The organism is Streptomyces sp. Je 1-4 4N24 (genome assembly GCF_026239515.1).
In the GTDB taxonomy this organism is placed as follows: Bacteria; Actinomycetota; Actinomycetes; order Streptomycetales; family Streptomycetaceae; genus Streptomyces; species Streptomyces nigrescens.
This window is the reverse complement of the sequence record NZ_CP110836.1, coordinates 6963305-7874090: the sequence shown is the minus strand read 5'-3', so window position 1 is coordinate 7874090 and position 910786 is coordinate 6963305. Positions and strand designations below refer to the sequence as shown.

Annotated in this window: 798 protein-coding genes, 9 tRNA genes, 6 rRNA genes, 15 pseudogenes and 2 riboswitches (2 of these 830 cut by a window edge); of the genes and pseudogenes, 336 read left to right on the top strand and 492 right to left on the bottom strand. The window is 71.5% G+C overall.

The window, feature by feature from the left end; all coding sequences use genetic code 11:
* The 9 genes from SLV14N_RS34480 to SLV14N_RS34440 form a co-directional block, all read right to left on the bottom strand.
* Positions 1-93 carry the 5' end (the start) of an FHA domain-containing protein gene (locus SLV14N_RS34480; RefSeq protein WP_078518836.1) on the bottom strand. It extends 756 nt beyond the left edge of the window, so 93 of the gene's 849 nt are visible here — the first part of the coding sequence; the start codon lies at positions 91-93; its stop codon lies off the left edge, out of view.
* A gap of 118 nt (positions 94-211) precedes the next feature.
* The gene (locus SLV14N_RS34475; protein WP_208686424.1) at positions 212-1228 is read right to left on the bottom strand and encodes a DUF881 domain-containing protein; all 1017 of its coding nucleotides are present in this window, start codon (positions 1226-1228) and stop codon (positions 212-214) included.
* Positions 1229-1233: 5 nt separating this feature from the next.
* Complete coding sequence (locus SLV14N_RS34470) at positions 1234-1566, bottom strand: small basic family protein (RefSeq protein WP_003984969.1); 333 nt, start codon at positions 1564-1566, stop codon at positions 1234-1236.
* Complete coding sequence (locus SLV14N_RS34465) at positions 1563-2495, bottom strand: DUF881 domain-containing protein (protein ID WP_208686422.1); 933 nt, start codon at positions 2493-2495, stop codon at positions 1563-1565. The genes SLV14N_RS34470 and SLV14N_RS34465 overlap by 4 nt, the downstream gene beginning before the upstream one ends.
* 75 nt (positions 2496-2570) lie before the next feature.
* The gene (locus SLV14N_RS34460) at positions 2571-5066 is read right to left on the bottom strand and encodes a mannose-1-phosphate guanyltransferase (RefSeq protein ID WP_208686420.1); all 2496 of its coding nucleotides are present in this window, start codon (positions 5064-5066) and stop codon (positions 2571-2573) included.
* Between the two features lie 121 nt (positions 5067-5187).
* Positions 5188-5796 (bottom strand): CDP-alcohol phosphatidyltransferase family protein, encoded by a 609-nt coding sequence (locus SLV14N_RS34455; RefSeq protein WP_127149650.1) that lies wholly within the window; start codon positions 5794-5796, stop codon positions 5188-5190.
* Positions 5797-5942: 146 nt separating this feature from the next.
* Positions 5943-6059: ribosomal RNA gene (gene rrf, locus SLV14N_RS34450) — 5S ribosomal RNA — on the bottom strand.
* 74 nt (positions 6060-6133) lie between these two features.
* A 23S ribosomal RNA gene (locus tag SLV14N_RS34445) occupies positions 6134-9255 on the bottom strand.
* 304 nt (positions 9256-9559) lie between these two features.
* Positions 9560-11088: ribosomal RNA gene (locus tag SLV14N_RS34440) — 16S ribosomal RNA — on the bottom strand.
* The 16S, 23S and 5S rRNA genes sit together here, the layout of an rRNA operon.
* A gap of 617 nt (positions 11089-11705) precedes the next feature.
* Between SLV14N_RS34440 and SLV14N_RS34435 the strand changes: the two genes are divergently transcribed.
* Both SLV14N_RS34435 and ptsP read left to right on the top strand, forming a co-directional pair.
* A complete protein-coding gene (locus SLV14N_RS34435; protein ID WP_208686417.1) occupies positions 11706-12155 on the top strand; it encodes a PTS glucose transporter subunit IIA in 450 nt (149 codons plus the stop codon).
* A gap of 83 nt (positions 12156-12238) precedes the next feature.
* Positions 12239-13909: a phosphoenolpyruvate--protein phosphotransferase gene (ptsP, locus tag SLV14N_RS34430; protein ID WP_208686415.1), complete on the top strand. Its 1671-nt coding sequence runs from the start codon at positions 12239-12241 to the stop codon at positions 13907-13909.
* Positions 13910-13998: 89 nt separating this feature from the next.
* Here the strand turns inward: ptsP and SLV14N_RS34425 are convergent, their stop codons facing one another.
* Both SLV14N_RS34425 and SLV14N_RS34420 read right to left on the bottom strand, forming a co-directional pair.
* Entirely contained in the window at positions 13999-14928 is a 930-nt protein-coding gene (locus SLV14N_RS34425) for a hypothetical protein (RefSeq protein WP_263272475.1), read from the bottom strand.
* 143 nt (positions 14929-15071) lie between these two features.
* Positions 15072-17102, bottom strand: a complete 2031-nt coding sequence (locus tag SLV14N_RS34420; RefSeq protein ID WP_263272474.1) for an acetoacetate--CoA ligase — start codon at positions 17100-17102, stop codon at positions 15072-15074.
* A gap of 329 nt (positions 17103-17431) precedes the next feature.
* On the opposite strand from SLV14N_RS34420, the gene SLV14N_RS34415 reads away from it, so the two are divergent.
* The 7 genes and pseudogenes from SLV14N_RS34415 (at position 17432) to glpK (SLV14N_RS34385) (ending at position 27915) form a co-directional block, all read left to right on the top strand.
* Positions 17432-19837, top strand: a complete 2406-nt coding sequence (locus tag SLV14N_RS34415; protein WP_263273369.1) for a glycoside hydrolase family 31 protein — start codon at positions 17432-17434, stop codon at positions 19835-19837.
* Positions 19838-20023: 186 nt separating this feature from the next.
* Positions 20024-20866, top strand: a complete 843-nt coding sequence (locus SLV14N_RS34410) for a M15 family metallopeptidase (RefSeq protein ID WP_208686410.1) — start codon at positions 20024-20026, stop codon at positions 20864-20866.
* Positions 20867-21413: 547 nt separating this feature from the next.
* Positions 21414-21839 (top strand): annotated as a pseudogene (locus SLV14N_RS34405) (Zn-ribbon domain-containing OB-fold protein); the annotation flags it as partial.
* Positions 21840-22115: 276 nt separating this feature from the next.
* Positions 22116-23330, top strand: a complete 1215-nt coding sequence (locus SLV14N_RS34400; RefSeq protein ID WP_263273368.1) for a lipid-transfer protein — start codon at positions 22116-22118, stop codon at positions 23328-23330.
* Positions 23331-23574: 244 nt separating this feature from the next.
* Positions 23575-25302: a GGDEF domain-containing protein gene (locus SLV14N_RS34395; RefSeq protein ID WP_208686406.1), complete on the top strand. Its 1728-nt coding sequence runs from the start codon at positions 23575-23577 to the stop codon at positions 25300-25302.
* 221 nt (positions 25303-25523) lie between these two features.
* Positions 25524-26291: an MIP/aquaporin family protein gene (locus tag SLV14N_RS34390; protein WP_208686404.1), complete on the top strand. Its 768-nt coding sequence runs from the start codon at positions 25524-25526 to the stop codon at positions 26289-26291.
* 85 nt (positions 26292-26376) lie between these two features.
* The gene (gene glpK, locus SLV14N_RS34385) at positions 26377-27915 is read left to right on the top strand and encodes a glycerol kinase GlpK (protein ID WP_208686402.1); all 1539 of its coding nucleotides are present in this window, start codon (positions 26377-26379) and stop codon (positions 27913-27915) included.
* 89 nt (positions 27916-28004) lie between these two features.
* Here glpK (SLV14N_RS34385) and SLV14N_RS34380 read toward each other — a convergent pair whose 3' ends face one another.
* The 3 genes from SLV14N_RS34380 to SLV14N_RS34370 form a co-directional block, all read right to left on the bottom strand.
* Entirely contained in the window at positions 28005-28616 is a 612-nt protein-coding gene (locus SLV14N_RS34380) for an ATP/GTP-binding protein (RefSeq protein WP_018090641.1), read from the bottom strand.
* A 214-nt stretch (positions 28617-28830) separates the two neighbouring features.
* On the bottom strand, positions 28831-29442 hold the full coding sequence (locus SLV14N_RS34375; RefSeq protein WP_259670593.1) for a TetR/AcrR family transcriptional regulator: 612 nt from the start codon (positions 29440-29442) through the stop codon (positions 28831-28833).
* Between the two features lie 62 nt (positions 29443-29504).
* On the bottom strand, positions 29505-30374 hold the full coding sequence (locus SLV14N_RS34370) for an alpha/beta fold hydrolase (protein ID WP_208686400.1): 870 nt from the start codon (positions 30372-30374) through the stop codon (positions 29505-29507).
* 111 nt (positions 30375-30485) lie between these two features.
* On the opposite strand from SLV14N_RS34370, the pseudogene SLV14N_RS34365 reads away from it, so the two are divergent.
* A pseudogene (locus SLV14N_RS34365) lies at positions 30486-31020 on the top strand (PP2C family protein-serine/threonine phosphatase); the annotation flags it as partial.
* Between the two features lie 50 nt (positions 31021-31070).
* Positions 31071-31211, top strand: a complete 141-nt coding sequence (locus tag SLV14N_RS34360) for a hypothetical protein (protein WP_263273441.1) — start codon at positions 31071-31073, stop codon at positions 31209-31211.
* Between the two features lie 147 nt (positions 31212-31358).
* On the opposite strand, the gene SLV14N_RS34355 is transcribed toward SLV14N_RS34360, so the two are convergent.
* The 3 genes from SLV14N_RS34355 to SLV14N_RS34345 form a co-directional block, all read right to left on the bottom strand.
* Complete coding sequence (locus SLV14N_RS34355) at positions 31359-31772, bottom strand: DUF742 domain-containing protein (protein WP_263272473.1); 414 nt, start codon at positions 31770-31772, stop codon at positions 31359-31361.
* A 96-nt stretch (positions 31773-31868) separates the two neighbouring features.
* Positions 31869-32309 (bottom strand): roadblock/LC7 domain-containing protein, encoded by a 441-nt coding sequence (locus SLV14N_RS34350; RefSeq protein WP_263272472.1) that lies wholly within the window; start codon positions 32307-32309, stop codon positions 31869-31871.
* Positions 32306-35128 (bottom strand): nitrate- and nitrite sensing domain-containing protein, encoded by a 2823-nt coding sequence (locus SLV14N_RS34345; protein ID WP_263272471.1) that lies wholly within the window; start codon positions 35126-35128, stop codon positions 32306-32308. The genes SLV14N_RS34350 and SLV14N_RS34345 overlap by 4 nt, the downstream gene beginning before the upstream one ends.
* Before the next feature lie 393 nt (positions 35129-35521).
* On the opposite strand from SLV14N_RS34345, the pseudogene SLV14N_RS34340 reads away from it, so the two are divergent.
* A pseudogene (locus SLV14N_RS34340) lies at positions 35522-35884 on the top strand (hypothetical protein); the annotation flags it as partial.
* A 62-nt stretch (positions 35885-35946) separates the two neighbouring features.
* Here SLV14N_RS34340 and SLV14N_RS34335 read toward each other — a convergent pair.
* Positions 35947-36276, bottom strand: coding sequence for a bifunctional 3-phenylpropionate/cinnamic acid dioxygenase ferredoxin subunit (locus tag SLV14N_RS34335; RefSeq protein ID WP_018090650.1), 330 nt, complete (start codon positions 36274-36276; stop codon positions 35947-35949).
* A 160-nt stretch (positions 36277-36436) separates the two neighbouring features.
* Between SLV14N_RS34335 and SLV14N_RS34330 the strand changes: the two genes are divergently transcribed.
* Together SLV14N_RS34330 and SLV14N_RS34325 are read left to right on the top strand one after the other, a co-directional pair.
* Positions 36437-37243 carry an IclR family transcriptional regulator gene (locus SLV14N_RS34330; RefSeq protein WP_018090651.1) on the top strand — a complete coding sequence of 269 codons (807 nt, stop codon included), beginning with the start codon at positions 36437-36439 and terminating at the stop codon, positions 37241-37243.
* Positions 37244-37473: 230 nt separating this feature from the next.
* Positions 37474-38559 carry an S-(hydroxymethyl)mycothiol dehydrogenase gene (locus SLV14N_RS34325; protein ID WP_263272470.1) on the top strand — a complete coding sequence of 362 codons (1086 nt, stop codon included), beginning with the start codon at positions 37474-37476 and terminating at the stop codon, positions 38557-38559.
* A gap of 27 nt (positions 38560-38586) precedes the next feature.
* Here SLV14N_RS34325 and SLV14N_RS34320 read toward each other — a convergent pair whose 3' ends face one another.
* From SLV14N_RS34320 to SLV14N_RS34290, 7 genes are all read right to left on the bottom strand, one after another.
* Positions 38587-43272, bottom strand: a complete 4686-nt coding sequence (locus SLV14N_RS34320; RefSeq protein ID WP_208686384.1) for a hypothetical protein — start codon at positions 43270-43272, stop codon at positions 38587-38589.
* A gap of 295 nt (positions 43273-43567) precedes the next feature.
* Positions 43568-44434, bottom strand: a complete 867-nt coding sequence (locus SLV14N_RS34315; protein ID WP_259670809.1) for a hypothetical protein — start codon at positions 44432-44434, stop codon at positions 43568-43570.
* Positions 44435-44636: 202 nt separating this feature from the next.
* A complete protein-coding gene (locus tag SLV14N_RS34310; RefSeq protein WP_263272469.1) occupies positions 44637-46160 on the bottom strand; it encodes a hypothetical protein in 1524 nt (507 codons plus the stop codon).
* Between the two features lie 168 nt (positions 46161-46328).
* On the bottom strand, positions 46329-46973 hold the full coding sequence (gene pcp, locus SLV14N_RS34305) for a pyroglutamyl-peptidase I (protein WP_208686378.1): 645 nt from the start codon (positions 46971-46973) through the stop codon (positions 46329-46331).
* Positions 46974-47070: 97 nt separating this feature from the next.
* Entirely contained in the window at positions 47071-48039 is a 969-nt protein-coding gene (locus SLV14N_RS34300; protein ID WP_263272468.1) for a DUF979 domain-containing protein, read from the bottom strand.
* A complete protein-coding gene (locus tag SLV14N_RS34295) occupies positions 48036-48746 on the bottom strand; it encodes a DUF969 domain-containing protein (RefSeq protein WP_127149676.1) in 711 nt (236 codons plus the stop codon). Before SLV14N_RS34295 ends, SLV14N_RS34300 begins: the two co-directional genes overlap by 4 nt.
* A gap of 156 nt (positions 48747-48902) precedes the next feature.
* Positions 48903-49646, bottom strand: coding sequence for a GntR family transcriptional regulator (locus tag SLV14N_RS34290; RefSeq protein WP_263272467.1), 744 nt, complete (start codon positions 49644-49646; stop codon positions 48903-48905).
* Positions 49647-50030: 384 nt separating this feature from the next.
* On the opposite strand from SLV14N_RS34290, the gene SLV14N_RS34285 reads away from it, so the two are divergent.
* The 3 genes from SLV14N_RS34285 to SLV14N_RS34275 are packed head-to-tail and all read left to right on the top strand — an operon-like array spanning position 50031 to position 52293.
* Complete coding sequence (locus SLV14N_RS34285) at positions 50031-50813, top strand: LamB/YcsF family protein (RefSeq protein WP_263272466.1); 783 nt, start codon at positions 50031-50033, stop codon at positions 50811-50813.
* The gene (gene pxpB, locus SLV14N_RS34280; protein WP_263272465.1) at positions 50810-51430 is read left to right on the top strand and encodes a 5-oxoprolinase subunit PxpB; all 621 of its coding nucleotides are present in this window, start codon (positions 50810-50812) and stop codon (positions 51428-51430) included. The genes SLV14N_RS34285 and pxpB overlap by 4 nt, the downstream gene beginning before the upstream one ends.
* Complete coding sequence (locus SLV14N_RS34275) at positions 51430-52293, top strand: biotin-dependent carboxyltransferase family protein (protein ID WP_208686371.1); 864 nt, start codon at positions 51430-51432, stop codon at positions 52291-52293. The genes pxpB and SLV14N_RS34275 overlap by 1 nt, the downstream gene beginning before the upstream one ends.
* A gap of 181 nt (positions 52294-52474) precedes the next feature.
* Here the strand turns inward: SLV14N_RS34275 and SLV14N_RS34270 are convergent, their stop codons facing one another.
* The 5 genes from SLV14N_RS34270 to SLV14N_RS34250 form a co-directional block, all read right to left on the bottom strand.
* Positions 52475-56089: a hydantoinase B/oxoprolinase family protein gene (locus tag SLV14N_RS34270; protein ID WP_263272464.1), complete on the bottom strand. Its 3615-nt coding sequence runs from the start codon at positions 56087-56089 to the stop codon at positions 52475-52477.
* Complete coding sequence (locus SLV14N_RS34265) at positions 56086-57003, bottom strand: SGNH/GDSL hydrolase family protein (protein ID WP_263273365.1); 918 nt, start codon at positions 57001-57003, stop codon at positions 56086-56088. Before SLV14N_RS34265 ends, SLV14N_RS34270 begins: the two co-directional genes overlap by 4 nt.
* A 38-nt stretch (positions 57004-57041) precedes the next feature.
* Positions 57042-58271, bottom strand: a complete 1230-nt coding sequence (locus tag SLV14N_RS34260; RefSeq protein WP_263272463.1) for a glycosyltransferase — start codon at positions 58269-58271, stop codon at positions 57042-57044.
* Positions 58268-59395, bottom strand: a complete 1128-nt coding sequence (locus SLV14N_RS34255) for a glycosyltransferase family 1 protein (protein WP_208686365.1) — start codon at positions 59393-59395, stop codon at positions 58268-58270. The genes SLV14N_RS34260 and SLV14N_RS34255 overlap by 4 nt, the downstream gene beginning before the upstream one ends.
* A 322-nt stretch (positions 59396-59717) precedes the next feature.
* On the bottom strand, positions 59718-61136 hold the full coding sequence (locus tag SLV14N_RS34250; RefSeq protein WP_263272462.1) for a HEAT repeat domain-containing protein: 1419 nt from the start codon (positions 61134-61136) through the stop codon (positions 59718-59720).
* Positions 61137-61448: 312 nt separating this feature from the next.
* Here SLV14N_RS34250 and SLV14N_RS34245 point away from each other — a divergent pair, with 312 nt between their 5' ends.
* Entirely contained in the window at positions 61449-62915 is a 1467-nt protein-coding gene (locus SLV14N_RS34245) for a PP2C family protein-serine/threonine phosphatase (protein ID WP_263272461.1), read from the top strand.
* Between the two features lie 164 nt (positions 62916-63079).
* On the opposite strand, the gene SLV14N_RS34240 is transcribed toward SLV14N_RS34245, so the two are convergent.
* Positions 63080-64609, bottom strand: a complete 1530-nt coding sequence (locus SLV14N_RS34240) for a hypothetical protein (protein ID WP_208686358.1) — start codon at positions 64607-64609, stop codon at positions 63080-63082.
* A gap of 285 nt (positions 64610-64894) precedes the next feature.
* On the opposite strand from SLV14N_RS34240, the gene SLV14N_RS34235 reads away from it, so the two are divergent.
* Positions 64895-66028, top strand: a complete 1134-nt coding sequence (locus SLV14N_RS34235; protein WP_263272460.1) for an aminoglycoside phosphotransferase family protein — start codon at positions 64895-64897, stop codon at positions 66026-66028.
* A 333-nt stretch (positions 66029-66361) separates the two neighbouring features.
* Positions 66362-68368: an N-acetylmuramoyl-L-alanine amidase gene (locus SLV14N_RS34230; protein ID WP_263272459.1), complete on the top strand. Its 2007-nt coding sequence runs from the start codon at positions 66362-66364 to the stop codon at positions 68366-68368.
* An 87-nt stretch (positions 68369-68455) separates the two neighbouring features.
* Here the strand turns inward: SLV14N_RS34230 and SLV14N_RS34225 are convergent, their stop codons facing one another.
* The 3 genes from SLV14N_RS34225 to SLV14N_RS34215 all read right to left on the bottom strand — a co-directional run bounded on the left by SLV14N_RS34225 (position 68456) and on the right by SLV14N_RS34215 (position 70069).
* Positions 68456-68956: a hypothetical protein gene (locus tag SLV14N_RS34225; RefSeq protein WP_018090673.1), complete on the bottom strand. Its 501-nt coding sequence runs from the start codon at positions 68954-68956 to the stop codon at positions 68456-68458.
* Between the two features lie 99 nt (positions 68957-69055).
* Positions 69056-69451: an ACT domain-containing protein gene (locus tag SLV14N_RS34220; RefSeq protein ID WP_208686352.1), complete on the bottom strand. Its 396-nt coding sequence runs from the start codon at positions 69449-69451 to the stop codon at positions 69056-69058.
* 9 nt (positions 69452-69460) lie between these two features.
* Positions 69461-70069: an ABATE domain-containing protein gene (locus SLV14N_RS34215; protein ID WP_263272458.1), complete on the bottom strand. Its 609-nt coding sequence runs from the start codon at positions 70067-70069 to the stop codon at positions 69461-69463.
* A gap of 50 nt (positions 70070-70119) precedes the next feature.
* On the opposite strand from SLV14N_RS34215, the gene SLV14N_RS34210 reads away from it, so the two are divergent.
* From SLV14N_RS34210 to SLV14N_RS34200, 3 genes are read left to right on the top strand one after another with little or no spacing between them, the layout of a single operon-like run.
* Entirely contained in the window at positions 70120-70293 is a 174-nt protein-coding gene (locus SLV14N_RS34210; RefSeq protein WP_263272457.1) for a hypothetical protein, read from the top strand.
* Positions 70290-71018, top strand: coding sequence for a maleylpyruvate isomerase family mycothiol-dependent enzyme (locus SLV14N_RS34205; protein WP_263273363.1), 729 nt, complete (start codon positions 70290-70292; stop codon positions 71016-71018). The genes SLV14N_RS34210 and SLV14N_RS34205 overlap by 4 nt, the downstream gene beginning before the upstream one ends.
* A gap of 32 nt (positions 71019-71050) precedes the next feature.
* Entirely contained in the window at positions 71051-71791 is a 741-nt protein-coding gene (locus tag SLV14N_RS34200) for a leucine-rich repeat domain-containing protein (protein ID WP_263272456.1), read from the top strand.
* A 100-nt stretch (positions 71792-71891) separates the two neighbouring features.
* Here the strand turns inward: SLV14N_RS34200 and SLV14N_RS34195 are convergent, their stop codons facing one another.
* From SLV14N_RS34195 to SLV14N_RS34175, 5 genes are all read right to left on the bottom strand, one after another.
* Positions 71892-72131 (bottom strand): DUF397 domain-containing protein, encoded by a 240-nt coding sequence (locus SLV14N_RS34195; RefSeq protein ID WP_263272455.1) that lies wholly within the window; start codon positions 72129-72131, stop codon positions 71892-71894.
* A gap of 138 nt (positions 72132-72269) precedes the next feature.
* A complete protein-coding gene (locus SLV14N_RS34190) occupies positions 72270-73436 on the bottom strand; it encodes a thiolase domain-containing protein (protein ID WP_208686342.1) in 1167 nt (388 codons plus the stop codon).
* On the bottom strand, positions 73436-74518 hold the full coding sequence (locus SLV14N_RS34185; RefSeq protein WP_263272454.1) for a thiolase domain-containing protein: 1083 nt from the start codon (positions 74516-74518) through the stop codon (positions 73436-73438). The genes SLV14N_RS34190 and SLV14N_RS34185 overlap by 1 nt, the downstream gene beginning before the upstream one ends.
* On the bottom strand, positions 74518-75465 hold the full coding sequence (locus tag SLV14N_RS34180) for a Zn-ribbon domain-containing OB-fold protein (protein ID WP_263272453.1): 948 nt from the start codon (positions 75463-75465) through the stop codon (positions 74518-74520). The genes SLV14N_RS34185 and SLV14N_RS34180 overlap by 1 nt, the downstream gene beginning before the upstream one ends.
* A gap of 15 nt (positions 75466-75480) precedes the next feature.
* A complete protein-coding gene (locus SLV14N_RS34175; protein ID WP_208686336.1) occupies positions 75481-76281 on the bottom strand; it encodes a crotonase/enoyl-CoA hydratase family protein in 801 nt (266 codons plus the stop codon).
* A 164-nt stretch (positions 76282-76445) separates the two neighbouring features.
* On the opposite strand from SLV14N_RS34175, the gene SLV14N_RS34170 reads away from it, so the two are divergent.
* Positions 76446-78074, top strand: a complete 1629-nt coding sequence (locus SLV14N_RS34170) for an acyl-CoA synthetase (protein WP_263272452.1) — start codon at positions 76446-76448, stop codon at positions 78072-78074.
* 27 nt (positions 78075-78101) lie between these two features.
* Here SLV14N_RS34170 and aroQ (SLV14N_RS34165) read toward each other — a convergent pair whose 3' ends face one another.
* Positions 78102-78728, bottom strand: a complete 627-nt coding sequence (gene aroQ, locus SLV14N_RS34165) for a gamma subclass chorismate mutase AroQ (protein WP_263272451.1) — start codon at positions 78726-78728, stop codon at positions 78102-78104.
* A 106-nt stretch (positions 78729-78834) separates the two neighbouring features.
* Complete coding sequence (locus tag SLV14N_RS34160; protein ID WP_208686330.1) at positions 78835-79533, bottom strand: alpha/beta fold hydrolase; 699 nt, start codon at positions 79531-79533, stop codon at positions 78835-78837.
* Positions 79534-79655: 122 nt separating this feature from the next.
* Here SLV14N_RS34160 and paaK point away from each other — a divergent pair, with 122 nt between their 5' ends.
* Positions 79656-80972, top strand: a complete 1317-nt coding sequence (gene paaK / locus SLV14N_RS34155; protein ID WP_263273362.1) for a phenylacetate--CoA ligase PaaK — start codon at positions 79656-79658, stop codon at positions 80970-80972.
* 39 nt (positions 80973-81011) lie between these two features.
* Here the strand turns inward: paaK and SLV14N_RS34150 are convergent, their stop codons facing one another.
* The 5 genes from SLV14N_RS34150 to SLV14N_RS34130 all read right to left on the bottom strand — a co-directional run bounded on the left by SLV14N_RS34150 (position 81012) and on the right by SLV14N_RS34130 (position 87959).
* Complete coding sequence (locus SLV14N_RS34150; RefSeq protein ID WP_208686328.1) at positions 81012-81812, bottom strand: VOC family protein; 801 nt, start codon at positions 81810-81812, stop codon at positions 81012-81014.
* Between the two features lie 111 nt (positions 81813-81923).
* On the bottom strand, positions 81924-83486 hold the full coding sequence (locus SLV14N_RS34145) for an acyl-CoA synthetase (protein ID WP_263272450.1): 1563 nt from the start codon (positions 83484-83486) through the stop codon (positions 81924-81926).
* A gap of 117 nt (positions 83487-83603) precedes the next feature.
* On the bottom strand, positions 83604-85163 hold the full coding sequence (locus SLV14N_RS34140; protein ID WP_263272449.1) for an acyl-CoA synthetase: 1560 nt from the start codon (positions 85161-85163) through the stop codon (positions 83604-83606).
* 19 nt (positions 85164-85182) lie between these two features.
* Complete coding sequence (locus tag SLV14N_RS34135) at positions 85183-86286, bottom strand: nitronate monooxygenase family protein (RefSeq protein ID WP_263272448.1); 1104 nt, start codon at positions 86284-86286, stop codon at positions 85183-85185.
* 107 nt (positions 86287-86393) lie between these two features.
* Positions 86394-87959, bottom strand: a complete 1566-nt coding sequence (locus SLV14N_RS34130) for an NAD(P)/FAD-dependent oxidoreductase (RefSeq protein ID WP_263272447.1) — start codon at positions 87957-87959, stop codon at positions 86394-86396.
* A gap of 179 nt (positions 87960-88138) precedes the next feature.
* Between SLV14N_RS34130 and SLV14N_RS34125 the strand changes: the two genes are divergently transcribed.
* Complete coding sequence (locus SLV14N_RS34125; protein ID WP_263272446.1) at positions 88139-89446, top strand: glycoside hydrolase family 27 protein; 1308 nt, start codon at positions 88139-88141, stop codon at positions 89444-89446.
* 31 nt (positions 89447-89477) lie between these two features.
* Here SLV14N_RS34125 and SLV14N_RS34120 read toward each other — a convergent pair whose 3' ends face one another.
* From SLV14N_RS34120 to SLV14N_RS34095, 6 genes are all read right to left on the bottom strand, one after another.
* A complete protein-coding gene (locus SLV14N_RS34120; protein WP_263272445.1) occupies positions 89478-91595 on the bottom strand; it encodes a serine/threonine-protein kinase in 2118 nt (705 codons plus the stop codon).
* 34 nt (positions 91596-91629) lie between these two features.
* On the bottom strand, positions 91630-92547 hold the full coding sequence (locus SLV14N_RS34115) for an oxygenase MpaB family protein (RefSeq protein WP_263272444.1): 918 nt from the start codon (positions 92545-92547) through the stop codon (positions 91630-91632).
* 22 nt (positions 92548-92569) lie between these two features.
* Positions 92570-93787 (bottom strand): acyl-CoA dehydrogenase family protein, encoded by a 1218-nt coding sequence (locus SLV14N_RS34110; RefSeq protein ID WP_263272443.1) that lies wholly within the window; start codon positions 93785-93787, stop codon positions 92570-92572.
* Positions 93788-94012: 225 nt separating this feature from the next.
* On the bottom strand, positions 94013-94432 hold the full coding sequence (locus SLV14N_RS34105; RefSeq protein WP_208686311.1) for an SH3 domain-containing protein: 420 nt from the start codon (positions 94430-94432) through the stop codon (positions 94013-94015).
* Positions 94433-94608: 176 nt separating this feature from the next.
* Positions 94609-95373, bottom strand: a complete 765-nt coding sequence (locus tag SLV14N_RS34100) for a VOC family protein (protein WP_263272442.1) — start codon at positions 95371-95373, stop codon at positions 94609-94611.
* Positions 95374-95532: 159 nt separating this feature from the next.
* Complete coding sequence (locus tag SLV14N_RS34095) at positions 95533-96678, bottom strand: NAD(P)/FAD-dependent oxidoreductase (RefSeq protein WP_263272441.1); 1146 nt, start codon at positions 96676-96678, stop codon at positions 95533-95535.
* 329 nt (positions 96679-97007) lie between these two features.
* Here SLV14N_RS34095 and SLV14N_RS34090 point away from each other — a divergent pair, with 329 nt between their 5' ends.
* The 21 genes and pseudogenes from SLV14N_RS34090 (at position 97008) to SLV14N_RS33990 (ending at position 122078) form a co-directional block, all read left to right on the top strand.
* On the top strand, positions 97008-98018 hold the full coding sequence (locus tag SLV14N_RS34090) for an iron ABC transporter permease (protein WP_208686306.1): 1011 nt from the start codon (positions 97008-97010) through the stop codon (positions 98016-98018).
* A complete protein-coding gene (locus tag SLV14N_RS34085; protein WP_208686304.1) occupies positions 98015-99091 on the top strand; it encodes an iron chelate uptake ABC transporter family permease subunit in 1077 nt (358 codons plus the stop codon). The genes SLV14N_RS34090 and SLV14N_RS34085 overlap by 4 nt, the downstream gene beginning before the upstream one ends.
* The gene (locus tag SLV14N_RS34080) at positions 99088-99900 is read left to right on the top strand and encodes an ABC transporter ATP-binding protein (RefSeq protein WP_208686302.1); all 813 of its coding nucleotides are present in this window, start codon (positions 99088-99090) and stop codon (positions 99898-99900) included. Before SLV14N_RS34085 ends, SLV14N_RS34080 begins: the two co-directional genes overlap by 4 nt.
* A gap of 65 nt (positions 99901-99965) precedes the next feature.
* Positions 99966-100979 carry an ABC transporter substrate-binding protein gene (locus tag SLV14N_RS34075; RefSeq protein WP_263272440.1) on the top strand — a complete coding sequence of 338 codons (1014 nt, stop codon included), beginning with the start codon at positions 99966-99968 and terminating at the stop codon, positions 100977-100979.
* A 115-nt stretch (positions 100980-101094) separates the two neighbouring features.
* The gene (locus tag SLV14N_RS34070) at positions 101095-102285 is read left to right on the top strand and encodes an acetyl-CoA carboxylase biotin carboxylase subunit family protein (protein WP_263272439.1); all 1191 of its coding nucleotides are present in this window, start codon (positions 101095-101097) and stop codon (positions 102283-102285) included.
* Positions 102282-104078: an IucA/IucC family protein gene (locus SLV14N_RS34065; protein ID WP_263272438.1), complete on the top strand. Its 1797-nt coding sequence runs from the start codon at positions 102282-102284 to the stop codon at positions 104076-104078. Before SLV14N_RS34070 ends, SLV14N_RS34065 begins: the two co-directional genes overlap by 4 nt.
* On the top strand, positions 104078-105370 hold the full coding sequence (locus tag SLV14N_RS34060) for an MFS transporter (RefSeq protein WP_263272437.1): 1293 nt from the start codon (positions 104078-104080) through the stop codon (positions 105368-105370). The genes SLV14N_RS34065 and SLV14N_RS34060 overlap by 1 nt, the downstream gene beginning before the upstream one ends.
* The gene (locus SLV14N_RS34055; RefSeq protein ID WP_208686292.1) at positions 105358-107139 is read left to right on the top strand and encodes an IucA/IucC family siderophore biosynthesis protein; all 1782 of its coding nucleotides are present in this window, start codon (positions 105358-105360) and stop codon (positions 107137-107139) included. The genes SLV14N_RS34060 and SLV14N_RS34055 overlap by 13 nt, the downstream gene beginning before the upstream one ends.
* Entirely contained in the window at positions 107136-108383 is a 1248-nt protein-coding gene (locus SLV14N_RS34050; protein ID WP_263272436.1) for a type III PLP-dependent enzyme, read from the top strand. The genes SLV14N_RS34055 and SLV14N_RS34050 overlap by 4 nt, the downstream gene beginning before the upstream one ends.
* A 1-nt stretch (position 108384) precedes the next feature.
* The gene (locus SLV14N_RS34045; RefSeq protein ID WP_263272435.1) at positions 108385-109155 is read left to right on the top strand and encodes an HpcH/HpaI aldolase/citrate lyase family protein; all 771 of its coding nucleotides are present in this window, start codon (positions 108385-108387) and stop codon (positions 109153-109155) included.
* Positions 109156-109241: 86 nt separating this feature from the next.
* Positions 109242-110474, top strand: coding sequence for an NAD(P)/FAD-dependent oxidoreductase (locus SLV14N_RS34040; protein WP_263272434.1), 1233 nt, complete (start codon positions 109242-109244; stop codon positions 110472-110474).
* Between the two features lie 144 nt (positions 110475-110618).
* Positions 110619-114872 (top strand): bifunctional nitrate reductase/sulfite reductase flavoprotein subunit alpha, encoded by a 4254-nt coding sequence (locus tag SLV14N_RS34035; protein ID WP_263272433.1) that lies wholly within the window; start codon positions 110619-110621, stop codon positions 114870-114872.
* Between the two features lie 141 nt (positions 114873-115013).
* Positions 115014-115208 (top strand): hypothetical protein, encoded by a 195-nt coding sequence (locus SLV14N_RS34030; protein WP_208686283.1) that lies wholly within the window; start codon positions 115014-115016, stop codon positions 115206-115208.
* A gap of 50 nt (positions 115209-115258) precedes the next feature.
* Positions 115259-115637: pseudogene (locus SLV14N_RS34025) on the top strand (LLM class flavin-dependent oxidoreductase).
* A gap of 37 nt (positions 115638-115674) precedes the next feature.
* Positions 115675-118083 carry a phosphoketolase gene (locus SLV14N_RS34020; protein ID WP_263272432.1) on the top strand — a complete coding sequence of 803 codons (2409 nt, stop codon included), beginning with the start codon at positions 115675-115677 and terminating at the stop codon, positions 118081-118083.
* A gap of 116 nt (positions 118084-118199) precedes the next feature.
* Entirely contained in the window at positions 118200-118376 is a 177-nt protein-coding gene (locus tag SLV14N_RS34015; RefSeq protein WP_208686278.1) for a hypothetical protein, read from the top strand.
* Entirely contained in the window at positions 118373-118864 is a 492-nt protein-coding gene (locus SLV14N_RS34010; RefSeq protein WP_208686276.1) for a monovalent cation/H+ antiporter complex subunit F, read from the top strand. The genes SLV14N_RS34015 and SLV14N_RS34010 overlap by 4 nt, the downstream gene beginning before the upstream one ends.
* Positions 118857-119126, top strand: coding sequence for a DUF4040 domain-containing protein (locus tag SLV14N_RS34005; protein ID WP_018090717.1), 270 nt, complete (start codon positions 118857-118859; stop codon positions 119124-119126). The genes SLV14N_RS34010 and SLV14N_RS34005 overlap by 8 nt, the downstream gene beginning before the upstream one ends.
* Entirely contained in the window at positions 119123-119893 is a 771-nt protein-coding gene (locus tag SLV14N_RS34000; protein ID WP_208686274.1) for an MnhB domain-containing protein, read from the top strand. Before SLV14N_RS34005 ends, SLV14N_RS34000 begins: the two co-directional genes overlap by 4 nt.
* Positions 119890-120237, top strand: a complete 348-nt coding sequence (locus SLV14N_RS33995; RefSeq protein ID WP_208686272.1) for a sodium:proton antiporter — start codon at positions 119890-119892, stop codon at positions 120235-120237. The genes SLV14N_RS34000 and SLV14N_RS33995 overlap by 4 nt, the downstream gene beginning before the upstream one ends.
* Positions 120234-122078, top strand: a complete 1845-nt coding sequence (locus tag SLV14N_RS33990) for a complex I subunit 5 family protein (RefSeq protein ID WP_208686270.1) — start codon at positions 120234-120236, stop codon at positions 122076-122078. Before SLV14N_RS33995 ends, SLV14N_RS33990 begins: the two co-directional genes overlap by 4 nt.
* A gap of 124 nt (positions 122079-122202) precedes the next feature.
* Here SLV14N_RS33990 and SLV14N_RS33985 read toward each other — a convergent pair whose 3' ends face one another.
* The gene (locus SLV14N_RS33985; RefSeq protein WP_208686269.1) at positions 122203-122862 is read right to left on the bottom strand and encodes an endonuclease; all 660 of its coding nucleotides are present in this window, start codon (positions 122860-122862) and stop codon (positions 122203-122205) included.
* Between the two features lie 218 nt (positions 122863-123080).
* On the opposite strand from SLV14N_RS33985, the gene SLV14N_RS33980 reads away from it, so the two are divergent.
* Entirely contained in the window at positions 123081-124172 is a 1092-nt protein-coding gene (locus tag SLV14N_RS33980; RefSeq protein ID WP_263272431.1) for a cation diffusion facilitator family transporter, read from the top strand.
* 72 nt (positions 124173-124244) lie between these two features.
* Here SLV14N_RS33980 and ligD read toward each other — a convergent pair whose 3' ends face one another.
* Positions 124245-125189 carry a non-homologous end-joining DNA ligase gene (gene ligD, locus SLV14N_RS33975; RefSeq protein WP_263272430.1) on the bottom strand — a complete coding sequence of 315 codons (945 nt, stop codon included), beginning with the start codon at positions 125187-125189 and terminating at the stop codon, positions 124245-124247.
* Between the two features lie 734 nt (positions 125190-125923).
* Here ligD and SLV14N_RS33970 point away from each other — a divergent pair.
* The 5 genes from SLV14N_RS33970 (at position 125924) to SLV14N_RS33950 (ending at position 130155) form a co-directional block, all read left to right on the top strand.
* Entirely contained in the window at positions 125924-126763 is an 840-nt protein-coding gene (locus SLV14N_RS33970; RefSeq protein ID WP_208686264.1) for a hypothetical protein, read from the top strand.
* 97 nt (positions 126764-126860) lie between these two features.
* Positions 126861-127259, top strand: coding sequence for a hypothetical protein (locus SLV14N_RS33965; RefSeq protein WP_208686262.1), 399 nt, complete (start codon positions 126861-126863; stop codon positions 127257-127259).
* Positions 127260-127281: 22 nt separating this feature from the next.
* On the top strand, positions 127282-128673 hold the full coding sequence (locus SLV14N_RS33960) for a DUF2252 domain-containing protein (RefSeq protein ID WP_208686260.1): 1392 nt from the start codon (positions 127282-127284) through the stop codon (positions 128671-128673).
* Between the two features lie 145 nt (positions 128674-128818).
* Positions 128819-129799 (top strand): Ku protein, encoded by a 981-nt coding sequence (locus SLV14N_RS33955; RefSeq protein WP_263273361.1) that lies wholly within the window; start codon positions 128819-128821, stop codon positions 129797-129799.
* 119 nt (positions 129800-129918) lie between these two features.
* Positions 129919-130155 (top strand): DUF6458 family protein, encoded by a 237-nt coding sequence (locus tag SLV14N_RS33950; protein ID WP_018090728.1) that lies wholly within the window; start codon positions 129919-129921, stop codon positions 130153-130155.
* 62 nt (positions 130156-130217) lie between these two features.
* Here the strand turns inward: SLV14N_RS33950 and SLV14N_RS33945 are convergent, their stop codons facing one another.
* Positions 130218-131747: an alpha/beta hydrolase gene (locus SLV14N_RS33945; RefSeq protein WP_208686259.1), complete on the bottom strand. Its 1530-nt coding sequence runs from the start codon at positions 131745-131747 to the stop codon at positions 130218-130220.
* Positions 131748-132097: 350 nt separating this feature from the next.
* Between SLV14N_RS33945 and SLV14N_RS33940 the strand changes: the two genes are divergently transcribed.
* From SLV14N_RS33940 to SLV14N_RS33925, 4 genes are all read left to right on the top strand, one after another.
* Entirely contained in the window at positions 132098-133018 is a 921-nt protein-coding gene (locus SLV14N_RS33940) for a histone protein (protein ID WP_263272429.1), read from the top strand.
* 6 nt (positions 133019-133024) lie between these two features.
* Positions 133025-134017: an SRPBCC family protein gene (locus SLV14N_RS33935; RefSeq protein WP_263272428.1), complete on the top strand. Its 993-nt coding sequence runs from the start codon at positions 133025-133027 to the stop codon at positions 134015-134017.
* Positions 134014-134877, top strand: a complete 864-nt coding sequence (locus tag SLV14N_RS33930; RefSeq protein WP_208686253.1) for a Rieske (2Fe-2S) protein — start codon at positions 134014-134016, stop codon at positions 134875-134877. The genes SLV14N_RS33935 and SLV14N_RS33930 overlap by 4 nt, the downstream gene beginning before the upstream one ends.
* Positions 134878-135241: 364 nt before the next feature.
* Positions 135242-136210, top strand: a complete 969-nt coding sequence (locus tag SLV14N_RS33925) for an SDR family oxidoreductase (RefSeq protein WP_208686251.1) — start codon at positions 135242-135244, stop codon at positions 136208-136210.
* Between the two features lie 100 nt (positions 136211-136310).
* Here the strand turns inward: SLV14N_RS33925 and SLV14N_RS33920 are convergent, their stop codons facing one another.
* Genes SLV14N_RS33920 through SLV14N_RS33905 form a run of 4 tightly spaced genes read right to left on the bottom strand, consistent with a single transcriptional unit; the run spans position 136311 to position 139547 of the window.
* Positions 136311-137132 (bottom strand): glycosyltransferase family 2 protein, encoded by an 822-nt coding sequence (locus SLV14N_RS33920; protein WP_208686249.1) that lies wholly within the window; start codon positions 137130-137132, stop codon positions 136311-136313.
* Positions 137129-137746: an SAM-dependent methyltransferase gene (locus SLV14N_RS33915; protein ID WP_208686247.1), complete on the bottom strand. Its 618-nt coding sequence runs from the start codon at positions 137744-137746 to the stop codon at positions 137129-137131. The genes SLV14N_RS33920 and SLV14N_RS33915 overlap by 4 nt, the downstream gene beginning before the upstream one ends.
* Positions 137743-138507, bottom strand: a complete 765-nt coding sequence (locus SLV14N_RS33910) for a PIG-L deacetylase family protein (protein ID WP_208686245.1) — start codon at positions 138505-138507, stop codon at positions 137743-137745. Before SLV14N_RS33910 ends, SLV14N_RS33915 begins: the two co-directional genes overlap by 4 nt.
* Positions 138504-139547, bottom strand: coding sequence for an acyl-CoA dehydrogenase (locus SLV14N_RS33905; protein ID WP_263272427.1), 1044 nt, complete (start codon positions 139545-139547; stop codon positions 138504-138506). Before SLV14N_RS33905 ends, SLV14N_RS33910 begins: the two co-directional genes overlap by 4 nt.
* Before the next feature lie 237 nt (positions 139548-139784).
* Between SLV14N_RS33905 and SLV14N_RS33900 the strand changes: the two genes are divergently transcribed.
* Positions 139785-140321, top strand: a complete 537-nt coding sequence (locus tag SLV14N_RS33900) for a Dps family protein (RefSeq protein ID WP_093638985.1) — start codon at positions 139785-139787, stop codon at positions 140319-140321.
* A 73-nt stretch (positions 140322-140394) separates the two neighbouring features.
* On the opposite strand, the gene SLV14N_RS33895 is transcribed toward SLV14N_RS33900, so the two are convergent.
* From SLV14N_RS33895 to SLV14N_RS33855, 9 genes are all read right to left on the bottom strand, one after another.
* A complete protein-coding gene (locus SLV14N_RS33895) occupies positions 140395-140568 on the bottom strand; it encodes a CsbD family protein (RefSeq protein WP_208686243.1) in 174 nt (57 codons plus the stop codon).
* A gap of 12 nt (positions 140569-140580) precedes the next feature.
* Positions 140581-140994, bottom strand: a complete 414-nt coding sequence (locus SLV14N_RS33890; protein ID WP_208686241.1) for a gas vesicle protein K — start codon at positions 140992-140994, stop codon at positions 140581-140583.
* Positions 140984-141232 (bottom strand): gas vesicle protein, encoded by a 249-nt coding sequence (locus tag SLV14N_RS33885; protein WP_208686239.1) that lies wholly within the window; start codon positions 141230-141232, stop codon positions 140984-140986. The genes SLV14N_RS33890 and SLV14N_RS33885 overlap by 11 nt, the downstream gene beginning before the upstream one ends.
* Positions 141229-142044, bottom strand: a complete 816-nt coding sequence (locus SLV14N_RS33880; RefSeq protein WP_263272426.1) for a GvpL/GvpF family gas vesicle protein — start codon at positions 142042-142044, stop codon at positions 141229-141231. Before SLV14N_RS33880 ends, SLV14N_RS33885 begins: the two co-directional genes overlap by 4 nt.
* Positions 142041-142529 carry a gas vesicle protein gene (locus SLV14N_RS33875; protein WP_263272425.1) on the bottom strand — a complete coding sequence of 163 codons (489 nt, stop codon included), beginning with the start codon at positions 142527-142529 and terminating at the stop codon, positions 142041-142043. The genes SLV14N_RS33880 and SLV14N_RS33875 overlap by 4 nt, the downstream gene beginning before the upstream one ends.
* 75 nt (positions 142530-142604) lie before the next feature.
* Positions 142605-142856, bottom strand: coding sequence for a gas vesicle protein GvpG (locus SLV14N_RS33870; protein ID WP_018090742.1), 252 nt, complete (start codon positions 142854-142856; stop codon positions 142605-142607).
* Between the two features lie 9 nt (positions 142857-142865).
* Complete coding sequence (locus SLV14N_RS33865) at positions 142866-143579, bottom strand: GvpL/GvpF family gas vesicle protein (RefSeq protein WP_208686236.1); 714 nt, start codon at positions 143577-143579, stop codon at positions 142866-142868.
* Positions 143580-143582: 3 nt separating this feature from the next.
* On the bottom strand, positions 143583-144038 hold the full coding sequence (locus SLV14N_RS33860) for a gas vesicle structural protein GvpA (RefSeq protein ID WP_208686234.1): 456 nt from the start codon (positions 144036-144038) through the stop codon (positions 143583-143585).
* A gap of 88 nt (positions 144039-144126) precedes the next feature.
* On the bottom strand, positions 144127-144537 hold the full coding sequence (locus tag SLV14N_RS33855) for a gas vesicle protein (protein ID WP_208686232.1): 411 nt from the start codon (positions 144535-144537) through the stop codon (positions 144127-144129).
* A 274-nt stretch (positions 144538-144811) separates the two neighbouring features.
* On the opposite strand from SLV14N_RS33855, the gene SLV14N_RS33850 reads away from it, so the two are divergent.
* Positions 144812-146941, top strand: a complete 2130-nt coding sequence (locus tag SLV14N_RS33850) for a SpoIIE family protein phosphatase (protein WP_263272424.1) — start codon at positions 144812-144814, stop codon at positions 146939-146941.
* A gap of 165 nt (positions 146942-147106) precedes the next feature.
* Here SLV14N_RS33850 and SLV14N_RS33845 read toward each other — a convergent pair whose 3' ends face one another.
* Together SLV14N_RS33845 and SLV14N_RS33840 are read right to left on the bottom strand one after the other, a co-directional pair.
* Positions 147107-148744, bottom strand: a complete 1638-nt coding sequence (locus SLV14N_RS33845; RefSeq protein ID WP_263272423.1) for an NAD(P)/FAD-dependent oxidoreductase — start codon at positions 148742-148744, stop codon at positions 147107-147109.
* A gap of 59 nt (positions 148745-148803) precedes the next feature.
* Positions 148804-149259 carry an SRPBCC family protein gene (locus tag SLV14N_RS33840; RefSeq protein ID WP_208686227.1) on the bottom strand — a complete coding sequence of 152 codons (456 nt, stop codon included), beginning with the start codon at positions 149257-149259 and terminating at the stop codon, positions 148804-148806.
* A gap of 238 nt (positions 149260-149497) precedes the next feature.
* On the opposite strand from SLV14N_RS33840, the gene SLV14N_RS33835 reads away from it, so the two are divergent.
* Complete coding sequence (locus SLV14N_RS33835; protein ID WP_208686224.1) at positions 149498-149653, top strand: DUF6131 family protein; 156 nt, start codon at positions 149498-149500, stop codon at positions 149651-149653.
* A gap of 129 nt (positions 149654-149782) precedes the next feature.
* Here SLV14N_RS33835 and SLV14N_RS33830 read toward each other — a convergent pair whose 3' ends face one another.
* From SLV14N_RS33830 to SLV14N_RS33815, 4 genes are all read right to left on the bottom strand, one after another.
* Positions 149783-150967, bottom strand: a complete 1185-nt coding sequence (locus SLV14N_RS33830; RefSeq protein ID WP_208686222.1) for a zinc-dependent alcohol dehydrogenase — start codon at positions 150965-150967, stop codon at positions 149783-149785.
* Between the two features lie 95 nt (positions 150968-151062).
* Entirely contained in the window at positions 151063-151428 is a 366-nt protein-coding gene (locus SLV14N_RS33825; RefSeq protein ID WP_263272422.1) for a hypothetical protein, read from the bottom strand.
* A gap of 291 nt (positions 151429-151719) precedes the next feature.
* On the bottom strand, positions 151720-152082 hold the full coding sequence (locus SLV14N_RS33820) for a hypothetical protein (protein WP_263272421.1): 363 nt from the start codon (positions 152080-152082) through the stop codon (positions 151720-151722).
* A gap of 111 nt (positions 152083-152193) precedes the next feature.
* Positions 152194-154521, bottom strand: coding sequence for a CDP-glycerol:glycerophosphate glycerophosphotransferase (locus SLV14N_RS33815; RefSeq protein WP_263272420.1), 2328 nt, complete (start codon positions 154519-154521; stop codon positions 152194-152196).
* Positions 154522-154858: 337 nt separating this feature from the next.
* Between SLV14N_RS33815 and SLV14N_RS33810 the strand changes: the two genes are divergently transcribed.
* The 5 genes from SLV14N_RS33810 (at position 154859) to SLV14N_RS33790 (ending at position 158979) form a co-directional block, all read left to right on the top strand.
* On the top strand, positions 154859-155512 hold the full coding sequence (locus SLV14N_RS33810; RefSeq protein WP_221174769.1) for a LysE family translocator: 654 nt from the start codon (positions 154859-154861) through the stop codon (positions 155510-155512).
* 122 nt (positions 155513-155634) lie between these two features.
* Positions 155635-156309: an HAD family phosphatase gene (locus tag SLV14N_RS33805; protein ID WP_263272419.1), complete on the top strand. Its 675-nt coding sequence runs from the start codon at positions 155635-155637 to the stop codon at positions 156307-156309.
* Positions 156310-156853: 544 nt separating this feature from the next.
* A complete protein-coding gene (gene dhaK / locus SLV14N_RS33800; protein ID WP_208686212.1) occupies positions 156854-157846 on the top strand; it encodes a dihydroxyacetone kinase subunit DhaK in 993 nt (330 codons plus the stop codon).
* Between the two features lie 99 nt (positions 157847-157945).
* Entirely contained in the window at positions 157946-158542 is a 597-nt protein-coding gene (dhaL, locus tag SLV14N_RS33795; RefSeq protein WP_208688225.1) for a dihydroxyacetone kinase subunit DhaL, read from the top strand.
* Positions 158539-158979, top strand: coding sequence for a PTS-dependent dihydroxyacetone kinase phosphotransferase subunit DhaM (locus SLV14N_RS33790; RefSeq protein WP_263272418.1), 441 nt, complete (start codon positions 158539-158541; stop codon positions 158977-158979). The genes dhaL and SLV14N_RS33790 overlap by 4 nt, the downstream gene beginning before the upstream one ends.
* A 31-nt stretch (positions 158980-159010) precedes the next feature.
* On the opposite strand, the gene SLV14N_RS33785 is transcribed toward SLV14N_RS33790, so the two are convergent.
* The gene (locus tag SLV14N_RS33785) at positions 159011-159829 is read right to left on the bottom strand and encodes an SAM-dependent methyltransferase (RefSeq protein WP_263272417.1); all 819 of its coding nucleotides are present in this window, start codon (positions 159827-159829) and stop codon (positions 159011-159013) included.
* Between the two features lie 381 nt (positions 159830-160210).
* Between SLV14N_RS33785 and SLV14N_RS33780 the strand changes: the two genes are divergently transcribed.
* Both SLV14N_RS33780 and SLV14N_RS33775 read left to right on the top strand, forming a co-directional pair.
* A complete protein-coding gene (locus SLV14N_RS33780) occupies positions 160211-160855 on the top strand; it encodes an RNA polymerase sigma factor (RefSeq protein WP_208686206.1) in 645 nt (214 codons plus the stop codon).
* Between the two features lie 2 nt (positions 160856-160857).
* Positions 160858-161610, top strand: coding sequence for a hypothetical protein (locus SLV14N_RS33775; RefSeq protein WP_263272416.1), 753 nt, complete (start codon positions 160858-160860; stop codon positions 161608-161610).
* A 35-nt stretch (positions 161611-161645) separates the two neighbouring features.
* Here the strand turns inward: SLV14N_RS33775 and SLV14N_RS33770 are convergent, their stop codons facing one another.
* Positions 161646-162068: an STAS domain-containing protein gene (locus tag SLV14N_RS33770; protein WP_259670592.1), complete on the bottom strand. Its 423-nt coding sequence runs from the start codon at positions 162066-162068 to the stop codon at positions 161646-161648.
* A 306-nt stretch (positions 162069-162374) separates the two neighbouring features.
* On the opposite strand from SLV14N_RS33770, the gene SLV14N_RS33765 reads away from it, so the two are divergent.
* From SLV14N_RS33765 to SLV14N_RS33745, 5 genes are all read left to right on the top strand, one after another.
* A complete protein-coding gene (locus SLV14N_RS33765; protein WP_263272415.1) occupies positions 162375-163136 on the top strand; it encodes a DeoR/GlpR family DNA-binding transcription regulator in 762 nt (253 codons plus the stop codon).
* 249 nt (positions 163137-163385) lie between these two features.
* On the top strand, positions 163386-164720 hold the full coding sequence (locus tag SLV14N_RS33760; protein WP_259670808.1) for a sugar ABC transporter substrate-binding protein: 1335 nt from the start codon (positions 163386-163388) through the stop codon (positions 164718-164720).
* Complete coding sequence (locus SLV14N_RS33755; protein ID WP_208686201.1) at positions 164701-165684, top strand: carbohydrate ABC transporter permease; 984 nt, start codon at positions 164701-164703, stop codon at positions 165682-165684. Before SLV14N_RS33760 ends, SLV14N_RS33755 begins: the two co-directional genes overlap by 20 nt.
* Positions 165681-166556, top strand: coding sequence for a carbohydrate ABC transporter permease (locus SLV14N_RS33750; protein WP_208686199.1), 876 nt, complete (start codon positions 165681-165683; stop codon positions 166554-166556). The genes SLV14N_RS33755 and SLV14N_RS33750 overlap by 4 nt, the downstream gene beginning before the upstream one ends.
* Positions 166553-167545 carry a zinc-dependent alcohol dehydrogenase family protein gene (locus SLV14N_RS33745; protein ID WP_208686197.1) on the top strand — a complete coding sequence of 331 codons (993 nt, stop codon included), beginning with the start codon at positions 166553-166555 and terminating at the stop codon, positions 167543-167545. Before SLV14N_RS33750 ends, SLV14N_RS33745 begins: the two co-directional genes overlap by 4 nt.
* 71 nt (positions 167546-167616) lie before the next feature.
* Here the strand turns inward: SLV14N_RS33745 and SLV14N_RS33740 are convergent, their stop codons facing one another.
* The 5 genes from SLV14N_RS33740 to SLV14N_RS33720 form a co-directional block, all read right to left on the bottom strand.
* Positions 167617-168630 carry a winged helix-turn-helix domain-containing protein gene (locus SLV14N_RS33740; protein WP_208686195.1) on the bottom strand — a complete coding sequence of 338 codons (1014 nt, stop codon included), beginning with the start codon at positions 168628-168630 and terminating at the stop codon, positions 167617-167619.
* A 167-nt stretch (positions 168631-168797) separates the two neighbouring features.
* Positions 168798-169271, bottom strand: coding sequence for an NUDIX domain-containing protein (locus tag SLV14N_RS33735; RefSeq protein ID WP_208686193.1), 474 nt, complete (start codon positions 169269-169271; stop codon positions 168798-168800).
* Positions 169272-169276: 5 nt separating this feature from the next.
* Positions 169277-170824, bottom strand: a complete 1548-nt coding sequence (locus SLV14N_RS33730; protein ID WP_208686191.1) for an ATP-dependent DNA ligase — start codon at positions 170822-170824, stop codon at positions 169277-169279.
* Positions 170825-170894: 70 nt separating this feature from the next.
* Positions 170895-172292: an FAD-binding oxidoreductase gene (locus tag SLV14N_RS33725; RefSeq protein ID WP_263272414.1), complete on the bottom strand. Its 1398-nt coding sequence runs from the start codon at positions 172290-172292 to the stop codon at positions 170895-170897.
* A gap of 10 nt (positions 172293-172302) precedes the next feature.
* On the bottom strand, positions 172303-173289 hold the full coding sequence (locus tag SLV14N_RS33720; RefSeq protein ID WP_259670591.1) for an antibiotic biosynthesis monooxygenase: 987 nt from the start codon (positions 173287-173289) through the stop codon (positions 172303-172305).
* 75 nt (positions 173290-173364) lie between these two features.
* Here SLV14N_RS33720 and SLV14N_RS33715 point away from each other — a divergent pair, with 75 nt between their 5' ends.
* The gene (locus SLV14N_RS33715; RefSeq protein ID WP_241746178.1) at positions 173365-173952 is read left to right on the top strand and encodes a nucleoside deaminase; all 588 of its coding nucleotides are present in this window, start codon (positions 173365-173367) and stop codon (positions 173950-173952) included.
* A 109-nt stretch (positions 173953-174061) separates the two neighbouring features.
* Here the strand turns inward: SLV14N_RS33715 and SLV14N_RS33710 are convergent, their stop codons facing one another.
* Positions 174062-174829: a hypothetical protein gene (locus tag SLV14N_RS33710; RefSeq protein WP_208686187.1), complete on the bottom strand. Its 768-nt coding sequence runs from the start codon at positions 174827-174829 to the stop codon at positions 174062-174064.
* A 578-nt stretch (positions 174830-175407) separates the two neighbouring features.
* On the opposite strand from SLV14N_RS33710, the gene SLV14N_RS33705 reads away from it, so the two are divergent.
* Positions 175408-176115, top strand: a complete 708-nt coding sequence (locus SLV14N_RS33705) for a histone deacetylase (protein WP_263272413.1) — start codon at positions 175408-175410, stop codon at positions 176113-176115.
* Positions 176116-176233: 118 nt separating this feature from the next.
* Positions 176234-176812, top strand: coding sequence for a dihydrofolate reductase family protein (locus SLV14N_RS33700; RefSeq protein WP_208686184.1), 579 nt, complete (start codon positions 176234-176236; stop codon positions 176810-176812).
* 28 nt (positions 176813-176840) lie between these two features.
* Here SLV14N_RS33700 and SLV14N_RS33695 read toward each other — a convergent pair whose 3' ends face one another.
* Positions 176841-177665: a TIGR01458 family HAD-type hydrolase gene (locus tag SLV14N_RS33695; RefSeq protein WP_208686182.1), complete on the bottom strand. Its 825-nt coding sequence runs from the start codon at positions 177663-177665 to the stop codon at positions 176841-176843.
* A gap of 146 nt (positions 177666-177811) precedes the next feature.
* Here SLV14N_RS33695 and SLV14N_RS33690 point away from each other — a divergent pair, with 146 nt between their 5' ends.
* Positions 177812-179128 carry a phosphoribosyltransferase family protein gene (locus tag SLV14N_RS33690; RefSeq protein ID WP_263272412.1) on the top strand — a complete coding sequence of 439 codons (1317 nt, stop codon included), beginning with the start codon at positions 177812-177814 and terminating at the stop codon, positions 179126-179128.
* Positions 179129-179212: 84 nt separating this feature from the next.
* Here SLV14N_RS33690 and SLV14N_RS33685 read toward each other — a convergent pair whose 3' ends face one another.
* Together SLV14N_RS33685 and SLV14N_RS33680 are read right to left on the bottom strand one after the other, a co-directional pair.
* Positions 179213-179536: a putative quinol monooxygenase gene (locus SLV14N_RS33685; protein WP_018090784.1), complete on the bottom strand. Its 324-nt coding sequence runs from the start codon at positions 179534-179536 to the stop codon at positions 179213-179215.
* Between the two features lie 206 nt (positions 179537-179742).
* Positions 179743-180567, bottom strand: a complete 825-nt coding sequence (locus SLV14N_RS33680; protein ID WP_208686178.1) for a hypothetical protein — start codon at positions 180565-180567, stop codon at positions 179743-179745.
* A 222-nt stretch (positions 180568-180789) separates the two neighbouring features.
* On the opposite strand from SLV14N_RS33680, the gene SLV14N_RS33675 reads away from it, so the two are divergent.
* Positions 180790-182001, top strand: a complete 1212-nt coding sequence (locus SLV14N_RS33675; protein WP_263272411.1) for a serine hydrolase — start codon at positions 180790-180792, stop codon at positions 181999-182001.
* Positions 182002-182346: 345 nt separating this feature from the next.
* Here the strand turns inward: SLV14N_RS33675 and SLV14N_RS33670 are convergent, their stop codons facing one another.
* The 6 genes from SLV14N_RS33670 to SLV14N_RS33645 form a co-directional block, all read right to left on the bottom strand.
* Complete coding sequence (locus tag SLV14N_RS33670) at positions 182347-183555, bottom strand: 4-hydroxybenzoate 3-monooxygenase (protein ID WP_263272410.1); 1209 nt, start codon at positions 183553-183555, stop codon at positions 182347-182349.
* A 216-nt stretch (positions 183556-183771) separates the two neighbouring features.
* Positions 183772-184467, bottom strand: coding sequence for a class F sortase (locus SLV14N_RS33665; protein ID WP_259670589.1), 696 nt, complete (start codon positions 184465-184467; stop codon positions 183772-183774).
* The gene (locus SLV14N_RS33660) at positions 184464-185288 is read right to left on the bottom strand and encodes a hypothetical protein (protein ID WP_263272409.1); all 825 of its coding nucleotides are present in this window, start codon (positions 185286-185288) and stop codon (positions 184464-184466) included. The genes SLV14N_RS33665 and SLV14N_RS33660 overlap by 4 nt, the downstream gene beginning before the upstream one ends.
* A 207-nt stretch (positions 185289-185495) precedes the next feature.
* Positions 185496-187046, bottom strand: coding sequence for a carboxylesterase/lipase family protein (locus tag SLV14N_RS33655; protein ID WP_263272408.1), 1551 nt, complete (start codon positions 187044-187046; stop codon positions 185496-185498).
* Positions 187047-187053: 7 nt separating this feature from the next.
* A complete protein-coding gene (locus SLV14N_RS33650; RefSeq protein ID WP_263272407.1) occupies positions 187054-187974 on the bottom strand; it encodes an MBL fold metallo-hydrolase in 921 nt (306 codons plus the stop codon).
* Positions 187975-188133: 159 nt separating this feature from the next.
* Complete coding sequence (locus tag SLV14N_RS33645) at positions 188134-191244, bottom strand: AAA family ATPase (protein ID WP_263272406.1); 3111 nt, start codon at positions 191242-191244, stop codon at positions 188134-188136.
* A 139-nt stretch (positions 191245-191383) separates the two neighbouring features.
* Here SLV14N_RS33645 and SLV14N_RS33640 point away from each other — a divergent pair, with 139 nt between their 5' ends.
* The gene (locus tag SLV14N_RS33640; RefSeq protein WP_259670587.1) at positions 191384-191506 is read left to right on the top strand and encodes a hypothetical protein; all 123 of its coding nucleotides are present in this window, start codon (positions 191384-191386) and stop codon (positions 191504-191506) included.
* A 29-nt stretch (positions 191507-191535) separates the two neighbouring features.
* Positions 191536-192264 (top strand): DUF4232 domain-containing protein, encoded by a 729-nt coding sequence (locus SLV14N_RS33635; protein ID WP_263272405.1) that lies wholly within the window; start codon positions 191536-191538, stop codon positions 192262-192264.
* Positions 192265-192349: 85 nt separating this feature from the next.
* On the opposite strand, the gene SLV14N_RS33630 is transcribed toward SLV14N_RS33635, so the two are convergent.
* Both SLV14N_RS33630 and SLV14N_RS33625 read right to left on the bottom strand, forming a co-directional pair.
* Positions 192350-193156, bottom strand: a complete 807-nt coding sequence (locus tag SLV14N_RS33630; RefSeq protein WP_263272404.1) for a trypsin-like serine protease — start codon at positions 193154-193156, stop codon at positions 192350-192352.
* A gap of 20 nt (positions 193157-193176) precedes the next feature.
* Positions 193177-193977 carry a trypsin-like serine protease gene (locus tag SLV14N_RS33625; protein ID WP_263272403.1) on the bottom strand — a complete coding sequence of 267 codons (801 nt, stop codon included), beginning with the start codon at positions 193975-193977 and terminating at the stop codon, positions 193177-193179.
* A gap of 809 nt (positions 193978-194786) precedes the next feature.
* Here SLV14N_RS33625 and SLV14N_RS33620 point away from each other — a divergent pair.
* A complete protein-coding gene (locus SLV14N_RS33620) occupies positions 194787-196208 on the top strand; it encodes an MFS transporter (protein ID WP_263272402.1) in 1422 nt (473 codons plus the stop codon).
* Positions 196209-196293: 85 nt separating this feature from the next.
* Here SLV14N_RS33620 and SLV14N_RS33615 read toward each other — a convergent pair whose 3' ends face one another.
* The 3 genes from SLV14N_RS33615 to SLV14N_RS33605 form a co-directional block, all read right to left on the bottom strand.
* Positions 196294-196488 carry a CsbD family protein gene (locus SLV14N_RS33615; protein ID WP_208686162.1) on the bottom strand — a complete coding sequence of 65 codons (195 nt, stop codon included), beginning with the start codon at positions 196486-196488 and terminating at the stop codon, positions 196294-196296.
* 161 nt (positions 196489-196649) lie between these two features.
* Positions 196650-198662 (bottom strand): helix-turn-helix domain-containing protein, encoded by a 2013-nt coding sequence (locus SLV14N_RS33610; protein WP_263273355.1) that lies wholly within the window; start codon positions 198660-198662, stop codon positions 196650-196652.
* 81 nt (positions 198663-198743) lie between these two features.
* A complete protein-coding gene (locus tag SLV14N_RS33605; protein ID WP_263272401.1) occupies positions 198744-199538 on the bottom strand; it encodes a 3-hydroxybutyrate dehydrogenase in 795 nt (264 codons plus the stop codon).
* Between the two features lie 243 nt (positions 199539-199781).
* Here SLV14N_RS33605 and SLV14N_RS33600 point away from each other — a divergent pair, with 243 nt between their 5' ends.
* Positions 199782-200327: a hypothetical protein gene (locus tag SLV14N_RS33600; RefSeq protein WP_263272400.1), complete on the top strand. Its 546-nt coding sequence runs from the start codon at positions 199782-199784 to the stop codon at positions 200325-200327.
* Positions 200328-200372: 45 nt separating this feature from the next.
* On the opposite strand, the gene SLV14N_RS33595 is transcribed toward SLV14N_RS33600, so the two are convergent.
* The 3 genes from SLV14N_RS33595 to SLV14N_RS33585 all read right to left on the bottom strand — a co-directional run bounded on the left by SLV14N_RS33595 (position 200373) and on the right by SLV14N_RS33585 (position 202513).
* Positions 200373-200876 carry an NUDIX domain-containing protein gene (locus tag SLV14N_RS33595; RefSeq protein WP_208686156.1) on the bottom strand — a complete coding sequence of 168 codons (504 nt, stop codon included), beginning with the start codon at positions 200874-200876 and terminating at the stop codon, positions 200373-200375.
* A 76-nt stretch (positions 200877-200952) separates the two neighbouring features.
* Entirely contained in the window at positions 200953-201570 is a 618-nt protein-coding gene (locus tag SLV14N_RS33590; protein WP_208686154.1) for a hypothetical protein, read from the bottom strand.
* A gap of 94 nt (positions 201571-201664) precedes the next feature.
* On the bottom strand, positions 201665-202513 hold the full coding sequence (locus tag SLV14N_RS33585; RefSeq protein ID WP_208686152.1) for a glutamate racemase: 849 nt from the start codon (positions 202511-202513) through the stop codon (positions 201665-201667).
* Between the two features lie 170 nt (positions 202514-202683).
* Here SLV14N_RS33585 and SLV14N_RS33580 point away from each other — a divergent pair, with 170 nt between their 5' ends.
* Positions 202684-203832, top strand: a complete 1149-nt coding sequence (locus tag SLV14N_RS33580) for a glycosyltransferase (RefSeq protein WP_208688218.1) — start codon at positions 202684-202686, stop codon at positions 203830-203832.
* 22 nt (positions 203833-203854) lie between these two features.
* Here SLV14N_RS33580 and SLV14N_RS33575 read toward each other — a convergent pair whose 3' ends face one another.
* Positions 203855-205273, bottom strand: a complete 1419-nt coding sequence (locus SLV14N_RS33575) for a TerD family protein (protein ID WP_208686150.1) — start codon at positions 205271-205273, stop codon at positions 203855-203857.
* A gap of 240 nt (positions 205274-205513) precedes the next feature.
* On the opposite strand from SLV14N_RS33575, the gene SLV14N_RS33570 reads away from it, so the two are divergent.
* From SLV14N_RS33570 to SLV14N_RS33545, 6 genes are all read left to right on the top strand, one after another.
* Entirely contained in the window at positions 205514-205966 is a 453-nt protein-coding gene (locus SLV14N_RS33570) for a DUF6643 family protein (protein WP_208686148.1), read from the top strand.
* A 47-nt stretch (positions 205967-206013) separates the two neighbouring features.
* Positions 206014-206838, top strand: a complete 825-nt coding sequence (locus SLV14N_RS33565; RefSeq protein WP_208686146.1) for an MOSC domain-containing protein — start codon at positions 206014-206016, stop codon at positions 206836-206838.
* A 126-nt stretch (positions 206839-206964) separates the two neighbouring features.
* Complete coding sequence (locus tag SLV14N_RS33560) at positions 206965-207381, top strand: hypothetical protein (RefSeq protein WP_259670585.1); 417 nt, start codon at positions 206965-206967, stop codon at positions 207379-207381.
* Positions 207375-207815: an ATP-binding protein gene (locus SLV14N_RS33555; RefSeq protein WP_208686144.1), complete on the top strand. Its 441-nt coding sequence runs from the start codon at positions 207375-207377 to the stop codon at positions 207813-207815. The genes SLV14N_RS33560 and SLV14N_RS33555 overlap by 7 nt, the downstream gene beginning before the upstream one ends.
* Positions 207816-207988: 173 nt before the next feature.
* The gene (locus tag SLV14N_RS33550; RefSeq protein ID WP_208688217.1) at positions 207989-208582 is read left to right on the top strand and encodes a hypothetical protein; all 594 of its coding nucleotides are present in this window, start codon (positions 207989-207991) and stop codon (positions 208580-208582) included.
* A gap of 168 nt (positions 208583-208750) precedes the next feature.
* Entirely contained in the window at positions 208751-211189 is a 2439-nt protein-coding gene (locus SLV14N_RS33545) for a right-handed parallel beta-helix repeat-containing protein (protein ID WP_263272399.1), read from the top strand.
* Here SLV14N_RS33545 and SLV14N_RS33540 read toward each other — a convergent pair.
* Positions 211159-213438: a hypothetical protein gene (locus tag SLV14N_RS33540; RefSeq protein WP_259670806.1), complete on the bottom strand. Its 2280-nt coding sequence runs from the start codon at positions 213436-213438 to the stop codon at positions 211159-211161. The genes SLV14N_RS33545 and SLV14N_RS33540 overlap by 31 nt on opposite strands.
* Before the next feature lie 602 nt (positions 213439-214040).
* On the opposite strand from SLV14N_RS33540, the gene SLV14N_RS33535 reads away from it, so the two are divergent.
* Both SLV14N_RS33535 and SLV14N_RS33530 read left to right on the top strand, forming a co-directional pair.
* Positions 214041-214886, top strand: a complete 846-nt coding sequence (locus tag SLV14N_RS33535; RefSeq protein ID WP_263272398.1) for a DeoR/GlpR family DNA-binding transcription regulator — start codon at positions 214041-214043, stop codon at positions 214884-214886.
* 63 nt (positions 214887-214949) lie between these two features.
* Positions 214950-215423: an SRPBCC family protein gene (locus tag SLV14N_RS33530; protein WP_263272397.1), complete on the top strand. Its 474-nt coding sequence runs from the start codon at positions 214950-214952 to the stop codon at positions 215421-215423.
* Between the two features lie 71 nt (positions 215424-215494).
* Here the strand turns inward: SLV14N_RS33530 and SLV14N_RS33525 are convergent, their stop codons facing one another.
* Positions 215495-216652: a PLP-dependent cysteine synthase family protein gene (locus SLV14N_RS33525; RefSeq protein ID WP_208686136.1), complete on the bottom strand. Its 1158-nt coding sequence runs from the start codon at positions 216650-216652 to the stop codon at positions 215495-215497.
* Between the two features lie 238 nt (positions 216653-216890).
* Here SLV14N_RS33525 and SLV14N_RS33520 point away from each other — a divergent pair, with 238 nt between their 5' ends.
* Both SLV14N_RS33520 and SLV14N_RS33515 read left to right on the top strand, forming a co-directional pair.
* Positions 216891-217178 (top strand): hypothetical protein, encoded by a 288-nt coding sequence (locus tag SLV14N_RS33520; RefSeq protein ID WP_208686134.1) that lies wholly within the window; start codon positions 216891-216893, stop codon positions 217176-217178.
* 176 nt (positions 217179-217354) lie between these two features.
* Positions 217355-217861 carry an ATP-binding protein gene (locus tag SLV14N_RS33515; protein ID WP_208686132.1) on the top strand — a complete coding sequence of 169 codons (507 nt, stop codon included), beginning with the start codon at positions 217355-217357 and terminating at the stop codon, positions 217859-217861.
* A 130-nt stretch (positions 217862-217991) separates the two neighbouring features.
* Here SLV14N_RS33515 and SLV14N_RS33510 read toward each other — a convergent pair whose 3' ends face one another.
* The gene (locus SLV14N_RS33510) at positions 217992-218297 is read right to left on the bottom strand and encodes an SHOCT domain-containing protein (RefSeq protein ID WP_208686130.1); all 306 of its coding nucleotides are present in this window, start codon (positions 218295-218297) and stop codon (positions 217992-217994) included.
* Between the two features lie 265 nt (positions 218298-218562).
* Here SLV14N_RS33510 and SLV14N_RS33505 point away from each other — a divergent pair, with 265 nt between their 5' ends.
* From SLV14N_RS33505 to SLV14N_RS33490, 4 genes are read left to right on the top strand one after another with little or no spacing between them, the layout of a single operon-like run.
* On the top strand, positions 218563-219153 hold the full coding sequence (locus SLV14N_RS33505; protein ID WP_263272396.1) for a TetR/AcrR family transcriptional regulator: 591 nt from the start codon (positions 218563-218565) through the stop codon (positions 219151-219153).
* Positions 219154-219185: 32 nt separating this feature from the next.
* On the top strand, positions 219186-219584 hold the full coding sequence (locus SLV14N_RS33500; RefSeq protein ID WP_148592533.1) for a cupin domain-containing protein: 399 nt from the start codon (positions 219186-219188) through the stop codon (positions 219582-219584).
* Between the two features lie 49 nt (positions 219585-219633).
* Positions 219634-220218, top strand: a complete 585-nt coding sequence (locus tag SLV14N_RS33495; protein WP_263272395.1) for a DUF4865 family protein — start codon at positions 219634-219636, stop codon at positions 220216-220218.
* The gene (locus SLV14N_RS33490) at positions 220215-221174 is read left to right on the top strand and encodes a phosphotriesterase (RefSeq protein ID WP_263272394.1); all 960 of its coding nucleotides are present in this window, start codon (positions 220215-220217) and stop codon (positions 221172-221174) included. The genes SLV14N_RS33495 and SLV14N_RS33490 overlap by 4 nt, the downstream gene beginning before the upstream one ends.
* Positions 221175-221276: 102 nt before the next feature.
* Here the strand turns inward: SLV14N_RS33490 and SLV14N_RS33485 are convergent, their stop codons facing one another.
* The gene (locus SLV14N_RS33485; protein WP_208686122.1) at positions 221277-221660 is read right to left on the bottom strand and encodes a PPOX class F420-dependent oxidoreductase; all 384 of its coding nucleotides are present in this window, start codon (positions 221658-221660) and stop codon (positions 221277-221279) included.
* Between the two features lie 150 nt (positions 221661-221810).
* Positions 221811-223031, bottom strand: a complete 1221-nt coding sequence (locus SLV14N_RS33480) for an ROK family protein (protein WP_263272393.1) — start codon at positions 223029-223031, stop codon at positions 221811-221813.
* A 35-nt stretch (positions 223032-223066) separates the two neighbouring features.
* Between SLV14N_RS33480 and SLV14N_RS33475 the strand changes: the two genes are divergently transcribed.
* Together SLV14N_RS33475 and SLV14N_RS33470 are read left to right on the top strand one after the other, a co-directional pair.
* A complete protein-coding gene (locus SLV14N_RS33475) occupies positions 223067-224278 on the top strand; it encodes an MFS transporter (protein WP_263272392.1) in 1212 nt (403 codons plus the stop codon).
* Positions 224279-224387: 109 nt separating this feature from the next.
* The gene (locus SLV14N_RS33470) at positions 224388-225134 is read left to right on the top strand and encodes a maleylpyruvate isomerase family mycothiol-dependent enzyme (RefSeq protein WP_263272391.1); all 747 of its coding nucleotides are present in this window, start codon (positions 224388-224390) and stop codon (positions 225132-225134) included.
* A 149-nt stretch (positions 225135-225283) separates the two neighbouring features.
* On the opposite strand, the gene SLV14N_RS33465 is transcribed toward SLV14N_RS33470, so the two are convergent.
* From SLV14N_RS33465 to SLV14N_RS33455, 3 genes are all read right to left on the bottom strand, one after another.
* Positions 225284-225949 (bottom strand): response regulator transcription factor, encoded by a 666-nt coding sequence (locus SLV14N_RS33465; protein WP_263272390.1) that lies wholly within the window; start codon positions 225947-225949, stop codon positions 225284-225286.
* The gene (locus SLV14N_RS33460) at positions 225946-227256 is read right to left on the bottom strand and encodes a sensor histidine kinase (RefSeq protein WP_263272389.1); all 1311 of its coding nucleotides are present in this window, start codon (positions 227254-227256) and stop codon (positions 225946-225948) included. Before SLV14N_RS33460 ends, SLV14N_RS33465 begins: the two co-directional genes overlap by 4 nt.
* A 185-nt stretch (positions 227257-227441) precedes the next feature.
* Entirely contained in the window at positions 227442-228647 is a 1206-nt protein-coding gene (locus tag SLV14N_RS33455) for a geranylgeranyl reductase family protein (protein ID WP_208686110.1), read from the bottom strand.
* Between the two features lie 177 nt (positions 228648-228824).
* On the opposite strand from SLV14N_RS33455, the gene SLV14N_RS33450 reads away from it, so the two are divergent.
* On the top strand, positions 228825-230177 hold the full coding sequence (locus SLV14N_RS33450) for a dipeptidase (RefSeq protein ID WP_263272388.1): 1353 nt from the start codon (positions 228825-228827) through the stop codon (positions 230175-230177).
* Between the two features lie 536 nt (positions 230178-230713).
* On the opposite strand, the gene SLV14N_RS33445 is transcribed toward SLV14N_RS33450, so the two are convergent.
* From SLV14N_RS33445 to SLV14N_RS33430, 4 genes are all read right to left on the bottom strand, one after another.
* Positions 230714-231748, bottom strand: a complete 1035-nt coding sequence (locus SLV14N_RS33445) for an NUDIX hydrolase (RefSeq protein WP_263272387.1) — start codon at positions 231746-231748, stop codon at positions 230714-230716.
* A gap of 351 nt (positions 231749-232099) precedes the next feature.
* The gene (locus SLV14N_RS33440; protein WP_263272386.1) at positions 232100-233011 is read right to left on the bottom strand and encodes a carbohydrate ABC transporter permease; all 912 of its coding nucleotides are present in this window, start codon (positions 233009-233011) and stop codon (positions 232100-232102) included.
* Positions 233008-233919, bottom strand: coding sequence for a carbohydrate ABC transporter permease (locus SLV14N_RS33435; protein WP_263272385.1), 912 nt, complete (start codon positions 233917-233919; stop codon positions 233008-233010). The genes SLV14N_RS33440 and SLV14N_RS33435 overlap by 4 nt, the downstream gene beginning before the upstream one ends.
* A 44-nt stretch (positions 233920-233963) precedes the next feature.
* On the bottom strand, positions 233964-235220 hold the full coding sequence (locus SLV14N_RS33430) for an ABC transporter substrate-binding protein (RefSeq protein WP_208686101.1): 1257 nt from the start codon (positions 235218-235220) through the stop codon (positions 233964-233966).
* A 268-nt stretch (positions 235221-235488) separates the two neighbouring features.
* Here SLV14N_RS33430 and SLV14N_RS33425 point away from each other — a divergent pair, with 268 nt between their 5' ends.
* On the top strand, positions 235489-237564 hold the full coding sequence (locus SLV14N_RS33425; protein ID WP_263272384.1) for an NPCBM/NEW2 domain-containing protein: 2076 nt from the start codon (positions 235489-235491) through the stop codon (positions 237562-237564).
* A 63-nt stretch (positions 237565-237627) separates the two neighbouring features.
* Here SLV14N_RS33425 and SLV14N_RS33420 read toward each other — a convergent pair whose 3' ends face one another.
* Positions 237628-239802 carry a protein kinase gene (locus tag SLV14N_RS33420; protein ID WP_317633725.1) on the bottom strand — a complete coding sequence of 725 codons (2175 nt, stop codon included), beginning with the start codon at positions 239800-239802 and terminating at the stop codon, positions 237628-237630.
* Between the two features lie 164 nt (positions 239803-239966).
* On the bottom strand, positions 239967-240920 hold the full coding sequence (locus SLV14N_RS33415) for an ROK family protein (RefSeq protein ID WP_208686097.1): 954 nt from the start codon (positions 240918-240920) through the stop codon (positions 239967-239969).
* Between the two features lie 142 nt (positions 240921-241062).
* On the opposite strand from SLV14N_RS33415, the gene SLV14N_RS33410 reads away from it, so the two are divergent.
* The gene (locus SLV14N_RS33410) at positions 241063-242103 is read left to right on the top strand and encodes a LacI family DNA-binding transcriptional regulator (RefSeq protein WP_208686095.1); all 1041 of its coding nucleotides are present in this window, start codon (positions 241063-241065) and stop codon (positions 242101-242103) included.
* A 25-nt stretch (positions 242104-242128) separates the two neighbouring features.
* Here SLV14N_RS33410 and SLV14N_RS33405 read toward each other — a convergent pair whose 3' ends face one another.
* Positions 242129-242350 (bottom strand): hypothetical protein, encoded by a 222-nt coding sequence (locus tag SLV14N_RS33405; RefSeq protein ID WP_263272383.1) that lies wholly within the window; start codon positions 242348-242350, stop codon positions 242129-242131.
* Between the two features lie 44 nt (positions 242351-242394).
* Between SLV14N_RS33405 and SLV14N_RS33400 the strand changes: the two genes are divergently transcribed.
* Positions 242395-243120 carry a TetR/AcrR family transcriptional regulator gene (locus SLV14N_RS33400; RefSeq protein ID WP_265874959.1) on the top strand — a complete coding sequence of 242 codons (726 nt, stop codon included), beginning with the start codon at positions 242395-242397 and terminating at the stop codon, positions 243118-243120.
* A 118-nt stretch (positions 243121-243238) separates the two neighbouring features.
* On the opposite strand, the gene SLV14N_RS33395 is transcribed toward SLV14N_RS33400, so the two are convergent.
* On the bottom strand, positions 243239-244552 hold the full coding sequence (locus SLV14N_RS33395) for an aldolase/citrate lyase family protein (RefSeq protein ID WP_208686093.1): 1314 nt from the start codon (positions 244550-244552) through the stop codon (positions 243239-243241).
* 197 nt (positions 244553-244749) lie between these two features.
* Here SLV14N_RS33395 and SLV14N_RS33390 point away from each other — a divergent pair, with 197 nt between their 5' ends.
* Positions 244750-245268 carry a DinB family protein gene (locus SLV14N_RS33390; RefSeq protein ID WP_263272380.1) on the top strand — a complete coding sequence of 173 codons (519 nt, stop codon included), beginning with the start codon at positions 244750-244752 and terminating at the stop codon, positions 245266-245268.
* Positions 245269-245374: 106 nt separating this feature from the next.
* On the opposite strand, the gene SLV14N_RS33385 is transcribed toward SLV14N_RS33390, so the two are convergent.
* The 4 genes from SLV14N_RS33385 to SLV14N_RS33370 all read right to left on the bottom strand — a co-directional run bounded on the left by SLV14N_RS33385 (position 245375) and on the right by SLV14N_RS33370 (position 248576).
* The gene (locus tag SLV14N_RS33385; protein ID WP_208686089.1) at positions 245375-246337 is read right to left on the bottom strand and encodes an electron transfer flavoprotein subunit alpha/FixB family protein; all 963 of its coding nucleotides are present in this window, start codon (positions 246335-246337) and stop codon (positions 245375-245377) included.
* A 51-nt stretch (positions 246338-246388) separates the two neighbouring features.
* Positions 246389-247174, bottom strand: a complete 786-nt coding sequence (locus SLV14N_RS33380) for an electron transfer flavoprotein subunit beta/FixA family protein (RefSeq protein ID WP_026169262.1) — start codon at positions 247172-247174, stop codon at positions 246389-246391.
* 250 nt (positions 247175-247424) lie between these two features.
* On the bottom strand, positions 247425-247931 hold the full coding sequence (locus SLV14N_RS33375) for a flavin reductase family protein (protein ID WP_148589129.1): 507 nt from the start codon (positions 247929-247931) through the stop codon (positions 247425-247427).
* Between the two features lie 225 nt (positions 247932-248156).
* Complete coding sequence (locus SLV14N_RS33370; RefSeq protein ID WP_159489638.1) at positions 248157-248576, bottom strand: thioredoxin family protein; 420 nt, start codon at positions 248574-248576, stop codon at positions 248157-248159.
* Positions 248577-248656: 80 nt separating this feature from the next.
* Between SLV14N_RS33370 and SLV14N_RS33365 the strand changes: the two genes are divergently transcribed.
* Positions 248657-249067, top strand: coding sequence for a DUF4395 domain-containing protein (locus SLV14N_RS33365; RefSeq protein WP_263273350.1), 411 nt, complete (start codon positions 248657-248659; stop codon positions 249065-249067).
* Between the two features lie 157 nt (positions 249068-249224).
* Positions 249225-249941, top strand: a complete 717-nt coding sequence (locus tag SLV14N_RS33360) for a 1-acyl-sn-glycerol-3-phosphate acyltransferase (protein ID WP_208686087.1) — start codon at positions 249225-249227, stop codon at positions 249939-249941.
* A 21-nt stretch (positions 249942-249962) separates the two neighbouring features.
* Here the strand turns inward: SLV14N_RS33360 and SLV14N_RS33355 are convergent, their stop codons facing one another.
* From SLV14N_RS33355 to SLV14N_RS33335, 5 genes are all read right to left on the bottom strand, one after another.
* Positions 249963-250661, bottom strand: coding sequence for a B3/4 domain-containing protein (locus tag SLV14N_RS33355; RefSeq protein ID WP_208688213.1), 699 nt, complete (start codon positions 250659-250661; stop codon positions 249963-249965).
* 93 nt (positions 250662-250754) lie between these two features.
* Positions 250755-251372 (bottom strand): transglutaminase domain-containing protein, encoded by a 618-nt coding sequence (locus SLV14N_RS33350; protein ID WP_208686085.1) that lies wholly within the window; start codon positions 251370-251372, stop codon positions 250755-250757.
* A gap of 75 nt (positions 251373-251447) precedes the next feature.
* Entirely contained in the window at positions 251448-252536 is a 1089-nt protein-coding gene (locus tag SLV14N_RS33345) for a low specificity L-threonine aldolase (RefSeq protein WP_263272377.1), read from the bottom strand.
* Positions 252515-253276: an SDR family oxidoreductase gene (locus SLV14N_RS33340; RefSeq protein ID WP_208688212.1), complete on the bottom strand. Its 762-nt coding sequence runs from the start codon at positions 253274-253276 to the stop codon at positions 252515-252517. The genes SLV14N_RS33345 and SLV14N_RS33340 overlap by 22 nt, the downstream gene beginning before the upstream one ends.
* 59 nt (positions 253277-253335) lie before the next feature.
* The gene (locus SLV14N_RS33335; protein ID WP_208686081.1) at positions 253336-254733 is read right to left on the bottom strand and encodes a DUF6421 family protein; all 1398 of its coding nucleotides are present in this window, start codon (positions 254731-254733) and stop codon (positions 253336-253338) included.
* A 553-nt stretch (positions 254734-255286) separates the two neighbouring features.
* Here SLV14N_RS33335 and SLV14N_RS33330 point away from each other — a divergent pair.
* The 4 genes from SLV14N_RS33330 (at position 255287) to SLV14N_RS33315 (ending at position 258725) form a co-directional block, all read left to right on the top strand.
* Positions 255287-255970, top strand: a complete 684-nt coding sequence (locus tag SLV14N_RS33330; RefSeq protein WP_018087513.1) for a glycerophosphodiester phosphodiesterase family protein — start codon at positions 255287-255289, stop codon at positions 255968-255970.
* 165 nt (positions 255971-256135) lie between these two features.
* On the top strand, positions 256136-257017 hold the full coding sequence (locus tag SLV14N_RS33325; RefSeq protein ID WP_263272374.1) for an ABC transporter substrate-binding protein: 882 nt from the start codon (positions 256136-256138) through the stop codon (positions 257015-257017).
* 14 nt (positions 257018-257031) lie between these two features.
* Positions 257032-257916 carry an amino acid ABC transporter permease gene (locus SLV14N_RS33320; protein ID WP_208688211.1) on the top strand — a complete coding sequence of 295 codons (885 nt, stop codon included), beginning with the start codon at positions 257032-257034 and terminating at the stop codon, positions 257914-257916.
* Positions 257913-258725, top strand: coding sequence for an amino acid ABC transporter ATP-binding protein (locus SLV14N_RS33315; protein ID WP_263272373.1), 813 nt, complete (start codon positions 257913-257915; stop codon positions 258723-258725). The genes SLV14N_RS33320 and SLV14N_RS33315 overlap by 4 nt, the downstream gene beginning before the upstream one ends.
* A gap of 58 nt (positions 258726-258783) precedes the next feature.
* On the opposite strand, the gene SLV14N_RS33310 is transcribed toward SLV14N_RS33315, so the two are convergent.
* Both SLV14N_RS33310 and SLV14N_RS33305 read right to left on the bottom strand, forming a co-directional pair.
* Positions 258784-259623 (bottom strand): aldo/keto reductase, encoded by an 840-nt coding sequence (locus SLV14N_RS33310; RefSeq protein ID WP_263272371.1) that lies wholly within the window; start codon positions 259621-259623, stop codon positions 258784-258786.
* Positions 259624-259701: 78 nt separating this feature from the next.
* On the bottom strand, positions 259702-260226 hold the full coding sequence (locus SLV14N_RS33305) for a GNAT family N-acetyltransferase (RefSeq protein ID WP_263272370.1): 525 nt from the start codon (positions 260224-260226) through the stop codon (positions 259702-259704).
* A gap of 137 nt (positions 260227-260363) precedes the next feature.
* On the opposite strand from SLV14N_RS33305, the gene SLV14N_RS33300 reads away from it, so the two are divergent.
* From SLV14N_RS33300 to SLV14N_RS33280, 5 genes are all read left to right on the top strand, one after another.
* Positions 260364-260750, top strand: a complete 387-nt coding sequence (locus SLV14N_RS33300) for a VOC family protein (RefSeq protein WP_208686071.1) — start codon at positions 260364-260366, stop codon at positions 260748-260750.
* A 150-nt stretch (positions 260751-260900) separates the two neighbouring features.
* Positions 260901-261506, top strand: a complete 606-nt coding sequence (locus SLV14N_RS33295) for a DUF5134 domain-containing protein (RefSeq protein ID WP_263272346.1) — start codon at positions 260901-260903, stop codon at positions 261504-261506.
* A 138-nt stretch (positions 261507-261644) separates the two neighbouring features.
* Positions 261645-262580: a M56 family metallopeptidase gene (locus SLV14N_RS33290; RefSeq protein WP_208686067.1), complete on the top strand. Its 936-nt coding sequence runs from the start codon at positions 261645-261647 to the stop codon at positions 262578-262580.
* A gap of 64 nt (positions 262581-262644) precedes the next feature.
* Positions 262645-263388 carry a phosphatase PAP2 family protein gene (locus tag SLV14N_RS33285; protein ID WP_208686065.1) on the top strand — a complete coding sequence of 248 codons (744 nt, stop codon included), beginning with the start codon at positions 262645-262647 and terminating at the stop codon, positions 263386-263388.
* The gene (locus SLV14N_RS33280) at positions 263385-264083 is read left to right on the top strand and encodes an HAD family hydrolase (protein ID WP_208686064.1); all 699 of its coding nucleotides are present in this window, start codon (positions 263385-263387) and stop codon (positions 264081-264083) included. The genes SLV14N_RS33285 and SLV14N_RS33280 overlap by 4 nt, the downstream gene beginning before the upstream one ends.
* A gap of 22 nt (positions 264084-264105) precedes the next feature.
* On the opposite strand, the gene SLV14N_RS33275 is transcribed toward SLV14N_RS33280, so the two are convergent.
* The 5 genes from SLV14N_RS33275 to SLV14N_RS33255 form a co-directional block, all read right to left on the bottom strand.
* Complete coding sequence (locus SLV14N_RS33275) at positions 264106-264480, bottom strand: VOC family protein (RefSeq protein ID WP_263272343.1); 375 nt, start codon at positions 264478-264480, stop codon at positions 264106-264108.
* A 137-nt stretch (positions 264481-264617) separates the two neighbouring features.
* Entirely contained in the window at positions 264618-266837 is a 2220-nt protein-coding gene (locus tag SLV14N_RS33270) for an NADP-dependent isocitrate dehydrogenase (RefSeq protein WP_263272341.1), read from the bottom strand.
* 269 nt (positions 266838-267106) lie between these two features.
* Positions 267107-267643 carry a hypothetical protein gene (locus SLV14N_RS33265; protein WP_263272339.1) on the bottom strand — a complete coding sequence of 179 codons (537 nt, stop codon included), beginning with the start codon at positions 267641-267643 and terminating at the stop codon, positions 267107-267109.
* A gap of 140 nt (positions 267644-267783) precedes the next feature.
* Positions 267784-268584, bottom strand: a complete 801-nt coding sequence (locus tag SLV14N_RS33260) for a DUF3761 domain-containing protein (protein WP_263272337.1) — start codon at positions 268582-268584, stop codon at positions 267784-267786.
* Positions 268585-268720: 136 nt separating this feature from the next.
* The gene (locus tag SLV14N_RS33255) at positions 268721-269314 is read right to left on the bottom strand and encodes a hypothetical protein (protein WP_263272335.1); all 594 of its coding nucleotides are present in this window, start codon (positions 269312-269314) and stop codon (positions 268721-268723) included.
* Positions 269315-270050: 736 nt separating this feature from the next.
* Between SLV14N_RS33255 and SLV14N_RS33250 the strand changes: the two genes are divergently transcribed.
* The 5 genes from SLV14N_RS33250 to SLV14N_RS33230 all read left to right on the top strand — a co-directional run bounded on the left by SLV14N_RS33250 (position 270051) and on the right by SLV14N_RS33230 (position 276365).
* Positions 270051-270992, top strand: coding sequence for a hypothetical protein (locus tag SLV14N_RS33250; protein ID WP_263272334.1), 942 nt, complete (start codon positions 270051-270053; stop codon positions 270990-270992).
* A gap of 67 nt (positions 270993-271059) precedes the next feature.
* Positions 271060-272583 (top strand): amino acid permease, encoded by a 1524-nt coding sequence (locus SLV14N_RS33245; RefSeq protein ID WP_263272333.1) that lies wholly within the window; start codon positions 271060-271062, stop codon positions 272581-272583.
* Positions 272584-272795: 212 nt separating this feature from the next.
* The gene (locus SLV14N_RS33240) at positions 272796-273497 is read left to right on the top strand and encodes a response regulator transcription factor (protein WP_208686050.1); all 702 of its coding nucleotides are present in this window, start codon (positions 272796-272798) and stop codon (positions 273495-273497) included.
* A 142-nt stretch (positions 273498-273639) separates the two neighbouring features.
* Entirely contained in the window at positions 273640-274299 is a 660-nt protein-coding gene (locus SLV14N_RS33235; RefSeq protein WP_208686048.1) for a DUF4255 domain-containing protein, read from the top strand.
* Complete coding sequence (locus tag SLV14N_RS33230; protein WP_263272332.1) at positions 274296-276365, top strand: ATP-binding protein; 2070 nt, start codon at positions 274296-274298, stop codon at positions 276363-276365. Before SLV14N_RS33235 ends, SLV14N_RS33230 begins: the two co-directional genes overlap by 4 nt.
* A 52-nt stretch (positions 276366-276417) precedes the next feature.
* Here the strand turns inward: SLV14N_RS33230 and SLV14N_RS33225 are convergent, their stop codons facing one another.
* Together SLV14N_RS33225 and SLV14N_RS33220 are read right to left on the bottom strand one after the other, a co-directional pair.
* Positions 276418-277773: an RICIN domain-containing protein gene (locus SLV14N_RS33225; RefSeq protein ID WP_263272330.1), complete on the bottom strand. Its 1356-nt coding sequence runs from the start codon at positions 277771-277773 to the stop codon at positions 276418-276420.
* 81 nt (positions 277774-277854) lie between these two features.
* On the bottom strand, positions 277855-280734 hold the full coding sequence (locus SLV14N_RS33220) for a BTAD domain-containing putative transcriptional regulator (RefSeq protein ID WP_263272328.1): 2880 nt from the start codon (positions 280732-280734) through the stop codon (positions 277855-277857).
* A gap of 296 nt (positions 280735-281030) precedes the next feature.
* Here SLV14N_RS33220 and SLV14N_RS33215 point away from each other — a divergent pair, with 296 nt between their 5' ends.
* The 6 genes from SLV14N_RS33215 to SLV14N_RS33190 all read left to right on the top strand — a co-directional run bounded on the left by SLV14N_RS33215 (position 281031) and on the right by SLV14N_RS33190 (position 286888).
* On the top strand, positions 281031-282233 hold the full coding sequence (locus SLV14N_RS33215; RefSeq protein ID WP_208686040.1) for a hypothetical protein: 1203 nt from the start codon (positions 281031-281033) through the stop codon (positions 282231-282233).
* 287 nt (positions 282234-282520) lie between these two features.
* The gene (locus SLV14N_RS33210) at positions 282521-284083 is read left to right on the top strand and encodes a DUF4157 domain-containing protein (protein WP_263273347.1); all 1563 of its coding nucleotides are present in this window, start codon (positions 282521-282523) and stop codon (positions 284081-284083) included.
* 134 nt (positions 284084-284217) lie between these two features.
* The gene (locus tag SLV14N_RS33205; protein ID WP_208686038.1) at positions 284218-285795 is read left to right on the top strand and encodes a phage tail sheath subtilisin-like domain-containing protein; all 1578 of its coding nucleotides are present in this window, start codon (positions 284218-284220) and stop codon (positions 285793-285795) included.
* A gap of 81 nt (positions 285796-285876) precedes the next feature.
* Positions 285877-286320, top strand: coding sequence for a phage tail protein (locus tag SLV14N_RS33200; protein ID WP_018087540.1), 444 nt, complete (start codon positions 285877-285879; stop codon positions 286318-286320).
* Positions 286320-286733, top strand: a complete 414-nt coding sequence (locus SLV14N_RS33195; RefSeq protein WP_109888413.1) for a hypothetical protein — start codon at positions 286320-286322, stop codon at positions 286731-286733. Before SLV14N_RS33200 ends, SLV14N_RS33195 begins: the two co-directional genes overlap by 1 nt.
* Positions 286730-286888, top strand: coding sequence for a DUF6760 family protein (locus SLV14N_RS33190; protein WP_208686034.1), 159 nt, complete (start codon positions 286730-286732; stop codon positions 286886-286888). The genes SLV14N_RS33195 and SLV14N_RS33190 overlap by 4 nt, the downstream gene beginning before the upstream one ends.
* A gap of 923 nt (positions 286889-287811) precedes the next feature.
* Here the strand turns inward: SLV14N_RS33190 and SLV14N_RS33185 are convergent.
* Complete coding sequence (locus SLV14N_RS33185; protein WP_263272323.1) at positions 287812-288069, bottom strand: hypothetical protein; 258 nt, start codon at positions 288067-288069, stop codon at positions 287812-287814.
* Between the two features lie 2385 nt (positions 288070-290454).
* Between SLV14N_RS33185 and SLV14N_RS33180 the strand changes: the two genes are divergently transcribed.
* The 10 genes from SLV14N_RS33180 to SLV14N_RS33135 all read left to right on the top strand — a co-directional run bounded on the left by SLV14N_RS33180 (position 290455) and on the right by SLV14N_RS33135 (position 304478).
* Entirely contained in the window at positions 290455-290892 is a 438-nt protein-coding gene (locus tag SLV14N_RS33180; RefSeq protein WP_109888417.1) for a phage tail protein, read from the top strand.
* A 1-nt stretch (position 290893) separates the two neighbouring features.
* Positions 290894-291673 (top strand): LysM peptidoglycan-binding domain-containing protein, encoded by a 780-nt coding sequence (locus tag SLV14N_RS33175; RefSeq protein ID WP_263272322.1) that lies wholly within the window; start codon positions 290894-290896, stop codon positions 291671-291673.
* Between the two features lie 16 nt (positions 291674-291689).
* Positions 291690-293609 (top strand): VgrG-related protein, encoded by a 1920-nt coding sequence (locus tag SLV14N_RS33170; RefSeq protein ID WP_208686031.1) that lies wholly within the window; start codon positions 291690-291692, stop codon positions 293607-293609.
* A 48-nt stretch (positions 293610-293657) separates the two neighbouring features.
* Positions 293658-294098 carry a GPW/gp25 family protein gene (locus SLV14N_RS33165; RefSeq protein ID WP_018087548.1) on the top strand — a complete coding sequence of 147 codons (441 nt, stop codon included), beginning with the start codon at positions 293658-293660 and terminating at the stop codon, positions 294096-294098.
* Complete coding sequence (locus tag SLV14N_RS33160; RefSeq protein WP_263272319.1) at positions 294098-296116, top strand: putative baseplate assembly protein; 2019 nt, start codon at positions 294098-294100, stop codon at positions 296114-296116. Before SLV14N_RS33165 ends, SLV14N_RS33160 begins: the two co-directional genes overlap by 1 nt.
* Positions 296113-296670, top strand: a complete 558-nt coding sequence (locus SLV14N_RS33155) for a phage tail protein (RefSeq protein ID WP_127149862.1) — start codon at positions 296113-296115, stop codon at positions 296668-296670. Before SLV14N_RS33160 ends, SLV14N_RS33155 begins: the two co-directional genes overlap by 4 nt.
* A 2-nt stretch (positions 296671-296672) precedes the next feature.
* The gene (locus tag SLV14N_RS33150) at positions 296673-297968 is read left to right on the top strand and encodes a hypothetical protein (protein WP_263272316.1); all 1296 of its coding nucleotides are present in this window, start codon (positions 296673-296675) and stop codon (positions 297966-297968) included.
* A 302-nt stretch (positions 297969-298270) separates the two neighbouring features.
* Complete coding sequence (locus SLV14N_RS33145; RefSeq protein ID WP_208686027.1) at positions 298271-299425, top strand: N(5)-(carboxyethyl)ornithine synthase; 1155 nt, start codon at positions 298271-298273, stop codon at positions 299423-299425.
* A 516-nt stretch (positions 299426-299941) separates the two neighbouring features.
* Positions 299942-300235, top strand: coding sequence for a CU044_2847 family protein (locus tag SLV14N_RS33140; RefSeq protein WP_265874955.1), 294 nt, complete (start codon positions 299942-299944; stop codon positions 300233-300235).
* Between the two features lie 61 nt (positions 300236-300296).
* A complete protein-coding gene (locus tag SLV14N_RS33135; protein ID WP_317633724.1) occupies positions 300297-304478 on the top strand; it encodes a trypsin-like peptidase domain-containing protein in 4182 nt (1393 codons plus the stop codon).
* A 145-nt stretch (positions 304479-304623) separates the two neighbouring features.
* On the opposite strand, the gene SLV14N_RS33130 is transcribed toward SLV14N_RS33135, so the two are convergent.
* Positions 304624-304995: a hypothetical protein gene (locus tag SLV14N_RS33130; protein ID WP_208686024.1), complete on the bottom strand. Its 372-nt coding sequence runs from the start codon at positions 304993-304995 to the stop codon at positions 304624-304626.
* 395 nt (positions 304996-305390) lie between these two features.
* Here SLV14N_RS33130 and SLV14N_RS33125 point away from each other — a divergent pair, with 395 nt between their 5' ends.
* Positions 305391-308027: an NACHT domain-containing NTPase gene (locus SLV14N_RS33125; protein WP_263272311.1), complete on the top strand. Its 2637-nt coding sequence runs from the start codon at positions 305391-305393 to the stop codon at positions 308025-308027.
* A gap of 366 nt (positions 308028-308393) precedes the next feature.
* Here the strand turns inward: SLV14N_RS33125 and SLV14N_RS33120 are convergent.
* Positions 308394-308540, bottom strand: a pseudogene (locus tag SLV14N_RS33120) (peptidase C39 family protein); the annotation flags it as partial.
* A 361-nt stretch (positions 308541-308901) separates the two neighbouring features.
* Between SLV14N_RS33120 and SLV14N_RS33115 the strand changes: the two are divergent.
* Positions 308902-309087: a helix-turn-helix domain-containing protein gene (locus SLV14N_RS33115; RefSeq protein WP_263272310.1), complete on the top strand. Its 186-nt coding sequence runs from the start codon at positions 308902-308904 to the stop codon at positions 309085-309087.
* Positions 309084-309238, top strand: a pseudogene (locus SLV14N_RS33110) (3-hydroxyacyl-CoA dehydrogenase family protein); the annotation flags it as partial. The gene SLV14N_RS33115 and the pseudogene SLV14N_RS33110, both read left to right, overlap by 4 nt.
* Before the next feature lie 191 nt (positions 309239-309429).
* On the opposite strand, the gene SLV14N_RS33105 reads toward SLV14N_RS33110, so the two are convergent.
* From SLV14N_RS33105 to SLV14N_RS39010, 4 genes are all read right to left on the bottom strand, one after another.
* Positions 309430-310488: a hypothetical protein gene (locus tag SLV14N_RS33105; protein ID WP_263272309.1), complete on the bottom strand. Its 1059-nt coding sequence runs from the start codon at positions 310486-310488 to the stop codon at positions 309430-309432.
* Positions 310485-311762 (bottom strand): CHAT domain-containing protein, encoded by a 1278-nt coding sequence (locus SLV14N_RS33100; protein WP_263272307.1) that lies wholly within the window; start codon positions 311760-311762, stop codon positions 310485-310487. Before SLV14N_RS33100 ends, SLV14N_RS33105 begins: the two co-directional genes overlap by 4 nt.
* A gap of 5 nt (positions 311763-311767) precedes the next feature.
* Positions 311768-317077 (bottom strand): FxSxx-COOH system tetratricopeptide repeat protein, encoded by a 5310-nt coding sequence (gene fxsT, locus SLV14N_RS33095; RefSeq protein WP_263273345.1) that lies wholly within the window; start codon positions 317075-317077, stop codon positions 311768-311770.
* 604 nt (positions 317078-317681) lie between these two features.
* Positions 317682-317858: a hypothetical protein gene (locus SLV14N_RS39010; RefSeq protein WP_369292822.1), complete on the bottom strand. Its 177-nt coding sequence runs from the start codon at positions 317856-317858 to the stop codon at positions 317682-317684.
* A gap of 137 nt (positions 317859-317995) precedes the next feature.
* Here SLV14N_RS39010 and SLV14N_RS33085 point away from each other — a divergent pair, with 137 nt between their 5' ends.
* The 12 genes and pseudogenes from SLV14N_RS33085 (at position 317996) to SLV14N_RS33030 (ending at position 332196) form a co-directional block, all read left to right on the top strand.
* Positions 317996-318274 (top strand): hypothetical protein, encoded by a 279-nt coding sequence (locus SLV14N_RS33085; RefSeq protein WP_263273343.1) that lies wholly within the window; start codon positions 317996-317998, stop codon positions 318272-318274.
* Positions 318275-318432: 158 nt separating this feature from the next.
* On the top strand, positions 318433-319788 hold the full coding sequence (gene eccD, locus SLV14N_RS33080) for a type VII secretion integral membrane protein EccD (protein WP_263272304.1): 1356 nt from the start codon (positions 318433-318435) through the stop codon (positions 319786-319788).
* A gap of 59 nt (positions 319789-319847) precedes the next feature.
* Positions 319848-321068 carry a MinD/ParA family protein gene (locus tag SLV14N_RS33075; RefSeq protein ID WP_263272303.1) on the top strand — a complete coding sequence of 407 codons (1221 nt, stop codon included), beginning with the start codon at positions 319848-319850 and terminating at the stop codon, positions 321066-321068.
* 37 nt (positions 321069-321105) lie between these two features.
* Complete coding sequence (gene eccCa, locus SLV14N_RS33070; protein ID WP_263272302.1) at positions 321106-325077, top strand: type VII secretion protein EccCa; 3972 nt, start codon at positions 321106-321108, stop codon at positions 325075-325077.
* An 80-nt stretch (positions 325078-325157) separates the two neighbouring features.
* Positions 325158-326585 carry a DUF6177 family protein gene (locus SLV14N_RS33065; RefSeq protein WP_263272300.1) on the top strand — a complete coding sequence of 476 codons (1428 nt, stop codon included), beginning with the start codon at positions 325158-325160 and terminating at the stop codon, positions 326583-326585.
* Positions 326586-326789: 204 nt separating this feature from the next.
* Positions 326790-327122 carry a hypothetical protein gene (locus tag SLV14N_RS33060; RefSeq protein WP_263272298.1) on the top strand — a complete coding sequence of 111 codons (333 nt, stop codon included), beginning with the start codon at positions 326790-326792 and terminating at the stop codon, positions 327120-327122.
* Between the two features lie 48 nt (positions 327123-327170).
* Positions 327171-327482, top strand: a complete 312-nt coding sequence (locus SLV14N_RS33055; protein ID WP_263272297.1) for a pore-forming ESAT-6 family protein — start codon at positions 327171-327173, stop codon at positions 327480-327482.
* 132 nt (positions 327483-327614) lie between these two features.
* On the top strand, positions 327615-328070 hold the full coding sequence (locus SLV14N_RS33050) for a DUF6507 family protein (protein ID WP_263272295.1): 456 nt from the start codon (positions 327615-327617) through the stop codon (positions 328068-328070).
* The gene (locus SLV14N_RS33045) at positions 328067-330709 is read left to right on the top strand and encodes a hypothetical protein (protein ID WP_263272293.1); all 2643 of its coding nucleotides are present in this window, start codon (positions 328067-328069) and stop codon (positions 330707-330709) included. The genes SLV14N_RS33050 and SLV14N_RS33045 overlap by 4 nt, the downstream gene beginning before the upstream one ends.
* Positions 330660-331337: a pentapeptide repeat-containing protein gene (locus SLV14N_RS33040; protein WP_263272291.1), complete on the top strand. Its 678-nt coding sequence runs from the start codon at positions 330660-330662 to the stop codon at positions 331335-331337. Before SLV14N_RS33045 ends, SLV14N_RS33040 begins: the two co-directional genes overlap by 50 nt.
* A 159-nt stretch (positions 331338-331496) precedes the next feature.
* Positions 331497-331796, top strand: a pseudogene (locus SLV14N_RS33035) (NUDIX hydrolase); the annotation flags it as partial.
* Entirely contained in the window at positions 331732-332196 is a 465-nt protein-coding gene (locus tag SLV14N_RS33030) for an NUDIX hydrolase (protein ID WP_263273342.1), read from the top strand. The pseudogene SLV14N_RS33035 and the gene SLV14N_RS33030, both read left to right, overlap by 65 nt.
* Before the next feature lie 284 nt (positions 332197-332480).
* Here the strand turns inward: SLV14N_RS33030 and SLV14N_RS33025 are convergent, their stop codons facing one another.
* Entirely contained in the window at positions 332481-332966 is a 486-nt protein-coding gene (locus SLV14N_RS33025; protein ID WP_263273341.1) for an RNAseH domain-containing protein, read from the bottom strand.
* 538 nt (positions 332967-333504) lie between these two features.
* On the opposite strand from SLV14N_RS33025, the gene SLV14N_RS33020 reads away from it, so the two are divergent.
* Entirely contained in the window at positions 333505-334083 is a 579-nt protein-coding gene (locus tag SLV14N_RS33020; RefSeq protein WP_263272289.1) for an N-terminal phage integrase SAM-like domain-containing protein, read from the top strand.
* 380 nt (positions 334084-334463) lie between these two features.
* On the opposite strand, the gene SLV14N_RS33015 is transcribed toward SLV14N_RS33020, so the two are convergent.
* Positions 334464-335870, bottom strand: coding sequence for a peptidase C39 family protein (locus SLV14N_RS33015; RefSeq protein WP_263272287.1), 1407 nt, complete (start codon positions 335868-335870; stop codon positions 334464-334466).
* Positions 335871-336073: 203 nt separating this feature from the next.
* Between SLV14N_RS33015 and SLV14N_RS33010 the strand changes: the two genes are divergently transcribed.
* Complete coding sequence (locus tag SLV14N_RS33010; RefSeq protein ID WP_263272286.1) at positions 336074-336658, top strand: uridine kinase; 585 nt, start codon at positions 336074-336076, stop codon at positions 336656-336658.
* 475 nt (positions 336659-337133) lie between these two features.
* Positions 337134-339038, top strand: a complete 1905-nt coding sequence (locus SLV14N_RS33005; protein WP_263272285.1) for an AAA family ATPase — start codon at positions 337134-337136, stop codon at positions 339036-339038.
* A 34-nt stretch (positions 339039-339072) separates the two neighbouring features.
* Here the strand turns inward: SLV14N_RS33005 and SLV14N_RS33000 are convergent, their stop codons facing one another.
* From SLV14N_RS33000 to ribD, 10 genes are all read right to left on the bottom strand, one after another.
* On the bottom strand, positions 339073-340200 hold the full coding sequence (locus tag SLV14N_RS33000) for a hemolysin family protein (protein WP_263272283.1): 1128 nt from the start codon (positions 340198-340200) through the stop codon (positions 339073-339075).
* On the bottom strand, positions 340197-341570 hold the full coding sequence (locus tag SLV14N_RS32995; RefSeq protein WP_208686016.1) for a hemolysin family protein: 1374 nt from the start codon (positions 341568-341570) through the stop codon (positions 340197-340199). The genes SLV14N_RS33000 and SLV14N_RS32995 overlap by 4 nt, the downstream gene beginning before the upstream one ends.
* Positions 341571-341744: 174 nt before the next feature.
* Positions 341745-342197 carry a PH domain-containing protein gene (locus tag SLV14N_RS32990; protein ID WP_018087559.1) on the bottom strand — a complete coding sequence of 151 codons (453 nt, stop codon included), beginning with the start codon at positions 342195-342197 and terminating at the stop codon, positions 341745-341747.
* Positions 342198-342258: 61 nt separating this feature from the next.
* Positions 342259-343107 carry an ATP phosphoribosyltransferase gene (gene hisG / locus SLV14N_RS32985; protein ID WP_018087560.1) on the bottom strand — a complete coding sequence of 283 codons (849 nt, stop codon included), beginning with the start codon at positions 343105-343107 and terminating at the stop codon, positions 342259-342261.
* 51 nt (positions 343108-343158) lie between these two features.
* A complete protein-coding gene (locus tag SLV14N_RS32980) occupies positions 343159-343431 on the bottom strand; it encodes a phosphoribosyl-ATP diphosphatase (RefSeq protein ID WP_026169269.1) in 273 nt (90 codons plus the stop codon).
* Positions 343432-343554: 123 nt separating this feature from the next.
* A complete protein-coding gene (gene ribH, locus SLV14N_RS32975) occupies positions 343555-344040 on the bottom strand; it encodes a 6,7-dimethyl-8-ribityllumazine synthase (protein WP_018087562.1) in 486 nt (161 codons plus the stop codon).
* Positions 344041-344104: 64 nt separating this feature from the next.
* Positions 344105-345472 carry a bifunctional 3,4-dihydroxy-2-butanone-4-phosphate synthase/GTP cyclohydrolase II gene (locus SLV14N_RS32970; protein ID WP_263272279.1) on the bottom strand — a complete coding sequence of 456 codons (1368 nt, stop codon included), beginning with the start codon at positions 345470-345472 and terminating at the stop codon, positions 344105-344107.
* The gene (locus SLV14N_RS32965; RefSeq protein WP_208686013.1) at positions 345469-346122 is read right to left on the bottom strand and encodes a nicotinamide mononucleotide transporter family protein; all 654 of its coding nucleotides are present in this window, start codon (positions 346120-346122) and stop codon (positions 345469-345471) included. The genes SLV14N_RS32970 and SLV14N_RS32965 overlap by 4 nt, the downstream gene beginning before the upstream one ends.
* Positions 346119-346763, bottom strand: coding sequence for a riboflavin synthase (locus SLV14N_RS32960; protein ID WP_208686012.1), 645 nt, complete (start codon positions 346761-346763; stop codon positions 346119-346121). Before SLV14N_RS32960 ends, SLV14N_RS32965 begins: the two co-directional genes overlap by 4 nt.
* A 1-nt stretch (position 346764) precedes the next feature.
* Complete coding sequence (ribD, locus tag SLV14N_RS32955) at positions 346765-347892, bottom strand: bifunctional diaminohydroxyphosphoribosylaminopyrimidine deaminase/5-amino-6-(5-phosphoribosylamino)uracil reductase RibD (RefSeq protein WP_208686011.1); 1128 nt, start codon at positions 347890-347892, stop codon at positions 346765-346767.
* A 153-nt stretch (positions 347893-348045) separates the two neighbouring features.
* A riboswitch (FMN riboswitch) is annotated at positions 348046-348176 on the bottom strand.
* Positions 348177-348349: 173 nt separating this feature from the next.
* On the opposite strand from ribD, the gene SLV14N_RS32950 reads away from it, so the two are divergent.
* Positions 348350-349120: an SDR family oxidoreductase gene (locus SLV14N_RS32950; RefSeq protein WP_208686010.1), complete on the top strand. Its 771-nt coding sequence runs from the start codon at positions 348350-348352 to the stop codon at positions 349118-349120.
* A gap of 128 nt (positions 349121-349248) precedes the next feature.
* Here SLV14N_RS32950 and SLV14N_RS32945 read toward each other — a convergent pair whose 3' ends face one another.
* Positions 349249-350586 carry an ROK family transcriptional regulator gene (locus SLV14N_RS32945; RefSeq protein WP_263272277.1) on the bottom strand — a complete coding sequence of 446 codons (1338 nt, stop codon included), beginning with the start codon at positions 350584-350586 and terminating at the stop codon, positions 349249-349251.
* Positions 350587-350656: 70 nt separating this feature from the next.
* Here SLV14N_RS32945 and SLV14N_RS32940 point away from each other — a divergent pair, with 70 nt between their 5' ends.
* Positions 350657-351889: an MFS transporter gene (locus tag SLV14N_RS32940; RefSeq protein ID WP_208686008.1), complete on the top strand. Its 1233-nt coding sequence runs from the start codon at positions 350657-350659 to the stop codon at positions 351887-351889.
* A 3-nt stretch (positions 351890-351892) separates the two neighbouring features.
* Here SLV14N_RS32940 and SLV14N_RS32935 read toward each other — a convergent pair whose 3' ends face one another.
* On the bottom strand, positions 351893-352381 hold the full coding sequence (locus SLV14N_RS32935) for a thioesterase family protein (RefSeq protein WP_263272276.1): 489 nt from the start codon (positions 352379-352381) through the stop codon (positions 351893-351895).
* 171 nt (positions 352382-352552) lie between these two features.
* Between SLV14N_RS32935 and SLV14N_RS38870 the strand changes: the two are divergent.
* Together SLV14N_RS38870 and SLV14N_RS32930 are read left to right on the top strand one after the other, a co-directional pair.
* Positions 352553-352624 (top strand): annotated as a pseudogene (locus SLV14N_RS38870) (cysteine hydrolase); the annotation flags it as partial.
* 99 nt (positions 352625-352723) lie between these two features.
* A complete protein-coding gene (locus SLV14N_RS32930; RefSeq protein ID WP_263272274.1) occupies positions 352724-353134 on the top strand; it encodes a RidA family protein in 411 nt (136 codons plus the stop codon).
* A gap of 80 nt (positions 353135-353214) precedes the next feature.
* Here SLV14N_RS32930 and SLV14N_RS32925 read toward each other — a convergent pair whose 3' ends face one another.
* Positions 353215-354465, bottom strand: coding sequence for an erythromycin esterase family protein (locus SLV14N_RS32925; RefSeq protein WP_263272273.1), 1251 nt, complete (start codon positions 354463-354465; stop codon positions 353215-353217).
* A gap of 439 nt (positions 354466-354904) precedes the next feature.
* Entirely contained in the window at positions 354905-356290 is a 1386-nt protein-coding gene (locus SLV14N_RS32920) for a uracil-xanthine permease family protein (protein ID WP_263272271.1), read from the bottom strand.
* Positions 356291-356708: 418 nt separating this feature from the next.
* Here SLV14N_RS32920 and SLV14N_RS32915 point away from each other — a divergent pair, with 418 nt between their 5' ends.
* The gene (locus SLV14N_RS32915) at positions 356709-357344 is read left to right on the top strand and encodes a DUF5995 family protein (RefSeq protein WP_208688206.1); all 636 of its coding nucleotides are present in this window, start codon (positions 356709-356711) and stop codon (positions 357342-357344) included.
* Positions 357345-357478: 134 nt separating this feature from the next.
* On the opposite strand, the gene SLV14N_RS32910 is transcribed toward SLV14N_RS32915, so the two are convergent.
* From SLV14N_RS32910 to SLV14N_RS32900, 3 genes are all read right to left on the bottom strand, one after another.
* Positions 357479-359179 (bottom strand): NAD(P)/FAD-dependent oxidoreductase, encoded by a 1701-nt coding sequence (locus SLV14N_RS32910; RefSeq protein WP_208685998.1) that lies wholly within the window; start codon positions 359177-359179, stop codon positions 357479-357481.
* A 98-nt stretch (positions 359180-359277) separates the two neighbouring features.
* Positions 359278-360093: a carbon-nitrogen hydrolase family protein gene (locus tag SLV14N_RS32905; protein ID WP_208685996.1), complete on the bottom strand. Its 816-nt coding sequence runs from the start codon at positions 360091-360093 to the stop codon at positions 359278-359280.
* Between the two features lie 197 nt (positions 360094-360290).
* Positions 360291-360716, bottom strand: coding sequence for a MarR family winged helix-turn-helix transcriptional regulator (locus SLV14N_RS32900; protein WP_263272270.1), 426 nt, complete (start codon positions 360714-360716; stop codon positions 360291-360293).
* A gap of 171 nt (positions 360717-360887) precedes the next feature.
* On the opposite strand from SLV14N_RS32900, the gene SLV14N_RS32895 reads away from it, so the two are divergent.
* A complete protein-coding gene (locus tag SLV14N_RS32895; protein WP_263272268.1) occupies positions 360888-361403 on the top strand; it encodes a MarR family winged helix-turn-helix transcriptional regulator in 516 nt (171 codons plus the stop codon).
* Between the two features lie 29 nt (positions 361404-361432).
* On the opposite strand, the gene SLV14N_RS32890 is transcribed toward SLV14N_RS32895, so the two are convergent.
* Positions 361433-362377 (bottom strand): LysR family transcriptional regulator, encoded by a 945-nt coding sequence (locus SLV14N_RS32890; RefSeq protein ID WP_263272267.1) that lies wholly within the window; start codon positions 362375-362377, stop codon positions 361433-361435.
* 264 nt (positions 362378-362641) lie between these two features.
* On the opposite strand from SLV14N_RS32890, the gene SLV14N_RS32885 reads away from it, so the two are divergent.
* Positions 362642-363130 carry a nuclear transport factor 2 family protein gene (locus SLV14N_RS32885; RefSeq protein WP_259670577.1) on the top strand — a complete coding sequence of 163 codons (489 nt, stop codon included), beginning with the start codon at positions 362642-362644 and terminating at the stop codon, positions 363128-363130.
* 5 nt (positions 363131-363135) lie between these two features.
* Here SLV14N_RS32885 and SLV14N_RS32880 read toward each other — a convergent pair whose 3' ends face one another.
* Together SLV14N_RS32880 and SLV14N_RS32875 are read right to left on the bottom strand one after the other, a co-directional pair.
* Positions 363136-363591: an Lrp/AsnC family transcriptional regulator gene (locus SLV14N_RS32880; protein WP_018087583.1), complete on the bottom strand. Its 456-nt coding sequence runs from the start codon at positions 363589-363591 to the stop codon at positions 363136-363138.
* Positions 363592-363601: 10 nt separating this feature from the next.
* Positions 363602-365074, bottom strand: a complete 1473-nt coding sequence (locus tag SLV14N_RS32875; RefSeq protein ID WP_208688204.1) for an amino acid permease — start codon at positions 365072-365074, stop codon at positions 363602-363604.
* Positions 365075-365498: 424 nt separating this feature from the next.
* On the opposite strand from SLV14N_RS32875, the gene SLV14N_RS32870 reads away from it, so the two are divergent.
* Positions 365499-367175: an IS1182 family transposase gene (locus SLV14N_RS32870; protein WP_263272264.1), complete on the top strand. Its 1677-nt coding sequence runs from the start codon at positions 365499-365501 to the stop codon at positions 367173-367175.
* Between the two features lie 88 nt (positions 367176-367263).
* Here SLV14N_RS32870 and SLV14N_RS32865 read toward each other — a convergent pair whose 3' ends face one another.
* From SLV14N_RS32865 to fmt, 7 genes are all read right to left on the bottom strand, one after another.
* Entirely contained in the window at positions 367264-368727 is a 1464-nt protein-coding gene (locus tag SLV14N_RS32865; protein WP_208685989.1) for a GuaB1 family IMP dehydrogenase-related protein, read from the bottom strand.
* A 175-nt stretch (positions 368728-368902) separates the two neighbouring features.
* Positions 368903-369346 carry a barstar family protein gene (locus SLV14N_RS32860; RefSeq protein WP_208685987.1) on the bottom strand — a complete coding sequence of 148 codons (444 nt, stop codon included), beginning with the start codon at positions 369344-369346 and terminating at the stop codon, positions 368903-368905.
* Positions 369343-369810: a ribonuclease domain-containing protein gene (locus tag SLV14N_RS32855; protein ID WP_263272262.1), complete on the bottom strand. Its 468-nt coding sequence runs from the start codon at positions 369808-369810 to the stop codon at positions 369343-369345. The genes SLV14N_RS32860 and SLV14N_RS32855 overlap by 4 nt, the downstream gene beginning before the upstream one ends.
* Before the next feature lie 122 nt (positions 369811-369932).
* The gene (locus SLV14N_RS32850) at positions 369933-370949 is read right to left on the bottom strand and encodes a sugar-binding transcriptional regulator (protein WP_018087588.1); all 1017 of its coding nucleotides are present in this window, start codon (positions 370947-370949) and stop codon (positions 369933-369935) included.
* Between the two features lie 219 nt (positions 370950-371168).
* Entirely contained in the window at positions 371169-371852 is a 684-nt protein-coding gene (gene rpe / locus SLV14N_RS32845) for a ribulose-phosphate 3-epimerase (protein ID WP_018087589.1), read from the bottom strand.
* Positions 371853-372034: 182 nt separating this feature from the next.
* Complete coding sequence (locus SLV14N_RS32840) at positions 372035-373468, bottom strand: RsmB/NOP family class I SAM-dependent RNA methyltransferase (protein WP_208685983.1); 1434 nt, start codon at positions 373466-373468, stop codon at positions 372035-372037.
* Between the two features lie 141 nt (positions 373469-373609).
* Positions 373610-374548, bottom strand: coding sequence for a methionyl-tRNA formyltransferase (fmt, locus tag SLV14N_RS32835; RefSeq protein ID WP_208685982.1), 939 nt, complete (start codon positions 374546-374548; stop codon positions 373610-373612).
* 248 nt (positions 374549-374796) lie between these two features.
* On the opposite strand from fmt, the gene SLV14N_RS32830 reads away from it, so the two are divergent.
* Positions 374797-375351, top strand: coding sequence for a hypothetical protein (locus SLV14N_RS32830; protein WP_208685980.1), 555 nt, complete (start codon positions 374797-374799; stop codon positions 375349-375351).
* A gap of 165 nt (positions 375352-375516) precedes the next feature.
* Here SLV14N_RS32830 and SLV14N_RS32825 read toward each other — a convergent pair whose 3' ends face one another.
* The 14 genes from SLV14N_RS32825 to pyrR all read right to left on the bottom strand — a co-directional run bounded on the left by SLV14N_RS32825 (position 375517) and on the right by pyrR (position 392164).
* Entirely contained in the window at positions 375517-377655 is a 2139-nt protein-coding gene (locus SLV14N_RS32825) for a primosomal protein N' (protein ID WP_208685978.1), read from the bottom strand.
* Between the two features lie 113 nt (positions 377656-377768).
* Positions 377769-378977, bottom strand: a complete 1209-nt coding sequence (gene metK / locus SLV14N_RS32820; protein ID WP_093644722.1) for a methionine adenosyltransferase — start codon at positions 378975-378977, stop codon at positions 377769-377771.
* A 252-nt stretch (positions 378978-379229) separates the two neighbouring features.
* The gene (coaBC, locus tag SLV14N_RS32815; RefSeq protein WP_208685975.1) at positions 379230-380465 is read right to left on the bottom strand and encodes a bifunctional phosphopantothenoylcysteine decarboxylase/phosphopantothenate--cysteine ligase CoaBC; all 1236 of its coding nucleotides are present in this window, start codon (positions 380463-380465) and stop codon (positions 379230-379232) included.
* A 100-nt stretch (positions 380466-380565) separates the two neighbouring features.
* Positions 380566-380838, bottom strand: coding sequence for a DNA-directed RNA polymerase subunit omega (gene rpoZ, locus SLV14N_RS32810; protein ID WP_005319902.1), 273 nt, complete (start codon positions 380836-380838; stop codon positions 380566-380568).
* 71 nt (positions 380839-380909) lie between these two features.
* Entirely contained in the window at positions 380910-381530 is a 621-nt protein-coding gene (gene gmk / locus SLV14N_RS32805; RefSeq protein ID WP_208685973.1) for a guanylate kinase, read from the bottom strand.
* A 38-nt stretch (positions 381531-381568) separates the two neighbouring features.
* The gene (locus SLV14N_RS32800; RefSeq protein ID WP_006607450.1) at positions 381569-381892 is read right to left on the bottom strand and encodes an integration host factor; all 324 of its coding nucleotides are present in this window, start codon (positions 381890-381892) and stop codon (positions 381569-381571) included.
* Between the two features lie 215 nt (positions 381893-382107).
* Positions 382108-382941 (bottom strand): orotidine-5'-phosphate decarboxylase, encoded by an 834-nt coding sequence (gene pyrF, locus SLV14N_RS32795; protein WP_263272247.1) that lies wholly within the window; start codon positions 382939-382941, stop codon positions 382108-382110.
* The gene (locus SLV14N_RS32790; RefSeq protein WP_208685969.1) at positions 382938-384047 is read right to left on the bottom strand and encodes a quinone-dependent dihydroorotate dehydrogenase; all 1110 of its coding nucleotides are present in this window, start codon (positions 384045-384047) and stop codon (positions 382938-382940) included. Before SLV14N_RS32790 ends, pyrF begins: the two co-directional genes overlap by 4 nt.
* A gap of 82 nt (positions 384048-384129) precedes the next feature.
* Positions 384130-387441 carry a carbamoyl-phosphate synthase large subunit gene (gene carB, locus SLV14N_RS32785; protein WP_208685967.1) on the bottom strand — a complete coding sequence of 1104 codons (3312 nt, stop codon included), beginning with the start codon at positions 387439-387441 and terminating at the stop codon, positions 384130-384132.
* Positions 387434-388576, bottom strand: coding sequence for a glutamine-hydrolyzing carbamoyl-phosphate synthase small subunit (gene carA, locus SLV14N_RS32780; RefSeq protein ID WP_208685965.1), 1143 nt, complete (start codon positions 388574-388576; stop codon positions 387434-387436). The genes carB and carA overlap by 8 nt, the downstream gene beginning before the upstream one ends.
* Positions 388573-389199 carry a hypothetical protein gene (locus SLV14N_RS32775; protein WP_208685963.1) on the bottom strand — a complete coding sequence of 209 codons (627 nt, stop codon included), beginning with the start codon at positions 389197-389199 and terminating at the stop codon, positions 388573-388575. The genes carA and SLV14N_RS32775 overlap by 4 nt, the downstream gene beginning before the upstream one ends.
* Positions 389196-390482 (bottom strand): dihydroorotase, encoded by a 1287-nt coding sequence (locus SLV14N_RS32770; protein ID WP_263272246.1) that lies wholly within the window; start codon positions 390480-390482, stop codon positions 389196-389198. Before SLV14N_RS32770 ends, SLV14N_RS32775 begins: the two co-directional genes overlap by 4 nt.
* Positions 390483-390484: 2 nt before the next feature.
* The gene (locus SLV14N_RS32765) at positions 390485-391480 is read right to left on the bottom strand and encodes an aspartate carbamoyltransferase catalytic subunit (protein WP_018087603.1); all 996 of its coding nucleotides are present in this window, start codon (positions 391478-391480) and stop codon (positions 390485-390487) included.
* 93 nt (positions 391481-391573) lie between these two features.
* A complete protein-coding gene (gene pyrR, locus SLV14N_RS32760; protein WP_018087604.1) occupies positions 391574-392164 on the bottom strand; it encodes a bifunctional pyr operon transcriptional regulator/uracil phosphoribosyltransferase PyrR in 591 nt (196 codons plus the stop codon).
* A gap of 221 nt (positions 392165-392385) precedes the next feature.
* On the opposite strand from pyrR, the gene bldD reads away from it, so the two are divergent.
* Positions 392386-392886 carry a transcriptional regulator BldD gene (bldD, locus tag SLV14N_RS32755; RefSeq protein ID WP_018087605.1) on the top strand — a complete coding sequence of 167 codons (501 nt, stop codon included), beginning with the start codon at positions 392386-392388 and terminating at the stop codon, positions 392884-392886.
* 198 nt (positions 392887-393084) lie between these two features.
* On the opposite strand, the gene nusB is transcribed toward bldD, so the two are convergent.
* The 14 genes from nusB to SLV14N_RS32685 form a co-directional block, all read right to left on the bottom strand.
* On the bottom strand, positions 393085-393516 hold the full coding sequence (nusB, locus tag SLV14N_RS32750) for a transcription antitermination factor NusB (protein ID WP_208685959.1): 432 nt from the start codon (positions 393514-393516) through the stop codon (positions 393085-393087).
* A 2-nt stretch (positions 393517-393518) separates the two neighbouring features.
* Positions 393519-394085 (bottom strand): elongation factor P, encoded by a 567-nt coding sequence (gene efp, locus SLV14N_RS32745; RefSeq protein WP_127149914.1) that lies wholly within the window; start codon positions 394083-394085, stop codon positions 393519-393521.
* A gap of 65 nt (positions 394086-394150) precedes the next feature.
* Positions 394151-395257, bottom strand: coding sequence for an aminopeptidase P family protein (locus tag SLV14N_RS32740; RefSeq protein ID WP_208685957.1), 1107 nt, complete (start codon positions 395255-395257; stop codon positions 394151-394153).
* A gap of 74 nt (positions 395258-395331) precedes the next feature.
* Positions 395332-396207 (bottom strand): Pro-rich N-terminal domain-containing protein, encoded by an 876-nt coding sequence (locus SLV14N_RS32735; protein WP_208685954.1) that lies wholly within the window; start codon positions 396205-396207, stop codon positions 395332-395334.
* A 259-nt stretch (positions 396208-396466) separates the two neighbouring features.
* A complete protein-coding gene (gene aroQ / locus SLV14N_RS32730; protein WP_018087610.1) occupies positions 396467-396916 on the bottom strand; it encodes a type II 3-dehydroquinate dehydratase in 450 nt (149 codons plus the stop codon).
* Positions 396917-397037: 121 nt separating this feature from the next.
* Positions 397038-398129 carry a 3-dehydroquinate synthase gene (gene aroB, locus SLV14N_RS32725; protein WP_208685952.1) on the bottom strand — a complete coding sequence of 364 codons (1092 nt, stop codon included), beginning with the start codon at positions 398127-398129 and terminating at the stop codon, positions 397038-397040.
* On the bottom strand, positions 398126-398683 hold the full coding sequence (locus SLV14N_RS32720; protein WP_208685950.1) for a shikimate kinase: 558 nt from the start codon (positions 398681-398683) through the stop codon (positions 398126-398128). The genes aroB and SLV14N_RS32720 overlap by 4 nt, the downstream gene beginning before the upstream one ends.
* Positions 398680-399864: a chorismate synthase gene (aroC, locus tag SLV14N_RS32715; RefSeq protein ID WP_263272243.1), complete on the bottom strand. Its 1185-nt coding sequence runs from the start codon at positions 399862-399864 to the stop codon at positions 398680-398682. Before aroC ends, SLV14N_RS32720 begins: the two co-directional genes overlap by 4 nt.
* Positions 399865-400012: 148 nt before the next feature.
* Positions 400013-400840, bottom strand: coding sequence for a shikimate dehydrogenase (locus SLV14N_RS32710; RefSeq protein ID WP_263272242.1), 828 nt, complete (start codon positions 400838-400840; stop codon positions 400013-400015).
* Positions 400837-402501, bottom strand: coding sequence for an endolytic transglycosylase MltG (gene mltG, locus SLV14N_RS32705; protein WP_263272240.1), 1665 nt, complete (start codon positions 402499-402501; stop codon positions 400837-400839). Before mltG ends, SLV14N_RS32710 begins: the two co-directional genes overlap by 4 nt.
* Before the next feature lie 127 nt (positions 402502-402628).
* A complete protein-coding gene (gene ruvX, locus SLV14N_RS32700; protein WP_208688203.1) occupies positions 402629-403093 on the bottom strand; it encodes a Holliday junction resolvase RuvX in 465 nt (154 codons plus the stop codon).
* 14 nt (positions 403094-403107) lie between these two features.
* Positions 403108-405777: an alanine--tRNA ligase gene (gene alaS / locus SLV14N_RS32695; RefSeq protein ID WP_208685944.1), complete on the bottom strand. Its 2670-nt coding sequence runs from the start codon at positions 405775-405777 to the stop codon at positions 403108-403110.
* Positions 405777-406121 carry a DUF6167 family protein gene (locus SLV14N_RS32690; protein WP_208685943.1) on the bottom strand — a complete coding sequence of 115 codons (345 nt, stop codon included), beginning with the start codon at positions 406119-406121 and terminating at the stop codon, positions 405777-405779. Before SLV14N_RS32690 ends, alaS begins: the two co-directional genes overlap by 1 nt.
* Before the next feature lie 8 nt (positions 406122-406129).
* Entirely contained in the window at positions 406130-406564 is a 435-nt protein-coding gene (locus tag SLV14N_RS32685; RefSeq protein WP_181018639.1) for a DUF948 domain-containing protein, read from the bottom strand.
* Between the two features lie 179 nt (positions 406565-406743).
* Between SLV14N_RS32685 and SLV14N_RS32680 the strand changes: the two genes are divergently transcribed.
* Positions 406744-408942, top strand: coding sequence for an AAA family ATPase (locus tag SLV14N_RS32680; protein ID WP_263272237.1), 2199 nt, complete (start codon positions 406744-406746; stop codon positions 408940-408942).
* 26 nt (positions 408943-408968) lie between these two features.
* Here the strand turns inward: SLV14N_RS32680 and rpsD are convergent, their stop codons facing one another.
* Entirely contained in the window at positions 408969-409580 is a 612-nt protein-coding gene (rpsD, locus tag SLV14N_RS32675; RefSeq protein WP_127149924.1) for a 30S ribosomal protein S4, read from the bottom strand.
* Between the two features lie 182 nt (positions 409581-409762).
* Here rpsD and SLV14N_RS32670 point away from each other — a divergent pair, with 182 nt between their 5' ends.
* On the top strand, positions 409763-410515 hold the full coding sequence (locus SLV14N_RS32670; RefSeq protein ID WP_208688202.1) for a DUF2470 domain-containing protein: 753 nt from the start codon (positions 409763-409765) through the stop codon (positions 410513-410515).
* An 80-nt stretch (positions 410516-410595) separates the two neighbouring features.
* Here the strand turns inward: SLV14N_RS32670 and SLV14N_RS32665 are convergent, their stop codons facing one another.
* The 4 genes from SLV14N_RS32665 to SLV14N_RS32650 all read right to left on the bottom strand — a co-directional run bounded on the left by SLV14N_RS32665 (position 410596) and on the right by SLV14N_RS32650 (position 415052).
* The gene (locus SLV14N_RS32665; RefSeq protein ID WP_263272236.1) at positions 410596-411966 is read right to left on the bottom strand and encodes a replication-associated recombination protein A; all 1371 of its coding nucleotides are present in this window, start codon (positions 411964-411966) and stop codon (positions 410596-410598) included.
* A 94-nt stretch (positions 411967-412060) separates the two neighbouring features.
* The gene (locus tag SLV14N_RS32660) at positions 412061-412705 is read right to left on the bottom strand and encodes a vitamin K epoxide reductase family protein (RefSeq protein ID WP_208685940.1); all 645 of its coding nucleotides are present in this window, start codon (positions 412703-412705) and stop codon (positions 412061-412063) included.
* Positions 412706-413064: 359 nt separating this feature from the next.
* The gene (gene hisS / locus SLV14N_RS32655) at positions 413065-414327 is read right to left on the bottom strand and encodes a histidine--tRNA ligase (RefSeq protein ID WP_208685939.1); all 1263 of its coding nucleotides are present in this window, start codon (positions 414325-414327) and stop codon (positions 413065-413067) included.
* Between the two features lie 11 nt (positions 414328-414338).
* Positions 414339-415052, bottom strand: coding sequence for an MBL fold metallo-hydrolase (locus SLV14N_RS32650; RefSeq protein WP_208685938.1), 714 nt, complete (start codon positions 415050-415052; stop codon positions 414339-414341).
* 163 nt (positions 415053-415215) lie between these two features.
* Between SLV14N_RS32650 and SLV14N_RS32645 the strand changes: the two genes are divergently transcribed.
* Entirely contained in the window at positions 415216-416046 is an 831-nt protein-coding gene (locus SLV14N_RS32645; protein ID WP_263272233.1) for a peptidylprolyl isomerase, read from the top strand.
* Between the two features lie 251 nt (positions 416047-416297).
* On the top strand, positions 416298-417527 hold the full coding sequence (locus tag SLV14N_RS32640) for a DUF349 domain-containing protein (protein ID WP_208685935.1): 1230 nt from the start codon (positions 416298-416300) through the stop codon (positions 417525-417527).
* A gap of 157 nt (positions 417528-417684) precedes the next feature.
* Here the strand turns inward: SLV14N_RS32640 and SLV14N_RS32635 are convergent, their stop codons facing one another.
* The 15 genes from SLV14N_RS32635 to pgsA form a co-directional block, all read right to left on the bottom strand.
* Positions 417685-420315, bottom strand: coding sequence for a bifunctional (p)ppGpp synthetase/guanosine-3',5'-bis(diphosphate) 3'-pyrophosphohydrolase (locus SLV14N_RS32635; protein ID WP_263272231.1), 2631 nt, complete (start codon positions 420313-420315; stop codon positions 417685-417687).
* Positions 420316-420487: 172 nt separating this feature from the next.
* Positions 420488-421036, bottom strand: coding sequence for an adenine phosphoribosyltransferase (locus tag SLV14N_RS32630; RefSeq protein ID WP_208685932.1), 549 nt, complete (start codon positions 421034-421036; stop codon positions 420488-420490).
* Complete coding sequence (gene secF / locus SLV14N_RS32625) at positions 421033-422145, bottom strand: protein translocase subunit SecF (protein WP_208685931.1); 1113 nt, start codon at positions 422143-422145, stop codon at positions 421033-421035. The genes SLV14N_RS32630 and secF overlap by 4 nt, the downstream gene beginning before the upstream one ends.
* A gap of 1 nt (position 422146) precedes the next feature.
* The gene (secD, locus tag SLV14N_RS32620) at positions 422147-423931 is read right to left on the bottom strand and encodes a protein translocase subunit SecD (protein WP_208685930.1); all 1785 of its coding nucleotides are present in this window, start codon (positions 423929-423931) and stop codon (positions 422147-422149) included.
* A 152-nt stretch (positions 423932-424083) separates the two neighbouring features.
* Complete coding sequence (yajC, locus tag SLV14N_RS32615) at positions 424084-424608, bottom strand: preprotein translocase subunit YajC (RefSeq protein WP_208685929.1); 525 nt, start codon at positions 424606-424608, stop codon at positions 424084-424086.
* Positions 424609-424769: 161 nt separating this feature from the next.
* Positions 424770-425861 carry a Holliday junction branch migration DNA helicase RuvB gene (gene ruvB, locus SLV14N_RS32610; RefSeq protein WP_127149934.1) on the bottom strand — a complete coding sequence of 364 codons (1092 nt, stop codon included), beginning with the start codon at positions 425859-425861 and terminating at the stop codon, positions 424770-424772.
* 82 nt (positions 425862-425943) lie between these two features.
* Positions 425944-426564: a Holliday junction branch migration protein RuvA gene (gene ruvA / locus SLV14N_RS32605; protein WP_127149935.1), complete on the bottom strand. Its 621-nt coding sequence runs from the start codon at positions 426562-426564 to the stop codon at positions 425944-425946.
* Entirely contained in the window at positions 426561-427133 is a 573-nt protein-coding gene (gene ruvC, locus SLV14N_RS32600) for a crossover junction endodeoxyribonuclease RuvC (RefSeq protein WP_208685927.1), read from the bottom strand. Before ruvC ends, ruvA begins: the two co-directional genes overlap by 4 nt.
* A 151-nt stretch (positions 427134-427284) precedes the next feature.
* Complete coding sequence (locus tag SLV14N_RS32595; protein ID WP_026169283.1) at positions 427285-428037, bottom strand: YebC/PmpR family DNA-binding transcriptional regulator; 753 nt, start codon at positions 428035-428037, stop codon at positions 427285-427287.
* Between the two features lie 132 nt (positions 428038-428169).
* A complete protein-coding gene (pdxT, locus tag SLV14N_RS32590) occupies positions 428170-428763 on the bottom strand; it encodes a pyridoxal 5'-phosphate synthase glutaminase subunit PdxT (protein WP_208685925.1) in 594 nt (197 codons plus the stop codon).
* A gap of 9 nt (positions 428764-428772) precedes the next feature.
* Positions 428773-429684 carry a pyridoxal 5'-phosphate synthase lyase subunit PdxS gene (pdxS, locus tag SLV14N_RS32585; RefSeq protein ID WP_208685923.1) on the bottom strand — a complete coding sequence of 304 codons (912 nt, stop codon included), beginning with the start codon at positions 429682-429684 and terminating at the stop codon, positions 428773-428775.
* Positions 429685-429834: 150 nt separating this feature from the next.
* Positions 429835-430380 carry a hypothetical protein gene (locus tag SLV14N_RS32580; RefSeq protein ID WP_127149938.1) on the bottom strand — a complete coding sequence of 182 codons (546 nt, stop codon included), beginning with the start codon at positions 430378-430380 and terminating at the stop codon, positions 429835-429837.
* Between the two features lie 605 nt (positions 430381-430985).
* Positions 430986-432146, bottom strand: a complete 1161-nt coding sequence (locus SLV14N_RS32575) for a glycosyltransferase family 4 protein (protein ID WP_208685921.1) — start codon at positions 432144-432146, stop codon at positions 430986-430988.
* Entirely contained in the window at positions 432143-433129 is a 987-nt protein-coding gene (locus tag SLV14N_RS32570; protein WP_263272227.1) for a phosphatidylinositol mannoside acyltransferase, read from the bottom strand. The genes SLV14N_RS32575 and SLV14N_RS32570 overlap by 4 nt, the downstream gene beginning before the upstream one ends.
* Entirely contained in the window at positions 433126-433782 is a 657-nt protein-coding gene (gene pgsA / locus SLV14N_RS32565) for a phosphatidylinositol phosphate synthase (RefSeq protein ID WP_208685919.1), read from the bottom strand. Before pgsA ends, SLV14N_RS32570 begins: the two co-directional genes overlap by 4 nt.
* Before the next feature lie 273 nt (positions 433783-434055).
* Between pgsA and SLV14N_RS32560 the strand changes: the two genes are divergently transcribed.
* Complete coding sequence (locus SLV14N_RS32560) at positions 434056-436254, top strand: elongation factor G-like protein EF-G2 (RefSeq protein ID WP_263272225.1); 2199 nt, start codon at positions 434056-434058, stop codon at positions 436252-436254.
* Between the two features lie 186 nt (positions 436255-436440).
* Positions 436441-438120, top strand: coding sequence for a hypothetical protein (locus SLV14N_RS32555; RefSeq protein WP_263272222.1), 1680 nt, complete (start codon positions 436441-436443; stop codon positions 438118-438120).
* Positions 438121-438138: 18 nt separating this feature from the next.
* Here SLV14N_RS32555 and SLV14N_RS32550 read toward each other — a convergent pair whose 3' ends face one another.
* The 3 genes from SLV14N_RS32550 to SLV14N_RS32540 all read right to left on the bottom strand — a co-directional run bounded on the left by SLV14N_RS32550 (position 438139) and on the right by SLV14N_RS32540 (position 440803).
* Positions 438139-439344, bottom strand: coding sequence for a YncE family protein (locus SLV14N_RS32550; protein ID WP_263272220.1), 1206 nt, complete (start codon positions 439342-439344; stop codon positions 438139-438141).
* Positions 439344-440120: a polysaccharide deacetylase family protein gene (locus SLV14N_RS32545; RefSeq protein WP_263273339.1), complete on the bottom strand. Its 777-nt coding sequence runs from the start codon at positions 440118-440120 to the stop codon at positions 439344-439346. The genes SLV14N_RS32550 and SLV14N_RS32545 overlap by 1 nt, the downstream gene beginning before the upstream one ends.
* A 125-nt stretch (positions 440121-440245) precedes the next feature.
* Positions 440246-440803, bottom strand: a complete 558-nt coding sequence (locus SLV14N_RS32540; protein WP_093647674.1) for an HIT domain-containing protein — start codon at positions 440801-440803, stop codon at positions 440246-440248.
* Between the two features lie 61 nt (positions 440804-440864).
* On the opposite strand from SLV14N_RS32540, the gene SLV14N_RS32535 reads away from it, so the two are divergent.
* Positions 440865-441512 (top strand): potassium channel family protein, encoded by a 648-nt coding sequence (locus SLV14N_RS32535; protein WP_263272217.1) that lies wholly within the window; start codon positions 440865-440867, stop codon positions 441510-441512.
* 54 nt (positions 441513-441566) lie between these two features.
* Here the strand turns inward: SLV14N_RS32535 and thrS are convergent, their stop codons facing one another.
* From thrS to SLV14N_RS32520, 3 genes are all read right to left on the bottom strand, one after another.
* Positions 441567-443546 carry a threonine--tRNA ligase gene (gene thrS, locus SLV14N_RS32530; RefSeq protein ID WP_208685912.1) on the bottom strand — a complete coding sequence of 660 codons (1980 nt, stop codon included), beginning with the start codon at positions 443544-443546 and terminating at the stop codon, positions 441567-441569.
* A gap of 113 nt (positions 443547-443659) precedes the next feature.
* On the bottom strand, positions 443660-444838 hold the full coding sequence (locus SLV14N_RS32525; protein WP_263272215.1) for a hypothetical protein: 1179 nt from the start codon (positions 444836-444838) through the stop codon (positions 443660-443662).
* A complete protein-coding gene (locus SLV14N_RS32520) occupies positions 444838-445404 on the bottom strand; it encodes a DUF4365 domain-containing protein (RefSeq protein ID WP_208685908.1) in 567 nt (188 codons plus the stop codon). Before SLV14N_RS32520 ends, SLV14N_RS32525 begins: the two co-directional genes overlap by 1 nt.
* A 199-nt stretch (positions 445405-445603) precedes the next feature.
* Between SLV14N_RS32520 and SLV14N_RS32515 the strand changes: the two genes are divergently transcribed.
* The gene (locus tag SLV14N_RS32515) at positions 445604-446329 is read left to right on the top strand and encodes an exonuclease domain-containing protein (protein WP_263273338.1); all 726 of its coding nucleotides are present in this window, start codon (positions 445604-445606) and stop codon (positions 446327-446329) included.
* Between the two features lie 113 nt (positions 446330-446442).
* On the opposite strand, the gene SLV14N_RS32510 is transcribed toward SLV14N_RS32515, so the two are convergent.
* From SLV14N_RS32510 to SLV14N_RS32495, 4 genes are all read right to left on the bottom strand, one after another.
* Positions 446443-446514 (bottom strand) — tRNA-Val (locus SLV14N_RS32510).
* A 116-nt stretch (positions 446515-446630) separates the two neighbouring features.
* Positions 446631-447092: an SRPBCC family protein gene (locus tag SLV14N_RS32505; RefSeq protein ID WP_208685906.1), complete on the bottom strand. Its 462-nt coding sequence runs from the start codon at positions 447090-447092 to the stop codon at positions 446631-446633.
* An 86-nt stretch (positions 447093-447178) separates the two neighbouring features.
* Positions 447179-447250 (bottom strand) — tRNA-Val (locus SLV14N_RS32500).
* A 54-nt stretch (positions 447251-447304) separates the two neighbouring features.
* On the bottom strand, positions 447305-447736 hold the full coding sequence (locus SLV14N_RS32495; protein WP_208685904.1) for a TIGR02611 family protein: 432 nt from the start codon (positions 447734-447736) through the stop codon (positions 447305-447307).
* A gap of 189 nt (positions 447737-447925) precedes the next feature.
* On the opposite strand from SLV14N_RS32495, the gene SLV14N_RS32490 reads away from it, so the two are divergent.
* The 3 genes from SLV14N_RS32490 to SLV14N_RS32480 all read left to right on the top strand — a co-directional run bounded on the left by SLV14N_RS32490 (position 447926) and on the right by SLV14N_RS32480 (position 449341).
* A complete protein-coding gene (locus tag SLV14N_RS32490) occupies positions 447926-448339 on the top strand; it encodes an SsgA family sporulation/cell division regulator (protein ID WP_003959770.1) in 414 nt (137 codons plus the stop codon).
* A 225-nt stretch (positions 448340-448564) separates the two neighbouring features.
* Positions 448565-449131, top strand: coding sequence for a CGNR zinc finger domain-containing protein (locus SLV14N_RS32485; protein WP_208685902.1), 567 nt, complete (start codon positions 448565-448567; stop codon positions 449129-449131).
* A 39-nt stretch (positions 449132-449170) separates the two neighbouring features.
* Positions 449171-449341, top strand: coding sequence for a hypothetical protein (locus tag SLV14N_RS32480; RefSeq protein ID WP_208685900.1), 171 nt, complete (start codon positions 449171-449173; stop codon positions 449339-449341).
* Between the two features lie 35 nt (positions 449342-449376).
* Here the strand turns inward: SLV14N_RS32480 and SLV14N_RS32475 are convergent, their stop codons facing one another.
* Positions 449377-449838, bottom strand: coding sequence for a hypothetical protein (locus SLV14N_RS32475; RefSeq protein ID WP_263272213.1), 462 nt, complete (start codon positions 449836-449838; stop codon positions 449377-449379).
* A gap of 170 nt (positions 449839-450008) precedes the next feature.
* Here SLV14N_RS32475 and SLV14N_RS32470 point away from each other — a divergent pair, with 170 nt between their 5' ends.
* Positions 450009-450533, top strand: a complete 525-nt coding sequence (locus SLV14N_RS32470) for a DsbA family protein (RefSeq protein ID WP_263272211.1) — start codon at positions 450009-450011, stop codon at positions 450531-450533.
* 33 nt (positions 450534-450566) lie between these two features.
* Here SLV14N_RS32470 and SLV14N_RS32465 read toward each other — a convergent pair whose 3' ends face one another.
* From SLV14N_RS32465 to SLV14N_RS32455, 3 genes are read right to left on the bottom strand one after another with little or no spacing between them, the layout of a single operon-like run.
* The gene (locus tag SLV14N_RS32465) at positions 450567-451397 is read right to left on the bottom strand and encodes an N-acetyltransferase (protein WP_208685894.1); all 831 of its coding nucleotides are present in this window, start codon (positions 451395-451397) and stop codon (positions 450567-450569) included.
* A gap of 35 nt (positions 451398-451432) precedes the next feature.
* Positions 451433-452257, bottom strand: a complete 825-nt coding sequence (locus tag SLV14N_RS32460; protein WP_208685892.1) for an aminotransferase class IV — start codon at positions 452255-452257, stop codon at positions 451433-451435.
* Complete coding sequence (locus tag SLV14N_RS32455) at positions 452254-453321, bottom strand: chorismate-binding protein (protein ID WP_208685890.1); 1068 nt, start codon at positions 453319-453321, stop codon at positions 452254-452256. Before SLV14N_RS32455 ends, SLV14N_RS32460 begins: the two co-directional genes overlap by 4 nt.
* A 177-nt stretch (positions 453322-453498) precedes the next feature.
* Here SLV14N_RS32455 and SLV14N_RS32450 point away from each other — a divergent pair.
* The 5 genes from SLV14N_RS32450 to SLV14N_RS32430 all read left to right on the top strand — a co-directional run bounded on the left by SLV14N_RS32450 (position 453499) and on the right by SLV14N_RS32430 (position 453961).
* Positions 453499-453571, top strand: a tRNA-Gly gene (locus tag SLV14N_RS32450).
* 35 nt (positions 453572-453606) lie between these two features.
* Positions 453607-453680, top strand: a tRNA-Cys gene (locus tag SLV14N_RS32445).
* A gap of 1 nt (position 453681) precedes the next feature.
* Positions 453682-453753, top strand: a tRNA-Val gene (locus tag SLV14N_RS32440).
* A gap of 30 nt (positions 453754-453783) precedes the next feature.
* Positions 453784-453855, top strand: a tRNA-Val gene (locus SLV14N_RS32435).
* 34 nt (positions 453856-453889) lie between these two features.
* Positions 453890-453961, top strand: a tRNA-Val gene (locus tag SLV14N_RS32430).
* Between the two features lie 49 nt (positions 453962-454010).
* Here the strand turns inward: SLV14N_RS32430 and SLV14N_RS32425 are convergent.
* The 3 genes from SLV14N_RS32425 to SLV14N_RS32415 all read right to left on the bottom strand — a co-directional run bounded on the left by SLV14N_RS32425 (position 454011) and on the right by SLV14N_RS32415 (position 454949).
* The gene (locus SLV14N_RS32425; RefSeq protein ID WP_263272209.1) at positions 454011-454307 is read right to left on the bottom strand and encodes a zf-TFIIB domain-containing protein; all 297 of its coding nucleotides are present in this window, start codon (positions 454305-454307) and stop codon (positions 454011-454013) included.
* 72 nt (positions 454308-454379) lie between these two features.
* Complete coding sequence (locus SLV14N_RS32420; protein WP_263272207.1) at positions 454380-454550, bottom strand: hypothetical protein; 171 nt, start codon at positions 454548-454550, stop codon at positions 454380-454382.
* A gap of 189 nt (positions 454551-454739) precedes the next feature.
* Complete coding sequence (locus SLV14N_RS32415) at positions 454740-454949, bottom strand: hypothetical protein (protein ID WP_263272205.1); 210 nt, start codon at positions 454947-454949, stop codon at positions 454740-454742.
* Positions 454950-455553: 604 nt separating this feature from the next.
* Here SLV14N_RS32415 and SLV14N_RS32410 point away from each other — a divergent pair.
* Positions 455554-456906, top strand: coding sequence for a serine/threonine-protein kinase (locus SLV14N_RS32410; protein ID WP_208685882.1), 1353 nt, complete (start codon positions 455554-455556; stop codon positions 456904-456906).
* Here the strand turns inward: SLV14N_RS32410 and SLV14N_RS32405 are convergent.
* The 8 genes and pseudogenes from SLV14N_RS32405 to SLV14N_RS32370 form a co-directional block, all read right to left on the bottom strand.
* Complete coding sequence (locus SLV14N_RS32405; RefSeq protein ID WP_263272203.1) at positions 456903-457970, bottom strand: endonuclease/exonuclease/phosphatase family protein; 1068 nt, start codon at positions 457968-457970, stop codon at positions 456903-456905. The two genes, SLV14N_RS32410 and SLV14N_RS32405, sit on opposite strands and share 4 nt — an antisense overlap.
* Positions 457971-458322: 352 nt before the next feature.
* Positions 458323-458728 (bottom strand): annotated as a pseudogene (locus SLV14N_RS32400) (glucoamylase family protein); the annotation flags it as partial.
* Positions 458729-459074: 346 nt separating this feature from the next.
* Positions 459075-459450 (bottom strand): annotated as a pseudogene (locus SLV14N_RS32395) (ISAzo13 family transposase); the annotation flags it as partial.
* A gap of 346 nt (positions 459451-459796) precedes the next feature.
* Positions 459797-460945 (bottom strand): caspase family protein, encoded by a 1149-nt coding sequence (locus SLV14N_RS32390; RefSeq protein WP_263272201.1) that lies wholly within the window; start codon positions 460943-460945, stop codon positions 459797-459799.
* 14 nt (positions 460946-460959) lie between these two features.
* Positions 460960-461367 carry a hypothetical protein gene (locus tag SLV14N_RS32385; protein WP_208685874.1) on the bottom strand — a complete coding sequence of 136 codons (408 nt, stop codon included), beginning with the start codon at positions 461365-461367 and terminating at the stop codon, positions 460960-460962.
* Positions 461368-461426: 59 nt separating this feature from the next.
* Positions 461427-462665, bottom strand: coding sequence for a hypothetical protein (locus tag SLV14N_RS32380; RefSeq protein ID WP_263272199.1), 1239 nt, complete (start codon positions 462663-462665; stop codon positions 461427-461429).
* Positions 462662-463600, bottom strand: a complete 939-nt coding sequence (locus SLV14N_RS32375) for a hypothetical protein (protein ID WP_208685872.1) — start codon at positions 463598-463600, stop codon at positions 462662-462664. Before SLV14N_RS32375 ends, SLV14N_RS32380 begins: the two co-directional genes overlap by 4 nt.
* A 175-nt stretch (positions 463601-463775) precedes the next feature.
* Positions 463776-463994 (bottom strand): annotated as a pseudogene (locus tag SLV14N_RS32370) (transposase); the annotation flags it as partial.
* A 535-nt stretch (positions 463995-464529) separates the two neighbouring features.
* On the opposite strand from SLV14N_RS32370, the gene SLV14N_RS32365 reads away from it, so the two are divergent.
* The gene (locus tag SLV14N_RS32365) at positions 464530-465645 is read left to right on the top strand and encodes a hypothetical protein (RefSeq protein ID WP_263272197.1); all 1116 of its coding nucleotides are present in this window, start codon (positions 464530-464532) and stop codon (positions 465643-465645) included.
* A gap of 118 nt (positions 465646-465763) precedes the next feature.
* Positions 465764-466063, top strand: a pseudogene (locus SLV14N_RS32360) (serine hydrolase); the annotation flags it as partial.
* 232 nt (positions 466064-466295) lie between these two features.
* Here the strand turns inward: SLV14N_RS32360 and SLV14N_RS32355 are convergent.
* The 3 genes from SLV14N_RS32355 to SLV14N_RS32345 all read right to left on the bottom strand — a co-directional run bounded on the left by SLV14N_RS32355 (position 466296) and on the right by SLV14N_RS32345 (position 468902).
* Positions 466296-466940: a DUF2064 domain-containing protein gene (locus tag SLV14N_RS32355; protein ID WP_263272196.1), complete on the bottom strand. Its 645-nt coding sequence runs from the start codon at positions 466938-466940 to the stop codon at positions 466296-466298.
* Positions 466937-467665: a glycosyltransferase family 2 protein gene (locus tag SLV14N_RS32350; protein WP_208685863.1), complete on the bottom strand. Its 729-nt coding sequence runs from the start codon at positions 467663-467665 to the stop codon at positions 466937-466939. The genes SLV14N_RS32355 and SLV14N_RS32350 overlap by 4 nt, the downstream gene beginning before the upstream one ends.
* Before the next feature lie 184 nt (positions 467666-467849).
* Positions 467850-468902 (bottom strand): NAD(P)-dependent oxidoreductase, encoded by a 1053-nt coding sequence (locus SLV14N_RS32345; protein ID WP_263272195.1) that lies wholly within the window; start codon positions 468900-468902, stop codon positions 467850-467852.
* A gap of 364 nt (positions 468903-469266) precedes the next feature.
* Here SLV14N_RS32345 and SLV14N_RS32340 point away from each other — a divergent pair, with 364 nt between their 5' ends.
* Positions 469267-470634, top strand: a complete 1368-nt coding sequence (locus SLV14N_RS32340; protein WP_263272194.1) for a hypothetical protein — start codon at positions 469267-469269, stop codon at positions 470632-470634.
* Positions 470635-470704: 70 nt separating this feature from the next.
* Here SLV14N_RS32340 and SLV14N_RS32335 read toward each other — a convergent pair whose 3' ends face one another.
* The 17 genes from SLV14N_RS32335 to SLV14N_RS32255 form a co-directional block, all read right to left on the bottom strand.
* On the bottom strand, positions 470705-471418 hold the full coding sequence (locus SLV14N_RS32335) for a methyltransferase domain-containing protein (protein WP_263272192.1): 714 nt from the start codon (positions 471416-471418) through the stop codon (positions 470705-470707).
* A complete protein-coding gene (locus SLV14N_RS32330) occupies positions 471415-471597 on the bottom strand; it encodes a hypothetical protein (RefSeq protein ID WP_263272190.1) in 183 nt (60 codons plus the stop codon). Before SLV14N_RS32330 ends, SLV14N_RS32335 begins: the two co-directional genes overlap by 4 nt.
* Positions 471598-471640: 43 nt before the next feature.
* Positions 471641-472159: a DUF4153 domain-containing protein gene (locus SLV14N_RS32325; protein ID WP_263272189.1), complete on the bottom strand. Its 519-nt coding sequence runs from the start codon at positions 472157-472159 to the stop codon at positions 471641-471643.
* Positions 472156-473436, bottom strand: a complete 1281-nt coding sequence (locus SLV14N_RS32320; RefSeq protein ID WP_263272188.1) for a molybdopterin-dependent oxidoreductase — start codon at positions 473434-473436, stop codon at positions 472156-472158. The genes SLV14N_RS32325 and SLV14N_RS32320 overlap by 4 nt, the downstream gene beginning before the upstream one ends.
* A gap of 325 nt (positions 473437-473761) precedes the next feature.
* Complete coding sequence (locus tag SLV14N_RS32315) at positions 473762-473926, bottom strand: hypothetical protein (RefSeq protein WP_208685854.1); 165 nt, start codon at positions 473924-473926, stop codon at positions 473762-473764.
* 38 nt (positions 473927-473964) lie between these two features.
* Entirely contained in the window at positions 473965-474498 is a 534-nt protein-coding gene (locus tag SLV14N_RS32310) for a hypothetical protein (RefSeq protein WP_263272186.1), read from the bottom strand.
* 44 nt (positions 474499-474542) lie between these two features.
* Positions 474543-474803 carry a hypothetical protein gene (locus SLV14N_RS32305; RefSeq protein ID WP_263272184.1) on the bottom strand — a complete coding sequence of 87 codons (261 nt, stop codon included), beginning with the start codon at positions 474801-474803 and terminating at the stop codon, positions 474543-474545.
* The gene (locus tag SLV14N_RS32300) at positions 474769-475146 is read right to left on the bottom strand and encodes a hypothetical protein (RefSeq protein WP_263272183.1); all 378 of its coding nucleotides are present in this window, start codon (positions 475144-475146) and stop codon (positions 474769-474771) included. Before SLV14N_RS32300 ends, SLV14N_RS32305 begins: the two co-directional genes overlap by 35 nt.
* A gap of 21 nt (positions 475147-475167) precedes the next feature.
* Positions 475168-476055 (bottom strand): RNA methyltransferase, encoded by an 888-nt coding sequence (locus SLV14N_RS32295; protein ID WP_263272181.1) that lies wholly within the window; start codon positions 476053-476055, stop codon positions 475168-475170.
* A 53-nt stretch (positions 476056-476108) separates the two neighbouring features.
* Positions 476109-477341, bottom strand: a complete 1233-nt coding sequence (cobA, locus tag SLV14N_RS32290) for a uroporphyrinogen-III C-methyltransferase (RefSeq protein WP_263272179.1) — start codon at positions 477339-477341, stop codon at positions 476109-476111.
* A gap of 162 nt (positions 477342-477503) precedes the next feature.
* Positions 477504-481643 (bottom strand): nicotinate-nucleotide--dimethylbenzimidazole phosphoribosyltransferase, encoded by a 4140-nt coding sequence (gene cobT / locus SLV14N_RS32285; protein WP_263272177.1) that lies wholly within the window; start codon positions 481641-481643, stop codon positions 477504-477506.
* A 236-nt stretch (positions 481644-481879) separates the two neighbouring features.
* Positions 481880-483100, bottom strand: a complete 1221-nt coding sequence (gene cbiE, locus SLV14N_RS32280) for a precorrin-6y C5,15-methyltransferase (decarboxylating) subunit CbiE (protein ID WP_263272176.1) — start codon at positions 483098-483100, stop codon at positions 481880-481882.
* Between the two features lie 163 nt (positions 483101-483263).
* A complete protein-coding gene (locus SLV14N_RS32275) occupies positions 483264-483899 on the bottom strand; it encodes a GNAT family N-acetyltransferase (RefSeq protein WP_208685847.1) in 636 nt (211 codons plus the stop codon).
* 242 nt (positions 483900-484141) lie between these two features.
* A complete protein-coding gene (locus tag SLV14N_RS32270; RefSeq protein WP_208685845.1) occupies positions 484142-484996 on the bottom strand; it encodes a MetQ/NlpA family ABC transporter substrate-binding protein in 855 nt (284 codons plus the stop codon).
* A 93-nt stretch (positions 484997-485089) separates the two neighbouring features.
* Positions 485090-485824 carry a methionine ABC transporter permease gene (locus tag SLV14N_RS32265; RefSeq protein ID WP_208685844.1) on the bottom strand — a complete coding sequence of 245 codons (735 nt, stop codon included), beginning with the start codon at positions 485822-485824 and terminating at the stop codon, positions 485090-485092.
* Complete coding sequence (locus tag SLV14N_RS32260; protein WP_208685842.1) at positions 485821-486915, bottom strand: methionine ABC transporter ATP-binding protein; 1095 nt, start codon at positions 486913-486915, stop codon at positions 485821-485823. Before SLV14N_RS32260 ends, SLV14N_RS32265 begins: the two co-directional genes overlap by 4 nt.
* A gap of 380 nt (positions 486916-487295) precedes the next feature.
* Positions 487296-487940, bottom strand: a complete 645-nt coding sequence (locus tag SLV14N_RS32255) for an HAD family hydrolase (protein ID WP_263272174.1) — start codon at positions 487938-487940, stop codon at positions 487296-487298.
* 117 nt (positions 487941-488057) lie between these two features.
* Between SLV14N_RS32255 and SLV14N_RS32250 the strand changes: the two genes are divergently transcribed.
* The 3 genes from SLV14N_RS32250 to SLV14N_RS32240 all read left to right on the top strand — a co-directional run bounded on the left by SLV14N_RS32250 (position 488058) and on the right by SLV14N_RS32240 (position 489740).
* Positions 488058-488426 carry a hypothetical protein gene (locus SLV14N_RS32250; protein ID WP_208685838.1) on the top strand — a complete coding sequence of 123 codons (369 nt, stop codon included), beginning with the start codon at positions 488058-488060 and terminating at the stop codon, positions 488424-488426.
* Positions 488419-488877: a hypothetical protein gene (locus SLV14N_RS32245; protein ID WP_208685836.1), complete on the top strand. Its 459-nt coding sequence runs from the start codon at positions 488419-488421 to the stop codon at positions 488875-488877. The genes SLV14N_RS32250 and SLV14N_RS32245 overlap by 8 nt, the downstream gene beginning before the upstream one ends.
* Before the next feature lie 131 nt (positions 488878-489008).
* Entirely contained in the window at positions 489009-489740 is a 732-nt protein-coding gene (locus SLV14N_RS32240; RefSeq protein WP_263272171.1) for an IPT/TIG domain-containing protein, read from the top strand.
* Positions 489741-489816: 76 nt separating this feature from the next.
* Here SLV14N_RS32240 and SLV14N_RS32235 read toward each other — a convergent pair whose 3' ends face one another.
* Both SLV14N_RS32235 and SLV14N_RS32230 read right to left on the bottom strand, forming a co-directional pair.
* On the bottom strand, positions 489817-490332 hold the full coding sequence (locus SLV14N_RS32235; protein WP_208685833.1) for a GNAT family N-acetyltransferase: 516 nt from the start codon (positions 490330-490332) through the stop codon (positions 489817-489819).
* Positions 490333-490652: 320 nt separating this feature from the next.
* On the bottom strand, positions 490653-491789 hold the full coding sequence (locus tag SLV14N_RS32230; protein ID WP_263272169.1) for a glycerophosphodiester phosphodiesterase: 1137 nt from the start codon (positions 491787-491789) through the stop codon (positions 490653-490655).
* A gap of 295 nt (positions 491790-492084) precedes the next feature.
* Here SLV14N_RS32230 and SLV14N_RS32225 point away from each other — a divergent pair, with 295 nt between their 5' ends.
* Positions 492085-492753: a 1-acyl-sn-glycerol-3-phosphate acyltransferase gene (locus tag SLV14N_RS32225; protein WP_018087682.1), complete on the top strand. Its 669-nt coding sequence runs from the start codon at positions 492085-492087 to the stop codon at positions 492751-492753.
* Positions 492754-492829: 76 nt separating this feature from the next.
* Here the strand turns inward: SLV14N_RS32225 and SLV14N_RS32220 are convergent, their stop codons facing one another.
* The 6 genes from SLV14N_RS32220 to SLV14N_RS32195 form a co-directional block, all read right to left on the bottom strand.
* On the bottom strand, positions 492830-494800 hold the full coding sequence (locus SLV14N_RS32220) for a bifunctional UDP-sugar hydrolase/5'-nucleotidase (RefSeq protein WP_263272166.1): 1971 nt from the start codon (positions 494798-494800) through the stop codon (positions 492830-492832).
* A gap of 224 nt (positions 494801-495024) precedes the next feature.
* The gene (locus SLV14N_RS32215) at positions 495025-496662 is read right to left on the bottom strand and encodes an MFS transporter (RefSeq protein ID WP_263272164.1); all 1638 of its coding nucleotides are present in this window, start codon (positions 496660-496662) and stop codon (positions 495025-495027) included.
* Positions 496659-497210, bottom strand: a complete 552-nt coding sequence (locus SLV14N_RS32210; protein WP_208685829.1) for a TetR/AcrR family transcriptional regulator — start codon at positions 497208-497210, stop codon at positions 496659-496661. Before SLV14N_RS32210 ends, SLV14N_RS32215 begins: the two co-directional genes overlap by 4 nt.
* Before the next feature lie 129 nt (positions 497211-497339).
* Complete coding sequence (gene argH, locus SLV14N_RS32205) at positions 497340-498782, bottom strand: argininosuccinate lyase (RefSeq protein WP_208685828.1); 1443 nt, start codon at positions 498780-498782, stop codon at positions 497340-497342.
* A 119-nt stretch (positions 498783-498901) separates the two neighbouring features.
* Positions 498902-500095, bottom strand: coding sequence for an argininosuccinate synthase (locus SLV14N_RS32200; protein WP_263272160.1), 1194 nt, complete (start codon positions 500093-500095; stop codon positions 498902-498904).
* 117 nt (positions 500096-500212) lie between these two features.
* Complete coding sequence (locus tag SLV14N_RS32195; protein ID WP_263272158.1) at positions 500213-500590, bottom strand: DUF488 domain-containing protein; 378 nt, start codon at positions 500588-500590, stop codon at positions 500213-500215.
* A 142-nt stretch (positions 500591-500732) separates the two neighbouring features.
* On the opposite strand from SLV14N_RS32195, the gene SLV14N_RS32190 reads away from it, so the two are divergent.
* Positions 500733-500806 (top strand) — tRNA-Pro (locus tag SLV14N_RS32190).
* 90 nt (positions 500807-500896) lie between these two features.
* Here SLV14N_RS32190 and SLV14N_RS32185 read toward each other — a convergent pair.
* The 3 genes from SLV14N_RS32185 to SLV14N_RS32175 all read right to left on the bottom strand — a co-directional run bounded on the left by SLV14N_RS32185 (position 500897) and on the right by SLV14N_RS32175 (position 503246).
* Entirely contained in the window at positions 500897-501379 is a 483-nt protein-coding gene (locus SLV14N_RS32185) for an SAM-dependent methyltransferase (RefSeq protein ID WP_263272156.1), read from the bottom strand.
* Positions 501380-501456: 77 nt separating this feature from the next.
* The gene (locus SLV14N_RS32180; protein ID WP_208685814.1) at positions 501457-501984 is read right to left on the bottom strand and encodes a GNAT family N-acetyltransferase; all 528 of its coding nucleotides are present in this window, start codon (positions 501982-501984) and stop codon (positions 501457-501459) included.
* Positions 501984-503246 (bottom strand): helix-turn-helix transcriptional regulator, encoded by a 1263-nt coding sequence (locus SLV14N_RS32175; RefSeq protein WP_263273337.1) that lies wholly within the window; start codon positions 503244-503246, stop codon positions 501984-501986. Before SLV14N_RS32175 ends, SLV14N_RS32180 begins: the two co-directional genes overlap by 1 nt.
* Before the next feature lie 231 nt (positions 503247-503477).
* Here SLV14N_RS32175 and SLV14N_RS32170 point away from each other — a divergent pair, with 231 nt between their 5' ends.
* Positions 503478-503894 (top strand): ATP-binding protein, encoded by a 417-nt coding sequence (locus tag SLV14N_RS32170; protein ID WP_263272154.1) that lies wholly within the window; start codon positions 503478-503480, stop codon positions 503892-503894.
* A 71-nt stretch (positions 503895-503965) separates the two neighbouring features.
* On the opposite strand, the gene SLV14N_RS32165 is transcribed toward SLV14N_RS32170, so the two are convergent.
* The 7 genes from SLV14N_RS32165 to SLV14N_RS32135 all read right to left on the bottom strand — a co-directional run bounded on the left by SLV14N_RS32165 (position 503966) and on the right by SLV14N_RS32135 (position 510654).
* Positions 503966-505051, bottom strand: coding sequence for a mechanosensitive ion channel family protein (locus SLV14N_RS32165; protein ID WP_263272152.1), 1086 nt, complete (start codon positions 505049-505051; stop codon positions 503966-503968).
* 262 nt (positions 505052-505313) lie between these two features.
* Entirely contained in the window at positions 505314-505856 is a 543-nt protein-coding gene (locus SLV14N_RS32160) for an arginine repressor (RefSeq protein WP_018087696.1), read from the bottom strand.
* An 8-nt stretch (positions 505857-505864) separates the two neighbouring features.
* Positions 505865-507100 carry an acetylornithine transaminase gene (locus tag SLV14N_RS32155; RefSeq protein WP_208685810.1) on the bottom strand — a complete coding sequence of 412 codons (1236 nt, stop codon included), beginning with the start codon at positions 507098-507100 and terminating at the stop codon, positions 505865-505867.
* The gene (argB, locus tag SLV14N_RS32150) at positions 507097-508026 is read right to left on the bottom strand and encodes an acetylglutamate kinase (protein ID WP_208685809.1); all 930 of its coding nucleotides are present in this window, start codon (positions 508024-508026) and stop codon (positions 507097-507099) included. Before argB ends, SLV14N_RS32155 begins: the two co-directional genes overlap by 4 nt.
* A 31-nt stretch (positions 508027-508057) precedes the next feature.
* Positions 508058-509230 (bottom strand): bifunctional glutamate N-acetyltransferase/amino-acid acetyltransferase ArgJ, encoded by a 1173-nt coding sequence (argJ, locus tag SLV14N_RS32145; protein ID WP_263272149.1) that lies wholly within the window; start codon positions 509228-509230, stop codon positions 508058-508060.
* A gap of 64 nt (positions 509231-509294) precedes the next feature.
* Positions 509295-510323: an N-acetyl-gamma-glutamyl-phosphate reductase gene (gene argC, locus SLV14N_RS32140; RefSeq protein ID WP_208685807.1), complete on the bottom strand. Its 1029-nt coding sequence runs from the start codon at positions 510321-510323 to the stop codon at positions 509295-509297.
* A gap of 139 nt (positions 510324-510462) precedes the next feature.
* Complete coding sequence (locus SLV14N_RS32135; protein ID WP_208685806.1) at positions 510463-510654, bottom strand: DUF1059 domain-containing protein; 192 nt, start codon at positions 510652-510654, stop codon at positions 510463-510465.
* A gap of 121 nt (positions 510655-510775) precedes the next feature.
* On the opposite strand from SLV14N_RS32135, the gene SLV14N_RS32130 reads away from it, so the two are divergent.
* Together SLV14N_RS32130 and SLV14N_RS32125 are read left to right on the top strand one after the other, a co-directional pair.
* Entirely contained in the window at positions 510776-511864 is a 1089-nt protein-coding gene (locus tag SLV14N_RS32130) for a methyltransferase domain-containing protein (protein ID WP_263272147.1), read from the top strand.
* Between the two features lie 87 nt (positions 511865-511951).
* Positions 511952-512701, top strand: a complete 750-nt coding sequence (locus SLV14N_RS32125; protein ID WP_208685804.1) for a helix-turn-helix transcriptional regulator — start codon at positions 511952-511954, stop codon at positions 512699-512701.
* Between the two features lie 40 nt (positions 512702-512741).
* On the opposite strand, the gene SLV14N_RS32120 is transcribed toward SLV14N_RS32125, so the two are convergent.
* On the bottom strand, positions 512742-513287 hold the full coding sequence (locus tag SLV14N_RS32120) for a PadR family transcriptional regulator (RefSeq protein ID WP_263272145.1): 546 nt from the start codon (positions 513285-513287) through the stop codon (positions 512742-512744).
* 195 nt (positions 513288-513482) lie between these two features.
* On the opposite strand from SLV14N_RS32120, the gene SLV14N_RS32115 reads away from it, so the two are divergent.
* Together SLV14N_RS32115 and SLV14N_RS32110 are read left to right on the top strand one after the other, a co-directional pair.
* Positions 513483-514436: an alpha/beta hydrolase gene (locus SLV14N_RS32115; protein ID WP_263272143.1), complete on the top strand. Its 954-nt coding sequence runs from the start codon at positions 513483-513485 to the stop codon at positions 514434-514436.
* A gap of 124 nt (positions 514437-514560) precedes the next feature.
* Complete coding sequence (locus SLV14N_RS32110; protein ID WP_208685800.1) at positions 514561-515013, top strand: nuclear transport factor 2 family protein; 453 nt, start codon at positions 514561-514563, stop codon at positions 515011-515013.
* A 23-nt stretch (positions 515014-515036) separates the two neighbouring features.
* Here the strand turns inward: SLV14N_RS32110 and SLV14N_RS32105 are convergent, their stop codons facing one another.
* The 5 genes from SLV14N_RS32105 to SLV14N_RS32085 all read right to left on the bottom strand — a co-directional run bounded on the left by SLV14N_RS32105 (position 515037) and on the right by SLV14N_RS32085 (position 518973).
* The gene (locus tag SLV14N_RS32105; RefSeq protein ID WP_208685798.1) at positions 515037-515399 is read right to left on the bottom strand and encodes a DUF4333 domain-containing protein; all 363 of its coding nucleotides are present in this window, start codon (positions 515397-515399) and stop codon (positions 515037-515039) included.
* Positions 515400-515404: 5 nt separating this feature from the next.
* The gene (locus SLV14N_RS32100; RefSeq protein WP_263272140.1) at positions 515405-516097 is read right to left on the bottom strand and encodes a hypothetical protein; all 693 of its coding nucleotides are present in this window, start codon (positions 516095-516097) and stop codon (positions 515405-515407) included.
* A 219-nt stretch (positions 516098-516316) separates the two neighbouring features.
* Positions 516317-516886, bottom strand: a complete 570-nt coding sequence (locus SLV14N_RS32095) for a histidine phosphatase family protein (RefSeq protein WP_018087714.1) — start codon at positions 516884-516886, stop codon at positions 516317-516319.
* Positions 516887-516929: 43 nt separating this feature from the next.
* Entirely contained in the window at positions 516930-517382 is a 453-nt protein-coding gene (locus SLV14N_RS32090; protein WP_208685794.1) for a GNAT family N-acetyltransferase, read from the bottom strand.
* 85 nt (positions 517383-517467) lie between these two features.
* Complete coding sequence (locus SLV14N_RS32085) at positions 517468-518973, bottom strand: PLP-dependent aminotransferase family protein (protein ID WP_263272137.1); 1506 nt, start codon at positions 518971-518973, stop codon at positions 517468-517470.
* Between SLV14N_RS32085 and SLV14N_RS32080 the strand changes: the two genes are divergently transcribed.
* Entirely contained in the window at positions 518972-519937 is a 966-nt protein-coding gene (locus tag SLV14N_RS32080; protein WP_208685790.1) for a DMT family transporter, read from the top strand. The two genes, SLV14N_RS32085 and SLV14N_RS32080, sit on opposite strands and share 2 nt — an antisense overlap.
* Before the next feature lie 203 nt (positions 519938-520140).
* On the top strand, positions 520141-520350 hold the full coding sequence (locus SLV14N_RS32075; RefSeq protein ID WP_208685789.1) for a DUF1918 domain-containing protein: 210 nt from the start codon (positions 520141-520143) through the stop codon (positions 520348-520350).
* Between the two features lie 66 nt (positions 520351-520416).
* On the opposite strand, the gene SLV14N_RS32070 is transcribed toward SLV14N_RS32075, so the two are convergent.
* Positions 520417-521643 (bottom strand): glycoside hydrolase family 10 protein, encoded by a 1227-nt coding sequence (locus SLV14N_RS32070; protein WP_208685788.1) that lies wholly within the window; start codon positions 521641-521643, stop codon positions 520417-520419.
* Positions 521644-521801: 158 nt separating this feature from the next.
* Between SLV14N_RS32070 and SLV14N_RS32065 the strand changes: the two genes are divergently transcribed.
* The 8 genes and pseudogenes from SLV14N_RS32065 to SLV14N_RS32035 all read left to right on the top strand — a co-directional run bounded on the left by SLV14N_RS32065 (position 521802) and on the right by SLV14N_RS32035 (position 528950).
* Positions 521802-522659 (top strand): 3-hydroxybutyryl-CoA dehydrogenase, encoded by an 858-nt coding sequence (locus SLV14N_RS32065; RefSeq protein ID WP_026169294.1) that lies wholly within the window; start codon positions 521802-521804, stop codon positions 522657-522659.
* 503 nt (positions 522660-523162) lie between these two features.
* On the top strand, positions 523163-523639 hold the full coding sequence (locus SLV14N_RS32060; protein WP_208685787.1) for an SseB family protein: 477 nt from the start codon (positions 523163-523165) through the stop codon (positions 523637-523639).
* Positions 523633-524244: a hypothetical protein gene (locus tag SLV14N_RS32055; RefSeq protein WP_208685786.1), complete on the top strand. Its 612-nt coding sequence runs from the start codon at positions 523633-523635 to the stop codon at positions 524242-524244. Before SLV14N_RS32060 ends, SLV14N_RS32055 begins: the two co-directional genes overlap by 7 nt.
* Positions 524244-524708 carry a putative T7SS-secreted protein gene (locus SLV14N_RS32050; RefSeq protein WP_208685785.1) on the top strand — a complete coding sequence of 155 codons (465 nt, stop codon included), beginning with the start codon at positions 524244-524246 and terminating at the stop codon, positions 524706-524708. The genes SLV14N_RS32055 and SLV14N_RS32050 overlap by 1 nt, the downstream gene beginning before the upstream one ends.
* Positions 524668-524919 (top strand): annotated as a pseudogene (locus tag SLV14N_RS39005) (putative T7SS-secreted protein); the annotation flags it as partial. The gene SLV14N_RS32050 and the pseudogene SLV14N_RS39005, both read left to right, overlap by 41 nt.
* Positions 524920-524980: 61 nt before the next feature.
* Positions 524981-526048 (top strand): hypothetical protein, encoded by a 1068-nt coding sequence (locus SLV14N_RS32045; protein ID WP_208685784.1) that lies wholly within the window; start codon positions 524981-524983, stop codon positions 526046-526048.
* The gene (locus SLV14N_RS32040) at positions 526045-526455 is read left to right on the top strand and encodes a hypothetical protein (protein WP_208685783.1); all 411 of its coding nucleotides are present in this window, start codon (positions 526045-526047) and stop codon (positions 526453-526455) included. The genes SLV14N_RS32045 and SLV14N_RS32040 overlap by 4 nt, the downstream gene beginning before the upstream one ends.
* Complete coding sequence (locus tag SLV14N_RS32035; RefSeq protein ID WP_263272130.1) at positions 526452-528950, top strand: type VII secretion system-associated protein; 2499 nt, start codon at positions 526452-526454, stop codon at positions 528948-528950. The genes SLV14N_RS32040 and SLV14N_RS32035 overlap by 4 nt, the downstream gene beginning before the upstream one ends.
* 317 nt (positions 528951-529267) lie before the next feature.
* Here SLV14N_RS32035 and SLV14N_RS32030 read toward each other — a convergent pair whose 3' ends face one another.
* From SLV14N_RS32030 to SLV14N_RS32010, 5 genes are read right to left on the bottom strand one after another with little or no spacing between them, the layout of a single operon-like run.
* Entirely contained in the window at positions 529268-530971 is a 1704-nt protein-coding gene (locus SLV14N_RS32030; protein WP_263272128.1) for an autotransporter adhesin family protein, read from the bottom strand.
* Positions 530972-530998: 27 nt separating this feature from the next.
* Positions 530999-531487, bottom strand: coding sequence for a hypothetical protein (locus SLV14N_RS32025; protein ID WP_263272126.1), 489 nt, complete (start codon positions 531485-531487; stop codon positions 530999-531001).
* Entirely contained in the window at positions 531484-535605 is a 4122-nt protein-coding gene (locus SLV14N_RS32020) for a discoidin domain-containing protein (RefSeq protein ID WP_263272124.1), read from the bottom strand. Before SLV14N_RS32020 ends, SLV14N_RS32025 begins: the two co-directional genes overlap by 4 nt.
* Complete coding sequence (locus tag SLV14N_RS32015; protein ID WP_263272122.1) at positions 535602-537869, bottom strand: hypothetical protein; 2268 nt, start codon at positions 537867-537869, stop codon at positions 535602-535604. Before SLV14N_RS32015 ends, SLV14N_RS32020 begins: the two co-directional genes overlap by 4 nt.
* Positions 537870-537876: 7 nt before the next feature.
* Positions 537877-541476, bottom strand: coding sequence for a DUF6603 domain-containing protein (locus SLV14N_RS32010; RefSeq protein ID WP_263272121.1), 3600 nt, complete (start codon positions 541474-541476; stop codon positions 537877-537879).
* A gap of 409 nt (positions 541477-541885) precedes the next feature.
* Here SLV14N_RS32010 and SLV14N_RS32005 point away from each other — a divergent pair, with 409 nt between their 5' ends.
* A complete protein-coding gene (locus SLV14N_RS32005) occupies positions 541886-542605 on the top strand; it encodes a hypothetical protein (RefSeq protein WP_263272119.1) in 720 nt (239 codons plus the stop codon).
* A 90-nt stretch (positions 542606-542695) separates the two neighbouring features.
* Here the strand turns inward: SLV14N_RS32005 and SLV14N_RS32000 are convergent, their stop codons facing one another.
* Positions 542696-543463, bottom strand: a complete 768-nt coding sequence (locus tag SLV14N_RS32000) for a helix-turn-helix transcriptional regulator (RefSeq protein ID WP_263272117.1) — start codon at positions 543461-543463, stop codon at positions 542696-542698.
* A gap of 53 nt (positions 543464-543516) precedes the next feature.
* On the opposite strand from SLV14N_RS32000, the gene SLV14N_RS31995 reads away from it, so the two are divergent.
* Together SLV14N_RS31995 and SLV14N_RS31990 are read left to right on the top strand one after the other, a co-directional pair.
* Positions 543517-544749: an MFS transporter gene (locus SLV14N_RS31995; RefSeq protein WP_263272115.1), complete on the top strand. Its 1233-nt coding sequence runs from the start codon at positions 543517-543519 to the stop codon at positions 544747-544749.
* 387 nt (positions 544750-545136) lie between these two features.
* Positions 545137-545394: a hypothetical protein gene (locus tag SLV14N_RS31990; protein WP_263272113.1), complete on the top strand. Its 258-nt coding sequence runs from the start codon at positions 545137-545139 to the stop codon at positions 545392-545394.
* 30 nt (positions 545395-545424) lie between these two features.
* On the opposite strand, the gene SLV14N_RS31985 is transcribed toward SLV14N_RS31990, so the two are convergent.
* The 3 genes from SLV14N_RS31985 to SLV14N_RS31975 form a co-directional block, all read right to left on the bottom strand.
* Entirely contained in the window at positions 545425-545955 is a 531-nt protein-coding gene (locus SLV14N_RS31985) for an NUDIX domain-containing protein (RefSeq protein ID WP_208685763.1), read from the bottom strand.
* A gap of 68 nt (positions 545956-546023) precedes the next feature.
* Positions 546024-547361 (bottom strand): hypothetical protein, encoded by a 1338-nt coding sequence (locus SLV14N_RS31980; protein WP_018087724.1) that lies wholly within the window; start codon positions 547359-547361, stop codon positions 546024-546026.
* 127 nt (positions 547362-547488) lie between these two features.
* On the bottom strand, positions 547489-548082 hold the full coding sequence (locus SLV14N_RS31975) for a TetR/AcrR family transcriptional regulator (RefSeq protein WP_208685761.1): 594 nt from the start codon (positions 548080-548082) through the stop codon (positions 547489-547491).
* 72 nt (positions 548083-548154) lie between these two features.
* Between SLV14N_RS31975 and SLV14N_RS31970 the strand changes: the two genes are divergently transcribed.
* Positions 548155-549087, top strand: a complete 933-nt coding sequence (locus SLV14N_RS31970; protein ID WP_208685759.1) for an oxidoreductase — start codon at positions 548155-548157, stop codon at positions 549085-549087.
* Here the strand turns inward: SLV14N_RS31970 and SLV14N_RS31965 are convergent.
* The 8 genes from SLV14N_RS31965 to infC form a co-directional block, all read right to left on the bottom strand.
* Positions 549068-550282, bottom strand: coding sequence for a PP2C family protein-serine/threonine phosphatase (locus SLV14N_RS31965; protein ID WP_263272110.1), 1215 nt, complete (start codon positions 550280-550282; stop codon positions 549068-549070). The genes SLV14N_RS31970 and SLV14N_RS31965 overlap by 20 nt on opposite strands.
* Positions 550283-550619: 337 nt before the next feature.
* Positions 550620-553172: a phenylalanine--tRNA ligase subunit beta gene (pheT, locus tag SLV14N_RS31960; RefSeq protein ID WP_263272108.1), complete on the bottom strand. Its 2553-nt coding sequence runs from the start codon at positions 553170-553172 to the stop codon at positions 550620-550622.
* Positions 553172-554323: a phenylalanine--tRNA ligase subunit alpha gene (gene pheS / locus SLV14N_RS31955; RefSeq protein ID WP_263272106.1), complete on the bottom strand. Its 1152-nt coding sequence runs from the start codon at positions 554321-554323 to the stop codon at positions 553172-553174. Before pheS ends, pheT begins: the two co-directional genes overlap by 1 nt.
* Positions 554324-554513: 190 nt before the next feature.
* Positions 554514-555674 (bottom strand): ATP-binding protein, encoded by a 1161-nt coding sequence (locus SLV14N_RS31950; RefSeq protein WP_263272104.1) that lies wholly within the window; start codon positions 555672-555674, stop codon positions 554514-554516.
* Positions 555675-555757: 83 nt separating this feature from the next.
* Positions 555758-556612: an RNA methyltransferase gene (locus SLV14N_RS31945; RefSeq protein WP_208688196.1), complete on the bottom strand. Its 855-nt coding sequence runs from the start codon at positions 556610-556612 to the stop codon at positions 555758-555760.
* Between the two features lie 133 nt (positions 556613-556745).
* On the bottom strand, positions 556746-557129 hold the full coding sequence (rplT, locus tag SLV14N_RS31940) for a 50S ribosomal protein L20 (protein WP_018087732.1): 384 nt from the start codon (positions 557127-557129) through the stop codon (positions 556746-556748).
* 104 nt (positions 557130-557233) lie between these two features.
* A complete protein-coding gene (gene rpmI / locus SLV14N_RS31935) occupies positions 557234-557428 on the bottom strand; it encodes a 50S ribosomal protein L35 (RefSeq protein ID WP_016576627.1) in 195 nt (64 codons plus the stop codon).
* 124 nt (positions 557429-557552) lie between these two features.
* The gene (gene infC, locus SLV14N_RS31930; protein WP_127150014.1) at positions 557553-558194 is read right to left on the bottom strand and encodes a translation initiation factor IF-3; all 642 of its coding nucleotides are present in this window, start codon (positions 558192-558194) and stop codon (positions 557553-557555) included.
* Positions 558195-558596: 402 nt separating this feature from the next.
* Here infC and SLV14N_RS31925 point away from each other — a divergent pair, with 402 nt between their 5' ends.
* Positions 558597-558977 carry a DUF1844 domain-containing protein gene (locus SLV14N_RS31925; protein WP_018087734.1) on the top strand — a complete coding sequence of 127 codons (381 nt, stop codon included), beginning with the start codon at positions 558597-558599 and terminating at the stop codon, positions 558975-558977.
* Between the two features lie 90 nt (positions 558978-559067).
* Here SLV14N_RS31925 and SLV14N_RS31920 read toward each other — a convergent pair whose 3' ends face one another.
* From SLV14N_RS31920 to SLV14N_RS31905, 4 genes are all read right to left on the bottom strand, one after another.
* Entirely contained in the window at positions 559068-559838 is a 771-nt protein-coding gene (locus tag SLV14N_RS31920) for an MIP family channel protein (RefSeq protein WP_208685750.1), read from the bottom strand.
* Positions 559839-559953: 115 nt separating this feature from the next.
* Complete coding sequence (locus SLV14N_RS31915) at positions 559954-560685, bottom strand: SseB family protein (protein ID WP_263272099.1); 732 nt, start codon at positions 560683-560685, stop codon at positions 559954-559956.
* A 91-nt stretch (positions 560686-560776) separates the two neighbouring features.
* Complete coding sequence (gene mycP / locus SLV14N_RS31910; protein WP_208685746.1) at positions 560777-561946, bottom strand: type VII secretion-associated serine protease mycosin; 1170 nt, start codon at positions 561944-561946, stop codon at positions 560777-560779.
* Complete coding sequence (locus SLV14N_RS31905; RefSeq protein ID WP_263272097.1) at positions 561943-563262, bottom strand: hypothetical protein; 1320 nt, start codon at positions 563260-563262, stop codon at positions 561943-561945. The genes mycP and SLV14N_RS31905 overlap by 4 nt, the downstream gene beginning before the upstream one ends.
* A gap of 202 nt (positions 563263-563464) precedes the next feature.
* Between SLV14N_RS31905 and SLV14N_RS31900 the strand changes: the two genes are divergently transcribed.
* The gene (locus SLV14N_RS31900) at positions 563465-564763 is read left to right on the top strand and encodes an amino acid deaminase/aldolase (RefSeq protein ID WP_263272095.1); all 1299 of its coding nucleotides are present in this window, start codon (positions 563465-563467) and stop codon (positions 564761-564763) included.
* A gap of 18 nt (positions 564764-564781) precedes the next feature.
* On the opposite strand, the gene SLV14N_RS31895 is transcribed toward SLV14N_RS31900, so the two are convergent.
* From SLV14N_RS31895 to SLV14N_RS31880, 4 genes are all read right to left on the bottom strand, one after another.
* Positions 564782-566053: a haloacid dehalogenase-like hydrolase gene (locus SLV14N_RS31895; RefSeq protein WP_263272094.1), complete on the bottom strand. Its 1272-nt coding sequence runs from the start codon at positions 566051-566053 to the stop codon at positions 564782-564784.
* Positions 566054-566164: 111 nt separating this feature from the next.
* Positions 566165-566950, bottom strand: a complete 786-nt coding sequence (locus SLV14N_RS31890) for a 3-oxoacyl-ACP reductase (protein WP_018087741.1) — start codon at positions 566948-566950, stop codon at positions 566165-566167.
* Between the two features lie 85 nt (positions 566951-567035).
* On the bottom strand, positions 567036-568400 hold the full coding sequence (locus tag SLV14N_RS31885) for an aldehyde dehydrogenase (RefSeq protein WP_208685740.1): 1365 nt from the start codon (positions 568398-568400) through the stop codon (positions 567036-567038).
* Between the two features lie 10 nt (positions 568401-568410).
* Entirely contained in the window at positions 568411-569778 is a 1368-nt protein-coding gene (locus tag SLV14N_RS31880) for a glutamine synthetase family protein (protein ID WP_208685738.1), read from the bottom strand.
* Positions 569779-569851: 73 nt separating this feature from the next.
* On the opposite strand from SLV14N_RS31880, the gene SLV14N_RS31875 reads away from it, so the two are divergent.
* From SLV14N_RS31875 to SLV14N_RS31865, 3 genes are all read left to right on the top strand, one after another.
* Positions 569852-570583, top strand: coding sequence for a FadR/GntR family transcriptional regulator (locus SLV14N_RS31875; protein ID WP_026169297.1), 732 nt, complete (start codon positions 569852-569854; stop codon positions 570581-570583).
* 152 nt (positions 570584-570735) lie between these two features.
* Positions 570736-572205 carry an ethanolamine permease gene (gene eat, locus SLV14N_RS31870; RefSeq protein ID WP_263272093.1) on the top strand — a complete coding sequence of 490 codons (1470 nt, stop codon included), beginning with the start codon at positions 570736-570738 and terminating at the stop codon, positions 572203-572205.
* A 94-nt stretch (positions 572206-572299) separates the two neighbouring features.
* Positions 572300-573001 carry a gamma-glutamyl-gamma-aminobutyrate hydrolase family protein gene (locus SLV14N_RS31865; RefSeq protein WP_263272092.1) on the top strand — a complete coding sequence of 234 codons (702 nt, stop codon included), beginning with the start codon at positions 572300-572302 and terminating at the stop codon, positions 572999-573001.
* Between the two features lie 45 nt (positions 573002-573046).
* Here the strand turns inward: SLV14N_RS31865 and SLV14N_RS31860 are convergent, their stop codons facing one another.
* Complete coding sequence (locus SLV14N_RS31860) at positions 573047-573979, bottom strand: LysR family transcriptional regulator (RefSeq protein WP_263272090.1); 933 nt, start codon at positions 573977-573979, stop codon at positions 573047-573049.
* An 86-nt stretch (positions 573980-574065) separates the two neighbouring features.
* Here SLV14N_RS31860 and SLV14N_RS31855 point away from each other — a divergent pair, with 86 nt between their 5' ends.
* Positions 574066-575211, top strand: a complete 1146-nt coding sequence (locus SLV14N_RS31855) for a TDT family transporter (RefSeq protein WP_263272089.1) — start codon at positions 574066-574068, stop codon at positions 575209-575211.
* 91 nt (positions 575212-575302) lie between these two features.
* On the opposite strand, the gene SLV14N_RS31850 is transcribed toward SLV14N_RS31855, so the two are convergent.
* From SLV14N_RS31850 to SLV14N_RS31835, 4 genes are all read right to left on the bottom strand, one after another.
* Positions 575303-576040: a helical backbone metal receptor gene (locus SLV14N_RS31850; RefSeq protein ID WP_263272088.1), complete on the bottom strand. Its 738-nt coding sequence runs from the start codon at positions 576038-576040 to the stop codon at positions 575303-575305.
* A gap of 63 nt (positions 576041-576103) precedes the next feature.
* Complete coding sequence (locus SLV14N_RS31845; RefSeq protein WP_263272087.1) at positions 576104-576544, bottom strand: hypothetical protein; 441 nt, start codon at positions 576542-576544, stop codon at positions 576104-576106.
* 233 nt (positions 576545-576777) lie between these two features.
* Positions 576778-579378, bottom strand: coding sequence for an ABC transporter permease/substrate binding protein (locus tag SLV14N_RS31840; protein WP_263272086.1), 2601 nt, complete (start codon positions 579376-579378; stop codon positions 576778-576780).
* Positions 579371-580627: a glycine betaine/L-proline ABC transporter ATP-binding protein gene (locus tag SLV14N_RS31835; protein WP_263272085.1), complete on the bottom strand. Its 1257-nt coding sequence runs from the start codon at positions 580625-580627 to the stop codon at positions 579371-579373. Before SLV14N_RS31835 ends, SLV14N_RS31840 begins: the two co-directional genes overlap by 8 nt.
* Positions 580628-580854: 227 nt before the next feature.
* Between SLV14N_RS31835 and SLV14N_RS31830 the strand changes: the two genes are divergently transcribed.
* Positions 580855-581769 carry a 5'-3' exonuclease gene (locus SLV14N_RS31830; protein WP_263273336.1) on the top strand — a complete coding sequence of 305 codons (915 nt, stop codon included), beginning with the start codon at positions 580855-580857 and terminating at the stop codon, positions 581767-581769.
* Between the two features lie 49 nt (positions 581770-581818).
* Positions 581819-582676 carry a siderophore-interacting protein gene (locus SLV14N_RS31825; protein WP_208685725.1) on the top strand — a complete coding sequence of 286 codons (858 nt, stop codon included), beginning with the start codon at positions 581819-581821 and terminating at the stop codon, positions 582674-582676.
* Between the two features lie 156 nt (positions 582677-582832).
* Here the strand turns inward: SLV14N_RS31825 and SLV14N_RS31820 are convergent, their stop codons facing one another.
* Positions 582833-583483: a MerR family transcriptional regulator gene (locus SLV14N_RS31820; protein WP_208688193.1), complete on the bottom strand. Its 651-nt coding sequence runs from the start codon at positions 583481-583483 to the stop codon at positions 582833-582835.
* A gap of 162 nt (positions 583484-583645) precedes the next feature.
* Here SLV14N_RS31820 and SLV14N_RS31815 point away from each other — a divergent pair, with 162 nt between their 5' ends.
* The 4 genes from SLV14N_RS31815 to SLV14N_RS31800 all read left to right on the top strand — a co-directional run bounded on the left by SLV14N_RS31815 (position 583646) and on the right by SLV14N_RS31800 (position 587251).
* The gene (locus tag SLV14N_RS31815; RefSeq protein ID WP_263272083.1) at positions 583646-584650 is read left to right on the top strand and encodes a hypothetical protein; all 1005 of its coding nucleotides are present in this window, start codon (positions 583646-583648) and stop codon (positions 584648-584650) included.
* On the top strand, positions 584647-585162 hold the full coding sequence (locus SLV14N_RS31810) for an ABA4-like family protein (protein WP_263272082.1): 516 nt from the start codon (positions 584647-584649) through the stop codon (positions 585160-585162). The genes SLV14N_RS31815 and SLV14N_RS31810 overlap by 4 nt, the downstream gene beginning before the upstream one ends.
* A 253-nt stretch (positions 585163-585415) precedes the next feature.
* Complete coding sequence (locus SLV14N_RS31805; RefSeq protein ID WP_208685720.1) at positions 585416-585850, top strand: hypothetical protein; 435 nt, start codon at positions 585416-585418, stop codon at positions 585848-585850.
* 282 nt (positions 585851-586132) lie between these two features.
* A complete protein-coding gene (locus tag SLV14N_RS31800) occupies positions 586133-587251 on the top strand; it encodes an LLM class flavin-dependent oxidoreductase (protein ID WP_208685718.1) in 1119 nt (372 codons plus the stop codon).
* A gap of 85 nt (positions 587252-587336) precedes the next feature.
* Here SLV14N_RS31800 and SLV14N_RS31795 read toward each other — a convergent pair whose 3' ends face one another.
* From SLV14N_RS31795 to SLV14N_RS31745, 11 genes are all read right to left on the bottom strand, one after another.
* Positions 587337-590153, bottom strand: coding sequence for an RNA helicase (locus SLV14N_RS31795; protein WP_109888652.1), 2817 nt, complete (start codon positions 590151-590153; stop codon positions 587337-587339).
* A gap of 709 nt (positions 590154-590862) precedes the next feature.
* The gene (gene tatC / locus SLV14N_RS31790; RefSeq protein ID WP_263272080.1) at positions 590863-591822 is read right to left on the bottom strand and encodes a twin-arginine translocase subunit TatC; all 960 of its coding nucleotides are present in this window, start codon (positions 591820-591822) and stop codon (positions 590863-590865) included.
* 60 nt (positions 591823-591882) lie between these two features.
* The gene (gene tatA, locus SLV14N_RS31785; RefSeq protein WP_018087762.1) at positions 591883-592185 is read right to left on the bottom strand and encodes a Sec-independent protein translocase subunit TatA; all 303 of its coding nucleotides are present in this window, start codon (positions 592183-592185) and stop codon (positions 591883-591885) included.
* A 222-nt stretch (positions 592186-592407) separates the two neighbouring features.
* The gene (locus SLV14N_RS31780) at positions 592408-592611 is read right to left on the bottom strand and encodes a hypothetical protein (RefSeq protein ID WP_018087763.1); all 204 of its coding nucleotides are present in this window, start codon (positions 592609-592611) and stop codon (positions 592408-592410) included.
* Positions 592612-592627: 16 nt separating this feature from the next.
* The gene (locus SLV14N_RS31775; RefSeq protein WP_263272078.1) at positions 592628-592882 is read right to left on the bottom strand and encodes a hypothetical protein; all 255 of its coding nucleotides are present in this window, start codon (positions 592880-592882) and stop codon (positions 592628-592630) included.
* Between the two features lie 67 nt (positions 592883-592949).
* Positions 592950-593900, bottom strand: coding sequence for a YafY family protein (locus tag SLV14N_RS31770; RefSeq protein WP_018087765.1), 951 nt, complete (start codon positions 593898-593900; stop codon positions 592950-592952).
* A 16-nt stretch (positions 593901-593916) separates the two neighbouring features.
* Positions 593917-594885 (bottom strand): YafY family protein, encoded by a 969-nt coding sequence (locus SLV14N_RS31765; RefSeq protein WP_208685712.1) that lies wholly within the window; start codon positions 594883-594885, stop codon positions 593917-593919.
* A gap of 222 nt (positions 594886-595107) precedes the next feature.
* Positions 595108-595482, bottom strand: a complete 375-nt coding sequence (locus SLV14N_RS31760; RefSeq protein WP_018087767.1) for an FKBP-type peptidyl-prolyl cis-trans isomerase — start codon at positions 595480-595482, stop codon at positions 595108-595110.
* Positions 595483-595550: 68 nt separating this feature from the next.
* Positions 595551-596537, bottom strand: a complete 987-nt coding sequence (locus SLV14N_RS31755; RefSeq protein ID WP_263272072.1) for an FKBP-type peptidyl-prolyl cis-trans isomerase — start codon at positions 596535-596537, stop codon at positions 595551-595553.
* A gap of 135 nt (positions 596538-596672) precedes the next feature.
* Entirely contained in the window at positions 596673-598034 is a 1362-nt protein-coding gene (pafA, locus tag SLV14N_RS31750; protein WP_018087769.1) for a Pup--protein ligase, read from the bottom strand.
* A 9-nt stretch (positions 598035-598043) separates the two neighbouring features.
* The gene (locus tag SLV14N_RS31745; RefSeq protein WP_263272069.1) at positions 598044-599303 is read right to left on the bottom strand and encodes an MFS transporter; all 1260 of its coding nucleotides are present in this window, start codon (positions 599301-599303) and stop codon (positions 598044-598046) included.
* Positions 599304-599424: 121 nt separating this feature from the next.
* On the opposite strand from SLV14N_RS31745, the gene SLV14N_RS31740 reads away from it, so the two are divergent.
* Positions 599425-600546 carry a LacI family DNA-binding transcriptional regulator gene (locus SLV14N_RS31740; protein WP_263272067.1) on the top strand — a complete coding sequence of 374 codons (1122 nt, stop codon included), beginning with the start codon at positions 599425-599427 and terminating at the stop codon, positions 600544-600546.
* Positions 600547-600595: 49 nt separating this feature from the next.
* On the opposite strand, the gene prcA is transcribed toward SLV14N_RS31740, so the two are convergent.
* The 6 genes from prcA to arc form a co-directional block, all read right to left on the bottom strand.
* Entirely contained in the window at positions 600596-601447 is an 852-nt protein-coding gene (gene prcA, locus SLV14N_RS31735) for a proteasome subunit alpha (protein WP_263272065.1), read from the bottom strand.
* Positions 601448-601538: 91 nt separating this feature from the next.
* Positions 601539-602384, bottom strand: a complete 846-nt coding sequence (gene prcB / locus SLV14N_RS31730) for a proteasome subunit beta (RefSeq protein WP_208685703.1) — start codon at positions 602382-602384, stop codon at positions 601539-601541.
* Entirely contained in the window at positions 602336-602704 is a 369-nt protein-coding gene (locus SLV14N_RS31725; protein WP_263272061.1) for an endonuclease VII domain-containing protein, read from the bottom strand. The genes prcB and SLV14N_RS31725 overlap by 49 nt, the downstream gene beginning before the upstream one ends.
* 100 nt (positions 602705-602804) lie before the next feature.
* Entirely contained in the window at positions 602805-603023 is a 219-nt protein-coding gene (locus SLV14N_RS31720) for a ubiquitin-like protein Pup (RefSeq protein ID WP_042157149.1), read from the bottom strand.
* Between the two features lie 189 nt (positions 603024-603212).
* On the bottom strand, positions 603213-604724 hold the full coding sequence (gene dop / locus SLV14N_RS31715; protein ID WP_208685699.1) for a depupylase/deamidase Dop: 1512 nt from the start codon (positions 604722-604724) through the stop codon (positions 603213-603215).
* A 276-nt stretch (positions 604725-605000) separates the two neighbouring features.
* Positions 605001-606767: a proteasome ATPase gene (gene arc, locus SLV14N_RS31710; RefSeq protein ID WP_208685697.1), complete on the bottom strand. Its 1767-nt coding sequence runs from the start codon at positions 606765-606767 to the stop codon at positions 605001-605003.
* A 249-nt stretch (positions 606768-607016) separates the two neighbouring features.
* Between arc and SLV14N_RS31705 the strand changes: the two genes are divergently transcribed.
* Positions 607017-607310, top strand: coding sequence for a ferredoxin (locus SLV14N_RS31705; RefSeq protein ID WP_208685696.1), 294 nt, complete (start codon positions 607017-607019; stop codon positions 607308-607310).
* Positions 607311-607355: 45 nt separating this feature from the next.
* On the opposite strand, the gene SLV14N_RS31700 is transcribed toward SLV14N_RS31705, so the two are convergent.
* From SLV14N_RS31700 to SLV14N_RS31690, 3 genes are all read right to left on the bottom strand, one after another.
* Positions 607356-607943, bottom strand: a complete 588-nt coding sequence (locus SLV14N_RS31700; protein WP_263272054.1) for a hypothetical protein — start codon at positions 607941-607943, stop codon at positions 607356-607358.
* 193 nt (positions 607944-608136) lie between these two features.
* Positions 608137-609063, bottom strand: a complete 927-nt coding sequence (locus SLV14N_RS31695) for a tRNA (adenine-N1)-methyltransferase (protein ID WP_018087779.1) — start codon at positions 609061-609063, stop codon at positions 608137-608139.
* Positions 609064-609165: 102 nt separating this feature from the next.
* Entirely contained in the window at positions 609166-610428 is a 1263-nt protein-coding gene (locus SLV14N_RS31690) for a site-2 protease family protein (protein ID WP_208685692.1), read from the bottom strand.
* Positions 610429-610603: 175 nt separating this feature from the next.
* Here SLV14N_RS31690 and SLV14N_RS31685 point away from each other — a divergent pair, with 175 nt between their 5' ends.
* Both SLV14N_RS31685 and SLV14N_RS31680 read left to right on the top strand, forming a co-directional pair.
* Complete coding sequence (locus SLV14N_RS31685; protein WP_208685690.1) at positions 610604-611560, top strand: RecB family exonuclease; 957 nt, start codon at positions 610604-610606, stop codon at positions 611558-611560.
* Between the two features lie 13 nt (positions 611561-611573).
* Positions 611574-612245, top strand: a complete 672-nt coding sequence (locus SLV14N_RS31680; protein ID WP_018087782.1) for a response regulator transcription factor — start codon at positions 611574-611576, stop codon at positions 612243-612245.
* A gap of 95 nt (positions 612246-612340) precedes the next feature.
* On the opposite strand, the gene SLV14N_RS31675 is transcribed toward SLV14N_RS31680, so the two are convergent.
* The 4 genes from SLV14N_RS31675 to metH all read right to left on the bottom strand — a co-directional run bounded on the left by SLV14N_RS31675 (position 612341) and on the right by metH (position 620464).
* Positions 612341-613939 (bottom strand): ABC transporter substrate-binding protein, encoded by a 1599-nt coding sequence (locus SLV14N_RS31675; protein WP_263272050.1) that lies wholly within the window; start codon positions 613937-613939, stop codon positions 612341-612343.
* 89 nt (positions 613940-614028) lie between these two features.
* A complete protein-coding gene (locus SLV14N_RS31670; RefSeq protein ID WP_208685688.1) occupies positions 614029-615636 on the bottom strand; it encodes an ABC transporter substrate-binding protein in 1608 nt (535 codons plus the stop codon).
* A 361-nt stretch (positions 615637-615997) separates the two neighbouring features.
* Positions 615998-616711 carry an HAD family phosphatase gene (locus tag SLV14N_RS31665; protein ID WP_208685687.1) on the bottom strand — a complete coding sequence of 238 codons (714 nt, stop codon included), beginning with the start codon at positions 616709-616711 and terminating at the stop codon, positions 615998-616000.
* A 243-nt stretch (positions 616712-616954) separates the two neighbouring features.
* The gene (gene metH, locus SLV14N_RS31660) at positions 616955-620464 is read right to left on the bottom strand and encodes a methionine synthase (RefSeq protein WP_263272047.1); all 3510 of its coding nucleotides are present in this window, start codon (positions 620462-620464) and stop codon (positions 616955-616957) included.
* Between the two features lie 260 nt (positions 620465-620724).
* Here metH and SLV14N_RS31655 point away from each other — a divergent pair, with 260 nt between their 5' ends.
* From SLV14N_RS31655 to SLV14N_RS31630, 6 genes are all read left to right on the top strand, one after another.
* Positions 620725-621489: an IclR family transcriptional regulator gene (locus SLV14N_RS31655; protein ID WP_208685685.1), complete on the top strand. Its 765-nt coding sequence runs from the start codon at positions 620725-620727 to the stop codon at positions 621487-621489.
* A 229-nt stretch (positions 621490-621718) separates the two neighbouring features.
* Positions 621719-622507, top strand: coding sequence for an MIP/aquaporin family protein (locus SLV14N_RS31650; protein WP_208685683.1), 789 nt, complete (start codon positions 621719-621721; stop codon positions 622505-622507).
* 49 nt (positions 622508-622556) lie between these two features.
* Complete coding sequence (gene glpK / locus SLV14N_RS31645; protein ID WP_208685681.1) at positions 622557-624119, top strand: glycerol kinase GlpK; 1563 nt, start codon at positions 622557-622559, stop codon at positions 624117-624119.
* 2 nt (positions 624120-624121) lie between these two features.
* Positions 624122-625726 carry a glycerol-3-phosphate dehydrogenase/oxidase gene (locus SLV14N_RS31640; protein ID WP_263272043.1) on the top strand — a complete coding sequence of 535 codons (1605 nt, stop codon included), beginning with the start codon at positions 624122-624124 and terminating at the stop codon, positions 625724-625726.
* A gap of 197 nt (positions 625727-625923) precedes the next feature.
* A complete protein-coding gene (locus tag SLV14N_RS31635) occupies positions 625924-626964 on the top strand; it encodes a hypothetical protein (RefSeq protein ID WP_263272041.1) in 1041 nt (346 codons plus the stop codon).
* A gap of 59 nt (positions 626965-627023) precedes the next feature.
* Positions 627024-627695: a FadR/GntR family transcriptional regulator gene (locus SLV14N_RS31630; RefSeq protein WP_208685677.1), complete on the top strand. Its 672-nt coding sequence runs from the start codon at positions 627024-627026 to the stop codon at positions 627693-627695.
* A gap of 30 nt (positions 627696-627725) precedes the next feature.
* On the opposite strand, the gene SLV14N_RS31625 is transcribed toward SLV14N_RS31630, so the two are convergent.
* The 8 genes from SLV14N_RS31625 to SLV14N_RS31590 form a co-directional block, all read right to left on the bottom strand.
* A complete protein-coding gene (locus SLV14N_RS31625; protein WP_263272038.1) occupies positions 627726-628526 on the bottom strand; it encodes an SDR family NAD(P)-dependent oxidoreductase in 801 nt (266 codons plus the stop codon).
* A gap of 228 nt (positions 628527-628754) precedes the next feature.
* Entirely contained in the window at positions 628755-629612 is an 858-nt protein-coding gene (locus SLV14N_RS31620) for an amidohydrolase (RefSeq protein WP_263272036.1), read from the bottom strand.
* A 24-nt stretch (positions 629613-629636) separates the two neighbouring features.
* Entirely contained in the window at positions 629637-630638 is a 1002-nt protein-coding gene (locus SLV14N_RS31615; RefSeq protein ID WP_263272034.1) for an aldo/keto reductase, read from the bottom strand.
* A gap of 9 nt (positions 630639-630647) precedes the next feature.
* A complete protein-coding gene (locus SLV14N_RS31610) occupies positions 630648-631682 on the bottom strand; it encodes an ABC transporter permease (protein ID WP_263272032.1) in 1035 nt (344 codons plus the stop codon).
* A complete protein-coding gene (locus tag SLV14N_RS31605) occupies positions 631679-633274 on the bottom strand; it encodes a sugar ABC transporter ATP-binding protein (RefSeq protein ID WP_263272030.1) in 1596 nt (531 codons plus the stop codon). Before SLV14N_RS31605 ends, SLV14N_RS31610 begins: the two co-directional genes overlap by 4 nt.
* A gap of 5 nt (positions 633275-633279) precedes the next feature.
* Positions 633280-634311, bottom strand: a complete 1032-nt coding sequence (locus SLV14N_RS31600; protein WP_263272028.1) for a sugar ABC transporter substrate-binding protein — start codon at positions 634309-634311, stop codon at positions 633280-633282.
* Between the two features lie 56 nt (positions 634312-634367).
* Complete coding sequence (locus SLV14N_RS31595) at positions 634368-635165, bottom strand: SDR family NAD(P)-dependent oxidoreductase (RefSeq protein ID WP_263272026.1); 798 nt, start codon at positions 635163-635165, stop codon at positions 634368-634370.
* Complete coding sequence (locus SLV14N_RS31590) at positions 635162-636499, bottom strand: enolase C-terminal domain-like protein (RefSeq protein WP_263273335.1); 1338 nt, start codon at positions 636497-636499, stop codon at positions 635162-635164. The genes SLV14N_RS31595 and SLV14N_RS31590 overlap by 4 nt, the downstream gene beginning before the upstream one ends.
* A gap of 267 nt (positions 636500-636766) precedes the next feature.
* Between SLV14N_RS31590 and SLV14N_RS31585 the strand changes: the two genes are divergently transcribed.
* Positions 636767-637885: a PAC2 family protein gene (locus SLV14N_RS31585; RefSeq protein WP_208685661.1), complete on the top strand. Its 1119-nt coding sequence runs from the start codon at positions 636767-636769 to the stop codon at positions 637883-637885.
* 164 nt (positions 637886-638049) lie between these two features.
* Here the strand turns inward: SLV14N_RS31585 and mshC are convergent, their stop codons facing one another.
* The 4 genes from mshC to SLV14N_RS31565 form a co-directional block, all read right to left on the bottom strand.
* Positions 638050-639279: a cysteine--1-D-myo-inosityl 2-amino-2-deoxy-alpha-D-glucopyranoside ligase gene (gene mshC, locus SLV14N_RS31580; RefSeq protein WP_208685659.1), complete on the bottom strand. Its 1230-nt coding sequence runs from the start codon at positions 639277-639279 to the stop codon at positions 638050-638052.
* 130 nt (positions 639280-639409) lie between these two features.
* A complete protein-coding gene (locus tag SLV14N_RS31575) occupies positions 639410-640294 on the bottom strand; it encodes an SCO1664 family protein (RefSeq protein ID WP_259670570.1) in 885 nt (294 codons plus the stop codon).
* Between the two features lie 5 nt (positions 640295-640299).
* Positions 640300-640890, bottom strand: coding sequence for a DUF3090 domain-containing protein (locus tag SLV14N_RS31570; RefSeq protein ID WP_078518492.1), 591 nt, complete (start codon positions 640888-640890; stop codon positions 640300-640302).
* Between the two features lie 120 nt (positions 640891-641010).
* On the bottom strand, positions 641011-641709 hold the full coding sequence (locus SLV14N_RS31565) for a histidine phosphatase family protein (RefSeq protein WP_208685657.1): 699 nt from the start codon (positions 641707-641709) through the stop codon (positions 641011-641013).
* Between the two features lie 67 nt (positions 641710-641776).
* Between SLV14N_RS31565 and corA the strand changes: the two genes are divergently transcribed.
* Positions 641777-642763, top strand: coding sequence for a magnesium/cobalt transporter CorA (gene corA / locus SLV14N_RS31560; RefSeq protein ID WP_208688188.1), 987 nt, complete (start codon positions 641777-641779; stop codon positions 642761-642763).
* A gap of 34 nt (positions 642764-642797) precedes the next feature.
* Here corA and SLV14N_RS31555 read toward each other — a convergent pair whose 3' ends face one another.
* Both SLV14N_RS31555 and SLV14N_RS31550 read right to left on the bottom strand, forming a co-directional pair.
* Complete coding sequence (locus tag SLV14N_RS31555) at positions 642798-643586, bottom strand: ferritin-like domain-containing protein (RefSeq protein WP_208685655.1); 789 nt, start codon at positions 643584-643586, stop codon at positions 642798-642800.
* A gap of 270 nt (positions 643587-643856) precedes the next feature.
* On the bottom strand, positions 643857-644912 hold the full coding sequence (locus SLV14N_RS31550; RefSeq protein WP_018087808.1) for an LLM class F420-dependent oxidoreductase: 1056 nt from the start codon (positions 644910-644912) through the stop codon (positions 643857-643859).
* Between the two features lie 127 nt (positions 644913-645039).
* Between SLV14N_RS31550 and SLV14N_RS31545 the strand changes: the two genes are divergently transcribed.
* Both SLV14N_RS31545 and SLV14N_RS31540 read left to right on the top strand, forming a co-directional pair.
* Positions 645040-646023: an aldo/keto reductase gene (locus SLV14N_RS31545; protein ID WP_026169306.1), complete on the top strand. Its 984-nt coding sequence runs from the start codon at positions 645040-645042 to the stop codon at positions 646021-646023.
* Complete coding sequence (locus SLV14N_RS31540) at positions 646020-648731, top strand: helix-hairpin-helix domain-containing protein (RefSeq protein WP_208685653.1); 2712 nt, start codon at positions 646020-646022, stop codon at positions 648729-648731. Before SLV14N_RS31545 ends, SLV14N_RS31540 begins: the two co-directional genes overlap by 4 nt.
* A gap of 138 nt (positions 648732-648869) precedes the next feature.
* Here SLV14N_RS31540 and SLV14N_RS31535 read toward each other — a convergent pair whose 3' ends face one another.
* Positions 648870-649544, bottom strand: coding sequence for a hypothetical protein (locus SLV14N_RS31535; protein WP_018087811.1), 675 nt, complete (start codon positions 649542-649544; stop codon positions 648870-648872).
* A 47-nt stretch (positions 649545-649591) separates the two neighbouring features.
* Between SLV14N_RS31535 and SLV14N_RS31530 the strand changes: the two genes are divergently transcribed.
* Positions 649592-649780, top strand: a complete 189-nt coding sequence (locus SLV14N_RS31530; protein ID WP_085927031.1) for a DUF5703 family protein — start codon at positions 649592-649594, stop codon at positions 649778-649780.
* A gap of 86 nt (positions 649781-649866) precedes the next feature.
* Here SLV14N_RS31530 and SLV14N_RS38675 read toward each other — a convergent pair whose 3' ends face one another.
* From SLV14N_RS38675 to SLV14N_RS31510, 3 genes are all read right to left on the bottom strand, one after another.
* On the bottom strand, positions 649867-650655 hold the full coding sequence (locus tag SLV14N_RS38675; protein WP_208685650.1) for a chaplin: 789 nt from the start codon (positions 650653-650655) through the stop codon (positions 649867-649869).
* Between the two features lie 172 nt (positions 650656-650827).
* Complete coding sequence (locus SLV14N_RS31515) at positions 650828-651061, bottom strand: chaplin (RefSeq protein ID WP_208685648.1); 234 nt, start codon at positions 651059-651061, stop codon at positions 650828-650830.
* Positions 651062-651203: 142 nt separating this feature from the next.
* On the bottom strand, positions 651204-652529 hold the full coding sequence (locus SLV14N_RS31510) for a M20/M25/M40 family metallo-hydrolase (protein WP_208685646.1): 1326 nt from the start codon (positions 652527-652529) through the stop codon (positions 651204-651206).
* A 308-nt stretch (positions 652530-652837) separates the two neighbouring features.
* Between SLV14N_RS31510 and SLV14N_RS31505 the strand changes: the two genes are divergently transcribed.
* The 9 genes from SLV14N_RS31505 (at position 652838) to SLV14N_RS31465 (ending at position 661974) form a co-directional block, all read left to right on the top strand.
* Positions 652838-652922: transfer RNA gene (locus SLV14N_RS31505), tRNA-Leu, on the top strand.
* Between the two features lie 147 nt (positions 652923-653069).
* Positions 653070-654011 carry a pseudouridine synthase gene (locus tag SLV14N_RS31500; RefSeq protein WP_208685645.1) on the top strand — a complete coding sequence of 314 codons (942 nt, stop codon included), beginning with the start codon at positions 653070-653072 and terminating at the stop codon, positions 654009-654011.
* Positions 654012-654086: 75 nt separating this feature from the next.
* On the top strand, positions 654087-654488 hold the full coding sequence (locus tag SLV14N_RS31495; protein WP_208685642.1) for a hypothetical protein: 402 nt from the start codon (positions 654087-654089) through the stop codon (positions 654486-654488).
* A 1-nt stretch (position 654489) separates the two neighbouring features.
* Positions 654490-655983, top strand: coding sequence for an SUMF1/EgtB/PvdO family nonheme iron enzyme (locus tag SLV14N_RS31490; protein ID WP_208685640.1), 1494 nt, complete (start codon positions 654490-654492; stop codon positions 655981-655983).
* Between the two features lie 16 nt (positions 655984-655999).
* The gene (locus SLV14N_RS31485) at positions 656000-658531 is read left to right on the top strand and encodes a hypothetical protein (protein WP_263272013.1); all 2532 of its coding nucleotides are present in this window, start codon (positions 656000-656002) and stop codon (positions 658529-658531) included.
* Between the two features lie 3 nt (positions 658532-658534).
* On the top strand, positions 658535-659899 hold the full coding sequence (locus SLV14N_RS31480; RefSeq protein WP_263272011.1) for a hypothetical protein: 1365 nt from the start codon (positions 658535-658537) through the stop codon (positions 659897-659899).
* A gap of 76 nt (positions 659900-659975) precedes the next feature.
* Positions 659976-660737, top strand: coding sequence for a Bax inhibitor-1/YccA family protein (locus SLV14N_RS31475; RefSeq protein WP_263272009.1), 762 nt, complete (start codon positions 659976-659978; stop codon positions 660735-660737).
* A gap of 106 nt (positions 660738-660843) precedes the next feature.
* Positions 660844-661518 (top strand): HAD family hydrolase, encoded by a 675-nt coding sequence (locus SLV14N_RS31470; protein WP_263272007.1) that lies wholly within the window; start codon positions 660844-660846, stop codon positions 661516-661518.
* Between the two features lie 15 nt (positions 661519-661533).
* Complete coding sequence (locus SLV14N_RS31465) at positions 661534-661974, top strand: NUDIX hydrolase (protein ID WP_263272005.1); 441 nt, start codon at positions 661534-661536, stop codon at positions 661972-661974.
* Between the two features lie 188 nt (positions 661975-662162).
* On the opposite strand, the gene SLV14N_RS31460 is transcribed toward SLV14N_RS31465, so the two are convergent.
* The 3 genes from SLV14N_RS31460 to SLV14N_RS31450 form a co-directional block, all read right to left on the bottom strand.
* Positions 662163-664025: a hypothetical protein gene (locus tag SLV14N_RS31460; protein ID WP_263272003.1), complete on the bottom strand. Its 1863-nt coding sequence runs from the start codon at positions 664023-664025 to the stop codon at positions 662163-662165.
* A gap of 131 nt (positions 664026-664156) precedes the next feature.
* Positions 664157-665782 (bottom strand): ABC-F family ATP-binding cassette domain-containing protein, encoded by a 1626-nt coding sequence (locus SLV14N_RS31455; RefSeq protein WP_263272001.1) that lies wholly within the window; start codon positions 665780-665782, stop codon positions 664157-664159.
* A 319-nt stretch (positions 665783-666101) separates the two neighbouring features.
* Positions 666102-667523: a cytochrome P450 gene (locus tag SLV14N_RS31450; RefSeq protein ID WP_263271999.1), complete on the bottom strand. Its 1422-nt coding sequence runs from the start codon at positions 667521-667523 to the stop codon at positions 666102-666104.
* Between the two features lie 75 nt (positions 667524-667598).
* Between SLV14N_RS31450 and SLV14N_RS31445 the strand changes: the two genes are divergently transcribed.
* From SLV14N_RS31445 to SLV14N_RS31435, 3 genes are all read left to right on the top strand, one after another.
* Positions 667599-668006: a (2Fe-2S) ferredoxin domain-containing protein gene (locus tag SLV14N_RS31445; protein WP_263271997.1), complete on the top strand. Its 408-nt coding sequence runs from the start codon at positions 667599-667601 to the stop codon at positions 668004-668006.
* Between the two features lie 149 nt (positions 668007-668155).
* Complete coding sequence (locus SLV14N_RS31440) at positions 668156-668956, top strand: response regulator transcription factor (protein ID WP_208685617.1); 801 nt, start codon at positions 668156-668158, stop codon at positions 668954-668956.
* Entirely contained in the window at positions 668953-670098 is a 1146-nt protein-coding gene (locus tag SLV14N_RS31435) for a sensor histidine kinase KdpD (RefSeq protein WP_208685614.1), read from the top strand. The genes SLV14N_RS31440 and SLV14N_RS31435 overlap by 4 nt, the downstream gene beginning before the upstream one ends.
* A gap of 23 nt (positions 670099-670121) precedes the next feature.
* Here SLV14N_RS31435 and SLV14N_RS31430 read toward each other — a convergent pair whose 3' ends face one another.
* From SLV14N_RS31430 to SLV14N_RS31405, 6 genes are all read right to left on the bottom strand, one after another.
* On the bottom strand, positions 670122-671423 hold the full coding sequence (locus SLV14N_RS31430; RefSeq protein ID WP_263271994.1) for an MFS transporter: 1302 nt from the start codon (positions 671421-671423) through the stop codon (positions 670122-670124).
* A complete protein-coding gene (locus SLV14N_RS31425; RefSeq protein WP_208688187.1) occupies positions 671420-671986 on the bottom strand; it encodes a helix-turn-helix domain-containing protein in 567 nt (188 codons plus the stop codon). Before SLV14N_RS31425 ends, SLV14N_RS31430 begins: the two co-directional genes overlap by 4 nt.
* 141 nt (positions 671987-672127) lie before the next feature.
* Positions 672128-672769 carry a cytochrome b/b6 domain-containing protein gene (locus SLV14N_RS31420; RefSeq protein ID WP_263271992.1) on the bottom strand — a complete coding sequence of 214 codons (642 nt, stop codon included), beginning with the start codon at positions 672767-672769 and terminating at the stop codon, positions 672128-672130.
* The gene (locus tag SLV14N_RS31415) at positions 672753-673505 is read right to left on the bottom strand and encodes a molybdopterin-dependent oxidoreductase (protein WP_263271990.1); all 753 of its coding nucleotides are present in this window, start codon (positions 673503-673505) and stop codon (positions 672753-672755) included. The genes SLV14N_RS31420 and SLV14N_RS31415 overlap by 17 nt, the downstream gene beginning before the upstream one ends.
* A gap of 81 nt (positions 673506-673586) precedes the next feature.
* Positions 673587-674564: a hypothetical protein gene (locus SLV14N_RS31410; protein WP_208688186.1), complete on the bottom strand. Its 978-nt coding sequence runs from the start codon at positions 674562-674564 to the stop codon at positions 673587-673589.
* 349 nt (positions 674565-674913) lie between these two features.
* Entirely contained in the window at positions 674914-676569 is a 1656-nt protein-coding gene (locus SLV14N_RS31405; RefSeq protein WP_263271988.1) for an FAD-binding dehydrogenase, read from the bottom strand.
* Between the two features lie 211 nt (positions 676570-676780).
* On the opposite strand from SLV14N_RS31405, the gene SLV14N_RS31400 reads away from it, so the two are divergent.
* The 7 genes from SLV14N_RS31400 (at position 676781) to SLV14N_RS31370 (ending at position 682894) form a co-directional block, all read left to right on the top strand.
* Positions 676781-677674, top strand: coding sequence for a DMT family transporter (locus SLV14N_RS31400; RefSeq protein WP_208685599.1), 894 nt, complete (start codon positions 676781-676783; stop codon positions 677672-677674).
* Between the two features lie 184 nt (positions 677675-677858).
* Positions 677859-678392, top strand: coding sequence for an NUDIX hydrolase (locus SLV14N_RS31395; protein WP_263271986.1), 534 nt, complete (start codon positions 677859-677861; stop codon positions 678390-678392).
* Positions 678393-678465: 73 nt separating this feature from the next.
* The gene (locus SLV14N_RS31390; RefSeq protein ID WP_208685594.1) at positions 678466-678876 is read left to right on the top strand and encodes a YidH family protein; all 411 of its coding nucleotides are present in this window, start codon (positions 678466-678468) and stop codon (positions 678874-678876) included.
* Between the two features lie 3 nt (positions 678877-678879).
* Positions 678880-679239 carry a DUF202 domain-containing protein gene (locus tag SLV14N_RS31385; RefSeq protein ID WP_263271983.1) on the top strand — a complete coding sequence of 120 codons (360 nt, stop codon included), beginning with the start codon at positions 678880-678882 and terminating at the stop codon, positions 679237-679239.
* A gap of 130 nt (positions 679240-679369) precedes the next feature.
* Positions 679370-680428, top strand: coding sequence for an MBL fold metallo-hydrolase (locus SLV14N_RS31380; protein ID WP_263271981.1), 1059 nt, complete (start codon positions 679370-679372; stop codon positions 680426-680428).
* 191 nt (positions 680429-680619) lie between these two features.
* Entirely contained in the window at positions 680620-681672 is a 1053-nt protein-coding gene (locus SLV14N_RS31375) for a phosphotransferase family protein (protein WP_208685587.1), read from the top strand.
* A gap of 7 nt (positions 681673-681679) precedes the next feature.
* A complete protein-coding gene (locus tag SLV14N_RS31370; protein ID WP_208685584.1) occupies positions 681680-682894 on the top strand; it encodes an acyl-CoA dehydrogenase family protein in 1215 nt (404 codons plus the stop codon).
* A 158-nt stretch (positions 682895-683052) separates the two neighbouring features.
* On the opposite strand, the gene SLV14N_RS31365 is transcribed toward SLV14N_RS31370, so the two are convergent.
* The 4 genes from SLV14N_RS31365 to SLV14N_RS31350 form a co-directional block, all read right to left on the bottom strand.
* The gene (locus tag SLV14N_RS31365; protein ID WP_259670569.1) at positions 683053-683631 is read right to left on the bottom strand and encodes a class I SAM-dependent methyltransferase; all 579 of its coding nucleotides are present in this window, start codon (positions 683629-683631) and stop codon (positions 683053-683055) included.
* A gap of 278 nt (positions 683632-683909) precedes the next feature.
* On the bottom strand, positions 683910-684515 hold the full coding sequence (locus tag SLV14N_RS31360) for a TetR/AcrR family transcriptional regulator (protein WP_208685579.1): 606 nt from the start codon (positions 684513-684515) through the stop codon (positions 683910-683912).
* 27 nt (positions 684516-684542) lie between these two features.
* The gene (locus tag SLV14N_RS31355) at positions 684543-686204 is read right to left on the bottom strand and encodes a class I adenylate-forming enzyme family protein (protein WP_263271976.1); all 1662 of its coding nucleotides are present in this window, start codon (positions 686202-686204) and stop codon (positions 684543-684545) included.
* Between the two features lie 106 nt (positions 686205-686310).
* Positions 686311-687081, bottom strand: coding sequence for an SDR family oxidoreductase (locus tag SLV14N_RS31350; protein WP_208685573.1), 771 nt, complete (start codon positions 687079-687081; stop codon positions 686311-686313).
* A gap of 171 nt (positions 687082-687252) precedes the next feature.
* On the opposite strand from SLV14N_RS31350, the gene SLV14N_RS31345 reads away from it, so the two are divergent.
* Positions 687253-688530, top strand: a complete 1278-nt coding sequence (locus SLV14N_RS31345; RefSeq protein ID WP_263271974.1) for a DUF1343 domain-containing protein — start codon at positions 687253-687255, stop codon at positions 688528-688530.
* A 142-nt stretch (positions 688531-688672) separates the two neighbouring features.
* Entirely contained in the window at positions 688673-689965 is a 1293-nt protein-coding gene (locus SLV14N_RS31340; protein WP_263273334.1) for an MFS transporter, read from the top strand.
* A 20-nt stretch (positions 689966-689985) separates the two neighbouring features.
* Here SLV14N_RS31340 and SLV14N_RS31335 read toward each other — a convergent pair whose 3' ends face one another.
* From SLV14N_RS31335 to SLV14N_RS31325, 3 genes and pseudogenes are all read right to left on the bottom strand, one after another.
* Positions 689986-691008, bottom strand: coding sequence for a LysR family transcriptional regulator (locus SLV14N_RS31335; RefSeq protein ID WP_018087847.1), 1023 nt, complete (start codon positions 691006-691008; stop codon positions 689986-689988).
* Positions 691009-691033: 25 nt separating this feature from the next.
* Positions 691034-691645 (bottom strand): annotated as a pseudogene (locus SLV14N_RS31330) (IS200/IS605 family accessory protein TnpB-related protein); the annotation flags it as partial.
* 153 nt (positions 691646-691798) lie between these two features.
* A complete protein-coding gene (locus SLV14N_RS31325; protein WP_208685565.1) occupies positions 691799-694624 on the bottom strand; it encodes a penicillin acylase family protein in 2826 nt (941 codons plus the stop codon).
* 252 nt (positions 694625-694876) lie between these two features.
* Between SLV14N_RS31325 and SLV14N_RS31320 the strand changes: the two genes are divergently transcribed.
* Positions 694877-695485: a hypothetical protein gene (locus SLV14N_RS31320; protein ID WP_208685563.1), complete on the top strand. Its 609-nt coding sequence runs from the start codon at positions 694877-694879 to the stop codon at positions 695483-695485.
* 444 nt (positions 695486-695929) lie between these two features.
* Positions 695930-697369: an amidase gene (locus tag SLV14N_RS31315; RefSeq protein WP_263271971.1), complete on the top strand. Its 1440-nt coding sequence runs from the start codon at positions 695930-695932 to the stop codon at positions 697367-697369.
* A gap of 52 nt (positions 697370-697421) precedes the next feature.
* Here the strand turns inward: SLV14N_RS31315 and soxR are convergent, their stop codons facing one another.
* Positions 697422-698015: a redox-sensitive transcriptional activator SoxR gene (soxR, locus tag SLV14N_RS31310; RefSeq protein WP_208685558.1), complete on the bottom strand. Its 594-nt coding sequence runs from the start codon at positions 698013-698015 to the stop codon at positions 697422-697424.
* 127 nt (positions 698016-698142) lie between these two features.
* Between soxR and SLV14N_RS31305 the strand changes: the two genes are divergently transcribed.
* Positions 698143-698604 (top strand): MaoC family dehydratase, encoded by a 462-nt coding sequence (locus SLV14N_RS31305; protein WP_208685555.1) that lies wholly within the window; start codon positions 698143-698145, stop codon positions 698602-698604.
* 137 nt (positions 698605-698741) lie between these two features.
* Here SLV14N_RS31305 and SLV14N_RS31300 read toward each other — a convergent pair whose 3' ends face one another.
* Positions 698742-699374: a TetR/AcrR family transcriptional regulator gene (locus SLV14N_RS31300; protein WP_208685554.1), complete on the bottom strand. Its 633-nt coding sequence runs from the start codon at positions 699372-699374 to the stop codon at positions 698742-698744.
* A 122-nt stretch (positions 699375-699496) separates the two neighbouring features.
* On the bottom strand, positions 699497-700648 hold the full coding sequence (locus SLV14N_RS31295; RefSeq protein WP_208685551.1) for an acyl-CoA dehydrogenase family protein: 1152 nt from the start codon (positions 700646-700648) through the stop codon (positions 699497-699499).
* Between the two features lie 99 nt (positions 700649-700747).
* On the opposite strand from SLV14N_RS31295, the gene SLV14N_RS31290 reads away from it, so the two are divergent.
* Positions 700748-701395 carry a TetR/AcrR family transcriptional regulator gene (locus SLV14N_RS31290; protein ID WP_208685548.1) on the top strand — a complete coding sequence of 216 codons (648 nt, stop codon included), beginning with the start codon at positions 700748-700750 and terminating at the stop codon, positions 701393-701395.
* Positions 701396-701503: 108 nt separating this feature from the next.
* Here the strand turns inward: SLV14N_RS31290 and SLV14N_RS31285 are convergent, their stop codons facing one another.
* The 8 genes from SLV14N_RS31285 to SLV14N_RS31250 all read right to left on the bottom strand — a co-directional run bounded on the left by SLV14N_RS31285 (position 701504) and on the right by SLV14N_RS31250 (position 710894).
* Positions 701504-702883, bottom strand: coding sequence for an MFS transporter (locus SLV14N_RS31285; protein WP_208685545.1), 1380 nt, complete (start codon positions 702881-702883; stop codon positions 701504-701506).
* Between the two features lie 162 nt (positions 702884-703045).
* Positions 703046-704128, bottom strand: coding sequence for a zinc-binding dehydrogenase (locus tag SLV14N_RS31280; protein ID WP_263271967.1), 1083 nt, complete (start codon positions 704126-704128; stop codon positions 703046-703048).
* An 86-nt stretch (positions 704129-704214) separates the two neighbouring features.
* Positions 704215-705612: an aldehyde dehydrogenase family protein gene (locus tag SLV14N_RS31275; protein WP_263271966.1), complete on the bottom strand. Its 1398-nt coding sequence runs from the start codon at positions 705610-705612 to the stop codon at positions 704215-704217.
* A gap of 423 nt (positions 705613-706035) precedes the next feature.
* The gene (locus SLV14N_RS31270; protein ID WP_263271964.1) at positions 706036-706932 is read right to left on the bottom strand and encodes an NAD(P)-dependent oxidoreductase; all 897 of its coding nucleotides are present in this window, start codon (positions 706930-706932) and stop codon (positions 706036-706038) included.
* A 97-nt stretch (positions 706933-707029) separates the two neighbouring features.
* Positions 707030-708406, bottom strand: a complete 1377-nt coding sequence (locus SLV14N_RS31265; RefSeq protein ID WP_263271963.1) for an MFS transporter — start codon at positions 708404-708406, stop codon at positions 707030-707032.
* Positions 708407-709858 (bottom strand): CitMHS family transporter, encoded by a 1452-nt coding sequence (locus SLV14N_RS31260; RefSeq protein WP_263271962.1) that lies wholly within the window; start codon positions 709856-709858, stop codon positions 708407-708409.
* A gap of 134 nt (positions 709859-709992) precedes the next feature.
* Positions 709993-710241 (bottom strand): hypothetical protein, encoded by a 249-nt coding sequence (locus SLV14N_RS31255; RefSeq protein WP_208688343.1) that lies wholly within the window; start codon positions 710239-710241, stop codon positions 709993-709995.
* Positions 710238-710894, bottom strand: coding sequence for a TetR/AcrR family transcriptional regulator (locus SLV14N_RS31250; RefSeq protein ID WP_263271961.1), 657 nt, complete (start codon positions 710892-710894; stop codon positions 710238-710240). The genes SLV14N_RS31255 and SLV14N_RS31250 overlap by 4 nt, the downstream gene beginning before the upstream one ends.
* A 177-nt stretch (positions 710895-711071) precedes the next feature.
* On the opposite strand from SLV14N_RS31250, the gene hmgA reads away from it, so the two are divergent.
* Positions 711072-712397, top strand: a complete 1326-nt coding sequence (gene hmgA / locus SLV14N_RS31245; protein ID WP_208685524.1) for a homogentisate 1,2-dioxygenase — start codon at positions 711072-711074, stop codon at positions 712395-712397.
* Positions 712354-713157, top strand: coding sequence for a GntR family transcriptional regulator (locus tag SLV14N_RS31240; RefSeq protein ID WP_263271959.1), 804 nt, complete (start codon positions 712354-712356; stop codon positions 713155-713157). Before hmgA ends, SLV14N_RS31240 begins: the two co-directional genes overlap by 44 nt.
* A 607-nt stretch (positions 713158-713764) precedes the next feature.
* Here SLV14N_RS31240 and SLV14N_RS31235 read toward each other — a convergent pair.
* Positions 713765-715156, bottom strand: a complete 1392-nt coding sequence (locus tag SLV14N_RS31235) for an MFS transporter (RefSeq protein ID WP_263271958.1) — start codon at positions 715154-715156, stop codon at positions 713765-713767.
* Between the two features lie 219 nt (positions 715157-715375).
* Between SLV14N_RS31235 and SLV14N_RS31230 the strand changes: the two genes are divergently transcribed.
* A complete protein-coding gene (locus tag SLV14N_RS31230) occupies positions 715376-716626 on the top strand; it encodes a type ISP restriction/modification enzyme (RefSeq protein WP_263271957.1) in 1251 nt (416 codons plus the stop codon).
* Positions 716627-716892: 266 nt separating this feature from the next.
* Here SLV14N_RS31230 and SLV14N_RS31225 read toward each other — a convergent pair whose 3' ends face one another.
* The 3 genes from SLV14N_RS31225 to SLV14N_RS31215 all read right to left on the bottom strand — a co-directional run bounded on the left by SLV14N_RS31225 (position 716893) and on the right by SLV14N_RS31215 (position 719176).
* Positions 716893-717156: a hypothetical protein gene (locus SLV14N_RS31225; RefSeq protein ID WP_208685515.1), complete on the bottom strand. Its 264-nt coding sequence runs from the start codon at positions 717154-717156 to the stop codon at positions 716893-716895.
* A 270-nt stretch (positions 717157-717426) separates the two neighbouring features.
* Positions 717427-718233: an SGNH/GDSL hydrolase family protein gene (locus SLV14N_RS31220; RefSeq protein ID WP_263271956.1), complete on the bottom strand. Its 807-nt coding sequence runs from the start codon at positions 718231-718233 to the stop codon at positions 717427-717429.
* A gap of 232 nt (positions 718234-718465) precedes the next feature.
* Entirely contained in the window at positions 718466-719176 is a 711-nt protein-coding gene (locus tag SLV14N_RS31215; RefSeq protein ID WP_208685511.1) for a YoaK family protein, read from the bottom strand.
* A gap of 237 nt (positions 719177-719413) precedes the next feature.
* Between SLV14N_RS31215 and SLV14N_RS31210 the strand changes: the two genes are divergently transcribed.
* Positions 719414-720526: a DUF5925 domain-containing protein gene (locus tag SLV14N_RS31210; protein WP_263271955.1), complete on the top strand. Its 1113-nt coding sequence runs from the start codon at positions 719414-719416 to the stop codon at positions 720524-720526.
* A gap of 95 nt (positions 720527-720621) precedes the next feature.
* Here SLV14N_RS31210 and SLV14N_RS31205 read toward each other — a convergent pair whose 3' ends face one another.
* Complete coding sequence (locus SLV14N_RS31205; protein ID WP_263273333.1) at positions 720622-721530, bottom strand: GbsR/MarR family transcriptional regulator; 909 nt, start codon at positions 721528-721530, stop codon at positions 720622-720624.
* Positions 721531-721726: 196 nt separating this feature from the next.
* Here SLV14N_RS31205 and SLV14N_RS31200 point away from each other — a divergent pair, with 196 nt between their 5' ends.
* From SLV14N_RS31200 to SLV14N_RS31190, 3 genes are all read left to right on the top strand, one after another.
* Positions 721727-721984 (top strand): hypothetical protein, encoded by a 258-nt coding sequence (locus SLV14N_RS31200; protein ID WP_263271954.1) that lies wholly within the window; start codon positions 721727-721729, stop codon positions 721982-721984.
* Positions 721981-723357: a serine hydrolase gene (locus SLV14N_RS31195; RefSeq protein ID WP_263271953.1), complete on the top strand. Its 1377-nt coding sequence runs from the start codon at positions 721981-721983 to the stop codon at positions 723355-723357. Before SLV14N_RS31200 ends, SLV14N_RS31195 begins: the two co-directional genes overlap by 4 nt.
* A gap of 279 nt (positions 723358-723636) precedes the next feature.
* Positions 723637-724248 (top strand): hypothetical protein, encoded by a 612-nt coding sequence (locus tag SLV14N_RS31190; protein WP_259670568.1) that lies wholly within the window; start codon positions 723637-723639, stop codon positions 724246-724248.
* A 149-nt stretch (positions 724249-724397) separates the two neighbouring features.
* Here SLV14N_RS31190 and SLV14N_RS31185 read toward each other — a convergent pair whose 3' ends face one another.
* The 4 genes from SLV14N_RS31185 to SLV14N_RS31170 all read right to left on the bottom strand — a co-directional run bounded on the left by SLV14N_RS31185 (position 724398) and on the right by SLV14N_RS31170 (position 728235).
* Positions 724398-725357 (bottom strand): pirin family protein, encoded by a 960-nt coding sequence (locus SLV14N_RS31185; protein ID WP_263271951.1) that lies wholly within the window; start codon positions 725355-725357, stop codon positions 724398-724400.
* Between the two features lie 70 nt (positions 725358-725427).
* Complete coding sequence (ddaH, locus tag SLV14N_RS31180; protein ID WP_263271950.1) at positions 725428-726204, bottom strand: dimethylargininase; 777 nt, start codon at positions 726202-726204, stop codon at positions 725428-725430.
* A gap of 224 nt (positions 726205-726428) precedes the next feature.
* Entirely contained in the window at positions 726429-726818 is a 390-nt protein-coding gene (locus tag SLV14N_RS31175) for a GntR family transcriptional regulator (protein ID WP_208685494.1), read from the bottom strand.
* Between the two features lie 220 nt (positions 726819-727038).
* Positions 727039-728235 (bottom strand): methyltransferase domain-containing protein, encoded by a 1197-nt coding sequence (locus SLV14N_RS31170; RefSeq protein ID WP_263271949.1) that lies wholly within the window; start codon positions 728233-728235, stop codon positions 727039-727041.
* A gap of 196 nt (positions 728236-728431) precedes the next feature.
* Between SLV14N_RS31170 and SLV14N_RS31165 the strand changes: the two genes are divergently transcribed.
* Entirely contained in the window at positions 728432-730951 is a 2520-nt protein-coding gene (locus SLV14N_RS31165) for a SpoIIE family protein phosphatase (RefSeq protein ID WP_263271948.1), read from the top strand.
* A gap of 364 nt (positions 730952-731315) precedes the next feature.
* A complete protein-coding gene (locus SLV14N_RS31160) occupies positions 731316-732320 on the top strand; it encodes a lytic polysaccharide monooxygenase (protein WP_208685488.1) in 1005 nt (334 codons plus the stop codon).
* A gap of 68 nt (positions 732321-732388) precedes the next feature.
* On the opposite strand, the gene SLV14N_RS31155 is transcribed toward SLV14N_RS31160, so the two are convergent.
* Positions 732389-732856, bottom strand: a complete 468-nt coding sequence (locus SLV14N_RS31155; protein WP_127150135.1) for an Lrp/AsnC family transcriptional regulator — start codon at positions 732854-732856, stop codon at positions 732389-732391.
* Between the two features lie 80 nt (positions 732857-732936).
* Here SLV14N_RS31155 and SLV14N_RS31150 point away from each other — a divergent pair, with 80 nt between their 5' ends.
* A complete protein-coding gene (locus tag SLV14N_RS31150) occupies positions 732937-734220 on the top strand; it encodes an APC family permease (RefSeq protein WP_263271946.1) in 1284 nt (427 codons plus the stop codon).
* On the opposite strand, the gene SLV14N_RS31145 is transcribed toward SLV14N_RS31150, so the two are convergent.
* The gene (locus SLV14N_RS31145) at positions 734210-734692 is read right to left on the bottom strand and encodes an SRPBCC family protein (RefSeq protein WP_263271944.1); all 483 of its coding nucleotides are present in this window, start codon (positions 734690-734692) and stop codon (positions 734210-734212) included. The genes SLV14N_RS31150 and SLV14N_RS31145 overlap by 11 nt on opposite strands.
* A gap of 75 nt (positions 734693-734767) precedes the next feature.
* Between SLV14N_RS31145 and SLV14N_RS31140 the strand changes: the two genes are divergently transcribed.
* Positions 734768-735355 carry a TetR/AcrR family transcriptional regulator gene (locus SLV14N_RS31140; protein WP_263271942.1) on the top strand — a complete coding sequence of 196 codons (588 nt, stop codon included), beginning with the start codon at positions 734768-734770 and terminating at the stop codon, positions 735353-735355.
* Between the two features lie 64 nt (positions 735356-735419).
* On the opposite strand, the gene SLV14N_RS31135 is transcribed toward SLV14N_RS31140, so the two are convergent.
* Positions 735420-736289: a triacylglycerol lipase gene (locus SLV14N_RS31135; RefSeq protein WP_263271941.1), complete on the bottom strand. Its 870-nt coding sequence runs from the start codon at positions 736287-736289 to the stop codon at positions 735420-735422.
* Positions 736290-736586: 297 nt separating this feature from the next.
* Here SLV14N_RS31135 and SLV14N_RS31130 point away from each other — a divergent pair, with 297 nt between their 5' ends.
* Positions 736587-737234, top strand: coding sequence for a pyridoxamine 5'-phosphate oxidase family protein (locus SLV14N_RS31130; RefSeq protein WP_263271939.1), 648 nt, complete (start codon positions 736587-736589; stop codon positions 737232-737234).
* Positions 737235-737282: 48 nt separating this feature from the next.
* On the opposite strand, the gene SLV14N_RS31125 is transcribed toward SLV14N_RS31130, so the two are convergent.
* On the bottom strand, positions 737283-738398 hold the full coding sequence (locus tag SLV14N_RS31125) for a helix-hairpin-helix domain-containing protein (RefSeq protein WP_263271937.1): 1116 nt from the start codon (positions 738396-738398) through the stop codon (positions 737283-737285).
* On the bottom strand, positions 738395-741967 hold the full coding sequence (locus tag SLV14N_RS31120; RefSeq protein ID WP_263271935.1) for a DNA polymerase III subunit alpha: 3573 nt from the start codon (positions 741965-741967) through the stop codon (positions 738395-738397). Before SLV14N_RS31120 ends, SLV14N_RS31125 begins: the two co-directional genes overlap by 4 nt.
* A 217-nt stretch (positions 741968-742184) precedes the next feature.
* Here SLV14N_RS31120 and SLV14N_RS31115 point away from each other — a divergent pair, with 217 nt between their 5' ends.
* Positions 742185-743219, top strand: a complete 1035-nt coding sequence (locus SLV14N_RS31115; RefSeq protein WP_263271933.1) for a DUF3533 domain-containing protein — start codon at positions 742185-742187, stop codon at positions 743217-743219.
* Complete coding sequence (locus SLV14N_RS31110) at positions 743216-743539, top strand: nuclear transport factor 2 family protein (protein WP_263271931.1); 324 nt, start codon at positions 743216-743218, stop codon at positions 743537-743539. The genes SLV14N_RS31115 and SLV14N_RS31110 overlap by 4 nt, the downstream gene beginning before the upstream one ends.
* 71 nt (positions 743540-743610) lie before the next feature.
* Here SLV14N_RS31110 and SLV14N_RS31105 read toward each other — a convergent pair whose 3' ends face one another.
* Complete coding sequence (locus tag SLV14N_RS31105; protein ID WP_109888797.1) at positions 743611-744381, bottom strand: SDR family NAD(P)-dependent oxidoreductase; 771 nt, start codon at positions 744379-744381, stop codon at positions 743611-743613.
* Positions 744382-744488: 107 nt separating this feature from the next.
* Between SLV14N_RS31105 and SLV14N_RS31100 the strand changes: the two genes are divergently transcribed.
* From SLV14N_RS31100 to SLV14N_RS31090, 3 genes are all read left to right on the top strand, one after another.
* On the top strand, positions 744489-745145 hold the full coding sequence (locus SLV14N_RS31100) for a TetR/AcrR family transcriptional regulator (protein ID WP_263271929.1): 657 nt from the start codon (positions 744489-744491) through the stop codon (positions 745143-745145).
* Between the two features lie 553 nt (positions 745146-745698).
* Positions 745699-746139 carry a subtilase-type protease inhibitor gene (locus SLV14N_RS31095; RefSeq protein ID WP_208685459.1) on the top strand — a complete coding sequence of 147 codons (441 nt, stop codon included), beginning with the start codon at positions 745699-745701 and terminating at the stop codon, positions 746137-746139.
* Positions 746140-746272: 133 nt separating this feature from the next.
* Positions 746273-747106: a metallophosphoesterase gene (locus SLV14N_RS31090; protein WP_263271928.1), complete on the top strand. Its 834-nt coding sequence runs from the start codon at positions 746273-746275 to the stop codon at positions 747104-747106.
* Between the two features lie 82 nt (positions 747107-747188).
* On the opposite strand, the gene SLV14N_RS31085 is transcribed toward SLV14N_RS31090, so the two are convergent.
* From SLV14N_RS31085 to SLV14N_RS31050, 8 genes are all read right to left on the bottom strand, one after another.
* Positions 747189-748265, bottom strand: coding sequence for a S1 family peptidase (locus SLV14N_RS31085; protein WP_263271926.1), 1077 nt, complete (start codon positions 748263-748265; stop codon positions 747189-747191).
* Between the two features lie 454 nt (positions 748266-748719).
* Positions 748720-749649 carry a slipin family protein gene (locus SLV14N_RS31080; RefSeq protein ID WP_263271924.1) on the bottom strand — a complete coding sequence of 310 codons (930 nt, stop codon included), beginning with the start codon at positions 749647-749649 and terminating at the stop codon, positions 748720-748722.
* A gap of 225 nt (positions 749650-749874) precedes the next feature.
* Positions 749875-750783: a S1 family peptidase gene (locus SLV14N_RS31075; protein ID WP_208685453.1), complete on the bottom strand. Its 909-nt coding sequence runs from the start codon at positions 750781-750783 to the stop codon at positions 749875-749877.
* Between the two features lie 383 nt (positions 750784-751166).
* Entirely contained in the window at positions 751167-751394 is a 228-nt protein-coding gene (locus SLV14N_RS31070) for a hypothetical protein (protein ID WP_263271922.1), read from the bottom strand.
* Between the two features lie 84 nt (positions 751395-751478).
* On the bottom strand, positions 751479-752300 hold the full coding sequence (locus tag SLV14N_RS31065; RefSeq protein WP_269470892.1) for an amino acid ABC transporter ATP-binding protein: 822 nt from the start codon (positions 752298-752300) through the stop codon (positions 751479-751481).
* Positions 752297-753196 carry an amino acid ABC transporter permease gene (locus SLV14N_RS31060; RefSeq protein ID WP_208685449.1) on the bottom strand — a complete coding sequence of 300 codons (900 nt, stop codon included), beginning with the start codon at positions 753194-753196 and terminating at the stop codon, positions 752297-752299. Before SLV14N_RS31060 ends, SLV14N_RS31065 begins: the two co-directional genes overlap by 4 nt.
* Positions 753180-755096: an FAD/NAD(P)-binding domain-containing protein gene (locus tag SLV14N_RS31055; protein ID WP_208685447.1), complete on the bottom strand. Its 1917-nt coding sequence runs from the start codon at positions 755094-755096 to the stop codon at positions 753180-753182. The genes SLV14N_RS31060 and SLV14N_RS31055 overlap by 17 nt, the downstream gene beginning before the upstream one ends.
* Positions 755093-755962 (bottom strand): amino acid ABC transporter permease, encoded by an 870-nt coding sequence (locus SLV14N_RS31050; RefSeq protein WP_208685445.1) that lies wholly within the window; start codon positions 755960-755962, stop codon positions 755093-755095. Before SLV14N_RS31050 ends, SLV14N_RS31055 begins: the two co-directional genes overlap by 4 nt.
* Before the next feature lie 455 nt (positions 755963-756417).
* Between SLV14N_RS31050 and SLV14N_RS31045 the strand changes: the two genes are divergently transcribed.
* The 4 genes from SLV14N_RS31045 to SLV14N_RS31030 all read left to right on the top strand — a co-directional run bounded on the left by SLV14N_RS31045 (position 756418) and on the right by SLV14N_RS31030 (position 759579).
* On the top strand, positions 756418-757116 hold the full coding sequence (locus SLV14N_RS31045; RefSeq protein WP_208685444.1) for an LLM class flavin-dependent oxidoreductase: 699 nt from the start codon (positions 756418-756420) through the stop codon (positions 757114-757116).
* Positions 757113-757619 carry a GNAT family N-acetyltransferase gene (locus tag SLV14N_RS31040; protein WP_208685435.1) on the top strand — a complete coding sequence of 169 codons (507 nt, stop codon included), beginning with the start codon at positions 757113-757115 and terminating at the stop codon, positions 757617-757619. Before SLV14N_RS31045 ends, SLV14N_RS31040 begins: the two co-directional genes overlap by 4 nt.
* Positions 757616-758569 carry an ABC transporter substrate-binding protein gene (locus tag SLV14N_RS31035; RefSeq protein ID WP_208685433.1) on the top strand — a complete coding sequence of 318 codons (954 nt, stop codon included), beginning with the start codon at positions 757616-757618 and terminating at the stop codon, positions 758567-758569. Before SLV14N_RS31040 ends, SLV14N_RS31035 begins: the two co-directional genes overlap by 4 nt.
* A 560-nt stretch (positions 758570-759129) precedes the next feature.
* Positions 759130-759579 carry a cell division protein SepF gene (locus tag SLV14N_RS31030; protein WP_208685431.1) on the top strand — a complete coding sequence of 150 codons (450 nt, stop codon included), beginning with the start codon at positions 759130-759132 and terminating at the stop codon, positions 759577-759579.
* A gap of 106 nt (positions 759580-759685) precedes the next feature.
* Here the strand turns inward: SLV14N_RS31030 and SLV14N_RS31025 are convergent, their stop codons facing one another.
* Both SLV14N_RS31025 and SLV14N_RS31020 read right to left on the bottom strand, forming a co-directional pair.
* On the bottom strand, positions 759686-760882 hold the full coding sequence (locus SLV14N_RS31025) for an acyl-CoA dehydrogenase family protein (protein ID WP_208685429.1): 1197 nt from the start codon (positions 760880-760882) through the stop codon (positions 759686-759688).
* A 138-nt stretch (positions 760883-761020) separates the two neighbouring features.
* The gene (locus SLV14N_RS31020) at positions 761021-762673 is read right to left on the bottom strand and encodes an MFS transporter (RefSeq protein ID WP_208685428.1); all 1653 of its coding nucleotides are present in this window, start codon (positions 762671-762673) and stop codon (positions 761021-761023) included.
* 211 nt (positions 762674-762884) lie between these two features.
* Between SLV14N_RS31020 and SLV14N_RS31015 the strand changes: the two genes are divergently transcribed.
* Positions 762885-764078, top strand: a complete 1194-nt coding sequence (locus SLV14N_RS31015; RefSeq protein ID WP_263271920.1) for a hypothetical protein — start codon at positions 762885-762887, stop codon at positions 764076-764078.
* Between the two features lie 290 nt (positions 764079-764368).
* A complete protein-coding gene (locus SLV14N_RS31010; protein ID WP_208685424.1) occupies positions 764369-765409 on the top strand; it encodes a phosphatase PAP2 family protein in 1041 nt (346 codons plus the stop codon).
* Positions 765410-765513: 104 nt separating this feature from the next.
* Here SLV14N_RS31010 and SLV14N_RS31005 read toward each other — a convergent pair whose 3' ends face one another.
* Positions 765514-765726 carry an I78 family peptidase inhibitor gene (locus SLV14N_RS31005; protein ID WP_208685423.1) on the bottom strand — a complete coding sequence of 71 codons (213 nt, stop codon included), beginning with the start codon at positions 765724-765726 and terminating at the stop codon, positions 765514-765516.
* A gap of 510 nt (positions 765727-766236) precedes the next feature.
* Between SLV14N_RS31005 and ctaD the strand changes: the two genes are divergently transcribed.
* Positions 766237-767916: a cytochrome c oxidase subunit I gene (gene ctaD / locus SLV14N_RS31000; protein WP_208685421.1), complete on the top strand. Its 1680-nt coding sequence runs from the start codon at positions 766237-766239 to the stop codon at positions 767914-767916.
* On the opposite strand, the gene SLV14N_RS30995 is transcribed toward ctaD, so the two are convergent.
* From SLV14N_RS30995 to SLV14N_RS30985, 3 genes are all read right to left on the bottom strand, one after another.
* Positions 767807-768841 carry a YafY family protein gene (locus SLV14N_RS30995; RefSeq protein WP_263271918.1) on the bottom strand — a complete coding sequence of 345 codons (1035 nt, stop codon included), beginning with the start codon at positions 768839-768841 and terminating at the stop codon, positions 767807-767809. The genes ctaD and SLV14N_RS30995 overlap by 110 nt on opposite strands.
* A 72-nt stretch (positions 768842-768913) precedes the next feature.
* Positions 768914-769891 (bottom strand): hypothetical protein, encoded by a 978-nt coding sequence (locus SLV14N_RS30990; protein WP_208685417.1) that lies wholly within the window; start codon positions 769889-769891, stop codon positions 768914-768916.
* Positions 769888-771147 carry a glycosyltransferase family 4 protein gene (locus SLV14N_RS30985; RefSeq protein ID WP_208685415.1) on the bottom strand — a complete coding sequence of 420 codons (1260 nt, stop codon included), beginning with the start codon at positions 771145-771147 and terminating at the stop codon, positions 769888-769890. Before SLV14N_RS30985 ends, SLV14N_RS30990 begins: the two co-directional genes overlap by 4 nt.
* A 354-nt stretch (positions 771148-771501) precedes the next feature.
* Here SLV14N_RS30985 and SLV14N_RS30980 point away from each other — a divergent pair, with 354 nt between their 5' ends.
* Entirely contained in the window at positions 771502-772296 is a 795-nt protein-coding gene (locus SLV14N_RS30980) for a phytanoyl-CoA dioxygenase family protein (RefSeq protein ID WP_263271917.1), read from the top strand.
* A 6-nt stretch (positions 772297-772302) separates the two neighbouring features.
* Here SLV14N_RS30980 and SLV14N_RS30975 read toward each other — a convergent pair whose 3' ends face one another.
* The gene (locus SLV14N_RS30975) at positions 772303-772872 is read right to left on the bottom strand and encodes a transglycosylase family protein (protein WP_208685411.1); all 570 of its coding nucleotides are present in this window, start codon (positions 772870-772872) and stop codon (positions 772303-772305) included.
* Between the two features lie 285 nt (positions 772873-773157).
* On the opposite strand from SLV14N_RS30975, the gene SLV14N_RS30970 reads away from it, so the two are divergent.
* A complete protein-coding gene (locus SLV14N_RS30970; protein ID WP_093647987.1) occupies positions 773158-773967 on the top strand; it encodes a hypothetical protein in 810 nt (269 codons plus the stop codon).
* Between the two features lie 172 nt (positions 773968-774139).
* Positions 774140-774412, top strand: a complete 273-nt coding sequence (locus tag SLV14N_RS30965) for a hypothetical protein (protein WP_311044706.1) — start codon at positions 774140-774142, stop codon at positions 774410-774412.
* 26 nt (positions 774413-774438) lie between these two features.
* On the opposite strand, the gene der is transcribed toward SLV14N_RS30965, so the two are convergent.
* From der to aroH, 5 genes are all read right to left on the bottom strand, one after another.
* Positions 774439-775899 carry a ribosome biogenesis GTPase Der gene (gene der / locus SLV14N_RS30960; protein ID WP_208685408.1) on the bottom strand — a complete coding sequence of 487 codons (1461 nt, stop codon included), beginning with the start codon at positions 775897-775899 and terminating at the stop codon, positions 774439-774441.
* A gap of 69 nt (positions 775900-775968) precedes the next feature.
* Complete coding sequence (locus SLV14N_RS30955) at positions 775969-776625, bottom strand: 1-acyl-sn-glycerol-3-phosphate acyltransferase (protein WP_263271913.1); 657 nt, start codon at positions 776623-776625, stop codon at positions 775969-775971.
* The gene (gene cmk / locus SLV14N_RS30950; protein ID WP_229838455.1) at positions 776622-777344 is read right to left on the bottom strand and encodes a (d)CMP kinase; all 723 of its coding nucleotides are present in this window, start codon (positions 777342-777344) and stop codon (positions 776622-776624) included. The genes SLV14N_RS30955 and cmk overlap by 4 nt, the downstream gene beginning before the upstream one ends.
* A gap of 98 nt (positions 777345-777442) precedes the next feature.
* The gene (locus tag SLV14N_RS30945) at positions 777443-778528 is read right to left on the bottom strand and encodes a prephenate dehydrogenase (RefSeq protein WP_208685406.1); all 1086 of its coding nucleotides are present in this window, start codon (positions 778526-778528) and stop codon (positions 777443-777445) included.
* Entirely contained in the window at positions 778525-778887 is a 363-nt protein-coding gene (gene aroH / locus SLV14N_RS30940; RefSeq protein WP_093647988.1) for a chorismate mutase, read from the bottom strand. Before aroH ends, SLV14N_RS30945 begins: the two co-directional genes overlap by 4 nt.
* 232 nt (positions 778888-779119) lie before the next feature.
* On the opposite strand from aroH, the gene SLV14N_RS30935 reads away from it, so the two are divergent.
* The gene (locus tag SLV14N_RS30935; RefSeq protein WP_208685405.1) at positions 779120-779845 is read left to right on the top strand and encodes a nucleotidyltransferase domain-containing protein; all 726 of its coding nucleotides are present in this window, start codon (positions 779120-779122) and stop codon (positions 779843-779845) included.
* 673 nt (positions 779846-780518) lie between these two features.
* On the opposite strand, the gene SLV14N_RS30930 is transcribed toward SLV14N_RS30935, so the two are convergent.
* The 9 genes from SLV14N_RS30930 to SLV14N_RS30890 all read right to left on the bottom strand — a co-directional run bounded on the left by SLV14N_RS30930 (position 780519) and on the right by SLV14N_RS30890 (position 791937).
* On the bottom strand, positions 780519-781664 hold the full coding sequence (locus SLV14N_RS30930) for a pseudouridine synthase (protein WP_018087943.1): 1146 nt from the start codon (positions 781662-781664) through the stop codon (positions 780519-780521).
* A complete protein-coding gene (scpB, locus tag SLV14N_RS30925) occupies positions 781664-782362 on the bottom strand; it encodes an SMC-Scp complex subunit ScpB (protein ID WP_208685403.1) in 699 nt (232 codons plus the stop codon). Before scpB ends, SLV14N_RS30930 begins: the two co-directional genes overlap by 1 nt.
* Positions 782359-783585 carry a ScpA family protein gene (locus SLV14N_RS30920; RefSeq protein ID WP_208685402.1) on the bottom strand — a complete coding sequence of 409 codons (1227 nt, stop codon included), beginning with the start codon at positions 783583-783585 and terminating at the stop codon, positions 782359-782361. Before SLV14N_RS30920 ends, scpB begins: the two co-directional genes overlap by 4 nt.
* Before the next feature lie 219 nt (positions 783586-783804).
* Positions 783805-784470: a hypothetical protein gene (locus SLV14N_RS30915; protein ID WP_259670564.1), complete on the bottom strand. Its 666-nt coding sequence runs from the start codon at positions 784468-784470 to the stop codon at positions 783805-783807.
* On the bottom strand, positions 784455-785471 hold the full coding sequence (locus SLV14N_RS30910; RefSeq protein WP_018087947.1) for a ParA family protein: 1017 nt from the start codon (positions 785469-785471) through the stop codon (positions 784455-784457). The genes SLV14N_RS30915 and SLV14N_RS30910 overlap by 16 nt, the downstream gene beginning before the upstream one ends.
* 489 nt (positions 785472-785960) lie before the next feature.
* A complete protein-coding gene (gene ald / locus SLV14N_RS30905) occupies positions 785961-787076 on the bottom strand; it encodes an alanine dehydrogenase (RefSeq protein ID WP_208688178.1) in 1116 nt (371 codons plus the stop codon).
* A 168-nt stretch (positions 787077-787244) separates the two neighbouring features.
* Positions 787245-789389, bottom strand: a complete 2145-nt coding sequence (locus SLV14N_RS30900) for a tetratricopeptide repeat protein (RefSeq protein WP_263271904.1) — start codon at positions 789387-789389, stop codon at positions 787245-787247.
* A 170-nt stretch (positions 789390-789559) separates the two neighbouring features.
* On the bottom strand, positions 789560-790186 hold the full coding sequence (locus tag SLV14N_RS30895) for an NUDIX hydrolase (protein ID WP_208685400.1): 627 nt from the start codon (positions 790184-790186) through the stop codon (positions 789560-789562).
* A 95-nt stretch (positions 790187-790281) separates the two neighbouring features.
* The gene (locus SLV14N_RS30890) at positions 790282-791937 is read right to left on the bottom strand and encodes a CTP synthase (protein WP_093648268.1); all 1656 of its coding nucleotides are present in this window, start codon (positions 791935-791937) and stop codon (positions 790282-790284) included.
* A gap of 410 nt (positions 791938-792347) precedes the next feature.
* On the opposite strand from SLV14N_RS30890, the gene SLV14N_RS30885 reads away from it, so the two are divergent.
* The gene (locus SLV14N_RS30885) at positions 792348-794159 is read left to right on the top strand and encodes a glycoside hydrolase family 15 protein (protein WP_020397699.1); all 1812 of its coding nucleotides are present in this window, start codon (positions 792348-792350) and stop codon (positions 794157-794159) included.
* A 71-nt stretch (positions 794160-794230) separates the two neighbouring features.
* On the opposite strand, the gene SLV14N_RS30880 is transcribed toward SLV14N_RS30885, so the two are convergent.
* Both SLV14N_RS30880 and SLV14N_RS30875 read right to left on the bottom strand, forming a co-directional pair.
* Positions 794231-795478: a beta-1,3-glucanase family protein gene (locus SLV14N_RS30880; RefSeq protein ID WP_263271901.1), complete on the bottom strand. Its 1248-nt coding sequence runs from the start codon at positions 795476-795478 to the stop codon at positions 794231-794233.
* Positions 795475-796518, bottom strand: coding sequence for a glycoside hydrolase family 16 protein (locus SLV14N_RS30875; RefSeq protein ID WP_263271899.1), 1044 nt, complete (start codon positions 796516-796518; stop codon positions 795475-795477). Before SLV14N_RS30875 ends, SLV14N_RS30880 begins: the two co-directional genes overlap by 4 nt.
* A gap of 141 nt (positions 796519-796659) precedes the next feature.
* On the opposite strand from SLV14N_RS30875, the gene SLV14N_RS30870 reads away from it, so the two are divergent.
* Positions 796660-797712 carry a LacI family DNA-binding transcriptional regulator gene (locus SLV14N_RS30870; protein WP_263271897.1) on the top strand — a complete coding sequence of 351 codons (1053 nt, stop codon included), beginning with the start codon at positions 796660-796662 and terminating at the stop codon, positions 797710-797712.
* A gap of 134 nt (positions 797713-797846) precedes the next feature.
* Positions 797847-799478, top strand: a complete 1632-nt coding sequence (locus SLV14N_RS30865; protein ID WP_208685396.1) for a PucR family transcriptional regulator ligand-binding domain-containing protein — start codon at positions 797847-797849, stop codon at positions 799476-799478.
* 148 nt (positions 799479-799626) lie between these two features.
* Here the strand turns inward: SLV14N_RS30865 and SLV14N_RS30860 are convergent, their stop codons facing one another.
* The 6 genes from SLV14N_RS30860 to SLV14N_RS30835 form a co-directional block, all read right to left on the bottom strand.
* Positions 799627-800826, bottom strand: a complete 1200-nt coding sequence (locus SLV14N_RS30860) for a glycosyltransferase family 4 protein (protein WP_263271895.1) — start codon at positions 800824-800826, stop codon at positions 799627-799629.
* Positions 800827-801542: 716 nt separating this feature from the next.
* Positions 801543-802334: a hypothetical protein gene (locus SLV14N_RS30855; protein ID WP_263271893.1), complete on the bottom strand. Its 792-nt coding sequence runs from the start codon at positions 802332-802334 to the stop codon at positions 801543-801545.
* 151 nt (positions 802335-802485) lie between these two features.
* On the bottom strand, positions 802486-804213 hold the full coding sequence (gene recN / locus SLV14N_RS30850) for a DNA repair protein RecN (protein ID WP_263273331.1): 1728 nt from the start codon (positions 804211-804213) through the stop codon (positions 802486-802488).
* A gap of 733 nt (positions 804214-804946) precedes the next feature.
* Positions 804947-805888 carry an NAD kinase gene (locus SLV14N_RS30845; RefSeq protein WP_202444142.1) on the bottom strand — a complete coding sequence of 314 codons (942 nt, stop codon included), beginning with the start codon at positions 805886-805888 and terminating at the stop codon, positions 804947-804949.
* Positions 805885-806700: a TlyA family RNA methyltransferase gene (locus tag SLV14N_RS30840; protein WP_159490220.1), complete on the bottom strand. Its 816-nt coding sequence runs from the start codon at positions 806698-806700 to the stop codon at positions 805885-805887. Before SLV14N_RS30840 ends, SLV14N_RS30845 begins: the two co-directional genes overlap by 4 nt.
* A 7-nt stretch (positions 806701-806707) precedes the next feature.
* Positions 806708-807100, bottom strand: a complete 393-nt coding sequence (locus tag SLV14N_RS30835; protein ID WP_263273330.1) for a hypothetical protein — start codon at positions 807098-807100, stop codon at positions 806708-806710.
* 254 nt (positions 807101-807354) lie between these two features.
* On the opposite strand from SLV14N_RS30835, the gene SLV14N_RS30830 reads away from it, so the two are divergent.
* Positions 807355-807702 (top strand): SCP2 sterol-binding domain-containing protein, encoded by a 348-nt coding sequence (locus tag SLV14N_RS30830; RefSeq protein WP_263271891.1) that lies wholly within the window; start codon positions 807355-807357, stop codon positions 807700-807702.
* Between the two features lie 129 nt (positions 807703-807831).
* Here the strand turns inward: SLV14N_RS30830 and SLV14N_RS30825 are convergent, their stop codons facing one another.
* The 3 genes from SLV14N_RS30825 to SLV14N_RS30815 form a co-directional block, all read right to left on the bottom strand.
* Positions 807832-808692, bottom strand: coding sequence for an ABC transporter ATP-binding protein (locus SLV14N_RS30825; protein WP_263271890.1), 861 nt, complete (start codon positions 808690-808692; stop codon positions 807832-807834).
* A 373-nt stretch (positions 808693-809065) separates the two neighbouring features.
* Positions 809066-810199 (bottom strand): iron chelate uptake ABC transporter family permease subunit, encoded by a 1134-nt coding sequence (locus SLV14N_RS30820; RefSeq protein ID WP_208685389.1) that lies wholly within the window; start codon positions 810197-810199, stop codon positions 809066-809068.
* Positions 810196-811245, bottom strand: coding sequence for an iron ABC transporter permease (locus SLV14N_RS30815; RefSeq protein ID WP_174876475.1), 1050 nt, complete (start codon positions 811243-811245; stop codon positions 810196-810198). The genes SLV14N_RS30820 and SLV14N_RS30815 overlap by 4 nt, the downstream gene beginning before the upstream one ends.
* Positions 811246-811307: 62 nt before the next feature.
* Between SLV14N_RS30815 and SLV14N_RS30810 the strand changes: the two genes are divergently transcribed.
* A complete protein-coding gene (locus SLV14N_RS30810) occupies positions 811308-812336 on the top strand; it encodes an ABC transporter substrate-binding protein (protein WP_263271888.1) in 1029 nt (342 codons plus the stop codon).
* 216 nt (positions 812337-812552) lie between these two features.
* Positions 812553-813443: a siderophore-interacting protein gene (locus tag SLV14N_RS30805; RefSeq protein ID WP_263271886.1), complete on the top strand. Its 891-nt coding sequence runs from the start codon at positions 812553-812555 to the stop codon at positions 813441-813443.
* A 34-nt stretch (positions 813444-813477) separates the two neighbouring features.
* Here the strand turns inward: SLV14N_RS30805 and SLV14N_RS30800 are convergent, their stop codons facing one another.
* Positions 813478-814503 (bottom strand): HAD-IIA family hydrolase, encoded by a 1026-nt coding sequence (locus tag SLV14N_RS30800; RefSeq protein ID WP_263273329.1) that lies wholly within the window; start codon positions 814501-814503, stop codon positions 813478-813480.
* A gap of 170 nt (positions 814504-814673) precedes the next feature.
* Here SLV14N_RS30800 and SLV14N_RS30795 point away from each other — a divergent pair, with 170 nt between their 5' ends.
* From SLV14N_RS30795 to SLV14N_RS30775, 5 genes are all read left to right on the top strand, one after another.
* Positions 814674-815939, top strand: coding sequence for a DUF1015 family protein (locus tag SLV14N_RS30795; protein ID WP_208685383.1), 1266 nt, complete (start codon positions 814674-814676; stop codon positions 815937-815939).
* 160 nt (positions 815940-816099) lie between these two features.
* Complete coding sequence (locus tag SLV14N_RS30790) at positions 816100-817629, top strand: aspartate aminotransferase family protein (protein WP_263271884.1); 1530 nt, start codon at positions 816100-816102, stop codon at positions 817627-817629.
* A 35-nt stretch (positions 817630-817664) separates the two neighbouring features.
* The gene (locus SLV14N_RS30785) at positions 817665-818984 is read left to right on the top strand and encodes a lysine N(6)-hydroxylase/L-ornithine N(5)-oxygenase family protein (RefSeq protein ID WP_263271882.1); all 1320 of its coding nucleotides are present in this window, start codon (positions 817665-817667) and stop codon (positions 818982-818984) included.
* Positions 818981-819550: a GNAT family N-acetyltransferase gene (locus tag SLV14N_RS30780; RefSeq protein ID WP_263271880.1), complete on the top strand. Its 570-nt coding sequence runs from the start codon at positions 818981-818983 to the stop codon at positions 819548-819550. Before SLV14N_RS30785 ends, SLV14N_RS30780 begins: the two co-directional genes overlap by 4 nt.
* Positions 819547-821364, top strand: coding sequence for an IucA/IucC family siderophore biosynthesis protein (locus SLV14N_RS30775; RefSeq protein WP_263271878.1), 1818 nt, complete (start codon positions 819547-819549; stop codon positions 821362-821364). Before SLV14N_RS30780 ends, SLV14N_RS30775 begins: the two co-directional genes overlap by 4 nt.
* Positions 821365-821451: 87 nt before the next feature.
* Here the strand turns inward: SLV14N_RS30775 and SLV14N_RS30770 are convergent, their stop codons facing one another.
* The 6 genes from SLV14N_RS30770 to SLV14N_RS30745 form a co-directional block, all read right to left on the bottom strand.
* A complete protein-coding gene (locus SLV14N_RS30770) occupies positions 821452-822198 on the bottom strand; it encodes a tetratricopeptide repeat protein (RefSeq protein WP_221174766.1) in 747 nt (248 codons plus the stop codon).
* On the bottom strand, positions 822135-823373 hold the full coding sequence (locus SLV14N_RS30765) for a hypothetical protein (RefSeq protein ID WP_263273440.1): 1239 nt from the start codon (positions 823371-823373) through the stop codon (positions 822135-822137). The genes SLV14N_RS30770 and SLV14N_RS30765 overlap by 64 nt, the downstream gene beginning before the upstream one ends.
* A gap of 239 nt (positions 823374-823612) precedes the next feature.
* Positions 823613-823729: ribosomal RNA gene (rrf, locus tag SLV14N_RS30760) — 5S ribosomal RNA — on the bottom strand.
* A 116-nt stretch (positions 823730-823845) separates the two neighbouring features.
* Positions 823846-826968: ribosomal RNA gene (locus tag SLV14N_RS30755) — 23S ribosomal RNA — on the bottom strand.
* Between the two features lie 301 nt (positions 826969-827269).
* Positions 827270-828798, bottom strand: a 16S ribosomal RNA gene (locus tag SLV14N_RS30750).
* A 628-nt stretch (positions 828799-829426) separates the two neighbouring features.
* Entirely contained in the window at positions 829427-830077 is a 651-nt protein-coding gene (locus tag SLV14N_RS30745) for a DNA-3-methyladenine glycosylase (protein WP_263271877.1), read from the bottom strand.
* Positions 830078-830245: 168 nt separating this feature from the next.
* On the opposite strand from SLV14N_RS30745, the gene SLV14N_RS30740 reads away from it, so the two are divergent.
* From SLV14N_RS30740 to SLV14N_RS30730, 3 genes are all read left to right on the top strand, one after another.
* Complete coding sequence (locus tag SLV14N_RS30740) at positions 830246-831028, top strand: sporulation protein (protein ID WP_208685369.1); 783 nt, start codon at positions 830246-830248, stop codon at positions 831026-831028.
* Positions 831029-831070: 42 nt separating this feature from the next.
* Entirely contained in the window at positions 831071-831610 is a 540-nt protein-coding gene (locus SLV14N_RS30735) for a YbhB/YbcL family Raf kinase inhibitor-like protein (RefSeq protein ID WP_208685367.1), read from the top strand.
* A 391-nt stretch (positions 831611-832001) separates the two neighbouring features.
* Positions 832002-832505 carry an HNH endonuclease gene (locus SLV14N_RS30730; RefSeq protein ID WP_042161512.1) on the top strand — a complete coding sequence of 168 codons (504 nt, stop codon included), beginning with the start codon at positions 832002-832004 and terminating at the stop codon, positions 832503-832505.
* 33 nt (positions 832506-832538) lie between these two features.
* Here SLV14N_RS30730 and SLV14N_RS30725 read toward each other — a convergent pair whose 3' ends face one another.
* The 4 genes from SLV14N_RS30725 to SLV14N_RS30710 form a co-directional block, all read right to left on the bottom strand.
* The gene (locus SLV14N_RS30725; RefSeq protein ID WP_208685365.1) at positions 832539-833306 is read right to left on the bottom strand and encodes a sulfite exporter TauE/SafE family protein; all 768 of its coding nucleotides are present in this window, start codon (positions 833304-833306) and stop codon (positions 832539-832541) included.
* A gap of 83 nt (positions 833307-833389) precedes the next feature.
* Entirely contained in the window at positions 833390-834328 is a 939-nt protein-coding gene (locus SLV14N_RS30720) for an SPFH domain-containing protein (RefSeq protein WP_127150198.1), read from the bottom strand.
* A gap of 101 nt (positions 834329-834429) precedes the next feature.
* Positions 834430-834843 carry an NfeD family protein gene (locus SLV14N_RS30715; RefSeq protein WP_018091754.1) on the bottom strand — a complete coding sequence of 138 codons (414 nt, stop codon included), beginning with the start codon at positions 834841-834843 and terminating at the stop codon, positions 834430-834432.
* A gap of 128 nt (positions 834844-834971) precedes the next feature.
* Entirely contained in the window at positions 834972-835784 is an 813-nt protein-coding gene (locus tag SLV14N_RS30710; RefSeq protein ID WP_018091755.1) for an ABC transporter ATP-binding protein, read from the bottom strand.
* A 90-nt stretch (positions 835785-835874) separates the two neighbouring features.
* On the opposite strand from SLV14N_RS30710, the gene SLV14N_RS30705 reads away from it, so the two are divergent.
* A complete protein-coding gene (locus SLV14N_RS30705) occupies positions 835875-836681 on the top strand; it encodes a hypothetical protein (protein ID WP_208685363.1) in 807 nt (268 codons plus the stop codon).
* A 105-nt stretch (positions 836682-836786) separates the two neighbouring features.
* Here SLV14N_RS30705 and SLV14N_RS30700 read toward each other — a convergent pair whose 3' ends face one another.
* From SLV14N_RS30700 to SLV14N_RS30685, 4 genes are all read right to left on the bottom strand, one after another.
* On the bottom strand, positions 836787-837032 hold the full coding sequence (locus SLV14N_RS30700) for a chaplin (RefSeq protein ID WP_208685361.1): 246 nt from the start codon (positions 837030-837032) through the stop codon (positions 836787-836789).
* A 156-nt stretch (positions 837033-837188) separates the two neighbouring features.
* Positions 837189-837431: a chaplin gene (locus SLV14N_RS30695; protein ID WP_269470891.1), complete on the bottom strand. Its 243-nt coding sequence runs from the start codon at positions 837429-837431 to the stop codon at positions 837189-837191.
* Positions 837432-837642: 211 nt separating this feature from the next.
* A complete protein-coding gene (locus tag SLV14N_RS30690) occupies positions 837643-838332 on the bottom strand; it encodes a response regulator transcription factor (protein ID WP_263273327.1) in 690 nt (229 codons plus the stop codon).
* Between the two features lie 25 nt (positions 838333-838357).
* Positions 838358-839503 (bottom strand): GAF domain-containing sensor histidine kinase, encoded by a 1146-nt coding sequence (locus SLV14N_RS30685; protein WP_208685357.1) that lies wholly within the window; start codon positions 839501-839503, stop codon positions 838358-838360.
* Between the two features lie 162 nt (positions 839504-839665).
* Between SLV14N_RS30685 and SLV14N_RS30680 the strand changes: the two genes are divergently transcribed.
* The 3 genes from SLV14N_RS30680 to SLV14N_RS30670 all read left to right on the top strand — a co-directional run bounded on the left by SLV14N_RS30680 (position 839666) and on the right by SLV14N_RS30670 (position 842990).
* A complete protein-coding gene (locus SLV14N_RS30680) occupies positions 839666-840556 on the top strand; it encodes an SDR family NAD(P)-dependent oxidoreductase (RefSeq protein ID WP_317633723.1) in 891 nt (296 codons plus the stop codon).
* Positions 840553-841701 carry an S-adenosylmethionine:tRNA ribosyltransferase-isomerase gene (locus SLV14N_RS30675; RefSeq protein WP_263271871.1) on the top strand — a complete coding sequence of 383 codons (1149 nt, stop codon included), beginning with the start codon at positions 840553-840555 and terminating at the stop codon, positions 841699-841701. Before SLV14N_RS30680 ends, SLV14N_RS30675 begins: the two co-directional genes overlap by 4 nt.
* Positions 841702-842228: 527 nt before the next feature.
* Entirely contained in the window at positions 842229-842990 is a 762-nt protein-coding gene (locus SLV14N_RS30670) for a transglycosylase SLT domain-containing protein (RefSeq protein WP_208685350.1), read from the top strand.
* Between the two features lie 98 nt (positions 842991-843088).
* Here SLV14N_RS30670 and SLV14N_RS30665 read toward each other — a convergent pair whose 3' ends face one another.
* Positions 843089-845659: an FHA domain-containing protein gene (locus tag SLV14N_RS30665; RefSeq protein ID WP_263271867.1), complete on the bottom strand. Its 2571-nt coding sequence runs from the start codon at positions 845657-845659 to the stop codon at positions 843089-843091.
* A gap of 550 nt (positions 845660-846209) precedes the next feature.
* Here SLV14N_RS30665 and serB point away from each other — a divergent pair.
* Positions 846210-847454: a phosphoserine phosphatase SerB gene (gene serB / locus SLV14N_RS30660; protein WP_208685346.1), complete on the top strand. Its 1245-nt coding sequence runs from the start codon at positions 846210-846212 to the stop codon at positions 847452-847454.
* 161 nt (positions 847455-847615) lie between these two features.
* On the opposite strand, the gene SLV14N_RS30655 is transcribed toward serB, so the two are convergent.
* The 4 genes from SLV14N_RS30655 to SLV14N_RS30640 form a co-directional block, all read right to left on the bottom strand.
* Entirely contained in the window at positions 847616-848134 is a 519-nt protein-coding gene (locus SLV14N_RS30655; protein WP_018091766.1) for a histidine phosphatase family protein, read from the bottom strand.
* An 84-nt stretch (positions 848135-848218) separates the two neighbouring features.
* Positions 848219-848431: a hypothetical protein gene (locus SLV14N_RS30650; protein ID WP_208685344.1), complete on the bottom strand. Its 213-nt coding sequence runs from the start codon at positions 848429-848431 to the stop codon at positions 848219-848221.
* 199 nt (positions 848432-848630) lie between these two features.
* On the bottom strand, positions 848631-848747 hold the full coding sequence (locus tag SLV14N_RS30645; protein WP_254462138.1) for an SGM_5486 family transporter-associated protein: 117 nt from the start codon (positions 848745-848747) through the stop codon (positions 848631-848633).
* Between the two features lie 16 nt (positions 848748-848763).
* Positions 848764-850086, bottom strand: coding sequence for an MFS transporter (locus SLV14N_RS30640; protein ID WP_263271863.1), 1323 nt, complete (start codon positions 850084-850086; stop codon positions 848764-848766).
* 142 nt (positions 850087-850228) lie between these two features.
* On the opposite strand from SLV14N_RS30640, the gene SLV14N_RS30635 reads away from it, so the two are divergent.
* Positions 850229-850909: a FadR/GntR family transcriptional regulator gene (locus SLV14N_RS30635; protein ID WP_208685339.1), complete on the top strand. Its 681-nt coding sequence runs from the start codon at positions 850229-850231 to the stop codon at positions 850907-850909.
* A 168-nt stretch (positions 850910-851077) separates the two neighbouring features.
* Here the strand turns inward: SLV14N_RS30635 and fabI are convergent, their stop codons facing one another.
* Together fabI and fabG are read right to left on the bottom strand one after the other, a co-directional pair.
* Entirely contained in the window at positions 851078-851848 is a 771-nt protein-coding gene (fabI, locus tag SLV14N_RS30630) for an enoyl-ACP reductase FabI (RefSeq protein ID WP_042161549.1), read from the bottom strand.
* 5 nt (positions 851849-851853) lie between these two features.
* Positions 851854-852558, bottom strand: a complete 705-nt coding sequence (gene fabG, locus SLV14N_RS30625) for a 3-oxoacyl-[acyl-carrier-protein] reductase (RefSeq protein ID WP_018091772.1) — start codon at positions 852556-852558, stop codon at positions 851854-851856.
* A gap of 284 nt (positions 852559-852842) precedes the next feature.
* On the opposite strand from fabG, the gene SLV14N_RS30620 reads away from it, so the two are divergent.
* From SLV14N_RS30620 to tyrS, 3 genes are all read left to right on the top strand, one after another.
* Positions 852843-854372, top strand: a complete 1530-nt coding sequence (locus tag SLV14N_RS30620) for a TldD/PmbA family protein (protein WP_208685337.1) — start codon at positions 852843-852845, stop codon at positions 854370-854372.
* Between the two features lie 82 nt (positions 854373-854454).
* The gene (locus SLV14N_RS30615; RefSeq protein WP_208685335.1) at positions 854455-855909 is read left to right on the top strand and encodes a metallopeptidase TldD-related protein; all 1455 of its coding nucleotides are present in this window, start codon (positions 854455-854457) and stop codon (positions 855907-855909) included.
* 156 nt (positions 855910-856065) lie between these two features.
* The gene (gene tyrS / locus SLV14N_RS30610; RefSeq protein ID WP_263271859.1) at positions 856066-857475 is read left to right on the top strand and encodes a tyrosine--tRNA ligase; all 1410 of its coding nucleotides are present in this window, start codon (positions 856066-856068) and stop codon (positions 857473-857475) included.
* Between the two features lie 85 nt (positions 857476-857560).
* On the opposite strand, the gene SLV14N_RS30605 is transcribed toward tyrS, so the two are convergent.
* Positions 857561-857839 (bottom strand): GlsB/YeaQ/YmgE family stress response membrane protein, encoded by a 279-nt coding sequence (locus SLV14N_RS30605; protein WP_208685331.1) that lies wholly within the window; start codon positions 857837-857839, stop codon positions 857561-857563.
* A 221-nt stretch (positions 857840-858060) separates the two neighbouring features.
* Between SLV14N_RS30605 and SLV14N_RS30600 the strand changes: the two genes are divergently transcribed.
* Both SLV14N_RS30600 and SLV14N_RS30595 read left to right on the top strand, forming a co-directional pair.
* Positions 858061-858435, top strand: a complete 375-nt coding sequence (locus SLV14N_RS30600; protein ID WP_263271857.1) for a DUF3099 domain-containing protein — start codon at positions 858061-858063, stop codon at positions 858433-858435.
* Positions 858436-858682: 247 nt separating this feature from the next.
* Entirely contained in the window at positions 858683-858928 is a 246-nt protein-coding gene (locus tag SLV14N_RS30595; RefSeq protein ID WP_018091778.1) for a hypothetical protein, read from the top strand.
* Positions 858929-859005: 77 nt separating this feature from the next.
* On the opposite strand, the gene moaA is transcribed toward SLV14N_RS30595, so the two are convergent.
* From moaA to SLV14N_RS30580, 3 genes are all read right to left on the bottom strand, one after another.
* A complete protein-coding gene (gene moaA, locus SLV14N_RS30590; RefSeq protein ID WP_208685327.1) occupies positions 859006-859995 on the bottom strand; it encodes a GTP 3',8-cyclase MoaA in 990 nt (329 codons plus the stop codon).
* Between the two features lie 184 nt (positions 859996-860179).
* Positions 860180-861817: a cation acetate symporter gene (locus SLV14N_RS30585; RefSeq protein ID WP_208685326.1), complete on the bottom strand. Its 1638-nt coding sequence runs from the start codon at positions 861815-861817 to the stop codon at positions 860180-860182.
* Entirely contained in the window at positions 861814-862158 is a 345-nt protein-coding gene (locus SLV14N_RS30580) for a DUF485 domain-containing protein (protein WP_018091781.1), read from the bottom strand. Before SLV14N_RS30580 ends, SLV14N_RS30585 begins: the two co-directional genes overlap by 4 nt.
* Positions 862159-862378: 220 nt before the next feature.
* Between SLV14N_RS30580 and SLV14N_RS30575 the strand changes: the two genes are divergently transcribed.
* Together SLV14N_RS30575 and SLV14N_RS30570 are read left to right on the top strand one after the other, a co-directional pair.
* A complete protein-coding gene (locus tag SLV14N_RS30575) occupies positions 862379-862576 on the top strand; it encodes a hypothetical protein (protein WP_208685323.1) in 198 nt (65 codons plus the stop codon).
* 301 nt (positions 862577-862877) lie between these two features.
* Positions 862878-864392 (top strand): S8 family serine peptidase, encoded by a 1515-nt coding sequence (locus tag SLV14N_RS30570; protein WP_263271855.1) that lies wholly within the window; start codon positions 862878-862880, stop codon positions 864390-864392.
* Positions 864393-864491: 99 nt separating this feature from the next.
* On the opposite strand, the gene SLV14N_RS30565 is transcribed toward SLV14N_RS30570, so the two are convergent.
* The 7 genes from SLV14N_RS30565 to SLV14N_RS30535 all read right to left on the bottom strand — a co-directional run bounded on the left by SLV14N_RS30565 (position 864492) and on the right by SLV14N_RS30535 (position 872501).
* Positions 864492-866126, bottom strand: a complete 1635-nt coding sequence (locus SLV14N_RS30565; RefSeq protein ID WP_208685320.1) for a TIGR03086 family metal-binding protein — start codon at positions 866124-866126, stop codon at positions 864492-864494.
* 91 nt (positions 866127-866217) lie between these two features.
* Positions 866218-866925 carry a lysoplasmalogenase gene (locus tag SLV14N_RS30560; protein WP_208685318.1) on the bottom strand — a complete coding sequence of 236 codons (708 nt, stop codon included), beginning with the start codon at positions 866923-866925 and terminating at the stop codon, positions 866218-866220.
* Positions 866922-867833 (bottom strand): sterol desaturase family protein, encoded by a 912-nt coding sequence (locus SLV14N_RS30555; protein ID WP_208685316.1) that lies wholly within the window; start codon positions 867831-867833, stop codon positions 866922-866924. Before SLV14N_RS30555 ends, SLV14N_RS30560 begins: the two co-directional genes overlap by 4 nt.
* A 257-nt stretch (positions 867834-868090) precedes the next feature.
* Positions 868091-869320, bottom strand: a complete 1230-nt coding sequence (locus tag SLV14N_RS30550) for an amidohydrolase family protein (RefSeq protein WP_208685315.1) — start codon at positions 869318-869320, stop codon at positions 868091-868093.
* The gene (locus SLV14N_RS30545; protein WP_263271853.1) at positions 869320-870714 is read right to left on the bottom strand and encodes an amidohydrolase family protein; all 1395 of its coding nucleotides are present in this window, start codon (positions 870712-870714) and stop codon (positions 869320-869322) included. The genes SLV14N_RS30550 and SLV14N_RS30545 overlap by 1 nt, the downstream gene beginning before the upstream one ends.
* Before the next feature lie 13 nt (positions 870715-870727).
* Entirely contained in the window at positions 870728-871621 is an 894-nt protein-coding gene (locus SLV14N_RS30540) for an SDR family NAD(P)-dependent oxidoreductase (RefSeq protein ID WP_208685313.1), read from the bottom strand.
* An 82-nt stretch (positions 871622-871703) separates the two neighbouring features.
* Positions 871704-872501 (bottom strand): acetoacetate decarboxylase family protein, encoded by a 798-nt coding sequence (locus SLV14N_RS30535; protein ID WP_208685311.1) that lies wholly within the window; start codon positions 872499-872501, stop codon positions 871704-871706.
* A gap of 125 nt (positions 872502-872626) precedes the next feature.
* On the opposite strand from SLV14N_RS30535, the gene SLV14N_RS30530 reads away from it, so the two are divergent.
* The 7 genes from SLV14N_RS30530 to SLV14N_RS30500 all read left to right on the top strand — a co-directional run bounded on the left by SLV14N_RS30530 (position 872627) and on the right by SLV14N_RS30500 (position 879556).
* Positions 872627-873259 (top strand): TetR/AcrR family transcriptional regulator, encoded by a 633-nt coding sequence (locus tag SLV14N_RS30530; protein WP_208685309.1) that lies wholly within the window; start codon positions 872627-872629, stop codon positions 873257-873259.
* A 569-nt stretch (positions 873260-873828) separates the two neighbouring features.
* Positions 873829-874860, top strand: coding sequence for a DEDDh family exonuclease (locus tag SLV14N_RS30525; protein ID WP_208685307.1), 1032 nt, complete (start codon positions 873829-873831; stop codon positions 874858-874860).
* A gap of 63 nt (positions 874861-874923) precedes the next feature.
* Positions 874924-875157, top strand: a complete 234-nt coding sequence (locus SLV14N_RS30520; RefSeq protein WP_006606380.1) for a hypothetical protein — start codon at positions 874924-874926, stop codon at positions 875155-875157.
* Positions 875158-875268: 111 nt separating this feature from the next.
* The gene (locus SLV14N_RS30515; RefSeq protein ID WP_263271851.1) at positions 875269-876207 is read left to right on the top strand and encodes an SURF1 family protein; all 939 of its coding nucleotides are present in this window, start codon (positions 875269-875271) and stop codon (positions 876205-876207) included.
* Positions 876208-876262: 55 nt separating this feature from the next.
* Positions 876263-878047 carry a glycoside hydrolase family 15 protein gene (locus SLV14N_RS30510; RefSeq protein ID WP_263271849.1) on the top strand — a complete coding sequence of 595 codons (1785 nt, stop codon included), beginning with the start codon at positions 876263-876265 and terminating at the stop codon, positions 878045-878047.
* Between the two features lie 4 nt (positions 878048-878051).
* The gene (locus SLV14N_RS30505) at positions 878052-878807 is read left to right on the top strand and encodes an SDR family oxidoreductase (RefSeq protein ID WP_208685301.1); all 756 of its coding nucleotides are present in this window, start codon (positions 878052-878054) and stop codon (positions 878805-878807) included.
* 119 nt (positions 878808-878926) lie between these two features.
* Positions 878927-879556 (top strand): NAD(P)H-dependent oxidoreductase, encoded by a 630-nt coding sequence (locus SLV14N_RS30500; RefSeq protein ID WP_208685299.1) that lies wholly within the window; start codon positions 878927-878929, stop codon positions 879554-879556.
* Here the strand turns inward: SLV14N_RS30500 and amaP are convergent.
* From amaP to SLV14N_RS30475, 5 genes are read right to left on the bottom strand one after another with little or no spacing between them, the layout of a single operon-like run.
* The gene (amaP, locus tag SLV14N_RS30495) at positions 879549-880154 is read right to left on the bottom strand and encodes an alkaline shock response membrane anchor protein AmaP (RefSeq protein ID WP_208685297.1); all 606 of its coding nucleotides are present in this window, start codon (positions 880152-880154) and stop codon (positions 879549-879551) included. The genes SLV14N_RS30500 and amaP overlap by 8 nt on opposite strands.
* Positions 880155-880161: 7 nt before the next feature.
* A complete protein-coding gene (locus SLV14N_RS30490) occupies positions 880162-880830 on the bottom strand; it encodes a DUF6286 domain-containing protein (protein WP_208685295.1) in 669 nt (222 codons plus the stop codon).
* Complete coding sequence (locus SLV14N_RS30485) at positions 880827-881219, bottom strand: Asp23/Gls24 family envelope stress response protein (protein WP_208685293.1); 393 nt, start codon at positions 881217-881219, stop codon at positions 880827-880829. The genes SLV14N_RS30490 and SLV14N_RS30485 overlap by 4 nt, the downstream gene beginning before the upstream one ends.
* A gap of 6 nt (positions 881220-881225) precedes the next feature.
* Positions 881226-881420, bottom strand: a complete 195-nt coding sequence (locus tag SLV14N_RS30480; protein WP_208685291.1) for a hypothetical protein — start codon at positions 881418-881420, stop codon at positions 881226-881228.
* A gap of 36 nt (positions 881421-881456) precedes the next feature.
* Positions 881457-881918, bottom strand: a complete 462-nt coding sequence (locus tag SLV14N_RS30475) for an Asp23/Gls24 family envelope stress response protein (protein ID WP_208685288.1) — start codon at positions 881916-881918, stop codon at positions 881457-881459.
* Between the two features lie 219 nt (positions 881919-882137).
* Between SLV14N_RS30475 and SLV14N_RS30470 the strand changes: the two genes are divergently transcribed.
* Positions 882138-882875, top strand: coding sequence for a hypothetical protein (locus SLV14N_RS30470; protein ID WP_263271845.1), 738 nt, complete (start codon positions 882138-882140; stop codon positions 882873-882875).
* Between the two features lie 81 nt (positions 882876-882956).
* On the opposite strand, the gene SLV14N_RS30465 is transcribed toward SLV14N_RS30470, so the two are convergent.
* From SLV14N_RS30465 to SLV14N_RS30440, 6 genes are all read right to left on the bottom strand, one after another.
* Positions 882957-883736, bottom strand: coding sequence for an enoyl-CoA hydratase/isomerase family protein (locus SLV14N_RS30465; RefSeq protein ID WP_208685284.1), 780 nt, complete (start codon positions 883734-883736; stop codon positions 882957-882959).
* 113 nt (positions 883737-883849) lie between these two features.
* Positions 883850-884071, bottom strand: coding sequence for a helix-turn-helix domain-containing protein (locus SLV14N_RS30460; protein ID WP_006606369.1), 222 nt, complete (start codon positions 884069-884071; stop codon positions 883850-883852).
* 335 nt (positions 884072-884406) lie between these two features.
* Positions 884407-886005, bottom strand: a complete 1599-nt coding sequence (locus tag SLV14N_RS30455; RefSeq protein ID WP_208685282.1) for an ABC-F family ATP-binding cassette domain-containing protein — start codon at positions 886003-886005, stop codon at positions 884407-884409.
* A 332-nt stretch (positions 886006-886337) separates the two neighbouring features.
* A complete protein-coding gene (locus SLV14N_RS30450; protein ID WP_263271840.1) occupies positions 886338-887789 on the bottom strand; it encodes a hypothetical protein in 1452 nt (483 codons plus the stop codon).
* A 203-nt stretch (positions 887790-887992) separates the two neighbouring features.
* Positions 887993-889120, bottom strand: coding sequence for an alpha/beta hydrolase (locus tag SLV14N_RS30445; protein WP_262042394.1), 1128 nt, complete (start codon positions 889118-889120; stop codon positions 887993-887995).
* Between the two features lie 88 nt (positions 889121-889208).
* A complete protein-coding gene (locus SLV14N_RS30440) occupies positions 889209-889877 on the bottom strand; it encodes a class II aldolase/adducin family protein (protein ID WP_263271839.1) in 669 nt (222 codons plus the stop codon).
* Positions 889878-890263: 386 nt separating this feature from the next.
* On the opposite strand from SLV14N_RS30440, the gene SLV14N_RS30435 reads away from it, so the two are divergent.
* Together SLV14N_RS30435 and SLV14N_RS30430 are read left to right on the top strand one after the other, a co-directional pair.
* Positions 890264-891571 (top strand): inorganic phosphate transporter, encoded by a 1308-nt coding sequence (locus SLV14N_RS30435; RefSeq protein WP_263271838.1) that lies wholly within the window; start codon positions 890264-890266, stop codon positions 891569-891571.
* Positions 891572-891594: 23 nt separating this feature from the next.
* Positions 891595-891831, top strand: a complete 237-nt coding sequence (locus tag SLV14N_RS30430) for a hypothetical protein (protein WP_208685273.1) — start codon at positions 891595-891597, stop codon at positions 891829-891831.
* A 49-nt stretch (positions 891832-891880) separates the two neighbouring features.
* On the opposite strand, the gene SLV14N_RS30425 is transcribed toward SLV14N_RS30430, so the two are convergent.
* Genes SLV14N_RS30425 through SLV14N_RS30415 form a run of 3 tightly spaced genes read right to left on the bottom strand, consistent with a single transcriptional unit; the run spans position 891881 to position 896345 of the window.
* Entirely contained in the window at positions 891881-893281 is a 1401-nt protein-coding gene (locus tag SLV14N_RS30425; RefSeq protein WP_263271837.1) for an extracellular solute-binding protein, read from the bottom strand.
* Positions 893278-895902: a caspase family protein gene (locus SLV14N_RS30420; RefSeq protein WP_263271836.1), complete on the bottom strand. Its 2625-nt coding sequence runs from the start codon at positions 895900-895902 to the stop codon at positions 893278-893280. The genes SLV14N_RS30425 and SLV14N_RS30420 overlap by 4 nt, the downstream gene beginning before the upstream one ends.
* 5 nt (positions 895903-895907) lie before the next feature.
* Positions 895908-896345 carry a hypothetical protein gene (locus tag SLV14N_RS30415; protein ID WP_208685270.1) on the bottom strand — a complete coding sequence of 146 codons (438 nt, stop codon included), beginning with the start codon at positions 896343-896345 and terminating at the stop codon, positions 895908-895910.
* Between the two features lie 203 nt (positions 896346-896548).
* Positions 896549-896699, top strand: a riboswitch (cobalamin riboswitch).
* 129 nt (positions 896700-896828) lie between these two features.
* On the opposite strand from SLV14N_RS30415, the gene SLV14N_RS30410 reads away from it, so the two are divergent.
* The 9 genes and pseudogenes from SLV14N_RS30410 (at position 896829) to cobC (ending at position 906319) form a co-directional block, all read left to right on the top strand.
* Positions 896829-897860, top strand: a complete 1032-nt coding sequence (locus tag SLV14N_RS30410) for a cobalamin biosynthesis protein (RefSeq protein ID WP_208685269.1) — start codon at positions 896829-896831, stop codon at positions 897858-897860.
* Positions 897857-899398 carry a cobyric acid synthase gene (locus SLV14N_RS30405; protein ID WP_208685268.1) on the top strand — a complete coding sequence of 514 codons (1542 nt, stop codon included), beginning with the start codon at positions 897857-897859 and terminating at the stop codon, positions 899396-899398. The genes SLV14N_RS30410 and SLV14N_RS30405 overlap by 4 nt, the downstream gene beginning before the upstream one ends.
* Before the next feature lie 55 nt (positions 899399-899453).
* Positions 899454-901565 carry a putative cobaltochelatase gene (locus SLV14N_RS30400; RefSeq protein ID WP_208685267.1) on the top strand — a complete coding sequence of 704 codons (2112 nt, stop codon included), beginning with the start codon at positions 899454-899456 and terminating at the stop codon, positions 901563-901565.
* On the top strand, positions 901565-902161 hold the full coding sequence (gene cobO, locus SLV14N_RS30395) for a cob(I)yrinic acid a,c-diamide adenosyltransferase (protein WP_018091818.1): 597 nt from the start codon (positions 901565-901567) through the stop codon (positions 902159-902161). Before SLV14N_RS30400 ends, cobO begins: the two co-directional genes overlap by 1 nt.
* A 16-nt stretch (positions 902162-902177) precedes the next feature.
* The gene (locus tag SLV14N_RS30390) at positions 902178-903575 is read left to right on the top strand and encodes a cobyrinate a,c-diamide synthase (protein ID WP_208685265.1); all 1398 of its coding nucleotides are present in this window, start codon (positions 902178-902180) and stop codon (positions 903573-903575) included.
* Positions 903572-903733, top strand: coding sequence for a hypothetical protein (locus SLV14N_RS30385; protein WP_221174713.1), 162 nt, complete (start codon positions 903572-903574; stop codon positions 903731-903733). The genes SLV14N_RS30390 and SLV14N_RS30385 overlap by 4 nt, the downstream gene beginning before the upstream one ends.
* Positions 903730-904149 (top strand): annotated as a pseudogene (locus SLV14N_RS30380) (cobalamin biosynthesis protein); the annotation flags it as partial. The gene SLV14N_RS30385 and the pseudogene SLV14N_RS30380, both read left to right, overlap by 4 nt.
* Positions 904150-904334: 185 nt before the next feature.
* A complete protein-coding gene (locus tag SLV14N_RS30375) occupies positions 904335-905225 on the top strand; it encodes a sirohydrochlorin chelatase (protein WP_208685261.1) in 891 nt (296 codons plus the stop codon).
* A 2-nt stretch (positions 905226-905227) separates the two neighbouring features.
* Positions 905228-906319: an Rv2231c family pyridoxal phosphate-dependent protein CobC gene (gene cobC / locus SLV14N_RS30370; protein ID WP_263271830.1), complete on the top strand. Its 1092-nt coding sequence runs from the start codon at positions 905228-905230 to the stop codon at positions 906317-906319.
* 176 nt (positions 906320-906495) lie between these two features.
* Here the strand turns inward: cobC and SLV14N_RS30365 are convergent, their stop codons facing one another.
* Positions 906496-907485: an SCO1860 family LAETG-anchored protein gene (locus tag SLV14N_RS30365; RefSeq protein WP_317633737.1), complete on the bottom strand. Its 990-nt coding sequence runs from the start codon at positions 907483-907485 to the stop codon at positions 906496-906498.
* Between the two features lie 287 nt (positions 907486-907772).
* Positions 907773-908864: an amidohydrolase family protein gene (locus SLV14N_RS30360; protein ID WP_208688171.1), complete on the bottom strand. Its 1092-nt coding sequence runs from the start codon at positions 908862-908864 to the stop codon at positions 907773-907775.
* 609 nt (positions 908865-909473) lie between these two features.
* Between SLV14N_RS30360 and ectA the strand changes: the two genes are divergently transcribed.
* Both ectA and ectB read left to right on the top strand, forming a co-directional pair.
* Positions 909474-910043 (top strand): diaminobutyrate acetyltransferase, encoded by a 570-nt coding sequence (ectA, locus tag SLV14N_RS30355; protein ID WP_208685255.1) that lies wholly within the window; start codon positions 909474-909476, stop codon positions 910041-910043.
* 135 nt (positions 910044-910178) lie between these two features.
* Positions 910179-910786: the beginning of a diaminobutyrate--2-oxoglutarate transaminase gene (gene ectB / locus SLV14N_RS30350; RefSeq protein WP_208685253.1), read on the top strand. The gene runs 661 nt beyond the window's last position; only the first 608 of its 1269 coding nucleotides appear in the window; its start codon is at positions 910179-910181; the stop codon falls past the right edge of the window.

Sequence of the window (910786 nt, the reverse complement as noted above, 5' to 3'; positions counted from 1 at the left end):
CAGCTTTCCAAACAACTTCACGGGCGATTCCCCTTGAACGAAACAGACCCGCCCGTGGGGCAGGACGAACCCTCGATGCACACACCGACCCATTCGGACATCCTGTGAACGTCCGTGGCCTTCAGACAGTTTCCACCACACACCACACGCACAGTGCGTCGACCCCCCGCTACCTCATGCCCTTCCTGGGCACTCGACATACGTGCACGCCTCACCGAGATGACAACCGAGCGTAGTCAGGCCGCTTCGCCTCTCGCAAGGCGTCCACAATGATCTTCTCCTCACGGGTCACAGACACCTTGGCCTGCTCCTTTTCCAGCGTCTGGACCACTCCGCCGGGGATGTTCAGCGCCGGTTCCAAGTCCTCCGGCTTGCCGATGACCTTGAAGCGGAACGGCTGCATGACGGGCTTGCCGTCGATCTCCACGCCACCCCGGACGTCCGAGAGAGAGCTGTCCGCGACGACCCGGACATCATTGACCTGGATGGCCTCCGCGCCGGCCGCCCGCAGCTCCTGGATGGTGTCCAGCAGCTTGTCCGCCTCGACGGAGTGCGTCGGGTCGTCGATGGTCAGGTTGATGCCGGGCCCTTGCGCCGCGACGGTCCCGGCCAGCACGCCCAGCTGCTGTTCCTTCTCCACGGTCTGCTTACGGGCCTCCTCGGCCTGGTCCGAGCTGTTCGCCAGCTCGGTCTTCTGCCCTTCCAGGCGCCGCTGTTCGTCGGTCAACCGCTGGGAGCGATTGTCCAGCTCGTCCAGAATGCGCACCAAGTCCTCCTGGCGCGCACCTCGCAGCGCACTGCTGTCACTTGTGGAACGTACCTGAATTGCCAGGCCGAGACCGAGAATGAACAGGAGCAGCGCAACGATCAGTTGAGCCCGGGTCAGCCGCGGCGGCCACAGACTCGCAACGAGCCGCTCCCGACCGGTCTTCGGGCGTTCCGCACTCCCGTCGTCATCGGCAACGACGTCCGGAGTCGAGGAGTCTGCCCCTTTGTCCTGCTTGTGTCCAGCACTGTCCGGTTCCCGGTCTTCGGCTCCGTCGCCGGACTCCGCCGGCTCGGGGGTGCTCCGGCTCTCCGGCGGCATCGGCCGCCGGCCGGCCGGGCCACCGTCCTCGTCCGGCTCCGGCCGCTCCGCCTTCTTCTCCAGATCCGGCGTCTTCTCCGGCTCCGCCTTCTTCGCCGGCTCCGGCTTCTTGCCCGGCTGCGGGGTCTCGTCCTCGGTCATCCGCCTCACGCCCTGAAGACGTGCCGGCGGATGGCAGCGGCGTTGGAGAAGATCCGGATACCCAGCACCACGACGACACCGGTGGACAGTTGGGCACCGACGCCCAACTTGTCGCCGAGGAAAACGATCAGCGCGGCGACGACGACATTCGACAGGAAGGAGACCACAAAGACCTTGTCATCGAAGATGCCGTCCAGCATGGCGCGCAGACCGCCGAACACGGCATCCAGCGCCGCGACGACAGCGATCGGCAAGTAGGGCTCGACCACCGTCGGCACCACGGGTCGGACGACAAGCCCGACCACGACTCCCACGATGAGGCCCAATACGGCGATCACGATGTGCCCTTCCCTGTGTCGGCGCCGTCCGCCTTGGCGGCACCGGCCTGCGGCTTTGCGGTACGTACGATCAAGCTGGGCGCGGGCGGCAGCGTGACCTCGTTCTCAGCGGAAATCCTGGTGCGCACGCCGTAGTTCTCCTGCAGCACATGCAGGTACTGACCGTCGGCGCTGTCCTGGAACGCGGTGCTCAGCCGCTGCCCGTCCCCCACCGCCAGCACCGTATAAGGCGGCACCAGTGGCTTGTTGTCGACCAGTATGGCGTCTCCCGCGGCTCTGATCGCCGAGAGTGACGTAAGCCGCTGTCCATTGACGGAGATGGCCTCCGCACCGGATGCCCACAGGCCGTTGACAACGCGTTGCATATCCCTGTCGCGTACCCGCCCGGTGTCCGAAAAACCACTGCTCTCACGCGGTCCGCCGCCGCTGGAGGCCGCGCCCTTCGCATCGTCCACGACGAGTTTCACACCGGGCCCGGTGACCTGGGTCGAGCCGGAGAGCAGGGCCAGCAGTTCGGCCTTGTCGCCACCGTGCTTCTTCAGGGCGTCGCGCTGCATCCTGCTGACGTCGTCCCGGAGCGCATCGACCCGCTTCTGCTGTGTGTCCGCCTCGCCGGTGCCCTTCTGGATGCGGTTGATCAGTTCCTCGCGCTCCTTGGCGAGCGTCGGTGCTGATATCCGCGCCTGCGCCGCCCCCACCGTCACGACGATCGCGGCCAGCACCAAACCGGCCGCGAGGCCCAACTTCGCCCGCAAGGTACGCGGCAGACCTCGCACCCCGGCTTCGGACTTCCGCGCGGCGGCCTCGGCATATCCGTCGTCGAGACTGTGATCCATCACGTTGGTCAGCAGCGACATGGACGCATCGGGGCGCGCGGCCGGCGTGTTCGGGTTGCTCCGATCGGGGCGCTGCTGCGACATGCCGCACATCGTCGCACGTCGGCCGCGCGGTCTCCCAATGGCCCCACCGGCGTGCCGATTCACGGCCCGCCGGTGGAGCCCCGGTCAGCGTCCTGCGCTGTCCACCACGGCGGACCACTCGTCCAGCAGCTGCTGAGCGGAGGCGTCATCCGGCCCTTCCGCCCACAGGTGGGTGACCGCCTCAGCGGGGTCCGGCAGCACCAGAACCCATCGGCCGTCGGCCTCCACGACCCGCACGCCATCGGTGGTGTCCACGTCCCGGTCACCGGCGGCCTCGACGACATGGCGCATGACCAGGCCCTTGACGGCCCAGGGGGTGGCCAGGTCCCGGCGCTGGACATGCGCCCGCGGGATCCGCGCGTCGATCTGGCTGAGTGTGAGCTGGGTACGGGCGACCAGGCCGATCAGCCGGACGAAGGCGGCCGCGCCGTCGAAGACGCTGCTGAACTCCGGGATGATGAAGCCGCCCATGCCGTCCCCGCCGAAGACCGTGCCGTCGGCGCGGCCCACCCGGGTCAGATCGTCGGGCGAGGTCGTCGTCCACTCCACCTGCGTCCCGTGATACGCGGCCACCTGCTCGGCGATCCGGGTCGTGGTCACCGGCAGCGCCACCCGGCCGGTGCGCCGCTCGGCGGCGACCAGGTCCAGCATGACCAGCAGTGCGCGGTCGTCCTCGATGATCCGGCCACGCTCGTCCACGAGGGAGAGTCGCTCACCGACGGGGTCGAAGCGCACCCCGAAGGCGGCCCGCGCCGAGGCCACGATCTCGCCGAGCCGGACGAGCCCGGCACGCCGGGCATCGGGGGTCTCGGTCGGCCTGGATTCATCGAGCCCCGGGTTGATGGTCAGGGAGTCGACACCGAGCCGTCCCAGAAGGCTGGGCAGGACCAGGCCCGCGCTGCCGTTGGAGGCGTCCACGACGACCTTCAGCCCGGACTCGCCGATGCCCGTGGTGTCCACGGCCCGCAGCAGCGACCCGGTGTAGGAGTCGAAGACACTGGCCGGGAAGATCAGGTCACCGATCTCGCCGGGGAAGGCTCGACGGTACTCCTGGCGGGCGAAGACCCGGTCGAGCTTGCGCTGCCCGGCCTGCGAGAGGTCGGCGCCCCGCTCGTCGAAGAACATGATGTCCACGGAGTCCGGCACACCGGGCGTCGTACGGACCATGATCCCGCCGGCGCTGCCACGCGCGGTCTGCTGGCGGGCGACGGGCAACGGGACGTTCTCCAAGTCGCGTACGTCGATGGCGCTGGCCTGCAGCGCGGAGATCACGGCACGCTTGAGCGCCCGGGCACCACGGGAGTGGTCACGCGCGGTGGTGACCGTGGAACCCTTCTTCAGCGTGGTGGCATACGCACCCGCGAGCCGCACCGCGAGTTCCGGTGTGATCTCGACATTGAGGATCCCGGACACCCCGCGGGCACCGAACAGATGCGCCTGGCCGCGGGACTCCCAGATCACCGACGTATTGACGAACGCACCGGCCTCGATCGTCTTGAACGGATAGACCCGCACATTCCCCTGGACGATCGACTCTTCACCGATCAGACACTCGTCACCGATGACGGCGCCGTCCTCGATCCGGGCGGCCCGCATGATGTCGGTGTTCTTGCCGATCACACAGCCGCGCAGATTGCTCTGCTGACCGATGTAGACGTTGTCGTGCACTACTGCCCGGTGGAGGAACGCACCGCTCTTGACGACGACGTTGGAGCCGACGACGGTGTGCTCACGAAGCTCCACACCCGCTTCGATCTTGGCGTAGTCACCGATGTACAGCGGACCGCGCAGCACCGCGTCCGAATGGACCTCGGCGCCCTCCGCGACCCATACGCCCGGCGAGATCTCGAAGCCGTCGATTTCGACATCGACCTTGCCTTCGAGCACATCGGCCTGGGCCTTCACATAGCTCTCATGCGTGCCGACGTCTTCCCAGTAGCCCTCGGCGATATAGCCGTAGATCGGCTTGCCTTCCTTCATGAGCTGCGGAAACACATCCCCGGACCAGTCGACCGACACGTCGGGCTCGAAATAGTCGAAGACCTCCGGCTCCATGACGTAGATGCCGGTGTTGACGGTGTCCGAGAAGACCTGGCCCCAGGTGGGCTTTTCCAGGAAGCGTTCGACCTTGCCGGCCTCGTCGACGATGGTGATGCCGAACTCGAGCGGATTGGGGACCCGCGTGAGGCAGACGGTGACAAGGGCGCCCTTTTCCTTGTGGAACCGGATCAGATCCGTGAGATCGAAGTCGGTGAGGGCGTCACCGGAGATGACGAGGAAGGCGTCGTCCTTGAGGGCTTCCTCGGCGTTCTTCACGCTGCCTGCGGTGCCGAGCGGCTTTTCCTCATTGGCGTAGGTGAGCTCCATTCCGAGCTCTTCTCCGTCGCCGAAATAGTTCTTGACGAGGGAGGCAAGGAATTGCACGGTCACGACGGTCTCGTTGAGACCATGCCGCTTCAGCAGCCTGAGCACATGCTCCATGATCGGCCTATTGACGACCGGAAGCAGGGGCTTGGGCATGCTGGACGTCATGGGGCGAAGGCGTGTTCCCTCGCCGCCGGCCATCACAACGGCCTTCATGTCGGAAGCGTCCTCCTCTAAGAGACGACGGTCTTGCCGACTTCACTTGTCCAGAACGCCCACTGTTCCTGTTATCGCGTACGGGCGCCGGGCCTTGGCACCAGCTGCCGGTCCGGAAAGCTCAGTCGGCCGTGGTGTCCGCTCTGATGAGTCGGCGGACCTGGACCACGTAGAGGATTCCTGCCCACCAGTACAGCGCCGTACCCCATCCTGCGAACGCCCATCCGAAAACCGCAGCAAGTGTGTGAAGCCAGCCGCTTCCGCTGCTCAGGAGGAGCAACGGGAAGGCGTACATCAAGTTGAACGTAGCCGCTTTGCCCAGGAAGTTCACCTGGGGCGGCCCGTAACCGTGGCGTCCGAGGAATCCGATCGCGATCAGCAGCATCAGTTCCCGTGCCAGCAGAGCCGCGGTCAGCCAGACCGGCAGGATCTCGCGCCAGGTCAGACCGACGAGGGTGGAGAGGATGTAGAGGCGGTCGGCGGCCGGGTCGAGGATCCTCCCCAGACTGCTGATCTGGTTCCAGCGCCGGGCAAGCTTGCCGTCCAGATAGTCACTGACGCCGCTCAGCGCGAGGACCAGCAGTGCCCAGCCATCGGCCTTCGGGCCACCGAATACCGGCCACAGGATCAACCACAGGAACAACGGCACGCCGAGGAGGCGAGCCATGCTCAGGATATTGGGGATGGTGAGGACGCGATCCGTCTGGACCCGCGTCTCCTGGACCTCCACGCGGAAGCCTCCTGTGGGAAATGTACCAACGATGCCCCTTGACCTTACCTGCCCCGCCGCCGACGCCGTGCCGCGGGTCCCAAGATCACGGAAACGCAAAAAAGCCCCCCAGGAACTTTCGTTCCCGAGGGGCTTTCTCAAAGTTTGTTCGGCGGCGTCCTACTCTCCCACAGGGTCCCCCCTGCAGTACCATCGGCGCTGAAAGGCTTAGCTTCCGGGTTCGGAATGTAACCGGGCGTTTCCCTAACGCAATGACCACCGAAACACTATGAAGTTAACCAACCCGGCACAATCACAGGTCGTTACTTCAGAACCTACACAGTGGACGCGAGCAACTGAGGACAAGCCCTCGGCCTATTAGTACCAGTCAACTCCACCCGTTACCAGGCTTCCATATCTGGCCTATCAACCCAGTCGTCTACTGGGAGCCTTAACCCCTCAAAGGGGGTGGGAGTCCTCATCTCGAAGCAGGCTTCCCGCTTAGATGCTTTCAGCGGTTATCCTTTCCGAACGTAGCCAACCAGCCATGCCCTTGGCAGGACAACTGGCACACCAGAGGTTCGTCCGTCCCGGTCCTCTCGTACTAGGGACAGCCCTTCTCAAGACTCCTACGCGCACAGCGGATAGGGACCGAACTGTCTCACGACGTTCTAAACCCAGCTCGCGTACCGCTTTAATGGGCGAACAGCCCAACCCTTGGGACCGACTCCAGCCCCAGGATGCGACGAGCCGACATCGAGGTGCCAAACCATCCCGTCGATATGGACTCTTGGGGAAGATCAGCCTGTTATCCCCGGGGTACCTTTTATCCGTTGAGCGACGGCGCTTCCACAAGCCACCGCCGGATCACTAGTCCCTACTTTCGTACCTGCTCGACCCGTCAGTCTCACAGTCAAGCTCCCTTGTGCACTTACACTCAACACCTGATTGCCAACCAGGCTGAGGGAACCTTTGGGCGCCTCCGTTACTCTTTAGGAGGCAACCGCCCCAGTTAAACTACCCACCAGACACTGTCCCTGATCCGGATCACGGACCCAGGTTAGACATCCAGCACGACCAGAGTGGTATTTCAACAATGACTCCACAACCACTGGCGTGGCCGCTTCAAAGTCTCCCACCTATCCTACACAAGCCGAACCGAACACCAATATCAAGCTATAGTAAAGGTCCCGGGGTCTTTCCGTCCTGCTGCGCGAAACGAGCATCTTTACTCGTAATGCAATTTCACCGGGCCTATGGTTGAGACAGTCGAGAAGTCGTTACGCCATTCGTGCAGGTCGGAACTTACCCGACAAGGAATTTCGCTACCTTAGGATGGTTATAGTTACCACCGCCGTTTACTGGCGCTTAAGTTCTCAGCTTCGCCAACCCGAAAGTTGACTAACCGGTCCCCTTAACGTTCCAGCACCGGGCAGGCGTCAGTCCGTATACATCGCCTTACGGCTTCGCACGGACCTGTGTTTTTAGTAAACAGTCGCTTCTCGCTGGTCTCTGCGGCCACCACCAGCTCACCGAGTAAATCGGATCACCAGCAATGGCCCCCCTTCTCCCGAAGTTACGGGGGCATTTTGCCGAGTTCCTTAACCATAGTTCACCCGAACGCCTCGGTATTCTCTACCTGACCACCTGAGTCGGTTTAGGGTACGGGCCGCCATGAAACTCGCTAGAGGCTTTTCTCGACAGCATAGGATCATCCACTTCACCACAATCGGCTCGGCATCAGGTCTCAGGCTTCATGCTGTCCGGATTTACCTGGACAGCGCCCTACACCCTTACCCCGGGACAACCACCGCCCGGGCTGGACTACCTTCCTGCGTCACCCCATCGCTTACCTACTACCACCTTGGATCGGCGGCTCCACCACGTCCCTTTGTCCGAAGACTCCAGGCCGGCTTCACGGCCTTAGCATTAATGGATTCGATATTGGGCGTTTCAAAGCGGGTACCGGAATATCAACCGGTTGTCCATCGACTACGCCTGTCGGCCTCGCCTTAGGTCCCGACTTACCCTGGGCAGATCAGCTTGACCCAGGAACCCTTAGTCAATCGGCGCACACGTTTCCCACGTGTGTATCGCTACTCATGCCTGCATTCTCACTCGTGAACCGTCCACAACTCGTTTCCACGGCTGCTTCACCCGGCACACGACGCTCCCCTACCCATCACAGCGGGCGTTGGCCCTCATGCTGCAATGACACGACTTCGGCGGTGTGCTTGAGCCCCGCTACATTGTCGGCGCGGAATCACTTGACCAGTGAGCTATTACGCACTCTTTCAAGGATGGCTGCTTCTAAGCCAACCTCCTGGTTGTCTCTGCGACTCCACATCCTTTCCCACTTAGCACACGCTTAGGGGCCTTAGTCGATGCTCTGGGCTGTTTCCCTCTCGACCATGGAGCTTATCCCCCACAGTCTCACTGCCGCGCTCTCACTTACCGGCATTCGGAGTTTGGCTAAGGTCAGTAACCCGGTAGGGCCCATCGCCTATCCAGTGCTCTACCTCCGGCAAGAAACACACGACGCTGCACCTAAATGCATTTCGGGGAGAACCAGCTATCACGGAGTTTGATTGGCCTTTCACCCCTAACCACAGGTCATCCCCCAGGTTTTCAACCCTGGTGGGTTCGGTCCTCCACGAAGTCTTACCTCCGCTTCAACCTGCCCATGGCTAGATCACTCCGCTTCGGGTCTTGGGCACGCTACTCAACGCCCTATTCGGACTCGCTTTCGCTACGGCTTCCCCACACGGGTTAACCTCGCAACATACCGCAAACTCGCAGGCTCATTCTTCAAAAGGCACGCAGTCACGACACAAGGAACAAGTCCTTGTGCGACGCTCCCACGGCTTGTAGGCACACGGTTTCAGGTACTATTTCACTCCGCTCCCGCGGTACTTTTCACCATTCCCTCACGGTACTATCCGCTATCGGTCACCAGGGAATATTTAGGCTTAACGGGTGGTCCCGCCAGATTCACACGGGATTTCTCGGGCCCCGTGCTACTTGGGTGTCTCTTAAACGAGCCGTTGATGTTTCAGCTACGGGGGTCTTACCCTCTACGCCGGACCTTTCGCATGTCCTTCGCCTACACCAACGGTTTCTGACTCGTCCCACAGCCGGCAGACTGCAGAAAAGAGATCCCACAACCCCAACCACGCAACCCCTGCCGGGTATCACACGTGACTGGTTTGGCCTCATCCGGTTTCGCTCGCCACTACTCCCGGAATCACGGTTGTTTTCTCTTCCTGCGGGTACTGAGATGTTTCACTTCCCCGCGTTCCCTCCACACTGCCTATGTGTTCAGCAGCGGGTGACAGCCCATGACGACTGCCGGGTTTCCCCATTCGGACACCCCCGGATCAAAGCTCGGTTGACAGCTCCCCGGGGCCTATCGTGGCCTCCCACGTCCTTCATCGGTTCCTGGTGCCAAGGCATCCACCGTGCGCCCTTAAAAACTTGGCCACAGATGCTCGCGTCCACTGTGCAGTTCTCAAGCAACGACCAGCCACCCACCACCCCAACCCGAAGGCTGAGTTCACTGGGGCCGGCATCGCGAAGGTCCAGACAACAGTCCGTACCCTCAGATACCCAACAGCGCGCCCGGCCCACTCCATCAATCCCCACGTTCCACGCCGAAGCAGTACTAGTGACAACCAATCAAGTGCGCCGAATAGTCAACGTTCCACCCATGAGCAACCAGCATCAGACATTCGCTGATGTACTGGCCTCTGACCCGAACCAGGTTCGAGTAAGAAGTGCTCCTTAGAAAGGAGGTGATCCAGCCGCACCTTCCGGTACGGCTACCTTGTTACGACTTCGTCCCAATCGCCAGTCCCACCTTCGACGATTCCCTCCCACAAGGGGTTGGGCCACCGGCTTCGGGTGTTACCGACTTTCGTGACGTGACGGGCGGTGTGTACAAGGCCCGGGAACGTATTCACCGCAGCAATGCTGATCTGCGATTACTAGCAACTCCGACTTCATGGGGTCGAGTTGCAGACCCCAATCCGAACTGAGACCGGCTTTTTGAGATTCGCTCCACCTCGCGGTATCGCAGCTCATTGTACCGGCCATTGTAGCACGTGTGCAGCCCAAGACATAAGGGGCATGATGACTTGACGTCGTCCCCACCTTCCTCCGAGTTGACCCCGGCAGTCTCCTGTGAGTCCCCATCACCCCGAAGGGCATGCTGGCAACACAGAACAAGGGTTGCGCTCGTTGCGGGACTTAACCCAACATCTCACGACACGAGCTGACGACAGCCATGCACCACCTGTACACCGACCACAAGGGGGACCCTGTCTCCAGGGTTTTCCGGTGTATGTCAAGCCTTGGTAAGGTTCTTCGCGTTGCGTCGAATTAAGCCACATGCTCCGCTGCTTGTGCGGGCCCCCGTCAATTCCTTTGAGTTTTAGCCTTGCGGCCGTACTCCCCAGGCGGGGAACTTAATGCGTTAGCTGCGGCACGGACGACGTGGAATGTCGCCCACACCTAGTTCCCAACGTTTACGGCGTGGACTACCAGGGTATCTAATCCTGTTCGCTCCCCACGCTTTCGCTCCTCAGCGTCAGTATCGGCCCAGAGATCCGCCTTCGCCACCGGTGTTCCTCCTGATATCTGCGCATTTCACCGCTACACCAGGAATTCCGATCTCCCCTACCGAACTCTAGCCTGCCCGTATCGAATGCAGACCCGGGGTTAAGCCCCGGGCTTTCACATCCGACGTGACAAGCCGCCTACGAGCTCTTTACGCCCAATAATTCCGGACAACGCTTGCGCCCTACGTATTACCGCGGCTGCTGGCACGTAGTTAGCCGGCGCTTCTTCTGCAGGTACCGTCACTTTCGCTTCTTCCCTGCTGAAAGAGGTTTACAACCCGAAGGCCGTCATCCCTCACGCGGCGTCGCTGCATCAGGCTTTCGCCCATTGTGCAATATTCCCCACTGCTGCCTCCCGTAGGAGTCTGGGCCGTGTCTCAGTCCCAGTGTGGCCGGTCGCCCTCTCAGGCCGGCTACCCGTCGTCGCCTTGGTAGGCCATCACCCCACCAACAAGCTGATAGGCCGCGGGCTCATCCTTCACCGCCGGAGCTTTCCACCACCAGACCATGCGGTCGGTGGTCGTATCCGGTATTAGACCCCGTTTCCAGGGCTTGTCCCAGAGTGAAGGGCAGATTGCCCACGTGTTACTCACCCGTTCGCCACTAATCCCCTCCCGAAGGAGGTTCATCGTTCGACTTGCATGTGTTAAGCACGCCGCCAGCGTTCGTCCTGAGCCAGGATCAAACTCTCCGTGAATGTTTACCCGTAATCGGGTCAACACACACGAGAGCGGAACCACCGGACGGAATAAGTCTGGTGGTTCACAGCGTCCTCGCTGTGTGTGCCACCCCGACCGCATCGGCCGTGGTGGACTTTCAAAGGAACCTCATCCGCCGGAAGTGTTTCCGGTAGACGGGGTATCAACATATCTGGCGTTGACTTTTGGCACGCTGTTGAGTTCTCAAGGAACGGACGCTTCCTTTGTGCCTTATCGGTTCTGATTTGACTCAGTACCGGGCTCTCCGGGCGCTTCCCTTCGGTGCTTCACACTCTATCAGGCCTTTTCCGGCTTCCGGACCGCTGCTTTTCTGCAGGCATGCAGAAAGCGCAATTCTTGAGTCGCGATCAAGACGCTAGGAGTGCCGCCCACCTCAACCGGACGCAGTTGATTGCGTCCTGGCTGTCCGGGGCAGGTGTCAGACAGTACAGCTCTGGTGTGGGCGAGGCAAATCGATTCGGCGGGACTCGCGGACGGCAACCGGCGTCTCTCATGCGGAACCGTCAGTTCTTATGACTTACGCTTCTGAACGGTGCGCCGTCCAGGACAGGTAGTGACGGCGGCCTGATGAATCTCCACCCCTGGGAGGCTTCCCATGACCACCGTGACGTCCCCTCTTGCCGGACGCGCCATCGGACTCGCGGCTGTGCCCGACCCGGTGTTCTCCGGAGCGATGGTGGGTCCCGGTACCGCCATCGATCCGGTGCGTGAGCCGTCCGCCGCAGTTTCGCCCGTGGACGGTGTTCTCGTATCGCTGCACCCGCATGCGTTCGTCGTCGTCGACTCCGAGGGGCACGGTGTGCTCACCCACCTCGGTATTGACACCGTTCAGCTCAATGGCGAGGGCTTCGAGCTGCTCGTGAACAAGGGCGACACCGTTACCCGCGGCCAGGAGGTCGTGCGCTGGAACCCGGCCGCTGTGGAGCTGGCCGGGAAGTCGCCGGTGTGCCCGGTCGTCGCGCTGGAGGCCACTGCGGACTCGCTCGGCGAGGTGCGTGAGGACGGCGACGTCAAGGCGGGCGACCAGCTCTTCTCCTGGCAGTAACGCCGGGGCTCCCCCCCCCCAACGGCAGGTACGACATCCATCGCGGCGGCCCGGGGCCGTCGCATCGACCGGAGACGGGTGCAATGGAGACAACGCTGCGAGGCGTCGGCGTCAGCCATGGTGTGGCGATCGGCGAGGTGCGGCACATGGGCACGGCGGTTCTCGAGCCGCCGGCCAAGCAGATTCCGGCGGACGAGGCGGAGCGCGAACAGGGGCGTGCCCGTCAGGCCGTGGAAGCTGTGGCTGCTGACCTGATAGCGCGGGGAAATCTGGCGGGCGGTGAGGCGCAGGCCGTGCTGGAGGCACAGGCCATGATGGCGCAGGACCCCGAGCTGATGGCGGATGTCGAGCGGCGGATCGCCGTCGGCAGCACCGCCGAGCGCGGTGTGTATGACGCGTTCGCTGCCTACCGGGCGCTGCTGGCGGGTGCCGGTGAGTACCTCGCGGGCCGGGTGGCCGACCTGGATGATGTGCGGAACCGTATCGTCGCGCGGCTGCTGGGTGTGCCGATGCCGGGTGTGCCGGACAGTGACGAGCCGTATGTGCTGATCGCGCGCGATCTGGCGCCGGCCGACACGGCGCTGCTCGACCCGACGCTGGTGCTCGGGTTCGTGACCGAGGAGGGCGGGCCGACCAGCCACAGCGCGATTCTGGCGCGGGCGCTGGGGGTGCCGGCGATCGTCGCGCTGCCCGGTGCGGGTGAGCTCGTCGAGGGCACGGTCATCGCCGTCGACGGCAGCACCGGTGAGGTCTTCGTCGAGCCGGGCGCCGAGAAGCGGGCGGCGCTGGAGCAGGCCGCGGCGGAGCGGAAGGCGGCGCTGGCGGCGTCGTCCGGTCCGGGGGCCACCTCCGACGGGCACAAGGTGCCGCTGCTGGCGAATGTCGGCGGGCCCGGTGATGTGGCCGCTGCGGTCGAGGCCGGGGCCGAGGGTGTCGGGCTCTTCCGTACGGAGTTCCTTTTCCTGGATGACAGCAAGAAGGCGCCGTCCGAGGAGAAGCAGGTCGATGCGTATCGGAAGGTGCTGGAGGCGTTTCCGGAGGGCCGCGTGGTCGTGCGCGTGCTGGACGCCGGTGCCGACAAGCCGCTGGACTTTCTGACGCCGGCCGATGAGCCCAACCCCGCGCTGGGTGTGCGGGGGCTGCGGACGCTCCTCGACCACCCGGATGTGCTGCGTACGCAGCTGACGGCGCTGGCGAAGGCGGCCGAGGGGCTGCCGGTCTACCTCGAGGTCATGGCGCCGATGGTGGCGGACCGGATCGACGCCAAGGCGTTCGCGGACGCCTGCCGGGAGGCAGGGCTGCAGGCGAAGTTCGGGGCCATGGTGGAGATCCCGTCCGCGGCGCTGCGGGCGCGGTCGATTCTGCAGGAGGTCGAGTTCCTTTCGCTGGGGACCAATGACCTGGCGCAGTACACCTTTGCCGCCGACCGTCAGGTGGGTGCCGTCTCGCGGCTGCAGGATCCCTGGCAGCCGGCGCTGCTGGACCTCGTGGCGGTGTCGGCCGAGGCCGCGAAGGCCGAGGGCAAGAGCTGTGGTGTCTGTGGTGAGGCGGCCTCCGATCCGCTGTTGGCGTGTGTGCTGACGGGGCTCGGTGTCACCAGCCTTTCGATGGGTGCGGCGTCGATTCCCTACGTGCGGTCCACGCTGTCGAAGCACACGCTGGCGCAGTGTGAGCGGGCGGCGGCAGCGGCGCGTGCCGCGGACACCGCCGACGATGCGCGGGCCGCCGCGCAGGCGGTGCTCTCCGGGGAGTGATCTCGCGCGGCGCGGTGCGTCGCAGCAGCGTGGACGGCCGTCCCGCCCTTTGTGGCGGGGCGGCCGTGCTGTTGCGGTGGGCGGTGTGGTCAGTCGTGGTGATGGAGGTCGGGCGGGGGTGTGAGGGGAAGGCCGGGGGCGTAGTCGACGCCGTGCTCGGGTGGGATCGGTTCGCCGGTGCCGGCGTCGGTGCAGTAGGCGGTGAAGACCTCGGCGGCGCTGAGGGCGCGGGGCCAGGAGTCGCGGAGGGACCAGCCGCGGACCGTGTCCTGGGCGGGGTCGCCGGTGGTGCCGTGGTCGGCGGGGCCGGGGGTGGTGCGGGAGACGATGCCGCCGGGGGTGCGCAGGGCGAAGCCGGCGGCGAGGACCGTGCAGAAGATGAGGGTGTCGGATTCGGCGAGCCGGCGCCGGGCGCCCTCCTGGGCGGTGGCGTGGAGCACCGCCAGGAGGGACGGGTGTCCGGTGGCGACGGAGCAGACGAGGTGGTGGGTGCCGCTGCCGAGGGTTTCGAGGAGCTGCTGGAGGGCCTGGGTGGCGCGGGCGAAGGCGGCGTGGGCGAGGTCTTCGCCGCACTCCGGACAGTCGCCGGCGCGGGCCAGGACGGCGGAGGCGTGGTCCCAGGTCGCCTGGCGGCCGGCTTCTTCGACGAGTAGCGGGAGCAGCCGGCTCAGCGGTTCGCCCTGGTAGGTCAATGTCGCGCCGGTACGGGCGACTTCGGCGGTGTAGCGGCTGCGGCTGTCGGGGCGGTCGGGGTCCAGGGCGAGGTCGGCGCAGTACTTCTCGTAGGCGACCGGGTCGAAGAGGCTGATGGTCGTGAGCACGCCCTGGGAGGCGAGGGTGCGCAGCAGGCGCTCCATCTGCTGGAGGTAGCTGCGGTGGTCGTCGAACGGGAAGGTGCGGTAGCGGCGCATGGCGCGGAAGTCCTGCTCGTCGGCCAGGACGGCGGCGGCGCTGGGGACTTCGCGGCGTAGTTTGCGGCGGGCGGCGGACTGGTCGGTGTACTTGGATGTGGCTGTCATGACTCCCCCTGGTGAGATGCGTCCGGCGCTGAGCGTGTGCGGCCGGACGCCACTTGTCACTGAGAGTAATCGGAGGGTCTGACAATGCGGGCCGGGCGCCGGGCCGGAGGCCGTGCGGGCCTGCGGTCCGGCGCCGGGCGGGCCTACTGCGTGCGGTCGGTGGCGCGGTCGCGGGCCATCTGCTCGTAGAAGCGGAGCAGTTCGAGGTTGTCGACGGAGCCGGGGTTGACGGCCTTGTCGAGGGGGGTGCCCTGGAGGAGGCGTTTGACCGGGACCTCGATGCGCTTGCCGGTGAGGGTGTGCGGTACGCCGGGGGCTTCGATGATGTCGTCGGGGACGTGCCGCGGGGAGAGCTGTTCGCGGATGGTGCGCTTGATGCGGTCGCGAAGGGTGTCGTCGAGGGTGGCGCCGGGGGCGAGGTGGACGAAGAGCGGCATCCAGTAGCCGCCGTCGGGGAGCTCCAGGCCGATGACGAGGGATTCGCGGATCTCGGGGAGCCGTTCGACGGCTTCGTAGATGTCGGCGGAGCCCATCCGGACGCCCTGGCGGTTGAGGGTGGAGTCGGAGCGACCGTGGATGACGACGCTGCCGCGGGGGGTGACGGTGATCCAGTCGCCGTGCCGCCAGACTCCGGGGTACATGTCGAAGTAGCTGTCGTGGTAGCGGGTGCCGTCGGGGTCGTTCCAGAAGCGGGTGGGCATGGACGGCATGGGGTTGGTGACGACGAGTTCGCCGACCTCGTCGATGACCGGTTCGCCCTGGGGGTCCCAGGCCTGCAGGTCGGTGCCGAGGCAGGGGGCCTGGAGTTCGCCGATGTGGACGGGGAGGGTGGGGACGGCGCCGGCGAAGCAGCTGCAGACGTCGGTGCCGCCGCTGACGGAGGCCGTCCACAGGTCGGTGCCGCCCTCCGTGAAGCTGTCGTGCAGCCAGCGGAAGCCGTCCGGCGGGAGCGGGGAGCCGGTGGTGGCGACGCAGGTGATGGCGGAGAGGTCGAGGTCGCGGGCCGGGTGGATACCGGCCTTTCGGCAGGCCATGACGTAGGCGGCGGAGGTGCCGAAGACGGTGGCCCGGGTGGTTTCGGCGACCCGCCACTGGGCGGAGATGTCGGGGTGGCCGGGGCTGCCGTCGTAGAGCACGATCGTGGAGCCCACCAGGAGGCCGGCGACGAGGAAGTTCCACATCATCCAGCCGGTGGAGGTGTACCAGAAGAACCGGTCCTCGGGGCCGAGGTCGCAGTGCAGGCCGGTCTGCTTGAGGTGTTCGAGCAGGATGCCGCCCTGGGACTGGACGATGGCCTTGGGCAGGCCGGTGGTGCCGGAGGAGTACAGGACCCACAGCGGGTGGTCGAACGGGACCGGTTCGAAGACTGGTTCGGTGTCGTTCGAGGTCAGGTCCGACCAGTTCACGGCGCCTTCGGGGGCGGGGGTGCCGAGCAGCGGGATGTGGACGACGGCGCGCAGGGTGGGCAGTTCGTTGCGGAGCTCGGCGACGGTGTCGCGGCGGTCGTGCTCCTTGCCGCCGTAGCGGTAGCCGTCGACGGTGAACAGGACGACCGGTTCGATCTGCTGGAAGCGGTCCAGCACACTGCGGGCGCCGAAGTCGGGGGCGCAGGAGGTCCATACGGCGCCGACCGCGGCGGTGGCGAGGAGCGCGACGACGGCCTGCGGGATGTTGGGGACGTAGGCGCTGACGCGGTCGCCTGGGCGGACGCCGAGGCGGCGGAGCTCGGCGGCCAGCGAGCCGACCTGGGCGCGCAGATCCGTCCAGGTGACGGGGGTCGGCTCATGGGTCTCGTCGACGTACAGCAGCGCGGGTGCATCGGCGCGGGCCGGGTCCTCTGCGGCGCGCAGGGCGTGCTCGGCGTAGTTGAGGGTGGCACCGGGGAACCAGCGGGCGCCGGGCATCGCACGGTCGGCGAGGACGGTCTCGTACGGGGTGATGAAGCGGACGTCGAACCACTCCGCGGTGGCCTGCCAGAAGGCGGGGAGGTCGCTGACGGACCAGTGGTGCAGCTCGGCGTAGCTCGTTGCGGGGTCGCCGGGGGTGGGGGCGGGTGCGCCGTGGTGCGCTGCCGCCCAGGTGTGGAAGCGGGTGACCTGTGCGCCGGCGATGCGGTCCGGGCCTGGTTGCCAGAGCGGTTCCGGCTGGTGGGCGGACTGCGGTGCGGTGGTCATGATGCGGCTCCCGGGCGATACGCGTCGTGGGCGTCGGGCGCGCACAGCGGTGGGGGTCCCCCGGCCCAGTGGGTGGGCGTGTGCGCGTGACACGGCTTGCCTGGACGATGCCATGTGATCGACTTGTGCACCAGGGTGGACTCCCCACATTCGGGGGGTGGCGGATGTGGTGCCGCCATGTGGCGCGGGGGCTGGTGGCCGGGGCCGTGGCGGGATTCGGCCATGGGGGGCGGGCCCCGGGCCTGAAGGTGGCCGAGCGTGACCCGGTGCAGGTGAACGGCAGTTGAACGATGCCCGCACACCCGCCCGTCAATGGCAGGCTGACCGGTATGGACGGGCGGGATCTGGTGCGGTCGGTACGGATGATCAGGGCGGTCGGACCGGCGCAGGGACTGCGGTCCGTGCGCTCGGCGTGGCGGGCGTGGAGAACGGATGCGCGGGCGCTGCCGCGGCGCGGTGCGGAACGGGCGCGGGTACCGGGGCCGGCGCTGAGGGCGGAGCCCCAGCCGGGCGGCGGGGTGCTCCATTTCGCGCGGTCGTCGCTGCGGGTGCGGGTGGCCGCGGGCGGTGCGGTGTTCTGCGGCTGGGACGGTGCCGAGCCGGAGCCGTCGTACGCGCTGGCCGGGGCGTGCCCGGAGGTGGATGCGCGGGCGGTGCTGGAGCCCGATACGGAGGGCGGCTGGCGGGTGGTCTCCGAGCGGGTGCTGGTGGTGGTGTCCCGGCACGGCGCGGTGGAGGTGCGGACGCCCGGCGGGGCGGTGCTGCGGCGGGAGTTGCCGCCGCGCTGGTGGGACGGGGCGGGCGACGAGGGGGTGGACGAGCGCGCCGGGCGGCCGGAGGGGTGCGGTGTCTCGCGCTGGGTGCAGCGCTCTGAGGTGGCGGCCGACGCCCGGTTCTTCGGGCTGGGCGGCCGGGCGCACGGGCCACGGCTGCGGGACGGTGCGTACCGGCTGTGGAACACCGATCCGGGCGGGGCCTTCGAGCCGGGCGACGATCCGCTGTCGCTGACGATGCCGGTGCAGCTGGTGGTGGCGGACGCCGGTACGCATCTGGTCTTTCACGACAATTCCTGGGACGGCCGGGTCACGCTGCGCGAGGGCGCGGAGGGGGCGGGCTCGGGCCATGACCGGCCGGGCACCTGTGAGCTGCGGATGGACGGCGGGCCGCTGCGCTACTGGGTGCTGGCCGGATCCCCGGCCCGGGTGCTGCAGGTCTGGACGGCGCTGACCGGGGCGCCCGCGCTGCCTCCGCAGTGGGCGCTGGGATATCAGCACGCCCGTTGGGGCTTCGGTGGGGAGGCCGAGGTGCGCCGGGTGGTGGCCGGCTACAAGGAGCGGGAACTTCCGCTGTCCGCCGTCCATTTGGACATCGACCACTACGACCGGCACCGGGTCTTCACGGTCGACCGGCAGCGCTATCCGGATCTCCCGGGGCTGGCCCGGGAGTTGCGTGCGGACGGGGTGCGGCTGGTGTCGATCGTGGATCCGGCGGTGAAGGCCGAGCCGGGGGACATCGTGTACGAGGGCGGGGTGGCGGCGGACGCCTTTGTGCGGGACGCGCGGGGGCGCGAGGTGCGCGGGGTGGTGTGGCCGGGCGAGTCGGTGTATCCGGACTTCACCGATGCGCGGGTGCGCAAGTGGTGGGGTGCGCTGTACGCGGAGCGGCTGGCGCAGGGCTTCTCGGGGGTCTGGCACGACATGAACGAGCCGGCCTCCTTCGCCGCGTTCGGGGAACGGACCCTGCCGCGTTCGGCACGGCATGCGCTGGAGGGGCGGGGCGGCGACCACCGGGAGGCGCACAACGTCTATGGCCTGGCCATGGCCCGGGCCGGCTTCGAGGGGCTGTGCGAACTGCGGCCGGCCGAGCGCCCGTTCCTCTTCTCGCGTTCGGGCTGGGCCGGGCTGCAGCGCTACGGCGGCAGCTGGACGGGCGATGTGGCGACGGGCTGGCCGGGGCTGCGGGCGTCGCTGTCGCTGGTGCTGGGGCTGGGGCTGTGCGGGGTGCCGTACAGCGGTCCCGATATCGGCGGGTTCTCCGGGGTGCCGTGTCCGGAGCTGTATCTGCGGTGGTTCCAACTGGGCGCCTATATGCCGCTGTTCCGTACGCATTCGGCGATGGGGGCGGGGCGGCGGGAGCCCTGGGAATACGGGAGCGAGGTGCTCGCACATGCCCGTACGGCGCTGCGTGAGCGGCAGCGGCTGCTGCCGTACCTCGGGACGCTGGGGCAGTTGGCGCGGCTGACCGGGGCGCCGTATGTCCGGCCGCTGTGGTGGAGCGCGGCGCGGGACCGGGCGCTACGGGACTGCGAGGACGCCTTTCTGCTGGGGGACGCACTGCTGGTGGCGCCGGTTCTGGCGGCGGGGGTGACCCGGCGGCCGGTACGGCTGCCGCGCGGCCGGTGGTACGACACCGCGACCGGGCGGGCGTACGACGGCCCCGGGCAGGTGTGGGTGGAGGCGCCGCTGTCGCGGATTCCGGTGCTGGCGCGGGCCGGTGCGGTGCTGCCGGTAGCGGGTGCGCACGGCGGGACAGAGCTGGAGGTGTGGGCACCGGTCGCCGGGCGCGGGGGCAGCGGGCTGGTGGTGCCGGACGCCGGGGACGGCTGGCAGCGGCCGACCGTGGAGCGCTTCACCTCGCGGCGGTCCGGCGGCCGGGTGGTCGTGGAGCGGCGGGACGGGGGCGCGGTGGGGTATCCGGTGCGGGTGCGGGGGCTGGCCGGCGGGACGGAGGGGTAGCCGGGCGGGCGGGGCGTGGTGGGTCGGCGGGAGGTTCGCGGTGGGTCGGAGGGGATGCGGGCGGGGCGTGGTGAGGCGGAGGGAGTTCGCGGGGTCGGAGGGGAGGCGGGCGGGGCCGTGGTGCGCGGTGGGCCGGCTGTGTGGCGGGGCTTCCCCTCCGGCTGCCGGGGCTGGTAGACGAGGGCCATGCCGAGACTTGCTGCCGCCCTGCGCGGCCTCGCTGCCGCTGCCGCCGCCCTGATCGCTGTCACCGCGCTCTCCCCGAGCGCGGCGGCGGACACCGTCACCCGCCGGGCGCCGTCGTCGCCTCCCGCCCACGACCCCAAGGCGCCAAGGGAGTTCGTACCACTGCGCAGCGTGGATCCCACGATCATCCAGGAGATGCGCTACTTCACCCCGCACAACTTCATGGGCGTGCCGGTGACCGGCTATCGGGCTCCGATGTGCCTGCTGACGCGGGACGCGGCGCGGGCCCTGCACCGGGCGCAGGTCTCGTTCCTGCGCCGCGGATACTCCCTCAAGGTCTATGACTGCTACCGCCCGCAGCGCGCCGTGGACCACTTCGTGTCCTGGGCCAAGGACCTCGGCGACCAGCGGATGAAGGCGGAATTCTATCCGCGGGTCGACAAGTCGACGCTTTTCCGGGACGGCTATATCGCGGAGAAGTCCGGGCACAGCCGGGGCAGCACCGTCGATCTGACGCTGGTGCGGCTGCCCGCGCTGCCGACCCGGCCGTACGTCCCCGGGGAGCCGCTGGCGTCGTGCTACGGCCCGAAGGCGGCCCGCTTCCCGGACAATTCGCTGGACATGGGTACCGGCTTCGACTGTTTCGACACCCTGGCGCACACCCTCGACCCACGGATCACGGGCAGCCAACGGGCCCACCGTCTGCTGCTCAAGGACGGCCTGGAGCGCGCCGGATTCGTCAACTACGCGAACGAGTGGTGGCACTACACCTTCACACCGGAGACGTTCCCGGACACCTACTTCGACTTCCCGATAGCGCGGCGGTCACTGGTCCGGCACTGACGGGCGTTGGGCGGCTCGGGGAGGCATCGGCGGATAAGAAGGCCCGTGGGCCGACGGGTCTCGGCCGGCGCGGGCGGGCGGCTCGTTCGCGGGCCGGGGCACGGCATCACCCCCGTCGATCCCGTGCCCCGGACCCTGTTGTGGGGGACGCGGCCGGGCCGCGTCCGGTTCGGCGAAATCCTGCGCGGCTTTCCGTTCGGGCGCCGAATCCTCCGTACGGCCCTCGTGGCGGCCGCCGAGATCCGGCGCGGCGACCGGGATCCAGGCCGCGAACGAGGCGTCGCCGCCGCCCCGGGCCTCGGGAGGCCGGGCGAGGTGATGCCCTGTCCGGTGGCGCGTGCAGGGGCGTCGGTGCCCTCGGAGCCGGTTGCGACGCAGCCCGGCGGACGGACGGGCATCGGTGCGGGCAGTCTCGGGCACCGGCACTCCCCCTCGTGAACGGCTTGATCGCCCGGCGGCCGTACCGGGGTTCCGTGCGGAGCGGCAGCGTGCCACACTCCTGACGTTCCGTCAGTTCTTGGGTTGTCGGTGCGGTGGAGGAGGGGCTGTGGCACGTACGCGGAAGCCGGTGGTGCCGGGATGGTTCGACCAGGATGCGGCGGACTTCCGGCTGCTGGGGACCCGGTGCCGGGCCTGCGGCGCGGTGTTTTTCCCCCGTGAGGACACCTTCTGCCGCAACCCCGCATGCGGGGGCGGCGAGCTGGTAGAGGTGCCGCTGTCCCGGCGCGGCACGGTCTGGTCGTACACCGACGCCCGCTATCGCCCGCCCGCGCCCTACGTCTCCGACCCGGACACCGCGTGGCAGCCGTACCTCCTGGTCGCGGTGGAACTCGCGGAGGAACGGATGGTGGTCCTCGGACAGACCGCGCCCGGCGTCCGCGCCGCGGATCTCACCGTGGGCACGGAGGTCGAGCTGGTGCCGGGGGTGCTCCACGAGGACGAGGCGCACATCTGGACGACCTGGCGGTGGCGGGTGGCGGGGGACGGGGATGGAGGTGGGGCGATCTCCGTGTCGCGACGGCCGGGTACGCCCGGTGCGGTTCCCGATGCCGCCGACGCTCGGGGGCCCGACGCCCCAGATGCTCGGGGGCCCGACGCCCTCGACGCTGCACCCGACGCACCGGAATCCGTCGCCCCCGGTGCGGTTCCCGCATCCCTATACCCGCCCACCCCCCGAAGGGGGGTGGGCGGCGGGGAAAAAACTAAGGGCGCGGGTGGGCGGCGGGTAGCTAGGCAGGCAGATGGGCGGATAGCCAGGCCCTGCCGCAGCGGCGCGAGCGGTGATGTGGCGGTGCTCGGTGTCGGGATGCATCCCTGGGGCAAGTGGGGGCGCAGCTTCGTCGAGTACGGGACGAAGGCGGCCAGGGACGCCCTCGCGGACGCCGGGCTCGACTGGCGCGCGGTGCAGAGCGTGGTCGGCGCGGACACGGTGCGCGGCGGCTACCCCGGTTACGTGGCGGGCGCGACCTTCGCCAAGGCGCTGGGCTGGCAGGGTGCCCGGGTGACCAGCGTCTATGCGGCCTGCGCGTCCGGCGCCCAGGCCATCAATACCGCGCGGGCGCAGATCCTTTCGGGGATGGCCGAGGTGGCCCTGGTGGTGGGCGCGGACGCCGCGCCCAAGGGGTTCTTCGCCCCGGCGGGCGGCGAGCGGCCCGATGATCCGGACTGGCTGCGGTTCCGGGTGCTGGGGGCCACCAACCCGGCGTACTTCGGGCTGTACGCACGCCGACGGATGGCGCGGTACGGCGACACGGCCGACGATTTCGCGCGGGTGAAGGTGAAGAACTCGGCGGCGGGCGCGGCCAATCCGTACGCCCGCTACCGCAAGCAGGTCACCGCGCAGGAGGTCGCGGCGTCCGCCGTGGTCGCCGATCCGCTGCGGCTGCTGGACATCTGCGCCACCTCCGACGGTGCCGCGGCACTGGTCCTGACCAGCATGGACTTCGCGCGCCGGCACGGTGCCACGGACCCGGTCCGGATCCGCGCGGTCTCCACGGCCACCCCGCGGTATCCGCGGACCGTACTGGATCTGCCGGACATCGCCACGGACTCGGCGGCCGCCGTACCGGAGCCGGAGACCGGCTTCCGGGCGTCGATCGCGCACACCGCCTACGAGGAGGCCGGGATCGGCCCCGAGGACCTCTCACTGGCCGAGGTCTACGACCTGTCCACCGCCCTGGAGCTGGAGTGGTACGAGGATCTGGGGCTGTGCGGGGCCGGTGAGGGCGCGAAGCTGCTGCGGGACGGTGCGACGGCGCTGGGCGGGCGGCTGCCGGTGAACGCCAGCGGCGGACTGGCCTCCTTCGGTGAGGCGGTGCCGGCCCAGGCCATCTCCCAGGTCTGCGAGCTGACGTGGCAGTTGCGGGGGCAGGCGGGCGCGCGTCAGGTGCCGGGTGCCCGGGTGGGGGTGACCGCCAATCAGGGGCTGTTCGGGCACGGGTCGGCCGTGGTCGCGGTGCGCTGAGTGCAGTGGTGCAGTGAGTGCAGTGAGTGCAGTGAGTGCAGTGAGTGCGCTGAGTGCAGTGATGCGCTGAATGCAGTGAATGCGAATGCAGTCGCACACCGGCGCGTGTACGAGCACCCCCTGGCGGTCTTGCTCGAACGTCGTGTGTGCCTCGCGCGGCAGTGGGCCGTACGCTCCGGAAGGGTGCGTGAACAGTGCGTGAACCACGCGCCGTTCGCCGTGGTGGCGGGGCATGCTGCTACCCGTGCCTGCCTGGACGGACCAGCTTCGATTCGCCTTCCAGCCCGTCGTGAACCTCTCGACCGGCTCGGTCGCCGCGCTGGAGATACTCGCCCGCCCCGAGGACGCGGACGCCGATGTGCTGGCCGCGGCGCGCCGGCACCCCAATCTGGACGCCGAACTGGCGGCGCTCGCCGTACGGGTGGCGGCACACCGGCAGACGCCGCTGCCGCTGCACATCAACCTCTTCGCCACCACGGTCGCCGAGCTCACCCCGCTGACGGCCCTGGGCAAGGCGGTCCACGACGTGGGCCGGCGGCCGTGGGAGATCACCCTCGATGTCGGCGGGCCGTTCAGCGATGTCCCGTGTGCCGCGCTGCTGGAGGCCGCGGCGGCGTTGCGCGACGAGGGCTTCCGGATCTGTGCGGACGGCGTCGGGGACGGTGATCTTCCGCTGCGGCTGCTCGGCGACCTCGCACCGGACCTCGTCAAACTCGATGCCTCGCTGTGCCGACGGCTGGACACCGACCGGGGGCCGCAGGCCGCGGTGGCCGCCATGCGGCAGCTGTGCGAGCGGGTGGGCGGCCTGCTGGCCATCGAGGGCGTGGAGACCGAGCGGCAGTACCGGGCGGTGCGGGACGCCGGGGTGCAGCTGGCGCAGGGCCACTTGTTCGCGCCGCCCACCCGCCGGCCGGTGACCGAGGTGTATCTGCCGGCCGCGCTCCCGCCCGCGGTGAACGGACCGTCGGCGCCGCACCGCCCGCCCTCGGGGCCGCCGGTCGCCCAGTTCCTGCAGCCCGCCGCGCTGCTGCCGATGTCCGCGTCGGCGGGTGCGGTGCGCAGTCATCTCACCGGGTTCCCCGGGGTGTCGGGGGTGTTGCTGGTGGACGGGGACGGGGTGCCGGTCCGGGCGATCGACCGGGACCGGTTCCTGCTGTCGCTGTCCGGGCGGTACGGGCATGCGCTGTACGCCGACCGTCCGGCGCTGCGGCTCGCCGACCGGCCGCGGACGGTCGGCGCGGACGCCACCGCCTGGCAGGTCCTCGACGTGATCGCCGAGGGCGACCGCGACCGTACCGGGGACGATGTGGCGGTGGTGGACGAGCGCGGCCGTTGCATGGGCGTGGTGCACCTGGCGGACATTCTGCGGGCCCTGGCCGAGAGCCGGGTGGAGGAGGCGGCCCGGCTCAACCCGCTGACCCGGCTGCCCGGTTCGGACGAGATCAACGGTGAGGTGGCCCGGCGGATCGCCGAGGGCCGGGCGTTCGCGCTGAGCTGGCTGGATGTGGACGGTTTCAAGCAGGTCAATGACGGCGCGGGGTTTGCGGCCGGCGATGAGCTGATCCGTGCGGTGGGGCGGACGCTGGCGCGGGTCGCGGCGGGTGAACCGGCCAGCCGGGTGGGTCATATCGGCGGCGACGACTTTCTGGTGCTGGCCGAGCCGGACGGTCTGGCACCGTTCGCGGCGGCGCTGCTGGACGTGGCCTGGTCGGCGGGCGGGCGGCCGGTCACCCTGTCGCTGGCGACGGTGGTCTGTCCGCCCGGCGCCGTCACCGGGCACCACGAGGCCGCGGCCGCGCTGGCACCGCTGAAGAAGGCCGCCAAGGCGCTGCCGGGGGCGAGCTGGGTGCTGGGGCGCCCCGGGTCGGAGCGGACGGAGATCCGGCGCGGCACCGCGGGCGGGGCGTCCGGTCCGGCGGGCGGAGGGTGCCCCGCGCCGCCCGGTCAGGAGGGGGCGGGAGCTCGCGGCTGACGGCGGCGTACGGGCCGCGGGTCCGGGCGGTGTCCTCAACATCCTCTGCGGTGTGCGACCTTGACGGCCCCTCAGCACCGGTGAACACTTCCGGATGCCAGTCGGCATCGCCGCACTCAGGCACCCCGGCCGGGTGGCAGCGGCTGTCCGCTGCCCGCCGGTGGCACGCACCCTGCACGGAGGACCGGGGGACGTCCCCGGGCGAGGGCCAAGGAGCCGCCATGTATTCCAATGCGGACATCGTCGTCGGTGAAGTGATCGGCACCGCGATACTCATTCTCTTCGGCGCCGGTGTGTGCGCCGCCGTCACCCTGCACTATTCCAAGGCGAAGGGCGCCGGCTGGGTCGTGATCGCCTTCGGCTGGGGCATGGCCGTACTGGCCGGCGCCTACACCTCGGCGCCGCTGTCCGGCGGGCATCTCAATCCCGCGGTGACGCTGGGATCGGCGGTCGCCGGCGGCACCGAGTGGTCGAAGGTGCCGCTGTACGTCCTGGCGCAGATGGTCGGCGCGGTGATCGGGGCCGTACTGGCCTGGGCGCTGTATTACGCGCAGTTCGCCGCCAACGCCGAGCAGAGCAAGGCCCAGCCGACGCTCGGGATCTTCTCCACCGCCCCGGAGATCCGCAAGCCGGCCGCCAACCTGGTGACCGAGATCATCGCCACCATCGGTCTGGTGCTGCCGCTGCTGTTCTTCGGCCAGAACAAGGGCATCGGCATCGGCCCGGTCCCCGGCGAGGACGCGGGGATCTATGGCTCCGGGATCAATGTGCTGCTGGTCGCACTGCTGGTCGTCGGCATCGGGCTGTCGCTGGGCGGCCCCACCGGCTATGCCATCAACCCGGCGCGTGACCTGGGCCCGCGCCTGGTGCACGCCCTGCTGCCGATCCCCAACAAGGGCTCCTCCGACTGGAGTTACGCCTGGATCCCGGTGGCCGGTCCGCTGATCGGCGCGGTGCTGTCCGGCCTGGTGTACAACGCGGCGTTCTGACCCGGCCGGGGCCGTCGGGGCGTGCCACCGGGCCGCCCCGCGCCCCGCCGCACCCACTCACCAGGACTTCAGGAGGCGTGACGGCATGACGGAGCGAACCGGGAAGACCGAGAAATATGTGGCCGCGATCGACCAGGGCACCACGTCGAGCCGCTGCATCATCTTCGACCACGGCGGGGCGATCGTCGCCGTCGACCAGCGCGAGCACCGGCAGATCTTCCCCAAGCCGGGCTGGGTGGAGCACGACGCCACCGAGATCTGGTCGAAGGTGCAGGCGGTGGTGGCGGGGGCGCTCGCGAAGGCGGGGCTGCGCGCGGACCAGCTCAGTGCGCTGGGCATCACCAACCAGCGGGAGACCACGGTCCTGTGGGACCGGGCCACCGGCCGGCCGGTGCACCATGCGATCGTCTGGCAGGACACCCGTACCTCCCAGCTGTGCGCTGAACTGGGCGGCGCGGACGGCCAGGACCGCTTCCGGGAGGCCACCGGACTGCCGCTGGCCAGCTACTTCTCCGGGCCGAAGGCGGCCTGGCTGCTGGATGAGGTGCCGGGGCTGCGGGCCCGTGCCGAGCGCGGGGAGATCGCCTTCGGCACCATCGACTCCTGGCTGATCTGGAATCTGACCGGCGGCACCGACGGCGGGGTGCATGTCACCGATGTGACCAACGCGGGCCGCACGATGCTGATGAATCTGTCCACCCTCCAGTGGGATCCGGCGATCCTGTCGGCGATGAATGTGCCGGCCGCGATCCTGCCGGAGATCAGGTCGTCGGCCGAGGTGTACGGCACGGCCGTGGGGCAGTTGCAGGGGGTGCCGGTGGCGTCCGCGCTCGGCGACCAGCAGGCGGCCGTCTTCGGCCAGACCTGCTACGGCGTCGGCGAGGCCAAGAACACCTACGGCACCGGTTCGTTCCTGCTGCTGAACACCGGTAACCGCCCGGTCCCGTCCAAGAGCGGGCTGCTGACGACCATGGGCTACCAGCTCGGCGGGGAGGCACCGGTCTACTGCCTGGAGGGATCCATCGCCATTACTGGCGCCCTGGTGCAGTGGTTCCGCGATCAGCTGGGCATCATCTCCTCGGCCGAGGAGATCGAGCCGCTGGCGGCGAGCGTCCCGGACAACGGCGGGGCGTATGTCGTACCGGCGTTCTCGGGTCTGTTCGCGCCGTATTGGCGCTCCGACGCCCGTGGTGTCATCACCGGCCTGACCGGCTTCGTCACCAAGGCGCATCTGGCGCGCGCCGTACTGGAGGCGACCAGCTGGCAGACCCGGGAGGTCGTGGACGCCATGTACCAGGACTCGGGGGTGCGGATCACCCAGCTGAAGGTCGACGGCGGGATGACGGCCAACCGGCTGCTGATGCAGCATCAGGCGGATGTGCTGGGGGTGCCGGTGATCCGTCCGGTGATCTCGGAGACCACCTGTCTGGGGGCGGCGTACGCGGCCGGTCTGGCCACCGGGGTCTGGCAGGACCTGGACGAACTGCGCAGCCACTGGCAGCGTGACACGGAGTGGACACCGCGCATGGACGGGGCAGCCCGCGACCGCGAGTTCGCCAACTGGCGCAAGGCCGTGGAGCGGAGCTTCGGCTGGCTGGCCGAGGACGGCTCGGCGGCCTCTTAGGCCCTGTCGTCAGGGCCTGGCGCCGCGCGGTACGCAGACGTACGGCCGGTACCCCGGACGGCGGGGTACCGGCCGTACTTCCGTCCCCGTCAGGGCAGTGCGGGCTCCCGCCGGCGGGCGCCGGTCCGCATCGCATGCTCGACGACCGAGATCAGCACATCCCGCGCGGAGTCCTTGAGGCGGGCGTCGCACAGCATCACCGGCACCTGGGGGTCCAGGTCCAGGGCGTCCCGTACGGCCTGCGGCGGATAGCGGTCGGCGCCGTCGAAGCAGTTGACGGCGACGGTGAAGGGCAGTCCGCGCCGCTCGAAGTAGTCGATCGCGGCGAAACTGTCCGCCAGCCGGCGGGTGTCGGCGAGCACCACCGCGCCGAGTGCACCGCGCGCCAGCTCGTCCCACAGGAACCAGAAGCGGTCCTGGCCCGGCGTGCCGAAGAGATAGAGAACCAGCTCGTCGTTGACGGTGATCCGTCCGAAGTCCATCGCGACGGTGGTGGTGGTCTTGGCCTCCACCCCGTCGAGGTCGTCGACCGGCCGGCCCGCCTCGGTCAGCCGTTCCTCGGTCCGCAGCGGTTTGATCTCGCTGACGGCGCCGACCAGGGTGGTCTTGCCGACCCCGAAGCCGCCCGCGACCAGGATCTTGAGCGTCACCGGTTCGACGGCGGCGGACCGTCGGCGGCGATCGGAGCGCCCGAAGGCCATGGGATTCTTCTCCTGAATTGCCGTGTATGCGGGTGGAGCTCACGCTGGATACCCGAGCCTCGGCGCACGGGGCAGCAGGTGCAAGGGAACGGTACAACGTGCTCAGCACGGCGCCCACTTGAGATGTGTCACGCTTGGGAGACGCTGCGGGTCAGAGGGCGCCAACCTGCCCAAAAGGGCGGTGGGAGCGGTGGTTGGGGCAGCCGGGTGCCTTCTAGCGCGGGGTGAGGACGCCGGGCCGGTCGAGCAGGCCCAGCAGGCTCACAAAGCTGGATTCGATGAAGGCGCAGAGCTCGTCCTGGGCGCCGGGCTCCTCGGCGGGCCAGTTGACGACCGCCTCCTCGGCGAACGCCATCCAGGCGCGGGAGGCCAGTTCGAGCCGTGGGGCGTCCGGCATCCCGAGCCTCCGCTGGCCGTCGCGCACCCGGCGGGCGAGGGTCTCCCGGGTCGCGCCGACGATGTCGGTCACCGCGGGATGGCTGCCGGCGGCGCCCCGTACCAGGGCGAGATACACCTGACGGTGTTCCAGGACGTAGACCACGAAGCCCGCGATGAAGGCCCGCATCCAGGCGACCGGCTCCAGGGTGCCGTCCGGTTCCGTCGCGGCGGTGAAGCGGTCGCATGCGGCGCGGACCACCGCGCGGTAGAAGTCGCGCTTGGAGTCGAAGTAGTGGAAGAGCAGCCCGCGGGAGATCCCGGCCCGGCGGGCGACCTCGTCGGTGGACAGCTCGTCCAGGGAGCGGTCGGCGAGCATCTCCAGACCGATGCCGACCAGCTGCTCCCTGCGCTGGTCGGGCGTGAGGCGGGTGGTTCGCTTGCCGGACATGCCCGCAGTTTACGGCGGCGGGGGGGCCGGCGACGGACTCGGTGTCCCGGCCCCCCGCGGTGTCAGACGTACTGTCCGAGGTGCTCCAGGATCGGCGGCGTGACGAGGGCCGGGACCTCTTCGGGCAGCCAGTGGCTGGCCCCCTCCAGGGCTTCGAAGCGGTACGGACCGTCCACCCACTCGCCCGTCGACTCGGCCGCACCGCGGCCCAGGGCGACGTCCCCGCTGCCCCACAGGAAGAGGGTGGGCACGGTGATCCGGCCGGCCGGTACCGAGATGACCGACTCGGGGGCGCGGTACCAGTTCAGCGTGGCGGTCAGCGCGCCCGGTGCGGACAGCCGGCGGACATTGCCGTCCACGAGGGCGGCGGGGACCTTGCCGCCGTACGCGGCGCGCAGCCGGGCGGCGTCGTCGGCGAGCAGGGCGGCTTCCGCGGCGCCCTCGCCGCTGCGGAAGAAGCGGACGTAGTCGAGCATGTGGTGCTGGGTGGGGTCCTCGGCGGCGGCGCGGTTGAGCGCGTCCGGGTGCGGAGTGGCCAGCACGGTCAGGGACTTCAGCCGCTCGGGGTGGGCACCGGCCACGGCCCAGGCGACCATGCCGCCCCAGTCGTGCGAGACGAGGTGGAAGCGGTCCGCGCCCTGCGAATCGGCGAAGGCGAGGGCGTCGGCGACGAGTTCGGGCACGGCGTAGTCGGCGACCCGGGGCGGGCGGGCGCGGGGGGAGTAGCCTCGCTGGTCGACCGCGACGGCGCGGTAGCCGGCCGCGCCCAGGGCGGTGAGCACGGCGCTCCAGGAGTCGGCGAACTCGGGCCAGCCGTGCAGCAGCAGGACGAATTCCCCGTCGGCGGGCCCGCAGGCCAGTGCGTCGTAGGTGTGCGGGCCGACCTGGATCTCCAGGTGGTCGAAGGGTGCCGGGGTCGCGTCCGGGGCCATGGCGGCGGATCTCCTTCTGTTGACAATTGCTCAATAGGCACCGTACCGCGCGGTTGAACGTTGCTCAACAAAGCCCCTGCTGTTGTCGCCGGAGCGCCGGGCGCCCCCAGCCATGACGTCGAGGCCGCCGCGTTCATGGGCATGGGTCCGCACCGGCCTGCGCGCCGTCGCGGGCGCCACCACCGACCCCGGCGACGTCCTGAGCAGGGCCAACAACCTGCTGGTCTCGATGAGCTCCGATCTGCTGACGACCTGCACGTTTCTGCGCTTCGACCCGGTCACCGCGGAGCTGGCCGACGCCCGCGCCGGACATGTACCGGCGATCTGGGGCACCGCCGAGGGCGCGCAGGTGCTCCAGGACGCGGGAGGACTGCCGCTGGGCCTCTTTCCTGACGGGGCGTACCCGGTCACCCGCCGCCGGCTGTCCCAGGAGGGAGCGTTCGTCCTGATCACCGACGGGGTGGTGGAAGGGCCGACCTACCCGATCGAGAAGGGGCTGGCGCGAGTGGCCGCACTGGTCGGCGCGGCCTACGACGCGGACGCCGACGAGCTGGCCGCCGAGGTGATCGCGGTGGCCGATCTGACCGGGCACCGCGATGACGCCGCGGTGCTCGTCCTCCGCCACAACGGCGGTCCCTACGCCTAGGCGAGCACGGCATAGCAGCCGTCCGGCGGCACGGCACGAGTGGAGGCTCGGTGAGACGCACGGAGTGGCTCAGGCGCCATGGCGCCACCGCCGCGCGGATCCTCGGTGTCGCCGCCGTCTACTACGGCGGCGCCCAGCTCGGGCTGCTCCAGGAACTGGTTCGCGGGCAGGTCACCCCGCTGTGGCTATGAGGAGATCCGCCGGGTCTGCGCACAGCTGGCGGAAGCGCTCTCCCGGCTGGATCCGGGCGCCGCCGTCGAGCAGTGGCCGCCGCCGCGGAAGCAGAAACCGGACGGCGGCGGCTGAGCGGGACGGCGGCGGCTGAGCCGGGCGGCGGATCACAGCGCACGCAGGCCCTCGATCACCTCGCGCAGCACCTTCTCGTCGGGCAGCTCGGCCGGGGGCACCGGCCTGCTGACATGGACCAGCTCCGCATCCAGCAGATCCCCGATCAGGACCCGTACGACGCCGACCGGCAGATCGAGTTCGGCCGCCAGCTCGGCGACCGACAGCGGCTCCTGCCGGCACAGCCCGACGATCTCGACATGCTCGGGCGACAGCGACTGGTCGTCGACCGTCTCCTCCGCCCGGCTCTCGGCGATCACCAGCGCGATCAGATCGAGGCGCCCCTCCGCCGCCGTACGGGTGCGCCCGCGCGTCATCGCGTACGGACGGACGACCGGGCCCGCGTCGTCGTCGAACCAGCGGGCCGCTTCCCGGTCCCGCGCCGCCCGGTCGTCCTGTTCGCTCATGCCGATACCTCGCTGCGCCCGGTCCCGCACCCGCGAGGCGCGCCTCTCTGCACGATGAGCTCGCTGCGCTCGCTCATGGCGTCACCATCGTCGTGCTCAGGAGGTCAGGCCGGACCGGGGCGCGGTGCCCAGGTGCGTGCCCACGCGCTTGACCAGCAGCGTCATCTCGTACGCGATCAGCCCGACATCGGAGTCCGCATCGGCCAGTACGGCCAGGCAGCTGCCGTCGCCGGCCGCGCTGACGAACAGGAACGCGTCGTCCAGCTCGACCATGGTCTGCCGGACCTGGCCCGCGTCGAAGTGCCGGCCGACGCCCTTGGCCAGGCTGTGGAAGCCGGAGGCGACCGCGGCCAGATGCTCGCCGTCCTCGCGGGTCAGGTCCTTCGAGGCGCCGGTGGCCAGTCCGTCGCTGGAGAGGACGAGTGCCTTGCGGATGGAGCCGACCCGCTCGACCAGTTCGTCCAGGAGCCAGTTCAGCTCGCCGGACCCCTTCGCCGAGTCCGATGCGGTGGAAGCTGCTGCCTTCGGTGCGGTCATGGACCGTCCCCTCCCGATGTGGTTCCTGGTGCTGTGGTGCCCGTGGCATCTCCGTCATGGGTGACGGTGTCACGGGCGTCCGGGTCTGTGGTGTCCGGGCCTGTGGTGTCCGCGGCCGGGTCCTCGCCCCGCGGGGGCGTGCCGGTCTCGCGCGGGTCGTCGCCGTTGTCGCGCCGGCCGCGCTGCCAGCCGCGCTGGAGCGAGGCCATCCGGGCGCGTACCGCCTCGGCGTCCCGGTCGTCCGCGGGCGGTGCGGTGCTCCGCCTCGCCTCGGCCGGCTCGGCGGCGTCGGCCTTGAGCTGGGGCGCGAGGCTGGCCTGCCGTACCCGGCGGGGCAGGCCCGTGGGCGTGGTCGGCGCGGGCGTGTCCGATCCCTCGGCGGGCCGCGGGGCCTCCGGCGCCGGGTCCTGCGGCGCGCCGGACGACGGCCGGTCCGCGGAACGCCCGGAGCCGGAGTCCTCGGCGCCGGGACGGGCCGTGTCCGGCTTCCGCTGCGGATCGCGGTCGTCGACCGTTCTGCCGTGGTCGGAGACCAGCACCGGCGGGCGGTGGCGGCGCGGCAGCGGGGCCGGGCCGCCGGGCGCCTGGTCCTGGATCTGCTGGTGCTGCTCGCCCTCCGGCGCGGACGGCACGGGGGCGATACCGCGCGGTGCGGAGAACGGGCGGGCCGGTGCGGCGGGCCCCTTCGCGTCGCGGCTGCGTTCCCGCTTCCGGAAGAGACCGCCCTCGTCGTCGGGGCCCAGCTCGTCCGGGCCGAGCGGCGCCTCGAGTTCGACCGGTCCGTCGATGACGGCCGGCGCCCGCTCCCGCTCGGGCCGCGGCGGCGGCACCTGCGACAGCGCGGCCAACTTGCCCGCCGCATGCTCCAGTTCGTTGCCGACGGAGCCGCCGGGGGCCGGATCGTCGTCCTCCCGGCCGCTGTCGTGTGTCTCGGTCAGGAGCGTCCCGGGGAGGAAGACCACCGCGGTGGTACCGCCGTACGGCGAGGGCTGCAGGGAGACCCGTACGTCCTGCCGCTGGGCGAGCCGGCTGACCACGAACAGGCCGAGCCGGTCGGTGTCGGACAGCTCGAACTCGGGGGTTTCGGCGAGCCGGAGATTGGCCTCCAGCAGCAGGTCGGGCGCCATGCCCAGGCCGCGGTCGTGGATCTCCAGGGTGTAGCCGTTGGCGACCCGTTCGCCCAGCACCTGGACGGCGGTGTGCGGCGGGGAGAAGACCGTGGCGTTCTCCAGGAGTTCGGCGATCAGGTGCGTGAGGTCGGACACCGCGGGGCCGTCCACCGCGAGCCGCGGCAGCCGGCGCACCTCGATCCGCTCGTAGTCCTCCACCTCGGCGACCGCCGCGCGCACGACATCCATCAGCTGGATCGGCTTGCGCCACTGCCGGGAGGGGGCCGCGCCGGAGAGGATGACCAGACCCTCCGCATGACGTCGCATACGGGTGGTCAGATGGTCGATCCGGAAGAGGTCGGCGAGTTCGTCGGTGTCCTCGGTGCGCCGTTCCATGGCGTCCAGGAGGGTCAGCTGGCGGTGCAGCAGGACCTGGCTGCGGCGGGCGAGGTTGACGAACACGTCGGAGACGCCGCGGCGCATCTCGGCCTGCTTGACGGCGGCCTCGATCGCGGCCCGCTGGAGGGTGTTGAGCGCCTGGCCGACCTGGCCGGTCTCGTCCTGGCCGAAGACGAGCCGGGGCGCCTCGGTCTCCACATCGATCTGTTCGCCCGCCGCCAGGCGCCGCATGACGCTCGGCAGCCGGACGCCGGAGACGTCATGGGCGGCCTTGCGCAGCCGGATGAGGTCGCGCACATGGCGGCGGCCGATCCGGAACGAGACGATGATCGAGACCAGCAGCGCGGCAAAGCCGAGGACACCGGCGATGGCGGCCTTGAGCAGGATGTTCGTGGCGACCGGCGCGACGCGCTCCTGGTAGCGGTCGCCGGCGCCCTTGCCCATCCGCTGGAGGTCGCCGAGGACCTTCTTGGCCGCGGTGTTCCAGCGCTCGGCGTTGACCGTCCGCGGTCCGTCCTGTGCGCCGGCGGCGATCACCCGGTCCTCGTAGGAGGTCAGCTCACGTGCCTGCGCGGAGCGCCAGTAGTCCTCGTAGAGGCCGCGGTCCCGCATCGGCAGCATGGGGAGGCTGGTGTCGTAGAGGACCCGGCGCTCGGCGACCCGGTCGGACAGCTCCCGCAGATCGCGCTTGCTCATGCTGCCGGAGGCCAGCACCGCGGACATCAGGGCGTCCTCGCGGGCGACGGCCTCCCGGGCGCGGGTGACGATGACCAGCGCCCGGCCCTGCTTGTCCATCTCGACGTTCTCCAGGGCGTGGAGCGCGGCGAGGAAGTCATAGCTGGGGTCGACGAGGGAGTTGTAGCCCTCCATGGCCTCGTCGCGGGAGACGGTGTTGTCCTCGACCTGGGCGCGCAGCGAGCCGAGCCCTGAAAGGCCCTTGAGGATGCCGCGCATCCGGCTGCCGGTGTCGCCGGCCAGGCCCTCGCGGACGTCGCGGGTGCCGGCGTCGGTGCGGAGCCGGGTGACGGCCTCGTCGGTGGCCCGGGTGCGGGCGCGGAGCTCACCGAGCGCGTCGGCGCCGCGCCGGTCGGCGAGGTAGAGCAGGCTCTGCCGGCGCTCGCGCTGCAGGGTCTGGACGACGTCCTCGACCGGATACCCCAGCTTCTGTACGACGTTGCCGACGTCCAGCAGCTGGTTGGCTTCCCGCCCGGTGATATAGGTCATGAACGCCCACATGGACGTCAGGGACACCAACGGTACGAGCAGCAACGCCACGATCTTCCGGCGGACCGACTTCCCGCGAAAGCGCATGGCCTCCCCAACGTCAACCCCGGCGCACGGGGGTGGTGTTCCGTCAACAAACGGCGCGAGCCTACTACTGTCGGGTGACCGAGCCGAAGGCCTCTCCGGAGGTCGGGGCGGGGGCTGGGGAGGGATCGTCCCGAGTTGTCCGTTGATTCCCGGACAACCCACCCGCGTTTCCGGGAGTTACCCCTGTCATCGGTGTCCGGAGGCATGCCGGTCGGTTGGCCGGTTTTGCTCTACCCCGGGTAACCCTGCGCCCGTCCGGTACGTGACCATGGGAAAGGACGGGGTGCGGCACCAGGGGCGTGTACCGGTGAAATCCGGGCAGCCGCCAAGAAGCCGGACACGCGGGGAGAGTGCGGGGAGAGTGACGCGGTCATGGACACCGGCAGACAGTCGTTGTGGCAGGAGGAACCGGCGGCCCGGCGCCGGATGGCCGATCCGGTGCGCACCGCCGCGGTGCGCGCCGTCATCATCGTGGCGCTCACTCTGATACAGGCCATGGTGGCGTTCCTGTGCACGCTGGCAGGCTCCTGGTTCGCGTTTCCCGCGGTGCTCGGCACGGTCGCCAGCACCGTGGTCGCCACCTGGGGAGTGCTGGACGTCTGGGTGACCCGCCAGGTGTGGGTACAGCGCAACGGGGTGCGGTCCCAGCCGAGCAGTACGGCGCGGGAGCTGCGCCGCGAGCGGCGTCGGGCGCGGCGGCAGCAGCGCCGGGAGTCGCGGGAGGGCCCGTCGAGGGTCGATCGCGCGGCCGCGTGAACGGGCGGGGCGGGAGGGCCGCGCGACGCCTGCCGGCCACGGCTCACCGTGGCCGGGTGTTTTTACGCCACCGCCTCTTCCCGCACGGCGGGCCGCACATGAATGATGCCGTCCAGGACGTCCACCTGGTGCGTGCGCACCGGCCGGCGGGCGGGCAGACAGGTCGGGGCTCCGGTGCGCAGGTCGAACAGCGCCGCATGCAGCGGGCATTCGACGAAGCAGCCCTCGACATAGCCCTCGGAGAGCGAGGCGTCCTGGTGGCTGCAGGTGTCATCGACGGCGTAGAAACCGCCCTCGGCGTGGAAGACCGCGATGGCCGGTGTGGCGTCGTCGATCTCGATCCGGACGGACTCGCCCTCGGGCAGGTCCTCGATGCGGCAGACGGGAATCATCTGGCCCCCCTCGCGCTGATCGGTATCATGTGTTCTGAATAACGCATCGCAGAGCGCGATGCGCAACAGAATCCAAGCCGGGACGCGGGCCGTCAAGGGCTTCCCGGCAGATGCCTTCAGACGTGCCCCGCGGGGCCACCGGGTGGTGACGCAAAGACCCATGCCGAAGACGAGCGATACGGCGGACGACCGGTCCGAGGAGCGGCGCGGCGGGGCGGGATCCGTCCAGTCCGTGGACCGCGCGGTGAGCGTGCTGGAGATCCTCGCCAAGCTGGGCGAGGCCGGGGTGACCGAGATCTCCGAGGAGCTGGGCGTCCACAAGTCGACCGCGTTCCGTATCCTCGGGGTGCTGGAGAACCGCGGGCTGGTGGAGCAGGAGAAGGACCGCGGGAAGTACTACCTGGGCGCCGGGGTGCTGCGGCTGGCCGGTGCCGCGGCGATCCGGCTGGACATCTCCCAGGAGGGCCAGCCGGTGTGCCGGGCGCTCGCCGAGGACACCGGGGAGACCGCCAACATCGCGGTGCTGGACGGCGATGCGGCGGTCAACATCATGCAGGCCAGGGGCTCCGCGGCGGTCACCGCGTACAACTGGCTGGGCCGCCGGACCCCGCTGCACGCCACCGCCAGCGGCAAGGTGCTGCTGGCGCATCTGCCGGCCCCGCGGCGGGAGACCCTGGTGACCCGCAAGCTGCCGCGGTTCACCGAGCACACCCTGACCACGGCGGCCGGTCTGCGCGAGCAGCTGGCGGCGGCGCTGGAGGACGGATTCGCCTGCACCAGCGAGGAGTTGGAGATCGGGCTGAATGCGGTGGCGGCGCCGGTGCGGGCCCACGACGGCGCGGTGATCGGCGCGATCGGCGTCTCGGGTCCGGCGTACCGCATGGAGCGTCAGCTGCTGCCGGAGCTCGCGGAGCGGGCGGCGAAGGCGGCCGCCGATCTCTCCCGCCTGATGGGGTACGCGGGTTGAGCGGGGTAGCGAAAAATCCCCCCTTGACGTATCCCTGACGGACTTCCAGCATGTCTCCTATAGCGCAACCGAGCGCACTATAGGCAACACGGCGACAGTGGTGGACCGTCCTCCGCCACTGTCCCCGTTCCCAGCACAGCGCACCACTCCCACCCCTCACAGGCATCCGTGCCACCCCACGCGTGCTACCCGCCCTGCCGCCACCGCAGGCGCTGCTTTAGGAGTGAGACATGCCGCACGAAGCCCGCGCCGTCGTCGCCCTCAAGAAGGGCGCCCCCGTCGAGGTGCTGCCGATCCTCGTGCCCGATCCCGGTCCGGGCGAAGTGCTCGTAACCGTCCAGGCCTGCGGGGTGTGCCACACCGATCTGCACTATCGCGACGGCGCGATCGGCGACGCCTTCCCCTATCTGCTCGGCCACGAGGCGGCCGGCGTCATCGAGGCCGTCGGCACGGGTGTCACGGAACTGGCGCCCGGCGACTATGTGGTGCTCGCCTGGCGTGCGCCGTGCGGACAGTGCCGGGCCTGCCGTCGTGCCCGCCCCTGGTACTGCTTCGCCTCCCGCAATGCCGAGCGGCCCATGACCCTGCTGGACGGCACGGAGCTGACGGCGGCCCTGGGCATCGGCGCCTTCGCCGAGAAGACCCTGGTCGCCGCCGGGCAGGCGGTGAAGGTCGATCCGTCGGCGCGGCCGGAGGCGGCGGGGCTGATCGGCTGCGGGGTGATGGCCGGGTACGGCGCGGCGGTGCACACCGGCGGGGTGGGCAGCGGGGACACCGTCGCCGTCATCGGCTGCGGCGGCGTCGGCAACGCCGCCATCGCGGGCGCCTCCCGGGCCGGGGCACGGCGGGTCATCGCCGTGGACCTCGACGACGGCAAGCTGGACGCCGCCGAGCGGTTCGGCGCCACCGACACCGTCAACTCCCGTGGTACGGACCCCATCGAGGCGGTCCGGGCGCTCACCGGCGGGCACGGCGCCGATGTGGTGATCGACGCGGTGGGCCGCCCGGAGACCTACCGGCAGGCCTTCTACATGCGCGATCTGGCCGGCACGCTGGTCCAGGTCGGTGTCCCCGAGCCGGACATGCAGATCGAGCTGCCGCTCATCGATCTCTTCTCGCGCGGCGGCGCGCTGAAGTCGTCCTGGTACGGCGACTGTCTGCCCACCCGCGACTTCCCGGTACTGATCGATCTGTTCCTGAGCGGCAAGCTCGATCTGGAACGGTTCATCAGCGAGACCGTCACGCTCGACGACATCGAACCGGCCTTCGCCAAGATGCAGCGCGGGGAGGTCCTGCGGTCGGTGGTGGTGGTCTGACCGCCCGCAGGACTCCCGCGCCGCCGGTCATCCGCCGGCCGGGTCCGCCGGCTCCTCGGGGGCCGGGTCCTCCGGCCGGCGGTACATCCGCGTCGCCGTGATCTGGCCGTGCACCGCCTCGCCGGACGGGTCCTGCTGCGGCAGACCCGGCCGCAGATGCTCCTCGACGCTGATGTACTTCAGCCCGGCCCGCAGGTCCGCGTCATTGCGCAGCCGGATGACCAGCGGGAACTCGGCGAGTGCGGTGGTGTCGAACAGGCCGGTGGTGTAGAGCAGCTGGACGCCCAGCGCATCGGCGACCGCGCGCTGCAGCTCCAGCAGATAGGTCGCGTTGGCGCGGCCGATGGGGTTGTCCAGGAACAGCGTGCCGGCGTGCCGCTGCTTGTCGCGGCCCCGATCGTTGCTGCGCAGCGCCGCCATCGTGCAGTACAGCGCGATGGCGGCGGTCAGCAGCTGGCCGCCGGAGAACACATCGCCCATCTGCCCGACCGGCACCCGCTCGGCGCGCAGCACCGCGTCCGGCTTGAGGATCTCCACGGCCACCCCGCGCGGCTGCAGCGCCGCGCTGACCCCGCGCAGCAGCAGGGACATCCCGTCCCGCCGCAGATCGCTGTTCTTCTTGACGGCCGCGCGGGTCGCCTCGTCGATCACCTCGCCGAGCCGCTCGGTGAGCGTGGCCTGGTCGGGGTCCTCGAAGCGGATCCGCAGGAACTCCTGCCCGGACCACTCCCCCAGCCCCTCGGGCAGCCGCGACAGCCGCTGGGCGGAGCGCAGCGTCGTCAGCGACGACTCGACCAGGCCGCGGAGCCGGTCGACGATGGAGCCGCGGTTGCGCTCCAGCTGCTCCAGCTCGTCGGTGAGCACCCGCAGCCGGGGGGCGAAGGCCTCCGCCCACTTGGCGGCATGGTCCGGCAGGGCCGCCGCGGGCAGTTCGCGGATCTGCTGCCGGGCGGGGGTACGGACCTGTTCGTAGCGGGTGGAGTTGGCGTGCCGTACGAGGATGTCGCTCGCCTCGCGGACCGCGGAGTCGGCGGTGGAGAGATCGGCGGCGCAGCCGCGCAGCGAGCGGCGGGACTCGGCGGCGGCCTGCCGGGCGTCCTCCACCCGTCCGGCGTACGGCTCGATCCGCCCGTCCGCCGCGTCCTCGGCGTCCTGGTGGTCACGGAGCAGATCGCGCAGCAGGGCGGCGGTCTCGTCGAAGCCGCCGGCCGCGTCCTCGGCGGCGCGGTGGCCGCGCAGCAGCTCCTCGTGCCGGTCCCGGGCGGCCGTCAACGCCTCGGTGGCGGTGGCCAGTTCGCCGCCCGCGGTGCGCAGCAGCTCCTTGGCGCGGTCCGCGTCCTTGGGCACCAGCTCGTCGGGCAGCTCGGTGTGTGCCTCGCCGTCCGTGGGGGCGAGGCGCTCGGCCTCACCGCGCAGCCGGCCGAGCTGTTCGCTGGCGGCCGAGGCGCGGGTCTCCAGCATGTGCACCAGCGATTCGGCGCGGGCCGCGGCGGCCTGCCGGGACGGGCCGTCGGCGGCGTCCGGGCTCTCCAGGAGCGTCTCGGCGCGGGTGCGGACCTTGTTGGTGAGGCGGTTCAGCTCGGCCAGGGCGGCGCTCTCTTCACCCTCGGCGCGGGCCTGTTCGGCGCGCAGATCGGCGCCGACACCGACCTTCTCGTAGAGCTGGGAGGCGGCGCGGTAGGCCTCGCGCAGCGCGGGCAGGGAGGCGCTCGCGGCCTCCGGAGCCTCGCCCAGATCGTCCGGTACACCGGCGATCTCGGACCGCTCGGCACGCAGCGCACGGGCGGTGCGCCGGGCGTCGTCGGCGGCGCGCTGGGCCGCCCTGCGGTCCTCGTCGGCGGCCCGTGCACGGTCCACGCACTCCTCGGCGCGGGCCTCGAACTCCGCCGCCTCGTCGGCCAGTTCGCGCATCCGGGACTGCCAGGAGGCGCGCTCGCGCAGCCGGTGCGCGAGCCCGGCAAGCAGATCGGCGGCGCGGCGGGCACGCTGGGCGGTCTCCTGGCGCTCGTCGCGCACCCGGGTGGCCTCGGCCGCGACCTCGTCGGTCCCGTCGCGGGCCGCACGGGCCTCGGCCAGCTCCGCGGCCGCCTCCTCCGCGGCCGTCCGGGTCTCCTCCGCGGCGGCGGCCAGCTCACCGAGACAGCCGGCCGGGCAGCCCGTACGCCACGAGCCGAGCCGGGCGGCCAGTGCCCGGTCCCCGGCGAGCCGGGCGGCCAGCGCCCGGATCTCCTCGTCCCGCTCTATGGCGCGCGCCCGCAGCGCCTGGCGCTCCTCGTCCGCGGCGGATTCGTCGTGCATCGCCGGGTTCGGCGGGACGAGAAAGACGCCGGTCTCCCGCTCGTCGGGGGCGGGTGTGGGCGCGAGCAGCGCGGCGGCGGTGCCGACCGCGACGGCCGAGCGCGGCAGCAGCGCGGCCTGGGCGAGCACCTCGCGGGCCCGCGCATGAGTGTCCGGGTCGGTGATGATCACGCCGTCGACCAGCTCGGGGCGGGCGGCGAGCACCCGGGTGTGGTCGGCGGGGTCGACGGACTGCGCGAGATAGCGCCAGCCCGGCAGCGCGGGGACACCGTGCTCACCGAGATACTCCACGGCGGCCAGCACATCGGGCCCCGGGGGCAGCAGACCGCCGTCGCCCAGCGCGCCGAGGATCCGCGCATCATCGGCGGCGGCCGTGCGCAGGTCGAACAGCTGTCGCTCGGCGCCGGCGACGCCCTCCTCCAGCAGCTCCCGCAGCCCGTCGGCGTTGCGGTCCAGTTCCTCGGCGGTCAGCGGGCCGGCGGTGGGGCGGCGCGGGGCGCCGGTGTCCGTACCGGACGTGGCCGTACGGGGGCCGGGCAGGCCGAGGGACTTGGCCTCGGACTGCGGGAGTCCGAGCAGGTCGGCGAGCCGCTGCTCGGCGCCGATGGACTCGGCGGCCCCGCGCTCGGCCTCGTACGCACGCTCGGCGGCCTCGGCGGCGTCCTCGGCGCGGGCCGCGGCCAGTTCGGCGGCGGCGTGCCGGGCGGTGGCCTCACGGGCGCGGTCGGTGGCCTGCCGGGCGGCTTCGCGGGCCGAGTCCCAGGCCTCGACGGCGGTCTTCTCGGCGTCCGAGGCGGCGAGTGCGGCGCGGGCCGGATCGGCATCGGGGGCGCTGTCGTCCAGCCAGCCGGCCCGGACCGCCTCGGCGGTCTCCTCGGCGACCTCGGAGAGCCGCTGCTTGAGGTGTTCGGACTCGCTGCGGGCGCGCTGGGCGTGGGTGGCGGCGGTGGTGGCGTCGCGGTGCGCCGATTCACCGGCCTCCTGGAGGGCGGCGGACCGTTCCTCCTCCTCGTTGGCGATCCGCTCACCGGCCTCGGCCGCCGTGTGCAGGGCGCGGACGAGATCGGCGGCGGCGGTGGCACGGGCGGCGAGCGCGGGGGCGGCGTCCCGCTCGGCCTCGCGGATGGCGGCGGCGACCCGGGCGGAGCGGTCCGCTGCCGCGCGGTGCCGCAGGGCGATCTCGGCGGCCTGCCAGGCACTGTGCAGCGTACGGGCGTCGTTGAGCTCCCGGCGCTGGGCGGCGGCGCCCTTCTCCGCGGCGGCCAGCGCCAGTGAGGCGTGCCGGTAGGCGAGTTCGGCGGAGACAAGGGAGCGGCGCTCGCGCACCCGCTCGGCGTCGGTGACACGGTGCGCCGCGGCGGCGACCTGTTCGGCAAGCTCGGCGGCGCGGCCGCGCTCCTCGGTGCCGCGGGCGTGCAGCCGCTGGGCGAGGCCGCGGGTGCGGCGCTCGGCCCCGGCGTGCACTTCGCGGGCGCGTTCGCGCTGCTCGGCGGCGTCGGCGATACGGGAGAGCAGATCGAGGGAGCCGGCCGTGAAGTCCCGTTCGGCGGTGAGTTCGGCGCGCCGGCCGAGCTTGTGGGCGAAGCCGTGCACCAGGTCGGCGAGGCCGTCGGTGTCGCGGGTGTCCGTGACGGCGCGCAGCAGCAGGTCGGTGAAGTCCGAGTCGTTCTTGACCGCGAACAGGCCGGCCGCCTCACCCTCGTCGGCGTTCATCTCCCGCTGGTAGCGGAAGAGTTCCGGGTCCAGGCCCAGCTCGCCGAGGTGTACGTTCCAGCGCTCGTGGCCCTCCTCCCAGACCACATCCAGATTGGGGTAGTTCTTCCCCGCCTCGGTGAGGATGTCGCGGAAGCCCTTCATCGTGCGGCGGCGGCCCTGGGCGCCGGAACTGCCCTCGCCGCTCTCCTGACGGGGGCGGACGACGGTGGCCTCGGCGACGGGGAGGGAGTCCAGGCTCATTCCGGGGCCGGGCCGGAAGCTGTACCAGGCCTCGGCGAACTTCCGGGGGTCGTTGGAGACCTGCCGGCCGCGCCATTCGCTGACCTTGCCGACGACCACGCTCTCGCCGGTGAGGACGTGCTGCCACTCCAGGGCGACATGGCCGCAGTCGTCGGCGAGCAGGAACTTGCGCAGCACGCCGGAGCTGGCGCCGCCGAGGGTGTTGCGGTGGCCGGGCAGCATCACCGAGAAGATCAGCTTGAGCAGGACGGACTTGCCGCCGCCGTTCTCCAGGAAGAGCACGCCCGCGGGGGCCGGGCGGCGCGGCGGGCCGACCGGTTCGTCCTCGAAGAAGTCCGCCTGGGCCGGGGCCGGTCGGGGCACGGGCGCACCGACTCCGCGCAGGTCCAGCACGGTGTCGGCGTAGCGCGCACCGGCGGGCCCGATGGAGTAGAGGCGGACCCGGGACAGCTCGTACATGGCGGACTCTCGTTGTCGTGTCGGGAAGGGGTGACGCTGCTCCCCCGCCCCCTCCCCCTCCTCCCCCTTCGGGGGAGGGGGCGGGGGTGGGTTCGGGGGTGGGGGGGAGCCTCGGTGGGGCGACGGTCGGTGGGAGCGGTCGTGGGTGGTGGGAGCGGTGGTCGGTCGGAGCGGTCTGGTCGGTGGGAGCGGCGGCGTTCGGCGGGAGCGGCGGCGGTGGTCGGCGGGAGCGGCGGTGGCGTTCAGCGGGAGCGGTGGCGGTGGTCGGCAGGAGCGGCGGTGGTCGAACAGCCCGTCAGCCGGAGTGGAAGGGCAGTCCGGCGTCCGCGACCAGGTCGAGGTCGTCGGTGTCCTCGCTCGGCATGAGCGCGGCACTGCCGTCGGCGACGGGGACGATGCCCAGCTCCAGGAGTTCGGCCATGGCGGCGCTGCCGGCCATGTCGCGGACCTGGAGCTGATAGCGGGCGGTGGTGCGGTAGGCGCCGCCGGCATCGTCACCGGTGCGCTGGAGGAAGCCGGAGTCGACGAGGAAGGTGACGGCCTTGGCGATGATGCCGGTGGTCGAACCGGCCAGCCGGCGGGCGTCCTTGGTGGCGCCGGTCGCGCTGCGCCGGGCGTACATGCGCCAGGCGGATTCCAGGCCGGGGGCGTCGGTGGCCGGGTCGGTGTTCTCGCCCTCCTGCTCGGCGCGCTCCTCCAGCCGGCGGCAGGCCTGCCGGACGAAGGCATCGACGCCATTGACCGTGATCCGGCCGATGTAGCCGTCGTCGGCGAGGTCCTCGGGGCGCGGGAAGGCCAGCGCGGCGACGGCGAGATGGGCCAGGCCGTGCAGGAAGCGGTCGGCGGAGTCGGCGGAGGCACGGCGGGCGTAGTCGCCCATCCGTACGGCGAAGACGGAGTCCTCGTCGGCGGTGACGGCCATCCCGGCGCGGGTGGACACCTCCAGGACGACCAGGCCGAGGCCGGTGGCGACGGCGTCGGCGAGCCGGGCGAAGGCGGGGTCGTCCCGATAGCGGCGCAGGAGTTCGCTGTATTCGGCGTCACGCGCGGGCAGCAGCTTGGGCTGGAGGCCGAAGGAGACCAGCCGTGCGGCGTCGGCGGCATCGGCGGGGGTGAGGGGCGCCGGCTTCACCGCGGCCGGCTCGGCGTCGGCGGTGGGCACACCCCAGCCCGGCTCACCGGTCCCGGACGCCAGGTCCGGCTGCGGCGCCTCGTCGTACTGGGTCACGGAACAAGCTCCTTGCGGGGGACGGTCTGGGACATCTCGGGCCGGCGCGACGGCGGACGGCCGCCCGGCGCGCCACGGCCCTGCCGGACCGGGCGCGCCCCGCCGTTCACCGGCCGCTCCCCCTGGGCGCGGGGCATCAGGCCACCTCCGAGCGGTCCGCGGCCATTCCGGCGGCGTCCAGCAGCGCCGTGCCGACGATGAGGTCGGCGCCGCCGAACTCGGGGTCTATCAGCTCCGTGCCGTCGTCGACGGCGAACAGCAGCTGCTGTTCGCCCTGGCGGTAGGCCGTGCCGACCGGCGGGCTGGCGGCGTGCACCGCCAGCAGGGCGACGAGGTAGGGGAGTTCGGGATCGCTGCGGCGCGCCTCGGCGAGCAGGCCGGAGAGCCTGCGGGGCGCGTCGGCGGGCAGGTCGAGCAGCGCCATCGCGGCGTCGAGCTGGGCCTCGCTGAAGCGGCTGTCGTCGGGGGTGGCCACCAGGTCGGGCTCGGGCATCTCGGCGCCGAGGTGCTCACGTTCCATGGGCGGGGTGAGCAGCATCTCGACGAGGTCCCCGACGCGCACGGCCGAGGGGGTGCGCAGCCCCGTGCCCTTGGCGAAGAAGGCGTCGGTGACGCGGATGGCCTGCTCGGCGGGGAGCGGCAGCAGGGGGGCGACCAACTGGCCGTACAGATCGAGTCCGGAGCGGGCGGCGGGGGTGGCGAAGGCCTGCCGGTCCTGCTCGGCGCGGAACAGCGGTCCGGCCTCCAGCAGCCGGGACTGGAGCTGGGTGTGGCGGCGGATGCAGTCCTTGACGATGTCGACGAGCTCGGCGGCCCGCCGCTTGTGCTCGGGCTCCTCGGTCTCGTCCCGGGCCTTGCGGATGTTCGTCAGGATGGCGTTCTCGTGGCGGTAGCGGTCCGCGACGTGGTCCAGCGCCTCGGTGATCATGTCGGGGACGGTCTCCAGCCAGTCCACGGCGCGGACGTTGCGGCGGGTGGCGTCCAGGGTCCTGCGGAGCGTCTCCGCATACTGCACGGTGCGGTAGCGGGCCTGCTCGGCGGCGAGCTGGGCATCGGCCAGCCGGCCGCGGTTGATCAGCACCTCCAGCTTGACCTCGGCGGCGATCTGAGCGCTGGTGACGTCCGTGTCGAGCGCGCCGACCAGGACGTTGACCGCTTCGTCGGTGGCCCGGAGGTAGACGCTGCCACCGGCGCCGGGCACCTCTTCGATGAGCTTGAAGTCGTAGTCGCGGCGGACGTACTCGCCCTCGGTGTTGAAGGTGCCGTAGACGGCGCGGAAACCGCGGTCCACACTGCCGACGTTGATCAGGTTTTCCAGCACCCAGCGGGCCACCCGCTCATGCTCGCCCGTAAAGCGGCGGGGAGCCTGGGCGGCGACCCGGGGGAGCACCTTCGCCACTATCTCCTCGTGGTCGGCGCCGGTGTCGAAGTCCATGTTGAGGGTGACGAGATCGATGACGGCGAGCGCCACCTCCGCCATGGCGTAGACGCCGTACTCGCCCGCGAGGTTGGCCTTGCGCACGTCGAGGTCGTGCAGCGGCGCGGTGCATGCGAGGGCACGCAGCCGACGGGCCAGGCCTTCGTCGGCGGCCGGGCCCGGCGCAGGCCGGCGAGGGCCGTTGAGCTGGGGCGCAGCGGCCCCCGGGGCGGGAAAAGTCACGTCGCACAGAGTAGGCGCTCGCACTGACAACGGACGAAACGGCGCGGATCCGCTCATGGGTGGAACCGCTGGTGGATCCGTTGACGGACGGCTCGCGGGACGACGCGACAGTCTACGGCGTGGCGCGCGGTGGCCGGCCGCCAGGTCCCGTGGGCACGGGTACCGCTCTCAGTGGGTGGCCCCGCCGGCGACGCGGATGTCGGTGCGGGTGCGCGCGGCGGTGAGGGCGATCTCACGCAGGGCCCGGGCGGCCGCGTCGGCCGGGAGCGACGGTTCGGCGCGGTCGACGACCTGCTCCGGCGTGTAGGGGACGTGGACGAATCCGCCGCGTACATCGGGCAGTTCGGTCGCGATGAGGTGGGCGAGGCCGTAGAAGACGTGGTTGCAGACGAAGGTGCCCGCGGTGTTGGACACGGAAGCGGGCAGTCCGGCGGCGCGGACGGCCTCCACGCACGCCTTGATCGGCAGGGTGGAGAAGTATGCGGCGGGGCCGCCGGGCACGATCGCCTCGTCGATGGGTTCGGCGCCCGAGGCATCGGGGATCCGGGCGTCGTCGACGTTGAGGGCGACGCGTTCGATGGTGATGTCGGGGCGCCCGCCCGCCTGGCCGACGCACACCACTATCTCGGGGCGGGTCTCCTCGATCGCGGCGCGCAGCACCGCGATCGACGCTCCGTAGATGCAGGGCAGTTCGACGGCGGACGCCTCGATACCGGGGGGCGGTGCGTCCGCGGCGGCGCGGACCGCCTGCCAGGAGGGGTTGGTGGATTCGCCGTCGAAGGGTGCAAATCCGGTCAGCAGTACCCGGGTCATTCGGTCATCCTTGGTGCGACTGGTCGAGCGGGGACGGAGCGGGTGAAAGCCGGCACGGCGCGCCCCGGAGGTGCGCGGCGCGCGGCGCGGTGCCGGCTCAGAAGGCGAACAGCGCCATGATCACGATGTTGCAGCCGAGCAGCACACCCGCGGTGGGCAGCTGTGCCTTGATGGGCCCGTACTGGTCCTTCAGCTCCAGCAGCGCCGCCGGGACGATGTTGAAGTTGGCGGCCATGGGGGTCACGAGGGTCCCGCAGAAGCCGGCGAGCATGCCGATGGCCAGCACGGCGGCGGGATTGCCGTCGAAGTGCCCGACCAGGACGGGCCAGCCGACGGCCGCGGTCATCACGGGGAAGGCGGCGAACGCGTTGCCCATGATCATGGTGAAGGCGAACATGCCCACGCAGTAGACGACGACCGCGATGTAGAGCGAGTCGTCGGGCAGGACGGAGGTGGCGAGCTTGCCGACCTGGTCGCCGACGCCGGAGACCTGGAAGATGGCGCCCAGTGTGGCCAGCATCTGCGGCAGCAGCATGGCCCAGCCCATCGCCTCCAGCATGGAACGGCCGGACTGCACGGGCACCGAGATCCGCTTCTCGCGGAGGATGATCATGCCGACGACGAGGGCGACGACGGCTCCGATGCCGAGGCCCAGGATGGTCTCGCTGCCCTCCTGGAGGAGCGGCTCGCCCCCGACGGTCACGTGCTTGACGCCGATGGCGCAGGCCATCGCGACGACCGGGATGGTGAGCGCCGGGACGAACAGCCGGTTGCCGAGCTTGGTGGCGCTCGCGGCACGCTGCTCGGGGGTGGTGGTGCGCGGGGTGCCGCGTCCGGTGCAGCCGAAGCCGGCCAGGCAGGCCATGACCAGCACCGCGACACCCAGGGGCTCGGCCGGTGCCTGCTTGGTGACGACCCAGCTGCTGTAGATGAAGCCGGCGCCGATCAGGCCCCAGAAGGCGCCGGTGCCGAAGCGCTTGGGGTTGCTGCGGTCGGTGACCATCTGGGCGGCCATCACCAGGAAGCTGAGGCCCACCAGCCAGTAGAACCACTCTGCCTTGATCACTGGGCGGCCTCCACTGCGGCGGTGTCGCGGACGTTTGCGGTGAGCAGCTCGCGTTCCAACTGGCGGTCCAGGCGCAGCAGTCGCCAGCCGTGGACCACGAAGGCGCACACGGCGGTGGGGATCGCCCACAGCGCGAGCTGCAGCGGTTCGAGGTGGGTGCCGTAGGTGGTGTTGACGAAGCCGGTGATCAGCAGGATCGAGCCGACGGCGAGGAAGACGTCCTCCCCGAAGAAGAGCCCGACATTGTCCGCGCTGGCGGAGAACGAACGGACCTTCTCCCGTGTCCGGTCCGGGAGTTTGCCGTATTTCCGCTCCGCGGCACCCTCGGCCATCGGGACGGCGAGCGGGCGGACGGTCTGGGCGTGGCCGAAGACATTGGTCAGCCCGACTGCCGCGCCGATCTGCCGCAGTCCCAGGTAGAGCGCGAGGAAGCGGCCCGTGGTGAGCCTGGCGAACCGGGCGATGAGGTTACGGGCCTGCTCCTGCAGGCCGTAACGCTCCAGAAGGCCGATGACCGGAAGGGTGATCGCGAAGATCGTCACCGCCCGGCTGCCGGCGAAGCCTTCGCCGAACGCGGCGAGCACCTTGCCCGGCGACAGCCCTCCGAGGAGGCCGGTCGCGATGCCGGCCACCCCTACGACCAGCAAGGGATTGCGTTTCGTGGCGAAGCCGATCACGACCACGAGCACGCCGAGGAGCACGATCATGGATCCGCCTTCCGCGTACGGGGACCCCACAGGGCCCGTCAGGAGATGAAGAGATTGCAGCGGAGGCTAGGCGATTGTTCAACGATCCGACAAGGGGTCTGCACCAACAGATCTGCGGTACTTCCCGGGGCGGGCTCGCGGCGGCCCCTCCGCCCCTCACCCCTCCGCGATGCGCTGCGCGTACGCCCCCGACAGCTGGCTGCGCGAGTCCTCCAGGTAGGACAGCAACAGCCGCTCGGCCTCGGCGGCATCGCCTGCCTGTAGCGCCTCGACAATCTGGCGATTACGGGTCAAATAGGGCGCATGAAAGCGCCGGGGATCGGCCATGACATGGAAGACCAGCCGGAGTTCGGCGAGCACACCGCGCATCAGCTCGTCCGTGCGCGGACTGCCCGCCAGGGCCACGACGCCCTGGTGAAAGCGGATGTTGGCGGTCGAGAGCGCCTGCCACTCCCGGTCCGCCGAGGCGGCCTCACCGGCCTGCACGGCGGCCTCGATCACCGCGATGGCTTCGGCCACACCGGCCCCGTAGGGCCCCTGCCCCAGCCCCCGTACCGCCGCACACTCCACGAGGGTGCGCACCCGGTAGATGTCCTCCAGGTCCTCGACCGTCACCACCCGGACGAACACCCCGCGGTTGAGTTCGTGCACCAGCAGCCGCTCATGGGTCAGCAGCCGGAACGCCTCCCGCAGCGTGTTGCGCGAGACGCCCAGCGCACCGCCGATGCTCTCCTCGGAGAGCCGGGCGCCGGGCGGGAAGTAGCCCTCGGTGATCCGGTCGCGCAGGATGTCGGCGACCCGCTCGGCCGTGCTGGAGCGACCCAGCAGGGGGCGGTCCCGCTCCAGGCCCGAGACCTCGGTGAGCCGCCTCTGATCGTTCTTCGCCACTCCGCCGGACATTCCGCTCCCCGCTCTCGCGCCGTACCGGGCGGCGGGTTCGGGCCGTCCCGGTGTCATGGAGCGAAAGTCAATCCCAGACAGGAGGACAAAACAACGCACCCTCAAACGGATGACACACACCTCTTGTCGGATCGTTGAACAATCCTCTACGTTGTCCTCGACGCCGGTCGGCTCGAGTGCCCTCGGGGGAGAGTCACTACGGATACGGGCCGGCCGGAATGTCCCGCCCGCCCCTGCCCGCACACGGGCCCCCGCACGCCGCCCACCGCGCACCGGCCGGCCCCGAGCACCTCTGGAACGGACACACATGAGCGAGCGCAGCGAGCTGATCGTTGAAAGGTGCGCGCCACGCGAATGCGGGGCCGAGCGGAGCGAGGTTTCGGCATGAGCGAGCGCAGCACGGTGCCCCCGCCCGTCATCGATCTCAACGCCGACCTCGGGGAAGGCTTCGGCCGCTGGCAGCTCACCGACGACGAGGCGCTGCTCTCCGTCGTCACCAGCGCCAATGTGGCCTGTGGCTTCCACGCCGGCGACCCGGCCACGATGCGCCGGGTGTGCGAACTGGCCGCCGAGCGCGGTGTGGTCATCGGCGCCCAGGTCTCCTACCGCGATCTGGCCGGTTTCGGCCGCCGCGCGATGGACGTCCCGCCGGACGAGCTGGCCGCCGAGATCACCTACCAGATCGGTGCCCTGGAGGTCTTCGCGCGCGCCGCCGGCGCCCGCGTCGGCTATGTCAAACCCCATGGCGCGCTCTACAACCGCTGTGTCCACGACGCGGAGCAGGCCCGCGCCGTCATCGACGGCATCCGCACCGCGGGCGGCGGGCTGCCGGTCCTCGGCCTGCCCGGCTCCCGGCTGCACGAAGCCGCCCAAGAGGCCCAACTGCCCGTCGTCGGCGAGGCGTTCGCCGACCGTGCCTACACCCCCGAGGGCACTCTGGTACCGCGCCGTGAGCCGGGCGCGGTGATCCACGACCCCGACGAGGTCGTCAAGCGCGCCCTCGGCATGGCCCGCGACCACGCCGTCACTGCCCGCGACGGCCGGCGGGTGGGCATCACGGCCCGTTCGCTGTGTCTGCACGGCGACACCCCCGGAGCCGCGGACCTCGCCCGGCGGGTCCGGTCCGAGCTGACCGCGGCCGGTGTTCACGTACGGAGCTTTGTATGAGGCCGCTGCCGGTCGGTGAACACGGGCTGCTCATCGAGCTGGACAGCGCCGAGGAGGTCGAGGCACTGCACGCCGAACTGCTGCGCCGGGCCGCCGAGGGAGCCCTGCCGCCGCTGCGCGAGATCGTGCCGGCCGCCCGTACGGTGCTCCTCGACGGCCTCGCCGACCCGCGTGGGCTCATCGCCGAACTCGCCGCCTGGGACATTCCGCCGCTCACCGCCGGCGACCGGCCCACCGTGGAGATCCCGGTCCGCTACGACGGCCCCGATCTCGCCGATGTCGCCGCCCTCTGGGGCGTCACCCCCGACGAGGTGGTCCGGCTGCACTCCGCCACCGAATTCCATGTCGCCTTCTGCGGTTTCGCACCGGGCTTCGGCTATCTGACCGGTCTGCCCGAGCGGCTGCACGTACCGCGCCGGGACACGCCCCGCACCAAGGTCCCGGTCGGCTCGGTCGCCCTCGCCGGCCCGTACACCGGTGTCTATCCGCGCTCCTCCCCCGGCGGCTGGCAGCTGATCGGCACCACCGGCACCGTGCTGTGGGATCCGCGCCGTGAACCGGCGGCGCTGCTCGCACCCGGCACCCGCGTCCGCTTCGTCCCGCAGGAGACCGCCTGATGACCGACCGCGCCTTCTCGGTCGTCCGGGCCGGTGCGCTCACCACCGTCCAGGACCTCGGCAGGCCCGGCCATGCCCACCTCGGTGTGCCGCGGGCCGGTGCCCTCGATGCACCCGCCCACCGGCTCGCCAACCGCCTGGTGGGCAACCCCGGGTCCGCCGCCACCCTGGAGACGACGCTCACGGGCTGCGCCCTGCGGGTGCGTACGGCCACCACCGTCGCCGTCACCGGCGCCCCCTGCCCGGTGACCGTCGACGGCCGCCCCGCCCCCTGGGGCGCCCCGGTCCGTGTCCCGGCGGGCGCCGTCCTGGACGCGGGACCCGCCACCCACGGTCTGCGCTCGTACCTCGCCTTCGCCGGCGGCATCGACACCGAACCGGTCCTCGGCAGCCGCGCCGCCGATCTGCTCTCCGGCCTGGGCCCGGACCCGCTCACCGACGGCACGGTCCTCCCGTTGGGCGACCCGCACGGCCCGCCGGCCGGCGCCGATGCCGTCCCGCACCGCGGCCCGGAGCCGGAGCTGGTCCTTCCGTTCCTGCCCGGCCCGCGCGACGCCTGGTTCACCGACGCCGGTCTGCACACCCTCACCACCGGCCGTTTCCGGGTCTCCCCCGCCAGCAACCGCATCGGTCTGCGCACCGAAGGGCCGCCCCTGGAGCGCGCCCGCGGCGGCGAACTCCCCAGCGAGGGCATGCCCCTGGGCGCCCTCCAGGTCCCGCCCAACGGCCTGCCGGTCCTCTTCCTCCACGACCACCCCACGACCGGCGGCTACCCGGTCATCGGTGTCGTCCCCGAGCGCTGTCTGGCCCCCGCGGCCCAGGCGGTACCGGGGACACCGGTCCGCTTTCTCCGCATGCGCTGAGCGCTCCGGGGGCGTGCCGAGCGCTCCGCGGGGGGTGCCGAGAAGTGTCGTGCCGTGCCGTGTCTGCGGCTGCGGCTGCGGCTGCGGCTGCGGCTGCGGCTGCGTCTGCGTCTGCGTCGTGGCCGGTCGCGCAGTTCCCCGCGCCCCTTTGGGGCGCGACCCCGGGCGCGGTGACGGACGGTCAGCCTCCGTCCGGCGCCCCGTACCCTCCGCCGCCCGGTGTGCGCAGCACCAGCACATCGTCCACACCGACGTCCGCCGCGTCACAGCCCGCCAGGGTCTCGCGCGTACCGTCCGCCCGCTCGATGGAGTTGACGCCCAGCGCCCCCGGGGCGCCGCCCGCCATGCCGTACGGCGCGACCCGGCGGTGGTTGGTCAGCAGGGCGATGGTCATCGGCTCCAGGAAGCGCAGCCGGCGCTCGACACCGCAGCCGCCGTGCCAGCGGCCGCTGCCGCCGCTGCCGGAGCGGATGGCGAAGCTGTCGACGCGGACGGGGTAGCGCCACTCCAGCACTTCGGGGTCGGTCAGCCGGGAGTTGGTCATATGGGTCTGTACGGCATCCGCGCCGTCGAAGCCGTCGCCGGCGCCCGAACCGCTGGCGACGGTCTCGTAATACTGCACCCGGTCATTGCCGAAGGTGAGGTTGTTCATGGTGCCCGAGCCCTCGGCCTGGACGCCGAGGGCTGCGTAGAGCGCACCGGTGACCGCCTGGGAGGTCTCCACATTGCCCGCGACGGTGGCCGCCGGAAAGACGGGGGCGAGCATCGAGCCCTCCGGGATGCGGACCTGTACGGGCTTGAGGCAGCCGCTGTTGAGCGGGATGTCGTCGGCGACCAGGGTGCGGAAGACGTACAGGACCGCCGCCATCACCACCGAGCTGGGCGCGTTCGCGTTGCCGGGCTGCTGGGGTGAGGTGCCGGCGAAGTCCAGTACGGCGCTGCGGTCGGCGCGGTCGACGGTCAGCTCGACATGGATCTCGGCGCCGCTGTCGGTGTCGTAGCGGTAGCTGCCGTCCGACAGCCGGGCGATGATCCGCCGGACCGATTCCTCGGCGTTGTCCTGAACGTGCCCCATATAGGCCTGGACGACATCCAGGCCGAACTGCTCGGTCATCCGCCGGAGTTCCTGGATGCCCTTCTCGTTGGCGGCGATCTGGGCCCGCAGGTCGGCGAGGTTGGCGTCCGGCGCGCGGGAGGGGTAGGGGCCGGCGGCGAGCAGTTCGCGGGTCGCGTCCTCGCGCAGCTCGCCGTCGCGCACCAGCAGCCAGTTGTCGAAGAGGATGCCCTCCTCCTGGATGGTGCTGCTGAAGGCGGGCATCGAGCCCGGGGTGATACCGCCGATCTCGGCGTGGTGGCCGCGGGAGGCCACCAGGAACAGCAGGGTGTCCCCGTCGGTGTCGAAGACGGGGGTGACGACGGTGACGTCGGGGAGGTGGGTGCCCCCGTGGTACGGATCGTTGATCGCATACACGTCGCCGGGCCGCATCTCGTCGCCGCGGCGCCTGAGCACCTCCTTGATGGACTCCCCCATCGAGCCCAGGTGCACGGGGATGTGCGGGGCGTTGGCGATCAGATTGCCCTCGGCGTCGAAGAGCGCACAGGAGAAGTCGAGGCGTTCCTTGATGTTGACGGAGTGTGCGGTGTTCTCCAGGCGGACGCCCATCTGCTCGGCGATGGCCATGAAGAGGCTGTTGAAGACCTCCAGCATCACCGGGTCGGCCGCCGTGCCGACCGCGACCCGGTCGGTGCGCGCCCGGGTCCGGGTCAGCGTGAGGTGTCCGCGTTCGCCCATGGCCGCCTGCCAGTCCGGGTCGAGGACCGTGGTCGCGTCCTCCTCGGCGATGACGGCCGGGCCGGTGAGGGTGTCACCGGGGCGCAGGTCGGTGCGCCGGTAGAGACCGGTGTCCTGCCAGCGGCCGCCGGTGTACATCCGGATCGTCGCGGCAGGCGTCAACTCCCCGTCCCTGTCGCCGGGTTGCGTCTCGTGTTCCCCTGCCCCGCCGGGCGCTCCCAGCGCCTCGACCGACACCGCCTCGGCCACCAGCGGTTTGTCCATGGTGAAGGCGTAGCGCTCGTGGTGCGCCCGGACGAACTCCGCGGCCATGGTGTCGGCGTCGGCCAGCGGGACGCCGATGGTGGAGTCGGTCCCGGCGTAGCGGATCAGCACCCGGGCGCGGGTGGTGACCGAGGCGTCCGGCACCCCGTCGTCGTGGAGTTCGCGCCGGGTCTGCGCGGCGAGGGAGTCGCACACCTCCTGGACGCGGCGCAGGGCCGCGGGGTCGGTGAACTCCGCCTCGACGGCCTGCTCGCGCATCGCGGTGGCGTCGGCGACCCCGATGCCGTACGCGGAGAGCACCCCGGCCAGCGGCGGGACGAGCACCGTGTCGATGCCCAGCGCGTCGGCGACCGCGCAGGCGTGCTGGCCGCCGGCTCCGCCGAAGCTGGTGAGGGCGTAGCGGGTGATGTCGTGGCCGCGCTGGACGGAGATCTTCTTGACTGCGTTGGCCATGTTGAGGACCGCGATGTCGAGGAAGCCGGCAGCGACCTCCTCGGGTCCGCGCTCGTCCCCGGCCTCGGCGGCGGCCCGCTCGGCCAGTTCCGCGAAGCGGGTGCGGACCGTCCCGGCGTCCAGCGGCTGGTCACCCTCCGGGCCGAACACCGCCGGGAAGTGCGCGGGCTGGATGCGGCCGAGCATCACATTGGCGTCGGTGACGGTGAGCGGGCCGCCGCGCCGGTAGCAGGCCGGCCCCGGGTCCGCGCCGGCGGAGTCGGGGCCGACCCGGTAGCGGCGGCCGTCGAAGTGGAGCACGGAGCCGCCGCCGGCCGCGACGGTGTGGATGTTCATCATGGGGGCGCGCATCCGGACGCCCGCGACCTCGTTGCCGAAGACCCGCTCGAACTCGCCGGCGAAGTGCGACACATCGGTGGAGGTGCCGCCCATGTCGAAGCCGATGACCCGGTCGTGGCCACCGCCGGCCTCGGCGGCCGTACGGACCATCCCGACCACGCCGCCCGCGGGCCCGGACAGCACCGCGTCCTTGCCGCGGAAGTGCGCGGCCTGCCGCAGCCCGCCATTGGACTGCATGAACATCAGCCGGATGCCGGGGAGTTGGGCGGCGATCTCGTCGACATAGCGGCCCAGGATCGGGGAGAGATAGGCGTCGACGACGGTGGTGTCGCCGCGCGGCACCAGCTTCATCAGCGGGCTGACCTCGTGCGAGCAGCTGACCTGGGCGAAGCCGGCGCGCCGGGCGAGCTCGGCGACGGCCTGCTCGTGCTCGGCGTGGCGGTAGCCGTGCAGCAGGACGACGGCGGCGCTGCGCAGACCGTCCGCGCGGGCCCGGACCAGCGCCCGGCGGACCTTGTCCACGTCCAGCGGCCGGACCAGCCCGCCCTGTGCGCCGATCCGCTCCGGTACCTCGATCACCCGGTCGTAGAGCGCCTCGGGCAGCACGATCCGCCGGTCGAAGATCCGTGGCCGGTTCTGGTAGGCGATCCGCAGCGCGTCCCGGAAGCCTTCGGTGATCAGCAGCACCGTCGGTTCACCCTTGCGCTCCAGCAGGGCGTTGGTGGCGACGGTGGTGCCCATCTTGACGACGGACACCCGCTCGGCGGGCACCGGTTCGTCCGGGCCGAGCTCCAGCATCATCCGGACGCCGGCCACCGCGGCGTCCCGGTAGCGCTCCGGATGGTGCGAGAGCAGCTTGGTGGTGACCAGCCGCCCGTCCGGCCGCCTGCCGACGACGTCCGTGAACGTGCCACCCCGGTCGATCCAGAACTCCCAGCGTCCGGTCATCCCACCATTGTCGCAGCGCCCTTCGACATCGAGGGGTCTTTGCCGTCCCCCGCGCCGTCCGTCCGGCCCAGCGCGGCGAGCGCGGAGCGGGTGGCGCGGTCGGCCGCGGCGTCCAGCAGGCGTCCGGATCCGGCCAGGCCGTGCCGGCACTCCTGGAGCGCCAGGCCGACCAGACCGGGCAGCAGATCCGTACACCGGTCGGCGACCCAGCGGGTCCCCCGGGTCGCCATCCACAGCGCGGAGCCGGCGCGGGTCGGCGGCGGCCCGTCGAGGGTGAGCGCGGGCGGCGGTCCTACAGGCAGGCCGGTGGCGGCGAGCGCCGTGTGGAAGCCGCGGGCCAGCAGCCGGTGGCCGTGCTCACTGGGGTGCAGCCGGTCCACGCTCCAGGAGGCCCGGTCGGCGACCCAGGGATGGTCGGCGAGGTGCAGATGCACGCCCCCGTAGCGGGCGGACACCGCATGGACGACGGTGTTCACGGCCCGCATCCGGCGCCCCAGCGGACGGGCCAGCGGCGCGGGCAGCCCCAGCATCCGGCCCGGATCGGGCAGACATGCCGTCAGCACCACCGCCCCGTCGGCACTGAGCACGCCGTGCGCCCGGTCCAGCGCGGCGGCGATCCGCTCGATGGCGAAGGCAGCGCGCAGGGTGTCGTTCGCCCCCACGAGCAGCGAGGCGAAGCGCGGGCCGAGCGCCCGTGCCGCGGGCAGCTGCCGTTCGGCGACATCGGCGGCCTGCGCCCCGCTCCGCGCCAGGTTCACCAGCGGGACGCTCCCGGGCCGCTCACCCAGCGCCTCGGCCAGCAGGGCGGACCAGCCGCGCCAGCCACCGCCCGGTACCGGGTCGCCGAGCCCCTCGGTCAGGGAATCGCCGAGCGCGGCAAAGCAGCCCGGGGCCGCGGACCGCCCCCCGTCCAGCACCTGCGCCGGTATCAGCGCCCCCTCGGAGCCCACCGTCACCACCCGCCCAACGGGCCCGCCGGATGCGGCGCGGCCGCGGCGGCGACCGGCCTGCCGACCGGTGCGGGCGCGTCGTGCGCCGCCAGAAAGGCATCGACGGCGGGCTGCCAGCCGTATCCCTCGGCACGCCGTCGGGCGGCGGCGCGCCGGGCGGGCTCCGGCCGGGCCAGGACCCGCTGGACCGCATCGGCGAAGGACGGCCCGTCGTCGAGCGCCGTGTCCCCGCCGCCGCCGACCAGGCCCGCCAGCGCCGACGCCGCGCTGGCGACCACCGGTGTGCCACAGGCGAGCGCCTCCAGGGCGGCCAGCCCGAAGGTCTCGGCCGGGCCGGGTGCCAGCGCGAGATCGGCGCCGGCCTGCAGCGCGGCGAGCCGGGAGCGGTCGCCGAGATGGCCGAGGAACGCCACGGGCAGCCGCTCAGCCCGCACCCGGGCCTCCAGCCGTGCCCGCAGCGGCCCGTCACCGGCCACCACCAGCGCCGCGTCGACCCCGCGCCGCCGCAGCTCCGCCAGCGCGTCCAGGGCCCGGCCCGGCCGCTTCTCCTGCGACAGCCGGGAGCAGAGCAGCAGCAGGAACTCCGCCCGGCCCGCGCAGTGCCGCCGCAGCGCGGCGCTGCGGCAGTCCGGGTGCCAGGCGGCGAGATCGACACCGAGCGGTGCGCGCACCACATTGCGCGCACCGGCCCGGGTGAACTCCGCCGCCGCCCATTCGGTGGTGCACACGACCCGGCTGTAGGCGTGCGCCGTACGGCGGTTGAGCCGGTCCGCGGCGGCGCGGGCGAGCGGCTGTGGCACGCCCCAGGTGCGCAGCACCCCGTCCACGCTCTCGTGGGAGACCATCACCGCGGGCACCCGGGCCCGGCGCGCCCACTCCCCCGTCCAGCGCAGCGTCGTCCGGTCGGAGACCTCCAGCCGGTCGGGGGCCAGCGAGTGCAGCAGCCGCTGCAGCCGGCGGCGGTCGGTCAGCATGCGGTAGCCGCCGCTGCCCGGCAGCTCGGGCCCCGGCACGGTGATCACCCGCCCCTGACCGGTGAGTTCGTCGCGGATTCCGGCCGTCCCGTCGGCCCCTGGCGGACCGGGGACGATGAGCACCGGCTCGTGCCCGGCGGCCCGGTAGCCCGCCCCGAGCTCGCGCAGCGCGGTGCGCAGCCCCCCGGAGGCCGGGGTGACGAAGTTGGCGATCCGGACGATCCGCAGACCCGCCCCGGTGCCGCGTCGCGCGCTCATGCAGCCACCGCCGTCCGGTCGCTGAGCACGGCCTCGTAGTGCCCCAGGAGCTGGTCGCCGACCGCCTCCCAGGTACGGTCCGCGACGGCCCGGCGGGCCGCGGAGCCGAACCGTTCGCGCACCTCGGCGCTCTCCGCGAGGAAGCGCACCGCGTCCCGGAACGCACCGCCGTCGCCGGGCGTCACCAGCAGCCCCGTACGGCCGTGGTCCACCAGGTCGAGCGGACCACCCGCCCGCGGCGCCACCACCGGCACACCGGAGGCCATCGCCTCCTGCACGGTCTGGCAGAACGTCTCGTACGGCCCGGTGTGGACGAAGATGTCCAACGACGCGTAGAGGCGTGCGAGTTCGTCTCCGGTGCGGCGGCCGAGGAAGCGGACCTCCGGCAGCGCGGTACGCAGCCCGGCGGCGCTGGGGCCCTCGCCGATGACGACGGTGCGTACGCCCGGCAGCCGCGAGGTCTCGGCCAGCAGCCGGACGTCCTTCTCCGGCGCGAGCCGCCCCACGTACCCCACCAGCAGTTCCCGTCCCGCGGTCAGCGAGCTGCGCAGCACCGCGTCGCGCCGCCCGGGGTGGAACCGCTCGGAGTCGACACCGCGCGGCCACAGGTGGACCCGGGGCACCCCGTGCTCGGTCAGATCCAGCAGTGCCGCGCTGGAGGGCGCCAGGGTGCGGTCGGCGGCAGCGTGCACCGCCCGGATGCGCCGCCAGGCCGTGGCCGCGCCACCGCCGAGATAGGTGCGGGCATAGCGGCCCAGATCGGTCTGGTAGACGGCGATCGCGGGCACCTGACGGCGGGCGGCGGCCGCCATCCCGCGGGCCCCGAGGACGAAGGGGCTGGCCAGGTGCACCAGATCGGGGCGGTGCCCGTCGAGCGCCGCGGTCAGCCGGCGGCCGGGGAGCGCTATCCGCACCTGCGGATAGCCGGGCAGCGGCATGGAGGGCACCCGGACGACGGGGCAGGGACTCTCGTCCGTACCGGCATCCGCCGAAGCACCCCCGAGCGGCGCGATGACCAGCGGATCGTGACCGCGCCGGACGAGGTGCCGGGCGGTTTGCAGGGCGCAGTGGGAGACGCCGTTGACATCGGGCGGGAAGGATTCGGTGACGAGAACGACACGCATACCGCTGTTCTCGGCGCGCCGCGCGTGGAGAGGACCAAAGGGATCTTTCCTGCCGGAGAACGTTCCGCTGCGCTTTGCCTTTGGCCCCACGTTTCGGCTGCGCTTGGCCGGCTTCCCACGTGTTCGGCTTTCCCGCCGTGGGAGTTGTTCGCCGTTGCGGCTCCGCTGCGCGGGGCGTGGGCTCGGGTGATGCTTGCGGGTTCCCCGCCACGTTGCTCCCCCACTGCCTGAAGGGCGTGGGGGAGCAACGGCGAGAACCCCCACGGCGGGACAGCCGACCACGTAGGCCGAAGGCAAAGCGCAGCCGAAACGTGGGAAGAGCTCAGGACCCCTCGGGTCCGATTCGGCTGCGGACGGCCGTCTGGACCTCGTCCTCCTCGGCCGGGTCGGCGGCCAGGCGCCGCAGCTGTTCGACTACGCGGTCGTCGCCGGTGGCGGCGTGCCGGGCGGCCAGTTCTCTGGTGGTCTCCTCGCAGTCCCACAGGCACTCGACGGCGAAGCCGGCCGCGAAGCCGGGGTCGGTGGCGGCGAGCGCCCCGGCGGCCCGGCCGCGGAGGTGGGAGGAGGAGGTCTCGCGGTAGATGTGCCGCAGGACGGGGGCGGCGCAGCCGACGCCGAGGCGGCCGGTGCCGTCGACCAGCTCCCACAGACCGTCCGCGTCCGGCCCCTCCTCGCGCACGGTCCTGCGCAGCGCGGCCAGCACCAGCTCGGCGTCGCGCCGCCCGCCGCGGCGGGCGAGCACCGCGGCGGCGGCCGCACCCAGCCGGTCCGTACGCGGCGCCCAGGTACGGGCCCGCTCGATGGCGGCCACACTGCGCATCCGGGTAAAGGCGGCGAGCGCGGCGGAGACCAGCTGCTCGGAGGAGAAGGGGTCGGCCACCGCGGCCTCGATCAGGTCGAGGGCGGCGGGGTCGCCGCGCTCGGCGAGGTGGTGGAGTACGGCGGCGCGCGCCGCGTCGGGGGCGCTGTGCGCGGCGCGCAGCAGCTCGGGGCGGTCCTCGGGGCCGGCGACGGCGCCCAGGCAGCGGGCGGCGGCGTGGTGCCGACGTTCCGCGGGCTCCAGCTCCAGGCCCTGCTGGGCCCACTCCAGCACCTCGGTCACGCTCCAGCCGGGGCGCGGCCCGCGGGGTCGCAGCTGTCGCTGCCAGCGGTCGAAGGAGCCCTGTTCCCCGGCGTCGGCCAGGCGGGCGCCGTAACGGGGGTCCTCGGCCCACAGCCGCCAGGGCCGGGGCTCGAAGGCGTCGCGGACGGCGGCGGCCAGCTCGGCCTCGCCCTCCTCGGTCTCGGGGAAGCGGGCGAGGACGGCGGGGGCGAGGGTCATCAGCCCGGCGTCGTCGTCACGCAGCGCGAGCTCGTCCAGGGCCCAGCGCCAGTTGCTGCCCGCCGCGGCATAGCTGCGCAGCAGCAGCCGGGCGGCGTCCCTGCCGTACGCGGCGAGGTGGCCGAGGACGGCGAGGGCCAGGCCGGTGCGCTCCTCGCCGGTGTCGACGAGGTCGTCAGGGTGGAAGAGATGGCGTTCGATCTGCTCGAGCCCGCCGTCGAGCTGCATGTAGAGGCGTGCGTAGTAGAGCGAGCGGTTCTCGACCTGCCAGTCGCGCCGGGGGTCGCGCAGCACACTGTCGTTGAGTGCCGCGAGCGCCTCGGCCCGCGGCGCCGCGAGGGCATGCAGGGTCCCGTCGCCGCGGCCTCGCTGCAGGAGGCCGAGCAGGGTGCCACTGGGCGCTATGTCTGGATCGAACATGAGGTCAGCATCCGGTGCGGGGGACAGGCTGGCAACGGGATTTCCGCTGACCGGCATTCTTGCCGGTGACCGCGGGCCGTATGCCTCGTTCCCACCATGGATCGGCGGGACCGCCTGCTGTACGGCGGCCGAAGCCTAGCGTGGAAGCCGTCATTCCGCCGATTCGCCCCGGGGTTGCCCCAGGAAGGCCGGTGGCATATGCCAGATGCACCACCGTATCGGGTAGTGCCAAATCCCTTACGGACCGTCGCCGCCTGTGCAACAGTCGTTACCGGCCCTTCAGCCCGGCGCCGCCTGATCACGGAGTACGTCATGCCGTCCCCTCTCTTCGCGGATCACTCAGCCGACCGGCCCCCCGAGCGTGAGACGGTCGAGGCACTCATCACGCAGGCCCGCCGCCTGCGCGGTGGCCTCGACGCGGTCCGCCGGGAGTCCACGGTGGACACCGACCTCCTCGCCGACCCGCAGCTGCGCTGGCAGCGGGCCCTGTGCGATCTCGCGGTGCACCACCTCGACGACCTCGGGGGCCATCTCGACCAGCTGAGAGAGGGCCTGCCCGCCGGGAGCGCGGACGCCCCGGCACCGGAGGCCGCACCACCCCTGGCCCCGCCGGAGCCCGAAACGCATGAGCGCGGCGCGCTGCTGCGCCGGGTGGGCAGCGCCGAGTGGAACCTGCTCACCGACGAGGTCAGCTGGTCCGACGAGCTGTTCGCGATGTTCGGCCGGGCGCCCTCCGACGGTCCGCTCACCCTCGACGAGCTGCCGTCCCTGGTGCACCCCGAGGACCAGGACGGGCTGGCCACGATGGTCACGGACTGTCTGGTGGACGGCCGGCCGATCGACGGCGAATTCCGCATCGTGCGCCCCGACGAGAGTCTGCGCACGGTGCACATGGTGGGCGAGCCGGTGCTCGACGCCGACGGCAGTACCGCATGCATGTGGGCCGTGCTGCGGGACGTCAGCGAGCTGCGCCGCAGCCAGCAGGCGGTATGCGAGACCCGTGACTCGCTGCACCGCGAGCGGCAGATCGCGCAGACCGAGCACCGGCTTGCGGTCGAGCTGCAGGAAGCTGTGCTGCCGCCGTGGCGCGGCTCCCTGCGGTTCCCGCACGGCGGCCCGGTGGCCCTCGACCTCGCCGGGCGCTATCTGCCGTCCGGCACCCGCGACCTGATCGGCGGGGACTGGTACGACGCACTGCAACTCCCGGACGGCAGCACCCTGCTGAGCGTCGGCGACCTCACCGGGCACGGCGTCACCGCCACGTCCGGAATGGCGATGGTGCTCGGTGCGCTGCGCGGTATGGCGGTGGCCGGACACCGGCCGGGACCCCTGATGGGCTTCCTCAACCAACTGCTGGACAGCGCCGCCCAGCCGGCGCTGGGCAGCGCGGTGTGCGGCCGGTTCGACCCGGCCGCACGGACGCTGGAGTGGGCCCAGGCGGGGCACCCCGCACCACTGCTGTTCCGCGGCGGCACGGGGCGCGCGCTGGACCCGCCCGAGGGTGTACTCCTCGGGGCGACCTCGGGTGCCTCCTACACCCAGCGCACCGAGCAACTGGAGCCCGGCGACCTCCTCGTCCTGCACACCGACGGCCTCGTCCCGCGCCGTGCGCAGGGCGCGGATGCCGCCCATGAGGGTGCCGAGCGGCTCCTCGCCCTGGCGCCGCGGTTCGCCGCCGCGCGCAGTGCCCAGGACAGCGTCCGCATCGTCGTCGAGGAGTTCGGCACCGCCGAGCGCGAGGACGACGCCTGTGTGCTGATCGCCAGGGTCGGCGGCTGACACACTCGCGGCAGCGGACGGCGGAGCGGTGCCTCCGGCGCCCGCCCCGGTGACGTCGGCCCGGCGGACCGGCGGTGGGCAGGTGAGGTGGCAGCTTCGCGGAGGACGTTCCGCCACCTGCGGCTACAGGTGACGCGCCGTCACCCTCCGTGTCACCGCCCGCCTCAGGCCGAGAAGTTCTTACCGACGCCCGCTCCGATACCGGGACCCAGGCCCGATCCCTTGGACTTGGGCTTCGCCTTCGGCAGGACATGCTGGATCTCCTCGCGCAGGTCCTGGATCTTGGCGTAGCTCGCGTACTGCCCCGTGAGCCGGAACATTTCACGGAGCCGGTCCCAGGTCCGCTGCGAGGAGTTCTCGCTGATGGACACCAGCGCCAGCCTGGCGTAACGGTCGGCCTGTTCGGGGTCGTTGCCGATGAAGCAGGCCGACGCCATCGAGATGTAGTCGAAGATCTGCGACCGCTGGCGGCCGTTCTCCCGCAGCGTCAGCGCCCGCTTGGCGTGGTGCTGGGCGATCCTGGAGACCGAGGGATCGTGGTCGGCGAGGGTACGGAACGCCAGCGCCTGCATGCCGTGCAGATCCGCCTCGTCGAACATCTGCATCCAGCTCGGCGGCGGCACATCGCCCTTGTCCGAGACGAACAGATCCTCCGCCTCGCCCAGGGTGCGGCGCATCGCCTGGCCGTGCCCCTTGGAGGCCTGCGCCCAGGCCTCGATGGTGTGCAGCATGGCGCGGGTGCGCGGCAGGGTTTCCTCGCCGGAACCGGACTTGGCCAGCTTCATCAGATCCAGTGCGTCGTCCGGGCGGCCCAGGTGGACCATCTGGCGGGCGGCACGGGAGAGCGCCTCACCGGCGCGCGGGCGGTCGCCGCCCTCGCGGGCCGCATGGGCCGCGATGATGAAGTACTTCTGGGCGGTGGGCTCCAGGCCCACGTCGTGGGACATCCAGCCGGCCAGCACCGCCAGATTGGCGGCCACCCCCCACAGCCTGCGCTGCAGATGCTCGGGGTGGCGGTAGGCGAGCATGCCGCCCACCTCGTTGAGCTGGCCCACCACGGCCTTGCGCTGCAGCCCGCCGCCGCGGGCCGCGTCCCAGGCGCGGAACACCTCGACCGAGCGCTCCAGCGCATCGATCTCCTGCGACCCCACGGGGGCCGCCTCGTAGCGGTCGAGGCCGATCTGGTCGAGTTCGTCGAAGGAGTCGGAAGCGAACGGGGCGTCGTGGCGTGGGGCGCCGGCCGGTGTCGGGTCGGTGTGCAGCCAGTCGTACATGGCGCCGGTGAGTGCGGAACCCGCGGCGAGCGCAGCGCCCGCACCCACCAAGCCGCGTCGGTTGAGCATGAGGTCCATTCCCGTGAATTCCGTGAGGACCGCAGCGGTCCGTTCGGGAGCCCACGGCAGACCGTCCATGGCCTGCCGCTTCCCCGAGCGACCGGTTCTTGCGAACCCGAGGTCCTCGATGGTTACGACACGGCCGAGGCGCTCGGTGAACAGGGAAGCCAGAACCTTGGGCACCGGATCTCGCGGGGTCTCCCCCATGTCGATCCAGCGCCGCACTCGTGAAGTGTCGGTCGCCAGCTGCGGATGACCCATGGCCGCCGCCTGCCGGTTGACCAGTCTCGCCAGCTCTCCCTTGGACCAGCCGGCCAGGCCGAAAAGGTCCGCGAGACGGGTGTTCGGCTGCCTGTCCACGTCAAGCCCCCAGGTTCCTCGACTGAGTTGACAGTAACGGCCGGTGACATGCGCTGTGTCCATTCGCCAGGGTTCGCCACCCTGCGCCAGATGGTCTGCCACCCGCAGCCACGTGTTCTGTAGACATGCCGCCCCCGGCCTGGTGGCGGGACCGCATTCCCCAGGGTGCGCGCCCTTCACAGGGACCCTGGATCGGCCTCCTGCACGGGGCCCGTTCACGGGTTCCCACCACCGGGCCGGGGAGCGCACGCAACTCGCCGGCGCACGAAGGGATCTGTCTCACCCATGTATGCAGCATCGTCCGCCGTGACCGTCCCCACCCGGCCGCACCGCCCGCACCCCACCGGAGGCGGGCCGTATCTCGACCCCTCCCCCTCCGTGGGGGCGGTCACCGGTCTCCCCGGCGGCCGTACCCGGCGGGTCCAGGGGACGGGTGCCCAACCGCTCAGCGGGAGGCTCGACTTGTCCGGCCCCCAGGGCGCCCAGCTGCGCGCCGCCGTCGCCTCGGTGCACCGCATCTGTCCGGAGTTCAATCCGGTGCAGGTGCTGCGTCGCAGCGGCAGATCCGTCCTCCTCGTGGGGACGACGGGCCGGATGACCGCGGTCGCCAAGTGTTTACTGGACCAGTCTCCGGCCTGGGCGGAAAGGTTCCGGCAGGAAATAAGTGCATACCGCGCATTCGTCCGGCATCGTCCGCCGGTACGGGTGCCGCGGCTGGTGGCGGCCGACCCCGACAACTGCACACTCATCATGGAGCGGATGCCCGGCCGGGTCGCGGCCCTGCCCCGGCACCCGTCCGAGGCCCCGCCCCGCGCGGACGTACGGGCCGCGCTCGGCGCGATCTGCCGGATCAATCTCTGGCGTCCGCCGTCCGGGCTGTTCGACACCCCGCTGGACTACGCGGGCCGGATCGGCCGCTATCACGACCTGGGGCTGCTGACCGACCGTGACATGGGCGATCTGCAGAAGCTGATGCACGGTCTGTCGCACACCCAGGGCCAGTTCTGTCACGGCAATGCGCTGCTGAACAATGTGCTGCTGTCCCCCACGGGCCCGGTGCTGCTGGACTGGGACAACGCGGGCTGGTACCTGCCGGGCTACGACCTGGCGACGCTGTGGTCGGTGCTCGGTGACGCGCCGGTGGCCCGCCGCCACATCAGCCAGCTCGCCCAGAATGCGGGACCTGCCTCGCGGGACGCCTTCCTGGTGAATCTGATGCTGGTGCTCACCCGCGAGATCCGGCGCTATGAAACCGCGGTCCAGCGGACCATGCGCGAGCCCACGCCGACGGGGACACCGGGTCCGGGACAACCCGGTGTGCCGGCGGCGGGCGAGGAGCAGCGGCTGCTCCTGCGCCGACTGCACGACGACTGCCAGATGGCGCGGCGTGCGGTCAGGGCGGCGGTCGGCACCCGCTGACCGCCGAGGGGGGACTGTGAGCGGCGCGCCCGGGCACGGGGTGCGCCGCTCACCCTTGTGCGCCGGTCCCTCACCAGCTCTTCTCCTCACCATCCGCGAAGCAAGGTCATTGGTCCATTCCACTGACGCTCCGCAGGCCCGGCACCGCTGTGGGAAGGCTCCTCTGGAGACGCCCTGACATGCGGAATCCCGAACGGGCACGGTGATTGACGGACTGTCGGCAGACGTATAGCTCTGAGCCGACAGGGGCTCTAGTCTCGGGTCCCGCCCGTGCGGCCGTTTGCGCACCCACCGTCACACCGCCCCGGCTCGGGCCGGCTCGAGGAGGTTGCTTTGCAAGGATCCGCCCCGGAAGACGAGAAGAGAATCCCCCGCCCCGCCCTGCGGAGATCCGCCACCGCCGTCGCGGCCGCGGTGCTGCTGCTGCCGCTCTCGGGAGCACCGTCCGCACAGGCCGGGCAGCCCCGGACGGACGCGCTGCAACAGGCCTTCACCGATGCCGCCGCCCGCTTCCATGTGCCGCGCAGTGTGCTGCTCGGCGTCTCGTACCTGGAGTCCCGCTGGGACGGTCACGGCGGTGCGCCCAGTGTCTCCGGGGGTTACGGTCCGATGCATCTGACCGACGCCCGTACGGCCCTGACGCGGACGCCGGAGTTCAGCGAGGGTGACGAGGACGCGCGCGGCGACGAGGCGCGGGGCCGTAAGAGAGTGCCGGCCGGCGCGGCGCAGCGGGCCGCGCTGCCCACCGAACTCCCGGCCCGGCTCCGTACGTTGCCGACGGCCGCGAAGCTGACCGGGATTCCGGCCGGGAAGCTGCGCACCGACCCCGCAGCGAATGTGTTCGGCGGTGCGGCGCTGCTCGCCGCGGAGCAGCGGAAGCTGGGCACGCCCGCCGGCAGCGATCCGGCGCGGTGGTACACGGCGGTGGCGCGCTACGGCGGCCAGGACAGTGCGCGCAGCGGTAGGGCCTTCGCGGACGAGGTGTACGCGGTGATGCGCCAGGGCCAGGCCCGTACCACCGACGCGGGACAGCGGATCACGCTGGCCGCCGCGCCGGGTCTGGCCCCCGACTCCGCACAGCAGAAACGTCTCAGCACGCCGGCCGCCAAGGCCCCGACGGCACCCGCCACTCGCAAGCCGGAGTGCCCGCGGAACGTCGCCTGCGAGTCGGTGCCCGCGCCGTACGAGGAGTTCGGCGACGGTGACTACGGCAACCACGACAAGGCGGACCGCCCCGCGGACCAGCGGGTCAGCACCATCGTCATCCATGACACCGAGGGGTCCTGGGAGACCACGCTGAAGCTGATCAAGGACCCGGCATATGTGTCGTGGAACTACACGATCCGCTCCGCGGACGGTCTGATCGCCCAGCATGTGCCGACCAAGGACGTCGCCTGGCATGCGGGCAACTGGTACATCAACTCACACTCCGTCGGCATCGAGCACGAAGGCTTCCTGGCCGCGCCGGACGCCTGGTACACGGAGGCGATGTACCGTGCCTCGGCCCGGCTGGTGAAGTATCTGAGCCGCAAGTACGACGTGCCGCTCGACCGGCAGCACATCCTGGGCCACGACAATGTGCCCGGCACGACGACGGCCACCATCCCCGGTATGCACACCGACCCCGGCCCGTACTGGGACTGGGCGCACTACTTCGCCCTGCTGGGCAAGCCGTTCAAGGCCACCGCGGGCCCGCGGGGCGGGCTGGTCACCATCCGCCCCGACTACGACGAGAACCAGCCGGTCTACACCGGCTGCGCGAAGACCGGTGACACCTGTGCGCCGCACGGCTCCACGGCGGTCCGGCTGCACAGCGCGCCGGACGAGGACGCACCGCTGGTCAAGGACGTCGGACTGCACCCGGACGGCAGTGCCTCGACGACCGGTGTGAACGACACGGGTGCCCGCGCCACGACGGGGCAGCGGTTCGCGGTGGCCGGCCGGTCCGGCGACTGGACGGCGATCTGGTATCTCGGGCAGAAGGCGTGGTTCCACAATCCGCAGGACGAGCCGGTGGCGGTGCCCGCCAAGGGGCTGATCGCCGTACCGAAGTCCGGGCGGGAGGAGATCCCGGTCTACGGCCGGGCGTACCCGGAGAAGGAGGCCTATCCGGCCGGGGTCCCGTACCAGTCGGTCGCCCCGCTGTCGTACAAGCTCGCCGCCGGCCAGAAGTACGCCGTCGGGGACCGGCTGACGGGCGACTACTTCTACTCCCCGACCTTCGACCTCAGCAAGCATGCGATCGTGCGCGGCAAGGACGTCTACTACGAGATCCAGCTCGGGCACCGGGTCGGTTATGTGCGGGCGGCCGACGTCGAGGTGCGGCGCTCGGCTTCCTGAACACCGTCGGGTGAGCGCGTCGCGCCCGGTGGACGGGGGAACCGTCCACCGGGCGCGACCATGTCCGCTCCGGTGCTGTGCCGGGGCTCAGCCCTGCTGGAAGAGCTCCGCCGGCAGCGGCTTGAGCAGGGCGTAGAGGTCGTCGGTGATCGGCCGGTCCCAGCTGGCGATGGTGACCAGTACACCGTCGCTGCGGTCGAACTGGGCGCAGGAGATCCGGCTCTCGGAGCACTTGATGCGCTTGACGATCAGCAGGTTGTCCTCGTGCATCACGGGGGTGTCCTCGCTCTCGACGACCGTCACCGGTTCGTCGTTGCCGAGCGCCGCGAGCAGCTGGGCCACCTCGAAGGGCACCTGGTCGTCCTCGAGCTCGCGGGCCGGGGAGCCTTCCGGCAGATTGCCGATGATCATCGCGGGACCGCGGCCGCCGAACAGGTCGTAGCGGAGGAAGACGCCCTGGCAGCTTCCGTCGGGCGCGGGCAGCAGCCCGGCTCCGAGATTGCCAGGCCAGTCCCCGGGGTCCATGGCGAGGACGTCGAAGTCAGGCCCGGCGGGCGTGGCTGCGCTGCGGCGGCGGAGGAAGGACATGCCGCCATCGTACGTGGCCCGGCCGGGCGCGCCGCGCGGACGTCGGGGTCAGCGACACCCCGTGCACGGCGCCGCCGGACGCTCCGGTGGCCGGTGGTCTCAGGCCTGGTCGGCCAGTGCGCGAAGCCGGCGCAGCGCCTCGTCGGCCGCGGCATACGGCACGAAGAGGTGATCGTGGTGGAAGCCCGCGACGACATTGCAGCTGAGGCCGGCCTGGGCGAGTGCAGTGGCGACGGCGGCGGTCAGTCCGACGGCGTCCAGCGCGGAGTGCACCCGCAGGGTGATCCAGGCGGCGACATAGTCGTAGGCCAGGCCCGCGCGGTCGGCCTCTTCCTGGTGGACGACGAGGGTGCGGCCTTCGGGCTCGGTGACGGTGACCACCGGCGTCAGCCCCTCGGGGACCGCGCCGGGCACGCCGGCAAAGACGTAACGGCCCTCGTTCCGCTCGGGACGCATCCCGCTCAGCAGGGCCCGGAGATCGCGTTCACCCGACATGCCACCAGCCTACGGGGCGTCGCCCTGCGCCTCCCGGCGTCGCTCGTGGTGACGGGCGACCCGGGCGCGGTTGCCGCAGGAGGGGGTGCACCACTCCTGGCGGGCGTGGTCCTTGACGAAGTAGCGCACACAGCGCGGGGCGGGGCAGGCCCGCAGCAGACCGCGGTCCGGCCCGTCGAGGAAGGTGAGGGCGGCGCGGGCCAGCGCGGCGACGATCCGGTCGGCGGCCGGCGGGGAACCGGCCGGCTGCAGCCGCAGCGTGGGCCCTGCGTCCGGCTCCCAGCTGAGCCGCGGCACCGTGGGGACCAGGGCCGCGGCGGCGTTCAGCCGGCGGATCGCCTCCGCTTCCGGGAGCAGCCGGTGGGCGTCGGCGGAGCTGGGCGGTCCCGGCCGGACGGCGCGGGCGAACAGCGACCGAAGCGCGGCCCGCAGCTCCCGTACGGCGGTGTGCAGTGCCTCGTCCACGGTGACCGGCCGCTCGGCGCAGTCCAGCAGCGCGGCCCGCTCGCGCACCCAGTCCGCGAGCCCCTCCGGGCCGGCCAGGTCATCGGCGACGCCGCCGTGCCCGTCGTGGCGGATGGTGACGGCGAGGTCGAGAGCGAGCCGTGTTGCGGTCATGGAGCTAATGGTAATGTCCCCGCCAACCATTAACTCGCTGAGGGGGCGGTGTGGCCGGCGTACGTCAACTGCCAGGTGACTTACCGGTCTTCGCGGGCGAGCTGCCCGCTCCGTCGACGGCACCCGACGCCCCGGTGGCACCGTTCACCGCACGGCTCGTCGGCGCCGCGCGGGCGCAGGTCCCCGAGCCGCGAGCCATGACGAAGGAGCTGCGGTGGCCATGACGACGGAGTGGACGATGCCGGCAGAGGCGGTACGGGCCTCGATCGAGGCGGGCCAGGCGCGGCTGCGCGCCCTGCTGCCCGCCCTGACCGACGACGGGGTGCGGGAGCCGAGCGAGCTGCCCGGCTGGTCCCGCGCCCATGTGCTCTCGCACATCGAGGGCGTCGGTCTGGCCCTGGCCCGGCAGGCCCGCTACGCGCTGCGCGATGAGCTGATCGAGCCGTACGACGGCGGACGCCCGGCGCGCGATGCCGCGATCGAGGCCGGAGCGGTGCGGGGTGCGGCGGCGCTGGGGGACGCCGTACGGGGCGCGTTGGCCGAGGCCTCCGCGGCCTGGGCGGCGGCCGGTCCGGGCGACTGGTCGCGGCCGGTGCTGCACCGCAACGGCGATCTGCGCTCCGCACTGCTGGCCTGGTGGCGGGAGTTGGAGATCCACACGGCGGACGCGGGAATCGGCCACGGTCCGCGGGACTGGCCAGGGGAGCTGTGTCACCACCTCCTGGACCACATGGCGCCCCGAGTCCCCGCGGAGCTGCACCTCGTCGTGACGGCCACGGACGGCACGCTGTCACAGCGGTACGGTTCCGGGGACGCGCCGACGGTGACCGTGAGCGGCCCGCTCACCGATCTCGCGGCCTGGCTGACCGGCCGCAGGCCGCACGAGCCGCTCGACTGCCGCCGGTCGGGAGCGAACACCCCGCTGCCCGAGCTGCTCGGCTGGCCGTAGCCGGCGCCGCCTCCCGGAAGGAACCTCGCCCCATGTCCCGCCCCGAGTCCGGCAGTCCGCGCGTCCTCAACCTCTGGAAGGCGGGCCTGAGTGCGGTACCTCCCGAGGCCTGGCGACGTACGGACCGGGAGGTGCTGATCCTCGCCGACAACGCCCTGACCGAGATCCCGGCGGCACTCGGCCGGCTGCGTGCGCTGCACACCCTCGATCTCGGCCACAACTCCCTGGCGGCGGTCCCCGACGAGATCGGCGAGCTCACCGGGCTGACCCGCTTCCTCTATCTGCACGACAACCGGCTCACCGCACTGCCGGACACCCTCGGCAGACTGGACCGGCTCGGCTATCTCAACGTCGGCGAGAACCCGCTCGGGCGGCTGCCGGCGGCGCTCGGCGAGATGGCCGGGCTGGTCGAACTCCGCGCACAGCAGGCGGAGTTGAGCGAGCTCCCGGAGTCGCTGGGGCGACTCGGCCGGCTCCGGGAGCTGTGGCTGGGCGGCAATGCACTGACGGCATTGCCCGGGAGCCTGGCGGCGCTGCGCGAGCTGAGGGTGCTGGAGCTGCGGGACAACGCGCTCCCCCACGTCCCGGAAGCGCTGCGCACGCTGCCACTGCTGCGCCGGATCGATCTGCGCGGCAACCGGATCGCGGTGCTGCCGCCCTGGATCGCGGAGCTGCCGGCGCTGGAGAAGCTCGATCTGCGCTGGAACTCCGTTGCGGACGGGGCGGAAGCGGTCCTGGCGCTCCGCCAGAGAGGGTGTGTGGTGCTCACCTGACCACGGCTGCTCCCGGTGTCCCTGGCCGGGCGTGTCCGCCCGCCGGGAGACACGCCCTACGTGAGGACGCCCCGTGTGAGCACGCCCCACGTGAGCACGCCTACGTGAGGTCGAATGCGCCCTCGCGCGCATCGAGGACGAAGGCGCGCCACTCGGCGGGGGTGAAGATCACCGCCGGGACCTCGGGGCTGCGGCGGTTGCGCATCGCGATATAGCCCTCGACGAAGGCGATCTGGACGCCGCCCACGCCCTGGGTGCTCGACTGCCACTCGGCCTGCGTCAGATCGAGATCGGGCCTGGGCCCGCCCACGAGCCGCTGCTCCGTGATGCTGTCGGTCACGTGTCCCGCACCTCCCGGTTCGTCGTCCGCGATCAGCGTAACCACTGTGTCCGGGAACGGACAGGGGACGTGGCGAGGCGGTGGAGTGGTGATCCGGGGGCGGGCGCACCGGCCGGGCGTGCCTGCCCCCGGAGGAGGTCAGCAGGCCGGCGTGTCGGCGCCCACCAGCCACATCGCGAAGAACTGGGAGCCGCCGCCGTAGGCATGCCCCAACGCCGTGCGGGCACCGTCGACTTGGTGGTCGCCGGCCTGGCCGCGTACCTGGAGGGCGGCCTCCGCGAAGCGGATCATGCCGGAGGCGCCGATCGGGTTGGTGGACAGCACTCCGCCGGAGGGATTGACGGGGAGCGCGCCGTCGAGTTCGGTGACGCCGGACTCGGTGAGCTTCCAGCCCTCGCCCTCCTCGGCGAAGCCCAGGTTCTCCAGCCACATCGGTTCGTACCAGCTGAAGGGGACGTACATCTCCACCGCGTCGATCTGCCGGCGCGGGTCGGTGATCCCGGCCTGCCGGTAGACGTCGGCGGCGCAGTCCTTGCCGGCCTGCGGGGAGACGAAGTCCTTGCCGGCGAAGAGGGTGGGTTCGCTGCGCATCGCCCCGCCGTGCACCCAGGCCGCCGGGTGCGGGGCGCGGGCGGCCCCGGTGCGGTCGGTGAGGATCATGGCGCAGGCCCCGTCGGAGGACGGGCAGGTCTCGGAGTAGCGGATCGGGTCCCAGAGCATCGGCGAGGCCTGGACCTTTTCGAGGGTGAGGTCCTTCTCGTGGAGATGGGCGTAGGGGTTCTTGAGGGCGTTGCGGCGGTCCTTGTAGGCGACGAGGGAGCCGATGGTGTCCGGGGCGCCGGTGCGCCTCATGTACGCGCGGATGTGCGGGGCGAAGAAGCCGCCGGCGCCGGCGAGCAGGGGCTGCTGGAAGGGGACCGGCAGGGACAAGCCCCACATGGCGTTGGACTCGGACTGCTTCTCGAAGGCGAGGGTGAGGACGGTGCGGTGGACCCGGGCGGCGACGAGGTTGGTGGCGACCAGGGCGGTGGAGCCGCCGACCGAGCCGGCGGTGTGCACCCGCAGCATCGGTTTGCCGACGGCGCCCAGGGCGTCGGCGAGGTACAGCTCGGGCATCATCAGGCCCTCGAAGAAGTCGGGGGCCTTGCCGATCACCACGGCGTCGATGTCCGCCCAGGTCAACTGGGCGTCGTCCAGGGCGCGCCGGGCGGCCTCGCGGACGAGTCCGGCGAGGGAGACATCCCGGCGGGCGGCGACGTGCCGGGTCTGGCCGATGCCGATGACGGCCACGGGCTCCTTGCTCATCACTCACCCTCCAGGACGGCGACCAGGTTCTGCTGCAGGCACGGCCCCGAGGTCGCATGGGCGAGTGCGCGGTCGGACTCTCCCCGGTGGATGCGGGCGGCGGCCTCGCCCAGGCGGATCAGCCCGGCGGCCATGACGGGGTGGGCGGCGAGCGCGCCGCCGGACGGGCTGAGCCGGACCGTGCAGTCCGGCGCGTCGAGCTTCAGGGCGCGGCGCAGCACGACTTCCTGGGAGGTGAAGGGGGCGTGCAACTCGGCGGTGTCCACCATGGGGGCACCTCCCATGCCCTTGAGGCCATGGGGGAGCTCAAAGGCTCCGGCGCGCTCGGCGGCGAGGCGGGTGGACGGGGAGTCGGTGAGGTCGCGGACGCCCAGACTGTGCGCCTCGATGCGGTGATCGAGGCCGCGGATCCAGGCGGGGCGGTCGGTCAGCCGCCGGGCGGTGTCGCCGGCGGCGAGGACGACGGCGGCCGCGCCGTCGCCGATGGGCGGGCAGTCGCCGGTACGCAGCGGGGCGACGAGGTGCTCACCGGCGGGCACGGCACCGCGCAGCTGGGCGTGCGGATTGGCCTCGGCGTCCGCGCGGCTGCGGGCCGCGATCCCGGCGAGTTCCCGCTCGTCGGTCAGCTCCGCGTCGATCAGGGCCCGAGCCTGGAGGGCGGCGAGCGCGACCGAGTCGGGCCACAGCGGGGCGACGTAGTAGGGGTCGAGCTGGCGGGTGAGGACCTCGCGGACATCGCCCGGCGAGGACTTGCCGTACGCGTAGACCAGCGCGGTCTCCGCCTCGCCGGTGAGCAGCTTCACCCAGGACTCGTACAGCGCCCAGGCGCCGTCCATCTCGACATGGGACTCGGAGATCGGCGGCCAGGCGCCGACACCGTCCAGGGCCATGGTGAAGGAGAAGGCGCGGCCGGCGAGGTAGTCGGAGGAGCCGGAGCAGGTGAAGCCGATGTCCCGGGCCGCCAGGCCGGTCCGGTCCAGCACCTCGTGCAGTACCGGCATCAGCATTTCGACCTCGGAGGTCTCCGCGCTGTCGCGGACGTGATCGCTCTGCCCGAAGGCGACGATGGCGACCTCGCGCATCAGATCAGCTCCTTGTAGCTGTCGTAGTCGGCATCGGGTTCGCCGGTGGGGCGGTAGTGGTCGGGGAAGCGGCCGTGCTCGGTCCATACGGGTTCCACCCGCAGCCCCATGCGGACCCGGTCGTACGGGATGCCGCCGATCCGGGCGTGCAGGGCCAGGTCGGCGCCGTCCAGGGCGATATGGGCGTAGACGTAGGGGACCTCGATGTCCAGGTTCTTGGCCTTGATGTTGACGATGCAGAAGGTGGTGACGGTGCCGCGGGGGCCGACCTCGACCTGGGTGTCGGTGGCGAGGCCGCAGGTGGGGCAGGCGCCGCGGGGCGGGACGTAGACCTTGCGGCAGGAGGGGCAGCGTTCGCCGATGGTCTTGTGGTCCGAGAGGGCCTGGATGTAGCGGGACTGGGCGCGGCCGGGCGAGTAGGTGTAGTCGAGCCGGGCGGGGGTGGTGATGCCGGTGACGGCGTTCGCGAACGCGCCGCTGTGCGGGGCCGGTTCACGTGCGCCGGCGGGGCTGTCGTCCGGCTCGAAACAGGCGATGTCGGTGATCGCGCCGGTGCGCTGTGCGGCCCAGCGGACACGGACCCGCATCCCGGTGCGTACGGCGTCGGGGCCGGGGGCGTCCAGTGCGTGCAGCAGTGCGGTGTCGGCGCCGTCGAGCCGGACCAGGACCCAGGCGAAGGGGGTGGTGAGCGGCTGCTCGCGGCGGGGGGAGGGGTTCCAGGCCCAGGTGGTGACGGTGCCGCGGCTGCCCACCTCGACCAGCTCGCGGATCTCCTCGGCGGTGACCGGGTCGTATTCGGTGGGCGGGACGACCACCCGGCCGTCGCTCGCGGTGACGCCGAGGACGGTGCGCTCACGCAGCCCGGTGAGGAAGGCGCTCTGGACCGGGCCGAGCGAGCGGGTGAAGGGGAACTCCACGACGAGGGGTGCCGTGAGGACCTCGGGCATAGGGGACTCCTTGGGTCAGGCCCGCCGGTAGACGGGCGGGCGCTTCTCCGCGAAGGCCCGGGAGCCCTCTTTGGCGTCGGCGGTGTCGAAGACCGGCCAGCCGCGGGCGAGTTCGGCCGCCAGTCCGTCGGTCTCGGTCATCTCGGCGGTGTCGTAGACGGAGGCCTTGACGGCCTCGACGGCGAGCGGTCCGCAGCCGTTGATCAGTTCGGCGATCTCCAGGGCCTTGTCGCGTGCGGTCCCCTCGGGCACGACATGGCCGATCAGGCCGATGCGTTCGGCCTCGCGCGCGGGGTAGGGCCGGCCGGTGAGCAGCATCTCCAGGGCGTGGGTGCGGGGGATCTGGCGGGCGAGCCGGACGGTGGAGCCGCCGATGGGGAACAGTCCGCGCCGGACCTCGAAGAGCCCGAAGGTGGCGCTCTCCCCCGCGACCCGGATGTCGGTGCCCTGGAGGATCTCCGTCCCGCCCGCGACGCAGTGGCCCTCGACGGCGGCGATCACGGGCTTGCGGGGGCGGTGGTGCCGCAGCATCGCCTTCCAGTGCAGGTCCGGGTCGGCGCGCAGCCGGTCGCGGTACTGCTCGCCGGCCATCCCGTCGCCCGCGAGGGCCTTGAGGTCCATTCCGGCGCAGAAGGTGCCGCCGGCGCCGGTGAGGACGATGGAGCGGATCCCGTCGTCCTCGTCGGCGGCGAGCCAGCCGTCGTACAGGCCCACCAGCATCGGCAGCGAGAGCGCGTTCTTCGCCTCCGGCCGGTTGAGGGTGAGCACCAGTGTCGCGCCGACGCGCTCCACCGACAGATGTTCCGTACCACCCATGTTCCGTCCTCCCGTCTCACGACGAGAACAGGTTGCAGTAGCCGCACAGCGACTTCAAGGCTTTTCTGACAGGCAGTCAGATTTCTTGTCCGTGGCCCTTCCCTGCTCCTCGCGGCGGCGCTCTAATGACCGCCAAGCCGACGCCCGCCCGGTCTGGAGGAGACGTGGAGTACAACCTTGCCGACCTCTTCGAGTCGATCGTCGACACGGTCCCCGACCGCGAGGCGCTGGTGTACGTCGACCATCCCGGGACCGGCGCCGAGCGGCGGCTGACGTATGCGGAGCTGGACCGCGCGGCCAACCGCCTGGCCCATCACCTCAGCGACCACGGCATCGGCCCCGGCCGGCACGTCGGACTGCACCTCTACAACGGCATCGAATATCTCCAGGCCGCCTACGCCTGTCTGAAGATCCGCGCCGTCCCGGTCAACGTCAACTACCGCTATGTGGAAGAGGAGTTGGCCTACCTCTACCGGGACGCCGACCTGGCGGCGCTGGTCTTCGACGCGGAGTTCACCGCGCGGGTGGCCGCCGCCCTCCCCCGGGCACCCGGGCTACGGCATCTCGTCCGGGTCGGCACCCCGCCCGACGGCGCCCCCGAGCCCCGGATCACCCCCGTCGCGCTCACGGACGCCGAGGCCTCCGGCTCTCCCGCACGCGGCTTCGGCCCGCGCTCCGCCGACGACCGGATCGTCATCTACACCGGCGGCACCACGGGTCTGCCCAAGGGCGTGATGTGGCGCCACGAGGACATCTTCTTCTCCGGGATGGGCGGCGGGGCACCGACCGGTGAACCGGTCAAGCGGCCGCAGGAGCTGGCCGAGCGTGTCGCGGCCGGGGGCGACGGCCTGGTCTTCTTCCCCACTCCCCCGCTGATGCACGGCACCTCCACCCTCACCGCGTTCATCGCCTTCCACTTCGGCCAGAAGGTCGTCATCCACCGCAGGTACGTGCCCGAGGAGGTACTGCGGACCATCGAACGGGAGCGGGTCACCAGCGTTTCGCTGGTCGGCGATGCGATGCTGCGCCCGCTCGTCGATGCGCTCGGCGGGCCGCTCAAGAACACCGACTGCTCCTCGCTGTTCAGCGTCAGCAGCTCCGGCGCGATCCTCTCCGAGACCGTACGCGCCCAGTTCAGCGCACTGGCCCCGCACGTCATGCTGCTCAACAACTTCGGCTCCTCGGAATCCGGGTTCAACGGCACCGCCACCGAGGACTCGGGCCCGGACAGGGGATTCCGGCTGCGGGTCAACTCCCGTACGGCAGTGGTGGATCCGGCGACCTACGAGCCGGTCCCGGCCGGTGAAGTGGGCCGGATCGCCCTGCGCGGGCATGTACCGCTGGGCTACTACAACGACCCCAAGAAGACCGCGGAGACCTTCTTCGAGGCGCACGGGGACCGATGGGTGCTGCTGGGCGATATGGCCACCGTCGACGAGGGGGGCATCGTCACCGTCCTCGGCCGGGGCTCGCAGTGCATCAACTCCGGTGGGGAGAAGGTCTATCCGGAGGAGGTGGAGCAGGCGCTGAAGGCGCATCCGGACGTCTATGACGCGCTGGTGGCGGGGGTCCCGGACGAGCGGTGGGGCCAGCGCGTCGCCGCCGTGGTCCAGCTCCGTACCGGGGCGGCGGAGCCGGCCCTGGCGGACATCCAGCTCCACTGCCGGACGCGGCTGGCGGGCTACAAGATTCCGCGCGCCGTGGTCTTCACGGACCACATCCGGCGTTCGCCCAGCGGCAAGGCGGACTACCGCTGGGCGAAGGCGGTGGCGGCGGGCGAGCGGACGGTCTGAGCCGGGCGGTGGCGCCCGGCCGGTGCCTCAGCCTGCGTCGCAGACCGAGCGCAGCGAGCGGGCCAGTGCACCCGTGTGCAGACCGTCCAGCTGCCGCTCATGGCGTACCTGCACGGCGGCCGCGGTCAGCAGCGGAGCGCAGTACGGCGCCGAGCGGGCATACGGGGAGCCGGCGATGGCCCGCACCAGCTCGCCGTTGATGCGGTTGATCTCCTTCCGTACCTCACCCAGGTCGGGCCGCTCGGCCGGCGCCCGGCCGGGGTCCGCCTCCCAGGCGCGGTGCAGCCCTCGCTGCACGACCTTGCTGCCCTCGATCTGGTCCCGGAAGATCCGCACCGTGACCGCCGGATCGGCGCCCAGCTCCCGGGCCTGGTCCGCGACCGCCCGCAGCACCTCACGCTCCCGGGCCGGGTCGTCAACCGGGCCGCCGGTGCCCCATTTCGCCGCGGCCACCAGGTCACCGGTCGCCAGCCGCTCCGCGGACAGTGCGGCGAGCGGCCGGAGTTGACCGTACGGGGAGTGCCCGGAGACCGGTGCGCCGGCCGCGGCCGGCGGGGCGGCCGGTGCCGCGACGGCCCCGGCCGCGCCGGTGAACAGGGCGGTCGCGGCGGCGCCGGCGACCAGGGCACTCCGTAGCGAGGTGGTCAGCTGCACGGTCGGCCTTTCTCGAACCTCAGGGGCCCCGGGGGACTGCGGGGTGGCGTACGGCGGCGAGCCTAGGGGGAACGAGAGCGCCGCGGGCCGCCGGCCGCGCGGCGGGCTACGGGCGCGGTGCCAGGAACGAGTTGACCGCCGCGAGGAACTCGCCGGGGCGCTCCTCGTGGACGAGATGACCGGCGCCCTCCACCGTCACCAGACGGGCATCGGGAAGCCGCTCGACCAGCGCGTCGAGGTGTCCCTGCGGGATACGGCCGGCCTCGCCGCCGCCGATGACCAGGGTCGGTGCGGTGATCTTCTCCAGCGCCTCCCACCACACGGGGTCGGGTGCGTTGCGCTCCGCCACCACCGCGGCCTCGGCCTGCCAGTCGAACGGCTGCGGGCCGGCCGGCTGCTCCGGCACTTCCTGCGGCGGGTCGGCGGGCAGCGGCGGGGGCACCTCTTCCAGCACCAGCCGGTCCACCAGCTCCGGGCGCTCCGCGGCCACCAGCAGGGCGGCCAGCGCGCCCAGCGAGTGCCCGATGAGGGTCACCCGCGCCAGACCGAGCGCCTGGAGGAAGCCGATCACATCGTCCCGCCACTGGGCGGAGCCGTAGTCGCCCGGCCAGTCGCTGTGGCCGTGGCCGCGCTGGTCGAGGGCGAAGACGCGGTGGGTGCCGGCGAGCCGGCCGACCACTCCGCGCCAGTCCTCGCCGTCCTCACCGAGGCAGTGCAGCAGCACGGCCGGGGGCGCGTCCTCCTCTCCCCACACCCGGTATGCCAGCTGGACCTCACCGACCTGCACTTTCTGGACGTCACTCATGCGCTGGACGCTACCCGCGAGCCGGCTGCGCCACGCCCCTTGACGTGTTCGCCGCGCGCTGATTACTTGGATCAGCATGTAGCTACCGAATGATCGGTAGGGAAACCGAGGCGGTGAACTCCATGCCGGAAGCGGCTACGGGCAGTGAGGCGTTCGACGAGGTGGAACGGCTCTCCGGGGACGCGTTGCGCGCGCTGCAACTGACCCGGCTGCGCGCCTCGTTGCAGCACGCCTATGACCACGTCCCGTTCTACCGGGAGTCCTTCGACCGGGCCGGGGTGCATCCGCAGGACTGCCGCTCGCTCGGCGATCTCGCCCGGTTCCCGTTCACCGTCAAGGACGATCTGCGCGCCCAGTACCCCTTCGGGATGTTCGCCGTCCCCAAGGCGGAGGTGCGCCGTATCCATGCCTCCAGCGGCACCACGGGCCGCCCGACGGTCGTGGGCTACACCGAGCGCGATCTGTCGCACTGGGCGGATGTGGTCGCCCGTTCTCTTTACGCGGCCGGCGGCCGGCCCGGTCACACCGTCCATATCGCGTACGGATACGGGCTGTTCACCGGCGGGCTGGGCGCGCACTACGGCGCGGAGCGGCTCGGCTGCACGGTCGTGCCGGCCTCCGGCGGGATGACCGGTCGGCAGGTGCAGATCATCCAGGACTTCCGCCCCGAGATCATCATGGTCACGCCCTCGTACATGCTCACCCTGCTGGACGAGTTCGAGCGGCAGGGCATCGATCCCCGGACGACCTCGCTCAGGGTGGGTGTCTTCGGCGCCGAGCCCTGGACACAGGAGATGCGCCGCGAGATCGAGGAGCGGTTCGCGATCGACGCCGTGGACATCTACGGCCTGTCGGAGGTCATGGGCCCGGGCGTCGCCCAGGAGTGTGTGGAGACCAAGGACGGGCTGCACATCTGGGAGGACCACTTCTATCCGGAGGTGGTCGATCCGCTCACCGGCGAGGTACTGCCGGACGGTGCGCACGGCGAGCTGGTGTTCACCTCGCTCACCAAGGAAGCGATGCCGGTCGTCCGCTACCGCACCCGGGATCTGACCCGGCTGCTGCCCGGCACCGCCCGCCCCGCCTTCCGCCGGATGGAGAAGATCACCGGACGCAGCGACGACATGATCATTCTGCGGGGGGTCAATCTCTTCCCCGCACAGATCGAGGAGATCGTGCTGCGTACGCCCGGCGTCGCTCCGCACTTCCAGCTCAGGCTGACCCGGGAGGGCCGGATGGACCGGCTGACCGTGCGCGCCGAGGCCCGGCCGGATGCGACCCCTGAGGCACGCACGGCCGCCGCCGGGCTGATCGCGCACAGCGTCAAGGAGGGCATCGGGGTCTCGGTCGCGGTCGAGATCATCGACCCGGAGACGCTGGAGCGCTCGGTCGGCAAGATCAAGCGCATCGTGGACGCCCGGCCGCGGGACACCGCCTGAGCACTGCCGACCGTCGGCAGCCGTCTGCGGCAGGGCCGTTCAGGTCATCGTCGGGTCCCCCTTGATCAGGGCGAACGGGGCCCCGGCCGGGTCCGTGACCATGGCCAGCCGGCCGACGCCGGGGGCATCGGTGGGCGGGATGAGTACCGTGGCGCCCTGGCCGGTGGCCGCGGCGAAGGTGGCGTCACAGTCGGTCACACCGAAATACGGGTGCCACTCCGAGGTCGAACCGGCCTTCAGGTTCTCCTCCGGCAGCTGCATGATGCCGCCCTGTCCCGAGTCGTCGCCCTCGCCGCCGCCCGGTGCGGAGACGACCGAGTAGACGATGTCGCCGCCCATCGGCATGTCCTGGTGGTCCCAGGAGAAGACGGAGCGGTAGAAGTCCTTCGCCGCGGCGGCGTCGGTGGTGTACAGCTCCGTCCAGCAGAGCGTGTTCGGCTCCATCACCCGCTCCAGGCCCTGGACGTCGCCCGGCTGCCAGACGGCGAAGTCGGCGCCCGTCGGGTCGGTGAAGGCGGCCAGCCGGCCCGCGGTGAAGACATCCATCGGCAGGACCCGCACCGAGCCGCCGGCCTGCTGCACCGTCTTGGCGGTGGCGTCCGCGTCGGGGGTCTGGAAGTACACGGTCCAGGCGGAGCGGGCGCCCTCGTCCATCAGTGGGCCGATGGCACCGACCGTCTTGCCGCCGAGCTGGAAGAAGCCGTACCCGCCGGCATCCGGGCCGGCCGACTGGAAGCTCCAGCCGAACACGGCGGAGTAGAAGGAGACGGCGGCGTCGATGTCGGGGGCTCCCAGGTCGAGCCAGTTCGGGGTGCCCGGGACATAGTTGGTGGTCAGCATGGAGGGCCTCCGTTGCACGGATCGTGACGTGCACGGCGGTGTGCGCGCCATTTCTCAGCATGGCAGCGGGCACTGACAGCCGCCCTTCACGCACGCCGTGCCGGGCCCGGCTCAGGGTGCGCCGAACCGGGCCCGCAGCTCGCGCTTGAGGACCTTGCCGCTGGCGTTGCGCGGCAGCGCGTCCACGAACATCACCCGTTTGGGCGCCTTGAACGGTGCCAGTCGGGCGCGGGCCACCTCGATCAGCTCCCGCTCCCCCACCTCGTCGCCGCCGCCCGCGCCGTCCGCGCGCCGTACGACCACCGCGGTCACCGCCTCGATCCAGCGCTCGTCCGGCAGCCCGATGACGGCGACCTCGGCCACCTGCGGATGCTCGTAGAGCACATCCTCCACCTGGCGCGAGGCGACCAGTACGCCACCGGAGTTGATGACGTCCTTGACCCGGTCGACCACCGTGAAATAGCCCTCCGCGTCGCGGACGGCGAGATCACCGGAGTGGAACCAGCCGCCCCGGAAGGCCTCGGCGGTCTCCTCCGGCTTGTCCCAGTAGCCGGTGCACAGCTGGGGTGACCGGTAGACGACCTCGCCCCGGGTGCCGTCGGGTACCTCCCGGCCCGCCTCGTCCACCACCCGTGCCTCGACGAACAGCACCGGGCGCCCGCAGGAGTCCATCCGGCCCTCGTGCTCCCCGGGGCCGAGCACGGTGGCCAGCGGCCCGATCTCGCTCTGCCCGAAGCAGTTGTAGAAGGCGAGGCCGGGCAGCCGGGCGCGGAGCCGCTCCAGGACCGGCACCGGCATGATCGAGGCCCCGTAGTAGGCCTTGCGCAGCCCGCTCAGCTCCCGGACGGTGAAATCGGGGTGGTTCGCCAGCGCGATCCACACGGTCGGCGGGGCGAACAGGCTGTCGGCCAGGCCCGCTTCCACCAGGTCGAAGATCCGGCCCGGGTCGGGCCCGTCCAGGATGGTGTTCTCCGCGCCCACCGCCAGATACGGCAGCAGGAACACATGCATCTGCGCGGAGTGGTAGAGCGGCAGCGAGTGCACCGGCCGGTCCGTCTCCTTCAGGTCGAGGGCGACGACGGCGCTGGTGTACTCGTGCACCAGGGCGCGGTGCGTCATCATCGCGCCCTTGGGCAGCGCGGTGGTTCCGGAGGTGTAGAGGAGCTGGACGAGGGCGTCGTCGGGCACCTCGGTGACCAGGTCCGCGGCGCCGGGACCCGCCGGCCCCGGCTCGGTGCCCGCGGGCGCTTCCCGGGCCGCGATCCGCTCCAGCAGCCCGCCGGGCGCCCCGCAGAGGGGCATGGTGCGGACGGAATCCGGCAGCCGGTGCGCGAGCGCGGCGTCGGTGAGCGCCAGCCCGCTGCCCGACTGGTCCAGGAGGTAGCGCAGATCCTCGCCGGTCAGGCTGTGATTGACCGGAACGTGCACCAGTCCGGCGCGGGCGCAGGCCAGAAAGCCGATCAGATACGCATCGGAGTTGTGTCCGTAGGAGGCGACCCGGTCGCCGGGCTCCAGGCCGTCCGCCAGCAGCACCCGGGCCGCGGCGGTCACCGCCTCGTCCAGCTCGCGATAGGTCCAGGACCGGTCCGCGTACCGCACCGCGGTCCGTCCGGGCACCCGGCGGGCGCTGCGTCGCAGGACTCCGTCGACCGTATTGCTCCGCGCTTGCGTCATGGCGCGATCCTGGGCCGCACCCCCCTCCGGGTCAAGGCACCCGGCGGAGTCCGGCGCCGGCGGGCCGCGGCCGGTCCGGGAGGGCGGACCGGCCGCGCGGGCGCGCGGGGTGCACGTTTACAGGGCGCGCTCCCTGCCCTCCCAGTACGGGTCACGCAGCCGCCGCTTGTAGAGCTTGCCGTTGGGGTCGCGCGGCATGAGGGCGATGAAGTCGAGCGACTTGGGCCGCTTGTAGCCCGCCAGCCGCTGTGCGCAGTGGGCCAGGATCTCCGCGGCCAGTCCGGACGACGGCGGATGGCCCTCGGCGGGTTCGACGACGGCCTTGACCTCCTCGCCCCAGTCGTCGTGCGGGATGCCGAAGGCGGCCGCGTCGGCCACCGCGGGGTGGCCGAGCAGGGCGGACTCGATCTCGGCGGGGTAGATGTTCACCCCGCCGGAGATGATCATGTCGATCTTGCGGTCACGGAGGAAGAGATAGCCGTCCTCGTCGAGGTAGCCCAGGTCACCGACGGTGAAGAAGTCACCGATCCGGTTCTTCCGGGTCTTGCCCTCGTCCTTGTGGTAGCGGAAACCGCCGGTGCTCATCTTCAGGTAGACGGTGCCGAGTTCGCCCGCGGGCAGCCGGTTGCCGTCGTCGTCGAAGACGGCCAGTTCGCTGATCGGCCAGGCCTTGCCGACCGTCCCGGGCTTCTTCAGCCAGTCCTCGGCGGTCGCGAAGGCACCGCCGCCCTCGCTCGCCGCGTAGTACTCCTCGACACAGTCGCCCCACCAGTCGATCATTGCGCGCTTGACGTGGTCGGGGCAGGGGGCCGCGCCATGGATGGCATGCCGCATCGCGCTCACGTCGTACGCCGCACGGGTCTCCTCCGGCAGTGCGAGCAGCCGGTGGAACTGGGTGGGCACCATATGGGTGTGGGTGCAGCGCTGCGCGTCCATCAGGGCCAGCATGCGCTGCGGTGTCCACTTGTCCATCAGGACGAGGCGGTGGCCGATGTGCAGTGAGGCACCGGCGAACTGCAGCACGGCCGTGTGGTACAGCGGTGAGCAGACCAGGTGGACGTTGTCGTCGAACGGCTTGATGCCGAAGATGGCGAGGAAGCCGCCGAGGTAGGAGTCCTCGGGCGGGGTGCCGGGCAGCGGGCGGCGGATACCGCGCGGGCGTCCGGTGGTGCCCGAGGTGTAGTTCATGACCCAGCCCAGGGTGCGGTCGGCGGGCGCGGACTGCGGCTGTCCGTCGAGGAGTTGCCCGTACGGCCGGAAGCCGTCGATGTGACCGGCGGCGTAGCGCCGGGACGCGGGCAGCTCCGCCTCGTCCGCGGCCTGCCGGGCCGCCTGCGCGAACCGCTCGTGCGCGATCAGCACCTTCGCCCCGGAGTCGGCCACGATCCAGGCGATCTCCGGGCCGACCAGGTGGTGGTTGACGGGGACGAGGTAGAAACCGGCCTGGGACGCGGCGAGGTAGGCGGTGAAGAACTCGACGCCGTTGGGGAGGACCACGGCGAAGGCGTCGCCGCGTTCCAGGCCCGCCGCGCGCAGCCCGTGGACCAGCTGATTGCTCGCGGCGTGCAGCCGGCCCGCGGTCCACTCCTCGCCGTCCGGGGTGATCAGGACCGTCCGGTCCGGGTCGGCGGCGGCCTGCGCCCAGAAGCCGTTGGGCGGTGGGGAGTCCTTGCTCATTCCGCTGTCCTCCTCGGGTTCATACGCGTCCGGCGATGCGGTTGATCCGGTCGATGGCCCGCTCGAAGCCGCGGGTCAGCTCGTCGAAGACGGCCTGTACGCTGCGTTCGCTGTTCATCCGGCCGACGATCTGGCCGACCGGGGTACCCAGCAGCGGCTCGACCTCGTGCCGCTGGATACGGGAGTTGGCCTCGGCGACCAGCAGGCCCTGCAGCGGCATGGGCAGGGTGCCGGGGCCGCTCGGGTCGTCCCAGGCGTCGGTCCATGCGGTGCGCAGCTGACGGGCGGGTTTGCCGGTCAGGGCGCGGGAGCGGACGGTGTCCCCGGGGCCCGCGGCGAGCAGTTTCGCGGTCAGCCGCCGGGAGTGCAGCTGGGCCTCCTCGGTGGTCAGCCAGAGCGAGCCCAGCCAGACGCCCTGTGCGCCGAGGGCGAGTCCGGCGGCGATCTGCTCCCCGGTGCCGATGCCGCCCGCTGCGAGCACCGGCAGCGGGTCGACGGCGGCCACCACCTCCGGGGTGAGCACCATGGTGGCGATCTCGCCGGTGTGCCCGCCCGCCTCGTAGCCCTGGGCGACCACGATGTCGATGCCGGCGGCCTTGTGGTGCAGGGCGTGCCGGGGGCTGCCGGCCAGCGCGGCGACGAGGATGCCGTGCGCGTGGGCGCGCTCGATGACATCGGCCGGCGGCGACCCGAGGGCGTTGGCCAGCAGCTTGATCGGATAGTCGAAGGCCACATCGAGCTGGGTGCGGGCGACCTCCTCCATCCAGCCGGTGATCCGCCAGCCGGACGCCTCGCCCTCCGCGAGCCGCGGTACCTGGTGTTTTTCGAGCAGTTCGGCGACGAAGCGGCGGTGCTCCTCCGGGATCATCGCCTCGACCTCGGCCTCGCTGACGCCTGTCACCTTCTTGGCGGGCATCACCACATCGAGCCCGTACGGGAGCCCGTCGGTGTGCTCCTGCATCCAGTCGAGGTCACGCGCCAGCTCGTCCGGCGCGGTGTACCGGACCGCCCCGAGCACCCCGAACCCGCCGGCCCGGGTGATGGCCGCGGCGACCGCGGGGAAGGGTGTGAACCCGAAGACGGCGTGCTCGGCTCCCAGCGTGTTGCTCAGCTCCGTCTGCATGGGCGCAGGATGCCGCAGGGGGCCGTACGAGGGAAGAGATTTTCTGATGCCTCGTCAGAAACTTGCGTCGTCGGGTCGTTCCGTCGCCCCGGACCTACCCGTACCCCTCACCCCTCCTCCAGCACCGCCATCGCCGCGTTGTGGCCCGGGATACCGCTCACTCCCCCGCCACGTACCGCGCCCGCGCCGCACAGGAGGACGTTGGGATGCGTGGTCGCCACTCCCCAGCGGGCCGGGGCGGTGCCCTCGGCGGCGTCATCCTCCGGCTCCGCGTACGGAAAGGCCAGGTCGCGGTGGAAGATGTTGCCGCCGGGCAGGCCCAGTTCACGGTCCAGGTCGAGAGGAGATCTGGCCTCGATGCAGGGGCGGCCGTCGGCGTCGTGGGCCAGGCAGCCTGCGAGGGGTTCGGCGAGGTGGGTGTCCAGCTCGGCGAGGGTGGCCGCCAGGAGGCGGTCGCGGGTGGCGTCGTTGTCGGCGGTGAACAGGCGCGCGGGGGCGTGCAGCCCGAACAGGGTGAGCGTCTGGTAGCCCTGGCGGACCAGGTCGGCGCCGAGGATGGAGGGGTCGGTGAGGGAGTGGCAGTAGATCTCGGAGGGCGGGGAGACGGGCAGACCGCCGGACGCGGCCTGCTGGTAGGCGTCCTCCAGCTGGCGGTAGCCCTCGGCGATGTGGAAGGTGCCGGAGAAAGCCTCCCGCAGGTCCACGCCAGTGTCCCGTAGCCGCGGCAGCCGGGTGAGCAGCATATTGACCTTGAGCTGGGCGCCCTCGGCGGGTGGCGGCGGAGCCTCGCCCAGGAGGCGGGCCAGCTCCCGCGGGGCGGCGTTGACGAGGACCCGGCGGGCGCCGACGGTGCCCTGGTCGCAGGTCACCTCCGCGCTGCGGCCGTCCGTCGCGATCCCGGTCACCGCGCAATCGGTGACGATCTCCGCCCCGGCCCGGCGGGCGGCGTCGGCCAGGGCGTCGGTGAGGGCGCCCATCCCGCCGATGGGGACGTCCCAGTCGCCGGTGCCGCCGCCGATCACGTGGTAGAGGAAGCAGCGGTTCTGGCGCAGCGACGGGTCATGAGCACCGGCGAAGGTGCCGATCAGGGCGTCGGTGAGCACCACTCCGCGGACCAGGTCGTCGGTGAAGGTCTCCTCGACCAGCTCGCCCAGGGGGCGTTCGAACAGCGCGTGCCAGAGGGCGTCGTCGTCGACCGTGGCGCGCAGCGCGGCGCGGGTGGGGAGCGGCTCGGTCAGGGTGGGGAAGACCCGTTCGGCCAGCCGCTGCGTACTGCCGTAGAAGCGCTGCCAGGCGGTGAACTCACGGTCGGAGCCGGTGAGTTCGGCGAACGCGGTACGGGTCCGGGCCTCGCCGCCGCCCACGAGGAGTCCGGTGGGGCGGCCGTCGCGTACGGCGGGGGTGTAGGAGGAGACGGTGCGTTTGCGGACCGCGAACCGCAGCCCGAGATCCTGCACGATCTTCGACGGCAGCAGGCTGACGAGGTAGGAGTAGCGGGACAGCCGGGCGTCGACCCCGGCGAACGCCCGGGTCGACACGGCCGCACCACCGGTGTGGTCCAGCCGCTCCAGCACCAGCACGCTGCGCCCGGCGCGTGCGAGATAGGCGGCGGCCACCAGTCCGTTGTGCCCGCCACCGACGATGACCGCGTCGTACGAAGTCCGTTCCGGCATGCCCCTTGGTAGCACGCGGTGATCCCGGTCGCCAGGTGCAGGCGGCTGAAACCTCCGCCCAGGTCGGTGCGGCTTCTTGACCGGGCCGGGGGCTGCTCCTAGCGTCCGGCCGTGCTCCGCCCCGGCACCGCTCCCGCCGTCCGCTCCGCAGGCCGTCCCGCCCACCCGTGAGGTGACCCGTGCCCCATCCGTCGGTACCCCGCATCGGCCGCACCTTCGCCGGACTGACCGCCGTCGTCGCCTGCTCGGCCGGGCTGCTCGCGGCCCCCGCGCCCGCCTCCGCCGCCCCCGATCCGGCCCGCGCGCCCGGCGCCCCGCGCCCCGCCGGGGCGTATCCGAATCTGGCGCCGCGCCCCCCGATGGGCTGGAACAACTGGTCGTACTACATGTGCGACCTCGACGAGAAGGTCGTCCTCGACAATGCGCGGGCGCTGGTCCGTACGGGGCTGGCCCGGAAGGGCTACCGCACCGTCACCGTCGACGACTGCTGGATGAGCAGACAGCGTGACGCCCACGGCCGGCTGGTGGCGGACCGGACGAAGTTCCCGCACGGTATGGCTCACCTCGGGGAGCAGCTGCACCGGATGGGGCTGAAGTTCGGGATCTATGCGGACGTCGGCACGCTCACCTGTGAGAAGTTCCCGGGCAGCCTGGGGCACTTCCAGCAGGACGCGGAGCAGTTCGCCCGCTGGAAGGTGGACTACGTCAAGGCGGACGGCTGCAATGTGCCGGTGACGCCGGGGCACAGCAAGGAGGCGGCCTACCGGGATCTGTACGGGCAGCTGAGCCGGGCGCTCCGTGCCACCGGCCGTCCGATGACCTTCTCCGTGTCGGCACCGGCCTATTTCCAGTTCGACGGGGACAGCGTCTGGCACCGGGTCATCGGCTGGTCGGCCGAGGTCGGCAACCTGTGGCGGACCGGCCGGGATGTGGCCCTGGAGAAGAGCACACCGGCCGCGAAGTGGGCCTCCATCGTCCACAACTTCCGCTACAACTCCCGCCTGGCCGGCCTCCAGCAGCCCGGGCGCTGGAACGATCCGGACTTTCTGCTGGCCGGGGCGGCGGGGCTGACACGGCATGAGATGCAGAGCCAGATGTCGCTGTGGGCGATGATGGCCGCACCGCTGATCTCCAGTACGGATGTGGGCGAGCTGTCCCCCGCGGCGCGCAAGGTGCTCGGGAACGAACAGGTCATCGCCGTCGACCAGGATCCGCTCGGCGTCCAGGGGCGCGTCGTCGCGCAGGACGACGGCTCGGCGGTGCTGTCCAAGCCGCTGAAGAACGGCGACCGGGCGGTCGCCCTGTTCAACTCTGGCGGCAGCCCGCGCACCCTGTCCGTCTCCGCCGGCGCGGCCGGTCTGGCGAGGTCCGGCTCCTACCGGCTGCACAATCTGGTCACCGGCCGCCGTACGCACAGCGAGGGGAACATCGTGGCGCGGGAGGTGCCGCCGCACAGCACCGTGCTCTACCGGGTCACTCCGAGCTGACCGGGGGCCGCGGACCAGGTGCCATCCCGCTTCACGGCCGGCGTACGGCGCGCTCCTGGTGCAGGGCCGCGACCCGGCGGTGGAGCGCGGCCGCCTCGTCCCCGCGGCCCAGTTGCTCCAGGCACTGGGCGAGGTCGCCCTGGCTGGCCAGCGCGTCGAGGTGGGCGGCGCCCAGGACCCGTTCGCGGGCGTCGGCGACCTGGCGGTAGAGGTCCAGTGCCTCGCTCCAGCGGCCGAGCCAGCCGAGCGCCACGGCGGTCTCCCGGCGGCTGACCAGGGTGTCGGGGTGCTCGGGACCGAGCACCCGCGCACGGGCCGCGGCCACCTCGCGGGCCTCCACGAGCGCCTCCTGCCAGCGGTTCTGCCGCCCGAGGTTGACGACCAGACCGTGCCGGGCGCGCAGTGTCTCCGGGTCGTCGGCGCCCTGGGCGCGGGTACGGTCCGCAACCAGGTCGCGGTAGAGGGCCAGGGCCTCCGCGCTGCGGCCGAGCCGGCCGAGGCCGATGCCGACCTCGTAACGGGCGGCGAGAGTGTCGTCGTGGGCGGGTCCGAGCGTGGCGGTGCGCGCCGCCGCGACCCCCTGGTAGGTGTGCAGGGCATCCGCCCACTGACCCAACTTGCCCAGTACATAGGCGAGTTCGCAGTAGGTGGCGAGGGTGTCGGGGTGCTGGGCGCCGAGCACCCGGGCGCGGGCCGCGGCCACCTCCTGGGCCATGGCACGGCTGTCCTCCAGCCGTCCCAGCCGGCCGAGGTTGCCTGCGACATGGTGGCGGCAGCTCAGGGAGTCGGGATGGTCCGGGCCCAGGGCGCGCTCGCGGCCCGCCAGTACCTCGGCGTAGATCTGGTGCGCCTCGAAGTGCCGGCCGAGACGGCCCAGGGCATGGCCGGCCTCCAGACGGCTGGTGAGGGTGTCGGGGTGGTCGGGGCCGAGGAGCCGCTCGCGGTCGGCGGCGAGTGCGCGGTGCGCCTCGCCCGCCTCCTCCCAGCGGCCCAGCCGGCCGAGGTCCAGCGCGGCGGTGTGCCGTCCGGCCAGCTCGGCGAGGGCGGCACGGCGGTCGTCCGGCGGTGCCGGGCTGGCGATGCCGGCGGCCGGGGACGCGCCGCCGCCCCGCGGGTCGGTGCCGCCGGTCCAGGTGCCGGTGAGGACCGTGGCGCCCCCGTCGTCCGGATACCGCTGCGGCCGCCGGGTCGCGCCCGCCGGGGAGCCGAACGTCATCCCGTCGGTCCAGGGCGGCAGCTGCCAGGCGGGGACCGTCACCTCCTCCGGACCGGCGGCCGCGGTGCCCCGGCCGGAGTGCGACCGGCGGGCATCGACCAGGCGTTTGCCCAGCTCGTCGGCGTCCCGGGGCCGGTCGTCGGGGTCCTTGGCGAGGAGTTCGAGCATGATCCGCTCGTAGGCCTCGGGCAGGTCGGGGCGGAGCGTACGCGGCGGCTTCGGCGCCAGGTCGCGGTGACCGACGAGCACCGCCCAGGCGTCGCCCAGGTCGAACGGCGGCACGCCGGTGGCGATCTCGTACAGCACACAGCCGAAGGAGTAGAGATCGCTGCGGTGGTCGATGCCGTGGGCGCCGATCTGTTCGGGCGACATGTAGTGCGGGCTGCCCATGGCGATACCGGTGCCGGTGAGGCGGGCGGTGAAGCCGATGTCATGGCCGAGCCGGGCGATGCCGAAGTCGCAGATCTTGACGGTGCCGTCGGCGGTCCGGACGATGTTCGCCGGTTTCAGATCGCGGTGCACGATGGCCTGTTCATGGGTGTAGGCCAGCGCGGCCGTGACCTGTTCGGCGATCTCGATGACGTCCGGGACGGGCAGCGGCTGGCGGCGGTTGTCGTCCAGCAGCTGGCTGAGGTTACGGCCGCTGAGCAGCTCCATGACGATGAAGAGGGTGCCGTCGTCCTCGCCGAAGTCATGGACGACGGTGATACCGCGGTGCTGGAGCGCGGCCGCGACCCGGGCCTCACGGCGGAAACGTTCGCGCAGCACCTGGAGGAACGAGGGTTCGTGCCGCGGCCCCAGCGGCTTGAGGCATTTGACCGCGACCTGCCGGCCCAGCGACTCGTCGCGGGCCCGCCACACCTCCCCCATCCCGCCACGCCCGATGGTGTCGAGAAGCCGGTACCGCCGTTGAATCAGTCTGTTTTCCGCCACCGTGTATCGCCGCCCCCGTCCCCGTTCCCCGCGGTCAGCCGCGCAGCTCCCCCTGCGTGCCCTCCTGCCCGTCCAGTATGGCGGCGGATCGGCGGAGCTTGTAGGGCGCTGGGCGGGTGTCGGGACCGAGTCGTTCGACGGCGCGCAGGATGTGCCGGGGCGGGAGCCGCCAGCGGACCGTGGGCGGAATGGCGCGAAGGAGGCGGCCGGCGGCGCACAGCCGGCGGGTGACGGCGGACGGCGGGGGCGCGGGGCGCCCGTAGAGCTCGTGTGCGTACGCCGGGAGGGCGCCGTAGGCGAGCTCTGCCACCTGCCGCCAGAGCAGGGCGCGGACCGGGACGAGCGCGGCCGGGGTCGGTGGCCGGCGCAGGAAGCCGTCCACCTCGCGGGCCTCGGGGGTCAGCGCCAACTCGGGCCGTACGCGGGCGAAGTAGGCGGCCAGCGCGGCCCGGCTGCCGGGCACACCGGCCGGGTCGAGGCCGACGAGCCGGGCGCTCTCGCGCTGCTCGTCGAGGTAGGCATCGGCCCGGTCGTCGCCGACGGGGTAGCCGGAGCGGCGCAGTACGTGCAGATAGGAGTCCACCTCGGCGCAGTGCACCCACAGCAGCAGGTCCGGTGCGTCGATGCCGTAGCGCTCGCCGGTGGCCGGGTCGGTGGCGGACAGCCTGCGGTGGATACCGCGGACCGCGGCGCCGGCCCCTTCGGCCGCCCCGGTGGTGCCGTAGGTGAGGGTGCCGACGAAGTTGGCGGTCCGCATCAGCCGGCCCCAGGCGTCCTGGCTGCCCTGCTTGCTCATCCGGAACGCGGCGGAGTTCTGGTGCACACCGCGCACCGCGCGGGGGTGCAGCGCCTGGAGGTACAGCGCCCGGACGCCCGCGATCCACATCATCGGATCCGCATGCATCTGCCAGGTCACGGAGCGGGGCCCGAAGAGCCCCGGGTCTCCTGCCATCACCGCACCTCCCGCTGCCGGATCAGCGCCGTACCCGCGGCATCCCGAGGCCGATCCACGAGATGATCTCGCGCTGGATCTCATTGTTGCCGCCGCCGAAGGTGAAGATGACGGCGGAGCGGTAGCCGCGTTCCAGTTCGCCGTGCAGGACCGCTCCGGCCGAGCCCTCCTTGAGCGGGCCCGCGGCGCCGACGACCTCCATCAGCCAGGCGTAGGCGTCCCGCCTGGCCTCGGAGCCGTAGACCTTGACCGCCGAGGCGTCCTGCGGGGTGAGCGTGCCGTGCTGGAGGGCGTCGACCATCTGCCAGTTCAGCAGCTTCATGGCATCCAGTCTGGTGTGGGTACGGGCCAGCCGTCCACGTACCCAGCCCAGGTCGATGACCCGGCGGCCGTCGGCGAGCTTGGTGTCGGCGGCCCAGCGCTGGACGTTGTGCAGGGCGCGGATGGCCATGGTGCCGTGGGCGGCGAGGGTGACCCGCTCGTGGTTGAGCTGGTTGGTGATGATCCGCCAGCCCTTGTTCTCCCGGCCGACGCGGCGGGAGGCCGGGACGGTGATGTTCTCGTAGTAGCTGGCGGTGGTGTCGTGCGAGGCGAGGGTGTTGATCAGGGTGCAGGAGTAGCCGGGGTCGCTGGTGGGGACCAGAAGCATGGTGATGCCCTTGTGGGGCGGGGCGGCCGGGTCGGTGCGCACCGCGAGCCACACCCACTCCGCGGTGTCACCGTTGGTCGTCCAGATCTTCTGCCCGTTGACGAGGTAGTGGCCGGTCTCCTCGTCGCCCTCCCGTACGGCGCGGGTCTTGAGGGCGGCCAGGTCGGTGCCGGCGTCGGGTTCGCTGTAGCCGATGGCGAAGTCGACCTCGCCGGAGAGGATCCTGGGCAGGAAGTAGGACTTCTGCTCGTCGGTGCCGAACTGCATGATCGTCGGGCCGACGGTGTTCAGCGCCATCAGCGGCAGCGGCACCCCCGCCTGGGCGGCCTCGTCGAAGAAGATGAACTGTTCCATCGGGGAGATGCCGCGGCCGCCGAACTCCTTGGGCCAGCCGACGCCGAGCCAGCCGTCGGCACCCAGCCGGCGCACGGTCTCGCGGTAGAAGCGCTTCTGGGCGGCGGGGTCGGCGAGGGGGGCGCCCCTGGTGCCCTCGGGATCACGGCCGTAGGTGTTGTCCGGCACCAGCGCGGCGAAGTACGTGCGCAGCTCGGCGCGCAACTGCTGCTGCTCGGGGGTGTATTCGAGGTGCACGGCCCCTCCAGTTCGTCCGGTCCGGTCGTCCGGTCCGAGGACGGCCCGCGAAGCTGATGGTCCGTCGGCTGCCGGATCGAGGGGCACAGTAGAACGCGTTCCAGTAATACGGAAGGGCGTGGGCGTGCGGACGGAGGACCGGACGGCGGGGCGCGGCGGCGGTACACACACGAAGGCCCGGTCCGGCGCCGCTGCGGCACCGGGCCGGGCCTCCCCGGGGCTCCATCAGCCCACGGTGTGCTTCGCCGGGTGGCTCGTCTGCACCCGGGTGCGGTGGACGTCCTTGCAGTACTTGACCTGACCGCTGTTGGTCACGTACTTCGCCGCGACCCAGGTCCCCCGCTCCGCGCGGGTCAGGTACCAGACGGAGTTGCCGCCCACGCTCTGGGTGCGCACCTTGCACACCAGGCCGACGTGCGCGCGGTGCCGGAGGTAGCCCCGTACGGAGGAGTCCGTGCTGGGGTACTGACGCTCACTCAGCCCCTTCTTGGCGGTGACCACGCCGAAGGGCTTGGCGGGGCCGGGCGTCGCCTGGGCCGGGGCGGCGGCGAGGAGCGTCGCGCCGAGGGCGACGGCCGTGGCCAGCGCACCCGTGCCGGCGACGAGCCGTTTGCCTCGGGCCGCGAGGATGTCGGTCGTGGACATAGGGGTCTCCTGTTCTTGACGCGCAGTGCCACCCACTGGTGGGAAGTGGACATTACGCGCAAACCATCATCGGAATGTGGTGAAACGACGAACAGGCCGCCGATCGTGTGACAGGGCGGGCGCGCCCGGGTCACGGGCCGTCGCTGCCCGGTGGGGCGCACCGGGGACGACCGGGGTCAGCCCTCGGTGCCGACGCGGTGAATGCCGAACGAGCCGCCCTGCGGATCCCGGATCACCGCAACCTTCGGCCCGTGGGGGACCTCCGTCGGGGGCACCAGCAGCATCCCCCCGGACTCGGCGGCCCGAGCGGCCGTCTCATCGACGTCGGCGACCGCGAAGTACGGCAGCCAGTGCGCCCTGACGTCCTCCGGGTAGAACTCGTCCAGCGCGCTCAGACCACCGAAGTCGGCGCCGTCGATGCCCCACTGCGGGTAGTCCTCGTGGGTGCCCACGGTCCAGCCGAAGATCCTCGTGTAGAACGCCTTGGCGGCCTCGGCGTCGCGGGTGGCGAGCTCGACCCAGCCGAGCGAGCCCGGTGCGTTGAACAGCGCGGCACCGGCGAACGTACGGGCCTGCCAGATCGAGAAGACGGCGCCCTCCGGGTCGGTCAGGACGGCGAAGCGGCCCACGTCGAAGACGTCCATCGGTCCCATCAGCTGCCGTCCGCCCGCCTCGGTGACCGACGCGGCCAGCGCGTCGGCGTCCCGGGTCGCGAACGACACGGTCCAGGCGGTCGGCTGCCCGGGGGCGTAGAGCGGGGTCAGCGCGGCGACCGGGGCGCCTCCCAGATACAGCGTGGTGTAGCCGCCCGCCTCCTCCCGCGGGTCGGTCTCGGCGCGCCAGCCGAAGACATGGCGGTAGTACACCTTGGCGGCATCCACGTCCGAGGTGCCCAGCTCCACCCAGCAGGGCGCGCCGGGCGTGGGCTCAGTGATCTTCACGGTGTGTTCCGTCCCTCCGCACCGGGCGCTGCCGGGCGGTGCTGCACTCGTGTCCGTACCCTGCCGGTCTCCGTACGCTGCCGATCGTCCGATGGGCACGGCCGGGCCGCAACCGGAGGGCGGCGTCGGCCGGGCGGGTCGTCCCGCTCCCGTCACGGGTCACGGCCGGCGGGCGGGCAGAAGGCGCAGTGCGCTGTGCGGGGTGTCGGGGGCGAAGGCCTGGGCCAGCGCGCGGGCGGCGTACTCGGCGGCCTGGGCGGCGCGGGGCAGCATGGCCGCCTCGTAGGCGCGTACCGCCGCGTCCGGGTCACCGCCCTCGGCCAGGGCACGGGCGAGTTCACAGCCGTCGAGCATGGCGAGGCCGGCGCCCCCGCCGGCGAACGGCGTCATCAGATGCGCGGCGTCACCGAGCAGGGTCAGGCCCGGAGTGTGGGGCCAGGGGTGCGGCACCGGCAGCGCGAACAGCGGCCGGTTGACGAATCCGCCGTCGTTGTCCCGCAGCAGCGCCAGCAGCCGGTCGCCCCACCCCGCGAACCCGTCGAGCAGTACGGCGCGGACGGCCTCGGTGTCCGTTGTCTTCACCCCGGCCTCCAGTGCCCAGTCCTGGGAGCCACGGAACGCGGCATACACAAGGAGGGGGCCTTGGCCGTGCCGCCGGGCGATCAGCCCCTTGCCGGCGGACAGCGCCAGCATGCCGCCGTCGCCGGCCAGCCGGGCGAGGTCCGGATGGCGGCTGTCGGCGTCCTCGATGCCGGTCTCGACGAAGGTGACACCGGAGTAGTGGGGAGTGTCGTCGGTGAGCATCGGCCGCACCCGGGACCAGGCACCGTCGGCGCCGACGACCAGGTCGAAGGTCTCGGTGTGGCCGTCGTCGAACTCGGCCTTGTGGCGGCCGTCGCCGAGCGGATGCAGGGTGCGCAGATAGCAGTTCCAGTGCACCGTCCCGGCGGTGAGGGAGGCCAGCAGCAGACGGCGCAGTCCGGCCCGGTAGACCTCGGCGCGGTCGGGACCGCCGGGGGCGGGGGCGTCCTGGAGGAGCACGGTCGCGGTGTGGTCGAGCAGTCGCACCTCCTGCCCCGCGGGGTGGGCGAGGGCGGTGAACTCCTCGTACAGACCGGCCGCCCGCAGCGCGGTCCGACCGGTCGTCATCTGCAGTTCCAGGGTGCCGCCTTGCGGATCGACGGCGACCGAGGACTCATGGGTGAAGACGGTGACCGGTACGCCGCTCCGCTGGAGCACGCGGGCACAGGTCAGCCCCCCGGGGCCGGCACCGATGATCGCGATACGCGGAGTGGTGGGGTGCATGGCGCTCCTCGGCCGGGCGGAACCACAGCCCCCCTCACCAGAGAAGCACAGTGCCCCATAACGCACAATTGATGCGCTTACGGTCTGACTCAACACAGAAGCCCCAAAAGGGGTTGACGGGGCGTCACCGGCGACGGCCCGGCGGAGTGGGCGGGCGGGCGAGTGGGTAGGTCGCCCCAGGTCGGGGCCCTCAGGGCGCATCGGATCGACGGTCGGCCGACAAATGGGATAGTTGACCGTTTACCGAACCCCCGCTTGCAGTATTAGGTATGCCTAACCTAATGTAACGACACGTGTCGACGACCAAACCACCTGCCACTGCACCCCCTGTGCCCGATCCGCGTCCCGCCGCTCACACCCTGCGGCGCATCCCGCTGTTCGTGGCCGGGCTCTGTGCACTGGCCGTCTGTGCCGCCCTGAGCCTCGCCCTCGGCGCCCGCTCCGTACCGCTCGCCACCGTGTGGGACGCGCTGACCGGTGCCGCCCACGGCCCGGACGCCCTGGTGGTGACGGGACTTCGGGTACCGCGGACCGTGGTGGCGCTCACGGTCGGTGCGGCGCTCGGGGTCGCCGGAGCGGTGGTCCAGGGCATCACCCGCAATCCGCTCGCGTCCCCGACCACCCTCGGCATCAACGCGGGCGCGGGCTTCGCGGTGGTCACCGCGATCTACGCACTGCATCTGACCCGGCCCGTGGAATACCTCTGGTTCGCCTTCGCGGGCGCCGCGGCCGCCGCGCTGTTCGCCCAGGCCCTGGCCCGGCGCGCCGGTGACCTCGACCCGGTACGCCTCGCGCTGGGAGGCACCGTGCTGCAACTCGTCCTGCTGTCCTGGACGTGGACGGTCATGCTGGCCAGCAAGCGGTCGCTGGACGAGGCCCGGTTCTGGCTGGCCGGTTCGCTGGCCGAGCGCCCGCTGGCGGTGCTCTACCCGGTGCTGCCGACCCTGGCCATCGGTCTGGTCCTCGCGCTGGCCCTCACTCCTGCCCTCAACGCCCTGGCCCTCGGCGACGATTCGGCGCAGGCACTGGGCGTGCCGGTGTCCCGGATCCGCACCGCCGGCGGCCTGGCCGTCGTGCTGCTCGCCGCGTCCGCGGTGGCCGTGGCCGGTCCGCTCGCCTTCATCGGGCTGGCCGCACCGCACCTGGTCCGCCAGTTGCTGCGCACCTCCGACCACCGCGTGCTGGTGCCCGGCTGTCTGATCGCCGGCCCGCTGCTGCTGCTCACCGCCGACATCCTCGGACGGCTCGTCATCCGGCCGTCCGAGCTGCAGGTCGGCATCATCAGCGCGTTCCTCGGCGCGCCGCTGCTGGCGCTGCTGGCCCGGAAGGTGGCCCGGTGAACGACGCCCTGCGAAGCCGGCAGCCGCTCGGCTCCTCCTCCCTGCCGCCCGCCCCGGCCCCCGGACGCCGGGCCGGACGCGGCCGGACCCCGCTGCTCGCCCTCGCCGGTCTGGTGGTGCTCTGCGCGCTGGTGACGGTGTCCGTGGCCAACGGTGAGATGCCGCTGCCTCCCGTCGAGGCGGTCAAGGGACTGTTCGGTGCCGGTGATGCCGGCACGGTGCTGATCGTCCAGGAGTTCCGGGCCCCGCGGATGGCCGCGGCGATCGTCGCGGGAGCGGGCCTGGCGGTGGGCGGTGCCCTGCTGCAGCGGCTGTTCCGCAATCCGCTCGCCTCCCCCGATGTGATGGGGGTGACCGGCGGTGCCTCGTTCGGCGCGGTGGCGATGCTGGCCGCCGGGGCCTCGCAGGCGATGATCCCGCTGGCCGCGCTCGGCGGCGGGCTGCTCGCCGCGGTCCTGCTGGGAGCGTTCGGCTGGCGCTCCGGCACCAGTGTGACCCGTCTGGTGCTGGTCGGTCTCGCCGTACAGGCGGGCCTGTCCGCGGCGGTGAGCTTCATGGTCGTCAGCTTCCCCACCGAGCTGGCCGGCTCGGCCCTGCAGTGGACCACGGGCTCGCTGTACGGGCGGACCTGGACCGAAGTGTGGTCCGCATGCGGGGCGGTGGCCGTGGGCCTCGCCCTCGCCTTCGCGCTGCACCGCCGGCTCGCCGTCCTCGACCTGGGCGACGACTCGGCCGGCACGCTCGGTCTGAACACCCACACCGCCCGGCTGCAGGTCCTGGTCATCGCCATCGTGCTGGCCTCGCTGGCCGCCGCGCTGACCGGCCCGGTCGCCTTTGTCGCGCTGGCCGTCCCGCACATGGTGCGGTTCCTCGCCGGGCCGCCGACCGCCGGGACGCTGGCGCTGTCCGCCCTTGCCGGTGCCGTACTGCTGCTCGCCTCCGACCTGGTGGCGCAGTATCTGCTGCCCGTCAGCGGCCTGCCGGTCGGAGTGGTCACCGCCACTCTGGGCGCGCCCTGGCTGCTGGTGCTGATGATCCGTCAGAGCAGTTCCGTGAACAGGAGTGCCCGATGACCGCCAACCAGCTCTCCACCCACGGACTCGACCTGCGCTACGGCGACCGGCTGATCGTTGGCGGCCTCGATCTGGTGCTGCCCGGCGGCGCCGTCACCGCCGTCGTCGGCCCCAACGCCTGTGGAAAGTCGACCCTGTTGCGCGGTCTGACCCGGCTGCTGCCGCCGGCCGCCGGAACCGTCGCACTGGACGGCGCCGATATCCACCGGATGCCGGCCCGTGCGCTGGCCCTGCGGATGGGACTGCTGCCCCAGCAGCCGGTCACCCCCGACGCGATCACCGTCGAGGCGCTGGTACGGCTCGGCCGCTACCCGCACCAGCGGCTGCTGAGCCCCTGGTCGACGGCGGATCAGCAGGCGGTGGAGGAGGCGCTGCGGCGCACCGGCACCGTGGAGCTGCGCGACCAGCACGTCGACCAGCTCTCCGGCGGCCAGCGGCAGCGCGCCTGGATCGCGCTCGCGCTGGCCCAGGACACCGATCTGCTGCTGCTCGACGAGCCGACCACGTTCCTGGACCTGCGGCACCAGCTCGATGTTCTCGACCTGGTCGCCGCGCTGCACTCCGAGGCGGGCCGCACCGTGGTGATGGTGCTGCACGACCTCGGGCAGGCCGCCCGTTACGCGGATCATCTCGTGGTCCTCAAGGACGGGCAGCTGGCGGCGGCCGGCGCCCCGGCGGACGTACTCGACGCGGAGCTGGTCAAGTCCGTGTTCGACGTGGACTGCCGGGTGATCCCCGACCCCGAGACCGGCACCCCGCTGGTCGTACCCAAGGGCAGCGCGAAACGGCACACAGCCGTCTCCGCCTGACCCTGAACCGCTCTCCCCCACGAGCACTTCCGTTTCCGCTCTCCCCTCAAGGAAGTCGAACCCTCATGTTCACGAGATCTGCATTCCCCGGCGGCCGCCGGCTGTCGGTTACCCTGCTCGCCGCCACCCTGGGCGCCGGGACCCTGACCGCGTGCGGCGGCGGCGCGTCCTCGGACGGCGACGACTCGGCGAAGGGCGGCGCCGGTTTCCCGCGCACCGTCAAGAGCGTCCTCGGCGGCTCGGTGAAGATCCCGGCCAAGCCCAAGCGCGTGGTCGTCCTGGACACCGGTGAGCTGGACGACGTCACCATGCTCGGCATCAAGCCCGTCGGCGCGGTCTCCCCGCACATGAAGAACGACGGCGGCTTCCCCGCCTACCTCAAGGGGAAGATCGGCGGCGTCAAGGACGTCGGTCCTCTTCTCGAGCCGAACCTCGAGAAGATCGCGATGCTGAAGCCCGATCTGATCCTGTCCTCCAAGGTCCGGCACGAGAAGATCTACGACAAGCTCAACGCCATCGCGCCGACCGTCTTCACCGAGACCACCGGCGGCCCCTGGAAGGCCAATCTGAAGGTCCACGCCAAGGCCCTGGGCATGGAGAAGGAAGCCGACCAGAGGCTGAAGGCGTACGAGAACCGGGCCAAGGCGCTGGGTGAGGCCATCAAGAAGAAGTACGACGGCAAGATGCCGTCGGCCTCCGTGGTCCGCTTCGTCGCCGGCCCGACCCGCCTCTACCAGAAGTCCTCCTACAGCGGCGTGGTCCTGAACGACATCGGCCTGGACCGGCCGAAGTCGCAGAGCTCCACCGACCCGATCAAGACGATGCTCGACGTCAGCCCGGAGCAGATCGACAAGGCCGACGCCGACATGGTGTTCGTGACCGTCGCGGACGACCCGGACAAGACCCAGCAGAAGGACGTCACGTCCAACCCGGTCTGGAAGGACCTGCCGGCCGTCAAGGACCACAAGGTCCACAACGTGTCCGACGAGACCTGGATGTCCGGCATCGGTATCCAGGCCGCCGAGCACATGCTCGCCGATGTGGCGAAGGCCACCGGCGTGGCGCTGCCGAAGAGCTGAACCGCCCGGGGGCAGGCCGTCGTCCCCCGGCCCGCCCCCACGGCCCCGGCCACGATCCGCCGGGGCCGGCCACGACTCCCCCCGCACCACCCTTGATCCCGAAGGGGCCCCGCTCATGCGGATGTACCTGCTCGCCCTCAACCCCACCGACTCGGTCACCGAGGGATTCCTCCCCGCCGCCGCCCGCCTCGGTCTCGATGTCACGGTCCTGACGGACCAGCCCGAAGCGCACCGGCGCACCGCCCCCGGCACCGAGGTCCTGGAGTGCGACGTCCGTGACTTCCGCGCCGTCATCACCCGAATAGCCACCCACCGCCCGGCCGCCGCGGTCTTCACCAACAGCGACCATCTGCAGACCCAGGCAGCCCTGGCCGCCGACTACTTCGGGCAGCCGGGCAAGGACTGGCGGGCCGCGCTGCGCGCCAAGAACAAGGCCGAGATGCGCCGTCATCTCGCCGCGGCCGGCGCCGACACCGTACGGTCCGCTGAGCTCGCGCCCGGCCAGGACCCGTCCGCGCTCACCGCCGCCGCACTCCCCTACCCCTGCGTCGTCAAACCCCGCGAGGGCGTGGCCAGCGAGGATGTGATGCTGGCCGCCGGACCGGACGAACTGGTGGAGCGCGCCGCGGAGATCCAGGCGCGGCGCCCGCAGGCGGCGCTGGTCGCCGAGGAGTTCCTGGCCGGTGAGCTCTACACCCTGGAGACCCTGGGCGACGGCCGGCGGCGCCATGTCCTGGGCGGCTTCCACACCACGGTCTCCGCACCGCCCGCCTTCATCGAGGAGCGGCACGACTTCGTCGCCGTCCACCCGGAGCCCGTCGTCACCCAGGTACTGGCCCAGCTCGACGCGCTGGGCGTCGGATTCGGCGCCTGCCACACCGAGTTCGTGGTGCACGAGGGCCGGGCGCGGCTCATCGAGGTGAACTACCGCGTCATCGGCGACCAGTGCGATCTGCTGCTGGCGCAGGTCCTGGGCATCGAGCTGTTCGAGCACATCCTCCGTACGCATCTGGGCGAGCCGCTGCCCGCCGATCTCGGGGCGCGGCAGGACGGTGCGGGCCGGGTCGAGTACGCCCTCGCCGACCGGGCCGGGACGCTCACCGCCGCGCCGGCCGCCACGGACCGCGAGGTGGACGGCGTACGGCTGCGCTACCGGCCGCTGCGCGCGACCGGCACCGAGCACCCGCTGTACCGCACCAACCGCGACTACCTGGGCGTGCTGCGGGCCACCGGCACCGACCGGCAGGCCCTGGACCGGGTCGCGGACGGCTTCTTCGCCGCCGAGCGCTGGGAGATCACCCCGTGACCGCCGCCCTCGACACCGCCGCCGGCCCCTCCGCCCAGGAGACGGCCGAGGAGTCCGAGCTGCTGCTGCGGGTGCTGAGCGCCCTGCTGCGGGAGGACGTCGTCGGTCTGCGCACCCGCGGCACGCTGCTGGAGCGGCCGGACGGCCGCTGGCTGCGGCTGCCCGCGGGCCCGGACGCCGGCGCCCTGCTGCTGCCGCTCGGTCCGGACGGCTACCAGAGCACCTACGCTGCCCGGCTGCCGCTGCTCGTCCGCGAGGCCGACGGCGCCCGGCTGACCTCGGCCGACGCGGTCCTCGCCGCCCTGCGGGAGCTCGCCGACCCGGCCGACCGCCCCGGCTTCGACGCCTTCGCCGAGGAGTGCCGGCAGACGCTGGCGACGATGCGGCTGCACGCCCGGACCCGGGACGAGGTCGAGCAGAAACTGACGGAGCGTCATGGCGCTGCGGCCGAGGGCTGGCTGGGCCTGCACGGTGGTCTGGCGTACGACGCCCTGGCCGCGCGCCTGGACCACCCCGTGTACCCGACCGCGCGGGGCCGCTCCGACCTGGACGAGGACCAACTACGCTCCTACGCACCGGAGTTCCGCCCGGACTTCGCACTGCGCTGGCTGGCCGTGCCGCGGGCCGCGCTCACCGTGGCGGGCGGCGAGGCGGCGCTGCCCGGCTGCTGGCCCACCCCGGCCGAGCTGGGTCTGTCGGACCTCGACGGCAGCCATCTCGCTCTCCCCGTCCACCCGTTGACGCTCGGCGAACCGCTGGACGAGGCGCTGCGCGAGACCGGCCTGGAGCACGAGGCGGTGCTGGCCGAGCGGGCGCTGCTCGGTGCGGTGCCGACACTGTCGATGCGGACGGTGGCGGTGGACGCCGATCCCCGGCTGCATCTGAAGCTGCCGCTGGCCACCGCGACGCTGGGGCTGCGCAACCGGCGCACCATCAAGCCCCGTACGCTCATCGACGGCGCCGAGGGCCAGCGGATGCTGGAGCAGGTGATCGCCCGCGAGCCGCGGTTCGCAGAATCGATTCTGCAGGCCGACGAGACGGTGTACGCACACGCCGGCCATGAGCTGCTCGCCGTGCTGTGCCGGCGCTACCCGGCCGGTCTGGAAGGCAGCGCCGTGGTGCCGCTGGCCGCGCTGCTGGGCCGGGCGCCGGGCGGGCGGCTGGTGATCGACCAGCTCGCCGACCGCTTCTACGGCGGCGATCCGCTGGCGCTGCTGGACGCCCTGCTGACGCTGCTCTTCGACTGGCAGACCACGCTGTTCGGCTACGGCATCGGTCTGGAGTCGCACCAGCAGAACATCTCGCTGGTGCTGGACCGGGCCGCGGACGGCACCCGGCTGCGGCTGCTGTTCAAGGACAACGACGCGCCGCGGCTGCACGCCGGGCGGCTGCGGGAGACCCTCGGGGCGGACGCCCCGGACCCCGCCGACTTCGCCGACCCGCGGATCTTCGCCGATCATGACCGGCCGGTGCTGGACCTGTTCACCACCATCACCGTCCATCTGTGCGCGGGCTCCTACGCCTTCGGGCTGGCCCGGCACGGGCGCGCCCCGCTGGACCGGCTGCTGGGCCTGGTCCGCGACCGGCTCGCCGAGGCCGTCGCCCGGCTGGGCACCGCACCGGGCGAGCCGGGCGCGGCGCTGCGCGCGCACGTCCTGGACGCCGCGGAGCTGCCGGTCAAGGCCATGGTCAGCGCCGGCACCCTGCTGTCGAAGGAACGTTCCGGCGCGGCCGACATCAACAAGCACTACACCACCGGCCCCAACTATCTGCTGTCGCTGGGGACTTCCTGATGCACACCGCCACGTCCCACCGGGTCGAACCGGCCACCGTCGAGACCAAGGTCCGTCCGGGCCTCGCCCGCCGCCAGGTGCACGCCGTGGCCGGCTGCTACTTCGTGGCGTCGTTCGCCGCGCTGGGCCTGCCGCCGTACCTCACCGAGATCCTGCCCGAGCTGGGCGACGGCGCCGCCCGCTGGGCCGGTCTGCTGTACATCGTGCCCACCATCTTCGGCGCCATCGGTGCGCCGCTGTGGGGGCGGCTGGCCGACCGCTTCGGCCGTAAACGGCTGCTGCTGCGTGCGCAGTTGGGGCTGGCCGCGGCGTTCCTGCTGGCGGGCTGGGCCGACTCGCTCACCACCTTCGCCGCGGCGCTGGTGATCCAGGGTGTGCTGGGCGGCACCTTCGCCGCCTCGAACGGCTATCTGGGGGCGGCGCTGGAGGGCCATGCGCTGTCCCGTGCGCTGACGCTGATGCAGGGCAGCGCCCGTGCGGCACTGGTCTTCGCACCGATCGTCGTCGGCTCGCTGACGCCCTGGCTGTCGCCGCACCGCCAGTACGCCCTGCTGGCCGTGCTGCCGCTGGCCGCCGCCGTGATGCTGGCGGCGCTCCCGGAGCCGCCGCGGGTCCGGCCCACCGCACCGCAGGCCGCCACCGCGGAGGTCGACGCGGACGGGACGTCGGCGGTCGAGGCGGCCGCGGCCGAGCCCTCCGGGCGCGCCCCGGACGCCTCGCTGCGGGCCCTGTACGCCCTGGAGTTCGCCTTCGTCTTCTCCACCGTCATCTCCTTCCCGTACCTGATCTCCCTCATCGAGGAGCGCATACCGGGCACCGGTCCGATGGTCTCCGGTGTGCTGTTCGCCCTGCCGCACATGTGTTACCTGGTCGCGGCGATCGCGGTGCACGCCCTCTTCCGTGGCCGTCCCCGGCTCGGCATCGCGATCGGCTTCGGCTGTATCGCGCTCGGCCTGGCCGGGCACGGTGTCGCCGACTCGCTCACCGCCTTCGTCGCGGTACGGCTGGTGCTCGGCGCCGGTCTCACCCTGGGCCTGGTCTGTATGTCGGTGCTGGCCGCCGACTGCGCCAAGGGCCGTGCCCCGGGTGGGCTGTTCGGCTCGATCGAATTCTTCTCCAAGGCCGGTGCCGTCGCCGCCGGTGTGGCCGCCGCGGCCGGAAACGACTGGTTCGGTCCCACCGCGCCCGTCCTGACCGGTACCGCGATAGCGCTGATCGCCGTGCTCGCGACCGCCGTCCCCCGCATTTCCCGTACTCTCCGCACCCGCAGGAGCCCCCGATGCCCTCGCTGACCAATTCGCCCGGCACCGCCCCGGCCTGTGCCGCTCCCGCCGGTCTGCCCACCGCCGACCAGGCCGTGGCGCACACCCTGCTCAACTGCCTGCTGCGCGAGGTGTCCGGCCCCGAGCACCAGACCGCCGTGGACCACGGCCGCCTGCTGCTGCGGCTGCCGCGCCGCGGGGTGCTGCTGCGGGTCGCGCTGCGCCGTACCTCGCTGCTCGGCGCGCACCGGTTCACCGGCCCGGTGTCCGAACAGACCGCCGACGGCTGGGCCGAGGTCGGCTGGCGCCGGCTGGCCGAGTATGTGCACGCCGAGCTGTCGTTGCGGACCGGGGTGGACAACGAGGAGTTCCTGGCGCAGATCGCCTCCAGCCACCAGGCCGTCTCCGCGGCACTGGCGGCCCGTACGGAGCAGCGCCCGGCCGCCGGGGAGTACGGCGCGGAGGACTGGCAGACCACCTATGTCACCTCCGAGCAGTCGCTGATCCTCGGCCACCGCTTCCACCCGACCCCCAAGGCCCGCACCGGCGACCCCACCGCCTGGCAGTCCTACGCACCCGAGACCGGGGCCGCCTTCCCGCTGCTGCTGCTCGCCGTACGCGAGGAGCTCGTCGCCGAGGAGGCGGCCGAGGACGGTGCCACGGCCCCGCTGGACGCGCTGCACTCCGAGGTCCCGGACGGCTACCGGCTGCTGCCCGTCCACCCCTGGCAGTACGAGCTGCTGTGTGAGCACGCCGGTCTGCAGGAGGCGCTGGACCGCGACGACATCCGCGTCCTGGGCACCGGCGGGGCACCGTTCGCCGCCACCGCGTCGGTGCGCACGCTCTACGACGGCGACGCGTTCCTCAAGTTCAGCCTGAACGTCCGGATCACCAACTGCCTCCGGAAGAACGCCAGTTACGAGCTGTCCGGGGCGGTGGCCCTGACCCGGCTGCTGGCACCGGCGCTCGCCGATCTGGCCACCCGGTTCCCCGGCAGCGCGGTGCTCCGTGAGCCCGCCTACCGCAGTCTGGCGCTGCCCGGCGCCGACGGCCGCCCGGACACCGAGCTGCTCGAAGGGTTCGGCGTGATCGTCCGCGAGGGCCTCTCCCAGCGGCTGCTGCCCGGCACCACCCCGCTGCTGGCGGCCGCGGTCGCCGACGAGTACCCGACCAGCCCGGCCCATATCTCCCGTCTCCTGGACGGCGCCGGGCCGCAGGCCGCGCTGGAGTGGTGGGCCGCCTACCTCAATCTGCTGCTCCCGCCGGTGCTCGCCGCCTACTTCGACCACGGCCTGGTGCTGGAACCGCATCTGCAGAACGTGCTGGTCTGCGTCGACGGCGACGGGATGCCCGCGCAGGTCCTCTTCCGTGACCTGGAGGGCACCAAGCTGGTGCCCGAGCACCAGGCCGAGCTGCTGGCGTCGCTGCCCGAGCAGATCGCGCGGCCGATGACCTATGACGCCCAGCGCGGCTGGGACCGGGTCGTGTACTGCCTGCTGGTCAACCATGTCGCCGAGATGCTCGCCGCGCTCGCCGATCTGCACCCGGACACCGAGGTCGAGCTGTGGGCGCAGGTCCGCCGCACCCTGCAGACCCACGCGGACCGGTACGGCTGCCCGCCGCGGCTGGCCGCCCTGCTGGCCGGTGTCCCGCTGCCCGCCAAGGCCAATCTGCTCACCCGCTGGGAGCGCAAGGCCGACCGTGAGGCGGGCTATGTCCTGCTGCCCTCGCCGCTGGCCGAAACCGTTCTGTCCGGCGCCGTGCGCGTCGACGACACCACCCCCTGGAGCGCACGATGACCACCCCCGACCTCGCCCCCACCCCCGCGGTCCGCGACCGCATCCGGAGCCTGTCGCCCGAGGAACTGCCCGCCTACGTCTACGACCTGACGGCGCTGCGCACGCATGCGGCCGAGGTCCGGGCCGCACTGCCCGAGCGCGTCGAGCTGTACTACGCGGCCAAGGCCAACCCGGAGTCGGAGATCCTGGGCGCGCTGCGCCCGTACGTCGACGGCTACGAGGTCTCCTCGGGCGGTGAGCTGGCGCACGTCGGCAAGGCCGTGCCCGGCGCCCCGCTCGCCTTCGGCGGACCGGGCAAGACCCCCGCGGAGATCGCCCAGGCGCTGGAGTGCGGAGTGGAGCGCTTCCATGTGGAGAGCCTGTACGAGCTCCACATGCTCGCGAGTCTGGCCTCCCGGCTCGCCCCGGAACGCCGTATCGCGGTGCTGGCACGCTTCAATCTGCCGGTCGACGACGGTTCCCTGGACGGCAGTTCGCTCGCCATGGGCGGCCGCCCGACCCCCTTCGGGCTGGACCCCGGCCAGGCCGGAGAACTCGTCGCGCTGCTCACCGACGGCACCTACCCGTACCTCGAACTCCGCGGTATCCACGCCCACTTGGCCAGCGGCCTGGAGGCACCGGAGCAGCTGGCCGTGGCGGAGTCCATCGTGACCTGGGCCGCCGCGCTGGCCGCGGAGCACCGGTTCCCCCTCTCCGAGGTGGTCGTCGGCGGCGGTATGGCCGTCGACTACGCCGCGCCGGAGCGCCGCTTCGACTGGACCGCGTACGGGGCGGGCCTGGCCCGGCTCGCCGCGGCGCACCCCGACCTCACCCTGCGGATCGAGCCGGGGCGCGCGCTGACCGCGTACTGCGGCTGGTACGCCACCGAGGTGCTGGATGTGAAGCACAGCCACGGCGAGGAGTTCGCCGTGGTGCGCGGGGGCACCCACCATCTGCGGACCCCCGCGACCAAGGGCCACGACCAGCCCTGCACGGTGCTGCCGTCCGACGCGCCCTGGCCGCACCCCTGGCCGTGGCCGGCGGCGCAGGGCGAGCTGGTCACCGTCACCGGGCAGCTGTGCACCCCGAAGGACGTCCTCGCCCGCGCGGTCCCGGCACCGGGGCTGCGGGCCGGTGACCGGGTGGTGTTCGGTGTCGCCGGGGCGTACGCCTGGAACATCTCGCACCACGACTTCCTGATGCACCCGCGCCCCGGCTTCCACTTCCTCGGCGCCGCGGAGCCCGGCGCGGCAGAGGAGGCCTGAGATGCTGCGGCCCAATGAGGTCCGGCACAAGCTCGGTGCGGGCGAGGAGGTCTACGGGCTGTTCAGCACGCTTCCCGAGCCCACGATGGTGGAGATGATCGGCTGTGCCGGGTATGACTTCGTCATCCTGGACACCGAGCACACCCTCGTCGACCCGCAGCGGCTGGAGAACCTGATCAGGGCCGCCGAGACGGCCGGGCTCACGCCCTTCGTCCGGGTCCCCGAGGCCGATCCCGGCGCGGTGCTGCGCGCCCTGGACGCCGGGGCGATGGGCATCGTCGTCCCGCACGTCCGCGGGCGCGCGGACATCGACGCCACGATCCGGGCCGCCCGCTACGCCCCCGAGGGGATGCGCTCCCTCAACGGCGGCCGCGGCCCCGGCTTCGGCCGGATCGACCCGGCCGAGTACCTCCGCCGGGCCAACGCGGAGATCATGGTCATCGCGCTCCTGGAGGACGCCGAGGGCATCGAGGCGATCGACGAGATCCTCTCCCCCGGCGGTGTCGACCTCGTCCTGCCCGGACCCGGCGATCTCTCGCAGTCGTACGGGGTGCCCTGGCAGGTCCGCCACCCCCGCGTCCAGGAAGCGGTCCGCACCCTGCGCGAGGCCTGTGCCCGCCACACCGTCCCGTTCTGCGCCATGTCCACCACGCCGGATCGGCGCGCGCAGTGGCGCGCCGACGGTGTCACGGCGTTCGTCGTGGGCGAGGACCGGGACCTGACGGCGCGGGCGCTGCGCGGGCATCTGGCGCGGACCGCCGGGCGGGAGTGACGGCAACACCATCGGCGGTACCTGCCGGGGCCTCGGGCGGGAACGGATGACCGGGTAACCGATCGTCCGAAGGAGCTGAGCGGGACATGGACCGGAACACGGCATTCTTGATCGCGGGAGCGGGGCTGGCCGGCGCCAAGGCCGCGGAGACGCTGCGTGCGGAAGGCTTCGACGGCCCGCTCGTGCTGCTGGGCGACGAGCACGAGCGGCCGTATGAGCGGCCGCCGCTGTCCAAGGGCTATCTGCTGGGCACCTCCGAGAAGGAGAAGGTCTATGTCCACCCGCCCCGGTGGTACGCCGACCACGACGTCGAGCTGCGCCTGGGCCAGGCCGTCACCGCCCTCGATCCGGCCGCTCACGAGGTGACCCTCGCGGACGGCAGCCGGCTCGGCTACGCCAAGCTGCTGCTGGCCACCGGCTCCACCCCGCGCCCGCTGCCGGTGCCCGGCGCGGATCTCGACGGGGTCCACTACCTGCGGCGGCTGGCGGACAGCGACCGCCTCAAGGAGGTCTTCCGGTCCGCGTCCCGGGTCGTGGTGATCGGCGCCGGCTGGATCGGCCTGGAGACCACCGCCGCCGCGCGCACCGCCGGTGCCGAGGTGACCGTGCTGGAGGCCGCGGCGCTGCCCCTGCTGGGGGTCCTGGGGCCCGAGGTCGCCCGGATCTTCGCCACGCTGCACACCGATCACGGGGTCGAGCTGCGCTGCGGCACCCAGGTCGCGGAGATCACCGGCACGGGCGGTGCGGTGGACGGCGTGCGGCTGGCCGACGGCAGCCTCATCGGGGCCGAAGCGGTCATCGTCGGCGTCGGGATCACCCCCAACAGTGGGCCGGCCGCCGCGGCGGGGCTCAAGGTCGACAACGGTGTCGTCGTGGACGAGCGGCTGTGCTCCTCCCACCCGGACGTCTTCGCGGCCGGCGATGTCGCCAACGCCTACCACCCCGTCCTGGGCCGGCACCTGCGCGTCGAGCACTGGGCCAACGCCCTCCACCAGCCGAAGACCGCGGCCCGGGCCATGCTGGGCCAGGACGTCCGCTACGACCGGCTGCCGTACTTCTTCACCGACCAGTACGACCTGGGCATGGAGTACACCGGATACACCGGACCGGAGGGCTATGACCAGGTCGTCTTCCGCGGGGACACCGAGGCGCGTGAGTTCCTCGCCTTCTGGCTCTCCGGGGGACGGGTGCTGGCCGGGATGAATGTGAACGTCTGGGACGTCACCGAGGAGATCCGGGCGCTGGTGGCGAGCGGGCAGGCCGTCGACCCCGGACGGCTGGCCGATCCGGACGTACCGCTGGCCGGGCTGCTCGCCTGAAGCGGCGGCCGCCGCCCGGTTCTCACGGAGCGCCGCGGGCGACTGTGTGGCCGCCGTAACGACTGGTGATCGCTTGATGTGACACCTGGTTAACGGGCCGTTCGTAGGGTCGGAGCGAGCATCCGACCACGAAGGGGACCGTCCGTGACCGCACCGGAACCGCTGGCAGAGAGCATCACGCAGGTGCGGACGGCGTGCTCGTACTGCGGGGTCGGCTGCGGAATCGTGCTGGACGTCGCGACGGACCCGGAGGGGCGGCGGACGGTCCGCAGGGCGGCCGGTGACAAGGCGCACCCGGCGAACGGCGGACGGCTGTGCACCAAGGGCGCGACCAGCGCCGAGCTGCTCGCCGCGCCGGGGCGGCTGTCGGCCGCCCTGGTGCGCGCGGACCGCGGCGACGAGCCGGTGGCCGAGGCGATGGAGGCAGCGGTCAAGCAGACCGCCGGGCGGCTGCGCGAGATCGTCGACGAGCACGGCCCGGACGCCCTCGCCCTGTATGTGTCCGGGCAGATGACGCTGGAGGCCCAGTACCTGGCGAACAAGCTCGCCAAGGGATTTGTGCGCACCCGGCACATCGAGTCCAACTCGCGGCTGTGCATGGCGAGCGCGGGCAGCGGCTACAAGCTGTCGCTGGGCGCGGACGGTCCGCCCGGCTCGTACCAGGACTTCGAGCATGCCGAGGTCTTCTTCGTGATCGGCTCCAACATGGCCGACTGCCACCCGATCCTCTTCCTGCGGATGATGGAACGGGTGAAGGCGGGCGCCAAGCTGATCGTGGTCGATCCCCGCCGTACCGCCACCGCGGCCAAGGCCGATCTGTTTCTGCAGATCGCGCCCGGGACGGATCTGGCGCTGCTGAACGGGCTGCTGCATCTGCTGGTCGAGAACGGCCGGGTCGACACGGAGTTCATCGACGGGTACACCGAGGGCTGGGAGGCCATGCCGGCCTTCCTCCAGGACTATCCGCCCGCGAGGGTCGCGGAGCTCACCGGGATTCCGGAGGCGGACCTCCGCCGGGCCGCCGAGTGGATCGGTGCGGCGGACGACTGGATGAGCTGCTGGACCATGGGCCTGAACCAGAGCACCCATGGCACCTGGAACACCAATGCCCTGGTCAACCTGCATCTGGCGACCGGTGCGATCTGCCGCCCCGGCAGCGGCCCGTTCTCGCTCACCGGCCAGCCCAATGCGATGGGCGGGCGCGAGATGGGCTACATGGGGCCGGGGCTGCCCGGACAGCGGTCGACGCTGGTGGCCGAGGACCGTGCCTTCGTCGAGGAGCTGTGGGGGCTGGAACCGGGGACGCTGCGGACGGACGGGCCCGGCCAGGGGACGGTCGAGATGTTCCAGCGGATGGCGGACGGCGACATCAAGGCGTGCTGGATCATCTGCACCAACCCCGTCGCCTCGGTCGCCAACCGCCGGACGGTCATCGAGGGGCTGGAGGCGGCGCAGTTCGTGGTCGCGCAGGACGTCTTCGCGGAGACCGAGACCAATGCGTACGCCGATGTCGTGCTGCCCGCGGCCATGTGGGCCGAGTCCGAGGGCGTGATGGTCAATTCGGAGCGCAATCTGACGCTGGTGCGACAGGCCGCGGACGCGCCGGGCGAGGCCTGGCCGGACTGGCGGATCATTGCGCGGATCGCCTGCGAAATGGGCTATGAGGACGCCTTCACGTACCACAGTGCGGAGGAGATATTCGAGGAGATCAAGCGCGCCTGGAACCCGCAGACCGGCTATGACCTGCGCGGGGTGACCTATGAGCGGCTGCGGGACACTCCCGTGCAGTGGCCCAGCGCGGCCGTCGACGGGCCCGACCGCAATCCGGTGCGCTACCTCAACGACGGTGTCAGCCAGACCCTGGACGAGCGGCCGGACGGCACCCGCCCCCGGCTGTCGTTTCCCACCGCGTCCGGCCGGGCGGTGTTCTTCGCCCGTCCGCACCTCCCGGCGGCCGAGATGCCCGACGACGACTTCCCGTACGTGCTGAACACCGGGCGGCTGCCCCACCAGTGGCACACCCTGACCAAGACCGGCAAGGTCGCCAAGCTGAACAAGCTCAACCCCGGCCCGTTCGTGGAGCTGCACCCGCAGGACGCGGAGTCGCTGGGCCTCGCCGAGGGCGACATGGTGGAGGTCGCCTCGCGGCGTGGCCGGGCGGTGCTGCCCGCCGTGGTGACCGACCGGGTACGGCCCGGCAACTGCTTTGCGCCGTTCCACTGGAACGACCTGTTCGGCGAGTACCTCAGCGTCAACGCGGTGACCCATGACGCGGTCGACCCGGTCTCCTTCCAGCCCGAGTTCAAGGTCTGCGCGGTGTCGCTGGCCAGGGTCGCGGCCGGCCCGGGGCAGCCGGAGGGCGGAGCGGGCGGGGGCCGGACCGGTGGCGCGGCCGGTGCCGGTGCGTTCCAGGGCGGCGATCCGCGCGGGGCGACGGCGGTGCTCGCCGAGGTGTTCCGGCTCGGTGAGCCCGCCCCGCCGGTGCTGTCCGAGCACGAACGGCGCTATCTCTCCGGCTTTCTCGCCGGGCTGGACTCCGGGCCCGCCGTCGGCACTCCCGTGCTGCCCGCCCACGCACCGTTCGGCCCGGAGAGCGCGCTGTGGGTCAACGGCGTCCTGGCCGGGATGTTCTCGCGCGCCCCGGCCCCCCGGACGGCGACGGCGACGGACCCGGCGGAGGTCTCCACCGAAGCCGATGCCCCGCCCGCCCGTACGGTCATCGTCCTGTGGGCCTCCCAGACCGGCCACGCGGAGGAGGTCGCGGCCGACACGGCCCGGCGGCTGACCGGCAGCGGCCGGGCGGCGACGCTGCAGAGCATGGACGACAGCGCACCGGCCGCCCTGCCCCGCGGCGCCGATCTGCTCATCGTCACCAGCACCTTCGGCGACGGTGACGCCCCCGACAACGGGACGGGCTTCTGGGAGACCCTCAACGCGCCGGACACCCCGCGGCTGGACGGGATGCGCTACTCCGTCCTCGCGCTGGGCGATTCCTCGTACGACGACTTCTGCGGCCACGGCCGCCGGCTCGATGCCCGCCTGGCCGAGCTGGGCGCGGAGCGGCTGGTGCCCCGTACGGACTGCGAACCGGACTACGAGACGCCGGCGGGGCAGTGGCTCGACCAGGTCCTCACCGCCCTGGGGGCCGGCGCCGGGCCGGACGGCGGTACGGAACCGGACGCCGATGGGGAGGCGGACACCGCGGGCGTCGCACCGGGGACGGTCCCGGCTCCCGCGGTGCCGGACCGCCCGGCCGGCGGCGCCGCCCGGCCCTCGAAGGCCGCGCCCGCCACCGCCCACCTCGTCGGCAACGATCTGCTGAGCCGGGCCGGGGCCACCAAGGAGGTGCGGCAGTTCACCTTCGACATCCGGGACGGCGCGGGCACCCCACTGGAGTACGAGGTGGGCGACGCGCTCGGCGTGCTGCCGCGGAACTGCCCGGACCTCGTCGCGGAGTGGCTGGCCGTCACCGGTCTCGATCCCGCCGCCACCGTCGACCTCACGGGCCTGGGCACCGTACCGCTGGGCGAGGCCCTGCACCGCCATCTGGACATCGCCAGGATCACCCCCGCGCTCCTCCGGCTCGTCGCCGAACGCACCGGTGACCGGGTCCTCAAGAAGCTGCTGCGGCCCGACAACAAGGGTGAGCTGGCCCAGTGGACCTGGAGCCGGCAGGCCGTCGACGTCCTCGCCGAATACCCGGTCCGGGCCGGTGCGGCGGAGTGGGCCGGTCTGCTCCCCCGCCTGCAGCCCCGGCTGTACTCCATATCGTCGAGCCCGCTGACCGATCCCGGGCTCCTCCGGCTGACGGTCTCCGTGGTCCGCTACGAGAACCGCCAGGGCCGCCCGCGCAAGGGCGTGGCCTCCACCTTTCTGGCCGATGCCGAGCCCGGCAGCCCGGTGCCGGTCTTCGTCCAGCGCACCGCCCACTTCCGTCCGCCGGCCGATCCGGCCACCCCGATGGTGATGGTGGGCCCCGGCACCGGAGTCGCGCCCTTCGTCGGCTTCCTGGACGAGCGGCGCGCCCGCGGCCACCGCGCCCCCAACTGGCTCTTCTTCGGCGAGCAGCGCCGCGCCACGGACTTCTACTACGAGGACGCACTCGGCCGGCTGCGCCACGACGGGCTGCTCACCCGGCTGGACACCGCGTTCTCCCGTGATCAGCGGGCCAAGGTCTATGTCCAGGACCGGATGCGCGAACACGGCGCCCAGCTGTGGTCCTGGCTCCAGGACGGCGCCCACTTCTATGTGTGCGGTGACGCGTCCCGGATGGCCAAGGATGTCGACCGTGCGCTGCGGGACATCGCCGTCGCGCACGGCGGCCACTCGGAGGAGACGGCCGCCGTGTACGTCAAGCAGCTCGCCGCCGAGAAGCGCTACGTCCGCGACGTGTACTGAGACGTACCGGGACGTGTCCTGAGGGGCCCGCCCGCTCCGCAACGCTCCCTTCCGGCCATGCCGTTCGCGCGCCCTTGGGTTCACTTCTTGAACGGGCCGACCTCGGGCATTGGACGGACGATGGAGAGGAAGGAGAGCGCTATGACCCTGATGACCGCTGATGCCATGACCACCGAACGGGAGCCCAAGGGGCCTGGACCGGTGCCGAGCGAGCCCGAACCGGTGCCGCGTGACCCGGTTCCCGCCGAGCCGGAGCCGGACGAGCCGGGCCCTGCCCCGACGGAGCCACCCGGCACGAAGCCGGGCACCCACCCGGCGCCCGAGCCGCCCGACTGACTCCGCGACGCCCCGGTAACCCACCCGGCGTCACGCAGCGAGGTGAGGAAATGGTGCAAGTCGGCTACACCATGATGACCGAGCAGGCCGGGCCCCGGACGCTGGTCGACCATGTGGTGGCCGCCGAGCGCGCGGGCTTCGACTTCTCGGTGACCTCCGACCATTACTTTCCGTGGCTGGCCGCCCAGGGGCACTCCCCATACGCCTGGAGTGTGCTGGGCGCCGCGGCGCAGGCGACCACCCGTATCCCGCTGATGACCTGTGGCCTTCCCGTGCGGTGACGACGTCGGCCGTTTCGTCGACGCGGTGCGCGCCTATGTGGACGCGGGCTTCACGGAGGTCGCACTGGTCCAGATCGGCGGCGGTCACCAGGAGCCGTTCCTGGAGTGGGCCCGGACCGAGCTGCTTCCTGCACTGCGCCCGCTGTGAAACGCCCGAGGCACGCCCCCTTGATGAGGAGCTGAGCATGCACGACGCGGAAACCCCGGCAGGGACGACGGGGGCCCAGGCGACGACGGGGCCCCTCGACACCGCCGAGCTGCAACGGCTCGACGCGCACTGGCGGGCCGCCAACTATCTGTCCGTCGGGCAGATCTACCTGATGGCCAATCCGCTGCTGGAGGCGCCGCTGCGCCCCGAGCACATCAAGCCGCGGCTGCTGGGCCACTGGGGCACCTCGCCCGGCCTGAACCTGGTCCACACCCACCTCAACCGCGTCATCAAGGCCCGTGAGCTGGACGCGCTGTGTGTATGGGGCCCGGGACACGGCGGCCCCGCCGTGGTGGCCAACTCCTGGCTGGACGGCACCTACTCCGAGACCTATCCCGATGTCGGCCGGGACGGCGCGGGCATGGCCCGGCTGTTCCGGCAGTTCTCGTTCCCCGGCGGGGTGCCCAGCCATGTCGCGCCGGAGACCCCGGGCTCGATCCATGAGGGCGGCGAGCTGGGCTACTCCCTCACCCATGCCTATGGCGCGGCGTTCGACAATCCGGAGCTGCTGGTCGCCTGTGTGGTCGGCGACGGCGAGGCGGAGACCGGGCCGCTCGCCGCGTCCTGGCACGCCACGAAGTTCCTGGACCCGGTGCACGACGGTGCGGTGCTGCCCGTGCTGCACCTCAACGGCTACAAGATCGCCAACCCGACGGTGCTCGCCCGGATCCCGCAGGACGAGCTGGACGCCCTGCTGCGCGGCTACGGTCATGACCCGATCCACGTCACCGGCGACGATCCGGCGACGGTCCACCAGGCGCTGGCCGCCGCCATGGACCGCGCACTGGACCGGATCGCCGCGATCCAGCGCCGGGCCCGCGACGAGGGCGTCACCGAGCGCCCCCGCTGGCCCATGATCGTGCTGCGTACGCCCAAGGGCTGGACCGGTCCGCACGAGGTCGACGGGCAGCCCGTCGAGGGCACCTGGCGCTCCCACCAGGTCCCGCTGTCCGGCGTACGGGACAACGCCGCGCATCTGCGGCAACTGGAGGACTGGCTGCGCTCGTACCGGCCGGACGAACTGTTCGACGACGAGGGCCGGCCGCGCCCCGAAGTGCTGGCGTGCGTGCCCGAGGGGTCGCGCCGGCTCGGTGCCTCACCGCACGCCAACGGCGGGCTGCTGGTGCGGGACCTGCCGCTGCCGCCGCTGGAGCGGTACGCGGTGGAGGTCGACAAGCGCGGCAGCGTGCTGCACGAGCCGACCCGGGTGCTGGGCGGGCTGCTGGAAGCGGTCATGGACGCCACCGCGGAGCGCCGTGACTTCCGTGTCGTGGGCCCCGACGAGACCGCGTCCAACCGGCTGCAGGCGCTCTACGAGGCAACCGGCAAGGCCTGGCAGGCACAGACGCTCGGCACCGACGAGCATCTCGCCCGCGACGGCCGGGTCATGGAGGTGCTCTCCGAGCATCTGTGCCAGGGGTGGCTGGAGGGTTATCTCCTCACCGGCCGGCACGGGCTGTTCTCCAGCTACGAGGCGTTCGCGCACATCGTCGACTCGATGGTCAACCAGCACATCAAATGGCTGCGGACCGCGCGCCGGCTGCCCTGGCGGCGCCCCATCGCCTCGCTGAACTATCTGCTCACCTCCCACGTCTGGCGGCAGGACCACAACGGGTTCTCGCACCAGGACCCCGGCTTCGTCGACCACATCCTCAACAAGAGCCCGGAGGTGGTCCGGGTCTATCTGCCGCCGGACGCCAACACCCTGCTCTCGGTGGCCGATCATGCGCTGCGCAGCCGCGACTACGTCAATGTGATCGTGGCCGGGAAACAGCCGGGCTTCGACTGGCTCACCCTCGACGAGGCCCGCGCCCACTGCGCACGCGGCGCCGGTGCCTGGGAGTGGGCGGGCACCGAGGACGGCAGCCGGGACCCCGATGTGGTGCTGGCCTGCGCGGGGGACGTCCCCACCCAGGAGACGCTGGCCGCCGCCGCTCTGCTGCGCCGGCATCTGCCGGAGCTGGCGGTGCGGGTGGTCAATGTCGTCGACATGGCCCGGCTGCTGCCGTCGGAGGAGCATCCGCACGGCATGCCTGACCCCGAGTACGACGCGCTGTTCACCCGCGACAAGCCGGTCATCTTCGCCTACCACGGCTACCCGTGGCTGATCCACCGGCTCTGCTACCGCCGCACCGGCCACGGGAATCTGCACGTCCGCGGCTACAAGGAGGAGGGCACCACGACCACGCCCTTCGACATGGTCGTCCGCAACGATCTCGACCGGTACCGGCTGGTGATGGATGTCGTGGACCGGGTGCCCGGCCTCGGGGTGCGGGCCGTCGCGCTGCGGCAGGAGATGGCGGACGTCCGTACCCGCCACCACGCCTGGATCCGGGAGCACGGCACCGATCTGCCGGAGGTCGCGGACTGGACCTGGGCGGGCTGACGGCGCCCGGCGGCGGCCCGCCTCCGACGGAGTAACGCGCGGCGCGGTGACGGGGCGGCCCGGTCCCCGCATGTGAGCCTGAGGCCCGGGTACCCGGGGCCTCAGGAGGTGCGCGGATGGCGCGACGGCTGACGACGGGCGCCGAACTCATCGGCTGGTGGGCGGTGTTGACCGGACTGTGGATCGTGCTGATCGGTCCGGTCGACACGCTGGAGTGGGCGGTCGGGGCCGGCGCCGCACTCCTCGCCGCCGCTGCGGCCTGCGGTGCACGGCGTGCGGTCGAGCGCCGGTGAACGGCTGGACCGCCGCGGCCGCGGCGCTGCTGCTGTGCGGTGTCGCCCCGGCCGCCTGTGGCGCCGCCACCGGCCCGGTCCGGCGGCGGGTGCCCGCACAGAACCTGGCGACCACCCTGCTCAGCCTGGTCATGCTGCTGCTGGCCCAGGGCTACGGCCGCCCGGCGTACACCGATCCGGCGCTGGTGCTCGCGGTGCTGGGGCCGGCCGGCACGCTGCTGTATGTGCGGCTGCTCGCCGACCAGTTGGCGGCACATCCACCGCGGCCGCGCTCGCTGCTCGCGGTGACGGCGCTGAGCTATACGGCCGTGCCCGTGGTGGTGCTGCCGCTGTGTGTGGCCACGAGCCCCGGCAGGGCCACGGTGAAACTGCTGGTCATCGGCGCGCTGTTGGTGCTGGGGAGCCGGGTGGCGGCCCGCGCGGTGACCGCCGCCGTCACCTCGGGACACGGCCGGACCGGCCCCGCGGAGGGAATGTCCGATGGCTGACGATCTGCCGCTGCTGCTGGCCCTGCTCCTGGTGGCCGGCGCCGGAACCGCCACCGTCCTGGTGCGCGATCCGGTGCGGCAGTCCTTTCTGCTGTCCCTGCTCGGCCTGGCGCTCGCGCTGGTCTTCCTGGTGCTGCAGGCCCCCGATGTCGCGCTCTCCCAGCTGGCGGTGGGCTCCGCGCTGACCCCGCTGATGGTGCTGCTGTCCGTACGCAAGGTGCGGCGCAAGGCGCGCAGCGAGCGCCGGGAGGAGCACGAATGAGCAGCAGGCTGCGGCTGTGGGTGCTGGCCGTCGGCGGTCTGGGGGTGGCCGTCCTGTTCGTGCTGGCCTGTTCCGACCTGCCCGCGTTCGGCGGGCTCTGGCACCCGTACGGCGACCGGGCCGTCCATGCCGCGCTCGCCCGGCACACCGCCAACACCGTCTCGTCCGTCAACTTCGACCAGCGCGCCTTCGACACCCTCGGCGAAGAGTCCATCCTGTTCGGCTCGGTGGTGGGCACCGTCGTCCTGCTGCGGCAGACCCGGGACGAGGACCGGCAGCCCCCGGAGCCGGCCACGGTCGCACCCCCGGTCCGCCGCTATGCACTGCTCGCGCTGCCCGTCACCCTGCTCATCGGCCTGTACGTCATCGCGCATGGCCAGCTGAGCCCCGGCGGCGGCTTCCAGGGCGGCGTCGTGGTCGCCACCTCGCTGCATCTGCTCTATATCGCCGTGGACTACCGGGCGCTGGAGCGGATCAGACCGGTCGGCCTGTACGAGGTGGCGGATGCCGCGGGTGAGGCCGCCTATCTGCTGGTGGGCGTGGCCGCACTGGTGACGGGGGCGGCGTTTTTGACCAACTTCCTTCCCTACGGCACCTTCAACACGCTCTCCTCCGGCGGCACCGTTCCGCTGCTCAACGCCGCCATCGGCGTGGAGGTGGCCTGCGGGGTGGTCGTCCTGCTGGCCCGTTTCCTGGACCAGGCCGTGGAGATCGAGAGCGGGGACGGGGACGGGGACGGGGACGACGAAGCGGAGGCCGGGACGTGAGTGTGCTGCCGTATCTGATCGCGGGGTGGCTGTTTCTGATCGGCTGTTACGGAATGGCCACCAGCCGGAACCTCATCCACGCGGTGGGCTGCCTCGCCGTCTGCCAGTCCTCGACGTATGTCCTGCTGCTCGCCGTCGGCTACCGGGACGGCGGCACCGCCCCGGTCTTCTCCGACATCGCGCCGGGCTCCCGCCCCGTGGTCGACCCCGTCGTCCAGGCCCTCACCCTCACGGACATCGTCATCGGGGCGACCGTCACCGCGCTGCTGCTCTCCCTGGTCATCCAGGTCGCCAAACGGCACCGGACGGTGGACCCGGACGAGCTCTCGGAGCTGCGGGGGTGAGCGTCGACCGGGCCCTGCCGCTGATCGTGGCCGCTCCGCTGTTCGGCGCGGCGCTGCTGGTCGGCGCGGGCCGGCGGCTGCCGCGGTCCGCCGCGGAGGTGCTGGGGTGTCTCTTCGCCGCGGGCACGGCAGCGCTCGCGCTGTACGCGTCGGCCAGTACTCCGTCGTCCACCGCCCGGCCCCTCGAATGGGTGGGCGGCTGGCGGCCGCACGGCGGGGCGGGGGTGGGCATCGTGCTGGTCGGCGACCGTATCGGCCTCGGCCTGGCCACGCTGGTCTCCCTGCTGGTGGTGGCCGCGCTCGCCTACTCCTGGCGGTACTTCGACGAACCCCCGCGGCGCCACGCCGGCTCCTTCCCCGCGCTGGTGCTGCTCTTCCAGGCGGGCATGTGCGGCTTCGCGCTGGCCGGGGATCTCTTCAACGCCTTTGTCTTCTTCGAGCTGATGGGCGTCGTCGCCTATGCGCTGACCGGCTACCGGGTCGAGGAGGCGCGCGCCGTCCAGGGGGCGCTGGTGTTCGGCGTCGTCAACTCCCTGGGCGCCTACACCATTTTGTTGGGCATCGGCCTGCTCTACGCCCGGACCGGCGAACTCGGCCTCGCCCAGATCGGCAGCGCCCTCGACGCGCACCCCGGCGGCCCGGACGCGCTGGTGGTCGCCGCCTTCGTCCTCGTCGCCGCCGGACTGCTCGTCAAGGCCGCGGCGGTGCCGTTCCACTTCTGGCTCGCCGATGCGCATGCGGTGGCCCCCACCCCGGTGTGCATGCTGATGTCCGGGGTCATGGTCGAGCTGGGCGTGTACGGCATCGCCCGTGTCTACTGGACGGTCTTCGCGGGCCCCGGCGGCATCCCGGCACCCGATGCGCACCGGGCGCTGCTGGCCCTGGGGGTGCTGACCGCGGTGCTCGGTGCGGTGATGTGCGGGCTGCAGCGCCATCTCAAGCGGCTGCTCGCCTACTCCACCGTCGCGCACACCGGCCTGTTCCTCATCGGCCTCGCGGTGCTCACCCCGGAGGGGCTCGGCGGTGTCGCCCTGTACGTGCCGGCGCATGCCGGGGTGAAGGCCGCGCTCTTCGCCTGTGTGGGGATTCTGCTGGACCGGTTCGGCAGCGTCGATGAGCCCGAGCTGCACGGCAAGGGACGGCAACTCCCTTGGGTGGGCGTGCTGTTCGGGACCGGCGGGCTGGCGCTCGCCGGGCTGCCGCCCTTCGGCACCGCGCTGGGCAAGGCCGTGACCGAGGAGGCGGTGGGCGGCTGGGCGACGGCGCTGTTCGTCGTGGTCTCGGCGGTCACCGGGGGTGCGGTGCTGCGGGCCGGGGCCCGGGTGTTCCTGGGCCTGGGACCGGTCCCGGGGAGCGGGGCCGCCGCGTCCCGTCCGGCCGACGACGCTGCTGCCGCCGCCGAGGAGACGACCGGGAAGGCGGAGGAGCCGGAGACCAGGGGCGGGCGGCTCTCGCGGGCCCCGGTCAGCATGCTCACCGTGCCCACCGCGCTGCTCGCCGGGGCCCTGGCGGTCGGGCTGGTCCCGGGCCTGCGCACCGGCACCGGCCGGGCCGCCGACGCCTTCACCGACCACGCCGGCTATCTCGCGGCCGTCCTGTACGACCGGGCGACGGAGCCCGCGGCCACTCCCCCGCCGCACTGGACCACGGCCGGTGTGCTGTGGGGCCTGGTGGCCACCGCGCTGGCCGTGGGGGGCGCCCTGCTCGCCGTGCGGCGTCCCCTGGCCGCCGAACCGGCCCGCTGGACCACGCCGCTGCGGCGGCTGCACTCCGGTCATGTGGGCGACTATGTCGCGTGGTTCCTGGCGGGCGTCACCCTGCTGGGGGTGCTGATCGTGTGACGGGCGCGGCGGGGTGCCGGGGCCGTGCCCGCGGTCGGCTGTCGGCCGTGCCCGCGGCAGGGTGCTGACCGTCCCGCGCCGGTTGCCGGGCCGAACCGGTTGCCGGGCCGTGCCCGCGTCCGGGTCAGGCTCCCGCGGCCTCCCGTACGTCCTCGACGACGGATCGGTCCAGCGCCGCACGCACCAGCCCCGAGGCGAAGGCCGCGGTCTCGTCCGGCCCGACCAGCCGCGCCAGCTTCCCGCTGTCGCCCGGCAGGCCCAGCCGTTCCGCCCCCTGGACGGCCTTGCCGTCGAGATACGGGGCGAGTTCGGGCCAGACGCCCTGGACCTCCCGCAGGAAGATGTCACAGCCCGCGGGTCCCAGGCCCGGCACCTGGCGCAGTGCCCTGCGCAGCGCACCGAGGTCACCGTCGGCCGCGTCCCGCATCCGCCGCAGATCGCCGCCGTACGAGTCCAGCAGCAGCGTGGCGCCGTCACCGAGCTGGGTGGCGGTGCGCTCGTCGTAGCGCCGGTATCCGCCCTCGCCCAGGGCGTCGACGCGTTGCTGCCAGGTGGCGTCCGCCATCCGCCGGGGAGTGCGCAGTCCGGCGTCGAACAGCGCGCGGGCGGCCGCCACCGCCACGGAGGCGCGGATCCGCGCACTGAGCAGCCCGGCCAGCACCAGTACCTGGTACAGCGGCTGCGGGGTGTTCGCCACCCGGATCCCGCTCTGGGCGGCGAAGGTCTCGCCGTGCCGTTCCAGCAGGGCGCGCGCCAGGGCCCGCTGCCCGCCGCGGGGGCTCATGGCGCACCCCTGTCCCGGCGGATCGCATCGTTGGGGGAAGTACCGGCCACGCCCTGTCCTCCGTCGTCCGGTGTGGGGTCCGCGGTCACCGTCCCCGGTCCGCACGGCGGGAAACCGCCACTGCTCCATGGGGCGTAACGACGCCGCACCGTATGCGCGGCCGGACCCGGGCGGCTACGCTCGCGACGGCGGTCCGACCGACCACGGGGAGGCCACGCTTGTCCCGGCACGCTGATGCTGCACCGCACTCCACCGGCACACCGGATCGGCACCCCGGGAAGGACACGGAGGACGCCAGGACCGCGGTCACCGTTTTCGTGGCCCTCGGCGCCAATCTGGTGATCGCCCTGGCCAAGCTGGCCGGCGGGCTGTTCGCGGGGTCGCCCGCGCTGCTGTCCGAGGCCGCGCACTCGGTCGCCGACAGCCTCAACGAGCTGTTTCTGCTGGCCTCGCTCAAGCGCAGCAACCGCGCGCCCGACAGCCGGCACCCCTTCGGCTACGGCAAGGAGCGGTACTTCTGGTCCCTGCTCGCCGCCGTCGGAATCTTCGTCATGGGCGGCTGTTTCTCCTTCTTCCAGGGCATCGAGGCCCTGCGCACGGACCACTCGGAGACCCGTACGGGCTATCTCGTCGGCCTCGCCGTGCTGGCCGTCGCGCTGGTCGCCGAGGGCTCCTCGCTGATCCGCGCCCTGGTACAGGTCCGTGGCCAGGCACGGCAGTCCGGCCACAGCATGAGGGAGGCGCTCCGGGCGGCCGGCGACCCCGCGTTGCGGACGGTGCTGGCCGAGGACTCCACCGCCTGCTTCGGTGTGCTGGTGGCCATGGCCGGTATGGGACTCCACATGATCACCGGCGAGGTGCGGTGGGAGGCCTGGGCGGCCATGATCATCGGGGCGCTGCTGGTGTTCGTCGCCTATCAGCTCGCCAAGGAGTCCCGCGGCCAGATCATCGGCGAGGCCGCCGACCCGGCGCTGCGCCGGGCCCTGCGGAGGTTCCTGGAGGACCAGCCGGAGATCGACACGGTGACCACCCTGCTGACCATGCGGCTGGGCACCCGCTCCACGCTGGTCGCTGCCCGGACCGATCTGATCGGCGGGCTGGACAGCGAGGAGGTCGAGGAGGTCCTGGTGCGGCTGAAGTCGGCGATCCGTGCGCAGTGGCCGATCGCCGACCAGGTGTTCCTGGACGTCACGGACGCCTCGCCGAAGGACCGGGAGCGGGCCCGGCGGGAGCGGCGGCAGCTCGACGAGACGGTGGCCACCGGGCGCAACGAACCCGAGACGACGCAGCAGGAGGAGGACGCGGAGTGAGGTGACGGGGGCCCGGAGGTGACTCCCGGCCGGCGCAGCGCACCGTGGCTCCCGGTGCACCCGCCGCACCGCTCACCGCAGCGCGTCGAGCCGCCGGCGCGCCGTACGCAAGGACCGCCCGCGGGCCGGCACCCCGGACCACGGCCGCGTCCCCGCCTGCTCCAGCACCCCCGCGACATCCTTCAACGTCCAGCTCTGTGCGGTGAGTTGGGGGTCATCGAGCTGCTCGCGGGTGATCGGCGCGGCAACCGGGGCGCCCGGTTTCGCCCGCAGCGACCAGGGGGCGACGGCCGTCTGGGCATAGGCGTTGCGCTGCACATCGAGGTAGAGCCGGTTGCCGCGGGACTTCTTGCGTACGGCGGTGGTGAGCCGGTCCGGGCGACGCTCCGCCAGCACCGCCGCGGCCTCCTGGGCGAAACCGCGGACCGTGTCGAAGTCGCTCTTCCCGTCCAGCGGCACGATGACATGCAGGCCCTTCGACCCCGTGGTCATCAGGACGGCCGGCAGGCCGAGTTCGTCGAGCAGCCCGCAGAGCTGCCGGGCGGCCTCCCGTACGGCCTCGAAGTCCGGGCCGGGCGGGTCGAGATCGAACACCAGCCGGTCGGGGTGATCGGGCCGGGCGGCGCGGGACAGCCAGCGGTGGAAGGTGAGACAGGCCTGGTCGGCGAGGAACAGAAGGGTCGCCTTCTCGTCGCAGACGGTGTGGGTGACGGTGCCGCCCTCATTGGTGACCTCCGCCCGCCGGATCCAGTCGGGGTAGTGGGCGGGGGTGTCCTTCTGCATGAAGTGCGGGCCGCCGAGGCCCTCCGGAAGCCGTTCCAGCATCAGCGGCCGGCCCCGGAGCTGCGGGACCATCGACGCGGCCACCCGGCGGTAGTAGCCGACGACATCGGCCTTGGTCAGCCCGTCGTCGGGGAACAGCACCTTCTCCGGCCGGTGGATCCCGACCGTACGGCGGCCGGCGCGCACCGTGTTCGTACGTGTGTCCGCGCGGGCGCCGGTTTCTGTGTCGTTCATGCGGGCGGGGGTACCCGCTCCGGGCCGTCATACGCTCGCGCGTCCGGGTGGTGCACGGCGCGACGGGTCCGTTCGCCTCCCGTGTCGCCGGGCGTTGCGGGGCGTCGCACAGTGAGGAGGTGTCCCGCGGAGTCCGTGCGCCTCGTGTCGCATGGCCGGCGCAGGATCGGCAAGGAGACCAGCATGCCGCGCGGAGCGGGCGCCGGGCGCCCGGCCGCGGAGGAGCGACGCGTGGAGGAGCTCATGACGGTGCGACAGCCACCAGGACCGCCGGGCACCACCCATCCGGACCCGGTCCCGCCCACCCCGGGTCCGGGCCCCGGCCCGCCAGGACCCACACCGGGCCCGGTCCCCGGCCCGGCCCCCGCACCGGGCCCCGATCCGGTGCCCCCTTCCCCGCCACGTCCCGAGCCGGACCCCGTCCCGCCCCACCCGGCACCGCCCACGCCGGGACCCGAACCCGGCCCCGCACCCGATCCGCTCCCCGCACCGGGGACTGCGGGGCGCGCCGAACCAACGGGCACGCCGTGAAGCCACCCGGCAACGGTTCCGCCTCCTGGGAGCCGTCGCCCGGTGCGGGGCCGCTCCGGCGCGAGGAGGCCGACGCCGCCCCATGCGCGCCCTGGCCGCCCCGTACGCGCCGTAGCTGTCGTCGTGCGTCCGCCAGGGAGGACGGGACAGCCCTTGGCCGGTGTCTCCCCGGTCTCCGTGGGAGACACCCCTAGGCTCGGCGGGTGCGGAATTCCGAGGAGTGCGCCGAGGGTGCGGGACCGTTCATCTCCCGGCTGACCTGGCGCCTCGAAGAGGGGGGCACCGCCGTCTGGGAGTCGCGGGCGGCCCGCAAGCGCGGGACCCTCGCCGTACGGCCCGCGGGGGCCACCGAGAGCGGTGCACGGCGCGCCGGTGCCGCGGCACTCGACCGGCTGCGCCGGCTCAACGGCGTGGCCGCGGTCTCCTTCGCCATCGGCGGGACCCTCTTCGCCCTCGGCGCGGCGCTCGCGCAGTTCACCGCGGAGCGCCCGACCACGAGCGCCACGGTCTACTTCATCGGCGGGGTGTTCTTCACCCTGGGCGGCTATGCCTCACTCGTTCAGGCCATCAACGCTCCGCGCCGGGAGAGCACGGCCGGTGCGCTGACCACGCACCACTTCCGGTGGTGGAGCTATGAGCCGGGCCGGATCGACTGGCTGAGTACGTTCGTGCTGTTCGCGGGGACGCTGGTGTTCGGCGTCAATCTGCTGGACTCCTTTCTGCAGGGGCTCACGACCCAGCAGCTGAACCGGCTGGTCTGGACGCCCGACATCATCGGCTGTCTGCTGTTCCTGATCTCCGGTCATCTGGCGATCGCCGAGATCTGCCACGGCCGGCCGTGCATCCACCGGCGCAGCCTCGGCTGGTGGATCGTCGCGGTCAATCAGCTGGGTTCCGTGCTCTTCATGGTGTCCGCGGTGGCCGCCTTCACCCGTCCGGAGACCGGCAGTCAGATCAGCGTCGGTGTCGCCAACTGGGGCACGCTCACGGGAGCGCTGTGCTTCGCGGTGGCGGGTGTGCTCCAGGCCTTCGAACGTCCTTGACATGCGGCTGACCGGTGCCTGTGTAAACGTGGATTCACTGCATGGTCACCGGCGGGTCCGGTACGGACGGCCAGGTTTCTCAAGTGAGGAGTGACCCATGGCCACTCAGAAGCACTACGTGAGCGGATGGACGGCATTCGCCGCAGTCCTGATGATTTTCGGTGGCGCGATGGCCTTCCTGGAAGGCATCTCCGCCATCGCCAAGGACGATGTCTTCGTCACCACGCGGAACTACGTCTTCACCTTCAACCTCACGGGCTGGGGCTGGATCCATCTCATCCTGGGCATTGTCATCCTCCTCGCGGGCGTCGCACTGCTCTCGACCGGGGCGATGTGGGCACGGATCCTCGGTGTGATCCTGGCCGGCCTCGGTGCGCTCGCGAACTTCCTGTGGATCCCCCACTACCCGTTCTGGGCCATCGTGCTGGTCGCCATCGACATCTTCATCATCTGGGCGCTGTGTACGGACAACCACCGGCACGCCGCCACCCGGTGAGCTGAGCATCTCCGGCCCCGGCATGGCCACCGGACCCACCGCACAGGAACGCGCGGAACAGGGCAGGGCACTTCGCTCCGAAGTGCCCCGCTCCCGTCATGCGGAGTTCGAGCCCACCGCCTCCCGTGCCGATCCGGTGGACCTCATCGAGCGGCAATCCGCTGTCCGCGTACCGGAGTTGGTGCCCATCCGCTACGGGCGGATGCTGGAGTCACCGTTCCGCTTCTACCGCGGCGCCGCCGCCATCATGGCGGCGGACCTGGCGACGACCCCGTCGACCGGCCTGCGCACCCAGCTGTGCGGGGACGCCCATCTGCTGAACTTCCGGCTGCTGGCCTCCCCCGAGCGCCATCTGATGTTCGACATCAACGACTTCGACGAGACCCTGCCCGGCCCCTGGGAGTGGGACGTCAAACGGCTGGCGGCCAGCTTCGCCATCGCGGGCCGGGGCAACGGTTTCAGCGAGCCGGTCCGGGCCGGTATCGTCCGGGCCGCCTGCGCGTCCTACCGCGACCGGATGCGCCAGTACGCGGACCAGCGGACCCTGGAGGTCTGGTACGCCCATGCCGACATGGCCGACATCCAGGCAGAGGAGGCGCAGGAGCTCGGCAGCAGGGGCCGTGCGGGGCTGTCCCGGATCATCGCGGAAGCCCGGACCCACGACACCGTGCAGGCGTTCCGCAAGCTGACCCGGAGGAGCGGCGGCCAGGTCCGGATCGCCGCCGATCCCCCGTTGATCGTGCCGCTGGACGACCTGCTGCCGGACGTCGAGCGCGACCAGCTGGAGGAGCAGATCCGCGGGCTGGTCCAGGGCTACGCCCGCAGTCTGCGGTCGGACCACCGCCGGCTGCTGGAGCAGTACCGGGTCGTCGACACGGCCCGCAAGGTCGTGGGCGTCGGCAGCGTGGGCACCCGCTGCTGGATCGTGCTGATGCTCGGCAAGGACGCGGACGACCCGCTCCTGCTGCAGGCCAAGGAGGCCGACGAGTCGGCACTCGCCCCGTACGCCGGACCGGGCGTGCACACCAACCAGGGCGCGCGCGTGGTGGCCGGCCAGCGGCTGATGCAGGCCGCCAGTGACATCTTCCTCGGCTGGGACCGGGTCACCGGGATCGACGGCCGCCAACGCGACTTCTACGTACGCCAGCTGCGCGACTGGAAGGGCATCATGCCGGCGGACATGATGGTGCCCGTGGGCATGCGGCGGTTCGCCGTGCGCTGCGGGGCGACGCTGGCCCGCGCGCACGCCCGGTCCGGCGACCGGATCGCGATCGCCGCCTACCTCGGCAGCGGCACGGTCTTCGACGAGGCGCTGGCGCGGTTCGCGGAGCGTTATGCGGACCAGAACGAGCGCGATCACCAGGCGCTCGTGGACGCGGTCCGGGAGGGCCGGGTCACGGCCAGGCCCGGCTGAACCGGCGGGAGGCGCCGCAGCGGCCGTGCCGAGCGGCGTCCGCAGGCCGCCGCCACCCGGTCGGCGCACCCGGCAGCGCCCGGGGTGTACGGTCCCTCCACCCCGCTTAGCATGGTGCCGAATGGCTCCGATGAAGGCGGCCCCCATGCGCCCCACGGCGAAGTTCTCCATCAGCTTCGGCCTGGTCACGATCCCGGTCGCCGCGTACAACGCCACGGACAGCTCCGCGTCGGTCAGCTTCGTACGGATCCATACGGCGGACGGCGGACGGGTGCGCAATCAGCCCGTGTGCTCGCTGGAGGACGTCGAGATCTCCCCGGACGAGATCGGCCGGGGCTACAAGCCCGGGGACGGCGACACGGTCGTACCGCTGAGCGACGAGGATCTGGACGCGCTGCCGCTGCCCACCGCGAAGACCCTGACGATCCTGGCCTTCGTGGCCGGCGGCGACATCGACCCGCTGCAGATGGGCAAGGGCTACTACCTGGGCATCGACAGCCCCGCCGCGGCCAAGCCCTATGTGCTGCTGCGGGAGGCGATGGAGCGGCATCAGCGCGTCGGGCTCGGCAAGATCGCGCTGCACGGGCGGGAGACGCTCGCCATGATCCGCCCGATGGAGGGCGCGCTGGTCATGCAGGTGCTGCTGTGGCCGCACCAGATCCGTCCGATGGACGGGGTGCTGCCCGAGCGGCAGGCGGAGGTCGCCCCCAATGAGGTGTCGGCCGCCGAGGCCCTGATGGATTCCTTCGGCGAGCTGTCGGAGGACGATCTGCACGATCACTACCGCGAGGCGCTCGAAGAGATCGTGGCGGCGAAGCTGGCGCATCGCGAGCCGGAGTTCCCGGCCGGTGAGGAGCAGCCCGCCGGGCAGGTGATGGACCTGATGGCGGCCCTGCAGGACAGCGTCCGGGCGGCCAAGAGGTCCCGCGGCGAGGACGAGGAGGCCGAGCCCCGGTCCGGCCGTACCGCGAAGAAGAGCGCGACGAAGAAGACCGCGGCGAAGAAGACCACCGCCACGAAAACCGCCTCGAAATCCGCCTCGAAGACCGCCGCCAAGAAGGCCACCGCCAAGAAGACGGCCGCGGCGAAGAAGACCGCGAGCAGGGGCGGGCGGCGGGCCGGCTGAGCCCGCCCCCGGGGCCCGGCCGTCGGTGGCCCCTCCGCCTGTGCACATAAGGCGCCTCCCCCGGGGTACGCGAACCGTCATCAGGCCTTACTGCCAATACAGTTATGGAGGCTGACGCCATGGGTATCGGCGGATGCATCGGTCTTCTCGCGGTGGGGGCCATCCTCACTTTCGCGGTGGACTGGCACATGGCCGGAATCAACGTCGACCTGGTCGGCATCATCATGATGATCGTCGGCATCATCGGCCTCGCCACCTATGTGAGCATTCTGAAGCGGCGGCGCACCCAGCCACCGTCCCCCGGCGCCCCGGTCGTCGATGTCGAGGACGCCCCGCGCCCCCGCTACTACAGGTAGTCCCCGGCCATACGGCCTTCGCTTCCGCCGTGGGTGCCGCTCTCCGGCGACGGCCGCGCCGTTCAGCCGCAGGAGGTCTGGGCCTTCGGCAAGACTCCGTTCAGCAGGAAGTCGTCGACATAGCGCTGCACGCAGAGGTCCTGGGTGGTGTAGGCGGCATGGCCCTCACCGTGGAAGGTCAGTACGACGCTGGAATTGCCCAGCTCACGGGCCATGTTGAACGCGCCCTCGTAGGGGGTCGCCGGATCATTGGTGGTCGCGACGAGCAGCAGGGGCGGTGCGCCGGGCGCCGCGACGTCGCGGGAGGAGTCGTCGCCCGCAACGGGCCAGTCGTAGCAGTCCAGCATGAGCGGGGCGATGTCCGGGCCGAAGAGCGGGGAGGCCTTGGTGAGTTCACGCTCCGCCCGGGGGTAGTCGTCGGCGTCATAGCGTTCCGAGGTGTCCCGGCACGCGATCGCCCGGAGGGCCAGCTGGTCCTGCGGCGGTAGCTCGTCCTGCCCGACCCCCGGTGCCGGGACCGTGCGGGTGGCACTGCCGCCACCGCTCTCGCTCAGACGGAGAATTCCGGCGGCGTCGCCCCGCCGCAGCTGCGCCAGCGCCTGGCGCAGCGCCGGCCAGTCGCTTCTGCTGTACAGGGCCTCGCGCAAGGCGTACACATAGGTGGTCTCATCCACCGTCTCCCCCTTCACCTTCATCGGCCGTTCGCTCAACTCCTTGTACCAGGTGCGGAGTTGCTCCTGCGCCCGGCTCTTGTCGGTGCCCAGCGGGCAGTCCGCCGTCTGGAGGCAGTCGGCGGCGAAGTCATCCAGCGCCCGCTGGAAGCCGCGGGCCTGGGCCAGTGCGGTCTGCCAGGTGTTCTTGGTCGGATCCTCGACGCTGTCCAGGACCATCCGGCCGACCTTGTCGGGGAACTCATGGGCATAGACCGCGCCCAGCTTGGTGCCGTAGGAGAAGCCCAGGTAGTTGAGCTTGTCGTCGTGGACCGCGGCGCGCAGTACGTCCATGTCCCGGGCGACATCGGGGGTGCCGACCCAGCGCAGCAGCCCGCCGGAGTACCGGCCGCAGGCCTCGTTGATGCGCTTCTCCTTCGCGGCGAGGCTGTCGTCGCCGCCCGTGGTGAGTTTGCTGCCGCAGGAGATGGGTTCGGTGTGGCCGGTACCGCGCGGATCGAAGCTGACGATGTCGTAGCGCTGACCCAGCCGGGCGAAGGCGCTCCCGCTGTCGATCAGATAGTTGACGCCGGAAGCACCTGGCCCTCCGGGGTTGATGACCAGCGAGCCGAGGCGCTCACCGGGCCCGGTCGCCTTCAGCCGGATCAGCTGGACCTGCATCGTGCTCCGTTTGGGATGGGCGTAGTCCCGCGGCACCTCCAGCCGGGCGCACTCCAGACGCTCCCGGAAGCCCGGCGGCGGGGAGGCGCCGTCGCCCTGCGTCCCGCTCTGCAGGTCCTGGCCACAGGGCTCCCAGGACAGCGTCTGCTGGTAGAACGTCGCCAGCTTCGGGTCATCGACGGCCGTCGCAGCCGGAGTTCCCCCGAAGACACAGAGCAGCGCCACCACCACCGCCATGGCCGACAGCCGGACGGCTGCCATGCGCCGGCGAACACACCGCGCTCCCCCTACTCCCACACGAGACGGTGCACGGCGTGTTCCCGGCATATTCCGAGCGTAGGGCCGTTGCACAGCTCCCGCACACCTGCCGTGGAGCGCCCCGGTGAAGGCCTGCCGTACGGGCGGCAACCGATGGTCACGGCGCCATGACCCGGCCACCCAGCGGGACCGGCTCCTTTCACAGCGTGGTCCCGGAGGGCTTTTCGGCCCGCTCAAGATGCGGCGGTCACGACTCCGCTCACTCTGGAGATAGGGCAGAAACGAAGCCGTCGAGTGGCGGCTCCCTGCACAGACGCCCATCGGCCGCACGTCCGGGAAAAGGTGACGCACCCATGAATGACGGAACCAAGGTCCTGCTGGCCGCCGCTCTGGCCGGCGGCTATGTGCTGGGCCGCACGAAGAAGGGCCGGTTCGCCCTCACCGCGGCGTCTTATATCGCCGGGCGTCAATTCGGGCTTGAACCACGCCAGCTCGTGGCCCAGGGAATGCGCAAGCTCAGCGAGATTCCCCAGGTCGCAGAGCTGGGTGAACAACTGCGGGGGGAAGTGCTGGACGTCGGCAAGAAGGCCTTGACCACCGCCGCCAACCGCCGTCTGGAGACGCTTGCCGACACGCTCCACGACCGTACCCGGGCCCTCGAATTCGGACCGGAAGAGCCGGAAGAAGAGGAGGAATACGAGTACGACGAGGAGGAAGAGCCGGAGGAGGAAGAGGAAGAAGAGGAGGAGCCCGAAGAGGAAGAGGAGCCCGAAGAGGAGTACGACGAGGGCGAGGAGGAAGAGCCCGAGGAGGAGGAAGAAGAGGAAGAGGAGCCCGAGGAGCGGCCCCGTCGGCGTACGCCACGAGCGGCTGCGCAGAAGAAGGGTGGGCAGAGGGCACCCGCCAAGAAGCTTGCCGGGACGAAGGCTGCCGCCGGTCGGCAGGCCGCGAAGAAGACCGCGGCGAAGAAGACCGCGCCCGCCAAGAAGACCGCAGCCAAGAAGACGGCGGCGAAGAAGACCGCAGCACAGAAGACGGCCAAGAAGGCACCCGCCAAGAAGGCGGCCCCGGCCAAGAAGGCGGCGGCAAAGAAGACCGCCGCGAAGAAGACGGCAGCGAACAAGACCGCGGGAAAGAAGACCGCCGCCACGAAGACGGCCGCCAAGGCCGCTGCCAAGAAGGCTCCCGCGAAGAAGACTGCCGCACAGAAGAAGGCGGCTCCTGCGAAGAAGAGCGCCAAGAAGACATCATCGCGCGTCGAGCGCCGGAGGTAACCGGTCATGGCCAAGACGGGACAGGACAACGCGGACTCGGGCCTCGATCGGCTGCGAGAAGAACTGGGGAACTACGCGACGCAATGGGTGGGGAACCTGGCCGAACGGGCCGGCGGCAAACTGATGGATGTGACCGGACAGCTCACCGATGTGGCCGAGAACGGCGGCTCGCTGTCCAAGATCGCCGGAAATCTGATGGGCGGTGACTCGCCCATCAAGGCCGCCGTCAAGGGGACGGCGGAGAACGTGAAGGACACCGTCACGGGGAAGGCCAAGGAACTCTTCGGCGGCGGAAAGCGCAAATCGGGGGACAAGAAGGTCACCAACATCATCGAGGTCCTCGATATCGGGGTGCCGCTGCGCACCGCCTACGACCACTGGACGCAGTACGAGAAGTTCAGCGGTTTCACCAAGGGCGTACGCAATGTGTCGCTGCACGACGAGACGACCAGTGACTGGAAGGCCAAGGTCGGTCCGTCGACCCGGGGCTGGAAAGCCACCGTTCAGGAGCAGGTGCCGGACGAACGCATCATCTGGACGTCCGAGGGCGCCAAGGGATCGACCCGCGGCGCCGTCAGCTTCCATGAACTGGCGCCCAATCTGACCCGCATCGTGCTGGTCGTCGAGTATTACGCCTCGGGATTCTTCGAGAAGACCGGAAACATCTGGCGCGTCCAGGGTCGGCGACTGCGGCTGGACTTCAAACACTTCCAGCGCTACGTCACCCTCACCGACGAAGAGCCGGAGGGCTGGCGCGGCGAAATCCGGGAGGGCGAGGTCGTACGGACCCACGAAGAGGCCATCGAGGACGAAGAGGCCGAGGAGCGCGAACGCGAGGGCGAGGGCGAGGAGGAGGAATACGACGAGGAAGGCGCGTACGAGGGCGAGGACGAAGACACGGATGAAGACGAGGAAGGCGCGGAAGGCGAAGAGGAAGAGGAGGACGAGGACGGCGAATGGGATGAGGAAGAGGAAGACGAGGAGGAAGAGGAGGAATGAGTTCCACACTCGTGAAGTCACTCGACGCGCTGGGCCGTTGGGAGCAGCTGGACGCCGTGATCGGCCCGGTGCAGCGGGTGGTGCGCGGCCTGCCCCTGGGGCGTTTCCGCGATGTGCTGCACGGCCTGCCGATCGGTCATCCGCTGCACCCGGCACTCGTGCAGGTTCCGATGGGCGCATGGCTGTCCGCCGCGGTGCTGGACGTCGTCCCGGGTACCCGGCGCAGTGCCCGCCTCCTGGTGGGGGTGGGCGTCCTGTCGGCCGTACCGGCGGCATGGGCCGGCTGGGTGGACTGGGCCGAGCAGCATGAGGACCAGATGCGTACCGGCCTGGTGCATGCGGCGTCGATGGCGCTGGCCATCGGCCTGTACTCCAGATCCTGGGTGCATCGCGGCCGTGGCGCCGGCACGCACGGCAAGCTGCTCGCGTTCGCCGGACTGTCCGCGGCCGGGGCCGGCGGCATGCTCGGCGGACACCTCGCCTACCGGCAGGGCGCGGGCGCCAACAAGGCGGAACCGGTGCCGCATCTGCTGGAAGAGGGCTGGCACCCCGTGGGCAGGGTGGAGGACTTTCCGGTCGGCGAGGCCGTACGCCGGGAGCTCGGCGAGGTGCCCCTGCTGGTGGTCCGTCAGGCGGGCGGGGAGATCCATGTCCTGGCCGGGCGGTGCAGCCATCTGTCCGGGCCCCTGACGGACGGCACGATCGCCGACGGCTGTGTGACGTGCCCCTGGCACGGCAGCGTCTTCCGGCTGGCGGACGGGGCGAACGTCACCGGTCCGGCGACCGCTCCCCAGCCCTCCTTCCGGGTGAGCGTGGAGGGCGACGGCTCCGTTTACGTACAGTTGCCCGGCGCGGGCTGAACCGTACGAGGGCCTGCTCAGCGGCCGAGGCCGGGCGCGGCCAAGGCCTGGCGCCGCCAAGGCCTGGCGCGGCCGCGCCGCCCGTGCCACCGAGCGCGCTCCGGGCAGCGCACGGCAGCCACCGCCCGACTGGCCCAACGCCCCCTCGCGGGTGCCGCGCACCGCTGCGGGCCTCCCCCGCCCTTGGCGGTGCGGGAGTCCATGCCGTGAGTGGGCGCGAACGCCCTGCTCAGCGGCGCCTGCGCCGGGCCCGCCGCACTCGGCCGCCCGCTACCGTCGAAGGCAGCAGGCGTTCGGCGTCCGGCCTCGCCCCGCGGGGCCGCGCCCCGTCCGTGCCGATCCGCGCCCAGTGGAAGGGCTCATCATGCGTGTGCTTCCGGCCGCTCCCTCGATCGAAGGGCTCACCGCTGTCGTCACCGGCGGCTCGCGGGGGCTCGGGCTGCTCATGGCCCGCCAGCTGCTGCGGCGCCGCTGTGATGTCGTGCTGCTGGCCCGGGACGAGGCCGAACTCGGCAGAGCCGTCGGCAAGCTGAGGCAGTGGGGCGGCGGGACGGTGCGCGCCGTGGTGTGCGATGTGCGCGACCGCCCCGCTGTACAGGACCGCCTCGCGGAGATCGCCAGGGACCACAACAGGCTGGACATCGTCATCGCCAACGCCGGCATCATCCAGGTCGGCCCCGCGGACGCGCTGGGTGCCGACGGTTTCGAGGAAGCGATGGACTCCATCTTCAACGGGGCCCTGAACACCGCGCTCGCCGCCCTCCCCCACCTCCGGCGCAGCCCGGCCGGCGGCAGGCTGGCCCTCGTCGGGTCCATCGGCGGTCTGCTGGCGGTGCCGCATCTGCTGCCGTACTCCTGCGCCAAGTCCGCGGTGGCCGCGCTGGCCGAAGGGCTGCATGCGGAGGAGGCCCCGCACGGCGTCACCGTGACCGCGGTCCACCCCGGCCTGATGCGCACCGGGTCGCATGTCCACGCCCTCTTCGGCGGGGACCGGCGCCGGGAGTACGCCTGGTTCTCGGCGCTGGCCGGGGCCCCGGTGCTGTCCATGAACGCCGAGCGGGCGGCGGAGCGCATCGTGACCGCGCTGCAGCGGCGGCGGCCCCGTATCGTGCTGACGCCGGCGGCCAGGCTCGGTGCCACGGCGCACGGGCTGGCGCCGGTGACCACCACCCGGCTGGTGTCGGCGGTCGCCCGGGTGCTGCCCCGCAACGGCGCGCGCGGCACCGTCGACGGTTCGACGGTCGCCGCCGGGGAGAAGCCACCGGCCCGGCGCCTTCGCGGTGTCCTCGGCGCCCTCAACGAACGGGCGGCCGACCGCTTCAACCAGCGTTGAGGGCCCGTACCGTCCGGCAGTGCGGCCGCGCTTGCGGTGATGCGGGCCCGGACGGTCGCGAACGCCGTACTCCCCGGCGCCGGCCTTCGCGCCGAAGCGCTCAGGGGCGGAGGTCTCCGCTCCGGTCTCCGGGGACGACCACCGGCGCGGCGAGATCGCGATCAAAGTCGAGGTCGAGACCGAGGGAGAGTTGCCGCAGGAAGGTGCCGAAGCCGTGCGGGGCCCGCGGGTCGGGGCGGCCCGAGGTGCGCACCGGGCACTCGTCGGTGCGCAGGATCGGGCAGCCGCGGCGTTCGAGAGCGGCGACGAGGGCGCGGTCCTCACCGTGTGTCAGCGCCGGGAACCCGCCCGCCGCGCGGTAGGGCCCGGCCGCGATGCCCAGGTTGGCGCCGTGGACATGCGGATGGCACCACAGCAGCGGCCAGGACGGCCGGCCGGCGAAGTAGTGGGCGTTGTGGCGGGCCACCGTGGTGACGGGGAGTACGGGCCGGTGCGCGAGGCGGACGGTGCCGACGATGCAGTGCCAGCCCTGGCGGGCGTGGTGCAGCTGGTGGGCCAGCCAGTGGGGCGGGACCCGCGAGTCGGCGTCGGTGGTCACGATCCAGGTGCGTTCGCCGTGCGGGCGGAGCAGATGCAGGGCGTGCGCGACTCCGGCCGCCCGTGCCGCGCCCACGTTGCGGTCCGGCAGCTCGATGACGGCGGCGCCCCGTTGGGCGGCGACGGCGGGTGTGGCATCCGTGCAGGCATCGGCGACGACCACCGTCACCACGGGCAGGTCCGCCAGGGCCGGGTGCCGGGCCGCGGTCCGTACGGCGTCGAGGGCGCCCGGCAGCTCCTGTGCCTCGTTGTGGGCCGGGACGACCACGGCCAGGGCGGTGGGGTGCGGGGCACGGGAGCTGCCCGCGGTGGGAGATGCGGTCACACCAGGCCTTCTTGCGCCGCGGGAGAGAGGGGCGCGCTTGCGTCGGGGTAGCGGCGCCAGAAGGTCTGCAGGGTGAAGTCGGGGTCCTGGGTCTCGGTCAGCAGCTGCAGGCCGGGGCGGGCGGCGAGGACGGGGGCGAGGTCGCGGCCGGTGCGGCGGTGCTCGGGGACGGGGTGGTTCCAGTGCACGGCGACGAGGGTGCCGCCGGGTTCGAGGCTGTCGAGGGTTCGGGTGAGGATCTCGTGCAGCGCGGTGTCGTCGAAGTAATAGAGGAGTTCGGACAGCACGATCAGATCGAAGGTGCCGTCCGGCCACTCGTCGGGGATGGTGAGGGTGCGGACCTCCACCTGCGGCAGTGCGTGGGTGCGTTCGGCGGCGGAGACCACGGCCGAGGGCATCCGGTCGGTCGCGAGCAGCCGGTCACAGCGCTCGGCGAGCCGGGCGGTCAGCACGCCGACGGAGCAGCCGGGTTCGAAGGCGGCACGGTACCGGCGCCGGGGCAGCGAGGCGAGGGTGAGGGCGTATTTGCGCTGCTCGTACCAGCGTCCGGCGAGGTCCCAGGGGTCGACCGCGCCGGCGTACATCGCCTCGAAGTAGGCGGGCGGCGTACTCATCGGAAGACCACCTCGAACGGCCTGGTGTGGTGGGCGAGTTCCTCCGGCGGCAGGATCGCGGCGTCGCCGTCACCGTCGCCGAGCGGGTGAATCTGGCTGACGAACCGGCCGAGGGCCGCGGCCTTGCGCCGGGCCGCGCCGGCCGGCAGCGGGAGACGAGCCGCGCTGTCCCAGGGGACGCGGGGGTCGGCGGGGCGCGCCCAGTGCCACATCCAGACGGGATACATCCACAACGGCACGCCCGAGGAACGGCAGGCGGCAGCGGCCGCCCGGCCGGCGGCTTCGTGGTCGCTGTGCAGATCCCCGGTCCAGGGCGCGACGCAGAGGGCCGCGTTCACCGCGTACAGCCGTGCCGTGATCTGGTGGCGCACCGCGGTCTCGTGACGGTGCACCTGGGTGTCGGGGATGCGCAGGCGCTGCGGGCGCAGCGACGGCAGTCCGAGGTCGCCCAGGGCGTCACGGAGTTCGGCCGCGCGGACCGCCGCGAGCCGGGCGGCGGTGAGCCGGGTGCTGTGCGGGTGGGAGCCCTCGCCGTCGGTGACGGAGAGGACCTGGACGTCGGTGCCGTGCGCCGCCAGCGCGGCCATGGTGCCGCCGAAGCCCAGCACTTCGTCGTCGGGGTGTGCCGCGACGACCACGACCGGCCCGGCGGGCAGCGGGACGGCGGGCAGGCGGTCGAGGGCGGGCCAGGACGCCCAGTCCGCCTCGGGGGTGCCCGGGGCGTCGATGGCGTCGGCGGCGGCCTGGCGGGCGCTGTTCACCGCTCCTCCGCCTGGCCGGTGAGCAGCAGGCCGAGTTCGGCGTGGTTGCGCTCGGCGTGGTGCTGGCGGAGGTAGACGGTGAGGTCGGCGACCGCCCGCGCATGCCGGGCATCGTGGCACAGCGGCTCGGCGCCGGTGGCCTGGCCGACATGGCGCAGGACGTCGGTGCAGACCTTCTCCACCAGCGCCCGCACCCGCAGACTGCGCATCCGCGCACCGCCGAGGCGGTCCAGGGGATCCTCGTCGATCTCGTCGGCGGCACGCTGAAGCACCGACTCGGCCGCGTGCAGCAGGACGTCCACCTCGCCCAGGTGCGCGGCGGCATGCGCGTCCAGAGGCCGGTGCCCGGCCTCGGCCCCGGCCACCAGGGTGGCGGCCACTGCCTGCGCGCCGCCCAGCCAGCAGGCCGCGACCCCGATGCCGCCGTGCTGGAAGCCGGGTCGGCGCAGATAGCTCCCGGCGTCGCCGACGGGGGTCGCCGGGACCTCGGTGAAGGTGGCGTCGGGGCTGTCGCTGCCGGCCATCCCGACGGCCTGCCAGGTGCCGGGCACAGGTGCGATGGCCGGGTCGCCGACCCGCGCGGCGAACAGCCGCCGCCCCTGGTCGCTGTCGGCCGTCACCAGCGCATGGGTGCAGCTGTGTACCCCGGAGCAGTACGGCTTGACGCCGTTGAGCCACCAGCCGCCGCCCCGGGCGGTCACGGTGAGTCCGGGGCCGGGCGGGTGGGCGGCCCATACGCCCCACCGTTCGCCGGGTTCCGGTGGCGGGCCGTCCAGTTCGTGGAGGATGGCGGCCGCATCGACGTGGCCCTCGGCCAGACGGGCCACACAGAGGTCCTCGCGCCCAAGGGCGGCCAGCGCACGGAACCGCTCCCGGGTGCGCCCCTCACCGGGAAACGGGAGGCGCAGGTCTCCGCCGTCGACCAGTGCGGTGAAGCGCCGGGCGACCGTACGGCACCGTTCGGCCGGGCTCGGCGGGCCCGCCGACGGCCCGCCGGGCCGGGCGCCCACACCGGCGGAGAAGGTCGCATCGGTCGTCACATCAGCTCCTCACCGGAGTGGTCCGGTCGCTCCACAGTCTGCGGTGATCCGCGCACACCTCGCACTTCGGAGCAGCCGCCCGGACCGCGGTCGCGGAAATGCGGAAACCGGGCCGGCCGGGTGTTTCCGGGCCGAGTTGCCGGGCACGCGGACTGGCACGACAGGAAGAGCCGACCTGTGGTGAAAGGAGAATGCATCGTGGCTGCGAGCAATTCCCCCGCCTATACCGTTCCCGGCATGACCGAGTCCGAAGGCGGAGAGGTCATCGGACGGCTGCGGCTCAGGCTGCACGCGCTCAATGACCTGGCCCTCACCCTCAAGCATGTGCACTGGAATGTCGTGGGGCCGCACTTCATCGCCGTCCACGAAATGCTCGATCCGCAAGTCGACGCGGTCCGTGCCATGGTCGACGCGACCGCGGAGCGCATTGCGACGCTCGGCGGCTCCCCGACCGGGACACCGGGCGCACTGGCCGCCGAGCGGACCTGGGAGGACTACTCCGTCGGACGGGCGCAGGCGATCGAGCACCTCGGTGCGCTGGACGTCGTCTACTCGGGGGTCATCAGGGACCACCGGGCGGCGGTGGCCGCCACCGACGGGGTCGACCCGGTGACCCAGGACCTGCTCATCGAGCATCTGCGGTCCCTGGAGCTCTTCCAGTGGTTCGTCCGGGCGCATCTGGAGAGCGCCGGCGGCACGCTCAGCACCGGTTCCGCCAACGGGCTGTCCGAGGCGGGCCACGCGGCCGCCGAACAGGCGCGCCGGCAGCCCTGACGGGCGCCGCGCAGACGCGCCCCAGGGCGTCGGCCCCGCCGTTGCACGGAAGGCGACGGCGGGGCCGCAGCGGTCAGTGTTTGAAGGTCTCCCGGCCCTTTTCCACCGCCTGCTTCATTTTCCCCATGGCCTGTTCCGCCTTGCCTCGCCTTTGGAGGCCTTTGTTGCCGAGGGCCCTTCCGGTCGTTTCCTTGGCCTTTCCCTCGACGATTTGACCGATGTTCCTGGTCTTTTTCGCGATGCCCATGTCGCGCTCCCTTCAGGGTTCTTCGGCGGGTGGCAGCAGGGTCCCGAGCGGTCCGAGATCCAAATTGAGGTCCTGCATCGTCAGCTCATATCGGGCGCAGAGTTCCACCATGCGGTCGTGCAGAATCATCAGCGTCGCGCCCAGGCGTTCCTCCTGTTCCTCGGTGAGGTCTCCGGCGTCGACCCGTTGCAGGGCCTGACGTTCCATGAGCTGGCGCAGCAGCTCGACCAGGGTGAGGACGAGCTTGATCAGGTCCCGCTCCACCGTGTCGGGGTCGGCGCTGATCCGGTGCGCCGGACGACGGGCCGCCGCGCTGCTCGGGGGCGGGATGTCCTGCGGTGCCGCGGGCAGCAGGCGGAAGGCCCGATGGGCCGCGTCGGCGACATCATCGAAGCGGTTGCCGGGCCGGCGGTCCTCAGCCGTCATGGTCATCCCGTACCGAGGGGGCGAGGGCGGACCACGGGGAGGGGTTCTGTTCGCTGATGGAGACGATCAGCGCGCGCAGCGAGATACGGACGAGGTCGATATCGGCGATGGAGAGCACGACATCACCGGTGAGGACCACACCTCCGCTGAGCAACCGGTCCAGCAGATCGATCAGCGCGATCTGCCGGTCCGGCAGCGGTTCGTCCGTCGGTGCCGGCTGCCCGCCCGCCGGCCTCATGGCGCGGCTCCCTTCAGCGGTTCGGCCTCGGGCGGTGTGGCGAAGGAGTACGGGGCCCAGGGCCCGGTGACCTCGACGCGTACACGGGACAGTCCCTCGGCCGCCCGGGTGACATCGGCGCGGAAGCTCTCGGCGTCCCGCAGCGGCACGAGGTAGGCGTCGTTGACGACGTTCTCGCCCGGCCCGCGGGCGAGTTCGCCCTGTTGCACCCGGTGCTGGACCCGGTCGACCGCATGGCCGCGGGCGGCGGCCTCGACGCGCCGGGCGACCTCTTCGGCGTCGCGGTAGGCGTCGTCGCGGGCGTGCCGCTGTGCCTTGCGGTGGCTGAGGTAGGCCCGTCCGGGGCTCAGGCCCTCGTCCGCGGGCGGCGCGGCCGGCCGGTCGGTGGGCGCGGGCGCCTCGACATAGATCTTGACGCCCCACTCCGTGTGCGCGGCCAGGTCGGCCAGCCGGCCGGCGAACGCCTCCTGGCGGGCCGTGACCATGTGCCGCACCCGCTCGTCGTCCAGGTACACCGTCGCGAGCCGGAGCGGCAGGACGGTGGTGCGGGCGGCCAGTGCCTCGATCACCCGGTGGTGGGCGCGGGCCACCGACTCCAGCCAGTCCAGATCCTCCAAGTTCGCGCGCAGCGCGGATTCTTGGAAGTCCTGCTCGGGCACCGGGCTCACGGCGACCACCACCTCACCGCGGTCCCCCGCACGCACCAGATGGACCGGTGCCTCCGCCACTCCCGGCAGTCCGGTCAGCGCCTCCGCCAGCGATCCGTCGTCATCCTTCGCGACGGCGTACGCATAGCTGATGACCTCGGTCATGAGGTGTCCCGCTTCTTGGTGCGGGAGCCGGTCCCGTCCCGTTTGGTGCGTGCGCCACGGGCGGGACGGCGGGCGGCGGAACGGCGCACCTCCTCGTCCTCGCCCTCCTCCTCGTACTCCTCCTCGTCCTCGGCCGGCGGCAGTTCGTCGCCCTCGCGCAGGGCCTGGATCTCGGCGCGCAGCCGCCTGTTCTCGTCGGCGAGCGAGCGGTAGCCGTCGGACGCGCGGGACGAGAGCGAGGGGTCGTGCTCCCACCAGTCGATGCCCATCTCCTTCGCCTTGTCCACCGAGGCGACCAGCAGGCGCAGTTTGATGGTGAGCAGTTCGATGTCCAGCAGGTTGATCTGGATGTCGCCCGCGATGACGATGCCCTTGTCCAGCACCCGCTCCAAGATGTCGGCAAGGTTCGCCGAGGAGCCCTGACCGCCGTACGGGCCGGCCCGGGACGGGTAGTCGCCCATCCTCCTGGCGACGGGTTCGTTCACGGCCGCTGCACCTCGATTCCCGGCGTTGCGACGGGAGCGCGGGGCGGCGCTCCCGTTCCGCGGCGGCCACCGCGGTCAGATGTCGGTGCCCTGGGCATGGGCCCTGATCTCGTCCAGCCGGTCCAGCAGCTCGTCCTCCCGGCGGTCGAAGGTCTCCTCGGAGATGTCTCCCGCCAGCAGCGCTCGTTCGAGCTCGGCGAGTTCCCGCTCGACGGGTTCGGGGTCGTAGTACTCGTTCTCCGCGGCCTCCAGGGCGCGTTCCATGACCCAGGCCACGCCGCGCACCGGTGCCAGCGGAAGGGTGGCAAGTTGACTCAACAGGCCCATGGGGACTCCCTAGACGAAGCTGTAGGCGGGGAGCGGGCCGAGCAGCCGGAGGTCGAAGTCCTCCCCCAGCTCCTTGGCGAGATCCCGCTCCGCGCCGAGGAAGCTCTTCTCGTTTTCCTGCTCCACCAGGAAGGACACGCTCACGAAGTCGTTCCCGGTCGGGGGTGAGGTGCGCATCTCGCGCGCGAATCCGCGCAGCGCATCGAGGACCCCGGCGGCGAGCTGCTCCTGCCGTGCCTGCACTTCCCCGGCGACCAGTTCACCGAGGGCGAGCGGGGCTTCCGGACTGGCATTGCCGCTTCTGATCTGCTCGTTGAGCTCTCGTGCCTGATCCGACTCCGTGAGGATCTGCCGTAGCAGCGCATCCTCATCCTGGGCGGCCTTCAGGTGGTATTCGGCGCAGCCCTTCAACGCCTCCAGCCGCTCGGTGAATTCGTCCGTCCGCTCCTTCAGGACGGCCCGTACGGCCTCGTCGTCCGTGGTCGTGAAGCCGAACTGCAAGGGCAGGACCGTGCCGTCGGCCATCAGCCGTTCCTGGACGGCCTGGTGTGCGCCGAGGTCCCGGCGCTTGGGACGCAGCTCCTCCGGGGAGTCGCTGACGACGGCGGACAGCTTCTTGCTCTGTACCGTACGCAGCTCGGACGGCGGGTTCCCCACTCCGTGGAGGCCTTCCAGGCGCTGCGGATGGCTGGTCGCGACGATGGAGTAGACGTAGACCGACATCGCTCATTCCTTTCGTCGCCGGGCCGGCCGGCGAGCGGGCCGCTCGTGCCGCTCGGCGGGCTCCTTGTGCCTCGTCTCGCGTTCCTCGTCGTCATCGCCGCCGCCCTTGAGGGCGTCGGTCACCGCTTCCGCGGCCCCGGACAGGGCGCCCTTGGCCTTGCCGTGCGAGCCGCCCTCGGTCACCTCACCGACCAGGTCGGTCAGCTGGGAGGGTGCCTTGCGGCCTGATTCCAGGTCGAGGCGGTTGCAGGCCTCGGCGAAGCGCAGGTAGGTGTCGACGCTGGCGACGACGATGCGGGCGTCGATCTTGAGGATTTCGATGCCCACCAACGACACACGCACAAAGACGTCGATGACCAGACCGCGGTCCAGTATCAGATCGAGGATGTCGTAGAGGTTTCCGGAGCCTTGGCCGCCGCCTGCGGCAACGGTTCCTCCGCTTTGCGGCACCACAGTCACGGTGCCTCCCTTCACCGGCTCACTCCGGTCTTTCGGAGTTGGCCGTCTCGTTCGCCCGGCGAACGGTCCTGCCTGGCCTCCCGGGGCCCTAACGACGGTCGATCTGGCCTCGGGTGTAGCGGCGGGTGCGCTCGTACGCCACCAGTTCGCCTTCCTTGTCCAGCATCACGCGGTAGGTCGCCATCACGCTGGTGGTCCCGGGGACACGTTCCAGCTCCAGGACTTCCACGTCCGCCTGCCAGCCGTCCTCCGTCGGCTTCACCGCGGACACGGACTCGGGAGCCCGTCCCAGCAGTTCCTTCAGCTGCTCCGCGGCGTACCGCATGGCACGTGGCGCCGAAACACGGCGGCCCGCGCGCGGCGCTTCGCTCTCGCGCTCGCCGCTGCCGGCCCGGGCACTGCTGGCTCGTGTGGCGGTCTTCTTGACGGTTTTCTTGGCGGTCTTCTTACTGGACGGTCGCCGGACTCGTTCGGTCCCGTCCTGTTCGCCTGCGGCCATGTTCCCTCTCCGGAATCGGAGGCGACATGCTGCCCGCGCCACTGTAAAGAGGCGCCACTACATGATATACGGCCTGAGCTGAGCGCATCTTGGGGCGAAAGTGCCTGGTCCCGCGGGCAGCGGACCGGCCCCCGGCAGCGAGTGCCGCGGCTCGGTGGGCGGCGTAACGTCAGCAGTGTCCCGGGAGAGACGTCATGACGGTCTCGGCGCGGGGAGACACCGGCGGGCCGGAGTGGGTCTCGATGGCACGACGACAGCTGTGTGCAGGTGCGCGATGACCGGCGGGACCGGGCCCGGCCCGGTGGATGACCCCGTGGGCCGGGCGCTGCTGCGCGCGATGCACGAGGCCGGGGCGTCCGCCGGCGGGGTCTATGTGCTGGCGGCCGACGCGCCGGTCCTGCAGCTGACCGTCATGAGCGGAGTACCGGCGCCGTTCCTGGCGCCGTGGGACCGCGTCGCGCTGGCAGCCCCCATCCCGGTCGCCGTCGCCACCCGCGAACAGCGCCTGGTGTGGGTGGGCGGTCAGCAGCAGATGGCCCGCGACTTCCCCCGTACGGCGGTGGCCGTGCCGTACGACTTCTCGCTGGCGGCGGCTCCGGTCAGCGGCCCGGCCGGCAGCCGGGGCGCCTTGCTGCTGCTGTGGCCCGCCGGCCATGCGCCGCGGCTGTCGGCGGAGGAACGCGGGGCGGTGGAGGCCGCGTGCGGGCGTCTGGCGGCGCTGCTGGCAGAGCTCCCCCGGCCCGACGGCTCCGGTCCGGCCGAGGCACCGCGGGTCCGCACACCGCCGCCGGTGCGGGCCGTGAGCCCGGACGAGGCGCTGGCGGCGGCCGACTACCTGGAACGGCTGCCCGGCGGCTGCTGCGCCCTCGACCTGGAGGGACGGATCACCCTGGTCACGAAGGGCGCGACGGAGCTGCTCGGCGAGAAGGGCACCCGGCTGATCGGCTCGCGCCCCTGGGAGGCCCTGCCGTGGCTGCGCGACCCGGTCTTCGAGGACCGCTACCGCGCCGCGGTGATCAGCCGCCGGCCGACGTCGTTCACCGCCAGCCGGCCACCGCACCACTGGCTCACCTTCCGGCTGTTCCCGGACGCCAGGGGCCTGAGCGTGTGGATCAGCCCGTCGGACAAGGACTACGGCCCGGTGGAGCCCGCCCCCACCCAGGGGGAGGTGCTGCCCGTCCGGGCCGGCCAGATCTACCACGTACTGCATCTCGCGGCCGCCCTCACCGAGGCCGTCGGCACCCAGGATGTCGTCGCTCTCGTCGCCGACCAGATCGTGCCGGCGTTCGGCGCCCAAGGCATGATCATGTACGTGGCGGAGGCGGGCCGGCTGCGGACCATCGGGCATCGCGGGTACTCCGCCGAGGCGGTCGCCGCCTTCGAAGGGGTCGCCCTCGGCGCCGCCAACAGCCCCGCCGTGCACGCCCTCGCCACCGGGGAGCCCAGCTTCTTCACCTCCCCCGAGGAGATGGAACACGATTACCCGGGGGTGCCGCGTCTGACGGGCAAGGCGGCGCGCGCCGTGCTGCCGCTGATCGTGTCCGGCCGCCCGGTCGGCTGCTGCATCCTCTCGTACACCCGGCCCCGCACCTTCAGCCTGGAGGAACGCCAGGTCCTCACCTCACTGGCGGGGCTGATCGCCCAGGCACTGGACCGGGCCCGGCTCTACGACACCAAGCAGCAGCTGGCGCACGATCTGCAGGCCGGCCTGTTGCCGCACGGGCTGCCCACGGTGCCGGGGTTCGCCGTCGCCGCCCGTTATCTGCCGTCGACCCGCGGTATGGACATCGGCGGCGACTTCTACGATCTGATCCGCCTCGACGAGGACAGTGTCGCCGCCGTCATCGGTGATGTGCAGGGCCACAACGCGGCGGCCGCCGCCCTGATGGGGCAGGTCCGCACCGCCGTCCGCGCCTATGCCACCGCCGGTGCCGCGCCGGGCGAGGTCCTGGCCCGTACGAACCGGCTGCTGACCGATCTGGACCCGGGGCTGTTCACCAGCTGCCTGTACGTGCACATCGACCTGCGTACCCGCCGGGCGTGCCTGGCCTGCGCCGGCCACCCACCGCCGCTGCTCCGCCACCCCGGCCGGCACACCACGGTGGTGCATGTGCCGCCGGGACTGCTGCTGGGCATCGACCCCGCGGCCCGGTACTCCACCACGGAGCTCACCCTGCCGCCGAAGTCCGTCCTGGCGCTCTACACCGACGGCCTGATCGAAACGCCGGGCGCCGATCCCGACCGCTCCGTCGCCGACCTCGCCGGACGCCTCAACGACGCGCCGCCGCTGGGTCCGGACCGTCTCGCCGACGTTCTCCTGGAGAACCGGCACGGCGATGCGGACCGGCAGGACGACGTGGCGCTGATGCTGTTGGCCGCACTGCCGGTCGGGCCGATCACTTGAGCGAGGGAGGCATGACGATGCGTCACCCTTGCTTATCCTGAAGGGAGTTGATGGAGGAACGGATTGATGGAGGAGCAGCCGACGGGGCTGCTCGTGCCCACCGGCACCGGCACCGGCACCGCCGTGGTCATCGCCTCCGCTCCCCATGCCGGGCACTCGCCCCGCTCACCGCCCGCCCTCCATCGGAGCCCGCAGCGGTGCGCCGCCGCGGTGGAGTGCACGCTGGGCCCGGCTGAGGACACCGCTCGGCGTGCGGGTGCGCAGCGCCGCGCGGGCCGCGTTGGCGCCGGGGGCACCGTGCACCCCGCCACCCGGATGTGCCCCGGCGGAGGCCAGATAGAGGCCCGCCACCGGGGTTTCCGGGCGGGCGAGGCCCGGCAGCGGCCGGAAAACCAGCTGCTGGTGGAGGGCGGCCGTACCGCCGTTGAGGGCACCCCCGTGCAAATTGGCGTCCAGCGCCTCGAACGTGGGCGGGGCGAGAATGCGGCGCGCCTTGATCCGGGACCGGAAACCGGGCGCGAAGCGCTCGACCTGCTCCTCCAGCCGGTCCGCCATCGCGTCCTGGTCCCCCGGGTCCCAGGCCCCGCCGATCCCGTCCTCCCCCGCGTCCCCCCGGATCCGGTGGGGTACATGGGTGTAGGCCCAGGCTGCCTCGGTACCCGGCGGGGAGCGGGTGGCATCCGCGGTGGTCATCTGGCCGAACAGGGCGAAGGGCCGGTCGGGCACCTGCCCCGCGGCGATCTGGGCGGTGAAGCGGGTGAGTTCGTCCATTCCGTCGGCCAGATGCACGGTGCCCGCGGTGGCGGCGGCCTCCGCGGTCCACGGCACCGGGCCGCCCAGCGCCCAGTCCACCTTGAAGGTGGCGAAGTCCCATTGGAAGCGCCGCAGGTCCGCCGGCAGCCGGTACGGGAGATACCGGGAGTCCACCAGCCGGCCGTACAGGGCGGGCACGGACACATCCGCCACCACGGCGCGGCGGCCCGGCACGGTCTCACCGATCGCGGTACGCACCGCCACCGCGCGCCCGGAGCGTACGACGACCTCATCGACCCGCTCCCCGCAGCGCAGCACCCCGCCCCGGCGCTGCAGTCGCCGCACCAGGGCCGAGGTGAGCGACTGGGCGCCACCGGCCGGCACCGGAAAGCCGTAGCTCTGGCCGAGCATCGACATCAGCCATCCGAAGCCGCCGCTGCCCGCGGCCTCGGGGGTGAGATCGGTGTGCAGGGCGTTGCCCGCCAGCAGCAGCCGGCCCGCCTCGCCTTGGAACTCCTCCTCGCCCAGGCGCCGTACGGGCAGCAGCATGGTGCGCGCCAGCCGCAGCCCGCCGGCCGCTCGGACCCGGGCGGCGAGCCGGGCCAGGGCGCGCAGCGGCGGGAAGGGGGTGAACAGCGCGTCGAGGAGATCGCTGCCGACCCGGTCCCAGATGCCGCACAGCTCTTGCCAGGCCGCTCCGTCGCCCGTGCCGAAGGTCTCCAGCCCCGCCGCCGTGTCGGCGGTGGTGCGCCCCAGCAGCGCACAGCGGCCGTCGCTCAGCGGATGGGCCAGCACCTGGGGAGCGTGGCTCCAGACCAGCCCCTCCTCGTACAGGTCCAGGGCGGTGAGGACCGGGGAGGCGGCGGCCAGGGGATAGAACGAACTGCACAGGTCGTTGACGAAGTCGGGGTGCACCGCACGGTCGCTGCGGACCGCGCCGCCCGGCTCGTCCTGCTGCTCCAGCACCTCCACCGTCCACCCGGCGTCGGCCAGCAGGTTCGCCGCGACAAGTCCGTTGGGTCCGGCACCGATCACCACTGCGTCCGGCATCGCTGCCTCCTGTTCACCCGGCCGTGGTGCGCCCGGCCCGCCATCGGGCGGGGCGGCGGTCAGGCTCTGCTGGGTGCGCGGACCTGGGTCTTTTCGGCCACTGCGGCCAGCCTGCTGAGCATGCTGCGGTGGCGCAGCTGCAGCAGGACGTCGAGGGCCCCGTTGTGCAGCCGTCCGCCGGGCCCGGCCAGCGGGTGTTCATCGACGATGACCAGGGAATCGGCGCCCCAGGGGCGCACCTCGATGGCGATCCGGGCGGTGCCCAGCCGGCCGCTGTCCACCTCGAGTTCGAGGGTGCGCGGCGGGACGCTGTGGCGCACGGTGGTACAGCCGGTGACGTCCCAGGGCCCCAGGCGCACCGTGTATTCGAGCGTGGCGCCGACCTCCGGCCAGTTGCCGTCCTTCGGCCGGGAACGAGCGGTGCCGACCACCCAGTCCTCGTAACGGGAGCGGTCGGCGAGTACCGCCCACAGCTCCTCGGGAGACCGTTTGATCAGCTGATGCCGTACCGCCACAAGCCTTCCACCGCCTCACCGCACCTCGGCCGCCGGCTTCCTCACCCAGCGTAGAGCGCGCATCCGGGCCCGTCCTGCCGAGCGGTACGAGGTGCTCACGCCACCAGCGCGGGTAACCCGGGCGCCCGGCTCGGCGGGCCGCTGGGGCCGCTCGGTCCGTGAGCAGTTGCCCCGCGGACAATCCGGGATCAAAGTAATGAATACACACGTGTTCGCACGTGCCAGATCGGAGCGGATCGTGATCATTCTCGGAATCATCTTGCTCGTTGTCGGGTTCGTGTTCGGCATCGGCATTCTGTGGACCATCGGAATCATTCTCGCGGTCATCGGCGCGATCCTTTGGATCCTCGGCGCACTGGGGCATGCGGTCGCCGGCCGCAAGCACTACTACTAGCCAGGCACACGGCGGTGGGCCTGCACGGAGTCCGTGCAGGCCCACCACCATGTGCGGAGGCGGAACAACCGGAGGCCGTCCGCGCGGAGGCGGAATTCCGAGCCGGCGCCGCGGCACGGTCAGGCGCGGTCAGGGCGTGAGGACGGTCTTGATCATGCCGTCCTCCTTCGCCTGGAAGGTCTTGTAGGCCTGCGGACCTTCTTCGAGAGGCAGGGTGTGGGTGGCGAAACCCTCCACTCCGAGGACGTCTTCGTCGTTGAGCAGGGGCATGATGTCGTCGACCCACCGTCTGACGTTGGCCTGCCCCATGCGCAGTTGGACCTGCTTGTCGAACAGGGTGAGCATCGGTACCGGGTCGACGTTCCCTCCGTAGACACCGATGAGCGAGATCGTGCCGCCGCGGCGGACCGCGTCGACAGCGGTGTTGAACGCTGTCATGCTGTCCACGCCCGCGCGACCCATCACCTTCTCCCCCAGTGCGTCGGGCAGCCGACCGGCGAGATTCTGGGCGGCCCGCACCAGCGGAGCCCCATGGGCCTCCATGCCGACCGCCTCGATGACGGCGTCGGTGCCACGTCCGTCGGTCAGACTGCGGATCTCCTCCGCCACGTTCTTCCCGTACTCGTTCAGATCGAGGGTGTGGACGCCGCGTTCGCGGGCGCGGGCGAGGCGTTCGGGGACGAGGTCGACGCCGATGACCTTGCTCGCGCCCTTGTGCAGCGCGATCCGGGCGGCCATGTCGCCGATCGGGCCGAGACCGAGCACGGTGACCGTGCCGCCGGGACGGACATCGGCGTAGGCGACGGACTGCCAGGCGGTGGGCAGAACGTCGGAGAGATAGACGAACCGCTGGTCCGGCGGGCCGTGCGGCACCTTCACGGGCAGCGTGTTGCCGAACGGAACCCGCAGCAACTCGGCCTGTCCGCCCGGCACTTGGCCATAGAGCTTGGAGAACCCGAAGAGGGCGGCACCCGTCCCCCGGTCCTTGACCTGGGTGGTCTCGCACTGCGAATGGAGCCCCTGCGCGCACATCCAGCAGGTGCCGCAGGAGACGTTGAACGGCACCACCACCCGGTCACCGACCGAGACGGCCGTGACCTCGGGCCCGACCTCTTCGACGACGCCCATCGGTTCGTGGCCGAGGATGTCGCCCGGATCGAGATAGGGGCCGAGGACCTCGTAGAGGTGCAGATCCGAGCCGCAGATACCGGTGGAGGTGATACGCACGATGACGTCCGTCGGTTCCTCGATCTTGGGGTCGGGGACCGTGTCCACACGTACGTCGCGCTTGCCGTGCCACGTCAGAGCTCTCATCGTCGCTCCTCAGGGGGCAGGGCGGACTCACGACGGAATCCGCCCCGCCTTGCGTCGGGCGGCCGTGGCCTCAGGGGTGCCGGGCCGCCGGGACCTCAGGGATTCTGCGGGTCGACCCCGGTGTGCGCCTCCGCGTCCTTGCCTCCGCTGGGCCGGCGCGAGGGGCCCTTGGGCCCCATGTCCCGCATGCCCTTCTCATCGGTTTCGGCAGCGCGCCGCTCGCCCGCACCCGTCTCGCTCTTGACCTCGCTCGCCGGAGGGACCTTCTCCTGTCCGCCGGACTCCTTGCTGCGGTCCTTCTCGGGCGCGTACTCCTCCGGGTGGAACGACCGGTGCGCACTCTCGTTCTTCTGCTGCTCGGCCTGGTCGACATCGGGCGACCAGCCGTGCTGCTCGGTTCCCTTGTGCATGCTCTGGCCCTCGCCCATCTTCGGGTGCGAGGACTTGCGGTGTTTGGTCACTGCTGCTCCCTACCTTGCGCGTCGCCGACGGTCGCCACCTGACCACGCCCTGCGTGCGGAGCGGCGCACCGTCCTCGCCATGCGCAAAGCTCTGGATGGACACGATGCCCATGCCGGGCCGGCTCCTACGTCGCCTGCGCCGGAGACTCCCGTACCTCCAGGCTGAGGGCCATCGGGATCATCCGCATCTCCGCCCTGCCGCGGCGGTCATCGTGGGCCGGCGGCAGGGCCAGGGCGCGACGACGCGGCAGGAGCCGGGGAGCAGCCGGCCGGCAGCGTCGTACCGGGGAGTTACGCCGGCCGTCCCGCTCCCGTCGTGCCGGGCGCCGCATCGTCGGGAGCGCCGCGGTCGGGGCCGGGGCCGGGCCGTGGTGCGGGCTCCGGCTCCGGGGCGGGGACCGGCGGCGGCTGGGGCTTGGGGTGGACGGGGTCCAGCGGGCCCGGCGGAGGCGGATCCGGCACCTCGTGACCCGGAACCTCGTGACCCTGCGTTCCGCGATCCGGCACCTCGTGACCCGGCCGGAGGGTCGCGAGGCCCGCCGGCCGCCTGCGTACGTCGGCACAGCTTTGCTGCGCGGACCGCGCCTCCGGTGCCGCGTACTCCGCGTACTCCTCGGTGAGATCCGTCAGCAGCACGGGGTGTGCCGTCAGCATGCGCCAGCCCCTTCCGGTCGCCTCATGGTTCACGGCTGCGGGTGCCCCGTCCGCCTCTGCTCACACCTGAGCGTGGCGCCGGCCCGTGCTCCGGACCGGCGCACCACTCCGTCAGCTGGTCAGCTCGACTTCCGGCCGGCCGGAAGAGGCGTCCGCCCCGGACGCGAGGACGACGCCCTCCGCGGTGCGCTCGGCCTCGTGCGGGGCAGGCGCGACGGTGCGCGCGGACAGCGGAAGAGGGGCCGGGGTCAGGTCCTGGCTGCCGAGGAAGGCCCGGTTGACCACCCGCTCGGCGGCGTGGCCGTCGTCCCACATGCAGAAACGGGCGCGGAAAGCGGCACGCAGCTCGGCGGCCTCGGCGCCCTTCCAGCGGCCTCCGCGGAACGCCTCGATCAGCTCGTCCTCGGTGGTGGCGACGACCCCGGGGGTGTCTCCCGGCTTTCCTGACAGCAGGTCGAAGGTGACACCGCGGGAGCGGACGTAGGTCTCCCAGTCATCGGCGTAGTTGATGATCGGCCGGTCGAGGTTGGCGTAGTCGAACATGATCGACGAGTAGTCCGTGATCAGCGCGTCCGCGGCGAGGCACAGCTCCTCGACCGAGGGGTGCCGGGAGACATCGATCAGCGCACCCTGCTCCTGGAGCTCCTGCAGCTGCGGGTTCTGGCCGTAGAAGTAGTGCGTACGGACCAGCAGGACGATGTCCGGGCCGAGTTCGCGGGTGATTTTCTCCAGGTCCAGCTGCGGCACATAACCGACCTGGTAGTCGCGCACCGTCGGGGCGTAGAGAACCGCCGTGCTGCCCGGTGCGATCCCCAGCCGGTCACGGATTTCCCGTATTTCCCGGGCCCCGGTCCGGAAGAACACGTCATTGCGCGGATAGCCGGCGTCGATCGAGGTGAAGCCGCAGGGGTAGACCCGCTCCCACTGCTCGCTGGTGTGCTGGTTCGAGGAGACCGACAGGTCCCAGCGGTCGGCGCGTTCGAGCAGCTTGCGCATGCTCATTCCCTTGGCGGCGGCCGGGTACTTCTGCTGGTCGATCCCCATCCGCTTGAGCGGAGTACCGTGGTGGGTCTGGATATGGACCTGGCCCTTGCGCTTGACCACGTCGTCGGCGAAGTTGACGTTGTTGACGAAGTACTTCGCCCGCGCCATCAATTCCCAGTAGCGCTGGGTGTTGACGACGACATGGTCCATACCGTCCGGCACCGTGTCCACGACGTCCTCGCGCACGACCCACACCCCGTGCAGATGCGGGGCCAGCTCCTTGGCCTTTTCGTAGACTGCGAGCGGATTGCAGGACGGAGTGCGGTTCCAGTAGGCGCTGAAGACAGCGAGATTCTGGTCGATGGGACGCTTCAGCTGCATCCGGTAGAAACGCGTCGAGGCCCGCTTGCTCATCGCACGCTGGGCCTTGCGCAAACGCTGCTGCCCGCGCTGACGGGTACGGCTCACCAGGTTCAGGGCCTGGAACACACGGTACGAACCGCGTTCCAGCGCCTGGAACTGCAGGGCGTCGACCTCCGGGGGCGGAGTGAATCCGGCGGGCTTGTGCCGCCGGTACATCTCCACGGCACGACGGAAGAATTCCGGACGGTCCTGGACGACCACCCGGCTCTCGCGCGCGCCGGTGAACAGGAAGTGGCTGACCATACGCTCGAAGAACAGCGGCCGCAGATGATCGAGGTCCGGCCGGCCGTCGAGAAAGTCGAAGAGCCGCTGGTACTGCTCGAATATCGTGAAGTGCTTCCGGCCCGGCGTCTTCATGGAATTGCCGTGGCGGCGCTGGCGGTATTCCACACAGGCGTGGTCCAGGCACACGGCACGCTCGGCGGTGAGCATGGTCGTGTAGACCATCAGGGCGTCCTCGTAGAGCCCGTCGGTGTACCGGAAGCCGTTGTCCACGAAGAAGTCACGCCGGAACGCCCGGTTCCACACCACCGCGAACATCTGCAGGAACTCGGTGCGCTCGGCGGGATTGAAGACGTCCGCCCCGGCCTCGGCGAGGAGTTCCCGGACGGCACTCGGCTTGACCGCGTGCCACCAGTAGGTACGCACATGATCGAAGAGCAGGAGGTCCGGGTCCTCCGACGCCCCCAGACGGTCGGCCATGGCCCGCAGCGCGCCCGGGGTATAGGTGTCATCACTGTCGAGGAACAGCAGGTAGTCCCCGCGCGCCCGCTCCACGCCGGTGTTCCGGGCCGCGCCGATGCCGCCGTTCTCCTCGTGGCGTACGTGGATCACCCGCGGGTCGAGGGCGGCGAACTCCGCCAGGATCTCCCCGCTGCGGTCCGGCGAGCAGTCGTCGACCGCGATGACCTCGAAGTCGGTGAAGTCCTGCGCCAGCAACGAGTCCAGGCACGCACGGAGATAGCCCTGCACGTTGTAAACCGGAACGATGATGCTGAACCGCGGGGCGGATCTGAGGCCCGTCTCGGGCATGGCGGCGGTGCTCCTCGAAGGTGTCGGCCTCAAGACGGAGGCCTGAAGTTTTCGTGACGGGGAGTGGGACAGCCGACGACCGGAAATGGTTGTGCCCCACCTGCGCAAACCCCCTGTTGCACCCCTCACACGACTCACCCGACGTCCCGGGCCTGTCGTACGCATCAGCCCGCCCACCTGCCACGGAGCCCGCCGCTCAGCCTGGTGACACGGCCACTCGCCACTCGCCCCTCCACAGCACACCCCCACCCCACCCCAAGCTCAATTCCTGCCCGATTCCGGGCAGAAAAGTAGATGTTCCGCGACTCCCGACGTAGGGTCAGCGTCCATGATCGCCATGGACGCCTTGTGGACTTTCGCTCTGATGGTGGGACTGCTCACCCTCACCCCCGGCCTGGACACCGCGCTCGTCCTGCGCACTGCCGCACTCGGGAACCGTCGTCGCGCCTGGGGCGTGGTCCTCGGAATCCAGAGCGGCACCCTGGTCTGGGGCGTACTCACCTCGCTCGGCATCACCGCGCTGCTGACCGCCTCTCACCTCGCCTACGAGACGCTGCGCTGGGCCGGGGCCGCGTATCTGGTGTGGATGGGCGGCAGGCTGTTGTGGTCCACCTGGCGCCGCGGCGCGGTCGACGAGCGCCCGGAGTCTGCCGGGAGCGGCGCCGAGACCAAGACCGGGAAAGGCAGCGACGGCACCCTGCTCGGCGGCTGGCGCCAGGGCCTGGCGACCAATCTCCTCAACCCGAAGATGGGCGCCTTCTACGTCGCGGTGCTCCCGCAGTTCATCCCCCCTGACGCCTCGCATCTCACTGCGGGCGTGCTCCTGGCCGGTGTGCACATCCTTCTGGCCGTCATGTGGGCCTGCGCGCTGATCACCCTCGCGCAGGCGCTCCGGGACCGCCTGCAACGACCCTCCGCGCGCCGCGTTCTCGACCGCCTCACCGGTACGGTCATCGCCGCCTTCGGCCTGCGCCTCGCGCTCGGGGAGTAAGGCGCAGGCCGACGAGAAGCAAGGCCGCAGGCCGGCGTCTCCACGACGGTGTCAGCCCCTGCCGACCGGCGCCGCCGCCCCCTGAACAGCAACCAACACACCCGAAGTGAAAGGACCCCTACATGGGCTCGCTCCCCACCAGCGCGGAGGCCGTGGTCTTCGACTGTGACGGCCTGCTGGTCGACACCGAACCCTGCTGGACCGTCGCGGAAACGGCCCTTTTCGCCGCGCACGGCCACACCTTCGGCCCAGAACAGAAAGCGCTGGTCATCGGCCGTACCGTGGAGGCCGCGGGAGAGGCCATGGCGCACTACTTCGGACGGCCCGGGGCCGGTGCCGAACTCGCCACCGAACTCCTCGCACGGGTCCGCAAGGAGCTGGCCCACGGCGCCGCCGCCCTCCCCGGCGCGGCGGAGCTGGTGCGCGCCTGCCGGGCCGCCGTGCCCATAGCCGTCGCCAGCAACAGCCCCCGGGAACTGCTGGACACGGCACTGGAATCGGCCGGCCTCGCCGCATACATCACCCACTCGTTCGCCGCCGACGAGGTGCGCTCCCCCAAGCCCGCACCAGACCTCTACCTCACGGCATGTGAGGCACTCGGTGCAGCCCCGGAGCGTTCCGTCGCCTTCGAGGACTCGGCCACGGGCATCTCCGCGGCCCGTGCCGCCGGACTCTCGATCGCGGTCGTACCGTCCCTTCCCGGGACCGACCTCGACCACGACTGGCTGGGCGCCGGCCTGGACGACCCCGAATTGCTCGGCTGGGCCAGGGAACTGGGGTACGCCCCTGCCGGCTGACCCACCTCTTCGAGGCCGTGCCGCCCACACCCACCGCCGGAAGAAGCTCGGTGCCCGCGGTGACCTGACCTCACCAGCCTGCAGACGCGAAACTCACCTCATGACCACAGACTTCACCGTGCGCCCGGCCCGACCCGCCGATGCGCGGCCCTTGGCCGAACTGCGCTGGACGTTCAAGCAAGAGGATCAGGAAGCTGTTGGAACTGCCGCTCGACACCTGTGCGAGGCCTGCCGCGCCCCCGAGGGACCGAGCCGTCGGCTCCCCGACGTGAACACCACACGCAGCGAGACGACACCCGTACGTAACAATGCCGCCGGCACGTTCACGGTCCGATACTGGAACCACCTGGTCCAGTCGTGTCCGAGGCCGCGGGACGTACCTGGCAGCCCATCAGGAGAGTCAGCATGAAGTCGGCATCCGTACTGTCGGAACCCTTCCCCCGCCGCCCGGAGACCGTCAAGATCAATAGCTATGCATCACCACAGCCTGACCTGGGAAAACGCCGGTCAGCGACCTGATTGCCCAGCTCACCAGGAGGTACTCATGAAGATGCTGATCAACGTCGCCGAAACCGTGGTCGCAGATGCGCTGCGTGGGATGGCGGCGGCGCACCCGGAGCTGGTGGTGGATGCCGAGAACCGGGTGATCGTGCGGCGGGACGCGCCGGTGGCGGAGAAGGTGGCGCTGGTGTCCGGGGGTGGCAGTGGGCATGAGCCGCTGCACGGGGGGTTCGTCGGGCCCGGCATGCTGGATGCCGCCTGTCCGGGCGAGGTCTTCACCTCGCCGGTGCCCGATCAGATGGTGCGGGCCGCGGCGGCCGTGGACAGTGGCCATGGCGTGCTGTTCCTCGTGAAGAACTACACCGGGGACGTCCTCAACTTCCAGATGGCGGCGGAGCTGGCGGAGGACGAGGGGGTGCAGGTGGCCAGCGTGCTCATCGATGACGATGTCGCGGTCACCGACTCGACGTTCACGGCGGGGCGGCGCGGCACCGGGGCGACGCTCTTCGTGGAGAAGATCGCCGGCGCCGCGGCCGAGGAGGGCATGCCGCTGGAGCGGGTGGAGGCGCTGGCCCGGCAGGTCGTGGCGTCGTCGCGGAGCTTCGGGGTGGCGCTGAGCGCCTGTACGACCCCGGCGAAGGGCAGCCCGACGTTCGATCTCCCGGCCGGGGAGCTGGAGTTGGGCGTCGGGATCCACGGCGAGCCGGGGCGGGAGCGCCGCGCGATGATGACCTCGCGCGAGATCGCGGACTTCGCGGTGGACGCGATCCTGGAGGACCTGGACCCCAGGCTGCCGGTGCTGGTGCTGGTCAACGGCATGGGGGCCACACCGCTGCTGGAGCTGTACGGATTCAATGCGGAGGTCCGCCGGGTGCTCGACGAGCGGGGCGTGGCGGTGGCCCGTACGCTCGTCGGGAACTACGTGACGTCGCTGGACATGGCGGGCTGCTCGGTGACGCTGTGCCAGGTCGACGGGGAGCTGTTGCGGCTGTGGGACGCGCCGGTGCAGACGGCGGGGCTCCGCTGGGGACGGTGAGCGCTCCCTCCGTACCCGTATCCCCTGTACATCCCCTGTCCCTGTCGCTTTCTTGCTCAGTGCCTGAACAACCAAGGAGAGTGGTCCGTGTCCGAAACGGTGCTGGATGCCGCGTTCTTCGTACGCTGGATGACGGCGGCGGCCGCCGTCATCGACCGGGAGGCCGACCGGCTCACCGAGCTGGACTCCCCCATCGGTGACGCCGACCACGGAAGGAACATGCAGCGCGGCTTTGCGGCCGTGGTCAAGGTGCTGGAAACGGAGCCGCCGGCGACGCCCGGTGCCGTGCTCATCGCCGCCGGACGGCAGTTGATCTCCAGTGTGGGCGGGGCGTCCGGTCCGCTCTACGGGACGCTGCTGCGGCGCGCCGGCAAGACGCTGGGCGAGGCGCCGCAGGTCTCGGTGGAGGAACTGCGCGCGGCGCTGGCCGCCGGGGTGACCGCGGTGGGGCAGCTCGGCGGTTCGGCGCCGGGTGACAAGACGATGCTCGATGCGCTGACGCCGGGCGTCGTGGCGCTGAGTGCCTCCTTCGACGCGGCGGCCACGGCCTCCGAGGAGGGTGCGCTGGCGACCGTACCGATGCAGGCCAGAAAGGGCCGGGCGAGCTATCTGGGGGAACGCAGCATCGGGCATCAGGATCCGGGGGCGACGTCCTCGGCGCTGCTGTTCGCGGCACTCGCGGAGGTGGCGAAGTGAGCGCGCAGACCTCGGGCGGTGCGGCCGGCGGCGGGAGTGCGCCGGTCGGGGTGGTGCTGGTCTCGCACAGCGGGCCGGTCGCGGACTCGGTGGCGACGCTTGCGGTCGGGCTGGCCGGGGGCGGTGGCACGGTGCCGGTGGCCGCCGCGGGCGGTACCCCGGACGGCGGTCTCGGTACGAGTGCGGAGCTGATCACCGAGGCGGCGCGGACGGTGGACCGTGGTGCGGGCGTGGCGATCCTGGTCGATCTGGGCAGCGCCGTGCTGACCGTCAAGGCGCTGATCGCCGAGGGGGACGAACTCCCCGAGGGCGCACGGCTGGTGGACGCGCCGTTCGTGGAGGGTGCGGTGGCCGCCGTGGTCACCGCGTCGGCCGGGGCGGATCTGGACGCGGTCGCGGCGGCGGCCGGGGAGGCGTACGGCTACCGCAAGGAGTGAGGGACGCCGCGTGAGAGGCCGCCGGCCCCGCTCAGGGTTTGCGGGCGACGCCCGCGTAACAGGCGGCCTCCGCGTCGGTGACATGGGTGGCGTCCTCGGGACTGTCGGGGCGCCACTGGTGGGAGAGCGTGACGCCCGGTTCCAGCAGCTCCCAGCCGTCGAAGAAGCGCAGGACCTCGGCGCGGGAGCGGAACTGGAGCCGGGTGCCCGCATCACCGTAGATCTCGATGATCTTCTGCATCGCCTCGGGGCTGAAGTCCGGTGTCGCATGGCTCAACGCCAGGGCGCTGCCGCTGGGCAGCGCGGCCTTGAGGGTCTCGACGATGGTGTGGGCGCGGTCCTGGCCGTCGTCGGGGACGAAGTGCATCAGCGCGTTCAGGCTGAGCGCGACCGGGTGGGTGAGGTCGAGGGTGTCGAGGAGCTGGGGCGCGGTGAGGATGCCCTCGGGGTCGTTGACGTCGGCCTGGACGTATGCCGTACGGCCCTCGGCGGTGCCGATCAGCAACGCCGCGGCGTGCGCGAGGACGATCGGGTCGTTGTCGGTGTAGACGACCCGGGCGTCGGGGGCGATGCCCTGGGCGATGTCGTGGAGGTTCGGCGGGGTGGGGATGCCGGTGCCGATGTCGAGGAACTGCCGCAGACCGGAGGCGGCGAGGGCACGGGTGGCGCGGTGCATGAACTCGCGGTTGATACGGGCGGCGACCAGCGCGGCGGGGAAGACGCCCAGCACACTTCCGGCGGCCATCCGGTCGGCCAGGAAGTTGGTCTTGCCGCCCAGGAAGTAGTCATAGATCCGGGACGAGTGGGCCCGGTCCAGCCGTAGGTCCACCACGGAATCGTGCTCGCTCATCGTGCGCAGCCTCCCCAATACGGCGTCCGCCCGGCGCCTCCCCCGCGCACCATGATGCCCGTTCCGTGAGCCGCGCGCGCCCCGGGCAGCGCATCAATCACCGTCGCACGCCCGGCCGTTGGAGAGCACTGCCTCATATGTCCCGGGTCGCGCCGGAGCGCACCGGCGGGGTCATGGCGGACGGCCATGCCACCGTCATGGGCGGTCACATGCCACTGTCATGCGTAGTCATATGAATACGCAGCGGCAGATTTTTGCCCCACCGATGCCACAAAAGGGCCCGCTTTCCGGTTCATTGGAAGGTGAGGGCAACCGCTCTCCCGCTGCCGCCGGTGCCTCGGCGCCCGGCTCGGTGCACGGCAAACGGAACGAGGACGGCTCGTGAGTGCAGACCGGGACCGACCGCCACCGGCGTGCGCTCCGGCGCATGTCCGTACCGCGGAGTTAGGCCCACTTGCCCGCTGTGCGCTCCCGGAGTCCGCGCCGGACCCGTTCGACCGCCGGCTGTCGATCACCTTCGAGGCGTTCCTGGCCACGCATGCGCGCAAGTGGCTGACCTACGCCTATCTGCACACGGGCAGCGAGGCCGCGGCCCGTGAGGTGACCCGGGCGGCGTACGGGCAGCTCAGCCGGCTGTGGCCGCATGCGCTGCGGCAGGCGTCGGTGGAGGCGTACGCCTGGTCGGTGCTCAAGGAACGCGTCGTGGAGTGGCTGTACGACCACCACCAGCCCACCGCGCTCACCGAAACCGCCGCCTTCGCCGTCGTCACCCATGCCCTGCTGCGGGAGTGCCAGCAGCAATTCGCCATGCTGGAGAGCCAGTTGGGGCTGTACGCGGCCATCGCCCGGCTGCCGGAGCGGCAGTGCGATGTGATCGTGCTGCGCCATGTCATCGGATACAGCGACGCACAGATCGGCTCGCTGCTCGGCGTCGACGAAGTCACCGTCCGCTCCTATGCGAGCCGCGGCAAGCGCAAGCTCGCCGCCGCGCTCGGCATCGACCAGGGGAATACAAGGGGGAACTGACCATGTGGCACACCCGTCCCGCCGACCGCCGGGAGACCGTCGAGACGCTGCTCAGCGCGGCCGCGGCGGTGTCCGGCATCGATGACCTGGCCGGATTCTGCGACCTCGATGACGCGGGGGCGCTCTGCGGCCTCGGCGCGTCCCCGCACGCGGGAGCCACGGCCGCGGGCGGCCCGCCGACGGCGGTGCGGCCGGCCCGGGCCGACCAGGGCGCGCCCAGCACCTATCCCAGCGCCCGCGACGAGGCCACCCATGAGCTCCAGTTGGCGTGTGCGCTGGTCGTCAATGCCGCGGCTGCAGCGGCGAGCCTGGAACGGCTGGTCAACGACCATCACATCGACCCCGAGGGCGCGCTGGTCTTCGCCTGTCTGCTGCACATCACCGGGCGCACCGACGCGGCGCACTTCTGGTGGCACTTCGGTGCCGGCGCCGGCAGCCGGACGGCCGCCTACTGCCTGTATCTCTCGCACCGCCGCAACGGCGAGTACCGCGACGCCGCCTACTGGCGCGAGCAGGCGGCCCATGCGCCGGACGAGGAGCGCCGCTCGGTGGCCGCGTTCGACGAGAAGCAGCTGCTGCCGGACGCGGCCCGGCACAACCTCCTGGTCCAGTGGCACAGCGGGCTCGCCCCGACCCTGCCGACCGTTCTGGAGAATGTGATCAACCGTCTCGTCGTGGACAGCGACGACGAGGATTTCGGTGAGATCCCCCGCCCCTCGCCCACCCTCGTCCGGGACCTCGGCCGGGCCGAGTAACTACAGCCCCTGTCCGGTCGGCCGATCCGCCGTTCTCAGGAGTCGTCCTTCTCCGCGGACGGATCGTCCATCGCGGGCGGCCACGCCGGGCGGCTGGCGTCGGGGACCGCGGTCAGCGCATGGCCGACGGTGGGGTAGCAGGAGAAGACGTTGAGGGACTGGGTGCCGATCAGCAGCCGCAGCATCCGGACGCCGAGCGAGGCCAGCAGGAGCCTGCCCTCCAGGCGCCGGCAGAGCCATTCCAGGGCGAGCAGGCAGCTCAGCCCCCGTGAGTCGCAGAAGCGCAGCGCGGTCAGATCGAGCACCAGAAAGCGGTGGCCGGCCGAGACCACCGACCGTGCCTCGGCGAGAAATGCCTGCTCAGTGCGGAGGTCCAGCTCTCCGCTCACCCGCAGTACCGCGCACTCTTCCGCCTGCACGATCGCAGTGACCGCCAACGACCGCATCTCCGAGCTCATGCCGTCCAGACTAAGCGCCGTCGTCGGCTGCACCACCGCGGTGTCCCGCCGGCGCACAACGGGCCGCCCCGGACGCCGCCCCGGCCCACCGCGCCCGTACGGACCCTCCCCACGTGCCGTACGGGCACCCGTTCGTGCATGCGCCAAGCTGACAGGGCCCTGAAGCGGGCAGAAACGGTCAGGTTTTTTGCTGTTACGGGCAGCCTTTGGTGCCGCTCCGGTTGCTATAAACCTGATGCGGGCGGAAACGGGCAGCTCCGTGACCGAACGCAGACCGAAGCACACAGAAAGCGGCAGGAGTGAGCCATGAGGGCCGAGGAACGCCAACAACGCATCCTCGCGCTCGCCCGGCAGTCCGGCCGGGTCGAGGTCGCCGAGGCCGCGTCGGAGTTCGGGGTCGCCCGCGAGACCGTCCGGCGCGATCTGAGCGAGCTGGAGCGCCGGGGCCTGGTCCGGCGTACGCACGGCGCGGCGTATCCGGTCGAGAGCGCCGGGTTCGAGACCACGCTGGCCCGGCGGGAGACCCTGCAGGTGGACGAGAAGCGCCGGATCGCGGCGGCCGCCGCGGCGCTGGTCGGCGAGGCCGAGACGGTATTCGTCGACGAGGGCTACACCCCTGAGCTGGTCGCCACGCTGCTGCCCACCGACCGACCGCTGACCGTGATCACCGCATCGCTGCGGACCGCCTCGCTGGTCGCGGCCTGCGAATCGACCACCGTGCTGCTGGCCGGCGGCCGGGTCCGCTCCGGGACCCAGGCGACGGTCGGGTCCTGGGCCCGGGACATGCTCGCCCGCTTCGTGATCGACCTGGCGTTCCTGGGGGCGAACGGCGTCTCCCGGGAGCACGGTCTGACCACCCCGGATCCGGCGGTCGCCGAGGTGAAGGAGCAGGCCGTCCGCTCCTCGCGGCGGCGGGTGCTGGTCGGGGTGCACAGCAAATTCGGCGCCAGCAGCTTCTGCCGGTTCGCCGAGGTACGTGATTTCGACACGATCGTCACCGACGCGGGGCTGTCCGCACCGGAGGCGCATCGCTACTCGCTCCTGGGGCCGCAGGTGCTCCGGGTCTGACCGCGGCCGGGGCCGCCGGACGACCGGCCCCGCACCGCGGCACCACATCCCCCACAGCAGACCGCCGAAGGCCGGGCCCGCACCGCCGGCCGTCGGGCGGCCCCCGGGCGTACCCGCGGAACGGCGCAGTACGCCCTGGAACCGCCGCTTGTGCGGCATTCGCCGGACATGCGCGTCCCTCTTGTCCCCAGAAAGGTACGAGCCGTGAGAGCACGACCCCCCGGACCAGGCCGCGGCGGCCGCTCCCCAGTGCTGACCGCCCTCGCCGTCGCCCTGGCCCTGTCCACCACCGGCTGCTACCGCGGCGCCGGTGACGCGGGCAACGAGAGCCGCCACAGCATCAACGTCCTGATGGTCAACAACCCGCAGATGGTGGATCTGCAGCGGCTCACCGCCGAGCACTTCACCAAGGAGACCGGCATCAAGGTCAACTTCACCGTGCTGCCGGAGGACGATCTGCGCGACAAGATGAGCCAGGACTTCTCCAGCCAGGCCGGGCAGTACGACGTGGCGAGCGTCAGCAACTACGAGACGCCCATCTACGCCCGCAACGGCTGGCTGACCGAGCTGGGCACCCGTGCCGCCAAGGACCGCGCCTTCGACCAGGGCGACATCCTCCCCCCGGTCCGCTCCTCCCTCACGGCCGCCGACGGCAAGATCTACGCACAGCCCTTCTACGGCGAGTCCTCGTTCCTGATGTACCGCAAGGACCTCCTCAAGGAGGCCGGGCTGACCATGCCCGCACGTCCCACCTGGCACCAAGTGGCCGCCCTGGCAGCCAAGTTGGACGGCTTCCGCAAGGGCATGAAGGGGATCTGTCTGCGCGGCCAGCCGGGCTGGGGACAGCTGGCCGCCCCGCTGTCCACCGTCGTCAACACCTTCGGCGGCACCTGGTTCACCAAGGACTGGCAGCCGAAGGTCGACAGCCCGGAATTCACCCGGGCCACCCGGTTCTATGTCGACCTGGTCCGCAAGCACGGTGAGGCGGGCGCCCCGCAGGCCGGCTACACCGAGTGCCTCAACGACATGCAGCAGGGCAAGGTCGCCATGTGGTACGACGCGACGGCCGGCGCCGGTTCGCTGGAGAGCGCCGAGTCCAAGGTCGCGGGCAAGGTCGGCTACGCACCGGCGCCGGTGGAGCGGACCCGTGACGCGGGCTGGCTCTACACCTGGGCATGGGGCGTACAGAAGGCCAGTAAGCACCAGGACGCGGCGTGGAAGTTCATCCGCTGGGCCTCGGGCAAGGACTACGAGCGGCTGGTGGGCCGCGAGCTGGGCTGGTCGAAGGTCCCCGGCGGCAAGCGGGCCTCCCTCTACCGCGATCCGGCCTACGTCAAGGCGTCCGGGGCGTTCGCCGGACCGACCGAGCGGGCGATCCGCTCCGCCCGGCCGGGCGACCCCGGCGTACAGCCGCGCCCGGCGCCCGGCATCCAGTTCGTCGGCATCCCCGAGTTCGCCGACCTGGGCACCAAGGTCTCCCACGAGATCAGCTCGGCCATCGCCGGGAAGCAGAGCGTGTCCGAGGCCCTGAAGAAGAGCCGGCGACCGGCGCAGGAGGTGTCCGATGCCTATACGGACCACTGAGACGGCCCCCGCGGCCGAAGTGACCGCCGCACCCCGCGGCGGCAGCCCCGCGGTCCGCGCCCGCCGCACCGAGCGGGCGAAGGACTGGGCCCGCCGCGCCCCGCTGCTTCCCGCGCTGGTCTTCCTGATCATCGTCACCCAGCTCCCGTTCGTGGCGACCGTGGTGATCTCCTTCACCCGCTGGAACGCGCTGGCCCCCGAGAACCGCGGCTTCGCCGCCCTCGACAACTACCGGGCCGTCTTCACCGATCCGGCGATGCGGGCCTCGGTGGGCACGACGGTGCTGCTGACCGTGACCGTGGTGCTGGTCAGCCTGCTGCTCGGGCTGGGTCTGGCGCTGCTGCTCGACCGTGGTTTCCGCGGCCGCGGCATCGTCCGCACGCTGCTCATCACGCCGTTCCTGGTCGTCCCCGTCGCCTCCGCCCTGTTGTGGAAGCATGCGCTGTACAACGCCTCGTACGGGCTGCTCAACGGCTCGCTGACGTGGATCTGGCGGCTGTTCGGCAGCGATGACCCACCGCAGCCGGACTGGATGACCGACTCGCCGCTGGCCGCGGTGGAGGTGTCGCTGATCTGGCAGTGGACACCGTTCATGATGCTGATCCTGCTGGCCGGGCTGCAGAGCCGGGCGACGGACGCCATCGAGGCGGCCCGGATGGACGGCGCCTCCGCCTTCGACATCTTCCGCTATCTGACCCTGCCGCATCTGCGCCGCTACCTCGAACTGGCCGCGCTGCTGGGCACGGTGTACGTGGTGCAGAACTTCGACGCGGTGTTCACCATCACGTCCGGCGGCCTCGGCACGGCCAACCTTCCGTACACCATCTACCAGACGTTCTACCAGGCCCATGACTACGGACGGGCGTCCGCGCAGGGTGTCGTGGTGGTGCTGTGTTCGCTGCTGGTGGCGACCTTCGCGCTGCGTACCGTCTCGTCCCTGCTGCGCGAGGAGGTCACCCGATGAACCGCGCTCCCCTGGCCCCGCGCCGCCCCGGCTCCCCCGCCGCTCGGCGCCGGCGCCGCACCGGCAGCCTGCTGGGCCTGACCGCCTGGCTGTGCGGGATCGGCTTCTTCCTGCCCGTCGCCTGGATGGTGCTGACGTCCTTCCACAGCGAGACGGACGCGGCGACCAACCCGCCGAGCGTCGGCGCCGGGCTGAGTCTGCACGGCTACCGCGAGTTCTTCGGCGCGGGCAGCGGCGTCAGTCCCTGGCCGCCGCTGATCAACTCGCTGACCGCCTCCGTCGTCGCCACTCTGCTGGTGCTGCTGCTGGCGGTGCCCGCCGCCTACGCCCTCGCCATCAAGCCGGTACGGAAGTGGAGCGATGTCCTCTTCTTCTTCCTGTCCACGAAGATGCTGCCGCTGGTGGCCGGGCTGCTGCCGATCTATCTCGTCGCGCAGAACACCGGGATGCTGGACAGCATCTGGCTGCTGGTCCTCCTCTACACCTCGATGAATCTGCCGATCGCGGTGTGGATGATGCGCTCGTTCCTCGCCGAGGTCCCGGTGGAGATGCTGGAGGCCGCCTCGATCGACGGTGCGGGGCTGACCTGCACCCTGACCCGGATCGTGGCGCCGGTCGCCATGCCGGGCATCGCGGCCACGGCCCTGATCTCCTTCATCTTCAGCTGGAACGAGCTGCTGTTCGCCCGGGTTCTGACCGGCATCGTGGCCGGCACCTCGCCGGTGTTCCTGACCGGACTCGTGACCAGCCAGGGCCTGTTCCTGGCCAAGGTGTGCGCCGCCGCCACCGTCATCTCCCTTCCGGTGATCGTCGCCGGATTCGCCGCCCAGGACAAACTCGTCCAGGGCCTGTCGCTTGGAGCAGTGAAATGAAAGCCGCAGTGATCAGCGCCCCCGGCACGGTCGAGGTCGCCACCGTCGAGGACCCGACGCCCGGACCCCGCGAGGTCGTGGTCTCCGTCGCCGCCTGCGGGCTGTGCGGCACCGATCTGCACATCCTCCAGGGCGAGTTCGCGCCCACCCTGCCCGTCGTTCCGGGGCATGAGTTCGCCGGTACGGTCGTGGCGACCGGCAGCGCCGTCACCGAGCTCGCCGAGGGCGACCGGGTGGCCGTCGACCCCTCGCTCTACTGCTTCGAGTGCCACTACTGCCGCATCGGCCGCAACAACCTCTGTGAGCGCTGGGCCGCCATCGGGGTGACCACGGCGGGCGGAGCCGCCGAGTTCGCCGTCGCCCCCGTCGGGAACTGCGTCAAGCTGCCCGATCACATCCGTACCGAGGACGCGGCGCTGATCGAGCCGCTCTCCTGCGCGGTGCGCGGCTACGACATCCTGCGCTCCCAGCAGTTGGGCACCCAGGTCCTCATCTACGGCTCGGGCACGATGGGCCTGATGATGCTCGAACTCGCCAAGCGCACCGGTGCGGCCGGTGTCGATGTCGTCGACATCAACCCGCAGCGGCTGGCCACCGCCCGCACTCTGGGGTGCAGTAGCGCGGCCGGTTCCGCCGACGAGCTGGACCGCCCGCGCGGCTGGGACGTGGTCATCGACGCCACCGGCAACGAGCGCGCCATCCAGGACGCCCTGGGGCGGGTCGGCAAGGGCGGCACCTTCCTCCAGTTCGGCGTCGCCGACTACGCCGCCCGCGCCACCATCGAGCCCTACCGCATCTACAACCAGGAGATCACCATCACCGGCTCGATGGCCGTTCTGCACAGCTATGAACGGGCCGCGGAACTCTTCGCGGCGGGCGCCCTGGACCCGGAGGTCTTCATCAGCGACCGGCTCCCGCTGGACCACTACGCAAAGGCGCTGGGCCGCTTCCGGGCGGGCGAGGGGCGGAAGATCCTGGTACGGCCGTGAGCCGGGCCCGGGGCCGGTCCGAACGGACCGCCCCGGGGCGTTTCCGGCGGTGGGCGACGCGTCCCCGGCGGTCAGTGCGGCAGGCGTACGGGGGCGAGTTCACCGTGCAGCAGCGCCGTGCCGAGCGGGGTGAGGGCGTGGATGACCGAGCCGCCGTCGCGCCGGCTGCGGGCCAGGTTGGCCTCGCGCAGTGCGCTCACGTGCTCGCTGGCCGAGGGGGCGGAGACCCTTAAACGGCGGGCCAGTTCGCCCGTGGTGGTCGGCGCGTCGAGCGCGGCGAGGATACGGGCCCTGGTGCGGCCGAGGAGGGTGGACAGCGCCTGCGGATGACAGCTGCGGGTGGTGGCCGGCGCCCAGGCCGTGGAGTGTTCCACGGGGTAGACCAGGACCGGCGGCAGGCCGGGGTCGGCGAGGGCGATGGGTCTGCGCCAGCAGAAGTGGGAGGGGATCAGCCGCAGCCCGCGCCCGCCCAGCCGCAGATCGCGGTCCTGGGGATAGTCGACGTACAGCACCGGAGGCTCCCAACAGAGCGCGGGGCGGAGGCTGTTGAGCATGCCGTCGACACCGCCCCGGCAGAGGGCGCGGGCGCGGGCGCCGCGGTCGGAGTCGACCGTGGCGGCCGCCTCCGTCCAGTCGGGGGCTATCACCGCGCGGTGCACCTCCTCCAGCGCGCGGGCCAGTTCGCCGAGCGGCTCCCGGCTCCCGGCGGCCAGCGCGGCGGCCCAGCGCGGGAGCCGGTCCGGCAGCGCGGCCCGCGCGCATTCCGCGGTCAGCCGGACCGGGGAGGTCTCCCGCAGCGCCGCCAGCCCGGCGGCCAGCCCGTCGCGGGCCGCGTCGGGGGTGAGGAAGTCCGGGAAGTAGCGGGCGTCGGCCGGGGCCAGCGCGCTGATCAGCCGGGCGGCGCGGGTCAGTCCCCGGGCGTCCAGTTCGCGGCGGGCCCGGACGCGCCAGGCGCCGTACACCGGCACCCCGCGCGCCGCCGGTGCGACATGGTGCAGGGCGAGCACCGTTTCCCACAGTGGATCGGGTGCGTCGGCTATCTGTACCCGCGCGATATCCCGGTCTTCGAAGTGAATGCGCAACATGCGGCCCCCGCGGCATGCTCATGACCCTGTCGCCAGGGCCCCCCGTTCGGGACCTGGTCGGACGGTCCCCGCCGCCAGACTGCCGGGTGCGGAACGGAGGTGTCCAGGGCGAGTTGTGGCGTGTCGCCCGCGGGGTGGTGAAGCCGGGGAGCGTGAGGCGCCCGCGGTCAGCCCTCGGTCGCGAGGCGTTGCGCCAGCCGCTCCAGGAACACCCGCTGGCCCGTCACCAGCCGCGCTCGCGCCTCGTCCGGGCCGCACCAGGCCACCCGGTCGATCTCCGGGAAGGTGCCGACCACGCCGGACCCGCGCGGCCACTCCATCTCGAAGGTGCCGGGCACCACCCCCTCCGGATCGAGATCGCTCTCGACGGCCCAGACCGTCACCACCTTGCCGCCCGACTGGCGGGCCTCGCCCAGCGGGAGACAGCGCCCTTCGGGAGGCGGTATGCCCAGCTCCTCCTCGAACTCCCGCCGGGCCGCCTCCCAGGCTTCCTCCGGTGGTACGTACTCGCCCTTGGGCACCGACCAGGCCCCCGCCTCCCGCCGCTCCCACAACGGCCCGCCCATGTGCGCCAGGAGCACCTCGACACCGCTCGCCGTGCCCCGGTACAGCAGCAGTCCGGCACTGCGCTTCCCGGCCATGGCGGCTACGACGCCCCGCCGTCGTGCGCGCCGAGCACCGTCTCGACGGTGTCCGCCTCGGCCGCCGTCTTGTCGTCCCGGTAGCGCACCACCCGCGCGAAGCGCAGGGTCACGCCCGCCGGGTAGCGCGAGGAGGTCTGCAGCCCGTCGTAGGCGATCTCGACGACGAGTTCCGGACGCACCGTCACGACATGGCCGTTGTCCGCCACCGCGAGTTCCCGCAGCCGCGCGGTCTGCCAGCCGAGGATGGCGTCGGTGAGCCCCTTGAAGGTCTTGCCCAGCATGACGAAGCCGCCGTCCGGTGCCCGCGCCCCGAGGTGGAGGTTGGACAGCTTCCCGGTGCGCCGGCCGTGTCCCCACTCCGCGGCCAGCACCACCAGGTCCAGAGTGTGCACGGGTTTGACCTTCAGCCAGGCGGCGCCGCGGCGGCCCGCGCTGTAGGGAGCGTCCAGCGCCTTGACCACGACTCCCTCATGCCCCCGGCGCAGGGTCTCCGCCCAGAATTCCTCCGCGGCCGCACGGGCGGCGGCGTCGGCCGGGTCGCCGACCACCTGGCGGCGCACCCGCAGCGGTTCGGGGACCAGCCTGGCCAGCTCCGCATGCCGCTGCTCGCCGGGGAGTTCCAGCAGGTCGCGGCCGTCGACCGACAGCACGTCGAAGAAGACCGGGGACAGCGGCAGCGCGGCCCGCGCCGCGGAGACGTCCACCCGCGAGCCGAACCGTCCCGCGATCCGCTGGAACGGCACCGGCCGGCCCGCGCCGTCCAGGCCGATCACCTCGCCGTCGAGGATGAAGCGGGTGGCGGGCAGGTCCCGGGCGACCGCGGTGATCTCGGGGAGCCGGTCGGTGACCTCGTCCAGAGTGCGGGTGTGGATCCGGACGTCCGGGCCGTCGCGGTGCACCTGGACGCGGATGCCGTCGAGCTTCTCCTCCACGGCACAGGCGCCGAGCCGGTCGACCGCCTCGGCCACCGACTTGGCGCTGTGCGCCAGCATCGGTCCGACGGGCCGGCCGACGGTGAGCCGGAAGTCCGCGAGGGCCGGCGGCCCCTCGGCGAGCAGCGCCCGCGCCACGTCCGGCAGCGATCCCGCGAGCATCACGGCCCGCCGGACGTCCGCCGCGGGCACCTCGGTCGCGGCGGCGAGTCCTTCGGCCGCGATGGCGTCCAGCGCGCCCTGCCGCACCTCGCCGGTGAGCAGACCGGTCAGGAAGCGCTGCTCCTGTGCCGTCGCCGCGGCCAGCAGCTCCCGGACGCGTGCGCGCCGCCCGGCCTGCGCCCCGGCCCCGGAGACCCGCGCCAGGCCGGTCAGCGCGGTATCCACGTCACGTACGGTCAGTGTGGCGCGGTCCGCGGCCGGCACCGGCTCGCGCAGCACGCTCCAGCCGATCCCGATCCGCCCCTGGGGCAGCCGTCCGGCGAGATACGGGATGACCACCGGGACGTCCTCGGGCGCCGCGGCCCGGAACAGGCCGGCCAGCAGCGCGATCTTCCGCGAACGCGCCGAGGTCGCGGCGACCTCGGCCGACACCTGTGCGAGATGCGCCAGCAGCATAGGGCCATGGTGCCCCCGTGGCGCCGTCCCCGCTTCCCCGGACGGCGAACCCGCGCCCGCGGCCGCCCCGTCAGGGAGCGAGGTAGGAATGGAAGAGGTTTTCCGGGTCCCACTGCGCCTTGATCTCCTGCAGGCGGTCCCAGGTGGCGGGGGTGTAGGAGCGCCGGGCCCGTGCGGGGTCGGCCTCCAGGTCCGTCTCGGCGATGTAGCGGCAGCCGTCGCCGTGCGGGTCCGCGGCGGCCATGGCGTCCCGCAGCCAGCGCGCATTGTCCTGGTCCCCGGCCGGGTCGTCCCAGATCGCGTAACACACGAGGTAGGACTCGCCGAGCGGGGCGAAGGCCATGTTCCGCAGCAGCGTGGGGTCCTGGGAGACCGGCTGCACGGGCGAGAGCACCAGGGACTTGCCGGAGGGGGCGTGGGCGATCGCGTCGGCGATCCGGGTCAGCTGGGTGGCGTGGCTCTCCGGCGACCACAGGTTGTCCGCCGCATACCGGTGTGCGGGGGGCCAGATCGCCGCCGCGCCCTCGTGCAGGGCGGCGAAGGACACCGGAGCGGGCGGCTGCCGGGTGACGGCGCGGGCACCGAAGGGGCAGTCGGCGAACGGCGCCAGCGCCTGCCGGGCCTCCCGTTCCGTCGCGGCGAACGCGGTCGCGGCGACCGTGATCCGGGGCCCCCGCGGAGCACCGACGGTCGGCGGTCCGCAGGACGCGAGGACGAAGGCGGTTTCGACGTACGGCGGGAGGCGGCGGGCGAGCGGCTCCGCCCAGTCCGTCACCCGGCTGACCTGGTCCAGCGGGAAGGTGAGGCCGGTCGCCATGATCGAGGCGGGGTGGGGGTGCAGGGCGAGGCGGAAGCCGGTGACGGCCGCACAGAATCCCGGCCCGGCGCCCCGGGCGGCCCAGAAGAGATCGGGGTACTCGGTGTCGCTGCAGATGACCGTCCGCCCGTCGGCGGTGACGGCCCGGATCTCGCGCACGTAGGCGCAGGAGGCCCCCCATGCACGGGAGTTCCAGCCGAGGCCGCCGCTGAGCAGAAAGCCGCCGACCGCCACGGTGGGGCAGTGGCCGACGGGGAAGGCCAGGTCCTGGGGGGTGAGGGCCGCGACCAGGTCCTGACCGGTGGCGGCGGGCCCCACCGTGGCGGTCCCCGGCTCGCTGCCGTGCGCGGGTGTGATGCCGCACTGCCGGAGTCCGGAGAGGTCGAGCAGCAGGCCCCCGTCGCGCAGTGGTGCACCGGACCAGTTGTGCCCGCCGGAGCGCAGCGAGACCCGCAGGCCCTGGGCGCGGGCCCAGGTGAGGGCGTGCACCACGTCCGCTTCCGTGGCGGCCCGCACGAGGACGTCGGGGAACCGCCGGGGCGTGACCTCGTTCCACACCGCGCCGGTCCGGGCGTCCTCGTAGCCGGGGTCGCCCCGCCGGATCAGTGTGCCCTCGATGTCCGCCGCAACTGCCGCTCCCCGTGGGCGCATCGGGCCCTCCTCACCAGATCTGGCCGGTGATCATGCCGAAGACGCCGATGAACACCAGATAGCAGAACACCACCAGCGCGATACCCAGCACCTGCACCCGACGGGTGCGGACCCGGGCGGGCACCAGCCAGAAGGCGAACACCCGGTTCACCGTCGGCATCAGCAGCCAGGTCAGCGCGCTGACGCTCAGCACATTGGAGAGGAACAGGCCGATGTACTCCCGGATGTCGAGCTTCTCCAGTCCGTATCCCACGGTCAGGTTGAGCACCATCACCGTCGGATAGAGCGCCAGCAGGACGGTCATGGCCTGTTTCCAGTTGGGCGGCGCGCTCCGGTCCTCTCCGTGATCGAAGCGGAACCAGCCGCTGAACGACGAACCGACCTTGCGCACGTCGTAGGAGGTGAAATATCTGCTCCCCTCCTCCAACAGCTTCTTGCGCACGTCGGAGGCGAGCCAGTCGTCGAGGTACTCACGCGACTCGAACCGGAAGACGACGACCCAGTTGTCCTGGACGCCCGCCACCGGCGCGAACAGCTCGGATCCCATGAAGCCCGGTGCCTTCTCCTGCTCCCCGAGCGTCTTCTCCTGCCACTTCTGAAAGCCCTCTTCGCAGCCCGGCTTCACCTCGTGGGAGATCACGGCCGTAACCACCTCGGGGGCCGGCTGGGCGGGACTGCCGCCCTGGAGCACCTCCTGCGTCGGCGGGCCCTCGAAGAGTTCGTGGGCTTCGTCCAGCAACTCCTGCCGTCGGTCCGAATCCAGCCATGCCGTCAGGTAATCCATGGCGGAAAAGCGGAAAACGGCCACCCATTCGTTGGCCTCACCGGCGCCGGGCGGATAAACCTCGGCACCCACAAAACCCGCGAATTCGCGGGCCGCCGCATTCGCCCGATCCTGCCAGCGCTGGTACTCGTCGGCCCGGCCTTCGCGCACCTTCTGCGAGGTCACGACGGTGGCGTTGAGGGCCGTGGAATCACGGCTTGCACGGGCACTCACATCGAGTAGCCTAGTACATAAGGGAATTACGGGGCAAATTGGGCATTTTATTCAGTCCGTTCCGCAGAGGAATCGATGCCGATCGGAGAGTCCGTGATGGAAGACAAAGAACTCCTCGCAGAGGCCGTACGGCTGGCCACGGAATCCGTGGAGAACGGCTGGGGCGGCCCGTTCGGCGCGGTGATCACCCGCAACGGGGACATCCTCGCCCGTGGGCAGAACCGCGTTCTGCTGACCGGCGACCCCACCGCCCACGCCGAGATGGAGACCATCAGCAAAGCCATTCAGGTCCTCAACCCTGAGGCTCCGTCCATCGCCGTGGAGCATCAGAACGAGAGCACGCTGGAGTACGTCCCCCGGCCCGAAGGGTCACCGGACCCGGTGGCGGAGCGCGCCCGTATGCTGCAGGGCTGCTCGATCTACATCAGCGGTGCCCCCTGCCCGATGTGCATGAGCGCCATCTACTGGTCACGGATCGACGCGGTGTACTACAGCTGCGACCTGGCGGACACCGCGCGGATCGGCTTCGACGACACGTTCCAGTACGAGGACTTCCAGCGGCCGCTCGACGAGCGACGGATCAAGATCGCACAGATCTACCCCGAGCTGGGCGCCCATGCCTATGCGGCATGGACCAACCGGCCGGACAGGCACGCGTACTGACGACGGATCACCGGCCGCCGCACCTGCGGGCGGACCGATGTCCGTCGCGCGGCGGGCCGCCGCCCCGCCCAGCGCCTGAGCCGTCAGGAACGCAAGCGTTCCGGGCGGCTCACTCGTACATCACATACTCCGGCTGCGGCCGGAGGGCCAGCACCTCCTTCGGCGTCATCAGGCGACTGCCCTCGGCGTCCTCCTCGTAGAAGAGCTTGAAGCCGGTGTGCAGGCCGTCGGGCAGGTCGTTGACCAGCTTGCGCCAGGTTCCGCGCTTCAGGCCGGGCGAGCCGATGCCGTCGGCACTCTTGATCAGCGCCACACCGGGCTGCGGGCGCAGCGCCGACTGCTCGCTCACGACGGACGTGGCGACCTGGTGGAAGACCAGCGGCTTCTGCGGCAGATCGTGCGCCTCGACCAGCCCGGACAGATAGCGGGCGACCTCGGTCAACTCATGGCCGTCGGTGTGCCCGTAGGTATCGCCCGGCACCTGGCCGGAGTCCATCTCCCATTCCGGGTCGAGGGCGATCCCCACGTCCGGGTGGACGAGCCAGTCACGCAGCGCCTTGACCTCGTCGAGCACCTTGGCACGGCCCGGCTGGATGTTCAGCAACAGCAGCCCGCGGCGGTCGCGCGCCACCCGGTGGAAGCGGCGGACGGTGGCGTCGGGCGTCCGTGAGCGGTACATGCCGTCCGGGCCGGCCGCGGAGTTGGCGACCGTCGCCAGGATTTCGAGTACCGGCAGCGGTTCCCGCCCCGCGGCATAGGAGTGCGCCACCTTCTCCGCCTCGGCGGCCCGCCGCTCGGGGTCGCCGGTCCCGAGCCGGCCGAGCGCCGCGGCGCCGGGCAGGCCACAGAACCCGACCAGCCGGTACCGCGGGAACAATTCCCGTCCTCCCCGCGGGAGTTCGGGACGGCGTCGCTTCGTCGGGCGACCCGAGGGCGCGGAGCCGGACGGGCCCGGGGTGCCGGTCGCGCCCGAAGGGGAGGACCCCGGCCCGCCGGGTGGTGAGGCCCTGGACGCGGAGTCGGCACGTGAGGACGTGCCCGCGCAGGCCGTGAGCAGCCCGAGCCCGGCCGCTGTCGAGGCCGCGAGCAGCTGACGCCGGCTGGTGTGCGGCTCCCTCGCGGGGCGGCGGCCCGCCGCCCCGGCACTGCGTATCTCTGCGTCGGTTCGCCCCGGCACCTTGTCCACCACACTGCCTCCGTCCCCCGGCCTCCGGCCGCCGGCCGGACACCGGTTGTCGTACGGACCGGTCCTGTCCGTGCAGTGCGCATCTCCAGACCCTCCGCGGCAAAACCCGGGGTGATAACGATCAAGCCAGGTTGACCTCGCCGCCCGTCCCCACGGCATCGCCCGCGCGTCGCCGCCCGTACGTCCTCGCCCCGCACGGCCGCCCGCTCGGCACGGCGGTGACCCCGTCGGGCGCCGCGCCGGCGGACCGGTCCGCGTAGCGTGAGGGCGTGATCAGGCCCCGACGCCTCGAAGCCCTGGACGACGCCCCCGACGCCGTCCGGCGCTGCACCCCCGTGCGCCACCTGTGGTACGCCGCTTACGGCTCCAACATGCATCTCGACCGGCTCACCGCCTACCTGGCCGGCGGACGGCCGCCCGGCGGACTGCGCAGCTACCCGGGCTGCCGGGACCCGCGCGCTCCCGCCCGTACGGCACCGATCATGCTGCCGGGACTGCTCTACTTCGCCACCGAATCGCAGGTGTGGACCGGCGGCAGGGCCTTCTACGACCCCGACGCCGCGCCGGACAACCTGCCCGGAAGCGGCGAACTTCCGTCCCGGGGCTATCTGCTGACGCTCTCCCAGTTCTCCGACATCGCCGCTCAGGAGATGTACCGGGAGCCCGGCGAGGATCTCGATCTGACGGAGGCCGTCACCCGCGGCCGGGCCCGGCTCGGTCCCGGCCGGTACGAGACGCTCGTGTGTGCCGGGCTGCTGGACGGTTACCCGGTGCTGACCTTCACCGCCCCCTGGAGCAGCAAGGACGTCGCCGTGAACCCTCCCGCCGCGGCCTATCTTCGGCATATCGCGGCCGGCATCGTCGCCTCCCACGGATGGAGCGCCCGCCGGGCCGCCGGCTATCTCGCCGGCTGCCCGGGAGCCGATGGCCACTGGACGGCGGAGGAGATCGCGGCGCTGCTCACCGGCCCGCCCTGACCGGCGGCCGGCGCCCGGCGCGCCGTACTGGGGCGTACCGGCCGCCGCCGCGTCCGCCGGGCACACTGGGGCCCTCCGGCCGGTGCCGGCCGGCCCGATGACTTCCGTGAGGTCCGCGATGAGAAAGATCATTCTGTCGTTGTCGGTGTCCGTTGACGGCTTCTTCGAGGGCCCGGACCGCGAGATCGACTGGCACCTGGTCGATGACGAGCTGCACCAGTACTTCAACGACTGGCTCCGGCCGATGGGCGCCTTCCTGACCGGACGGGTCACCCATGAGCTGATGGCCGGATTCTGGCCCACCGCCGACGCCGACCCCGCACATGCCGGCCCCATGGCCGAATTCGCCGGGATCTGGCGGGACATGCCCAAGTACGTGTTCTCCCGGACCCTGGAAGACGCCGGCGGCTACCACTCCACCCTCGTGCGGGACGTCGTCCCCGAGGAGATCATGGCGCTCAAGGCGCAGCCCGGCGGCGATCTGGTGCTGGGCGGCCCCAACCTCGCCGAGGCCTTCCGGCAGCACGATCTGATCGACGAGTACCGCCTCTTCGTCCACCCGGTCCTCATCGGCCGGGGCAAGCCCCTGTTCCGGACGGCGGACACCAGGACCGCCCTGGAACTCGCCGGGACCCGGACCTTCGGCAACGGCGTCGTCCTGCTCCACTACCGGCGCGCCAGGGCCGCCGCCGGGTGAGGCGTGCGGGTCGGTGCCGCACCCCGGCTCACGGGGCGGGCGGCTCCTGCGCACCGGGCAGACCGAGCAGGGCGGGCAGACCGGCGAAGGAGTCGAGGACGTGGTCCGGGGTCCCACTGGCCGCACGGTGGGTCTCCGGCAGATATTTGCCCGTCTTGACGAGCACCCCGGTGAGCCCGCAGCGCTGCGCCGCCAGCACATCGGACTCGATGTCGTCGCCCACCATCAGCGTGTGCGACGCCGTGGCGCCGAGCTGTGCCAGGGCGGTGGCGAAGAATGCCTCGGCCGGTTTCCCGGTGACCGTCGCCTCGACCCCGGCGGCCCGCTCCAGGCCCGGCAGAAAGGCCCCGGTGTCGAGGTCGAGCCCGTCCGCCGTACGCCAGTAGAGATTGCGGTGCATGGCGACCAGCCGGGCGCCGCGCTGCAGATGGCGAAAGGCGGTGTTGAGGGCCGGGTAGCTGAATTCCTCACCCGCGCCTCCGAAAACCACCACGTCCGGCGCCCCCGGGCCCGCCTCGCCGCTCCCTTCCCCGACGACCTCCACCCCCTCCAGATCCGCCCGGACCTCACCACTGTTGATCAGCAGACAGCGTGCGTCCGGATGGTGTTCGCGCAGGTAGGCGGCGGTGGCGGCGGGTGCGGTCAGAATGTCGTCGACTCCGACGGGGAATCCCTCCCGGGCCAGCCGCCCGGCGACCACGGCGCGGGTCCGCGAGGTGGTGTTGGTGACCAGCAGCAGCGGGAGCCCGGCCGCGCGCAGCCGCTCCATGGCCGCGACCGCCCCGGGCAGCGCCTTCCAGGACACGGTGAGGACACCGTCGATATCGATCAGGACCGCTCCGATTCCCTTCATACGCCGACGGTAACCACGGTCGGCGGTGGCCGGGCGGACGGCCGGCCACCGCCCACGGCCCGACTTGCGAAGTCACGGTGAATGGGGTTATTTCGAAGTGAGGTGTGAACGCAGCTTCCGTCTCCCCTGGCTAGGGGGTGCACACTGTGCTGTTCACTGACCGCGCGGATGCGGGGCACCGCCTCGCCGAAGCGCTACGGCACCTGGAGGGGGAAGAGCCCGTCGTGCTGGGCCTGCCCCGTGGCGGGGTCCCGGTGGCCTTCCAAGTGGCGCGGGCGCTCCACGCACCGCTCGATGTGATCGTGGTCCGCAAACTGGGGGTCCCCTACCAGCGCGAGCTGGGATTCGGCGCCATCGGCGAGGGCGGCGTGCGGGTGATCAGCGACGACATCGTCCGCCGGGGCCGGCTCGAACAGGCCGATCTGGCCTCCGTGGAGCATGCCGAGGCGGCGGAACTCGCCCGTCAGGCGGAGCGCTTCCGTGCCGGGCGGCCGCGGCTCTCCCTCGAAGGCCGGACGGCGATCGTGGTGGACGACGGGATCGCCACCGGCGCCACCGCGGCGGCCGCCTGCCAGGTGGCACGCGCGCACGGCGCGGCCCGGGTGGTGCTCGCCGTACCCGTGGCGCCGCCGGACGCGGCCGAGCGGCTGCGCGGCGCGACCGATGAATTCGTCTGCCTCTCCACCCCGTTCGCCTTCTCCGCCGTCGGCGAGTGGTACCAGGACTTCTCCCAGACCCCCGACGACGAAGTCGTCTCGCTGCTGGCCCAGGCCGCGGCCGGCCCCGGGCCGGCGGGCTCCGCGCCGGACGCGGAGAGCGCGGCGGACGAGGACATCGAGGAGGAGGTGGCGATCGACGCCGCCGGGGTCCGGCTGACCGGGGACCTCAACCTGCCGGCGGGTGCCCGCGCGGTGGTGATGTTCGCGCACGGCTCGGGCAGCAGCCGCCACAGCCCACGCAACCGGCTGGTCGCCACGGCCTTGAACGAGGCGGGCCTGGGCACTCTGCTCTTCGATCTGCTCACCCCGGCCGAGGAAGCCCACCGGGCGAACGTCTTCGATATCGCCACCCTTGCGGAGCGGCTGACGGACGCCACCGGCTGGCTGCGCGACCGCACCGCCGTACCGGTCGGCTACTTCGGCGCGAGCACCGGTGCCGCGGCGGCGCTCTGGGCCGCCGCCGCCCCCGGCGCGGACGTCGCAGCGGTGGTCTCCCGCGGCGGCCGGCCCGACCTCGCCGGACCGCTGCTCCCCGGGGTACGGGCGCCGACTCTGCTCATCGTGGGCGGCAACGACAGCCTGGTCATCGACCTCAACCGGGAGGCCGAGGCGGCGCTGCGCTGCACCACCCGCCTCGACATCATTCCCGGCGCCACCCATCTCTTCGAGGAGCACGGCGCCCTCCAACAGGTCGCCGACCTCGCCCGGGACTGGTTCATCAGCCACTTGGTGAAGGAGGCATAGCGGGCCCGGCGGGCCCCGGCGAGCCCGCTCCGGCCCTTCAGCCGGTGCTCCGGCGCCCTTCAGCCGATGGTGATCTCACCCATCTCAGTCGATGGTGATCTCACCCATCGCGCTCCAGCCGTCCGCACCCTCGATGGTGGTGCTCACAATGTCGGGGGTGCGGCGCAGCAGCGGGCGCATCTGCTCGATCCCGGCGCGGAAGTGGTCGGAATTCACATGCGCTTCGGCGGCATCGTCCTTGAACGCCTCGACCAGGACATAGGTGTTCGGGTCCTCGATGCTGCGGGACCATTCGAACCACAGGTTGCCGGGCTCGGCGCGGGTCGCGTCGGTGAAGGGCTTGACGTGCTGCGGCCACTCTTCGGCGTACTCGGGCTTCACGGGAAACTTGACGACGATAAAGATCATCCGCCGATTCTAAGGGCTGTCGCGTAATCCCTGGTGGATCAGCGCACGGCGTCAGATGCGGTGCATCGCAAGGCGCCGGAGCGTCCTAATAGCGGAGCTATTCGGGCGTTTCGGCAACGCGGCGAGGTGCCGTAGCTGTCGTCGTGCGCCCGCCAGGGATTACGGGACAGCCCTTAGATCACCTGGCACCCGGTGCCGTCAACCCCTTACCCCGAGGCGTCGGGTTCTGCCTCTTCGGTGCGGGACAGCGATTTGGCGAGCACCACCCCGAGCACGATCAGCACCACGCCCAGCCACACCGGCCCGGCACCGAAGGCGAGCACCAGGATGCCCACCGGGGTCAGATAGCCCGCCAGCGGGATGAGGAAATCGCTCACCGGGGGTTCGGGCGGGCCGCGCAGATTCCGTTCGCGCAGCGAACGGGCCCGCACGACGTCCGGGTACCACTCGGTGAACTGCAAGGCCGCGATGATGGCCCCGATTTGGATGATCCAGCCCGTCCACAGGTTATTGGAATTGCGCAGCACGAGGTCGCCGTACGCCCCCGCTATCGCCGCCACCGCGAATGCGGCACCCCATGCACCCGTGATGTAGTAATTGGTCCGCAGAAATCTGGGCTCGTTCCAGTACTCACGAGGCACCTGTTCCCGGGCGTACTGCAGAGTGAACGGCACCCGGCACGCCATGGAGCCGAGGGCGATCGCCATCAGTGCGATGTTCGCGACCTCCCCCGCATAATTCTCCAGCCAGCGGTATGCGCCCGGGGAGGCGAGGATGCCGATGATCGCCATCACCGCGAAGAACACCACATCGGCAATCTCAAGGATTTTGAAGGAGCTCCCGGGACGGCGTATGCGGCCGACGATGACGAGCGCCACGGCGAGGGCCAGGGCTATGGCCACCGCCAGCTCGAAGCGGCCCGGCCCGACAATGACCGACATCGCGATCCAGGGCGACATACCGATGACGGGGCTGTCGAGAAACTGCGACAACCGGCCCCCGGCGGCCTTGTCCGTCGTGCCGAGTGACATGGCAACAGCCCCTCCTGGGAGGCGAAACTCCCTTCCACGCTAGACCGCTGCCCCGGCTCCCTCTACTCGGGCGCCGTCACGGCGTGGGCCGGACGTGGGCCGGGGCGCGGATCGGGCCTGGGTCGGGGTGCGGCGTATCCGGGGGCGCATGCGGGGTGGTTCAGGGTCGGGTCAGGGAGGACCCTGACGCCCTCGCGGCGCGCGACCGCAAAGCTGTTCGACATGAGCCTTTCTTCCTTGTCCCGCAGGGCAGTTGTGGGGGCCGCCCTGTCCGGTGCGGTGGTCGCCGCGACGGCGGGTCCGGCCCGCGCCGCGTCCCGGCCGGCCCCGGCCCCGTCGGGCGGCGGTCCGGCCCGTCGGGTCCCGCCCGCTCCCGTCCCCGTCCCTCCCCTGAATGTGACCGCGCTGCGTGCGGCCCTGTCCGATCTGGAGCACCCGCAGCTGACCGCGGCCCAGCTGCGGGTGAGCGGTTCGGCCGGGCATTGGTACGGCAACGCGGGTATCGCCGACCGGGACACCGGCCGCGGGGTCCATGAGCGGGACACCTTCCGGATCGGCAGCATCACCAAGGTGTTCGTGGCGACGGTGGTGCTGCAGCTCGCCGCCGAGCGCCGGCTGTCACCGGAGCTGCCGGTGCAGCGTCTGCTGCCCGGACTGCTGCCGGCCAAGTTCCCGCCGATCACGGTGTTGCAGCTGCTGAACCACACCAGCGGACTCCCCGACGAGCAGGACCCGCCCTACGACCCGTCCTCCCCGGAGGAGATCGCCCGGCACCGCTACGACCGGTGGACGCCCGAACAACTCGTGGCACGGGTGACGCACGGCCCCATGAAGTTCACCCCCGGCACCAAACAGGAGTACCGGAGCATCAATTACATCCTTCTGGCGCTGCTGATCGAGCGGCTGACGGGGTGCCGCTACGGCGAGGTGATCACCCGTCGCATTCTCCGCCCGCTGCGTCTGCGGCACACCAGCGTGCCCGGCAACGACCCCCGGATCCACGGGCCGCATGTGCACGGCTATATGAGGATGACGGACGGGTCCCTGCTGGACATCACCGAGTTCGACCAGTCGGCCGCCTGGGGAGGGGGCGAGATGATCTCCCACACCGGCGATCTGGACCGCTTCCTCACCGCCCTGTTCTCGGGCGAACTCCTGCCGCCCCATGAGCTGGAGCGGATGTTCACCCTGCCGCCGGACGAGGTGCGCATGGTGGACGGCAGCCCGGCGCACTATGCCGCGGGCCTGCAGACCGTCACGATGAACGGCATCACCCTGTGGGGCAAGACCGGTGAGCGGTACGGCTATTGCTCGGCCATGGTCGCCACCCGTGACCAACAGCGCCGTGCGGTCTTCTCGTTCAACCCGACCCGGCGCGACGCCACCCAGGTACAGGTCTCCCAGCGGATAGGCGAGGCCCTGACGAAGGCGTGAGCCGGGGGGCATACCGCTGTGGGCTCCGCGCGTCCGCGGAAGCACGGACGCGGGGAGCCCACAGAAACCCCATCGGCGAGGTCGGTCGCAGCCTTCGCTCAGGACTGGGGCCGCTTGCCGTGGTTGGCACCGTTCTTGCGACGGGCCTTCTTCTTACGACGGCGCTTCGATGACATACGTCTCCTTCCTCAGTGACTCAGCGATGCTTTTCGCCGAATTTCTACCACTTCTCAACGGTATCTCGCCCGGCGATCACGAGGCCGCGTACCCAGGCCCGCGGGATCGCACCCCCTCCCGGTTGTGAATCACCCCACGGAAGTGCCGTCCGCCCGGTCCCGCACGGCCTCACAGATCGGCTTCCTCGCCCATGTACAGCCCGGCGAACGCCTTCGCCGCGGACGCGGACCCCAGCAGCCGCCGCAGCCGCGCCCGTGCCGTGCCCGCCAGGAAGCGGTCACCGGACGAGGCGCCGTGCAGCACGTCCGACAGCCACTGCGAGAACTCCAGGTACTGCCAGACCCGCCGCAGACACGCCTCGGAATATCCGGCCAGACCGCTGTCGTCGCCCCGGTAGTGCGCGATCAGCGCGTCGCCGAGCAGCAGCGCGTCATTGATCGCGAGGTTCATGCCCTTCGCGGCGATCGGCGCGACCAGATGCGCCGCGTCCCCCGCCAGGTGGAGGCGGCCGAAGGTCATCGGCTCCACCACGTAGTTGTGCATGTCCAGGACCACCTTCTCGATCACTGGCCCTTCGGTCAGCGGCGGGGCGCCCTCGGCGGCGAGCCGTCGGTGCAGCTCGTCCCACACCCGCGTATGCGGCCAGTCCTCGGCGTCCGACCCGGGCGCGACCTGGAGGTAATAGCGGGTGACCTGGGGGCTGCGGGCCATCTGGGCACCGAATCCGCGCTCGTGGAGGCCGAAGACCACCCCGTCAGCGGACGGCGGTGCCTCGGCGAGGAGGGCGAGCCAGGCGACGCCGTGGTCATGGCGGGTGACGGCCGCCCGGCCGCCGGGGACGGCCGCCCGGGTCACTCCACGGGCACCGTCGCAGCCCGCGATGAAGTCGCACTCGATCCGGTGCCGGGCGCCGGTCACCGGATCGGTGTACGACACCGCCGGCCGGGCGCTGTCGATGTCGTGCAGTGCCACCTCCCCTACCCCGAATCGGACCTCGCCCTCCGCCCGGTCCGCGTACGAGGCGATGAGGTCGGTGACCAACAGGGGCTGCGGATAGACGAAGTGGCGGCGGCCCGTCAGCTCAGCCGTCCGTACCGTGTGCCGCTCCCCGTCGAACCGGAACTCGAACTCGCCCTGTGTACCGGCCCGTTCGAGCAGCCGGTCGGCCAGCCCGCGCCGGTCCAGCGCGCGCACCGCCCACTCCTCCAGGAACCCGGCGCGCGGCCGCCGCTCGATGAACTCCCGGCTCTCCGCCTCCAGCAGCACACAGTCGATTCCGGCGGTGCGCAGCAGATTCGCCACGATGAGCCCGGCGGGACCGGCGCCGACGATGACGACGCGGGTGCTCGTGGCGGGGAGAGGGGCGGCGGAGGACACGTTGCGAAGTTCCCTTCGGGGTGCGAAGAAAGATCGCAGGCAGTATGGCGGGCGACGTGTGCGGGCGGTCCGGCGCCCCGGCCCGGAGCGATGCCTGGGGCAATGACACGGCCCTGGTCGCGCGCACCCGCTCGTCCTGAGGCCGGGGGCACCGGCGAGCGGCCCGGTCGCCCGTGCGAGGGCGCCGGACCGCCGGCCGGTGGGCGCGCGTCCGGTCTACGCGCTGCCCGTGAGGCTGGCGAACACCACCACGTTGTCGGGGTAGTAGTGCTGGCCCTTGTCGTAGTCCCCGCCGCAGGTGATCAGGCGGAGACCGGCGTGATCGAGGTTCTTGTACACCTCGAGCGTGGGGAACTTCTTCTTCGGGTACTGGGCGATGCGGTCGACGGTGAACTTGGCCGTCTTCCCGTCCTGCCGGGCCACCTCGATGCTGTCACCGCGCTTCAGCGACGTCAGCTTGTGGAACACCGACGGCTTGCCGTTCCAGGAGACATGGCCGGCGATCACGGCCGGTCCCTTGGAGCCGGGCGTCGGCCCCGGCTGGTACCAGCCCGCCTTGTCGGGGTCCCTGGGGGTCTGCATGGTCCCGTTCTTCTGCTGTCCCAGCGTCTCCAGCGAGGAGGAGACATTGAGCGAAGGGATGGAGAGCCGCTGCGGAGCCGACTTCGGCATGCCGGCGGCAGCTTGGCTCCCGGAGCCGCCCGACGCCTCGCCACCCGGCGCCTCGCCGTCCGACGACTGCCCGCCGCCCCCCGGCTCCTGCCCGGCGGGGAGCGACTGGGGCGGCGCGGCGTCCTGCCCTCCGCACCCGGCGAGGAGCACGGCCGACAGTGCCGCGGCGAGGGCGTAGCCGGTGGCGCGGTGGCCCCGGCGGCGTACGGTGATCACGGTGTCCTCGTTCCGGCGGCTCACGCGGCGGCCCCGTTGCCCCCGGCCCGCCCGGCGGCGAGCACGGACTTCCGCCGCCGTGCGAAGACCAGCGCACCGGCCGTCCCCACGAGGGCGGCCCCGCCGGCGCCCATCACCGCGGCCGGAACCCCGTTCTCCTCGGCGGGCCCGGTGCCGGTCTCGACCCCGCCGACCGGAATGGAACCCACCGCGGCGCCCAGTACCTCACCGCAGTTGGTCGGAGCGGTGGCCTCCTGGGGGAGCTTGGGATCGAGTTCGCTCTTGCCCGCCCCCTCGAAGTCGTACTTCTTGTTGTCGTTGCGGTCGATGCCGTGCTGCACGATGTGCAGGTCCTTGATGTGCTCGACCACGTCCTGGGAGACGGCGAGCGTGCGCTCGTAGGAGACCTTGCCCTGCGCGTTCGCCACCGGCATCCGGTCGACGGCGAGACCGCTCGCCATGTCCGTGGGTCCCTTGGTGGTGAGCGAGATGTTGATGTCGCCGTAATCGACCGTGGCTTCGGTGTTGTTGAGGACGCCGTCGCCGTTCGTGTCGTCGCTGGCGTCCGGGCAGTGGAAGTCATGGCCTTCGGTGGAGCCGTGGAGGTGCTGGGCGGAGGGCTGTCCGGGCACGAGTCCCTCGGACTCGATCTTCACGGTCAGCCGGTTGCCCTGGAGGCTGAGCATCGCCGTGCCCTTGGAACCGGAGTCGTTCAGTTGCGCCAGGTTGATCTGGAACGCTCCGGTGCCCTCGGCGACGGCCTGGGACGAGGCGCCCACGGTGAGGGCCAGGGCGGCGGGCAGAGCGACGAGTACGGCGAGGCGGCTGGTGCGCTTGGCTATCACGATCGTTCCTTTTCCGGCGGCCTCCGCGAAGGAGGGGGGACCGCACGTCGTCCGGGTTCGACAGCAACACCTCGGTGAGGTGTCGAGCGTGATTCGGAGCCGGAACGCCGGTGGATTGGTGGGAGGTGGAAAAAATTTCTGACGGTCTTCTCCCGGCCACGGCCGCCACGGCACCCGCGCCTGCCCCGTCCGCCTCCCCCGGCTCCCTCAAGCGCCGTTGCTCCCCGCACTGACCTGCGGCATCGTCCACCGCGCGTCGATGGTCTGGACGGCTCGGGCCTCGGTCCGGTCTTCGGCTCGGTCCCCGGCCCGGTCTTCGGTTCGCTCCTCGGCTCGCTCCTCGGTCCGGTACGGCTGCCAGCCCGGATCGCCGGTCGCGGCGAAACCGATCCAGGCCCGGTGCATGCGCGACGCGAGGTCCGGCGGCAGGTCCCCGTCCCCGAGCAGTGCCCGGGGGCCGCGGAGCCCGGGCAACCCGGTGCGGTCGAAGACGAAGGGCAGCTCGACGCAGTGGCACGCACCGAGGGAGCCGCCGAACGCAGCCGGCCGCCAACGGAACAGATAGGCGTAGGTGCCGGCCGCCGAGCGCGCGGCATGGGCGTCCGCGAGCTGTCTGCTCCCCTCGGTGAAGGCGTCGGTGATCAGGTGCGCCAGCAGCTCGCCGGGGGACACGTCCGGCCGCTGCGCCCGGTGTGCGGCGACGAGTGCCGCAGGGTCCGGGTGGCGGCGGGCCGCGGCGGCCGCCACCTCCGCCTCGGTGATCCCCGCGGCCCGCCCGGTCGGCACGAGGTACAGGTTGGCCTCGTCGGCGTTGGTGCCGATGAGCAGGTCGACTGCGCTCCCGCTGCCGCCGGCCACCGCGTCCACCGGCTGCTGCGACAGCACGGCACCGTCGAGGACGGGCTTGAACGGGCTGCTGCCCAAGGACGTGTCGTAGTGGCCGTCGCCGGCGACGTCGACCGGGCCGAGCCCGGCCACCGCGGACACCAGCCGGTCGTCAGGGATGTCGGCGAAGGCGCCGGCAGAGGGGGCGATACCGAGCCGCGCCGCCACCGCGCGGGTGACCCGCTCGGCCTGCTGCGGGGCGAACGCGCACAGACCGCTGCCGCTCTGGCTGATCGCACGCCGGAACAGCCCCTCGGCCTGCGGAGCGGCCAGCAGCGCGGCCACGATCATCGCCCCGGCCGACTGGCCGAACACCGTCACCTTGTCCGGGTCCCCGCCGAAACCGGCGATGTTATCCCGCACCCAGCCGAGCGCCGCGATCACATCGAGCAGGCCGCGGTTCGCCGGCGCTCCCGGCACGTCCAGCCAACCCGTGGCGCCCAGACGGTAGTTCAGCGTCACCAGCACGACGCCGTCGCGCGCGAACCCGGTGCCGTCGTAGAGCTCCGCACGTCCGGAGCCGTTGAGGAAGCCCCCGCCGTGCACGTACACCATCACCGGCAGCCGGTCCCGGTGCGGGCTCGGGGTCCACACGTTGACGCTGAGGTAGTCCTCTCCGGTGACCCACCCGGAGCCCAGGAGGGACGACATGTCCAGGGGGCCGAAGCCCGCCCGCGGCGCCGCGGGGGCGGTGGGGCCGGGCTCACCGGCGTCCCGCACACCGCTCCACGGCGCCGGAGCTACGGGCGCCGCGAACCGCCCGGTACCGACCGGAGCGGCCGCGTAGGGGATGTTCCAGAAGACGCTCACCCCTGCGTCCTGCCGGCCCAGGACCGTGCCTGCGGAGGTCTTCACACGTACGCGGTGAGGCATGGGAGTGCTACTCCTCCCCCTGCGCACGGCAGCCCGGTTGACGGTCCGCCCAGCGGGTGATCGCGAAGGCGCTCCCGCGGGAGGCCACTTCGAAGGCGGCACTACCGCGTACATGGGCGGGCAGGACCAGGGCGGTGTGATCGGCTGCCCACTGGAGCACCCGGCGACGGGAGGCCCGTGCCTGCTCCTGGTCCTCACAGAAGCAGCTGTTGCTGTCCGGCTCGACGACCTGTGCGGGGCTGTGCAGCAGATCGCCCGCGAAGACGGCGCGATCCGTCCCCGACTCCAGCACGACCACCGCGGATCCCGGGGTGTGCCCGGGAGCGGGTTCGAGACGAAGGTGGGCGTCGATGTCGTACCCGTCGCGCCACAGGAGGGACCGGCCGGCCCGGACGACGGGCTCGACGCTGTCTTCGAAGACGTTCTGGTTGGCGGCGCCCGAGCGGCGCGCGAGGTCGTGGGCGGGGTTCCAGAAGTGGTGGTCCGGCTCCGGCAGCAGATAGGTCGCGTTCGGGAAGGTGGGCACCCATTCGCCCTGCGTCAGACGGGTGTTCCAGCCGACATGATCGGCGTGCAGATGGGTGTTCACCACGATGTCGACGTCCTCGGGCTGGACCCCTGCCCTTGCGAGCGCGCCGAGGAAGTCGCTGTTCTGCTGATGGAACGGTGGCGCGCTGGGCCGCTGCTTGTCGTTGCCGATGCCGGTGTCGATCAGCACGACCTTGCCCTCGCTGCGCAGCACCCAGGTGTGCGTACAGCTGACCAGCACGCCGTCGTCGGCGTCCCAGAACGCCGGTGACAGCCATGATCTGTTGCGTTCCCAGAATTCCGGCGCGAGCTGGGGGAACATCTCGTGGGGCGGTCTCGTGCGCCACTCCTTCTCCACCACGCGGGTGATCTCCACGTCGCCCAGAACCATCGACTCCACGGGAACTGCCTCTCTCCTCCAGGGCAACGGTGTGCCGGACGCCATCCTGAAGCAGCCCTTGGGGCGGGCGCATCGGACGGATGACTGCACTTCGCGGTGGACGGGAGGGCAGTCGGCGCACGGGGCGAGGCGCGGTAGGCACGGCCGGGAGAGGGACCGTCAGGCCGGTTCCGGTGGGGTGCCGGCCGCGGAGAACCGGTCCAGCAGGTCGCGGAGTTGGGCGCGGGTGGTGACGCCCAGCTCGGGGAAGGAGCGGTAGAGGTGGGAACCGACGGTGCGGGGGGACAGCATCAGGCGCTCGCCGATTTCCCGGTTCGTCAGCCCCTGTGCCGCAAGGCGTACGATCTGCTGCTGCTGTGCGGTGAGGGCCTGCAGGGCGTGGGGTGCCGGGGTGGTTTGCCGGATGCCGGCCGCGCGCAGTTCGGACGTGGTGCGGGCGGCCCAGGGCTGTGCACCCAGTCGCCGGAAGATCTCCAGTGCGGTCATCAGCGAGACCCGGGCCTCGCCGGTACGCAGCCGTCGGCGCAGCCATTCACCGTGGTCCAGAAGCGTCTGAGCGTGCTCGAACGGCCGGTGCTCCGCGCCGGGTTGTGCCAGTGCCGCGGTGAAGTGCGGTGCGGCGGCGGGACCGGCGAGCAGTGCTCTCGCCCGGGACAGCGCGGTCCGCTGCCGTGGCGAGCCGTGTTCCAGGCGGTCCGCCACCCGCTCGACGATCAGCGTTGCCTGGTCGTGGCGGCCGGTGCGTGCGGCGGCGGCCGCCATGTCGGCGACGCCGGGCAGCGAGGCGTGGTAGTGCGCCTCCTTGCCGTCGGCGGTGAACAGCATGCGGAGGTGCGCGAAGGCCGTGTCGTGGTCGCCCTCGGCCGTGGCCGCCATGCCCAGAGCCCACCGGGCGCGGACCACCACCGCCCCGCTGCCGTGGGGGGTGACGGAGGCCAGTGCTTCCTGGGCGGCCGTCCGTGCCGCCTCGGTCCTCCCTTGCAGGGCGGACAGGCCGGCGTGGAGTGCCAGCGCCGCGGCCGCGGTGTGGGCGAGGCCGGAGTCGGCTGCCCCCTGCGCGGAGGCGTCGGCGACCTTCCTGGCCTGGTCCCAGTCCCCGTGTTCCAAGTTGGCCCATCCGGCCGCGCAGCGCAGGCCGGCGGGGAGCGGCGGCCCCGTCGGCCGATGGGCCGCCCGGTGGAACAGGGTGAGGGCCAGAGAGGTTTCGTCGAGCAGCCAGGCGATGGTGCCCAGGGCGGTCAGCTCCCCGGGCGGGTTGGCGTCCCCCACCAGGGCGTGCAGGTCCGCCAGTAGCCCCTCCCGGTCCGACGAGGGGTCGGTCAGCGCCTGGGTCCAGAGCCGGACGAGATCCTTGCCCCGCTCTCCTCCGGTCCGGGGCAACATCCGCTCCACCGCCCGCTGCTGGGCGGGATCGCCGGTGTAGTAGGCGACCAGGGCCACGGTGGCGAGAGCCTCCCGGGCGAGGTCGGGGTCCACCGCCAGGCAGTCCTCGGCGGTGCGCAGCAGGACGCCGGCTGCGGCCGCCCGCAGGGGGGTCAGCGCCAGCGCCTGCCCTGCGCGGAGCGCGGCGAGGGCGCGCAGGGACCGGTCGTCGGTGAGGGCGAGGGCCTGGTCGGTCAGCTGCTCGACCCAGGACATCTGCCCGGACAGGATCGCCGACTGCGCGGCGTGGACGAAGCGGCGGGCGCCCTCGTCCGGCACCGGGCTGAGCTCGGCCGCACGGTTCCACGCCTTGGCCGCTTCCGCATATCCGCCGCGCTGCCAGGTCCGTTCGGCGGTTCGCTCCAGGGCGGTGGCGACGTCCTCGTCGGGTCCGGTGGCCGCCGCCGCACGGTGCCAGGACTGCCGGTCGGGAGCGTCGGCCAGCGCCGCGGCCGCGGCCAGATGCGCCTGTCGCCGCTGCTGCGGTGTGGCGGCGTGGTAGAGCGCGGAGCGGACCAGCGGATGATGGAAGCGGACACCGCCCGACTGGAGCCGCACCAGCCCGGCGTCCTCGGCCGGCAGCCACACCCGGGGATCGTGCAGGGTGACCACGGTGGTGTCGGCGGCGGCGAGCAGCAGTATCTGCCGGGTCTCTTCGGGCAGTTGCCGCCACCGGTGGGCGAAGGACCGTTCCAGCCGTTCGGTGGGCGGGAGGGGTTCACCGCTGCGCACGGGCGCGGCCCGGCCGGCCGCATGGGCCGCGGCGAACTCGATCAGGGCCAGGGGGTTGCCCACCGACTGGTCGAGAACGTGCAGGCGGGTGAGTCCGGCGGGCGGGCAACCCTGCTGGTCGAGCAGCTGGTTGGCCGCGGCCGTGTCCAGCGGACCGAGCTCCAGGGTGCGGTGGCCCCGGCTCAGTCCGGTGAGCCGGGCGGTGTCACGGGTCGCGATCAGCAGCACCACCTGGTGACCGTGCAGGCGCCGGGCCACGAAACCCACTGTGCGCAGGGAGTCCGCGTCGATCCAGTGGGCATCGTCGACCACGACCAGCAGCCGCTTGCGCTCCGCGACCCGGCCCAGCAGCGTGCAGGCCGCCAGCCCGATGAGCAGCGGATCACGCTCCGCTTCCTGGGTGTTCATCCCGAAAGCGGCCAGCAGCGCTCCCCGCTGGCGGACGGGCAGCCCTTCCGCCTCTGCCAGCACCGGGCTCAGGAGCTGGTGCAGCCCGGAGAAGGCGAGTTCCGCCTCGGGCTCCGCTCCTTCGGCCCTCAGCACCCGCATCCCGGCCGTGCGGGCGGTGTGGAGCGCCACGTCGAGCAGTGCGGTCTTGCCCGCACCCGGATCCCCGGTGACGATCAGGACCGGATCCCCGCCGGCCGGCATCCGCAGTAACTCGGCGGTTCGCTCGACCTCGGTGTCGCGACCGACGAGGGGGCCGGGGCTTGTGGGTGCGGTGGCCAAGAACGTCTCCGGCGGAACGGAAGCAGCCCTGGGTGCCGAGGGTCCCGGCACAGCAGCCGGAGTACCCGCGGCGTCGGCCGCTGCTGCCCGTGTGGCGCCAGCGGTGGGCGAGGTGGTTGCGGCGGGCGTCGAGCGGTTTCGTCTGCGGGCCTCGTCGGCCAGGATCCAGCGCCGGTGCAGCTCCACGAGTTCGTCCGCTGTCGCCCCGCAGCGCCTGGCGAGGCGGTCGACGGGCGCGAAGTCCTTCGGCACGGCATCGCCGTTGCAGTACCGGTGCAACGTGGACACGCTCATGTGCACCTGCCGGGCGAGGACGCCGTAGCTGCGACCGGAGCGCTCCTTCAACAGGCCGAGCAGCCCCGCAAATCCCTCTGTCTCGGTCCCCACCCTGCTCCCCTCTCCGTTGCGCCGTTCCAGGACAGCATTCCAGGGAGTGGGCATTCCCCCAGGTCAGCGCATGTTCCAGCGTTCCGGCTTCTCTCATTGTCCCGGAATCGTTGGCACACCCACACATACCCCGCACGCTGTGAGCAGCACCACCGAGACCGGAGGCGCCATGCGAACCCGCTGGTGCACCAGCGATGTTGTCGCCATCGCCGTGCTGATCATCTGTGCCGCGGTGGTGATCTCGCTGATCACCCGACGCTGAACCCACTCGCTAGGAGAAACCGAATCACCATGCGCACCGTCCGATCCCGTACCGCTGCCGCCGCCACCGCCGCCCTTCTCGCGGGCTTGTCGCTGTCCGCCTGCCAGGGTGACAGCGAGGCGGCGTCCGGCACCCCGTCCGGGGCACGCCCGGAGGCCGGGGCCACCTCCAGCGGCGCCACCTCCAGCGGCGCCACCGCGAACGGCAGGCCCGGCGGAACCGGCAAGACGCAAGGAGAGGGTTCCGGCACCGGACAGGGCGCCTCCGGCGGTCAGAGCAAAGACGCCGGAAAGGGCGGAGGCACCGGAAAGGGCGGAGGCACCGCGGACGGCTCGGCGGTCACCTGTACGGGAGCGAACACCAAGGCCGTCATCACCAAGGTCACACGCCCCATCAATCACTTGCTCCTCACGATCACCAACACGGGGTCGCGCTCCTGCCATGCCTATTCGGCGCCCCTCCTGCGCTTCGACGACGAGCAGTCGGCGACCCGGATCATGGAGGACAGCCGGCCGCAGGCCGTCGTGACCCTCGCCCCGGGCCGGTCCGCCTACGCCTCGATCCTGCTCAGCGGCGAGGGCGGCGGTGACTCAGGTGGCCGTACCGCCCAGAGCCTCGAGGTGCACTTCGCTCCGCGGAACGGTTCCGGTTCGACGGGCACCCCCCTCAAGCTCACCCTGCCCGCGGGTACGCACAAGGACAACAACGCCGCCGTCACCTACTGGCAGGGCTCGGCGTCCGACGCGCTGACGTACTGACGTCTGACGTACCTGCCTGTGTTCCTCCGGCGAAGGCGGGGGCGGGGCGGCCGGCCATCCGGCCGCCCCGCTCTCCACGCATCCCTTACCTGAGCTGCCGGTCGATCTCGCGGGAGAAGGCCGCGACCCGGGTGTAGACGCCGGGCGTGGGGGTGGCGGCGGTGCCGTTGGCCAGCCAGCTGACGATCCCGATCAGCTTGCCGCCGGCGACGAGCGGGCCGCCGCTGTCACCTTCGGCATGGTGGGCGCCGGTGACCGGATCGTTGGCACAGACGTGCATCTTGGGGTCGAAGTCGCCCCAGGGGTTGAGCCGTTGGCATGTCCGGTCGGGCAGGACCCGCAGGTTCGCCGACCGGAGCACGTTCGCCTCACGGCCCTCGTTGTCCAGCAGGCCCCAGCCGTGGACCCGGGCACGGGTGCCGGGGCGGTACGGACCGGTGTCGGCAGCGGTGGCCACGGGCAACGGGGTGTACCGCGGTGGCATCGGCTTGTCGAGTGTGAGGACGGCGACGTCGTTCTCCAGGTGGCGGCCGAATCGCGGATGGATCCAGGCCTTGGTCACCTTGCGCAGCCGGCCGTCGTGGCGGCGCAGGTCGGTACGGCCCGCGACCACCCCCAGATCGGTGGGGGCCTCGTCGACGACGCAGTGGGCGGCGGTGACGACCTTCCTCGGAGTGACCAGGGTGCCGCCGCAGAACTGCCCCGAGCGCGGATAGGTGTCGGTCTGCCGCCACAGGTTGATCGTGACGGTCCACGGTGCCGCTGCCGTACTGGATTTCTGTCCGCCGATGACGGCCTGGGCGGGGTGCGCCGGCAGCACGGCGAGGCCGGCGCCGACCAGCACCATGAGACCTGCCAGGGCCGGCCAACGCATGTACCAGTGTCGCGCCATGTGGATGCTCCCCTGCCCCCTCATCCGGCGATCCGGCTCTGGAGGAGCGGGTAGTAGGAGGCCGCCTTCACGGCGACGCCCGGGTAGAGGCGGCTGGTACAACTGCCGCCGCCGCTGATGACACCGACCAGCCGCCCCTGCACCACGACCGGCCCCCCGCTGTCCCCGGAACATGCGCTGACGCCGCCCGCCGGGTAGCCGAGGCACATCGTGTAGGTCTTTCTGTACCGGCGGGTGCCATACGCCGTGATGCACTGCTCGTCGCCCCGGTTGGGTATCAGCGCGGTCTGCAGTGGCGGCACCCGGCGGTCGTCGTCGCGGCCCGTCGTGGAGCCCCAGCCCAGGACCCTGTTGGGCGTGCCTTCCTCGTACAGCTTCTGCTGCGCCGGGGTGGCGAGCGGCAGGGTCCGGTACGGCATGGGGGCGTTGAGGGTGAGGACGGCGAGGTCGTGTGCGTAGGTGGCGCCGTTCCCTTCGGTGTCGGCCTTGGGGTGGATCCACAGCTTCGCCACCTTGCGCACGGTGCCCTTGCGGGTGTCCCGCAGATCCTCCCGTCCGCCCACCACACGCACGCCGTCGACGGTGGCCGGGCTCACGCAGTGGGACGCGGTCAGGACCTTGCGCGGCGCGACGAGCGTGCCCGCGCAGTCCGGTTCCTTCACGTCCTGCGACGTCAGAGCGACCGTCCACGGATACTTCTTGATCTCGGCCCGGTCTCCCCCGACGACCGCGGCGGCGGGCGGGGCGGACGCCCCCACCAGCGCCGCCCCCATCAGGACCGCGCCCGCCAAGGTGCCGCGGAGGGTTCTCGCTTTGCTCATCAGTCCTCCATTGACGATCGAACAAAGTCGCCCATGGAGAGGCTGTGGAGAGTAACGCGGTTGCCTGACACAGCCGTCGGCTGCGAAAGGCCTGAACTCGCTCCCGGGCAACCGTCCTTGGCCGCTCGACGGCATCGGGGACGCCGCCGTGGCCGATACCCGCGAGCTGGTGGCCAAGTATGCCGACGCACCGGAGTTCGACTTCACCGCGGAGGTCGCACGCCCCGTCGCACTCTTGGCCGTATGCCGGCTGCTGGGAGTGGATCCCCTGCCCCTCGCTCAGTTCGCGGCGCTCTCCGACGCACTGCTCCGCGGTATGGATGCAGGCCTGCTCCCCGAAGTCCGCGAGCCGGCGCTCGCGGCCCGCGAAAAGGTCAGCGAACTCATCTCCGGCTGGTACCACTGCACTCGCCGCACCGGTCTGCTGTCCCAACCGCCACCTCTCGCTCGGCTGGGGCCCCCACGCCTGTTCCGGCGCGATGCTCGCCCGCATCGTCATCCGGGCCTTGCTGACCGGACTGCTCCAGTCACCGCAGCCGCCCAGGCCCGCCGGACGACCCTGGCGCGAACGCCGCGCGACACTGCGGTATCCCGACCGGCTGCCCCTCACCTTCCGGCCCGCTCCGGTCTGAGCCGTCAACCGGCGCCGGTCCAAGCTATGGGCGGCGGCCTGCGGACGGCCCTCCCCGGGCGGTGCCGACACCCTTGCTCCCCGAAGTGTGGTGTCCCACCACATGTGCGCCTGACCTGGGGATTTCTACGGTGTGGCGATACGTCAACGTCCGCGTAGCCGCCCGGAAGTGGTGACCATGGCCGCCCCCGCAACCTCCCCGCCCGCGTCCGCGAACCTCAGGCGCATCGTCGCCGCGAGTCTGATCGGCACGACCGTCGAGTGGTACGACTTCTTCCTCTACGGGTCCGCCGCCGCGCTGGTGTTCAACAAGCTGTTCTTCCCCGGGTCCGATCCGCTTGTCGGGACCCTGCTGTCCTTTCTGACGTACGCGGTGGGCTTTGCCGCGCGGCCCATCGGGGCGCTGGTCTTCGGACATTACGGGGACCGGCTGGGGCGCAAAGAGCTGCTGGTGCTGAGCCTGCTGCTGATGGGCGGGGCGACCTTCGCTATCGGGCTGCTGCCGACCCATGCGACGGTCGGCACGGCGGCGCCGGTGCTGCTGACCGCGCTGCGGCTGGTCCAGGGGTTCGCGCTGGGCGGTGAGTGGGGCGGCGCGGTGCTGCTGGTGTCGGAGCACGGGGACGCCCGGCGGCGCGGGTTCTGGGCGTCCTGGCCGCAAACCGGCGCACCCGCCGGGCAGTTGCTGGCCACCGGGGTGCTGTCGGCGATGACGGCGCTGCTGTCGGATGCGGCGTTCACGTCCTGGGGCTGGCGGGTGCCGTTCCTGCTCTCTGGCGTGCTGGTGGTCGTGGGGCTGTGGGTGCGGCTCTCGGTGGACGAATCGCCGGTGTTCCGGGCCGCGTTGGCGCGTGCCGAGGCCCGGCGGACGGAGGGTGCCGCGCTGGAGAGGCTGCCGTTGGTGGCGGTGCTCAGGCACCACTGGCGGGATGTGCTGATCGCGATGGGGGCGCGGATGGCCGAGAACATCTCGTACTACGTGATCACGGCGTTTGTGCTGGTGTATGCGACCTCGCACACCGGGCTGTCACAGCAGACCGCCCTGAACGCCGTACTGATCGCCTCGGCGCTGCACTTCGCGGTGATCCCCGCCTGGGGTGCGCTCTCGGACCGGATCGGGCGCCGGCCGGTCTATCTGCTGGGCGCGGCCGGCGTCGGCGTCTGGGCGTTCCCGTTCTTCGCGCTGGTGGACTCCAACCGCTTCGGGCTGCTGCTGCTCGCGGTGAGCGTCGGCCTGGTCTTCCACGGTGCGATGTACGCGCCGCAGGCGGCCTTCTTCGCGGAGATGTTCGCGACCCGGATGCGGTACTCGGGCGCCTCGATCGGTGCCCAGTTCTCCTCGGTCGCGGCCGGGGCGCCCGCCCCGCTGATCGCGACGGCGCTGCTCGCCGACTACGACAGCCCGACGCCGATCGCCCTGTACGTCATCGCCGCCGCGCTGCTGACGCTGCTCGCGGTGGGCATGGCGCGGGAGACCCGCAGCCGGGATCTCACCGCGGTGGAGGGGAACGCGGTGGAAGGGGGCCCGGTGGCCGGCGGGGGCCGCACGGCCGGTCCGGACGGCGGGGCGTCGTCGGCCGTGCCGTCCGGAGGGGCCTGAACCACCTGATGTACGGCGGGGGCGTGGCGGGCCCGGGGACGCTCCGGGAGACGGGGCAGCGGGTCCGCCACGCCCCCGCCGGGCGTCAGGAGCGGTTCTTGCCCTTCAGGGAGTCCTTCATCCCCCGGAGGTTCTCCTTGGCGTCGCTCATCGCGCCCTTCGACCTGCCCTTGGCCTCGTCCGCGCGGCCTTCGCCCTTCAGCCGCTCGTCGCCCGTGATCTTGCCGGCCTTCTGCTTGGCCTTGCCCTTCATCTTGTCCATGGCACCTTTGTCACCCATGTCGCGCTCCTCTGTCCGGTGGGAAGGGGGGAGCTTCGCCTCTGTCCGGTGGGAAGGGGGAAGCTTCGGCACCACGCTGCCGCAGGTCGCGACGGCGCGCACCCGGAGGCGGCCATCGGTACGGACCGCCCGTGAGCCCGGTGCCGACTCAACGCCCCCTGTTACGCGCCGGTATCGCCCGCCACGGCGGAGGAGAGCTGGTGCAGCCGCAGCGCCAGCTGGATCTCCAGGGCGCGTGCCGGGGTCTGCCAGTCGGAGCCCAGCAGCCGGCTCACCCGGTCCAGGCGCTGCGCAACGGTGTTCACATGGACGTGCAGCGCGTCCTTGGTGCGGGCCGGGCTCATACCGCAGGCGAAGTAGGCACCGAGGGTCCGCAGCAGTTCCGTACCGCGTCGGGCGTCATAGCCGGTGACCGCGCCGAGCGTGCGGTGGACGAAGCCGTCCACATCGCGGGTGTCGGCGAGCAGCAGCCCGAGGAACCCGAAGTCGGCGGCGGCCGCACCCTGGCCGGCCCTGCCCAGCGCCCCCAGCGCCTCCCGGCAGCGTCTGGCCTCCGCGTAGGCGTCGGCGACCGCCGCGGGGCGGGCGGCGGGGGCCGGTACCGGAGCCGAGGCACCGACCGTGACCGGCAGGTGCAGCGCGGCACCGAGCCGCGCGGCGGTCTCGCCGGCGATGTGCGCCGGGTCGTCGTCGGGACCGAGCGGCAGCAGCAGGACGGCGCCGCCGTCCCGTACGGAGGCCAGGCCCCGGCGGGTGGCGGCGAGATGGGAGGCCGCCGACCGGAGCCGGCGGCGGTCGGTGCCGTGGGAGTGCGCGTCGTCCGGCCGCGGCCCGTCGGTCCGGGCGGCCAGGACGACATGCGGCGCGTCCAGGTCCGCGCCGACCCGGGCGGCGCGTTCCCGGAGCAGCCGGGGGTCGCGGTCCGCGGCGTTCAGAAGGTCGTCCAACAGCTCACCGCGTACCCGCTGTTCGGCCTCGCCGGCGGTCCGCCGGGCGAGCAGGAGCAGCGAGGTGACCATGGCGGCCCGCTCCAGGGTCCGCTGGTCGACCGGGTCGAGGGCCGGATGGCCACGCAGCACGAGCGCGCCCAGCACCTCGCCGCCCGCCCCGACCGCCGCGACCCAGTCGGCGCCGTCCCGTACGGCGTGCCCGTCTGCGCGCGAGCGGTCCAGTGCCTCGGCCGGTGCCCCGCCGGGCTCGGTGAACTCGACCTCGCCGTGCAGGACTTCCGCGACCGCCCCGGCGACGTCCTGGACCCCGCCGCCGCGCAGCACCAGTTCGGTGAGCCGGTCATGGACGTCCGAGGCACGCTCGATGACCGCGCTGCGGTCGCGGATGATCTCGTTCGCGGCCTCCAGTTCGGTGAGTGTCTTACGGGTCTCGGCAAGGAGGTTGGCGGTGTCGATGGCGACGGCGGCATGGGCCGCATGGGCGGCGAGCAGCGCGATCTGGCCGTGTTCGAAGACCCGCTCGCGCCGGTCGGCGGCGAACAGCACCCCGATCACACTGCTGCCGAGCATCAGCGGCACCCCGAGTATCGCCACCAGACCCTCATCCTGGACGCCGGAGTCGATGCTGCGGGTGTGCCGGAACCGCTCGTCGTGGAAGTAGCTGTCGGTGACGTACGGGCGGGCGGTCTGTGCGACCAGGCCGCCCAGGCCCTCGCCCATGCCGAGCCGCAGCTGCTGGAAGCGCGCCGAGACCGAGCCGTCGGTGACCCGCATATAGGTGTCGCCGGCGGACGGGTCGTTGAGGGTGAGGTAGGCGACCTCGGTGCCCAGCAGGGAGCGGGCCCGGCACACGATCGCGCGCAGCACCGCGTCGAGGTCGCGCAGCCCGGCCAGGTCGTGCGCGGTGGCGTAGAGCGCGGACAGCTCGGCCTCGCGCCGTCGGCGGTCCTCCAGTTCGGCGCGCACCCGCAGCGCGAGGAGCTTGGCCCGCTCCAGGGCGGCGAGCCGGCCGGCGGCGGCTCCTCCGGCGCGGGCGCGCAGCACCGGGCGCTCGTACTCCTCGGCCGCGGCGCCGGTGGCCAGCAGACCGAGGAACGGGGCCTCGGCCGGGTCGTGGGCGGGATCGCCGGCCAGGGTGCCCTCCGGGGTGTACGGAACGGGCACCGGTCGCGGGGTGTTCCCGGGCCGGGGGCCCGGTTCGGGCGTCGGCTGTTCGGTGGGCATGGTCACCAGGAATACCTCCGGGTCGTCGCGGTGCGCCGGCCTCCCGCCGCCCGGGTACGGACCAGTGCGGACCGGTGCCGCTCAGTGCGCGGTCCAGCCCCCGTCCAGGGCGAGCGAAGTGCCCGTCACGAAGGACGCCTGCGGGGTGCAGAGATATGCGACGGCCTCGGCGACCTCCGCCGGTTCGAGCAGCCGCTTCAGGGCGGAGTCGGCGAGCAGGATGTCGGCCAGTACGCGCTCTTCGGGGATGCCGTGTGCGGCGGCCTGGTCGGCGATCTGCCGTTCGACGAGGGGCGTGCGGACATATCCGGGATTGACGCAGTTGCTGGTGACGCCGTGCGGGGCGCCCTCCAGGGCGGCGGTCTTGGACAGCCCTTCCAGGCCGTGCTTGGCGGCGACATACGCGGACTTGAAGGGGGACGCCCGCAGGCCGTGCACGGACGAGATGTTGATGACCCGGCCCCAGCCCTGTGCGTACATATGGGGCAGCGCGCCCCGCAGCAGCCGGAAGGGCGCCTCCAGCATCACGGTCAGCACCCGGTGGAAGACCTCGGGCGGGAACTCCTCGATGGGCCGGACGAGCTGGAGGCCCGCGTTGTTGACGAGCAGATCGGTGCCGGCCGCGGCCCGCTCGGCGGCGTCCAGATCGGTCAGGTCCAGCGGGCACGGTTCGATGCGGCCTGGGGCGCCGTTCGGGTGATCCGTCACGAGGCGGGTCAGGCCGTCGGTGTCCCGGTCGACCGCGCGCACCGTGGCGCCGGCCGCGGCCAGCCGCAGCGCGCAGGCGCGTCCGATGCCACCGGCCGCTCCGGTGACGAGAGCGGTGCGGCCGTCGAGGTCGAGGGATACCGGGCCTGGGGTGCCGATCACGGTCATGTCCGCACCCTAGGCAGCGGCTTGGCCGGCACCGATGTGGCGCGGCACCACACTTCGCGGGCCGGATGTGGCGGCGGCACCTGCCGGGCGGTGCGCCGGCGGCCGGGGCTCTGGCGCCTTCCGCACACCGGGCCACGGCGCGTGTGCTTCACCCGACCGGCCGTCCCGGATCGCACGGCACCCGGCGGGCTCCTAGCCTCGTCAGCGTGCCGTCTGCGCACCGCCGCCACGAGGGAGGCCGACATGCGGAGGCTCATCGCCGTGCCGACCGTGCTGTTCGCGCTGGCTGCCGCGGGCTGCGGGGACGCGGGCGGCGGCCAGGACACGACGGCCGCGAGGTCCTCCCCCACGGGCGCCGGGCCGGACCGTACTCCGGACGGTGGGCCGGGCTCCGCCTCCCCCACCGTCCCCGGGCAGCCGGTGGACTGCGGTGAGCTCGCCGACGCGCTGGGCGCGGAAGGAGACGTCACCCTCTACGCCGATCCCGGGGCTGGCGGCACGGTGGCCTGCGGGGAGGCGCGTCAGGTGATGTCCGAGTTCTTCCTGCGGGCGCCGCGGGAGGCACAGGACGACCGGGGCACGCTCTCCGTACGGGGCTGGTTCTGCCAGTACGAGAGCGGCCCCACCGGCACCTGGATCACGACCTGCCGCAAGGACAAGCGGGAGATGCACACCGAGGAGCCGCCCAGCAGCACCGAAGAGCCCGGTTCCCCGGAGGGTTCCCAGCTGCCACCGCTTCCCGACGAGTCGTCCGACCCGTTGGACGAGCCGTCGACGGAGGAGCTGTAGCCCCTCGCCCGACGGCCTGAGCCCCCGGAGACGACGGCCGGGGGCTCAGGCTTCCGGGTGCCGGCCCGGCCGTTGCTCCTCCATCCCGTGGAACCACGTCGGCCCGGCCTCCAGCGCCCGCTTGATCCGGGTCAGCGCATACTCCTCGAGCTCCGGCAGGGCGTCCACGGCGAACCAGCCCACCTCCAGCGACTCGTCGTCATTGACCTGCGCCTCACCCCCGGCCGCCCGGCAGCGCAGTGTCACGTCCATGAACTGGCAGATATCGCCATTGGGGTAGTGGGTGGGCGGCATGGTCTCGACGAGGACGATGCCCTCGGGGACGACCCGGACGGCGGTCTCCTCGTAGACCTCCCGCACCGCTGTCTCGGCGGGCTGCTCACCGGGCTCGGGGATACCCCCGATCACCGACCAGCCACCGGTGTCGACCCGCTTGCCCAGCAGGACACGACCCTGGTCGTCGAAGACGACCGCGCTCACCCCCGGCAGCCAGAGGAGCTGCCGGCCGATGGAGTTCCGGAGATCACGAATGAAGTCGGGGGTTGCCATGGTCCGACCCTACGGGACGTCCCCCGCCCGCCCCGGCACGGAGCGCACATGCGCCGCACACCCGTCGGCGCGGCGCTCAGGTGCCCGCCGGGCTCCCCTCACGCGGCCGGAGCCGGCCCCGGATCGCCCGGACGGCGCCCTCGGCGTCATCGACGGTGATGGTGAAGGTCATCCCGTCGCCGAGCTGGAGCACCACGCCCTCACCCCGGCGGACGACCACGGCCGTGCCCTGCTCGGGGCGCCAGCGATACCCCCAGCCGCCCCAGTGGCGGGGGGTGACCTGGGGGGTGAAATCGGCGCCGACGACGGTGTCGAGCGGGATGCGGCGGCGCGGCACCCCTATATGGCCGCACCGCACTTCCAGGCAGTCCTTGTCGACGCGTACCGCGACATGGACGAAGGCGAGCGTGCCGAAGAGCACCAGCAGACCGGCCGCGACACAGCCGACCACCGACATCACCAGGGGCGCGCGCCCCGAGGTCCAGTTGCTCTCGACGGCGAGCAGGATGCCCAGCGCCAGACAGGCCGCGCCGATCCCGGCCAGCAGCCACTGGATGCGGTTGGTGGCGCTGCCGTGCCAGACCTCGGGGATCTCGGCATGGGAGCCGCCGGCGGGGCGCGCTCCGCTGTCGGCGCCGTCGGTACTGCTGTGGTCACCGGGGGCTGCTGCCCCCTCGTGGGGGTGGTCCCTCATGAAACGCAGCGTACGCGTCTTTGCACACCATGGCAGTGCTTCGGACGGCCCCGTTCCGGCCCGGGTTGCGCTACGGGCGACGTCATGGGTGACGTCAGCGCCGGGCGGCCGCGGTGGCCCCGTCGGGCGCGGGGGTCGTCGGCACCGCGTCCGCCGGCGCGAGGTCCGTACGGCTCCGGGCGAGCAGCCGGCCCTCGGCGTAGACGAGCGCCTCGGCCGGCAGTCCGGCGGGGCGTCCGCTGAGGATCACGCTGAGGGCGCCGGTCGGAGCGGCCGCCGGGGCCGGCTCGGCACCGATGCGGCGCAGCGCCTGGGCGGCGACCGCCTCGGCGGAGCCGTGCAGGACCAGCGCGGGGGCGCCCGGCTGCTGGAGGGCGGCGCGGATGCGCTCGGCGACCAGCTCGTAGTGGGTGCATCCCAGGACGACGGTCCGCACGTCCCGTGGGGTGAGATGGGCGGCGGCCGCGATGGCGGCGTCGATCGCGGCCTCGTCGGCGGCCTGGACCGCGTCGGCGAGCCCCGGGCAGGGCACACCGGTGACGTCCACCCCGCGTCCGAACCGGTCGATCAGATCCCGCTGGTAGGGGCTGCCGGTGGTGGCGGGGGTCGCCCAGATGGCGACGGGGCCGCCGCCGGCCGCGGCGGGCTTGATCGCCGGGACGGTGCCGATGACCGGGATCTGCGGTTCCAGCTCGGCACGGAGGGCGGGCAGCGCATGCACGGACGCGGTGTTGCAGGCGATGATCAGGGCGTCGGGGCGGTGCGCGGCCGCCGAGCGGGCCACGGCCAGGGCATGTGCGATGACATCGTCGGGGGTGCGGGGGCCCCAGGGCATACCGTCGGGGTCGGAGGAGAGGACCAGATCGGCGTCCGGCCGCAGTCGCCGCATGGCGGCGGCCGCCGCGAGCAGCCCGGTCCCGGAGTCCATCAGCGCGATCTTCACCCGGACACTTTACTCAGCCGCCCGTCCGGCTTGTCATACCGGGCGGAACCGGCGGGTGCCCCCGGTGGCCGCCCTCCCGCCCTCACCCCTCCCCCGCCGCCCCGTTCCGACACCGTGTCGATGGCCGCTGCGCGACGGGTGCGGTGCGGCAGACTGCGGCCGTGGGAGCGATGGAGTGGATCGGTGCCGGGTCCCTGCTGGCCTGGGTGTGGCTGCTGCTGGGTCAGGGCTTCTTCTGGCGGACGGACGTCCGGCTGCCGGCCCGCCGGGATCCGGAGCGCTGGCCGTCGGTCGCGGTGGTGGTCCCGGCGCGGGACGAGGCCGCGGTGCTGCCGGACAGCCTGCCGTCGCTGCTCGGGCAGAAGTACCCGGGCCGGGCCGAGGTGTTCCTCGTCGACGACGGCAGTACGGACGGGACCGGCGCGCTGGCCCGGCGCCTGGCGGCCGCGCGGGGCGGGCTGCCGCTGACGGTGTCCTCGCCCGGCGAGCCCGAGCCGGGGTGGACGGGGAAGCTGTGGGCGGTACGGCACGGGATGGCGCTGGCGCGGGAGCGCGTCGGGCCGGAGTATCTGCTGCTGACCGACGCGGACATCGCGCACGGCCCGGACAGCCTGCGGGAGTTGGTGGCGGCGGCCCGGTCGGCACGGCTGGACCTGGTCTCCCAGATGGCGCGGCTGCGGGCGGTGACGTTCTGGGAGCGGCTGATCGTGCCGGCGTTCGTCTACTTCTTCGGACAGCTGTACCCGTTCCGCCGGGTCAACCGGCACGGGGCGCGGACCGCGGCGGCCGCCGGCGGCTGTGTGCTGCTGCGCGCGGAGGCCGCCGAGCGGGCGGGCATCCCGGAGGCGATCCGGCATGCGGTGATCGACGATGTGACGCTGGCGCGGGCGGTCAAGCGCGGCGGCGGGCGGATCTGGCTGGGGCTGGCGGACCGGGTGGACAGCGTGCGGCCGTATCCGCGGGCGGCCGAGCTGTGGCGGATGGTCTCGCGCAGCGCGTACGCCCAACTCCGGCACCGGCCCCTGCTGCTGCTCGGCACCGTCCTCGGTCTCGCCCTGGTGTATCTGGTGCCACCCGTCGCGCTGGTGGCCGGACTGGCCGGCGGCGGTCCGGCGCTCGCGGCACTGGGCGGGGCGGCCTGGGCGGTGATGTGCGGGACGTATCTGCCGATGCTGCGCTACTACGGACAGCCGCTGTGGGCGGCGCCGCTGCTGCCCTTCACGGCGCTGCTCTATCTGCTGATGACGGTGGACTCGGCGGTGCGGCACTACCGGGGGCGCGGTGCGGCATGGAAGGGCCGGACGTACCCGGCGCCCTGAGCCGCGCCCCCGGCGCCGCCGCTCACTTGCGGGCCGGTGACCAGTCCAGCCCCCAGCCGTAGGCCTGGTCGATGGTGCGCTGCGGGCTGACACCGGGGTCGGGCACGAGGTAGCGGGCCTCGCGCTGGACGACGAGTTCACTGCCGGTGTTGGTGATCATGGCCAGCGCGCAGACGTTGGAGGGCACCGTGCAGGCGTCCAGCGTGAAGTCGACGGGGGCGCCGTGCTGGGGCTGGAGGGTGACGGTCGCGCTCAGCCCCTCGAAGCTGCGGGCGCCCGCGTAGACGGTGACGAAGATCAGGACGCGCTTGATGCGGTCCTGGTGGTCGAGGTTGATCGTCATGTTCTCGCCGGCCGCGACGGCGCCGGTGCGGTCGTCCCCGTCGAGCTGGATGTACGGCGGGGCGTGCAGGGAACCGAAGTTGTTGCCCAGTGGATGGATCACACCGGCGGAGCCGTCGGTGAGCTGGAAGAGGGCGCACAGGTCGAGGTCGAGCTCACCGGACTGCGGCAGCAGCGCACCGCGGGCACCCATGGCCTCCATCGCTTTTCGGCCGAGTTTCTTGCCCAGCCGCTTGCCCGAAGAGCCGGCGCTCCAGTTGAGGTTCACCCGCATCGCTCCGGAGGTGCCGCCCTGCTTCGTCAGGGAGACAGCCGGGGCGTCCTTCGTGAGGGTGACCTTCGTCAGACGAACGGCAGGCGGTGCGGGGGCGGGCGCGGGCTGCCCCGGCGGGGGCGGGACGGAGGCCGCCGGCTGCCCCGTCGGCAACGGGGGCGCGGGAGCCACCGGCGGCGGCGCCGTGGGGGGCGCGGGCGCCGGGGGCGGCGGCGCCATCGGCGGCGCGGGCGCCATTGCCGGAGGCGGCGGAGCGGGCGCGGTGGGGGCCGGGGCGGGTGCCGGGGGCTGCGGCGCCGCCGGCTCCTCGACGCTGATGCCGAAGTCGGTGGCCAGGCCGGCCAGCCCGGTGTCGTACCCCTGCCCCACCGCACGGAACTTCCAGGCGCCCTGGCGCCGGTAGAGCTCGCCGAGGACGAAGGCGGTCTCGGCGCCCGCGTCCTGGCTGTCGAAGCGGGCGAGTTCGGCGCCGCCCGCGGCGTCCAGCACCCGGATGTGCAGCCCCGGGACGCTGCCGAAGCTGCCGCCGTCGGCGGAGGCGGCGAGCACCACCTTCTCGACGGCGGGTTCGACGGCGGCCAGATCGACGGCGAGGCAGTCGGTCATCGCGCCGCCGGCCGGACGCTTGCCTTCGTGCCGTACGGCGCCGGAGGCGTGCGCGGCCTGGTTGTAGAAGACGAAGTCTCCGTCGTCGCGGACCTTTCCGGACACCAGCAGCAGGGCGGAGGCGTCCACGTCCGGTGCCCCCGGGGCCGCCTGCCAGCCCAGTTCGACCCGGACCGCCGGGGCCGGGACCGGAACATTGCTGCCCTTGAGCATCGACATCGCCGCGCCTTCCTCTCGTCCGCCGTACCCCGTCGGTGGGGCACCCCCAACCTACTTGGCCAGTTCCGAACGTCCCTTGTTCACCTGCGAGAAGCGAGGTCTTTACAGGATCCCTACGGGCGATCGCGACCGATTTCCGCAAGTTCGCTCACATTGGTGCTCCATGGCCTCTCCGAACACGTAAAACAACCCTCTTTCCAGACTCCCCAATCGGCACATCGTGGGCTTAACTTATGAGGCATGACCTCCCCCCGCTCTACCTACGGCGGCGGCTACTACGCTTCGCCTTCCTTCCCGGACACCCCGATCTACGACAGCCTCGTCGCCGAGCGTGGCACACCGCAGATCGCCCCGATCCGGGTGAACCCCTCCCCTTACGACACGGGCTCGTCCTATTTGCCGGCGCTGCCCTCGGCGCTGCCGGCACTTCCGGCCGCGCCCTCCCACCCCTCGGCCGGGCAGGGGTACCCGGGAGCGGCCGCGCAGCCGGTCGCCCCGCTGCAGCAGGCCCCGGCGCCGTACATCCCGCAGCAGGCGGGCGTGCGCGGCTATCCGTCCCCGCAACAGCAGCAGCCCCAGCGCCCGCCCATGGGCACGGGGTACGAGGCGATGCGCCCGGCCGCTCCGGTCGCGCCCCGCCCCGCCGCGCCCTACGACGATCCGTACGGCCGCCAGTACCCCCGCGGGTACTGACCTGGGCGGTCGGTCAACTGTCCGAGGCGGCTGGCAGGATGGCAGGCATGCCCAAGCCTGCGCTCCAGTCGATCCATCTCTACCCGGTCAAGTCCATTGCGGGGTCCGGTCCCGGCGAGGCGGTCGTGGAGCCGTGGGGGCTCGCCGGGGACCGACGCTGGCTGCTGGTGGATGCCGAGGGCAGGCAGGTCACCCAACGACAGCAGCCGACGCTGGCGTTGGCGCGCGCCGAGGGGCTGCCGGGCGGTGCCCTCCGGCTCACCGCGCCCGGAAGGCAGCCGTTGACGGTCGCGGTGCCCGGGTCCGGGGAGACGGTCCCGGTCGAGGTCTGGAAGGACGCGGTCGAAGCGGTGCCCGCAGGCCCGGAGGCGGCCGAGTGGTTCAGCGCGTATCTGGGCGTCGAGTGCCGGCTGGTGTATCTCGACGCCCCGGAGAAGCGCCGGCCCATCGACCCGGCGTACTCCGCGCCCGGTGAGACGGTCAGCTTCGCCGACGGCTTCCCGCTGCTGCTGACGACCACCTCGTCGCTGAACGCCCTCAACTCGCTCATCGCGCAGGGCGACCACCCCGACGAGGGCCCGCTGCCCATGAACCGTTTCCGGCCCAATGTGGTGGTGGACGGCACCGCGCCCTGGGCGGAGGACGACTGGCACCGGGTCCGCATCGGCGCGGTGGACTTCGTGGTGGCCAAGCCCAGCGCACGCTGCGTGGTCACGACCACCGACCAGCGCACCGCCGAGCGCGGCAAGGAGCCACTGCGGACGCTCGCCCACCATCGCCGCTTCGGTGACCGGCTGGTCTTCGGCCAGAATCTAATACCTCGTGGGACCGGCACGATCCGGATCGGCGACCCGTTCGAGATACTCGGCTGACGGGCCGGCGCGCCCTGGGCGTTCGAGGCGACCGGCGGGCCGCCGCGGCCCGGTGACCACCTCTCCGCGGTGTGCGCCCGGCGGCGCCGGCGGAGAGGCCGGCGGAAGACGGAGAGCTGTGGGCCGATGGCTGCGAGGGACACCGACCGCCGCCGGTTCGACCGCGCTCTGCTGACCGCCATGGAACGCGCCCATCCCCGCGTGCTCCTGGAGCGGCTGGGCGGCCTGCGGTCGACGCGCGGGCCGGAGGGGACGCTGCACTTCATCGGCGAGGCGGACGCCACCCACCGGCCCGCGGTCGGCCGGGCGCTGGAGATCGCGCTGGCGCAGACCGCACCGGCCCGGCGGCTCACCGTCGATCTGACCCGGCTGCACTTCCTGTCGGTCGGCTGCGCCGTCAGCCTGCTCACCCTGGCCCGCGGCGCAGCGGGCCACGAGCTGATCGAGGTGCGCTGCGACCGCGGACAGCGCCGGATGCTGCGGCGGCTGGGTGCCGGGACGGTGTCACGGCTGGTGCTGACGGAGGTGGTGCGCCCGTGGTGAGCTCCGGTCCGGCCGAGGTGCCGGCTGAGGGGTCCGGCCGCCGGCTGCTGCAGCGGCGCTTCACCGCCCGGCTGCTGCCCCAACTTCGGCTGCTGGTCGAGGAGTGCGCGGCCCGGGAGGGCCTGTGCGAGCCACGGCGCGGCGAATTCGTGCTGGCGGTGGACGAGATCGCGGGGAACGCCGTGGAGCATGCGGGCGGCTCGGGACGGCTGGAGCTGCGGCAGGTGGGCGATGAGCTGGAGTGCCGGATCAGTGACGCGGGGCCCGGATTCAGCGAGGAAGTGATCCCCGAGCTGCTGCCCGGCCTGGACGGCGCGACGAAGGGGCGCGGGCTGTGGCTGGCGCGCCTGGTGGCGGACCGGTTCGCGGTCACGGGCGGGGCGGGGACGGGCGCGCCGGGCGCCGTGGTGACGGTGGCGGTACGGCTGCGCTGACCGGGCAGGAGTCCGGTCCGGCAGGCGCGGCGCGAGCGGGCCAGGGACCCGCTCCGTACGTCCGGGAGATGCCCTTTGTACGCGGTGATGTTGCTCTCTCTTCGCAGAACTCTCGCATGGACCACCCCTGATGCGGTATTCACGGACACGGAGAGGGGGCAACGATGCGAGCGATGAGAGGCGTATGGCGCTGGCGGCGCAACCCGCTGCGGCGCCGGACCGACCGGTTCGAGGCCTGGGTGGCGCTCGTCGCGGCGCTCCTGATCGTCCTCGGCGCGACCTCCGCGGGCTGGCTCACCGGGCGGGCCGCACAGAGCGCACTGCTGGAGACCGTACGCATCCAGCACCAGCAGCGGCATCTGGTGTGGGTCACGGTCGACCGGCTGATCTCGCGGGCCCCGCTCGACCCCGACCCCGAGACCTCCTCTCAGCGCGATGCGCACCGCCGGGTCCTCGGCCGCTGGACGGCCCGGGACGGCAGCGCGCACCTCGGACAGCTCGCCGCACCCCGTCCGGTGGAGACCGGTGAGCGGTTCCGGATCTGGACGGACGACCGGGGCCGGGTGGTGCCGAGGCCGATGGACACCGGCACGGCGGGGGCCCATGCGGTGCTGGCCGGGCTGGGGACCACGGCCGGGGTCGGCATGATGATCGAGGGTGCCCGGCGGATGATCGTCTGGCAGCTGATGGTGCGTCGTTTCCGCCGCTGGGACCAGGAGTGGAAGCGCGCGGGCCAGGACTGGGGCCGGGCCGACGCGGGCAGTTGAGCGCCTGTCCCATCAGGCTGCTGACCGTGTCAACTGCCGCCCGCCGGGCGCGCTACGGTGGTGGCGCCAGCCTCTCGGCTGGGGCCTCGCAGACCGGAATACGGACATCCGCGGACGGATGGGTGCCGGGCCGACAACCGCCGCACGAAGTGGGGACACGACAGCGCCATGGCACAGGGCTCGGTCCAGGTGACGCACTCCGGAACATCGCGCTGGCGACGCCGCACAGGGGAGTACAGCTCGCTCGCCGCCGCCCTGGAGGCCGCCGGGGACGGAGATGTGCTGACCGTCCCGGCCGGTACCTACCGCGAGAATCTGGTGCTGGTGCGCGCGGTGACCCTGCGCGGCCCGGACGGGGCGCGCGGTTCGGTGCGGATCGCCCCGGCCGACGGTGTGGCGCTGACGGTACGCGCCTCGGCCACCGTCCACGATCTGCATCTGGAGGCGACGGATTCGGCGTCGCCCGCGCTGCTGGTGGAGGACGGCGCCCCGGAGCTGGCCGGTCTGCGGGTGGTGACCCGGTCCGCTTCCGGCATCGAGGTCCGCGGCGGCGCCCGCCCCACGGTGCGCCGCTGCACGGTCGACAACGCGGGCGGAGTGGGCATCAGCGTCCTGGACGGCGCCGGCGGTCTCTTCGAGGAGTGCGAGGTGATGGCCGCCGGGCAGGCCGGAGTGGCGGTGCGCGGCGGGGCCCACCCCCGGCTGGAGAACTGCCGGATCCACCACGCCTCGGGCGCCGGACTGTCGCTGCACGGTGAGGGCAGCGCGGTCGAGGCGGTGGGCTGCGAGCTGTACGAGATCAAGGGCGCGGGGATCCAGGTCGCGTCCCGGGCCACCGGTCATTTCACCGACTGCACGGTCCACCGCACCTCCGCCGACGGCGTCACCCTGGACACCGATGCGGTCCTCACCCTCGCCGACTGCGATATCCACGACATCCCGGAGAACGCCGTCGATCTGCGGTCCCGTTCGGTGCTGACGCTGACCCGCAGCACGGTGCGGCACTTCGGGCGCAACGGGCTGTCCGTCTGGGACCCGGGCACCCGCGTGGACGCCAACCAGTGCGAGATCCACGACAGTACGGGCGACTACCCGGCGGTGTGGGTGAGCGACGGCGCCACCGCCGTACTCGACTCGACCCGGGTGCACGACGTCCCGGACGCCCTGTTCGTACTGGACCGGGGCTCCCGCGCCGATGTCGTCGACTGCGATATCGCCCAGGTCCGCAACACCGCGGTGTCGGTGAGCGACGGGGCGACCGTGCAGCTGGACGACTGCCGGATCCGGGAGGCCGCGACGGGTGCCTGGTTCCGCGACCACGGCAGTGGCGGCACGCTCGCCAACTGCACCATCGACGGTGCGCAGACCGGCGTGATCGTCACCAAGGGCGCGGACCCCACCATCGAGGGCTGCACGGTCAGTTCACCGGCCGAGGCCGGGTTCTACGTCTCCGCGGAGGGCCGCGGCAGCTTCCAGGGCTGCCGGGTCACCGGGAGTTCCGGGTTCGGCTTCCATGTGATCGACGGGTGCCGTACGACGCTGACGCGCTGCCGTACGGAGCGGTGTGCGCGCGGCGGCTACGAGTTCGCCGAGGGCGGGGCCGGGCAGGGCGACGGGCCGACGGTCCAGGACTGCACCAGCGACGAGAGCCGGGCCGTGCAGGCACCGGGCGCCGGCGCGACGGCGCCCGCGGTGCAGCAGATGACCCAGACCGCCGGGCTGCTGGGCAACGTCCCGGCGCAGGGCCCGCCGCCGCCCGCACCGGCGCCGGTGGCCGCGGAACCGGCCGTCAGCAGCCGGCCCTCCGACGAGGTGCTGGGTGAACTGGACACCCTCGTGGGGCTGGAGAGCGTCAAGCGTGAGGTGCGCAGCCTGATCAACATGATCGAGGTGGGGCGCCGCCGGCAGGAGGCCGGGCTGAAGGCCGCGTCGGTGCGCCGCCATCTGGTCTTCACCGGCTCCCCCGGTACCGGCAAGACGACCGTGGCCCGGCTGTACGGCGAAATCCTGGCGTCCCTGGCGGTGTTGGAGCGCGGGCATCTGGTCGAGGTGTCCCGGGTGGACCTGGTGGGCGAGCACATCGGGTCGACGGCGATCCGTACCCAGGAGGCGTTCGACCGGGCGCGCGGCGGTGTGCTGTTCATCGACGAGGCGTACGCCCTCTCCCCCGAGGACTCCGGACGGGACTTCGGGAAGGAGGCCATCGACACCCTCGTGAAGCTGATGGAGGACCACCGGGACGCGGTGGTGGTGATCGTGGCGGGCTACACCGCCGAGATGGAGCGCTTCCTGGCGGTCAACCCCGGTGTGGCGTCCCGTTTCTCGCGGACCATCACCTTTGGCGACTATGCGCCCGAGGAGCTGCTGCGGATCGTCGAGCAGCAGGGCGAGGAGCATGAGTACCACCTCGCCGAGGGGGCCGGCGAGGCGCTGCTGAAGTACTTCACGGCGCTGCCCAAGGGCCCCTCCTTCGGCAACGGCCGTACCGCACGGCAGACGTTCGAGGCGATGGTCGAGCGGCACGCGGGCCGGGTGGCGCAGCTGACCGACCCGAGCACCGACGACCTGACCCTCCTCTACGCGGACGACCTGCCCGAACTCCCCTGAGCCGGACGGCCCTCCGGGCGGTCGTCAGCGGGCCGCTGGCACGGCAGGTCCGGGCCGAGCCGGGCGATCAGCTCGGCGCGGACCGTCTCGAAGACCGGGTCGGCCTGGTAGTCGCCATGGCCCAGGATCTGGGCGGGCAGCGGGTTCTGCAGGGTGCGGCCGAAGGCGAGCGGGTCGCGCAGCGGACCCTGGTCGATCCGCCGGCCGTCCTCGCAGGTGAGCCGGATCGGGCCGCCGATGGGGTCGGTGAAGCGCCACAGATTGCGCCAGTCGTCCATCTCGCGGTGCAGTCCGGTCAGCGCGGGCGGCCCGAAGAACGCGGGGAACCAGCGTCCGTAGAGACGCTCCAGGGGACTGCCGTACGTCATCAGGGCGACGCGGCTGCGGGTGACCAGGTCCAGCTGCCAGACCGCGGCGGCCGCCAGCACACTGCCCTGGGAGTGCCCGGAGAGCACCAGCCGGCCGTCGAACCGCTCGGTCCAGGTGGCCATCCGCCAGGTGAGGTCGGGGACGGCGCGCTCGGCGTAGCAGGGCGGTGCGAAGGGGTGGGCGGCGCGGGGCCAGAACGTGCCGACGTCCCACAGGATGCCGATGGTGCGGCGGGCGGAGTGGTCGCGGTAGGCGCGCCGGCCCATGGTGATCAGCAGTATGACGCCGGCGCCCATCAGCCAGGACCCCAGGGATTCCGCGGTCTCGGCGGCGGCGTGCACGACGGGCGTCGCGCCTTCGGTGGCGCGGCCGGGCGCCCGGCCGGTGAGCCAGGCGCCGACCACCGCACCCGCCCCGAGGACGAGGGTGACGGCGGAGGTGGCCGCGATCAGGACGGGCGCGGAATCGGTGAGTCCGGCGCCGGCGATGGTGGCGGCGATGCGCTTGGTACGGCCCGCGTCGGGGTGCTCGCGCGGGTCGTAGAGCCCGGGGACGTCCTTGGCCACCCGGTTGCGGACGATCACCACACGGACGGCGGCGAGCACGGCGACCACGGCGACGACGACCAGCAGCACGGGGATGACCGAGGCCTGCCAGGACAGCAGGACCGGCGGCCCGGGGATCGGGGCGTGCGCCTGGCCGGGGGTCGCACCGCCGTCCAGCCAGTCCGCGAAGCGCTGGGCCACTCCCCCGGACAGCACCCCGCCGACCGCGCAGGCCAGCAGGGCGACGGCGGGCCCGCCCATACCGCGCAGCGCGGTGCGGGCGTCGTCACGGGCGGCGCGCTGCAGGACCCAGGCCGTCACCGCCAGCGCCAGGACCAGCACGCCCTGGAAGACGGCGATCCCGCCGAAGGCGGAGGCGCCGGGCAGCGGACCGTGGCTGTGGGCGCCCGGGCGCGCCCAGCCGATGTGCACCATGGTCAGCGCCAGCACCCCCAGGGAGGCGAACGGCAGCGCCCGTACGACCAGGTGGTCCGAGGCGACGTCCGGTGCGTCCTCGCTGCGGGCGGTGCGCCAGACCACCACCAGGGTGGCGGCGGCGAGCAGGATGACCAGGGTGGTCAGGGCCCGGCCGGTGACCGCGAGGACGGTGTGGCCGCCGTCCCCGTCGGCCTTCGCGGCGGCGGCGAGCAGCACGGCGGCCACGGTCAGCACACCGGCCGTGGTGTGCGCGGCGCGCAGCCTGGCGACCAGCCGGCGGCCGTACCAGAAGCCCTCGCGGCTGAGCGCGGTGCGTTCGGCGACCGGGGTGTCGCGGGAGGTACCGGGCAGCCGCGGCGGCGGTGAGGCGGATTCGTAGGCGCTCCAGGTGCGGCGCGAGAGCCCCCACAGGAAGCCGATGACGAGCAGCGGCACCACGGACGCGAGCGCGAGACGGCGGCCCGGAGCGCTCCACCAGCCGGAGTTGTCGGGGCTGAGGAAGCCCATCCAGGATTTGCCGGAGGCGCAGACGGTGGTGCCCGCGCACTGCCAGGCCGTGAGGTCGAGGGCGACCTCGCAGGCCGCGGCGGCGAGCAGGACCGTGAGGGTGAGGGCGAGGATGCGTACGAGCAGGTCGTAGATCCGCTGGGCCGGGTGCTCGGGCGGGGCGGCCGGGCGCATCCAGTGGGCGAGGTTGGCGACCATGAAGGGCACCAGGATCAGCCACAGGGCGCGGGCGCCGTTGCCCGAGGTGAGGTTGGACCAGCAGTACGCCTCGCGGACCGGCTCGCCGCGGTAGTCGTCGGGCCGTTGCTCGGCGTCCGCGTCCTCGGTGCGGCGGTAGCAGGCGGCGGTGTCGTCGCCGGTGATCAGCTGGACGCGTGGGTCACCGAGCATCTCCTGGGCGGTGGTGCCCCCGACGCCGTGCACCAGCAGCTCCAGGGAGAGCTGTGGTGCGTTGTCCGGTGGCCCATCTCCTGTGCTGCCGTGGTCCGTTGAGCGGGCGTGCGGTGTCGGGTCCGCGGTCTCCACTGAATTCCCCCGTAGTCCTTACGGCGCCGTGCGGTGCGACGCCCCCAGGATTGTCTCTTCCCCTCGCAAGCACATCCAGCACCACCCCGGGGTGGCGTTCTGACGGACGTGTCGGGGCTTCGCCTTGCGCTCTCGCGCGTCCCCCTCCCACCCCCGAACCCACCCCCGCCCCCTCCCCCGAAGGGGGAGAGGGGGAGGGGGCGGGGGAGCAACCAGGCGGGGAGCAACCAGGGGGAGCAACCGGAGGCCGGCACGACCAGCTCCGGGAGCGCCTCCCGCACACCCCTCACCCCACCCCGGCACCCCGCCTCCTCCCGCCCCCCTTCCCCCACCCGCACCGAACCGCCTCACCCGACAACGCCGTCACTGTCAGTGCCTCGTGCGAGGATGAGGGCATCAGTGATCGCAGGCGGCAGCCAGCGCGTACGACCCGACACAGCGAGCCGGGGCGGAAGGGACGGGCCGGGGTGAGCGACAACCAGAATCTCCTCGCGGAGCAGCGGCGTGCCCTGATTCTCGACGAGGTCAGACGGCGGGGCGGGGTGCGGGTCAATGAGCTGACCCGCAAGCTGAGCGTGTCGGACATGACGGTCCGTCGCGATCTGGACGCGCTGGCCCGGCAGGGCCTGGTGGAGAAGGTGCACGGCGGCGCGGTGCCGGTCAGCGAGCCGAGTGCGCACGAGCCCGGTTTCGAGGCGAAGTCGGGGCTGGAGCTGAGTGCCAAGGAGGACATCGCCAAGGCGGCGGCCGAGATGGCGGCGCCGGGCAGCGCGATTGCGCTGGCGGGCGGCACGACCGCGTTCGCGCTGGCCCAGCAGCTGCTGGAGGTGCCGGATCTGACGGTGGTGACGAATTCGGTGCGGGTGGCCGATGTGTTCTACACCGCGCAGCGGGCCGCGGCCAGTGGTGGCACGGGACCGCGCGCGGGTGCCGCGACGGTCGTCCTGACGGGCGGGGTGCGTACGCCGTCGGACACTTTGGTGGGCCCGGTGGCGGACGCCGCGATCCGGTCACTGCATTTCGATGTGCTCTTCCTCGGGGTGCACGGCATATCGGTCGAGGCGGGTCTGTCGACGCCGAATCTGGCGGAGGCGGAGACCAACCGGCATTTCGTGCGGTCCGCGCGGCGGGTGGTGGTGGTCGCCGACCACACCAAGTGGGGCACGGTCGGCCTGAGTTCGTTCGCGACGCTGGACCAGGTGGATGTGCTGGTGACGGATGCCGGGCTGGCCGCGGGGGCGCGTGCGGAGTTCGCGGAGCTGCCGCCGGAGCTGGTGGTGGCGGGCGAGCAGCCGGAGGACGCAGACATCTGACGGGCCGCCAGCTATGGTGTGCCGCGCAGACCTGCCATCCGTCCCGTAGGGGGTGCTCGTCCCATGGCGCGCCGACTCCGCCCCGTCGAGCTCGACTTCGTCGAGTCCGCCCCGCTGCGGCTGGTCTTCGCCGCGGAGGTCAGCGCGCCGCCGAAGGCGGTGTATGCGGCGCTGGCGGACGATGTGGCCGGCTGGTCGTGCTGGTTCACCGGCGTGGCGCGGTCGGCGCCGACACAGGGCGGCACGGGCCGGGAGGTGCGGCTGACCGGTGGCACCCGCTTCACCGAGACGGTCCTGGCGGCCGAGCCCGATGCGCATTACGCCTACCGTGTCGACACCACCAACGCCCCTGGTCTGCGGGCTCTGTTGGAGGACTGGCGGCTGGCACCGGCGGGCGGCGGCACCCGGCTGCGGTGGACGTTCGCTGCGGACGGCCCGGCACCGTTCCGCTTTCTGCTGACGCTGGCCAGGCCCGGTCTGGGCCGCGCCTTCCGGGAGTCGGCACGGGCCCTGGACCGCAGGCTCACCCGGCCCTGAGCCGGTCCCCGCGGCCCACCCGCAGGCTCGCCCGGTCCTGAGCCGGCCCCCGCGGCCCGCCCCGCCGTGGTTCAGCCGGGCCAGGAGCCGGTGGTCAGGAACTCGTCGAGGGTGCGCGCGTAGGGCGTGATGTCCAGGCCCTGGGAGGCCAGCCAGTCGTCGGAGTAGTACTTGTCGAGGTAGCGGTCACCGGGGTCGCACAGCAGGGTGACGACCGATCCCTTACGGCCGTCGGCGACCATCTCGGCGACGATCTTCAGGGCGCTCCACAGCCCGGTGCCGGTCGAACCGCCCGCCTTGCGGCCTATCGCGGTCTCCAGGGCGCGTACGGCCGCGACACTGGCCGCGTCCGGGACCTTCATCATCCGGTCTATGGCGCCGGGCACGAAGCTCGGCTCCATCCGCGGCCGACCGATGCCCTCGATGCGCGAGGCGGTGGCGCAGTCCGTCTTGGCGTCGCCGGTGAGCCAGCCGTCGAAGAAACAGGAGTTCTCCGGGTCGGGGACGCAGATGCGGGTGTCGTACTGCATGTAGTGGACATAGCGGGCGATGGTCGCGGAGGTGCCGCCGGTGCCCGCGGTCGCCACGATCCAGGCGGGCTCGGGATAGCGTTCGAGCCGCAGTTGCTGGTAGATCGACTCGGCGATGTTGTTGTTGCCGCGCCAGTCGGTGGCCCGTTCCGCGTAGGTGAACTGGTCCATGTAGTGGCCGCCGGACTCGGCGGCGAGCCGGGCGGAGACCTCGTAGACGGTCCGCGGGTCCTGCACCAGATGGCATGTGCCGCCGTGGAACTCGATCAGCCGGGTCTTCTCACGGCTGGTGGTGGCCGGCATCACCGCGATGAACGGCACCCCGATGAGGGAGGCGAAGTACGCCTCGGAGACAGCCGTGGAGCCGCTGGAGGCCTCGATGACGGGCTTGCCGGGGCGGATCCAGCCGTTGCACAGCCCGTAGAGGAACAGCGAGCGGGCCAGTCGGTGCTTGAGGCTGCCCGTGGGGTGCGTCGACTCGTCCTTGAGGTAGAGGTCGATGCCCCATTTCTCCGGCAGCGGGAAGCGCAGCAGGTGGGTGTCGGCGGTGCGGTTGGCATCCGCCTGGACCTTGCGGACGGCTTCTTTGAGCCAGCTTCGGTAGTCCGGATCCGTGCGGTCGACATCGACGGTCGGTATCGGGGCTTCGCTCGCGGCCTCGTGGTCAGGCCGGCTCTGCGGCTGCTGTGCGGTGCTCACCGGCGCTCCTCTGGGATGCGGAGGCCCGCGGACAACGGCGGGCCGATTCCGACTATAGCCACCCGCCGCACCCTTCTCACCTGCATAAACATCACTTTGAGATACCCCAAGGAGGCCGTGGGGCAGGGCCGTTGTGCGCACTGCGCACCGGGGCCACTGGTGCGCCGGGCGCGGTAGCGGCAGACTTCCCCCAAGGGGCGGTGGAGGGCAGCTGCCCGTCTACCGAGGAGGCGCCGGCATGGCGGAGCCTGAGTTCAACGCGACCGGCGTACGGATCGAGCGGTGGCTGCGGTCCCTGACCCGCGCCGGGCAGGTCGTCATCAGCGACGGCAGACTGGCGCTGCTGACCAGCTACGGCACGGAGATCGACAGCGCCCCGCTGCAGGCCGTACAGGCCCATAAGCCACTGTTCGCGGCGCGGGACCGGGCGCTCGCCACGCTCAACGGGCACCGCTATTCGCTCACGCTCGGCGCCCCGGAGCTGTTCTTCAAGGCCCTGGAGGCGGCGCGACCGCAACACCCCTGACGGCCTTGCTCCGGCCGTGGAGGTGCGGTTGCGGGAGCGCTGCGGCTGCCTGACCCTGGACTCGTATCACTGAGGGTTCACCAGCGGTGACGCTGTGGCGCAGTCGGCATCGCTGGATCCGATCTTCGCCCCTGCCCGGTACGAGGGGCGCCCGACCTCATCAGGGAGTCGCGGTCGTGATCAGGCAGCCCAGCAGGCACTGCACGGTGGAGCTCCAAGCCGTTCCGGCTCGCATCGGACATGTGCGCAGAATCGTCTCCGCGCAGCTGCGGTACTGGCGCCTCGACGCCCTGATAGACCCGGCGGCGCTCGGGGTGACCGAACTCCTCGCCAATGTGCACCGGCACGCCCGTCCCAGCAAACAGTGCACCGTGGAACTGTGCGTTCTTCTTGATCAGTTGACCGTCTCGGTGCACGACGAGGACCCCCGGCTGCCCCGGATCCGGGTCGCCGAGAGCTGGGAGACCTGCGGTCGTGGTCTGGCGCTGATCGCGGCGCTCAGCGAGAGCTGGGGGGTGCGCCCGGACGGCAGCGGCAAGGTCGTGTGGTTCACCCTTCCGGCCCTGACCACGGCGCCCGAAGAGGCCCGCGCGGTCCGCGGGTGCGGGGAGTCCCTGCCACAGGAGGACGCCCGTACGGCGGCCGGCTCGCACACCCGGATACGGGGCACCAAGGTCGGCTGACGGGCCGCCTCCGGCCGCCACCCACGGGGCCGTGCCGCCGCGTCGGGCATCCGGCGCATTGCCCTGCCGCGCCTGCCGGTTGACCTCCGGCGGCCGGCCCGGACGGTACGGCGGTCCGGGCCGGCGACGGTCATGCCGCGCCCCCCTTGGGGCCCGCGGCGAAGTGTTCCTCCAGGACGGACAGCCGGCGCCAGTACTCCTCCTCGTCGATCTCACCCGCGGCGAAGCGCCGGCCGAGCACGGCGAGCGGTGAGGGCGTCTCGGCACGGGCGGGGTAGTGCGGGCCGCGGAACCGCCGGCCGGGCCCGCCGTGGCGCCATACGGTGCGGCGCAGCAGTGTCACCACGCCGAAGATGACCAGCGCCCAGAGGACGGGAACGAACAGGATCCAGGGGCCGGGGCCCCCGCCGGACCAGGGGTCGGCGAGTTCGAACATCGCGAACAGCTCCTCGGTGGGCAGATGTCTCCCGGGCCTTCCGGTCCCGGGCGGACCGGGGACTTCCGGTCTTCTTCGAGACTCGCCTTCCGGGGCCCGCCGGTCGTCGTACGGCCAGCGGCTCCTTCCGTACGACCCGGGAAGTACGCGGGGCACCGGCGGCTGCTCCCGATCTCCCGGACGCGCGATCTCCCGGACGCGCAGGGTGCCGCCCGCCGCCCATCCGCTCTTGATCACTGTAACTACTAGTATGTACAGTGCCGTCATGAGCATTCAGGAACCGCCCGGCACGCAGGAACGGCTCGTCCGGAGCACCCAGGAGCTGCTGTGGGAGCGAGGCTATGTCGGCACCAGCCCCAAGGCGATCCTGGAGCGCGCGGGCGTCGGCCAGGGCAGCATGTACCACCACTTCTCGGGCAAGTCCGCTCTCGCCCTGGCGGCGATCCGGCGCACCGCGGAGGAGCTGAAGCGGGCCGCCGAGGAGTGTCTGGACGCCCCGGGCACGGCGTATGAGCGCGTCGCGGCGTATCTGCTGCGCGAGCGGCAGGTGCTGCGCGGCTGCCCGATCGGCCGGATGACACAGGACCGCGATGTGGTGCGGAGCGCCGAGCTGCGCCGGCCGCTGGACGAGATGTTCGACTGGCTGCGGGAGCGGATCACCGAGGTCCTCACCGAGGGACAGCGGCGTGGCGAACTCGCCGCCGCGCTCGATCCGGCGGCGACGGCCGCGACCGTTGCGGCCGTTGTCCAGGGCGGCTATGTGCTGGCCCGCGCCGCCGATGACACCGCGCCGTTCGACGCGGCCGTGGAGGGCGTGCTGGCCCTGCTCGCCGCACAGGTCCCCACCGCCGGCTGAACGCCCCACCCACCACCAGGAGTTCCCGCCCCATGGAGATCACCCGCCAGCGCCCCGCCAGCAGGCCGGGTCCCGCCGCGCACTTCACCGGCAGTGTCTGGCTGGACGAGATCGCGGCGCCGCCCGCGCCGTCCCGGCTCCGGATGTTCAGCGTCCACTTCGCCCCCGGCGCCCACACCGCCTGGCACACCCACCCGCACGGCCAGGTCCTCCACATCACCGAGGGCGCCGGTCTGGTGCAGCGCGCGGGCGGCCCCGTCGAGCCGGTGCGGGCCGGCGACACCGTCTGGATCGCACCCGGCGAACGGCACTGGCACGGCGCGGCACCGGACACCTTCATGACCCACCTGGCGACGGTCGAGGCAGCCGATGACGGCACCGCCGCGGAGTGGGCCGAACTGGTCGGCGCCCAGGAGTACCCGGGCGGGTGACCACCCGCCACAGAAGCCCCCCTCCGCCCCGACCCCTTATGGAGCCGTCATGCACGCCATGCAGTACGCCCTCACCCTGCCCGCCGACTACGACATGCGGATCATCCGGCACCGCGTGGAGTCCAAGGGCCATCTCCTGGACGACTTCCCCGGGCTCGGCCTGAAGGCGTACGGCATCCGCGAGCGCGGGGTCGACGGTTCGCCGGTCAACCAGTACGCGCCGTTCTACCTCTGGGCCGACCCGGAGGCCATGAACCGCTTCCTCCTCGGCGACGGATTCCGCGGTGTGGTCCGTGACTTCGGGCGGCCGGCCGTCCAGCACTGGCAGGGGCTGTTCCACCGTCCGGGCCCGGCCTCCGGTGCCGCGCCCCGCGCCTTCACCCGCCGGACCGAAACCCTCGCCGAGCGCGCCGATCTCGCCACCGTCGTTGCGGACGCGGTCGCCGGACACGAGGAGTTGGCCACCACGGACGGAGTGCACACCACCGCGCTGGCCTTCGACCCCCGGCACTGGGAACTGGTCCACTTCACCCTCTGGGCGGACGGCGCCTCGCAGTCCGCGGGCGACCGCTTCCAGGTGCTGCATCTGTCCGCCCCGGGCACCGGCCGGCTGGGCGCGGGACGACAGTGGTGAACCGGACTCCCGCGGACGGGCCCGACGCCCCCGCCGTCCGTACGGTCCTCGGCGATATCGCGCCCGCCGCTCTCGGCATCTGCGACGCACACGACCATCTCTTCCTGCGCAGCCCCCAACTCCCGGGGCAGGAACTGGACGACGCCGAGGCGGCGGCCGCCGAGCTGAGCGCCTTCCGCGCGGCCGGCGGCACGGCGGTGATCCAGTGGACGCCGTACGGGATGGGCCGCAGCGCCGCCGAACTGCCGCGGCTGTCACGGGAGTCAGGGGTACGGATCGTCGCCGCCACCGGGCTGCACCAGGCGGCGCACTACTCCCCCGAGCTACTGGCGCGGGTCCGCGCGGATCTGGCCGGGCTGTTCGTCACCGAGCTGACCGAAGGGATCGGCGGCACCGGCCCCCGGGCCGGAATGATCAAGGTCGCCGGCGGCTTCCACGGGCTGGACCGGCACGCCCGGCACACCATGGCGGCCGCCGCCGAGGCCCAGCGGGCGACCGGTGCCGCCATCGGCGTCCACCTGGAGCTGGGCACCGGGGCGCTGGACGTACTCGACCTGCTCTGCGGCGCGTTGGCGGTCCCGCCGGACCGGGTGATCCTCGGCCATCTCAACCGCTCGCCGGACCTCGTCGTGCACCGGACGGCCGCCGAGGCCGGGGCGTATCTGGCGTTCGACGGTCCCTCGCGGGCCCACCATGCGACCGACTGGCGGCTGCCCGAGGCACTGGCCGCGCTCGCCGACGCGGGCTTCGGCGACCGGATCCTGCTGGGCGGCGACACCACCACGGCGGGCGCCAGGTCGGTCAACGGCGGCCCCGGTATGCCGTATCTGCTGCGCCGCCACCGGGAACGGCTCGAAATCGCCCTGGGCGCGGACCTGGTGACGCAGTTCCTGACGGCCAACCCGGCACGCGCCTTCGCCGCGGACTGGGCACGGGCGCCCGGCGGAAGCCGGTGACCGGGGCCGGGGGTGCGGTCCGGACGGCAGGGTGTCCTGTCCGTACGGCCGGGCGTGCGGACAGGACGGCCGGGCGTGCGCTCCGGCCGGCCCACCCGGCGCCTACACGGTGACCGAGATCCCCACATGCGGCCGTTTGCCGCCGCGCACCAGCGCGCCGACGCCGTCCATCAACCGGAACCGCAGCCCGTATTTGCGCGCCATCGCCTTGCGCACCCGGCCCAGCCCGGCGGCACCCTCCAGGAGCCGGCCGGTGCCCTCAACGGTGTGGGCTCCCTCGGCGATCCGGCCGCGGACATCGCACGGGGTGACGGTCACCCGGGTGTCCTTGCGCAGCCGCTTCACCTTCCAGCTGTCGTCCCGCGTCCACACCAGGAGCTCCGCCCCCTCGGCCACCGCCCATACGGGGGTGGCCACCGGGGTCCCGTTCCTGCGGTAGGTGACCAGGCTGACGTACGGACTGCGCGCGACCGCTTCGGGAATCATGAGCGCAGCCTAAGGGCTTCCCGTGGACCCGGTCTCCGCCGCGTTCCGGTGCGTCCTCGGCCCCCCGCCGCCGGGTGATTGCGGCGGCGAGCCCGACGCAAAAGCTCCCGCACAGGCCCACGGCGGCGGCCGCGTACTCGTGCCCGTCCGCTACCGGTCGAGGACGACCAGCGGATCGTCCAGGACCGGCTGCCAGGCCAGCTCGGCCGCGCCGACCAGGCTGTTGTGGTCGAGGCCGCAGGGCAGGATCGGCACCCCGCCGCCGCGGGCCCACAGGCTGCGGTCGGCGACCACGGCGCGCAGCCGTTCGGGGTCGGCTTCCAGCAGGGCGCGATGCAGTCCGCCGAGGACGATGCGGTCGGGGTTGAGGATGTTGACGAGTCCGGCGAGGCCGAGCCCGAGGCGGTCGATGAGGAGATCGGCCGCGGCACGGACCCCCGTATCGGCGTACTCGTCCCGCAGCAGATCGGCGGCCTGCTGGAGCAGGGAGACCTCCGGGCCCGGTTCGCGGCCCGCCGCGCCGAGGAAGGCGAGCGGGTCCGCCTCGACGTCCAGGCAGCCGCGGCTGCCGCAGTGGCACGGCGCGCCCTCGGGGTTGACCGTCAGATGGCCGACCTCCAGCGCCAGGCCCGAACTGCCGCTGTGCAGACGGCCGTCGAGCACCAGCGCCCCGCCGACTCCCCGGTGGCCGGAGGCCACACAGAGCAGATCGCGGGCGCCCCGGCCGGCCCCGTGCCGGTGTTCGGCGAGCGCCATGAGGTTGACATCGTTGCCGGTGAAACCGATCTGCTCGGTGACTCCCGGGATGCCGGCCTCGGCGAGCGAGCGCAGGAAGAGGGCGCGTACGGGGGCGCCCGAAGGCCAGGCGAGGTGCATCGGCTTGAGGGCCTCGCCGTCCGGTTCGGCGACCGCGGAGGGCACCGCGAGGCCGGCACCGAGGCAGCGCCGTCCGGTCTCGCGCAGCAGGTCCGAGCCGGCCGCGACGACATCGGCCAGCACATGTACCGGGTCGGCGGGGATGGTGCCGCAGCCGGCCGAGGTGGCCACGATGCGGCCCCCGAGACCGACCAGCGCGACCCGGAACCCGTCCGCGTGGATCTGCGCGGCGAGCACGACCGGTCCGCGTTCGGCGACGAACAGCCGGTGGGAGGGGCGCCCTTGGGAGCCGGCCGAGGCGGTCGGCCGGGAGTCGACGGTGATCAGTCCGAGCGCTTCGAGCTCGGCGGCCACCGCTCCCGCGGTCGCGCGGGTCACGCCGAGTTCGGAGGTCAGGACGGCGCGGGTGGGCGCGCGGCCGGTGTGTACGAGCTCCAGTGCGGGTCCGAGGGCGCCGCGGCCCCGTTCCAGCCTGGTTGTCCGAGTCTGGGTCACACCCCTATTCTGACTTTGTGCCGACGCTAAACAAAATGCGGAGGGCCCTCACGAAGGGGCACGGCTCCGTCCCCGCCGAGCCGCGCCTGACCCGCACCCGTATCGCGCTCACCGCATTCTTCGCCATGGACGGCTTCCTCTTCGCCGGATGGGTCGTCCGTATCCCCGCGATCAAGGCGCAGACCGGCGCCGGAGCGGGCACCCTCGGGCTCGCCCTGCTCGGTGTGTCGGCCGGCGCGGTCGCCTTCATGATGATCGCCGGACGGCTGTGCCGGCGGTTCGGCAGCTCCGCCGTGACGGCCGCCGCCGCGGCCGCCCTCTCGCTGAGCATCGTGCTGCCGCCCCTCACCCGCTCCGCGACCGCGCTGGGGCTGGTCCTGCTGGTCTTCGGCGCGGCATACGGCGCGCTCAACGTCGCGATGAACAGCGCCGCGGTCGCTCTCATCGGCGCTCTGCGGCGCCCCGTGATGCCGGGCTTCCACGCCGCCTTCAGCCTGGGCGGCATGCTCGGCGCGGGCCTCGGCGGACTGCTCGCGGGCAGCCTGTCGGCCACCGTCCATCTGCTGCTGCTCGCCGCGATCGGATTGCTGGTGACGGTCGTTGCGGGGCGCGCACTGTGCGGACACCCGGTGCCGGAGGTCCCCGAGCAACTGCCCGCCGCGGAGGGAAGCCGTCCGGGGAGCGTCCGTGCGGGCCGGGCGCGCCGGCTGGTGCTCGTCTTCGGGCTGATCGCCCTGTGCACCGCGTACGGCGAGGGGGCGATGGCCGACTGGGGCGCGCTGCACCTCTCCCAGGACCTGGGCGCCGGGCCCGGTACGGCCGCCGCCGGATATGCGGTGTTCGCGCTGGCGATGACCGTGGGGCGACTGTCCGGAACGGCGGCCGTGCAGCGCTTCGGGGCAGACCGGGCACTGATCGCGGGCGGGACGGTGGCGACCGCGGGCATGCTGCTCGGGGCGCTCGCCCCCACGGCCTGGGCGGCCTGTGCCGGCTTCGCCGTCGCCGGCCTGGGGCTCGCCAACATCTTCCCCATCGCCCTCGCACGGGCCGGCGAGACCGGCGGCCCGGACGGGGTCGCCGTGGCCTCCACGGTCGGCTACGGCGGCATGCTGCTCGGCCCGCCCGCCATCGGCTTCCTTGCCGAGGCGGTCGGTCTGCCCGCCGCGCTGACCACGGTCGCCCTGCTCGCCGCGCTCGCGGCGGGCATCGCCTGCGTCACCCGCGGGGCACACACCGGGCGGCCGTGAGGCACCTGCGTACCCATGGCCACCGGCACCCGCGCAGCTCCGGCGCGCCGCGGTCGCCGTCCGGACCCGCGGAGGTCCGTTGTCAGTGCCTGCTGGCACACTCGTGCGCATGGAGATCACTGAGTTCGTCGAAACGCTGCGACTGGACGGGGGCCTGCTCGCCGACGCCGCACAGGAGGCGGGGCCGGATGCCCGGATTCCGGCCTGTCCCGAGTGGCAGATGCGGGATCTGGTCACCCATGTCGGACAGGTGCACCGCTGGGCGACGGAGTTCGTGACGCAGGGCCTACAGCAGCCCAGCCGTCCCCCCGAGGCCCCTGATCTGGCCGACGACGAGCTCGTGCCGTGGCTGCGCGAGGGCCACCACCACCTCGTCCTGGCGCTGCACTCCGCGCCGCAGGACCTGGCCGCCTGGACATTCCTGCCCGCCCCGTCCCCGCTGGCCTTTTGGGCGCGCCGGCAGGCGCACGAGACCTCGGTGCACCGCGCGGACGCCCAGCAGGCGGTCGGTGCCTCCCTCACTCCCCTCCCGTCCGCCTTCGCCGCCGACGGGATCGACGAAATCCTGACGGGCTTTCACGCCCGCGACCGCAGCCGGGTCCGTACGGACCTCCCCCGGACACTGCGGCTGCGGGCGACGAACTCGCCCGGCGCCGACTGGACCGTGCACCTCTCCGACGCCCCGCCGCACACGGTGCGCACCGCCCCGGACGCCGGAAAGCCGGCCGACTGCACGATCGAGGGCCCGGCCGAGGAGCTGTATCTCGCGCTGTGGAACCGCCTGCCGTGGGACGCGCTGACCATCACCGGCGATGAGTCGCTGCCCCGGCTGTGGCAGGAGCGGGGCGGCGTCTGAGCTCGGGGGCGCCGCGGGCCGGGGGCACTGCGGGCCGGGCGCTCGCCCGGCCGACGGCCGCCCACCGGACCGTGCCCGTGCCGGCCTGCGCGCTGCGGATCGCCGCCGCGCGGCGCTTCCCCCGCGTCCGCCCGGCACCCGGTCCGGATTCACCCCAGCCAGCCGGGCCGCACCAGCCCCGACTCATAGGCCAGCACGACGAGTTGGGCGCGGTCGCGGGCGCCCAGTTTGACCATCGTGCGGCTGACATGCGTCTTGGCCGTGAGCGGGCTGACGACCAGCCGGCGGGCGATCTCCTCGTTGGAGAGGCCGATGCCGACCAGCGCCATCACCTCGCGTTCCCGCTCGGTCAGTGCGGACAGCGCATCGGCCGCGGCCGGCTCCTTGGAGCGGGCCGCGAACTCGGCGATGAGGCGGCGGGTGACCCCGGGCGAGAGCAGGGCGTCACCGGCGACGACCGCACGCACCGCCCGCAGCAGCTCCTCCGGTTCGGTGTCCTTGACCAGAAAGCCGGAGGCTCCGGAGCGGATCGCCTCGAAGACGTACTCGTCCAGCTCGAAGGTGGTCAGCATGACGACCTTCACCTCCGGCAGCCGCGGATCCTCGGTGATCCGGCGGGTGGCCACCAGACCGTCCACCACGGGCATACGGATATCCATCAGGACGATGTCCGGGCGGTGTGTCAGGACCCCGGCCAGCGCCTGCTGCCCGTCCGCGGCCTCGGCGACCACCTCGATATCGGGCTGGGCGTCCAGCAGCACCTTGAAACCGGCCCGCACCAGCAGCTGATCGTCGGCGAGCAGTACCCGGATCACGGCTCCTCCTCGGTGGCGGTGGGGGTCGGGGTCGAGGTCGGGGTCACCGTATCCGCACCCGGGTCCCGGCCCGGCGCCCTCGTCCCGGTCAGCGGGATGCGGGCCCGGACCCGGAAGCCGCCGTCCGGGCGCGGGCCCGCCTCGACGGTGCCGCCCAGCGCGGCGGCCCGCTCCCGCATCCCGATCAGTCCGTTGCCGCCGCCCGGCTCACCCGTGCCGGCGGTCGCCGGGCCGTCGTCGTCGACCCGGATCTCCAGCGCTCCGGGGGTGTGGCGGAGCAGGACCCGGGCGGTACGTGAGCCGGAGTGGCGGACGATGTTGGTGAGCGCCTCCTGGACGATGCGGAAGGCGGCGAGGTCGGTGCCGGGCGGCAGCGTGGCCGGGGCGCCCTCGGTGGTGAGGTCCACGGCGAGCCCGGCGCTCCGGGCCTGCTCGGTGAGTTCGGGCAGCCGGTCCAGTCCGGGGGCCGGGGAGCGTGGGGCGTCGCCCGGTGTGCGCAGGGTGTCGAGCACCTGACGGACCTCGCCGAGCGCTTCCTTGCTCGCGTCCTTGATGGTGGTCAGCGCGGACCGCGCCTGCTCCGGGTCGCTGTCGAGCAGCGCCAGCCCCACGCCCGCCTGGACGTTGATGACGGAGATGCTGTGCGCCAGGACGTCGTGCAGCTCGCGGGCGATCCGCAGCCGCTCCTCGTCCGCCCTGCGGCGTTCCGCTGCGGCCCGTTCGGCCTGTGCCTTCGCCAGCTGCTCCCGGCGCACCCGTACCAGCTCGGAGAGGGCCACCACGGCCACCACCCAGGCGATGACGAACAGTTCCTGCCCCCAGGGGGCGGGCCCGTCGTGCGGGGGCGGCAGCCACCGGTAGAGCCAGTGGGCGACCACTACGTGGGAGGCCCATACCCCGCCCAGCGCCCACCAGGCGACCTTGCGGTGTCCCGCGACGACCGCCGCGAACGCGCCGAGGGCGAGGACGAGGAAGACCGGTCCGTACGGATAGCCGGCCGCGAGGTAGGCGGCACCGGCGGTGGCGGTGCCGACGGCAACGGTGCGCGGGTAGCGGTGCCGGAAGAGCAGCAGGGCCCCGCCGAGGACCAGCAGCGCGCGGCCGAGGGAGTCCAGCGGGACGCGGCCCGGCTGGTCGTGGCCGGCGAAACCGGAGCCGACCGTCACCACGAGCGTCACGACGAGGGTCGACAGCCAGGGCAGCCGGGTGCCGGTCCGGCCGCGCGGTTCCCCGGGCGGGGCCGCCAGCCACCGCTCCCACGCCGGGCCGACGCAGCGCCGCGCCCACGGCGGCCGTGCATTCTCCATGCCGTCACGCTAGACCGCGACGGGGCCCGGCCGCGTCAGCCCGGCGCGGTGATCAGACGTACTCCTCCGGGAGTACGGCACGGCACACATCCCGCGCTGCCGGCCCTCGACCGGCACCCGCCCGAGCGTGCCGCGGAGAGGCCGCCGGACCTGCCGCCAGACGCCCCGGCCGGCGCCGTCCCGTCTCAGCCGCGGTCCATCGCCTCCAGCGCCCGGCGTGCCATCGAGTGCGTGCGCACGATCTCGGCCAGCGTCGTCGTCCCGCGGGTGATCTTCGCAAAGGCCTGCCAGGCCGGGCGGAAGCCCGTGACCGCGGCATGCAGCAGACCGGGGCGGCGCGAGAAGACCTTGAGCATCTGGCGGCCCACGCCCATCTCCACACCGAGGCCCGCCTTGATGGCGAAGGCGTAATTCAGCGCCTGGCGGCGGGCGTCCACCGCGTCATGCGCCTCGGAGACACGCACCGCCCACTCCCCCGCGAGCCGCCCGGACCGCAGCGCGAAGGAGATGCCCTCCCGCGTCCACGGCTCCAGCAGCCCGGCCGCGTCCCCGCACACCAGCACCCGGCCGCGGGACAGCGGGGAGTCATCGGCGCGGCAGCGCGTGAGATGCCCGGACGAGATGCTCGGCTCGAAGCCCGCGAGGCCCAGCCGCCCGATGAAGTCCTCCAGATAGCGCTTGGTCGCCGCGCCCTCGCCACGCGCGGAGATGACACCGACGGTGAGGGTGTCGCCCTTGGGGAAGACCCAGCCGTAGCTGCCGGGGATCGGGCCCCAGTCGATGAGCACCCGGCCCGCCCAGTCCTCGGCGACCGGCTCCGGCACCGGGATCTCTGCCTCCAGGCCCAGGTCGACCTGGTCGAGCTTGACCCCGACATGGGCTCCTATACGGCCCGCGCTGCCGTCCGCGCCGATCACGGCACGGGACAGCACCACCTCGCCGTCGCCGAGCACCACCGCGACGGTCCGCCGGTCCGGCACCTCGGCGCCGTGCTGCTCCACCCGGGAGACCGTGACGCCCGTACGGACCGTCGCGCCCGCGTCCTTGGCGGACTCGACCAGCCGGGCGTCGAACTCGGGGCGGTTGATCAGCCCGAACAGCATGTTCTTGGAGCGGCGGGTGCGGGTCAGCCGGCCGTTCAGCGAGAACGTCACCGCATGCACCCGGTCGCGCAGCGGCAGGTCGAAACCCGGCGGGAGGGAGTCCCGGGAGGGTCCGATGATGCCGCCGCCGCAGGTCTTGTAACGCGGGAGATCCGCCTTCTCCAGGAGCAGCACCCGGCGTCCCGTACAGGCCGCGGCATGCGCGGCCGAGGCTCCCGCCGGCCCCGCGCCCACCACCACGACGTCCCACACCTGCTGGTTGTCCTCCGCTGCCCGCTCGCTGCTCACCTGTGCTTCTGCTCCCGTTCGATGCCTGGCTGCGTGTACCGCCCGCATCCTACGGGCCGCTGTTGCTCAAGGGGCCTGTGGGAAGATCGGGGGCACTGATGCCCGTACGTCCGGCCCGCCCGGCTCACGAGGCCGGACCGCCCATACGCACAACGTCGCGCCCACAAGGAGCGTTCCATGTCTGACAGCCCGCTCGCCCGCACCATCGCCGCGCTGCAGCCCCGTGCCAGGAACGAGCTGGCAGAGCTGGTGGCCTTCAAGTCGGTTGCGGATCCTGCGCAGTTCCCCAAGAGCGAGTGCGAGGCGGCGGCCAACTGGATCGTCGATGCGCTGCGGGCGGACAGTTTCCAGGACGTGGCGCTGCTGGACACCCCGGACGGTACCCAGTCCGTGTACGGCTTCCTCCCCGGCCCGGCCGGCGCCCCCACGGTCCTGCTGTACGCCCACTACGACGTGCAGCCACCGCTGGACGAGGCCGCCTGGGACTCCCCTCCCTTCGAGCTGACCGAGCGTGACGGCCGCTGGTACGGCCGCGGTGCCGCGGACTGCAAGGGCGGCCTGATCATGCATCTGACGGCGCTCCGCGCGCTCAAGGAGCACGGCGGCATCCCGGTCAACGTCAAGGTGATCGTGGAGGGTTCGGAGGAGCAGGGCACCGGCGGTCTAGAACGCTACGCCGAGGCGCACCCGGAACTGCTCGCCGCCGACGCCATCGTCATCGGCGACACCGGCAACTTCCGCGTCGGCCTGCCGACCGTCACCGCGACACTGCGCGGGATGACGCTCGTCCGCGTCCAGGTCGACACCCTGGAGGGCAATCTGCACTCCGGCCAGTTCGGCGGCGCGGCCCCCGACGCGCTGGCGGCACTGATCCGCATCCTGGACTCGCTGCGCGCCGAGGACGGCTCGACGACGGTGAACGGGCTGACTGCGGACGCCACTTGGGAGGGCCTGCAGTATCCGGAGGAGGACTTCCGCAAGGACGCCAAGGTCCTCGACGGGGTCGGCCTGCTCGGCAACGGCTCGATCGCGGACCGCGTCTGGGCCCGCCCGGCCGTCACGGTGCTCGGCATCGACTGCCCGCCGGTGGTCGGCGCCACCCCGTCCGTACAGGCGGGCGCCCGGGCGCTGGTGAGCCTGCGGGTGCCGCCGGGCACGGACGCGGCCGAGGCGACCAAGCTGCTGGCGGCACATCTGGAGAGCGCCGCTCCGTGGGGCGCGCGGGTCGCGGTCGAACAGGTCGGCCAGGGCCAGGCGTTCCGGGCGGACACCACCAGCCCGGCGTACACGTCGATGGCGGCGGCGCTGCGGGAGGCGTACGACGGCGAGGAGATGCAGACCTCCGGCATGGGCGGCTCGATCCCGCTGTGCAACACGCTCGCCGGCCTCTACCCCGACGCGGAGATCCTCCTCATCGGCCTGAGCGAGCCGGAGGCCCAGATCCACGCGGTCAACGAAAGTGTTTCGCCACAGGAACTGGAACGGCTTTCGCTGGCGGAGGCGATTTTCCTGCGGAGCTATGCCGTTTAGTTCCCCACGTTTTCGGCTTTCCCGCCGTGGTGGTTTGTCGCCGTTGCGGGTCCGCTGCGCGGGGCGTGGGCTCGGGTGACGCTTGCGGGTGCCTCGCCGTTGCGCCTGCGGCGGGCGGGTGGTTGTCGGGTGCGGTGACGGACCTCCGGGGCCTGGTGTGTGGACTGCTTCGCTTTACGTCCACACACCAGGCCCCTCCGGCCCGTCCCCTCCCGTGGGAGGAGTCAGTGACGGTGAGTGGGGGCGGACGTCCGTAGACGCCGATTTCACTCCTGCTTCGCGAGGAGCACATGACCACCGACGACCACCCCCACCCACCGTTTCCCATCCCCCAACGGGAGGGGACGGGCCGGAGGGGGAGGGGTGTGGGACGTAAAGCGCAGCAGTCCCACACCCCTCCCCCTCCGGCCCGTCACCGCACCCCGACAGCCCCGCGCAGCGGACCCCGCCCGCCGCAGGCGCCACGGCGGGACAGCCAAAAACGTGGGGCCGAGGCAAAGCGCAGCGGACCGGCGGGACAGCCGAAAACGTGGGAGCTACCCGAGAGGGACACCCGCCTCCAGGTGGAGCGGACAGCCCCGCTCGCGGGCCCGTAGGGCCCAGTGGAGGCGGTTCCAGCGGACCGGCGGGAGCATTTTCTCGGCCTCGGCCTCGGTGACGAAGCGCCAGTCGCGCAGTTCCGCGCCGGGCAGCAGCAGCTTGCCGATTCGGTCGCCGGTCAGCGTGCCGCCGTCGTAGAGCAGCCGGAGACCGCCGAAGCCGGGCGGCTTGGGGGCTTCCCAGTCCAGCACCAACAGCCGGAGCGCACGCGGCAGTTCGATGCCCAGTTCCTCGGCGACCTCCCGTACGCCGGCCTGTGCGGGGGCCTCACCGCGTTCCACGACGCCGCCGGGGAATTCCCAGCCGGCCTTGTAGGTCGGGTCGACGAGCAGCACCCGGTCCTGGTCGTCGAAGAGCAGGACGCCGGCGGCGAGCGTCTCGGCGGTCGGCTCGGGTGTCTGCACGATGTCGCAGGCACCGGCGCCGGTGCGTACGGCCTCGGCGACCTGCTCGGCGGCCTGTCGGGGGGTCAGCCGGGTGGTGTCGACGACATGCGCGTCGCCGCGCAGCCACGGCAGGGCGTCGGCGTACGGCGTGAGGTGTTCCAGGCACCAGCGGCGGATCGACATATTGATTTCGGCGTCGCCCGAGGTCTCCTCGCGGTGTGCTATCCGCTCTCGCAGGATCGTTTCCTCGGCGTGCAGCAGGACATGCCGTACGGGTATCCGGCGGGCGGCGAGGGCGCCGAAGATCTCGTCGCGGTACTCCTGGCGCAGCAGCGTCATCGGCGTCACCAGCGGGCCGGACACTTCGGTGAGCAGGGCCGCGGCGGTGTCCACGACCATGCGCCGCCAGGCCGGCAGGTCCTGATAGTCGTCGATCTCCTCGAACCGCTTGGCCGGCAGCATCAACCGCAGTCCGCTGCCGAGGAGTTCGGGGTCGTAGAGCGTGCTTCCGGGAAGCAGGTCGAGCAATTCATGAGCCGTAGTGGTCTTGCCCGCACCGAACGTGCCGTTCAGCCAGACGATCACGGTTTCCCCTCTTCCCTAGACCCCAGGTGAGTTGCCCGCAACACCCTGCCACGGAAACGCTCGGGAACCAGGGGCCGCGCGCACGACGGGAACGTTGCACATTCGACCATCGGCCCGGCCAGGGGGACTTCGCTCACCCATGGACGCGCCGATCGAGAAATGCCGCGCGCGGCGGATGCTCGGTCACCGTATCCGCCGCCGCGAAAGCCCCCGGCTAACAAGCGCTCCCCCGCCCCTCCTGTACCGAAACCCCCACCCGATACCGGGTTTCCGGACAGCTGCCGTCCCCTGGGGCGCCGCATATGACGGCGGCCCATCGTGGGCCCGGCGGCCGGTTCCCTACGGTCCCGCCTACCCCTTGCTCGCGCCGAGGGTCAGACCGGCGATGAAATGACGCTGGAGGAGCAGGAAGACCAGGACCGTGGGCAGCGCGACGAGGACGGATCCCGCGGCGAGAAGGTTGTAATCCGTGAAGAATTGTCCGCGCAGATTGTTGAGGGCCGAGGTGACCGGGAGTTTGTCGCCGTCGGAGAGGAAGACCAGGCCCCAGAGGAAATCGTTGTACATCCAGGTGAATTGCAGCGTGCCCAGTGCGGCGAGCGCGGGGCGGCACAGGGGCAGGGTGACCCGCCAGTACTGGGCCCAGACACCGGCTCCGTCGACGATCGCGGCCTCCAGGATTTCCCGTGGCAGGGTGCGCATGAAATTGGCCAGCACGAAGACACAGAAGCCGAGTTGAAAAGCGGTCTGTACGGCGATGACGGCCCAGAGGGAGTCGTACATCGTCAGGGAGTCGGACATCCAGTACGGCAGCGGAATCCTGTTGAACAGGACATAGAGCGGGGTGACGATCACCTGTTGGGGCAGCAGGTTCCCGGCGGTGAAGACCATCAGCAGGACGAGGCCGCCGCGGATCCGCAGCCGGGACACCGCGAAGGCCACGAACGAGGCCAGGAAGAGGGTGAGCAGCACACCGGGGACGGCGATGAGCAGCGAGTTCAGAAAGTACTTGCTCATTCCGGAGTCGACGAAGGCCTGGCGGTAGTAGTCGAAGGAGAGCCGGCGCGGGAAGGAGAAATAGCCGTATTTCGCGGTTTCCTCGTAGGGGCGCAGCGAGGCGTAGACGGCCAGCAGCAGCGGGGCGAGGAAGGCGAGCGAAACGGCGCCCAGGAAGAGGTGGACGCCGAACCGGCCGCGGCGGCGGGTCGGTTGCGGGGCGGCAGGTCCCGGTCGTAGGGCGGGCGGTGCGGTGGTGGCGGTCATCGCTGCTGCTCCCCTCGGAGTTCCTGGACGAGATAGGTCACGATGAATCCCAGGGAGACCAGCAGCAGGACGACGGCGAGGGCCGAGCCGAATCCAATCCGGCTCGCCTCGCCGATGATGTTGTCGGTGACCAGCACGGAGAGCAGCTCCAGGCCGTTGCGGCCCTTGTTGACGGCGTAGACGATGTCGAAGGCGCGCAGCGATTCGATGACGGTGATGACGCCGACGATGACATTCACCGGGCGCAGGGTGGGAAGGACGATTCGGAAGAACGTCTGGCGTGCACTGGCGCCGTCGAGAGCGGCGGCTTCTTTGAGGCCGGGGTCGACGGATTTCAGTCCGGCGAGGTAGAGGATCATGACATAGCCGGTGTGCCGCCAGCAGGCGGCCAGCAGCACCATCCAGATATTGAGTTGGGGATTTCCCAGCCAGTCGGTGGGATTCCGCCCGCCGATGACCGCGTTCAGTGCGCCCTGGTCCCGGGAGAGGATCAGCTGGGCGATGAAGCCGACGACGGCGAGCGAGAGCACCACCGGCATATAGAGCGTCGACTGGTAGAAGCGGCTGAAGCGGACGCCGCGGTCGATGAGGACGGCGAGCAGCAGGCCGAAGGGGGCGGCGAGCAGCCCGAGGAAGACCAGCCACAGCACGTTGTGGCGGACCGCGGGCCAGAACTGCGGGTAGTTGGTGAAGAGGTTGTCGTAATTCTTGAGGCCGGCCCACCGGATATCGCCGATCCCGTCCCAGGTGGTGAAGGACAGTCCGACGGAGGCCAGCGTCGGGCCCCAGATCAGGGCGAGGTCGAGCAGGATGGGTAGGCCCAGCAGCACGCCGAGGACGATGACATCACGGCGGGTGTGGCGCCGCGGGCCCGGTCGTCCGGCGCGCCGTGCGCGGGTGTTCGGCACGGCGGTTCGCTCCCCGTCTTTCCCGGCGACTGTTCGGCGGCGCCTCACGTGGCGGAGAAAATCTGCTTCTTCTGGCGTTCGATGTCGTTCACCAGTCCGTCGATGTCATCCGGTCTGTTGAGGAACTGCTGGATCGCCTGGATCAGCACGGTCGAGGCGAAATCGGGCCGGGTGTCACGGTCCAGGAACTGCGATATCTGCTTCGCGCCCGAGACGAGCTGCACGGCCTTCTTCTGCAGCGGGGTGTAGGCGGCGGCGTCCGCGCCGCTGTTGACCGCGATGTTGTTGGGGTCGGACCGGAGATAGACGTCCTCCGCCCCGGGGGTGGCGAGGAACCTCAGAAGGTCCTTCGCTCCGTTCCTGTCCTTGGCCTTTTTCGACATCAGGAATCCGTCGATCGGTGCCTCGACCGCGTCCTGGCCGTGCGCCGGGTCGATCTCCGGGAAGGGGAAGAAGTCCAGGTCCTCCCGGTCGGCGGCGCTGAACTGCTGCCCGGGGTGGGGCAGTCCGAGCACGGTCATACCGGCCTTCTTCTGTGCGAGGGTCTGGGCGGCCTCCTGCCAGGTACGGCCGTTGGCGCCCTTCTGGTGGTAGGGCAACAGCCCGCGCCACAGGTCGAAAACCTGCTTCACCTGCGGACTGTTCCAGGATTTCTGGCCGCGCAGCAGCGCGATATGGAAGTCGTAGCCGTTGGCGCGCATATTGAGGTAGTCGAAGGTGCCCATCGCCGGCCAGCCGTCCTTGTCGCCGAAGGCGAACGGCACCAGGCCGTCCTTCTGCATCTGCTTGGCGAGCGCCCGGTACTGGTCAAAGGTCTTGGGGACGTCGTACCCCTTGTCCCGGAAGACGCTCTTCCGGTGGAAGACGGCCCACGGATAGTAGTAGTACGGCACCAGGTACTGCTTGCCGTCCAGACCCGTCGACTGCTTCTTCAGCGCATCGGTGAATCCGTCGAACTCCCGCCACAGATCGCTGATGTCGCAGAGCAGTCCCTTCTGCGCGAAGTACTGCATACGGTTGCCGGCGAACCACATGAAGACATCGTCCGGGGTGCCCTGGAGATAGCGGTTGATGTTCTCCTGGAAGTTCTCGTGGTTGACGGTATTGACCCGCACCGTCTTCTTGGACTTCTTCTCGTACGCCTTGAAGGCCTCGGCGAAGGCCTTCTTCGGCACGGCGTCCGAGGCGTTGGAGCCCATCGTGACGCCGCTGGGGCCGCCGCTGCAGGCGGCGAGCAGGGCCGGGAGGGCCACGGCCCCCGCGCCGACCGCCGCGCCCCTCAGCAGAGTCCGGCGGGACATCCGATGTCCTGCCGCTTCCTCATGTGCACCCGAGCCGCTGCACGTTGACTGGACCATGTCCCCCTCCTCAGGGGTGGAACCAAACAGAACCGAACGCGAGTGGTGGGATCTCACTCCGAACGGCAGGTCCAGTCAAGGGTTTTGGCAGGCGGAGCAGGAACCGATACCGCTCCTCTTCCAACAGACTTCAACAAGGCCTACCGTAAACACTCGCACGCGACCGGTACCCGACCCCACACACCTCTCGCGAAGACGGAGGACGCGAACCATGCGCGTTCATATCCGCACCACCCACCGGCGAGGACACCGAAGAATCGTCGGAGCGCTGTCCGCCGCGCTGCTGTGTACGGCAGGGTTGACCGCCCTGCCCGCCGCGGCCCGGACACCCGATGCCCCGGACCCCGGCGCCGCCCGCACCGCCCGTACCACCGGCACCGATCCGGCGCCCCGGCTGCCCGACGGGCTCGCGAAGACGCCCCCGATGGGCTTCAACAACTGGAACTCCACACACTGCCGGGCGGAGTTCAACGAGGAGATGGTCAAGGGCATCGCCGACCTCTTCGTCACCAAGGGCCTCAAGGACGCCGGCTATCAGTACGTCAATCTCGACGACTGCTGGGCGCTGCCCACCCGCGACGGGAACGGCAAGCTCGTTCCGGATCCGCAGCGCTTCCCGCACGGCATCAAGGCGGTGGCCGACTACGTCCACTCCAAGGGCCTGAAATTCGGCATCTACACGAGCGCCGGGATCAAGACCTGCAACCCGGCCGGGTTCCCCGGCGGCCTGGGCCATGAGAAGTCCGACGCCCAGCAGTTCGCCGACTGGGGTGTGGACTACCTCAAGTACGACAACTGCAACAACATGGGCGTGGACGCCAAGCAGCGGTACCGCGCCATGCGTGACGCCCTCAGGGCCACCGGGCGGCCCATCGTCTACAGCATCTGCGAATGGGGCGAGAACAAGCCCTGGGAGTGGGCGTCGGACGTAGGGCATCTGTGGCGCACCACCGGCGACATCAGTGACTCCTGGTCGAGCATGCTCGCAATCGCCAAGCAGAATCTGCCGCTCGCACCGCACGCCGGGCCCGGGCGCTGGAACGACCCGGACATGCTGGAGGTCGGCAATGGCGGGATGACGGACACCGAGTACCGCAGCCACTTCTCCCTGTGGTCGATGATGGCCGCACCGCTGCTGATCGGCTCCGATCTGCGCAAGGCGAGCCCGGAGACGTTCGAGATCCTGGGCAACAAGGACCTCATCGCCATCGACCAGGACCCGCTGGGCAAGCAGGCCACGGTGCTGAAGTCCGAGGAAGGCCGCTGGACGGTGGTCAGGCAACTGGCCAACGGCGACCGTGCGGTGGCACTGTTCAACGAGACCGGCCGGCCGCAGCGGATCGCCACCACCGCCAAGGACCTCGGTCTGCCGCAGGCCGACGGCTACCGGCTGCGCGATCTGTGGCAGCACCGGGACACCCACACCACGGGCACCGTCTCCGCGACCGTCCCGGCGCACGGCACCACCGTCTACCGTGTCTCCGCCGACCCGCGCTGGGCCACCTACCCGCCCGCCGTCGAGACCGGCACCGACCGTACGCCGCTGGTCGAGGCCGGCGCCCCCGCCGGACTCCGCTCCACCGTCCGTAACCTGGGCGCCACCCCCGCCAAGAACCTCACGGTGACGCTCAAGGCCCCGCACGGCTGGCGGGTCAAGGCCACCTCACCCGCGTCGGCCCGCGCACTGCCCGCCGGCCGGGCGCTCCGCACCACCTGGCGGATCACCGCGCCGGCCGGCACCACGCCGGGCGCCTACGCCCTGCCGCTCACCGCCGACTACCGCTCCCCGCGCGGCGAGCGGATCACCACGACACTGCCGGGCACGGCCCATGTCGTGGTGCCCCCGCCGTCCGGGACCGCGGACGCCGCCGCACTTCCCTGGCTCACCGCCACCAACGGCTGGGGCCCGGTGGAGAAGAACAGCAGCGTCGGGGAGGACGGTGCCGGGGACGGCAGGCCGCTCGGCATCGGCGGCACCGGCTTCGCGAAGGGCCTGGGGGTACATGCCGCCAGCGAGGTGAGCTTCTACACGGGCGGGCGGTGCTCGGAGTTCCGCGCCCGGACCGGCATCGACGACGAGGTCGGTGACCGGGGCTCGGTGGGCTTCGAGGTGTGGGCCGACGGCAAGCGGGTCGCCCGGATCACCGCGGTGACCGGCGCGGATCCCGCCGGGACCGTCAGCGCCCCGGTCGCCGGTGCGCAGACCGTCCGGCTGGTCGTGACCGACGGCGGGGACGGGATCGACTACGACCACGCCGACTGGGCGGACGCCACGTTCAGCTGCTGAGGCGGCAGTTGCTGCCGGGCGGGCCGTTCGGTCCGCCCGGCAGCCGAACCGTGTACCGGGCTTTCAGCAGGTGGGCAGCCCGGGGACCGGCTGGTCGTTCGCCCCGCCCTTGAGGTAGACGACGCTGATGTAGACACCGGAATTGCCGCTGTCGTCATCGGTCTTGGCCCACCAGACGTTCGTCCACTTCCCGTACGTCTCCCGGCGCCCCAGCTTCGTCTGGCAGTAGAAGTAGTTGGTGCCCGTGTTGAGGGTGCCGACCTGCTGGAAGGACTCGGTGTACGAGTTTGCGCTGCGCCATACGTCGCAGTTGGCCTTCCCGCCGCCGATCGACTCGCACGACGGCCCCTGTGTCGGTTCACCACCGCCACTGCCGCTGTCCCCACCGGACCCCCCGGACGCACCGTCCTGGCCACCGTCCGAGCCGCTGCCACCGTCGGTGCCGCCCTGGGTCCCCCCTGAGTCACCGTCCTGCCCACCCGGACTCCCGCCCGCGCCACCGGGCTTGGGGTCCTCGGTCCCGTCACCCTCCGACGGCCGGTCCGACGCGGACGGCGACGCGCTCTTCCCGCCGCCCTTGCCCTTGTCGTGGCCTTTGGCGTTGTCCTTGTCGCCTTCCTCGCCGCCGGCTTTGCCCCCGGCCTCGCCCCGGGTGTCCGGCCCGCCCGGTGTCCCGGCCGACGGGGCCGACTGCCGCCCGCGGTCCGCGACCGTCTCACTCGCCCCGCCGCCGACCAGCGCATACGTCAGCCCACCCCCTGCCGCGAGCACGGCGAGCACCGCCGCCACGGCCGGGAGCACACGACGGCGTCCCGGGGCGGGCACCCGTTCGGTGTCGCGTCCGGTGTCCCGCTCGGCGGAGCTCGCCGGGTACGGCCCGGGGGTGCCCGGTGGGGACGTGGGATGCCCGGCGGGGGCGGAGGGCGGCGTCGGTGCCGGTGCCGGTGCCGGTGCCGGTGCCGGTGCCGACAGTGGCGTGGGCTGGGTCGCCGGGGCGCCCTGAGCCCCCTGAGCCCCCGGTCCGGAAAGCCAACCGGCGGGCGGTGCACCCGCGTTGACCGGCCCCGTGGGTCCGGTGGCACCTGGACCGGTGGCGCCGGGACCGGTGGCACCCGCAGGACCGACAGCCGCACCGCCCGGCCCGCCCGCACCCGCCGTCGGACCGTGCTCCCCCGGCGCAGTCGGCGGGGCGGCCGCCCGGACATCGGTCACCGTGGGCGAATGCGACGCTCCGGGCGTCGGCAGCGGTGTGGGCTCGCGGCCCTCGGCCACCGCCGCCAGCAGGCTCCGGGCCTGGGCGGCGGAGGGCCGGTCGGCCGGGTTCTTGGCCATCAGGGCATGGAGTACGGGGGTGAGCGGCCCGGCCCGCCGGGGCTCGGGGAGCGCCTCGGTGACGATCGCGGTGAGCGTCGACCACACCGACGTACGGCGGAACGGGGCGCCGCCGCCCTCGACCGCCGCATACAGCGTCATACCGAGCGACCAGATGTCCGAGGCCGGGGTGGGGTCCTGGCCCTGCGCCCGCTCGGGCGGCAAGTAGTCGAGCGAGCCGACCAGTTCGCCGCTGCGGGTGAGGTGCGTGGTCGCGCCGTCGCCCGGGGCCTCGATGCTGGCGATGCCGAAGTCGGTGAGCACCACCCGGCCTCCCCCGGTGCCTGAACGGTCCGGGCGGTGCCCCCACCTGTCCAGCAGCACATTGCCGGGCTTCACATCGCGGTGCAGCACGCCCGCTTGGTGGGCGGCGTCCAGGGCATCCATCACCTCGGCGCCGATCCGGGCGATCTCCCGCGGATCGAGGGGGCCCTGCTGTTCCAGCGCATCGTCCAGCGAGGGACCGTCCACCAGCTCCATGACGATGACGGGCCGGCCGTCCTCTTCGATGACGTCATGGACGGTGATCACACCGGAGTGCCGGATACGGGCCGCGGCCCGCGCCTCGCGCTGCATCCGGGTGCGCAGATCGGCCAGCTCCGGAGCCGAGGCGTCGGTGTAGGCACGGAGGACCTTGACCGCGACCTCGCGCCCCAGCACCTCGTCGACGGCGCGGCAGACCACGCCCATGCCACCGCGCCCGATCCGGTCGGTCACGCGATAACGGCCGCCCAGCAGCCGCCCGGTCAGCTCCGCGTCCTTGCCGCGCCGTGGCCCGCTCGCGGCGGCGGCTCCGGGCACGCCGTGGCCCGCCCCGCCGTCGGCACTCCGCGCCGGCTCGCCGCCCGGCTCACCGGGGCCGCTCACACCGCTCGCCTCAGGCTCCCCGTCCGCCCCGCCCTGCGCGCGCTCCCCCGCTGTCACCGTCGCCGATCCCCTCGCTGCCCGTACCCCTGCTGACCATCGCGCGCGTCACGGTGGACGGCGCGATGGGCACCACACTAAGGGGCGCACGGGGGCCCGTGGTGCGTTCAGGGCGCGGGGACAAAGGCATCGAGACGGGACTGTTGTGCGGCGGCCGCGGCGCCCACCACCCCTGCGTCCGTGCCCATTTGGGCGGGTACGACCGTCAGGCCCGACACGAACGACAGCGTCGCGTAGTCCCGCAGCGCCGCACGCAAGGGACCGAAGAGGACCTCCCCCGCACCCGCGACTCCCCCGCCGATGACCGCGATATCGATCTCGACGAGCGTGGCGGTGGCGGCAATGCCGGCGGCCAGCGCCCGGGCCGCTCGCTCGAAGGAGCGCAGGGCGACCGGGTCACCGGCGTGTGCCGCGGCGGCGACGGCGGCCGCGCTGGTGTCGCCGCCGGGGCCCGGCTGCCAGCCGTTGGCCAGCGCCCGGCGGGCGATGTTGGGACCACTGGCGATCCGCTCGACACAGCCGCGGGACCCGCAGGGGCAGGGGTCGCCCTCGACATCGACGCTGATGTGACCGATGTGTCCGGCGTTGCCCGTGGGTCCCGGGTGCAGCCGGCCGTTGAGGACGAGCCCGCCGCCGACGCCGGTGGACACCACCATGCACAGGGCGTTGGCGTGGCCTCGTGCGGCGCCCTGCCAGTGCTCGGCCGCGGTCATCGCGACGCCGTCGCCGACCAGCACCACGGGGCGCTCCCCGACGAGTGCCCGCACTCCGGCGACGAGCGGGAAGTCGCGCCAGCCGGGGATGTTGACCGGGCTCACGGTGCCGGTGACGGCGTCCACGGGGCCCGCGCTGCCGATTCCGACGGCCGCCACCCGCGCCCAGTCCGGCCCCGCCGCCAGCTCGCCGACCACCTCGGCCACCGCGCGCATCACCGTCGCCCCGTCCTTGTCGGCGGGGGTGGGCCGGGCGGCCCGTACGACCAGTCTGCCGTGGGTGTCCACCAGAGCGCCGGCGATCTTGGTGCCGCCAATGTCCAAGGCTGCGCTGAGGTCCGTCTGCATCGGTGTGGAATCTCCTGGTGGGCCCGGGGGCCGAGCGTACCGGCCCGGCGTGAGAACGCCAGTCTCCCTTTGATTGACAACGTTGTCTAGAGGCTATGCTCGACGCCACACGCCGATGCCGACAGAATCAGGACCGCACACCGTGACCGACACCGCGCGGGGCACGTCCCGCCGCTATGGCACCCGGCCCACGATGAAGGATGTCGCGGCGCGCGCCGGGGTCGGCCTCAAGACGGTCTCCCGTGTGGTCAACGGCGAACCGGGGGTCACCCCGGACACCGAACGACGCGTCCAGGAGGCCATCACGGCCCTGGGATTCCGCCGTAACGACTCCGCCCGGATCCTGCGCAAAGGTCGCACGGCCAGCATCGGCCTGGTGCTGGAGGATCTCGCCGACCCCTTCTACGGACCACTCAACCGCGCCGTGGAGGAAGTCGCCCGCAGTCACGGTGCGCTGCTGATCAACGGCTCCAGCGCCGAGGACCCGGAGCGGGAACAGGAGTTGGTGCTGGCCCTGTGCGCCCGGCGGGTGGACGGCCTGGTCATCATCCCGGCCGCGGACGACCACCGGTATCTGGAACCGGAGATCGCGGCCGGGATAGCCACGGTCTTCGTCGACCGCCCGGCCGGACGTATCGACGCCGATGTCGTCCTCTCCGACAGCTTCGGCGGCGCACAGGACGCGGTCGCCCATCTCATCGCGCACGGCCACCGCCGGATCGGCTTCATCGGCGACCAGCCCAGGATCCACACCGCCCATGAGCGGCTGCGCGGCTACCGTACGGCAATGGCCGCCGCCGGTCTGCCCGTTGACGAGTCGTGGGTCTCCCTCGGCCCGACCGCACCGGAGCGGGTACGGTCCGCCGCCACCGCCATGCTGGACGGCCCGCGCCCGGTGACCGCGCTCTTCGCGGGCAACAACCGCGTCACGGTGACGGCGGTCCGGGTGCTCGCCGAACGCCCGCGCCCGGTCGCCCTCGTCGGCTTCGACGACTTCGAACTCGCCGATCTGGTCGACCCCGCCATCACCGTCGTCGCCCAGGACGCCGCACGACTGGGCCGTACGGCGACGAATCTGCTCTTCCGCCGGCTCGACGGCGCCGATGACGCACCCCGCCGGATGGAGATCCCCACCCGGCTGATCCCCCGCGGCTCCGGCGAGATCCCCCCTTCGGAGAGCTGAACTCCCCACCACCGCGGGCCCGGTGTCACCCGTCGTCGCGCCGAGGAGGACCGCCGCGGCCGGCCTTCTTCCAGATGAGCGCCATCCCGAGCCCGAGCACGATCAGCGCGACGAGTACGAGGGCGACCTTGATCGCCTGGTCGACCAGAAGATGGTGGAGGAGGCCGGCGCCGTCACCTTCCTCGCTGCCACCCCGGGCGAGGACGTGAGCCAGGCCGTTGCCCGTCAGCGGCACGCCACCGGTCATCGCCCCGCACCCCGCTCCCGCTGCCCGCGCCCGTCGTCGTCCAGGTGACGGGCCGCGGCCCGGATCGCCGCCCCGGCCACCGCTCCGACGCCCCGGGGCCCGCCGCGGCTCCGCGCGGCACCCCGGTCGTCCAGCCAGCGGCTCGCGGCACGCGCGGCGGGTGCCGCATACCGCCGCGCCTCGCCGAGTTTGCCCCCGCGCCGGAGCATCAGCGCCACCGCGAAGACCATGCGTCCCTGCGCGCCGTCGCCGACGAGGCGCGGCTCAACATCGGTTCGGTCCGGCACTACTTCGCCGGCCAGGAAGAGCTGATGCGCTTTGCGATGCGGTCGATGCTCGACCGGGTCGGCGACCGGCTGCAGCGCCGGATCGACGAGCTGGGTGATCTGGACGGACTCCCCGGGCCCCGGATCCGCCGGTTCGCGGTGGAGCTGCTCTCCGAGCTGCTGCCCCTGGACGACAGCCGGCGCGCCGAGGTCACCGTTCTCGTCGACTTCTCCACGGCCGCCCGGACCGATCCCACGCTCGACGGCCTCGCCCACGAGACCGCCGTCGCCACCCGCGCCCTGGTGCGCCGCATCCTCACCCGTCTCGGCTCGGCGGGCGGGCTGCGGCCGGGGCTGTGCGTCGAGACCGAGACCGAGCGGCTGACGTCCCTTCTGGACGGCCTCGCCTTCACCGCCGTACTGCGTCCCGAAGTGCTGGACGCCCCGACCTGCGCCACGGTCCTGCGCGCCCACCTCGACGACCTCGGGCCGACTGACGGCTGACGCACGAGGCCCCCGCCGGATCGGCGGGGGCCTCGTCGGGCACTGCGGGCCCATAAGCGGTTGCGGCGGTCAACTCACTGCCACATGCGAGGAGTTGTACCGGTTTCTGCTGTCGCCCTCAGGCGCCCGTGGCCGTCGGGCGCCCCGCGAGGGCGTCCAGCTCGGCGCGGGTGAGCCCGGTCAGACGGGCGACCTCGGCGGTGTCCACGGCGCCGCAGTCCAGACCGCGCAGCAGATAGCCGCTGAGCGCCTTGGCGGTGGCGGGCTCGTCCATGACGTCCCCGCCGGCCTTGGCCACATACGCCGCGAGCCGGGCCGCGGCCTGCTCCAGGCCTCCGCGGTAGAAGGCGTAGACCGCCGCGTAGCGGGTGGGCAGATGGGCGGGGTGCATGTCCCAGCCCTGGTAGTAGGCGCGGGCCAACGAGCGGCTGACGAGGCCGTGATGGAGCCGCCAGGCCTCGTGGACCCGGTCGGTCGTGCCGACGGGCAGGACATTGGTCGAGCCGTCGGAGAGCCGTACGCCGGTGCCGGCCGCCGCGACCTGCATCACGGCCTTGGCGTGGTCGGCCACCGGGTGGTCGAGGGACTGGTGGGCGGCGCTGACGCCGCAGGAGGCGCTGTAGTCGAAGGTGCCGTAGTGCAGGGACGTGGCGCGGCCCTCGGCCGCCTCGATCATGCGGGCGACGGTGGCCCGGCCGTCGGCGCCCAGGATCGACTGGGTGGTCTCGATCTGGATCTCGAAGCCGATCCGGCCGCTCTCCAGGCCGTGCGCCTTCTCGAAGGCCTCCAGCAACCGGACCATGGCGGTGACCTGCTCGGCGTAGGTCACCTTGGGGAGCGTGAGGACAAGTCCGCCGGGCAGACCGCCGGCCTCCATCAGGCCGGTGAGGAAGATGTCGAGGGTGCGGATGCCACGGTCACGGACGGCGGCCTCCATGCACTTCATCCGGATGCCCATATAGGGGGCCACGGTGCCTCCCCCAGCCTCCGGCCGGGAGGTGCCCCCACCGTACGCGGCGGCGACCAGGGCGGCGGCGCGGGCCGCGGCCGCGTCCTCCTCGGCGTCCGGGCGGGGGCCGTAGCCGTCCTCGAAGTCGATGCGCAGATCCTCGATGGGCTCACGGACCAGCTTGGCGCGGACCCGGTCATGAACGTCGGCGGCGAGCGCGTCGGGGAGGCCGAGGACTGCGGCGAGCGCACCGGCGTCGGGGGCGTGCGCGTCGAGGGCGGCGAGCGCCTGGTCACCCCAGGAACGCAGGGTGTCGGCGGCGAAGGCGTCGCCGGGGACATAGACCGTATGGACCGGCTGGCGGGTGCCGGGGTCGCCCGGGTAGCGCCGCGCCAGATCCGCGTCCACCTGGGCGAGAGCGGCGCCGATGCCCTCGCGTACGGTGTCCGCGAGGCTCGTCGCCACGGTCTCCTGCTGCCCCATTCGCTGCCCCTCCCGGTGCTTACGCCCGACCATCGAGCGTATTCCGCTTAACGGAATCAACAATCCGTATAGCGAAGTTAACGGGGTCATTCGGCGAGGTCAACACCCCTCGCCCGGGGCGACGCAGGTCACGGGCGTACGGCCGCCACCCGAAAACCCCGTGGCGCACCGGGGCCGGCACCACCAGACTCACCCGCATGACTTGGATCGCACCCTCCATCGAGCGCAGAGAACTCCCGACCGTGGCCGGCGAACGGGAGATGCTGCAGGGCTGGCTCGACTTCCATCGCGACACCCTGCTCGCCAAATGCACCGGGCTCACCGCCGACCAGCTCATACAGGCGAGCAGCGCACCGTCCACCCTCACGCTGCTCGGCCTCGTGCGCCACATGACCGATGTCGAACGGACCTGGTTCCGCAGGCGCTTCCTCGGTGAACGGGTCGGCGACCACTACTTCACCGAAGCCGACCCCGACGCCGATTTCGACGACCTCGACCCCTCCGCCGCCGAGGCGCACTTCGCCGCCTTCCGCGCCGAGATCGAGGCCTGCGACAAGGCCGTGGCGGACAGCGGGCTGGACGAGACCTTCCGCACTTCCCGGGGCCGCACGCTGAGCCTGCGCTGGATCTACGTCCACATGATCGAGGAGTATGCGCGCCACAACGGCCATGCGGATCTGCTCCGCGAGCAGATCGACGGCACGACGGGCGCCTAGGGAATGACGCGCGCCGCTCCTGCGGCCGCGGCAGCACGAGGCCCCGTACGCACGCTGCGTACGGGGCCTCGTTGCATGCACCGAAGGGACCGGCACCTCGACGGGCTCAGCCCTTGCGGGTCTTGACCTCGTCGGTGAGGGCCGGGACGACCTCGAAGAGGTCGCCGACCACGCCGTAGTCGACCAGGTCGAAGATGGGTGCCTCTTCGTCCTTGTTGATGGCGACGATCGTCTTCGAGGTCTGCATACCGGCGCGGTGCTGGATCGCACCGGAGATACCCGCCGCGATGTACAGCTGCGGCGAGACCGACTTACCGGTCTGGCCAACCTGGTTGGTGTGCGGGTACCAGCCGGCGTCCACCGCGGCACGCGAGGCGCCGACGGCCGCACCGAGCGAGTCGGCGAGCGCCTCGATGACCGGGAAGTTCTCGGCGCCGTTGACGCCGCGGCCACCGGAGACCACGATCGCGGCCTCGGTCAGGTCCGGGCGGCCGGTCGACTCACGCGGGGTGCGCGAGACGATCTTGGTGCCCTTGGAGGAGTCGGCGACGGTCACCGCGAGCTGCTCGACCGTGCCGGCGGCCGGGGCGGCCTCCGGGGCCGCGGAGTTGGGCTTGACGGTGATGACCGGGGTGCCCTTGGAGACGCGGGACTTGGTGGTGTACGAGGCCGCGAAGACGGACTGGGTGGCCACCGGGCCCTCGTCGCCGGCCTCCAGGTCGACGGCGTCGGTGATGATGCCGGAACCGATGCGGACCGCGAGGCGGGCACCGATCTCCTTGCCCTCCGCGGAGGACGGCAGCAGCACGGCGGCCGGCGAGACCGCGTCGTAGGCGGCCTGCAGCGCGTCGACCTTGGGAGCGACGAGGTACTCGGCGAACTCCGGGGCGTCGGCGGCCAGGACCTTGACCGCGCCGTGCTCCGCGAGGACCTTCGAGGCCTCCTCGGCGTTGGGGCCGAGGTGCACCGCTACCGGCTCGCCGATGCGGCGGGCGAGGGTGAGCAGTTCGAGGGTGGGCTTGCGGACGGCGCCGTCCACGTGGTCGACGTAGACAAGAACTTCAGCCATGGGATTGCTCTCCTGCGGGAAGAATGAGGGCGGTGGGAAGGACTACGCGGCTCAGATGAACTTCTGGCCCGCGAGGAACTCGGCCAGCTGCTTGCCGCCCTCGCCCTCGTCCTTGACGATCGTGCCCGCCGTGCGGGCCGGACGCTCGGCGGCGTCCTCGACCTTGGTCCAGGCGCCCTCGAGGCCGACCTCGTCCGCCTCGATCTCCAGGTCCTCCAGGTCCAGGGACTCCACCGGCTTCTTCTTGGCGGCCATGATGCCCTTGAAGGAGGGGTAACGCGCCTCACCCGACTGGTCGGTGACGGACACGACGGCCGGCAGCGCGGCCTCCAGCTGCTCGCTGGCGGTGTCGCCGTCCCGGCGGCCGGTGACCTTGCCGTCGGCGACGGACACCTCGGAGAGCTGGGTGACCTGAGGGATGTTCAGCCGCTCGGCGAGCAGCGCGGGCAGCACACCCATCGTGCCGTCGGTGGAGGCCATACCGCAGACGACGAGGTCGTAGCCGGTCTTCTCGATGGCCTTGGCGAGCACGAGGGAGGTGCCGAGCGCGTCGGTGCCGTGCAGGTCGTCGTCCTCGACGTGGACGGCCTTGTCGGCGCCCATCGACAGCGCCTTGCGCAGCGCGTCGTTGGCGTCCTCGGGACCGACGGTGAGGACCGTGATCTCCGCGTCGTCGGCCGCTTCCTTGATCTGCAGGGCCTGCTCGACGGCGTACTCGTCGAGCTCCGAGAGCAGACCGTCCACATCGTCACGGTCGACGGTCAGGTCCTCGGCGAAGTGCCGGTCGCCGGTGGCGTCGGGCACGTACTTCACACAGACAACGATCCTCAAGCTCACGCCGACTCTCCTACCTGCTTCGTCTCTTCAGAACTGCCTTGTGCTGGCAGCATAGGCGCCTGTTGGGGCGGCTCCCGGTCGGATCCGGTTCCCCACGCCGACCGTCATATTACTCGCCAGTACATCCAGTCTCGTGCCCCGAATCAAGGCCGCCGAAATGTGACGTTGCCAACGGCCATGAACGGGCGAAGAGGAAGCCGCGCCGGAACCCGAGCGTGTCGCCGGACCCGGCAGGTCCGACGACTGCCCGTCAGTCCCGCAGCGCGTTGAAGCGGCCCTGGTGATAGAGGAGCGGACGGCCGGGCCCCGCGGGGTCGCCAACGACCGGCTGCGCGAGCACGAGGCAGTGGTCGCCGGCCGGCACCCGCGCCACGACCTTGCACACCATCCAGGCCAGAACGCCGTCCAGGAGGGGCACCCCCTCGGGGCCGGTGTACCAGGAGGTGGCGGGGCCGAAGCGGTCGGCGCCGCTGCGCGCGAAGGTGGCGGCCAGCTCCTGCTGGTGCTCGCCGAGTATGTGGACGCCGATGTGCTCGGCCTCCGAGACGGCCGGCCAGCTGGAGGAGCCGGTGCCCACACCGAACGAGAGCAGCGGCGGATCGGCGGCGACGGAGGTGAGGGAGGTGGCGGTGAAGCCCGCGGGGCGGGAACCGGGAGCGGTGATCACCGCGACGCCGGCGGCGTGCTGCCGGAAGACCGAGCGCAGGAGCTCGGGAGAGGCGGTGCGGGGCGTGCCGAGGCCGGGCAGGGCCGTCATGGAGTTGTCCTTCTGCTGTCGAGTACGAGCCCGGGCAAAGCCGCCGACGGCCGTGGGGCGGCCGTCGGCACTGATGTCGTCGCTGCTCACATGCCCGGACAGCGGGCGCTGGCAGTCCGCAGAAGGTCGACGTGGGCGCGTCCGTAGAGAAGGGTTCCTGGCCGCATCACGTCAGAGTGACGATTCGTGACCCACAGCGTCAAGGGGCGCCCGCCATCTGGGAGATCAATCACGGACGGCCGCGCCCAGCGCCGCGATGACATCCGCCTTCCGGGGCTGTCCGGAGGCGCGGCGCACGATCGCGCCCTGTGCGTCGAGCACCAGCACCGTGGGGGTCCGCAGCACGTTGAGCTGGCGTACGAGGTCCAGATGGTCCTCCGCGTCGATCTCGACATGGGCCACCCCCTCGACCATGCCGGCGACCTCGGTGAGGGTGCGCCGGGTGGCCCGGCAGGGCTGACAGAAGGCGCTGGAGAACTGCAGCAGGGTGGCCCGCTCCCCCAGCGCCGCGCCGATCTCGGCGGCGCCCAGCCGCGCCGTGTCGTCCCGCTCCCGCACCGTCAGCCTCCCATTGCGGCGTCGGTGCCATACGCCGAAGGCGCTCGCCGCCGCGAGCACCGCGATGCACACCATGAGTCCAGTCATCGAGGGATGCAGCGTTCACGGGACCGCAAAGATTCCCGGGGCGTATCCGGCCCGGTCCGCGGAAGGGTGAGGGCATGCCTATCGACAGGATTGACGTACGGGGCCCCAGGTTCGGCGCGGCGCTGACCACCGTCGTGCTGGCGGCCGTGCTGATCACCGGAAGCGGTCCGCTGCTGGCCTTCCAGGCGCTGGTCTTCGCCGTCGGAGCGGTGGCTGGTGTGCCGCGGTCGCCCTATGCCTGGCTGTTCAAGGTGGCGGTGCGCCCACGGCTGTCCCCGCCGACGGAGTTCGAGGACGCCGCCCCGCCGCGCTTCGCCCAGAGCGTGGGGCTGTTCTTCGCGGTGCTCGGACTGGCGGGCTACTTCGTGGGGCCGCAGTGGCTGGGGCTCGCGGCCACCGGCTGCGCGCTCGCGGCGGCCTTCCTCAATGCCGTGTTCGGGTACTGCCTGGGGTGCGAGATGTACCTTCTGCTGCGGAGAACGACCGGCTGAACGGGGGCCACGTGAGAAGAATCTCCCGGCCCTGGCGGCCGACGCGCTGGCCGCCACGGCCGACATCGGGCACGATCTCCCGAAAGCCGCAGTTACGACTGCGTAGGTTTCCGCCGGGAGAACCCTCCCCAGGCGTGGAAAAGGGGTCCTCCGGACAATGGCAGAGCTCGTCTATCCGCCGGTGATCGGCGCCGCCCGCACGCTCTTCAAGGCGCTCGATCTGAAATTCGACATCGCCGGGACGGACCACATTCCGCGCCGCGGCGGGGCGGTTCTGGTGAGCAATCACATCGGGTACCTGGACTTCGTCTTCGCCGGGCTGACGGCGCGGCCGGCCAAGCGGCTGGTGCGCTTCATGGCGAAGGAATCGGTCTTCCGGCACAAGATGTCGGGTCCGCTGATGCGCGCGATGAAGCACATCCCCGTGGACCGCGGCCAGGGGATGCATGCCTACAAGCACGCGCTGTCCGCACTGCGTTCGGGTGAAATCATCGGGGTCTTCCCCGAGGCGACGATCTCCGAGTCCTTCACCCTGAAGACCTTCAAGTCGGGTGCGGCGCGGCTGGCCCAGGAGGCCGGGGTACCGCTGCTGCCGGTGGCGCTGTGGGGCACCCAGCGGCTGTGGACCAAGGGCCACAAGCGCGATCTGGGCCGGAACCACTTCCCGATAACGATCCGGGTGGGCGAGCCGATCGAGGCCGACCCGGCCGAGCAGGCCGAGAAGATCACCGACCGGCTGCGGTCCCGGGTGCAGGACCTGCTGGAGGCGGCCCAGCGCGCCTATCCCGTACGCCCCAAGGACCCCGAGGACACCTGGTGGATCCCGGCGCACCTGGGCGGCACCGCCCCCGCGGCGCCCGGGAGCCCCGCGTAAGGACGCCGGGACCGGCCCGGATCAGCTGGAGCGGATCTCACCGATCTCGATCCGGGCGTCCGGGCAGGCCCGGTGCAGGGCCTCGGCCAGCTCGGTGCCCGCGGCCGTCAGTTCGTCGAGCGTCATGGGAGCCATCCGCTCCAGCAGGAAGAGGGCGCTGACCGAGTCCTCGGTGAGACGGGTGCGGACGCCCTGCCGCCAGTTCCAGCGGCGGCAGGTGACGCCCTCGTCGTCGCACCAGACCACCTCGCCCGCGTCGGGGTACTCGACGATCTCGGCACCCCCGGCCGCCGTCGCGAACGGCTCCTCGCCGGTGGCCCGGACGAGCCGCATACCGCCCTGGATGCGGTCCAGGTCCTCACCGCCCACGGGGATGAGATGGGCGACGCTGATCGCGTTGTAAAGATCGACGAGGCGGTTGATGCGCGGCAGACCGCCGTCCGCGAGCGCCCGCCTGGCCAGCGCCTCGGCGGAGTTGCGGGTGCGCGAGGGCTTGCTGCCGAAGGCGGTGTACGCGGCGCGCCAGGCGGCGAGGTGCGGATCGTCCTGCGGGGCACGTCCACCGAGGCGTTCGGCCAGCCGGCGGGTGGCGTCCTCCAGGAGCGCCGCGCCGGCCTCGTCGCTGGGCCCGTTGGTCAGGCCGTGCGCTTCCACGGCGAGACAGGCGAAGCCGGGCGCCAGGGCGCGCACCTCGTCGGAGATATGCAGGGCGCAGGTCATGTCGGAGACATACAGGTCACGGGCGATGTCGGAGACATGCAGATCACCGGCGATGTCGGAGACCTGCGAAGAGCTGGGCATCAGGGCCGTTCCTCAGAGATCGGTGGGGAGCGTCTGCCAGAGGTGAGGCCGGTCGACGGCCTCCCGGAGGCATTGGAGCACGGCCGGGTGCGGTTCAGCAAATAGCACCGGATAGTCCAGTTCATTGCACTCCGGTCGCACGGTGAAGGCGAGCTGCTCGCGGTCGAGGCGGAACTGTGCGTCGACGCCGGGCTTGTTGCCCCGCGGATCCTGCCGGACCCAGCGGTCCTCGCCGGGCAGCTTGACGGCCACCAGACCGTGGACGACCTCGAATTTCTGGTAGCAGAGCGCGGTGGGGATGCCTTCCGCCCGCAGCAGGGCCGCGAGCGCATGCGCCTTGGCGTAACAGATGCCGGTGCGCTGCGCGAGGACGTCCGAGGCGCGCCAGGTGACCCTCCCCCACCCTTCGGCCGGGGGGACCCCCATCTCGCTGCGCTCGTCACCGGCGTCCTGGCTGTGCGGGATGGTGTCGCGGACGAATTCGAAGGCGGCTTTGGCGTATGCGTATGCACCGTGGGCGTCGGCGGAGAGGGCGGCCGCGGTGGCCCGGACGCGTGGATGCTCGTGGTCGATGACCTCATCGGCAGCCAAGTAGGCAGAGATTTCCGGGGTGTTCTGAATCAGCTCCATACCCGGGGAGCGTAGCGAGGCGCCCGGCCGGGAGTCAATGACTTTCCGACCGGACGCATAGCTATGCAGTACTGCCTAGCGGCCCATCTCCTCGCGGAGTGCGGCGAGGAAGCCGTCGACATCCTCCTCCGCGGTGTCGAAGGCGCACATCCAGCGCACGACACCGGCCGACTCGTCCCAGAAGTAGAAGCGGTAGCGCTTCTGGAGCCGCTCGCTGACGTCGTGCGGCAGCCGCGCGAACACCCCGTTGGCCTGCACGGGGTAGAGGATCTCCACCCCGCCGATCTCCCGCACCCCGTCCGCCAGCCGCTGCGCCATGGTGTTGGCGTGCCGGGCGTTGCGCAGCCACAGGTCCTTGGCCAGCAGTGCCTCCAACTGGACGGAGACGAAGCGCATCTTGGAGGCCAGCTGCATGGACAGCTTCCGCAGATGCTTCATCGCCCGCACCCGGTCGGGGTTGAGCACGACCACGGCCTCGCCGAAGACCGCACCGTTCTTCGTGCCGCCGAAGGAGAGGATGTCGACGCCCACGGCGTTGGTGAAGGCCCGCATCGGGACATCGAGCGTCGCCGCGGCGTTGGCTATCCGCGAGCCGTCCAGATGCACCACCATGCCGCGCTCATGGGCGTGTTCGCAGATCGCCCGGATCTCGTCGGGCGTGTAGACCGTGCCGAGCTCCGTGCTCTGGGTGATCGAGACGACCTGCGGCATGGCACGGTGCTCGTCGTCCCAGCCGTACGCCTGGCGGTCGATCAGCTCAGGGGTGAGCTTGCCGTCCTCGGTCGGCACGGTGAGCAGCTTGAGCCCGCCGACCCGCTCGGGCGCACCGCACTCATCGACGTGGATGTGCGCGGACTCGGCAGCGATCACCGCACCCCAGCGGTCGGTGACGGCCTGCAGGGCGACGACATTGGCGCCGGTGCCGTTGAACACCGGGAACGCCTCGGCGCGCTGCCCGAAGTGGCTGCGGAAGACACGCTGGAGGTGCGCGGTGTAGTCGTCCTCGCCGTAGGCGACCTGGTGACCGCCGTTGGCAAGGGCGAGCGCGGCGAGCACCTCGGGGTGGGCGCCCGCGTAGTTGTCGCTGGCGAAGCCGCGTATCTCGGGATCGTGGTGCTGCCGGGCGTCGGTCTTCGCACCGGTCACGGCTCGGGGGTCAGCCACAGACGCTGTCCATTCACTTCCTGGGCGGGCCGGCTCCAGACCCCGGCGATGGCCTCGGCCAGCTCCGTGACATCCGTGAAGCCCGCGAACTTTGCGTTCGGTCGCTCGGCGCGCATCTGGTCGTTGACGAGCGCCTTCACGATCAGGATGGCAGCAGCGGCGCGCGGCCCCTGCTCACCCCCCGCCTTGCGGAAACCGTCCGCCATGGCCAGCGTCCAGGCCTCGGCCGCGGCCTTGGAGGCGGCGTAGGCGGCGTTGCCCCCGGTGGGCTTGCCGGCGCCGGCCGCGCTGGTGAGGAGAAAACGGCCGTTGCCGCTGCGCTCCAGGGCCTCATAGAACGCGAGGGAGGTGTGCTGGACGGTGCGGACCAGCAGCTTGTGCAGCATGTCCCAGTCGGTCAGGTCGGTCTCCGCGAAGGTCGAGGAACCGCGCCAGCCGCCGACGAGGTGCACCAGGCCGTCGATCCGGCCGAATTCCTTCTCCGTACGGTCCGCCCATTCACGGGCCTGGTCCAGGTCGAGGAGGTCGACGGTGTCCCCTATCACCGTGGCGCCTCCATGGGCGTAGCGCGCCGCGTCCACGGCCTCCGCCAGGCGCTCGGGATTGGAGTCCGAGCCGACCACCACCGCACCCGCTTCGGCCAGACGCAGCAGGGTCGCCCGGCCGGCCGGTCCGGCCGCTCCCGCCACCGCGATGACCGCACCCTCCAGCGGCCCCTGTCCGCCCGTCGAAGTAACCATCTTCGTCGCCTCCTCGTCCTGCTGCTGGACGGCCTCCGGCCGGGTGTTCCGCTCGGTCTTCATGCCGCCGCCAATGCGTCGCTGTGGGCCGTGATGCCCTTGGTAGAGGCGATCACAGCGCGCAGCTTCTTGGCGAGCGCTTCGTAGAACATGCTCAGCGGGAATTCGTCGGGGAGCACGTCGTCCACGAGTTTGCGCGGCGGCTGGTCCAGGTCGAGGGCCTCGGGCCCCTTGGCCCAGACCGAGCCAGGGTGCGGTGCGAGGTAGGTCGAGACGAGGTCGTACGCAGCGAGCCAGTGGACCAGCTTGGGCCGGTCGATGCCGTCGCGGTAGAGCTTTTCGATCTCCCCGCACAGCTGGTTGGTGACCTTGGGCGCCCGCTCCCAGTCGATGTGGAGTGTGTTGTCCGTCCAGCGTACGACGTCGTGCTGGTGCAGGTACGCGAAGAGCAGCTGGCCGCCCAGGCCGTCGTAGTTGCGGACGCGGTCGCCGCTGACCGGGAACCGGAACATCCGGTCGAAGATCACTGCGAACTGCACATCGCGCGCCTGGGAGTACCCCTCGGCCTCCAGCTTCACGGCCTCCTTGAAGGCGGTGAGGTCACAGCGCAGCTCCTCCAGGCCGTACATCCAGAACGGCTGGCGCTGCTTGATCATGAACGGGTCGAAGGGCAGGTCACCGTGGCTGTGGGTGCGGTCGTGCACCATGTCCCACAGCACGAACGCCTGCTGGCAGCGCTCCTGGTCGTCGAGCATCTCGCGGAGGTCCTGCGGGACTTCGAGGCCGAGCGTTTCCATGGCGGCCTCGCTGACCCGGCGGAAGCGGGCGGCCTCGCGGTCACAGAAGATCCCGCCCCAGCTGAACCGCGCGGGGGCCTCGCGCACCGCGATGGTCTCCGGGAAGAGCACGGCGGAGTGGGTGTCGTACCCGGCTGTGAAGTCGTCGAAGGTGATGCCGCAGAAGAGGGGGTTGTCGTAGCGGGTGCGCTCCAGCTCGGCGAGCCAGTCCGGCCAGACCATGCGCAGGACGACGGCCTCGAAGTTGCGGTCCGGGTTGCCGTTCTGGGTGTACATGGGGAACAGGACGAGGTGCTGGAGGCCGTCGGCGCGCTGCTGGGCGGGCTGGAAGGCGAGCAGCGAGTCCAGGAAGTCCGGCACGCCGAAGCCGCCGTCGGCCCAGCGGCGCAGGTCGGCGGCGAGCGCCTCGTGGTAGGCGGCGTCGTGCGGCAGCAGCGGGGCGAGCTCGCCGACGGCCGCTATCACGCGGTCGACCTCGGCGCGGACGGCGTCGGCGGTCGGTGCGCCCTCCGCCGCCAGGTCGATCGAACCGTCCTTGGACTGCCACGGGCGGATGGTCTCGACCGCGTCCTTGAGCACGGGCCACGCCGGGTGCGCGACCACACTCTCTGCGGTCGTGGTGGCCCCCCGGACACCCACAGGCGAAAGAATTTCCGTCATGACTGCCCTCCGGCGGTAGATCGTGTTGTCAGCCCACGGTAACCAGCCGAGGATCGCCCGCTCAAGTGGGTCCGGTGAAAATATTTCTGCCGACACCCCGCACTCACGCAGATTTTTCCTGTGTGTGACGGCTTGGACGGCACTTCCTACCCGTGACGCCCAGGCTTCCGACGCTTCTTTCAGGGCCTGTTGACGGGGAAAGGGCACCTGTCCGCCCCCTCGGGTGCCGCCGTCCGAGCGCCGCGGCAGCCCCCGCCCACAGCCGTATGGCATATGCCACACTCGCTCCCCGGCATCGCCGCTGCCCGTAGTGGCCGGGTCCCGGCGGGCCCGTCAGCGCGGTGAGGACTCGCCCACGCGAGGGTGAGGCGGTCTGGATCCCGGAGATGGCGGGTACCCGTACTGGACACACCGCGGCCCCGTCCGGCACCCCTTTTTCCGCCGTACGGGCCCGTTAGGCTGTGCGCCATTTCGTCACGCCGTTGCCGAGAGTCGACGGTCGACACTGGGACTGAGCCGACAGCAGCACCGAGCCGACAGAAGCGAGGCAGCCTTGTCCTTTCTCACCATCGGACACCGCGGGATGATGGGCGTCGAGCCGGAGAACACCCTGCGCTCCTTCGTGCGCGCCGAGCACGAGGGCCTCGATGTCATCGAACTGGATCTGCATCTGAGCAAGGACGGCGCGCTCGTGGTGATGCACGACGCGGATGTGGACCGGACCACCGACGGCGCCGGTCCGATCGCCGAGCGCACCCTCGCCGAACTGCGCGAACTCGATGCCGGTCAGGGTGAGCGGATCCCCGTCTTCGAGGAGGTCCTGGAGGCGGTCAAGGGGCCGCTGCAGGCCGAGATCAAGGACGTGGCGGCCGCGCAGGCGCTGGCCGAGGTGATGCGCTCGCGCGATCTGGTCGGCCGGGTCGATGTGATCTCCTTCCACGACGAGGCGCTGGCCGCGATCCGGACCCTGCTGCCCGGCGTCCGTACCGCGCTGGTCGGCAGCCGCTACGGCGCCGATGTCGTCGACCGGGCACTGGCCGTCGGCGCGACGATGCTCTCGCTGAACATCCGCCGGCTCACTCTGGAACTGGTCGAGCGGGCCCATGCCGCGCAGCTGAAGGTCGTCGCCTGGACGGTCAACACCCACGACCAGCTCCGTCTCGCCCGCGGGCTCGGGCTGGACGGTGTGGTGACCGACCAGCCAGAGATCCGCCGGGCGGTCCGCTTCACGGCGTAGGACGGCGGGCACGGCGCCGAGCCGGGCGGGGCGTACGCGTCCCCCGGGCCCCGCCCCGGCACACGGAGAAATCCGCAGTTCACAGCCGTGCAATGTGCTTCCAGCATGCGGACGTTTCCCCCGGCGATCTCGACAGATCACCTCGCGCACTGCCACTCTCCCGCCATGCACCTCGCCAACCGCCCCCTCCTCCTTGCCACTTGCGCCTCCGTCGCGCTGCTCGTCGCGGCCGTCGGCTGTGCCCCGCAGGACGCGTCGCCCGGTGGCCCGGGGGACGCCGCGCCGGGCAAGCAGAGCTGCGACCGCGGCCAACTGGCCACCGTGGCCGACGGCAAGCTCACGGTCGGTACCGACAAGCCCGCCTACGCGCCGTGGTTCCACGACGACGACCCGGCCAACGGCAAGGGCTTCGAGTCCGCGGTCGCCTACGCCGTCGCCCGTCAACTGGGCTATGACAAGGGCGCGGTGCACTGGCAGACCGTGCCGTTCAACAACGCCTTCGCGCCCGGCGAGAAGAAGTTCGACTTCGACATCAACCAGATCTCGATCAGCGCCGCGCGCAAGCGGGCCGTCGCCTTCTCCTCCGGCTACTACGACGTACGGCAGGCGGTGATCGCGCTCAAGGGCTCCCGGGCCGCGCGCGCCAAGAGCGTCGCCGACCTGCGGCGGGTCAAGCTCGGAGCGCAGGTCGGCAGCACCAGCCTGGACGTCCTCCAGGACACCGTCCGTCCCGCGCAGCCGCCGGCCGTCTTCCAGAAGAACGACCTCGCCAAGTCCGCGCTGAAGAACGGCCAGGTCGACGCGATCCTCACCGATCTGCCGACGGCCTTCTACATCACCTCGGCGGAGGTGAAGGACGCCGAAGTGGTCGGGCAGTTCGCCGCCACCGGTACCGCCGAGGAGCAGTTCGGTCTGGTCCTGGACAAGGAGAGCAGGGTCACCGGGTGTGTGACGGCCGCGATGGACAGGCTGCGCAAGAACGGCACCCTGGCCGCGCTGGAGAAGAAGTGGCTGGCCGACGCCGTTTCGGTTCCGGTGCTCAAGTGACGTACGGAGAAGGTGTGGTGAAGACCCGTACGGCGCAGACGGGGGCCGACGACGGGTATGTGCCCTCGCCGCGGCGGATCGAGCGGGAGCGCTTCAAGCGGGCCAGGGCCCGGCGCGCCACCGCTGTCGCCGCGCTGAGCACCCTGGTCACCGGCGCCGTCCTCTTCCTCGTCATCACCCGCTCGCCCGGCTGGCCGCGCACCCGCGAGACCTTCTTCAGCCTGGAGTACGCCCGGATGGCGCTGCCGAAGGTGCTGGACGGGCTGCTGCTGAATCTGCGGCTGCTGGTGGTGTGCGGGGCGGCGGTGCTGGTGCTCGGGCTGCTGCTCGCGGTGGCCCGGACCCTGCGCGGGCCGGTGTTCTTCCCGCTGCGCGCGCTGGCCGCCGCGTACACCGACTTCTTCCGCGGACTGCCGCTGATCATCTGTCTGCTGATGGTGGTCTTCGGGGTGCCGGCGCTGCGGCTGCAGGGCGTGACCACCGACCCGGTGCTGCTCGGCGGCTCCGCGCTGGTGCTGACGTACTCGGCCTATGTCGCCGAGGTCTTCCGGGCCGGCATCGAATCGGTGCACCCCTCGCAGCGGGCCGCGGCCCGGTCGCTGGGGCTCTCCGGCGGACAGGCGCTGCGCTTCGTGGTGCTGCCGCAGGCGGTGCGGCGGGTGGTGCCGCCGCTGCTGAACGATCTGGTCTCGCTGCAGAAGGACACCGGTCTGGTGTCCATCGCGGGCGCGGTGGACGCGGTCTACGCGGCGCAGATCATCGCCGGCAAGGACTTCAACTTCACGCCCTATGTGGTGGCCGGGCTCGTCTTCGTCGCGCTGACGATCCCGATGACCCGCTGCACGGACTGGATCACGGCGCGCATGGACCGCAGGCGCGCCCAGGGAGGCCTCGTATGAGCACGACGGACGACACCCCACGGCCGGCCGTGGAGGCCACCGGCCCGGCCACGTCCGAGGGCGGACCGGTGCTGCGGCTGGAGTCCGTACGCAAGACCTACGGGCGGGGCACGGTCGTCCTGCGGGACGTGGATCTGGAGGTCCCGCCGCACACCGTGACCGCGCTGATCGGCGCCTCGGGGTCGGGCAAGTCCACCCTGCTGCGCTGCGCGAATCTGCTGGAGGAGATCGACGACGGCGCGATCTTCCTGGACGGCGCGGAGATCACCGATCCGCGGGCCGACGTGGACGCGGTGCGCCGCCGGATCGGTGTGGTCTTCCAGGCCTACAACCTCTTCCCGCACATGACCGTGCTGGACAACATCACGCTGGCGCCCCGCCGGGTGCACGGGGTGCCGCGCGCCGAGGCGGAGGCGCGGGCCCGTGAGCTGCTGGAGCGGCTCGGGCTCGGCGGGCGGGCCGGGGAGTACCCGGACCGGCTCAGCGGCGGCCAGCAGCAGCGGGTCGCGATCGTCCGTGCGCTGGCCGGGCGGCCCCGGCTGCTGTTGCTCGACGAGATCACCGCGGCGCTCGACCCGGAACTGGTCGGCGAGGTGCTCGGTGTCGTCCGCGAGCTCAAGGAGGAGGGCATGACCATGGTCATCGCCACCCATGAGATGGGCTTTGCGCGGGAGGTCGCCGACCAGGTGTGCTTCCTGGACGGCGGGGTGGTGCTGGAGCGCGGCACGTCCGAGCAGGTCTTCGGCGATCCGCAGCACGACCGCACCCGGCAGTTCCTGCAGCGGATCATCCAGGCGGGACGGCTGTGAACGGCGGCCGCCGGCCCCGGACCTGCGTGCTGTCTCTTTGATCAGCTGGGGACAGGCCCTATGCCTGCTCGGCCAGCCGATCGAGGCGGTCACGGTGGTCCGGGGTCAGCCGGAGATGGGCCGCGGCGAGGTTCTCCTCCAGGTGAGCGATCCGGGCGGTGCCCGGGATCGGGAGGATGACCGGCGAACGCTCAAGGAGCCACGCGAGGGAGACCTGGGCCGGGGTGGCACCGAGTTCGGCCGCCACGGCGGCCACCTCAGCCGTCGCGCCCGACGCCGCTCCGGCGACCGGCCGCCATGGCAGGAACGCGATCCCCGCGGCCTCGCAGGCCGCGAGCACCGGCTCGTGTGCGCGGTCGAGAAGGCTGTAGCGGTTCTGCACGCTCGCGACGTCGATGAACTCGCGCGCCCTGCCGAGTTCGGTGACGGTCACCTCTGACAACCCGATCCGGCCGACCTTGCCCTGGGCCTGGAGCTCCCGCAACGCGCCGAGCTGGTCGGCGAGGGGCACCTGCGGATCGATGCGATGCAGCTGGAGCAGCTCGATCCGCTCCACCCGCAACCGACGGAGGGCGTGCTCGACCTGATCGCGCAGCGCGTCCGGCCGCCCGTCGTGACGCCACTCGCCCGCGGTCGCCGAGCGCGCGATGCCGACCTTGGTGGTGATGAGCAGCCCGTCCGCATAGGGGTGCAGCGCCTCGGCGAGCAGCTCCTCGTTCGCTCCCCAGCCGTACATGTGGGCGGTATCGATCAGCGTGACGCCCAGCTCGACGGCCCTTCGCGCGAGCGCGAGGGAGGCCTCCCGGGCGGAGCCCGGCTCGGTCGGCAGGCGCATGGCTCCGAACCCGAGCCGCCGTATGCCCAGGTCCCCGCCGATGCGAAACGTGGTCGATGCCATCTGATGCCGCCCCTCGTTCAAAGGCCAAACGCTAACAGTGCGAAGGGCCTTGGCGTGGGTGGGTCGACGAGGCGGGGCTCAGCCGAGCGGCTTGACCAACAGCTCGAATTCCAGGTCGGGGCGCCGGGGGACCCCGAAGCGCTCGTCGCCGTACGGGAACGGGGTGCACTCCCCGGTGCGCCGGTAACCGCGGCGCTCGTACCAGGCGATCAGCTCCGTGCGCTGCCGGATGACCGTCATCCGCATCTCCCGGGCGTCCCAGATCTCCTGGGCGGTCCGCTCCGCCTCCGCGAGGATCACCCTGCCGAGGCCGCCGCCCTGGAGCTCCGGGCGCACCGCGAACATCCCGAAGTACGCGTGGTCCCCGCGGTGTTCGATCTGGCAGCAGGCGATCAGCTCACCGTCCCGCTCGGCGATCAGCAGCCGGCCGGTCTCGTGGCGCACCACGGCGGTGACCGCGTCCGGGTCGGTGCGCCGCCCCGCCAGCAGGTCCGCCTCCGTCGTCCAGCTCACATCTCCGCGGTAGGCCGACTCGATGAGGCCGACGAGCCCGGGGACATCGGCATCGAGGGCGGTGCGGAAGGTCAGCTCACTGGTGGACATGGTGCGCGGAGCCTCTCAAAAGGACGAATGCTCCAAGGAGGCTAACAACCGGCGGGTGTGCGGCGTCAGGGCCTTTGGTCACGGTCTTCCGGCGGTGGGTGCCCGGCCGCGCGCGGCCGGCGGCGTAGGGTCCAGCCATGGTGCACGTACTGAGCAGCAGGGTGCTGTTGCGGCCGGCCGATCCCGAGCGGTCGCGGGCGTTCTACGGCAAGGCGCTGGGTCTGGAGATCTACCGGGAATTCGGTACGGGGCCCGAGCGCGGCACGGTCTACTTCCTCGGCGGCGGCTTCCTGGAGGTGTCCGGCCACGCCGCCGGCCCGGCCACCGAGACCCTCAAGCTGTGGCTCCAGGTGGCGGACGCGGCGGAGGCACACCAGGAACTGCTGGCGCACGGGGTGGAGGTGCTGCGCGAGCCCGTACAGGAGCCGTGGGGTCTGATCGAGATGTGGATCGCCGACCCGGACGGCCACCGGATCGTGCTGACCCAGGTCCCGGCGGACCATCCGCTGCGCTACCGCCCTTGAGGCCGTCTCCGCGGCGCGTCCGGCCGGGGCGGAAACGGTCCCGGCAGGCAGCACTTCCGCGCTCCCCCCTTGCGCCCGTGCGCTCCCGTGTGCCGGGCGCCCGGCGGGCATCCTGCCCCCGATGCGTACGGGTACGAGGGGAGGTGCTCCGTGCACGGACCGGCGTGGGTCGGCTGGCTGCTGGTGCTGCTGTGTACCGCCGCCGGCGCGTACTGCTTGTGGCGGGCGCGTACCGGTCCGGCCGCGCAGCGGGGCGAGGCGCGCGGCGAGGGGCTGATGGCGCTGGGCATGGCGGCGATGGCCTGGCCGGTGGCTCCGCCGTCGTGGTCGCCGTGGCTGTTCACCGCGGTGTTCGGGGCGGCGGGCCTGTGGGCGCTGGCGCGGCGCCATTTGCACCATGCGGTCGGCGCCCTGGCCATGGCGTACATGGCACTCGCGATGGTGATCCCGTCCCAACAGCCGGGCCACACAGGGCAGATGAGCCAGATGAGCCACCTGGGCCAGATGAGTCAGGCGGGCGGCACGGGTCCGGTGGCGCACACGGTGCCGGGCGGTGTGCCGTTGCTGACAGGGCTGTTGCTCGTCTACTTCACGGGGTACGTCCTCGCCGCGGGGGTCCGGCTGGTGCCGGTGGCGGGCGCGGGGGCCGTGGAGGCGCCGGCGGGCGGGCCGGTGGCAGCGGCGGGCGCCGGGGTGCTGCGGGCCTGCCGGGTGGCGATGGGGATCGGCATGCTGGCGATGCTGCTGGCGCTGTGAGCTGCGGCGACGCCCTGCCGAACGGTTCGGCGCCATGGGCGCGTCCGTTGACCGTTCACACCTGTTGCGGGGGTGGTATGCATCACTTCCGACGCGTGGCCGTACCAACGGGTAGTCGTGCGCTCATAAGGTGACGTCATGATGGTCCCTCTCGCGCTGATGATGCTCGGCGTGCTGGCCGCGGCAATGGCGCCACGGCTGATGGCCCGTTCCGACTGGCCCGACCGGGAGCCGGTGCTCGCCCTGTGGGTGTGGCAGTGCGTGGTCGCCGGTGTGCTGCTGTGCTGTCTGCTCGCGATGTCGCTGAGCGCGGCCGCCGCCTGGGAGGGCGTCCGCAGCCCGGTGTTCGGGTTCGCCCCACGGGTCGTCGTCGAGGCGTATGCGCTCCAGGCGCACGGGCCCTGGGCCGGGGCGCTGGCCCTGCTGCTGGCGGGTGGCGGCGCCTGGACGGCCGTCGCCCTGACCCGCGAGGTACGGGCGGTACGCGCCCGTCGCCGGCAGCGGCGGGCCGAGCTGCTGCGCCGCTCCCCGTTGCTGCCCGGCGAGGAGCCCTCCGGGGAGCGTCTGGTCGTCCTGGAGGGGGACCGCCCCGAAGCCTGGTGGCTGTCCCACGCCTCGCCCCAACTGGTCATCACCACCTCGGCGTTGCGTCGGCTGAAGGGGCATCAGCTCGATGCGCTGATCGCCCATGAGCAGGGCCATGCGCGGGCCCGGCACGATCTCCTGCTGTACTGCGCCTCGGCGCTGGCCGCCGGTTTTCCGCAGGTCCCGGTCTTCGCCGCGTTCCGCGACCAGGTGCACCGGCTGGTCGAGCTGGCCGCCGACGATGTGGCCTCGCGTCGCTTCGGCCGCCGGACGATCGCCCTGGCCCTGGTCGAACTCAACGAGGACCGCGGGGTGTTCGGCCCCTGCCCGGCCCAGCTCGCCCAGGTACCGGAGCGGGTGGACCGGCTGCTGGCCCCCGCCCCGCGCTTCACCCCCGGCCGCCGGCTGCGGATGACGGCGGTGGCGGCGCTGGTGCCGGCGGTACCGCTACTGGTGACCTTTGTGCCCGGGTTGAGTGCCCTGACCTAGGGAGACACCTCCCCAGGGCGTGGCCCCCTCGCCCGGAACGCCGGGTATCGGCGAGGATCGACGTATGCCACCGACGCCGCAGCCCACCGTCCGGTCGTCCGCCGTGGACGACGACCGCCGCGCCGACCCCGCCCCTCGCGTCCCGGCCCTCCCGTGCGCCGTCCTCTGCACGCTCGTTTTCGGCCTGCTGCTCACCCTGGTCGCCATGGGCTGGGGGCCCTTGATGTCGGTGGACCGTGCGCTGGCCGGTGTGCTGCACCGGACGGCCGTCGCCGCGCCCGGCTGGACCCGGCTCAACCGGGTGCTCAGCGACTGGCTGTGGGACCCGTGGATGATGCGCGCGGTGCTCGTGGGGGCGGTCGTCCTGCTCGTACGGCGCGGTGAACGGCTGCTCGGAGTCTGGGTGGCGGTCACCGCGCTCGTGGGGACGGGGCTGCAGCAGGTGCTGAAGGCGGTGGTCGGCCGGGACCGTCCGGTCTGGGCGGACCCGGTGGACACCGCGCATTACGCGGCCTTCCCGTCGGGGCATGCGATGTCCGCGCTGGTCGCGGGCGCGCTGGTGCTGTGGGTGCTGCGGCTGGGCGGGGCGCGTCCGCTGTGGCGCTGGACGGCCCGGACGGTGGCCGTGGTCTCGGTCGCCGGCGTCGGCTTCACCCGGGTGTATCTGGGGGTGCACTGGCTGTCGGACGTCGTCGGGGGCTGGCTGCTGGGCGGGGCGCTGGTGGCCGCGGCGGCAGCGGCGTACACCGGGTATGCGCCCCGGCCGGAGGTGAGCGGAGCCGCACGGGGGGCAGGATGGCGGTCATGACGACGATCAAAGGTGTGCTCTTCGACTTCTCCCAAACCCTGCTGCGGATCGAACCCGCCGAGTCATGGCTGCGGGCGGCGCTGGCCGCGTCCGGTACGGCCCTGGCCGAGGCCGAGATCGCCCCGCGGGCGGCCGCGCTGGAACGGGCCGGCGCGCTGCCCGGCGGTGCCTCGCCCGCCGAGATCCCCGCCGCGCTGGCCGCCCTGTGGGAGATACGCGACAGCGATGCCCGCCACCACCGCGCGGTGTACACCGGCCTGGCCCGCCAAGTTCCGCTCCCCGACCCGGAGTTGTACGACGCGCTCTACGACCGCCATATGACGGCGGCGGCCTGGCAGCCGTACCCCGATGCCGCCGAGGTGCTGGCGGAGCTGCACCGACGCGGCATCCGGATCGGCGTGCTGAGCAACATCGGCTGGGATCTGCGGCCGGTGCTGCGCGCCCATGGCCTGGACCGCTACCTGGACGCCTGTGTGCTGTCCTACGAGCACGGCATCCAGAAGCCGGACCCACAGCTGTTCGCCGAGGCCTGCCGGGAGCTGGGGCTGGACCCGTCCGCCGTCCTGATGGTGGGCGACGACCGCACGGCGGACGGCGGCGCCACGGCGCTGGGCTGCTCCTTCCTGCCGGTGGACCCGCTGCCGGTGGACCGGCGGCCGGACGGGCTGCGGCCGGTGCTGGACCTCGTGGGCTGAGCGCCTGGCGCCGGGCGGGCGGTCAGCCGGCGGACCGCGGTGTCAGCCATTCCTGGAGCTCGACGAGGTTTCCGTCCGGGTCCTTGAGGTGGGCGACCCGCATCCGGTCCGTCATCGGCGCCGGGCCGTGCGCGAGGACGGCGCCGCGCCCGGTGAGTCCCTTGCAGGAGGCGTCGAGGTCATCGACCCGGAGGGCGATCAGGGACCGGTAGCCGTCCGGCACGGCCGCCGGCTCGCCGAGGACCCGGGCCATCTGTGCGCGCTCCTGCAGCGCGAGGCCCGCGGTGCCGTCGTCGCGGGTGAACTTCGCATACGGACCGTCCGGGGCCGCGAACTGCGGAGTGAGCCCCAGCGTGTCCCGGTAGAAGCGGTAGCAGCCGCGGTTCCCCGGCTTCATGATGCCGCCCGCCGCGCCGGAGGGGCCCGTTCCGGCCGGCGGAAATCGGGGGACGGCCCCGGCCGTCAGCCGGAAACGGCACCGCCCCGGCCGGTGGGCACCGGCCGGGGCGGAAGGGGCTTACCGCAGCTGTCGCGTCAGCTGAGGGAGGCCAGCGCCTGGTTGAGGGCGGTCGACGGACGCATGACCGCCGAGGCCTTCGCCACGGAGGGCTGGTAGTAGCCACCGATGTCGGCCGGCGAGCCCTGCACCGCGTTCAGCTCGTCGACGATGGTCTGCTCCTGCTCGGTCAGCGTCTTGGCGAGGGCCGCGAACGCCTCCGCGAGCTGAGTGTCGTCGGTCTGCTTGGCCAGCTCCTGCGCCCAGTACAGCGCGAGGTAGAAGTGGCTGCCGCGGTTGTCGATGCCGCCGAGCTTGCGGCTGGGCGACTTGTTCTCGTTGAGGAAGGTGCCGGTGGCGCGGTCGAGGGTGTCGGCGAGGACCTGGGCGCGCGCGTTGCCGGTCTTCTGCGCGAGGTGCTCGAAGCTGACCGCGAGGGCGAGGAACTCACCCAGGCTGTCCCAGCGCAGGTAGTTCTCCTTGACGAGCTGCTGGACGTGCTTGGGCGCGGAGCCGCCGGCGCCGGTCTCGAACAGGCCGCCGCCGTTCATCAGCGGGACGACCGAGAGCATCTTGGCGCTGGTGCCCAGCTCCAGGATCGGGAACAGGTCGGTCAGGTAGTCGCGCAGCACATTGCCGGTGACCGAGATCGTGTCCTCACCGCGGCGGATGCGCTCCAGGGAGAACGTGATCGCGTCGACCGGCGACATGATCTCCAGCTGGAGACCGTCGGTGTCGTGCTCGGCGAGGTAGGTCTTGACCTTCTCGATGAGCTGGGCGTCGTGCGCACGACCCGCGTCGAGCCAGAACACGGCCGGGTTGCCGGTGGCGCGGGCGCGGGTGACGGCGAGCTTGACCCAGTCCCGGATCGGCGCGTCCTTGGTCTGGCACATCCGGAAGATGTCACCGGCGCCGACGACCTGCTCCAGGACGGCGTTGCCGTTCTCGTCGAGGACCCGCACGGTGCCCGTGACCGGGATCTCGAAGGTCTTGTCGTGGCTGCCGTACTCCTCGGCCTTCTGCGCCATCAGGCCGACGTTCGGGACCGAGCCCATCGTCGACGGGTCGTAGGCGCCGTTGGCGCGGCAGTCGTCGAGGACGGCCTGGTAGATGCCGGCGTAGCTGCTGTCGGGGAGGACCGCGAGGGTGTCGGCCTCGGCGCCGTCCGGGCCCCACATGTGACCGGAGGTGCGGATCATGGCCGGCATGGAGGCGTCGACGATGACATCGCTCGGCACATGCAGGTTGGAGATGCCGCGGTCGGAGTCGACCATGGCGAGCTCCGGGCCCTCGGCGAGCTCGGCGTCGAAGGACGCCTTGATCTCGGCGCCGTCGGCCAGCGACTCCAGGCCCTTGTAGATGCCGCCGAGGCCGTCGTTCGGGGTCAGGCCGGCGGCGGCCAGCGACTCGCCGTACTGGGCGAACGTCTTCGGGAAGAAGGCGCGGACCACGTGGCCGAAGATGATCGGGTCGGAGACCTTCATCATCGTGGCCTTCAGGTGCACCGAGAACAGCACGCCCTCGGCCTTGGCACGGGCGACCTGCGCCGTGAGGAACTCGCGCAGCGCGGCCACCCGCATCACGGACGCGTCGACGACCTCGCCCGCGAGGACCGGTACCGACTCGCGCAGCACGGTGGTGGAGCCGTCGTCGCCCGAGAGCTCGATGCGCAGCGTGCCGTCCTGGCCGATGACCGCGGACTTCTCGGTGGAGCGGAAGTCGTCGACGCCCATGGTGGCGACGTTCGTCTTCGAGTCGGCCGTCCAGGCACCCATGCGGTGCGGGTTGGACTTGGCGTAGTTCTTGACCGACGCCGGGGCCCGGCGGTCGGAGTTGCCCTCACGCAGGACCGGGTTGACGGCGCTGCCCTTGACCTTGTCGTAGCGGGCGCGGATGTCGCGCTCCTCGTCGGTCTTCGGGTCGTCCGGGTAGTCCGGCAGCGCGTAGCCCTGCTCCTGCAGCTCGGCGACCGCGGCCTTCAGCTGCGGGATCGAGGCCGAGATGTTCGGCAGCTTGATGATGTTCGCCCCGGGAGTCTTCGCCAGCTCGCCGAGCTCGGCGAGGGCGTCGTCGATGCGCTGCCCCTCCTCCAGGCGCTCGGGGAAGCTCGCGATGATGCGCCCGGCCAGAGAGATGTCACGGGTCTCCACGCTGACGCCGGCCGTCGAGGCGTATGCCTGGATCACCGGCAAGAACGAATACGTCGCCAGGGCCGGGGCCTCGTCAGTGTGGGTGTAAATGATGGTCGAGTCAGTCACCGGGTGCTCCGCTCCACGTCTGCAACATTGCTCGACATCAAGATATCTCGTGAGCGCCCCCCTCTCGACAGGACCCCACCCCGGGCAAAACCGGAGGAACCGACTCCGACCGGATGCGAGCGGAGGAAACCAGTAGGCCGCCGCACGGCACGGCACCCACCCCTTTCCCGCTCACGCCCCCGGCGGCGGGCCGGGCGGCGCGGTACGGCGGCCCACGACGACCGACGGCGCGACCGCCGAAGACCACTCCCTGAGCTGCGACGAACCGGTCACCGGACCTTCGTCCACTCCTTGCAGCCGTTGGTCTCGAACGTCTCCCCCTCGCTGACGGTGACGCGGACCGGGCCCTGGGGGGTGCCGTGGGCGAGGATGCTGTCCATGTCACCGCTGGAGTCCTGGGCGCGCGCCCAGTAACAGAGCGACACATCGGATGCGGCCGGGCCGCCGGTCCGGTAGGTGCCGACGGCCATGTCCTCGCCGACGAGGTAGCTGCCCTGGCCGACGGTGGTGTCCGGACCCGCCGGTGCCGCCGGCTTCTCGGCGGGCTTCGCGCCGCGCTTCGGCTTGTCCGCGTTGGCCTTGGCCGCCTTGGCGGTGACAGTGACCGTGGCGGTGGGGGCGAGCTTCGCCTCGGCTTTCTTGCCGCCGCCGACCGCGGCCCCGAGCCCGAAGACGATGCACGCACAGACCACACCCACTGCGATCTTGAGCGTGGCGCGCTTCTTCTCCGGCGGCTCGGTGGCCCGCGGCGGCGCGAAGGGGTGGGGCTGCCGGCCGGGCGGCGCGGGCTGCTGCGAGTACGACATGATCGGTCCCCCTGGCAATGTGTGATGGTGTCGTGAAGACCGCCCACCGCCGTTGAAGGTTGCACGGCCAGGTGCCCGTACGTGTCCCGTCCCTTACGCCCCGCTCCTTACGCCCGGTCGCCCCCGGTCCGGGCGCCCGTTCAGGCCGGAAGACTCCTCAGCCAGACGGCGACCCCGTGATGATGGCTGCAGGTGCCCCGCCGGTGCCGGCTGTAGCTGTACGTCCCGTCGTTGCACTGCGCCGAGGCCCCTGCCGGAGCCTGCGACTGCTCCTCGCCACCAGTCGTAGAGCTGCTGCCACCCTCGGAGCCCGTACTCCCGGAGGAGCTGGAGGAGCCGGAGGAGCTGGAACCGCCGGAGGAACCGCTCTCGTCCGCGCCGGAGGAGCCGGAGGCGGAGGAGCCGGAGGAGCTGGAACTGCCGGGCTCGGTCGGTTCGTCCGTGGGCTCGGGCGTTCCGTCATCACCCGCGGATGCCGCCTCGTCGGGTTCGTCGCAGCTCTCGCCGGCCTTCACGACGGCGAACGTCAGCGTCTCGGTGTCCGCCATGACCGTCCCGGCGGCCGGCTCCTGATCACACACCTGCCAGTTCCGGTCCCACACCTGCAGGCGTTGCCGGACGGACAGATCGTCGCTCTTGAGCAGGTAGATGCCCCTGCCTTGCGCGTCGTCCTGCGCCTCCTGGAGGTTGCGGCCGGTGTAGTCCGGCACCGTGATGGTGCCGGAATCACTGTCGGACGCGTCGGACGCGTCCGATCCGTCCGACGTGTCAGAAGCATCGGACGCGTCCGCGGCGTCGGAGACGGAGCTACTGGCAGACGACTTCGAGCCGTCCTCGCCGCCCTCGCCGTCCATCAGGTTGACGCACCCGCCAACCAGCAGCACGAGAACGGCGATGACCGCACAGCCGAGCCGGGCGCTCTTCTTCTCCTCCGGCGACATCGGTCGTTGGTTTCTGGACAAGTGGCCCCCCTGCCTTGCGACTGCATGCTCCCCTGCACGCATGGCCCTGCCCACGGTCGCGAGCCGCCGCCCGGCTGAAACCGGAGAGACAGGTGGTGTCGTCGCGCCAGGGCGGTCAGAAATTGCAGTTGGCGAGGAGCTCCCCCTTGACGTCATAGATGGTGACGAGGCCGTTCTTGGAGTCCTTCCAGTCGGCGAAGGCGGAGGCGATCAGCTTGCCCTCGCTCTGGTGAGGGCCCATCAGGCCGCCGGTGAAGTCGGTGTAGATGTCCACCGAGTCGAGGATGTCGTTCTGCTCCTCGGCGCCCTGGACCTTGGTGACGTGCCCGATGGCCGCCTTCTCGTTGGCGCTTCCGTTCTTCGCGACGAAGGCCTTGAACTGGTCGGCCGGTGACCTGGGGGCCGCCTTGGGCTTCTCCTTCGGCTTCTCCTGCGGCTTGGCTTCGGCCGGTTCGGCGTCGGCCTTCGCCCGCTCCTTCGCCGGTGCGGCGGAAGCCTTGACCGGCTTGTTTTCGGCCTGCGTTCCGGTGTCGCCGCCGCCCATCGCGGCGGCGATGACGCCGATGAGGACGAGCGCACCGAAGGCGCCACCGCATCCGATGCCGATCTTTGCGCCGACCCCCTTCTTCTTCGGCGGTGGCGGCGCGTACACACCGGGCGGCATAGACGGCTGCTGTCCGGGCTGGGACGGATATTGCTGATACGCCACGATTCCCCCTAGGTGTCTGGAACCGGAAGAGTATCGAGTGGTTGAACATCGAAATAGATGAAGTGAAGAACCTGTGACGATGCCGTGACCAAAATGCGTTGGCCAAACCTTCGGAGTGCAGGGCCGGGGCTTCTCGGGGCGGCACCGGTCGGAGCGGTCAACTCGCCCTGCCGCAAGGGCCGATAGACCCCAGGGGACGCGGACACCTTCCCGCACGCCGACGAGGAAGCCACATCGCCTGAGATTTATCCCCGAAGGAATGTGCGCCGAGGTTCCTCAGTGAATAGTCTTCTTTCTCAAGTCAGCACTTCATGAACGAAGTTGACAGTCCGCTTGCGCAGTACATGCATGCCACGTACAGGAGATTGCGGTGATTGCCCCTCAAGGTCGCATCGGGCTTTCGCCTGCGCACGAGACAGCCCGGCAAGGGCCGGACCCGGGGCCCACGGGCACCGTCGCCGGACCCCACCGGTGTCCGGGCAGGCCCCTCACCAGCGACGTGGGACCGGTGTATCGCCGCCCCGCCCGATGCCCTCGCTGTCCCGCCCGTCAAGGACGCCGGGCATACCCGCCCTGCCGGCCGCATGGTCGTTCGCTCAGCGCGACGCGCTCGCCCTACGTCGGCGTCCGGCACGGCGGACGCCCACCCGGAGGCTTGAAAAGTGCCCGTTGACACCCCCCTTGCGCACGGTGAGGACCTGTTCCCCTCGCCCGAGAGACCGTTGACGGGACAACGGTGAGACGCCAACCGGCCTTCGACCGGCATCCGGCGCGGGACGACACCCGCCTGCGCGCAGTGGTGGAGGACGCCGCGATGGGCAGGTGGGAAGGCGCACGGGAACTGCTGACCGCGACCGGTGCCGACTGGGACCGCCGTATCTTCCGTCTCCAGGTGCTCGCCCGCGCCGGGTCGCGGCTCACCTTCGCCGACACCTGGGCACAGGCCGAACCTCGTTCTCCGCACGCCCTGGCCCTTCTCGCCACCGTCCTGGCCCTGCGCTCGATGGCCGGCCCACGGGGGCAGGGCAGCGGACCGGAGATGGAACAGGCCTGGGAGACCTGCCATGCCGCCGGGGACGCCCTGCCGGCCGATCCGACGCCGTACGTCGTCATGCTCGCCCTGCTGCGCTACCACTCCCCCGACCGCGACCGGCAGTGGCGGGAGACGGTGCACAGCGTGTGGCAGGAGGTCGAGGAACGCGACCCGTGGAACAGGGAGGCGCACCACGAGCTCCTCACCTACATGTTCCCCGACTGGCACGGCGTGGCGGGCGAGATGTTCCACTGGGCGCAGGAGCGGTGCGCCCATGTCCCCCGCGGGATGCCGTTGCACGTCCTCCCGCTGGTCGCGCTCGCCGAGTCGCACCGCACGCGGATGAAGAAGGAAGGGCACCGCTACGGCCTGACGGTCCACCCCTGGACGGACAATCCGTCGACCCAGCAGGCATGGGTGAACTGGTGGACGTACCGGGCCCCTTCCATGCCGCACGCCGCCTTCCACGAGGACGCCAACTACCTGGCCCACGCGATGTCCTTCGCGAATCAGCACCGGGCGGCGGCCGAGGTGTTCGACGCCATCGGCCCGTACGCCACGGATGTGCCGTGGAGCTACTGCGGAGACGCTCAGCAGCTCTTCGCCCGGCATCGGAAGTGGGCGGTCAAGGGGTCCGGACCGTAGCGCCGACCGAGGTTGCTCCGCACGTCACCGCGCCACCAACAGGAGAGGCTCAGCCATGCCATTGGACATGCCAAGCGTCACGCAGACGGAGGAGGAACGCCTCGCCGAACTCGGTATCGCCCAGACGTTGGACCGCTCGATGTCCGGGCGGCAGAACTTCGCCGTCTCCTTCACGATCATCAGCATCCTGTCCGGCTGCCTGACCATGTACGGCTTCGGTATGAACACCGGCGGGCCGGCCCTGATCATGTGGGGCTGGGTCCTCGTCGGCCTGATGACCCTGTTCGTCGGCCTGGCCATGGCCGAGGTCTGTTCCTCCTACCCGACCTCCGCCGGCCTCTACTTCTGGGCGCACAAGCTCGCCCCGCAGAAGTCCGCCCCGGCCTGGGCCTGGTTCACCGGCTGGTTCAACACGCTCGGCCAGGTGGCCGTCACCGCGGGCATCGACTTCGGCGCCGCGTCGTTCCTCAACGCCTACCTGAACCTTCAGTTCGGCTACGCCGCCACCCCCGCCCACACGATCACCCTCTTCGGTGTGATCCTCCTGCTGCACGCCGTGGTGAACACCTTCCGCGTGCGCGTCGTCGGCTTCTTCAACACCGTCTCGGTGTGGTGGCATCTGATCGGCGTCGTGGTGATCGTCGGTGCCCTGCTGATCATCCCCGACAAGCACCAGTCCCCCGGTTTCGTCTTCACCGAGTTCGTCAACAACACCGGCTGGGGTTCCGCGGTCTATGTCGCGCTCATCGGGCTCCTGATGGCGCAGTACACCTTCACCGGCTATGACGCGTCCGCCCACATGACGGAGGAGACGAAGAACGCCTCGGTCGAGGGGCCGAAGGGCATCGTCCGCTCCATCGTCGTGTCCTGGGCCGCCGGATTCGTGCTGCTCTTCGGCCTGACCTTCGCCATCCAGTCCTACAACGGCGCCCTGGAGTCGGACACCGGTGTGCCGCCGGCGCAGATCTTCCTGGACGCGCTCGGTGCGAGCACCGGCAAGCTGATGCTGCTCGTCATCATCGGCGCCCAGCTGTTCTGCGGGATGGCTTCGGTGACCGCCAACTCCCGCATGATCTACGCCTTCTCCCGCGACGGGGCGCTGCCGTTCTCCTCCGTCTGGCACAAGCTCCACCCCGGGACCCGCACCCCGACCAACGCCGTGTGGCTCGCCGCCGGCGGTGCGTTCGTCCTCGGTCTGCCGTACCTGTTCAACACGACCGCGTACGCCGCCGTCACCTCCATCGCGACGATCGGCCTCTACATCGCGTACGTGGTGCCCACCCTGCTGCGGCTGCGCCAGGGAGAGAACTTCCGGCGCGGCCCCTGGCACCTGGGGCGCTGGTCGAAGCCCGTGGGCCTGATCGCGGTCGGCTGGGTCGTGATCATCACCGTGCTGTTCATGCTGCCCCAGCTGAGCCCGGTGACCATCGAGACGTTCAACTACGCCCCGCTCACCGTGGGTGTGGTGCTCGTCTTCGCCGGCACCTGGTGGTTCGCCTCCGCCCGTAAGTGGTTCCTCAACCCGCAGCACCCGCGGAGCAACCCGTCGCAGACGCCGGCGCCGGAGCGGGCGGCCTCCACCTCGCGGTAGGACTCCCGCCACGGGGGTAACGCGCCCGCCCGCACCGCGCGTTACCCCCGGCTTCCTCGCCGCTCCCCTCCCCGGCGATTCGTTTCTCGTGCCCCTCTTCGCCTGGCTCACCGGAGGGTTCCGCTCCGGCGTTGATTGCCCGGTAAACGTTTGTTGATTGCCTTCGCGCATTCTGCGGCTATCGGTAAACGGGGGCGAGACGAGGAACACAAGTGCTGGATACACGTGTCACGGTGACGGTGCACGCTTCCGACCCGCTCAGTCGGGCCGGGGTCGTCAGTCACCTACAGCACCAGCCCGCCGTCGAGATCGTCCAGAACCAGGGCGGCGCGGCGGCCAGGGAGCGGGCGGAACAGGCGGAGCGGGGGAGAGAGAAAGAAGGCGGTGGGCAGGCGGTCGGGGCCGTGGCGATCATGCCCATCGACCGGTTCGACGAGATCGCCGCGACGGAGCTGAGGCGGCTCGTACGGGGCGGCGAGCAGCGGGTGGTGCTGATCGCCCGGGATCTGCGCGAGCCGGAGCTGATGACGATCGTGGAGTACGGCGTGCGGGCCATACTCTGGCGTCATCAGGCCACCCCGCAGCGGCTGTTGCGGGCGGTGCAGAGCGCGGCACGCGGCGAGGGCGATCTGCCGCCGGACCTGATCAGCACGCTGCTCACACAGGTGGGGCGGCTGCGGCGGTCGGTGACGACCTCCGCCTCCGTGGGCATCGCACCCACGCTCGGGATGGCGCAGCGCGAGGTCGATGTGCTGCGGCTGGTCGCCGAGGGCCTGGACACCCGGCAGATCTCCGAGAAGCTCGCCTACTCCGAACGCACCGTCAAGAACGTCCTGCACGCCCTGATGACGCGGCTGCAGTTGCACAACCGCGCGCACGCCGTCGCTTACGCGCTGCGAGAGGGATACATCTGATGGGGGCGGCAGCAGGCACGGATACGGGCGCGGGTGCAGGTGCAGGTGCAGCAACAGGTGCGGGTGCGAAAGCAAAGGGTGGAGCGGTGACGGAGTTGGCGGAGGACGTACGGGCTACGGGTCACGGGGCGGGGGAACGCGCGTGATCCACGAAGTCGATGAGGCGGTGCGGTCCGTGCTGCGCGGCGGGGTGCTGCCGGACGGCGCGGGGGACGTCGCCTTCGAGGCGCCCACCCGCGACTGGGCGGCGCGGCGCAACGCCCCCACGCTCAATGCGTATCTCTACGACATTCGCGAGGACGTCGCCCGTCGCGAGCGCGGGGCGATCGCGGAGCGGGACGCGAGGGGTGTGATCGTGCGCAGACGCCAGCCGCCGCGCTGGTTCCGGCTGTCCTATCTGGTCACGGCGTGGACCACCCGCCCGGAGGACGAGCATCGGCTGCTGTCCGCCGCGCTGGGGTGCCTGCTCTCGCACGAGATCCTGCCGGCGGCCGCGTTGCCGCAGACGCTCCGCGCACTGGAGGTGAGCATCCCGCTCACGGTTGCGGTGCCGCCCCCCGAGTCCCGCTCGATCGCCGACATCTGGTCCGCGCTCGGCGGCGAACTCAAGCCGTCCCTGGACGTGGTGATCACGGTGCCCTTCCCGGTCTCGCCGTCGTACGAGGTGGCGCCGCCGGTCACGGAGGGGGCGGTCACGGTCGTCCGCGGGCTCGACGGGGTCCCCGGCGACTCAGCGCCCCGGATGCTCCGGTCCACTCCGGACGCCTCGCCATCCGCGAAGGACAGCGAGGGGGAACGGTGAGCGGTGAAACGGTGAGCGAGAACGCCGGCGGGGCGCTGCGGGGCCGGCTGGCGGGGCTCCGCGAGCGGGTGGCCGGGCTGGTCGAGCGGCGCAGCGCCGACGATCCGACGGCTGCGGACCCGCTGCGCGGGCTGTATGTGACCCCGGAGACCGCCAGACGGCTGGCCGCGCAAACGCCGGCGGAGGGCACGGGCACGTCGTACACAGCGGGTGGGGCACATGCAGGCGAGCCGGCGGACGAGGCACCGGGGCCGTCGGACCGCTCGGTCGCGCTCGCCGGGCGGTTCGGGCTGTCGGCCCTGGACCTGCAGATCCTCCTGGCCGCGCTCGCGCCCGATGTGGACCGGAGCTTCGAGCCCCTGTACGGCTATCTCAACGACGATGTCGGGCGTCGCCGTGCCACGGTCGCGCTGGCGCTGGACCTCGCGGGCACCGGCCCGTACGAGGCCGAGGCCCGCGCCCGCTTCCACCCCGCCGCGCCACTGCTGTCCGGCGGGCTGCTCGTCATCGAGGACGAGGACCGGCCACTGCCGGGACGGGCGCTGCGGGTGCCGGAGCGGGTGGTGGCCCATCTGCTGGGGGACAACGGTCTTGATCCTGAACTCAGCGGCGGCGAGGTGGAGTTGCTGTCGGCGGGACAGCGAGCCGCCGGGATTGCGGGAAGCGCTGCCCCCACCGACGACGCGTCGTTTGCCGGGCGACTCGCCGCGCTCGCGAGCGGGCGGCCGCTCGCCGTCCATCTGCGGGAGCGCCGGCCCGGTACCGCCGCCGAACCGGTGACCGACGGGCTGCGGCACGCCGGCCTGCCCGTGCTGCGGTATCGGCCCGACGGACACCACGGCGACGGTGCGGGCCTCGCGGGCGCACTGCTGCGGGAGGCGCGGCTGCGGGGAGCCGCGGTCGTCGTGGGCCCGCTGCCGGAGCGGCCCGGCGCGCTCGTCAGGGCGCTGGCGGGCGGGGACGTGCCGGTGGTCTTGTTCGGAAGCGAGCCGCACGACCCGGGCTGGGCCCCGGATTCCGGGCTGTTCGCGCTGGACGCGCCGGACGGCGGGGCGGCGGCGGACGAGGTCTGGAGCACCGCACTCGGCTCCGTGGACGAGGGCTTCGACCTCGCTGCGGCCGTTGCGCCGTACCGGCTGGGCGCCGCCCAGATCCGGCGGGCGGCCCGTGCGGCCACCGCCCTCGCGGCCTTCGACGGGACGCCGGTGACCGCCGCCCATGTCCAGCACAGCGCACGCCAGCAGTCCGCGCCGCTGCTGGACCGGCACGCCCGGCGCGTACGGCCCGCCGTCGGCTTCGACGGGCTCGTCCTGCCGCCCGAACCGCTGTCGCTGCTGCACGAACTGGTGCAGCGGGCGCGGCACCGGGAGAAGGTGCTCGGCACCTGGCGGCTGCGCACCGGCGGTGGGCGCGGCAGAGGCGTGGTGGCCCTGTTCGCCGGGGAATCCGGTACCGGGAAGACGCTCTCCGCGGAGGTCGTGGCCGGCGCACTGGGGCTGGATCTCTATGTGGTGGAGCTGTCCTCGGTGGTGGACAAATACATCGGGGAGACGGAGAAGAACCTGGAGCGGATCTTCTCCGAGGCCGACCGCACGGACGCCGTGCTGCTCTTCGACGAGGCCGACGCCGTCTTCGGCAAACGCTCGGAGGTCAAGAGCTCGCACGACCGGTACGCGAACCTGGAGAGCGCGTATCTGCTCCAACGGCTGGAGGCGTTCGACGGGATCGCCGTTCTGACCACCAATCTGCGCGCCAACATCGACGAGGCGTTCACCCGGCGGCTGGACCTGGTGGTCGATTTCCCGTTCCCGGATGACGGCCAGCGGCTCGCCCTGTGGCGTTCCTGTCTGGCGGCCACGCCCTGCGCGGACGACCTCGGCCTGGACGTCTGCGCCAAGGAGTTCGAGCTGTCCGGCGGTGCGATCCGGTCCGCGGCGGTGACCGCGGGCTATCTCGCGGCGGGGCGCGGCGGGCCGGTGACGGCGGCGGATGTCCGGGCCGGGGCGCGGCGCGAGTACCGCAAGATGGGGCGGCTGGTGCCGGACGCGTCGCCCATGTGGGACTGACCCTCCGGGGGCGGCAGGGGCCGGGCGAGGCAGCGGCCGGCCCCTGCCGGTGTCACTGCCCGTCGGCGATCAGCCAGTCCTGCCGGGGGTCGGGCCCGTCGGTGCACTTCCAGGACAGCGCGCCCTTGTCGTTCTGCAGATCGGTCAGGCACTCGTCGTTGCGCATGTTGACGATGCGGGTGCGGCCGTCGCCCGTGTCCATCAGCCGCCACTTCTGCTGGGGCGGAAGCTTGCCCGACGTCAGTAGCTCGGGGTCGGCCGCCCAGAGCTCGACCTGGTTGGTGTTCTCCTTCAGCTGGGCAACGCTGCCCGGGGAGCTGGCCGACTCCAGGGCGACCGTGTTGTCCTCGGGGTAATGGTGGATGGTCCACCACTGATTGCGGCCGAACTGATCACCCGTCCACTGGGGGCTCTGGCCGATCTGTGTGCCGTCCTCCTGACTGCCCCCGTTGGCCTGGAGGTACCAGCCGCCGTTGGCGTTGGAGCGGATGGTCTGCTCCTTCGGGCCCTCCGGCTCCCCGCCGCCGTCATCGGCGGGCTCCTCCGGGGGTTGCTCCTCGGGCTTCTCCTCGGGCTTCTCCTCCTCCGGGGGCTTGGACGGCGCCGGCTCGGAGGGCTTCTCCTTCTCCGGGAGCTTCTGGGACTGGCCGGGCTTCTCCCGCGCGCTCGTGGACACCTTGGGCACGGCCCTGAACCACAGCGCCACGAAGGCCAGCGCCGCCACGACCAGCAGCGAGAGCACCGCCATCGCCCAGCGCGGCAGCACGGACGGCTGGAGGTAGGTGCCGCGCAGCTCGGTGGGTTCCGGGACTCCGGCTCGCTGCACGGAGACAGTGAACGGGTGCTTGTTGAGTCCTCCGACCCAACTCACCGCTCCGGGACGGATATTGAGGTCTACGAAGGCGGCGCGGCCCGGCGCGACCTGGACCGAGGTCGGCTCGGGCTCGACGGTGAGGGCATCGCCGTTCTCGCGGCCGGAGAGGGAAACCGTCAGCGGCTGGTTGCCGAGGTTGTCGACGGCTACCGACGCCTTGGCACGCCAACGGCCGCGCACGGACAGGGGCACCAGCTCACAGCGGAGTTCGGAGAACGGCCCGACCGTGACCTGCCCCTCGACCACGTCGCGGATCTCGGGGTGCTCGACCGGCTCGACGCGTATGCCGAAGGGCGTCGGACCGGCCACGGCGTCCGACGTACGCGGGGGTGCGAACTCGACCTCCGCCGTGCCCTCGGCCCCGGGGTACAGCCGCAGCACGTCCGGCTCCACCCGCGTCCAGCCCGCTACGGCGCCGGCCGGCCGCAACCGGTACTCCTCGACGGTGTCGCCCGTGTTGCGTACCCGCAGCCTTACCCTCGCGACGGAACCGGGGTCGACGGTGATCGCGGCCGGTTCCAGTGAAGTCCACATGCTCACCAGGGCAGTCAACCGGCAACGCCGGGCCCGGGTCAGCGTGCGTAAGGGCAGAGCCGGGGGCAGAGCGAGATGTCCTTACGGCACCTTGCGGCTCCCTGGCGGGGTTGCGGCGGGCGGCAGACCGCGGCTCTCCCCCATATTTGCGCGCCCGCGCCCGCAGCGGCACCGGCACTCGCGGCCGGGCGGTGGCGCGGGAGCCGGGAGCGGCGGGCCCCGCTCGGATTCCCAAGGGCCCAGTCGTGCACGGTCGCGGGCAGCCCGGAGCCGGCACCGCCGTCGCGCCTGCCGAAAGGGGACCGCCGCGTGCCGCGGAGGCCCGTCCCGCCGCGGCGCACAGCGGGCCTGGTACCGGATCTGCCCGAGCCTGTACTCGCTTCCGTCCGGGGCCGCCGGCCGCGGCGGCGGCCCCGCCAGCTCCCGGGCCATCGCCACGGGCACGACGGCCGGTTCGCGTTCGGCCAGGGCGCTGACCGGCGGACCGGCGGACGCATGGGCCTGCCGCAGGGTCTCCCCTGGCGCGCTCTCCGTCCATGCGTACGTCTCGGTGCCGTGGTGCGGGGCGGTGCCGTGGTGCGGGGCCCTGAGCAGGCGCAGGGCGTGCGCGGTGGCCGTGTCGTCGCCGTGCTGCCGGGCGGTGTCCACGGCGCGGCGCACAAGCGGTTCGAGGGCGCGGTGACGCGCGGTGCCGCCGAGCACCCGCGACCACGCGGTGAGGAGATCCACGGCGGAACCCAGCAGTCCGGGCGCCGCGCCCAACGCCCACTCCACGGCCGCGTACAGCCGCGGGTGCGCGTCGTGCAGCCACGCACGCGCGGCGTCGGCATCGGCGAGCGTACGGCCCGGGGAGTCCGGGTGGCACAGGAGACCGGGCAGGACACGGTGCGGCTCGATCAGCCGCACCGCCGTCAGGACGGTGGCCAGCACATAGTCGAAGAAGCGGTGCTGCGCCGCCGCCCGCTCGCAGGGGCTGTCATGGCGCTCGCCCAGCCGCCGGGCGAAGAGCCTGAGCAGATCGTGATAGCGGTAGCGGTCCTCGCCGTGCAGCTCCACGAGTCCGGCATCGACCAGCGTCTCGACCGCCTCCTCCGCCTCGTCGTCGGTGGTGTCCAGCAGCGCGGCCGCGGCGCCCCGGCAGAAGGTCGGCATACCGCACAGGGCGAGGGCCCGGAAGGCGTGGGCGAGGCCGGGCCCGAGCGCCTCGTAGCCGACCCGAAAGGTCGCTTCCACCTCCAGGTCGCCCACCCGCAGCTCGTCCAGTCGCCGCTCCTCGCTCAGCCGGGCCACGAGACCGGCCATGGCCCGGCCCGGCCGGGACGCCAGGCGGGCCGCGGCGATACGCACGGCGAGCGGCAACCCGCCGCAGACGGCGACCAGTTCGCGCGCGGCAGCCGGCTCGGCGGCCACCCGCTCCGCCCCCACGATCGCGCCGAGCAGCCCCAGCGCCTCCCCTTCGGCCATCACCTCCACGTCGACTCGGTCCGCACCGGGCAGCGCGAGCGTCCGCGCACGGCTGGTGACCAGCACCGCGCACCCCGGTGCCCCGGGCAGCAGCGGCCGCACCTGTGCACTGTCGCGGGCATTGTCGAGGAGGACGAGGACCTCACGGTCGGCGAGCAGCGAGCGGTACAGGGCGGCCTTCTGCGCCAACCCGTCCGGTACCGCGCGCTCCGCGACGCCGAGCGCGCGCAGGAAGTGCGTCAGAACGGCGCTGCTGTCCTCCGGAGCCAGGCCGCTGCCCTGCAGATCCACATACAGCTGCCCGTCGGGGAAGCGGGCCCGTACGGAATGCGCCACATGCACGGCCAGCGCCGTCTTGCCGACCCCGCCGAGCCCGCTGAGCGTGGCCACCATCGGTGCCCGCGCGCCGGCCGCCCCGCGCAGCGCCGGGGCCAGATGGGCGACGGCCTCCGCGCGCCCCGCGAAATCGGCGATGTCGGGCGGGAGTTGAGCCGGTACGGGCGGTGGTGGGCCGATCCGCGAGGTGTCCCGGTCAGGGCGGGGCGGGCGCGGTTGACGGTCCCGGCTGTCACCGGTGCGGTCGCGGTCAGGACGGGCCCGGTCGCCGAGAGGGCCGGTACCAGGACCGGGCCCTGTTCCAGAGCCCCTCGATCGCGTACGCAACTCCTCGTACAGTGCGCGGAGTTCGCGGCCGGGCTCGGCGCCGAGTTCGGCGTCGAGGGTACGGCGGGTGGCCGCGTACACCGCGAGGGCCTCCGACTGCCGGCCGGCCCGGTGCAGGGCCCGCATCAGCAGGACCTGGGTGCGTTCCCGCAGCGGATGCTCGGCGGCGAAGGCACGCAGTCCGGCGATCGCCCCGGCCTGCCCGCCCAGCTTCACCACGCAGTCGAAGAGCTCCTCCTGGGCGGTGACGCACAGTTCGGTGAGCCGGTCGCGCTGCCGCTGGGCGTACGGTCCGGGCAGTCCGGCCAGGGCCATGCCCGCCGGGAGCGCCAGCGCACCCCTCAGCTGCTCGTACGCTCCCGCGATATCGCCTGCCTCACGTAACCGGCGCGCCGTGGCCAGCCGCTCCTCGAAGACGGACGCATCCAGCGCCTCGCCGGGCACCCGCAGGGCGTAGCCGCCGCCCGACGACACCAGCAGGTGCGCATGCTGCCTGGGCCTGCGGTCCGGCTCCAGCAGGCCGCGCAGCCGGGAGACATACGTCCGCAGGGTGCCCACCGCCCGCGGCGGCGGGTGCTCGCCCCACAGCGCGTCCACCAACTGCGGTACGGATACGGGCCGGCCCCCGTGCAACAGCAGCACGGCCAGCACGGCGCGCTGCTGCGGCGGGCCGGGATTCAGCGGGCGGTCGCCCCGCCAGGCCCGCACCGGACCGAGCAGTTGAAACCGCAACCGGTCACCCCGGTCCGGGCTGCCCGCCCCCTCCGCGCCCTTCAGCACGTCCGCGCCACCGCGCACCGCCCGCTCGCTCCCCGGCCCCTGTCGACCTGCCACGCCCACCCTTCGGACCAGCACTGATGTACCGGCCATACCAACGTAGCCCAGCGTACGGACACCGATTCCCTGGAAACGTCCGATAGTGACCCAACCACTCATCCCTCCGTTTCTCCGGCCATCAGGGCTTCTCGATGGTGCGGCCGGACGCTTACCGGTGTTCAACAGGGCAACCGCTCTGCCCGTTCGGCTCCCCTTCCGCCTCTGGAGGCAGTTTCCGCCGGGGCCGAAAATCGGCAGTCGGGCCACCCAGGACCACGGACCCACGAACCACCGGCCGCCAGAACGGAGCCCTCGTGCACGCACACGAACGGCGGGCCACGGGAGGGGAATCGGCGCCACGCACCGCGCCCCGCGGACCCGAACGCCCCCGCACCCCCGCCGCAGCCCTGTCCGCCCACCCGCCGGACGCGCTGCGCACCCTCCAACGGGCCGCGGGCAATGCGGCGGTCGCCCGCGCCCTGGCCCCGGCGCCGGAGGGCGCAAGAGGCCCACAGCACCTCCAGCGGTACGCGGAGGGAGAGGCCGCCCTCGGCTTCGACAAGGTCTCCGCGCACGGCGGTATCGCCATCCGGGGACGGCACGAGGCCTACGCCGACGCGGACATGATCGCCGCCGCCGCGCACAGCCTCGACGCCCAGGACCAGGTGCCGATCACCCTGGAGCGCGGGGCGGCGGTGCAGGCCGGTGAGCGCACCCTCTACCGGGTGCTGCCCGTCTACAAGGACGCGGCCAGGGCCGCGGCCGCCGTACGGGCCGCCGGCCGGAACCCGGAGGGCGCCGGTCACGAGCCCGTGGCCGGGGACAGTGCGGCACAGCGCGGCGACAAGCGTGCCGCGTATCTGCAGTCCCTGACCGACCCCCCGGAAGTCAGGCAGCTCGTCGCGCTCACCCGGCGCATCGTGACGGCGCTCCAGGCGCGGGCCGAACCGCGCAGTTCCACGGTCGACGGTCTGCGGTCCGAAGCCATGAAGCTGGCGGTGGCCACGATGGGCGGTGGCTGGGTCGCCGCGCGCTTCCCCTACCCGGAACGCACCGGCCGGGAGGGCCTGACCGACCTCGCCGTGATCATGCCGAGCCTGACCGCCGACTTCCTCGCCGGACTTCCCGCCGTCGAGAACCAGGAGGCCCAGGTACAGGAGCTGCTCATCACGCTCCCCAATGACTGCAAGGCCGCCGCGGCCCAGCTCATCGGCACACCGCCGGCCGGCGGCCTCAGCGTGCGACGTGACGCCCCCGCGGTCGGCGAGAACCACTTCGTCGACCTGACCGGAGCGGCGGCGGACGGCTGGGCGAACCACTTCGCCGCCGTCATCCTGCGCGACGGCCCCGACAGCCTCACGTACGAGACCGCCGCCGACCGCACCAGCGCACTTCAGCAGGGCAAGTCCCTCGGCTACTTCGAGCTGTACGGCCCGGCCGGGACCGACCAGTCCTTCGACCAGATCATCGGCGCCAAGAACCAGGCCTATGCGTCGCGGTCGGCACCCACCGCGTGACCGAACGGGCAAAGCGCTCTGCCCCCGACGGGGCCCGTTCGTCTCTACAACCGGAACCGCCCGTACGCGAAGGTCGAAAGCGTAGGGAGCAAAGCAGCAGTAAGTGGTGACGGGGGAGGAACATCGTGCGGGCACAGGACCGGCAGCCCGGCTCGGCCGACGACCGCTCGGGGGCGGCGCACGCCGTCCGTACGACGCCCTCCCCGGCCGCAGACGCGGCTCGCCTGGCCGCGGCCGGGGAGGCGGAGCGCCTCACCCCGGAGGCGGCCGCCGTCCTTCAACGGACCGTGGGCAACGCGGCGTTCTCGGCCCTCCTGGCCGGCCAGGAGCAGCACAAGCACGGCGCGGGCTGCGGACACACCGCGCCCTCCAGCGTGCAGCGTTCGCCCGTCCAGGAGGTCCTGCGCGCACCGGGCCGCCCCCTCGACGAGCCGGTCCGCACCGACATGGAGACCCGCCTCGGCGCGGATTTCTCCGACGTGCGTGTGCACACCGGCGCCTCCGCCCATGAGTCGGCCGAGTCCGTCGACGCCCATGCGTACACCTCCGGTTCGCACATCGTCTTCCAGCGCGGCCGCTACAACACGTCCTCCGCGGCGGGCCGCCACATGCTCGCGCACGAACTGACCCATGTGATCCAGCAGCGCAACGGCCCGGTCGCGGGGTCCGACCGCGGCGACGGGACGAAGGTGAGCGATCCGTCCGACCGGTTCGAGAAAGAGGCGGAGGCCAATGCGAGCCGGGTGCTTTCCGCAGGTGTGCAGCGTACGGCCGACCCCGCGCACACCCCGGACCACGGCACCGCGGACGGGCACCGTCCCGTGCAGCGCACGTTCAAAATGGCAAACAAGACCATGCAGGCCGCTGAAGATGTCCTCCCCCTCGATGCCCTCATGGCAAAGGGCAAGGCGCGCCATGCCCGGTGGGACGACGCGTTCAAGGCGAAGGTCCGGGACGAAATCATCAAGATGGCGAGCGACGAGCGGGACCTCGGTCGCTGGCCGTCATACGAGGAACTCTTGGATTCCGCCGAAAGGCGCGTCCGGGAGGCAGCGGCAGCCGATCTTCCGCCAGTGGTTCCCACCGCCATCAAGACCGGTGCGTCGAATCCGGATCACAAGGAAGTGGACCTCCCTCAAACTGAGCAGATCCATCGCCTCGCCGAGGTCCGCCGGCGACTCTCCTCACGGGGGACGAAACAAGACCTTGACGGGTTCCGCAACCGCCAGAAGATGGTGAACCCGTTCACGCACAAGCCGACCGGAAACTCCTACTCCATCGGCCATACCGGAAACTTCGTCCTGGGCGGCCCCCAGGAAGGCGAGTACGACACGCTTTTCGCACGCGCAGGGAACAGCACCGGCCTGTCCGACAAGGAACTCGCCAAGCACTTCATCCGAGCCCTGACCGAGCCGGGATACGACTTCGACGGAATGAGCGAGGACGGGCGTAAGTACTGCTCGAAGATCGTCGCCATCATCCAGGGCGCCGAATTCCGCCGCGCCGCAGCCAACCCGACCGTGGCGATCGCCGCCTTCAACCAGGTCGTCTCCGGATCGGCCGGCACGCTGCACGAGGCCCTCACCAAGTACGCCGTCTTCGCCAAGGCCAAGGGGAACTCCGCCACCGGCGGCTCCAAGGACTCCCAGTTCCACCGTGATGCGGAGGTGGACCAGGAAGACGGGGACTTCAAGGAGCGAGCACTCAACGAGTACCAGGCACTCGCTCAGCTGGTCTCCGCCAACGGCTTCGATCCGAACGACGCGGAAGAGTTCTACAAGGGGTGCGACAAGATCGCGGCCACCTCGATGAGTTCCTTCGCCTCCACCTTCGAGTACGCGATGCCCTGACCCTCATCGCCACCAGTTCTTCTCGCCGTCAGCTCTTCTCGCCACCGATGTTCCTCACCTTCGATTCTTCCCGCCTTCGCGCAGCACGAGACACACCCGACAGATCAGTTCGCATATCCAGGGAGTAACAGAACATGCCCACCTACCTGTCCCCCGGCGTCTACGTCGAGGAAGTCGCCAGCGGATCGCGGCCCATCGAAGGGGTCGGGACGTCGGTGGCGGCCTTTGTGGGGCTCGCTCCCACCGGTCCGCTCAACGAGCCGACGCTGGTGACGAACTGGTCCCAGTACGTGGCCGCCTTCGGTGAGTTCACCGACGGGTACTACCTCGCCCACTCCGTGTACGGGTTCTTCAACAACGGCGGAACGGCCGCGTATGTCGTGCGGGTCGGCGGTACCGGCGAGGGAGAGCCGCAGGCCGCCGCTGCCCCTGAGACCCCCAGGGCGCTGACTGCCGGGGAGCCGACCGCTCTGGGGGCCTTCAAGGTCTCGGCGATCGCTGCCGGTTCCGCCAACGGCGGGGCGCTCACCGTCGAGGTGCAGGACGTCGAGGGCGAGGGCAGTGCCGACCGCTTCAAGCTGGTCGTCCGGGACGGCGACAAGGTCGTCGAGAGCTTCGACGTCAGCGCGAAGAAGAGCTCGCGGAACTATGTCGTCGCGCAGGTGAAGCAGCGGTCCAAGGCGATCGCCATCGAAGAGGCCGTCCCGGCGGCGCAGGTGACGAAGCCCGACGCGCAGGCCGTCACGCTGGCCCCGCCCGCCCCGGCGCCCGCCACCCCCGCCGGGACCGGCGCGGTCGAGCGGCTCGCCTCCGGCCAGTTCATCGGCGACTCCGCCGACCGCACCGGCTTCGGCGGCCTGGAGGCGCTCGACGAGGTCAACATGGTGGCCGTACCCGACCTGATGGCCGCCTATCAGCAGGGCCTGATCGACCTGGAGCAGGTCAAGGCCGTCCAGCTGGGTCTGATCTCGCACTGTGAGCTGATGGGCGACCGGATGGCGGTCCTGGACCCGCCGCCGGCGCTCAACGCACGCGACATCCGCAAGTGGCGCCAGGAGATCGCGGGTTACGACTCCCGCTACGCCGCGCTCTACTACCCGTGGATCAAGGCCTTCGACCCGGCCACGGGCCAGACCCGCACCATCCCGCCGTCCGGCCACATGGCCGGGGTGTGGGCCCGTAACGACTCCGAGCGTGGCGTCCACAAGGCCCCGGCCAACGAAATCGTCCGCGGGGCCATCGACCTGGAGCTGCAGATCACCCGCGGTGAGCAGGATCTGCTCAACCCGGTCGGCGTGAACTGCATCCGAGCCTTCCCCGGCCGCGGAATCCGGGTGTGGGGCGCACGCACCATGGCCTCCGATCCGGCCTGGCGCTACCTGAACGTACGGCGCTACTTCAACTACCTGGAGGAGTCGATTCTCATCGGCACCCAGTGGGTGGTGTTCGAGCCGAACGACCAGGCACTGTGGGCCCGTATCCGGCGCAACATCTCGGCGTTCCTGGTGAATGAGTGGCGCTCGGGCGCCTTGTTCGGACAGCGCCCCGAGGACGCGTTCTATGTGAAGTGTGACGCGGAGACCAACCCTGTCGAATCCGTCGACGTGGGACGGGTGGTGTGCGAGATCGGCATCGCACCGGTCAAGCCCGCCGAATTCGTGGTCTTCCGGCTGGCCCAGTTCTCGGGCGGTGGCGGGGAGCTGGAGGAGTAGCAGCCGAAACCGGGGCCTCTCCCTCTTCCTCTCACCCCTCACTCATCCCCCTTTTCCTTCCCTCAACAGGAGTGAACCACCTTGTCCCTTCAGCCCGGTGATGCCCTCACCTCACACAATTTCGGCCTGCAGATCGACGGCGTGATGGTCGAATATCTGCAGGAGGTCAGTGGTCTGACCATGGAGCAGGACGTCATCGAGTACCAGCAGGTCTCGGCGGACGGAAAGCCCGTCGTGAAGAAGATGCCCGGCACGAAGAAGGCCGGCGAATGCACGGTGACCCGCGGTATGACGCAGAGCGGCGCGTTCAGCGAGTGGATCAACAAGTCCATTGCGGGCGATATGGGTTCGGCCCGTAAGAACGCCACGATCATGATGATGGACTACCAGAACAACCCCGTGAAGCGTTACAACATGCGCAATGCCTGGTGCAGCAAGGTCGAGACCAGCGGGGTCAAGGCCGGCGACGCCGCCGCGCTGACCGAGCAGGTCACCATCGTCTTCGAAGAGCTGGTCATCGAGTAATGCGGCGCGACGGTCCGGCGGGGGCGCAGCAGCAACGTGAGCCCTTGCGTACGGAATTCGAGTTCGAGTTGCCGCGCGGATTCGTGGACGAGTCCGGGACCGTCCACCGGAACGGCGCGATGCGGCTCGCGACGGCACGGGACGAACTGATCCCGCTGCGGGATGTGCGCGTGCGCGAGAACCCGGCGTATCTGTCGGTCGTGCTGCTGGGCCGGGTCATCACCCGGCTCGGGACGCTCGCATCGGTGCACGACGGAACGGTGGAGAACATGTTCGCCTCCGATCTGGCCTTTCTGCAGGACTTCTACCGGCAGATCAATGCGGAGGGGCACACGCGCGCCGCGGTGTCCTGCCCGCACTGCGAGGAGCCCTTCGAAGTGGAACTGGCCGGGAGCCGCCTGGGGGAATCGTGACGTACGCGACCGGGCGTATCGAGGAGGAAGTCGCCTATCTCGCCTACCACTTCCACTGGGGCATCGACGACATCCTCGACCTCGAACACGCCGACCGGCGCGCGTACGTGTCACAGATCGCCACCCTGGTGGAGCGGGCTGAACGGGAGCAGTGACTGAGGATGGGGTTGTTCAGGTGGCGGCGGGGGTCGCGGGGTGCCCAGGATGCGCAGCGTGCGCAGGGGCCTGAGGCCGGGGCGCCTGCGGAGGCTTCGGCCGGGAGCGCGGACGGTGACGGCGGCGGCAGCGGTGGCGGTGGCGGCTGGTCCGCCGCGCCTCCCATCCAGCGGGTCCTGGGGGCGCCCCGCACCGTCGCGGAGGCCGGCTTCGCCGCGTCGCTGAGCGCGCACCGCAATCCCTCCTTCGGAGGGGAGCTGGGGCACGACGTCCGCGCCACGGCACCCGGTGGTGTCCTGCGCGATGCGCTGGTGCCCGTCGCCGGCCGCCCCGCCGAACTCGGCCTGCCGGTCCTGCGGCTTCCGGTCGCGGGACGGGCGGACGAGACGGCTGACGGAAGCGCGGGGGTGGCCTCGGGGTTCGCTGCCGTACAGAGGGCGGCGTCGCCGGGTGCGCCGCGTACCCAGGCCCAGGGTGGGACACGTAGCCAGGCTCAAAGTGGGGCGGCCGTGCAGAGGAGGGCGGCGTCGGCGGGTGCTCCGGGGACCCAGACCCACGGTGCGGCACATACCCAGGCTCAAGGTGCGGCCGCCGTACAGCGGGCAGTGGCGCCGGGTTCCCCGGGGACCCAGACCCACGGTGCGGCACATACCCAGGCTCAAGGTGCGGCCGCCGTGCAGTCGGCGGCGGCGCCGGGTTCCCCGGGGGCCCAGACCCACGGTGCGGCACGTAGCCAGGCTCAAAGTGCGGCCACTGTGCAGTCGGCGGCGGCGCCGGGCGCTCCTCGTACCCAGACCGAACGTGCGGCACGTCCCCAGACCCAAGAGGGGGCACCTACCGGAATCCCGGGCGAGGCACCCGTACAGCGGGCGGCGTCGCCAGGTGCGCCGCGTACCAGGACGACTGCCGTGCGCGCTCCTCGTCAACCGGCTTCGGGGAGCGAGACGTCGTCCGCGACCCCGCGGAACGACGCGCCGAGCGCGGCGTCTGCCATGTCGCCGGGTACGCTTCCGGTCGCCTCGGCGGCCGGGCCGCCCGTCACCCCGTCTGCCGGGCCGCCCGTCACGCCGTCCTCCGTGCCGTCGGGCGCCCGGTGGGGTGGACAGCCGAGGTCGGCGGTGGCCGAGCCGGCATCCGGGAATGCCGGCGGTGCGGGTGGCACGAGCGTGCCCGGTGGCAAGGCCGCTCCTGGTACCACGAGCGTGCCCACGGGCGTGCCCGGTGCCGAGGCTGTGCCCGTGCCCGGTGGCGGAGGTGAGGCCGCTCGCTCCGCGTCGCGTGCGGTGAGGCCCACCGGCCACCCCTCACCCATGCCGGTAGCCCTGCCCATGCCCGTACGGAAGGCCGGCGGCGCCCGGTCCCCGCTCACCTCGGCCGGCAAGGTCCCGATGCCGCCGCGCCGGCTGCGGCCGGCCACCTCCTCGCATCCGGGGAGCAGCGACAGCGCCCCCTCCCCCACTAACACACCCTTGCAACGCACCGAAGCGCCGGCGCCGACGGCCACGACGGCTCCGGAAGCGGCGCCCTCTGTTCCTTCCCCCTCACCCCGCACCCCTGCCGCCGGACCGGCGAGCGAGGGTGCGGCCCCGGCCCCCGCCGCTGTACGGCCCGGCACCCCTCAACGGGTCGTACAGCGGCGGGCGGTTGGCCCACGCCGACCGATCGCCCCGAACCGGAGCAGCGCGCCGGAGGCCGCCCTGAGCACGGACGCCGCACCCGGCGCCGGCCCGGCGCCCAGCGGTGACTCGACCCCGTCAGCTCCGGGCACAGCACCGAGCGCGAGCCCTGCCCCGCACCCACGACCGGTCTCCGCTCCCTCCTCGCCCGCGAGCACGCCCTCGCGCGCGGACGCCGACACCAGTGATCCCTCGGGGCCGAGCCCGGCGACCCCGAGCCCAGCGGCCCCAAGCCCGGCCGCGACCCCGGCCCCGAGCCCGGCCCCCAGCCCGACGGACCCAAGCCCGGCACCGGGCCCGGCCGCCGGCAACGGCGACCGAACGCGTCGGCCGGTCCAGCGAGCAGTGGGGCAAGAGGGCCATCGTCCTGCGCGGCGGACCGGTGGAACAGGCGGTCAGCGTCTGGGACTTGGAGCTCCGCTGCACCGGAGTGGCGACGCCGGGAGCCCCGTCCAGGACGTTGCGGCCGGCGCACAGCCGGTCCAGCCTCCAGCCACCAACAGCCCTGCGCCGGGCCCCGGACAGCCCTCGCGACCCGCGGTCCAACGGAAGCCGCTGATCGGCGCACCCGCCGAGTCCACCAGCGTGCCCACCGAGTCCACCGCGATCCGTCGTCAGGACGCTGCACCGATACCTACCGCAACAGCGACGCCGACGCCTACAGCGACGCCGGCACCAGCAGCGACATCGGCACCAGCACCAGCACCAGCACGAACAGCGCCCTCGACGCCGGCTCAAATACCCACAACGTCCCAAACACCTGCTCCAGCCGCAGCCCCGGCTCCGGCCCCCGTGCAGCGCTCCGCGACGGCCATGGAACGTGCCACCTCCGCAGGGCCGTTGACGGCGACACGTACATCGGAGGGTCGTACATCGGAGGGCCGTACACCGAAGAGCCGCACATCCAGGACTCACACGCCGGAACCCCACCCGCAGGAATCCCACCCGCGGGAACCCCGCACACCGCAATCCCACCCCCAGGGTTCCCCCACCCCCACGAAGCAAGTCGTGACGACCAGCACCCCTCACCCTCCCCTCGCCACTCCCCTCCCCGCCCGCCGAGCGCCGCTCGCGTCGGCCCGTGCGCTGGACCCCATCGGCCGGCAACGGCCCACCGGTCAGGGGGCGGAGGCCACCGGCCCCGCAGCGGTGCAGCGATCGAGCGTGCAGGCCACTCCCGCCGTCCCCCTCCGCACCGTGGCGAGCACCGGGAACGCTGGGAACGCCGGGAGCACGGACCGCCCGGCTGACACAGCGGGACCGGCGCCCCGACGAACGGCCGTCCCGGCCGTCGCCCTGCAAAAGCCGGCATCGGCGCCGGCACGGACACCGGGCCCCTCGCACACTCCCTCTCGTACGGTCCGGACCGCACCGACCGTCCCCGCCGCCCCCGTCGTGCGGCACGCGCCAACCGCTCCGGGTATGCGAAGCGCTCCCGGCATCCCGGCTTCACCCCCGGCTCCAGCCCCCCGGCCCCTCACGTCGAGCGCCCTCCCGAGACAAGCACCGTCAGCCGCACCTCCCGGCCCCGCCCCGGCAGCAACCTCCCGCCCGATCCAGCGCGCCCCGGGCTCCTCCACGTCCGCCCCCACACCCCCAGCCCCCGCAGCGGCGACCCCAAGAACCACCCCAACCGGCCCAACGGCCCCCACCACCACGCCCACCTCAACCGACCCCACCACACCCACCACCGCCACCGACCCCGCAACCCTCGACGCCCTGGCCCGCCGGCTGGTGGCCCCGCTCTCACGACTGCTCCGTGCCGAATTGCGCGGCGACCGCGAGCGCATCGGACGACTGCGCGACCACGGCCGCTGACCCACGCCCGTCCCCCTCCAGCCCTGCCCCCTCCAGCCCGCCCACCACCTGACCCGAAAGAACCACCCACCATGCCCCAGGCCCAGGACCCCGGTTCCACCGTCTTCTTCAAGCTGACCATCGACGGCCAGGACCTCGGCCTGTTCAACGGCTGCGACGGCCTGGCCTCCGAGGTGGAGGTGGAACAGCGGCAGGAGGGCGGCAACAACGGTTTCGTCTGGCAGTTGCCCACCCGCGTGACGTTCTCCACGATCCGTCTCACCCGACCGCTCACCGCGGACACCTCCCGTGTGGCCGCGTGGATCTCGTCCCTCGCCACCGGCATCAGCCGGCCCACCGCACAGATCGCCGCGCTCCGCGCCGACGGTTCGGTCGTCGCGCAGTGGGGGCTGGTGGAGGTGCTGCCCGTGCGCTGGCAGGGGCCGAGCCTGGACCCGTCCAGCCCGGGGGTGGCGACCGAGACGCTGGAGATCGCGCACCACGGGTTCACCGACGCCGGAGGTGCCTGAGGTGGCCGCACCGACCGGCGGCAAGGCGGGCGCGAGCCTCGTACGGGCCGCCCTCGCGATCCACCAGCCCCCCACCGACCTCGGCGGTTCCATGGGCGGCCGCATGGGTGAGGTGGAGTTCCAGTTCAATCCGACCCAGTTGCAGCTGGGGCGGGAGGCGGAGTGGCACACCCAGACGGCGGTCGCCTACACGCGGGGCGCACCGCCCAAGTTCACCGGCACCCGGCCCGCCACACTCCAGCTGGAGGTGTTCCTCGACGCCTCCGGCACCCCGAATTCCGGCAAGGTGCAGAAGCAGATCGAACTGCTGCTGTCCTGCTGCGAGGTGACGGCACAGAGCGTCAATTCCAAGCGTCCGTCGCCCCCTTGGGTGCGGTTTTCCTGGGGGTCGTTCAACACGGTGCAGTTCGTGGCGTATGTGACGAGCGTCAGCGCCACGTACACCCTCTTCAACCCCACCGGCGAACCGATCCGCGCCACCTGCACGCTGTCCCTCACCGAAGTGGCCATGCCCACCAAGGGGCAGAACCCCACCTCCGGTGCGCTCTCCGCCCGCCGTATCCACCGCACGGTCGCCGGTGACTCGCTCGCCTCGCTGGCCTGGCGGGAGTACGGGGACGCGACCCGCTGGCGGCTGATCGCGGAGGCGAACGCGATCGACGATCCGATGCGGCTGCGGCCGGGCACGGAGCTGCTGCTGCCCGCCGCCGACGAAGACCCGCCTGAAGGCCATCCCCCGAGCCTGCCCCCGCATCCCACAACCCACGAGGCCGCCCGATGAGCAGCGAGAGCATCCGATGAGTGAGAAGACGTACACCAGCGTCCTGTACGCCGAGATCGGCGGCACGCCGCTGCCCGACAAGCTCGCCACCCTCCTCATCGAGGGCTGGGTGGACGCGAGCGTGAATGTCCCGTCCGCCTTCCAGCTCACCTTCAGTGACACGGGGTCGGACATCCTCAAGACCTTCCCGCAGATCAAGGTCGGTGCGAAGGCGGTGCTGTCGCCCTTCACGGACGGGCGGCGCGGTACGCCCATGCTGACCGGCGAGATCACCGCTCTCGAAGTGGACGCGGACGCCAGCGGCAAGTACCTGGTCGTCCGGGGATACGACCCGGGGCACCGGCTGCTGCGCAACCGCCGGGTCGCGGGCTACCCCCATATGACCGCGAGCGACATCGTGCGCCGTCTCGCCGGTCTCAACAAGCTCGCCCTCGGCAAGGTGGAGCCCACCCGCACCGTCTACGAGCTGGCCACCCAGCCCAACATCACCGACTGGGACTTCCTGCTCCGCCTCGCCCAGGAGAACGACGCTCATCTCTCCTTCGACCCAAAGGGCAAGCTCCAGTTCGGCAAGCTCGCCCCGGCCTCGTCGGCGCCCGCCGGCAGCACCCCGGCCGCGCAGAGCCCGTACGTCCTGGAGTTCGGCCACAACGCGATGCACAGCCGGATCGCCGTCACCGCCGCCGGGCAGGTCGACAGGGCGGGCGCGCGCGGCTGGGACATGCGGGCCAAGCGTGCGCTGTCCGCGCAGTCCCCGGCCACGACGAGCAAGGACATCGTCGCGGACATCACGCCGGGAACGCTCAGCAAGCCGTTCGGGAAGGCCGAACTGACCGCCACGGACACCCCGTTCACCACCCAGGCCCAGGTGACCCATGCCGCACGGGCCCTCGCCGACGACGCGGCGGGCTCGTTCGCCGAGCTGGAGGTCGCGGTCACCGGGAATCCGGATCTGAAGCCGGGCCGGCCCGTGGCGCTGAAGGGCGCCGGATTCCCCTTCGAGGGGAAGTACACGGCGACCGGTGTCCGCCATGTCTTCGAGTCCGGGCGGCCGTTCACCACCTGGCTGACCGTCTCGGGGCGGCAGTTCCGGTCGCTGTACGGGCTCGCCTCCGGCGGCGCGGAGGCGGCGCCGCCCATGCCGGGTGTGGCCATGGCCCTGGTCAGCAATGCCAAGGACCCGCTGCGGCTGGGCCGGGTCAAGCTGCGCTTCCCCTGGCTGTCGGACACCTACGAGAGCGACTGGTGCCGGGTCGCGCAGCTGGGCGGCGTACGGGGCGGCGGGCTGGTCCTGCCGGAGGTCGGCGACGAGGTGCTGTGCGCCTTCGACCGGGGCTCGCTGGAGCATCCGTACGTGCTGGCCGGGCTCTACAACGGCCGGGACAAGCCGCCCCGGGAGCCGGACGGTCTCCCCGCGGTCGACCCGACCAGCGGGCGGATCAACTGGCGCAGCTTCGCCTCGCGCAGCGGTCACATCGTCGAGCTGCTGGACGCCAAGACCCGGATGAAGAGCGGTATCCGGCTGCAGACCGGCAACGGCAGGATGACCGTCCACATGGACGAGGCACGCACCAGCGTCACCATCCGCAGCGACGGTTCCGTCTCCATCACGGGGACCCGGAACGTGAGCATCAAGGCGGGCGGCAACCTGTCGCTGACCGCGGGCGGCTCGCTGACGATGAGCGCCGGCGGGGCGGTCGACATCAAGGCGGGCGCGAAGTTCGGCGTCACGGCGGGCGCAGTGGCGGACATCAACGCGACCGGCGCCATCAGCCTCAAGTCGGCCGGCGCGGTGGCCGTCAACTCGGTCGGCGCGGTCTCCGTCAGCGCGGTCGGCGCGGTGGCCGTCAACGCGGGCGCCGCGGCAGCCATCAACTCGCCGGCCACGGTCACGCTGAACGCGCCGGCCGTCCTGCGCAACGGCATTCCTTTCTAGGGAGCTTGAGGAAGTTGAGGGATATGCGTCTCAAGGGGGGCACCGGACATGAGTGAACAGTTCGTCGGTGCGGGCTGGAGCTTCCCGCTGCGTACCGACGCGGGCGGCGGTATCGCACTGGCCCGCCGGGAGCGCGAGATCGAGGAGTCGATCCGGCTCGTCCTCGCCACCGCGCCCGGTGAGCGCCCGATGCGGCCGGAGTTCGGCTGCGCCGTCCACGACATGGTCTTCGCGCCGGTCAACGAGGCGACGGCCGGGCGCATCCGCTACGAGGTGCGGTCCTCGCTCGACCGTTGGGAGCCGCGTATCGAGGTCCAGGACGTCGAGGTCAGCCCGGCGCCGGACGATCCGTCCGTGCTGTTCATCGACGTGCGCTACAGCGTGCGCGGCACCAACAATCCGCGCAGCCTCGTCTTCCCCTTCTATGTGATCCCGTCCACGGAATCCCCCTCCACCGCGTCCGCCGCGTCCACCGAAAGCGAAGCCTGATGGCCCTGCCCGCACCCCATCTCGACGACCGTCGCTTTCAGCAGTTCGTCGACGACGCCAAGCGCTACATCCAGCAGCGCTGCCCCGAGTGGACCGACCACAATGTCTCGGACCCCGGAGTGACCCTCATCGAGGCCGTCGCCCACATGGCCGACCAGATCGTCTACCGGCTCAACCGGGTGCCGGAGAAGAACCATCTGGCCTTCCTCGACCTGCTGGGCGTCACCCTTTTCCCGCCCTCCGCAGCCCGCGCCGACGTCACCTTCTGGCTCTCCGCCCCGCAGCCCGAGCCCGTCGTGCTGCCCGCCGGGACGGAGGTGGCCACCGGCCGGACCGAGACCGAGGAGGCGGTCGTCTTCGCCACCGAGGACGATCTGACCGTCGTGCCCTGCGAACTCGCCGCCGTACTGCGGCAGGAGGCGGGGACCACCCCCGAGGACTGCGGCCAGGACGTCTTCGGCGGCCGCGATGTGGCCGTCTTCGCGGCCGCCCCGCAGCCGGGCGACACCCTCCTGTTCGGGCTGTCGGCGGCGGTGCCGCGGTGCGTGGCCGTGCTGCAGCTGGACAGCCGGGTGGACGGGGTCGGCGTCGACCCGCGCCAGCCGCCGCTGCGCTGGGAGGCGTGGACCGCGGACGGCTGGGCGGAGTGCGAGGTCTCGGAGGACTCCACCGGCGGCCTCAACCGGCCCGGCGAGGTCGTACTGCACATCCCGGCCGGGCACCTCGTCTCCCGCGTGGGCCGGACGGATGCCGCGTGGCTGCGCTGCCGGGTCGTCGAGGCCGCACCCGGCCAGCCGTTCTACAGCGCCTCACCGACCGTACGGTCCGCCTCCGCGTTCACCATCGGGGGCACGACGACGGTCGCGCACGCCGTCGTGATGCAGGACGAGCTGCTCGGCGAGTCCGCGGGCGTGCCCGGCCAGCGGATACGCCTGGCGCATGCGCCCGTCGTCGCCGACCGCCCGCCGCTGCAGCTGGAGGTCTCGGACGGGGACGGCTGGCAGGAGTGGCAGGTCGTCCCCGACTTCGCGGCCTCCGGCCCGCAGGACCGGCACATCACGCTGGAGGAGGCGACCGGTGAGATCGCCTTCGGCCCGTCGGTCCGCCAACCGGACGGTTCCGTACGGCAGTTCGGTGCCGTACCGGCCAAGGGCTCGGTGATACGGGCCGCGCACTACCGCACGGGCGGCGGGCGGTCGGGCAATGTGGCGCGCGGCGCGATCCAGGCGCTGCGCAGCTCGATCCCGTACGTGGCGCGCGTGGAGAACCGCGAGGCCGCGCGCGGCGGGGTCGACGGCGAGACCGTGCAGGAGGCGAAGGTCCGCGCGCCGATCACGCTCCGCGCGCAGGAACGGGCCGTGACCGCCCGCGACTACGAGGAACTGGCGCGGCGCGCGGCCCCGGAGGCCGCCCGGATCGCCTGTCTCGCGGTCGATCCCACCGAGCCCTCGACAGGCCCCGCGGGCACGTCGGGCGCTTCGGCCCCCGAGGCCGGCCAGACCGGCCGGACCGGCGAGAACGCCGTCCGGGTCCTGGTCGTCCCCCAGGCCGTCCCCGACCGCGGCGGCCGGCTCCGCTTCGAACAGCTGGTGCCGGGCGAAGAACTCCTGGGCCGTGTCACGCAGTTCCTCGACGAGCGTCGCCCGGTGGGCACCCGCCTCGCGGTCGGCCCGCCCTTCTACCAAGGCGTCACGGTCGTCGCGACCCTGCACTCCTTCCGGGCGGCGCGGGCCGACCGGGTACGCGCCGAGGCCCTGGACGCGCTCTACGCCTACCTGGACCCGCTGACCGGTGGGGCCCATGGCGACGGCTGGCCCTTCGGCCGCCCGCTGCGCTCCGGTGAGATCTTCGCGGCCCTGCAGCGGGTGCCCGGCGTGGAACTCGTCGACGAGGTCCTCCTGCACCCCGCCGACCCGCTCACCGGCCGCCGCGGCGACGCCACCGACCGCATCGAACTCGCCCGCTCCGCGCTGCTGTTCCCCTTCGACCACCGCGTCCGCGTGATCGAGGCCCGATGAGGGGCACCCCCGCGGGGATGGTCTCCCCGCATCCACTGGGCGGGCAGCTCCCCGCGGTCTACGCCGACGACGACTTCGCCCAGCGCTTCGTCGAGGGCCTCGATGTCGTCCTCGCCCCCCTCTTCAACGTCCTGGACTGCCTGGAGAGCTACTTCACGCCCGCCCTCGCACCCGAGGACTTCGTCGACTGGCTGACCACATGGGTCGGCACCGAACTCGACGGGACGGAACCGCTGGCCACCCGCCGCCGCGCGGTGGCCACGGCCGTCTCGCTGCACCGGGTACGCGGCACCCGGCGCGGGCTGTCGGACGCCGTCCAACTGGCCTTCGGAGTACGCCCGGAGATCATCGAGAGCGGCGGCGCGACCTGGTCCGCGCGCCCGCTCGGTGCCTTCCCGGGCTCGCCGCACCCCGGCCTGCGGGTGACCCTGCGGGTCCGCGACCCCGCCGCCGTCGACCCGCACCGTCTGCACGCCGTCGTCGCGGCGGCCCGCCCCGCACACCTCCCCTTCGCGGCCGAGGTGACCCACCTGCCCACCCCTGAAGGAACCTGACCATGCCCAGCGACCACACCACCTGCCCCGACTGCGGCTCTCCCGCCCCCCAGACGGACCAGTCCTTCTGCGACTCCTGCGGAGCCTTCCTGCGCTGGGACCGGCCGGCGCCGAAGCCGCCCACGGCGGGTGAGGACCGTACAGCCGCCGCTGCCCCTCCCACTCCCCCCGCCACGAACACCCCGGACCGCCACCCCGCACAGCCCGACACCACTCCCACTACTCCTTCTGCTGCTCCTCCTGCTGCTCCCGCCACCGGCGACGGCACCCGCCCGGCCGCCGCTCCGCATCAGGACGCGGGCGCCGCCCCGACCGCCCCGCTCCCGTCAGCCGCCGCGAACGACGGGAACGGCGGGAACGGCGGGAACGTGGGCCAGTCGCCGTCAGGCCCGGACAGCCAGGGTGACCGGCACGGCCAGGACGGCCAGGACGGCCCGGCCGCCCCCCGGGGCGTCTCCGAGACCGGAATCCGCGCCCTCCTGGTCCCCGTACCGGGTGCCTCGCCCACCCCGCCTCCCGAGGCGCCCGGCAGCGTGCTGCCGGGTCGTCCCGAGGCGGCCCGGCCCCGGGTCCGTACCCCGCACGCGGCCCCCGAGCCCGAGCACGGCGCACCGTGCCGGAGCTGCGGAGCGCTCAACGCGACGGGCCGGCACTTCTGCCGGAGCTGCGCCAACCCCCTCACCGACACCGCGCCCGAGACCGCCGAAGGCCCGTACGCCGGTCAGCGGCCGCGGCTGAACCGCGACCGCAGCCGGTGGATCACCCGGGCAGTGGTGGCGGCGGTGATCGTGGCCGTCGTGGCCGGGGGAATCATCGGAGGGCCGCCGGCCGCGCAGGCCGTGCAGGACCACTTCGCCAAGCGCGTCCCCGTACCCGCCGCGCTCTGGAAGGCGTCACACTCCGGCCCCGGCCAGGACGCGAAGCTCGCGTTCGACACCTACTCCAACACCTGGTGGGGGACGGGCTACTCGGGCAACTCGGACGGCCAGTACCTGGAGGCCGGATTCAGCCAGCCCACCGACCTGCTCAACGTCCTGATCACCCCCGGGGTTTCCGCCCGCACCCCGCAGGCCGCCGACCCGGCCCGGCCACGTGAGTTCGACCTGATCGTGACCGACTCCGCGGGCAAGAAGCATGTCTCGCACCCCCGGATCAATGACGGCGGGGCACAGAAGATCGATGTGGCGGTACGGAACGCGATGACCGTACGGCTGGTGCTGCACACCGCGTACGGCGCCACGGAGGACAAGCAAGTGGCCATCGCCGAGCTGGAGTTCTTCGGCCGGTCGGCGCGATAGCCGGCGGGGCCAGGGACAGCCGGAGGCATCACGCTCCCCCGGAGCATGCCGCCAGAACGACGTTCTCCCGGCGCGCGGCTCGCTGCGCGCCGGGGCTTGAAACGCGCGGCCGAGGTCCAGATTCCGGCGGCCCGGCCCGCGTGGACGAAGTCGTCGACCGGCCGTCGCGCGGCACGACCGACACCAACCTGAAGACGCCGGGATGGGGCGCGCCTACTAGGGCGCCCGGTCCCGAAGAGCGCTGCCGGCCCGGCCCCCGCATTCCGGGGGTGTGCTAAACAGGGCGTAATCAAAGGGGTACCTTGCAGCAGCTCAAGCTCGGAATCATGTCGCAGACCCGCAAAGAGAACGAGCACCGTCTGCCGATCCACCCAGCGCACTTCGCACGCATCGACGCCGACCTCCAGCCGAGCATCTATCTGCAGACCGGTTACGGAGAGCACTTCGGAGTCCCGGACAGTCAGCTCGCACCGTTGGTCGCCGGTTTCCGCTCACGTCAGGAGCTGATCGCGGAGTGTGACGTCGTCCTGCTGGCCAAACCGCTGCACGAGGATCTGGCGGAGCTGCGGGACGGGCAGGTGCTGTGGGGGTGGCCGCACTGCGTGCAGGACGCGAAGGTCACGCAGGCCGCCATCGACCGCAGGCTCACCGTGATCGCCTTCGAGGCGATGAACCACTGGACCCGGGAGGGTTCGTTCAACCTGCACGTCTTCCACAAGAACAACGAGCTGGCCGGCTACTCATCGGTGCTGCACGCCATGCAGCTGACCGGTGCGACCGGTGACTACGGGCGCCGACGGCGTGCCGTGGTGATCGGCTTCGGCGCCACCGCCCGCGGCGCGGTCACCGCGCTCAGCGCGCTGGGCGTTCACGAAGTGGATGTGCTGACTGCCCGCGGCGTCACCGCCGTCAGCTCACCGATCCACTCGGCGCGGATCGTGCACTTCGACCACGACGTGGCCAACGGCACCCTCGACCCACGACGCAGTATCGCGCTCACCGAGGACGGCCCGGAGCCACTGGCCGAGTTCCTCGCCCGGCACGACATCATCGTCAACTGCGTGCTCCAGGACACCGCGGCGCCGCTGATGTTCCTGATAAAGGAGGACCTGCCGAAGCTCGCGCCCGGCACCCTCGTGATCGACGTCTCCTGCGACGAGGGCATGGGCTTCGCCTGGGCCCGGCCGACCACCTTCAGCGACCCCATGTTCACCGTCGGCAATCACGTCCACCACTACGGCGTGGACCACAGCCCCTCCTACCTGTGGGACGCAGCCACCTGGGAGAACAGCGAGGCGCTGATCCCGTTCCTCCGGCCGGTCCTCGAAGGACCCGCCGGCTGGGACGGTGACACCACCATCCACCGGGCAATCGAGATCCGCGGCGGCACCGTCCAGAACCCCGCGGTCCTGGCCTTCCAGAACCGCGCCGAGCAGTACCCGCACGCGCTGCTCTGAGCCGACGCCACCCGGTCGACGGCGTACGCGGCGCGGGCACGCCGTCGACCGGGCCCTCCGATGCCCCACGGCCGCGAAACCAGCACTCTCCTCGGAGGGCCCACCCGCCCGCCACCACAAGATCACCGCCCACCGGGGAGGCCGTCGGCCGCCGTACCCACCGCGACAGCGAGCCGGCCCGTGCAATAGCCGTCCTCGACCACGTCGTGACCGCAGCGGCCCGCCGTCGTCACCGTGCGGTCGGCGCGTCGGCTAAGCGTGTGCTGTACGGGCTCTGGGCCGGAGGCTGTACCCGCCTCGGGCGTCGTATATCACGGCCATCGGGGCGCGGACAGACAGCCCGCGGAACATGGCCGCTTGTCCACCGTGCCATTGAGTTCCTCCGGTTTATCCCGGGCAATGTGCCACTAGGCTGTTCGGTGATGTCAGTCGGGCGCACGACGCTGGGCGCGATCGGCTTTGGGGGAAGGGGAGTTGATGCGGAGTCTTGCGCAGATTTCGTTAGAAGACGGGGGTGTGATCCTCTTCGAGGCCCCTCCGGAGCTCGACGGGCCGGTCAAGGCCGGTCGGGTCGCCGAAGCGGTCCGTGAGCTGCCGCACACCCTGCAGGCGGCCTTGGCCCCGGTGAGGGATACAGCACGGGCGGTGCTGGAGCAGTTGCGGCAGGCCGGTCCGCATGAGGTGGAGGTGGAGTTCGGGGTGGACGTGGCGGCACAGGCCGGGGCCGTGATCACCAAGAGCGAGGCGAAGTGCCACCTGAAGGTGCGGGTGTTGTGGCGGAACGGAGAGTCGGCCGAAGGCGCCTCCTGAGCCTCGTGGACCGAGGGAGAACGACGCAGCGGCAAAACGGTGTCCATGGGTGTGATGGCGAGTGGAGGGCGGGGTCGTGGCTGTCGCGGACGGTGTTCCTTCCGGTTCCGGGGGCGAGCGTCGGCCGGCCGTAGAAGCGTCGGCTGTACTGGCGTCGGTCACCCAAATCCTCGAAGGAGATGACGGTGTAGCCGGGGCGGGGTTCCTCGTTGCCGGGGACACCGTCGTCACCTGCGCTCATGTCGTGCGTGCCGCAGGGCAGGAGCCCGGCGGACGGGTGCGGCTCGCCTTTCCCCACCTGGCGGGGGCGCCGACAGTCGCGGGACGGGTGCTGCCCGAGGGGTGGCGCGCTCCTGAGGCGGAAGACGTCGCTGTCGTACGGCTGGAGAGTTCCCCGCCCGGAGCGCGGGAGCTGGCACTGGGTTCCGCGGAAGGGTGCCGGGGGCACCGGGTGTCCGCGTTCGGGTTCCCGGCCCAGGCTCCGCCAAGCGGTCATTTCGGCTATGGGGTGGCCGGTGATCTGCTGCCGACCGGCGGCCATGCGGGCCATCTGCTGCAGTTGACCGGTGCCAACGACCTCACAACGGGGTTCAGCGGCGGTCCGGTCGTCGATGAGGTGACCGGCCTGGTGATCGGCATGGTGACCGCAATCAGTGGCCCTGACAGCCACCTCAAGGGCCTGGGCATCGCCTACGCCACTCCCACGCAGGCGCTGCGCGAGATCTGGCCGGAGCTGCTGGAACAGCAGGTATCCCCCTATCGCGGCCTGGAGCCCTTCACAGCGGAACACTCCCGGTGGTTCCACGGCCGGGAAGCGGCCGTGGAAGGGGTGCTGGCCGGGCTGGACAGACAGCAGCGGGCGCTACTCCTGTTGGGGCCCTCCGGTGCGGGCAAGTCCTCCTTGGTGCAGGCCGGCGTGCTACCCGCCCTCGCCGAAGGCAGGGTGCCCGGCAGCGACCAGTGGCTCACGCTGGTCGTCCGCCCCGGAGAGGATTTGCTCGCCGAGCTGGAGCGGGCAGGGCTCCCCGGGGCCACAACGGAAGGCATCATTGCCGCCGTTGAACGCAGGCTGGCCGCCGATCCCGTCTGCCGACGCGTCATCTTGGTGATCGACCAGTTCGAGGAGCTCCTGGCCCAGGCCACCTCCGGCGAACGTCCCGCGGAGGCGGGTCTGTCCGCCGCAGAACAACTCCTGGCGGCGATCGGCTCTCAGGCCGCGGCCACCGTGATCATGGTCGTACGGGACGACTTCTACCCGCGGCTGGCCGCCCTGGCCCCGGAGCTGCTGGAGGCCGCCGCACCGGGGCTGCTCAACGTGCCCGCCAACCTGAGCGTCCCGGAGCTGCACGCCATCATCACCCGGCCCGCCCACACCGCGGGTGCCCGAATCGAGGACGGGCTGGCGGAACGGATCATCACCGATGTGCTGGCCGCTGACTCCACAGGCTTCTCCCCCCGGCAGGCAGCTGGCACCCTGCTGCCTCCCCTGGAACTGACACTGAGTCAGTTATGGGAACGCCGCGAGGACGGTCGACTCACTCACCGCGCGTACCAGCAACTCGGCGAAGTCACCGGCAGCCTGACCGCATGGTGCAATACGGCCATGGGCAGGCTGACTGCCGACCAGCGCCGCGTCGCGCAGCGGATCCTCACCGCTCTGGTGCGGCCCGCAGACGACACCCACCTCGTCCCCGCCACGCGCCAGCAAGTCCCCCTCGACCGACTGCGCGCCCTGGCAAGCGACCAGGCTGACGGCCGGGCCTTCGATGAGGTGCTGACTGCGCTGACCCGCCGCCGGATCGTCACTACCCGCACCGCGAGCCGCGCCGATGCCACTCCCGGCCTACCGGTGGCCGAACTCATCCACGACGCCCTCATCCGCGACTGGCAGGACCTGCGTGACTGGGTGGCCGAAGACCATCAGTTCCACGCCTGGCTGCACCGCACCGGCGAACGGCGCGCGCGCTTCACAGACAGCGGCCACCCCGGTGACCTGCTGGACGGGACCGACCTCGCGGAGGGCCTGGCCTGGTCCAGGCAGCGCGGACTGCCCTCGGACATCGCCGCGTTCCTGACCGTCAGCCACCGGCGCCAGCAGGCCGCGGTCCGCCGCACCCGGCGTGTCAACACCGTCCTGGCCTGCCTGCTCGCCATGGCTCTGATCGCCGCCGGAGGGGCTCTGTGGCAGCGGCAGAACGCCGTCACCGCACAGCAAGAGGCCGTTGCCTCAAAGGAGGTGGCCCAGTCTCGGCAGCTGGCGGTCCAGTCCGGCGCCCTGCTGGAGGCTGACCCAGAGCTGGCCTCCCTGCTCGCCGTCCAGGCATACCGGACCCGCCCCACCGATGAAGCCGCCGCCAGCCTCTTCAAGGCCGCGGCCCTGCCATTGCGCCGCACCCTGCCCGGCCACCCTGACAGCGTGCACTCGGTGGAGCTCAGCCCGAACGGCCGCACCCTGGCCACCGGCAGCGACACCATGGCGCGACTGTGGGACACGGAGACCGGCAAGCGCATAAAGACCATCACTGGCCACACCGGCCGCGTGCTGGAGGTGACGTTCAGCCTGGACGGCCGCACTTTGGCTACGGGCAGTGACGACGGGACAGTGCAGCTGTTGGACGCGACGACAGGCCAAGGACGAAAGACCCTCACCGTCCCCGGCGGCGGCGTGTGGTCGGTGGCGTTCGCCCCCGACGGACGTCTGGCCACCGGCAGCAAGGACGGGACAGTGCGGCTCTGGGACGTGGCGACGGGCAAGGCCCGAAAGCCGCTCACCGGTCACTCCGGCGGCGTGTATTCGATGGCGTTCAGTCCGGACGGTCGAACCCTGGCTACAGGCAGCGACGACAAGACCGTACGGCTCTGGAATGTCGCCACCGGCTCACCCCGAAAGGCCCTCACGGACCCGAGCAAGAGCGTGCATTCGGTGATGTTCAGCCCAGAGGGCCGAACCTTGATCACCAGTGGCGAGAACGGGAAAGTGCTGCTGCGGGATGTCGCGACCGGCAAAACCCGCAAGACCCTCACCGACCCGAGCCGCGAGGTCAACTCGGTGGCGCTCAGCCCTGACGGCCGTACTCTCGCCACCACAGGCACGGACGCCAAGATTCGGGTGTGGGATGTGGCGACTGGCGCAACCCGAGAAACCCTCACCGACCCAAGCGGCGGAGTGTGGTCGGTGGCGTTCGGCCCGGACGGCCGCACCCTGGCCACCGGCAGTGACAACGGGACAGTGCGGCTGTGGGGCATCGCCACTGACGCGCCCCGGACGACCCTCACAGGTTCCACCGAGTCTGTGCGTTCGGTGGCATTCGCCCCCGATGGCCGCACCCTCGCCGCGGGCACCGGCCGGCGGGCGCGGCTGTGGGACGCCGTAAGAGGAGACGCCCGGAAGCCGGCCTTCACCAGCCGTACCGGGCGGGTGTATTCGGTGGCATTCAGCCCCAACGGCCGCACCTTGGCCACCGGAACCGATGGCGTCGTACAGCTATGGGACGCGGCAACCGGCACATCCCAGAAGAGCCTTGGAAGCCAAGCGGGCAGCTTGCATTCGATGGCGTTCAGCCCGGATGGCCGTACCCTCGTCACAGGCGATGACGGAAGGAGAGTGCGGCTGTGGGACGTCGCCACCGGCGACACCCGAAGGACTTTCACTGACCCGGGCCTGGGCGTGGCTCATGCGGCGTTCAGTCGCGATGGCCGGACCCTCGCAACGGGGAGCGACACCGTGGTTCGGTTGTGGGACCCAGTGACGGGCAAACTTCGCAGAACACTCCCTGGTCACGCCGGCCGTGTGCTGCAGGTGGTGTTCAGTCCCGACGGTCACACCCTCGCGACCGTCGACGGATGGACGATTCGGCTGTGGGACGCCACCACCGGCGAACGCCGCGGCACCCTGACCGGCCACACCGGGTATGTGGACTCGGTGGCGTTCAGCCCCGACGGCCGCACGCTCGCCACCACAGGCGAGGACGTCAAGGTTCGACTGTGGGATGTGGCGACCGGCGAAATCCGGGACACTTTTTCCGACCCGGGCGGCATTGCGTGGTCGGTGGCGTTCAGCCCGGACGGCCGTACCCTGGCCACCGGCGGTGACGACGGGGCGGTGCGGCTTTGGGACGTCACTCTTCCCGGCCCGGCCGAAGCAGTACGAAAGATCTGTCAGCTTGTCCACCGGGACTTCAGCGCGGCAGAACGTTCGTCTTATCTGCCGGACCAGAAGCCCACTCCCGTATGTCCGTCGTGAGTCCGAGCCCCGGATATCGCACAGCTGTGATCCGGCGGCGCGCATTGTTGGCGATCTCTGGGGTTCGGTCCGGTCGATATCTCAGGGAGGGGCCGCACGCGGCTGTGGTGGCACGGCCGTAGAGGTCGTGGCCACCACACTCACGTCATGCGTCGGCGTCGCTGCAACGCTTCGCCTTGGCACGGTAGGCATCTGCCCTCTTGTCGTACGCCCGCGCCTTCTTCTTGTAAGCAGCGGCCTTCTTCTTGTGGCCATTGCGCGCCTCATGCCTCGCCTTGGCCTCGTACTTGTCGGACTTGAGCTGATACTCCTTGGACTTGTGCATCAGCTTGAGCGGGTCGCAGGTGCTGTGGCCCGAGAGCGCGGGGGCCGACACCGATGTGATGGCGGTGGGTTGTGCCGCACTCGCCGAGGCTGTGCCGACGGCGACCGGTCCCGTCACCGCCACCGCGGCAACGGCCACGGACGCGAATACGCGGCCGAACAGCGACCGATCGTCACCCTTGCGCTTGCTCATCTTATGCATCCCCCTTGTTGACACTGATGGAACGTGTTCGCACTGTCACCCTAGGGACTTGCCCGTCCATCCGGCCATGGGTATCCCGGCCATGAGCGATGGCGCTCTTGCCGCCGCCGTCCCGCCGGACACCGGCCTTCTCCAGGAGTACGGCGAATGGACGGCCGTCGTCCATCCCACCCCTTTCGAGGTCACCGGTCTCCACGCTGCGCTGAGCGTCGCCCACCGGCCGCAGTCTTGGAGACCGGTCGTCAGGTCTGGGAACCAAGCGCTAGGGCAGCGATTGCCAACTGGCCACCGCACTTGGGCTGTTTCCCGGGCAACCCATCACTCCATCTCCTAAGCTGCTGCCGGGCCGACGGTTGGCTGCCGTCCTCACACCAACCGGGGAGTAAATGGAAGCCGCTGCCATTGGCGCTCGCCTCGCCTCAAGCGTTGTAGCGCCGCTGATCAAAAGACTCTTCGTAGCTGACGGCCCCGGTGCCGGTTTGGTCGACAAGCCACTGCGCGTCTCGAAGCTCGTTTCGTTCAAGGGCGAGAAACGAGTCCTGTCGGACGAAGATCTGCACAAGATCGCCGAGGAACTGGTGAACCGCGCTGCGCAGTCCACCGGCGTCGAGGAGCGTCTGCCGGCATACGAACAACGCGCTGTGGCACATGCCGTAGCGGACTCCCTGAGATCCCTCGGCTACATCGACATGGACGACGTGCAAGCCGTGCAGCTCGGGCACCTTGCGCTCTCCAGGCATCTGCGGTCGCAGAGCCCCTCGGCCACTCTCGGTTTATCCAGCGACGCGGTGACACTTCATGCGAGCGTGCTCGACACCGCGTGCCTGCACATCCTGCAGTTCTTCACCCAGAGATCAACTTTTGTGGCCCGTACGCTGATCGAACACAGCCGTCGGATCGAAGAGTTGTCTCTCAAGATCGACTCCCTGATTGCCCGCACTCCCTCGCCGGCCGACGGGCCTTTCGAGGAGCGCTACGCCGAGTACATCGCTGCCAAGCACGGCAAATTGACCATCTTTGGGCTCGATCTGTCCGAGGCGCCGGAGAATTGGCCGCTCGACGCCGCCTATCTGAGCTTGGACGCAGTGGGTGGCAGAACGCATGACCTCCCCACCCTCCTCCCCGCCGATCACATCTTGGCCGGCCGTGACCGGGTGTTGCTCCGGGGCGTGGCGGGGTCAGGGAAAACGACGCTCGTACAGTGGCTGGCGGTATCCACGGCGCGGAAGGCTCTCGACGAACGTCTGTTGTATCTCTACGGCCTGGTGCCGTTTGTACTGCCGCTGCGCACACTGACCCGGGGCGGCGCCAAACTCCCCACACCCGACGGATTCCTGGCCGCCGTTGACTGTCCCATCGCCAACCTCCAGCCAACGGGGTGGTTCGACAGGGTGTTGAGGTCAAAGCGTGGGTTGATCCTGATCGACGGAATCGACGAAGTTCCGGTAAGCGAACGCCAAGAGGCTCGCCGTTGGCTACAGGAGCTCGTCAGTTCCTACCCGCACAACCGGTGGCTGGTGACCTCTCGCCCTTCGGCCGTACGCCAGGACTGGTTGGTCGGTGACGACTTCGCAGAACTCGACCTTGCTCCGATGAGCCGGGAGAACGTTGCCGAGTTCATCAAGCGGTGGCACAAGGCCGCGGGCATTGGTGACCGCTACGCCACAGATCTCCTGCAGTCCGTACGAGACAAGCAAGACCTGGGCCGGCTCGCCACCAACCCCCTGATGTGCGCGCTGATCTGCGCCCTTCACCAGGACCGTCGTGGCTACCTCCCGGACGGCCGGAAGGAGGTCTACGACGCCGCTCTCTCCATGCTGCTGTCCCGGCGTGACCGTGAGCGAGGAATCTACAAGCCGGGCACCATCCGCATCGGCGAGGAACATCACATCCAGTTGATCCAGAAACTGGCCTACTGGATGATCCGCAACGGTCGTTCCGAGATGGACCGGGCCGACGCCATCGAGCTGCTGGAGCACGCACTACCCGCGATGCCGAAGATCGCCGATCAGGGGACGGCTGAGGAGATCTATCACCACCTGCTGATCCGAAGTGGTCTCCTGCGCGAACCCAGCGCAGGTTCGATGGATTTCATTCACCGAACTTTTCAGGACTACCTGGGCGCCAAGGCAGCTGTGGAAGGTCTTGACTTCGATTTCCTCATCGCGCACGCGCATCTCGATCAATGGGAAGACGTCATCCGGATGTCCGTTGCCCACGCTCGGACCATGGAGCGAACCCGGCTGCTGACCGGTCTCATTGAACGAGGTGACACATCGGAGAAGGACAGCAGGCGTCTCCATCTGCTGGCAGCGGCCTGTTTGGAACATGCGACAGAGCTGAATCCGGGTGTACGGATGGAGGTGGAGCAGCGGGCCGCGGCGCTCATTCCGCCTCGATCGGCGGATCAGGCACGCGCTCTGGCTGATGTGGGCCCGGTCGTTCTGGACCTGCTTCCCGGACCGCAGGGGCTCTCCGACGACGAGGCCTACTTCACGGTACTGTCCGCAACCCGTCTTGCCACCGACGCCGCGATCTCGCTACTGGCGCAATACCGCGACCTCTCAGACCTCCGTGTCCGTTCGGAACTGGCCAGGGTCTGGAGTCGTTTCGAGTGCGATCGATTCGCTGAGGAAATCATTGCTCACCTCGGAGAGGAAGATCTCTACTTCTGCGTCTCGAATGCACAGGAACTGCATGCGCTCCGACGGTTCGGTGGCCGTACTCGCATCCGGATGACAGGCACGATCACACCTGAGGATTTCCGAACTGCCTGCGATCGGTCCCGCCTCACTCATCTGTGGGTGGAGGCCGACTCGGGCGCCACCTGGGAGTGGCTGGCGTACTTCCCTAATCTCCACACCATCACCTTCGAAAGCCCGCTGGCCAGTATCGATGTGAGCAGTCTCAAGAAGGTCAGCTCCCTGCGCACCATTCGAATCCCCGAGGAATCCGTGTTCGTGGGCTCCGAGGCTCTTCCGCCGTCCACGAAAATCGTGCGAGCGTGCCTGAGCACGACCTGATGGGCGCGGCGCCGTCCGCACCACAAATGCCCGCCGATGGCGTGCGCGTGCCCTCGGGTCGAGCCCTGCGTCCTGTAAGGGCAGGTTCGAAACCACGTGGCAGAGCCTGCGCGCCCGTCTGGTGGACGTGGTGCGGGAGGTGACGGCCTGGGGCGCAAAGGGAGCCACGGTGCTCGGTTGGCGCGGTTGTCGGCGTATTCGGCGCGGATGTGGGAGCGGGTGGCGCGCTCGAAGGCGCGGGCGGCATCGGCGGGCACCATCGTCAGCGCCGCGCGATCTCGATTGCTGCGTCTTCGACGCGCGCGGCGGCGCGCAGGAGTGAGAGCTGCCGTCAGGTCATCGAGGCCACCTTCGGAGTGCACCTGCTCAGCGGATTCCCAGCTCCGCGAGTACCCGGTGCTGAGTTGGTGCCGGCTTAGCCGGGAAGTAGAGGTAGCAGACGCCTCCCGAACCGCTCTTGACCTGGCCGTTTGCGTCGTGGCGCTTCGTCCGCAGCCAGATGTTCTCGAACTGGGAGGCGGGGCGTTAGCAGACACGGGACGGTGTGGCAAATGCGCAGGTCAACAGCTTGGGCTCGTCCGCTGCGAACGAGCCCACGCTGGGCCGTGCTGAGTTCGTGCTGACTTCCGCTGCCGTCCATTCCGGTCCTGTCGGGAGCGTTGTGCTGGATCGGTGCTGATTTCAGAACTGCGGGCAGCGCGGGGCCGTAAGGCGCTCGCTCTTCACTGCGTGTCACGCCAGCACCCACGCCCACCTCCCCGCGAAACGCCCGTTACCAAGCCCGTGAAGGTCAAGAGGCGCTGTACGGGTCGTTTGGTGCGGCCGCGTTCCGTCCTTATCGTGTCGAACTCCCGACCTACGGAAGTGAGCAGCGATGGACCAACCGATGTGGACTGTGCTGGCCCTGGCAAACTTTCTCGGCAAGCCCATCTCATGGGTCTACGACAATCACGAGAAGCAGGCCATCCCCAGCTTTCGCGTGGGCCAACAACTGCGGTTTTGGCCCAGCGAGATCAAGACCTGGCTGGAGGACAACTGCCGCGAGCAAGAGGCTGCATGAACGAGGAGTGCAAAGAGCCCCTGTACGCCGCTCCCCGCTGCTCGCACGCATGGTGTACGCAGGCCGGCTGGGCCGGAAGTCCGGGTCGGGCCTCTATTCGTACGAGCGGGTGCGGCGACACCGGAGTCCGCTGGAAATTCCTCGGCCGTAACGACACCGCAACACCCCAGACCCCAAAGTCACCCCGCACGCCAGCAGCGAAGCGCCCCACGGCCCTCCCGCCAGTACCCCATACGAGATCAATAACAGAGTCGCGGTGCTGTACTTGGCGGGACACCATCTCGCCGATTCCCGCCGAGCACATGGAACAGCGTCGACATCGTGCTGCGTGCGGTGCTCACGTCAGCGGGAGCGTTCCGCCAGGGTGAGCAGCAGGTGGGCGGATTCCGGACGGAGAAAGTCGGAGTGGGCGCCCGAGGGGTGGAGGCGGGTACGGCGGCTGCCGCGATAGAGCCAGTCAGCGTCGATGTTCACCAGGCGGTGGTCCAGGACCTGCTGCGGATAGTCGGTGCCGATGGGCAGCAATCGGGTGGAGAACTGGGGCACCGGGGCCGCCCCCACACCGGAGTGGCCGATCCCTGGCGTCTTCTCGGCGCGCAGGTGCCAGAAGCCGGTGGCGCGGTCCCAGCGGGAGTGGGTGAGGGCGATCGGGCCGCGGAGGGGGGCGCCAGGGCGCGTGGCCGTCGGGAACAGCGTGTCGAAGTGGCGGAGGAACGCGTCGCGCGGGGCTGCCATCTGGAAAATCAGCATGCTGTCGACGGTGAAGGGGCGTAGGTGGTCGTACGGCGTACTCCAGCCGAGCACCGGCGGCTGCTCGGCTGCCTGCTGCACTGCCTCGCACAGGAAACGGCCGCCGAAGGAGTGGCCCATCAGGTGCAGGTACTGGCCGGTCCGGTTGGCCAGGACCGCCGGACCCGAAGGGTCGGTCCGGTCAGCGTCCAGATAGCCCAGCAAGTGCCCGATAACGTAGGGGGCATGCCCCTGGCCCTCGGCGCTCATAGCATGCGCCCGGTCCCTGATCCTTTCGTAGCCCTTCTTCCCGGGCAGGCTGGACGACGGCCAGCGGACCACGACGCACCAAGGGCGGTAACCGGACTTCAGGGCTGGGTAGCGGCCCGGGGCCGACACGTACAGTTCGGCGGCCTGCTCCAGCAGTTGTACGGCGGTCCGGGTCGCCTGGGCCGGCGGGGTCTGCCAGCCGTGGACGTAGACATGGATGTCGGTGGCCCAGTCAGGAACGGCCAGTCGGCGTGCCAGGTGCTCAGCAACCCGGGTGACCGGTACCGGTGACCCACCGCCCGGCACTGTCAGGCGGCCTTGCTCGTCGAGGTCGACCTCCACTGGGGGCGCGAGCTGTGGCGTTTGGGGATTCGGCTTGGGCCGCTTTCGGGGTGCGGTCATGAGACGAGGTCCAGACGGGTGTTGATGCCACCGTTCAGCGAATAGACGAGGGCGAGCGGGTTGTGGAACTCCCGCGCAAAGCGCCGCACCAGCCACTGGCCTATCTCACCCGCCGTGTGTGCACCGGTCAGATAGCGGTCGAGGAAAGCGTACGCGTACTCGGCCGCGAAGGCCTCTGGGATCTCGATCTGCGGTGCAAGGACGCCATCGGCGCCCTGGTCGATGAGCTCCTGCCCCAGGTGCTTCAGCCTTCCCGGTTCCGCGGCCTTCGCCGAGTGGCAGGCGTTCAGCAGTACGAAGGGCTTGAAACGGGACTGCGGACTACGGAAGTAGAAGCGCCGTTTGCGCTTCACCACCGGGCCGTCGACATCCTCGCCATCGGAGAGCCGTACGGTCAGGACCTGGCCGGAGGCACCGGTGTCCACGAAGCGGCCGTGGCACCAGAAATACATGACGTCTTCGTGCAGCACGGAACGCGAAAGGGCCTCCAGAAGCTCACTTCCGCGAGTGCGGACGGTCAGCAGGGAGCGTTCCTCCAGCAGCTTCTGCACCTCGTCCGCCCGGGCCACGTGATCGAGGGTCGTGTCCTTGTTGAGGCTGGCGGTGGCCCGTTCGCGTCGGCCCAGCGGGGCGTGGTCCCAGGGGTAGCCGGCACGGGCTTGCTCAACCTGGTGCCGGTGGCCCAGAAACGCCTCCCAGGGGCTGTCGCACTCCGCCGGGTCCACTGCGAGCATGGGCCAGGGCAACTGCCACTCGGAGTCGAAACTAATGCGCAGCTGCTGCCCGCTGGCGAGGGTGCCCAGCAGGAACTCACGGAAGCGGCCAAGGTCGTAGCCCGTTCCGTCGAGCATCACATGGAGCAGGTCGAAGCCCTCGTCGGCCAGTTTCGCCACCAATGGGTCAGTCAGCTCACGCAGTTCGGTCAGATCGATGGACTCGGCCAGGGGACGGCCGCCCACCCGCTGCCCGTATCTGGGGTCAGTGCTCCGATGAAAGACCACCTGGTCCCGCCAGATGGCCAGCAGCCGGTCCGCGCGATCGAGCAGTTCCTCGGCGGACACCTCCAGCGGGGCCTGGTGCCACGTTCCGGTGTCGGGCGCCGATGTGTCGTGGGCGATGATGCTCAGGCCCGTGCCGGTCCGGTACAGCTTCACTCGCAGTTCGGCGGAGACAGCGTCCACCGTGGCGGCCTGTGAACCGCCTCGCTGGGGCGGCACTCCCGTGAAACCGTGGGAGGGGTCCTCGAGCACCTCCACACCGGGATCGTGCGTCATCTGGGTCAGTCCTCCCCAGAACTGTGTCGGGCATCCTCGTTCTGGGTGGGGGAGCCCGATACGCGGACGGTCGTCCGCAGGTCCTGCAACACCAGTCCGGACGCGTGGTCGTAGAGTGTGAAATGGATGTCGTGGTCCCCCGGCTCGTGCGCGGTCAGCACGAAGCACGCCGGATCGCCTTCGGGGTCATACTCCGCCAGGGCCGGTTCCACCGAGGCATCCGTCCGCCAGGAGGGGACCACCACCATCAAGGCCGGCGGGGGCACTGTGCTCCCCTCCTCGCGGACCAGGCTGATCTCGATAGGCGTCGGGCTGCCCTCCGTCGGCTCCTCGTCCGTCGGCACTGACAGCCGGACCCGCCATGCCGGGCGCGCAATGCGCAGCCGCCAGCGGAGCTCCTCCGTGTCGGGATGGTCCCGCCCGAAGACCCGCTCCCAACGGGCCATCAGCTCTTCGTCGGACGGCGCGGATTCCGGATCGCCTGCCTCAAGGGACGCGAGGGCCAAAGTGGCGAGGCTCTCCAGTGTGAGCGGGTGGTCGGGGCCGAAGACATGGGAGCGGGCGGCATGGACGGCCTTCAGCAGCGCTATTGCCGCCGTGTGATCACCCGCGCGGGCGAGGGTGTCGGCCAGCTGGACGGCGAGGGTGGGCAGAGAGGCGTCGTAATTCCGGGCGAAGATCTCGACAACCATACCCAGGCTAAGGAGTTCGTCGGAATCCTCGGACGCTGCGTGGTCGTCACCCACACCGGCGGCATTCAGATGAACCTGGGCGAGGGCCTCGGCTGTCTCGGGCAGGTCCAGATGTCCTGCCGTCAGCCGGGCCTGGGAACGGAATAGTTCGCCGATCACCCCCAGCGCCTCCTGCGGCTGGCCCGCTTGCGACAGTGCGTGCGCCAGGACCGGCAGGTGGTCCAGCGTCCGCCGGTGCCCGACGCCGAACAGGCGGGTGCAGTCGTCGATCAGCGCACGGGCCATGAGCACCGCGTGGTCCGCGGGACCGATGTCCGCCGTCAGCCAGGCCAGACTGCCGCGTGCCCGGAGCGTCAGCGGGTGCTCTTCGGGGAGAACCGCTTCATACCGCTTGAGGAGGTCCTCAAGGACGAGAATCGCCTGCCGTGAGTCGCCCATCTCCCGGTAGGCAGATGCGAGGGCGCTGCGGCAACGCAGAGAACGGGGGTGGTCCACACCTCGCTCCTGGTCGTAGTCGTCGACCAAGGCCAGGAGGTCCCCGACCGCCCGTTCACGGTCGCCGAGCAGACGCCGGGACCAGGCCAGACTTCTGCGGGCTGCCAGGGCTGCGCTGTGTCCGGAACCCTGTACACGGGCGCGGTCCTCCACCAGCAACTCGCGGAGAGCCAGGGCCTGGCTGAGATCGCCTGCGTACTCGTGCGCCCGCGCGAGACATTGCCGTGCGTCGAGGGTCATGACGTCGTGCGGCCCCCGCAGCCGGGTGAGGTCCTCCACCAACCGCGTGGTGGCCTCGACCGCACGGTTGGCCGTTGAAGCCCCCAGCAGTGTCCATGCGACAGCGCCGCGCAGGTCGAGGGTGTCAGCATGTTCGGCGCCCAATACCCGTTCGTGGTCGCGCAGCAGAACCTCCAGGTCCCGCAGCGCTCCTGCACGGTCGTCGGCCCACTCCCGCCAACAAGCCACGATGCGCCGCCCCCGCAAGACCCTGGGATGGTCGGCGCCCTGGATGCGCGTGCGGTCCTCCACCAGCGCTTGGCCGAGAATGATGGCCTGCTCGCAGTCGAGCCGCTCGGCGAAGGCGAACGCCTGCAGTGTCCTGAGCGCGAGTGTCTCGGTGTGCTCCGGACCGTGGAACCGTGTGTACTCCTCGACCAGCGTCTCGTACCCGGCCACGGCCTGCTGGTACTGGCAGGACTCCCGCCACGCGTCTGTCAGCAGCATGCGGGTGTTCAGCGTGGTGATGTGGTCCCGGCCGCGAACCCGAGCGGTGTCGGTCAGCAACTGCTCGGCGAGAGCCGCGGCCCGGACATGATCGCCTGCGGCACTGTGCCCACTGACCATGTCATAGCGGAGGGACAGCACGGCGGGATGATCGGGCCCGTCGGTACGCTCCTGTTCTTCGAGTACCGCCTGCAGTGTGCTGAGCGACGACCGGTGCCGACCCGCCGTTCGCTGGACCATCGCGAGGTTCCGCCGCGAGCGCAGGGAGCGGGGATGTGTGGTTCCCCACTTCCCGCTCCACGCTTCGACCGCCTCTTCGTACAAAGCAATCGCCCGGTCGTCCTGCCCGTCCGCCGAACAAGCGTCTGCCAGGTTCTCCAGTACCGCCAGGGTGTCCGGGGCGTCGTCCCCCAGGATCCTGCGCTGGTCATCGAGCAGTGCGGTGAATCCGGCGATCGCGCCCGCGTGGTCCTGGTCGCCCAGCCGGGCCAGCGCCAGCCCGTTTCGATCGTGCAGAGTGGCCGGGGCCCTCGGGCCCAGGAGCCGGGTGTGGTCCTCGTTCAGCGTCTGGTACGCCGTAATCGCCTGCTTGTGCTGTCCAGCGGAACGGAAGACGAGGGCTCGCCAGCTCCTGACGTTCAGCGTGTCCGGATGGTCCGGGCCCTGGATGCGGCTGTGGTCGGCGATCAGCGCGTCGAACACCTCGCCTGCCCGGTCGAACCGTGCGGCCGCGCGGTGAGCCGCCCCTATCCACAGCCGTACAACGAGGGTCCTGGGGTGGTCGAGCCCGTGGAGCCGCTCGTAGTCCTCGGCCAGGGGCTCGTAGAGCTCCATAGCCTGCGCCAGACGGTCCTCCTCGGCGAACACCCGGGCGAGAGCGAGCCGTACTTCGAGCACGCGCGGATTGTCCGGGCCGAGGAACCGCTCCATGTCCGCGCGCAGCAACTCCAGCTCTCGGACTGCGCGGATGTGGTCGCCGGTCCATTGCAGGGTGCGGGCCAGGGCTTCGCGTACCGCGAAGACGTGGGGATGCTCAGGACCCAGGATGTCGCTGCGGTCCCGCAGGACGTCCTCGAAAAGCCCGATCGCGGCCGGGAACTCGAAGGCCGCGCGATGGGCGAAAGCCAGGTTGGCACGAGCAGTCAGCGCTGCCGGGTGCCGATCGCCGTGCACCCGTGTCCGGTCCGCGACCAGTGCCTGGCGCTCCTGCACCGAACGCCGGTGGCTCCCTGCCAGCTGCCAGGTGAAGGCCAATGCCGCCCGGGCCCGCAGCGTCTCCGGGTGATCCTTGCCCCTGACCCGGGTGTAGTCGGCGATCACTGCCTCGTACGCGGCGGCTGCCCGAGCGTAGTCCGCCCGGTTCTGATGGATCTCCGCGATGTCGTCGCGGTAGAAGAGCGTGGCGGGATGGTCGGGCCCCTGCGCCCGAGCGCTGTCAGCCGCCAGCGACTCGAACTCCCGCAATGCCGCATCCGGCCCTTCGGCCTCGGACAGGGCCCATCCCAGATCGTGGCGGCTGCGAAGGGTGTCCGGGTGGTCCGCGCCCTGCACCCGGGTCCGGTCGTCGACCACCTCCCGATACAGGGCGACCGCTGTGCGCGGATCGCCCGCGGCCTCGTGGGCGGAGGCCAGCCAGCCCCGACTGGTCAGCGTGTCAGGGTGGTCCGGACCGTGCTGGCGCCGCCGGTCCTCGATCGCCTGCATGTAAAGGTTCAGCGCGGTGCGGTGATCATCGGCCTGCAGGTGGGCGTACGCGAGGTTGGTGCGGCTGGCGAGCGTGTCCTTGTGCCGCGCCCCCAGAAGGCGTTCGCGGTCCGCGACGACCGCCCGGAACTCCTCGACGGCGGCCTCGTACCGGCCTGCCATCTGCAGCGCGTAGGCCAGGTTGTTGCGGCTGGTGAGCGTGTCCGGGTGTTCCTCGCCCTGGACCCGGCGACGGTCGGCGACCACGGCCGTCAACCCCTGCACGGGCCTGGTGACCTCGCCGGCCTTGCGGTGCGCGTACGCCAGCCGTTCCCGGGCGGCGAGGGTCTCCACTGCGTCCGGGCCATGGCACTGGACGCGGTCGAGGTAGACGTCCTGGCACAGCTGGACCGCGCGGGCCGGGTCGCCAGCCTTGGCGTGCAGCTCCGCCAAACGGTCCCGGTCGTTGAGCGTGGTCTCGTGGTCCACGCCGAGCAGCCGCGTGCTGCCGTCGACGGCCTGCGTCATCAAAGGGATCGCCAGGACGTGCTGTTCCCGCGCGAGAAGTTCGTCGGTGCCGAGCCGGTACATCTCGACGGCCGCAGCGTCCGGTTCGGCGGCGGGCTCGGTCTCCGCGAGAGCCTGGATGTGCACCAGCATCCGCCGTACGCGTTCGGGGGAGGCACCTGAGAGTTCGGCGGCCAACGCCGCCTCGGCCAGGCCGCGCGCCTCCGGCACCTCGGCCGGATCGGCACGCTGGAGGGTCTGCCGGACGAGCCGGTGCAGGGTCGGCCCCTCGAGGCCGAGGGTGACTAGGTGGTAGGCCGCCAGCATGGCGAGCGATGGCTCGATGTCCTGGAGACGACGCTCCAGATGGTGGATCACCTCGCGCGGTATGGCCTCGGGGGCGTACCAGGCCAGGGTGTGCAGGAGAGGGACGGCCGAGGGGTAAACGGCTCGGATCGACTCCAGACTGGTCCGCCAGATCCGGGCGATGGTCCTGTCCGAACCGCCCGCGCCGTCGCCCAGTACCGTGTCGGGCAGCCGCGCCAGCTTGTCCCGATAGGTGGCGAAGCCGATGCCGGTCTCCCGTAAATACGCGCCTGCCTGAGCGAGGGCCAGGGGCAGGTGCCCGAGGTCCGCGGCGAGTAGGGAGGCCTGCGAGGCGGCGGCACCGGATCCGGCCGTGGCGGCGTCCATGATGAGTCCGGACGTGCAGTGCAGCAGGGTGACGGCGTCCTCGTGATCGAGCACGTCCAGACTGACCAGGGAGGTGCTCGCGGGCCAGCCGGTGCTGAGCCGACTCGTGGCAAGTTGATGGCCATGGCCGTCTAATCGCCCCAGAAACGGGGTCAGTTCCTCGGGCCGCTCCACGTTGTCGTAGACGACCAGCCAGTCAGAGTGGGTCTCCAGCCACGTCAAGGCCCACTCGGTACGTTCCTTGGCAGTGGCCTCGCGTGCCCACGTCGGATGCAGACGCAGTGTGAGGTCGCCGAATCCGGAGGTGATCTGCTCCTCGGTCTCGGCGACGATCCACCAGACAAGCTGGTACCGGTCGCGCTGGTCCTGGGCAAATCGGAGGACCAGAGCCGTCTTACCGATGCCGCCCAACCCACTCACCGTGGTCGTCTGGGTGACGACCCCGCCGCCGACACGCAAGGACGCGCCCAGTTGCGACAGGTCCAGGGCACGCCCAATGAAGGGCTGCGAGGGCAGCACAGGCAAGTTGTCCAGCCGAGAGGCAAGAGCGATCCGGACGGCGGATGCCTTCGCCTGATCGGACAGAACAGTCGAATGCCTCTCCACGTGAGGGTTGCCACCCGTGTGGGATGCTCCGACGTCCTGCCCCGGAACCGTCGGGTCGCTCTGCAAGACGGAGGCCCCCGTGGCCTGCGACTCCCCAACGATGATCATGACTCCCCCGGTGCGACCATCTGCAACCTGCAGAGTAATCAACCTTACTGACCGACATGGGGGTTGTCAGGAGATCGAGGCCCGAAGTCGGCCTCACGGCGGGCCTCGCTGGCACACGTACATCACCGGGTGGCAACTAGTACAGCCGGAGGGTCTTGATCAATGCCACCAGCGTCCATTGTGTAGAGGTCTGGTCTCCTTGGCGCTCAGTGTCTGACGGAGGATGGTTCGCGAAAGACCACTACGTCGAGCAAGACGCCACCGCCGTCACTCGCGCAGGCACAGCCTTCGCGACGACGCTTGCCCTGGCCTGTTCGCTCGTTGCGGTTCTGGCCGCAACCATGCAATGAGGGAATCGGCGACATGCAGTCCACGGGCCGCTGCTGGCCACTCTCCTTGGAGCTACGAATCAGAAGGCGGCGAAGCAGCCACTGGCGTGCTCACCACTCATCACGCAGGGACTTCCAAGCCTGCTCCGCGTCTCGTCGATGCGATGGTCGTCGGTCGCCACAACGGCATCTTCGAGGCTCTTCGACTCTTGGCGTCGCTGATGGAAGTGTCCCAGCAGCGGCTTTCCGCCGAGCACGCCGACACCAACAGCGCCCGTCGTTGGCCGTTACGCGACGACCATCTAGGATTGACGGTCGGCGAGTGACCGCCGATGAACCGAGAGTTCATCGACCGTGACCGAGGTTGCGGACGACCGAGGCGACGGACGGCGAAATGGCGCGGGATTACGACAGTCAGCTGCTGGAGTCGGTGGCGGTACGCCGCCGCAGGATGCGGGATGCCCTGTTGTTAGGTGCGCAGCGGGGACGTCGCACGGCGGACGAGCGGCTGGGGAAGGTCTTCGCGGGGATCGCGATCACGGCTGTCCTGTGCGCGGGGTGCGTGGGGTGGTCGTTCCTTCAGCACACTCTGGCCATGCAGAAGGCTGAGCAGGAGAAGCAGCAGCGTCAGATGCAGCAGTACGGGCAGCCGACAAGGTCGGCGAACCCCTAGAAGCCCACGGATCGGATTCGGACAGAGTTTGCGACATTCCCGGGGAATGCGCGAAGAGCTGACCGTGCAGAAGAAGTTTCCCTGACGCAGAGCCAGGGTGGAAGCATGTCCCGTCTGGCCAAAGAGTTTGTCAACCCCGCGATGGTAGGTTCCGGTAAGTGGTGAGCAGAGCAGCGAGTTCCCGGACGCAACTGAGCCGAGTGACGTTGGTCGGTGAGCGACGCCGGGCCGATGTCGTCCTGCTCTCCGATACGCCGATAGGGCAACTGATCCCGGATGTCCTGCCGTTGCTGGGCGATCGGCCCGCATCGCGGCCGGTAGCCCGGCAGTTGATTACGGCCGACGGTTCTGTCCTGCCGTACGACAGCACGCTGGCGTCGGCCGGGGTAGCCGACGGCGCCGTGCTCCGGCTGGTGACGACGCATTCTGCGCCGCCGGCTCCCGTTGTGCACGACGTTACCGATCAGGTGGCTGACGACCTCGATCTGCGGGCTTGGCGCTGGCGTCCTGCTGCGCGCCGGGCCAGTGCGGGTGTGGCGACGATCGTCTTCGCCGTGATCGCCGCGCTGCTCGCCCGCCGTGAGTTCCCGCTTGGCGCCCTGGTGGGTGCTCTGTCAGTTGTATCGCTTGTGCTCCTGGCGGCCGGTGCGCTCGTCGCCAAAATCGGGCGGGGGAACCGGGGACTGGCGACCGCGCTCCTGCTCGCCGCCGGCGGGCTTGGTGTTCTCACGGCGTGGACGGCTGCCGATGCGTTTGGCTGGCCGGGCACCGCGCGGCTCGCTGCCGTGGCGGGTGCGCTGGTCGTGACGCTTGCGTTCCTTGGTTACTTCTCTCCGCTGGGCAAGGGTGGGCTCGTTGGTGCGGTGACCACTGCCGCGATCGCCCTTGTGTGGGAGGTGGTTGCCGCTGTTCAGGGGGATGCGGCCCGGCTCGGTGCCGTGATGGCTGTCTTCTCTTTGGTGGTGCTCGGTGTGCTGCCGCGGCTTGCGCTGATGATGTCTGGGCTCACCTCGCTCGATGACCGCCGCTCGGGCGGCGTTTCGGTGAGCCGTCACCAGGTGGGTACCGCACTTGCTGCGGCGCATCGCGGCCTTGCCCTCTCGACGATCGTCACTGCGGTTTCGGCGGTCTCCGCCGGCTGGTTGCTCACGCTGGCCGAGAAGCCGACCGTATGGAGCGTGGTGCTGGCGGCGCTCGTTGTCGTGGTGCTGGTGTCGAGGGCGCGAGCGTTCCCGTTGGTCGTTGAGGTTGTTGCGCTCTTGGCTGCTGCGTCGTGCCTGGTGGTGCGCCTGGTGACGTGGTGGTTGGAGCATGCGGGGGATGTCGGGCCGCTGGCTGTGCTGTGTGTGGCTGCGGTGTTGCCGTTGGTCGTTTTGTCGGTGCAGGTGCCCGAGCATGTGCAGGTGCGGCTGCGACGGATGGGCGATCTGGTCGAGTCCATTGGCATGGTGGGGCTCTTCCCGCTCGCCTTTGGTGTGTTCGGTGTGTATGGGCAGCTGCTCAACCAGTTCTGACAGTTCTAGGTCGATGTGCTGGCGCTGCGGGCGGGCAGCAGAGTGGGGGGTGAACAGGTATGCCGAGCGGAGATGGCTGGCAGGGTGATGTGCTGCGCGACCTGAGGGGCGGCGCCGATCAGGGTGCACAAGGCCCCGGCGGACAGGCATACCGCGCTTCCGCGCCGGGCCACGCACTGCCTGCGCAGGGCACACAGGCGCCGGACGCCACCCCCGGTGGCGGTGCGCCGCGACAGGCCGGCCCGTACGAGGGGCAGGAGCAGCAGGCGGGTCTTCCGGGCGGCTGGCCGCAGCAGGCCGGGTACCAGGAGCAACAGGTCCCAGCCGCGTACGCCCCGAGCCCTCCACCCCAAAGCGCCCCCAGCTCCCAGCCCGCACAGGACAAGGGCCTGGCCGGCGCGGTACACCGCAAGCCGCAGCACGGTGAGTCCTTCGCCGCGCGTGCCGCACGTGCCCTGCGCCGTACGCTCTCGTCGTCAGCGGCGCGTGAGGTCGACGAGGTCACTCGCACTGCCCAGGTGCTCCAGCAGCCCGTGACGACCGGCCGGCAGATTGCCGTCACCTCGATCCGGGGTGGATCCGGCAAGTCGACCGTCGCCGCGTTGCTCGGCACCACGTACGCGCACTACCGGCGGGACCCGGTCCTTTTCCTGGAGGCCGATCCGGCACTCGGCTCGCTGCCGCAGCGTCTCGGCGCCGAGGCGCTGCGCTGGACGACCAGCGATATCGCGGACATCGTCAAGCCGGACATGTCCCTGCTCGACGTCACCGGCTATCTCGTCCAGCTCCCCAACAACGCCTGGTTGCTGCCTGCGAGTCAGGGGCAGATCGGTGTCATGCTGGACAGCCGGGCGTACGAGCGGGTCGTGGTGGCGCTGCGTCGCTACTTCGGTGTGATGGTCATCGACTGTGAGACGTTGCCCGCCGAAGTCGGCCGGGTCGCGCTCGGTGCCGCGCATGGCCGGGTTCTGACCACACCTGCCACGCCGGAAGGAATCCGCAGTACGTATTCGGTACTGCAGTGGATGCAGGGGCTGCCGCGGCATGTGATGGCTGGCACGGTTGTCGTGCTCACCGAATTGGTACCCCATTCAGGGCTCGACCTGGACGAGGCCATCCAGATGCTCAGGTCCACCGGGGTGAGCATTCAGGTTCTGCCGTATGACCGGCATTTGGCAGCCGGCGGCCGGATCCATACCGAACTGCTTGCTCACCCGACCAGGCAAGCCGCCGCCCGTCTTGCCGCGGACGTCTTCCAGCTCTCCCAGCAGCGTCACTGACCCAGATGCCAAGCCCGATCGCGAATGACGGACGAGGATGAGTACCCGACTGATACACCGCCCGGCCAGGGCCACCCGGCCACCGGCCGCGTCCGAGGCGCGCATCATCGAGGCCCCGCCCAACCTCCCCGAGGGGAAGGCGGGCAACATCGCGATGTCGCTGCTGCCCGTCGCTGGCGTCATGTCGTCGGTGGTGATGATGACGGTGGTGCGCAACAGCCAGTTCGCCGGGCTGGGTGCGATCATCCTCGTCGTCACCGTCATCGGGTCCGTCGCGCTGGTCTTCTCGCAGCGTGGCAAGGCGCAGCGCACTCGGCGCACTCAGCGCGAGGCGTATCTGGCCTATCTGGAGGATCTGCGCGAGGAGCTGGCCGGCGAGGAGCGTGAACGGCGCGAGCGGGCCGATGTCCTCAACCCGCCCCCGGCCGCCCTCTACGACATCGTGCGCGATCCGGCTCGCCTGTGGGAGCGCCGTCGCGCCGACGGCGACTTTCTGCGCGTACGTGTGGGCACCGGTGAGATGCCCGTACGCGATCTGCAGATCGCCCAGCAGGGTTCGTCGGTCCTCACCCCGCCCGACCGCTTCATGCTCAATGAGGCGTCGGCGCTGATGGCCCGCTTCCGCACCGGCACCGAGCTGCCGCTGACAGTCCCGCTCGACCGTGTCGGTAACGTCAGCGTCATCGGCCCCCGCGAGGACTGCCTGCGCGTCGCGCGCGCCCTCTTCGTGCAAGCCGCTGCATTGCATGCTCCCGACGATGTGGCCATGGCGATCGCGGTGCCCGGGGACCGGCTCGCCGACTGGGAGTGGGCCAAGTGGCTGCCGCATCTGCTCGACACCGAGCAGTTCGACGGCCCCGTCGCCGCGCGCCGTATCGCCCCCTCTGCACCCCAGCTCGCCCGGCAGCTCGGCCCGGAACTGCGCCGCCGCGCCTCCTACGCAGCAGAAGTGCGCCGCGGCCTGTCCGACAAGGACGCCCTGTCCATGACGTCCCGGCTACTGGTCGTCGCCGACGGGCATGGTGAGGACGCCGTCGACCTGCCGCGTCCCGACGACGCGGTCGGCCTGCGCGAGATGGGCGTCACCGTCCTGCACCTGCTCGAACAGCGGGTCCAGGAGCCGGGACAGGTCGGCGTGCGGCTCACTGTCGACGGCGATCAGGTGATCATCGAGGATCTGCGCGCGCAGGAGCCGGTCCTCGCCCACGGCACCGTGGATGAAGCCGGCATCCCGTTCGCCGAGGGCCTGGCACGGCTGCTGGCGCCACTGCGGCTGTCCGCCGAATCGCTCACCGACGCCCCCCTGACCGGGCCCGTGGACTTCGCCGAGCTGCTCGGCGTCGACGACGTGGCGCAACTCGACCTCTCGCACCTGTGGGCGCCGCGCGGCGAACGTGCCTTCCTGCGCGTCCCCATCGGCATCAACGACGGCCACGAGCCGGTGCTGTTGGACCTGAAGGAGTCCTCCGATCTCGGCATGGGACCGCACGGCCTGTGCGTCGGCGCCACCGGCTCCGGGAAGTCGGAACTCCTGCGCACCATTGTCCTCGCCCTGGTGGCCACGCACCCGCCGGAGGACCTCGCCCTGGTCCTCGTCGACTACAAGGGCGGTGCGACCTTCGCGCCGTTCGCCAACCTGCCGCATGTCGCTGGCGTCATCACCAATCTGGAGAACCAGGCCGGCCTCGTCGAGCGCGTCCACGCCTCGCTCGCCGGCGAGGTCAAGCGCCGTCAGCAGGTCCTCAAGGACGCGGGCAATGTCGCCGACATCGGTGACTACGCCGCGCTGCGCGCCCACCAGCGGCCCGGCCTGGAGCCACTGCCGCACCTGTTCGTCGTCATCGACGAATTCGGCGAACTGCTCACCGCCAAGCCGGACTTCATCGACCTGTTTCTGTCCATCGGCCGGATCGGCCGCTCCATCGGCGTGCACCTGCTGCTGTCCAGCCAGCGCATCGAGGGCGGCCATCTCAAGGGCCTGGACACCTACCTCTCCTACCGGCTCGGCCTGCGGACCTTCTCCGCCGACGAATCCCGTACGGTTCTGGACACCACGGACGCCTTCCACCTGCCGCCGCTGCCCGGATTCGGCTACCTCAAGGTCGACACCAGCCACTACGACCGCTTCAAGGCGAGCTATGTCTCGGGCGCCTACCGCGGCCCCGTACAGCGCGAAGACGACGACAGCGGCCCCCTCGCCCTCCCCTACGACACCTTCAACACCCTTTCCACCGAGGAGGATGCGGACGCACAGGAGCCTGCGGTGCGGCGCCGCGAGATGGGGCCGACGGAGCTGGGCGTCATGGTGGAGCAGCTGGCGCACGCCGCCGGGCCGGTGCGCCGCATCTGGCTGCCGCCGCTGCCCGACGCGATCTGCCTCGACACGGTCGCCGGTCCCCTGGACGTCGGCCCGCGCGGCGTGCAGCTGACCAAGCGCCGCGGCCCGCTCGAGGTACCCCTCGGCTTGCTCGACGACCCGACCCGGCAGTGGCAGGGACAGTGGTACCTGGACCTCACGCTGGCGGGCGGCCACGCCGCCGTCATCGGCGGCCCGCAATCTGGCAAAACGACGCTCCTGCGCACCCTCATCCTCTCCCTCGCGCTGACCCACACCCCACAGGAGGTCGGCATCTACGGCCTCGATCTAGTCGGCGGCGGCCTGGCGGCACTATCGGGCCTGCCACACGTCGGCGGCATCGCGAGCCGCGCCGACCGCGAGCGTGCGGCCCGCACCGTCGACGAGGTGCGGAACATGCTCGCGGCCCGCGAGGACCTCTTTCGCGAGCACGGCATCGACTCCATCTCACAGCTGCGCGACCTGCACGCGGCGGGCCGGCTGCCCCAGTTGGCCTCCGCCGAGATCGTGCTCGTCATCGACGGCTTCGGCGCCCTGCGCGACGACTTCGAGGACCTGGACGACGCCGTCGCCGACATCCTCAAACGCGGTGGCGGCTACGGCATCCACGTAGTCGCCGGCATGCTCCGCTGGAACGACGTGCGCATCGCCGTCCAGTCGAACTTCGGCACCCGCGTCGAGCTGAGGCTGAACGACCCCAGCGAGTCCAGCATCGACCACAAGCTCGCCGCGACCCTGTCGCCCGACGAGCCCGGCCGCGTGCTCACCGATCGCAAACTCTTTGCGCAGGTGGCGCTGCCCCGTACGGACGGACTTGCCGACACCGCGGACCTCGGCGCCGTCCTGGAGCGGACGGTCCGGACGATCCGCGCCACCTGGAGCGGCGAGGTCGCCCAGCCGGTACGGGTGCTGCCGCACGTCGTGGAGCCCCACCTCCTGCCGGGCCCGGTCGCCGAACCCCAGCGGGTGCCCATCGGCCTGGACCAGACCGCGCTCAATCCCGTTGTGCTCGACCTGTTCCAGCATGACCAGCATCTGCTGATCATGGGCGACAGCGAGTGCGGCAAGACGAATCTCCTGAAGACCATCGCTGGCGGCCTCATCGAGCGCTACAGCGAGGACGAGCTGGTCTTCGCCATCATGGACCCCAGGCGCAGCCTGCGCGGCGCGATCCCCGAGGAGTTCAACGGCGGCTACGCCTACAACGCCAAAATGTGCGCGGGCTTGGCCGCCGGTATCGCCACCGTCTTGGACAAGCGGCTACCTGATGACGCCACGGGCCCCCAGGACCTGGAGCCGGGCAGCTGGGGCATCGGCCCGCGGATCGTGGTCCTCGTCGACGACTACGACGTGCTCACCACTGCTGGCCAGGAACCGCTGGAACCATTCCTTCCGTATATTCCCTCCGCGGTGGACATCGGCCTCCACTTCGTCCTCACCCGCCGCGTCGCAGGAGCCTCACGCGGCATCTACGAACCCCTGGTGCAGGGCCTGCGCGAGTCGGGCTCCTCCGCACTCCTCATGGCGGGCGACCGCGGCGAGGGCCAGCTCTTCCCGGGGGTCTACGCCTCCCAGCAACCGGCCGGCCGCGGCGTCCTCATCCGCAGAGGCCAGCCCAACCAGCTGATCCAGACCGTCTACTCCCCCGAGTAACACCGTAGAACTCTCCCGCGCACCCGAGCCACGCCCCGTACGACATCCATGCCACGACCGACGAAAGACCGGACGACTCCATGACCAAGGACGTCATCGCCCTCACCCAACGCATGCCCAACCCAGCCACCATGCTCGCGGGACTGCTCTCCGGAGGCCCCGACAACCTCGTCGACACCACAGGCGAAGGCGCCGTCATACGCCTGTGCGACGAGGAGGGCCGGCCACTCGTCTGCATCGAGGCCCCGCTACTCGTCCAGGTCGCCGGCGAAGCCGAACGGCTGCTCGGGGCCACGCCACCCTCCGTCCCGTATTGGTGGACGGAAGCCCGCGCCACCACCGGCATCGAGCACGCCGAACGTCTGGCGGGTACTTTCGCCGCCCGGCTGGCCACCTTGGCCGACGGCTCCGCCTGGCCACCTGAAGCCGCGCAGTCCCTGGCCGTGGTGAAGACAGACGGCGTAAGCGTCGCACCCACCCCCGCCGGCCCCGCCGCCGGTCAGGCCACCGTCGACGTCCTGACCGACAAGGTCGCCGTCGTCATCCAGGACCGCCCCGTGGTTGCCATGACGGCCTGGCTCTCGCACGCCTACCAGACAGCCGCCAATGCCGAGCTGGGCCTGCAGATCGTCACCCCGCCCGGAACGACACTCTCCCCTGCAGTTCGCGACAGCCTCAGCAACTGGCCCTCCCGCTGGGTTCTACGGGACGAGCGCGATGGCTACTACGACGGGCTGAGCGGAGCCGTACTGTCCTGGCAGGACGGTATGTTCACCCCCGTCGCGCCGCCCGACGCCACCGCCGACGACCCCCGCACCCAGCTGGCCGCCTCCTACCAAGAAGTCACCGCCGCAGGCGAACGCCAGCTGGCCATCACCTTCCGCACCACCCACCCCGCGGACGAACGCCTGGTTCTCGGCGGGGCACTGGAAGCGATATGGCGCGAACTCACCGGCGAGCCTCCAGCCGGCTGGGGAACCGCAGAACCCGCCACCCTCCCCTGGTCACCGCGCCAGCTGACCGACATCGCCTACGAGCGGGCCCCAGCGCCGACCTGGTTCGTAGTGGTCGGCAGCCCGGACCGGCCCGGCCTCGCCACCATCCGCGTCAAGCGCACGACGGCAGGCGTGGAGGAATACGTCACGCTGACCTTCGGCTACGGGCCCGACGAGGAGCCTCCCATGAGCGCCCTGCCAAGGGCCGCGGAACTGCTCGCCACCCGCCACCGCCTCACCTCGATGCTCATCCAGATCCGCAAAGCCCGCCGCGACCTGGCCGTGCCGCCCCGCTTCGAAGGACCCGGCGTCCCGTTCGCCTTCGTACTCGGCGCGGAGGAAGTCCACCAGATGCCCGACGACCGCGCCCGGAACACCCCGCTGTCCCAGCCGCCCGTCCCCCTCGGCCCCAAGGCCCGCCCCGCGCTGTACTACCCCCTGCCTGGAGACCCCTCGGACCTGTCGGGCTGGCACGACTTCGAACGCCTGATGCGGCACCTGAAAGGCGAGTGAGAGCGCCTGGTCGCCCGGACCGACGCCGTGGATGGATGCATCTCCACGCCCAGCACATCGCCGCAAGTAACGGGGGGACGCCTGGCACCTTTGAGCCATTGTCACACCCTCGCCCTAGCATCGGGATTGTGAATTGCACCGGTCATGTCCCGGTTGATAGGCATGACCGTACATACGATCGTCAAGTCCGGCAGGGGGAGCCCGATGAAGTTCGACATGGGAGCGCAGACGCTCTCGACCCTGAGGTCGAAGTCGCAGGGATCGAGCACGGAACTGGGGACGTTGATCCACCAGCTCGTCCAGGCAGCGCAGCCGCTGGAAGGCAAGTTCAACGGCGCCGGCAAGGCGGCGTTCGACTCCTTCAAGGCGAACGCGGACGAGATCACGGCGTCGCTGAACAGCGCGCTGTCCGCGATTGTGGGCGGCCAGTCGGGTATGGAGTCGGCGTTCGGCTCCGGCGTGCAGGAGCAGGCCGACAACGCCCGCTCGCAGATGGCGGCGGCGAACTTCGACGCGGCCCGCTTCTCAGGCCGCTGACAGCCCGATTGCGGCTCAAGTACTCAGATCTCAGGGGGAGTGATTGTGATGGCTACTGGCATGGACCGGCGTTCGTACGACTCGGGGGCCTCGGCGGAGGCGCAGGGCAACATCCAGGCGGTGATCGGCCGTCTGGAGCAGGTGATCGCGGCGCGTGATGCGCAGGTCAAGGCGGCGATGGCGGATTTCGCGGCGGATGGTGTCGCCGAGGAGTACCACGGCAAGGAGCAGCGCTGGAACCGCGCCTCGCAGGAGGTCCGGAGCATCATCCAGCTGCTGAAGACGACGCTGGAGAAGAACGACTCCACCGCCCACCAGACACTCACACGCGCAAAGGCCGCAGTCGACAACATCGGCTGAATCACCCCCAGCGCACCAGCAGACGGCAACACCATTTTTGCGCTGCGCTGATGGGTTGGCCTCCGTGGAGGCGGCGGTGTCGCGCGGGTCGTGGTGCGTGGGTGCAAGAGATGAGGAATACGGGGGGCATTCATGGCGTCATGGGACATTCAGCCGCAGGGAGTGCAGGGCCAGTTGAAGGTCGTCGGCACGCACGCCGAAGACCTCGGCACAGCCCTCAACACACTGCTCGCCGACATCCAGGAGGCCGCCCAGGCGGCCGGTACGGCCGTGCCGGGCACGCAGGCCACAACGTCACCGAACGGGCTGATGTCGGCGTCGGGGTACAAGCCGGTGGGACCGGTGGCCCCGGACCTGTTGCCGAAGACGGCAACGGGCCCGGTCGCCGCAGCGCTGGTCGAGTACGTGAACGGCCGCAAGAAGGGCATGAAGGCGATGGCTGACCGTTGTCAGGCCGCCGTCTGGGGCGCCGCCAAAGCCACCAATGAATACGTCCAGGGAGACCTGGAAGCGGCCAAGAACGCCCAAAGCGCCGCCCACAGGGTGCGGCTGGATGCTCTCAAGGACTTCGGGGGGAAGAAGAAGTGAGTGGCGGACCGGTCGATCCGGCCGATGTACCGGTCTTCACCGGGGACCTGGACGTTCTCGAAACCAAGATCAAGGCGTTCTCCCGCAGCGGCTCCACGATCGAAACGGCCGGCTCGGACGTCCACAAGTCCTTCGGCGGGCTGGCCGCCTTCTACAAGGCACCCGAGGCGGAGCAGCTGTTCGGCGTCACCAAACCGGTGGAGGACACGGCGCATGACCTCGGCGAGGACATGCGCGTCATCGCCAAGGCGCTGGGCACCTACGCCCGCGAGATCACCCCGCTGATCGAGAAGTTCAAGCAGCTCAAGAAAGAAGCCGCCGACTTCCAATCCAACGAGGCCGCCGAAGACGACTGGAGCGAAGACGGCGACCTGACCGACGAGAACCTCAACCGCCGCAACAAGATCGCCGAAGTCTGGACCGCGTTCCAGGAAGCCGAACGCAACTGCCACGCCAAGATCGTCGGCCTCGTCAACGGCAAGGCACTCCACGTCATCGACGCCACCCACAAGACGGGGTACGGCTACCGCGCCGAAGACCTCAAGCAGGCCAAGAGCCTGCCCTGGGGCGACGCCGTCGAGGAATCCATTCCCGGATGGCAGGTGTGGGAGCACGTCTGGGAATTCGGCAAGGGCTTCGTCGTCGACGGCGCAGGAGCCGGCGTCGAGGCGCTGAAAACCCTGTTCGGCGGGCACGGAGGGGACGCCGCCGGCGAGGCATGGCTCGGTCTGGCCAAGCTCTCCACCGGCGTCACGATCACCACCCTGCCCTTCGTGGGCCCCGCGTACTGGATGCTGCCTGACGGCATGCTCCCCTCCTGGCTGCGGGAATCGCGTACCGCGATGACCGAGACCGGCAAAGCGTTCGTCGCCTGGGACCAGTGGGGATCGAACAACTCCCGGGCCGCAGGCGCTGTCACCTTCAACGTCCTGAGCGCCGTCATCACCCGGGGCGGTGGCAGCGCCGTGGCGGGCGCGGGCAAGGCCGCCACGGCGGCCAAGGCCATCTCCGTCGGCAGCAAGGTGGCCCAGGCCCTCGACCCGATGACCTACGTCGCCAAGGGCGCAGGCGTCGGCCTGTCCAAGCTCCGCGGCGTAATGGCCGGCCTCAAGGACGCCGGCCACCTCGCGACCCCGAATATCTCCGACGGCGCCTACAGCCTGCCCGAAGGCTCCCAAAAGCTGTCGGACGGCACGATCCAGCTCCCCAAGGACGCCGCCGTTCCGGAGGGGGCGACCAGGCTCCCGGGCGGCAGAATCAAGCTGCCCGAAGACACGGTCACCCTCCCGCCGGGCACGGTGAAGAGCCCACTCGACGGCCCGGGGAAGTACATGGGCACCGATGGCTCCCTGTACAGGGAGGACGGCAGCCTCCTCCAGAAGGGCGACGAGGCCAAGAAGGAGAATGTCCCCAACCCGAAAGCGGGCGCGGACACCCCACGGACCGAGACCCCAGCCCACCAGGAACAGCGGGTCCCGGCCGGTGTTGGCGGACGCGGCGGCGATATCACACACGTCGGCTCGGACATATCCGACCCGGCCCGCACCAGTGACAACGCAGGCCACAGCGCCACTGGCCCGCGCGACAACACCCCCATGGGCCGCGCCGGCGACGGTAACACCCCAGGCGGCAGGGCCGACAGCATGCCCACCAACAGCCACTCCCTGGGCGGTGACGGGACCTCTCACACTCCGGTCACCGGCGGGCTGGACAACTCCACGAGCGGCGCTCGCCACACCAACGAAACAAGCAGCACGGGCAACGGTGGCCACGGCGTCAGCGACGGCCCGTCCATCCCGCACCAGGGCGACGGCCCCTCCGCCCACCGCGAGCCTTCCGCCGGCCGGCACGGCGGCGGCCCCGGTGCCGGCGGGCACGATGCTCCGTCGACCGGCGGGCACGGCGATGGCTCCTCCGGTGGTCACGGCGACGGGCACAGCACAGGCGGACACCACGGCCCATCAACCGACAACCCGGGGAGCGAACCTGACGCGCCTGCACACGACGGAGCAAGCGGTGGTGACCACGACGGCCGGGGTACCGAAGGTAGCTCTGGGGACGGGCCGGACGGCGGCAGCCACGCCCCCTCCGACTGGTCCGACCGAGTCGGCGAGCCCGGCGAGCGTGCGAACGAGCCGATTCCGGCGTTGACGGCGGAGGAAAGAGCGGCGCACTGGGGCCACCTCGATGAAGTCGAAAATCGGGCTCCAGAGGAATTCGATCACCTGAAGCATGATCCTGATCACAAGAATCAGATCGACGACAAATCGATGGATGAGGCTCGAGTCGGCCTCGATCTACGGGAGAGCGGCCGCCTCCCGGCGGATATCCGTCGCCCGGAGCTGGCCGACAAGGGTGAATTCTATTCCGAATCCACTGGCGAGTACTATGACATCAAGGGCGTCCACTCCGACTATCCCCCCTTCAACAACGTGCGTGACAAGTCTCAGCCGTTCAAGGGTGCGTATGACCCGGCCAATAACGAGGCTTGGGTCAACAAGCAGCTGGCGAAGCAGATCGAAAAACGTGGACGTATAGTTATTATCGACGTTCGGAACGCAAATCAAGCGGCAATCGACAGCATCAAGGATGTCGTCGAAAGCCGTGGTTGGGGAGATCGTGTCATCTGGTACCCGTAAGAACTGGAAGCCGACTGCGCTCCCGGCCGATCCGGAAGCCACGCGGCAACTGCAGGAATGGCTCGCCTCGGAGGAATATAACCTCAATGGCATGGAGCGCGACTTCCGGGGCGCCGACCTCTCGGGTGGGGACTTCTCGAACGCGTGGTTCACCGATGCGGTTCTCGTGGGCGTGCGACTTGTCGGCGCGTCCTTCTACCGGGCCGACCTTCAGTCGGCGGATCTGACCGGAGCGGATCTGACCGGAGCGGATCTCGTCAAGGCGAACCTGGACGAGGCCGTGCTCCGAACGGCGCGGCTCAACGGGACGGATATGGTCGGGGCTTCGCTGTACGGTACCGATGCGTCGGGAGCGAGCTTCCGCACAACGAGGTTCCTCGGTGCTTCGCTGATCGACACCGACATGAGGGGGGCGGACCTGACGGATGCCGTCCTTGACGAGAACATCTTCGAGATCAAGGCCGACGACTCAACGGTGATGCGTGGCTTGACAGGCACCGTATTCGGGCCGGTCACCGTCTTCAGTGGCGAATCGTCCCGAGAACTGGCCGGCACCGAACTCGAGGCATGGATCGCTGAGCGGGGTGGGCAGGTACGGGTACTTCCTCCGTACCGCACACCGCAGTAGGGCCACGCCCCGGAGTTCACGACAGGGCAATGCAGGAGATCCACAGAGCGCTCGCCACAGTCCTCCGCACTCGGCACTACACCCAGGGCAAGTTCGGTGAGTCCCATTTCGGGGGGCTCACCGGGCTGAAACAGGAAGTTCGCTGGCCATGCTGATGCGCTCAAGCCAGGAGGCAAGGCAGAAACCACCACGGTGCGCGAGACGTTGGACGAGACTGGGGTCCACTGCGCAGTACGGAAGCACCTCGGGAACCGCCTGCACCCTGCGACCGGCGTGCTGTGCGAGTACATCCTCTGTGAGTACCTGGCCGGCGAGGCCACCAACAGCGACGCGGCCGAGAACATCGACGTGATGTGGGTCCCCAGAAACGCGGTGACCCACATCATCTCCGTCGATACGATCTTCCCACCCGTCCTGGCCGTCCTGGCCGTCCTGGCCGTCCTGGAGGAGCAGACGTGACACGGACGAGCGGTCGGGTATCGCCGCCGCCATCGTCGTTCACGAAGGCCGTGTGCTCATGGTCCGCCGCCGCGTGAGCGAGGGACAGCTCTCCTGGCAGTTTCCGGCCGGAGAGGTCGAGCCCGGCAAGGAACGCGAGGACGCCGCCGTACGGGAGCCCCAGGAGGAGACAGGGCTGACCGTGATGGCGGTCAAGCTGCTCGGCGAGCGCGTCCACCCGAAGACGGGCCGCCTGATGTCGTACACCGCCTGCCAGATGCTGGGCGGCACAGCTCATGTAGCGGACACCGAAGAGCTGGCCGAACTTGCTTGGGACGCCCACGGTGACATCCCGGAGTACGTGCCCTACGGACTGTTCGAGTCGGTGCAGGAGTACCTCGACGGTGCCATGCCGTCCTGAGTCGCCCCAGAGGTCTTCGGCGTCTCGTCCGGTGGGCAGCGCAGTGTCGTCAAGCAGACGGCTATCCGTGTCGGTGACGTCTTGGTCGTCGTCTCGGGAGCCCCAGCCTTGTCGATACTCAACTGAAGGGGGCCCTCGGCAAGGTGCAGCGTGCAGTTTGACTCCCGCTGTCGGCGGACTCGAAGTGGGGCCAGCGGCCGGGAGGTATCCCGGCCGCTGGCCCCACTTCTCATCTCGGCGCGATCGTCCGTGATCGTGCCCTCAACAGCTGGGAGGACGGCGGCTTATGCGTCGCCTCCGCGTGCTTCCCTGAGGATCTCGAGGCTCTCGGGGTCCTTGGGTTCGGAGCGGCGGAACTGCGGGTGGCCGAGGTCCATTTGGAGTGCGGCGTGAAGTGGCGCGGGGTAACGCGTTCGATCGGACCACGAGAGCGCCTGGTGGCTGAGTCGGGCTGCGACGACGGCGAGGGCCTCGCGCTCGTACCCGTCGCGCGTGTACATCGGAGTAATTTCGCGAGTGGTCATGCTGTACCAGGGAGAGTTGAGTTCGTTCTCCTTGCGCTCGTCAGCATTCTTTGACGCCTTGCCCGGGTCGGCGCGCCAGCGGGTCTTCCACTGTCCGTGGCGCTTCTTGCCGTAGTTGCGGGGCTCGGTGAACAGGAACCACGGATGCCCCTCGGGCCGGTCTTCCGGGTAGTAGAGATCGCTGGAAGTCTTGAGCGGCTTAGACCATGTCCTACATGGTCTAAGCGGTCGATTTCGCGGACCGATTCGTGCTGGCCACTCCGCGCAGCGGAGATCGCGCCGACAGGCCTACCACCCCGCTCCCAGCGGGGCAGCCCCTTGGGCGGCACGCAACTACATCATCAGCGTGGGTATCCCCATGGAGCGGCTGCTCAGATGCCTCAGATGACCGCCGGCCTCTGGGACTTTGCAGGGACTTTGAGGTCTGTCAGAGGGATTTGCGAGGGACATTCGACCGCGCAAGGCGGCAAGCGCTTGAAAGACCGGAAAGGGCCTCCGATACAGGTCAGAGGCGTTTTCCTAGGTGAAGTCCCAGGTAGGGGCGGACGAGTCGGCCTGTACGCCGGGTACAGCTCGACCTCTGACGTCTGCGGCATACCCAGGGCCTTTCGCGAGGAGTCCCAGCCACGACGTCAGTTGACCGGGCCGGACATGGGAAGCCGAGCAATGCTCGCGCCGACAAAGGCGTTGGGGCGCCGGTAAGCGATGGCTCGTACGGTACCGGGAGCCCGGTGGGCGTAGCGCTCGGCAGCGTGAGAAGTCGTTCGACCGCAAGAAGGACGCGGTGGATTTCGCCACCAAGATGGAGAACGACAAGCGGGAGAACAGCTACGTAGATCCTTCTGCCGGCAAGGTGTCGGTGCGGCGTTACGCGGCCGACTGGCTCGCCCTGAAGCCCATGGCGGCCGGCACGGAGGAGTCCTACGAGCGCATCATGCGTCTACACGTCCTCCCGCAGCTGGGGAAGAAGACCATCTCCCAGGTCACTGCGGCCGACGTGGAGGAGCTGTACGCGCTCTGGCGCCGGCAGGGCGCGATGCCCAACACGATAGATTCCCGCCGCATTGCTCTGTCGAGGATATTCTCTCACGCGGTTCGCCACAAGAGGATCCGCGAGAATCCGGTCAAGCAGGCTGAGAAGCCTGCCAACCCCATCATGCAAGTGGATGAGAGGACGCTTCCCAGCTTCGATGAGATCTCAGCCTTGGCCAAAGAGATTGGTCCACGCCTGGAGCCTGCTGTGTGGCATGGCGTGCTGCGGATTGCGTATCGGAGAGTCGCTGGGAGTCTTTCCGGAGGACATAGTCGGCGGCACGTTGCGTTGCCGGCGGCAGGTTGTGCGTATCAAGAATTCCTCAGGTAAGTACGTTGCCCTCCACGCTCCCTTGAAGCATCGGAAAGAGGGCGAATGGCGCGACATACCGGCGCCCGCCACCCTGGAGCCGCTTGCCGAACGGCTGCCCATTCGGAATCAGGCCGGAGGCATGATCTACCCCGACCTTTTCCGTAAATCCTGGGACCGGGCTCTGAAACGCCTCGGGCTTCCCGGCTACAACCCCCACGATCTCCGACACACATGGACCACCGTGACCCTGAGCAACGGTGTGCCCATCCACGAGGTGTCGCGATGGATGGGCACAGCTCGATCAAGTTCACGGTGGACCGATACGGCCGCCTCGCCCTCAACCGACGGCAGTGAACGCTGCCGTCAGGTCATCGAGGCCACCTTCAGGCTGCACATGCTCAGCGGATTCCCAGCTCCGCGAGTACCCGGCGCTGAGTGGGTGCCGGCTTGGCCGGGAAGTAGAGGTAGCAGACGCCGCCGCTGCCGCCGACGACCTTGCCGTCCGCGTTCTTGCGCTTCGTCCGCAGCCAGATGTTCTCGAACTGCCGGCGCTTGTACACGCGCCGGACCGCGGCGTTGTCCGGTGAGGCCGGGTCGTTGGCGATGATGTCGCCGTCCTCGGTGAAGCCGACGACGGTCATCAGATGGCCGGCGGTGCCGTAGCCCGCGCCGTCGAGTTCGGTCTTCAGGAAGGACTGGGAGGTGATGACGGGGATGCCCGCGTGGATGAGGCGTTCGATGTCCGTGAGGGAGGAGAGGCGGGTCACGACGCCTTGCAGGTCCCGGTAGGTGGCGGCGTAGGCGGCGTTGAAGGGCCAGTTGCCGCAGCCTTCGTACTGGTAGTCGAAGGTGTAGCGGGCGGCGTGGCAGACCTGGGGGTCGGCGTAGTCGGGGTTGACCCAGGACAGCTGCTGCTGGGTGGGCTTGCGGCCCCAGTATTCGACGATCATCTGGGAGGAGGTGGGGCTGCACCAGGCCTCGCCCCCGTTGTCGTACTCCGGGTACTGGCCCTTGTGGATCTCCTGCGAGTAGCGCGGGACGACCAGCTCGCGGCCGACCCGTCCGGGCGCGGACGCCGGCACCTCGAAGCGGTCGGGGAGGTCCGAGCTCATGGCACCCAGCCGCCAGACGGTGGGGGTGAGGGTGCCGCCGGGCTTGCGGTAGAGGGTGACGCGGAGCTCGTAGGAGGCCAGGCGGAGGCCGCTCGCCGGGGTGTCGATGGCGAAGGTGTCGGTCGAGACGCTGCTCTTGCCGTCCTTCTGGTCGTCGATGGAGGTGCGCCGGATGTCGCTGTCGCCGTCGCCGGAGGTCCAGCGGCCCATGACGTACCAGGGGGTGCGGCCGCCGTCGCTGTAGGTGCCGCGCAGCGCGACGGCGATCCACGTGCCGGGCGGGGTGTGGGCGTTCCAGGAGGCGACGACCTCGGTGGCCGGGACCCCGAGACGGTGGACCGGGGAGGTCCAGGTGGCGTACTCCCAGCTGGTGGTCTTGCCGGTGTGCGGGTCTTTGTAGTCGGAGGTGCCGGCCGGGCGCGCCAGGCGGATGCCCGGCCGGGCGCCGGGCGCGAGGGCGGTGCCCTTGGCGTGGCCCTTGGTCCAGTCGGCTGTGGTGGTCCAGGCGTGATAGTCCACGAGGCTCTTCGATCGGCGCGCGGGGGCGTCCGGGGTGGTGGCGGTGGCCGGGGCAGCGGTACCCGCGGCGGGCTTGCGGGAGGCGTCGACGGCCTGGGCCGAGGGGGTGGCGACACCCGCGGCGGCGGCTAGCGCGGCGGCCAGGACGGTGCGCCGGGGCGCGGAGCTGGTCATGGTGGAGGTCCCCCAGTCGGATGCGTACGAGCGGGTGCGAAGGCCGGGCCGGGCCGCGGGTGGGCACGGGCGGGTCGGCAGTGGCTCAACTATTCCCGTTGCGGGCCCGCTTCGGAAGGCGCTACGACGCGCGTCGCCGGAGGAATATTGGTGCGGACCACTGGCATGAGGAGGGGCCGGGGCCCCGCGCGTACGCTGGCGCAATGGACCGTGACCTGGCTTCGCTCGCCGCCCGGCTGCGCACCGCGCCGCCCTCCTGCGGCCCGGTGCGGCTGATCGCGGTGGACGGGCACGCGGGGTCGGGCAAGAGCACCTTCGCCGGGCGGCTGGCCGAGGAGCTGGGCGGAGTGCCGGTGGTGCACACCGACGACCTCGCCACCCATGAGGAGCTGTTCGCCTGGAGTGAGCGGTTCAACGCCCAGATCCTCGCGCCGCTGTCCCGGGGCCGGACGGCGCGCTACGGCGTCTACGACTGGGTGCGCGGGGCCTTCACCGAGGAGCGTGCGCTCGCGCCCGCGCCGCTGGTGCTGGTCGAAGGCGTGGGCGCGGGCCGGCGGGCGCTGCGGCCGTATCTGGCGTGCCTGCTGTGGATGGAACTGACGAGCGAGCACTCCTGGGAAAGGGGTCAACTCCGGGACGGGCCAGGGCTCTCCGCGTTCTGGAGTGGCTGGATTCCGGCGGAGCGCGCGCACTTCACAGCGGATCCTTCGCGCCCGTACGCCGATTTCCTGGTGCACCAGGGGCAGATGGGCTACGAGGTGATCGTGGGACCTTCCGGAACACCCTGAGCGGCCCCGCATTTCACGCTCCGTAGTGGACCACGGCCGACGCGCCCAGCGACGCCGACAGGGTCCCGCCGAGTGCCTCAACTCGGCTTGACCTGGGGGGCGTACAGGACTTACGTTCTGAATGTGCGGTTCTACGGACCGCCCACAGATGCGAAGCCCCCGGTTGTTCCCCCGTGATCGGGGGCTTCGTTCTGTGCAAAACCGGCCCGTGCCGCCGCCGGGCTCCCTCTCTCCCTCACCCTGGGTCACCGCACTCTTCACGCCGTCGCGCCCTGCCCGGTCGTCCGCTCTTGCCCCGTACCGCCCTCTACGGACTGCACCGATCCCGCAGGTACCATGCGAGTCCGTGCCACCGCAGGCCAGGGACCGAGGTGTGCGCGGAGACGGTCAACTCCCGTCCGCCGTATGCCGGTTAGGGAGCCGCGGCCGGGCACTCGCCCGGCGGTACACGGGGGACGTTTTATGGGGGGACGGGATGGATTTCGGCACTCAGGGTTCGCCCGCCCCGGCCGAGCTCGCCTGGCTGCGCGCGGTCGACGCCTACACCGTGGGCGCCTATCCGCAGGCGGAGGAGGAGTTCCGGGCCGCGGTACGACTCGATCCGACGATGGCCGACGCCTGGCTCGGCCTGCACGCACTGCGCGCCGACACCTCCATCGCGCTGCTGCGGATGCACCGGCACCGTGACCGCTTCGGCGAGATGCGCGCCCGCCACCGACGCACCCTCAACTCCTGGTACTGGCTGGGCTGGTGGGTCCAGCCGGTGCTGGAGACGGGCCGCGATCTGCTGCTCGCGCACGCCTCCCACTGGCTCGACGGCCGCCATGTCGCCGAGCTGGACCAGGCGCTGGCCGGCTGCCCGCCCGTCGACACCGACCCCCAGGTGCGCTTTCTGCACGCCTGCCGCGCCTATCTCGTCAAGGACTGGGACCAGCTCGTACGGCACACCGAGCCGCTGCTCACCGACCCGGTGCTGGGCATCGAGGCGGGGCTGTTCGGCGGCATGGCGCGGGTGCGGCTGGAGATGTACGGGCAGGCCGAGCCGCTGCTGGCCGCCGCGCTGATGCGCTGCCGCAGCGAGCAGCCGCAGCGCAAGGAGCTGCGCTACTGGCTCGCCCGCGCCCACGAGGGCACCGGCCGCAGCGCCGCGGCACTCCCCCTCTACCGTGCCGTGCACCGGGTCGACCCGGCGTTCATGGACACCGCGGCGCGGCTCGCCGCCATCGCGGAGGGGGACGGCCTGGACGAGGGCTCCGATCTCGCGACGGTCTCCGCCGCCGGCCTCGGTCAGGAAGCCGGCGGCGATCCGGAGCCGCCGGCCCCGCTCGATCCGGCTGACGGCCGTGAGCTGCTGGTGACCGGCGAGGCGGACGGGCCGGACGGCGAGGTGGGCGGCACGCCGGCCGGGGGCGACGCGGCAGCCCGGGTCAAGGCGACGGCGCCGGTGCCGCGCGGTGCCGAGCGGCTGCCCGCCGGGCCCGCCGATCCGGTGCTGCTGGAGAAGGCGCTGGCGGAGCTGGAGCGGATGGTCGGCATGGAGCCGGTCAAGCGGCAGGTGCGGGCGCTGTCGGCCCAGCTGCGGATGGCGCGGCTGCGGGCGGGCCAGGGGCTGCCGGTGCAGCCGCCCAAGCGGCACTTCGTCTTCTCCGGGCCGTCCGGCACCGGCAAGACCACCGTGGCCCGCATATTGGGGCGGGTCTTCTACGCCCTGGGGCTCCTCGGCGGCGACCATCTCGTGGAGGCCCAGCGGTCCGATCTGGTCGGCGAGTTCCTCGGCCAGACCGCCGTCAAGGCCAATGAGCTGATCGACTCGGCACTGGGCGGGGTGCTGTTCGTCGACGAGGCGTACAGCCTGTCCAACTCCGGCTACAGCAAGGGCGACGCCTACGGTGACGAGGCGCTGCAGGTGCTGCTCAAGCGCGCCGAGGACAACCGCGACCGGCTCGTCGTCATCCTGGCGGGCTACCCGGAGGGCATGGACCGGCTGCTGGCCGCCAACCCGGGGCTCTCGTCCCGCTTCACCAGCCGCGTCGACTTCCCCAGCTACCGGCCGCTGGAGCTGACCGCCATCGGTGAGGTGCTGGCCGCGGAGAACGGCGACCGCTGGGACGAGGAGGCCCGCGACGAGCTGTGCAGCATCAGCGGCCATGTCGTCGAGCAGGGCTGGATCGACGAGCTGGGCAACGGCCGCTTTCTGCGCACCCTCTACGAGAAGAGCTGCGCCTACCGCGATCTGCGGCTCTCCACCTGGCGCGGCACCCCCACCCGCGACGACCTCGCCACCCTCCGGCTGCCCGATCTGATGCAGGCCTACGGCGAGGTCTTCTCCGGCCGCGGTCCGGACATCCAGGGGCGGCCGCCGAAGGGACCGGACTTCTAGGCATCGGGCGGGCGGATTCGCCCTCACGAGCTCGTTAGCGGGCCAGCGCGCGCTCCTCCGCCGGCAGCGGGGTCTCCTCGCGGGGCTCGCTGACCCGGTCTCCCGCGCGCCTGGGGCCGCGGGCCGCCGGGGCCCGGCGGTGGGCCGGGTCGCGGACCTCGCCGACGAGCATCTCCAGGACGTCCTCCAGGGCGACCAGGCCGAGCACCCGGCCGGTCGCGTCGGCGACCGCCGCCAGATGGGAGGCGGCCCGGCGCATCGCCGTCAGTGCGTCGTCCAGGGGCAGTTCGGCGCGGAGCGTGGTCATCGGGTGCCAGATGCGCTGGGGCACTGCGCGGTCCCGTTCCTCCAGGTCAAGGACGTCCTTGACGTGGAGATAGCCCATGTACGCGCCGCCGGGGGCGCACACCGGGAAGCGGGAGTACCCGGTCCGTACGGTCAGCCCCTCCACCTGGCGGGGCGTCACGGTCGGTTCGACGGTGACCAGTCCCGCCCGGTCCAGAAGGACGTCCGTGACGGGGCGGCTGCCCAGTTCCAGGACGTCGGAGAGCTGTTCCTGTTCGGCCGGCTCCAGCAGGCCCGCCTGCCCGGCGTCCTCGACGAGGTGGGTCAGCTGCTCGCTGGTGAAGACCGCCTCGACCTCGTCCTTCGGCTCCACCCGGAAGAGCCGCAGCACTCCGCGGGCGCAGGCCCCGAGCAGCGCGGTGACCGGGCGGCACAGCCGCGCGAAGGCGACCAGACCGGGGCTGAACCACAGGGCGGTCTTCTCCGGCGCCGCCATCGCCAGGTTCTTGGGGACCATCTCGCCGATGACGAGGTGGAGGAAGACCACCAGCGCCAGGGCGATGACATAGCCGAGCGGGTGGACCAGGGCGGCGGGGAGGTGAATCGCCTCGAAGAGCGGTTCCAGGAGATGGGCGACGGTCGGCTCGGCGACCGCACCGAGCGTCAGTGAGCAGACGGTGATGCCGAACTGCGCGGCGGCCATCATCTGCGGGAGGTTCTCCAGACCGTGCAGCACCTGCCGGGCACGGCTGGAGCCCGCGGTCGCCAGCGGTTCGATCTGGCTGCGGCGTACGGAGACCAGGGCGAACTCGGCGCCGACGAAGAAGCCGTTGGCGAGCACGAGCAGCACCGCGAAGAGGAGCTGGACCAGTGTCACCGGGCCACCTCCGCGCCGACCACGACGGGCTCACGGGGCGCCTCGGGGGCGGCGGGCACCGTGACGGTCGCGGTCCGGACGATCCTTATCCGCTCGGCGCGGTGGTGCGACACCAGCCGCACCCGCAGCCGCCAGCCGTCGAGTTCCGCGATGTCGCCGGGGGCCGGGATCCGGCCGAGTATGTGTGCCACCAGTCCTGCCACCGTCTCGTACGGTCCTTCGGGGGCGTCCAGGCCGATCCGGCGCAGGGTGTCCACCCGGCAGCCGCCGTCGGCGTCCCAGGCGGGGCGGCCCTCCTCGGGCGGGGCCTGGACCAGCTCGGGCAGGTCCACCCCGTCGTGCTCGTCGCGGACCTCGCCGACCAGCTCCTCGATGATGTCCTCCAGGGTGACCACACCGGCCGTGCCGCCGTACTCGTCGACGACCACCGCGATCGGCTGTTCGCTGCGCAGCCGCTCCAGCAGGGGCTGCACCGGCAGGGTCTCGGGCACCAGCAGCGGCGGTACCGCGATCCGTGCCGCCGGGATGCGCAGCCGCTCGTGCTCCGGGACCGCCAGCGCGTCCTTGAGGTGCACCATCCCGACGATTTCGTCGAGGCGGGTGCGGTAGACGGGGAAACGGGAGAGGCCGGTGGCGCGGGTGAGGTTCACCACGTCCTCGGCGGTCGCGGATGCCTGCAGCGCGCTCACCCTCACTCGCGGCGTCATGACGTTCTCCGCCGTCAGATCGCCCAGCGACAGGGTGCGCACGAACAGGTCAGCGGTGTCCTGCTCGATCGCGCCCGCGCGGGCGGAGTGCCGGGCGAGCGAGACCAGTTCGCCGGGGGTGCGGGCGGAGGCCAGCTCATCGGTCGGCTCCACGCCCAGCATCCGCACCAGGCGGTTGGCGACGGTGTTCAGCAGGGTGATCACCGGGCGGAAGAAGCGGGAGAAGGCCCGCTGCGGGCCGGCCACGACGCGGGCGACGGGCAACGGCTTGGAGACCGCCCAGTTCTTGGGGACCAGCTCGCCGATGACCATCTGGACGGCGGAGGCCAGCAGCATGCCGATCACCACCGCCGTGCCGGGGACCACGCCCTCGGGCAGGCCGATGGCCAGCAGCGGGCCGGACAGCAGCTCGGCCAGCGCGGGCTCGGCGAGCATACCGACCACCAAGGAGGTGATCGTGATGCCCAGTTGGGTGCCGGACAGCTGGAAGGAGAGTTCCCGGAGCGCGGAGACGACGGTGTGGGCGCGGCGGTCGCCGTCGGCCGCGGCGCGCTCGGCGTCCGCCTTCTCGACGGTGACGAGTCCGAACTCGGCGGCGACGAAGAAACCGTTGGCCAGGATCAGGACGAGAGCCGCGGTGAGCAGCAGCAGGGGGCCGGTCATGCCGCCGCCTCCGTGGTATGCGGGGGTTGGGGAGGGGCGGCGCAGGTACTACAGGACGATCCGTCCATTGCCGGAGGGAGTCACTCCTCGGGTCGCAGTGGTCCCACTGAGGGGCGGGGCGCAGGGCGCGCCCCGGAGAACAGAGTAAACAGCGGGGCCCGGATTAGGGCAGGCTCACCCGGCCGTGTGGTCGACAGCACCATGCTTCTCGGTGAGGTCGCGCAGCGCGCGGGCGTCCCGGATGGCCTGGTCCCTGGCGATGCCGGGCTGGATGCCCATGGCGGGCAGGCTGGTGCCGTCGGCGAGGTCGAGATGGACCCAGGGGTCGCCGGCCCGGAGGTTGACCCGCAGGACCTGCGCCCAGGCCAGTTCGCGCTTGGTGGTGAGGTTGACCACCGTGATGCCCTCCTGCCGTGCGACCACCTTCGGGCGGCCGAGCAGCAGGAGGACGGCCAGCACCAGCAGTCCGGTGAGGACGAAGCTCAGCCGCTCGCCGCCGCTCAGCTTCGGCAGCGCCAGCGCGATCGCCGTGAGGGCGGCGAGCTGGGCGAGGCCCACGGAGTACAGGACGACCCGGGTGCGGGTCGGCCGGAAGGTCACCGGCAGGCTGGGCAGGGGCGCGGACACGTCGTCGGTCTTCCGTCGTGGGTGGTGCGGTGCGTACGGGCAGGTGGCCGGGGGCCGCGGATCAGAGCCGGCAGGCGTGGATGCCGGTGGTCAGGATCGCGCGGGCGCCGAGGTCGTAGAGCTCGTCCATGATGCGCTGGGCGTCCTTGGACGGGACCATCGAGCGGACCGCGACCCAGCCCTCGTGGTGCAGCGGGGAGACGGTCGGCGACTCCAGGCCCGGGGTGAGGCCGACGGCCTTCTCGACGTGCTCGACCCGGATGTCGTAATCCATCATCACGTACCGGCGGGCCACCAGGACGCCCTGCATACGGCGCAGGAACTGGCGCACCTTCGGGTCGTCGTCCGGTGCGCCGGTGCCGCGGATGACGACGGCCTCGGACTTCAGGATCGGCTCGCCGATGATCTCCAGGCCGGCGTTGCGCAGGGTGGTGCCGGTCTCCACGACATCCGCGATGATCTCGGCGACGCCGAGCTGGATGGCGGTCTCCACGGCGCCGTCGAGGTGGACGACGGAGGCGTCCACGCCGTTGTCGGCGAGGTGCTGGCGGACCAGGCCGGAGAAGGAGGTGGCGATCGTCATGCCGCCGAAGTCGGTGACCTCCTTGGCCGTGCCCGGACGGGTGGCGTAGCGGAAGGTCGAGCCGGCGAAGCCGAGCTGGAGGATCTCCTCGGCCGGCGAGCCGGAGTCCAGCAGCAGGTCACGGCCGGTGATGCCGATGTCGAGCTTGCCGGAGCCCACGTAGACCGCGATGTCGCGCGGGCGCAGGAAGAAGAACTCGACCTCGTTCTCCGCGTCGACCAGGACCAGTTCCCTGCGGTCCTTGCGCTGGCGGTAGCCGGCCTCATGGAGCATCGCCGACGCAGGCTCGGACAGTGAACCCTTGTTGGGGACAGCGATGCGCAGCATGAGAGCGAGTTCCTTTGCAGCTAAGCGGTGTTGGGTGTGCGTGGGGGTGGATCAGAGGTGGGCGTAGACGTCGTCCAGGGAGATTCCCTTGGCGACCATCATGACCTGGAGGTGGTAGAGGAGCTGGGAGATCTCCTCGGCGGCGGCCTCGTCGGACTCGTACTCGGCGGCCATCCACACCTCGGCGGCCTCCTCGACGACCTTCTTGCCGATCGTATGGACACCTGCCTGCACCAGCTCGGCGGTACGGGAGGTGGTGGGGTCGCCGGTGGCGGCCTTCTGCTGGAGCTCGGAGAAGAGCTCCTCGAACGTCTTCTTGGACATGATGGTGACCACCCTACGCGGTTATGTCACAGCGCCGCGCAGTGGCTCGACTGAAGGGTGGTGGCGGGTGACGGGCGGGCGCCGCGGCTCGGCCGACGGCTCGCGGCGGGTGACGGGCGGGCTTCAGCGCCAGGGCTCGGACACGGTGCGCAGCGTCGCGGCGGTGGCGACCGCGGCCGTGACCGCCTCGTGGCCCTTGTCCTCGGTGGAGCCCTCCAGGCCCGCGCGGTCCAGGGCCTGCTGCTCGGTGTCGCAGGTCAGCACGCCGAAGCCGACCGGTACGCCGGTGTCCACCGAGACCTGGGTCAGACCCTGGGTGACGCCCTGGCAGACGTAGTCGAAGTGCGGGGTGCCGCCCCTGATGACCACGCCGAGGGCGACCACCGCGTCATAGCCGCGGCCGGCCAGGACCTTGGCGACGACCGGCAGCTCGAAGGTGCCGGGCACCCGCAGCAGCGTCGGCTCGTCGATACCGAGCTCGGTGAGGGCGCGCAGCGCGCCGTCCACGAGGCCGTCCATCACTTGCTGGTGCCACTGCGCCGCGATGACGGCCACCCGCAGGTCGCCACAGTTCTTCACGGTCAGTTCGGGTGCGCCCTTGCCGCTCACGGTTCTCCTCGTTCGGGTGATGTGCTGGTGGTGTGCTGGGTGGTGGTGACGTCGTGCCGGGTGGCTACTGGTTGTCGCAGGTGGTCGCGGAAGCGGGCGCGGCGTAGGCCGCTCCGGTGAGGGGGAACTCCCCTGCTCGCGCAGATTCGAGAGCTTGGGGGATGGTGCCCGCACCGGGTTCCAGCCAGGGCAGATCGTGCCCCATCCGGTCGCGCTTGGTGCGCAGATACCGCAGATTGTGCTCCCCGGCCTGGACGGGCATCGGCTCACGGCCGGAGACCCGCAGGCCGTGCCGCACCAGGGCAGCGGTCTTTTCGGGGTTGTTGGTCATCAGGCGCAGCGAGCGCACCCCGAGGTCCTGGAGCATCTGCGCGCCCGCGGCGTAGTCGCGGGAGTCGGCGGGCAGCCCCAGTTCGAGGTTGGCGTCGAGGGTGTCCCGGCCGCGCTCCTGGAGTTCGTAGGCGCGCAGCTTGGACAGCAGGCCGATGCCGCGCCCCTCGTGGCCGCGGAGGTAGATCACCACACCGCGTCCGGCCTCGGAGACCTGCCGCAGCGAGGCCTCCAGCTGGGGGCCGCAGTCGCAGCGCAGCGAGTGGAAGATATCGCCGGTCAGGCACTCGGAGTGGACCCGGACCAGGACGTCCTCGCCGTCGCCGAGCTCGCCGGCGACCAGTGCGATGTGCTCGACGCCGTCGACGGTGGAGCGGTAGCCGTAGGCGGTGAACTCGCCGTGTGCGGTGGGCAGCCGGGTCTCCGCCTCGCGGCGGACGGTGGGCTCGGACGACTGCCGGTAGGCGATCAGGTCCTCGATGGAGATGATCGACAGTCCGTGCTTACGGGCGAACGGCACCAGCTCCGGCAGCCGCAGCATCGTGCCGTCCTCGCCCGCGATCTCCACGATGGCGGCGGCCGGGCGCAGTCCGGCCAGCCGGGCGAGGTCGACACCGGCTTCGGTGTGGCCGTTGCGGACCAGCACCCCGCCGGGCCGGGCGCGCAGCGGGAAGATGTGGCCGGGCCGGACGAAGTCACCGGCAACCGATTCCCCGGAGGCGAGCAGCCGCAGGGTGGTGGCGCGGTCGGCGGCGGAGATACCGGTGCTGACGCCGTGCGCGGCGGTGGCGTCGACGGAGACGGTGAAGGCGGTCCGCATCGACTCGGTGTTGTGCTCGACCATCTGCGGGAGTTCCAGCCGCTCCAGCTCCGGGCCCTCCATGGGGGCGCAGATCAGCCCGCGGCACTCGCTCATCATGAACGCGACGATCTCGGGGGTGGCCTTCTCCGCGGCGATGACGAGGTCGCCCTCGTTCTCGCGGTTCTCGTCGTCCACGACGACCACGGGGCGGCCGGCGGCGATATCGGCGATGGCCTGCTCGACGGGGTCGAGGGCCAGTGCCGCGGCGGCCTCGTCGTACCAGCTCTGCAGTGCGGTCATGCCGCTGCTCCTTCCAGGACGGGGTGGCCGCTCGCACGCGAGCGCAGCCACCAGTCGCGCAGGCCCCACACGACGAGGGCGAGATAGACGACGTAGACAAGGCCGGAGAAGGCGAGCCCGCTGCTGAAGGCGAGCGGCACTCCGACGACGTCGACCAGCAGCCAGGCGAACCAGAACTCGACCAGGCCGCGGGCCTGGGCGACCATCGCGGTGAGCGTGCCGACGAAGATGTAGGCGTCCGGCCAGGGGTTCCAGGACAGCTGCGGGATCAGGGTGAACAGGGTGCCGACGGCCGCGGTGCCCACGGCGGTGCCGCCGAGCAGCAGGCCGCGCTCGCGCCAGCCGGCGAAGCGTACGGCGATGGAGCCGTCCTGGGCCTGCTGCCGGCCGCGCTGCCACTGCCGCCAGCCCCACAACGCCACGCCGATGACGAGGAGTTGCTTGCCGACGCCGCCGCTGAGGTGGGCGGAGGCATAGGCGGCGACGAGGACGGCACCGGAGAGGAACTGGGCGGGCCAGGTCCAGATGGAGCGCCGCCAGCCGAGTGCCAGTGCGGCCAGACCGATGGTGTTGCCGATCATGTCGGACCAGATGACGTGCTGCCCGAGGGCCGTGAAGGCCTCACCGTTCAGCGTGTCGAGGACGCTCACCGGTCCATCTCCTTGATCTCCTCGATGTCCTTGAGGTCCGCACTGCCGTCGGCACCTCGCCCGAGCAGCCGCTCGACGTACTTGGCGAGGACGTCGACCTCCAGGTTCACCGGGTCGCCGGCCTTCTTGATGCCCAGGGTGGTCAGGGCGAGGGTGGTGGGGATGAGGCTGATGGTGAAGTAGTCGTCGGCCGCGTCGACGACGGTGAGGCTGACGCCGTCGACGGTGATGGAGCCCTTCTCGACGACATAGCGGGACAGCGCGGCCGGCAGCGCGATCTTGACGATCTCCCAGTGTTCGCCGGGGGTGCGCTCCAGGATCGTGCCGGTGCCGTCGACATGGCCCTGGACGAGGTGTCCGCCGAGCCGCCCGCCGAGCGCCATCGGGCGCTCCAGGTTGACCCGCGAGCCGGTGGCCAGCGCGCCGAGGCTGGAGCGGTTGAGGGTCTCGGCCATCACATCGGCGGTGAATTCACCGTCGGCGGTCTCCACAACGGTCAGACAGACACCGTTGACGGCGATCGAGTCACCGTGCTTGGCGTCTTCGGTGACGACGGGTCCGCGCAGTCGGAACCGGGAGGCGTCACCGAGGTTCTCGACGGCGACGATCTCACCCAGTTCTTCGACGATTCCGGTGAACACTTCAGTTCTCCTCGTGGAGGGCGTGGCGGATGGGAGTGGCGGTGATGCGCAGGTCGGGTCCGAGCCGTTCGGTGTCGGTCACGTCGAGCCGCAACGCCTGGGCGATGGTGGTGATTCCGGCGTCGCCGACGGCGGCCGGTCCGGCGCCGAGCAGGACCGGGGCGAGATAGCCCACGACCTTGTCGACGGCCTGGGCGGCGAGGAAGGCACCGGCGAGGGTGGGGCCCCCTTCGAGCAGCACGGAGCGCACGTCACGTGCGTACAGGGCCTGGAGCAGTGCGGGGATGTGCAGCCCGCGCCCGTCGGCGGCGCGCGGCAGCCGGACGATCGGGGCGAGGCCTTCGAGGTGACCGGCGTCGGCGTCCTCGGCGACCGCGATGAGGGTGGGCGCGGTGCCGTCCAGGACGCGGGCGCCGGCCTTGACGGCGGTGGCGCCGGAGTCGACGACGACCCTCAGCGGCTGGCTGATCTCGTCGTCGGACAGCCCGCTGATCCGGGCGCCGAGCTGCGGGTCGTCGGCGCGGGCGGTGCCGGAGCCGACGATCACGGCGTCCGCGGCGGCCCGCAGCCGGTGCACATCGGCACGCGACCGGGGCGAGCTGATCCAGCGGCTGGTGCCGTCGGCGGCGGCGATCCGGCCGTCGAGGGTCGCGGCGTACTTCCACAGCACGAAGGGGCGGCGGCGCAGCACCGAGGTCAGCCAGGCCTCGTTGCCGGCGGCGGCCTCGTCGGCGAGCAGTCCGCCCTCGACGTCGATCCCGGCCTCGGCCAGGGTGACGGCGCCGCCGGTGGCGGCCGGATTGGGGTCGGAGACGGCATAGACGACGCGGGCGACCCCGGCGTCGATCAGCGCCTGGGCGCAGGGGCCGGTGCGGCCGGTGTGGTTGCAGGGTTCGAGAGTGACCAGTGCGGTGCCGCCCCGGGCGCGTTCGCCCGCGGCACGCAGGGCATGGATCTCGGCGTGTGGCCCGCCGGCCCGCTGGTGCCAGCCCTCACCGGCCGTACGGCCGGCGGAGTCCAGGACCACACAGCCGACCACGGGGTTGGGGCTGGTGTGCCCGAGCCCGCGCGCGGCGAGCTCAATGGCTCGGCGCATCGCCGCGATCTCGACGGGGGCTGCGGTGGCCACCGGGTCCTCCTGCCTCTCAGGGCACGGACTCCGGGGCTGTCTGGACGACAGAAGCGGAAACGACGCCACGGGAACACCGCGGCCGGAAATACGCGGACCGCCCGGGAAAATAACCGGACGCGCCGCCGACGGCGGTGTACCGAAGCTCGCCCGCCGCGCACTGCCTCCCATCCGGACTTTCACCGTCGGTGCAGGAATTTCACCTGCTCAACCGGCCGCTGGCTGCGGACGGGTCGCGGACTGTTACCGCCGGTTCGGAATTACACCGACCCCGGAGTGCGCTGCTGCTCTTATGTCAGTACAGCTTCAGTCTGCCACGCCGCGTCGTCGCCCATGCGAGCGAAGCCCTGTGGGCTGCCTCACAGCCCCCGGCGCGCCACCCGTGTCACAGACCGCGCGCGTGAGGCGTCATAGCGGAGACGTCCCCCTCCCTTCTCCCCTCAAGGACTGATCCGTGATGGCGACAATTCTGGTGACCGGCGGCACGGGCACACTCGGGCGGCCCCTGGTGGACCGGCTGCTCGACAACGGCCATGACGTCCGGTCACTGAGCCGGCGGCCGCACACCGGCACGGAGCGGCCCCGGCCGCGGTCGTACGCGGTCGATCTGCGCGACGGCACGGGGCTGCCCGAGGCGATGGCGGGCGTGGACACGATCGTGCACTGCGCCACGACGCCGGCCGGCGGCGACATGGAGGCGGCCGGGCGGCTTGTCCAGGCGGCGAAGGCGGCGGGCATCCCGCACCTGGTGTACATCTCGATCGTCGGGGTGGACCGGGTGCCGCTCAGCTACTACCGCACCAAGCTGGCAGTGGAGCGGCTGATCGAGGACTCCGGCCTCGGCTGGACGGTGCTGCGCACGACACAGTTCCACGATCTGGTGCTACAGCTCATCAAGGCGGGCGCCCGGTCGCCGGTGCTGCCGGTGCCGACCGGGGTACGGGTGCAGCCGGTCGAGGTACGCGAAGTGGCCGCCCGCCTCACCGAGTTGGCGGCCGGCGACCCGGCCGGCCGGGTCCCGGACATGGGCGGCCCCGAGGTACTGAGCGCCCACGATCTCGTACGGGCCACGCTGAAGGCGGGCGGACGGCGCCGGCTCCTGCTCCCGCTCTGGCTGCCGGGCGCGAGCGCCGCCGCCCTGCGCCGCGGCGGAAACCTGACCCCGGAACACGCCGACGGGCAACGCACCTATGCGGAATTCCTGGCGGAGCGGGCGGGTGGGGGCTGATGGGCGGATGAGGGCGTCAACACCCGCCCGTTCGGGTGGCGTCCGGAATACCGCCCACCCCCGGCCCGTTGTGGCCCGCGAGGGGCGTCCGCACCCCCTACGGGATCTGTTCCCACCCCCCTGACGGGTCACCTCAGCGACGGGGAGACACCCCCGGGCCCCGCGGCCCCGAACAGCTCGTTCTGTGCGGCGTCCCGTGCGGCGAGCACCGCGCCGAGCAGCACCGCCCGTCCGCCGACCGCCCCGGCGCGTACGTCGGTGCGCAGCGGGGAGAGCCGGGCCAGATGGGCGGCGACCCGGTCGGCGAGCGCGGCGCCGCCGCCACGGCCGATCTCCCCGCCGAGGACGACACACCCGGGGTCGAGCACGGCGCACACGGCCGCCACGCCGAGGGCGATCCGCGCGGCCAGCGCGTCGAGGAAGGCGGCACCGGCGTCGCCGGCGGCCACGGCGGACCGGACGAGGGACTCGGCGGGCGGGGCATCGGTGGGGACCCCGGTGGCGGACGAGGGCGCGTTCGCCACGGTGTCGGACGGGAGCTGGTTCGCCCCAGGGCCGGACGAGGGTGCGTCCGCCCCCTCCGTTCCGACGGCGGCCCCGTACGGCAGGCCGTGTTCCGCCGCGAGGGCGCAGATCGCGGCGGAGCCTGCCAGGGAGTGGAAGCCGCCGTCGCAGCCGCTCGCGGAGGGCAGTGCGCCGGTGCCGGGAACCGGCAGAAAGCCGATCTCGCCGGCGCCGCCCGAGGCGCCGCGCCGCAGCGTGCCGTCCAGGACCACGGCGGCGCCGGTGCCCTGGCCGAGCCAGAGCAGGACGAAGGTGTCGCGGTCGTGGGCCGCGCCGTCGCGCTGCTCCGCGATGGCGGCGAGATTGACCTCGTTCTCCAGCAGGACCGGTACGCCCGTCCGTGCGCGCAGCGCGCCGACCAGTCCGACATGCCAGGACGGGATCCAGTCGGTGCCGCCGAGCCGCCCGGTGGCGGGGTCGACCAGGCCGGGGGCGCCGACTGCGACGGTGTGCGGAGCGTGTGCGCCCGCCGCGGCAAGGGCCTTGTCCACAGCGGCGAGTGCGGTGGCGACGGCCGTATCGGGGGCACCGTCCGGGTCGATGAGGACGGTGTGCTCGGCGCGTACCCGGCCCAGGAGGTCGGCGACCGCGACGGTGACGCTGTGCGTCCGCAGATCGAGGCCGACGAGATGGGCCCGGTCGGCGACGATCCCGTAGAGCCGGGCATTGGGCCCGCGCCGCTGTGCGCCGCTCTCACCGACCACGGTGATCAGCCCGGCCTCCTGGAGACGCTCGACGAGGTCCGCCACGGTCGGCCGGGAGAGACCGGTCAGCGACTTGAGCTGACCTGCCGTCAACGGCCCCTCGGACTGCAGGAGTTGGAGTGCCAGGCGATCGTTGATCAGCCGTGCGGTGGTCGGGGAGGCGGTGCGGCCGGCCGCTGCCGCGCGCGGTGGATGCATGGCGGGATTCTTTCATCCGGTCGGGCCAACACCCTTATTATCAGGCAGGGTTCCTGATAATTTACCGCCCATGGCTGGCAACGGCATCCCCGACGACATCACCTCCCCACTCCCCCACCCCGGGCTGCGCCGCGCACGCTGGTCCGTCGCCGTGGTGTTCCTCATCCATGGCTCGGTCACCGGCAACTTCGCGACCCGCATCCCCTGGATCCAGGACCACACCGCCATCTCACCCGGCCAACTCGGCCTGGCACTCGCCTTCCCGGCGATCGGCGCGTCCCTGGCGATGCCGCTGGCCGGCCGGATCAGCCACCGCTTCGGCGCCCGCACCGCACTGCGCGGTCTGCTCGCCCTGTGGACCCTGTCGCTGGTCCTGCCCGCCCTCTCCCCCGGCCTGTACGCACTGTGCCCGGCACTGCTGATGTACGGCGCGGCCTCCGGGATGTCGGACGTCGCGATGAATGCGCTGGGCGTGGAGACCGAGGACCGGCTCGGCAAACCGATCATGTCGGGGCTGCACGGCATGTGGAGCGCGGGCGCCCTGCTCGGCTCGGCGGCCGGCACCGTCGCCGCGCACGCCGGGTGGGACGCCCGGCTCCATCTGGCCGGTGCCGCGCTCGTACTGACCCTGCTCGGTGCGCTCGCCTGCCGGGGCGTACTGGATCTGCGCAGCGCCCCCGAGGAGCATCCGCCGCCGCGCTTCGCGCTGCCGCCGCGGTCGGCAGTGGTCATCGGGGCCATAGGGTTCTGCGCGGTCTTCGCGGAGGGCGCGGGCCTGGACTGGTCGGCGGTCTACCTCCGCGACGAACTGGGCACCGACGCGGGACTGGCGGCCGCCTCGACCACCGCCTTCGCGTGCACGATGACCGTCGCACGGTTGGCCGGGGACAAGGTGGTCGCCCGTTTCGGCGCGGTGCGTACGGTGCGGGCCGGCGGGGTGCTGGCCGCGGCCGGTGGTCTGCTGATCGTCGCGGCCCGCCATCCGGCCATGGCGATGGGCGGGTTCGGCCTGATGGGCCTCGGGATCGCGGTGGTGGTCCCGCTGGCCTTCGCGGCCGCCGGGCGCAGCGGCCCCGCGCCCAGCCAGGCGATCGCGGGGGTCGCCACGATCACCTACACCTCCGGCCTCATCGCCCCCTCCGCGATCGGCGGGCTCGCCCAGGCGACCTCGCTGCCGGTGTCGTTCATGCTGGTCACGGCGTTGGCGTGCGGGTTGGTGGCGGGCGCGCGGGTGTTGCGGGTGCCGAGTCGTACGGCGTCGGGCGGCGCCCCCGCGGTGACGGGAGACCTGGAGCGGTCTTGAGGTTCAGGCCGCGTCGGCCTCCGCGCCCGCTTCCGAGGCCTCCGGCCGGAGCAGCCGGCCGGCGATGGCGCGGGCGCGGTCGGACCACGGGGTGGGGCGCAGCGTCTGTGCGTCGACGCGGACGAGCACCCGGTGGCCCCGGGCGTAGGTCTCGGCGCCGTCGGCCGAGCAGAGCCGGAAGCCGTAGGTGAGGCCGGTGCGACCGAGGCGTTCGACCCACAGGTGCGCCGCGTAGTGGCCGGGCCGGGTGACCGAGCGCTCGTAGGAGACGTGCATCTCCTTGATGACGTTGCACATGTCGCCCGCGGCGGCCCAGTCGCCGTCGAAGCCGAAGCCCTGGTCGTGCCAGTACTCCGCCCAGGCGCGCTCGGCGAGCAGCGGGTAGCGGGAGTTGTGGAGCATGCCGAGCGCGTCGAGGTCGTCGAAGTGGACGGTGACGGGGACCAGTTCGCCGTACGGGACGGTGGTGGTCTGCAGGGGTTCGACGCTCACGGGTGGTGCTCCTGGTTTCTCGCGCCGGCCGGCGCTGTTGGCGCGAAGGGTGCTGTAGGGATGGGTGGGGCTCGTGCGACGAGCCGGAGCCATCGTAAGCGGCTGCTTAGCAGTGCTCTCCATCGGCCTGCCAAGGAGCCGGGGCGCGGCCCCGGCAACGGGGCGGCTGCCGAAAGGCTGTTCCCTCAGTGGGCCGATGTGGTCGCCGTCGAGGACTGGCTCAAAGCCATCGCACCGCAGTAGTGGGAGGCCGTCGGCACCGCCCCGGAAATTGCGTCGAACGCGGAGTTGATCCTTGAGAAGGTCATGGGTGTCCCGGATCCACCGCGAAAAGGAATGCCCATGCCGCGTGCCGTCACCTTGATTCGCTCTGCGTCCCTGTCCGATGTTGCCGAGTACGCCTACGCGGCCACGGCCCCGGCAGAGTCGCGGCTGATCTTCCTCGCCGGTGCATGTCCCCTGAATGAGGACGGCTCCACCGCGGCGATCGGGGACGTCGCGGGGCAGGCGGCCAAGGCAGTGGAGAACCTGCGGACCGCGCTGGCGGACGCCGGTGCGTCGCTGCACGATGTCATCAGTACCCGCGTTCTCGTGGCCTCCGCCCGGCAGGAAGACCTGGTGACGGCGTGGGAGGTGGTCCGGGACGCGTTCGGTGACCACGATGCGCCCAGCACGTTGATGGGGGTCACCGTGCTCGGCTACAACGACCAGCTCGTAGAGATCGAATCGGTCGCCGCCGTGCTCGATTCCTGAGCCGGCGGGACCTCCTTGCGAGGGCGGTCTGCCGTCCTGCTCCCGCCCCCTGCCGTCTTTGGAGCCGGTACCCCGGGTGCTCAGGTCTCCAGGGACGGCAGGGGGCGGGAGCAGGTGGAGCGGGCGATGAAGGCGATGCCGTCGTAGTCCTCGGCCGGTACGAGCGGCGCCACGTGGAAGCGGTAGACGAAGCGTGGCACGACGGCGCCGAAGCTTCGCTGCATGTGCGGGGCGCGCAGCCACTGGGCGGTTTCGGGTGACGGGCCGTCGGTGCGCAGGTCGGCGTAGTAGTCGCCGGGGAGGGCGGCCGCGAGGCGGGCTTCGAGGGAGCGGGCTCCGGTGCCGATGCGGTGGCGGACCGGCGGTCCCTGTGGGTCGTTGCCGCGGCGGGCGAGGAAGGTGCCTTTGCCGAAGAGCAGGGCCAGTGCGTAGTAGGCGTCGCCGTAGCGTTCCCGGAGTCTGCTGCCGAGTGCGGGCACTGCGTCGCCGTAAGTGCCTTTCGCGAGATGTCCGTTGTGGGCCCAGACGATGACGCGTGCCTGGGGGCTGTCGTCGACGAGGCGTGTCACGGCGTCGGCCATGTAGCGGTCCCGGACGGCGAAGACGCTGTTCTCCCCGGAGCGCAGGTCCGCAGAGCGGGTCACCAGGTCGGCGGCACGGGTGAGGATGCGCGCATCTTCCAGGGCCTCGTCCGCGGCCTCCGCTGTGGTGTGTTGGGCGAAGTTTTCCCGGTGGTCCGCCAGGAATCCGGCGAGTGCTTCGGCGCGGTGCAGGAGGGCCTGCTGCGGGTCGGGCCGGGAAGCGGGGTGGGCCTGCGCCAGCACCTCCAGTTCACGCACGTCCTGGACCCGGTCGGGCGCCACCTGGCGCAGGAAGGCGGCGACCGCCTCGAGTGAGTCGGTGCAGCGCTGGGGATCGATGCCGGCGAAGCGCACCTGCCGGCCTTCGGGGAGGCCGCGGTTGTGGGCGCGCAGCCACTCGACGAGGTCGAGCATCTCCTCGGTGCGCCAGGTCCAGAACCCCAGGCGGGTGATCAGGCGCGCGGGGTCCCCGGTGCCGTGACGTACGTAGGTGTCCAGGGCGCGGGCGGCGGATGCGCTGGCTTCCAGGGCGAGGGTGGTGAAGCCCGCCTCGCGCACCAGGAATTCCACGATCCGGTGCTTGAGGCGGAAGAACTCGCGGGTGCCGTGGGTGGATTCACCCAGGCCGACGATCCGTACGTCCCGCAGGGTGGTGCCCAGGGATTCGAGGTCGTGGTGGGGAGCGCCGGGTGTCAGCGTGCCGAGTGGGCTGGCGTGCTCGGTCAGCCAGCGGGCGATGTCGTCGGGCACCGTGGTGCGTCTCCTCCCTGTGTACGGCCGGGCGGCGCCTCGGCACGCCCGTACACCCGCACCTGATCGGGCGTCTGCTCCTGCTCCCGGCACGCGGCACGCGGCACGCGGCACGCGGCACGCGGCACGCGGCACGCGGCACGCGGCACGCGGCGAGGATGTCCTGGAGGTCTTGCACGGCGTCCGGGTGTCCGTGCTCGGAGTACACGCCCGCGACGTTGACGACAACTTCGCCGATGCCCGCCCGCCCGTATTCGGCCAACTGCAGGGGCAGAGTGCGACGTGGAGCTGTCTCCTGCCCGCGTGCCGGAAAGGCATGGCAACCGGTGCGCGGGGTCCCGGCACACCGCACCACTCCGCCAGGCCTTTTACCGCCGTATGAGACTCCTGCATCGGCGGGCACCGTGGGACCACATCGGTGAGCGGGTTGATGCGGCCATCAGCGCTCGCCGTCAGTGGGCTCGTTGTAGTCGCTGGTCCCGCCGTCGAGGAGTGGCGCGTCCCGGCGGCCCGCCACTCCGGAGAGCCAACGCAGGGAGTGGTAGCCGGTGAGCACGGTGAGCGTCCCCAGCGCGATGCCGCTCAGCTCGAAGTTCTCGGTGAACTTCAGCGAGACGCCGCCGATGGCAATGATGATCCCGGCCGCCGCAGGAATGAGGTTCAGGGGGACCGAGAAGTCCACCTTGTTCCGCACCCAGATCTGGGCTCCCAGCAGGCCGATCATGCCGTACAGGATGACGGTGATTCCGCCCAGCACCCCGCCGGGGATCGCCGCCACCACCGCGCCGAACTTGGGGCACAAGCCGAAGAGCAGGGCGAAGCCGGCCGCCGCCCAGTAGGCCGCAGTGGAGTAGACCCGGGTGGCCGCCATGACGCCGATGTTCTCGGCGTAGGTCGTGGTGGCGGGGCCGCCCACCGCGGTCGACAGGACCGTTGCGGTGCCATCGGCCATGATGGCCATGCCCATCTTGTCGTCGAGGGGATCACCGGTCATGGCGCCGACCGCCTTGATGTGTCCGGCGTTCTCCGCGATCAACGCGACGAGGACCGGCAGTGCGACGAGGACCGCAGAGGCGGAGAAGTTCGGTGCGTGGAAGGTGGGAACGCCGATCCAGTCGGCCTTTTCGACGCCGGAGAAGTCGATGCGCCAGTGGTCCGTGAGCTTGCCCGCACCATTGACGGAATGAATCTTTCCCGCCGTGCGGTCGAGAATCCAGGACAGCGCATAGCCGAAGACCAGGCCCAGGAAAATGGCGATCCGTGACCAGAAGCCGCGGAGCACGACGAGAGCGAGTCCGGTGAACAGCATCGTCGCCAGCGCCGTCCACTGGTCCTGGGGCCAGTACGTGGACGCCGTGACGGGGGCGAGATTGAAGCCGATCAGCATCACGACCGCGCCCGTCACGGTCGGCGGGAGCACCGCGTGGATCACCCGGGCCCCGACGACATGGATGGCGATGCCGCAGCCGGCCAGGCAGGCACCCACCACGAGCATCGCGCCGGTCAGGGTGCCGGCGTCACCCCCCTGGCCCGCGATCACGACGGACACGCCCACGAAAGAGAGCGAGGAGCCCAGGTAGCTGGGGATGCGTCCGCGGGTGATCACCAGGAACAGTGCGGTGGCGACGCCCGACGCCATCAGGGCAAGGCCGGGATCCAGTCCCATGAGCACGGGGGCAACGAAACACGCCCCGATCATCGACACCACGTGCTGGGCACCGAGTGCGATCGTGCGCCCCCACGTCAGGCGCTCGCCGGGTCTGACCACCTCGCCGGGCTGCAGATGCCGCCCGTCCCCATGCAGTTTCCATCCGAAGCCGGCCATGATCACTCTCCACTCTGCGACGCCCTGCACGTCACAGAGCCGAGGTGATTCATAGTCGAACGACTGCTGCGGGACAAACTGAAGCCGAGGGGGAGGCGAGCGGCCCGGGGGATGCAGGTTTCCAGCCGGGGGCCGCACGGCCGGCCGCGGGCACGGTCGGCCGCCGACACGGCCGGCCGCGGCACAAGCGGGCGCGCCGCCCATTACCCCGTTCCGGTCATCGACGACCGGCAAACCTCACTATCCGCAATTCCACTGTCACGCTGAGTGGATGACGACGACTCAGGAATACGGCGGTCCCGGCTCCGGCCCCGGTCCCGGCCCCGGCCGTACGGCACCGACCGGGGGATGCGCCGCCCGCCCCCCGACCGGCGCGGGGCCCGTGGCCACCAGGGGTGTGGCGGAGGTGCTGGCGCGGATGCGGGATCTGGCCGCGGGGCTGCCCGCCGAGGACGGGGTGGCCGTCTTCAACGGGGTCTATCTGACCGTCACCGAAGCGGTGGCGCGGCGCATCGGGGACGGTACGTTCCAGGACCCGGCGGCCACGGGCGAGCTGGACATCCGCTTCGCGCGGCGCTACTTCGACGCGGTGGATGCCGCGGCCGCCGGGCTGCGGCCGCCGGCCTGCTGGCGGCCGCTGTTCCAGCTCCGCCGTCATCCGGGGGTGCGTCCGCTGCAGTTCGCGCTGGCCGGGATCAACGCCCACATCGGGCACGACCTGGCGCTGGCCGTGCTGGACGCCTGCCGGGCGCTGGAGTGCGAACCGGCCGCGCTGGAGCACGACTTCGACCGGGTCGGCGGGGTGCTGACGAGCCTGGAGGAGCGGATCCGTGAGCTGCTGATGCCCGGCCCCGATGTGCTAGACGTCGCCGATCCGCTGACGCATCTGATCGGTTCGTGGAGCCTGGACAAGGCCAGGGACGGCGCCTGGGTCGCGGCCAGGGCGCTGTGGAGCGTACGCCGGCTGCCGGATGTGACCGAGGAGCTCACCGAGCGGCTGGATGCCGGGGTGGGCCTGGTCGGGCGGATGCTGCTGACTCCGCTGCCCGGCTGATCCTGGCCCCGCACGGGCCGCCACCGCGCCCCGCTCCCGCGAACTGGCGGCATCGGTGACCACTACCGCACCGCGGGGTGAGCCCCAAGGGCGCAGAAGTGGATCACCGGTGTGATCCACTTCTGCCACACGCCTCAGTCCTCGGGCAGTTCGACCGGCGCGATCTCGTCGTACACATCGCCCGGCCCCGGGTTGGTGGCGTCCGTCGTGCCGCCGAAGTGGTGCATCACGCCCCACACCGCGTTCAGCGCGGTCTGCACCGCGCCCTCGGCCCAGCCCGCCGTCCACGAGATGTCGTCGCCCGCGAGGAACAGGCCCCGCTTGTCCTCGGGGAGACGGTCCTGCATGAAGTGGGTGAACAGGCGCCGCTGGTAGCGGTAGTGGCCGGGCAGGTTCGCCTTGAAGGCGCCCATGAAGTACGGCTCGTTCTCCCAGGACACGGTGACCGGGTTGCCGATGATGTGCTTGCGGATGTCGACCTTCGGATAGATCTCCGAGAGCGACTTCAGCATGACCTCCATCCGCTCGTTCGCCTCCAGCGGCAGCCACTTGAGGCTGTCGTCGCACCAGGTGTAGGAGAGGCAGATGACCGCGGGCTCGTCCGGTCCGTTGTCGAGCAGATAGGTACCGCGCGTCATCCGGTCGGTCAGCGTCATCGACATGACGTCGCGGCCCGTCTCCTCGTCCTTGTCGAGCCAGAACGGCCGGTCGACGGGCACGAAGAGCTTGCTGGACTCCATGTAGTGGGTGCGCTCCATCGCCGTCCAGTGGTCGATGGGGAACAGCGAATCATCACACGCGATCTTGCTCAGCAGCATCCAGGACTGCGCGGTGAAGACGGCGGCCTCGTACGTGCGGATGTCGCCGTCGGCGTCGGTGACGGTGATGCGGTTGCCGGCGGTGCGGTTCAGCCGGGTCACCGCGGGCCGGGGCGCACCGTCGTGCAGTGACGACAGCGAGGTGCCCGGCGCCCAGTGCACGATCTTCGCCGGCTCGCGCTCCCACAGGCGCAGCGGCAGCTGCTGGCTGCCGCCGACGATGCCGCGGTGGTGGTCGTCGGCCTCGGTGTAGACGACCCGCAGGATCTCCAGGATGGAGTTGGGGAAGTCGGTGTCCCAGCCGCCGGTGCCAAAGCCGACCTGGCCGAAGATCTCCCGGTGGCGGAAGGACTTGAAGGCCGTCGAGTCGCAGAGGTAGCCGTAGAAGGTCTGGTTGTCGAGCTTCTCGACGAGCCGGGACCAGATCTCGCGGATGCGCGGGACGTCGCGCTCGCGGATCGCCTGGTTCATGTCGGAGAAGTCCGCGCCCTCTTCCAGGCAGGCGTTCCAGGCCTCCATGACCTGGTGGTAGACCTCGGGGAGGTCCTCGACCGTACGGGCGTAGTGCGACTCGCCCTTGAGGTCGACGACGGTCGACGGGGTGTCCGCGGCCAGCGGGTTGGGGAACGGCGTGGTCTTCAGGTCCACCAGGTCGATGTAGTGCTGGAGCGCCGTCGAGGACGGCGGGAAGCGCATCGCGCCCATCTCGGCGGTCAGGCCCGCGCCCTCGGCCCCGGTGCCGTCGAAGCCGACGGTCCGCAGCCGGCCGCCTATCTGGTCCGCCTCGTAGACGACGGGCTTGAGGCCCATCTTCATCAGCTCGTAGGCGGTGATGATGCCGGAGAGGCCGCCGCCGATGACCGCGACCTCCTTGCCGTGCTCGGTCGCGGGGACCTGGCCGAGGCCCGCCGGGTGGGCGAGGAAGTCGTCGTAGGCGTACGGGAAGTCCGGGCCGAACATGGTGATCGGCGGCTGGGCATCCGCGTGGTGGGCGGCGGTGGGCACCGTGGACGTCATCGGGGACGGACTCCTTGCATACAGGGCACAGCAGGCAGGGCAGTGCAGGCCGGGTGGGCCGGCCTGCGGCGGATCGGTGGGGGCGGGGCGGGGTCAGGTCACGTCAGCGGGCCGTACAGCTCGGGCCGGCGGTCGTGCAGATAGGGGTTGTCCGCCCGGGATTCCTTCAGGAAGGCGGGGTCGACCTCGGCCCGGACCAGCTGCTCGGTGCGGCCGGCGCGGGTGCGGACCACACCGTCCGGCCCGGCCAGGCAGCTGAGGCCGACGAACTCGAACTCGCCCTCCGCGCCGACCCGGTTGACGTACGCGACATACATCTGGTTCTCGAAGGCGCGGACCGGGATGACGGACTCGGGGACGAACTGGAAGGGGTGCATCTGGGCGGTGGGCACCAGCAGCAGATCGGTGCCGGCCAGCGCATGGGCCCGGACGTTCTCCGGGAACTCCACGTCGTAGCAGATCATCACGCCGATCCGGAGCCCGGCCAGCTCGGCCTGGACGACGGCCCGCTCCCCCGGGGTGAACCACTCGCGCTCGAAGCAGCCGAAGAGATGGGTCTTGCGGTAGTTGGCGAGGCGCTCGCCCGCGGGGCCGATGAGCTGCGCGGAGTTGTACACCGCGGTGCTGTCGCTCTCGTCCTGCGCGGCGCGCTCGGGGTAGCCGTAGAGGACCGCGATGCCGTGCTCGGCGGCGATCTGCCCGATGGCCCGGGCGCTGTCGCCGTCGGCGGTCTCCGCGAGGCGGTGGACGTCGCCGCCGATGGCATAGCCGGTCAGGAACAGCTCGGGGCAGGCGAGCAGACCGGCGCCGGTCGCCGCCGCCGCGCGAGCCGCGTCCTGGAGCACCCGCAGATTGTGCGCGACATCGCCGGGCCGTCCCGAACTCTGGAGCAGGGCGGTGTGCAGCGACGTCATGGGACCCCTCGGCGGGACGGTGCGGGCGGACGCATTGACGGTACGGGCCGCCGGTGACCCGCGACAAGGTGCCACTGTTGCGTCCCGATGGACGATTCATTGCGTATTCAAGGGACTGTGCGGTGATTCGTTGCGCCCGTGCCAAAGCGGCCCCGGCGGCTGCCCGCCCGGGGCCCCGGCGCACGCCGGACCGCAGGTCAGCGCCCGGGAGTCAGGTTGGCGGTCATCCGGTCGAGGACGGTCACGGTGCGGAGGTAGTCGTCGTCGGTCAGTCCGCGCATCAGGCGGGCGCGGCCGGCGTCCACCAGGCCGGCGACCTCGGCATGGGTCCGCCGGCCGGCCTCGGTGAGCGCGAGGGTGTCGCCGTCGGCGGTGAGCCGGCCACCGGCGATCAGGGCACCGGCGACCTCGTCGAGGGTGCGCGCTCCCGGCTCCCAGAAGGGCTGCAGCAGCCGGCTCAGCTCCGGCCGGGCGAGCGGCCCCTGGAGCGCCAGGCTGTGGAGCACCTGCCAGTCGCGCCGGTTCAGCTCATGCGCGGCCAGGGTGCGGGCGAAGTCCTCGGTGATCAGGACGTCGAGGGCCTTGAGGTAGTAGCCGATGGGTTTCAGCGGGGTGGTGGTCATGACGGCTGCCTCCGGATGGGGTCGGGGGGCGGGCATGCCCTGCGTCCGCCCGCCCCCCCGCGAACGCAAGGTACATGCACAATGACAAGTACTTGTCTCTGAGTATTCTTCTGCACAGGGTGAGGGGCAAGGCATTTACGGCGAGCGGAATGAGCCAGGGAGCGGGTGCGGATGCGGGAGGCGGAGCGGGACGGGGCGGCCGACGCCACGGGGGCGGAGGTCGCGGCGATCGAGCGCGCCATGGTGGCCCTGCGCCGGAGCGCCGCCCGCCGGACGCTGGCCCGGCGGGCCGCGCGGCAGGGCGGCGGGGAGCCGATGCCGGAGGGCGCGGCGTTCGAGGTGCTGGATGTCGTGGAGGCCGCCGAGGAGCGCGGGGAACCGGCGGGGGTACGGGAGGTGGCGGAGGCACTGCGGGTGGACCAGCCGCGGGCGAGCAAGCTGGTGGCGGCCGCCGTACGGGCCGGCCATCTCCGCCGCGAGGCCGACCAGAGGGACGGCCGGCGCACCCTGCTGGCCGTGACACCGGCCGGCCGGGAGCTGCTGGAGGCGGCACACGCCTTCCGCCGCTCCGTGGTGGCGCGGGTGACCCGGGACTGGCCGGCCGCCGAACGCGCCGCCTTCGCCCGGCTGTTCACCCGCTTCATGGAGGATTTCGGCGCGGCGAACGGGCCCTCCGGAGAGGACTGAGAGTCGGCGCGGCCGGGGCAGCCGGGCGGTCAGACCTCGTCGGGCGGTGCGTCCCGCACGGCCTCCCGCACCGTTTCCCGTACCAGCCCGCGCAGCCAGCGGTGCCCCGCGTCGGCCTCCTGGCGCGGGTGCCAGGCCATCTCCATGGTCATCGGGGGCAGTTCGAGCGGGATCGGCAGTGTGCGCAGCCCCAGCCCGCGGACGGTTGCCGCCCCGGCCCGCTCGCTGGTCAGGCCCACCGCATCGCTGTCGCGGACCATCATCAGCGACGCGGTGAAGGTCGGGACGGTGGCGATCACCTTGCGCCGCAGTCCGCGTGCGGCGAGCGCCGCGTCGACGGGGCCGGTCAGCCGGCCGCGACGGGAGAAGTTGAGGTGCGAGGCGTCGGCGAAGCGGCGCGCGGTGAGTGTCCCGGTGGTCAGCGGGTGGCCGTCACGCACCACCGCGACATTGCGGTCGACGAACAGCTCCTCCGTGACGATCTCCGGCTCGGGGCTGTCGATGACGCCGAGTTCCAGGTCCGCGGCGCCGTCCCGCAGCAGCGGCAGATCGACATAGCTCTCGCCGAGAAAGCGCAGCACGACCTGCGGCGCCTCCCGGGCGACGCGGGCGACCAGGCGCGGGCCGACGGCGGTGACGAAGAGATCGTTGGCGTTGATGGTGAACACCCGGGCCAGCTGGGCCGGGTCGGCCGGTGCGGACGGGGCCAGCACGCCCTGTGCCGCCTCCACCAGCCGGCGCACCTCGGCCCTGATTTCCAGGGCGCGCGGGGTGGGCACCATATGGCGGCCGGCGCGCACCAGGACGGGGTCACCGGTCGTGCGGCGGATGCGGCCGAGGGCGCGGCTCATGGCCGGTCCGGAGAGACCGAGCCGGTCGGCGGCCGCGGTCACACTCTGCTCTTCGAGCAGGGCGTCCAGCGCCGTCAGCAGGTTGAGGTCGATGTTTGCGTTTCGCGCAATCATGGCGTCCATACCTTGCATTCGAGGTCAACTGACCGGACTCTAGCGTCCCCGCCATGACCTCGGCCGGTGTCCTCCCGCGACCGTCCGCGCCGGCCTTCGGGGAGGAGGGCGGTCACGACGTACGGCATGCCCGGCGCTGCGCGAGGGGCTCCGGACTCCGGGGCGCGCCACGGGAGTTGGGCACCGCCGTGGCGAACGGTCCGCACACGGGCGCACGGAGGGCTCGGACCGACCCTTGACCTGAAGCGCGCTTGAGGGAGCAGCATCACAGCCATGGACACCACAGCCATGGACACCGAAGTGATGCAGCGCCGACTCCAGTACCTGACCGACCGGGCCGAGGTCGGCGACCTGATGGACCGCTATCTCCGCTCCCTGGACGAGGGGCGGTTCGACGAGGCCTGGGCGCGCGCCTTCCACACCGAGGACGTCACCGCCGAGCTCCCCATCGGCACCGTCCACGGACGAGATGCCCTGCTGCGGCACGTCGGCGCCGCGATGGCACTGTTCGAGCGGACCGTGCACCTGGGCACCAACGCCGTCATCGAGATCGACGGCGACCGGGCCACCGCCCGCGGAGCCCAGCTGAGCACCCATGTCCTCGCTGACGGCTCCGGGGAGGTCTTCGTCTCGGCCGGGCATGCAGACAACGAGCTGGTCAGGACCGTGGACGGCTGGCGGTTCGTGGGGATGTCCCTGCGCATCGCCTGGACGCACGGGACGCCGCCGGGGCGGCCGGCCGGCCCGGCGGCGGAGGGCTGAGCGGGTCAGCCCGGTGCGCCCGAGCTGTAGCGCCGCAGCAGCGGCGAGAGCACCAGTACGGACTTCGTCCGCTCCACGAACGGCTCGCCCGCGATCCGCTCCAGCACCCGCTCGAAGTGCCGCATGTCGGCGGCGAAGACCTGAACGACGGCGTCCGCCTCACCGGTGACGGTGGAGGCGGACGCCACTTCCGGGTAGCGCGACAGGCCGCGGTGGATCGCCTCGGGCGAGGTGTTGCGGCGGCAGTAGAGCTCGACGAACCCCTCGGTCTCCCAGCCGAGCGCGGCCGGATCGACCCGTACGGTGAATCCGGTGATCGCGCCGTCCGCCCGCAGCCGGTCCACCCGGCGTTTGACGGCCGGTGCGGACAGCCCGACCTCCTGGCCGATGTCGGCATAGCTGCGGCGGGCGTCCTCGGCGAGGGCGTGGACGATGCGTTCGTCGAGATCGTTCAGTCGCACTGCGGGTGGATCACTTCTCTGCGGTGGCCAATCGGGAGCGGCGCAAGCCGTATCCGAAGTAGACCACAAGGCCCACGGCCATCCAGACCCCGAAGACCACCCAGGTCACGGCGCCGAGGCTGCCCATCATGTAAAGGCACAGCACGAAGCCGATCGCCGGGAAGAGCGGCGAGAGCGGGGTGCGGAAACTGCGCGGCATGTCGGGCCGGGTGCGGCGCAGCACGATCACCGCGACATTGACCAGCGCGAAGGCGAACAGGGTACCGATGCTGGTGGCGTCCGCCAGCTCGCCCAGCGGAACCGCCGCGGCGAGCACTCCGCAGAACAGCGAGACGATCACGGTGTTGGCGCGCGGCGCACCGCTCTTCGGGTGCACCTTGGAGAACACCTTCGGCACCAGCCCGTCCCGGGACATCGCGAACAGGATGCGGGTCTGGCCGTAGAGCACGGTCAGCACGACGCTGGCGATGGCGATGACCGCGCCGAAGGCGAGCAGCACGGCCCACCAGCTCTGGCCGGTGACCGCCTTCATGATCCCGGCCAGCGCGGCCTCCGAGCCCTCGAACTCCTGCCAGGGCATCGCGCCCACGGCGATCGCCGCGACCAGGCAGTACAGCGCGGTGACGATCACCAGCGAGAGCATGATCGCGCGCGGCAGGTCGCGCTGCGGGTTCTTGGCCTCCTCACCGGCGGTGGAGGCGGCGTCGAAGCCGATGTACGAGAAGAACAGGGTCGCGCCGGCGGCGCTGACGCCCGCCATGCCCATCGGGAAGAAGTTCGCGTAGTTGCCGGAGCGCACGCCCTGGACGGCGACACCGCAGAACAGCAGCAGCGCGGCGATCTTGACGACGACCATGATCGTGTTGGCGCGGGCGCTCTCCTTGGCCCCGCCCAGCAGGAACACCATCGCGAGCAGCACGACCAGCAGGGCCGGCAGGTTGAAGACACCGCCGTCACCGGGCGGCTGGGACAGCGCGTCCGGGATGGTGAAGCCGAAGACGCCGTCGAGCAGCTCGTTCAGATACTGGCCCCAGCCCACGGCGACGGCCGCGACCGAGACGCCGTACTCCAGGATCAGACACCAGCCGCAGACCCAGGCGACCAGCTCACCGAGGGTGGCGTAGGCGTAGGAGTACGACGATCCGGAGACCGGGATGCTGCCGGCCAGCTCCGCGTAGGACAGTGCGGAGAACAGGGCGGTGACACCGGCGATCACGAAGGCGACGATGACCGCGGGTCCGGCGTCCGGGACGGCCTCGCCGAGGACCACGAAGATGCCGGTGCCGAGGGTGGCCCCGATGCTGATCATGGTCAGCTGCCACATGCCCATCGAGCGCCGGAGCGTTCCCCCCTCCCCCTTGCCGCCCTCGGCGACCAGCCGCTCGACGGGCTTGCGCCGCATCAGCCGGGTGCCGATACCTCCGGAGGAGGGGGGCCGGGGGTCGCTGTCCCCTACGGGTGGGGATGCGCCGTGCTCCAACACTGGGGTGGCTCCTTTATCGCTGCCGATCAGATGACGGGTACGGATGACGGCGACCAGCAGCGGTCGGTACACGGGCATGCCGGAGCACCCCGCAGCAGGAGACCGCCGAGCAGGCGGTCTCCGCCACTCCACGTACAGCGCTTGACCTTACGGCCCGCCGCTGACCTGCCGTAATGCAGGTTCCTTGCGCAACAGTGCACGATCGTTGCGCACCGGCGCGGCGGGCGGTCGTTCGTTGCGCGCCGGCGTCCGATCGTACGGGTTCCGGCGGAGTGGCACGGACCGGGGCCCCGGGTTCCGCTTACCCGAACGGCCCCGCACCGACCCGGGACGCTGTTGGTTTATTCGGGGGCTCGCGTGACGTCGGTCTCCAAGACCCGGTTGTGGTCTTGGAGACCGACGTTGTTGTGCGGGGTGGGTGTCGATGTCGATGCAGCCGAAGGAGCCGGTGGTGATCCCGGCGGAGACGGTTCGGGTGGCGCGGGCCGCGTTCCCGAAAGGGAGTCTGGCGACCCGGGTCCGGGACGAGCTGGGACTACTGTTCCGCGACGAGGAGTTCGCGGATCTGTTCCCCTTGCGGGGGAAACCTGCCTGGTCACCGGGCCGGTTGGCGCTGGTTTTGGTGTTGCAGTTCGTGGAGGGGCTCACCGACCGCCAGGCGGCGGAAGCGGTCCGCGCGAGGATCGACTTCAAGTACGCCCTGGGCCTGGACCTCGATGACCCCGGGTTCGACTTCTCGGTGCTCTCAGAGTTCCGGGACCGCTTGGTGGAGGCGGAGGCCGGGCGGCGGGTGCTGGACGGCATCCTGGCCGCGGCCAGCGAAAAGGGACTGCTCAAGACGGCGGGCCGGGCCCGCACCGACTCCACGCATGTCCTGTCGTCGGCGCGTGAGCTGTGCTGGCTGGAGATGGTGGCCGAGGCGCTGCGATCGGCGCTCAACGTGCTCGCCCGGACCGCCCCCGACTGGCTGGTGAGCGTCGCGGAGCCGGACTGGTTCAAGCACTACGCCACCCGGGCCGAGGATTCCCGTTTTCCCAAAGCCCGCACCCGACGCGACGAGGTGGGCTTACGGGTGGGCACAGACGGGATGCGGCTGCTTGAGGCGGTCTTCGCCCCGTCGGCACCGCACGGCCTGTGCTCGCTGCCCGAGGTGGAGGTGCTGCGGCAGATGTGGGTTCAGCACTTCCACCTGGCCGGGGGCGAGGTCAGGCGCCGGGACCCAAAAGACCGGCCGCCGGGCGCGATGCGCCTGGTCACCCCCTATGACACCGACGCACGTGGCAGCGTGAAACGCGACACGATGTGGGACGGCTACAAGGTCCACTTCACCGAGACCTGCGAGCCGGACATCCCGAACCTGATCACGAACGTCGCCACGACGGTGGCCACCGTCCAGGACCGGTCGATGACCGAGGCGATCCACAACCAGCTCGCCGCGCGGGACTGCCTGCCCGGCGAGCACTGGGTGGATGCCGGCTATCCCACCGCTGCCGCCCTGGTCAGCGCCCGGCGCGAGCACGGCATCGCCCTGCACGGCCCCATCCAGGCCGACAACAGTGCCCAGAGCAGCACAGACAGCGGCTTCGGCCAGGACGCCTTCACCATCGACTGGGACAACAAGCAGGCCACCTGCCCCGGCGGCAAAACGAGCACCACCTGGAGCGATCGGCTTTCCCAGCGCGGACAGCCCGTGCTCCGCGTGACCTTCTCGGTCAGCGACTGCCGCCCCTGCCCCATGCGCCGCGACTGCATCAACTCACCCAACACCAAACGTCCCCGCGAACTGCGGCTTCGCCGCAACGACGAGCACCACGCGCTCCAGGCGGCCAGGGCCGAGCAGCAGACCGACGCCTGGAAAGAGCGCTACAAGGTCCGGGCGGGGGTCGAGGGCACCATGTCCCAGGCTGCCCAGCGCTGCGGCCTGCGCAGATCCCGCTACCGCGGCCTCGCCAAAACCAGCCTCCAGCACCAGCTCACCGGCGCCGCCATCAACCTCGCCCGCATCGACGCCCACCTCACCGGCACACCACGAGCCCGCACCCGCACCAGCCACTTCGCAGCACTTCGCCCCGCCGACCATGCGATCGACGGGGCGAGGTAGGCAGCCCCCGAATAAACCAACAGCGTCCCGGGTCGGTGCGGGGCCGTTCGCGCGGCGGTGGCGGGCCGGTGAACGGCCCCGTGACGCGTCAGTTCCAGCTGTCGTGCAGCGGCTTGCCCTCGGCGTAGCCGGCGGCGCTCTGCACACCCACCACGGCCTTCTCGGCGAACTCCGCCAGGGAGGCCGCGCCCGCGTAGGTGCAGGAGCTGCGGACGCCCGCGATGATCGAGTCGATCAGGTCCTCGACGCCGGGGCGCGCCTGGTCGACGAACATCCGCGAGGTGGAGATGCCCTCCTCGAAGAGCCCCTTGCGGGCCCGGTCGTAGGCCGACTCGTCGCTCGTGCGGTTGCGGACCGCACGGGCGGAGGCCATACCGAAGCTCTCCTTGTACGGCCGGCCGTCGGCGGTGTGCTGGAGGTCACCGGGCGATTCGAGGGTGCCGGCGAACCAGGAGCCGATCATGACGTTGGACGCGCCCGCGGCCAGCGCCATGGCGACATCGCGGGGGTGCCGGATGCCACCGTCGGCCCAGACGTGCTTGCCGAACTTCTTGGCCTCGGCGGCGCACTCCAGCACCGCGGAGAACTGCGGCCGGCCGACACCGGTCATCATCCGGGTGGTGCACATCGCGCCCGGTCCGACGCCGACCTTGATGATGTCCGCGCCGGCCTCGATCAGATCGCGGACGCCCTCGGCGGAGACGATGTTGCCCGCCACGATCGGGACCTGCGGGTCCAGCGCCCGGACGGCCTTGATCGCGCTGATCATCGACTCCTGGTGGCCGTGCGCGGTGTCCACGACGAGCGTGTCCACACCGGCGTCCAGCAGGGCCTTGGCGCGGCCGGCCACATCGCCGTTGATGCCGACGGCGGCCGCGATCCGCAGCTTGCCGTCGGCGTCCGTGGCGGGGGTGTACAGGGTGGCGCGGAGGGCGCCCTTACGGGTGAGGATGCCGACCAGCATGCCGTCCGCGTCGACCGCGGGCGCGAGCTTGCGGTTGGCGGCGTCGAGGCGGTTGAAGGCCTCCCGGGGGTCGATGTCCGCGTCCAGGACCAGCAGGTCCTTGGTCATGACCTCGGCCACCTGGGTGAAGCGGTCCACCCCGGCCAGGTCGTGCTCGGTGACGACGCCGACCGGGCGGCCGCCCTCGACGACGATGCCCGCACCGTGCGCCCGCTTGGGCAGCAGCGACAGGGCGTCGGCCACCGTGGCGACCGGGGACAGCACGATCGGCGTGTCCAGTACCAGATGACGGCGCTTGATCCAGGTCACGACGTCGGTGACGACATCGAGCGGGATGTCCTGCGGAATGACGACCAGGCCACCACGGCGGGCAACGGTCTCGGCCATCCGGCGGCCGGCGATCGCCGTCATGTTGGCGACCACGAGCGGGATGGTGGTCCCGGTCCCGTCGTGCGAGGACAGGTCCACACCCTGGCGGGAGCCGACGGCGGAGCGGCCGGGCACCATGAACACATCGTCGTAGGTCAGGTCGTAGGGCACCGAAGAACTCTCTTCGAGCGCGCCGTTCTTCGGGTTCAGGAATCGCATATGGCCAGGATACGGGCCCTGACCAGGGGTCATATGATTGTCCGATCGCCCTGCGGGCCGTGTGTGCGATCCCCCAAGGGGCCCCGCGGCGCCCGGTGTGTCCCTGCCGCGCCGGGATGATCTGCTCGCGCGGCGGACCGCACGGCATCGCCGCTGGTCGGGCCGCCGCGGCCGGCTAGGCCCCCTGCCGGGCCCGCCCCCTGGCCATGATCACGGCCAGGCCGGTGGCCGTGTCACGCCAGTAACCCACCGCATCCGCCAGCACACCCTCGACGACGCTCCACTCCTCAGGCGCCGCGGCCGCATAGCCCTGCCAGCCGGTCACCACGAGCAGCCGGCCGCGGTCGGCGGGGCACCAGGACAGATCGGTGAGGCAGTCGGCGAGCGCGTCCCAGTTGCGGCCGAACCAGTCCGGCAGCCGCAGCGCGCGGGCGCACCGCTCCATGAAGGCGGCCTTGTCCGCGACCCCGTCGAGATCCAGGGACGTACCGGTCCAGCCGGCGTCCCGCCCGGCGGCCAGCGCGTCCGCCACCGAGCGCTCCGCGGGCCAGGGCAGCACTCCCGGGGGCGTGCTGCCGTCGAGCACCGCCGCGAGCGGCCGGGGCACGGGAGCCGTCATCGGAGCACCGCCTTGAAGGACCGGTAGTGATCGTCGGTGTAGTACGTCTCATGGCCTTCGCCGGTGACGAGCCGGCGGGCGCCGCGGTCCGGTGAGCCGGGCGTGGGAACCGTGTACTCGTGGTAGTAGCCGCGTGGGTGACGGGGCAGCAGTCGCTCGCGGTTGCCGAAGACCGTTCCGTCCTGGGTGTACGGGAAAGGTCCGCCGGCATCGATGAGGCGCAGGGTGTCCCGTGCCTGGGAGGGCAGCGCGCCGACCGCAACGACCGGCATGCCCTGCGCCCAGTCCGGTACGCCGGAAGCGCTCGGTGTACCGCCTACGGCCGTGGCGGTGGACCGTGGCGCGCCCTGCGAACTCCCGTTGTCACCACCGCCCGTGGAACACCCGGTCAGCACCAGGAGCAGCCCGGCGAGCAGCGCGCCGACGACGGCGGCGGCGCGGCGCGGGGAGAAGCGGATCACCATGCGCCGATGCTGTCACAGGCACGCGCAGGCTGCTCGTCGATGACCGCGCCCCGGGTGCCCGCCGGCGGCACGGCACCGGCCTGCCGCGGACGGTCCCGCGCCACGACGGGCTCCGGCGTACGTCACGCCCCGTCAGGGTCCGCCCGGTCCAGTGCGGGGCGCGGCCCGGGGCCGGTCTCCAGCAGCAGATGGTCGGCCGCGGCGGTGTCGGTGACCAGGCTCGTCACCAGCCCGGAGCGCAGCACCGCGCCGATCGCGGCGGCCTTGCGCCGGCCGCCCGCGATGGCGACGACCTCCGGGATCCGGCGCAGCCGGTCCGCCTCGACGGTGATGCACCGCTCGCCGAGGTCCCGGCCGATCCGCCGCCCCTCGGCGTCGAAGAGGTGCGCCGACATCTCGGCGGCGGCACCCAGCGAGGCGTAGTGCTCCCGCTCCTGCTCCGTCAGCATGTCGTAGACGGTCGAGACGCCCGGCTCCCAGGAGCCGATGGAGACACAGGCGACGGTGACCTTGTCGAAGTAGTCGAAGGCACGGGCAATGCCGGTCTGCCGGCGCAGCGCCTCGGCCGTCGCCGAGTCGGGCAGCAGCATCGGCGCGTAGATCGGGTGGGCCTCGCCCCCGGCGACGTCGGCCGCGCGGCGCACCGCCTCGACGGAGCCGCGGTCGGCGGTGCCCGCGTCGTAGACGCCGGTCAACTGCACGACGGTGCACGGCGGGAGGCGGTGCAGCGCGGCGGCCATATGAATGGTCGACCGGCCCCAGGCCAGCCCCAGCACATCGCCCTCGGCGACGAGCTCGCCCAGCAGGTCGGCCGCGACCTCGCCGAGGTTCTCCGGGTCGGCGGCGTCCTCGGGCGGGGTCTGGCCGCCGAAGGCGGGGGGAGCGTCGGCGGGCGACTCGACGACCACCGCGTGCCGCAGGCCGTAGCGGGCCCGCAGGGCGTCGGAGCGTTCGGCGTCCAGTTCGGAGGGCACCCGGATCTCGATCCGTACGAGATCACGCTCCAGCGCCGTCTCCAGCACCCGCGCGACCTTGAACCGGCTGACGCCGAATTCCTCCGCGATCTGAATCTTCGACTTGCCCTCAAGATAGAAACGGCGGGCCATGGCCGCGGCCTGCACCAGCTCGGCAGGGCCCATTCCGGACTGTGGGCGGCTGGCTACCACGAAATTCTCCCCTTTTGCGCATCTGATCGAGTCTTTGCTCATCCTTTCAGAAACCCGGGGGCAACGGGGACCATCACCGCCCCGACCCTCGTGAACGCTCGGTGGCGCCACGGCCAAGGGGCGGCACGGCCGCACCACGACAGGGAATCCCTGGCCGGAATCGGCCGGTCCGCCCGAGCCCCCGCCCGAAATTCAGTGCGCGCAGCCCCAGCCCGCCGCCGCGGTCGCCGTCTCCGCCTTTTCGCGCAGGTCCCGCACCGCCTTGGCCGGATCGTCCGCGCCGTACACCGCGGAGCCCGCCACGAACACATCGGCGCCCGCCTCCGCGCACCGCTCGATGGTCTCCGCCGAGACCCCGCCGTCCACCTGGAGCGCCAGCTCCAGACCGTGCCGGGAGATCAGCTCACGGGTACGGCGGATCTTCGGCAGCATGATGTCCAGGAACGCCTGGCCGCCGAAGCCCGGCTCCACGGTCATGATCAGCAGCATGTCGAGCTCGGGCAGCAGATCCTCGTACGGCTCGATCGGCGTGGCCGGCTTCAGCGCCATCGACGCCCTCGCCCCCTTGGCCCGGATCTCCCGCGCCAGCCGCACCGGCGCGGCCGCCGCCTCCACATGGAAGGTCACGGACCCGGCCCCGGCCTCGATGTACTGGGGCGCCCAGCGGTCCGGGTCCTCGATCATCAGATGCAGATCGAGCGGGGTGTCCGTCGCCTTGCTCAGCGACTCGACGACCGGCACACCAAGGGTGAGGTTCGGGACGAAGTGGTTGTCCATGACGTCGACGTGCAGCCAGTCGGCGCCCTCCACGGCCTTCGCCTCCTCGGCAAGCCGGGCGAAGTCTGCGGACAGGATGCTGGGGTTGATCAAGGCCATGCCCCCAGTATGGCGTGCGGCCGGGGGACCGCCGGAGGCGGGACGGCCGCGGGGATACGGGCGAGGCGCTCCGCCCCTTTCACGGCCGGGCAGGCACCGCAATGAGCCCGCCCCCGGTACGAACCAGGGACGGGCTGCAAGTTGCTCACCCGGGGGGGGAGAGCAGGAGAAACGGCCGCCCCTCAGGCCGTCCGGCGCAGCAGGGCCAGGTACATCGCGTCCGTGCCGTGCAGATGGGGCCACAGCTGGACGTCCGGGCCGTCGCCGAGGGCCGGGACACCGGGCATCAGGGGGCGGGCGTCGATCCACTCCACCTCGACCGGCTCGCCGCCCCGGCCCTTGAGGACGTCGTCCACCACGGCCCGGGTCTCGGCCGGGTGCGGCGAGCAGGTCGCATAGCCGACGACGCCACCGATGCGGACGGCCGCGAGCGCCTGCCGCAGCAGTTCGCGCTGGAGCGGGGCGAAACCGTCCAGGTCCTCCGGGCGGCGCCGCCAGCGTGCCTCCGGCCGGCGGCGCAGTGCGCCCAGACCGGTGCACGGCACGTCCACCAGGACCCGGTCGAAGGCCCCGGGCTGCCAGGCGGGGCGGGTGCCGTCGGCCGCGATGACCGCGTACGGGCCGGGGTTGCCCTCCAGGGCGCGGGCCACCAGACGAGCGCGGTGCGGCTGCTTCTCCGATGCCAGCAGGGCGGCACCCCGCTGCGCGGCGAGCGCCGCCAGCAGCGCCGCCTTGCCGCCGGGGCCGGCACAGCCGTCGAGCCAGGCGCGGTCGGAGCCCTCAACAGGCGCGTTCGCCAGCGCCAGGGCGACGAGCTGACTGCCCTCGTCCTGCACCCCGGCGCGCCCCTCGCGGACCGGGTCCAGCGCGCCGGGCTCACCGCCCTCCGCGAGCCGCACCGCGTACGGGGACCAGCGCCCGGGGAGGGCGCTCTCCTCGCCGGCCGCCGCCAGCAGTTCCTCGGTGGTGCTCCGGCCGGGCCGGGCCACCAGGGTCACCTCGGGGCGTTCGTTGTCCGCCTCCAGCAGGTCCTCGATGCCGGCCCGGCCGCCGCCGAGTGCGTCCCACAGGGCCGAGACGATCCAGCGGGGGTGCGCATGCACGATGCCGAGGTGGTCCTCGGGGTCCTCGTCGTAGTCCGGGGCGACCCGCTCCAGCCAGCCGTCCAGATCATGGGCCGCGATCTTGCGCAGTACCGCGTTGACGAACTTCGCCCGGCCGTCGCCCAGCACCACCCGCGCCAGCTCGACGCTGGCGCTCACCGCGGCATGCGTCGGGATACGGGTACCGAGCAGCTGGTGCGCCCCGAGGGTCAGCACGTCCAGCACCGGTGGGTCCACCTCCCGCAGCGGCCGGTCCACGCACTGCGCGATGATCGCGTCATACGTCCCCTGCCGCCGCAGCGATCCGTACACCAGCTCCGTCGCCAGCGCCGCGTCCCGGGCGTCGAAGTCACCGCCCTCACGCGCCTTGCGGAGCAACGGCGGCAGGACCAGATTCGCGTAGGCGTCGCGCTCGTCGACGGCCCGCAGCGCCTCGAACGCGAGGATCCGGACCGGGTCCTTCTGCGGGCGGCGATAGGGCTTGCTGGGGCGACGGCGCGGCTGCTGACTCACAGAAAAGGTGCTCCGGATACGAGATGAGGGGTCCGTCCCAGCCTACGCGGGCCCGCCGGCCCGAGCGCGCGGGGCGGTGGGACCCGGACCGGGCCCGACGTGCGCAGACGACGGCCCCGGGGACGGGCCCATGTCGTGGGGTCAGTCCCCCAGCTGCTCCCCGCCCTCGATACGCACTCCGCGTGCCCAGTCCGCCGCCTTCATCGGCTTCTTGCCCTGCGGCTGGACCCAGATGAGTTCCACGGGGTGACTGCCGGTGCCGACGTACACCGCCTTCTTCGTGACGGCGAGTGCGCCGGGCGCCAGGTCCAACTCCGCGTGGTCCGCGGCGGAGACGGCCGACATCAGCTTGAGGCGCTCGCCGCGGAAGACCGTCCAGGCACCGGGCGCGGGCGCGCAGCCGCGGATCACCCGGTCGACCCGCAGCGCGGGCACCGCCCAGTCCACCTTCGCGTCCTCGACCTCGATCTTCGGGGCGAGCGTGACACCCTCGGCAGGCTGCGGCACCGCCTGCAGCGTGCCGTCCTCGATGCCGTCCATCGTCGCCACCAGCAGCCCGGATCCGGCGAACGCCAGCCGGGTGAGCAGATCGCCGCTGGTGTCCGTCGCCCGGACCTCCTCGGTCAGCACCCCGAAGACCGGGCCGGAGTCCAGACCGGTCTCGATCTGGAAGGTCGAGGCACCGGTCACCTCGTCGCCCGCGAGCACCGCATGCTGCACGGGCGCCGCGCCCCGCCATGCGGGCAGCAGCGAGAAGTGCAGATTGACCCACCCCTTTGCGGGAATGTCGAGCGCGGCCTTCGGCAGCAGCGCCCCATAGGCGACCACCGGGCAGCAGTCCGGCGCGATCTCCCGGAGCCGGGCCAGAAAGTCCTCGTCGCGCGGCTTGGCGGGCTTGAGCACCTCGATGCCCGCCTCCTCCGCACGCTCCGCGACGGGGCTGGCGACCAGCTTCCGGCCGCGTCCGGCGGGGGCGTCGGGCCGGGTCACCACGGCCACGACCTCGTGCCGGTCCGAGGCGATCAGGGCATCGAGGGCGGGTACGGCGACCTCGGGGGTGCCGGCGAAGACAAGCCTCATGGGTGGCGAACTACCTCTCACACGCAGCGGAACGACGCACCAGTCTAGGGGTCCGCCGCAGGCCATGGGCGGTGCACCCAGGGGGCGTACACAATTTCCCGCGCCTCGTACGGAAGCTCGTACGCCCCCATACCGTGACCAGAGCCGCTCCTGTCGCGTTGGTCAAACAGCATTGACCCGACCGGGCCGCTTTGGCGGCCCGCTCGCTTTCATCCTTCCTTTTCCACGCCGGTTCGAGAGGCTTGCTCATGGCCGACCACGCAACCCACGACGCCCAGGCGCGCGCCAGCCTGCATCTCCTGGTGCGGGACATCGAGCGGGTGCGCCGGCAGGTGGACGCACTGCGCACGCTGACCGCTCAGCTCGGCAACGTCTACCGGCCGCGGCGCACGGGCCCCTCCGCGGGCTTCGTCGTCTACGGACGCGCGCCCGCTCCGACGGTGCGCCTCGCACAGGAGCTGCGGGACAGCGTCGAAACCCTTGTCACGGCCGCGGTCGACTTCGACCGTTCGCTGGGATTCTCGTGGGACGCGGTGGGCTCGGCGCTCGGTGTCACCAAACAGGCGGTACACCGCCGTTACGGCGCCCGCAGAGCCGCTGCCCAGCCCGCCGCGGAGGCCAACGGCGCCGAGCCGGCGGTGCGTTCGCCCGAGTCCTCCGCGACCCGGGCGGTGACCGTGGCCGCGGGGCTGCCCGGCTCCGCGTCCGTCCCGGCCGCCCGGTCCATGCCCGCACAGCCCTCCGCGGCCGCCCGCGACGAACCGGCCCGGCCGGGCGCCTTCCCCGGCCCCCGCAACGGCTGAACCACCCGCGACACCGGGCGCCTTCGCCCCCACGCCGCTCGCCAACGCCCCGGGACGCCGACCTCGGACCCGGGGCGGCGCCATGTCCGGGGCGGGGTCGTGTTCGGGGCGGGGTCGTGTTCGTGGACCTCCTCCTCGCGTCCCTCTCCGCCCCCGCGCGGACGCTCACCCCAGATCGGGCGGATCGATCCGGACCCGTACGGCCTCGCCCTCCCGCTTGACCAACCGGGCCGCACGGGCGGCCTTGAGCGCGGCGGCGAGGGCCGCACCCTGGCCGGGGCGGACCCGGACCAGCGCGCGCTCCCACTGCTCGCCCGGCGGCGGATCGCCCGGCCGGCGCGGGCGCGCGGGGTCCGGCACCGGCAGCGGTACGGGCCCCAACACCTCGGCGCCCGCGGGGAGTTCGGCGGATCTCAGCAGCTCGGTGACGTCCTCGACGCGGCCGGCCACGGAGGCCATCCGGGACACCGGAGGGAAGCCCAGCTCGGCCCGCTCGGCCAGTTCACGGACCGCATGGCCGACCGGATCCCAGCGCACCAGCGCCTGCACCGGCCGCAGCGTCGGCTCCGCGATCACCGCGACGGTGCCGCCCTCCGCCTGGCCGCGGACCAGCGCGGCGGCGCCCAGCCAGCGGCGCAGCGCCTCCTCCCCCGCCCGCAGATCCGGCCGCCCCAGCAGCGCCCAGCCGTCCAGCAGCAGCGCGGCCGCATACCCGCCGCCCTCGGCCACCGGCTCCGCGCCGGGCGTACTCACCACGAGCGCGGGGGCTCCCGGCACCGTGGCCAGCACATGGTCCCGCCCCGAAGTGCGCACCGGAACCGCCGGGAACACCCGGCCCAGCTCCTCCGCCGTCCGCCGTGCCCCCACGATCTGGGCCCGCAGCCGGGCACCGCCGCACTCGGAACAGTGCCAGTCCGGCTCCGGCCGTCCGCACCATGCGCAGCACAGCTCACCGGCGTCCTGCGACTCCAGCGGGCCCGCGCAGGACCGGCAGCGCGCGGGGGTACGGCACCGTTCGCACGCCAGCCGGGGCGCATATCCGCGGCGCGGGACCTGGATGAGCACCGGTCCGCGCTGGAGGCCCTCCCGCACCACCTGCCAGGCCATCGTCGGCAGCCGGGCGGCCCGCGCGGCGGCGTCCCGGGCTTCGTCACCGTCACTGACCGTACGCACCAGAGGCGCCGCGGCCCGCACCTGTTCGCGCTCGGCGGTCAGCGGGCGGGCCCAGCCCGTCTCGACCAGCTGGGCCGCCTCGACCGTGCAGCTCAGCCCGCCCAGCAGGAAACCGGCGCGCTCATGCACCGACCGCTGGATGAGGACCTCACGGGCATGCGGCTGCGGCGCATGCGGATCGCTGTGGCTGGCGTCCCCGTCGTCCCAGAGGGCGACCAGGCCCAGATCCGCGACCGGCGCGAACATCGCCGCCCGGGTCCCGACCACCGCGCGCACCGCGCCACGGCTGACCGCCAGCCAGCGGCGATAGCGCTCCTCGGGCCCGGCGTCGGCGGTCAGCAGCACATGCCGGTCCGCTCCGACCAGCTCGCCGAGCGCCGCGTCGACCCGGGCCGCGGCCCGCCCGTCCGGCACCACCACCAGCGCACCACGCCCGCCCGCCAGCGCCGCGGCCACCGCCCGCGCCAGCTCCTGCGGCCAGGTCGCCCCGGGCAGCGCCGTCCACACCGCCCGCGGCGCGTCCCCCCGGGTCAGCGCCGCCAGAAATCCGGCCCCCGCGCCATAACGCTCCCAACTCCCCGCTTCCGGTGGCGAGTTCGGCGGCAGAGGGGCGGGCGACGGCTTCGCCTCCGCGCGCGCCCGTCGTGGGGGCACCGCCAGCTGCACCACATCGGCGAGCGTCCCGGCATAACGGTCCGCGACCGACCGGCACAGCCCCAGCAGCTCGGGCGTCAGCACCCGCTCGGAGGACAGCACCTGCGCGATAGGGGCGAGCACCCCCCGGTAGTCGCTCTCCGCGACCCGCTCCACGATGAACCCGCTGACGAGCTTGCCGCCCTCGCGCCGGCCGCCCTTCTCCCCCGCCCCGAAGCGCACCCGGACCCGCACCCCGGGCTGCGCCTCGTGATCCATCGCCGCCGGGACCGCGTAGTCGAAATACCGGTCGAGGTGCACCAGCCCCTTGTCGACCAGCACCCGCGCCACCGGCAGCTCGGCGGCCAGCTCGGCCCCCCGCCAGGTCCGCGGCTTCGCCCGCTCGGCCTTGGTCTCCCGCACGGCCTCCCGGATGAGGGCCAACTGCTCGCCCGCATCCGACGCCCCCGCCTCCGGTCGCCCGTTCTCCCTGCTCACAGCATCAGTCTTAGCAGACCGCACGGACAGTGCCGGGCGGCCTGTGGACAGCCGAAGGCCCCGGACCGCCGAGCGGTCCGGGGCCGTGGCACTTCACACGGGCAATACGGGACTTACAGCCCCGCGGCCTTCTTCAGCGCCTCCACCCGGTCCGTGCGCTCCCAGGTGAAGTCCTCCAGCTCACGGCCGAAGTGGCCATAGGCGGCGGTCTCCGCGTAGATGGGACGGAGCAGGTCGAGGTCGCGGATGATGGCCGCCGGACGGAGGTCGAAGACCTCGCCGATGGCCTGCTCGATCTTGTCGGTGTCGACGGTCGCGGTGCCGAAGGTCTCGACGAAGAGACCGACCGGCTCGGCCTTGCCGATGGCGTAGGCGACCTGGACCTCGCAGCGGGCCGCGAGGCCGGCGGCGACGACGTTCTTGGCGACCCAGCGCATCGCGTAGGCGGCCGAGCGGTCGACCTTGGACGGGTCCTTGCCGGAGAAGGCTCCGCCACCGTGGCGGGCCATACCGCCGTAGGTGTCGATGATGATCTTGCGGCCGGTCAGGCCGGCGTCACCCATGGGGCCGCCGATCTCGAAGCGCCCGGTCGGGTTGACCAGCAGACGGTAGCCGTCGGTGTCCAGCTTGATGCCGTCCTCGACGAGCTGGTTGAGGACGTGCTCGACGACGAACTCGCGGATGTCGGGCGCGAGCAGCGAGTCGAGGTCGATGTCGCTGGCGTGCTGCGAGGAGACCACGACGGTGTCGAGGCGGACGGCCTTGTGGCCGTCGTACTCGATGGTGACCTGGGTCTTGCCGTCGGGGCGGAGGTAGGGGATGGTGCCGTTCTTGCGGACCTCGGAGAGACGGCGGGAGAGACGGTGCGCGAGGTTGATCGGGAGCGGCATCAGCTCCGGGGTCTCGTCGCAGGCGTAACCGAACATCAGGCCCTGGTCGCCGGCGCCCTGCTTGTCCAGCTCGTCGTCATCGCCCTCGACGCGGTTCTCGTACGCGGTGTCGACGCCCTGGGCGATGTCCGGGGACTGCGCGCCGATGGACACCGAGACGCCACAGGAAGCGCCGTCGAAGCCCTTCTTGGACGAGTCGTAACCGATGTCCAGGATCTTGTTGCGGACGAGGTTGGGGATGTCGGCGTACGCCTTCGTCGTCACCTCGCCGGCCACGTGCACCAGGCCGGTGGTGATCAACGTCTCCACGGCGACCCGGGATGTCGGGTCTTCCTTGAGGAGAGCGTCGAGGATGGTGTCGCTGATCTGGTCAGCGATCTTGTCGGGGTGGCCCTCGGTGACGGACTCCGAGGTGAACAGGCGGCGGGACACATCGCTCCCTGGGGTTGCAGCGGCTGCTGGCTGATCATTGGCGGAAGGGCCGAGAGCTGCGCTCGGCCCGATCCACTCGCCAGTTTATCGGTCGGATGCGGCGTTCGGGCACACGGTCTCGATTTATGGACCCCCCGTGACCTGGGACACCGCGCCTTACGGTAGGACGATCACCTTGAGGATGTGCCGGGTCAAGGGGACATGCCCGATTTTGTAGGGCCGACGGAGTGGTTCCGGGGCCGGTTCGGTGCGTCAGCGACGAGTCTCGGCCAGGCGGGGTGCGACCAGGTCCCAGACCGTGTCGGCCAGGGTTTCCTTGGGTCCGTACGGCACCGGGGTCTCGGTTCCGTCGGTGGCGAGGATCACTGCTTCGTTCTCCGCCGAGCCGAAGGCCTTGTGCTCGCCGACCTCGTTGACGACCAGCAGGTCACAGCCCTTGCGGGCGAGCTTGGCGCGGCCGTTGGCGAGCACCTCGTCGGTCTCCGCGGCGAAGCCCACCACGAGCTGGCCCGGGTGGGCCCGCTCGGCGGAGAGCTCGGCGAGGATGTCCGGATTTCGCACCAGGGCGACGGGTTCCGGCTCCTGGCCCTCGACCTTCTTGATCTTGCCGGTCGTGTAGACGGCGGGGCGGAAATCGGCGACGGCGGCGGCCATGACCACCGCGTCGGCCTCCGCGGCGGCCTTCAGCACGGCCTCACGGAGCTGACGGGCCGTTCCGATGTGGATCACGTCCACACCTGCAGGATCGGGCAGCTCGGTGTTGCCTGCGACCAGGGTGACCCGGGCGCCGCGGGCCACCGCCGTACGGGCGAGCGCATAGCCCTGCTTGCCGGAGGAGCGGTTGCCCAGGTAGCGGACGGGATCCAGCGGCTCGCGGGTACCGCCCGCGCTGATGACGACATGGCGTCCGGCGAGATCCTGCTCCGCCGCCCGCGCGCCACGGGCCAGCACCCGGCGGCAGAAGTCGAAGATCTCGACCGGGTCGGGGAAGCGGCCCTTGCCGGTGTCGACGCCGGTCAGCCGGCCGACCGCGGGATCGATGACCAGCGCGCCACGGCGGCGCAGAGTGGCGACGTTCTCCTGGGTGGCGGGGTTCTCCCACATCTCGGTGTGCATCGCCGGCGCGAAGATCACCGGACAGCGCGCGGTGAGCAGAGTGTTGGTCAGCAGATCGTCGGCGAGGCCGTGGGCGGCCTTGGCCAGCAGGTCGGCGGTGGCGGGGGCGACCACGACGAGATCGGCGGCCTGGCCGATGCGGACGTGCGGAACCTCGTGGACGGACTCCCAGACCTCGGTGCCGGCCGGGTTGCCCGACAGCGCCGACCAGGTGGCCTCCCCGACGAAGTGCAGCGCCGAAGCGGTCGGCACCACCCGTACGTCGTGCCCGGACTCGGTCAGCCGCCGCAGCAGCTCGCACGCCTTGTACGCGGCGATCCCACCGCTGACCCCCAGGACGACCCTGGGCCGCTCCCGCTCGCGCTTGTCCATCGCTCCGCCGCTCCCCGACCTAGGTCCGTCCGTATGCCCCTATGACACACCAAGGGCCCGGCGGTCGCTCCGCCGGGCCCTTGGTGAATTCTTCAGCTGCTTACTGGGCGGGGCCCTCGATGGCCTCGGAGGTCAGCAGGCCCGCGTTGATCTCGCGGAGCGCGATCGACAGGGGCTTCTCGTGGACGTGCGTGTCCACGAGGGGGCCGACGTACTCCAGCAGGCCCTCGCCGAGCTGGGAGTAGTACGCGTTGATCTGGCGCGCGCGCTTGGCGGCGTAGATCACGAGGCTGTACTTCGAATCGGTGGCCTCGAGAAGCTCATCAATGGGCGGGTTGATGATGCCCTCGGGTGCAGTGATGGAAGAGGACACTCTCTACCTTCCGAAGGGGGATGAAGCGTGGGTGTAACGCAGAAGTCCTGGTCGGCCGGGGAGCTGCGCGGTCAGCCGCTGGTGTTCCGGTCCCCGGATCGATTCAGCATCAAGGCTAGCAGCTCGCGGCTGACGTCCTCGACGGAGGTGTTGACAAGCGTCATATCGAACTCTTTCTCCGCTGCCAGCTCGACCCTTGCGGCGGCCAGCCGGCGCTCGATGACCTCCGGCGCCTCCGTGCCCCGTCCGGTGAGCCGGCGGACCAGCTCGTCCCAGCTCGGCGGGGCCAGGAAGACCAGCTCGGCCTCCGCCATGGAGGCGCGGACCTGGCGGGCGCCCTGCAGATCGATCTCCAGCAGGACCGGCTCCCCGGACTCCAGCCGGTCCAGCACCGCCTTGCGGGGGGTGCCGTAGCGGTTGCCCGCGAACTCGGCCCATTCGAGCAGCTCACCGTTGGCGATGAGCTTGTCGAACTCCTCGTCCTCGACGAAGAAGTAATGGACGCCGTGCTGCTCCCCGGGGCGCGGCTTACGGGTGGTGGCCGAAACCGAAAGCCAGACCTCGGGGTGCACCTTGCGCATATGCGCGACGACCGTGCTCTTGCCGACCCCGGAGGGGCCGGAGAGCACGGTCAGTCGCGGTTGTCTGGCCGGGGGCGCGGGGGTCGTCCCCCGGGAGACTGCAGAACTCATGCAGCGATTATTCCAGCTTCCCGGTGATGCCGGAAAATTCAGGAAGCGGTGCTGCCGAACTCGCGCTCCAGCGACGCGATCTGGTTGGAGCCAAGACCCCGGACACGGCGGCTTTCGGAGATGCCGAGCCGCTCCATGATCTGCTTGGCGCGGACCTTGCCGACGCCCGGCAGGGACTCCAAGAGGGCGGAGACCTTCATCTTGCCGATGACGTCGTTCTCCTGGCCCTGCTTGATGACCTCATGGAGGGAAGCACCGGAGTGCTTGAGCCGATTCTTGACCTCGGCGCGCTCCCGGCGAGCCGCGGCGGCCTTCTCGAGCGCGGCTGCGCGCTGTTCAGGGGTAAGGGGCGGAAGAGCCACGCCTACGTCACCTCGGATGTCGAACTGTCGGATACGGACCAGTGTGGAACCTAGTCACCCCGCACCTGCGGAGCAACGAGCAACGCGCTTACGTGCAGTGCTCTCGACGGAGACTAGCGGCCGAGGGCGCCGGAGTCAGCGAGAACAGACGAAAAGTCCTGGTCAGACTCTGCTGACCAGGACATTTCGGGACCAAAGTCCCCGTCTGACGGCCTTCAGGCGAGCGCGGTGCGCACTTCGTCGGCGAATCGGTCCGCCGCGGCGCGCAGTGCGGCGGCGTCCGGACCGTGCCGCAGCACCCCCCGGCTGACGCTCGGGACGACATTGCGTACGGCGTCCCCGAAAACCTTCGGCAGGTCGGCGGGGGTGGCGCCCTGCGCGCCGATGCCGGGGGCGAGCAGCGGGCCGTTGATCGCCAGATCGAACGAGGAGAGATCGCCGAGCGTGGCGCCGACGACGGCGCCGAAGGAGCCCAGCGGCTCGGCACCGGCGTTCTCGGCGGCAAGATGGCCGAGCATCGTCGCCGCGAGGGTGCTGCCGTCCTCGCGCACCGCCCGCTGGACCTCCGCGCCCTCCGGGTTGGAGGTGAGGGCGAGGACGAAGAGTCCGGCGCCGCTCTCGCGGGCCAGGTCGACGGCCGGTCGGAGCGAGCCGTATCCGAGGTACGGGGAGACCGTCAGGGCGTCCGAGAACAGCGGGGAGTCCTTGCGCAGGAAGGTCTCGGCGTAGGCGGCCATGGTGGAACCGATGTCGCCGCGCTTGGCGTCCATCAGGACCAGGGCACCGCGCTCGCGCGCCTCGACGACGGCGGTCTCCAGGATGGCCAGGCCGCGCGAGCCGAAGCGCTCGAAGAACGCGGACTGCGGCTTGAAGACGGCGACGGTCTCGCCGAGGGCCTCCACGACCGTGCGTGTGAACCGCGCCAGGCCCGCGACATCGTCGTTCAGGCCCCAGTCGGCCAGCAGCGAGGCATGCGGGTCGATCCCGACGCAGAGCGGGCCGCGCTCGTCCATGGCCTGCCGAAGGCGCGTACCGAAGGGCAGGGTCATGCGGTCACCTTCTTGTGCTCGGCACCGACGGCGTCGGCGAGGGTGGCGTAGGGGCTGTTGCGCAGACGGGCGGCCAGCCCCTTGTGGATCGCACGGCACCAGAACGGGCCCTGGTAGATGAAGGCGCTGTAGCCCTGGACGAGGGTGGCGCCGGCGAGGATGCGCTGCCAGGCGTCCTCGGCGTTCTCGATGCCGCCGACCCCGATGAGGGTGATCTTGTCTCCGACGCGGGCGTAGAGGCGGCGCAGGACCTCCAGCGACCGCTCCTTGACGGGCGCGCCGGACAGTCCGCCGGTCTCGGCGATCAGCTTCGGGTCAGAGGTCAGACCGAGCCCGTCGCGGGCGATGGTGGTGTTGGTGGCGATGATCCCGTCCAGGCCGAGCTCGACGGCGAGGTCGGCGACCGCGTCCACGTCCGCGTCGGCGAGGTCCGGGGCGATCTTGACCAGCAGCGGGACCCGGCGGTCGGTGACCGTACGGTCGGCGGCCTCGCGGACCGCGGTCAGCAGCGGGCGCAGATGCTCGACGGCCTGGAGGCTGCGCAGCCCGGGGGTGTTCGGGGAGGAGACGTTGACGACCAGGTAGTCGGCGTGCCGGGCGAGCCGTTCGGTGGAGGTGACGTAGTCGGCGGTCGCCTCGGCCTCCGGGACGACCTTGGTCTTGCCGATGTTGACGCCGACGGTGGCCGGGAACACCGGGTTCCGGGCAGCCAGGCGGGCCGCCACGGACGCGGAGCCCTCGTTGTTGAACCCCATCCGGTTGATCAGCGCGCGGTCCGGTACCAGCCGGAACAGGCGCTTCTTGGGGTTGCCGGGCTGCGGCTGGGCGGTGACCGTGCCGATCTCGACATGGTCAAAGCCGAGCATGGTCATCCCGTCGACGGCGACGGCGTTCTTGTCGAAGCCGGCGGCCAGGCCGAAGGGGCCGTGCATCCGGCGGCCCAGGGCCTCGGTGCGCAGCTCCTTGTAGCGGGGCGCGAGGGCGGCCGCGAGGAAGGTGCGCAGCACGGGGAGGCGCACGGCCAGCTGGATCCAGCGGAAGGCCAGGTGGTGGGCCTTCTCGGGGTCCATACGCTTGAAGATCAGTTGGAAGAAGAGGCGGTACATCGTCGGTGGTGCCTTCCGCGCTGAGGAGGTACTGGGGGCTCATGAAGAGGGGGACACCGTTTCGGTGTCCCCCTCCTGGCCGCTACTCCTCGCGGGCCGCGGTGAGATGTTCGGCGTGTTCCTGGAGGGAACGCACACCCACGTCTCCGCGGGACATGGCCTCGATGCCCTGGACGGCGGCGGCCAGCGCCTGGACCGTGGTCAGGCACGGGACGCCGCGGGCGACGGCGGCGGTACGGATGTCGTAGCCGTCCAGCCGGCCGCCGGTGCCGTAGGGGGTGTTGACGATCAGGTCGACCTGGCCGTCGTGGATCAGCTGGACGATGGTCTTCTCGCCGTCCGGCCCCTCGCCCTCGGACTGCTTGCGCACCACGGTGGTGTTGATGCCGTTGCGGCGCAGCACCTCGGCGGTGCCGGAGGTGGCGAGCAGCTCGAAGCCGTGGGCGACCAGCTCACGGGCCGGGAAGATCATCGAGCGCTTGTCGCGGTTGGCGACGGAGACGAACGCGCGGCCCTTGGTGGGCAGCGCCCCGTAGGCACCGGACTGGGACTTGGCGTAGGCGGTGCCGAAGACCGAGTCGATGCCCATGACCTCGCCGGTGGAGCGCATCTCCGGGCCCAGGACGGTGTCCACACCGCGGCCGTGGATGTCGCGGAACCGCGACCAGGGCATCACGGCCTCCTTGACGGAGATCGGCGCGTCCAGCGGCAGGGTGCCGCCGTCGCCGGCCTTGGGCAGCATGCCCTCGGCGCGCAGCTCGGCGATGGTGGCGCCCAGCGAGATCCGGGCGGCGGCCTTGGCCAGCGGCACGGCGGTGGCCTTCGAGGTGAAGGGCACCGTGCGGGAGGCACGGGGGTTGGCCTCCAGGACGTAGAGGATGTCCCCGGCCATCGCGAACTGGATGTTGATCAGTCCGCGGACGCCGACGCCCTTGGCGATGGCCTCCGTCGAGGCCCGCAGCCGCTTGATGTCGAAGCCGCCGAGGGTGATCGGGGGCAGCGCACAGGCGGAGTCGCCGGAGTGGATACCGGCCTCCTCGATGTGCTCCATGACGCCGCCGAGGTAGAGCTCATGGCCGTCATAGAGCGCGTCGACGTCGATCTCTATGGCGTCGTCGAGGAACCGGTCGATGAGGACCGGGTGCCGGTCGATCAGGCCGGCGTGCCGGGTGAGGTACTCCCCCAGCGAAGGCTCGTCGTAGACGATCTCCATACCGCGGCCGCCGAGCACGTAGGACGGGCGGACCATGACCGGGTAACCGATCTCGGTGGCGATCCGCTTGGCCTCGGCGAAGGAGAAGGCGGTGCCGTACTTGGGGGCCGGCAGTCCGGCCTCGGTCAGCACCCGGCCGAAGGCGCCGCGCTCCTCGGCGAGGTCGATCGCCTCGGGCGAGGTGCCGACGATCGGCACACCGTTGTCCTTGAGCGCCTGCGCCAGGCCCAGCGGGGTCTGCCCGCCGAGCTGGACGACGACACCGGCGACCGGACCGGCCTGGGTCTCGGCGTGCACGATCTCCAGGACGTCTTCCAGCGTCAGCGGCTCGAAGTACAGGCGGTCGGAGGTGTCGTAGTCCGTCGAGACGGTCTCCGGGTTGCAGTTGACCATCACGGTCTCGTAGCCGGCGTCGCTGAGCGCGAACGAGGCGTGGACGCAGGAGTAGTCGAACTCGATGCCCTGGCCGATGCGGTTGGGGCCGGAGCCGAGGATGATCACGGCCGGCTTCTCGCGGGACGCGACCTCGGTCTCCTCGTCGTAGGAGGAGTAGAAGTACGGCGTCTTCGCGGCGAATTCGGCGGCGCAGGTGTCGACCGTCTTGTAGACCGGGCGGACACCGAGGGCGTGCCGGACCTCGCGGACGACGTCCTCGCGCAGCCCGCGGATCGCGGCGATCTGGGCGTCGGAGAAGCCGTAGCGCTTTGCGTCCGCAAGGATCTCCGGGTCGAGCTTCTCGGCCGCGGCGATCTCGTCGGCGATCTCCTTGACGAGGAAGAGCTGGTCGACGAACCACGGGTCGATCTTCGTGGCGTCGAAGACCTCCTGCGGGCCGGCGCCGGCCCGGATCGCCGCCATGACGGTGTTGATCCGGCCGTCGGTCGGGACCTTGGCCTTCTCCAGCAGCGCGGCCTTGTCGCCCGGCTCGGTGACGAAGTCGAACTGGCTGCCCTTCTTCTCCAGGGAGCGCAGGGCCTTGTTGAGCGCCTCGGGGAAGTTACGGCCGATGGCCATGGCCTCGCCGACCGACTTCATGGTCGTGGTGAGCGTGGCGTCGGCGGCCGGGAACTTCTCGAAGGCGAAGCGCGGCACCTTGACGACGACATAGTCGAGAGTCGGCTCGAAGGAGGCCGGGGTCTTCTCGGTGATGTCGTTGGGGATCTCGTCGAGGGTGTATCCGACGGCGAGCCGGGCGGCGATCTTCGCGATCGGGAAGCCGGTGGCCTTGGAGGCCAGGGCCGACGAACGGGAGACCCGCGGGTTCATCTCGATGACGATGACCCGGCCGTCCTCGGGGTTGACCGCGAACTGGATGTTGCAGCCGCCGGTGTCCACGCCGACCTCGCGGATGACCGCGATGCCGATGTCCCGCAGGGTCTGGTACTCCCGGTCGGTGAGCGTCATCGCCGGCGCGACGGTGATCGAGTCGCCGGTGTGCACACCCATCGGGTCGAAGTTCTCGATGGAGCAGACGACCACGACGTTGTCGTTCTTGTCGCGCATCAGCTCCAGTTCGTACTCCTTCCAGCCGAGGATGGACTCCTCCAGGAGCACCTCGGTGGTCGGCGAGAGCGTCAGGCCCTGGCCGGCGATCCGGCGCAGCTCCTCCTCGTCGTGGGCGAAGCCGGAGCCGGCGCCGCCCATGGTGAAGGAGGGGCGGACGACGACGGGGTAGCCGCCGAGCTCGTCGACGCCCGCCAGGACGTCGTCCATGGAGTGGCAGATGACCGAGCGGGCGGACTCGCCGTGGCCGATCTTGCGGTTGACGGCCTCGACGACCTCCTTGAAGAGGTCGCGGTCCTCGCCCTTGTTGATCGCCTCGACGTTCGCGCCGATCAGCTCGACGTTGTACTTGTCGAGGGTGCCGGCCTCGTGGAGGGAGATGGCGGTGTTGAGGGCGGTCTGGCCGCCCAGGGTCGGCAGGAGCGCGTCCGGGCGCTCCTTCGCGATGATCTTCTCGACGAAGTCCGGGGTGATCGGCTCGACGTACGTGGCGTCGGCGATCTCCGGGTCGGTCATGATCGTCGCCGGGTTGGAGTTCACCAGGATGACGCGCAGGCCCTCGGACTTGAGGACCCGGCAGGCCTGGGTGCCGGAGTAGTCGAACTCGGCGGCCTGGCCGATGACGATCGGGCCGGAGCCGATGACCAGGACGGACTGGATATCGGTGCGCTTAGGCACGCTGGCCCTCCATCAGGGATACGAAGCGGTCGAAGAGGTACGCGGCGTCGTGCGGACCCGCTGCGGCTTCGGGGTGGTACTGGACGCTGAAGGCCGGCTGGTCGAGGAGGTGCAGACCCTCCACCACGTTGTCATTGAGGCAGACGTGGGAGACCTCGGCGCGGCCGAAGGGGGTCTCGGAGACCTTGTCGAGCGGGGCGTCGACGGCGAAACCGTGGTTGTGCGCGGTGACCTCGACCTTGCCGGTCGTACGGTCCTGCACCGGCTGGTTGATGCCGCGGTGCCCGTACTTGAGCTTGAAGGTGCCGAAGCCCAGCGCGCGGCCCAGGATCTGGTTGCCGAAGCAGATGCCGAACAGCGGTGTCTTCCGCTCCAGCACCCCGCGCATGACGGAGACCGGGTGGTCGGCGGTGGCCGGGTCGCCGGGGCCGTTGGAGAAGAACACGCCGTCCGGGTTCACCGCGTAGACGTCCTCGACGGTGGCGGTGGCGGGCAGCACGTGCACCTCGATGCCGCGCTCGGCCATCCGGTGCGGGGTCATGCCCTTGATGCCCAGGTCGATCGCGGCGACGGTGAACTTCCTGGTACCGATCGCCGGGACGACGTAGGACTCCTCGGTGGCGACCTGCGTGGACAGGTCGGCGCCCTGCATCTCGGGGGCCTGGCGCACCTTGGCCAGCATCGTGCCCTCGTCGGGCAGTGCGTCGCCGGAGAAGATGCCGACCCGCATGGCACCGCTCTCCCGCAGGTGCCGGGTCAGCGCGCGGGTGTCGACGCCGCTGATGCCGACGACGCCCTGGGCGACCAGCTCGTCGTCCAGCGAGCGCACCGAGCGCCAGTTGGACGGGAGCCGGGCGGGGTCGCGGACGACGTAGCCGGAGACCCAGATCCTCCCGGACTCGGGGTCCTCGTCGTTCACACCGGTGTTGCCGATGTGCGGGGCGGTCATGACGACGACCTGGCGGTGGTACGAGGGGTCGGTCAGCGTCTCCTGATAGCCGGTCATGCCGGTGGAGAACACCGCTTCGCCGAAGGTCTCCCCCACGGCCCCGTAGGCACGGCCGCGGAAGGTGCGGCCGTCCTCCAGGACGAGTACGGCGGGGATCTTGGCAGTCCCCCTGGTGGAGGTCGTCATCGTGCGCCTTCCGTTTCGGTGTGCTCGGTCGTGCTGGTGTGGTGCTCGGTGGTGCTGTGCTCGGTGGTGCCCTGCTGCGCGGTGCTCAGCCGGTCGATGGCCGCGACCCAGGCCGGGTGCTCGCCCGCCCGGTCGGAGCGGAAACCGGAGTCGATCTCCTTGTCCCCGTGCCGCCAGGTGACGATCAGCAGGCCGCCCTCGGGCAGGACCTTGCCGGCGATGCCCTTGTCGAGGCGGGCGCCGCGCAGTGCGGCGGCCGGCACGAAGAAGTCCTCGGCGCCCGGCCGTACGACGTCCAGGCCCTGGTCGGTCAGGGTCAGCTCGGCGCGGCTACGGGTGCCCAGGCCGCGCGCCACGATCCGGTCGAGCCACTGCCCGGCAGTGGTGGACCCGTGATAGCGGCCGCTGAGCCGCAGCCGGGGCTCGCCGAGGCCGTCCGGGGTGGCGGGCAGCTCGGGAAGGTCGCCCTGGAGCGTGCCGCGCCACTTCCAGCCCTGGCGCATCAGCCAGTAGACGAAGACGACGAAGACCAGCAGACCGACGACCCAGCCGATCCGTGCGGCCCAGTCGGTGACCGGCGCCGACTTCTGCGCTTCGGCCAAGTGGATCAGTGGAGGAGTCACGCCAGCTTCCCGTCGACGACCGTTGCCCGGCCCCGCAGAAAGGTGTGGGTGACGCGTCCCGGCAGCTCACGACCCTCGTAGGGGGTGTTGCGGCTGCGGGAGGCGAAGCCCGCGGGGTCCACCTCTCCACGGTAAGCGGAATCGAGCAGTGTGAGGTTGGCGGGCTCACCAGCCGAGACGGGACGGCCGTGGCCCTCCAGGCGGCCGATGTGCGCCGGGCGGAAGGACATCCGGTCGGCGACGCCGGCCCAGTCCAGCAGGCCGCTGTCGACCATCGTGTGCTGGACGACGGAGAGCGCGGTCTCCAGGCCGACCATGCCCATGGCCGCCGCGCCCCACTCGCAGTCCTTGTCCTCGTGCGGGTGCGGGGCGTGGTCGGTGGCGACGCAGTCGATGGTGCCGTCGGCCAGCGCCTCGCGCAGCGCCAGGACGTCGGCCTCGGTGCGCAGCGGCGGGTTCACCTTGTAGACGGGGTTGTAGCTGCGCACGAGCTCGTCGGTGAGCAGCAGGTGGTGCGGGGTGACCTCGGCGGTGACGTTCCAGCCCTTGGACTTGGCCCAGCGGACGATCTCGACCGAGCCCGCCGTCGACAGGTGGCAGATGTGCACCCGGGAGCCGACGTGCGCGGCGAGCAGCACATCCCGGGCGATGATCGACTCCTCGGCGACCGCGGGCCAGCCGCCGAGGCCCAGCTCGGCGGAGACGATGCCCTCGTTCATCTGGGCACCCTCGGTGAGCCGGGGCTCCTGGGCGTGCTGGGCGACGACACCGTCGAAGGCCTTCACGTACTCCAGGGCTCGCCGCATGATCACGGCGTCGTCCACGCACTTGCCGTCGTCGGAGAAGACCCGCACCCCGGCCGCCGAGTCGTGCATCGCGCCGAGCTCGGCGAGCTTCTTGCCCTCCAGGCCGACGGTGACCGCACCGACGGGCTGGACGTCGCAGTAGCCGGACTCCTTGCCCAGCCGCCAGACCTGCTCGACGACGCCCGCGGTGTCCGCGACGGGGAAGGTGTTGGCCATGGCGTGCACGGCGGTGAAGCCGCCGACCGCGGCCGCCTTGGTGCCGGTCAGCACGGTCTCGGAGTCCTCGCGGCCCGGCTCGCGCAGATGGGTGTGCAGGTCGACCAGGCCCGGCAGCAGGATCTTGCCGTCGGCCTCGATGACCTGGGCGCCCTCGGCGCTCAGCCCGGTCCCGACCTCGGCGATGCTCTCCCCGTCGATCAGCACGTCCTGCGGCTCGCCACCGAGGACCTTCGCGCCGCGAATAAGGATCTTGCTCATGGTTACTTGCTCTCCTCGGTGCGAGTGCTGGTGCCGTTGCCGGCGGTGAGGGCGGGCTCGTTGCCGCCCAGCAGCAGGTACAGGACGGCCATCCGGATGCTGACGCCGTTGGTGACCTGCTCGACGGCCGTGCAGCGCGGCGAGTCGGCGACCTCGGCGGTGATCTCCATACCGCGGTTCATCGGGCCGGGGTGCATCACGATCGCGTGCTCCGGCATCCGGGACATCCGGTCGCCGTCCAGGCCGTAGCGCCGCGCGTACTCCCGCTCGGTCGGGAAGAACGCCGCGTTCATCCGCTCGCGCTGGACCCGCAGCATCATCACCGCGTCGGACTTGGCGACCACGGCGTCCAGGTCGTACGACACCTCGCAGGGCCACTGCTCGACCCCGATCGGCACCAGCGTCGGCGGCGCGACCAGGGTGACCTCGGCACCCAGGGTGTGCAGCAGATGGACGTTGGAGCGGGCGACCCGGCTGTGCAGGATGTCGCCGACGATGGTGATGCGGCGGCCGGCGAGGTCCTGGCCCAGGCCCGCGTCGGCGCCGACGAGGCGGCGGCGCATCGTGAAGGCGTCCAGCAGCGCCTGGGTGGGGTGCTCGTGGGTACCGTCACCGGCGTTCACCACGGAGCCGCCGATCCAGCCGGAGGTCGCCAGGCGGTGCGGGGCGCCGGAGTCGTGGTGCCGGATGACGACGGCGTCCGCGCCCATCGCCTCCAGGGTGAGGGCGGTGTCCTTGAGCGACTCGCCCTTGGAGACCGAGGACCCCTTGGCGGAGAAGTTGATGACGTCGGCGGAGAGCCGCTTGGCGGCGGCCTCGAACGAGATGCGGGTGCGGGTCGAGTCCTCGAAGAAGAGGTTGACGACGGTGCGTCCGCGCAGGGTGGGGAGCTTCTTGATCGGCCGGTCGGCGACCCGGGCCATCTCCTCGGCGGTGTCGAGGATCAGGACGGCGTCGTCGCGCGTGAGGTCGGCGGCCGAGATGAGGTGACGCTTCATCCGGTTTTCTCCGTGAGTGAAGGAGGTGTACGGGAATGTCCGTTGAGCGGGCATGCCTGCGGGCCCGGGGTCACCGGGTCGCTGCGCGGTGCGCTATCGCTCGCCGGCCGGGGCGGTGTGCTTCACGCCGAGCAGCACGGCGTCCCGGCCGTCCTCCTCGGTGAGCTGGACCTTGACCGTCTCCCGCAGCGACGTGGGGAGGTTCTTGCCCACGTAGTCGGCGCGGATCGGCAGTTCGCGGTGACCCCGGTCGACGAGGACCGCCAGCTGCACGGCGCGCGGCCGGCCGATGTCGCCCAGCGCGTCCAGCGCGGCGCGGATCGTGCGCCCGGAGAAGAGGACGTCGTCGACGAGGAGGACGACCCGGCCCTCGATGCCGTCGGCGGGGATGTCCGTGCGGGCGAGCGTGCGGGCGGGGCCCAGGCGCAGGTCGTCGCGGTACATCGTGATGTCGAGCGAGCCGACCGGGACCGTGCGGCCGGTGATCTCTTCGAGCTTGGCGGCCAGTCGCCGGGCGAGGAAGACGCCGCGGGTGGGAATCCCCAGGAGCACCACATCGTCCGCGCCCTTGGCGCGCTCGACGATCTCGTGGGCGATACGGGTGAGCATCCGCGCGATGTCCGGGCCTTCGAGCACCGGGCGCGCGGGGAGCTGAGCCGTCGTGTCGGAACTGCTTGCGTCCATATGAAACGGACCTCCTTCTCCGCCTCACGGGACGGACCTTAAAGGACGTCGGAATTACGCGCCCCAGGCTACCAGGAGGCCCTCCAGGAGCCGTCCGCACCCCTGACGGGTGAGGGTCTGCCCCGTTCCGCTTGACGAAGTCAGATTACGCTGCGTAACCTCACAGTGAGTTACCAGCCCGCGGCGGAGCCGCATGTCGATACAGCCGTCTGGGGAGTTTTATGTCCAGCGAATACGCCAAACAGCTCGGGGCCAAGCTCCGCGCCATCCGCACCCAGCAGGGCCTTTCTCTCCACGGCGTCGAGGAGAAGTCCCAGGGCCGCTGGAAGGCCGTGGTGGTCGGTTCGTACGAGCGCGGCGACCGCGCCGTCACCGTGCAGCGCCTCGCCGAGCTGGCGGACTTCTACGGCGTCCCGGTGCAGGAGCTGCTGCCGGGCACGACACCGGGCGGAGCGGCCGAGCCGCCGCCGAAGCTGGTGCTCGACCTGGAGCGCCTCGCCCATGTCCCGCAGGAGAAGGCCGGCCCGCTGCAGCGCTACGCCGCCACCATCCAGAGCCAGCGCGGTGACTACAACGGCAAGGTGCTCTCGATCCGCCAGGACGACCTGCGCACCCTTGCGGTCATCTACGACCAGTCGCCCTCGGTGCTGACCGAGCAGCTGATCAGCTGGGGCGTGCTCGACGCCGATGCACGCCGCGCCGTGTCACACGAGGAACTCTGACCCCCCTCGTACCTGCAGAAACGTACCGCCGCTCCGGGCTTCCGGAGCGGCGGTGCTGCATTCCGGGGCCCGTCCCGGGCCGCAGAGGCTCTCGCCGGTACCCCCACGAGAGCCTCTGACGGCGTTCTGCGGGCATGCGAAGGGCCCGGAGCACTGCCCCTCGCTCCGGGCCCGTTCACACGCTCTGCCGACCGCCTGCTACGCCTCGCGCCGCAGGCTCGGCTTCAGCTCCTTGAACCGGCCGAGGAGGCCGTTGACGAAGGCCGGGGAGTCGTCCGTGGAGAACTCCTTGGCGAGCTGCACCGCTTCGTCGATCGCCACCGCGTCCGGCGTGTCGTCCACCCAGAGCAGTTCGTAGGCGCCGAGCCGCACGATGCTGCGGTCGGCCGCCGGCATCCGGTCCAGGTCCCAGTCGACCGCGTAGGTGGAGATCAGCTCGTCGATGCGGGTGACATGGTCCGCGTATCCCTCGACCAGCTGCAGGGTGTACTCGTTCACCGGCGGCTGCCGGGGATCGGTCCGGGCGTGCCGCATCCAGTCCGCGAGCACGGACTGCACATCGGCACCGCGCTGGTCGGCCTCGAAGAGAATCTGGAAGGCGCGCTTACGGGCCTTGGTACGGGCAGCCACGGTTAGCTGTTCACCCGGCCGAGGTAGTCGCCCGTGCGGGTGTCGACCTTGATCTTCTCACCGGTGGTGATGAAGAGCGGCACCTGGATGGAGTAGCCGGTCTCCAGCTCGGCGGGCTTGGAGCCGCCGGTGGAGCGGTCGCCCTGCACACCGGGCTCGGTGTGCTTGATGGTCAGCTCGACCGCGGCCGGGAGCTCGACGTAGAGCACCTCGCCCTCGTGCTGTGCCACGACCGCCTCGAAGCCCTCGATGAGGTAGTTCGCGGCGTCACCGACGGACTTGCGGTCGACGTGCAGCTGGTCGTAGGTGTCCATGTCCATGAAGACGAAGTAGTCGCCGTCCATGTACGAGAACTGCATTCCGCGCTTGTCGACGGTGGCCGTCTCGACCTTCACACCGGCGTTGAAGGTCTTGTCCACCACCTTGCCGGACAGCACGTTCTTGAGCTTCGTGCGGACAAAGGCGGGGCCCTTGCCGGGCTTGACGTGCTGGAACTCGACGACGGACCAGAGCTGGCCGCCTTCGAGCTTGAGCACCATGCCGTTCTTGAGGTCGTTCGTGGATGCCACGGTTGCGGAATCTCCTGGACTGCAGGTGTGGGACCCCGGAGAAGCGCACGCCGAAACCCTACGGCTCAGAGTGCGAGCAGCTCCTTGGTCGTGATCGTGAGTAGCTCGGGCCCGCCGTCCGCCTCGGGGCGGACGACGAGTGTGTCGTCGATCCGGACACCCCCACGGCCCGGGATGTGAACCCCCGGCTCGACGGTGACCGGCACGCAAGCGTCCAGTTTACCCATGGCGGCAGGGGACAACTGAGGGTCCTCATCGATTTCGAGTCCCACACCGTGCCCGGTCCACGGTCCGAGCCGCTCGCCGTACCCCGCGGCATCCAGTACATGGCGGGTCACCCGGTCCACCTCGCGGCACTCCACACCCGGCGCCAGCGCCTCGCGCCCGGCTCGCTGGGCTGCAAAAACGAGATCGTACAGCTCGATCTGCCAGTCCGAGGGCGTGGTGCCGATGACGAAGGTCCGGCCGATCTCGCTGCGGTAGCCGCGGTAATTGGCGCCCAGCCCGACGCTGAGGAAGTCGCCCTCCTCGACCCGCCGGTCGGTGGGCAGATGCCCGGGGCGGCCGGCGTTCGGGCCGGTCGCGACGGAGGTCGGAAAGGCCGGACCGTCCGCACCGTGGTCGACCAGCCGCCGCTCCAGTTCGAGCGCGAGATGCCGCTCGGTGCGGCCGACCAGGATCGATTCCAGGAGCTCCCCCAGGGCCTGGTCGGCGATCTCGGCGGCGATCCGCAGACAGGCGATCTCGTCGTCGTCCTTCACCAGCCGCTGCGCCTCGACCGCGCAGGCCATATCGCTCAGCCGCAGCCGGGGCGCAACCTGCGAGAGCGCCCGGTGCCGGGTGACGGTGAGGTGGTGTTCCTCGACGGCCAGGATGTCCGCGCCGGCCTTGGCGGCCAGGTCGGCGCCGGCCACGACCGGGTCGCCGCCACGTGTCGGCAGCACCGAGACCCGGACGTCCTCGGCCGGGCGCCCCTCGGAGGGATCACCGCTGAGCGGGTTGCCGCACAGCAGCACATCGTCGGCCGGTCCCAGCAGCAGCGCGGCGCCGGGCGGCGCACAGCCGGTGAGGTAGCGGACGTTCGCGGGGCGCGAGATCAGTGCGGCGGCACTTCCGGCCCCGGCTACGCGGTCGCGCAGACGCGTGCGTCGGGCCGCGTACAACTCGGACATATCACGAGCGTACGGCGACTCCTCCGAGGCGGCCGGTCGAGCGGGGCCGCCCGGGGGAGCGGTGGCCGTCCCGGCTACCAGTTGGGCGGGCTGGCGATGCTGCGGGCGACGACGTCGTCCAGCACCCGCACCGTCGTGGCGACGTCGTGCTGGGAGTTGTCGATGATCGGCAGGCCGGAGCCGTACCAGCCGGCCATCCGCCCGTGGATCCTGGCCACCTCTTCGTCGGAGAGCCGGCGGTTGCCGCTGCGCCGGGCGTTGCGCTCCAGGACGATCTCCAGGCCGGGCAGCAGCACGATCGGCAGCAGGCCGGGGCCCACATGGCGCTTCCAGCCGCCGAGGCCGACGACCGGCCGGTCGGGGAAGACAGCGTCGTCGAGGATGCAGGAGATGCCGTTGGCGAGGAAGTTACGGGCCGCGAAGCCGCAGGTACGGCGGGCGAGGCGGTACTGCGCCTCGGAGTGGTCGTTCCAGCCGGACTGCGGGTCGGCGAAGCCGGCGCGGACCCATTCGCGGACGTCGTCGAGGCTGATGTGCGCGGTCGGCACCCGCCGGGTGTCGGCCCAGTGGCGCGCCACGCTGGTCTTGCCGGCCCCGGCCGGGCCGATGAGCAGCACCGCGACGGCGGTGTGCGCGGCGTCCGGTGCGGCATCGGTGGGCGGGCTGGGCAGCGGCACCGGGGCACCCGGGGGCAGCGGCACATGGCCGGTGAGGTCCGTGCTGTGCGGGGTGGGCGGGGCCTGCTGGGGTGCGGGCCCGTGCCAGCCCTGGCCGGGGGCGGGCTGCTGCGCGGGCGGCGGGGCGGCGGGAGCCGGCGGCGGGGCCGAAGGGGCCGGCGGCGAGGTGGGCGGGGTGTGCCCTGCCGGGTTGGGCGTCCAGTGCATGGCGGCCCCGGGTCCTGATGCCTGCCCGCGGGGCGGCGGCAGCGGAGCCCCCACTGCGTACTGCATCCGGTGGCTCTCCGTCTCGTGCGGTCGACGTGGTGCGGTGCTCCCCCGGCTCACGCCGGTGGCGCCCCCAGGCGCCGGGCGGTCTGCCCGGTGCGTCGTGCGGTAACCCACCGGCCCGGAGGGGCCGTTGTGCCCCACGGCCGTCGGCGTGGGTGCTACCGCTGCGAACGGTACCCTCCCGGACGCGGCCGGAGGGCCTCCTGCCCCCGGCGCTCGCTGCGGGAACGGCCGGGGGCGCCGTGGTGTGCCCGAGGGTGCGTCAGCCGTCCAGTTCCTCGGCCAGCGCGCGGAGTGCGAGACGGTACGAGCCGATGCCGAAGCCGGCGACCGTACCGCTGGCGATGGCCGCGATGACCGAATTGTGGCGGAACTCCTCGCGGGCGTACGGGTTGGAGATGTGCACCTCGATCAGCGGGGCGGTGCGCTGGGCGGCCGCGTCCCGCATGCCGTACGAATAGTGCGTGAAGGCACCGGGGTTGATGATGACCGGAATCGATCCGTCGGCGGCCTCGTGCAGCCAGCGGATCATCTCGCCCTCGTCGTTGGTCTCCCGGACCTCGGCCTCGAACCCCAGCTCCTTGCCGAGCCTGGTGCACTCCTCGACCAGTCCGGTGTAGGAGGTGGCGCCGTAGACATCGGGCTCACGGGAGCCCAGCCGGCCGAGGTTGGGCCCGTTGAGGACGAGCACCCGCCGGGTCTTGCCGCTCATGCTGTGCCCCTTCCGCTCGCCTCTGCGCCCGCGCGGTGCGCGGGTGCGGCCGTCGCCGTCGTCCGCGGCCCGGTGGCCGCCCGTGCTCCCCCGGCCGCCGCCGGGTGGGACCGGCCGCGGCTCACGCCGCGATCTCCGCGTGTGCCGCGAGCAGCATGGCCGGGTCCGGGCCCTCCAGGACGGTCGGCTTGGCGAGGCCGTCCAGGACGATGAAGCGCAGCCGGTCGCCGCGGGACTTCTTGTCGACCTTCATCGTCTCCAGCAGCTTGGGCCACTGGTCGCCCCGGTAGGTCAGCGGCAGCCCGACGGACTCCAGGACGGAGCGGTGCCGGTCGGCGGTGGCGTCGTCCAGGCGGCCGGCGATCCGGCCGAGTTCGGCGGCGAAGACCATGCCGACGGAAACGGCCGCGCCGTGCCGCCAGTTGTAGCGCTCGTTCTTCTCGATGGCGTGCGCGAGGGTGTGGCCGTAGTTGAGGATCTCGCGCAGACCGGACTCCTTGAGGTCCGCGGAGACCACCTCGGCCTTGACCCGGATCGCCCGCTCGATCAGCTCGGCGGTGTGCGCACCGTCCGGGCGCTTGGCGGCCTCCGGGTCCGACTCGATCAGGTCGAGGATCGCCGGGTCGGCGATGAAGCCGGCCTTGATGACCTCGGCCAGACCGGAGACGTAGTCGTGCACCGGCAGCGAGTCCAGCGCGGCCAGGTCGCAGAGCACACCGGCCGGCGGGTGGAAGGCACCGACGAGGTTCTTGCCCTCGGCGGTGTTGATGCCGGTCTTGCCGCCGACCGCCGCGTCCACCATGCCGAGCACGGTGGTCGGTACGGCGATCCAGCGCACCCCGCGCAGCCAGGTCGCGGCGACGAAGCCGGCCAGGTCGGTGGTGGCGCCGCCGCCGACGCCGACGATCACATCGCTGCGGGTGAAGCCGGACTGGCCGAGCGCCTTCCAGCAGTAGGCCGCGACCTCGGCGGTCTTGGACTCCTCGGCGTTCGGCAGCTGAATGGCGATCGCCTCGTAGCCCTGGGAGGCCAGGTCCTCGCGCAGCGCCTCGCCGGTGGCGGCCAGCGCCTCCGGGTGCAGCACCGCGACCCGCTTGACCCCCTCACCGATCAGGCCGGGCAGTTCACCGAGCAGTTGCCGCCCGACGAGCACCTCGTACGGATCGGTGCCCGCCGTGCCGCCGACCTGGATACGGGTGGCCTGCTCCGTCATGCCTGTTCCTCCCTGTGGGCGGCCTGCGGGGCGTCTCCCGCGGCCTGGCGTAGGTCCAAAGCGTCCAGAATCGCCTCGACGACCTGCTCGGGGGTCCGCTCCCCCGTGGCGATCACGGCGCGGGCGACCTCGGTGTACAGCGGACGGCGCCGCTCCATCAGCTCGCGCCACTGCTTGCGCGGATTGACGGCCAGCAGCGGGCGGGGCGCGTCGAGGCCCACCCGCTTGACGGCGTCCGCGAGCTGGACGTCCAGGAAGACCACCGGCAGTCCGGTCAGCAGCTTGCGGGTGCCCTCGTCGAGGATCGCGCCGCCGCCGAGCGCGAGCACTCCCGGGTGGCCGTCGAGCGCGTCACGCACCGCGGCCCGTTCCAGGTCGCGGAAGTGCGGCTCGCCCTGGTCGATGAAGATCTCGGCGATCGGCCGGCCGGCCGTGGCGACGACATCGGCGTCGGTGTCCCGGTAGCCGACGCCCAGCCGCTCGGCCAGCAGCGCGCCCACCGTCGACTTACCGGCCCCGGGCGGGCCGATCAGCACGACGGCCGGCGACGTCATCGGATCGCCAGGTTGTCGAGGAAGGTCTGCACGTTGCGGCGGGTCTCCGGCACGCTGTCACCGCCGAACTTCTCCACCACCGCGTCCGCCAGTACGAGGGCCACCATCGCCTCGGCGACGATGCCGGCGGCCGGCACGGCGCAGACGTCCGAGCGCTGGTGGTGCGCCTTGGCCGCCTCACCGGTGGCCACATCGATGGTCGCCAGCGCCTTCGGCACCGTCGCGATCGGCTTCATCGCGGCGCGCACCCGCAGCAGCTCGCCGGTCGTCAGCCCGCCCTCGGTGCCGCCGGAGCGGCCGGAGCTGCGCTTGATCCCGTCATCGGTGGAGACGATCTCGTCATGCGCCTTCGAGCCCGGGACCCGCGCCAGGTCGAAGCCGTCACCGAGCTCGACGCCCTTGATGGCCTGGATGCCCATGAGGGCGGCGGCCAGCCGGGCGTCCAGACGCCGGTCCCAGTGCACATGCGAGCCGAGACCCACCGGCACACCGTAGGCCAGCACCTCGACGACCCCGCCGAGGGTGTCGCCGTCCTTGTGGGCCTGGTCGATCTCGGCGACCATCGCCTTGCTCGCGTCCGCGTCCAGGCAGCGCACCGGGTCGGCGTCCAGCTTCTCGACGTCGGAGGGCTCGGGGACGACGCCGTACGGGGCCTTGGCCGCGGCCAGCTCGACGACATGCGAGACGATCTCGATACCGGCCGTCTCCTTGAGGAAGGAACGGGCGACGGTGCCGAGGGCGACCCGGGCGGCGGTCTCGCGGGCGGAGGCGCGCTCCAGGATCGGGCGGGCCTCGTCGAAGCCGTACTTCTGCATCCCGGCGAGGTCGGCGTGGCCGGGGCGGGGACGGGTCAGCGGCGCGTTACGGGCCAGCGCGGCCAGCTCCTCCGGGTCCACCGGGTCGGCCGCCATCACCTGCTCCCACTTGGGCCACTCGGTGTTGCCGACCATGATCGCGACCGGCGAGCCCAGCGACAGACCGTGCCGCACCCCACCCAGGAAGGTCACCTGGTCCTGCTCGAACTTCATCCGGGCACCGCGGCCATAGCCGAGCCGGCGCCGGGCCAGCGCGTCCGCCACCATCTCCGTGGTGATCGGCACTCCGGCCGGAAGGCCCTCCAGCGTCGCCACGAGTGCGGGGCCGTGCGACTCCCCCGCCGTCAGCCAGCGCAACCTGCTCAACGGTGCTCCTCATGTACTGCTCATCCGCGTACGGTCTTCCCCTGATCCTCCCACGTCGCGCGGGACGACCGGCGCCCAGTCCAGGGTGCGGACCGGGCGCGCGGGGACGTACGGGACGGACCGGGCGGACCGGGCCCGGCAGGGAGGGTCAGCGGGCGGCGAGCGCCACCTCGCCGGCCTTGCGCATCGCGGCCAGCGGCGCCGGTGACCGGCCCGTCATCTGCTCCACCTGCAGTACGGCCTGGTGGACCAGCAGGTCGAGGCCGCCGACCACGGCGCCGCCGCGGTCGGCCCAGGCCGTGGCCAGCGCCGTCGGCCAGGGCTCGTAGAGCACATCGAAGAGCGTGCCCGGCCGGTCGGGGACGGCGGCGGCGAGCGCGTCGGTGGTCCCCGCCGGGGTGGTGGCGATCGTCAACGGGGCCTCGAAGGCCGCGGCGGCGTCCTCCCAGGCGGCGGTGCGGACCGTGACCCCGAGCCGCTCGCCCCAGCCGCGCATCTCCTCGGCACGCGCCTCGCTGCGGACATACGCGGTGACCTCGCCGGTGCAGATCCGGGAGAGCGCGGCGAGCGCGGAGGAGGCGGTGGCGCCGGCGCCCAGGACCGACGCCCGCTCGACCTGCCGCACTCCGCGCTCGCGCAGTGCGGCGACCATGCCGGGGATGTCGGTGTTGTCGCCGAAGCGGCGCCCGTCGGCGGTGAGGACGACGGTGTTCACCGCCTCGACGGCGTCCGCGGTCGAGCTGATCTCGTCGAGCAGCGGGATCACCGCCCGCTTGAGCGGCATGGTCAGCGACAGGCCCGCCCACTCGGGACCGAGCGTCTCGAAAAACCCGGGCAATGCCGCCTCGTCGACCTCGAAACGGTCGTACGCCCAGCCCTCCAGCCCCAGTTCCGCGTAGGCGGCACGGTGCAGCACCGGGGAGAGGGAGTGGGCGATCGGGGAGCCGAGTACCGCAGCCCGACGGGTGGCGCTCATTCCTTGGCTTTCTCTTGTTCCTTGAGGTAAATGCGGCGGTTTCGTTCGTGCTGTTCGTTCGTCTCCGCGAACAGCGTCTTTTCCGGGTTGATCGAGACGAAGTAGTACCAGTTGCCCTTGGCCGGGTCGATCGCCGACCTGATGGCTTCCTCGCCCGGGTTGCCGATCGGGCCCGGCGGCAGTCCCTTGAACTTGTAGGTGTTGTAGGGATCGTTGAAGTTCCGCAGATCATCGACGGACCCGGTGTCCAGCGTGCTCTGGGACCTGGCGTAGTTCACCGTCGAGTCGAAGTCGAGCAGACCGTAGGTCTCGGTGTTGTCCGGCTTGAGACGGTTGTAGACGACCCGGGCGACCTTGACGAAGTCGTGCTTGTACTTGCCCTCGGCCTGGGTGAGGCTGGCGACGGTGAGCAGCTGCATCGGCGATTCGAGGTGCAGCTTCTGCGCGTTCCCCTCCAGGTCGTGCTTCTCGTAGACCTGGTTCGCCCGCGCCACCATCTGCTTCAGGACCGCCGCCGGCTCGGCCTTCTCCCCGACGCTGTAGGTCGACGGATAGAGGAAGCCCTCCAGCGGGTCCTTCAGCTTCGACGCGCTCTTGGCCCACGACGGCAGCCCGAGGTTCTTGGCCTCGGTCTTGGCGACGCCCTTGGTCGTACCCTTCTTGAGGCGGAGCTTGGTGTCGATGAGCTTGTAGACGTCGCCCGAGCGCAGCCCCTCACGGATCGTGAGGCCGTTGCGGCTCTTGGGGTCCACCATCAGCTCGATGGCCGAGGCCGCGGACATGTGCTTGCGCAGGGAATATGTCCCCGGCTGAAGGACTTTGTCCTTCTTGCTGTCGATAGCGGCCTCGGAGAAAGCGTCGGCGCTCTTGACCACGCCTGCCTTTTTGAGGGCCAGCCCCATCTGCAGGATCGTGGAATTCTCCGGGATGTCGACCTGGACCTCGCCGGCGCCCTCGCCCTCGTAGTCGGGGGCCGAGCCGAGGTGGCTCACGATGAAGTCATAGCCGAAATAGCCGACGGTGCCGACCGCTCCGGCGAAGAACAGGGTGACCACCAGGCAGGCCCGGCCACTGCGCCGCTTGTTCTTCTTGTTCTTCTTGCCGCGGCGCTCGCGGCCGCCCCGGCCCTCCTCGCGCGGATCGAGGTCGTCGCGGCCGTCGTCATCGCCGTGGTCCGCGAAGAACGCATGCTCCGGCTCCGGCTCGCGCGGGCCCGGATCGGCCCGCCAGTCGTCGCCGGCGCCCTCGTCGTAGTGCGGCTCCGGGTGCTGAGGGTGCTGCGGCTGCTGGTACTGCTGTTGCGGCTGCATTCCCTGCCGGCCCTGCATCCCCTGCTGATGCGGATGCCGGTGCTGCGGCGGATAGGCGTCCGGCGCGGCGTAGTAGTCGGGGTTCGTCCCGCCGTACGGGTCGGCCGGCGGCTGCTGCTGCCCGTAGGGGTCGTACGGGTCGTACGGCGGCTGCCCGCCCTGCGCACCGTCCCAGCCGCCGTTGTAGTGCTGCTGGGCATACGGGTCAGCCTGCTGCTGGGGATACCGGTGGGCCTGCTGTCCGTCCCACTGAGGCTGCTGCTCCTGGCTTCTGGAGGAACCCTGGTCTCCGTAGAGCGGGTCCTCGGGATGCCACGGTTCGGAGCCGTAGCCCCGGCCATACTCGGTCATCGATCCCCTAGAGCCGAGAGGCGGTGCACTCCGGCCTGGCAGCGCGCTTGCTGTACCCGATCCGCCTCTACTTGCACGCGCGGCTGTTCGAACGCCGCACATCGCGCGGAACGTTACCGTACCGCGATCAGATGACCACTTCGACGCTCTCGCCCGGAGGTTCCCCGGAGACGCGTTCGGTCTCCAGTGCGCTCTGCAGAATGACCACCGCGGCCGCCTGGTCGACCACCGAGCGGCCCTTCTTGCTCCGGACCCCCGAGGCCCGCAGGCCCTGGGTGGCCGTGACCGTCGACATCCGCTCGTCGACCAGCCGGACCCCTACGGGGTCGATGTTCCGGGCCATCTCCTGGGCGAAGGCCCGGACCTTGGCCGCGGCCGGCCCCTCTCCCCCACTGAGGGAGCGGGGCAGGCCGACCACGACTTCGAGGGGCTCGTACTCCTCGACGATCGCCTTGAGCCGACGGTGTGCTGACGGAACGTCACGTCCCGGCACGGTCTCGACGGGGGTGGCGAGGACCCCGTCGGGGTCGCACGAGGCGACCCCGATACGGGCGTCCCCGACATCCACGGCGATGCGCCGGCCGCGTCGCATCTCACTCACGCGCGTCAGGCCGCCTCGCCGACGAGGCGCTCGACGGCCTCGATGGCCTCGGGCACCGCGGCGGGGTTCTGGCCGCCGCCCTGGGCGACGTCCGGCTTGCCGCCGCCACCGCCGCCGAGCGTCTTGGCGGCCGTACGGACCAGTTCACCGGCCTTGATGCCGCGCTCGCGGGCGGCCTCGTTGGTGGCGATGACCGTCACCGGGCGGCCATTGGCGACCGAGAACAGCGCCACGACGACGGCACGGTCGCCCTGGATCCGGCCGCGGACGTCCAGCACCAGCTTGCGCAGATCGTCGGCGGAGGTGCCGTCCGGGACCTGCCCGGCGGCCAGCGCCACCCCGCGGACGTCCTTGGCGCCGTCGGCCAGCCCCGCGGCGGCCTGCAGCACCTTCTCGGCGCGGAACTTCTCGATCTCCTTCTCGGCGTCCTTCAGCTTGGCCAGGACACCGGAGATCTTCTCGGGCAGCTCCTCCGGGCGTCCCTTGACCAGCTCGGTGAGCTGGGAGACGACGGTGTGCTCCCGGGCCAGGAACTTGTAGGCGTCCACGCCGACCAGGGCCTCGACACGGCGCACACCGGAGCCGATGGAGGACTCGCCGAGCAGCTTCACCAGGCCCAGCTGAGCGGTGTTGTGGACGTGGGTGCCGCCGCACAGCTCCTTGGAGAAGTCGCCGATGGTGACGACCCGGACCCGGTCGCCGTACTTCTCGCCGAATTCGGCGATGGCGCCCTGCTTCTTGGCGTCCTCCATGCTCATGACCTCGGCATGGACGTCGAGCTCACGGGAGAGCACCTCGTTGATCTTCTGCTCGACGTCCGTGAGGACCCCGCCGGGCACGGCGGCCGGCGAGCCGAAGTCGAAGCGGAAGCGGCCCGGGGAGTTCTCCGAGCCGGCCTGCGCGGCCGTCGGGCCGAGGGCGTCGCGCAGCGCCTGGTGAGTGAGGTGGGTGGCGCTGTGGGCACGGGCGATGGCGCGCCGGCGGGTGACGTCGATGGTGGCGTACGCGGCCGAGCCGAGCACCACCTCGCCGACCTGGACGACGCCCTTGTGGACCGTGACCCCGGGCACCGGCTGCTGGACGTCACGGACCTCGACGACGGCGCCGGAGTCCAGCTTGATCCGGCCGGTGTCGGCGAGCTGGCCGCCACCCTCGGCGTAGAAGGGGGTGCGGTCCAGGACGACCTCGACCTCGTCGCCCTCGTGGGCGGCGGGGGCCGGGGCACCGTTGACCAGGAGGCCTACGAGCGTGGTCTCGCCCTCGGTGGCGCTGTAGCCGGTGAACTCCGTGCTGCCGGACTTGTCGGCGACCTCACGGTAGGCGGACAGGTCGGCGTGGCCGCTCTTCTTGGACTGGGCGTCGGCCTTGGCGCGCTCCCGCTGCTCCTTCATCAGGCGGCGGAAGCCGTCCTCGTCCACCGAGAGGCCCTGCTCGGCGGCCATTTCGAGGGTGAGGTCGATCGGGAAGCCCCAGGTGTCGTGGAGCAGGAAGGCCTTGTCGCCGGGCAGGACCGTGGAACCGGCGGACTTGGTGTCGGTGACGGCGCTGTCGAGGATGTTGGTGCCGGCCTTCAGCGTCTTGACGAAGGCGGCCTCCTCGGCGAGGGCGACCGTCTCGATACGGCGGCGGTCCTCCAGCAGCTCCGGGTACTGCTGGCCCATGGTCTTGATGACCACGTCCATCAGCTCGCCGATGACCAGCCCGGTGGCGCCGAGCAGCCGCATGTTGCGGATGGCGCGGCGCATGATGCGGCGCAGGACGTAGCCGCGGCCCTCGTTGCCGGGGGTGACACCGTCGCCGATGAGCATCGTGGACGTACGGATGTGGTCGGCGACGACGCGGAGCGAGACATCGGTGGAGTCGGAGGCGCCGTAGCGCACGCCGGAGAGCTCGGTGGCCTTGTCGATGACGACGCGCAGGGTGTCCGTCTCGTACATGTTCGGGACGTCCTGCAGGATCATCGCCAGGCGTTCGAGGCCGAGGCCGGTGTCGATGTTCTTGCTGGGCAGGTCGCCGAGGATCTCGAAGTCCTCCTTGCCGGTGCCCGCACCCCGCTCGTACTGCATGAAGACCAGGTTCCAGATCTCCACGTACCGCTCGTCGTTGACGGCCGGGCCACCCTCGACGCCGAACTCCGGACCGCGGTCGTAGTTGATCTCGGAGCACGGACCGCAGGGGCCCGGTACGCCCATGGACCAGTAGTTCTCCTTCTTGCCCAGACGCTGGATGCGCTCCTTGGGCACCCCGACGACCTCGTGCCAGATGCGCTCGGCCTCGTCGTCGTCGAGGTAGACGGTGATCCACAGACGCTCGGGGTCGAGGCCGTAGCCGCCCTCCGCCTGCGAGCCGGTCAGCAGCTCCCAGGCGTATTTGATGGCGCCTTCCTTGAAGTAGTCGCCGAAGGAGAAGTTGCCGCACATCTGGAAGAACGTGCCGTGCCGGGTGGTCTTGCCGACCTCTTCGATGTCCGGCGTACGGACGCACTTCTGGACGCTGGTGGCGCGCGGAGCCGGCGGCTTGACCTCACCGAGGAAGTACGGCTTGAAGGGGACCATGCCCGCGTTCACGAGGAGCAGCGTCGGGTCGTCCGCGATGAGCGACGCCGACGGCACGACGGTGTGCCCGCGCTCCTCGAAGAAGCGCAGCCAGCGGCGGCGGATTTCAGCCGACTCCATCAGTGGTCCTCTTTTCCAGTCGGTCCGGTCAGACCGGTGTGTCCGGTTGTTCTCGTGGTTCGGTACTGCGGTTCGAGCACCGCGCGGCGCGGTCCCGGCAGCTCGCGCACCTCGGCCGGCTCGCCGAGCCCCAGGGCGTCGTGCAGCTGTTCTTCACGGTCCGCCATTCCGGCTCGTACGTCCAATGCAAATTGGCGCAGCCGGTGTCCGGTCTCGACCGCCTTGTCCGCGGCCTGTGCGGCGAGGCTGTCGGGCTGCAGCTTGCGCAGCTTGCGGTGGACCTTGTTGGTGGCCCACACGCCGGCGGCGGCGCCGGTGGTGAACCAGAATGCGCGGCGGAACATCGCTGTGATCAGTCCTTGGAGCGACGGTTGCGGCGCCCGCCGCGGCGGGCGCCGGGCAGGGTACGGCCGAGGACGACGGTGCGCTTCGGCTCCGGTTCGCCCTTCTTGCCGATCGCGCGGCGCACGCCGTAGCCGAACGCCGCCACCTTGACCAGCGGGCCGCCGAAGGCGGAGGACACGGTCGAGGAGAGCGCGGAGGCGTTGGCGGTGACCTCTTGGACGTCGGCGGCGATGGCATCGACGCGGGCCAGCTGGGTGTGCGCGGAGCGGACCGTTGCGGAGGCGTCGGCGAGGAGGGGTACGGCCTTCTCGGACACCTCGGCCACCATCTTGGTGGTCGCCTTGAGCGTCTGCGCGAGCCTCACCAGCACGAGGGCGAGGAACGACACAAGGATCGCCCAGAAGACGGCCACGAGGATCCCGGCCACCTCTCCACCGGACACGTTGGCACCACTCTCCGACTGGTTTGGTCTGGTTCTCGTCCTGCTCGAACGGCAACCTTGACCTTATCGCGCCGTGACTGTCCGTCCGTACCCCGTTCCCGGTGGCGCGGAGCGGCCGCCAGGGGAATCCGGCAACGTGATTGTACGGTCCGCATCCTGCCGAGTACGCTCCGTGTGCCATGCGACGCCTCACGCGCCCCGGCCCCCTCTCCCGCCCTTCTTCCGAGCGTCTGCGGACGCCGGGCAGGCCGGGGAACCTTCCCGCGGAACTCAACCGCTTCATCGGCCGCGACGACGAACTGGCCGCGCTGGCACGGCAGCTGGAATCGGCCCGGCTGGTGACGCTCACCGGCCTCGGCGGCGTCGGCAAGTCCCGGCTCGCCGGCCATGGCGCAGCGATCTTGCAGGATCGCTTCTGCGATGGGGTGTGGCTGGTCGAACTGTCGTCCCTGCGCGAACCGCACCTCCTGGACCACACCGTCGCCGAGGCACTGGCGCTTGCCGACCACAGCGGCCGTCCGGTGCGCACCGCACTGTGCGACCACCTCGCCGGCCGGGAACTGCTGCTGATCCTGGACGGCTACGAGCATCTGGTCGACGCCTGTGCCGAACTGACCGCGGAGCTGCTGCGCCGCGCCCCCGGGCTGCGGGTACTGGCCGCCGGACGACGGCCGCTCGGGCTCACCGGCGAGCAGAATCTGGCGCTGGCGCCGTTGCACACCGCCGATGCGACCGCCCTGTTCACCGACCGCGCCGCGGCCGTGCTCGGCGGCTTCACCGTCGGGGCGGCCAACGAGGCGGCGGTCACCGAGCTCTGCGAGCGGCTGGACGGCATTCCGCTCGCGCTGGAGCTGGCCGCCGGACGGCTGCGCGCGCTGTCCGTGGACCAGGTGCTCCACCGGCTCGACGACCGCTTCCGGCTGCTGACCGGCACTGCCCGCGGTGCCCTGCCGCGCCACCAGACGCTGCGTACCGCGATCGGCTGGAGCCATGAGCTGTGCACACCCGAGGAGCGGCTGCTGTGGGCGCGCCTGTCGGTCTTCGCCGGGCAGTTCGACCTGGAGGCGGTCGAATACGTCTGCTCGGGCCCGGAGCTGCCGGCCGGTGAACTCCTCGACGTCATCACGGAGTTGGTCGCCCAGTCGGTGCTGGTGCGGGAGGAGACCGCGGCCGGGGTGCGCTACCGGATGCTGGACACCGTACGGGCCTACGGCGCGGGCTGGCTGGCGGCGACCCCCGACGGCGACCGGCTGCGGCGCCGGCACCGCGACTGGTATCTGGGGCTGGCCACCTGGTGCGAACTGGACTGGTTCAGCTCCCGGCAGGCCGAGATCGCGGCCCGGATCGAGGCCGAGCTGCCCAATCTGCGGGTGGCGCTGGAGCAGAGCCTGGAGTGCCCCGCCGATACGCACCTGGGCCAGTACCTGGCGGGCACCCTGTGGTTCTACTGGGTGGGCTGCGGCCGGCTCTCCGAGGGCCGGCACTGGCTGGACCGGGCCCTGGAGCTGGAGAGCGACCACGACGACGCACGGTTGAAGGCGCTGTGGGTGGCCGGCTATGTCGCGGTGCTCCAGGGGGACACCGTCGGCGCACTGGGGGCCCTGCAGGAGTGCCGCGACGAGGCCGAGCGGACCGGCAACGCCACCGCGGCCGCCTATGCCCTGCACCGCACCGGCTGTCTGGCGCTGGTCTGCGACGACATGCCGCGCGCCGAGGAACTGCTGCGCGGGGCGCTGCGGCGCTACCGGGAGATCGGTGAGCTCAACAGCAATGTGCTGCTGGGGCAGGTCGAGCTGGCGATGGCGGTGGCCTTCCGGGGCGAGCCGGCGGACGCGGTACGGCTGTGCGAGGACGTCCTGGAGGTGTGTGAGGACCACGGGGAGCGCTGGACGCGGGCCTACGCCCAGTTCGTGCTGGCGTACGCGTCCTGGTCGCGGGGCGACGGCGAGCGGGCCCGGGCCCTGCTGGAGGAGTCCCTGGCCGTCCATCACGCCTTTCACGACCTGCTGGGCGTGGTGCTGGCGATCGAGCTGCTGGCGATGGTGACGCTCGGCGAGGGGGACGCGGAGGAGGCGGCGGTGCTCCAGGGCGCCGCGGGGCGGATCTGGCCGTCGGTGGGGCTGCCGCTGTTCGGTTCGCGCTACTTCCGCCGGCCGCATGCGCTGTGCGAGGAACAGGCGCGGCAACGGCTGGGCGCCGAGCACTACGGGCGTGCCCTGCGCACGGGCGAGCGGCTCGGCCTGGACGCGACGGTGGCCCGGGTCCTGCGGCCCGCCGGTCCGGTGCCCGCCCCGCACCGGACGGTGCGCCTCGTGCCGCCGGACACGAACGAGCCCGCCGCCTCCCCCTCCGCGAGCGGCGGGGAGACGGCGGGCTGAGCGCGGTGCTGCGCCTGCTGTGGTGCTTAGCGGGCGTAGTACTCGACGACGAGCTGCTCGTCGCAGATCACCGGGATCTCCTTGCGGTTCGGGTCCCGGTCGAGGCGGAACGCCAGAGCCGGCAGGTTGACCTCGAGGTAGCGCGGGGTCTCACCGTCGGTGTCGTAGCCACCCTCGCGGGCGACCTGGAAGGGGTGCTTCTCGCGGCTGCGCTCGCGGACCATCACGACGTCGCCGGGGCGGACGCGGAAGGACGGCTTGTCGACCTTGCGGTCGTTCACCGAGATGTGGCCGTGGACGACCATCTGGCGAGCCTGGTAGATCGTCCGGGCGATGCCCGAACGCAGGACGAGCGCGTCCAGACGGCGCTCAAGCTCGATGATCAGCGCTTCGCCGGTCTTGCCTTCGACCTTCCGAGCGCGGTCGTAGGCACGCGCCATCTGGCGCTCGCTGATGTCGTACTGCGCGCGCAGACGCTGCTTCTCGAGCAGACGGACCTTGTAGTCACTGTTCTGCTTGCGGCCACGGCCGTGCTCGCCGGGCGGGTAGGGACGGGCCTCGAAGTACTTGACGGCCTTCGGCGTCAGCGCGATGCCGAGCGCACGGGACTTCTTGACCTTGGGACGCGACTGGTTCACGTGGAACGGACCTCCGTGTAAGTTAGGTGAGGCTTACCTTAGCGCGAGGAGAACGCATGTTTCGACCTGGGATCCCCCTGCCCGGTGCACACCGCACCGAGGCGGGTCAGCCGCGTCCCGTGGAAGACGCCCAGCAGCCCACTGCCGCCGAGCGCGTACGAACCCTCGTCGAGTCCAATGGTATGGCGTCTCTGGACATCCCCGGTGTCGAGGACCCCGACGAGACCGGCCTCTCGGCGCCGGTCTGCCGGACCGTGACACCCGATGGAGACGTGCTGTTGCTGGTTTCCGGCGACTCTGCGGCGGCTCGGGCGGCGGCACACGCACAGGACGACGACCTGACAGCCGTGATGGAGATCACGGATGTCGCGCCGGTTTCGGTGCCCCATCGCATCCGTGGACGGGCCTGGGTGGCCGGCTGGCTCACCCCCGTCCGCAACGAGCAGCGCGCCGAGGCCGCGATGCTGCTCGCGGAGCGGCACCCGGTCGGCGAGCTGCTCGGCATCGGCGAGGCACTGCAGCCGGACCCCGCTCCGGGCCTGTACGGGCGGACCGCCTGGATGATGCTGCGCCTGGAGGTCGGCGAGGGCGCGGTGGACGATCTGTGGGGCTCCGAGTCCGTCGAGCCGGACGACTTCGCCGACGCGGCCCCCGATCCGCTGGCGGCCCACGAGGCGGAGCTGCTGCAGCATCTGCACGCCGCGCACAGCGAGCAGGTGCGCGGGCTGTGCGCCCTGCTGGGCGACCGCGGGGACGTCTGCGGGCTGCGCGGCCGGGCCGTGCCGGTGGGCCTGGACCGCTTCGGGCTGCGGGTCCGCTTCACGGACGCCGAGCAGCACTCCTTCGACGCACGGTTCGACTTCCCCGAGCCCGTCCGGGACGTGGCGGAGCTGCGGCGGGCGATGCATCTCCTCTTCGAGGCGGCCGCCGAGTAGTCCGGGGCCGCCGCCCGCCGGCGGGCGGTGCCCGGTCGGTCGGCCGACGGCACCGGCGCCCGGCCCGGCCGCCGGCGGGGCTACTCGGCGGCGCTCTCGCCGGAGTCCGCGCGCAGGCGCACCCGGACCCGCTCGACGACATCGGCGTAGCGCGCCTCCGCACCATGGCGGGTGGGCTCGTAATAGCGCTTGCCGTGCACCTCGTCCGGCGCATACTGCTGGGCCGCGATACCGCCCGGCAGGTCGTGCGGATACTGATAGCCCTGGCCGTGGCCGAGCTTCTGGGCGCCCTTGTAGTGGGCGTCGCGCAGATGCGGCGGCACCGCACCCGCCTGACCGGCCCGGACGTCCGCCAGCGCGGCGTCGATGGCCAGATACGCGGCGTTCGACTTCGGCGCCAGGGCGAGCGCGATGGTGGCCTGGCTCAGCGTGATCCGCGCCTCCGGGAAGCCGATCATCGCCACGGCCTGGGCGGCGGCGACCGCGGTCTGCAGGGCCGTCGGATCGGCCAGCCCGATGTCCTCGCTCGCCGAGATCATCAGCCGGCGGGCGATGAACCGCGGGTCCTCCCCCGCCTCGATCATGCGCGCCAGGTAGTGCAGCGCGGCGTCGACGTCCGAGCCCCGGATGGACTTGATCAGCGCGCTGGCGACGTCGTAGTGCTGATCGCCGTCCCGGTCGTACTTGACCGCGGCCCGGTCGACGGACTCCTCCAGCGTCTGGAGGGTGATCTCCTTCTCCCCCTTGGCCAGCGCGGAACCGGCACCGGCCTCCAGGGCCGTCAGCGCGCGCCGCGCATCACCGCCCGCGATCCGCAGCAGATGCCCCTCGGTGTCCTCGGGGAGGGTCACCGCACCCGCCAGCCCGCGCGCATCGGTCAGCGCCCGCCGCAGCAGCCCGCGCAGATCGTCGTCCGTGAGGGGTTCGAGGGTCAGCAGCAGCGAGCGGGAGAGCAGCGGCGAGATCACCGAGAAGTACGGATTCTCGGTCGTCGCGGCGATCAGGGTGACCCAGCGGTTCTCCACGGCCGGGAGCAGGGAGTCCTGCTGGGCCTTGCTGAAGCGGTGGATCTCGTCGAGGAAGAGGACGGTCTCCTTGCCGTAGCCGCCCGAGGCGCGCCGCGCGCCGTCGATGACCGCGCGGACCTCCTTGACGCCTGCCGTGATCGCCGAGAGCTCCACGAAGCGCTTGTTCGTCGCCTGGCTGACGACATACGCCAGGGTCGTCTTGCCGATGCCCGGCGGACCCCACAGGAACACCGAGGACGGCCCGGCCGGTCCTCCGTTGCCCTCGCCCACCAGCCGGCGCAACGGCGAGCCCGGCTTGAGCAGATGCTGCTGGCCCACGACTTCGTCGAGGGTGCGCGGGCGCATCCGGACGGCGAGCGGGGACCCCGCGGGGTCCTTCTCCTGGCGGTCTTCGGCAGCGGCGGTGAACAGGTCGGGCTCCACGATCACGAGCCTAAGCCACCCCACTGACAACGCCCCGGCCGCCGTCAGGAGCGGGCCGGGGCGTCAGGGCCGGACAAGCGGGCCGAGGGGCGTCCTAGAGCAGAGTGCTCCAGTACGTCGACCACCACCTGGTGAGGATCAGCAGCGCGATCACGCCGTACCAGAGCACCGGGACGACCCAGTGGAACTCCAGCACCACCCGGCGCAGCCCCGCGGGGGCCGGGATGATGCCGTGCTTGAGGTTGTGCACGGTGGTGTACCAGAACATCAGGATGGTGACGCACCAGGTCAGCGTGCACCACAGGCACAGCGAGTTGATGTGGTACAGCGACTGGACCATCAGCCACATGCAGAAGACCACGGCGAGCCCGGTGCCGATGTTCAGCCCGGCCCAGTACCAGCGGCGGAAGCGGGCGCCCGCCAGCAGGGCCATACCGATCGCGATGACCACGCCGAAGCCGACCAGCCCGGCCATCGGGTTCGGGAAGCCGAAGACGTCCGCCTGCTTGCTCTGCATGATGTTGGTGCAGGAGATGATCGGGTTGAACGTGCAGGCCGGCTTGTAGTTCGGGTTCTTCAGCAGCTCGAACTTGTCCAGGGTGATGATCCAGGACGCGAGGATGCCCAGCGCGCCGGTGATCACCAGGAGCAGGGAGAAGCCGCGACCCGAGCCGATAGTGCCCGTGCCGCTCGCGCGGTCGTCGTCGGTGGACACGTCGTCAAGCTCTGTCGTCGTCATATCGCCGTTCCGTCGATCCCTCGGGAGATGGGGCTGAGCACGGGCCCGGTCGCGGGCACGCCGTTCATTCTGCCCCAACTCCACCATGACCCACTGTGCGACGAACATAAAGAAGAGCCCTCCGCACACAGCGTTCTCTCAGCTTCGCTCCACTCCCGCCTGCCCTGCCCGCCCGCCCGGCGGCCGGCCACCGCGGGTGCTGCCGGGCCGGAATCCCTTCGCCGGGATGAATGCGCGGCGGGCGTTGACCCCGGGCGCCCGGCGACGCGGAAGCCCGGCCCAGCGGAAGACCCGGCACATACGAAGGGCCCGGACGGCCGATCGCCGTCCGGGCCCCTCGGGGTCCGCCGTCCCGCGGCTCAGCCCAGCGTGCGCCGGACCTCCTCGGCCACGGTGTCCAGCGCGACCGCGGTCTGCTCACCGCTCTCCAGGTCCTTGAGCTGGACGACGCCCTCGGCCAGGTCCCGCTCACCCGCCACCAGCGCCAGCCGCGCGCCGGAGCGGTTGGCGGACTTCATGGCGTTCTTCAGGCCCTTGCCGCCGAACGCGAAGTCGGTGGCGACACCGGCCCGCCGCAGCTCGGTGACCACACCGAACAGCACCCGGCGGGCCTCCTCGCCCAGCGGCACCGCGTACACGGCCGTGGCGGCGGGGATGTCGAGCGTGATGCCCTCCGCCTCCAGCGCCAGCACCGTACGGTCGACGCCCAGCGCCCAGCCGACGGACGGCAGCGCGGGGCCGCCGATCATCTCGGACAGACCGTCGTAGCGGCCGCCGCCGCCCACCGCGGACTGCGAGCCGAGGCCGTCGTGGACGAACTCGAAGGTGGTGCGGGTGTAGTAGTCCAGGCCGCGGACCAGCTTCTCGTCGTCCTCGAAGGCCACTCCCGCCGCGGTCAGCAGCTCACGCACCTGCTCGTGGTACGCCTTGCAGGCCTCGCAGAGGTAGTCGCGGAGCTTGGGCGCCCCGTCGAGCTGCTTCTGCACGGACTCGCGCTTGTCGTCCAGGACGCGCAGCGGGTTGATGTCGACCCTGCGCCGGGTGTCCTCGTCCAGGTCGAGCCCTCGCAGGAAGTCCTGCAGCGCGGCGCGGTAGACGGGGCGGCACTCCTTGTCGCCCAGGGAGTTGAGCAGGATGCGGAAGTTCCGCAGCCCCAGCGCGCGGTAGGCCTGGTCGGCCAGGATGATCAACTCGGCGTCCAGCGCCGGGTCCTCGGCACCGATGGCCTCGGCGCCGACCTGGGAGAAGTGGCGGTAACGGCCCTTCTGCGGACGCTCGTAGCGGTAGTACGAGCCGGAGTACCAGAGCTTGACCGGGAGGTTGCCCGCCTTGTGGAGGCTGGCCTCCAGTGCGGCGCGCAGCACGGACGCGGTGCCCTCGGGGCGCAGCGCCAGCTGGTCGCCGCCCTTGGTCTCGAAGGCGTACATCTCCTTGGTCACGATGTCGGTGGACTCACCGACGCCGCGCGCGAACAGCTCGACACTCTCGAAACCGGGCGTCTCGATGTAGCCGTACCCGGAGTTCCTCAGCGGCGCGGCGATCGCCTCGCGCACCGCGAGATAGGTGGCGGACTGCGGCGGAATCAGGTCGTACGTGCCCTTGGGGGCCTTGAAGGTGCTCACGGAAGGTCTCGTCACATTCCTCGTCGTGGAGCGGCGCTGAAGCCGTCTCCGAGGCCGGCGGCCACTTCCCGCAGGAAGGGGTTGGTGGCGCGCTCGCGGCCGATGGTGGTCTGGGGGCCGTGGCCGGACAGGACGACGGTCGAGTCCTCCAGCGGCAGGCACACACGCGCCAGCGACTGCAGGATCTCGGCGTGGTCGCCGCCCGGCAGATCGGTGCGTCCGATGGAGCCGGCGAAGAGCAGGTCGCCAGAGAAGAAGACCGGCGGAATGTCGGCCTGCTCGGGCATCCTGAACGTCACCGACCCCTTGGTATGGCCCGGGGCGTGCGCGACGGAGAACTCCATCCCGGCGAGTTCCAGGGCGGCACCGTCGCTCAGCTCCTTGACGTCGTCCGGCTCCCCCACGGTGAGTTCGCCCATGAGCTGCTGACCGATGGAGCGGCCGAGGGCCTTCTCCGGGTCGCTCATCATGAAGCGGTCCGAGGGGTGGATCCAGGCCGGGACATCGTGCGCGCCGCACACCGGGACCACGGAGGCGACATGGTCGATGTGGCCATGGGTGAGAACGACCGCGACGGGCTTGAGCCGATGCTTTGCGACCGCGTCCTCGACGCCTTGGGCCGCCTGGTGGCCCGGGTCGATGATGACGCACTCCTCGCCGGCGGCGGGGGCGACCAAGTAGCAGTTGGTGCCCCAGGCCCCGGCGGGGAACCCGGCAATCAGCACGTTCGTCCTTAAAGGTCGGTGGTGGGGGTCGGTCCGCGGGGACCGCTCCCGGACATCTCGGCAGCTCCAGAGCCTACCGGCGGGACTCCCGGCAGGGCGAACCCGTATACGGTACGGCCACGGCGGACGACAGCGATCGGTGATCGGACGAAGGAGACGACCGGTGGTCAGCAGAGATCAGCGGAGACGGCAGCTCGCCAGGGAGAAGTACGAGCGCCAGCAGCAACGGCGGTCCGCGGCACAGCGGAAGACCAAACGCCGCAATGTGGTCATCGCGTCCGCCGTGGCCGTCGCACTGGCCGCCGGCGTCACCGCCTATGCCTCCACCGCGCCGGCCGGCAACGACCAGGACTCCGACCGGGCGGCGGCGACCCCGCCCCCCTCCAAGGCGCCGGACCCGTGCGGCAAGCCCGCCAAGGGCGCGCCCTCCACCAAGACCTGGAAGAAGGAGCCGGCGATGTCCCTCGACACCTCGGCCTCCTACTCCGCGAAGCTGGCGACGACCTGCGGCACGATCGAGCTGAAGCTGGACGCCGGCAAGGCGCCGCACACAGTCAACTCCTTCGCCTTCCTGGCCGGCCAGGGCTACTTCGACCACAGCAAGTGCCACCGCCTGGTCGACCAGGGCCTCTACGTCCTGCAGTGCGGCGACCCGAAGGGCACCGGCCAGGGCACCCCCGGCTACACCATCCCGGACGAGAACCTCAAGGACTCCCGGCTCAAGGGCGGTGTCTATCCGGCGGGCACGGTCGCGATGGCCAACCGTTATGACGGCCGGAGCGACAAGACCCGCAACTCCGGCGGCAGCCAGTTCTTCCTCGTCTACCAGGACAGCAAGCTGCCTCCGAACTACACACCGTTCGGCACCGTCACCGGCGGTATGGACGTGCTGAAGAAGATCGCCAAGGCCGGTTCGACGCCCGACCCGCAGACCCGCAACACCGCGCCGAACGCCACCGTGGTGATCGACAAGGCAACCGTCAAAAAGTCCTGACCTGCTGGTCGACCTGGGGGTGGTGCATCGGCGCTCGCTGTACGAACCGCGGAATTTCGGTCGTGCTGGATGCGGACAGCCGACCGCCGGTCGCCTAGATTGGCGTTGTGTAGGGTGCCTGCTCCGACGGCTGCCACCCTCACCCGCAATTCAGCCCGTCGGACCGGTCAGGGCGCGGCTCTGCCGGACAGAAACTGTGGACGATGCCGGGGGGCCGCACGCCCCCGTCGGCATCATGTGGAGGAGGCGCTGTGAGCAGCGACCCATGGGGCCGCGTCGACGAGACGGGGACCGTGTACGTGCGTACCGCCGATGGCGAGCAGGTCGTCGGATCGTGGCAGGCGGGAACTCCCGAGGAGGCCCTCGCCTACTTCGAGCGCAAGTATGAGGGCCTGGTCGTCGAGATCGGCCTCCTCGAGCGCCGGGTCAAGACCACCGACCTGTCGGCGAAGGACGCCACGACCGCGATCGAGCATCTGCGCACCCAGGTCGACGAACACCACGCGGTGGGCGATCTGGACGCGCTGCGGAAGCGGCTCGACAAGCTCGTCGAGGCCGTCGAATCGCGCCGCGAGGAGCGCAAGGCACAGAAGGCGCGGCAGAGCACCGAGGCCCGGCAGGCCAAGGAGAAGCTGGTCGCCGAGGCCGAGGAGCTGGCGGCCAGCGAGCAGTGGCGGGCGGCCGGGGAACGGCTGCGCGCACTGGTCGACACGTGGAAGAGCCTGCCCCGGCTCGACCGCAAGGCGGACGACGAACTGTGGCACCGCTTCTCGCACGCCCGCTCGGCGTTCTCCAAGCGGCGCAAGGCGCACTTCGCGTCGCTGGACGCGCAGCGCGAGGAGTCCCGCAAGGCGAAGGAGAAGCTGGTCTCCGAGGCCGAGGCGCTGTCGAACTCGACGGACTGGGGGGCCACCGCGGCCCGCTACCGCGAGCTGATGGCGGACTGGAAGGCCGCCGGACGTGCCCAGCGCGAGCACGAGGACGATCTGTGGAACCGCTTCCGCGGCGCCCAGGACGTCTTCTTCCAGGCGCGCGGTGAGGTCTTCGCGGAGCGCGACGCCGAGCAGCGGGAGAATCTGACCCGCAAGGAGGAGCTCGCCGTCGAGGCCGAGAAGCTGCTCCCCGTCTCGGACCTGAAGGCCGCGCGGGCGGCGTTCCGCTCGATCAATGAGCGGTGGGAGGCCATCGGCCATGTCCCCCGGGACGCCCGCCCGAAGATCGAGGGCCGGATGCACGCCGTCGAGCGGGCCATCCAGGAGGCCGAGGAGACCGAGTGGCGCCGGACGAACCCCGAGGCGCGGGCCCGTGCCGCGGGGCTGACCGGCCAGCTGCAGGACGCCGTCGACAAGCTCCAGAAGCAGATCGACACCGCCCGAGCGGCCGGCAACAACGCCAAGGCCGACAAGCTCGGCCGGGAGCTGGAGGGCCGCAAGGCGCTGCTGGACCAGGCGCTCAAGGGCCTGGAGGAGTTCGGCGGGTGAGCCTGTTTTGCGCCTAAGCCGGCGCCGCTCTCGCGGAGGTGGCTGATCGCCGTCTGGGTACCTCAATTGATGGCTGAGGTGCCTGATACGAAAGAGGGGCCCGGTACGGATTTACGGATCCGTACCGGGGCCCCTTCGTGTGTGCGGCTGTGCAGCCCTATGGCCGGCGGGCCGACGTCACCCGATAGACGTCGTACACGCCCTCCACACTGCGCACCGCCTTCAGCACATGGCCCAGATGCTTCGGGTCGCCCATCTCAAAAGTGAAGCGGGAGGTGGCGACGCGGTCGCGGGAGGTCTGGACGGCCGCCGAGAGGATGTTGACGTGCTGGTCGGACAGGATCCGGGTGACGTCCGACAGGAGCCGGGAGCGGTCCAGGGCCTCGACCTGGATGGCGACCAGGAAGACCGAGGACTGAGTGGGCGCCCACTCGACGTCGAGTATCCGCTCCGGCTGCCGGGACAGCGAGTCGACGTTGACGCAGTCGGCACGGTGCACCGAGACGCCGTTGCCGCGGGTCACGAAACCGATGATGGGATCGCCCGGCACCGGAGTACAGCAGCGGGCCAGCTTGACCCACACATCGTCAACGCCCTTGACGACCACTCCGGGGTCGGCACTGGAACGGCGCTTGGAACGCGGCCGGATCGGGGTCGACTCGGCGATGTCCTCGGTGGCCTCATCCTGGCCGCCGAGCGCCTGCACCAGCTTCTGGACGACGCTCTGTGCGGCGACATGGCCCTCACCTATGGCGGCGTACAGCGAGGAGATGTCGGGGTAGCGCATCTCGTGCGCGAGGGTGACCAGGGAGTCGCCGGTCAGGATCCGCTGGATCGGCAGGTTCTGCTTGCGCATGGCGCGCGCGATGGCGTCCTTGCCCTGCTCGATCGCCTCGTCGCGGCGCTCCTTGGAGAACCAGCCACGGATCTTGTTGCGGGCCCGCGGGGACTTGACGAAGCCGAGCCAGTCGCGGGACGGCCCGGCCCCCGCCGCCTTGGAGGTGAAGACCTCCACCAAGTCGCCGTTGTCCAGGGTCGATTCGAGCGGGACGAGGCGCCCGTTGACCCGGGCCCCTATCGTGCGGTGCCCGACCTCGGTGTGCACCGCATACGCGAAGTCGACGGGGGTGGCACCGGCCGGCAGCGCTATGACATCGCCCTTGGGCGTGAAGACGAAGACCTCGTTGCGGGACAGGTCGAAGCGCAGCGACTCCAGGAACTCGCCGGGGTCCTCGGTCTCCTTCTGCCAGTCCAGCAACTGCCGCAGCCAGGCCATGTCGTTGACGGTGTCCTGGCCCTTGCCGGCGTTCTTCGGTACGTCCGTACGGATCTTGGACGCGCCCGCCACCGCCTCCTGCTTGTACTTCCAGTGGGCGGCGATGCCGTACTCGGCGCGGCGGTGCATGTCGAACGTACGGATCTGGAGTTCAACGGGCTTGCCGCTGGGGCCGATCACGGTCGTGTGCAGCGACTGGTACATGTTGAACTTCGGCATCGCGATGTAGTCCTTGAACCGGCCGGGGACCGGGTTCCATCGCGCGTGGATGGTGCCGAGCGCGGCGTAGCAGTCGCGGACGGTGTCGACGAGGACGCGGATGCCCACCAGGTCGTAGATCTCGGCGAAGTCGCGGCCGCGCACGATCATCTTCTGGTAGACGCTGTAGTAGTGCTTCGGGCGGCCGGTGACGGTGGCCTTGATGCGGGCGGCGCGCAGATCGGCCTGGACCTCGTCGGTCACTATCGCCAGATACTCGTCGCGCTTGGGCGCCCGCTCGGCGACCAGCCGCACGATCTCGTCGTACATCTTGGGGTAGAGGATCGCGAAGGCGAGGTCCTCCAGCTCCCACTTGATGGTGTTCATGCCCAGGCGGTGGGCGAGCGGAGCGTAGATCTCCAGCGTCTCGCGGGCCTTCTTCTCCTGCTTCTCCCGCTTGAGGTAGCGCATGGTGCGCATGTTGTGCAGCCGGTCGGCGAGCTTGATGACCAGGACGCGCGGGTCCTTGGCCATGGCGACGACCATCTTGCGGACGGTCTCGGCCTGCGCCGCCTCGCCGAACTTGACCTTGTCCAGCTTGGTGACACCGTCGACCAGCAGCGCCACCTGGTCGCCGAAGTCGCGGCGCAGGGTGTCCAGGCCGTACTCGGTGTCCTCGACGGTGTCATGCAGCAGGCCCGCCATCAGCGTGGCCGGGTCCATGCCCAGCTCGGCGAGGATCGTCGTCACCGCGAGCGGGTGGGTGATGTACGGGTCGCCGCTCTTGCGCTTCTGGCCGCGGTGCCAGCGCTCGGCGACCTGGTAGGCCCGCTCGACCTGGCGCAGCGTCGCGGTCTCGATCTTGGGGTCATTGCCGCGGACGGCCCGCAGCAGCGGCTCCAGGACCGGGTTGTACGGGCTGGAGCGCTGGACGCCGAGGCGGGCCAGGCGGGCGCGTACCCGGTTGGGGGAGCCGGATCGGCCGGCGGGAGCGGGCGGCAGCGGCTTGGCGGCGGCGGGCTGGTCGGCCTTGGCGGGCGGCTTGGGCGCCCGGGACGGCACGGCGGCCGACTGGGACGACGAGGAGGCGGGCCCCGGCCTGGGCGCCGTACGGGGCCGCTCGGCGGGCGCCGGGGACGCGGAGGTCGGGCCGGCCGGCGGCCGGGGCGTGGCGGTGCCGTCGGGCGCGCCCTGCCGCTCGGGCTGGGGCGCGTCCGAGGAAGCCACGTCCGTGGGCTTCGGCTCGTCCGGGCGCGCGGCGTCGGATCCCGTCGGACGCAGTCCGGGGGAGAGCGGCTGGGCCTCGTCTGGCAAGAGCACTCCTCAGGCGGTTCCGGACCCCAGGACCTCGTATGGGTCGGGGTGCCATGGTATCGACCCCGGCGCCGCGGCTCCCCCGCGGCCAGGGTTCCGTACATGACACAGCAGCGGGGGCACCCGGATTCTTCCGGATGCCCCCGCTGCCGGGGTGCTGTGTGCGACCGGCTCAGACGGTGATCAGAGCCTCCAGCGGAGCGCCCTTCAGGCCCGGCTCCAGCCGCTGCCGCCCGGCGAGGAAGCCGAGCTCCAGCAGCACGGCCAGGCCCGCGACCTCGGCGCCCGCGCGGCGGATGAGCTGCAGCGAGGCGTCGGCGGTGCCGCCGGTGGCGAGCACGTCGTCGATCACCAGCACCCGGTCGCCCGGGGCCAGCGCATCGGCGTGGATCTCGATCTCGGCCGTGCCGTACTCCAGCTCGTAGGCCTGCCCGAGCGTCGTGCCGGGCAGCTTGCCCGCCTTGCGGACGGGGACGAAGCCGACGCCGGCCCGGACCGCGACCGGAGCGGCGAGTATGAACCCGCGCGCCTCCAGGCCCACGATCTTGTCGACGTGGTGCCGCCCGCACAGCTCGGCGAACGCCTCGGTCAGCGCGCCGAAGGCCGCCGGGTCCGCCAGCAGCGGGGTGATGTCCTTGAACACCACACCCGGCTGCGGGTGGTCCGGGATGTCCGTGATCCGGCTGAGCAGGAGCTCACGCAATTCCGCTGGGGCGCTCACCGGCGCTTGCCCGACGGGCGGCCGCGTCCGCGGTTACGGGAGGCGGGCTGCTGGCGCGGCCCGACGACCGCGGTGCCGTCCTCGTCCGTCGTGGCAGGGGCCGGCTCCTCGGTGTCCTCCTGGCCCGCGTCCTTGGCCGCGGCCGCGGCACGCTTCGCCTTCACCCGCTTGGCCAGCGCCTTCATCTGCGGCTCGCGGCCCTTCAGATCGGCGACCAGCGGGGTCGCGATGAAGATCGACGAGTACGCACCGGCGGCGAGGCCGACGAACAGGGCCAGCGAGATGTCGTTGAGCATGCCCGCGCCCAGGAAACCGCCGCCGACGAACAGCAGACCGGCCACCGGGAGCAGCGCCACGACCGTGGTGTTGATGGAGCGCACCAGGGTGCTGTTGATGGAGCGGTTGGCGATCTCGCCGTAGGTGAAGCGGGTCTGCTTGGTGAGGTCCTTGGAGGCTTCCTTGAGGCTGTCGAAGACGACGACCGTGTCGTACAGGGAGTAACCGAGGATCGTCAGCAGACCGATGACCGTGCCGGGGGTGACCTCGAAGCCGACCAGGGCGTAGACGCCGACCGTGATCGTGAGGTCGTGGATCAGCGCGATCAGGGCGGCGAGCGCCATCCGCCACTCGAAGGCGATCGCCAGATAGAGCACCACGAGGACCATGAAGATCCCCAGGCCCAGCCAGGCCTTGTTTTTGATCTCCTCACCCCAGCTCGGGCCGACCAACTGGGTGTTGACGTCCTTGACCGGGATGTTCAGGTCCTTGGCGAGCTTCTCCTGGACCGGCACCGCCTGCTCGGTGGCCAGACCGCTGATCTGGATGCGCAGCCCGCCGCCGCCGAGCTTCTGCACCACGGCCTGATGGCCGCCCGCCGCCGCCTCGGCCTTGTGCTGGGCCTGCGGGGCGGACACGGAGGCCGGAGGCGTAGTGAAGACCGCGCCGCCGGAGAACTCGATGCCCATGTTCAGGCCGCGCACCGCCAGGCCGACGATGGCCGTGATGGTGATGAGGATCGAGATGCCGTACCAGATCTTCCGCTTGCCGATGAAGTCGTAGCCGACCTCGCCGCGGTAGAGCCGGGCGCCGATGTTTCCGAGCTTGGACATCTCACGCCTCCTTCGTCTGGGTGGGGGCGGCGCCGCGACGACGGCGCAGCGGCGGCTTGGCGCCCAGGCGCTTGGGATCGAGACCGGACCAGGGATGACCGTCGGAGAAGAACTTCCGCCGGGCCAGCATCGTCATCAGGGGCTTGGTGAAGAAGAAGACCACGACGACGTCGAGGACGGTGGTCAGGCCGAGCGTGAACGCGAAGCCCTTGACCTTGCCGACGGTGACGATGAACAGCACCGCGGCGGCCAGGAACGACACGAAGTCGGAGACCATGATCGTCCGGCGGGCTCGCGGCCAGCCGCGCTCGACGGCCGGGCGCAGGGTGCGGCCGTCGCGGATCTCGTCCCGGATGCGTTCGAAGTAGACGATGAACGAGTCGGCGGTGATACCGATGGCCACGATGGCGCCGCAGACCGCCGGGAGGTTCAGTGCGAACCCGATGGTCGGGCCGAGCAACGTCATGATCGTGTACGTCAGGATCGCCGAGACGAACAGGCTCGCCAGCGCGACCAGGGCCAGACCCCGGTAGTACGCGACGAGGTAGACGATGACCAGTGCGAGGCCGATGGCGCCGGCGATCAGGCCGGCCTGCAGCTGCTCGCCGCCGAGCGCCGCGGTGACCGTGGTCTCGTCATCGATCTTGAAGGAGAGCGGCAGGGAACCGTAGGACAGCATGTTGCCGAGGTCCTCGGCGGACTGCTGGGTGAATCCGCCGGAGATGGTGGCGGAGCCTCCCGTGATGGCCCGGTCCACCGAGGGGTCGGAAACGACCTGGCCGTCCAGGGCGATCGCGAACTGGTTCTGCGGCCGCTGCTTGGCGGCGAGCTTGCCGGTGACGTCCGCGAACTTCTTGCCGCCCTCGCCGGTGAGGTCCATCTGGACGATCCAGCCCTGGCCGCTCTGGCTGTCGAAGACGGCCTTGGCGTCCTTGACGTCCGTGCCCTCGACGCCGACCGGGCCGAGCACGTACTTCTGCGCCCCGTCGTCCTTGCAGGCCACGACCGGGTCGGACGGCTTGGCGTTCGCTGCCTTGTCGGCGGCGGTGGCACGGCTCTGCTTCGTCGAGCAGTCCAGTGCGTTGAGCTGCTTCTGGAGGGCCGGCGGGATCTCCGCGCCGGCCGGGGGCACCGGCGGAGCCGGGGGCGTGGAGGGCTTGACCGAGCCGGAGGGGGTGGGCTTGTCGGACGGTGCCTTCTTCAGCGCGGCCGTCACCGCACGGCCCTGCGTCGTCGGCTTGGCGCTCGGCGACTGCGAGGACGAGGCCTTCTGCTCGGTACCGGGCCGGTCCTTGGCCTGGTCACCCGCGGCCTTGTCGCCCTTGCCGTTCGCGCCGCTCTTGGAGGGGTTGGGCTTGGGCTCGGGGGTCTTGGTGCCCATCGTCGTGGTGATCACCGGCCGGAACCCGAGCTTGGCGGTGGTGCCGACCTGCTCACGGGCCTGCTTCGCGTCCGTCCCCTTGGGGATGTTCACGATGATGTGGTCGCTGCCCTGTGTCTGGACCTCGGCCTCGGACACACCGAGACCGTTGACCCGTCGCTCCATGATGCCGGCGGCGGTGTTCATATTGGTCTCGTTGATCGCGTTGGGCTTGCCCGGCTGGTTCTGGGCCGCCAGCGTGAAGCTGGTGCCGCCGGCCAGGTCGATGCCCAGTCGCGGCGTCATCGTGCCGGAGTAGAACATCCCTCCGATCAGCCCCGCCATGGCGATGAGGACCAGGATCAGGGTGCGGCCCGGATGCCCCTGGCTCGCGGGCGCCCTGCGGCCCTTCTTCGGTGCTGCCACCTTCTCGTATCTCCCTGTCCAACCCCTCGGCCCGGGTTGCCGGCCGAGGGGCCACGAAGTCTTGTGGGGACGTGCCCCCGCCGGAGCCTAGACCGTCCAGGAACCGCGGTGCACGACACACCACGCGTGCTCCGCGGTTCCGTAGGGGCGGACTACTTCGCGTCGTCGCCGGACTTCTTGTCGTCCTTGACGGTGTCGGCGTCCGCCTTGACGGTGTCCTTGGCCTCGTCGGCGGGCTTGGCGTCCTTGGCCTCGCCGGCGGCGGGCTCGGCGTCGGCCGGAGCCCCGGCGGTCTTGCCCAGGTCGATCTTGTCGGCCTTCTCGGCCTCGGCGGCGTCGCCGGTCAGCGAGGAGGCGTCATCCGGGACGACCGGCTCGTCGCTGTGGATCGGGTCGGCACCGTCCAGGATGCGGTTGTACTCCTCGTCCGCAAGAACGGCGCCGACGGCGTTCTTGGCGTAAATGGCGTGCACGCCGGGGGCGACCTCCAGGAGGACGGTGTCCTCGTGGACTTCCTTGACGGTGGCGTACATGCCGCCGATCGTGCGGACGCCGGTGCCGGCCTGCATTTCGTTGCGCATCTGCGCGGCCGCCTGCTGCTTCTTCTTGGCAGACCGAGTCATCAGGAACATGGCCCCGATGAGGACGATGAAGGGGAGGAGAGTCACGATACTCACGGGACGGAAATCCTTCGCACGACCGCGGATGCGCGGTCTCATATACGGGGGTGGGTATGCCGTCCATACGAACGGCATCGGCGGAGTCTAGGCGAGTCCCCACCAGTGGAACAACGCCCAGCATCCCACCGCAGTTCCTGACCGTGCGAGTCTCCGCGCCGTCACGCTCCGAACAAGCCCTGCTGTCCGCCGGCGCCCGCTTGCTGCTGCGGCGGGACGAGCCCCAGGTGGGCCCAGGCCGCCGGGGTCGCGATGCGGCCCCTGGGGGTCCTGGCCAGCAGACCTTCCCGTACGAGAAACGGCTCGGCGACCTCCTCGACCGTCTCCCGCTCCTCCCCCACCGCGACCGCGAGGGTGGACAGGCCCACCGGACCGCCGCCGAACAGCTTGAGCAGGGCCGTGAGCACGGCGCGGTCGAGGCGGTCCAGGCCGCGGGCGTCGACCTCGTAGACCCCGAGCGCCTGGGAGGCGATCTCGCGGGTGATCAGGCCGTCGGCCTTGACCTGGGCGTAGTCGCGGACGCGGCGCAGCAGACGGTTGGCGATACGGGGTGTGCCGCGGGAGCGGCCGGCGATCTCGGCGGCGCCCTCCGGTTCTATGTCGACGTCCAGCAGCCCGGCGGAGCGGTGGATCACCCGCTGCAGCTCGGCGGGGGCGTAGAACTCCATATGGGCGGTGAAGCCGAAGCGGTCGCGCAGCGGGGGCGGCAGCAGACCGGCCCGGGTCGTGGCGCCGACCAGGGTGAACGGGGGAAGTTCGAGCGGGATGGCGGTGGCGCCCGGGCCCTTGCCGACGATCACGTCGACGCGGAAGTCCTCCATCGCCATGTAGAGCATTTCCTCGGCGGGGCGGGACATCCGGTGGATCTCGTCGAGGAAGAGGACCTCGCCCTCCTGGAGGGAGGAGAGGATCGCGGCGAGATCGCCCGCGTGCTGGATGGCGGGGCCGGAGGTGATGCGGATCGGGGCGCCCATCTCGGCGGCGATGATCATCGAGAGGGTGGTCTTGCCGAGGCCCGGCGCCCCGGACAGCAGGACGTGATCGGCGGTGGCGCCGCGGGCGCGGGCGGCCCGCAGCACCAGGTCGAGCTGCTCGCGCACCCGCTCCTGGCCGACGAACTCCTCGAGGTCCTTGGGCCGCAGCGCGGCCTCGACGGCGGTGTCCTCACCGTCCGCGTCGGCCCCGACCAGCCGGTCGGGTGCGCCCGTGGCGGGGTCCTCGGTGGCGGGCGGTGCGGTGTCGTCCCAGTTCACTGCGGATTGCCTCGCGGGGTCGGGGCGGCCGGGCCGCCAGCGTGGTCGAACGGTCGGGGGCGCGGGGCCCGGGTGGCGGCGGTCATCGGGCGCGGTTCAGGGTCTGCAGGGCGGCCTTGAGCAGCTGCGGCACCTGCGGCGCTCCGCCGTCGGCGACGGCCGCGTCGGCCTGCGGGGCGACCGCGGCGACCGCTTCGTCCGCTTCCCGGGTGGCATAGCCGAGGCCGATCAGGGCGGCGTGCAGCTGGTCGCGCCAGCCGGCCGTGACGGCGCTGCCGACGCCCGCGCGGCCGGTGCCCACCGGCTCCCCGAGCCGGTCCTTGAACTCCAGGAGCAGCTTCTGCGCGCCCTTCTTGCCGATGCCCGGCACGGCGGTGAGGGCCTTCTCATCACCGGTGGCGACGGCCAGCCGCAGCGCGTCCGGGGAGTGCACCGCGAGCATCGCCTGGGCGAGCCGGGGTCCGACGCCGCTGGCGGTCTGCAGCAGCTCGAAGGTCTGCCGCTCGTCGTCGTCGGCGAAGCCGTAGAGGGTGAGCGAGTCCTCGCGGACGACGAGGGAGGTGGCGAGCTTGGCCTGCTGTCCGATGCGCAGCGCGGAGAGGGTGTCCGGGGTGCACTGGACAGCCATGCCGATACCGCCGACCTCGACGACGGCGGAGTCCGGCGCGAGGGCCGCGACCGGGCCGGAGACGAAGGCGATCATCGGGTGCCCTTCTGGGGTGTCGTCCGGCGGACGCCGGGAGCGCGGACGGGGGCGGCGCGGCGGGCCGCGGCATGCGCCTGCTGGAGGCGGTTGACCGCGGGGGCGCGCCAGATGTGACAGATGGCGAGGGCGAGGGCGTCGGCGGCGTCGGCCGGTTTCGGTGGCGCGTCGAGCCGCAGCAGACGGGTGACCATCGCGCCGACCTGGGCCTTGTCGGCCCGGCCCGATCCCGTGACGGCGGCCTTGACCTCGCTGGGGGTGTGCAGCGCGACCGGCAGCCCACGGCGGGCCGCGCACAGCATGGCGACCGCGCTGGCCTGGGCGGTGCCCATGACCGTACGGACGTTGTGCTGGCTGAAGACCCGCTCCACGGCGACGTACTCGGGGCGGTGCTCGTCGAGCCAGGCGTCTATCCCGCGCTCGATCTCGACCAGGCGCTGGGCGATGTCGGCGTCGGCCGGCGTGCGGACGACGCCGACGCCGACCATCGTCAGCGGACGCCCCGCGACACCGTCGACCACCCCGACGCCGCAGCGTGTCAGCCCCGGGTCCACCCCCAGCACCTTCATCGGTCCCCGCCCCTCGCCATATCGGTCAACTGTGCCTGCTCCGGAAGCGCATGCCCCCTGATCAGCACAGTAGTGGCTGCCACTGACAAACCGACGGGCCGACGGGGTGTGTCCCCGTCGGCCCGTCAGTCGACCGAGCGTGCCGCGCCGGTCAGGCGTCGACCTTGGCCATCGTCTCGTCCGAGACGTCGAAGTTGGCGAAGACGTTCTGCACGTCGTCGCTGTCCTCCAGCGCGTCGATCAGCTTGAAGATCTTGCGCGCGCCCTCTTCCTCCAGCTCGACCTGCATGGTCGGGACGAAGTTGGCGTCGGCCGAGTCGTAGTCGATGCCGGACTCCTGGAGGGCCGAGCGGACCGCGACCAGGTCGGTGGCCTCGCTGAGCACCTCGAAGGACTCGCCGAGGTCGTTGACCTCTTCGGCACCGGCGTCCAGGACGGCGCCCAGGACGTCGTCCTCGCTCAGCTCACCCTTGGGGACGATCACCACGCCCTTGCGGTTGAACAGGTACGACACCGAGCCCGGGTCGGCCATCGAACCGCCGTTGCGGGTCATGGCAACGCGGACGTCCGAGGCGGCGCGGTTGCGGTTGTCGGTGAGGCACTCGATGAGCACCGCGACACCGTTGGGGCCGTAACCCTCGTACATGATGGTCTCGTAGTCGGCGCCGCCGGCTTCGAGGCCCGCACCGCGCTTGACCGCGGAGTCGATGTTCTTGTTGGGCACCGAGCTCTTCTTGGCCTTCTGGATGGCGTCGAAGAGCGTGGGGTTGCCGTCCGGGTCAGCGCCGCCGGTACGGGCCGCGACCTCGATGTTCTTGATCAGCTTCGCGAAGAGCTTGCCGCGCTTGGCATCGATCACGGCCTTCTTGTGCTTCGTCGTAGCCCATTTAGAGTGGCCGGACATCCGCCTGTCTCCTTCGCGTCACCAACATCTGAAACGAACGCCTTAGATCCTACCGGGGCCAGGTCACACGGTGTTACTCCCGCCCGTCACCCGGCCACCACCCCTGACGGGGCGCCGGGCCCGCCCTCCGGATCAGCCCCGGGCCCGCCGCACCATGTCCACGAACAGGGCGTGGACCCGGTGGTCACCGGTGAGCTCCGGGTGGAAAGACGTGGCGAGGACGTTACCCTGCCGCACGGCCACGGTGTGCCCGTCGTACGTCGCCAGGACCTCGACCGCGCCGCCGACCGACTCGACCCAGGGCGCCCGGATGAAGACGCCCTCGACCGGCCCGCCGGGGATCCCGGCAACGTCGATGGCCGCCTCGAACGACTCGTTCTGCCGCCCGAAGGCGTTACGGCGCACGATCATGTCGACGCCGCCGAACGTCTCCTGGTCCTCACGGGCGTCCAGCAGCTTGTCGGCGACCATGATCATGCCGGCGCAGGTGCCGTAGACCGGCTTGCCCGCGCCGACGAAGGCGCGCAGCGGCTCCAGCATGCCGAAGACGACGGCCAGCTTGGACATGGTGGTGGACTCGCCGCCCGGGATGACCAGGCCGTCGATCTCGTCCAGTTCCTCAGCACGGCGTACCGGCCGGGCCAGGGCGTCCGCCTCGGCGAGCGCAACGAGGTGCTCACGGACGTCGCCCTGGAGGGCCAGCACACCGATGGTGGGGGTGCTCATCTAGGTGTCCTACCAGCCGCGGTTGGCGTAGCGCTCGGCCTCGGGGAGGGTGTCGCAGTTGATGCCGACCATGGCCTCGCCCAGGTTGCGGGAGACGTCCGCGATCACCTTCGGGTCGTCGTAGAAGGTGGTGGCCTTCACGATCGCGGCGGCGCGCTTGGCGGGGTCGCCGGACTTGAAGATGCCGGAGCCGACGAACACGCCCTCGGCGCCGAGCTGGCGCATCAGCGCGGCGTCGGCCGGGGTGGCGACACCACCGGCGGAGAACAGCACGACCGGCAGCTTGCCGAGCTCGGCGACCTCCTTGACCAGCTCGTACGGGGCGCGCAGCTCCTTGGCGGCGGCGAACAGCTCGTTGTTGTCGTAGCCGCGCAGCCGGGCGATCTCACCCTTGATCTGGCGCATGTGGCGCACCGCCTCGACGACGTTGCCGGTACCGGCCTCGCCCTTCGAGCGGATCATGGCCGCGCCCTCGGTGATCCGGCGCAGCGCCTCGCCCAGGTTGGTGGCACCACACACGAAGGGGGTGGTGAAGGCCCACTTGTCGGAGTGGTTGACCTCGTCGGCCGGGGTGAGCACCTCGGACTCGTCGATGTAGTCGACGCCGAGCGACTGCAGGACCTGCGCCTCGACGAAGTGGCCGATCCGGGACTTGGCCATGACCGGGATGGAGACGGCGTTGATGATGCCGTCGATCATGTCGGGGTCCGACATCCGGGCCACGCCGCCGTCCTTGCGGATGTCGGCGGGGACCCGCTCCAGGGCCATGACGGCGACGGCGCCCGCGTCCTCGGCGATCTTCGCCTCTTCCGGCGTGACGACGTCCATGATCACGCCGCCCTTGAGCTGCTCGGCCATACCGCGCTTGACACGCGCGGTTCCGGTCTCGGGGTTCTGGGGCGTGGTGGGCGTGCTGGACACGGTTTGACCTCACTCAGTGCGGGTGGCTGACTGCTGGGCCCACACAACCGTTTGTGAGCGGCCCGGGAAAAGGGCCAATTAGAGGTCAGTGGCTCGTCACCGCCGGGAGTCGCCGTCTGCGGCCCCCGCCCCCGGTTCCCGCTGTCCGGTTCAGTTCCCGGCCGAGCGGTCGTCCAGGACGGCCGGCGGCTCGTCGTCCATCTCGAAGGCCAGCGGGAAGGGAGCGTGTCCGGCAAGCCGGAAATAGCGCACCACCCGATGGCGGCGGACGGCGCGGGCGGCCCGTACGGCGTCGTTGTGGAACCGACGGGCCATCGGGACGCGGCGCACCGCGGCGGTGAGCTCGGTGACCGTCTGCTCGCCGCCGGGCGCCTCCCGTACGGCCTCCAGCTGCGCCTCCTCCGCGAAGATCGCCCGCAGCGCCTGGCTCAGCTCACTCTCCGCGACCTCCCTGTGATCCTCCTCCGCCTGCCGGGCCTCGTGCGCGGCCTGGTAGAGCACGATCGAGGCGGCCGGGTCCAGGACCCCCGAGGTACCCACCTCCTGCGCGACGGAAGCCCGCCGCAGCAGCTGGGCGTCGAGGGCCGCCCTGGCCGCGTCGATGCGTGCGTGCAGACGGTCGAGGCGGCCGGCCGTCCAGCTGAGGTAAATGCCGATGAGGACGATCGCGGCGGCGATCCAGATGAACGTGGTCACGGCCGGTCACACTACGCGCTGCCGCGCTTTGTCTTTCGCCCCACGTTTTCGGCTGTCCCGCCGTGGGTGTTGCTCGCCGTTGCGGGTCCGCTGCGCGGGGCGTGGGTTCGGGTGATGCTTGCGGGTGCCCCGCCGTTGCGCCTGCGGCGGGCCGGGTCCGCTGCGCGGGGCTGTCGGGGTGCGGTGACGGACCTCCGCGGGTGGGGTGCCGGACTGCTTCGCTTTACGTCCGGCACCCCACCCGCTCCGGCCCGTCCCCTCCCGTTGAGGGAATGAATAAATCTCGGTGGGGGTCACGCCGGTGGTCCAGCGCACCTCGCGAAGTGAAACGCCCTACGGACGCCCGCCCCCACCCACCGCCACTACTCCCCCAACAGGAGGGGACGGGCCGGAGGGGCCTGGTGTGTGGACGTAAAGCGAAGCAGTCCACACACCAGGCCCCGGAGGCCCGTCACCGCACCCGACACCCACCCGCCCGCCGCAGGCGCAACGGCGGGAAACCCACAAGCATCACCCGAGCCCACGCCCCGCGCAGCGGAGCCGCAACGGCGACAAACCCCCACGGCGGGACAGCCGAAAACGTGGGGCCGAAGCAAAGCGCAGCGTCATTCCTTCGCCGGCCACAGGCGATTACGTGGGCCGACCCGTTCATCCGTGGCCACGGACGTCGCGCCCGTGGTGACCGTCTCGTAGACGGCGAGAATGTCGGCGCCGACCGTGGACCAGTCGAAGCGGCGTACGTGGCGGGTGCCGCGGTCCCGCAGCTCGGCGAGGCGCGCCGGGTCGCCCAGGAGACGAACGGCCGCAGCGGCAAGCGCATCCGCGTCCTCGTTGGTGAAGAGTTCGCCGGCCTCGCCCTGGTCCAGGACCTGGGCGAAGGCATCGAGGTCGCTGGCAAGTACGGGCGCCGCGGCCGACATCGCCTCCACGAGGATGATGCCGAAGGATTCGCCGCCCGTGTTGGGCGCGACATAGAGGTCGACGCTGCGCAGCAGCCGGGCCTTGTCCTCGTCGCTGACCATGCCGAGGAATTCGACCCGGGAGCGCAGTTCGGCGGGCAGCGCCGCGACGGCCTCCTCCTCGTCGCCGCGGCCGGCGACCAGCAGCCGGGCGTCCGGTACCTCGGCGAGGATCGCGGGCAGCGCCTTCATCAGGACCGGCAGGCCCTTGCGCGGCTCGTCGATCCGGCCGATGAAGCCGATCGTCCGTCCCTGCCACTCGGCCTTGGGCTCGGCGGAGGCGAAGAAGTCGACGTCCACGCCGTTGGGGATGACCACCGCATCGCCGCCGAGGTGTTCGACGAGGGTGCGGCGGGCGTATTCGCTCACCGCGATCCGTGCGCTGATCTTCTCCAGCGCGGGCTGCAGGATCGGATACGCGGCGATCATCGCCCGGGAGCGCGGGTTGGAGGTGTGGAAGGTCGCCACGATCGGGCCCTGGGCCGCCCAGCAGGCGAGCAGGCCGAGCGAGGGCGAGGCGGGCTCGTGGATGTGGATGACGTCGAAGGCGCCGTGCTGCAGCCAGCGGCGCACCCGGGCGGCGGAGAGGAAGCCGAAGTTGAGGCGGGCGACCGAGCCGTTGTACGGGACGGGGACGGCGCGGCCGGCGGAGACGACGTACGGCGGAAGGGGGGTCTCGTCGTCCGCGGGGGCGAGGACGGAGACGTCGTGGCCGAGGCGGATCAGGTGGTCGGCCAGGTCCCGGATGTGGAACTGCACGCCGCCGGGGACGTCCCAGGCGTACGGGCAGACGATGCCGATCTTCACACGGACTCCGTTCCGGAGGTGCCGGAGGCCTCGGAGCCGCCCGGGGCACGGGGCTGCTGCTCGCGCGGTTCCAGATCGGCGAGCCAGAGCCGCTGCAGCATGTGCCAGTCCTCGGGGTGGTCGGCGATGCCGGAGGCGAAGGCGTCGGCGAGCACCTGGGTCATCGCGGCGGCCTTCTCGGCGCGGGTACCGGTCTCGGGGACCTCGATCTCCGGGTGGACCCGGCCGCGCATGACGGGGGTGTCGTCGTACCAGAGGGTGACGGGCAGCAGCAGGGCGCCGGTCTGTACGGCGAGCACGGCGGGGCCGGCCGGCATCTTCGTGGCCTCGCCGAAGAACTTGACCTCTATCCCGGAGGCGGACAGATCACGGTCCGCGACCAGGCAGACCAGCCCGCCGGCCCGCAGCCGCCGGGCGAGCGTGCCGAAGGCGGCGCCGCCGGTGTGCGGCAGCACCTCCATGCCCAGGCCCTCGCGGTAGGCGACGAAGCGGTCGTAGAGGGACTCCGGCTTGAGGCGCTGGGCGACGGTGGTGAAGGGGACACCGAGTTCGGTGGTGACCCAGGCACCGGCGAGGTCGTAGTTGCCCATGTGGGGCAGCGCGAGGATCACGCCGCGACCGCTCTTGAGCGCCTCCTCCAGGCGGTGTACGTCCTCGACGACGAAGCCGGTCCTTATCCGGTCCTTGCTCCAGGCCGGCAGCCGGAAGGACTCCATCCAGTAGCGCATGTACGAGCGCATCCCGGCACGGGAGAGCTCGGCGAGCCGCTGCGGCGTGGCGTCCGGGACGACCCGGGCGAGGTTCGACTCCAGACGGAGGACGCCCTTGCCCCGGCGCTTCCAGGCGATGTCGGCGATCCGCCGGCCGAGCCGTACGGCAGCGCCTTCGGGCAGCTTCTTGACGGTGCTCCAGCCCAGGGCGTAGAGCGCGTCCGCCAGTTTCTCCGCGTCGATCCACGGCCGGCCGGTCCTGCGCGGGCTCATGCGCTGTTCCCCCCTTGTGCGATGGCGTCGGCCTCGGCCGACTCCCGTCGGACCGTCACCACGCGCTGGCCGAGGGTGACGGCACTGCCGATGCCGACGATCCACAGAGCGATCGGCAGCAGGATTTCGACACCCGGCACCCCGAAGGCGTGCAGCCCCGACAGACCGCAGGCCACCAGCGTGACGACCAGCCGCTCGGCGCGCTCCACCAGGCCGTTGACGTCCACCGGCAGCCCGATGGCCTCCCCGCGCGCCTTGGTGTACGAGACCACCTGGCCGCTGGCGAGGCAGAAGATCGCCATCCCGCAGAGCATCAGGCTGTCGCCCCGGCCCGCGTACCACAGGGCGAGTCCGCCGAAGATCGCCGAGTCGGCGACCCGGTCGAGGGTGGAGTCGAGAAAGGCCCCCCAGCGGCTGGAGCGGCCCAGCTGCCGCGCCATGTTGCCGTCGATGAGGTCGGAGAAGACGAACAGGGTGATGACGACCGTGCCCCAGAAGAACTCGCCCAGCGGGTAGAAGATCAGGGCGCCGGCCACCACGCCTCCGGTGCCGACCAGAGTGACCGCGTCCGGGCTGACGCCGATCCGGATGAGCAGGGCGGCGAACGGCGTGAGAACACGCGTGAAGAACGCACGCGCGTACTTGTTCAGCATGGCCTTCCCGGGAGTCGATACGGGCCGTGCGGTCTGACGGCCACCGGCGGGCCCATCGTAGCCAGGAGGTCAGGGGCCACCACGAACGCATCGCGGCGCGGGGTGCGTCCCGCGGCTCGGGCCCGCCCCCGCGCGCCTGCGCACGCGCCCGCAGGCCCCGCGGGGGTGCCCCGGGCCCCTTGGGAGCACCGGCCCGTGCGCCATGTATGGACGCATCATGGCCTCGGTGGAAAGCTCGAATCACCGCAAAGTGTCGACCTGGAGGCGAGACACATGAGCGAGAAGTCGAGTACACACCCGGGAGCCGCCGGCAGGGCATCTACGGCCGACCAGCCCACGGCCCTGCGCAATGTGGTGCTGGTCGGCCACAGCGGCTCGGGAAAAACCACTCTGGTCGAGGCCCTCGCGCTGGCGTCCGGTGCGGTCAACCGGGCGGGGCGGGTCGAGGACGGCGGCTGCCTCTCCGACCACGACGAGATCGAACACCGCCAGCAACGCTCCGTACAGCTCTCCCTGGTCCCGGTGGACTGGGGCGGAGTCAAGATCAATATCTTGGACACCCCCGGATACGCCGATTTCGTCGGGGAACTCAGGGCCGGTCTGCGCGCGGCGGACGCGGCCCTTTTCGTTGTCTCGGCGGCCGACGGCGTGGCCGGCGCGACCCGTATGGTCTGGGACGAGTGCGCGGCCGTCGGTATGCCGCGCGCGCTGGTCATCACCCACTTGGAGGCGTCCCGCGCCGACTTCGACGAGATGACCGCACGCTGCCGCACCTCTCTGGGCGGCGAGGACCCGGACTCCGTCCTCCCCCTCTACCTCCCGCTGTACGGAACGCCGGGCGCCGACGGCCACTCCCCCGTGCACGGCCTGATCGGTCTGCTCTCGCAGCGGGTGTTCGACTACTCCTCCGGAGAGCGCACCGAACGCGCTCCGACGGCGGACGAGCTGCCGCTGATCGAAGCGGCCCGCAACCGCCTCATCGAGGGCATCATCGCCGAGAGCGAGGACGAGTCCCTGATGGACCGCTACCTCGGGGGCGAGGAGATCGACATCAAGACCCTCGTCGGGGACCTGGAGACGGCGGTCGCCCGGGGCACCTTCCACCCGGTGCTGGCCGCGGCCCCGGCCGCCGACGGCTCCAAGCAGGGGCTGGGCACCGTGGAGCTGCTGGAACTGATCACCGGCGGCTTCCCGACGCCCGTGGAGCGCGAGGCACCGGCCGTCACCACCCCGGACGGCGAACCGCGCCCGGCGCTGAGCTGCGATCCCGGCGGTCCGCTCGCGGCCGAGGTGGTCAAGACCTCCTCCGACCCGTACGTCGGCCGGATCTCGCTCGTCCGCCTCTTCTCGGGCACCCTGCGCCCGGACGAGACGGTGCATGTCTCGGGCCACGGGCTGCAGGACCGCGGCCACGAGGACCATGACGTCGACGAGCGGGTCGGCGCGCTGTCCACCCCGTTCGGCAAGCAGCAGCGCCCGCTGTCCAAAGCCATCGCCGGCGATCTGGCCTGTGTGGCGAAGCTGACCCGCGCCGAGACCGGAGACACCCTCTCCGCCAAGGACGGTCCGCTGCTGATGGAGCCCTGGACGATGCCGGACCCGCTGCTGCCGGTCGCCATCCAGGCCCACAGCAAGGCCGACGAGGACAAGCTCTCGCAGGGCCTGGCCCGCCTGGTCGCCGAGGATCCGACGATGCGTCTGGAGCACAACCAGGACACCCATCAGGTGGTCCTGTGGTGCCTGGGCGAGGCGCATGTCGATGTGGCCCTGGAGCGGCTGCGGACCCGCTACGGCGTCCAGGTGGACACGGTCACGCACAAGGTGCCGCTGCGGGAGACCTTCGGCGCCCCCGCCGCGGGCCGCGGGCGCCATGTGAAACAGTCCGGCGGCCACGGCCAGTTCGCGATCTGCGAGATCGAGGTCGAACCGCTGCCCGGCGGCTCCGGTATCGAGTTCGTGGACAAGGTCGTGGGCGGCGCGGTGCCCCGGCAGTTCATCCCGTCCGTGGAGAAGGGCGTACGTGCCCAGGCCACGCGCGGGGTCGCCGCCGGGCACCCGCTCGTCGACATCCGGGTCACGCTGCTCGACGGCAAGGCGCACTCCGTCGACTCCTCGGACGCCGCGTTCCAGACGGCGGGCGCGCTGGCGCTGCGCGAGGCCGCCCGTGAGGTCCGGATCGACCTGCTCGAACCGGTGTCCGAGGTGAGCGTGATGGTTCCGGACGAATTCGTCGGCCAGGTGATGAGCGATCTGTCGGGGCGCCGCGGCCGGGTCGTGGGCACCGAACAGTCAGGGGCGGGACGCACCGTGGTGCGCGCCGAAGTGCCCGAGATCGAGATCGACCGGTACGCCGTCGACCTGCGCTCCCTCTCGCACGGCACCGGGCGGTTCTCCCGCGTCCACCTGCGGCATGAGCCGATGCCGCCGCAGCTCGCCGACAAGTGGCGGGAAGAAGCGGAGAACGGCGCATAGTTGACGGCCGATCAACCGTTGGAGCGGCCGCTGTCCTGCTCAACTCCTCTGGGCTGGACGGCGGCTGTACGCTGAGTTCCTGCCGTTGAACCGAGCGTTCGACGTCAGGGTGCGAGGTCACGGGCTCGAAGACAGGCTCTCAGCAAGTGTGCCGTCAGCGGAAGTCGGGAAGAGCCGCATCATTGGATGCGTGCGGTGTGGGGGGCGGTAGTGGCAGACGGCTTTGACTTCAGTCCCGGGGCGCAGGTCCCGCTGTCGGGGAGCGCCGGGCAGACGGCGGCGACCCAGGCGCTGGCCTCGGCCGCCTACCGGGACAGCCCGCTCGCCGATATCTCCAAGGCCGACTCGGATTCCGGCAAGTCCGCCATCAAGAAGCCCAAGCTGTCGCTGTTCGCGCCCAATCTCGGTGAGGCGTTCTCGCGCGCCGTGCAGGTGCGGATGCTCGGCGGCGGGCGCGCCGCGCTCATCCAGTCCTTCGGGACCGAACCGCAGACCATCGTCGAGCACTGTCTGTCCGCCACCCGCATCCGCAAGCAGCGGGACGCCAAGCTGACGGTGCTGATGGTGCTGTTCGGGGTGCTGTTCCTGCCCGGTGTGCTGGTGTGGCTGGGCGTCTTCCAGCTGCGGAAGATGCTCTCCAAGGACGGCGCGGGCAAGGGCCTCTCCCTGATCGGCGGGGTGCTGCTGACGGTGCTGGCGGTCCTCGGCCTGTTCTTCATGATCAAGCTGCCGTTCAACGGCTTCTGGCCGCTGTACGCCCGCGGCATGATCGTCGCCCCGGTGATCGGCTGGTGGCTGGCCAAGCAGATCTGCGAGAAGACCGCGGTGGCCATGCGGGAGTCCTGGAAGGGGCTGCTGGAGGGCGGCGGCGTGGCCGCGAAGATCCCCGAGGCGGTCCCCCAGGACCCGAACCAGATCGCCGCCGAAACCCTCCGCCAGAATCTCGCCAAAATCTCGGCCGAGCAGAGCAGCAACGTCATCTTCTACGCCGGCCCCAAGGGGATACTCGGCATGGGGACGCGCTGGGGCAGCTGGCAGCTCGCCGAGGAGCTCATCCCGGCGCAGGCGGGCAGCGAGATCCACCCGTTCCGCAGCTGGGACGTGATCCGGGCGATCCACGACAAGCTGCGGCTGCTGGAGCGCAGCCCGCTGCACACCGGCGGATTCCCCACACCGTCCGTACGCCACTGGATCGTCTCGCCGGTCGGCGAGAAGGCCGCCGCCGTCAGCCGCCCCGAGGGCACCCATGTGGAGGCGTACCAGATCCGCGGGCACGAGATAGAGCGGATCTGCAACGAGCAGCAGTTCGGCAGCGGCAACCGCCACTACCTCGGCGTCCAGTTCGTCCTGTGGGACGGCCAGTTGGTGATCACCCTCATGATCACCGTCACCGTGCTCCACGAGACCCTGCGCATCGAGGTGACCGGCCATGCCCTCGGTCCGGTCAACGGCCTCTTCACGACGAAGCCGGAGCCCAAGACCAAGGACGTCGCCAAGGTCGTCAAGTTCTGGGAGACCAAGACGCAGCAGCTCCCGCTCATCGAGCCGCAGGAGGTGGTCCGGCTCGCCGCCCGCGCCCCGCTGACCTGGTTCCCGCCGGTCCTGGACTTCCTCGGCGGCAAGCTGACCCTGCCCGAGCCCTTCGGCCTGCGGCATGTCTGGGCCGACAAGCCCTGGCGCCACCGCTTCATGGCCGATGACGCGCTGCGCGCCGCGACCCCGGTGCTGCGCACGGTCCACTCCGCCGCGATGAGCGTCCTCAAGGAGAACGGCGTGGACACCGAGCGCTTCACCAACCGCTCCCTGGTGCTCAGCGGCATGATCCAGGGCGTGGAACCGCAGAAGGCGGACGAGTACAACGCGTGACCCCCAGGGGCACCACGGCTAGCGGAAGATGCCGGTGTGCCCCAGGGAGTACCGTCCCGGCTGCGGATAGACCGCCAGACCGTGCGGGCCCTGGCCGACCGGGATCTTGGCGAGGGTTTTGCCGGTACGGGTGTCCAGCGCATAGACCTCGGAGTTGTAGCGGCCGGACAGCCACAGCACCTTGCCGTCGGTGGACAGACCGCCCATGTCGGGGCTGCCGCCGCCGCGGATGTGCCATGTGTCGACGAGCTTGCCGGTCCTGAAGTCGAGCAGGGAGATGGAGCCCTCGCCGCGGTTGGAGACGTACATGTGCTTCGAGTCTCGGCTGACGTAGAGGCCATGGGCGCCCTTGCCGGTCGGCATGAGCCGGGGCCGGTCGAAGGTGTCGCCGTTGAGCACCCAGATGCCGTCGGCCATCATGTCGGCGATGTACCAGGTCTTGCCGTCCGGGGAGATCTTCACGTCCTGCGGCATCGCCCCCTCGAACGGCAGCTTCTGCTGGCCGATGACCTTCATCTTCTCGGTGTCGACCTTGAGCAGCTCAGCGGAGAACTCACAGGAGACGATGAAGTACCGCCCGTCCGCCGAGAAGTCGGCGTGGTTGACGCCGGCGCAGTTGACCGGCAGCGTCTTGCGGACCTCCATGGTGTGCGGATCGCGGAAGACCAGCTGCCGGTCCATGGAGGCCATCACGACCGCGTACTTCCCGTTGGGCGTGAAGTAGAGGTTGTACGGGTCGTGGACCTTGACGGGGTCGCCGGCCTTGCCGGTGGCGGGGTCGATCGGGGTGAGGTCATGCCCCCGGTTGTTGTTGACCCAGAGCGTCTTCAGGTCCCAGGACGGCACGACATGCTGCGGCTGGACGCCCACCGGAATGGTCTCGATGACCTTGTAGGTCTTCGGGTCGATGACGCTGACCGTGTCGGAGCCGGTGTTGGGGACATAGATCCGCGAGGGGAAGTCCTTGACCTGCGGCGCCAGCCTGCCCGGCCGGTCCGCCGCATAGAGGTCGTGCTCGTCCAGCAGCGGCGGCATCCCGGGCAGGCCCGGCTTGGCGGCCTTGACCGGCGCGCGCTCGACCGGCCGGGGGCTCTGCCCGGCCCGGTCGTTCTCGTCTCCGCTGCCACAGCCGGCGGCCACCAGCGCGCAGGCCACGGCGAGCAGCGCGGCCCGGTGGCGCGCGCGCAGGCTCCGACGGTCGTGGGTACGGTTCCGGTCAGCCATCAGGTCACTAGCTCCGTTGTCGTCACCGCGCGCAGACCGCGCCGGCGGAGGCCGTCGAGGATCGGGGGCAGCGCGGCCACCGTGCCGGCGTGCCCGAGGTGGAGGCTCACGACCGAGCCCGGCCCGACCGAGTCCAGGACCGTGCGCTGGACGGCGGCGGCACCGGGGTCGTTCGCGTCGAGGGAGTCCACGTCGTAGGACAGGACGTGCGGATAGCCGGCCTTGCGGGCCAGCTCGGTCACCAGGGGCGTGGCCCGCCGGGTCTGCGAGGGGCGGAACCAGCTGCCGATGGTTCCGGTGAGCTTGCGCAGCCGGTCGGCGCAGCCGCTGATCTCGGCATAGGCCTCGGCGGCCGGCAGGGCGCAGATGTTGCGGTGGTGCAGAGTGTGATTGCCGAGCTCATGGCCGCCGTCGAGGATCCGGCGGGCCATCGCGGGCTGCTCGTCGAGCCAGTCGCCGATGGCGAGCACGGTGACCTTGGCGCCGGCCCGCTCGGCCTCGCCCAGCAGGGCGGTCGCCATCTGGGGGTCGCCCCTGCCGTGGAAGGTCAGGGCGACCGCCCGGCTGTTCCGCGGCCCGTTTTCGATCTGTACGGGCAGGCCGGGCACCCGGGTCGGCGGCCGGGCGGCGCGCACCGGGGCGGGCGGGGCGTGGCCCGCCCCGGAGGAGCTCGGTCCGCCGGCCGACCGGACGGCTCCGGGGTCCTCGGCCCTGTGTGGGTCGCAGCCCGTCACCAGCGCACCGGCGGCCGCGGCCGAGGCGGCCGCACGCAGCACGGAGCGGCGATCTAGGGAAGTCACCACCCCATTAGAGGGGCAACTAATCCGAATTAGGGCGATCTATCCGATTCGTCCGGGTGCGTGTCGCCTCGGACACCCGCCCGCAGAAGCCCGGAGGAGCCCTACGCGGGCCAGGCGTGCGCGAGCATCGCCCGGGTGTCGGCGAGGAGTTGGGGCAGGACCTTGGTGTGGCCGACCACCGGCATGAAGTTGGTGTCGCCGCCCCAGCGCGGGACGACATGCTGGTGGAGATGGGCCGCGATCCCGGCCCCGGCGACGGTGCCCTGGTTCATCCCGATGTTGAACCCGTGCGCCCCGGAGGCGGTACGCAGCGCGGTCATCGCCCGCTTGGTGAACTCCGCCAGCTCCGCGGTCTCCGGGCCGTCCAGCTCCGTGTAGTCGGCGACATGCCGGAACGGGACGATCATGAGGTGACCGCCGTTGTAGGGGTACAGGTTCAGCACCGCGTAGACATGCTCACCGCGCGCGATCACGAGGCCGTCCTCGTCCGATTTCTCGGGGATGGTGCAGAACGGACAGCCGTCGTCGGCCCCCGGGCCGGTCGGCTTGTTCTCCCCCTGGATGTAGGCCATCCGGTGGGGCGTCCACAGGCGCTGGAAGGCGTCCTGCGTCCCGACTCCGATCTGCTGCTCCGGCTCGCTTGTCATACGGGCCAGCATATTGCTTCGCCCGTTGGCACCGTGTCGTTGGGGCGCATACCCTGGCCTGCTCCGCGATGCTGTGCCGGTGGACAGGGACGTACGGCTGCAGGAGTGGGAGAGACGCGCCCAGCCCTATCTCTTCCTCGCCTCGATCCTCTTTCTCACCTCCTACACGATCCGGGTCCTGGACCCCGGCCTCTCCCCCGGCTGGTACGTCCTCTGGGAGACCGTCACCGTCGTGAGCTGGACGGTCTTCGTGGCGGAATACCTGGCACGACTGGCCTTCAGCAGGGACCGGTGGCACTTCGTGCGCACCCGCTGGCTGGACCTGGTCGTGACCGTGCTGCCGCTCCTGCGGCCGCTGCGCATGATCGATCTGCACGAGCGGATGCAGTTGCGCAGGGCCGTGCCCGGGCTCGGCCTGGAGGCGCGGGTGATGACGTACTCCGGCCTCGCCGCGCTGCTGCTGGGCTTCGCCGCCAGCCTTGCGGTCTACCACGACGAGCGGTCCGCCCCGCACGCGAACATCCGCACCTTCGGTGACGCGGTGTGGTGGGCCGCTTCCACCCTGACGACGACGGGATACGGCGATGCCACCCCCGTCACCGCGCGCGGCCGGGTGATCGCGGTGGGGCTGATGTTCGTCGGGGTGGCCCTGGTGGGAGCGGTGGTGGGCTCCTTCTCCTCCTACCTGATGCGCCGCTTCCGGACGGACGGCGAGCGATGACGAGGCCCCGGAGAGCCGGTCGCTCTCCGGGGCCTCGTGCTCACGTCATCGCCCTCACACCTCGGCGCGACGCTCCACGACATCGAGGATCTCGGCGATCGCCTCATCGCGCGGGATGCCGTTCTTCTGCGACCCGTCGCGGTAGCGGAAGGACACCGCGCCATGGGCGACGTCCTCGTCACCGGCGATGATCATGAACGGCACCTTGCTCTTCTGCGCGTTCCTGATCTTCTTCTGCATCCGGTCCGACGAGGAGTCCACCTCGATCCGCAGCCCCTTGGTCTTCGCCTGTGCCGCGAACTCCTGGAGGTAGGGGACGTGTGCGTCACCGATCGGGATGCAGGTCGCCTGGACCGGCGCCAGCCATGCCGGGAACGCACCCGCGTAGTGCTCCAGCAGCACCGCGAAGAACCGCTCGATGGAGCCGAACAGCGCGCGGTGGATCATGACCGGACGCTGCTTGGAGCCGTCCGCCGAGGTGTACTCCAGGTCGAACCGCTCCGGCAGGTTGAAGTCCAGCTGGATGGTCGACATCTGCCAGGTGCGGCCGATGGCGTCCTTGGTCTGCACAGAGATCTTCGGCCCGTAGAACGCGGCGCCGCCCGGGTCCGGGACCAGCGGCAGGCCCTGCTTCTCGGCCACCTTCCGCAGCGTCTCGGTGGCCTCCTCCCAGGTCTCGTCCGAGCCGACGAACTTCTCCGGGTCCTTGGTGGACAGCTCCAGGTAGAAGTCGTTCAGACCGTAGTCGCGCAGCAGGTCGAGCACGAAGGTGAGCGTGGCGTCCAGCTCGTCGGCCATCTGCTCCTTGGTGCAGTAGATGTGCGCGTCGTCCTGGGTGAAGCCGCGGGCGCGGGTCAGACCGTGCACGACACCGGACTTCTCGTACCGGTACACGGTCCCGAACTCGAAGAGGCGCAGCGGCAGTTCACGGTACGAGCGGCCGCGCGCATCGAAGATCAGGTTGTGCATCGGGCAGTTCATGGGCTTGAGGTAGTAGTCAATGCCCTCGTCGAGCTGCATGGGCGGGTACATGCCGTCGGCGTACCAGTCCAGGTGGCCCGACTTCTCGAAGAGCTTCCCCTTGGTGGCGTGGGGGGTGTAGACGAACTCGTACCCCGACTCCTCGTGACGCCGGCGGGAGTAGTCCTCCATGACCCGGCGGATGATGCCGCCCTTGGGGTGGAAGACCGCCAGCCCCGAGCCGATGTCCTCGGGAACGGAGAACAGGTCCAGCTCGGCACCCAGCTTGCGGTGGTCGCGCTTCTCGGCCTCGGCGAGGAACTCCAGATGCGCCTTGAGCTCGTCCTTGGTCGGCCAGGCGGTGCCGTAGATCCGCTGCAGCTGCTTGTTCTTCTCGCTGCCGCGCCAGTACGCGGCGGCCGAGCGCATCAGCTTGAATGCCGGGATCGCGCGGGTGCTGGGCAGGTGCGGACCGCGGCACAGGTCCTTCCAGCACAGCTCGCCGGTCTTGGCGTCGAGGTTGTCGTAGATGGTCAGCTCGCCGGCGCCGACCTCGGCGGAGGCACCCTCGGCGGCGTCCGCGGCGGAGCCCTTGAGCCCGATCAGCTCCAGCTTGTACGGCTCGTCGGCCAGCTCCTCGCGGGCGGCGTCATCGCTGACCGCACGGCGCGCGAACTTCTGCCCGCGCTTCTGGATCTCCTGCATCTTCTTCTCGATGCGCTTGAGATCGTCCGGGTGGAACGGGGTCTCGACGTCGAAGTCGTAGTAGAAGCCGTCCTTGATGGGCGGGCCGATGCCGAGCTTCGCCTCCGGGAACAGCTCCTGCACGGCCTGCGCCAGCACATGCGCGGCGGAGTGCCGCAGGATGTTCAGACCGTCCTCGGAGGTGATCTCGACGGGCTCGACCGCGTCACCGTCGGCGACCTCGTACGCCAGGTCCTTCAGCTCCCCGGCCACCCGCGCGGCGACGACACTGCGCTCGCCCTGGAAGAGGTCGGCAGCCGTAGTGCCCGTGGTCACCACGCGTTCTTCCCGCTCGGAATCGCGTTGGACGGTCACACGGACGTCTGACACCGGTCTCTCCTGACTCATGTCTCTTTCGCGTCAGCGATTGCTGCGCAGCCGAATCGTACCGAGCCGGCGGACCCGACCGCGAAACGGTTTCACCACCCCCGGCTCGCAGGCCGTCATTCCTCCGCGCCGCACGCCTCCTCGAAGAAGTCGAGATTCTCCTGGAGCGACTTCAGCAGCCGGTCCCGCTCCGCCTCGTCGACCTGTACGGGCGTGACATCGCGGCCGCCGGTGATCCGCCGGAACCCGCCGCGGCTCTCCAGCCGCCCGCTCACCCGGATCGGCAGTCCCACCAGGTGCGCATGCCCGGCGATCCGGTAGTCCTCCTCCCCCAGCGCGACCCGTACCTGCAGCACATCGGCTCCGGTGATCACCCGCAGCCGCACCGTGCCGGGGCCGCCCGGCCGCTCCCTGCGCAGCCGTACCACCGCCCCGGTCACCCGCACCGGCAGCGACGGCTCGTCGCGGACATAGCGCTGGGCCGCCTGCTGCAGCGCGGGCAGATCGCCGGGCGAGAACTCCACCGGCTCGGGACGGGCCGGGCAGCCGGCCGGGGCACCGGCCGCCGGCGACCACTCCACCGCGATCCGCGCCCCCTCCGCATCCCGCACCAGCGCGATCAGCGCCTGGGCCAGCTCATGGCAGACCCCCAGCTCGACGGCCGCGTCGAAGGCCTCCATCCCGCCGGTGGCCCGCTGGTAGTCGGTGGCGTCGCGGGCCGCGTGCAGCGCCTGCTGCAGCCCGGCGACCGCCCGGCGGCCGCCGCGCACCGGCACGAACGCGGTCAGCCGGCGCCCGGCCGCCGCCGGGCCGACCAGCACCTGGCTCATGAAGCCCTCGGCCTGCCGTTTGTGCCGGGCGCCGTAGTAGCCGGCCCGGCCGTACGTCCCCAGTGCCCCGGCGAGCAGCATCGAGCGGGCCGCTCCGCGCAGCTGCTCCTGCGCCACCCAGTGCGCGGCCCCCGAGCCGCCGTCGGGGACCTCCCGTTCCCAGCGCACCTCGTCGCTCGGCACCGCCAGCCCCATCAGCACCTCATGCGCGCAGGGCAGCGGGCTCCGCGCCAGCGCCGCCAGCGCCTCCGCGAGCAGCTCCCCGCTGTCGGGGAAGCGGCGGTCGTGCGGTATCAGCAGACTGGTGCCGCCCGCCCCGCCGGGCGGTGTCCACCGGGCGTAGTGGCCCGCGGCCCCGCCCCTGCGCCGCCAGCCGTGCCGGGCCAGCAGCGCGCTGAGCACCGCCGGGTCGAGCTGCGCGGGGTCCAGCAGCCGCGCGTCATAATCGTCGGTCGGCCGGTACATCAGGGTCTCCCTCCCGCCCCGACCCGCGTCATGATCTCGCAGAGCGCTCGGTCGTCGAAGATCCGCGCGGTGGGGATCCGCACAGTGGTCCTGCGCCGGCCGGTCACCGGATGGCCAGCCAGGTTGATCCAGTAGCAGCAGTGCCGCAGTTCGAGACGGTCGTGGGAGGCCCGTAGCCAGTCCTCCTGGGTCCGTGGGACCAGCATCACGACCAGGATCTTGTGGACCGTCACGGGCGTACGGGCCAGCTTCACCAGGTGGTCGTTGTCGAGTGTGAAGGCGAACGTCGGCCCCGGCGGGCGCGGGGCGGTCTGGTAGGTGCACTTGAGCTGCACCTTGATGGTGACCTCGTCGTCGACGGTGTGGCCGGGCGCGCCATGGCTGACGTGCCAGTCGATTCCGTTGTCCGGGAAGGGCTGCGCCAGCGAGCATCCGGAGGCGGCGGCGACCGCATGGAGGTAGCCCACCTGAAGGGTCTCCATACAGGCAGTGGTGGCGAGTCCGCCGCGCTGCGGGGTGGTCCGCTGAGGCAGCAGCCCGCCCGGTTCGGGCTGCGCGAGCGTCATCGCGGAGTGGCCTTCCGGGCTGTGCCGATCGATGCGAGTGGATGACGGGGAGAAGGCGGATCGCGTCGGCCCGTCCCTCTGGTTGTCTCCGCGTCAAGTGGTCCGCAAACAAAGACGGTTCGAGCACCGGGCGGCTCGGGTATCACCAGCTCGGGTGACGTGCGTGTCATCCCCCGTACGAGCGCGAGGAGTTGGGATGATGCCGTGCTGGTATGACGGTCCACTTGCCGCCTTCGACACCGAGACCACAGGGATCGACGTCGAGCGCGACCGCATCGTCTCCGCGGCCCTGGTGGTCCAGGAGACACCGCGCTCCGCGCCCCGGATCACCCGCTGGCTGATCAATCCGGGCGTCGAGATACCCGATGCCGCGACGGCCGTGCACGGCCTGACGGCCGACCATCTCGCGCTGCACGGCCGCTGGCCGGCGCCGGTGCTGGAGGAGGTCGCGCGCGCCCTGGCCGCCCAGTCGGTGGCCGGCCGCCCGCTGGTCGTGATGAACGCCCCGTTCGATCTCACCCTTCTGGAGCGCGAGTTGAAGCGGCATCGCGCCAGCTCGCTGAACACCTATCTGGGAGGCCACCCGCTGCGCGTCCTGGACCCCCACGTCCTCGACAAGCACCTGGACCGCTACCGCAAGGGCCGCCGCACGCTCACCGATCTGTGTGCGCACTACGAGGTCGAGCTGTCCGACGCCCATGAGGCGGCCGCCGACGCGCTCGCCGCGCTGCATGTCGTCCGGGCCCTGGGGCACCGTTTCGCCGACCGCCTGGAGGGGATGCACCCGGCGGAGCTGCACACCCGCCAGGCCGTCTGGTACGCGGCCCAGGCCCGCGGACTGCAGGCGTGGTTCGCCCGCAGCGGCAACCCCGAGGTCGTCGATCCGCACTGGCCGCTGCGTCCCGAACTCCCGGCGGCCGCCTGATCCCCCCTCAGCAATTCCGTACGGAGACAAAGACGCCGGGCGGAATTCCCGCGCGACGCTCTTCCAACAAAAAGAACCGGGCCGCCTTTTGGCGGCCCGGTTCTTGATCCCGGTGGGCGATACTGGGTTCGAACCAGTGACCTCTTCGGTGTGAACGAAGCGCTCTCCCACTGAGCTAATCGCCCGGGTGTCGGCGAGGTTTCCCTCGCGAACGAGCAGAACAATACAGGCCGCCCGGGGCTTCCATCAAATTCTTCTTCCGCGGCGGCCCGGGCCGCCGTGCCCGGGTGGCCGGCGCCCCTCACCCGCGGGCCAGCCAGGCGGCAAGACCGCGCCGCCCGGCCCGCATCATCAGCGCATGATTCGCGAGGAACAGCGGCCGCCCCAGCAGCGCGAACCGCCGCAGCAGCGGCTTGCAGACCTCGACGTCCTGCTCGAAGACGGCACGGGTGCCGCCGGCGCCGGGCACCACCGTCCAGCGCGCCCAGCCCGCCAGGTCCCCGCGCATCGCCATCTCCAGCACCCCCGCGCCCGGGTCCCGTACGCGCTCGGTCGCCACCACCATGAGGTCGTACGGCAGCAGGGAGCGGAACCGGGCGGCGCCGCTGCGCTCGTCGAGCGGGGTCACCTCGCGGACCTGCGGCCACCACTGCGGATAGGCCTCGGCGCGTTCGAGGACGGCGTAGACGACGGTCGGCGAGGCGTGGAGCAGCCACACGCTCCGGAAGCGGTAGCGGTGCAGTCGGCGTGACCAGGCGGGCATGATCCCAGTGTGCGCCCCGCGCCGAGGGACCCGCCCAACAACTGCGAGGGCCCGGAGACTTGATGTCTCCGGGCCCTCGTCCGGGGTGGGCGATACTGGGTTCGAACCAGTGACCTCTTCGGTGTGAACGAAGCGCTCTCCCACTGAGCTAATCGCCCGGGCGCACCGCCAACATTACCGCACGTCGGCGGGCACTTCTGACCACGTCCCGGTCACTCGGAGACATTCCACGGCATCGCGAGGCCGAACTTCCAGACGTAGACCGCGAGCGCCGCCGCAATGATCACCACGCCGATGGTGGTCAGGATGATGTTGCGTCGCCGCACCTTGGGGTCGAGCGCCTTCTGGGCCGCTTCGGTGACCTTGTGCTTGGTCCAGCGCAGCACCAGCTGCGCCCAGACGAACTCCGTCGCCCAGATCGCCATACCGCCGAAGATCACCAGCCAGCCCGGTCCCGGCAGCGGCAGCATGATCACGCCGGCCACCACGACCGCGAGACCGACGACGAAGACTCCGACCTGCCAGCTCACGTGCAGTGGCCGCGAGCGCTTGATGAAGTGCGGCGCCCTCGAACCCAGCGGCTTCTCGGCCGGCACGGCCTCCCCCTCCACCGTACCCAGTCCCCCGTTACTCTGCGTATTCATACTCACTAACTTACCGGACGGCACGGTTCACCGGAATTACCGCCGAGGACGATCTCGCAATCCGCCGGAAGAGGTACCTGAAGCCACACAAAACCGTCAGAGGGGTTTACAACGGCACCGTAGGTGGCATGTCGATTTCGCCGACGTGCGAATCCCCGAGCGCACACTGAGCGAAAGGCCCTGGCGCTTATGAACACCACGGTCAGCTGCGAGCTGCACCTGCGCCTCGTTGTGTCGAGCGAGTCCTCACTGCCTGTACCCGCGGGCCTGCGGTATGACACGGCCGATCCCTATGCCGTGCATGCCACCTTCCACACCGGAGCCGAGGAGACCGTCGAGTGGGTTTTCGCCCGCGACCTCCTCGCCGAGGGCCTGCACCGGCCCACGGGCACCGGAGACGTCCGCGTATGGCCGTCCCGGAGCCACGGACAGGGCGTTGTCTGCATCGCCCTGAGCTCACCGGAAGGCGAGGCCCTGCTCGAGGCGCCCGCGCGGGCTCTCGAGTCGTTCCTCAAAAGGACCGATGCCGCCGTACCGCCCGGTACGGAGCACCGGCATTTCGATCTCGACACCGAGCTCTCCCACATCCTCGCGGAGAGCTGAGACGCAGACCGGTTACCGAAAGCACCCACCCGCTCACACTTGCGCCCGTCCGACTCGGGGAGACGGCGCAGGACCGACAAGTTCACACGGCACACTTCGGCGTCGTCGCCGCGGACCCACCGCGGAGTCGGCGCTGAAGCTTGTTCGAAGCGCTAAAGTCGGCCACCATTCGGCAACCACCGGGGGCGGTACCCGTCCGGCCCCACCCTGCCAGGGAGCGGAACCGTGATCATCACCCATGACACCCGGTGCGCGCTGGACGCGGTCGTCGATCTGCTGAACACCGCCCCGGAGGGCGAAGGGTCCGGAGCGCCGGACAGCCTGACCGATCTCGCGGCCCTCGAGGAGTTCGTCCAGCGCAACGACGTCAGTGACGTGGGCGCGCTCGGTGCGGGCGACCTGGCCGCCGTACGGTCCGTGCGCGCGCGGTTCGCGCGGGTCTTCGCGGCCGACGACGACCGCACCGCGGCCGAACAGCTGAACGCGCTGGTCGCCTCGGCCGGCACCACTCCGCAGCTGACCGACCACGACGGGTACGACTGGCATGTCCACTACTTCGCGCCGGGCGCGTCGGTCGCCCATCATCTGGCCGCGGACGGCGGGATGGCGCTGGCCTTCCTCGTCGTCGCCGGGGAGCGCGAGCGGCTGCGGCACTGCGAGGCACCGGACTGCCGGCACGCGTTCGTCGATCTCTCCCGCAACCGCTCCCGCCGCTACTGCGACAGCCGTACCTGCGGAAACCGGCTGCATGTCGCCGCCTACCGGGCACGGCGGCGGGAAGCCGCGGGCTGAGTGGCGGCGCGGTTGCCGGCCTCACAGGAGGAAGAGGTCGTGGACCGCACCGAGAAGGAGCAGAAAGCCGATAACGGCGAGGAAGAGCATCAGCGGCGGCTGGGACAGCGCGAACAGGCAACCGCGTGGTTCGGGGGACGGGGCGTCGTCTTGGGCGAGGGCGCACTCATCGTTCATCTCGCGCGCATCATGACGCAGATGATCGTCTGAGTACGCCCGATAGGCGCCTCAGCAGCGGTAGTTCATCAGATCCCGTGCTTTTTCAGGATCGCTTCGATGTCCGAGAAGTCATCCTTGGGTGCACCGCCCTTGCCCGGTGCGGCCTTCCCCTTGGCCGTCGGCTGCGCCGCCGCCCGGCCCGCGCCGAGCGAGGGGACGGAGGCGGCCGGGGCCACCGCGTCGGTCCGGTCGGCCGCCGCGGCCTTGCGCTCCTTGCGGCTGCCGATCCCGCCCCGGCGGCGCTCCACCGCCCTGGTGGTCATGAACAGCACGACCGAGAGGGCGAGCACGCCGAAGCCGGCCCAGACCGTGGGCTTGAAGACGATGCCGGTGACCCAGTCGATGACGCCCGTCATCACCAGGCCGATGGGGATCAGGGAAAAAGCGGCGATGCGGGTCGCGGCCAGGAACCGCTTGCGGTATGCCGTGATCGCGGCGATGCCCAGGCCCGCTGCCGACACCGCGGCACAGACGGTCGAGGTCAGCATCCGGTCCTCCTGCCGATGGATGGGTGAGCAGGCAGACTGCTCCCTTCCATCCTGCCTTGTACCGGGCCGCATGGGCCATGTTCCGGCACGGCCTCAGGGACATCTCGGGGTTGTCCTCCTCCGCAGGTCCCGGTTCGGGCACCGGGCCGGGGGCTGGAAGACTGGTTCCCATGAACGACGCCACCTCCTCCCCCGCTCCCGTCCGCCCCGTTCTGGACGTGTGGTGCGAACTGCAGTGCCCGGACTGCCATACCGCCCTGGAGGACCTGCGGGCGCTGCGGGAGCGTTACGGGGACCGGCTGGACATCCGGCTGCGCCACTTCCCCCTGCCGAAGCACCCGCACGCCTATGTCGCCGCGCAGGCCGCCGAGGAAGCCATCGAGCAGGGCCAGGGCTGGCCGTACATCGAGGCGGTGCTGGCGCGGACCGAGGAGCTCGGCAAGCGCGGGGACAAGCTGCTGCTGGAGGTCGCCGGCGAGCTGGGGCTGGATTCCGAGGAGCTGGACACCGCGCTGATCGACGGGCGGCATCTGCTGATCGTCGACGCGGACCAGGCCGAGGGCAAGGCCATCGGGGTGACCGGGACCCCGACGTATGTGATCGGCGGCGAGCGGCTGGACGGCGGCAAGAGCCAGGAAGGGCTGCGCGCCCGTATCGAGGAGATCGCCGACGGGCTGCTGGCCGGACAGGGCTGAGCCCACGGCCTCACCGGCGTGTCGCGGGCCCGCTCACAGGATCGGCTTCCACAGCAGATACCCGGTGGGCCGGTAGCCCAGCGAGGTGTAGAGGCCGAGCGCCGGGGCGTTGCCCGCGTAGACGTTCAGGCCGAGGCTGGTGCGGCCCGCGGCGAGGCTCTCCCGTTCGGCGACCAGCATCAGGGTCCGGCCGTGGCCGTGCCCGCGGTGTCCGGGCGCCACCCGCACATCGACGACATAGCCGCCGGACTGGTCCGGCATCCGCAGGGCGACCCAGATGCTGCCGACGTCCGCGCCGCCGTGGGCCAGCACGCGCAGCGCCTGGTCGGGCGTCTCCGCGCCCTCCGGGAGCAGGGCGCGATGGCCGGCAGCCGCGGCCTCCTCGGCGCGCGCCCGGGACATGCCCTGGCCGGTCTGCGTACGGACATGCTCGGCGAGCGCGGCGTCCCGCCAGGCCGGGTACTCCGCCTCGCTCAGCGCGCGGTCGCTGCTGCCCTCGGGCAGCGGGGGCGGAGGGGTGAGGGGCTTGCTCATCATGCGGCTGCGCTCGGTGTACCCCAGGGCGGCCGCGAGCCGCCCGGCGGCCTCGGCGTCGGCCGGGACGGTCAGCTCGATCTGCCGGCAGCCCCAGCCGCGCAGCACTTCCTCGGCGGCGAGCGCGGCGACCGTGGCGCGGCCCCGGTGCCGGTCCGGCCCGTCGATGGTCAGCTCCGCGATCCGGCCGGCCGTCGGGCCGAACCGGGCGTCCGTCGTCAGCCTTATCCCGCCGACCCGGCGGCTGTTGACACAGACGTCGTACGGACGGGCGCGGTGCCCGTCGTCATGTCGTTCTTCCGGTCCCGCTGGGCGCAGCGTTGTGGTCACGAGGACTTTCTACTCGCCCGTGCGCCGACCCGTCATCACCGCGGATCGAAGTCGGCGGCGGACTGCTCGTCGAAGATCCGCATGGCTTCGGCGGTCACCGGGCCCGGGCCGTCGGCGAGTTGACGGCCGTCGATCACGTTCACGGCCTGGACGTCGCGCAGGGTGGAGGTCAGGAAGATCTCCTCGGCCCGCTCCAGGGCGTCCAGCGGCAGATCGGTCTCCTTGGCGCCGGCCCAGGCGACGGTCAGGGCGCGGGTGATGCCCGCCAGGCAGCCGGAGTGCAGCGGCGGAGTGTGCAGTTCGCCGTCCAGGACGACGAAGACATTGGAGCCGGTGCCCTCGCAGAGCGCGCCGACAGTGTTGGCGAACAGCGCCTCGGAAGCGCCCCGTTCACGCGCGCGGGCCAGGGCGACGACGTTCTCGCCGTAGGAGGTGGTCTTCAGGCCGGCGAGCGCGCCGCGTTCGTTGCGGGTCCACGGAACGGTGACGGCGGCGGTGGTGTCGGGGCGGCGCCGGGTCTCGGAGAGGGCGATGACCAGCGTGGGGCCGGCGTCGCCGCGGTCCGAGCCGAGCGGCGAGACACCGCCGGTGTAGGTGAGGCGCAGCCGCCCCAGGGCCATCGGGTTGACCTCCATGACGGCCTCACAGCCGCGCCGTACCTCGTCGAGATCGGGATCGGGCAGGCCGAGCCCGCGGGCGGAGGTGGTCAGGCGCTCCAGGTGCCGGGTGAGGGCGAAGGCGCGGCCGTGCTCGGCCTTGATGGTCTCGAAGACCCCGTCGCCGACCGTCAGCCCGTGGTCGAACACCGAGACCCGGGCGCTCTCGGCGTCCTGCAGTCCCCCGTCGAGCCAGATCTTCATCGCTTTCCTCCACTCGCCTCATGCAGGCCCGACGCTACCGCCAGCAGCCTGCGCGCCTTCAACTCGGTCTCGGCCCACTCCCGCTCGGGATCGGAGTCCCAGATGATCCCCGCGCCGGCGCCGAAGCGCAGGACCGGACCACCGGGCGGGGTGCGGTCGATCCAGAACGTCCGGATGCCCACCGCGAGCTCGCCGGTGCGGCGGTCCGCGTCGACCCAGCCGATGCCTCCGCAGTACGGGCCGCGGGGTGCGGTCTCCAGCTCGTCGATGATCCGCAGCGCACTCGACTTGGGGGCGCCGGTGACCGACCCGGGCGGGAAGGTGGCGTCCAGAAGGTCCGCCCAGGCGGTCTTCTCGTTCGCCTCGGCCAGCTCACCGCGCACCGTGGAGACGAGGTGGACCAGGCCGGGGTGCTCTTCGACGGCGCACAGTGCCGGGACGGTGACGGTTCCGGTGGCGCAGACCCGGCCGAGATCGTTGCGGACCAGGTCCACGATCATCACGTTCTCCGCCCGGTCCTTGGCCGAGAGGTCCGCCGCGGTGCGGCCGGTGCCCTTGATCGGGCCGGAGGCGACGGTGCGGTCGTCGCGCCGCAGATACAGCTCCGGGGAGGCACTGGCGATCTCGACGCCGTGGCCGGGCAGCCGGATCGTGCCCGCGTGGGGCGCCGGATTGCCGCGGGCCAGCACCGCCGACAGCGCGTCGACATCGGCGCGGCCGGGGTCGGGCAGCGGCGCGGTCAGCACCCGGCAGAGATTCACTTGATAGACGTCGCCGGCCGCTATGTGTTCACGGACGCGCCGTACACCGCCGGTATAGGCGTCACGGTCCAGCGAGCTGGTCCAGTCGTCGGGCGCGGGGCCGCGCCAGCCGTCGGGGGCCGGCCGGTCCGCCGCGGTGGCCGGCCGGACGTCGCCGAAGCGGGCACAGACCACGGTGCCCTCGAAGTCGGCGGCGACCGCCCACCAGCCCGTGGAGTCCAGGGCCGCGGGATCGCTGGTCACATCCCGCAGGTCAGTGGCTATCAGGCCGCCGAAGCGTGCCATCGGAGCGAAGTCGTGCACGTCAGCGAGTCTATGGCGGCGGCCCGCACGCCGCCTGCGCCGAGCGAGCACCGCAGCACGCTGCACAAACGCGTTTTTGTACTGGCCCCGGAATCCGCTAGAGTTCAACACGTCGCCGGGACGCGGAAGCGCCCCGGAGGCCACGTAGCTCCCGGACGTAGTCTGGGAGAGACACCTGCGGACGTAGCTCAGTTGGTAGAGCACCACCTTGCCAAGGTGGATGTCGCGAGTTCGAGTCTCGTCGTCCGCTCGATGTGGGGGATCTTCCCGAACCCCCTCACTCCTGGTGGAGTGGCCGAGAGGCGAGGCAACGGCCTGCAAAGCCGTCTACACGGGTTCAAATCCCGTCTCCACCTCCAAGGACGATTAGCTCAGCGGGAGAGCGCTTCCCTGACACGGAAGAGGTCACTGGTTCAATCCCAGTATCGTCCACTGGATCCCCGGAAACGGGGTGTCCGTCCCGCGCGATTAGCTCAGCGGGAGAGCGCTTCCCTGACACGGAAGAGGTCACTGGTTCAATCCCAGTATCGCGCACGCAGCTGCGGATCTTCGAGATCCGTGGTCCCGCGGACGATTAGCTCAGCGGGAGAGCGCTTCCCTGACACGGAAGAGGTCACTGGTTCAATCCCAGTATCGTCCACGCCTGATCCCGAGGGCCGGAGCATTTCGCTCCGGCCCTCGGTCGTGCTTCAGGAGGAGAAGAGCATACGGCCGAAGCTGCGGTGATGGCCGTGATGCCCATGGTGGCCGTGGTGGCCCTGGTGGCCGTGGTGGCCCTGGTGCGGGGCGCCCCAGGCGGGGGCTGCGGATAAGCCCTGCGGGGCGGGCGGCGGCGGGGCCTGCTGGGACCACTGTGACTCGAGACGGGCCAGCGCCTCCAGCTCCCCGTAGTCCAGGACTATCCCCCGGCAGCCGGCGCACCGCTCGATCTGGACACCGGTGCGGTGGTACGTCTGCATCGGTGCATGGCACTTGGAGCATTGCATCGTCGCTCAACTCCCCTCATCCGCTGCTGCTCACGGTGGCGCCGCCGGAACGGCCTCCCGGCAGCGGGGCGTTCAGCCTACGTCCGGGGCGGCGGGCGCCAACTGCTGCGGCGGGGACGTCATCCGGGCACGGGCATCGACGACCGCGGTCTCGGCCTCGTCCAGGAGGGCGGGCGGCGGCGGCCCTGGCGACGGCGGGTGAGCGCCCGGCCCTCCTCGGTAATGGGTGCTGGTGCGAGCCATGGGCGGCCCGGTCCGGGATCGTACGCGCGCTGCGGGCGGATCGGGCCGGGGCGGTGGTCCGGAACGCTCGAAGGCCGGGCATCTCCCCAGATGCCCGGCCGTCGTGCCGTCCGCCGCACCCCCCGTCCCCACGGGGTTTCAGCCGGAGGTCCCCCGTCCCGGGCCGCTCTCCCGGGCGTGGGGCGCTGCTCAGCGCCCCAGCATTCCGGCCACGGACGACGCCTGTGTCAGCACGGCTTCCCAGCCGCCGAAGACGACGGCGAGAACGATCGCCAGCGGCAGCACCATGGCCACCGCGACGAGGGGGTGGCGGGTACCGGAGGACTGCTGGCCGGCGAGCACGGCGGCGACTCGGCGCCCCTGTGCCCGCAGGACCGTCCGCCCGGAGATCTGCACCATCGTCCCGCTCCCGTCATCTTCTGGGGCGGCGGGCGTCTGGCCTCGGGGGACGAGTGCACCGCCCGCCGCTTGAAAACAACCCTAGGCACGCGGGCGGCGGCAGGCGTCATGCCGTCGTATCGATTGGTCGGCAAGAGGATGAGGGAACCGCGCTCCGTGTACTCCTCTGGGTGGAGAGACACGTCCAGGACCTGGGGACATCCCGGAGGGGGACCGTCGAACGCACCGTGCCGGGCACTCCTGAGGGTGACCTCGCTCACTCCGTCCGCTCCCCCGCGTACGGCGGCCCGCCCCCACATCGCGCCCCGCTCTCCGCCCCTTCCCGCGCCTCGGCCGTATCCCCTGCTTCCGCGACCAACCCGTCCTGATCCCGCTACATCATGTCAATCCCCCTTCTGCAGCGGATCATTGGGATCTCACGCGGGAGGGCGGACCGCACGGCCGGAGCAGGCGCCCCCGTGCTCAGGGAATCGCACGTGCCACGGTCAATCCACCGGCCGACGCATGCGCGGCCTCTCAGCACAGCGAGCCGTCAATCCGTAAGCTGTGCCACGTCAGACGGTTGGCAGCGGAGGGGGCTCCCCACCGCAGGTAGGGGACGGACATGGCGATGATGCGGCTCCGACGCGAGGACCCGCGTGTCGTCGGGACGTTCCGGCTGCACCGCCGGCTCGGCGCGGGCGGGATGGGCGTGGTCTACCTCGGCTCGGACAAGCGCGGGCAGCGGGTGGCGCTCAAGGTGATCCGGCCGGACCTGGCGGAGGACCAGGAATTCCGCTCGCGGTTCGCCCGTGAGGTCTCCGCCGCCCGGCGGATCCGCGGAGGCTGTACGGCCCGGCTGGTCGCCGCTGATCTCGACGCCGACCGCCCCTGGTTCGCCACGCAGTACGTCCCCGGACCCTCGCTGCACGACAAGGTCAACGAGGAGGGGCCGCTGTCCCCGGCGCAGGTCGCCTCCATCGGCGCCGCGCTGTCCGAGGGGCTGCTGGCCGTCCATGACGCGGGCGTGGTGCACCGCGATCTGAAACCGTCCAACATTCTGCTGTCGCCCAAGGGCCCGCGGATCATCGACTTCGGAATCGCCTGGGCCACCGGTGCCAGCACGCTGACCCATGTCGGTACGGCCGTCGGCTCGCCGGGCTTCCTGGCGCCGGAGCAGGTGCGCGGGGCCGCGGTGACACCGGCGACGGACATCTTCGCGCTGGGCGCCACCCTCGCGTACGCCTGCACCGCGGACTCCCCGTTCGGTCAGGGGAGTTCGGAGGTCATGCTCTACCGCGTGGTCCATGAGGAGGCGCAGCTCGCCGGGGTGCCGGACGCCTTGGCGCCGCTGCTCGCCTCGTGTCTGGCCAAGGACCCGGCGGACCGCCCCAGCACCCTGTCGCTGTCGCTGCGGCTCAAGGAGATCGCGGCCCGTGAGGCGCACGGTCTGTCGGGCGGGCCGCTGGAGAACGGGTCCGGGGCCGGGCCCGGTTGGGAGCGCCTGGAGCGCCGGTCCGCGGAGCGGCCGACCGGGCAGCGGGCCGAGGAGTATGCGCGGCAGCGCACCGAGCGCCGGACGGCGGGCACCTCCTCGCCGCGTCCGCACCCCTCCCGTCCCCCGGTGCCACGGGACGCGGCCGCCCGGCCGGCCGGTCCGGCGTCGGCCGCGGGGAAGAACCCGCGGACCGGCGGGCGGAACGGTCGACGTGTCCCGGCCGGGCGGCCCACGGGGCGAAACGGTTCGCGTACCCCGGTGCGTACGACATCGGGCGGCCGCCGCCCGGGTCCCGACCGTCGGCTGCTGCGCCAGCGCGTCATCGTGTTCGTGGTGGTGACGCTGCTGGTGGCACTCGGCATCGCGGCCGCACAGGGGTGCCAGGGGCCGGCCCGCGGACTCGGGGCGGAGCGGCCGGCGACGGCGGTCCCGTCCGCGGGGGTGGGCGGGCCCTACGGGGTGGGGGAACAGAACCCCTAGGGGATGCGGACGCCCCCTTCCAGTGTGATCCGGGCGGCGACCGGCAGATGGTCGCTGCCGGTGGCGGGCAGGGTCCGGATGTGGCCGACGGTCGCCGAGCGGGCCATGACCTGGTCGATGCGGGCCAGCGGGAAGGCGGCGGGGAAGCTGAAGGCGAAGCCCCGGTCCGCCACGTTCATCCGTGAGGTCAGCGGGGTCAGCCCACGGTCGTCGACCGTACCGTTGAGGTCGCCCAGCAAGATCACCGTTTTCAGCTTCTCGGCGGCGATGGCCTTGCCCAGCAGGGCGGCGCTCTCGTCGCGCCAGGAGGAGGCGAGGCCGCTTGCCCGGAGGCGGACCGAGGGCAGATGCGCGACGTACACCGCGATCTCGCCATGCTGTGTATGGGCTACGGTCCGCAGCCCTCGGCTCCAGGGCTCCGTGATCGCCTGGGGTTTGATGTCCAACAGTCGGCTATCGGTGAGTGGATGCTTCGACCAGAGGCCGACGGTGCCCTGGACCGTGTGGTACGGGTAGTCCGGGGCGAGGGTGTTTTCGTAGACCGGCAGCGCCTGGGGCACCAGTTCCTCCAGGGCGATGAGATCGGGATCGGCGTCAGCCAGGGCGCGGGCCGTGCCCGCCGGGTCGGTGTTCTCGTCGCCGGCGTTGTGCTGCACCACGACCAGGTCGTGCGCGCCGGGCTTCGCCCCGGGCAGGAGCAGCCCGCCGAAGAGGTACGTCCAGGCCGCCACCGGCAGGAGCAGCGCCACCAGCGCGGTGGCCGAACGGCGCAGCAGCGCCAAGCCGAGCAGCACCACGACCACCAGGCCGAGCCAGGGCAGGAACGCTTCGAGCAAACTGCCCAGTCGGCCCAAGGAGTTGGGAACGGCCCGGTGGAAGGCCAGCAGCCCGGCCGTCAGCACCGCGAGCGCGGCAAGGGCCCGCCCGCGCGTCCAGGCTGACAGGCTCCTCGCGTCCCGTTTCGCGTCTTCGCCCGGAGCCCACCAGCCAGACCGGCGCCACGCCCGCCGGGGTGCCGCTGCCGTCACCTTCGCCGTCGGATCGCTGTCCGCCCGCTCCACCATGGCTTCCCATCCGTGTGATCTCGCCCCCCAAGACGAGCCACCTGGTGCGCTGGTTTCTGTTTTCCGCAAGCACGTGCCGCCTCCTCCACCCGCACGGAGAAGACGAGCCCACCCCCTCCCACCGCACCGTCACCCGCGACCGCGACCGCAACCACGACCACGACCACGGTGTACGACGTCTTCCTCGCCCACGCCTGGGAGGCGGTAGCGGTAGCCCGCTCGGCTTCCGCCCGGCCGGCACCACGCTGCTGATCTCCAACCAGCCGGCACGCGGTCAGTGGCATCAGCTGGCTGAGCACGGAACGCAGGCGTCCGTACAAGCGCACCCGCCACTTCCGGCCGCGGACCCAACTCAGATGCTGAAGTGCTCCTTGTCCAGTAGGGGCTGTACCCGTGAGCGGAAGGGGCGTTGCAGGAGTCCGGGGTGCAGGTGCTGGGCCAGGGCGGCGGTGATCATTCCCTGGTCCAGGGCAAGGACGGAGTCGCTGACGCGGCCCGTTGTGACGTTGACGGAGTCGCGGAAGCCGTAGTGGTCGTCGTACGCGTCGAAGTCCCGGGCGAGCGCCTCCAGGTTGGCGATGGCCTCGTCGGGTGCCTGGGGCAGGGCCAGGAAGGAGGCGTGGGGGGGTGACCACTGCGAGGCTGTTGTAGCCGTCCTGCTGCATGCCGATCGCATCGACGCCGTATTCGCGGTATCCCCCTTCGGGGATGCCGGCAGGCGAGAAGCCCCAGTATCCGTACTTCTCCTCCATCAGGCCGCGGCGCTACGCCGGGAAACAGGCCAACCCCCCGGGGTCATGCGCCACGCCGCGGTCCAGACCTCCGCAGCGTCCGGGGCGGGACCCGATGCCTGTAGTCGCACAAGAGTACAGCCGTGTCCCAAGCTTCAAACAACCCCTTGAATCAACGGCGTTGCCTCAAGGAGCTTCTGCCCCAGAAACAGTCGCCGACGCCCGCCTCAAGCGCGGTATGGAGTAGTCCAGTTCGAGGAGTCTGAGTGGAATGCAGGCGTGAAATTCGTAGTGGGTGCGCAGACACCTGAACCCAGTACTGGCGACTGAGTCGGCATGCCGGACTCCCAACTCGGCTTTCCCTGGGGCATAGGTCGAAGGCGGGCCGCTGCATGCCGGTCAGGGCCGGATCGTTGAGCTTCGCGGTCAGGGCGGGATCGACCCATCGTCTGCTCTTGAGTGCCTCGGCAGGCCGGGGCACAAGCGATGCCAGGGTGTAGTTCCAGTCACTGTGGAAGGCATGGGTTGTGAGACAGGGCGTGGAACTCAGCGGGTGGGACCGCGGTGCCCAGGTCGTCGCCGGCTGTGTCCAGCTCGGCGCCGATCCACAGCCCGGTGCGGGTGGTTGTTGCGGCGATGGCCTCGATGACGACCTGGTAGCTGGTCAGCGGCCAGCCTCGCCGGTTCGCGATGATGTGGCCGAACATCCGATCCTCGGTCTTGTTCCACTTCGACTTTCCCGGGGCGGGGGCAGACGACAGCCGCTGGTCCACCGAGTCGTGCTTCCGGCCTGGACAGGACTCGGCAGTGACGCGGCGCCCATTTCGGTCACTTGATCGACTCGTGGCTCAGCTGCAGATCGCGCCAAGGGCCATCGCTTCCATAGCCCGACCCCTGATCATCCCCGTCGGCAAGCGCAAGGGAGAGAACCCTCGGCGGCCAGCATCTACCGGGCGCTCGCCGAGCACGCCAAGCGCGAGGCATATCCGAAGCCGTCGCCACGCCCTGAACCGTCGCGGCAGTCAGCCACACCACGTGGTGCCCTTCCGCGGGTGCTGGGAGGTGTCTTTAAAGCCCCGGCATCACCGTGCCCCCTCACCGCGCGCCCGGACGAGGGCGCTCGCCGTCGGCCTCCCCGCTGCGCTCGCGGCGTGTTCGCCAGAACTCCCGGCTTGCCAGGGCCGCTTCGCGGCGCCCACCGTCCGCGCCGTCCGCGCCGGCCATGTCGGCCGCGCCGCCCGTCGGCCAGTCGGCCAGGAGCCGCTCCAGCAGGGAGTGGGCGGTGTGCGGGTCGCCCGCCTCACCGGTCGTGGACGCGTGGACGTGGCGGTAGCGGAGGGTGTCCTCGTCGACGGCCCCGAGCACGGCCGCGGCGTCCCGGGCGAGCACCTCGAAGAGACGGGCCGCCTGGACGGAACGATCCGGCCGGCCCCGGCGCCCCAACTCCCGTATCTGTGCGGCGAACCGGGCGCGGGCCAGCAGCCCGGAGCGGGTGTGCGCGGTGCCGTGCGCGGGGTTGCGGAACAGGGCGAGGTCACCGGTGGCGCCGAAGGCCCGTTGCAGCGGCTCGGGAAGGCGGGCGCCCGGCAGCGTGACGGCGAGGTAGCGGTGCAGCGTGCCGAGATCGAGCCGCTCGGGGCCGTCCGGGATGCCGTCCGACAGCAGCCGCAGCAGGGCGTCGGTGAAGCCGGTGTGCCGATGGCCCTCGGGAGTGAGGGCCTTCTTCGTCCGGCCCGCTGCGGTCAACAGATGGATGTCAGCCGCGGCCGCCGCGTCCAGGGCCCGCCCGGCGAAGCAGCAGTCGAGGACCGCGACCTTGTGCGCGGCCCGTACCTGCCGCATCGCCTGGAAGACGGCGGCGGCCGGGAGCGAGGTGCGCTCCGCGCGTGATGCGTCGTCCACCGATCCGGGCAGGGCCAGGCACAGACGGTTGTCCTCGCCCAACACCCCGTGCCCCGCGAAGTAGAAGAGGAGCACGTCGAGGGGGTCGCCACCGGGCGCGGGCAGCAGCCGGAGCACGTCCGCGGGCGTCGGTGGATCGATGCGACGGTGTACGGCTGCGGGGTCGAAGGCGCCGAGCGGGCCGGTGAGCGCCGCGGCGAGCGCGCTGACGCTCGCCGCGGCCTGCGGGAGCGCCGGCAGGGTGCCCGGCACGACGTGCGTGGCGGTGCCGACCATTATGGCGACCGACCGCGACGGGGCGGGGACGAGGAGCGGCCAGGGCTCGGACGGTGTGTACGGCACGGTTGGCGGGGGCGTCAGCTCTGGTCGCCGGAGTCCGCCTCCAGGAAGCGGCGCAGCTGCGCCTCCACGGCTGCGGCGTCCTCGGGGCTGCCTGCCGACAGCTCCAGCCCGGCGCCGTCGGGGCGGCTCACTTTCATGGTGATCCGCCGGGACCTGGCGCGCTGGACGAGCCACACTCCGACACCGCTCGCCAGCGCCTCCAGCACCGGCCCGACCGCGCCCAGTACCTCGGCGGCGTCCGCGAGGCCGCCCTGCTCGCCGGGGCCGGGCGGGACCATCCGCAGACGGGCCGAGCCGCTGAGCTCCTCGTCGTCGTTCAGCCACTCGGCGAGCGAGCGGGCCAGCTCGTCGCTGCCGTCGGCCGGACCTGAGAACTCGAAGGTGAGTGCGGGTACGGGGGTGGAGGTGGGGGTGGCGTTCATGGGGCCTCCAGCGGTTGCAGGAACGGGGTTTGCCGGGACCGGGGACGGCACTGCAGGGGTCAGGGCCTCGTCTCGGGGGGACCCCGGCGGAAGCCGGCGGGATCCGGGCGGAAGTCGGGGGCGTGCGGGTCCCCGCCCTCGGGGGCGGGCGCCCTGGCCGGGGGTGCGGCGGTGCGGGCGGTGGTGGTGAACAGCGGGGGGCGGCCCGGGATTTCGTATGGGAAGCGGAAGGCGGCGGCGGCCTGGGGCAGGTCGACGAGGTCGGCCAGGATCTTCTCCCGGTCGCCCAGCGGCTCCGGTACGTCCTGCCGATAGGTGGCGTCCAGCCATGTGCGGTGCAGGCCGGTGAAGTTGGTCCAGGCGTCCGGCACCTCGTGCGACGGGACCGGCCGGACCACCGCACCGCCGTCGGCCGCACCGGGCGGCGTGAGGGAGGCGGCGACCTGCTCCGCCAGGTCTCCGGCCACGGCGCGTCCCCCGCCCGCCGCTGCGGGCTCCCCCGCCACCGAGATCCGGAGGCGATAGCCGTGCCGGTCGGAGCAGCCGCTCAGTATCTCCGCGTAGCGGGCGGCGGCGCGCACCGCGAACGGTTCGGGCGGGATGTACTGCGTGAACACCGGGTTGGGGCGGCCGGGGAGCGCGAGCCTGCCGTACTCCTGGACGAGATAGCGGAGGTAGCCGACCAGTTCGGGCGGCGGCGTGTACGGCTCCAGGCAGACGCCGATCACTGCGGGGGCGCCCGCGCGGGCCAGCGCGTCCCAGACCGGCTCCCAGCTCACCGTCTCCGAGCGGAGCGGGGTGAACGCGACCCCCAGCGGGAAGTCGGTGTCGGCGCGGCCCAGCCGGGCCCAGTCGAGGCGCTTGCGTACCTCGGCGAGGGCGGGCGGACCGGGCGGCTCCCGCCGGAACTCTTCGAAGGGAACGAGTGCCGCGCGGAGTTCACCGGCATCGTCGACCGGCGCGGCCCTGATGTGGCGGGGCGTGTCCGCCATCGCGTCCCGCAGGGCGAGCACGGCGGCGGACGCGGCGGGGCCGTCCGGCCCGTGCATCCGGCACAGCAGGACGCAGCGCACCCCGCCACCACCGGGTGCGGTGGTGTGGCGCAGCTCGAAGGCGCGGCCGTCCGGCTGCCACTGGCGGGCCAGCCAGACCTGCTCCAGCGCGGCCGCCTCGGCGCGCCGCTCGGCTTCCGGCAGGCCGACATGGGCGCCATTGCGGTCCATCGCCGCTTCCGGTTCGAGCCTGATCCCGGCCCAGGCCCACGCTCCGGCGGGCCCCTCGGAGACAAGGACACTCATCCGTCGGCGGCGCCTTCCCTGCCCCGCCCGGCCGGCGGCCGGGGCTGACCGGGCAGCGCCGGCCCCGGGGCGGCACCGGGCGGAGCGGCCAGCGGGGGCGGGACGGCCGGCGGGGGCGGAGCGGGGCGGGAGCCGCCGCCGGCGTCCGTGCCGTGGCCCGTCGCCCCCACCTCCACCGCGACCATCAGCCCCTCGCGGCAGGCGAGGTGGACAGCCTCCCGCATGACGGTGGCGCCCTCGCTGCGCAGCATCTGACGCTCGATTCCGCCGTCGCCCTTGAAGCTGCGGGCGAGCTCGGCCACGTACTTGCGCAACAGCGCCGCTCCCCGGCGCGCCCGCCACATCGTCCAGCCGAGATAGAGGCTGGTGCCGTAGTTGAAGACGGATACGTATGCCACATAGGGCTTGTGGTGGAGGGCGATGCGGTGGCCGAACGCCTCGGGAGTGATGGGGTATTGGCGTGAAGTCAGCGAATTCTTGATCCGCTCGTAGACCACCGACGCCCGGTCGGGGCGGTCGGCCAGCAACACCCGCCATTCGGCGACCGGTTCGGGGAGCCGGCTGAGGAAGAGGATGAGGACGAAGGCGGCGAGCGCGGCTCCGAAAGCCACGAGGGCCCAGGTCGACGCGCCCGCGTCCAGAAACGTCGCGCTGACCGCCTTGCGGGCCTTGTGCCGCGTGCCGTCCCAACCGTCACTCGCGTCTACCGCCGGCGTGGATTGGCTCAGGAGCACCGCGCTGATGAAGCTGGGGACAGCCGCTGCCACAGCGGCGGCGATGACGGCCCGCCCGATCATGCCCAGGATCGTCTTGCCGCTGACCCGTTCGTTGAGGCCCAGCTCGACCGGTTCGTGCCGGAGGGTCTTGTCCAGGTAGGCGGCGTTTCCGTCGCCGCCCCGCCAGCCGGGAAGAGGTGTCGCATCACCGGAAATCATCTGGGGCAGTCAACTCCCTATAGCGGGTGAGACAGCGTCAGGTCAGCTTTTCACCCTGACACAGCGACCCGGTGGCCTGACTGCCGAATCGCCCATTTCCGTTGGCCGGGGTCGTAGTTCAGCCACGCTCCCGGCCTGGGCCCGTACCGCCCCCTATAGGAGTTGTCTTCAAATGTCACGCCCACATCAGGAGCGACGCGAGGGTGACGGCGGCTTGGTAGGACTCGGCGGTCTTGTCGTAGCCCATGGTGATGCCGCGCCATTGCTTCAAGCGGTTGAAGCAGCGTTCGACCACGTTGCGCTGCTTGTAGAGCTGTTTGTCGAAGGCCGGCGGGTGCCCGCCCCGGCTGCCGCGCCGGATCCGGTTGCGGATCTGATCGGCGCGTTCGGGAAGGGCGGGATGTACTTCCGGGGTGCAGAATCCGATGAGGGTGCGTGCCGGCGCCTGATGGAAGGCCCTCGCGTAGCGCGAGGGGTGAGGCGTTGTCCGGATTCCGGTGCATCCGGGAGTCCATCGATGACATTGCTCGGGCTCCGTTACGGCGGTGTCCCCAGCGGGGCCGCGTGCTGTTCCGGCAGGGGGAGCCGAGCCCGTGCTCTGGTTCCGATGAACTACGTTGATCATGCACGGACCGCCGCCGGGGCGTCGCACGCAGGATGAAGCTGCCTGTCGGCAAGTGCAGTTCAGCGGCCTCCGCCCGGCCGACGCGTCATGGACGACGCCGGTGGGGGAAGACGGCCGGCAACGACGTCACCAGAATCGGAGAACAGCAATGCGGTACGAGTCGTCCGCGCAGCTTGACACGTGCGATACGCCTTCCCTCGCGAGGCCGACCTCGCGTCGTCGGCTGCTGGGAGTGTCTGGGGCGGCGCTCCTCACTGCGGCGTGCGATCCCAAGGGGAGTAAGCAGTCGGGTGGCGAGGGGAGTGTGCAGCCGAATGCGAAGGGCGGTGGCGCACCCACCGGCGAGGCGCCGAACGGCGCGCTCGGGGTGAACTTCAACGAGGATCCCTCCGACATGAATTTCGCCCAGGTGAGGGCCCTTTCGGCGAAGTGGGTGCGTGGCTTCGTCCCGATGACGGACTACTTCGACACGCACACCCCGGCCGAGCAGCGGTCCATCGCCAGGCTGCTCGACGCGAGCGGGAACGGCTTCAAGGCGATCCTCTCGCTGAAGTTCCCCTTCCTGACTCTCGGGCAGTCGCTTCCCAAGGTGGGCAGCAAGGAGATGGGAGCGCAGCTGAAGCGCGTGGACCGGGTGCTGGACGCTGTCATGGGCAAGATGGACATCCTCACCATCGGCAACGAGCCTTTCCTCGAGACCATGAAGGACGAGCGCGATGCGCGCCTCAATGTGTTCTACGAGCACGTCGCCGAACACGTCATCGCCTACCGCAGGAAGAACTTCCCGCAGGGCTGTAGGACCCGTCTGTACATGGGGGCTCTCAATCGCCTCGACAAGAAGGATGGGCGCACGCCGGCCACCGAGCGGTGGGTCGCCTTCGTTAACAGGAAGCCGGAGCTCGAGGGCCTCGACATCCATCCGCACGTTGACTCCCTGGAGGCGGCTGGCAGGTACGTCCAGTACGTCGTGTCCCGCCTGGACAAGAGCAAGAAGTTCCTCGCCACGGAGTTCTCCCTGGTGCAGCACTGGGAAGCCCACATGGGCGACAAGATCCCGGCGGCCTACGCCGAGGAGTACAAGGTGCCCCCGAACACCCGCGTGTGGCAGGTGATCGGCAACGCGTTCGAAAAGCCCTTCCCCCAGAAGAGGTGGGATGACTTCCTCGCGATGAGTCCGTGGTTCGCATCCCACAAGGACTATCTGACGCAGCAGGTGCAGATGTTCCGGGAGACCGGCAAGCTCGCGGTGGCCACCTACGGGGTGGTGCAGATCGAATCCATGCAGACGGGCTGGGACGCTGACAAGAAGCCGTGGATCCTCAACCCCTTGTACGCGAACCGCACTGTCAGGGAGGAAAACGGAAGGGTCGGACGGACCACCGTCTGGTTCGACTCGTTCCGTGCCCTCCAGGATTCCTGAGCGACTCACGGTACTGCGGTGGCGGGTGGTGACCTGGCCGAGGGGTGACCTTTGGCCTCCGGCCAGAAGTCGCCCAGTCACTCGCTGCCCCCGTACGCCGCCCGCGGGGCATGAACGGGACCGTGCCGCCCTGGTCCTGGGCTACTTGGCCGAACACCTCTCCGGACAGCGACTCGACGAGCTTGCCCGCACACGGATCTGGCGCCCCCTCGGGATGTCCGAAACGTCCTTCGGCCCCCTTCCCTCCCCGTCCATGGGGCGCTGCGCGCCGACTGAGATGAACGAGGCCACCGGGCTCCATCTCAAGGGCACCGCCCACGACTTCTCCGCACGTCTCCTCGATGGCATCTGCGGAATCGCCGGCGTCTTCTCCGTGCTCGAAGACCTCGCCTCCTTCCTCCGCCACATGCTGGATCCCGCAGCCGCTCCGGAGCCGCCGGGCTTCGGCTTCGACTGGGTGACGGAGTCACAGCTAGACCCAATGAAACAGACATTGAAGAACCAAACGCTCACTAAGCAAGCCGATCGGCCGGATGTGTCCCAGTGTTGAGCTGGGCAGGCCATACCACCACGGTCTGCGGATACCTTCGGGCCGCAGTCTGCGTTGTCCACTCGGCGAGGGCCTGGGTCGTTACCGCTTGCCGTGCCGCTCACCGCCCGGCCTTCGCCAGCGAGTTCAGGGTGGTGGTGAAGCGCGAGCCGGGAGGGCAGCAGGCGGCGACCTCGGCGGCGTCGGCGGCAGTGTCCACATCACGCAGCACGGGCAGGTCGCTCACGCTCAGCCCCGCTTCGGCAAGCCGACGCCGCTGGATCGCCCCGGTGCGGTCGGTGGACATCGGCACGCCGCGCACAAGGGCTGCGGCGCGCGCCGGGTCGGCGAAACCCAGCGCCCAGAATCCGCCGTCCGCGGCCGGCCCGAGCCAAGCATCGGTGCCGTCTCGGCCGACCCACGTAAGGAGGTCCGTGGTCAGTTGGGGGGTATCCATCCCGACCAGGAGGGCCGGTCCACGGTCACAGTGGCCGAAGGCGGCCGCGATCCGCTCGTCCAGGCCGCCGGCGCCCTGGGACACGATGTCGAATCCGGACGGCAGCCAGGGGCCGGGAACACCGTCGAGAACAAGGACTCGGCGCCGGACGGGGGCCCTGAGCACCGTGTGCAGGGTGTCGGCAAGGGCTGCCTCGGCCAGAGCAGCCGCCTCCTGGGGCGTGTAGGGCGGGGTGAGCCGCGTCTTGACCCGCCCCGGCACCGGTTCTTTGGCGATGACCAGCAGCGTGTCCGTAAGCCGGGCGCTCATCGCCCGGTTCCTGGGGTGGTCGCCGCGGTCTCCGGGTCGGTGACGGGCCGCTCGGCGAGAACGGCGCGCATATCCCGTACCGCCTGCCAGGTGCCCCGCCAGGTACCGGTGACCTTCGAGCGGCCCGTGCGCGGGTGATACGGCACATCCGTCTCCGCCACCCGCCAGCCTGCGTCGGCGGCGCGGACCACCATCTGGAGCGGGTAGCCGGAGCGTCGGTCGGTCAGGTCCAGCGCGAGCAGGGACTGGCGGCGGGCGGCGCGCATCGGACCCAGGTCGTGCAGCCGCAGTCCGGTACGCCGGCGGATCAGACGGGCCAGCTCCAGGTTGGCCAGGCGGGCGTGCAGTGGCCAGGCGCGGCGTGTAACGGGCCTGCGGCGGCCCAGAACGAGGTCGGTGGAACCGTCGAGAACGGGCCCGCCGACAGCGGGCAGAAGTGCAGGATCGAGGGAGGCGTCGCAGTCGCAGAAGCAGACGACGTCGGCGGTGGCGGCGGTCAGGCCCGTGTGGCAGGCGGCGCCGAAGCCGCGCCGCGGCTCGTGGACGACATGCGCCCCGAGGGCGCGGGCGATGTCCGCCGAGCTGTCGACGGAGCCGTTGTCGACGACGATCGCGCGCCAGCCTGAGGGGATTCGGCCCAGCACCCACGGCAGGGCCTCGGCCTCGTCGAGACAGGGCAGCACCACGTCCACAGGAGAAGCCGGAGAAGGGGATGCCTCGGTCATGCCACTCACCCTACAGGGGCAAAAGAGACATAGAAGGCAGAAAGGAACTTGCGGATTGCTGACATCCTCTGATGCTTCCGCCGAATGCCGAATACCGGTGCGAGACCCGGTGGCGGTGAATCCGTACTGGAAGGGGCCGGCCCTTCGTGTTCGTCGGGGCCGGCGTTCCGGGCCGGAGGGAACGTCAGCCGGCTCGCAGCGAGGCCGTCGCGAACTCCGCCATTCCCTCCACAAACGCGACCTCCGGCTTCCAGCCCAGTTCGTCACGCAGCCTGCGCGAGGAGGCGGTGATGTGGCGGACGTCGCCGAGCCGGTACTCCCCCGTGACAACCGGCGTCCGCCCGCCGTGCACCGCTGCCAGGAGTGCGGCCATCTCCCCCACCGTGTGCGGCTCGCCGCTGCCGACGTTGTACGCCTGCGTGGTCCCCTCCGGCAGACCGGGCAGACCCTCCAGGGCCGCGAGGTTGGCCCGGGACACGTCCCTGACATGGACGAAGTCCCGCCGTTGGCCGCCGTCCTCGAACACCCGCGGTGCCTCGCCGCGCTCCAGCGCGGACCGCAACAGCGCGGCTACACCGGCGTACGGGGTGTCATGCGGCATCCCGGGCCCGTACACGTTGTGGTAGCGCAATGCGGCCACCCGCCCGCCGACGGCGCGCGCCCACGCGAAGGCAAGGTGCTCCTGCGCGACCTTGGTGGCGGCATAGACGTTGCGCGGATCAAGCGGGGCGTCCTCGGCTACCAGGCCGGGCGCGAGCGGCTCACCACACCTCGGGCAGGGCGGTTCGAAACGTCCTGCCTCCAAGTCGGCCACCGTGCGCGGCCCCGGCCGTACGACACCGTGCTCCGGGCACTCGTAGCGCCCTTCTCCGTAGACCACCATCGAACTCGCCAGCACGAGACGCCGCACCCTGGTCCCGGCCATGCCGGCCAGCAGCACCGCGGTGCCCAGGTCGTTGCAGCCCACGTAGGCGGGGGCGTCGGCGAAGTCCTTGCCGAGCCCGACCATCGCTGCCTGATGGCAGACTGCGTCGACCCCCCGCAGGGCCTCGGCGACGGCCTCCGGGTCGCGGACGTCCGCATGTCTCCAGTCCACCCCCTCGGGGATCGGCGGGGACGTGCGGTGCGCGGCAGGCAACAGCGCGTCGAGCACGCGCACACCGTGCCCGGCGCCGGTGAGGGCGGTGACGACGTGCGAACCGATGAAGCCCGCACCTCCAGTTACCAGGACCAACATGCCACCGACCGTACGGCCACGGGCCCGCCCGGCGGCCGAACGGCACCGGAACATCAGGAATTCGTAAGCCTCCCGCCGCAGGCTGGGCCTCGCCGGGCGGTGCGGCCGCCACCGTCAGCAAGCCGAAGCCCGCGCGGGCCGCGATCCGCTGAAGCCCACCGGCTCTCGCCGCAGCGGCCTGTTCGGCTGTCGGGGTGGTCGTCGGCGACCGATCGTGCCGCTGCCGTCGGCTCGGCCGCCGGGCCATCACGATGAGCAGAACACCGCTGGCCGGACCGAGCCGCCAATACCGCGAACGATGTGATCCGCTGTGTCGAACCGTAAGGTCAGCGAACGGTCAGCCTTCCCCGCTCACGCGGTGACGATGAGTGCGCAGAAGCGGGAGCGCCGACGCGATGTGTGGGCGGTGGTGGCCGCGGTCGTGCTGTTCGCGCTGGCGGTGCTCATCGGACGACTCCTCAACAGGACCGTTTACGGTTCGGAGGGGATTCTGCGGCTGGGGTGGCCTCCGCTGTATGCGTGGTGGCTGCCGCATGTCGGCCCGGGTACGCCGGCGGCTCTCGCCGTCGCCGCGCTGGTGGTGGTCTACGGCCCGCCGACTGCGCGGCGCCTGTCGTGGCGGGCGCTGGTGCCGGCTGTCTGGGGCGCGGCAATGGCATGGACGTGGTCGCTGGCGCTCGTGGACGGTTGGGGGCGTGGCATCGCCGAGCGACTGACCAGCAGTCTGGAATACCTGCAGTCGGTGAACGGCGTGCACGATGTGCCCGCTATCCTGCGGGACTTCACGAACCACATCCTGGTCGGCTCCCCCCACATCTGGCCGGCGCATGTGGCCGGCCACCCGCCCGGCGCACTGCTGACGTTCGTCGGCCTGGACCGTATCGGGTTGAGCGGTGGTGCCTGGGCGGCAGCCTGGTGCATCACCGTCGGGTCGTCGTTCGCGGCCGCGGTCGTGGTGACCGTGCGGGCGCTGTGTGGTGAGCAACTGGCCCGGCGAGCGGCCCCGTTCCTGGTGCTGGCCCCGGCGGCGGTGTGGATCGGAGTCAGTGCTGACGGCTATTTCGCCGGTGTCTCTTCCTGTGCGGTGGCGCTGCTCGCGCTGGCGGCCACCCGCACCACGCGCCTGCCCGGCCTCGCGGCTGTGGGTGCCGGTCTGCTACTGGGGCTTGCCTGGTACCTCTCCTACGGCCTGACGGTCCTCGTCGTGCTCGGTGCCGCCGTGCTCCTGCTCGCCCGGTCGGCCCGCCCCATTCCGTTGGTGATCCTGGGAGTGCTGCCGTGGGTGGCGGCCTTCACCGCCGCGGGGTTCTGGTGGCTTGACGGCTACACGGCCCTCGTCGAGCGCTACTACCAGGGTGCCGCCAAGGTACGCCCGTACGGCTACTTCGTCTGGGCCAACCTGGCCGCTCAGGTGCTGACAGTGGGCCTGGCTACGGTTGCGGGGCTGTGCCGAGCCGCCGGACCTCTGCGGCCGGCCGTGCGGGGGATGCGGCGTAGGTCACCGGCCGGGCGGGGTGCACTGTCGGTGCTGGTCGCCGCGGCGTTGTGCATGATGCTGCTCGCGGATCTGTCCGGAATGAGCAAGGCAGAGACCGAACGGATCTGGTTGACCTTCGCGGTCTGGCTGCTCCCCGCCTGCGCGCTGCTGCCACGCCGGGCTCATGCCGGGTGGCTGGCCGCCCAGGCCGTCCTCGCCCTCCTCGTCAACCATCTTTTACTGACCGGCTGGTGACGGCTGCACGGCCTGGGTCCGGACCGGGAGCCGCCATCCGGCAACGCAGTGTCCGCTGCTGCAACTTCCCTCAGCCGTGATGTCGCGTGTGTACCGGGGGAGAGCCGGCGGACCGCTTCAGTTCGAGGAAGTGGCGGTCGCCGACCGACCAGTGTTCGCCCGGCCGCCACCCGGTGACCGCTGCCGTGCGACGCAACGCGGCAACGCCGACACGGGCCCAGGGGAAGGGCATTCCAAGGCGGCCACGGCCGTCATCGAACCGCACACGCAACCGTTCGTCGACGTCCTGAGAGGCCGCCTCCACCAGCAACAGGCTTCCCCGAGGAGACACCAGGCTCCCGATCCGCTCCAGCAAGGCCGGCGGGTCGCCGCCGATCCCGATGTTGCCGTCCATGAGCAGCGCCGTATTCCAGAGCCCCTCACCCGGAAGTCGTTCGAAGACGGATCGGCACAGCGCCGCGCCTCCGGCGTCGGCGGTCCGCGCGACGGCGGCACGGTTGATGTCGATGCCGAGCACGAGGTGGCCGAGCGCCCGGAGGGCGCTGACCAAGCGCCCCGGTCCACAGCCGATATCGAGGACCGCCCCCTTGCACCGCCGCAGGACGCTCATGTCGGCGGGGTCCGGAGCGGCACACCAGCGGTCCACCTCTGACGACAGAACTCCACCGTCCATACGGCGCATGTAGAGGGGGCCGCGGCCGTCCTGCAATGCGTGCGCATACGGGTCCTCGTGCAGGGGGCCGGAGCCCAGCCGCTGCTCTGGTGCATGCTCTTCGGTGCTCACCGGGCAGGTGCCTTCGCGTTGCGGAGCCGATCGCGCTGGGTGACGCCGGTGGTATCCGTGGGCATCGGGACGTCCCACAGCAGGCTGGGATCCGGTTCGGTCAGGCCGACGGCCCGGAAGCCCGGGGCAGATTGCCTGGCCAGGACCGCCGGTGTGGTTCGTTCAGGTGCGCGGGGCATCGGGATTTCCCTACCGGCCCTTTCTCGGAACTGGCGGCCTTGGTTACGCCTGGTGTCGGCCGGGCGCCTTCGGAGGGGCTTCGTGCGCTCTCGGCCGGGGCGAACGCGCACGCCACATGGCGACCAGCAAACACACTGCGGAGGCTGCGAAGAGGGCAGCCGTGATCAGCAGCCAGCGGCCCCAGAACACATCGGCCGGTAGGCCGGTGTACGAGGTGAAGCCCGGGACCCGGTTCAGGATGAGCGGATACCAGACGAGGAGCAGCAGGAGGGCCACGAAGACGGGCACGCGGATGTAGTTGATCCGGCCTGTCAGCGAATGCGAGCGGTCCGTCGCGTCCCTTCTGCGCCGGAAGACGCATTGCACCACTCGGTCGGTGACGGTGTAGAGGGGGAGAAAGACCAAGTCGTGCAGGAGCGCGGCGCCCACGAACCAGAGGACGACGCCGAGCGTGTCTCCGTTCAGCAACCGGAGTCCCGCATAGACGGCCAGCGCGAAGGAACACAGCACGAGCAAGAGGTGCAGCGGGGGTGCGCCGTAGCGGGTGCGGAAGCCCTTCACTGTGCTGCTCCGAAGGTGAGGCGAGTGACCCATTTGGTGTTGTGCACACCGGGGTTGGCCGGGACGATGATCCGCGCCGGATAGCCGTGGTCCGGGGAGAGGTCCGCGCCATTGACCCGCAGGGCGAGCAGTGACCTGGGGTCACGCACCTGGTTGTCGCGCAGGTGGGTGGAGCTGAAGGCTCCACCGCGCTGGGCGGACTCGACGAAGACACCGGGAAGGCTCTGCCGCTGTACGACCAGGGCCGCCAGGTCGGACAGCCGTACCCCGCTCCAGTGCTGGTCGTCGGTGGACCAGCCCTCCACGCAGGCGATCGGCAGGGCTGCCGTGTGCTGCGGGAGCGCCAGCACCTGCGCGCGGGTGAAGATCCGCTCCCGGCCGGGGCCGCGTACGACCAGGCGCCAGTCAGGCCCGATGTCGCGGGCACGGATACCCACCTCCGCCGCGGTCTTGTTGATCTGAAAGCCATTGGGGCCCTTTCCTGGCTCCTGCCCGTGCGGTGCCAGCAGCGCGGTCTTGCGCAGGGCCCCGCCGATGCTCTGCCCGGCCGTCACGACGAGCAGTGCCAGCGAGCCGGCGCCCACCAGGCCGAGTGCGCCCCGCCGCGACATCGTGGGCGGCGCGGGGTGGGGCGTCACCAGGCCGGTGTCATCCGTCGCTTCGGGCGTCGTGCGTGCGGCGGGGGTACGCACGATGCCGCGGAAGCTACGGCTGCGCAGCGCCCTTGCCATAGTGGGAATCCGGAAGGCGATATGAACGACGAAGGCGCCGATGAAGACCCAGGCGCCGTAGAAGTGCAGGGTGTAGAAGGACCCGGGGAAGATGTAGTGGAGCTGGATGTTGAGCACACCGGTGACGAATTCGAACAGCACCCCGCCCACGAGGAGCAGCAACGAGAGCCGCTCCAGAGCATGGCTCAGTGAACGCACCGGCGGCCAGGTGAACAGCTTGGGGACGACCGACCAGAGCTTCGCCAGCAGGATCGGGATCAGCACCACGCCCAGCGTCACGTGGATTCCCTGGGTGAGGCGGTACAGCCAGGACGGGCTGGTCGGCCAGGAGAACAGGTAGAAGCCGAGCCAGCCCTTCCCCGGCGTCTTGTCGTTGCCCGGTGCCAGGTTCGGGTTGTACGCGGCGTAGGACAGCAGTCCGGTCACGAACAGCACGGTGATGCCGACCAGGAGGATCAGCCCGAACACCGACGTCAGCCACGGTCCCCGCAGCGGACTGCGCCAGAAGCCCGGCCGCGTGGGGCCCGGCGGCGGAGTGTTCAGCAATGCGGCGAGGCGCCGGCGACGACCGGGACGGGGCTTGGCAGCCGTTTCGGTGAGTGGGGAGGCGCCGGCGGCCCGTCGATGTGCGGAACTCCCTCGCGGTGGCGGGCTACTGTCGGCCGCCTCGTCAGGCTGTCGCTGCGGCCTGGCACGACGAGGCTCGCCATCGCGGTCGCTGCCCTCCACATCGATCCCCTCACGGTGGCCGGTGCGACATGATCGCCGCCCAGGACCCACCGTACGCAGCTCGATACGCAATTCACCCTTTGCCGCACATTGTGGAACTCATTCGGCCCCACGCCGACCTCACCCCGGCCAGACGGACTCCCTACGTGCAGAGGCGCCCGAGTTGGCCGCTGGGGATCAGGACGGTCATGGCCGGGTCGGGTGCCCAGTGGGGGCGCCCTGGGCGGTCGTGACGGTGGCAGCGGCCCGCGCGCTGGAGGAGGAGGGCGATGGGGGCGAGGTCGCTGACGACGTGGTCGAAGTCCACGTCAAGAGACTGTTCAACGACTTGGGTGGCAACCACGATCACAGGCCGCGGCGGTCGCTGGCCGCGAGCGCGCAAGTAGTGGCCGCTGCCGCTAGCGTGGGCGGGGCGGGTTTGCCTGCCCAGTGTTCGAGGCGGCGGGTGAGGGCGTCGCGTTGGCGTGCCGGCATGCGGGCGTGGAGGAGCTGCACAAGCGGCCGGTGGGCACCCGTCCAGGCTTGGCGCAGATGCCGGGCGGTGGCCTGGGCGTCAGCGACGGTGTTGCAGACGACGAGCGCGCACCCGGTGCCTTCGCTGGTCATGGGCTGGAGGGTGCGGGTGATGGTGGCGAGGCGGCTGTCGGGGTTCGCCGGGGAGGCTGCGTGCTGGACGCTTTGCATGGTGATGGTGAGGGCGCGGGCGCGGGTGGTGGGGAGGGTTTCGCTGGTGGTGACCTGGCCGGTCGTGGCGTCCACGAATGTCCAGCCGGGGTAGGTGGGGTCGAGCGTGATGGGGGTGGTGTGGCCTGCGCCGCGGCGATAGGCGTCGGCGAGACAGGTGGCGATGGACCCGGTGAGCGTGGCGGAGAGCAGCACGACCGGGGTGCGGGTGTGCCCGAGCCATTCGAGGAGGCGTTCGGTCAGGCGGTGGCCGTATGCGCGTCGTAGGCGTGGGCCTCGTCGATGATGACGGTTTTCCCGGTGAGGCCGAGCCAGCGCATAACGTTGTAGCGGACAGGCAGCGCGGCGAGCGCGGCAGTGTCCCACGTGCCGATGGCCGCGCCGGCGAGGAGCCCGCGATGGCGGCCTCGAAGCCACTCCCCCGAAATCCTGACCGTTTCGGCACAGTTCGCGATCAGCGTGTCGTCAGTGGTCTTGGTGCCTTCTTCGAGCCACGCCATGGAGTGCAGGAGCCGCACGGGGATGGGAAGCGGCCTGGAGGCGTTGGACATGTTCGACGATGCGGCGGTGCATGGCGTTGGTCGTGGCCATGGTCGGCAGGAACACACCCAGCCCCTCGGTGCCGGACGCGTGCCCGAGGACGTGCGCGGCGTAGAGCGCGGATTCGGTTTTGCCGTCGCCGGTCGGAGCGGTGACGAAGACGAGGCCGGGCCCGTTCACGAGTGCGGGGAGGCGCTTGCCGAGGTCTGCTTGCAGGGGGTGAGGGTCGGTGATGAACGGAAACATGTCCGCGAACGAATCGATCGGCTTCCAGACGGGGGCGGTGAGCTGCGCGCCGGTCACCAACGTGCCGGGACAGCACAGCTAGAGCCTCGTCGCGTAGAAGGCCACGGCGGAGGCGGCGGCGACGTTGAGGGAATCCACCCCTGCCGCCATCGGGATCCGGACCCATTCATCGGCCGCGCGCAGGGCATCGATCGACAGTCCGTCGCCCTCGGTGCCGAGCATGAGCGCCAGCTTCTCGTACCGGCGGGCGGCCAGTTCGTCAACCGTGATCGACTTCTCGCCGAGGCACAGGGCAGCCGTCACGAAGCCGTGCCGGCGGAAGAGCTCGATGTCCTTCGGCCAAGAGGTCAGCCGCGTCCAGGGAACATGGAAGACAGCACCCATCGACACCTTCACGGCCCGCCGGTAGAGGGGGTCAGCGCAGCGCGGCGTGAGGAAGACGGCGTCCACACCCAGAGCGGCCGCGCTACGGAAGGCAGCCCCCAGATTCGCGTGATCAACTATGTCCTCAAAGATGGCGACGCGCTGACCTGCACTCTTTTGTAGACCCGAAGGCACCGTCGCGCCGACGTCGGTGTGGTCGTCGACCGCTTCCGTGACCGCGATGCGGCCGGTCCCGGCGAGGAGTTCGTGCGGCGCGGGCAGTGGCTTGCGCTGCATGGAGGCCAGCGCGCCGCGGTGCACGTGGTAGCCCGTCACCCGCTCGGCGAGGGCCGGGGTGACGGCGTAGACCGGGGCCGGGACCTCGTCGATGACATCGCGCATGACGTCGACCCACTTGGCCGAGAGCAGCATGGAGCGCATCGCGTAACCGGCGTGCCGGGCGCGGCGGATGACCTTCTCGCCCTCGGCGATGAAGAGGCCTTCCGCGGGCTCGCGCCGGCGCCGCAGCTCGACGTCGGTCAGGCCGGTGTAGTCGGCCAGCCGTGGGTCGTCCGGGTCATCGACGGTGATGATTTCTGCCACGGGGAGATAGTGCCTTGTCGGTGTCGAGGTTCCAATGCCGCGTGAGGGATCGGTTACCTGTGGGTAGGTGCTACGGCGACGACCTCACCGATGACGATGACCGCCGGGGGGCGAACGCCCTCGGCCCGTACGGTCTCGCCGAGCGTCGCGAGGGTGGCGTCGACGCGGCGCTGGGCCGCGGTGGTCCCCTCCTGGATGACGGCGGCGGGGGTGTCGGCGGCGCGGCCGTGCTCGACGAGCTTGGCGGCGATGGCGCCGCTGTTCTCCACGCCCATCAGGACGACGAGGGTGCCGCGCAGCTTGGCGAGCGCTGGCCAGTCCACCAGCGAGCGCTCGTCGTCGGGGGCGACATGGCCGCTGACGACGGTGAACTCGTGGGCGACGCCGCGGTGGGTGACGGGGATACCGGCGGCGCCGGGCACCGAGATGGTGCTGGAGATGCCGGGGACGACCGTGCAGGGGATCCCGGCCTCGGCGAGAGCCTGGGCCTCCTCCATGCCGCGGCCGAAGACGAACGGGTCGCCCCCCTTGAGCCGGACCACGGCCTTGCCGGCCTTGGCGTGCTCGATCAGCGCGTTGTTGATGGCCTCCTGGGCCATGAAACGGCCGTAGGGGATCTTCGCCGCGTCGATGACCTCGACATGCGGCGGGAGTTCGGCGAGGAGGTCGCGGGGGCCGAGGCGGTCGGCGATGACCACGTCGGCCTCGGCGAGCAGCCGGCGGCCGCGGACGGTGATCAGGTCGGGGTCGCCGGGGCCGCCGCCGACCAGGGCCACTCCCGGGGTGTGCGGGCGGCGGTGGTGCGGGGCGGCGATGCTGCCGTCCCGGAGGCCCTCGACGATGGCGTCGCGTACGGCGGCGGAGCGGCGCGGGTCGCGGCCGGTGAGCACCGCGACGGTGACGCCCTCGCTGCGGCCGGTGGCCGGGGTCCAGGCGGTGGCCGCCTCGGCGTCGTCGGAGCGTACGCACCACACCCGGCGGTCCTCGGCCTCCTGGGACGCGGCGGCGTTGGCCGCCGAGTCGTCGGTGGAGATCAGCGCGTACCAGGCACCGTCGAGGTCGCCGTCCTGGTAGCGGCGGCGCTCCCAGCGGACCTCGCCGGCGTCGGCCATCGCCTCGACGGACGGGGTGGCGGACGGGGAGATCAGCAGGACATCGGCGCCGGCGGCGACGAGGGAGGGGAGCCGGCGCTGGGCGACCTGCCCGGCGCCCAGGACAACCACCCGGCGGCCGGACAGCCGCAGTCCGACGGGGTAGGCAGCGTGTTCGGCGACGTGCTCAGCCATGGCGGTACGGCTCCTTGTGCGGATGGTGCGGGTTCGGCGGCCGGATCGGCCGCTGCGGCTCTGGAGCGGCTGGTCAGGGGTACGGCCCGGGGACGGCGGTACGGCCCCGGCCCACAGCCTATGGGGCTGCGGGCCGGGGGTCATGCGGAGGCCAGGGCCTGATCAGGTCTTCTCCGTCACTCCGGCGGAGTCGAAGGTGGCGACCTCGTGCATGGCGCGGGCGGCGCTCTGCACCACGGGGAGCGCGAGCAGGGCGCCGGTGCCCTCGCCGAGGCGCAGATCGAGGTCGACGAGCGGGCGCAGGCCCAGCTTGTTCAGGGCCGCGACATGGCCGGGCTCGGCGCTGCGGTGGCCGGCGATGCAGGCGGCCAGCGCCTCGGGGGCGATGGCGCGGGCCACCAGGGCGGCGGCGCCGGCGCTCACCCCGTCGAGGATCACCGGGGTGCGCAGCGAGGCGCCGCCGAGGATCAGACCGACGAGGGCGGCGTGCTCCAGGCCGCCGATCGCGGTGAGGACACCGATGGGGTCGGCCGGGTCGGGCTGGTGGAGCTCCAGGGCACGGCGGACCACATCGACCTTGCGGGCGTGGGTCTCGTCGTTGATGCCGGTGCCGCGGCCGGTGACCTCGACCGGATCGACGCCGGTGTAGACGGCGATCAGCGCGGCCGAGGTGGTGGTGTTGGCGATGCCCATCTCGCCCGTGAGCAGCGCCTTGTTGCCGGCGGCGACGAGGTCACGGGCGGTGTCGATGCCGACCTCGATCGCCTGGAGCACGTCCTCCTGGGTCATCGCCGGGCCCGCCGTGAAGTCGGCGGTGCCGGCGCGGACCTTGCGCGGCAGCAGACCGGGGGTGGCGGGGAGATCGCCCGCCACACCGACGTCCACGACACAGACCTCGGCGCCGACCTGGTTGGCGAAGGCGTTGCAGACCGCGCCGCCGCCCAGGAAGTTGGCGACCATCTGGCCGGTGACCTCCTGGGGCCAGGGGGTCACGCCCTGGGCGTGCACACCGTGGTCACCGGCGAAGATCGCGACGGCGGCCGGCTCCGGGATCGGCGGCGGGCACTTGCGGGACAGTCCGCACAGCTGCGCGGAGATGATCTCCAGCATGCCCAGCGCCCCGGCGGGCTTGGTCATCCGCTTCTGCCGCTCCCAGGCCTCGCCGAGCGCCTTGGCGTCCAGTGGGCGGATGCCCTGCAGGGTCTCCTGGAGGAGGTCGTGCGGGCTCTCGCCGGGCAGTGCGCGGCGGCCGTAGGTCTCCTCGTGGACGACCCAGGACAGCGGGCGGCGCTTGGACCAGCCGGCCTGCAGCAGCTCGGGCTCCTCCGGGAACTCGTCGACGTAACCGATGCACAGGTAGGCGACGACTTCGAGGTGGTCGGGCAGGCCCAGTTCGCGGACCATCTCCCGCTCGTCGAAGAAGCTGACCCAGCCGACGCCCAGGCCCTCGGCGCGGGCGGCGAGCCAGAGGTTCTCCACCGCGAGCGCGGAGGAGTACGGGGCCATCTGCGGCTGGGTATGCCGGCCGAGGGTGTGCCGGCCGCCGCGGGTGGAGTCGGCGGTGACGACGATGTTCACCGGCGTTTCGAGGATCGCCTCGATCTTCAGCTCACGGAACTGCTTGGCGCGCCCCTTGGGCAGCGACTTGGCGTACGCCTCGCGCTGCGCCATCGCGAGCTGGTGCATCTTCTCGCGGGTCTCGTCCGAGCGGATGACCACGAAGTCCCAGGGCTGGGAGTGGCCGACGCTGGGCGCGGTGTGGGCCGCCTCCAGGACGCGCAGCAGCACGTCGTTGGGGATCGGGTCGCTGCGGAAGCCGTTGCGGATGTCGCGGCGTTCGCGGATCACGCGGTGGACGGCGGCGCGCTCGGAGTCGTCGTACCCGGCAGCCGGGAACAGGCCGCCGGCCACGTCGGGACCGGAGCCGTCCGGCGTCGGAACGGGTTGCTGCCGGCCGGCGGCCTGCGGCTGGTCGTCGTCGCCCTCGCCGAGCTCGACGAGTGCGGCGGCGTCCTGTTGCTGGGGCGTTTCGTCGGCGTCGTCGGCGGGCTCGCCCTCGGGGGCCGGCTGCTCGTCGGCGGGGGCCGCGGCCTGCGGGGCCGGGGCGTCCACGGGGGTCTGCTCGCCGGATGCCTGGGCCGGGATGTGGACGGTGACGGGCCGGGCTTCGGCGGGGGCGTCGGGCGCGGGCTCGGTGGGGGCGTCGGGCGCGGCTGCGACGGCAGGCGCGGCGTCCTCAGCGGGTTCGACGGGGGGCGCCTCGGATGCGGGGGCGTCCGGCCCGGCGGGGCTGTCGGCGTCGTCCGGGGCGGCCACTGCGGGCTGCTGCTCCGCGGGGGTGTCCGCGTCCTGCGACGCGGCCTCCGGGGCGGGCTTCTCGGCGGGCTCCTCGGCGGGCTGCTGCTCGGTGGCGTCCACGGGGGCGCCGGGCTGCGGCTGTCCGGCGGTCGGCTGCTGCGCCTCGGGCGGCTCTATGACGGTCTGCTCCTGGGGCGCGCCGTCGTCGGTCACGGGCAGGGCGACGGGGCCCTGGGGAGCGGTGACGGGTGTCGGGGCGGTGGGCTCGGCGACCGGGGCCTCGTCGGTGGGCTCGGCGACCGGGGCGGCGGCGGCCTCGGCCGGGGCGGCTGGGTCGGGGGTGGCCTCGGTCAAGGTGACCTGGTCCGGGGCGGCGTCGATCGGGGCGGCGTCGGCCGGGGTGTCGGTCGAGGGCTCCGGCTGGGCCTCGTCGGTGGCGGCGGCCTCGGGCTTCTCGGCGGGCTCCTCGGCGGGCTGTTCGTCCTGCGGGGCCTGCGGGGCATCGGCGGGGGTGTCGGCCGCCGGCTGTTCCGCCACGGGCTCCGCGGTCCGGTCGGCCGCGTCGGAGGGGGCGGGGGCCGGGGCGTCGGCGGGCTGCGCCTCGGGCTCGGCGGGCGCGGCCTGGTCGGCGGGCTGCTGCGGGGCCTCGGTGACGCCGGCCTCGGACTGCGGGGCGGCCGGGGCGGTGCCCTGGCCGGGGACGTCCTGAGCCGGGGCATCCTGTCCAGGAGCAGCGGGAGCATCCGCAGCGGGGGCATCCGCCGCGACGGCGCCGGGCACGGCGGTCTCCACCACGGATGCGTCGGGTACGTCGGTGTCCGGCACGGGGGCGTCCGCCGCGGCCGTTCCGTCCTGCGTGGGCGCTGCCGCTTCCGGCACGGCGTCCGGAGCAGTGTCCTGCGACGGCGCCGGCGCCTCGGCCTGCGTCTCCTGCCCGGCATCCGCGGCGGGAACGCCGTCCCCGGCCCGCGCGGCCTCCTCTGCCGGGAGTGGCATCGGCTGTTCGACGGGCAGCGCCGCGTCCTGCGGGACCGGCTGTACGGCGGGGGCGGGCGGCACGGCCCCGGCGGATGCGGCGGGTGCCTCGGGGGCGACCGTTTCTGCAACGGGGGCCGCGGTGGCCTGCGCGGGGGCCTCGTGCCACGCCGGCACCTGCGACGGGATCTCGCCGAGCTGCGGGCCGGGCAACGGGCCCTGGCCGGCGGCGCCGTAGGTCTGCTCGGCGTGCAACTGCCCGCCGTAGGGCTGCTCACCGTACGAGGGCGCCGCGAAGGCCTGCCCGGCCGCCGGCGTCTCCCCGGTGGGCTGCTCGGCGTACGGCACGTCCGCGGCCGTCTGTGTGTCGGCCGGCGGGCCGGTCACCAGCTGTTCGTCCGGCGTGGCCGCGGCCGGGGCGTCGAAGTACTCGGGGCCGCCCGTGGGCGGTCCGGCGTGCCGCGCCGGGGCCTCGGCCGGGCCGCGGTCGGCGAGCGAACGGACCACGCCGCCGGTCGCGTCGGGGACGGGCGGGCCCATGTGCAGCGGACGGCGCGGGGGCGTGGACGGCGCGGCCGCGCGGGCCCGGTCCGGCTGGGGAGCCGCGGGCTGGGGAATGCGGACGGCGCCGAGATCGACGGAACCGGAATCCCGGCCACCGCTCTCGTGGTCGCCGGCCTGGGCGGGCATCGGCTCGAAGCCGGTGGCTCCGTGGGCGGCCGGGTCGAACGGTGCGCCCTGCTGGGGCTGCTGGTCCGCACCGTGGTGGGTCTCCTGCGGGAGCGGCTGGGGCGCGGGCTGCTCGCTCCAGGCGCCCTGGGCGCCCGGCATCAGCAGCAGATCGTCGTCCTCGACCGTGCCGTCGGCCTGGTCGAGGTAGGGGTATTCGCCCGGCGGGGGGACCATGCCCGGCAGCTCCGTCGGTCCGGCGTCGGCAGGGGAGGGAGCGGCCGCCGGCTGCGGCTGCCCGGGATGTCCGCCTGCGTTCTCCGGCTGTCCCTCGCCCGGGACCTGGCCGGTGTCGGTCATGCGTACCCCTCGCCCATTGGTAGTGCTCCTTCCAACCGCTCGTGCGACGCGCTCGACCGGGGCGCGCCGACGCCCCGATAGCTAGAACGAGCGAGCACGCCTCGCGGCACGTCCGCTCTCCAGAGCTTCATATTCGGCCAAAACCACGGCATTTTCCGGATATTGGCGTACGAAGCCGAATGCGGAACGGCGGCGCAACGATCCGCCAGCCTACCTCGCGCGGGTTGCCGTGCTGGTCACGGGTGAGGAACGCGATACCCGCTGAGCAGAAACACCACGGACCGCTCACGTTCGACCCAGACGGAAGTGTCCAGGTCCACGGACTGCAGCAGCGCGCACTCGACTTCGTAGCCGCCGTCGGCCAGCGCCCGGCCGAGCGATTCGGCCTCGTCGCGGGTGGCCGCGTGGGTGACGATCCGTTCGGGACGGCGGGCCGCACAGGCGGTGAGCACCTCCGCTCCCCCGCCGCCGACCCGGATCACGTCGGGCTCGGGCAGGTCCTCCAGGATCTGCGGCGCCCGGCCGTGCACGACCTGGAGTTGGACACCGTGGCGGCGGGCGAGGGCGGCGGCGCGTCCGCAGGCGTCCGGGTCGGCGTCGACCGCGATGACGGCGGCGCCGAAGCGTGCGGCCTCCACCGCGGCGGCTCCGCTGCCCGCGCCGATGTCCCAGACCAGGTCGCCCACCTGCGGTCCGAGACGGGCGAGTTGTGCGGTGCGCAGCTGGACGGACTCGCCCTCGCCCAGGGCGCCGCCGTAGGCGCTCGCCGGAAGTCCCCAGCCGCGCGGGCCCGTCGGGTGGCCGACGTCGTGACCGGCGATCCAGCCGGTCCCCTGGGCCGCGGCCCCGCCGGGCGAACCACCGACGACAATGACGACATTGGGGTCACGCCAGACATGGTCGGCGGCCTTGTCGGATGTGAGGACTGTCACCTGCTCCCGCTCGGTGCCCAGTTCCTCGCAGATGACGAAGGTGCGGTGGACGCCGCCGAGCAGCAGGGCGAGTTCGGCGGGACCGGCGCCGGGCGAGGTGAGCACCGCGACCTTGGTGTGGGCGCGGCAGACGTTCACCGCGCGGCGCAGGTCGCGGCTGTGGGCGACCACGATCTGGGCATCGTCCCAGGGCATTCCGGCCCGTGCGAAGGCGGCCGCGACGGAGGAGACGGCCGGGACCACTTCCACTTCCAGGCCGTGTTCGGGTGCCCGCAGGGTGCGGACGACACCGAAGAAGCCGGGGTCACCGTCGGCGAGCACGACGGCGGTGCCGCGGTGCTGGGCGATCCGGCGGGCGGCCAGGCTCACGCTGCCGAGCCGGATCCGCTCGGCGTTCGGCGGGACTTCGGGAAGTGCGAGGTGGTGGGCGGCGCCGGCCACCAGCGTGGCGGCGCCGAGCGCGGAGCGGGCGGCGGCGGTCAGCGGAGAGCCGTCCCATCCGATCACCGTGACCCGGTCGGCCATGCTCGTCAGTCTCCTGGGGCTGCTGTGGTTACGCGGGCGGGGCGGCGGACTGGCGGCCGCAGGCCGGTGTGATGCCGCTGGGGTGCGCTGGTCCGCGCTGGTCACGCAGGTGCGTGGCAGGCCGAGACTACCCCGTGAGGTACGGACCTGAGTGCGGGCGTGGTCAGTTCCACTCGGGGTAGCTGAATCCGTTCGCGTCCGCCGGCCGGCCGGGGATCCCTTCCAGGTCCTCGGGCAGCAGGCTCCACACGATCAGATCGGTCCGGATGTCCGTCCAGCCGCCGTCCTCGGTGCGGCTGCGGGCTATGAAGGCATTGCGCAGCACGCCCTCGCTGATGCAGCCGATTTTCTGGGCGACCTGCTGGGAGGCGGTGTTGCCGGCGGCGGTGCGCAGCTCGATGCGTTCGAACTTCTGGTCGTGGAAGAGCCAGTGGGCGACGGCGAGCGAGGCCTCGGAGGCGTATCCCTCGCCGCGGGCCCAGGAGGCGACGACGTAGCTGATCTCGCTGGAGCGGATCCGCCAGTCGGTGTTGCGCAGTTGGACCACGCCGACCAGGCGCTGGGTGAGGAACTCGGTGACCGCGAAATCGATACCGTGGCCCGCGGTCCGTTCGGCGTGGGCGCTCTCGGTGGTCCAGACGCGCGCGGCGTCCTCGGTGTACGGCTGCGGTATCGCGGTCCAGGCGGCGACCAGTTCGTCGTTCATCATCGCGGCGAGGGACGGCACATCGACCTCCTCGAAGGGGCGCAGCACCAACCGGTCCGTGCTGATGGAGATGTCCGGAAAGGTGGATGTCATGCCGCTGCTCCCGCGCCGTTGACTGTGGTGTCCGGAACGTCGCGGGCTGTAAGACCGCGAGGTCACGGGCCGTCTTGACCGTCTTGAGTGCACCAGCATGCAGCATGGGCGTACGGGTGTGCACGCGCGTGGGCCCCGGCCGCGCGTGGCGCGAGTCCGGGGCCCACGGACCGTCCGTGCGGACGGCCACCTTCCGGTGACCTGCGCACGGGCGGCGGCGCGTCCTGTAAAGCCGCCTGGTGTCAGCTCTTGGCCGGGCCGAAGGCCGGGATGACCGAGCCGTCCTTGTACTTGTCCTCGATGAACTTCTTGACCTCGGGGGAGTTCAGGAGCTTGGCCAGCTTCTTGATCCGCGGGTCGCTCTCGTTGCCCTTCTTGACGGCGAGGAAGTTGGCGTAGGGGTTGTCCTTCGCCTTCTCCAGGGCCAGCGCGTCCTTGGAGGGCTTGAGGTGGGCACCGATGGCGAAGTTGCCGTTGATGATCGCGGCGTCGACGTCGTCGATACGCGGTGCGGTCTGCGCGGCCTCCAGCTCGGTGATCTTGATGCCCTTGTCGTCCTTGACGTCCGTCAGCTTGGCGTCGGAGCCGACACCGGGCTTGAGGGTGATCACGCCGTTGTCGGCGAGCAGCTTGAGCGCCCGGCCCTCGTTGGAGGGGTCGTTCGGGACCGAGACGGTGCTGCCGGCCTTGAGCTCCGAGAGCTTGTCGATCTTCTTGGAGTAGACGCCGAGCGGCTCGATGAGCACGTTCTGGACGGGCACGATGTGCGTGCCGTTCTCCTTGTTGAAGGTGTCGAGGAACGGCTTGTGCTGGAAGAAGTTGGCGTCGACCTGGCCGTCGTCGGTGACCTTGTTGGGGATCTTGTAGTCGTTGAACGGCTTGACGACCAGCTTGAGGTCTTCCTTCTCCGCCAGCTCGTTCTTGACGAAGTCGAGGATGGTGCCGTGCGGGGTGGGGCTCGCGGCGACGACGAGGGGGGCGTTCTTGTCGCCCTTGTCGCTCGCGGTGGTGTCGGAGGGGGCGCTGCAGGCGCTCGCGCCGAGGGCGACGGCGGAGGCGGCGGCTATGGCGACGGAGATCTTGAGGGTGTTGCGCACGAAGAGTGCCTCTTTCTTGTTCCCACGCGAGGTTGCGCGCGATGTCCGCCCGGCAAAGGGTCCGGGCTCCGGGGTGGTGCAGGGGTGGGACGGTCAGGCGGCCTCGGTGACGACGGCCGGTTCCTCGGTGCGGGTGCGGCGCAGGCCGACGCGCAGGGAGGAGGTACGGGTGCCCCGGCCGGCGAGCCGGCGGACGACGAGGTCACCGAGCACCTGGACGAGGGTGACGAGGATGATCAGCTCCACCACGGTGGCGATCATCAGCGAGGTCTCGTACTGCTGGTAGCCGTAGGTGTAGGCGAGGTTGCCCAGCCCGCCGCCGCCGACCGCTCCGGCGATCGCGGAGTAGCCGATCAGCTGGATGACGAGGGTGGTGACGCCCGCGATCAGTGCCGGCAGCGCCTGCGGGAGCAGCACCTTGAAGACGATGGTCCAGGTGCCGCCGCCCATGGCGTGGGCGGCCTCGACCAGGCCGTGGTCGACCTCGCGCAGGGCGGCCTCCACCAGCCGGGCGAAGAAGGGGATGGCGGCGATGGCGAGCGGGACCACCGCGCCGGTCGGGCCGATCGAGACGCCGACGAGGAGCCGGGTGAAGGGGATCAGCACGACGATCAGGATCAGGAACGGGAAGGACCGCCCGATGTTCGCGATCGCGCCGAGGACCTTGTTCACCACGACGTTCTGCAGGATGGCGCCGCGCTCGGTCAGATGCAGCAGCACACCGACCGGGATGCCGATGAGCACCGCGTAGAACGTCGACCACCACACCATGAAGAGGGTGTCGAGCGTGTTGTCGTACAGCAGCGGCTGCATCTCGCTCCAGCTCACTTGGCACCTTCCTTCTGCAGCGTGGCGGCGGGCTCCGGGGTCGCCGGGCCGGGGACGGTTCCGGCCGCGGCCGCGACGTCGGTGTCCGCGACGTCGGCGACATCGACCTGCAGCCCCTGCTCGCGCAGGAAGCCGATGGGCACGACGTTCTCCTCGAAGCGGCCGGGCAGCTCGATGCGCATCCGGCCGATCTGCTTGCCGCCGACGGTGTCCATGGCGGCGCCGAGGATCGAGATGTCGACGTTGTAGGTGCGCGACAGCTCGGAGATCACCGGGCGGGTGGCGGCCGAGCCGTGGAAGGTGATGTCGACGACGGTGCGGTCGTCGGCCGAGGGCTCGCCGCCGACCGGGAACAGCTCCCGGGCCAGCTCGGAGCCGGGGGTGGCGAGGAGTTCGGCCACGGTGCCCTGCTCGACGACGCGGCCGTTCTTCATCAGCGCGGCCGAGTCGCAGATCGTCTTGACGACGTCCATCTCGTGCGTGATGAGCACGATGGTCAGGCCCAGCTTGCGGTTGAGGTCGCGCAGCAGCTGGAGGATGGAGCGGGTGGTCTCCGGGTCCAGGGCGCTGGTGGCCTCGTCGGACAGCAGCACCTTGGGGTCGCCGGCCAGCGCGCGGGCGATGCCGACGCGCTGCTTCTGGCCGCCGGAGAGCTGGGCGGGGTAGGCCTTGGCCTTGTCGGCGAGGCCGACCAGGTCCAGCAGTTCCAGGGCCTTGCGGGAGCGCTCCCGGCGGTCGACCTTGAGGATCTCCAGCGGCAGCTCGACATTGTCCTGGACGGTGCGCGAGGACAGCAGGTTGAAGTGCTGGAAGACCATGCCGATGTGGCTGCGCGCGGCCCGGAGCCGGCCGCTGGCTCGCTTGCCGCGGCCGGCGATGGAGGTCAGTTCCTGGCCGGCGACGGTGACCGTGCCGGAGGTGGGGCGCTCCAGGAGGTTCAGGCAGCGGATGAGGGTGGACTTGCCGGCGCCGCTCTGGCCGATGACGCCGTACACCTCGCCCTCGCGGACGTGCAGATCGACGCCGTCCAGGGCGGTGACTTCGCGGTCTCCTGAACGGTAGACCTTGGTCAGGCCCGTTGTGGTGATCACTAGGGAAATTCCGTCACTGTCGAGTGCTCGGCGGCTCACCCGCCGGGCACGGGGCATTGCTTGCGAGTGCGGCAGAGGGGAACAGTGCGGCGGCGGGCGCGGGGCCCGGCTCCGGGTTCCGGTGACGCGGGGCGGCCGAGGGCGTCGGGAGGCCGACGTACGGCGCATGGCAGGTCTCGCTTCGGGGCGCGAGGCTCAGGCGGGGGCCCTCAGCGGTCACACATTCGACACATGCAACGAGCACCGGGCGTCTGGTACGCCTCGGTCGCAGGGGTGCGGTAGCTCGTCGTGGTCATGAGCGGCAGTAAACCAGACAGCAGTGCGGGCGGATCAAGCCAGTCCGTATAGCGGACATGCCTGCCCGATCCGTGGACAGCCTGCTACCCGGCGACGGTGATCTCCACCGAACCGCCCATGGCCTGCGCGGATATCACCGAGAGGTCGGGGACCACGATGTCCGCCGACAGCTCCTCTGCCCGGTGCGTTGTGGTCAACGCCACGGTCGTCATCCCGGCGGCGCGGCCCGCCGCCAGTCCGACCGGGGCGTCCTCGAAGACCACACAGCGGGCCGGGTCCACCCCCAGCCGCGCGGCGGCCAGCAGGAACGGCTCCGGGTCGGGCTTGCCCCGGCTGATGTCGTCGGCGCTGATCAGGTTCTTCGCCGTGATCCCGGCGTGTGCGAGCCGGGCCTCGGCCAGCCGGCGGCCGGCCGAGGTCACCACGGCCCACTGCTCGGCGGGCAGGCTCGCCAGCAGGGCCAGGGTGCCGGGCAGCGCCACCGTTCCCCCGGCGTCCTCGACCTCCAGGTGCTCGATACGGGCCAGCGCCTTGGGCACGACGTCCGCGGGCAGCAGATCCGCGACGATCTCCGCCGCCGGCCGGCCGTGCAGCGCGATCCGGCCGAAGTCCTCCGCGGTCAGGCCGTACTCCGTGGCCCACCGGGACCAGCAGCGGTTCACGGACTCCAGGGAGGAGAGGAGGGTGCCGTCGTTGTCGAAGAGGAGGGCGTCAGCAGTGATCTTCATATGTCCTGAGCGTACGGACCGCGGTGGGGCCGGACGCGACCGCCCTCCCGCCGCCGATTAGCATCCCCTTATGCCCCACAATCCCACCGCGCGCCGCCGCACCGCCCGGAGGCCCCGGTGATCGACGCGCTGACGATCGCGGTCGCGGTGACCGCTCTCGGCCTCGCCGCCTGGTGCGGCTTCGCGGCGTTCCGCGACCAGCCCACCAAGGACTGGCACTTCATCGGCATGGGCCTGGTGTCGCTGCTCGGCCTCGTCCAACTGGTCATCGCCGTCGTGCAGTTGGCGCGCGGAGTGTCGCCGGACAAGGGCACCGCGCTCTTCGTCTCGTATCTGCTCGGAGCGGCCGCCTGTGTGCCGGCGACCGGGTTCATGTCGCTCTCGGAGCGCACCCGCTGGGGTTCGGCGACCGTCGCGGCGGGCGCCGTGGTGCTGGCCGTCCTGGAAGTGCGGCTGTTCGACATCTGGGGAGGCGGCAGTGCCTGAGACCACGGCGACCACCGCGGCGGACGGCGGCACGGCCGGTAGGCCGGCGAAGCGGTCCCTGGGCACCGGCCCGGGCCGGCTGCTGGTCGCGCTCTACGGGATCTTCACCGTGGCGGCCGCGTCCCGCTCGCTCTACCAGCTCCTCGCGCAGTTCGACCGGGCCCCGCTGGCGTACAGCCTCTCGGCGGTCTCCGCGGTCGTCTACGGCTTCATCACCTTCTCGCTGGTGCGCGGCGGTGAGGGCGCCCGCCGCGCCGCGCTCGTCTGCTGCGCGCTGGAGCTGCTCGGGGTGTTCGGCATCGGCACCTGGACGCTGCTCGACCCGTCCGCGTTCCCGGACGCCACGGTCTGGTCGGACTACGGCATGGGCTACCTCTTCATCCCCGTCATCCTGCCCGTCACCGGGCTGCTGTGGCTGCGCCGGGCGGGTACGGAGCGGCAGGCGGCCTGAGGCCGTCCCGCGAGCGCGCTGCGCCATCCGGGTGAAGAACGCGGCCGCCCCTCGCTCCCGGCCGGACGCCCTGTCTCACTGGAGTCCGGCAGGCGGCCACGGGCTCGCCGGAGCGGAAACGGAGCGGGAACATGCCGATCAGTCCGAACCAGGGTTCCACCGGCGGCGGCTTCGCGGCGACCCTCACCGGCACCGGTCTCACCGGGGCCACCGTGGTGCGCTTCGGGACCAAACCGGCCACCATCACGGCCAGTTCGCCCACCTCGGTGTCGGTGGTCGCCCCCTCGGGGGCCGGCGTGGTCGATGCCACGGTGACCACACCGGCGGGCACCAGCAACCCGGTGCCCTTCTACTACGTCCTCCCGCCCGTGGTCCTCGACGTCTCGCCGTCGTCGGGGCCCGTGGCGGGCGGCGGCACGGTCACCGTCACCGGACGCGGGCTGGCCACCGCCACGTCCGTGCTGTTCGGAGGCACGGCCGTGACGCCGACGGTGCTGTCCGACAGTGAGCTCACCGCCGTCAGCCCGGCCCACGCGGCCGGTGAGGTGTCCCTGGCCGTCCTCGCGCTGGGCGGCAGCGCCACGGCGGACGGAGCCTTCGGCTTCGTGGCCGAGCCGACCGTCACCGGCTTCAGCCCGGTGACCGGTCTGCCCGCGGGCGGCACGCTGGTCGACATCACGGGCACCGGTCTGGCGACGACCACCGGTGTGACCTTCGGCGCCGTGTCCGCCACGTTCGCCGTCCTGTCCGACACCAGGGTCGCGGCCGTCGCGCCCGCCCAGGCCCCGGGCGCGGTGACCATCGCGCTCACCACCACGGGCGGCAGCGCCACGGCACCCGGGGTCTTCCTCTATCTGCTCTGACTGCCTGCTCTGACTGCCTGCTCTGACAAGGGCGGCCCGGCGCACCCGCCCCGCCCGGGGCGGGTGCGCCCCGGCGCTACGCCTGTGCGACGAGCTCCTCAGCACCGGCCGGCTGGGGCACTTCCTTCTCCAGCGTCACCACGTTCAGCCGGGGCGTGAGCTGCTCGGTGCCCACGGGCACATAGCCGTGGCTGCGGTAGAGCCGCAGATTGCCCTCGCTGCGGTGGCCGGTGACCAGGCGGTAGCGGGTGGCCGACCGCTCGGCCGCCAGCCGCCCCTCGACGGCGTCGAGCAGTCGTCCGCCCAGGCCGTGCCGCTGCATCCGCGGGTGCACGATGAGCTTGGCTACCCGGCCGGTGCCGTCCTCGTCGACCGTGCCGCGCACGGATCCGACCACCTCCTCGCCGAGCCGGGCCACCACGACGCAGCCCTCGCCGAGTTCGGCGCGCAGCGCCTGCAGGGTCTGGGTGAGCGGCTCGATGCCGTAGTCGTCGTACAGCGCGGCTTCCTGCTGATAGCAGAGGTACTGCAGTTTGAGGATCTGCTCGGCGTCCTGGTCGGTCGCCGCAGAGATGGTCACGCTCGTGCCCATGCGCGTATGCCTCCCCTATTCGGTTCGCTGGTCCGGGCGCGCTGAGGGTGAGAGGGGTGCGCCCGGAACGATCTGCCCTGACCGACGGCGACATGGGGTACTTGTCGCCGCCATGACGTGGCTGACACTGCTCCTTCCGGAATCCCCGGTAAGGGGCAGCGGCAATCTCGCCGCGAGCATTCTGCGCAGGCAATTGGGGCAAGCGGAACGGACCGGCACCGAGCTCTCCTGTGACATTCCCAACTCAGATGAGAACGCAGGGGAGGTGGCGCCGGTCCGGGCGGCGGGGCTCCGCCGCGAGCGCGGTCCGCGGACCGGCGTCAGCGCTTGCGGAACTCCGCGGCGGCCAGCAGCGCGGTGTCGGGATTGTCGGAGAACAGACCGTCGATCCCGGTGCCGAGGTACGCCTTGAACACCCCGAGGGCGTCACCGTAGGCGTCCGGGTCGGTGCCGCGGCGGTAGTCGGCCGGCAGGAAGGTGTTCTCGTTGCGGACCGTATACGGGTGCAGGACCAGTCCGGCGGCGTGGGCGTCCTTGACGACGGACGTGGGCTCGCCGAGCTTGCCGTCCTTGTCCCGCGGGATGATCACGGTCAGGTCCGGGCCGATGCCCTGGGCGAAGCCGGCCAGCCACTTCAGGCCCTCGGGCGTGACCAGGTCGGCGACCGTGCGCGGGTCGCCCGCCTCGACGAAGTCCCAGGGCCGGGAGTCGAGCGTGGAGAGCAGCACGACCTTGGGGCAGTCGACGAGCCTGCCCAGGCGCTGGATACTGCTGGGCTCGAAGGACTGCAGGAAGTTCGGGGAGTTCCTGCGGTGCCGGCCGTGGGCACGCAGCGCCTTGGCCACCCGCTCCTCCAGACCGAGGCCCAGCTTGCGGAAGTAGGTGGGGTGCTTGGTCTCGATGTGCAGCCAGACGCGGCGGCCCCGCTTGCGGCCCTCGCGCTCGGCCCAGCGCAGCACCTCCTCGAAGGTCGGCACCTCCCAGACCCCGTCGTAGACGGTGTTGTGCTGCCGGGTGCCCGGTATGCGCTCCTTGGCGCGCAGGGTCTTGAGTTCGGCGAGTGTGAAGTCCTCGGTGAACCAGCCGGTCAGCTTCTCCCCGTCCACGGTCTTGGTGGTCTTGCGGTCCGCGAACTCGGGGTGTGCGGAGACATCGGTGGTGGCGGTGATGTCGTTCTCGTGGCGGCAGACCAGATGCCCGTCCTTGGTCGGGACGAGGTCCTGCTCGATGACGTCCGCGCCCATGTCGAGGGCGAGTTGGTAGGAGCCGAAGGTGTGCTCGGGGCGGTAGCCGCTGGCGCCGCGGTGGCCGACGATCAGCGGTACCGGCAGTTCCTGGGGCACCCCGGCCCGTCCGGCCGCGCTCGCCTGACCTGCTCCGCCGAATACCGCCGCTCCCGCGCCGAGGGCCGCTACCCCCAGCACCGTCCGCCGTCCCGGCTGCTGCCGCTTGTGCATGCGCACACTCCTTGTCTGAGGCATTCGCTGGTCTTCGGGTGCTTCCGGGTGTTTTCCGGCGTGCGGTGAGGCGTGTTGCACACCGGCCCACGGAACCCGGCCGATCGTAAGCACGGACGGGTCACGCCGGAGAGACGGACGACAACATCGGGGGGAAGATGGTGGTAACACACGTCAACTGTGCGTATCGACCTCGTGAACCCGATGTGCGCGCGGGAGTAACCCGCGAGTATGGTCCTTGGCTGCAGAGTTCTGCGCCCGCTTGACGTTGACCAGTCACGACCCGGAGGGCCCGTTGTCCCGCATTGTGCTGAAGGCGATTCTCGGATTCGTCATGCGTGTCCTGTACCGCCCGAAGGTCGAGGGCATGGAGCGCATTCCGGCGACCGGACCGGTGATCCTGGCCGGCAACCACGTCACCTTCATCGACTCGCTGTTCCTGAGCCTGGTGGTCAAGCGCCCGGTGTACTTCATCGGCAAGGACGAGTACGTCACCGGCAAGGGCCTCAAGGGCCGGGCGATGGCCTGGTTCTTCACCAGCGCCGGCATGATCCCGGTGGACCGGGACGGCGGACACGGTGGTGTCGCGGCGCTGATGACCGGCCGCCGGATCCTGGAGGAGGGCAGCGTCTTCGGCATCTACCCCGAGGGCACCCGCTCCCCCGACGGCCGTCTCTACCGCGGCCGTACGGGCATCGCCCGGCTCACGCTGATGACCGGTGCGCCCGTCGTTCCGTTCGCGATGATCGGCACCGACAAGGTGCAGCCCGGCGGCAAGGGCCGTCCGCACATCGCCCCGGTGACGGTGCGCTTCGGTGAGCCGCTGGACTTCTCCCGCTACGACGGTATGGACCGCGACCGCTATGTGCTGCGGGCCGTCACCGACGAGGTCATGAGCGACGTCATGGAGCTGTCCGGCCAGGAGTACGTCGACATCTACGCCACCAAGGCCAGGGCCGCCTGACCCGTCCCGCTGTGCGCCGGGCCCCATCCGTTCCGCGGATGGGGCCCGTTGCGTGGGCGCTCCCGTGCGGGGCGGGTCAGCACGGCACCCGGAAGCCGCCGGGGGCGCGCTGGCCCTCGGCGCCGCCGGTCAGTGCCGTACGCAGCGCCGCCTCGGGGCGCGGCACCACGCTGCCGTCGGGCTGCAGCAGCTGCTGGCGCTGGGTGACGGTGCCGGTGCGGGCGCCGGGCACCTCCGCGTTCTTGACCGCCACCCGGTTCAACGGGGCGGGCTTCAGCTGCTTCTTGGTGCGGATGAAGGAGACAAAGCTCTCGAAGTCGCGGGTGTGCCGGACCGGTGCGGTGAATCCGGTGAAGGCGCTGAAGCCGTCCTGGTTGATGAGGGTGTAGGAGGGGGCGGCGAGCCGGTAGCGGCGGGTGAGGTCGAGGGCGGTGCCGTCGATGAACACCTCGGCGGGCTCGATCCGCCGGCCGACCGGTCCCGCCGCGTCGAAGGTGTAGCGGACGTTGGCGGAGACGGCCAGCGGTGAGAAACCGAGTCCGCCGCCGGCGGTCGGTGCCCACTGCTCCTCCAGGGCGTCATGGATCTGCCGTCCGGTGACGGTGACGGTCATGATCGGGTCGCCGAAACCGACGGAGTTCCAGGCCTGCGCGAAGGTGACAGTGCCGTCCGTCCCCTCGTCACGGATCAGATCGCCGGCGATCACGGCCTGCCCGACGCGTGGCGCGACCGCGATGACGGCGAGGTCCGCGGGGGTGTTGGGGTGGGCGGCGGGATCGTCCATCGGGCCGAGTGGCTGGCTGCCCGCCCACAGGGCCCAGTCGGCGACGAGGTTGCCCATGGTGCTCTCCCCCACCGCGTTGCGCCGCCGGGTGAAGGAGGCGGTCTGGGTGCCGAGGCGGCTGCGGGCGCGCCGGCTGCCGTAGTCCGCCCAGTAGCCGGCGATCGACTTGAGCGTGGGGTCCGGTGTCACGTCCCGGGTGTTGGGGTGGTTGGTGGCGGTGGTCAGCTCCCGGATCACCGCGCCGGTGCGGGGGTCGAGGCGCAGATTGATCTCATTGATGATCTGGCCGTAGCAGCCGGCCTCGACGAACGGCCGGGGGACGCCGTCGGGGTCGGGCAGCATCATCGTGAAGGCGCAGTGCCAGTGGCCGGTGACGATGGCGTCGATGTCCGGCGAGACGCGCAGCGCCAGCTCGTAGGCGGGCCCGGAGGGGTTGCTGCCACTGGAGAAGTCGCTGCCGGCCACCGCGCCGTCGTGCATGCTGAGCACGATCGCCCGGACGCCGCGGGACTTGAGCTCCGCCGCGCAGCGGTTGGCGGTCTCCAGCTCGTCGAGGGTGCGCAGGCCCGGCTGGTAGGAGCCGGGGAAGGACTCGGTGCCGATGGCGGTCAGATGGATGAAGCCGACCGGCAGCCGGCGGCCGCCGCCGGCGTCCACGTACTCGATGTTGTACGGCGGCAGCACGGGCTCGCCGCTCGCGTTCCACACCAGGTTGGCGCTGTAGTAGGGGAATTTCGCGCCACGGAAGCGGCGGCCGGTGGAGTCCTCGAAGGCGTCGTCGCGGCCGACGACCGGGAAGCCGACGCCGTCCTCCATGTGCGAGGTGAGGAAGCGCGCCGACTTGTCGAACTCGTGGTTGCCGGCCGAGGCGAAGTCCAGGCCCATGGCGTTGAGCGCCTCGATGGTGGGCTCGTCGGCGAAGGTGGCGGCGTCGAACTCCCAGCCGGAGAAGAGGTCGCCGGGGGCGAAGAAGAGGGAGTTGCGGCGGCCGTTGCGCAAGCGTTCCAGGTGGGCGGCCATATAGGCGACGCCGCCGACGGTGTGGGTCTTTCCGCCGGCCCCGGTGATGATCGAGTGGGCACCGGGGGCGCCCTGCAGATAGCCGTGCAGGTCGGTGATGTTGAGGAGCTGGACGTCGACGTATTCGTCGGCGGTGGCCGCGTCGCGGGCGTGGCCGGTGGCGTAGGCGTTGCTGCCGATGGCGCTCGCGGTGGCCAGGGCCCCCGCGGCGGTGAAGAAGGAGCGTCGTCCGATGTCGCGCACTGCGTCACTCTCCTGAGCGGGCCGTCCGTGAGGGGACGACGGGAGAGTCAAGCAAGCCGCTCGGGACGGCCGGGCACCACGATGCGTACCGGGCGTGAACGGGCGGGGGACAGTCGCCCCCGGGGCGTGTCCCGTGGATCATGTCGGGTGCGTGGTACCTGATCCACAGGACACGCCCTGGGGCGCGGTGTGTGCCCGCCGTCCGGCGGATCGGCAGTACGGCGTTACGGGCGTTCCGCCGGGCCGCCGGCCGCCGGACCGGACCCGCGGCCCGACTCCGCTCCGGCCGTGGAGAACGCCGCGGGTCCGGCCGGTTCCGGGCTGGTCGCCAGCTCCTGGCCGCGGAGCAGGAACCATGCGGCCACCGCGGCGGACAGCAGGACCACCGCCCCCACACCGGCCGCGACGTCCACACCCGCGACGAAGGAGTCCTGAGCGGCCTTCACCAGCGCCGCGCCCTGGTCGGCGGGGAGTTGACCGGCCGTTTCGAAGGCGCCGCCGAGCGATTCGCGGGCGGCGTCCGTGGCGGGTCCGGGAATCCCCGGCGGTGCCTCGAAGCCCCGGTAGATGCCGGTCACGATGGAGCCGAGCAGGGCGATACCGAGCGCGGCGCCCAGTTCGTAGGCCGTCTCGGAGACCGCGGAGGCGGCGCCCGCCTCCTCCTTGGGCACGCTGGAGAGGATCACATCGGCGGTGACGGTGAACGAGAAACCGGCGCCGACGCCGACGACGAAGAGGATGACGCACAGCGCGGCGGTGCCGGTGTCGCCGTGCAGGGTGGTGCAGCCGACCAGCGAGAGGCCGACCACGGCGAGGCCGCCGGCCACCACGATCCGTACGGACAGCCGCCGGGCGACCCAGCCGGCGGCCAGACCGGCACCCACCGCGCCGACCGCCGCCGGGAGTTCGACGAGCCCGGCGTTGAGCGGCGAGCGCAGCTGCACCATCTGGAGGAACTGGGAGAGGAAGAAGACCAGCCCGGACAGCCCGAGGATGGTCAGCAGATCGGCCAGCACCGCCCCGGAGAACCCCCGGTGGTGAAAGAGCTTCATGTTCAGCAGCGGTGAGGCGAGGGTGCGCTGTCTGCGGACGAACACGATCAGGGCGAGCACACCGATGACGGCCGTCAGCGCGATGTCCCAGCGGTAGCCGTGCACCGCGGCTTCCTTGATGGCGTAGACGACACAGACGATGCCCACCAGGGCCAGCAGGACACTGGGGATGTCCCAGGGGCCGGGGTCCGGGTTGCGCGACTCCGGGATGACCTTGGCGCCGACGGCCACCAGCAGCAACATCACCGGCAGATTGATCAGGAAGACCGAGCCCCACCAGAAGTGCCCCAGCAGAAAGCCGCCGAGGACCGGCCCCACGGCCATCCCGGCCGAGGCCATGGCGCCCCAGATGCCGACGGCCAGACTGCGTTCCTTGGGGTCGTGGAAGAGGTTGCGGATCAGCGCCAGCGTGGACGGCATCAGCGTCGCACCCGCCACGCCCTGCAGCGCACGGGCCAGGATCATCATCTCGGGCGTGGTGGCGTACGCGGCGAGCACCGACATCGCGCCGAAGCCCACGGAGCCCAGCAGCAGCAGCTTCTTGCGGCCGATGCGGTCGCCGAGGCTGCCCATGGAGACCAGCAGTCCGGCGATGACGAAGGAGTAGATGTCACCGATCCACAGCAGCTGGGTCCCGGACGGCTGGAGGTCTTCGCTGAGGAAAGGGGTGGCGAGGCCGAGGACCGTGGCGTCGACACCGACCAGCAGGACGGCGAGGACGAGGACGGCGAGCGCGAGCCAGCGGCCCGGTCGGGGCTGGTCGTCCACATGGGCCGAGCCTGCCGGTCCTGACGCTATGGTCTCGGTCATTTCTCCATGCTCCGTCGGATGCCGCCGAGCAGCAGCTCGGCGATCGAGTGGTTGAGGTCGTTACGGGCGACCCGCCCTTCGTGCACGGCCCAGGCGCCGGCGCCGATCAGCCCGTAGAAGGCCTCGGTGAGCCAGGCGGCGCTCAGATCGATCCGGAAGTCGCCCTCTTCCTGGCCGCGTCGGAAGAGGGCGGCGATGCGGTCGTCGAGCTCCGCCCAGCCGGCGTTGATCTCACCGTCCTCGAAGAGCTGGTTCTCGGTGAAGAGGAAGGCCAGTACGCCGGCGACCGGTTCGGCTTCGGCGATCAGCCGGCGCAGCGCCTCGACGGCGTCGCCCTCGTCCAGCCGGGCCGCGTCCATCGCCTGCACGAACTGTGCGATCCCGTGCTCTTCCAGCGCCCTGATCAGGGCGTCCCGCCCGGCGAAGTGCCGGTGCAGGGTCGCCCGGCTGATGCCCGCGGCGCGGGCGATCTCGTCCATCGGTGTCGAAGCCCGCCGCGTGAGCAATGCGGCGGCTTCTTTGAGTACGCGTTCGCGGTCCACGGCCATGAGACACACACTAGCCTAATGAGACATCAATGTCTCATCGGTATCCCCCATGTGTCCCCCACGCACACGACGGCGGCCCGCCCCCGGGTCTCCTCCCGGGGGCGGGCCGCCGTCGTACAGCTCTGCCCGCTAGGCCAGCTTGGTGGCCTGCTTCGCCGTCGCCCACTCCTGCTGCGTGACCAGATCGGCCCGCACCTCGGCGAGCTGGACCGCCACCGCCGAGGGCGCGGTGCCGCCGCGGCCGCTGCGCGAGGCGAGCGCGCCGGGGACGTTGAGCACGCCGCGGACCTCAGGGGTCAGATGCGGCGAGATCTTCGCGAACTGCTCGTCGGTGAGCTGGTCCAGCTCGACGCCGTGCGCCTCGCACTCCTTGACGCACTCGCCCGCGACCTCGTGCGCCACCCGGAACGGCACGCCCTGCTTGACCAGCCACTCCGCGATATCGGTGGCCAGCGAGAACCCGGCCGGGGCCAGCTCCTCCATGCGCTCACGGTTGACGGTCAGGGTGGCCATCATCCCGGTGAACGCCGGGAGCAGCACCTCCAGTTGGTCGCAGGAGTCGAAGACCGGCTCCTTGTCCTCCTGGAGGTCACGGTTGTACGCGAGCGGCAGCGCCTTGAGCGTGGCCAGCAGCCCGGTCAGATTGCCGATGAGGCGCCCCGACTTGCCCCGCGCCAGCTCAGCGATGTCCGGGTTCTTCTTCTGCGGCATGATCGACGAGCCGGTCGAGAAGGCGTCGTGGAGCGTGACGAAGGAGAACTCCTTCGTGTTCCAGAGGATGACCTCCTCCGCGATCCGGGAGAGGTTCACCCCGATCATCGCCGTGATGAAGGCGAATTCGGCGACGAAGTCACGGGAGGCCGTGCCGTCGATGGAGTTGCCGGCCGAGCCGTGCTCGAAGCCGAGGTCCGCGGCGACCGCCTCCGGGTCGAGGCCGAGCGAGGAGCCGGCCAGCGCGCCCGAGCCGTACGGGGAGACCGCGGTGCGCTCGTCCCACTGGCGCAGCCGCTCCGCGTCCCGGGACAGCGACTGCACATGCGCCAGCACATGGTGGGCGAAGAGCACCGGCTGGGCGTGCTGGAGGTGGGTGCGGCCCGGCATCGCGACATCCGGGTGGGTCTCGGCGAGGCCCACCAGCGCCTCCTGGAGGTCGGCGATCAGCCCGCCGATGATCCGGGCGTGGTCGCGCAGGTACATCCGGAAGAGCGTGGCGACCTGGTCGTTACGGGACCGGCCGGCCCGCAGCTTGCCGCCGAGGTCCGCGCCGAGCCGCTCCAGCAGCCCGCGCTCCAGGGCGGTGTGCACGTCCTCGTCGGCGATGGTGCCGGTGAACGAGCCGTCGGCGACATCCGCTGCGAGCTGGTCGAGCCCGGCGAGCATCCGGGTCAGCTCGTCCTCGGTGAGCAGGCCCGCCTTGTGGAGCACCCGGGCGTGCGCACGGGAGCCCGCGATGTCGTACGGGGCCAGCCGCCAGTCGAAGTGGACCGACGCCGACAGCTGGGCCAGCGCCTCTGCCGGTCCGTCGGCGAACCGGCCACCCCAGAGCCGGACGTCACCGCTGTTGCTGCTCACTACTGCTCCTCATGGCTGCTGTAGATGTGCCACCTCCCCCAGGGTCTTGAGACCAGGGGGTACCCCACCCCGCCGCGAGGGCAGGGAGGCGGCAGCCTTACGAATCCAACGAGACGGGCTCAGGCGAGGTCGCGCTTGGCCGCAATCTTGCTCGACATCCCGAAGAGCTCGATGAAGCCCTTCGAGAGCGACTGGTCGAAGGTGTCGCCGGTGTCGTACGTGGCGAGGTTGAAGTCGTACAGCGACTGGTCGGACTTCCGGCCGGTGACGACCGCGCGGCCACCGTGCAGCGTCATCCGGATGTCGCCGGACACGGCCTGGTTGGCCTCGTTGATGAAGCCGTCCAGGGCCCGCTTGAGCGGCGAGAACCACAGGCCGTCGTAGACCAGCTCGCCCCAGCGCTGCTCGACCTGCCGCTTGTAGCGGGCCAGTTCGCGCTCGACGGTGACGTTCTCCAGCTCCTGGTGCGCGGTGATCAGCGCGATGGCGCCGGGCGCCTCGTACACCTCACGGGACTTGATGCCGACCAGCCGGTCCTCGACCATGTCGATCCGGCCGATGCCCTGGCCGCCGGCCCGCTCGTTGAGCTGCTGGATGGCCTGCAGGACGGTGACGGGCTTGCCGTCGATGGCGACCGGGACACCCTCCTTGAAGGAGATGATGACCTCGTCGGCCTCCCGCTGGGTGGCCGGGTTCTCGGTGTACTCGTAGACGTCCTCGATCGGCGCGTTCCAGATGTCCTCCAGGAAGCCGGTCTCCACGGCCCGCCCGAAGACGTTCTGGTCGATCGAGTACGGCGACTTCTTGGTGGTCGCGATCGGGAGGTTCTTCTCCTCGCAGAACGCGATCGCCTTGTCCCGGGTCATCGCGTAGTCACGGACCGGGGCGATGCACGTCAGGTCGGGGGCGAGGGAGGAGATACCCGCCTCGAAGCGGACCTGGTCGTTGCCCTTGCCGGTGCAGCCGTGGGCGACGGTGGTGGCGCCGTGCTTCTTGGCGGCGGCCACCAGGTGCTTGACGATGGCCGGCCGGGAGAGCGCCGAGACCAGCGGGTAGCGGTCCATGTACAGGGCGTTGGCCTTGATCGCCGGGAGGCAGTACTCGTCGGCGAACTCGTCCTTGGCGTCCGCGACCTCGGCCTCGACCGCACCGCAGTCGAGCGCACGCTTGCGGATGACGTCCAGGTCCTCGCCGCCCTGGCCGACGTCCACGGCAACGGCGATGACCTCGGCGCCCGTCTCCTCGGCGATCCAGCCGATACAGACAGAGGTGTCCAGGCCGCCCGAGTAGGCGAGTACGACGCGCTCGGTCACGGGTTTCTCCTTACGGTGCATGCGCTGATGGGTATAAGTATGCACTCCACCGTATGTTTCGTCAATGCATCGATGAATAGGCAGGTCAGCGGTGGGGCGCCGGTACGGCACGGAGCCTCAGGGCCCCTCCTGAAGCACCTCGACCAGCACGGTCACATGGCTCACCGACACGTCCTTCGTGGCCGTCAGCAACGTCAGCGGCCCCTCCGCGGCGCGCTCCCGCAGCCGCTCCAGCGCCGGCTGCACCGCCTCCTGCGCCAGCTCCTCGCGATAGCGCTCGGCGAACTCGGTGAACCGTGGTTCCTCGTGGTGGTACCAGCGCCGAAGCTCGGACGAGGGCGCCACGTCCTTGCACCACTCGGTGAGCTGCGCGTCCGCCTTGGACAGCCCGCGCGGCCACAGCCGGTCGACCAGCACCCGCGCCCCGTCCGACGGCTCCGGCGACTCGTACACCCTGCGCACCCGGAAGGCATCGTTGGCGGATATTTCACCCATAACCTCATCGAACCACGGAAGCGGGGCCCCCGCCGGAGGCCCCGGAAGGCTCCGCCGGGGACCCGCTTTGGATTCATGGCCCGGGACAGGGTATTTTTCTTCTGCACGCCCCGGCCGGGAGTTCTCCGGCCGGCACGAGCACCGGGACGTGGCGCAGCTTGGTAGCGCACTTGACTGGGGGTCAAGGGGTCGCAGGTTCAAATCCTGTCGTCCCGACGGTGCAGTAGGGGCTTTCAGCCCAGGTCAGGGCCTTGTTCTCGCTTCGGGCGGGAACAAGGCCCTTGATCGTTTTCTGTGGGAAACGGCTTACACGTGAGGAACGGCGTAGTAGTCGGCGAGCATCTCCGAGGGCCAGCCGGGCTCGCGCACGTCGCCCTGCGGGCCCATCACGGTGAACCACGGCTTGATGTCCAGCACCGGTGTGCCGTCCACGGCATCCAGCGCTTCCACGTGCAGATCCAGGCCGTCCACCGTGACCAGGCGGCACCGCGAGACGCCCAGCCAGTTCACCCGGCGCATATTGCGGTGGGCGAAGGAGCCGCCGGCCGGCCAGTCGGGGTTGCCGCGGGGGTGCCGGGATTCGGGGGGAAGATCGGTGGGGTCGGTCAGATGGAAGCGGAAGACGACCTCCAGGTGGGAGAAGGCATCCAGACCGGCGACCGCCTCCTCGGTGAACTGCTCCGGGTCGATACGGATGACGGAGCGGGTGCCGCCCCAGTAGTCATCCGTGGGCTCGACACGCCCACCCACCACATGGGCGACGGGCACCACCGTGAACTCTTCTGCCATGGGACGGAACTCCTCGGGGAGGGGGCCGGAAGTAGGGAAGCAGGTGGGCGGGCGACTCTCTGCGGACGCCCCCCGGGTCACGGGAGCGGCAGTCCCACCAGCATCACCGCAAACACCGGGGAGTCGGGGAAGGGCTGGCGCTCGCCCACCTTCCGGTACCCCCAGGACTCGTACAGGGCCTGGACCTTGGGGTGCGTCACGTCCACCAGCAGCGCCGCGAGGTCCGCCTCCCCGGCTTCCATCAACGCCCGGTGCAGCCGCTCGGACGTGCCTGTCTTCCGCCACCGCTCGCGCACCATCAGTTCCGAGAAATGGAACGTGCGGCTCTTCTCCGGCGCCGGGTCCAGGTGCTCACGCCACCATTCGCGGCCCTCGGTTCCGGGGGCTCCGTAGGCGAAGCCCACCACCTCGTTGCCGTCGTACGCGATCACGCAGGAGAACTGGGGGTGTCCGCCCCAGTGGTCGACGAACCACGGGAACTTCTGCCGGAACTCGTCGTCCGAGATCTGGTCGGCGTGCACGTCTGCGTGCACGTCGAGCAGCGTCTGCCGGATCTCCGGCAGGTCGCCGTGACCGTAGTGGCGAAGGTCCAAAGCGGAGGTCATCAGGTTTGGCTCCATTCCGATCGGTAGCGGTCCCTCCACTCGCGCGCGATGCTTGAGTCCGGCGCGAGGGTGGTCAAATCGCGGTAGAAGTCTCCTAGGTAGCGACGCATCCGGCCCGGCAGAGGATCGCCGCCCATCAGCACGAACACCTGCTCCGCCGTGGCGCACGCCTGCTCCTCGTCCCGTTGGTGAAGCTGTGCGAGAGCGAGCCGGAGCGTGGCCAGAGCGCGGTTCCGGCGGAACTGCTGCGGGATGGCCGCCAGGGCACGGTGTGATGCCGCCTCGGCCGCTGCGGCGTCCCCGATGTGATCCCGGACAATGGAAGTGATGGCCATCAACTCGGCCGGGCCGTAGAAAGCCACCCAGGACGGCCGGGGCTCGTCCGTGGACGCGTTCGCCAGCGCCTCTTCCGCGCACCCCAGGGACCGCAGGGCGCCCCGCCGATCCCCGACGCTTGAGTGCCCGATCGCCGTGCGCGCGTGGGCCAGGGACGCGAACAGCGGGTCGCGGCGCGTGACAGCGGTCGCCTGCGCAGCCCGGCCCGCGTCCACGGCCTGCGAGAATTCCCCGCGATGGACCGCCAGCATGGCGTGCGAGTTCCACACGCGCAGTTCCGCCACGGGGTCATTCCCCATGCCCGCCAAATACAGCGCCCGGTTGAGGTGAGCTTGCGCACGGTCGCTCTGACGATCGTCCACGGCCGACCAAGCCGCCGACGCGGTGTAGTTCGCAGCCACGCTGAAGAGGCGCTGCCGGATGCGCTGGGACGCCGCGCGCTTCTGTAACTCCAGCGCTTCGGCGGCACCCGCCAAGGCGGCTCGCTCCAGGGCCTCGTGCCCGCCTTTGGCGGCGTCCAGGGCGGTGAGGGCGTCCAGGCCGCTGCGGAGGCGGATCACCTCGGAGGTGCCGACGGCGTACGGCCGGGCGGCGACCAGGGGCACGACGGCGGCCGTCGTTCCGGTGGCGACGGTGAGGAAGTGTCTGCGACGCACGGGATCCTCCGTCCTGTGAGGGGCACGTCTGCCCGCCGGAGGAGCAAAGCCCAACTCCTCGGCGGTACATCCGAATACTGCCTCCAAGGCTTCCCTCTGCCGAGGGTGCGGCCATCGCGTCTTTCCGGTCAGCCAATGGCGCACGGTGCGGTCGCTGACGGTGCCCGCCCGGCCGAGCGACCGCAGGTAGTCGTTCACTGCCTCGGCCAACTCGGCCTGGGTTAAGCCCGCTCTGTCGATGGCTTGGGCAAGACTCTCGTTCGCCTCCACGCCCCTCACGGTATCCAGATCGCGCTTTTCGGCGTCTTCTGCGGCCGTGAAATTTCCGGTTGTCCGCACCGCATGCGGCGCCGACTTTTCCTCACCGGCCGTCACAGTCCGTCGTTGACTGAATAACAGGCCGTCACAGCCGCGAACGGCCTGGCGCCTCTCTCGAAATCGGCTCGCCCTCAGCCCAGTTGAGGGGCCTTGGCCCATCGCTCACCACCGACGAGAGTCCTGATGACCGTGACCGCATCCCGCCCCACCGGGCACCCCGGATACAGCGAGACCCTGCCCCGTGAACCCGAGAGCGCGGCCACCGCCCGGCGCCTGGTGCACGTCGCCTGCGCCACTTGGGGGTTGGAAGAACTGATCGAGCACGGCGCCCTTGTGGTGTCCGAGCTGGTTGCCAACGCCGTCCGGCATGCGCGTAGCCGGTCGATCCGGGTCACGGTCGCACGCCCCGGGGCGGCGTGTCTGCGGATCGGCGTCGTGGACAGGTCGAAGGTGCTCCCGGAGCCCCGTGAGCCGGGCGGCGTGGACGAGGGCGGGCGCGGTCTGGCGCTCGTGGCGGAGCTGGCCGACGACTGGGGCGCCGATCCGCTGCCGTGGGGCAAGCGGGTGTGGGCGGAGCTGCACGGGAAGGAACGCGGTTGAGCGGCGAGCGGAAGCCCCGGCAGATGGCCCCGGCTCGGTGGTGTGCGCCGGCCGGGGCTTCGCCAGTCCTGCTACGGCACCGGCGGCACGATGTCCGCGACATCGCGCTGGTGCGGGATCACGATTTCTTCCGGCTTCTGGAGGGCCACGGTGCGGGCCGGGGAGGGGATCCTGATGCCCTCGGTCCGGTAGCGCTGGTGCAGGCGCTTGATGAACTCGTGCTTGATCCGGTACTGGTCGCTGAACTCGCCGACGCCCAGGATCACCGTGAAGCTGATCCTGGAGTCGCCGAAGGTGTGGAAGCGGACGGCCGGTTCATGGTCGGGGTCGCCGCCGTCGACGTCCTTCATCACGCTCTCGATGACCTCCATGGTGACCCGCTCGACATGGCCGAGGTCGCTGTCGTAGCCGACGCCCACCTGCACCAGGATCGTCAACTTCTGTTCCGGGCGGGTGAAGTTGGTCATGTTGGTCCCGGCCAGCTGAGTGTTGGGGATGATCACCAGGTTGTTGGAGAGCTGCCGCACCACGGTGTTACGCCAGTTGACGTCGACGACATAGCCCTCCTCGCCGCTGCTGAGCCGGATGTAGTCACCGGGCTGCACGGTCTTCGAGGCGAGGATGTGCACGCCCGCGAAGAGGTTGGCGAGGGTGTCCTGGAGCGCGAGGGCGACGGCGAGGCCGCCCACGCCGAGTGCGGTGAGCAGCGGGGCGATGGAGATGCCCAGGGTCTGGAGGACCACCAGGAAGCCCATCGCCAGCACGATGATGCGGGTGATGTTGGCGAAAATTGTGGCCGATCCTGCCACCCCGGACCGGGACTGCGCGAGGGACTTCACCACTCCGGTGATCACCCGGGCCGCGGTGAGCGTGGCGACCAGGATGAGCAGCACCATCAGCGTGCGGTTGACGGTGTGTCCGACCGTCGGCGTCAGCGGCAGCGCCGCGGCAGCCGCCGCCAGACCGCCGGTGACCGCCGCCCAGGGCACCACCGCCCGCAGCGCGTCGACGACGATGTCGTCCCCGCTCCACCGGGTTTTGAGTGCGTGTTTGCCCAGCCACCGCAGGGTCCAACGCAGCAGCAGTCCGGCCACGATGCCGGCGGCGAGCGCGGCGCCGGCGACGATCAGGTCGTGCAGTGTCACAGCGCGGTTCACCGGCCGGCTCCTCCCGCGACCGGAAGGAGCGGACCTGCTATGAGCCGGATGTGATGTCTCGTCACCATGCCACCTGCTTGTCTCTAGGCCTGTGAAGGCGCCGGGACATCCGTGGACGTCCCGGCGCGAACTGCCATCCTGCCGTATGCGGTTCGGCGGGGAGAGAGTGGCTCGGGTGGATGCTCCGCACCACCGCCCTTCGGGGGCGGGACGAGGCGCCCCGGGGGTGACGAGAAGCCCCGGGGAGCGTGTGCGGAGGGGCTCAGTGCGCCTTCTGCGCCAGCCGCAGCAGATGGTCGGCGAGGGCCTGGCCGCCCGCCGGGTCGCGGCTGATGAGCATCAGGGTGTCGTCGCCGGCGATGGTGCCGAGGATGTCGTGGAGTTCGGCCTGGTCGATGGCCGAGGCCAGGAACTGGGCGGCGCCCGGCGGGGTGCGCAGGACCACGAGGTTGGCGGACGCCTCGGCGGAGATGAGGAGTTCGCTGGAGAGGCGGCGCATCCGCTCCTCCTTGGCGGACTCGCCCAGCGGCGCCCGTGGCTTGCGGTCGCCGCCCTCACTGGGCACCGCGTAGATCAGCTCACCGCCGGTGTTGCGGATCTTCACCGCGCCCAGTTCGTCCAGATCGCGGGAGAGCGTCGCCTGGGTGACGGACAGGCCGTCGTCGGCGAGCAGCTTGGCGAGCTGGCTCTGGGAGCGGACCGGCAGCCGGTTGAGGATGTCCACGATCCGGCGGTGGCGGGCGGTGCGGGTCTGCGGTACGGCCTGGCCACCGTTCTGCGCCTCGTTGTCCTGCGGCTCGGTCATCGTTGTCGTCAGTCTCCGGCTCGTCGTTCCCCGTCGGCCCCTTGGCGGGCCGTGTTGAGGACGGCGGGCAGCTTCCGGAGGAACTCCTCCGCTTCGTCGTCGGAGACGATCAGCGGCGGGGCGAGCCGGATGACGTCCGGCGCGACCGCGTTCACCAGGAGGCCCGCGTCCTGAGCCGCCTGCTGCACCTGCGGCGCCAGCGACTCCGTCAAGACGATACCCAGGAGCAGCCCCGCGCCGCGGACCTGGCTGACCAAGGGGTGCCCCAAGGCCTCCGTCCCGGTGCGCAGCCGCTCGCCCACGCGCTTGACGTTCTCCAGGATGCCGTCCGCCTCGATGGTGTCCAGGACGGCGAGGGCACCGGCGCAGACCACCGGGTTGCCGCTGAACGTCGAGCCGTGCGAACCGGGCGTGAGCAGGTCGGCGGCCGGTCCGAAGGCCAGCGTCGCGCCGATCGGCAGTCCGCCGCCGAGGCCCTTGGCCAGGGTGATGATGTCGGCCTCGACGCCCTGGGCCCGGGATTCCAGCCAGTTTCCGGTCCGGCCGATGCCGGTCTGGATCTCGTCGAGGACGAGCAGGGTGCCGGTGGCGGCGGTGATCTCGCGGGCGGCCTGGAGGTAGCCGGGCGGCGGGACGATGACGCCGTTCTCGCCCTGGACGGGCTCCAGGATGACGAAGGCGGTGTCGGTGGTGACGGCGGCGCGGAGGGCCTCGACGTCCCCGTACGGGACGTAGTCGACGTCGCCGGGAAGCGGGGCGAAGGGGGCCTGCTTGGCGGGCTGGCCGGTGAGCGCGAGGGCGCCCATGGTCCGGCCGTGGAAGCCGCCGGCGGTGGAGACCATATGGGTGCGCCCGGTCAGCCGGCCGATCTTGAAGGCGGCCTCGTTGGCCTCGGCGCCGGAGTTGGAGAAGTAGACCCGGCCGGGGCGCCCGGCCAGCGCGAGCAGGCGCTCGGCGAGGGCCACGGTGGGCTCGGCGACGAAGAAGTTCGAGACATGGCCGAGGGTGGCGACCTGGTCGGAGACCGCACGGACCACCGCCGGGTGGGCGTGGCCCAGGGCGTTGACGGCGATGCCGCCGAGGAAGTCGAGGTACTCCTTGCCGTCGGCGTCCCACACGGTGGTGCCCTCACCGCGGACCAGCGGGACGCGGGGGGTGCCGAAGTTGTCCATCATGGCGCCCTGCCAGCGCCCGGTGAGGCCTGCGTTGGTCTCCGGGCCGTGGGTCTGTGCCACGTCGCTCATGCCGCCCCCTCGATCGTGTTCGCGTCGGGCACGACCATCGTGCCGATTCCTTCGTCGGTGAAGATCTCCAGCAGGATCGAGTGCTGGACCCGCCCGTCGATGACCCGGGCGGTGTGCACCCCGTTGCGGACGGCGTGCAGACAGCCCCGCATCTTGGGGACCATGCCGCTGGCCAGGTCGGGCAGCAGCTTCTCCAGTTCGGTGGCGGTGAGGCGGGAGATCACCTCGTCGCTGTTCGGCCAGTCCTCGTAGAGGCCCTCGACGTCGGTGAGCACCATCAGGGTCTCGGCGCCGAGCGCGGCGGCCAGAGCGGCCGCGGCGGTGTCGGCGTTGACGTTGAAGACGCCCGAGGCACCGGAGGCGGCGTCCTCCGCGTCGCTGCTGCGGGCGATGGAGGAGATGACCGGGATCCGGCCGTCGTCCAGCATCGCCTGCACCGCGCCGGGGTCGATGGCGGTGATCTCGCCGACCCGGCCGATGTCCACCCGCTCGCCCTCGATGTCGGCGTAGTGCTTGGTCGCGGTCATCAGATGGGCGTCCTCGCCGGTCATGCCGACGGCGAGCGGACCGTGCTCGTTGAGCAGTCCGACCAGCTCACGCTGCACCTGGCCGGCCAGCACCATCCGGACGACGTTCATCGCCTCGGGGGTGGTGACCCGCAGACCGCCCTTGAACTCCGACTCCAGGCCGAGCAGGTCCAGCTGGGCGCTGATCTGCGGACCGCCGCCGTGCACGACGACGGGGCGCAGTCCGGCGTGCCGCAGGAAGACCACGTCCTGGGCGAAGGCGCGCTTGAGCTCCTCGTCGACCATGGCGTTGCCGCCGAACTTGATGACGACGGTCTTGCCGTGGTGGCGGGTCAGCCAGGGCAGCGCCTCGATGAGGGTGCGGGCCTTGGGCAGAGCCGTGTGCTTACGAGCACTCATGCGCCCGCCTCGCTTTCAACTGCTCGTACGTTCATGACGAGTACGCGCTGTTCTCGTGGACGTAGTCGGCGGTGAGGTCGTTGGCCCAGATGACCGCGGACTCGGTGCCGGCGGCGAGGTCGGCGGTGATGCGGACCTCCCGGTAGCGCATGTCGACCAGTTCGCGGTCCTCCCCCACCGAGCCGTTCTTGCAGACCCAGATGTCGTTGATGGCGACGTTCAGCTGGTCGGGCTCGAAGACGGCGGACGTGGTGCCGATGGCGGAGAGCACCCGGCCCCAGTTGGGGTCCTCGCCGTGGATGGCGCACTTGAGGAGGTTGTTGCGGGCGATGGAGCGGCCGACCTCGACGGCGTCGTCCTCGCTGACCGCGCCCACGACCTCGATCCTGATGTCCTTGCTGGCGCCCTCGGCGTCCCCGATCAGCTGCCGGGCGAGGTCGTCGCAGACCGTGCGCACCGCCTCGGCGAAGTCGTCGGCGGCCGGTACGACGCCGGAGGCTCCGGAGGCGAGCAGCAGCACCGTGTCGTTGGTCGACATACAGCCGTCGGAGTCGATGCGGTCGAAGGTGGTGCGGGTCGCGGCCCGCAGCGCCGTGTCGAGGTCCGCGGCCGGCAGATCGACGTCGGTGGTCAGGACGACGAGCATGGTGGCCAGGCCCGGGGCGAGCATGCCGGCGCCCTTGGCCATACCGCCGACGGTCCAGCCGTCCCGGCTCAGCTGCGAGGTCTTGTGCACGCTGTCCGTGGTCTTGATGGCGATCGCGGCCTTCTCGCCGCCGTGCCCGGTCAGTTCGGCCGCGGCCCGCTCGACTCCGGGCAGCAGCTTGTCCATCGGGAGCCGCAGGCCGATCAGTCCGGTGGAGGCGACCGCGACCTCTCCGGCGCTGTGGCCTTCGAGCACCTCGGCGACCTTCTCCGCGGTGGCATGGGTGTCCTGGAAGCCGAGCGGGCCCGTACAGGCGTTGGCGCCACCGGAGTTGAGGATGACGGCGGAGACCGTGCCGCCCTTGAGGACCTGCTCGGACCAGACGACGGGCGCCGCCTTGACGCGGTTGGAAGTGAAGACACCGGCGGCGGCGCGTCGGGGCCCGTTGTTCACCACGAGGGCGAGGTCCGGAATGCCGCCGCTCCCATTGGCAAGAGGGTCCTTGATCCCCGCGGCGATGCCCGCCGCCGTGAATCCCTGTGCTGCCGTCACGCTCACTGCTTGTCCTCCGTCGCTTCTCCGGTCCCGCCGGTCATGCCGTGCCGCCCCGCGCCGGTCCGGGTCACGGCGCGACCCCGACCTTCGGGAGCCCGGTCTCCTCGGGGAGGCCCAGGGCGATGTTCATGCTCTGCACCGCGCCGCCCGCCGTCCCCTTGGTGAGGTTGTCGAGGGCGCTGATCGCGATGATCCGGCCGGCCGCCGCGTCGAGGGTCACCTGGATCTGGGCGGTGTTGGAGCCGTACACGGCGGCGGTCGACGGCCACTGGCCCTCGGGCAGCAGCTGGACGAACGGCTCGTCGGCCAGCGCCTTCTCGTACGCGGCCCGTACGGCGGCGGCGTCCGCACCGGGCTTCGCCCGGGCCGAGCAGGTGGCGAGGATGCCACGCGACATCGGGGCCAGGGTCGGGGTGAAGGAGACGCTGATGCGCTCACCGGCCACCGCGCTCAGGTTCTGGATCATCTCGGGGGTGTGCCGGTGGCCGCCGCCGACGCCGTACGGGCTCATCGAGCCCATGACCTCGGAGCCCAGCAGATGCGGCTTGAGGGCCTTGCCCGCGCCGGAGGTGCCGGTGGCCGCGACGACCACGGCCTCGGGCTCGGCGAGCCGGTCCGCGTACGCGGGGAACAGGGCGAGCGAGACGGCGGTGGGGTAACAGCCCGGCACCGCGATGCGCCGGGTCCCCTGCAGCGCGGTGCGGCACCCGGGCAGCTCCGGGAGGCCGTACGGCCAGGTGCCCGCGTGGGCGGAGCCGTAGAACGTCTCCCAGTCCGTGGCGTCGCTCAGCCGGAAGTCGGCGCCGCAGTCCACGACGAGGACATCGGGCCCGAGCTCCTCGGCGACCGCGGCGGACTGGCCGTGCGGCAGCGCGAGGAAGACGACGTCGTGCCCGGCCAGGACCTCGGCGGAGGTCGCCTGGAGTTCCCGGTCGGCCAGCGGCACCAGATGCGGCTGCAGCGCCCCCAGGCGCTGCCCGGCGTTGGAGTGCCCGGTCAGCGCGCCGATCTCCACCTCCGGGTGCCCCAGAAGCAGGCGCAGCACTTCACCCCCGGCGTATCCGCTCGCACCGGCCACTGCTGCTCGTACCGTCATGGACCCTCCTTCTCGATGGCATGACTATACGGATTCCAGCAGTTTTATGCAATGACCTGAGTGCCGCTCCGAGGGCGGCGGCCTCCGGACACACCGCGACCGCCGCCCCCGGTCAGGGGCGGTGTGCCGGCCGCACGCGTCAGGCGTGCTGCGGAATCTCGTCCTTCAGTGACGCCCTGATCTGTTCCCGCAGCTCCGGGCCATCCGTGTGGCCGTGGACGGAAACGGCGTGCTCGCTGGCGGCGCGGACCACTTCCTCCTCCTCGCCGACGATCACGAGGGTGCAGTTCATCTCGCTCGGGTAGTCCCGGCAGTCGATCTTCTTCCGCATGGTGCACCTCCTCCTCACCCAGTGTCGGCCGCTCGCCGTCCCCGGTCGTATACGGCGAATCCCGTATGGCGCGCGGGGCGGCCGGACTGCTGCAGTGAGAGAGGACGAGGAGGTGAGGGCCATGGCGACGTCCGCCGAGGTCACCTCGGGCGCGGCCCCGGACCAGGACCGGGTGCAGGCGTTCCTGGAGAGAGTGATCACCGACGCCGGTGCCGCGGTCGCGGGTCTGTGCACCTCGCTCGGCGACCGGCTGGGCCTGTACACGGCCATGGCCGGTGCCGGTCCGCTCACCTCCGCACAGCTCGCCGCCCGCACCGGGCTGGCCGAGCGCTACGTCCGCGAATGGCTGGCCGCCCAGGTCGCCGGCGAGTACGTCAGCTATGCGCCGGACACCGGCACCTACCTGCTGCCCGCCGAGCACGCCGCGGTCCTGGCGGACCCGGAACTGCCCACGTACGCGGCGGGTTTCTTCACCGCGATGCAGGCGCTGTACGCCACCGAGGACACCCTCATGGAGGCGTTCCGCACCGGCGAGGGCGTCGGCTGGGAGGAACACGGCCCGGCGCTGTTCGCCGGCACCGCGAAGTTCTTCCGCCCCGGCTACGCGGCCGCCCTGGTCCCGGAGTGGCTGACCGCGCTGGACGGGGTGGTGGAGAAGCTGGAACGCGGCGCGCGCGTCGCGGACGTCGGCTGCGGCTACGGCTACTCCACGACGCTGATGGCCCGGGCCTTCCCCCGGTCGCACTTCCACGGCTTCGACTTCCACCGACCGTCCATCGAGGCGGCCCGCGGTATCGCGGACGAGGCGGGGCTGGGCGACCGGGTCAGCTTCGAGGTCGCCACCGCCCAGGACTTCCCGGGCGAGGACTTCGACCTGATCACGTTCTTCGACTGTCTGCACGACACCGGCGATCCGGGCGGTGCGCTGCACCACGCCGAGGAGACCCTGGCCGACGGCGGGACCTGCATGGTCGTCGAGCCGAACGCCTCGGCGAACGCCCAGGAGAACACCAACCCCGTCGGCCGGGCGCTGACCGCCGCCTCGGTCGCCGTCTGCCTGCCGTCCGCGCTGGCCCAGCACGGTCCGCGGGCACTGGGAAACCACGCGGGTGAGGAGGCGATGCGGGAGATCGCCGACGAGGCCGGACTCCACCACTGGCGACTCGCCGCAGAGAGCCCCGTCAACCGCGTCTATGCCGTCGGGCGTTAAGGCGCCTGACGCGCCCGGCCGGTCTTCCCCCGGCCGGCCGGGTGGCCCTCGCTTGACGGGCCCCTGCCCCCTCGGCACGCTGGACACATGACCGCGGCCGCGGAGGCCGGCCTGCGACGCATTCTCGCCGTCGTGGACCTCCTGATCGATGCCGTCGACGAGGAGACCCTTGTTCCGGCACTGCTCCCGCTGCTGCTCGGCGCCGTCCCCGGCGACAGCATCATCTGGTCCCCCCGCGCCGGCTCCGCCGACCGCCCGCTCACGCTGCCCGCCGGTCTGCTGACCCCGGACGTACAGGCAGCGTTCGCCCGGGAGGCGGCGGCGGACTCCCTGGTCACCCACACCACTCTCGGCTCCGGCGTCCCGATGCGCCGCTCCACGCTGCAGACCCGCGCCGAGTTCCACGCCCTCGCCGCCTACGCCGATGTCTACCGGCCGTGCGGCGCCGAGCAGCAGCTCGCGATGTCGTTCCCCGCGGGCTACGCCGCCGGCCGGCCGCGCACGGTCTGTGTGGCGATCAACCGCAACGGCAGCGACTTCTCCGACGACGATGTGGCGGCCGCCGCCCTGCTGCGCACCCGGCTCAGCCGCGTACTCCACCGGCTCGCCCCGCCGACGTCCCCGCCCTCCCCCGTCACCCACCGCGAGTCGGCCGTACTCGTGCTGCTCGCCCGGGGTCTGACGAACCAGCAGATCGCCCACCGGCTGGCGATCAGCCCGCGCACCGTCGACAAGCACCTGGAGCACGCCTACGCCAAACTGCGGGTGAGCGGCCGGGTCGAGGCGGCGAACGCCTGGCTGACCCGCGATCAGGCGGCGGTGCGCCTCGGGCCGTAGGGCCGCCTCGCGGATCAGCCCTGGGGAGCCGCCTTGCGGATCAGCCGTCGAGCCGCTCCGGGTCGGCGGCCAGCGACTCCCAGAACTCGGCATGGGCCCGCTCGTGCAGCGCACCCAGCCGCAGCAGCCGTGCGCGGGAGCGCTGCCGGGAGTCCGCCGGCGGATCGAGCGCGCCGCGCAACGACTCGTAGTGCGCGAGCCACTTCCGGTGCCGCTCGGCCTGCTGAGCGGCCAGCGCGACGATGTCCGCCGGGTCGCCGAGATCGGCGAAGAACAGCTTCAGCTGCGCCGGGTCACGGGTTTCCGCCTCGGGCGTGTCCGGGTCGGCCAGCCAGCGCTCCAGGGCGGCGCGGCCGGCGTCGGTGAGGTGGAAGATCCGCCGGCGACGGCCCGCCGCCTCGGCCTCCTCCCACAGCAGGCCGGCCTGCGCCAGCTCCGCCGGAATCCGGTAGAGCTGCGCATGCAGGATCGGCCAGAAGGGCTGGATGTCGTCCTCGACCCGGGCCTTGAGCTCGTACGGCGTCATCGGCCCGTGCCGGGCGATCAGACCGAGCACGACATATCTCGCCGGGGTGAACTCCGCCATCCGCCGCCCCTCGCTCCCCTTGACACCATCTCAATGAGACCATACCGTCCATCCCGCCGAGACCATATCAATGAGAGGGTGGCGTACCGGATGCCGGGAAACGGGGGCTGCGGAGTGGACGCAGGAGATCTGAGGGGCGCGAAGGAGGACGCGGGAGGACCGATGGGTGGGGCGGGGGCCGGGGTGGAGCCCGGGATGCGCCCGTATGTCCATCCGGAACTGGCCCCCGTCCTCGCCGCGTTGCCGGAGCGGCCGGAGAATCCGTACGCCGACGTCGCGGCGGTCCGCGCCGGGTTCCGGGCGCTGATGGCACCGCGGATGCCCGCCCACGACCCCCGGGTCACCGTCCGGCACACCTCCGTCCCCGGGCCGGACGGCAACACCATCGAGGTGCAGGTACTGCGCCCGGCCGGGGCCGAGGGGGTGCTGCCGGGGGTGCTCTATGTGCACGGGGGCGGCTTCGTGTACGGGGAGCTGGACGGGCCCGGCCCCATGGCGCGCGATGCCTGTGCCGCCGCCGGTGCGGTCGTGGTCAATGTCCACTACCGGCTGGCGCCCGAGCACCCGTATCCGGCCGGTGTCGAGGACTGCTACGCCGTACTGGAGTGGATGGCCGCGGCCGCGGGTGAACTCGGCCTCGACGCCGGGCGGATCGCCGTCACCGGGGCGTCCGCGGGCGGCTGTCTGAGCGCCGCTCTGTGCCTGATGGCCCGCGACCGCCGGGGACCGCGGATCGCCTTCCAGTGCCTGCTGGTCCCCTGCCTCGACGACCGGGGCGGTACCGCCTCGGCCCGGCGGGTCGACGACCGCCGCATCGCCAACGGCCTCGGTATACGGCACACCTGGGACACCTACCTGGGCCCCGGCCGCGGCCCCGACGTCCCCGCCTATGCCGCGCCCGCCCGCGCCACCGACCTCTCCGGCCTCCCGCCCGCCTACCTCCTCACCTGCGGACTCGACCCACTGCGGGACGAAGGACTCGACTACGCCCGCCGGTTGACGGAGGCCGATGTGCCGGTCGAGGTCAAGGACGTCCCCGGCGCCTGGCACTTCTTCGAGGCGTACGCACCACAGAGCCGCCCGGCGCGACGGACCACGGCGCACTGGCTGGGCGCACTGCGCAGCGCGCTGACGGAGGACGACGCGTAGCCCGCCGCTCCCGGCGGCTCGTGCGGCTCGTGCGGCTCCCGCCGATGAGTTTCCGTACCCGCCGGGGTCTACCCGTCGGACAGGGATTCCGGCGCCGCGGCGCCGTCCGACGGGAGGTTCCCTCATGACCACCGACATCGAGCGCACGACGGACGAGGCACAGATCCGGGAGCTGCTGGCGGACCGGGCGGAGGCGACGAAGGAGCGGGACGCCCGGCGGTTCCTGGCGTCCTGTGCGCCGGACCTCGTGGACTTCAGCCTCGCTCCCCCGCTGCAGTACAAGGGGCCCGAGGCACTGGACCAGCAGGCCGTCGAGGCCTGGTACGCGACCTGGGACGGGCCGATCGAGGTGACGCTCACCCAGGTCGAGATCACGGTCGGCGGCGATGTCGCGTTCGGCCACAGCATCAACCGGATGCACGGCACGAAGACCGGCGGCTTCGAGGTGGAGCTGTGGAGCCGCTCCACCGTCGGCCTCCGCAAGACCGACGGCGCCTGGAAGATCACGCATACGCACGACTCGGTGCCGTTCCTGATGGACGGGTCGGGGCTGGCCGCCCTGGACCTCAAGCCGTAGGGCGGGCCCCCGGCCGGCGCCGGTCAGCGGGGCAGGGAGTGGCGCCGGTAGGTGACCAGGTTGTGGCGGACGCCGGTGACCTCGACGGTCAGATGGCGGTCCAGGCCGATGGGGAAGTGCGCCGTACAGCGGACCTCGTCGTTCCGTACCGGCCGCAGGTCACCGGAGCAGTGCACCGCGTCGGGCCCGTTACGGAAGGGGAGGGCGAGCTGGCCGCTGATGGTTCTGGCGATCTCGGTGCGCAGCACGGTGTGGGTGCCGCCGTCGACCTCGCTGGTGGCGTCGCGGTCGCGGAGCCGGGCGGCGGCGAGCGCGAGCACGCCCGCCACGGCGAGGGCCGCGAGGAGACCGAGGACGAGGGCGCGCCGTGGCGGAGGTGGGCTCACCGCCGTCAGCTCCGGTCGCCGCGGGTGCGCCGGCGGCGGGCCAGGGCGCCCCAGCCGGCCGCGGCCAGCAGCACCACTCCGCTGAGCGCCGTGGCCGCCCGGCCGGAGCCGGCCGCGCCGCCGAGGCCGGTGTCCGCGCCGCCCTGCGGAACGATCTCACCGGCGTCACCGGAGACGACCATGGTGCCCGTGACGGTCTTACGGCCGGCGCCGTGTTCCTGGCCGCGCCCTCCGCCGTCAACGTCCCCGCGCTCCGTGCCGTATGCCTCGCCCTGTTCCTCGTCGCCGGTCCGGTCCGTGTCCGTGGCACTCTGCCGGGCCCCGGACGTGCTGCCGCAGGTGATGGTGACCCGGTACGAGCCGGGCGCGGTGCCCTCCGGCATGATCGCGCTGCCGCCCATCCGGTCGCTCCGGGGGCTCAGCTGCATCGCGGGGATGTCCGCGCCGTCGAAGGCGGCCTCCGCGGTGTCGCCCGAGCAGGTGCCGCCGTCGTGGACGGAGAAGGCGCCGCCCGGTGCCACCGGGTCGGGCTCGACGACCACCGCGTGCGAGGTGTCCACGGCGGAGACGGTGTCGGTCACCGTCCCGGAGACGGCCTCGGTGGCGGCGTCGGCACCGTCGCCGTCACCGAAGAGCATGACGGACACCGCCAGCGCGCCGGCCGCCAGGGCGTACAGAGGAATGTGGCGTATGTGCATAAACCGAGAGAAGCGCCCGGCCCGGCGGTACGCACCTCGATGGGGTGCGCCGCCCGGGTCCAACTGCCCCGGAAGACGCCCGTCTTCTGCGTCTTTCCGCAGGTCACACGGGTGCGTGCGCCCCGGACGGCGGAACCGGACGGCTGGGCTTTCCGGGTGGTGCGCCCGGGCGGCCCGGTCGCGGCTACAGCGGGCGGCGCCGCGTAACGGGGCGCCGCCTCACGCCTCCAGCAGGAGGTCCCACTTGCCGGACCGGCCCGTGAGGGTGGTCACCGAGAGCGGCTGGACATCGATACGCCAGTACGCGTGCGGCGGTGCCTGGAACACATAGACCAGGGCGGCCCGGACGACGGCGGGTTCGGCGACCGCGAGCAGCCCGGCGGCGTCGTCGGCCGGCCGGGTGTCCAGCCAGCCGCCGATCCGGGTGATGAACTCCAGCAGCGACTCCCCGCCGTGCGGTGCGGAGCGCGGATCGGCCAGCCAGGCTTCCACCGCGCGGGGTTCGGCGGCGGTCACCTCGCCCAGCGTGCGGCCGCGCCAGCGCCCCATGTCGCAGTCGCGCAGGGCCGGCTGGGCGAGCGGGCGCAGGCCGAGGGCCTCACCGGTCTGCCGGCAGCGGGCGGACGGCGAGCAGTAGCGGAGTTCGGCGGCGGCGAGCCGGCACAGGACGGGGGCCGCCCGCTCCGCCTCGTGCCATCCGGCGGCGTCGAGGGGGCGGTCGTCGTCGAACCGCGTCTCCAGCAGCGAGGAGTTACGGGCCGCGGCCAGCAGCTTGAGTCGAACGCTCATGCGCCGATGGTAAGAGCCGCACCTGTGAGTCCATCCCGGTTGGTCAGATCCCGACAGGGCCCGGGTCGATCAGCCCGAGGGTCATCCACTGCTCCGGGGCCACCAGGGCGCGGAACCCGATCTTCTCGTACACACCGTGGGCGTCCTTGGTGGCGAGCGTCAGCCGGCTCAGCCCGCAGGGCGTCAGATGGTCGGCGATGGCCTCGACCAGGGCCGTGCCCAGGCCCTTGCCGCGGTCGTCCCGGCAGATGTAGACGTCGCAGAGCCAGGCGAAGGTGGCGTGGTCGGTGACCACCCGGGCGTACCCGGCCTGGCGGCCGGAACCGGAGGCGTACAGACCGAAGTTGAGCGAGCCCGCGACGGCGCGGTCATGCAGTTCCCGGGGGCGGTCCACGGCCCAGTAGGCGTCGGTGGCGAGCCAGTAGTGGACCAGGTCGGCGTCCAGGCGGACCGGGTCGGTGGAGATCTCGTAGCCGTCGAGGGCGCGATCATTCATGCCGGGAGGTTGGCAGAAGGGCGGGGCCGGCGTCGAACCGGTATACGAGCCGCGGCCCGGCGGCCGGCTGCCCTCCTCCCCGCCGTCAGCTCACCGGCACTCCCAGCTCCTCGCACGCCGCCCGGAGCCGGCGGACGCCCTCCGTGATCTCGCCGGTGCCGGACGCCGACGCGAAGCTCAGCCGCAGATGGGCGGCCGGCGGCTCGGCGGGGAAGTACGGGCGGCCGGCCGCGACCGCGACGCCGGCCCGCAGCGCCGCACCGGTCAGGGCCGCCTCGTCGGTACCGTCGGGCAGCCGCAGCCAGAGGTGGTAGCCGCCCGGCGGGACATACAGGCCGCCGGGCGCAGGGTCGTGGCCGTATGCCGGCCCGGGCCCGGGCTCCTGCCCGGCGAGCGCCGGCAGCTGCTGGTGCAGCGCGGTGGTCAGGGCGTTCCGGCGGGCGGTCAACTCACCGGCGATCAGCCGCAGATGGCGGGGCCAGGCGGGCGATCCGACGAGTTCCAGGGCGGCTTCCTGCAGCGGCCGGGGCACGAAGAAGCTGTCGACGACCTGGATGGCGCGCAGCCGGTCGAGCACCGGTCCGCGGGCCGCCAGGGCGCCCACCCGCAGATTGGCCGAGGTGGCCTTGGTCAGCGAGCGGACATGGACGACCGTGCCGTCCCGGTCGTCCGCGATCAGGGTCGGCGGGGGCGTGGGGGCGTCACCGTGGACCAGCAGCCGCGCGAAGTCGTCCTCGATCACGAAGGCGCCCGCCGCGCGGGCCACCCGCAGCACCTCACGCCGCCGCTCGGCGGCGAGCACCGCGCCGGTCGGGTTCTGGAACAGCGGCTGGCAGACGAACAGCCGCGCGCCGCTGACCCGGAAGGCGTCGGCGAGCAGATCCGTACGGACCCCGTCCGCGTCGAGCGGTACGGGCACCGGCCGCAGCCCGGAGGCGCGGGCCACGGCCAGCATGCCCGGGTAGGTCGGGGACTCGACCAGCACCGGAGCGCCGGGCGCGGCGAGGGCCCGCAGCGCGGCGGTCAGCGCGCTCTGGCCGCCCGCGGTGACCAGGACATCGCTGGCGGCGAGCGGGCCACCGGACCCGGCGATCTCCCGCGCGAACCAGGCCCGCAGCTCCGGGACGCCTTCGACCGGGGGCCGTCCCCAGGCTCCCGGCCGGCGTCCGGCGCGGGCCAGTGCGGCGGCCAGGGCGCGTTCGGGCTGCAGATCGGAGTGCAGATAGCCGCCGTTGAGCTCGATGACGCCGGGGCCCGGGACGCCGAGCGTGGCCACCACACCCGAGGCATCGACGCTGCGCGGCACCTGGTCGCCGCCCGGCTCCGCGCTCAGCGCGATCTCCTGCCAGGAGGTGTCGACCGGCCGGGGCGCCTCGCTGCGCGGCTCGGCCCGGAAGGCCCCGGCGCCCGGCCGGGTGGTGACCAGGCCCTCCGCCGCCAGCTCGGCGAGCGCCCGGGAGACGGTCACCGGGCTGACCCGGTGCCGCTCCACCAGCGCACGACTCGCGGGCAGCTTCTCACCGGGAGAGTAGCGGTTCAGCTCCGCACGGAGGATCGCGGCCAGTTCGGCACCACTGCTACGCTGTTGCATGAGAGACCACGATAGCGCTACTGCCACCGTCGCGATAGCGGTCAGCACCCCGGAGGCCGCCGGCCAGGACACCCCGACGGCGGCCACCGCCCCCGCCCGCGGCCCGCTCGTCGGCCGCGGCGCCCTGCTCGCCGCCCTCGGTGTGGCCGCCTTCTCGCTGACCTTCCCCGCGACCGCCTGGGCGCTGGAGGGCATGGGCCCCTGGACGGTGGTGATGCTGCGCAGCGTGCTGGCCGCCGTACTGGCCGGCGGCGCGCTCGCCGTCTTCCGGGTGCCCCTCCCCGAGCGGCGCCACTGGACGGGCATCGCGGTGGTCACGGGCGGCGTCGTCCTCGGCTTTCCCCTGCTGACCACCCTCGCCCTGCAGACCTCCACCACCTCCCATGCGGCCGTCGTGATCGGCCTGCTGCCGCTGACCACGGCCGCCTACTCGGCCGTACGGACCGGGGCCCGGCCCTCCCGGACGTTCTGGATCGCCTCGCTGGTCGGCGCCGCCGTCGTCATCGGCTTCGCGGTGCAGCAGAGCGGCGGCGCTCCGGGCCGCGGTGATCTGCTGCTGTTCGCGGCGCTGTTGGTGTGCGCGGCCGGCTACGCCGAGGGCGGCCGGCTCGCCCGCCATATGCCGGGCTGGCAGGTGATCGGCTGGGCGCTGGTCCTGGCACTGCCGGTGACGGTGGCGGGCGCCGCGGTGGCGCTGTCCACCGAGCCGCTGCGGCTCACGGCGCATGCGGTCGGCGGACTGCTGTGGCTGGCGACCGGCTCGACGTTCCTCGGGATGGTCGCCTGGTACCGCGGTATGGCCGCGATCGGCATCCACAAGGCGAGCCAGCTGCAGCTCGCCCAGCCGCTGCTGACCCTGGTCTGGTCCGTGCTGCTGCTGGGCGAGCAACTGCCGCCGGCCGCCCCGGCGGCGTCGCTGGCGGTCCTGGCGTGCATCGCGGTCACCCAGCGGTCCCGCGGGTGACGGCCACGGCGCCGGAAGGGGATGAGTCGGTACTTACCGGGTGCAGCCGCCACCTGCGGACGTAAACTTGCCGCGACGGCAGATACCGCCGCCCGGGCCGCTCCCGGCCCGTGAACCGTTGAAACCGTTGGCCGTTCAACCGTTGGCCGTCACGCTGTCGGCCGAACCGGTCGCACGGCCGCCCCGAAGCGGGGAGGACCCTCATGCACGCAAGCAGGGGCGACCGGCTGGTGGTGCACGGCAGGACCGTCGGGCATCACGACCGGGTTGTCGAGATCATCGAGGTACTGGGCACGAACGGCGACCCGCCCTACCGTGTCCGCGCCGAGGACGGGCACGAGGCGATCATGTCGCCCGGCCCCGACTCCGTCGTCCGGCACGGCAAGACCACCGACGTGGACTCCGGCCGGTAGCCGGACCCCGTACGCGGATCGCCACCGCGGCCGTGCGGACGGTTTCGCCGCCCGCGCGGACCGCCCCTATGGGCGTGCCGTGCTCCCGTAGTGGTCACGCACGACCCGCGCCATGGCACCGGCCCGGTCCCTGACCACCTCCTTCGCCGAGAAGTAGACATGGCCGCCCACCTGCGGGTAGCCGCGGGCGAAGGTGAGATGGCGGGAGAGTTCGGCCGGGTTCTTCCAGGCGGCGGGCTGGGCCTCGCCGGCCTTGTAGAGGGCCTCGCCGATGTAGAGGTCCACTCCGGTGCCGTCGACGGTCCGGGCCCACCAGGGCACGAGTTCGGCGTAGTCGGCGGGCGTGGAGCCGAGGGGCCAGTAGACCTGCGGCACGATGTAGTCCAGCCAGCCCTCGCGCACCCAGCGACGGGTGTCGGCATACAGATCGTCGTAGGTCTGCACCCCGGCCTGCGTACGGGAGCCCTGCGGGTCGGTGCCGTGATTGCGCCAGACCGCGAACGGGCTGACCCCGAACCGCACCCGGCGCCCGGCCCGCTCGTTCCCGTCCCGGAGCTTCCCGGCCATCTCGTACACCAGCCGGTCGATGTTGTCCCGCCGCCAGGCGGCCCGGGTCGCGAAGCCGCTGCCGTACTCGTCGAACGCCGCATCGTCGTCGAAGCGCTGCCCGGCGACCGGATACGGATAGAAGTAGTCGTCGAAGTGCACCCCGTCGACGGGGTAGCGCCGCACCGCGTCGAGCATCGCGTCCTGGACGAAGCTCCGGACCTCCGGCAGTCCGGGGTTGTAGTAGAGCTTGCCGCCATACGGAAGGACCCAGCGGGGGTGCCGGCGGGCAGGGTGGTCCGGTGTCAGCCGGCCGGGGTCGGTGTGGTTGGCGACCCGGTACGGATTGAACCAGGCGTGCAGTTCGAGACCCCGCCCGTGCGCCTCGCGGACCGCGAAGCCGAGCGGGTCCCAGCCGGGATCGCGGCCCTGCTGCCCGGTCAGATACTGCGCCCAGGGCTCGTACGGGGACGGCCACAGGGCGTCCGCGGTGGGCCGCACCTGGAAGAACACCGTATTGAGCCGGCGGGCGACGGCCGTGTCGAAGAGGGCGCGCAGTTCGCGCTGTTGCTCGGCGGGGCGGAGCTTCGCGCTGGTGGGCCAGTCGAGGTTGGCGACGGTCGCCAGCCACATACCGCGCAGCTCGCGCCGCGGCGCCCCGCTCGCGGACCCCGTGCCCGTGGCGAGCAGTGCGGAGGCCGCCCCCACAGCGGCAGTGGCAAACGTTCTGCGGGTGATCCGTCTCATCAAAAGTCCCCAAGTTGTCCGGTTAGTCCGTCTTGAGGGCTCAGAATGCCCGCCCCGGCACCCGTGACCCAGCACCGCGCGGAGTAACGTCGGGGTCGAGGCGGGCGCCGGACCCTTACGGCGTACCGCCGGTCCTGAAGATCAGCGAAAGGCACGATGTGACCGACATCGAACGCGTCGGAGTGGTCGGCTGCGGCCAGATGGGCGCAGGCATCGCCGAGGTGTGCGCCCGCGCCGGACTGGACGTCATGGTCGCCGAGACCACCGGCGAAGCTCTGGAGCTGGGTCGCACCCGTTTGACCAACTCTCTCGGCAAGGCCGCCGAGCGCGGCAAGATCACCGCCGCGGAGCGCGACGCGACGCTCGGCCGGCTCAGCTTCACCACCGACCTCGGGGAGTTCGCCGACCGCGATCTCGTCATCGAGGCCGTGGTGGAGAACGAGCAGGTCAAGACCGAGATCTTCCAGGTTCTCGACCAGGTGATCACCCGTCCGGACGCCATCCTGGCCTCCAACACCTCGTCGATCCCGCTGGTGAAGCTGGCGGTCGCCACCTCCCGTCCCGACCAGGTCATCGGGATCCACTTCTTCAACCCGGCACCGGTGCAGAAGCTCGTCGAGCTGATCCCGGCCCTGACCACCGGCGAGGAGACCATCAAGCGCTCCGAGGCGCTGGTGCAGGACGTGCTGGGCAAGCATGCGATCCGCGCCCAGGACCGCTCGGGCTTCGTCGTCAACGCCCTGCTCATCCCGTACCTGCTCTCCGCGATCCGGATGTTCGAGTCGGGCATCGCCAGCCGCGAGGACATCGACAACGGCATGGAGCTGGGCTGCGCCCACCCGATGGGCCCGCTCAAGCTGACCGACCTGATCGGCCTGGACACCGTGGCCTCGGTCGCCGAGTCGATGTACCACGAGTACAAGGAGCCCCTGTACGCCGCTCCCCCGCTGCTCGCGCGGATGGTCGACGCGGGCCGGCTGGGGCGGAAGTCCGGTTCGGGGTTCTACGCGTACTAGGGAGTGCGTGCGGCGACGCCGCCAAGTGGCGCTGTTCCAGGGTGAGTTCATTCTGGAACAGTGCCGACGGCCGGCCCGCCCCGGGTGGCTCTCGCCACCCCCGCCGGGCCCCTTCCGCACACCCTCGGACGACAGACGCGCCGCTACACGCGGGCACGGCCTGATGAGCGTCATCGATCGCTGGCGAATCGACTCTGGCCTGGGGCTTTACGCCTTTCAGAGCTGTTGGGCCCTGTCCCGCGTTCCCGGCGAGCGCAACTTCGCCATCAAGGGCGACCTTGCCCGCGCCATGATCGAACGACCCGTGGTCTCCCCATTCCCCATCGCCTGGGTCACCGCCGATTGCGCCTACGGGAAGGACTCGCGTCCTCTCCCGATTCGCGGGGATCGCAGACGTCAATCTAGTATCGCCCCTGCTCATGCCATGTGGTTACGGTCGTACCGAGCTGCCTGGCATGCGCTGAAGTCGTGACAGGTCGACACAAGCAGGGGTGCGGGGCCGGATGGGCAGCGGGCTGTCGACAGGGACGGCGGAACTGCGCGCGCAGATGGCCGCGTTCCTACGCGGTGAAGGGGATCCGCAGGCGCTGGTCGAGGCCGCGCAGGGCGCGGAGCTTCTGCTCCCCCTGCTCGGTGAAGGCGCCGTGTGGAGTGGCGAGTTGGACGACCTTCGCTGGCTGTTCGCGTTCACCAGCACAGGTGAGATGCACGCCTTTCTGCAGCAGAAGTGGGCGGCAGCCAAGCCCGACGAACTGCCCGCCGAACTGGCCCGGTACGTACGCTACCTGCGCGTGAGCGGTGAGGAGCTGTTGCAGGAGCTGCTTCCTGAGCTGGTGGAGCGGGACCGGGTTCCGATGGGCGTCGTGGTGGATGTGTCCTCTGGACTTCGCGCCTTCCTGCCACCCGTGTCCGGAATCGTGCCGGATGGGATCGCGCTCGATAAGGAATCCGTCGCCAAGGGGGAGCTTGCCGCATGGTGAGCGGTGGTGATTTCGGGGTCGATCCGCAGATCCTGAAGCAGGTGTCCAAGGGCATCAACGATGCGCTGGACGAGCTGAAGAAGATCACGGATGCGACTGAGGCGTCCACGGGTCAGGGCTTCTCCGATCTGTCGGTGTCGCCGACCGTGATGGGGCACTCCGATGCTTCCCAGATGCTGGACGACTTCGCCAAGCGTTGGGGCTGGGAGGTCCAGGCGCTCCTGGACGAGGGCGACGACGTGGCCGGGACGTTGGATCTGAACGCGGGCTACTACCAGGAGGCGGAAGAGTACGGCACGGACGTCCTCAAGGACGTTGTGCTGTCCGCGACTGCGGACCCGACGCTGACCTCGGAGAATGCGGAGAAGATGTCCTGGAGCCAGGTGGGCGGCAAGATCAAGGATGCCTACACCCCCGACTACTCCATGGACAGTTTCAAGGACGCTTCCCAGGAGAGCCGGAAGAACCTCTCCAACGCCTGGACGGACGTCACCGAGACCGGAGTGATCGGGAGCCACATCGGGGTGGTGAAGGCCGTCGGCTCCGCAACCTTCAGCGGTGACAACGACGGGCAGGACGCCGACACTGCGGCGAAGGGGAAGTGATGGGCCTCTTCGACGATCTGGACCGCGCCACCCAGTCGGCCCGCGACGCCTTCGCCGACGGGGTGCAGACCGTCGCCCACGGTACTTCCAAGCTGCTTGATGAAGCGGGCGCACACGACTGGGCGGACAAGGCCGACGCAGCCGGCTCCTGGGCGGCCAATGAGCTGGGTGCCCAGACCCGCGAGCTAGAGCTGAACGAGACCGACGACCCCGCCCTGCTGCTGCACGGGGACGCGAGCAGCATCCGTAAGTCCGCCGGGAAGTTGAAGAAGTTGGGCGCGGCCTTCGAGCGTACCGGCTCCGCTCTGCGGAAGATGGATCCCTCGGACTGGCACGGACAGGCCGCTGCCCGCTTTCGCGAGAAGGTGCAGACCCACCCCAAGCGCTGGTTGAGCGCCGCCGACTCGTTCGAGGACGCGGCCGCTGCGCTGGATCAACGCCGACACGGTCGAGTGGGCGGGTAAGCAGGCCCGCGAGGCGGTCGAGCGGTGGAAGCAGGCCCAGAAGCAGACCGCGGCGGCCGTGAAGCAGTACCAGCGCAAGGTCGACGACTACACCCAGCAGGCCAACGCCGCCGGGCACCAGCCTCCGCAGGAGCCGGGCCCGTTCCACGACCCCGGCACCGAGGGACGCGAGTCCGCAGAGCACCTGCTCAAGACGGCCCGCAGCCAGCGCGACAGCGCCGGCGCCCAGCTGGCCGTGAAGCTCGCCCGAGGCACCGGCCGAGCCCCAAGGCTTGGACCGCCTCAAGCGCGAAGCCGGCAACACGGTGAAAAACCAGCTGGTCGGGGCCGAGCACCAGCTGGGCGGCATCCTCAAGACCGGCACCTCGTTGCTGCGCCTGGTCCGCACGGTCAACCCCCAGGACCCCTACAACCTGACCCACCCGGCCGCCTACACCACCAACCTCACCGGTGTCGCCGGCGGCCTGATTCACACTGCCAACCACCCCACCGAGCTGGTCAAGGGCGTCATCGGCGAGGGTTGGAGCACCGACCGCAACCAGGCCATCGGCGCCTTCGCGACGAACTTCATCGGCGGCGGAGGCGCCGTGAGCAAGGTCGGCGCCAAGGCCGCCGCCCACGGCATGGAAAGCGCTGCCGCCAAAGACGCCGCCAAGACCGCCGCCAAGGACTCCGCCGGCGTTGCCGGGCACGGCGATGACGCGGCCGACACAGCTCGGCATGCCGATGATGCGGCAACGCATTCCGATGATGTTGCCGAGCACGCCGATGATGTGGTCGAGCACCCCGATGACCCCGCCGGGGCGGGTAGGGATCTGGACCCGGACGACCCTCGCAGCCTTCCCGCAGCCGTAGACAAGAGCGTCGACATCGACAGCATGAGCCACAAGCCGGTGTGGCGCGAAGACCACGAGCCGCTGTACCGCAACGACAACCGCCATCCCGAGGAGATCTTCGACCAGGGCTTCCATCCACGCGACACGTCCAACGCAGACCTTTATGGCTATGTGGAGGGCAACCAGGCGTCGGCCTTTGTGGGCACCACCAAGGACGCCGATGCTGACTGGCTGACCAAATACCGGTACGAGGTGGATGCTCCCGGCGGCATCGACGTCAACCAGACCTTGCCGAACAACAAGTACCGAGGTGAGGAGGAGATCGCCTTCGCCGGGGGCATTGACCGCAGGCACATCAAGGGTGCCTGGGAGATCCTCCCCGGCGGGACCAAGGGAGAATGGATGCCGAACCCCCAATACGAGCCTCATATCCCCAAAAAGCCCGTCGATCCCGCCCCTGAAGCACCGCCCGCCAGTCAACTGCCCGAAGGATGGACCCGATGAGTGGCTACCTGGTCCCCGACCGTTTCGAAGTCCTCGCCTTCAACGGCGACCAGCAGGCCGACGCCGTCCTGCACTGGGAGGGCGAGAACCGCGATTTCACCGTGATCGCCGACGGCCCTTGGGGGAATGTCACCGGCAGAGCAGATGACTGCTTCGAGGCTCTCACCCGCATCCGCGAGCAGATCGAACCCCGGGGGTGGCTCCTGGGTGTCAACGGCTCGCGTCGCGACACCTGGCCCTCCGGGATGTGCCGTGGGACCGGGGGTTTCCTCGTCTACCGCCTCAGGCCCGGCCTTCGCCCCACCAGCGCCGATCGCATCCAGACATTCCAACCCGCACCCCGCGAGACGCTGGCCACTGTCGCCGAGCAGATCGCCTTCGAAGAGCAGTGGAGCCAGTCGCTGTGACCACCCCGTCCAGCCCTGCCCCCGCCGTTCCCCCGGTCACCGAGGCTCTGCGCGCCCAGGCCGCACAGCAGCGGGGCGGCTACGTGTACGCGATCGACCCGCACTTCGACCCCAGGGGCGCCGTCCCCCCGTACGGCATCGTCGGCGGCTGGTCCGTCGGCAGCTCCGGCCAGCTCATTTCCTTCAAGCACAACCCGAACTACCGCCCGTCGCCGATGGCGTTGGAGTTCCCGTCCCCTGTCACCGCCCTGGACGAAGCCCTGCAGCGCGCCGTCACCGGTTATGGCAGCGAGCAGGAACTCCTCGCGGCCTTCCGCGACGCCACGCTCATCCTGTTCACCCAGGAGGGGCAGACCGGCCTCTACACCATCGTCGAGGACGACGGCAGCCGCTACATCCCGGCCTTCACCCACCCCACCCACGCCCCCGACACCTGGCACCAGTGGCAAGAGACCACCGGCCATCACCTCGCCGCCACCGGCCTCCCGATCCGCCTCAACCCCGGCCACCGCATCAGCCTGACCATCCCGGGCGAGGCCGGGAATCAAGTCGGTGGCGAGAACGCCGGCCCCAACTCTTCGCCCTCCACCTCGTCCTTCGGCCTCCCCGAGGCCCTCGTGGATGCCCCGCTGCTCGCCACCGGCCTGCTCGCGGCACTCAGCCGCCGACGCCGCACGGCCCTGTGGCAGTCCGCCATGGGCGCCAAGGGCCGCCGCACCCCGGAGCTTCGCCGGCCAACGGGTGTCGCCGCCGATACCCAGGATGCGCTGCTCGTCGGGGCTGACCCGCAGGCCGTACACGATCTCGACCATGCCCTGAGGGGACTGGCGTCGGCCTTGACCGTCGAATCGCGCACCCTGCCGACCGTCTACGTTGCCTGGCTCACCGACAGCGAGCTCACCCTCCAGCTCGCCCATCCCGCAGGTAAGCCCCCAGCGCCATGGCAGCTCGGTCAGAACGAGACGTTCTGGCGCATCCAACGGACCGACATCCCGGTGCACGAAACAGACACCGGCACTGCCGCCCCCTACCCGGGTCTGGTCAGCCTCGGCAGCCTCGACGGCGCGCGCCTGCTGCTGAACCTCGAAGCCGCTCCCGGACTCGTCTCGCTCACCGGCACGCACGCGGACCGGAGTGCCGTCCTCACGTCGGTCGCCGCGGAACTCGCCACCAGCGGCTGGTCGGACCGAATGACAGTCACCCTCGTCGGCTTCGGCACGGAACTCACCACGCTCGACCCCACCCGCGTCCGCCACTTCGACGACATCGAAGCCCTCCTGGAAACCATGGGCGCTGAAACCCGGCAGCGGCGCGGTGCCCTAGCCATGGCGGGCCACGACTCCGTACTCACCGGCCGCACCGGCTCCGCACAGCAGACCCAATGGGCGCCCCACCTGGTCCTCCTCGCCGCACAGCCGACCGAGGATCAGGCAGCGAAGATCGCCGAGCTCGTTGCCGACTCCGGCCGACTGGGCATCAGCTACCTGGCCGCCACCGAGGAGAACGGCCTGCCAGGCGCGACCTGGAAACTCGAAATCACCCCCGACGGACGCCTCCGGGCCCCACTCCTCGGCCTGGAACTGCAAGCACAGCTCCTGCCCCAGGCCCAGTACGATGCCGTGGTCCAGCTCTTCGCCGGCGCCACACCCGACGACGACCGCGACCCGGACCCCAGCACCCCGCAGTTCATAGTTGACATCACCCCGAGCGGACGACCCGCGGTGTACGCACGGCTGGTCGGCACCTACCAGATCACCGGCCTCGACGCACCTGACGCCGAGCACAGCCCGCTTCTCCACGAGGCGCTGGTCATGCTCCTGCTCCATCGCGAAGGAGTGCACCCGCGCGTTCTGGCCTCCGGGCTGTGGCCCCGCGGCGTAACCGAGGATGTCCGTGACGCCCTCATCGAACTCCTGCGAACCTGGCTGGGGAGCGACCCCGACGGAACCCCGCGGCTCGGCACCGAAACCACCGGTCGGCTCACTCTCGCGCCGTCCGTCGTCTCCGACCTCGACGTGCTCCGCACCCTCCACTACGAGGCCACCGCGGGCAGCGGCGCAAGTAACGCACACACACGGGAACGCCTGCTCAACGACGCCCTGGCACTCGCCCACGGCCCCCTGCTCGCAAACCGCCCACAGGGCCGCTACACCTGGCTTTCCCACGAGATCAGCGAGGTCCAGCTGTCGCTGCTGGTGGCAGACGTCGCACTGGCCCTGTCCGCCCACCACTTGGAGGCCGACAACCCGACACCAGCGCTCAACGCCCTCAACACGGCCTTGACCACCACGCCGACGGACGAGCGACTCTGGAACGAACTTCTACGCGCCGCACACGCCACAGGCGATGCGGCCAAGCTCGAATCAACAGCAGCATCGCTCATTGCCCGCAATCACGAGCACAGCGGCGGCGCCCGTAGCCTCCCGCCCCGCACCGAGGCCCTCCTCGACGAGCTCTTGCCGTCCTGGCGTGACGCCCAATCTGCAGCAGAATGACGCCCAATCTGCAGCAGACCCGCGCGGAGTGGCTTGGGCACACCTCGCCGTAGACCACGGCTGGAGCACTACGCTCATTTCATGCCCGAGACAGACAAGCGGGGCCTCTCCGTCATGGACGAGTGGTTCGATCAAGTTCCATCATCGGGGCGGCTGGGGCGGAAGTCGGGGGCGGGGTTCTACGCGTACTAGGGAGTGCGTGCGGCGACGCCGTCAAGTGGCGCTGTTCCAGGGCGAATTCACCCGGAGCAGCGTCAATGGCGGCGCCGGTCCGGGTGACTCTCGCCGGGCTTCCCACCGACCGTGCGGGGCTGCGTCTACGGCCTGGCACCCACGTAGAAGCGCCAGATGTACAGGTCACCTCCGTTGGGAGACCTCTTCTGGAAGGTCCAGCCTTTCCTGAGGGGTACGGCCGTTACCTCCCAGGAGTCAAGGCCGATCTCAAACAGCATGTTGCCGTTGAACCAGACGTTGACGAACTGCTTCTTGCTGGATTCGTTCCTGACGACGGCGATCATGTCGGCATCAACGCTGACCGAGTACGACGTGCCTGACCAGGTGGCCCTCGTCACGGCGGGGAACAGGCCTTCGATCCTGCCGGCGAACTGAGCGAGCCCGCGGGTGGTGAGGGAGCCGTTGGCGGTGAGCGGATTCCGGATGGTGGTTGTGCCTCCTTCGTATGTTCCGACGTCGAGTGACTTATGGACCAGAAGACCTGCGCCTCCGCGAACCACAAGGGGGCTCTCGTTGTCGGGCCCCGTAATGCCGTCTACCGCACGGATCACTCCGTTGGCGGTGAGGGACCCGTTGGCGGTGAGGGACCCGTTGGCGGTGAGGGACCCGTTGGCGGTGAGGGAGCCGTTGGCGGTGAGCTCGCCCTTCGTGTGCGCGTTGGTCTTCACCACACTCAGGTTTCCCTTGACGGTGAGGTCCTTTTCGTCCAGCCATACATCGCTGAAGAACGCGACGTTCTGGCGACCGTTGGGGGTCACCCTGATCGTGTCCACCTGAAGCGGCTTTCCGGTGGCGATGGTGACCGTGTCCTCGGCAGTGAGGCTCTTCTTTGTGGTGAAGGGGCCGTTGGCGGTGAGCGTGCCCGCGTTCGCCGTCGCTCCGGCCTGGACGGTGAGGGCTCCGTAGACGGCGATCTGGCCACCGTTCTGCGGGATGCTCAGCCCGGCTTTGCCCTGGAAAGCCAGGGAGTTCTTCACGCTGATGCTGCCGGTAGAAGTGGCGCCCCCCACGCTGGTGACGGTGATGTCGGGGCCGTTGACCTTGAGGTAAGTGGTGAGGTAGCGGACTTCGTTGCCCATTTTCGCTTCGAGGGTGAAGCTCGTGTCGTCGACCAGGTTTTCCGGCGATTCCCATTCACCGTCTTTGGCCGGCGTGGACGAGCCCTGGGTGCCGTCCGGTTTCCGGTAGTACATGGTGTACGTCGCCTGGGGGGTGCCTTCCCAGTGGAGGGTGGCCTTGGTGTTGCGGCTGATGGCCACCCTGGCCGGGCGGAAGCTGTGCAGGTAGAAGGAGTCATCGCGCTTGCTGACCCGTCCTTCGCCTGTGCGTTCCTGGTAGGAGTCGTCCTGTCCGGTGGCCGAGGTGGACTCCTCCCAGAGGACGTCGACCGGGCCGATGCCGCCGTTGACCTCGATACCCGACAGCTTCAGTCCGACGCTCCAGGTTCCGTCGAACACGGCAGGCTCGTCCGGCGGCGGTGAGCAGGTGAAGATCGCCTGGTTGGGGTCGCGGATGTCGCGGTCGACGGTCCACCGTCGTTTGCCGTCGGGCACGGTCAACTCGTAGCGGATCAGGCCGGGTTCACCGGTCAGGGCGGATGCCTGGCGGCCGGTCGGGATGCGGACCTTGAACCACTTGCAGCGCACGGGCCAGGTGCCGCCGGACTTCACCCTGCCGTAGGTGAACGTCAGGTCGGCGTACTCCGGCTTGGCGAAGGTCGAGACGTGGATCGGGTCCGAGGGCACCATCTGGGGCGGGAGCAGCATGGGAAGGTCAGGGGAGGTCACGCTCGTGGAACTCCTCGCAAATAGGCGTCAGTTGGGCAAGGGCGCGGAGGTGAGGGTGGCGCTTCCCGCGCGGCGCCGCGGGCTGCTGCCGCCGGTTGCGGTCTCCTCGGTGATGCGGGTCCGGGTGCCGAGTGGGGTGCTGATGTCGAGGGTGAGGGTGAGGGTCCAGGTGCCGTCGAAGCGGGCGGGTTCGGCGGGGGTGAGGGTGAGGGTGGTGACGGTCGGGTCAGTGGTGGTGGTTTTGACCAGCCATTGCCGTCCTCGGCCGGGGCCGCGTTCGCGTTCCAGCCGGGTGCGCAGGATGACGGGTTCCCCGGCGCGCAGGGATGTGCTGTGGGCCGCGGGGAGGCCGAGGGCGATCCGTGTGCACCGCACTGGCCAGTCAGCGCGGCCGTCCGAGTGGTCCCCGATGGTGAGGCGTACGCGGTGGAGGGCCGGAACTCCTTGCGGTGTGGCCGTGGCCGGGGTGTGTTCCAGGCGGTATGGGAGGAGCAGGGTGGGGTCGGGGCTGGTCACGACTCGGTACCTTCCGGGGCCGGTGAAGGGGCGGGGGCCGGGGTCGAGCGGGCGTGTCCGGGGGTGGCCGGTTGGAGTTGGAGGTAGCCGGAGCGGGCGACGGGCAGGGGTGCGTCGGGGTGGGAGAGCTGGTCGGCGTGGTGAATGGCATGCTCGTCCCAGTCGGGCAGCGGCAGTCCGCTCGCGGTGCCGTCTGCGGGGATCGGCTCGGCCCAGGTCCAGTTGCCGTGCCAGGCCGCGGGGCGGGGCAGCACGAGGGACTTCTCCGGCGGCTCGGCCGACACCGTGAACCGGCGGACGGCGCAGCGCTCGTCGGCGGTACCGGTGTGCCGCAGCCTCAGGAACCGGGCCCCGAAAGGCACTTCGGGGGCGTAGCGGATCTCCGACACCCGGTCGTAGCTCCCGAGCGCGCTCCACTGCTCACCGTCCACGGACGCCTCCAGCTCGGTGCCGGCGGGGACACCGCTGCCGTCCGGCCGGCCGAGCAGGAGGTCCACGGCCGCCACCTGGCGTTCGGTGTGGAGGTCGAGCCGGACCCAGTCTCCGGTCGCGGGTGGTGCACCACCCTCGTAGTAGGTCGTCGGGTCACCGTCCGCCATGGCCGAGGCGGGCCGGCGGACCGTGGCCTCCACGGAGGCGGTGGCCCTCGGCGGGCCGAAGCGGTCGGGGGCGAGCAGGGGGTTGAGCCGGAAGGAGGCGCGGATCCGGGCGAGAGCCCGGTGGGTGGTGTCGGCATCCACGGAGACTTCGGCCACGGGAAGGATGTCGGTGGTGGCGTGGACGGCGGTGTGGGGGCAGGCGAGCAGAGTGAGTTCGTGGACGGCCGGGCGGTCGGCGGGCCGGGCGGGCAGGGTGAGGTGGGCGCCGGTGCCGATCGCGGTCACGTACGCGTTGGCCGGGCCGTCCGGGTCGACGGCGTGGAAGCGGTGGTATCGGGTCCGCCGGTCGTGGTCATCGGCGGCGAAGTAGCCGATGAGTCCGTCGCGGAGGCGGTCGGGGTCGCCGAGGCGGACGGTCCAGCGATACTCGGGGTAGTCCTCCTCCGGCGGGTCGAGGGCGCGGTTCCAGCTGGGGTCGGTCAGCGGCTCGCCCATGAGGTCCAGGCCGAGCCGGGCGCGGACCAGGGCGAACGGGCGACCGGTCAGCCGCACCGGGGAGCGGTCCTCGTCGGGCGAGGGTTCGAGGATGTGGTCGAGCGCGGTGTCGAGGGTCTTGCTGAGGGCGTCGAAGGCCTCGGGTCCGTGGCCCAGCAGGCCGTGGACGAAGGCGGCGATGTGCGGGTAGGCGGCGGCGAAACCGGCGTCGTCCGGATGTGGGTAGGGGGCGTGCGGGAGCGCGTTCCAGGCGGTCGTGCGGGTGTTCCGGGCGTCACGGACCACCCGCAGTTCACCGAGTGGCTCCCCGTCAGGGCCGTAGACCAGCAGGGTCTTGTCGAGGTGGTTGGCCAGCAGCCATCCGGCCACCGGTGCTTCTGCGCCGGGGAGTTGCACGGCCTCACCGGCTCCGGCTGCCTCACCTGCTCCGGCTGCCCCTCCGGCTCCGGCTGCCCCGGCCGGTGGCCGGTCGCCCCGCAGCGGCACGGTGTCCAGACGGACCCGGGCGGGCTGGACGAGCCGGGGCGGCAGTTGCACGAAGCGCTGCGCTCCTGGCGCGTCGGGGAACAGGTCCTTGTCCGGCAGGACGCTGTCCGCACGGACGGGCTGGAACTGGATGGGTTGGCTCTGGGTCGGCTGCACCAGCGAACACACCCGGCCGAAGCGGTCGACGACGACCAGCTCGATGAAGTGGAACTGGCCCGCCCGGAGGGGCTGGAAGCGCTGTTCGCCGTAGCCTTCCGCGCCGTCGGGGACGTGGTTGGTCTCACCGGCGAAGGCCAGGATTGACTGGTCGGTGACGGCCTGGGCGGCGCCGTCGTGCTGGATGAGCCAGTCGTGGAAGCCGTCGAGGGATTGGGAGAGCACGTCGATGCTCTCCAGTTCTTCACGCAGGGTGCGCAGTTGGCGGGCCACTTGCGGCGGGGCATGCGCGGCGAGCCGGCGGGCCTGTTCGCGCAGCACGTACCGCAGGGAGGGCGTGACGAAGGCGCGCCCGCCGAACGCGTTCCACCGGCGTCCGCCGTCGCCGTCGCCGGACGCCGCGCCCGTGCCCTTCCAGCGGTAGCGGTAGCGGTCGGGCTCGGGGTCACCCTCGCGGCCTTGGCCGAACTCCCAGTGGGGGGCGCTGTCCTGGCTGCTCTGGTAGGGAACGGCGCAGTACTTGAGCTCCCACTGGAGGTAGAGCGGGAGCCAGGGCTGGCGCCAGACGCGGGTGTACTCGGGCCACGGGCCCGCACTGTGGCCGGCCGGGTCGGCGACGAGGGCGTGCAGCGCGGTGCCGGTACCGTCGGCGGAGAGGGTTCGGACGGCGCGGTCGAGCAGGGCGAACTCGGCGATCACCGCCCTGATGAGGCCCGGGACCTGGGGCGTGTGGGCGGGGAGCAGCGGGTCGGCCGCGACGTCCGTCCAGGTGTTGTTGATCTTCGCTTTGGTGAGCAGCCGGGAGGGCAGGCGGCAGGGTAGCGGGTCGTCCTCGTCGCGGCCAAGCGGCTGGGTGGTGCCCGAGCCGGTCAGCGCGAGGACGGGGTCGGCGGGCCGGTAGTAGCTCTGCCGAGGCGTGCGCTTGAGCTCCAGATCGTCCGGCAGCTGCTTGGCTGCGGCATGCCGGCCGATCGCGGTCTGGATCTCTTCGGGGGTGCGGCCGTGCGGGACTTCGCCGCTCAGCCCTTCGACCTCCGCTTCGAGTTCCGTGACCGCCGTTTTGGCGTCGTGGATGCGCTGGTCCCAGACGCGCTCGTCGAAGGTGTGGTCGAGCGGGCGGCGGTCCTCGGGCAGGTGGCGCAGCCACCACAGGGTCCACAGGCGCCAGCGGGCGGAGGCGAGCCGGTGCCGGGCCTGGTCGTAGTCGTCCTGATCGCGGTTGAGGGTGGCGATCCAGTCGGGCTGCTCGGGCGGCGGGGCCTGGGTGTCGGCCTGATCGCCGGGCCGGTTGACGACCTGCCAGGTGGCGCCGCCGTCGTGGCCGCTGAACCAGGACCGGCGGGTGATCTCGTCCAGGGAGACCTGCCAGTCCGGGTCGTCGAGCTCGTCGGGGTTGCCGTGGAACAGTGCGCGGACCTGGTCGGCGAGCCGGCTGCCGCGGCTTTGGTGGTCGACGAGAGCGGCGACGGCGTCAGCGGTGCTGTGCCCGATCGCGACCTTGACGTCCCGGGTGGCGGGGCGGTCCGAGTCAGGGTGTCCGCCCTCGCGGTTCCAGGGGATGCCGAGGGCGGTGCCGACGTACCGGGTCCGGGTGACCGTGGCGGGCATGCCGTCGGGCGCGGCCCAGCCCAGGGCCCGGAGCACGTCGGCCGGGTTGTCGGGGTCGGCGTCGGGGGGCAGCAGGCCCTCGATATCGCGTGCGGTGTGGAGGATGTCGGCGTCGTCCTGGCTGTACCAGCCGATCACGCAGTAGCTGACGGTGCAGGGCGGAGGGTAGCTCTCATTGGCCTTGAGGTCGGCGAGGGTGTCGTGAAAGAGGAAGACGTTCTCGTGGTACGGGGCGAAGGCGGCGAAGGCGGGCAGGCCGCTGCCGATCGCGGTGAGGAACAGTGGACGCTCGGCGGGCTCCTGCCAGGGGCCGTCGGTCAGCGGGTGGACGCGGCCGATGTAGTCGGCGCGGGGCGCTTCCTTGGGGGAGGACGGATCGATGAACGGGGTGAGGGCCGACTCGGCGGGCCCGCCATCGGCCTTCTCCAGGTAGTCGCTGTGGACGAGGAACCCTGCGGCCTTCAGCTCGCCGCGCACCTCGGCATAGCGGATGACGAGCCAGCGGTTGGGCACCAGGGGGAAGGTACTGACGCCGGTGGCGGGGTCGATCGCGCCGGTGGCCAGCGCCTCGGGCAGCTGCCACTGCACATGGATGCCCTCGCCGGGGTTGCCCTCGGAGGCCTGGATGGGTGGCTCGACGTTGCTGCGGAAGTCCTGGGAGAACGTCCACGGGTAGCGCGGGGTCCAGCGCCGGAAGTCGTCGTGCAGGGCCACGGCGCGGGTGGCCAGCAGCGCGTGGACCTCGACGGGGACGATCAGGTCGGTGTCGGTCATCGGGCGGTCTCCTGGCCGGGCGTCGCGTCGAGGGTCAGGCGTTGTTCGACGGGGGCGTTGACGAGTTGCAGGGCGAACTCGCCGGGCGCGAGGTCCCGTAGAGCCGGGTCGAGGGCGGCGGCGAGGGCGGGCACCAGGCCCCGGTCGCCCCGAAGCGCCAGGACGTCCGGGCCGTTGTCCTTGGGCAGCCGCCGCAGATGGCGGGTGAGCAGGCCCCCGTCTGCCGGGTAGTCGCGGCGCAGCGGGTAGCCGAGGTTGTCGCCGGGCCGGTGGTCGCGCAGGTTGATGACGCTGTTGTCGCCGTCGCCGTTGTTGCTGTCGATGCCGAAGTGGATGCCCTGGCCGGGCTCCCGGATGACGATCTCGTCGGGCAGGGCGTCCAGGAGCAGCAACAGGGTGTCAGGGGCTGGATGGTCGCGGCGCAGTTCGCCGACGGGGCCGCCGTCAGCGGTGGCGAGAAGGTCGAACACCGGCCAGGCCTCGACGAGTTCGGAGCGGATCAGCAGTCCGGCGGCCGGGCTGGACGAGCCGGTGCGGGCACGGCGGCGCTCGGTGGCGGCGGTGAGCGCGGTGTCGGCGAGTGCGTCCAGGGAGGAGTGGACCCCGACGTCCCGGGCCCCGGCGAGCAGTGCCTCGATCCAGTTGCCGTCGACCCGGAACAGCCGGATCGACTCCGGGGGCAGCATCGCGGGGTGCGGCACCAGATAGTGGAACGGCACCCGGCGCAGCAGTGTCAGCTCGTCCAGCCAGGCGGGCATGGTGCGGGTGTGGCGTTCGGCGGTGGACTGCAGGGCCGCCGCCCGGGGTCCGGTGGCGAGCGTGCTGCGGGCGTCGGCCCGGGTGAGGCGGGTACGGCGGCTGCGGCGGGCCGGCAGCGGGGGCTGCTCGGCCGGGGCGAGCGGGCGGGCGAGCGCGTCGACCAGCTCGGCGGCGAAGCCGGAGCCGGCCAGTTCCCGCAGGGTCCGCCCGTCGAGATCGGCGGGGTCTGCGGCGGCGAGCGTGGGCTCGGCGGCGAGGGCCATCATCCTCGTGGCGGTGTTGGCCAGTTCGCGCCGCGCGCGGGTGATCTCCTCGCTGTAGTCGGGATCGCTCAGGGCCAGGGTGCGGCCCAGGGTCCAGGCGGCGGCGTAGGAGACGTCGAACAGGCCGTGCTCCGGCTCGTAGATCAGCGCGTGGTCGGCGGTGGTCTTCGGGGTGTCGCGGGCGAAGTCGCGGGTCTCGGCGGCGAGGACGGGGACGAACGGACCGCGGTACCAGCCGTAGGTGGTCTCCCCCGAGAGCAGCCGGTACGACAGCGGGGTGTAGCCCAGGTGCAGGCGGCTGTGGGCGTACCGCTCGGCGTCCGCCGTGGAGCGGGCCTCCACCGCTGTCTGCGGACGCAGCCGTAACGCCAGGTTCTCCCGGTCCTCCCGGGCCGGCGCCACCAGGTTGCCGAGCAGCGCGGAGGCGTCCCGGGTGCCGAGCGGGTCGCTGGTGAACGTCCAGGAGTGCAGTACGCACAGCCTCACGAGCCGTTTGTCTTCCGGCAGTTGACCTGGGCCGAGCCTGCCGTGGAAGCCCTCCAGAGACACCAGGTGTGCCGTGTAGGTGCCCGGTTGGCGCGGGAGGCGATTGGCGGCCAGCACGGCGTACTGGCCCTTGGTCAGGATCTCGCCGTCATCGCGCCGCTGCGGACGGGTGGAGACGTCGCGGACATGGGCGAGGTAGTTCAGTTCCTCCTCGCGCGGCACCAGAGTGGTGAACAAGTCGGCCGGGACGTCGACGCACTGGCAGCGGCCGGCCTCGATGCCGGGGGTGACGCCTACGTCGCTGAGGTCGGGGCCCAGGATGTCCCCGCCGGGGCGGCGCAGCTCGGCGACGGTGCGGGTGGCGGTCCGCCCCAGTCCCTCGGGGTCGTCGGGCAGTTCGCCGGCGTGGAAGACCATCAGCGCCAGCCAGGGGGCCTGTTCGGGAACCGAGCGGGCCAACAGCTTGCGTTCCCAGGGCAGAATCGACCGGTTCAGGGTGATGTGCGGGAGGGTGCGGCTGAAGTCGCCGCTGGCGCCCTCGGCCGGGTAGTGGGCGTGCACGGACGAAGGGTCGAGGACGAACCGGACCGCGCGGATCTCGAACTGCTGCGTGGTGGCGGGGATCGGGGCGTCCGTGTCGACGCGGACGCCGTCCTTGGTCAGGTGGTGTTCCGCCGTGAGGGTGTAGACGCCGGCGGTGGCCTTCGGACGGCGGTAGTCGTGGAAGGCGACGCGGAGGTCATCGGTGGCACTCAACGTCGGTTCACCTCTCGGCGGTGGTGGTCATGGGCGGGTTGGTGAAGGTGGTGCGGGCGAGGACCGCGTAGTCGCTCAGTGGATCGTCGGTGCCGGGGGCGAGGCCGAGACCGGCCAGGGCGGCGTGCACCGCGGAGCGGCTTTCCGCGGTGGCCCGCGCGGCGATGCCGGTGTCCGCGTCGAGGATGGTGGCGATGCTCTCCCTGTCCACCACGGACGGCGGTCCCTCCGGCTCGGAACCCAGCAGCGGGACCGGCGCGTCCGGCAGTCCGTCGGCGTCCAGGGCCTCGGCGTCGACCCGGCCGACGGCCGGGGCCAGCTCGGGCTCCGGAATCTCGAAGGTGATCCCGGCCAGACAGCCGCTGAGCAGGCCGTCGCCGTCCAAGACGTCCTTCGGGTCGCCCAGCGGCGCGCCCCACATCGCTTTGGGCATGTCCTGTCGGTAGGCGGCCACCGTCCACCCGGTGGGGGTGTATTCGGTCTCGAAGTGGCGCAGTGTGACGCGGTGTTCGGAGACGACCCCCTGCCCCTTCGGCCCCATCGGCCGGATGGTGATGGTCTCGTCGGCGTCCCCGGCAAACGGCTCACCGTTGAAGAGGACGCGGCCGGCGGGGACGGCGGCCTCGGTGCGCACGGAGAACCCGTCGGGGGAGACCAGCAGGGGCTCCCCCGCCTCGAAACGTGCCGCGGACTCCCCGGGATCGACGTCGACCAGCAGCCCGCGCAACGGGGCGATGGAGAGCGGGGCGGGCAGCTGGACGCTGAACTCCGGCCACTCGATCGCCGGTACACCGTCCCGGCTGCTGCCGAACTCGATGGTGAAGGAGATGAACCAGACCTTCACCTTGGCCCGCCCGCCGATCGGCGGCCCCCACAGATCCAGCGACACCCCGACTTCCAGGGAGACCCGGACCCGGATGAACAGCACCTTGACGGTGGCCGCGACACCGATGTTCAGGCCCATCGACAGGTCGAAGTAGAACGGCTTCCACTGCACCAGCGCGTCCAGCCACGCGGTGAACCAGGCCTGCAGCTGGATGCCGAAGCTCTTGTCGTAATTGGCGGACAGCTCGCCGCCGGCCATGAACGCGCCGTCGGTGAGTGCCGCGTACACCTGGCCGCGGAGGGTCACCGGGCCGATCGCCCACCGCCAGCCCACCCGTGGCGGGTTGGGGTAGTAGGCGGGCCGTTTGAAGCGGGGGTGGTAGCCGCCGAGGGTGAACACGAAGCCCTTGCCGCCACCGGCCGCCGTGCGGTCCTTGCCCCAGATGTAGAGGGACAGGCCGCCGGTGAGCTCGGCGGCCGGGTCGATGATGTACGAGCCGGGCGCGACGACCGCGTCCATCGAGAACAGGCCCTCATCGTGGTGGTAGCCGATCGCCAGGTCGACGACCAGCCGGGCGATCGGCTTCTTGTCAGCCTTGCTGCGCGGCAGGTCGATCGTGGTGCGGCCGATCAGCAGGACCTTCCAGGACTCGCCGCCCTCGACCAGCAGCAGTGCGCGGGAACGGATGAACTCGAACGAGCTGAACTCGATCCCGCCCGCCCCCCAGTACTGGCCCTCGCGCGGGGTGATCCAGCCGCCCGGTCCTGCGAGCTGCTCCAGCACCTGCTCCGGCGACTGACCGCTGCCACCGCCGTCCAGCCGGTTCACCAGCGGAAACTCGCCGACCTGGGCAATGGTCGGAGTGCGGACGGTGCTGTTGACGCCGAAGCCGAGCGAGATCGCGATCACCCGGAACGGGGGCGGCCCGAACAGCCCGCGCTCGCCGCCGGAGACCTCGCCGAACAGGAACATCGACGACCAGCCGTCCACCGCCTTGGCGTACGAGCCGGCGGCGTGCAGGGCGAAGAACCCGGTCTCGATCGCGGCGAGCCCGTTGAACTGCTCCTTGAGCCCCGGGGCCACCTCGGAGCCGGTACGACGCTCCACCATCCCGCTGATCTTCAAGGGTGGCTTGTCCAGCTCCACGCCCGCGCCGCGCAACCGCGGCGAGACGGTCAATTCCCCGTCGATCCCCAGCCCGAGCCCCATCAGGACCAGCCTGACCGGACCTACCGACAGCACGGCGTCGAGCGCGACGAAGATCTGCTCGCCCGCGAGTCCGACCCCGATCCGCGAGAACCGCACCGGGCCGCACACCAGGTCGAGATCGCGCGCCCCGCTCTCGTCCGCCGCGCGTACGGCGAGCGGGCCCCGGGAGGCGGCGACGGGTGTGCCGCCCGCGCCGGTGGTGATCGGCAGGACCAGCGGGGCCTGTGGCACTCCCCCGATGCTCAGCTCGATCTGGACGGCGATGCCGGGCCCGGCCGCCAGGTCGGCGGCGAAGCGCGGCAGCCTGCGCTCCGCCGCCGGATCGACCTGGTCCAGCGCGGAGTTGAGGGCGGTCGCCTGGTCGGCGGTCCATCCGGGGGGCGCCGAGGTGAAGGCGATGCCGTCGAGCACCAGGTCCGCGCCGGGCGGGACGGCCTCGCCGACCAGCGGCAGATCCGAGGCACGCGCCCCGAGCCGGGCCCGCACGGCGGCGGCGGTGCGGCGGGGACCACCGGGGCCGGCGCCGGGACCGCCGGCGTAGACCCAGCCCGTGCGCTCGGTCGCGGCTGTCAGCAGCACCTGGCCGGTCGCGGAGTCGTACCGCATCGCCAGGGCATCCAGTTCGGGTCGTAATACCTCGGGCAGATCAGGCATGCTGACGCCGAGTGCGGCCGCCAGGTCGGTCAGTGGCACGCCTGCGTCGGCGGCCCAGGAGGCGGTCACGACGTTCGTACCGGACAGTTCCTGGTACCCGACGTCGAAGGCCAGCACGCGCAGACCACCGAGATGGTCAGGGACCTGGACCTTGAGCGACCCCGAGACCTCCTTGTCGTAGTCATTGCCCGCCCGCCGCGACAGCTGAGCCAGCAGGGCGAGGTCGGCGTCGGCGTCGCCCAGCGGGAACCGGACGTCCGCCGCCACCCGGAACCCGGTGGTTCCCGCCCCCGTGTCGTACGCCACCATCAGGCGCTCCGGGAACATGTCCTTCAGGACGAGCGGCGGCGCGACGCCGAACAGCGCGAAGATCGCCTCGGCGACGTGCCACCCCGTTCCGGACTCGGGCTCCATGAGGAACTCAAAGCTCTTCTGCCCCGCATCGAACTCGAGCGCGCAGGTGATGAGGAGTGACTCCCCGTCCTTGACGGGGAGATCCGCCTGGACGTAGAGCGTGCGTACGGCGGCGCCCTCCAGCATGCGGATCTCGTAGACCAGCAGGACATCCCGCATGCCGATGCCGCTGAGGGCCGACAGCACGGGATGGCTCTCCAGCGACACGGCGATCCGGACACCGAGAATTTCCATGTCGTCGGCCACGGGTTCCGAATCGGCGGCGGTGAAGAACCGCAGGGAGATCTTCGGTGTGTCCGGGGCGACGGTTCCGCTGAGACGCAGACTGTCCGCGTCCACTTCGATTTCCGTGAGGCCGGCTCCGACGGTGAACCAGTCCGCGAGGGCTTCGATATTCACCGCATTCTTGAGTTCTGCCAAATCGTCCGGAAGTCCGTCGGGAAGAACCAGCTCCTGCCCTGCGGAAAGGCCGTTCAGCCATTCTTTGAGCGTGCCGAAGGTCATCGCATTCCCTTCTGACCGTTCGGCCACGCTGAGCACGGAAAGCAGCAGGCCGACGTGAAACTCGGACGAACGCTACAGTGCCGGAATCCCTATCGGAGATGATCCGGCCATGCGAAGGGCGACCGCCGCGGACGCTTTCGTCGACTTCCGCAACAGAAACCAGCTATTGACCGTTTTGCCATAGCATAAGGCACTATGGGGGCAATGAACGCCGCGAACCGGCCATGCTCTATGGCAGATCTGAACCAAGATGGGCAGAAAGGTGCCCCATACGGAGCGGCGCCGCCGCGATCGAGCGGCACCCGACAACGTCCAAGAATGCCCTCTCACCCTTGCGGCAATACTGCGACACTGAGCGACTCCGTGCTATTTTCGCCCGCACCGTTGGCGATTCGAGAGAAGACCGCACATGCCGTCGAAATTAAGGCTCCGCCAGCCCGATCGTGCGCCGAACCTCCGGCACGGCGGAAAGAAGTCCGACACCTGCCCTCGATGCCACTTCCGCAGGGACAAGGAAGACAAGGGCAAGGGGAAACTGCTGCACGGCATCCCGGAAGTCACCGACAGCGAGCAGCTGCGCGGTGTCCTTGTCGCGATCGACCGCAACCTCAGGCAGGACCAGGACTTGATGAAGGACAAGAGGGCCCATTTCATGATGGGGGTCCTGGAGGCGAGGATCAGCGGACGTGAATACTTCCTCATCGCCTCCAGCGGCCGGGAGAGCGGTGATCCATGGATCCGGGAAAAGCACCTCAACGGCATCAGCTATCACCAAGGAGCCTGGGAGACGGTGGACCCGCCGGTTCCCAAAATCCACCGCGGCTGGCTGACCGTCCGGGGTGAGACGGTAGATCTGGACCCGAAGATGGCGCAAACGCACGTGGAAATGAAGTGCGCCGCCATCAAACTTCTGCTCGGACTGGGCGGAAAGCGACTTGAATGGAAGTCCGTCGAGTATCTGCGCATGAGCGAGATGGTGTACGTCGGCCCCGAGGCCGACGGCGTCATATTTCGGAAATGGCACGGCAAAGGCGCCACCAACTCCTGGACCGCCCACTCCTGCGACGCGTGCGAGGCCCGCATCCCGTACCTGATCTGCGACGTCCCCGCCAACCGGATCGTCGACTGACGGCCCTGCGGGGCGAGGGCAAGCGATACCGGGTGAAGAGCACCCCGGGCATCGGAGGCCGGCACCACAGTGGTGCGCACGTCACCGGATTCACCTCGGCTGGTCCGGCCCTGTGGCGGACCCCCGGTGTGCTCCCGGGGTGCATCCGAAGGTGCGGTGGAAGACGTCGATGAACGCACTGGCGGACGACCAGCCGCACCTGTGCGCCACAGCGGTCACCGGGGTGTTCTCCGCAAGAAGGACCAGAGCGTGGTAGAGGCGCAGTTGGGTACGCCACTGCGGAAAGGTCATGCCGAGGTCGGTTTTGAAGAGGCGGGACAGGGTCCGGTCGCTTGCACCGACCTGTTTGCCCAGTGCGGCCAGAGTGCGGTTGTCGGCCGGATCGGCGCCCAGGATCGCGCACAGTTCCCTGAGTTGGGGGGCGGTGGGGGTGGGCAGATACAGAGGCTGCTGGGGCGAGGCTCGCAACTGATCGAGCAGTACGGCCCGTAGCCGCCCGTATTCGGCGCTGTCGTCGTCCGGGGTGCGGGTGCAGGCGAGGATCAGTTCACGCAGCAGGGGGCCGACACTCAGCACGGTCGGCTCGCCCAGCCCGAGCGGGTTGGTGTTCGCGGGCAGGCCGACCAGGTGCAGTTCGAGTTCTCCGTAGGCCCGGTGGGCGTGCACCGTGCCGGCCGGTACCCAGATGGCACGGGTGGCCGGCGCGATCCACGAGCCCGCGCTGGTGGTGATGGCCAGCACGCCTCTGCCGGCGTAGACGATCTGGTGGTCGTCATGGCGGTGGGCGTCGATGCCGGCTCCGGGGGCCAGCCACTGGGTGCGGGTCGGCGCGACCGACTCATGGCGGATTTTCGTCATTGGTTGGCAGTTTATCGGAAGCGCGACAAGCCCCCGGCGATGACCATGGCGAAATGCCAAGGAACAGATCGATCCTCTTGCTGTCAGCCGGACATGCCTGCGTAGACGTCTATCAGGGCGCCGTGGCCTCGCTCGTCCCCTTCTTCGTCGCCGAGCGCGCCTACACCTACGCCGCGGTCTCGGGCATCGTGCTCGCCGCGTCGCTGCTGTCCTCCGTGGCACAACCGGTGTTCGGTGCGCTCACCGACCGGCGGGCCATGCCCTGGCTGCTGCCCATGAGCACCATCGCCGCCGGACTGGGGATCGCTCTGAGCGGCATGAGCGGTTCGTACGCGCTGACGCTGGCGTGCGTGGCGGTGTCCGGGATCGGCGTCGCCGCTTACCATCCCGAGTCCGCCCGCGTCGCGCGCCTCGCCGGCAAGGGGAGCCACAGCGCGATGGGCTGGTTCTCCCTCGGCGGCAACATCGGCTTCGCGCTCGCACCCCTCATGGTCACGGCCGTCATCGCCACCGGCGGTCTGCGGCTCTCGCCGCTGCTCATGGTGCCGGCCCTGGCCGGCAGCGTGCTGTGTCTGCCCGTCTTGCGCGCACTGGAGAAGGCGACGCGTACGGGTGCCGGCTCCGCAGCCCCGACAGGGACCGACGACAAGGTCTCGTTCGTGAAGCTGTCGCTGGCCGTGGTGTGCCGGTCGATCACCTTCGTCGGCCTGAGCACGTTCCTGTCGTTCTACGCGCGGGAGCGCACGGAAGGCGGTACGGCAGCGGCCACTGCCGCGCTCTTCATCCTCTACGCCGGCGGTGGAGTGGGCACCATAGTGGGCAGCCGCCTGGCCAACCGCTGGGACCGGGTCGCGATCGTGCGCGTGGCGTATCTGACCACGGTCGCCGCCGTCGCAGGTGTCGTGTTCGTCCCCGGTCCGGCGATCTACGTGTTCGTGGCGCTGACCTCCATCGGCCTGTACGTCCCGTTCTCGCTGCAGGTCACCCTCGCCCAGGACTACCTCCCCTCGCGCGTCGGCACCGCCAGCGGGATCACCCTCGGCCTCACGGTCAGCGTCGGCGGCCTCGCCGGCCCCCTCATCGGCAGCCTCGCCGACGCCACGTCCCTGCGGACGGCCCTGATGCCACTGATCGTGATGCCCGCCCTGAGCTGGCTGCTGTGCCGCGGCATGCCCGAACCGGCCGTGCCGGCGCCCCTGGCGGCGAGGCCGGTGGCCGACGAAGAATCCGAGCACGGTCCGGGAGCCGGAGTCACCCGCGAGGGATCCGCCAAAGCCGGGCCGTAAGACCGGGCCGTAAGACCAGGCCGTAAGACCAGGCCGGGCTTGCCCTCGGGCGGATCCACGGACCGTCCGCCCGCCGCTCGGGGGAAGGAACCGGCGGGCGGACCCCGGGCCGGCGGGCGCCCGTCCGCCGGCGTCGGCCCCCGTGGCACCTTCGAGTCAACCCCCGCGCGGGCGCGTACGGGAGCGTGTGAAGCGCGCCTCCCGGAGTGCGCGATTCACACCCCGTGCGAACGACCGCCGCGCCGTCACCCCGCGTCACCTCACACGGGGTGTGAACCGCAGACCCGGATCTCCCCGCCGCACACGCTCCCGCCCTTCGCCGCAGCACAGTTGACTGAGGCCCGTACCGACACCGAAGCAACTGACCGAAGGAATGAGGAGCGGACCGTGACCGCCCACCCCGAACCCGATCTGGTAACCGCCGATTTAGCCGAGCTGAGGCGTCTGCTCGACGTCCGCACCGCCCGGGTCGACGGCCAACTCGCGCTGCTCGCCCAGCGCTCCGAGCAGTACGAGCGGGACGCGGACGAGCTGCAGGCCCGCGTCACACGGCTGGAGAGCACCCGCTGGCCGCTGCCGTCCCTCGCCGCGCTCACGGGGCTCGCGGCGCTGGTGGTGGCGGTGTGGCAGGCCCTGGGCCGATGACCGCCGGCCGCGGTCACCGGCCGGTTCCGGTCAGCCCAGCCGGAGGTGATGCAGCATCAGCAACGCGGCGGCCATATTGGCGCCCGGCACCTCCCCTCGCGCCACCATGTCGGGCACCAGCTTCAACGCCACCCACTCCCGCCGCTCGGACTCGAATCCGTCCTGGGGCGGGCCGGTGTACTCGCCCTCCTCGGACCAGTAGATGTGGTGCCGTGCGTCGGTGAGGCCGTTGGACGGCTCCACCGTGAGGAGATGCTGGAGGGGGCCGGGCCGCCACCCGGTCTCCTCCTCCATCTCCCGGGCGGCCGCCGCCGCGGGGTCCTCACCGTCCTCGACGACCCCGGCGGCCAGCTCCCAGCCCCAGGTGTCGGTGATGAACCGGTGCCGCCACAGCAGCAGCACCTCATTGGCCTCATTGACCACGGTGGCCACGGCGACGGGCCGCATCCGGATCAGATAGTGATCCAGATGGCGGCCATCCGGCAGTTCCACATCGGCCAGATTGACCCGGAACCAGGGATTCGCATAGACGGGCTTTTCGCCGAGATTGTTCCAACGCACGTAACTGCCACCTTCCGCTGTAGGGCCGGCAAGGTGACACGAGCCCGGTCAGGGGCGTGTCGTACGCCCTACAGCGGAACGCGCAGCACCTCGTCGATGAGATCGGCAGCCTCGTCCGTCGCGGAGCTCCCGGTCTCCGCCAGATGTTCGCGCACCGCCCGCAGCCGGTCCCGCAGCCGTTGCGACTCCATTCCGCGAGCCTGCTCCGTCATCTGCGCGGCATTGGCCACCGCCCGGTCCGCATCGCCTTGACGCAGCTCGATATGGGTGAGCATGGCCAGCCGGTGGACCCGGCCGCGGTCGTGTGCGGGGGTGTCGACGGCGGCGTCCGCCTGCTCCCGGGCGGCCCGTAAGTCACCCAGGCTGAGCAGCGCCTCCGCCACCTGTACGTTCACCAGGCCGGGCTGGACATAGCCCGTCTCCGCCGGTTCGAGACCGGGCCGGATACGCTCCGCGGCCGCCTCCGCGCGCCGGATGCACGACAGCGCGGCGGCGCCGTCACCGAGCCGGGCATAGGACTTGGCCTGCATCGCGTAGAGGTCCGCGGAGAGCGCCGGGGTGATCTGCGGACCCGCGGCCCGCAGCGCCGCCTCCGCGAAGGCGACCGCCTGGCGGTACTCCCGTACGAAGAGGGACTGGTTGACCAGCAGCGCGATGACATAGGCGCCGAGGCCACGGTCCCCGCTGGCCTTGGCCAGCCGGAGCGCCTGATGGAAGTAGCGCTGGGCCAGCCCGAGAGCGTCCGAGTCGTACGCACAGATGCCGGCGACCGCGACCAGTCCGCCGGTCGCCCGGTGGAGCTGACGCCCCGTCGCATCGCTGTAGCTGCCCCGCAGCAGCGGCGCCGCCTCGGCGTTCAGGAATCCCACGATGCGTGCTCTGGTAGCGATACCACCCGCCTTCCGGTACATCGTCTCGTAGTGCGTCCGTGCGGTGCGCAGCATCTCGATGTCGGCCATACCGACCCGGGTCAGCCCGTCACGCGAGACATCGGAGTCCTCGGGCGGGTTCTCCCACTCCCATACGGGGATGACCGCCGAGGTGCCGGTGAGCGCCGGTGCGTCGAGGATGTGCGGGCGCTGCTGCTCATCGGACCGCCACAGCGCGGTGGCCCGCTCGACGAAGCCGGAGAGCGGGGTGTCGGCGGCCCGCCGCGACCCCGGACCGCTGAACCCGATGTCATCGAGCCCGACCGGCCGGTGCAGCCGTTCCCCCATGATCTCGCAGATCAGATCGGGCACCTGCCCCCGCGGTCGCTGGCCCTTCAACCACCGGGCCACCGCGGTGTGTTCGTACCGCAGCGCCAGACCGCGGCGGCGGCCGAGCTGGTTGATCCGCGCGGCGAGTCCCGCATGCGAGATACCGGACTCGTCGAGCATCGCGTCCAGCAGGGTGTTGGGCTCCATACCGGCCTCCCGGTGAGCCGGGCCCGTCCGCGGGCCGCCGGCTCATGGCCTTGTCGACATGAGCACTCCGTCGGTCGAGCGTAGTGAACGCCCCTTCACACGGGGTGTGAAGGGCTGCGGCGCCCCCTCACGGGGCACAGCCCCGGAGCATGTACGCGATCACCGCGTCGAGGCCGGACGCGACCTCCTCCGCGGAGAGCACACTGCTCATCGCGAAGCTGGCGAAGCCGTGCAGGGTGGTGAACACCGGCAGGGCGATGCTGTCGACGGGGCCCTCCCGCACCTCGCCGTCGCGCTGCCCCTCCGCGACCATCTCCTGCGCCATCGCTCCCAGCCGGTGCGCGGCCGCGATCAGCGCCTCGGACGCCGCCGGGTCGTGCTTGACCGTGTACATCAGGTCGAGCAGCTCGGCGTTGGCGACGGCGAAGTCCACGTAGGCGCGGACGAGTTCGCCGAGCCGGTCGGGGAAGGTCTCGCCCGCTCCCCGGGACGCGGCCAGGGTCTCGTGCAGACGGTCGAAACCGGCCAGCGCCAGCGCGTCGAGCAGCGCCTGCTTGTCCTTGAAGTGCCGGCTCGGGGCGGCATGGCTGACGCCGAGGTCGCGGGCCAGTTCCCGCAGGGACAGGGCGCCCGGCCCCTTCTCGCGGAGCGTCTGCTCGGCGCGGGTGAGCAGCGCGGCGCGCAGGTCTCCGTGGTGGTAACGACGGTGCATGGCCGCCATCCTATCCCCCATGTATTCACTGGCTACATTGTTGTCATTGACATCATTGTTGGCATTGCCTACATTGAAGCCATGACGCACACCCCGAAGTGGAACACCACCGACATTCCCGACCAGACCGGCCGCACCGCCATCGTGACCGGCGCCAACAGCGGACTGGGCATCGCCACCGTCGACGCCCTCGCCCGAGCGGGCGCTCATGTCGTCCTCGCCGTACGGGACCTCCAGCGCGGCGAGTCCGCCGCCGCCACCGTGCGGGGCGCCCGCGGCACCGTCGAAGTCCGCCGTCTCGACCTGGCCGACCTCGCCTCCGTCCGCGCGTTCGCCGCCGCCTGGCAGGACCCGGTCGATCTGCTGATCAACAACGCCGGAGTCATGAACATCCCGGAGTCCCGGACGAAGGACGGCTTCGAGACGCAGTTCGGCACCAACCACCTCGGCCACTTCGCGCTGACCAACCTGCTGCTGCCGCACCTCACCGACCGTGTGGTGACCGTGTCGTCCGGCGCCCACCGGCTGCCCGGCAACCACATCCACTTCGACGACCTGAACCTGACCGGCGCCTACCGCCCCGTCACCGCCTACAGCCAGTCCAAGCTGGCCAACCTGCTGTTCACCCTGGAGCTGCAACGCCGTCTCGCCGCCGCGGGATCGCCGCTGCGCGCCCTCGCCGCACACCCGGGCTGGGCCGCCACCAACCTCCAGGGTGCCGACGCCAGCGCGCTGCGGCGCGCGGTGATGCGGGTCGGCAACCGGTTGGTCGCCCAGGACAACAAGGCCGGCGCCCTCCCCACGCTCTACGCCGCCACCCAGGACCTGCCGGGCGCCTCCTACCTCGGCCCGGACGGGCTCGGCGAGATGCGTGGCGCACCGACGCTGGTCGGCAGGACGGCCGCGGCCTGCGACCCGGAGAGCGCCCGGCGCCTGTGGCAGGCCTCCGAGGAGCTGACCGGCGTCACCTTCCCGTCGCCGATCGGCCGGGAGGTCACGGAAGGCGCACGGTAGGCGGGGCGGTGCCGGCCGCCTGCACCGGCACCCGCACCCGGTCGTTGCTCAGCATCAGCAGCGCCACATCGTCCGTCAGCCGTCCGCCCGCATGCCGCAGCAACGCCTTCCGTACGCCCCCGACCACCCCCGCCGGTGAGGGTCCGCACGGGGCCGCGGCCGCCTCGACACTGCTGCGCAGCTCCTGGGTCAGCGGAAAGAACTCCCCCGCCGCGTCCCGCGCATCGGCCGCCCCGTCGGTGTGCAGAAACAGCCCCTCACCGGGCCGCAGCCGCCCACAGCGCACCGCGGACAGCTCCTCCGGCAACGGGAACAGCCCCAGCGGCGGCATCGGATCGGCGGGGGCGACCGGCGCGACCGCCCGGCAGGCGATCCGATAGGGCCACGGATGCCCGCAGTTGAGCGCCGTGACGGACCCGTCCCGGGCCACCTCCACAAGCAGCAGCGTCACGAACTCCTCGGCGAGCGGGCTCCCCGGCTCCCCCTTGGCCGCCGGCCGCCCGGTGTGCGCCCGCTCCCGCAGATGCCGCTGGTGCGACCGCTCCAACCGGCGCAGCACCTCCCCCAGTTCGGGCTCGTCGTGCACCACTTCGCGGAAGCTGCCGAGCATCGCCGCGACCGTGCCCATGGCGTCCAGCCCGTGCCCGCGCACATCCCCGATCACCGCCCGGACCCCGTGCCGGGTCCCCACGACCTCGTACAGGTCCCCGCCGACCACGGCCCCCTCACTCGCGGAGAGATGGTCGGCCGCCAGCAGCACCCCGTCGATCCGCCGTGGCAACGGCCGCAGCAGCACCCGCTGCGCGGCGGCGGCGACCTCACGGGTGCGCTCCAGCTCCCCCAGCAGCCGCAGCCGCCGCCCGGCCGTCAGATAGCTGGCACAGATCACCGCGAGGATCGCACCGCAGGTCATCATGCGCGTGGCCGGCCCGGCCCCGGGCTCGCCCTCGCCGAACGGCACCAGTGCGAGCAGCGCGCACACCCCGCCGAGCAGCACGCACTGGCGGCGGCCGGTGCCCGCGCAGGCGATGGCGGGCGCGGCGGCGAGGAGTTGCAGCAAATGGCCACTGGTCGGGTGGCTCAGCTCCCAGGCCACCACGCCGAGCACCCAGAGCCCGGGCAGGACGAAGACGAAGGCCCGCCGGGCGTTTGCCGCCCCGGCGCGCGCTCCGCCCCTCGCCCGGTTTCGGATCATGCAGCTGGTCCCCCTAGCCGGTGGTCCCCCAGGTAGTGAGCGGGTCGGCCCGGCCCGCTGCCGCGGTCACACGGGCCCTGCCGACCCGGTCGATTCTCGCGACGTTCCGTGTCCATCCGACGACGATACGTACATCATCACCCGATGGAGTGATGGTGTACGGATCTGATCGTCGCCCTGGAAACCGCAGCCGCCCCACGCACACCCGCCCCGCCCCACTGGCCCCACAATTCCCGCCCGCCGCACACCGAAAGGGGTGAGGGCGTGGACGGTGCACACCGTCCACGCCCTCACCCCGTCAAGCACGCCGTCGCGCGGTCGCAGGCAACGCCCACGCTCAGCCGCGCAGCACCGCCCCCGTCCGCTCCACGGCCGCCGCGACCGCCGCGTCACGGGCCGCCGAGGCCTCCTCGGCGGTCAGCGTCCGGTCGGCGGCGCGGAAGCGCAGCGCATACGCCAGCGACTTCTTGCCCGCGCCGATCTGCTCGCCGGTGAAGACGTCGAACAGCCGCAGCGACTCCAGCAGTTCACCCGCACCGTCGTGCAGCGCGCCCTCGACCTCCGCCGTCGGGACACCGGCGTCGACCACGAGGGCGACGTCCTGGGTCGCGACCGGGAAGGCCGAGATCTTCGGGGCGCGCAGCGGTCCGGTACCGGCCCGCTCCAGCCGGTCCAGGTCGATCTCCATCGCGCAGGTGCGCTCCGGCAGGGCCAGCGTCTTGATGACCCGCGGGTGCAGCTCACCGGCGTTGCCGACGAGGATCTCCTCACCGTCGACGAGGGCGAGCAGCGCCGCACAGCGGCCCGGGTGGAAGGGGGCGTGCTGGTCCTGGCGGATGATCAGCTCCACACCCGCCTCCCGTGCGACGGTACGGCCCGCCTCGATGGCGTCCGCCCAGATCGCGGGGCGGCCGCCGCCCCACCAGCCGTCCTGCTCACGGCCGCCGGCGAGCACCACGGCGGCGCGCCGCGGCTGCTGCGGGAGCGAGGCGTCCAGCGAGGCGATCTCGTCATCGGTCGGCCGGCGGTCGACGACCAGCCGGCTGGCCGGCTTCTCGTCGCCGGTCGCCCGGAAGACCGGTCCGGTCTCGAAGAGCGCCAGATCGTGGGTGCCCCGCCCGTAGTTGCGGCGCAGCGCGTTCAGCAGACCCGGGATCAGCGTCGTACGGAGGTCGGGCTCCTCGTCGGAGAGCGGGTTGACGAGGGTGACAGCCGCACGGCGCGGGTCGTCCGCCTCGATCCCGAGCTGGTCGAGCACGTGCGAGCCGGTGAACGGGTAGTTCAGCGCCTCGACATAGCCCGCACCGGCCAGCGCACGGCCGACCCGGCGGTACAGCCGCTGACGCTCGGTCAGCCCCCGGCCGGCCGGCGGCTTCGGGAGGGTGGAGGGCAGGTTCTCGTAGCCCTCCAGCCGGATGACCTCTTCGGCCAGGTCGTTCGGCTCACTGAGGTCCGGCCGCCAGGACGGCACGGTCACGACCAGCTCGTCCTGGCCGTAGACGTCACAGCCGACCTGCTGGAGGCGGCGGACGACGGTCTCCCGGCCGTAGTCGACACCGGCGACCTTGTCCGGGTGGCCGGCGGAGAGGGTGATCGTGCGCGGCCCGCGGGGCGTGACGACCTCGGTGACGCCGTCCTCGGCGGTACCGCCCGCGAGCAGCACCAGCAGGTCGACGGTGCGCTGGGCCGCGGCGGACGCGGCCTCCGGGTCCACCCCGCGCTCGAAGCGCTTGGCGGCCTCCGAGGACAGCTTGTGCCGGCGGGCCGTACGGGCGATGGACAGCGCGTCGAAGTGCGCGGCCTCGATCACGACGTCGGTGGTGCCCTGCGGCTGACCGGTCCCGTCCTCCGTGACCGGGGCCGCGATCTCGGTGTTGGCGCCGCCCATGACGCCCGCGAGGCCGATCGGGCCGCGGTTGTCGGTGATGACCAGGTCCGCGGCGTCCAGCACCCGCTTGGTGCCGTCCAGGGTGGTCAGCTGCTCTCCCGCGCTCGCCCGGCGGACGCCGATCGGGCCGTCCACACTGGTGCGGTCGTAGGCGTGCAGCGGCTGGCCGAGCTCCAGCATCACGTAGTTGGTGATGTCGACGGCCAGCGAGACCGGACGCATCCCGGCCTTCTGCAGCCGGCGCTGCATCCACAGCGGGGTGCGCGCGCCGGGCTCCAGACCGGTGACCGTACGGGCGGTGAAGCGGTCGCAGCCGAGGGGGTCGGAGACCTGGACGGGGTAGCCGGCGGAGTTCGGCGGCGGCACGTCCAGCAGCGCCGGGTCGCGCAGCGGCAGCCCGTAGGCGGTGGCGGTCTCACGGGCGACACCGCGCATCGACAGGCAGTAGCCGCGGTCCGGGGTGACGGCGATGTCCAGCACCTCGTCGACGAGCTCCAGCAGCTCGATCGCGTCGGTGCCGACCTCGTACTCGGGCGGCAGCACGATGATGCCGTGCGTACCTCCCCCAGACTCCGTCTGGGGGGACCCCCAGTCGCCCATGCCCAGCTCGTCGCCGGAGCAGATCATGCCGTGCGACTTCTTGCCGTACGTCTTGCGCGCGGCGATCTTGAAGTCGCCGGGCAGCACGGCGCCGGGGAGGACGACCACGACCTTGTCGCCGACGGAGAAGTTCCGCGCGCCACAGACGATTTCCTGCGGCTCGCCCGTGCCGTTGGCCTGGCCGACGTCCACCGTGCAGAAGCGGATCGGCTTCTTGAAGCCCTCCAGCTCCTCGATGGTCAGCACCTGGCCGACGACGAGCGGGCCCTTGAGGCCCTCGCCGAGGCGCTCGACGGTCTCGACCTCCAGGCCGACGGCAATGAGCTTGGCCTGTACGTCACGGCCGGTCTCCGTCGCCGGCAGGTCGACGTACTCCCGCAGCCAAGAAAGCGGGACCCGCATCAGATCTCCATCCCGAACGGCCGGGTGAACCGGACGTCGCCTTCGAACATGTCACGCATGTCTTCCACGTTGTGCCGGAACATCAGCATCCGGTCGATGCCGAACCCGAAGGCGAAGCCGCTGTACTTCTCGGGGTCGACGCCGCAGGCGATGAGCACCTTGGGGTTGACCATTCCGCAGCCGCCGAGCTCGATCCAGCCCTCGCTGGAGCAGGTGCGGCAGGGGCGGTCGGGGTTGCCCACGGACTCGCCACGGCAGACGTAGCAGACCATGTCCATCTCGGCGGACGGCTCGGTGAACGGGAAGTAGTTCGGCCGCAGCCGGGTCTTCATGTCGGGGCCGAACAGCGCCCGGACCATGTGGTCGAGCGTGCCCTTGAGGTCGGCCATGGTCAGGCCCTCGTCGACGGCGAGCAGCTCGATCTGGTGGAAGACCGGGGAGTGCGTGGCGTCCAGCTCGTCGGTGCGGTAGACCCGCCCCGGGCAGACGACATAGACCGGCGGCTCGCGGTCGACGAGCGTACGGGCCTGGACCGGCGAGGTGTGGGTGCGCAGCACGACACCGGACTCATCGCCCTCGGTGCCTCCCCCAGACTCCGTCGGGGAGGTGCCCCCACCCTGGACGAAGAAGGTGTCCTGCATCTGGCGCGCCGGGTGGTCGGGCACGAAGTTGAGGGCGTCGAAGTTGAACCACTCCGCCTCGACCTCGGGGCCCTCGGCGACCTCGTAGCCCATGGCCACGAAGACGTCCGCGACCCGCTCCATGAAGGTGGTGAGCGGGTGCCGGGCGCCGGCCGGGGTGCGGTCGTAGGGCAGTGTGACGTCCACTGCCTCCTCGACCAGCACCCGCGCGTCGCGCTCCGTCTCCAGCTCCTCCTGGCGGGCCTTGAGCGCCTGGTTCACCCGGCCACGGGCCTGGCCGACGCGCTTGCCTGCGTCCGCCTTGGCGTGCGGGGGCAGGGCGCCGATCTCACGGTTGGCGAGCGCGAGCGGCGAGCGGTCGCCGGTGTGCGCGACCTTCACCTCACGCAGCTCCTCGAGATCGGCCGCGGCGGCGATGGCGGCCAGCGCCTCGTCCAGCCGTGCGGCGATCTCTTCCGGTTTCAGGGCTTCGACCTCGACAGGGTCGTACGACTTATTGGGTGCGGACATCTCTTCCCGTGCTTCCGGTGGACTGGCTTGGCTTGGCTCGCTTCGCCTCGGCTCTTCGATCACAAAGGTCGGATGCCGAGCCCGCGCTGTGCCCGCGATGCCTGTGCGCCAAAGGTGCCAAAGGTCAAGTCTAAGGGGGACGGGCCGCGCGGCCGGTCCACGCCCCCGCGGGGCGCCCGCCGCGGAGTGCTCAGGCCATGAAGGCCGGCGTCGCGACGGGCAGGCTAAATCGGAACTGTGCGCCGCCGGCCGGCGCCCGGCCGACCGTGATCGTCCCGCCGTGGGCCTCGACGATGCCCTTGACGATGTAGAGGCCCAGGCCGGTGCCGCCGCGCTTGCTGCCCCGCCAGAAGCGGGTGAAGACGCGGCTCATCGATTCCTCCGGGATGCCCGGCCCCTCGTCGCTCACGGTGACGCTCGTCCCCTCCGTGCTGGTCGCATCCGATACCGGTCCGACCTCGATGGTGACGGTTCCCTCGCCGTGGCGCACCGCATTTTCCAGCAGGTTGCCCAGGACCTGGTCGACCTTGTCCGGGTCCGCCCACAGATCGGGCAGCGGTTCCAGCATCCGGATCAGGAAGCGGTCCGGGCGCTGGCCGGCGGTGGTCTGCGCCTGGACGTGCCGGCGGACCGCGGCGCTCATGTCGACCCGCTGGCGGCGCACCTCCAGCCGCCCCGAATCGATCCGGGAGATGTCCAGCAGCTCGGCGATCAGCCGGGTGACGCGGTTGGCGTCGGCGTCCACCGTCTCCAGCATCAGCCGCTTCTGGTCGTCGGTGAAGCGCTCCCACTTCTGGAGGAGGGTGGCGGTGAAGCCCTTGACCGAGGTCAGCGGCGAGCGCAGTTCATGGGCGACGGTGGCGATCAGCTCGGCGTGGCTGAGCTCCGTACGGCGCCGGGCCTCGGTGCCGCGCAGCGCGATCACCAGCCGCTGGACGGGCCCGGTCGGGCGGCTGCGGACGTAGCGGGCGGAGACCAGCACCTCGCGGCCGCCGAGCAGCAGATTGCGCTCGGGCTGGCCGCGGCGGATCGCGAGCCCGCCGTAGGGGTCGGTGAGCCGCCACCAGCGGCGGCCCTCGATGTCCTGCAGCGGCAGGGCGTGTTCGAGGGGGCGGCCGAGCGCGTCCTCGGGAGCGATGTGGGTGATCTTGGCCGCGGCGGCGTTGAAGCAGATCACCCGGCCGGTCTCATCGGCGACGACCAGGCCGTCGGGCAGATCGTCGGGGTCCAGGCCGAGACCGCTCCCCAGGGCGTCCGGTCCCCCGGCCTGAGCGGGCAGCGGCCCGCGCGCCGGTCCGTCGGACCGGCGGCCGTCAGCGGTGACTGTGGTGCCGGAAGTCCTCACACTCATCCCCGTTACCCCCTTCCGGGCCCCCGAGCACGCAAGCCTACTAGCTCACACCGGAAGTGCCCCGAAGATCCGGGGGACACCCCTCAGGCGGGTGACACGGCGCGGCAGCCACCGGGGCTGCGCTGGGCGCGGGCGGAGGCGTAGAGGCAGACCGCGGCGGCCGTCGCGAGGTTGAGGCTCTCCGCCCTGCCGTGGATCGGGACCCGCACCACGGCGTCCGCGAGCGCCCGGGTCTCCTCCGGCAGGCCCCAGGCCTCGTTGCCGAAGACCCAGGCGGTGGGCCCGCCCATGGAGCCGGTGTCCAGCTCGGCGTCCAGGTCACGGTCGCCCGCTCCGTCGGCGGCGAGGATCCGTACACCGGCGGACTGCAGTCCGCTCACCACCCGCTCGACCGGGACGCCCACCGCGACCGGGAGGTGGAAGAGCGAACCGACCGAGGCGCGTACGGACTTGGGGTTGTACAGGTCCACGGAGGCGTCGGTCAGCACGACGGCGTCCGCGCCCGCGGCGTCCGCGCAGCGCAGCACGGTGCCGGCGTTGCCGGGGTCACGGACGTTGGCGAGCACCGCGATCAACTGCGGGCGGGCGGCGAGGATTTCCTCGAACGGCGAGTCGAGGAACCCGCAGACGCCGAGCAGCCCCTGCGGGGTGACGGTCTGGGAGATGTCGGCGACGGTCCTGTCGTCGGCGTAGTGGACCCGCACCCCGGCCGCGCGGGCCGCCTCGACGATCTCGGCGTGCCGCTCGGCGGCCTCGACGGTGGCGAACAGCTCGATGAGCGTGGGCACACCACCCGTGCGGTGCGCGATGGCCTCCCGTACGGCCTGCGGGCCCTCGGCGATGAACCGGCGCTCCTTGCCGCGGAAGGCGCGGCGGGCCAGCCGCCGGGCGGCGGTGACACGCGGGGAACGCGGGGAGATCAGCTCGGGGGTGCCCATGGGCGGCGGCTCGCTTCTGTTGTTCGGTGCGTAGGGGTCCCGGTCCGTCCGCACGGACGTGGCCGGGTCCGGAAAAGCGGCGGACCCGCAGGCCGGGGCCTGCGGGTCCGTCACCACGTCGTCAGGCTGAAGTTCAGGCAGCCTTCGGGGCGTTGACGTCGCTCGGGAGCGCCTTCTGCGAGGCCTCGACGAGCGCGGCGAACGCGTTGGCGTCGTTGACCGCGAGGTCGGCCAGGATCTTGCGGTCCACCTCGATGTTGGCGGCCTTCAGACCCTGGATGAAGCGGTTGTAGGTCATGCCGTTGGCGCGGGCAGCGGCGTTGATGCGCTGGATCCACAGCTGACGGAAGTCGCCCTTGCGCTTCTTGCGGTCGTTGTAGTTGTAGACGAGGGAGTGGGTGACCTGCTCCTTCGCCTTGCGGTACAGGCGGGAGCGCTGGCCACGGTAGCCGCTGGCCTGCTCGAGGATCGCCCGGCGCTTCTTGTGGGCGTTGACTGCCCGCTTGACGCGTGCCACTTGTTAACTCCTTGTAGCGGGGCCGTGGTTGTCGTCACACGGCCCGAATCGATTGAGTCCCGGTCCGAGTCGCGCGCCCCCTCCAGTCAGTGGGGCGCGGCGGCTCACTTGCCGAGAAGCTTCTTGATCTTCGCGGCGTCGCCCGGGGCCATCTCGGCGTTGCCGGTGAGGCGACGCGTCACGCGGGACGACTTGTGCTCGAGCAGGTGGCGCTTGCCGGCGCGCTCACGCAGCACCTTGCCGGAGCCGGTGACCTTGAAGCGCTTGCTGGCACCGCTGTGCGTCTTGTTCTTCGGCATGCGCCGTTCTCTCCTCGTCAGTGGCGCTCCCGCAGGCACGAACCGGCGAGCGGGAGCGTCATGTGTATCGATTGATGTCCGGGGCGGGGTGCCCCGGCGCGAACCGGGGCTCACGCCTCGGGGATCACGCCTGGGCGTGCTCCTCGGTGGGCTCCTCGGCGGGCTCCTCCACGGACTCGTCCGCGGGAACTCCACCCTGGCGCTCCGCCTTGCGGGCGGCCTGCGCCTCGCGGGCCTCGGCCATCGCCTCGGTCTTCTTCTTGTGCGGACCGAGGACCATGATCATGTTTCGGCCGTCCTGCTTCGGATTCGACTCGATGAAGCCGAGGTCCTCCACGTCGGACGCGAGCCGCTGCAGCAGCCGGAAGCCCAGCTCGGGGCGGGACTGCTCGCGACCACGGAACATGATCGTGATCTTGACCTTGTCACCCTGCTTGAGGAACCGGACGACGTGACCCTTCTTGGTGTCGTAGTCGTGCGGGTCGATCTTCGGCCGGAGCTTCATCTCCTTGATGACCGTGTGCGCCTGGTTCTTGCGCGCCTCACGGGCCTTCATGGCCGACTCGTACTTGAACTTCCCGTAGTCCATGAGCTTGCAGACGGGCGGGCGAGCGTTCGCCGCCACCTCGACCAGGTCGAGGTCGTACTCCTGAGCAAGCTCAAGGGCCTTGGCAAGCGGAACAATCCCGACCTGCTCGCCGCTGGGACCGACAAGTCGCACTTCGGGAACGCGAATCCGGTCGTTGATGCGGGGCTCGGCGCTGATGGATCCTCCTCGGTAGCACCACGCGACGGCCTGGCGGACTGCCGCGTAACGTCTTTTCGTTGTGACCTACCGCGCCGGTACATGAAAAATGCCCCGGACGGGACACAGGCGGGGCTCCACATAGATCTGGAGCACCGTCGCGAAGTCTCCGCGGGGCGCAGCCGGACCGTTGACCCGCCAACCGTGAGGTCGGTCGGGTGGGAGATCGGAGCCTCCACTTGTGGGCCGGTCACATGCGTGTCCGGCCGGTCGGAACACCAGAATACACGAGTCAAGGGGTGGCACCCACTTCTGTGCAGGCACCGGCCTGCTCCGTGACCAGGATGACACTCCCGGACGCGGGGTCCGCAGGCGCTGCCCATAGGCTGGAGCCGACCCCTCAGCAGGAAGAAGCCCGAAGACATGAGTGACCAGACCCCGCAGCAGCCCGACGCAGCGCACGCGGCGAATCCCGACTTCGACGCCATGACCCGTGATATCGCGGAGGTACCGGCGGTCGAGGTGATCACCACGGTCGCGGTGCATCTGATGAGTTCGGCGGCGGTCAACCTCGGGCTCGCCGAGGAGGGCGCGGCGCACAAGGACCTCGACGAGGCGCGCAAGCTCATCCAGGCGCTGGCCGGGCTGGTCACCGCCAGCGCCACCGAGATCGGCTCGTACCACGCGGCGCCGCTGCGGGACGGCCTGAAGTCGCTGCAGCTGGCGTTCCGTGAGGCCTCGGTCGTGCCGGACGAGCCGGGCCAGGGCCCCGGGGAGAAGTACACCGGCCCGGTCCACGGCTGATCCGGCGGCGGACCGCCGCACACGCATGATGAGCCCCGGCCGGGGATACGGCCGGGGCTCTTCTGCGTAGAGGGCGGGTGAGCGCTGTCCTCAGGGCCCGTCGTCGGGCCCCGTCGCGGGCTCGGGGGGCATCGCCTCATCGGCGACGAGGACCGGCTCGTGCGGCGGGTGGGTGATCTGGTGCACCACCGCCGCGATGGCGGCGCCGATCAGTGGCGCGACGATGAAGAGCCACAGCTGGGCGATGGCCCCGCCGCCCGCGAACAGCGCCGGGCCGATGGAGCGCGCCGGGTTCACGGAGGTGCCGTCCAGCGGGACGCCGATGAGGTGGACGGCGGCCAGGGCCAGACCGATCGCCATTCCGTTGAAGCCGATCACGGCCACCTTGTGGGTGACCGACAGCCATACGTAGACCAGCAGGAAGGTCATCAGTATCTCGGCGACGAAGGCACCGCCGAGGTTGAGGTGGACCGCCGAGCGGTCGCCCCAGCCGTTCGTGCCGAAGGACGCATGGGTCTGCAGGCCCGGGATCTGCTTGGCGACCAGGAAGAGCAGGGCCGCGCCGGCGATGGCGCCGACCACCTGGGCGATCCAGTACTCGGTGGCCGTCCGCAGGCTGATCCGGCGGGCCAGCAGCATGCCCAGGGTCACCGCGGGGTTGAAGTGGCAGCCCGAGATCGGGCCGAGGGCGTAGGCCAGCGCCACCATGGTGAAGCCGAAGGCCAGGGCGATGCCGAAGGTGCCGATGTATTCGCCCGCCAGCACTGCCGAGCCGACGGCGAAGAACACCAGGAGCAGGGTGCCGAGGAACTCGGATACGACCGTGCGGGTCAATACCGCCGAGATCTCCGTTTTCTCCATGGGGGCTCTCCTCGCGTGGATCTTGAGCTCTCCTCGCATTGTGCGGCCCTGGAGACGAACCCGCCCGTTGGCGAAAGGGGGACCGGCCGGGGGCCCCGGGCCCCGGCCGTGGGTGTCAGCGCCGGTAGAACGGCTCCTCGGCCGTCCTGCCGCCGGGCGGCAGAAGGGCCAGGTCCAGGCCCCTGACGAGCCGGGCGCGCAGAACCTCGTCGGTGGCCAGGGCCCGGGCCAGCCGCTGGGCGACCTCGGCGGTCGGGGCGTCGGGCGCGAGGCCGAGGGCGAGGGTGGCGTCGGTTTCGTCGGACGGCGCGAGGCGGGCGACGAGCACACCGGGCTCGGCGTCGAGCAGAGTGCGCAGGGCCTCGGTGACGGCCGGGTCCGCGAGCGGGTCGGTGCTGGTGCGGCCCTCGGCGAGCGCACGCAGGGCGGGGCCGGTGAGCTGGTAGGTGACCGGGCCCGCCAGGTCGACGACCACGGTGTCGGCCTTCTCGTGGGAGGCGGCCAGCAGCGCCTGCGGCAGCGGGACCGCGACGGGGCGGGCATCGGCACGCCAGCGCCGGAGGGTCTCCATGGAGGTGAAGGCGGGGAGGGCGCGGCGGCCGTCCGGGGCCTGGAGGGTGGGCACGGCCATGTCGCTGGACTTCTCCCGGCGCAGGCCGTCGGGTCCGGTCTCGACGTCGCCGAGGACGGCCACCACGGGTACCAGGACGCGTGCGCCGGCCAGCGCCGACAGCAGCTGAGGCTCGGCGCTCCGGTCCCGGTCGTAGGCCGCCAGGGCCGCGGCCACTGCCGGGTCGGCGGAGCCGTCGTCGTCGGCGAAACCGGGGTCGGGAATGTTCTTCTGCACGCGCCTGAGCGTATCGGGTGGGTTTCCGGCGTCACCGGGTGCGGGGCCGTGGGGGTGCGACGGGCCTGCGGGGCCGGTGGGCGGCGTGCGGTCAGTGGTCGTGGGAGCGGCTGCGCCAGAGGACGGCGGCGGCCGCGAGGAGGACCAGGCCCGCGCCGCCGGCGGTCCACGGGAGCCAGTGAGTGGCGGTGTCCGCGGCTGCGTCCTCGGTGGGTCCGGGGCCGAAGTAGCGGTCGCCGTAGGCGGCGGGGGACGGCTTCTGCGGAGTGGGCCGGAGGTCCGCCGCCGCCTCCAGAGCGGCGGCAGGGTCGATCAGGCCCGCGCCGTAGTCGTCGTCGCGGCCGCCCTCGGGGCTGTCCTGCGCGGTGGAGGTGAGCAGCCGGCGGATCTGGGCCGGGCTCAGGTCGGGGTGCGCGGAGCGGATCAGGGCGATGGCGCCGGAGACGAAGGCGGCGGCGGGGCTGGTGCCCCAGCCGGACAGATAGTCGCTCTCGGGGTCGGCCATGATGATGTCGTTGCCGGGCGCGCTGACCGTGGCGTACCAGTGGCGGGTGGAGAACCGGGCGCGGCCCCCCAGGTGGGTGACGGCGGTGGCCGTGATGACGCCCGGATAGGCGGCGGGGTAGGAGACGCGGTTGCCCTTGAGGCCGCCGTTGCCCGCGGAGGCCACGACGGGGATGCCCTTGCCGAGGGCGTACTGGATGGCGGCGTCCTCGCGGGGCTCGGGGTGGGCGGATTCACTGTCGTCGCCCAGCGACATATTGATCACGTCGGCGCCGTGGTCGGCGGCCCAGCGGATGCCGTCGGCGAGCGCGCCCGCCTTCTCCGTACGGGCCCGTGCGCGCTGCCCGTCGTTGTCCTCCAGGATCACCCGGACCGGCAGGATCCTTGCGGCCGGGGCGATTCCCAGCACTCCGTCCTCGCGGTCCGTGCCATGGCCGTGACCTGCGATGATGCTGGCCATTCCGGTGCCGTGCCGGGCCCAGGCGGCGTCCCCGGGGCCGGCCCCGAAGCCCACCAGGTCCCGTTCGGGCTCGACCTGTCCTTCGAGGTCGGGGTGGTTGGCGTCCACACCGGTGTCCAGGACCGCGACGGTGACGCCCTCGCCCTTGGTGGTGCGCCAGGCCTGCTGGGCGTGGACGGCCTGGAGGGCCCACTGCTGGGCACGGAGGGCGTCGGCCCGTGCCGGGACGGCGGGCAGTACGGCGAGCGCCGCGGAGGCCAGGGCGAGGGCGGTGCCGCGCAGCACGGTGTGCGTCATGACGAGGCCTCCGTCGTCTGCGTGGGGCTGCCGGCCGCCTTGCGGAAGTCCGTCCCGACGCGGTCCGCCAGGCCCTTCGCGTCGTGGCCCAGGCCGGATTCGGCCGGGGCGGTGGTGGCGCCGGGCCGGACCGCCTCCTCGGCGGGCTGCGGCTCGGCGACGGTACGGCCGTCGGCGAAGCCGGAGACGGCGTAGACGACGACCGGGATGTCGGTCAGGATCCGGACGGTCCAGCTGGCCCGCTGGGCGCGCCCGAAGTCCTCGGCCGGGGTGCCCTTGGCGGCGTACGGCAGCGGCAGCAGGTCGGTGCGGGTGCCCAGACTCTTGGTGCTGAAGCGGGTGTTGAGGGCCCTCATCCCGGGTTGGTCGGTCTTGGTGATCTGCGCCCCGACCGTGATGACGCTCGTCCGGGTGGCGTCGGCGTACGTGGCGCGCAGCAGCCGGGTGCAGCCGGCCCGGGTGAGCGCAGCGGCGAGCTTCGGGTCGTAGGCGCCGCCGCAGCCGCTGTCCGGGGCGACGGCGATCCGGGTCCAGGTCCGGTCGGCGCCGCCGGGTCCGACACCCAGGCCGTTGACGGTGCGGGGGAAGAGCCGGTCGGCAGGGGTGTTGTGCCAGACGTCGCGGCCCTTGGCGAAGGTGGCCGCGGCGGTGGGCGGGGCGGCGTCGGCCTCGTCGCTGAGCCAGCTCCCGGCCGCGGCACCGCCGATGAGGCCGATGCCGAGGACGAGGCAGGCCACGGCGCCGAGCAGCCGGGGACCGGGACGGCGGCCGGACGGGTGCCGGGGCATCGCCGGCGCGCCCGGGGCGGGCACAACTCCCCGGTGAGGAGCGGCGGTTGGGGGCCAGGGCGGCTGGGGCGGACGCCCGGCCGCGGGCCCGGTCGGCTCGCTGCCGGGGGTCGGCGGGGCGCCGGTCCCGCTGCCGGCGCCGCGTTCGCGGGAGTCGCTCCACAGCTTCTGACTGTTGGCCAGATGGAAGGCGGCGGTGTCGCGGAAGGCGTCAGGGCGGCCGGCGGGCGGCGGCGGGGTGGGGGCGGCCGGTGCGGCGGGGGCCGGGGGGCCGGGGGCACGGTCCGGGCGGGGCGGCGGCTGAGCACCAGCGGCGGGCGGCGGGACGGTGGGGCGCGGCGGGACGGGGTGTCCGGTGGCGGGCGCCCCGGGAGCCGGTACCGGCGGCTCGGCGGGGATCCGGCGCAGCACGGCCGTCTGCGGGTCCCCGTCCGGCCCCGGTGTCCCGGACGGGACGGGCCGCCGGGGCGGCTGCGGGGGTATGGGTGGACTGTGCCGGGCATCGGCGAATTCGGCGTCGGTGCTCACCCGCGCTCCCCCTTGCACCGCTGACCCCCGGCCCGATCCGCAATCGGGGCACGGTGGTTCGTATCCGGACAACACGCCGCTGACCTGCTGGTTGCGGCGTCGAGCCACTCTAAGGGCTGGTACAGCCGGTGCTCCAACCCCTGTCCGCTCTGTCGCAATCTCTCCCCTACCCAGTGGTAGCGGGGTCTGGCAGGCTGCGGCCATGCCCCAGTACACAAGCGACGCAGAGGGCGACAAAGCCCTCCCCCGGGCGCTCCCCCCTTCCCCCGAGTTCTCGACTCCGCCCGAACAGGGGGGACCCCCATGCGCAGGGGCGACCCCGTTCGACCGGGCCACCGCATCCCTCGACGCGCCGCTGGCCGTCGTCGACCTGCGGGCCTTCGACGCCAACGCCGACGATCTGGTGCGCCGCTCGAAGGGGAAGCCGATCCGGGTGGCGAGCAAGTCGGTGCGCTGCCGGGCGCTGCTGGAGCGGGTGCTGGCGCGGGACGGCTTCGCGGGGATCATGAGCTTCACGCTCGCCGAGTCGCTGTGGCTGGCGCGCTCGGGCTTCCCGGACGTCCTGCTGGCGTATCCGTCGGCGGACCGGGCGGGCTTCGCCGAGCTGACCGCCGGTCCCCAACTCGCGGCCGCGGTGACGGTGATGGTCGACGACCCGGTGCAGCTGGATCTGATCGATGCGGCGCGGCCGGCCGGCGGGGCGGGTGAGGAGGTGCGGGTGTGCCTGGAACTGGACACCTCCTACCGGCTGTTGGGCGGCAGGGTGCGGGTCGGTGCCCGCCGTTCCCCGCTGCGGTCGCCCGCCCAACTGGCCGCGCTGGCCCGGTCGGTGGTGCGCCGCCCCGGGTTCCGGCTGGTGGGGCTGATGGCGTACGAGGGGCATGTGGCGGGTGTCGGCGACGAGGTCGACGGCAGGCCGGTGTTCTCGCGGACGATCCGGGTGATGCAGGCGGCGGCGCGCAAGGAGCTGGCGCGGCGGCGCTGGGAGGCCGTACGGGCGGTGCGGGCGGTGGCGCCGCGGCTGGAGTTCGTCAACGGCGGCGGGACCGGCAGCGTGCAGCACACCGCGGCCGAGGCTGCGGTCACCGAGATCGCGGCCGGGTCGGGGCTGTATGTGCCGCGGCTGTTCGACAACTTCCGTTCGTTCAGCGGGCGTCCGGCGGCGCTGTTCGCCCAGCCGGTGGTGCGCCGGCCGGGACGCGGGGTGGTGACGGTGCTGGGCGGCGGCTATCCGGCGTCGGGGGTGGCGGGCCCGGACCGGCTGCCGGTGCCGTATCTGCCGGCCGGGCTGCGCTACGACCCGCAGGAGGGCCCCGGTGAGGTGCAGACCCCGCTGCTGGGGCCGGCCGCGGACGGGCTGCGGATCGGCGACAAGGTGTGGTTCCGGCATGCGAAGGCCGGTGAACTGTGCGAGCGGTTCAGCGAGCTGCACCTGATCGACGGGGACCGGGTGGTGGACACGGTGCCGACCTACCGCGGGGAGGGGCACGCCTTCCTGTGAAGGCGCGCCCCCTTCCCGTCAGCCGTGGATGCGGTCCTGCTGGTCGGGCACGATGCTGCCGTCGGCGCGGCGGACCGGGCCCAGGGTGCCGTCCGGCCGGGTGTAGCCGGTGGTCGCGCACGGGTACGGGTCGGCCTGGCGCTTGTTCGGCTCGATGAACATCGGGTTGACCAGCCAGCGGTGGTCGCTGTTGTCGTACGCCCGGCACATGAACTCTGCCTTGTTGCGGTTGAGCACCAGATGGGCCCCGGTGGCGTCGCCGACGAAGGTGACATCGGTCTCGGCGTCACCGGCCGCGAAGGCGGGGCGGTGCGCCCGGTCCTGCTGCTGCCAGGCCTTGGCGCCCTTGACACCGTAGATCTCCTGGTTGATCCAGCAGCGCTTGCCGTCCATGTACGTCAGGACCTCGCCGTGGGTGGCCTTGACGTCGCCGCAGCCCTGGACGCCGGTGGTGAGCCGGCCGTCGTCGACGAGGTTGCGGATGCCGATGACATGGTCGCGGTCGAGGCCCACGCCGGGCGCCCAGGCCCGGACGATCGGCTCGGCGGACGCGGAGACGATGTACACGTCGAAGCCGGCGGCCTTGAGCGTGCGGATCAGGTCCTTCTGCTGGACGTAGTAGCGGATGTAGCCCGCCATCTTGTGGGTGCCCACGGTCTGTTCGGTGCCGATGGGCGCCTTGAGGTTCTCCGCGCGCGCCTGCCGGGCGTAGGAGGTCAGCGTGGCGGGGCTGTGCCCGGCGAACAGCTGGGTGATCCAGACGTACTCGGGGACGGTGCGGCGGTGGTTCCAGGTGCCGGTGAACGCCTTCTTGCCGGTGGAGGTCTCGGCGTCCTGGTAGATGTCGAGGATCTCGTCGGTGCAGGCGGTGTTCTTGGAGGTGGGCAGCGGCCGGCCGGCCGGCACGGAGGTGCCGCAGGCCTTGGTGAGCGCACGGTGGGCGTCCGCGGTCAGCCACTTGTTGGTGGCCTTCCAGCTCTTGGGCTGGAGCACCTTGTCGTGCCGCAGTGCCCACGCGAGCGTGGCGTCGGAGACGTCGTTCTTCACGACGGTGTTGTCCCAGTCGAACGTCGCCACCGGCCGCGCGCCACCGGATCCGGCGCAGGACCCGCGCTCATCGATCATCTTCTGCAGCGCGGCGCGGTTCTTCCCGTACCAGCCCTTGGAGACCTTGAGGGTGGGGCACTTGCGCGGGGCCGGGCCCGCGGTGGCCGTCTGGGCGGCCGTGAGGCCTCCTCCCGCGACCGCGAGGGCGGCACCCGCCGCCAGCCAGCGACGCTTGCTGAGCATGGATCACACTCCTGTCGTACGAAGAACCGAGGGCGGACGGTACGCAGCACGGCCGGGCGTCGAGCGACGCCCGGCCGTCATGGCAGTTATACGGAAGTGAACAGCGGGTGGTTACAGCGGGGTGACGTAGGCGCCCGCGATACCGCCGTCGACCAGGAACTCGGCGGCGTTGACGAACGAGGAGTCGTCGCTGGCGAGGAAGGCGACCGCGGAGGCGATCTCCTCGGGTTCGGCGAACCGGCCGACGGGGACGTGCACCAGGCGGCGCGCGGCGCGCTCGGGGTCCTTGGCGAACAGCTCCTTCAACAGCGGGGTGTTCACCGGCCCCGGGCACAGGGCGTTGACCCGGATGCCCTCGCGGGCGAACTGCACGCCCAGTTCGCGGGACATGGACAGCACGCCGCCCTTGGAGGCGGTGTAGCTGATCTGGGAGGTGGCGGCGCCCATGACGGCCACGAAGGACGCGGTGTTGATGATCGAGCCGCGGCCCTGGCGCTGCATATAGGGCAGCGCGTGCTTGCAGCAGAGGTAGACCGAGGTGAGGTTGACCTCCTGCACGCGCTTCCAGGCGTCCAGCCCGGTGGTGAGGATCGAGTCGTCGTCGGGCGGGGAGATACCGGCGTTGTTGAAGGCGATATCGACCGAGCCATAGGTGTCGAAGGCGGTCTTGTAGAGCGCCTCGACCTGCTCGGAGTCGGTCACATCGACCTGGACGTAGGTGCCGCCCACCTCTTCGGCGGCGGCCTTGCCCGCCACCTCGTCGATGTCGGCGCAGACGACGTTGGCGCCTTCGGAAGACAGTCGGCGGGCGGTGGCCAGGCCGATGCCGCTGCCGGCTCCGGTGATCACGGCGGTACGGCCGACGAGGCGGCGGCACACTGCGGTCTGGTCGGTCACTTCGGGGGCCTTTCTCTGGGGATGGCTGGGCACGCTGTCCGGGCTCGCGCCCGGACGGCTGGGGTCCGGGGGTGTCCCCGGGAAGTCAGCCCTCGGTGCTGATGAAGACGTTCTTGGTCTCGGTGAAGGCGGTCAGTGCGTCCGGGCCGAGCTCGCGGCCGAGTCCGGACTGCTTGAACCCGCCGAAGGGGGTCCAATAGCGCACACTGCTGTGGGAGTTGACGGAGAGGTTGCCGGCCGCGACGGCGCGCGAGACCCGCAGCGCCCGGCCGACGTCACGGGTCCACAGCGAGCCGGAGAGCCCGTAGTCGGAGTCATTGGCGATCCGGACCGCGTCGGCCTCGTCGTCGAAGGGGAGGACGACCGCGACCGGGCCGAAGATCTCCTCGACGGCCGTACGGTCGTCGGGGCGGCCCTCCAGGACGGTGGCCGGGTACCAGAAGCCCTTGCCGGTGGGTGCCTCGCCGCGGATGGCGGCCGGGGCGTCCTCGGGGACGTAGGACCGCACCCGCTCGCGCTGGGCGGCGGAGATCAGCGGCCCCATCTGCGTCGCGGGATCGGCCGGGTCGCCGACCGTGAACGCCTTGACGGCGGGCTCCAGCAGCTCCATGAAGCGGTCGTACACGGAGCGCTGGACGAGGATGCGGCTGCGGGCGCAGCAGTCCTGGCCGGTGTTGTCGAGGAAGGAGCCGGGGGCGGCGGCCGCGGCGGCCTCGACGTCCGCGTCGGCGAAGACGATGTTGGGGCTCTTGCCGCCGAGTTCGAGGGTGAGCCGCTTGGTCTGTGCCGCGCAGCGGGCGGCGATCTGCCGGCCGGTGGTGGTGGAGCCGGTGAAGACGACCTTGGCGACGCCGGGGTGGTCGACCAGCGCGGTGCCGGTGACCGGCCCCTCGCCGGGCAGGACCTGGAAGAGGCCCTCGGGGAGCCCGGCCTCCAGGGCCAGCTCGGCGAGCCGGAGCGCGGTGAGCGGAGTGGTCTCGGCGGGCTTGAGGAGGACCGCGTTGCCGGCCGCGAGCGCGGGGGCGGTGCCCCAGGCGGCGATCGGCATCGGGAAGTTCCAGGGGGCGATGACGGCGACGACGCCGAGCGGCTCCTGGATGGTGATGTTCAGTCCGCCCGCCACCGGGATCTGGGTGCCGGTCAGGCGCTCCACTCCCCCGGCGGCGTAGTGCAGCAGATCGCGGACGTTGCCCGCTTCCCAGCGGGCGTTGCCCAGCGGATGCCCGGCTTCCTTGAGTTCGAGCTCGGCGAGCGGATCGATGTGCGCGTCGACGACCTCGGCGAAGCGGCGCAGGATGCGGGCCCGGTCGCCGGGTGCCACCGCGGCCCAGGCCTCCTGGGCTCCGGCTGCCCGCCGGACCGCGGCGTCGACCTCTTCGGGGGAGGTGGTGGGAACGGTGGCCACCACTTCCTCGGTGGCCGGATCGATGATCTTCAGCTCGTGCAACACGGGTGGTTCCTTACATGCGCTCGAAGGAGCGGAAGCGCTCCCAGTCCGTGACGGCGGCGTCGTAGGCGTTCTGCTCGACGCGTGCCATGTGGCGGTAGTGGTCGACGACCTCGTCGCCGAACGCCGCGCGGGCGATCGGGCTCTTCTCCCACAGCTCGGCGGCCTCGCGCAGTGTCGTGGGGACATGGGCGGCGTCGCCGGTGTAGGCGTTGCCGGTGGTCGCCTCGGGGAGTTCCAGCTCGTGCTCTATGCCGTACAGGCCGGCCGCGACCATGCCGGCGACCGCGAGGTAGGGGTTCACATCGCCGCCGGGCAGGCGGTTCTCCAGGCGGTGGGCGCGGCCGTGGCCGACCACCCGCAGGGCGCAGGTGCGGTTGTCGGGCCCCCAGGCGACGGCGGTGGGCGCGAAGGAGCCGGGGCGGAAGCGCTTGTAGGAGTTGATGTTGGGCGCGTACAGGAGCGTGAAGTCACGCATCGCGGCGACCTGGCCGGCCAGGAAGTGCCGCATGGTCTTCGACATCCCGTACGGGCCGTCGTCGTCGGCCAGTACCGGCCGCCCCTCCGCGTCCTGGAGCGAGAGGTGGATATGACAGGAGTTGCCCTCGCGCTCGTCGTACTTCGCCATGAAGGTGAGCGACATGCCCTCCTGCGCGGCGATCTCCTTGGCACCGGTCTTGTAGATGCTGTGCTGGTCGCAGGTGGTGAGCGCCTCGTCGTAGACGAACACGATCTCGTGCTGGCCGAGGTTGCACTCGCCCTTGGCGGACTCGACGGTCATACCGGCCGCGCCCATCTCGTTGCGGATACGGCGCAGCACGGGTTCGACACGGCCGGTGCCGAGGACGGAGTAGTCGCCGTTGTACTGGTTGGCGGGGTTCATCTCGCGGTAGCCGCGGGCCCAGGCGTCTTCGTAGGTGTCCTTGAAGAGCATGAACTCCAGCTCGGTGCCGGCGTAGGCGCTCCAGCCGCGCTCGGCGAGCCGGTCGAGCTGGCGGCGCAGGATCTGCCGGGGCGAGGCGACGACCGGGGAGCCGTCGTGCCAGGCGAGGTCGGCGGTGATCAGCGCGGTGCCGGCGTTCCAGGGGGTGCGGCGCAGGGTGCCGGGGTCGGCGTGCATGGCGAAGTCGCCGTAGCCGCGCTCCCAGGAGGACATGGCGTAGCCCTCGACGGTGTTGAGGTCGACATCGACGGCGAGGAGGTAGTTGCAGCCCTCCGTACCGTGTTCGAGGACGGTGTCGAGGAAGTATCGGGCCGCGAACCGCTTGCCCTGGAGCCTGCCTTGCATATCGGTGAAGGCGAGGACGACAGTGTCGATCTCCCCGGCGTCGACGAGGACTCTGAGCTCCTCGACGGAGAGTGGGGGCGTGCGGTCTGCCACGGTGTTGCCTCCTGTCACTGCATCCGGAGGTCATAAGGTAGGCACACGAACCATTGATTGGGAAGGGGTATCGATGGAGAGTGCGGCTGATCGGCTGGCACCCGTGCTGCGGCCGGTGCGGGCGGGCAACGGTTTCGAGGAAGCCCTGGAGCAGATACTCCAGATCGTCCGGCTCGGCCTGGTGCCCCAGGGCGAACGGCTGCCCGCCGAGCGGGAGTTGGCGGAGCGGCTGCAGATCAGCCGGGTCACCCTGCGCGAGGTACTGAAGGTGCTGCAGGACGAGGGCCTGGTGGAGAGCCGGCGCGGGCGCTATGGCGGCACGTTCGTACGGGTGCGGACGGAGAACCCGGGCGAGGCCGAGCTGCGGCGCCGGATCGAGAAGGTCGATGTCGAGGACACGCTGCGCTTCCGGGAGGTGCTGGAGGTGGGCGCGGCCGGGCTGTGCGCCGCGCACGGGCTGTCCGACGAGCAGAGCGACCGGCTGCGGGCGGCGCTCGCGGCGACCCAGGACGCCCCGCTCGCCGACTACCGCAGGCGCGACACCCTGCTGCATCTGACGCTCGCGGAGCTGTCCGGCTCGCCGTCGCTGGCGGCGCAGTACGCGGCCGTACGGGCGAGCGTGAACGATCTCCTGGACTGCATTCCGCTGCTCGTCCGGAATCTGGAACATTCACAGACCCAGCACACCGCGCTGGTCGAGGCGGTGCTGGAGGGCGATGCGGACGGCGCACGCGAGGTCATGCGGGAGCACTGCTGCGGGACCGCGGCGCTGCTGCGGGGCTTCTTGACCGCGCCTGCGCCGTGAGATCCCGGGCGGAGGCCGGGGCGGGGGCCGGCACGGGGGCCCGCGTTAACCATTCTTTTACGCAGAGGTCTTGCGCTGGAGCGACACCGAGAGCAAAGGTATGCCGCTGAACCTTTGCTCGATTTCCCCCCTCGGCGAGGCAGGAGCGGCTCATGGCCGACAACACGGAATCGCAGACCGCACCGCCCCTCGGGGCCACGGGCGGAACATCGCCCGACGAGACCTATCTGGAGCGGCGGACGCTGCGCCGGGGCAGCGCGGGACCGCTGCTGCTGACCGGCCTGGGCGTCGCCTATGTCGTCTCCGGCGACTTCTCGGGATGGAACAACGGCCTGGCACAGGGCGGCTTCGGCGGCCTGGCGATCGCCGCCGTCCTGATGGGCCTGATGTACACCTGTCTGGTCTTCGCGCTGGCGGAGCTGGCCTCGATCCTGCCGACAGCGGGCGGCGGCTACGGCTTCGCCCGGCGCGCCCTGGGCACCTGGGGCGGCTTTCTGACCGGTACCGCGATCCTGATCGAATATGTGCTGGCACCCGCCGCGATCTCCATTTTCATCGGTGACTACATCGAATCGCTCGGCCTGTTCGGTCTGCACTCCAGCTGGCCGGTCTACCTCGCCTGCTTCGCGGTCTTCATCGGCATCCACCTGTGGGGCGTGGGCGAGGCACTGCGCTTCAGCCTGATCGTCACCGCCATAGCCGTCGCCGCGGTCATCGTCTTCGCGGTCGCCGCACTGACCGACTTCCATGTCGACTCGCTCAACGACATCCCCGTTAAGGACGGCGCCTTCGGGGCCAACTCCTGGCTGCCGTTCGGCATCCTGGGGATCTGGGCGGCCTTCCCGTTCGGCATGTGGTTCTTCCTGGGCGTCGAGGGCGTACCGCTGGCAGCCGAGGAGACCAAGGACCCGGCCCGTTCACTGCCCAAGGCGATGGCCGCCGCGATGGGCATCCTGCTGGTGCTCGCACTGATCACCTTTGTCGCCGCGACCGGGGCACGCGGCTCGGCGGCGATCCAGTCGGTGGGCGATCCGCTGGTCCAGGCGCTGCAGCCGGACGGCAAGCCGACCACCGTCAGCCGGATCGTCAACTACGCCGGTCTCGCCGGCCTGGTGGCCTCCTTCTTCTCCCTCATCTTCGCCGGCTCCCGCCAGCTGTTCGCACTCTCCCGGGCCGGCTACCTGCCCCGCTTCCTCTCCCTGACCAGCCGTCGCAAGGCCCCCTACCTGGGTCTGCTGGTGCCCGGCGCACTGGGCTTCGCGCTGGCCGCGGCCACCGGCGACGGCGCCCGGATGCTCAATGTCGCGGTCTTCGGCGCCACCATCTCCTACGCGCTGATGGCGCTCTCGCACATCGTGCTGCGCCGCCGCGAGCCCGGCCTGCACCGCCCCTACCGCACCCCCGGCGGCATGCTGACCTCGTCCATCGCGTTCGTCCTGGCCTGCTCGGCGCTGGTGGCGACGTTCCTGGTCGACAAGGAAGCCGCCTTCATCGCCCTCGGCGTCTACGTCGTGGCACTCGCCTACTTCGCCTTCTACTCCCGGCACCGGCTGGTGGCCACGGCGCCCGAGGAGGAGTTCGCGGCGCTGGCGGCGGCGGAGGCGGAGCTCGCCCGCGACTGACCTGCACACTCGGGCTGTGGCCGGCCGGGACCTCCCGGCCGGCCCCGGCCGCTTCCCGCGCCCGCACACACCCACACACGGAGGACCACCCCCCATGTCCCAGCAGCCCCTCATCGGCATCAGCACCTACCAGGAAGAGGCCCGGTGGGGGGTGTGGACGCTGCCCGCCGCGCTGGTGCCCGCCGGGTACCCGACGATGGTGCAGCGCTCGGGCGGGCTGGCCGCGCTGCTGCCGCCGGGCGATCCGGCCACCGCCGCCGCGGCCGTCGCCCGCCTGGACGGGCTGGTGATCGCCGGCGGCGCGGATGTCCAGCCGGCCCGCTACGGCGCGGAGCCGGACCCCAGGACCGGCCCGCCCGCCCTGGACCGGGACGCCTGGGAACTGGCCCTGATCGAGGCCGCGTTGGCGGGCGGCGTACCGCTGCTGGGCATCTGCCGCGGCCTCCAGCTGCTGAATGTGGCGCTGGGCGGCACCCTCATCCAGCACCTCGACGGACATGCCGGCGCCCCCGGGGTCTTCGAGCGGCACGAGATCAAGCCGGTCCCCGGGACGCTGCTGGGCCGTACGCTCCCCGAGCAGGTCGCCGTGCCGACGTACCACCACCAGGCCGTGGACCGGATCGGCCGCGGACTGCTGGCCTCGGCCCATGCGGAGGACGGCACCATCGAGGCGCTGGAACTCCCGGGCGCCTACGGCTTCGCGCTGGCGGTGCAGTGGCACCCGGAGGCCGGGGACGACACCCGGGTGATGGACGCACTGGTCGCCGCGGCGCGCGGGTCGTCCGCCGGGGAGTGACGAGCGCCGGTCCGGCCGGGCTGCGCGGTCCGCCCCGCCCGAGTGTCAGGGCGCCCCGCGTGTCAGCCCGAGCAGCTCGCGGGCCGGGCCCGCGGGCCGCTGGCCGGTGGGCCACACGGCGCGCAGCTCGCGGCCGAGACGCAGTCCGCGCACCGGGATCTCCACCAGCCGGCGCGCGGTCAGCTCCTCACCGACGGCGAGCTCACTGAGGACGGACGGCGCCGCCTCGCTCACCACCGCCGCCTTCACGGCGGTGGTCGAGGCGAGTTCCAGGAGCGGTTCGGCCAGGCCGCCGTGCCGGGCGAGCGCCGCGTCCAGCACCTGACGGGTCCCGGAGCCCCGCTCCCGCAGGATCAGCGGGGTGGCGGCCAGTTCGGCGGCGGTCAGCTCCGCACGGCGCCTGGTCCAGGGGTGGGACGGGGCGGCGACCACGATCAGCCGGTCCTGCCCGATGACCGTCCCGTCCAGCCCCGCCGGCACCTCCAGTCCCTCCACAAAACCGAGATCCGCCGCTCCCCCCAGCAACCGCTCGGCGACCGCGCTGGAGTTGCCCGCCAGCAGCGAAACGGCGGTGTCGGGCCGCTGCGCGCGCAGCGCGATCAGCCAGCCCGGCAGCAGATACTCGGCGATCGTCATGCTGGCCGCGACCCGCAGCCGGGAATCGCGCCGTCCCCGCAGCGCCTGCGCCCCCGCGTCGAACGCCTCGGCCGCCTCCACCACCCGCCGCGCCCAGTCCGTCACCAGCGCACCGGCATCCGTCAGCCGGGAGCCGCGCGGTGAGCGCTCCACCAGCGCCACCCCCAACTGCCGCTCCATGGACCGGATACGGCTGCTGGCGGCGGGCTGGGTGATGCCCCGCGCACGGGCGGCCCGCCCCAGACTCCCGAGCCGGGCAACGGCGAGCAGCAGCTCCAACGCGCCGAGATCCGGGACCCGGTGCGACAGCGATACGGCGACGGGCTCGTCCTCAGTACCCATAAATCCCCCTGCACATAACCCCAGCTTATGCCCTCATAGACACAAGGTCCCTGGTGGCGGCCGCCCGGGGCGACGACGCTGTTCTCATGGCAACCCTCGCGCAAGCACCTTCCCGCACCGACACCACCGCCCCCGCCACCGGCGCCCCCCACACCTCGCCTTCGGTCCGCCATCTCGGGCCGAACTGGTACGCCGCCGTCATGGGCACGGCGATCGTCGCCAACGCCGGTGCGGCCCTGCCGCTCACCGGGCCCGGTCCGCGCACCGCCTACCAGGCGGTCTGGGCGCTGTCGGTGCTGATGCTGCTGACGCTGCTGGCCGCCAGAACCGTGCACTGGGTCCGCCACGGCGACCAGGCGCGCCGCCATCTGCTGGACCCGGCCGTCGCCCCGTTCTACGGCTGTCTGGCCATGGCGCTGCTGGCGGTCGGCGGCGGCACGCTCGCGGTGGGCCGGGACGTCATCGGCACACCGGCCGCGGTGGCCGCCGACGCCGTGCTGTGGACCGTGGGCACCCTGACCGGTCTCGCGGGCGCCGCGGCGATCCCGTACCTGATGGTGACCCGGCACCGTATCGAGCCCGGCAGCGCCTCCCCCGTCTGGCTGCTGCCGCTGGTCGCCCCCATGGTCTCGGCGGCGCTCGGCCCGGCGCTGGTGCCGCATCTGCCGGCCGGCCAGTGGCAGCAGGCCCTGCTGCTCGTCTGCTACGCCCTGTTCGGCATGTCCCTGCTGGCCACGCTGCTCGTCCTGCCGCTGGTCCTGTCCCGGCTGCTCCACCACGGCCCGCTCCCCCTGGCGCTCACCCCCACGCTGTTCCTCGTCCTCGGCCCGCTGGGCCAGTCCACCACCGCGGTGAACAACCTCGCCGATGCCGCACCGGGCGTCGTGGACCCCTCCACCGCACACGCCATGGGCGCCTTCGCGGTGCTCTACGGCGTCCCGGTGATGGGCTTCGCGCTGCTCTGGCTGGCGCTCGCCACCGCGATGGTGGTCCGCGCTTTCCGCCGCGGTATGGGCTTCTCGATGACCTGGTGGGGCTTCACCTTCCCCCTCGGGACCTGCGTCACGGGCGCGGCGGGCCTGGCCCGGCACACCGGCCTGAGCGCCTTCGACGGGCTCGCCGTGGCGCTGTTCGCGGTCCTCGTGACGGCGGTGGCGGTGGCCGGCACCCGCACCGCCGCCGGCCTGGCCCGCGGACGGCTGCTGACCCCGCCCCGGCCGGTCATGCCGTAGGGCGTGCCGTGCGGATCAGGCGGCTCGCGGGGTCCGGCGCCCACGACAGGCCCTGGGGCCTTGAAGACAGGCCCCAGCCGCCCCCGCTCTCTCACCGGGCCCCGGCCAGCGCCTGTGCCAGCACGGCCGGGGCCTGTACCAACGACGGCCCGTACCAGGTCAGGAAGCGGCCGCTGACCAGTGCGGCGGGCAGACCGGGAAACGCCTCGGGACCGTCCTCCGCGCTGAAGCGATAGGGCTCGTCGGGCAGGACGACGAGCTCTGCGGCACCGGAGTTGAGCGCGTCGAGCGGGATACGGGGGTAGCGGTCGGTGTGGTCCGCGTACAGGTTGCGCACTCCCAGACGGGCCAGGACGTCACCGGCGAAGGTGTCCCGCCCCAGCACCATCCACGGCCGGCGCCAGACCGGCACCACCGCGGTCCGCTCCGCGGCCGGGAGCGGCAGCTCACGCCAGGCGGCCTCGGCGGCGTCCAGCCACGCGGGCCTGGGCAGTCCACAGCCCGCCACCAGCACCCGCGCCAGTTCGCCCCACGCCTGGTCCAGCGTCCGCACCTCGGTGACCAGGACCGTCAGCCCGGCGGCCCGCAGCGCGTCCAGATCCTGCGGACGGTTCTCCTCCTCATTGGCGATCACCAGATCGGGCGCCAGCGCCACGACCCTGCCGACGTCCGGGTTCTTGGTGCCGCCGATACGGGGGACATCGAGCCCGGCGGGGTGACTGCACCAGTCGGTGACCCCGGCCAGCAGCTCGGGCGCGCACGCCGCCACCGCCTCGGTGAGGGAGGGCACCAGGGACACCACGCGCCGGGGAGAACGGTGACCGGTCATCCGCTCACGGTACGCGCCCGCCTCCGCGCGGGCAGCCGGCCGGCGTCATCACGCCACCCGCCCTCAGGAACGGCCGCCGACCGTGCGCCGCAGCCAGAACGCCGCGCCCGCGGCGAGTGCCAGCAGCACCAGACCACCGGCAGCCTGGGCGGCGTTCACCCCCTCGACGCGGCCGTCGCGCACCGTGACGGTCTCGGTGAAGCTCTCCCCGCCCGGCGCACAGTGGATGGTGACCGGGTAGCGGCCCGGCGCGGTCCCTTCGGCGACCCTGGCCCGGCCGGCCATCCCGCGCGCCCCCGGCCGCAGCACCACCGAGCCGAACAGCCGCGATGACGCCCGCGCCGCACGAGCCGGGACACACTGCCTGCCGTCGCTGATACTCACCCGTTGCCCGGCCACCATCGGATCCGGCTCGACCCGGGCCGAGGCGGTGGGCGCGGCGAGCCCCAGGGCGGTGGCGGCGAGCAGGGCGACGGCGGCGGGGTGTGCGGGCTTCACGATCATCTCCTTCGCCGGCCGCGACCAGGGCGGCCCCTCAGGAAAAAACAGGCACACAGCAGAGCGAATCACCTGTCCCGCCCCGCCGCGCAGCAAACGCCGCCGGTCGGGTGATCCGCCGGTGTCCCGCACCGCGGCGGCCGTACGCAGCGAGCCCCGCCGCCCGGCAACTGCCGGGGACGGGGCTCGCCACATCACGGGTGGTTCGCGCGAGGGCGCGAACCACGCGCCGTAGACGCCTACTTCACCGGCGCCATCTTGTCGACGATGCCCGGATGGTCAGCGATCCACTTCTCGACGCCCTTGTTCTCGTTGCCCTTACCGGCGTCCTGGATGTCGTTCTCCAGGCTGCCGAGCTCCTCGGCGTTCATCTTCCAGTTCTTCAGCCAGCCGTGGAACTCCGGGAACTTCTTCGGGAAGCTCTTGTGGCCGAGCGTCTTGATCTGGTTGTTGGCGCCCCAGGTGCCCTTGGGGTCCGCGAGCTTGGTGAGCTTGTACTTGCTGTACGCCCAGTGCGGCGACCACAGCACCACCGCGACGGGCTCCTTCTTGCGGTACGCCCGGTCCAGCTCCGTCAGCATGGCGCTGGTACCGGCCGAGGTGACCTCGAAGTCCTGCAGACCGTACGCGGGGGCGACGGTGTCCTTGAGGCGCTTCATCTCGCCGGTGCCCGGCTCAATCCCGATGATCTTGCCCTTGAACTCGTCCTTGTGCTCCCGCAGATCGTCCAGGGTCTTCACACCCTTGACGTAGGACGGCACCGCGATCTCCAGCGAGGTCTTGTCGTACCAGGGCCCGACGTCGACCAGATCCTTCTTGTACTTGTCCCAGTACTGCTTCTGCGCGACCGGCAGCCAGGCGTCCGTCTCCACATCGATCTGACCCGTGGACAGTCCCGTCCACATCGGTCCGACATCGAGGTTGCGGATGTTCGGCTTGTAGCCGCGCTTCTCCAGGATGTTCTTCCACAGGTACGTGGTGGCGATGCCCTCGTCCCACGCCGGGTAGCCGATGTTCGGTGCCTTGCCGGCGTCCGTGCCCTTGGCGTAGGTCGCGTCGGCGGACGGCGCGACCTTGTCGACCAGGCCGGGGTGCTTCTTCAGCCAGGTGCGCACACCGTCCTGCTCATGGCCCTCACCGGCGCTCTTGATGTCGTTCTCAAGGCTGGTGAGCTGCTTCTCGTCCAGGTGGAACTTCTTCATCCACTTGGCGACCTCGGGCTCGTCCTGGGCGAAGCCCTTACGGCCCAGCAGGTGCAGGCCGTCACCGGAGCCGAAGGAGCCCTTGGGGTCCTTGAGCTTGGTGAGCTCGTACTTGTCGTACGCCCAGTGCGGCGACCACAGCGTGACCGCGATCGGCTTCTTGGCGCGGAGGGAGCGGTCCAGCTCGGCGAGCATGGACGCGGTGCTGGACTCCTGGACCTTGTACTCGCCGCCCAGGCCGTAGTCCTTGAGGACCTTGTCCTTGAGGATCTTCATCTCGCCGGCGCCCGGCTCAATACCGGTGATCTTGCCGTCGAGCTCGCCGCCCTTGCCCTTGAGGTCGTCGAGGGTCTTGACGCCCTTCATGTAGGACGGGACCGCGATCTCCAGGGAGGTCTTGTCGTACCAGGTGCCGAGGTCCTCCAGCTTGTCCTGGTACTTCTTCCAGTACGAGGCGTGGGTGGTCGGCAGCCAGGCATTGGTCTGCACATCGATGTCACCGCGGGCCTGCCCGGCGAACAGCGGGCCGGCCTCCAGGGCCTGGACCTTGGGCTTGTAGCCGCGCTGCTCCAGGATTTCCTTCCAGAGGTACGTGGTGGCCTTGCCCTCGTCCCAGTTGACGTAGCCGAGGCTGATCGGACGGCCGTTGCCGCCGCCGCCCTGGCCGCCGCTCTTGCCCACCATGCCCATGCCGCCGGCGAGCAGCGCCAGCACGACGATGCCGACCATGGCCACGGAGGTGGCGGGGCGCCACTGCAGGAACTTCATACCGCCGAGCGCCGCCTGCGCCTTGGCCAGCGCCCGCCGGCCGAGCGGGGAGACCCGCTGGTTGAGCGCACCGGTCATCCGGTCCAGGTACATGGCGAGGATGACGACCGCGATGCCGGACTCGGCGCCCAGCGCCACATCGACCGAGCTGATCGCGTTGTAGACGGACGAGCCGAGACCGCCGCCGCCGACCATGCCGGCGATGACGACCATGGACAGCGCCAGCATGATGACCTGGTTGATACCGGCCATGATCGTGGGCAGCGCCAGCGGCAGCTGCACACGGAAGAGCGTGCGCCGCGGGTGGGTGCCGAACGCCTCGGCCGCCTCCACCAGTTCCCCGTCGACCTGCCGGATGCCGAGCTCGGTCATCCGGACCGCGGGCGGCATGGAGAAGACGATGGTGGCGACGATGCCGGGGACGACACCGAGGCCGAAGAAGAGGATGCCGGGGATGAGGTAGACCATCGCCGGCATCGTCTGCATCAGGTCCAGGACCGGACGCAGCACTCCGCCGACGACCCGGCTGCGGGCCGCCCAGATGCCGAGCGGCACCGCGACCGCCACGGTGATCAGGCAGGCCACCAGGACCAGGGAGAGCGACTCGATGGTCGGGCCCCACTGTTCGACGGAGTCGATCAGGGCGAAGCCGAGGAAGGTGAGCGCGGCGGCCGGCAGACCGCGCAGCCACCAGGCGAGCACCGCGAGGATGCCGGCCAGCAGCAGCGGTTCCGGGCCGGCGAGGACGGTGTGAATCGCGTCGTAGAGACCGTTCAGCACCTTGGTGATGAGGGTGAAGAGCCAGTCGAGGTTGTCGCGCAGCCAGTTGACGGCGCTCTCGGCCCAGCTGCCTATCTGGATCCTAGGCACCGGCGATCACCTTGTCCTCGGGCTCGTTGTCCCCGGGCGTGGCCACGGAGTCCTTCGCGGCGGCCGGGTCGCCCGCCGGCGCGTCGCCGTCCGGCGCGTCCACGGCAGGCGTCTTGCCGAGCGCCACTGCCGTGCCGTCCGCGGCCGGGGCCTGGGCGGGGACACCGCCGGCCGCGGCCTGGCGGTCGGGTTCACCGAGGACGGCGAGCAGCCGCTCGGCCGCCACCGCGCCGACCAGTTCACCGTGCTCATCGGTCACGGCGACCGGAACGGTACTGGTCGAGCAGGGGGTGAACAGCTCGACCAGCGGGGTGTCCACACCGACGGTGGCGGGCGCCGCGGCCCGGAACTCCGCCGCGGTGGTGAGCTTCCTGCCCTCCGGGGTCGTCGCCCCGAGCACGGTCCCGACCTCGGCCATGATCGCGCCCGCGGTCAGCACCCGCGTACGGTCCACGTCCTGGGTGAAGGAGGCGACATAGTCGTTGGCCGGCGTGACAAGGATGTCCTCGGCGCTGCCGATCTGGACGATCCGCCCGTCCCGCATCACCGCGATCCGGTCGCCGAGGCGCATTGCCTCGTTGAGGTCGTGGGTGATGAAGACGATGGTCTTCTTCAGGGTCTTCTGCAGTTCGAGCAGCTGGTCCTGCATATCGCGGCGGATCAGCGGGTCGAGCGCGCTGAAGGACTCGTCCATCAGCAGCAGATCGGCGTCGGTGGCCAGCGCCCGGGCCAGGCCCACCCGCTGCTGCATCCCGCCGGACAGCTCGTCGGGCCAGGACTTCTCCCAGCCCTTGAGCCCGGTGAGTTCCAGTGCCTCGGTGGCGCGCCTGGTGCGCTCGGCGCGCGGGACGCCCTGCACCTCCAGGCCGTAGGCGGCGTTCTCCAGCACACTGCGGTGCGGGAAGAGCGCGAAGTGCTGGAAGACCATGGAGATCTTCTCGGAGCGGACCTTGCGCAGTTCCTTGTCGCTGAGCGAGGTGAGGTCCTGGCCGTCGAACCGGACGGTTCCGGCGGTCGGCTCCAGCAGCCCGTTGAGCGTGCGCAGCAGGGTGGACTTGCCGGACCCGGACAGACCCATGACGACGAATATCTGGCCCTCGTCCACCTCGATCGACGCGTCGATCACCGCGGCGGTGGTGCCTTCGGCCCGCAGCTCCTCCCGGCCGGCGCCGGCTTCGAGCTTGCGGACCGCGTCCTCGGGTCGTCTGCCGAACACTTTGTACAGGTGCTCGGCTTGCAGCCTGGACACATATGCCTCTCTTGTTGTGCGAGTAACGACCTGCCACCCCCGTAGCCAGGTCGTGGAGCGGCACGGGGTCGGCCCGCCTTTACCGGTCGAATAGTTGAATCTCGACCGGGTCCACTCCGGATCCGCGCCTGCCCTTCTTTATCTGGCTCAAACACAACGGTGAGTCACCTCACACCTGTGTGACGTATGGGGCATACGGCAAGATGCGGGATGTGACTCGACGCCTGATGCTCCTCGATACCGCCTCGCTCTACTTCCGCGCCTATTTCGGGGTACCGGAATCAGTCAAAGCCCCGGACGGTACCCCGGTGAACGCGGTACGCGGCCTGCTGGACTTCATCGCCCGGCTCGTCCAGGACCACCACCCCGATGACCTGGTCGCCTGCATGGACTTCGACTGGCGCCCCCAGTGGCGGGTCGATCTGATCCCCTCCTACAAGGCACACCGGGTCGCCGAGGAGGCCCCGGCCGGGTCCCCGGAGCCCGACGAGGAGGAGATCCCCGACACCCTCTCGCCGCAGGTCCCGGTCATCGAGGACGTGCTGGACGCCCTGGGCATCGCCCGCATCGGGGCGGCCGGCTACGAGGCCGACGACGTCATCGGCACCCTGACCGCACAGGCCGGGGGCCCGGTGGACATCGTCACCGGCGACCGCGACCTCTTCCAGCTCGTCGACGACCGGCGCGGGATCCGCATCCTGTATCCGCTCAAGGGCGTCGGGACCCTCCAGATCACCGACGAGGCGCTGCTGCACGAGAAGTACGGGGTGGACGGCCCCGGTTACGCCGAACTGGCGCTGCTGCGCGGCGACCCCAGCGACGGCCTGCCCGGCGTCCCGGGGATCGGCGAGAAGACCGCCGCCAAGCTGCTGGCCACCTACGGCGACCTGGCGGGCATCATGGCCGCCGCCGACGACACCGCCTCGAAGGTGACCCCCGCACAGCGCAAGCGGCTGCTGGAGGCGCGCCCGTACCTGGCGGTCGCCCCGAAGGTCGTGAAGGTGGCCACCGATGTGCCGGTACCCGCCGTCGACCACACCCTTCCCGCCGAACCGACCGACCCCGAGCGCCTGGAAGCACTGGCCGCACAGTGGGGCCTCGGCGGCGCCCTGCAGCGGCTGCTCGTCACGCTTCGCCGATGAACTGTTAGGTTAGGTATACCTAATCACGTTGGCGTCAGGGGAGATTGCCGTGGCAGCAGAGCGTCCGTCCCGCAAGAAGCCCGCCGCGCACCGCGCGCGGGTGCAGCGCACCGAACAGCTCACCCCGCACATGGTCCGTGTGGTGCTGGGCGGTGAAGGTCTGGCGGAGTTCGCGGCGGGCGAGTACTCCGACCATTACGTCAAGCTGGTCTTCCCGCAGCCCGGTGTGCGGTACCCCGAGCCGTTCGACATGGCGCAGATCCGCGCCGAGTTCCCGCGCGACCAGTGGCCCAGCACCCGTACGTACACCGTCCGCACCTGGGACGCCGCGACCCGCGAGCTGACCGTGGACTTCGTGGTGCACGGTGACGAGGGCCTGGCCGGGCCCTGGGCGGCCGCCGCGCGGCCGGGCGAGGAGATCTTCCTGCTCGGCCCCGGCGGTGCCTACGTCCCGGAGGCCGCGGCCGACTGGCATCTGCTGGCGGGCGACGAGAGCGCCCTGCCGGCCATCGCGGCCTCCCTCGCCCGGATGCCCGCGGGTGTGCCGGTGCACGCCTTCATCGAGGTGGCGGGCCCGGAGGAGCGCCAGGAGCTGGACGCGCCGGCCGGTGCCGAGATCAGCTGGCTGTACCGCGGTGGCGCCCCCGTCGGCCGCGAACTGGTCGCCGCAGTAAGGGCGTTGGACTTCCCGTCCGGCCGGGTCCAGGCGTTCGTGCACGGCGAGGCCGGCTTCGTGAAGGAGCTGCGGCGGCTGCTCCGCGTCGAGCGCGAGATCCCCCGCGAGGACCTGTCCATCTCCGGCTACTGGCGCACCGGCCATGACGAGGACGGCTGGCAGGCCTCCAAGCGCGACTGGAACCAGCAGGTCGAGGCCGAGCAGGAGCCCACGACAGCGGCGGCCTCCTGACCCGGCGGCATCGCACGGGCCCTTCCCCGGCGAGATCCTCGTAGGGGAAGGGCACCTGTTCCACGGGTCCCGGAGTTGACCGCGGCCAACTCCAGCCCGCCCACCGGGCGCCGGGAACCCCGGCCCGCCCGCCGCATGCCGGCCGCACGGCGCGCCCTACCGACCGCCCGCGTCCTCCGCCGCGGCACCGTCGAACTTACGGGCCGACGCCTCCACATGCGCCAGCCGGCGCATCGCCGCGAGGACCGCATCCCCCAGGACGGTCCCCACCACGACGCACTCCACCATCCCGTCGACCTCGGCATTGCGGCCCAGCCACCCCAGATCGGCGGCGGCCACCCGCTCACAGGCCGCGGCATAGTCGTCCAGGGTCTCCTCGAACTCGCCGTGCCCGACGCCCCGGAAGGTGGCCAGCGCGACGGCCAGCTTCTCGAGGGCCGGGTGGTCCGGCCCGACCCGCCAGCCGCGGCGGCGGATCAGCTCCGCGACCGCCAGCCGCGCCTGCTCCATACCCTCCGGCGTGGCGGCCGGCCGCGGGGTGATCGCGTGCTGCGCCGCGCCGAGGACCTCATGCACCGACTCCTCCGGTGAGTCGACGGCGGCCAGCACTTCACGCACGGCCGAGACCGTGAGCCCCCCGACGTCGATCAGCCCCCGGATCAGCCGCAGTCTGCGGACATGGCCGTCGTCGTAGCTGGCCTGGTTGGGGCTGGTCAGCCGGCCCGCGGGCAACAGCCCTTCGCGGACGTAGTACTTGATCGTCGGGATCGCGACCCCGGTCTCGCGACTCAACTCCCCGATGCGCATCTGCCGCCCTTCCCCTGGCCGGGACCGTATCCCGGCGTTCCACATCTCCCGGGCGCCCGCACCCGGTCTTGCCATTCCGGCCCCCATCATAGATAGTCCAGCTATCAGATAGCAGGAAGCGCCACTATCCATTCTTGCCTGTTCATTCTCTGGGGGATCCGTATGTCCAGATACCGCTCGTTACTCGCCTTCTCCTGGGCGATGGCCGGGCTCGCCGTCGTCGCGGCGGTCGGCCTGCTCGTCGACGACCGGGTTCTGGTCGGCGCGCCCATCTGGTTCAAGCCCTTGAAGTTCGCGGTGTCGTTCGCCGTGTACGGGCTGACGCTGGCCTGGATGCTCTCCCGGCTCGCCACCCCGAGCCGGACCGCACGGTGGGCCGCACACACCGTCGTGGTGACCGGACTCATCGAGATGGCGATCATCACCGGGCAGACCCTCCGCGGCCGGCGCAGCCACTTCAATACCGAAACCCCGCTGGACGAGGCGCTGTTCACCACCATGGGCATCACCGTCGCCGTCCTGTGGGTGGCCACGCTCGTCATCGCGGTCCTGCTCTTCCGGGCCCGCCCGGGCGACCGGGCCACGACCTGGGCGATCCGGCTCGGACTGCTGCTCGCCCTGGCCGGGCTGCTGCTCGGTGGGCTGATGGCGACGCCCACACCGGACCAGGAGGCCGCGGGCGCGCTGCGCACCGCCCTCGGCGCGCACAGCGTCGGCGTTCCCGACGGTGGCCCGGCCATACCGCTGACCGGCTGGAGCGCCACCGGCGGCGATCTGCGGATCCCGCACTTCGTCGGCATGCACGCCCTCCAGGCACTGCCCCTGTTCCTCTACGGGATCGAGGCGCTGGCCGGCCGCTTCATCCGGCTGCGGGACGAGCGGGTACGGCTGCGCCTGGTGCTGGTCGCGGCCGGCGGCGCCACCGCGCTGCTGACGCTGCTGACCTGGCAGGCCCTGCGCGGTCAGGCCCTGATCCACCCGGACGGCGCGACGCTCGCCGCCCTCGCGGCCCTCGCGGCGGCCACGGCGGCCGGCACCTGCGCCGCACTGCGACGCCCCGCCCCCGCGGGCGGCAACCGGACCGGCCACGGCACCTCCGCCCCGCCCACAACCACCACCGGCGAAAGTGCCCAATCCGCCGACCCCGCACAGGAGTCGCCGGCATGACCACCACTACCCTCTTCGATCTGGCCTTCGCCCTCGCGGCACCGTTCTGGGCGCTGCTGATCCTGGCCCCGGGGTGGCGCTGGACCGACCGGATCGCCGCCTCACCGCTGCCGATGGTGCCCGTCCTCGCGGTCTATCTCGCCCTGGCCGTCCCGGTGTTCCCGCAGCTGTGGGCCGCCGTCAGCCAACCCGGCCTGGCGGGGTTCCAGGAGCTGCTGCGGCTCGGCGGCGGGGCGGGCGCGATCTGGGCACAGGTGATCGCCTGGGACCTCTTCCTGGGACAGTGGATGTACCGCGAGGCCCGGGAGCTGGGGATCCATCCGCTGGTGATGGGACCGCTGCTGGTACTCACCGTGCTGCTCTCCCCCATCGGCGTACTCCTCTTCCTCGGCATCCGCGCGGGCGTCCGCCGCCGGCACCGGCTGGCGATCGGCGGGCGGCGCGTCCCGCACCCCGGATCACCGGACGCACCGCCCGCAAGTGCCGCTACGGCTGCGGGACGCCACCGCTAGGAGGTGTCTCCTCCTGAGGCGTATGGCAGACCGCTTCGATGTTGTTGCCGTCGGGGTCACGGACGAAAGCCCCGTAGTAGGACCGCATGCCGGTGGCCTCAGTTGTGGTGGCAGAGCTCTCGTATCGCGGGACAGCGCCGTCCGCGCCGCAATGACCGGTTCTCGCCTGTCCGGGAACGGCCGCTACTGCCAGGCTCATGGCCCGCAGTAGCACCCATGCCGCATAAATACCCCTTTACGGGAAGGAACCCTCATGCGTACTGGATTCACCACGGCTGCCCTGGCACTCGCCGTCGCCCTGGGTGGCGTCACCCTCGCCCCTGCCGCCCAGGCCGCGGAGGCGCACCGGCCTTCCGTGGCATCGCTTTCCGGGGCGGCGGCCGCCGACTTCAACGTGGGGGGCTTCTGGACCCTCTACCAGAGCAACTCGGCCCACGCGACGCTCTCCGTGACCCAGGACGCCCAGGGGAACCTCAGCGGCACAGCCAGAACGGGAAGTTCGACGACGGGCACCATCGAGCAGGGGTTCGTGGACGGCACCTCCCTCTACTTCGTCATCGCCTGGAGCGACGGCGCAAGAGGCCGCTACATCGGCTCCCGCGGCTCCGACGGCCGCCTCAGCGGAGTCGCCACCGACCTGGCCCATCCCACCAGTCAGGCGACGTGGTACACCACCTGGACGTTCTGACCTCACCCCGGGCGTATCGCCCGGCGCCGCCGCGAACTCCGCCCACCGCACCAGGAATTGGTTGACGGCACATACATCTGCCTGTTCCACTGAGCCCATGCGTCCTCAGCAGCGGCTGGTCACCCGTGACCACATCGACTTCGGCCGGGTGTGGTCGGCCTCCTGTTGCCACTGACTTCTCCGTAGCGCAGCACTGCTCTCCCGTACGCGACGCCGTACGCCCGCATGCCATCCCGCGCATGCCCCTCAGCGCTTGATCCACGAGAAGACGAGGCCACACCCATGCCTGTCGAGTTCCTCGGCATTGCCGCGACCAACAACGGTTCCGAAGTCACCCCCCGCTCCGGCGCGTCCTTCGACAAGGACTACACGCTGAAGCTGGCCCGCGCCCACGAGGAGTACGGCTGGGACCGGGTGCTGTTCGCCTACGGTTCCGGCTCCCCCGACCCGTCCCCGGCCGCCGCCTATGTCGCGGCCCGCACCGAGACCCTGCAGATCCTGGTGGCGCACCGCCCCAATGTCTCGTATCCGACGTTCGCCGCGAAGACCTTCGCGACGCTGGACCGGATCAGCGACGGCCGGCTCGCGGTGCACTTCATCACCGGTGGCAACGACCACGAACAGGGCCGCGAGGGCGACACCCTCACCAAGGACGAGCGCTACGACCGCACCCGCGAATACATCCGCCTCGTCAAGAAGATCTGGACCACCCATGAGCCCTTCGACCACGAGGGCACCCACTACCGCTTCCACGACTTCGTCTCGGACACCTTCCCCGTTCAACAGCCGCACCCGCAGGTGTCGTTCGGGGGCTCCTCGGCTGCGGCGTACGCGGCGGGCGGCGCCGAGGCGGACATCTACTGCCTGTGGGGTGAACCGCTGGCACAGACCGCCGAACAGATCGCCTCGGTGAAGGCGGCGGCGCAGGCGGCCGGGCGCAGTGAGGTGCCCCGGATCCAGGTCGCGTTCCGGCCGGTCATCGCGCCCACGGAGGAGCTGGCCTGGGAGAAGGCCCACCGCACCCTGGAGCGGATCAAGGCCCGCAAGGCGGGCGGCGCGCTCAGCCGCCGTCATCCACTGACGAACCCGCAGAACGCCGGCTCGCAGCGGCTGCTGGCGGTGGCCGCCGAAGGGGAACGGCACGACCGGGCACTGTGGACCCCGACCGCCGCGGAGACCGGCGGCGCGGGCAACTCCACCGCACTGGTCGGCACCCCGGAAACCGTCGCCCAGGCCCTGCTCGACTACTACGACCTGGGCGTGGAGATCCTCTCCGCCCGCGGCTACGACCTGCTCGACGACGCCATCGACTTCGGCCGCCATGTCATCCCGATCGTGCGCGAGGAGGTCGCCAAGCGGGACGCGGAACGGGCGGCGGCCGACGGCCGGCAGGCCTCGTAGCCCCCGGCTTCCCTGCCACAGCAGGCGGCGCCGCGACCCGTCCGGACGGGTCGCGGCGCCGCCTGCTGTGGCAGGGGTGTCCGGCTCAGCCCACCGACGAATACGCCACCACGCCGCGCAGCACACCGTCCATGGCCTTACGGGCCGTGCGCGCGACCGTGCCGCCGGGCGGGGCCGCGGCCGCGATCTGGCCGAGGACGTCGATCAGCTGCTTGCACCAGCGGACGAAGTCACCGGCGGGCATCTCCGCCTCGCGCAGCACCTCGTCGAGGCCGAATCCGGAGGCCCAGCGGTAGGCGGCCCAGGCGAAGCCGAGGTCCGGCTCCCGCTGGCCGACGCCCTCCGCCTGGTTGATCTTGTGATCCTCCTCCAGGGCGTCCAGCCGGCCCCAGATACGGACCATCTCGCCCAGTGCGTCCCTGGCCTTCCCGGCCGGCAGCTTGGGCGCCACCGCATCGTCCGCCTGCCGCGCCTCGTACACCAGCGCCGAGGCACAGGCCGCCAGCTCCGCGGGGCCCAGCCCCTCCCAGACGCCGTCCCGCAGACATTCGCTCGCCAGCAGATCCAGCTCACCGTAGAGCCGGGCGAGCCGGCGGCCCTCGTCGGTGACGGTGTCGCCTTCGAGGTAGTCCAGCTCGGTCAGCAGGGCACAGATCCGGTCGAAGGTACGGGCGATGGTGTTCGTCCGCCCCTCGATCCGGCGCTCCAACTGACGGGTGTCGCGCAACAGTCGGTGGTAGCGCTCCGCCCAGCGGGCGTGGTCCTCACGCTCGGCGCAGCCATGGCAGGGATGCGCCCGGATCTCCGTCCGCAGCCGGGCGATCTCGCGGTCGTCGGCCGCCTCCGAGCGGGGCTTGCGATGCCGCGACGGCACGACATGGCCGGCCTTCGTCCGCAGCGCGGAGGCCAGATCACGGCGCGACTGCGGGCTGCGGGCGTTGAAGGACTTGGGGATCCGCATCCGGTCCAGTGCCTTGACCGGCACCGGGAAGTCGATCGATGCCAGCCGCTTGACCTGCCGCTCAGCGGTCAGCACCAGCGGCCGCGGGCCGTCCTGCGCATCGAAGCCCCGGTGGCCGTTCGTCCGCCCCGAGGGCATACCGGGGTCGAGGACCAGCGCGAGACCCGCGTACTTGCCGGTCGGCACATGGATGACATCGCCGGGCTTCAGCTTCTCCAGCGCCGCCGCGGCCGCCACCCGGCGCTGCGCCGCGCCCTGCTTGGCCAGCTCCGTCTCACGGTCCTTCAACTCCCGCCGCAGCCGGGAGTATTCCTCGAAGTCACCGAGGTGGCAGGTCATCGAACCGCGGTAACCCTCCAGCCCCTCCTCGTTCTTCTGCACCTGCCGCGAGATCCCGACCACCGACTTGTCGGCCTGGAACTGCGCGAAGGACATCTCCAGCAGCTCTCGCGAACGGTGCCTGCCGAACTGCGAGACGAGGTTGACCGCCATGTTGTACGACGGCTTGAAGGACGACCGCAGCGGATAGGTACGCGTCCCGGCGAGCCCGGCCAGCGCGCCCGGGTTCATCCCCCGCTGCCACAGCACCACCGCGTGGCCCTCGATGTCGATACCGCGGCGCCCGGCCCGGCCGGTCAGCTGGGTGTACTCGCCGGGGGTGATGTCGGCATGCTGCTCACCGTTCCACTTCACCAGCTTTTCCAACACCACGGACCGGGCGGGCATGTTGATGCCCAGCGCCAGTGTCTCGGTGGCGAAGACGGCCTTGACCAGGCCCTTCACGAACAGCTCCTCGACGACCTCCTTGAAGGTCGGCAGCATACCGGCATGGTGCGCGGCGATGCCCCGCTCCAGACCCTCCAACCACTCGAAGTAGCCCAGCACATGAAGGTCGTCGTCCGGGATGCCAGCCGTCCGCGCCTCCACTATGCGACGGACCTGTTCGCGGCCCTCCTGGTCGTTCAGCCGCAGGCCCGAGACCAGGCACTGCTGGACGGCCGCCTCGCAGCCGGCCCGGCTGAAGATGAAGGTGATCGCGGGCAGCAGGCCTTCGTTGTCCAGACGGTCGATGACCTCGGGCCGGCTCGGCGTCCAGATACGGGCACGCTGCCGCCGCTCACGCTCCCGGTCCGCCTCGCGCATATTGCGGCCCCGGCGCTTGTCCCGGCCGAACGTCGGCCGGGAGTTCTCCATCCGCGCCAGCCGCTCCAGATCGGGGTTGACCTCACGGCGGCCGCCGCTCTGCCCGTCCCGCTCCTCGAACAGGTCGTATATCCGGCGCCCCGCGAGCACGTGCTGCCACAGCGGCACCGGCCGGTGCTCGGAGACGATCACGGCGGTGTCGCCGCGAACCGTGTCCAGCCAGTCGCCGAACTCCTCGGCATTGGAGACCGTCGCCGACAGTGACACCAGCGTCACCGACTCGGGAAGATGGATGATCACCTCTTCCCAGACGGCGCCGCGGAAGCGGTCGGAGAGGTAGTGCACCTCGTCCATCACCACATAGCCGAGGCCGACCAGCGACTGCGAGCCGGCATAGAGCATGTTCCGCAGCACCTCGGTGGTCATCACGACCACCGGAGCCTCGGAGTTGACGCTGTTGTCGCCGGTCAGCAGACCGACCTTCTCGGCGCCGTAACGCTTGACCAGATCCTGGTACTTCTGGTTGGACAGCGCCTTGATGGGCGTGGTGTAGAAGCATTTTCGGCCCTGCTCCAGGGCCAGGTGGACGGCGAATTCGCCGACGATCGTCTTGCCGGATCCGGTGGGGGCCGCGACCAGCACACCCTTACCGGCCTCCAGGGCCCGACATGCCTCGACCTGGAACGGATCCAGCCCGAAGTCGTACATTTCACGGAAAGGGGCGAGTGCGGTGGCCTGCTCGGCCGCCCGGAGCTTGGCGGCGGCATAGCGCTCAGCAGGGGACATGTCCTCGGTCATCGTGCTTACGAGCCTACCGGCCACCTCTGACAACGACCCGATCTTTATGCCCGCCCGTTTGCGGATTGCCGTGGGCTGGCGCCGGTGCGCCTACGGATTGTGGGTGGTGGGTCGGAGGGGACGCCCGGTAAGCCGTCCTCGGCGCGGGCCGCCCTGGTCCCAGAGGTTGGGAGCCCCGTTGTTCGCTCCGGGTCCTGCGGGCGGCTCACCGGACATCCCCTCCGACCGCCGTACGCGCGCGGCTCTCCCGCCGTACCGATCACCGTCACCAACCCATGCACCCCCCTTGGCAGGGACCTGGTCGGGCCGCCAGATCGTTGGGCGCGGCTGGCATGTGGTCGGTGACGGACGGTGTCACCGGGCGGCAGTCGGCAACGCTGGACGGTTGGAGGGGATGTACCGGGGCCCGCCCGCAGGACCGGAGCGAACGCCGGGGCAATCAATCCCATGGACCCGCGTCGCCCGCGCCGAGGACGGGTCCCGGTGCGTCCCCTCCGACCCCCGCGGCAACCACAAGCGCCGCAACACCCCAGCCCCCACCAACCCGCACAGCCCCCGAAGCAAGTGACGGATCGGCCGCGCCACGAAGGGGCGCGGGGAACGGCGCGCCCAGCCACAACCGCACCCGCACCCGCACCCGCACCCGCACCCGCAGACAAACACCGCGGACCGATCAACCCCGGCACCGACTACGCCAAGTCACAACCCGTCACGTGAAGTCGTCGTACCCGCCACGCCGCCCCGCACCGCTCTCGCCCGCCTCACCACTCGCCTGCTCCGGAAGCATCCGGCCCGAGGCGACCGGCTCGATCGCACCGACCTCGGTGGGCGTCAGATCGAGCTCCGAGGCCTCGTCGTCGCTCAGCTCCGCATCCGGGTTGCCGAGCTTGCGGCGGCGGTCGTTGAAGAGGCAGATGCCGACGGCGCCGAAGTACAGCACCACGATCGGGGCGGCCAGCAGCCCCATGACCAGCGGATCACCGGTCGGCGTCGCGAGGGCCGCGAAGACCGTGATGCCCAGCACCATGAACCGCCACCAGCTCATGATCCGGCGGCCGGTGAGCACTCCGCCGAAGTTGAGCAGCACCAGGAGAAGCGGCAGCTCGAAGGCGAGACCGAAGACCAGGACCATGCGCGTGACGATGTCGATGAACTCGTCGGCCGGGAAGAGGTTGGCCCAGTCGCCGGGGGTCAGTCCGACCAGCGCGCCCGCGGTGGTCGGCAGGACCGCGTAGGCGAGGTAGGCGCCACCGAGGAAGAGCGGGACACCGGCGCCGACAAAGCTCAGCGCGTACTTCTTCTCGTGGCGGTGCAGGCCCGGGGCGAGGAAGGCCCAGAGCTGGTAGAGCCACACCGGGCTGGCGAGGACGACGCCGGAGGTGAGGGACAGCTTGAGCATGATCGTGAACGGTGCGAGCAGACCGTTCGCGACCACCTGAGCGCAGGGATGGGCGCGCGGGCCGGACGTCCCCTTGGGGCAGCCGACCGAATCGATGACCGGGCCCGTGACGAAGTGGGCGATCGCGTCGTACTGCCACAACGCGACGATGGTGACCACAATGATCACCAGCACCGATTTCAGCAGCCTGTTGCGCAGCTCACGCAGATGCGCCGCGAGCGGCATACGCCCCTCGGGGTCCTTCTCCTGCTTGCGGGCAGACTTGGGCAACCCACTTCCTCGTCTCGTACATCAGCCGCCGACCGGGTCGGTGTGACTGGATCGGTTCGGTCAGCTCTGGTTGGTGCGGTTCGGCTCGGCCACGGGGCGCGAGCTGCTCACATCACCGGGAGCCGCCTGAATCGTACGAGGGGCCTGCTGCGCAGCATCAGAGGGAGCCTCGGAAGAGGTGCCGGACGTGGCGCCACCGTCCGCGTCGCCGCCGTCCTTCTTCATCGCCTTGGCCTCGCTCTTGAGGATACGAGCGGACTTCCCGAGCGAACGCGCCATGTCCGGCAGCTTCTTCGCGCCGAACAGCAGCACAATGACGACGAGGATCAGAATAATCTCGGGGGCCCTCAAGTTGCTGAACATGTGCGACTACCTTCTCGCCGGGGCGGCGTCTGCTGTGGTGCCTGCCGAATGGGGGTCGGACTGGCGTCCTGGTGCTCGCTCGATCGTAACGTTCGGTGGTGAACGCCGGGCAATGCCCGTGCATCTTCCGAATTGCCTCGACCGCCGCGCTGTGTGAACCGCAGAGGAAGCCTACCCTTCTGCCCTCCGGCGGAGCAGACCGCGCAGCCCGGCGGCAACATCTCAGTCCCGGCCGGCCTCGTGCGCCCGTGAGGCGAGCGGCAGCGCCGCCCGCTCCAGGTCCTCGCTGGCCTGCTGGATCCGCTCCGAGGTCGCCCCGACCTGGCGGGCCAGCCGCCGTACTTCGACGAAGACGCGGACGGCGAGGACGCCGAGCACGGCGATCCCGGCGAAGCCTAGGGCGATTGCGATCATGGGCCAGAGCATGGCACGAGCCTATCGGTCAGCCCGTGTGCAGCCGCAGCGTGCGGACCCCGCCGCCGGTGAGCAGCTCGATGATCCGCTCACCGGCCGGTTTGCGCACCGCACGGCGGCAGTCGGGGCAGGTGAAGGAGTAGAAGGTGGTGCGGCTGCTGCCGCCGATCGCCAGCCGGAAGGCGTCCGAGGCCAGTTCGAAGCGGCCCCGGCAGTCCGGGCAGGCCGCCTTGAAGAGCACCGGAGCGCTCCTGCCCGCCAAGGTGGTGGTCGCCATCGTCATCCTTCGCCGCCTCGTCCTTCGCCCCGCGCCGGACGGTGCGCCCGGCACGCCGCCCGGCACGCCGCGCTCACTCGCCGTACGCCGCGAGGGCCTGCTCGGCGGCCTGCCGCGCGCTGTCCGCGAGCGCCTGCGGCGCCACGATCCGGCCATCCCGGCCCAGCCGCAGGGCCAGCCGGCGCAGCGAGGCCGGGTCGGGGGTGCGCAGGGTGATGCGCAGCCCGCCGTCGGGGAGCTCGTCGGCGCTGTCGTGCGGGTAGTACTCGGCGACCCAGCGGCCGCCGGGCCCGACCTCGATGGAGACCTCGGGGTCCTCGGCCGCGGGCTGCACCAGGCCCTCCGACAGGTCGCGCAGCTCGACCGGGGGCGGATCGGCGGGCGCGTCCAGCAGCTTGATCTCGGCGACCCGGTCGAGCCGGAAGGTGCGCCGGGCCTCCGAGAGCCGGCACCACGCCTCCATATAGGTGTGGCCGACGGCGAAGAGCCGGATCGGGTCGACCTCGCGCTCGGTCAGCTCGTCGCGGGCCGGGGAGTAGTAGCGCAGCCACAGCCGGCGCCGCTCGGCGATGGCACGGTCCACATCGGCGAACACCCCGCCCTCGGATTCGAAGGTCACCGAGAGCCGGGAACTGGCGCCGGCCGCTTCTCCGGCCGCCGCCTCCAGCTTGGCGGTGGCCCGCAGCAGCGCCTGCCGGTCACCCTCGCGCAGTCCGGGCAGGGTGGCCACCGCGCGGGCCGCGACCAGCAGAGCGGTCGCCTCGTCGGCGGCCAGCCGCAGCGGCTCGGCGACATCGTCGGGGTTGTGCCACCAGATGCGGTCGCCGTCGGTGTCGATGTCCAGGAGGTCGCCGCCGCGGAAGCTCGTTCCGCACATCGGCAGGACGTCGAGGTCGGCGATCAGCTCGTCCTCGGTGATGCCGAAGGCGCGGGCGACGTCCCCGACACGGGCGCCGGGGCGCTCGCGGAGGTAGGTCACCAGGGACAGCATCCGGCGGGTCTGGTCGATCGCGTTCGTCGCCATGGGTCTCGTATCCCTCTCAGCCCTTGGCCACGGCACGCAGCCGGTCGATGACATCGGCGCGCAGTTCCGCGGGTTCCAGTACGACCACGTCGGGGCCGAACTCCACCAGCCAGGCGTCGAGCCCGTGCCCGTTGGGGATCTCCAGCTCGTCCCAGCCGTCGCCGAGCTCGCGGAGGGCGAGCGCACGGGCGCGCAGCGGATATCCGTGCTCGGCCCGCAGCTTGATCCTGGCGGTGCCGGTGGCGGTCTCGCCGGCCCAGCTCTCGACGGTCTCGCGGACGGTGACGTGATCGGGCACCGGCGCGGTGAACGCCCCTTGCCGGGAACGGACCTTGCCGGTGATCCGGGAGAGCCGGAAGACCCGCTCGGCCTGGCGCTCGCGGTCCCAGCCGGCGACATACCAGTGGCCCCGCCAGCATTCGAGGATCCAGGGTTCGACCTGCCGCTGCTCGGGGTGTGCGGCGGTCGACTTGCGGTAGTCGAAGACGACCGGGCGGCGGTCGCGGCAGGCCAGCATCAGCGGCTCGAAGGCGGCCTCGTGAGCGGGGATACGGGGTTCCAGCGCGCTGTGCGGCTGTCCGGCGTCGTAGTCGGCACCGTCAGCGGCCAGCGGCATACCGGCCGCGCGCAGCTTCTGGAGGGCGCCGCTGGCGGCTCCCGCCAGCCGGGCCTGCTGCCAGATCTTGGCGGCGAGCCCCAGGGCGGCGGCCTCCTCGGCGTCCAGCGTGATCGGGGGCAGGCGGTTGCTGTCTCGGCGGGCGAGATAGCCGATGTCGCCCTCGATGCCCTCGACGGTCTCGATGACGAGGCCCAGCTCGCGCAGATCGTCCTTGTCCCGCTCGAACATGCGGTTGAACGAGTCGTCGCTGCTCGCCTCGATGTAGGCCTCGATGGACGACCGCAGTTCACGTTTGGTCAGCGGGCGTCGCGTCCCCAGCAGGCACAGCGCCAGATTCATCAGCCGCTCGGCCTTGGCAATGGCCATCGACGCCCTTTCTCGTTGAACTCCCGATCGTTGACCGTACCGCTCGGGGTGGTCAGGGCAAAAGCCGGACGAGTGAGCCCGCAGTCCCTCCGTCCGCCCGCAGGGTGGGCCAGGAGGGAGTGCGGGCTCACTCGGCGGGCTCACTCGTCCGAGGGCCCGTGCCATCGCGGCACGGGCCCTCGGTACGTCACCAGCGGTCGCGCACGGCGACCGGCGACGGTCTCAGACGGAGACCAGGTCGCAGACGAAGATCAGCGTCTCGCCCGGGGCGATCCGGCCGCCGCCGGCGCCACGGTCGCCGTACGCCAGGTGCGCGGGGATGGTCAGCCGGCGGCGGCCGCCGACCTTCATGCCCTGCACGCCCTGGTCCCAGCCGGCGATGACCTGGCCGGCGCCCAGCTGGAACTGGAGCGGCTTGCCCCGGTTCCAGCTGGCGTCGAACTCCTCGCCGGTGCTGAACGACACACCGACGTAGTGGACGGAGACGGTGTCCCCGGCCTTGGCGACCGGCCCGTCGCCCTCCGTCAGGTCCACGATCTCGAGCTCGGTGGGAGCCGGGCCCTCAGGAAAGTCGATCTCGGGCTTGTCGATGCTCACGGATGTGCTCCTACTTACGAATCTTTACGATTACCGGGCCAGTCTTGCAGATCTTGCGAGGGCCGCCGTCAGACCGTGCCGACGATGTCGACCGAGAAGACCAGGGTGTTCTTCGCCAGCTCGTGCTGCGGGCTCGCGCCGTAGCCCAGCTTCGGCGGGATCACGATCTCCACCCGGTCACCGACGTGCTTGCCGACCAGCGCCTTGTCCCAGCCCTGGACGACCTGCCCGGTACCGATTTGGAACGCCGTCGCGCCACCGTGGTCCCAGGACGAGTCGAACTTCTTGCCGTCCTCCCACTTCACCCCGGTGTACTGCGCGATCAGCCCGTCACCGGCCTTCACCTCGGGGCCCTTGCCGTTGATCAGCACCTGCTCCTTGAGGTCCTTGGGGGCCTTCTCGCCCTTGGGAACCTCGATCTTCGCGGCCTTGCCGTCCGGCGCCGTCACCTCGGGCAGACCGTCCTCCGGCTCCGCCTGCTCGCCCTCGGCCTTCGCCTTCTTGTCGACCTTCTTCGCCCCCACGACGTCGACGACCCACACCAGCCCGTCCTCCGGCTTGATCCCGGCCTGCGGGTTCAGGCCCGCGCCGATCAGCGCCTTGGCGGTGCCCTCGACCTCGAAGCGGCTGCCGACCTTCTGCCCGGCGACCGCGGACAGCACCTTCGGCGGCAGCATCTGCTGGGTCATCTGGTCGGTGACCTCGCTGACGACCTGGGTACGCGGCCCGCCCGGCTTGCTCCCGGGCTGCGGGGTCCAGCTGCCACCGAGGTTCTGGCCCTTCATCGACTCCGCCGCGAAGTCCAGCCGGACCAGATCGCCCTTCTTGACCGTGGCGCCCTTGCCCTCGATGAGGGTCTTGGTGACGGCCTTGTCGGACGGCTTGGCGCCCTTCGGCACCGTAATCTTGGGCTTCTCCCCTGCCTTGCCCTCGACCTTGACGACAGCTCCGCCCGACGTGCCCTTACCGTCGTCGGACCCGCAGGCGGCGGTGAACAGCAGGATGGGCACGGTCAGCGCGACGGCGGCGCGACGGGTGTTCTTCGTGAGGTTCATTCGTCCAACTCGGGCTCGTGGGGTGGGTGGGCAATGCCCGCCACTCTACGACCTGTGCCGCCAGACGTTTCCCGCCACAACACGGCAATGTGCCGGGAGCTCCGGCTCCCGGCACACCACCGCATTCCCCGCGGGTCACATACCTGCGATCAGCTTCTCCACCCGGTCGTCCACGGAACGGAACGGGTCCTTGCACAGCACCGTGCGCTGCGCCTGGTCATTGAGCTTGAGATGCACCCAGTCGACCGTGAAATCACGACGCTGCTCCTGCGCCCGGCGAATGAAGTCGCCGCGCAGCCTGGCACGGGTGGTCTGCGGCGGCACCGACTTGCCCTCGAAGATCTTCAAGTCATTGCAGATCCGTGCCGCTTGTCCCTTCCGCTCCAGGAGGTAATAAAGCCCCCGGCGACGGTGGATATCATGATACGCGAGGTCTATCTGCGCCACTCGTGGGTGGGACATGGTGATGTTGTTCTTTGTGCGGTATCGCTCGATGAGCTGATGTTTCATCACCCAGTCGATCTCGGTCGAGATACGGTCGAGCTCCTCGTCCCGGATCGCTTCGAGCGTACGGCCCCACAGCTCCAGGACCCGCTCGACGGTGCCCGTACGGATTCCGCGGCGGTCGCAGAAATCCACGGCCTTCTCGTAGTACTCCTGCTGGACCTCCAGCGCCGACGCCTCGCGCCCGCTGGCCAGCCGCACCTTGCGCTGACCGGTGATGTCGTGGCTGACCTCGCGGATGGCCCGGATCGGGTTCTCCAACGTCAGATCGCGCATGACGGTGCCCGCCTCGATCATGCGCAGTACGAGATCGGTGGCGCCGACCTTCAGCATCATGGTCGTCTCGGACATATTGGAGTCGCCGACGATGACATGGAGCCGGCGATAGCGCTCGGCGTCCGCATGCGGTTCATCGCGGGTATTGATGATGGGCCGGGAGCGGGTCGTCGCCGAGGAGACGCCCTCCCAGATGTGCTCCGCACGCTGGCTGACGCAGTAGACGGCGCCCCGCGGAGTCTGCAGCACTTTGCCCGCGCCGCACAGCAGCTGACGGGTGACAAGGAACGGAATGAGGATGTCCGCGAGCCGGGAGAACTCGCCGTGGCGGGCGACGAGATAATTCTCGTGGCAGCCGTAGGAGTTTCCCGCCGAATCGGTGTTGTTCTTGAAGAGATAGACGTCGCCCGCGATTCCCTCCTCATGCAGGCGGCGTTCGGCGTCGACGAGCAGGCCTTCGAGAATGCGCTCGCCGGCCTTGTCGTGCGTGACCAGCTCGGTCACGTTGTCGCACTCGGGAGTTGCGTATTCCGGGTGCGAACCCACGTCCAAGTACAGGCGGGCGCCGTTCCGCAGGAAGACATTGCTGCTGCGGCCCCATGACACGACACGGCGGAAGAGGTACCGCGCCACTTCGTCAGGCGACAGTCGGCGCTGTCCCCTGAACGTGCACGTGACGCCGTACTCGTTCTCCAGCCCGAAAATGCGGCGGTCCATGACTGAACATTACGCCTGACGGCCTGCTCTGAAACCGGGTTCGACGGTCCCGTTTCGATCATTTTCCGCCGTGGCCCCACCGGGCGTAGGCCGCACGGGATCCCCCAGGAATCGCTTCGTCGACAAAAGGACGACCAGCGCGGCGATCCCACCGGCACCGGCCACCGCGAAGCCCGCGACCGCGCCGCCGCCCTCCACCGCCGGACCCACCACCGAGGCACCCACCGCCGCCCCCACGCCGAACGTCGTCACCAGCCAGGAAAACGCCTCCGTCACCGTGCCCTTGGGCGCATGCCGGTCCACCACCACGAACGCGCAGGCCAGCGCCGGCGCCAGGAACACACCGGCGACACCGGTCAGCGCCGTCATCCCGACGACACCCGGCACCAGCACCAGCGGCAGATACCCCAGCGCCAGCAGGCCGACCAGCAGCCGCAGCCGGCTCTCCGGCCGTCCCGGCCACTCCCGGGCGCCGTAGACGAGGCCACCGATCAGCGCGCCGGTGCTGAGCGCGGAGAGCAGGGCGCTGGAGACCATTCCCCCGCCGTGCTCATCGGCGTACGCCACGGCCGCGACCTCGATCGACCCCAGCGCCAGCCCCACGAAGAAGAACGCCCCGATCAGCACCAGCAGCCCGGCCGAGCGCAACGCACCCAGCCAGTGCACCTCACGCGGCTCACTGCGCCACTGCCGGGACGGCCCGGAGACGACGACGGAGAGCGCGCCGAGCACCCCGGCCAGGTTGATCACCAGCAGCGCCGCGCCCGCCGACCAGGCCGCCACGCCCAGCGTCACCAGCAACGGCCCCGCCGCGAACATGACTTCCTGCGCCACCGCGTCCAGCGCATAGGCGGCGTGCACCTGGTCCGCGCGCTTGAGGACCCCGGGCCACAGCGCCCGCAGACCGCCCTCCAGGGGTGGGGTGAAGAAACCGGCGATCACCATGGCGGCGTAGGCGAGCCACAGCACATCCAGGCCGACGGCCGCCAGCAGCGCCATGCCGAGCGCGGAGAGCACCGAGGCGGGCAGCATCACCCGCGGCTGTCCGTAGAGGTCCGTGGCCCGGCCGAGCAGCGGCTGGCCGACGGCGGTACAGACGCCGTAGACCGCGGCGAGCGCACCGGCCAGGGCGTAGCTGCCGCCCTCGGCGCGTACGAAGAGGACCACGGCCAGCGCCGCGGTGGCGTTCGGCAGTCTGCCGACCAGTGTCCCCGCCAGGAGCCGGGCGGCATGCCGGGTCCTGAGAAGCTCCGCGTATCCCGCGGCCATGCGCGCCCCTTTCCTGTCCGGCCGAACCGGACGTGTTACGTATAACTGCCGTCGTCATACGTACCATGACCACAACCCGCGGTCCACCCGCGGCGCCCGAACGTGAGGAGCAAGACAGCCGGTGACCAGCAACGAGGCCGCAACACCCCCCGGTGCAAGCACCAGCTCCACCGGAGCGGCCGGCGCCGCGCGCCCTGGTAGGCCGGCCGCCACCCGCGCCACCAGCCGGGACGTGGCCCGCGCCGCCGGGGTCTCCCAGGCCGCCGTCTCGCTCGTCCTGGGCGACAAATGGCGCGGCCGGGTCTCCCCCGGCAAGGCGGAAGCCGTACGCGCCGCCGCCCGTGAGCTGGGCTATCGGCCCAACCTCGCCGCCCGCAGCCTGCGGACGGGCCGCACCCGCACGGTGCTGCTGGTCGTCCCCGCCCTGACCACCGAATTCTTCGCCCGCGTCTACACCGGCGCGGCCCGGGCCGCCGCCGACCACGGCTTCGGCGTCGTCCTCTACCCCTCCCCCGAAGGCATCGGCCCCGCCCGCAACCCGTTCGACTCCGCCGCGGCCACCCTGGACGGCGTGATCGCCTCGTCCATGGCCGCCGAGGCACTCACCGCGCTCCGGGAAGCCGATCTTCCCCTGGTCATGCTGGACAGCGATCCCGGCGACGACCGGGCGAACGCCACGGTCAACCTCGATATCGCCGACGGCGCACGGCAGTTGACCGGTCATCTGAGCGCCCTCGGCCACCGCTGTATCACCCACCTCGCGGCCGATGTCCGGTCATGGACCTTCGAGCTGCGGGCCCGCGCCGTCGCCGACAGCCTCCACGGCGTCCCCGGCGCTCTGCTGCGCCGGCAGCCGGCCGCCCTGGGCGTCGACGCCGGGCTGCACGCCGCACACGCCGCCCTCACCGGGCCCGGCCCCCGCCCCACGGCGCTGCTCTGCGACGACGACATCATCGCCGCGGGTGCCTGCAAGGCCGTCCGGCGTCTGGGCCTGCGCGTCCCCGAGGACGTGTCCGTCACCGGCTTCGACGATCTGGCCCTGGCCGTCGCCGTGGAACCGGAGCTGACGACCGTACGGCTGCCCGCGGAGGAGTTCGGCGAGGCCGGGATGCGGGCCCTGATGACGGTGCTCGACGGCCGCCCGGCGGACACCCCCACCCTGCCCGTGGAACTGGTCACCCGCGGTTCCACCGCCCCGCCCGTGGACGCCCCCGGCAATGCCGCGCGCCCCGGCGGGCAGTGACCCACCGGGGCGCGTGAACCGGGCCTCGGGCCCGAAAGCGGCTACCTCGTCAGAGCTTGGGGCCGGACTCCCCCTCGGAGTCGTCCTTCCCCTTGCCGCCCTTGGTGTCCTTGCCGCCGGCGCCCTCTTCGGGCGCCCCGGCCGCGCCTGCATCGGCGTCCGCGTCCGCGTCCGCCGCCGGCTCCTCGGCGCCCGCGGCGGCGTGCTCGTCCAGGAGCCGCGACAGCTGCCGCCCCAGGATCCGCTTGAACTTGCGCTGCTGCGGTCGCGTGCGGTCCAGGGTGGCGACCTCGAGCTGCTCGGCGGTCAGCGTGCGCTCACCGCCGTTGGTGTCCCGCGACAGGGACTCCACCGCCAGCTTCAGCGCCTCGGCCAGCGTCATTCCGTCGCGGTGCCGCTGGTCGAGGTAGCTGCTGATCTGGTCGGCATTGCCGCCGACGGCCACCGATCCGTGCTCGTCCACGATCGAGCCGTCGTGCGGCAGCCGGTAGATCTGGTCGTCCTCGGGCGCGCTGCCGACCTCGGCCACGATCAGCTCGACCTCGTACGGCTTCTCGGCGGCGCTGGAGAAGATCGTGCCGAGCGTCTGGGCGTAGACATTCGCCAGGCCGCGCGCGGTCACGTCCTCCCGGTCGTAGGTGTAACCCCGCAGATCCGCATAGCGCACACCGCCGATCCGCAGATTCTCGAACTCGTTGTATTTGCCGACGGCGGCGAAGGCGATCCGGTCATAGATCTCGCTGACCTTGTGCAGGGCGCGGGAGGGATTCTCGGCGACGAAGACCACGCCGTCGGTGTATTGCAGCACCACGACACTGCGGCCGCGCGCGATGCCCTTGCGGGCGTATTCGGCGCGATCGGCCATGGCCTGCTGGGGTGAGACATAGAACGGCGTCGACACCGGCTATCCGTCCCTTCCTGTCAAGAGCTCTCTCAGTGGCTGGGGGCACACCCAGCGGGAGCTGGGGGAGCATTGCGGAACATCCGTCCCGTCAGAGCAACGCGGCGCGCGGACCGTCGGGCTGTTCCAGGCGGCGCTCATGAATGGCCCTGGCGATCTCCGAGACCTCGGCCTCGGTCAGCTTCTTGAAGCCGTCCTCGGTGATCACCGTGACGATGGGGTAGATCCGCCGTGCCATGTCCGGGCCGCCGGTCGCCGAGTCGTCGTCCGCGGCGTCATAGAGCGCCTGGACGACGGCCGTGGCGGCCTGATTCTCCGTGAAGTCCTCCTGGAAGAGCTTCTTCAGCGCGCTGCGCGCGAAGAGCGAGCCGGAACCCGTCGCCGCGAAGCCCTGCTCCTCCGAGCGCCCGCCGGTCACGTCGTACGAGAAGATACGGCCCTTCTCGCGGTCCAGGTCATAGCCGGCGAACAACGGCACCACGGCCAGTCCCTGCATGGCCATCCCGAGATTGCTGCGAATCATCGTCGACAGACGATTCGCCTTGCCCTCCAAGGAGAGTTGGGCACCCTCGACCTTCTCGAAGTGCTCCAGCTCCAGCTGGAAGAGCTTGACCATCTCCACCGCGAGGCCTGCCGTGCCCGCGATGCCGACCGCCGAATACTCGTCGGCCGGGAAAACCTTCTCGATATCACGCTGCGCAATGACATTGCCCATGGTCGCCCGCCGGTCACCGGCGAGCACGACGCCCCCGGGGAACGCCGCGGCAACGATCGTCGTGCCGTGCGGCGCCTCGATGGCACCCTGCACCGGCGGCAACGGGCGATTGCCCGGCAGCAGATCGGGCGAGTGCTCGCCGAGGAAATCCATGAACGACGAGGATCCAGGCGTCAGGAAGGCAGCTGGTAGACGCCCGGTGCTTCGAGTATTGGCTTCCACACGTTTCCTTCCAGATATGCGATGGCCCTGCGCATGGCGTCGGGGTCATCCCTCAACTTGCCGAGTGCCGAGTTGCAGTTGATGCACCGTACGTCTCGGACCTTACCCGTATCGGGGGTGTGATCCACATGTCCGGGGCCCTGCTGGAGACGGACCGGGCGGATACCGGCCGCTCCTTGATCATCGCGCCCCGCCCGGCGGCGCCGTACCCGCCGGAACCGGCGGGCCGGCTTTCGGTGCACGGCATTCCTCGCCGCAGCGGCGACGCCGTGCCGTGGCGAATTCCGGGGCACACGGCCCGCTGGAGTCCGGGCGGCCATCGGACCTCCCCGGATGCGGCCCGAAGGCTGCGCGCGGTCATCCCTTTCCGCACCGCGCGCAACGCTCCGGCCCCCCTGAAGCGAACATGTCCGGTCTGCTCTACTCCCCGCCCTTTTGCACGAAGCTCCGAACGAAGTCCTCGGCGTTCTCTTCGAGCACGTCATCGATTTCGTCCAGGACGGAATCCACGTCGTCCGACAACTTTTCCTGGCGTTCCTTGAGGTCTTCCGAGGCCTCCGCGTCCTGCGTCTGCTCCTCGACCTCTTCGGTGGAACGCGTGGCCTTGGCCTGTCCGCCGCCGCTGTCCTTGGTCGCCATGTCCCTCACCCCGCTCGGTTCGCCCCGCTCGATGTGACCTTCAAGATCCGACCCTACAAGCAGGGCCCGACATCGGCCCTGCACTTGCTGCAACGCCCGGGAGTCACCTCGATGATTCCCGCCCCGCGACGATTTCAGCCGTGCATCGGCCACGGATCGCCGCAAATCTTGTCGTGCACCTGCCGCGACTCAGCGACCGGAGAGCGTCCTGACCAGCTCCTCTGCGGTACGGCAGCGGTCAAGGAGCTCCTTGACGTGCTTACGGGTTCCCCGCAGCGGCTCCAGTGTGGGAACCCGTTGCAGGGAGTCACGACCGGGCAGATCGAAGATGACCGAATCCCATGAGGCCGCCGCGACATCGTCCGCGTACTGCTCCAGGCAGCGACCGCGGAAGTACGCCCTGGTGTCCTCCGGGGGCTTCCCCTCGGCCCGTGTGACGTCCGGCTCGTCCAGGAGCCGCTTCATCTTGCCGCGGGCCGCCAGACGGTTGTACAGGCCCTTCTCGGGGCGCACGTCGGCGTACTGCAGGTCGATGAGGTGCAGCCGCGCCGCGTCCCAGTCCAGGCCGTCACGGCGCCGGTAGCCCTCCATGAGCTCCCGCTTGGCGACCCAGTCCAGCTCGCCGGACAGGCTCATCGGATCGTTCTCCAGCCGGCCGAGCACGTCCTCCCACCTGGTCAGGACGTCCTTGGTCTGATCGTCCGCATCCGCTCCGTAACGGTCCTCAACATATTTACGGGCCAGCTCGAAGTACTCCATTTGGAGCTGTACCGCGGTGAGTGTGCGGCCGCTGCGGAGCGTGATCAGGTGTTGCAGGGTGGGGTCGTGGGAGACCTGGTGGAGGGTGCGGACGGGCTGGTCGACGGCCAGATCGACGGCGATGAAACCGTCCTCGATCATGGAGAGCACCAGAGAGGTGGTGCCCAGCTTCAGATACGTCGAGATCTCGGAGAGGTTGGCGTCCCCGATGATCACGTGGAGCCGGCGGTACTTCTCCGCGTCGGCGTGCGGTTCGTCGCGGGTGTTGATGATGGGCCGCTTGAGCGTCGTCTCCAGGCCGACCTCCACCTCGAAGTAGTCGGCGCGCTGGCTGAGCTGGAAGCCGTGCTCGTGGCCGTCCTGGCCGATACCGACCCGGCCGGCGCCGGTGACCACCTGGCGGGAGACGAAGAACGGCGTCAGATGCCGCACGATGTCCGAGAAGGGGGTCTCCCGCTTCATCAGGTAGTTCTCGTGCGTGCCGTAGGAGGCGCCCTTGTTGTCGGTGTTGTTCTTGTAGAGGTGGATGGGCTGGGCGCCGGGGACCTGGGCGGCCCGTTCGGCGGCCTGGGCCATGATCCGCTCGCCGGCCTTGTCCCACAGGACGGCGTCACGCGGATTGGTGACCTCGGGGGCGCTGTATTCGGGGTGTGCGTGGTCGACGTAGAGCCGGGCACCGTTGGTGAGGATCACATTGGCCAGGCCGATGTCCTCGTCCGTGAGCTGGCTGGCGTCGGCGTTTTCCCGTGCGAGGTCGAAGCCGCGGGCGTCCCGCAGCGGGTTCTCCTCCTCGAAATCCCAGCGGGCACGGCGTGCCCGGTGCATCGCGGCCGCGTAGGCGTTGACGACCTGGGACGAGGTGAGCATGGCATTGGCGTTCGGGTGGCCGGGGACGGAGATCCCGTACTCCGTCTCGATTCCCATTACTCGCCGTACGGTCATGCGGCCCTCCTAGCCCGGCGGCGCCCCCGGATGGGGTCGGCGCTCAAGTACCGCTGTGCTTCCGGTCCGTGCGCGTGCCCCACGCCCGCACAGCGTGACGCAGCGGTACCGAAGAGCCTAGAACGCCTTAGCGGCGCTGGGGAGATCATTACAGTCATTGCTCCAGTCCGGTTTTCCCTGGTTCACCGCGCCCTTAAGGGGAGCGGTCCTGGCGCCCCCGGAAAAGGGTCCGGCTGCGGACGCCCCGTGCAGGACATCCGCAGCCGGAGAGCGGTGTTACAGGTATTGGCCGGTATTCGCCACCGTATCGATGGAGCGACCGGTGTCTGCGCCCTGCTTTCCGGTGACCAGCGTACGGATGTATACGATCCGCTCGCCCTTCTTGCCGGAGATCCGGGCCCAGTCGTCCGGGTTGGTGGTGTTGGGCAGGTCCTCGTTCTCCTTGAACTCATCCACGCATGCCTGGAGGAGGTGGGAAACCCGAAGCCCCTTCTGATTGTGTTCGAGGAAGGCCTTGATGGCCATCTTCTTTGCGCGTCCTACGATGTTTTCGATCATCGCACCGGAATTGAAGTCCTTGAAGTAAAGGACTTCCTTGTCACCATTGGCGTAGGTGACCTCCAGGAAGCGATTCTCCTCGGATTCCGCGTACATCTGCTCAACGACCGACTGGATCATCCCGCTGACCGCGGCCTTCCGCGAGTCGCCGTGCTCGGAGAGATCGTCGGTGTGCAGCGGCAGACGCTCCGTGAGGTACTTCGAGAAGATGTCCTTGGCGGCCTCCGCGTCCGGACGCTCGATCTTGATCTTCACATCGAGACGGCCGGGGCGCAGGATCGCCGGGTCGATCATGTCCTCGCGGTTCGAGGCGCCGATCACGATCACATTTTCGAGGCCCTCGACACCGTCGATCTCGGAGAGCAGCTGCGGAACGATGGTGTTCTCCACGTCCGAGCTGACGCCGGATCCCCGGGTGCGGAAGAGGGAGTCCATCTCGTCGAAGAAGACGATGACGGGGGTGCCCTCGCTCGCCTTTTCCCTGGCGCGCTGGAAGACCAGCCGGATGTGCCGCTCCGTCTCGCCGACGTACTTGTTGAGCAGCTCGGGGCCCTTGATGTTGAGGAAGAAGCTCTTCCCCGCGGGCTGCCCGGTCACCTCGGCGACCTTCTTGGCAAGGGAGTTGGCGACCGCCTTGGCGATGAGAGTCTTGCCGCAGCCGGGCGGGCCGTAGAGCAAGACGCCCTTGGGCGGGCGGAGTTCGTGCTCCTTGAAGAGGTCGGGGTAGAGGTACGGAAGCTCGACCGCGTCCCGGATCAGTTCGATCTGGCCGCCCAGACCGCCGATCTTGGTGTAGTCGATGTCCGGGACCTCTTCGAGGACGAGTTCCTCGACCTCGCTCTTCGGGATGACTTCGTAGACGTAGCCGGAGCGGGGCTCGAGGAGCAGGGCGTCGCCGGGGCGGATGGTGATGTCCAGCAGCGGCTCGGCGAGCCTCACCACCCGTTCCTCGTCGGTGTGCCCGATCACCAGGGCGCGCTCGCCGTCCTCAAGGATCTCCTTGAGGGTGACGATGTCGCCGGCGCTCTCGAACTCCATGGCCTCGACCACGTTGAGCGCTTCATTGAGCATGACCTCTTGGCCGCGCCTGAGGTCCTCGGTCTCCACACTGGGGCTGACATTCACCCGGAGCTTTCTGCCTCCGGTGAAAATGTCGACCGTGCCGTCATCGTTCGCCTGCAGGAAGACTCCGAAGCCGGCCGGCGGCTGCGCGAGCCGGTCCACTTCCTCCTTCAGGGCGACGATCTGGTCGCGGGCCTCGCGGAGAGTATTGGCGAGACGCTCGTTCTGCGCCGAGACGCCGGCCAGGTTGGTCTGCAGCTCGACGATCCGCTCTTCGAGAATCCTCGTGTGACGCGGAGAGTCGGCGAGCTTGCGTCGCAGGACGGCGATCTCCTGCTCGAGATAGGCAACCTGGCCGGCGGGATCTTCAGACCCTCGCCCCGGCCGGATGCCGCGGTTGATGTCGTCGTCGTGGGCTGCCACGGTCCTCACCTCCTCCAAGGAGCTGGACGCTTCCTGACCCTACCTGGGCCGGTGCAGGTTGAAACCCCTAGATCGAAAAGACTGTCGGGGCGTGTCCGATCTTCACCCTTGCGCACGTCCTCACGCCAAGGGAATACCCACCCAACAACATCGGAAAGCGAGCGGTTGTATCGTCGACTTGGTCAACACCCGTCAGGGCTGGCGCCACTTAGACAAAAACGGTTCACGTACGCAGGAACGGCAGGCGAGATGACCGCACAGGACGAAGCCCCAGAGCTGGAAGTATGGATCGATCAGGATCTGTGCACCGGGGACGGCATCTGTGCGCAGTACGCGCCGGAGGTCTTCGAGCTCGACATCGACGGTCTGGCCTATGTGAAGAGCACCGATGACGAGCTGCTGCAGGACAAGGGGGCCACAACGCCCGTCCCGCTGAAGCTGCTCAATGACGTGCGGGACTCCGCGAAGGAGTGCCCCGGGGACTGCATCCACGTCCGCCGCGTCCAGGACCGCGTCGAGGTCTACGGCCCGGACGCGGAGTAGCCCCGCCGGAGCGGAACGCTCCCGGCGCACACACCGTGTGACCGGTTAGGCGCGCCGGGTGCTCACGGCGGCGGGGAGTTCGCTCTGGACGAACTTCCCGCCCTTCCATTGCCACTTGAGGCTCTTGCGCACGTCCGGGCAGCAGCGCGGCACGTCGCGCGTGGAGTAGCCCAGGACCGCCGCAGAGATCGCGCCATCCTTGACGGAGAGGGTTTGGACGCTGCGCTGCTGCGCGGGCGCGAGGAGTGTCGCCACGATCCGGGGGGCGGCCCGGCGCTCGGCCGGCTGCGCGAGGACGTAGACGCCGCTGGGCGGGGAGCCCGCCCCGGTGTGGCAGCGGACCACCGCGACGGTCTCGGTCGTACCGTCGCCGTCCAGGTCTCCGGAGGCCTTTTTCACCACGTCGAGGCGGTTGGGGCCGCAGTCGACCGGAAAGGTCACCTTGCCCGGGTCGGGGGCGGCGGCGGGGTGCCGGCCGCCGGTCGTGGCGCTGCGGGAGGTCGTGGCCGTGGCGTCGGGGGGCTGGACGAAGGACGCGGCCGCGACGACCGCCGAGATGGCGGTGGCGGTGGCGAGCCAGTGCATGGGGCGCGGCTGGGTGTGCAAGAGGTCCTGGCCTGCCGTGGGCTGCACGCGGGGTAACTCCTGTGAAGTGCTGTGGCGGTGGGAGTGCCCAGCATCGTTCCACAGGAGGGGGCGCCAAGGAACCAGCAGGGCCGGAGTTTTCCGTGCGGATCCAGGGCGGAAACGCAGGGGCGCCGCCGGCGGATTCCCGTACGGGAACTCGTCGGCGGCGCCTGGTGGTTCGATGGCCGGTTCCGGACGGTCAGCCGCGGTCGGCGGAGCCGCCTCCGGATGCCGCTGCCGCGTCCTTGCCGGGGCCGGTGTAGTCCTCGCCGTACGCGCCCTTGGCGGGGCGGCGGCGGCGCAGCGGGGGCTCGACGCCGTCGGCGAGGCGGCGGGCGGTCAGCAGGAAGCCCGTGTGGCCGATCATCCGGTGGTCGGGGCGGACGGCGAGGCCCTCGACGTGCCAGGTGCGGACCATGGTTTCCCAGGCCGACGGCTCGTTGAAGGTGCCGTGTTCGCGGATCGCCTCGACGGTGCGGGCCATCTGCGTCGTCGTCGCGACGTAGGCGCAGAGGATGCCGCCGGGGACCAGGGCCTTGGAGACGGCCTCCAGGCACTCCCAGGGGGCGAGCATGTCGAGGATGACGCGGTCGACGTCGGCGTCGGAGAGGTTGTCCTGGAGGTCACCGACGGTGAGCGTCCATGCGGGGTGCGGACCGCCGAAGTAGCGCTCCACGTTCTGCGTGGCGATCTCGGCGAAGTCGGCGCGGCGCTCGTAGGAGTGCAGCATGCCGTCGTCGCCGATGGCGCGCAGCAGGAAGCTGCTGAGCGAGCCGGAGCCCACACCGGCCTCGACGACGCGGGCGCCGGGGAAGATGTCGGCCATCGCCAGGATCTGCCCCGCGTCCTTGGGGTAGACCACGGCGGCGCCGCGGGGCATGGACAGGACGTAGTCGGGGAGCAGCGGGCGCAGCGCGAGGTAGGCGACGTTCCCGGTGGTACGGACAACGCTGCCCTCGGGAGCACCGATCAGCTCGTCGTGGGGGAAGGCTCCCTTGTGGGTGTGGAAGCTTTTTCCCTCTTCGAGCGTGAAGGTGTAGTGGCGTCCCTTGGGGTCGGTGAGCTGGACCTGGTCCCCGACCTTGAAGGGCCCGCGACGGCGGGCGGCACCGGTCGGTTCGGACATGTGACCAGCCTACCGGCCCGTTGGGACGCCGCCGACCAGTGGGCGGGAGGGTGAGTGGGCCGACACCGGCTCCGGCGCCCCCGGAGGCGAACCGAGCCCCTGTCAAGCAGGCTTGCGGGCCATGGCGGAGACGAAGGCCCGCTCGACGTCGGCGGTGGACAGGACGCCGTAGATCTCACCGGTCTCCTCGATGACGAGGTATTCGGTGGCGGGGGTGGCGCGCAGGTATTCCAGGAGGTCCTCGCCGGCGAGTTCGGCGGAGACCCGCATACCGTCCTTGAGGTCCTGGGCGAGGGTGCCCACGGCGACCCAGGGGCGGCGGTGGTCGGGGACACCGACGATGGCGGCCTCGCGGACGAGGGCGGTGGGCGTGCCCTGGCGGTCGACGACGACCAGGGCACGGGCGCCGGCGTCGTTGGCGCGGCGCAGCGCCTCGGAGAGCGGGGTGTCGGTCTCGACGGGGACGGCGCGCCGGGTCAGGGTGCGGGCGGTGAGGTCGGGGAGGCGTTCGCGCAGCCGGGCCATCCGCAGGCTGTTGCCGGCGCCGGTCCAGATGATCGCGGCGAGGATCGCGGCGAGCAGCGCGTCGGTGAGCGAGTCGGCGCCGCCGATCTCGGGGCGGGCGGCGCCGAGGGCCCCGGTGTGGGTGAGCAGCGGCAGTCCGATGAGGACGGTGACGGCAAGCGCGCGGCCGACCCAGGCGGCGGCGACGGTGCCGCTCATGGGCCTGCCGGTGATCTTCCAGACGAGGGCGCGCAGCATCCGGCCGCCGTCCAGCGGGAGGCCGGGCAGCAGGTTGAAGACCGCGACGATGAGGTTGGAGAACATCAGGCCCGCGAGCAGGACACCGGGGACGGTGCCGGGGTCGACCAGCTGCATACCGGCGTAGAAGACCCCGGCGAGCACGAGGGAGAGCAGCGGGCCGACGAAGGCGAGGACGAATTCCCTGCCGGGGGTCTCGCTCTCCTTCTCGATCTCCGAGACGCCGCCGAAGAACTGCAGCTGGATGCGGCGCACGGGGAGCTTGAAGCGGAGCGCGGCGACGGTGTGGGCCAGCTCGTGGACGAGCACCGAGGCGTAGAAGGCGACGGCGAAGAAGAGCGAGACCAGATAGCGGGCGGCGCCCAGCTCGGGCAGCACGCGCTCCAGCTGGCCGCCGAAGACCCAGGTGATCAGGGCCGCGACGAGGAACCAGCTGGGCGCCACGTAGACGGGCACACCGAAGGGACGGCCCATCAGGATCCCGCCGCCGCTCCTCTTCTTGCCCGGTGTGGGGCCCTTGGGTGTGTTGTCCTGCTCGGGCGGCTCGGGCGGCTGGGGCCGCACGGACTCCTCGGGGTCCTGCGACTTCCCGCTCTCGTCCACGGCGTCCCCTCATTGAATACGGCATTCGCCCCTGCTCGGCCTGATATCTCGATCATGCAGGGCGAAGGGGTCCGCCGTCGATGGTATGCGGAGCGACCGGGCCCGGTCCGCCGCGGGGGCCCTGCGCCGGTGACCCGTCCGCGCCTGTCAGTGGCGGGCCGTAGGGTTTTGTGGCATGGGATGGAGCACGGAGCAGGCCGAGGCGGGCACACAGAGTGGGCAGAGCGGCGGCGGGCCGGGCGCGGAGGCGGCCGGGGCGGGGCCGCGGGGCGGGGAGCAGCCGCGGCCGCCGGTGGCGCTGTCGCCGTCACGGGCGAGCGATTTCATGCAGTGCCCGCTGCTCTACCGCTTCCGGGTGATCGACCGGCTGCCGGAGCAGCCGAGCGCGGCGGCGACCCGCGGCACGGTCGTGCATGCGGTGCTGGAGCGGCTCTTCGAGGCGCCGGCGGCGGAGCGTACGGCGGCCGGGGCGCGGGCGATGGTGCCGGGCGAGTGGGAGAAGCTGCTCGCCAAGCGGCCGGAGCTGGCCGGGCTGTTCGCGGAGGATCCGGAGGGCGAGCGGCTGGCGGGGTGGCTGGCGGAGGCCGAGGCGCTGGTGGAGCGGTGGTTCTCGCTGGAGGACCCGACGCGTCTGGAGCCGGCGGACCGTGAGCTGTATGTGGAGACGGTGCTGGAGTCGGGGCTGCAGCTGCGCGGGTTCATCGACCGGGTGGACGTCGCGCCGACGGGCGAGGTGCGGATCGTCGACTACAAGACCGGCAAGGCGCCGCGGCCGCAGTTCGCCGAGGGCGCGCTGTTCCAGATGAAGTTCTACGCCCTGGTGATGTGGCGGCTGCGCGGTGTGGTGCCGCGGAGGCTGCAGCTGGTCTATCTGGGCAGCGGCGATGTGGTGACGTACGACCCGGACGAGGCCGATCTGCGGGGCGTGGAGCGGAAGTTGCTGGCGCTGTGGGAGGCGATCCAGCTGGCGACGGCGACCGGCGACTGGCGGCCGCGGCCGACGAAGCTGTGCGGCTGGTGCGACCACCAGGCGCACTGTCCGGAATTCGGCGGCACTCCCCCGGTGTATCCGCTCCAGGTGCGCCCGGCGGAGGGCGGTGTGCCGCCGCAGGGCAGAATGGGGGAGATCTAACGAAGGAGAGCTCGTGGCCATCCGCGTCCTGCTGGTCGACGACCAGCCCCTGCTGCGTACGGGATTCCGGATGATTCTGGAGGCGGAGCAGGATCTGGCGGTCGTCGGGGAGGCCGGTGACGGTCTCCAGGCACTGGAGCAGGTGCGGGCTCTGCAGCCCGATGTGGTCCTGATGGACATCCGGATGCCCCGGATGGACGGTGTCGAGGCGACCCGGCAGATCACCGGTCCGGCGAAGGACGGCCCGGCGAAGGTGCTGGTCCTGACGACCTTCGACCTGGACGAGTATGTCGTCGAGGCGCTGCGGGCGGGGGCGAGCGGCTTTCTGCTCAAGGACGCGCCGGCCAATGAGCTGGTGCAGGCGATCCGGGTGGTGGCGGCGGGCGAGGCGATGCTCGCGCCGAGCATCACCCGCCGGCTGCTGGACAAGTACGCGGGCCATCTGCCGTCGGGCGAGGAGCCGGTGCCGGACACTCTGCACACCCTCACCGAGCGCGAGGTGGAGGTGCTGAAGCTGGTGGCCCGCGGGTTGTCGAATGCGGAGATCGCCGCCGATCTGTTCGTGAGCGAGACCACCGTCAAGACGCATGTGGGCCATGTGCTGACGAAGCTGGGGCTGCGCGACCGGGTGCAGGCGGCGGTGTACGCGTACGAGAGCGGGCTGGTGCGCCCCGGCGCGCAGTAGCCTGCGGGGCCCTGACGGCCCGGCAGACGGACGACGGCGGGGCCGGCCCGGGAAGATTTCCCCGGGCCGGCCCCGCCGTGGTGTGCCGGGTCCGGTCAGGCGTCGGCCGCCTTGCTGATCTCCCAGAATCGGAAGACGGTCGAGGGGTCCAGGGTCCATTGCAGGCCGGAGACCCCGTCCCGGGCCACCGCGTACTGCTTGCCCTGCCAGATCGGGATCATCGGCACGTCCTGCGCAACGATGTCCTGCAGCTCCCGGAACTGGTCCTTGGTGGCGCCGCGGTTCGGCTGGTCGGCCGTCTTGGGCAGCAGCTGGCCGGTGATGGTGGGCGAGGTGTAGTTGTTGGCCACCACGCTGTCCTTGCCGAAGAACGGCGCGGTGAAGTTGTCGGGGTCCGGATAGTCGGGGATCCAGCCCTTGACGTAGACGCCGAACTTGCCGTCGGCCATGCGCTGCTCGTACTCCTTGGTGGGCAGGGTGCGCACCTTGGCGTCGAACAGCCCGCTGGCGTTGAGCTGTTGGGCGATCTCCTCGAAGGCCGGGACGGTGCCGGGGCCGTAGCGGTCGGGGGTGGCCCACAGCGTGAGCGGCACCTTGCCGTTGAGGCCGGCGGAGCGCAGCGCGTCCTTCGCCTTGTCGGGCTTCGGGCGGTCGCCGTAGGTGTTGAAGAAGGAGGTGCTGTGGCCCGTGATGCCGGCCGGGACGATGGAGTACAGCGGCACCGCGGTGCGCTGGTAGACGTCCCGGACGAGGGTGGAGCGGTCCAGGAGGTAGGCGATCGCCTTGCGGACGCCCAGCTTGCCGGCGACCGGGTCCTTGAGGTTGAACACCAGGTGCATGACCTCGGCGCTGGCGCCCTCCACGACCTGGGTGCCGTGCTGCTGCTTCAGCGAGGCGTTGTTCAGCGCCGCGATGTCCTTCATGGACAGACCGCGGTAGGCGACATCGACATCGCCGCCCTCGACGGCCTTCTTGAGCTTGTCGGCGCGGTTGAAGAACTTCACGGTCATCCCAGAGTTCTTGACCTTGGCCGGGCCCTTGTAGGAGCCGTTGACGGCGAAGACGGCCTTCTGGGAGCTGTACTCCTTGAGGGTGTAGACACCGGAGCCGACGGCCTTGCCGTCGGTGCGCAGCCGGTCGGCGGGGTACTCGGCGTGGTCGACGATGGAGCCGGCGCCCGAGGCTATCTTCATGGGGAAGGTCGCGTCGGGCGACTTCAGCCGGAAGACCACGGTCTTGGAGTCCGGGGTCTCGACCTTGTCGAGCGCGGAGAACATCGCGGCGGGGCCGTTCTTGTCCTTGATGCGCCGGGTGCGGTCGAAGGAGTACTTGACGTCCTTGGACGTCAGCTTGTCGCCGTTGCTGAAGGTGAGGCCGCCCTTCAGGGTGCAGCGGTAGACCTTGCTCTCCCTGTCGGTGAAGCCGCAGCGCTCGGCGGCTTCCGGCTCGGGGGTGGTGCCTCCCTTGGGGAAGCTCAGCAGGGACTGGAAGACGTTGTTGAACAACAGCCAGGAGCCGGGCTCGTAACCGGCCGCGGGGTCGGTGGACACGACCTTGTCCGTCATTCCCATGACCACGGGCTCGCCGTTGCCGGCGGCTTCCGAGTCGTCCGTGCCGCACCCGGCGACCGCGAGCAGAGCTGTTGCCAGCCCCGCTCCGATCGGGGCGGCCAGCCACTGGTCACGCTTCCTCACTAAACGGTCCTCACGTTCTGGGTCGTGCCTGTCGGGCCGCGGCGGGGAGGCCGCGGCGGTGGTGTGCTGCATGGGTCGCCTCCGCCGGCTCATTCGGCGACGCCGCGGCCGAGCTCCCAGATCTGGAGGCCCGAGGCGGAGTTGAGGGCCCACTCGAGGCCCGTGATGTCATCGCGGGCGGCGACGTACTGCTTGCCCTGCCACAGCGGGAGCAGCGGTACATCGTCGGCGAGGATGTCCTGCGCCTGCTTGAAGTCGGAGCCCGCGGCGTTGCGGTCGGACTGCTGGCGGCTGGAGGGGATCAGCTGCGTCTCGATCTTGCCGTTGCGGTAGGGGGAGCCGAGGTAGTTCTGCTTGCCGATGAACGGCGCGATGTAGTTGTCGGCATCCGGGATGTCGGGGAACCAGCCCATGTTGTAGACGGCGTATTTGCCGTCCAGGGCTTCGGTGCGGAACTGCTGCCAGCTGTCGACACCCTTGATGCTGACGTCGAACAGCTTGGTGCTGTTGAGCTGGCTCTGCACCGCACGGACCTCCTTGGCCGTGCTGGAGCCGTAGTGGCTCGTGGTGTACGTGAGGGTGAACTTCACCGGAGAGGTGATGTTCGCCTCCCGCAGCGTCTTGCGGGCGGCCGCGGCGCTGGGGTTCCCGTACGTGTTGAAGAAGGAGTTGATGTGGCCGGTCAGGCCCGTCGGCACCATCGAGAAGAGCGGGTCGCCGGTGTACGAGTAGACGTTCCGCACCAGGTCCGAGCGGTTGACGATCTGCGCCATCGCCTGCCGCACGGCCTTGTTGGAGACGGCCGGGTCCTTGGTGTTGAACGCGAGGTAGCGGATCTCCTGGCCCGGCTGCTCCTGGAGCATGATGCCCTTGTCGCGGGCGTTCTCCAGCCCCCTGACCTGGTCGGGCGACAGACCGCGGTTCATCACGTCGACGCTGCCCTTGCGCAGCGCCTTCTCCGTGGACCCGGAGTCGTTGAAGAAGCGCATCTCGACCTTGTCGTTCTTCGCCTTCACCCCGCCCTTGTAGGTGGGGTTCTTGGTGAAGACCGCCTTGGCGATGTGGTTGCCGCTGCGCTGGACCTTGAGGGTGTACGGGCCGGAGCCGACCACGTCGAAGCCGCTGTGGAGGCGGCCCTTGGGGTAGACCTCGGGGTCGACGATGGACGCGGCGGGCGTGGTGAGCTTCTGCGGGAAGGTGGCGTCCGGCTTCTTGAGGTGGAAGACCACCTCGGTGTCACTGGGCGCCTCGACCTTGTCGATGCCGTCGAGCAACGTCACCGGACCATTGGTGTTGTTGATGGTCTTCATACGGTCGATGGAGAACTTGACGTCCTGCGCCGTCAGCGCATGCCCGTTCGAAAACTTCAGGCCGCTGCGCAGGGTGCAGCGGTACTGCTCGTTCTGGGTGTCGCGGAAGCCGCAGGACTCGGCGGCCTCGGGCACCGGAGCGGTACCGGACCGCGGCAGCCGCATCAGCGTCTGCAGGCTGCTGCGCATCACGTTCCATGCGTCGACGTCGTAGGCCTGCGACGGGTCGAGCGGAGCGGGCGCCGCCTTGGTCGCCTCGATATAGGTGGCGACCCCCACGACGATCGGATCGACACCCTCGCCGGCACTGTCCGAGCTGCCACAGGCGGCGAGGACGGGGGCGAGGAGACCGGCCAGCGCCGGCAGCACCAGGGTCTTGCGATTCATCGTCGGCAGGTTCCTTATCAGCGCAGCAATGTTGCCCGCGACGACATTAGTAGGAACGGCCAGCCGCGCTGAGACGCAAAGGAGTTGTCTCGATATGGCGCCTGGATAACGATGCAACCTGATCGATATCCGGACGGTGGAACGATTCACACGTTGCTCCATCAATCCGGACACTTACCCCCGCGGAAACCCTCCCAGAGGGCCCCTGGAACACCTGAGGAGTCCACTGTCGACGGCCCGGCACGTGAGAAACGTCACGCGTTCAAGGAGCCATGACGAGGCGGCAATTAAGTCAGTGCATTCGTCACGGAAAATGAGCGGGCCGCTCCCCTCGGTTCCCGGCGCCTTTCCCGGAGCACGCTCAGTGCACGGTTCCACGGCTTTCCGTGATGAGCGTACGGAGAAATGGCAGATCGACTTCTTCCAGCGAGCGCACGACCGTACGCCCCAGGGCCGGCGGGATCGGCGTCACCGAGGGCACCGCGACGACCGGGCAGCCCGCCGCCTCCCCCGCCGTCACACCGGTCAGGGTGTCCTCGATGACCGCACAGCACTCCGGGTCCGCCCCCAGCCGCGCGGCGGCCGTCAGATACGGGTCGGGGTGCGGTTTGGTGCGCTCCAGGTCGTCGCCCGCCAGGGTCAGCCGGAAATTGTCCGGGCCGAGTGAGTGCAGCATCTGGTCGACGATGGCGCGGTGCGAGGCGGAGACCAGCGCGGTGGGCACGCCGTGGGCGGCCAGCTCGGCCAGCAGCCTGCGGGCGCCCGGCATCAGCGGGACGCCGCGTCCGATCCGGGCCAGGAAGGCCGCATTGAGCAGCACGCTGAGCTCGGGCAGGCTGATGTCGACGCCGGTGGCCTGAATCAGATAGCCGGCGCTGCGGGTCATCGGACCACCGACCACGACCTCACGGTGTGCGTCGTCGAGGATGTGCCCGAGCTCGGCGAAGACCTCCGCCTCCGCCTCCCACCAGAAGCCCTCGGTGTCGACCAGGGTGCCGTCCAGGTCGAGGAAGACGGCCTGGAGGGTCGCGGCTTCGGCCGTGCGGGTGCCGACTGCGGGGATGCTGCTGGTCATCCATCCACCTCCGTTACGACGTCCCCCAAGGGACGAAAGGGCCGGCCGCCATCCCCGGCTGGGGAAACGACCGGCCGCCACCGGACCGATAAGTGTACGACGGTACGCGCCGGAATGCGTGGTGATACAGGTCAGGGCCGTTCCGGGGGAACCCCGGGACGGCCCTGGCATGCCCACGCAGAGTTACCCCGTGTTGCTGCCGTGACCGGAGGCAACACGGGGGCTCCGGCGGGCTTCCGCCCGCTACCGCGCGTTGAAGTACTTGGCTTCCGGGTGGTGGATGACGATGGCGTCGGTGGACTGCTCGGGGTGGAGCTGGAACTCCTCGGAGAGCTCGACCCCGATCCGCTCCGGCTGCAGCAGGTCGGCGATCTTGGCGCGGTCCTCCAGGTCCGGGCAGGCACCGTAGCCCAGCGAGAAGCGCGCGCCACGGTACTTGAGCGCGAACATGTCCTCGACATCGTCGGGGTCCTCGCCGGCGAAGCCCAGCTCGGCGCGGACCCGGGCGTGCCAGTACTCGGCGAGCGCCTCGGCCAACTGGACGGACAGACCGTGCAGTTCGAGGTAGTCGCGGTAGGAGTTGGCCTCGAAGAGCTCGGCGGTGGCGCCGCCGATCTTCGAGCCGACGGTGACGACCTGCAGCCCGACGACATCGGTCTCGCCGGACTCCTCCGGGCGGAAGTAGTCGGCCAGGCACAGCCGCCGGCCGCGGCGCTGACGGGGGAAGGTGAAGCGGGTGCGCTCGGTGCCGTCCTCGTGCAGCAGGATCAGGTCCTCGCCCTTGGACACACAGGGGAAGTAGCCGTGCACGACGGCGGCTTCCAGCAGATTCTCGGTCTGCAGCTTGTCGAGCCAGCCGCGCAGCCGGGGGCGGCCCTCGGTCTCCACCAGCTCCTCGTACGTCGGCCCCTCGCCGGTGCGGGCCTGCTTGAGGCCCCACTGGCCCTTGAACAGCGCACCCTCGTCCAGCCAGGAGGCGTAGTCGGCCAGCTGGATGCCCTTGACGACCCGGGTGCCCCAGAACGGCGGCGCCGGGACGGGGTTGTCGATGGCCACGTCGGAGCGCACCGCGCCCTCGGGCTCCTCGACCTCCAGCACGGCGGTGTCCCGCTTGGGCACCCGGCGCTGCTTGAGCTCGGGGAGGCTGGCGCCGGGCACTCCGCGCTTGACCGCGATCAGGGCGTCCATCAGGCGCAGACCCTCGAAGGCGTCCCGGGCGTAGCGGACCTCGCCCTCGTAGATCTCGTGCAGGTCCTGCTCGACGTAGGCACGGGTGAGGGCGGCGCCGCCCAGGATGACGGGGAAGTCGGCCGCCATCTTGCGCTGGTTGAGCTCCTCGAGGTTCTCCTTCATGATCACCGTGGACTTGACCAGGAGTCCGGACATCCCGATGACATCGGCCCGGTGCTCCTCGGCGGCTTCCAGGATCGCCGAGACCGGCTGCTTGATGCCGAGGTTGACGACGTTGTAGCCGTTGTTGGACAGGATGATGTCGACGAGGTTCTTGCCGATGTCATGGACGTCGCCGCGGACGGTGGCCAGCACGATGGTGCCCTTGCCCTCGTCGTCGGACTTCTCCATGTGCGGCTCCAGGTAGGCCACCGCGCTCTTCATGACCTCCGCGGACTGCAGCACGAACGGCAGCTGCATCTGACCGGATCCGAACAGCTCACCGACGACCTTCATGCCCTCCAGGAGGGTCTGGTTGACGATGTCGAGCGCGGGCCGTTCCTTCAGCGCCTCGTCGAGGTCCGCCTCCAGGCCGTTCTTCTCACCGTCGATGATGCGCCGCTGGAGGCGCTCGTCCAGGGGCAGCGCCAGCAGCTCCTCGGCCCGGCCGGCCTTCATCGACTTGGTGTTGACGCCCTCGAACAGCTCCATCAGCTTCTGCAGCGGGTCGTAGCCCTCGCTGCGCCGGTCGTAGATCAGGTCGTGGGCGGCCTTGACCTGCTCCTCCTCCAGGCGCGCGATCGGCAGGATCTTGCTCGCGTGCACGATCGCGGAGTCCAGACCGGCCTTGACGCACTCGTCCAGGAACACGGAGTTCAGCACGATCCGGGCGGCCGGGTTCAGACCGAAGGAGATGTTCGACAGGCCCAGGGTGGTCTGGACGTCCGGGTGACGCTTCTTCAGCTCCCGGATCGCCTCGATGGTGGCGATGCCGTCCTTGCGGGACTCCTCCTGGCCGGTGCAGATGGTGAAGGTCAGACAGTCGATGAGGATGTCGCACTCATGCACGCCCCAGTTGCCGGTCAGATCGTCGATCAGCCGCTCGGCGATGGCGACCTTGTGCTCGACGGTGCGGGCCTGGCCCTCCTCGTCGATGGTCAGCGCGATCAGCGCCGCACCGTGCTCGGCCGCCAGCGCCGTGACCTTCGCGAACCGCGACTCGGGCCCGTCCCCGTCCTCATAGTTGACGGAGTTGATCACCGCGCGGCCGCCGAGCTTCTCCAGACCGGCCTGGATGACGTTCAGCTCCGTGGAGTCCAGCACCACGGGCAGGGTGGAGGCGGTGGCGAAACGGCCGGCCAGCTCCTCCATGTCCGCGACGCCGTCCCGGCCGACGTAGTCGACGCACAGGTCGAGCATGTGGGCGCCCTCGCGGATCTGGTCGCGGGCCATCTCCACACAGTCGTCCCAGCGCCCCTCCAGCATCGCCTCACGGAACTTCTTCGACCCGTTGGCGTTGGTCCGCTCACCGATCGCGAGGTACGAGGTGTCCTGGCGGAAGGGCACCGTCTGGTAGAGCGAGGCGGCACCCGGCTCGGGGCGCACCTGGCGCTCCGGCGGGGTGACTCCGCGGACCCGCTCGACGACCTGGCGCAGATGCTCGGGGGTGGTGCCGCAGCAGCCGCCGACCAGCGACAGCCCGTACTCGCCGACGAAGGTCTCCTGCGCATCGGCCAGCTCGGCGGCGGTCAGCGGGTAGTGCGCGCCGTCCTTGCCCAGGACCGGCAGCCCGGCGTTGGGCATGCACGCGATCGGGACACGGGAGTGGCGGGCCAGGTAGCGCAGATGCTCGCTCATCTCGGCCGGGCCGGTCGCGCAGTTCAGGCCGATCATGTCGATGCCCAGCGGCTCCAGCGCCGTCAGCGCCGCGCCGATCTCCGAGCCCAGCAGCATGGTGCCGGTCGTCTCGACGGTGACCGAGCAGATGACCGGGAGGTCGGTGCCGGTGGCCTGCAGGGCGCGGCGGGCGCCGAGGATGGCGGCCTTGGTCTGCAGCAGGTCCTGGGTGGTCTCCACCAGCAGCGCGTCCGCACCGCCGGCGATCATGCCCTCGGCGTTCTGCTGGTAGGCGTCGCGCAGGGTGACGTACGGGGCGTGGCCCAGGGTCGGGAGCTTGGTGCCGGGGCCCATCGACCCGAGCACATAGCGCTGCTGCCCGGTCGAGGCCGTGAACTCGTCGGCGACCTCCCGGGCGATGCGCGCACCGGACTCCGACAGCTCGAAGACCCGCTCGGGGATGTCGTACTCGGCCAGTGCGGCGAAGTTCGCGCCGAAGGTGTTGGTCTCCACGCAGTCGACGCCGACGGCGAAGTACTCCTCGTGGACCGACCGCACGATGTCGGGCCGGGTGATGTTGAGGATCTCGTTGCAGCCCTCCAGCTGCTGGAAGTCCTCCATGGACGGATCCTGCGCCTGCAGCATGGTGCCCATCGCGCCGTCCGCGACCACCACCCGCGAGGCCAGGGCCTCACGGAACGAGGCGATGCGGGACGTGCTGTCGGACGATGGCGTGTTCGAGGCCATGGAGATGCTCCCGTGGTTGCGACGGCTGTCGGCTTTGCACCCTCCTTCAGAGGGCGCACCCGGCCAGCGTAGCTGCCGGTCCGGTACACGTGTTCCCCGTTTCACGCCCTGGACAGCACCGCTCCACCCCCCTGCCTGCACGATCCGTGATCGTTGGCAGACTCCGGTGCACTCATCAAGAAACTACAGATCGCTGACTTCAGTCGGCATGGACCGATATCGTTCAGCATTGTCGAACCGCAAACTTCGGAGGTTGCCCGATGGCACGCACCATCCAGTCGCTGGAGCGCGCCGCAGCGATGCTGCGGCTGCTCGCGGGAGGGGAACGGCGGCTGGGGCTCTCCGACATCTCCTCCTCGCTGGGACTGGCCAAGGGCACCGCCCACGGGATACTGCGCACCCTGCAGCAGGAGGGCTTCGTCGAGCAGGACGCCGCCTCCGGCCGCTATCAGCTGGGCGCTGAGCTGCTGCGGCTGGGCAACAGCTACCTGGACGTGCACGAGCTGCGCGCCCGCGCCCTCGTATGGACCGACGACCTGGCCCGCTCCAGCGGTGAGGCGGTCTACCTGGGCGTCCTGCACCAGCAGGGCGTGCTGGTCGTCCACCACGTCTTCCGGCCGGACGACAGCCGGCAGGTGCTGGAGGTGGGCGCGATGCAGCCGCTGCACAGCACGGCGTTGGGCAAGGTGCTCTCGGCGTACGACCCGGTGGCGCACAGCGAGATCGTCGAGGCGGACCGGGAGGCGTTCACCCCGCGCACGATGACCGGGCTGGGGGAGCTCGAAGGGCTACTGGACCTGACCCGTGCGCGTGGCTGGGCGGCGGACGTGGAGGAGACCTGGGAGGGCGTGGCCTCGGTGGCCGCGCCGATCCATGACCGGCGGCGGATGCCGGTGGGTGCGGTGGGGGTCACGGGAGCGGTGGAGCGGGTCTGCCAGGAGGGCGAACTGCGGCCGGAAATCATCGCCGCCGTGAGGGATTGCGCACGCGCTGTGTCCCGGGATCTTGGTGCAGGGCGATTCTGACCAGTTTCACACCATAAGTTCACCTAAGTTTTTCGCCACGGAACCCTTGACGGGGTTCTACAGGTGAACAAAACTGCCGTTCGTCGGTCGGCATTGTCGAACACCTAACGGCAATATTCGCTATGGTGGGGCATTGCCGCGGGCCGACCACCGCCCTCTAGGAGGGCGCGGACCACCGGACGGGACCCGGGGTTCGCCTTCCCCTGGACGAAGGACAAAGGAGTCGCGGGTGTCCAGCTCCGACATCTTCATCAGCGAGACCATCGGTACCGCTGTACTGCTGTTGCTCGGCGGTGGCGTCTGCGCCGCCGTCACGTTCAAGCGCTCCAAGGCGTTCAACGCCGGATGGGTCGCCATCGCCTTCGGGTGGGGCTTCGCCGTCCTCACGGGTGCCTATATCGCCGCGAAGTCCGGCGCACACCTCAACCCTGCGGTCACGATCGGCATCGCCATTCAGGGCGGTATCGAGTGGAGCCAGGTGCCGGTCTACCTGGCCGGCGAGATGCTCGGCGCCATGATCGGCGCGGTCCTGGTGTGGATCACCTACATGGGACAGTTCCAGGCCCATCTGAGTGACCCCGAGGTCCTGGCCGACCACACCAGCGAGGAGGGCCTGGTCGACCAGTCGGCCGCGCCGAAGGCCGGACCGGTCCTCGGCATCTTCTCCACCGGCCCGGAGATCCGGAACGTGGCGCAGAACCTGCTCACCGAGATCATCGCCACCGTCGTGCTCGTGCTGTCGATCCTCACCCTCGGGCTGAGCGACAACGGCAAGGGCGTCGGCGTCATCGGCACGCTGCTGGTCGCGCTGGTCGTCACCGGCATCGGTCTGTCGCTGGGCGGTCCGACCGGGTACGCCATCAACCCGGTCCGTGACCTCGGTCCGCGCATCGTGCACGCACTTCTGCCGCTGCGGAACAAGGGCGGTTCAGACTGGGGCTACGCCTGGATCCCGGTCGTCGGCCCGCTGATCGGCGGAGCCATCGCCGGGGGCATCTACCAGGTGGCGTTCGCCTGAGCCGCCTGACCGCCCCGACTCCGCCCGCACAGACTTCTTGGAGCAACCCATGAGCGACACCCCCAGCACTTCCTCGCACGGCCACGGCGCTTCCTCCCACGGGCATGGCCCGTTCATCGCGGCCATCGACCAGGGCACCACGTCCAGCCGCTGCATCGTCTTCGACAAGGACGGCCGGATCGTCTCGGTCGACCAGAAGGAGCACGAGCAGATCTTCCCGAAGCCGGGCTGGGTGGAGCACGACGCCACCGAGATCTGGACCAACGTCCAGCAGGTCGTCGACAGCGCCGTCCACAAGGCCGGGCTCACCGCCGCCGACGTCAAGGCGATCGGTATCACCAACCAGCGCGAGACCACCGTGCTGTGGGACCGGACCACCGGTGAGCCGGTCCACAACGCCATCGTCTGGCAGGACACCCGCACCGACGGGCTCTGCAAGGAGCTCGGCCGCAACGTCGGCCAGGACCGCTTCCGCCGGGAGACCGGCCTGCCGCTGGCCTCGTACTTCGCCGGCCCGAAGATCCGCTGGCTGCTCGACAACGTCGAGGGCCTGCGCGAGCGCGCCGAGAGCGGCGACATCCTCTTCGGCACCATGGATTCCTGGGTCATCTGGAACCTCACCGGCGGTGTCAACGGCGGAGTGCACGTCACCGACGTCACCAACGCCTCGCGCACCATGCTGATGAACCTCCACCGTCTCGAGTGGGACCCCAAGATCCTGACGTCGATGGAGATCCCGGCGGCCGTCCTGCCGGAGATCAAGTCGTCCTCCGAGGTCTACGGCCGCGCCGCCGGCGGGGTGCTCGCCGGTGTGCCGGTCGCCTCGGCGCTCGGTGACCAGCAGGCCGCGCTGTTCGGCCAGACCTGCTTCGAGCAGGGTGAGGCCAAGTCCACGTACGGCACCGGCACCTTCATGCTGATGAACACCGGCCACGAGCCGGTCAACTCCTACAACGGGCTGCTGACCACGGTCGGTTACCGCATCGGCGACCAGCAGCCGGTCTACGCCCTGGAAGGCTCCATCGCCGTCACCGGCTCGCTCGTCCAGTGGATGCGCGACCAGATGGGGCTCATCAACAGCGCGGCCGAGATCGAGACCCTGGCCAGCACGGTCGAGGACAACGGCGGCGCGTACTTCGTGCCGGCCTTCTCCGGCCTGTTCGCCCCCTACTGGCGCTCGGACGCGCGCGGTGTCATCGCGGGCCTGACCCGCTATGTCACCAAGGCGCACATCGCGCGCGCCGTGCTCGAGGCCACCGCCTGGCAGACCCGCGAGATCACCGACGCCATGACCAAGGACTCCGGCGTCGAACTGACCGCGCTCAAGGTCGACGGCGGTATGACCTCCAACAACCTGCTGATGCAGACCATCTCGGACTTCCTGGACGCCCCTGTGGTGCGCCCGATGGTCGCCGAGACGACCTGCCTCGGCGCTGCCTACGCGGCCGGACTGGCCGTCGGCTTCTGGTCCAGCACCGACGAGCTGCGCGCCAACTGGCGCCGGGCCGCCGAGTGGACCCCCCGGATGGAAGCGGCCACCCGTGACCGCGAGTACAAGAGCTGGCTCAAGGCCGTCGAGCGGACCATGGGCTGGATCGAGGACGAGGAGTAAACATGAGCACCCTGCAGAGCGTCCCGGCACTCGGGACGCACCCGGCCAGTGGTTCGCACGCGAGCCGTGCCGAGACCCGGGAGCAGCTTTCCAAGGCGACTTACGACCTCCTGGTGATCGGCGGCGGCATCCTGGGCATCTCCACCGCCTGGCACGCCGCACAGGCCGGGCTGCGGGTTGCCCTGGTGGACGCCGCTGACTTCGCCGGCGCCACCTCCTCCGCCTCCTCCAAGCTGCTGCACGGCGGACTGCGCTACCTGCAGACCGGCGCGGTCAAGCTGGTGGCGGAGAACCACTTCGAGCGGCGTGCGGTGTCCCGCCAGGTGGCACCGCACCTCGCCAACCCCCTGACCTTCTACCTGCCCGTCTACAAGGGCGGCCCGCACGGCGCGGCCAAGCTCGGCGCGGGTGTCTTCGCCTACTCCGCGCTGTCCGCGTTCGGCGACGGCGTCGGCCATGTCATATCCCCGGCCAAGGCGCAGCGCGACGTTCCGGAGCTGCGGACGGACAACCTCAAGGCCGTTGCCGTGTACGGCGACGACCAGATGAACGACTCCCGGATGGCCCTGATGACCGTCCGTGCGGCGGCCGCGGCCGGCGCCACGGTCCTCAACCACGCCGAGGTCACCGGTCTGCGCTTCACCCAGGGCCGGGTCACCGGCGCGGAGCTCAAGGACCGGATGGAGGGCGAGGAGTTCGGCGTCAACGCCCGCCTGGTGCTCAACGCCACCGGCCCGTGGGTGGACCACCTGCGCAAGATGGAGGACCCGAACGCGGCCCCCTCCATCCGGCTGTCGAAGGGCGCCCACCTGGTCCTGAAGCGGACCGCGCCCTGGAAGGCCGCGCTGGCCACCCCGATCGACAAGTACCGCATCACCTTCGCCCTCCCCTGGGAGGACATGCTGCTGCTGGGCACCACGGACGAGGAGTTCGAGGGTGACCCGGCGGATGTCGCGGTCAACGAGAAGGACACCGCCCAGATCCTGGACGAGGCCGCCTTCTCCATCCGCGACCAGCAGCTGTCCCGCGATCTGATCACCTACTCCTTCGCGGGTCTGCGGGTGCTGCCCGGCGGCCCCGGCGACACCTCCAAGGCCAAGCGCGAGACGGTCGTCACCGAGGGCAGCGGCGGCATGCTGTCGGTCGCCGGCGGCAAGTGGACGACCTTCCGCCACATCGGCCGTACGGTCATGAACAAGCTGGCCGCGCTGCCCGGCCACCCGCTGGCCGAGGACATGGAGCCGATCGCGCATCTGCCGAAGAAGCTCCCGCTGCCCGGTATCGCGAACCCGAACGCGGTCGCACACCGGCTGCTCGTCGACGGCGGTACGCCCGGCCCGCGGATGGCCCCGGAGACCGCGCGGCACCTCGCCACCCACTACGGCTCGCTGTCCTTCGACATCGCCCGGCTGGCGAACGAGAACCCGGCGCTGGCCGAGCGCATCCACCCCGACGCGCCGGAGATCTGGGCGCAGGTCGCCTACGCCCGCGACCACGAGTGGGCCGAGACGGTCGACGATGTGCTGCGCCGCCGTACGACCCTGATGATCCGGGGCCTCGACACGGAGGACGTCCGGACCAAGGTCAAGGACATGCTGGCGGAGTGACGCCGGCGGACCACGGCTGAGAAGCGCTGAACAGCTGACGGCACGCCAGGGCGCGTGCAGCGCGTGACGATGGGGCGGTCCACGGGGCCGCCCCATCGCCGTTTCCTGGTGCGGAGCCGTGCGGGGCGGCCGTCGGCGGTCACTGTCAGTGGCGGCTGCGATGATGTGGGCCGGAACGCTTCCACGGGGGGATGACGATGGCGCGGCCACGAGGGCGGCGGGTGGTGAAGTGGGCGGCCTGGACGGTCGCCGTGCTGATCGTGCTGCCGGTGACACTGGCGGGGACGGCGCTGCGCGCCCAGTACGCGGGCGAGGCCGCTCCGCAGGCCACGACCCGCGGGCGCGATGCGCTCTGGCTCGGTCATGCCTGGGTGGACGGCCGGCGGGACGCCTCCGACGTCGCGGCGCTGCGCCGGCGTCTCCAGGGCTCCGGCATCCGTGATCTGTACGTCCACGCCGGGCCGTTGGAGCACGACGGCACCCTGCCGCCGGCCCGCGCGGCCTACCCGCGGGCCCGTTGGCTGCTCTCCGCGCTGCACCGCGCGCTGCCGTCGGTGCGGGTGCACGCCTGGCTGGGCGACCGGCTGGTGTATGAGCCGGGTGAGCGGGGCGGGCTCCGGCTGTCGGACGCCTCGGCGCGTGCGGCGATCGTGGCGAGTGCCCGTCAGGTGCTGGCGGCCGGGTTCGCCGGGGTCCATCTCGATCTGGAGCCGCTGCACTCCGGCAACGCCGACTATCTGCGGCTGCTGGACCGGCTCGGGCCCGCGGTCCGCGGCCGGGGCGGGGTGCTGTCCGTCGCCGTGCACCAGATCGATCCGCTGCCCGGACTGCACACGGTCAGCGGGGCGCTGACGGGCCACCGCAAGTGGATATCCCAGCGGTTCTTCGGTCAGGTGGCGCGCCGGGTCGACCAGATCGCGCTGATGTCGTACGACACCTGGCTGCCGGCCGAGAGCCTCTACGGCGGCTATGTGGCGCAGCAGACCCGGCTGGCGCTGGCGGCGACGGGGCCGCACACCGATCTGCTGATGGGGCTGCCGTTCTTCCACACCGAGAGCGTCGGCCATCACGCCTCGGCGGAGACGGTACGGGCCGCGGTCCGGGGCATACGTCTGGGGCTGACCCGTGAGGACCCGGGCCGCCGGCGGTTCGGAATGGCGCTGTATGTCGACTTCGCCGCCACGGAGGAGGACTGGGCCGCGTACGGGAGCGGCTGGGGCCGGCGTGACCGGTCATAATGAGCCGAGACATCGGATGTCTGGGACGGTATCCGGGCGGGTCCAGCGGGGAGGTCGGCATGGCGGTCACCGACGAGGCCATCGAGAAGATCAAGGGCATGATCGTCTCCGGGGCGCTGCGGCCGGGCGACCGGCTGCCGAAGGAGAGCGAGCTGGCATCCGAGCTCGGACTGTCCCGCAACTCACTGCGCGAGGCGGTGCGCGCGCTCTCCCTCATCCGCATCCTGGACGTGCGCCAGGGCGACGGCACCTACGTCACCAGTCTCGATCCGCAACTCCTGCTGGAGGCCATGAGTTTCGTGGTGGACTTCCACCGCGACGACACGGTGCTGGAGTTCCTCGCCGTCCGCCGGATCCTGGAGCCGGCCGCCACGGCGATGGCGGCCGGCCGGATAGGACTGGAGGAACTCGACGCCCTGGAGGCCCAGTTGGACGCGCTGGGGCCGAGCCCCTCGGTCGAGGATCTGGTCGCCTGTGATCTGGAGTTCCACCGCGGGATCGTCGCGGCGTCCGGCAACTCCGTGCTCTGCTCGCTGCTGGAGGGGCTGTCCGGGCCGACCACCCGGGCCAGGGTCTGGCGGGGACTGACCCAGAAGGACGCGGTGGCCCGCACCCTCACCGAGCACCGGGCGATCCTCGGCGCGCTGCGCGACCGGGACGCGGAGGCGGCGCGCTCCTGGGCGACGGTGCACATCGCGAGCGTGGAGCAGTGGCTGCGCGCCTCGCTGTGAGACCGGCCGGCGCCGCCGCCGCGCCCGGGGTCAGACCGCGAATCCTCCGTCCACCGCGATCGAGGCGCCCGTGATGTACCGTCCGCCGTCGCCCGCCAGATGGGCCACGGTCGCCGCGACATCCGAGGCCCGGCCGTACGCCCCCAGCGCGGTGAACCCGGCCTGCATCGCCGCGCCCTCGCCGTCGGCGGGGTTCATATCGGTGTCGATGGGGCCCGGGTGCACGAGGTTGGCGGTGATGCCGCGCGGCCCCAGCTCCCTGGCCAGGGTCTTGGTCAGGCCGGTGAGCGCGGCCTTGCTGGTGGCGTAGAGGGAGCCGCCGGGGAAGGCGACCCGCTCGGCCATACAGCTGCCGATGGAGATGATCCGGCCGCCCTCGGTCAGATGCGCCGCCGCGGCCTGCGCCGCCAGGAACGGCGCCCGGACATTGGTCCCCAGCACCCGGTCGACATCGTGGAGGGAGATCCCCTCGAACGGTCCGAGCACACCGACTCCCGCGTTGTTCACCAGAATGTCCAGCCGCCCGAAGCGGTCGACGGTGCCGGCCACCGAGGCCCACACCGCTTCCGCGTCACCGCTGTCGGCCCGTACCGCCCAGGCCTGTCCGCCGGCCCGCTCGATCTCCTTGACGACCTGCTCGGCCCGGTCCTGCCCGTTCCGGTAGGTCAGGGCCACCGCCGCCCCGTCCGCGGCCAGCCGCAGCGCGATCGCCCGGCCGATCCCCCGGCTGCCGCCGGTCACCAGGGCCGCCTTGCCGGTGAGCGGCCGGGTGCCGTTCCCCGCCGCCGTCGTCGCCGTCGTCGCCGTCAGCACCGTCGCCGTCATCGTCATCACCTTCGTATCGAGTCGTCCGTGGCCGGGCGCAGCCGTGCGGAATCCACGGGATGGCGCGGGTGCGTCACCGGGTCGCGGGGGCTTCCCCGCGGTACGACTCGATCCTCCGGCGCGGCCGGGGCCGTGGCTGGCGGAATCCGGACGCCACGTCAGCGCCCGGACGGCACGTCAGTGGCCGGGGGGCACGTCAGTGGCCGGGGGGCACGTCAGTGGCCGGGGGGCACATCAGTGGCCGGGGGGCTCCGGTGCCGGCGGCGCCCCGACCCCGTAGACCCGTCCGGCCGTTCCCCCGAAGACGTCCGACCGCTCCGCCGCCGCGAGCTGGCCGGTGGCGGCCTCCGCGAGCGCCACGACGTCCTCGTAGCCGGCCGCCAGGGTGCACACCGGCCAGTCGGAGCCGAACATCACCCGGCCGGGGCCGAAGGCGTCCAGGACGTGCCGGGCGTAGGGCAGGATCTGCTGCGGCCGCCAGGCTTCCCAGTCCGCCTCGGTGACCAGCCCGGACAGCTTGCAGCTGACGTTCGGGAGCGCGGCGAGGGCGGTGACGGCGTCCGCCCACGGCTGCCACTCCCCCGTGACGACCGGCGGTTTGGCGGCATGGTCCAGCACAAAGGACAGCTGGGGCAGGGCGCGTACCGCGGTGTGTGCGGCGGGCAGTTCGCGCGGGGTGACCAGCAGGTCGTAGACCAGCCCGGCGTCGGCCAGGACGCCCAGGCCGCGCAGCACGTCCGGCCGGGTGAGCCAGTCGGGGTCCGGTTCGTCCTGCACCTGGTGGCGGATGCCGACCAGACCGGCGGGCAGCGCCGCGAGGACCTCGGCGAGCGCCGGGGCACGGAGGTCGGCCCAGCCGACGACACCGGTGACCGGGCCCTCCCCCGCCGCGAGGGTGAGGAGTTCGGCGGTCTCCTCGTACGAGGACGACGACTGGACGAGGACCGTGCCGTCGATGCCGTGCTTGGTCAGATGAGGAGTGAGGCCGGACAGCGCGTAACTGCGGCGGATCGGATCGGCCCAGGGCCCGTCCATCCAGGGCTGTTCCCGCCGGCTGAGGTCCCACAGGTGGTGATGGGCGTCGATACGCATCAGGGGCGCGCTCCGGGGTCGGGCTCAGTCGTTCAGGGGAAGCGGCAGATCGGGGTCGAGCAGGCCGCGGGCGACGAGCGTATGCCACAGCTCGTCCGGGATTTCATGGGTGAACAGCCTCGCGTTCTCGGCCATCTCCTCCGGTGTGGCGGCGCCGACAACGGCAGCGGCGACGGCACGGTGTCCGAAGGGGAAGCGGAGCGCCGCCGCCTTGAGGGGGATATTGAACTCTGCGCAGCAGGCAGCAAGTTGACGCGCGCGGTGGAGCAACGGGGCTGAGGCCGGGGCGTAGTTGTAGGGCGCACCGGGTGAGGGGTCGGCCAGCAGACCGGAGTTGTAGACGCCGCCGACGACCACCGAGGTGCCGCGGCGGGCGCAGACCGGCAGCAGATCGTCGACGGCGGTGCGCTCCAGCAGGGTCCAGCGGCCGGCGCAGAGCACCACATCGGCATCGAGGTCGGCGACCAGACGGGCCAGCGGAGCGCTGTGGTTCATCCCGAACCCGATGGCCCGGACCACCCCCTGTGCGCGCAGCTCGGCAAGGGCCGGGAAGCCCGTCTCGTACACCTCGCGCAGCTGGTCCTCGACGTCGTGCAGATAGACGATGTCGACGGCGTCCACCCCGAGCCGGGTCAGGGAGGCGTCGAGTGTGGCGCGGATGCCGTCGCGGGAGAGGTCGCGTACGCGGGCCCGCGCGGGGGTGTTCACAAAGCCCTCGCCCGCCGCCCGCTCCCCCGGGGCGAGCGGGCGCAGCCGGCGGCCGACCTTGGTGGAGAGGGTGTAGGTCGCGCGGTCGTGGCCGTGCAGCGCCCGGCCGAGGCGCTCCTCGGACAGGCCCACACCGTAGTGGGGTGCGGTGTCGAAGTAGCCGGCGCCGGTGGCGAGGGCGGTATGGACGACCTCGCGGGCCTGCTCCTCCGGGACGGCGCGGTAGAGGTTGCCGAGCGGTGCACAGCCCAGCCCCAGGGGCGGGACGGTGACGCCGGTACGTCCCAACTCGCTTGGTCCGCAAGGGGGATGGCGCATGGCGGGCCCTCAGTCCTGCTTCTCGCCGCTGGTGAAGCGGGAGATGACCAGCGCGACGATGATGATCATGCCGTTGAGGAACTGCGTCCACAGCGGTGGCACCCCGCCCAGCGTCATCACATTGATCACGAGCTGGAGCGTGAGGACGCCGGTGAGCGCGCCGAAGAGGGTGCCCCGGCCGCCCTTGAGGCCGATCCCGCCGATCACCGCGGCGGCGAAGACCTGGAAGATCCAGCCGTTGCCCTGGCTCGCGGAGACCGCGCCGTAGTGGCCGGTGTAGAGGATCCCCGCAAAGGCGGCGAGCACCCCGCCGAGGGCCAGCACGATCCAGGTGAGCCGGTCCACCCGGATCCCGGCCGCGCGGGCCGCCTCCGGGTTGCCGCCGATGGCGTACAGCGCCCGCCCGTGCCGCAAATAGCCGAGGGCCGCGCCGCCGAGCGCGAAGAGGGCGAGGCAGATCCAGACGGCGGCCGGTACGCCCAGCCAGTCGGCCTTGCCCAGATAGGCGAAGGACGCCGGCACATTGCCGATGGACCGGCCCTCGGAGATGCCCACTTGCAGACCGCGGAGCATGGTGAGCATGCCGAGGGTGGCGATGAAGCCGTTGACCCGCAAAGTGAGGATGAGGAAGCCGTTGGCGGCGCCGACCGCCGCGCCCACGGCCAGGCAGAGCGGGATCGCCGTCCAGGCGGGGAAGAGCTCCAGCCCGGCGAAGCGGGCGCCGTCCGCGGGCATCACCAGCCACAGGGCGAGCACCGGCGCCAGGCCGATGGTCGACTCCAGCGACAGGTCCATCCGCCCGCTGATGAGGATCAGCGCCTCGCCGAGCACCAGCAGGCCCAGCTCGGTGGACTGCTGGATGACGCCGATGAGGTTGTCCTGGGTGAGGAACGCGGGCGACACGATGAAGCCGATGACGCCCAGTACGAAGATCACCGGTACCAGGGAGAAGTCCCGCCAGCGGGCCGGCTCGATCCGGGGCCGGCGGCGCGGCGGCGGCCGGTCCACCACGTCGGTGGCCGGCGGCGATGCGGTCTCGGTCATGGCGCGGTCCCTTCCGTTCCGTCCCTTTCCGGTGAGCCCGGTGCGGCGTCCCGGCCCCCGCCGGTGCCGGGCGGCTCGTCCCGGCCGCGGCCGCCGGCGGCCATCCCCTCCATCGCGGCGACCAGTTCGTGGTCGCGCCAGCCGGCCGGGAACTCGGCGGTCACCCGGCCGTGGAAGACCGCCAGCACCCGGTCGCAGACCCGTAGATCGTCCAGCTCGTCGGAGACGATCACGGCGCCGCTGCCGCCGTCCGCGACCTCCCGTACGACGCCCAGCAGCGCGTCCTTGGACTTGACGTCGACGCCGTTGGTGGGCCGGATGGCGACCAGCACCGCGGGCTCACGGGCCAGCGCACGGGCGATCACGACCTTCTGCTGGTTGCCGCCGGAGAGGCCGGACACCGGCTGGCCGGGCCCGGTCGTCCTGATGTCGAGGTCCGCGATCATCCGCCGGGCGAACGCGCGGGTCCGGGAGGGCAGTACGGTGCCCATCGGCCCGAGCCGGCCGGTGACGGTGAGGGTGGCGTTCTCGGCGACACTGCGGTGCGGGATCAGCCCCTCGCGGTGCCGGTCCTCGGGGACATAGCCGATGCCCGCGTCGAGGGCGTGCGGGACGCTGCCCGTACGCACCGGGCGCCCGCGTACCGCGATCCGTCCGGCGTCCGGCGTCCGCAGCCCCACCAGGGTCTCGCCGATCGCGGTGCTCCCGCCGGCCGTGGCGCCCGCGAGCCCCACCACTTCACCGGCCCGTACCGTCAGGTCGAGCGGCGCGAAGTGCCCGTCCACGGCCAGGGCTTCGGTCCGCAGCACCGGCTCGCCCGTCCGGGGCACGCCCGGCCGCGGCTGCCGTACGCCGGCCGGCTCCTCCCCCGTCATCGCCGCCACCAGCGCGTCCTTGGCCAGCCCGGGGACGGGCGCGGTCAGCACATGCCGGGCGTCACGGAAGACGGTGACGGTGTCACAGAGCTCGTGGACCTCCTGCAGATGGTGCGAGATGAACAGGAAGGCAACGCCCTGGGCGCGCAGCCCGCGCAGCTTGGCGAAGAGCCGGTCGATACCGCCCGCGTCGAGCCGGGCGGTGGGCTCGTCGAGAATGATCAGCCGGGCCCCGAAGGACAGCGCGCGGGCGATCTCCACGAACTGCCGCTGTTCGACGCCGAGATCCCTGATCCGCGCGGCGGGGTCGACCTCGACGCCGTACTCGGCGAGCAGTTCGCGGGCGCGGGTGTGCAGCGCCCGCCAGCGGATGGTGCGCGCGCCCTGGAAGCGGCCCAGGTAGAGGTTCTCCGCGACGGTCAGCTCCGGCACGGTCATCGACTTCTGGTAGACGCAGGCGACCCTGCGCTGCCAGGCGGCGGTGTCGCCCCAGCCGGGCGCCGGTTCCCCGCCGAAGGTGACCCGGCCGGCGTCCGGGCGTTCCATGCCGGTCAGCACGGACACCAAGGTGGATTTGCCGGCACCGTTGCGGCCGACGAGGGCATGCGCCTCGCCGGGCCGTACGGTCAGCCGGGCGCCGTCGAGGGCGACGGTGGGCCCGTAGCGTTTGACGATCCCCTCGGCATGCACCGCCGCCGCCCTGTCGTGGGTCTCCACGGCCGCTACTTCTTCTTCTCGAGCTGATTGGCCCACAGCTTCTTGTCGTCGACGGTGTCCTTGGTGACCAGGGGCGCCGGCAGCTGGTCCTCCAGACCGTTCTTGATCTTCACGATGGTGGAGCCGTGATCGGTCGGTCCCGGCGTGAAGGTCTTGCCGTCCAGTCCGGCCTTGGCGTAATACAGCGCGTACTTGGCGTAGAGATCGGCGGGCTGGGAGAGGGTGGCGTCGATCTTCCCGGTGCGGATCGCGTCCAGTTCGTCCGGGATGCCGTCGTTGGAGATGATGGTGATGTGGCCGTCCGAGCCGGCCGGCCTGAGCAGCTTCTTCTGCTCCAGGAGGGCGAGCGTCGGCTGCAGGAACGCGCCGCCGGCCTGCATGTAGATGCCGTTGAGGTCCGGATGCTGGGCGAGCAGGCTCTGCAGCTTGCCGGAGGCGACCTCGCCCTTCCAGTCCGTGGCCAGCTCATGCACGGTGATCTTCGGGAACTTCTTCTTCATGCAGGACGCGAACGCCTCGGAGCGGTCCCGTCCGTTGATCGAGCTGAGGTCGCCCTGGAGTTCGGCGATCCGCCCCCTGCCGCCCAGCTGGCGGCCGAGGTACTCGCAGGACTTCTCGCCATAGGCGCGGTTGTCGGCGCGTACGACCATGTAGACCCTGCCCTCGTCGGGGCGGGTGTCCACGCTCACCACCGGGATCTTCTTCTCCGCCAGGCGCTGGAGCTCCGCGGAGATGGCGCCGGTGTCCTGCGGCGCCATCACGATCGCTTTGGCGCCCTGGTCGGTCAGCGCCTGCACATTGGAGACGACCTTGGCGATGTCGTTCTGCGAGTTGGACAGCGGCAGCGCGGCCGGGCCGCCGTCGTCCAGGTCCTTTTCCAGGTACTGCTGGTAGGAGTTCCAGAAGTCGGTGTCCGTACGGGGCATATCGATACCGATCCTGCCGCCCGCGGTGTCACTGCCGCGGTTGCAGCCGGCGAGCGCGGCGGTGGCGAGCACCGCGGCGCAGGCCGCCGCGCCGGTCGTACGCAATCTCATGGGTGGCCCCTTGGTCGTGGTGTACGGACGGGCGAAGGGCGGCCGGACGGCCCGGTTCACGTACGGGGCCGCAGTCGTACCCCCTGCATTCCCCCGTCCACGGCGAGTGCCGTCCCAGTGATGCCGGAGGCGGACGGGGACGCCAACGAGGCGATGGCGGCGGCGACTTCGTCGGCGGTGACCATCCGGCCCATCGGCTGGCGGGCGTGGAGGGCGGCGCGTTCGGCGACCGGGTCGTCGGCGCGGTCCAGCAGCCGGCCGACCCACGGGGTGTCGGCGGTGCCCGGGTTGACGCAGTTGACCCGGATGCCCTCGCGGAGGTGGTCGGCGGCCATCGCGAGGGTCAGCGAGAGCACCGCGCCCTTGCTGGCGCCGTACAGCGCACGCTGCGGCAGGCCCGCGGTGGCGGCGATGGAGCAGGTGTGGGTGATGGAGACCCGGCCCAGGGCGTCGGCGGCGGTGCGGCGCAGCGCCGGCAGCGCGGCGCGGGCGGTGCGCACCAGCCCCAGCACATTGACGTCCAGGACCCGGCTCCACTCCGCGTCGTCGTTGTCCTCGACGGTGCCGACGGCGCCGGTCCCGGCGTTGCCGACGAGGGTATGCAGGGCGCCCAGCTCCTCCACCGCTTCGCCGACGGCGGCCCGTACGGCGGCGTCGGAGGTCACATCGGCCGTGACCGGGATCGCCCCGGCGGGCGCGCCGGCCGGGTCCCGGTCCAGGACGGCGACCCGCGCGCCGCGCGCCATCAGCAGCGCGGCGGTGGCCGCCCCGATGCCGGAGCCGCCGCCGGTGACGAGGGCGGCCATCCCTTCGAAGTCGGCCGGGAGGCGCCCGGTCCGCGGTGCGTCGCTCATACGGTGACCTCCTGCTCGCCCCGGTGGTTCGGCGGCTGCTGACGGGCGCGCCACACGGGCCCGTCGGGAAAGCGGTGGGCGGCGACCGAACCGGGTTTCATCCGGGCCGAGAAGCCGGGCGCGGTCGGGGCGCGGTAGCGGCCGCGGTCGATGACGACGGGGTCGCTGAAGTGGTCGTGCAGATGGTCGACGTACTCGATGACCCGGTCCTCCCAACTCCCGGACACCGCCACGTAGTCGAACATCGCCAGATGCTGCACCAGCTCGCACAGCCCCACCCCGCCGGCGTGCGGGCACACCGGTACCCCGTACTTCGCGGCCAGCAGCAGGATCGCGAGGTTCTCGTTGACCCCGGCGACCCGTGCCGCGTCGATCTGTACGAAGTCCACGGCGCCGGCCTGCAACAGCTGCTTGAAGACCACCCGGTTGGCGACATGCTCACCGGTGGCGACCTTCACGGGCTGTCCGGAGCGCACCGCGGCGTGCCCCAGGACGTCGTCCGGGCTGGTCGGCTCCTCGATCCAGTGCGGGGTCCAGGGCGCCAGCGCGGTCATCCAGCGGACCGCCTCGGCCACGTCCCAGCGCTGGTTGGCGTCGACGGCGATCCGGATGCCGGGGCCGACCGCGTCCCTGGCCAGCCGCAGCCGCCGCTTGTCGTCGTCGAGGTCGGCACCCACCTTCAGCTTGATCTGGCCGAAACCGTCGGCCACCGCCTGCTTCGCCAGCCGCACCAGCTTGGTGTCGTCGTAGCCGAGCCAGCCGGGCGAGGTGGTGTACGCGGGGTAGCCCTCGGCCTTGAGGCGGGCGGCGCGTGCGGCGCGGCCGGGTGCGGCGGCACGCAGGAGGGCCAGCGCCTCCTCGTGGGTCAGGGCGTCGGAGAGGTAGCGGAAGTCGACGAGCGAGACCAGTTCCTCGGGCGTCAGCGCGGCGAGGAACTCCCACACCGGCAGCCCCGCCCGGCTCGCGGCCAGGTCCCACGCGGCGTTGACCAGCGCTCCGGCCGCCATCTGCATCACCCCCTTTTCGGGGCCGAGCCAGCGCAGCTGGGAGTCGTGGGTGAGGTCGTGGTGCAGGGCGGCGAGACCGGCGGCGGTGACGGGGGCGGGGCGGCCGACGACGTAGGGCGCGAGGGACCGGATCGCGGCGGCCATGACCTCGTTGCCGCGCCCGATGGTGAAGCAGAAGCCGTGCCCCTGAGGTCCGCTGCCGGTGTGCAGCACGACATAGGCGGCGGAGTAGTCGGGGTCCGGGTTCATGGCGTCCGAGCCGTCGAGCTGCTCCGAGGTGGGGAAGCGGACGTCGTGGACCTCGAGCTCGGTCACGGTGTCGGTCACGGCCATGCGCATGCCCCCTGGGATGTTGCGGAAGAACATCGGACCTTTCCCGGACATCCGATGTATAGACCCGTGCGTAAGACCGCGTCCAGACCCCGTACGGAAGTTGAGCCAACGAACCTCGGGACAGGTCGGATGAATTGCTACCCCTCCCTGCAAAGGGGCTACGGACCGGCACCGCAGAAGCCGTAGTCTTGGGATCGCACGTAATGGAACTGCTGCCGGCGGCCGCCCCAGGTGGCCGCACCGGTCGGAAGGAGGCGCTGGGTGATCGAGCTCGAGGGGGTACCCGAGCTGATCGACCCGGTCATGGTGGCTGCGTTCGAAGGCTGGAACGACGCCGGCGACGCCGCCTCCGCCGCGGTCGCACATCTCGACCGGGAATGGAAGGGCGAGGTCTTCGCCGCGCTGGACGCGGAGGACTACTACGACTTCCAGGTGAACCGTCCCACCGTCTTCCTGGACGGCGGGGTACGCAAGATCACCTGGCCGACGACCCGGCTCTCCGTCGTCCGCGTCGGCGATACGAACGGCAAGGGCCGCAAGCGCGACCTCGTCCTGGTCCGGGGGATCGAGCCCAGCATGCGCTGGCGCTCGTTCTGCAACGAAATCCTCGGCTTCGCCCATGAGTTGGGCGTGGAGATGCTGGTGGTGCTGGGCTCACTGCTCGGCGACACCCCGCACACCCGCCCGGTGCCGGTCAGCGGCGTCACCTCCGACGCGGATCTGGCCTCCCGGCTCGATCTGGAGGAGTCGCGCTACGAGGGCCCCACGGGCATCGTCGGCATCCTCCAGGAGGCGTGCACCCATGCCGGTGTCCCCGCGGTGAGCCTGTGGGCCGCGGTGCCGCACTATGTCTCCCAGCCGCCCAACCCGAAGGCCAGCCTCGCCCTGCTCAACCGCCTGGAGGACCTCCTCGACGTCCGCATCCCGCTGGGCGAGCTGACCGAGGACGCCCGTGCCTGGCAGCTGGGCGTGGACCAACTGGCCGCCGAGGACAGCGAGGTCGCCGAGTACGTCCAGTCGCTGGAGGAGGCGCGGGACACCGCGGATCTGCCGGAGGCGTCCGGTGAGGCCATCGCCCGCGAGTTCGAGCGCTATCTGCGCCGCCGCGACCCGCAGTCCGGTCCCGGCGTGGCGACGGAAGGCGGGCTCGCCGACGGCCGCGACAGCTCCTACCTCCGCGACACCGCCGGCGGCCGCACCCGTCCGCCCCGCCCGGTGCCCAAGGAGCCCCGCGAGCCGAAGGCCGGCGAGGACTCGGCGACGGGCCCGAAGGACACGGCCAAGGGCAACGGCACCACGGAGACCCCGGACTCGTCGGGCGGCGCGGACTCCGCCGACTCCCCGAGGCCGGAGGACGGCCCGGAGGGCAACGGAAGCTGAGACCGGGGACCGCTCCCCGGCACACCAAGGGCGCCGGAACGGCCGAGGGGCCGGTGCGGCGCCCCTGGCGTTCCCCCTTGTGGAGCCGTAAGTCCGGGAACCACAAGGAGAAGGGGCGCTTCCGCCGGCCGGCGGAAGCGCCCCTGAAGGACGATGACGGGTCGTTACAGGGCCACGCCGAGCAGCGCGTCGACCGCACGGGAGACCAGGCCGGGGGCGCCCTCGTCGGTGCCGCCCCCGTCCTGCTGCGCGGCGGCCCAGCGGTCCACGGCCGCGAGGGCGGCCGGGGAGTCCAGATCGTCGGCGAGCGCCGTACGGATCTCCTCCAGGAGGGCGTCGGCGGACGGTCCGTCAGGACGGGAGACGGCGGCACGCCAGCGCGCCAGCCGCTCCGCGGCCTCTTCCAGCACCGCGTCGGTCCACTCCCAGTCGGCGCGGTAGTGGTGCGCGAGCAGCGCCAGCCGGATCGCGGCCGGGTCGGTTCCGTCGCGCCGCACTGTGGAGACGAAGACGAGGTTGCCCTTGGACTTGGACATCTTCGCGCCGTTCAGGGCCACCATCCCGGCGTGCACATACGCCTTGGCGAACGGGTGCTCGCCGGTGAGCGCCTGGGCGTGCGAGGCGCCCATCTCGTGGTGCGGGAAGGCGAGGTCGGAGCCGCCGCCCTGGACATCGAAGCCCATACCGAGGTGGTCCAGGGCGATGGCGACACACTCGATGTGCCAGCCGGGCCGGCCGCGGCCCAGCGAGGCGCCGTCCCAGCTCGGCTCGCCCTCGCGGGCGGCCATCCACAGCATCGGGTCGAGCGGGTTCTTCTTGCCCTCGCGCTCCGGGTCGCCGCCGCGTTCGGCGGACAGCAGCCGCATCGCCTCGGCGTCCAGCCCGGAGACCTCGCCGAAGTGCGGGTCGGACTCGACGGAGAAGTAGATGTCGCCGTCCAGTTCGTAGGCGGCGCCGGCGTCGCGCAGCCGCTCCACCAGCGGGACGATGCCGGGTATCGACTCGACGGCGCCTATGTAGTGGCGGGGCGGCAGCATCCGCAGGGCCGTCATGTCCTCGCGGAAGAGGGCCGTCTCGCGCTCGGCGAGCGCCGTCCAGTCATCGCCGGTGGCCACGGCCCGCTCCAGGAGCGGATCGTCGACATCGGTGACGTTCTGCACGTAGTGCACTTGGCGCTTCGTGTCGAGCCACACGCGCTGAACCAGGTCGAACGCGTTGTAGGTCGCCGCGTGCCCCATGTGGGTGGCGTCGTACGGCGTGATGCCGCAGACGTAGATACGGGCGACGGGACCGGGGTCGAGGGTTACCCGTCCGCCGGTCGCGGTGTCGTGGATCCTCAGGTCGCGGCCCTGGCCAGGCAGGGCGGGGACCTCAGAAGCGGGCCATGCATGCATGCCTTGAGCGTAACCGGACGGATGTTCCGCATACGAACCGGACCGGAGGTCTGGCCGGAAAGGCGGTCTTGTGTTCGACGGCCGAACATGCAAGGGAGCACCGGCGATGCGGCACGGATCCCCGGTGGATTCAGACGGGTGGCCAGGGGATCGCGGGCCATTCGCCGCTCGGCTCCGGGTGCCGGCCGCTGTCCAGCAGCCCCGCCACCCGCGCCCGCAACGCCTCGATCTCGACGTCCGTGATCAGTTCGGCCAGTCGGGCGGCGAGCGGCCGGTCCTCCTCCAGCGCCCGCTGCAGGCCCCGCAGGACCTCCAGCGCCTCGTCGGTCAGCGGCTCCCCCGCCCACCCCCACAGCAGCGTGCGCAGCTTGTCCTCGGCGTTGAACGTCACCCCGTGATCGATGGCGAAGAACTCCCCGTCGGCGCCGGGCAGCAGATGACCGCCCTTGCGGTCACCGTTGTTGATCACCGCGTCGAGCACCGCGAGCCGCCGCAGCCGCGGATGGTCGGCGTGCACCAGCAGCGCGGTGCGGCCCTCGCCGATCTGGGCGAGGCCGACCGCCTTCCAGCCGGGCCCCGGTTCCTCGTCCTCCACCAGCGCCAGCAGCTCGGGCACCTCGTCGCTGCTCTCCGGCGGACCGATCCAGTCCTGGACCATACCGGTGCCGTACGGGCCGTCCCGCAGCACCGTCGGAGGGATCAGGTCCCAGCCGCAGGCCCGGGAGATCTCGTACGCGGCAACCTCACGCTGGGCGAGCGTGCCGTCGGGGAAGTCCCACAGCGGGCGCTCGCCGGCGACGGGCTTGTAGACACAGGCGGCGCTGCGGCCGTCGAGGGCGACCGTGCAGTAGAGCACCGCGTTGGAGGCTTCCTGGATGCGGCCGCGGACGGTCAGCTCCCCTTCGGCGAGCAGGGCGTCCGAGGGGTCACCGGCGGGCTCCGGTGCGGCCGCCGGCGGGTCCTGCGGCCGCGCGGGACCGGGCAGCGGCGCGGCGGGCTCTGCGGCGGACTCCATGGCGCTCAGGCGTCCCGCCGGTATCCGTTCTGGCGCGGGCATACGTGTCCCTCCGGGTCGAGCGGCAGGCTGCACAGGGGGCACGGCGGGCGGCCGGCGTTGACGACCTCCAGCGCCCGTTTGGCGAACGCCCTGGCCATGGTCCCGGTGAGGCGCACCCGGAGCATCGGCGGGCCGTTCTCGTCGTCCTGGAGCAGCCGCTCCTCGGCGTCGGCGAGGTCCTCTTCGCTGTCCGCGTCCAGCTCGACCAGGGCCTGCGCCTCGACGATCATCCGCTCGTCCTCGCCGTCCCAGGCGAGCGCCATCGTGCCGACCCGGAACTCCTCCTCGACCGGCGATTCCAGCGGCGCGGTGTCGCTCAGCTCGGCGGGCGAGACGGCGGGCACCGGGGCGTTGCCGCCGCTGCGCCGTACGACCTCGTCCAGCAGCTCGTCGATCCGCTCGGCGAGGGCGGCGACCTGAGTCTTCTCCAGGGCGACGCTGGTGGTGCGGCCGGCCGCGGTGGCCTGGAGGTAGAAGCTACGGCGGCCAGGCAGCCCGACCGTACCGGCCACAAAGCGGTCCGGCGCGTCGTAGAAGAACACCTGACGGGACAACGTCCTGCTCCGATTGCTCGACTGCGGGGTCACTGCGGTCGCTGCACGTCCTGCGGTCACTGCGCGGATCGCAGGGGCGTGGCGGGCAGCGCCGTCGCACCACCCTACTGCGCCGACTGATCACGCTGCTCCCGCACCACCGCCGACTGCCGCGTCCCGCTCGGCCGCCGCGGCGCCGCCCTCGTCCCGCGGCGCGAGCGATCCGAAATCACCGGTGTCCCCGAGCCGGACGAGGTAGGGGCGCAGCCGGGTGTAGCGGATCGCGGTGACGGAACAGGGCTCGACGGAGATCCGCTGGAAGAGGTCGAGGTGCATGCCCAGCGCGTCGGCGACCAGGGATTTGATGATGTCGCCGTGCGAGCACATGGCGTAGGTCGCCTCGGGGCCGTGTGCCTCCTCGATCCGGGCGTTCCAGTCGCGTACCGCGTCCACCGCGCGGGCCTGCATCGCGCGCATCGACTCACCGCCGGGGAAGGCGGCCGCGGATGGGTGCTGCTGGACGATCTCCATCAGCGGCTCGTCGCTCAGTTCGGCGAGTTTCCGGCCCGACCACTCGCCGTAGTCGCATTCGCTGATCCGGTCCTCGATGTGCAGGGTGAGCCACGGCCGGGTGTCCAGCAGCGGCGCCACGGTCTCCCGGCAGCGCTGCAGCGGGCTGGAGACGACGGCGGTCAGCGGCACCTGCGCCAGCCGTGCGGGCAGCGCGGCGGACTGGGCGGCGCCGCGCTCGTCGAGAGCGACTCCGGGCGCCCGCCCGGCGAGCACCCCGGCGGTATTGGCGGTGGAGCGGCCGTGCCGCACCAGGATCAGCGTGGGCATGACCGCCACCCTACGTTCCCCGTACGCCTTCCTGGCAGGTGGCCGGGCAACGCGCGAGAATGCCGGTGTGATCGTCGACAGCGCCATCTACCGGGAGGGCCGTCGCACCGAGTGCGCGACGGACTTCTCCCACGCCCTGGAGGAGGCGCGGGCCGAGGGGCACTCCTTCCTGTGGCTGGGGATGTACGAGCCGACGGAGGAGGAGTTCGCGCGCGTCCGGTCCGAATTCGCGCTGCACCCGCTGGCCGTCGAGGACGCGCTCAAGGCGCATCAGCGGCCCAAGCTGGAGGTCTACGACGACTCGCTGTTCATGGTGCTGAAGCCGGTCACCTACGACGACCGGGCCGACACGGTGACCGCGTCGGAGCTGATGGTCTTCGTGGGTGACGCGTTCGTCGTCACCGTCCGGCACGGGGAGGCCAGCCCGCTGGCGGCGGTGCGGCACCGGCTGGAGGAGCACCCGGAGATCCTGCGGCACGGTCCGGGGGCGGTGCTGTACGCGGTCAGTGACGCGGTGGTGGACCACTACATCGAGGTGGCCGCCGAACTCCAGCTGGACCTGGAGGAGTTGGAGGCGGAGGTGTTCGCTCCGGTACGCGGCAAGGACACCAAGAACACCGCCGCCGAGATCTATGCGTTCAAGCGCGAGGTGCTCGAATTCCGCCGGGCGACCGGTCCGTTGGCGGAGCCGATGACCCGTCTGCAGAACCCCGGGGTGCCGTTCGTGCACGCGCACGCCCGGCCGTTCTTCCGCGATGTCGACGACCACCTCACCCGCGCCAACGAGTCGGTGGAGGGCCTGGACCGGCTGTTGTCGGACATTCTCTCCGCCCACCTCGCGCAGATGGGCGTGCGGCAGAACGACGACATGCGCAAGATCTCGGCCTGGGCGGCGCTGGCGGCCGTCCCCACTCTGATCGCCGGCATCTACGGCATGAACTTCGACAGCATGCCGGAGCTGAAGTGGGACCTGGGGTATCCGGTGATCCTGGGGGTGATGGTCATCATCGAGGTGTCGCTGTACCGGCTGTTCAAGCGCCGCGGCTGGCTGTGACACCGGGATACCGCGGGATGTGGGCCCGGTCCGCTCAGGCGAACTCCGGCTCGGAGGTGGCCGGTCCGCCCAGCGCGTTCCGCCGCTCGGGCATCCGGAGGCTGACCATCCGCCGCCAGCCGGCCAGCCGCTCATAGCCGTACACCGCCCGGATCCCGGCCGCGAGCACGACGGACTTCACCGTCGGCCACCTCAGGATGCGGCCCATGTGGGCCATCACCGCCAGGCTGACGTCCCGGTAGACGACGATCTCGGCATGGGCGCACTCCCGCAGGATCCGCTGGATGGTGCGGCCGTGCCCGGCACGGGCCAGCCGCAGCAGCTCCTCGTGGCAGTACGCGAGGTGGTTGCCCTCGTCGTGGGAGATCATCCGGACCGCCTTGCCCAGCTCGGGGTGGTTGCCGAAGTGTTTGGTGAGCAGCTCCATCTGGCCGGCGGCGCGCTCTTCGGTGACCCGGCTGTGGGCGAGGTACGTGATGATGTCGAGCTCGGTGAGCGGCTCGTCGCGGCGCAGCTTGTCGTGCGCCAGACCGATGCCCCGCCGCTCCAGCAGCGCGGTGTAGTCGGTCTCCACCGGGACCTCGGTCGGCGTCAGTCCGCGCCTGCGCATCAGGGCCTGGAAGATCCGGCCGTGTTTGTCCTCGTCGGCGCCGTGCCGGGTGACCTTGGGCGCCAGCTCACGCAGGGACGCGGGCAGCAGCGCGGCGATCCGGCCGTTCTCCCAGCCGCCCTGTGCCTCGCCGCTGGCCGCGATGGAACAGAACAGGCGGAAGGAGTCGTCGTTGTCGATGATCTCCTGGAACAGACTTCGGGCCGAGAGCATCTATGCCACCTCCGAAGGGACACACCCGTAAAGGAAAAGTCAATTGGGGTGTTCCGTGCGCGGCAACCGGAGCGGCGGTCCGTTCGGCCGTTCGGGGGAGGTGTTGCCCCCGTTGCGGGCGTAACCAGCGTGCCCGTGGCGGCGTTGTGCTGCCTGACGGCCGTGGTGGGGAAGACCCCCGAGCCCCCACCACGGCCGCGGGGCTTCGCCGGCCGGCGCTCCGGGCGCCGGCCGGGTGCGGGCGGACGAGCCCGGCGCCCCCGTAGGGCGTTACGCCAGACCGGCGCGCTCCAGGGCCTCGGTACCGGCCCGCAGCGACGCCAGCCGGTCCTCCAGGGAGAAGCCCGCCGGGGCCAGCGTCAGCGTGGTCACCCCGGCCGCCGCGTAGGCCTGCATCCGCTCGGCGATCCGCTCGACGGAGCCGAGCAGCGTGGTCTGGTCGATCAGCTGCTCCGGGATCGCGGCGGCGGCGCCTTCCTTGTCGCCGGACAGGTACTTCTCCTGGATCTCGGCGGCTTCCTTGCCGTAGCCCATGCGCTGTGCGAGCTGGTTGTAGAAGTTCTGCTTGGGGCTGCCCATACCGCCGACGTAGAGCGCGGTGTACGGACGGAACATGTCGGCCAGCGCGCTGACGTCCTTGTCCGCGCCGACGGCCAGCGGCAGCGTCGGACAGATGTCGAAGCCGTCCAGGGTCTTGCCCGCCTTCTCGCGGCCGGCCCGGAGGTGCGAGACCGCGGTCTCCTCCAGGTGGTCGGCCGAGGGGAAGATCAGCAGCGCACCGTCGGCGATCTCACCAGTCTGCTGGAGGTTCTTGGGGCCGATCGCGGCGATGTAGAGCGGGATGTGCTCGCGCTGCGGGTGCACCGTGAGCTTCAGCGGCTTGCCCGGACCGCCCGGCAGCGGCAGCGTCCAGTGCTCGCCCTCGTAGGACAGCCGCTCGCGCGACATCGCCTTGCGGACGATGTCCACGTACTCGCGGGTGCGCGCCAGCGGCTTGTCGAACTTGACGCCGTACCAGCCCTCGGACACCTGCGGCCCCGAGACGCCGAGGCCCAGCCGGAACCGGCCCCCGGAGAGCGAGTCCAGGGTCGCGGCCGTCATCGCGGTCATCGCGGGCGTACGCGCCGGGATCTGGAAGATCGCCGAACCGATGTCGATCCGCTCGGTCTGGGCAGCGACCCAGGAGAGCACGGTGGCGGCGTCGGAGCCATAGGCCTCCGCGGCCCAGCAGACGGAGTAGCCGAGGCGGTCGGCCTCCTGTGCCACCGCGAGATTGTCGGAGTCCATCCCGGCGCCCCAGTAGCCGAGGTTGATGCCAAGCCTCATGCCGCTCCCCTTACCCATCAGTAACGTCGCTGTTCCGGGGACTGTAGCCCCCAGCCGCGCCGGCTGTCATCGCCGGGTTGTCCACAGGTCCCCTGATGCCGGCTTGGGCCCAGTAATCTCAAGGCTCATGGAGCAAAGGCACCTCGGCCGTACGGGCCTGCGTGTGACCCGCCTCGGGCTCGGCACCCTGAACTGGGCCCGTGACACGGACGAGCAGGAAGCCGCCGACCAGCTCAAGGCGTTCTGGGAGGCCGGCGGAAGCCTCGTGGACACCGCCGACATCTACGCCGACGGCGGCGCCGAATACCTCCTGGGCCGGCTGACGGAAGGGCTCGTTCCACGCGAGGACTTGGTGATCGCCACCAAGGCCGGCAGCGTTCTGGAGGCGGATCGCCGGGTCGACGGCTCCCGGCGCCATCTGCTCGCCGCCCTGGACGCCTCGCTGGAGCGGCTGGGCACCGACTACGTGGACCTGTGGCAGCTGCACGCCTTCGATCCGCACACACCGCTGGAGGAGACGCTGCAGGCCCTCGACCTCGCCGTCGCCAGCGGCCGGGCACGCTATGTGGGGCTGTCGAACTTCTCCGGCTGGCAGCTCGCCAAGGCCGGCACCTGGCAGCTCGCGGCGCCCGGGGTACGCAACCGTCTCGCGAGCACACAGATGGAGTACTCCCTCCTGCAGCGCGGCATCGAGCGGGAGGTGCTGCCCGCGGCCCTCGACCTCGGTATCGGCCTGCTGCCGTCGTCGCCGCTCGGCCGGGGGGTGCTGACCGGCAAGTACCGCCATGCGACACCGGCCGACTCCCGTGGCGCCTCGGACCATCTGGCGGCGTTCGTCGCGCCCTATCTCGACGAGACGGCGAGCCGGGTCGTCGAAGCGGTCACCACCGCCGCCGACGGACTGGCCGTCACCCCGCTCCAGGTCGCGCTCTCCTGGGTCCGCGACCGCCCCGGAGTGACCGCGCCGATTCTGGGCGCCCGCACAGCGCAGCAGCTCAGAGCCGCATTGTCAGTGGAGACCCTTAGTCTTCCTGACGAGATCCGCCGGGCGCTGGACGATGTTTCGGCGCCGGTGCACCACTACCCCGATCACGACTGGAGCACGCTGTGAGTACCGACCGCCTCGCCGGCGAAACCCCGCCCGGGCAGGAGGCCGCGCCCGGCACCGCGGAGGCCCAGACGCCCGATGACGCGACGGCACCGGGAGGCGCGGCCGCGCCCGGCGATGACGCGACGGCGAACGAGGGGGCAGCGGCCGAGGCGCCCGGGGCGGAGGCCGGGACTCCGGATTCGGGTGCGGAGGCCGGGGCTCCGGCCGCCGGGGCGGAATCCGGGGCTCCCGATTCCGGCTCGGAAGCCGGGGCTGCGGGTACGGAGGCCGGGGCTCCGGCTCCCGGCGCGGATACCGGGGCTTCGCTTCCCGGGTCGGAGGCCGGGGCTCCCGCTCCCGGCTCGGAATCCGACGCTGCGGCTCGCGGTGCGGAGCCCGAGGCTGCGGGTGCCGGTGCGGACGGCAAGGCTCCGACCCCCGCTGTCCCGAAGGAGAGCCCGGCGTCCGGAGCGGCCAAGGCGACCGCGGATGCGCTGGCGGCGGCGGTGCGGGCCGTGGAGAGCGGTGAGCGCTCGGCCGCTTCGTTCTTCAACGACGCCCCCCGCCCCGCCAAGCCGGCCGCACCCGCCGCCCCGCCGCCCAAGGACGCCCCGCAGAGCGGCCCCGCGGGCCCGGCCCCGGAGGTCGCCCGGCAGCCCACCGCTCAGCAGACCGGCGGCCCGGCCCGTCCGGGCGTCCCGGACGGCGGCGCCACGGGCCCCGCCGCCGCACCGGCAGCCACCGGTCCCGCCCCCGCTCCCCGCCCCGCCGTGCCCGCCGCCCCCGGGGTCGAGGGCGTACGGCAGGTCCTGACGGCGGGCGGTGCCCCCGAGACGCTGGCCGAGCAGGCCGCGGAGGTGCTCGGTGAGCGGGCCGCCGAGGCATTGAGTGAGGACCCCTGGCTGCTGCTCGGTGTGCCCGGGGTGCGCCCCGAGCAGGCCGACGGCTTTGCGCGGGCGCTGCTCGGCGCCGCCTGCGGGCCGGGCGACGAGCGGCGCGCACAGGCGCTGGTCGGCTGGCTGCTGGAACAGGCCGCGCTCGCGGGCCACTCCGCCCTGGAGGCCGCCGCGTTGCGCGCGGCCCTTGCCCAGCGCGCGGTGCCCGACCCCGATGACGCCCTGCAGTCCGCCATCGCGGACGGTGCGGTGCTGGTCTTCCAGGACGCGATCGAGGAGCCGGGCCGGGCGCGTCCGGCCACGGGCGACGACGAGGAGGAAGAGCAGCCGGTCCGGGTCCTGCTCGGCCTGGACCGGTTCGCGATGGCCGAGGAGAGCGTCGCCGACGGTCTGGCACGGCTGCTCAACACCTTCGAAGCGGTGGCGGAGCCGGTGCAGGACACGGCGTCGGCCGAGGCCGGCGACGACACCACGGCCGACGCGGAGCCGGTCACCGACGACGGGACCGCGGCCGAGGAGAGCGCCGCCGCGGCCCCCGCCACCGACACCCCCACCGACGACGTCCCGGCCCCCCGTCCCGTCCGTCCCTCCGCCGCCGCCTGGGAGGCCGCGGCGGCCGCCGCACCGTCGCCGTCGGCCGCGGAGCTCATCCGTGCCGCCGCGCACAGCGGCCTGGTGGCCCACACCGGCGCCGAGGCGGCCCGCGCCGAACCGGCCGCGCTGATCGCCGCGGCCCGCTCACTGGGGCTGCGGGCCTTCGGCGCCACCCACACCGGGAACGGCCGCCGCCGCCTGGCCGCGCACCTCACCGAGTGCGCTCCCGACGCCGCGGCCACCGGCTCCGCGGACCCCGCCGCGGCAGCGGTGACCGTCTCGGGCCTGCTGTCCGGCCGGGAGGGCCCGGGACGGGACGCGGACGGCGCCCTCGCGCTCGATCTGCTGGTCGTGCTGGACGCACCGCAGCTGGATCTGGAGACCGCGGCGCTGCTCGTCGAGTCGCTGACCGACGGGACCCGGCTGGTGCTCAGCGGCGATCCGGGCGTGCTGTGGTCCGCCGGTCCCGGCCGGCTGTTCGCCGATCTGCTCGCGGCCCGGTTCTGTCCGCAGATCGCCTCCCGTACCCCGGACTTCGGTCCGATCGGTGAGCTGGTGTCGGGCATCGGCATCGGGGAGCTGAGCCAGGTCGAGGCGCCCGGCAAGGAAGTGGTGATCGTCCCGGTGCGGGATGCCGGCGAGGCGGTGCACCGCACCGTCCAGCTGGTCGCCGACTCCGTGCCCCGGGCGCTCGGTGTCCCCGCGGACCACACGCAGGTCATCACGGTCGGCCACGGCGGCGCGGCCGGCACCCGCGCGCTCAATGCCGCCCTCAAGGAACGGCTCAATCCCGGCCCCGGCCGGTTCGGCGGCTTCGACCCCGGCGACCGCGTGGCCTACGCCCCGGCGCCGGGCCGCACGGTCCCCGGCACGGTCACCGGCGCGGACGCGGCCGGGCTGCATCTCGACTGCGACGGCTCCGCGGTCGTGGTGCCGCGCGAGCAGGTCGGCGCGGGAGCCGTACGCCACGGCTGGGCACTCACCGCCCATCAGGCGGCCGGAACACGCTGGCCCGCCGCGGTGGTCGTGCTGCCCGGGGACGCCACCGGCGGGCTGACCCGCGCCTGGGTCTACACGGCCTTCAGCCGCGGCGAGCGGCATCTGTCGGTCGTCCAGGGCGCCGACCAGGCGCTGGCCCGCGCGGTCGCCGAGGTGCCCGTCAAGGAGCGCACCACCCGGCTGCGCAGCCTGCTGCAGCAGAGCGTGCAGACCACCGAGGAGCCGTCGGCGGCCGGCTGAGCCCGGGGCCCGGCGCCCTCCGCACGACCCGTATACGCCGCTGCCCCGGCCCGTCGCAGAAACTGCTGACGGGCCGGGGCAGCGGCGTACGGGCCAGGAGGCAGTGCCGGTGCGGCACACGGCACCCCGGCGCCGCCCTCACCGTTCGCGGTCGAGGGGCTCCATCAGGTCGTCCTCGCCCAGTTCCTCGTCGAAGACCGCGCTGACGTCGAAGCGGCACACCACCCGCTGGGGATCCGCCTGGTCGAACGGTGCGGACAGCCACTCCCCCGGCTCGGCAGGCTCGTCGGCGGCCGCCACCCACAGCGTGGAATCGCCCTCCTCCAGGCCGAACTCCTTGTGCCGGGAGGCGATCTCGTCCGGTTCGAACTCCCCGAAGAGGACGCCGAGCGCCGCATGCACGCTGGTGCCGACGACCGCGGCGGCATCGGCGGCGGGACCCGCCGCCTCGTCGGCGGCGTCCGGATCGAGATCGGCGATGCGCTGTGCCTGATGCAGCAGCCGCTGCGGTGCGGCGACGGTGTAGTCGCGCCGGATCAGCACGCTCAGCGCACTCGGCTCTTCCGGGCCCGCGTAAGCGGGCAGCGCCTCGTTTCCGGGGATCTCGAAGGGGGTGACCTCGTCGTAGGTGTCGTAGAGCAGCTCGTCATAGACCTCAGCCGCCGCGGCGAGCTCGTCGAACGCGGCGTACACGGCCGGATCATCCTGCCCCGAGCGGCGTTCGACCGCGTCGAGGTGACGGTCCAGCGCGGCTTTGACCGCCTCGGCGGCGGCACGTACCTCGGCAGCGGAAGGCTGCGCAGCATCAGACATAGTGCAGACGCTATCCGTACCGGGGCCGGTCCCGCACAATAGATGCGATGCCGGAATACGAATTCTGCGATGTGTATGTGCCCCGGGGAGTCTCCCGGAACGCTGCCACACGCCTGCTGACCGACCATGCCGAGTACGGACACTGGGAGTTGGACCGCCTGCGTCTGAACCCCGACGGGAGCCGTAAGGTGCGGCTGCGCCGCCGGATCATCCGCCAGCTCCGCGCCACGTGGTGAGCGCCACCGGGATCTGAGCGCAGCAGAGCGGGCCCCGCCTCGACGGGGCCCGCTCGGTGATCTGCCGGTGGGCTATCTGCTGCTGGTCACCGGCGGGCGGCGCGCGTCTTGCGGTAGATCAAGGCGCCACCGAGCAGCAGCCCGGCGCTGGCCGGAACCGCGTAGCCGATCGACCCCGCACCGGTCTGCGCGAGGTGCCCGACGGGCTTGGAGGGCGTCACCTGCTGGCTGGGCCCCCCGGTCTGCGGCTTCGTACCCGGCTTGTGCGGGGTCTGCTGACCCGGCGTGCCCGGCTGGTGGGGCTTGCCGGGGTGGTGCGGCTTACCCGGGTGGTGCGGCTTGCTCGGCTCGTGCGGCTTACCCGGGTGGTGGGGCTTGCCGGGCTCGTGCGGCTTGCCGGGGTGCTGCGGCCTGGCCGGGGTCGACGACGACCCGTTGGCGCAGTGGTTGCCGAAGGACGGGTTGAGCAGCCCGCCTCCCGAGACCTGGTTGCCGCAGGCGTTCACCGGTACGTCGACCGGAGCCTGGACATTGTTGCCCGACACGACACCGGGCGAGTTCGAGGTGCTGCCGGCGGCGCCGGCGCCCGTGTGCCCGCCCTGGTGGTGCTGACCACCGAGGTGCCTGCCACCGCCATCGTTGGCGCAGCGGTTGCCGAACGCGGGGTTCAGCAGCCCGACGACATTGACGGTGTTACCGCAGGCGTTCACCGGCACATGGACCGGTACCTGAACATTGTTGCCGGATCCCACGCCCGGCGAATGCGCCGCGCCTCCGGCGGCTCCCGCGTCGGCGTGTGCGTAGCCGGCGGCCATGGCGAGTACGCCACTGGCTGCGGCCGCGGTGATCAGGCCCTTTCGTGCGACCTGTCTCATAGGTTGTTCCCCTGCCTAGTGCCTTACAGGAATACGGACGAGTGGTGGTCTTCGGAAAGATCCACCCGCCCGCCGAAATACTCAGCGGCTCCGGATTGCATGGCACGCCTCCAGAGCCGAGCCGAGTCGGACCCTTACGGGTGTAAATACAACGCCAAAGGACGTCAGAAGGTCACTTGTTGACGCAGCCGGCACCGAAGGCGGGGTTCAGCAGCCCGATCACGGAGATCGTGTTGCTGCACGCGTTCACCGGGACCTGGACCGGAACCTGAATGGAGTTGCCGGACACCACACCCGGGGAGTTCTGGGCCGCACCCTGGGCACCCGAGTCGGCAACGGCCAGGCCCGCACCGGCGAGTACGACGCCACCAGCGACTGCCGCAGCAGCGACGACCTTCTTGATCATTATTCCTCCTTGTAGCCAATACGATCCCAGCCGCGGACCGCACTGACTGCAACGAGGAAAATGCCGTTCAAGCTACGAACACATCGGTGCGTTCACTCTTTTCAGCGAAGCCGGCGCGAAAGGCAGGAAATCCGCGCCGAATTCAGCTCTGCTCGATGAACCGATCGAGCACCCGCACCCCGAACTTCAGTCCGTCCACCGGCACCCGCTCGTCCACACCGTGGAACATCCCTGCGAAGTCCAGCTCCGGCGGCAACTTCAGCGGGGCAAAGCCGAATCCGCGGATCCCGAGGTCGTCGAAGGACTTGGCGTCCGTGCCGGCGGAGAGCATGTACGGCACCGCCCGCGCGATCGGATCCTCGGCCTGCAGCGCCGACTGCATGGCCTCGACCAGCGCACCGTCGAAGGTGGTCTCCAGCGCCTTGTCCGCATGGACGTCCTCGCGCTTGACCCGCGGGCCCAGGAGCCGGTCCAGGTCGGCCAGGAACTCCTCCTCGTAGCCCGGCAGGAACCGGCCGTCGACATGCGCGGTGGCCTGGCCCGGGATGACATTGACCTTGTAACCGGCGCCCAGCTGCGTGGGGTTGGCGGTGTTCTTGAGCGAGGCGCCGATCAGCTTGGCGATGCCGCCGAGCTTCGCCAGCGTGGCGTCCATGTCCTCCGGGTCGAGTTCGGTGCCCAGGGCGTCCCCGAGCTGGTCGAGGAAGGACCGCAGGGTCTTCGTCACCCGCACCGGGAACTCGTGCCGGCCCAACCGCCCGACGGCCTCGGACAGTTCGGTGATGGCGTTGTCCTTGTGGATCATCGAACCGTGACCGGCGTTGCCGTCCACGGTCAGCTTCATCCAGTGCATGCCCTTCTGGGCCGTCTCGATGAGATAGAGCCGGACCTGCTCGTTGACGGTGAAGGAGAAGCCGCCGACCTCGCTGATCGCCTCCGTGACCCCCTCGAAGAGGTGCGGATGGTGGTCGACGAGGTAGCGCGCGCCGTAGGTGCCGCCCGCCTCCTCGTCCGCGAGGAACGCCAGCACGATGTCGCGCGGGGGCTTGCGTCCGGTGCGCAGCCGGTCGCGGACGACCGCCAGCGTCATCGCGTCCATGTCCTTCATGTCGACCGCGCCGCGGCCCCAGACACAGCCGTCGGCGATCTCGCCGGAGAAGGGGTGATGGGTCCAGTCGTCGGCGTTGGCCGGGACGACGTCGGTGTGGCCGTGGATCAGCAGCGCGGGCCGTGAGCGGTCCACGCCCTCGATCCGGGCGACGGTCGAGGCACGGCCCTTGTGGGACTCGAAGATCTGCGGCTCCAGGCCGACCTCGGCGAGCTTCTCCGCGACGTACTCGGCGGCGGCCCGCTCACCCGGGCCCGAGTGGTCGCCGTAGTTGCTGGTGTCCATCCTGATCAGGTCCCGGCACAGGTCGACCACCTCGTCCTCACCGGTGACCGTGCGCGGCGGCTGCGCCTCACTCATGCCGAAACCTCGATTCGCTCGGCTCCGCATTCGCGGGGCTCGCACCCTTCCCTGGTTCGCTCGCGGAGCTCGATCACAGTGCCTCCTCTGTGTTCACGGCCGCATGGCACGCCCAAAGGAGCGCGACCCGCGGCGGGGGTCCACTGCCATCCTCCACCCGTCGCCCGCTGTGCCCAAGGCCGCAATACTCCCGACATGCCCTGGTCACAGGCCCGCATCCGGCCACATGTGCGGGTGATCGACCACCCTCGGATGTTTGCTATTGTTTTCCACGTCGGAACGGCCCAGGCCGCACCGGCAGACACCTTGTCCGGGTGGCGGAATGGCAGACGCGCTAGCTTGAGGTGCTAGTGCCCTTTATCGGGCGTGGGGGTTCAAGTCCCCCCTCGGACACTTTGCTCATCAACGCCCGCCCCGGCCTCTCGGCCGGGGCGGGCGTTGATCGTTTTGCACCCCTCTGGCCCGCGGGGGCCAGGGTCCGCGCCCGGTCCCGTTCCGTGCCGACTTGAGGCCACGGCCGGGCCGGTGTTCTCTTGGCTGGTGAGACGCAGATCCCCGGTTCCCCCCGCCCCGCTCCCCCAGCGTGAGGGGATCGATCCCGTACGGGTGCGGCTGCCCGCCGATCCGGAGGGGGTGTGGGGCACGGTCCGGGACCATCTTGTCGACCGGTTCCAGGGGGCGATCGGGGCGGGGCGGGTGGACGCCATGCTGGGCGCGGGGCGGTTCGTCGGGCTAGACGGGGCGCTGAGCGGGGGCGAGCCGTATGCGGCCGGGCGGTATGTGTGGTTCCACCGGGACTTCGCGCCGGAGGTGCCGGTGCCGTTCGAGGTGGGGATCGTCCACCGGGACGAGCGGATCGTGATCGCCGACAAACCGCACTTTCTCGCCACCACACCGCGCGGGCGGCACATCACCGAGACCGCGCTGGCGCGGCTGCGGCGTGATCTCGGGCTGCCCGCGCTGCAGCCCGCGCACCGGCTCGACCGGCTGACGGCGGGGCTGGCGCTGTTCGTCGTACGGCCCGAGGACCGGGGCGCCTACCAGAATCTGTTCAGCGGACGGCGGGTGCGCAAGGAGTACGAGGCGGTGGCGCCGTACGACGGGGCGGTGGGACTGCCGGTGACCGTGCGCAGCCGGATCGTGAAGGAGCGCGGGGTGATGGCCGCGCGCGAGGAGGCCGGTGCGGCCAATGCGGAGAGCCGGATCGAGCTGGTCGAGCGGCGGGGCGGGCTCGGGCGGTACCGGCTGCTGCCCGCGACCGGCCGTACCCATCAGCTGCGGGTCCATATGAACGGCCTCGGGCTGCCGATCCTCCACGACCCGGTCTATCCGGTGGTCGGGGACCCGGCCCCGGACGACTTCAGCGCGCCGCTGCAACTGCTCGCGAAGGTCCTGGAGTTCACCGATCCGGCGGACGGCCGCGTGCGGCGGTTCGAGAGCCGGCTGCGGCTGGCGGAGTGGGCCGACGGCCCGATCGCGTGATCGTGAGACCTGGGTGCGGGGCGCCGCTTATGCTGACCGCTCTGACGGGGTTCACGGACGGCGGCGGGGGCGGCGGTGCGGGTACGGATCGAGGTCGAGCGGGACTCGGAGGCCGGTGAGGGGGCGCAGTCACTGTTCAAGTGGCTGAGCGCCGATCCCGAGGTGCGGGCCGGGGCCGGCCTGTCGCCGGTGCGGCGCGCGGCGGCGCCGGGGCCCATGGGGCCGGTGCTGGAGGCCATCGAGGCGGTGTTCGACAGCGGGGTGCAGCTGGCCTCGCTGGTGGTGGCGGTGGCCGGCTGGCGCAGCACCCGTCCGCGCCGCGACCGCGTACACCTCACCCGCGGGGAGGTCCGGGTGACGGTCGACAGCGGGGACCCCGAGGCCGTCGCACGGGTGCTGCGGGCGCTCGGCGAGGGTGACGCCCCGGAGGCCGGCGGCGGGGCGCCGGCGGACCGGCCCGGCAGGCAGGACCGGTGAGTTGGCGGGAGCGCTGTCCGACCCGTCCCGCTCGCGCGCCGTCCTGATCGGCACCCATGCGTATACCGAGCTGGACGACATTCCGGCGGTGGCGAACAACGTCGGCCGGCTGCGGGAGCTGTGCGGGGATCCGGCGGTCTGGGGGCTGGACGGCGAGCGGTGCACCGTACTGCGGCAGGCGTCGCGGGAGGCGATCCTGAAGGCGGTGGAGGACGCCACCGCGGAGGCGAGCGACACCGTGGTGGTGTACTACGCCGGGCATGGTCTGGTCGATCCGCATTCGGGAGAGCTTCACCTCGCGCTGCCGTGGTCGCACCCGGGTCCGTCGTACACGGCACTGCGGTACGAGGAGCTGCGGTCGGTCCTGCTCCACCCGTCGGGCGGGCGGCCCACGGCCCGGCGGAAAGTGGTGATTCTGGACTGCTGCTGGAGCGGTCTGGCGCTGGAGGGCCTGATGCGGGGGCCGGATGTCGCGCCCGCGGTCGCCGTCGAGGGCGCATGTGTGCTCACCGCCACCGCCGCGACTCGTCAGGCACTGGCCCCGCCGGGAGAGACGTACACCGCGTTCACCGGGGAGCTGATCCGTCTCGTCGAGGCCGGGGTGCCGGGGCGGTCCGACCCGCTAAGCATGTCGGCGCTCTTCGAGGAGCTGACCGCGGCGCTCACCGCGAAGTCCCGGCCGCTGCCGCAGCAGAGCACCCGTCAGACCGCCGGGGAGATCTGTCTGTTCCGCAATCGCGCCGGGGCCACGGCCGTGCGGCGCCACGGCCAGGGCGCTCCACCGCGGGTTCCGGCGCGGGCGGCAGCCGGGGGGCCCTCGGGCGGCCGCGTGGCACCCCCGGCGCGGGTGCGGCCGCCGGACGGCGGGCCGGAGGCCGGGTGGCCGCAGCTGGTCCCGGTCGCGCTCACGGAGACGCTGACGGTGCGGCTGGGCCGGTACCCGGTGACCCATGCGCAGTTCGGTGCCTTCCTCCGCGATCCGGAGAACGGGCGCTGGCTCCCGGCGGCCGCGCGGGCGGCGGGCACGGACGTGGACGACAACTACCTGGAGGGCTGGAGCGGTCCGGACTGTCCGGCGGGGCGCGACGATCACCCGGTGGTCGCGGTGAGCTTCTCCGCGGCCCGCGCCTACCTGGCCTGGGCGGGCCGCCGGATGGGCGTACCGCTGCGGCTGCCGACCGCGGCGGAGTGGGCGCTGGCCGCGCGGGCCGGGCGGCCCGGGGAGTGGTGGCGCGAGGACCTCGCGGCGGGCCGGGTCAACTTCCGCGGCAGTCATGCCGCGTTGACCCCGGTCGGGGAATTCCCACCGAACCCGTACAACATCGGCGATCTGCTCGGTAACGTCTGGGACATCTGCGTGGACGACAGGGGGGCGCCGGTGTTGCGCGGCGGGGCCTTTGACACCCCCGCGGCGCGGCTGCGGGAGCAACTGTCGCCACGGTCACCGGTCGAGTGCCGCGGGAACGTCGGATTCCGGTGCGCCGGCGACATGTGACGACGAGAGGAGACCCATGCGGGGGGACGCCGTCGACGAGGTGCTGAAGCGGTTGCCGTACAGCTGGACCGCGGACGAGGCCGAACGGGTCGGGCAGCGGTTCCGGGAGAGCCGGCCGGCCGTGCCGAAGCGCCTGGTGAAGAGGTTGTGGCAGTACTGGCTCCGGATGTCCCCGGACGAGCCGCTGTTCGGCAACGCCGAGGACGACCTCGCGCTGTTGCTGCACGCCAGGGCGCTGGGGCTGGAGGCCCCCGGCGGTGATCCCGGGCCGGAGGGCGGCCCGATCGCACAGTGCGCCCGGCGGGCCGGGGAGGCGGCGGAGTGCGGGCCGCTGTTCCCCGCGCCGCCCGCCTGGGGACCGAAGGCCGCGCTCGCGCCGCAGGTGCGCGCGGCGCTCCCCTCCTCGCTGCCGCGGGCGTGGGTGGCCGGGGACGAGCAGGGCCCCGTGGAAGTGCTGGTGGTCGGCGAGGGGATCCCGGAGATCCGGCAGCAGGTGGTGCAGGCGGCGCTGACGACCTGTCTGCGGGTCAATGGTCTGAGCGACCCGGACAGCGGGGACTTCGTCGGGGACCACATCGGCGTCGGGCTGATCCGGGTGACCGCCGGGCTGTCCGGCACCCAGGCCTCGCCCGACATCCCGTCGGTGTTCCGTGCGCGGTCGGTGACGGTGGCGGACGCCGCGTCGTCGACGGCCCGTGGTGCGCTGCGTGACTTCGTCGGTCTGCTGCGGTCGCTGGCGGAGGAGACCGGCCTGGTGGAGGTCGTGGACATCGCGTATCCGGACCTGGTGACGTACGCCCAGGGGCTGCGGGCGCTGGCGGACCGGGCGGCGGGCGAGACGGACCGGGCGTTTCTCCGCGCCCCGCGCGCGGAGGACGGCGGGCCGGTGTCCCTTCAGCCGTATCTGCGGACGGTCAGGGGCCACGGGGCGAGCCTGGGGGTGGAGTTCAGCCCGGACCTGTTCACCACGGATGCCTATGTACGGGTCGAGCAGGCCCACCAGCGGGTGCTGTCGCAGCGGCTGACCATGGATGCACGGCTGCGCCTGGACCAGCTGAAGACGGAGATCGAGCAGCTCACCGCCGATCTGGAGGCCTTCAACCGGGCGAACACGGCGGAGCGGCGGGCGCTGTGGCCGGCGACGGTGCTGCTGGTGGAGCGGTTCGACGAGCCGACCGGCCGGACCATCCGGCTCACCGAGCCCGAGGAGCGGGAGACCGAGCAGTACTACAAGGTCAATGTCCCGCAGCTGATCTCGATGCGGGAGAAGTGGGCCCACCGCATGGGCGAGCTGGTCGAGCAACTGGAGACGGCGGTGCACCGGCCGCACGCACCGGCGCGGCAAGTGGCCGCCGGGCGGTTCCTGGACGCCGCCTTACGGGGCGTCGTCCCGGACGAGAGCCCCGCCACCGAACGGGCTTTCCGTGCCTGGTGCAAGGAGGTGGCGCCGATGCTCTGGTTCGAGTGGCGGTGCGCGCTGCGCCGGCACGGCATCGCACCGGAGGACGTGTTCACCCCGCACTCGGTGCTGATCAGTCGCTATCTGCCGCCGGCCGGCGAGGACCCGGCGCTGCTGTTCAGCCATCCGTACACGGTGGTGGACCCCGCCCGGTCCGCGGTGCTCGCCGACGCCGAGCGCGCCGTGCTGGTGGTGCGCGACGCCACCGACCACGCCGCGCCGGCCCCGGCCGATGCCACCGGGCCGAGCGCTGAGGCGCTCTGGGACGGCCTCGTCGAACTGGCTGAAAGGCCCCGGACCGAGGAGGAGTTCAGCCACCGGTTCCTGGAGGCGCTGCGGGCGCAGCCCGAGGGGATCGCCCGCCGCATGATCGAGGCCCTCCAGCCGGCCGGGCCCGCCGCCGGTGAGGAGGACGCGATCGAGGTGGCGCTGCGGACCGCCGAACGGCACACCTCGCTCGGCGAGGGGATGGACCGGGCACTGATGGCGATGCGCAACGAGGCGTTCCTCACCGCCCGGGAGTGCCTGGACGGCATCCATACCGCACCGCAGTGGCAGGCCCGCGTCTGGCTGCTGCGGGCGATCGTGGAGTGCCGCGCCGCCCGGCTGGAGTCCCGTGAGATCCCCGGTCTGCTCGGGCATCAGATGCCCGGCACTCCCGATGCCGCGCTGCGGGCCCTGGACGAAGCGGGCAGCGCGGACGAGGAGTTCACCCGGGCCTGGCTGGAGACCCTGCCGGAGGCCGGTCTCGAAAAGGGCATCCGGCGGCTGTTCCAGGGCCTGCCGCGGGCGCGGGCCGGCTGCACGGGCGATCCGCTGAACAAGGTGAGCCCCGAGCGGGAGTACGCGGTGTGGCTCTTCCGGCGCGCGGTGGAGAACGCCCGGCTGGCCCGGCAGCTGGACGAGGCCGGAGAGGAACTGGCCGAGCATCAGGAAGCCGTCGACGCGGCGCTGGCCAAGCTGGGCCGGGCACTGGAGGAGATTCTGTTGGGGCCGTACGTCGGGGGTTCGCGTGGTGCGGCCGAGGAGCTCTTCGAGGTCCTCTCCGGGCAGGAACCGCCGCGTTACGGCCGGGTGGCGGGGAGGTAGGGCATGGACAACGAGCTGTACGTCGTGTGGATGGTGCGGACCTCGGACCGTGCCATGGCGGCGGCGGAGGAGGCGCTGGGGAATTTCGCCGCACAGGATCTGCTGCACCGGATCGACCGGTTCGGCGCGGCCGAGAGCCGGCTGGCGGAGCTGGCCGCCCGTATCCGGGCCGCCTTCACCCCGCCGGAGCTGCCGGCCGTGTTCACCGGGCGGCATCTGCATCTGCTGGTCGGCCCCGCCGCCCAGCCGCTGCTGGCGGAGCTGCTCCAGTGCGCGCAGTCCGATGTGTTCGCCACGCTCTTCGACGCGCATCAGCTGGCGCAGGCGCTGCGCGAGACGGGGCCGCACCAGGACGGGATCGACGACGCCGAGTTGCTGCTGCTGGCGCTGCTGGCCCGGCTGCCCCGGCTCGCCGCCCGGCACGGTCTGGAGTCCCGTGACTGGGGTGGCTTCGTCGAGGAACGGGCCTGGCTGACCCCGTACGCGGGAGACCGGCTGACCGAGTTGGCCCGGCGGCGCGAGTGGTCCGCCGACGCCGCCCCGACGCAGGTCCTGGCGGGGGTGCTGGAGGGCGTCGGCGGGCGGCAGGACGCGGACCGGGCGGCGCAGTTCGACGCGCTGGCGCTGATCGAGCTGCGCCGGCGGATCGGTCTGCTCAGCGAGCAGCTGCGCGGGGACGCGCTGGAGCATGCCGAGGAGGCCGCGCGGCTGGCGCCCGATCTCACCAGCGTCAGCCGGCTGCCCGCGTGGCTGGAGCTGTACGAGCAGCAGGCGGTGGCCGTGGGCATGCGGCGGTTGTTCACCGGCTCCGTGACGGTCGGCGAGCAGCTCAAGGGCCTGCACAGCCAACCGCCGCCGGAGAGCGGCAAACCGAAGCCCGACGAGAGTCTGCAGGTGATCAACGAGGTCCGCTACGGCTTTCTCAAGCGGCGGATGTCGTTCGACATCGCCTGCGAGGTGGAGGGGAAGGCGCACCCCGTGGTCATGCTGCGCTGCCGGGGCGTGACACCGGAGCAGTACCCGGCCGTCCGCGACACCGTCCACCAGCTGCACGGCAGCGATCTCGCCGGGCAGGGCGAGAGCCTGGGCGAGCGGCTGCTGAACACCTCGGTGCCCCAACGCCTGGGGCTGCCCGGCCGGTTGCGGTCCGCGCTGCACCTCCATGGCGCCGAGGCGGTCCAGTGCATGGTGCTGACCGGTATCCGCCAGCCGATCGCCGTACCCGCGCCATGGCGCGATCACCTGAACACGGCGCTGCCGTACGCGGCACCGTCCGGCGCGGACAGTGTGTTCCCCACGGTGCCGGACGTGACGCGGGCGCTGCGGGAGAGCGTGCCGGGGCAACGGCAGGTCGTCGAGGTGGACTGACCCATTCCTCGATTTCCCCAACTATCCTGTGACAACACGGAGTTGTTCACCCCCTTAGATCCCTCCGGGAGGGCCGGTGCCCACGACGAGCAACCCTGCGATCCGTAATCTGCTGACGCTGGACGGTGCGGTGTCACCGGCCGCCCCGGGCGGTTCCGGCGGTGCGTCCCCGGCAGCCGCCACGGACCGTCCGATCACCCTCGACGACATCGTCGTCAAGACCCTGGCCGTCTTCGGCGTCCTGGTGGCGAGCGTCTTCCTCACCGTCTTCCTGGACGTCGGATTCCTTGCCCTGCCCGCCCTGTTCGCCGGGCTGGGGCTCGGGATCTTCCTGTCCCTCCGGCCCCGGCCGAGCGCCGCACTGGCCCTGCTGTTCGCGGCGGTTCAGGGGATCGTGCTCGGTGAGGCGACGCAGTTCTTCGATGCGCTGCACCCGGGTGTCGGCACCCAGGCCGTTCTCGGCACCGGCTGCATCTTCGCCGGCACGCTGGCGGCGTATCACACACGGGTGGTGCGGGTCAGTGCGAAGGTGACGCGCTGGGCGGTCGGCGCGGGGCTCGGGCTGCTGGTGCTGTTGGTGGCGGAGCTGGTCGCGTCGTGGGGGTTCGGTGCGGACCTCGGTCTGCGGGACGGCGGCCCCCTGGCCCTCGCCGTCAGTGTGGTGGCGATCGCCGCCGCGTCCTTCTTCTTCCTGCTGGAGTTCGAGGCCGCCAACCGCTTTCTGCGCTCCGGTGCCTCCCACCGGTGGGCCTGGTACGTCGCGTTCGGGCTGGCGATGACCCTGGCCTGGCTCTACCTGGAGATCCTGCGGCTGCTGTCGTACCTCCGGTGGTGGTGAGACGCCGGGCCAGGGCACCCCTCCCCGCCAAATATCCGGTGCGGGCGGCCGCCGGGCGTGCGTAGGGTGCGCGGGTCGGTGGAGTGGGAGAAGGGCTGTGCGGCGGATGCTGATCTTCGATGCGGATGACACGTTGTGGGAGAACAACGTGATCTTCGAGCGGGTCATCGACGAGTTCCTGGAGTGGATGGCCCACCCCGGACTCGACCGGGCCGGGGTGCGGGCCGTACTCGACGGGATCGAAGCGGCGAACGCGCTGACGCTCGGATACGGCAGCAAGGTGTTTCTGCACAGCCTCGGGGAGTGTGTGGCGCACCTGCGCGGGCGGGCCGCGACGGCCGAGGAGTCGGCGCGGATCGCCGGGTGGGCGGCGGCCTTCGCCGGGGACCGGGTGGAGCTGATTCCCGGGGTGGCCGAGACCCTGGCCGAGCTGGCCCGGCGGCACGAGCTGCTGCTGCTGACCAAGGGCGACACCGAGGAGCAGGAGCGGAAGGTGGCGGTCTCCGGGCTGACCCGGCACTTCCGGGGTGTGCACATCGTGGCGGAGAAGAACATCGCCACCTACGAGGAGCTGAAGCGCGCCTACGACCTGGTGCCGGGCTCGACATGGATGATCGGGAACTCCCCGAAGTCGGACATCCTGCCCGCCCGTTCGGCGGGCCTGAACGCGGTGTTCATCCCCCACGAGCACACCTGGGTCCTGGAGCACAGTGAGCTCGACCCTGCCGACGACAAGGTGCTGCGGCTGCCGGCGTTCGGCGACTTGCTGCACCACTTCTGAGCGGGGTGAGGGGAGATGACAGCGGTGGGACCCAAGGTGTCCTGTGTGTTCGTGTGTCATGACGGCGCCGGGCGGGTGCTGCTGGCCCGGCGGAGCGCCGGGGCCAGGGACGAGCCGGGGACCTGGGACTGCGGCGCCGGCGCGCTGGAGTTCGGGGAGACCTTCGAGGCGGCCGTGGCCCGGGAGGTGCACGAGGAGTACGGGGTGCGGCCCCTCGGCATCGAGCAGCTCGGGGTGCGCAATGTGCTGCGCGGCGATCCGGTCGCCTCGCACTGGGTGGCGGTGGTCTTCGCCGTACGGGTGGCGCCGGACGGGGTGACGATCGGCGAACCGCACAAGTTCGATGCGCTGGACTGGTTCGCCCCGGACGCGCTGCCGGAGCCGCTGCATTCGCAGTGCGGGGAGACGCTGGGGCTGTTCGGCGCGGGCGACGCGGCGGGGGGAGGCCACAGCTAAGGGCTGTCCCGTAATCCCTGGTGGATCAGCGCACGGCGTCAGATGCGGTGCATCGCAAAGCGCCGGAGCGTCCTAATAGCGGAGCTATTCGGGCGTTTCGGCAACGCGGCGTGGGGGCACCTCCCAGCGTTAGCTGGGGGAGTGCCGTAGCTGTCGTCGTGCGCCCGCCAGGGATTACGGGACAGCCCTTAGGGGGCGACGGCGGTGACCGTCTGCCGGGCGGCTTCGAGGAGTTGCTCGTCGGCGTTCATATCGGCGTCCTCGGAACCGGCGTGGAGCGGGAGCCGGGTGCGTCGGTCGATCAGTGCGCGCAGGTGCGGGAGGGCCGGGCGGGCGTGCTCCCCCATGGCGGCCAGGGTGGCCATGGCGACGGGGCCGAAGAGATCGTCGTCGAGGTACTGCGGGAGTACGGCGAGCAGTTCACCGGCGGCGGCCGGCCCCTCGTGGCGCCACACGGCCCGCGCACCGAACACCTGCATACCGCCGGGCCGGGTGAAGACGAGGTCCCGCAGCCGGCGGGACTGCTCCGGTGTCAGACCGCCGTGGTCGAGCAGCCACTCGAAGAGAGCGGAGCGATCGGGCACATACCGCCGCAGCCGCGACGGGGAGCGCAGCGCGGACTCGATGAAGTGACGCTCGCCGGTGATCCGGGAGAGGGCGAGCGCCCGGTAGCCGGCGCGCTGCCGGGATTCCCTGGTGAGCCGTTCGAGCAGTGGCACCGCGGCCTCCGCGGGAGCGCCGATCCGGCCGAGCGCGGTGACGAGGTGGAGTTCGCGGTGGTGGGCCCACTCGGCGCCCTGGGCGTCGCGCAGGGCACACTCGGTGCGGAGGGCCTCGATGAGTTCGGGCACGCAGGCCGCCGCCGCGGGGCCGAGGTCGTTGCTCATCGCGGTGGCCGTCAGCACCGAGAGGGAATCGCCGGAACGGAGCAACTGCCTGACGAACGGGACGAGTTGGCTGGTGTCTGCGGTTCCTGAGCGCAGCAGGCCGCGGACTGCGGCGACCGCCCCGGCCGGTGGTGCCCCCGACGCCAGCCGGGCGTGCACGGACGGGGCGGCGCGCGGGTCGTCCACCGTGGCCAGGGCGTAGGTGATCGTCCAGGCCGTGTCGGAGAGGGGCTGGTGGGTGGCGGGCAGGAGGGCCGCCAGGTCGTCGGCGGCGAGCCGGGTGGCGGTGCGGGAGGCGCAGAGCGCGTCCACGGCGAGGTCGCGCAGGGCCGGCGGTGCGGTGCGGACCAGGGCCGCGAGGTGCGGGGTCAGGGCGGCGGGGGCGGCCCGCCAGATCTGGAGGGCCCGCCGGGCGAGGTGCACCCCGACCCGTCGGCCGTAGGCGCCCGCCGCACCGGTCAGCAGCCGGGTGGCGGTGGCGTAGCAGTGTCGCTCCCGGTCCTGCCGGGACAGGGCGTCGCCCCAGCGGCTGCCGAGGGTCCGCGCACGGTCCGCGTCCCGGTTGGACAGCGCGGCCAGCTCCGCCACCGCCTGCGCGTCCAGGGCGGCCCACTCCTCCTCCGGCGCCGCTCTCAGCTCCGCGATACAGGCGGCCAGGCGGATGCCGGGGAGCGGGTCGGTGCGCAGCGGTCCGGGCGGGCAGGGGGTGTGCGGCAGGTGGAACAGCAGTGCGTCGGCCAGGGCGATGCGGGTGGCGGGGTCGGTGTGGGTGTCGAGCGCCGTACGGGCCCGGTCCGTGCCGCCGGCGCGCACGAGGAGGCGGACGGCGGCCCGGCGGGCGTCCGGGTCGGGGTCGTGGAGCCGGGCCGCTGCCGCCTCGATCGGGCCCTGCCATGACGGCGGGCCGTTGAAGGCCAGCTCGGTGAGCAGGGTGAGCGCGGTGCGGCGTACGGCGGGGCGGTGGTGGCCGGTGAGTTCGATCAGCTCGTGGGTGACCGGGCCGTCCCGGTCGGCCCGGACCGCGTCGAAGACGGCGGTTCTGAGCGGGGCGCCCGGGGTGAGGACGGAGCCGTCGAGGACCGCCGCGGTCACTGCGGCAGCGCGGTCGGAGTCGACGGCCGGCGGGGCGGGGACCGGGTCCTGGCCCGGGGTCCGCGCGGTCATCGGGTGGGGCGGTGGCCGCCCTTCCTGTAGGTCATGCGGAGGATCATGACCCACGGGAAGGGATCCGGCAACCGGCTTTCGGGGAGCGGGCGACGGGGCGGGGCAGTGGTGCCCGCCCCGCCCGGTCCCGCCTACAGCGGTGCGATGTCGGTGAGTTCACCGCCCTCCGTGGACAGCCAGCGGGTGATGCCGAGGTCCCGGAGGAACGTCAGATCGTGGCTGACGACGAGCAGGGCGCCCTCGTAGGACTCCAGGGCGGTGACCAGCCGCCGGACCGACGCGAGGTCGAGGTTGTTCGTCGGCTCGTCCAGCAGCAGCAGCTGCGGGGCCGGTTCGGCCAGCATCAGCGCGGCGAGCGAGGCGCGGAAGCGTTCGCCGCCGGAGAGCGTGCCCGCCCGCTGGTCGGCGCGGGCGCCCTTGAACAGGAAGCGGGCGAGCCGGGCCCGGATGCGGTTGTTGGTGGCGTCCGGGGCGAAGCGGGCGACGTTCTCGGCGACGGTCAGCGCGGGGTCGAGCACCTCCAGCCGCTGGGGGAGGAAACGGTAGGGGACATGGGTCTCCGCCGTACCGGCCGCCGGCGGGATCTCACCGGCGACGGTCCGCAGCAGAGTGGTCTTGCCGGAGCCGTTGGGGCCGGTCAGCGCGATCCGCTCGGGGCCGCGTACCTCCAGATGGGCACGGCCGCCGTAACGGGCCTGCAGGTCGCGCAGGGTGAGCACGCCCCGGCCCGGCGGTACGGCGGTGTGCGGCAGATCGATGCGGATCTCGTCGTCGTCCCGGACCGCTTCGGCGGCCTCGTCGAGCCGGTCCCTGGCCTCCTTGAGACGTTCGGTGTGCATGATGCGGTGCTTGCCCGCGGAGACCTGGGCCTCCCTCTTGCGCTCGTTCATGACGATCTTCGGCTCACGCTTGTTGGCGTTCATCTTGTTGCCGTAGCGGACCCGGCGGGCCAACTTGAGGTGGGCGTCGGCGAGTTCGCGCTTCTGGCGCTGTACGTCGGCCTCGGCGACCCGCAGCATCCGCTCGGCCGCCTCCTGCTCGACGGCCAGGGCCCGTTCGTAGGCGCTGAAGTTGCCGCCGTACCAGTGGACCTCGCCGTCACGGAGGTCGGCGATCCGGTCGACACGTTCGAGGAGTTCACGGTCGTGACTGACCACGACGAGCACTCCGGACCAGCCCGCGACCGCGGTGTACAGCCGCTGCCGGGCCGCCCGGTCGAGGTTGTTGGTGGGCTCGTCGAGCAGCAGGACGTCCGGCCGGCGCAGCAGCAGGGCCGCCAGCCGGAGCAGAACGGACTCACCGCCGGAGACCTCGCCGATGGTGCGGTCGAGGTCGATACCGGGCAGCCCGAGCTGGTCGAGGGTGGCGCGGGCGCGCTCCTCGACGTCCCAGTCGTCGCCGAGGGCGGTGAAGTGCTCCTCGCTCGGGTCGCCGCCTTCGATGGCGTGCAGCGCGGCGCGCGCGGCCGCGATGCCGAGCGCCTGGTCGACCCGCAGGGCGGTGTCGAGCGGGGCGTGCTGGGGGAGGTAGCCGATCTCGCCGGTGACCTTGACGCTCCCCCCGGTCGGGGCGAGTTCGCCCGCGATCAGTTTCAACAGGGTGGACTTTCCTGCCCCGTTGAGGCCGATGAGGCCCGTGCGGCCGGGGCCGACGACCAGGGGGAAGTCCTCCAGGACGGGGCTGCCGTCGGGCCAGGTGAAGCCGAGGCCGCTGCAGACGATGGACGCTGCGGACGTGGGGGTGGGGGACATGGACATACAGGTCTCCTGAGCGCGGGTGAGCGGGGTGGGGAATGCGCGGGGAGACACCGCGTCGGAACGCCGGGTGCGTCGGGTACGCCGTGCGGGTACGCCGAGGTCGCGGACGGGCCGCGCGAGGCATGATTCGCCGCTCCGGATACCGGAAGCGCAGGGCGAATCACCGCTCACGGGCGCGGTGTCTCAAGACCTCAGACGAGCAACGGCCTTCTCCGATCGGCGGCAACAGCAACGAGGTTGACGGTACGGGGGACGCCACCGAAAAGCAAACGCATTTTCTGTTGCGTTTATTCTTCCTTCCGGACGGCGTCCCCGGGCGCTACTCCCCCGCCCCGGCGCGCGGCCGCAGACGTACCCGCGCCGGGCCGGTCGCCTGGAGGGTGATCCCGGCGGAGACCGGCACCTCCTCGTCCACGGCTTCGAGTTCGTACGCACGCAGCAGCACGGCCAGCGCCAGCACGGACTCCAGCATCGAGAAGTGCTGCCCGATACAGGCACGCGGCCCGCCGCCGAACGGGAACCAGGCGTAGCGGTGCCGCTCCGCCTCCCGCTCCGGTGCGAAGCGCCGCGGATCGAAGCGCTCCGGGTCGGCCCACAGGTCCGGGTTGCGGTGGGTGACCCAGGGCGCGACCACCACATCGGCACCGGCCGGGATGCGGAAACCGCCGATCTCGGTGGCCTCCACGGCCCGGCGGCTGATGACCGGCGCCGCCGGATACAGCCGCATGGACTCCTTGAGCGCCTGCGTCAGATACGGCAGACGGTCCAGATCGGCGGCCGTGGGGGTGCGATGGGCCAGTACGCGGTCGATCTCGTCCCGGACCCGCGCCTGCTCCTCGGGGTGCCGGGCGAGGAGATGGAGGGTGAAGGCGAGGGAGGTCGCGGTGGTCTCGTGCCCGGCCAGCATGAAGATCAGGACCTGTTCGCGGACCTCGGTGGCGTCCAGGGAACCGTCCTCGTCATTGCCGGCCGCGGCGAGGAGCGACAGCAGATCCTCCCCCTCGCCGCCCGCGTCCCCGGCCGTTCCACGCGCCGCCCGCCGGTCCGCCACGATCCGGTCGCACAGCGCGTTCATCTCGTCGGTGGCGGCCCGCGCCCGCAGGTTCCCGGGGGTGGGCCACTCGCGCGGGATCTTCACGGGGACGTAAGCGCGCCGTACGACATATGCGTTGATGACCGGGGCGCAGCGGTGGATGGTGTCCACCGCCGCCTCCGCGTCCAGGCCGAAGAGGATCCGGGAGACGGTGCGCAGCGCCAGCCGGTTCATCTCGGGGACCAGGTCCACGGTGGTGTCGTCCGCGGTCCGCCAGCGGTCGGCGAGGGTGGCGGCCTCGGTGGTCACCGCCGACGCATAGCCGTCGACCCGGCGCTTGGTGAACAGCGGCTGCACCAGCCGCCGCTGTCGGAGGTAGTCGGCGTCCTGGCTGGTGAGCAGGCCGTTGCCGAAGGCCTGCCGGACCTCCTCGTAGAGCGGGTGGTCCTTACGGAAGTTGGCGGCCTGGGAGGCGAGGATCTGCTGTACGCCCTCGGGTGCGAAGACGGCATGGAACACGCTGCGCAGGCCGGGCGGCCCGGCTTCCAGGCGGACCACATCGCCGTGCGCACGCTGGGCTCCTAAAAAGGTGCTGAGGGAGTCGCGACGGAGGTCGAGCATCGAGCCGAGCACGGGAAGACCGGCCGGGCCGGGTATCGCGCGCTCCGGTGCGGAACCGGGCTGAGGGTGGGATTCGGTCACGGGCATGCCGGATGTCTATCCCCACGAGCCGGGTTTCTATCCCGCCGTCGTGCGTCATTGCGGCCCACGTAGCATGAATCGGTGATCAACAAGCCTGCCGGACGGACAGCCCCCGCGACCCCGTGCCGGGTCACCGTATGCCGCGGCTGCTGCTGCGGCGATGCGGCCAAGATCCCGGGCGTCGACCACGCCGGGCAGATACCCAGCCTGCGCGCGGCGCTCGACGGCGCGGCGCCGGTACGGGCCTCGGAGTGCCTGGACGTCTGTGACCAGGCGAATGTGGTCGTGGTCCAGCCGTCGGCCGCGGGGCGGGCGGCCGGTGGGCGCCCGGTCTGGCTGGGGCTGGTCAACGACGACGAGGTGCTGGCGGACATCGCCGACTGGATCCGCGCCGGCGGTCCCGGCCTCGCGGAGCCGCCGGGCGTGCTCGACCTGTACGCGTTCACGGTGTCGCGGCGGGTCCGGGAGGGGCTGGAAGACACTCCCTAGGTGCCGGGACGCCGCCGCGTCCCCGCACCTCCCGGGCACCGCCACCGGTTACCGGAGTCTTACGGACCCGGGCCCGGCCCGCCCGCGCCCGCTCCCGATGGTGTTGGCTTCAGCCATGACGTACCTCCCGGGAAGGGCACACTGACCCTGTGCACCCCGCCACACCGCCCTCCGCGCCCCCGCCCGTCCCCTCCCACGGGCCGCCGCGCCGTGTCCTGGTGGTCGAGGACGACCCGACCGTCGCCGAGGTCGTCACCGGCTACCTCTCCCGCGCCGGCTACACCACGGCACACGCCGCCGACGGTTTCGCCGCCCTCGACCGGGCCGCGGACTTCCGTCCGCATCTCGTCGTGCTCGATCTGATGCTGCCGGGCATCGACGGCCTGGAGGTGTGCCGCCGGCTGCGGCGCGGCGACGGTCCCGCGGTTCCGGTGGTGATGCTGACGGCGCGCGGCGAGGAGGCGGATCGCATCCTCGGCCTGGAACTGGGCGCGGACGACTATGTGACCAAGCCGTTCAGCCCGCGGGAGCTGGTGCTGCGGATCGGCTCGGTGCTGCGCCGTGCGGAGTCCGCGCCGCCGGCCGCGGCGCCCGCCGCCGTCCTGCGGGCCGGGGATCTGACTGCCGACCCCGGCGGCCGGCGGGCCGAACGGGCCGGGCGTGCGCTCTCCCTCACCGCCCGCGAGTTCGATCTGCTGGTCTTCCTGATGCGCCACCCCGGGCGGGTCTTCGCCCGGGAGGAGCTGCTGCACCGGGTCTGGGGCTGGGAGTTCGGCGATCTGTCGACGGTGACGGTGCATGTGCGGCGGCTGCGCGAGAAGATCGAGGCGGATCCGGCCGCGCCACGGCTGGTGACGACGGTCTGGGGCGCCGGTTACCGCTTCGACGCCGTGGGGGACGAGCCGCCGCCGGAGGACGACCTCCTGCGGGGAGACGGACTGCTGTCATGACGGACTTCCTGGTCATCGTGGCGCTGGCGGCGCTCGGCGCGGCGCTGGCGGGGCTGCTCGCGGCGCCCGCGGTACGGGCGTTGCGGCGGCGCTCGGTCGCGCTGTCGCTGTTCGCGGTGGCGGCGCTGGCGGTGGCCGCGATGGCGGCGGGGACGGTGGCGGTCGCCCAGGCGATGTTTCTGTCCGGGCACGACCTGGGCGTGGTGATGGCCGTGGTGGCCGTCTCCGGGGTGGTGTCGCTGGCGGCGGCGCTGCTCTTCGGACGGCGGATCGCGGCGGGCAGCCGGGAGCTGGCGCGCTCCGCCCGTACGGTCGGCAGCGAGGGCGGTTTCGTGGCACCCGCCGAGCCTCCCACCGCCGAACTGGCCGCGCTGTCAAGGGCGTTGGAGGAGACCAGCGGACGGCTCGCCGAGGCGCGGGAGCGGGAGCGGGCGCTGGATGCCTCCCGGCGGGAGCTGATCGCCGGGATCTCGCACGATCTGCGCACCCCGCTCGCCGGTCTGCGGGCGATGGCCGAGGCGCTGGAGGACGGGGTCGCCGAGGACACCGCGCGCTATCACGCACGGATGCGGATCGAGGTGGACCGGCTGGCCGCGATGGTCGACGACCTCTTCGAACTGTCCCGTATCCAGGCCGGGGCGCTGGCCCTGACGCTGTCGCGGGTGTCGGTGTACGACCTGGTGGACGAGGCCCTCGCGGGCGCCGGGCCGCTGGCGCGGGCGAGCGGGGTGCGGCTGGTGGACGGCGGGGTGGTACCGCTGCCGGTGCGGGTGGACGCCCAGCAGATGACCCGCGTCCTGGGCAATCTGCTGGTCAACGCGATCCGTGCCACGCCCGCCGACGGCACCGTCGCGGTCAGCGCCCGGCACGCGGAGGGCCGGGTGGTGCTCGCGGTCGAGGACGGCTGCGGCGGCATCCCTCCGGAGGATCTGCCGCGGGTCTTCGACACCGGCTGGCGCGGCGGTGCGGCCCGCACCCCGCGGGCGGACGGCAAGGGCGGCGCCGGACTGGGGCTGGCGATCGTCCGCGGCATCGTGGAGGCCCATGAGGGCCGGGCGACGGTACGGAACACCGGGGCGGGCTGCCGCTTCGAGGTGGAACTGCCGGCGGCGGAGGCACAGGCGGAGCCGTCGACGGCGTGAGCGTACGGGCGCCCCGGCGTGCCTCAGTGGCGCACCGACGCCCCGTCCCGCTCCGCCGCGCCGGGGCCGGGCTCTCCGTGCTCCCCCTCCGCCGGGCGCACCGGCAGTTCGCGGACCGTCCGGACCGGAGAGAAGAGCAGGATCAGGGCGGCCAGCGGCACCCCGGCGGTCATGATCCACATGGCGGTGCGGACGCCCAGGGCGGAGCCGAGCGCGCCGCCGAGCAGCGCGCCCAGCGGCAGGGTGCCGTAGTTGAGGAACGAACTGCTGGCGACCAGACGGCCGAGCAGCGGCGGCGGACAGTAGCTCTGCTGGAAGCTCACCTTGAGGATGTTGCCGGCCACCACCCCTGCGGAGACGCCGAAACCGCCCGCCACATAGAGCAGCGTCCCGGCGCCCGGGGAGGTGAGCGGGATGAGCAACGCCGCGCAGGGGACGCCGAGTTCGAACAGGAGCATGGCGCGGGCGGTACCGATCCGGCCGGCCGTGCGGCGCACCACGAAGGCGCCCGCGATACCGCCCGTACTGGCCAGCGCCAGCAGCCCGCCGACCGCGCCGGGCGCCAGACCGACCTCGCGGACGAGGAAGACCGCCGTGAGGGACTGGTATCCCATCAGCGCGAGGTTGGAGGTGGCCCCGAAGAGCGTCAGCGTACGGAACCAGCGGTCACCGGCGACCAGCCGCAGCCCCTCGGCGACCTCCCCGGTCAGCGACCGCGGTGTGCCCTCCGGGGCCGCCGGGCGCGGTTCACGGTGCCGGATGCCGAGCAGGCACAGCAGCGCGACGAGGAAGGTGGCGGCGTGGGCGAACAACCCGTTGACTGCGCCCGCCAGTTGGGCGATGAGGCCGCTCGCCCCCTGTCCGGCGATCTGGGCCGCGGAGGCGCTGCCGTGCAGCTTGGCGTTGCCCTCGGCCTGGTCGGCGGGCGCGAGGAGGGTGGGGAGGTAGGCGCTGTACGCGGTCTGGAAGAGCACCGCCGCGGCACCGGTCAGCAGGGCCACGGCGATCAGCAGACCGAGATCGAGCCCGCCGTACCGGGCCAGGACCGGTACGGCGGCGAAGAGCACCATCGACAGCGCGGCGGCGGCCAGCATCAGCGGGCGGCGGCGCAAACGGTCCACCCACACCCCGACCGGGAGGCCGATCAGCAGCCAGGGCAGCCAGCCGCAGGCGCTGATCAGCCCGACCGCGAAGGTGGAGGCGTCCAGGGTGGAGACCGCCACCAGCGGCATCGCCACATTGCTGACCGCCGCTCCGAACTTGCCCGCCGTCTCCCCGCACCACAGCAGCCGGAAGTCGCGGTGGCGGCGCAGGAGTCCGCTCACCGCTCGTCCCGTTCCTTGCGGGGGAAGGACTGCAGCTGGACGAGCACGGGCCGGGCCTCCTCGGCCTCCGGGGTCGCCCCGTCCCGGGCCGCCGCGTCCCGGTGCCGGACAACCACTGCCTCCAACTCGGCGTTCAGCGCGGCGAGCTGCTCCGGTGTCAGCCGTAGGTCCTGCCAGCGGGAGAGGGTTCCGGCGTCGCGCCACTCGGGGCTCCACTCCTCGGCGAGGTAGGTGGTGACCTGGTCGAAGCCCCGGTGGACGGTTTCGTGCAGATAGACCGACAGGGCGCCCCGCATGTCGGGGTCGTCGCGGAAGTCGTTGGTGTCGAGGCGGCGGGCCGCCCGCACCGCCCGCCACCAGCGCTCACGCCGGGTGCCGCGACCGGTCTCCTCCTCAATGAAGCCGTGGTCGGCGAGGTGACGCAGATGCCAGCTGACCGTGCCGGTGTTCTCCCCGAGCCGCCGGCCGAGTCCGGTGGCGGTGTCCGCGCCGTCGAGGGTCAGCAGGTCCAGGATGCGCATCCGCAGGGGGTGTGCCAGCCCGCGCAGACTGCGGGCGTCCATACGGCGCACGGGAGGGGCGGTGGACGGCGTCGGCGGCGACGGGTCCGGCTCGGGGGCATCAGTCATGGACACCAGCCTAAGGTTACAGAGACTCCTCTGCACAGAGTTCTCTGCAAAGGACCCTCTGCAACCTGCCGCGCGCTAGGGGGTGTTGTTCTCGTGGTCCCACAACGGATGCTCGCGCCTGGCCCATTGGGCGTCGACCGACCCGGTGCGCAGACCGCGGCGGGACTCGGGGTCGCCGAAGGCCTTCCAGACGTGGCCGGCGATCACCAGGACCACGGCGAGCGCGAGCCAGTCGTGGACGAAGGTGGCACCGGTGCGCCACACCAGGGGCGCAAGGTCGGTGAACCACATCAACAGGCCGGTGCCGAGCATCACGAGGACCGCACCGGCGATCCAGGCGGCGTAGAGCTTCTGGCCGGCGTTGAACTTTCCGGCCGGCCGGCCGCCCCGGCGACGGAGGGCGGCACGCAACCACTGGCGGTCGTGCGGGCCGTAGCGGTTGAGGCGGGTGAGGTCGGCGCGCAGGGCGCGGGAGCCGAGACCCAGCAGCAGGGGGACGGGCAGCAGGATGCCGGACCACTCGTGGACGGTGACCAACAGGGCACGGCGGCCGACGAGTTCGGCCAGGAAGGGAAGGTAGAGACAGCCTGCCGTGAGGACACAGACGGCCATCAGCGTGGCGGTGGCCCGGTGCACCCGGTGTTCGGCGGGGGTGAAGCGGGGGACGCGGGGGCGGGCGGGGGCCGGCGCGGCGGGGCCGTCAGGTCGTGGGGGCATCGTCGCGTCCGTTCGACCGGCCGACCCAGGCGTCGACGTCATATCCACGGTCCTCCCAGTATCCGGGCTCGACTTCACCGGTGACGGTGATCTTGGAGAGCCACTTCGCCGACTTGTAGAAGTACATGGGCGCGACATAGAGGCGTACCGGACCGCCGTGCGCATGGGCGAGCGGTTTGTCCTGCATCCGCAGGGCGACCAGGACGTCGTCGCGGCGGGCCTGTTCGAGGGTGAGGGACTCGCTGTAGGCGCCGTCGAAGCAGGTGAAGCGGACGGCCCGGGCCTCGGGGCGGGCCCCCGCGGCGTCGAGCAGGGCGGAGAGGCGTACCCCTTCGAAGGGGGTGCCGGGCACCCGCCAGCCGGTGACGCACTGGACGTCGCGCACGAGCCGGGTCTGCGGCAGTCCGCGCAGGTCGGCGAGGCGGTAGCTGGTGCGGTGGCGCACCAGACCGTCGACCGTGAGGCGGTAGCTGTGGGCGTCCTTCTCCGGTACGGATCCGGTCACCGAGTAGTAGCGGAAGCCTCCGCCGCCCGGGAGCAGGCCGGACAGGCCGGTGGGGTCCTTTTGTGCGGCGGCGCCGAGGGCGCTGTCGTAGGCGCGCTGCAGGAAGGGTGCCGTCGCCACACCGGCGGCGCCCGCGGCGAGCATCCCGAGCACCACCCGGCGGCCCACGGGGGTGCCCTGTCCGTCCTCACCGCCGCCCGCCGCACGGGCCGGTTTCGCATCCCTGGTCATGCTTCGATTCGAGCACCGGGAGGACGCCGGGGCCAGCGTCCGGGCCCCGGCGTCAGACTTTCGTCATCAGCGCCACCGCGGTCAGGGGGCGGCGGTGTCCCCGGCCCGGCGGAGGGCGGTGTCCCTTGCGGCCCGGAACGCGCCGTCGGCGTCGCGGCCCGTGTACGACCACGGCGCACGGGTGGGGTGCGGGCCGATGCGCTGGAAGAGCGCTGCGGCCTCGGCCATCCTCCCCTCGTGGAACGTGGCATGGGCGAGGAAGTTGAGATCGACCTTGCCGCGGGGATGGTCCTCGCCGCCCCATTCCAGCCACCAGTCGAAGGCGTCCTGCAGGATCCGGTGGGCGCGCCGGGTGGACCAGTGGCCGCAGTCCGCCGGGTCGGCGGGTGCCAGGCCCCCGGCGGCCAGGACGCGGTAGCGCTCGGCGTGGGCCACGACGGGGAGGAGGGCGAGCGGCGAATCGGCGGGGGCGCGCGCCGCGGCGCGGGCGGCGAAGGCATGGGCCGGGTGCCGGGGGTCGTCGCGGGCGCCCGGTTGCTGTTCGGCCAGGGCGGCCGTCATGAGGTGGTGTGCGTGGTGGTGGTCGCGGTGCCGGGCGCGGATCTGCTGGAAGGCGTGGTCCCGGGCGTCCGGGGTGCCGGTGCGGCGGGCGAGGATCAGCGCGCCGAGCCAGGGCGTGGGGTCCTCGGGCACCATCCGGGCGGCGGTGGCACAGGCCTCGGCCGCGTCGTCGGTGCTGCTCTCGCCGTGCAGGGCGAGCCGGACGGTGGCGAGGGCCAGGAGGGTGGCGGCATCGCCGCTGTCCGGTTCGGCGAGCCGCCAGTCGCCGGCCCAGGCGGCGCTGCCCGGCGAGGTGGCCAGGACGGTTAACCGGTGTCCGCGCAGGTCCCAGTCCTCGCCGGTCCCGGCGAGCAGGCTGCGCACCCGGGCCCACTGGCCAAGCGCCAAGGCGTCGGCGGCGATGGCCAGTTGGGCGTCGTCCAGGGTCGGGGCGAGGACCGGGCCGCCCGGACAGCGGGCACGTCTGAGCGGCGGCGGTGGCGTCGGGGAAGGGGAAATCGAAATCACGGGTCAGGGGCTCCATGACGCGCCGCACCGGCCCGAACAACCCCCTGAGTCGCCCTCAGTGGGGTGGGACCGGATCCGTGCGCGCCTCTACAGAGGGTGATGGCTTGGTCCGCACCAGTCATCACGCAAAGCAAAGCGCTACGTAGAGCTCCGCGTCAAGACGGGAAGGGGAATGGCTGAATCCGCCAACCCCCCTTCCGTATCACGGTATTGAGCGGTCGGCCACCGGAACGCGGCGCGGGGCCGCGCACCGCCCGCTGCCCCGCGCCGCCCGTCTCCCCCGTGCTCCCGTCCGTGCCCCCGTCTCCCCCGTGCCACCGCCCGTGCCCCGTCTCCCCCGTCAGGACACCGCACGGGCCGCCGCCCGCCCCGCCGTACGTCCGGAGAAGAGACAGCCGCCGAGGAAGGTGCCCTCCAGCGAGCGGTAGCCGTGCACCCCGCCGCCGCCGAAGCCGGCCGCCTCGCCCGCCGCGTACACGCCGGGCAGGGGTGCGCCGCCGTCGGCCAGCACCCGCGAGGAGAGGTCGGTCTCCAGACCGCCGAGCGTCTTGCGGGTGAGGATGTTCAGCCGTACGGCGATCAGCGGGCCCGCCTTGGGGTCGAGAATCCGGTGCGGCGCCGCGGTGCGGATCAGCCGGTCGCCCAGGTACTTACGGGCCCCGCGGATCGCCGTCACCTGGAGGTCCTTGGTGAAGGAGTGGGCGATTTCGCGGTCACGCGCGACGATCTCGCCGCGCAGCGCGTCCTCCGCGATCAGCGGCTTTTCGGTCAGCTCGTTCATCCGCCGCACCAGATCCGTCAGCGAGCGCTCGACGATGAAGTCCGCGCCGTGCTCCATGAACGCCCGCACCGGGCCCGGCGCACCGGCCCTGGCCCGGCCCAGCACCTCACGGATGCTCTTGCCGGTCAGATCCGGGTTCTGCTCGGAGCCGGAGAGGGTGAACTCCTTCTCGATGATCTTCTGGGTGAGCACGAACCAGGTGTGATCATGGCCGGTCTTCATGATGTGTTCGAGCGTGCCGAGGGTGTCGAAGCCGGGGAACAGCGGCACCGGCAGCCGCTTTCCGCGGGCGTCGAGCCACAGCGGGGACGGACCGGACAGGATCCGGATGCCATGCAGCGGCCAGATGGGGTTCCAGTTGTCGATGCCTTCGGTGTAGTGCCACATCCGGTCGCGGTTGATGATCCGGCCACCGGCCGCCTCGGCGATGCCCAGCATCTTGCCGTCCACATGCGCCGGGACCCCGGACAGCATCCGCCGCGGCGGCGTGCCGAGCCGCTCCGGCCAGTTGGCGCGCACCAGCTCGTGATTGCCGCCGATACCGCCCGAGGTGACGATCACGGCCTGGGCCCTGAGCTCGAAGGCACCGGCCACCTCACGGCTGCTGGGCCGGCCGCGCTCGACGTCCGAGGGCTCCAGGATCTCGCCGCTGACGGTGTCCACGCTCCCCGCGCTGCGCGCCAGACCGGTCACCCGGTGGCGGAAGCGAAGCTCCACCAGGCCGCGGGCGGCCCCGGCCCGTACCCGGCGCGCGAACGGGGCGACCAGGCCCGGCCCGGTGCCCCAGGTGATGTGGAAGCGGGGAACGGAGTTGCCGTGCCCGGTCGCGTCATAGCCGCCGCGCTCGGCCCAGCCGACGACGGGGAAGAACCGGACGCCCTGCCGGTGCAGCCAGGAACGTTTCTCCCCGGCCGCGAAATCGACATAGGCCTCGGCCCATTTGCGCGGCCAGTGGTCCTCGGGCCGGTCGAAGCCGGCCGTGCCCAGCCAGTCCTGCCAGGCCAGCGCATGGCTGTCACGGATCCGCAGCCGGCGCTGCTCGGGGGAGTTCACCAGGAACAGGCCGCCGAAGGACCAGTGCGCCTGTCCTCCGAGGGACTGCTCGGGCTCCTGGTCGAGCAGGATCACCTTGCGTCCGGCGTCCACCAGCTCCGCGGTGGCCGCCAGACCCGCAAGCCCCGCTCCGATCACGATCACATCAGCGTCGTACGCCATCTCTGCTTCTCCTCAACGGGGCACGCCGGGCGCCCCGGCCGCAGTGGTGGAACGATCCTCAGCGCACCCGACTGCCGCGTCAACCACAGTGTTACCGGGTGGTACACCGAGGCACGCGGGAGAATGGTGGGTGACCAGGGCCACGCCACGCCCGACGCCGGATGACTATCCTCAGGCGCATCCCCCCACCCCGCGCGATACGAGGTGCGACGTGACGGTGATATTGCTCGCCCTTGGAGCGGCCTGCTGTCTGGGACTCGGTTTCGTGTTTCAGCAGGCCGCGGCGCAACACGCCCCGATGAAGGACTTCCTGTCCGTACGCCTGCTGCTCGACCTGGTGCGGATGCCGCTGTGGCTGGCCGGTATCGGTCTGATGGTGGTCGGGATGGCGCTCGGCGCGGTGGCGCTGGGGATGGGCGACATCACCCTCGTGGAGCCCCTGCTGGCGACCAATCTGCTGTTCGCGATGGCGCTGTCACGGCGGCTGACCCGGCAGCGGCTCGGCCGGAGCGGATGGGCCGGGCTGTGGCTGCTCGCGGGCGGGGTGACGGCGTTCATCGTGGCCGGGCAGCCGGAGGGCGGGCGCAGCAACGCCGACCCGATGTGGCAGTGGCTGATCATGGGCATGGTGCTGGGCACCGCCCTGCTGCTGGCGGCGATCGCCAAGCGGGAACGGGTGCATGTGAGCCTGGAGGCCGCGCTCCTGGGCGTCGCCGCGGGGCTGATCTACGGGCTCCAGGACGCGCTGACCCGGATCAGCGGTGAGCGCTTCGGCAACGGCGGCTGGTCGGCCCTGCTCACCAGCTGGCAGCCGTACGCCATCGTCGTGCTCGGGGTGCTGGCGCTGGTGCTGGTGCAGAGCGCCTTCGAGTCGGCGCCGCTGCGGCTGTCGCTGCCCGCGCTGACCGCCGCCCAGCCGCTGGCCGGAATCCTGTGCGGGGTGGGGTTCCTCGGCGACCAGCTGCGGGTGACGCCCGTGGCGCTGGCCTGGGAGATCATCGGGATCGTGGCGGTCGTCGCGGGCATCGTGCTGATCGGCACCCATCCGGCGATGCCGCCGGGAGCCGGGCAGCGGGAGAACGCACGGGAGCTGCAGCCGCGCTGACCCGGCCCCTCCGGCGCGGCACCTCGTGCGGCGCGCCGGCTCTTCGCCGCCCGCCGCCACTCCCCCGTCCGGCCCAGCGGCCACTCCCCCGTCCGGGCCGTCCTCGCATCCCGCCCCCTCGGCCCGGCTGATCGCCCCCCGCCCCGGCGGGTGCGGCCCCCGCCCGCGGTGATTGCATGGCTCCATGACCGATCAGCAACCGCTCAACGCGGACGAGGTCCTCGACGTCGTCGACGAGAACGATCAGGTCGTGGGACAGGCCCCACGCGGCGAGACCTACGCCCGCCGGATGCGCACCCGCTGCGCCTTCGTCCTGGTCCGGGACGCCGAGGACCGGATCTTCGTGCACCGCCGCACTCCGCGGAAGCTCGTCTTCCCCTCGCACTACGACATGTTCGTGGGCGGGGTCGTCGGCACCGGCGAGACCTATGACCAGGCGGCGCTGCGCGAGGCCGAGGAGGAGCTGGGCGTGCAGGGGCTGGCACCGCCCGAGCCGCTGTTCAAGTTCCTCTACGAGACGGCCGAGCACACCTGGTGGTCCGCGGTCTACCAGGTGCGCTGCACGCTGCCGGTGGCCCCGCAGGAGTCGGAGATCGACTGGTCCGCGTTCCTGCCCGAGGAGGAGCTGATCCGGCGGCTCGACGAGTGGCCATGGACGCCGGACGGGGTGGCCGCCTACCGGCAGCTGCTCGCCCGGCGGGAGGCGGGGGAGGTCTGATGCCACCGGTGTACGGGACCGGACGGAGGCCGGGGCCGGTCCGAGGGGCCGGACAGACCCTGGGGTTCCGGCCATGATCCCCTCCGGCGGACTGCGGTCGGTCGGTGCGGCCGTACGGCTGTGGATCTCGCCCGCGCGGGTCCACGAGGAGGGGGTGACCCCCGACTACCGCTTCTCGCTCGCCAATGAGCGGACCTTTCTCGCCTGGCTGCGGACCGGGCTGGCGCTGGTCGGCGGCGGTTTCGCGGTGGACCAGTTCCTGCCCCGGCTGCACGAGGGGCTGCGGCTGACCTTCACCGTCGTCCTGCTGGTGGGCGGTGCGCTGTGTGCGCTGCGGGCGGTCAACCACTGGGTGCGCTGTGAGCGCGCGATGCGGCGCGGCGAGGATCTGCCGGTCACCCGCTTCCCCAGCGCGCTGGCGCTGGGCGTCGGCGTCCTGGCGGTGGCGATGGTCGTGTTGGTCCTGCTGGGCCGGACCGGCTAGCCGATGGCCGACGGACCGCTGCCGGGCGCGGGAGCGCCGCGTCCGGTTTCCGACCGGGACCCCGGGCTGCAGCCGGAGCGGACCCGGCTGGCGTGGCGGCGTACCACGCTGTCGGCCACCGTGATGGCGGTGCTGGCCGGCCGCCAGCTGCTGCGGAGCGATGCCCCGGGGCCGGTCGAGGTGGTTCTGGCGGTACTGATGGGGCTGCTGTGGGTGGCCTTCATGGTCCTGGCCCACCACCGGATGCAGGCGATGGCCGCCGGCCGCCCGCCGGCGCTGCCCCCGCGGACCGTACTGCTGCTGGTCGGCTGCACTCTGGCGCTGGCGCTGTGCGGCGCGGTGATCCTGGTGCCGGGGCGCTGACGCCGGGGCACGGCACGCCCGTGGGCGGGCGGCGGAGGTACCGTGACACGACCCTCGCGCGCACCGGGCGGGCCCCTTTCCCGGCCCGGCAGCGGGGAGTGACGGGCCATCGGACGAAGGGCACACCCGCATGAACGACGCGACGGCACCGCGCAAGGCGGCGCGGACCTCGGCCGCACCGTCGGCGGCACGGACCACCGGCCCCGGCACGACCGGGCCGGACACCACGGAGCCGCCCGGCGCCGGGACCCCCGCGGACCCGCCGCCCGCCGCCGGGCCCCCCGTCCCCGAGCCCTACCTCACCGAACTGGCCGCCGGAGTCCATGCGTTCATCCAGCCGGACGGCGGCTGGTGCCTGAACAACGCGGGCTTCGTCACCGACGGGGACGCCACCCTGGTCGTGGACACCGCCGCCACCGAGCGCCGGGCGCGCCTGCTGCGGCAGCGGATCGCGGAGAGCGGCGCCCCGGCGCCGCGCACCGTGGTCAACACCCACCACCACGGCGACCACACCTACGGCAACGGTGTCTTCGCACCCGAGGCGACGGTGATCGGGCACGCCTCCTGCCGCCGCGAACTGCTGGCCGCCGGCCATCAACTCCACGCCGTCTGGCCGGAGGTGGAGTACGGCGACATCCGCCTCACCCCGCCCGAGGTCACCTACACCGACGAGCTGACCCTGCACGTCGGCGAGATCGAGGTGCGGCTGATCCACCCGGGCGTCGCGCACACCACCGGCGACACCGTCGTCTGGCTGCCCCGGGAGCGCATCGTCTTCGCCGGCGATCTGGTCTTCCACGGCGGCACACCGTTCCTCTTCATGGGGTCGCTGGCCGGCTCGCTGCGCGCGGTGCGGACGCTGCGGGCCCTGGACGCGGTCACCGTCGTCCCCGGGCACGGGCCGGTGACCGGCCCCGAGGTCTACGACGGAATCGAGCGCTATCTGCGGTTCGTCGGCCGGCTGGCGCAGGAGGGCCGGGCGGCCGGGCGCACCCCGCTGGAGACGGCTCAGGAGGCGGATCTCGGCCCGTTCGCCGAGCTGGCCGAGAGCGAGCGGCTGGTGGCGAATCTGCACCGGGCCTACGCGGAGCTGGCCGGCGCCGCCCCGGGCGTCCCGCTCGACCCGATGGCCGCATTCGGCGATATGGCGGTGCTGAACGGCGGGGTGCCGATGGCCTGCCACGCCTGAGCCGGGCCCGTGATCCAGGAGGGGAATCGGGCCTGTGGCCCATGAGGGGCAGGGGCCGGGCGGGGCTTCCGGTACGGCGGAAAACCTTCGCGTGACCGACGCCCCACGCTCCGGCACTGGACGCCATACCGACTAGTCGGCATGATCGTGCCAGCGACCGAAGGACCGTCCACTCCGTACGGAGGAGCACGATGAGCAAGGGCACCCCTCCCCCGCAGGCCCAGGACCGGGAGGACCCTCCCGGCCTCGACCTGACACGATTGCGTGAGCATCTGGACCGCGAGCGGCCGGGGCTGGCCGGCGGCCCGCTGCGCGCGCAGCTGATCGAGGGCGGGCGGTCCAATCTCACCTACCGCGTCACCGACGGCGCCGCCTCCTGGGTCGTCCGCCGGCCGCCGCTCGGCCATGTGCTGGCCACCGCCCACGACATGCAGCGCGAGCACCGCGTCATCAGCGCGCTGCACGAGACACCGGTACCGGTGCCCGAGACGCTGCTGCTGTGTGCGGACGAGTCGGTCATCGGCGCGCCCTTCTATGTGATGGAGCTGGTCGAGGGCACCCCGTACCGCACCGCCGGACAGCTCGCGCCACTCGGCCCCGAGCGCACCCGCGCCGTGGTGCTGTCCCTGGTCGACACGCTCGTGGAGCTGCACGCGGTGGACCCGCAGGCGGTCGGGCTCGGCGACTTCGGCCGTCCCGACGGTTTCCTGGAGCGCCAACTGCGGCGCTGGGGCAAGCAGTTGACCGCGTCGAAGAACCGCGAGCTGCCGGGCATCGACGAGCTGCACGAGGCGCTGGGCCGGGCGCTGCCCGCCTCGCCCGCGCCGGCCGTCGTGCACGGTGACTACCGCCTCGACAACGTCCTGATCGGGGCCGACGACACCCTCAAGGCCGTCCTCGACTGGGAGATGTCCACGCTCGGGGACCCGCTGACCGACCTCGGGCTGCTGGCGATGTACAGCACGGACCTGAATCTGCCCGGCTCACCGGTCAGCACCACCAGCGGCGCCCCCGGACACCCCGCACCGGCCGAGCTGATCGAGCGCTATGCCGCCCGGTCCGGCCGGGACACCTCCGCCATCGCCTGGTACACGGCGTTCGCCTGGTTCAAGCTCGCCGTGATCCTCGAAGGCATCCACTACCGCTTCACGCTCGGCCAGACCGTCGGCGCCGGGTTCGACCGGATCGGCGAGCTCGTACCCGTCTTCATCGACCGCGGACTCACCACCCTCAAGGAAGGCTGAGGCACCCATGGACTTCGCATTCGACGCCCGCACGGAGGAGCTCCGCGAGAAGCTCCTGACCTTCATGGACGAGCATGTCCACCCCGCCGAGCAGACCGCCCATGAGCAGCGGGCCGCGCTCGCCTCGCCGTGGGACACCCCGCCGATCGTCGAGGAGCTGAAGGCCGAGGCCCGTAAGCAGGGGCTGTGGAACCTCTTCCTTCCCGACGAGGAGTACGGCGCCGGGCTGACGAACCTCCAGTACGCGCCGCTGGCCGAAATCACCGGCCACAGCCCGCAGTTGGCGCCCACCGCGCTGAACTGTGCGGCGCCGGACACCGGCAACATGGAGGTGCTGACGCAGTTCGGCAGCGAGGCGCAGAAGAAGCAGTGGCTGGAGCCGCTGCTGGCGGGCGAGATCCGGTCGGCGTTCGCGATGACCGAGCCGGAGGTGGCCTCGTCGGACGCCACCAACATCGAGACCCACATCGCGCGGGACGGCGACCAGTACGTCATCAACGGGCGTAAGTGGTACATCTCCGGGGCGATGAACCCGCTGTGCCAGATCTTCATCGTGATGGGCAAGACGGACCCGGACGGTCCGGACCTGCGCCGCCAGCAGTCGATGATCCTGGTGCCCCGGGACACCCCCGGTGTCGAGGTCAAGCGGGCCATGCAGGTCTACGGCTACGAGGACCACTGGCACGGCGGCCACGCCGAGGTGCTCTTCCATGACGTACGGGTGCCGGCGAGCAGTCTGATCGGCGAGGAGGGCGGCGGTTTCGCCATCGCCCAGGCCCGGCTGGGCCCCGGCCGGATCCACCACTGCATGCGGCTGATCGGGATGGCCGAGCGCGCCATCGAGCTGATGTGCCGCCGCGCGGTGACCCGTACGGCGTTCGGCAAGCCGCTGGCCCAGCAGGGCGTGGTCCAGGAGTGGATCGCGGACGCCCGGGTGGCGGTGGAGCAGCTGCGGCTGCTGGTGCTGAAGACCGCCTGGCTGATGGACACCGTCGGCAACAAGGGCGCGCACACCGAGATCCAGTCCATCAAGATCGCCACCCCGCGCACCGTCGTGGACATCCTCGACAAGGCGGTCCAGCTGCACGGTGCGGGCGGCGTCAGCCAGGACTTCCCACTGGCCGAGCTGTGGGCCGGGGCCCGCACGCTGAAGCTGGCGGACGGCCCGGACGAGGTGCACCAACGGTCGCTGGCACGCCGGGAGTTGAAGCGCTACCTCTAGGACGTGCCCGCCGGCCGGACTCGGCCGGCCGCCGACGACGGAACCCGGGCGCCGGCACCCAGATCACAGGGTGCGGCGCCCGGGGCCGTACGGGCGGGGCGGTGACGCCCGGCCTGCCGAGCGCAGGAGGGCGTCGCCCGGTGGACGTGAGCGCGATCTCACGCCGCCTGAACGGGGGCACTGACGGGCGCCAGGTGATGCACCCGGGCCGGCGGCAGGTTGCCCAGCACCAGTTCCGAACGGAAGGTGTGCCGGTCCAATATGCGGCGCAGGGTGTTCTGCCCGTCGAGGACATGTTCACGAGCCGCTCGCCCGGTGAACGTGCGGCGCATCCTCGCCCCTCCCACATAGCCGAAGAAGGACAGGGTGCCGCCGGGCTTCAGGGCGCCGAGCAGCCGGTCGAAGATGTCCGCGGTCGTCGGGGCGTCGAAGTTGGCGAACGGCAGACCGCAGACGATCGTGTCGTAGGTGCCGAGGTCATGGTCCTGCACCAGGCCGGTGCGGAACCGGAGCCGCGGGTCGCTGCCGTAGGCGCCTTGCAGCAGGTCGACGAAGCGCGGGTTGGCCTCGACCAGGTCAAGGGTGTCCAGCCGGCCGAGCGAGCCGGCGATATGGCGGGTCACCGCCCCGGTGCCGGGCCCGACCTCAAGGACCGTGCGGGCGCTGCCGGGGCTGGGGATCACATAGCGGGTGAGGGCCCTGCCGAGCCGGGGACCGCTGGGAGCGATCGCCCCCACCTCCCGGCTCGTCCGTGCGTACTCCCGGAGAAACAGTGTTACTTCAGGCAAAGGGCACCCACATCGGTAGCTATCAGTACTATCCGCACCTTAAGTTACGGGTCCCGGATGAGGACAGCCCCTGACCGTGACCGCCCCTGAGTCTCATCGCCCCGGTGCGCATGCCCACTGGTCTTGCTCGCAATCCAACAAATTCCCGGGGGTGCGGTCAAGGCCCGACGGCCCGGGTGCCGAGCGGCGCCGGGGTACGGCCCGGCGCCGCACACCGGCGTAGTGGCTCACGGCCGCAAGGCGCGCAGCAGCAGATCGGCGAGGTGGTCCGCGACCTGCTGCGGGCTGAGCGGCCCGTCCTCGCGGTACCAGGTGCCCAGGTGGTGCACGGAGCCGAAGTGGTAGTCCACGACGAGGTCGGCGGGGATGTCGGCGGCGAACACGCCGGTGCGCTGGCCCTCCTCGATCAGCGCCCGGAACCGCTCGTGGTACCGCCGCCGCTCGGCGCGTACCTGCTTGTCCTTCTCCGGGGCGAGGTGGTGCATCGAGCGGAAGAAGATCTTGGTGTCGTCGAGGTTCTCGATGGTGGTGACGACGACATCGGCGGCGGCGTCCCGCAGCCGCTGCTCCACGGGCGCATCGGCGTCCGCGAAGTGGTCCAGCCGCTCCTGCTGGAGCCGCAGGACCCGGCCGTAGACCTCGTGCAGCAGATCATCCTTGGAGCCGAAGTAGTGGTAGAGGGCGCCCTTGGTCACGCCCGCCGCGTCGACGATCTCCTGGACGGAGGTGCGGTCATAGCCCTGCTCCGCGAAGAGCTTGGTGGCGGTGGCCAGCAGCCGCTGGGCCACCGGCTTCGCACCGCCGTTGCCATTGCCGTCCTTCGTGCCGGCCATCGCCCTCACCTGTCCTTCGTACTCTCGTCATGCGCGGTGGCGCAGCTCCCGTCGGAGGATCTTGCCACTCGTGGTCTTCGGAAGCTCGGCCAGGATCTCCACCGCGCGGGGATATTTGTACGCCGCCAGCCGTTCCTTGCAGTAGGCGGCCAGCTCGGCGGGTTCCGTGGAGGTGCCGGGCCGGAGGCTGACGTACGCCTTCACCGACTCGCCGCGGTAGGCGTCGGGCACGCCGACCACCGCCGCCTCGCGCACCGCCGGGTGGCTGTAGAGGACGTCCTCGACCTCGCGGGGCCACACCTTGAAGCCGGAAGCGTTGATCATGTCCTTCTTCCGGTCGACGACATAGAGCCAGCCGTCGCTGTCCATGAAGCCGATGTCACCGGTCCGCAGCTCGCCGCCCGGCAGGCCCTCGGCGGTGGCGTCGGGGCGGCGCCAGTAGCCGGGGACGACCTGGGGGCCGCGGACCGCGATCTCGCCCTGCTCGCCGAACGGCAGGTCCCGGCCGTCCTCGCCGATGATCCGGACGACGGTGTCGGGGCCGGGGACACCGACGGCGAGCGTGCCGGAGACCTTGTCGACCGGCGCTTCCCTGCCCGGCGGGACGCTGGCACAAGGCGCGGTGCACTCGGTCAGACCGTAACCATTGTGGACATACGGCCCGAAACCGGTACGGAACTTCTCGACGAGGGCGGGCGGCAGCGGCGCGCCGCCGGAGGACATGGTCCGGAAGGACGCGAAGTGGTCGCGGGTGACCTCGGGGTGGGCCATCAGCGCCATATAGGCGGTCGAAGGGCCGACGGTGTAGGCGGGGCGGTGCTCCAGGAAGGCATCCAGGACGACGCCCGCCTCGAAGCGGTAGGCGAGCACCAGGGTGCCTTGGTTGGCGATACAGGCCGCCAGTTGACAGACCATGCCGGTGATGTGGAAGAGCGGGGCGAGCGCGAAGTAGGTGGCGCCTTCGGGGAGACCCAGGCCGGTGCGCTGACGTTCGGCGTTGTAGGTGATGTTGCCGTGCGTGTTGGTGGCGCCCTTGGGCGTGCCGCTGGTGCCGGAGGTGTAGCTGATCAGCGCGAGGTCGCCGGTGGTGAGCTCCGGATCGTCGGGCGCCACCCGTATTTTCCCGGTCGTGCGGGCGACGGTCAGCAGATCGTCGGCGTCCCGCTGCGGCGCGACCCGCTCGCCGTGCAGCACCCGCTGGTCGTCGCGGGTCTGCAGATCCCGCTCGTGGGCGGTGAGCACGATCCCTACGGACGGCGTCCCGGCGGCGGTGGCGCGCAGAAAGCCGTCCCAGGTGCGGTCGGCGCAGATGACGGCGGAGACCTCCGCATCGTCCAGGATGTGCCGCATTTCGGCGGATTTGTACATGGGATTGACGGGCACCACCACACCTCCCGCCTTCCACACGCCGAGCAGGGCGAGCACGAAGTGCGGGGTGTTCTGCAGCATGACCGCGGCCCGGTCGCCGCGCCGGAAGCCGCGCTCGGTGAGGTGGGCGGCGACGCCGTCGGAGAGCGCATCGGTCTCGGCGTAGGTCAGCCGGCCGTCGAAGTAGGCGAGCGCCGTACGGTCGGGGGCCCGGCCCACCGCGGTCCGGAAGGCGTGCAGTGTCGACGGGGGCGGCTGCACGGGGGCGCGCTGGGCGTCGGAGAGCTGTGCCAGCCACGGCTTGTCCTGGTAGGAGGTCATCGAGGTGCGGCCCTTTCTTCCTGATCGCCTGATCATCCCTGCGGGGAAACGGCTGGGGTGAGGTGGGGTGGCGGACCGGGCCCGGCCGGCCGGCCACCCCGCCCGTCTAGGAGCGGCCCTCGGCCTGCTCCAGCTTCTGCTGCAGGTGGTTCATCCCGCCGAGCCAGCGGTCGGGTTCGGCGGCGCGCGCGGTGTAGTAGTCCGCGACCTCCGCATGCGGCAGGACCAGGAAGCGGCCCTCCGCCATGGCCGCGAAGAGCGCCTCGGCGACGTCCTCGGGCTCCACGGCGGTGGGGGTGAGCACGAGGTCCCCGGCGGTCCCGGTGGCGGCCAGCATGTCGGTGCGGACGCCCTGGGGGCAGATGGCGTGGACGTCGATGCCGCGGTGCCGGTAGGTCAGCGAGAGCCACTCGGCGAAGGCGTACGCACCGTGCTTGGTGACGCTGTACGGGGCGGCGGCGACCATGGTGAGCAGACCGGCGGCGGACACCGTGGAGATGAAGCGGCCGCTGCCGCGCGCCAGCCACTCGGGCACCAGCTCACGGGCCGCCCGGACGTGCGCCATGACATTGACGTCCCAGGCCAGCGCCCAGTCCTCCTCGGGCGCCTCGGGCCCGCCGCCGGTGCCGACCCCGGCGTTGGCGCAGAAGATGTCGATACCGCCGCCGAGCGCCTCGCGGGCCGCCGGGACGACGGTGGAGGCGTCGCCGGCGACCGCGACCGCCCCGATCTCGTCGGCGGTCCGCTTCGCCTTGGCCTCGTCCAGGTCGTTGACCACGACCCGGGCACCCTCGGCGGCGAACCGGCGGGCCAGCGCGGCGCCGATCCCCCCGCCCGCCCCGGTCACGACAACGCTCTTGTCCCGTACGGCTGCCACGCTGGATCTCCCTCGGTCGGGTCGGTTCGGCTGACGGCAGACTAACCAGTCGGTATGTCCTGGCGGAAGAGTCCTTTCCGCCTTCGGCCCGCCCCATTCCGGGATCCCACCGGCCGGGCTAGCGTGCGCACGACACGGACCCGGTGGATTTCTGATCACGGAGGTGTGCGGATGGCTCTGTCGAGACGCGTTCTGCTCGGGCGACTGGCGGCGACCGGGGCGGCCGGTGCTGCCCTGGCCGCGGGGGCCGGACCCGCCCGTGCCGCGCAGCCGGCGCCCGGCGGCGGGCGGCGGGTGCACACCGGCTTCGACCGGCTGGCCGCCGACGGCTACCGCCTCCTGGCCGGCCGGCGGGTCGGCATCGTCACCAACCCCACCGGCGTCACCCGGGAGTTGCGGCACATCGTGGATGTGATGCACGCCGACGACCGGGTGCGGCTGACCGCGGTCTTCGGCCCCGAGCACGGCTTCCGTGGCACCGCACAGGCAGGCGGCTCCGAGGGCCGCTACGACGATCCGGCCACCGGACTGCCCGTCTACGACACCTACAACAAGAGCGGCCAAGCACTCGCCGACATCTTCACCGCCTCCGGTGTGGACACCGTCGTCTTCGACATCCAGGACGTCGGCGCCCGCTTCTACACCTACATCTGGACACTGTACGACTGCATGGTGGCCGCGGTCCTGGCCGGCAAGCGCTTCGTGGTCCTCGACCGGCCGAACCCGGTCACCGGCCGCTCGGCCACCGGCCCGGTGCTCGACAAGGCGTATGCCTCGTTCGTCGGCCGGGAGCCGATCGCGCAGGCGCACGGGATGACCGTGGCGGAGCTGGCGCTGCTGTTCAACGGCGAGTTCGTCCCACAGGCCGCCGGGCGCCCGGTGGAGCTGGAGACGGTCCGGATGACCGGCTGGCGACGCGCGGACTTCTACGACACCACCCGGCTGCCCTGGGTCCCCCCGAGCCCCAACATGCCCACCCCCGACACCGCCCTCGTCTACGCGGGCACCTGCCTCTTCGAGGGCACCAACCTCTCCGAGGGACGCGGCACCACCCGCCCCTTCGAGCTGCTGGGCGCCGACGGCATCGACCGGCGCTGGGCCGCGGCCGCCACCGAACTGGGCCTGCCCGGTGTGCACTTCAGGGAGGCCTACTTCGCCCCCACCTTCTCCAAGTTCCAGGGCAAGACGATCGGCGGCGTCCAACTGCACGTCCACGACCGCGCGGCCTTCGACCCGGTACGCACCGGCATCGGGCTCCTGGTGACCGCGAAACGGGTCTGGCCCGGCTTCACCTGGCGCCCGGACCACGGCATCGACCGCCTCACCGGCTCGTCGACGGTACGGACGATGACCGACGCGGGCGCCGGACCGGACGAGATCGTGGCCGCCTGGCAGGAGGGCCTGAAGGGCTTCCGCACGGTGCGGCGGCGGTATCTGCGGTACCCGTAAGGGCGTTGGGCCGGTCGCGACCCGGGCCTGTCCCGGTCTCAGGAAACGGGACAGGCCATCTCGCCTCTTGACCGGCCCCTCCACCAAGCCGGAAAGTGCGCTGGTGAGCAGTGACGCGACAGCAGCGCAGACAACGGCCGGGGTGCCGGCGAAGACCGACGGGACCAGCGGGGGCGAGAGCCTGCGCCGGGTGGCGGTGGCCTCGTTCATCGGGACGGCCATCGAGTTCTACGACTTCTACATCTACGGGACGGCCGCCGCGCTCGTCCTCAACCAGGCGTTCTTCCCGACGCTCGATCCGGTCAACGCCACCCTCGCCTCCTTCTCCACCTATGCGGTGGCGTTCGCCGCGCGGCCGCTCGGCTCGGTGATTTTCGGCCACTTCGGCGACCGGGTGGGCCGTAAGTCCGTCCTGGTCGCGTCGCTGCTGCTGATGGGGCTGTCGACGGCCTTCGTCGGGCTGCTCCCGGGGTACGGGACATGGGGCATCTGGGCGCCGCTGCTGCTGATCGCGCTGCGCTTTCTGCAGGGCATCGGGCTGGGCGGGGAGTGGGGCGGGGCCGCGCTGCTCGCGGTCGAGCACGCACCGCGCAAGCGCCGCGGACTGTATGCGGCGTTCCCGCAACTCGGCCCGTCCGTCGGGTTCCTGGCCGCGACCGGGGTGTTCTGGCTGCTGTCGTCCGGGCTGGACGACGCGGCGTTCCGCTCGTGGGGCTGGCGGGTGCCGTTCCTGCTGTCGTTCCTGCTGGTCGGCGTCGGGCTGTTCGTACGCCTGAAGATCAGTGAGACGCCGGTGTTCACCAAGGTGCTGAACGCCCAGGAGGCGAGCAGGGTCCCCACCGTCGAGGTGCTGCGCCGGCATCCGCGCGAACTGCTGCTGGGCGCGGGCGGGATGATCGTCGCCTACGGCCTCTTCTACACCGCGACCACCTACTGCCTCTCCTACGCCACCGGCACCCTCGGCATCTCCCGCAACACCATGCTGGGGCTCTCCCTCGTCGCCTGCCTCTTCCTGGCGGCCGGCACCTGGCTCGCCGCCACCCGCTCCGACGGCGCCGGCCGCCGCACCCTGGTCCTCGCCGGCACCGTCCTCGCGGCGGTGTGGGGCCTGGTGCTCTTCCCGCTGCTGGACACCGGACAGCCGGTGCTGATCGCCCTCGGCATCGGTGGCGCGCTGTTCTGCATGGGTGTGGTGTACGGCCCGATGGGCGCCTATCTGCCGGAGCTGTTCAGCGCGCGGGTGCGGTACTCGGGCGCCTCACTGGCCTACAACCTGGGCGGTGTCCTGGGCGGCGCGGTGGCTCCGCTGGTCGCCACCCGGCTCCAGTCGGCGTACGGCTCGGCGTCGGTGGGCTGGTACGTCAGCGCGATGGCGGTGGTCTCACTGCTGTGCGTCCTGGCGCTGCCGGAGACTCGGGAGCGGGACCTCGTCTGAGGTGCCGGCGGCCCGTGCGCTCACGAGCTCAGCCACCACCGCCCGCTCTCCCGGGACAGCGCGTCCCACAGGAGGTTGAGGGGGTGGCCCGGGGCGTAGGAGTCCCGCTCGCCGCGGCGGGTGAAGACGCCGACCAGTACCTCGGTCCTGGGGCCCACCTCGCCGACGAGTTCCAGGGTGCGCAGCCCGCCGGCCTCCGGGAGGCGGCCGTCCGCGGCCGCCTCCCCGATGCCCCGGGTGACCAGCATCGCCCCGCTCACCACCCCGGACCGCAGCAGCTCGAAGCCGTAGTGCGCGGCCTCGATCTCGGCCGCGATGGAGAGCTTCTGCCGGTATTCGGGGCCGTACCAGGCGGTCAGGAAGCGGCCGATCAGACCGCGCGCCGAGACGACCAGCGGCAGCCGGGGCAGGTCCCGGGCGCCGAAGGAGGTGCCCGGGAGCCGCTCCGGCGGCAGGTTCGTCAGCAGGGAGAGCCCGCTGCGCCGCCACTCCATGACCTCGTACGGAGCCAGCAGCTCCGCTTCGTCGGCCTCGGTGACCACCACGCTGCCGCAGACCAGGTCGAGTTCCTTGGAGCGCAGTTTGGTGAAGAGGTCGCCGGTGCGGACATGGGTGACCTTCAGCTCGACATCGTCGCGCTCATAGTCCTCGGTGACGCGTTCCACCGCGTCCAGCAGAAAGCCGAGCGTGTAGCGGGTTGTGCCGACGGAGAGCGTCCGGCCGAGCCGGCGACGGGCGTCGTGCACCCCGTCCGTCCACTCCCCCAGCGTGCGCCGCGCCAGCTCGACCAGCGCCTCCCCGGTCGCGGTGAACAGGGCATCCCTCCCCCGCCCCTGCTTGAGGACGAGCTCCTCGCCGCACAGCGCGGCGAAGGTGCGGTTCATGGTGTCCAGTTGCTTCTGCACGCTGGACTGTTCGCGGCCCAGCCGGCGCGCGGCGCCCAGCGCGGTGCCCGCCTCGTGGACGACGATCAATGTGCGCAGCTGGTCCATGGTGGTGTCCAGCAGCTCCGTCGGATACTGCTGCGGACCTGACAAGGCCATGCCTCGCTTTCCCATCCCCTGGAGTTCAGAACCCTGCAGCATACCGTTCCTGGAGACTGAGTGGGAGTGAGTCCTGTTGCGAGGACTGCTGCTCAGCCGTGTGCTCCGAACGGTGTTGGGCACACTGGTCGCCCGCTTTCGTGCCGCGGTCCGGCGACGCGCATCGTGTGCGTGGTCCGGGGATGCGGGGGCGGGTTTCCTCACGCCCTCGACCATCCGACGTGGCCTGGACGGTCCGATGCCCACGACGATCACTCCGGTCGTCGTGGGGCGGTGCCGTCCGTCGCCGGATCGGGTGCCCGAGGGCGCGCCTGCCAATCGCCACCGAGGCGGCGTCATGGCGGGTCATTTGACGTTTGGTGCTGGTGAGGGGCTTGCGCCAGTGCTCGTCGCCCCACATGGAGGGGTATGCCGGGTCCACGGCCACGATGGCCAGGCCGAGCTCGGCAGCCATCGAAATGATGCGGGCCTTGAGCTTGCCGGTGGGCATGCCGGAGATCAGCTGCCGGAATCGTTTGCGGCGGCCGTGTTTCTCACGGGTCTTCTCCGTGGCGAAGTCCAGGTCCTCGATTCCGATCGCTGTCACGCCGCAGCGCCTGGTCCAGTGCAGGAGGCGGGTGAGCGCGTGCCGGATCTCAAGTGCATTCAATCCGCAGCAGCTCCTCACCCCCTGGGAACCCGCCCCGAGGGCAGCCGGAGCGCCCGGCACGGGAGTTGAAGCGCTCCCGGGCGGGCACGCACGGAGGCCCCGGGGTCAGCCGCCCCGGGGCCTCGGTGTGGCGCCTTCCGTCTAACGGTGGGCCGGGAACTCCACGACCTGCTGATAGGTAGGCCGGTTCTGCCAGCTGATGGTGGCGTGGGTCAGACCGCCCACCGTGCGGTGGATGATCGCGTCCGCGCACCACTGGTCGCCGGCCTTGCAGCTGTCATCGCCGGGGTAGACCTGCTCGGCCGTCTTCCCGCTCGCCTGCTGGAGCGTGGCCAGCAGGGTGTCGCGGCAGGCGGACAGTTCACCGTTGCCGCAGTACTGCCGGGCGAGCGGGCCCGCCACCCTGTCGCCGAGCACCGCCCGCAGATCCTTGTCCGCGTAGCTCCACCAGCCGTACTGGAACGCCGATCCGGCATGCGCCCCGGTCGGGCCGTGGCCGGCCGACGGTGATTCGTCGATGCCCAGGTTGGCGCGCAGCGCGTCGTAGAGGTCGCCGCCGAGGCCCGGCTTGAAGACGGCCTCCGTCATCAGCGGCCACCAGGCGTCCATGAGGCGTACCGCGTCGGGGTGGGTGTAGGTGTGCGAGCCCGCGGCGGTCTCCCGGCGCTGGGCGCCGTCCTTGCGCCAGGCCTCCAGCTGCTGCACCGCCGTCTTCAGCTTCGGGTCGGTGACCGGCTTGCTGTTCACCACCCGCAGGAGTTCGGGCAGCACGTCCTCACCGCGCAGATCGGTGACCGCGGCCTCCGCCATGGCGCGGGTCAGCGACGCCCGGGTCACCCCGCCGTCCTTCGTCAGCGCCCGCACCCGGTCGTCCAGCAGATTGCCGCGGTGCACCGAGCCGTTGCCGTAGCCCGCCGAGTCGTAGTCCTTGGCCTGCTTGTTGTTCCAGGAGATGTAGTAGTCCTGGTTGACGGACTGCGGGTGCTGGGCGGACGGGGTGTACTCGGTGGTGTTGGTCTCGGCGTCGTAATCCTTCCACTCGTAGGCGTCGTCCGCCTTGACCGGCAGGGACGGATCGACGTCGGGGTTGCGGACCGGGTTGAGGCCGCTGTTGTAGTACGCGATGTCGCGGGAGTCGGCGTAGAACCAGTTGAAGGCGTAGCCGATGTGCTCGGCGGCCTTCTGGAAGGTCTTGGCGTCCCGCACGTAGGACGGGTCGTTGAACATCTGGAAGCCGATGATCGAGTCGGCCTCGTGGCGGTAGGTGGACCGCTGTGCGGTGTAGGCGACGGGCTTGCCGTCGAGGGTGGCGCGGTGGGTGACGGTCCCGTACGTGGTCCGGAAGACCTGCATCCGGTAGGAGCCGGCCGCCGTCGGGTCGGCGATGGTGGGCTTCCAGGAGTTGGTGCGCTCCAGCTTCTCCATGGGGACGCATGCGCCGCGGTAGCGGTAGGAGGTGGAGTCCTTGGTGGGCGCGGAGCCGTCCGCGTTGCACAGCTCGACCGCGAAGGTGTCGGTGATGTCCTGGCCGGCGGAGGTGGCGCTCCAGGAGTAGTCCTGGCCGCGGCCCAGCTGGACGTACATCCCGACGCCCGCGAACGAGGCACCGCGGGCGCTGATGCCGGGCCCCTGGATCTCCTGGAGCATCAGCAGCTGGGGCGCGAAGTAGCCGGTCTGCGGGCCGAAGACGGCGACGGGGTGGCCGCTCGCGGAGTGCTTGCCGGACACCAGCAGGGCGTTGGACATCCCGCGGTGCTGGGTGGGATCGAAGCTCCCCTCGGGCAGCACCCCGTCCTTGAAGAGGCCCTCCAGCTTCTTGTACTTCTTGGGGGCCTTGACCGGGTCCCGGGGCGGCGTCCCGCTCTTGACGGTGGCCGCGCCGGTGCGGTCGAAGACCAGGGGCTCGGGGGTGACCGAACCGCGGTCCGGCAGCGCCATGCCCTTGGCCTTGTCCGGCTTGACGGCGTACGGGAAGCTGCTGCCGTCGTGCAGGGTCTTGGCGGCCTCGGGGTCGTTGCGCTCCCGGAAGGACTCCCAGACCTCGGTGCCCTTCTCGACGCCGTACTTCTGCTGGGCGGAGAGCAGCGCCAGGGCCGACGGGACCTCGCCGCCACCGCCGTTGCCGAAGAGGCCCCCGACCACGGAGGCGAGCGCTATCAGGTCGGTGAGCTTGAAGGGCTTGATCTCACCGGCGTTGGTGATCGCGTCGACATGGCCGGTGAGCACGTACTCGCCGGGGAAGTAGCGGCCGTTCTTGGACTGTTCGCGGTAGGCGTTGATCCCGTCGACATAGGCCTGGGCGTCCTGCATCGCCAGTTTCCCGCGCTCGCCGTTGGTGTCCCGGATGCGCTCGACCTGGGCCTGCAGATCGTCCTCGGTGTACGGCGCCTGCGGCCAGAACTGCTGCTCCAGGCCCTGGTTGGCGAGCGCGCCGCCGGCGAAGGAGGTCAGCTCGCCGCGGCCGATGTGGCGGAAGAGGTCCATCAGCCAGAGCCGGTCCTGGCCCGCGGCGTAGCCGGCGCCGAATTCGGTGCCGTAGCGGGTGGTGCCCTTGATGTGCGGGACACCGGTCTTCTTGTCGCGGGTGATGGTCACATCGTTGCGGGGCGTGGTGACCTTGCCGACCTGGTCCGCGGGGACGCCGAAGGAGGCATCGTTGAAGAAGCTGCCGAGGGTGTCGTCGGTGAGCGACTGATAGCCGCTCGCCAGTGCGCCGTACGGGGCGAGTTGGTCGGTGGAGTGCTCGGGGTGGGTGCCGAACAGCTTGTTGCCGAGGATCTCCACCAGGGTGGCGTTGCCGGTGGCGCCGGGCGGCAGGATGTCGCCGCACCGGCCCTGGCAGTAGTCGTCGGCGTCCTGCGGTGCGGCGGCCGCGGCCGCGGTGGGGGGCGGTGCCAAGAGCGTGGCACCCAAGGCGAACAGGGCGGCCGCGGCGGCGGTCCTGAGCCTTCCGGTACGTCGTCGCATTCCTGCTCCTCGATGGGGGTCCCCTTGAGGGAGGCCGGGCGGGACGTTACCGGCGGTTATCCCTGACCGGAAGATGAACAACAGTCAACTTTTGCTCTTCCCGGGGGAGATCGGGCCGCGGAGGCGACGCCACCGCGGAACACCACCGGCAGAACCGCCGGCAGAACCGCACGAAAGTTCGATGGATCCAAGTGGTGATCGGCTACGTCCCATCGCCGTCCAGTCGGGTCCTCCCCACGGAGGTGGGATGAAATGGCCGGTTTCAGAGCCCTCGCAGAACAGGTCCGCAATCCACGACTCGTCGCGACACAGCGACGCACCGCCCTGCGCAAGTGCCTTGAACGCTTCGCCCCTTACGGGCATCGGGCGACCTGGCACCATCTGTGCACCCGGGCCGGTATCGCGACCCAGGACCGCGATCCCGATCCGGCGCGGCTGGTGGCCGCGCTCACCGAGCTGGAGGAGGCCCGTTCCCTCTGGCTCGCGTACGAGGAGGAGTTCGCCGCCCGGCGCCGCAAGGAGAAGCACGACGGCATCCGGCAGCCCGGCGCCCTCGACGAATGGCACCGGCGGACCTGGGGCGGCTGCGACATCGTGCCGTGCGAGTCCCCGCAACGGCACCCCGCGGCCCGTCTCGCGGTGGTCCTGCGCCGCATGATCGTCGCGATGGAGGCGGGGCGGCCACGCCGCGACTGCCCGGTGTGCGCCGGCACCCGCTTCGCCTGGCTCCCGGAGTCCGCCGACTCCCCGGCGACCGGGCCGGCCTGCCTGCAGTGCGGGGTGCTGGCCCCGGTGTCCGTGCTGACCCCTGAGGCACTGACCGCCGCGGGCCGGGTCCACGGGGCGTTCGCGGCGGCCTGACCGGCGCCGAACGACGACCGGGCGCCTCCGTGAGCCGAAGGGGGCGCCCGGGGCCCGGGGCATTGTCAGACCCCGCTGCCATCATCGGGGACATGCGCCAGTTCCGTCGCAACGATGCGCTGACCGTGGGCTTCGCCGCCAACGAACTGATCCGTCCCGTGCACCCCGCCACCATGAACCGCCCGCGCCCGGCGCGCGGTCCGCAGCCGGCACCGCCACCCCGAAGGGGGCCGAGCAGTGACCACCCGCCGCGCCCTGCTGCACGCCCTCGTCTGACTGTGGGTGGGCATTTTGTTCCTCTACGGCCTTTACGAACTGTCCCTCAAACTGAAACAACTGTTCACGGGCTGACCACCCCCACCGGCATCGCGCCCGGCGGACGTCGGCCCTCCTGCCCGTACGGCACCAGGCCGCGCGGGCGCCCGTAGGAGAGGGTGGACGTCCATGGCCGAACTGCACGATCTGACCGCGCTCGAACAGGCCCAGGGAATCCGGTCCGGGGAGCTCTCCCCCGTGGAACTCACCGAGCACTTTCTCGCGCGGATCGAGCGGCTCGACGACTCGCTGGGCGCCTTCCTCACCCGTACCCCCGACCTCGCCCGCAAACAGGCCTCCGACGCGGAGAGCGAGGCCACCGCGGCCCGCCGCGAGGGCCGTGAACTCCCGCCGCTGCACGGCGTTCCCGTCCCGGTGAAGGACCTCAACCAGGTCGCGGGGGTGCGCTGCACGATGGGTTCCCGGGCGCTGGCAGAGCATGTGCCGACCGTCGACGACCATGTGGTCGGCAAGCTGCGGGCGGGCGGCACGATTCTGCTCGGCAAGACCAACACCCCCGAATTCGGGCTGCCCTGCTACACCGAGAACGGCCTCGCACCCCCCGCCCGCACCCCGTGGGACCTGGCGCGCTCGGCGGGCGGCTCCAGCGGCGGGGCCGCCGCGGCCGTGGCGGCCGGCCTGGCCCCCGTCGCGCACGCCAGCGACGGCGGCGGCTCGATCCGGATACCGGCCTCGGTCTGCGGGCTCTTCGGCATCAAGCCCAGCCGCGGCCGGATCAGCAGCGGCCCGCTGCTGCACGATGTCTCGGGCCTGGCGACCTCGGGACCGCTGGCCCGTACGGTCACCGATGCGGCCACCCTGCTGGACGTCCTGGCGGGGCCGATGCCCGGCGACCCGTTCACGGCGCCGTCGCTGCCGCCCGGGGAGACCTTCGCCGCCCACGCCCTCCGCGACCCGGGACGGCTGCGGATCGCCTGCCTCACCGAGGCGCCCGTCCCCGGCATCGAGGTGCACCCCGACTGCCGTACCGCCACCACCGAGACCGCCGCCCTGCTGACCGGACTCGGCCATGAGGTCGAGGAGTTGTCGCTGCCCTCCGACGACAGCATCCTGCTCGCCTTCACCCGCGTCTGGTCGGTGCTGGCCGCGAGCCGCCCCGTACCGCCGGAGGGCGAGGAGCTGCTGATGCCGCTCACCCGCTATCTGCGCGAGCGCGGCGCCGAGGTCTCCGGTACGGACTTCACCCGCTCGATGTATGCGTTCCGGATGCTCGCCCAGTCCCTGGCCGACGGTCTGATGCCGCCGGGGGGCTACGACGTGATTCTCTCGCCGACCCTGGCCGCGCCGCCGGCCGAGGTCGGCGCGCTGCGCAATGACGCCGATCCCCAGGCCGAGTTCGCCGCCCTCGGCGCGTTCACCCCGTTCACCGCGCTCTACAACGCCACCGGTCAGCCCGCGGTGAACGTCCCGCTGCAGTGGAACGCCGCGGGCCTGCCGATCGGGGTGATGCTGGCCGGCCGGTACGGCGACGAGGCCACCCTGATCGCGCTGTCGGCACAGCTGGAGCAGGCCCGCCCGTGGGCGGGGCGCACCCCGTCCATGTGGTGACGGAGGCCGGAGTCCGCGCGCTCGTCCCGCCCCGGGGCGAGCGCGCCCGCGCTCAGCGCTCCTCCGGGCAGCACCCCTGCTCGTCAGGCTCGTCCTGCCCGTCCGGCCCGTCCTGCTGGTCCCGGAGCGCCGGGCCGGGCGGCTGATCGCCGCCGGCGCGCCACTGTGCCCCCTCCGGGTCCCTGACGCTCCGGTCGACCCGCAGCCGCCGCGCGCCGGGCCCCTGCTCGCCCAGGTTGTCGTACGGGTTGGACAGCGCGCACTTCTCCAGCGAGAGGCAGCCGCAGCCGATGCAGTCGGTCAACCGGTCGCGCAGCTCGACGAGTTGACTGATCCGCTCGTCCAGCTCGGAGCGCCAGACCTCGGAGAGCCGGGCCCAGTCGGCGCGGTTGGGGGTGCGCTCGTCGGGCAGCTCCGCCAGCGCGTCACGGATCACCGCGAGCGGGATGCCGACCCGCTGCGCCGCCCGTACGAACGCGACCCGGCGCAGTGCGTCACGGCTGTAGCGACGCTGGTTGCCCGCCGTCCGGGTGCTGCTGATCAGCCCCTTGGACTCGTAGAAGTGCAGCGCGGACACCGCGGCGCCACTACGCGCGGAGAGCTGGCCGACGGAGAGCTCATGAACCTTGTACGGAAGCTGGGGCACGCTTCAACCCTATGGCCTGTCCGGCCATTGACAGCGGGTGCCCGCACTCCGCATTCTGAGCAAGCGCTTAGTAAGCGTCGGCCGATGCGCGCCAACGGCGGACGGATCCCGAGGAGGCAGACAAGAGATGGCAGAGCCCCGAGTGTTTGGATCGCTCGACGAACTGCGGGCCGCGGTCGGTGAGGAGCTGGGCACCAGCGACTGGCTGGAGATCGACCAGAAGCGGATCGATCTGTTCGCGGAGGCCACCGGCGATCACCAGTGGATCCATGTGGACCAGGAGAAGGCCGCGGCCGGCCCCTTCGGCACCACCATCGCGCACGGCTATCTGACGCTGTCGCTGCTGCCCGCCCTCGTCCCGCAGCTGATGCGGGTCGACAACGTGAAGATGGGCATCAACTACGGCACCAACAAGGTGCGCTTCCCCTCCACCGTGCCGGTCGGCTCGCGGCTGCGCGCCACGGCCAGGATCGCGGACGTGACCGAGGTGTCCGGCGGCGTCCAGCTCGCCACGGTCGTGACGATCGAACGCGAGGGCGGCGACAAGCCGGTCTGCGTCGCGGAGACGGTCAGCCGCTTCTATCTGTAGCGGGGGCGCCGGGGCGGGCGCGGCAGCCCGATCGGGCCGGGGCGCGGCGTCGGCCGCGCGCACCCGGTGCGGGGCCGACGCCGCCGGCCCGCCCGCCCCGCCGCAGGAATCGGCTGCGCCCCAGGGGGCGACTCCCCCTAGGCGACCGGCGACGCACCCACCATGCGCAGCACGAGGTCGGCGTAGAGGGTGCCGACCTCGTCGGGTGTGCGCGGGCCGTCCGAGGTGAACCAGCGGGCCACGTCCACACACAGCGACAGCACCGCGAGGGTGGTGCCCGGTACGTCGTCGGCCCGGAACTCCCCGCTGTCCGCGCCGTCCTGGATGATCTGCCGCAGCAGCCGGTCGGTCCGGCGGCGCAGTCCGGTGATCTCGGTGTAGTGCTCGGGGCTCAGCGCCTGGAGTTCGTACTGGATGACCCGGGCGGTGGTGTGGTGCTCCGCGTGCCAGCGGGCGAAGGTGCGGACGGCGTCGCGGAGCCGCTCGGTGGCGCTGCCCCCGGCCTCGGCGGCGGCGCCCATGATGCGCAGCGCCTTCTCGTGACCGATGCCGCTGATGCGGTAGAGCAGCTCTTCCTTGGTCTTGTAGTGGATGTAGAGGGCGGCCGGGCTCATACCGGCCCGGCCGGCGATGTCACGGGTGGTGGTGGCGTGGTAGCCGCGTTCGGCGAAGGCCTCGACGGCGGCGCTGACCAGCCGTCGCGCGGCGTCCGGGGTCACCCCGGCCCATTCCTCGTTCTCCTCTTTGGCCCGCTCCGCCGCCGCACCCATCGCGCACCCCGCTCCTCGACCCGCCAGGGACCCTCCTCTGACGGATCGAACACCATATCGCGCCGCTGAGCAAGCGCTTAGGGCCCGGCGGGCTGCGGGCGGGTCCCCCGTGATCGTACGGGTCAGAAGGCGGAGACCCCCGTCAGCGCCCGCCCGATGACCAGCTTCTGTATCTGGCTGGTGCCCTCGTACAGGGTCATCACGCGTGCGTCCCGCAGCAGCTTGCCGACCGGGTACTCGTCGATATAGCCGTAGCCGCCGAAGACCTGGAGGGCGTTGTTCGCGGCGCGCACCGCGGCCTCGGAGGCGAAGAGCTTGGCCTTGGACGCCGCGGTGACGAACGGCTCGCCGCGGTCGATCAGATCGGCGACCCGCCAGGTCAGCAGCCGTGCGGCATCCACGTCCACGGCGATATCGCTGATCAGCTCCTGCACCAGCTGGTGCCGGGCGATGGGCTTGCCGAACTGCTCGCGCTCGCCCGCGTAGCCGAGCGCGGCGTCCAGGGCGGCCTGGGCGATGCCCACACAGCCGGCCGCGACCGACATCCGGCCCTTGGCCAGCGCGGACATCGCGACCGAGAACCCCTTGCCCTCGGGGCCCAGCATCGCGGCGGCCGGGACCCGTACGCCGTCCAGGACCAGCTCCGCGGTGGCCTGGCCGCGCAGCCCCAGCTTCCCGTGGATCTCGCGGCGCTCCAGTCCGGGGCTGTCGGCCGGTACGAGGAAGGCGCTGATGCCCTGGTGGCCGGGGGCGTCGCCGGTGCGGGCGAAGAGCAGCACCACATCGGCCCAGGTCCCGTTGGTGATGAACATCTTGGCGCCGTCGATGACGTAGCTGTCCCCGTCGCGGACCGCCCGGGTGGCGAGGTTCGCGGCGTCGGATCCGGTGCCCGGCTCCGTCAGGCCGAAGCAGCCGACCGCGTCGCCGGAGGTGAGCCGCGGCAGCCATGCCCGTTTCTGTTCCTCGTCGCCCCACGCGGCGACGGTCTTGGCCACCAGTCCGAGGGAGACCGAGACGATGCCGCGCACCGAGGAGTCCCCGCGGCCCAGCTCCTCGGTGACCAGGACGTACGAGAGGTGGTCGCCGCCGGAGCCGCCGTACTCCTCGGGGACGGTGAGCCCGAGGAAGCCGAGGTCGCCGAGCTTCTTCACGATGCCGCGGTCGACCTGTTCCGCGCGGTCCCAGGCGGTGGCGTACGGGGTGATCTCGCGGTCGGTGAAGTCCTTGGCGAGCTGCCGTGCCGCGGTCTGCTCCGCGCTGAGCTCCAGGTTCATCTCGGGCCCCTTGTGGACGAGAACGTGGACGAGCACATGGACAAGAAACAGTTAATTAGCACTGCTAGTTTTTGGTGGGCAGCCTCTACTATGTGCGTCATGGCCCGACCCCGCAAGCCCCTTCTGAGCCGCGAGCGCATCGTCTCCACGGCGCTGGCGCTCATCGACTCCGAGGGGCTGCCGGCGCTCTCCACCCGGCGCCTGGCGGCGGAGTTGGGCGTGAGCGGGCCCTCGCTCTACAACCACTTCACGACCAAGGACGAGATCCTCGACGCGGTGGCCGACACGGTCATCGCCAAGGTCGATGTGTCGGGGTTCGAGACCGGCACGGACTGGCGCACCGGGCTGCTCGGCTGGGCCCGCTCCTACCGCGCGGCGCTCGCCGCACATCCGCACATCGTGCCGTTCCTCGCCCAGGGCCCCGGCCGCCGCCCCGCCGGCCTGAAGATGGCCGACGCGGCGTTCGGCGGCATGGTCGACGCGGGCTGGCCGCCCGCCCAGGCCACCAGGGTCTGCGCCATGGTCCGCTACTTCGTGGCCGGCTCCGCACTGGGCTCCTTCGCCCGCGGCTTCGTCGACGACCCGAGCGCCTATGACCCCGCCGACTACCCCCACCTGGGCCAGGCGCACCTCCTCGCGGAACACCAACGCCAGGTGGACGAGGGCGCCTTCGAAACCGGCCTGCGGGCCCTGGTGGACGGCCTGGCACTACAACACCCGGACCTCGTACCGCCGGAGGGCCGCTGAGCGCGGCGGGGCACCGGTCCCGTACGCCGGATACGGGGCCGGCGCGCGCCACCGGCCACCGAAGCCGCGGGCGTCACCTCTCGAGGGACGACACCCCCTGGGCTGCCGTCACCCCTGAGCCTTCGCCTCCCCCGGCTCGGCCCCACCGCCCGGTGCGGATGCCGTCGCGGCGCGGCGGATCAGCAGCCAGATGGACACCAGCGCGATGACGGAAAGCGCCATGATGTAGCCGGACACCGCCATCGACGTGCCGCTCGCCTCCAGCAGCAGCACCATCAGGAAGGGCGCGAGTCCGCCGCCCAGGATGGCGCTGATCTGATAGCCGAGCGAGGCGCCGGTGTAGCGCATCTCGGCGGTGAACAGTTCGGCGAACAGCGCGGCCTGCGGCCCGTACATGATGCTCAGGAAGCAGCTGCCGACGAAGGTGCCGACGCCCAGCCACACCAGCGAGGCGGTGTCGATGAGCAGGAACATCGGCACCGCCCAGAGCAGCAGCCCGACGGCGCCCGCGGCATAGACCCGCAGCCGGCCGATCCGGTCGGACAGCGCCGCGGCGGCCGGAATCAGGACGAGTTGGGTGAGGCTGACCAGCAGCGAGACGGCCAGTACGGAGGTGCGCCGCATGTCCAGCTCGCGGGTGGCGTAGTCCAGGACGCCGGTGATGAGGATGTAGAAGGTGGCGGTGTTGACCGCGAACGAGCCGCCGGCCAGCAGGACCGTGCGGAGATGGTGCCGCAGGATCTCGCGCAGCGGGGAACGGCGTGCCGCGGCGGCCTGCTCGGCCGTCGCCAGCTTCTCTTCCGCGGCCCGGAATGCGGGGGTCTCCTCGACGCGGGTGTGGATGTAGCGGGCGAGGAGGAGCACCAGTACGCCTACGAGGAAGGGCAGCCGCCAGCCCCAAGTGCTGAAGGACCGCTCGTCGGTGAGCGCGCCGGCCAGCAGGAAGGCGGAGTTGGCGGTGATCACGCCGAGGGGGACGCCGAGTTGCACCAGCGAGCCGTACAGCCCGCGTTTGCCCTCGGGGGCGTATTCGGTGGCCATCAGCATCGCGCCACCCCACTGGGCGCCGACCGCGATGCCCTGCAGCAGCCGCAGGACGACCAGCAGGATCGGCGCGGCCAGTCCGATGGTGTCGTACGAAGGGAGCAGGCCGATGGCGGTGGTGGCCAGCCCCATGACGGTCAGCGCGAGCACCAGCATGGGCTTACGGCCGCGCCGGTCCCCGAGCTGACCGGCGATCACACCGCCGACGGGACGGGCCAGAAAACCCACCGCGAAGGTCGCGAAGGAGGCGAGCACACCGGCGGCCTCGCTGCCCGAGGGGAAGAAGGCGGGGCCGAGGACGAGTGCGGCGGCGATGCCGAAGACGAAGTAGTCGTACCACTCGACGGCGGAGGCCAGGGCCGCGGCGGTGGCGACCCTGCGACGGCTGCCGAGGGAGGGCGGGGTACCGGTGTTGCCGTGTGGCGCGGAGGGGGCCGTGTCCATGCGTGCACACTCCGAGGGGTGCGGGAGGGGAGGGGGGCGGCGCCGTGATGTCGGGCGACCGTACCGACCGGCCGGTACGGCGTCAACGGACCACGCAGCACGAGTTTTCGACACCCCCTGAATGCGGGCCGTGGCGCGCCCCGCGCCACGGCCCGCCCTCACCTAGAACACCACCAACGCCCGCCCTCCCTTGCCCGCCAGCATGGCGTCGAAGGCGGCCGGGATGTCGGCGAGGCCGATCCGGTCGGTGACCAGGGTGGAGAGGTCGAGGGCGCCGGAGCGGATGTGTCCGGCGATCAGCGGGAGGTCGCGGGCGGGGTCGGTGTTGCCGTAGACACAGCCGGAGAGGGTCCGGCCGAAGTAGAAGAGTTCCAGGGCGGAGAAGGACACCTGCTGGTCCTGGCCGCCGATGCCGACGACCGTCGTACGGCCACCGCGGCGGGTCGCCGACCAGGCCGTACGGATGGTGTCGGCGCGGCCCACGCACTCCACGGCGACATCGGCGCCCATACCGCCGGTGAGCTTGCGGATGCGCTTGGCGGTGTCGTCGCCCGCCACCAGGAACTCGGTGGCGCCCGCCGAGCGGGCCAGCTCCTCCTTCGCCGGCGAGACGTCCACGGCCACGATCGGCCCGGCGCCCGCGATCCGCGCGGCCTGCAGCGTGGCCAGGCCCACCCCGCCCACACCGAAGACCACGACCGACTCCCCCGCGCGCACCCGGGCGCTGTGGTGCACGGCGCCCCAGCCGGTGAGCATCGCGCAGCCGAGCAGCGCGGCATCGGCGAGCGGCACCCCGTCCGGCAGCGGCAGCGCGGCGCGTGCGCAGACCACGGTCTCCTCGGCGAACACGGCGGTGCCCAGACCGGGGTAGAGCTCGGTGGCGTCGTCGGCACGCCTGGCGTACGGGGCGTTCGCGGCGAGGCCGGAATGCGCGCACAGCCAGGGCTCGGCAAGGCCGCAGAAGTGGCAATCACCGCAGGACGGCGCCCAGTTGAGGACGACCTGGTCGCCGGGGGCCACCGTGGTCACCCCGGGGCCGACCGCGGTGACGGTGCCCGCGCCCTCGTGCCCGAGGACGGCCGGGGCGGGCTGGCGCAGGGTGCCGTTGGACAGGGAGAGATCGGAGTGGCAGACGCCGGCGGCGGCGAGCCGGATGCGGACCTGGCCGGGGCCGGGCTCGGGCAGGTCGATCTCGGTGATCTCCAGGGGGGCGTTGACGGCGGGCAGTACGGCGGCGCGGACCACAAGGACTCCTCGGTGCGCAGTGCGGCGGGCGGGACGGGCGGGCCTCGCGGCGGGGGACGGCTGTGGTCCCCCGCCGCCCGGCCGGATCAGAGCTGCAGCGACTTGGTCTGCAGATATTCGGACAGGCCGTGCGGGCCCAGCTCCCGGCCGACGCCGGACTGCTTGTAACCGCCGAACGGAGCAAGGGGGTTGAAGCGGCCGCCGTTGATGTCGACCTGCCCGGTGTGCAGACGCCGGGCGAAGGCGACCGCCGTGGCCTCGTCGTCCGCCCAGACCGCACCGGCCAGGCCGTAGATCGTGTCGTTGGCGATCCGCGCGGCGTCGTCCTCGTCCTCGTACTTCAGGATCGACAGGACCGGGCCGAAGATCTCCTCCCGGGCGATGGTCATCTCCGGGGTGACGTCCGCGAAGACGGTCGGTGCGACGTAGTAGCCCGTCGCGGGGACGGGCGCCTCCGGGCCGCCCGCCACGGCCCGCGCGCCCTCGGCGATGCCCTGCGCCACATAGCCACGCACCCGCTCCCGCTGGGAGGCGTTGACCAGCGGGCCGACCCTCTCGCCGGGTACGTACTTCGCGGCGGCCGCCGTCGCCAGCTCCACCGCCTCGGCGTAGTGGTCCCGGTGGACCAGCATCCGGGTCCAGGCGCTGCAGGTCTGGCCGGAGTTGGCCATCACGTTCGCGACGCCGACCGCGACGGCCTTGGGCAGGTCGGCGCCAGGCAGGATGACATTGGCGGACTTGCCGCCCAGCTCCAGCGCCACCCTCTTGACCGCGGCGCCCGCGAGGGCACCGATCCGCTTACCGACGGCCGTCGAGCCGGTGAAGGAGACCAGATCGACCCCGTCGTGCTCGGCGAGCGCCTGCCCGGCGACCGGGCCGAGGCCGGTGACGAGATTGAAGACACCCGCGGGTATCCCGGCCGCGTCGACGCACTCGGCGAACAGCTGGGCGACCAGCGGGGTGTCCTCAGCGGGCTTGAGCACCACCGTGCAGCCGGCCGCGAGCGCCGGGGCGACCTTGGCGACGATCTGGTGGAGCGGGTAGTTCCACGGCGTGATCGCGCCGACCACGCCGACCGGTTCGTGCAGCACGGTGGAGTTGCCGATGGTCTCCTCGAAGGGGTACGTACGGGCCAGTTCGGCATACGAGCCGCAGACCGCGACCGGCACCCCGGCATGCACCGCCGTACTGAAGGCGAGCGGCGAGCCGAGCTCGGCGGTGACGGTCGCGGCCACCTCCTCGGCCCGGGCGGCGAGCTGGTCGCGCAGTGCGGCCAGCCGGTCCGCCCGCTCCCCGGGCGGGGTGGCCGCCCAGCCCGGCAGTGCGGCACGGGCGGCCCGTACGGCGGCGTCCACGTCCTGCGCGGAGCCGGCCGGGACGGCCGCGATCACCTGCTCGTCGGCCGGGTTGACGACCTCGATCGTCCCGCCGCCCTCGGCGGGCCGCCAGCTTCCGTCGATGTACATCGCGTCGTGCTGCTTCACGTCGTGGTCCTCCCGCGTCGGCCGGTGGTCAGCACCCAAACTAGCGCCGGTAGTTTTACGCCGCCAGGGACCCCGCCCCCTGAGGCGGGGTGACGGTGGCCACGAGAGGCCGAGCTGGGCGGTCGTGACCTCGCGGCATGTTCGCGGTCCAGAAGCCCGGACCAACACGCCGCCCCACCGATCGGCCGCCTGCCGGCATCGACTCCCCTCGCCAGTCCGAAAGGCAAGCATTCCACATTGCGGAAAGATGCCGACGGGGCCACCATCGGGCATCTCGCACCGAGGGCGGGAGCGCGGCATGTGGACGGATGTGATGACGACATCGACGGCTGCGGCGGCTGCGGCGGCTGAACCATCAACGCCCCGTGATCTTCTGCGGGCGGCCCCGCTCCGCATACTTCGACGCCCGACGAGGCCCCGCCCTCACCCCTTGGGCGACGGCTTGCGCATTTCCTCGATGGTGCTGATGAATCCCGCCTTGCCGTGGCCCGCGGCGATGGTCCGGTCCGCGAGGCCCTTGACGGCGTCGAGCACATCGGTGTTGATCCCACGGTCCACGGAGGCCTCGATGATGTGCGCCATGCCCGCCGCCTCCATGACGATGTTGTCCTGGTCGCTCCGGAGGACCCCGCGGTCCAGATCCTGCGCCATGACCGCGGCGAGGGGCGGCAGGATGTCGGCGATCGCCTCCGTGAACGGGACGAACTCCTTGGCCGGGACGCCCTCGGCGCCGGCCAGCGCGAAGGCGTGCACCAGGCCCGCCATCGCGGAGTAGAAGAAGGCGAGCAGGGCGAGGTCGTACACGGCGGCCACGGCGTGGTCGTCGCCGAGGTACGCCGCCCGGCCGCCCAGCACCTTCAGCGTCTCCTCGTAGGTCTCGAACGCCTGCCGCGAGCCGCTGTAGAGGAGGGTCGCGCCGGGCTGCCCGACGTCCGGCGTCGGCACCATGACCGCGCCGTCGAGGTAGTCGACGCCCTGTCCGGCGGCCCAGACGGCGACGGACCGCGCGCGCTCCGGGGTGTCGGACGTCAGGTTGACCAGGATCCGGCCGGACAGCTGGGGACCGGCCGGCTCCAGGATCTCGCGGACCGCGGCGTAGTCCACCACGCACACGATCACCAGCGGACTGGCGGCCACCGCCTCGGCCACCGTGTCCGCGCGGACCGCGCCGCGCGCCACCAGGGCCTCGGCCTTGCCCGGCGTACGGTTCCACACCGTCGTGGGGTGCCCGGCCCGGACGAGGGCGCCGGCCAGTGCGCTGCCCATGGCGCCGAGGCCGAGCACGGTCACCGGTGTGCGGGGGTCGTTGGCATTGCTCATGGTGTGCTCCTCACCTGCGGTGCGGGCCCGGCCCGATGCCGGACCCGCTGTGCACACCACCCTGCCGAGCTGTGCTTACGGTTCCCTTCGGGTCTGCTTACGGTCCCTTCGGGCGGACTTGCGGGCCGCCGGTGCCGTGGCCCACCCGCCCCGGCCCGGTCCCCTCCGCCGTCCGTCCGGCTTCGTCCGCCCCCGGCCCGGTCTCCTCCGCCGTCGGTCCGGCCTCCTCCGCCGTCGGCGCGGGCGCCCCGCCCGCGCCGGGTGCGGTGCCACCGCCCCGCTCCTGGCCCGTACGGGCGGCCATCGCGGCGGAGGCCAGCAGCAGCCCGCCGAGCAGGACGAAGGGCGCGGCGGTGCCGGCGACCCCGGCGAGCAGTCCGGCGCCGGCCGGGGCGGCGACCTGGCCGAGGCGGTTGCCGGTGAGACGGAGCGCCAGTGCCGTACTGCGGGCCCGTTCGGGGGCGGCCTGCACGACCGTCGTCATCGACAGCGGCTGGCCGACGCCGAGACAGAAGCCGAGGGCGAGCAGCATCGCGGCCAGCGCCCACACCGGCACCGGCAGCACCAGACCGCCGCACAGCACACCGGCCAGTGCGCAGCTGACCACCATCAGCGCGGTACGCCCCAGCCACCGGATCATCGGTGTCATCACCAGCCGGCAGGCGATGGTGGCCGCGGCTCGCAGGCTGAGCAGCAGGCCGATGGTGGTGGGGGCGATGGCGCGGTCCTCACCGATGACGGGGAGGTAGGCGGTGAGGATGTCGGTGGCCGAGAGCACCGCCAGGCTCATGAAGATGCCGGCCGGTACGCCCCGGGTCCGCAGGATGCCGCGGACCGGGACCGGAGGTCCGGCCGCCGGGGCCGGGGCGCCGGACGGGGTGGTGCGGGTGCGCTGTTCGAGGCGCCAGAGCGAGGCGTAGGAGACGGCGGCGACCGCGCCGGAGACAAGCAGGGCGGTGGCGCTCGTCGGGGCCATCCGGCCGTCGTGCTCGGAGATGACGAGCCCGGCGGCGGCCGGGCCGATGAGCTGGCCGAGGGAGGCGCCGATGGTGAAGTGGCCGAAGTTGCGGTCGCGGTCCTCGGGGGCGCTGCGGCGGGCGACGATCGACTGGGCGCCGATGACGAAGCAGAGGTGCCCCAGCCCCATCACCCCGCTCCAGGCGGCCATCGCGGGCAGGGAGCCGGCCAGGCCGCTGAGCGCGCAGCCGCCGCTGATCAGCGCCACCCCGGTCACCAGCAGCGGGGCGCAGCGGCCGTGGTCGGTACGGCGGCCGAGCGGGACGGCGACGAGCAGCGGCAGCAGGGCGTAGACGGCGGTGATCACGCCGATGGCGCGTTCGTCGGCGCCCAGGGCGAGGGCCCGGTAGGAGACGGCCGGCCTGGCCATGCTCACCGCTCCTTGCGCGAAGGAGAAGGTGAGGACCAGACGCAGCAGCCATCCCCTGCCGGGCCTCCGGGTGTCGGTGCCGGTCATCTAGATGATGCCGAAGAGCACACCGGCGCACAGGACCACCAGGGAGGTCAGTGCGGCCCATTTGACGGTGAACTTGGTGTGGTCGCCGAACTCGACCTTGGCCATCCCGACGAGGACGTAGACGGCGGGGACGAGCGGGCTGGACATGTGCAGCGCCTGTCCGACGAGGGAGGCGCGGGCGATCTCGATGGGAGCGACGCCGTGGGCGGCACCGGCCTCGGCGAGGATCGGCACGATGCCGAAGTAGAAGCCGTCGTTGGACATGAAGTAGGTCAGCGGGATGCTGAGGACTCCGGTGACGATGCCCATGTGCGGGCCGAGCGCGTCGGGGACGCCGCTGACCAGCCAGCGGGCCATGTGCTCGACCATGCCGGTGCCGGTGAGCACGCCGGTGAAGACGGCGGCGGCGAAGACCATGCCGGAGACGTTGAGCACGTTCTCGGCGTGCGCGGCGACGCGGGCCTTCTGGTCCTTCATGTGCGGGAAGTTGACAGTGAGCGCGAGGGCGGCGCCGAGCAGGAAGAGCACCGGGATCGGCAGCGTCTGCAGGATCAGCAGGGTGAGCAGCGCGAGGGTGAGCGCGGCGTTGAACCAGTAGAGCTTGGGGCGCAGGGTGGCGCGCTGCGGGTCCAGGACCTGGAGGCCGTCGTCATCGTCGGCCTGCTCGCCGGAGCCGGCGGCCGGCGCGTCGTCGGCTCCGGTGCCCGCACCGCCGGTGGTGCTCCGCGTACCGCCCGGGGTGCCGCCGGTGGCTCCGGTGCCCGCGCCGACCAGGACCTGCTCGGTCTCCTTCTCGGCCACGGTCCCGGTCACCGGCCGGGTGTCGTCGAGGGTCAGTACGCCGAGCCGCTTGCGCTCGCGCCGGCCGAGGACGTACGCGAGGGCGAAGACCGCGACCAGGCCGACGGCCAGGGCGGGGATCATCGGGACGAAGATGTCGCCGGCGTCGAGCTTGAGCGCGGTGGCGGCACGGGCGGTCGGGCCGCCCCACGGGAGGGTGTTCATCACGCCGTTGGCGGTGGCGGCGACACCGGTCATCACCACGAGGCTCATCTTCAGCCGCTTGTAGAGCGGGTAGAGCGCCGAGACGGTGATCATGAAGGTGGTGGAGCCGTCGCCGTCGAGCGAGACGATCGCGGCGAGCAGCGCCGTGCCGACCACCACCCGCACCGGGTCGGCCTTGCAGAACTTGAGGATGCCGCGGACGATCGGGTCGAAGAGACCGACGTCGATCATCACCCCGAAGTAGATGATGGCGAACATCAGCATCGCGGCGGTGGGGGCCAGGTCACCGATGCCCTTGAGGACATAGTCGCCCAGGTGCGCGCCCTGTCCGACCAGGACGCAGAACAGCGCCGGAATCAGCACAAGCGCTGCCATCGGTGACATCTTCTTCATCATGATCAGCACCAGGAAGGCGGCGATCATGACAAATCCGAGGATTGTCAGCATTGGGGGTTACCTCACGTTCGCCCTTGAACATCTGCCGGGGGTGGCGGTTCAGGTGACGTTAGGTCCCGCAAAGTTTTGTTAACAAGGCCTTGACGCGCGAGCAATACGAGCAAAACCCCAGGTCAATAGGGATGTCACCGGACGGGCGTGAGCACAACCGGCAGTCCGTTGAGCACTGCGGCACCCGAGAGCGGGTCCAGCACCCGTCCGGAGTTCAACTGGTTGACGTTGACGCCGGGGTCGGCGGCGGCGACCGCCGGCCGGCCAAGCAACCCGCAGGCCAGAGCGCCGATGACCAGGAGGCGATCGGTGCGGTCGCGCCGCACCAGGGGGTGGCCGAGCCGGTCGGGGTCGGCGTCCACCCCGGCGAAGGCGGCTCTCACTCCTCCCCGGCATCCGCCCCGTCCAGATAGCGCGCCAGATAGGACCGCAGCAGCAGCTTGGTCTCCGTGACGAGGGCCGGATCGCCGGCCGGGTCCGCACGGAAGGCGAGCTGGAGCAGCGCATCGGCCGTCTCGACGCCTACCAGGAAGGCGGTGCGCAGCCGCTCGTCGGCGGCGTCCAGTCCGAGCGGGCCGGCAAAGAGGGCCAGCAGCCGGTCCGCGACCTCGTAGTTGGCCTGCCGGGTGGCGCTCGGGGCGGGGACGGTGAACTCCACCAGGGCGAAGCCCGGCACCGTCCGCTTCATGGCGAGGTATTCGTCGACCACCACATCCATCGCATGGCGCCACTGGAGCGGGGTGTGCGCCGGGGCGGTCAGCCGGGCGGTGATGCGGTCCGCATAGGCGTCGAGATTGCGCCGGGCGAGGGCCTCGGCCATGGCGCGCTTGTTGGGGAAGAAGCGGTAGACGGAGCCGATCGGGACCCCGGCCCGACCGGCCACGGCCCGGGTGCTCAGGTCCTCGTATCCGGTCTCCTCCAGCACCTCGGCACAGGCGTCGAGGATTCTGGCCAACCGCTGGGCGCTGCGCTGCTGGACGGGCGCACGACGGAGGGAGGGGGTTGGCCGGGCGGGGCGAGGGGTCGGCTGCTGCACCCGACCATCCTGCCCGCCACGGGGCGGGCGGTGCACGGGCGCAACGATCCGGCCGACGCGGCCGGGATCCCCCAAGTTCTCGGCGTTACCCGAACAGGGAGGCACCCCCATCGTTGACGCCTCCCCACCGCAATCCTAAGGTCTTGCATAGGATTCCTTGAGCGGCGGGAGCACGCGATGACAGGCACGGGCAACGAGCAGGCGAGGAAGACGGCGGAGGGGCTGGCGTACCTCACCGGCTTCGGCAACGAGCACAGCTCGGAGGCCGTCCCGGGCGCGCTGCCGGTGGGCCGCAACTCCCCCCAGCGGGCGCCGCTCGGCCTGTATGCCGAGCAGCTCAGCGGGTCGGCGTTCACCGAACCCCGCAGCCACAACCTGCGCTCCTGGCTCTACCGCATCCGCCCGTCGGCCGCCCATCCGCCGTTCGTCCCTGCCGAGCAGCACGCGGTCCGCTCGGCGCCGTTCACCGACTGCGCCCCCGACCCCAACCGGCTGCGCTGGAACCCGCTGCCCGAGCCCGCCGGCCCGGCCGACTTCCTGGACGGCCTGTGGACCCTGGGCGGCAACGGCGACGCCACCCAGCGCACCGGTATGGCCGTCCACCTCTACTACGCCAACACCTCCATGGACCGGCGGGTGTTCGGCAACGCGGACGGTGAGCTGCTGATCGTGCCCGAGCGGGGCGGGCTGCTGCTGCGCACCGAACTCGGCCTGCTGCACGCCGCGCCGGGCGAGGTGGCGCTGATCCCGCGCGGTGTCCGCTTCCGCGTCGAGCTGCTGGACGCCACCGCCCGCGGCTACGTCTGTGAGAACTACGGCCGGCCCTTCCAGCTCCCCGACCTCGGCCCGATCGGCGCCAACGGCCTGGCCAACCCCCGGGACTTCCGTGCCCCGGTCGCCGCCTACGAGGATGTCGAGGGCCCCGTCGAGGTCGTCAACAAGTTCTGCGGCAACCTCTGGACGGCCACCTACGACCACTCCCCCCTGGATGTCGTCGCCTGGCACGGCAACCACGTCCCGTACGTCTACGACCTGCACCGCTTCAATGTCATCGGCTCGATCAGCTACGACCACCCCGACCCGTCCATCTTCACCGTGCTCACCTCCCCCTCGGACACCCCGGGGCTGGCGGGCGTGGACTTCGTGGCGTTCGCGCCACGCTGGCTGGTCGGCGAGGACACCTTCCGGCCGCCCTATTTCCACCGCAACGTGATGACCGAGTACATGGGCCTGATCGAGGGCGCCTACGACGCGAAAGCGGAGGGCTTCGTCCCGGGCGGCGGCTCGCTGCACAACATGATGTCGGCGCACGGGCCGGACCGGGAGACCTTCGACCGGGCGAGCGCCGCCGAGCTGCGGCCGCAGAAGATCGACGACGGGCTGGCCTTCATGTTCGAGACCCGCTGGCCGCTGACGCTCACCGAGCAGGCCCGGGACGCCGGCCATCTGCAGCGCGGATATGACGACGTATGGCAGGGTCTCCAGCGCCACTTCCGCCTGTGACACCGGGGAACGCCTCGTGACCTTCGCTCCCGACTCGCTCGCCCTGAACCGCAAGCTGCCGCTCTGGTATCAGGTCTCGCAGTCGTTGCGTGCCTCCATATTGGGCCGCTCCCCGGAGGCGCCGCTGCGGCTGCCCACCGAGGACGCGCTCGCCGCGCACTACGGCGTGAGCGTGCTGACCATGCGCCAGGCCCTCAAGGAGCTGGAGACGGAGGGCCTGATCAGCCGGCACCGGCGCCGCGGCACCTTCATCGAGCCGAGCGCCCAGCGGGGTGCGCCGGTCCGGCTGCTGGGTTCCGTGGACACGATCGTGGCCCAGCAGTCCGGGATGAGCACCGAGCTGCTGGAGCACGGCCGCACCGCGGTTCCGCCCGAACTGTCCGAGTACTTCCCGGATCTGGCGGAGGTGGCCGGCTTCCGCCGGCTGCGTAGCGACGAGGAGACCGGCGAGCCCACCAACCACGCATACAACTACGTACACCCCGAGGTCGCCGCGGCGATCGATCCGGCGGATCTGCTGCGCTGGCCGATGACGAAGGTGCTGCGGGACGCGGTGGGCGTAAGGATCAGCCGGATCACCGACACCGTCGAGGCACGGCTCGCCGACCCGGAAACCGCCCGGCTCCTCCAGATCCCGCTGCTCAGCCCGATCCTGCACTACACGGGCGTCACCTACGACGAGGACGGCCGCACGGTCGACGTCGCCCGGATCCACTACCGCGGCGACTGCTTTTCGTTCACGGTCACGATGGACGCGTGACCTCCCACGTTTTCGGCTGGCCCGCCGTGGGACTTCTCACCGTTACGGCTCCGCTGCGCGGGGCGTGGGCGCAGGTGATGCTTGCCGGTTCCTCGCCGTTGCTCCCCCACTGCCTGAAGGGCGTGGGAGGTACCCCCACGCGGCGGGCGGGTGGGTGTCGGGTGCGGTGACGGACCTCCGGGGCAGGGTTTCCGGACTGCTTCGCTTTACGTCCGGAAACCCTGCCCCTCCGGCCCGTCCCCTCCCGTGGAAGGAGTGAGTGCAGGTGGGTGGGGGCGGGCGCCCGTAGCCGGTGGTTTCACTCCTGCTTCGCGAGGAGCAGTGGACCACCGGCGTCACCCCCACCAAGGTTTTCCCATCCCCCCACGGGAGGGGACGGGCCGGAGCGGGTGGGGTGCCGGACGTAAAGCGCAGCAGTCCGGCACCCCACCCGCGGAGGTCCGTCACCGCACCCCGACAGCCCCGCGCAGCGGACCGGCCCGCCGCAGGCGCCACGGCGGGAAAGCCGAAAACGTGGGGCCGAAGGCAAAGCGCAGCGGACCGGCCCGCCGCCAGGCGCCACGGCGAGCAACACCCACGGCGGGACAGCCAAAAACGCGGGAAGGCCTCAAATCCGCTCAAGGCTCCGCCCCGTACTACGTGGCCCCAGCAGCGCCACGTCCAGGCACAGCAGCACCATCAGGGCCGCCGAGCCGGTGAACACCGCGGCGGGCCCTAGGTCGGTGAGCACGCTCAGTGCGACGAACGGCAGCACGACCGAGGTGAGTCGGGACAGCGAGTAGGCGATCCCGATCGCGCTGCTGCGCAGACCGGTCGGGAAGAGCTCGGTCTGGTAGACGTGGAAGGCGTTGGAGAAGACATTGCTGGACACCGTCAGCAGGAAGCCGAAGGTGACGATGGCCCAGGTGGCGGTGGCGAAGCCGAAGGCCAGGCCGCAGCCGGCGATGCCCAGCGCCGAGGAGATGATCAGTGTCCGGCGCTCGATCCGGTCGATGAGCGGGATGGACAGCGCGGAGCCGATCGGATAGCCGCAGAAGCTCAGCGCGGCGTACAGCAGCGACTCGGTGACGGTGTGGCCCTTCGCGGTGAGCACCACCGGCGCCAGCGACCCGAAGCCGTAGTAGCCGACGGTCTGCAGCACCTGGAAGATCCACCACATGACGGTGCGCCGCCGCTGCTCGCCCCGGAACATCTCCGCCAGCGGCACCTTCCGCTCCTGCACGGTCTCCGCTTCCGGGACGGACGGCAGGCTGCCGCCACGTTCCCGGACCACTCGTTCCTCGAGCCCGGCCACGATCCGTTCGGCTTCCTCGCCGCGCCCGTGTACCGTCAACCACCTTGGCGATTCCGGGAGTTGGCGCCGCATCAGCTGGAGGAACGCGGCCCCCAGTGCCCCGGCGACCAGCAGCCAGCGCCAGCCCTCGATGCCGAACATCTGGTGCGCGGCCACCAGCCGGGCACCGAGCAGCGCGGCGACCGGAACCCCGACGAAGCCGAGGGTGTACGCCCAGGCGATATAGCGGCCGCGCACCGCCCGGGGCAGGAACTCCGCGAGATAGGTGTCCACCAGCACGAGTTCGGCGCCGAGCCCCAGACCGGACAGAAAGCGCAGCACGAGCAGCCAGGACAGATCCGGCGCCGCGGCGCACAGCAGCGAGAAGAACGCATACGCCCCCAGGTTGACCAGGAACATCCGGCGCCGCCCGAAACGGTCGGCGAGCACCGACAGCACATTCGCCCCGACGAACATCCCGAGGAAGCCGGCGGCGATCACCCAGGACTTCGCGGTGTGCCCGAGGTGCCACTGTTCGGCGAGGGCCGCGGCCAGCACCCCGCCGAGGAAGATCTCGTAGAGGTCGAAGAAGGCGCCGATGCCGACGATGAGGGTGATCCGGCGGTGCCACCAGGACGGCGGCAGCCGGTCCAGCCGTGCCGCGGCCCGGGCACCGATCGGGGTTCCCCCGCGCCGTTCCGGCGTGGAGGAGGTGGTGTCCGTCATGACGGTCCTCCCCTGAGCAGGTCCCGGCGCGCACGGGACGGAGCCGGGTCCGCACCGCGTGGTCGGGCGTACGGCGAGGACCGTACTCCGTCAAGATCAGCAAGCGGAAGACCGCCTGCGTCCGTCCTGGAAGGGTGGTATGGCCTGCGGATTCGGTGCGGCCGCGGGGGCGCTGGATACCATGCCGGGGTCAACCGAACGGTCCGGGAGGGGCTCCGCGTGACGGCGAAGCAGGACGCGCCACGGCTGTCCGATCTCATGCCGTGGTCCGTGGCGCCGCTGCGGCTCGGCCGTTCCTGGGTACGGGCGCCGGACCCGGCCACGCTGCGCGCCCGTTGGGCGGCGCTGGTGGCCGCCGGGGACGCGGCCGAACGCGAGCGGCTGTTCCTGCCGTCCCGGGCCCGGACCCTGCACTCCGCCGTCGGCCAGCTGCCGGGCCAGGCCACCGCGACCGGGCGGCTCCACCGGGCGAGCGGGCCGTGCCCCGATCCGGTGCGGATCCTGCACGGCCCGTTCGACCAGCAGTGGCTGCTGCCGGACCACCGGCTGATCGACGGTGCGCGCCCGGAGCTGTGGCGGGTCGCGGACGCACACCAGCTGTTCGCGGTCGAGTGGGGGCAGGTGCCGCAGCTGCCCGGCCCCGCCGTGACGTGCTCGGCGCTGCTGCCCGACGGACGGTCACCGGCCGGCCGCCCCGGACGGATCCACCCGCTCTACCGGCGGCCCGGCGGACGGGAGCCGAACCTCGCCCCGGGCCTGCTCGCCCTGCTCGGCCGGCGTCTGGACCGCCCGGTGGGCCCGACGGATCTGCTCGCCTGGCTCGCCGCGAGCGCCCACCACTCCCCCGACGGCTGCACGGTCCCGCTCACCACCGACCCGGAGCTCTGGGACCGCGGCATCGCGCTCGGCGCCCGGCTGCTGTGGCTCGGCACCCGGGGCGCCCATGGGCACGGGGCGGACGGCGGGCAGTCGGGCGAGCGGCCCCGGATGCCGGGTGGCCGCCGCCCGTACGTCCGTTCCGCACTGCCCGGCCGCGGGCTGCCCGGGGCCCTCGGCTACGACCCGGAGGAGGAGGCGCTGCTCCTCGGCAGCGGCCGGATCTCGCCGGTGCCGCCGGGCGCCTGGGACTTCCACGCGGGCGGCGTCCGTGTCCTGGAGGCGTGGTACGCCGAGCGCACCGGCGCGGGAGCGGAACCTCCCGAGGCCGGTTCGCTGGCCGCACTGCGCCCCACCAGCTGGCCCCAGGAGTGGACCTCGGAGCTGCTGGAGCTGATCACCGTACTGGCACTGCTGTCCGAACTCCAGCCGGAGTGCGGGGAGTTGCTGAGGGAGACGGCGGACGCCCCCCAGGTGACGGCGGGTGAACTGCGGGCGGCCGGCATCCTTCCGGCGCCGGTCTCCGCGCGCCGTCCGGCCTCCGTGCTCGACCACCACGAGGAGGGCCCGGAGGGGCAGTTCGCGCTGGTGTGAGCGTCGGACAGCTGAACGGTCCGCCGGGGCCCGCACAGCAAACCACCCGTCGCAGCACACGCGACGGGTGGTGGGGAGTGGTGCAACCGGCCGGGCGGGGACGGGGCCGGGCGAAGGTTCGAGCGGCTCACGGCATCTCCGGGGCGAGGAGTCCCGCCCCGGCGAGCACACCGACGAACTGCCGGCGCTTCGGGCCTGATGAGCGATCGGACCGCAGTGCCGTGCCGGGACGGTGTGATCGCCCGAGATGCCGCTTCACAAACGTGTCAGCCGTGCCCGCCGAACAGCGAGCGCCGCAGCCTGCGCAGCGGTGCGAACAGCGACACCCTGGCGCCGCGGCCATTCCTCGTACGCGAGTGATCGCGCGCGGTGAGCTCCTGCATCAGCGACGTCGCGCCCTCCACCTCACGCTGCGGGATGGCAGGACCACCCAGCACCGCGAGATGGCGGTCGAGACGCGCACTGGTGGCGACGCTCCCGCACTTGATGGCAGGGACTCGCGCCCTGCTACGCACTGTTATCTGTTCCATGACTCTCCCCACCCTATGAGGGCACCCGGCCCGGGCAGGGTAACCCTATCTCTCTTGGAGGACACGCGTGCAGACCGGTCACCGGATTCACCTGCCTCGCTCTGACGTTGACGCACACCATACGGAATGTCACCTACAAGGGCCGGAGCAGGGCGAGTTGAGCGACCGTCGGATGTCTGCGCGGGCGGTGCGGGGCGCCTGACGGGCCGCCGGAACGCCCGGGGAGAGACCGGGATCACGGCCTCTCCCCGGCGCCCGGCATACGGGTCGTCACGCAGCGGAGGCGAACACCGGCAGATAGCCGCCGGACTGGCCGGCGGCGGTGGGGTGGTAGGACTCCAGGACGGGGAAGGTCACGCTGTGCAGCCAGGCGCTGCCGGAGCACAGCTCATGACCGGAAAAGGTGGCGTTGACATCGGCGAAGGTGAAGCCGTGGTCGGCGGCCCGCTTGGCGGTGACGCCGTTGATGTCGTCGGCGGCGGCGTTGATCGCGGTACGGGACTTCTCGGAGAGACCGGCGATGCAGCTTCCCTTGAGCTTGTAGAAGCGCGGATAGCCCAGGACCACCACCTGCGCGGCCGGGGCCTTCTGGGAGATGGCGTTGTACACCCCGTCAAGCCGGCCGGGCAGGGTGTTGGCGATGTAGGTCCTGGCCTGGGCGACCCGGGCCAGACAGGCGCTCTCACCCTGGAGCGCACAGGTGGTCATGGTGTCGGCGAATCCGGCGTCATTGCCGCCGATGGTGATGCTCACCAGGCCGGTGGAGCTGTTGAGCGGCCCGAGTTGACCGCTGAGAACATCACCCGTTCGGGCGCCCGAACAGGCGGTGAACTGGAAGGACGAGGGGGAGTGCGCGGCGGCCCAGAGGGCCGGGTAGGCCTTGGTGCTGCGCTTGCAGGAGCCGCTGGCGCTGTCGTAGCTGCCGGCTCCGACGCCGGAGGAGTAGGAGTCGCCGAGGGCCACATAGCCGGTGGCGGTGGGGAGTTGGGCGGACGCGGCGGCGCTCGCGCCGGTGAGCGCGAGCGCCGTGGTGACGAAGAAGGCGGACGTCAAGGCCGCGAATCGGGACAGTCTCATGGAACCTCCCTTAGCAGGAGCTCTGCCACATCTGTCGTAGCAAGACTCACCGCAAGCCGGAAGTGTCCATGCCAAAAGTCGTCCGCAGTTCACGGCAAATCTGCCGATCCGGGGGGATGTTCACCGCCATGTCGTTGTCTTGGCGACAGGTGCCGAGGAAGACCCGGGAGCGCCCGGATGCCTGTGTCCGTACCCGCGCCGCATTTTGACGGACCCTCGCCCCCTTGCGCGGTCAGTCCTCGGTGTGGTGCCGGCGGCGGGCGAGGCCGGGCGCGAGAAAGGCGGTGGCCGCGACGAAGACGGCCACCAGCAGGAGCACCAGCGTCGGACGGGTCCCCAGACCGAGCAGCCCGGCCCCGAGGAGACCGCCGGCGAACATCGAGGTGACCGAGAGCAGCCGGCGGCCCGCGGCATGGCTGCCGTACCCCAGCCGCCGGTCGCGCCCCACCGGTGACCCGCTGACCAGGGCCGTCATCGCCCGGGTCTCCACGGTCGTGGTGAGGTCGGGCGGGGCGGCCCGCATCGCGGTGACATTGCGCATGCCCATCGCCACCGCCATCAGGCCGATGACGACATCGCGCCGGACCGGCGGCAGCCCCGGGGACGGCCCCGACTCCCACGCCACCGCCGCGGCAGCGAACAGCAGCACCGCCTCCGTGGCCAGCGCCGCCGGGAACCACTGGTACGCCCGTGCGGCCAGGGTGGACTCCATCCGCGCCCCGAAGAGCGCGCCGAGCACAAAGGCGCCGAGCGAAATCACCGTCGTCACCACCGGGAGCCCGCCCTGCCCGGCGATACCGAAGCCGAGAAAGAGCAGATTGCCCGTCTGGGTGGCGGTGAAGACCTGACCGAGCGCCAGAAAGCTGACGGCATCGAGCATCCCGGTGACCACGGTCAGACCGACCATGACCACCGTCAGGGGGGTTCCGCTCGGCGGCTCCAACGGACGCGGCTCCTTCCGGCGGTCACCCCACCTCGCGGCACGTCGTCCCAGTCTCCGGACGGCCCGCCCGCCGGACCGTCATTGCGCCGTCTGTGGGCGGCCCGTCACCACCGCGCCCCGGGTTCGGCCGTACGGGGCTCCGGTCTTCCGGCCCCGCGCTCACCGCGGCGCCCGGTCGCGGGGAAACGCCGGGATAATCCGTGTACGTGGTGGCCCGCCGTGACGGATCATGGCGGCATGTGTGCCGATCACGTCCAGCCGTCCGCCGCCGAGGAGTCCGTTCCGCTCCGGCTGACCATGGACGACAGCGATTCGCCCGCCGATGTCGTCGATGCGCTCTTCCTGGGCCGGTTCGCCCAAGGCGAGCAGCCGTACGCCCGCAGCCGGTCCGTCGACCGGGTGCGGGCCGGACTGACCCTGCTGCCGCCCGGCGCCCGGGTCCTGCGCGCGGCGAAGGACGAGGACCGCAGCGCCACCCTCGCCGAGGGCGACGGTTTCACCCTGCTGGTCTCCCGCTGGAACCGCGGCGCCGATGTGACGGTCACCGCCGTCACCGACGAGCTGGCCGAGAAGGTGCTGGGACAGGCCGCGGACGGGGCGGAGGACGAACCGGAGCCACAGCCCGAGAACGTCCCGATGGGCTTCTGGTACTTCTCACCGCGCCGCGGCCCGCACCGGACCTCGCGGCAGATCTCGGCGGGCACCTGGGAGGAGATCCGCCCCAACTACACGGCGCCGGTGGCCGAGGCGATGGACCGGCTGATGAAGGTGGCGCCCGAGGAGATCTCCGGCCGGCTGCTGTTGCTGCACGGTCCGCCCGGTACGGGCAAGACCTCCGCGCTGCGCACCCTGGCCCGCTCCTGGCGGGACTGGTGCCAGGTGGACTGCGTCCTGGACCCGGAGCGGCTGTTCAACGATGTCGGCTATCTGATGGACATCGCGATCGGCGAGGACGACAGCACCGGCAAGGGCCGCTGGCGGCTGCTGCTCCTGGAGGACTGCGACGAGCTGATCCGCGGCGAGGCCAAGCACGCCGCGGGGCAGGCGCTGTCCCGGTTGCTCAATCTGACGGACGGTCTGCTGGGCCAGGGCCGCAACGTCCTGGTCGGGGTGACCACCAACGAGGACCTGGAGCGGATGCACCCGGCGGTGGTCCGCCCCGGCCGCTGTCTGGCCCGTATCGAGGTCGGCCCGCTGACCCGCACCGAAGCGGCACACTGGCTGGGCACGGACCAGGGCATCGGCCGCGACGGCGCCACACTCGCCGAGCTGTACGCACTACGCCGCGGCACCCGCCCCGCCTCGGTCCCGGCCCAGGACTCGGGCGCCGACGCCGGGCTTTATCTGTAGAGGCTGCCGCCGGTCCGTCCCGTACTTCACCGGCTCCCCGCTTGACCGCTCACCGGCATCGAGGCGTTGGCGCGACGTAGAGGCGTTGGCGCGGCCTACCGGTTGAGTGCTTCGCGTTGCGCCGGGCTGAGGCGGTCCGGTCTCGTGGTGAGGGTGTACGTCTGGGGCCCGACGGTGCTCAGGGCGAGGGGATCGGCGATGGCCGGTTGCCGTTGGATCGCGTCCAGGGCGGCGGTGACGCGGTCCCGGGGCCAGTCGAGCGCGGAGGCCAGTGTGCCCCGGGTGAGCGGGCGGTCGGCGTGCACGAGGGCGGCGACCACGGTCAGCGCGTCGTGCACGGCGGCTTCGGTGAGGGCGCTGCCGCTCATCTGCTCGCTGAGTCGGGCGAAGAACCGGCCCATCGTGCCGAGTCGGGCGCCGGCGGTCGTCTCGGCACCGAAGATCTCGATGCCCCGCTGTGCGGCAGCCGCGATGTCGGCGTGTGCACCGGTGTCGGCCTGCCACGCCCGGAGCCAGGCGTCGTCGTCGATGACGTACCGCTCGCGGCGCCCGCCGGGATCCGGTTGACGCCTCATCAGTTCCATCGTTTCGAGGTAGCCGATGGACTTGGACACCGACGCAGGACTGACGTGCAGCCGGCGCACCAGGTCGGCTGCCGTCAGGCCGTCGGCGTCAGCGGTGAGCAGGCACACGAACACCCGGGAGGTCATACGAGGCAGGCCGGTCGCGGCCAGCAGCGCCGCGAACCGGTCCACGAAGCCGCGCACCTCCTCGGCCGGCTGCTCGTCCGCCGCCGGCTCGGCGGGCCGGGCCGGCTTGCGCCGACGGGCACGCCGGCCGGCGACCTGCTGCGCGTGGTCGGCCACATAGTGGGCGGATGCGCCGTTGTGTGCGACCTCGCGACTGATTGTGGACGTCGGCCGGCCGAGCCGTCGGCCGATCTCGGCGTACCCGAGCCCTTCGGCCAGCCACGCCGCGATGCGTCGGCGGTCCTCGTAGGTCAGCCGGCCTCCTGGCACCGATGCCACTCCTCTCCTTGCGTTCAGCGACAGTACATTGCAACGACCCGATGGGGAAGTTGCATTCATTCGCAATCCTGTTGCAACGATGCAGTGTTCAGCGGGCATTTGCAGGCCCATTTCATTGACGCTACTTAAAACGCAACGTAGCTTTTCCTCACCCGGAAAGAGAGGATCCACGATGTACGTGATGGTCGTGTCGACGGTCTCGGACGACGGCAAGTTCTGGAGCGGGCTGAAGAAGGCACACGGCAAACTCCCCAAGGGCGCCACATGGAAGCTGGCGGTCGCGAGCCGGGACGGAGCCAAGGCGGTGAACGTCCTCACCCACGACTCCCTCGATGGCGTCCGGGACTTCTTCGAGGCACACGCCGGCGCCTACGCCACGACGGAGTACTTCGAAGCGGACGCCGCGAACGCGGTCGGTCTCCCGCGATGACGCTCGACATACCGCGGATCCAGGCCCGGGTCGCCGAACTCCTGGCGGAGTACGCCATCCCGAGCGCCGTGATCGGCGTGCTCCACGACGGAGAGCTCACCGAACTCGCGGTCGGCGTCAAGAACGTGGAAACGCGGGAGCCCGCGACGACGGACACCGTCTACCAATGTGGCTCCATGACCAAGACGTGGACCGCACTGGCTTTCATGCAACTCGTCGACGAAGGGAAAGCCGACCTCGACGAGCCGGTGCGGACGTATCTGCCCGGCTTCGCGGTGGCCGATCCCGAGGCAAGCGCAGAGGTCACCCCTCGTCACCTGCTGTACCACACCCACGGTATCGAGGAAGCCTATGGCGATCCCGGCGAAGACGAGGACGTCTATGCGCGCATGGTCGAGAACATCGCCGACGCACCCCAGGTCTTCCCACCGGGCCACACCCACGGTTACAGCGCGGCGCTGGGCTACGCCCTTCTCGCGCGGATCCTGGAGGTGCACGACGGTGCGCACTGGGACGACATCATGCGGCACCGCCTCTTCGAACCCATGGGCCTGACCAGCACGAACAGCTGGTACGCGCAGGTGGACGAAGCTCGGGCGGCGACCGGGCACCTGATCCGCTCCCTGGAGGAGGGACCCCTCGTCACACCGGTGCGCCATCTGCCACGCGCGTTCGGCCCCGGCGGAAACCTCACCTCGACCTCCCGGGAGGTGCTCGCCATGGCGCACGTTTTCCTCAACAAAGGCACGGCGCCCAACGGAAAGCGAATCGTCTCAGCCGAAAGCATTCGGGAGATGCTGAATTCGCGGGTGCCCGTACCGGATCCGTATATGTTCGGGCCGGCATGGGCGCTCGGCCTGATCGTATGTGACTGGCACGGCGAAACCGTCTACGCCAGTGACGGCAGTACGGTCGGCCAGAACGCCCGGCTACGGATCCTGCCGGACTCGAACACCGCCCTTGCACTGCTGACCAACGGGGGACCGCGGGAGACCTTCTCTCACGCGGTGTTCAACGAGATCCTGACCGACCTCGGCATGGTGACCATTCCGGACCTGCCTGCACCGGACACGACGCTGAACCTCGAACTGTCCAGGTACGAAGGCGTCTACGCGCGACCCGGCGCACGGTACGAAGTGTCAGCCGTAAACGGAAAGCTGTACCTGACCCTGTTCCTCGACCCGATACAGGCAGAATTCCTCCACAAGCCGGACCGCCTCAGATATGAGCTGCTCCCGGTGAGCGAGACCCATTTCCTGATGCCACCGGCGGATCCGTTGGAGGACACCCAGACAGTCGCGCTCTACGACTTCACGAACGGCAGCGCCCGGTATCTCCATACCAACTGCCGGGTGCACCCACGGCAAGGGTGACCACTCGGCCTGTCAACGGCTGGGGTCCGCCTTCCGGGAGTCGTCCCGGCCGAGCCGTCGCCGGGCAGCCGCGGCGGTGCTCGCCCGGCTTCTCTCCGCCCTGCGCCGCCGCCGCTGAACGCAGCTGCCCCTGCGACTACCGTGGCCTGTTCCACGGCATCGCCCGCATGATGAGCTTCGACAATCCTCCGCCGCAGCCGCGCGAGCAGATGCCGGAGGCCCGGGAAGTGGCGGCCGCGCGAAACGTGTCCGGCCGATCGGAGATTGGTGATGCCGGAAGTGACGTCCCCAGTGCACTACAAGACGGCCTGGGAGGACCCGGCCACCCGCCGGGCATGGCGCCGTACCGCAATGTTCCGGTGTGCCGCCGCGCTGGGCTGTGTACCGGCTTTCTTCGCCTGGCTGTTCGCGGTCGTCATGACGCCGGTCTGGCTGCTGGTGCTGTGGATGCCGGTGCTGTTCGTCGGCATCTGGTACGCCCTGCTCGCAGTGGCCGGGGCCGCCTCACTGCCCGGAATACGTCGAGTGCTGCGTGTCTATCCGTGGCAAGTGGGCCTCGCCGACGTCAGGTCGAAGGAGAACGGCAGCTCCCAGTTCCTCGTGCCGGACCCGGAGCGCCCGGAGAAGACCGTGGGCCTCGAGTACGGCGGGGGCATCGGGACGGGGCGGCACTTCTGGGTGCGCGCGGTGAAGTCCGGGCAGGTCACGGCGGCGTGGTTCGCCGGCGACCCCCGGTACCTGGGCGTCGTGGCGACTCCCGGGCCGCGGAACCTGCTGCGGGTCGCCCAACGGGAGGCCACGGACTGGAGGATGTCCCCCCGCAAGCGCGGTGTCGGCCCCGAGGCGCGGGCGCGGGCGCGAGCCGCCGGGGCGCGGGTCGGGGAGCACTGACACGGGGCCGGGCAACAAGGCCGGAGCCACCGCTGCCCGGCACGGCAGCTGGCCGACGGCCGCCCACGGGGCGGCTCCCCCGGAGGAGGACGCCGCCGGCACACCGACCGTGCCGGCGGCGCACCTTTCCCGTCGTGCATCACCGCGACTCACCGCGCCCTCCCCCTCGGCTTCAGCCCCACCGGCGGAAGCTGGGGCGCAGCCAGGCGCTCCCCGTCGTAGCCATGCACCTCGCCGAAGCGGGAGCCCGTCATCCAGTCCGCCCGCGCCGCCTCGATGTCCTCCTGCGACCGGCCCACGAAGTTCCACCACATCACGATCTCTTCCTCGAACGGCTCGCCGCCGAGGAGCAGCAGGCTGCTGTCGGTGTCGGCGCGCAGGGGCAACTCGCCGCGGCCGCAGCCGAGGTAGAGGAGGGCGCCGGGGGCCAGCCGGACGCCGTCGACCTCGCTCTCGCCGGAGATGGTCAGCGCCGCGTACTCGAAGTCGGGGTCGACCGGCAGGCGGGTGTCCGTGCCGGCGGTGAGGGTGAGGTCGGCGCCGACCAGCGGGGAGTAGGTGGTGCCGGGCGAGGTGGCACCGGCCAGTTCGCCGAGGATGACGGTGGCGGACAGTCCGCCGCCGTTGATCACCGGCAGGTCGGTGTGGTGCTCGAAGGACGGGGCGGTGTCGCGGTGTTCGCCGGGGAGCGCCACCCACAGCTGGGCGCCGTGCAGGAACGGGCCATGGCCGTGCGGCGACTCCTCGGAGTGGGCGATGGCCCGGCCGGACGTCATCAGACCCAGTTCCCGCGGCCGTACGGTCTGCAGGCTGCCGAGGCTGTCGCGGTGCAGCACCTCGCCCTCGTGCAGCCAGCTGACGGTCTGCAGGCCCATGTGCGGATGCGGGGGCACCTGCATCCCGGGCTCGTCGACGATGTCGTCGGGACCGTAGTGGTCGACGAAGCACCAGCCGCCGACCATGCGCCGGCCGAGGTTCGGCAGCAGTCTGCGGACGACGGTGCTCTCGCCGAGCGGTACCTGCTTGCCGGGCTGGACGTCGCGGACCGGGCCCGTACGGCCGGTGCCGCCGCACAGGCTGGGCGCGGGTCTGAGTTCGAGGTTGCTCATGGCGTCACGATAGGCACGGTCAGGTGTGCGGTCCGGGCAGGCACACGAAGCGCCGGGGGATGATGCCCCGTCATGCATACAGCTCGCGCAGCCGCACGGACAGGCAGGTCACACAGCCCTCCAGCTTCTCGAACTCGCTGATGTCCACGACAACCGGCTGATATCCCAGGTCGGCGAAGAGCTCGGCGCTGCGGGGCGCGCCGGCGGCCATCAGCAGCTTGCCGCCGCCGAGCAGCACGACATGGGCGCCGGACTCCTCGGGGACGGGCAGGAAGCGGGGGAAGGCGGCGGGGTCGTCGACCAGGGACGGGTGGCCGATCACGGTGCCGTCCGGGAGTGCGGTCACGGCGGATTTGAGGTGGAGTACGCGGCTGACCGGTACCGCGACGACGCGGGCCCCCAACGGTTCGAAGGCGGCGCGGAGTTGGCGGACGCCGTCGGCGTTGGTGCGGCCGCCGCGGCCCACGTAAACGGTGTCGCCGACCTTGAGGATGTCGCCGCCGTCCAGCGTGCCCGGCGCCCGGATCTCGTTGACGGAGCAGCCGAGGGCCTCGACGGCCGCGCGGGCGTCCGGCACCTCGGGCCGGCGCTCTCCGGCACCGGGACGGGCGAGCAGTGCGACATTGCGGAACATGACCATGGTGTCCTCGACGAAGACCGCGTCGGGGCAGTCGTCGGCGGGGGCGACCTCGGTGGTGTGCCAGCCGTGGTCGCGGAGCACCTGGACGTAGGACTCCCACTGACGCAGGGCGAGGGCGGGGTCGACCGGGCACCGGTCTATATGGGTGACCAGCCCCTCGGCGAGGCGGGGGCCGGGGCGGCGGACGAGCGCCTGTTTGCTGGGCATGCGGTTCCTTCTTTTCGGGTTCTTCGGACTCTTCGGGCTTGTCGGGCGGCGGCTCGGGGGGGGCGTGCAGTAGGGCATCGGTGTGGTGGGGCCGGCCAGGCGTCGGTGTGGTGGGGCGGGTCACGCTCCGGCGCGGCGGGGCGGGGCGGGGCGGGGTCACGTACCGGCGCGGCGGGCCGGGTCACGTACCGGCGTGGTGGGTGCCCGTCCCTGCGGGCGCGCGGTCAGGTATCGGCTCCATAGGTGGCGCGCAGGGCGTTCTCGACGGCCGTGCGGGCGGCGCGGTGGTCCAGGCCGAGGCGGCGGGCGCGGCGGGCATAGCTCTCGGCGGCCGCGGCGGCTTCCTTGTCCGCTGCCTCCCCGGCCGCCGCGATGAAGCTGCCGTTGCGGCCGCGGGTCTCGATCACACCGTCGGTCTCCAGGGCGCGGTAGGCCTTGGCGACCGTGTTGGCGGCCAGTCCGAGGTCCTCGGCGAGGCCGCGGACGGTGGGGAGTTTGTAGCCGACCGGCAGACCGCCGTCCCTGGCCTGATCCGCGATCTGGGTGCGGACCTGCTCGAACGGCGCGGCGGCCGCCGTCGGATCGATGGTGATGGTCAAGGGCTGCGGGGACACGGTGGCGCTCCTGGTGCTGGTGGTGGGGCGGGCGGATGCGCGACGGCATGTACCCCTGGGGGTCGTCCCCGGGAGGCGTGCGCGTACGCGTACCCGTCGGTGCGCGTGTTTGTCGCATCCATTGTGCGCCAGGAGCGCCTGCTGTGACGGGAGGTCTCAACCTCTCGGGAGGTCTCAACCTCTTCGGGAGATGTCCGGTGCGCCGCCGCCCTCGTCCGGTTCACCCCGTCGGCCCCGGTCCGTCGAGAACGACGGCACGGTCGGGGCCCGTCGGGTCGTAGGCGATCGCGTCGCCGGGCCGGTGCCAGTGGAGCAGGAAGCGGTGCCCCGCACGCAGCCCGTCCAGGCCGGCGCGGCAGTAGGCGACCATGTCGTCCGGCAGCGCCTCCAGCGGGAACCACGCCAACTCCGCGCACTTGTCGGGCTCGCGGTTCCACGGCTCGCCGCCCGCGCCGTACGCCGCCTCGAAGAACCAGCCGATCCGGGGCCGCGCCGGGGGCGGGGCGCAGTGCTGCATCACGAGCGCGACCCGGAGGTCCTCGGGTGCCAGCCGCAGCCCCACCTCTTCGGCGGCCTCCCGGATCATCGCCTCCCGGACGTCCTCACCGTCCTCCGCATGGCCCGAGGGCGCGTGCAACAGACCGTCCGCATAGCCGGTACCGGCCCGGCGGGCGAGCAGCACCTCGTCACCACGGCGCAACACCAGGTGGACGTCGACCACTTCGGTGTGCCGGCGGGGGAGGTCGGCGAGCAGCACATACCGCTCATCGGCCACCTCCTTGCCCCACAGCGCCGGATCGTGCGCGAGGCTCTCCACCTGGGTCCGTGCGGCCAACGGCGCGACGAGGGCGGTGACTTCGGCGGCCGGAAGACCGACCGGGTCGGCCTCGCCCCAGCGGCCCTCCACCAGCACCAGCCGGCCACCGGGGGTGAGGAGTCCGGCCCAGCGGCGCAGGGCGGCCGCGGGGTCGGGCAGGGCCCACAGCACATGGCGCACCAGAACGACATCGAACCGCCGCTCCCCCACGGGTGGTTCGGCGGCCTCACCGACCAGGAACGCGGCCTCGTGGCCCGCGAGCTTGGTGCGCGCCCGCGCGATCATGCCCGGGGAGCGGTCGATTCCCGTGACGTGATGGCCCTGCTCGGCCGCGAGCAAAGACAGGCTTCCCGTCCCGCATCCCAGGTCGAGGACGGCGGCGGGCCCGGACGGCAGCCAGGTGCGCAGCCGGGCGGCCCAGGCGGCGCGGACGGCGGGGTCACGCAGACCGTGGTCGGGCTCGTCGTCGAAGGAGGCGGCGGCCGCTTCCCAGTAGGCGGCGTCGGCGGTCGGCAGCGGTGATTCCCCCTGGCCGGCAGGTGGGTTGAGGGGTTCCGGCGAGGGCTGAGGGGACGGGTCGGCGGGCGCGTCGGTGCTCATGTGCCGATGGTGACAGCCCCCACTGACAACGGCGTCAGATGCGCCTTCCGGGCCTGCTGCGCGGGCGGCGGGGCCGGGCTCCGGGAAGAGCGCCCGGCCAGGGTGAGGGGGTACCGTGGAAAAGGCCGGTCGTGTGCGACGGCGCCGCCGGGAGAGAGCGCCCGTCGCATGGTGGGACCGGCATTGGACCGGTCATATGAGTGCCTCCCAGAGCAGCCGTCTCTCCGGAGACGGCGTCTTCGACCTCACGCGGACGGCCGTGGTGATGGCCGATCGCGCGGGGGTGGCGCAGGGCTGGACGAAGGGCGCCGAGCGGCTTTTCGGCTATGCGGTGTCCGAGGCCGTCGGCCGGCCCCTGGCGGAGCTGTTCGCGGGGGTGGCCCCCGGGGCGTCGCAGGACAACAGGTGGGAGTCCCGGCTGGCGGCGGCGGACGGCTGGAGCGGGCTGGAGGCCGTACGGCACAAGGACGGTCACCGGCTCGACCTGGAGTTCCGCGTGCTGCCGGTGCTGGACGCCACAGAGCGCTCCACACGTCTCGTCCTCGCCGCCGAGATGACCCGGACGCCCTGGTCAGGAGCGAGCCGCTCGTTCCTGGAGGGCATTCTCGGCATGTCACCGATCGGCGTGGCCATGGTGAACGCCGATCTGGAGTTCGTGTGGCTGAACGACGCCTTGGAGCGGATGGGCGGTACCAGCCGCGAGCAGCGCCTCGGGAAGCGTCTGGCGGACATCCAGCCGGGTCTCGCCGTGGAAGCCCTCGAAGCCGAGATGCGCAAGGTGCTGAGCACCGGTACCCCCTCGGTCGGCTACGAGTACCTGGGACGCCCGCAGTCCGATCCGGAGCGGGAGCACGCCTACTCCACCTCGTTCTTTCGCCTGGAGGACGAAGCCGGTCAGGTACTGGGCGTCTGCTACATGGTCCTGGACGTCACGGAAAGTTACCGGGCCCGCCAGCGGATGGCGCTGCTGAACAAGGCCAGTGAACGCATCGGCAGGTCCCTGGACGTCTGGCAGACCGCGCAGGAACTCGCCGATGCGGCGGTTCCGGATCTCGCCGACTTCGTCACCGTCGATCTCCTCGATGCGCTGCTCTGCGGGGAGGAGCCGACGCACGGCCCGGTCGATGCCGCGGATCTGGTCACCATGCGCCGCGCCGGACAGCAGTCTGTACGTGAGGGCTGCCCCGAGGCGGTGGTGGCGGTCGGGGAGGCGACCGCCTATCCCCCGTCGGCGCCCGTCGTGCTGAGTCTCGTCGAGGGCAATTCCGCGCTGTTCCAGACGCTGGATCTCGCCGCCGGCGGCTGGGCGGCCGACGATCCGGTCCGGGCGGCGCACCTGCGGGAGCTGGGCTTTCACTCGCTGATGGTGGTGCCGCTGCGGGCGCGGGGGGTCTTCCTGGGGGCGGCCACCTTCGCCCGCTGGCAGCACACCGGGCCGTTCCAGCCCGACGACCTGGTGCTCGCCGAGGAATTCGTCACCCGCGCCGCGATCTCCATCGACAACGCCCGCCGTTACACCCGCGAGCACAACGCGGCCCTCACCCTCCAGCACAGCCTGCTGCCGCACGATCTGCCCGAGCAGTGCGCGGTGGAAGCCGCCTACCGCTATCTGCCGGCCGACTCGTCCAGCGGTGTCGGCGGCGACTGGTTCGATGTGATTCCGCTGTCCGGCGCCCGGGTCGCGCTGGTGGTGGGCGATGTCGTCGGCCACGGGGTGCATGCCGCGGCCACCATGGGGCGGCTGCGGGCCGCGGTGCAGGCGCTCGCCGACCTGGACCTGTCCCCGGAAGAGGTGCTGGCACACCTGGACGACATGCTCAACCGGGTCGCCCACGACGCGAACGCCGACGACGGGGTCATCGGCGCCACCTGCCTGTACGCGGTCTACGACCCGGTCGGCTGCCGCTGCACGCTGGCCCGTGCCGGTCACCCCGCGCCGCTGCTGATCAGCCCCACGGGCAACGGCCGGCTGCTGGAGCTGCCGACCGGACCGCCGCTGGGGCTGGGCGGGATGCCCTTCGAATCCGTCGAACTGCCGTTGCCGGAAGGCAGTCTGCTGGCTCTCTACACCAACGGTCTGCTGCTGGGGAAGGCCCTCGATCTCGAAGGGGGGATCACCAGGCTGCGTACCGCTCTGGCCGCTCCGCAGGCCCCGCTGGAGGACCTCTGCGACACGGTGATCGGCGGTCTGCCGGGCGGACGGCCGGTCGATGACGTGGCGCTGCTGCTGGCACGTACGAGGGCTCTGGCGCCGGCACAGCTCGCGACCTGGGAGATCCCCGCCGATCCGTCCGCGGTCGGCCAGGCCCGCAGGTCAGCGGCCGGCCGGCTGGCGGAGTGGGATCTGGAGGAGCTCGAATTCTCCACCGAGCTGATCGTCAGCGAACTGGTCACCAACGCCATCCGGCACGCCTCCGGCCCGATCAGCCTGCGGATGATCCTGGCGCGGGCACTGATCTGCGAGGTGTCGGACAGCAGCAGCACCTCGCCGCACCTCCGCCATGCGCGGACCACCGACGAGGGGGGCCGGGGGCTGTTCCTCATCGCCCGGTACGCCGAGCGCTGGGGCACCCGTTACACCCCTCAGGGAAAGATCATCTGGGCCGAGCAGCCACTCCGGTCGGCTGCCGGGGCCGGACCGGCGAACGACTTGAGCGCGTTCCTCGACGACCTCGACGACCCGGCCGCCCCCTTCACCGGCACGGAAGGCCGCTGAGCACCGGAGGCCGCTGAGGCCAACTCCCGCCGCGGGCAAGGACGAAGACGGCACGCGGCGGCCGCGCCGGCTGCCCCACGGGACGGCCGGACCGCCGTTACGGGCGGCGCCCACCGCCCGGCGATGCCCGTTTCCTCCCCGCCTGTATGAGCCCCCGCTTAGGCCCGTCTTAACGGCACCATAAGGATCTCCAGGATCGCCCTTCAGCCCTCAAATCCGCTGTTCAGCGCGGCTAGCGTGCTTCTCGCAAGGCGGGTCGCGGACCGTCGGCGCCGGTCACCGGGGGCGACGCCGGCGGCTGCGTCCCGACCCCCCACCGCTCTCCCTCCCCCGCTCGACGCACTTGATGAAGGAGACCCCCACAATGACCGTTCGTCGCAAGGCCACCGGGATCGCACTGGCCGGTATCGCCCCGCTCGCGCTCACCGTGCTCACCGCGAGCCCGGCCGCCGCGCACGGCTCGATGACGGACCCGGTCAGCCGGGTGTCGGCCTGCTACGCGGAGGGCCCCGAGAGCCCGCAGTCCGCGGCGTGCAAGGCCGCCGTCCAGGCCGGCGGGACCCAGGCGCTCTACGACTGGAACGGTGTACGGGACGGCAATGCGGGTGGCCAGTCCAGGACGCGTATCCCGGACGGCAAGCTGTGCAGCGCCAACAGCGCGGAGTACAAGGGCCTGGACCTGCCCCGCGCCGACTGGCCGTCGTCCCCGATGCGGGCGGGCGGCCATACCTTCCACTACAAGGCCACCGCGCCCCACCGGGGCTCCTTCGAGCTGTACCTCACCAAGGCCGGCTATGACCCGAAGAAGCCGCTGAAGTGGTCCGACCTGGAGTCGAAGCCGTTCGCGAAGGTTGTCGACCCGAAGCTGACCAACGGCGAGTACGTCTTCGACGCGAAGGTGCCGGCGCGCTCCGGGCGCCATCTGATCTACAGCGTCTGGCAGCGGTCGGACAGCCCCGAGGCCTTCTACACCTGCTCGGACGTCGTCTTCGGCAAGAAGGCCGGCGGCACCGTCGCCAAGTCCGCGGCGGCGCCCGCACCGGCCGCCTCCGCGCCGACCGACGCCCAGATCGCGGCGGGCGCCCCCAAGTCGTCGGTGGGCACGGGCCGCCACGACCACGGCGGCGGCCACCACACCCGCACGGACCAGCCGGCGGCGGCCGAGGCACCGGCGCGCGCAGACGCCGCACAGGCCAATGCCCCGCACCCCAACGGCGGTTCCCGTCCGGTCGACGGCCGGCGGCTGGCGGAGACCGGCGGCGACAGCTCCACGGCCCCGCTCGCCCTCAGTGGCGCCGCCGTGCTCGCCCTGGGCGCCGGGGTCCTGTTCACCACCACCCGCCGCAGGGCCGCCCGGAACCGCGGCTGAGCCCGGCGATCCCGGCCGTCCGGGACGCGGCGCCGCCCCCTTCTTCACCTCGGGGCGGCGCCGCCCTGTTACGAGCCGTTCGGCGGCAGCGCCTCGATGATGTCGTTGGCGACGTGCTGGTAGATGACCGAACTCCGGCAGTCGACGACCTCACGGCGTTTGAAGACCTGGTCCATCAGGAGCGCATGCAGCCGGTCGACGTCGGGGACGGCGACATGGACCAGGAAGTCGTCGCCGCCCGCGACGACATAGACGTTGAGCACCTCGGGCAGGGACGTCAGAAAGGCCTTGAAGCGCTCGATGACCTCACGGTTCATCGGGCGGATACGGACCGTGAGCAGCGCCTGGACGGGCCGGTTGAGGGCGCGCAGGTCCACCGTCGCGCGATAGCCGGTGATCACTCCTCTGGCGCGCAGCGCGCGGACCCGCTCCAGGCAGGTGGAGGGCGCGATGTTCAGCCGGCGGGCCAGGTCGCGGTTGGTCTGCCGTGCATCGCGCTGCAGTTCGCGGACAATCGCCGAATCAATGTCGTCCATGACCCCCATGGTGCCGCAGTCGCCGAATTATGTTCGGCGAGGGGCCGCATTGATCAATCCAACGGTTACCTTCAGCGACTGTGACCGTACAACAGACATTGCTTCCCGCATCCGAACGACCGGATGTACGGCGGTTGGGCGTCGGCAGCGGTACCGCGCTGTGCGCCGGGGCCGTCCTCGGCCCCGGCGTCCTGACGCTGCCGTCCCTCGCCGCCGACGCGGCCGGCCCCGCCTCGATCCTGGCCTGGGTGGTCTTGCTCGCCCTGTGCGTGCCGGTGGCCGCCTCCTTCGCGGCGCTCGGCGCGCGGTTCCCCGACGGCGGGGGCGTGGCCACCTATGTGCACCGGGCGATCGGGCCGCGGGCGGCGGCAGTGGTGGGGTGGTGGTTCTACGGGGCGGTACCGATCGGTGTGGTCTCGGCGGCCTGGATCGGCGGGAAGTACGTGGCCGACGCGGCCGGTTGGGGTGACACGGGCGCGGCCGTGGTGGCCGGGGCGGTGCTGGCGGTGGCGCTGGTCTCCAACGCGGTGGGGCTGCGGATGTCGGGCCGGGTGCAGCTGCTGCTCGGCGGGCTGCTGGCGGTGGTGCTGCTGGGCACGGTGCTGGCCGCCGCCCCTCAGGTGTCCGCCCGCCATTTCACCCCGTTCCTGCCCGGCGGCTGGTCCTCGGTCGGGTCGGCGGCCGTGGTGCTGTTCTTCGCGTTCGCGGGCTGGGAGGCGGCCAGCCACCTGTCGGGCGAGTTCGCCGATCCCGGGCGGGACCTGCCGCGGGTGACGCGCCGTACGCTCGCCGTCATCACCGTGCTCTACCTGGGGCTCGCGGTGACCACGATCGGCGCGCTGGGGCCGGCCGCGGGCGGTACCGACACCCCGCTGACCGAGCTGCTCGCCCGGAGCGTGGGCGGCGCCGCCCGCCCCGTGGCCGCCGCGGCGGCGCTCTTCCTGACCTTCGGCGCGGTCAACTCGTATCTGGCCGGGGCCTCCCGGCTCGGTGCGGCGCTCGCCCGGGACGGTGCGGCGCCGCGCGCACTGGCCAAGGGCGGCGCGCCGGGCGAGGTGCCGCGGCGGTCGCTGGCGGTGCTCGGCGGGGCGGCCGTGCTCGTGGCCGCGGCGGCAGGCTTCGGCGGCGCCGATCTGGATCTTTTGATGAGGGCCACCGCCACCTGCCTGGCGGCGGTGACCCTCGCCGGTCTGGCCGCCGCGCTGGTGCTCCTGCCACGCCGCACTCCCCTGTGGTGCGGCGGGTGCGTGAGCGCCCTGCTGACGGCGGCCGTGCTGGCCTTCTCCGGACGGCTGCTGCTGATCCCGGCGGGACTCGCCTGTGCGGCCGTCGGCTTTCTGACGCTGCGGCGGGTCACCCGATGAGGCGGCGCAGCAGCCGGACGTAGCGGCTCCAGCGCGCGGGCCGGGCGACAGTGCCCGTACAGGCCCGTTCGGCGCGGTCCAGGCTGTCCTCCAGGGCCGCGTCGTGGAGGGGCCTGAAGGCCAGTGGCCAGCTGAGCCGGGCCGGGCCGCGGGCGTGCATGGCGAGGGTGTGGCGGAGCAGGGTGCGGTCCGGGCCGAGCGGGTGGACGGTGTACTCGTGGAAGCCGTGGAAGCCGCGCGGCCCGGTGAAGAGGAAGCGCACCCATTGGCCCGGCACATAGGCCGCCACGGTGTAGCGGACCGGGCCGTGGCCGCCGGCCGCGCCCGCCGCCAGCGGGCCGTCGAACCGCATCGGGTACCAGTCGTGGCCCGGCCAGAGCGGGTCGGCGTCGCCGGAGAGGCCGTCGATCAGCCGACCGACCTCCGCCCCGGCCACCGGCAGTACCCGCTCGTGCACGTTGTAGACACCCATCGCACCCTTCCCCCTCTGGTCCGCACCCCGTTCTAGAGGCACCTCTCCAATATAGTGGAGAGTACCCTCTAGAACATGGCCAGGCCACCCCGGTTCGACACCGCTCAGCTCCTCGACGCCGCCGTACGGCTGGCGGCCGAGTCCGGGCCCGCGGGCGTCACCATGTCCGCGGTCGCGGCGGCCGTGGGCGCCCCCAGCGGTTCGGTCTACCACCGTTTCGCCGGACGCTCGGCGCTGCTCGCCGAGGTGTGGCTGCGTACGGTCGAGGGCTTCCAGGCGGGCTACTTCGAGGCCCTCGAATCGTCGGACGACCCGCGCACCGGGGGCCGGGCCGCCGCCCGGCACATCGTGGCGTGGAGCCGCGCACACCCGGCGGAGGCCGCACTGCTTCTCTACGGGGCCCAGGAGTTCGGGCGGGACGACTGGTCCGACGAGCATCTGCTGCGCGCGGAAGAGGGGAACATGCGGGTGCGCGCCGCCCTGGCGGCGCTCGCGGGGGCGCTGGGGCTGCACGGCAGAGAGGGCTTCGACCGGGTGACGCTGGCCGCCGTCGACCTCCCGCTGTCGCTGGTGCGCCGCCATCTGCGCGGCGGCACCCCGCTGCCCCCGCACGCGGAGGACCTGGCGGAACGGTGCACCGAGGCCCTGTTGACCGCCGACTGACCGTCGCGCCGGTACGGAGCGCGGCCCGGCCCCCGCTCCGGCGGCGGGCCGGGCCGGCTCCCGGTCAGCCCGACAGACAGGTCGTCGCGGTGGCGTGGGCCGGGTCGAGGGCGTTGGCCGTCTCGTGGAAGGCGACGCGGTCGATGAGCCCGATGGCCACATGCTCGGAGAGGTCGATCGCGCACAGATCCTGGAGCACCACATTGCGTACATCGGGGCCGTCGAGGAACGCACTCCGGTAGGGCGTGACGACCTCGTCGTACTTGGTCGCGATCACTGTGTAACGCACTCCGGGGAGCGTGTCACCGCCCTCGTTGAGGCGGTTGAGGATGTCGGACCCGGCGATCTGGTCGGCCAGCCCCGGGGTCAGCTCGTGGAGGTACTTCTTGGCGCCGGGGAAGTGGTCGAGCAGACGGGTCAGACCGTTCAGATCGGTGCCGTGGTTGTCGGGGGCCAGCCCGACCAGCGTGTTCACCTTGTCCGCGCCGCCGTGGAACTTCAGGTACACCCGCGACATCATGCCGCCCTGCGAGTGGCCGACGAGATCGGCATTGCGGGTGCCGGTGGCGGCCAGCACCCGGTCGACGTAGGCGGCGAGCTGCCGGGCGGACGCGTCGACCGCGCCCAGCCCGTGGAAGAACGGGACACCGGGCAGCTGGCCGTAGTCCAGGGAGAAGACGCAGTAGCCGCGGGCCACCAAGTAGGGCGCGAGGCCGAGCCAGTTGTCGATGGAGTTGCCGAGGGTGCCGTGCACCAGGATCACCGGCCGCGGATGGGCGGCGGAGGGCTTGCAGGAGTAGTTGTTCCAGCCGCTGCTGACGGCGCCGCCGGCGGGGTGGCGCGAGGCGTCGGCGGCAGCGGGGGTGGTGGTGACACCGAGGGCCAGGGCGAGGGCGGGAAGGAGGGTGAGCGTTCTTGACCAGCGCAGCTTCATACGATGCTCCTTGCGGGGTGAGGGGGACTCCGAAGTGCTCGGTGAGCCGTTCACGCGCGATCCGGATCGCAAGGGCCAACGCAGTTGACTGGCAAGTAAGTTACGGCTGGGTAAGCACGGTGGACCAGCGGTGTGACGGTGAAGGAAGCGCCACACAACCCTCACCGGACGTCCGGGGTGCGGCGCACCGTTTCTGTGCCGTGTGACACCCGTCCGTCCGGGCCGGGCCGGATGTCAGAGCCGTCCCGTAAAGTCGGCAACGGCTTGACCAGGGACGCGAGATGAGGGGGAACAGCGATGGAAACGGCCGGAGCGGCGGATCTGACCGGGGTCGTGGAGATCACATCGGCGGCGGAGCTGCGCGAGCTGATCGGCGAGCCCAACTCCCATGCGGCGAACAAGACCCGGCACCGGCTGCACGAGCTCGACCGCCAGTGGCTGGCCCGCTCGCCGTTCTGCGTGATAGCCACCGCGGACACGGAGGGCCGGTGCGACGCCTCGCCCAAAGGCGACCCGGCGGGCTTCACCCATGTCCTGGACGACACCACCCTCGTGATCCCGGACCGCCCCGGCAACAAGCGCATGGACGGCTGGATGAACGTCCTCGGCAATCCGCATGTCGGGCTGAACTACCTCCTCCCGGGGCGCGGAGACACCCTGCGCGTCAACGGCCGCGCCCGGCTGCTGCGCGACGCCCCGTTCTTCGACGCGCTGATCGTCAAGGGCCACCGCCCGCGGCTGGCGCTCCTGGTGGAGGTCGAGGAGGTCTTCTACCACTGCTCCAAGGCGTTCCTGCGCTCGGAGCTGTGGAAGCCGGAGACCTGGCAGCCGGACGCGCTGCCCTCGCGGGCCCGGATCGTCAAGGGCGTCGAGGCCCAGGACCGGTCCCTGGAGGAGCTGGAGCAGCACTACGGCCCCCGGTATGCGGAGCGGCTCTACGGCTGAGGTACCGGGCACCGCGGGCCGGTCCGGACCGCACCACAGGGCAGGCGGCTAAGGCCGGTCGCCGCCGCAGTCGCCTTTGACCCCGGGGCCGGGGGGCTTGGTGCCCGGGGGCGGAGGTGTCCGGCCGAGGGTCGCCGCGGGCCGTACGCTCCCGGTCCCGAAGCGCGCCCTGGCCCGGTCGACGGCGGCCTCGATGCGGTGCGCCCTGTCGTCGGACGGGTCGAAGGTCAGCTGCCGCGCGGCGCGTTCGGCGCGGCACAGATCCTCCGCGCGCAGCGCCACGGACCGCACCCGCGCCCGCTGCAGCCCGAGCGCGGCATGCAGCGCATAGGCCGCCTCGGTCAGCGCGGGCCCGTGCGCGGTCGGCCCGTCCAGCCGCCGGGTGCGGGTGGTGGTGGAGCGGTCGGCGTAGCGGACGGTGAGGGTGAGCGCGCGGGCCACCTGCCCGCTCGCGCGCATCCGGGCCCCGAGGTCGTCGGCGAGCGAGAGCAGCGCACGGCGGCGCCTGGCCGGGTCCAACTCGTCGTGGGCGAAGCGGTGTTCGGCGCCCATCGAGCGGGCCGCCGCGTTGGGCGTCACCGGTGTCGGGTCGATACCGCGGGCCCGCTCGTACACGATCCGGCCCGTCCTGGCGCCGAGGATCCGCTGCAGGGTCGCGGGCGGTGCGGCGGCGATCCGGCCGACGCTGTCGAGTCCGTACGCACACAGGGCGCGCGCGGTCGCCGGGCCGACGCCGTGCAGTGCCGAGGCCGGCCGGCGGTCGAGGAAGGCGGCGACGGTTCCGGCGTCATCGGGGACGCCCCGGATCTCCCCGGGCGCCGCCCCCTGGGCCGCCATCCGGGCGAGCAGCGGGTTGGCGCCGATCCCGATCGTGCACCGTACTCCGTGCCAGGCCAGCGCGCGCAGCCGCACCAGTTCGGCGATGCCCGCCGCGTCCCGGTCGAAGTAGCGCAGCGCACCGCGGACGTCCACCAGCGCGGCGTCCGGCGGCAGCGCCTCGATCACCGGGGTGAACTGCGCCAGCAGCCCCAGCAGTTGCTCGAAACACCCGGCGCTCACGGGGGCGCCGTCGGCGGTCCGGAACCGTATGTACAGCATGCCCGGCTGCCGCGGGGCGCCGGGGGGATCCGGCGGTGCGGCGGGTGGCCTCGGCGCGGGGGTCATCCCGCGCTCCCCGGGCTGGAGTGCCACAACTTGCGCCCGGTGGCGGCGCGTTCACCGGGAGGCTGGAGGTCGGCCCACGGGTGCATCTCATAGCCGGTGGTCAGCCGGATGGTGCGGCCCGGGGCGGCGGCCGGTTCGGGCTCCCGGTCCGCACCGGACTCCTCGCCGGTCCCCCGCCCCGGCCCTGCCGCCGGGGAGTCCGCCTCGGCCGCCTCCGCGTCCGGCACCGCCGCGAGCCGGGCGGCGACCGCCTCCAGCCCGCCCTCGCGGCGCAGTTCGGCCAGCTCGGCGAGGTTCCAGGCGGCGGCGCCGACCACGCTGAGGCTGCGCGGACCGCGCCGCTGGACCGTACCGCGCACCAGCAGCAGCCAGGAGTGGAAGATCGTGTGCGCACAGGCCGCATGACTGTCGTCGAAGAAGGCGCAGTCGACCAGCCCCGTGCTGTCGTCCAGGGTGGTGAAGATGACCCGGCGGCCGGAGCGGATCGGCGGTGTCTGGGTGGCCGCCTTGGCCCCGGCGACCAGCACCGTCTCGCCGTGCCGGGCGCTGCGCAGCAGCCGGGCCGGCAGCGCGCCCAGCTCCGTGAGGAACTCCCGGTGGTCGGCCATCAGATGGCGGGAGGCGTCCATACCGAGGACGCCCAGCTCGGCGCTGAGCCGTTCGACGTCGCTGAGGTCGGGCAGCCCGGCCGGCTCGACCGGATCGACCGGTTCCGCGCCCGCCCCGTCGAGGGCCCGGCCGGGCAGCGTCAGCTGGCCGCCGGGCGCCCGCCGTCCGTGGTGGTGCAGCTCGGCGAGGTACAGCAGCAGGTCCCGCCGGTTCGCCCCGAAGGCGTCCAACGCGCCCACCCGGGCGAGGCGTTCGGCCACCGGACGGCCCGGCCTGGCGCGCTGCCACAGGTCCTGCAGCGAGTGATAGGGCTGTCCGGTCTCGATCCGCTGCGCCTCGGCCTCGCTCATCCCGTGCACATCGCTGAGCGCGAGCCGCAGCCCCCAGACCGCGGAGCGGTCCCCCGGACCATCGCCGCGGGAGCCGTCGCCGGACACCAGTTCGATTCGATGAGCGACCGCCGACCGGTTCACATCCAGCGGCAGCACCGGCACCCCGCGCCGCCGTGCGTCCGCGAGCAGCAGCCGCTTCGGATACATCCCCGGGTCGTGGGTGAGCAGCCCGGCGTAGAAGGCCGCGGGGTGGTGCGCCTTGAGCCAGGCGGACTGGTAGGTGGGCACCGCGAAGGCCACCGCATGCGCCTTGCAGAAGCCGTACGAGCCGAAGGCCTCGACGATCTCCCAGGTGCGCGCGACCACTTCGGGTGCGTACCCGCGCCGCTCGGCGCACTGCGCGAACCAGGCGCGCACCCGGCCCTGCAGCTCCGGATGCGACAGCGCCCGCCGCTTCTCGTCGGCCTCGTCCCGTGCGCAGCCCGTCATGATCCGCAGCAGCTCGATGATCTGCTCGTGGAACACCACCACCCCATAGGTCTCGCGCAGCGGCTCCTCCAGGTCGGGGTGCGGATAGCGGACCGGCTTGCGGCCGTGCCGGGCCTCGATGAAGGGCCGCACCATGTCGGCGGCGACCGGTCCCGGCCGGAAGAGGGAGATGTCGACGACCAGATCGTGGAAGGTGGCGGGCTGCAGCCTGCCGACCAGGTCGCGCTGGCCCGGCGACTCGATCTGGAAGCAGCCGAGCGTCTCGGTCGAGCGGATCAGGTCGTAGGTGGCGGGGTCGCCGGGCGGTACCTGTGCGGGGTCGTCTAGATCGATCCGGCGCCCGGTGGCCCGGCCGATCTCGGCGACCGCATGCGCCATCGCGGACTGCATCCGCACACCCAGCACATCGAGCTTGAGCAGCCCCAGGTCCTCCACGTCCTCCTTGTCGAACTGCGACATCGCGAAGCCCTCGCCGCTGGTCGGGACGACCGGCGTACGGTCCAGCAGCGTGGCGTCCGACAGCAGCACCCCGCACGGGTGCATGGCGATCCCGCGGGGCAGCGCGTCCAGCGCCTCGACCAGCGGCCACAACTGCTCGCCGCCGGCCTCCCGCACCCCGCGCAGCTCCGGCAGCTCGGCCAGCGCCGCCCGCGCGTCCCGGGCGCGGATGTGCGGGAAGGCCTTGGCCAGCCGGTCCACCTGCGCCGGGTCCATGCCCAGGGCGGCGCCCACGTCCCGTACGGCGTGCCGTACGCGATAGGTCTCGGGCATCGAGACGGTGGCGACCCGCTCCGCGCCGAACCGGTCGAAGATCGCGCGGTAGACCTCCAGCCGGCGGGCGGACTCGACGTCGATGTCGATGTCCGGCAGCGCCGCCCGCCGCTCGGACAGAAAGCGCTCCATCAGCAGTCCGTGCTCGACCGGATCGGCGTGGGCGATGCCCAGGAGGTGGTTGACCAGGGACCCGGCGCCGGACCCACGGGCCGCGACCCGGATGCCCATCTCCCGTATGTCGTCCACGACTTGAGCGACCGTCAGGAAGTACGAGGGGTAGCCGAGCCGTTCGATCGTGCGCAGTTCGTCGTGCAGCCGCGCCCAGCGTTCACGGTCGTGGTCGTAGCCGCGCAGCACCATCCCGGCCGCGCAGCGCGAGCGCAGTACCCGGGCGGCGGTGCGGTGGCCCGCGCCGACCAGCCGCGGCTCGGGGAAGTGGATACGGCCGAGCCCGATGTCGTCCTGCGGGTCGACCAGGCACTCACCGGCGGTCTCCTCGGTCATGGCGAGCAGCCGGTGGGCCAGACCGCGCCGGAACCCGGCCGCCTCGGCGACCCGCTCGGCGGTGTGGCTCATCGTGGCGCCATCCTTGAGCCAGCGCTCCCCGCTGTCCCGGGCCTCGGGCCGGTGCCGGTCCACCGGCACCAGACGGCGGGCGGAGTCCAGGACGTCGGCGACCGGGCCCTGGCCGGGGTCGGCATAGCGGACCGCGTTGGTCAGGACCGCGCGGAGGCCCTGGTCGACGGCGAAGCCGAGGGTGCGGGCGGCCAGCCGCGGGGAGCCGGGGCCGCTGCCGGGCCGGCCGTGGTCGACGACCTCCAGGCGCAGCGCCTCGCCGTACAGCTCGCGCCAGGGGGCGAGGAGCCTGGCGGCGCGGTCCGGGCGGCCGGCGGCCAGCGCCCGGCCGACCTCGGAGTCCGGTCCGAGCAGCACGGTCAGTCCGTCCGTGGCGGATTCCAGGGCGCTCCACGGGAGGACGGGCTGCTCGCCCTGCCCGGCGTGGGCGGCCGAGACCAGCCGGCACAGGGCGGCCCAGCCGGCCGCTCCGTCGCGGGCCAGGAAGACGGCGCGGGCGGCCGACTCGTCGAGGAAGGCGCCGCCGCGCACCGGGGTGCGGCGGCGCGCGGTGGGCGTGGGCGCCGACTCGCGCTCCGCCACGGCGAGTTCGCTGCCGAACAGCGGACGGACACCGGCTTCGGCCGCGGCCTTGGCGAACCGTACGGCCCCGGAGAGCCCGTCCCGGTCGGTCAGCGCGAGGGCGTCCATTCCCCGCTCGGCGGCGCGCTCGGCGAGCCGCTCCGGATGGGAGGCGCCGTAGCGCAGGGAGAACCCCGAAGCGGTGTGCAGATGCGTGAACCCTGGCATCCGCACCTCCTGCACCTCACCCGCCCCCGGCCGACCTTGTATCCCTCACTCCTCCTCTCCACCATAACCCGTCCATCGAACATTCGTACGAAGACATGCCGGGGTCGCTCCCCGATCCGCCGATCAGCCCCACCGATCTGCACACCTCTGCCGCCAACCGGAAGATATGGGAGCAAAAGCACCGGACCGGCAGCCGAAGTGTGGCGAGGAGCGAGCCATGGCCACGACGGACGACGGCACCCGCACCACCTTCCTCGGGGAGGTGAAGGGCGCGGTGACGCCCCATGCCTCGCTGCTGGTGCTCGGCGTCCTGGGGCTGATGACCGCGTTCATCACGTCGTACACCGGCGCCTTCCACCACCCCGTGCCGGCGGATGTGCCGCTCGGTGTCGTCGCTCCCGCGCAGACCAGGGCGCAGCTGGTGGCCAAGCTGGACCGGCTGCCCGGCTCTCCCCTGGACCCGCGCCCGGTGCCCTCCGAACGGGCCGCCCGGCAGCAGATCGCGGACCGGACGCTCGACGGCGCACTGATCGTCAACCCGCGCGGGAGCACCGACCGGCTGCTGGTCGCCGGCGGCGGCGGCGCCTCCCTCGCCCAGGCGGTCGACGCGGTCGTGCGCTCGGCCGAGGAGGCCGGACACCGCACCGTCCGCACGGTCGAGGTGGCCCCCGCCGGCCCGGTCGACGGCCGCAGCCTGTCGTCCTTCTACCTCGTCGTCGGCTGGTGCGTCGGCGGCTATCTGTGCGCCGCGATCCTCGCGATCAGCGCCGGGGCGCGCCCCTCGAACGGCCACCGGGCGGTCATCCGGCTGGCCGCGCTCGCCGTGTACGCGCTCGCCGCCGGACTGGCCGGCGCGATCGTCGTCGGGCCGGTGCTCGGCGCCCTGCCCGGCACCTTCTTCGGGCTGTGGGGGCTGGGCGCCCTGGTCGTCTTCGCGGTGGGCGCCACCACCCTGGCCTGCCAGGCCCTGCTGGGCATCCTCGGCATCGGCCTGGCGATCCTGCTGATCGTCATCCTCGGCAATCCGAGCGCGGGCGGCGCCTACCCCTACCCGCTGCTGCCCCCGTTCTGGCGCGCCATCGGCCCTGCCCTCCCACCGGGCGCGGGCACCTGGACGGCACGCTCGCTCGCCTACTTCCACGGCAACGCGATCACCGGCCCGCTCCTGGTGCTCGCCGCCTGGGCGGTGGGCGGGACCCTGCTCACCCTGGTTCTTTCGATCTTCCGCAAGAAGGGCGAGACCCCCTCATGACCCTCCCCGCCAACCGGCTGTCCCACCCCGCGGTGCGTGCCCTGGTCACGGCCCTCAACCACCACGACGAGCAGGCGTTCTACGACGCCCTCACCCCCGACGCCACGATGTCCGACGACGGGTCCGACCGGGACATGCGGACATGGTGCGGGCGGGAGATCTTCGCCACCCGCGGACATCTGGAGGTGCGGTCCGAGTCGGACGACGGGCTGTCCCTCGTGGCGGACTACCGCAACGACACCTGGGGCGAGATGCGGACACACTGGCGCTTCACCGTGCAGGACGGGAAGGTGAGCCGCTTCGAAACCGGGCAGGCGTGAGCCGTTCGCGCCGGACGCCGCGGCGCCCGAACGCCCGCGCCCGGCCAGGTGCGCCCCCACCCTTCCCCGGCTCACATATGCGTGCCGCCATCGATCCGGACCTCCGTGCCGGTGATGAACGCACCGTCCCGCGAGGCAAGCATCGCGATGACACCGGCGACCGTCTCCGGACCGGCGAAGCCTTCGCCGATGGCCGGAAAGAGCTTGGTGAACAGGGACATATCGGCGTCCTCGGGCAGCCCCGGAACGGGACCGCTGGTCATGCCGCTGGCGATGGAGCCCGGCGCCACACACACCGCGCGCAGCCCCTGCTTGCTGTACTCGCTGGCGATGGCATGCGTCATGGACTGGATGCCGCCCTTGCTCGCCGCGTACGCCGCCATGTACGGGTGCGCGAACGAGGCCGACGTGGAGCTGAAGTTGACCACGACCGGCGCCTCGCCCTCCAGGAGAGCGGGCAGCGCCTCACGGATCATCAGGAAGGTGCCGGTCAGATTGATCGAGAGGACCTGGTTGAAGAGGTCCAGCCCGGTCTCGTGGGTGTGCGCGGCGCGCAGGATGCCCGCGGCGTTGACCAGGACATCCAGACCGCCGAGCCCGGCCACCGCGGCGGCGACGCCCGCACGGACCGCCGCCTCGTCGGCCACGTCCAGCACCACGGTCTCCAGCCGGCCGTCGGTCCCCTCCGCCGCGGCACGGTCGGCGGTTATCCGCAGTCCCGCGGCATCGACGTCCGCCGCCACCACCCGGCCGCCCTCGGCGAGGATCCGGTGGACGGTGGCCTGGCCGATGCCCGAGCCGGCTCCGGTGATCAGTACGCGGCGGCCGTCAAAGCGGTTCATGGTCCAGCTCCGTTCTCAAGGTATCCGGGCACGCTAACGTCCTATGGCACGTCGTGCCACTCTCGCGCGGCATGCCGATCTGGCACAGCACTCCGTAGACTGAAGCCATGCCGACCGCGCCCCGCACCACCCCGCCACGCCCCTCGCTCACCGAGCGGCGGAAGGCCGAGACCCAGCTGGAGATCGCCCGCACCGCGGCGGCCCTGTTCGCGGAGCGCGGCGTCGCCGTCACCGCCGACGAGATCGCCCGCACCTCAGGGGTCGCGCTGCGCACCTTCTACCGCTACTTCCGCACCAAGGAGGACGCGGTGGTGCCGCTGCTCGCCTTTGGCGTGCGGCAGTGGATCGACGATCTGGCCACACCGCCGGCGGGCCCGGACCCCCTCCCCGTGCGCGAGGCGCTGGAGCAGGCGGCCCGCCGGGCGCTGACCCCCGCCGACGAACCGGCCGCCGAGGCGCTGCGCTGGACCCGCGGGCTGCTGCGGGCGATGCCGGGCGATCCGGCGCTGCGCGCGGTCTGGCACCGGGTGCAGCACGACTCCGAGGAGGCACTGCGGCCGGTCCTGGCACGGCTGACCGGCGCGGACCCGTCGACGGTACGGCTGGCCGCGGCCGCCGCGAACACCGCGATGCGGGTCGCGGTGGAGGAGTGGGCGGCGGGAGACGCGGCACCGGACGGACCGCAGGGGCCCGCCGAGCTGGTGGTGCGGACCCTGCGGGCACTGACGGCGGGGCTGCCGGAACTGGAGGGGCGTACGGGGTGAAGGAGCGGGCCGGCGAGGGGAACCCGGGCCGTCGCGGCGGCGGGGAGGGCCCGACGGCGGGCGGCCGGAGGCTGTGAGGGAGGCCCGGCGGCAGAGGCGGCCGGAGGCCGGGGAGGGAGGACCCGGCGGCAGGCGGCTGGAGCCGGTGAGGGAGGGCACCGCGACGGGCACACCGGGCCGGTAAGGCGACCGGCGGGCGGCCGGTTCTTACCTCTCCGGACACCCCGTGCTGCACGGAGGGACCCTCCGGCCCCCCTCTTCAGCCAATCGCCGGAGATCGAAACCCGCCCGAACGACCGGTCGGCGGCCGGATTCCTTCGTTCCGTGGCCGAGCGGCCCTTGCCCGGGGCATCCCGGGGGCGGCATCCCCGCTGGCCGCGCACAGCTTCCCGCCGGCCGTCCGACACCGCCCCCGGCCGGTTCGCGCCATTACTCTCAGCTTTCGCCTAACGACTCAAAGCGATCGCTCCTTGCGTGATCGGGGTGCTTTCGGAGTGCGGTTGGGCCAGACTCCCGTCCGGTATCTGCACCTTCGAGCAAGGGAGTGTTCGTCATGCGGTACATCACTGGGGCGGTCGCGCTCGGCGCAGCGCTGGTTATGGGCACGCTCGCCACCACCGCGCACGCCGTCGCCGCACCGGCGCAGCCCACACGGACGGGCGGGCTCTACGCCCCGTCGGAGCTGGTGCTGACGACCGGCCAGGGAGAGAGCCGCGCGACCGCCACGGTGCAGCGCGCCGTGACGCTCAGCTGTATGCCGGGGGCCCGGGGAAGCCACCCGAACGCGAAAGCCGCCTGCGCCCAACTGCGCGCGGTGGCCGGTGACTTCAACGCGGTGACCGCCGCCACGTCGGACCGGCTGTGCACCAAGGAGTGGAACCCCTTCGTGGTCACCGCCGACGGTGTGTGGCAGGGCAAGCGGGTCTCGTACACCTACACCTTCGCCAACTCCTGCGCGATGACCGACGGCATGGGCTCGGTCTTCAACTTCTGACCGGACCACCGCTTCAGATCCCCGGGCACCGGACGCGGTGCCCGGGGATCTCGCGTGCACTGGGTCGTTGACGGTCCCTGGGGCGGGTCCGCCCGGAGGGCGGGACTTTGCGGACCCGCCCTAGGGTCGGCGCATGGACACTTCCGATCCCGGCAGCGACGCCGGACCGGCCTCCGTAGGCCCGCGCGGCGCCGGCGTCGCCGTGCTCTCCGACATCCATGCCGTGCTGCCGGCGCTGGAGGCGGTGCTCGCCGAGCCGGACGTCCACGCCGCCGACCGCATCGTGCTGACCGGTGATCTGCTCGCCGGGCCGCTCCCCCGCCAGACCCTGGCGCTGCTGCGCGGTCTCGGCGACCGGGCGGTGTGGATCAGCGGCAACGCCGACCGCGAGATGGCCGCCGTCCGGCAGGGGACGGGAGACGCCCCGGCGGACGCGATGGACGCCTGGGCGGCCGGCCAACTCGGCCCGGACGACCTGGACTTCCTGGGGTCGCTGCCCGCCACCGCGACGCTGGAGGTGACCGGGCTCGGGCCGGTCCTCTTCTGTCATGCCACCCCGCGCAACGACACGGAGATCGCGCTCGTCGACTCCCGGCCCGAGCGCTGGGCCGAGGTACTGGAGGGGGTGCCCGATGCCGTACGGACGGTGGTCTGCGGGCACACCCATATGCCGTTCGTCCGGTTCACCCACGGACGGCTGGTGGTCAATCCGGGGAGCGTCGGCATGCCGTACGGCAGACCGGGCGCCCACTGGGCGCTGCTGGGGCCGGGCGGCGGAGCGGTCACACTGCGGCATACGGCCTTCGATCACGAGGCGGCCTGCGCCCGGATCGCCCGGGAATCGGACTCTCCGTCGGCAGCCGCATGGGCGGACACCTATGTCCGGGCCCGGACCTCGGCCGAGGAGGCACTGGCTGCCTTCGGGCCGGGCGACGGCCGGGAGGCGGCCCCGGGCACGGGCGGCTGAGCGCCGCGGGACGGTGCCGGGTCCCCGGACGACGAGCGGATCCGGGGCCCGGCACCGTGCGCCGAGCCGTGCGGGGTGCGGGTCAGCCGATTTCCGCGCCGTAGGCCTCCAGGGCCTCGGTGACCGGCTGGAAGAAGGTTTCGCCGCCGCCGGAGCAGTCGCCGCTGCCACCGGAGGTGAGGCCGAGCGCGGTCTCCCCGTCGAAGAGCGCGCCACCGCTGTCACCGGGCTCGGCGCAGACGTCGGTCTGGATCAGACCCTCGACCGTGCCCTCCTGGTAGTTGACGCTGGCGTTCAGGGCCTTGACCGTGCCGTCGTGCACCTGGGTGGTGCTGCCGCTGCGCTGCACCTTCTCGCCGACCGTGGCCTCAGCGGCCTTGGTGATCTTCTGGGTGCTGCCGTTGTAGAGGTTGACCTCGCTCGGGTGCGCGGTGTCGCCGCTGTACTTGGCGAGCGAGTAGTCGTCACCGGGGAACTTGGAGTCCTCGGTGGTGGCGATCGCCGAGCCGCCCTGCTTGTCGGACCAGCTCTTGATGTCGTTGCCGCAGTGGCCGGCCGTCAGGAAGTGCGGCTGGCCGTCCTTGACGACGTTGAAGCCGAGCGAGCAGCGGGCGCCGCTCCCCCAGATCGCGTCGCCGCCGCCGATGAAGGGCTTGAACTCACCCTTGCTGTGGCGGACCTCGACCTTGTCGCCGAGGGCCTCGGCGACCTTGGTGAGCCGGTCCAGCTTGGTGCCCTTGACCGTGCGGTCGGCGGTCACCACGACCTTGTTGCTCTGCGGGTCGATGCCCCAGGACGTGCCGGGGATGGTCGCCTTCGACTTCAGCGTCTGCCGGGCCGAGTCGAGCTGGGCGAAGGTGTGCTTGACGAGTCTCGCCTCCGCCCCCTTCGCCCGTACGGCCTTGGCCGCCGCGTTGTTCACGACGTTGACCACCAGCTTCTTGGCCTTGGCGTCATAGAACGCACCGGCGGTGTCCGTCTTGAGCTGGGAGGCCAGGGTGGTCGCCGCCGCGGAGGTCAGCTTGGCGAGCGTGGGCTTGGGGGCGGGGCCCTGGGACGCGTTGGCGTTGGCGAGGGTGACGGTGGCGGTCGCGGCGAGGGCGAGCGCGCCCGCGCCCGCGATGACGGCGCGCCGGTTGGGTATGCGTCGGTGCTTCAACTCAGAGCCTCCCGTGGGGGGAAGAGCCCGGAAACCGTGGGGAGTTGTCCGGGCCCGGAGAGTGAGGGATCAGGACTGGCACGGGTCCGCCCCGGGAAGCGGCGTCTCGGGGAGTCGCGTCCATGCCAAGGTGGAGCCGAGTATTCCCATCCGCCTCACTCGCGCACAAGACCGAGTTCCGGTCTCACATGCGGGAGTTCACCAATTCGCCACACGAAGGACACACCGACATCCGCGCACCTCACTCCCGAGTGCGGACATCAGCGGGCACACGGGGCGCACGGCGGACGGCAACGTGTGAGGACTATAGCTGGCCGGAAAACACCGGCCGGGAACCGCCCCCCGGGCCACAGAAGACGCCGTATGTACCCACCTCAATGGGGACATACGGCGCTCAGCGGGAGATCAGGAAGGTAACGGCACCCCGCTTCAGGACCTCATCCGCGCGGGACGCCTATGGGAGATCCTCCACCGGCGGGAGGTCCGCCAGCTCCGGCAGCGCGGCCTCCGCACCGTGCTCGACGGGCGTGCGCGGCGCCCGGGGCGCCGCCGGGGCGGCGGGCCGCCGGCCGCCGTCCCGCTCCGCCTCGGCCGCCTCGGCCGCCGCGGTCTCCGCCTGGGCCTGCAGCCCGGACCGCTCCAGGAACCGCAGCAGCTCCACCGGGAAGGGCAGCACAAGGGTGGAGTTCTTCTCGGCGGCGACCGCCACCACGGTCTGCAGCAGTCGCAGTTGCAGCGCCGCGGGCTGGTCGGACATCGCCGCGGCCGCCTCGGCCAGCTTCTTCGACGCCTGCAGCTCGGCATCGGCGTTGATCACCCGGGCACGCCGGTCGCGGGTCGCCTCCGCCTGGCGGGCCATCGACCGCTTCATCGTCTCCGGCAGCGAGACGTCCTTGATCTCCACCCGGTCGACGGTCACTCCCCAGCCGATGGCCGGGCTGTCCATCATCAGCTCCAGGCCCTGGTTGAGCTTCTCGCGGTTCGACAGCAGGTCGTCCAGCTCACTCTTGCCGATGATCGACCGCAGCGAGGTCTGCGCCATCTGCGAGACCGCGAAGCGGTAGTCCTCGACCCGGATGACCGCGTCGGCGGCGTCCACGACCTTGAAATAGACGACCGCGTCGACCCGCACCGTGACGTTGTCGCGGGTGATGCCCTCCTGGGCGGGCACCGGCATCGTGACGATCTGCATATTGACCTTGCGCATCCGGTCGACGATCGGAACGATCATGGTGAACCCCGGCTCGCGCACTTCGGAGATCAACCGCCCCAGCCGCAGCACCACACCGCGTTCGTACTGCTTGACCACTCGCGCCGCCGCCATGAGATACACCGTGCCCGTGCAGGCCAGCGCCACCCCGGCCGTCACCAGTTCTTCGACCATCACGGCTCCCTGAAGATGTGCCGCACGTGTCCGAATCACGCTGCTTACCATGGTATGCCCGGCCCGGAGGGCGGTCGAGACTCGCGGCGGACACGGCCGGGCCCCCGTCCGCCGGCGGACGGGGGCCCTCGTACCGCCGGAGCCGTCCGGCGTTCCGTGCAGGGATCCCTCCCGTGCGGACCCGGGCCGCGCGAACCCGGGTCCGACGGGCTCAGCCGGCCGGCGTCAGTAGACGCTCACCCCGTAGGCGCTCAGCGCCTCGGTGACGGGCTGGAAGAACGTGGTGCCGCCGGAGGTGCAGTCACCGCTGCCGCCGGAGGTGAGGCCGAGCGCCTTGGTCCCGGAGTAGAGGGGGCCGCCGCTGTCGCCGGGCTCGGCACAGACCGTGGTCTGGATGAGGCCGGAGACGATGTCACCGCCGCCGTAGTTGACGGTGGCGTTCAGTGCGGTGACCTTGCCGCTGTGGGTGCCGGTGGTGGAGCCACGGCGGGTGACCGACTGGCCGACGGTCGGGTTGCCGGCGCTGGTGATGTCCTGGCTGCCGACCGTGCCGGCGTGTGCCACGGAGGAGTTCGTGTACTTCACGATGCCGTAGTCGTTGCCGGGGAAGCTGGAGCCGGCGGTCGGACCGATGCTCGTGGTGTGCGAGGAGTTGGTGTACCACGGCGGGTTGCCGTCGGTGCAGTGCCCGGCCGTCAGAAGGTAATAGGTGCTGCCGCTGCGGACGTTGAAGCCGAGCGAGCAGCGCCAGCTGGGTGCGTAGATGGCGTCGCCGCCGGAGATGAACTTGCGGAAGGTGCCCGCGATGCGGTCGATACGGACCGCCTCGGCGTTGCTGCCCGCGGCCCGCTCGATCCTGGCGATCTCGGCCTGGGAGACCGTGCGGTCGGCGGTGACGACCAGGGTGTGGGTCGCGCTGTCGACCCGCCACGCGGTGCCCGGGACATCCGCGGCACGTACCGCGTTGCCGGCGGCGGCGAGCTGGTCGGCGCTGAACGTCGGTGTGGGGGCGGGGTTCTGTGCGTTGGCGGTGGGGATGGCGATGGCACCGACGGCCACCAGTCCGGACGCCACGGCGATCAGCCGGGTGCGTCTCGCTACGCCGCTGCGGGGGGTGGTGCGCTCGTTCCTCACTGATTCCTCCGAGGGGATCGGGGGGCCGCCGGTGGGCAGCCCGTGAGGCGCAGCCGAAGGGCACGCGGGAATCCGCACGTTCATTTTCAGCGTGCCCCTGACAAGCGCTGAGCGGAGTCTCGGGCGCACCACCCCCGCAGCGCAAGAGGTCCGCACGGATGTCTCACGCCCGGCACACGGCCGCAATCTCCCCACCGCCCCCAGCACTCCGCCCCGGCAGCCGCGTTGACGGCTGCCGGGGCGGCGCTGACCCCCTCGGTCGCGGCTTGGACGGATCAGTGGACGTTGCGGTTCCGCTCCCCCGCCCGCGGCGCGGGCTCCGGCAGCCCCTAGGGGGTGCAGCGTCGTGCCGGAGTATTCCGTGCGGTGGACCGGTACGCCGGTCAGTTGGCGGTCCTGGGCAAGCCGGGCGGGTTGATCTGCGAGGTCTTCAGGTGCTCGCCGGTCAGCCCCCAGCGCGCCAGCACCTTGCCGTAGCGGCCGTTGTCGATGACCTTCCGCAGGGCGGCGGCACAGGCCTTGACCAGGCCGCTGCCCTTCTTCGCCTCCATCGCCAGCTGGTCGAGCCGGTAGGTGGCGAAGGCTGCCCCCGCCCGGTGCCGCGCCGCCACCGCAGGCGGTCAGCAGTACGGAGCCGGCGGCGAGCGCGAGGGCGGTGGTCAGGGTGCGGCGGTTCAACGGATGGCTCCTCATCTTCACAGGACCTTGGAGAGAAAGGACTTGGTGCGCTCATGACGCGGACGGTCGAGGACCTCGCCGGGCGGGCCCTGCTCGACGATCCGTCCGCCGTCCATGAAGACCACGGAGTCGGCGACCTCACGGGCGAAGCCGATCTCATGGGTGACGACGATCATCGTGGTGCCCTGGTGCGCCAGGTCCTTGATGACATCGAGGACCTCGCCGACCAGCTCCGGGTCGAGCGCGGAGGTCGGCTCGTCGAAGAGCAGCAGCTTGGGCTCCAGGGCGAGCGCACGGGCGATGGCGACCCGCTGCTGCTGGCCGCCGGAGAGCTGCCGGGGGTAGGCGTCCGCCTTCTCGGCGAGCCCGACCCGCGCGAGCAGGGTGCGGGCGGCCTCGACGGCAACCTTCTTCGGGCGCCGGAGCGCGGAGACCGGGGCCTCGATGATGTTCTCCAGCACCGTCAGATGCGGGAAGAGGTGGAAGTTCTGGAAGACGAAGCCGATCTCCGTACGCTGCTTGAGGATCTCGCGCTCGCGCAGCTCGTACAGCCTGCCCGCCCGTCGCCCACCACCACCCTTGCGGGAGGCCCTTCGGGCCGCTGCTTTGTCATCGCGCCGGTAGCCGACCAGCGCCCCGTCCACGCTCACCGAGCCGCTGTCGACCTTCTCCAGGTGGTTGATGGTGCGCAGCAGGGTGGACTTGCCGGAGCCGGACGGGCCGAGGACGACGGTGACCTCGCCGGTACGGACGTCCAGATCCACCCCCTTGAGGACATCGAGCGGGCCGAAGCTCTTGTGGACCGAGCGGACCTCGACCATCGCGCCCTGTGGGCTCATCGGGTGGCTCCCTTGGAGAAGTGACGTTCCACGTAGTGCTGGAGGACGGAGAGCACAGTGGTGAGGAGGACGTACCAGGCCGTGGCCACCATCAGCAGGGGCACGACCCGGCCGTTGCGTCCGTAGATCACCTGGACCTGGTAGAAGAGCTCGCCGATCGCCATGACGGAGACGATCGAGGTGCCCTTGAAGAGGGAGATGACCTCGTTGGTGGCGTTCGGCAGGATCGAGCGCATCGCCTGCGGCAGCACGATGCGGCGCAGCTGCCGCAGCCGGGGGATGCCGAGCGCCGCGGCCGCCTCCAGCTGTCCGCCGTCCACGGCGAGCACCCCGCCGCGCACGATCTCGGCGGCGTATGCGGCCTGGTGCAGCGCCAGGCCCAGCACCGCCGCGCCCATCGCCCCGACCAGGCCCATGGTGTCGACGTGGAAGAAACCGGGCCCGAAGGGGATGCCGAACTGCAGGCGCTTGTAGAGATAGGCGAGGTTGAACCAGAACAGCAGCTGGACGATCAGCGGGATGGAGCGGAAGGCCCAGATGTAGCCGAACGCGACCCAGCGCAGGAACGGGCTGCCGGACAGCCGCATGAAGGCCAGCACGACACCCAGCGCAAAGCCGAGGCCGGTGCCGTAGACGGTGAGCTGGAGGGTGACCCAGACCGCCTTGAGCACCGTCTCCGCGGTGAAGAACTGGGCGAACACCGCCCATTCCCAGGCCGGGTTGGTGACCAGACCGTGCACGAACTGGGCGATCAGCACCGCCGTCACCACGATCGCGGCCCAGCGCCAGGGGTGGCGTACGGGGACGACCTTCAGGGCCGCCGGGTCGTCCGCCCCCGGTGGTCCGGCCCGTTGGGGAGCGGCCTGTTCAACGGGGATTTCACTGGTCAGCGGCATGGGATTCCTCGGTGACGGGTGTGCGGCGGACGGGGAGGGTGACGGGCGGGGCGGCCCGGTCCCGGAGGAAGGTGAGCAGCGCCCGCGCGGTGGCGTCGTTCTGCCGGAAGGCGGGTGCGTTGGTACGGGGCCGGGCGAAGGCACCGCCGGAGCGGGCGTCGGTGTGCGGGCCGAGGGCGAAGCGGCGGGGATGCGGGCGGCCGGACCGGTCCAGCACCCGGCCGTCGGCGGCGGACACCGCCAGCAGCCCGGTGCGCGTCGTGGCCGCGCCGTCGGCGTACAGGCCGCGCAGCAGGGCGTCCCTGGTGTGCGCGACGGTCGGCTCGGGGAGCCGCGCCTCCACCAGCGCCCGCGCCTCGGTCGACTCCCCCGGCACACTGGCGCTCTCGGCACGGAACACCCCGCGCTGCTCGTCGGCGGTGACGGTCGTCCCGGCGCCGAGGAAGCGCACCACACCGGCCCGGGAGAGCGCGAGCAGCTGCCGTAGCCGCGGTCCCGGCGGGCCGGAGGCCAGATAGCTGAAGAAGCCGTGCCACCAGGGGCCGCGGTCGCCGATCCGCACCAGCTGGCCGTAGACCGACAGCAGGGCGAGGAAGACCGCCAGGTCGGGGCTGTGCGCGGGGTCGTGACGGCGGGCCAGGTCGGCCTCGATGTAGCCGCGCAGTCCCTCTTGCAGCGCCGCTCCGTCGGGGTAGCGCAGACCGGCCAGCGGGTGGTCCAGGTCCGCCAGGTCGAGGCGGTCGGCGGGGTCCGGGACCGCGGCGCCGACCAGGGCCTGGAGGGCGGCGCCGCCGGGGTCGGCGGCGGCGTACTTCTCCTCGAAGTCGGGCCAGTTCATCCGGGTGCGCCCGGGGTGGGCGGTGAACAGCCGGTGGTAGTGGGCGAAGCCCAGTTCCTTGTCGATCAGCGGCCAGATGTCGCGCCGGAAGTCGAGGTCCGTCCCGGGCCGGGCGAGCAGGGCGTCGACCTCCTCGGGCCCGAAGAAGCGCGGCAGCGGCGGCCGTTCGCCGTGCAGTTCGTAGCCGATCTTGGCGTGGTAGGGCACACCGCGCCGGGACCCGACGTGCAGGACGGGCTCGCGCCCCGAGGGCCGGTAGGTCAGCTGCCCGTCGGCACCGGTCGTGTAGCTGCCGCCGCGGCCCTCGGTCAGCAGCACCATGAGGTCGACGAAGGCCAGCCCGAAGCCGCGGACGAGCACCGGCTCACCGGGCCGCAGCGCGCTCAGGTCGGTGTCGGCGGTGAACGCCGGCGGCAGATGGGTCAGACCGTGACGGGCCGCGAAGTCCGCCAACTGCCGCTGCTCCGGCGGGAGTTCCGCCTCCAAATGGCCCAGTGCGAGCACCACGAGGTCGGCGAGGAGCGGGGCCGGACGGCCCGCCAGCCACACCTGCTGCCGGCCCTCGCGCGAGCCCGAGACCCGTACCGCCGTCCTCCGGTGCTCATGGACGGCGACGCGCGGCGGCAGCGCGGCCACCGACCGCCCGTACACCCAGCTCAGATAGGCGCTCTGCAGCCGCCGGCCGGCGAAGTCGCGGGGCCCGAGCGCCGCTGCGCCGTCGGCCGGGCCGGGCCCGACGGGGATCTCCCCGGACCGCACCCCGCGGGCCCACTCGGCGAGCGAGGGGCCGGGCCGCACCGGCCCGGCCAGTTCGACGGTCTCGTCGGTGAACATGGTGACGTCCTCGGCCGTGGAGTTCATCCACAGCAGGGACGACTGGTCGGCGCGCCAGATGCGGCCGCCGCCGGGCGGATGGGGATCGACGAGGTGCAGGTCGAGGGGCGCCTCGACGTACAGCTCGGGGGCGTTGGCGGCGATCCGCTCGATCAGCCCGGTGCCGCGCGGCCCGGCTCCCACGATCACCACGGACGGCCGGCCGGACGGGTTCACGGACCGGCTCATCGGGCACCGGCCGTCCCGCGGGCGTAGTGCCGCTCCAGGTAGTACTGGCCCACGCCGAGCACGGAGGTGACCACGATGTACCAGAGGGTGGCGACCAGCAGCAGCGGGATGACCTGGTAGGTGCGGTGGTAGACCAGCTGGACGGAGTAGAGCAGGTCCTGGACGGCGATGACGCTGACGATCGAGGTGCCCTTGAGGGTGCCGATCAGCATGTTCCCGGCCGGCGGCACGATCGAGCGCATCGCCTGCGGCAGCACGATGCGGCGCAGCCGCCGCCAGGCGCCCAGCCCCAGCGACTGGGCGGCCTCCAGCTGGCCCCTGTCGACGGAGAGGATGCCGCCGCGGACCACCTCGGCGGCATAGGCGGCCTCGTGCAGGGTGAGGCCGATGAGGGCGATGGTGACCGGGCCGAGCAGATCGACGGTCTTGATGCCGAGGATCGTCGGGTAGAGCGCCCCGATGTTGAACCAGAACAGCAGCTGCACCAGGATCGGCACCGACCGGAAGAGCCAGACGTAGCACCGGCTGACGCCGCGCAGCACGGGATTGTCGGACAGCCGCATCGTCGCGAGCAGGGTGCCGAGCACAAAGCCCAGGGCCGTGACGAGCACGGTCAGCCAGAGCGTGAGGCCCAGGCCGCGGAGTACGGCGGTGGTCAGGAAGTAGTCGGCGACCACGTCCCATTGGAAGGCGTCGTTGCGGACGACGGAGTTGAGCGCCAGGGCCGACAGGGCGAGGACGGCGGCGGCCGCGGCCCACTGGCCGGTACGGCGGCGCGGCACGATCCGGGGGACGGGGTGCGGGGTGCCGTCGTCGGGCGGAGCCGCGGGGGATGCGGTACGGGAGTCGAGGGTGTGGGAAGGCATGCGAAGGCTCCGTGGATGCCGAGAGCGAGCACGGGAGTGGAGCGCCTTCACACAGGCAGAACGGGCCGTGCCCCTCAGCACGACCGGCCCTTGAGGCTATGGGGCCAACACGCCTCGTTGTCAAGGCTGTCCACACTGTGAGCGGTGCGTCACGCCATGGTTGACGCGGAATGGGATGCCTGTTCCACTTAGCCGCATGTATCCATGGCAGCGGCTGGTCACCCGCGACCACATCGACTTCGGTCGTGTGTGGTCGTCGTCCTGTTGAGCTGACGCCCTGCCCTGAGGCCCGTCGCCGGTAAGGCCGGGCCGTTCCGCGGTTCTTCCTCTTCTCGACCGCGCGCCTTCACACCTCGCGCCGCCGTCCGGCGCACCCCTCCCCTCGCCTGCCCGCAGTTCCCTTTCCGTCTTTCCTGTCGTGTTGTTCCTTCGGCATGCTCGAAGAAGGGCGCAGTATGCGCTTCGGTGTCATGACCTTGATCGACAACGTCCCGGACGCGCGGTCCGGGCACCTCCCCACCCCGCACGACCGCCTCCGGGAGGTCATCGAACTCGCCGTGCCGGCCGAGGAACTGGACCTTGACGCCTTCGGTGTCGGGGAGCGGCACGGTGCGCCGTTCCTGTCCAGCTCACCGTGGGGCGACCCGGTCTTCGCCGCCAACGTCATCCAGCCGGTGGCCAACTACGCCCGGCTGACCGACCGTTACCGCGCACACCGGGCGGCCTACGGACACGATCCGTCGGCGGCGGTGGTGGTCGGTTCGGGCGGCACGCTCCATGCCGCGGCCGACGACCGCACCGCCCGCCGGGAGTTCGCGCCGTACTACGAAGCAGCCGTCGCCGCCCGTGACGTACCGGGCAACAACACGCCCTTCCGCTCGCCGGACGAGGCCGCGGACCACGGTCCGGCGCTGGTCGGCTCCCCCGGCCGGATCGTCGACAAGATCGTCCAGCAGCATGCCGCCTACGGCCATGCGCTGCAGTTCCTCTCCGTGGACAGCGCCGGACTGCTCTTCCACCGCAGGACCGAGGTACCGCGGCTGACCGCCGCCGAGGTGCTGCCGCAGCTGCGCCACGATCTGCCCGACACCCTTCCGTGGCCGTCCGCCGCCGTGGCCCCGGTGCCGCGGCCCGCCCCGGAGGCGGCCCGGTGACCGCCGCGCCCCGCCCGCTGCCGGCCACCCGCCTGACGCTCCGGCACACCACCGTGGGCGATCCGCTCGCCCGTCCTCTGCTGGACGAACTCACCCACGAATACCGCACCCGGTACGAGAAACCCGTCGATCTGAGCCTGGAGTACCCGGCCGAGGAGTTCGCCCCGCCCGGAGGCGCGTTCCTGCTGCTCCTGGCGGACGGCAGCCCGGTCGCCGGGGGCGCCTACCGCCGCTACGACGCCCGCACCGCCGAGTTCAAACGGATCTGGACGCACTCCGCACACCGCCGCCGCGGCCTGGCCCGGCGGGTCCTCGACGCGCTGGAACGGGATACCGCCGCCCGCGGCTACACCCGCGTCTGTCTGACGACCGGCCCGCGCCAGCCGGAGGCCAAGGGGCTCTATCTCGCCGCCGGTTACCGGCCCCTGTTCGATCTGTCCGCCGCCCCGGAGTCGATCGGCCCGCTGCCGTTCGAAAAGCACCTGGAGAGTCCGCGCCCATGAGCCCCACCACGCCCCGCACCACCGCACGGCGCACCGCCGCCCTCCTGGCCACCGCGGTCCTGGCGCTCACCGCCTGCCGTCCGGGCGGCCCCGCGGACGGCGCCGAAGCCACCGGACCGGCGGCCGCCGACGCCGGCCTCCCCACCGCGGACGTGGTCTCGGACATCAGGAAGGACCCGGCCGCCGCCGAGCTGCTGCCCGCGGACGTCCGCGCCCGGGGCCGCCTCTCCCTCGCCACCAGCGTCGGCACCCCGCCCGGCGCCACCTATCTGGCCGACGGCAAGACCCTGGCCGGCCAGGACATCGACTTCGCGAACGCGGTCGGCAAGGTCCTCGGCCTGAGGATCGACCGCGAGGTGGCGAGCTTCGAGGCGATCCTGCCGGCCCTCGGCAGCGGCAAGTACGACATGGGGACCGGCAACTTCGGCGTCACCGACGAGCGCCGCAGGACCATCGACTTCGTCACCTACATCAACGACGGCCAGGGCTTCGCGGTCCGCAAGGACAGCCCGCTGAAGAAGCTCCGCTCCCTGCGGCAGCTGTGCGGGCTGACGGTCGCCACCGGCGCGGGCACCACCTTCGAGGCGACACTGGAGGAGAACCGGCACCGGTGCGAGGAGGCCGGCAAGAAGCCGTACGACGTCAAGACCTACGCCGAGCAGGGCGCCCTGTGGATCTCGCTCCAGCAGGGCCGCACCGATGTCGTGATGAGCACCATCAACGGGCTGCGCTACGCCGTGAAACAGCAGCCGGGCCTGCGCTTCCTCAATGAGTTCAAGCGGCTGGACGTCGGCTTCACGTTCAAGAAGGGCACCCCGCTGGCGCCCGCCGTCCGGGCCGCGGTCAACCGGCTGAAGAAGGACGGCACCTACGGCCGGATCCTGAGGAAGTGGGGCACCGGCCCCTCGGCCATCGAGACCTCGCGGATCAGCCCGCCGGAGATCCGCTGAGCCGGGGTCCGTGAGGCGGCCGCACCGCCCCACGGACCCCATCGGCGCCATGATCCGGGGACGCGGCGAAATGTGGCGTGAATGATGCGCCCGGCACCCCGATGGGGGGCGTGAACCGCACCCGGAACACCGGGTTCCGGCTGCCATGGTCGGACAATCGGCCTGCGCAACTTTCGAGGGAAGCGGGTCCGGTGAACACAGGTCGGAATCCGACGCGGCGTCAACACCCCTCCGATGGGCCAGTCCCCCGATCATCGGGCTATCTCGTGGCCCTCCGCCGAGGCCTTTGGCATTTGCCCTGGTCCCGTGCACGAACCGACCCGAGGGTCCGCTCCGTTATGTCGCCACCTCCGGCCCCCATCACCCGATAGAGTACCGACCGTGATGTTCGTCGTACTGTCAGTTTCGTTACGGGGCGCGTAAGCTGATGCTGCGCCACCCTCTTTGCACCAGATGTGTCACGAACCCCCCGTGCGGCGGCTATCCACTTGGCACACCCTCCGCCTCATGAACGACGATAGGGGCGGACACGCAGAGACCGCGGGTGAGAGGAGGCGTCAATGGGATCGGTGCGCAAGGCGAGTGCCTGGCTTGGCCTCGTCGACGACAGTGATGACGAGCGCTACTACGACGACGACTACGCCGAGGGACCCGATGCCGGTGACTCGGGCGACAGCCCCTGGGTCACCGACCCCCGGGTCCGAGTGGCCGACGAGGCCGCCCAGGACCAGGGCACCCGCATCGCCACGGTCTCCCCGGAGAGCTTCCGGGACGCCCGCGGCATCGGCGAGCTGTTCCGGGACGGCGTCCCGGTGATCGTGAACCTGACGGCCATGGAGTCCGCCGACGCCAAGCGGGTGGTGGACTTCGCGGCCGGCCTGACCTTCGGTCTGCGCGGTTCGATCGAGCGGGTCGCCACCCGCGTGTTCCTGCTGACCCCCGCCGATTACAGGGTGGTCAGCGGTGAGGCCCGCGCCCACCGCAACGGCGGTTTCTTCAACCAGAGTTGAGCACGACCCGCGTGTGTCCGGCCGGGGGTCCGGGTGCCCGCGGCGAAAAGCCACCGGCGGACCGGCCCCCGGGCGGTGCGGCGCCCCGCTCAGCGGGCGAGGCCGCTCACCGGAAGGCGTCCAGACCGGTGAGCGCCTTGCCCAGTACCAGCTGGTGCATCTCGACGGTGCCCTCGTAGGTGAGCACCGATTCGAGGTTGGTCGCATGCCGCATGACGGGGTACTCCAGCGAGATCCCGTTGGCACCGAGGATCGTCCGGGCCGTGCGGCAGATCTCGATCGCTTCCCGTACGTTGTTCAGCTTGCCGAAGCTGATCTGCTCGGGGCGCAGCCGCCCCGCGTCCATCCGCTGCCCCAGATGATGGGCCAGCAGGATCCCCTTGTGCAGTTCGAGCGCCATGTCGGCGAGCTTGGCCTGGGTGAGCTGGAAGCCGCCGATCGGCTTGCCGAACTGCTCCCGTGTCTTCGCGTAGTCCAGCGCCGCCTCGAAGCTGGCGCGCGCGGCCCCCATGGAGCCCCAGACGATGCCGTAACGGGCGTGGCTGAGACAGCCGAGCGGGCCGCGCAGTCCGGTGGCCTCGGGGAGTACGGCATCGGCGGGCAGACGTACCTCGTCGAGGACGAGTTCGCTGGTGACGGACGCCCGCAGCGACCACTTGTGCTTGATCTCGGGGGCCGAGAAGCCGGGGGTGCCGGCCGGGACGACGAAGCCGCGGATGCCGTCGTCCGTCCGGGCCCAGACGACCGCGACACCGGCCACCGAGCCATTGGTGATCCACATCTTGCGCCCGGTGAGCACCCAGTCGCCCCCGTCGCGCTTGGCGTACGTCCGCATCGCGGCGGGGTCGGAGCCGATGTCGGGCTCGGTCAGCCCGAAGCAGCCGATGATCTCGCCGGCCGCCATCCGCGGCAGCCACTGCTGCTTCTGCTCCTCGGAGCCGAAGCGCCAGATCGCGTACATCGCCAGCGAGCCCTGGACGGAGACCAGCGAGCGGATCCCGGAGTCGGCGGCCTCCAGCTCCAGACAGGCCAGGCCGTACTGGACGGCGGAGGCGCCCGCGCAGCCGTAGCCGGTCAGGGACATCCCGAGAGCGCCGAGGGAGCCGAGTTCCCGGGCGAGTTCGCGGATGCCGGGCAGTTCGCCGCGCTCGTACCAGTCGGCGATCTCCGGCAGCACACGGTCGGTGGCCCACCGGCGGACGGTGTCCCGGACCGCCCGGTCCTCGTCGGTCAGCAGATCGTCGAGGCCCAGGGGGTCGCTGGGGTCGAACGGCGGCAGAGTCGAGGACGGCTTTGCGGACATGGCGGGGCCTCCGGCGGATCAGCGCGAAAAACTAGCAGTGGTAGTTATTTGCGCTTCCGACGGTACGGCCCGCGGTGCCGCGCGGCAAGGGTCACCGCCGCGCGGCGGAGCAGGTACGCCGGTGCGGGGAGCCAGGGGTCAGCGGCCGGAATTCGCCGGGGCGGGCTCGCTGCTGCCGCGCCCGGCACCGCCCGTGCCCTCGGCCGGGGCAGGCTCTCCGTCCGCCTCCGCCCGCTCCGTGGAGTCCGCCGCCCGGCGCGGCAGCCGCAGCGCGATCCCCGCGCCGACCAGCAGCAGCACGGCGCTGGCGATGAGGGTGATGTGCAGCCCGCGGACGAAGGAGTCCCGGGCGGCCTCCCGCAGTGCGGCGCGGGCGGCTCCGCCCAGGCCGGCGGCGACCTTGTAGGCCTCGCCGAGGGAGTGCGCCGCCGAGGCGGTGGCCCGCTCGGGGACGCCGTCCACATGGTTCAGACCCGGGGCGTAGGCGGCGTTCATGACGCTGCCGAGCAGTGCCACACCGATACCGGCGCCGAGCTGGTAGGAGGTCTCCCCGATCGCGGCGGCACCGCCGGACTGCTCGGCGGGAGCCTCGCTGAGCATCGACTCGTAGGCACCGAACAGCGTGGACTGGAAGCCGAAGCCGAGCAGCACAAAGCCCAGGGACAGCAGCCAGGGGCGGTCCTGACTGCTCATCGCGGTCAGACAGAGCACCGCGACGGCGGTCAGTACGAAGCCGAGGGAGACCATCGCGCGCGGGCCGAGGGCCTGCAGCATCTTCGAGCCGGTGAGGCCAGCGGCCATCGCGGCGAAGACCAGCGGCAGCATCCGCAGCCCGGTCTGCAGAGGGCTCAGCCCGAGGACCAGTTGGAGGTACTGAACGGCGATCAGCTGCAACCCCACCAGGGCGAGCATGGCCAGCACGATGCAGCCCACGGAGGTGCCGAACGCGGGCGCGGCGAACAGCCGCACATCGATCAGCGGGTGCTTGCGGCGGCGCTGGCGGCGTACGAAGAGGATCAGCAGCAGGACGCCGAGGACGATGGGCAGCAGCGTGGTCGGGCCGACCACGGCTGCACCGCTGCCGATCCGCTTGACGCCGAGGACGATCCCCAGCACCCCGAGCGCCGCGACGATCGCACCGATCACGTCCCAGGGGCCGTTGCGCTCACCGCGCGACTCCGGCAGCAGCCACCCTCCTATCAGCAGCATCGCGGCCATCATCGGGATGTTGATGAGGAAGACCGAGCCCCACCAGAAGTTCTCGACGAGGAAGCCGCCGAGGACCGGGCCGACCGCGGCACCGACCGCGGCCACCGCGCTCCACACGCCGATGGCGACCGCGCGCTCGCGCCGGTCGGGGAAGACCTGCCGCAGGATCGACAGCGTCGCCGGCATGATCATGGCGCCGCCGATGCCGAGCAGGGCACGGGCCACCATCAGGATCTGCGGATTAGGCGCGAGCGCGGCGGCGGCCGAGGCCAGGCCGAAGAGGCCGTAGCCGAGAAGGAGGACGCGGCGGCGGCCGACACGGTCGCCGAGGGTGCCGAAGAGGATCAGCAGCGATGCCGCGATCAGCGGATAGACGTCGACGATCCAGAGGAGCTCCACCGGGCCCGGCCGCAGGTCCTCGGTGACCGAGGGCACGGCGACGTAAAGGATCGTGGTGTCCAGCGCGACGAAGAGCAGGCTGACGCAGAGCACGATCAGCACGGTCCAGCGGTTCGCACCGCCACCTGAAAGCCGGGGAACACCAGCCGTCCGTCCACTGCCGGACGCGGTCGTCCCGGACATGCAGCACCTCCAGTCATGCTCTCGCGGCCACGGAACAGGGCGCGAAAACGCCCCGGGCGAACCGGCGGCACGGGCGAGTTGAGACGTCAGACTACGCGAGTCCCGAGGAGTGCCGCGTGGCTCACCTCACGATGAGACGCTCATCGCAGCGCTGCGCGTTCCCCCACCCACCGTCGGCAGTCGTTCTTCGGCCACCTGGATAATCGTCCCGATGAACGATCTTGCCTCCGTCGCCGTTCCCGGCCGGACCCGGTGCGACGGACCTGTCGTCCGGGACGCGCTGCGCCGGGCCGCGCCCGCGCTGCTGGCGTACGCGGCGATCCGGGCGATGGGCGTCATCGCCCTCGCCCTCTGGTCGGCGGCCGACGGCAAGAGCTGGCACTCCCTGCTGACCGCCCGCTGGGACTCGCTCTGGTACACCCGGGTCGCCGAGCAGGGCTACGGCTACACCGTCGCGCTGCCCGACGGCGATGTGCACTCCAACCTGGCCTTCTTCCCGCTGCTGCCCTGGCTGGAGCGCGGGCTGTCGGCGCTCTCGCCGCTGTCGCCCGCCGATGCCGGGATGGCGGTGGCCTGGGTGACGTCGCTGGGTGCGGCCTGGGCGCTGTACGCGACCGGTGAGCGGCTGCACGGGCCGCGGGCCGGGGTCGCGCTGGCGGCACTGTGGGCCGCGCTGCCGGTCGGGATCGTGCAGTCGATGGCGTACTCGGAGTCGCTGTTCACCGCGCTCGCGGCCTGGGGTGTGTACGCCGTGCTGACCGGACGCTGGGTCTGGGCGGGGGTGCTGGCCTCGCTGGCCGGGCTGACCCGGCCGGTGGGTGCGGCGGTGGTGGCGGCCGTGTGGATCACCGCGGCGGTGACGCTGTGGCGGGAGCGGGCCGGCGGGGCGGGGCTGCGCGCGGCGCTGCGCCGGCACCCGGGCATGCTGCCCGGGGCGCTGCTCGCCCCGCTCGGCTGGTGCGGCTTCTTCCTGTGGGTGGGGGCGCGGCAGGGCTCGTTCACCGGCTATCTGGAGGTCCAGGAAGGCTGGGGCAACGGCTTCGACGGGGGCCTCGCGTTCGGCTCCTTCGTCTGGCAGCAGTTGTCGGGGCCCACGTTCGCGGCCGGACTCGGACTGGCCGTCGGCGTCGGACTGGTGATCTGGCTCTACGTCCACGGGGTACGGCAGGGGCAGCCGCTCACGCTGGCGGTCTACGGCGGGATGGTGCTGCTGCTCGCGCTGACCGCCAAGGGCTACTTCGGGTCCAAGCCACGGCTGATGATGCCGGCGTATCCGCTGCTGCTGCCCCTGGCGGTGGTGCTCGCGCGGTGGCGGCCGGTGTGGTCCTGGCTGGTCACCGGGCTGATGGCGGCGGGCTCCGCGGCCTACGGGGCGTTCTGGCTGAACGGCTCGGGCCCCCCGTGACACCCTCGGACAGCACGCCGTGTGACCGAAAGATCCCGCTCCGTGACCGTCGCCGCGAGGAAACGTCGCGCAACCCGCGAGCAAATAGCCGATAAACTCCGGAGGGGAAAAGAAGATAAGGCGCTCAGGGTGACGACACGCGCACGCCGGGAAGGGATTGAGAATCGCCGGGAATTCCGTTCCAAATCCCTGTGGCGAAGCCTCGTTTGAGACACATTCCACATCACATCGTCATTACAAAGCGCACAGTTTGACCAAGCAGCTACATCACACGCGGTAACGTCGATTGAGTGCGTACCGATGACAAGCTCGACCAGATGGAGGAGCAGCGCCCGACCGATCGCGTCCGACCACCCCGCATGACCCGGACCCGCCTGTGGCTGCTGTGGGGAACGCTGGCGGTGTATCTCGCGATCGTGGTCGGAGTGCTGGCCACTTCATGGCTGGTCACGTTCGACTGGCAAGTCATGTTCTTCAGGCCCTACAAGCAGTGGCCTGAGATCCATGCCTTCCTCGACTACTTCGTTGTACTGGGCCAGCGCGGACCGACCGCGGTGGCGGTGGCCGCCTGGCTGGGCTGGCGCTGCTGGCGTCAGCGCAACCTCCACCCGCTACTGGTGCTCGGCGCCTCACTGCTGCTGCTGAACATCACCGTGGGCGCCGCCAAGATCGGCATGGGCCGGCTCGGCCCGCACTACGCGACCGTGGTCGGCGCCAACGAGATGGGGCTCGGCGGCGACATATTCCCCTCGGGTCACACCGCGAACGCCGTGGTCACCTGGGGCGTGCTGGCCTACCTGGCGACCACCTCACTGCGCCGCCGCACGCTGTCGGTGATCGCCGCGCTGGGCGCCCTGGGCGTCGGCATGACCACGGTCTACCTCGGTACGCACTGGGTCAGCGATGTGCTGCTCGGCTGGGCCGCGGGGCTGTTGGTGCTGCTGGCGATGCCCTGGCTGGAGCCCGCGATCACCTGGTTCGAGGACCGCCTCATGGGCATCCTGCTGCGGCTGTGGCTGCGGCTGCGCCCCGATTCGCTGCGCGGCCCGCTGCCGGCCGGCGCGCTGGCGCCGGGTGTGTCCCGCCAGCGCCTCGCCTCCGACGGCGAGGTGCTCGTCCGCGAGACGATCTCCGCCGGAACGGGCGGCCGTGCCTCCTCCGGGCACACCCCGGACGGCTGGCCGCACCACCCGTCGCGCCCGTACTCCATCCGCTCGGAGCGCACTCCGGCCACCCCGGCGGGCAGCCGGCGGCCGCCGCACGCGGACCGCGTCCCGCGCACCACACCGATGAGTCCGACGTCCGGGCGCGGCCGCAACGGAAGCGGCTGACCGCCCCACGAGCCGCGGGGCCGGTACGCACACACCCACACCCCGCAGCGAAGGCCCCGGCCGCTCCTGGGAGCGGCCGGGGCCTTCGTCGTCGGTAGCGGTGCTCAGCCCTGCCAGGTGCGGTGCACCTCGCCGTCCTTGACCTCGAAGTTGAGCCGGCCGGCCAGGTACTCCATCGTGATGATGGCGCCCGGCGGCAGCGAGCGGACGGTGGTCCAGCCACGCGCTCTCGCCCGCTCCTCGGCGTCCTGCTGGGTGAGGCCGGCATACGCCTCGATGTCGTCCTGAGGGTTGTCCGGGAGGTTCGGTACGTCCATGACAGCCACCGTAGGCGCCCTCGACGGTCCGTGGAAGGCCCGCCCTCGCACGCCTCGGTGACTTCCCGGTCCGGCATTGGTCACACTTGTGTCACAGCCAACGTTCCGGCGTTTGCCGGAACTTCCGTCACCCGTACGCGCCGTGTGACCGCGCAACCGGGTGGAAAATCAATCGGCCCGAATTCCGCCTTGATCGAACACGTAACGGACGCAGTCGATCCGGTCAACGCGGCGCGCCGTCCGAAAACAATCCCCTGTCAGTTCGGGATTCCCTTTACCCAACGGCCTTTATCGGCCGTCCGGAAATTGGCCAACGAGACACACTCCACACACATTTTCCGCACATCGCCCATCGCCCCGCTTACCGGGCCCGCACCCGTCCCCTGCCCCGCCCTCCAGCACTCCGCCGGATCCCACCGGAACGGACCGGAGCGCCCTCTCGCACTGCGTCCCCCGCACGAGCATCATGACCCGGGCCCCAGTCCACCGTCGACGAACGAGGTGCAGCGGATGGTTACGGACACCGGCCGGGCGAGCGTGCGGCCCCCCGCGGCGCGGCGCCTCGGCTCGGTGCTGGTGGACTGGCTGACGACCACCGACCACAAGAAGATCGGGCACCTCTACCTCATCACCGCGTTCGGGTTCTTCCTGGTGGGCGGCCTGCTGGCGATGGTGATGCGGGCCGAGCTGGCCCGTCCCGGGCTGCAGATCATCAACGCGGAGCAGTTCAACCAGGCACTGACCATGCACGGCACGATCATGCTGCTGCTGTTCGCCACCCCCGCGTTCGCCGGTTTCGCGAACGAGATCATGCCCTTGCAGATCGGCTCGCCCGATGTGGCCTTCCCGCGGCTGAACATGCTCTCGTACTGGCTGTTCCTCTTCGGCGGCCTGATCGTGCTGGGCAGCTTCCTGACGCCCTTCGGCGGCCCGGCCTTCGGGTGGACGGCCTACGCCCCGCTCAACTCGATGGTCCGCTCCCCCGGCATCGGCGCCGACATGTGGATCATGGGCCTGGCGCTCGCCGGATTCGGCACCATTCTCGGCGCCGTCAACTTCATCACCACGATCATCGTGCTGCGGGCGCCCGGCATGACGATGTTCCGGATGCCGGTGTTCACCTGGAACGTCCTCTTCACCTCGATCCTGGTGCTGATGGCCTTCCCCGTGCTGGCGGCCGCGCTGCTGGTGCTGGAGGCGGACCGGCAGTTCGGTGCGGTGGTCTTCGACGCGCAGTGGGGCGGGGCGCTGCTGTGGCAGCACCTGTTCTGGTTCTTCGGCCATCCCGAGGTCTACATCATCGCGCTGCCGTTCTTCGGCATCATCACGGAGATCATCCCGGTCTTCTCCCGCAAGCCGATCTTCGGCTACACCATGCTGATCGGCGCGACGATGGCCATCACGGCCCTGTCGGTGATGGTCTGGGCGCACCACATGTTCGTGACCGGTGCGGTGCTGCTGCCGTTCTTCTCCATCATGTCGTTCCTGATCGCGGCGCCGACCGGGGTGAAGTTCTTCAACTGGATCGGCACCATGTGGCACGGCTCGGTGTCGTTCGAGACGCCGATGCTCTGGTCGGTCGGGTTCCTGGTGAGCTTTCTGTTCGGCGGGCTGACCGGCGTCATCCTGGCCTCACCGCCGCTGGACTTCCATGTCACCGACTCGTACTTCGTCGTCGGCCACTTCCACTACGTCGTCTTCGGGACGGTCGTCTTCGCCACCTTCGCGGGCTTCTACTTCTGGTGGCCGAAATTCACCGGCAAGATGCTCGACGAACGCCTGGGAAAGATCCATTTCTGGACGCTGTTCGTCGGCTTCCACACCACGTTCCTCGTCCAGCACTGGCTGGGGGTGGAGGGCATGCCCCGCCGGTACGCCGACTATCTGGCCGCCGACGGCTTCACGGCCCTGAACACCTTCTCCACCGTCGGCTCCTTCCTGCTCGGCCTGTCCACGCTGCCCTTCCTCTACAACGTCTGGAAGACCACCCAGTACGGCGCCAGGATCACCAGGGACGACCCCTGGGGATTCGGCCGGTCCCTGGAGTGGGCGACCTCCTCACCGCCGCCCCGGCACAACTTCACGACCCTGCCGAGGATCCGCTCCGAGGCTCCCGCGTTCGATCTGCACCATCCGGAGGTGGGGAAGCAGCCGGTGACGGTGCCAGCGCCCGGGACAAACGGTCCCTGATCTCCCGTACCTGACCGAGCAGCTCCGGCGGCTCACGGACCTCGAAGTCGAAGCCCGTCAGCACGATGTGGAGCACCATCAGTTCGAGACTGTGCGCCCCGGTACGCAGCAGACAGTGCTGCTCGTCGACCGCTTCGAGCACCCCGGCGGCCGGGCTGAGGCGCTCCGCGGCCCGCTCCAGCGGGGCATGCAGCAGCACGGTGGCCCGGCGCGCGTAGACGCGGGTGGAGATGCCCTGGGAGACATACGCGGCGAGGTCCTCGGCCGGCGGCGTACGGGGGGTGAAGCGCGGCCCGTGCGGCGGGGTGGGGGTGATGCGGTCGGCACGGAAGGTGCGCCAGTCCGCGCGGTCCACGTCCCAGGCGACGAGGTACCAGTGGCGCCGGGCGCAGACCAGGCGGTGCGGTTCCACGGTGCGGCGGGAGACCGTGCCGTCATGGGCGGTGTAGTCGAAGCGGAACCGCTGGCCGTCCCGGCAGGCGTGCGCGAGCTCGGTGAGGGTGTGCGGGTCGGCCCGGGGGCCGCCCGCGTCGAGTATCGGCACGGTGAAGGCGGTCAGTGCGCCGACCCGGCGCCGCAGCCGGTGCGGCATCACCTGCTCCAGCTTCGCCAGCGCCCGTACGGAGGCCTCCTCGATGCCGTCGACACCACCGGCCGCGGCGGTGCGCAGCCCGACCGCGACCGCCACCGCCTCCTCGTCGTCCAGCAGCAGCGGCGGGAGTTCGGCCCCCGCGCCGAGGCGGTAGCCGCCGGCCGTCCCGGGCGCGGAGTGGACCGGGTAGCCCAGCTCGCGCAGCCGGTCGATGTCCCGGCGCACCGTGCGCGGGGTGACATCGAGCCGGCCGGCGAGCTCGGCGCCGGACCACTCCCGGTGGGCCTGCAGCAGGGAGAGCAGGCGGAGCAGACGTGCCGAGGTCTCCAACATGGCCCGAGTCTCGCAGCCCTTGCGGACAGCTACGGTCCTCGATACGGGACCGGGCCCGCGGCCTGCGCTCCGTCAGCTCTCGGCCGGCCCGGCGACCCGTAGGGCCAGGTCGTTGTCGAGCGTGTAATACGGGCCGACCCTGACCTCTCCCGCGGCGGCCGGGACCGGCAGCGCCGGGTAGCTGAACACCTGCTTCTTGTCGGCGACATCGTCCAGGAGGCGGGCGATGCGCACCGGCCGGGCGCCCTCCGCGGGGCGCAGCCACAGGTCCCACGGCTCGTTGCCCTGCTCCCAGCGGCCGGCCAGCTCCTCATAGGGCAGCGTGAAGGTGAACTCGGCGCCCTCGACGGTCAGCGGGACGGTGACGGGGTCCGGTGCCGCGTCCGGGGACGCCGGGGTAGGGCGCGCACGGGCCTCCGCACGGGCACCGGCGGCCGGGACGGCACCGTAGAGCCGGCCGGAGACCGTCATGCCGTCGGGCCCGACGAGGATGTCGCCGGCCTCGGCGTGCGGACCGCGCAGCCAGCTGCGCAGTGCGAGATTGCCGAACTTCGTCGCGTACGGGATGCGCACACCGAGCCGGCCGATGCCCGCCAGCGGCCGGCGGTCCACCAGCGACCGCAGATCGTTGACACCGGGCAGCAGACGCCGGGGGTCCCCGCCGTCGCCGAGGTCGGCGTAGGCGTTCCAGCGGCCCTCGGCGAGCGCGACGGTGCTGGGCAGGACGGCGCGCAGCCGCCCGGCGCCGTTCGGCCCGAGCGGCAGCCGTACCTCGTCGTCGGCGCCGTCGCCGCCGCGCAGCCGCAGCACCAGCGCCGCGCTCCAGGTGGTATGGAGGTCCTGAGGGGCGTTCAGATCGAAGGTGAGACCGCCCGCGGAGTCCGCGATGCAGTCGGCCCGCAGCTCCACCGGCGCCGCTTCGCCGCCCCGCTCACCCGGCCGCTCGGGTCTCTCGGGTCCCGAACTCGCCGGAACCATGGGTTCCTGATCGATGGCAGAGGACTCCTTCGTCTCGTGTCCGGTCACGGTCAGCTGGCTCGACGCCGTCATACCGTCCGCACCCCTCTCAGCGCGGCGCGGGCCGCATCCTTGGTGGTGTATGCGCCGCTGAGCAGGGCTCCGCGGGCGCGATGCAGGCTGCTGTGCCATCGGCTGTCGCGCCTGCGGGCGAGCAGTTCCCCGAAGAGCGCCTCGTAGCGCCCGGCGACCATGGCGGGGTCGAAGCGTGCCGACGAGGCCAGCGCGGCCACGCCCATCCGCTTGCGGGCGGCATCGTCGTTGATCAGGGTCAGCAGCGAACCGGCCAGTGCGTCCGGATTGCCGACCGGCACCAGCTTGCCGTCCACCCCGTCGTCGATGATCTCCCCCGGCCCGTGCGGGCAGTTGGTGGCGACGACCGGCAGACCACAGCGCATGGCCTCGACGATGGTCATCCCGAAGGACTCCAGGCTGGAGGAGACCGCGGCGATCGAGCCCTTGGCCCACTCGGGCTCCAGCGGATTGGCCGGGCCCATCAGGAAGACGTGGTTGTACAGGCCGAGTTCGTCGATCAGGGCGCGCAGTGTGGCCTTCTCGGCGCCGCCGCCGTATATCCGCAGCCGCCAGTCGGGGCGCTCCGCTGCGACCTGGGCGAAGGCGCGTATGAGGACGTCATAGCGCTTGACGCGGGCGAGCCTGCCCGCCGCGACGACCCACTTGCCGCTGCCGTCGGCGGGCGGAAGTGCGGGCGCCGGCACGCTGTTGGGCACCGCCTCGACGCGCACACCGGGCAGCCGCAGCGTCCGGCGGTAGGCGCGGGCGTCGGCCTCGGTGACGGTGGTGACCGCGTCGAGTCGCGGATAGGCGCCGCGCAGCGCCAGCTTGAGCGCCCGGCTGTGGGTGTCCAGGGTGAGGTGCTCCTGGCCTATCCGCACCGGGCCGCGGCGCGTCTGCTTGGCGATGTGCACATTGAGGCCGGGCCGGGTGCCGACCACCACGTCCGCCTCCGTCCGGCGCAGATGCTGGGCGATCCGGCGGTCGGTGAGCTCGCTGTACTGGCCGAAGCGGCCCTCGGCGGCGGGGAAGACCTTGGCGGGACGGGCATGCGCGGGATCCGCGCCGTCGTGGTCCGGGCTGCTCTCCCTGAGGTCCACGAGATGCCGTAGCGCGACACCGGGGCCCAGGTCGAAGACCGGGTCGTCGCGGTGGCGCAGTACGGACACGATCTCGACGTCATGCCGTTCGGCGAGCGTACGGGCCAGATTGAACGTCGTCCGGATCGTCCCCCCGATACCGTAGGCATTGTGAATCAGGAATGAGATGTGCATCCGTCCCCGTGTCCCCTGGTCTGCCGGTCCTGCTTCCCCCGGGGCCACTTCGCGCTCCCCTCCTGATGGCGCGAGGCGGCCCCCTGCTCTAGGGAGGGACCGCGAATCGGGGTTCCCGGTTGGGCCTATCGCCAACTTGTTCCGAAAGAGTTAGTTCATCGGTAACCGGGTCATGGAACCCTTAGGCCGCAAATCCCCTCCGTCCCCCGGGCGGATCCGGGGCCCGGACGCCGCACATGACGCCCGTGGGTCCCGGGACGGGCCGCCGTACGGCCTCGCCTGCTCCCGCCCCGGTGGCGGCGCACCCCGGAAATCCGCTCGCCCGCCCCCCTGCCCCGGTGTCACGGTGGGCCGATGGATGAAGCAACACTCGATGACTCCGCCCTCTCCTCGTTCGTGGAGAAGGGTTTTCTCCGTGTGGAGGGCGCGTTCTCGCCGGAGGTCGCGGCGGAGTGCCGCGAGATCATGTGGCGGGACATCCCGGGTGAGCCCGACGATCCGGCGACGTGGAAGGACCCCGTGGTGCGGCTCGGCTTCTACGGGCAGGAGCCGTTCCGGGCCGCCGCCAACGCGCCCCGGCTGCACGCCGCGTTCGACGCCCTCGCCGGAAAGGGGCGCTGGGCGCCGCGCGGCGATCTCGGCACGTTCCCGGTGCGGTTCCGCAGCGACGACGAACCGGGCGACGACGGATGGCACATCGACGCGAGTTTTCCGGGGGACGACCCCGCCGACTACCTGTCCTACCGGGTGAACGCCGCGTCCAGGGGCCGCTGGCTGCTGATGCTGTTCCTGATGTCCGACGTGGGGGAAGATGACGCGCCCACCCGGATCCGCGTCGGATCCCATCTGGACGTCGCCGCGCTCCTCGGCCCCGAGGGCGAGGCCGGGCTGCCCTTCATGGAACTCGCCGGGCGCGCCGTGCCCGCCACCGAGCACCGGCCGCTCGCCCTGGCCACCGGCCGCGCCGGTGACGTCTACCTCTGCCACCCCTTCCTCGTGCACGCCGCACAGCCCCACCGGGGCACCGAGCCCCGCTTCCTGGCGCAGCCGCCGCTGCTCCCCAGGCCCGGCGAGGACCCGAGGACCGAACGTCCCGACGGGGACCACTCCCCGGTGGAGCTCGCGATCCGCCGAGGTCTCGGATACTGACGCGGCCTAGGGAAGCCGCAGCTTGGTGCCGATCGACAGCCGGTCCGGGTTGCGGCCGATGGTCGTCCGGTTGGCCTTGTAGACCGCCTGCCAGCCGCCCTTCACCCGGTACTTGCGCGCGATCGTGCCGAGCGTCTCCCCGCTCCGTACGACATGGGTCCGGCTCTTGGCGGTGAGCCCGTAGCGCCGGGCGCACTCGGGCCAGGCTCCCCAGCCCTGGGCGGCCTGGACCTTCTTCGCGATCTCGATCTGTTCGTCACGGGAGGCGAGGTCGGCCCGCCGTGCGAAGGCGAGGCCGCCGAAATCCTCCCAGGTGGGCTGGTGGAACTGCAGGCCGCCGTAGAAGGAGTTACCGGTGTTGATGTGCCAGTCACCGCTGCTCTCGCACTCGGCGAGGCAACCCCATGGCCACTGGTCGCCGGCGCAGGTGTACGGGGCCCTGCCGCCGCCCCCGCCGCCGTCCGGCCCGTCGGCGGCGGCGCCCCCGGGCAGGCCCAGGACCAGGACAGCGGCCGCTGCGGTGAGCAGCCCGACGGATCCCACGAGGCGCCGTGGCGCCGAAGAGTTGTCCGACATAGCCGGTGACGGTAAGCAGCCCTCCGGCGCCGACCAGCGTGCCACGCCCTCGGCGCCCCGGTCCCACCCGGTCCGGCGTACGGAACGCCGCCGACTGCGCCAAGTTATGCGCAAGAGTTGGCGTTAAGTGACCGCTTCTGGGACAGCTTTCCGTGCTTTTCCGCTGTGCGGCGATTGGTTCGATTCTGTTCCCGTCCTCGCGTGACTCCTGCCGCAGGTCACCCGTTGTCCTTTGTACGAGCCGGGAGACCACCCGGCAGACGCACAGAGATCGAGGAGCCACCCGTGCCGCGCATGCTCGACGTCAGCGACGACGTTCGCGCCGAGATCGGCGACGAAGAAGCCGACCGCCTGCTGGCCGGTGGCGACGCCCCCGGCAGCTACGACTGCACCTCGTGCCGGACCCCCGGAGACAGCGACCAGGAGCGCACCAGCACCGTCCTGTTCGTGGGCGAGGAGACCGCGGTGCTCGCGTTCGCCCATGCCACCTGCATCCCCTCGCAGGTCGTCCCGGTGTCGGAGGAGCAGCTCCAGGGAGCCGTGCGCTCCATCACCGGAGAGGACGCCGCCCCCCGCACCCCCGGATCGGAGCCGTCCCCGGCCGCCCCGGTCCCCACCACGCCCCGCCAGGCGACCCTCGGGATCACCTGCGGTCTGGTGCTCATCGAGGCCGACCTGCGCCCGGCCCTGGTGGTCGAGCCCGACGGCCCGATCGCCCGCCCCGGCTCGGTCGGCCCGGACGACGACTTCCTTCCGCTGCTCCTGGAGCAGGGATTCCACCCGGTGACGGACATGAACCAGCTCCCCGGCCCGAACCCGGGCTGGTCCGCACTGCTGGCCATGGGCAAGCTGCACGCCGTCCTGCAGCCGGGCAACTCCGGCCAGCAGTCCGCCTGGTGGCAGGCCCACCAGCCGCTGGCGGTCTCCGACGGCTGGCGCGCCGCGGCCAACAAGGCGCAGTCCGTGCTGCTGTACGCCGCGCCCGCGGGCACCATCGGCCACCAGCCGCGCGAGGACCTGATGCGGCAGGCACTGGAGGACGCCGCGGCGAAGGGCGCCCTGGTCGCCGCGGAGATCCCGCTGGCCGGCACCTGACAGTCCAACGGACCCGATCGCGGGGGCAGGGCCGCCAATCCGGACGGCCATGCCCCCGCGATCAGCCATTTCCACCGGAAAGCCGCATCCCGCGGCCATCGGGGTCGTTGGCACATACGTGCACGCATACGACCCCTCTTCCCGCGCCCCGTACACCCACCCGATCCCCGGCATGCGCCCGTCGCACGAACACGCAACGGACCATGGGTCGGCCACGCCGATCTATGACGCGCTGTACGCCGAGTACCGCCGCAGCTTCCGGGCCCTGCCCGGGGACCGTACGGACGAGCCGGAGATCTCGGAGGCGCTGCGCGGGAACTGGAGCCGCACCCCGGGCTCCGCGGGCCACTGGGAGGTCGTGAGCCGACAGCCCTACCACCCCCGGGGGCATGTCCCGGCGGCGCTGCCACCGGCACAGCGGGACGCCCGGCCGCACGGACGCTGATCCGTCCGCACGGCCCGGGACCGCCGCTACTTCTTCTTGCTGCGCTTCTCGCGCACCCGCACGGAGATGTGGATCGGGGTCCCGTCGAAGCTGAACTCCTCCCGCAGCCGCCGCTCGACGAAGCGGCGGTAGCCGGCCTCCAGGAAGCCGGAGGCGAAGAGGACGAAGCGCGGCGGCTTGGTGCCCGCCTGGGTGCCGAAGAGGATGCGGGGCTGCTTGCCGCCGCGGATCGGGTGCGGGTGGGAGGCGACGATCTCACCGAGGAAGGCGTTCAGCCGCCCGGTGGGGATACGGGACTCCCAGCCGGCCAGCGCGGTCTCAATCGCCGGGACCAGCTTCTCCATGTGCCGACCGGTGCGCGCGGAGACGTTCACCCGCATCGCCCAGGGGACCTGCACGAGGTCCCGCTCGATCTCCCGCTCCAGGTAGAAGCGGCGCTCCTCGTCGAGGGTGTCCCACTTGTTGTAGGCGATGACCAGGGCGCGTCCGGCCTCCACGGCCATCGTGATGATGCGCTGGTCCTGGACGCTGATGGACTCGGACGCGTCGATCAGGACGACGGCGACCTCGGCCTTCTCGACGGCCGCAGCGGTGCGCAGCGAGGCGTAGTAGTCGGCGCCTTCCTGGAGGTGCACCCGGCGGCGGATACCGGCGGTGTCCACGAACTTCCAGGTCTTGCCGCCCAGTTCGATCATCTCGTCGACCGGGTCGCGGGTGGTACCGGCGATCTCGTTGACGACCACCCGCTCCTCGCCGGCGACCTTGTTCAGCAGCGACGACTTGCCGACGTTCGGACGGCCGATCAGCGCGATCCGGCGGGGGCCGCCGAGGGCCGTGCCGAAGGTCTGCGCAGGCGCCTCGGGCAGCGCCTCCAGCGCGGCGTCGAGCATGTCGCCGGTGCCCCGGCCGTGCAGCGCGGAGATCGGGTGCGGCTCGCCGAGGCCCAGCGACCACAGCATGGCGGCGTCGGCCTCGCCCGACGGGCCGTCGACCTTGTTGGCGACCAGGACGACGGGCTTGCCGGCGCGGCGCAGCAGCTTGACCACGGCCTCGTCGGTGTCGGTCGCGCCGACCTTGGCGTCGACGACGAAGACGACCGCGTCCGCGGCCTCGATGGCGAACTCGGCCTGCATCGCGACGGAGGCATCGATGCCGAGGACGTCCTGCTCCCAGCCGCCGGTGTCGACGACCTTGAAGCGGCGGCCGTTCCAGTCGGCCTCGTACGTGACGCGGTCGCGGGTGACGCCAGGCTTGTCCTCGACGACCGCTTCCCGGCGGCCGATGATGCGGTTCACCAGGGTCGACTTACCGACATTGGGGCGGCCGATGACGGCGAGGACGGGCAGCGGGCCGTGGCCGGCCGCGGCGATGTCACCCTCGACCTCCTCGAGGTCGAAGCCCTCCTCCGCGGCGAGCTCCATGAACTCCGCGTACTCGGCGTCGCCAAGCGCACCGTGCTCGTCGCCGGTAGGGATCTGGTCGTTCATGAAGTCCGTTCCTCGTTCATCATCGTGATCGGTGGGCCGCTCGTCCGCGGCCCACTACTCAAGTGTCGGTCAGCGCCCGGTCAGGCGCCTGGCCTCTGCCAGGTGGACGGTCAGCCGCTCCTGGATCCGTACGGTCGCCTCGTCGAGCGCCTTACGGGTGCGCCGACCGCTCCCGTCGCCCGCCTCGAAGGCGTCGCCGAAGACGACATCGACGCGGGACCGCAGCGGCGGCACGGCCGGGGTCAGCCGGCTGTGCCGCTCCTTGCTGCCGAGCACCGCCACCGGCACGACCGGGGCCCCGGAGCGCACCGCGAAGTACGCCAGCCCGGCCCGTAGGGAGGCGAAGTCGCCCTCGCCACGGGTGCCTTCCGGGAAGATCCCCAGCACTCCGCCGTCCGCCAGCACCCCGAGGGCGTCGGTGATCGCCTTGCGGTCGGCGGTGTTGCGGTCCACCTTCAGCTGCCCGATGCCCCGCAGAAACGGGTCCAGCGGGCCGACGAAGGCTTCCTTCTTGATCAGGAAGTGCACCGGCCGCGGCGCGGTGCCCATCAGCATCGGGCCGTCGAGGCCGTGCGCATGGTTGACGGCGAGGATCACCGGGCCGGCGGACGGCACCCGCCAGGCGCCCAGCACCCGCGGCCGCCACAGCCCGTACATCAGGCCGATGCCGATCCGGCGGCCGACCGCGGCACCCGCCGCGCTCGGCGCCCTGCCGCTTTCGGTCACCGGGCGGCCCGCCCTGCCTTTTCGGCGCCGGCGCCCTCGATGAGGGTGACCACGCACTCGATGACCTGGTCCAGCGTCAGCTCGGTGGTGTCCACCTCGACGGCGTCGTCCGCCTTGGCCAGCGGGGAGGTCTTCCGGCCGGAGTCGGCGGCGTCACGCTTGACCAGCGCCTCACGGGTGGCGGCCAGGTCGGCGGCCTCCTTGCCCTTGAGCTCGCCGCTGCGCCGGGCCGCCCGCGCCTCCGGGGAGGCGGTGAGGAAGACCTTGAGGTCGGCGTCGGGCAGGACGGTGATGCCGATGTCCCGGCCCTCGACGACGATGCCGTTCGGCGCCTCGGCGGCGATGCTGCGCTGCAGGTCGGTGATCAGGGTCCGTACCTCGGGGACGGCGCTGACCGCGCTGACCGCGGCGGTGACCTCCTGGGTACGGATCGGGCCCGCGGCGTCCAGGCCGTCGACCGTGATGGTCGGGGCGGCCGGGTCGGTGCCGGAGACGATCACGGGCTTGGCGGCGGCGTCGGCCACCGCGGTCGCGTCCTTGACGTCGATCCCGTTGGTCAGCATCCACCAGGTGATCGCACGGTACTGGGCGCCGGTGTCGAGGTAGCCGAGGCCGAGCTTGGCGGCGACGGCCTTGGACGTGCTGGACTTGCCCGTGCCTGCGGGGCCGTCGATGGCGACAATCACTGCTGCCGGGGCGGTCCGAGCGGCGGTTTCCACGGTGACGAACACCTTTCTTGTACACGGGGCGGGGGTCCAAGGGCCATAAGGGCCTCGGACAAGGTTACTGGCTCACCCGCACGGTGCCGTCCACGGTGTCACTGCCGGATCGACCAGCCCCGCTCCCGCAGCTCCGCGGTCAGCCCCGGCACCGCCTGCGGCTCGACCATGAGCTGGATGAAGCCCGCCTGCTGGCCGGTGGCGTGCTCGATGCGGACGTCCTCGATATTGACCCCGGCCCGGCCGGCGTCGGCGAAGATCCGGGCCAGCTCACCGGGCTGGTCGCCGATGTGGACGGCGACGATCTCGTAGGTGGCCGGGGCGGCGCCGTGCTTGCCGGGCACCCGCTCCCGGCCGGCGTTGCCGCGGCGGAGCACGTCCTCGATCCCGCTGACGCCGCCGCCGCGCTTCTCGTCGTCGGCGGACTCCAGGGCGCGCAGGGACCGTACGGTCTCGTCCAGGTCGGCGGCGATCTCGGCCAGGACATCGGCGACCGGGCCAGGATTCGCGGACAGGATGTCGAGCCACATCGCGGGATCGGAGGCCGCGATCCGCGTCACATCCCGGATGCCCTGGCCGCAGAGGCGTACGGCGGTCTCATCGGCGCCCTTCAGGCGGGCGGCGACGAGGCTGGAGAGCAGCTGCGGGGTGTGCGAGACGAGGGCGACGGCGCGGTCGTGCGCATCCGCGTCCATCACCACCGGGACGGCCCGGCACAGCGCGACCAGCTCCAAGGCGAGGTTGAGCACCTCGGTGTCGCCGTCGCGGGTCGGGGTGAGCACCCAGGGACGGCCCTCGAAGAGGTCGGCGGTGGCGGCCAGCGGGCCGGAGCGCTCCTTGCCCGCCATCGGGTGGGTGCCGAGGTAGCCGGACAGATCGCGGCCCATCGCCTCCAGCTCACGCCGCGGGCCGCCCTTGACGCTGGCGACGTCGATGTAGGCACGGGCCACCCGGCGCCGCATCGCGTCCGCCAGCGCCGTCGCCACATGGGCCGGCGGCACGGCCACGATGGCCAGGTCGACCGGCCCCGGGGGCGCCTCGGCGGTGCCCGCGCCGAGCGCGGCGGCCGTCAGGGCCTGGGCCTGGTCGTGGTCCTCCAGGTACACCTGGACGCCCCGCGCGTTGAGGGCGAGCGCGGCCGAGGTGCCGATCAGGCCCGTTCCGATGACGAGTGCGGTCCTCACTGCGCAATGTCCTTCCGCAGCGCCCCGGCCGCGCCGAGGTAGACATGGGCGATCCCGGCCTTGGACAGATCGGTCTCGACATGGGCGAGCACCCGCACCACGCGCTCCATGGCGCCGGCGATGTCCAGCTCCTGGGCGCAGATCAGCGGGACGTCCGTGATGCCCAGGGCGCGCGCGGCGGCGGCCGGGAAGTCGCTGTGCAGATCGGGGGTGGCGGTGAACCACACACTGATCAGGTCGTCCGCGCGCAGGTCGTTGCGCTCAAGGATGGCGGTGAGCAGCTCGCCGACCTGCTCCTGCATGTGCCCCGCGTCGTCCCGCTCCAGCTGGACGGCCCCGCGGACCGCTCGTACCGCCACGTCACTGCTCCCCTGCGTTGTGTGCCGCGTCACGCACCTGTGCGCGCACTGATCAGCGTAACCAGCCGCACGGACAATCCGTACGGCGGCGGGAGGGGCCGGCGGGCGCGCGCGGCGGTCCGCGCCCCCGCAACCGCCCGTGCACCGACAGTGGCCCGGGCCCCCGGCCGCCGGCAACCGCCCCTCGGAAACCTGGTGACATTCCCCGCTCCCGCCAGCGACAATCGCCGCCATGTCCGAAGCCGCCGCAGGTCACTCCCTGGTCACCGAGCACACCGTCTACGCCTGTGTGATGGGCTCGCGTGCCTTCGGTCTGGCCACGGAGACCAGTGACACCGACCGCCGCGGGGTGTTCCTCGCCCCCACCCGGCTCTTCTGGGGCTTCGAGAAGCCGCCGACCCATGTGGACGGGCCGCGCGAGGAGGAGTTCTCCTGGGAGCTGGAGCGCTTCTGCCAGCTGGCGCTGCGCGCCAACCCCACCGTCCTGGAATGCCTGCACTCCCCCCTCGTCGAGCGGATCGACGCCACCGGCCGTGAGCTGCTCGCCCTGCGCGAGGCGTTCCTGTCCCGGCAGGTCCACCGCACCTTCGCGGGCTACGCCGGCAGCCAGCTGAAGCAGCTGCGCGCCGACGTACGGCAGCACGGCGCGCCCCGCTGGAAGCACGCCATGCATCTGCTGCGCCTGCTGGCCTCGTCCCGCGATCTGCTCCGCACGGGCGTGCTCACGCTGGACGTCGGCCGGAACCGGGAGGACCTGCTCGCGGTCCGCCGCGGTGAGGTGCCCTGGAACACGGTGGAGCGCCGGATGGCGCGCCTGTCCGAGGAGGCCGAGGCGGCGGTCTCCGGCTCCCCCCTGCCACCCGAGCCGGACCGGGCCCGGGTGACGGACTTCTTGTTCCGCGCCAGGCGCGCCTCCGCGCTTGGCTCGCCTCCCACGTTTTCGGCTGTCCCGCCGTAGGGGGTTCTCGCCGTTGCAGCTCCGCTGCGCGGGGCATGGGCGCGGGTGATGCTTGCGGGTGCCCCGCCGTTGCGGCTCCGCTGCGCTTTGCCTCGGCCGACGTTGTCGGCTTCCCGCCGTTGCGCCTGGCGGCGGGCCGGTCCGCTGCGCTTTGCCTTCGGCCCCACGTTTTCGGCTTTCCCGCCGTGGCGCCTGCGGCGGGCCGGTCCGCTGCGCGGGGCTGTCGGGGTGCGGTGACGGACCTCCGCGGGTGGGGTGCCGGACTGCTGCGCTTTACGTCCGGCACCCCACCCGCTCCGGCCCGTCCCCTCCCGTGGGGGGTGGGAAAAAGCAGCCTGGTGGGGGTGGTCGCCGGAGGTCCACTGCTCCTCGCGAAGCAGAAGTGAAATACCGCCTACGGACGCCCGCCCCCACCCACCGCCACTACTCCCCCAACGGGAGGGGACGGGCCGGAGGGGCCTGGTGTGTGGACGTAAAGCGAAGCAGTCCACACACCAGGCCCCGGAGGCCCGTCACCGCACCCGACACCCACCCAGCCCGCCGCAGGCGCAACGGCGGGGAACCCGCAAACATCACCCGAACCCAAGCCCCGCGCAGCGGACCCGCAACGGCGAACAACCACCACGGCGGGACAGCCAAAAACGCGGGCCGAGCCCAAAGCGCAGCGTAAGCGCTAAAGCTCGACCTCGCGCATCAGCATGCCGACCTCCGTGTTCGTCATCCGGCGGAGCCAGCCCGACTTCTGGTCGCCCAGGGCGATCGGGCCGAAGCTCGTGCGGACGAGCTTGTCGACCGGGAAGCCGGCCTCGGAGAGCATCCGGCGCACGATGTGCTTACGGCCTTCGTGGAGCGTGACCTCGACGAGGTAGTTCTTGCCGGTGTTCTCCACGACCCGGAAGTGGTCGGCGCGGGCGTAGCCGTCCTCCAGCTGGATGCCGTCCTTGAGCTGCTTGCCCAGGTCACGCGGGAGCGGACCCTGGATCGCGGCCAGGTAGGTCTTCTTGACGCCGTAGCGCGGGTGCGTCAGGCGGTGTGCCAGCTCACCGTGGTTGGTGAGCAGGATGATGCCCTCGGTCTCGGTGTCCAGCCGGCCGACGTGGAAGAGCCGCGTCTCACGGTTGGTGACGTAGTCGCCCAGGCACTGGCGGCCGTCGGGGTCCTCCATCGTGGAGACGACACCGGCCGGCTTGTTCAGCGCGAAGAAGAGGTACGACTGGGTGGCGACCGTCAGGCCGTCGACCTTGATCTCGTCCTTCTCCGGGTCGACCCGGACGCCCTGCTCCATGACGATCTGGCCGTTGACCTCGACCCGGGCCTGGTCGATCAGCTCCTCGCAGGCCCGCCGCGAGCCCATACCGGCCCTGGCCAGCACCTTCTGCAGCCGCTCGCCCTCCTGGTCGCCGAAGGTCTTGGGGGTCTTGACCTGCGGCTTGTTGTGGCGGGCGCGGTTGCGCTCCTCGACCTGGGCGTCGTACTCACGGGGCCGCGCGGGCGCCTGGCCACGGCCGCGCTGCGGGCCGCCCTTGGGGCCGCCCTTCGCACCGGGGCCGGACTTGGCGCCGGTCCGCGGACCGCCCTTGGCGCCGCCACGGGCCGCCGCGCCCCGGCTGCCGCCGCTCTTCGGGCCGCCGCTCTTGGGGCCGCCGCCCTTGGACCCGCCGCGTTCGTCCTTGCCGCCCGGGCCACCGGTTCCGCCGACGTCGTAGCGACGCTCCTCGGGACGGGGACGGCCGGCGCGCTGCTGCTTCTCGTCCCTCTGGTTGCCCGCGCCGCGGTAGTTGCCCCGCCCGCTGTCGTTGTTCCTGCCGCTGCTTCGCATCAATGATCCGTCTGAGAGTCGCCGCTGTCGTCTACGTCGAACGACGGGATACCTTCCGGGGAGTCGCCCTCGACCGCGTCCGCCTCCGGGAGGAACGGTGCGAGCTCAGGGAGCTCGTCCAGGCCGCGCAGGCCCATCCGCTCCAGAAAGTAATTCGTCGTCCTGTACAGGATCGCACCTGTTTCAGGTTCCGTCCCCGCCTCCTCCACCAGGCCGCGCTGGAGGAGCGTGCGCATCACACCGTCACAGTTCACGCCGCGTACGGCCGAGACACGGGAACGGCTGACCGGCTGACGGTACGCGACCACGGCCAGAGTCTCCAATGCGGCCTGGGTGAGCCGGGCCTGCTGCCCGTCCAGGACAAAGCTCTCCACCGCATCCGCGTACGCGGCACGGGAGTAGAAGCGCCAGCCGCCGGCCACCAGACGCAGATCGAAACCGCGCCCCTGGCGGGTGTAGTCGTCGGACAGCTCACGCAGCGCCAGCGCGACCGCGCGGCGGGGCCGCTGCAGCACTCTGGCCAGGTGTTCCTCGGTCGCGGGCTCGTCGACGACCATGAGGACGGCCTCCAGTGCGGGCTTCAGCTCCAGCTCGGCGACGACCGGTGTCCCGGCCGGCACACCGGGCCGCTCTCCCGGGGCGCCGCCCGCACCGGTCTCCGTGATGTCGTACGCCTCGCCACCGGCCGCGCCGCTCATGCCCGCTCCTCTCCTGCTCGTTCTGTCCGCTCCGCCTCGGCGGCGCGCTCCCCCGGTTCCTGGTCGAACTCGTCGGTGACCACCGGCTCGGCCCCTTCCGTGCCCGTCCAGCGGACCGTCAGCGCCCCCAGGGCCTCGTCCTGGTCCAGGACGACCACCCGCTCCCGGTAGAGCTCCAGCAGGGCCAGGAAGCGCGCCACGACGGTGAGGGTGTCCGGTGCGTCCGCACACAGCTCCTGGAAGCTGCACTCACCCGCCTCCCGCAGCCGCCCCATCACCACCTCGGCCTGCTCCCGCACGCTCACCAGCGGCGCATGGATGTGGTCGACATAAACCTGCGGCCGCGCCTTGGGCTGCATCGCCTTCACCGCGAGCTTGGCGAAGCCCTCCGCCCCTGTGCTGATGACGACTTCGGGCAGCAGCTCGGCGAGCCGCGGCTCCAGGCCGACCGTACGGGGGTGGCAGCGGGCCTCGTCCGCCAGCCGGGCGCTGAAGATGTCCGCGATCCGCTTGTACGCGCGGTACTGCAGCAGCCGGGCGAAGAGCAGATCGCGGGCCTCCAGGAGCGCGAGGTCCGCCTCGTCCTCCACTTCGGCCACGGGCAGCAGCCGGGCCGCCTTCAGATCCAGCAGTGTCGCCGCGACGACCAGGAACTCCGTGGTCTGGTCCAGATCCCAGTCCGGCCCCATGGCACGGATGTGCGCCATGAACTCGTCGGTCACCTTCGACAGCGCGACCTCGGTGACGTCCAGCTTGTGCTTCGAGATCAACTGCAGCAGAAGATCGAAGGGGCCCTCGAAGTTGTCCAGCCGGAGGGTGAAACGGCCGTCGCCGTTTTCGGGGGGAGCCTCTGAGGGACCGGCATCGGGGGCAGCAGCGGGGCCCTCCCCGGCGACGGTCGCCTCCGGTGCACCGGTAACCTCCGGCACCCCGGTGACCGCGGGCTCGGCAGGCGCCTCGTCGGCCGACGGCCCGTCCGGTGTCCCGGACTCCCGCGACGCCGCGCCCCCGCCCGCCTGCCCGGGCACGTCGTGCACCACAGGCTCATCGGACGCCGAGGGCTCCTCGAACGCGGCGGGCCCGTCCGGCGCCACGGGCTCCTCAGGCCCGGCAGGCCCCTCGGACACCCCGGGCCCGCCCGGTCCCACCGGACCCGCGCCCGGCCCGCGGCCGAGGGCTCTACGGGCGCGGGGCGCAGGGGTTTCGTCGTTGGTCGTCGGCATCGCGGTCCATGGTGCTGCGGTCCCGTGCCGGGGCGACGGGCTGGTTGCGGGCGGGACACCCCGCCGAGGAGGCAGGCTATCCCGGCCCGCCCGGCGTGACGTTTCCGCACCGCGGCGGCCACCGCAGGAATTCTCGGCCGTTACCGGGGAGCGGCCACGACGGCGGTCCCCGACGGTGCCGGATCCGCCGCGTCCCGCGCAGGACCACGGCAACGGGCGTCAGCGGCCCCGCAGCCGCCGCACCAGGATGCTGGCGTCGCCCCGCGACTCCAGGTCGGCGAGGACGACGGCGACCGCCTCGCGGACGATCCGGCCGCGGTCGACGGCGAGGCCGTGTTCGCCGCGCAGCACCAGCCGCGCATGTTCGAGGTCCATGAGCTCCTCGGCGGAGACATAGACGGTGATCTTCTCGTCGTGCCGTTCCCGGCCGCTGGGACGGCGGTTGGCGCCGCGGGAGCCACCGCGACGGCGGCCCTGGCCACCGGCCTGCGCGGCCGCTGCGGCCGGGTCGGAAGCGGCCTGGCCGCCCTTGCCCGCCTGGGTCCGGTGGCCCTTGGCGGTGTCGCCGTCCGTCTCCCGGCCGCTGTGCTCGGCCGGGGGGCCGAGGGCGGGCACCCGGGGCGGGGTGGCCGGTCCGCCGTCACCGGCCGTCGCCGCCGGGGTGTCCGAGCCGCCGGCCCCGGGCCGACGCTGCCGTACCGCGGTGGCCGCCTCCGGCCCGTCCGCCGCCGGATCGGGCTCACCGGCCGGTGCGGGCACCCGGGGCGCCTCGCCGTTGGCCGTGGAGCCGTTCGCCGGGCGACGGGGGCTGGAGGGCTGCAGCCCCACTCCCCCAGTGGTACGGAACAGTTCGTCGGCTCCCGGCAGACTCACTCGGCGTGACACCGGGCGAGCACCTCCCTGGCGAGCTGACGATAGGCGGCGGCACCGACGGAGTTGGAGGCGTACGTGGTGATCGGCTCACCCGCGACGGTGGTCTCCGGGAAGCGGACCGTACGGCCGATGACGGTGTGGTAGACGTGGTCGTCGAAGGCCTCGACGACACGTGCCAGGACCTCACGGCTGTGCACGGTGCGGGAGTCGTACATCGTCGCCAGGATGCCGTCCAGCTCCAGCTCGGGGTTGAGCCGCTCCTGGACCTTCTCGATCGTCTCGGTGAGCAGCGCGACACCGCGCAGCGCGAAGAACTCGCACTCCAGCGGCACGATGACCTTGTGAGCCGCCGTCAGGGCGTTGACGGTGAGCAGGCCGAGGGAGGGCTGGCAGTCGATGACGATGTAGTCGTAGTCGGCCAGCAGCGGCTTCAGCGCACGCTGCAGCGTCGACTCGCGCGCGACCTCGCTGACCAACTGCACCTCTGCCGCTGACAAATCGATATTGCTGGGCAGCAGGTCCATGTTGGGGACCGCGGTCTTCAGCAGCACTTCGTCGGCCGACATGCCCCGCTCCATGAGCAGGTTGTAGACCGTCAGGTCGAGTTCCATCGGGTTGACGCCGAGTCCGACCGACAGGGCGCCCTGCGGGTCGAAGTCGACGAGCAGCACCCGTCGTCCGTATTCGGCGAGCGCGGCGCCCAGGTTGATGGTCGAGGTGGTCTTGCCGACCCCGCCCTTCTGGTTGCACATCGCGATGATTTTGGCGGGGCCGTGGTCCGACAACGGTCCCGGGATGGGGAAATAAGGGAGCGGGCGTCCGGTCGGGCCGACGCGTTCTCGGCGCTGGCGCGCGGCGTCCGGCGCGAGCGTCGCGGCGTATTCGGGGTCCGGCTCGTACTCCGCGTCCGGATCGTAGAAGTGCCCCTCGGGCAGGTCGTCGTAGTCGGCGAGACGGGCGGGTTCTCCACTGCCCCGGTCGCCGGCCATGGCGTTCACGTGATGGCCGTCCATGCTCTGGTGGGCTGTCGTGGAAATGCTCTGATGGGCTGCGAAGGTGTGGACCACAACGGAGCCGACAGCCTCGCGCCCCGAGGGACCCTGGTCCCGTGCAACCACTCCTGGTTGTCCACCTCCGGGAGTAAATGTCGACTCATTCACAAGTCGTCTTACCTCCTTGGACGTGACCAGGAAACTTTATCGATAGGTCAGCGTGGCACCATGCCGACGGTTGGCGACTCTATGGCGTGTCGGGCGTCCGCAGCAACACAATCCACCGGACCCGGCACGATGTGTCGGTAACCGGACCCCCCGATGTCAAGGGCGCAAGCGGTATCGGACCGATGTTTCAGGGGTGCGCGAATCGGTTAAAGGGTTACGTTCACGGCGAGTTGAGTGCCGGCGGCGAGAAGTACGGCACACCGGGGGTCGCACACGCGACCGGCCGGGCCTTGTCGACAAGGCCCGGCCGGTGGTGCGGCGTTGACGCGCGTCGTTGACGTCTCAGCCGAGGAGGGTGCGCAGTTCGACGTGCTCCAGGCCGTGCGCCTCGGCGACCGGACCGTAGACGACCTTGCCGTCGTGCGTGTTCAGGCCCTTGGCCAGCGCCGGGTCACGGCGCAGCGCCTCGACCCAGCCACGGTTCGCCAGCTCCACGATGTAGGGCAGCGTGGCGTTGGTGAGCGCGTGGGTGGAGGTGTTCGGCACCGCGCCGGGCATGTTGGCGACGCAGTAGAAGACCGAGTTGTGGACCGGGAAGGTCGGCTCGGCGTGCGTGGTGGCACGGGAGTCCTCGAAGCAGCCGCCCTGGTCGATCGCGATGTCGACAAGAACACTTCCGGGCTTCATCTTGGCGACGAGCTCGTTGGTGACCAGCTTGGGGGCCTTGGCGCCGGGGATCAGGACGGCACCGACGACGAGGTCGGCCTCGATGACGGCCTTCTCCAGCTCGTAGGCGTTGGAGACGATCGTCTGCACCTTGGTGCCGAAGATCTTGTCGGCCTCGCGGAGCTTGTTGATGTCCTTGTCGAGCAGGGTGACGTGGAAGCCGAGGCCCACGGCGATCTGCAGCGCGTTCCAGCCGGAGACGCCACCGCCGATGATGACGGCCTTGCCCGCGTGGACACCGGGGACGCCGCCGGGCAGCACACCGCGGCCGCCGGCCTGGCGCATCAGGTGGTAGGCACCGACCTGCGGGGCGATACGGCCCGCGACCTCGGACATCGGGGCGAGCAGCGGCAGCTGGCGGCCGGCCGTCTCGACGGTCTCGTAGGCGATCGCGGTGGTGCCGGACTCCAGCAGCGCGTCCGTGCACTCCTTGGAGGCGGCCAGGTGCAGGTAGGTGAAGAGCGTCTGGTCCTTGCGGAGGCGGTGGTACTCCTCCGCAATCGGCTCCTTGACCTTCAGCAGCAGGTCAGCGGTGCCCCAGACCTCATCGGCGGTGTCCAGGATGCTGGCACCGGCGGCGACGTACTCCTCATTCGTGATGGACGAACCGAGACCGGCGTCCTTCTCGATGAAGACCTGGTGGCCGTGGCGGACGAGTTCGTTTACTCCGGCGGGCGTGATGGCCACGCGGAACTCGTTGTTCTTGACCTCGCGGGGGATGCCGACCTTCACGTCGATCACGGTCCTTGAAAGAGAGGGTGCAGGAGGAATTATCCCCTCATGCGCTGCATGACGGAACTGACCGCGCCGAACGCGGCCCAGCCAGTCTATTGAAGGAGCTCTTCTTGTCTAGCCTTGCAAAGCATTAAATCTCGCGAGAAGCACTACCGATTTCGTAGGTCACTCGCTGTGATCTCCAAGGAGTCGCTCTCCGACGGCCCGATGGAGCCCTGCCGCCGCTGGGTCGCCGAGCCGGTCGAGAGTGTCCGCAATCCGTAGTTGCAGGGCCGCCTCCAGCCGTCCGTCACCCGCTCTGCGGGCGATGTCCAGGGCTTCGAGGCAGGTCCGCAGCGCGTCCTCGGGCCGCCCCGCGTACTCCTGCACCCGGGCCACCTCACCGGTCGCCCGCGCCTGGCCGGCCACCTCGCCGAGCCTGCGGTAGGTCCCGACGGCCGCCCGCCACGCCTTGAGCGCCTCGCTCCACCGGCCCGTGTGAGCAAGCGCACTGCCGATCCGGCCGTGCAGCCGCGCCGCGTCGCCGCTCTCCCCCCGGGCGAGCCGCAGCTCCAGCGCCCGGCCGTACCAGTCGGCGGCCCGCTGCCAGTCGCCGAGCTCGGTGTACGTACCGCCCAGCGACTCCAGCGCCCGGCCGGTGGCCACCGGGTCCTTCACCGAGCGGGCCGCCTCCAGCGCGCCCCGGTAGCGGGTGAGCGCCTGGGCGGTCCGTCCCGCCTGGCCGTCCAGATCCCCGAGGTTCAGCAGGGCGGCGGCCCGCTCCCGCGGCAGTCCGCGCCGCTCGGCGACCCGGAGGACGAGCCCGTGCAGCGCGTAGAGGTCCGGCGCGGCGGCCTCGGCGCCCTGGTGCGCCAGCAGCGTCCGGGTCAGCGCGGCCATCAACCGCCGGTCCAGCGTGTCGAGTTCACCGTCCGCGACGGCGATCCTGGCGGCGTCGAGCAGGGCACCGCGCCGGCTGTGCAGCCAGTGCGCGGCGGCCTCCCGGGAGCCGAAGCGCAGCGGGCGCGGCAGCCCCGCGGTCTTCTGCCGGGCGGGGGAATCGGCCGGTTCACCCATCGCCCGGCAGGACTGCAGCAGCCGTACGGTCCGCTCCAGCATCCGGGCGCGGGCCAGCTGGACGTCGGCCGGGCGCTCGTGTTCCGTCAGCAGTTCACGTGCCAGCGGGTGGAGGCAGCCGGGCAGGCGGTACGGGGGATACAGCGCGGCGTCGGGCGCACGGGCGCCGGGGACCTCGTCGTCCTCGGCTGCGGCCGGCCGCAGCAGGCCGAGCGCGACGAATTCGCCGAGTGTCGTGACGGCCGTCGCCACCGAGCAGCCGGCCAGCGCGGAGGCGATGTGCGCGTCCACCAGACCGCCCGGCGCCAGGGTGATCAGGCGCAATATCCGGGCGGCGGGCGGCGGCAGCGCGTCGTAGGCGAGGCGGAAGGCGCGGAACAGCGGCCGGGCACCGGTGGGCAGGTCCGGCGGCAGCGGGACGGCGTGCAGCGCCTGGCACAGATCGGCGACCGAGGACATCGGGCGGGCGGCGAGCCAGGCACCGGCCAGCACCAGTGCGGCCGGCTGGCCGCCGCACTCCTCCACGACGCTGTCGGCGGTCCGCGGGTCGACGGTGATCCGGGTCGGCCCGGCGTACCGGGCGAGGACGGCAACCCCGGCCGCGCTGTCCAGACCGCCCAGGGCGCACGGCCGGACGTCCGGAATGCCGGTCAGCGGCCCCTGCGCGACCACCACCACCAGGCAGTCCGGGGCGTCCGGGAGCAGCGGTTCAACCTGGTCCGCGCCCGGTGCGTCGTCCAGGAAGAGCAGGGCCCGGCGCCCGGCGAGCGCCTCGCGCAGCCGCTGGGCCAGCTCGTCCTCGGGGGCACCCGCCGGGGCGCCGGCGCCGAGCGCGGCCAGCAGCTCACGTGCGGTGCGGCCGGTGTCGGCCGGTTCGCCGCCCGGCCCGGTCAGGGTGGCCCGCAGCACCCCGTCGGGATGGTCGCCGGCCAGCTCCCGCAGCAGTTCCTCGGCCAGGGCCGTACGGCCGGAACCGGGGCGGCCGGCGATCAGCAGCACCCGGCTGCGCGCGCCCTTGCGGCCGGAGAGGGTGTCCAGGCCGGCGCGGGCGATATCGGCGTGCAGCGCCTTGAGCTCGCGGCGCCGGCCGGCGAACTGCCCGGTGGAAGGGGCAACGGCGGTCGCGGGAACGGCGGGGCGGGCGGCGGCACCGTCCTGGCGGGGCGCCGCGGCCCGCGGCCCGGGCGCTGTCGTGGCCGACGCTTCCGCCGCCTCCGGCGGGAGGTGCCCCCCGCCCACCGCCTGGTCCGTCACCGGCTCACGCTCCCGTCCACCTGCGCGTACGAATCCGCCGCTGGGGCGGACGCTGCCGAGCGTAGTTCACGGCGTGTCACGTGCCGTGCAGCGCGGGGCGGTTGAGTCACCCGATCGGATCGGCGGATCGTCCGACCGGCTCGTGGTGCGGCGGTGGCGGGGCCGGCGGGTCAGGCCTCGAAGGGGCGGGCCGGCCACGGGGCGTCGGCCGGGCGCAGTGCGTCCAGGCCCGCACCGGCCTGGGCCGCGGTGAGTGCCAGCACACCGACGACGAGGCAGTTGTTGTGCAGTTCACCGGCGAGGACGCCACGGAGCAGCTCGTCCTGCGGCACCCGCGCCAGCTCCATGTCGGCCTCCTCCTCGGAGACCTCGAAGCGCTCGCCCTCGGCCTCGGACAGATCACGGGCGAGGAAGATCCGCACGGCCTCGTCGCAGCCGCCGGGCGTGGTGTAGACGTCGGTCAGCACCCGCCAGTCCTCGGCCTTGACGTGCGCCTCCTCGTACAGCTCGCGCTGCGCCGCGTGCAGAGGGTTCTCACCGGGGATGTCGAGCAGGCCGGCGGGGATCTCCCACAGCCGCTGGCGCACGGGGTGGCGGTACTGGCGCAGCACCAGCACCCGGCCCTCGCCGTCGAGGGCGAGGACGGCCACGGAACCGGGGTGGACCTGGTAGTCGCGGGTGACGGTGGTGCCGTCCGGCATGACGACCTCGTCGGTGCGCACGCTGGTCTTGTTCCCGGTGAACGGCGTCGTGGTCGCGGTGACCGTCCACTCCTCCGGGGTGTCCTTGATCGCCATGGCGCGTCCTCCTGTGTGTGCCTGTACCAACGCAGAAACCGGGGCACGACCTGCGGGAGGCCGTACCCCGGCAACCGTATCCGCCGTGGTGTCCCTTACTTCGCGGCGCCCGTCTTGCGCGCGACCGCGGCCTTCACCAGCCCGGCGAAGAGCGGGTGCGGACGGGTCGGGCGGGAGCGCAGCTCCGGGTGCGCCTGGGTGGCGACCAGGTAGGGGTGGATCTCGCGCGGGTACTCGACGTACTCGACGAGCTTGTTGTCCGGAGAGGTGCCGGAGAACAGCAGCCCGGCCTTCTTCTCCAGCTCACCGCGGTAGGCGTTGTTGACCTCGTAGCGGTGGCGGTGGCGCTCCTCGACGTAGGGCTGGTCGTCGTAGACCTCGCGGACGATCGAGCCCTCGGCGAGCTTGGCGGGGTACATACCCAGCCGCATCGTGCCGCCCATATCGCCCTCACCTGCGACGATGTCCATCTGCTCGGCCATCGTGGAGATGACCGGGTCGGCCGCGGCCGGGTCGAACTCGGTGGAGTTCGCGCCCTCGATGCCGGCCAGGTTGCGGGCCGCCTCGATGACCACGCACTGGAGGCCCAGGCAGAGACCGAGCAGCGGGAGCTTGTTCTCCCGGGCGTAGGTGATCGCGCCGACCTTGCCGTCCACGCCCCGGTCGCCGAAGCCGCCGGGGATGCAGACCGCGTCACAGTCGGCGAGCTGCTCGGCGGCACCGGCCGGGGTCTTGCAGTCGTCGGAGGTGACCCACTTCAGCTTCACCCGGGTCTTGTTCGCGAAGCCGCCGGCCCGCAGCGCCTCGGTGACCGAGAGGTAGGCGTCCGGCAGGTCGATGTACTTGCCGACCAGCGCGACCCTGACCTCGTGGTCGGGGTTGTGGACGCGGTCGAGCAGGTCCTCCCACTGGGTCCAGTTCACGTCGCGGAAGGGCAGGTCCAGCTTGCGCACGACATAGGCGTCCAGGCCCTCGGTGTGCAGGACCTTGGGGATGTCGTAGATCGACGGAGCGTCGATCGCGGCGACCACCGCGGCCTCGTCGACGTCGCACATCAGCGAGATCTTGCGCTTGATGGCGGTCGGGACCTCACGGTCGGCGCGCAGCACGATCGCGTCGGGCTGGATACCGATGTTGCGCAGCGCCGCGACCGAGTGCTGGGTCGGCTTGGTCTTCAGCTCACCGGACGGGCCGATGTAGGGGAGCAGCGAGATGTGCACGACGAAGACGTTGTCCCGGCCGACCTCGTGGCGGACCTGGCGGACCGTCTCCAGGAACGGCAGCGACTCGATGTCGCCGACGGTGCCGCCGACCTCGGTGATGACGACATCGACGTCCTCGGTCGCCATCCGCCGGATGCGGTGCTTGATCTCGTTGGTGATGTGCGGGATGACCTGCACGGTGTCACCGAGGTACTCGCCGCGGCGCTCCTTGGCGATCACGGTGTTGTAGACCTGGCCGGTGGTCACGTTCGCGGAGCCGTCGAGGTCGACGTCCAGGAATCGCTCGTAGTGGCCGATGTCCAGGTCGGTCTCGGCGCCGTCGTTGGTGACGAAGACCTCACCGTGCTGGAACGGGTTCATCGTTCCGGGGTCGACGTTCAGATACGGGTCGAGCTTCTGCATCGTGACCCGCAGACCGCGCGCCTTGAGGAGAGCACCCAGGCTGGAGGCGGTGAGCCCCTTGCCCAGCGAGGAGGCGACGCCCCCGGTGACGAAGAGGTGCTTGGTCGTCGTGGATTTGGGCGGCATGGCCAAGAGGGAGCTCCCGTGGTCGCGAGGTGGAGAGGTGCGAAGCGGCGCGTCCCCGTTTTCAGGGGTGCCGTCGCTGCGGTTCGGGGGTTCTCGTGCCCACCGGTCCACGGGGTACCAGGCTATCAGCGACCGGGCATGGTCGCGCCCGGCCACGCACGGCGACCGGGCGGTGACGGCCGGGGTGACAGTGTCACGTGATGGAGGCCACCCGTTCGGAGCACGTCAGTCCGTGCGAGGGTCGCGCGGATCAACCACGTGCGTCGTATCCTGCTCGGACACTCGCAACGAGCCGTCCGGGAAGGCACCACCCCCGCCCGATTTCCGGTCCCGCTGCTCGGCGACGTTTCATGGGCAGGACGGACCGATTCATACGTCCCATGGGGGGCGTGACTCCAGCTCGACGGGAGATGCACGTGGCCGGGCGCATCGAGGACTACGCACTTATCGGCGATATGCAAACCGCCGCTCTAGTGTGCCGGGACGGCACGGTGGACTGGCTGTGCCTGCCCCGCTTCGACTCCCCGGCGGTCTTTGCGGGGCTGCTGGGCACGGAGGAGCACGGATTCTGGCGGATGGGGCCGGTCAACGGTCCCGGGGGCCGGCCCGCGCCGGCCGATCGCCGGCGCTACCGGGGCGATTCGCTCGTCCTGGAATCGGAGTGGGACACCCCGCGCGGCACCGTCCGCGTGATCGACTTCATGCCGCCCCGCGACGGCGCCCCGCAGCTGATCCGCATCGTGGAGGGCGTCAGCGGACGCGTCCCGATGCGCTCGCAGCTGCGGATGCGCTTCTCCTACGGCTGGGTCGTGCCCTGGGTGCACAAGATCGACGACCGTACGGTCGCGGTCGCGGGCCCCGATTCGGTGTGGCTGGACACCGAGGCGGAGACCTACGGCAAGGACCTGACGACCTTCTCCGACTTCACCGTTTCTCCGGGTGAGCGGATCGCGTTCACCATCAGCTGGGAGCCCTCGCACAAGGAGCCGCCGGCCGTGGCCGACCCGGAGGGGTCGCTGGAGGCCACCGAGGAGTTCTGGCGCGAGTGGGTCGAGCACTGCACGTACCACGGCCCCTACCGGGACGCGGTGGTGCGCTCGCTGATCACGCTGAAGGCGCTGACCTACGCGCCGACCGGCGGGATCGTGGCGGCGCCGACGACCTCGCTGCCGGAGTGCCTGGGCGGGGTCCGTAACTGGGACTACCGCTTCACCTGGCTGCGGGACGCGGCGATCACGCTGTCCTCCCTGCTGCGCACCGGCTACCGCGAGGAGGCGCGGGCCTGGCGGGAGTGGCTGCTGCGGGCGGTGGCCGGTGATCCGGAGAACCTGCAGATCATGTACGGCATCGCCGGCGAGCGGGAGTTGGGCGAGAACGACCTCCACTGGCTCCCCGGCTACGAGAACTCCCGCCCGGTGCGGGTCGGCAACGGCGCCGCGGGACAGCTCCAGCTCGATGTCTACGGCGAGGTCACCGAGGCGCTGCACCTGGCGCACATGACGGGGCTGGCCCGTAACGACTACGCCTCGCTGCTGCAGCTGAAGCTGATCCAGTGGGTGGAGAAGCACTGGGACGAGCCGGACGAGGGCATCTGGGAGGTCCGCGGTCCGCGCCGGCACTTCGTGCACTCCAAGGTCATGACCTGGGTCGCGGTCGACCGCACGGTCAAGCTGATCGAGTCCGGGGATGTCGACGGACCGCTGGAGCGCTGGAAGGACCTGCGCGAGACGATCCACCGGGACGTCTGCGAGAAGGGTTACGACAAGGAGCGCAACACCTTCACCCAGTCCTACGGCTCCCAGGAGCTGGACGCTTCGCTGCTGCTGATCCCGCAGATGGGCTTCCTGCCCCCGGACGACAAGCGCGTCATCGGCACGATCGAGGCGATCCAGCGGGAGCTGTCCACCGAGGACGGTTTCGTGCTGCGCTACCCGACGTCCGGTGCGGACGACCTCGGGGTGGACGGCCTGGAAGGGGAGGAAGGTGCCTTCCTGGCGTGCTCGTTCTGGCTCGCGGACGATCTCGCGATGATCGGCCGGGTGGACGAGGCCCGCAAGCTCTTCGAGAAGCTGCTCTCGCTCCGCAACGACCTGGGCCTGCTCGCCGAGGAGTGGGACCCCAAGGCCCAGCGGCAGGTGGGCAACTTCCCGCAGGCATTCAGCCATGTTCCGCTGATCGACACGGCGCTGCGGCTGACGGCCAGCGGGGCTTACGGCGGTTAGCGCCCCCTTCGAGGCGCTAACCGCCCGGCGTTCTGTGGTGCCGCCCGTTTTCGGGTGGCACCACTTTTTTGTCAGAACGGGGTCAGGGTGAGGGTGAGCTCCTTCGGGGCGGTGTCCTCGATGTAGGAGGCGAAGCCGGCGACGTCGTCGAAGGCGAAGCCGTAGGCCTTGCCGTCCTGGGTCGCGGCGTGCATGGCACGGGCGTAGTGGTGGGTCAGCCGCTGCCGGTAGAAGGCGGCCGGGTCGGTGGTGGGCTGGGCGGCGTGCGAGGTGAGGGTGGAGCGGTTGAGGGCGGCACCCAGGACGGCGGCGACCGGGCCGAGGGTGCTGTCGTTGGGGGCGGCGAGGGTGCCGTCGCAGAAGAGGACATCGCGGGTGGACGGCTTGTCGAAGGAGACCGTGCCGGTGGGGGCCCTCCCCCAGCTACCGCTGGGGGCACCCCCACCCCGGCCCTTGAGGCCTTGGGGGACTGTGAGGACGAGCTTGCCGTCGCGGACCCGGCCGGTGAAGGTGCCCGCGTTCGTGGTGACGGTCAGGTCCTTGGCCGCGTAGGCGGACCAGGCCTCGTCGATGGCCGGGGCGAAGTAGTCCTTGGCGAACAGCCCGCTGTCCAGGCCGTGGCCGGGGGCGATCACCCGCCGGTCGCCGATGACCAGGCGGTCGAAGCCCTCGGCGGCCTTGACGTCGGAGAAGATCCTGGCGCGGGCGCCGTCCTTGAGCGTGCCGGTGGTCTGCTCCCTGGCTCCGGAGAGCTTGATCGCGAGCGGCACGCTGAACATGTCGACCATGGTGGTGTTGCAGTACATCCCGCCGGAGTTGTACGTGAACTCGGCGCAGTCGTGCAGCACGTCGTAGTTGGGGTCGCCGGCGACCCATCCCGCCGGGTAGGCGAGCGCGGCCTTGCCGTTGCCGTCCTCGACCGCCTTGAACTTGAGCTTGCCGCCCAGCGCGGTGTAGATCCGGCCGGACATCTGTGGCAGGCGGAGGGTCGTGGTGCCGCTCGCGGCGAGCGGGATGGCGTAGTCGGTGAAGCCGTCCGGCCCGTTGTCGGCCAGTGCGACGGGCCGGAGCTCACCGTCCGGGGTGACGCGCACCTGCTGGGTGCCGTCATTGCCGACGACGTAGATCCAGACCGAGGAGTTGGCGTAGTCGCCGGAGTTGTTGACGAGGTGCAGGGGCAGACCGGCCGCGGACCGGGCGGGCCCGCGGGGCGCTGCGGCCGGGGCGGGGGCGCCGGTCGCCCGGCCGGCCAGGGCGATTCCGGAGGCGGTGGCGGCGCCGGCGGCGAGAGTGCCGAGCAGACTGCGGCGAGTGATCACGAGGTGGCTCCTTGCGGGACGGGGTGCCGGTCGATGGGGGTGGCGGCCCGGTCCGTACGGGCTCCGGCGGGCTGCCGTACGGAGACCGCGACATGGTCGACGAGGAGGGAGCCGCCGGGCCGGGTGGCGTCGGTGGGGGTGGCGAAGCCCGCGGCGCCGTCCGGGAACGCGCCGCCCATCGCGAGGTTGATCAGCAGGAAGTGGCCGTGGTGGGTGGCCCGCGCCCAGGTGTCGGCGTCCATCGAGGCCGCGCTCACGGTGTGGAACTTCTGCCCGTCGACATACCAGTTCAGCGCTTCCGCGGCGCTGTTGGTGCGGTCCAGCTCCAGCGCGTAGGTGTGGAAGCCGGCCTGGCAGGCGCTGCCGGGGCACTCGCGGGAGCTGCCCCTGCCCTGGGATTCACTGCACGGCCCGCCGGGGTTGACGCCGCAGTGCAGCACGCCCCAGACCTTGTTGACGCCGTTGACGTTCTCCATGATGTCGAACTCGCCGATGCCCGGCCAGTTCCAGTAGGTGCCGCGGTAGTCGGCGCCCAGCGTCCAGAAGGCCGGCCAGTAGCCGAGCGCGTCGTCGCCGGAGACGTCGGGCATCCGGATGCGCGCCTCGATGCGGAGTGTGCCGCCGGATGGGGCCGCGAAGTCGGAGCGCCGGGACTCGATGCGGCCCGAGGTCCAGGTGGCGCCGTCCTTCCGGGCCGTGATCCTGAGGTGGCCCGCGCCGTCGAGCTGGAGGTTCTCCGGGCGGTCGGTGTAGGTCTGGCGTTCACCGGTGCCCCAGTTGGGCGGGCCCGAGGGGTAGCCGGTGCCGGTGTCGGTGATCCAGTCGTCGGCGGCGGGTCGGGATCCGGCGGCACCGTCGAAGTCCGTACGCCAGACTTCCTGGAAGGCGGTGGGAGCGGCTTTCGCGACGGGTGCCGCCTGCTCGGCGTGAGCCGTCGGGAGGGTGAGCGCACAGGTGGTAACGAGCGCGGCGCCGACGGCGAGGAGCGGCGCCCTCACTCGGTGGTGCACCCGATTTCCGGGCCGAATGCTCATGCTCATGACATTCTCTCCTCGGCACAGTGGGGGGTCGTGAGGAGGTCCGGGGGGCTTTCCGGACTGAGAGCGCTCTCATATCGTGCGCTGTGCACCCTGCCGACTCGACGGCAGACCGTCAAGTCACCGCGTGGAAAAAGGAGTTGAATGGTGTCTGAGCCGAACGGTCCGCGACCGACGCTGGAGGCGGTCGCGGCGCTCGCCGGGGTCTCCCGCGCCACGGTGTCCCGCGTGGTCAACGGCGGTGCGGGGGTGCGGGCCGCGGTCCAGGAGCGGGTGCGCCAGGCGGTCACCGAGCTGGGCTACGTGCCGAACAGCGCGGCCCGCTCACTGGTCACCCGCCGCACCGGAGCGGTCGCCGTGGTCATCGCGGAGCCGGAGACCCGGGTCTTCAGCGATCCGTTCTTCGGACGCCAACTGCGCGGCATCAGCCGCGAACTGGCCGCCGCCGACGCCCAGCTGCTGTTGATGTTCGTCGAGCACCGCGCCGACTACGACCGCATCGGCCGCTATCTGTCGGCCGGGCACGTCGACGGCGCGCTGATGTTCTCGCTGCACCGCGACGACCCGCTGCCCGCCATGGCCGAGCGCGCCGGACTGCCCACCGTCTACGGCGGCCGGCCCGGCTGGGCGGGCGCCGACCGGGTGCCGCGGCCGCTGTATGTCGACACCGACAACCGCGGTGGGGCCCGGCAGGCCGTACGCCATCTCCTCGGCCGCGGCCGCCGCCGGATCGCCGTGATCACCGGACCGCTCGACCAGACCTCCGCGGTGGACCGCCTCGACGGCTACCGCGAGGCGCTGGGCATCGCGGAGCCGGACCCACGGCTGGTCGCGGACGGCGGGTTCACGGCGCACGGCGGCGAGCGGGCCATGGCCGAACTCCTGGACACCGCACCGGATCTGGACGCGGTCTTCGTCTGCTCCGACCTGATGGCGAGCGGCGCGCTGCGCACCCTCCGGGCGCGCGGACGACGGGTACCGGAGGAGGTGGCGGTGGTCGGTTACGACGACCTGGAACCGGCGGCCTGGGCGGATCCGCCGCTGACCACGGTGCGGCAGGACGTGGAGGAGATGGGCCGGCTGATGGCCCGGCTGCTGCTACGGCTGCTGGACCCGCGGAAGACGGCGGGGGCGGACGCGGTGGAGCTCGCACCGGTGATCACGGAGGCGCGGCTGGTGGTGCGGGAGTCGGGGTGAGAGGGCCTGGGGCACGTCGGGGTGAGAGGGCGGCCTGGGCACCAAGAGGAGGCCGGCGCTCGTCCACCTGCCACACGGCACCGTAATCCGGACCGCGCGGGTCCGGATAGCGGACTACGGGTACCGTCCTCGCCATGGGGCAGGAAGCGAAGATCGAAGCCGAGATCACGGTACGCAGGGCGCTGGAGCTGCCCGCGCTGCGCCGCGGCCTGCCGGAGGTGCTGGCCGGCGGGGACCGGCTGGACCGTGCGGTCCGCTGGGTGCACGCGGGCGAGGTCCCGCATATCGCCTCGCTGCTCAAGGGCGGCGAGCTGCTGCTGACCACCGGGCTCGGGCTGGGCGCCCGGCCGTCCGAGCAGCGCGCCTTCATCCGTAAACTCGCGGACCGCGAGATCGCCGCGCTCGTCGTGGAGCTGGGCTCCCGTTTCGCCTCCCTGCCCACCGCGCTGGTCGATGCCGCACGGGACTGCGGGCTGCCGCTGATCCAGCTGCACCGTGAGGTCCCGTACGTCACGGTCACCGAGGCGATCCACACCGAGATCATCAACAGTCACTACGCGCTGCTGCGGCGCGCCGACGAGATCCTGCGGCGCTGCACGGACGTGCTGCTGCGCGGCGGTGGCGTCCCCGAGGTGCTCCGGCTGCTGGCCGTCTTCACCGGCAACCCGCTCTGTCTGGAGGCCCCCGACGGCAGCCCGCTCTACGCTGCGGGGCCGGAGGGCGACGACGACGGTCCCGCGGATGCCGACCCGCTGCTGGCCTGGGAGGGCCTGCGCGACACCGGTCTGCGTGTCGATGTGCCCGGTGGCGGCCACGGCCCCGACGCGGTCCGCGCCCGCCTCGTCCTTCTGCCCGTCAACGCCCCCCTGGCGCCGGTGCACCGGATCGTCGCCGAACGCGCCGCCGATCTGCTCGCCGTCGTCATGCTGCAGTCCCGCCAGGAGGAGGTGCTCGCCGCCCGCGGCCGCGGCGACTTCCTCGCCGACCTGGCGGAGGGCCGGATCTCCGCGGCCGAGGCGCCCGCGCAGGCCCGCCTGCTGGGCTTCCGCCCCGGTGACGAGCCCGTGTTCCCGGTGGTGATGCGGCTGCCCGCGGGGCTCCCCTCCCCCGGCAGCTGGGCGCTGCTCGCCCAGGCCCTGCGCGAGGAACTCGCCGCCCCGGGGGTGCCCGTACTGCTCGGCGTCCGCCCCGTGGAGGGCCGGGTCCCGATGCTGGTGGCGCTGCGCGCGGGCCAGGACCGCGACGCGCTCGCCGGCCGGATCGCCGAGGCCCTGCGCGCCGGGATCGTCCGCGCGGGCCTGGACCGGCCGGCCACGCACCGCCCGGTGGTCGTCGTCGGTACGCCGGGCGACTGGGCGGCGGCGGGCCCCGGTCTGCAGCATGCGGCGGAGGCGGCGGCCGCGGCACAGGGCCTGCCGGAACAGCCCTGGTACGACGCACGCCGGCTGGATATCGAGCTGTTGCTGTGGCGGATGCGCGAACACGGCGAGCAGGGCGTGCTCACCGACTTCGTGGAGCGGGCCATCGGGCCGCTGCTGGCCCATGACCACGCCGCCCGCCAGCCGCTGCTGCCGACGCTGGAGGCCTATCTGGCCAGCGCGGGCCGCAAGGCCGAGACCGCCCGCGACCTGAATGTGAATCGGCAGACGCTGTACGACCGGCTGGCCCGTATCGCCCAGCTGCTGGGCACGGACCTGGACGATCCGCAGACCGTCCTGGGCCTGCGGCTGGCCCTGCGCGCCAGACGCCACACGGACAAGCCGTAACGGGCGGCGGCCACTGGGGCGGCCCGTTATCCCGCGACCGTCTCGGCCGCCGTCCCCCTACCGAGCGCGATCAGCACACCGCCCCTGGCGCGCTCCAGATTGCGGTGCACCCGGGCTGGACGGGCCGAACCGGACCGGGCCGTAGGGGTCAGACCGGCTGAATCGGCTGGGTCAACTCGTCGTAGACGCTGAGGACCTGGGTGACGGTGTCGTTCTCACTGGGCCAGCCGGCCGCCTGGGCGCGGCCCGCCGCGGAGAGCGCGTCCCGCCGCGCGGGGTCGGCGAGGAGCGCGAGAACGGTACGGGCCAGGGCGGCGGCGTCCCCGTAGCGGACCAGTTCCGCGGCCCGGCCGACCAGTTCGCGGGTGCCTCCGGTGTCGGTGGCGACCAGCGGCACCCCGGCGCGCAGCGCCTCCTGGGCGATCAACGAGCGCGCCTCCCACCGGCTGGGCAGCACCACCAGGTCGGCGGCGGCGAGGAGTTCGGGCACGTCGTCACGGCGGCCGAGCAGTTGGACGGGCAACTGCTCGATATCGATCCGCCGTTGCAATGCGGTCCGCTGCTCGCCCTCCCCGGCGATGGCGACCAGCGGCTTCGGGTCGAGCGTGCACCAGGCATGGGCCGCGTCCAGCAGCAGGTCATGGCCCTGGTTCGGATCGAGACGGCCCACCGCGAGCAGCAACGGGCGGTCCACCGCGCCCAGTTCGGCGCGCTCCTTGTGGCGCATCCGGTCGTGGTCCCCGAACTCGTCCGGTGTGCCGCCGGACCGGGGGTGCGGAATCGCGACCGGCGCAAGCCGTGCGTCACGGGCGCCCCGCTCGCGCGCCCGGTCCACAAGATCGGAACAGGCCCCGAGGACGACGGCGGCGGCCCGAGCCACCCGCCGCTCCATCAGATGCACCACCCCGGCTCGCGCGCCCTCGATGTGCGCCTTGGTGTGCCAGGTGATGACCAGGGGGACCCGCCGCCCACCCCGGGGGCCGCGCAGTCCGCGCAGCGCCATCGAGGCCCGCAGCCCGGCCCGCAGGCCGTGCGCATGGACGAGATCGGCGTCCCAGCAGGCACTGCGCAGCACGGCCACGCCTGCCGGATCCATCCGCGGAGGGACCTGTACGAACCGCGCGCCCGCCCCGGTGAAGTCGTAGGCCTCCTCGGTCTCCGGCGTGGCACAGACGGTCACCCGCACCCCGCGCGCGACCAGCCCTTCGGCCAGCGAGCGGACATGCGCCGCGCTGCCGGCGCTGCCGTGCCCGAGCACCTGGACCGTGCGCAGCGGCGACAACCCGTGCGCCGAGGTCGGGGTGCTGATCACGTGATGGGGCTCCTGGATCGGGGGCGGGCGGACCATACCGGCGGGTCGGTCCGCTGTGCTGCGGCACGCGGCGGCGGCCACCTGCCTGCCCGGCGGACGGGCAGGACGCGGCGAGCGCGCCCGGGACTGCGCACCGCGCCCAGGATGCCAGCCCCGCGAGGTCAAATCGGCCCCCTCCGGCCGCCGTTCCGGTGGGAAGTCTCACCCCAGCGCCCGCCAGATCACCCACATGGGCGACAAACCGCCCGCGCGGGTTCACGGCCCCTGCGGGTGACCCCACTCCCCGGAGTGCGCCTTGCGCCGCGATATGGGGCGCGTGCGCCGCCGCCTGGAGCGCACCCGGTGTTTGGCCGGATAAGGACTTGATGGGTGAGGGGCGCCGTCGGGAATGACTGGCCTGTGCCTGTTTGACCCGTGAAGAGCCATGGCCGCCCGGATGTCCCGCGCTTGGCGGCACACCGGTGGCGCGGGCGGGCCCGTGGGGCGATACGGATGGCCCTCCTGTGGGGCGGGCTTTCCGCGGCCGGGCTTGTCCACAGCCTGGCTGGTCAGGTCGGGCTTGTCTGGCCTGGCTTGCCCGGTGGAGGGCCCACGGTGGGCGGGAGCCCGGGTCACCTGGTGGGCCGGGCCTACGGCGCGTACCAGGGACGGGCGGCGTTTCCCTCACGGGCCGAAGGCCCCCGGACAGGCTGCCTTCGGCCAGGCCTTCGGCAGGACTCAGGCTTCAGCAGGCCCCAGGCCTTCAGCAGTACTCAGATCGCTGCGGCCGCCCGGCTGACGTGGTCCCCCGCGGCCGCGGCGGCGATCAGGCCGGCGGCGTGCGCGGCCAGGCCTCGGCGGCCGTTACTCGTGACGATGGCGAGACCGAGTGCCGCGCCGAGGGCGTGCGCCCCGGCGTCCCCGATCATCGTGCGCTCCCCGAGGTCGTCACCGAGGACGGCGGAAACGGCCCCCATGGGCGCGGCGGACAGCGGGCCCGCCGGACCTCGGCGCAGCAGCCCGGGTGCACCGATGGCCAGCACGGCGCCGGCCGCCCGGCCCGGCCGGACGTCCAGGAGGTTCACCAGATGGGCCGAGCCCGCAATCACCACGCCCGCAAGCAACCTGTCAGCCGGGCGCTCCTTGAGGAGGGCGCCGGCCGCGAGCCCGGCGGCGCCGATCCCGAAGAGCTTCACGGCCCCGCTGGTGACCTCTCGTTGCCGGAGCGCCGACAGGTGCGCCCGGAATCCGCGGCGCGGATCACTGGCACCGAACACGTCGTCGTACGCACCGCAGCCCCCGGCGGCCAGCACCGCCAGCGCCGCGGCGGCCCGGGTCCGGCCGGGCAGTCCCTGTGCGGTGACGGCGGCGAGGGCGGTACCGGCGGCCGTGGCGAGACCCGCGTGCAGATCCACGGTCCGGCCGGCGTAGTTCTTCCGCTCCCACAGGACGGCACCGCCCGGCGGCCGCTTCCTGAGCGCCGTGTACGCGGCTCGCGTCGCCCCTGCCGCCCCCACGAGTGCCGAGATCCGCCCCAGCGCCCTGCTGTCTGTCACCGCCACCATGTCCTCCCCTCGGCCGGCACCCTGCGGTGCTCGACTCCCGTCACCCTAGAGGCGAGCGTCGCCCGGTCACGGGGAAATCACGCGGGAAGGACGGCCCCGGCGTCCAGCGGCAGGCGAGAGGACCGGTGCGCCCCCTGGCACGCGCCACGTCCTAGCTGCCCGTACGCGCCGTCTCCAGCAGCTCCTCGGCATGCGCGCGGGCCGTTTCGGAGTCCTCCTGGCCTGCCAGCATCCGGGAGAGTTCGCGGACCCGCTCCTCGCCTTCCAGGACCGTGACGCCGCTCCTGGTGACCGACCCGTCGTTCGTCTTCGCGACCAGCAACTGGCGGTCCGCGAACGCCGCGACCTGCGGGAGGTGCGTGACCACCACGACCTGCGCCGACTTCGCGAGCCTGGCCAGCCGCCTGCCGACCTCGACGGCCGCCTTGCCGCCGACGCCCGCGTCGACCTCGTCGAAGAGATAGGTCGGTACGGGGTCGGAGCCGGCGAAGACCACCTCCACGGCGAGCATCACCCGGGAGAGCTCACCGCCGGACGCCCCCTTGGCGATCGGCCGGGGCGGTGCGCCCGGGTGCGGGGCCAGGAGAAGTTCGACCTCATCGGCGCCGGCCGGTCCGTAGGCCACCGTGCGGCCGCCGACCTCGATGCCGTCGGCGCCCTCGGCGACCTCGGTCTGACGGATCTCGACGGTGACCCGGGCGTGCGGCATGGCGAGTTCGGCGAGTTCGGCGGTGACCGCGTCGGCGAAACGCTTCGCCGAGGCCGTACGGGCATCGGTCAACGTTTGTGCCAGTTCGCCCAGTTCGGCGCGGAGTGCGTCCCGCTCGGCGGTCAGCTCGCCGATCCGGTCGTCGTCGCCGTCCAGTTCGGAGAGCCGGGCGGCGCTCTCCTCGGCCCAGGCCAGCACCGTCGCGATGTCCTGGCCGTACTTGCGGGTCAGATGGTTCAGCGTGGCACGGCGTTCCTCGACCGCGGCGAGCCGCAACGGGTCGGCGTCCAGGCCGTCCGCGTAGCCGGCCAGCTCGCCCGCCACATCCGCCATCAGGATGCCGATCTCGCCGATCCGCTCGGCGAGCCCGGCGAGCTCCTGGTCATGGCTGCGTACGGCCTCCAGTGCGCGATGGGCGCCGGCGACCAGGGTGGTGGCGTCGACGCCCTCGGGGTCCTCGGGATTGCCGGCCAGCGCGGCGTGCGCGACGGTCGCGGCGGAGGCCAGCGCCTCGGCGTGACCGAGCCGCTCCGCCTCGGCGGCGAGTTCGGTGTCCTCGCCGGGCTGGGGCTCGGCCGCCGCGATCTCATCGAGGCCGAAGCGCAGCAGATCGGCTTCCTGTGAACGTTCGCGGGCCTGCGTCGTCAGCTCGTCCAGCTCGGTGGCGACGGCACGCAGCCGGCGGTGGGCGGCGGTGTACTTGGCCAGCGGGACCGCGACCGTGTCCCCGGCGTAGCGGTCCAGGGCCTGGCGCTGACGGGCCGGCCGCAGCAGGCCCTGCTGGTCGGTCTGGCCGTGCACGGCGACCAGGTCGTCGGCCAACTCCGCCAGGAGGCCGACCGGTACGGAACGGCCTCCCACATGAGCGCGCGAACGGCCCTCCGCGGAGAGCGTGCGGCTGATCAGCAGCGCCCCCTCGTCCAGCTCCGCACCGGCCTCCTCGGCCCGTACCGCGGCGGGGGCATGGGGGCCGACGCTGATCCTGCCCTCCACGACCGCCGACTTGGCGCCGATCCGCACCAGGGCGGGGTCTGCGCGCCCGCCGAGCAGCAGGCCGAGGCTGGTGACGACCATGGTCTTGCCCGCGCCCGTTTCGCCGGTCACCGCCGTGAAGCCCGGGGACAGCTCGACAACGGCGTCATCAATGACACCCAGGGACCGGATCCGCATCTCCTCCAACACGGGTACGACCTTACGAGGTCCGGGGACCGCCCCGCGACGGCCTCCCCTCACTCCTGCCGCCCGACCTGCGGAAAACCACATCGAAAAACGGGGGGATTCCGCATGGTGCGTGATCACGCTCAGCCGTCACGCTGATCACAGTCCGGAACGAAAGGTGTGCTCATGTCCAGCAGATCGACATATGTGAGGCAGCACGGTCACCGTCGCGCATCCGCCAAGTCAGCGGTGGCCATGCGGGGTGCGGGGGCGGTTGCCGGAGCGGGGGCGGTTGCCGGCGCGGGGGCGATCGCCGGAGCATCGATGACGCTGCTCATCGCGACCGGCGCGGGCGGCCTGCCGTCCCCCGCAGGCCGGGCGACGGCGGCGGGTGGGGCCGCGGGCACGGCCGTCGCCCTGCTCCGCGACCGGATCCCCATGTCGATATTCGCGAGGCCGATCCTCGCGATTGCCTCGATGAGGGGGGGTGAGGAAGATCAGGGAGCGGACCGTCGCCCGGCAGCGCCGCGGTTTCGCGACGCTGCTCGCGATCGGCACGGGCTGCCGCGTGACCCGGCAGACACGGGGGCGCCCCCAACGCCCCGAGGCACCGGCAGGGGGCTCACCGCCCCGCGTGAGACCGCCCCTCTCCCCCGCCCGCGCCGAAGGACTCCTCGTACACGGGCGCAGGGGGAAGGGCCACGGTCGCCACGGGTCCCTTCGCCGGGGGGCCGGGGCAGGAAAGCTAGTGCGGCGCCCCCCGCCACCCCGCCACCGGGAGGGCGAACTTGGCGACCAGACGATCCGTGAAGGAGGCGTGGTGCAGACGGGCCAGGCGTACGGGTACGGCGCCGCGGCGGACCTCGACGCGGGCGCCGGCGGGCAGTTCGACACTGCGGCGGCCGTCGCACCACAGAATGCCGTGCGGGGTCTTGGGCTGGACCTCGACCGCCAGCACGGAACGCGGCGAGGTGATCAGCGGTTTGGCGAACAGGGCATGGGCGCTGATCGGGACCATCAGCAGGGCCTCGACCTCGGGCCAGACCACCGGCCCGCCGGCCGAGAAGGCGTACGCGGTCGAACCGGTCGGGGTCGCGCAGACCACCCCGTCGCCGCCGAAGCGCGAAACGGGCCGGCCGTCGACCTCGGTCACGACCTCCAGCATCCGCTCCCGTGCGGCCTTCTCCACCGACGCCTCGTTCAGGGCCCAATCGGTGTGCACGACATTGCCGTTGTTGCGGACGAGGACATCGATCGTCATCCGCTCCTCGACCTCGTACGCCCGGGTGACGACCCGGTCGACGACCTTGTCGAGGTCGTCGCGCTCGGCCTCCGCGAGGAAGCCGACCCGGCCCAGGTTGACCCCGAGCATCGGAACCCCGGACGTCCTCGCGAAGTCCGCGCCACGCAGCAGCGTGCCGTCCCCTCCCAGGACCACCAGGAGTTCGCAGCCCTCGGCGGCGCACTGCTCGGAATCGACGCGCTGGACCGACGACGGCAGCGGCAGGTCCGCCGCCTCCTCCGCCAGCACCCGCACCCCGATACCGCTGCGCAGCAGCCCCTGGACAACGAGTTCGGCACTGCGGATGGCCGCGGGACGGCCCGTGTGTGCGAGCAGGAACACCGTCCGCCCGGCTCCGGTGTTCTCGTGTGCTGCGCTGCCTTCAACTGCCTGGGTAGTGGTCAACGAGGCCCCTCCGCCACTGCACGGTCGACGTCCGCCGGGTCGAGTGCAGGCGCCCCGGCGCGCAGCCACAGAAAGTACTCGACATTCCCGGAAGGTCCAGGCAGCGGGCTCGCAGTTACGCCAAGTACGCCAAATTCCAGTTCGGCGGCCCGGCTCGCGACCGCGCGTACGGCCTCGGCCCGCAGCTCCGCGCTGCGCACCACCCCACCGCTGCCCAGCCGCTCCTTGCCGACCTCGAACTGCGGCTTGACCATCAGCACCAGATCCGCGCCGGGCGCCGCACAGCGGGCCAGCGCGGGCAGTACGAGCCCCAGCGGGATGAACGAGAGATCGCCGACGACGAGGTCGACGGGTTCCGAGTCGATCTGTTCCAGCGTCAATTCGCGCACGTTGGTGCGGTCCTTCACGGTGACCCGCTCGTCGCTCTGGAGCGACCAGGCGAGCTGTCCGTATCCGACGTCGACGGCGACGACATGACGGGCGCCGGCCCGCAGCAGGACATCGGTGAAGCCACCGGTCGAGGCGCCCGCGTCCAGCGCCCGGCGGCCCTCGATCTTCAGACCGAGCGGGACGAAGGCGGCGAACGCCCCGGCGAGCTTGTGCCCGCCGCGCGAGACATAGTCGGGATCGCTGTCGTCCTCGCGGACGACCACGGCCGCGCTGGTCTCCACCTGGGTGGCCGGTTTGGTCGCGGTCGCCCCGCCGACGGTCACCCGGCCCGCGGCGATCAGCTGGCTCGCATGCTCGCGCGAACGGGCCAGCTTGCGGCGCACCAGCTCCGCATCGAGTCGGCGTCGTGCCACTCCTGCCACCTGTGGTTCAGCTCCTGTTGTCGTGCGTCGTCGAGGAAGGGGCGGGCGGCCCGGGGTGCTGGTCGAGACCGGCCAGCACCTCGCGCAGCCCACGATGCACATCCTCGTACACCTGGAGGTGTCCGCTCGCGGGGAGGTGGTCGGCATCGGCGAGGCGCCGCAGTCCGGCATCGACCGCGGCCTCACCGGTCGGTGTCACTCCCACCCCGATCGGCTGCGGCCCGGCGGGCCCCTCCGGCTCGGCCGTGGTGCCCGGCCCGCCCTGACCACCCGGCTCGACTGCGGCGCCCGGCCTGCCCTGACCGCCCGGCTCGGCCGTGGTGCCCGCCCTGCCCTGGCCGCCCGACTCGGCCGCGGTGCCCGCACTGTCCTGGCCACCGGGATCGGCTGTGGTGCCCAGCCTGCCCTGGCCACCCGGCTCAGCTGCATCGCCCGGCCCGACAAGGCCGGACAGCAGGCCACCGGCGCTGCTCACGGCTCCGCCGCCCTCACGCTCACCGGGTTCCCCGGGCTCCGTGGGCTCCCCTGGCGCGGCTTCCGCGGGCGCCTCCGGCTCCGGGCCGGGCATCGGCTCTTCCATGCCCCCGACGCTACCCCGGCGAAGGCGCTTGAGGACGAACGAGCCGCCCCCGACCTGGCGTATCGTCGCTCACGATGGCAACCCTCGACCAGTGCCGTGCCGCTCTCGACCGGCTGGCCCAGAACCTGTCCTCTGCCGACGGCAGCGTCCGCGGCGCCGCCACGCTCGACCGCTCGCTCAGCTGCCGCATCACGGACCTCGATGTGACCTTCCTCGGGCGCCTGACCGACGGCACCATCCAGGAGGTGGTCAGCGTGTCCGGCCCGCCCCCGCACAAGGCCGAGATCCGGCTGTCCATGGCCGGCGACGACCTGGTGGCCCTGGTGGACGGCGAGCTGAACTTCGCCAAGGCCTGGGGCAGCGGCCGCGTCAAGCTGGAGGCCGGCCTGCGCGACCTCCTGCGCCTTCGGACGCTGCTCTAACAGCAGCCCCACTCAGCCGAGCCCTGTCGGCCGCAGCCCACTCCGCCCGCCCCCGTCTCCTCCAGACTCCAGACTCCCGCACTCCCGCGCTCCCGCGCTCCCGGGATCGATAGCGCGCTCCCCCGGCTCCTACCGGCCACCCGCCTGCCCAGCCCCCGCAGGTGCCTTCTCCGTAGTCGGCCGGCCGGCGCGGGAGCCGCCGTTGCGGGGCTTGCGGGCGGCCGGGACGACCAGGGGGGTTCCGGTCTCCGGGTCGTCGATGATCTGGCAGCCGAGGCCGAAGACCTGTTCCACCAGCTCCGCCGTGACGATGTCGGCCGGGGCGCCCTCGGCGATGACCGCGCCGTCCTTCATGGCGATGAGGTGCGTCGCGTAGCGGGCCGCGTGATTGAGGTCGTGCAGCACCGCGACCAGCGTGCGCCCCTGCTCCTCGTGGAGCTCCGCGCACAGGTCCAGGACCTCGATCTGATGCTGGATGTCCAGAAACGTCGTCGGCTCGTCCAGCAGGAACAGCGGGGTCTGCTGAGCGAGCGCCATCGCGATCCACACCCGCTGCCGCTGACCGCCGGACAGCTCGTCGACATAGCGGTCGGCCAGCTCACCGACGCCGGTGGCCGCCATAGACTCCTCGACGATCCGCTCGTCCTCGGGCGACCACTGCCGCAGCAGCCCCTGGTGCGGATAACGGCCCCGTGCCACCAGATCCGACACGGTGATCCCGTCCGGGGCGATGGAGGACTGTGGCAGCAGCCCGAGCGTCCTGGCGACCTTCTTGGCCGGCAGCGAGGAGATCGCCGCGCCGTCCAGCAGTACCGACCCCTTGGCCGGTTTGAGCATCCGCGAGAGCGCGCGCAGCAGTGTGGACTTACCGCAGGCGTTCGGGCCGACGATGACCGTGAAGGAGTGGTCGGGGATGGCGACCGAGAGGTTCTCGGCGATGACCCGCTGGTCGTAGGCGAGGGTGACGTTCTCGGCCGTGAGACGGCTCACTTCGGAACTCCTGGGGTTGTCGTGTCACTGCTGTTGCCCGGCCCGGCACCGGCCGCACCGGCACCACCCGGAGGCCACACCGCCGCCCGGCCCGCGCAGGATTCCCGCCCGGCACCGGCCGCACCGGCACCACCCGGAGGCCACACCGCCGCCCGGCCCGCGCAGGATTCCCGCCCGGCACCGGCCGCACCGGCACCACCCGGAGGCCACACCGCCGCCCGGCCCGCGCAGGGTTCCCGCCCGGCACCGGCCGCACCGGCACCACCCGGAGGCCACACCGCCGCCCGGCCCGCACGGGGTTCCCGCCCGGCACCGGCCGCGCCGCCCTGCGGCGCCCACCGCCCGGGCCGTCCTCCCGCCGCCGCCCGGCCGCTCATACCCGTCCCGCCTTGCGCTCCGTGGCCAGCAGCCACAGCAGATAGCCGCCGCCGAGGACGCCGGTGAGCACCCCCACCGGCAGCTGGTCGGCGCCGAAGAGCCGCTGGGATGCCCAGTCCGCGGCGACCAGCAGGACGGCGCCCATGAGGGCGGACAGCACCAGATTGGGGCCGGGCATGGGGGCCCCTCCCCCGCCCTTGAGCCACCGCGGGAGGGTCAGCCGGCGGGCCACCTGGGGTGCGGTGAGCGCGACGAAGGAGATCGGCCCGGCCGCCGCGGTGGCGGCGGCGACCAGCACAACCGCCGCCAGCAGCACGGTGATACGGACCCGGTCGACCCGTACGCCCAGCGCATAGGCGGCGTCATCGCCCATCTCCAGCATGCGCAGCGGCCGCCCGTGGAACAGCAGCAGCGGGACGAGGACGGCGCAGACGACGGCCAGCGGCTGGACCTGGTCCCAGTCACGGCCGTTGAGCGAACCGGTCATCCAGGTGGTGGCCCGGGTCGCCTCGACGATGTTCGCCTTGGTCATGAGGAACAGCACCATCGCGTAGAGCATGGCGCTCGCTCCGATGCCGACGAGCACGAAGCGGTAGCCGTGGATGCCGCGCTTCCAGGCGAGCAGGAAGATGGCGATACCGGTGCCCACCCCGCCGGCCACCGCTCCGGCGGCGACTCCGAAGGCCCCGGCCTGGAAGTAGACGATGGCGACCAGGGCGCCGACGGACGAGCCCTGGGCGAAGCCGAGGACGTCCGGACTGCCCAGCGGGTTGCGGGAGACGGTCTGGAAGACCGCTCCGGAGATCCCGAACGCGGCGCCGACCAACAGTCCCACCAGCACCCGCGGCAGCCGCAGCTCGTGCACGATGTACTGCTGGCCGGGGTCCCCGTCACCGGTCAGGGTGGCGAACACCTCGGCCGGGGTCATCGGGTAGTCGCCGGAGCCGATCAGGGCGATACCGGCGGCCAGCGCGACGGCCAGCAGCAGCAGTCCGACCACCGTGGCGCGTATGTCCAGGCGCAGCGAGAGGCCGCCCTTGGTGCGTACCGCCCGCACCCGCCGGACCGCCGCCGGTACGTTCTCGGCCTGGGGCCCCGTGCCCTCCCCGGACTTCACGGTCGCGCTCACAGCTGGGCCATCCTCCGACGTCGTACGAGATAGATGAAGACCGGGCCGCCGAGGACGGCCGTGACGATGCCGACCTGCAGCTCACCGGGCCGGGCCACGACCCGGCCGAGGACATCCGCACCGAGCAGCAGAACCGGTGAGAGCACCGCGGAGTACGGCAGGATCCAGCGCATATCGGGCCCGGTGACGGCCCGTACGGCGTGCGGAACCATCAGGCCCACATAGACGATCGGGCCGCAGGCGGCGGTCGCCCCGCCGCACAGCAGGGTGACGGCGAGCATCGCCATCACCCGGGTGCGGGTCAGCCGGGCGCCCAGCGCGCGTGCCTGGTCGTCGCCGAGCGCGATGGCGTTCAGCGGCCGGGCGATCAGCAGCGCGAGGACGCCGCCCACCGCCAGGAACGGCGCGATCCCGGTGACCGTCGGCAGGGTGGCCGAGGCCAGCGAACCCACCGTCCAGAAGCGCATCTTGTCCAGTGCCGCGGTGTCCATCAGGTTGACGGCGTTGATATAGCCGATGAGGACGGCGGTCAGCGCGGTGCCGGCCAGGGCGAGCCGTACGGGCGTGGCGCCGCGGGTGCCGCCGAGGACGTACACCGCGACATTGACCACCGCGGCGCCGGCGAACGCGAACCACACATAGCCGGTCAGCGAGGTGATGCCGAAGAAGCTGATGGCGGAGACGACCGCGGCGGAGGCACCGGCGTTGATGCCGAGAACTCCGGGGTCCGCCAGGGGGTTTCGGGTCAGCGCCTGCATGACCGTGCCGGCCAGGCCGAGCGCGGCGCCGACGATCAGGCCGAGCAGGGTGCGCGGGAAGCGGACATCGCGGATGACCACGTCGGTGTCGGATCCGGAGTAGTGGAACACCCCGTGCCACACCTGGTCGAGGGGGATCTGTTTGGCGCCGACGGCGATACCGAGGACGACGATGACGGCCAGCACGGCCACCGAGACCACCAGCCCCGCGGAGCGCAGGAGGGGGCGCCGCCGGGGTGTCACGGGGTCCGGAGCCGTTGCCGCTTCGGGGGGACTGTCAACCAACACGATGGTTAGGTTAGCCTACCCTCACATTTGACTTGCAGCCCCTCCCAGAGAGAAGTGCACCCATGAGCACCTCCCGAAACGTCACTCCGTCCCGTCGCGGCATTTTGGCCGCGGGCGGCGCCGTCGGCATCGGCGCCCTGCTGGCCGCATGCGGCGGAGGCAAGGACTCGGGGGGCGCCAACGGCGACGCCAAGACCGGCCCTTGGTCCTTCACCGACGACCGCAAGCAGAAGGTCTCCCTCAAGAACACCCCTCAGCGCATCGTCGCCTTCACCGGCACCGCGGCCGCACTGCACGACTTCGGGATCGACGACCAGATCGTCGGTGTCTTCGGCCCCACCAAGCTCAAGAACGGCAAGGCCGACCCGCAGGCCGGTGACCTTGACGTCGACAAGGTCACCATCATCGGCAACGCGTACAACCAGTTCAACGTCGAGAAGTACGCGTCGCTGCGCCCCGATCTGCTGGTGACGAACATGTACGAGCCGGACGCGCTGTGGTTCGTCCCGGACGACAGCAAGGACAAGATCACCCCGCTGGCGAAGAGCGTCGCCATCACCTCGGCCCGGGTCCCGCTCGTCAAGATCATCGAGCGCTACGCCGACCTGGCGAAGTCGCTCGGCGCCGACCTCCAGGCCAAGAAGGTCGCCGACGCCAAGGCCCGCTTCGAGAAGGCCTCCGCGGCGCTGCGCAAGGCCGCCAAGTCCCACCCGGTCAAGGTGCTCGCCTGCTCCGGCAGCCCGGACCTCTTCTACGCCTCCAACCCCGGCATCAACGCCGACCTCATGTACTACAAGTCCCTCGGCGTGGATCTGATCGTCCCCGACCACCTGGACAAGGGCGGCTACTTCGAGAGCCTGAGCTGGGAGAACGCCGACAAGTACAAGGCGGATGTGCTCCTGCTGGACAACCGGACCGCCACCCTCCAGCCCAAGGACCTGGCGGCCAAGCCCTCCTGGGCCAAGCTGCCCGCCGTCAAGGCCGGCCAGATCACCCCGTGGTCGAGCGAACCGCGCTTCTCCTACGCGGGTGCCGCCCCGCTCATCGAGTCGCTCGCCAAGGCCATCGAGGGCGCCAAGAAGACCAAGTGACGGACGGCCGCGGCGGATCGCCGGACACCGGCCACGGCGCGCCCCGGCCGCCACGGTCCACCGCGGCACCCATGCACTCAGCGCCCCCGCGCCTCCACAACCAGCACTCAGCACCTCGCCACCCAAAAGCCTGCGCAGCACCCGAAAGCCACCGCACCACAAGCCACCGCACCACCAGACCGAACAGTCCCCGCACCGTCCCGGGAGGTCCCCCACATGACCACGACCGCCGCCCCCGCCACCGCACCGTTCCGCTTCTTCGATGTGCACGTCGTACGGGCCCGGCGGGTGAGTCCCTCCGTGGTGCGGATCACCTTCGGCGGCGACCGGCTGGACGAGCTGGCCTCCGGCGGCCGTGACCAGCGCTTCAAGCTCTTTCTCCCGCAGCCCCACCAGGACCGGCCGGTTTTCCACGACATGGGCGACAGCTGGTACACCACCTGGCGGGCGCAGGATCCGGCCGAGCGGGCGGTGATGCGCTCGTACACCATCCGCGAACAGCGCCATGATCCACGGGAGTTCGATGTCGACTTCGCGCTGCACGGTGCCGGCCCGGGGGCCGATCCCCTGGCGGGCGGACCCGCCTCCCGCTGGGCCGCCCACGCCCGGCCCGGCGACCGGCTGACCGTCCTCGCCCCGGCCGTCGAGGACAACGGCGGTGTCGACTTCCGGCCGCCGGCCGGCACCGACTGGATCCTGATCACCGGTGACGAGACGGCGCTGCCCGCGATCGCCGGCATCCTGTCCTGGCTCTCCCCCGGCACCCACGCCAAGGTCTGGATCGAGATCGCGCACGAGGACGACCGGCAGCAGCTGCCGTCCTTCGCCGACGCCGACATCACCTGGCTCGTCCGGGACGGAGCGACCGCCACGCGGCGCGAGCCGGTGCTCGACGCCCTGCGCGCCGCCGACCTTCCCGAGGGCACCCCGTACGCCTGGGTCGCCGGCGAGGCCGGCACCGTCAAGGCGGTGCGCCGGCACCTCGTCCGTGAGCGCGGCATCGACCGCAGGGCCGTCAAGTTCACCGGCTACTGGCGCCGTGGCGCCTCCGAGGAGGACCTGCTCGCGGAGCTGACGGCCGGCGCATCAGCCCCCTCGGAGGACTGAGCCGCCCACCTCGGACACGCCGGGGCGCCGGGCCTCACCTGCCGATCCGCGCCAGCGCCTTCCCCGTGTCCGCCCCGTAACTGCTGTCCCCCGCCGCCGTCCATGCCGCCGCGCACAGCGCCCGCAGCCCGTCCAGCGGTGTGCCCTCGCCCTCCACCAGGAGGGTGTCCCCGGCCGCCTCGGCCCGCCAGCCGCCGCACCGGAAACCGCCGTCGGCCGCGGTCACCTCCGGCTGCGGTGCCAGCAGCCCGCGCAGATCCTCGTCCACATAGGTGGGGCGGTGCCGCGGCGGGGCCGCCAGCAGCTCGGCCGGTGTGGTGACGCCGGTGAGCACCAGCAGCGAGTCGACCTCGCCGTTGCAGGCCCCCTCGATGTCGGTGTCGAGCCGGTCGCCGATCACCAGCGGTCGCCGCGCACCGGTCCGCAGCACCGTCTCCCGGTGCATCGGCGGCTGCGGTTTGCCCGCCACCTGCGGGGCGCCGCCCGCGGCGATCCTGACCACCTCCACCAACGCACCGTTGCCGGGGGCGATCCCGCGCTCCTTGGGGATCGTCAGATCCGTGTTGGACGCGAACCAGGGCACCCCGCGCTGCACCGCGTACGCGGCCTCCGCCAGCCGCTCCCAGTCCAGCGAGGGATCGTAGCCCTGCACCACGGCCGCCGGGTCGTCGTCCGCGGAGAAGACGGGCTCCAGACCGCGCTCGCGCAGCGCCACCCGCAGCCCCTCGCCGCCGATGGCCAGCACCCGCGCGCCCGGCGGGACCTGTTCGGAGATCAGCCGTGCCACCGCCTGCGCCGAGGTGATCACATCGTCCGGACCGGTCGGCAGGCCAAAACCGGACAGCTGGTCGGCGACGGCCTGCGGGGTCCGGGCGGCGTTGTTGGTCACATAGGCGAGGTGCATTCCGCCCTCCCGCGCGCGCGTCAGCGACTCCACGGCATGCTCGATGGCCTGTCCGCCGGCGTAGACCACCCCGTCCAGATCCAGCAGCGCGGTGTCATATGCCTCGCTCAGCGCGTGCCGGCACCCGTCGGGCTGCCTGCGCACCTGCTCGTCCATGCCGTCTCGCTCCTCGCTCACGCCTCGCACCAAGGGCCCGCCGCCCGCCGGGGCGCGCTCACCGCGCCGCCGGGCCCGCCGTTCCCCGCAGCGCGCATACCGATATTTCCAGCCACGCACGGGCTGTCCCCCGATCCTCCCTCATCCGCCCGGCGGCATAGCATTCTTCAATGACCAGTACCGACGGCCTCCGCCTCCTCCCGTTCCGCGGACTGCGTTACGCCCGGGAACGGGTCAGCAGCCTGACCGCCGTGATGTCCCCGCCGTACGACGTGGTGGTCCGGCCGGACGGCGTGCGCCATCTGGAGACCGCCGATCCGTACAACATCGTCCGGCTGATCCTTCCGCACGCCGCGGACCCCACCACCCGCCACCGCCAGGCCGCCGACACGCTGCACCGCTGGCGCAGCGAGGGCGTGCTGACGCAGGACGCCGAGCCGGCGCTGTACGTCTACGAGCAGCGCGCCGGTGAGGTGCTGCAGCGCGGGCTGATCGGGGCGCTGCGCCTGGACGGTCCGGTGCTGCCGCACGAGGGCGTCATCCCCGAGGTGGTCGAGGACCGGGCCGCCCTGATGCGCGCGGCGGCCGCGAACTTCGAACCGCTGCTGCTCTCCTACCGCGGCGAGGGCACCGCGACCGGCGCCACCGCGGTCATCGAGCGCGTGGTGGAGGGTGAGCCACTGCTCGCCACCACCACGGAGGACGGCTTCGCCCACCGCCTGTGGGCGGTCACCGACCCCGCCGACCTCACCGCCATCGACGACGATCTCGGCCGCCGGCAGGCCTTGATCGCCGACGGCCACCACCGCTGGGCGACCTACCAGCGGCTGTACGAGCAGCTGCCCGGCGCCACCGCCGGCTCGCCCTGGGCCTCCGGTCTGGTGCTGCTGGTGGACACCGCCCGCTATCCGCTCCAGGTCCGCGCGATCCACCGCGTACTGCCGCATCTGCCGCCCGCCAAGGCGCTGGCGGACCTGGCCGGCGCCTTCCGTGCCCGTACCCTCCCGGGCGAGCTGTCCGCCGCCCTGGAGGCCCTGGAGGAGACGCCCGGCACCGCCTTCGTCCTCGCCGGCGGACCGGACTCCTTCCACCTCCTGGACCGTCCCGACCCCGGCCTGCTGGACCGTACGATCCGCCGGGACCGGCCCGAGGTCTGGCGGCAGCTGGACGCCACCGTGCTGCACTCCGTCCTGCTGGACGAGGTCTGGCACATCCCTGACCACCCGTCGGACATCGGCTATCTGCATCACACCGGAGCCGCCGTCGAGCAGGCCGCCCGGCACGGCGGCACGGCCGTCCTGATGCGCGCCACCTCCGAGGAGACGGTCCGTCAACTCGCCGAGCACGGTGTGACGATGCCGCGGAAGTCCACCTCCTTCGGCCCCAAGCCCGCCACGGGCCTGGTCCTGCGCACCCTGGACGACCACGAGAACTGATCTTCCCCGGCGCCGGCCGCCGCCACGGCACCCCCTACCCCGCCTGAGACTTAGTTAGGTTAGGCTTACCTCACTACGTCGCCGGGCGGGTCTCCCTGCCCCTGCGCACACCCCACCCTGCGCAGGACGTGGTCAACTCCGCACCAGGGAGGACACCTTCATGAGTCTCCTCGCGCACTCTGCCGAGGACCCGGCCGACAACCGGGCGTATCTGCTCAACAACGGCACGGCCAGGCGCTACCAGAGCGCGGTCACCGAGAGCGTTACCCGGATCAGCGCCAAAATAGCCGGTACCACGCGCCCGTTCACCGGCATCACCGTCGACGGTCTCACCCCCACCGTCTCCGGCGTCGACCTCGACGCACCGCTGCACGACGCGGCCGCCGCACTCGACGAGCTCGAAGAGGTCTACCTCCGCGACGCCGTCTACTTCCACCACCCGCGCTACCTCGCGCACCTCAACTGCCCGGTGGTGATCCCCGCCCTCGTAGGCGAGGCCGTGCTCTCCGCCGTCAACTCCTCCCTGGACACCTGGGACCAGAGTGCGGGCGGCACGCTCATCGAACGCCGGCTGATCGACTGGACGGCCGACCGGATCGGTCTGGGCGAGGCGGCCGACGGCATCTTCACCAGCGGCGGCAGCCAGTCCAACCTCCAGGCCATGCTGCTCGCCCGTGACGAGGCCTGCCGCCGGGAGCTGACCCGCGAGGGCGCAAACGACGCCCGGCTCACCGACGTACTGCCCCGGCTGCGCATCCTCACCTCCGAATGCAGCCACTTCAGCATCCGCAAGTCGGCGACCCTGCTCGGCATGGGCGCGGAAGCCGTCATCGCGGTCCCCAGCGACGAGAACAAGCGGATGCGCACCGACGAGCTGGCCGCCGAACTGGCGCGCTGCGAACGCGACGGCCTGATACCCATGGCCGTCGTCGCCACCGCCGGCACCACCGACTTCGGCTCCATCGACCCGCTCCCCGAGATCGCCGGCCTGTGCGCCGGATACGGCGCCTGGATGCATGTCGACGCCGCCTACGGCTGCGGACTGCTGGTCTCCCGCCGCCGCGACCTGCTGTCCGGTATCGAACGCGCCGACTCGGTGACCGTCGACTACCACAAGTCCTTCTTCCAGCCGGTCAGTTCGAGCGCCATCCTGGTCCGCGACCGCGCCACCCTGCGGCATGTCACCTACCACGCGGACTATCTCAACCCCCGCCGCATGGTGGAGCAGCGCATCCCCAACCAGGTCGACAAGTCGATCCAGACCACCCGCCGCTTCGACGCCCTCAAGCTCTGGCTCACCCTGCGCATCATGGGCGCCCAGGCCGTCGGTGAACTCTTCGACGAGGTCGTCGACCGGGCCGCGGACGCCTGGAAACTGCTGCATGACGACCCCCGCTTCGATGTCGTCGTCGAGCCCCAGCTGAGCACCCTGGTCTTCCGGTACGTCCCCACCACCGACCAGGACCCCGAACTCAGCGACCGGGTCAATCTGCACGCCAGGGAAGCCCTGTTCGCCTCCGGTGAGGCGATCGTCGCGAGCACCGTCGTCGACGGCCTCCACTACCTCAAGTTCACCCTGCTCAACCCGGAGACCACGCTCGAGGACATCGCCACCGTCCTCGACCTGATCGCCGACCACGCCGGCAGCTTCCTCGCCGAGCAGGCCCGGCCGGCGCTCAGCGCACGCTGACCCTCCCCCCACCGACCGCCCCCATCGGAGACTCCGTGTCCGCCCCTTACGACTTCATCGCCATCGGCCTCGGCCCGTTCAATCTGGGCCTGGCCTGTCTGACCGAGCCGATCGACGGACTCGACGGCCTGTTCCTGGACAACAAGGCGTCCTTCGACTGGCACCCCGGCATGATGCTGGACAGCAGCCACCTCCAGGTGCCGTTCCTGGCCGACCTGGTCACCCTCGCCGACCCCACCTCCCCCTTCTCCTTCCTGAACTACCTCAAGGAATCGGGACGGCTGTACTCGTTCTACATCCGCGAGAACTTCTATCCGCTGCGCGCCGAGTTCAACGACTACTGCCGCTGGGCAGCCGGCAAACTCGCCTCCGTCCGCTTCGCCCACCAGGTCACCACCGTCGAGTACGACGAGCGCGAGGATCTCTACGTCGTCCACGCCGAGCAGCTGCCCACCGGCGAACACCACACCTTCCGCGCCCGCAGGCTCGTCCTGGGCACCGGCACCCCGCCGCACATCCCGGAGTCCTGCCAGGGGCTCGGCGGCGATCTGCTGCACAACGCCGGCTACCTCGACGCCAAGGCGGCCCTCCAGGCCAAGGACAGCATCACCCTCATCGGCAGCGGCCAGAGCGCGGCGGAGATCTACTTCGACCTCCTCCAGGACATCGACAGCCACGGCTACCACCTGACCTGGGCCACCCGCTCCCCCCGCTTCTTCCCCCTCGAATACACCAAGCTCACGCTGGAGATGACCTCCCCGGAGTACGTGGACTACTTCCACGCCCTCCCGCCGGCCACCCGCGACCACCTCAACGCCACCCAGAAGCACCTCTACAAGGGCATCGACTCGGCGCTGATCAACGACATCTTCGACCTGCTCTACCAGAAGAACCTCGGCGGTCCGGTCCCCACCCGGCTCCTCACCAACACCGCCCTGCAGCAGGCCAGTTACGACGAGGCCTCCGGTACCTACACCCTGGGCCTGCGCCAGGAGGAGCAGGGCACGGACTTCGCCCTCGACACCCAGGGCCTGATCCTCGCCACCGGCTACCGCTACCGCGTACCGGACTTCCTCTCCGCCGTCCGCGACCGCATCGTCTGGGACGACGCCGGCCGCTACGACGTGGCGCGCAACTACAGCATCGACACCACCGGCCAGGGCATCTTCGTGCAGAACGCCGAGCTGCACACCCACGGCTTCGTCACCCCCGACCTCGGCATGGCCGCCTACCGCAACGCGTGCATCATCCGCGAGCTGCTCGGCCGCGAGTACTACCCGGTCGAAAAGGCCATCGCCTTCCAGGAGTTCGCCGCCCCGGCCGGTTCGCACCACCCCATGGAGCTCCCGGTATGAACACCCCCCTCTTCACCCGCACCGACGCCGCCCTCGGGGAGTTCTCGCTCCGCCCGGTCGACCCGTACGGCGACGCCGAACTGCTGCACCGCTGGGTCACCCACCCCAAAGCCGCCTTCTGGCTGATGCAGGACTGCGACCTCGCCGCCGTCGAGAAGGAATTCGCGCGCATAGCCGCCGACCCCTTCCACGACGCCTTCCTCGGCCTGCACAACGGCACCCCGGCCTTCCTCATGGAGCGCTACGACCCCGCCCACCGCGAACTCGTCGGCATCCACGCCGCCGAACCGGGCGACGTCGGTATGCACTTCCTGTCAGCACCCACCGACACCCCCGTACACGGCTTCACCCTCGCCGTGATCACCACCGTCATGGAGATGCTCTTCGACAACCCGGCCACCCGCCGCGTCGTCGTCGAGCCCGACGCGCGCAACACCGCCGTCCACGCCCTCAACAAGGCCGTCGGCTTCGAGATCCTGCGCACCGTCTCGCTCCCCTCCAAAGACGCCTACCTCAGCATCTGCACCCGCGACCAGTTCCTGGCCACCCGAGGAGACCACCGATGACCGCCCCCTCCGACGGCACCCCGCCCCTCTCCGCCCGGGACGCCGTCGCCCACCTCACCCCCGACCTGTGGGCCCGCGCCAACCGGCTGCTGATCCGCAAGGGCCTCGCCGAGTTCGCCCATGAGCGGCTGCTCACCCCCAAGCGCCTCCCCCAGGACGGCCACTACGCCATACGCAGCGACGACGGCACCACGGAGTACCGCTTCGCCGCCCGCAGACGAGCCCTGGACCACTGGCAGATCGACGCCGACAGCATCACCCGGCACCGAGACGACAGCGAACTCCCCCTGGACGCCCTGGCGTTCTTCATCGAACTCCGCGACTCCCTGGGCCTCGGCGAGACGATCCTCCCGGTCTACCTGGAGGAGATCAGCTCCACCCTCTCCGGCACCGCCTACAAACTCGCCGCCGGCCGGCCCGGTGCCGCCGAGCTCGCGAAGTCGCACTTCCAGGCCATCGAGACCGGTATGACCGAGGGCCACCCCTGCTTCGTCGCCAACAACGGCCGGCTCGGCTTCGGCATCCACGAGTACCACGCCTACGCCCCCGAGACCGCGGCCCCGCTCCGGCTGATCTGGCTCGCCGCCCGCCGCGACCACGCCACCTTCACCGCCGGCGCCGGCCTCGACTACGACGCCCTCATCCGCGACGAACTCCCCGAGGAGACCCGCACCCGCTTCGCCGCCACCCTCACCACCCTCGGCCTCGACCCGGCCGACTACTACTTCTTCCCCACCCACCCCTGGCAGTGGTGGAACAAGCTCTCCGTCACCTTCGCCGCCGAAGTCGCCCAGCAGCACCTGGTGTGCCTGGGCCCCGGCGACGACGACTACCTGGCCCAGCAGTCCATCCGCACCTTCTTCAACACGGCCGACCCCACCAAGCACTACGTCAAAACGGCGCTCTCGGTCCTCAACATGGGCTTCATGCGCGGCCTGTCCGCGTCCTACATGGAGGCCACCCCGGCCATCAACGACTGGCTGGCCCGCCTCATCGACGCCGACGACACCTTCCGGGCCGCCCGCTTCTCGATCATCCGTGAGCGCGCCGCCATCGGCTACCACCACCGCCAGTACGAGGCCGCCACCGCCAAGGGCTCCCCGTACCGGAAAATGCTCGCCGCCCTGTGGCGCGAGAGCCCCGTCCCCACCCTCGAACCGGGCCAGCGCCTGGCCACCATGGCCTCGCTCCTCCACACCGACGACGACGGCGGCTCCCTTGCGGCCGCCCTCATCGAGGAGTCCGGCCTGGAGCCCGCCGTCTGGCTCCGCCGCTACCTGGACGCCTATCTGACGCCGGTCGTGCACGCCTTCTACGCCTACGACCTGGTCTTCATGCCGCATGGCGAGAACGCCATCCTGGTCGTCGAGGACGGCGCCGTGGCTCGCGTGATCTTCAAGGACATCGCCGAGGAGATCGCCGTCATGGACCCGGACGCGGTCCTGCCGCCCACGGTCGAGCGCATCCGCGCCGACGTCCCCGAGGACAAGAAACTCCTGTCCGTCTTCACCGACGTCTTCGACTGCTTCTTCCGCTTCCTCAGCAGCACCCTCGACGACCACGGCATCCTCGACGAGGACACCTTCTGGCGCACGGTCGCCGCCTGTGTCACCGACTACCAGGCAGCCAACCCCCACCTCGCCGACAAGTTCGACCGCTACGACCTGTTCACCGACGAGTTCGCGCTCTCCTGCCTCAACCGCCTCCAGCTGCGCAACAACCAGGAGATGGTCGACCTCCAGGACCCCGCGGGCGCCCTCCAGCTCATCGGCACCCTCCGCAACCCGCTCGCCCCCTACGCGCCGGCCTCCTGACCCCTCCCCCACACGCAGAAGGGCGGGACCCCACCCCGGGGTCCCGCCCTTCCTCATGCGTCACATCGGCTCAGACCGACGGCCGGCTCAGTCCTTCGCGGAATCCGCCTCGTCCTGGGCACCGTCGTCCTCGGCGCCGTCCAGCTCGTCGGCCTCTTCCAGCGCGTCGGTGAACTCCACACCGTCCAGCTCCGCGAGCCGGTCCGAGGCGTCCGTCGTGCCGCCCTGGTCGGCCTCCAGCGCCCTGGCGAACCAGTCACGCGCCTCGTCCTCGCGCCCCACCGCCAGCAGCGCATCCGCGTACGCATACCGCAGCCGTGCCGTCCACGGGTGCACCGCACTCGACGCGAGCTCCGGGCTCTGCAGCGTCACCACCGCCGCGTCCGCCTGGCCCATGTCCCGCCGGGCACCGGCCGCGACCAGCCGCATCTCGACCTGTCCGGCCCGGTCCAGCTTCTGCACCTCGGGCTCACCGGCCATGGCCATGGCCTTCTCCGGACGGCCGAGACCACGCTCGCAGTCCGCCATGACGGGCCACAGCTCCACACTGCCGGTCATCCGCCGCGCCGCCCGGAACTCCGCGAGCGCCTCGCTGTACTTGCCGACCGCGTACGCCGCAAAGCCCGCGGCCTCACGCACCGCCGCGACCCTGGACGCCAGCCGCAGCGCCACCCGCGAGTACCCGTACGCCTGCTCAGGGTCCTCGTCCAGCAGCTTCGCCACCATCACCAGGTTCTTGGCGACATCCTCGGCAAGCGTCTTCGGCAGGCTCAGCAGCTCCTGACGCACGTCCTTGTCGATCTCGTCACCGGTGACATCCTCCGGAATCGGCAGCCGCTTGATCGGCTCCCGGTCCCGGTCCCGCCGCTCGTCACGACGGTCCTCACGCTCCCGGCCACCCCCGTAAGGCCGACGCCCCCCACGCTCGTCATCCCGCCGGAACCCACCCCGGTCATCCCGACGCGGCCCACGGTCATCCCTACGGAACCCACCACGGTCGTCCCGCCGGTCACCACCGCGGTCGTCCCGCCGGTCACCACCGCGGTCGTCCCGCCGGTCTCCGCCGCGGTACCCACCACGGTCACCACCGGACGGCCGGTCATCACGACGGAACCCACCACGATCATCCCGCCGGTCACCACCGGAGGGACGGGAAGGACGGTCATCCCGACGGAACCCAGGACGATCCCCGCCCCGCTCCTCCCGCCGGAACCCGCCACCACGCTCATCATCCCGACGCGGCCCACGGTCATCACGCCGGAAACCACCACGGTCGTCCCGCCGGTCGCCACCGCGGTCATCGCGCCGATCGCCACCGCGGAACCCACCACGGTCACCACCGGACGGCCGGTCATCACGACGGAACCCACCACGATCATCCCGCCGATCGCCACCGCGGTATCCGCCACGGTCACCACCGGACGGACGGTCGTCCCTACGGAACCCACCACGGTCACCACCGCGGTCATCCCGCCGGTCGCCACCACGGAACCCACCGCGGTCACCACCCGACGGCCGGTCATCACGACGGAATCCACCACGGTCACCACCAGAGGGACGATCGTCCCTACGGAACCCACCACGGTCGTCCCGCCGGTCCCCACCGCGGTCGTCCCGCCGGTCACCACCGCGGTACCCACCACGGTCACCACCGGACGGCCGGTCATCACGCCGGAACCCACCACGATCATCCCGCCGGTCACCACCGGAGGGACGGGAAGGACGGTCATCCCGACGGAACCCAGGACGATCCCCGCCCCGCTCCTCCCGCCGGAACCCGCCACCACGCTCATCATCCCGACGCGGCCCACGGTCATCACGCCGGAAACCACCACGGTCGTCCCGCCGGTCACCACCACGGAACCCACCGCGGTCACCACCCGACGGCCGGTCATCCCTACGGAAACCGCCACGATCGCCGCCGCGGTCATCCCGCCGGTCACCACCGCGGTACCCACCACGGTCGCCACCGGACGGCCGGTCATCACGCCGGTAACCTCCGCGGTCACCACCGCGGTTGTCACCGCGCGGCCCGCGGTCATCACGCCGGAAACCACCGCGGTCACCGTCGTCGCGCCGCTGCGGCCGGCGCTCCGAACGATCGTCGGAAGAGTTGGTGGACATCGACGTGACTCCTGTCTTAGTACTGCATTCATTCTCACGCACCGACCAGTTCGGCGCGCTTCGGAAAAACAAAAAGGACCCTTGGTCCCAGCGTGAACGCTGGGACCAAGGGTCCTGAAAGATTGTTCGGCGGCGTCCTACTCTCCCACAGGGTCCCCCCTGCAGTACCATCGGCGCTGAAAGGCTTAGCTTCCGGGTTCGGAATGTAACCGGGCGTTTCCCTAACGCTATGACCACCGAAACCCTATCGGGTTCGAGCGAACAAGCACACTCTTCAGTTAATTGAAGTGAAACTTGGTTCAACCAGCGATTGCGACTGTTCGCAACCCGGGAACCACACAGTGGACGCGAGCAACTGAGGACAAGCCCTCGGCCTATTAGTACCAGTCAACTCCACCCGTTACCAGGCTTCCATATCTGGCCTATCAACCCAGTCGTCTACTGGGAGCCTTAACCCCTCAAAGGGGGTGGGAGTCCTCATCTCGAAGCAGGCTTCCCGCTTAGATGCTTTCAGCGGTTATCCTTTCCGAACGTAGCCAACCAGCCATGCCCTTGGCAGGACAACTGGCACACCAGAGGTTCGTCCGTCCCGGTCCTCTCGTACTAGGGACAGCCCTTCTCAAGACTCCTACGCGCACAGCGGATAGGGACCGAACTGTCTCACGACGTTCTAAACCCAGCTCGCGTACCGCTTTAATGGGCGAACAGCCCAACCCTTGGGACCGACTCCAGCCCCAGGATGCGACGAGCCGACATCGAGGTGCCAAACCATCCCGTCGATATGGACTCTTGGGGAAGATCAGCCTGTTATCCCCGGGGTACCTTTTATCCGTTGAGCGACGGCGCTTCCACAAGCCACCGCCGGATCACTAGTCCCTACTTTCGTACCTGCTCGACCCGTCAGTCTCACAGTCAAGCTCCCTTGTGCACTTACACTCAACACCTGATTGCCAACCAGGCTGAGGGAACCTTTGGGCGCCTCCGTTACTCTTTAGGAGGCAACCGCCCCAGTTAAACTACCCACCAGACACTGTCCCTGATCCGGATCACGGACCCAGGTTAGACATCCAGCACGACCAGAGTGGTATTTCAACAATGACTCCACAACCACTGGCGTGGCCGCTTCAAAGTCTCCCACCTATCCTACACAAGCCGAACCGAACACCAATATCAAGCTATAGTAAAGGTCCCGGGGTCTTTCCGTCCTGCTGCGCGAAACGAGCATCTTTACTCGTAATGCAATTTCACCGGGCCTATGGTTGAGACAGTCGAGAAGTCGTTACGCCATTCGTGCAGGTCGGAACTTACCCGACAAGGAATTTCGCTACCTTAGGATGGTTATAGTTACCACCGCCGTTTACTGGCGCTTAAGTTCTCAGCTTCGCCAACCCGAAAGTTGACTAACCGGTCCCCTTAACGTTCCAGCACCGGGCAGGCGTCAGTCCGTATACATCGCCTTACGGCTTCGCACGGACCTGTGTTTTTAGTAAACAGTCGCTTCTCGCTGGTCTCTGCGGCCACCACCAGCTCACCGAGTAAATCGGATCACCAGCAATGGCCCCCCTTCTCCCGAAGTTACGGGGGCATTTTGCCGAGTTCCTTAACCATAGTTCACCCGAACGCCTCGGTATTCTCTACCTGACCACCTGAGTCGGTTTAGGGTACGGGCCGCCATGAAACTCGCTAGAGGCTTTTCTCGACAGCATAGGATCATCCACTTCACCACAATCGGCTCGGCATCAGGTCTCAGCCTTAACGTGTGACGGATTTACCTACCACACGGCCTACACCCTTACCCCGGGACAACCACCGCCCGGGCTGGACTACCTTCCTGCGTCACCCCATCGCTTACCTACTACCACCTTGGATCGGCGGCTCCACCACGTCCCTTTGTCCGAAGACTCCAGGCCGGCTTCACGGCCTTAGCATTAATGGATTCGATATTGGGCGTTTCAAAGCGGGTACCGGAATATCAACCGGTTGTCCATCGACTACGCCTGTCGGCCTCGCCTTAGGTCCCGACTTACCCTGGGCAGATCAGCTTGACCCAGGAACCCTTAGTCAATCGGCGCACACGTTTCCCACGTGTGTATCGCTACTCATGCCTGCATTCTCACTCGTGAACCGTCCACAACTCGTTTCCACGGCTGCTTCACCCGGCACACGACGCTCCCCTACCCATCACAGCGGGCGTTAGCCCTCATGCTGCAATGACACGACTTCGGCGGTGTGCTTGAGCCCCGCTACATTGTCGGCGCGGAATCACTTGACCAGTGAGCTATTACGCACTCTTTCAAGGATGGCTGCTTCTAAGCCAACCTCCTGGTTGTCTCTGCGACTCCACATCCTTTCCCACTTAGCACACGCTTAGGGGCCTTAGTCGATGCTCTGGGCTGTTTCCCTCTCGACCATGGAGCTTATCCCCCACAGTCTCACTGCCGCGCTCTCACTTACCGGCATTCGGAGTTTGGCTAAGGTCAGTAACCCGGTAGGGCCCATCGCCTATCCAGTGCTCTACCTCCGGCAAGAAACACACGACGCTGCACCTAAATGCATTTCGGGGAGAACCAGCTATCACGGAGTTTGATTGGCCTTTCACCCCTAACCACAGGTCATCCCCCAGGTTTTCAACCCTGGTGGGTTCGGTCCTCCACGAAGTCTTACCTCCGCTTCAACCTGCCCATGGCTAGATCACTCCGCTTCGGGTCTTGGGCACGCTACTCAACGCCCTATTCGGACTCGCTTTCGCTACGGCTTCCCCACACGGGTTAACCTCGCAACATACCGCAAACTCGCAGGCTCATTCTTCAAAAGGCACGCAGTCACGACTGCATGTGCAAGCACATACAGCGACGCTCCCACGGCTTGTAGGCACACGGTTTCAGGTACTATTTCACTCCGCTCCCGCGGTACTTTTCACCATTCCCTCACGGTACTATCCGCTATCGGTCACCAGGGAATATTTAGGCTTAACGGGTGGTCCCGCCAGATTCACACGGGATTTCTCGGGCCCCGTGCTACTTGGGTGTCTCTTAAACGAGCCGTTGATGTTTCAGCTACGGGGGTCTTACCCTCTACGCCGGACCTTTCGCATGTCCTTCGCCTACACCAACGGTTTCTGACTCGTCCCACAGCCGGCAGACTGCAGAAAAGAGATCCCACAACCCCAACCACGCAACCCCTGCCGGGTATCACACGTGACTGGTTTGGCCTCATCCGGTTTCGCTCGCCACTACTCCCGGAATCACGGTTGTTTTCTCTTCCTGCGGGTACTGAGATGTTTCACTTCCCCGCGTTCCCTCCACACTGCCTATGTGTTCAGCAGCGGGTGACAGCCCATGACGACTGCCGGGTTTCCCCATTCGGACACCCCCGGATCAAAGCTCGGTTGACAGCTCCCCGGGGCCTATCGTGGCCTCCCACGTCCTTCATCGGTTCCTGGTGCCAAGGCATCCACCGTGCGCCCTTAAAAACTTGGCCACAGATGCTCGCGTCCACTGTGCAGTTCTCAAGCAACGACCAGCCACCCGTCACACACCTGCAATCAGATGCTTCACCGGGGCCGGCATCGCGAAGGTCCAGACTCAAGTCCGTACCCTCAGATACTCAACAGCGCGCCCGGCCCGACCAGTTGAAGACTCACGTTCCACGCCGAAGCAGTACTAATGATCCCAACCGACCGTGCCGAATAGTCAACGTTCCACCCATGAGCTAACCACCGTCGAACATTTGCCGACGTAGTGGCTCTGGACAACCTTGCGGCTGCCTAGATGCTCCTTAGAAAGGAGGTGATCCAGCCGCACCTTCCGGTACGGCTACCTTGTTACGACTTCGTCCCAATCGCCAGTCCCACCTTCGACGATTCCCTCCCACAAGGGGTTGGGCCACCGGCTTCGGGTGTTACCGACTTTCGTGACGTGACGGGCGGTGTGTACAAGGCCCGGGAACGTATTCACCGCAGCAATGCTGATCTGCGATTACTAGCAACTCCGACTTCATGGGGTCGAGTTGCAGACCCCAATCCGAACTGAGACCGGCTTTTTGAGATTCGCTCCACCTCGCGGTATCGCAGCTCATTGTACCGGCCATTGTAGCACGTGTGCAGCCCAAGACATAAGGGGCATGATGACTTGACGTCGTCCCCACCTTCCTCCGAGTTGACCCCGGCAGTCTCCTGTGAGTCCCCATCACCCCGAAGGGCATGCTGGCAACACAGAACAAGGGTTGCGCTCGTTGCGGGACTTAACCCAACATCTCACGACACGAGCTGACGACAGCCATGCACCACCTGTACACCGACCACAAGGGGGACCCTGTCTCCAGGGTTTTCCGGTGTATGTCAAGCCTTGGTAAGGTTCTTCGCGTTGCGTCGAATTAAGCCACATGCTCCGCTGCTTGTGCGGGCCCCCGTCAATTCCTTTGAGTTTTAGCCTTGCGGCCGTACTCCCCAGGCGGGGAACTTAATGCGTTAGCTGCGGCACGGACGACGTGGAATGTCGCCCACACCTAGTTCCCAACGTTTACGGCGTGGACTACCAGGGTATCTAATCCTGTTCGCTCCCCACGCTTTCGCTCCTCAGCGTCAGTATCGGCCCAGAGATCCGCCTTCGCCACCGGTGTTCCTCCTGATATCTGCGCATTTCACCGCTACACCAGGAATTCCGATCTCCCCTACCGAACTCTAGCCTGCCCGTATCGAATGCAGACCCGGGGTTAAGCCCCGGGCTTTCACATCCGACGTGACAAGCCGCCTACGAGCTCTTTACGCCCAATAATTCCGGACAACGCTTGCGCCCTACGTATTACCGCGGCTGCTGGCACGTAGTTAGCCGGCGCTTCTTCTGCAGGTACCGTCACTTTCGCTTCTTCCCTGCTGAAAGAGGTTTACAACCCGAAGGCCGTCATCCCTCACGCGGCGTCGCTGCATCAGGCTTTCGCCCATTGTGCAATATTCCCCACTGCTGCCTCCCGTAGGAGTCTGGGCCGTGTCTCAGTCCCAGTGTGGCCGGTCGCCCTCTCAGGCCGGCTACCCGTCGTCGCCTTGGTAGGCCATCACCCCACCAACAAGCTGATAGGCCGCGGGCTCATCCTTCACCGCCGGAGCTTTCCACCACCAGACCATGCGGTCGGTAGTCGTATCCGGTATTAGACCCCGTTTCCAGGGCTTGTCCCAGAGTGAAGGGCAGATTGCCCACGTGTTACTCACCCGTTCGCCACTAATCCCCTCCCGAAGGAGGTTCATCGTTCGACTTGCATGTGTTAAGCACGCCGCCAGCGTTCGTCCTGAGCCAGGATCAAACTCTCCGTGAATGTTTACCCGTAATCGGGTCAACACACACGAGAGCGGAACCACCGGACGGAATAAGTCCAGCAGTTCACAGCGTCCTCGCTGTGTGTGCCACCCCGACCGCATGGGCCGTGGTGGACTTTCAAAGGAACCTCATCCGCCGGAAGTGTTTCCGGTAGACGGGGTATCAACATATCTGGCGTTGACTTTTGGCACGCTGTTGAGTTCTCAAGGAACGGACGCTTCCTTTGTTCCTGTTTCACCAGGATCTCCGGGCGCTTCCCTTCGTTCTTGCGTTTCCGACTCTATCAGATCCTTGCGGGCCCGATTTTCGCCGGCGCGTTTCCGCCTTTCAGCTTCTTCGCTTTTCCGACTCTATCAGATCCGGTTTCGTTTCGATTCCGGTTCCGATTTCCGTCGGAGGTCCGCCTCGGAGCAGCTATTTACTGCTGCCCTTTCGGCGTGGTTACTACTTTAGCGGCTTTCCCTGGCGACTCATAATCGGGTCGGCGGGGTCGAATTTCGGCAACGCGAAAGAGGACCCATTAGGGAATCGTTCAGAGTAGTTGGTTGTGCCGCCTGGCGGTCTGCGCAGATAGCGCTGCCCGTCTCCAGCGGCTCGGGCTACGTTAGGCGGTTCGCGATACAGAGTCAAGTAGCGCTGGTGGTGCGGCGTCGGGGGACGTGGCGGCGGTACGGGCTGACGGTGGGGTCGTCGGCGATCCAGTAGCGCCAGGGGTGGTCCGCGCCGTCTCCGCCGACGCCGGTGCGCGGACCGTTGCGTACCCGCTCGGGGGCCGGTGGCTCGCCGTGGAGCAGGGAAAGGGGGGCGTCGCCGCCGGTGCACAGGTCGGTGGAGTCGAGGGTGCGGTCGATGTCGAGGGCGGTGGCCAGGCGGGCCGGGCCCTTCGCCAGCTCGTTGGCGCTGCGGGCCTTGGGGCGGCGGCCGGCGGCCAGGGGCGCGCCGGTGAGGATCTCGCCGGCCCGCAGCAGGACACCGCTCGCCTTGCCCTCGGGGCCGCAGACCACGTTGAGGCTGAACCACATTCCATAGATGAAGTAGACGTACGCATGGCCGGGCGGGCCGAACATGGCGGCGTTGCGTGCGGTGCGGCCGCGGTAGGCGTGGGAGCCGGGGTCGGTCTCGCCGTCGTACGCCTCGACCTCGGTGATCCGGAGGGTGATCGGGCCGTCGGGGGTGTTGCGGAGGAGGGTGCGGCCCAGCAGGTCGGGCGCCACGTCCACGACGGGACGGTCGAAGAATTCACGGGTGAGCGGCATACGTTCCGGTACGTCGGTCATGCGGATCGAGCGTAGTGCAGCCGTCGGGGCAGGCGGGTGGCCATGGATGCGCCGGGGTTGGGAAGGTGTGGCGTGGAACCGCCTTGCGCGGTTTCGCGTTCGTAGGAATCAAGCCGAGATCTCGGCGCGCTACACAGAGCACAGGCGTTCCGCCTGGGGAGGACAAGCATGGGATTCAAGAAGCTGCTGGCGAGCCTGGGGGCCGGGGGCGCGTCGGTGGAGACGGTGCTCTTCGAGGAGAACGTCGTCCCGGGCGGGGTCGTGCAGGGCGAGGTGCGGATCCAGGGCGGGTCGGTGGCCCAGGAGATCCAGGGGCTGTCGGTCGGGCTGCAGGCGCGCGTCGAGGTCGAGAGCGGCGACGAGGAGTACAAGCGGAACGTCGAGTTCACCAAGGTGCAGCTGGGCGGGGAGTTCACGGTGCAGCCGGGTGCGGCGCACACCGTGCCGTTCGGGCTGGAGATTCCGTGGGAGACGCCGATCACCACGTTCCTGGGGACGCATCTGCAGGGGATGAGCGTCGGGGTGACGACGGAGCTGGCGATCGCCCGTGCGGTGGACTCCGGTGATCTGGACCCGGTGAATGTGCACCCGCTGCCGGCGCAGCAGGCGATTCTGGATGCGTTCGGGCGGCTCGGCTTCCGTTTCAAGGCCGCTGACCTGGAGCAGGGCCACATCCGGGGGACGCGGCAGAAGCTGCCGTTCTACCAGGAGATCGAGTTCTTCGCGCCGCAGCAGTACCGCGGGCTGCACCAGGTCGAGCTGTCCTTCGTGGCGGACGACCGGGAGATGGACGTCGTCCTGGAGATGGACAAGAAGCCGGGGCTGTTCACCGAGGGGTCGGACACCTACCGGTCGTTCACGGTCGGGCTGAACGACTTCGAGGGGACCGACTGGGCGGCATACCTCAACCAGTGGCTGGCGGAGGTCGGCGGTAAGCGGAACTGGCTCTAACCTGGCCGGACAGGTGTCAGCAAGCGACCAGGAGGTGTTGCAGTGTCCGAGCTGAAGCGGCGGCCGCTCCCGCACGATTTCCATCCGCCGGTGCCGGAGTTCACGGTGCTGAGCGAGGAGGTGGAGCCGGGCGGGACGCTGCGGCCGGAGCAGGTCTTCGCCGAGGGGAACCGTTCACCGCAGCTGCGGTGGGAGGGTGCGCCCACGGGGACGAAGAGCTACGCCGTCACCTGCTACGACCCGGACGCGCCGACGGGCAGTGGCTTCTGGCACTGGTCGCTGTTCGACATTCCGGCGTCGGTGACGGAGCTGCCGGCTGGTGCCGGGTCCGGGGAGATGAAGGGGCTGCCCGAGGGCGCCGTTCATGTCCGTAACGACTACGGGACCCGGGAGTTCGGTGGTGCGGCGCCGCCGCCCGGGGACGGTCCGCACCGCTATGTGTTCACGGTGTACGCGGTGGACCAGGAGAAGCTCGGTCCGGACGCCGACGCCTCGCCCGCGGTGGTGGGCTTCAAACTGCGGTTCCACGCCCTCGGGCGGGCCCAGCTGATCGCCGAGTACGAGGTGCCGGCGGCGGGCTGAGCGCCGTAATTCCGTTGCGCCCCGGCGCTTCCCGCACGCACAGTGGTGGCTGTGCCGCCGCCCTTCATCAGGGCGTCGGGCAGCTGGTACCGCAGTGGCGGGAGCGGCGGGGCGCAGGTGTGTCGCCGGCCGCTTGCCGGAGCCCGTATGTGTCTCGGGTGTCCTCGCCGGCTGCCGTTCGCTCCGGGTCCCGCTTGTTTCACGGGGGTGGGACCCGGAGCGCACGCTTTTCGCGCTGTCCGGGGAGCCCCCGGAGCACCTCCTTTTCATCTGCCGATCGTCCGCCATTTTCCTTGTGGCATGCGGAAATTGCGTTGTTCGGGGAATACCTGCCGCTGCACAGTGGAGCAACTTCGCCGCGGGGGCGGAGCGGGTCCGGGAGGTGGACGGGATGCGCGAGACGCTGGTGCTCAATGCGAGCTTCGAGCCGCTGTCGACGGTGTCGCTGCGGCGTGCGGTGGTGCTGGTCATGCAGGACAAGGCCGTCGTCGAGCACGCTCACCCGGGGCTGCGGATCCGTGCCGCTTCGGTGGATGTGCCGGTGCCGCAGGTGATCAGGCTCAGCAGGTACGTACGGGTACCGTTCCGAAGACGGGCGCCATGGTCGCGGCGGGGGGTGCTGGTGCGTGACCAGCACCGGTGCGCGTACTGCGGGCGCCGGGCGACCACCGTGGACCATGTCGTGCCGCGGTCGCACGGCGGTGGGGACACCTGGCTGAATACCGTCGCCTCGTGTGCGGAGGACAACCACCGCAAGGCGGACCGTACGCCCGAGCAGGCGGGGATGCGGCTGCTGCGGCGGCCGTTCGAGCCGACACCGGCGGATGCGCTGCTGTCGACGCTGGGGGTGTCGGTGCGGGACGGGCTGCCGGAGTGGCTGCCGGTGCCGGCATAGCGCGCAGCAGCCGGAATTCTCGTCCGGCTCCTTCTACTTCAGGAGGAGCTGGACGATGGCCAGCAGGCCGACGAGGACGATGACGGCGCGCAGTGCGGTGGGCGGCAGCCGTCGGCCGACCTTTGCGCCGAGCTGGCCGCCGAGGGTGGAGCCCAGCGCGATCAGGGCGACGGCGGTCCAGTCGAACTCCGCGACGAAGAGGAAGAAGACCGCCGCCACTCCGTTGACGACGGCCGCGAGGACGTTCTTGAGGGCGTTGATCCGCTGGAGGTCCTCGTTGAGCAGCACGCCCATCAGGGAGACGTAGATGACCCCCTGCGCGGCGCCGAAGTAGCCGCCGTAGACACTGGCCAGCATCAGGCCGAGGAGCAGGGCGGGGCCGCCGTCGGGGTGGGCGGTGGTGCCGTTGCGTTCGCGCCGGGCGCGGATCCGCGCGGCGAGCCTGGGCTGCACGATGACGAGGACGAGCGCGACGGCGATCAATGCCGGGACGATGGTGTCGAAGGCCTTCGGGGGCAGCGCCAGCAGCAGGATCGCGCCGCCGAGGCCACCGATGAGGGCGAAGGCGGCGAAGCGCAGCAGACGGCCGCGCTGGCCGGCCAGCTCGCGGCGGTAGCCGACGGCGCCACTGAGCGAACCGGGCACCAGGCCAAGGGTGTTGGAGACGTTGGCCGTGACGGGCGGCAAGCCGAAGGCGAGCAGTACCGGGAAGGTGATCAGCGTCCCGGATCCGACGATGGTGTTGATCGTGCCGGCGCCGATCCCGGCAGCGAAGACTGCGACTGCTTCCCCGATGGACAAGGCCGTCTCCTCACATGGTCAGGGTCGCCTCCCCGCCATGAAGGTCGAGGGGCCACCACTGATCATGCACGAGGCCGAACGGGTCAGTCGATGGGGGGCGCTTCGCGGTTCGGCGAGCTGGGCTTGGGGATGGAGCCACCGCCGGCCGTCGGGTTGAAGTTGCCGATGGCGCCGCCGAGGCCCTTGAGGGCGTCGCCGATCTCACTCGGCACGATCCAGAGCTTGTTGGCGTCGCCTTCGGCGATCTTCGGGAGCATCTGGAGGTACTGGTAGGAGAGCAGCTTCTGGTCCGGGTCTCCGGCGTGGATCGACTCGAAGACCACCCGGATCGCCTGGGCCTCGCCCTCGGCGCGCAGGGCCGCGGCCTTGGCCTCACCCTCGGCGCGCAGGATCGAGGACTGCTTCTCACCCTCGGCGGTGAGGATCTGGGACTGCCGGACACCTTCGGCCTGGAGGATGGCGGCGCGCTTGTCACGGTCGGCGCGCATCTGCTTCTCCATCGAGTCCTGGATGGAGGTCGGCGGCTCGATGGCCTTCAGCTCGACACGGTTGACGCGGATGCCCCACTTGCCGGTGGCCTCGTCGAGGACGCCGCGCAGCGCCGCGTTGATCTCCTCGCGGGAGGTCAGGGTCCGTTCGAGGTCCATGCCGCCGATGATGTTCCGCAGCGTGGTGACGGTGAGCTGCTCGATGGCCTGGATGTAACTGGCGACCTCGTACGTCGCGGCGCGGGCGTCGGTCACCTGGTAGTAGATGACGGTGTCGATGTTCACGACCAGGTTGTCCTGGGTGATCACCGGCTGCGGCGGGAACGGCACGACCTGCTCGCGGAGGTCGATGCGGTTGCGGATGGAGTCGATGAACGGGACGACGATGTTCAGGCCGGCGTTGAGTGTGCGGGTGTAGCGGCCGAAGCGTTCGACGATGGCGGCGCTGGCCTGTGGGATGACCTGGATCGTTTTGATGAGTGCGATGAACACGAGCACCACCAGGATGATCAGGACGATGATGATCGGTTCCACAGCGGCTCCCGTGCCCTTCGTTGCTGGTCCGTGCCGGCCGGCGACCGGCTTGCCGTTGATCAGTGTTTCAGAATCGTGGCTCGTCGCGCAGCGTGTTCGGGTCAGATGACGACAGCGGTGGCGCCTTCGATCTCGACGACGTCGACCTGCTGGCCGGGCTCATAGACCTGGCTGCCGTCGAGGGCACGGGCGGACCAGACCTCGCCGGCGAGTTTGATACGGCCGCCGCCCCCGCCGTCGACCCGCTCCAGGACCGTGGCGCTCCGGCCCTTCAGCGCATCGACTCCGGACGCGAGTTGGGGGCTCTGGCCGCGATGGCGGTTGGCGATGGGGCGTACGACCGCGATCAGCGCGACCGATACGGCGGCGAACACGATGAATTGCAGGACGGTGCCGCCACCGACGCCTGCGGTGACGGCACCGGCGACGGCGCCGACCGCGAGCATGCCGAATTCGGGCATCGCGGTCACGACGAGCGGAATGCCCAGTCCTACGGCGGCGATCAGCCACCACACCCATGGATCCACGGCTTCATGGTAGATCGGCGCGGCGGTCCGGGACAGGGCACGATCGGTCAGTGAAGCGGAGCGGTCGCCGCGTCAGCCGCCCTTGGAGGGGCGGCAGTCGGGCGACGGGCGGGTCCTCAGGTCAGGGGCAGGCCCTGCGCGGTCCAGCGGTCGTTGCCGTTGCGCTCGACGATCAGCGGGAGGCCGAAGCAGTGGGAGAGGTTGCTGGAGGTCAGCTCGAGGTCGAGCGGGCCGGCGGCCAGCACCTTGCCCTGACGGATCATCAGGACGTGGGTGAAGCCCGGGGCGATCTCCTCGACATGGTGGGTGACCATGATCATGGAGGGGGCGTACGGGTCGCGGGCGAGGCGGCCGAGGCGGCGCACCAGGTCCTCGCGGCCGCCGAGGTCGAGACCGGCGGCCGGCTCGTCCAGCAGGAGCAGCTCGGGGTCGGTCATCATCGCGCGGGCGATCAGGGTGCGCTTGCGCTCGCCCTCGGAGAGGGTGCCGAACTTCCGGTCGAGGTAGGCGGTCATGCCCAGACGGTCGAGGAAGGCACGGGCGCGCTGCTCGTCGATCTCGTCGTAGTTCTCCTGCCAGCTGGCCGTCATGCCGTACGCGGCGGTGAGGACGGTCTGCAGCACGGTCTGGCTGCGCGGCAGCTTGTCGGCGAGTGCGATGCCGGCGACGCCGATGCGCGGGCGCAGATCGAAGACGTCGACCTTGCCGAGCTGCTCGCCGAGGATCGAGGCGCTGCCGGAGCTCGGGAAGAGGTAGCTGGAGGCGAGGTTCAGCAGGGTGGTCTTGCCCGCGCCGTTGGGGCCGAGAATCACCCAGCGCTCCCCCTCCTTCACCGACCAGGAGACCTGGTCCACCAGAGCCCGTCCTTCGCGGACCACGGATACGTCCACCAGCTCCAGCACATCGCTCATGAGCGCGTTGTCTCCCATTGCTTCTCGGTCGTCGCGTACACCTGTAGGCGCAGCCCCCCTGCAAACCTACGCCACTCGTTGTCAGTGCTCTTCCCTAGGCTGGGGACCATGCTCGATGAACCTCGTTCAGGACGGCTGGCGGCATGGGGAAATGCCCTTTTGGCCGGACTTGTCTCACCTGATGAAGCCGCGCATCGGATCGCGGACGACGATGCGGTGCACCGCGTGGAGGGCCTGCCCGGGGAGGCGGCGCCGGTCGGGCTGACGCTCGCGCTGGGGCGGCTGCGGGCGCTGGGGGCGGTCGGCCTGCGGGTGGCGCTGCCGGTGCCCGGTCATCCGCTGGGGCTGTGCGGACCGCCGGAATTCAATGCGCGGGCGCTGGAGGCCGAGGAGGCGGTGCTCGCCTCGGGGTCCGGGCTCGGACTCGTTCCGGAGACGTACGAGGCCGGTCCGGAGGGCGGCACCGGGCCCGATGTGCATGTGGAGGTGGTCTGGCGCTGTCTGCCGGTGCGGGAGGCGCCGCCGGCCGATGTGCCGTCGCTGGGCGAGGCGGAGCGGGAGCTGGCGGAGGCGCTGCAGGAGGCGACCGGGCTGCTCTCGCGGCTGGATGTGGCCGGGGCCGGTCCGGTGGCGCAGGCGGCGCTGGCGGCGTACCGGGCGCGGGCGGAGGCCGGGCGGCAGGTGCTGGCTCCGGGGTATCCGCCGCGTGCGGTACGGGTGCTGGAGCTGGCGCAGCGCGTCGGTGCGCTCATCGGTATCGCGCAGCAGGCCGGCGGGGAGCACGGCGCGGCGGTGAGCTCGTCGGAGATCGCGGCCCGTGCCGAGGCGCTGCGGCCGGTGGAGCGTACGGCCCGGCGGGCGCAGGTGGCGGCGTACAACTCCGCGGTGGAGGAGCGGGAGCGGCACCGGGGGTGAACGGGACGGGCCCCGCCGGACCATTGTGTGGTCGACGGGGCCCTTCGCCGAAGTGGGACGCACCGCCCTGGGCAGGCGGAGCGGTGCACCCCAGATCGGACAACCTCAGTTGTTCGAGCTGGTGTTGTCGAAGGTGGGGTTGAACACACCGATGACGTTGGCGCTGTTGCCGGTGGCGTTCACGGGGACGTGCACGGGCACCTGCGCCAGGTTGCCCGAGCCGATGCCGGGGGTATTCGTGGCCTGGCCGTCAGCCTGCGCGCCAGAGGTGGCGAAGGCCGAGCCGGCGGCCGCACCAAGGGCGAGACCGGTGGCGGCGAGGACGAGAGCGGCCTTCTTGGCGGTGTTCATGGGGGCGTGTTCCTCACGTGGTGGCACGAAGCCGGAATGACGGTGGCGGAGGGAGGGGACCGGCCGCGCGTCCGAAGGCCGGTGGGCCGGTCCGCGGCGACCCGCGCGGACCGTGGCGTCGCGCGGGTCAGGCGGATCCTGCGGGCAGGCCCGTGCTCAGGGGTTGAGGCAGGGGGCGCCGAAGGTGGGGTTGAGCGCACCGATGACGGTGGCGGTGGTGCCGCAGGCGTTCACCGGGACGTGCACCGGGGCCTGGACGTTGTTGCCGGAGACGATGCCCGGGGAGGTCACCGCGGCGCCCTGCGCCTGCGGGGTGTGCGCCGAGGCGACACCGGCGCCCGCCAGGGCGAGACCGCTCGCCGCCACCGTGACGGCCATTGCGCGCTTGATGTTCTTCACTTCTCTAGCTCCTCGTTGCCGTTGCCGTGGCCAGCCGCCACGACTGCACTGGACAACGGCCCGGCCCGAGAAGGGATACGCCAAACGGGCTACGGCTACACGACAGTATGAATCTCGGATCTGAAGACGACATTCCGGTTGCTGTCGTTGTACGGGAGCGCCGCGGTTGTACAGGGGCGCCGCGGTTCCGAGCGGCGCTCCCGTATGGCGGTCAGGCCCCGATGCCGTGCCGTACGGCCCACAGCGCGGCCTGTGTGCGGTCGGCGAGGTCGAGCTTCATGAGGATGTTGGAGACATGGGTCTTGACGGTCTTCTCGGACAGCACCAGCGCGCGGGCGATCTCGCGGTTGGAGCGGCCGTCCGCGATCAGCCCGAGGACCTCGCGCTCCCGGTCGGTCAGTGACGTACCGCGCCCCTGGCCGCCGTTGTTCTCCTCCTGGGCGAGCAGCGCACCGGCCACCTCCGGCTGCAGCAGGACATGGCCCGCGTGAACGGAGCGGATGGCACCGGCCAGCGCCTCCGGATCGATGTCCTTGTAGACATAGCCGGCCGCGCCCGCGCGCAGCGCCGGGACGACGGTGCGCTGTTCGGTGAAGCTGGTCACGACCAGCACCCGGGCGGGGTTGTCCAGTTCGCGCAGTGTGCGGAGCGCCTCGATACCGTCCATGCCGGGCATCTTCACGTCCATCAGGACGACATCCGGGCGCAGCTCCTCGGCGGCGGCGATGCCCTCGGCCCCGTCGGAGGCCTCGCCCACCACCTCGATGTCCTCCTGGACCTCCAGGAACGTCCGCAGTCCGCGGCGCACGACCTGGTGATCGTCGACGAGCAGTACGCGGATGGCCCGGCCTTCGCCCGTCGGCCGCCGGCCCGGGCGTCCTCTGCCGACCTCCGCGGGGATCCCCGTCGCACCGTCCCTGTCCCTCTCAGCCACCGGGCACCTCCATCTCGACAGCGGTGCCCTTGCCGGGCTCCGACTCCACGGTGAGCTTTCCGCCGACGCCACCGGCGCGGTCGTGCATCGAGACCAGGCCGAGATGACGGCCGGCCCGGCGGACCGCGCGGGGGTCGAAACCGCAGCCGTCGTCGGCGATCCGCAGCAGTGCGCCCTGGCCGTTGCGGGTCAGGGTCACCTCGACGGTCTTGGCACCGGAGTGCCGCAGAGCATTGTGCAGCGCCTCCTGGGCGACCCGGAGCACGGCCTCCTCCTGGGCGGCGGGCAGCGCCCGGACGCTGTGGGCCGCGAAGGTGACCTGTGCGGAGTGGGCGCGGTCCAGGACCTGGGCCTGTGAGCGCAGGGTGGCGACCAGGCCGTCCTCGTCCAGGGCCGCGGGGCGCAGTTCAATGACGGCGGCCCGCAGTTCGTCGGCGGCCTCCGCGGCCAGCGCGGCGACCTGGTGCAGCTCGTCCTTGGCGCGGGCCGGGTCACGGTCGACCAGGGCGGTGGCGGCCTGGGCGGTAAGGCGGAGCGAGAAGAGCTTCTGGGCGACCGCGTCGTGCAGCTCGTGGGCGAGCCGGGCGCGCTCCCCGGCGATGGTCAGCTCGCGGCTGCGTTCGTAGAGGCGGGCGTTGGTCAGGGCGATGGCGGCGTGCTGGGCGAGTATCCCGAGCAGCCGCTCGTCCTCCTCGGTGAAACCGCAGCCTCCGGCCGGCTTGGGGCAGCGCTTGTTGGCCAGGAAGAGGGCGCCGAGGATCTCGTCACCGTCGGCGACCGGCAGGCCGAGGAAGTCGGACATGTCCGGGTGGGCCGCGGGCCAGCCGCCGAAGCGCGGGTCCTCGCGGACATCGGCGAGCCGCTCGGGGGTGGCGTTGTGCAGCATCGCGGCGAGGATGCCGTGCTGGCGGGGCAGCGGGCCGATGGCCTTCCACTGCTCGGCGCTGACGCCGTCCACCACGAACTGGGCGAAGCCGCCGTGGTCGTCGGGCACTCCCAGGGCGGCGTACTCGGCGTCCAGCAGCTCGCGGGCCGAGGCCACGATCGTCTTGAGGACGTCGCGCACCTCCAGGTGCCTGCTCATCGCCAGGATCGCGGTGCTCACCGCGGGGATCCCCGCTCCCGGTCCGTTGGTCATGGGCTCACCGTACCGGCGGGGCGACCAGCCCGTATCGGTCCGATGACGGCTGGTGCCTAAGCCCCCCGGCCTAGGCCGAATGCCCTGGCCACGGCCGGTCCGGCGGCCGACGTCCGGGGGCTGGTGGCGTTCCTACGGTCCGGGCCGGAAGGGGACGTGATCATGCCGGTGGCGATCATCACTGGGGCATCGAAGGGGCTGGGCCGGGCGCTTGCGGCGGCGCTGGCCGGACGTGGCTGGGATCTGGTGGTGGACGCCAGGTCGGCGGGGCCGCTGGAGGAGGCGGCGCGGGAGCTGCGCGCAGCGGGACAGGGAGCGGGGCGCGGGGCCGCGGCACGGGTGGTGGCACTGCCCGGGGACGTGGCGGATGCCGGGCACCGGGCGGCGCTGGTGGCGGCGGCCGGCGAGCTGGGCGGGCTCGATCTGCTGGTGAACAACGCGAGCGTGCTGGGGGCCGAGCCGCTGGTGCGGCTGGCGGACCATCCGCTGGACGGGCTGCGGGCGGCGCTGGAGGTGAATGTGGTGGCGCCGCTGGGGCTTATTCAGGAGGCTTTGCCGCTTTTGCTTATGTCCTCCTATTTGCCGTCGTATGAGAAATTTGCGGTGCATGCGGAGCGTACTTTTCACGACGGCGGTGACGGCAATGACGAGGCATACGATTCGCACCCCTACACCAAGAATGCCCGAAATGCCGGATCGTCCGATTCGTCCCCTTATATCGGGACAGGTGGGGTGATTCTCAACATCAGCTCGGACGCGGCCGTGGAGGCCTATCCGACCTGGGGCGGCTACGGGGCGGCAAAGGCCGCACTGGACCAGCAGTCGGCGGTGCTCGCGGCCGAGGAACCGGGACTGCGGGTGTGGTGGGTGGACCCGGGCGACATGCGGACCGATCTGTACGCGGCCGCCGTCCCGGACGACGACACGTCGGGGCGCCCGCTGCCGGAAACCGTGGTCCCGGGGCTGCTGCGGCTGCTGGACGGTGCCGCCCCCAGCGGGCGGTACACGGCGGCGTCCGTGGCGGCCACGACCGGCGAGGGGAGCGTCCGGTGATCGCGGACCTGTTGCAGGTCCCGGACGAGCTGTCGGCCCGGGTTCCGGCCGAGCAGCGGGGGCCCGGTGTGGGCCGGGACGCCGTCCGGCTGTTGGTGAGCCGGGGCACGGCCGAGGTCGGCCATCACGCCTTCGGGGACCTGCCGGACCTCCTGGCGGCCGGGGACGTCCTGGTGGTGAACACCTCGCGGACCCTGCCGGCGGCGGTGGACGGCCGGGTCGGCGACGGCCGGGGGCGCGGTGAGCCGGTGGTGGTGCACTTCTCGACCCGGGCGGACCGGTGGCATCCGGCGGGCCGGGCGGTGGCCGGACGCTGGGCGGTGGAGCTGCGCAGCCCGGACGGGCACGGCAGCACCCGGCCGCGGGCGGGCGGCCCGGCGGGCACCGTGGTGCGGCTGCCCGGCGGGGCGCGGCTGGTCCTGGAGGGCCCGGTGGACCCCGGCAGCGTACGGCTGTGGTGGGCACGGGTGACGGGCGCGCGGGCGACGGAGCTGATGCGGCGCCACGGGCGTCCGATCCGCTACGGCTACACGGAACGGGACCAGCCGCTGGCCGCGTACCAGACGGTGTTCGCGGTGGACGCGCCCGGCGGCGGCAGCGCGGAGATGCCGAGTGCCGCCCGCCCCTTCACCCCGGAGCTGGTGGCGCGGCTGGTGAGCAGGGGGGTGCAGTTCGCGCCGGTCGCGCTGCACACGGGGGTCGCCTCGGCGGAGGCGTTCGAGCCGCCGTACCCGGAGCGCTTCGTGGTGCCGCCGGTCACGGCGTGGCTGGTGAACGCCGTACGGGCCCGGCGCCGGGCGGCGGCGCGGCGGCAGCGTGCGGCGGGGAGTGCCCCGTCCGGGCGGATCGTGGCGGTGGGGACCACGGCCGTACGGGCCCTGGAGTCGGCGGCCGGTGCGGACGGGCGGGTGCGGGCCGCGGCCGGCTGGACGGATCTGGTGGTGACGCCGGAGCGCGGGGTGCGGGCGGTGGACGGTCTGCTCACCGGGCTGCACGAGCCCACCGCGTCCCATCTGCTGATGCTGGAGGCGGTCGCGTCGGTGACGGCGGACGGGGAGGCGCTGCGGCGCGCCTACGCGGCGGCGGTGCGGGGGCGCTACCTGTGGCATGAATTCGGCGATCTGCATCTGGTGCTGCCGGACTGAGTTCCGGGCTGGGCGCCGCCGGGCCCGACGAAGCGCCGGACGCCCGCCCACTCCGCGGGATCAGGGCGGCGGCGGAGGTGGTGGAGCAGGCCCTTGGCCAGGCCCTTGAGCGGGACGGCGCGCGCGGTGAGGCCCGGGGGCTGCCCGGCACCGGAATACGGAATGCCCGATTTGACCGGAAAGGCCCTCGGTCGATTCACCGTCGCATTCCGATGTATACAGACTGTGCATTTGCAATTACGTCCGGCGAGACAAACCCCCCGCCACTGTGACGCCGCGCATAGGACGCAGGTCACTTACGAGCCGGGGTAGTGGTGCCGTAAATATGGCGTGAGCTGGGGCGCTTCTATCCGGGACGGAATATTTCGCACTGTGGTTCCACTAACTCGGATCGTACGTCACACCTTTGCCGGGGGAATTTCCGGCCGCTAAGAATGGCTCCCGTCGCTCGGCGCCGTGGTCGGAACTCGGCGTTCGCCCCGCTCAAGGCCCGTGCGACGTCCCCCCATCGGAAGGTCTGTCCCGCCATGCCTCAGCACGCCACTTCTGGTCTCCACCGTCTGACCCGGACCCACAAGCTCTCCGCCGCCGGTGTCGCCGCCGCCGGTGCCGCCGCTCTGGTCTTCAGCCTCGTTCCGGGTGGCGACGCCGGCCAGGGCAAGAGCCAGGCCACCGCGGTCGAGAACGTGAAGCCGGTCGCCTTCAGCGCCGTCGACACCGCCGCCAAGACCCAGCAGGCCACGATCAGCCAGCAGGCCGACGCCTCCGCCGCCAAGGGCAAGGCCGAGGCCGCGGCCGCCAAGAAGGCCGCCGCCGAGAAGGCCGCCAAGGCCAAGGCCGCCGCCGCGGCGAAGGCCAAGGCCGAGAAGGCGCGCGCGGCGAAGGCCGCCGCGAACCGCTCCGAGGTGCGCACCGCGATCCCCGCCGCCGCCCCGAAGCCGGCCGCCAAGCCCGCCGCCAAGGTCTACCCGGACAACCTGGACGGCTGGATCCGCGAGTCGCTGGACATCATGGCCAAGAAGGGCATCCCCGGTTCCTACGAGGGCATCCACCGCAACATCATGCGGGAGTCCAGCGGTAACCCGATGGCCATCAACAACTGGGACATCAACGCCATCAACGGCACCCCGTCCAAGGGCCTGCTCCAGGTCATCGCGCCGACCTTCAAGGCGTACCACGTCGAAGGCACCTCCTGGAACGCCTACGACCCGGTCGCCAACATCACCGCCGCCTGCAACTACGCGGCCGACCGGTACGGCTCGATGGACAACGTCAACTCGGCCTACTGAGCCGACGGTTCACGCAGTCCGCGGACGTGCGCACACCGCCGAGGGGCGGCACCCGGTTCGGGTGCCGCCCCTCGGGCGTGCCGGTGCGGAGCGCGGCGCTACTTGCGCATGACCTCCGGCTCGTGGCGGCGCAGCAGCCGCGCGACGACGAAGGCGAGCGCGATGCCCAGCGCGATCAGGATGATCATGTCCATCACATAGACACCGGTCTGGTGCTTCCACAGCGGGTCCGGGTTGCCCGGCTCCCACGGCAGCAGGGTGTTCATGTCGGCGGTCGCGCCCATCGCGCCGACGGCCCAGCGCGACGGCATCAGCCAGGCGAACTGCGCGACGCCCACCGTGTCGAAGAGCTGGAAGAGCACACCGGTGAAGACGACCTGGACGATGGCGAACATGACCAGCAGCGGCATGGTCTTCTCGGCGGTCTTGACCAGCGCGGAGATGATCAGGCCGAACATCATCGAGGTGAAGCCGAGCGCGATGATCGCCAGCGCCATCTCGATCGCCGGGACGTTTTCCACCAGCAGGCCCTCGTCGGGCATGTTCCGGGTCGAGAAACCTATCGCCGCGATGATCACGCCCTGGATGGCCGTGACCACGCCGAGCACGATCACCTTGGACATCAGATACGCCGACCGCGACAGGCCGGTGGCCCGTTCGCGCTCATAGATGACCCGCTCCTTGATGAGCTCACGGACCGAGTTGGCGGCGCCCGAGAAGCACATTCCGACCGCGAGGATCAGCATGATCGTGCTCGCGTCGCGGTTGGTGCGGTGTCTGTTCAGCGGCCCGTAGCCGAGGCCGTAATCGCTGGGGATCAGCATCGAGACCACACCGAGCACCGCGGGCAGGATCAGCATCAGCCCGAGGAAACCGCGGTCGGAGGCGAGCACCGAGACATAGCGGCGCATCAGCGTCCACAGCTGCGAGCCCCAGCTCTGGGACTTCTGTATCCGGGCCGGCGGCGCCTGGACGTTGACCGACTGCGGGGCGACGGCGTCGATGTCGGCGGCGTACATCTGGTAGTGCGGGGAGCCGCGCCAGCGCCCCATCCAGTCGTAGTCGCGGTAGTTCTCGAACGCCGAGAAGACATCCGCCCAGGTGTCGTACTGGAAGAAGTTGAGCGCTTCCTCGGGCGGGCCGAAGTAGGCCACGCCACCGCCCGGGGCCATCACCAGCAGCTTGTCGCACAGCCCGAGTTCGGCCACCGAGTGTGTGACGACCAGGACCGTACGGCCGTCGTCGGCGAGGCCGCGCAGCAGCTGCATGACATCGCGGTCCATGCCCGGGTCGAGTCCGGAGGTCGGCTCGTCCAGGAAGATCAGTGACGGCTTGGTGAGCAGCTCCAGGGCCACCGACACCCGCTTGCGCTGACCGCCGGAGAGCGAGGTGACCCGCTTGTCCTTGTGGATGTCGAGCTTGAGCTCGCGCAGCACCTCGTCGATCCGGGCCTCGCGCTCGGACTCCGCGGTGTCGCCGGGGAAGCGGAGCTTGGCGGCGTAGCGGAGCGCCTTTTGGACGGTCAGTTCCTTGTGCAGGATGTCGTCCTGCGGGACCAGACCGATGCGCTGGCGCAGTTCGGCGAACTGCTTGTAGAGGTTCCGGTTGTCGTAGAGGACATCGCCCTGGTTGGCGGGCCGGTAGCCGGTCAGCGCCTTGAGCAGGGTCGACTTGCCGGAGCCCGAGGGGCCGATGACCGCGATCAGCGACTTCTCGGGGACGCCGAAGGAGACGTCCTTGAGGATCTGCTTGCCGCCGTCGACGGTGACGGTCAGATGGCGGGCCGAGAAGGAGACCTCGCCGGTGTCGACGAACTCCTCCAGGCGGTCGCCGACCAGCCGGAAGGTGGAGTGACCGACACCGATGATGTCGTTCGGGCCGATCACCGCCGTACCGGACTTGGTGACCGGCTGGCCGTTGACATAGGTGCCGTTGTGGCTGCCCAGGTCGCGGATCTCGAAGCGGCCGTCGGGGGTGGCGCGGAACTCGGCGTGGTGGCGGGAGACCTGGAGGTCGGAGACGACCAGCTCGTTCTCCAGCGCACGGCCGATACGCATCACCCGGCCCGTGTCGAGGCGGTGGAAGGTGGTCGGGCTGCGGTCACCGTGGACCGGTCCGCCGCCCGCCTTCTGCGCGGGGCGCTCCTGTGGCGGCCGGGCCTGCTGCTGCGGCACGGCCTGCTGCTGCTGCGGCTGTGCCTGCTGGGGCGGGACGTAGGGCGGCTGCTGCCCCTGCGGCGGTGCCTGCCAGCCCTGCTGGGCGGGCGGCTGGTGGGCCGGCGCCTGGTGTGCGGGGGGCGCCTGCCAGCCCTGCGCGGCCTGCTGCTGCGGCGCCATCGCGGGCCGCGCGCTGAAGGCGTCGGCGGCCGGGGCCGACAGGGTCACCCGCGGGCCGTCGGTGGCATTGCCCAGATGCACGGTCGAGCCGGGGCCGATCTCCATCTGGTGGATCCGCTGGCCCTGGACGTACGTGCCGTTGGTGCTGCCCTGGTCTTCGATGATCCAGCCGCGGCCGGCCCATCTCACGGTGGCGTGCCGCCAGGAGACCCTGGCGTCGTCGAGCACCATGTCGCCCTGCGGATCACGGCCCACGTTGTAGGACCGGGACGGGTCGAGCGTCCAGGTCCTTCCGTTCAATTCGAGTACGAGTTCAGGCACTCCATGCCCCATTACATAGTCCCCCGAGTGACGCCCTGTATGGGAAGTCTAGGGATGGCGAACATCGTGAGGAACTATTTCAGGCTTGGCCCACCGACCGGAAACCGGGACGGGACCGGGGTGTACGGGGCCCGCGCCGGTGCCGCCAAACGCTCCCGGAGCACGGGAAGAACCCATGCATGGGCAGGGATCACCGGATTCCGGGTGTTCCGGACCGACCGGGTACCGCGGGCGCGTGCAGCGCCCGCCGAGTACGTCATGCACGTCCGCTCCGGAGGCCGCATTATGGGATGAAGCGGATGAATACCCGACCGGCGGCGCTGCCCGCCGCGGTCGCGCTCCGTGAGCCTGCCGAACGCTCCGGTCCGGCAGGGGCGTTGGCATACCGGGCGGATGCCCCGGCCAACGGTCCGGGACGGGCCGGACACGACTCCATAACGATCGACGGCGGCGACCGGGGCCGGGAGCGACGGGGTGCGGGCCCGAGGGCACGGGGCCGCGCCGGTCCGAACCCCGGACACCCGTACGGACGCGGCCGCCCGGCGGTTACCGTAAGGGCACCATGAGCGCATCGCAGATCCCGCCTGCCACCGCCGTACCGGGCGATGACGTACCGACCCTGCTCGTCAAGATCTTCGGGAAGGACCGTCCCGGCATCACCGCAGGTCTCTTCGACACCCTCGCTGCCTACTCCGTCGATGTCGTGGACATCGAACAGGTGGTGACCCGGGGACGCATCACGCTGTGCGCACTGGTCACCGCCCCCTCCCCCGCCCAGGGCGCCACCGGCTCCTCCGAGGGCGACCTGCGGGCCACCGTGCACAGCTGGGCCGAGTCGCTGAACCTCCAGGCGGAGATCATCTCCGGCCGGGGTGACAACCGCCCGCGCGGCACCGGACGTTCGCACGTCACCGTGCTGGGGCATCCGCTCACCGCCGAGTCCGCCGCCGCGATCGCCGCCGCCATAACGGCCACCGGCGGCAACATCGACCGTATTTTCCGGCTTGCCAAGTATCCGGTGACCGCCGTCGAGTTCGCGGTCTCCGGTGCGGCGACCGAGGCGCTGCGCAGTGTGCTGGCGCCCGAGGCCGCCCAGCTCGGAGTGGATGTCGCCGTGGTGGCGGCCGGGCTGCAGCGCCGGGCGCAGCGGCTGGTCGTCATGGACGTCGACTCGACGCTCATCCAGGACGAGGTCATCGAGCTGTTCGCGGCGCACGCCGGCTGTGAGGCCGAGGTCGCCGAGGTCACCACCGCCGCGATGCGCGGTGAGCTGGACTTCGAGCAGTCGCTGCACGCCCGGGTCGAGCTGCTCGGCGGGCTCGACGCCTCCGTGGTCGAGGCCGTGCGCAAGGAGGTGCGGCTCACCCCCGGGGCACGCACCCTGGTACGGACCCTCAAGCGGCTCGGCTACCAAGTCGGCGTCGTCTCGGGGGGCTTCACCCAGGTCACCGATGCGCTCAAGGAAGAGCTGGGGCTGGACTTCGCCTCCGCCAACACCCTGGAGATCGTCGACGGCAAGCTCACCGGCCGGGTCACCGGCCCCATCGTGGACCGGGCCGGGAAGGCCAGGCTGCTGCGGGAATTCGCGCAGCAGGCGGGGGTACCGCTCGCGCAGACCGTGGCGATCGGGGACGGCGCCAACGACCTCGACATGCTGAACGCGGCCGGGCTCGGTGTCGCCTTCAACGCCAAGCCGGTGGTCCGGGAGGCGGCGCACACCGCCGTGAACGTGCCGTTCCTGGACACCGTGCTGTATCTGCTGGGCATCACCCGCGACGAGGTCGAGGCGGCCGACACCCACGAGTGACCCGCGCCGGCCGTGCCGGCACCGGCACGGCCACCCGGCCACGCGGTCGGCATGCCTGACGAGACGCCGTCCTTGCACGGCCGAGGGCCCCGGCAGAACCGCTGCCGGGGCCCTCGTCGTCTCCGCTCCCCGCACGCACCGGGCGGGCGGAGGCGCCGGGATCACTCGTGCGGCGTCCAGTACGCGACCAGTCGTCCGACGCCGTGCTCGACCGACTTCCAGGAGCCGTTGAAGGTCAGCACGGCCACCGAGGCGGTCGGGAAGCCGCTGCGGTTCATCCGCGGCAGCAGATCACCGTCGGCCTCGCCCGAGAGTGCGTCGGCGAGGGCGTGCACACCGGGGTTGTGCCCGACCAGCATCAGGTCGTTCACCTCGTCGGAGGTCTCGTTCAGCAGCGCGATGAGCTCGCCGAGGGAGGCTTCGTAGATCCGCTCCTCATAGACGGTCTTGGGCCGCTGCGGGAGTTCATGGACGGCGAGCTTCCAGGTCTCGCGGGTACGCACTGAGGTCGAGCACAGGGTCAGATCAGGGGTGATCCCGGCTCCGGCCAGCCAGCGGCCGGCGACCGGGGCATCCTTGCGGCCGCGGTCGGCGAGCGGACGCTCATGGTCGCTGCTGTCCGACCATTCGGCCTTGGCGTGTCGGAGGAGGACAATCCGGCGGGGTGTATCGGCGCTCATGCGTCCCAGCTTCGCACGAAAGGCGGCGCGGGGCGCGGGGTGTTGAAGCGCTCGTTCCGCCGGGTGGGACGCGGGCACGGCTGATCACCGGGCACCGCCGTGCACCAGCTCGGCCAGGAGTTCCAGCAGCGGGGCCAGGCCCTGCCGGGCGCTCGCGGCGCTCGCCTCGGAGGAGCCGGCGACGAGCGCCAGCAGGGCTATGAAGCAGACCACCGCCAGGGCCGGCGCCCACCACGGCAGCCGCGTCCGCAGACGGGACGCCTTGGCTGCGGGCGGGCGGCGGAACGCGGCGGACATGCGGAGTGCCTCCGTGATGCGTCGACGGGCACGCCCGGCCGCGGACGGCGGCGCGCCCACCGCTGTCTGCGGTGTGCTTCGACGCTACGGATCACCGGCGGCCGTTCCAATCCGGGAAGCCACCCACTCACCCCTGACGCCTGCCCCCTAAGGGACGCGGGGGCTACCTCCACCCCGCGCGGCTCCGGCCACGGTCCGGCTAGGGCGCGATGGCACTCGCGATGATCGCGACGACGACGGTCACGCCGAGCATGGCGCCCAGGACGAGGAGCAGCTTCTTCTGTCCGCCCTGCGGATTCGGTTCGAGCACTGGCATGGGCCCAGTGTCGCACTCACGCCTCGTCCTCGATCCGGCGGTCCCGGCCCGCCAGCACACCCACCGCGATCTGCGGCACCATGAGCCCGGCCATCAGGGCGATCGGCAGCCCCCAGCCGCCGCTGTGCTGGTAGAGCGTGCCGACCAGCAGCGGTCCGGGAATGGAGATCAGATAGCCGACGCTCTGGGCGAAGGCCGAGAGCTTGACGACACCGGCGGAGCTGGTCGAGCGCATCCCGATCATCGTCAGGGCCAGCGGGAAGGCGCAGTTGGAGATGCCCATCAGCAGCGCCCAGGCCCAGGCGCCGGCGGCCGGTGCCAGCCACAGCCCGGTGTAGCCGGCCAGGCCGCAGAGGCCGAGCAGCACCACGAGCGGGCCCTGGTGCCGCATCCGGGTCGCCAGCCGTGGCAGCACGAAGGAGAGCGGGACACCCATCGCCATCGTGACGGCGAGCAGCACCCCCGCGGTACCCGCCGAGACACCGGCGTCGCGGAAGATCTGCGGCATCCAGCCCATGGTGATGTACGCGGCCGTGGCCTGCAGGCCGAAGAAGACGGCCAGCGCCCAGGCGGTCGGTGACGCGGTGATCCGTACCGGGGCCTCCGGGGGCCGGGCCGCGGTGGAGGTGGCCGCTCCGGCGAGGGCCCGGCGCTGCCGGACCACCATGAGCCAGGGCAGCACGGCGACCGCGGCGAGCGCCCCCCACACCGCCAGGCCGGTCCGCCAACTGCCGCCCAGCGCCTCGGTCATGGGGACGGTGAGCGCCGCGGCGAGCGAGGTGCCCAGGGCCAGCGCCATGGAGTAGAGCCCGGTCATCGAACCGACCCGGCCGGGGAACCAGCTCTTGATGACGACCGGCATCAGGACATTGCTGACCGCAATTCCGGCCAGGGCGAGCGCGCTGGCGGCGAGGAAGCCGCCGGTGCCGCCGAGGTACGGGCGCGCCACGACGCCCACGGTGATCGCGGCCATTCCGGCGCAGACGATCGCACCGGGCCCCCAGCGCCTGGCCAGCCGGGGCGCGGCGATGCCGAAGGCGGCGAAGCACAGGGCAGGGACGGAGGTCAGCAGCCCGGCGACGGTGCCGCTCATGCCGAGGCCGGCGCGGACCTCCTCCAGGAGGGCGCCGAGGCTGGTGATGGCTGGGCGGAGGTTGAGCGCGGCGAGGACGAGACCGGCGATCACCAGGCGCGGCAGCCAGCGGCCGGCCGGCCCGGCCGCCGGGGCGGCATGCCCGGGGCCCGGCTGCGGGTCTTGCGGACCGTCGGCCGGCCGGTCGGTGGAGGTCGTACGGGGCCCGGCGGCGGGGCCGAGGGTCGCGAGGTCGTCGTCTGCCATAGACGCCATCATAGAATCATGGGATGAATCCCTGTCCAATTGATATCGGTAGCCTCTGCTGTCTCGGGCGGCGCCGGGAACCGACAGGATCCGGCGGGCGCCGCCCCGCCTTCCGTCCGCCCCTTCCCCCCGGAGCGCAGCCATGCCTCTGACCTCTCCCCGCCGGTCCGCGCTGGCGGACCAGGTGATCGCGCAGCTGCGCGCCCAGATCACGTCCGGTGAGTGGCCGGTGGGATCCCGTATCCCGACCGAGCCGGCGCTCGTCGAGCAGCTCGGGGTCGCCCGTAACACCGTCCGCGAGGCCGTCCGGGCGCTGGCCCACAACGGGCTGCTGGACATCCGCCAGGGGTCGGGCACCTACGTGGTGGCCACCAGTGAACTGGCCGGGGTGATGAACCGCCGGTTCGCGGCGGCCGAGCCCGGACACGTCGCCGAGCTGCGCAGCGCCCTGGAGGCGTCGGCCGCGCGGCTCGCCGCGGAGCGGCGCACCCCGCAGGACCTGCGGCAGATCGACGCCCTGCTGGAGCGGCGCGAGCGGGCCTGGGAGTCCGGTGCGGCGGAGGCCTTCGTGGAGGCGGACGCGACCTTGCACATGGCGATCGTGTCGGCCTCCCACAACGAGGTGCTGGCCGAGATCTACGCCGACCTCGGGGGTGTGCTGCGGGACTTCCTGCGGGCCGATGTGGGCGAGGAGCTGCGGCCCGAGGCGCATATGGACCATGCCCGGCTGGTGGAGGCGATCCGTGCGGGCGACGCCGACCGGGCGGCCGCCGAGGCGAGTGCGCACCCCTTCGGCTGCCGGCTGACCGTACCGGGGCCCTGAGGGAGGGTCGAACAGTTCCCGTAGGGGATGCCGGCGCCCCCTGCGGGGCCACAACGGGCCGGGCGGGGGTGGTATTCCCGTGGCGCAAGGGGGTGCTATTCCCGTGGCGCAATGCGTACTGCCCGCCCCGGCACACCGGGACGGGCAGTACGGAGGAAGCGCGGGGCGTCAGGCGCCCATCATGTGCACTCCGCCGTCGACGTGCACGATCTCGCCCGTCGTCCGCGGGAAGAAGTCCGACAGCATGCCGACGACACCACGGCCGGCCGGCTCCGGGTCGGCCAGGTCCCAGCCGATCGGGGCGCGGTGGTTCCACACGTCCGCCAGCTCCTCGAAGCCCGGGATGGACTTGGCGGCCATCGACTTGATGGGGCCGGCCGAGACCAGGTTGCAGCGGACGCCCTTGGGGCCCAGGTCACGCGCCAGGTAGCGGTTGGTGCTCTCCAGCGCCGCCTTGGCCACGCCCATCCAGTCGTACTTCGGCCAGGCGATCTGCGCGTCGAAGGTGAGGCCGACGACCGCGCCGCCGTGCTCCATCAGCGGCAGGCAGGCCATCGTCAGCGACTTGTAGGAGTACGCCGAGACCTGGACCGCGGTGCCGACGTCCGACCACTCGGCCTCCAGGAAGTTGAAGGCGCCCTGCGGGCCGAAGGCGATGGAGTGCACGATGCCGTCGAGGCGGGCGCCCTCGCCCTGGTGCTCGCGGATCTTGTCGGCCAGACCGTCCAGGTGCTCCTGGTTGGTGACGTCCAGCTCGATGACCGGGGCGGGCTTGGGCAGCCGCTTGGCGATCCGCTCCACGAGGGAGAGCCGGCCGAAGCCGGTGAGGATGACCTCGGCGCCCTCGTTCTGGGCGACCTTGGCCGCCTGAAACGCGATCGACGACTCGGTCAGAACACCCGTGACCAGGATGCGCTTGCCTGCAAGGATTCCACTCATGCTGATCAGTGACCCATGCCCAATCCGCCGTCGACAGGAATGACGGCTCCGGTGATGTACGCGGCCTCGTCGGAGGCCAGGAAGCGGACCGAGGCGGCGATCTCCTCGGGCTGCGCATACCGCGCGAGCGGCACCTGCTTGACGATGCTCTCCCGCTGCTCGTCGGTGAGCACCCGGGTCATGTCGGTGTCGACGAAGCCGGGGGCGACGACGTTGACGGTGATGTTGCGGCTGCCCAGCTCGCGGGCGAGCGAGCGGGCGAAGCCCACCAGACCGGCCTTGGAGGCGGCGTAGTTCGCCTGGCCCGGGGCGCCCATCAGGCCCACCACGGACGAGATCAGCACGACCCGGCCCTTGCGGGCCCGCAGCATCGCGCGGTTGGCGCGCTTGACCACCCGGAACGTGCCGGTGAGGTTGGTCTCCAGGACCGAGGTGAAGTCCTCCTCGGACATCCGCATCAGCAGCTGGTCACGGGTGACGCCGGCGTTGGCCACCAGCACCTCGACCGGACCCTGCTTCTCCTCGATCTCCTTGTATGCCTGCTCGACCTGCTCGTTGTCCGTGATGTCGCACTTCACGGCCAAAAATCCCGCGGGGGGCTCGCCCGAGCGGTAGGTGATGGCGACCTTGTCGCCTGCCTCGGCGAAGGCACGGGCAATGGCGAGGCCGATGCCGCGGTTACCTCCGGTGACCAGAACCGAGCGGCTCAAGAGATCACCCTTTCCGTTTCTGTCCGTCCTGCGTTCGATACGAAACTATCGGTCGCGGGGTCCTTCCGGGGAATCGAGCACGGACAGGCGCGTGCGCCGGTCACTGTCGGGTCTCCACAGAACCACGGCGGAATCCCGGACCGCGGCGGCCCGCGCCGGCCGTGTCGCACCGGGCCCCGGCACTGTGCGTCACCTTGGCCGGCGCCCGGCGCCGCACCCCGGTGTCCTCTGGGCCGCGGGCCCGCCACAGGGCATGATGCAGGCGCCGACCACGGGAGGAACCCTTGCCTGCACCCCATGCCGTTGACGAGACATTCCTGGCGCTGCCGCTGCATGCGCTGGCCGATGCCGCGCTGGCCCGCGCCCGCGCACTGGGCGCCGACCATGCGGACTTCCGCCTGGAGCGGATCCGCAGCGCGTCCTGGCGGCTGCGGGACGCCCGTCCGTCCGGGACCTCGGACATCACCGACCTGGGGTATGCGGTGCGGGTGGTGCACGGCGGGGCCTGGGGGTTCGCGTCCGGGGTGGATCTGACGATGGACGCGGCCGCGCGGGTGGCCGCGCAGGCGGTGGCGATGGCGAAGCTGTCCGCGAAGGTGATCAGGGCCGCGGGCTCCGACGAGAGGGTCGAGCTGGCGCCGGAGCCCGCGCACCCGGACCGCACCTGGGTCTCCTCCTACGAGACCAACCCCTTCGACGTCCCGGACGCCGACAAGACCGGGCTGCTGGCGGAGTGGAGCACACGGCTGCTGGCCGCCGAGGGCGTGGCCCATGCGGACGCCGCGCTGCTGACCGTCCAGGAGAACAAGTTCTACGCGGACACCGCGGGCACCAGCACCACCCAGCAGCGGGTGCGGCTGCATCCGCAGCTCACCGCGGTCGCGGTGGACCCGGCGAGCGGCGACTTCGACTCGATGCGCACCCTGGCCCCGCCGGTCGGGCGCGGCTGGGAGTATCTGACCGGCGGCCACTACGACTGGGACGCTGAACTGGCCCGGATCCCCGAGCACCTCGCCGAGAAGATGCGCGCACCGACCGTCGAGGCCGGCGCGTACGACCTGGTGGTGGATCCGTCCAACCTCTGGCTGACGATCCACGAGTCGATCGGGCACGCCACCGAGCTGGACCGGGCGCTGGGCTACGAGGCGGCGTACGCGGGAACCTCGTTCGCCACCTTCGACCAGCTCGGGAAGCTGGCGTACGGCTCCGGGATCATGAATGTGACGGGCGACCGGACCGCCGAGCACGGACTCGCGACGATCGGCTACGACGACGAGGGGGTGGCCGCACAGTCCTGGGACCTGATCAAGGACGGAACCCTGGTCGGCTATCAACTCGACCGCAGAATCGCCCAGTTGACGGGATTCACCCGCTCCAACGGATGCGCCTACGCGGACTCCCCTGGCCATGTCCCGGTCCAGCGGATGGCGAACGTCTCACTGCAGCCGGCGGCGGACGGCCCGTCCACGGACGAGCTGATCTCCGGGGTGGAGCGCGGCATCTATGTCGTCGGCGACCGCTCGTGGTCCATCGACATGCAGCGGTACAACTTCCAGTTCACCCAGCAGAGGGCCTATGCGATCCGCAACGGCCGTCTCTGCGGGCAGGTGCGGGACGTCGCCTACCAGGCGACCACCACCGACTTCTGGGGCTCGATGACCGCGGTCGGCGGTCCGGAGACCTATGTGCTGGGCGGCGCCTTCAACTGTGGCAAGGCCCAGCCCGGCCAGGTCGCCGCCGTCTCGCACGGCTGCCCCTCCGCCCTCTTCCAGGGCGTGAACATTCTGAACACGACGCAGGAGGCCGGTCGATGAGCCGCCACCACGGAACCGGCCGGGGGCCCGGGGGGCGTCCCCCGGGAAGGCACCGTCCGAACACGACGCAGGAGGCCGGTCGATGAGCATGCGCAGGTCCCGTACGAGCACCCCGCACGAGATCGTCGAGCGGGCGCTGGAGCTCTCCCGTGCCGACGGCTGTGCGGTCATCGCCGATGAGCACTCCAGCGCCAATCTGCGCTGGGCGGGCAATGCGCTCACCACCAATGGCGTCACCCGCGGCCGCACCCTGACGGTGGTGGCGACCATGGACGGCGGGCAGGGCACCGCGTCCGGTGTCGTCTCGCGCTCCGCGGTGACCGCGGACGATCTGGAGCCGCTGGTCCGGGCCGCCGAGGCGGCCGCCCGGGAGGCCGGGCCCGCCGAGGACGCCCAGCCGCTGGTCGGCGGCGGGAAGGCGTCCGCCGACTTCACCGAGGCGCCCGCCGAGACCTCCTCGGAGGTGTTCGCGGCGTTCGCGCCGGCCCTCGGCGAGTCCTTCCAGCTGGCCCGCTCCGGCGGCCGGGAGCTCTACGGCTTCGCCCACCACGAGGTCGTCTCGTCGTATCTGGGCACCTCGACCGGGCTGCGGCTGCGGCACGACCAGCCCACCGGGACGCTGGAGCTGAACGCCAGGTCGGCAGGTTCCGGCGGAGCCGTACCCCGCTCGGCCTGGACCGGCCGGGCGACCCGCGACTTCACCGATGTCGACCCGCGGGAGCTGGACACCGAGCTGAGCCGGCGGCTGGGCTGGGCCGAGCGGCGCATCGAGCTGCCCGCCGGGCGGTACGAGACGCTGCTCCCGCCGACCGCCGTCGCCGACCTGCTGATCTACCAGATGTGGTCGTCGGGGGCCCGGGACGCCGCCGAGGGCCGTACGGTCTTCTCCAGGCCGGCCGACGGCGACGGCGGGGCGGGGCGTCCCGGGGCGGGCACCCGGCTGGGCGAGCGGCTCAGCGAGCTGCCGCTGACGCTGCGCAGCGACCCGCGGGCACCGGGGCTGGAGTGCGCACCGTTCGTCCTGGCGCACTCCTCCGGCGACGATGCCTCGGTCTTCGACAACGGGCTGCCGCTGACGGCCACCGACTGGATCCGCGAAGGGGTCCTCAACCGGCTGCTCACCACCCGGCACAGCGCCGGGCTGACCGGCCTGCCGGTGGCGCCCGGCATCGACAACCTCCTGCTGGAGGGCGGAGGTTCGCGCTCGCTGGACGAGATGGTGGCGGCCGCCGGCCATGACGGTCCCGCGCTGCTGCTGACCTGCCTGTGGTACATCCGCGAGGTGGACCCGGCGACGCTGCTGCTGACCGGTCTGACCCGGGACGGGGTCTATCTGGTCGAGAACGGCGAGGTGGTCGGCGAGGTCAACAACTTCCGGTTCAACGAGTCGCCGGTGGACCTGCTGTCGCGTGCGGTGGAGGCGGGCCGTACGGAGCGGACCCTGCCGCGCGAGTGGGGCGACTACTTCACCCGCGCCGCGATGCCGGCGCTGCGCATCCCGGACTTCAACATGAGTTCGGTCAGCCGCGGGGTGTGAGGCGCCTGCGTACGCCCGGCCCGTCACGGCGGGCCGGGCGGGCGGAGGGCGCGGGAGTGTCGTACCGGGCAGGCGGACGGCGCGGGAGGGTCGTACCGGGCGAATAGACTGTCCGCTTGTCCTCCCCTTGGGGAACCACGATCGATCAGGGACGCCATGACACGCCTCGGCGAATCCGTCGCCCGCGCCACCACGCTGCTCTCCGCCGACCTCTCCTCGGACGCCACGGTCCAGGAGCTGCTCCAGGAGACGGGAGCGCGGCGCTCTCTCGATCTGACGGACCTGCCCGCCAAGGAGCAGGCCGAGCTGATCGCGGCCCGTACGGTCGAGGTCCTGCCGGGCGTGGAGAAGCTGGCCGAGCGGATCGAGGAGCGCCGGGCGGCCGGCAAGGGTCTGCACATCAAGCTGGGCATCGACCCAACGGCCACCGATGTGCACCTCGGGCATGCGGTCCCGCTGATCATCCTGAGCCGGTTCCAGCGGCTGGGCCATGACGTCACGCTGATCATCGGTGACTTCACCGCCAAGATCGGCGACCCCTCGGGTCGTACCGCCGAGCGCCCGCCGCTGACCGACGAGGACATCGCGCAGAACCTCGCCACCTACCGCGAACAGGTACGTCCCTTCTTCGACTTCGAGAAGGTCAGCTTCCGGCAGAACAGCGAGTGGCTTTCGCCGTACACCTTCCCGGAGCTGCTGTCGCTGCTCGCCCAGGTGCCGGCCTCGCAGCTGCTGCAGCGCGAGGACTTCCGCAACCGGCTGGCCGCCGGGTCCGGTCTGACCATGACGGAGCTGCTGTACCCCATCGCCCAGGGCCTGGACTCGGTGGCGCTGGCGTGCGATGTGGAGCTCGGCGGCTCCGACCAGCTGCTCAATCTGCAGATGGGCCGCAAGCTGATGGAGCTGCGCGGGCAGCGGCCGCAGCTGGTGGTGACCATGCCGCTGATCGAGGGCACGGACGGCACCGGCGCCAAGATGTCCAAGTCCAAGGGCAATTACGTCGGGCTGAGCGCGCCCGCCGACGATGTCTTCGGCAAGATCATGTCGGTGCCGGACCGGCTGATGGAGCCGTACCTCAAGGCATGGACGGAGTGGACCGACGAGGAGATCGCGCTCGTCCTGGGCCGGGTCGCGGACCGCTCGCTGCACCCGATGGACCTGAAGAAGGTCCTCGCGGGCGAGGTCGTGGGCGCGCTGTACGGGATGGACGCGGCGATGGCGGCGCGGGCCGGTTTCGTGGCGCAGTTCTCCAAGAAGTCGTTCTCCGATGTGGAGTCGCTGCCGTCCGTCGACGTCACGGCGCACGGCGCGGAGACGGTGGCGGCGGTGCTGACGACGGTGCTGGAGTTCACCCCGAGCGCCTCGGCGGCGCGGCGGCTGGCCAAGCAGAACGCGCTGCGGCTGGTCGTGGAGGCCGAGGGCGAGGGCAAGCAGCAGACCGTGGTGCTGGCGGAGGCCGATGCGGCCCGGCCGCTGGGCGAGGTGCTGGCCGAGAAGCTGGCGGACTCCCCCGGCGTCGCCTACCTGAAGGCCGGCCGCAAGCTGGGCCGGCTCGACGGCCGCTGAGACGGCAGACGTACGGGCGGCCGGTGCGCGGGAGCGCGCGCCGGCCGCCCGGGGCGTGAGCCCGCCATCGTCCGAACGGCAGGCTCTAGGTTGCGTGTTTCTTGCGGCCCCGCATGGAGACCCAGAGGCGGTCACCGATGCCGACGACGAGGACCGCGCCGGCCAGTTGCAGCAGGTGCCGGATCCAGTCGATGCCGCCGGTCTCGTTGACCCCGATGCCGGTGGCCGCCCAGTTGCCGAGGACGCTGCCCAGCATGCCGAAGATCACGGTCAGCCAGAGCGGAATCTGCTGCTTGCCCGGGATGATGGCCTTCGCGATCAGGCCCAGCACCAGGCCCACGATGATGGCCCACAACCACGTCATGTCGACTCCTCTTGCGGCGCGGTGCAGATGACGGTCGCTCCGTCAGTGTCGCCCCGCTTCGACTACGGCGCACGCCGGAGCCGGGTGTACGCACGGTGGCCCGGCCGACCCGGGCGAGGCGTGGCACGACCCGGTCTCGAAGGCGGCGCAGTCGCGGCGTACCGTGGAAACCGACCGGATAGCGGGGAAATCCGGCATGACCGACCAGGTGGTGGAGCGTGATGCGGAAGCAGAGCGGCGGCGAGACCTTCCGGATCACGGGGGCCCGGCAGGGACTGTCCGAGGATGTCCGCGGACGGCAGCGCCGGTATGTGATCTCGATGGCGGTGCGGACGGTGGCCGTGGTGCTGACCGTGGTGCTGTGGAACATCGAGCGGCCCGTGGCCATCGCGACGTTGGTACTGGGGCTGACGCTGCCCTATATCGCGGTTGTCATCGCCAACGCGGGCCGGGAGAACGCCCCTTCGCTCCCGAAGACGTTCGTCGCGGGCCCGACCAGGCCGATGCTGAGGCCGGGAGCCTCCGACACCCCGTCGGAGTCCGTTCCGGAACGTCCGGCGGCGGGCGCTTCCGCACCGGAACATGACCCCAGATGATCATCTCCCGGTCTGCAAAGCTCAAGAAAAGCTCAGATCAATCATGGAGTTCCGGTGCACTCAGCACCTTCCCCCGTGACATACTGCGTACGCGCTCCGCATCCCCCGTCGGAGCGACGGACCGACGCCGGGCGGCTCCCCCCGTGGCTGCCCGGCGTCGTCATGTCCGCAGGGCCTGACGGGCGGGATCGCCGGGCCGGGACCGTGAGCCCAGGACGTAGGGTTCCCAGGACGTAGGGTTGAGGCCGTGAACTCCCCGAATCCCCAGGACTCCGCCGACAGCGCCGTCATCTGCTCCGCGAAGGGCTGCCGCGCCGCGGCCGTATGGGTGCTGGCCTGGAACAACCCGAAGCTGCACACTCCGGACCGGCGCAAGACCTGGCTGGCGTGCGAGGAGCACCGGGAGCATCTGTCGCAGTTCCTCGGGGTGCGCGGCTTTCTCAAGGATGTCGTGACGCTGGAGGACTGGGAGGCGTCGGCCGCCGGACGCTGAGGCGGGACCGGCTCAGGCCCTGCCCCATCGGACAGGCCCTAGGGGGCGTCTTCCCGATCAGGCCGGGAAGACGCCCCCTAGCCGCCGATCGCGGACATCGGGCGCTCCGGCTGCAGGAACGACGGGTCGTCCAGACCGGAGCCCGCCTTCTTGCCCCACATCGCGACCTTCCATATCCGCGCGATCTCGTCATCGGGGGCCTCGGAGCGCAGCGCGGTCCGCAGGTCCGTCTCCTCGGTGGCGAACAGGCACGTACGGACCTGGCCGTCGGCGGTCAGGCGGGTGCGGTCGCAGGCCCGGCAGAACGGGCGGGTGACCGAGGCGATCACTCCGACGCGGTGCGGGCCGCCGTCGACGATCCAGCGCTCGGCGGGCGCGGAGCCACGCTCGTCCTGACCCTCGGGGGTGAGCGCGAAGCGGGTGCGCAGCGAGGTGAGGATGTCGCCCGCGGTGATCATGCCGTCGCGCTTCCAGCCGTGCTGGGCGTCCAGCGGCATCTGCTCGATGAAGCGGAGCTCGTAGTCGTGCGCGATCGCCCAGGCCAGCAGGTCGGGGGCCTCGTCGTCATTGAGGCCCGGCATCAGGACGGTGTTGACCTTGACCGGGGTCAGACCGGCCGCGCGGGCCGCCTCCAGGCCGCGGAGGACATCGCCGTGCCTCTTGCGGCGGGTCATGGCCTGGAAGACCTCCGGCCGGAGGGTGTCGAGGGAGACATTGACGCGGTCCAGACCGGCGTCGCGGAGGGCGGTGGCGGTGCGCTCCAGGCCGATGCCGTTGGTGGTCAGCGACATCTGGGGGCGTGGGGTGAGGGCGGCGACGCGCTCGACGATGCCGGGCAGACCGGGGCGGAGCAGCGGCTCACCGCCGGTGAAGCGGACCTCGTCGATGCCCAGGTCGCGCACGGCGATGGTGATCAGCCGGACGATTTCGTCGTCGGTGAGCAGATCGGGCTTGGCGAGCCACTGAAGGCCCTCTTCCGGCATGCAGTACGTGCACCGCAGATTGCACCGGTCGGTGAGCGAAACGCGCAGGTCGGTGGCCACGCGGCCATACGTGTCGATGAGCACTGGGCCCCCTCCCCAAGAGTGATGGCTCGGTACGTCTCCTCCGGTGGATCAGTACATCTTCGAGCCTACGCGATGGGTGTGACAGTGAGCAGAGATGAGAAGCACGAGGTGGGCGGGGCGGCATCGTAGAGATCTACGACGCCGCCCCGCCCGGCCCCTGGAGGGACGGCTCAGCCGGACCCGCTCAGTGGGCGCCGGTCCCGGTCAGCGAGCGGACCTCCAGTTCGGCGTACTTCTGGGCGTCCGGCTCCTCCTTCGACAGCAGCGACCCCAGCCAGCCGAGCAGGAAGCCCAGCGGGATGGAGATCAGCCCGGGGTTCTCCAGCGGGAAGAAGGCGAAGTCCGCGCCGGGGAACATCGAGGTCTCCTTGCCGGAGACCACCGGGGAGAAGAGGACCAGGAAGACGGAGGAGGCGAGGCCTCCGTAGATGGACCACAGCGCGCCCTGGGTGGTGAAGCGCTTCCAGAACAGGCTGTAGAGCATCGTCGGGAGGTTGGCGGAGGCGGCGACCGCGAAGGCGAGCGCCACCAGGCCGGCGACGTTCAGCCCGCGGGCGAAGACGCCCAGCACGATGGCGACCGCGCCGATGCCGACGGTCGCCCAGCGGGCCGCGCCGACCTCCTCCTTCTCGGTGGCCTTGCCCTTGCGGAAGACATTGACGTACAGGTCGTGCGCGAAGGACGAGGACGAGGCGAGGGTGAGGCCGGCGACCACCGCGAGGATGGTGGCGAAGGCGACGGCGGAGATGACGGCGAGCAGGATGGCGCCGCCGGTGGAGCCGGCGCCGCCGCCGATGGCCTCGGCGAGGAGCGGGGCCGCGGTGTTGCCCGCCTTGTTGGAGGCGGTGATCGTCTCGGGCTTGATGAGGGCCGCGGCGCCGAAGCCCAGCGCGATGGTCATCAGGTAGAAGACGCCGATGATGCCGATCGCCCAGTTCACGGACTTACGGGCGGCCTTGGCGGTGGGGACCGTGTAGAAGCGGATGAGGATGTGCGGCAGGCCCGCGGTGCCCAGGACGAGGGCGAGACCCAGCGAAATGAAGTCGATCTTCGAGGTGGCGCTCACACCGTATTTGAGGCCGGGCTCCAGGAAGGCGGCGCCCTTGCCGCTGTTCTCCGCGGCGGCGCCGAGCAGCGAGGAGAGGTTGAAGTTGAACTTGAGCGCCACCAGGAAGGTGATGAGCAGGGTCCCGGCGATCAGCAGGACCGCCTTGACCATCTGGACCCAGGTGGTGCCCTTCATCCCGCCGATGGTGACGTAGAGGATCATCACGATGCCGACGAGGACGACGACCAGGATCTTGCCCGCCTCGCTGGTGATGCCCAGGAGCAGGGTGACCAGGGCGCCCGCGCCGGCCATCTGGGCGAGCAGGTAGAAGATCGAGACGACGATGGTGGAGGTGCCCGCGGCCGTACGGACCGGGCGCTGGCGCATCCGGTAGGCGAGGACGTCGCCCATGGTGAACCGGCCGGAGTTGCGCAGCGGTTCGGCGACCAGGAGCAGCGCGACGAGCCAGGCGACGAGGAAGCCGATGGAGTAGAGGAAGCCGTCGTAGCCGAAGAGGGCGATGGCGCCGGCGATACCGAGGAAGGACGCGGCGGACATGTAGTCGCCGGAGATGGCCAGCCCGTTCTGGAATCCGGTGAACTGCCGGCCGCCGGCGTAGAAGTCCTCCGCGCCCTTGGTCTGCCGGCCGGCCCAGACCGTGATGGCGAGGGTGGCGGCGACGAAGGCCGCGAAGAGGGTGATGATCAGGGCGCGGTGCTCCCCCGCGCCGCCGGCCGCGAGCTGCTGCACGAGCGGCTGCTGGGTGAGGTTCATGCGTCGCCCTCCAGGCGGGACTTGATGGCCTCGGCCTTCGGGTCGAGCTTGGCGGCGGCGTGCCGGGAGTACCACCACGCGATGAGGAAGGTCGTCACGAACTGGGCGATGCCGAGGACGAAGGCGACATTGAGGTGACCGACGACCTTGATCGCCATGAAGCCGCCGGCGTAGCTCGACAGCAGCACATATCCGAGGTACCAGAGAATGAAGGCGACGGTGAGCGGGAAGGCGAATGAGCGGTGCGCGCGGCGGAGTTCATCGAATTCCGCGCTCGACTGCACCTGGAGGTAGTCGGGCGGCTCATGCGTCCCCGGGTCGAGGGTCGGTGCGGCACTCACGGGATCTCCTGACGCGAAGGGGCGGGTTTCCCAGGGACCGGTCCGGGACCTGCACGGGAGCACCCCGACCGATCATAAGGAATATATAAGTGATCTAGATCACGCATGGTAGAGGCGCATCACGCGATCCGACAGGGGGGTGTTGGTTGAATCCCAGAAGAATCCGAGGGAATGCCCGCGCCGACCGCCACCGCGCCCGGGGCGCTTCGTTGAGCCCGGTGTGAATCCGCCGCCCCAGCAGGCCCCGCAGCCACCCGCTCCCCGTCGGCGCCCGTACGGCAGTGTCCGGCTGCCGGCGCCGCTGACCGTCGCCCCGTCGGAACCCCGGCCGGGGACCGCCACGGCCGCCCGCCGCTGGTACGGCCCGCGGATCTCACTGCCCCCGCTGAGCATCACCACTCTGCGGCGCAACGGCTGACCGGCCCGGCCGCGGCCCACCGACGACCGAACGGGCGGCGGCGGAACGGGGGCGGCAGAACGGCCGACGCCCCACCGGCCAGGGCCGCGACGCCGGCCGCGACGCCGGCCATGACGTCCGATCAGATCGCGCCGTACGCGGCTGACGCGCCATCAATTCAGGGCTCGTGACAGGTTTTCCCCCGTTTTTTTCCGCTTTCCATTGCTGTCCGCGAGTGATCGCCGATAACTTCACGTCTCACTGCACCCCACCCGTGCGCAATCCGCCGCACGGGCGGTCTCCCGGATGATGTGGAGTACCCATGGCACATCCCCGATCCAGACGCATGCGGGCGCTGGCCGTACCGCTCGGACTGGCTCTGACGGCGTCGCTCGGTTTCCTGCCGCACGCGGCCACCGCCGCGCCCCAGGACTCCGCCCCGGCCGCCGCGGCCTCGGCCGACGGCCCGCTGCTCTCGTACGTCGTGAACACCACGCCCGGCCACACCACGGTCGGCAAGGTCAAGAAGGCGATAGCCCAGGCCGGCGGGAAGGTGATCATCGCTCATGAGCAGATAGGCGTGATCGTCGTCCACTCGGCCAACCCGCAGTTCGCCGCCACCGTGCGGACGGTGCCGGGCGTGCAGTCGGCGGGCGCGTCCCGTACCGCGCCGCTCAAGGCACAGGGCACCACCGACGTCGGCAAACCGCAGAAGGTCGACCTGCCGAAGTCCCAGCTCAAGGCGGCCGGCCAGGCGGCGAAGGCGAACGGCAAGGAGCCGCTCGAACCGCTGCAGTGGGATCTGCCCGCCATCAAGGCCGACAAGGCCGCGAAGGTGAACCCGGGCAGCAAGAAGGTCACCGTCGCCGTCATCGACACCGGCGTGGACGACACCCACCCCGACCTGAAGGCCAACTTCTCCGCGAAGCAGTCCGCCAACTGCGTGGGCGGTGTGGCCGATACGTCCAAGGGTGCCTGGCGCCCCTGGGACCCGGACAACGACTACCACGGCACGCATGTCGCGGGCTCGATCGCCGCGGCCCGCAACGGCGTCGGCGTGGCGGGGGTCGCCCCGGGCGTGCAGATATCCGCCCTCAAGGTCAGCGAGCCGGAGACCAGTCTCTTCTACGCCGAGAGCGTGGTCTGCGCCTTCGTCTTCGCGGCCGACCACGGTGTCGAGGTCACCAACAACAGCTACTACGTCGACCCGTGGATGTTCAACTGCAAGAACGACGCCGACCAGGCCGCCATCATTGATGCGGTCGGCCGTGCGGCGAGCTACGCCCAGCGCAAGGGCGCGATCAACGTCGCGGCGGCGGGCAACTCCGATCTCGACCTGGCGGCCGCCAAGCTGACCGACGACTCCAGCCCGAACGACACCACCCCGGTCGAGCGCACCGTCACCCCGAAGACCTGCTGGGACGTGCCCACCCAGCTGCCGGGCACGGTGACGGTCGCGGCGAGCGGAGTGCAGAAGCTCAAGTCCGGTTACTCCAACTACGGACTCGGCCAGATCGATGTGGCCGCGCCGGGCGGTGACTCGAAGCAGGTGCCCGAGCTGCCCGCCAAGAACGGCAACATCCTCTCCACCATGCCGGGCGGCGACTGGGCCTACCTGGCCGGTACGTCCATGGCGAGCCCGCATGTCGCGGGTGTCGCGGCGCTGCTCAAGAGCGCCCACCCGAAGTCCAGCCCGCAGGAGATCCAGTGGCTCCTCAAGAAGCAGGCGGACAACCCCGGCTGCCCCACGGGTGAGTCCACCTGCACCGGCACCAAGCATGTCAACAGCCACTTCGGCTACGGCATCGTCGATGCGCTGGACGCGGTGAAGAAGTAACTCCAGGGCAGGTCACGGCAGTTGCGGGGAGGGCCGGGTGATCGCACCCGGCCCTCCCTGCTGCCGTCCCGGGAGCGGGCCGGTGGGCCGGTGGGCCGGTCAGGCAGGGTCGCGGCCGAGGAAGGCCGCCAGCCGGTCCGTGGCGCTCGCGCCGGGCGGAGCGGGGCGCTCCGGGGCGAACGAGCTGCCCTCGGTACGCGGTGCGGCGCCGTAGATCCGGCGCGCCGCGGCCAGGGTCTCCTCGGCGGCCTCCGGCGCCAGTCCGGTCGGCGCGCCGGTCGCCCGTGCCAAGTCCCAGCCGTGGGCGAGGAGTTCGACCACGACCTGTTGGACGATCATTGCGCCGGGCGCCTCGTAGGGGCCGTAGGTGCGCCGGAGCATTCCGCTGCCGGTGAAGGCGGCGAGGGCGGCGCGTACCGAGTCGTCGAAGGCGGCGCGGTGGTCGTCGCCGAGGTGGTCGGCGGTGTGGTCACCGCGCGGGGCGTCCTCGGCGATCGAGGTGGCCATCAGGTTCTCCCACACCATGTGGTCGAGCAGCTCCCGTACGCTCCACCCCGCGCAGGGTGTCGGCAGCGCGAGGTCCTCGGGCCGTACGGCGGCGACCAGGACGGCGACGTCCCGGGTCACCTGCTCGTAGGCGCGCAGCACCCGGTCCGGGTCGGTGCCGTCGAACGCGGAGCGGTCCAGCTCGTACGGCCCGGGGTGGGCGCGCAGCGCGGCCGTGGTCCAGGTGCCCGCGGTGTCCCAGCGGGGTGGCGCGGGCCGGCCGGTGACCGTGCACAGCAGCTGCCAGTAGCGCTCGACAACGGGTTCGGCGGCGGTCTCCAGCTGCTCCAGCAGCCGGGCCCGGGCCGCCGGGTCGTCCTCGGTGGGCGGGTCGGCGGTGCCGGTCTGGGTGGGGAGCCAGGCGGCGACCAGCTCGGCGATGACGGGCTCCGCGGCCGGGGAGTCCGGGGCGATCCCGGCCGCGACCGCCGCCTCACCGCGTACCCGCATCAACTCCGCGACCCGGGCGGCGGCCTGCCCCTGCGCCGCCTGCTCCTGCGTCGCCCGTTCCTGCGCGGCCGGGTCCGGCGCGGCGGCGGTCCGCGGCTCTCCCTGGGCGTCCGGCTCCCCCACCGGCCGTGCCGTACGCGCGCTGTACTCGGCCAGCCGGCGCAGTGCCGCCCGTAGTTCCGGCTCGCGGACCAGGGCGGCCAGCTCGATCCAGGCGCCGATCTGCTCGGGGGTGGGGTCGTCGGGCAGATCGGGGGTGGCGGCCAGCAGACCGCTGCGGTAGGCGGGGGCGTCCACGCCGTCGAGGGCGTCCTCAACGAAGTCCGCGATGATCCGTCGGCGTTCCCGGGCCGAAAGACGGGCCAGTTCGGTCATGTACGGCAGCTCCTCTGCTGCGCTGCCCCGCGCGGCCACCGAACGCAGCACGGCGGACTGCAGCCGCAGGGTGCCGATCTGCGCGTCCAGCGCGTCCGCCCACTGCGCCGCCGTCTCGGCGACCGTGAGCTCGCGGTGCAGCACGGACCGGACGGCCGCCAGACCGATGCCCAGTTCGCGCAGGCTGCGCACGATCTCCAGGCGGGCCGGGGCGTCCGGGCCGTAGAGCCGGTAGCCCGCGGGGGTGCGGGCGGCGGGCGGCAGCAGGTCCTGGTCCGACCAACTGCGGATGGTCTTGACCGATACACCGGTCAGCCGTGCCAGTTCGCCGATGGTCAGCAGACCCGTGCCGTCCTCGTTCATGCCGTCCACTCTCGGGTCTCCCTCAGGGGGAGACTCAAACCGCGGCGCACCCGGCGGGCCAGGCCCGGCGGGTGCGCCACCCCTCAGCGCTCTACGGCGCGCCCGCCGTCCGCAGCTCCTGCGCCCGCTGTGGCGCGTTCCGCGGAGCCGTGGCGGCGGACCGGAGCACACCGTCGGCCAGCGCCCACTGGGCCGCGACATAGGTGAGCATGATCCAGAACTGGGGGGCCGGGAGCTGCGGCCAGTGCGCGATCCCGCTCGCGATCAAGGTGTCGGAGAGCAGGAACAGCAGCCCGCCGGCCGCGGCCCACGGACCCGCCCGCAGCGCGCCGAACGCCATCGCGGTGAGCAGCAGGCTGTACCCGGCGACCGGAATCCGCAGCTCCGCCGGGAGGTCCGGCCACAGCAGCACCACCGTGCCGGTCAGCAGGACGGCGTATCCGGCACCGGCCGCGGCGGTCAGTCCCCGCCGTCCGGCCGCGGGACCCGCCCCGTGCCGGGCGAACAGCAGCAGGTAGCAGACGTGTCCCGCGGCGAACGAGCCCATCCCCACCAGGAAGGCGAGGTCCCCGCCGATCTGGAGGAAGGTGTCGCCGCCACAGCCGAAGAGGAGCGCGCCGGCGAGCAGCGGGGGGCCGCCGCGCGCCAGCGCATAGCCGGCGAGCACCGGCATCAGCACGGGCTTGGTGATCTGCACGACGGGCAGGACGCCCCCGAGCAGCGCCCCGAGGTGGACGACGCCCAGCAGGACGCACACCCACAGCAGCGGCTGTACGGCCCGCGGCCACCGTGCCGTCACGTGGCCGGCTCCTCGACGGAGGCGGGTGCGCGGTCCCCGGCCGGTGCGGCCTTCCGGGCCTCCTCGGCGGCGACCCGCTCGGCCGGCTGCCAGCCCGGCCCGCGGAACACCCGTCCGGCGCGCTCGCGCCAGCTGTCCGCGGCCCGTATGTCCCGCGCGATGGCGGCGTACTCATGGGTGGCCACCCGCAGCGGGTTGAAGGTCTCGATGTTCTTGGTGAGTCCGTAGACGGGCCGCTCGGTCTCCGCGACGAACGAGCCGAACATCCGGTCCCAGATGATCAGAATCCCGCCGAAGTTCCGGTCCAGGTAGCCGCCCTGTGAGGCGTGGTGGACACGGTGGTGGGACGGGGTGTTGAGCACGAACTCGAAGGGCCGGGGCAGCTTGTCGATCCGCTCGGTGTGCACCCAGAACTGGTAGAGGAGGTTGGCCCCGGAGGTGAAGGCGATCGCGGCCGGGTGGACGCCGAGGGCGACCATCGGGACGTAGAACGGCCAGACGGTCCAGGTCGTCCAGGGCTGCCGCAGGGCGGTGGTGAGGTTGAACTTCTTGCTGGAGTGGTGCACCACATGGCAGGCCCACAGGACGCGGATGACGTGGTGGCCGCGGTGCGACCAGTAGTAGAAGAAGTCCTGTGCGAGCAGCATCAGGATCAGCGTCCACCACAGCACGGGGACCCGCAGCGGGGTGAGTTCGTAGATCGCGGCGTAGATCGCCACGATGGGTATCTTCCACAGTGCGTCGAACACGAGGCTGCCCAGCCCCATGCCGACGCTGGTGGCGGCGTCCTTCGCCTCGTAGCCCGCCGCATCCTCGTCGGGATGCAGGCGATAGCTCACCATCTCCACCACGGTGAGCAGGACGAAGGCCGGTACGGACCACAACACGACATCGGGCAGGTGCGGCATGTCCCGCACCATAAAGGCGTTGACCGGGGTGCCGCTAGGGGTTGTTACTGAGAAGTATGTAAGACGCGTCGTCAGCTGGGGGCACTTCAGGCGCTGATCATGTGGGTCGGCCGGCCGCTGACGGCGGCGATGACCTCGAAGTCGTGGTCGCCATGCACCAGGGTCAGCCTTTGACCGGAAAGCGCGCGGCGGCCGAGGCGTCGGCGAGGAACCTGGCCGCAGTCACTGTCCCGGCCGTGCGGCACGGCGCCCCGCCCTCACCACACCCGCACCGCCCCTCCCCGTGCGAACGCCGGGCTGGTGGCGTTCGGGGGGATCTCGTCCAGGGGCTCGGCGAGGTCGGTGATCCTCGGGCCGACGCGGGCGGCGAGGGGGGCGAGGAGGGCTAGGTCGAAGCCGTAGACGCGGGCGGCGTTGGTGCCGAGCATGGCGGCGGTCTCGTCGGCCGGGACGCCGGCGTAGGCGAGGCGGAGGGCCTCGCGGGAGTAGGGGTGGGTGCCCTCGTCGTGGGGGTAGTCGCTGCCCCACATGATCTTGTCGAGGCCGATGCGGTGGCGGAGCGGGACCTCGTGCGGGCGCATGAAGCTGGCGCCCACGAAGCAGTGGTCGCGCCAGATTCCGGCCGGTGAGTCGCCCATGGCCTCGCCCAGGCCGACGCCGAATTTGGCTTCGGCGGTGGCGGCCCGGGACGCGGAGGCGACCAGCCGCCCGTGGTAGTAGTCCAGCATGTCCAGGACACCGGGGATCCAGCCGGAGCCCTGTTCGGTGAGGACGAGTCGGAGGCCGGGATGGCGGCGGAAGGCCCCGCCGAAGATCAGGTGCCACAGGGCCCGGTGGGAGAACCAGGTCGTCTCGACCATGAAGACGGCACGGGCGGCGGGTTCGTCTCCGAGCGGCGGGGAGGCCGAGCCGCCGTGGTGGTTGACGGGGACGTCCAGTTCCGCGCAGACCGCCCAGAGGGGGTCGTAGGCCCCGGAGTGGAGTTCGGGGAGTCCCGAGCCGGGCGGGGTGCCGGGGAGCATGACACCGCCGGTGAGCCCGGCTTCCCTGGTGCGGCGGACTTCCCGTACGGCCTCGTCGACATCGTGGAGCAGGATCTGGGCGACACCGGCCCGGCGGCCGGGGGCCTGCGCGCAGAAGTCGGCGAGCCAGCGGTTGTGGGCGCGCAGGCCCGCCCAGCGCTGCTCGAACTCCGTGCGGGTGGGCGCGGGGGCCATGAGGGCGGCGCTCGGGAAGAACGGCGGGATGGTGTTGGGGAAGACGACCTCGGCGACGATGCCGTCGGCCTCCATTTCGGCCAGGCGGCGGGCGGAGTTCCAGTTGCGGTCGGCGGTGTCGGCGAGCAGGTCCTCGTGCGGGTTGACGTAGGACGCCGCCCAGGCGTCGAAGTCGTCGTGGTACCGGGACTCCAAGTACGGCCGGTAGTCGAGCAGGTCGGCGCCGGCGTGGCAGTCGGCGGAGATGACGGTGTAGCGGTCGTCGGTCATCACTGTGCCCCCAGTACCGGGAAGTCGTGGTCGGTCAGCCAGTGGCGGCCCGCCTCGCGGGAGCGGGCCCAGGAGGCCTCCACCGACGGCTGGTCGGCGCTCTGGCCGAGTTCGGCCGGGGTGGGGCCGATACGGCGGGCCAGCGGGGCCAGCCCCGCGGTGTCGAAGCCGAAGACCTCGGCGGCGGACAGGCCGAGCATGCGGCGGGTCTCGGCGACCGGAATGTCATGGAAGGTCTTCTGCAGCCAGCCGCGGGTGTCGGGCCAGGTGCCCTCGGGGTGCGGGAAGTCGCTGCCCCAGAGGATGTTGCCGACGCCGATCTCGTAGCGCTGGGCGAGTTCCCGGCGTTTGGTGTTGGTGGCGCAGACGAAGACCTGCCGGTCCAGGTACTCGTGCGGCGGACGCTTGAGCGCGGCGAACGGGGAGAGCTTCTTGCCGCCGTGCGCGCCCAGGTAGAGGCGGTCCATGAACCACAGGAGGTTGGGCAGCCACCAGCAGCCGGACTCGGCGATGCCGAACCGCAGTCCAGGATGGCGTTCGAAGGCCCCGGACCAGAGCAGGAACCACAGGGGGCGCGCGGGCCACCAGGTCACCTCGGAGACATAGATCCCGAGGTGGTCGCCGTACTCGTGGCGGGGCGCGGCCCCGGAGTGGGTCAGCACCGGCATCGCGCACTCGGCGGCCGCGGCCCACACCGGGTCGTAACGGCGGTCGTGGTACGGCTCCTTGCCGCCCCACATGGACGGGATCATCAGGGCGCCGAGCCCGGACTCCTTGGCACGGTGGATCTCGGCCACGACCCGGTCCGTATCGGCGGTGACCGGTAACAGGGCCACACCGCAGTGCCGTTCGGGGTGCCCGGAGACGAAGTCGGCGAGCCAGCGGTTGTGCGCCTGGGCACCGGCCATACCGAGGTCGGGGTCATGGTCGCCGGAGAGGCCGAGGCCGACACCGAAGGGGGCCGCCGTACCGCTGTCGACGGCGTCCGCGTCCGGGAAGACGACTTCCGCCGCCACCCCGTCGCCGTCGAGTTCCTTCAGCCGCTGTGCGGGGTCCCAGCCGCCGCGCAGTCCCTCCTCGTGCTCCTGGAACCACCGGGCGGCGAAGGCGTCGTTGCGGATGCCGAGGCGGGTGGCCTCCGCCCGGCGGGCGTCCCGCTCGCCGAGGAACGCGTCGAAAGCGCGGTGGAAGCGGGCTTCCAGGTAGGGGCGGTACTCCTCGGTGGGGAGTCCGGCGTGGCAGTCGGAGGAGATGATCAGGTATGGATCGTGCGGGCCGGGACGGGTGTCCGGCCGGTCCGTGGGGACCTGTGGGTCCGTGGGGACCTGTGGGCCCGTGGATGCCTGTGGATCCGTGGGGGCCTGTGGGCCCGTGGATGCCTGTGGGTCCGTCATGGCGGAACCTCCCTCAGTCGTCCGGGTCGAGGATGAAGTGCTCCAGGTAGGCGGGGTCGGCGCGGTCGAGCATCGCGGCGGAGCGCGCCCGGATCTGCGCGTCGGTGTGCGCACTGGGCGGCAGCAGCCAGAAGCGGCCGGCCCGGACGCCGTCGACGACCTGCGCCGCGACCTCCTCGACGGGGGTGAAGGCGATCTCCTGCCCGGCCTCCTTCATCGCCGCCTCCCACCGCGCCAGGCTGCGGTACGGCGTACGGCGCGGCCGGGTCTTGGCGTAGCGCACGGGCCGGTTGCGGTGCGACTCCCACAGGCCGGTGCGGAGCATGTGCGGGCCGGGGAAGAGCACCGAGGCACCGATGGGGGCGCGCTCGGCCTTGAGATGGGCGTAGAGCGATTCGGTCATGGTCACCACGGCCGCCTTGGTGACGGCGTAGACGGACGCGGTGGGCAGCGGTGCGACACCGCCGTCCGTCGAGGAGGTGTTGACGACATGGCCGGGTGCGCCGCTCGCCAGCATCCGCGGCAGAAAGCACTGGATGCCGTGGAAGACGCCCCAGACGTTCACCGCGAACGCCCAGGCCCAGTCGTTGGGCTCGTGTTCCCACATCCGGCCCTCGGCGCCGGAGCCCACCCCCGCGTTGTTGCACAGCAGATGGACGGCGCCGAAGGCGTCGTACGCCGCGTCGGCGAGGGCGGCGACCTCTTCGCGCACCCCGACGTCCACGGTGCGCGCCAGCACCCGGGCGCCGTCCGCGGCCAGGTCGTCGGCGACGGCCTGCAGCGGCTCCTCCTCCACGTCCGCGAGGACGACCCGCAGCCCGTCCGCGGCGAAGCGGCGCGCCATGGCCAGGCCGATACCGCTCGCGGCGCCGGTGACGACCGCGACCTGTCCCGCCGTCAGCTCCATGCCCGCTCACCTCTCCGTACCGGTCGGGCCGGCCGTTTCTCCGGCCGGGGATCCTGGGGTTGTCCTGTGGGGGAGCCCGGCATCAGACACTCCCCTCGGGCGGACCGTCGAGGAGCTGCTGCGGATCGTCGTAGCGCTGGTGGACGTACGGCAGCAGGGACCGGGCGCTGACCCGCTCGACGACCCGGCCCTGCTGGTCGCTGGTCTTCTCGCCGAGGGTGAGCTCGACGAGGGTGCGTACGGGGAGGTCGGCGACGGGGTCGTACATCGACTCGCGGAGGACGACATCGCCGGTGATCCGCTCCAGTCTGCGGACCTTCTCGTGGCGCAGGCAGTGCACCAGCACCGGGTCGAGGTCGAAGCCCGAACCGTCCACGGCGGGCAGGAACTTGAAGTAGAAGTCGGTCTTCCGGGACGGCTCGGGGACCGGCAGCGGTCCGCTCACCGCACCGCGTACCTCGACGAAGGCGATGCCGTGCCGGGCGAGCGCGGCACGCACCACCGGGCCGTCGCGCTCGACGGTGACCTCGCCCAGCTTCTTGGGTTCACCGAAGACCTCCCGCCCGCCGGTCAGGGCCCGCTCGTGGGTCATCGGCATGACCAGCGGGTACCAGCCCTCGACGCCGCGGTGGGCGGCCGCGACGGCGACCGAGCCCGCGCCCAGGGGGTAGCCGGGCAGCTCGACCTTGCTGATGTTGGCCCGGACCAGCGGGCGTCCGGTGGGTTCGAGGGGCGGCGGCAGCACGGCCGCGACCGCCTCCGGGTCGCTCTCCCACACGGCGGCCACACCGGTGGACCAGATGTCGGGGAGCCGGGAGCCCGCGGTGCGCGCCGCGGTGATCTCCGCCGCGGTGCGCGCTCCGTAGCGTATGCGTGCCATGGCGTACCACCCTTCGTCGTCGGTGACTTGCGAGGGTCGTGCGAGGCGTCTGTAACACTGTTACACCGTGCGGGATGAAGGGTAAAGAGCCGTGTACGGGCGGGAGTTGAGGGATAGTGGGGGAAATGACACGCACCGCGCTGACCGGCGAAGAGGTTCTGACGGCCGCCGCCCGGCTGGTGCGGGCGGACGGCCCCGGCGCGCTGACCATGCGCCGCCTCGCCACGGAACTGGGCACCGCCGTCACCTCCATCTACTGGCATGTCGGCAACCGCGAGTCGCTGCTGGACGCCCTCGTCGAGCGCACCGTCCGGGAAATGGGTGAGATCCACCCCACCGGGGACACCCCGCACGCACGCATCGTGTCGGTCGCCCGCGCCCTGCACTCGGCGCTGCGCGAGCGCCCGCAGCTGATCGCGATGGTGCATGAACGCGGCCTGACGGAGCGGATGTTCCTGCCCGCGCAGCAGGCGCTGGTCCATGAGATGCACGCCGCCGGGCTGCGCGGCGAGACGGCCGCGGAGGCGGTGCGGGCGGTCCAGTTCCAGGTCGTCGGCTTCGTCCTGGTCGAGCGCAACCGTGAGCGGTCACCCGAGCAGCACCCGAGCGAGGGCGAGCTGTGGGACTCCCCCACCGCCGAGCACGATCCGGCGCTGGCCCGCGCACTGGCCGGCCCGGTCGACACCGGGCGGCTGTTCGCCGTCTCCCTGGAGGCGCTGGTGACCTCACTGCTCTCCCCGGCGGCGCCCGCCTCCTGAACGGGTGTGGCCGACGGCGGCGGCCCGCGGCTGCCCGGAACCGCTCATCGCCCGGGGCCACGTGACGGCACCGCACCGAGCGGCCGCCCGAGCGGCCGTCCGTTCGTGTGGTTCCTTCCGCCGTTCCTGGGGGGTGTTTTGCCGCCTTCCCTCCGGGGGGAGTTCCTATGCCCCCTTCCTCCGAGGAGAGTCCATATGCCCGCTTCCTCCGGGGGGCTCCGTCTTCCCCGGGGGGTGCTCCGTCTTTGCTGGAGCGGCTTTTACCTGTCCTCTGGGGCCTGCTGGTTTTCCCCGCCGCACGGGCCTGCTGGTTTTCCCCGCCGCACGGGCCTGCTGGTTTTCCCCGCCGCACGAGCCTGCTGGTTTTCCCCGCCGCCCACCCCCCTTCGGGGGGTGGGCGGGTATAGGTGGGTCCGTCCCCCCCACCCCCCACACCCCGTCAACTCCCCCACCCGCCCGCGAACTGCTGGTGTGCGGCTGCGTGAACCTCCGGTATGCCGTCGTGCATACCTCCGGTGTGTCCGACGCGGTTCGGTGGCTGTCAGTGGTGGCCCGTATCCTCAGGGACCATGCTCGAAGACCGCATGGCAGCAGCCGCCGACCCGATCGCGCCGAGGATCGGGCAGCAGCCGGGCCCGCAGACGCCGCCGGCTCCCTGGCCGTCCGCGTATCCCCAGGGATACGCGGTGGTCGACGTGGAGACCACGGGCCTGGCCCGCGACGACCGGATCATCTCGGCAGCCGTGTACCAACTCGACGCGCAGGGCGAGGTCCAGGACCACTGGTACACCCTCGTCAACCCGCAGCGGGACCCGGGACCGGTCTGGATCCACGGGCTCACGAGCGCCGTACTCGCCGATGCCCCGCTGTTCCCGGAGATCGTCCCGGAGCTGTCCCGGCGCCTGGCGGACCGCGTACTGGTCGCGCACAACGCCATGTTCGACTGGTCGATGATCGCCCGCGAGTACGCCCGCGCCTCGGCCACCGCGCCGGTGCAGCAGCGGCTGTGCACCATCGCCCTGTCCAAGGAGCTGCGGCTGCCGCTGCCCAACCACAAGCTGGAGTCCCTCGCCGCCCATTACGGCGTGGTCCAGGAGCGCGCCCACCATGCGCTGGACGACGCCCGGGTGCTGGCCGAGGCGTTCCGTCCCGGTTTGCAGCGGGCGGCGCGGGAGAATCTGCGGCTGCCGCTGCTGACCTGTCAGCCGCTGACGGAGTGGTCGGACACCCCCGCGCCCCGGCAGCGGGCCTCCGCCGCGTCCTACCGCCCCACGTCCTGGCGGCCGTCCCGTAAGCGCCCGGCGTGCCCGTACCCCAACCCGGGGCGTTACGCATCGGGCGGCCGGCTCGTCCAGGGGATGCGGGTGGCCTTCTCGGGCGACACGTCCGTGGACCGCGAGCTGCTGGAGGACCGGGCGATCGAGGCGGGGCTGCATGTCGCCACGAGCGTGTCCCGGCTGACCAGCCTGCTGGTGACCAATGACCCCGATGCCCGGACCTCCAAGACCGCCAAGGCCGCCTCGTTCGGCACGGTCGTGATCGACGAGGCGGCCTTCATGCAGCTGCTGCAGGATGTGGCCCCGGCGCCTGCGTCCGGGTGAAGCCCGCCCAACACACCCGTCGGCACCTCGCCGCGCGGGGGCGGCGACCGCACGCTGTGGCGCATGGCACGTTGTGAGGTCTGCGGAAACGAATACGGCATGACGTTCGAGGTGCACGCGCAGGGCGCGGTGCATGTCTTCGACTGCTTCGCCTGCGCCATCCACCGCATGGCGCCGATCTGTGAGCACTGCCGGTGCCAGATCATCGGGCAGGGCGTCGAGGCCGACCAGAAGTGGTACTGCGGTGCGCACTGCGCCCGCTCGGACGGCAGAGTGGGCATCGTCGACCGGGTCTGAGCCGGGGCCGGCCACCGGACCTGTGGGCGGGGCCCCGGGCGGACCCTTCACCGGCCGGCCCAGGGGGACCCCCGGCTCGGGGGCCCCGGCGCCCCAGGTACCGTCAAGGCCGTGTACCGCTTCCTGTTGTCCCGGCAGTGGGTGATCCTCACCCTCGTGGGTCTTGTGCTGATCCCCGTCATGATCAAGCTGGGCTACTGGCAGTTCCACCGCCATGAGCACAAGGTCGCGCAGAACCAGCTGATCGCCCGCAGCCTGGCCGCCGACCCGGTTCCGGTCACCTCGCTGACAGCCCCCGGCCGGGAGCTGCCCCGGCGCGACATGTGGCGCACGGTCAGCGCCACCGGCACCTACGACACCGCGCACGAGGTCGTGGTCCGCCAGCGCACCGCCGCCGACGAGCAGAGCATCGGCTACTACGTGCTGACCCCGCTGCTCCTCGGCAACGGCGAGGCCGTGCTGGTCAACCGCGGCTGGATCTCGGCCGGCAACGACCTCACCAGGTTCCCGGACGTCCCGGCCGCCCCCCGGGGCAAGGTCACCGTGACCGGCCGGATGATGGCCGACGAGACCACCGCCGCCAGTGGCATCAAGGACACCAAGGGCCTGCCCGCCCGCCAGGTCATGCTGATCAACAGCAAGGAGCAGGCGAAGCGGGCCGGTCTGCCGATGCTCGGCGGCTACATCGAGCAGACCGGACCCAAGCCGTCCGGCAGCACCCCGGAGCCGGTCCCCGAGCCGGACCACGACTCCATCGGCCCGCACATGGCGTACGCGATCCAGTGGTGGCTGTTCGCCGCGGCGGTGCCGGTCGGCTGGATCGTCCTCGTACGCCGTGAGCGCCGCGACCGGGTGGCGGCCGCGGCCAAGAAGGCCGAGGAGGCCCGGGAGGACCAGGCCGCCGGGGCCGCGGGGGACGGCGGACGGACTGCGGATCCCGCCGGTTCCGGGGAAGCGGATCCCGCCGGTTCCGGGGAAGCGCAACCCGCCGGTTCCGGGGAAACTGAGGCAGCCGGCGACGACGCGATGCCGGCCCCGGCCAACCCGTAGCCCGGACAGCCGTCACCACCGCGTAGCGCATCCTCCGGGCGGGAAGGGGCGCTGAGTGCACCCACGTATCGAGGACTATGCGCTCATCGGTGATCTGCAGACCGCCGCACTCGTCGGCCGCGACGGGTCCATCGACTGGCTGTGCCTGCCGCGCTTCGACTCCGCCGCCTGCTTCGCCGCCCTCCTCGGCGGCAAGGACAACGGCCACTGGGGGCTCGCTCCCCGGTCCTCCGAGGCCCGCGCCCAGCGCTCCTACCGCGGTGACTCACTGATCCTCGACACCGTCTGGGATACGCCCACGGGCAGTGTCCGGGTCACCGACTTCATGCCGCAGCGCGACCGGGCGCCCGACCTCGTACGGATCGTCGAGGGCCTCAGCGGCAGCGTCGAGATGCGCGGGGTGCTGCGGCTGCGGTTCGACTACGGGCGGGTGGTGCCCTGGGTGCGCGCCACCGAGGGCTGCCGGGTGGCGATCGCCGGGCCGGACTCCGTATGGCTGCGCACTCCGGCCCAAGGCACCACCTACGGCAAGGACTTCAGCACCCGTTCGGACTTCACCGTCGCCGCGGGCGAGCGCACCGCGTTCGTACTGACCTGGCACCCCTCCCACGAGCCCCGGCCGACCCAGATCGAGCCGTTCACGGCGCTCCAGGACACCCTGGACGACTGGCACGCCTGGTCCGCGCGCTGCCGCTACAACGGGCCGTACCGCGAGGCCGTGATCCGCTCGCTGATCACCCTCAAGGCCCTCACCTATGCGCCCACCGGCGGCATCGTGGCGGCCCCCACCACCTCGCTGCCCGAGGAGCTGGGCGGCGTACGCAACTGGGACTACCGCTACTGCTGGCTGCGCGACGCCAGCCTCACCCTGAACTGCCTGCTCTCCGCCGGATATCTGGACGAGGCCGGCGCCTGGCGGGACTGGCTGCTGCGCGCGGTGGCCGGCGCCCCCGACGATCTGCAGATCATGTACGGGCTGGCCGGTGAGCGGCGGCTGCCGGAGGCCGAGCTGCCGTGGCTGACCGGGTACTGCGACTCCGCGCCCGTACGCATCGGCAACGCCGCCGTCGAACAGCGTCAGCTCGATGTCTACGGCGAGGTCCTCGACTCCTTCCACATCGCCCGCTCGGCCGGGCTGCCCGCCGAGCAGCATGCCTGGAGCATTCAGCGGGCGCTGGCGGACTACCTGGAGTCCACCTGGCGCGACCCCGACGAGGGGCTGTGGGAGATCCGCGGGCCACGCCGGCACTTCGTGCACTCCAAGGTCATGGCCTGGGTCGCGGCCGACCGTGCGGTGCGGGCGATCGAGGCGTATCCGAGGTTCGGCGGGGACATCGACCGCTGGCGGGCGATGCGCGAGGAGGTCCGCCGCGAGGTGTGCGAGCACGGCTATGACACCGACCGGGGCACCTTCACCCAGTTCTACGGCTCCAGGGAACTGGACGCCGCGACGCTGCTGATCCCCCGCGTCGGCTTCCTGCCGGGCGATGACCCCCGGGTCCTCGGCACCATCGACACGGTGCGCCGGGAGCTGTCGCACGACGGTCTGGTACGCCGTTACAGCACCGAGGGCATCCCGGTCGACGGGCTGCCGGGCGGCGAGGGCACGTTCCTGGTCTGCTCGTTCTGGCTCGCCGACGCGCTGCAGCTGAGCGGCCGGCGGGCCGAGGCCCAGGAGATGTTCGAGCGGCTGCTGGGGCTGCGCAACGACGTGGGGCTGCTCTCCGAGGAGTACGACCCGGCCGCCCGGCGCCAGCTGGGCAACTTCCCGCAGGCCTTCAGCCATATCGGCCTGGTGGGGACCGCCTTCGCCCTCCAGGACGGGGCACAGGCACACTAGGGCCATGGATCTTGGACTCACCGACCGGACGTACCTCGTCACCGGGGCGACCCGTGGCCTCGGCTTCGCCACCGCCCGTGAACTGGTCGCCGACGGCGCCCATGTCGTGATCACCGGACGCACCGAGGAGAGCGCGGCCGCGGCGGCCGCCTCGCTCGGTGAGCGGGCCCTGGGGGTGGCCGCCGACAACGCCGACGCGGACGCCCCCGACCGCCTGATCGCGGCGGCCCGGGAACGCTTCGGCCGGCTGGACGGGGTGCTCATCAGCGTGGGCGGCCCGGCGCCCGGCACCGCCGCCGACAACACCGACGCACAGTGGCAGTCGGCCTTCGAGTCGGTCTTCCTCGGCGCGGTACGGCTGGCCCGCGCCGCCGCCGCCGAGCTGACGGAGGGCGGTGTGATCGGCTTCGTGCTGTCCGGCTCGGTGCACGAGCCGATCGGCGGACTGACCATCTCCAACGGGCTCCGCCCCGGTCTCGCCGGTTTCGCCAAGTCGCTCGCCAACGAGCTGGGCCCGCGCGGCATCCGCGTCCTCGGCGTCCTGCCCGGCCGGATCGCCACCGACCGGATGACCCAGCTCGACGGGCTCTCCGGCGACCCGGAGGGCTCCCGCGCCCGCAACTGCGCGTCCATCCCGCTGGGCCGCTACGGCCGGCCGGAGGAGTTCGGCCGCACCGCCGCCTTCCTGCTGTCGCCCGCCGCGTCGTATCTCACCGGTGTGATGGTGCCGGTGGACGGCGGGGCCCGGCACGGGTTCTGACGGGGGCGGGCCGTCAGGATGCCGACGCCCGCACCGTGGCTGAACCAGGGCCCACACGGACCGGAAACCGAGGGCGGCGGCTGCCGGCCAGGACGAACCCCGCACACAAGGAACCCACTATGCGCATAGGCGTGTATCTTGCCCACCCGCGGCCGGGCAGCTTCAACCACGCGGTGTTCGATGCCGTGGTGGAGGAGCTCAGCGGACGGGGGTCCCAGGTCGTCGCGCATGACCTCTGTGCCGAAGGCTTCGCGCCGCTGCTGTCCGCCGAGGAGACGGAGACGGTCGCGGCGGCATCGCCCACCCAGGACGCACAGGTGATGCTGCACCGGACGGAAGTGGCCACGCTGGATGCCCTGGTGTTCGTCCATCCGAACTGGTGGGGTATGCCACCGGCTGTCCTGACAGGCTGGGTGCAGCGCGTCCTCGCGCCCGGCGTCGCCTACAAACTGGGTACCGCGGAGGGCGAGCCCATCGGCCTCGTGAAGGCCGGCCGGGCCCTCGTCCTGAACACCTCCGACACACCCGCCGAGCGGGAAGAGAGCGAATTCGGCGATCCGCTGCAGAACATCTGGGCTTCCTGCGTCCTGCCGTACGTGGGGGTGACCGATGTGCGCCGGGTCGTCTTCCGCACGGTCACCGATTCGGCCGGCGAAACGCGCGCGGACTGGCTGCGGCAGGCACGCCGGGAGGCCGCCGCGCTGCTGGCCCGGCCCGGGTGCAGGGACACCGTGCCCACGCCTAACTGACCCGCTCGGGACGGTGCTTGACCGCGCGCAGCCGGACATCGCCCGGCAGCCGGTCGAGCCCGGCCGAGCGGCGGGCGTGCGCCACCGACTCGTCCGACAGCCGCCGGACGACGGTCCCCGGGTCGGCGTGCGGGGCGAGCGCCAGCACGGCCCGCACGTGCGGTTCGCTCCGGTGGCCGGTCAGCAGCACACCGGCCCCGTCGACGCCTTCCAGCGCCTCCGATTCGGCCGCGAGGGCGGCTTCCAGCGCCCGGCCGCGCAGCAGTGCGCCCTCGCCGTCGCCGCTGTCGACGAGGATCTCGTTCAGCCGGTGGCGCCGGAGCTGGGTCAGCAGCCACCACAGCATCAGCAGCACGAAGACGGCCAGCGCGGCGATGACGACGGGCCACCACCAGCCCTGGTCCGTCCAGCGGGTGCGCTGCCGCGTGGAGAGCAGCACCTCGTCAGGGCGGGACCAGGGCCAGCCGGCGGGCAGTCCGAGGTGCCATTTCGCGGGCAGACCGAGGCCGCCGAGCAGCACCAGGCCCCCCACCCCGAACAGCAGCACACCGGTCAGGCCGAGCAGCACCCGGTTGACCGTTCCGCGGACCCTGCGCATCGCTCGCTCACCTCTTCTTCGGGCGCCGGACGTCCACGGTCAGGCGGAGCTCGTGTGCCAGTCCCAGCTGCCGCAGGCCCTCGCCGAGCGAGGTGTCGAGGTCGGCGCGGACCTCGTCCAGTTCGCGGAAGTGCGAGACGCAGTGCGCTTTCGCCTTGCGGCGGCTGACGGTCATCCGTACGGACTGGACGCCGGCGACCTCCATGGCACGGTCGCGCAGCACCAGCGCGGCGGCCGCCCGGTCCAGCCCGGCCCGCAGGTCCGGCGCCGCCGGCCGCATCGGCAGCACCTGGCGCAGTCCGGGGGTGACGGCCAGCACGAACAGCCAGATACCGAGCACCACGGCGAACGCGGCGGCGCCCAGCACCCAGGGGTTGTCGAGGTGACGGGTGGCCAGTTCGCGGGCGAGCCGACGGCGCCAGGCCATCGCGGGGCGGTCGGCGCGCACCGCGGCCACGTCGTAGAGCAACAGGCCTGCGGCGGCCAGCAGTACCAGCGCGACCAGGGCGGCCGGCACCCGGCGGGCCGACCAGAAGCGCCGGACCCGGTCGTGGTCGGCGGTGTCCGGGGACGGGGCGTCGGCGGCAGGCGGAGTCGCCGCGTCCGCCTCGCCCGGCGTCTTGTCGAGCGTGGGCAACCGCCGGGTGCCACTCGGCTCCGCGTCCTCGTCGCTCATCGCACCCTCCCGCGGTCCGTACGGTCCAGCAGCGGGGAGTGCAGACGCTCGACCTCCACCGCGACCTCGGGCACTTCCATGTTCGCCAGCGCTTTCACCCGCTCGGTGACATGACGGCGCACCACCCGGCACTGTCCGCCGATGTCGGAGGGGTAGCCCAGCTCCACGGCGATCCGCAGCCGCGCCTCACCGAAGGTTTGGGGATCGTCGCGCCGGTGCACGGTCACCGTCGCATGGGCGTCCGTACGGGCGCGCGGGGACTCCCCGCGCAGCACCTCCCGGGCGGCCCGTGCGGCGATCTTCGCCACCACCCGGTCCGCGATTCTGGTCGCGCCCCGCTCACCCGCCGGTACGGCGGTGGCAGCGGCGGCCGGGGACACCGTCGCCACCCGGCTTCACCGCCGCCGGTCGCGGTCGCCGCTGCGCGGACGGAAGAACTCGCCGGCCTCCAGATCCCCGTCGAGGAACCTGCCGGCCACGAACCCGATGGCGCCCAGCGCCGCCACCAGGACGAAGGCGCCGAAGCCACCGAAGTATCCGGCGAAGCCCAGCGCCATTCCGGCCAAGAGGCCGGCCACGGCCATGCTCATCGTGCGCTCCTTCGCTGCCACTCCGGACGGGCCCGGCTACTGGAGCCGCGGCTCCGCTTCCTCTTCTTCGTCTGCCTCGTCGGGCAGCTTGACGTCGCTGACCGCGATATTGACCTCGACGACCTCCAGGCCCGTCATCCGCTCCACGGCGGAGATGACGTTCTCCCGGACCGACCGGGCGACATCGGCGATGGCGACGCCGTAGTCGACCACGATCTCCAGGTCCAGCGCGGTCTGCACCTCGCCGACCTCGGCCTTGACACCCCGGGTCGCGGTCGCGGACCTGCCGCTGCCGGGCACCCGGTCCCGAACGGCGCCGAGCGTACGGGCGAAGCCGCTGCCCATGGCATGCACGCCGATGACGTCCCGGGCCGCCAGACCGGCGATCTTCTCCACGACACCGTCGGCAATGGTGGTCCGCCCCCGGGTGGCGGGGTCGCCGCCGCCCCGTTTGGCGGGCGTCCTGGGGCCCTCTGCGTGCTGCTGGCTCTCGGTCATCGACGTATCCCTTTCCGCGGGGAGAAGCGGTCCGCCCGCTCCGCTCCCCACACTAGGTCCGGTATGTCCGGATCGCCCCGGGGATGCGGCAGCCGAGTGCTCCACACGGCGCCACCGGGCACAGCACCTGCCGTGCGGGCGGGTCTGCGGCAGGCTGGGGCGTGGTCCGGAACGTGTCCGGGAAGCGGTCCGTGGACCTTCCGGGAAAGGGGTGAAGCGGTGGCCGTGAACCACTTGGCACAGACGGTCCGGACGCAGCTCGGCATCGGCCGGGTGCTGCCGCTCGGCGGGCCCGCGGACGGGTCGTGGATCACCGAGCAGGCGGCCGCCGGAGCCCTGCGGGCCGCCGCCGGGACACCGGCCGGTGTCCGTATCGGCGCGCTGCGGCTGTCCGTGGCCGATCCCGACCATGCCCCGGAGCCGGCGGTGCCGGCGCCGCCGAGTGCGCTGCCGCCCGGCCCGCTACGGATCGAGGCGGACTTCGCCGCGGTCGCCGACCGGCCGCTGCCGGTGCTCGCCGACCAGGTGCGCGCGGCGCTGCTGGAGGCGTCGATCCGGGAGCTGGGGCTGGTGGTGGGCGTGGTGGATCTGCGGGTCAGCGGACTGCTGGAAGCGGACGAGGTCACGACGGACACCGCGTCGGCCCGCTCCGCTCCCCAGGAGGAGGTTCCGCCCGCCGCTCCCGTAACGGGTGAGCGGACCGGTGCGACGCAGGAGGGCGCGGCGGGGGTCGCCGCCGTCGCGCGGAGCGTCGCGGGCGTGGCCCGGCTGGCGCCGGTGCTCGGTGGTCCGTCCCGTCCGGTGCGGCTCACGGACGGGCATGCGCTGATCCAGCTGGCGATCGCGCCCGGTCACCGGGCGCTGGATGTCGCCTGCGCCGTACGGCAGGCGGTGGCGGCCGCGCCGCCCGCGGCCTCGACGGTCGCCGTGCTGGTCACGGCGGTGGAGCGGAGCTGACGAACCGGCCCGGCCGGGCACGTCGGTGGGGTGCGCGGCCGGGCAGCTCGGGTGACGAACGGTGCGCTACCGCCGTCGGCGCTACTCCCCCACGCCCGCGAGGTCGCGCAGCCGGCGCGCCTGCGCGGCCCGCTCGGCGCGGCGCTGCTCCTCGTACGTACGGCCCGCGGCACCCGCCAGCAGGGCCTTGGTCTCGATGACGGCATCGCGCGGCGCGGCGGTGAGCGCGGCCGCCAAGTCGGCGACGGTGGCATCGAGTTGGTCGCCGGGCACCACAAGATTGGCGAGACCGATCCGCTCGGCCTCCTCGGCGTGCACAAAGCGCCCGGTGGCGCAGATCTCCAGCGCCCGGGCGTAGCCCACCAGTCCGACCAGCGGATGGGTACCGGTCAGGTCCGGTACGAGTCCCAGGCTGGTCTCGCGCATGGCGAACTGGACGTCCGGTGCGACCACGCGCAGATCGCAGGCGAGGGCGAGCTGGAAGCCCGCGCCGATGGCGTGCCCCTGCACGGCGGCGATGGACACCAGGTCGGTGCGCCGCCACCAGGTGAACGCTTCCTGGTACTCGGCGATCGTGGCGTCCAGTGCGCTGTCCGTGCCGCGCGCCAGATCGATGAACGACGGCTCGCCGTCGAAGCCTTCGGGCGTGAACGCCTGACGGTCGAGGCCTGCGGAGAAGGATTTGCCCTCACCGCGCAGCACCGCGATCCGTACGTTTCCCGGCAGCAGCGACCCCGCTTCGGCAAGCGCCCGCCACATGGCCGGCGACTGCGCATTGCGCTTGGCCGCGTTGGCGAGGGTCACCGTGGCGATGTCACCGTCCACGGTGAGCCGCACGCCGTCCTTGTCGAGCAGAGTCATGAGCGCCTCCGAGTCAGCCAGCCGCACCTGCGTGCGTAAGTGACTGAACGGTAACCTCCCGGTCGACTGCTCGGCCGACCGGGGGGACACCGCTGTACCCGGAGTCGCGGGCCTCAGGCCGAGGCGGCCTTCTTGCCCCTCGTGGCTCCGCCACGACCGCGCAGGACCACACCGGATTCGCTGAGCATCCGGTGCACGAATCCGTAGGAGCGGCCGGTTTCCTCGGCCAGCGCCCGGATGCTCGCACCGGAGTCGTACTTCTTCTTCAGGTCTGCCGCGAGCTTCTCGCGCGCGGCGCCGGTTACCCGGCTGCCCTTCTTCAGAGTCTCGGCCACCCGTGCCTCCTCGTGGGAAGTGCGCTCTGGACTCTCATGATCACCCCTCCCCGGCTTCCTGGCCACCCATTCCGCAAGGTCGTTACGACATCCTTTGCCGGCGGACGCCCGGTCAAGCGGGCCGGAATCCATCATTCCGGCCGTGCGGCAGGCCGTCCGAAGCCGGTCGCCCGCGAGAAGTGGCAGGTCAGGTGGTGTGCGGACAAAAAGGCGACGGCCGGGCCCCCAGGACCCGGCCGCAGGCCGCAGACTCGCCGGTGTACGAGCCGTTCTCACTCAGATGATGGATCACACATCGGCCGAATGATCCATACGGCATGATCCATCCGCCGCGGTCAGGCCAGCGCGACCAGATCCGCGTAGTCCTGGCCCCACAGGTCCTCGACGCCGTCGGGCAGCAGGATGATGCGCTCCGGCTCCAGGGCGTCCACCGCTCCCTCGTCGTGCGACACCAGGACCACCGCGCCCGTGAAGGTGTGCAGCGCGCCGAGGATCTCCTCGCGGCTGGCCGGGTCGAGGTTGTTGGTGGGCTCGTCGAGCAGCAGCACGTTGGCGGAGGAGACGACCAGCGTCGCCAGGGCGAGGCGGGTCTTCTCGCCGCCGGAGAGCACCCCGGCGGGCTTGTCGACATCGTCGCCGGAGAAGAGGAAGGAGCCCAGCGTCTTGCGGATGGCGACCAGGTCCATGTCCGGGGCGGCCGAGCGCATGTTCTCCAGGACCGTGCGGTCCGGGTCCAGGGTCTCGTGCTCCTGGGCGTAGTAGCCGAGCTTGAGGCCGTGGCCGGGGCGGACCTCGCCGGTGTCCGGGGTCTCGACGCCGGCCAGCAGCCGCAGCAGGGTGGTCTTGCCGGCACCGTTCAGGCCGAGGATGACCACCCGGGAGCCCTTGTCGATGGCCAGGTCGACATCGGTGAAGATCTCCAGGGAGCCGTAGGACTTCGACAGGCCCTCGGCGGTGAGCGGGGTCTTGCCGCACGGTGCCGGGTCCGGGAAGCGCAGCTTGGCGACCTTGTCGGAGGCGCGCACCGCCTCCAGACCGGCGAGCAGCTTGTCGGCGCGCTTGGCCATGTTCTGCGCGGCGACGGTCTTGGTGGCCTTGGCCCGCATCTTGTCGGCCTGGGAGTTGAGCGCCGCGGCCTTCTTCTCGGCGTTCGCCCGCTCGCGCTTGCGGCGCTTCTCGTCGGCCTCGCGCTGCTGCTGGTAGAGCTTCCAGCCCATGTTGTAGATGTCGATCTGCGAGCGGTTGGCGTCGAGATAGAACACCTTGTTGACGACGGTCTCGACCAGGTCGACATCGTGGGAGATCACGATGAAGCCGCCGCGGTAGGTCTTGAGGTAGTCGCGCAGCCAGACGATGGAGTCGGCGTCGAGGTGGTTGGTCGGCTCGTCGAGCAGCAGGGTGTCGGAGTCCGAGAACAGGATCCGGGCCAGCTCGACGCGGCGGCGCTGACCGCCGGAGAGGGTGTGCAGCGGCTGGCCGAGGATGCGGTCGGGCAGGCCGAGGCTGGCGGCGATGGTCGCGGCCTCCGCCTCGGCGGCGTACCCGCCCTTGGTCAGGAACTCGGTCTCCAGGCGCTCGTACTTCTTCATCGCCTTGTCGCGGGTGGCGCCCTTGCCGTTGGCCATCCGGTCCTCGTTCTCGCGCATCTTGCGCAGCACGGTGTCCAGATCGCGGGCGGAGAGGATGCGGTCGCGGGCGAGCACGTCGAGGTCGCCGGTGCGCGGGTCCTGCGGCAGATAGCCGACCTGGCCGCCGCGGGTGACCGAGCCGGAGGCGGGGATGCCCTCGCCGGCCAGCACCTTGGTCAGCGTGGTCTTGCCGGCGCCGTTGCGGCCGACCAGGCCGATGCGGTCGCCCTTGGCGATACGGAAGGAAGCGGACTCGATGAGGATGCGGGCGCCGGCGCGCAGCTCGAGGCCGGAAGCGGTGATCACGGAAAAGCTCCAGGGCAGGAAGACGGCGGATTGGACGGACGGTCCGAGAGCGGGCTGCGCCGTCTAATGAACCCAAAGGAGAACTGCCATGGGAGGCAGTCTAACGGCCGGGGGCAAATGGTTTTCCGGGCGGCGGGCGGCGGGACCGGCCCCGTGGGGTGCGCCGGAGAGCGGGCCGTTCGCACCGTCGCACGTCGTGGCGCACCACGCGGCGGCGGGCGGTGGCGGACGCGGGGGCGGATCCCGCGGGAGACTGTGACGCAGCTCTCCTTGGCCGCTTCGGTGTCTGCGCGCGGGGAGGTGCCCCGGCCGCCCCGCCCAGGGCCCGGCGCTCAGACGCCGCCCGTGTGGACCTGGAAGGCCGCGCGGCGCACGGCCTTGGCGAGGGCCGGGTCCGGATGGGCCGCGGCCAGTGCCACCAGCACCTGGACCGTCCTGGGGTGTCCGACGGCGCGTACCTCCTCCAGGAGGCGTGGCACCGAGCCCTGGACCGCCGAGTCGAGGTGCCGTACGAGGAGCTGGGTCTCGCCGTGGTCGGCGACGGCCGCGGCGGTGTCCACCCACAGCCAGGTCGACTCCTCGCGGGTGAGCACATCGGGGGCGGTCTCCGGGTCGCCGCCCTCGTGCTCGACCAGCCACAGCAGGGCGTACGGCCGCAGGCCCGGTTCGTCGGCCGCGGCGCGTACGGCGGCCTCGGCCGGGGCGCCGACGGCCCGCAGCGCCTCGAAGGCGAGGCCGCGCAGCAGTGCGTCTTCACCACGGGCCACGGTCAGCAGCTCCTCGACGGCCGAGCCGACGGAGCGGGCCGCGAGCCAGGCGCGGTATTCGGCGCGGGCCGGGCCCGGGGTGAGCCGGGCGCAGCCGCGGAGCATCGCTTCCCCGGACTGTTCGATATTGCCGGCCGGGCTCTGCGCGGCGACACAGATCTGCTCCAGCTTGACCCACACCGACCAGTTGCCGAGCGGCGTCAGCTGTGCCTCACAGGCGTCGTGCGCGCTTTCCCGGGCTCCGTCCGGCGGCACCAGCGCGCCGACGGTCCGCAGGGCGTCCAGCGACCAGTCCAGCAGCTCGGCCAGCGACGCCCCCGCGGCGTCGTCGGCCGCCACCGCGGCATCGTCGGCACTGCCCGGCGCCGTCGGGTCCTGCCCGTAGGGGACCTCACAGCGTTCGGTGCGCAGTTCGGCGACGCGCTGGTCGAGCATGTCGAGCAGCACCGGCAGCCGTACGGGCCCGGCCGACAGATGCAGCAGGGACAGCAACTGGGGCAGCGCCTCGACGACTTCGGCGACTATCGCGGGGCCGGCGCCGGACGGTGCGGGGCGGGCCAGTGACCAGGCGTCGAAGAGCGCGACCCAGCCGCGCAGCACGGCGGTGTCGTCGCGGTCCCAGGCGCGCAGCCGCCAGCCGGGGCGGGCGAGGCCGTCGTGGAGTTCGACGAGCCCGGCCAGCCGGGCCCGGTCCCAGTCGGTGCGGACCTGTTGCGGTGTCAGGCCCAGGGCTTCGGCGGCGCGTTCCGCGGCGGCCTTCGGCAGCGCTCCGTCCGGGCCGGCGCGCAGGCTGCCGCCGGCGGCGCCGGCACCGACGCTGTCGGCCCAGCGGGCGAGCCGGGCCGCACCGGCCAGCACGGCACGGGCCTGGCGGGCCAGTTCCGCGGGCGGCGGCGTGCCTTCGGGCGGGCGGGGCGCCGGGCGCTTGGCCCGGGTTGTCACCGCCCGGCGGGCGGCCGCAACCGGTTGACGGGGGACGAGTCGGAGCCGGGAGTCGCGCGGAGTACGGGACGTCACAGGAGCAGTGTTGCCGCTGTCGGCCCGAAAGCCCAATCGGAACCCGGCTTGCGATCTGCTACGGCGATGTCATCTCGCCGACCCATCCCTGATGAGGGGAGTTGTCCCCCCGTATACCCGGCAGTCATCGGGGTGCCGGGGTCAGTGGAGGGGGAAGCGGCCGGTGGGGGCCGCCTTCCGGTACGGGCCAGGAGGCGGCGGTGCTACATGAGCGGGGTGAGGAAGCGCCGCAGCGCCTCTTCGTAGCCCGAGGGGTCGGCGTTCCACATCGCGGCGTGCGGTGCGTGCGGGACCGGTTGCAGCGTGACCAGGTCGGCCCGGCGGGCGGCGAACGAGCGGGAGGCCGTCCAGGGGGCGATCCGGTCGTCGGGCCCGTGGAAGAGCAGCGTGGGAATCTCCAGCTCGTCCGGGTCGACGGCGTAGGCGGGATGGTCGAGGGGCAGTCCGGTGCTGCCCTCGGCGGCGCGTACCACCAGCGGCAGCAGGGCGCGCGGGATGCGCCGGGCGGCGGCCAGCGCGCGGACGGTGGCGTTCCGGTCGAGGACCGGGGAGTCCAGGACGAGGCCGCTGATCCGGTCGCGCAGCGCGGAGTGGGTGGCGGCGCGCAGTGCCATGGTCGCGCCGGTGGACCAGCCGTGCAGGACGACGTCGTGGGCGCCGTAGCGCAGGGCGTAGCGGATCGCGGCGTCCAGGTCGCGCCATTCGGTGTCGCCGAGGTGGTTGATGCCGTCGGCGGTGCGCGGGGCGCCGAGGTCGTTGCGGTAGGACAGGGCGAGGACCGGCAGCCGGTGGCGGTGCAGGAAGGGCATGACCACCATGGGGTGTTCGCGCGTGGTGCCCAGGCCGTGTGCGGTGATGACCCAGGTGTCGCGTACGCCGGGGACGAACCACGCCGGGAGGGGGCCGAGTTCGCCGGGGATGTCGACGTCCGCGCAGTCGAGGCCGAGGGCGTCCCGGGGGTTGCCGATGTGCACCTGCGGGGTGAGCAGCATCCGGTTGCCCGGCCCGAGGGTGCCGTGGGTGACCCGGACCAGGCGGCGGACGACCGCGTCGGCGGGGTGCGGGACACCGTGGACGACGTCGCCGATCACCGCGTGGCAGCCGGAGCCGGTGAGCCCGTAGGTGCCGGGCCTCAGGGACGCCAGGCTGCGGGTGAGGGCGATGCGCTCTTCGGTGGCGGAGTGCACGGTGAGGCGGGAGTCGCCCGGGAAGGGCTGGTCCGGCGATGGTTTCAGGGCAATGTCGCTGGCGTACCGGCCGACCGCCACGGCGGCCGCCCCGGCACCTATCACGGTGATGGCGGCCACGGCCGCCGCAGTACCCAGGCGCACCTCACCAGTGTGCGCAGCGGTGCCGGGTGCGGCCACCGGGCGGAGTCGGGCGGGTGACCGGCCCCGGGCCCGTCCGGCCCGGGGCGGTTCAGCCCTGGCGGCGGCCCTGCTGGCCGTAGCCGCGCAGCTGTGCGGCGGCCGCGTCGAGCTGACCGGCCGACAGCAGGTTCGGCGCACGGCCCGGCACCGAGCTCGCGCTGAGCCACACCCGGCACATCCATTCCAGCTGGGCGGTGCGGTCCAGTGCCTGGTCGAGGCTGTCCCCGTAGGTGATCGTGCCGTGGTTCTGCAGCAGGCAGCCGGTGCGGTCGCGGAGCGCTTCGCGCATGTGCGCGGCGAGCTCGTCGCTGCCGTACAGGGCGTAGGGCGCGACCCGTACGGGTCCGCCGAGCGCCGCGGTCATGTAGTGGACCGGCGGGAGTTCGGCGACGAGGGTGGAGACGGCGGTGGCGTACGGGGCGTGGGTGTGGACGACGGCGGTGGCCGTGGTGCCGCGGTAGACCGTCAGATGCATCGGGAGTTCGCTGGTCGGCCGGAGCGCGCCGATGATCTGGCGGCCTTCGAGGTCGACCGCGGTGGTGTCATTGGGCCCGAGCCGGTCGTAGGGGACGCCGCTGGGGGTGACCAGGACCAGGTCCCTGATGCGGCGTGAGACATTGCCCGAGGTGCCGACGACCAGGCCGTCGGTGACCGTTCTGCGGGCGGTGGCGACGAGTTCGCTCCAGGCGGTGGCGAGGTCGTCGGGGCGGTCCTTCATGGGTCCTCCGGCGCGGTGCGGCGAAAGCGGATGCGGTGCGCGACACCGTACGAGCGGGCCGGGGCACCGTACGCCGGGGGCCTACCCAACTGGTATCCGCCATATGGGGACACCTACGCCAGTGCCGGGGATTGACCTGATTTGAGCCCTCTTGCGTGGCTCGCCCCTTACCGTCGAGGTGATTCCACGACAACAGGACCACGGAGAACGGCTCGTCGGCCGAGCCCATGAAGTTCGCCGACGGGTGATGCGGAAGTGACGCCGGAGGCGCCTCCGCGTGAACACTGCGGTGGCGTCATCGCCGCGCCCGTCCCAGTTCACTTTCCGTTCACCCGATCTCCGTACGGTCCGAGCGACACTGACCTTCGAACTGATTGCCTGGGTGAATGGAACACATCACGCTTCTCATCGGGATCGTGATCGTCACGGCCTTGGTGTTCGACTTTACGAACGGCTTCCACGACACGGCCAACGCAATGGCCACCACCATTTCCACCGGGGCATTGCGACCCAAGACCGCGGTGGCGATGTCGGCAGTGCTGAACCTCGTCGGCGCGTTCCTGTCCGTGGAGGTGGCCAAGACCATCTCCGGCGGGATCATCGACGAGAGTGCCGGCATCAGACCTGAAGTGATCTTCGCCGGCCTGGTCGGCGCGATCGTGTGGAACCTGCTGACCTGGCTCGCGGGTCTCCCCTCCAGCTCTTCCCACGCCCTCTTCGGCGGTCTGATCGGCGCGACCCTGGTGTCCGTCGGCACCAACGGCGTGCACGGCGACGCCGTCGTGATGAAGGTCCTGATCCCGGCGGTGGCCGCCCCGGTCGTCGCGGGCCTGGCCGCGATGGCGGCGACCCGGCTCACCTACCGGCTGACCCGCAACCGCGAAGAGGCGGACACCGCCAAGGGCTACCGCGCGGGGCAGATCGCCTCCGCCGCCCTGGTCTCCCTCGCCCACGGCACCAACGACGCCCAGAAGACGATGGGTGTGATCACGCTCGCGCTGATCACCGGCGGAGTGGTCGCCCCGCACGCCGACCCGCCGCTGTGGGTCATCGCCTCGGCCGGTGTCGCCATCGCGCTCGGCACCTACCTGGGCGGCTGGCGGATCATCCGCACGATGGGCAAGGGCATCACCGACATCCAGCCGCCGCAGGGCTTCGCCGCCCAGACCGGCGCCGCGGCCACCATCCTGGCCTCCTCCCACCTCGGCTTCGCGCTCTCCACCACCCAGGTCTGCTCCGGCTCCGTGATGGGCTCGGGCCTGGGCCGCAAGGGCGGCGTGGTGCGCTGGTCCACGGCCGGCCGGATGGTCCTCGCCTGGGGCCTGACGCTGCCGGCCGCCGGTGCGGTCGCGGCGGGCGCCGCGTTCCTCGCCGGTCAGGGCGACTGGGGCGTGGCGGCGGTAGCGGTCCTCGGACTGGGCATCTGCGGCGCGATCTGGGCCGCCTCCCGGCGCAAGCCGGTCGACCACACCAATGTCAACGAAGGCCCGGCCGTGGAGCCGGCGGGCGTGGTGACCGCCGCGCTGCGCAGCGTCTCCCCTCCCCCGGCAGGCCAGCAGGCCCCGGCGGCCGGCACTCCGGAGACCGCCGACGCACCGGCCGACGCACCGGAAACCGCCGGGATTCCGGCCCAGGCATCCGGCGACGGCACCTCCACCACCCCGCGCGCCAAGGCCGCGACGGTCACCCGCTAGCTGTCATCACCTAAAGGAACTCCATGAGCATCGACTGGGCAGCTCTCGGCCAGGTCTTCGGCGTCACCCTCGTGGTGACGGTCGGGATCGTGGGCCTGTTCACCGTCGGCATCGTCGGCACGTCCCGCAAGCCGGGCCAGGAAGGTGCGGCGGCCGCGGTCGTCGCACCGGGTTCGGGCGCGCGGGCCGGCGCGATGGCCGCCTTCGGCCTGTGCGCGGCGGCGGTGGCCTACGGCATCTATCTGATCGTCGCCGGCTGACGCTGCCGGGGCACGACGGACCGGGCGGGGCGCCCGGTGGACCACGGCATCAGCCGTCGTCCGCCGGGCGCCCCGTTCGTTGTTCGCCCCGTCCTCCGAGCGCGTCATCGGCCTGCCGGGCCAGCCGGTCGGCGATGGCGGTGCCGCCGCGGCCGTTGAGATAGGCGGACACCCCGATCTGCACGACCTTGCTGAAGGTCTGGTAGTGGGCGCTGCGCGGGCGCGGTGCGGCCGCCATCAGGGCCTCGTGCAGCGTGCGGGGGTCGGGCCGTGGCTCCGACCCCGTGGCGCCGTGCTCACCGCGTTCCGCGTCGCCGGGCGGCAGCGGGCAGCGCGGCGCCGTGGCCGCCTCCCGGTACGCCGAATCGCGGGTGGCCGCGAACCCCCGCTCCAGCAGGCAGCGCTCGCTGCCGGGACCGGTCAGGGCCTCGATCAGGGACCGGGCGCCGGCCGGCCGTGTGCTGCCGGCCGAGATCGCGAGATTCTGCCCGCCCAGCACGGACATCCGCTTGCCGTCGCTGGGGCGGGCCGGCAGCTGGGTGACGTCGAACTGCTCGCCCGGCCTGAGCTTCTCGGCGACCGAGGCGTATTCGACCGGCCAGTTGCGCATGAACAGCGCGCGGCCGTCGGCGAACCAGCGGCCGCTCTCGGTCTCGTCCATGGTGGTGGCCTCGTGCGGCATGATCGAGTCGAGCCGGAGTTTGAGGTCGGCGATGCCCTGCTGGAGCGCGCCGACCTGCTCGCCCTTGGTGAAGCTGGTGGCGTCCGGGTCGCCGCCGTTGACCCAGGCCGACTCCAGGGTGTTGACGGTCAGCCCCTCGTAGGGCCGCAGCTGGGCGACCATGCCGTACATCGTGGGCCGCTTCTTCTTGTGGCCCGCGGTGGCGTCCCGGGCGGCCTTGCGGTTGTAGGCCTGCGCCACCTCGGTCGCCACATCCTTCAACTCGCCCCAGTTGGACGGGGCACCGTGGCCGTAGGCGCGGAGGATGTCCTTGCGGTAGTAGAGCAGCCCGGCGTCGGTGTTGAAGGGCACCCCCCACACCTTGCCGTCGTACTCCACGGTCTTGGCCACGCTGTCGAGGAAGTCGCCGTCCAGGCTCGTGGCCCAGGGGCGGATCACGCCCGCCTCGGCGAACTCCGCGGTCCAGGCGACATCGAGGTTGAGCACGTCATAGCCGCCGTTGCCGGACTGGCCCGCCGCCAGCAGCTGGCTGCGCTGGCCGTCGGCGGTGTCCGGGAGGTTGACGATCCGGACCGTACGGCCGGTGCGCCGCTCCCAGTCGTGGATCAGGTCCTGACGGACGCCGGAGCTGCTGAGGTCGCTGCCGGTGGCGAGGACGATCGCGCCCTTCTCCGGGACGAGTTGCTCCCCCGCCGTGCAGCCGCTCAGCGCGAGCATCAGGGTCAGAGAGGCCAGGGCGGCGGGTGCGGCGGTGCGTGGAGCGGTCATCGGTTCCCCTTCGTGGCCGTGCCGATGGAGGCGATCCGTCCGGCCAGGGTGTCGACGGCCTGCGGGCCGCCGGGCACGCACTGGCCGTGGGAGGCGCCGGCCAGCCGCTGGAGGGCGAAGGTGTCACAGCCGGACTTGCCCATCACCAGCGCCAGGATGGGCACTTCGGGCCCCTCCTCGACGAGGGTGCCCAGGGTCCGCTCCACTCCCGCCGCGCGCCCCGGGCCCGCACCGTCGTCCTGGTCGAGGATCAGCACGATGGCCTTGTTGGTGGCCGGCGACTTCTTCATCCGGAGCACCGCGCGGGTCAGCGCCTCCTCCATCGCGGCCCCGTGCTCGACCAGTTCGCCGCCCGCGATCCGGTCCAGCGCGGCCCGGCCCGGGGCGGGGTCGGCGCTGCCGAGCGGGACGAGCTCGCGCACCGCGTCGGCGTCGGTGGGGTGCGCGCGGTCCGGGAAGGCCCACAGGCCGTAGGTGTGGCGGGCGCCGACCATCTCCAGGACGCGGCCGGCCGCGCTCAGGGCGGTCGGGAGCCTGCCGCCGTCCGCCATGGAGGTGGAGGTGTCGAGGAGGACCAGCACCTGGCTGGACCGCTGTGCCTTGTCGTAGCCGTCCAGCACCTGGGTCACCTGGGCCGGGTCCGCCGTGAAGGGGACGGTCCGGGCGACGAGGCTGATGTCCGCGCGGCCGTCGAGCAGCGGTGAGCCCGGCCCCGGGCCGGTGCCCTTCACCCCGCGGTAGCCCTGTGCGGTGAGGGTGCGCTGCCCGCCGTCCGGGGCGCGCAGCCAGGTCGCGAAGCTCGCCACGGCGGCCTGCCGCGGGGTGGCGTCCGTGGTGCCGTGCCAGTCGACGCGGATCAGCGGGTGGTCCAGCGCGGGGACGTTCTCGGGGTAGTAGGCGACGTACCGGTTGCGGAGCGGGAGTGCGGAGTCCAGGGCCGGGCAACTGCCGCTGGCCCGCCCGAGGTTGTAGTCGGCGAGGGACTTCTCCGACACCAGGGGCGCGGACTTCGTCCGGTCGACGGCGCCGGCGGCGTCCGCGTCGGGGCGCAGCGAGCACAGCAGTTCGGTACTGCCCGCGTACTGGCTGCCCGGGGCGGACAGCCGCTCCTCGGCGTGCCGGGCGAGGGTGAGGTCGGGCGCGCCGGACGAGCCGGTGCCGGAGCCGTCGTGGGTGAGGTAGAGGCCGATGGTGTGCAGCAGCCCGGTGCCGGAGAGCACCGGGCTCGGCCGCAGGAGCCGCAGGTCCCGGTGGGTGCGGTCGGTGCCGGTGAGCAGCTTCCGCCAGGAGGCGGCGGCCGGTTCGACGTCGTCCAGCCGGCGGTGCGCCGGGATGCCGACGACCAGGGGGGTGTAGGCGACCGGGGCGCTGTAGTGGAGGGTTGCCGGGGAGCCCTTGGCGGGCATCCCGCGGCGGGCGGCGTAGTAGTCGGCGGTGGATTCGGGGATCCAGATGTCGGGCTGGGGTCCGGGCCGGTGGAGGGGGTCGATCCCCTGGTCGTCCGGCCCGTCCTTGCCGGTGCCGTGGGCCTCGCCCTGCCAGCGGTCGGCGGCGGCGAAGCCCTGGTCGACCTGGTCCTTGGCGGCGGAGTAGACGGTGATCTGGGCGCGCCGGCAACCGTCGGGGAGGTCGCCCTCGCCGTTGAGGGGCCGGGTGTTGGCGCCGGACATCTCGTAGTCGAAGGCCGCCTGGCGGAGCGCGGGTTCGGCCTCGGGGGCGGTCAGCAGCCGCAGTTCGAGGGCGGGCGGGCAGGCTTCCGCGTCGTTCGGGAGATTGAGCAGCACGACGCCCGCGGTGGCCGGTACGAGGATGATCGCCAGCACCATCAGGATGCGGAACCAGTGCCGGAAGTGGGAGTTCAGCCGGCGGCGCACTCGGATCCGCAGCGGGGTGGGCGGCCGGATATCGGGGGTGGCGAAGGAGAGGATGACGTCGTCGACGGTGTTCTGCTTCGCCGAGCGGGGCTCCCAGACGTCGCCCATCGGGGTCCGCTCGCCGGCCAGTTGTTCCCGCAGCTCCCGGACGAGGTCCTCGAAGGTGACGAACCGCTTGCCGGGGATGCCCTGTTCCAGGGTCCGCAGCAGGGCACGGGTGAAGACACTGCCGCCGGTGGGCTCCTCGCCGCTGAAGATACGGCGGTTGGGCTGCGCGGCCATCAGCAGTGACGTCGGGGTGCGGCAGGCGTGGAAGGCCTCACCGGCGTTGCCGGCGTAACAGCACTCCAGGACGATCACGACCCGGTCGGCCCGGGCGTTGTCCAGGTAGGACAGCACCAGGTCCTGCCAGGAGACGGTCTTGTGACGCCGTTCCGACGCACCGACCATGAGCTGCAGGTTGCCGCCGTCCGGGCCCACCCGGCCGTGGCCGGAGAAGTACACCAGCAGCAGTCCGCGGGCCTCCTGGATGACGGCGTCCAGCGCCTGTTCGACCTCCCACGGCTCCTGGGGCCGGCAGATGACGACCTCGCCCTTGGTGAACAGATCGGTGCCGGGGGCGAGCAGGACCCGCTCCAGTTCCCGGGGGTTGTCCCGCACCGCCGGGAGCGGCCGCAGATGCCGGTAGTCGTCGACACAGATCAGCAGCGCCCGGTTGACCTTGCCCCGTGCGTCGTACTCGGCCATCCGGCTCAGTCCCCGGCGGTGCTGCCGCCCCCGTTCGCCGGGCTGCCGGGATCGGAGCGCTCGGGAGCCGGGACGTCCGGTCCCGGGTCGCCGAGTGCGCGCAGTTCGCCGTCCCCGCCGCCGACCGCCACGGCGGGCCGTTCGCCGGTGTCGCGTTCCTCCCTGCGGCGCCGCAGCCACTCGCGCAGGGCGATACCGAGGCTTTTGGTGATCTCGGCGGCCGCCGCGCCGACGACGACCAGGATCAGGTCGTCGATGCCGATGGCCATGTCGCCGGGGCCCTCGTCGCGCTCCCCCGCCGGCCGCAGCTCCCAGTCGTGCGAGCGCCGGTTCAGCCAGGGCTCGCGCTCCAGCCAGGCCTTGAGGTCCTCGACGTCCTGCTCGGGATTGTTCGTGCCCGTGATCCTGATGCGGATCTCATGACGGTCAGCGTGCTCCGGCATCCCCCGGCCCCCTTCCGGCGGCCGCGTCGCCGCCGTGCACCAGATAGTGACGTGGGATCAGGGGCGCAGGCAACCGTCTGTGACCCGGCTGCCACGCTGTGGCGTGCGCCACAGCGCCTGCCACGGGACAGCGCCGCAGGTCAAGGGTGAGTTGACGGGCATTCGCGGGGCGTGGTGGACTGCCGGAGCCATTCGGCGACAGCTGAGGAAGTCCGGTGTGAATCCGGCGCGGTCCCGCCACTGTCACCGGGGAGCGTTCCTCCAGCGAAGGCCACGGTCCGCCTCGTGTACGTCGGATGACGTAGACGGGACTGGAAGGCCGGAGGACACGCCGATCCGGGAGCCAGGAGACTCTTGTCGCCGTCACGTCGAGCCAGGGCGCGGACCCTGAGTGAGGACATACCGCCATGCCCGGCCGCTCCCTGAGATCCCCACTGCCCGCTGCCGCAGGGCCCCTTCGAGGCCTGACGGCGGTCTGATCCGATGCGCGGCGAACACGCGGGATATGCGTGCGGCGCGGCCCTCGGCTTTCTCGGCGACCTGATCGCGGCGGATCCGCGGCGCGGCCATCCGGTGGCCGCGTTCGGCCGGGCCGCGGGCGCCGTCGAGCGCCGGCTGTGGCGCGACCACCGTGGTTACGGCGCGGCTCACACCGTGCTGTGTGCGGGCGGTGCCGCCGCCGCTGCGGCGCTGCTGCAGCGCGCCGTACGGGGCGCCGACCCCGCCTCCCCCGCAGCCCCCTCCGCTTCCCCGTCACCGCTCCGCGGCGGCGTCCGGGTCGCGCTGACCGCGGCGACGGTCTGGGCCGTGCTGGGCGGCACCTCGCTCGGCCGGGAGGCACGGGCCGTCGGCGGGGCGCTGACGGCGGGTGACCTGGACGTGGCGCGGGAGCGGCTGCCGCATCTGTGCGGGCGCGATCCGCAGGCGCTGGACGGGCCGCAGATGGCCCGTGCGGTGGTGGAGTCGGTCGCCGAGAACACCTCCGACGCGGTGGTGGGCGCCCTGGTGTGGGGCGCGCTGGGCGGAGTGCCCGGTCTGGTGGCGTTCCGCGCGGTGAACACCCTGGACGCGATGGTGGGGCACAAGTCGCCGCGCTACCGCCGCTTCGGCTGGGCCGCGGCCCGGCTCGACGATCTCGCCGGCTGGCCCGGCTCCCGGCTGACCGCCGCGCTGACCGTGCTCGCGGGCCCCGACCGGCGCGGTGCGCTGCGGGCCTGGCGGGCGGACGGCGGTGCGCATCCGAGCCCCAACGCGGGCCCGGTGGAGGCCTCGTTCGCGGGGGCGCTGGGCGTACGGCTGGGCGGCACGCTGGCGTACGGCGGACGGGTGGAACACCGTCCGGTGCTCAACGGTGCGGCGCCGCCGGTGGCGGCGGACGACATCGAGCGGGCGGTGCGGCTCTCCCGCCGGGTGAGCGTGCTGGCGCTGGCGACGACGGTGACGGCACGGCTGGTGGCCGGCGCGGCGCTGCGCGCACGACAGCCGGGGTCCCGGCGCAGGAGGAGGAGCCGGTGAACGGGCGGTTGAAGGCATCCGGCGGGTCCGTCGGCGGTGGGCTGCTGGTGGCCGGCACGACGTCCGACGCCGGCAAGAGCGTGGTGACGGCGGGCATCTGCCGCTGGCTGGTCCGGCAGGGCGTCCGGGTGGCGCCCTTCAAGGCGCAGAACATGTCGCTGAATTCGTTCGTCACACGCGAGGGCGCGGAGATCGGGCGGGCCCAGGCGATGCAGGCCGCCGCGGCGCGGGTGGAGCCGACCGCGCTGATGAACCCCGTGCTGCTCAAGCCGGGCAGCGACCGCAGCAGCCAGGTGGTGCTGCTGGGGAAGCCGGTCGGCGAGCTCAGCGCCCGGGGTTACCACGCCGGGCGCCAGGAGCAGTTGCTCGGCACCGTGACCGACTGCCTCCAGGAGCTGCGGCGTACCCATGACGCGGTGATCTGTGAGGGCGCCGGCAGCCCCGCCGAGATCAATCTGCGGCGGACCGACATCGTGAACATGGGCATCGCGCGGGCCGCCCGTATCCCGGTCGTCGTGGTCGGGGACATCGACCGCGGCGGGGTGTTCGCCTCGTTCTTCGGCACCACCGCGCTGCTGTCCAAGGAGGACCAGGCGCTGGTCGCCGGGTATCTGGTCAACAAGTTCCGCGGTGATGTGACGCTGCTGGAGCCGGGGCTGGAGATGCTGCGCGGTCTGACGGGGCGGCGGACGCTGGGCGTGCTGCCCTTCGCGCACGGCCTCGGGATCGACGAGGAGGACGGTCTGAGGGTGTCGCTGCGCGGCGCGGTGCGCGAAAGCGTGGTGGAGCCGCCGCACGGTGCGGATGTACTGCGGGTGGCGGTCTGTGCCGTACCGCTGATGTCGAACTTCACGGACGTGGACGCGCTGGCCGCCGAACCGGGCGTGGTGGTGCGGTTCGTGGACCGGGCCGAGGAGCTGGCCGACGCCGACCTGGTGGTGCTGCCGGGGACCCGGGGCACGGTGCGGGCGCTGGAGTGGCTGCGGGAGCGCGGGCTGGCGGACGCGATCGCCCGGCGGGCCGCCGAGGGCCGCCCGGTGCTGGGCATCTGCGGCGGCTTCCAGATGCTCGGCGAGCACATCGAGGACGAGGTCGAGTCGAAGGCGGGCGCGGTCGAGGGGCTGGGACTGCTGCCCGTACGGGTGCGGTTCGCGGTGGAGAAGACCCTCGCGCGGCCGGCCGGCGAGGCGCTGGGCGAGCCGGTGGAGGGGTACGAGATCCACCACGGTGTCGCCGAAGTGACCGGCGGGGACGAGGAGTTCCTCGACGGGTGCCGGACCGGCTCCGTATGGGGCACGCACTGGCACGGCTCGCTGGAGAGCGACGGCTTCCGCCGGGCGTTCCTGCGGCGGGTCGCGGCGGACGCGGGCCGGGCGTTCGTCCCGGCCCCCGGCACCAGCTTCGGCACCCTGCGCGAGGAGCAGCTGGACCGGCTGGGCGATCTGATCGAGGAGCACGCGGACACCGGTGCGCTGCTGCGGCTGATCGAGGAAGGGGTGCCGGAGGGGCTGCCGTTCGTGCCTCCGGGGGCGCCATGAGGGGTACGCACACGACGAATCCGGAGCTCGACGGCGACGTGGAGGACGACACAGCATGACAACCGCGCACAACACGACCCCGCAGTACCCCTTCACCGCAGTGGTCGGGATGGACGATCTGCGGCTCGCGCTGCTGCTGAACGCGGTGAGCCCCGCGGTGGGCGGCGTGCTGGTCCGCGGCGAGAAGGGCACCGCCAAGAGCACCGCCGTCCGGGCGCTGTCGGCCCTGATGCCGGCCGTGGACGTGATCAGCGGCTGCCGCTTCGCCTGCGCCCCGGCCGCGCCCGACCCCGGCTGTCCCGACGGGCCGCACGGGACGGGTGCCGTCGAGGAGCGCCCGACGCGGATGGTCGAACTGCCCGTCGGCGCCTCCGAGGACCGGCTGGTCGGCGCGCTGGACATCGAGCGGGCGCTGTCGGAGGGCGTGAAGGCCTTCGAGCCGGGCCTGCTGGCGGACGCGCACCGCGGGATCCTGTACGTCGACGAGGTCAATCTGCTCCATGACCACCTCGTGGACCTGCTGCTGGACGCGGCCGCCATGGGTGCCTCGTACGTGGAGCGCGAAGGGGTCTCCGTACGGCACGCGGCCCGCTTCCTGCTCGTCGGGACGATGAACCCCGAAGAGGGCGAGCTGCGGCCGCAGTTGCTGGACCGGTTCGGGCTCACCGTCGAGGTCGCCGCCTCGCGCGAGCCCGGCCGGCGGGTGGAGGTGGTCCGGCGCCGGCTGGCCTACGACGCCGATCCGGCCGGTTTCGCGGCGCGCTGGGCGGCCGAGGAGGACGCGCTGCGCGGGCGGATCGCCGCGGCCCGGGAGCTGCTGCCGCGGGTGACGCTGGGCGATGCGGCGCTGCGGCAGATCGCCGCGACCTGTGCCGCGTTCGAGGTGGACGGGATGCGCGCGGACATCGTGATGGCGCGGACCGCCACGGCGCTGGCCGCCTGGGCGGGGCGGACGGACGTCCTGGAGGAGGACGTCCGGCAGGCGGCGCTGCTGGCGCTGCCGCACCGCCGGCGCCGCAACCCCTTCGACGCCCCCGGCCTGGACGAGGACAAGCTCGACCAGACGCTGGAGGAGTTCGGCGCGGACGAGGGCGCGGACGGCGACGACCCGGAGCCGGACGGTCCGGACGGCGGTCCCGACGGGGGCGGCCCGGACGGCGGCGGGCAGCCGCCGCAGGACGGCGGGCCGGACGAGTCGCCGCTCCCGCCGGAGGCCGAACTCCCGCACCAGCAGGACCGGGAGGCCCCGCAGCCTCCCCAGACCCCCGAGAAGCCCGGACAGGCCGAGCAGCCCGAACCCGAGAGCGCGCCGCAGGGCGGCGCCGCCGGCGAGAAGGCGGCGGTCGGGGCCACCGAGCCGTTCAAGACCCGGCGCCTCGATGTGCCGGGCCTGGGCGAGGGCGCGGACGGCCGCCGCTCCCGTGCCCGTACCGCCCATGGCCGGACGACCGGGGCCCGCCGCCCGCACGGCGCCCTGGGCAAACTGCATCTGTCGGCGACCGTGCAGGCCGCGGCGCCGCACCAGCGGGCCCGTGGCCGCAGCGGGCGGGGACTGGTGGTGCGCCGGGACGATCTGCGCGAGGCGGTGCGCGAGGGGCGGGAGGGCAATCTGGTCCTGTTCGTCGTGGACGCGTCCGGCTCGATGGCGGCGCGGAAGCGGATGAGCGCGGTCAAGGGCGCGGTGCTCTCGCTGCTGCTGGACGCCTACCAGCGGCGCGACAAGATCGGTCTGATCACCTTCCGCGGCACCGGCGCCGAGCTGGCGCTGCCCCCGACGTCCTCGGTCGAGGCGGGCGCGGCGCGGCTGGAGCAGCTGTCGACGGGTGGCCGTACACCGCTGTCCGAGGGCCTGCTGAGGGCCCATGAGGTGCTGCGGGTGGAGCGGATGCGGGATGCCTCGCGGCGGCCGCTGCTGGTGGTCGTCACCGACGGCCGGGCGACCGGCGGGCCGGAGCCGGTGGTGCGCGCTGGCCGCGCGGCCCGGCTGCTGGCCGGTGAGGGGACCGCCTCGGTGGTCGTGGACTGTGAGGCGGGTCCGGTGCGGCTGGGTCTCGCGGGCGAGCTGGCCCGTGAGCTGCAGGGCACCGCGATCACCCTCGACGAGCTGCGCGCGGACAGCGTCTCCGCGCTCGTACGGACCGTGCAAGGCAACAGGAAGGCCGCGTAATGCCGCAGGGACAGCCGTCCGTCGTACCGAACGACGGGCTCACCACCCGCCAGCGCCGCAACCGTCCGCTGGTGTTCGTCCACACCGGCCAGGGCAAGGGCAAGTCCACCGCCGCCTTCGGGCTGGCGCTGCGCGCCTGGAACCAGGGCTGGCCGGTCGGGGTGTTCCAGTTCGTGAAGTCGGCGAAGTGGAAGGTCGGCGAGGAGCGGGCGCTGAAGGTGCTCGGTGAGTCCGGTGAGGGCGGCACCGTCGCCTGGCACAAGATGGGCGAGGGCTGGTCCTGGGTGCAGCGCGACATCGCCTCCAGCGAGGACGCGGCGCGCGAGGGCTGGGAGCAGGTCAAGCGGGATCTGGCCGCGGAGACCTACAAGCTGCTGGTGCTGGACGAGTTCGCCTATCCGCTGAAGTGGGGCTGGATCGACACCGACGAGGTCGTGTCGGTGCTGCGCGACCGCCCCGGTACACAGCATGTCGTCATCACCGGGCGGGGCGCCCCCGAGGCGCTGCTGGACTTCGCCGATCTGGTGACGGACATGACCAAGGTCAAGCACCCGATGGACGAGGGCCAGAAGGGCCAGCGGGGCATCGAATGGTGAACGGGGCGAGCAGGGCATGAGCGGCGGTTCGATCCCCCGGCTGGTGATCGCCGCACCGTCGTCGGGCGCGGGCAAGACCACGGTGGCCACCGGTCTGATGGCGGCGTTCGCCGAGGCCGGTCTCGTGGTGTCACCGCACAAGGTCGGCCCGGACTACATCGATCCGGGCTATCACTCCCTGGCCACCGGCCGCCCCGGCCGCAATCTGGACGCCTATCTGTGCGGGCCGGACCGGATCGGGCCGCTGTTCCTGCACGGTGCGGCGGGCGCCGATCTCGCGCTCGTCGAGGGCGTGATGGGGCTGTTCGACGGGGCGTCCGGGATGGGTGAGCTGTCCTCGACGGCACATGTGGCGAAGCTGCTGCGGGCGCCGGTGGTGCTGGTGGTGGACGCGTCCTCGCAGTCCCGGTCGGTGGCCGCGCTGGTGCACGGCTTCGCCTCCTGGGATCCGGAGGTGCGGCTGGCCGGGGTGATCCTCAACAAGGTCGGCTCGGACCGCCACGAGGAGCTGCTGCGGGAGGCGATGGACTCCTCCGGTGTACCGGTGCTGGGCGCCCTGCGACGTGACGGACGGGCCGGTACGCCCTCCCGGCACCTGGGCCTGGTGCCGGTCGCCGAGCGGCGGTCCGACGCGGTGGAGTCGGTGGCCGAACTCGCCGCGCGGGTCCGCGAGGGCTGCGACCTGGAGGCGCTGCTGGCGCTGGCCCGTACGGTGCCGGAGCTGCCGGACGCGCCCTGGGACCCGGCGGCGGAACTCGCGCCGGCCGAGGGGGCGGCCGCGCCGGAGAAGCCGCTGATCGCCGTCGCGGGCGGCGCCGCGTTCACCTTCTCGTACGCCGAACACGCCGAGCTGCTGGCCGCCGCGGGTGCCGAGGTGGCCCCGTTCGACCCACTGCGGGACACACACCTGCCGCCCGGCACCCAGGGGTTGGTGATCGGCGGCGGCTTTCCCGAGATGTATGCGCCGGATCTGTCGGCGAACGCGCCGCTGCGCGCGGAGGTGGCCGCGCTGGCCGCCTCCGGGGCGCCGGTGTCCGCCGAGTGCGCCGGGCTGCTCTATCTGTCCCGGTCCCTCGACGGGAAGCCGATGTGCGGGGTGCTGCCCGCCGAGGCCCGGATGACCGAACGCCTCACCCTCGGCTACCGCGAGGCGGTGGCGCTGCGGGACAACGCGCTGGCCGCGGCCGGCACCCGGGTGCGCGGCCATGAGTTCCACCGCACGGTGCTGGAGCCGGGCGCGGGCGCGGACCCGGCGTGGGGGCTGACGCATCCGGAGCGGCGGGTGGAGGGCTTCGTGGCCGGCGGGGTGCATGCCTCGTATCTGCATGTGCACTGGGCCGCCGAACCGTCGCTGGCCGGGCGGCTGGTGGCGAGCGCGGCACGGAGCGCACCGGCCCGGGGTGCCGCCCGATGATCCGCGGCACCGGCGGCGGATCGGCACGGGCCGGGACGGCCGCGCGCGACGTCCGTCGGCCGGGTGCGCCGGTCACCGCCGGGCCCGTCGGGCTCACCGCGGTCCTGGAGGGGCGGCACGGCCCGCTCGCCCACGGACGGGGAGCCGTCGCGGTATGAGGCACGGGGCACCCGACGAGACCGGCGCTGCTGCCGCGCCGCTGGTCGTCGGGGTGGGGGCGAGCCGTGGTGTCGCGGTGTCCGAGGTGCTGGAGCTGATCGCTGCCGCCCGCGCGGCGGCGGGGTGTACGGCCCGGCCGGTCGCGGCGCTGGCGACGGTCGCGGCCAAGGCGGCGGAGCCCGGTCTGCTCGGCGCGGCACGACGGCTGGGGGTGCCGCTGCGGTCGTTCCCGGCGGCGGCCCTGGCGGCGGTGCGGGTGCCCGGTCCGTCCACGGCCGCGGCGGCCGCCGTCGGGACGCCGAGCGTGGCCGAGGCGGCGGCGCTGCTGGCCGCGGGGCCGGGCGCGGAACTGGTCGCCGGGAAGCGCAAGTCCGCGCCGCCGGGCCGGCCGGCCCGGGCGACCTGTGCGCTGGCCGGGCCCGCTGTAACGGACAGCGGTGCCCTTACCGCTGGTAGGGAGGGAGCGGCCGCCGACCGCTCTTCCGCTGCGGATATCGTCATGACCTCCCCCAACCCGCCCCGCCATGGCCCGGGTCGGTGGACGGCGGTCGTCGGCGACCCGGCGCCCGGCAGCGGACCCACCGGTACCAAGGAGACCTCGTGACGACCCCTCCCGCACTGCTCATCGCCGGTCACGGCACCCGCGACGAAGGCGGGGCCGACGCCCTGCGCGCGCTGGTGCGTCTGCTCGGCGAGCGCCATCCCGAAGTGCCGGTCGCCGGCGGGTTCTTCGGCGTCCCGGCCTCGCCGCTGTCGCTGGACGACGCCATCGACGGCCTCGTCGGGAAGGGCGCGACCCGGCTCGCCGTCATACCGCTGCTGACCGCCCCGACCGGGCCGGTCCCGGAGGCGCTGCCCGAGGTGCTGGAGCGGGCGGGCGAGCGCCACCCCGGGCTCGGCCACGTCTGCGGCGCCGAGCTGGGGCCGCACCCCACGCTGCTCGATGTGCTGGAGCGGCGGCTGGACGAGGCACTGGGCAGCGGCGCCCGCAGGCCCGCGGACCGGGCCCGCACCACGGTGCTGCTGGTGGGCCGCGGCGCGGTCGATCCGTACGCCAACGCCGAAGTCGTGCGGGCCGCGCGGCTGCTGTGGGAGGGGCGCGGCTTCGCGGGCGTGGAGACCGCGTTCGTCTCGCAGGCGGCACCCGACGTCCCGGCCGGCCTCGACCGGTGCCGGGCGCTGGCGGCCGCGGCGGGCGCCGGTGGGCCGGCCCGGATCGTGGTCCTGCCCTACTTCCTCTTCGCCGGCGGCCCGGTGGAGCGGTTGTGGATGCAGGCCGAGGGCTGGGCCGCGGCGCACCCCGACACCGAGGTCTACGCCGCGCAGGTGATCGGCCCGGAGGCCGAGGTGGCCGACGTGGTCATGGAGCGCTACCGCGCGGCGGTGGCGGGCGCGTCGTGTGGTTGCCGGGCGGCGGCGGAGGACGCCCGGCCGGCGCACGGCGCGGCTCGGGAGAGCGCCTCCCTGGCCGCGGGCACCGGGGAACGGTGAGGATGCCCCCGCGCACCGGGCCCGCCCCGCTCCGGGGCCCCGGCCCGGCCGCCCCGCCGCACGAACCCGACCTGCGGCACCACGGCGATGCCGAAGTACGGGGCGCGGACGCCGGGCTGACGGATCTGGCGGTCAATGTCCGCACCGGCACTCCCCCGGCCTGGCTCAAGGCGCATATCGCCGCGTCGCTGGACGGTCTCGCCGCGTACCCCGACGGCCGCGCGGCGCGCCGGGCGGTGGCGGCCCGGCACGGTCTGCCCGCGGACCGGGTGCTGCTCACCTCGGGGGCCGCGGAGGCCTTCGTGCTGATCGCCCGCGCGGTGGCGGCCCGTCGGCCGGTGGTGGTGCATCCGCAGTTCACCGAGCCCGAGGCGGCGCTGCGGGACGCCGGGCACGAGGTCGCGCGGGTGCTGCTGGACGCGCGGGACGGTTTCCGGCTGGACCCGGCCGCGGTGCCCGACGACGCCGATCTGGTCGTCGTCGGCAACCCCACCAACCCCACCTCGGTCCTGCACCCCGCGGAGGTGCTGGCCTCCTTGTCGCGGCCCGGCCGGACGCTGGTGGTGGACGAGGCGTTCATGGACGCGGTGCCCGGTGAGCGGGCGTCGCTGGCCGGGCGCACGGATCTGCCGGGGCTGGTGGTGCTGCGCAGCCTCACCAAGACCTGGGGGCTGGCCGGGCTGCGGATCGGCTACGTCCTGGCCGCCGCGGACACCGTCGCCGCCCTGGAGCGGGCCCAGCCGCTGTGGCCGGTCTCCAGCCCCGCCCTGGCCGCCGCCGAGGCGTGCTGCACGCCCCGGGCGCTGGCGGAGGCGGCCGCGGCGGCCGAGGAGATCGCCGGGGACCGGGCTCATCTGCTGGCCCGGCTGGGCGAGTTCCGGCAGATCCGGACGGCCGGCCCGGCGGCGGGTCCGTTCGTGCTGATCCGGCTGCCGGACGCACACGGGGTGCGGGCCGCGCTGCGGGACCGCGGCTTCGCGGTGCGCCGCGGCGACACCTTCCCCGGTCTGGGCGCCGACTGGCTGCGGCTCGCGGTGCGCGACCGGGCCACGACGGACCGCTTCGTGACGGCGCTGGGCGAGGTGCTCGGGTAGGGCGTACGCGGCGGCCTGCCGCGGGCGGGGCCCCGCCGGGTCCCCCGGCACACCACGCTGCGCGGGGTCCCCGGCGAGGGTGAGGTGTGCCGTACGGTCCGCGGCCCGCACGGCACACCCCGGGCCGTACTCCGCGCGCGACGCCCCCACAGCACCGGCGCGGTGTACGGGGTCGGTCAGCCGCGGCCGCCCTGCGATGCGGCGCTGCGGCGCCGGCGGGCGAAGACCATCGACCCGGCGCCCGCGGCGAGCAGCAGCGCGGCGCCGCCGGCGAGGTACGGGGTGGCCGAACTGCCGCCGGTCTCCGCGAGGTTCTGGGTGCGGGGCCCGGAGCCCGTCACCTCGGTGTCCTTGCCGCCGGCCGGCTCGGTGCCGCCGCCTGTCTGGCCACCGCTGGAACCGCCGCTCGTCTGGCCGCCGCCGGTACCGCCGGAGCCGCCCTGCTCGGGCGTCTTGCCGCGCGGTGTGGTGCAGGTGGCCTTGGCCAGCGTGACCCGGCCCTGCACGTCGGCGACGTTCAGCTTCAGCGGGTTGAGGGAGACATCGAGGTCGAGCGCGGTGGCCGCGGCGCCCTTGGAGGTGACGTTCTTCTTGGACAGGTCGAGCCGCACCCGGCCCACCCCCGGCACCTTGACGTCCGTCGTGCCGCCCGCGGTGAGCGTGACCTTCTTGCCCAGCACGAGCACGCTGCCCAGCACATTCGACTCGGCCCGGGGCCGGGCGCCCGCCTCGCAGACCGCCTTGGCGGTGACCTGCTGGACCTCGATCAGGGACAGCAGCGGCAGACCGGGCAGATGTACCTTCGCCCGCACGAGGTTGGCGTAGCCCTCGGCCTTGCGGCGGTCGGCGGTGGCCCGTGCGGTGGCGGCGTCGGCGCGCAGCACGCTGAACGGCCTGCCGTGGTCGATGCCGTCGAGCTTGACGGTGAGCGCCGTCTTGCCGGCGGAGGCCGGGGCGTGCACCTCGTTGAGGGCGACGTTCAGCGGGACGTCGAGCGTCTTGTTGAGCAGCCCGACGTTCACGCCGGTACGCAGCACGACCGCGTCGGCGGTGCCGCGGGCCGGGCCATGGTCTCCGGTGGCATGCGCGGGGACGGCGCCGAGGAGGACGGCGGGACCGGCCGTGAGCGCGGTGGCGACGAGGGTCGCGGCGAGGCGTCGGGGCATGCCGAAGGAGCTGGTGGGACTGGTGGACACGTGTGTGGAACCCTCACAGGAGAAATGGAGCCGCCGGCCGCGCCAATGGGGGACATCACGCGGGCCGACGGCATCGACCCGCACATCGTGTCCGTACCGAGGGTGAACGGGCAGCCACGTGACGTCAGTTCATCCCAACGGGTGGTTTCCGTGCCTTTATTCGATTCCTCCGACTCGGGGCACCACCCGCGCCACAGCCGCCCCACCTCCCGGGTGACCCGCGTTGACCGGGCAGGTTCACCGGATCACCCCGGCAGTTACCCCACGACCTGCCCGCGCAGCACCACCCGGCGCGGGGCCGCCAGCACCCGGACGTCCTCGCGCGGATCGCTCTCGTAGACCACCAGGTCCGCCGAGGCCCCCTCGGTGAGGCCGGGGCGGCCGAGCCAGTCCCTGGCGCCCCAGGTGGTCGCGGAGAGCGCCGCCACGGCGGGCAGCCCGGCCCGGGTCAGCTCGACGACCTCCTCGGCGACCAGACCGTGGGCGAGCGAGCCGCCGGCGTCCGTACCGGCGAAGACGGGCACCCCGGCGTCGTAGGCCGCCCGGACGGTGTCGTAGCGGCGGGCGTGCAGGCGCCGCATATGGTCCGCCCAGCGCGGGAACTTCGCCTCACCGCCGTCCGCGAGCCGCGGGAAGGTGGCGATGTTGACGAGCGTGGGGACGATGGCCACCCCGCGCTCGGCGAACAGCGGGATGGTCTCCTCGGTGAGCCCGGTGGCGTGCTCGATGCAGTCGATACCGGCCTCGACGAGCGGGGCGAGGGTCTCCTCGGCGAAGCAGTGGGCGGTCACCCGGGCGCCCAGCCGGTGGGCCTCGGCGATGGCCGCCTCGACCGCTCCGCGGGGCCAGCACGCCTCCAGATCGCCCGTGGAGCGATCGATCCAGTCCCCGACGAGCTTGACCCAGCCGTCGCCGCGGCGGGCCTCCCTGGCGACATAGGCGACCAGGTCCTCCGGCTCGATCTCGTGCGCGTAGTTGCGGATGTAGCGCTTGGTACGGGCGATGTGACGGCCGGCGCGGATGATCCGCGGCAGGTCCTCGCGGTCGTCGACCCAGCGGGTGTCGGAGGGGGATCCGGCGTCGCGGATCAGCAGGGTGCCGGCGTCACGGTCGGTGAGCGCCTGCTTCTCGCTGGTGGGGGCGTCCACCGGGCCGTGTGCGTCCAGGCCCACGTGGCAGTGGGCGTCGACCAGCCCCGGCAGGGCCCATCCCGTCACAGTGATGGCATCCCGTGCCATCACCGGCCGGTCGAACGTCACCCGGCCGCCGACCACCCACAGCTCGTCGCGCACCTCGTCCGGTCCGACGAGGACCCTCCCCTTGAGGTGCAGCACCGCACCTTCACTCATGGACGTCATACCGGCACTTTAGGCGGCCCGCCGCGCCGGGTGTCCGCGGTGGTCAAGCCAATGAGCGGGCGCTTTCCCCCGGCCGTTTCCCCGCGAAGCCCGCGCCCCGCGGACTTTCGGCCCGGACCGTTATCCGTGCACTCTCCGTACAGCTTCCGCTACCCGTGCCGCACGGTTCTCCGTGCGTTCTCCGCAACTCTCCGTACGTTTCCCGCAGCCTTCCCGGACATCGCCTGGCGCATCTTCTTGCGGGTCTTGTCACGGTCTTGCCGCGCAGGTTTCCATGGGCCTTCCGCCCGGCCTCCCGGCGGCGAATTCCCAATTCCTCAGAAGTACAGCTTCCCGTATTCTTCTGCCCGCTTTTCCGCACCTCAAACGCCAAGATTTCGCTAGCGGCAAGTTCCATAATTCGGACGGATCTCGTGGGCGTTACGGAGCTGTGACCGACTACACAACGTGTCCGTTTCACCCCGAACCTCCTGGTCAAATGGGGACATCTCGCGGTGGCATCGCGCACACGGGCGCCCCCGCGCGATAACACATCTTGCTCACTTCCGTAACCCCTGCCCGCGATGCAATTTCCCTTTTCCCTGGGTAAATTTAATTCCCATGACCGCCGCACAAGCAGACCATGCAGGTGCCCGAAGCGATATCAGAGAATTTCCGGAGGGCTTCAAGCTCGACACCCCACGCGTGGAGGACGGAGCCGCGATCTGGCGCATCGCCCGCGACTCGAAGGCGCTGGATCTCAACTCCTCGTACAGCTACCTCCTGTGGTGTCGCGACTTCGCCGCCACCTCCGTCGTCGCCCGCGACACGGAGGGCGAGCCGGCCGCCTTCATCACCGGATACCTCCGCCCCGAGCGCCCGGAGACCCTCGTCGTCTGGCAGGTCGCCGTCGACGACGCGCACCGTGGGCAGGGCCTGGCGGCCGCACTCCTGGACGGGCTGACCGCCCGGGCCAGGGACGAGCTGGGCGTACGTTTCGTCGAAACCACCGTGACCCCCGACAACACCGCATCCAACCGGTTGTTCGCGTCCTTCGCCGAGCGGCACTCAGTGCCCCTCAAGAGCGAGGTGCTCTTCGACGCTGGGCTGTTCCCGGAGCAGGGCCACGAGCCGGAGGTGCTGCACCTCATCGGCCCGTTCGAGCCACCGGCCCGCTCGGGGCACTCCTGACGCACCCAGGACCGCGCGGCGACGACGCCGCAGCGGTCATGCGGGCCCGGCACCACACCCCCGTGACACCGCCGGTACCGCCCAGCCCCCTACAGACTTCTCATCCTTTCGCCACTCATCTCCCAGGAGCATGCTGTGACCATCACCCAGCCCGATCTGAGCGTCTTCGAGACCGTGGAGTCCGAGGTCCGCAGCTACTGCCGTAGCTGGCCCACCGTCTTCGACCGTGCGCAGGGCAGCCGCATGACCGACGAGGACGGCCACACCTACCTCGACTTCTTCGCCGGCGCCGGGTCGCTCAACTACGGCCACAACAACCCGGTCCTCAAACGCGCCCTGATCGACTACATCGAGCGGGACGGCGTCACCCACGGCCTGGACATGTCCACCACGGCCAAGCGGGCGTTCCTGGAGTCGTTCCAGAACATCATCCTGCGGCCCCGTGACCTGCCCTACAAGGTCATGTTCCCGGGCCCGACGGGCGCCAACTCCGTCGAGGCCGCGCTGAAGCTGGCCCGTAAGGTCAAGGGCCGCGAGTCGATCGTGTCCTTCACCAACGCCTTCCACGGCATGTCCCTGGGCGCGCTGGCCGTCACCGGTAACTCCATGAAGCGCGCCGGCGCCGGTATCCCGCTGGTGCACGGCACCCCGATGCCCTTCGACAACTACCTCGACGGCACCTACCCGGACTTCCTGTGGTTCGAGCGGCTGCTGGAGGACCAGGGCTCCGGTCTGAACACCCC

What these genes read in the sequence shown, in the direction of transcription:
- SLV14N_RS34255 (WP_208686365.1), bottom strand. Translation starts at nt 59,395, where the DNA reads ATGCGTGTCGTTCTCGTCACCGAATCCTTCCCGCCCGATGTCAACGGC.
- SLV14N_RS31720 (WP_042157149.1), bottom strand. Translation starts at nt 603,023, where the DNA reads ATGGCGACCAAGGACAGCGGCGGCGGACAGGCCAAGGCCACGCGTTCC.
- SLV14N_RS33385 (WP_208686089.1), bottom strand. Translation starts at nt 246,337, where the DNA reads ATGGCTGAAGTTCTTGTCTACGTCGACCACGTGGACGGCGCCGTCCGC.
- SLV14N_RS34425 (WP_263272475.1), bottom strand. Translation starts at nt 14,928, where the DNA reads ATGACAGCCACATCCAAGTACACCGACCAGTCCGCCGCCCGCCGCAAA.
- SLV14N_RS31385 (WP_263271983.1), top strand. Translation starts at nt 678,880, where the DNA reads ATGGCCGACGGACCGCTGCCGGGCGCGGGAGCGCCGCGTCCGGTTTCC.
- SLV14N_RS31130 (WP_263271939.1), top strand. Translation starts at nt 736,587, where the DNA reads ATGGAAACGGCCGGAGCGGCGGATCTGACCGGGGTCGTGGAGATCACA.
- SLV14N_RS31195 (WP_263271953.1), top strand. Translation starts at nt 721,981, where the DNA reads ATGACGCTCGACATACCGCGGATCCAGGCCCGGGTCGCCGAACTCCTG.
- SLV14N_RS31100 (WP_263271929.1), top strand. Translation starts at nt 744,489, where the DNA reads ATGCCGACCGCGCCCCGCACCACCCCGCCACGCCCCTCGCTCACCGAG.
- SLV14N_RS33915 (WP_208686247.1), bottom strand. Translation starts at nt 137,746, where the DNA reads ATGAGTACGCCGCCCGCCTACTTCGAGGCGATGTACGCCGGCGCGGTC.
- SLV14N_RS32930 (WP_263272274.1), top strand. Translation starts at nt 352,724, where the DNA reads ATGCCGCGTGCCGTCACCTTGATTCGCTCTGCGTCCCTGTCCGATGTT.
- SLV14N_RS32425 (WP_263272209.1), bottom strand. Translation starts at nt 454,307, where the DNA reads ATGCAATGCTCCAAGTGCCATGCACCGATGCAGACGTACCACCGCACC.
- SLV14N_RS30680 (WP_317633723.1), top strand. Translation starts at nt 839,666, where the DNA reads ATGCCGGTGGCGATCATCACTGGGGCATCGAAGGGGCTGGGCCGGGCG.
- SLV14N_RS33195 (WP_109888413.1), top strand. Translation starts at nt 286,320, where the DNA reads ATGCGGCGCGACGGTCCGGCGGGGGCGCAGCAGCAACGTGAGCCCTTG.
- SLV14N_RS31615 (WP_263272034.1), bottom strand. Translation starts at nt 630,638, where the DNA reads ATGCGCCATCCCCCTTGCGGACCAAGCGAGTTGGGACGTACCGGCGTC.
- SLV14N_RS31135 (WP_263271941.1), bottom strand. Translation starts at nt 736,289, where the DNA reads ATGAAGCTGCGCTGGTCAAGAACGCTCACCCTCCTTCCCGCCCTCGCC.
- SLV14N_RS33015 (WP_263272287.1), bottom strand. Translation starts at nt 335,870, where the DNA reads ATGACCAGCTCCGCGCCCCGGCGCACCGTCCTGGCCGCCGCGCTAGCC.
- pyrF (WP_263272247.1), bottom strand. Translation starts at nt 382,941, where the DNA reads ATGACCCTGCCCTTCGGTACGCGCCTTCGGCAGGCCATGGACGAGCGC.
- SLV14N_RS31510 (WP_208685646.1), bottom strand. Translation starts at nt 652,529, where the DNA reads ATGAGTGAGGCGCAGCCGCCGCGCACGGTCACCGGTGAGGACGAGGTG.
- cobC (WP_263271830.1), top strand. Translation starts at nt 905,228, where the DNA reads ATGCCCCCGCGCACCGGGCCCGCCCCGCTCCGGGGCCCCGGCCCGGCC.
- SLV14N_RS33415 (WP_208686097.1), bottom strand. Translation starts at nt 240,920, where the DNA reads ATGCAGACGGACCTCAGCGCAGCCTTGGACATTGGCGGCACCAAGATC.
- SLV14N_RS34290 (WP_263272467.1), bottom strand. Translation starts at nt 49,646, where the DNA reads ATGTCCGGCGGAGTGGCGAAGAACGATCAGAGGCGGCTCACCGAGGTC.
- SLV14N_RS34005 (WP_018090717.1), top strand. Translation starts at nt 118,857, where the DNA reads ATGGCTGACGATCTGCCGCTGCTGCTGGCCCTGCTCCTGGTGGCCGGC.
- SLV14N_RS31550 (WP_018087808.1), bottom strand. Translation starts at nt 644,912, where the DNA reads ATGAGGCTTGGCATCAACCTCGGCTACTGGGGCGCCGGGATGGACTCC.
- SLV14N_RS34330 (WP_018090651.1), top strand. Translation starts at nt 36,437, where the DNA reads ATGCCGAAGACGAGCGATACGGCGGACGACCGGTCCGAGGAGCGGCGC.
- SLV14N_RS33600 (WP_263272400.1), top strand. Translation starts at nt 199,782, where the DNA reads ATGCGGAGGCTCATCGCCGTGCCGACCGTGCTGTTCGCGCTGGCTGCC.
- SLV14N_RS33625 (WP_263272403.1), bottom strand. Translation starts at nt 193,977, where the DNA reads ATGAGCAAAGCGAGAACCCTCCGCGGCACCTTGGCGGGCGCGGTCCTG.
- SLV14N_RS31470 (WP_263272007.1), top strand. Translation starts at nt 660,844, where the DNA reads ATGCTGATCTTCGATGCGGATGACACGTTGTGGGAGAACAACGTGATC.
- SLV14N_RS33115 (WP_263272310.1), top strand. Translation starts at nt 308,902, where the DNA reads ATGGACCAACCGATGTGGACTGTGCTGGCCCTGGCAAACTTTCTCGGC.
- SLV14N_RS33595 (WP_208686156.1), bottom strand. Translation starts at nt 200,876, where the DNA reads ATGGCAACCCCCGACTTCATTCGTGATCTCCGGAACTCCATCGGCCGG.
- SLV14N_RS32560 (WP_263272225.1), top strand. Translation starts at nt 434,056, where the DNA reads ATGAGCGAGAAGTCGAGTACACACCCGGGAGCCGCCGGCAGGGCATCT.
- SLV14N_RS30890 (WP_093648268.1), bottom strand. Translation starts at nt 791,937, where the DNA reads ATGCCGCCCAAATCCACGACGACCAAGCACCTCTTCGTCACCGGGGGC.
- SLV14N_RS33610 (WP_263273355.1), bottom strand. Translation starts at nt 198,662, where the DNA reads ATGCCCACCGAACAGCCGACGCCCGAACCGGGCCCCCGGCCCGGGAAC.
- SLV14N_RS32520 (WP_208685908.1), bottom strand. Translation starts at nt 445,404, where the DNA reads ATGACGCTCGCGCAGCCCGAACCGGGCGGGCTGCTGCCTCAGCGGACC.
- SLV14N_RS31970 (WP_208685759.1), top strand. Translation starts at nt 548,155, where the DNA reads ATGACGCACACCCCGAAGTGGAACACCACCGACATTCCCGACCAGACC.
- SLV14N_RS33675 (WP_263272411.1), top strand. Translation starts at nt 180,790, where the DNA reads ATGAGCCTTTCTTCCTTGTCCCGCAGGGCAGTTGTGGGGGCCGCCCTG.
- SLV14N_RS30860 (WP_263271895.1), bottom strand. Translation starts at nt 800,826, where the DNA reads ATGGTCCGCCCGCCCCCGATCCAGGAGCCCCATCACGTGATCAGCACC.
- pyrR (WP_018087604.1), bottom strand. Translation starts at nt 392,164, where the DNA reads ATGGACGCAAGCAGTTCCGACACGACGGCTCAGCTCCCCGCGCGCCCG.
- SLV14N_RS30965 (WP_311044706.1), top strand. Translation starts at nt 774,140, where the DNA reads ATGCGCCCGTCGCACGAACACGCAACGGACCATGGGTCGGCCACGCCG.
- SLV14N_RS31065 (WP_269470892.1), bottom strand. Translation starts at nt 752,300, where the DNA reads ATGAGCCCACAGGGCGCGATGGTCGAGGTCCGCTCGGTCCACAAGAGC.
- SLV14N_RS30830 (WP_263271891.1), top strand. Translation starts at nt 807,355, where the DNA reads ATGGCAACCCTCGACCAGTGCCGTGCCGCTCTCGACCGGCTGGCCCAG.
- SLV14N_RS32850 (WP_018087588.1), bottom strand. Translation starts at nt 370,949, where the DNA reads ATGGGCCCTGCCGAGCTGGTGCAGGCCGCGGCCATGGCCCGCCGTTTC.
- SLV14N_RS33945 (WP_208686259.1), bottom strand. Translation starts at nt 131,747, where the DNA reads ATGGCAGCCGTCCGGCTGTCGGCCATGGCGGTGGTGGTGGCGCTGCTC.
- SLV14N_RS30650 (WP_208685344.1), bottom strand. Translation starts at nt 848,431, where the DNA reads ATGTCCGCCGCGTTCCGCCGCCCGCCCGCAGCCAAGGCGTCCCGTCTG.
- SLV14N_RS30670 (WP_208685350.1), top strand. Translation starts at nt 842,229, where the DNA reads ATGCCTCAGCACGCCACTTCTGGTCTCCACCGTCTGACCCGGACCCAC.
- SLV14N_RS30980 (WP_263271917.1), top strand. Translation starts at nt 771,502, where the DNA reads ATGGATGAAGCAACACTCGATGACTCCGCCCTCTCCTCGTTCGTGGAG.
- SLV14N_RS34140 (WP_263272449.1), bottom strand. Translation starts at nt 85,163, where the DNA reads ATGAGCAAGGACTCCCCACCGCCCAACGGCTTCTGGGCGCAGGCCGCC.
- SLV14N_RS31900 (WP_263272095.1), top strand. Translation starts at nt 563,465, where the DNA reads ATGCCCCAGTACACAAGCGACGCAGAGGGCGACAAAGCCCTCCCCCGG.
- SLV14N_RS33815 (WP_263272420.1), bottom strand. Translation starts at nt 154,521, where the DNA reads ATGCCCGAGACGGGCCTCAGATCCGCCCCGCGGTTCAGCATCATCGTT.
- SLV14N_RS32130 (WP_263272147.1), top strand. Translation starts at nt 510,776, where the DNA reads ATGGCGACGTCCGCCGAGGTCACCTCGGGCGCGGCCCCGGACCAGGAC.
- SLV14N_RS30985 (WP_208685415.1), bottom strand. Translation starts at nt 771,147, where the DNA reads ATGCACATCTCATTCCTGATTCACAATGCCTACGGTATCGGGGGGACG.
- SLV14N_RS33160 (WP_263272319.1), top strand. Translation starts at nt 294,098, where the DNA reads ATGGCCCTGCCCGCACCCCATCTCGACGACCGTCGCTTTCAGCAGTTC.
- SLV14N_RS30535 (WP_208685311.1), bottom strand. Translation starts at nt 872,501, where the DNA reads ATGGCACGCATACGCTACGGAGCGCGCACCGCGGCGGAGATCACCGCG.
- SLV14N_RS33810 (WP_221174769.1), top strand. Translation starts at nt 154,859, where the DNA reads ATGGACGCCTTGTGGACTTTCGCTCTGATGGTGGGACTGCTCACCCTC.
- SLV14N_RS31945 (WP_208688196.1), bottom strand. Translation starts at nt 556,612, where the DNA reads ATGGGCACCCCCGAGCTGATCTCCCCGCGTTCCCCGCGTGTCACCGCC.
- SLV14N_RS30605 (WP_208685331.1), bottom strand. Translation starts at nt 857,839, where the DNA reads ATGACGTGGTTGTGGGCCATCATCGTGGGCCTGGTGCTGGGCCTGATC.
- SLV14N_RS32405 (WP_263272203.1), bottom strand. Translation starts at nt 457,970, where the DNA reads ATGGTGGAGCGGGCGGACAGCGATCCGACGGCGAAGGTGACGGCAGCG.
- ectA (WP_208685255.1), top strand. Translation starts at nt 909,474, where the DNA reads ATGACCGCCGCACAAGCAGACCATGCAGGTGCCCGAAGCGATATCAGA.
- SLV14N_RS31305 (WP_208685555.1), top strand. Translation starts at nt 698,143, where the DNA reads ATGGCAGAGCCCCGAGTGTTTGGATCGCTCGACGAACTGCGGGCCGCG.
- SLV14N_RS33055 (WP_263272297.1), top strand. Translation starts at nt 327,171, where the DNA reads ATGGCTACTGGCATGGACCGGCGTTCGTACGACTCGGGGGCCTCGGCG.
- SLV14N_RS31370 (WP_208685584.1), top strand. Translation starts at nt 681,680, where the DNA reads ATGGACTTCGCATTCGACGCCCGCACGGAGGAGCTCCGCGAGAAGCTC.
- SLV14N_RS30740 (WP_208685369.1), top strand. Translation starts at nt 830,246, where the DNA reads ATGGGATTCAAGAAGCTGCTGGCGAGCCTGGGGGCCGGGGGCGCGTCG.
- der (WP_208685408.1), bottom strand. Translation starts at nt 775,899, where the DNA reads ATGAACGACCAGATCCCTACCGGCGACGAGCACGGTGCGCTTGGCGAC.
- SLV14N_RS33170 (WP_208686031.1), top strand. Translation starts at nt 291,690, where the DNA reads ATGAGTGAGAAGACGTACACCAGCGTCCTGTACGCCGAGATCGGCGGC.
- SLV14N_RS34180 (WP_263272453.1), bottom strand. Translation starts at nt 75,465, where the DNA reads ATGCCCGAGGTCCTCACGGCACCCCTCGTCGTGGAGTTCCCCTTCACC.
- SLV14N_RS32915 (WP_208688206.1), top strand. Translation starts at nt 356,709, where the DNA reads ATGCGGGATCTGGCCGCGGGGCTGCCCGCCGAGGACGGGGTGGCCGTC.
- SLV14N_RS30775 (WP_263271878.1), top strand. Translation starts at nt 819,547, where the DNA reads ATGACCGCCCCCTCCGACGGCACCCCGCCCCTCTCCGCCCGGGACGCC.
- SLV14N_RS30990 (WP_208685417.1), bottom strand. Translation starts at nt 769,891, where the DNA reads ATGACGGCGTCGAGCCAGCTGACCGTGACCGGACACGAGACGAAGGAG.
- SLV14N_RS30810 (WP_263271888.1), top strand. Translation starts at nt 811,308, where the DNA reads ATGAGCACCTCCCGAAACGTCACTCCGTCCCGTCGCGGCATTTTGGCC.
- SLV14N_RS33375 (WP_148589129.1), bottom strand. Translation starts at nt 247,931, where the DNA reads ATGACGGCCCTGCCCGGCCTCGGCACGCCCCGCACCGCCTCTCCCGAG.
- SLV14N_RS30530 (WP_208685309.1), top strand. Translation starts at nt 872,627, where the DNA reads ATGACACGCACCGCGCTGACCGGCGAAGAGGTTCTGACGGCCGCCGCC.
- SLV14N_RS34375 (WP_259670593.1), bottom strand. Translation starts at nt 29,442, where the DNA reads ATGTCCGGCAAGCGAACCACCCGCCTCACGCCCGACCAGCGCAGGGAG.
- SLV14N_RS32895 (WP_263272268.1), top strand. Translation starts at nt 360,888, where the DNA reads ATGCGGGAGGCGGAGCGGGACGGGGCGGCCGACGCCACGGGGGCGGAG.
- SLV14N_RS33360 (WP_208686087.1), top strand. Translation starts at nt 249,225, where the DNA reads ATGGCAGAGCTCGTCTATCCGCCGGTGATCGGCGCCGCCCGCACGCTC.
- SLV14N_RS31745 (WP_263272069.1), bottom strand. Translation starts at nt 599,303, where the DNA reads ATGGCCGCGGGATACGCGGAGCTTCTCAGGACCCGGCATGCCGCCCGG.
- fmt (WP_208685982.1), bottom strand. Translation starts at nt 374,548, where the DNA reads ATGAGGCTTGTCTTCGCCGGCACCCCCGAGGTCGCCGTACCCGCCCTC.
- SLV14N_RS31160 (WP_208685488.1), top strand. Translation starts at nt 731,316, where the DNA reads ATGACCGTTCGTCGCAAGGCCACCGGGATCGCACTGGCCGGTATCGCC.
- SLV14N_RS34215 (WP_263272458.1), bottom strand. Translation starts at nt 70,069, where the DNA reads ATGACCGCAACACGGCTCGCTCTCGACCTCGCCGTCACCATCCGCCAC.
- SLV14N_RS31455 (WP_263272001.1), bottom strand. Translation starts at nt 665,782, where the DNA reads ATGTCCATGTCCCCCACCCCCACGTCCGCAGCGTCCATCGTCTGCAGC.
- SLV14N_RS32995 (WP_208686016.1), bottom strand. Translation starts at nt 341,570, where the DNA reads ATGACCGGCCCCCTGCTGCTGCTCACCGCGGCTCTCGTCCTGATCCTG.
- SLV14N_RS33325 (WP_263272374.1), top strand. Translation starts at nt 256,136, where the DNA reads ATGCACCTCGCCAACCGCCCCCTCCTCCTTGCCACTTGCGCCTCCGTC.
- SLV14N_RS33765 (WP_263272415.1), top strand. Translation starts at nt 162,375, where the DNA reads ATGAGGGCCGAGGAACGCCAACAACGCATCCTCGCGCTCGCCCGGCAG.
- SLV14N_RS34245 (WP_263272461.1), top strand. Translation starts at nt 61,449, where the DNA reads ATGCCGTCCCCTCTCTTCGCGGATCACTCAGCCGACCGGCCCCCCGAG.
- SLV14N_RS34250 (WP_263272462.1), bottom strand. Translation starts at nt 61,136, where the DNA reads ATGTTCGATCCAGACATAGCGCCCAGTGGCACCCTGCTCGGCCTCCTG.
- SLV14N_RS32470 (WP_263272211.1), top strand. Translation starts at nt 450,009, where the DNA reads ATGAACGACGCCACCTCCTCCCCCGCTCCCGTCCGCCCCGTTCTGGAC.
- SLV14N_RS34370 (WP_208686400.1), bottom strand. Translation starts at nt 30,374, where the DNA reads ATGGCCCCGGACGCGACCCCGGCACCCTTCGACCACCTGGAGATCCAG.
- SLV14N_RS31110 (WP_263271931.1), top strand. Translation starts at nt 743,216, where the DNA reads ATGACCCTCCCCGCCAACCGGCTGTCCCACCCCGCGGTGCGTGCCCTG.
- SLV14N_RS33960 (WP_208686260.1), top strand. Translation starts at nt 127,282, where the DNA reads ATGGCCACCGGACCCACCGCACAGGAACGCGCGGAACAGGGCAGGGCA.
- SLV14N_RS31315 (WP_263271971.1), top strand. Translation starts at nt 695,930, where the DNA reads ATGGCCGAACTGCACGATCTGACCGCGCTCGAACAGGCCCAGGGAATC.
- SLV14N_RS33150 (WP_263272316.1), top strand. Translation starts at nt 296,673, where the DNA reads ATGCCCAGCGACCACACCACCTGCCCCGACTGCGGCTCTCCCGCCCCC.
- SLV14N_RS34275 (WP_208686371.1), top strand. Translation starts at nt 51,430, where the DNA reads ATGACCGACCGCGCCTTCTCGGTCGTCCGGGCCGGTGCGCTCACCACC.
- SLV14N_RS33770 (WP_259670592.1), bottom strand. Translation starts at nt 162,068, where the DNA reads ATGAGCTCGGAGATGCGGTCGTTGGCGGTCACTGCGATCGTGCAGGCG.
- SLV14N_RS32010 (WP_263272121.1), bottom strand. Translation starts at nt 541,476, where the DNA reads ATGACCTTCGGCACGCTCAAAGAATGGCTGAACGGCCTTTCCGCAGGG.
- SLV14N_RS33560 (WP_259670585.1), top strand. Translation starts at nt 206,965, where the DNA reads ATGGCTGCGAGGGACACCGACCGCCGCCGGTTCGACCGCGCTCTGCTG.
- SLV14N_RS32870 (WP_263272264.1), top strand. Translation starts at nt 365,499, where the DNA reads ATGTCGATGCAGCCGAAGGAGCCGGTGGTGATCCCGGCGGAGACGGTT.
- SLV14N_RS33540 (WP_259670806.1), bottom strand. Translation starts at nt 213,438, where the DNA reads ATGCTCGGTGACCCACGCGTCCAGCTGATCACCGGCGACGACACCGCC.
- SLV14N_RS30635 (WP_208685339.1), top strand. Translation starts at nt 850,229, where the DNA reads ATGCCTCTGACCTCTCCCCGCCGGTCCGCGCTGGCGGACCAGGTGATC.
- SLV14N_RS31670 (WP_208685688.1), bottom strand. Translation starts at nt 615,636, where the DNA reads ATGAATCGCAAGACCCTGGTGCTGCCGGCGCTGGCCGGTCTCCTCGCC.
- SLV14N_RS32910 (WP_208685998.1), bottom strand. Translation starts at nt 359,179, where the DNA reads ATGACGTCCACGGTGCCCACCGCCGCCCACCACGCGGATGCCCAGCCG.
- SLV14N_RS33630 (WP_263272404.1), bottom strand. Translation starts at nt 193,156, where the DNA reads ATGGCGCGACACTGGTACATGCGTTGGCCGGCCCTGGCAGGTCTCATG.
- SLV14N_RS33785 (WP_263272417.1), bottom strand. Translation starts at nt 159,829, where the DNA reads ATGAGCGAGCACGATTCCGTGGTGGACCTACGGCTGGACCGGGCCCAC.
- SLV14N_RS34150 (WP_208686328.1), bottom strand. Translation starts at nt 81,812, where the DNA reads ATGCTGACCACCAACTATGTCCCGGGCACCCCGAACTGGCTCGACCTG.
- SLV14N_RS34260 (WP_263272463.1), bottom strand. Translation starts at nt 58,271, where the DNA reads ATGAGCGCGCGACGCGGCACCGGGGCGGGTCTGCGGATCGTCCGGATC.
- SLV14N_RS32185 (WP_263272156.1), bottom strand. Translation starts at nt 501,379, where the DNA reads ATGGCAGAAGAGTTCACGGTGGTGCCCGTCGCCCATGTGGTGGGTGGG.
- SLV14N_RS33870 (WP_018090742.1), bottom strand. Translation starts at nt 142,856, where the DNA reads ATGGGCCTGTTGAGTCAACTTGCCACCCTTCCGCTGGCACCGGTGCGC.
- SLV14N_RS31115 (WP_263271933.1), top strand. Translation starts at nt 742,185, where the DNA reads ATGGCCACGACGGACGACGGCACCCGCACCACCTTCCTCGGGGAGGTG.
- gmk (WP_208685973.1), bottom strand. Translation starts at nt 381,530, where the DNA reads ATGAGTTCTGCAGTCTCCCGGGGGACGACCCCCGCGCCCCCGGCCAGA.
- SLV14N_RS31625 (WP_263272038.1), bottom strand. Translation starts at nt 628,526, where the DNA reads ATGACGATGACGGCGACGGTGCTGACGGCGACGACGGCGACGACGGCG.
- SLV14N_RS31775 (WP_263272078.1), bottom strand. Translation starts at nt 592,882, where the DNA reads ATGACGATGGCGACCACCACCTTGGCGGGCAGGAGCGCTCCGGTGCTC.
- SLV14N_RS34320 (WP_208686384.1), bottom strand. Translation starts at nt 43,272, where the DNA reads ATGTACGAGCTGTCCCGGGTCCGCCTCTACTCCATCGGGCCCGCCGGT.
- SLV14N_RS33740 (WP_208686195.1), bottom strand. Translation starts at nt 168,630, where the DNA reads ATGTTGCGCATTCACTTCGAAGACCGGGATATCGCGCGGGTACAGATA.
- SLV14N_RS32385 (WP_208685874.1), bottom strand. Translation starts at nt 461,367, where the DNA reads ATGAACGCCACCCCCACCTCCACCCCCGTACCCGCACTCACCTTCGAG.
- SLV14N_RS31080 (WP_263271924.1), bottom strand. Translation starts at nt 749,649, where the DNA reads ATGGTCGAAGAACTGGTGACGGCCGGGGTGGCGCTGGCCTGCACGGGC.
- SLV14N_RS33485 (WP_208686122.1), bottom strand. Translation starts at nt 221,660, where the DNA reads ATGATTCCCGAAGCGGTCGCGCGCAGTCCGTACGTCAGCCTGGTCACC.
- SLV14N_RS31515 (WP_208685648.1), bottom strand. Translation starts at nt 651,061, where the DNA reads ATGATCAAGAAGGTCGTCGCTGCTGCGGCAGTCGCTGGTGGCGTCGTA.
- SLV14N_RS34015 (WP_208686278.1), top strand. Translation starts at nt 118,200, where the DNA reads ATGGCGCGACGGCTGACGACGGGCGCCGAACTCATCGGCTGGTGGGCG.
- SLV14N_RS33865 (WP_208686236.1), bottom strand. Translation starts at nt 143,579, where the DNA reads ATGTCGGTCTACGTCTACTCCATCGTCGCGACCAGCCATCCGCAGCGC.
- SLV14N_RS33245 (WP_263272333.1), top strand. Translation starts at nt 271,060, where the DNA reads ATGCCAAGCGTCACGCAGACGGAGGAGGAACGCCTCGCCGAACTCGGT.
- SLV14N_RS31295 (WP_208685551.1), bottom strand. Translation starts at nt 700,648, where the DNA reads ATGAACCTGGAGCTCAGCGCGGAGCAGACCGCGGCACGGCAGCTCGCC.
- dop (WP_208685699.1), bottom strand. Translation starts at nt 604,724, where the DNA reads ATGACCGTACGGCGAGTAATGGGAATCGAGACGGAGTACGGGATCTCC.
- SLV14N_RS33105 (WP_263272309.1), bottom strand. Translation starts at nt 310,488, where the DNA reads ATGACCGCACCCCGAAAGCGGCCCAAGCCGAATCCCCAAACGCCACAG.
- SLV14N_RS33985 (WP_208686269.1), bottom strand. Translation starts at nt 122,862, where the DNA reads ATGAGCCCCCGCGGCGGGCAGCGGGCCCTGGCGCGCGCCCTGCTGGAA.
- SLV14N_RS30420 (WP_263271836.1), bottom strand. Translation starts at nt 895,902, where the DNA reads ATGGCCGAGTACGACGCACGGGGCAAGGTCAACCGGGCGCTGCTGATC.
- SLV14N_RS32235 (WP_208685833.1), bottom strand. Translation starts at nt 490,332, where the DNA reads ATGGGCACGAGCGTGACCATCTCTGCGGCGACCGACCAGGACGCCGAG.
- SLV14N_RS31765 (WP_208685712.1), bottom strand. Translation starts at nt 594,885, where the DNA reads ATGGCCATTGCCAAGGCCGAGCGGCTGATGAATCTGGCGCTGTGCCTG.
- SLV14N_RS31770 (WP_018087765.1), bottom strand. Translation starts at nt 593,900, where the DNA reads ATGGCGACGAACGCGATCGACCAGACCCGCCGGATGCTGTCCCTGGTG.
- SLV14N_RS34345 (WP_263272471.1), bottom strand. Translation starts at nt 35,128, where the DNA reads ATGCGCTTTCGCGGGAAGTCGGTCCGCCGGAAGATCGTGGCGTTGCTG.
- cobT (WP_263272177.1), bottom strand. Translation starts at nt 481,643, where the DNA reads ATGACCGACACCGGCCAGGTCCCGGGCGAGGGACAGCCGGAGAACGCA.
- SLV14N_RS34185 (WP_263272454.1), bottom strand. Translation starts at nt 74,518, where the DNA reads ATGCGCGAGGTCGCCATCGTCGCCTTCGGGCAGAGCGATCACGTCCGC.
- SLV14N_RS31165 (WP_263271948.1), top strand. Translation starts at nt 728,432, where the DNA reads ATGAGTGCCTCCCAGAGCAGCCGTCTCTCCGGAGACGGCGTCTTCGAC.
- SLV14N_RS32230 (WP_263272169.1), bottom strand. Translation starts at nt 491,789, where the DNA reads ATGCACAAGCGGCAGCAGCCGGGACGGCGGACGGTGCTGGGGGTAGCG.
- SLV14N_RS30475 (WP_208685288.1), bottom strand. Translation starts at nt 881,918, where the DNA reads ATGACCGAGAGCCAGCAGCACGCAGAGGGCCCCAGGACGCCCGCCAAA.
- SLV14N_RS31260 (WP_263271962.1), bottom strand. Translation starts at nt 709,858, where the DNA reads ATGCTGACAATCCTCGGATTTGTCATGATCGCCGCCTTCCTGGTGCTG.
- SLV14N_RS33925 (WP_208686251.1), top strand. Translation starts at nt 135,242, where the DNA reads ATGCGTGTGCTTCCGGCCGCTCCCTCGATCGAAGGGCTCACCGCTGTC.
- SLV14N_RS33725 (WP_263272414.1), bottom strand. Translation starts at nt 172,292, where the DNA reads ATGCGCCCACGGGGAGCGGCAGTTGCGGCGGACATCGAGGGCACACTG.
- SLV14N_RS34175 (WP_208686336.1), bottom strand. Translation starts at nt 76,281, where the DNA reads ATGGGTGGTACGGAACATCTGTCGGTGGAGCGCGTCGGCGCGACACTG.
- SLV14N_RS33565 (WP_208686146.1), top strand. Translation starts at nt 206,014, where the DNA reads ATGCCCAAGCCTGCGCTCCAGTCGATCCATCTCTACCCGGTCAAGTCC.
- SLV14N_RS31800 (WP_208685718.1), top strand. Translation starts at nt 586,133, where the DNA reads ATGCCTGTCGAGTTCCTCGGCATTGCCGCGACCAACAACGGTTCCGAA.
- SLV14N_RS33495 (WP_263272395.1), top strand. Translation starts at nt 219,634, where the DNA reads ATGCACGCCATGCAGTACGCCCTCACCCTGCCCGCCGACTACGACATG.
- SLV14N_RS34050 (WP_263272436.1), top strand. Translation starts at nt 107,136, where the DNA reads ATGACCACCCCCGACCTCGCCCCCACCCCCGCGGTCCGCGACCGCATC.
- SLV14N_RS32005 (WP_263272119.1), top strand. Translation starts at nt 541,886, where the DNA reads ATGCCGTCGAAATTAAGGCTCCGCCAGCCCGATCGTGCGCCGAACCTC.
- SLV14N_RS31705 (WP_208685696.1), top strand. Translation starts at nt 607,017, where the DNA reads ATGACCGCACAGGACGAAGCCCCAGAGCTGGAAGTATGGATCGATCAG.
- SLV14N_RS31015 (WP_263271920.1), top strand. Translation starts at nt 762,885, where the DNA reads ATGAACGATCTTGCCTCCGTCGCCGTTCCCGGCCGGACCCGGTGCGAC.
- SLV14N_RS34160 (WP_208686330.1), bottom strand. Translation starts at nt 79,533, where the DNA reads ATGAGTGACGTCCAGAAAGTGCAGGTCGGTGAGGTCCAGCTGGCATAC.
- SLV14N_RS33225 (WP_263272330.1), bottom strand. Translation starts at nt 277,773, where the DNA reads ATGTGGACTTCACTGGAACCGGCCGCGATCACCGTCGACCCCGGTTCC.
- SLV14N_RS31655 (WP_208685685.1), top strand. Translation starts at nt 620,725, where the DNA reads ATGGCACGCACCATCCAGTCGCTGGAGCGCGCCGCAGCGATGCTGCGG.
- SLV14N_RS33155 (WP_127149862.1), top strand. Translation starts at nt 296,113, where the DNA reads ATGAGGGGCACCCCCGCGGGGATGGTCTCCCCGCATCCACTGGGCGGG.
- SLV14N_RS31980 (WP_018087724.1), bottom strand. Translation starts at nt 547,361, where the DNA reads ATGGAGCCCAACACCCTGCTGGACGCGATGCTCGACGAGTCCGGTATC.
- SLV14N_RS38675 (WP_208685650.1), bottom strand. Translation starts at nt 650,655, where the DNA reads ATGAGACAGGTCGCACGAAAGGGCCTGATCACCGCGGCCGCAGCCAGT.
- SLV14N_RS32195 (WP_263272158.1), bottom strand. Translation starts at nt 500,590, where the DNA reads ATGGGTGAAATATCCGCCAACGATGCCTTCCGGGTGCGCAGGGTGTAC.
- SLV14N_RS33940 (WP_263272429.1), top strand. Translation starts at nt 132,098, where the DNA reads ATGAATGACGGAACCAAGGTCCTGCTGGCCGCCGCTCTGGCCGGCGGC.
- SLV14N_RS30745 (WP_263271877.1), bottom strand. Translation starts at nt 830,077, where the DNA reads ATGACCGACGTACCGGAACGTATGCCGCTCACCCGTGAATTCTTCGAC.
- SLV14N_RS33715 (WP_241746178.1), top strand. Translation starts at nt 173,365, where the DNA reads ATGCCGATCGGAGAGTCCGTGATGGAAGACAAAGAACTCCTCGCAGAG.
- SLV14N_RS34045 (WP_263272435.1), top strand. Translation starts at nt 108,385, where the DNA reads ATGCTGCGGCCCAATGAGGTCCGGCACAAGCTCGGTGCGGGCGAGGAG.
- hisG (WP_018087560.1), bottom strand. Translation starts at nt 343,107, where the DNA reads ATGCTGCGCATCGCTGTCCCCAACAAGGGTTCACTGTCCGAGCCTGCG.
- SLV14N_RS32855 (WP_263272262.1), bottom strand. Translation starts at nt 369,810, where the DNA reads ATGGTGATCCGCTTCTCCCCGCGCCGCGCCGCCGCCGTCGTCGGCGCG.
- SLV14N_RS32355 (WP_263272196.1), bottom strand. Translation starts at nt 466,940, where the DNA reads ATGAGCGCCCGGCTTACGGACACGCTGCTGGTCATCGCCAAAGAACCG.
- SLV14N_RS34205 (WP_263273363.1), top strand. Translation starts at nt 70,290, where the DNA reads ATGACGACGGAGTGGACGATGCCGGCAGAGGCGGTACGGGCCTCGATC.
- SLV14N_RS31390 (WP_208685594.1), top strand. Translation starts at nt 678,466, where the DNA reads ATGATCCCCTCCGGCGGACTGCGGTCGGTCGGTGCGGCCGTACGGCTG.
- SLV14N_RS30615 (WP_208685335.1), top strand. Translation starts at nt 854,455, where the DNA reads ATGAGCATGCGCAGGTCCCGTACGAGCACCCCGCACGAGATCGTCGAG.
- SLV14N_RS30920 (WP_208685402.1), bottom strand. Translation starts at nt 783,585, where the DNA reads ATGCCGACGACCAACGACGAAACCCCTGCGCCCCGCGCCCGTAGAGCC.
- SLV14N_RS33965 (WP_208686262.1), top strand. Translation starts at nt 126,861, where the DNA reads ATGGCCACTCAGAAGCACTACGTGAGCGGATGGACGGCATTCGCCGCA.
- SLV14N_RS33935 (WP_263272428.1), top strand. Translation starts at nt 133,025, where the DNA reads ATGGCCAAGACGGGACAGGACAACGCGGACTCGGGCCTCGATCGGCTG.
- SLV14N_RS30895 (WP_208685400.1), bottom strand. Translation starts at nt 790,186, where the DNA reads ATGGCGATCAAGGACACCCCGGAGGAGTGGACGGTCACCGCGACCACG.
- SLV14N_RS32050 (WP_208685785.1), top strand. Translation starts at nt 524,244, where the DNA reads ATGGGCCTCTTCGACGATCTGGACCGCGCCACCCAGTCGGCCCGCGAC.
- SLV14N_RS31210 (WP_263271955.1), top strand. Translation starts at nt 719,414, where the DNA reads ATGTGTGCCGATCACGTCCAGCCGTCCGCCGCCGAGGAGTCCGTTCCG.
- SLV14N_RS32090 (WP_208685794.1), bottom strand. Translation starts at nt 517,382, where the DNA reads ATGAATGATCGCGCCCTCGACGGCTACGAGATCTCCACCGACCCGGTC.
- SLV14N_RS30780 (WP_263271880.1), top strand. Translation starts at nt 818,981, where the DNA reads ATGAACACCCCCCTCTTCACCCGCACCGACGCCGCCCTCGGGGAGTTC.
- SLV14N_RS31875 (WP_026169297.1), top strand. Translation starts at nt 569,852, where the DNA reads ATGGAGAGTGCGGCTGATCGGCTGGCACCCGTGCTGCGGCCGGTGCGG.
- SLV14N_RS32980 (WP_026169269.1), bottom strand. Translation starts at nt 343,431, where the DNA reads ATGTCCAAGAAGACGTTCGAGGAGCTCTTCTCCGAGCTCCAGCAGAAG.
- SLV14N_RS32680 (WP_263272237.1), top strand. Translation starts at nt 406,744, where the DNA reads ATGCGACGCCTCACGCGCCCCGGCCCCCTCTCCCGCCCTTCTTCCGAG.
- SLV14N_RS31845 (WP_263272087.1), bottom strand. Translation starts at nt 576,544, where the DNA reads ATGATCGTGAAGCCCGCACACCCCGCCGCCGTCGCCCTGCTCGCCGCC.
- SLV14N_RS34355 (WP_263272473.1), bottom strand. Translation starts at nt 31,772, where the DNA reads ATGAGCGAACAGGACGACCGGGCGGCGCGGGACCGGGAAGCGGCCCGC.
- SLV14N_RS33390 (WP_263272380.1), top strand. Translation starts at nt 244,750, where the DNA reads ATGACTTGGATCGCACCCTCCATCGAGCGCAGAGAACTCCCGACCGTG.
- pheT (WP_263272108.1), bottom strand. Translation starts at nt 553,172, where the DNA reads ATGCGGGTCCCGCTTTCTTGGCTGCGGGAGTACGTCGACCTGCCGGCG.
- alaS (WP_208685944.1), bottom strand. Translation starts at nt 405,777, where the DNA reads ATGGAGTCGGCTGAAATCCGCCGCCGCTGGCTGCGCTTCTTCGAGGAG.
- SLV14N_RS33750 (WP_208686199.1), top strand. Translation starts at nt 165,681, where the DNA reads ATGAACCGCGCTCCCCTGGCCCCGCGCCGCCCCGGCTCCCCCGCCGCT.
- SLV14N_RS30710 (WP_018091755.1), bottom strand. Translation starts at nt 835,784, where the DNA reads ATGGGAGACAACGCGCTCATGAGCGATGTGCTGGAGCTGGTGGACGTA.
- SLV14N_RS31640 (WP_263272043.1), top strand. Translation starts at nt 624,122, where the DNA reads ATGAGCACCCTGCAGAGCGTCCCGGCACTCGGGACGCACCCGGCCAGT.
- SLV14N_RS31805 (WP_208685720.1), top strand. Translation starts at nt 585,416, where the DNA reads ATGCGTACTGGATTCACCACGGCTGCCCTGGCACTCGCCGTCGCCCTG.
- SLV14N_RS33350 (WP_208686085.1), bottom strand. Translation starts at nt 251,372, where the DNA reads ATGGAGCTGATTCAGAACACCCCGGAAATCTCTGCCTACTTGGCTGCC.
- SLV14N_RS31380 (WP_263271981.1), top strand. Translation starts at nt 679,370, where the DNA reads ATGAACGACGCGACGGCACCGCGCAAGGCGGCGCGGACCTCGGCCGCA.
- SLV14N_RS34435 (WP_208686417.1), top strand. Translation starts at nt 11,706, where the DNA reads ATGACCACCGTGACGTCCCCTCTTGCCGGACGCGCCATCGGACTCGCG.
- SLV14N_RS32180 (WP_208685814.1), bottom strand. Translation starts at nt 501,984, where the DNA reads ATGACCTCCGCTTTGGACCTTCGCCACTACGGTCACGGCGACCTGCCG.
- SLV14N_RS30505 (WP_208685301.1), top strand. Translation starts at nt 878,052, where the DNA reads ATGGATCTTGGACTCACCGACCGGACGTACCTCGTCACCGGGGCGACC.
- SLV14N_RS33430 (WP_208686101.1), bottom strand. Translation starts at nt 235,220, where the DNA reads ATGTCCCGCCGGACTCTGCTGAGGGGCGCGGCGGTCGGCGCGGGGGCC.
- SLV14N_RS33620 (WP_263272402.1), top strand. Translation starts at nt 194,787, where the DNA reads ATGGCCGCCCCCGCAACCTCCCCGCCCGCGTCCGCGAACCTCAGGCGC.
- SLV14N_RS32155 (WP_208685810.1), bottom strand. Translation starts at nt 507,100, where the DNA reads ATGAGCGACGTGGCACAGACCCACGGCCCGGAGACCAACGCAGGCCTC.
- ligD (WP_263272430.1), bottom strand. Translation starts at nt 125,189, where the DNA reads ATGAACGACACAGAAACCGGCGCCCGCGCGGACACACGTACGAACACG.
- SLV14N_RS34000 (WP_208686274.1), top strand. Translation starts at nt 119,123, where the DNA reads ATGAGCAGCAGGCTGCGGCTGTGGGTGCTGGCCGTCGGCGGTCTGGGG.
- SLV14N_RS33040 (WP_263272291.1), top strand. Translation starts at nt 330,660, where the DNA reads ATGTCGTCGAAAGCCGTGGTTGGGGAGATCGTGTCATCTGGTACCCGT.
- SLV14N_RS31450 (WP_263271999.1), bottom strand. Translation starts at nt 667,523, where the DNA reads ATGCCCGTGACCGAATCCCACCCTCAGCCCGGTTCCGCACCGGAGCGC.
- SLV14N_RS33370 (WP_159489638.1), bottom strand. Translation starts at nt 248,576, where the DNA reads ATGACTGGACTCATGGTGTGCATCGCGGTGCTCGCGGCGGCGAGCGCC.
- SLV14N_RS32950 (WP_208686010.1), top strand. Translation starts at nt 348,350, where the DNA reads ATGGCGACAATTCTGGTGACCGGCGGCACGGGCACACTCGGGCGGCCC.
- SLV14N_RS33060 (WP_263272298.1), top strand. Translation starts at nt 326,790, where the DNA reads ATGAAGTTCGACATGGGAGCGCAGACGCTCTCGACCCTGAGGTCGAAG.
- SLV14N_RS31695 (WP_018087779.1), bottom strand. Translation starts at nt 609,063, where the DNA reads ATGTCCGAACCGACCGGTGCCGCCCGCCGTCGCGGGCCCTTCAAGGTC.
- SLV14N_RS30805 (WP_263271886.1), top strand. Translation starts at nt 812,553, where the DNA reads ATGACCACGACCGCCGCCCCCGCCACCGCACCGTTCCGCTTCTTCGAT.
- SLV14N_RS30935 (WP_208685405.1), top strand. Translation starts at nt 779,120, where the DNA reads ATGTCCGAAGCCGCCGCAGGTCACTCCCTGGTCACCGAGCACACCGTC.
- SLV14N_RS34325 (WP_263272470.1), top strand. Translation starts at nt 37,474, where the DNA reads ATGCCGCACGAAGCCCGCGCCGTCGTCGCCCTCAAGAAGGGCGCCCCC.
- SLV14N_RS31290 (WP_208685548.1), top strand. Translation starts at nt 700,748, where the DNA reads ATGGCCCGACCCCGCAAGCCCCTTCTGAGCCGCGAGCGCATCGTCTCC.
- eat (WP_263272093.1), top strand. Translation starts at nt 570,736, where the DNA reads ATGGCCGACAACACGGAATCGCAGACCGCACCGCCCCTCGGGGCCACG.
- SLV14N_RS30365 (WP_317633737.1), bottom strand. Translation starts at nt 907,485, where the DNA reads ATGCCCCGACGCCTCGCCGCGACCCTCGTCGCCACCGCGCTCACGGCC.
- SLV14N_RS32340 (WP_263272194.1), top strand. Translation starts at nt 469,267, where the DNA reads ATGAGTGCGCAGAAGCGGGAGCGCCGACGCGATGTGTGGGCGGTGGTG.
- SLV14N_RS32085 (WP_263272137.1), bottom strand. Translation starts at nt 518,973, where the DNA reads ATGCAACAGCGTAGCAGTGGTGCCGAACTGGCCGCGATCCTCCGTGCG.
- SLV14N_RS32595 (WP_026169283.1), bottom strand. Translation starts at nt 428,037, where the DNA reads ATGTCCGGCCACTCTAAATGGGCTACGACGAAGCACAAGAAGGCCGTG.
- SLV14N_RS33340 (WP_208688212.1), bottom strand. Translation starts at nt 253,276, where the DNA reads ATGGTTACTTCGACGGGCGGACAGGGGCCGCTGGAGGGTGCGGTCATC.
- SLV14N_RS34380 (WP_018090641.1), bottom strand. Translation starts at nt 28,616, where the DNA reads ATGGCCTTCGGGCGCTCCGATCGCCGCCGACGGTCCGCCGCCGTCGAA.
- SLV14N_RS31395 (WP_263271986.1), top strand. Translation starts at nt 677,859, where the DNA reads ATGACCGATCAGCAACCGCTCAACGCGGACGAGGTCCTCGACGTCGTC.
- SLV14N_RS34285 (WP_263272466.1), top strand. Translation starts at nt 50,031, where the DNA reads ATGAGCGAGCGCAGCACGGTGCCCCCGCCCGTCATCGATCTCAACGCC.
- SLV14N_RS34095 (WP_263272441.1), bottom strand. Translation starts at nt 96,678, where the DNA reads ATGCACCCCACCACTCCGCGTATCGCGATCATCGGTGCCGGCCCCGGG.
- SLV14N_RS31610 (WP_263272032.1), bottom strand. Translation starts at nt 631,682, where the DNA reads ATGACCGAGACCGCATCGCCGCCGGCCACCGACGTGGTGGACCGGCCG.
- SLV14N_RS33300 (WP_208686071.1), top strand. Translation starts at nt 260,364, where the DNA reads ATGGTGCACGTACTGAGCAGCAGGGTGCTGTTGCGGCCGGCCGATCCC.
- ddaH (WP_263271950.1), bottom strand. Translation starts at nt 726,204, where the DNA reads ATGCCCAGCAAACAGGCGCTCGTCCGCCGCCCCGGCCCCCGCCTCGCC.
- SLV14N_RS30430 (WP_208685273.1), top strand. Translation starts at nt 891,595, where the DNA reads ATGAGCATCGACTGGGCAGCTCTCGGCCAGGTCTTCGGCGTCACCCTC.
- SLV14N_RS33530 (WP_263272397.1), top strand. Translation starts at nt 214,950, where the DNA reads ATGGCGCGCCGACTCCGCCCCGTCGAGCTCGACTTCGTCGAGTCCGCC.
- SLV14N_RS32000 (WP_263272117.1), bottom strand. Translation starts at nt 543,463, where the DNA reads ATGACGAAAATCCGCCATGAGTCGGTCGCGCCGACCCGCACCCAGTGG.
- SLV14N_RS32660 (WP_208685940.1), bottom strand. Translation starts at nt 412,705, where the DNA reads ATGACGACGACAGAGCTTGACGACGTGTCCACCGACGACGACCGCGCG.
- SLV14N_RS31240 (WP_263271959.1), top strand. Translation starts at nt 712,354, where the DNA reads ATGACGACGTATGGCAGGGTCTCCAGCGCCACTTCCGCCTGTGACACC.
- SLV14N_RS30640 (WP_263271863.1), bottom strand. Translation starts at nt 850,086, where the DNA reads ATGGCAGACGACGACCTCGCGACCCTCGGCCCCGCCGCCGGGCCCCGT.
- bldD (WP_018087605.1), top strand. Translation starts at nt 392,386, where the DNA reads ATGTCCAGCGAATACGCCAAACAGCTCGGGGCCAAGCTCCGCGCCATC.
- SLV14N_RS34030 (WP_208686283.1), top strand. Translation starts at nt 115,014, where the DNA reads ATGACCCTGATGACCGCTGATGCCATGACCACCGAACGGGAGCCCAAG.
- SLV14N_RS32100 (WP_263272140.1), bottom strand. Translation starts at nt 516,097, where the DNA reads ATGCACATACGCCACATTCCTCTGTACGCCCTGGCGGCCGGCGCGCTG.
- SLV14N_RS32345 (WP_263272195.1), bottom strand. Translation starts at nt 468,902, where the DNA reads ATGTTGGTCCTGGTAACTGGAGGTGCGGGCTTCATCGGTTCGCACGTC.
- SLV14N_RS30885 (WP_020397699.1), top strand. Translation starts at nt 792,348, where the DNA reads ATGCACGTGGCCGGGCGCATCGAGGACTACGCACTTATCGGCGATATG.
- SLV14N_RS33900 (WP_093638985.1), top strand. Translation starts at nt 139,785, where the DNA reads ATGACCGAGTCCGAAGGCGGAGAGGTCATCGGACGGCTGCGGCTCAGG.
- tatA (WP_018087762.1), bottom strand. Translation starts at nt 592,185, where the DNA reads ATGTTCAGCAACTTGAGGGCCCCCGAGATTATTCTGATCCTCGTCGTC.
- SLV14N_RS30545 (WP_263271853.1), bottom strand. Translation starts at nt 870,714, where the DNA reads ATGACGGACCCACAGGCATCCACGGGCCCACAGGCCCCCACGGATCCA.
- tyrS (WP_263271859.1), top strand. Translation starts at nt 856,066, where the DNA reads ATGACACGCCTCGGCGAATCCGTCGCCCGCGCCACCACGCTGCTCTCC.
- SLV14N_RS32415 (WP_263272205.1), bottom strand. Translation starts at nt 454,949, where the DNA reads ATGGTGCAGATCTCCGGGCGGACGGTCCTGCGGGCACAGGGGCGCCGA.
- SLV14N_RS31545 (WP_026169306.1), top strand. Translation starts at nt 645,040, where the DNA reads ATGGAGCAAAGGCACCTCGGCCGTACGGGCCTGCGTGTGACCCGCCTC.
- SLV14N_RS32495 (WP_208685904.1), bottom strand. Translation starts at nt 447,736, where the DNA reads ATGAATACGCAGAGTAACGGGGGACTGGGTACGGTGGAGGGGGAGGCC.
- SLV14N_RS34080 (WP_208686302.1), top strand. Translation starts at nt 99,088, where the DNA reads ATGACCGCCAACCAGCTCTCCACCCACGGACTCGACCTGCGCTACGGC.
- SLV14N_RS33010 (WP_263272286.1), top strand. Translation starts at nt 336,074, where the DNA reads ATGGACCGTGACCTGGCTTCGCTCGCCGCCCGGCTGCGCACCGCGCCG.
- rpmI (WP_016576627.1), bottom strand. Translation starts at nt 557,428, where the DNA reads ATGCCGAAGAACAAGACGCACAGCGGTGCCAGCAAGCGCTTCAAGGTC.
- SLV14N_RS30600 (WP_263271857.1), top strand. Translation starts at nt 858,061, where the DNA reads ATGCGGAAGCAGAGCGGCGGCGAGACCTTCCGGATCACGGGGGCCCGG.
- SLV14N_RS31140 (WP_263271942.1), top strand. Translation starts at nt 734,768, where the DNA reads ATGGCCAGGCCACCCCGGTTCGACACCGCTCAGCTCCTCGACGCCGCC.
- SLV14N_RS34270 (WP_263272464.1), bottom strand. Translation starts at nt 56,089, where the DNA reads ATGACCGGACGCTGGGAGTTCTGGATCGACCGGGGTGGCACGTTCACG.
- mshC (WP_208685659.1), bottom strand. Translation starts at nt 639,279, where the DNA reads ATGCATGCATGGCCCGCTTCTGAGGTCCCCGCCCTGCCTGGCCAGGGC.
- ruvA (WP_127149935.1), bottom strand. Translation starts at nt 426,564, where the DNA reads ATGATCGCCTTCGTCTCCGGCCCGGTCGCGGCCCTCGCGCCGGACTCC.
- SLV14N_RS33050 (WP_263272295.1), top strand. Translation starts at nt 327,615, where the DNA reads ATGGCGTCATGGGACATTCAGCCGCAGGGAGTGCAGGGCCAGTTGAAG.
- SLV14N_RS33085 (WP_263273343.1), top strand. Translation starts at nt 317,996, where the DNA reads ATGGCGCGGGATTACGACAGTCAGCTGCTGGAGTCGGTGGCGGTACGC.
- SLV14N_RS32540 (WP_093647674.1), bottom strand. Translation starts at nt 440,803, where the DNA reads ATGCTGGCCCGTATGACAAGCGAGCCGGAGCAGCAGATCGGAGTCGGG.
- carA (WP_208685965.1), bottom strand. Translation starts at nt 388,576, where the DNA reads ATGACGACCTCCACCAGGGGGACTGCCAAGATCCCCGCCGTACTCGTC.
- SLV14N_RS32305 (WP_263272184.1), bottom strand. Translation starts at nt 474,803, where the DNA reads ATGGCGTGGCTCGAAGAAGGCACCAAGACCACTGACGACACGCTGATC.
- SLV14N_RS31005 (WP_208685423.1), bottom strand. Translation starts at nt 765,726, where the DNA reads ATGGACGTACCGAACCTCCCGGACAACCCTCAGGACGACATCGAGGCG.
- SLV14N_RS32410 (WP_208685882.1), top strand. Translation starts at nt 455,554, where the DNA reads ATGGCGATGATGCGGCTCCGACGCGAGGACCCGCGTGTCGTCGGGACG.
- SLV14N_RS32115 (WP_263272143.1), top strand. Translation starts at nt 513,483, where the DNA reads ATGCGCCCGTATGTCCATCCGGAACTGGCCCCCGTCCTCGCCGCGTTG.
- SLV14N_RS30930 (WP_018087943.1), bottom strand. Translation starts at nt 781,664, where the DNA reads ATGCGAAGCAGCGGCAGGAACAACGACAGCGGGCGGGGCAACTACCGC.
- SLV14N_RS31335 (WP_018087847.1), bottom strand. Translation starts at nt 691,008, where the DNA reads ATGGCCTTGTCAGGTCCGCAGCAGTATCCGACGGAGCTGCTGGACACC.
- pafA (WP_018087769.1), bottom strand. Translation starts at nt 598,034, where the DNA reads ATGGACCGCCGCATTTTCGGGCTGGAGAACGAGTACGGCGTCACGTGC.
- SLV14N_RS32690 (WP_208685943.1), bottom strand. Translation starts at nt 406,121, where the DNA reads ATGTTCCGCCGCGCATTCTGGTTCACCACCGGCGCCGCCGCCGGCGTG.
- SLV14N_RS33545 (WP_263272399.1), top strand. Translation starts at nt 208,751, where the DNA reads ATGGCACAGGGCTCGGTCCAGGTGACGCACTCCGGAACATCGCGCTGG.
- SLV14N_RS32525 (WP_263272215.1), bottom strand. Translation starts at nt 444,838, where the DNA reads ATGTACCGGCCGACCGACGATTATGACGCGCGGCTGCTGGACCCCGCG.
- SLV14N_RS34295 (WP_127149676.1), bottom strand. Translation starts at nt 48,746, where the DNA reads ATGATCGTGCTCCTCGGCGTGCTCGTGGTCGTGATCGGCTTCGCCACG.
- SLV14N_RS31860 (WP_263272090.1), bottom strand. Translation starts at nt 573,979, where the DNA reads ATGGGTACTGAGGACGAGCCCGTCGCCGTATCGCTGTCGCACCGGGTC.
- SLV14N_RS33955 (WP_263273361.1), top strand. Translation starts at nt 128,819, where the DNA reads ATGCGCCCCACGGCGAAGTTCTCCATCAGCTTCGGCCTGGTCACGATC.
- SLV14N_RS31270 (WP_263271964.1), bottom strand. Translation starts at nt 706,932, where the DNA reads ATGAGCAATGCCAACGACCCCCGCACACCGGTGACCGTGCTCGGCCTC.
- SLV14N_RS31435 (WP_208685614.1), top strand. Translation starts at nt 668,953, where the DNA reads ATGACGGACTTCCTGGTCATCGTGGCGCTGGCGGCGCTCGGCGCGGCG.
- SLV14N_RS32860 (WP_208685987.1), bottom strand. Translation starts at nt 369,346, where the DNA reads ATGACGGCTCCCGTGCCCCGGCCGCTCGCGGCGGTGCTCGACGGCAGC.
- SLV14N_RS32330 (WP_263272190.1), bottom strand. Translation starts at nt 471,597, where the DNA reads ATGCCCCGCGCACCTGAACGAACCACACCGGCGGTCCTGGCCAGGCAA.
- SLV14N_RS31415 (WP_263271990.1), bottom strand. Translation starts at nt 673,505, where the DNA reads ATGACCAGGGATGCGAAACCGGCCCGTGCGGCGGGCGGCGGTGAGGAC.
- SLV14N_RS32120 (WP_263272145.1), bottom strand. Translation starts at nt 513,287, where the DNA reads ATGGCGGAGTTCACCCCGGCGAGATATGTCGTGCTCGGTCTGATCGCC.
- SLV14N_RS33575 (WP_208686150.1), bottom strand. Translation starts at nt 205,273, where the DNA reads ATGTCGATGCTCAAGGGCAGCAATGTTCCGGTCCCGGCCCCGGCGGTC.
- SLV14N_RS31920 (WP_208685750.1), bottom strand. Translation starts at nt 559,838, where the DNA reads ATGGAGAAAACGGAGATCTCGGCGGTATTGACCCGCACGGTCGTATCC.
- SLV14N_RS30655 (WP_018091766.1), bottom strand. Translation starts at nt 848,134, where the DNA reads ATGAGCGCCGATACACCCCGCCGGATTGTCCTCCTCCGACACGCCAAG.
- cbiE (WP_263272176.1), bottom strand. Translation starts at nt 483,100, where the DNA reads ATGGCCGACCGGGTCACGGTGATCGGATGGGACGGCTCTCCGCTGACC.
- aroB (WP_208685952.1), bottom strand. Translation starts at nt 398,129, where the DNA reads ATGACGGAGCAGGCCACCCGTATCCAGGTCGGCGGCACGGCGGGCACC.
- SLV14N_RS31480 (WP_263272011.1), top strand. Translation starts at nt 658,535, where the DNA reads ATGGACAACGAGCTGTACGTCGTGTGGATGGTGCGGACCTCGGACCGT.
- SLV14N_RS32350 (WP_208685863.1), bottom strand. Translation starts at nt 467,665, where the DNA reads ATGACCGAGGCATCCCCTTCTCCGGCTTCTCCTGTGGACGTGGTGCTG.
- SLV14N_RS32215 (WP_263272164.1), bottom strand. Translation starts at nt 496,662, where the DNA reads ATGACCGAGACCATAGCGTCAGGACCGGCAGGCTCGGCCCATGTGGAC.
- SLV14N_RS31780 (WP_018087763.1), bottom strand. Translation starts at nt 592,611, where the DNA reads ATGCTCTGGCCCATGATCGCAATCGCCCTAGGCTTCGCCGGGATCGCC.
- SLV14N_RS33005 (WP_263272285.1), top strand. Translation starts at nt 337,134, where the DNA reads ATGGATTTCGGCACTCAGGGTTCGCCCGCCCCGGCCGAGCTCGCCTGG.
- hmgA (WP_208685524.1), top strand. Translation starts at nt 711,072, where the DNA reads ATGACAGGCACGGGCAACGAGCAGGCGAGGAAGACGGCGGAGGGGCTG.
- SLV14N_RS31125 (WP_263271937.1), bottom strand. Translation starts at nt 738,398, where the DNA reads ATGACCCCCGCGCCGAGGCCACCCGCCGCACCGCCGGATCCCCCCGGC.
- SLV14N_RS30995 (WP_263271918.1), bottom strand. Translation starts at nt 768,841, where the DNA reads ATGTTGGAGACCTCGGCACGTCTGCTCCGCCTGCTCTCCCTGCTGCAG.
- SLV14N_RS30550 (WP_208685315.1), bottom strand. Translation starts at nt 869,320, where the DNA reads ATGACCGACGACCGCTACACCGTCATCTCCGCCGACTGCCACGCCGGC.
- SLV14N_RS30700 (WP_208685361.1), bottom strand. Translation starts at nt 837,032, where the DNA reads ATGAACACCGCCAAGAAGGCCGCTCTCGTCCTCGCCGCCACCGGTCTC.
- SLV14N_RS34200 (WP_263272456.1), top strand. Translation starts at nt 71,051, where the DNA reads ATGTCCCGCCCCGAGTCCGGCAGTCCGCGCGTCCTCAACCTCTGGAAG.
- SLV14N_RS30565 (WP_208685320.1), bottom strand. Translation starts at nt 866,126, where the DNA reads ATGAACGAGGACGGCACGGGTCTGCTGACCATCGGCGAACTGGCACGG.
- SLV14N_RS32830 (WP_208685980.1), top strand. Translation starts at nt 374,797, where the DNA reads ATGGCCGACCACGCAACCCACGACGCCCAGGCGCGCGCCAGCCTGCAT.
- SLV14N_RS33265 (WP_263272339.1), bottom strand. Translation starts at nt 267,643, where the DNA reads ATGTCGTACTCGCAGCAGCCCGCGCCGCCCGGCCGGCAGCCCCACCCC.
- SLV14N_RS31355 (WP_263271976.1), bottom strand. Translation starts at nt 686,204, where the DNA reads ATGACCTCCTACCAGGACAAGCCGTGGCTGGCACAGCTCTCCGACGCC.
- SLV14N_RS31420 (WP_263271992.1), bottom strand. Translation starts at nt 672,769, where the DNA reads ATGCCCCCACGACCTGACGGCCCCGCCGCGCCGGCCCCCGCCCGCCCC.
- SLV14N_RS34410 (WP_208686410.1), top strand. Translation starts at nt 20,024, where the DNA reads ATGCCGAGACTTGCTGCCGCCCTGCGCGGCCTCGCTGCCGCTGCCGCC.
- amaP (WP_208685297.1), bottom strand. Translation starts at nt 880,154, where the DNA reads ATGCGCAGGGTCCGCGGAACGGTCAACCGGGTGCTGCTCGGCCTGACC.
- SLV14N_RS31045 (WP_208685444.1), top strand. Translation starts at nt 756,418, where the DNA reads ATGCGCTTCGGTGTCATGACCTTGATCGACAACGTCCCGGACGCGCGG.
- SLV14N_RS32770 (WP_263272246.1), bottom strand. Translation starts at nt 390,482, where the DNA reads ATGAGCAAGATCCTTATTCGCGGCGCGAAGGTCCTCGGTGGCGAGCCG.
- SLV14N_RS31795 (WP_109888652.1), bottom strand. Translation starts at nt 590,153, where the DNA reads ATGACCGAGGACATGTCCCCTGCTGAGCGCTATGCCGCCGCCAAGCTC.
- SLV14N_RS34350 (WP_263272472.1), bottom strand. Translation starts at nt 32,309, where the DNA reads ATGACCGCACCGAAGGCAGCAGCTTCCACCGCATCGGACTCGGCGAAG.
- SLV14N_RS32550 (WP_263272220.1), bottom strand. Translation starts at nt 439,344, where the DNA reads ATGGCTGACCGGAACCGTACCCACGACCGTCGGAGCCTGCGCGCGCGC.
- SLV14N_RS34070 (WP_263272439.1), top strand. Translation starts at nt 101,095, where the DNA reads ATGCGGATGTACCTGCTCGCCCTCAACCCCACCGACTCGGTCACCGAG.
- SLV14N_RS31855 (WP_263272089.1), top strand. Translation starts at nt 574,066, where the DNA reads ATGGCAACCCTCGCGCAAGCACCTTCCCGCACCGACACCACCGCCCCC.
- SLV14N_RS32060 (WP_208685787.1), top strand. Translation starts at nt 523,163, where the DNA reads ATGGGCAGCGGGCTGTCGACAGGGACGGCGGAACTGCGCGCGCAGATG.
- SLV14N_RS31055 (WP_208685447.1), bottom strand. Translation starts at nt 755,096, where the DNA reads ATGAGCCGGTCCGTGAACCCGTCCGGCCGGCCGTCCGTGGTGATCGTG.
- SLV14N_RS30385 (WP_221174713.1), top strand. Translation starts at nt 903,572, where the DNA reads ATGATCCGCGGCACCGGCGGCGGATCGGCACGGGCCGGGACGGCCGCG.
- SLV14N_RS32735 (WP_208685954.1), bottom strand. Translation starts at nt 396,207, where the DNA reads ATGCAGTACGCAGTGGGGGCTCCGCTGCCGCCGCCCCGCGGGCAGGCA.
- SLV14N_RS32170 (WP_263272154.1), top strand. Translation starts at nt 503,478, where the DNA reads ATGACCGTGACCGCATCCCGCCCCACCGGGCACCCCGGATACAGCGAG.
- SLV14N_RS33885 (WP_208686239.1), bottom strand. Translation starts at nt 141,232, where the DNA reads ATGAGGCCGGCGGGCGGGCAGCCGGCACCGACGGACGAACCGCTGCCG.
- SLV14N_RS30500 (WP_208685299.1), top strand. Translation starts at nt 878,927, where the DNA reads ATGCGCATAGGCGTGTATCTTGCCCACCCGCGGCCGGGCAGCTTCAAC.
- SLV14N_RS31635 (WP_263272041.1), top strand. Translation starts at nt 625,924, where the DNA reads ATGGCGCGGCCACGAGGGCGGCGGGTGGTGAAGTGGGCGGCCTGGACG.
- SLV14N_RS31105 (WP_109888797.1), bottom strand. Translation starts at nt 744,381, where the DNA reads ATGAACCGCTTTGACGGCCGCCGCGTACTGATCACCGGAGCCGGCTCG.
- cobO (WP_018091818.1), top strand. Translation starts at nt 901,565, where the DNA reads ATGCCGCAGGGACAGCCGTCCGTCGTACCGAACGACGGGCTCACCACC.
- SLV14N_RS34465 (WP_208686422.1), bottom strand. Translation starts at nt 2,495, where the DNA reads ATGTGCGGCATGTCGCAGCAGCGCCCCGATCGGAGCAACCCGAACACG.
- SLV14N_RS31425 (WP_208688187.1), bottom strand. Translation starts at nt 671,986, where the DNA reads ATGGACGCCCGCAGTCTGCGCGGGCTGGCACACCCCCTGCGGATGCGC.
- SLV14N_RS32900 (WP_263272270.1), bottom strand. Translation starts at nt 360,716, where the DNA reads ATGACCACCACCCCGCTGAAACCCATCGGCTACTACCTCAAGGCCCTC.
- SLV14N_RS34415 (WP_263273369.1), top strand. Translation starts at nt 17,432, where the DNA reads ATGGACGGGCGGGATCTGGTGCGGTCGGTACGGATGATCAGGGCGGTC.
- cobA (WP_263272179.1), bottom strand. Translation starts at nt 477,341, where the DNA reads ATGGCTGAGCACGTCGCCGAACACGCTGCCTACCCCGTCGGACTGCGG.
- SLV14N_RS31170 (WP_263271949.1), bottom strand. Translation starts at nt 728,235, where the DNA reads ATGAGCACCGACGCGCCCGCCGACCCGTCCCCTCAGCCCTCGCCGGAA.
- SLV14N_RS33355 (WP_208688213.1), bottom strand. Translation starts at nt 250,661, where the DNA reads ATGACCTGCGCCCTGCATATCTCCGACGAGGTGCGCGCCCTGGCGCCC.
- recN (WP_263273331.1), bottom strand. Translation starts at nt 804,213, where the DNA reads ATGCGGATCCGGTCCCTGGGTGTCATTGATGACGCCGTTGTCGAGCTG.
- SLV14N_RS33580 (WP_208688218.1), top strand. Translation starts at nt 202,684, where the DNA reads ATGGAGTGGATCGGTGCCGGGTCCCTGCTGGCCTGGGTGTGGCTGCTG.
- SLV14N_RS30480 (WP_208685291.1), bottom strand. Translation starts at nt 881,420, where the DNA reads ATGAGCATGGCCGTGGCCGGCCTCTTGGCCGGAATGGCGCTGGGCTTC.
- SLV14N_RS30875 (WP_263271899.1), bottom strand. Translation starts at nt 796,518, where the DNA reads ATGAGCATGAGCATTCGGCCCGGAAATCGGGTGCACCACCGAGTGAGG.
- SLV14N_RS33165 (WP_018087548.1), top strand. Translation starts at nt 293,658, where the DNA reads ATGAGTGAACAGTTCGTCGGTGCGGGCTGGAGCTTCCCGCTGCGTACC.
- SLV14N_RS34335 (WP_018090650.1), bottom strand. Translation starts at nt 36,276, where the DNA reads ATGATTCCCGTCTGCCGCATCGAGGACCTGCCCGAGGGCGAGTCCGTC.
- SLV14N_RS31965 (WP_263272110.1), bottom strand. Translation starts at nt 550,282, where the DNA reads ATGATCCGAAACCGGGCGAGGGGCGGAGCGCGCGCCGGGGCGGCAAAC.
- SLV14N_RS33830 (WP_208686222.1), bottom strand. Translation starts at nt 150,967, where the DNA reads ATGAGAGCTCTGACGTGGCACGGCAAGCGCGACGTACGTGTGGACACG.
- SLV14N_RS33100 (WP_263272307.1), bottom strand. Translation starts at nt 311,762, where the DNA reads ATGACGCACGATCCCGGTGTGGAGGTGCTCGAGGACCCCTCCCACGGT.
- SLV14N_RS33280 (WP_208686064.1), top strand. Translation starts at nt 263,385, where the DNA reads ATGACGACGATCAAAGGTGTGCTCTTCGACTTCTCCCAAACCCTGCTG.
- SLV14N_RS30390 (WP_208685265.1), top strand. Translation starts at nt 902,178, where the DNA reads ATGAGCGGCGGTTCGATCCCCCGGCTGGTGATCGCCGCACCGTCGTCG.
- SLV14N_RS31865 (WP_263272092.1), top strand. Translation starts at nt 572,300, where the DNA reads ATGTCCCAGCAGCCCCTCATCGGCATCAGCACCTACCAGGAAGAGGCC.
- SLV14N_RS33930 (WP_208686253.1), top strand. Translation starts at nt 134,014, where the DNA reads ATGAGTTCCACACTCGTGAAGTCACTCGACGCGCTGGGCCGTTGGGAG.
- SLV14N_RS32945 (WP_263272277.1), bottom strand. Translation starts at nt 350,586, where the DNA reads ATGCATCCACCGCGCGCGGCAGCGGCCGGCCGCACCGCCTCCCCGACC.
- pheS (WP_263272106.1), bottom strand. Translation starts at nt 554,323, where the DNA reads ATGTCCGCACCCAATAAGTCGTACGACCCTGTCGAGGTCGAAGCCCTG.
- SLV14N_RS31535 (WP_018087811.1), bottom strand. Translation starts at nt 649,544, where the DNA reads ATGTCTGATGCTGCGCAGCCTTCCGCTGCCGAGGTACGTGCCGCCGCC.
- ruvX (WP_208688203.1), bottom strand. Translation starts at nt 403,093, where the DNA reads ATGCGACGCGGCCGGCGCATCGCCGTGGATGTCGGGGACGCCCGTATC.
- SLV14N_RS33735 (WP_208686193.1), bottom strand. Translation starts at nt 169,271, where the DNA reads ATGGCCGGGAAGCGCAGTGCCGGACTGCTGCTGTACCGGGGCACGGCG.
- aroQ (WP_018087610.1), bottom strand. Translation starts at nt 396,916, where the DNA reads ATGAGCGGCAAGACCCGGCGGGTGCTCGTCCTCAACGGGCCCAACCTC.
- SLV14N_RS33440 (WP_263272386.1), bottom strand. Translation starts at nt 233,011, where the DNA reads ATGACCGCCACCACCGCACCGCCCGCCCTACGACCGGGACCTGCCGCC.
- SLV14N_RS31600 (WP_263272028.1), bottom strand. Translation starts at nt 634,311, where the DNA reads ATGAGATTGCGTACGACCGGCGCGGCGGCCTGCGCCGCGGTGCTCGCC.
- SLV14N_RS32555 (WP_263272222.1), top strand. Translation starts at nt 436,441, where the DNA reads ATGCGTGCGGTGTGGGGGGCGGTAGTGGCAGACGGCTTTGACTTCAGT.
- SLV14N_RS32670 (WP_208688202.1), top strand. Translation starts at nt 409,763, where the DNA reads ATGGCGTCTCTGGACATCCCCGGTGTCGAGGACCCCGACGAGACCGGC.
- SLV14N_RS32210 (WP_208685829.1), bottom strand. Translation starts at nt 497,210, where the DNA reads ATGGCCGTGGACCGCGAACGCGTACTCAAAGAAGCCGCCGCATTGCTC.
- SLV14N_RS32070 (WP_208685788.1), bottom strand. Translation starts at nt 521,643, where the DNA reads ATGAGACGGATCACCCGCAGAACGTTTGCCACTGCCGCTGTGGGGGCG.
- SLV14N_RS31360 (WP_208685579.1), bottom strand. Translation starts at nt 684,515, where the DNA reads ATGGCCGGCACGAAGGACGGCAATGGCAACGGCGGTGCGAAGCCGGTG.
- SLV14N_RS33775 (WP_263272416.1), top strand. Translation starts at nt 160,858, where the DNA reads ATGTGGCACACCCGTCCCGCCGACCGCCGGGAGACCGTCGAGACGCTG.
- metH (WP_263272047.1), bottom strand. Translation starts at nt 620,464, where the DNA reads ATGGCCTCGAACACGCCATCGTCCGACAGCACGTCCCGCATCGCCTCG.
- SLV14N_RS33635 (WP_263272405.1), top strand. Translation starts at nt 191,536, where the DNA reads ATGCGCACCGTCCGATCCCGTACCGCTGCCGCCGCCACCGCCGCCCTT.
- SLV14N_RS30865 (WP_208685396.1), top strand. Translation starts at nt 797,847, where the DNA reads ATGGGGCAGGAAGCGAAGATCGAAGCCGAGATCACGGTACGCAGGGCG.
- SLV14N_RS32255 (WP_263272174.1), bottom strand. Translation starts at nt 487,940, where the DNA reads ATGAAGATCACTGCTGACGCCCTCCTCTTCGACAACGACGGCACCCTC.
- SLV14N_RS30855 (WP_263271893.1), bottom strand. Translation starts at nt 802,334, where the DNA reads ATGGTGGCGGTGACAGACAGCAGGGCGCTGGGGCGGATCTCGGCACTC.
- SLV14N_RS31460 (WP_263272003.1), bottom strand. Translation starts at nt 664,025, where the DNA reads ATGACCGCGCGGACCCCGGGCCAGGACCCGGTCCCCGCCCCGCCGGCC.
- SLV14N_RS34115 (WP_263272444.1), bottom strand. Translation starts at nt 92,547, where the DNA reads ATGGCAGGAGACCCGGGGCTCTTCGGGCCCCGCTCCGTGACCTGGCAG.
- SLV14N_RS30910 (WP_018087947.1), bottom strand. Translation starts at nt 785,471, where the DNA reads ATGGACGGCCATCACGTGAACGCCATGGCCGGCGACCGGGGCAGTGGA.
- SLV14N_RS34220 (WP_208686352.1), bottom strand. Translation starts at nt 69,451, where the DNA reads ATGTCGGGTGAACGCGATCTCCGGGCCCTGCTGAGCGGGATGCGTCCC.
- SLV14N_RS30870 (WP_263271897.1), top strand. Translation starts at nt 796,660, where the DNA reads ATGGTGTCTGAGCCGAACGGTCCGCGACCGACGCTGGAGGCGGTCGCG.
- SLV14N_RS32940 (WP_208686008.1), top strand. Translation starts at nt 350,657, where the DNA reads ATGGCTGGCAACGGCATCCCCGACGACATCACCTCCCCACTCCCCCAC.
- SLV14N_RS33570 (WP_208686148.1), top strand. Translation starts at nt 205,514, where the DNA reads ATGACCTCCCCCCGCTCTACCTACGGCGGCGGCTACTACGCTTCGCCT.
- eccCa (WP_263272302.1), top strand. Translation starts at nt 321,106, where the DNA reads ATGAGTACCCGACTGATACACCGCCCGGCCAGGGCCACCCGGCCACCG.
- SLV14N_RS31145 (WP_263271944.1), bottom strand. Translation starts at nt 734,692, where the DNA reads ATGGGTGTCTACAACGTGCACGAGCGGGTACTGCCGGTGGCCGGGGCG.
- SLV14N_RS32720 (WP_208685950.1), bottom strand. Translation starts at nt 398,683, where the DNA reads ATGACGTCGCCGGCCGTCGTGCTGATCGGCCCGCCCGGGGCCGGTAAG.
- SLV14N_RS34055 (WP_208686292.1), top strand. Translation starts at nt 105,358, where the DNA reads ATGCCCTCGCTGACCAATTCGCCCGGCACCGCCCCGGCCTGTGCCGCT.
- SLV14N_RS31050 (WP_208685445.1), bottom strand. Translation starts at nt 755,962, where the DNA reads ATGCCTTCCCACACCCTCGACTCCCGTACCGCATCCCCCGCGGCTCCG.
- SLV14N_RS31025 (WP_208685429.1), bottom strand. Translation starts at nt 760,882, where the DNA reads ATGTCCGCAAAGCCGTCCTCGACTCTGCCGCCGTTCGACCCCAGCGAC.
- SLV14N_RS33505 (WP_263272396.1), top strand. Translation starts at nt 218,563, where the DNA reads ATGAGCATTCAGGAACCGCCCGGCACGCAGGAACGGCTCGTCCGGAGC.
- SLV14N_RS31485 (WP_263272013.1), top strand. Translation starts at nt 656,000, where the DNA reads ATGCGGGGGGACGCCGTCGACGAGGTGCTGAAGCGGTTGCCGTACAGC.
- mycP (WP_208685746.1), bottom strand. Translation starts at nt 561,946, where the DNA reads ATGACGCACACCGTGCTGCGCGGCACCGCCCTCGCCCTGGCCTCCGCG.
- SLV14N_RS32490 (WP_003959770.1), top strand. Translation starts at nt 447,926, where the DNA reads ATGAACACCACGGTCAGCTGCGAGCTGCACCTGCGCCTCGTTGTGTCG.
- SLV14N_RS33820 (WP_263272421.1), bottom strand. Translation starts at nt 152,082, where the DNA reads ATGCTGACGGCACACCCCGTGCTGCTGACGGATCTCACCGAGGAGTAC.
- SLV14N_RS31090 (WP_263271928.1), top strand. Translation starts at nt 746,273, where the DNA reads ATGGACACTTCCGATCCCGGCAGCGACGCCGGACCGGCCTCCGTAGGC.
- SLV14N_RS33130 (WP_208686024.1), bottom strand. Translation starts at nt 304,995, where the DNA reads ATGAGCAAGCGCAAGGGTGACGATCGGTCGCTGTTCGGCCGCGTATTC.
- SLV14N_RS31235 (WP_263271958.1), bottom strand. Translation starts at nt 715,156, where the DNA reads ATGACGGACACCACCTCCTCCACGCCGGAACGGCGCGGGGGAACCCCG.
- SLV14N_RS30435 (WP_263271838.1), top strand. Translation starts at nt 890,264, where the DNA reads ATGGAACACATCACGCTTCTCATCGGGATCGTGATCGTCACGGCCTTG.
- SLV14N_RS33845 (WP_263272423.1), bottom strand. Translation starts at nt 148,744, where the DNA reads ATGCCGGACGCAGTGGTGATCGGTGCCGGACCCAACGGACTTGTCGCG.
- SLV14N_RS30585 (WP_208685326.1), bottom strand. Translation starts at nt 861,817, where the DNA reads ATGAACCTCACCCAGCAGCCGCTCGTGCAGCAGCTCGCGGCCGGCGGC.
- serB (WP_208685346.1), top strand. Translation starts at nt 846,210, where the DNA reads ATGAGCGCATCGCAGATCCCGCCTGCCACCGCCGTACCGGGCGATGAC.
- SLV14N_RS30415 (WP_208685270.1), bottom strand. Translation starts at nt 896,345, where the DNA reads ATGCCGGAGCACGCTGACCGTCATGAGATCCGCATCAGGATCACGGGC.
- SLV14N_RS31685 (WP_208685690.1), top strand. Translation starts at nt 610,604, where the DNA reads ATGGGATGGAGCACGGAGCAGGCCGAGGCGGGCACACAGAGTGGGCAG.
- SLV14N_RS33950 (WP_018090728.1), top strand. Translation starts at nt 129,919, where the DNA reads ATGGGTATCGGCGGATGCATCGGTCTTCTCGCGGTGGGGGCCATCCTC.
- rpe (WP_018087589.1), bottom strand. Translation starts at nt 371,852, where the DNA reads ATGGCCTTGATCAACCCCAGCATCCTGTCCGCAGACTTCGCCCGGCTT.
- SLV14N_RS33395 (WP_208686093.1), bottom strand. Translation starts at nt 244,552, where the DNA reads ATGGGGCAGCAGGAGACCGTGGCGACGAGCCTCGCGGACACCGTACGC.
- SLV14N_RS32080 (WP_208685790.1), top strand. Translation starts at nt 518,972, where the DNA reads ATGAGAGACCACGATAGCGCTACTGCCACCGTCGCGATAGCGGTCAGC.
- SLV14N_RS33315 (WP_263272373.1), top strand. Translation starts at nt 257,913, where the DNA reads ATGAGCACGACGGACGACACCCCACGGCCGGCCGTGGAGGCCACCGGC.
- ptsP (WP_208686415.1), top strand. Translation starts at nt 12,239, where the DNA reads ATGGAGACAACGCTGCGAGGCGTCGGCGTCAGCCATGGTGTGGCGATC.
- SLV14N_RS30540 (WP_208685313.1), bottom strand. Translation starts at nt 871,621, where the DNA reads ATGGAGCTGACGGCGGGACAGGTCGCGGTCGTCACCGGCGCCGCGAGC.
- SLV14N_RS33125 (WP_263272311.1), top strand. Translation starts at nt 305,391, where the DNA reads ATGGAAGCCGCTGCCATTGGCGCTCGCCTCGCCTCAAGCGTTGTAGCG.
- pdxT (WP_208685925.1), bottom strand. Translation starts at nt 428,763, where the DNA reads ATGAGCACCCCCACCATCGGTGTGCTGGCCCTCCAGGGCGACGTCCGT.
- SLV14N_RS33470 (WP_263272391.1), top strand. Translation starts at nt 224,388, where the DNA reads ATGGAGATCACTGAGTTCGTCGAAACGCTGCGACTGGACGGGGGCCTG.
- SLV14N_RS32135 (WP_208685806.1), bottom strand. Translation starts at nt 510,654, where the DNA reads ATGCGGAAGAAGATCGACTGCCGGGACTACCCGAGCGAGATGAACTGC.
- SLV14N_RS33335 (WP_208686081.1), bottom strand. Translation starts at nt 254,733, where the DNA reads ATGACGGAAATTCTTTCGCCTGTGGGTGTCCGGGGGGCCACCACGACC.
- SLV14N_RS32075 (WP_208685789.1), top strand. Translation starts at nt 520,141, where the DNA reads ATGCACGCAAGCAGGGGCGACCGGCTGGTGGTGCACGGCAGGACCGTC.
- SLV14N_RS31630 (WP_208685677.1), top strand. Translation starts at nt 627,024, where the DNA reads ATGGCGGTCACCGACGAGGCCATCGAGAAGATCAAGGGCATGATCGTC.
- SLV14N_RS31265 (WP_263271963.1), bottom strand. Translation starts at nt 708,406, where the DNA reads ATGACCGGCACCGACACCCGGAGGCCCGGCAGGGGATGGCTGCTGCGT.
- SLV14N_RS32095 (WP_018087714.1), bottom strand. Translation starts at nt 516,886, where the DNA reads ATGAGCGTTCGACTCAAGCTGCTGGCCGCGGCCCGTAACTCCTCGCTG.
- SLV14N_RS32970 (WP_263272279.1), bottom strand. Translation starts at nt 345,472, where the DNA reads ATGACCGCACTGCAGAGCTGGTACGACGAGGCCGCCGCGGCACTGGCC.
- SLV14N_RS31975 (WP_208685761.1), bottom strand. Translation starts at nt 548,082, where the DNA reads ATGGCGGCCATGCACCGTCGTTACCACCACGGAGACCTGCGCGCCGCG.
- SLV14N_RS32475 (WP_263272213.1), bottom strand. Translation starts at nt 449,838, where the DNA reads ATGCTGACCTCGACCGTCTGTGCCGCGGTGTCGGCAGCGGGCCTGGGC.
- SLV14N_RS32110 (WP_208685800.1), top strand. Translation starts at nt 514,561, where the DNA reads ATGACCACCGACATCGAGCGCACGACGGACGAGGCACAGATCCGGGAG.
- SLV14N_RS31810 (WP_263272082.1), top strand. Translation starts at nt 584,647, where the DNA reads ATGACCACCACTACCCTCTTCGATCTGGCCTTCGCCCTCGCGGCACCG.
- SLV14N_RS31755 (WP_263272072.1), bottom strand. Translation starts at nt 596,537, where the DNA reads ATGAACCTCACGAAGAACACCCGTCGCGCCGCCGTCGCGCTGACCGTG.
- SLV14N_RS32040 (WP_208685783.1), top strand. Translation starts at nt 526,045, where the DNA reads ATGAGTGGCTACCTGGTCCCCGACCGTTTCGAAGTCCTCGCCTTCAAC.
- SLV14N_RS30705 (WP_208685363.1), top strand. Translation starts at nt 835,875, where the DNA reads ATGCTCGATGAACCTCGTTCAGGACGGCTGGCGGCATGGGGAAATGCC.
- SLV14N_RS33305 (WP_263272370.1), bottom strand. Translation starts at nt 260,226, where the DNA reads ATGTCCACCAGTGAGCTGACCTTCCGCACCGCCCTCGATGCCGATGTC.
- SLV14N_RS33880 (WP_263272426.1), bottom strand. Translation starts at nt 142,044, where the DNA reads ATGACCGAGGTCATCAGCTATGCGTACGCCGTCGCGAAGGATGACGAC.
- SLV14N_RS31220 (WP_263271956.1), bottom strand. Translation starts at nt 718,233, where the DNA reads ATGAGACTGTCCCGATTCGCGGCCTTGACGTCCGCCTTCTTCGTCACC.
- SLV14N_RS30360 (WP_208688171.1), bottom strand. Translation starts at nt 908,864, where the DNA reads ATGAGTGAAGGTGCGGTGCTGCACCTCAAGGGGAGGGTCCTCGTCGGA.
- SLV14N_RS31185 (WP_263271951.1), bottom strand. Translation starts at nt 725,357, where the DNA reads ATGAGCAACCTCGAACTCAGACCCGCGCCCAGCCTGTGCGGCGGCACC.
- SLV14N_RS30490 (WP_208685295.1), bottom strand. Translation starts at nt 880,830, where the DNA reads ATGAGCGACGAGGACGCGGAGCCGAGTGGCACCCGGCGGTTGCCCACG.
- SLV14N_RS30730 (WP_042161512.1), top strand. Translation starts at nt 832,002, where the DNA reads ATGCGCGAGACGCTGGTGCTCAATGCGAGCTTCGAGCCGCTGTCGACG.
- SLV14N_RS33180 (WP_109888417.1), top strand. Translation starts at nt 290,455, where the DNA reads ATGCCCCAGGCCCAGGACCCCGGTTCCACCGTCTTCTTCAAGCTGACC.
- SLV14N_RS31345 (WP_263271974.1), top strand. Translation starts at nt 687,253, where the DNA reads ATGGCTCTGTCGAGACGCGTTCTGCTCGGGCGACTGGCGGCGACCGGG.
- SLV14N_RS33275 (WP_263272343.1), bottom strand. Translation starts at nt 264,480, where the DNA reads ATGAAGCCGGGGAACCGCGGCTGCTACCGCTTCTACCGGGACACGCTG.
- SLV14N_RS31095 (WP_208685459.1), top strand. Translation starts at nt 745,699, where the DNA reads ATGCGGTACATCACTGGGGCGGTCGCGCTCGGCGCAGCGCTGGTTATG.
- SLV14N_RS31465 (WP_263272005.1), top strand. Translation starts at nt 661,534, where the DNA reads ATGACAGCGGTGGGACCCAAGGTGTCCTGTGTGTTCGTGTGTCATGAC.
- SLV14N_RS32790 (WP_208685969.1), bottom strand. Translation starts at nt 384,047, where the DNA reads ATGTACCGCCTCTTCTTCCAACTGATCTTCAAGCGTATGGACCCCGAG.
- SLV14N_RS31325 (WP_208685565.1), bottom strand. Translation starts at nt 694,624, where the DNA reads ATGCGACGACGTACCGGAAGGCTCAGGACCGCCGCCGCGGCCGCCCTG.
- SLV14N_RS31830 (WP_263273336.1), top strand. Translation starts at nt 580,855, where the DNA reads ATGCTCCTCGATACCGCCTCGCTCTACTTCCGCGCCTATTTCGGGGTA.
- SLV14N_RS34225 (WP_018090673.1), bottom strand. Translation starts at nt 68,956, where the DNA reads ATGTCCTTCCTCCGCCGCCGCAGCGCAGCCACGCCCGCCGGGCCTGAC.
- SLV14N_RS32020 (WP_263272124.1), bottom strand. Translation starts at nt 535,605, where the DNA reads ATGACCGACACCGACCTGATCGTCCCCGTCGAGGTCCACGCGCTGCTG.
- SLV14N_RS33855 (WP_208686232.1), bottom strand. Translation starts at nt 144,537, where the DNA reads ATGGCCGCAGGCGAACAGGACGGGACCGAACGAGTCCGGCGACCGTCC.
- SLV14N_RS31225 (WP_208685515.1), bottom strand. Translation starts at nt 717,156, where the DNA reads ATGGAACAGATAACAGTGCGTAGCAGGGCGCGAGTCCCTGCCATCAAG.
- SLV14N_RS34105 (WP_208686311.1), bottom strand. Translation starts at nt 94,432, where the DNA reads ATGTCCACGACCGACATCCTCGCGGCCCGAGGCAAACGGCTCGTCGCC.
- SLV14N_RS31925 (WP_018087734.1), top strand. Translation starts at nt 558,597, where the DNA reads ATGAGTGACCAGACCCCGCAGCAGCCCGACGCAGCGCACGCGGCGAAT.
- SLV14N_RS33285 (WP_208686065.1), top strand. Translation starts at nt 262,645, where the DNA reads ATGCCACCGACGCCGCAGCCCACCGTCCGGTCGTCCGCCGTGGACGAC.
- SLV14N_RS33850 (WP_263272424.1), top strand. Translation starts at nt 144,812, where the DNA reads ATGACCGGCGGGACCGGGCCCGGCCCGGTGGATGACCCCGTGGGCCGG.
- SLV14N_RS34020 (WP_263272432.1), top strand. Translation starts at nt 115,675, where the DNA reads ATGCACGACGCGGAAACCCCGGCAGGGACGACGGGGGCCCAGGCGACG.
- secF (WP_208685931.1), bottom strand. Translation starts at nt 422,145, where the DNA reads ATGTCCAAGCTCGGAAACATCGGCGCCCGGCTCTACCGCGGCGAGGTC.
- SLV14N_RS31200 (WP_263271954.1), top strand. Translation starts at nt 721,727, where the DNA reads ATGTACGTGATGGTCGTGTCGACGGTCTCGGACGACGGCAAGTTCTGG.
- SLV14N_RS34420 (WP_263272474.1), bottom strand. Translation starts at nt 17,102, where the DNA reads ATGACCACCGCACCGCAGTCCGCCCACCAGCCGGAACCGCTCTGGCAA.
- SLV14N_RS30790 (WP_263271884.1), top strand. Translation starts at nt 816,100, where the DNA reads ATGAGTCTCCTCGCGCACTCTGCCGAGGACCCGGCCGACAACCGGGCG.
- SLV14N_RS33520 (WP_208686134.1), top strand. Translation starts at nt 216,891, where the DNA reads ATGGCGGAGCCTGAGTTCAACGCGACCGGCGTACGGATCGAGCGGTGG.
- SLV14N_RS31285 (WP_208685545.1), bottom strand. Translation starts at nt 702,883, where the DNA reads ATGGACACGGCCCCCTCCGCGCCACACGGCAACACCGGTACCCCGCCC.
- SLV14N_RS32890 (WP_263272267.1), bottom strand. Translation starts at nt 362,377, where the DNA reads ATGGACGCCATGATTGCGCGAAACGCAAACATCGACCTCAACCTGCTG.
- scpB (WP_208685403.1), bottom strand. Translation starts at nt 782,362, where the DNA reads ATGAGCGGCGCGGCCGGTGGCGAGGCGTACGACATCACGGAGACCGGT.
- pxpB (WP_263272465.1), top strand. Translation starts at nt 50,810, where the DNA reads ATGAGGCCGCTGCCGGTCGGTGAACACGGGCTGCTCATCGAGCTGGAC.
- SLV14N_RS33695 (WP_208686182.1), bottom strand. Translation starts at nt 177,665, where the DNA reads ATGAAGGGAATCGGAGCGGTCCTGATCGATATCGACGGTGTCCTCACC.
- argB (WP_208685809.1), bottom strand. Translation starts at nt 508,026, where the DNA reads ATGAGTGCTCGTAAGCACACGGCTCTGCCCAAGGCCCGCACCCTCATC.
- SLV14N_RS34390 (WP_208686404.1), top strand. Translation starts at nt 25,524, where the DNA reads ATGTATTCCAATGCGGACATCGTCGTCGGTGAAGTGATCGGCACCGCG.
- SLV14N_RS30465 (WP_208685284.1), bottom strand. Translation starts at nt 883,736, where the DNA reads ATGACTCTGCTCGACAAGGACGGCGTGCGGCTCACCGTGGACGGTGAC.
- SLV14N_RS34040 (WP_263272434.1), top strand. Translation starts at nt 109,242, where the DNA reads ATGGACCGGAACACGGCATTCTTGATCGCGGGAGCGGGGCTGGCCGGC.
- SLV14N_RS34130 (WP_263272447.1), bottom strand. Translation starts at nt 87,959, where the DNA reads ATGCCGGAACGGACTTCGTACGACGCGGTCATCGTCGGTGGCGGGCAC.
- SLV14N_RS33405 (WP_263272383.1), bottom strand. Translation starts at nt 242,350, where the DNA reads ATGACCGGTGGCGTGCCGCTGACGGGCAACGGCCTGGCTCACGTCCTC.
- SLV14N_RS32740 (WP_208685957.1), bottom strand. Translation starts at nt 395,257, where the DNA reads ATGTCCGAGTTGTACGCGGCCCGACGCACGCGTCTGCGCGACCGCGTA.
- SLV14N_RS33550 (WP_208688217.1), top strand. Translation starts at nt 207,989, where the DNA reads ATGAGAGGCGTATGGCGCTGGCGGCGCAACCCGCTGCGGCGCCGGACC.
- SLV14N_RS34235 (WP_263272460.1), top strand. Translation starts at nt 64,895, where the DNA reads ATGTATGCAGCATCGTCCGCCGTGACCGTCCCCACCCGGCCGCACCGC.
- SLV14N_RS31120 (WP_263271935.1), bottom strand. Translation starts at nt 741,967, where the DNA reads ATGCCAGGGTTCACGCATCTGCACACCGCTTCGGGGTTCTCCCTGCGC.
- SLV14N_RS33500 (WP_148592533.1), top strand. Translation starts at nt 219,186, where the DNA reads ATGGAGATCACCCGCCAGCGCCCCGCCAGCAGGCCGGGTCCCGCCGCG.
- SLV14N_RS33310 (WP_263272371.1), bottom strand. Translation starts at nt 259,623, where the DNA reads ATGGCATCGACCACGTTTCGCATCGGCGGGGACCTGGGCATACGGCGG.
- SLV14N_RS34475 (WP_208686424.1), bottom strand. Translation starts at nt 1,228, where the DNA reads ATGACCGAGGACGAGACCCCGCAGCCGGGCAAGAAGCCGGAGCCGGCG.
- SLV14N_RS34190 (WP_208686342.1), bottom strand. Translation starts at nt 73,436, where the DNA reads ATGAGCAAGGAGCCCGTGGCCGTCATCGGCATCGGCCAGACCCGGCAC.
- SLV14N_RS33510 (WP_208686130.1), bottom strand. Translation starts at nt 218,297, where the DNA reads ATGTTCGAACTCGCCGACCCCTGGTCCGGCGGGGGCCCCGGCCCCTGG.
- SLV14N_RS32375 (WP_208685872.1), bottom strand. Translation starts at nt 463,600, where the DNA reads ATGATTTCCGGTGATGCGACACCTCTTCCCGGCTGGCGGGGCGGCGAC.
- dhaK (WP_208686212.1), top strand. Translation starts at nt 156,854, where the DNA reads ATGAAGATGCTGATCAACGTCGCCGAAACCGTGGTCGCAGATGCGCTG.
- SLV14N_RS32515 (WP_263273338.1), top strand. Translation starts at nt 445,604, where the DNA reads ATGCCGTGCTGGTATGACGGTCCACTTGCCGCCTTCGACACCGAGACC.
- SLV14N_RS30410 (WP_208685269.1), top strand. Translation starts at nt 896,829, where the DNA reads ATGCGCGGCGAACACGCGGGATATGCGTGCGGCGCGGCCCTCGGCTTT.
- SLV14N_RS31300 (WP_208685554.1), bottom strand. Translation starts at nt 699,374, where the DNA reads ATGGGTGCGGCGGCGGAGCGGGCCAAAGAGGAGAACGAGGAATGGGCC.
- SLV14N_RS30795 (WP_208685383.1), top strand. Translation starts at nt 814,674, where the DNA reads ATGACCAGTACCGACGGCCTCCGCCTCCTCCCGTTCCGCGGACTGCGT.
- SLV14N_RS31530 (WP_085927031.1), top strand. Translation starts at nt 649,592, where the DNA reads ATGCCGGAATACGAATTCTGCGATGTGTATGTGCCCCGGGGAGTCTCC.
- SLV14N_RS31030 (WP_208685431.1), top strand. Translation starts at nt 759,130, where the DNA reads ATGGGATCGGTGCGCAAGGCGAGTGCCTGGCTTGGCCTCGTCGACGAC.
- SLV14N_RS33805 (WP_263272419.1), top strand. Translation starts at nt 155,635, where the DNA reads ATGGGCTCGCTCCCCACCAGCGCGGAGGCCGTGGTCTTCGACTGTGAC.
- SLV14N_RS32160 (WP_018087696.1), bottom strand. Translation starts at nt 505,856, where the DNA reads ATGACCGAGCCGCAGGACAACGAGGCGCAGAACGGTGGCCAGGCCGTA.
- SLV14N_RS33590 (WP_208686154.1), bottom strand. Translation starts at nt 201,570, where the DNA reads ATGAGGGACCACCCCCACGAGGGGGCAGCAGCCCCCGGTGACCACAGC.
- SLV14N_RS31620 (WP_263272036.1), bottom strand. Translation starts at nt 629,612, where the DNA reads ATGCGTATCGACGCCCATCACCACCTGTGGGACCTCAGCCGGCGGGAA.
- SLV14N_RS33605 (WP_263272401.1), bottom strand. Translation starts at nt 199,538, where the DNA reads ATGACCGTGATCGGCACCCCAGGCCCGGTATCCCTCGACCTCGACGGC.
- SLV14N_RS30440 (WP_263271839.1), bottom strand. Translation starts at nt 889,877, where the DNA reads ATGAAGGACCGCCCCGACGACCTCGCCACCGCCTGGAGCGAACTCGTC.
- SLV14N_RS33680 (WP_208686178.1), bottom strand. Translation starts at nt 180,567, where the DNA reads ATGTCACTCGGCACGACGGACAAGGCCGCCGGGGGCCGGTTGTCGCAG.
- SLV14N_RS34060 (WP_263272437.1), top strand. Translation starts at nt 104,078, where the DNA reads ATGCACACCGCCACGTCCCACCGGGTCGAACCGGCCACCGTCGAGACC.
- SLV14N_RS30570 (WP_263271855.1), top strand. Translation starts at nt 862,878, where the DNA reads ATGGCACATCCCCGATCCAGACGCATGCGGGCGCTGGCCGTACCGCTC.
- SLV14N_RS32275 (WP_208685847.1), bottom strand. Translation starts at nt 483,899, where the DNA reads ATGACATCCACCTTTCCGGACATCTCCATCAGCACGGACCGGTTGGTG.
- SLV14N_RS33290 (WP_208686067.1), top strand. Translation starts at nt 261,645, where the DNA reads ATGATGGTCCCTCTCGCGCTGATGATGCTCGGCGTGCTGGCCGCGGCA.
- SLV14N_RS31595 (WP_263272026.1), bottom strand. Translation starts at nt 635,165, where the DNA reads ATGAGCGACGCACCGCGGACCGGGCGCCTCCCGGCCGACTTCGAAGGG.
- SLV14N_RS31035 (WP_208685433.1), top strand. Translation starts at nt 757,616, where the DNA reads ATGAGCCCCACCACGCCCCGCACCACCGCACGGCGCACCGCCGCCCTC.
- SLV14N_RS31665 (WP_208685687.1), bottom strand. Translation starts at nt 616,711, where the DNA reads ATGACCAGCAGCATCCCCGCAGTCGGCACCCGCACGGCCGAAGCCGCG.
- ctaD (WP_208685421.1), top strand. Translation starts at nt 766,237, where the DNA reads ATGGTTACGGACACCGGCCGGGCGAGCGTGCGGCCCCCCGCGGCGCGG.
- SLV14N_RS31375 (WP_208685587.1), top strand. Translation starts at nt 680,620, where the DNA reads ATGAGCAAGGGCACCCCTCCCCCGCAGGCCCAGGACCGGGAGGACCCT.
- SLV14N_RS32380 (WP_263272199.1), bottom strand. Translation starts at nt 462,665, where the DNA reads ATGAGTGTCCTTGTCTCCGAGGGGCCCGCCGGAGCGTGGGCCTGGGCC.
- SLV14N_RS31060 (WP_208685449.1), bottom strand. Translation starts at nt 753,196, where the DNA reads ATGCCGCTGACCAGTGAAATCCCCGTTGAACAGGCCGCTCCCCAACGG.
- SLV14N_RS31725 (WP_263272061.1), bottom strand. Translation starts at nt 602,704, where the DNA reads ATGGCCGCCCGGACTCCAGCGGGCCGTGTGCCCCGGAATTCGCCACGG.
- SLV14N_RS33075 (WP_263272303.1), top strand. Translation starts at nt 319,848, where the DNA reads ATGCCGAGCGGAGATGGCTGGCAGGGTGATGTGCTGCGCGACCTGAGG.
- SLV14N_RS33745 (WP_208686197.1), top strand. Translation starts at nt 166,553, where the DNA reads ATGAAAGCCGCAGTGATCAGCGCCCCCGGCACGGTCGAGGTCGCCACC.
- SLV14N_RS33700 (WP_208686184.1), top strand. Translation starts at nt 176,234, where the DNA reads ATGAGAAAGATCATTCTGTCGTTGTCGGTGTCCGTTGACGGCTTCTTC.
- coaBC (WP_208685975.1), bottom strand. Translation starts at nt 380,465, where the DNA reads ATGGACAAGCGCGAGCGGGAGCGGCCCAGGGTCGTCCTGGGGGTCAGC.
- SLV14N_RS30400 (WP_208685267.1), top strand. Translation starts at nt 899,454, where the DNA reads ATGACAACCGCGCACAACACGACCCCGCAGTACCCCTTCACCGCAGTG.
- SLV14N_RS30800 (WP_263273329.1), bottom strand. Translation starts at nt 814,503, where the DNA reads ATGGACGAGCAGGTGCGCAGGCAGCCCGACGGGTGCCGGCACGCGCTG.
- SLV14N_RS30665 (WP_263271867.1), bottom strand. Translation starts at nt 845,659, where the DNA reads ATGGGGCATGGAGTGCCTGAACTCGTACTCGAATTGAACGGAAGGACC.
- SLV14N_RS31815 (WP_263272083.1), top strand. Translation starts at nt 583,646, where the DNA reads ATGTCCAGATACCGCTCGTTACTCGCCTTCTCCTGGGCGATGGCCGGG.
- SLV14N_RS33755 (WP_208686201.1), top strand. Translation starts at nt 164,701, where the DNA reads ATGCCTATACGGACCACTGAGACGGCCCCCGCGGCCGAAGTGACCGCC.
- SLV14N_RS32505 (WP_208685906.1), bottom strand. Translation starts at nt 447,092, where the DNA reads ATGCCCGCCTGGTCACGCCGACTGCACCGCTACCGCTTCCGGAGCGTG.
- SLV14N_RS31320 (WP_208685563.1), top strand. Translation starts at nt 694,877, where the DNA reads ATGGCCGGTTTCAGAGCCCTCGCAGAACAGGTCCGCAATCCACGACTC.
- pgsA (WP_208685919.1), bottom strand. Translation starts at nt 433,782, where the DNA reads ATGCTGAACAAGTACGCGCGTGCGTTCTTCACGCGTGTTCTCACGCCG.
- ruvC (WP_208685927.1), bottom strand. Translation starts at nt 427,133, where the DNA reads ATGAAGGTGCTGGGGGTGGACCCGGGGCTGACACGCTGCGGCGTCGGG.
- SLV14N_RS30555 (WP_208685316.1), bottom strand. Translation starts at nt 867,833, where the DNA reads ATGCCGCACCTGCCCGATGTCGTGTTGTGGTCCGTACCGGCCTTCGTC.
- paaK (WP_263273362.1), top strand. Translation starts at nt 79,656, where the DNA reads ATGCCGGAAGCGGCTACGGGCAGTGAGGCGTTCGACGAGGTGGAACGG.
- argC (WP_208685807.1), bottom strand. Translation starts at nt 510,323, where the DNA reads ATGACGGTACGAGCAGCAGTGGCCGGTGCGAGCGGATACGCCGGGGGT.
- fabI (WP_042161549.1), bottom strand. Translation starts at nt 851,848, where the DNA reads ATGAGTGGAATCCTTGCAGGCAAGCGCATCCTGGTCACGGGTGTTCTG.
- SLV14N_RS31850 (WP_263272088.1), bottom strand. Translation starts at nt 576,040, where the DNA reads ATGACCGGTCACCGTTCTCCCCGGCGCGTGGTGTCCCTGGTGCCCTCC.
- SLV14N_RS33685 (WP_018090784.1), bottom strand. Translation starts at nt 179,536, where the DNA reads ATGATCTTTATCGTCGTCAAGTTTCCCGTGAAGCCCGAGTACGCCGAA.
- SLV14N_RS33475 (WP_263272392.1), top strand. Translation starts at nt 223,067, where the DNA reads ATGCGGAGGGCCCTCACGAAGGGGCACGGCTCCGTCCCCGCCGAGCCG.
- SLV14N_RS33615 (WP_208686162.1), bottom strand. Translation starts at nt 196,488, where the DNA reads ATGGGTGACAAAGGTGCCATGGACAAGATGAAGGGCAAGGCCAAGCAG.
- SLV14N_RS31575 (WP_259670570.1), bottom strand. Translation starts at nt 640,294, where the DNA reads ATGGAGTCCGCCGCAGAGCCCGCCGCGCCGCTGCCCGGTCCCGCGCGG.
- SLV14N_RS32420 (WP_263272207.1), bottom strand. Translation starts at nt 454,550, where the DNA reads ATGGCTCGCACCAGCACCCATTACCGAGGAGGGCCGGGCGCTCACCCG.
- SLV14N_RS32460 (WP_208685892.1), bottom strand. Translation starts at nt 452,257, where the DNA reads ATGAAGATCTGGCTCGACGGGGGACTGCAGGACGCCGAGAGCGCCCGG.
- SLV14N_RS33065 (WP_263272300.1), top strand. Translation starts at nt 325,158, where the DNA reads ATGACCAAGGACGTCATCGCCCTCACCCAACGCATGCCCAACCCAGCC.
- SLV14N_RS33205 (WP_208686038.1), top strand. Translation starts at nt 284,218, where the DNA reads ATGCCCACCTACCTGTCCCCCGGCGTCTACGTCGAGGAAGTCGCCAGC.
- SLV14N_RS33425 (WP_263272384.1), top strand. Translation starts at nt 235,489, where the DNA reads ATGCGCGTTCATATCCGCACCACCCACCGGCGAGGACACCGAAGAATC.
- SLV14N_RS34135 (WP_263272448.1), bottom strand. Translation starts at nt 86,286, where the DNA reads ATGCAGACGGAGCTGAGCAACACGCTGGGAGCCGAGCACGCCGTCTTC.
- SLV14N_RS31155 (WP_127150135.1), bottom strand. Translation starts at nt 732,856, where the DNA reads ATGGACGACATTGATTCGGCGATTGTCCGCGAACTGCAGCGCGATGCA.
- SLV14N_RS30685 (WP_208685357.1), bottom strand. Translation starts at nt 839,503, where the DNA reads ATGACCAACGGACCGGGAGCGGGGATCCCCGCGGTGAGCACCGCGATC.
- SLV14N_RS30520 (WP_006606380.1), top strand. Translation starts at nt 874,924, where the DNA reads ATGGCACGTTGTGAGGTCTGCGGAAACGAATACGGCATGACGTTCGAG.
- SLV14N_RS32865 (WP_208685989.1), bottom strand. Translation starts at nt 368,727, where the DNA reads ATGCGATTCCTGAACCCGAAGAACGGCGCGCTCGAAGAGAGTTCTTCG.
- SLV14N_RS34145 (WP_263272450.1), bottom strand. Translation starts at nt 83,486, where the DNA reads ATGACGCAAGCGCGGAGCAATACGGTCGACGGAGTCCTGCGACGCAGC.
- SLV14N_RS30525 (WP_208685307.1), top strand. Translation starts at nt 873,829, where the DNA reads ATGCTCGAAGACCGCATGGCAGCAGCCGCCGACCCGATCGCGCCGAGG.
- SLV14N_RS31950 (WP_263272104.1), bottom strand. Translation starts at nt 555,674, where the DNA reads ATGAGTGTGAGGACTTCCGGCACCACAGTCACCGCTGACGGCCGCCGG.
- glpK (WP_208686402.1), top strand. Translation starts at nt 26,377, where the DNA reads ATGACGGAGCGAACCGGGAAGACCGAGAAATATGTGGCCGCGATCGAC.
- SLV14N_RS33260 (WP_263272337.1), bottom strand. Translation starts at nt 268,584, where the DNA reads ATGTCGCCGGAGGAGAAGAAGAGCGCCCGGCTCGGCTGTGCGGTCATC.
- SLV14N_RS32570 (WP_263272227.1), bottom strand. Translation starts at nt 433,129, where the DNA reads ATGAGCCCGCGCAGGACCGGCCGGCCGTGGATCGACGCGGAGAAACTG.
- SLV14N_RS34460 (WP_208686420.1), bottom strand. Translation starts at nt 5,066, where the DNA reads ATGAAGGCCGTTGTGATGGCCGGCGGCGAGGGAACACGCCTTCGCCCC.
- mltG (WP_263272240.1), bottom strand. Translation starts at nt 402,501, where the DNA reads ATGACCGAGTATGGCCGGGGCTACGGCTCCGAACCGTGGCATCCCGAG.
- SLV14N_RS33730 (WP_208686191.1), bottom strand. Translation starts at nt 170,824, where the DNA reads ATGCTGCTGGCGCATCTCGCACAGGTGTCGGCCGAGGTCGCCGCGACC.
- SLV14N_RS33460 (WP_263272389.1), bottom strand. Translation starts at nt 227,256, where the DNA reads ATGGAGAATGCACGGCCGCCGTGGGCGCGGCGCTGCGTCGGCCCGGCG.
- SLV14N_RS32710 (WP_263272242.1), bottom strand. Translation starts at nt 400,840, where the DNA reads ATGAGCGCCACCCGTCGGGCTGCGGTACTCGGCTCCCCGATCGCCCAC.
- SLV14N_RS31995 (WP_263272115.1), top strand. Translation starts at nt 543,517, where the DNA reads ATGCCAAGGAACAGATCGATCCTCTTGCTGTCAGCCGGACATGCCTGC.
- SLV14N_RS31820 (WP_208688193.1), bottom strand. Translation starts at nt 583,483, where the DNA reads ATGCGCATCGGGGAGTTGAGTCGCGAGACCGGGGTCGCGATCCCGACG.
- SLV14N_RS31895 (WP_263272094.1), bottom strand. Translation starts at nt 566,053, where the DNA reads ATGCTCAGCAAGCGTCGCTGGCTGGCGGCGGGTGCCGCCCTCGCGGTC.
- SLV14N_RS32240 (WP_263272171.1), top strand. Translation starts at nt 489,009, where the DNA reads ATGCCGATCAGTCCGAACCAGGGTTCCACCGGCGGCGGCTTCGCGGCG.
- pcp (WP_208686378.1), bottom strand. Translation starts at nt 46,973, where the DNA reads ATGACCCGGGTACTGCTGACCGGATTTGCACCCTTCGACGGCGAATCC.
- glpK (WP_208685681.1), top strand. Translation starts at nt 622,557, where the DNA reads ATGAGCGACACCCCCAGCACTTCCTCGCACGGCCACGGCGCTTCCTCC.
- SLV14N_RS33890 (WP_208686241.1), bottom strand. Translation starts at nt 140,994, where the DNA reads ATGACGGCTGAGGACCGCCGGCCCGGCAACCGCTTCGATGATGTCGCC.
- SLV14N_RS32905 (WP_208685996.1), bottom strand. Translation starts at nt 360,093, where the DNA reads ATGACGTCGCTGCACACCGCCCTGCTCCAGAGTTCGGGACGGCCCGGC.
- SLV14N_RS31020 (WP_208685428.1), bottom strand. Translation starts at nt 762,673, where the DNA reads ATGTCCGGGACGACCGCGTCCGGCAGTGGACGGACGGCTGGTGTTCCC.
- SLV14N_RS32885 (WP_259670577.1), top strand. Translation starts at nt 362,642, where the DNA reads ATGGACACCACAGCCATGGACACCGAAGTGATGCAGCGCCGACTCCAG.
- SLV14N_RS32055 (WP_208685786.1), top strand. Translation starts at nt 523,633, where the DNA reads ATGGTGAGCGGTGGTGATTTCGGGGTCGATCCGCAGATCCTGAAGCAG.
- SLV14N_RS31405 (WP_263271988.1), bottom strand. Translation starts at nt 676,569, where the DNA reads ATGGCGTACGACGCTGATGTGATCGTGATCGGAGCGGGGCTTGCGGGT.
- SLV14N_RS30645 (WP_254462138.1), bottom strand. Translation starts at nt 848,747, where the DNA reads ATGCCAGTGCTCGAACCGAATCCGCAGGGCGGACAGAAGAAGCTGCTC.
- SLV14N_RS32125 (WP_208685804.1), top strand. Translation starts at nt 511,952, where the DNA reads ATGACCGCGGCCGCGGAGGCCGGCCTGCGACGCATTCTCGCCGTCGTG.
- SLV14N_RS32765 (WP_018087603.1), bottom strand. Translation starts at nt 391,480, where the DNA reads ATGAAGCGTCACCTCATCTCGGCCGCCGACCTCACGCGCGACGACGCC.
- SLV14N_RS33655 (WP_263272408.1), bottom strand. Translation starts at nt 187,046, where the DNA reads ATGCCTCACCGCGTACGTGTGAAGACCTCCGCAGGCACGGTCCTGGGC.
- SLV14N_RS33450 (WP_263272388.1), top strand. Translation starts at nt 228,825, where the DNA reads ATGTCTGACAGCCCGCTCGCCCGCACCATCGCCGCGCTGCAGCCCCGT.
- SLV14N_RS33895 (WP_208686243.1), bottom strand. Translation starts at nt 140,568, where the DNA reads ATGGGCATCGCGAAAAAGACCAGGAACATCGGTCAAATCGTCGAGGGA.
- SLV14N_RS31555 (WP_208685655.1), bottom strand. Translation starts at nt 643,586, where the DNA reads ATGCTCTCGGCCCGAAGTCTGTTCCAGGAGATCATCGACAACGACGAC.
- SLV14N_RS31565 (WP_208685657.1), bottom strand. Translation starts at nt 641,709, where the DNA reads ATGCCCACGCTGATCCTGGTGCGGCACGGCCGCTCCACCGCCAATACC.
- SLV14N_RS32920 (WP_263272271.1), bottom strand. Translation starts at nt 356,290, where the DNA reads ATGGCCGGCTTCGGATGGAAACTGCATGGGGACGGGCGGCATCTGCAG.
- SLV14N_RS30975 (WP_208685411.1), bottom strand. Translation starts at nt 772,872, where the DNA reads ATGTCGGACAACTCTTCGGCGCCACGGCGCCTCGTGGGATCCGTCGGG.
- SLV14N_RS30425 (WP_263271837.1), bottom strand. Translation starts at nt 893,281, where the DNA reads ATGACCGCTCCACGCACCGCCGCACCCGCCGCCCTGGCCTCTCTGACC.
- SLV14N_RS34075 (WP_263272440.1), top strand. Translation starts at nt 99,966, where the DNA reads ATGTTCACGAGATCTGCATTCCCCGGCGGCCGCCGGCTGTCGGTTACC.